At 61.0% G+C, this 922,746-nt stretch carries 778 protein-coding genes, 16 tRNA genes, 7 rRNA genes, 15 pseudogenes and 1 riboswitch (2 of these 817 running past the window's edge); of the genes and pseudogenes, 410 read left to right on the forward strand and 406 right to left on the reverse strand.

The annotated features are described in order from the left end of the window. The 13 genes from PverR02_RS00545 to PverR02_RS00605 all read right to left on the reverse strand — a co-directional run. Positions 1–409, reverse strand: the 5' portion of a protein-coding gene (locus PverR02_RS00545; RefSeq protein WP_017849047.1) for a TerC family protein. It extends 359 nt beyond the left edge of the window; the window shows 409 of its 768 coding nt (coding positions 1–409); it begins with the start codon at positions 407–409; its stop codon lies beyond the left edge, outside the window. 64 nt (positions 410–473) lie between these two features. After that, entirely contained in the window at positions 474–1,781 is a 1,308-nt protein-coding gene (locus PverR02_RS00550) for a CitMHS family transporter (RefSeq protein ID WP_017849048.1), read from the reverse strand. Between the two features lie 311 nt (positions 1,782–2,092). Further along, positions 2,093–4,054 carry a DUF7844 domain-containing protein gene (locus tag PverR02_RS00555; RefSeq protein ID WP_079442567.1) on the reverse strand — a complete coding sequence of 654 codons (1,962 nt, stop codon included), beginning with the start codon at positions 4,052–4,054 and terminating at the stop codon, positions 2,093–2,095. Next, positions 4,051–4,371, reverse strand: a complete 321-nt coding sequence (locus PverR02_RS00560) for a DUF2388 domain-containing protein (RefSeq protein ID WP_017849050.1) — start codon at positions 4,369–4,371, stop codon at positions 4,051–4,053. The genes PverR02_RS00555 and PverR02_RS00560 overlap by 4 nt, the downstream gene beginning before the upstream one ends. Before the next feature lie 26 nt (positions 4,372–4,397). Beyond that, positions 4,398–4,706, reverse strand: coding sequence for a DUF2388 domain-containing protein (locus PverR02_RS00565; protein ID WP_046381522.1), 309 nt, complete (start codon positions 4,704–4,706; stop codon positions 4,398–4,400). Between the two features lie 106 nt (positions 4,707–4,812). Next, on the reverse strand, positions 4,813–5,133 hold the full coding sequence (locus PverR02_RS00570) for a DUF2388 domain-containing protein (RefSeq protein ID WP_017849052.1): 321 nt from the start codon (positions 5,131–5,133) through the stop codon (positions 4,813–4,815). Between the two features lie 159 nt (positions 5,134–5,292). Continuing rightward, positions 5,293–5,475: a DUF1127 domain-containing protein gene (locus tag PverR02_RS00575; protein ID WP_017849053.1), complete on the reverse strand. Its 183-nt coding sequence runs from the start codon at positions 5,473–5,475 to the stop codon at positions 5,293–5,295. 264 nt (positions 5,476–5,739) lie between these two features. After that, a complete protein-coding gene (locus tag PverR02_RS00580; RefSeq protein ID WP_017849054.1) occupies positions 5,740–5,955 on the reverse strand; it encodes a DUF1127 domain-containing protein in 216 nt (71 codons plus the stop codon). Between the two features lie 316 nt (positions 5,956–6,271). Further along, positions 6,272–7,765 (reverse strand): acetyl-CoA hydrolase/transferase family protein, encoded by a 1,494-nt coding sequence (locus PverR02_RS00585; RefSeq protein WP_017849055.1) that lies wholly within the window; start codon positions 7,763–7,765, stop codon positions 6,272–6,274. A gap of 179 nt (positions 7,766–7,944) precedes the next feature. Then, a complete protein-coding gene (locus PverR02_RS00590; RefSeq protein WP_017849056.1) occupies positions 7,945–9,381 on the reverse strand; it encodes an NAD(P)(+) transhydrogenase (Re/Si-specific) subunit beta in 1,437 nt (478 codons plus the stop codon). After that, complete coding sequence (locus PverR02_RS00595) at positions 9,381–9,701, reverse strand: NAD(P) transhydrogenase subunit alpha (RefSeq protein WP_003187417.1); 321 nt, start codon at positions 9,699–9,701, stop codon at positions 9,381–9,383. The genes PverR02_RS00590 and PverR02_RS00595 overlap by 1 nt, the downstream gene beginning before the upstream one ends. 15 nt (positions 9,702–9,716) lie before the next feature. Next, positions 9,717–10,838 (reverse strand): Re/Si-specific NAD(P)(+) transhydrogenase subunit alpha, encoded by a 1,122-nt coding sequence (locus tag PverR02_RS00600; protein ID WP_046381520.1) that lies wholly within the window; start codon positions 10,836–10,838, stop codon positions 9,717–9,719. 452 nt (positions 10,839–11,290) lie between these two features. Next, entirely contained in the window at positions 11,291–12,190 is a 900-nt protein-coding gene (locus PverR02_RS00605; RefSeq protein WP_017849058.1) for a LysR family transcriptional regulator, read from the reverse strand. A gap of 156 nt (positions 12,191–12,346) precedes the next feature. On the opposite strand from PverR02_RS00605, the gene PverR02_RS00610 reads away from it, so the two are divergent. The 9 genes from PverR02_RS00610 (at position 12,347) to PverR02_RS00655 (ending at position 23,062) form a co-directional block, all read left to right on the forward strand. Then, entirely contained in the window at positions 12,347–13,528 is a 1,182-nt protein-coding gene (locus tag PverR02_RS00610; protein ID WP_017849059.1) for an acyl-CoA dehydrogenase, read from the forward strand. Between the two features lie 13 nt (positions 13,529–13,541). After that, positions 13,542–14,762: a CaiB/BaiF CoA transferase family protein gene (locus tag PverR02_RS00615; protein WP_017849060.1), complete on the forward strand. Its 1,221-nt coding sequence runs from the start codon at positions 13,542–13,544 to the stop codon at positions 14,760–14,762. Between the two features lie 639 nt (positions 14,763–15,401). After that, a 16S ribosomal RNA gene (locus PverR02_RS00625) occupies positions 15,402–16,938 on the forward strand. Between the two features lie 82 nt (positions 16,939–17,020). Next, a tRNA-Ile gene (locus PverR02_RS00630) sits at positions 17,021–17,097 on the forward strand. 27 nt (positions 17,098–17,124) lie between these two features. Continuing rightward, positions 17,125–17,200: transfer RNA gene (locus PverR02_RS00635), tRNA-Ala, on the forward strand. Positions 17,201–17,447: 247 nt separating this feature from the next. After that, positions 17,448–20,338 (forward strand): 23S ribosomal RNA (locus PverR02_RS00640). 156 nt (positions 20,339–20,494) lie between these two features. Continuing rightward, positions 20,495–20,610: ribosomal RNA gene (rrf, locus tag PverR02_RS00645) — 5S ribosomal RNA — on the forward strand. 109 nt (positions 20,611–20,719) lie between these two features. Beyond that, positions 20,720–20,835, forward strand: a 5S ribosomal RNA gene (gene rrf, locus PverR02_RS00650). The 16S, 23S and 5S rRNA genes sit together here with 2 tRNA genes alongside, the layout of an rRNA operon. 346 nt (positions 20,836–21,181) lie before the next feature. Next, positions 21,182–23,062: a methyl-accepting chemotaxis protein gene (locus PverR02_RS00655; protein ID WP_079442568.1), complete on the forward strand. Its 1,881-nt coding sequence runs from the start codon at positions 21,182–21,184 to the stop codon at positions 23,060–23,062. 39 nt (positions 23,063–23,101) lie between these two features. Here the strand turns inward: PverR02_RS00655 and PverR02_RS00660 are convergent, their stop codons facing one another. The 5 genes from PverR02_RS00660 to PverR02_RS00680 form a co-directional block, all read right to left on the reverse strand. Next, positions 23,102–23,560 (reverse strand): SRPBCC family protein, encoded by a 459-nt coding sequence (locus PverR02_RS00660; RefSeq protein WP_079442569.1) that lies wholly within the window; start codon positions 23,558–23,560, stop codon positions 23,102–23,104. A gap of 19 nt (positions 23,561–23,579) precedes the next feature. Further along, positions 23,580–26,948, reverse strand: a complete 3,369-nt coding sequence (locus PverR02_RS00665; protein ID WP_079442570.1) for an amino acid adenylation domain-containing protein — start codon at positions 26,946–26,948, stop codon at positions 23,580–23,582. Beyond that, on the reverse strand, positions 26,945–27,892 hold the full coding sequence (locus tag PverR02_RS00670) for a diiron oxygenase (protein WP_079442571.1): 948 nt from the start codon (positions 27,890–27,892) through the stop codon (positions 26,945–26,947). The genes PverR02_RS00665 and PverR02_RS00670 overlap by 4 nt, the downstream gene beginning before the upstream one ends. Further along, the gene (locus tag PverR02_RS00675) at positions 27,889–28,647 is read right to left on the reverse strand and encodes a DUF3050 domain-containing protein (RefSeq protein ID WP_079442572.1); all 759 of its coding nucleotides are present in this window, start codon (positions 28,645–28,647) and stop codon (positions 27,889–27,891) included. The genes PverR02_RS00670 and PverR02_RS00675 overlap by 4 nt, the downstream gene beginning before the upstream one ends. Before the next feature lie 379 nt (positions 28,648–29,026). Beyond that, complete coding sequence (locus tag PverR02_RS00680; protein WP_079442573.1) at positions 29,027–29,725, reverse strand: GntR family transcriptional regulator; 699 nt, start codon at positions 29,723–29,725, stop codon at positions 29,027–29,029. A gap of 332 nt (positions 29,726–30,057) precedes the next feature. Between PverR02_RS00680 and PverR02_RS00685 the strand changes: the two genes are divergently transcribed. The 8 genes from PverR02_RS00685 to PverR02_RS00720 all read left to right on the forward strand — a co-directional run bounded on the left by PverR02_RS00685 (position 30,058) and on the right by PverR02_RS00720 (position 38,905). Next, positions 30,058–30,951: a TauD/TfdA dioxygenase family protein gene (locus PverR02_RS00685; protein ID WP_079442574.1), complete on the forward strand. Its 894-nt coding sequence runs from the start codon at positions 30,058–30,060 to the stop codon at positions 30,949–30,951. 14 nt (positions 30,952–30,965) lie between these two features. Beyond that, on the forward strand, positions 30,966–31,991 hold the full coding sequence (locus PverR02_RS00690; protein WP_079442575.1) for an ABC transporter substrate-binding protein: 1,026 nt from the start codon (positions 30,966–30,968) through the stop codon (positions 31,989–31,991). A 1-nt stretch (position 31,992) separates the two neighbouring features. Then, positions 31,993–32,844: an ABC transporter ATP-binding protein gene (locus PverR02_RS00695; protein ID WP_079442576.1), complete on the forward strand. Its 852-nt coding sequence runs from the start codon at positions 31,993–31,995 to the stop codon at positions 32,842–32,844. Positions 32,845–32,856: 12 nt separating this feature from the next. After that, a complete protein-coding gene (locus PverR02_RS00700; protein WP_046483738.1) occupies positions 32,857–33,705 on the forward strand; it encodes an ABC transporter permease in 849 nt (282 codons plus the stop codon). A 72-nt stretch (positions 33,706–33,777) separates the two neighbouring features. After that, positions 33,778–34,734 carry a LysR family transcriptional regulator gene (locus PverR02_RS00705; RefSeq protein ID WP_046385129.1) on the forward strand — a complete coding sequence of 319 codons (957 nt, stop codon included), beginning with the start codon at positions 33,778–33,780 and terminating at the stop codon, positions 34,732–34,734. A 107-nt stretch (positions 34,735–34,841) separates the two neighbouring features. Next, positions 34,842–36,377 (forward strand): MFS transporter, encoded by a 1,536-nt coding sequence (locus PverR02_RS00710; RefSeq protein ID WP_079442577.1) that lies wholly within the window; start codon positions 34,842–34,844, stop codon positions 36,375–36,377. Between the two features lie 27 nt (positions 36,378–36,404). After that, the gene (locus PverR02_RS00715; protein WP_046385127.1) at positions 36,405–37,463 is read left to right on the forward strand and encodes an HlyD family secretion protein; all 1,059 of its coding nucleotides are present in this window, start codon (positions 36,405–36,407) and stop codon (positions 37,461–37,463) included. After that, entirely contained in the window at positions 37,460–38,905 is a 1,446-nt protein-coding gene (locus PverR02_RS00720) for an efflux transporter outer membrane subunit (protein WP_079442578.1), read from the forward strand. The genes PverR02_RS00715 and PverR02_RS00720 overlap by 4 nt, the downstream gene beginning before the upstream one ends. Positions 38,906–39,031: 126 nt before the next feature. Here PverR02_RS00720 and PverR02_RS00725 read toward each other — a convergent pair whose 3' ends face one another. Together PverR02_RS00725 and PverR02_RS00730 are read right to left on the reverse strand one after the other, a co-directional pair. Beyond that, entirely contained in the window at positions 39,032–39,736 is a 705-nt protein-coding gene (locus tag PverR02_RS00725; RefSeq protein ID WP_079442579.1) for a DUF3142 domain-containing protein, read from the reverse strand. Further along, on the reverse strand, positions 39,733–41,901 hold the full coding sequence (locus PverR02_RS00730) for an outer membrane assembly lipoprotein YfiO (protein ID WP_079442580.1): 2,169 nt from the start codon (positions 41,899–41,901) through the stop codon (positions 39,733–39,735). Before PverR02_RS00730 ends, PverR02_RS00725 begins: the two co-directional genes overlap by 4 nt. 219 nt (positions 41,902–42,120) lie before the next feature. On the opposite strand from PverR02_RS00730, the gene PverR02_RS00735 reads away from it, so the two are divergent. Genes PverR02_RS00735 through PverR02_RS00750 form a run of 4 tightly spaced genes read left to right on the forward strand, consistent with a single transcriptional unit; the run spans position 42,121 to position 46,780 of the window. After that, entirely contained in the window at positions 42,121–42,837 is a 717-nt protein-coding gene (locus tag PverR02_RS00735; RefSeq protein WP_231590069.1) for an efflux RND transporter periplasmic adaptor subunit, read from the forward strand. After that, positions 42,834–44,153 carry an efflux RND transporter periplasmic adaptor subunit gene (locus PverR02_RS00740; RefSeq protein WP_079442581.1) on the forward strand — a complete coding sequence of 440 codons (1,320 nt, stop codon included), beginning with the start codon at positions 42,834–42,836 and terminating at the stop codon, positions 44,151–44,153. The genes PverR02_RS00735 and PverR02_RS00740 overlap by 4 nt, the downstream gene beginning before the upstream one ends. Continuing rightward, positions 44,153–46,249 carry a biotin/lipoyl-binding protein gene (locus PverR02_RS00745; protein ID WP_079442582.1) on the forward strand — a complete coding sequence of 699 codons (2,097 nt, stop codon included), beginning with the start codon at positions 44,153–44,155 and terminating at the stop codon, positions 46,247–46,249. Before PverR02_RS00740 ends, PverR02_RS00745 begins: the two co-directional genes overlap by 1 nt. A 15-nt stretch (positions 46,250–46,264) precedes the next feature. After that, entirely contained in the window at positions 46,265–46,780 is a 516-nt protein-coding gene (locus PverR02_RS00750; RefSeq protein ID WP_046385120.1) for a GNAT family N-acetyltransferase, read from the forward strand. Here PverR02_RS00750 and PverR02_RS00755 read toward each other — a convergent pair. Together PverR02_RS00755 and PverR02_RS00760 are read right to left on the reverse strand one after the other, a co-directional pair. Next, the gene (locus tag PverR02_RS00755; RefSeq protein WP_046385119.1) at positions 46,756–47,064 is read right to left on the reverse strand and encodes a hypothetical protein; all 309 of its coding nucleotides are present in this window, start codon (positions 47,062–47,064) and stop codon (positions 46,756–46,758) included. The genes PverR02_RS00750 and PverR02_RS00755 overlap by 25 nt on opposite strands. Before the next feature lie 55 nt (positions 47,065–47,119). After that, positions 47,120–47,707, reverse strand: coding sequence for a phage tail protein (locus PverR02_RS00760; protein WP_079442583.1), 588 nt, complete (start codon positions 47,705–47,707; stop codon positions 47,120–47,122). Between the two features lie 202 nt (positions 47,708–47,909). On the opposite strand from PverR02_RS00760, the gene PverR02_RS00765 reads away from it, so the two are divergent. The 26 genes from PverR02_RS00765 to PverR02_RS00880 all read left to right on the forward strand — a co-directional run bounded on the left by PverR02_RS00765 (position 47,910) and on the right by PverR02_RS00880 (position 88,175). Beyond that, positions 47,910–49,523 carry a glycosyltransferase family 39 protein gene (locus PverR02_RS00765; protein ID WP_079442584.1) on the forward strand — a complete coding sequence of 538 codons (1,614 nt, stop codon included), beginning with the start codon at positions 47,910–47,912 and terminating at the stop codon, positions 49,521–49,523. A gap of 118 nt (positions 49,524–49,641) precedes the next feature. After that, positions 49,642–50,475, forward strand: coding sequence for a sulfotransferase family protein (locus tag PverR02_RS00770; RefSeq protein ID WP_017845533.1), 834 nt, complete (start codon positions 49,642–49,644; stop codon positions 50,473–50,475). A 51-nt stretch (positions 50,476–50,526) separates the two neighbouring features. Beyond that, the gene (locus PverR02_RS00775; RefSeq protein WP_227778757.1) at positions 50,527–57,501 is read left to right on the forward strand and encodes an Ig-like domain-containing protein; all 6,975 of its coding nucleotides are present in this window, start codon (positions 50,527–50,529) and stop codon (positions 57,499–57,501) included. 40 nt (positions 57,502–57,541) lie between these two features. Beyond that, the gene (locus PverR02_RS00780; RefSeq protein ID WP_079442586.1) at positions 57,542–59,056 is read left to right on the forward strand and encodes a TolC family protein; all 1,515 of its coding nucleotides are present in this window, start codon (positions 57,542–57,544) and stop codon (positions 59,054–59,056) included. Further along, positions 59,040–59,627 carry an adenylyl-sulfate kinase gene (cysC, locus tag PverR02_RS00785; protein ID WP_046483759.1) on the forward strand — a complete coding sequence of 196 codons (588 nt, stop codon included), beginning with the start codon at positions 59,040–59,042 and terminating at the stop codon, positions 59,625–59,627. The genes PverR02_RS00780 and cysC overlap by 17 nt, the downstream gene beginning before the upstream one ends. 65 nt (positions 59,628–59,692) lie before the next feature. Further along, positions 59,693–59,929 (forward strand): DUF2789 domain-containing protein, encoded by a 237-nt coding sequence (locus tag PverR02_RS00790; protein ID WP_079442587.1) that lies wholly within the window; start codon positions 59,693–59,695, stop codon positions 59,927–59,929. Positions 59,930–60,175: 246 nt separating this feature from the next. Next, a complete protein-coding gene (locus PverR02_RS31535) occupies positions 60,176–60,376 on the forward strand; it encodes a hypothetical protein (protein ID WP_152031976.1) in 201 nt (66 codons plus the stop codon). Continuing rightward, positions 60,373–60,789: a hypothetical protein gene (locus PverR02_RS00795; protein ID WP_079442588.1), complete on the forward strand. Its 417-nt coding sequence runs from the start codon at positions 60,373–60,375 to the stop codon at positions 60,787–60,789. Before PverR02_RS31535 ends, PverR02_RS00795 begins: the two co-directional genes overlap by 4 nt. An 849-nt stretch (positions 60,790–61,638) precedes the next feature. Beyond that, a complete protein-coding gene (locus PverR02_RS00800; protein ID WP_017845527.1) occupies positions 61,639–62,070 on the forward strand; it encodes a MarR family winged helix-turn-helix transcriptional regulator in 432 nt (143 codons plus the stop codon). After that, positions 62,067–64,145, forward strand: a complete 2,079-nt coding sequence (locus PverR02_RS00805; RefSeq protein WP_046385112.1) for an FUSC family protein — start codon at positions 62,067–62,069, stop codon at positions 64,143–64,145. The genes PverR02_RS00800 and PverR02_RS00805 overlap by 4 nt, the downstream gene beginning before the upstream one ends. Continuing rightward, on the forward strand, positions 64,142–64,351 hold the full coding sequence (locus tag PverR02_RS00810) for a DUF1656 domain-containing protein (RefSeq protein ID WP_046385111.1): 210 nt from the start codon (positions 64,142–64,144) through the stop codon (positions 64,349–64,351). The genes PverR02_RS00805 and PverR02_RS00810 overlap by 4 nt, the downstream gene beginning before the upstream one ends. Further along, complete coding sequence (locus PverR02_RS00815) at positions 64,348–65,238, forward strand: efflux RND transporter periplasmic adaptor subunit (RefSeq protein WP_017845524.1); 891 nt, start codon at positions 64,348–64,350, stop codon at positions 65,236–65,238. The genes PverR02_RS00810 and PverR02_RS00815 overlap by 4 nt, the downstream gene beginning before the upstream one ends. After that, positions 65,235–66,677 (forward strand): efflux transporter outer membrane subunit, encoded by a 1,443-nt coding sequence (locus PverR02_RS00820; RefSeq protein WP_046385110.1) that lies wholly within the window; start codon positions 65,235–65,237, stop codon positions 66,675–66,677. Before PverR02_RS00815 ends, PverR02_RS00820 begins: the two co-directional genes overlap by 4 nt. Positions 66,678–66,773: 96 nt before the next feature. Next, on the forward strand, positions 66,774–67,406 hold the full coding sequence (locus PverR02_RS00825; protein WP_026139839.1) for a hypothetical protein: 633 nt from the start codon (positions 66,774–66,776) through the stop codon (positions 67,404–67,406). Between the two features lie 149 nt (positions 67,407–67,555). Continuing rightward, positions 67,556–69,052: a YdgA family protein gene (locus PverR02_RS00830; protein WP_079442589.1), complete on the forward strand. Its 1,497-nt coding sequence runs from the start codon at positions 67,556–67,558 to the stop codon at positions 69,050–69,052. A 301-nt stretch (positions 69,053–69,353) separates the two neighbouring features. Further along, positions 69,354–71,834: a poly-beta-1,6 N-acetyl-D-glucosamine export porin PgaA gene (pgaA, locus tag PverR02_RS00840; RefSeq protein WP_057006045.1), complete on the forward strand. Its 2,481-nt coding sequence runs from the start codon at positions 69,354–69,356 to the stop codon at positions 71,832–71,834. Between the two features lie 12 nt (positions 71,835–71,846). Further along, positions 71,847–73,844, forward strand: a complete 1,998-nt coding sequence (gene pgaB, locus PverR02_RS00845; protein ID WP_046385107.1) for a poly-beta-1,6-N-acetyl-D-glucosamine N-deacetylase PgaB — start codon at positions 71,847–71,849, stop codon at positions 73,842–73,844. Positions 73,845–73,846: 2 nt separating this feature from the next. Beyond that, on the forward strand, positions 73,847–75,193 hold the full coding sequence (gene pgaC, locus PverR02_RS00850; RefSeq protein ID WP_046385106.1) for a poly-beta-1,6-N-acetyl-D-glucosamine synthase: 1,347 nt from the start codon (positions 73,847–73,849) through the stop codon (positions 75,191–75,193). Next, positions 75,190–75,672 carry a poly-beta-1,6-N-acetyl-D-glucosamine biosynthesis protein PgaD gene (pgaD, locus tag PverR02_RS00855; RefSeq protein WP_046385105.1) on the forward strand — a complete coding sequence of 161 codons (483 nt, stop codon included), beginning with the start codon at positions 75,190–75,192 and terminating at the stop codon, positions 75,670–75,672. The genes pgaC and pgaD overlap by 4 nt, the downstream gene beginning before the upstream one ends. 432 nt (positions 75,673–76,104) lie before the next feature. Further along, entirely contained in the window at positions 76,105–77,826 is a 1,722-nt protein-coding gene (locus PverR02_RS00860; RefSeq protein ID WP_079442591.1) for a ShlB/FhaC/HecB family hemolysin secretion/activation protein, read from the forward strand. Positions 77,827–77,857: 31 nt separating this feature from the next. Continuing rightward, the gene (locus PverR02_RS00865) at positions 77,858–85,714 is read left to right on the forward strand and encodes a two-partner secretion domain-containing protein (RefSeq protein ID WP_227778759.1); all 7,857 of its coding nucleotides are present in this window, start codon (positions 77,858–77,860) and stop codon (positions 85,712–85,714) included. Then, positions 85,711–86,034 (forward strand): hypothetical protein, encoded by a 324-nt coding sequence (locus PverR02_RS00870; RefSeq protein WP_079442592.1) that lies wholly within the window; start codon positions 85,711–85,713, stop codon positions 86,032–86,034. Before PverR02_RS00865 ends, PverR02_RS00870 begins: the two co-directional genes overlap by 4 nt. A 39-nt stretch (positions 86,035–86,073) precedes the next feature. After that, positions 86,074–86,406, forward strand: coding sequence for a hypothetical protein (locus tag PverR02_RS31540; protein ID WP_057006048.1), 333 nt, complete (start codon positions 86,074–86,076; stop codon positions 86,404–86,406). Next, positions 86,403–86,777 carry a hypothetical protein gene (locus PverR02_RS31545; protein WP_057006049.1) on the forward strand — a complete coding sequence of 125 codons (375 nt, stop codon included), beginning with the start codon at positions 86,403–86,405 and terminating at the stop codon, positions 86,775–86,777. Before PverR02_RS31540 ends, PverR02_RS31545 begins: the two co-directional genes overlap by 4 nt. A 499-nt stretch (positions 86,778–87,276) precedes the next feature. Beyond that, the gene (locus PverR02_RS31550; protein WP_126585959.1) at positions 87,277–87,510 is read left to right on the forward strand and encodes a hypothetical protein; all 234 of its coding nucleotides are present in this window, start codon (positions 87,277–87,279) and stop codon (positions 87,508–87,510) included. Continuing rightward, entirely contained in the window at positions 87,510–88,175 is a 666-nt protein-coding gene (locus PverR02_RS00880; protein WP_079442594.1) for a hypothetical protein, read from the forward strand. The genes PverR02_RS31550 and PverR02_RS00880 overlap by 1 nt, the downstream gene beginning before the upstream one ends. Positions 88,176–88,321: 146 nt before the next feature. Here the strand turns inward: PverR02_RS00880 and PverR02_RS00885 are convergent, their stop codons facing one another. Continuing rightward, complete coding sequence (locus PverR02_RS00885; protein ID WP_057006050.1) at positions 88,322–88,576, reverse strand: hypothetical protein; 255 nt, start codon at positions 88,574–88,576, stop codon at positions 88,322–88,324. Between the two features lie 237 nt (positions 88,577–88,813). On the opposite strand from PverR02_RS00885, the gene PverR02_RS00890 reads away from it, so the two are divergent. Both PverR02_RS00890 and PverR02_RS00895 read left to right on the forward strand, forming a co-directional pair. Continuing rightward, positions 88,814–90,085, forward strand: a complete 1,272-nt coding sequence (locus PverR02_RS00890; RefSeq protein WP_079442595.1) for a DUF637 domain-containing protein — start codon at positions 88,814–88,816, stop codon at positions 90,083–90,085. A gap of 29 nt (positions 90,086–90,114) precedes the next feature. After that, complete coding sequence (locus PverR02_RS00895) at positions 90,115–90,561, forward strand: pentapeptide repeat-containing protein (RefSeq protein ID WP_227778761.1); 447 nt, start codon at positions 90,115–90,117, stop codon at positions 90,559–90,561. A gap of 513 nt (positions 90,562–91,074) precedes the next feature. On the opposite strand, the gene PverR02_RS00905 is transcribed toward PverR02_RS00895, so the two are convergent. After that, on the reverse strand, positions 91,075–91,332 hold the full coding sequence (locus PverR02_RS00905; RefSeq protein ID WP_046488837.1) for a hypothetical protein: 258 nt from the start codon (positions 91,330–91,332) through the stop codon (positions 91,075–91,077). Between the two features lie 508 nt (positions 91,333–91,840). Between PverR02_RS00905 and PverR02_RS00910 the strand changes: the two genes are divergently transcribed. Continuing rightward, positions 91,841–92,233 (forward strand): DUF2846 domain-containing protein, encoded by a 393-nt coding sequence (locus PverR02_RS00910; protein ID WP_174630493.1) that lies wholly within the window; start codon positions 91,841–91,843, stop codon positions 92,231–92,233. Between the two features lie 223 nt (positions 92,234–92,456). Next, on the forward strand, positions 92,457–93,077 hold the full coding sequence (locus PverR02_RS00915; protein WP_046488829.1) for a hypothetical protein: 621 nt from the start codon (positions 92,457–92,459) through the stop codon (positions 93,075–93,077). Positions 93,078–93,167: 90 nt separating this feature from the next. Here PverR02_RS00915 and PverR02_RS00920 read toward each other — a convergent pair whose 3' ends face one another. Both PverR02_RS00920 and PverR02_RS00925 read right to left on the reverse strand, forming a co-directional pair. Beyond that, on the reverse strand, positions 93,168–93,755 hold the full coding sequence (locus PverR02_RS00920) for a hypothetical protein (RefSeq protein WP_079442599.1): 588 nt from the start codon (positions 93,753–93,755) through the stop codon (positions 93,168–93,170). Between the two features lie 16 nt (positions 93,756–93,771). Further along, the gene (locus PverR02_RS00925) at positions 93,772–94,383 is read right to left on the reverse strand and encodes a hypothetical protein (RefSeq protein WP_079442600.1); all 612 of its coding nucleotides are present in this window, start codon (positions 94,381–94,383) and stop codon (positions 93,772–93,774) included. A gap of 328 nt (positions 94,384–94,711) precedes the next feature. Between PverR02_RS00925 and PverR02_RS00930 the strand changes: the two genes are divergently transcribed. From PverR02_RS00930 to PverR02_RS00940, 3 genes are read left to right on the forward strand one after another with little or no spacing between them, the layout of a single operon-like run. Beyond that, complete coding sequence (locus tag PverR02_RS00930) at positions 94,712–95,392, forward strand: CsgG/HfaB family protein (RefSeq protein WP_017848624.1); 681 nt, start codon at positions 94,712–94,714, stop codon at positions 95,390–95,392. A gap of 29 nt (positions 95,393–95,421) precedes the next feature. After that, positions 95,422–95,784 (forward strand): DUF4810 domain-containing protein, encoded by a 363-nt coding sequence (locus tag PverR02_RS00935; RefSeq protein WP_017848623.1) that lies wholly within the window; start codon positions 95,422–95,424, stop codon positions 95,782–95,784. Next, positions 95,781–96,434, forward strand: coding sequence for a DUF799 domain-containing protein (locus PverR02_RS00940; protein WP_079442601.1), 654 nt, complete (start codon positions 95,781–95,783; stop codon positions 96,432–96,434). Before PverR02_RS00935 ends, PverR02_RS00940 begins: the two co-directional genes overlap by 4 nt. Before the next feature lie 200 nt (positions 96,435–96,634). Here PverR02_RS00940 and PverR02_RS00945 read toward each other — a convergent pair whose 3' ends face one another. Further along, on the reverse strand, positions 96,635–97,813 hold the full coding sequence (locus PverR02_RS00945) for an integrase core domain-containing protein (RefSeq protein WP_372340312.1): 1,179 nt from the start codon (positions 97,811–97,813) through the stop codon (positions 96,635–96,637). 741 nt (positions 97,814–98,554) lie between these two features. Here PverR02_RS00945 and PverR02_RS00950 point away from each other — a divergent pair. From PverR02_RS00950 to PverR02_RS00965, 4 genes are all read left to right on the forward strand, one after another. Continuing rightward, positions 98,555–100,177, forward strand: coding sequence for a vWA domain-containing protein (locus tag PverR02_RS00950; protein ID WP_079442603.1), 1,623 nt, complete (start codon positions 98,555–98,557; stop codon positions 100,175–100,177). Positions 100,178–100,215: 38 nt separating this feature from the next. Continuing rightward, a complete protein-coding gene (locus tag PverR02_RS00955) occupies positions 100,216–100,788 on the forward strand; it encodes an RNA polymerase sigma factor (protein WP_017848620.1) in 573 nt (190 codons plus the stop codon). After that, positions 100,785–101,372: a protein kinase family protein gene (locus PverR02_RS00960; protein WP_057006118.1), complete on the forward strand. Its 588-nt coding sequence runs from the start codon at positions 100,785–100,787 to the stop codon at positions 101,370–101,372. Before PverR02_RS00955 ends, PverR02_RS00960 begins: the two co-directional genes overlap by 4 nt. Positions 101,373–101,789: 417 nt before the next feature. After that, a complete protein-coding gene (locus PverR02_RS00965; RefSeq protein ID WP_227778873.1) occupies positions 101,790–102,854 on the forward strand; it encodes a 2,3-butanediol dehydrogenase in 1,065 nt (354 codons plus the stop codon). A gap of 276 nt (positions 102,855–103,130) precedes the next feature. Here PverR02_RS00965 and PverR02_RS00970 read toward each other — a convergent pair whose 3' ends face one another. Next, positions 103,131–104,750 carry a methyl-accepting chemotaxis protein gene (locus tag PverR02_RS00970; RefSeq protein ID WP_079442605.1) on the reverse strand — a complete coding sequence of 540 codons (1,620 nt, stop codon included), beginning with the start codon at positions 104,748–104,750 and terminating at the stop codon, positions 103,131–103,133. Between the two features lie 177 nt (positions 104,751–104,927). Beyond that, positions 104,928–105,110 (reverse strand): annotated as a pseudogene (locus tag PverR02_RS32165) (transposase domain-containing protein); the annotation flags it as partial. A 328-nt stretch (positions 105,111–105,438) separates the two neighbouring features. On the opposite strand from PverR02_RS32165, the gene PverR02_RS32170 reads away from it, so the two are divergent. Beyond that, on the forward strand, positions 105,439–105,762 hold the full coding sequence (locus PverR02_RS32170) for a hypothetical protein (protein ID WP_157717969.1): 324 nt from the start codon (positions 105,439–105,441) through the stop codon (positions 105,760–105,762). Between the two features lie 946 nt (positions 105,763–106,708). On the opposite strand, the gene PverR02_RS00980 is transcribed toward PverR02_RS32170, so the two are convergent. Further along, a protein-coding gene (locus tag PverR02_RS00980; RefSeq protein ID WP_227778763.1) for an IS3 family transposase occupies positions 106,709–107,928 on the reverse strand; the annotation gives its coding sequence in 2 pieces (ribosomal slippage) (positions 106,709–107,583 and positions 107,583–107,928; 1,221 coding nt in all). Between the two features lie 1,151 nt (positions 107,929–109,079). Here PverR02_RS00980 and PverR02_RS31555 point away from each other — a divergent pair. From PverR02_RS31555 to PverR02_RS00995, 5 genes are read left to right on the forward strand one after another with little or no spacing between them, the layout of a single operon-like run. Further along, positions 109,080–109,451 carry a hypothetical protein gene (locus PverR02_RS31555; protein ID WP_152031977.1) on the forward strand — a complete coding sequence of 124 codons (372 nt, stop codon included), beginning with the start codon at positions 109,080–109,082 and terminating at the stop codon, positions 109,449–109,451. Beyond that, positions 109,444–110,124: a dTMP kinase gene (locus tag PverR02_RS00985; RefSeq protein ID WP_079442606.1), complete on the forward strand. Its 681-nt coding sequence runs from the start codon at positions 109,444–109,446 to the stop codon at positions 110,122–110,124. Before PverR02_RS31555 ends, PverR02_RS00985 begins: the two co-directional genes overlap by 8 nt. Continuing rightward, positions 110,121–110,996, forward strand: a complete 876-nt coding sequence (locus PverR02_RS00990; RefSeq protein ID WP_152031978.1) for a radical SAM protein — start codon at positions 110,121–110,123, stop codon at positions 110,994–110,996. Before PverR02_RS00985 ends, PverR02_RS00990 begins: the two co-directional genes overlap by 4 nt. Beyond that, a complete protein-coding gene (locus PverR02_RS31560) occupies positions 110,993–111,316 on the forward strand; it encodes a hypothetical protein (protein WP_152031979.1) in 324 nt (107 codons plus the stop codon). Before PverR02_RS00990 ends, PverR02_RS31560 begins: the two co-directional genes overlap by 4 nt. A gap of 44 nt (positions 111,317–111,360) precedes the next feature. After that, on the forward strand, positions 111,361–113,274 hold the full coding sequence (locus PverR02_RS00995) for a caspase family protein (protein ID WP_161493710.1): 1,914 nt from the start codon (positions 111,361–111,363) through the stop codon (positions 113,272–113,274). Positions 113,275–113,520: 246 nt separating this feature from the next. On the opposite strand, the gene PverR02_RS01000 is transcribed toward PverR02_RS00995, so the two are convergent. From PverR02_RS01000 to PverR02_RS01040, 9 genes are all read right to left on the reverse strand, one after another. Next, positions 113,521–114,378, reverse strand: coding sequence for a hypothetical protein (locus PverR02_RS01000; protein WP_079442609.1), 858 nt, complete (start codon positions 114,376–114,378; stop codon positions 113,521–113,523). An 89-nt stretch (positions 114,379–114,467) separates the two neighbouring features. Next, positions 114,468–117,356, reverse strand: a complete 2,889-nt coding sequence (locus tag PverR02_RS01005; protein ID WP_079442610.1) for a DUF927 domain-containing protein — start codon at positions 117,354–117,356, stop codon at positions 114,468–114,470. Then, the gene (locus PverR02_RS01010; RefSeq protein WP_048363502.1) at positions 117,353–117,625 is read right to left on the reverse strand and encodes a DUF3077 domain-containing protein; all 273 of its coding nucleotides are present in this window, start codon (positions 117,623–117,625) and stop codon (positions 117,353–117,355) included. Before PverR02_RS01010 ends, PverR02_RS01005 begins: the two co-directional genes overlap by 4 nt. Further along, on the reverse strand, positions 117,622–117,906 hold the full coding sequence (locus tag PverR02_RS01015) for a hypothetical protein (protein WP_017846196.1): 285 nt from the start codon (positions 117,904–117,906) through the stop codon (positions 117,622–117,624). Before PverR02_RS01015 ends, PverR02_RS01010 begins: the two co-directional genes overlap by 4 nt. A 530-nt stretch (positions 117,907–118,436) precedes the next feature. Then, positions 118,437–118,742, reverse strand: coding sequence for a hypothetical protein (locus PverR02_RS01020; RefSeq protein WP_079442611.1), 306 nt, complete (start codon positions 118,740–118,742; stop codon positions 118,437–118,439). After that, complete coding sequence (locus tag PverR02_RS01025; RefSeq protein ID WP_079442612.1) at positions 118,739–119,059, reverse strand: helix-turn-helix transcriptional regulator; 321 nt, start codon at positions 119,057–119,059, stop codon at positions 118,739–118,741. Before PverR02_RS01025 ends, PverR02_RS01020 begins: the two co-directional genes overlap by 4 nt. 101 nt (positions 119,060–119,160) lie before the next feature. Further along, positions 119,161–120,000, reverse strand: a complete 840-nt coding sequence (locus PverR02_RS32425) for a hypothetical protein (RefSeq protein WP_227778765.1) — start codon at positions 119,998–120,000, stop codon at positions 119,161–119,163. A 282-nt stretch (positions 120,001–120,282) separates the two neighbouring features. Further along, positions 120,283–121,518, reverse strand: a complete 1,236-nt coding sequence (locus PverR02_RS01035) for a tyrosine-type recombinase/integrase (RefSeq protein WP_079442613.1) — start codon at positions 121,516–121,518, stop codon at positions 120,283–120,285. Between the two features lie 167 nt (positions 121,519–121,685). Then, positions 121,686–121,762: transfer RNA gene (locus PverR02_RS01040), tRNA-Arg, on the reverse strand. 370 nt (positions 121,763–122,132) lie between these two features. Here PverR02_RS01040 and gabD point away from each other — a divergent pair. The 3 genes from gabD (at position 122,133) to PverR02_RS01055 (ending at position 126,382) form a co-directional block, all read left to right on the forward strand. Beyond that, complete coding sequence (gene gabD / locus PverR02_RS01045) at positions 122,133–123,575, forward strand: NADP-dependent succinate-semialdehyde dehydrogenase (RefSeq protein ID WP_046385078.1); 1,443 nt, start codon at positions 122,133–122,135, stop codon at positions 123,573–123,575. A gap of 181 nt (positions 123,576–123,756) precedes the next feature. After that, positions 123,757–125,034 carry a 4-aminobutyrate--2-oxoglutarate transaminase gene (gene gabT / locus PverR02_RS01050; protein WP_017848615.1) on the forward strand — a complete coding sequence of 426 codons (1,278 nt, stop codon included), beginning with the start codon at positions 123,757–123,759 and terminating at the stop codon, positions 125,032–125,034. Between the two features lie 139 nt (positions 125,035–125,173). Continuing rightward, complete coding sequence (locus PverR02_RS01055; protein WP_046385077.1) at positions 125,174–126,382, forward strand: HDOD domain-containing protein; 1,209 nt, start codon at positions 125,174–125,176, stop codon at positions 126,380–126,382. 64 nt (positions 126,383–126,446) lie between these two features. Here PverR02_RS01055 and PverR02_RS01060 read toward each other — a convergent pair whose 3' ends face one another. Further along, positions 126,447–127,448 (reverse strand): sensor domain-containing diguanylate cyclase, encoded by a 1,002-nt coding sequence (locus tag PverR02_RS01060; protein ID WP_079442614.1) that lies wholly within the window; start codon positions 127,446–127,448, stop codon positions 126,447–126,449. A gap of 201 nt (positions 127,449–127,649) precedes the next feature. Further along, a complete protein-coding gene (gene desA / locus PverR02_RS01065) occupies positions 127,650–128,834 on the reverse strand; it encodes a delta-9 fatty acid desaturase DesA (RefSeq protein ID WP_046385075.1) in 1,185 nt (394 codons plus the stop codon). A 166-nt stretch (positions 128,835–129,000) separates the two neighbouring features. Here desA and dibA point away from each other — a divergent pair, with 166 nt between their 5' ends. From dibA to PverR02_RS01095, 6 genes are all read left to right on the forward strand, one after another. Then, positions 129,001–130,914, forward strand: a complete 1,914-nt coding sequence (dibA, locus tag PverR02_RS01070) for a phosphodiesterase DibA (protein WP_079442615.1) — start codon at positions 129,001–129,003, stop codon at positions 130,912–130,914. A 239-nt stretch (positions 130,915–131,153) separates the two neighbouring features. Next, positions 131,154–131,336: a sulfur starvation response protein OscA gene (gene oscA, locus PverR02_RS01075; RefSeq protein ID WP_010565387.1), complete on the forward strand. Its 183-nt coding sequence runs from the start codon at positions 131,154–131,156 to the stop codon at positions 131,334–131,336. Positions 131,337–131,513: 177 nt separating this feature from the next. Further along, positions 131,514–132,524, forward strand: a complete 1,011-nt coding sequence (locus tag PverR02_RS01080; protein ID WP_017848610.1) for a sulfate ABC transporter substrate-binding protein — start codon at positions 131,514–131,516, stop codon at positions 132,522–132,524. A gap of 168 nt (positions 132,525–132,692) precedes the next feature. Beyond that, a complete protein-coding gene (gene cysT, locus PverR02_RS01085) occupies positions 132,693–133,511 on the forward strand; it encodes a sulfate ABC transporter permease subunit CysT (RefSeq protein WP_017848609.1) in 819 nt (272 codons plus the stop codon). A 13-nt stretch (positions 133,512–133,524) separates the two neighbouring features. After that, positions 133,525–134,397 carry a sulfate ABC transporter permease subunit CysW gene (cysW, locus tag PverR02_RS01090; RefSeq protein ID WP_017848608.1) on the forward strand — a complete coding sequence of 291 codons (873 nt, stop codon included), beginning with the start codon at positions 133,525–133,527 and terminating at the stop codon, positions 134,395–134,397. Positions 134,398–134,400: 3 nt separating this feature from the next. Continuing rightward, the gene (locus PverR02_RS01095) at positions 134,401–135,381 is read left to right on the forward strand and encodes a sulfate/molybdate ABC transporter ATP-binding protein (protein WP_017848607.1); all 981 of its coding nucleotides are present in this window, start codon (positions 134,401–134,403) and stop codon (positions 135,379–135,381) included. Positions 135,382–135,490: 109 nt separating this feature from the next. Here the strand turns inward: PverR02_RS01095 and PverR02_RS01100 are convergent, their stop codons facing one another. Then, a complete protein-coding gene (locus PverR02_RS01100) occupies positions 135,491–136,018 on the reverse strand; it encodes an Mpo1 family 2-hydroxy fatty acid dioxygenase (RefSeq protein ID WP_017848606.1) in 528 nt (175 codons plus the stop codon). 83 nt (positions 136,019–136,101) lie between these two features. Here PverR02_RS01100 and PverR02_RS01105 point away from each other — a divergent pair, with 83 nt between their 5' ends. The 9 genes from PverR02_RS01105 to PverR02_RS01145 all read left to right on the forward strand — a co-directional run bounded on the left by PverR02_RS01105 (position 136,102) and on the right by PverR02_RS01145 (position 146,983). After that, positions 136,102–136,788 (forward strand): Crp/Fnr family transcriptional regulator, encoded by a 687-nt coding sequence (locus PverR02_RS01105; RefSeq protein WP_017848605.1) that lies wholly within the window; start codon positions 136,102–136,104, stop codon positions 136,786–136,788. Between the two features lie 38 nt (positions 136,789–136,826). Beyond that, positions 136,827–137,192 (forward strand): response regulator, encoded by a 366-nt coding sequence (locus tag PverR02_RS01110; protein ID WP_046385071.1) that lies wholly within the window; start codon positions 136,827–136,829, stop codon positions 137,190–137,192. Positions 137,193–137,421: 229 nt separating this feature from the next. Continuing rightward, positions 137,422–138,003, forward strand: coding sequence for an alpha/beta hydrolase (locus PverR02_RS01115; RefSeq protein WP_017848603.1), 582 nt, complete (start codon positions 137,422–137,424; stop codon positions 138,001–138,003). Between the two features lie 49 nt (positions 138,004–138,052). Then, positions 138,053–138,973, forward strand: coding sequence for a sigma 54-interacting transcriptional regulator (locus PverR02_RS01120; RefSeq protein WP_079442616.1), 921 nt, complete (start codon positions 138,053–138,055; stop codon positions 138,971–138,973). Positions 138,974–139,104: 131 nt separating this feature from the next. Further along, a complete protein-coding gene (locus PverR02_RS01125) occupies positions 139,105–139,887 on the forward strand; it encodes a MetQ/NlpA family ABC transporter substrate-binding protein (RefSeq protein WP_046385069.1) in 783 nt (260 codons plus the stop codon). A 193-nt stretch (positions 139,888–140,080) separates the two neighbouring features. Beyond that, a complete protein-coding gene (locus tag PverR02_RS01130) occupies positions 140,081–141,259 on the forward strand; it encodes an integrase core domain-containing protein (RefSeq protein ID WP_407691832.1) in 1,179 nt (392 codons plus the stop codon). A 491-nt stretch (positions 141,260–141,750) separates the two neighbouring features. Then, positions 141,751–142,854 (forward strand): efflux RND transporter periplasmic adaptor subunit, encoded by a 1,104-nt coding sequence (locus tag PverR02_RS01135; RefSeq protein WP_079442618.1) that lies wholly within the window; start codon positions 141,751–141,753, stop codon positions 142,852–142,854. Beyond that, positions 142,851–143,921 carry an efflux RND transporter periplasmic adaptor subunit gene (locus tag PverR02_RS01140; protein ID WP_079442619.1) on the forward strand — a complete coding sequence of 357 codons (1,071 nt, stop codon included), beginning with the start codon at positions 142,851–142,853 and terminating at the stop codon, positions 143,919–143,921. Before PverR02_RS01135 ends, PverR02_RS01140 begins: the two co-directional genes overlap by 4 nt. Beyond that, positions 143,918–146,983, forward strand: coding sequence for an efflux RND transporter permease subunit (locus PverR02_RS01145; protein WP_079442620.1), 3,066 nt, complete (start codon positions 143,918–143,920; stop codon positions 146,981–146,983). The genes PverR02_RS01140 and PverR02_RS01145 overlap by 4 nt, the downstream gene beginning before the upstream one ends. Before the next feature lie 118 nt (positions 146,984–147,101). Here the strand turns inward: PverR02_RS01145 and PverR02_RS01150 are convergent, their stop codons facing one another. From PverR02_RS01150 to PverR02_RS01215, 13 genes are all read right to left on the reverse strand, one after another. Next, positions 147,102–147,728: a class I SAM-dependent methyltransferase gene (locus PverR02_RS01150; protein ID WP_046385066.1), complete on the reverse strand. Its 627-nt coding sequence runs from the start codon at positions 147,726–147,728 to the stop codon at positions 147,102–147,104. Positions 147,729–148,231: 503 nt separating this feature from the next. Continuing rightward, positions 148,232–148,429 (reverse strand): hypothetical protein, encoded by a 198-nt coding sequence (locus PverR02_RS01160; RefSeq protein WP_152031980.1) that lies wholly within the window; start codon positions 148,427–148,429, stop codon positions 148,232–148,234. 99 nt (positions 148,430–148,528) lie between these two features. Then, positions 148,529–149,173 carry a methionine ABC transporter permease gene (locus PverR02_RS01165; RefSeq protein ID WP_010214125.1) on the reverse strand — a complete coding sequence of 215 codons (645 nt, stop codon included), beginning with the start codon at positions 149,171–149,173 and terminating at the stop codon, positions 148,529–148,531. Further along, positions 149,163–150,278, reverse strand: a complete 1,116-nt coding sequence (locus tag PverR02_RS01170; RefSeq protein ID WP_079442622.1) for a methionine ABC transporter ATP-binding protein — start codon at positions 150,276–150,278, stop codon at positions 149,163–149,165. Before PverR02_RS01170 ends, PverR02_RS01165 begins: the two co-directional genes overlap by 11 nt. A gap of 2 nt (positions 150,279–150,280) precedes the next feature. Beyond that, positions 150,281–151,090, reverse strand: coding sequence for a MetQ/NlpA family ABC transporter substrate-binding protein (locus PverR02_RS01175; protein WP_079442623.1), 810 nt, complete (start codon positions 151,088–151,090; stop codon positions 150,281–150,283). Positions 151,091–151,200: 110 nt separating this feature from the next. Next, a complete protein-coding gene (locus PverR02_RS01180) occupies positions 151,201–152,562 on the reverse strand; it encodes an LLM class flavin-dependent oxidoreductase (protein WP_079442624.1) in 1,362 nt (453 codons plus the stop codon). Continuing rightward, a complete protein-coding gene (locus PverR02_RS01185) occupies positions 152,563–153,756 on the reverse strand; it encodes an SfnB family sulfur acquisition oxidoreductase (protein WP_017848592.1) in 1,194 nt (397 codons plus the stop codon). It lies immediately after the preceding gene. 41 nt (positions 153,757–153,797) lie between these two features. Continuing rightward, the gene (locus tag PverR02_RS01190) at positions 153,798–155,039 is read right to left on the reverse strand and encodes an SfnB family sulfur acquisition oxidoreductase (protein WP_079442625.1); all 1,242 of its coding nucleotides are present in this window, start codon (positions 155,037–155,039) and stop codon (positions 153,798–153,800) included. Between the two features lie 198 nt (positions 155,040–155,237). After that, positions 155,238–156,002, reverse strand: coding sequence for a hypothetical protein (locus tag PverR02_RS01195; protein WP_079442626.1), 765 nt, complete (start codon positions 156,000–156,002; stop codon positions 155,238–155,240). Positions 156,003–156,308: 306 nt separating this feature from the next. Further along, complete coding sequence (tcyN, locus tag PverR02_RS01200) at positions 156,309–157,055, reverse strand: L-cystine ABC transporter ATP-binding protein TcyN (protein ID WP_046385059.1); 747 nt, start codon at positions 157,053–157,055, stop codon at positions 156,309–156,311. Between the two features lie 3 nt (positions 157,056–157,058). Beyond that, on the reverse strand, positions 157,059–157,724 hold the full coding sequence (gene tcyL, locus PverR02_RS01205) for a cystine ABC transporter permease (RefSeq protein ID WP_017848588.1): 666 nt from the start codon (positions 157,722–157,724) through the stop codon (positions 157,059–157,061). Next, positions 157,724–158,518 (reverse strand): cystine ABC transporter substrate-binding protein, encoded by a 795-nt coding sequence (gene tcyJ, locus PverR02_RS01210; protein WP_017848587.1) that lies wholly within the window; start codon positions 158,516–158,518, stop codon positions 157,724–157,726. The genes tcyL and tcyJ overlap by 1 nt, the downstream gene beginning before the upstream one ends. A gap of 280 nt (positions 158,519–158,798) precedes the next feature. Continuing rightward, positions 158,799–159,794 carry a D-cysteine desulfhydrase gene (locus PverR02_RS01215; protein ID WP_046385058.1) on the reverse strand — a complete coding sequence of 332 codons (996 nt, stop codon included), beginning with the start codon at positions 159,792–159,794 and terminating at the stop codon, positions 158,799–158,801. 166 nt (positions 159,795–159,960) lie between these two features. Here PverR02_RS01215 and epsC point away from each other — a divergent pair, with 166 nt between their 5' ends. From epsC to mgrA, 4 genes are all read left to right on the forward strand, one after another. After that, complete coding sequence (gene epsC / locus PverR02_RS01220; protein ID WP_079442627.1) at positions 159,961–160,887, forward strand: serine O-acetyltransferase EpsC; 927 nt, start codon at positions 159,961–159,963, stop codon at positions 160,885–160,887. Positions 160,888–161,951: 1,064 nt separating this feature from the next. Beyond that, positions 161,952–163,913 carry a choline transporter BetT gene (gene betT / locus PverR02_RS01225; protein WP_017848584.1) on the forward strand — a complete coding sequence of 654 codons (1,962 nt, stop codon included), beginning with the start codon at positions 161,952–161,954 and terminating at the stop codon, positions 163,911–163,913. A gap of 212 nt (positions 163,914–164,125) precedes the next feature. Further along, positions 164,126–165,454, forward strand: a complete 1,329-nt coding sequence (locus tag PverR02_RS01230; protein ID WP_079442628.1) for an OprD family outer membrane porin — start codon at positions 164,126–164,128, stop codon at positions 165,452–165,454. 108 nt (positions 165,455–165,562) lie between these two features. Next, entirely contained in the window at positions 165,563–166,600 is a 1,038-nt protein-coding gene (mgrA, locus tag PverR02_RS01235; RefSeq protein ID WP_046385055.1) for an L-glyceraldehyde 3-phosphate reductase, read from the forward strand. Positions 166,601–166,733: 133 nt separating this feature from the next. Here the strand turns inward: mgrA and tauD are convergent, their stop codons facing one another. From tauD to PverR02_RS01270, 7 genes are all read right to left on the reverse strand, one after another. Continuing rightward, complete coding sequence (gene tauD, locus PverR02_RS01240) at positions 166,734–167,570, reverse strand: taurine dioxygenase (protein WP_079442629.1); 837 nt, start codon at positions 167,568–167,570, stop codon at positions 166,734–166,736. Positions 167,571–167,584: 14 nt separating this feature from the next. Then, a complete protein-coding gene (gene tauC, locus PverR02_RS01245) occupies positions 167,585–168,421 on the reverse strand; it encodes a taurine ABC transporter permease TauC (protein WP_079442630.1) in 837 nt (278 codons plus the stop codon). Next, entirely contained in the window at positions 168,418–169,197 is a 780-nt protein-coding gene (gene tauB / locus PverR02_RS01250) for a taurine ABC transporter ATP-binding subunit (RefSeq protein WP_017848579.1), read from the reverse strand. Before tauB ends, tauC begins: the two co-directional genes overlap by 4 nt. A gap of 16 nt (positions 169,198–169,213) precedes the next feature. Further along, a complete protein-coding gene (gene tauA / locus PverR02_RS01255) occupies positions 169,214–170,191 on the reverse strand; it encodes a taurine ABC transporter substrate-binding protein (protein WP_079442631.1) in 978 nt (325 codons plus the stop codon). Between the two features lie 262 nt (positions 170,192–170,453). After that, positions 170,454–172,037, reverse strand: a complete 1,584-nt coding sequence (gshA, locus tag PverR02_RS01260; RefSeq protein WP_079442632.1) for a glutamate--cysteine ligase — start codon at positions 172,035–172,037, stop codon at positions 170,454–170,456. A gap of 214 nt (positions 172,038–172,251) precedes the next feature. Continuing rightward, positions 172,252–172,635 (reverse strand): PaaI family thioesterase, encoded by a 384-nt coding sequence (locus tag PverR02_RS01265; protein WP_017848576.1) that lies wholly within the window; start codon positions 172,633–172,635, stop codon positions 172,252–172,254. Beyond that, entirely contained in the window at positions 172,635–174,959 is a 2,325-nt protein-coding gene (locus PverR02_RS01270; protein ID WP_046385051.1) for a Tex family protein, read from the reverse strand. The genes PverR02_RS01265 and PverR02_RS01270 overlap by 1 nt, the downstream gene beginning before the upstream one ends. 357 nt (positions 174,960–175,316) lie before the next feature. Here PverR02_RS01270 and ompR point away from each other — a divergent pair, with 357 nt between their 5' ends. Together ompR and PverR02_RS01280 are read left to right on the forward strand one after the other, a co-directional pair. Beyond that, positions 175,317–176,057, forward strand: coding sequence for an osmolarity response regulator transcription factor OmpR (ompR, locus tag PverR02_RS01275; RefSeq protein ID WP_003213175.1), 741 nt, complete (start codon positions 175,317–175,319; stop codon positions 176,055–176,057). 117 nt (positions 176,058–176,174) lie between these two features. Next, positions 176,175–177,488 carry an ATP-binding protein gene (locus tag PverR02_RS01280; RefSeq protein ID WP_017848574.1) on the forward strand — a complete coding sequence of 438 codons (1,314 nt, stop codon included), beginning with the start codon at positions 176,175–176,177 and terminating at the stop codon, positions 177,486–177,488. Between the two features lie 97 nt (positions 177,489–177,585). Here PverR02_RS01280 and rimK read toward each other — a convergent pair whose 3' ends face one another. The 3 genes from rimK to rimA are packed head-to-tail and all read right to left on the reverse strand — an operon-like array spanning position 177,586 to position 179,763. After that, complete coding sequence (rimK, locus tag PverR02_RS01285; protein WP_003213178.1) at positions 177,586–178,491, reverse strand: 30S ribosomal protein S6--L-glutamate ligase; 906 nt, start codon at positions 178,489–178,491, stop codon at positions 177,586–177,588. Further along, positions 178,488–178,970 (reverse strand): retropepsin-like aspartic endopeptidase RimB, encoded by a 483-nt coding sequence (rimB, locus tag PverR02_RS01290; protein ID WP_026140222.1) that lies wholly within the window; start codon positions 178,968–178,970, stop codon positions 178,488–178,490. The genes rimK and rimB overlap by 4 nt, the downstream gene beginning before the upstream one ends. A gap of 13 nt (positions 178,971–178,983) precedes the next feature. Continuing rightward, on the reverse strand, positions 178,984–179,763 hold the full coding sequence (gene rimA / locus PverR02_RS01295; RefSeq protein ID WP_017848572.1) for a S6 modification regulatory phosphodiesterase RimA: 780 nt from the start codon (positions 179,761–179,763) through the stop codon (positions 178,984–178,986). A gap of 116 nt (positions 179,764–179,879) precedes the next feature. Here rimA and PverR02_RS01300 point away from each other — a divergent pair, with 116 nt between their 5' ends. Beyond that, positions 179,880–180,287 (forward strand): RNA-binding S4 domain-containing protein, encoded by a 408-nt coding sequence (locus PverR02_RS01300; protein WP_017848571.1) that lies wholly within the window; start codon positions 179,880–179,882, stop codon positions 180,285–180,287. Between the two features lie 45 nt (positions 180,288–180,332). On the opposite strand, the gene PverR02_RS01305 is transcribed toward PverR02_RS01300, so the two are convergent. Further along, positions 180,333–181,136, reverse strand: a complete 804-nt coding sequence (locus PverR02_RS01305) for a phosphatase PAP2 family protein (protein ID WP_079442633.1) — start codon at positions 181,134–181,136, stop codon at positions 180,333–180,335. Between the two features lie 126 nt (positions 181,137–181,262). Here PverR02_RS01305 and hslO point away from each other — a divergent pair, with 126 nt between their 5' ends. Both hslO and PverR02_RS01315 read left to right on the forward strand, forming a co-directional pair. Next, positions 181,263–182,165 carry an Hsp33 family molecular chaperone HslO gene (gene hslO, locus PverR02_RS01310; protein ID WP_017848569.1) on the forward strand — a complete coding sequence of 301 codons (903 nt, stop codon included), beginning with the start codon at positions 181,263–181,265 and terminating at the stop codon, positions 182,163–182,165. Between the two features lie 179 nt (positions 182,166–182,344). Further along, the gene (locus PverR02_RS01315) at positions 182,345–183,886 is read left to right on the forward strand and encodes a phosphoenolpyruvate carboxykinase (RefSeq protein WP_017848568.1); all 1,542 of its coding nucleotides are present in this window, start codon (positions 182,345–182,347) and stop codon (positions 183,884–183,886) included. 86 nt (positions 183,887–183,972) lie between these two features. Here the strand turns inward: PverR02_RS01315 and PverR02_RS01320 are convergent, their stop codons facing one another. The 4 genes and pseudogenes from PverR02_RS01320 to PverR02_RS01335 form a co-directional block, all read right to left on the reverse strand. Then, entirely contained in the window at positions 183,973–184,329 is a 357-nt protein-coding gene (locus PverR02_RS01320; protein ID WP_017848567.1) for a DUF1493 family protein, read from the reverse strand. A gap of 269 nt (positions 184,330–184,598) precedes the next feature. Next, positions 184,599–185,234, reverse strand: a complete 636-nt coding sequence (locus PverR02_RS01325; protein WP_079442634.1) for a DUF1493 family protein — start codon at positions 185,232–185,234, stop codon at positions 184,599–184,601. Positions 185,235–185,239: 5 nt separating this feature from the next. Continuing rightward, the gene (locus tag PverR02_RS01330; protein ID WP_079442635.1) at positions 185,240–185,722 is read right to left on the reverse strand and encodes a hypothetical protein; all 483 of its coding nucleotides are present in this window, start codon (positions 185,720–185,722) and stop codon (positions 185,240–185,242) included. Between the two features lie 365 nt (positions 185,723–186,087). After that, positions 186,088–186,246: pseudogene (locus PverR02_RS01335) on the reverse strand (Fic family protein); the annotation flags it as partial. A 160-nt stretch (positions 186,247–186,406) separates the two neighbouring features. On the opposite strand from PverR02_RS01335, the gene PverR02_RS01340 reads away from it, so the two are divergent. The 3 genes from PverR02_RS01340 to PverR02_RS01350 all read left to right on the forward strand — a co-directional run bounded on the left by PverR02_RS01340 (position 186,407) and on the right by PverR02_RS01350 (position 190,261). Then, the gene (locus PverR02_RS01340; protein ID WP_017848566.1) at positions 186,407–187,582 is read left to right on the forward strand and encodes a tetratricopeptide repeat protein; all 1,176 of its coding nucleotides are present in this window, start codon (positions 186,407–186,409) and stop codon (positions 187,580–187,582) included. Between the two features lie 286 nt (positions 187,583–187,868). Further along, the gene (locus tag PverR02_RS01345; RefSeq protein WP_079442636.1) at positions 187,869–189,806 is read left to right on the forward strand and encodes a RecQ family ATP-dependent DNA helicase; all 1,938 of its coding nucleotides are present in this window, start codon (positions 187,869–187,871) and stop codon (positions 189,804–189,806) included. A 23-nt stretch (positions 189,807–189,829) separates the two neighbouring features. Then, positions 189,830–190,261, forward strand: coding sequence for an acyl-CoA thioesterase (locus tag PverR02_RS01350; RefSeq protein ID WP_046385048.1), 432 nt, complete (start codon positions 189,830–189,832; stop codon positions 190,259–190,261). Between the two features lie 118 nt (positions 190,262–190,379). Here the strand turns inward: PverR02_RS01350 and PverR02_RS01355 are convergent, their stop codons facing one another. The 4 genes from PverR02_RS01355 to PverR02_RS01370 form a co-directional block, all read right to left on the reverse strand. Continuing rightward, complete coding sequence (locus PverR02_RS01355) at positions 190,380–190,856, reverse strand: glycine zipper domain-containing protein (protein ID WP_017848563.1); 477 nt, start codon at positions 190,854–190,856, stop codon at positions 190,380–190,382. A gap of 199 nt (positions 190,857–191,055) precedes the next feature. Continuing rightward, on the reverse strand, positions 191,056–193,404 hold the full coding sequence (locus tag PverR02_RS01360; RefSeq protein WP_079442637.1) for an FdhF/YdeP family oxidoreductase: 2,349 nt from the start codon (positions 193,402–193,404) through the stop codon (positions 191,056–191,058). Next, entirely contained in the window at positions 193,401–194,240 is an 840-nt protein-coding gene (fdhD, locus tag PverR02_RS01365; protein ID WP_046385046.1) for a formate dehydrogenase accessory sulfurtransferase FdhD, read from the reverse strand. Before fdhD ends, PverR02_RS01360 begins: the two co-directional genes overlap by 4 nt. 97 nt (positions 194,241–194,337) lie before the next feature. Further along, on the reverse strand, positions 194,338–195,225 hold the full coding sequence (locus PverR02_RS01370; protein ID WP_017848560.1) for a LysR family transcriptional regulator: 888 nt from the start codon (positions 195,223–195,225) through the stop codon (positions 194,338–194,340). Positions 195,226–195,356: 131 nt separating this feature from the next. Here PverR02_RS01370 and lysM point away from each other — a divergent pair, with 131 nt between their 5' ends. Next, complete coding sequence (gene lysM / locus PverR02_RS01375; protein WP_046385045.1) at positions 195,357–195,800, forward strand: peptidoglycan-binding protein LysM; 444 nt, start codon at positions 195,357–195,359, stop codon at positions 195,798–195,800. A gap of 42 nt (positions 195,801–195,842) precedes the next feature. Here lysM and yrfG read toward each other — a convergent pair whose 3' ends face one another. After that, a complete protein-coding gene (gene yrfG, locus PverR02_RS01380) occupies positions 195,843–196,505 on the reverse strand; it encodes a GMP/IMP nucleotidase (RefSeq protein WP_017848558.1) in 663 nt (220 codons plus the stop codon). An 87-nt stretch (positions 196,506–196,592) separates the two neighbouring features. Here yrfG and nudE point away from each other — a divergent pair, with 87 nt between their 5' ends. Then, positions 196,593–197,159 carry an ADP compounds hydrolase NudE gene (nudE, locus tag PverR02_RS01385; protein ID WP_017848557.1) on the forward strand — a complete coding sequence of 189 codons (567 nt, stop codon included), beginning with the start codon at positions 196,593–196,595 and terminating at the stop codon, positions 197,157–197,159. Next, on the forward strand, positions 197,156–197,992 hold the full coding sequence (cysQ, locus tag PverR02_RS01390) for a 3'(2'),5'-bisphosphate nucleotidase CysQ (protein ID WP_017848556.1): 837 nt from the start codon (positions 197,156–197,158) through the stop codon (positions 197,990–197,992). The genes nudE and cysQ overlap by 4 nt, the downstream gene beginning before the upstream one ends. A 60-nt stretch (positions 197,993–198,052) precedes the next feature. Here cysQ and PverR02_RS01395 read toward each other — a convergent pair whose 3' ends face one another. Genes PverR02_RS01395 through rfbB form a run of 7 tightly spaced genes read right to left on the reverse strand, consistent with a single transcriptional unit; the run spans position 198,053 to position 205,124 of the window. After that, positions 198,053–198,508 carry a thioesterase domain-containing protein gene (locus tag PverR02_RS01395; protein ID WP_079442638.1) on the reverse strand — a complete coding sequence of 152 codons (456 nt, stop codon included), beginning with the start codon at positions 198,506–198,508 and terminating at the stop codon, positions 198,053–198,055. A gap of 26 nt (positions 198,509–198,534) precedes the next feature. Continuing rightward, positions 198,535–199,920 (reverse strand): sigma-54-dependent transcriptional regulator, encoded by a 1,386-nt coding sequence (locus tag PverR02_RS01400; RefSeq protein ID WP_046385041.1) that lies wholly within the window; start codon positions 199,918–199,920, stop codon positions 198,535–198,537. Beyond that, positions 199,917–201,725: a sensor histidine kinase gene (locus PverR02_RS01405; RefSeq protein ID WP_046385040.1), complete on the reverse strand. Its 1,809-nt coding sequence runs from the start codon at positions 201,723–201,725 to the stop codon at positions 199,917–199,919. Before PverR02_RS01405 ends, PverR02_RS01400 begins: the two co-directional genes overlap by 4 nt. Before the next feature lie 36 nt (positions 201,726–201,761). Further along, the gene (rfbD, locus tag PverR02_RS01410) at positions 201,762–202,631 is read right to left on the reverse strand and encodes a dTDP-4-dehydrorhamnose reductase (RefSeq protein WP_079442639.1); all 870 of its coding nucleotides are present in this window, start codon (positions 202,629–202,631) and stop codon (positions 201,762–201,764) included. Continuing rightward, entirely contained in the window at positions 202,628–203,173 is a 546-nt protein-coding gene (gene rfbC, locus PverR02_RS01415) for a dTDP-4-dehydrorhamnose 3,5-epimerase (RefSeq protein ID WP_046385038.1), read from the reverse strand. The genes rfbD and rfbC overlap by 4 nt, the downstream gene beginning before the upstream one ends. Next, positions 203,170–204,045 carry a glucose-1-phosphate thymidylyltransferase RfbA gene (rfbA, locus tag PverR02_RS01420; protein WP_046488739.1) on the reverse strand — a complete coding sequence of 292 codons (876 nt, stop codon included), beginning with the start codon at positions 204,043–204,045 and terminating at the stop codon, positions 203,170–203,172. Before rfbA ends, rfbC begins: the two co-directional genes overlap by 4 nt. After that, entirely contained in the window at positions 204,042–205,124 is a 1,083-nt protein-coding gene (rfbB, locus tag PverR02_RS01425) for a dTDP-glucose 4,6-dehydratase (protein WP_046385036.1), read from the reverse strand. The genes rfbA and rfbB overlap by 4 nt, the downstream gene beginning before the upstream one ends. 152 nt (positions 205,125–205,276) lie before the next feature. On the opposite strand from rfbB, the gene PverR02_RS01430 reads away from it, so the two are divergent. The 4 genes from PverR02_RS01430 to PverR02_RS01445 all read left to right on the forward strand — a co-directional run bounded on the left by PverR02_RS01430 (position 205,277) and on the right by PverR02_RS01445 (position 211,737). Continuing rightward, positions 205,277–208,186, forward strand: coding sequence for an aminotransferase (locus PverR02_RS01430; protein ID WP_079442640.1), 2,910 nt, complete (start codon positions 205,277–205,279; stop codon positions 208,184–208,186). Between the two features lie 120 nt (positions 208,187–208,306). Then, a complete protein-coding gene (gene aguA / locus PverR02_RS01435; RefSeq protein WP_079442641.1) occupies positions 208,307–209,413 on the forward strand; it encodes an agmatine deiminase in 1,107 nt (368 codons plus the stop codon). Between the two features lie 234 nt (positions 209,414–209,647). Beyond that, complete coding sequence (locus tag PverR02_RS01440; protein ID WP_017848546.1) at positions 209,648–209,863, forward strand: hypothetical protein; 216 nt, start codon at positions 209,648–209,650, stop codon at positions 209,861–209,863. Between the two features lie 587 nt (positions 209,864–210,450). Beyond that, a complete protein-coding gene (locus PverR02_RS01445; RefSeq protein WP_079442642.1) occupies positions 210,451–211,737 on the forward strand; it encodes an OprD family porin in 1,287 nt (428 codons plus the stop codon). Positions 211,738–211,810: 73 nt separating this feature from the next. Here PverR02_RS01445 and PverR02_RS01450 read toward each other — a convergent pair whose 3' ends face one another. The 8 genes from PverR02_RS01450 to PverR02_RS01485 all read right to left on the reverse strand — a co-directional run bounded on the left by PverR02_RS01450 (position 211,811) and on the right by PverR02_RS01485 (position 221,693). Continuing rightward, positions 211,811–213,940 carry a M48 family metallopeptidase gene (locus PverR02_RS01450; protein WP_079442643.1) on the reverse strand — a complete coding sequence of 710 codons (2,130 nt, stop codon included), beginning with the start codon at positions 213,938–213,940 and terminating at the stop codon, positions 211,811–211,813. Positions 213,941–214,076: 136 nt separating this feature from the next. Further along, the gene (locus PverR02_RS01455) at positions 214,077–215,654 is read right to left on the reverse strand and encodes a M48 family metallopeptidase (RefSeq protein WP_026140221.1); all 1,578 of its coding nucleotides are present in this window, start codon (positions 215,652–215,654) and stop codon (positions 214,077–214,079) included. A 13-nt stretch (positions 215,655–215,667) separates the two neighbouring features. After that, positions 215,668–216,033 carry a hypothetical protein gene (locus PverR02_RS01460; RefSeq protein ID WP_017848541.1) on the reverse strand — a complete coding sequence of 122 codons (366 nt, stop codon included), beginning with the start codon at positions 216,031–216,033 and terminating at the stop codon, positions 215,668–215,670. 37 nt (positions 216,034–216,070) lie between these two features. Next, positions 216,071–217,414 (reverse strand): CHASE2 domain-containing protein, encoded by a 1,344-nt coding sequence (locus PverR02_RS01465; RefSeq protein ID WP_079442644.1) that lies wholly within the window; start codon positions 217,412–217,414, stop codon positions 216,071–216,073. 339 nt (positions 217,415–217,753) lie between these two features. Next, entirely contained in the window at positions 217,754–218,752 is a 999-nt protein-coding gene (locus tag PverR02_RS01470) for an NADP-dependent oxidoreductase (protein ID WP_079442645.1), read from the reverse strand. A gap of 68 nt (positions 218,753–218,820) precedes the next feature. Further along, positions 218,821–219,690: an alpha/beta fold hydrolase gene (locus PverR02_RS01475; RefSeq protein WP_079442646.1), complete on the reverse strand. Its 870-nt coding sequence runs from the start codon at positions 219,688–219,690 to the stop codon at positions 218,821–218,823. A gap of 47 nt (positions 219,691–219,737) precedes the next feature. Continuing rightward, a complete protein-coding gene (locus PverR02_RS01480) occupies positions 219,738–220,526 on the reverse strand; it encodes an SDR family NAD(P)-dependent oxidoreductase (protein WP_079442647.1) in 789 nt (262 codons plus the stop codon). A gap of 66 nt (positions 220,527–220,592) precedes the next feature. Further along, on the reverse strand, positions 220,593–221,693 hold the full coding sequence (locus PverR02_RS01485) for an alkene reductase (RefSeq protein WP_079442648.1): 1,101 nt from the start codon (positions 221,691–221,693) through the stop codon (positions 220,593–220,595). 146 nt (positions 221,694–221,839) lie between these two features. On the opposite strand from PverR02_RS01485, the gene PverR02_RS01490 reads away from it, so the two are divergent. From PverR02_RS01490 to PverR02_RS01505, 4 genes are all read left to right on the forward strand, one after another. Further along, entirely contained in the window at positions 221,840–222,409 is a 570-nt protein-coding gene (locus PverR02_RS01490) for a TetR/AcrR family transcriptional regulator (protein ID WP_079442649.1), read from the forward strand. Positions 222,410–223,377: 968 nt separating this feature from the next. Next, entirely contained in the window at positions 223,378–223,704 is a 327-nt protein-coding gene (locus PverR02_RS01495; protein WP_079442650.1) for a helix-turn-helix transcriptional regulator, read from the forward strand. Continuing rightward, a complete protein-coding gene (locus PverR02_RS01500) occupies positions 223,661–224,647 on the forward strand; it encodes a reverse transcriptase family protein (protein ID WP_161493711.1) in 987 nt (328 codons plus the stop codon). The genes PverR02_RS01495 and PverR02_RS01500 overlap by 44 nt, the downstream gene beginning before the upstream one ends. 190 nt (positions 224,648–224,837) lie before the next feature. Next, positions 224,838–225,584, forward strand: coding sequence for a hypothetical protein (locus PverR02_RS01505; protein WP_152031981.1), 747 nt, complete (start codon positions 224,838–224,840; stop codon positions 225,582–225,584). Positions 225,585–225,715: 131 nt separating this feature from the next. On the opposite strand, the gene PverR02_RS01510 is transcribed toward PverR02_RS01505, so the two are convergent. The 7 genes from PverR02_RS01510 to PverR02_RS01545 all read right to left on the reverse strand — a co-directional run bounded on the left by PverR02_RS01510 (position 225,716) and on the right by PverR02_RS01545 (position 234,507). Beyond that, a complete protein-coding gene (locus PverR02_RS01510) occupies positions 225,716–225,991 on the reverse strand; it encodes a hypothetical protein (protein ID WP_079442653.1) in 276 nt (91 codons plus the stop codon). Beyond that, positions 225,988–226,968, reverse strand: coding sequence for an integrase domain-containing protein (locus PverR02_RS01515; RefSeq protein ID WP_079442654.1), 981 nt, complete (start codon positions 226,966–226,968; stop codon positions 225,988–225,990). Before PverR02_RS01515 ends, PverR02_RS01510 begins: the two co-directional genes overlap by 4 nt. A 931-nt stretch (positions 226,969–227,899) precedes the next feature. Beyond that, positions 227,900–229,219: a tyrosine-type recombinase/integrase gene (locus tag PverR02_RS01525; RefSeq protein WP_049243851.1), complete on the reverse strand. Its 1,320-nt coding sequence runs from the start codon at positions 229,217–229,219 to the stop codon at positions 227,900–227,902. Between the two features lie 163 nt (positions 229,220–229,382). Beyond that, a tRNA-Thr gene (locus PverR02_RS01530) sits at positions 229,383–229,458 on the reverse strand. Between the two features lie 130 nt (positions 229,459–229,588). Beyond that, positions 229,589–230,965, reverse strand: a complete 1,377-nt coding sequence (locus PverR02_RS01535) for an HlyD family type I secretion periplasmic adaptor subunit (protein WP_046385021.1) — start codon at positions 230,963–230,965, stop codon at positions 229,589–229,591. Next, positions 230,955–233,108 (reverse strand): type I secretion system permease/ATPase, encoded by a 2,154-nt coding sequence (locus PverR02_RS01540; RefSeq protein WP_046385020.1) that lies wholly within the window; start codon positions 233,106–233,108, stop codon positions 230,955–230,957. Before PverR02_RS01540 ends, PverR02_RS01535 begins: the two co-directional genes overlap by 11 nt. Before the next feature lie 46 nt (positions 233,109–233,154). Beyond that, positions 233,155–234,507, reverse strand: a complete 1,353-nt coding sequence (locus tag PverR02_RS01545; protein WP_046385019.1) for a TolC family outer membrane protein — start codon at positions 234,505–234,507, stop codon at positions 233,155–233,157. Positions 234,508–234,854: 347 nt separating this feature from the next. On the opposite strand from PverR02_RS01545, the gene PverR02_RS32175 reads away from it, so the two are divergent. Continuing rightward, positions 234,855–252,902, forward strand: coding sequence for a tandem-95 repeat protein (locus PverR02_RS32175; protein ID WP_161493712.1), 18,048 nt, complete (start codon positions 234,855–234,857; stop codon positions 252,900–252,902). A 123-nt stretch (positions 252,903–253,025) separates the two neighbouring features. Continuing rightward, complete coding sequence (locus PverR02_RS01650) at positions 253,026–253,364, forward strand: hypothetical protein (protein ID WP_017849960.1); 339 nt, start codon at positions 253,026–253,028, stop codon at positions 253,362–253,364. A gap of 44 nt (positions 253,365–253,408) precedes the next feature. On the opposite strand, the gene lapD is transcribed toward PverR02_RS01650, so the two are convergent. After that, a complete protein-coding gene (lapD, locus tag PverR02_RS01655) occupies positions 253,409–255,367 on the reverse strand; it encodes a cyclic di-GMP receptor LapD (RefSeq protein ID WP_046385016.1) in 1,959 nt (652 codons plus the stop codon). An 11-nt stretch (positions 255,368–255,378) separates the two neighbouring features. Further along, a complete protein-coding gene (gene lapG, locus PverR02_RS01660; RefSeq protein WP_017849958.1) occupies positions 255,379–256,095 on the reverse strand; it encodes a cysteine protease LapG in 717 nt (238 codons plus the stop codon). A gap of 265 nt (positions 256,096–256,360) precedes the next feature. On the opposite strand from lapG, the gene bcsQ reads away from it, so the two are divergent. Next, positions 256,361–257,320: a cellulose biosynthesis protein BcsQ gene (gene bcsQ / locus PverR02_RS01665; protein ID WP_079442655.1), complete on the forward strand. Its 960-nt coding sequence runs from the start codon at positions 256,361–256,363 to the stop codon at positions 257,318–257,320. A 241-nt stretch (positions 257,321–257,561) separates the two neighbouring features. Here the strand turns inward: bcsQ and PverR02_RS01670 are convergent, their stop codons facing one another. The 5 genes from PverR02_RS01670 to PverR02_RS01690 form a co-directional block, all read right to left on the reverse strand. Further along, on the reverse strand, positions 257,562–258,749 hold the full coding sequence (locus PverR02_RS01670; RefSeq protein ID WP_057003603.1) for a methyltransferase: 1,188 nt from the start codon (positions 258,747–258,749) through the stop codon (positions 257,562–257,564). Further along, the gene (locus PverR02_RS01675) at positions 258,730–259,419 is read right to left on the reverse strand and encodes an ABC transporter permease (RefSeq protein ID WP_046385364.1); all 690 of its coding nucleotides are present in this window, start codon (positions 259,417–259,419) and stop codon (positions 258,730–258,732) included. Before PverR02_RS01675 ends, PverR02_RS01670 begins: the two co-directional genes overlap by 20 nt. Positions 259,420–259,457: 38 nt before the next feature. After that, the gene (locus PverR02_RS01680; protein ID WP_079442656.1) at positions 259,458–260,153 is read right to left on the reverse strand and encodes an ABC transporter permease; all 696 of its coding nucleotides are present in this window, start codon (positions 260,151–260,153) and stop codon (positions 259,458–259,460) included. A 74-nt stretch (positions 260,154–260,227) separates the two neighbouring features. Next, entirely contained in the window at positions 260,228–260,980 is a 753-nt protein-coding gene (locus PverR02_RS01685; protein WP_017849952.1) for an ABC transporter substrate-binding protein, read from the reverse strand. A gap of 13 nt (positions 260,981–260,993) precedes the next feature. Further along, on the reverse strand, positions 260,994–261,767 hold the full coding sequence (locus PverR02_RS01690; protein ID WP_017849951.1) for an ABC transporter ATP-binding protein: 774 nt from the start codon (positions 261,765–261,767) through the stop codon (positions 260,994–260,996). 555 nt (positions 261,768–262,322) lie between these two features. Here PverR02_RS01690 and gabP point away from each other — a divergent pair. Next, a complete protein-coding gene (gene gabP / locus PverR02_RS01695) occupies positions 262,323–263,714 on the forward strand; it encodes a GABA permease (RefSeq protein WP_017849950.1) in 1,392 nt (463 codons plus the stop codon). 140 nt (positions 263,715–263,854) lie between these two features. Here the strand turns inward: gabP and PverR02_RS01700 are convergent, their stop codons facing one another. Together PverR02_RS01700 and PverR02_RS01705 are read right to left on the reverse strand one after the other, a co-directional pair. Then, positions 263,855–264,268 carry a hypothetical protein gene (locus PverR02_RS01700; RefSeq protein WP_046385011.1) on the reverse strand — a complete coding sequence of 138 codons (414 nt, stop codon included), beginning with the start codon at positions 264,266–264,268 and terminating at the stop codon, positions 263,855–263,857. Positions 264,269–264,337: 69 nt separating this feature from the next. Continuing rightward, complete coding sequence (locus tag PverR02_RS01705; protein ID WP_079442657.1) at positions 264,338–265,285, reverse strand: alpha/beta hydrolase family protein; 948 nt, start codon at positions 265,283–265,285, stop codon at positions 264,338–264,340. 213 nt (positions 265,286–265,498) lie between these two features. Here PverR02_RS01705 and relB point away from each other — a divergent pair, with 213 nt between their 5' ends. The 4 genes from relB (at position 265,499) to PverR02_RS01725 (ending at position 268,690) form a co-directional block, all read left to right on the forward strand. Next, positions 265,499–265,690, forward strand: a complete 192-nt coding sequence (relB, locus tag PverR02_RS01710) for a type II toxin-antitoxin system RelB family antitoxin (protein WP_079444974.1) — start codon at positions 265,499–265,501, stop codon at positions 265,688–265,690. Then, positions 265,677–265,988, forward strand: a complete 312-nt coding sequence (locus PverR02_RS01715; RefSeq protein ID WP_032805156.1) for a type II toxin-antitoxin system RelE/ParE family toxin — start codon at positions 265,677–265,679, stop codon at positions 265,986–265,988. The genes relB and PverR02_RS01715 overlap by 14 nt, the downstream gene beginning before the upstream one ends. Positions 265,989–266,029: 41 nt before the next feature. Beyond that, on the forward strand, positions 266,030–267,004 hold the full coding sequence (locus PverR02_RS01720; protein WP_079442658.1) for an arsenic resistance protein: 975 nt from the start codon (positions 266,030–266,032) through the stop codon (positions 267,002–267,004). A gap of 78 nt (positions 267,005–267,082) precedes the next feature. Beyond that, on the forward strand, positions 267,083–268,690 hold the full coding sequence (locus PverR02_RS01725) for an ArnT family glycosyltransferase (RefSeq protein WP_017849945.1): 1,608 nt from the start codon (positions 267,083–267,085) through the stop codon (positions 268,688–268,690). A gap of 143 nt (positions 268,691–268,833) precedes the next feature. On the opposite strand, the gene PverR02_RS01730 is transcribed toward PverR02_RS01725, so the two are convergent. From PverR02_RS01730 to PverR02_RS01745, 4 genes are all read right to left on the reverse strand, one after another. Further along, positions 268,834–268,909 (reverse strand) — tRNA-Phe (locus PverR02_RS01730). A gap of 103 nt (positions 268,910–269,012) precedes the next feature. Continuing rightward, the gene (locus PverR02_RS01735; RefSeq protein ID WP_017849944.1) at positions 269,013–269,285 is read right to left on the reverse strand and encodes an oxidative damage protection protein; all 273 of its coding nucleotides are present in this window, start codon (positions 269,283–269,285) and stop codon (positions 269,013–269,015) included. Next, on the reverse strand, positions 269,282–270,349 hold the full coding sequence (gene mutY, locus PverR02_RS01740) for an A/G-specific adenine glycosylase (protein ID WP_079442659.1): 1,068 nt from the start codon (positions 270,347–270,349) through the stop codon (positions 269,282–269,284). Before mutY ends, PverR02_RS01735 begins: the two co-directional genes overlap by 4 nt. Then, positions 270,346–272,565, reverse strand: a complete 2,220-nt coding sequence (locus PverR02_RS01745) for an AsmA family protein (protein ID WP_079442660.1) — start codon at positions 272,563–272,565, stop codon at positions 270,346–270,348. The genes mutY and PverR02_RS01745 overlap by 4 nt, the downstream gene beginning before the upstream one ends. A gap of 323 nt (positions 272,566–272,888) precedes the next feature. Here PverR02_RS01745 and PverR02_RS01750 point away from each other — a divergent pair, with 323 nt between their 5' ends. The 7 genes from PverR02_RS01750 (at position 272,889) to PverR02_RS01780 (ending at position 278,588) form a co-directional block, all read left to right on the forward strand. After that, complete coding sequence (locus tag PverR02_RS01750) at positions 272,889–274,550, forward strand: OFA family MFS transporter (RefSeq protein ID WP_046490889.1); 1,662 nt, start codon at positions 272,889–272,891, stop codon at positions 274,548–274,550. Positions 274,551–274,719: 169 nt separating this feature from the next. After that, entirely contained in the window at positions 274,720–275,313 is a 594-nt protein-coding gene (hisB, locus tag PverR02_RS01755; RefSeq protein ID WP_017849940.1) for an imidazoleglycerol-phosphate dehydratase HisB, read from the forward strand. Beyond that, positions 275,313–275,951, forward strand: a complete 639-nt coding sequence (gene hisH, locus PverR02_RS01760; RefSeq protein ID WP_017849939.1) for an imidazole glycerol phosphate synthase subunit HisH — start codon at positions 275,313–275,315, stop codon at positions 275,949–275,951. Before hisB ends, hisH begins: the two co-directional genes overlap by 1 nt. Further along, positions 275,952–276,209, forward strand: a complete 258-nt coding sequence (locus tag PverR02_RS01765; protein WP_017849938.1) for a DUF2164 domain-containing protein — start codon at positions 275,952–275,954, stop codon at positions 276,207–276,209. A 39-nt stretch (positions 276,210–276,248) separates the two neighbouring features. Further along, on the forward strand, positions 276,249–276,986 hold the full coding sequence (hisA, locus tag PverR02_RS01770; protein WP_017849937.1) for a 1-(5-phosphoribosyl)-5-[(5-phosphoribosylamino)methylideneamino]imidazole-4-carboxamide isomerase: 738 nt from the start codon (positions 276,249–276,251) through the stop codon (positions 276,984–276,986). A gap of 9 nt (positions 276,987–276,995) precedes the next feature. Beyond that, positions 276,996–277,766, forward strand: a complete 771-nt coding sequence (gene hisF, locus PverR02_RS01775) for an imidazole glycerol phosphate synthase subunit HisF (RefSeq protein ID WP_010563131.1) — start codon at positions 276,996–276,998, stop codon at positions 277,764–277,766. Positions 277,767–277,832: 66 nt separating this feature from the next. After that, positions 277,833–278,588: a substrate-binding periplasmic protein gene (locus PverR02_RS01780; RefSeq protein ID WP_046385004.1), complete on the forward strand. Its 756-nt coding sequence runs from the start codon at positions 277,833–277,835 to the stop codon at positions 278,586–278,588. Here PverR02_RS01780 and PverR02_RS01785 read toward each other — a convergent pair. From PverR02_RS01785 to gpmI, 4 genes are all read right to left on the reverse strand, one after another. Then, positions 278,579–279,358: a divergent polysaccharide deacetylase family protein gene (locus PverR02_RS01785; RefSeq protein ID WP_017849935.1), complete on the reverse strand. Its 780-nt coding sequence runs from the start codon at positions 279,356–279,358 to the stop codon at positions 278,579–278,581. The two genes, PverR02_RS01780 and PverR02_RS01785, sit on opposite strands and share 10 nt — an antisense overlap. A gap of 1 nt (position 279,359) precedes the next feature. Further along, complete coding sequence (locus PverR02_RS01790; RefSeq protein ID WP_046385002.1) at positions 279,360–280,676, reverse strand: S41 family peptidase; 1,317 nt, start codon at positions 280,674–280,676, stop codon at positions 279,360–279,362. Between the two features lie 30 nt (positions 280,677–280,706). After that, on the reverse strand, positions 280,707–282,002 hold the full coding sequence (locus PverR02_RS01795; RefSeq protein ID WP_046385001.1) for a murein hydrolase activator EnvC family protein: 1,296 nt from the start codon (positions 282,000–282,002) through the stop codon (positions 280,707–280,709). 246 nt (positions 282,003–282,248) lie between these two features. Then, positions 282,249–283,775: a 2,3-bisphosphoglycerate-independent phosphoglycerate mutase gene (gpmI, locus tag PverR02_RS01800; protein ID WP_079442661.1), complete on the reverse strand. Its 1,527-nt coding sequence runs from the start codon at positions 283,773–283,775 to the stop codon at positions 282,249–282,251. 151 nt (positions 283,776–283,926) lie between these two features. Here gpmI and PverR02_RS01805 point away from each other — a divergent pair, with 151 nt between their 5' ends. Genes PverR02_RS01805 through secB form a run of 3 tightly spaced genes read left to right on the forward strand, consistent with a single transcriptional unit; the run spans position 283,927 to position 285,117 of the window. After that, positions 283,927–284,340 (forward strand): rhodanese-like domain-containing protein, encoded by a 414-nt coding sequence (locus PverR02_RS01805; protein ID WP_017849931.1) that lies wholly within the window; start codon positions 283,927–283,929, stop codon positions 284,338–284,340. Between the two features lies 1 nt (position 284,341). Further along, the gene (gene grxC / locus PverR02_RS01810; protein WP_046384999.1) at positions 284,342–284,596 is read left to right on the forward strand and encodes a glutaredoxin 3; all 255 of its coding nucleotides are present in this window, start codon (positions 284,342–284,344) and stop codon (positions 284,594–284,596) included. 41 nt (positions 284,597–284,637) lie between these two features. Further along, a complete protein-coding gene (secB, locus tag PverR02_RS01815) occupies positions 284,638–285,117 on the forward strand; it encodes a protein-export chaperone SecB (protein ID WP_017849929.1) in 480 nt (159 codons plus the stop codon). Positions 285,118–285,236: 119 nt separating this feature from the next. Here the strand turns inward: secB and PverR02_RS01820 are convergent, their stop codons facing one another. Continuing rightward, a complete protein-coding gene (locus PverR02_RS01820) occupies positions 285,237–285,692 on the reverse strand; it encodes a tRNA (cytidine(34)-2'-O)-methyltransferase (protein WP_017849928.1) in 456 nt (151 codons plus the stop codon). Here PverR02_RS01820 and PverR02_RS01825 point away from each other — a divergent pair. Further along, positions 285,691–286,131 carry a hypothetical protein gene (locus PverR02_RS01825; protein ID WP_079442662.1) on the forward strand — a complete coding sequence of 147 codons (441 nt, stop codon included), beginning with the start codon at positions 285,691–285,693 and terminating at the stop codon, positions 286,129–286,131. The two genes, PverR02_RS01820 and PverR02_RS01825, sit on opposite strands and share 2 nt — an antisense overlap. Before the next feature lie 531 nt (positions 286,132–286,662). Here the strand turns inward: PverR02_RS01825 and ntrC are convergent. The 4 genes from ntrC to glnA all read right to left on the reverse strand — a co-directional run bounded on the left by ntrC (position 286,663) and on the right by glnA (position 291,581). Continuing rightward, the gene (gene ntrC, locus PverR02_RS01835; RefSeq protein WP_017849926.1) at positions 286,663–288,099 is read right to left on the reverse strand and encodes a nitrogen regulation protein NR(I); all 1,437 of its coding nucleotides are present in this window, start codon (positions 288,097–288,099) and stop codon (positions 286,663–286,665) included. After that, positions 288,096–289,181 carry a nitrogen regulation protein NR(II) gene (gene glnL / locus PverR02_RS01840; protein WP_017849925.1) on the reverse strand — a complete coding sequence of 362 codons (1,086 nt, stop codon included), beginning with the start codon at positions 289,179–289,181 and terminating at the stop codon, positions 288,096–288,098. Before glnL ends, ntrC begins: the two co-directional genes overlap by 4 nt. A gap of 311 nt (positions 289,182–289,492) precedes the next feature. Further along, a complete protein-coding gene (locus tag PverR02_RS01845; protein WP_079442663.1) occupies positions 289,493–290,029 on the reverse strand; it encodes a chorismate mutase in 537 nt (178 codons plus the stop codon). 145 nt (positions 290,030–290,174) lie between these two features. Next, positions 290,175–291,581, reverse strand: coding sequence for a glutamate--ammonia ligase (gene glnA, locus PverR02_RS01850; RefSeq protein ID WP_017849923.1), 1,407 nt, complete (start codon positions 291,579–291,581; stop codon positions 290,175–290,177). Between the two features lie 334 nt (positions 291,582–291,915). On the opposite strand from glnA, the gene thiI reads away from it, so the two are divergent. Continuing rightward, positions 291,916–293,370, forward strand: a complete 1,455-nt coding sequence (thiI, locus tag PverR02_RS01860; protein WP_046384997.1) for a tRNA uracil 4-sulfurtransferase ThiI — start codon at positions 291,916–291,918, stop codon at positions 293,368–293,370. 139 nt (positions 293,371–293,509) lie between these two features. Beyond that, positions 293,510–295,330, forward strand: coding sequence for a translational GTPase TypA (typA, locus tag PverR02_RS01865; RefSeq protein WP_017849921.1), 1,821 nt, complete (start codon positions 293,510–293,512; stop codon positions 295,328–295,330). A 195-nt stretch (positions 295,331–295,525) separates the two neighbouring features. Here typA and PverR02_RS01870 read toward each other — a convergent pair whose 3' ends face one another. Continuing rightward, positions 295,526–295,960 (reverse strand): YkgJ family cysteine cluster protein, encoded by a 435-nt coding sequence (locus PverR02_RS01870; RefSeq protein ID WP_017849920.1) that lies wholly within the window; start codon positions 295,958–295,960, stop codon positions 295,526–295,528. 236 nt (positions 295,961–296,196) lie between these two features. Between PverR02_RS01870 and PverR02_RS01875 the strand changes: the two genes are divergently transcribed. From PverR02_RS01875 to PverR02_RS01900, 6 genes are all read left to right on the forward strand, one after another. Next, the gene (locus tag PverR02_RS01875; protein WP_079442664.1) at positions 296,197–298,647 is read left to right on the forward strand and encodes a glycogen/starch/alpha-glucan phosphorylase; all 2,451 of its coding nucleotides are present in this window, start codon (positions 296,197–296,199) and stop codon (positions 298,645–298,647) included. Between the two features lie 158 nt (positions 298,648–298,805). Next, positions 298,806–302,345, forward strand: a complete 3,540-nt coding sequence (locus tag PverR02_RS01880) for a DUF2339 domain-containing protein (protein ID WP_079442665.1) — start codon at positions 298,806–298,808, stop codon at positions 302,343–302,345. Next, positions 302,345–303,697: a DUF3999 domain-containing protein gene (locus PverR02_RS01885; RefSeq protein ID WP_079444975.1), complete on the forward strand. Its 1,353-nt coding sequence runs from the start codon at positions 302,345–302,347 to the stop codon at positions 303,695–303,697. Before PverR02_RS01880 ends, PverR02_RS01885 begins: the two co-directional genes overlap by 1 nt. Before the next feature lie 110 nt (positions 303,698–303,807). Then, positions 303,808–304,818 carry a class 1 fructose-bisphosphatase gene (locus tag PverR02_RS01890; protein WP_079442666.1) on the forward strand — a complete coding sequence of 337 codons (1,011 nt, stop codon included), beginning with the start codon at positions 303,808–303,810 and terminating at the stop codon, positions 304,816–304,818. A gap of 185 nt (positions 304,819–305,003) precedes the next feature. Continuing rightward, a complete protein-coding gene (locus PverR02_RS01895; RefSeq protein ID WP_017849914.1) occupies positions 305,004–305,258 on the forward strand; it encodes a hypothetical protein in 255 nt (84 codons plus the stop codon). Between the two features lie 30 nt (positions 305,259–305,288). Beyond that, positions 305,289–305,858 (forward strand): lipocalin family protein, encoded by a 570-nt coding sequence (locus PverR02_RS01900; protein ID WP_017849913.1) that lies wholly within the window; start codon positions 305,289–305,291, stop codon positions 305,856–305,858. A gap of 84 nt (positions 305,859–305,942) precedes the next feature. On the opposite strand, the gene PverR02_RS01905 is transcribed toward PverR02_RS01900, so the two are convergent. Beyond that, on the reverse strand, positions 305,943–307,307 hold the full coding sequence (locus PverR02_RS01905) for a formimidoylglutamate deiminase (protein ID WP_017849912.1): 1,365 nt from the start codon (positions 307,305–307,307) through the stop codon (positions 305,943–305,945). 78 nt (positions 307,308–307,385) lie between these two features. Between PverR02_RS01905 and hutC the strand changes: the two genes are divergently transcribed. The 13 genes from hutC to PverR02_RS01970 all read left to right on the forward strand — a co-directional run bounded on the left by hutC (position 307,386) and on the right by PverR02_RS01970 (position 321,996). Next, positions 307,386–308,165, forward strand: a complete 780-nt coding sequence (gene hutC / locus PverR02_RS01910) for a histidine utilization repressor (protein WP_169850562.1) — start codon at positions 307,386–307,388, stop codon at positions 308,163–308,165. Then, on the forward strand, positions 308,162–308,722 hold the full coding sequence (locus PverR02_RS01915) for a HutD/Ves family protein (protein WP_079442667.1): 561 nt from the start codon (positions 308,162–308,164) through the stop codon (positions 308,720–308,722). Before hutC ends, PverR02_RS01915 begins: the two co-directional genes overlap by 4 nt. 407 nt (positions 308,723–309,129) lie before the next feature. Then, positions 309,130–310,815: a urocanate hydratase gene (hutU, locus tag PverR02_RS01920; protein ID WP_057003614.1), complete on the forward strand. Its 1,686-nt coding sequence runs from the start codon at positions 309,130–309,132 to the stop codon at positions 310,813–310,815. Positions 310,816–310,964: 149 nt separating this feature from the next. Further along, positions 310,965–312,437: a purine-cytosine permease family protein gene (locus PverR02_RS01925; RefSeq protein ID WP_079442668.1), complete on the forward strand. Its 1,473-nt coding sequence runs from the start codon at positions 310,965–310,967 to the stop codon at positions 312,435–312,437. 68 nt (positions 312,438–312,505) lie between these two features. Continuing rightward, positions 312,506–313,471, forward strand: a complete 966-nt coding sequence (locus PverR02_RS01930; protein ID WP_079442669.1) for an ABC transporter substrate-binding protein — start codon at positions 312,506–312,508, stop codon at positions 313,469–313,471. Positions 313,472–313,542: 71 nt separating this feature from the next. Next, on the forward strand, positions 313,543–314,394 hold the full coding sequence (locus PverR02_RS01935) for an ABC transporter permease (protein WP_046384990.1): 852 nt from the start codon (positions 313,543–313,545) through the stop codon (positions 314,392–314,394). Beyond that, positions 314,391–315,215, forward strand: coding sequence for a quaternary amine ABC transporter ATP-binding protein (locus PverR02_RS01940; protein ID WP_079442670.1), 825 nt, complete (start codon positions 314,391–314,393; stop codon positions 315,213–315,215). Before PverR02_RS01935 ends, PverR02_RS01940 begins: the two co-directional genes overlap by 4 nt. A gap of 136 nt (positions 315,216–315,351) precedes the next feature. Then, the gene (locus PverR02_RS01945; protein ID WP_079444976.1) at positions 315,352–316,875 is read left to right on the forward strand and encodes an HAL/PAL/TAL family ammonia-lyase; all 1,524 of its coding nucleotides are present in this window, start codon (positions 315,352–315,354) and stop codon (positions 316,873–316,875) included. Between the two features lie 19 nt (positions 316,876–316,894). Continuing rightward, positions 316,895–318,433, forward strand: a complete 1,539-nt coding sequence (hutH, locus tag PverR02_RS01950; protein WP_017849903.1) for a histidine ammonia-lyase — start codon at positions 316,895–316,897, stop codon at positions 318,431–318,433. Positions 318,434–318,577: 144 nt separating this feature from the next. Further along, positions 318,578–319,783 carry an imidazolonepropionase gene (hutI, locus tag PverR02_RS01955; RefSeq protein ID WP_079442671.1) on the forward strand — a complete coding sequence of 402 codons (1,206 nt, stop codon included), beginning with the start codon at positions 318,578–318,580 and terminating at the stop codon, positions 319,781–319,783. An 11-nt stretch (positions 319,784–319,794) separates the two neighbouring features. Beyond that, the gene (gene hutG, locus PverR02_RS01960) at positions 319,795–320,595 is read left to right on the forward strand and encodes an N-formylglutamate deformylase (RefSeq protein WP_079442672.1); all 801 of its coding nucleotides are present in this window, start codon (positions 319,795–319,797) and stop codon (positions 320,593–320,595) included. A gap of 187 nt (positions 320,596–320,782) precedes the next feature. Beyond that, positions 320,783–321,622 (forward strand): RNase A-like domain-containing protein, encoded by an 840-nt coding sequence (locus PverR02_RS01965; RefSeq protein ID WP_057003619.1) that lies wholly within the window; start codon positions 320,783–320,785, stop codon positions 321,620–321,622. A 35-nt stretch (positions 321,623–321,657) separates the two neighbouring features. Next, positions 321,658–321,996 carry a hypothetical protein gene (locus PverR02_RS01970; protein ID WP_132849964.1) on the forward strand — a complete coding sequence of 113 codons (339 nt, stop codon included), beginning with the start codon at positions 321,658–321,660 and terminating at the stop codon, positions 321,994–321,996. A gap of 141 nt (positions 321,997–322,137) precedes the next feature. Here the strand turns inward: PverR02_RS01970 and PverR02_RS31660 are convergent, their stop codons facing one another. The 5 genes and pseudogenes from PverR02_RS31660 to PverR02_RS01990 form a co-directional block, all read right to left on the reverse strand. Then, a complete protein-coding gene (locus tag PverR02_RS31660; RefSeq protein ID WP_132849963.1) occupies positions 322,138–322,329 on the reverse strand; it encodes a hypothetical protein in 192 nt (63 codons plus the stop codon). Then, on the reverse strand, positions 322,319–322,738 hold the full coding sequence (locus tag PverR02_RS01975) for a hypothetical protein (RefSeq protein ID WP_079442673.1): 420 nt from the start codon (positions 322,736–322,738) through the stop codon (positions 322,319–322,321). The genes PverR02_RS31660 and PverR02_RS01975 overlap by 11 nt, the downstream gene beginning before the upstream one ends. Before the next feature lie 385 nt (positions 322,739–323,123). Next, positions 323,124–323,290 (reverse strand): annotated as a pseudogene (locus PverR02_RS32970) (RHS repeat-associated core domain-containing protein); the annotation flags it as partial. Then, the gene (locus PverR02_RS01985; protein ID WP_227778768.1) at positions 323,289–323,696 is read right to left on the reverse strand and encodes a hypothetical protein; all 408 of its coding nucleotides are present in this window, start codon (positions 323,694–323,696) and stop codon (positions 323,289–323,291) included. The gene PverR02_RS01985 and the pseudogene PverR02_RS32970, both read right to left, overlap by 2 nt. Further along, a pseudogene (locus PverR02_RS01990) lies at positions 323,680–328,017 on the reverse strand (RHS repeat-associated core domain-containing protein). The gene PverR02_RS01985 and the pseudogene PverR02_RS01990 overlap by 17 nt, the downstream one beginning before the upstream one ends. Positions 328,018–328,113: 96 nt before the next feature. Between PverR02_RS01990 and PverR02_RS02000 the strand changes: the two are divergent. From PverR02_RS02000 to PverR02_RS02040, 9 genes and pseudogenes are all read left to right on the forward strand, one after another. Beyond that, positions 328,114–328,302: a hypothetical protein gene (locus PverR02_RS02000; RefSeq protein ID WP_152031982.1), complete on the forward strand. Its 189-nt coding sequence runs from the start codon at positions 328,114–328,116 to the stop codon at positions 328,300–328,302. 103 nt (positions 328,303–328,405) lie between these two features. After that, positions 328,406–329,377 (forward strand): prolyl aminopeptidase, encoded by a 972-nt coding sequence (pip, locus tag PverR02_RS02005; RefSeq protein ID WP_046384986.1) that lies wholly within the window; start codon positions 328,406–328,408, stop codon positions 329,375–329,377. Further along, positions 329,374–329,811, forward strand: a complete 438-nt coding sequence (dtd, locus tag PverR02_RS02010) for a D-aminoacyl-tRNA deacylase (protein ID WP_017849898.1) — start codon at positions 329,374–329,376, stop codon at positions 329,809–329,811. The genes pip and dtd overlap by 4 nt, the downstream gene beginning before the upstream one ends. A gap of 323 nt (positions 329,812–330,134) precedes the next feature. Further along, positions 330,135–331,814, forward strand: a complete 1,680-nt coding sequence (locus tag PverR02_RS02015; protein WP_186352002.1) for a glucan biosynthesis protein G — start codon at positions 330,135–330,137, stop codon at positions 331,812–331,814. Continuing rightward, positions 331,807–334,415 (forward strand): annotated as a pseudogene (gene mdoH, locus PverR02_RS02020) (glucans biosynthesis glucosyltransferase MdoH). Before PverR02_RS02015 ends, mdoH begins: the two are co-directional and overlap by 8 nt. Positions 334,416–334,565: 150 nt before the next feature. Then, complete coding sequence (locus PverR02_RS02025) at positions 334,566–335,366, forward strand: transporter substrate-binding domain-containing protein (protein WP_046384983.1); 801 nt, start codon at positions 334,566–334,568, stop codon at positions 335,364–335,366. A gap of 220 nt (positions 335,367–335,586) precedes the next feature. Further along, entirely contained in the window at positions 335,587–336,384 is a 798-nt protein-coding gene (locus PverR02_RS02030; protein WP_046384982.1) for a transporter substrate-binding domain-containing protein, read from the forward strand. Positions 336,385–336,592: 208 nt separating this feature from the next. Further along, positions 336,593–337,552: an amino acid ABC transporter permease gene (locus tag PverR02_RS02035; protein ID WP_017849893.1), complete on the forward strand. Its 960-nt coding sequence runs from the start codon at positions 336,593–336,595 to the stop codon at positions 337,550–337,552. Next, entirely contained in the window at positions 337,545–338,279 is a 735-nt protein-coding gene (locus tag PverR02_RS02040) for an amino acid ABC transporter ATP-binding protein (RefSeq protein WP_017849892.1), read from the forward strand. Before PverR02_RS02035 ends, PverR02_RS02040 begins: the two co-directional genes overlap by 8 nt. Positions 338,280–338,282: 3 nt before the next feature. On the opposite strand, the gene PverR02_RS02045 is transcribed toward PverR02_RS02040, so the two are convergent. From PverR02_RS02045 to ubiE, 12 genes and pseudogenes are all read right to left on the reverse strand, one after another. Next, positions 338,283–340,190, reverse strand: a complete 1,908-nt coding sequence (locus tag PverR02_RS02045; RefSeq protein WP_079442677.1) for a methyl-accepting chemotaxis protein — start codon at positions 340,188–340,190, stop codon at positions 338,283–338,285. 142 nt (positions 340,191–340,332) lie between these two features. Beyond that, the gene (locus PverR02_RS32975) at positions 340,333–341,205 is read right to left on the reverse strand and encodes a methyl-accepting chemotaxis protein (protein WP_371928175.1); all 873 of its coding nucleotides are present in this window, start codon (positions 341,203–341,205) and stop codon (positions 340,333–340,335) included. Further along, a pseudogene (locus PverR02_RS32980) lies at positions 341,191–342,249 on the reverse strand (methyl-accepting chemotaxis protein); the annotation flags it as partial. The gene PverR02_RS32975 and the pseudogene PverR02_RS32980, both read right to left, overlap by 15 nt. A gap of 80 nt (positions 342,250–342,329) precedes the next feature. Continuing rightward, entirely contained in the window at positions 342,330–343,037 is a 708-nt protein-coding gene (locus PverR02_RS02055) for a 16S rRNA (uracil(1498)-N(3))-methyltransferase (protein ID WP_046490843.1), read from the reverse strand. Beyond that, positions 343,034–343,828, reverse strand: a complete 795-nt coding sequence (tatC, locus tag PverR02_RS02060) for a twin-arginine translocase subunit TatC (protein ID WP_017849888.1) — start codon at positions 343,826–343,828, stop codon at positions 343,034–343,036. The genes PverR02_RS02055 and tatC overlap by 4 nt, the downstream gene beginning before the upstream one ends. Beyond that, positions 343,825–344,235, reverse strand: a complete 411-nt coding sequence (gene tatB / locus PverR02_RS02065) for a Sec-independent protein translocase protein TatB (RefSeq protein ID WP_017849887.1) — start codon at positions 344,233–344,235, stop codon at positions 343,825–343,827. Before tatB ends, tatC begins: the two co-directional genes overlap by 4 nt. Positions 344,236–344,245: 10 nt before the next feature. After that, positions 344,246–344,524, reverse strand: coding sequence for a twin-arginine translocase TatA/TatE family subunit (locus tag PverR02_RS02070; protein WP_017849886.1), 279 nt, complete (start codon positions 344,522–344,524; stop codon positions 344,246–344,248). A gap of 25 nt (positions 344,525–344,549) precedes the next feature. Further along, the gene (locus PverR02_RS02075) at positions 344,550–344,882 is read right to left on the reverse strand and encodes a phosphoribosyl-ATP diphosphatase (protein ID WP_017849885.1); all 333 of its coding nucleotides are present in this window, start codon (positions 344,880–344,882) and stop codon (positions 344,550–344,552) included. Positions 344,883–344,884: 2 nt separating this feature from the next. Beyond that, on the reverse strand, positions 344,885–345,277 hold the full coding sequence (hisI, locus tag PverR02_RS02080) for a phosphoribosyl-AMP cyclohydrolase (RefSeq protein WP_017849884.1): 393 nt from the start codon (positions 345,275–345,277) through the stop codon (positions 344,885–344,887). 41 nt (positions 345,278–345,318) lie between these two features. Further along, the gene (ubiB, locus tag PverR02_RS02085; protein ID WP_017849883.1) at positions 345,319–346,923 is read right to left on the reverse strand and encodes a ubiquinone biosynthesis regulatory protein kinase UbiB; all 1,605 of its coding nucleotides are present in this window, start codon (positions 346,921–346,923) and stop codon (positions 345,319–345,321) included. Further along, positions 346,920–347,543, reverse strand: coding sequence for a ubiquinone biosynthesis accessory factor UbiJ (locus PverR02_RS02090; RefSeq protein ID WP_017849882.1), 624 nt, complete (start codon positions 347,541–347,543; stop codon positions 346,920–346,922). Before PverR02_RS02090 ends, ubiB begins: the two co-directional genes overlap by 4 nt. After that, positions 347,543–348,313: a bifunctional demethylmenaquinone methyltransferase/2-methoxy-6-polyprenyl-1,4-benzoquinol methylase UbiE gene (gene ubiE / locus PverR02_RS02095; protein WP_017849881.1), complete on the reverse strand. Its 771-nt coding sequence runs from the start codon at positions 348,311–348,313 to the stop codon at positions 347,543–347,545. The genes PverR02_RS02090 and ubiE overlap by 1 nt, the downstream gene beginning before the upstream one ends. Positions 348,314–348,457: 144 nt before the next feature. Here ubiE and PverR02_RS02100 point away from each other — a divergent pair, with 144 nt between their 5' ends. From PverR02_RS02100 to PverR02_RS02110, 3 genes are all read left to right on the forward strand, one after another. Further along, entirely contained in the window at positions 348,458–348,733 is a 276-nt protein-coding gene (locus PverR02_RS02100; RefSeq protein ID WP_017849879.1) for a polyhydroxyalkanoic acid system family protein, read from the forward strand. 104 nt (positions 348,734–348,837) lie between these two features. After that, entirely contained in the window at positions 348,838–349,260 is a 423-nt protein-coding gene (locus tag PverR02_RS02105; protein ID WP_046384976.1) for a phasin family protein, read from the forward strand. A 12-nt stretch (positions 349,261–349,272) separates the two neighbouring features. Beyond that, positions 349,273–350,142: a phasin family protein gene (locus PverR02_RS02110; protein WP_079442679.1), complete on the forward strand. Its 870-nt coding sequence runs from the start codon at positions 349,273–349,275 to the stop codon at positions 350,140–350,142. A 113-nt stretch (positions 350,143–350,255) separates the two neighbouring features. Here the strand turns inward: PverR02_RS02110 and PverR02_RS02115 are convergent, their stop codons facing one another. From PverR02_RS02115 to PverR02_RS02165, 10 genes are all read right to left on the reverse strand, one after another. After that, the gene (locus tag PverR02_RS02115) at positions 350,256–350,876 is read right to left on the reverse strand and encodes a TetR/AcrR family transcriptional regulator (protein WP_017849876.1); all 621 of its coding nucleotides are present in this window, start codon (positions 350,874–350,876) and stop codon (positions 350,256–350,258) included. A 28-nt stretch (positions 350,877–350,904) separates the two neighbouring features. Beyond that, positions 350,905–352,587 carry a class II poly(R)-hydroxyalkanoic acid synthase gene (gene phaC / locus PverR02_RS02120; RefSeq protein ID WP_079442680.1) on the reverse strand — a complete coding sequence of 561 codons (1,683 nt, stop codon included), beginning with the start codon at positions 352,585–352,587 and terminating at the stop codon, positions 350,905–350,907. Between the two features lie 88 nt (positions 352,588–352,675). After that, positions 352,676–353,521 carry a poly(3-hydroxyalkanoate) depolymerase gene (gene phaZ, locus PverR02_RS02125; protein WP_017849874.1) on the reverse strand — a complete coding sequence of 282 codons (846 nt, stop codon included), beginning with the start codon at positions 353,519–353,521 and terminating at the stop codon, positions 352,676–352,678. Between the two features lie 163 nt (positions 353,522–353,684). Continuing rightward, positions 353,685–355,364, reverse strand: a complete 1,680-nt coding sequence (gene phaC / locus PverR02_RS02130; RefSeq protein WP_017849873.1) for a class II poly(R)-hydroxyalkanoic acid synthase — start codon at positions 355,362–355,364, stop codon at positions 353,685–353,687. A gap of 249 nt (positions 355,365–355,613) precedes the next feature. Beyond that, on the reverse strand, positions 355,614–355,991 hold the full coding sequence (locus tag PverR02_RS02135; protein WP_017849872.1) for a gamma-butyrobetaine hydroxylase-like domain-containing protein: 378 nt from the start codon (positions 355,989–355,991) through the stop codon (positions 355,614–355,616). A 147-nt stretch (positions 355,992–356,138) separates the two neighbouring features. Next, entirely contained in the window at positions 356,139–357,476 is a 1,338-nt protein-coding gene (hslU, locus tag PverR02_RS02140) for an ATP-dependent protease ATPase subunit HslU (RefSeq protein WP_046384972.1), read from the reverse strand. Between the two features lie 38 nt (positions 357,477–357,514). Further along, a complete protein-coding gene (gene hslV / locus PverR02_RS02145) occupies positions 357,515–358,045 on the reverse strand; it encodes an ATP-dependent protease subunit HslV (protein ID WP_010563201.1) in 531 nt (176 codons plus the stop codon). A gap of 272 nt (positions 358,046–358,317) precedes the next feature. Beyond that, positions 358,318–359,019, reverse strand: a complete 702-nt coding sequence (locus PverR02_RS02150) for an SPOR domain-containing protein (protein ID WP_017849870.1) — start codon at positions 359,017–359,019, stop codon at positions 358,318–358,320. A 1-nt stretch (position 359,020) separates the two neighbouring features. Beyond that, positions 359,021–360,757, reverse strand: coding sequence for an arginine--tRNA ligase (gene argS / locus PverR02_RS02155; protein WP_057003632.1), 1,737 nt, complete (start codon positions 360,755–360,757; stop codon positions 359,021–359,023). 231 nt (positions 360,758–360,988) lie between these two features. Further along, a complete protein-coding gene (locus PverR02_RS02165; RefSeq protein WP_017849867.1) occupies positions 360,989–363,208 on the reverse strand; it encodes a primosomal protein N' in 2,220 nt (739 codons plus the stop codon). 225 nt (positions 363,209–363,433) lie between these two features. Between PverR02_RS02165 and rpmE the strand changes: the two genes are divergently transcribed. From rpmE to PverR02_RS02175, 3 genes and pseudogenes are all read left to right on the forward strand, one after another. Next, positions 363,434–363,664, forward strand: coding sequence for a 50S ribosomal protein L31 (gene rpmE / locus PverR02_RS02170; protein WP_017849866.1), 231 nt, complete (start codon positions 363,434–363,436; stop codon positions 363,662–363,664). A 14-nt stretch (positions 363,665–363,678) separates the two neighbouring features. After that, positions 363,679–363,762: pseudogene (locus PverR02_RS32435) on the forward strand (thermonuclease family protein); the annotation flags it as partial. Positions 363,763–364,017: 255 nt separating this feature from the next. Next, positions 364,018–365,286: a malic enzyme-like NAD(P)-binding protein gene (locus tag PverR02_RS02175; protein ID WP_017849864.1), complete on the forward strand. Its 1,269-nt coding sequence runs from the start codon at positions 364,018–364,020 to the stop codon at positions 365,284–365,286. Between the two features lie 199 nt (positions 365,287–365,485). Here PverR02_RS02175 and PverR02_RS02180 read toward each other — a convergent pair whose 3' ends face one another. Continuing rightward, the gene (locus PverR02_RS02180; protein WP_372812430.1) at positions 365,486–367,948 is read right to left on the reverse strand and encodes a penicillin-binding protein 1A; all 2,463 of its coding nucleotides are present in this window, start codon (positions 367,946–367,948) and stop codon (positions 365,486–365,488) included. Between the two features lie 220 nt (positions 367,949–368,168). Here PverR02_RS02180 and pilM point away from each other — a divergent pair, with 220 nt between their 5' ends. The 11 genes and pseudogenes from pilM (at position 368,169) to PverR02_RS02240 (ending at position 383,328) form a co-directional block, all read left to right on the forward strand. After that, entirely contained in the window at positions 368,169–368,822 is a 654-nt protein-coding gene (gene pilM / locus PverR02_RS02185; RefSeq protein WP_079444979.1) for a type IV pilus biogenesis protein PilM, read from the forward strand. After that, positions 368,819–369,373: a PilN domain-containing protein gene (locus tag PverR02_RS02190; protein ID WP_079442682.1), complete on the forward strand. Its 555-nt coding sequence runs from the start codon at positions 368,819–368,821 to the stop codon at positions 369,371–369,373. The genes pilM and PverR02_RS02190 overlap by 4 nt, the downstream gene beginning before the upstream one ends. Next, complete coding sequence (locus PverR02_RS02195) at positions 369,370–370,341, forward strand: pilus assembly protein PilP (protein ID WP_079442683.1); 972 nt, start codon at positions 369,370–369,372, stop codon at positions 370,339–370,341. The genes PverR02_RS02190 and PverR02_RS02195 overlap by 4 nt, the downstream gene beginning before the upstream one ends. Positions 370,342–370,482: 141 nt before the next feature. Then, positions 370,483–371,736, forward strand: a pseudogene (locus PverR02_RS02200) (type IV pilus secretin PilQ); the annotation flags it as partial. Positions 371,737–371,740: 4 nt separating this feature from the next. Further along, a complete protein-coding gene (gene aroK / locus PverR02_RS02205) occupies positions 371,741–372,259 on the forward strand; it encodes a shikimate kinase AroK (protein ID WP_026140392.1) in 519 nt (172 codons plus the stop codon). Positions 372,260–372,384: 125 nt separating this feature from the next. Next, positions 372,385–373,485, forward strand: a complete 1,101-nt coding sequence (gene aroB, locus PverR02_RS02210; RefSeq protein ID WP_017849857.1) for a 3-dehydroquinate synthase — start codon at positions 372,385–372,387, stop codon at positions 373,483–373,485. 10 nt (positions 373,486–373,495) lie between these two features. Then, positions 373,496–375,064, forward strand: coding sequence for an SPOR domain-containing protein (locus PverR02_RS02215; RefSeq protein WP_057003635.1), 1,569 nt, complete (start codon positions 373,496–373,498; stop codon positions 375,062–375,064). 351 nt (positions 375,065–375,415) lie between these two features. Beyond that, positions 375,416–379,861, forward strand: coding sequence for a glutamate synthase large subunit (gene gltB / locus PverR02_RS02225; protein WP_046384965.1), 4,446 nt, complete (start codon positions 375,416–375,418; stop codon positions 379,859–379,861). 32 nt (positions 379,862–379,893) lie between these two features. Continuing rightward, positions 379,894–381,312 carry an FAD-dependent oxidoreductase gene (locus tag PverR02_RS02230; protein ID WP_079442685.1) on the forward strand — a complete coding sequence of 473 codons (1,419 nt, stop codon included), beginning with the start codon at positions 379,894–379,896 and terminating at the stop codon, positions 381,310–381,312. 241 nt (positions 381,313–381,553) lie between these two features. Continuing rightward, positions 381,554–382,621 carry a uroporphyrinogen decarboxylase gene (hemE, locus tag PverR02_RS02235; protein ID WP_017849853.1) on the forward strand — a complete coding sequence of 356 codons (1,068 nt, stop codon included), beginning with the start codon at positions 381,554–381,556 and terminating at the stop codon, positions 382,619–382,621. A gap of 197 nt (positions 382,622–382,818) precedes the next feature. After that, entirely contained in the window at positions 382,819–383,328 is a 510-nt protein-coding gene (locus PverR02_RS02240) for a cytochrome b/b6 domain-containing protein (protein WP_017849852.1), read from the forward strand. A gap of 11 nt (positions 383,329–383,339) precedes the next feature. On the opposite strand, the gene PverR02_RS02245 is transcribed toward PverR02_RS02240, so the two are convergent. Beyond that, positions 383,340–384,608 (reverse strand): MFS transporter, encoded by a 1,269-nt coding sequence (locus tag PverR02_RS02245; RefSeq protein WP_079442686.1) that lies wholly within the window; start codon positions 384,606–384,608, stop codon positions 383,340–383,342. 124 nt (positions 384,609–384,732) lie between these two features. Between PverR02_RS02245 and PverR02_RS02250 the strand changes: the two genes are divergently transcribed. Continuing rightward, entirely contained in the window at positions 384,733–385,698 is a 966-nt protein-coding gene (locus tag PverR02_RS02250; protein WP_079442687.1) for a LysR family transcriptional regulator, read from the forward strand. Between the two features lie 56 nt (positions 385,699–385,754). Here PverR02_RS02250 and PverR02_RS02255 read toward each other — a convergent pair whose 3' ends face one another. Genes PverR02_RS02255 through PverR02_RS02350 form a run of 20 tightly spaced genes read right to left on the reverse strand, consistent with a single transcriptional unit; the run spans position 385,755 to position 403,055 of the window. Continuing rightward, positions 385,755–386,150: a hypothetical protein gene (locus PverR02_RS02255; protein WP_017849849.1), complete on the reverse strand. Its 396-nt coding sequence runs from the start codon at positions 386,148–386,150 to the stop codon at positions 385,755–385,757. Positions 386,151–386,177: 27 nt separating this feature from the next. After that, positions 386,178–387,404 carry a beta-ketoacyl-ACP synthase gene (locus tag PverR02_RS02260; protein ID WP_046384962.1) on the reverse strand — a complete coding sequence of 409 codons (1,227 nt, stop codon included), beginning with the start codon at positions 387,402–387,404 and terminating at the stop codon, positions 386,178–386,180. Further along, a complete protein-coding gene (gene fabG / locus PverR02_RS02265) occupies positions 387,404–388,132 on the reverse strand; it encodes a 3-oxoacyl-ACP reductase FabG (protein WP_057003639.1) in 729 nt (242 codons plus the stop codon). The genes PverR02_RS02260 and fabG overlap by 1 nt, the downstream gene beginning before the upstream one ends. Beyond that, on the reverse strand, positions 388,129–388,590 hold the full coding sequence (locus tag PverR02_RS02270; protein ID WP_017849846.1) for an ApeP family dehydratase: 462 nt from the start codon (positions 388,588–388,590) through the stop codon (positions 388,129–388,131). The genes fabG and PverR02_RS02270 overlap by 4 nt, the downstream gene beginning before the upstream one ends. After that, positions 388,587–389,753 carry a beta-ketoacyl-[acyl-carrier-protein] synthase family protein gene (locus PverR02_RS02275; protein ID WP_079442688.1) on the reverse strand — a complete coding sequence of 389 codons (1,167 nt, stop codon included), beginning with the start codon at positions 389,751–389,753 and terminating at the stop codon, positions 388,587–388,589. Before PverR02_RS02275 ends, PverR02_RS02270 begins: the two co-directional genes overlap by 4 nt. Then, on the reverse strand, positions 389,750–390,232 hold the full coding sequence (locus PverR02_RS02280) for a hypothetical protein (protein WP_079442689.1): 483 nt from the start codon (positions 390,230–390,232) through the stop codon (positions 389,750–389,752). The genes PverR02_RS02275 and PverR02_RS02280 overlap by 4 nt, the downstream gene beginning before the upstream one ends. Next, entirely contained in the window at positions 390,229–390,963 is a 735-nt protein-coding gene (locus PverR02_RS02285) for a class I SAM-dependent methyltransferase (protein ID WP_017849843.1), read from the reverse strand. The genes PverR02_RS02280 and PverR02_RS02285 overlap by 4 nt, the downstream gene beginning before the upstream one ends. Beyond that, a complete protein-coding gene (locus PverR02_RS02290) occupies positions 390,960–392,207 on the reverse strand; it encodes an NAD(P)/FAD-dependent oxidoreductase (protein WP_026140390.1) in 1,248 nt (415 codons plus the stop codon). Before PverR02_RS02290 ends, PverR02_RS02285 begins: the two co-directional genes overlap by 4 nt. Before the next feature lie 33 nt (positions 392,208–392,240). Then, positions 392,241–394,571 carry an MMPL family transporter gene (locus PverR02_RS02295; protein ID WP_079442690.1) on the reverse strand — a complete coding sequence of 777 codons (2,331 nt, stop codon included), beginning with the start codon at positions 394,569–394,571 and terminating at the stop codon, positions 392,241–392,243. Next, positions 394,543–395,229, reverse strand: a complete 687-nt coding sequence (locus PverR02_RS02300; RefSeq protein ID WP_079442691.1) for an outer membrane lipoprotein carrier protein LolA — start codon at positions 395,227–395,229, stop codon at positions 394,543–394,545. The genes PverR02_RS02295 and PverR02_RS02300 overlap by 29 nt, the downstream gene beginning before the upstream one ends. Beyond that, positions 395,223–395,651 carry an acyl-CoA thioesterase gene (locus PverR02_RS02305; protein ID WP_079442692.1) on the reverse strand — a complete coding sequence of 143 codons (429 nt, stop codon included), beginning with the start codon at positions 395,649–395,651 and terminating at the stop codon, positions 395,223–395,225. The genes PverR02_RS02300 and PverR02_RS02305 overlap by 7 nt, the downstream gene beginning before the upstream one ends. Continuing rightward, entirely contained in the window at positions 395,644–397,185 is a 1,542-nt protein-coding gene (locus PverR02_RS02310; RefSeq protein WP_079442693.1) for an HAL/PAL/TAL family ammonia-lyase, read from the reverse strand. Before PverR02_RS02310 ends, PverR02_RS02305 begins: the two co-directional genes overlap by 8 nt. Then, positions 397,169–398,104, reverse strand: a complete 936-nt coding sequence (locus tag PverR02_RS02315; RefSeq protein ID WP_079442694.1) for an LpxL/LpxP family acyltransferase — start codon at positions 398,102–398,104, stop codon at positions 397,169–397,171. The genes PverR02_RS02310 and PverR02_RS02315 overlap by 17 nt, the downstream gene beginning before the upstream one ends. Further along, positions 398,101–398,835, reverse strand: a complete 735-nt coding sequence (locus tag PverR02_RS02320) for a glycosyltransferase family 2 protein (RefSeq protein WP_079442695.1) — start codon at positions 398,833–398,835, stop codon at positions 398,101–398,103. The genes PverR02_RS02315 and PverR02_RS02320 overlap by 4 nt, the downstream gene beginning before the upstream one ends. Continuing rightward, positions 398,828–400,498: an acyl-CoA synthetase family protein gene (locus PverR02_RS02325; protein WP_079442696.1), complete on the reverse strand. Its 1,671-nt coding sequence runs from the start codon at positions 400,496–400,498 to the stop codon at positions 398,828–398,830. The genes PverR02_RS02320 and PverR02_RS02325 overlap by 8 nt, the downstream gene beginning before the upstream one ends. Beyond that, positions 400,495–401,040: a COG4648 family protein gene (locus PverR02_RS02330; RefSeq protein WP_017849834.1), complete on the reverse strand. Its 546-nt coding sequence runs from the start codon at positions 401,038–401,040 to the stop codon at positions 400,495–400,497. Before PverR02_RS02330 ends, PverR02_RS02325 begins: the two co-directional genes overlap by 4 nt. Then, entirely contained in the window at positions 401,037–401,291 is a 255-nt protein-coding gene (locus PverR02_RS02335; protein ID WP_017849833.1) for an acyl carrier protein, read from the reverse strand. The genes PverR02_RS02330 and PverR02_RS02335 overlap by 4 nt, the downstream gene beginning before the upstream one ends. Before the next feature lie 9 nt (positions 401,292–401,300). Next, positions 401,301–401,570, reverse strand: coding sequence for a phosphopantetheine-binding protein (locus tag PverR02_RS02340; protein ID WP_046384951.1), 270 nt, complete (start codon positions 401,568–401,570; stop codon positions 401,301–401,303). Then, complete coding sequence (locus tag PverR02_RS02345) at positions 401,548–402,360, reverse strand: lysophospholipid acyltransferase family protein (protein ID WP_017849831.1); 813 nt, start codon at positions 402,358–402,360, stop codon at positions 401,548–401,550. The genes PverR02_RS02340 and PverR02_RS02345 overlap by 23 nt, the downstream gene beginning before the upstream one ends. After that, on the reverse strand, positions 402,336–403,055 hold the full coding sequence (locus PverR02_RS02350; protein ID WP_046384950.1) for a beta-ketoacyl synthase chain length factor: 720 nt from the start codon (positions 403,053–403,055) through the stop codon (positions 402,336–402,338). Before PverR02_RS02350 ends, PverR02_RS02345 begins: the two co-directional genes overlap by 25 nt. A 337-nt stretch (positions 403,056–403,392) precedes the next feature. On the opposite strand from PverR02_RS02350, the gene PverR02_RS02355 reads away from it, so the two are divergent. Then, complete coding sequence (locus PverR02_RS02355; RefSeq protein ID WP_017849829.1) at positions 403,393–404,163, forward strand: ParA family protein; 771 nt, start codon at positions 403,393–403,395, stop codon at positions 404,161–404,163. A gap of 41 nt (positions 404,164–404,204) precedes the next feature. Here PverR02_RS02355 and trxC read toward each other — a convergent pair whose 3' ends face one another. After that, complete coding sequence (gene trxC / locus PverR02_RS02360) at positions 404,205–404,639, reverse strand: thioredoxin TrxC (protein ID WP_017849828.1); 435 nt, start codon at positions 404,637–404,639, stop codon at positions 404,205–404,207. A 238-nt stretch (positions 404,640–404,877) separates the two neighbouring features. Here trxC and PverR02_RS02365 point away from each other — a divergent pair, with 238 nt between their 5' ends. Both PverR02_RS02365 and PverR02_RS02370 read left to right on the forward strand, forming a co-directional pair. Next, positions 404,878–405,174, forward strand: a complete 297-nt coding sequence (locus PverR02_RS02365) for a type II toxin-antitoxin system HigB family toxin (RefSeq protein WP_017849827.1) — start codon at positions 404,878–404,880, stop codon at positions 405,172–405,174. Then, complete coding sequence (locus PverR02_RS02370; RefSeq protein ID WP_079442697.1) at positions 405,171–405,572, forward strand: helix-turn-helix domain-containing protein; 402 nt, start codon at positions 405,171–405,173, stop codon at positions 405,570–405,572. Before PverR02_RS02365 ends, PverR02_RS02370 begins: the two co-directional genes overlap by 4 nt. 6 nt (positions 405,573–405,578) lie before the next feature. On the opposite strand, the gene selO is transcribed toward PverR02_RS02370, so the two are convergent. The 5 genes and pseudogenes from selO to PverR02_RS32990 form a co-directional block, all read right to left on the reverse strand. After that, complete coding sequence (gene selO / locus PverR02_RS02375) at positions 405,579–407,042, reverse strand: protein adenylyltransferase SelO (protein WP_057003646.1); 1,464 nt, start codon at positions 407,040–407,042, stop codon at positions 405,579–405,581. Positions 407,043–407,090: 48 nt separating this feature from the next. Then, positions 407,091–410,474, reverse strand: a complete 3,384-nt coding sequence (mscK, locus tag PverR02_RS02380) for a mechanosensitive channel MscK (RefSeq protein WP_046384947.1) — start codon at positions 410,472–410,474, stop codon at positions 407,091–407,093. Between the two features lie 49 nt (positions 410,475–410,523). Continuing rightward, on the reverse strand, positions 410,524–412,266 hold the full coding sequence (locus PverR02_RS02385) for a potassium/proton antiporter (RefSeq protein ID WP_046384946.1): 1,743 nt from the start codon (positions 412,264–412,266) through the stop codon (positions 410,524–410,526). 231 nt (positions 412,267–412,497) lie between these two features. Continuing rightward, on the reverse strand, positions 412,498–413,370 hold the full coding sequence (locus tag PverR02_RS32985) for a methyl-accepting chemotaxis protein (protein ID WP_371928164.1): 873 nt from the start codon (positions 413,368–413,370) through the stop codon (positions 412,498–412,500). Positions 413,371–413,400: 30 nt separating this feature from the next. Further along, a pseudogene (locus tag PverR02_RS32990) lies at positions 413,401–414,153 on the reverse strand (MCP four helix bundle domain-containing protein); the annotation flags it as partial. 246 nt (positions 414,154–414,399) lie between these two features. Here PverR02_RS32990 and PverR02_RS02395 point away from each other — a divergent pair. Beyond that, on the forward strand, positions 414,400–414,630 hold the full coding sequence (locus PverR02_RS02395; RefSeq protein ID WP_017849821.1) for a hypothetical protein: 231 nt from the start codon (positions 414,400–414,402) through the stop codon (positions 414,628–414,630). After that, positions 414,627–414,920 (forward strand): cell division protein ZapA, encoded by a 294-nt coding sequence (locus tag PverR02_RS02400; RefSeq protein ID WP_017849820.1) that lies wholly within the window; start codon positions 414,627–414,629, stop codon positions 414,918–414,920. Before PverR02_RS02395 ends, PverR02_RS02400 begins: the two co-directional genes overlap by 4 nt. On the opposite strand, the gene PverR02_RS02405 is transcribed toward PverR02_RS02400, so the two are convergent. Beyond that, complete coding sequence (locus PverR02_RS02405) at positions 414,917–416,719, reverse strand: acyl-CoA dehydrogenase (protein ID WP_079442699.1); 1,803 nt, start codon at positions 416,717–416,719, stop codon at positions 414,917–414,919. The genes PverR02_RS02400 and PverR02_RS02405 overlap by 4 nt on opposite strands. Positions 416,720–416,962: 243 nt before the next feature. Then, positions 416,963–420,916 (reverse strand): trifunctional transcriptional regulator/proline dehydrogenase/L-glutamate gamma-semialdehyde dehydrogenase, encoded by a 3,954-nt coding sequence (gene putA, locus PverR02_RS02410; RefSeq protein WP_017849817.1) that lies wholly within the window; start codon positions 420,914–420,916, stop codon positions 416,963–416,965. A gap of 81 nt (positions 420,917–420,997) precedes the next feature. Here putA and PverR02_RS31670 point away from each other — a divergent pair, with 81 nt between their 5' ends. Continuing rightward, positions 420,998–421,255 (forward strand): hypothetical protein, encoded by a 258-nt coding sequence (locus PverR02_RS31670; RefSeq protein ID WP_152031983.1) that lies wholly within the window; start codon positions 420,998–421,000, stop codon positions 421,253–421,255. A gap of 123 nt (positions 421,256–421,378) precedes the next feature. Continuing rightward, the gene (putP, locus tag PverR02_RS02415) at positions 421,379–422,863 is read left to right on the forward strand and encodes a sodium/proline symporter PutP (RefSeq protein ID WP_046384943.1); all 1,485 of its coding nucleotides are present in this window, start codon (positions 421,379–421,381) and stop codon (positions 422,861–422,863) included. An 81-nt stretch (positions 422,864–422,944) separates the two neighbouring features. Here putP and PverR02_RS02420 read toward each other — a convergent pair whose 3' ends face one another. Continuing rightward, complete coding sequence (locus PverR02_RS02420; RefSeq protein ID WP_079442700.1) at positions 422,945–423,310, reverse strand: hypothetical protein; 366 nt, start codon at positions 423,308–423,310, stop codon at positions 422,945–422,947. 229 nt (positions 423,311–423,539) lie between these two features. Further along, positions 423,540–424,817 carry an O-acetylhomoserine aminocarboxypropyltransferase/cysteine synthase family protein gene (locus PverR02_RS02425; RefSeq protein ID WP_017849813.1) on the reverse strand — a complete coding sequence of 426 codons (1,278 nt, stop codon included), beginning with the start codon at positions 424,815–424,817 and terminating at the stop codon, positions 423,540–423,542. Between the two features lie 251 nt (positions 424,818–425,068). On the opposite strand from PverR02_RS02425, the gene PverR02_RS02430 reads away from it, so the two are divergent. Next, positions 425,069–425,905 carry a 23S rRNA (adenine(2030)-N(6))-methyltransferase RlmJ gene (locus PverR02_RS02430; protein WP_017849812.1) on the forward strand — a complete coding sequence of 279 codons (837 nt, stop codon included), beginning with the start codon at positions 425,069–425,071 and terminating at the stop codon, positions 425,903–425,905. 129 nt (positions 425,906–426,034) lie between these two features. Here PverR02_RS02430 and msrA read toward each other — a convergent pair whose 3' ends face one another. The 4 genes from msrA to aceE all read right to left on the reverse strand — a co-directional run bounded on the left by msrA (position 426,035) and on the right by aceE (position 434,051). Next, a complete protein-coding gene (msrA, locus tag PverR02_RS02435; RefSeq protein WP_017849811.1) occupies positions 426,035–426,682 on the reverse strand; it encodes a peptide-methionine (S)-S-oxide reductase MsrA in 648 nt (215 codons plus the stop codon). A 73-nt stretch (positions 426,683–426,755) separates the two neighbouring features. After that, entirely contained in the window at positions 426,756–429,449 is a 2,694-nt protein-coding gene (locus PverR02_RS02440) for a putative bifunctional diguanylate cyclase/phosphodiesterase (protein ID WP_079442701.1), read from the reverse strand. A 304-nt stretch (positions 429,450–429,753) separates the two neighbouring features. Next, the gene (gene aceF / locus PverR02_RS02445) at positions 429,754–431,394 is read right to left on the reverse strand and encodes a dihydrolipoyllysine-residue acetyltransferase (RefSeq protein WP_079442702.1); all 1,641 of its coding nucleotides are present in this window, start codon (positions 431,392–431,394) and stop codon (positions 429,754–429,756) included. Between the two features lie 11 nt (positions 431,395–431,405). Continuing rightward, entirely contained in the window at positions 431,406–434,051 is a 2,646-nt protein-coding gene (gene aceE, locus PverR02_RS02450) for a pyruvate dehydrogenase (acetyl-transferring), homodimeric type (RefSeq protein ID WP_046384939.1), read from the reverse strand. 383 nt (positions 434,052–434,434) lie between these two features. Between aceE and glnE the strand changes: the two genes are divergently transcribed. The 15 genes from glnE to PverR02_RS02525 all read left to right on the forward strand — a co-directional run bounded on the left by glnE (position 434,435) and on the right by PverR02_RS02525 (position 452,255). Then, positions 434,435–437,374: a bifunctional [glutamate--ammonia ligase]-adenylyl-L-tyrosine phosphorylase/[glutamate--ammonia-ligase] adenylyltransferase gene (gene glnE / locus PverR02_RS02455; RefSeq protein WP_079442703.1), complete on the forward strand. Its 2,940-nt coding sequence runs from the start codon at positions 434,435–434,437 to the stop codon at positions 437,372–437,374. Positions 437,375–437,578: 204 nt separating this feature from the next. Continuing rightward, positions 437,579–438,613, forward strand: coding sequence for a lipopolysaccharide heptosyltransferase II (waaF, locus tag PverR02_RS02460; protein ID WP_017849806.1), 1,035 nt, complete (start codon positions 437,579–437,581; stop codon positions 438,611–438,613). Position 438,614: 1 nt separating this feature from the next. Continuing rightward, a complete protein-coding gene (gene waaC / locus PverR02_RS02465) occupies positions 438,615–439,676 on the forward strand; it encodes a lipopolysaccharide heptosyltransferase I (protein ID WP_046384936.1) in 1,062 nt (353 codons plus the stop codon). After that, the gene (locus tag PverR02_RS02470) at positions 439,676–440,800 is read left to right on the forward strand and encodes a glycosyltransferase family 4 protein (protein ID WP_079442704.1); all 1,125 of its coding nucleotides are present in this window, start codon (positions 439,676–439,678) and stop codon (positions 440,798–440,800) included. Before waaC ends, PverR02_RS02470 begins: the two co-directional genes overlap by 1 nt. Then, a complete protein-coding gene (gene rfaP / locus PverR02_RS02475) occupies positions 440,797–441,603 on the forward strand; it encodes a lipopolysaccharide core heptose(I) kinase RfaP (RefSeq protein ID WP_046384934.1) in 807 nt (268 codons plus the stop codon). Before PverR02_RS02470 ends, rfaP begins: the two co-directional genes overlap by 4 nt. Continuing rightward, a complete protein-coding gene (locus tag PverR02_RS02480; RefSeq protein WP_017849802.1) occupies positions 441,603–442,337 on the forward strand; it encodes a lipopolysaccharide kinase InaA family protein in 735 nt (244 codons plus the stop codon). The genes rfaP and PverR02_RS02480 overlap by 1 nt, the downstream gene beginning before the upstream one ends. After that, positions 442,334–443,086 (forward strand): lipopolysaccharide kinase InaA family protein, encoded by a 753-nt coding sequence (locus PverR02_RS02485; protein ID WP_046384932.1) that lies wholly within the window; start codon positions 442,334–442,336, stop codon positions 443,084–443,086. Before PverR02_RS02480 ends, PverR02_RS02485 begins: the two co-directional genes overlap by 4 nt. Then, entirely contained in the window at positions 443,086–444,537 is a 1,452-nt protein-coding gene (locus tag PverR02_RS02490) for a lipopolysaccharide kinase InaA family protein (protein WP_079442705.1), read from the forward strand. The genes PverR02_RS02485 and PverR02_RS02490 overlap by 1 nt, the downstream gene beginning before the upstream one ends. A 400-nt stretch (positions 444,538–444,937) precedes the next feature. Further along, the gene (locus PverR02_RS02495; protein WP_079442706.1) at positions 444,938–445,246 is read left to right on the forward strand and encodes a hypothetical protein; all 309 of its coding nucleotides are present in this window, start codon (positions 444,938–444,940) and stop codon (positions 445,244–445,246) included. Positions 445,247–445,587: 341 nt separating this feature from the next. Then, positions 445,588–445,941, forward strand: coding sequence for a YceK/YidQ family lipoprotein (locus tag PverR02_RS02500; RefSeq protein ID WP_079442707.1), 354 nt, complete (start codon positions 445,588–445,590; stop codon positions 445,939–445,941). 142 nt (positions 445,942–446,083) lie between these two features. Then, positions 446,084–447,841 (forward strand): carbamoyltransferase family protein, encoded by a 1,758-nt coding sequence (locus PverR02_RS02505; protein ID WP_017849797.1) that lies wholly within the window; start codon positions 446,084–446,086, stop codon positions 447,839–447,841. After that, complete coding sequence (locus PverR02_RS02510; RefSeq protein ID WP_079442708.1) at positions 447,842–448,738, forward strand: antimicrobial resistance protein Mig-14; 897 nt, start codon at positions 447,842–447,844, stop codon at positions 448,736–448,738. Continuing rightward, positions 448,735–450,141, forward strand: coding sequence for a PIG-L deacetylase family protein (locus PverR02_RS02515; protein WP_079442709.1), 1,407 nt, complete (start codon positions 448,735–448,737; stop codon positions 450,139–450,141). Before PverR02_RS02510 ends, PverR02_RS02515 begins: the two co-directional genes overlap by 4 nt. Before the next feature lie 87 nt (positions 450,142–450,228). Beyond that, on the forward strand, positions 450,229–451,377 hold the full coding sequence (locus PverR02_RS02520) for a glycosyltransferase family 4 protein (protein ID WP_079442710.1): 1,149 nt from the start codon (positions 450,229–450,231) through the stop codon (positions 451,375–451,377). Next, positions 451,374–452,255 (forward strand): glycosyltransferase, encoded by an 882-nt coding sequence (locus tag PverR02_RS02525; protein ID WP_079442711.1) that lies wholly within the window; start codon positions 451,374–451,376, stop codon positions 452,253–452,255. The genes PverR02_RS02520 and PverR02_RS02525 overlap by 4 nt, the downstream gene beginning before the upstream one ends. Before the next feature lie 54 nt (positions 452,256–452,309). Here the strand turns inward: PverR02_RS02525 and PverR02_RS02530 are convergent, their stop codons facing one another. Then, complete coding sequence (locus tag PverR02_RS02530; RefSeq protein WP_079442712.1) at positions 452,310–454,172, reverse strand: bifunctional O-antigen ligase/aminoglycoside phosphotransferase family protein; 1,863 nt, start codon at positions 454,170–454,172, stop codon at positions 452,310–452,312. A 159-nt stretch (positions 454,173–454,331) separates the two neighbouring features. Between PverR02_RS02530 and msbA the strand changes: the two genes are divergently transcribed. Next, on the forward strand, positions 454,332–456,137 hold the full coding sequence (msbA, locus tag PverR02_RS02535) for a lipid A export permease/ATP-binding protein MsbA (protein WP_046384924.1): 1,806 nt from the start codon (positions 454,332–454,334) through the stop codon (positions 456,135–456,137). A gap of 127 nt (positions 456,138–456,264) precedes the next feature. Continuing rightward, positions 456,265–457,689 carry a bifunctional D-glycero-beta-D-manno-heptose-7-phosphate kinase/D-glycero-beta-D-manno-heptose 1-phosphate adenylyltransferase HldE gene (gene hldE / locus PverR02_RS02540; protein WP_026140386.1) on the forward strand — a complete coding sequence of 475 codons (1,425 nt, stop codon included), beginning with the start codon at positions 456,265–456,267 and terminating at the stop codon, positions 457,687–457,689. Between the two features lie 33 nt (positions 457,690–457,722). On the opposite strand, the gene PverR02_RS02545 is transcribed toward hldE, so the two are convergent. The 4 genes from PverR02_RS02545 to PverR02_RS02560 all read right to left on the reverse strand — a co-directional run bounded on the left by PverR02_RS02545 (position 457,723) and on the right by PverR02_RS02560 (position 461,135). Then, the gene (locus PverR02_RS02545) at positions 457,723–458,688 is read right to left on the reverse strand and encodes a hypothetical protein (RefSeq protein WP_046384923.1); all 966 of its coding nucleotides are present in this window, start codon (positions 458,686–458,688) and stop codon (positions 457,723–457,725) included. Positions 458,689–458,728: 40 nt separating this feature from the next. Continuing rightward, positions 458,729–459,541: an aldo/keto reductase gene (locus PverR02_RS02550; protein ID WP_017849788.1), complete on the reverse strand. Its 813-nt coding sequence runs from the start codon at positions 459,539–459,541 to the stop codon at positions 458,729–458,731. Further along, positions 459,538–460,713 carry an NAD(P)/FAD-dependent oxidoreductase gene (locus PverR02_RS02555; protein ID WP_079442713.1) on the reverse strand — a complete coding sequence of 392 codons (1,176 nt, stop codon included), beginning with the start codon at positions 460,711–460,713 and terminating at the stop codon, positions 459,538–459,540. Before PverR02_RS02555 ends, PverR02_RS02550 begins: the two co-directional genes overlap by 4 nt. Positions 460,714–460,799: 86 nt before the next feature. Beyond that, entirely contained in the window at positions 460,800–461,135 is a 336-nt protein-coding gene (locus PverR02_RS02560; RefSeq protein ID WP_026140385.1) for a DMT family transporter, read from the reverse strand. 103 nt (positions 461,136–461,238) lie between these two features. On the opposite strand from PverR02_RS02560, the gene PverR02_RS02565 reads away from it, so the two are divergent. Next, a complete protein-coding gene (locus PverR02_RS02565) occupies positions 461,239–462,129 on the forward strand; it encodes a LysR family transcriptional regulator (RefSeq protein ID WP_017849785.1) in 891 nt (296 codons plus the stop codon). 23 nt (positions 462,130–462,152) lie between these two features. After that, entirely contained in the window at positions 462,153–463,430 is a 1,278-nt protein-coding gene (gene waaA / locus PverR02_RS02570; protein ID WP_079442714.1) for a lipid IV(A) 3-deoxy-D-manno-octulosonic acid transferase, read from the forward strand. Between the two features lie 90 nt (positions 463,431–463,520). Here the strand turns inward: waaA and PverR02_RS02575 are convergent, their stop codons facing one another. Further along, positions 463,521–464,960: a TolC family outer membrane protein gene (locus PverR02_RS02575; protein WP_046384920.1), complete on the reverse strand. Its 1,440-nt coding sequence runs from the start codon at positions 464,958–464,960 to the stop codon at positions 463,521–463,523. A 195-nt stretch (positions 464,961–465,155) separates the two neighbouring features. After that, a riboswitch (TPP riboswitch) is annotated at positions 465,156–465,261 on the forward strand. Positions 465,262–465,409: 148 nt separating this feature from the next. Here PverR02_RS02575 and thiC point away from each other — a divergent pair. Then, on the forward strand, positions 465,410–467,299 hold the full coding sequence (gene thiC / locus PverR02_RS02580; protein WP_046384919.1) for a phosphomethylpyrimidine synthase ThiC: 1,890 nt from the start codon (positions 465,410–465,412) through the stop codon (positions 467,297–467,299). Positions 467,300–467,443: 144 nt separating this feature from the next. Then, entirely contained in the window at positions 467,444–468,733 is a 1,290-nt protein-coding gene (gene cytX, locus PverR02_RS02585; RefSeq protein WP_079442715.1) for a putative hydroxymethylpyrimidine transporter CytX, read from the forward strand. Here the strand turns inward: cytX and PverR02_RS02590 are convergent. Beyond that, positions 468,702–469,448 carry an RsiV family protein gene (locus PverR02_RS02590; protein WP_017849780.1) on the reverse strand — a complete coding sequence of 249 codons (747 nt, stop codon included), beginning with the start codon at positions 469,446–469,448 and terminating at the stop codon, positions 468,702–468,704. The genes cytX and PverR02_RS02590 overlap by 32 nt on opposite strands. A 192-nt stretch (positions 469,449–469,640) precedes the next feature. On the opposite strand from PverR02_RS02590, the gene PverR02_RS02595 reads away from it, so the two are divergent. The 8 genes from PverR02_RS02595 (at position 469,641) to PverR02_RS02630 (ending at position 478,478) form a co-directional block, all read left to right on the forward strand. Next, positions 469,641–470,258, forward strand: coding sequence for an NUDIX domain-containing protein (locus PverR02_RS02595; protein WP_017849779.1), 618 nt, complete (start codon positions 469,641–469,643; stop codon positions 470,256–470,258). Further along, entirely contained in the window at positions 470,249–470,698 is a 450-nt protein-coding gene (locus PverR02_RS02600; RefSeq protein WP_003209507.1) for a DUF1249 domain-containing protein, read from the forward strand. Before PverR02_RS02595 ends, PverR02_RS02600 begins: the two co-directional genes overlap by 10 nt. 98 nt (positions 470,699–470,796) lie before the next feature. Beyond that, the gene (gene cpdA, locus PverR02_RS02605; RefSeq protein WP_046490734.1) at positions 470,797–471,612 is read left to right on the forward strand and encodes a 3',5'-cyclic-AMP phosphodiesterase; all 816 of its coding nucleotides are present in this window, start codon (positions 470,797–470,799) and stop codon (positions 471,610–471,612) included. Between the two features lie 81 nt (positions 471,613–471,693). Next, positions 471,694–472,302, forward strand: a complete 609-nt coding sequence (locus PverR02_RS02610; RefSeq protein ID WP_017849777.1) for a YqiA/YcfP family alpha/beta fold hydrolase — start codon at positions 471,694–471,696, stop codon at positions 472,300–472,302. Between the two features lie 54 nt (positions 472,303–472,356). Further along, positions 472,357–474,261 carry a DNA topoisomerase IV subunit B gene (gene parE, locus PverR02_RS02615; RefSeq protein WP_046384916.1) on the forward strand — a complete coding sequence of 635 codons (1,905 nt, stop codon included), beginning with the start codon at positions 472,357–472,359 and terminating at the stop codon, positions 474,259–474,261. After that, positions 474,261–475,256, forward strand: a complete 996-nt coding sequence (locus PverR02_RS02620) for an esterase-like activity of phytase family protein (protein ID WP_079442716.1) — start codon at positions 474,261–474,263, stop codon at positions 475,254–475,256. Before parE ends, PverR02_RS02620 begins: the two co-directional genes overlap by 1 nt. Before the next feature lie 73 nt (positions 475,257–475,329). Next, positions 475,330–477,594: a DNA topoisomerase IV subunit A gene (gene parC / locus PverR02_RS02625; protein WP_017849774.1), complete on the forward strand. Its 2,265-nt coding sequence runs from the start codon at positions 475,330–475,332 to the stop codon at positions 477,592–477,594. Between the two features lie 173 nt (positions 477,595–477,767). Next, positions 477,768–478,478 (forward strand): PqiC family protein, encoded by a 711-nt coding sequence (locus tag PverR02_RS02630; protein WP_079442717.1) that lies wholly within the window; start codon positions 477,768–477,770, stop codon positions 478,476–478,478. A 181-nt stretch (positions 478,479–478,659) separates the two neighbouring features. On the opposite strand, the gene PverR02_RS02635 is transcribed toward PverR02_RS02630, so the two are convergent. After that, positions 478,660–480,189: an AhpA/YtjB family protein gene (locus tag PverR02_RS02635; RefSeq protein WP_079442718.1), complete on the reverse strand. Its 1,530-nt coding sequence runs from the start codon at positions 480,187–480,189 to the stop codon at positions 478,660–478,662. A 134-nt stretch (positions 480,190–480,323) separates the two neighbouring features. Here PverR02_RS02635 and serB point away from each other — a divergent pair, with 134 nt between their 5' ends. Beyond that, positions 480,324–481,538: a phosphoserine phosphatase SerB gene (gene serB, locus PverR02_RS02640; protein WP_017849771.1), complete on the forward strand. Its 1,215-nt coding sequence runs from the start codon at positions 480,324–480,326 to the stop codon at positions 481,536–481,538. A 131-nt stretch (positions 481,539–481,669) separates the two neighbouring features. On the opposite strand, the gene asd is transcribed toward serB, so the two are convergent. Genes asd through PverR02_RS02655 form a run of 3 tightly spaced genes read right to left on the reverse strand, consistent with a single transcriptional unit; the run spans position 481,670 to position 484,955 of the window. Then, on the reverse strand, positions 481,670–482,530 hold the full coding sequence (gene asd, locus PverR02_RS02645; RefSeq protein WP_017849770.1) for an archaetidylserine decarboxylase: 861 nt from the start codon (positions 482,528–482,530) through the stop codon (positions 481,670–481,672). 16 nt (positions 482,531–482,546) lie between these two features. Further along, entirely contained in the window at positions 482,547–483,362 is an 816-nt protein-coding gene (gene rhdA / locus PverR02_RS02650) for a thiosulfate sulfurtransferase (protein ID WP_017849769.1), read from the reverse strand. Between the two features lie 57 nt (positions 483,363–483,419). Then, positions 483,420–484,955, reverse strand: coding sequence for an HDOD domain-containing protein (locus PverR02_RS02655; RefSeq protein WP_046384912.1), 1,536 nt, complete (start codon positions 484,953–484,955; stop codon positions 483,420–483,422). 166 nt (positions 484,956–485,121) lie between these two features. Here PverR02_RS02655 and motA point away from each other — a divergent pair, with 166 nt between their 5' ends. Next, complete coding sequence (motA, locus tag PverR02_RS02660) at positions 485,122–485,973, forward strand: flagellar motor stator protein MotA (protein ID WP_017849767.1); 852 nt, start codon at positions 485,122–485,124, stop codon at positions 485,971–485,973. Positions 485,974–485,976: 3 nt separating this feature from the next. Further along, positions 485,977–486,987, forward strand: coding sequence for a flagellar motor protein MotB (motB, locus tag PverR02_RS02665; protein WP_046384910.1), 1,011 nt, complete (start codon positions 485,977–485,979; stop codon positions 486,985–486,987). Between the two features lie 49 nt (positions 486,988–487,036). Here the strand turns inward: motB and rsgA are convergent, their stop codons facing one another. Beyond that, positions 487,037–488,068 (reverse strand): small ribosomal subunit biogenesis GTPase RsgA, encoded by a 1,032-nt coding sequence (gene rsgA / locus PverR02_RS02670; protein WP_017849765.1) that lies wholly within the window; start codon positions 488,066–488,068, stop codon positions 487,037–487,039. Positions 488,069–488,176: 108 nt separating this feature from the next. Between rsgA and orn the strand changes: the two genes are divergently transcribed. Beyond that, positions 488,177–488,719, forward strand: a complete 543-nt coding sequence (orn, locus tag PverR02_RS02675; RefSeq protein WP_017849764.1) for an oligoribonuclease — start codon at positions 488,177–488,179, stop codon at positions 488,717–488,719. Positions 488,720–488,808: 89 nt separating this feature from the next. Then, positions 488,809–489,426 carry a trimeric intracellular cation channel family protein gene (locus tag PverR02_RS02680; protein ID WP_169850564.1) on the forward strand — a complete coding sequence of 206 codons (618 nt, stop codon included), beginning with the start codon at positions 488,809–488,811 and terminating at the stop codon, positions 489,424–489,426. Here the strand turns inward: PverR02_RS02680 and queG are convergent. Beyond that, on the reverse strand, positions 489,420–490,487 hold the full coding sequence (gene queG, locus PverR02_RS02685; protein ID WP_079442719.1) for a tRNA epoxyqueuosine(34) reductase QueG: 1,068 nt from the start codon (positions 490,485–490,487) through the stop codon (positions 489,420–489,422). The two genes, PverR02_RS02680 and queG, sit on opposite strands and share 7 nt — an antisense overlap. Before the next feature lie 63 nt (positions 490,488–490,550). Here queG and PverR02_RS02690 point away from each other — a divergent pair, with 63 nt between their 5' ends. The 12 genes from PverR02_RS02690 to PverR02_RS02745 all read left to right on the forward strand — a co-directional run bounded on the left by PverR02_RS02690 (position 490,551) and on the right by PverR02_RS02745 (position 504,883). Further along, the gene (locus PverR02_RS02690; protein ID WP_079442720.1) at positions 490,551–491,411 is read left to right on the forward strand and encodes an NAD(P)H-hydrate dehydratase; all 861 of its coding nucleotides are present in this window, start codon (positions 490,551–490,553) and stop codon (positions 491,409–491,411) included. After that, on the forward strand, positions 491,399–491,869 hold the full coding sequence (gene tsaE / locus PverR02_RS02695; RefSeq protein ID WP_046490714.1) for a tRNA (adenosine(37)-N6)-threonylcarbamoyltransferase complex ATPase subunit type 1 TsaE: 471 nt from the start codon (positions 491,399–491,401) through the stop codon (positions 491,867–491,869). The genes PverR02_RS02690 and tsaE overlap by 13 nt, the downstream gene beginning before the upstream one ends. A gap of 15 nt (positions 491,870–491,884) precedes the next feature. Then, the gene (locus tag PverR02_RS02700; protein ID WP_046384906.1) at positions 491,885–493,306 is read left to right on the forward strand and encodes an N-acetylmuramoyl-L-alanine amidase; all 1,422 of its coding nucleotides are present in this window, start codon (positions 491,885–491,887) and stop codon (positions 493,304–493,306) included. Further along, positions 493,306–495,219, forward strand: coding sequence for a DNA mismatch repair endonuclease MutL (gene mutL / locus PverR02_RS02705; protein WP_017849758.1), 1,914 nt, complete (start codon positions 493,306–493,308; stop codon positions 495,217–495,219). The genes PverR02_RS02700 and mutL overlap by 1 nt, the downstream gene beginning before the upstream one ends. After that, positions 495,219–496,190, forward strand: coding sequence for a tRNA (adenosine(37)-N6)-dimethylallyltransferase MiaA (gene miaA, locus PverR02_RS02710; RefSeq protein WP_017849757.1), 972 nt, complete (start codon positions 495,219–495,221; stop codon positions 496,188–496,190). The genes mutL and miaA overlap by 1 nt, the downstream gene beginning before the upstream one ends. 94 nt (positions 496,191–496,284) lie before the next feature. Then, positions 496,285–496,545, forward strand: coding sequence for an RNA chaperone Hfq (gene hfq, locus PverR02_RS02715; RefSeq protein ID WP_017849756.1), 261 nt, complete (start codon positions 496,285–496,287; stop codon positions 496,543–496,545). A 12-nt stretch (positions 496,546–496,557) separates the two neighbouring features. Continuing rightward, on the forward strand, positions 496,558–497,859 hold the full coding sequence (hflX, locus tag PverR02_RS02720; RefSeq protein WP_046384903.1) for a ribosome rescue GTPase HflX: 1,302 nt from the start codon (positions 496,558–496,560) through the stop codon (positions 497,857–497,859). A 96-nt stretch (positions 497,860–497,955) separates the two neighbouring features. Next, positions 497,956–499,131, forward strand: coding sequence for an FtsH protease activity modulator HflK (gene hflK / locus PverR02_RS02725; RefSeq protein WP_017849754.1), 1,176 nt, complete (start codon positions 497,956–497,958; stop codon positions 499,129–499,131). After that, a complete protein-coding gene (gene hflC, locus PverR02_RS02730; RefSeq protein WP_046384902.1) occupies positions 499,131–499,997 on the forward strand; it encodes a protease modulator HflC in 867 nt (288 codons plus the stop codon). The genes hflK and hflC overlap by 1 nt, the downstream gene beginning before the upstream one ends. A 280-nt stretch (positions 499,998–500,277) precedes the next feature. Further along, positions 500,278–501,465 (forward strand): ATP phosphoribosyltransferase regulatory subunit, encoded by a 1,188-nt coding sequence (locus PverR02_RS02735; RefSeq protein ID WP_017849752.1) that lies wholly within the window; start codon positions 500,278–500,280, stop codon positions 501,463–501,465. A 54-nt stretch (positions 501,466–501,519) separates the two neighbouring features. Then, a complete protein-coding gene (locus PverR02_RS02740) occupies positions 501,520–502,809 on the forward strand; it encodes an adenylosuccinate synthase (RefSeq protein WP_017849751.1) in 1,290 nt (429 codons plus the stop codon). Positions 502,810–502,948: 139 nt separating this feature from the next. Next, complete coding sequence (locus PverR02_RS02745) at positions 502,949–504,883, forward strand: methyl-accepting chemotaxis protein (protein ID WP_026140382.1); 1,935 nt, start codon at positions 502,949–502,951, stop codon at positions 504,881–504,883. Between the two features lie 108 nt (positions 504,884–504,991). Here PverR02_RS02745 and PverR02_RS02750 read toward each other — a convergent pair whose 3' ends face one another. The 4 genes from PverR02_RS02750 to PverR02_RS02765 form a co-directional block, all read right to left on the reverse strand. Further along, positions 504,992–506,557: an ABC transporter permease gene (locus tag PverR02_RS02750; protein ID WP_079442721.1), complete on the reverse strand. Its 1,566-nt coding sequence runs from the start codon at positions 506,555–506,557 to the stop codon at positions 504,992–504,994. After that, positions 506,557–507,582, reverse strand: a complete 1,026-nt coding sequence (locus tag PverR02_RS02755) for an extracellular solute-binding protein (protein WP_079442722.1) — start codon at positions 507,580–507,582, stop codon at positions 506,557–506,559. Before PverR02_RS02755 ends, PverR02_RS02750 begins: the two co-directional genes overlap by 1 nt. Positions 507,583–507,726: 144 nt before the next feature. Then, positions 507,727–507,813: transfer RNA gene (locus PverR02_RS02760), tRNA-Leu, on the reverse strand. 176 nt (positions 507,814–507,989) lie between these two features. Beyond that, positions 507,990–508,076, reverse strand: a tRNA-Leu gene (locus PverR02_RS02765). Between the two features lie 224 nt (positions 508,077–508,300). On the opposite strand from PverR02_RS02765, the gene rnr reads away from it, so the two are divergent. The 10 genes from rnr (at position 508,301) to PverR02_RS02815 (ending at position 519,516) form a co-directional block, all read left to right on the forward strand. Further along, a complete protein-coding gene (gene rnr, locus PverR02_RS02770; RefSeq protein ID WP_079442723.1) occupies positions 508,301–510,937 on the forward strand; it encodes a ribonuclease R in 2,637 nt (878 codons plus the stop codon). Further along, positions 510,934–511,689 carry a 23S rRNA (guanosine(2251)-2'-O)-methyltransferase RlmB gene (gene rlmB, locus PverR02_RS02775; protein WP_046384896.1) on the forward strand — a complete coding sequence of 252 codons (756 nt, stop codon included), beginning with the start codon at positions 510,934–510,936 and terminating at the stop codon, positions 511,687–511,689. The genes rnr and rlmB overlap by 4 nt, the downstream gene beginning before the upstream one ends. 248 nt (positions 511,690–511,937) lie before the next feature. Beyond that, positions 511,938–512,360, forward strand: coding sequence for a 30S ribosomal protein S6 (rpsF, locus tag PverR02_RS02780; protein ID WP_003217491.1), 423 nt, complete (start codon positions 511,938–511,940; stop codon positions 512,358–512,360). 28 nt (positions 512,361–512,388) lie between these two features. Continuing rightward, on the forward strand, positions 512,389–512,619 hold the full coding sequence (gene rpsR, locus PverR02_RS02785) for a 30S ribosomal protein S18 (protein ID WP_002551829.1): 231 nt from the start codon (positions 512,389–512,391) through the stop codon (positions 512,617–512,619). Positions 512,620–512,655: 36 nt separating this feature from the next. After that, positions 512,656–513,549 (forward strand): YybS family protein, encoded by an 894-nt coding sequence (locus PverR02_RS02790; protein ID WP_026140381.1) that lies wholly within the window; start codon positions 512,656–512,658, stop codon positions 513,547–513,549. A gap of 18 nt (positions 513,550–513,567) precedes the next feature. Further along, complete coding sequence (gene rplI / locus PverR02_RS02795; RefSeq protein WP_010563337.1) at positions 513,568–514,014, forward strand: 50S ribosomal protein L9; 447 nt, start codon at positions 513,568–513,570, stop codon at positions 514,012–514,014. Between the two features lie 111 nt (positions 514,015–514,125). Beyond that, positions 514,126–515,523 carry a replicative DNA helicase gene (gene dnaB / locus PverR02_RS02800; RefSeq protein WP_017849744.1) on the forward strand — a complete coding sequence of 466 codons (1,398 nt, stop codon included), beginning with the start codon at positions 514,126–514,128 and terminating at the stop codon, positions 515,521–515,523. 96 nt (positions 515,524–515,619) lie between these two features. Continuing rightward, positions 515,620–517,923, forward strand: coding sequence for a YgiQ family radical SAM protein (locus PverR02_RS02805; protein WP_026140380.1), 2,304 nt, complete (start codon positions 515,620–515,622; stop codon positions 517,921–517,923). Positions 517,924–518,149: 226 nt separating this feature from the next. After that, complete coding sequence (locus PverR02_RS02810) at positions 518,150–519,076, forward strand: hypothetical protein (RefSeq protein WP_046384895.1); 927 nt, start codon at positions 518,150–518,152, stop codon at positions 519,074–519,076. Further along, the gene (locus PverR02_RS02815; RefSeq protein WP_079442724.1) at positions 519,076–519,516 is read left to right on the forward strand and encodes a hypothetical protein; all 441 of its coding nucleotides are present in this window, start codon (positions 519,076–519,078) and stop codon (positions 519,514–519,516) included. Before PverR02_RS02810 ends, PverR02_RS02815 begins: the two co-directional genes overlap by 1 nt. A 15-nt stretch (positions 519,517–519,531) precedes the next feature. On the opposite strand, the gene PverR02_RS02820 is transcribed toward PverR02_RS02815, so the two are convergent. Beyond that, complete coding sequence (locus PverR02_RS02820; RefSeq protein ID WP_046384893.1) at positions 519,532–520,020, reverse strand: Hcp family type VI secretion system effector; 489 nt, start codon at positions 520,018–520,020, stop codon at positions 519,532–519,534. Positions 520,021–520,207: 187 nt separating this feature from the next. On the opposite strand from PverR02_RS02820, the gene PverR02_RS02825 reads away from it, so the two are divergent. The 6 genes from PverR02_RS02825 (at position 520,208) to PverR02_RS02850 (ending at position 529,199) form a co-directional block, all read left to right on the forward strand. After that, positions 520,208–521,122, forward strand: coding sequence for an NAD synthetase (locus PverR02_RS02825; RefSeq protein ID WP_079442725.1), 915 nt, complete (start codon positions 520,208–520,210; stop codon positions 521,120–521,122). Then, positions 521,119–521,577: a hypothetical protein gene (locus PverR02_RS02830; RefSeq protein ID WP_079442726.1), complete on the forward strand. Its 459-nt coding sequence runs from the start codon at positions 521,119–521,121 to the stop codon at positions 521,575–521,577. Before PverR02_RS02825 ends, PverR02_RS02830 begins: the two co-directional genes overlap by 4 nt. A 99-nt stretch (positions 521,578–521,676) precedes the next feature. Continuing rightward, positions 521,677–522,171 carry a hypothetical protein gene (locus tag PverR02_RS02835; protein WP_079442727.1) on the forward strand — a complete coding sequence of 165 codons (495 nt, stop codon included), beginning with the start codon at positions 521,677–521,679 and terminating at the stop codon, positions 522,169–522,171. A gap of 199 nt (positions 522,172–522,370) precedes the next feature. Next, positions 522,371–525,661 (forward strand): transglutaminase family protein, encoded by a 3,291-nt coding sequence (locus tag PverR02_RS02840; RefSeq protein ID WP_079442728.1) that lies wholly within the window; start codon positions 522,371–522,373, stop codon positions 525,659–525,661. A gap of 161 nt (positions 525,662–525,822) precedes the next feature. Further along, positions 525,823–528,309 carry a circularly permuted type 2 ATP-grasp protein gene (locus tag PverR02_RS02845; protein ID WP_046384889.1) on the forward strand — a complete coding sequence of 829 codons (2,487 nt, stop codon included), beginning with the start codon at positions 525,823–525,825 and terminating at the stop codon, positions 528,307–528,309. Next, positions 528,309–529,199, forward strand: coding sequence for a transglutaminase family protein (locus PverR02_RS02850; protein ID WP_046384888.1), 891 nt, complete (start codon positions 528,309–528,311; stop codon positions 529,197–529,199). The genes PverR02_RS02845 and PverR02_RS02850 overlap by 1 nt, the downstream gene beginning before the upstream one ends. A 102-nt stretch (positions 529,200–529,301) precedes the next feature. On the opposite strand, the gene PverR02_RS02855 is transcribed toward PverR02_RS02850, so the two are convergent. Next, positions 529,302–529,484 carry a hypothetical protein gene (locus PverR02_RS02855; protein WP_017849733.1) on the reverse strand — a complete coding sequence of 61 codons (183 nt, stop codon included), beginning with the start codon at positions 529,482–529,484 and terminating at the stop codon, positions 529,302–529,304. 333 nt (positions 529,485–529,817) lie between these two features. Here PverR02_RS02855 and azu point away from each other — a divergent pair, with 333 nt between their 5' ends. After that, on the forward strand, positions 529,818–530,264 hold the full coding sequence (gene azu / locus PverR02_RS02860; RefSeq protein WP_046384887.1) for an azurin: 447 nt from the start codon (positions 529,818–529,820) through the stop codon (positions 530,262–530,264). 136 nt (positions 530,265–530,400) lie between these two features. Here azu and nadE read toward each other — a convergent pair whose 3' ends face one another. The 3 genes from nadE to PverR02_RS02875 all read right to left on the reverse strand — a co-directional run bounded on the left by nadE (position 530,401) and on the right by PverR02_RS02875 (position 533,559). Continuing rightward, the gene (gene nadE, locus PverR02_RS02865; protein ID WP_057003682.1) at positions 530,401–531,228 is read right to left on the reverse strand and encodes an ammonia-dependent NAD(+) synthetase; all 828 of its coding nucleotides are present in this window, start codon (positions 531,226–531,228) and stop codon (positions 530,401–530,403) included. 3 nt (positions 531,229–531,231) lie between these two features. Beyond that, the gene (gene pncB / locus PverR02_RS02870) at positions 531,232–532,446 is read right to left on the reverse strand and encodes a nicotinate phosphoribosyltransferase (RefSeq protein ID WP_017849730.1); all 1,215 of its coding nucleotides are present in this window, start codon (positions 532,444–532,446) and stop codon (positions 531,232–531,234) included. Positions 532,447–532,668: 222 nt separating this feature from the next. Further along, positions 532,669–533,559, reverse strand: coding sequence for a LysR family transcriptional regulator (locus tag PverR02_RS02875; RefSeq protein WP_057003683.1), 891 nt, complete (start codon positions 533,557–533,559; stop codon positions 532,669–532,671). A 153-nt stretch (positions 533,560–533,712) separates the two neighbouring features. On the opposite strand from PverR02_RS02875, the gene amaB reads away from it, so the two are divergent. From amaB to PverR02_RS02920, 8 genes are all read left to right on the forward strand, one after another. Further along, a complete protein-coding gene (gene amaB, locus PverR02_RS02880; protein WP_079442729.1) occupies positions 533,713–535,203 on the forward strand; it encodes an L-piperidine-6-carboxylate dehydrogenase in 1,491 nt (496 codons plus the stop codon). A gap of 172 nt (positions 535,204–535,375) precedes the next feature. Next, positions 535,376–536,659 (forward strand): L-pipecolate oxidase, encoded by a 1,284-nt coding sequence (gene amaA, locus PverR02_RS02885; protein ID WP_046384886.1) that lies wholly within the window; start codon positions 535,376–535,378, stop codon positions 536,657–536,659. 386 nt (positions 536,660–537,045) lie between these two features. Then, complete coding sequence (locus tag PverR02_RS02890; protein ID WP_017849726.1) at positions 537,046–538,182, forward strand: branched-chain amino acid ABC transporter substrate-binding protein; 1,137 nt, start codon at positions 537,046–537,048, stop codon at positions 538,180–538,182. Between the two features lie 201 nt (positions 538,183–538,383). Then, a complete protein-coding gene (locus tag PverR02_RS02895; protein ID WP_012721939.1) occupies positions 538,384–539,298 on the forward strand; it encodes an ABC transporter permease subunit in 915 nt (304 codons plus the stop codon). Between the two features lie 2 nt (positions 539,299–539,300). Then, a complete protein-coding gene (gene livM / locus PverR02_RS02900; RefSeq protein ID WP_017849725.1) occupies positions 539,301–540,578 on the forward strand; it encodes a high-affinity branched-chain amino acid ABC transporter permease LivM in 1,278 nt (425 codons plus the stop codon). Continuing rightward, positions 540,575–541,450 (forward strand): ABC transporter ATP-binding protein, encoded by an 876-nt coding sequence (locus PverR02_RS02905; protein WP_057003687.1) that lies wholly within the window; start codon positions 540,575–540,577, stop codon positions 541,448–541,450. Before livM ends, PverR02_RS02905 begins: the two co-directional genes overlap by 4 nt. Then, complete coding sequence (locus PverR02_RS02910) at positions 541,447–542,163, forward strand: ABC transporter ATP-binding protein (RefSeq protein WP_017849723.1); 717 nt, start codon at positions 541,447–541,449, stop codon at positions 542,161–542,163. Before PverR02_RS02905 ends, PverR02_RS02910 begins: the two co-directional genes overlap by 4 nt. A gap of 786 nt (positions 542,164–542,949) precedes the next feature. Further along, positions 542,950–543,714, forward strand: a complete 765-nt coding sequence (locus tag PverR02_RS02920; protein ID WP_017849722.1) for an SDR family oxidoreductase — start codon at positions 542,950–542,952, stop codon at positions 543,712–543,714. 125 nt (positions 543,715–543,839) lie between these two features. Here PverR02_RS02920 and PverR02_RS02925 read toward each other — a convergent pair whose 3' ends face one another. The 5 genes from PverR02_RS02925 to ureE all read right to left on the reverse strand — a co-directional run bounded on the left by PverR02_RS02925 (position 543,840) and on the right by ureE (position 547,548). After that, positions 543,840–544,961: an AGE family epimerase/isomerase gene (locus PverR02_RS02925; protein WP_026140378.1), complete on the reverse strand. Its 1,122-nt coding sequence runs from the start codon at positions 544,959–544,961 to the stop codon at positions 543,840–543,842. A gap of 196 nt (positions 544,962–545,157) precedes the next feature. Continuing rightward, positions 545,158–545,730 (reverse strand): HupE/UreJ family protein, encoded by a 573-nt coding sequence (locus tag PverR02_RS02930; protein ID WP_079442730.1) that lies wholly within the window; start codon positions 545,728–545,730, stop codon positions 545,158–545,160. A 22-nt stretch (positions 545,731–545,752) separates the two neighbouring features. Then, on the reverse strand, positions 545,753–546,367 hold the full coding sequence (gene ureG / locus PverR02_RS02935; protein ID WP_017849719.1) for an urease accessory protein UreG: 615 nt from the start codon (positions 546,365–546,367) through the stop codon (positions 545,753–545,755). A 9-nt stretch (positions 546,368–546,376) separates the two neighbouring features. After that, positions 546,377–547,051 (reverse strand): urease accessory protein UreF, encoded by a 675-nt coding sequence (locus PverR02_RS02940; RefSeq protein WP_079442731.1) that lies wholly within the window; start codon positions 547,049–547,051, stop codon positions 546,377–546,379. Continuing rightward, positions 547,048–547,548 carry an urease accessory protein UreE gene (gene ureE / locus PverR02_RS02945; RefSeq protein WP_046384879.1) on the reverse strand — a complete coding sequence of 167 codons (501 nt, stop codon included), beginning with the start codon at positions 547,546–547,548 and terminating at the stop codon, positions 547,048–547,050. Before ureE ends, PverR02_RS02940 begins: the two co-directional genes overlap by 4 nt. A gap of 338 nt (positions 547,549–547,886) precedes the next feature. Here ureE and PverR02_RS02950 point away from each other — a divergent pair, with 338 nt between their 5' ends. Beyond that, positions 547,887–548,393 (forward strand): C40 family peptidase, encoded by a 507-nt coding sequence (locus PverR02_RS02950; protein ID WP_026140377.1) that lies wholly within the window; start codon positions 547,887–547,889, stop codon positions 548,391–548,393. A gap of 4 nt (positions 548,394–548,397) precedes the next feature. Here the strand turns inward: PverR02_RS02950 and PverR02_RS02955 are convergent, their stop codons facing one another. Then, positions 548,398–549,030 (reverse strand): TetR family transcriptional regulator, encoded by a 633-nt coding sequence (locus tag PverR02_RS02955; protein ID WP_046384878.1) that lies wholly within the window; start codon positions 549,028–549,030, stop codon positions 548,398–548,400. A gap of 160 nt (positions 549,031–549,190) precedes the next feature. Beyond that, a complete protein-coding gene (locus tag PverR02_RS02960; RefSeq protein ID WP_079442732.1) occupies positions 549,191–549,562 on the reverse strand; it encodes a hypothetical protein in 372 nt (123 codons plus the stop codon). 358 nt (positions 549,563–549,920) lie between these two features. Here PverR02_RS02960 and PverR02_RS02965 point away from each other — a divergent pair, with 358 nt between their 5' ends. Continuing rightward, positions 549,921–551,990 (forward strand): AsmA family protein, encoded by a 2,070-nt coding sequence (locus PverR02_RS02965; protein ID WP_079442733.1) that lies wholly within the window; start codon positions 549,921–549,923, stop codon positions 551,988–551,990. Between the two features lie 292 nt (positions 551,991–552,282). Next, complete coding sequence (locus PverR02_RS02970; protein ID WP_079442734.1) at positions 552,283–552,639, forward strand: hypothetical protein; 357 nt, start codon at positions 552,283–552,285, stop codon at positions 552,637–552,639. Between the two features lie 100 nt (positions 552,640–552,739). Here PverR02_RS02970 and PverR02_RS02975 read toward each other — a convergent pair whose 3' ends face one another. From PverR02_RS02975 to PverR02_RS02985, 3 genes are all read right to left on the reverse strand, one after another. Next, complete coding sequence (locus PverR02_RS02975; RefSeq protein WP_046487345.1) at positions 552,740–553,228, reverse strand: GNAT family N-acetyltransferase; 489 nt, start codon at positions 553,226–553,228, stop codon at positions 552,740–552,742. Next, positions 553,219–553,512, reverse strand: coding sequence for a type II toxin-antitoxin system TacA family antitoxin (locus PverR02_RS02980; RefSeq protein ID WP_046487348.1), 294 nt, complete (start codon positions 553,510–553,512; stop codon positions 553,219–553,221). Before PverR02_RS02980 ends, PverR02_RS02975 begins: the two co-directional genes overlap by 10 nt. 425 nt (positions 553,513–553,937) lie before the next feature. Further along, positions 553,938–554,468: a ferritin-like domain-containing protein gene (locus tag PverR02_RS02985; RefSeq protein ID WP_046384874.1), complete on the reverse strand. Its 531-nt coding sequence runs from the start codon at positions 554,466–554,468 to the stop codon at positions 553,938–553,940. Positions 554,469–554,644: 176 nt separating this feature from the next. On the opposite strand from PverR02_RS02985, the gene PverR02_RS02990 reads away from it, so the two are divergent. Beyond that, positions 554,645–555,535 (forward strand): esterase/lipase family protein, encoded by an 891-nt coding sequence (locus PverR02_RS02990; RefSeq protein WP_057006069.1) that lies wholly within the window; start codon positions 554,645–554,647, stop codon positions 555,533–555,535. A 49-nt stretch (positions 555,536–555,584) separates the two neighbouring features. On the opposite strand, the gene PverR02_RS02995 is transcribed toward PverR02_RS02990, so the two are convergent. Next, positions 555,585–556,763, reverse strand: coding sequence for an integrase core domain-containing protein (locus PverR02_RS02995; RefSeq protein ID WP_372340312.1), 1,179 nt, complete (start codon positions 556,761–556,763; stop codon positions 555,585–555,587). A 168-nt stretch (positions 556,764–556,931) separates the two neighbouring features. Next, positions 556,932–557,819, reverse strand: coding sequence for a DMT family transporter (locus PverR02_RS03000; protein WP_057006068.1), 888 nt, complete (start codon positions 557,817–557,819; stop codon positions 556,932–556,934). A gap of 144 nt (positions 557,820–557,963) precedes the next feature. On the opposite strand from PverR02_RS03000, the gene PverR02_RS03005 reads away from it, so the two are divergent. Both PverR02_RS03005 and PverR02_RS03010 read left to right on the forward strand, forming a co-directional pair. Next, entirely contained in the window at positions 557,964–558,263 is a 300-nt protein-coding gene (locus tag PverR02_RS03005) for a PsiF family protein (protein ID WP_017849707.1), read from the forward strand. Positions 558,264–558,436: 173 nt separating this feature from the next. Next, on the forward strand, positions 558,437–559,450 hold the full coding sequence (locus PverR02_RS03010; protein WP_046384871.1) for an AI-2E family transporter: 1,014 nt from the start codon (positions 558,437–558,439) through the stop codon (positions 559,448–559,450). A 140-nt stretch (positions 559,451–559,590) separates the two neighbouring features. On the opposite strand, the gene PverR02_RS03015 is transcribed toward PverR02_RS03010, so the two are convergent. Beyond that, positions 559,591–560,859 carry an Hsp70 family protein gene (locus tag PverR02_RS03015; RefSeq protein WP_017849705.1) on the reverse strand — a complete coding sequence of 423 codons (1,269 nt, stop codon included), beginning with the start codon at positions 560,857–560,859 and terminating at the stop codon, positions 559,591–559,593. 288 nt (positions 560,860–561,147) lie between these two features. Here PverR02_RS03015 and PverR02_RS03020 point away from each other — a divergent pair, with 288 nt between their 5' ends. Beyond that, complete coding sequence (locus PverR02_RS03020) at positions 561,148–562,092, forward strand: DnaJ C-terminal domain-containing protein (protein WP_079442736.1); 945 nt, start codon at positions 561,148–561,150, stop codon at positions 562,090–562,092. A gap of 154 nt (positions 562,093–562,246) precedes the next feature. Here the strand turns inward: PverR02_RS03020 and ureC are convergent, their stop codons facing one another. From ureC to urtA, 12 genes and pseudogenes are all read right to left on the reverse strand, one after another. Continuing rightward, positions 562,247–563,947, reverse strand: coding sequence for an urease subunit alpha (ureC, locus tag PverR02_RS03025; protein WP_079442737.1), 1,701 nt, complete (start codon positions 563,945–563,947; stop codon positions 562,247–562,249). Between the two features lie 113 nt (positions 563,948–564,060). Beyond that, positions 564,061–564,366: an urease subunit beta gene (locus PverR02_RS03030; RefSeq protein ID WP_017849702.1), complete on the reverse strand. Its 306-nt coding sequence runs from the start codon at positions 564,364–564,366 to the stop codon at positions 564,061–564,063. Then, positions 564,363–564,896, reverse strand: coding sequence for a GNAT family N-acetyltransferase (locus PverR02_RS03035; RefSeq protein ID WP_017849701.1), 534 nt, complete (start codon positions 564,894–564,896; stop codon positions 564,363–564,365). The genes PverR02_RS03030 and PverR02_RS03035 overlap by 4 nt, the downstream gene beginning before the upstream one ends. Positions 564,897–564,901: 5 nt before the next feature. Next, positions 564,902–565,414 carry a GNAT family N-acetyltransferase gene (locus PverR02_RS03040; protein ID WP_079442738.1) on the reverse strand — a complete coding sequence of 171 codons (513 nt, stop codon included), beginning with the start codon at positions 565,412–565,414 and terminating at the stop codon, positions 564,902–564,904. 9 nt (positions 565,415–565,423) lie between these two features. Beyond that, entirely contained in the window at positions 565,424–565,726 is a 303-nt protein-coding gene (locus tag PverR02_RS03045) for an urease subunit gamma (protein WP_010213535.1), read from the reverse strand. A gap of 147 nt (positions 565,727–565,873) precedes the next feature. Then, a complete protein-coding gene (locus tag PverR02_RS03050) occupies positions 565,874–566,713 on the reverse strand; it encodes an urease accessory protein UreD (RefSeq protein WP_079442740.1) in 840 nt (279 codons plus the stop codon). A gap of 30 nt (positions 566,714–566,743) precedes the next feature. Beyond that, the gene (urtE, locus tag PverR02_RS03055; RefSeq protein ID WP_046485661.1) at positions 566,744–567,442 is read right to left on the reverse strand and encodes an urea ABC transporter ATP-binding subunit UrtE; all 699 of its coding nucleotides are present in this window, start codon (positions 567,440–567,442) and stop codon (positions 566,744–566,746) included. 22 nt (positions 567,443–567,464) lie between these two features. Then, a pseudogene (locus PverR02_RS32440) lies at positions 567,465–567,551 on the reverse strand (outer membrane lipoprotein carrier protein LolA); the annotation flags it as partial. Positions 567,552–567,575: 24 nt separating this feature from the next. Beyond that, a complete protein-coding gene (gene urtD, locus PverR02_RS03060) occupies positions 567,576–568,424 on the reverse strand; it encodes an urea ABC transporter ATP-binding protein UrtD (RefSeq protein ID WP_046485662.1) in 849 nt (282 codons plus the stop codon). Next, positions 568,421–569,500, reverse strand: coding sequence for an urea ABC transporter permease subunit UrtC (gene urtC, locus PverR02_RS03065; protein ID WP_017849696.1), 1,080 nt, complete (start codon positions 569,498–569,500; stop codon positions 568,421–568,423). Before urtC ends, urtD begins: the two co-directional genes overlap by 4 nt. After that, positions 569,500–571,002, reverse strand: a complete 1,503-nt coding sequence (gene urtB / locus PverR02_RS03070) for an urea ABC transporter permease subunit UrtB (protein ID WP_079442741.1) — start codon at positions 571,000–571,002, stop codon at positions 569,500–569,502. The genes urtC and urtB overlap by 1 nt, the downstream gene beginning before the upstream one ends. 142 nt (positions 571,003–571,144) lie before the next feature. Then, on the reverse strand, positions 571,145–572,410 hold the full coding sequence (gene urtA / locus PverR02_RS03075) for an urea ABC transporter substrate-binding protein (protein WP_017849694.1): 1,266 nt from the start codon (positions 572,408–572,410) through the stop codon (positions 571,145–571,147). Between the two features lie 476 nt (positions 572,411–572,886). On the opposite strand from urtA, the gene PverR02_RS03080 reads away from it, so the two are divergent. Next, positions 572,887–577,494 (forward strand): DUF4329 domain-containing protein, encoded by a 4,608-nt coding sequence (locus PverR02_RS03080; protein WP_079442742.1) that lies wholly within the window; start codon positions 572,887–572,889, stop codon positions 577,492–577,494. Positions 577,495–577,569: 75 nt separating this feature from the next. Here PverR02_RS03080 and PverR02_RS03085 read toward each other — a convergent pair whose 3' ends face one another. From PverR02_RS03085 to cbiE, 9 genes are all read right to left on the reverse strand, one after another. Further along, positions 577,570–578,940 carry a PepSY-associated TM helix domain-containing protein gene (locus tag PverR02_RS03085; RefSeq protein ID WP_046384863.1) on the reverse strand — a complete coding sequence of 457 codons (1,371 nt, stop codon included), beginning with the start codon at positions 578,938–578,940 and terminating at the stop codon, positions 577,570–577,572. A gap of 116 nt (positions 578,941–579,056) precedes the next feature. Then, on the reverse strand, positions 579,057–581,132 hold the full coding sequence (locus tag PverR02_RS03090) for a TonB-dependent copper receptor (protein WP_026140374.1): 2,076 nt from the start codon (positions 581,130–581,132) through the stop codon (positions 579,057–579,059). A gap of 93 nt (positions 581,133–581,225) precedes the next feature. Continuing rightward, the gene (locus PverR02_RS03095; RefSeq protein WP_079442743.1) at positions 581,226–581,651 is read right to left on the reverse strand and encodes a DUF2946 domain-containing protein; all 426 of its coding nucleotides are present in this window, start codon (positions 581,649–581,651) and stop codon (positions 581,226–581,228) included. 11 nt (positions 581,652–581,662) lie between these two features. Beyond that, positions 581,663–582,145, reverse strand: a complete 483-nt coding sequence (locus PverR02_RS03100; RefSeq protein WP_046384861.1) for a copper chaperone PCu(A)C — start codon at positions 582,143–582,145, stop codon at positions 581,663–581,665. 47 nt (positions 582,146–582,192) lie between these two features. Further along, positions 582,193–582,588 (reverse strand): DUF2946 domain-containing protein, encoded by a 396-nt coding sequence (locus tag PverR02_RS03105; RefSeq protein ID WP_046485671.1) that lies wholly within the window; start codon positions 582,586–582,588, stop codon positions 582,193–582,195. 96 nt (positions 582,589–582,684) lie between these two features. Then, positions 582,685–582,975 carry an addiction module antidote protein gene (locus PverR02_RS03110; RefSeq protein WP_046485673.1) on the reverse strand — a complete coding sequence of 97 codons (291 nt, stop codon included), beginning with the start codon at positions 582,973–582,975 and terminating at the stop codon, positions 582,685–582,687. Between the two features lie 3 nt (positions 582,976–582,978). Then, positions 582,979–583,281, reverse strand: a complete 303-nt coding sequence (locus tag PverR02_RS03115) for a type II toxin-antitoxin system RelE/ParE family toxin (protein ID WP_079442744.1) — start codon at positions 583,279–583,281, stop codon at positions 582,979–582,981. A 356-nt stretch (positions 583,282–583,637) separates the two neighbouring features. Continuing rightward, a complete protein-coding gene (locus PverR02_RS03120) occupies positions 583,638–584,357 on the reverse strand; it encodes a cobalt-precorrin-6A reductase (RefSeq protein ID WP_079442745.1) in 720 nt (239 codons plus the stop codon). Continuing rightward, positions 584,354–585,559: a precorrin-6y C5,15-methyltransferase (decarboxylating) subunit CbiE gene (gene cbiE / locus PverR02_RS03125; RefSeq protein ID WP_079442746.1), complete on the reverse strand. Its 1,206-nt coding sequence runs from the start codon at positions 585,557–585,559 to the stop codon at positions 584,354–584,356. Before cbiE ends, PverR02_RS03120 begins: the two co-directional genes overlap by 4 nt. 38 nt (positions 585,560–585,597) lie before the next feature. Between cbiE and cobG the strand changes: the two genes are divergently transcribed. From cobG to PverR02_RS03150, 5 genes are all read left to right on the forward strand, one after another. Continuing rightward, positions 585,598–586,950, forward strand: a complete 1,353-nt coding sequence (gene cobG, locus PverR02_RS03130) for a precorrin-3B synthase (RefSeq protein ID WP_079442747.1) — start codon at positions 585,598–585,600, stop codon at positions 586,948–586,950. After that, positions 586,943–587,569 carry a precorrin-8X methylmutase gene (locus tag PverR02_RS03135; RefSeq protein WP_046384855.1) on the forward strand — a complete coding sequence of 209 codons (627 nt, stop codon included), beginning with the start codon at positions 586,943–586,945 and terminating at the stop codon, positions 587,567–587,569. Before cobG ends, PverR02_RS03135 begins: the two co-directional genes overlap by 8 nt. Beyond that, on the forward strand, positions 587,569–588,300 hold the full coding sequence (locus PverR02_RS03140; RefSeq protein WP_017849677.1) for a precorrin-2 C(20)-methyltransferase: 732 nt from the start codon (positions 587,569–587,571) through the stop codon (positions 588,298–588,300). Before PverR02_RS03135 ends, PverR02_RS03140 begins: the two co-directional genes overlap by 1 nt. Next, on the forward strand, positions 588,300–589,937 hold the full coding sequence (gene cobJ / locus PverR02_RS03145) for a precorrin-3B C(17)-methyltransferase (RefSeq protein WP_079442748.1): 1,638 nt from the start codon (positions 588,300–588,302) through the stop codon (positions 589,935–589,937). Before PverR02_RS03140 ends, cobJ begins: the two co-directional genes overlap by 1 nt. A 237-nt stretch (positions 589,938–590,174) precedes the next feature. Then, on the forward strand, positions 590,175–590,954 hold the full coding sequence (locus PverR02_RS03150; protein WP_046384853.1) for a ubiquitin family protein: 780 nt from the start codon (positions 590,175–590,177) through the stop codon (positions 590,952–590,954). Here PverR02_RS03150 and PverR02_RS03155 read toward each other — a convergent pair. From PverR02_RS03155 to purD, 3 genes are all read right to left on the reverse strand, one after another. Then, positions 590,951–591,547 (reverse strand): MarC family protein, encoded by a 597-nt coding sequence (locus PverR02_RS03155; RefSeq protein ID WP_017849674.1) that lies wholly within the window; start codon positions 591,545–591,547, stop codon positions 590,951–590,953. The genes PverR02_RS03150 and PverR02_RS03155 overlap by 4 nt on opposite strands. 1,587 nt (positions 591,548–593,134) lie before the next feature. Continuing rightward, positions 593,135–595,906 carry a hybrid sensor histidine kinase/response regulator gene (locus PverR02_RS03160; RefSeq protein WP_017849673.1) on the reverse strand — a complete coding sequence of 924 codons (2,772 nt, stop codon included), beginning with the start codon at positions 595,904–595,906 and terminating at the stop codon, positions 593,135–593,137. A 101-nt stretch (positions 595,907–596,007) separates the two neighbouring features. After that, positions 596,008–597,300 (reverse strand): phosphoribosylamine--glycine ligase, encoded by a 1,293-nt coding sequence (purD, locus tag PverR02_RS03165; RefSeq protein ID WP_017849672.1) that lies wholly within the window; start codon positions 597,298–597,300, stop codon positions 596,008–596,010. Between the two features lie 21 nt (positions 597,301–597,321). Between purD and PverR02_RS32445 the strand changes: the two are divergent. Beyond that, a pseudogene (locus PverR02_RS32445) lies at positions 597,322–597,435 on the forward strand (outer membrane lipoprotein carrier protein LolA); the annotation flags it as partial. A gap of 15 nt (positions 597,436–597,450) precedes the next feature. On the opposite strand, the gene purH reads toward PverR02_RS32445, so the two are convergent. The 10 genes from purH to PverR02_RS03215 form a co-directional block, all read right to left on the reverse strand. Further along, on the reverse strand, positions 597,451–599,058 hold the full coding sequence (gene purH / locus PverR02_RS03170) for a bifunctional phosphoribosylaminoimidazolecarboxamide formyltransferase/IMP cyclohydrolase (RefSeq protein ID WP_046384852.1): 1,608 nt from the start codon (positions 599,056–599,058) through the stop codon (positions 597,451–597,453). An 81-nt stretch (positions 599,059–599,139) separates the two neighbouring features. Further along, positions 599,140–599,460, reverse strand: a complete 321-nt coding sequence (fis, locus tag PverR02_RS03175; RefSeq protein WP_002555375.1) for a DNA-binding transcriptional regulator Fis — start codon at positions 599,458–599,460, stop codon at positions 599,140–599,142. Then, on the reverse strand, positions 599,457–600,470 hold the full coding sequence (gene dusB / locus PverR02_RS03180; RefSeq protein WP_017849670.1) for a tRNA dihydrouridine synthase DusB: 1,014 nt from the start codon (positions 600,468–600,470) through the stop codon (positions 599,457–599,459). The genes fis and dusB overlap by 4 nt, the downstream gene beginning before the upstream one ends. Positions 600,471–600,655: 185 nt before the next feature. Then, on the reverse strand, positions 600,656–601,900 hold the full coding sequence (locus PverR02_RS03185; protein WP_046384851.1) for a DUF3426 domain-containing protein: 1,245 nt from the start codon (positions 601,898–601,900) through the stop codon (positions 600,656–600,658). Between the two features lie 30 nt (positions 601,901–601,930). Beyond that, a complete protein-coding gene (prmA, locus tag PverR02_RS03190) occupies positions 601,931–602,809 on the reverse strand; it encodes a 50S ribosomal protein L11 methyltransferase (RefSeq protein ID WP_079442749.1) in 879 nt (292 codons plus the stop codon). Between the two features lie 277 nt (positions 602,810–603,086). Then, positions 603,087–604,448 carry an acetyl-CoA carboxylase biotin carboxylase subunit gene (gene accC / locus PverR02_RS03195; RefSeq protein WP_017849667.1) on the reverse strand — a complete coding sequence of 454 codons (1,362 nt, stop codon included), beginning with the start codon at positions 604,446–604,448 and terminating at the stop codon, positions 603,087–603,089. 17 nt (positions 604,449–604,465) lie between these two features. After that, entirely contained in the window at positions 604,466–604,924 is a 459-nt protein-coding gene (accB, locus tag PverR02_RS03200; protein WP_017849666.1) for an acetyl-CoA carboxylase biotin carboxyl carrier protein, read from the reverse strand. A 24-nt stretch (positions 604,925–604,948) separates the two neighbouring features. Further along, complete coding sequence (gene aroQ, locus PverR02_RS03205) at positions 604,949–605,404, reverse strand: type II 3-dehydroquinate dehydratase (protein ID WP_017849665.1); 456 nt, start codon at positions 605,402–605,404, stop codon at positions 604,949–604,951. A gap of 296 nt (positions 605,405–605,700) precedes the next feature. Further along, positions 605,701–607,662, reverse strand: a complete 1,962-nt coding sequence (locus tag PverR02_RS03210; protein ID WP_046384849.1) for a methyl-accepting chemotaxis protein — start codon at positions 607,660–607,662, stop codon at positions 605,701–605,703. A gap of 53 nt (positions 607,663–607,715) precedes the next feature. Beyond that, positions 607,716–609,386, reverse strand: coding sequence for a response regulator (locus tag PverR02_RS03215; RefSeq protein ID WP_057005975.1), 1,671 nt, complete (start codon positions 609,384–609,386; stop codon positions 607,716–607,718). A 402-nt stretch (positions 609,387–609,788) separates the two neighbouring features. Here PverR02_RS03215 and PverR02_RS03220 point away from each other — a divergent pair, with 402 nt between their 5' ends. From PverR02_RS03220 to speA, 4 genes are all read left to right on the forward strand, one after another. After that, entirely contained in the window at positions 609,789–610,766 is a 978-nt protein-coding gene (locus PverR02_RS03220) for a DUF2333 family protein (RefSeq protein WP_371928174.1), read from the forward strand. 2 nt (positions 610,767–610,768) lie between these two features. After that, complete coding sequence (locus PverR02_RS03225) at positions 610,769–611,305, forward strand: NUDIX hydrolase (protein ID WP_079442750.1); 537 nt, start codon at positions 610,769–610,771, stop codon at positions 611,303–611,305. Positions 611,306–611,627: 322 nt separating this feature from the next. After that, positions 611,628–611,999: a translation initiation factor Sui1 gene (locus PverR02_RS03235; protein WP_017849660.1), complete on the forward strand. Its 372-nt coding sequence runs from the start codon at positions 611,628–611,630 to the stop codon at positions 611,997–611,999. A gap of 144 nt (positions 612,000–612,143) precedes the next feature. Beyond that, the gene (speA, locus tag PverR02_RS03240; protein ID WP_057005974.1) at positions 612,144–614,057 is read left to right on the forward strand and encodes an arginine decarboxylase; all 1,914 of its coding nucleotides are present in this window, start codon (positions 612,144–612,146) and stop codon (positions 614,055–614,057) included. Between the two features lie 158 nt (positions 614,058–614,215). Here speA and PverR02_RS03245 read toward each other — a convergent pair whose 3' ends face one another. Further along, positions 614,216–615,553 carry an MATE family efflux transporter gene (locus PverR02_RS03245; RefSeq protein ID WP_046485721.1) on the reverse strand — a complete coding sequence of 446 codons (1,338 nt, stop codon included), beginning with the start codon at positions 615,551–615,553 and terminating at the stop codon, positions 614,216–614,218. A gap of 451 nt (positions 615,554–616,004) precedes the next feature. Between PverR02_RS03245 and PverR02_RS03250 the strand changes: the two are divergent. Then, a pseudogene (locus PverR02_RS03250) lies at positions 616,005–620,906 on the forward strand (alpha-2-macroglobulin family protein). 194 nt (positions 620,907–621,100) lie between these two features. Here PverR02_RS03250 and PverR02_RS03255 read toward each other — a convergent pair. Further along, a complete protein-coding gene (locus PverR02_RS03255; protein WP_017849656.1) occupies positions 621,101–621,394 on the reverse strand; it encodes a hypothetical protein in 294 nt (97 codons plus the stop codon). A gap of 90 nt (positions 621,395–621,484) precedes the next feature. Between PverR02_RS03255 and pbpC the strand changes: the two genes are divergently transcribed. From pbpC to PverR02_RS03280, 5 genes are all read left to right on the forward strand, one after another. Continuing rightward, on the forward strand, positions 621,485–623,815 hold the full coding sequence (pbpC, locus tag PverR02_RS03260; protein WP_079442753.1) for a peptidoglycan glycosyltransferase PbpC: 2,331 nt from the start codon (positions 621,485–621,487) through the stop codon (positions 623,813–623,815). Between the two features lie 157 nt (positions 623,816–623,972). Continuing rightward, the gene (locus tag PverR02_RS03265) at positions 623,973–624,281 is read left to right on the forward strand and encodes a MazG-like family protein (RefSeq protein WP_017849654.1); all 309 of its coding nucleotides are present in this window, start codon (positions 623,973–623,975) and stop codon (positions 624,279–624,281) included. Then, complete coding sequence (locus tag PverR02_RS03270; RefSeq protein WP_017849653.1) at positions 624,274–625,023, forward strand: methyltransferase; 750 nt, start codon at positions 624,274–624,276, stop codon at positions 625,021–625,023. The genes PverR02_RS03265 and PverR02_RS03270 overlap by 8 nt, the downstream gene beginning before the upstream one ends. 24 nt (positions 625,024–625,047) lie before the next feature. Further along, positions 625,048–625,650, forward strand: coding sequence for a DUF4136 domain-containing protein (locus PverR02_RS03275; protein WP_017849652.1), 603 nt, complete (start codon positions 625,048–625,050; stop codon positions 625,648–625,650). A 45-nt stretch (positions 625,651–625,695) separates the two neighbouring features. Continuing rightward, on the forward strand, positions 625,696–626,253 hold the full coding sequence (locus PverR02_RS03280; protein ID WP_046485731.1) for a DUF4136 domain-containing protein: 558 nt from the start codon (positions 625,696–625,698) through the stop codon (positions 626,251–626,253). Positions 626,254–626,288: 35 nt separating this feature from the next. Here PverR02_RS03280 and PverR02_RS03285 read toward each other — a convergent pair whose 3' ends face one another. Further along, positions 626,289–627,137, reverse strand: coding sequence for a MaoC family dehydratase (locus PverR02_RS03285; protein ID WP_079442754.1), 849 nt, complete (start codon positions 627,135–627,137; stop codon positions 626,289–626,291). 2 nt (positions 627,138–627,139) lie between these two features. Continuing rightward, positions 627,140–628,492, reverse strand: a complete 1,353-nt coding sequence (locus PverR02_RS03290; protein ID WP_017849649.1) for a 3-oxoacyl-ACP reductase — start codon at positions 628,490–628,492, stop codon at positions 627,140–627,142. Between the two features lie 114 nt (positions 628,493–628,606). Here PverR02_RS03290 and PverR02_RS03295 point away from each other — a divergent pair, with 114 nt between their 5' ends. Both PverR02_RS03295 and PverR02_RS03300 read left to right on the forward strand, forming a co-directional pair. Beyond that, a complete protein-coding gene (locus PverR02_RS03295; protein WP_017849648.1) occupies positions 628,607–629,884 on the forward strand; it encodes an acetyl-CoA C-acetyltransferase in 1,278 nt (425 codons plus the stop codon). A gap of 135 nt (positions 629,885–630,019) precedes the next feature. Continuing rightward, positions 630,020–630,919, forward strand: coding sequence for a PA4780 family RIO1-like protein kinase (locus PverR02_RS03300; RefSeq protein WP_017849647.1), 900 nt, complete (start codon positions 630,020–630,022; stop codon positions 630,917–630,919). A 340-nt stretch (positions 630,920–631,259) separates the two neighbouring features. Here the strand turns inward: PverR02_RS03300 and cueR are convergent, their stop codons facing one another. The 3 genes from cueR to PverR02_RS03315 all read right to left on the reverse strand — a co-directional run bounded on the left by cueR (position 631,260) and on the right by PverR02_RS03315 (position 634,312). Beyond that, a complete protein-coding gene (gene cueR / locus PverR02_RS03305) occupies positions 631,260–631,661 on the reverse strand; it encodes a Cu(I)-responsive transcriptional regulator (protein ID WP_026140370.1) in 402 nt (133 codons plus the stop codon). 2 nt (positions 631,662–631,663) lie between these two features. Continuing rightward, positions 631,664–633,865, reverse strand: a complete 2,202-nt coding sequence (locus PverR02_RS03310) for a heavy metal translocating P-type ATPase (protein WP_079442755.1) — start codon at positions 633,863–633,865, stop codon at positions 631,664–631,666. Between the two features lie 66 nt (positions 633,866–633,931). Next, complete coding sequence (locus PverR02_RS03315; RefSeq protein ID WP_046384837.1) at positions 633,932–634,312, reverse strand: hypothetical protein; 381 nt, start codon at positions 634,310–634,312, stop codon at positions 633,932–633,934. Positions 634,313–634,459: 147 nt separating this feature from the next. On the opposite strand from PverR02_RS03315, the gene PverR02_RS03320 reads away from it, so the two are divergent. Then, positions 634,460–634,651 carry a heavy-metal-associated domain-containing protein gene (locus PverR02_RS03320; RefSeq protein ID WP_017849643.1) on the forward strand — a complete coding sequence of 64 codons (192 nt, stop codon included), beginning with the start codon at positions 634,460–634,462 and terminating at the stop codon, positions 634,649–634,651. Positions 634,652–634,734: 83 nt separating this feature from the next. After that, positions 634,735–635,928 carry a multidrug effflux MFS transporter gene (locus PverR02_RS03325; RefSeq protein WP_046384836.1) on the forward strand — a complete coding sequence of 398 codons (1,194 nt, stop codon included), beginning with the start codon at positions 634,735–634,737 and terminating at the stop codon, positions 635,926–635,928. 6 nt (positions 635,929–635,934) lie between these two features. Here PverR02_RS03325 and PverR02_RS03330 read toward each other — a convergent pair whose 3' ends face one another. From PverR02_RS03330 to PverR02_RS03340, 3 genes are all read right to left on the reverse strand, one after another. Beyond that, the gene (locus tag PverR02_RS03330) at positions 635,935–636,120 is read right to left on the reverse strand and encodes a hypothetical protein (protein WP_017849641.1); all 186 of its coding nucleotides are present in this window, start codon (positions 636,118–636,120) and stop codon (positions 635,935–635,937) included. A 145-nt stretch (positions 636,121–636,265) separates the two neighbouring features. Beyond that, the gene (locus PverR02_RS03335; RefSeq protein ID WP_017849640.1) at positions 636,266–637,279 is read right to left on the reverse strand and encodes a zinc-binding alcohol dehydrogenase family protein; all 1,014 of its coding nucleotides are present in this window, start codon (positions 637,277–637,279) and stop codon (positions 636,266–636,268) included. A 140-nt stretch (positions 637,280–637,419) separates the two neighbouring features. Continuing rightward, entirely contained in the window at positions 637,420–637,713 is a 294-nt protein-coding gene (locus PverR02_RS03340; RefSeq protein WP_017849638.1) for a putative quinol monooxygenase, read from the reverse strand. Between the two features lie 117 nt (positions 637,714–637,830). Between PverR02_RS03340 and PverR02_RS03345 the strand changes: the two genes are divergently transcribed. The 3 genes from PverR02_RS03345 to PverR02_RS03355 all read left to right on the forward strand — a co-directional run bounded on the left by PverR02_RS03345 (position 637,831) and on the right by PverR02_RS03355 (position 641,066). Beyond that, positions 637,831–638,757: a LysR family transcriptional regulator gene (locus tag PverR02_RS03345; protein ID WP_079442756.1), complete on the forward strand. Its 927-nt coding sequence runs from the start codon at positions 637,831–637,833 to the stop codon at positions 638,755–638,757. Between the two features lie 137 nt (positions 638,758–638,894). After that, positions 638,895–639,590: an ArsR/SmtB family transcription factor gene (locus tag PverR02_RS03350; RefSeq protein WP_046384834.1), complete on the forward strand. Its 696-nt coding sequence runs from the start codon at positions 638,895–638,897 to the stop codon at positions 639,588–639,590. A 105-nt stretch (positions 639,591–639,695) separates the two neighbouring features. Further along, on the forward strand, positions 639,696–641,066 hold the full coding sequence (locus tag PverR02_RS03355; protein ID WP_046485746.1) for an MFS transporter: 1,371 nt from the start codon (positions 639,696–639,698) through the stop codon (positions 641,064–641,066). Between the two features lie 64 nt (positions 641,067–641,130). Here PverR02_RS03355 and PverR02_RS03360 read toward each other — a convergent pair whose 3' ends face one another. Continuing rightward, the gene (locus PverR02_RS03360; RefSeq protein ID WP_017849634.1) at positions 641,131–642,084 is read right to left on the reverse strand and encodes an adenosine deaminase; all 954 of its coding nucleotides are present in this window, start codon (positions 642,082–642,084) and stop codon (positions 641,131–641,133) included. A gap of 192 nt (positions 642,085–642,276) precedes the next feature. Here PverR02_RS03360 and PverR02_RS03365 point away from each other — a divergent pair, with 192 nt between their 5' ends. After that, on the forward strand, positions 642,277–643,365 hold the full coding sequence (locus PverR02_RS03365; protein ID WP_046384832.1) for a calcium:proton antiporter: 1,089 nt from the start codon (positions 642,277–642,279) through the stop codon (positions 643,363–643,365). Between the two features lie 89 nt (positions 643,366–643,454). Here PverR02_RS03365 and PverR02_RS03370 read toward each other — a convergent pair whose 3' ends face one another. The 6 genes from PverR02_RS03370 to PverR02_RS03395 all read right to left on the reverse strand — a co-directional run bounded on the left by PverR02_RS03370 (position 643,455) and on the right by PverR02_RS03395 (position 649,470). Further along, positions 643,455–644,813: an 8-oxoguanine deaminase gene (locus tag PverR02_RS03370; RefSeq protein ID WP_079442757.1), complete on the reverse strand. Its 1,359-nt coding sequence runs from the start codon at positions 644,811–644,813 to the stop codon at positions 643,455–643,457. A 172-nt stretch (positions 644,814–644,985) separates the two neighbouring features. Continuing rightward, positions 644,986–645,672 carry an SDR family oxidoreductase gene (locus PverR02_RS03375; RefSeq protein ID WP_079442758.1) on the reverse strand — a complete coding sequence of 229 codons (687 nt, stop codon included), beginning with the start codon at positions 645,670–645,672 and terminating at the stop codon, positions 644,986–644,988. A 56-nt stretch (positions 645,673–645,728) separates the two neighbouring features. Continuing rightward, positions 645,729–646,310 carry an IMPACT family protein gene (locus PverR02_RS03380; protein ID WP_017849630.1) on the reverse strand — a complete coding sequence of 194 codons (582 nt, stop codon included), beginning with the start codon at positions 646,308–646,310 and terminating at the stop codon, positions 645,729–645,731. 12 nt (positions 646,311–646,322) lie between these two features. Continuing rightward, positions 646,323–646,982, reverse strand: coding sequence for a TetR/AcrR family transcriptional regulator (locus PverR02_RS03385; protein WP_017849629.1), 660 nt, complete (start codon positions 646,980–646,982; stop codon positions 646,323–646,325). An 87-nt stretch (positions 646,983–647,069) separates the two neighbouring features. Beyond that, the gene (locus PverR02_RS03390) at positions 647,070–648,461 is read right to left on the reverse strand and encodes a uracil-xanthine permease family protein (protein WP_046384831.1); all 1,392 of its coding nucleotides are present in this window, start codon (positions 648,459–648,461) and stop codon (positions 647,070–647,072) included. A gap of 88 nt (positions 648,462–648,549) precedes the next feature. Then, positions 648,550–649,470 (reverse strand): LysR family transcriptional regulator, encoded by a 921-nt coding sequence (locus PverR02_RS03395; protein WP_017849627.1) that lies wholly within the window; start codon positions 649,468–649,470, stop codon positions 648,550–648,552. Positions 649,471–649,595: 125 nt separating this feature from the next. Here PverR02_RS03395 and PverR02_RS03400 point away from each other — a divergent pair, with 125 nt between their 5' ends. The 10 genes from PverR02_RS03400 (at position 649,596) to PverR02_RS03450 (ending at position 662,044) form a co-directional block, all read left to right on the forward strand. Then, positions 649,596–650,945, forward strand: a complete 1,350-nt coding sequence (locus PverR02_RS03400; protein ID WP_017849626.1) for an aspartate aminotransferase family protein — start codon at positions 649,596–649,598, stop codon at positions 650,943–650,945. Positions 650,946–650,984: 39 nt separating this feature from the next. Beyond that, a complete protein-coding gene (locus PverR02_RS03405) occupies positions 650,985–652,478 on the forward strand; it encodes a CoA-acylating methylmalonate-semialdehyde dehydrogenase (protein ID WP_017849625.1) in 1,494 nt (497 codons plus the stop codon). A 623-nt stretch (positions 652,479–653,101) separates the two neighbouring features. Then, positions 653,102–654,638 (forward strand): 16S ribosomal RNA (locus tag PverR02_RS03415). 82 nt (positions 654,639–654,720) lie between these two features. After that, positions 654,721–654,797 (forward strand) — tRNA-Ile (locus tag PverR02_RS03420). A 27-nt stretch (positions 654,798–654,824) separates the two neighbouring features. Beyond that, positions 654,825–654,900: transfer RNA gene (locus tag PverR02_RS03425), tRNA-Ala, on the forward strand. A 247-nt stretch (positions 654,901–655,147) separates the two neighbouring features. Then, positions 655,148–658,038 (forward strand): 23S ribosomal RNA (locus tag PverR02_RS03430). A 156-nt stretch (positions 658,039–658,194) separates the two neighbouring features. Further along, positions 658,195–658,310 (forward strand): 5S ribosomal RNA (gene rrf / locus PverR02_RS03435). Between the two features lie 168 nt (positions 658,311–658,478). After that, complete coding sequence (locus PverR02_RS03440; protein WP_079442759.1) at positions 658,479–659,138, forward strand: paraquat-inducible protein A; 660 nt, start codon at positions 658,479–658,481, stop codon at positions 659,136–659,138. Beyond that, positions 659,125–659,748, forward strand: a complete 624-nt coding sequence (locus PverR02_RS03445) for a paraquat-inducible protein A (RefSeq protein WP_046384829.1) — start codon at positions 659,125–659,127, stop codon at positions 659,746–659,748. Before PverR02_RS03440 ends, PverR02_RS03445 begins: the two co-directional genes overlap by 14 nt. Beyond that, positions 659,741–662,044 (forward strand): PqiB family protein, encoded by a 2,304-nt coding sequence (locus PverR02_RS03450; RefSeq protein WP_046384828.1) that lies wholly within the window; start codon positions 659,741–659,743, stop codon positions 662,042–662,044. Before PverR02_RS03445 ends, PverR02_RS03450 begins: the two co-directional genes overlap by 8 nt. A 186-nt stretch (positions 662,045–662,230) precedes the next feature. Here the strand turns inward: PverR02_RS03450 and mksF are convergent, their stop codons facing one another. The 3 genes from mksF to mksB are packed head-to-tail and all read right to left on the reverse strand — an operon-like array spanning position 662,231 to position 667,042. Then, positions 662,231–665,071: an Mks condensin complex protein MksF gene (gene mksF / locus PverR02_RS03455; RefSeq protein WP_079442760.1), complete on the reverse strand. Its 2,841-nt coding sequence runs from the start codon at positions 665,069–665,071 to the stop codon at positions 662,231–662,233. Continuing rightward, a complete protein-coding gene (gene mksE, locus PverR02_RS03460) occupies positions 665,068–665,775 on the reverse strand; it encodes an Mks condensin complex protein MksE (protein WP_046384827.1) in 708 nt (235 codons plus the stop codon). Before mksE ends, mksF begins: the two co-directional genes overlap by 4 nt. Next, a complete protein-coding gene (mksB, locus tag PverR02_RS03465; RefSeq protein WP_017844511.1) occupies positions 665,765–667,042 on the reverse strand; it encodes an Mks condensin complex protein MksB in 1,278 nt (425 codons plus the stop codon). The genes mksE and mksB overlap by 11 nt, the downstream gene beginning before the upstream one ends. A gap of 187 nt (positions 667,043–667,229) precedes the next feature. Between mksB and PverR02_RS03470 the strand changes: the two genes are divergently transcribed. Beyond that, the gene (locus tag PverR02_RS03470) at positions 667,230–667,973 is read left to right on the forward strand and encodes a hypothetical protein (protein ID WP_017844510.1); all 744 of its coding nucleotides are present in this window, start codon (positions 667,230–667,232) and stop codon (positions 667,971–667,973) included. Continuing rightward, positions 667,966–668,418 carry a ribosomal protein S18-alanine N-acetyltransferase gene (gene rimI / locus PverR02_RS03475; protein ID WP_079442761.1) on the forward strand — a complete coding sequence of 151 codons (453 nt, stop codon included), beginning with the start codon at positions 667,966–667,968 and terminating at the stop codon, positions 668,416–668,418. Before PverR02_RS03470 ends, rimI begins: the two co-directional genes overlap by 8 nt. A gap of 53 nt (positions 668,419–668,471) precedes the next feature. Here rimI and PverR02_RS03480 read toward each other — a convergent pair whose 3' ends face one another. Then, entirely contained in the window at positions 668,472–668,846 is a 375-nt protein-coding gene (locus PverR02_RS03480; protein ID WP_046384824.1) for a hypothetical protein, read from the reverse strand. 151 nt (positions 668,847–668,997) lie between these two features. On the opposite strand from PverR02_RS03480, the gene can reads away from it, so the two are divergent. After that, complete coding sequence (gene can, locus PverR02_RS03485; protein WP_017844507.1) at positions 668,998–669,642, forward strand: carbonate dehydratase; 645 nt, start codon at positions 668,998–669,000, stop codon at positions 669,640–669,642. Here can and PverR02_RS03490 read toward each other — a convergent pair. The 4 genes from PverR02_RS03490 to PverR02_RS03505 form a co-directional block, all read right to left on the reverse strand. Next, positions 669,639–670,163 carry an SET domain-containing protein gene (locus PverR02_RS03490; protein WP_079442763.1) on the reverse strand — a complete coding sequence of 175 codons (525 nt, stop codon included), beginning with the start codon at positions 670,161–670,163 and terminating at the stop codon, positions 669,639–669,641. The two genes, can and PverR02_RS03490, sit on opposite strands and share 4 nt — an antisense overlap. A 147-nt stretch (positions 670,164–670,310) precedes the next feature. Beyond that, a complete protein-coding gene (locus PverR02_RS03495; protein ID WP_057005635.1) occupies positions 670,311–671,480 on the reverse strand; it encodes a hypothetical protein in 1,170 nt (389 codons plus the stop codon). 122 nt (positions 671,481–671,602) lie between these two features. Further along, entirely contained in the window at positions 671,603–673,303 is a 1,701-nt protein-coding gene (gene acpA, locus PverR02_RS03500) for an acid phosphatase (protein WP_017844504.1), read from the reverse strand. A 141-nt stretch (positions 673,304–673,444) separates the two neighbouring features. After that, a complete protein-coding gene (locus PverR02_RS03505; protein WP_017844502.1) occupies positions 673,445–674,863 on the reverse strand; it encodes a short-chain fatty acid transporter in 1,419 nt (472 codons plus the stop codon). 185 nt (positions 674,864–675,048) lie between these two features. Here PverR02_RS03505 and PverR02_RS03510 point away from each other — a divergent pair, with 185 nt between their 5' ends. From PverR02_RS03510 to PverR02_RS03530, 5 genes are all read left to right on the forward strand, one after another. Continuing rightward, entirely contained in the window at positions 675,049–676,338 is a 1,290-nt protein-coding gene (locus PverR02_RS03510) for an MFS transporter (protein ID WP_079442765.1), read from the forward strand. 74 nt (positions 676,339–676,412) lie between these two features. Continuing rightward, positions 676,413–677,318 carry a cation diffusion facilitator family transporter gene (locus PverR02_RS03515; RefSeq protein ID WP_079442766.1) on the forward strand — a complete coding sequence of 302 codons (906 nt, stop codon included), beginning with the start codon at positions 676,413–676,415 and terminating at the stop codon, positions 677,316–677,318. Between the two features lie 109 nt (positions 677,319–677,427). After that, a complete protein-coding gene (locus PverR02_RS03520) occupies positions 677,428–678,651 on the forward strand; it encodes a TolC family protein (RefSeq protein ID WP_079442767.1) in 1,224 nt (407 codons plus the stop codon). An 18-nt stretch (positions 678,652–678,669) separates the two neighbouring features. Continuing rightward, positions 678,670–679,776: an efflux RND transporter periplasmic adaptor subunit gene (locus tag PverR02_RS03525; RefSeq protein WP_057005637.1), complete on the forward strand. Its 1,107-nt coding sequence runs from the start codon at positions 678,670–678,672 to the stop codon at positions 679,774–679,776. 18 nt (positions 679,777–679,794) lie between these two features. Further along, positions 679,795–682,941: a CusA/CzcA family heavy metal efflux RND transporter gene (locus tag PverR02_RS03530; RefSeq protein ID WP_079442768.1), complete on the forward strand. Its 3,147-nt coding sequence runs from the start codon at positions 679,795–679,797 to the stop codon at positions 682,939–682,941. On the opposite strand, the gene PverR02_RS03535 is transcribed toward PverR02_RS03530, so the two are convergent. From PverR02_RS03535 to PverR02_RS03545, 3 genes are all read right to left on the reverse strand, one after another. Then, complete coding sequence (locus PverR02_RS03535; protein ID WP_079442769.1) at positions 682,865–684,301, reverse strand: heavy metal sensor histidine kinase; 1,437 nt, start codon at positions 684,299–684,301, stop codon at positions 682,865–682,867. The genes PverR02_RS03530 and PverR02_RS03535 overlap by 77 nt on opposite strands. Further along, positions 684,298–684,972: a heavy metal response regulator transcription factor gene (locus PverR02_RS03540; RefSeq protein ID WP_046384814.1), complete on the reverse strand. Its 675-nt coding sequence runs from the start codon at positions 684,970–684,972 to the stop codon at positions 684,298–684,300. The genes PverR02_RS03535 and PverR02_RS03540 overlap by 4 nt, the downstream gene beginning before the upstream one ends. A gap of 343 nt (positions 684,973–685,315) precedes the next feature. Next, positions 685,316–686,635: an OprD family porin gene (locus tag PverR02_RS03545; RefSeq protein WP_079444980.1), complete on the reverse strand. Its 1,320-nt coding sequence runs from the start codon at positions 686,633–686,635 to the stop codon at positions 685,316–685,318. Positions 686,636–686,860: 225 nt separating this feature from the next. On the opposite strand from PverR02_RS03545, the gene PverR02_RS03550 reads away from it, so the two are divergent. The 3 genes and pseudogenes from PverR02_RS03550 to PverR02_RS03560 all read left to right on the forward strand — a co-directional run bounded on the left by PverR02_RS03550 (position 686,861) and on the right by PverR02_RS03560 (position 688,147). After that, positions 686,861–687,193 carry a DUF2790 domain-containing protein gene (locus PverR02_RS03550; RefSeq protein ID WP_046384813.1) on the forward strand — a complete coding sequence of 111 codons (333 nt, stop codon included), beginning with the start codon at positions 686,861–686,863 and terminating at the stop codon, positions 687,191–687,193. 156 nt (positions 687,194–687,349) lie between these two features. Beyond that, positions 687,350–687,499 (forward strand): annotated as a pseudogene (locus tag PverR02_RS31695) (chemotaxis protein); the annotation flags it as partial. Positions 687,500–687,559: 60 nt separating this feature from the next. Then, positions 687,560–688,147 (forward strand): flavin reductase family protein, encoded by a 588-nt coding sequence (locus PverR02_RS03560; protein WP_046384811.1) that lies wholly within the window; start codon positions 687,560–687,562, stop codon positions 688,145–688,147. 6 nt (positions 688,148–688,153) lie between these two features. Here PverR02_RS03560 and PverR02_RS03565 read toward each other — a convergent pair whose 3' ends face one another. Further along, entirely contained in the window at positions 688,154–688,963 is an 810-nt protein-coding gene (locus PverR02_RS03565) for an AraC family transcriptional regulator (protein WP_017844488.1), read from the reverse strand. Positions 688,964–689,103: 140 nt separating this feature from the next. Between PverR02_RS03565 and PverR02_RS03570 the strand changes: the two genes are divergently transcribed. Together PverR02_RS03570 and ddlA are read left to right on the forward strand one after the other, a co-directional pair. Continuing rightward, positions 689,104–689,742 carry a LysE family transporter gene (locus tag PverR02_RS03570; protein WP_079442770.1) on the forward strand — a complete coding sequence of 213 codons (639 nt, stop codon included), beginning with the start codon at positions 689,104–689,106 and terminating at the stop codon, positions 689,740–689,742. Between the two features lie 44 nt (positions 689,743–689,786). Continuing rightward, the gene (ddlA, locus tag PverR02_RS03575) at positions 689,787–690,881 is read left to right on the forward strand and encodes a D-alanine--D-alanine ligase (protein WP_017844486.1); all 1,095 of its coding nucleotides are present in this window, start codon (positions 689,787–689,789) and stop codon (positions 690,879–690,881) included. A gap of 27 nt (positions 690,882–690,908) precedes the next feature. Here ddlA and PverR02_RS03580 read toward each other — a convergent pair whose 3' ends face one another. The 9 genes from PverR02_RS03580 to ssuD all read right to left on the reverse strand — a co-directional run bounded on the left by PverR02_RS03580 (position 690,909) and on the right by ssuD (position 701,854). Next, the gene (locus PverR02_RS03580) at positions 690,909–691,223 is read right to left on the reverse strand and encodes a helix-turn-helix domain-containing protein (protein ID WP_046384808.1); all 315 of its coding nucleotides are present in this window, start codon (positions 691,221–691,223) and stop codon (positions 690,909–690,911) included. An 896-nt stretch (positions 691,224–692,119) separates the two neighbouring features. Then, complete coding sequence (gene pgeF, locus PverR02_RS03595; RefSeq protein WP_079442771.1) at positions 692,120–692,842, reverse strand: peptidoglycan editing factor PgeF; 723 nt, start codon at positions 692,840–692,842, stop codon at positions 692,120–692,122. Positions 692,843–692,867: 25 nt separating this feature from the next. Further along, entirely contained in the window at positions 692,868–694,697 is a 1,830-nt protein-coding gene (ggt, locus tag PverR02_RS03600) for a gamma-glutamyltransferase (protein ID WP_079442772.1), read from the reverse strand. A 35-nt stretch (positions 694,698–694,732) separates the two neighbouring features. After that, entirely contained in the window at positions 694,733–695,512 is a 780-nt protein-coding gene (locus PverR02_RS03605) for a PhzF family phenazine biosynthesis protein (protein WP_017844482.1), read from the reverse strand. A gap of 193 nt (positions 695,513–695,705) precedes the next feature. Next, positions 695,706–696,956, reverse strand: a complete 1,251-nt coding sequence (locus PverR02_RS03610) for an acyl-CoA dehydrogenase family protein (RefSeq protein WP_046384805.1) — start codon at positions 696,954–696,956, stop codon at positions 695,706–695,708. A 31-nt stretch (positions 696,957–696,987) separates the two neighbouring features. After that, complete coding sequence (locus PverR02_RS03615; RefSeq protein WP_079442773.1) at positions 696,988–698,415, reverse strand: LLM class flavin-dependent oxidoreductase; 1,428 nt, start codon at positions 698,413–698,415, stop codon at positions 696,988–696,990. Positions 698,416–698,615: 200 nt separating this feature from the next. Then, positions 698,616–699,788, reverse strand: coding sequence for an acyl-CoA dehydrogenase family protein (locus PverR02_RS03620; RefSeq protein WP_079442774.1), 1,173 nt, complete (start codon positions 699,786–699,788; stop codon positions 698,616–698,618). A gap of 78 nt (positions 699,789–699,866) precedes the next feature. Continuing rightward, positions 699,867–700,712 (reverse strand): amidohydrolase family protein, encoded by an 846-nt coding sequence (locus PverR02_RS03625; RefSeq protein ID WP_079442775.1) that lies wholly within the window; start codon positions 700,710–700,712, stop codon positions 699,867–699,869. Next, the gene (gene ssuD / locus PverR02_RS03630; protein WP_079442776.1) at positions 700,709–701,854 is read right to left on the reverse strand and encodes an FMNH2-dependent alkanesulfonate monooxygenase; all 1,146 of its coding nucleotides are present in this window, start codon (positions 701,852–701,854) and stop codon (positions 700,709–700,711) included. The genes PverR02_RS03625 and ssuD overlap by 4 nt, the downstream gene beginning before the upstream one ends. A 434-nt stretch (positions 701,855–702,288) precedes the next feature. Between ssuD and PverR02_RS03635 the strand changes: the two genes are divergently transcribed. The 6 genes from PverR02_RS03635 to PverR02_RS03660 all read left to right on the forward strand — a co-directional run bounded on the left by PverR02_RS03635 (position 702,289) and on the right by PverR02_RS03660 (position 709,246). Further along, positions 702,289–703,380, forward strand: a complete 1,092-nt coding sequence (locus PverR02_RS03635; RefSeq protein WP_079442777.1) for an AMP-binding protein — start codon at positions 702,289–702,291, stop codon at positions 703,378–703,380. Positions 703,381–703,388: 8 nt separating this feature from the next. After that, a complete protein-coding gene (locus PverR02_RS03640) occupies positions 703,389–704,189 on the forward strand; it encodes an ABC transporter ATP-binding protein (protein WP_079442778.1) in 801 nt (266 codons plus the stop codon). Between the two features lie 2 nt (positions 704,190–704,191). Beyond that, positions 704,192–705,073 carry a branched-chain amino acid ABC transporter permease gene (locus PverR02_RS03645; RefSeq protein ID WP_079442779.1) on the forward strand — a complete coding sequence of 294 codons (882 nt, stop codon included), beginning with the start codon at positions 704,192–704,194 and terminating at the stop codon, positions 705,071–705,073. Between the two features lie 22 nt (positions 705,074–705,095). Then, the gene (locus tag PverR02_RS03650) at positions 705,096–706,163 is read left to right on the forward strand and encodes a branched-chain amino acid ABC transporter permease (RefSeq protein WP_079442780.1); all 1,068 of its coding nucleotides are present in this window, start codon (positions 705,096–705,098) and stop codon (positions 706,161–706,163) included. A gap of 48 nt (positions 706,164–706,211) precedes the next feature. Next, positions 706,212–707,543: an ABC transporter substrate-binding protein gene (locus tag PverR02_RS03655; protein ID WP_079442781.1), complete on the forward strand. Its 1,332-nt coding sequence runs from the start codon at positions 706,212–706,214 to the stop codon at positions 707,541–707,543. 350 nt (positions 707,544–707,893) lie between these two features. Then, positions 707,894–709,246, forward strand: coding sequence for an OprD family porin (locus PverR02_RS03660; RefSeq protein ID WP_079442782.1), 1,353 nt, complete (start codon positions 707,894–707,896; stop codon positions 709,244–709,246). A 104-nt stretch (positions 709,247–709,350) separates the two neighbouring features. Here PverR02_RS03660 and PverR02_RS32995 read toward each other — a convergent pair whose 3' ends face one another. From PverR02_RS32995 to PverR02_RS03675, 4 genes and pseudogenes are all read right to left on the reverse strand, one after another. Beyond that, positions 709,351–710,145: a methyl-accepting chemotaxis protein gene (locus tag PverR02_RS32995; protein ID WP_372812168.1), complete on the reverse strand. Its 795-nt coding sequence runs from the start codon at positions 710,143–710,145 to the stop codon at positions 709,351–709,353. 63 nt (positions 710,146–710,208) lie between these two features. After that, positions 710,209–711,225 (reverse strand): annotated as a pseudogene (locus PverR02_RS33000) (HAMP domain-containing protein); the annotation flags it as partial. A gap of 229 nt (positions 711,226–711,454) precedes the next feature. After that, on the reverse strand, positions 711,455–712,609 hold the full coding sequence (locus PverR02_RS03670) for a Fic family protein (protein WP_079442784.1): 1,155 nt from the start codon (positions 712,607–712,609) through the stop codon (positions 711,455–711,457). Positions 712,610–712,915: 306 nt separating this feature from the next. Beyond that, on the reverse strand, positions 712,916–713,434 hold the full coding sequence (locus PverR02_RS03675; RefSeq protein WP_017844477.1) for a carboxymuconolactone decarboxylase family protein: 519 nt from the start codon (positions 713,432–713,434) through the stop codon (positions 712,916–712,918). Between the two features lie 129 nt (positions 713,435–713,563). On the opposite strand from PverR02_RS03675, the gene PverR02_RS03680 reads away from it, so the two are divergent. Then, a complete protein-coding gene (locus PverR02_RS03680; protein ID WP_079442785.1) occupies positions 713,564–714,388 on the forward strand; it encodes an AraC family transcriptional regulator in 825 nt (274 codons plus the stop codon). A 64-nt stretch (positions 714,389–714,452) separates the two neighbouring features. Here the strand turns inward: PverR02_RS03680 and PverR02_RS03685 are convergent, their stop codons facing one another. Beyond that, positions 714,453–715,331: a LysR family transcriptional regulator gene (locus tag PverR02_RS03685; RefSeq protein WP_079442786.1), complete on the reverse strand. Its 879-nt coding sequence runs from the start codon at positions 715,329–715,331 to the stop codon at positions 714,453–714,455. A 109-nt stretch (positions 715,332–715,440) separates the two neighbouring features. Between PverR02_RS03685 and PverR02_RS03690 the strand changes: the two genes are divergently transcribed. Further along, the gene (locus PverR02_RS03690; protein WP_079442787.1) at positions 715,441–716,442 is read left to right on the forward strand and encodes a zinc-dependent alcohol dehydrogenase family protein; all 1,002 of its coding nucleotides are present in this window, start codon (positions 715,441–715,443) and stop codon (positions 716,440–716,442) included. Positions 716,443–716,873: 431 nt separating this feature from the next. Continuing rightward, positions 716,874–717,815: a DHH family phosphoesterase gene (locus tag PverR02_RS03700; protein ID WP_046384788.1), complete on the forward strand. Its 942-nt coding sequence runs from the start codon at positions 716,874–716,876 to the stop codon at positions 717,813–717,815. A 150-nt stretch (positions 717,816–717,965) separates the two neighbouring features. Here PverR02_RS03700 and PverR02_RS03705 read toward each other — a convergent pair whose 3' ends face one another. From PverR02_RS03705 to PverR02_RS03730, 6 genes are all read right to left on the reverse strand, one after another. Further along, complete coding sequence (locus tag PverR02_RS03705) at positions 717,966–718,454, reverse strand: hypothetical protein (protein WP_017844471.1); 489 nt, start codon at positions 718,452–718,454, stop codon at positions 717,966–717,968. A 15-nt stretch (positions 718,455–718,469) separates the two neighbouring features. Further along, positions 718,470–718,886 (reverse strand): hypothetical protein, encoded by a 417-nt coding sequence (locus tag PverR02_RS03710; protein WP_017844470.1) that lies wholly within the window; start codon positions 718,884–718,886, stop codon positions 718,470–718,472. Positions 718,887–719,425: 539 nt separating this feature from the next. Then, positions 719,426–719,812, reverse strand: coding sequence for a hypothetical protein (locus PverR02_RS03715; protein WP_079442789.1), 387 nt, complete (start codon positions 719,810–719,812; stop codon positions 719,426–719,428). Between the two features lie 253 nt (positions 719,813–720,065). Then, positions 720,066–722,489: a TonB-dependent siderophore receptor gene (locus tag PverR02_RS03720; RefSeq protein ID WP_079442790.1), complete on the reverse strand. Its 2,424-nt coding sequence runs from the start codon at positions 722,487–722,489 to the stop codon at positions 720,066–720,068. A gap of 98 nt (positions 722,490–722,587) precedes the next feature. Continuing rightward, complete coding sequence (locus PverR02_RS03725) at positions 722,588–723,550, reverse strand: FecR domain-containing protein (protein WP_079442791.1); 963 nt, start codon at positions 723,548–723,550, stop codon at positions 722,588–722,590. Next, positions 723,547–724,053: a sigma-70 family RNA polymerase sigma factor gene (locus PverR02_RS03730; protein WP_010170977.1), complete on the reverse strand. Its 507-nt coding sequence runs from the start codon at positions 724,051–724,053 to the stop codon at positions 723,547–723,549. The genes PverR02_RS03725 and PverR02_RS03730 overlap by 4 nt, the downstream gene beginning before the upstream one ends. Before the next feature lie 361 nt (positions 724,054–724,414). Between PverR02_RS03730 and PverR02_RS03735 the strand changes: the two genes are divergently transcribed. Beyond that, entirely contained in the window at positions 724,415–725,629 is a 1,215-nt protein-coding gene (locus PverR02_RS03735) for an aldose 1-epimerase family protein (RefSeq protein ID WP_079442792.1), read from the forward strand. A 9-nt stretch (positions 725,630–725,638) separates the two neighbouring features. Here the strand turns inward: PverR02_RS03735 and PverR02_RS33220 are convergent. Then, a pseudogene (locus PverR02_RS33220) lies at positions 725,639–725,757 on the reverse strand (magnesium chelatase subunit ChlI family protein); the annotation flags it as partial. A 122-nt stretch (positions 725,758–725,879) separates the two neighbouring features. Here PverR02_RS33220 and PverR02_RS03745 point away from each other — a divergent pair. Continuing rightward, on the forward strand, positions 725,880–726,293 hold the full coding sequence (locus PverR02_RS03745) for a hypothetical protein (protein ID WP_079442793.1): 414 nt from the start codon (positions 725,880–725,882) through the stop codon (positions 726,291–726,293). A 153-nt stretch (positions 726,294–726,446) separates the two neighbouring features. Here the strand turns inward: PverR02_RS03745 and PverR02_RS03750 are convergent, their stop codons facing one another. Further along, positions 726,447–727,346, reverse strand: a complete 900-nt coding sequence (locus tag PverR02_RS03750; protein ID WP_079442794.1) for a LysR family transcriptional regulator — start codon at positions 727,344–727,346, stop codon at positions 726,447–726,449. Positions 727,347–727,438: 92 nt separating this feature from the next. Here PverR02_RS03750 and PverR02_RS03755 point away from each other — a divergent pair, with 92 nt between their 5' ends. After that, positions 727,439–728,449, forward strand: a complete 1,011-nt coding sequence (locus tag PverR02_RS03755) for an aldo/keto reductase (RefSeq protein WP_079442795.1) — start codon at positions 727,439–727,441, stop codon at positions 728,447–728,449. A gap of 161 nt (positions 728,450–728,610) precedes the next feature. On the opposite strand, the gene PverR02_RS03760 is transcribed toward PverR02_RS03755, so the two are convergent. Both PverR02_RS03760 and PverR02_RS03765 read right to left on the reverse strand, forming a co-directional pair. After that, entirely contained in the window at positions 728,611–729,078 is a 468-nt protein-coding gene (locus PverR02_RS03760; RefSeq protein ID WP_079442796.1) for a DUF1203 domain-containing protein, read from the reverse strand. A gap of 218 nt (positions 729,079–729,296) precedes the next feature. Further along, a complete protein-coding gene (locus PverR02_RS03765) occupies positions 729,297–729,926 on the reverse strand; it encodes a LysE family translocator (protein ID WP_079442797.1) in 630 nt (209 codons plus the stop codon). Positions 729,927–730,137: 211 nt separating this feature from the next. On the opposite strand from PverR02_RS03765, the gene PverR02_RS03770 reads away from it, so the two are divergent. Then, positions 730,138–730,656, forward strand: a complete 519-nt coding sequence (locus PverR02_RS03770; protein ID WP_079442798.1) for a hypothetical protein — start codon at positions 730,138–730,140, stop codon at positions 730,654–730,656. Between the two features lie 169 nt (positions 730,657–730,825). Here the strand turns inward: PverR02_RS03770 and PverR02_RS03775 are convergent, their stop codons facing one another. After that, positions 730,826–731,299, reverse strand: coding sequence for a hypothetical protein (locus PverR02_RS03775; protein WP_227778773.1), 474 nt, complete (start codon positions 731,297–731,299; stop codon positions 730,826–730,828). A gap of 553 nt (positions 731,300–731,852) precedes the next feature. On the opposite strand from PverR02_RS03775, the gene sseB reads away from it, so the two are divergent. From sseB to PverR02_RS03790, 3 genes are all read left to right on the forward strand, one after another. Beyond that, complete coding sequence (gene sseB / locus PverR02_RS03780; protein ID WP_079442799.1) at positions 731,853–732,653, forward strand: enhanced serine sensitivity protein SseB; 801 nt, start codon at positions 731,853–731,855, stop codon at positions 732,651–732,653. Further along, complete coding sequence (locus PverR02_RS03785) at positions 732,650–733,258, forward strand: hypothetical protein (RefSeq protein WP_079442800.1); 609 nt, start codon at positions 732,650–732,652, stop codon at positions 733,256–733,258. Before sseB ends, PverR02_RS03785 begins: the two co-directional genes overlap by 4 nt. Positions 733,259–733,322: 64 nt before the next feature. Then, entirely contained in the window at positions 733,323–733,622 is a 300-nt protein-coding gene (locus PverR02_RS03790) for a hypothetical protein (protein WP_079442801.1), read from the forward strand. 449 nt (positions 733,623–734,071) lie between these two features. Here PverR02_RS03790 and PverR02_RS03795 read toward each other — a convergent pair whose 3' ends face one another. From PverR02_RS03795 to PverR02_RS31700, 7 genes are all read right to left on the reverse strand, one after another. Next, positions 734,072–734,362 carry a hypothetical protein gene (locus tag PverR02_RS03795; protein WP_079442802.1) on the reverse strand — a complete coding sequence of 97 codons (291 nt, stop codon included), beginning with the start codon at positions 734,360–734,362 and terminating at the stop codon, positions 734,072–734,074. Continuing rightward, a complete protein-coding gene (locus PverR02_RS03800; protein WP_079442803.1) occupies positions 734,343–736,367 on the reverse strand; it encodes a phosphotransferase in 2,025 nt (674 codons plus the stop codon). The genes PverR02_RS03795 and PverR02_RS03800 overlap by 20 nt, the downstream gene beginning before the upstream one ends. A 963-nt stretch (positions 736,368–737,330) precedes the next feature. Continuing rightward, complete coding sequence (locus PverR02_RS03805; protein WP_068932762.1) at positions 737,331–737,552, reverse strand: hypothetical protein; 222 nt, start codon at positions 737,550–737,552, stop codon at positions 737,331–737,333. Between the two features lie 1,597 nt (positions 737,553–739,149). After that, positions 739,150–739,434 (reverse strand): hypothetical protein, encoded by a 285-nt coding sequence (locus PverR02_RS03810; RefSeq protein WP_079442804.1) that lies wholly within the window; start codon positions 739,432–739,434, stop codon positions 739,150–739,152. A 137-nt stretch (positions 739,435–739,571) separates the two neighbouring features. Next, positions 739,572–740,261 carry a hypothetical protein gene (locus PverR02_RS03815; protein ID WP_079442805.1) on the reverse strand — a complete coding sequence of 230 codons (690 nt, stop codon included), beginning with the start codon at positions 740,259–740,261 and terminating at the stop codon, positions 739,572–739,574. A gap of 56 nt (positions 740,262–740,317) precedes the next feature. Then, positions 740,318–741,301 (reverse strand): hypothetical protein, encoded by a 984-nt coding sequence (locus PverR02_RS03820; RefSeq protein ID WP_079442806.1) that lies wholly within the window; start codon positions 741,299–741,301, stop codon positions 740,318–740,320. 238 nt (positions 741,302–741,539) lie between these two features. Beyond that, positions 741,540–742,901: a hypothetical protein gene (locus tag PverR02_RS31700; RefSeq protein ID WP_152031984.1), complete on the reverse strand. Its 1,362-nt coding sequence runs from the start codon at positions 742,899–742,901 to the stop codon at positions 741,540–741,542. Positions 742,902–743,135: 234 nt separating this feature from the next. Between PverR02_RS31700 and PverR02_RS31705 the strand changes: the two genes are divergently transcribed. Together PverR02_RS31705 and PverR02_RS03825 are read left to right on the forward strand one after the other, a co-directional pair. Continuing rightward, positions 743,136–744,470, forward strand: a complete 1,335-nt coding sequence (locus tag PverR02_RS31705; protein ID WP_152031985.1) for a phosphoribosyltransferase-like protein — start codon at positions 743,136–743,138, stop codon at positions 744,468–744,470. Positions 744,471–744,701: 231 nt separating this feature from the next. Further along, positions 744,702–745,835: a reverse transcriptase family protein gene (locus PverR02_RS03825; protein WP_161493714.1), complete on the forward strand. Its 1,134-nt coding sequence runs from the start codon at positions 744,702–744,704 to the stop codon at positions 745,833–745,835. Positions 745,836–745,873: 38 nt separating this feature from the next. On the opposite strand, the gene PverR02_RS03830 is transcribed toward PverR02_RS03825, so the two are convergent. From PverR02_RS03830 to PverR02_RS03875, 10 genes are all read right to left on the reverse strand, one after another. Next, the gene (locus PverR02_RS03830; RefSeq protein WP_079442808.1) at positions 745,874–746,731 is read right to left on the reverse strand and encodes a hypothetical protein; all 858 of its coding nucleotides are present in this window, start codon (positions 746,729–746,731) and stop codon (positions 745,874–745,876) included. Between the two features lie 90 nt (positions 746,732–746,821). Then, entirely contained in the window at positions 746,822–749,710 is a 2,889-nt protein-coding gene (locus tag PverR02_RS03835) for a DUF927 domain-containing protein (protein WP_079442809.1), read from the reverse strand. Further along, the gene (locus tag PverR02_RS03840) at positions 749,707–749,979 is read right to left on the reverse strand and encodes a DUF3077 domain-containing protein (protein ID WP_048363502.1); all 273 of its coding nucleotides are present in this window, start codon (positions 749,977–749,979) and stop codon (positions 749,707–749,709) included. Before PverR02_RS03840 ends, PverR02_RS03835 begins: the two co-directional genes overlap by 4 nt. After that, the gene (locus PverR02_RS03845; RefSeq protein ID WP_079442810.1) at positions 749,976–750,260 is read right to left on the reverse strand and encodes a hypothetical protein; all 285 of its coding nucleotides are present in this window, start codon (positions 750,258–750,260) and stop codon (positions 749,976–749,978) included. The genes PverR02_RS03840 and PverR02_RS03845 overlap by 4 nt, the downstream gene beginning before the upstream one ends. 530 nt (positions 750,261–750,790) lie before the next feature. Then, positions 750,791–751,096 carry a hypothetical protein gene (locus tag PverR02_RS03850; protein ID WP_079442811.1) on the reverse strand — a complete coding sequence of 102 codons (306 nt, stop codon included), beginning with the start codon at positions 751,094–751,096 and terminating at the stop codon, positions 750,791–750,793. Further along, complete coding sequence (locus PverR02_RS03855; protein ID WP_079442812.1) at positions 751,093–751,374, reverse strand: helix-turn-helix transcriptional regulator; 282 nt, start codon at positions 751,372–751,374, stop codon at positions 751,093–751,095. The genes PverR02_RS03850 and PverR02_RS03855 overlap by 4 nt, the downstream gene beginning before the upstream one ends. Before the next feature lie 100 nt (positions 751,375–751,474). Beyond that, a complete protein-coding gene (locus PverR02_RS32450) occupies positions 751,475–752,332 on the reverse strand; it encodes a hypothetical protein (RefSeq protein ID WP_227778775.1) in 858 nt (285 codons plus the stop codon). A 282-nt stretch (positions 752,333–752,614) separates the two neighbouring features. Next, positions 752,615–753,856 carry a tyrosine-type recombinase/integrase gene (locus tag PverR02_RS03865; RefSeq protein WP_079442813.1) on the reverse strand — a complete coding sequence of 414 codons (1,242 nt, stop codon included), beginning with the start codon at positions 753,854–753,856 and terminating at the stop codon, positions 752,615–752,617. Positions 753,857–754,022: 166 nt separating this feature from the next. Beyond that, positions 754,023–754,099 (reverse strand) — tRNA-Met (locus PverR02_RS03870). Positions 754,100–754,271: 172 nt separating this feature from the next. Continuing rightward, a complete protein-coding gene (locus tag PverR02_RS03875; protein WP_079442814.1) occupies positions 754,272–754,511 on the reverse strand; it encodes a hypothetical protein in 240 nt (79 codons plus the stop codon). Between the two features lie 410 nt (positions 754,512–754,921). Here PverR02_RS03875 and PverR02_RS03880 point away from each other — a divergent pair, with 410 nt between their 5' ends. Next, positions 754,922–756,118 (forward strand): MFS transporter, encoded by a 1,197-nt coding sequence (locus PverR02_RS03880; RefSeq protein WP_046384781.1) that lies wholly within the window; start codon positions 754,922–754,924, stop codon positions 756,116–756,118. A 50-nt stretch (positions 756,119–756,168) separates the two neighbouring features. Here PverR02_RS03880 and PverR02_RS03885 read toward each other — a convergent pair whose 3' ends face one another. Together PverR02_RS03885 and PverR02_RS32455 are read right to left on the reverse strand one after the other, a co-directional pair. After that, complete coding sequence (locus tag PverR02_RS03885; protein ID WP_026139726.1) at positions 756,169–756,720, reverse strand: RNA polymerase sigma factor; 552 nt, start codon at positions 756,718–756,720, stop codon at positions 756,169–756,171. Then, positions 756,696–757,205 carry a hypothetical protein gene (locus PverR02_RS32455; RefSeq protein WP_227778920.1) on the reverse strand — a complete coding sequence of 170 codons (510 nt, stop codon included), beginning with the start codon at positions 757,203–757,205 and terminating at the stop codon, positions 756,696–756,698. The genes PverR02_RS03885 and PverR02_RS32455 overlap by 25 nt, the downstream gene beginning before the upstream one ends. Between PverR02_RS32455 and PverR02_RS03890 the strand changes: the two genes are divergently transcribed. From PverR02_RS03890 to sctU, 11 genes are read left to right on the forward strand one after another with little or no spacing between them, the layout of a single operon-like run. Then, positions 757,179–758,042 carry a TyeA family type III secretion system gatekeeper subunit gene (locus PverR02_RS03890; RefSeq protein ID WP_231589991.1) on the forward strand — a complete coding sequence of 288 codons (864 nt, stop codon included), beginning with the start codon at positions 757,179–757,181 and terminating at the stop codon, positions 758,040–758,042. The genes PverR02_RS32455 and PverR02_RS03890 overlap by 27 nt on opposite strands. Continuing rightward, positions 758,039–760,132, forward strand: a complete 2,094-nt coding sequence (gene sctV / locus PverR02_RS03895) for a type III secretion system export apparatus subunit SctV (RefSeq protein ID WP_017844429.1) — start codon at positions 758,039–758,041, stop codon at positions 760,130–760,132. The genes PverR02_RS03890 and sctV overlap by 4 nt, the downstream gene beginning before the upstream one ends. Before the next feature lie 37 nt (positions 760,133–760,169). Continuing rightward, the gene (locus PverR02_RS03900; protein WP_046384779.1) at positions 760,170–761,072 is read left to right on the forward strand and encodes an FHA domain-containing protein; all 903 of its coding nucleotides are present in this window, start codon (positions 760,170–760,172) and stop codon (positions 761,070–761,072) included. Then, positions 761,069–762,427 carry a FliI/YscN family ATPase gene (locus tag PverR02_RS03905; protein ID WP_046384778.1) on the forward strand — a complete coding sequence of 453 codons (1,359 nt, stop codon included), beginning with the start codon at positions 761,069–761,071 and terminating at the stop codon, positions 762,425–762,427. Before PverR02_RS03900 ends, PverR02_RS03905 begins: the two co-directional genes overlap by 4 nt. Beyond that, entirely contained in the window at positions 762,414–762,842 is a 429-nt protein-coding gene (gene sctO / locus PverR02_RS03910) for a type III secretion system stalk subunit SctO (protein WP_079442815.1), read from the forward strand. Before PverR02_RS03905 ends, sctO begins: the two co-directional genes overlap by 14 nt. Continuing rightward, complete coding sequence (locus tag PverR02_RS03915) at positions 762,839–763,294, forward strand: type III secretion system HrpP C-terminal domain-containing protein (RefSeq protein WP_017844425.1); 456 nt, start codon at positions 762,839–762,841, stop codon at positions 763,292–763,294. Before sctO ends, PverR02_RS03915 begins: the two co-directional genes overlap by 4 nt. Continuing rightward, entirely contained in the window at positions 763,291–764,304 is a 1,014-nt protein-coding gene (locus tag PverR02_RS03920) for a FliM/FliN family flagellar motor switch protein (RefSeq protein WP_057005747.1), read from the forward strand. Before PverR02_RS03915 ends, PverR02_RS03920 begins: the two co-directional genes overlap by 4 nt. Then, on the forward strand, positions 764,301–764,954 hold the full coding sequence (gene sctR / locus PverR02_RS03925; RefSeq protein WP_046384774.1) for a type III secretion system export apparatus subunit SctR: 654 nt from the start codon (positions 764,301–764,303) through the stop codon (positions 764,952–764,954). Before PverR02_RS03920 ends, sctR begins: the two co-directional genes overlap by 4 nt. Before the next feature lie 7 nt (positions 764,955–764,961). Further along, positions 764,962–765,225, forward strand: a complete 264-nt coding sequence (gene sctS, locus PverR02_RS03930) for a type III secretion system export apparatus subunit SctS (RefSeq protein WP_017844422.1) — start codon at positions 764,962–764,964, stop codon at positions 765,223–765,225. Positions 765,226–765,234: 9 nt separating this feature from the next. Next, a complete protein-coding gene (gene sctT, locus PverR02_RS03935) occupies positions 765,235–766,023 on the forward strand; it encodes a type III secretion system export apparatus subunit SctT (protein WP_017844421.1) in 789 nt (262 codons plus the stop codon). Further along, the gene (gene sctU / locus PverR02_RS03940) at positions 766,020–767,117 is read left to right on the forward strand and encodes a type III secretion system export apparatus subunit SctU (RefSeq protein WP_079442816.1); all 1,098 of its coding nucleotides are present in this window, start codon (positions 766,020–766,022) and stop codon (positions 767,115–767,117) included. Before sctT ends, sctU begins: the two co-directional genes overlap by 4 nt. On the opposite strand, the gene PverR02_RS03945 is transcribed toward sctU, so the two are convergent. The 19 genes from PverR02_RS03945 to PverR02_RS04035 form a co-directional block, all read right to left on the reverse strand. Further along, positions 767,118–767,489, reverse strand: coding sequence for a transcriptional regulator (locus tag PverR02_RS03945; protein ID WP_079442817.1), 372 nt, complete (start codon positions 767,487–767,489; stop codon positions 767,118–767,120). Continuing rightward, complete coding sequence (gene hrpT, locus PverR02_RS03950; RefSeq protein ID WP_017844418.1) at positions 767,486–767,689, reverse strand: HrpT family type III secretion system protein; 204 nt, start codon at positions 767,687–767,689, stop codon at positions 767,486–767,488. The genes PverR02_RS03945 and hrpT overlap by 4 nt, the downstream gene beginning before the upstream one ends. After that, entirely contained in the window at positions 767,686–769,827 is a 2,142-nt protein-coding gene (gene sctC, locus PverR02_RS03955; RefSeq protein ID WP_079442818.1) for a type III secretion system outer membrane ring subunit SctC, read from the reverse strand. The genes hrpT and sctC overlap by 4 nt, the downstream gene beginning before the upstream one ends. A gap of 14 nt (positions 769,828–769,841) precedes the next feature. Next, positions 769,842–770,234: a hypothetical protein gene (locus PverR02_RS03960; RefSeq protein WP_046384772.1), complete on the reverse strand. Its 393-nt coding sequence runs from the start codon at positions 770,232–770,234 to the stop codon at positions 769,842–769,844. A gap of 1 nt (position 770,235) precedes the next feature. After that, positions 770,236–770,454: a hypothetical protein gene (locus tag PverR02_RS03965; protein ID WP_026139725.1), complete on the reverse strand. Its 219-nt coding sequence runs from the start codon at positions 770,452–770,454 to the stop codon at positions 770,236–770,238. 86 nt (positions 770,455–770,540) lie between these two features. Beyond that, entirely contained in the window at positions 770,541–771,137 is a 597-nt protein-coding gene (gene sctL, locus PverR02_RS03970; RefSeq protein WP_017844414.1) for a type III secretion system stator protein SctL, read from the reverse strand. A gap of 2 nt (positions 771,138–771,139) precedes the next feature. After that, complete coding sequence (locus PverR02_RS03975) at positions 771,140–771,697, reverse strand: hypothetical protein (protein WP_046488039.1); 558 nt, start codon at positions 771,695–771,697, stop codon at positions 771,140–771,142. Then, the gene (gene sctJ / locus PverR02_RS03980; RefSeq protein WP_046384769.1) at positions 771,690–772,496 is read right to left on the reverse strand and encodes a type III secretion system inner membrane ring lipoprotein SctJ; all 807 of its coding nucleotides are present in this window, start codon (positions 772,494–772,496) and stop codon (positions 771,690–771,692) included. The genes PverR02_RS03975 and sctJ overlap by 8 nt, the downstream gene beginning before the upstream one ends. 6 nt (positions 772,497–772,502) lie before the next feature. After that, entirely contained in the window at positions 772,503–772,865 is a 363-nt protein-coding gene (locus PverR02_RS32460) for a hypothetical protein (RefSeq protein ID WP_226926248.1), read from the reverse strand. Between the two features lie 111 nt (positions 772,866–772,976). Next, positions 772,977–773,183 carry a hypothetical protein gene (locus PverR02_RS03990; protein WP_046384768.1) on the reverse strand — a complete coding sequence of 69 codons (207 nt, stop codon included), beginning with the start codon at positions 773,181–773,183 and terminating at the stop codon, positions 772,977–772,979. 180 nt (positions 773,184–773,363) lie between these two features. After that, a complete protein-coding gene (locus tag PverR02_RS03995; protein WP_017844409.1) occupies positions 773,364–774,290 on the reverse strand; it encodes a sigma 54-interacting transcriptional regulator in 927 nt (308 codons plus the stop codon). 378 nt (positions 774,291–774,668) lie between these two features. Beyond that, on the reverse strand, positions 774,669–775,769 hold the full coding sequence (gene ychF, locus PverR02_RS04000; protein ID WP_046384760.1) for a redox-regulated ATPase YchF: 1,101 nt from the start codon (positions 775,767–775,769) through the stop codon (positions 774,669–774,671). A 22-nt stretch (positions 775,770–775,791) separates the two neighbouring features. Next, positions 775,792–776,376, reverse strand: coding sequence for an aminoacyl-tRNA hydrolase (gene pth / locus PverR02_RS04005; protein WP_017844407.1), 585 nt, complete (start codon positions 776,374–776,376; stop codon positions 775,792–775,794). 166 nt (positions 776,377–776,542) lie between these two features. Further along, positions 776,543–777,142, reverse strand: a complete 600-nt coding sequence (locus PverR02_RS04010) for a 50S ribosomal protein L25/general stress protein Ctc (protein WP_017844406.1) — start codon at positions 777,140–777,142, stop codon at positions 776,543–776,545. A gap of 138 nt (positions 777,143–777,280) precedes the next feature. Then, positions 777,281–778,222 carry a ribose-phosphate pyrophosphokinase gene (locus tag PverR02_RS04015; RefSeq protein WP_017844405.1) on the reverse strand — a complete coding sequence of 314 codons (942 nt, stop codon included), beginning with the start codon at positions 778,220–778,222 and terminating at the stop codon, positions 777,281–777,283. 46 nt (positions 778,223–778,268) lie between these two features. Continuing rightward, positions 778,269–778,343, reverse strand: a tRNA-Gln gene (locus PverR02_RS04020). Positions 778,344–778,380: 37 nt separating this feature from the next. After that, the gene (gene ispE, locus PverR02_RS04025) at positions 778,381–779,184 is read right to left on the reverse strand and encodes a 4-(cytidine 5'-diphospho)-2-C-methyl-D-erythritol kinase (protein ID WP_186354582.1); all 804 of its coding nucleotides are present in this window, start codon (positions 779,182–779,184) and stop codon (positions 778,381–778,383) included. A 49-nt stretch (positions 779,185–779,233) separates the two neighbouring features. After that, a complete protein-coding gene (lolB, locus tag PverR02_RS04030) occupies positions 779,234–779,851 on the reverse strand; it encodes a lipoprotein insertase outer membrane protein LolB (RefSeq protein WP_046488043.1) in 618 nt (205 codons plus the stop codon). 4 nt (positions 779,852–779,855) lie between these two features. Continuing rightward, positions 779,856–781,580, reverse strand: a complete 1,725-nt coding sequence (locus PverR02_RS04035; protein ID WP_079442819.1) for a tetratricopeptide repeat protein — start codon at positions 781,578–781,580, stop codon at positions 779,856–779,858. A 182-nt stretch (positions 781,581–781,762) separates the two neighbouring features. Here PverR02_RS04035 and hemA point away from each other — a divergent pair, with 182 nt between their 5' ends. The 6 genes from hemA to PverR02_RS04065 all read left to right on the forward strand — a co-directional run bounded on the left by hemA (position 781,763) and on the right by PverR02_RS04065 (position 787,130). Further along, a complete protein-coding gene (hemA, locus tag PverR02_RS04040) occupies positions 781,763–783,049 on the forward strand; it encodes a glutamyl-tRNA reductase (protein WP_017844401.1) in 1,287 nt (428 codons plus the stop codon). Then, positions 783,049–784,131, forward strand: a complete 1,083-nt coding sequence (gene prfA, locus PverR02_RS04045) for a peptide chain release factor 1 (protein ID WP_017844400.1) — start codon at positions 783,049–783,051, stop codon at positions 784,129–784,131. The genes hemA and prfA overlap by 1 nt, the downstream gene beginning before the upstream one ends. Continuing rightward, a complete protein-coding gene (gene prmC, locus PverR02_RS04050) occupies positions 784,132–784,962 on the forward strand; it encodes a peptide chain release factor N(5)-glutamine methyltransferase (RefSeq protein WP_017844399.1) in 831 nt (276 codons plus the stop codon). Further along, on the forward strand, positions 784,956–785,711 hold the full coding sequence (locus tag PverR02_RS04055) for a molybdopterin-synthase adenylyltransferase MoeB (protein WP_079442820.1): 756 nt from the start codon (positions 784,956–784,958) through the stop codon (positions 785,709–785,711). The genes prmC and PverR02_RS04055 overlap by 7 nt, the downstream gene beginning before the upstream one ends. Continuing rightward, entirely contained in the window at positions 785,704–786,498 is a 795-nt protein-coding gene (gene murI, locus PverR02_RS04060) for a glutamate racemase (RefSeq protein WP_046384756.1), read from the forward strand. Before PverR02_RS04055 ends, murI begins: the two co-directional genes overlap by 8 nt. A gap of 113 nt (positions 786,499–786,611) precedes the next feature. Continuing rightward, on the forward strand, positions 786,612–787,130 hold the full coding sequence (locus tag PverR02_RS04065) for an acyloxyacyl hydrolase (protein WP_046384755.1): 519 nt from the start codon (positions 786,612–786,614) through the stop codon (positions 787,128–787,130). A gap of 624 nt (positions 787,131–787,754) precedes the next feature. On the opposite strand, the gene PverR02_RS04070 is transcribed toward PverR02_RS04065, so the two are convergent. The 11 genes from PverR02_RS04070 to PverR02_RS04120 all read right to left on the reverse strand — a co-directional run bounded on the left by PverR02_RS04070 (position 787,755) and on the right by PverR02_RS04120 (position 797,305). Beyond that, the gene (locus PverR02_RS04070; protein ID WP_026139835.1) at positions 787,755–788,060 is read right to left on the reverse strand and encodes a YkgJ family cysteine cluster protein; all 306 of its coding nucleotides are present in this window, start codon (positions 788,058–788,060) and stop codon (positions 787,755–787,757) included. A gap of 75 nt (positions 788,061–788,135) precedes the next feature. Then, positions 788,136–789,407: an SAM-dependent methyltransferase gene (locus tag PverR02_RS04075; RefSeq protein WP_079442821.1), complete on the reverse strand. Its 1,272-nt coding sequence runs from the start codon at positions 789,405–789,407 to the stop codon at positions 788,136–788,138. Further along, positions 789,394–790,203 (reverse strand): DUF1365 domain-containing protein, encoded by an 810-nt coding sequence (locus PverR02_RS04080; RefSeq protein ID WP_079442822.1) that lies wholly within the window; start codon positions 790,201–790,203, stop codon positions 789,394–789,396. Before PverR02_RS04080 ends, PverR02_RS04075 begins: the two co-directional genes overlap by 14 nt. Beyond that, the gene (locus PverR02_RS04085; RefSeq protein ID WP_079442823.1) at positions 790,200–791,447 is read right to left on the reverse strand and encodes an NAD(P)/FAD-dependent oxidoreductase; all 1,248 of its coding nucleotides are present in this window, start codon (positions 791,445–791,447) and stop codon (positions 790,200–790,202) included. Before PverR02_RS04085 ends, PverR02_RS04080 begins: the two co-directional genes overlap by 4 nt. Then, positions 791,444–792,226: an SDR family NAD(P)-dependent oxidoreductase gene (locus PverR02_RS04090; RefSeq protein WP_046384752.1), complete on the reverse strand. Its 783-nt coding sequence runs from the start codon at positions 792,224–792,226 to the stop codon at positions 791,444–791,446. Before PverR02_RS04090 ends, PverR02_RS04085 begins: the two co-directional genes overlap by 4 nt. Continuing rightward, positions 792,223–792,645 (reverse strand): nuclear transport factor 2 family protein, encoded by a 423-nt coding sequence (locus PverR02_RS04095; RefSeq protein ID WP_017845508.1) that lies wholly within the window; start codon positions 792,643–792,645, stop codon positions 792,223–792,225. Before PverR02_RS04095 ends, PverR02_RS04090 begins: the two co-directional genes overlap by 4 nt. Further along, positions 792,638–794,083, reverse strand: coding sequence for a deoxyribodipyrimidine photo-lyase (phrB, locus tag PverR02_RS04100; protein ID WP_079442824.1), 1,446 nt, complete (start codon positions 794,081–794,083; stop codon positions 792,638–792,640). Before phrB ends, PverR02_RS04095 begins: the two co-directional genes overlap by 8 nt. Then, positions 794,084–795,013: a MerR family transcriptional regulator gene (locus PverR02_RS04105; protein ID WP_079444984.1), complete on the reverse strand. Its 930-nt coding sequence runs from the start codon at positions 795,011–795,013 to the stop codon at positions 794,084–794,086. A gap of 15 nt (positions 795,014–795,028) precedes the next feature. Next, the gene (locus PverR02_RS04110; RefSeq protein WP_079442825.1) at positions 795,029–795,994 is read right to left on the reverse strand and encodes a YbgA family protein; all 966 of its coding nucleotides are present in this window, start codon (positions 795,992–795,994) and stop codon (positions 795,029–795,031) included. 112 nt (positions 795,995–796,106) lie between these two features. Beyond that, positions 796,107–796,322: a TIGR02450 family Trp-rich protein gene (locus tag PverR02_RS04115; RefSeq protein WP_017845504.1), complete on the reverse strand. Its 216-nt coding sequence runs from the start codon at positions 796,320–796,322 to the stop codon at positions 796,107–796,109. Next, a complete protein-coding gene (locus PverR02_RS04120; protein WP_057005761.1) occupies positions 796,322–797,305 on the reverse strand; it encodes an NAD(P)/FAD-dependent oxidoreductase in 984 nt (327 codons plus the stop codon). Before PverR02_RS04120 ends, PverR02_RS04115 begins: the two co-directional genes overlap by 1 nt. 211 nt (positions 797,306–797,516) lie before the next feature. Here PverR02_RS04120 and PverR02_RS04125 point away from each other — a divergent pair, with 211 nt between their 5' ends. After that, the gene (locus PverR02_RS04125; protein WP_046384748.1) at positions 797,517–798,416 is read left to right on the forward strand and encodes a TIGR01777 family oxidoreductase; all 900 of its coding nucleotides are present in this window, start codon (positions 797,517–797,519) and stop codon (positions 798,414–798,416) included. Positions 798,417–798,430: 14 nt separating this feature from the next. Further along, complete coding sequence (gene hemH / locus PverR02_RS04130; RefSeq protein ID WP_079442826.1) at positions 798,431–799,456, forward strand: ferrochelatase; 1,026 nt, start codon at positions 798,431–798,433, stop codon at positions 799,454–799,456. Positions 799,457–799,558: 102 nt separating this feature from the next. Here hemH and PverR02_RS04135 read toward each other — a convergent pair whose 3' ends face one another. Further along, entirely contained in the window at positions 799,559–801,655 is a 2,097-nt protein-coding gene (locus PverR02_RS04135) for a TonB-dependent siderophore receptor (protein WP_079442827.1), read from the reverse strand. Between the two features lie 114 nt (positions 801,656–801,769). Next, complete coding sequence (gene algW, locus PverR02_RS04140) at positions 801,770–802,924, reverse strand: Do family serine endopeptidase AlgW (RefSeq protein WP_017845499.1); 1,155 nt, start codon at positions 802,922–802,924, stop codon at positions 801,770–801,772. 102 nt (positions 802,925–803,026) lie between these two features. On the opposite strand from algW, the gene PverR02_RS04145 reads away from it, so the two are divergent. From PverR02_RS04145 to cysN, 3 genes are all read left to right on the forward strand, one after another. Then, on the forward strand, positions 803,027–803,785 hold the full coding sequence (locus PverR02_RS04145; RefSeq protein WP_017845498.1) for a Nif3-like dinuclear metal center hexameric protein: 759 nt from the start codon (positions 803,027–803,029) through the stop codon (positions 803,783–803,785). A gap of 180 nt (positions 803,786–803,965) precedes the next feature. Beyond that, entirely contained in the window at positions 803,966–804,883 is a 918-nt protein-coding gene (cysD, locus tag PverR02_RS04150) for a sulfate adenylyltransferase subunit CysD (protein ID WP_010565604.1), read from the forward strand. Between the two features lie 9 nt (positions 804,884–804,892). Further along, on the forward strand, positions 804,893–806,791 hold the full coding sequence (cysN, locus tag PverR02_RS04155; RefSeq protein WP_046488067.1) for a sulfate adenylyltransferase subunit CysN: 1,899 nt from the start codon (positions 804,893–804,895) through the stop codon (positions 806,789–806,791). An 84-nt stretch (positions 806,792–806,875) separates the two neighbouring features. On the opposite strand, the gene PverR02_RS04160 is transcribed toward cysN, so the two are convergent. From PverR02_RS04160 to PverR02_RS04175, 4 genes are all read right to left on the reverse strand, one after another. Next, positions 806,876–807,718, reverse strand: coding sequence for a hypothetical protein (locus PverR02_RS04160; protein WP_079442828.1), 843 nt, complete (start codon positions 807,716–807,718; stop codon positions 806,876–806,878). Positions 807,719–808,061: 343 nt separating this feature from the next. Next, positions 808,062–808,961, reverse strand: a complete 900-nt coding sequence (locus PverR02_RS04165) for an acyltransferase (RefSeq protein ID WP_046384745.1) — start codon at positions 808,959–808,961, stop codon at positions 808,062–808,064. After that, positions 808,962–811,061, reverse strand: a complete 2,100-nt coding sequence (gene pta / locus PverR02_RS04170) for a phosphate acetyltransferase (protein ID WP_046384744.1) — start codon at positions 811,059–811,061, stop codon at positions 808,962–808,964. It lies immediately after the preceding gene. Positions 811,062–811,140: 79 nt separating this feature from the next. Next, the gene (locus tag PverR02_RS04175; RefSeq protein WP_046384743.1) at positions 811,141–811,431 is read right to left on the reverse strand and encodes a DUF3565 domain-containing protein; all 291 of its coding nucleotides are present in this window, start codon (positions 811,429–811,431) and stop codon (positions 811,141–811,143) included. Here PverR02_RS04175 and PverR02_RS04180 point away from each other — a divergent pair. Beyond that, positions 811,430–811,915 (forward strand): FKBP-type peptidyl-prolyl cis-trans isomerase, encoded by a 486-nt coding sequence (locus PverR02_RS04180; protein ID WP_079442830.1) that lies wholly within the window; start codon positions 811,430–811,432, stop codon positions 811,913–811,915. The genes PverR02_RS04175 and PverR02_RS04180 overlap by 2 nt on opposite strands. Positions 811,916–812,079: 164 nt before the next feature. Here the strand turns inward: PverR02_RS04180 and rpsT are convergent, their stop codons facing one another. Continuing rightward, complete coding sequence (gene rpsT / locus PverR02_RS04185) at positions 812,080–812,358, reverse strand: 30S ribosomal protein S20 (protein ID WP_003215870.1); 279 nt, start codon at positions 812,356–812,358, stop codon at positions 812,080–812,082. A 253-nt stretch (positions 812,359–812,611) separates the two neighbouring features. Between rpsT and murJ the strand changes: the two genes are divergently transcribed. From murJ to ispH, 6 genes are all read left to right on the forward strand, one after another. Next, the gene (gene murJ / locus PverR02_RS04195; protein WP_057005756.1) at positions 812,612–814,150 is read left to right on the forward strand and encodes a murein biosynthesis integral membrane protein MurJ; all 1,539 of its coding nucleotides are present in this window, start codon (positions 812,612–812,614) and stop codon (positions 814,148–814,150) included. A 120-nt stretch (positions 814,151–814,270) separates the two neighbouring features. Next, entirely contained in the window at positions 814,271–815,209 is a 939-nt protein-coding gene (ribF, locus tag PverR02_RS04200; RefSeq protein ID WP_017845491.1) for a bifunctional riboflavin kinase/FAD synthetase, read from the forward strand. Positions 815,210–815,223: 14 nt separating this feature from the next. Continuing rightward, positions 815,224–818,055, forward strand: coding sequence for an isoleucine--tRNA ligase (gene ileS / locus PverR02_RS04205; RefSeq protein ID WP_017845490.1), 2,832 nt, complete (start codon positions 815,224–815,226; stop codon positions 818,053–818,055). Next, positions 818,048–818,557 carry a signal peptidase II gene (gene lspA, locus PverR02_RS04210; protein WP_017845489.1) on the forward strand — a complete coding sequence of 170 codons (510 nt, stop codon included), beginning with the start codon at positions 818,048–818,050 and terminating at the stop codon, positions 818,555–818,557. Before ileS ends, lspA begins: the two co-directional genes overlap by 8 nt. 7 nt (positions 818,558–818,564) lie before the next feature. After that, positions 818,565–819,002, forward strand: a complete 438-nt coding sequence (gene fkpB, locus PverR02_RS04215; RefSeq protein ID WP_169850802.1) for an FKBP-type peptidyl-prolyl cis-trans isomerase — start codon at positions 818,565–818,567, stop codon at positions 819,000–819,002. A gap of 137 nt (positions 819,003–819,139) precedes the next feature. Beyond that, positions 819,140–820,087, forward strand: a complete 948-nt coding sequence (gene ispH / locus PverR02_RS04220; protein WP_017845487.1) for a 4-hydroxy-3-methylbut-2-enyl diphosphate reductase — start codon at positions 819,140–819,142, stop codon at positions 820,085–820,087. On the opposite strand, the gene PverR02_RS04225 is transcribed toward ispH, so the two are convergent. After that, positions 820,041–820,622, reverse strand: coding sequence for a GspH/FimT family pseudopilin (locus PverR02_RS04225; protein WP_079442831.1), 582 nt, complete (start codon positions 820,620–820,622; stop codon positions 820,041–820,043). The two genes, ispH and PverR02_RS04225, sit on opposite strands and share 47 nt — an antisense overlap. 204 nt (positions 820,623–820,826) lie before the next feature. Between PverR02_RS04225 and pilV the strand changes: the two genes are divergently transcribed. From pilV to thiO, 5 genes are all read left to right on the forward strand, one after another. Next, on the forward strand, positions 820,827–821,312 hold the full coding sequence (gene pilV / locus PverR02_RS04230) for a type IV pilus modification protein PilV (protein WP_032804232.1): 486 nt from the start codon (positions 820,827–820,829) through the stop codon (positions 821,310–821,312). Continuing rightward, a complete protein-coding gene (locus tag PverR02_RS04235; protein WP_079442832.1) occupies positions 821,309–822,016 on the forward strand; it encodes a PilW family protein in 708 nt (235 codons plus the stop codon). Before pilV ends, PverR02_RS04235 begins: the two co-directional genes overlap by 4 nt. 46 nt (positions 822,017–822,062) lie before the next feature. Beyond that, entirely contained in the window at positions 822,063–822,554 is a 492-nt protein-coding gene (locus PverR02_RS04240; RefSeq protein WP_233098929.1) for a pilus assembly PilX family protein, read from the forward strand. A gap of 11 nt (positions 822,555–822,565) precedes the next feature. Beyond that, positions 822,566–822,967 (forward strand): type IV pilin protein, encoded by a 402-nt coding sequence (locus tag PverR02_RS04245; protein WP_017845482.1) that lies wholly within the window; start codon positions 822,566–822,568, stop codon positions 822,965–822,967. A 62-nt stretch (positions 822,968–823,029) separates the two neighbouring features. Further along, a complete protein-coding gene (gene thiO, locus PverR02_RS04250; protein WP_079442833.1) occupies positions 823,030–824,139 on the forward strand; it encodes a glycine oxidase ThiO in 1,110 nt (369 codons plus the stop codon). Here thiO and PverR02_RS04255 read toward each other — a convergent pair. Next, a complete protein-coding gene (locus PverR02_RS04255; protein ID WP_026139830.1) occupies positions 824,126–824,359 on the reverse strand; it encodes a PP0621 family protein in 234 nt (77 codons plus the stop codon). The genes thiO and PverR02_RS04255 overlap by 14 nt on opposite strands. Positions 824,360–824,484: 125 nt before the next feature. Beyond that, entirely contained in the window at positions 824,485–825,510 is a 1,026-nt protein-coding gene (locus PverR02_RS04260) for an outer membrane protein assembly factor BamD (protein ID WP_017845480.1), read from the reverse strand. Between the two features lie 149 nt (positions 825,511–825,659). On the opposite strand from PverR02_RS04260, the gene rluD reads away from it, so the two are divergent. The 7 genes from rluD (at position 825,660) to PverR02_RS04295 (ending at position 830,759) form a co-directional block, all read left to right on the forward strand. Further along, complete coding sequence (gene rluD / locus PverR02_RS04265; RefSeq protein WP_017845479.1) at positions 825,660–826,622, forward strand: 23S rRNA pseudouridine(1911/1915/1917) synthase RluD; 963 nt, start codon at positions 825,660–825,662, stop codon at positions 826,620–826,622. Next, the gene (gene pgeF, locus PverR02_RS04270) at positions 826,619–827,344 is read left to right on the forward strand and encodes a peptidoglycan editing factor PgeF (RefSeq protein ID WP_079442834.1); all 726 of its coding nucleotides are present in this window, start codon (positions 826,619–826,621) and stop codon (positions 827,342–827,344) included. Before rluD ends, pgeF (PverR02_RS04270) begins: the two co-directional genes overlap by 4 nt. 131 nt (positions 827,345–827,475) lie before the next feature. Continuing rightward, entirely contained in the window at positions 827,476–830,040 is a 2,565-nt protein-coding gene (gene clpB, locus PverR02_RS04275) for an ATP-dependent chaperone ClpB (RefSeq protein ID WP_017845477.1), read from the forward strand. A gap of 304 nt (positions 830,041–830,344) precedes the next feature. After that, a tRNA-Asn gene (locus tag PverR02_RS04280) sits at positions 830,345–830,420 on the forward strand. A gap of 10 nt (positions 830,421–830,430) precedes the next feature. Continuing rightward, positions 830,431–830,507 (forward strand) — tRNA-Pro (locus PverR02_RS04285). Positions 830,508–830,512: 5 nt separating this feature from the next. After that, a tRNA-Lys gene (locus PverR02_RS04290) sits at positions 830,513–830,588 on the forward strand. 94 nt (positions 830,589–830,682) lie between these two features. Beyond that, positions 830,683–830,759 (forward strand) — tRNA-Pro (locus PverR02_RS04295). A 115-nt stretch (positions 830,760–830,874) separates the two neighbouring features. On the opposite strand, the gene PverR02_RS04300 is transcribed toward PverR02_RS04295, so the two are convergent. From PverR02_RS04300 to PverR02_RS04315, 4 genes are all read right to left on the reverse strand, one after another. Then, on the reverse strand, positions 830,875–832,173 hold the full coding sequence (locus PverR02_RS04300; protein WP_017845476.1) for an NAD(P)/FAD-dependent oxidoreductase: 1,299 nt from the start codon (positions 832,171–832,173) through the stop codon (positions 830,875–830,877). A gap of 60 nt (positions 832,174–832,233) precedes the next feature. Beyond that, positions 832,234–832,407 (reverse strand): DUF3094 family protein, encoded by a 174-nt coding sequence (locus PverR02_RS04305; protein ID WP_016976295.1) that lies wholly within the window; start codon positions 832,405–832,407, stop codon positions 832,234–832,236. Positions 832,408–832,497: 90 nt separating this feature from the next. Next, positions 832,498–833,127 carry a DUF1780 domain-containing protein gene (locus PverR02_RS04310; RefSeq protein WP_017845475.1) on the reverse strand — a complete coding sequence of 210 codons (630 nt, stop codon included), beginning with the start codon at positions 833,125–833,127 and terminating at the stop codon, positions 832,498–832,500. A gap of 164 nt (positions 833,128–833,291) precedes the next feature. Continuing rightward, positions 833,292–834,194 (reverse strand): GntR family transcriptional regulator, encoded by a 903-nt coding sequence (locus tag PverR02_RS04315; protein WP_079442835.1) that lies wholly within the window; start codon positions 834,192–834,194, stop codon positions 833,292–833,294. A 167-nt stretch (positions 834,195–834,361) separates the two neighbouring features. On the opposite strand from PverR02_RS04315, the gene PverR02_RS04320 reads away from it, so the two are divergent. The 4 genes from PverR02_RS04320 (at position 834,362) to PverR02_RS04335 (ending at position 836,728) form a co-directional block, all read left to right on the forward strand. Then, entirely contained in the window at positions 834,362–835,111 is a 750-nt protein-coding gene (locus PverR02_RS04320) for a hydroxypyruvate isomerase family protein (RefSeq protein ID WP_079442836.1), read from the forward strand. A gap of 171 nt (positions 835,112–835,282) precedes the next feature. Next, a complete protein-coding gene (locus PverR02_RS04325) occupies positions 835,283–835,750 on the forward strand; it encodes a hypothetical protein (RefSeq protein ID WP_057005137.1) in 468 nt (155 codons plus the stop codon). Then, complete coding sequence (locus PverR02_RS04330; protein WP_046384732.1) at positions 835,747–836,436, forward strand: energy-coupling factor ABC transporter permease; 690 nt, start codon at positions 835,747–835,749, stop codon at positions 836,434–836,436. The genes PverR02_RS04325 and PverR02_RS04330 overlap by 4 nt, the downstream gene beginning before the upstream one ends. Before the next feature lie 76 nt (positions 836,437–836,512). Beyond that, the gene (locus tag PverR02_RS04335) at positions 836,513–836,728 is read left to right on the forward strand and encodes a hypothetical protein (protein WP_003171680.1); all 216 of its coding nucleotides are present in this window, start codon (positions 836,513–836,515) and stop codon (positions 836,726–836,728) included. Here PverR02_RS04335 and yacG read toward each other — a convergent pair. The 4 genes from yacG to PverR02_RS04355 are packed head-to-tail and all read right to left on the reverse strand — an operon-like array spanning position 836,725 to position 839,613. Next, entirely contained in the window at positions 836,725–836,925 is a 201-nt protein-coding gene (gene yacG / locus PverR02_RS04340; RefSeq protein ID WP_017845472.1) for a DNA gyrase inhibitor YacG, read from the reverse strand. The genes PverR02_RS04335 and yacG overlap by 4 nt on opposite strands. Further along, positions 836,922–837,545 (reverse strand): dephospho-CoA kinase, encoded by a 624-nt coding sequence (gene coaE / locus PverR02_RS04345; protein ID WP_079442837.1) that lies wholly within the window; start codon positions 837,543–837,545, stop codon positions 836,922–836,924. Before coaE ends, yacG begins: the two co-directional genes overlap by 4 nt. After that, on the reverse strand, positions 837,542–838,408 hold the full coding sequence (locus PverR02_RS04350) for a prepilin peptidase (RefSeq protein WP_079442838.1): 867 nt from the start codon (positions 838,406–838,408) through the stop codon (positions 837,542–837,544). The genes coaE and PverR02_RS04350 overlap by 4 nt, the downstream gene beginning before the upstream one ends. Beyond that, positions 838,405–839,613 (reverse strand): type II secretion system F family protein, encoded by a 1,209-nt coding sequence (locus PverR02_RS04355; RefSeq protein ID WP_079442839.1) that lies wholly within the window; start codon positions 839,611–839,613, stop codon positions 838,405–838,407. The genes PverR02_RS04350 and PverR02_RS04355 overlap by 4 nt, the downstream gene beginning before the upstream one ends. 201 nt (positions 839,614–839,814) lie before the next feature. Here PverR02_RS04355 and PverR02_RS04360 point away from each other — a divergent pair, with 201 nt between their 5' ends. The 4 genes from PverR02_RS04360 (at position 839,815) to PverR02_RS04375 (ending at position 842,227) form a co-directional block, all read left to right on the forward strand. Beyond that, on the forward strand, positions 839,815–840,228 hold the full coding sequence (locus tag PverR02_RS04360; RefSeq protein ID WP_079442840.1) for a pilin: 414 nt from the start codon (positions 839,815–839,817) through the stop codon (positions 840,226–840,228). 35 nt (positions 840,229–840,263) lie between these two features. Beyond that, positions 840,264–841,673 carry an O-antigen ligase family protein gene (locus tag PverR02_RS04365; protein ID WP_079442841.1) on the forward strand — a complete coding sequence of 470 codons (1,410 nt, stop codon included), beginning with the start codon at positions 840,264–840,266 and terminating at the stop codon, positions 841,671–841,673. Between the two features lie 39 nt (positions 841,674–841,712). Beyond that, a tRNA-Thr gene (locus PverR02_RS04370) sits at positions 841,713–841,788 on the forward strand. Positions 841,789–841,921: 133 nt separating this feature from the next. Further along, the gene (locus PverR02_RS04375; RefSeq protein ID WP_017845466.1) at positions 841,922–842,227 is read left to right on the forward strand and encodes a DUF6388 family protein; all 306 of its coding nucleotides are present in this window, start codon (positions 841,922–841,924) and stop codon (positions 842,225–842,227) included. 43 nt (positions 842,228–842,270) lie between these two features. Here PverR02_RS04375 and nadC read toward each other — a convergent pair whose 3' ends face one another. Continuing rightward, positions 842,271–843,119 carry a carboxylating nicotinate-nucleotide diphosphorylase gene (gene nadC, locus PverR02_RS04380; protein ID WP_046384727.1) on the reverse strand — a complete coding sequence of 283 codons (849 nt, stop codon included), beginning with the start codon at positions 843,117–843,119 and terminating at the stop codon, positions 842,271–842,273. Between the two features lie 242 nt (positions 843,120–843,361). On the opposite strand from nadC, the gene PverR02_RS04385 reads away from it, so the two are divergent. The 5 genes from PverR02_RS04385 (at position 843,362) to PverR02_RS04405 (ending at position 849,719) form a co-directional block, all read left to right on the forward strand. After that, on the forward strand, positions 843,362–845,512 hold the full coding sequence (locus PverR02_RS04385) for a DUF1631 domain-containing protein (protein WP_079442842.1): 2,151 nt from the start codon (positions 843,362–843,364) through the stop codon (positions 845,510–845,512). Between the two features lie 61 nt (positions 845,513–845,573). Continuing rightward, positions 845,574–846,137 (forward strand): 1,6-anhydro-N-acetylmuramyl-L-alanine amidase AmpD, encoded by a 564-nt coding sequence (gene ampD / locus PverR02_RS04390; protein WP_017845463.1) that lies wholly within the window; start codon positions 845,574–845,576, stop codon positions 846,135–846,137. Next, a complete protein-coding gene (gene ampE / locus PverR02_RS04395; RefSeq protein ID WP_079442843.1) occupies positions 846,134–846,970 on the forward strand; it encodes a regulatory signaling modulator protein AmpE in 837 nt (278 codons plus the stop codon). Before ampD ends, ampE begins: the two co-directional genes overlap by 4 nt. A 163-nt stretch (positions 846,971–847,133) precedes the next feature. Continuing rightward, the gene (locus tag PverR02_RS33225; RefSeq protein ID WP_079442844.1) at positions 847,134–849,164 is read left to right on the forward strand and encodes a methyl-accepting chemotaxis protein; all 2,031 of its coding nucleotides are present in this window, start codon (positions 847,134–847,136) and stop codon (positions 849,162–849,164) included. A gap of 126 nt (positions 849,165–849,290) precedes the next feature. Continuing rightward, the gene (locus tag PverR02_RS04405; RefSeq protein WP_017845460.1) at positions 849,291–849,719 is read left to right on the forward strand and encodes a hypothetical protein; all 429 of its coding nucleotides are present in this window, start codon (positions 849,291–849,293) and stop codon (positions 849,717–849,719) included. On the opposite strand, the gene PverR02_RS04410 is transcribed toward PverR02_RS04405, so the two are convergent. Together PverR02_RS04410 and cra are read right to left on the reverse strand one after the other, a co-directional pair. Next, complete coding sequence (locus PverR02_RS04410) at positions 849,666–850,442, reverse strand: TatD family hydrolase (RefSeq protein ID WP_057005144.1); 777 nt, start codon at positions 850,440–850,442, stop codon at positions 849,666–849,668. The two genes, PverR02_RS04405 and PverR02_RS04410, sit on opposite strands and share 54 nt — an antisense overlap. A 2-nt stretch (positions 850,443–850,444) precedes the next feature. Continuing rightward, a complete protein-coding gene (gene cra / locus PverR02_RS04415; RefSeq protein ID WP_017845458.1) occupies positions 850,445–851,440 on the reverse strand; it encodes a catabolite repressor/activator in 996 nt (331 codons plus the stop codon). A gap of 295 nt (positions 851,441–851,735) precedes the next feature. Between cra and ptsP the strand changes: the two genes are divergently transcribed. From ptsP to PverR02_RS04435, 4 genes are all read left to right on the forward strand, one after another. Further along, complete coding sequence (gene ptsP, locus PverR02_RS04420; RefSeq protein ID WP_017845457.1) at positions 851,736–854,594, forward strand: phosphoenolpyruvate--protein phosphotransferase; 2,859 nt, start codon at positions 851,736–851,738, stop codon at positions 854,592–854,594. Continuing rightward, positions 854,595–855,536 (forward strand): 1-phosphofructokinase, encoded by a 942-nt coding sequence (gene pfkB, locus PverR02_RS04425; RefSeq protein WP_046488116.1) that lies wholly within the window; start codon positions 854,595–854,597, stop codon positions 855,534–855,536. It begins immediately after the preceding gene. An 11-nt stretch (positions 855,537–855,547) separates the two neighbouring features. Further along, positions 855,548–857,266: a PTS fructose-like transporter subunit IIB gene (locus PverR02_RS04430; protein ID WP_017845455.1), complete on the forward strand. Its 1,719-nt coding sequence runs from the start codon at positions 855,548–855,550 to the stop codon at positions 857,264–857,266. A 191-nt stretch (positions 857,267–857,457) separates the two neighbouring features. Beyond that, the gene (locus PverR02_RS04435; RefSeq protein ID WP_046384719.1) at positions 857,458–858,999 is read left to right on the forward strand and encodes an alkaline phosphatase D family protein; all 1,542 of its coding nucleotides are present in this window, start codon (positions 857,458–857,460) and stop codon (positions 858,997–858,999) included. A gap of 178 nt (positions 859,000–859,177) precedes the next feature. Here the strand turns inward: PverR02_RS04435 and PverR02_RS04440 are convergent, their stop codons facing one another. Together PverR02_RS04440 and PverR02_RS04445 are read right to left on the reverse strand one after the other, a co-directional pair. Continuing rightward, on the reverse strand, positions 859,178–861,703 hold the full coding sequence (locus PverR02_RS04440) for a PepSY domain-containing protein (protein ID WP_046384718.1): 2,526 nt from the start codon (positions 861,701–861,703) through the stop codon (positions 859,178–859,180). Between the two features lie 134 nt (positions 861,704–861,837). Beyond that, entirely contained in the window at positions 861,838–864,123 is a 2,286-nt protein-coding gene (locus tag PverR02_RS04445) for a TonB-dependent receptor (RefSeq protein WP_017845452.1), read from the reverse strand. Between the two features lie 204 nt (positions 864,124–864,327). Between PverR02_RS04445 and PverR02_RS04450 the strand changes: the two genes are divergently transcribed. After that, positions 864,328–865,008 carry a Fe2+-dependent dioxygenase gene (locus PverR02_RS04450; RefSeq protein WP_017845451.1) on the forward strand — a complete coding sequence of 227 codons (681 nt, stop codon included), beginning with the start codon at positions 864,328–864,330 and terminating at the stop codon, positions 865,006–865,008. Between the two features lie 2 nt (positions 865,009–865,010). Next, positions 865,011–865,760: a tetratricopeptide repeat protein gene (locus PverR02_RS04455; RefSeq protein WP_057005150.1), complete on the forward strand. Its 750-nt coding sequence runs from the start codon at positions 865,011–865,013 to the stop codon at positions 865,758–865,760. 49 nt (positions 865,761–865,809) lie between these two features. Here the strand turns inward: PverR02_RS04455 and PverR02_RS04460 are convergent, their stop codons facing one another. From PverR02_RS04460 to PverR02_RS04480, 5 genes are all read right to left on the reverse strand, one after another. Further along, positions 865,810–866,973, reverse strand: a complete 1,164-nt coding sequence (locus PverR02_RS04460; protein ID WP_017845449.1) for a type III PLP-dependent enzyme — start codon at positions 866,971–866,973, stop codon at positions 865,810–865,812. A gap of 474 nt (positions 866,974–867,447) precedes the next feature. Further along, positions 867,448–868,605, reverse strand: coding sequence for an osmoprotectant ABC transporter ATP-binding protein OsmV (locus PverR02_RS04465; protein WP_017845448.1), 1,158 nt, complete (start codon positions 868,603–868,605; stop codon positions 867,448–867,450). After that, positions 868,602–869,255, reverse strand: a complete 654-nt coding sequence (locus PverR02_RS04470; protein WP_017845447.1) for an ABC transporter permease — start codon at positions 869,253–869,255, stop codon at positions 868,602–868,604. The genes PverR02_RS04465 and PverR02_RS04470 overlap by 4 nt, the downstream gene beginning before the upstream one ends. A gap of 11 nt (positions 869,256–869,266) precedes the next feature. Further along, positions 869,267–870,160 (reverse strand): glycine betaine ABC transporter substrate-binding protein, encoded by an 894-nt coding sequence (locus PverR02_RS04475; RefSeq protein WP_079442845.1) that lies wholly within the window; start codon positions 870,158–870,160, stop codon positions 869,267–869,269. A gap of 20 nt (positions 870,161–870,180) precedes the next feature. Next, positions 870,181–870,897 carry an ABC transporter permease gene (locus PverR02_RS04480; protein ID WP_046384714.1) on the reverse strand — a complete coding sequence of 239 codons (717 nt, stop codon included), beginning with the start codon at positions 870,895–870,897 and terminating at the stop codon, positions 870,181–870,183. Positions 870,898–871,228: 331 nt separating this feature from the next. Between PverR02_RS04480 and PverR02_RS04485 the strand changes: the two genes are divergently transcribed. The 5 genes from PverR02_RS04485 (at position 871,229) to PverR02_RS04505 (ending at position 876,382) form a co-directional block, all read left to right on the forward strand. Next, positions 871,229–872,812, forward strand: a complete 1,584-nt coding sequence (locus PverR02_RS04485; RefSeq protein ID WP_017845444.1) for a peptide chain release factor 3 — start codon at positions 871,229–871,231, stop codon at positions 872,810–872,812. 257 nt (positions 872,813–873,069) lie between these two features. Beyond that, the gene (locus tag PverR02_RS04490; RefSeq protein ID WP_079442846.1) at positions 873,070–873,327 is read left to right on the forward strand and encodes a hypothetical protein; all 258 of its coding nucleotides are present in this window, start codon (positions 873,070–873,072) and stop codon (positions 873,325–873,327) included. A gap of 483 nt (positions 873,328–873,810) precedes the next feature. Beyond that, complete coding sequence (locus PverR02_RS04495; RefSeq protein WP_227778782.1) at positions 873,811–874,812, forward strand: ABC transporter ATP-binding protein; 1,002 nt, start codon at positions 873,811–873,813, stop codon at positions 874,810–874,812. Continuing rightward, positions 874,809–875,600: an ABC transporter permease gene (locus PverR02_RS04500; RefSeq protein ID WP_079442848.1), complete on the forward strand. Its 792-nt coding sequence runs from the start codon at positions 874,809–874,811 to the stop codon at positions 875,598–875,600. The genes PverR02_RS04495 and PverR02_RS04500 overlap by 4 nt, the downstream gene beginning before the upstream one ends. Then, positions 875,600–876,382, forward strand: coding sequence for an ABC transporter permease (locus PverR02_RS04505; protein ID WP_079442849.1), 783 nt, complete (start codon positions 875,600–875,602; stop codon positions 876,380–876,382). Before PverR02_RS04500 ends, PverR02_RS04505 begins: the two co-directional genes overlap by 1 nt. 28 nt (positions 876,383–876,410) lie before the next feature. Here the strand turns inward: PverR02_RS04505 and PverR02_RS04510 are convergent, their stop codons facing one another. The 12 genes from PverR02_RS04510 to PverR02_RS04565 form a co-directional block, all read right to left on the reverse strand. After that, positions 876,411–877,616 (reverse strand): ISL3 family transposase, encoded by a 1,206-nt coding sequence (locus tag PverR02_RS04510; RefSeq protein WP_079442850.1) that lies wholly within the window; start codon positions 877,614–877,616, stop codon positions 876,411–876,413. A 194-nt stretch (positions 877,617–877,810) separates the two neighbouring features. Beyond that, positions 877,811–878,782, reverse strand: a complete 972-nt coding sequence (locus PverR02_RS04515) for a peptide ABC transporter ATP-binding protein (protein WP_017845442.1) — start codon at positions 878,780–878,782, stop codon at positions 877,811–877,813. Next, on the reverse strand, positions 878,782–879,750 hold the full coding sequence (locus PverR02_RS04520) for an ABC transporter ATP-binding protein (RefSeq protein ID WP_046488134.1): 969 nt from the start codon (positions 879,748–879,750) through the stop codon (positions 878,782–878,784). The genes PverR02_RS04515 and PverR02_RS04520 overlap by 1 nt, the downstream gene beginning before the upstream one ends. A gap of 10 nt (positions 879,751–879,760) precedes the next feature. Beyond that, positions 879,761–880,672, reverse strand: a complete 912-nt coding sequence (locus PverR02_RS04525; RefSeq protein ID WP_026139829.1) for an ABC transporter permease subunit — start codon at positions 880,670–880,672, stop codon at positions 879,761–879,763. Between the two features lie 10 nt (positions 880,673–880,682). Continuing rightward, positions 880,683–881,693, reverse strand: coding sequence for an ABC transporter permease subunit (locus PverR02_RS04530; RefSeq protein WP_046384710.1), 1,011 nt, complete (start codon positions 881,691–881,693; stop codon positions 880,683–880,685). A gap of 76 nt (positions 881,694–881,769) precedes the next feature. After that, entirely contained in the window at positions 881,770–883,368 is a 1,599-nt protein-coding gene (locus PverR02_RS04535; RefSeq protein ID WP_079442851.1) for an ABC transporter substrate-binding protein, read from the reverse strand. Between the two features lie 80 nt (positions 883,369–883,448). Beyond that, positions 883,449–884,843, reverse strand: coding sequence for an OprD family outer membrane porin (locus PverR02_RS04540; protein WP_079442852.1), 1,395 nt, complete (start codon positions 884,841–884,843; stop codon positions 883,449–883,451). Positions 884,844–885,012: 169 nt separating this feature from the next. Continuing rightward, positions 885,013–886,557: an ABC transporter substrate-binding protein gene (locus PverR02_RS04545; protein ID WP_371928142.1), complete on the reverse strand. Its 1,545-nt coding sequence runs from the start codon at positions 886,555–886,557 to the stop codon at positions 885,013–885,015. A gap of 363 nt (positions 886,558–886,920) precedes the next feature. Beyond that, positions 886,921–888,549: an ABC transporter substrate-binding protein gene (locus PverR02_RS04550; RefSeq protein WP_026139828.1), complete on the reverse strand. Its 1,629-nt coding sequence runs from the start codon at positions 888,547–888,549 to the stop codon at positions 886,921–886,923. Between the two features lie 258 nt (positions 888,550–888,807). Beyond that, entirely contained in the window at positions 888,808–890,409 is a 1,602-nt protein-coding gene (locus PverR02_RS04555; RefSeq protein ID WP_079442853.1) for an ABC transporter substrate-binding protein, read from the reverse strand. A gap of 92 nt (positions 890,410–890,501) precedes the next feature. Beyond that, on the reverse strand, positions 890,502–893,273 hold the full coding sequence (locus PverR02_RS04560; RefSeq protein ID WP_227778784.1) for a hypothetical protein: 2,772 nt from the start codon (positions 893,271–893,273) through the stop codon (positions 890,502–890,504). Positions 893,274–893,666: 393 nt separating this feature from the next. Continuing rightward, positions 893,667–894,377, reverse strand: a complete 711-nt coding sequence (locus PverR02_RS04565; protein WP_079442854.1) for an SIMPL domain-containing protein — start codon at positions 894,375–894,377, stop codon at positions 893,667–893,669. 204 nt (positions 894,378–894,581) lie between these two features. Here PverR02_RS04565 and PverR02_RS04570 point away from each other — a divergent pair, with 204 nt between their 5' ends. The 3 genes from PverR02_RS04570 (at position 894,582) to PverR02_RS04580 (ending at position 898,222) form a co-directional block, all read left to right on the forward strand. After that, positions 894,582–895,844 (forward strand): ATP-binding protein, encoded by a 1,263-nt coding sequence (locus PverR02_RS04570; RefSeq protein ID WP_017845431.1) that lies wholly within the window; start codon positions 894,582–894,584, stop codon positions 895,842–895,844. Then, the gene (locus tag PverR02_RS04575) at positions 895,837–896,397 is read left to right on the forward strand and encodes a response regulator transcription factor (protein WP_004372278.1); all 561 of its coding nucleotides are present in this window, start codon (positions 895,837–895,839) and stop codon (positions 896,395–896,397) included. Before PverR02_RS04570 ends, PverR02_RS04575 begins: the two co-directional genes overlap by 8 nt. A 100-nt stretch (positions 896,398–896,497) precedes the next feature. After that, positions 896,498–898,222 carry an ABC transporter ATP-binding protein/permease gene (locus PverR02_RS04580; RefSeq protein ID WP_079442855.1) on the forward strand — a complete coding sequence of 575 codons (1,725 nt, stop codon included), beginning with the start codon at positions 896,498–896,500 and terminating at the stop codon, positions 898,220–898,222. A gap of 198 nt (positions 898,223–898,420) precedes the next feature. Here PverR02_RS04580 and PverR02_RS04585 read toward each other — a convergent pair whose 3' ends face one another. Beyond that, on the reverse strand, positions 898,421–898,858 hold the full coding sequence (locus PverR02_RS04585; protein ID WP_003171734.1) for a YhcB family protein: 438 nt from the start codon (positions 898,856–898,858) through the stop codon (positions 898,421–898,423). 147 nt (positions 898,859–899,005) lie between these two features. Here PverR02_RS04585 and PverR02_RS04590 point away from each other — a divergent pair, with 147 nt between their 5' ends. The 3 genes from PverR02_RS04590 to zapE all read left to right on the forward strand — a co-directional run bounded on the left by PverR02_RS04590 (position 899,006) and on the right by zapE (position 902,192). After that, positions 899,006–899,635 carry an alpha/beta hydrolase gene (locus PverR02_RS04590; protein ID WP_026139827.1) on the forward strand — a complete coding sequence of 210 codons (630 nt, stop codon included), beginning with the start codon at positions 899,006–899,008 and terminating at the stop codon, positions 899,633–899,635. Between the two features lie 24 nt (positions 899,636–899,659). Beyond that, positions 899,660–901,018 carry a tryptophan--tRNA ligase gene (locus PverR02_RS04595; RefSeq protein ID WP_079442856.1) on the forward strand — a complete coding sequence of 453 codons (1,359 nt, stop codon included), beginning with the start codon at positions 899,660–899,662 and terminating at the stop codon, positions 901,016–901,018. A 79-nt stretch (positions 901,019–901,097) separates the two neighbouring features. After that, positions 901,098–902,192, forward strand: a complete 1,095-nt coding sequence (zapE, locus tag PverR02_RS04600; RefSeq protein ID WP_046384701.1) for a cell division protein ZapE — start codon at positions 901,098–901,100, stop codon at positions 902,190–902,192. Positions 902,193–902,321: 129 nt separating this feature from the next. On the opposite strand, the gene PverR02_RS04605 is transcribed toward zapE, so the two are convergent. Beyond that, on the reverse strand, positions 902,322–903,242 hold the full coding sequence (locus PverR02_RS04605; protein ID WP_169850558.1) for a GlxA family transcriptional regulator: 921 nt from the start codon (positions 903,240–903,242) through the stop codon (positions 902,322–902,324). Between the two features lie 220 nt (positions 903,243–903,462). Here PverR02_RS04605 and PverR02_RS04610 point away from each other — a divergent pair, with 220 nt between their 5' ends. Further along, positions 903,463–904,599, forward strand: a complete 1,137-nt coding sequence (locus PverR02_RS04610; RefSeq protein WP_079442857.1) for an acyl-CoA dehydrogenase family protein — start codon at positions 903,463–903,465, stop codon at positions 904,597–904,599. A 114-nt stretch (positions 904,600–904,713) separates the two neighbouring features. Here PverR02_RS04610 and PverR02_RS04615 read toward each other — a convergent pair whose 3' ends face one another. Next, positions 904,714–905,754 carry an NADP(H)-dependent aldo-keto reductase gene (locus PverR02_RS04615; protein WP_079442858.1) on the reverse strand — a complete coding sequence of 347 codons (1,041 nt, stop codon included), beginning with the start codon at positions 905,752–905,754 and terminating at the stop codon, positions 904,714–904,716. Between the two features lie 248 nt (positions 905,755–906,002). Here PverR02_RS04615 and rplM point away from each other — a divergent pair, with 248 nt between their 5' ends. From rplM to PverR02_RS04655, 8 genes are all read left to right on the forward strand, one after another. Then, positions 906,003–906,431, forward strand: coding sequence for a 50S ribosomal protein L13 (rplM, locus tag PverR02_RS04620; protein ID WP_010568039.1), 429 nt, complete (start codon positions 906,003–906,005; stop codon positions 906,429–906,431). A 14-nt stretch (positions 906,432–906,445) separates the two neighbouring features. After that, on the forward strand, positions 906,446–906,838 hold the full coding sequence (gene rpsI / locus PverR02_RS04625) for a 30S ribosomal protein S9 (protein ID WP_003171743.1): 393 nt from the start codon (positions 906,446–906,448) through the stop codon (positions 906,836–906,838). A gap of 266 nt (positions 906,839–907,104) precedes the next feature. Next, on the forward strand, positions 907,105–907,698 hold the full coding sequence (gene petA / locus PverR02_RS04630; RefSeq protein WP_026139825.1) for a ubiquinol-cytochrome c reductase iron-sulfur subunit: 594 nt from the start codon (positions 907,105–907,107) through the stop codon (positions 907,696–907,698). Beyond that, complete coding sequence (locus tag PverR02_RS04635; protein WP_017845421.1) at positions 907,698–908,909, forward strand: cytochrome b; 1,212 nt, start codon at positions 907,698–907,700, stop codon at positions 908,907–908,909. Before petA ends, PverR02_RS04635 begins: the two co-directional genes overlap by 1 nt. Continuing rightward, positions 908,909–909,688 (forward strand): cytochrome c1, encoded by a 780-nt coding sequence (locus PverR02_RS04640; RefSeq protein WP_046384697.1) that lies wholly within the window; start codon positions 908,909–908,911, stop codon positions 909,686–909,688. The genes PverR02_RS04635 and PverR02_RS04640 overlap by 1 nt, the downstream gene beginning before the upstream one ends. A gap of 146 nt (positions 909,689–909,834) precedes the next feature. Then, complete coding sequence (locus PverR02_RS04645; RefSeq protein WP_010568030.1) at positions 909,835–910,452, forward strand: glutathione S-transferase N-terminal domain-containing protein; 618 nt, start codon at positions 909,835–909,837, stop codon at positions 910,450–910,452. A gap of 17 nt (positions 910,453–910,469) precedes the next feature. Next, a complete protein-coding gene (locus tag PverR02_RS04650) occupies positions 910,470–910,889 on the forward strand; it encodes a ClpXP protease specificity-enhancing factor (RefSeq protein ID WP_017845419.1) in 420 nt (139 codons plus the stop codon). 158 nt (positions 910,890–911,047) lie between these two features. Continuing rightward, positions 911,048–911,797: a FadR/GntR family transcriptional regulator gene (locus PverR02_RS04655; RefSeq protein WP_017845418.1), complete on the forward strand. Its 750-nt coding sequence runs from the start codon at positions 911,048–911,050 to the stop codon at positions 911,795–911,797. Here PverR02_RS04655 and PverR02_RS04660 read toward each other — a convergent pair. From PverR02_RS04660 to PverR02_RS04670, 3 genes are all read right to left on the reverse strand, one after another. Beyond that, positions 911,794–911,988 (reverse strand): hypothetical protein, encoded by a 195-nt coding sequence (locus PverR02_RS04660; protein WP_227778786.1) that lies wholly within the window; start codon positions 911,986–911,988, stop codon positions 911,794–911,796. The two genes, PverR02_RS04655 and PverR02_RS04660, sit on opposite strands and share 4 nt — an antisense overlap. Before the next feature lie 139 nt (positions 911,989–912,127). Continuing rightward, positions 912,128–912,490, reverse strand: coding sequence for a hypothetical protein (locus PverR02_RS04665; protein ID WP_079442860.1), 363 nt, complete (start codon positions 912,488–912,490; stop codon positions 912,128–912,130). Positions 912,491–912,604: 114 nt separating this feature from the next. Next, the gene (locus tag PverR02_RS04670) at positions 912,605–913,759 is read right to left on the reverse strand and encodes a hypothetical protein (protein WP_046484712.1); all 1,155 of its coding nucleotides are present in this window, start codon (positions 913,757–913,759) and stop codon (positions 912,605–912,607) included. A gap of 223 nt (positions 913,760–913,982) precedes the next feature. Between PverR02_RS04670 and kdgD the strand changes: the two genes are divergently transcribed. The 5 genes from kdgD (at position 913,983) to PverR02_RS04695 (ending at position 920,642) form a co-directional block, all read left to right on the forward strand. Then, on the forward strand, positions 913,983–914,894 hold the full coding sequence (kdgD, locus tag PverR02_RS04675) for a 5-dehydro-4-deoxyglucarate dehydratase (RefSeq protein ID WP_017845414.1): 912 nt from the start codon (positions 913,983–913,985) through the stop codon (positions 914,892–914,894). Between the two features lie 54 nt (positions 914,895–914,948). Beyond that, a complete protein-coding gene (locus tag PverR02_RS04680; protein WP_079442861.1) occupies positions 914,949–916,394 on the forward strand; it encodes an aldehyde dehydrogenase family protein in 1,446 nt (481 codons plus the stop codon). Between the two features lie 169 nt (positions 916,395–916,563). Beyond that, entirely contained in the window at positions 916,564–917,934 is a 1,371-nt protein-coding gene (locus PverR02_RS04685; protein ID WP_079442862.1) for an MFS transporter, read from the forward strand. Positions 917,935–917,946: 12 nt separating this feature from the next. Beyond that, the gene (gene garD, locus PverR02_RS04690; protein ID WP_046384692.1) at positions 917,947–919,500 is read left to right on the forward strand and encodes a galactarate dehydratase; all 1,554 of its coding nucleotides are present in this window, start codon (positions 917,947–917,949) and stop codon (positions 919,498–919,500) included. Between the two features lie 200 nt (positions 919,501–919,700). After that, positions 919,701–920,642, forward strand: a complete 942-nt coding sequence (locus tag PverR02_RS04695) for an AEC family transporter (protein WP_079442863.1) — start codon at positions 919,701–919,703, stop codon at positions 920,640–920,642. Between the two features lie 27 nt (positions 920,643–920,669). Here the strand turns inward: PverR02_RS04695 and PverR02_RS04700 are convergent, their stop codons facing one another. The 4 genes from PverR02_RS04700 to gatB form a co-directional block, all read right to left on the reverse strand. Beyond that, the gene (locus PverR02_RS04700) at positions 920,670–921,053 is read right to left on the reverse strand and encodes a carboxymuconolactone decarboxylase family protein (protein WP_017845409.1); all 384 of its coding nucleotides are present in this window, start codon (positions 921,051–921,053) and stop codon (positions 920,670–920,672) included. After that, on the reverse strand, positions 921,050–922,096 hold the full coding sequence (locus PverR02_RS04705) for a calcium/sodium antiporter (RefSeq protein WP_079442864.1): 1,047 nt from the start codon (positions 922,094–922,096) through the stop codon (positions 921,050–921,052). Before PverR02_RS04705 ends, PverR02_RS04700 begins: the two co-directional genes overlap by 4 nt. 58 nt (positions 922,097–922,154) lie before the next feature. After that, positions 922,155–922,526, reverse strand: a complete 372-nt coding sequence (locus PverR02_RS04710) for a septal ring lytic transglycosylase RlpA family protein (RefSeq protein ID WP_046384689.1) — start codon at positions 922,524–922,526, stop codon at positions 922,155–922,157. A 157-nt stretch (positions 922,527–922,683) separates the two neighbouring features. Next, positions 922,684–922,746, reverse strand: the 3' end of a protein-coding gene (gene gatB / locus PverR02_RS04715; RefSeq protein WP_017845406.1) for an Asp-tRNA(Asn)/Glu-tRNA(Gln) amidotransferase subunit GatB. The gene runs 1,383 nt beyond the window's last position; 63 of the gene's 1,446 nt are visible here — the last part of the coding sequence; the start codon falls outside the window, past its right edge; its stop codon occupies positions 922,684–922,686.

Below are 922,746 nucleotides of genomic sequence, written 5' to 3' on the forward strand. Positions count from 1 at the left end.
CGATGATCGCGATCTGGATGATGGTGTAGATGAACTTGCCACCGGCGCCTTTGGGCTCTTCGTGGGTTTCGTCTTCACCTTCCAGGGCGTGGTACATCTCCTGGGAGCTTTTCCACAGCAGGAACAAACCACCGAAGAACAGGATCAGGTCGCGCCCGGAAATGCCCTGGCCGAAGACCACGAACAGGTCGTCGGTCAGGCGCATGACCCAAGTGATGGACAGCAGCAACAGGATTCGCGTGACCATGGCCAGGGCCAGGCCGAAGATCCGGGTACGCGCCTGCATATGCTTGGGCATGCGGCTGACCAGGATCGAAATCATGATGATGTTATCGATGCCCAGGACGATCTCGAGGGCCGTCAGGGTGAAGAAGGCAATCCAGATTTCCGGATTGGTCAGCCATTCCATGTGTATTCCTTTAAGCGAGTGTTAAACCGCGCCAGCTGCAGCGCCGCGCGGTGAGTCGGTACGATTATAGAGTGCTGAACAGCGGAAAAATCCCCATCAGCAACGCCGCGAACATTATGCACAGGCAAACCAGCACTGCCCACTTCAGGGTGAAGCGCTGGTGATCGCCGAATTCGATACCGGCCAGGGCCACTAGCAGGTAAGTCGATGGCACCAACGGGCTGAGCAAGTGTACGGGTTGGCCGACGATGGAGGCGCGGGCCATTTCTACGGCGGTGATGCCATAGTGACTGGCGGCTTCGGCCAGCACCGGCAGTACGCCATAGTAGAACGCATCGTTGGACATGAAGAAGGTGAACGGCATGCTCACCAGTGCGGTGATCACCGCCAGGTAAGGGCCCAGGGCTTCTGGAATGACCGCCAGCAGGCTCTTGGACATGGCGTCGACCATGCCGGTGCCCGACAGGATGCCGGTGAAAATCCCTGCAGCGAAGATCAACCCCACCACGGCCAGCACGCTGCCGGCATGGGCGGCGACGCGGTCTTTCTGCTGTTGCAGGCACGGGTAGTTGACGATCATCGCGATACTGAACGCCACCATGAACAGCACCGGCAGTGGCAACAGGCCGGCGATCAACGTACACATCAGCGCCAGGGTCAGCACGCCGTTGAACCAGATCAGCTTCGGACGGCGGGCATCCGGGTATTGCGACACGCTGATTTCGCTGTGGTCGATCTCGTCACCCTGCAGGTGCAGTTCACCCAGGCGCGCACGTTCGCGCTTGCCGTACATGTAAGCGATCACCAGGATCGCGACCACGCCGGCGGCCATGGCCGGGATCATCGGGACGAAGATGTCTGACGGGTCCACATGCAGCGCACTCGCGGCGCGAGCGGTCGGGCCGCCCCAGGGCGTCATGTTCATCACGCCACCGGCGAGGATGATCAGGCCGGCCATGATCCGCGGGCTCATGCCGATGCGCTGGTACAGCGGCAGCATCGCGGCCACGCAGATCATGTAGGTGGTGGCGCCGTCACCGTCGAGGGACACCACCAAGGCCAGCACGGCGGTGCCGACCGAGACTTTCAGCGGGTCGCCCTTGACCATCTTGAGGATCTTGCGCACGGCCGGGTCGAACAGGCCGGAGTCGATCATCAGGGCAAAGTAGAGGATGGCGAACATCAGCATCACGCCGGTCGGCGCGAGCTTGGTAATGCCTTCGAGCATCATCGGGCCGATCTTCGGCGCGAAACCGCCGAACAGCGCGAACAGAATCGGCACGATGATCAGGGCGATCAGCGCGGACAGGCGCTTGGTCATGATCAGGAACATGAACGTGATGACCATGGCAAAGCCAAGGAAAGTCAGCATAGGAATACTCCAGGCGTAGCGCGGCTAAGGAATGGCGAACCGGGTGGGGTCAGCGCAGAACGAGAGGCACGAGGCTTACGGGTGGAGTGGGGGCGAACAGGCGGGAGCGAGCGGACATCGGGAATCACCATTGTTGTTGTTAACAGCCGGTCTGTTGCCGGCAGTGGGGGCGATCCTAGACGCGTAAGCTTTCAGCCAGCTTTCGTTGATCAAACAGGTGAGGTGGAAATGACACACGGTCTCCAGGCCTGCGCAGATCAACATGTGGGAGGGGGCTTGCTCCCACATTCAGTTGGTGTATGCGCAAATTTTCAGGGCAATTCGAGGCCGCCCGCTGCTTTGTGCAGTTTGCGCAGATGTTCGCCAACCTGCTTGAGGTTGGCTTCGCACGCGGCAATCTCGGCGGCGCGGGACGGGTCCAGCAGCGCCCTCACCTCTTTATCCAGTTCGCCGGTCAGGGATTGCAGCTGTTTCTGGCGCTCGGCACTTTCCGATTCCAGCCGCTTGGACTCCGAAGGTTGCGGCAAGCCGTAGCCACCGCTGCCCAGCAGTTCTGCCGGGCGGCTGAGGAAGCCGCTGTTGGCGAGAATCTGCTGCAGCGTGGCGTTGGCTTTCTCCATGCCGCCATTTTTCAGCTCGCGGGCGCCGAGGTAGCGTTGTTTGACTTCGTCCTGGGCCAGCATCAATTGCTTGCGAAAGCTTGCCTGTTCCAGCAGCAGTAATGCGGCGCTGGTGCGCAGGTCGGCCTGCTCGAACCAGTGGCGGCGCTCTTGCGCGCTCAGGGACAGCCAGTCTTCGACCTGGGTCTGCTGGATCGGCAGGCGCTTGCGCAGCACGTCGAACATCGCTTGGTAGCGCTCGCGGAACGAGTCGAAGTGATAGCCCAGGCGCAGCGCCTCGCGCTTGTCGTTCAACACGCTGGTATCGGCCAGGCCGCGCGCCTGCAGGACCTCCAGCAGCCCGTTGGGCGTGATGTTGTCCAGACCGGTCAGTTTCGGGTTGGCGCTGCCGCTGCGTAACAGTTTCAGGCCTTCGACCGCGCAGTTGTTGGACAGGAAGAAGTAGTTGCCGTCGTAGCTCCAGTGCATTTCGGCCGCGTGTTCGACGGTGTCCTCGATCTCCCGGCGCGTCAGCTTCAGCGGCACCGAGGCGAGGCCGCGCAATTCGGTCTTGGTGTACTCGTCGATGACCTGGGCCAGCGGCAACACGAACAGCCGTGACGGGTACTTGCCCACCAGGCCATCCCAGCTCGACAGTTGTACGTCACCGACAAAGGCGCGGTAGGACAACACCAGATGCTGGTCCAGATCCAGCCGACAGTCCGGGCCGCGAGGGCGCCCCGGCGCGCAGATCACCAGGCGCAACATGCTGTGGCCCCAACGACTGACCAGGTTCTGGTTGGCTTCGGCGAGCAGGTAATCGATTTCGTAGACCCGTTCCGGGTCGACATGGCCCAGGGGCGTCTTGGCGAAATCGTTGCCGGCGTTGAGGAAGGCGTAGGTCTTGGCGCAGGTGTCTTGCGCGGGCGGCGCCCAGCCAAAGTGTTTCTTGTAATAGCGGAACAGCGCGGGGCGGCGGCAGGCGTAGCTCGGGTCGAGGAGGAAATATTCCATGTTGACCGCGACGAACTCCAGCGGGCTGCTGGTTTCGTAGAGGTCCGGGCTGCGCGCGACCTGGCGGTTGTGCTGCTCGCGCTCACCGCGGCGGCCGACGTATTGCGGCCAGCCGGCGAGGTCGAGCAGGCGCGGGTCGTCGCTGAGGGTGAAGCGGCGGTCGTTCTGGCCACGGCATTGATCGGGCAGGCCGACCAGGCCGGTGATGCTGTTCTGGCGGCTGCAGCGTCGGATCAGCGCGCGCTCGTCGCTGGGCCACAGGCGCGCACGGTCGTAGATGTGGGTCAGTTCATGCAGCACGGTGGCGAGCATTTCCCGGCGCACGGTGCCGTGGGGGCGGTTGGTCTTGCGGGTGGCGGCGCTGCCGTCGGTCAGGCTGGCGAGCAGGTTGCGGTTGAGGTCCAGCTCGGACACCAGGGAGGCCTGGCCGTAGGCGTTGGCGGGCATCTTGTCGGTCCAGCCGACATCGATGCGCCGGTCCAACTGTTCGATGAAGCGCGGCGGCAGTGAGCGCAGCGCTTCATCGAGCAACGCCTGGCTGGCCTGCTGTTCGGCTGGGCTCAAACCTTCGGTAATGAGCCGCAGTTGCAGGCTGGCCTGGGCTGCGCCGGCACACAACAGCACAGCCCCGGCCAGGAGCCAGGCGATGAGACGCCTCACAGCGCGAGAATGGCTTCGGCGAGGGTCTGGTCGCTGGCATCACGGGCTTCCGGCACGCGGGTGCGCAGGGTGTCGAAGGCGGCTTCGAGTTGTGCGCCACGGATCTCGCCGTTGCTGGCGACGAAGCTGGCGGCGTCATCGTGGGCTTCGCGCACGATTTTGGAGTCGCGGATGGAGGTGGTGGTGTCCGAGGTGAAATCAATGGTGCGCGCGGAGGCGCGGACGATGATGTTACTGGTGGCCTTCAAGGTCTGCGCGTGGGCGACATCGGTCAACAACAGCAGGCCGAGAGCGGCGGCGATCAGCGGGCTACGCATGGAATGACTCCGAAATACAAAGATGATTATTGGACGAGAATTGCTTGCGCCAGTTCAAGGTCGCTGGCGTTAAGTTTTGGTTGGCTGCGGCGCAGACGATCCAGCGCTGATTCCAGCCGAGCCCCCCGCCATCGGCCGTCAGTGGCAATGAATGCGGCAGCGTCATCCTGGGCGGCCAGCACCCACTTTCGGTCAAACGGCGCGGAGGTCACTTTGCTGGTGGCATAAGCGCTCACCACAGTGCTCTGGGTGGACAGATCAAAGGCCGAAGCCAATGGCGACCAGCCGGCAGCAAACATCACGGGAACCAGCACTAGGCGGTATGAAAAAGCCATGGGACTCGACAACTGAAAGCGAGCGCCAAGGCTAGCGCAATGCCCGGGCGAGAGCCAGCGTCGAGGCATCCGGGAGCGGCTGGCGCTCCCTTGTTCCGACGGGTTTTCAGATGGCCAGAATGGCCTGGGCCAGTTGTGCGTCTGTCGCAGCGCTCAGTTGTGGCGCTTGCTGGCGGATCTGTGCCAGGGCGCTTTCCAGTTTGACCCCACGAATGGCGCCTTGGCTGGCGACGAAGCTGGCGGCGTCGTCACGGGCGGCGCGCACGACCTTGTTGTCACGCAGGGAGGAGGTGGCATCGGAACTGGCATCGGAGGTGGCTTTCAATGCGCCGACGATCGAGTCGGTCGTCACGATGAGGCTGGACGCATGGGCGTTGGCGGCGAGGGCCAACAGGGCGGCGGCACTCAGCAGGCGAAGACGGGACATGGGGTTACTCCTGTAGATGAACAAATAAGGTCACGCGCAGCGGCCACTGTGAAACGGATGTGGATGCCATTGAGCATCAGACGCCCGTTCTACACGGTTCGCCACGTGGTGACCGGATATTAAGCCGCGGCCTGTCCATTCGAAAAGCGCCTTGACTGTCTAGTCACGCCAGAACGGCTTGGACAGCTCGACCTGGCGCTCACCGGGGCTGATACCCGCGTCGGACAGCTCTCGCGGGTCGAGCTGGGCCAGTTGGTGTCGTTCTCGGGCCTGTTGCCGCCACCTGGCGAGCGTGGCGACGGTGCGGCGTAACAACGTGGTGCGCGGGGTTGGTGGGTGCATGGGGAGCGCCTTACAGGGTCTTTTTTTGGAAGACCATGTTGAGCGGATCGTTTCGACCGATACAGATACACCGGCACTCAATTGTACTGCTTAATTGTTATAATAATTGAACTGTACTGGTTGATTTGCAAGCGATCTGTTCGGGGCCGAAAACACCCGGGCCCAGACACAACAAAGCCCGCCTCCGGTGACCCGGGGCGGGCTTTGCTTAACGAATCAGGTTGCTGGCTGTGGACCCGGTGGGTCAGGGCCAGCGGGCGCTCATTAGCGCCAGAACGGCTTGCTCAGCTCTTCGTAGCGTTGTGCTTCGCTGATACCGGCGTCAGCCAGCAGACGCGAATCCAGACGAGCCAGTTGATGGCGGCTGGAGATGCGGCGCTGCCACAGCATCAGGTTGGCGATAACGCGCAGAGGCAGGGAAGCCTGGGTGCTTACAGCTTTTTCTTCAAAGAACAGATCGGAACTGAGTGTACGTTCCATGATGACATCCTTCCGCTTGTGGCGGGATTAGGTAGTGGTTTAACTGATGCCAATGATCCTCCTCCCGCGCAAGACTCTCTAGATACAGTTCACCTGTATTGTGAGGGGCCAGTTAACTGTTTATAGCGGCTGTACTGTACGGAAATGGGGCAACTGTACCTGTCTGCACTGAAACAGTGCAAAAATGACATTTTAGAAGAAGGGTGTGGGATATTTCGGTAGGAAAAGACCGGTACAGCAGTACAGTTTTTTACAGAAAGGAGGGTGGTGCAACCGAGCTGATGAAACTGTGTGCATCAGCTCGGTTGTGTATCGATCAATCCTTGAGCATGTGCCCGGTTTCTTCCAGGTTAATGTGCCAGCTCAGGGCTTCGCGCAGGACGTGAGGGGTGTGGCCACCAATCGCGCAAGCGGCGTTGAAGTATTTGTTCAACGCATCGCGATAGTCCGGATGCACGCAGTTGTCGATGATCACCCGTGCGCGCTCCCGTGGCGCCAGGCCACGCAAGTCGGCGAGGCCCACTTCGGTCACCAGGATGTCGACGTCGTGCTCGGTGTGGTCGACGTGGCTGACCATCGGCACCACGCTGGAAATCGCCCCGGCCTTGGCAATCGACTTGGTCACGAAGATTGCCAGGTGCGCGTTACGCGCGAAGTCGCCCGAGCCGCCGATCCCGTTCATCATCCGCGTCCCGCACACGTGCGTGGAGTTGACGTTGCCGTAGATGTCGAACTCCAGCGCGGTGTTGATCGCGATGATGCCCAGGCGACGAACCACTTCAGGGTGGTTGGAAATTTCTTGCGGGCGCAGCACCAGTTTGTCCTTGTAGTGCTCCAGGTTGCCGAACACGTTGCTGTTGCGCCGCTCCGACAAGGTGATCGAACTGCCGGAGGCGAAGCTCAGCTTGCCGGCGTCAATCAGGTCGAACGTCGAGTCCTGCAGCACTTCCGAATACATGGTCAGGTCTTCGAACGGCGAATCGATCAAGCCACACATCACGGCGTTGGCGATGTTGCCGATCCCGGCCTGCAGCGGGCCGAGCTTGTTGGTCATGCGGCCGGCGTCCACTTCCTGCTTGAGGAAGTTGATCAGGTGGCTGGCGATGCCTTGGGTGTCGGCGTCCGGCGGCGTCACTGTGGAAGGCGAGTCAGCCTTGTTGGTGATCACGATGGCGACGATTTTCTCCGGCGGAATCGGGATCGCGGTGCTGCCAATGCGGTCGTCGACTTTTACCAGCGGGATCGGCGTGCGCGTTGGCCGATAGGTCGGGATGTAGATGTCGTGCAGGCCTTCCAGGTTCGGGTTGTGCGCCATGTTGATCTCGACGATCACTTGCTTGGCGAAAATCGCGAAACTGGCCGAGTTGCCCACGGAAGTGGTCGGCACGATATGGCCTTGTTCGGTGATCGCAACGGCTTCGATCACGGCAATGTCAGGCAGCTTGAGCTGGTTGTTGCGCAGTTGCTCGACGGTTTCCGACAAATGCTGGTCGATGAACATCACCTCGCCGGCATTGATCGCCTTGCGCAGGGTGCTGTCGACCTGGAACGGCATGCGTCGCGACAGTACGCCGGCTTCGGTCAGTTGTTTGTCGAGATCGTTGCCCAGGCTGGCGCCGGTCATCAGGGTGATTTTCAGCGGCGACGTCTTGGCACGTTCGGCCAGAGCTTGAGGGACGGCTTTGGCTTCACCCGCACGGGTAAAGCCGCTCATCCCGACGGTCATGCCGTCCTCGATCAGTGCGGCGGCATCAGCCGCGCTCATGACCTTGTTCAACAGCGAAGGCAAGCGGATACGATCACGGTACATGGATTGTTATCTCGAGATACGGAGGCAAGGTGCGCAGTTTAGTGATTTCAAAAGTTTTCGGCCCGCTACCATGGTCGAATGCCGGGCAGCGATTTAGGGCCTTTGGTCGGTTTTCATGCTGCAATAAAAAACCCTAGCCTACTGCAGGCCAGGGTTTCGGGTATTGCGCTGGCGCAGTGTTACTCGACAGCCTTGACCATGTCTTCGATAACCTTCTTGGCGTCGCCGAAGACCATCATGGTTTTGTCCAGGTAGAACAGCTCGTTGTCCAGGCCGGCATAGCCGCTGGCCATCGAGCGCTTGTTGACGATGATGGTCTTGGCCTTGAACGCTTCGAGGATCGGCATGCCGGCAATCGGCGAGTTCGGATCGTTCTTGGCGGCCGGGTTGACCACGTCGTTCGCGCCGAGCACCAGTACTACGTCAGCCTGGCCGAATTCGGAGTTGATGTCTTCCATCTCGAACACCTGGTCGTAAGGCACTTCGGCCTCGGCCAGCAATACGTTCATGTGTCCGGGCATGCGGCCGGCCACCGGGTGGATCGCGTACTTCACGGTCACGCCACGGTGGGTCAGCTTCTCGGTCAGTTCCTTCAGCGCATGCTGTGCCCGTGCCACTGCCAGGCCATAGCCCGGCACGATGATCACGGTATCGGCGTTGGTCAGCAGGAACGTGGCGTCGTCGGCCGAACCGGACTTCACCGGGCGCGCTTCTTTCGAGCCGGCCGCCGCACCGGCATCCGGCGCATTGCCGAAACCGCCGAGCAGCACGTTGAAGAAGGAGCGGTTCATCGCCTTGCACATGATGTAGGACAAGATCGCACCGCTGGAGCCCACCAGCGAGCCGGCGATGATCAGCATCGAGTTGTTCAGCGAGAAGCCGATCCCTGCCGCAGCCCAGCCGGAGTAGCTGTTGAGCATCGACACCACTACCGGCATGTCGGCGCCGCCGATCGGGATGATGATCAGCACGCCCAGCACGAACGCCAGGGCCAGCATCAGCGCGAAGGCAGAGAGGTTGCCGGTGAACATGAAGGTCAGGCCGAGCCCCAATGTAGTCAGGCCGAGCACCAGGTTCAGTTTGTGCTGGCCGCCGAACTGTACCGGTGCGCCTTGGAACAGGCGGAACTTGTACTTGCCCGAGAGCTTGCCGAAGGCGATCACCGAACCGGAGAAGGTGATGGCGCCGATGGCGGCACCGAGGAACAGTTCCAGGCGGTTACCGGCCGGGATCGCATCGCCCAGGTGTTTGACGATGCCCAGGGATTGCGGTTCGACCACGGCGGCAATGGCGATAAATACCGCGGCCAGGCCGATCATGCTGTGCATGAAGGCGACCAGTTCCGGCATCTTGGTCATTTCCACGCGCTTGGCCATGATCGAGCCGGCGGTGCCGCCGATCAGCAGGCCCACGATCACGTAGCCGATGCCGGCAGTGGCAAGCTCAGCGCCCAGCTTATAGATGAGGCCCACGGTGGTGAGCACCGCCAGCGCCATGCCGAGCATGCCGAACAGGTTGCCGCGCCGCGAAGTGGTCGGATGCGACAGGCCTTTGAGGGCCTGGATGAAACAGATCGACGCGATCAGATAGAGCGTCGTGACAAGATTCATGCTCATTACTTCGGCGCCTCTTCTTTTACTTTCGGGGCTTTCTTCTTGAACATCTCAAGCATCCTGCGAGTCACCAGGAAGCCGCCGAACACGTTGACGGCCGCCAGGGCCACGGCCAGGGTGCCCATGGTCTTGCCCAGCGGAGTCACGGTCAGCGCAGCGGCCAGCATGGCGCCGACGATCACGATCGCCGAGATTGCGTTGGTCACCGCCATCAACGGCGTGTGCAGTGCGGGGGTAACGTTCCAGACCACGTGGTAACCGACATAAATCGCCAGCACGAAGATGATCAGGTTGTAGATACCGGGGGAGATAAGCTCTTCCATCGTCTGAATCCCTGCTTAGGCGTTTTTGCGGATGACTTGGCCGTCGCGGCACATCAGGCACGCGGCGACGATGTCGTCTTCGAGGTTGATTTCAAACTGCCCTTCCTTGTTGAAGACCAGCTTCAGGAAGTCCAGCAGGTTGCGCGCATACAGGGCCGATGCGTCGGCGGCGACGGCACCCGCCAGGTTGGTCGGACCGCAAATGATCACGCCGTTTTCCACCACCACCTGGTCGGCGACGGTCAGCGGGCAGTTGCCGCCCTGGGCTGCGGCAAGGTCGATCACCACTGAGCCCGGCTTCATCTGGGCAACCGTGTCGGCGCTGAGCAGGGTCGGAGCCTTGCGGCCCGGGATCAGGGCGGTGGTGATGACGATGTCGGCCTGCTTGGCGCGTTCGTGGACCGCCAGGGCCTGGCGTTGCATCCAGCTGGTCGGCATCGGGCGTGCGTAACCGCCGACGCCGACGGCGCATTCACGCTCTTCGTCGGTCTCATAAGGCACGTCGACGAACTTGGCGCCGAGGGATTCGATCTGCTCTTTCACGGCCGGGCGCACGTCAGACGCTTCGATCACTGCACCCAGGCGTTTCGCCGTGGCGATGGCCTGCAGCCCCGCGACGCCAGCGCCGAGGATCAACACGCGTGCGGCTTTTACCGTACCGGCGGCAGTCATCAGCATCGGCATGAAGCGTGGGTAATGATGGGCGGCGAGCAACACGGCCTTGTAACCGGCGATGTTGGCCTGGGACGACAGCACGTCCAGGCTCTGGGCCCGCGAAGTCCGCGGCGCGGCTTCGAGCGCGAAGGCCGTGATGCCCTGCTCGGCCAGCTTGGCGATGGTTTCATTGCTGAACGGATTGAGCATGCCCACCAGCACGGTGCCGCTTTTGATCAGCGTCAGTTCGCTGTCGCTGGGGGCAACCACTTTGAGGATCAGCTCCGCGCCAAATGCATCGCTGGCGCTGCCAATGGTTGCACCTGCCGTTTCATAGGCACTGTCGACGATGCTGGCTTTAATGCCCGCCCCGCTTTGTACAGTGACCTTATGGCCCTGGCCGATCAGCTTCTTGATGGTTTCCGGGGTGGCAGCCACCCGCGTTTCACCGGTCTGGGTTTCGAGAGGAACACCAATGTGCACGTGAAATCTCCTGCATGATCTTTTTGCTTTTGATCTTATTGTAAAAAGGCCAGCGCACCGTGAGTGGCGCATCTGGGGCGGCCGATCAGCACGATCCCGCTGAAATGACAGCGGGGCGCGGCATTTTGCAGGCGAACTTTACGGCCTTCAAGGGATTATGACGGGTGACGAAAAATTAACTACAAGTCACCCTGTGACTGATTGTCGCAATGCCTTGAGATAACTTATTTAAATACAAGTGGTTAAAGGTGTATTTCGGTTTTTTGGTAGTTTCGCCCTCGCCGTTGTGAATAGTCGGGCATTAGCCGGTAATAGTCGCTACAAGCCATGAGAATCATGGCTTTTAGCCTCATTTTCGCCGAACAGGTACAGTTTGCTGGAATGCGACATTTATATATATCTGTAGGATTCTATTTTAGCTGACTACATAGTCAACAAATGCCGCTCCGTCCTTAGATTACTGGGCTATAGCGCTGGGACTGGTCGATCAGCCAGTCCCTGAAGGCGTGCAGGGAGGCCGATTCGACTTTCCTGTCAGGAATCATCAAGTAATACGCCTTCGAACTGCTCAGTGCTTCAGGGCTCGCGATCACCAGTTGGTGCTCGTCCAGTTCGCGCTGGATGAGGAACGGTGGAATCAGCGCAATGCCCATGTCATGCATGGCCGCCTGGGACAACATCGAGAATAGCTCGTAGCGGGGGCCTGTCATGTCGCGAGGTATGTTCAGTTGTTGCGCGTTGAACCACTGGCGCCAGGCATAGGGCCGCGTGGTCTGCTGCAGCAGCGGCAGTTCTGCGATTTCCTGGGGGCTGAAGTGTGTGCGGCTGCCGAGTAAGCGCGGGCTGCACACCGGGACCGGGTTCTCTCCCATCAGCCGGTGGGATTCGGTACCGGACCAGTCGGCATCACCGAAATAGATCGCGGCGTCGAATTCGGTGTCGGCAAACAGGAAGGGGCGCGTGCGGTTGGTGAGGTTGACCGTGACTTCCGGGTGCTGGCGCTGAAAGTCCTTGAGACGAGGGATCAGCCATTGGGTGCCAAAGGTCGGCACCACCGCCAGCTCGATGACGTTCGCGCCCTGCTGTCCCATGACGGACAAGGTGTCGCGCTCCACCGCGTCCAATTGCGTGGCGACACGACGGCTATACGACAGGCCCGCTTCTGTCAGCTTGACCCCACGCCGCGAGCGTCGAAACAGTTCGACACTCAAAAACTCCTCGAGGCTGGCGATCTGTCGGCAAATGGCGCCCTGAGTGATGGAAAGCTCCTGCGCCGCCTTGGTAAAGCTCTCGTGGCGGGCTGCAGCTTCAAAGCTGACAAGGGCGGTGGTGCTGGGGATTTTTCTGCGCATGTACCTTGTTCTCACTTATAAGACGCGTTTGCGCCCTTCTCGGCCGTTACGGAGTGAGAAATTAGCACAAGCCTATGCAAAAACCTCGTTTGCCCTCTGCGCTTGCCGAGCCTAGTCTGCATCCACGACTTCTGATTTCTTTGCGAGGACTTATTCATGGCTGGCAAGGCAAGCTTCAACTGGATCGATCCACTGCTGCTGGATCAACAGCTCACCGAAGAAGAGCGCATGGTGCGCGACAGTGCTGAGCAATTCGCCCAGGACAAGTTGGCGCCAAGGGTGCTCGAAGCCTTCCGCCATGAAAAGACCGACCCTGCGATCTTCCGTGAGATGGGCGAAACCGGCCTGTTGGGCGCGATGATTCCCGAGCAGTACGGCGGCAGTGGCCTGAATTACGTCAGCTACGGGTTGATTGCGCGTGAGGTCGAGCGAGTCGACTCCGGCTATCGCTCGATGATGAGTGTGCAGTCGTCACTGGTCATGGTGCCGATCAATGAGTTCGGCACCGAAGCGCAAAAACAGAAATACCTGCCGAAACTGGCGTCGGGTGAATGGATCGGTTGCTTCGGTCTGACTGAGCCTAACCACGGTTCCGACCCGGGCGCGATGATTACCCGGGCACGCAAGGTGGATGGCGGCTACAGCCTGACCGGCGCCAAGATGTGGATCACCAACAGCCCGATCGCCGATGTGTTCGTGGTGTGGGCCAAGGACGATGCCGGCGATATCCGCGGTTTTGTCCTGGAGAAAGGCTGGAAAGGTCTGAGCGCTCCGGCGATTCACGGCAAGGTCGGCCTGCGGGCTTCGATTACCGGCGAGATCGTCATGGACAACGTGTTTGTGCCCGACGAGAACATCTTCCCGGATGTGCGTGGCTTGAAAGGCCCCTTCACCTGCCTTAACTCCGCTCGTTACGGGATCTCCTGGGGCGCGCTGGGTGCTGCCGAGTTCTGCTGGCATACCGCTCGCCAATACACCCTTGATCGGCATCAGTTCGGTCGGCCATTGGCGGCGACCCAGCTTATCCAGAAGAAGCTCGCGGACATGCAGACCGAGATCACTCTGGCCTTGCAAGGCTGCCTGCGCCTGGGACGGATGAAGGATGAAGGCACTGCGGCGGTGGAAATTACTTCGATCATGAAGCGCAATTCCTGCGGCAAGTCGCTGGATATCGCACGCATGGCGCGGGATATGTTGGGCGGCAACGGTATCTCCGACGAGTTCGGGGTGGCGCGTCACCTGGTCAACCTGGAGGTGGTGAACACCTATGAAGGTACCCACGATGTACACGCCTTGATTCTGGGGCGCGCGCAAACCGGTCTTCAGGCGTTCTATTAATAGGAGCACGGGCATGGGCGCGCTTTCGCATCTGCGGGTACTGGATTTGTCGCGAGTACTGGCGGGCCCTTGGGCCGGGCAGATCCTCGCGGACCTTGGGGCCGAAGTGATCAAGGTCGAGCGGCCGGGCAATGGTGACGACACGCGTGCCTGGGGGCCTCCCTTCCTCAAGGACGCGTATGGCGAGAACACCAGTGAAGCGGCGTATTACTTGTCGGCCAACCGCAACAAAGAGTCGGTGACCATCGACTTCACGCAGCCGGAGGGGCAGAAGCTGGTGCGTGACCTGGCGGCCAAGTCCGACATCCTGATCGAGAACTTCAAGGTGGGCGGCCTGGCGGCGTATGGGTTGGACTATGCCTCGCTGAAGGAGGTCAACCCGGCGTTGATCTATTGCTCGATCACGGGGTTTGGCCAGACGGGGCCTTATGCGGCGCGTGCGGGCTACGACTTCATGATCCAGGGGTTGGGCGGACTCATGAGCCTGACGGGGCGGCCGGAGGGTGATGAGGGGGCGGGCCCGGTGAAAGTGGGGGTGGCGTTGACTGACATCCTTACGGGGCTCTATTCGGCGGTGGCGATCCTGGCGGCGCTGGCTCATCGCGAGCGTGACGGCGGCGGGCAACATATTGATATGGCGCTGCTGGACGTGCAGGTGGCTTGTCTGGCCAACCAGGCGATGAACTACCTGACGACAGGCGTGCCGCCAAAGCGCTTGGGCAATGCACATCCGAATATCGTGCCTTATCAGGATTTTCCCACGGCCGATGGCGACTTCATCCTGACGGTGGGGAATGACGGGCAGTTCCGTAAGTTTGCGCAGGTGGCAGGTCAGCCGCAGTGGGCGGATGATCCGCGTTTCGCGACCAACAAGGTGCGGGTGGCCAATCGCGCGGAACTGATTCCCTTGATTCGCCAGGCGACGGTGTTCAAGACGACGGCTGAATGGGTGTCGCAACTGGAGCGAGTCGGCGTGCCGTGCGGGCCGATCAATGATCTGGCGCAGGTATTCGCGGATGCCCAGGTCAAGGCGCGCGGGCTGGCGATTGAGTTGCCTCATGCACTGGCGGGGATGGTGCCTCAGGTTGCCAGTCCTATACGGTTATCCAAGACCCCTGTGGAATACCGCAGCGCGCCTCCTTTATTGGGTGAGCATACGGTCAGGGTGTTGCAGGAAGTGCTGGGGTTGATGCCGGCGAATGTGGCTGCTTTAAAAGAAGCTGGGGTTATCTGAGTCATCTCTTCTATATAGAGCGTCATTAAGGGCTCTATATAGAAGAAAGTTGGTTTTTTTTTAGCCAATCCTAACTATTGGATAGATAAGCGAAATTAAAGGTTGACGGCAAATCCTGGACGTCTATAATTCGCCCCACTTCCGGCGCAGTCGAAACTGAAAACTCCTTGTTAAACAAAGAGTTACGCAAGATTCGACAGCGACCTGCTTCAGTTCATCGAAGCCTGGAAGGAGTTGGTAGGACAGGGTTGTTTGGCTCTATTAACGTTTCGATCTTCTCGGTCGAAAGCGGAGAAAAAGAGGTGTTGACAGCAGCGTGTAACGCTGTAGAATTCGCCTCCCGCTAACGAGAGATCGGAAGCGCAAGTGGTTGAAGTTACAAAGGAAACTTTGAAAACTTCTTAAAATAATCACTTGACAGCAAATGAGGCTGCTGTAGAATGCGCGCCTCGGTTGAGACGAAAGATCTTAACCAACCGCTCTTTAACAACTGAATCAAGCAATTCGTGTGGGTGCTTGTGGAGTCAGACTGATAGTCAACAAGATTATCAGCATCACAAGTTACTCCGCGAGAAATCAAAGATGTAACCAACGATTGCTGAGCCAAGTTTAGGGTTTCTTAAAAACCCAAAGATGTTTGAACTGAAGAGTTTGATCATGGCTCAGATTGAACGCTGGCGGCAGGCCTAACACATGCAAGTCGAGCGGTAGAGAGAAGCTTGCTTCTCTTGAGAGCGGCGGACGGGTGAGTAATGCCTAGGAATCTGCCTGGTAGTGGGGGATAACGTTCGGAAACGGACGCTAATACCGCATACGTCCTACGGGAGAAAGCAGGGGACCTTCGGGCCTTGCGCTATCAGATGAGCCTAGGTCGGATTAGCTAGTTGGTGAGGTAATGGCTCACCAAGGCGACGATCCGTAACTGGTCTGAGAGGATGATCAGTCACACTGGAACTGAGACACGGTCCAGACTCCTACGGGAGGCAGCAGTGGGGAATATTGGACAATGGGCGAAAGCCTGATCCAGCCATGCCGCGTGTGTGAAGAAGGTCTTCGGATTGTAAAGCACTTTAAGTTGGGAGGAAGGGCAGTTACCTAATACGTGATTGTTTTGACGTTACCGACAGAATAAGCACCGGCTAACTCTGTGCCAGCAGCCGCGGTAATACAGAGGGTGCAAGCGTTAATCGGAATTACTGGGCGTAAAGCGCGCGTAGGTGGTTAGTTAAGTTGGATGTGAAATCCCCGGGCTCAACCTGGGAACTGCATTCAAAACTGACTGACTAGAGTATGGTAGAGGGTGGTGGAATTTCCTGTGTAGCGGTGAAATGCGTAGATATAGGAAGGAACACCAGTGGCGAAGGCGACCACCTGGACTGATACTGACACTGAGGTGCGAAAGCGTGGGGAGCAAACAGGATTAGATACCCTGGTAGTCCACGCCGTAAACGATGTCAACTAGCCGTTGGGAGCCTTGAGCTCTTAGTGGCGCAGCTAACGCATTAAGTTGACCGCCTGGGGAGTACGGCCGCAAGGTTAAAACTCAAATGAATTGACGGGGGCCCGCACAAGCGGTGGAGCATGTGGTTTAATTCGAAGCAACGCGAAGAACCTTACCAGGCCTTGACATCCAATGAACTTTCTAGAGATAGATTGGTGCCTTCGGGAACATTGAGACAGGTGCTGCATGGCTGTCGTCAGCTCGTGTCGTGAGATGTTGGGTTAAGTCCCGTAACGAGCGCAACCCTTGTCCTTAGTTACCAGCACGTTATGGTGGGCACTCTAAGGAGACTGCCGGTGACAAACCGGAGGAAGGTGGGGATGACGTCAAGTCATCATGGCCCTTACGGCCTGGGCTACACACGTGCTACAATGGTCGGTACAGAGGGTTGCCAAGCCGCGAGGTGGAGCTAATCCCAGAAAACCGATCGTAGTCCGGATCGCAGTCTGCAACTCGACTGCGTGAAGTCGGAATCGCTAGTAATCGCGAATCAGAATGTCGCGGTGAATACGTTCCCGGGCCTTGTACACACCGCCCGTCACACCATGGGAGTGGGTTGCACCAGAAGTAGCTAGTCTAACCTTCGGGGGGACGGTTACCACGGTGTGATTCATGACTGGGGTGAAGTCGTAACAAGGTAGCCGTAGGGGAACCTGCGGCTGGATCACCTCCTTAATCGACGACATCAGCTGCTCCATAAGTTCCCACACGAATTGCTTGATTCATTGAAGAAGACGATAAGAAGCAGCCCGAAATTGGGTCTGTAGCTCAGTTGGTTAGAGCGCACCCCTGATAAGGGTGAGGTCGGCAGTTCGAATCTGCCCAGACCCACCAATTTTGTGTGGGAACCTGTAGAAATACGGGGCCATAGCTCAGCTGGGAGAGCGCCTGCCTTGCACGCAGGAGGTCAACGGTTCGATCCCGTTTGGCTCCACCACTACTGCTTCTAGAAGTTGAAAGCTTAGAAATGAGCATTCCATCGTGATGATGGTGAATGTTGATTTCTAGTCTTTGATTAGATCGTTCTTTAAAAATTTGGGTATGTGATAGAAAGATAGACTGAACGTTACTTTCACTGGTAACGGATCAGGCTAAGGTAAAATTTGTGAGTTCTCTTAATTGAGAAATTCGAATTTTCGGCGAATGTCGTCTTCACAGTATAACCAGATTGCTTGGGGTTATATGGTCAAGTGAAGAAGCGCATACGGTGGATGCCTTGGCAGTCAGAGGCGATGAAAGACGTGGTAGCCTGCGAAAAGCTTCGGGGAGTCGGCAAACAGACTTTGATCCGGAGATGTCTGAATGGGGGAACCCAGCCATCATAAGATGGTTACCTTACACTGAATACATAGGTGTAAGGGGCGAACCAGGGGAACTGAAACATCTAAGTACCCTGAGGAAAAGAAATCAACCGAGATTCCCTTAGTAGTGGCGAGCGAACGGGGACTAGCCCTTAAGTGGCTTTGAGATTAGCGGAACGCTCTGGAAAGTGCGGCCATAGTGGGTGATAGCCCTGTACGCGAAAATCTCTTAGTCATGAAATCGAGTAGGACGGAGCACGAGAAACTTTGTCTGAATATGGGGGGACCATCCTCCAAGGCTAAATACTACTGACTGACCGATAGTGAACTAGTACCGTGAGGGAAAGGCGAAAAGAACCCCGGAGAGGGGAGTGAAATAGATCCTGAAACCGTATGCGTACAAGCAGTGGGAGCCTACTTGTTAGGTGACTGCGTACCTTTTGTATAATGGGTCAGCGACTTATTTTCAGTGGCGAGCTTAACCGAATAGGGGAGGCGTAGCGAAAGCGAGTCTTAATAGGGCGTCTAGTCGCTGGGAATAGACCCGAAACCGGGCGATCTATCCATGGGCAGGTTGAAGGTTGGGTAACACTAACTGGAGGACCGAACCGACTACCGTTGAAAAGTTAGCGGATGACCTGTGGATCGGAGTGAAAGGCTAATCAAGCTCGGAGATAGCTGGTTCTCCTCGAAAGCTATTTAGGTAGCGCCTCATGTATCACTGTAGGGGGTAGAGCACTGTTTCGGCTAGGGGGTCATCCCGACTTACCAAACCGATGCAAACTCCGAATACCTACAAGTGCCGAGCATGGGAGACACACGGCGGGTGCTAACGTCCGTCGTGAAAAGGGAAACAACCCAGACCGTCAGCTAAGGTCCCAAAGTTATGGTTAAGTGGGAAACGATGTGGGAAGGCTTAGACAGCTAGGAGGTTGGCTTAGAAGCAGCCACCCTTTAAAGAAAGCGTAATAGCTCACTAGTCGAGTCGGCCTGCGCGGAAGATGTAACGGGGCTCAAACCATACACCGAAGCTACGGGTATCACGTAAGTGATGCGGTAGAGGAGCGTTCTGTAAGCCTGTGAAGGTGAGTTGAGAAGCTTGCTGGAGGTATCAGAAGTGCGAATGCTGACATGAGTAACGATAATGGGTGTGAAAAACACCCACGCCGAAAGACCAAGGTTTCCTGCGCAACGTTAATCGACGCAGGGTTAGTCGGTCCCTAAGGCGAGGCTGAAAAGCGTAGTCGATGGAAAACAGGTTAATATTCCTGTACTTCTGGTTATTGCGATGGAGGGACGGAGAAGGCTAGGCCAGCTTGGCGTTGGTTGTCCAAGTTTAAGGTGGTAGGCTGGAATCTTAGGTAAATCCGGGATTCTAAGGCCGAGAGCTGATGACGAGTTATCTTTTAGATGACGAAGTGGTTGATGCCATGCTTCCAAGAAAAGCTTCTAAGCTTCAGGTAACCAGGAACCGTACCCCAAACCGACACAGGTGGTTGGGTAGAGAATACCAAGGCGCTTGAGAGAACTCGGGTGAAGGAACTAGGCAAAATGGCACCGTAACTTCGGGAGAAGGTGCGCCGGTGAGGGTGAAGGACTTGCTCCGTAAGCTCATGCCGGTCGAAGATACCAGGCCGCTGCGACTGTTTATTAAAAACACAGCACTCTGCAAACACGAAAGTGGACGTATAGGGTGTGACGCCTGCCCGGTGCCGGAAGGTTAATTGATGGGGTTAGCTAACGCGAAGCTCTTGATCGAAGCCCCGGTAAACGGCGGCCGTAACTATAACGGTCCTAAGGTAGCGAAATTCCTTGTCGGGTAAGTTCCGACCTGCACGAATGGCGTAACGATGGCGGCGCTGTCTCCACCCGAGACTCAGTGAAATTGAAATCGCTGTGAAGATGCAGTGTATCCGCGGCTAGACGGAAAGACCCCGTGAACCTTTACTATAGCTTTGCACTGGACTTTGAATTTGCTTGTGTAGGATAGGTGGGAGGCTTTGAAGCGTGGACGCCAGTTCGCGTGGAGCCAACCTTGAAATACCACCCTGGCAACTTTGAGGTTCTAACTCAGGTCCGTTATCCGGATCGAGGACAGTGTATGGTGGGTAGTTTGACTGGGGCGGTCTCCTCCTAAAGAGTAACGGAGGAGTACGAAGGTGCGCTCAGACCGGTCGGAAATCGGTCGTAGAGTATAAAGGCAAAAGCGCGCTTGACTGCGAGACAGACACGTCGAGCAGGTACGAAAGTAGGTCTTAGTGATCCGGTGGTTCTGTATGGAAGGGCCATCGCTCAACGGATAAAAGGTACTCCGGGGATAACAGGCTGATACCGCCCAAGAGTTCATATCGACGGCGGTGTTTGGCACCTCGATGTCGGCTCATCACATCCTGGGGCTGAAGCCGGTCCCAAGGGTATGGCTGTTCGCCATTTAAAGTGGTACGCGAGCTGGGTTTAGAACGTCGTGAGACAGTTCGGTCCCTATCTGCCGTGGACGTTTGAGATTTGAGAGGGGCTGCTCCTAGTACGAGAGGACCGGAGTGGACGAACCTCTGGTGTTCCGGTTGTCACGCCAGTGGCATTGCCGGGTAGCTATGTTCGGAATAGATAACCGCTGAAAGCATCTAAGCGGGAAACTAGCCTCAAGATGAGATCTCACTGGGACCTTGAGTCCCCTGAAGGGCCGTCGAAGACTACGACGTTGATAGGTTGGGTGTGTAAGCGCTGTGAGGCGTTGAGCTAACCAATACTAATTGCCCGTGAGGCTTGACCATATAACACCCAAGCAATTTGCGAACTCGAAAGAGACCAGATTGCGGTGTGTGAAGACGAAACGAACCGAAAGTTCGACTCTTACAAAACACCGAAAACTATCGCATACCCAATTTGCTGAAGCGAGGCCAACAGGCCACGACTCAGTACCCGAATTTCTTGACGACCATAGAGCATTGGAACCACCTGATCCCATCCCGAACTCAGCAGTGAAACGATGCATCGCCGATGGTAGTGTGGGGTTTCCCCATGTGAGAGTAGGTCATCGTCAAGATTAAATTCCAGAACCCCTGTTTGCTTACGCAGACAGGGGTTTTGTTTTAGTAGAAGTCCACGAATTTCACTGGACCGTTGCCAAGGCAACGGTCTGGTACACAGAATTTCTTGACGACCATAGAGCATTGGAACCACCTGATCCCATCCCGAACTCAGCAGTGAAACGATGCATCGCCGATGGTAGTGTGGGGTTTCCCCATGTGAGAGTAGGTCATCGTCAAGATTAAATTCCGAAACCCCTGTCTGCTTGTGCAGACAGGGGTTTTGTCGTTTAAGAGGTCTGCTTCGGTCGCATATCTGCTCAGCTGACTCCCTGCATCTGATCGATGCTCATCCGTCCTCGAAAACTGCAAGACTTTGCAGTTTCGAACGCCTTGTTTGTACCGCCGGTCTGTTTCCCACTCAAAAAGAGGATCTTTCTGACAAATCCTTAAGATTCCACTTCATTTGGCCGAAAGCCTGACGAGCCATGCGTGCACCGATTTGGAGCAGATCAAGCGTCTGCCCAGGCGTTACATGGAATGTTCCACCCGGCACGCTCCCCCCCTTTGGCAAAAGAAGTCGATGAAATGAATCTAAAGTTCAGTCATAAAATTCTGTTGGCCGCGTCAGGCGTCGTGGTCTTGGCCTTCGCGTTATTCACGTTGTACAACGATTACTTACAGCGCAGCACCATCAAACAGAACCTGGAGTCGTCCATCCAGCAATCCGGAGAACTCACCGCCAGCAGTGTGCAGAACTGGCTCAGTGGCCGTGTGCTGATACTCGAAAACCTGGCACAAAACATGGCTCACCAGGGCAGTGCTGCAGATCTTCCAGGCTTGGTTGATCAGCCCGCACTCACCTCGAACTTCCAGTTCACTTACGTCGGCCAAACCAACGGCGTGTTCACCCAACGCCCCGACGCAAAAATGCCCGATGGCTATGACCCGCGCCAGCGTCCTTGGTACAAGCAAGCCGTGGCGGCTGACAAACCCATGCTGACCCCGCCTTACATGGCAGCCGTGGGTGGGCAGATCGTGACCATCGCCATGCCGGTGAAAAAGAACGGCGAGTTGCTGGGCGTGGTCGGTGGTGACCTGAGCCTGCAAACGCTGGTGAAGATCATCAACTCGGTAGACTTCGGCGGCATCGGCCATGCGTTCCTGGTCAGCGGCGACGGTCAGGTCATCGTCAGCCCCGATCAGGGCCAGGTGATGAAGAACCTCAAGGACATCTACCCAGGCACCAGCGTCCGCATCGAGAAGCTTAACCAGGATGTTGTCCTCAACGGTCAGGATCGCATTCTGTCCTTCACCCCTATCGCCGGCTTGCCAGGTGCGGACTGGTACATCGGCTTGTCGATTGATAAAGACAAAGCTTACGCACCCCTGGGTAAATTCCGCACCTCCGCGCTGATTGCCATGCTGATTGCCGTGGTGGCGATTGCGGTGCTCTTGAGCTTGCTGATCCAAGTACTGCTGCGGCCGCTGACCACCATGGGCGTTGCCATGCAGGACATCGCCCAGGGTGAGGGTGACCTGACCCGCCGCCTGGACGTGACCAGCAAAGATGAGTTTGGCGAGGTGGGCAGTGCCTTCAACCAGTTCGTCGAGCGTATCCACGCCTCGATTTCCGAGGTGTCCTCGGCAACACGCCAGGTGCATGACTTGTCCCAGCGCGTAATGGCGTCGTCCAACGCTTCGATCGTCGGTTCTGACGAGCAGAGCGCGCGCACCAACAGCGTAGCGGCGGCAATCAACGAACTGGGCGCCGCTACCCAGGAAATCGCGCGTAACGCCGCTGACGCTTCCCAGCACGCCAGTGGTGCCAGCGAGCAGGCTGACGATGGGCGCAAAGTGGTGGAGAAAACCATCCTGGCGATGTCGGAACTGTCGCAAAAGATCAGCCTGTCCTGCACCCAGATCGAAACCTTGAACGCCAGCACCGATAACATCGGCCACATTCTCGATGTGATCAAAGGCATCTCCCAGCAGACCAACCTGCTCGCGCTCAACGCCGCGATCGAGGCCGCCCGTGCCGGGGAAGCGGGTCGCGGGTTTGCCGTGGTCGCCGATGAAGTGCGCAACCTGGCTCACCGTACCCAGGAGTCGGCGGAGGAAATCCACAAAATGATTACTTCGCTGCAAGTGGGTTCGCGTGAAGCGGTGACCACCATGAACGCGAGCCAGACCTCCAGCGAAGAGAGCGTCGAAGTCGCCAACCAGGCCGGTGAGCGCCTGATCAGCGTGACGCAGCGGATTGTTGAAATCGACGGCATGAACCAGTCGGTCGCCGCTGCCACCGAGGAGCAGACCGCGGTGGTGGAAACCCTCAATGTCGACATCAACCAGATCAACCTGCTGAACCAGCAAGGCGTGGCTAACCTCAATGAAACATTGAAGGACTGTGATGCGTTGTCTCAACAGGCCAGCCGCTTGAAACAACTGGTCGACAGTTTCAAGATCTGACCTCAACGGCATAGGAGCGAGGCCTCTCGCTCCTACTGTTTAGCCGAGCATTTGTCGGACATTTTCCAGGGCGCCGTCGGCGAAGTTCTGCATAAAGTGTTCGAACCCTTCCTGCGCGGTGTCGACCGGTTCGCCGATGAGCGTCCAGGTCGCTCTGGAGCATCCGCAGCCAAGTGGCTCCACACGCATTGCCGCCCACAAGCGGGCCACGCCCAAGGTGTTGTAGACCGTGGTCCAGGTCATGAACATGGCCTCTTCGTCACGGCTGTTGAGCTGCTCCACCGCACAATGGCCATCGTGGAAATACTTCGTGCGCAAAGCGCCTACGCCGGTGCCGGTCATTTCGATGTGCGACAAGGCGGGAATGAACGCATCAAAGCCTGCAAAGTCCCCCACCAAGCCCCACAGCCTGGCGGCCTCGCAGGTGACTACGACAGAGGCCACCACTGGTGTGCCCCGGGGGTTGCGGATCAATGTATCGGGTTGCAACGGTTTCATGAGGTTGTCCTGAGGCGGTTCAGAGAAAGCCGATGGCCTTGAGGTAGTCGCAGCCTTTGCCTAACAGCGCGGGGCTTTTCTCGGGGTACGGCTTACCCATTTCTTCCACGCCCCGGCGTGCGTTGTCGTGACGGATCATCGACGTATCGCCGATGTCTTCACCCAACCCGTCCAGGTAAAAACCCAGCACGCCAAACAGCGCATTTTCGCGGCCCACCGTTCGCAGTTGCCGTTGCCACTGCGCGATACTGACCCGCTCGAATGTGTAGCCGGCGTCGCGGAATGCATCGAGGTACTGCTCCCAGCTCAGGGGTTGTGGGTTATGCAGGTTGTACACGCTGCGCCCGGTTGCGAAACGAGCGCAGTGGAACGCGATGAAGCGTGCAAAAAAGTCCACCGGCATCAGGTCGAAGTTTGCCGCTAAGCGCGGAACCAGGCCCAACTGCAGCGAGCCCTTGAGCATCAGCATCAGGCGATTTTTCTGTGGTTGGCAAACACCGCTTTGGCTGTTGAAACTGATATTGCCCGGACGATAGATATTCACCCAGGCACCTTGCTCCAGCGCGCGCGCCGATAGCCGCTCGGCCACCCATTTGGACAGGTTGTAACCATTCTTGATGTAGATCGGCGGTGTCGCCGCAGCAGGCGACTCGAGGACCTGTCCCGCGGCGTCGATGGCGCTGCATGCCGAGAGTGTCGAGATGAAGTTGAAGACCTTTTTGCTGTGGGTTTCACACAGGCGCACGCATTCCAGTACCGGGTCGACGTTGTCTTTCACCAGCGACGCGTAGTCCATCACATGGTTGACCCGCGCCGCGTTATGCACCAGCACGCCAAAGTCCCTGGCGAGGCGCTCGTACACCTCGGCGGCCAGGCCCAGGCCAGGCTGGCTGACATCGGCGGCGTACACCTGCACCCGGCTCAGGTCCAGATGTTCCAGGCGGTACTCCTGCAACGCCTGGGTGAACCGTACCGTTGCCAGCTGGTTCGGCAGTTCCCGCACCAGGCATGCCACTTCGGTCGCACCGCCGGCCAGCAAGGCTTCGACAATGTGGACCCCGATAAAACTGTTGGCCCCCGTCACGATCACTTTGCGACGATCACCGGCGCGGTCCTCGGGCAGCACCTCAAAAGCCGGTTCCCGCTGTGCGTCTTGAACCGCCTGGCCGACGGGTGCGGCAGCGCGCGGGCCGTCCTCCAGCAGCGCCGCGAGCGTGCGAATGGTCGGCATTTCAAAAAAGCTGTTCAGGGGCAGGCTGCGACCAAATTGTTCGCGAACCCGCAGCAGCAGGCTCGACAGCAAAATGGAGTGGCCGCCGACGTTAAAGAAGCTGTCATCGATGGACAGCGTGCCCGTGGGAAGCTGCAACAACTCGTGCCACAGCCCCAACAGCTCAACCTGCAGCGGCGTTTGCGCGACCTTTGCGGTGTGATTCGAAGGGCGCTGCACCGGCAGTTGCAACAAGGCCTGGCGATCGACTTTACCGTTGCTCGCGTAAGGCAGGCCGGCGAGTTCGATCCACCGCTCGGGTTGCATGTAATCAGGCAGCCACTGCCGTGCATGCTGCTTGAGGTCGTCCATCGTGGCACCCGGTTCCGGCTGGGCGACCACACCGCGAATCCTGTGATCACCGTCGATCACCACCGCCACCTGGCGGAACAGGCGGCTGGCACGCAGGCACTGTTCGATCTCCTGGGGTTCGACTCGAAACCCCCGAATCTTCACCTGCTCGTCCCGACGCCCGCCCAGCTCGATGCCGTCGCCGGTCCACTTTGCGTAATCACCGCTGCGGTAGGCGCACACGGGTTGTCCTCCCGGCAGTACCAGTTCGACAAAAGGGTCGTCGTGCAGTTGTGTTGCGTTCAAGTACCCCAGGCTCACGCCCGGCCCGACGATGTACAGCTCGCCCATCACCTGTTCGTCCACCGGCTGTAAATGCTCATCGAGTATCAGCACCTGGCTGTTGGCGATGGGACGGCCAGCGTTGCGATTGCTGTCCCCGGGCCGCAACGTGCGATGGGTGACCAGCACCGTGGCTTCGGTGGGGCCATAGAGGTTGTGCAACTGGCATTGGCCGGCCAGTCGTTCGATCACATAGGGTTCACAGGCATCGCCGCCGGTCAGCAGGTGCGTCAGGCCCAGCGGTTGGTCCAGCGGCAGGATGCTCAGCAGCGCCGGCGGCAGGAAGGCATGGGTGATCTGCTGCTGGCGGATCAGTTCTACCAACTGCTGCGGGTCGCGTCGTTGCGCCTCGCTTGGAACAATCAACTCGGCGCCGGCAATCAGGCTGGGGAAGATATCCATCAGCGAGGCGTCGAAGCTCAACGAAGCGAACTGCAGTACCCGACTCTGTTCGTCCAGCCCCATGCAACCGCCGAACCAGGCGGTGAAATGGGCCAGGTTGCTCTGGCTCAGCAACACGCCTTTGGGGCGACCGGTGGTACCCGAGGTGAAGAGCACCATGCACGGTGCATCCGGGGAGGGGCGATGCTGCAGCAACGGTGACGTGTCGTGCTGATCGAGGGCACTGACATCCAATGAAACGAAGTACTCGCGCAGTGGGTGGCCGCCATCATCCAGCAACAGCCTGGCTCCCGCGCTGTCCAGCATGGCCTGTTGGCGTTGCGCCGGATGATCCGGTGCCAGCGGCAGGTAAACCGCGCCACAGCCCAGCACCGCAAGAATGCTGGCATACAACGCCGTTGTTTTTTCCAGGCACACCCCGACCACCGGTGGTACCTCGAGGCCTTCCAGCAGTGGGCCGAGGCGTTGCTGGATCGCCCGTGCTTGAGCGTGCAATTGTCGGTAGGTCAGCACACGGCCGGCAATGTTCAGCGCCGGTCGTGCGGCGAAGGTGAGCAGGCTGGCCTGCAGTCGTTCGATCATCGGCACCTGCGCTGCCTGCAGCAATTGCACATCGGCGGTGTGATTGAACCGATGCACGAACGCCAGTGCCTCCAGCTTTTGCAAGCTGTGTTCGGGCCAGGCATTGGTGCCGGCCGCGGCGGGGCAATACTCCGGGTCGCGGGCGAAGCCGCTGACCAGCACGGCGACCCATTCCACCAGCGCGCTTGTCGCTTGCAGGCGCAGTCGCTGGCCATTGCCGCTGGGCGCTTCGGCAAGGTCCAGCACGGCCAGCAAGCGTTGGCCGGCGGCATAAGCGCGTAACTGCAGCCGCGGCAACCCATGCTCCGTCAGCGGGCCGACGCCCAGGCGCAGGCTGATGCGTGGAGCGGCGGCCAGGTGCGCGGGCAGTGACTCGCTACCGTCCTCGATCACCAGGTCGGCAACGTCATGCCCCGACAGATGACCATACTGTTCCAGCTCCACCCTCACCGCATCCAGGGCACGGCTGATACCCAACCATCCAATTGTCAGGCGCCTCATGCCGCTCTCCCGGCCACCGGCAGATAGTCGGCCAATGCCAGGGCCACGCTCGGTGTCTGCAGCAAACCGCTGTGTTGCAGAAAGCCCATGATGTTACCGATCAGCGGGTGGTGGCGGGTGATGGGGAACTCCAGTGCCGCCATGTCGGCCCGCAGCGCATGGCGAACGTCAGCGCTGACGTCCAACTGATCGATCAGCTGCAGGTCGAAGGATTTTTGCAGCTCGTTGGTCAGGTAATGCGCCAGAAAGATGGGCAAGACCGGCGCAATGCTGTCGCGGTCAGCCGGGCTTGCCGCCTGCCAATAGAGGCGCACCAGGCGTGTCCAGAACTGCCCATGGCGCCCTTCGTCGAACAGGTGATCGGCCATCAAGCCACGGATGGAGGCCTTGACGCTGTCATCCCTGGAAAACGCCGCCACGTCATGGGTCACGGTGTTTTCGGCAATGGCCACGGCAATCAATTCCACCGCATCGCGCAGGTGCGCCGGGGCTTGCGCCTGCGCCGCCGGCAGGGCGCGGCTCAGCTCGATCTGCCCGGGCAGATCCAGCGGTGATATACCGGTCATCTTCACGGTCTGTTGCAGGAAGTCCAGCGCGACCAGGGCGTGATAGTCCTCGTCCACCACGACGGTCATCGCGTCGTAGCGACACACAAGGGGGAAGGGCAGGGCGAAACGGTTCTTGGCGATGTTGCGCGCGGTCTTGTCGACGATCTCGGTTTCGAAAATCACCACGTCATTGATGAATTTGTAGAAGCTTTGCAACAGCACGAAGTCGCGCCACTGCGGGCAATGTTCAAGAAAGGTCGCGCTGAGCGCCAGGGGCTGGCGGCACAGCGGGTAGATCAGTTTGTCGTCGTTTTCCAGCAGGCGGCGAGGGCGTGTGCGGATGGTGGCGCGGCGTTCCCAGTCTTCGGCGATGGAGCGGTAGGCGCTGATGTTCATGGGCGCACCTGTTGCAGCAAGGTGTGTACGTCGTCCCAGAGCTTGATGCGGTTTTCCACGGCGTTGACCGCGGTTTCAGCCGCCTGTTGCTGGTGCTCGGGTGCGTTGTCGGTAAGGCCCTGGAGCATCCTCTGCGCCCCTGGCTCATGGTCTTGGGTGTCCAGTTCGATGTGGCGGTTGAGGTACTCGCCCAAGGTTGGCGCCTGGCTTCTGATGATCTCACTGCCCTGCAACAGCCGTTCGAACATGCTCGGGATAATGCTTTCGCGGCCGTGCAGGAAGGCGGCGGCCACACAATGGGTGGGCGCATTCAACGCGATGTGCAACGTGCTGGCGACGAAGCGGGCCACGCCGGGCAGCACATCGACCTGGCCCAGGGCGGCATTGGCTTCGACGCCCCGACGTTGCAGCGTGATGAACGTATCGATGGCGTGGGTACTGGCGCCCACTTCGAGCATGGCTTCGCGGTACAGCTCGAAGTGGCTGCAATGACCGCGCCGGGGGTGTTCGTCCGACTCCTCGCCCAGCACGATTTCGTTGATCAGGCGGGCGGCTTGCGGGTCGGTCGGCGGGAGCCAGGGTAATTGCGTACAGGTCAGGTCCCGTTGCAGGCGTTTGGTGAGGCTCATGAAGTCCCAAACGGCAAATACATGGTTTTCCATAAAGATTTGTAACTTGCCAAGTGAAGTTATTTCTTCAAATAACGGATGGCTGCATAACTGCAGTTTTTTTTGTTTAAGTAAACCTTGATACATAGTTGATGCCTATAAGTTGTTGCGACTGCTCTGAAAACAGTGCTGGGCTTTTGCAGCCCAAAAGCGGACAGATAACGTTTAGCCAAGCGGCGCGCGCAGCGCTGCCCAAACAAGGGTTCGTGCAGGCTGTTGAGGTGCTTGGTTTATTGAAGAAAGATAATAAGCCGATTAAACGTTTGGGCGAGCTTATAAATGTATTAGATGTTTTTTCGAAAAGATTCCGGTTGTGGGTAAGTTATATTATTAAACGTGGGAAGTTTCTCGAGCATTAGCAGGCATTACGCAGTCGAATAGTTTTAACCGGGGCGTCTTGATGCGGGTTCTGCCAACAGCGAAGGCCGCCCCGCAATGCTTGATCGGTGAAGCAGGCTGGGAAAGTTCAGTTGCCGGTCGCCTCAAGGCCCCTGAGGTAAGTGCTGATGACCTCCATGCCTCGCATCAAGTGATTGCGCAACGTCAGGATACTTTCGTCGACCTTCTTCTGCGCCACCAGGCTCAGCAGTTCGCGGTGATCTTCCTGGGACGTCTCGCCGAGCCCCATCGCCTCAAGGTTGAAACGCAGGAAGCGCTCCTCTTCATTCAAACCGTGTTCGACCAACGTGAGTAGCCGCCGGTTGGGGGCCTTGCCATACAGCGCCATGTGGAACAGGCGGTTGAGCCGGCCGATCTCGGTATAGTCTTTCTCTTGTTCCAGCGCCGTGATGAAGGCATCGGCCTGGGCAATGTCGTCTGCGCTGAGCAACGGAATCGACAAGCGCAGCGCTTCGGACTCCAGCAGCATGCGCAGGGCGTAGGTCTCGGCCGAATTGTCTTCGATCAGCGGTGCAACCACCGCCCCCTTGTGCGTCACGACGTGCAGCAACGACTGGGCTTCCAGCTGCCGAAGGGCTTCACGCACGGGCATGCGACTGACGCCGAACAGGCTGGCCAGCTCCTGCTGGCGCATGGCGGTACCACAAGGCAATCGGCCATCGAGGATGGCGTTGCGCAAGGTTTCTTCGATTACGGAACGAGCAAGATGGGCGGGAATAGGCCCGCTGACCTTGATACTGCTCAAAGGGCTCGGCTTTTGCGTCACGGCTACGCTAGCCTCCTCATAGAATGGCAATGGCTTATTGGATCCAATGCACACTAGAGATTGCCTACAGGCTTGTCAAACGAGCAAGGTTTTCGGCTTGTAAGCGGCTAAACACGCCACTCTGGGTGCCCACATCGAGCTTTTGCGCTGTCTTACACGGAGGTGTCGGATTGCCCTGCATTGAACACTTCACCGCCATCGTTTGTTCCATTCCCGCCGCCCAACGCAGGGTTTCGTCGGTGCATTCCTGTCTATGCATATTCTCTAACGGTATTTAAAATACAGTTCTTATATCTATAAAGTCACTCTCCTGTCCGATCGGGAGTGAATTCATGTCAGCCACCTCTACTGTTCCAGCAGCGATCCCTAACGCCCAAACCTTCGAGATTCGTCCACTCCCCGGCAGCGTGGGGGCCGAGATCATCGGCCTGGATTTGTCCCGCCCGGTCAATGACGAGGATTTCGCCCGCATTCACCGCGCGCACCTGGATCACCATGTGGTGGTCTTTCGCGACCAGCGCATCACCCCCGACCAGCAGATCGCCTTCAGTCGCCGCTTTGGCGTGCTGCAGATCCATGTGCTCAAGCAGTTCCTGCTGGCCAACCACCCGGAAATCCTGATCGTCTCCAACATCATCGAAAACGGCCAAGCCATCGGCCTGGGCGATGCGGGCAAGTTCTGGCATTCGGACCTTTCCTATAAAGAACTGCCCAGCCTGGGCTCGATGCTGCATGCCCGGGAACTGCCAGCCGAAGGCGGCGACACCTTGTTTGCCGACATGCACAAGGCCTGGGACCACTTGCCCGAGCACCTGCGCAACGCTGTACACGGCCGCAGCGCTGCGCATTCCTACACCGCGCGTTACAGCGAAACCAAATTCGAAGGCAACTGGCGCCCGACACTGAGCCCCGAGCAGCTCGCCCAGGTCGCCGAAGTGGTCCACCCGATTGTGCGTACCCATCCGGAAACCGGCCGCAAGGCGCTGTTCGTCAGTGAAGGCTTCACCACCCGCATCGTCGGCCTGCCGGAGGACGAAAGCCGCGACCTGCTGGCCCAGCTCTACGCCCACAGCGTGCTGCCGGACAATATCTACCGCCACCACTGGCAGCCCCACGACTTGGTGTTCTGGGACAACCGCTCGCTGATCCACCTGGCTACCGGTTGCCCGAGCCATCTGCGCCGCAAGTTGTACCGCACCACCATCCAGGGCGACGCGCCTTTCTGATTCGGAGCATGACCATGTCCAGAAACATTCCATTTGCGCGGCTGGCCGCCACGTTCGGCCTGGGTATCAGCCTGCTGGCCGGCAGCCTCGTCGCCCCGGCGGTGGCGCAGGCTGAAGGTGAGATTCGCATCGCCGAGCAGTTCGGCATCGTCTACCTGTTGCTCAACGTGGTGCGCGACCAGCACCTCATCGAAAAATACGGTAAGCAGGAAGGCCTCGATATCCAGGTCGACTGGACCCAACTCTCCGGCGGCGCGGCCGTGAATGATGCGTTGCTCTCCGGTTCCATCGACATTGCCGGTGCCGGCGTCGGGCCGCTGCTGACCATCTGGGACCGTACCCGCGGCAAGCAGAACGTCAAGGCCGTCGCCTCCCTCGGTAACTTTCCCTACTACTTGGTGAGCAACAATCCCAAGGTCAAGACCATCGCCGATTTCACCGATAACGACCGCATCGCGGTACCGGCGGTGGGTGTGTCGGTGCAGTCGCGCTTCCTGCAATACGCAGCTGCCAAGCAGTGGGGCGACAAGCAATTCAATCGCCTCGATCAGTACACCGTCGCCGTCCCGCACCCCGACGCCACGGCGGCGCTGATCGCCGGCGGTACCGAGCTGACTGGGCACTTTTCCAACCCGCCGTTCCAGGACCAGGCCCTGGCGAACCCCAATGTGCATGTGGTGCTCAACACTTATGACCTGCTGGGCCCGAACTCGCCGACGGTGTTGTTCGCCACTGAAAAATTCCGTAACGACAACCCGAAAACCTACAAGGCATTCGTCGATGCGCTGACCGAAGCCGCGCAGTTCGCCCAGCACGACAAAGGCGCCGCCGCCGACACTTACATCCGCGTGACCAAGGCCAAGATCGACCGTGCCGAGCTGCTGAAAATCATCGACAACCCGCAATTCGAGTTCAGTGTCACGCCGAAAAACACTTACCCGCTGGCGGAGTTTCTCTACCGCGTCGGCGCAATCAAGAACAAGCCGGAATCGTGGAAGGACTACTTCTTCCAGGACGCCAAGCCCCTGCAAGGAAGCTGAGATGAACGCGCCCCTGCAAGGCCACACGGCCAGCAACCTGCCCACCGCCACTGCGCTGCTGGCGGTGGATAACGTCAGCCTCGAATACCGCACCCCCGAGCGCGTGGTGCGGGCCACGCACCAAGTCAGTTTCGACATCGACCCGGCCGACCGCTACGTGTTGCTCGGCCCGTCGGGTTGCGGCAAATCCACCTTGCTCAAGTCCATCGCCGGGTTTATCCAGCCTTGCGAAGGGGAGATCCGCCTGCTGGGGCAGAAGGTCGAACAGCCCGGTCCAGACCGCATCGTGGTGTTCCAGGAGTTCGACCAGTTGCCGCCGTGGAAAACCGTCAAACAAAACGTCATGTTCCCGCTGCTGGCGTCGAACACCCTCAAGCGGCGGGACGCCGAAGAACGCGCGCTGCACTACCTCGACAAAGTCGGCCTCGGCGCCTTTGCCGACGCCTATCCGCACACCCTCTCCGGCGGCATGAAAGCCCGCGTGGCCATCGCCCGCGCCCTGGCGATGCAGCCGAAAATCCTGTTGATGGATGAACCCTTCGCCGCCCTCGATGCGCTGACCCGCCGCAAGATGCAGGAAGAGTTGCTGCGGCTCTGGGAAGAGGTGCGTTTCACCTTGCTGTTCGTCACCCACTCCATCGAAGAGGCGCTGGTGGTGGGCAATCGCATCCTGTTGCTGTCGCCCCATCCCGGGCGCGTGCGCGCGGAAATCCACAGCCATCAATACGATCTGCACAGCCTTGGCGGTGCGCAATTCCAGGCCTCGGCGCGAAGGATTCATCGCCTGCTGTTCGATGAAGCGCCCGAAGCCGAACGTGAGTTGGGCTTCGCCGATATCCGCATCGCTTACTGAAGGGCCCCTCCCATGCGCCAGGAATATGAAGTCACCCTCGAACCGCTGCTCAGCGTCCCCGTGGAGCGCGAGCTGCCCCTGCGCCAACGCGTGTGGCAACAAGGCTGGTTGCGCAAAGGGTTGATCCTGATCGTGCTCGCGATCCTCTGGGAAGCGGTTGCGCGCTACCAGAACAATGACCTATTGCTGCCGAGTTTCTTGCAGACGTTTCACGCGCTCTACGACGGGCTTCTGAGTGGCGAGTTGCTGAGCAAAGTCAGCCTCTCGCTGGTGGTGCTGATCAAGGGTTACCTGATCGGCATTGTGCTGGCATTTGCCCTGACCACACTGGCGGTCTCGACCCAACTGGGCCGCGACCTGCTCAGCACCCTGACCTCGATGTTCAACCCGCTGCCGGCGATTGCGCTGTTGCCGCTGGCGCTCTTGTGGTTTGGCCTGGGCCAGAACAGCCTGATTTTCGTGCTGGTGCATTCGGTGTTGTGGGCGTTGGCGCTCAACACCTATTCGGGGTTTCTCGGCGTGTCCGAAACCCTGCGCATGGCCGGTCGCAACTACGGGTTGAAGGGCATGCGCTTCGTGCTGTTCATCCTGATCCCGGCGGCACTGCCGTCGATCCTCGCCGGCCTGAAAATCGGCTGGGCATTCGCCTGGCGCACGCTGATTGCCGCCGAGCTGGTGTTCGGCGCCACCAGCGGTAAAGGTGGCTTGGGCTGGTACATCTTCCAGAACCGCAATGAGCTGTACACCGATAAGGTTTTTGCCGGGCTGGCGGTGGTGATCCTGATCGGCTTGCTGGTGGAGAACCTGGTGTTCGACACGTTCGAGCGGCTCACCGTGAAGCGTTGGGGCATGCAGCGTTGATGCTGTAGCCCCACGCGACATCCCTGTTACGATTGCGCCCAGTTCACTCCCTATCGATCACGAGTGCTTGGCATGCAACTACCGGACATGAACCTGCTGGTCGCTCTCGACGCATTGCTCGACGAGGGCAGCGTGGTCGGTGCTGCGCGGCGGATGAACCTCAGCCCGGCGGCGATGAGCCGCACCCTCACGCGTATTCGCGAGGCGGTGGGTGACCCGATCCTGGTACGCGCCGGGCGTGGCCTGGTGCCGACGCCCAAGGCGCTGGCGTTGCAGGGCCAGGTGCGCAGCGTAGTGGAACAGGCGGCGCTGCTGTTCCGTTCGGCGGATCAGGTCGACCTGAGCACCCTGCGCCGGCGCTTCAGCGTGCGGGCCAACGACTTTTTCATCGGTGTGTATGGCGGTCGTCTGTTCGACACCCTGGAGCGTTCGGCACCGTTATGCGAGCTGTGCTTCGTGCCCGAAGGCGATACCGACGACGAAGCGCTGCGCGAAGGGCGCCTGGACTTGCGGGTGAGCAATACCCTGCCCGCCAGTCCCGAAGTCAAGGTGCAGAACCTGTTCTCCACCACCTTCGTCGGGCTCGCGCGGGAAGATCATCCCTTGTTCGATGAGGAGATCACCGCCGCACGGTTCGCCAGCTATTCCCACATCAGCATCTCGCGACGCGGCATCGCCCGCGGGCCGATCGACACTGCGCTCAATGCCCTGGGCCTGGAGCGCCACGTGGCAATGATCGCCCCGGGTTTTCACGGCGCGATGTTCATGTTGCCCGACTCCGACCTGTTGCTGCCGGTGCCCAAGGAAGCGCTCTACAGCGTCAATCGCTTGAAGTTGCCGTTGCGTGTGTTCCCGTTGCCGATTTCCCTGCCGACCCTGGTCCTGGCCCAATTCTGGCACCCGCGTTTCGACAAGGACCCGGCCCACAAATGGCTGCGCGAAACCCTGCGCGAGAGTTGCCACGCCACCTGGTTGGAAGCCCAGCCTGCCCAGGCTTTAAGCATGCACGATCAAGGGTGGAAGGGGTGAGCCCAGGATTGCGTTCGGCGCACTTATAACCTTCCGATAAGTAACTTTTTGTCATGAATGTGCCCGATTAAACTGCTCGGGTATTTCTCATCCCGAGTTACCTGTTCATGACGTCCCTCGCTGCCCCGGCCCCCCTGGCCGCGGCCAAACCCACTGCCCCGAGCCCGCCCGTGTTCGGCCCGCGTATCATCGTTGGCCTGGTCGGCGTTTTGCTCGCGGTGTTGGTGTCCGGTCTCAACGAAATGGTCACCAAGGTCGCCCTCGCCGATATCCGTGGCGCGCTGTACATCGGTTTTGACGAAGGCACCTGGCTGGTCGCGGCCTACACGGCCACTTCCGTAGCGGCCATGGCGTTTGCGCCCTGGTGTTCGGTGACGTTTTCTCTGCGCCGTTTCACCCTGTGCGCCATCGGCCTGTTCACCGTGCTCGGCATCCTGTGTCCGTTTGCGCCGAACTACGAAAGCCTGCTGCTGTTGCGCACTGTGCAAGGCCTGGCGGGCGGCGCGCTGCCGCCGATGCTGATGACCGTGGCGCTGCGTTTTCTGCCGGCCAACGTCAAACTGTATGGCCTGGCCGGCTACGCGCTCACGGCCACCTTCGGGCCGAGTCTGGGTACGCCGCTGGCGGCGTTGTGGACCGAATACGTCGGCTGGCAATGGGCGTTCTGGCAGATCGTCGGGCCGTGCCTGCTGGCAATGGCCGCCGTGGCTTACGGCCTGCCACAAGACCCGCTGCGGCTGGAGCGCTTCAAGCAGTTCAACTGGCGCGGCCTGCTGCTGGGTTTTCCGGCGATCTGCATGCTGGTGATCGGCCTGTTGCAGGGCAACCGCCTGGACTGGTTCGAGTCGGGCCTGATCACCGGCCTGCTGGGCGGCGGCGCATTGTTGCTGGTGCTGTTCATGTTCAATGAATGGTCGCACCCGATGCCGTTTTTCAATTTGCAGATGCTTGGCCTGCGTAACTTAGCGTTTGCCCTGATCGTGCTCGCGGGGGTGTTGATAGTGCTGACCTCAGTGATCATCATCCCGTCGAGTTTCCTTGCCCAGGTTCAGGGTTACCGGCCGCTGCAAACCGCGCCGCTGATGTTGCTGATGGCGCTGCCGCAATTGATCGCGCTGCCGCTGGTGGCGGCGATGTGCAACCTGCGTTGGGTCGATTGCCGTTGGGTGCTGGGGATCGGGCTGGGCCTGTTGGCGCTGTCTTGCATCGGCAGTGTGCACCTGACGTCGGCGTGGGTGCGCGACGACTTCTATGGCCTGTATCTGCTGCAAATCTTCGGCCAACCCATGGCCGTGTTGCCGCTGCTGATGCTCTCCACGGGCAGCATCCAACCGGCGGACGGGCCGTTCGCTTCGGCCTGGTTCAACACCGTCAAGGGGCTGGCCGCCGTGATCGCCACCGCCGTTCTCGATGTGCTGACCACCCGGCGCCTGCATTTCCACTCGACTGTGCTGGTCGACCGCCTGGGCAACTCGCCACTGGCCGACAGCGACGCGCCGGGCCTGGCCCAGCGCCTGCACGCGCAGGCCGTGGTGCTCACTTCCTCGGATCTCTATTACGTCATGGCGGTTGTCGCGGCGACGTTGATCCTGCTGATTTTCTGGATGCCCACGCGGATTTTTCCGCCCCGCGCGCCGACTTGATTGCTCACCGAGCCCTAAGGACTTTCCATGAAACGCAAAGACAAAATGGCTGTCTCCGCCATCGCTGTGTTCGCCGTCGGCGTGCTGCTGTACCAGGCTGTGCCGGGTCTGCTGGGCAGCCAGCGCCAGACCACCAATGACGCCTTCGTCGCCGCCGACTTCACCCTGGTCGCACCCCGTGTGGCCGGGTTTATCAAGGAGGTGTTGGTGGAAGACAACCAGCGCGTCAAGGCCGGCCAGTTGTTGGCGCTGATCGACGACCGCGATTTTCGCGCCGCCGCCCAGGCTGCCGATGCGGATATGTTGGTGGCCCAGGCTCAACTGAAAAACGCCACCGCCACCCTTGAGCGCCAAAGCTCGGTGATCACCCAGGCCCAGGCCACGGTGGCGGCAGAGCGCGCCGAAGTCGCCTTCGCCGAACACGAACTGAACCGCTACAACCACCTCGCCGGTGTCGGTGCGGGCACTGTGCAGAACGCCCAGCAAGCCAGGACGCGCATCGACCAGGCCACCGCGCGCCTGACCAATGCCACGGCGGTGCTGGCGGCCGAGCGCAAGCAGGTGGAGATCCTCAGCGCCTTGCGCGACGCCGCCGCCGGTGGACTCAAACGCGCCCAGGCCGCTCTGGAAATGGCCAGCTATCAGTTGTCCTATACGCGCATCGTCGCGCCGCTGGATGGCATGGTCGGCGAACGCGCGGTACGGGTCGGCGCCTACGTCACGCCGGGCAGCAAAATCCTCGCGGTGGTGCCGTTGGCCGAGGCATACGTGGTCGCTAACTTCCAGGAAACCCAGCTTCTCCATATGCATGCCGGCCAGGCCGTGCAGGTGCGCGTCGACAGCCTCGACGGCGAGTTGCTCGACGGTCACCTTGAAAGCCTGGCACCCGCGACCGGGGTGACGTTCTCCGCGGTCAAACCGGACAATGCCACCGGCAACTTCACCAAGGTGGTGCAGCGCATTCCGGTGAAGATCGTCCTCGAACCCCACCAAGCGCTGACCGAACGCCTGCGCGTCGGCATGTCGGTGGAAGCCAGCGTCGACACCCGGTCCGTCGCGCAACAGCGTGAGGTGGCCCAGCAATGAGACAGGTCGCCTGGCTTACCTTGAGCCTCATCAGCCTGACCGCCTGCAGCGTCGGCCCGGATTTTCAGCGGCCACAAGGCCCGCCCATGGCGCAATGGGCCGAACCCCAGGGCCGTCAGGCGGCCAGTCGCGCGGTCAGCGATGCGCTGCAAGAGCGCTGGTGGGATGTGTTCCACGACGAGCAACTGTCGGCCCTCACCCGTCGCGCCCTCACCGATAACCTGGACCTGAAACTGGCCAGCAGTCGCCTGCAACAAAGCCGCGCCATGCGCCAGGTGATCACCGCCGAACGTTACCCCAATGTCGATGCCACGGGTGGCTCTCAACGCAAACGCAACAGCGGCAAAGGCTTGAGCGACCCTTCCGGCGAAAATGGCCGCTCGGCGTTCAGCCAATGGGACATGGGCTTCTCCGCCTCCTGGGAACTGGACTTCTGGGGCCGCGTCAAGCGCGAAACCGAGGCCGCCGACGCCACCCTGCACGTCGCCGAAAACGACCGCCGCGCCGTGTTGCTGTCGGTGCTGGCCGAGACCGCCCAGGACTACATCCAACTGCGCGGCGTGCAGAACACCCGCGCCGTCACCGAACAAAACCTTGCCGTCGCCCGCCGCAGCCTCTCACTGTCGCAACTTCGCCTGGCTGACGGTGTAGCGACGGACCTGGACGTGGCTGAAGCCGCCGCCCAGGTTGCGGCCATCGAAGCGCGCCTGCCGGATTTGCAGCAACGCCAGGACCAGTTGATCAACGCTCTCAGCCTGCTGATGGGCGAACCGCCGCAAGCCCTGCATGCACAACTGTCCAGGGACGCGGCCGTGCCGCAGACCCCGCGTCAGGTTGCCATCGGCCTGCCTTCGCAACTCGCCGAACGCCGCCCCGATATCCGCCAGGCCGAAGCGCGCCTGCACGCCGCCACCGCGAGCATCGGCGTGGCCCGGGGCGACTTCTACCCGCGCATCACCCTGTCCGGCAGTCTCGGCTCCCAGGCCATGCAACTGTCGGACTTCGGCTCCTGGGGCTCCCGCGCATTTGCCTTCGGCCCGCAATTCAGCCTGCCGCTGTTCAACGGCGGGCGCTTGCAAGGCATGTTGAACCTGCGCGAAGCCCAGCAGCAGGAAGCCGCGCTGGCCTACCAACACACCGTGCTGCGTGCCTGGCATGAAATCGACGATCAACTGACCCGCTACAACACCAGCCAACTGCGCCGCGACAGCCTCGCCGAAGCGGTGCGCCAGAACCAGATCGCCCTGTCCACCGCGCAACACCAGTATGTCGAAGGCGTGGTGGATTTCGTCAACGTACTCACCGTGCAAAGCGCGCTGCTGACCACGCAAGAGCAGTGGGTGGAAAGCTCTACCGGCGTGTCGTTGGCGATGGTGGGGTTGTATAAAGCGCTGGGCGGCGGCTGGGAGTCGGTCTACCCGTTGACGGACGTTCGACGCTGAAATGGGAAAATCTTCTCGTCATTTCCTGCGAGGCGAAGATTTAGAAAGGGGTCGAGGTTAGCCCGGGCCTCCGTTGGAGCAAAGACGCATGGCTTCTTGCATATTTTAATTGGGCGTCAGGATTGATCAGGGGTTGCGCAAAAACACCACATACCCGCGAAACCACTCACTCCCCTTCAAATACCCCGGCGCCGTCCATTCCCCGCCCTGGATCAAGCCGATCTTGAACGGCAGCCCCAGCCGATTCATCCGTGGCAGATACGCGGCGTAATCCGGGATGCTCTGGCGCCCCTGATACGTCTGCACCACCACCTCATCCACCACGCCGTTGAGCCGGGCGATGGCGGTTGAGTCGGCGTTGCTGCTCCAGTCCATCAGGCCGGTGATGCTCAGGCGCAGGTCGGCGGGCAGGCGCTGGCGCAGGTCGCGCAGGAAGTCGGCGTATTCGTGCAGGTACTGGGTGCGGGCGTCGAAGTCGATCTGGATGCCGATCACCGGGTTGCCGGCGTCGCGCCAGCGTTGTACCTGGCCGAGCAGTTGGGTGTAGACGCGGTCCGGCCAGCGCAGGGTGTGGGCGCGGTAGACCAGCCAGATGTCGCCCTGGGTGATGCGCGGCACGCTTATGCCCTGGGCGATCAATTGCACGCCGCGTTGGGGGGCGCGGCGGGTGGCGTTGATCTGGCCCTGGAGGATGTACAGGGTGTTTGCCTGCTTGAGCACTGGCTGCGGCGTGACCCCGCTCCACAGCCAGAAGGCGTCATAGTCGCGGGCGTCGACCGCGCCGAAAGCCGGGCTTGCCAGCAACAGCAAGCCGAGCCACAGCGGTTTCACCAGTAGTACTGCAGGGATTTGCCCCACTGCGTGTCGGCAAAGCCCGTCTTGAGTTGACGGAACCAGGCCTTGCGCACGGCCGGTGCGACGTCTTCGCCGCCGCAGCTGTTGTAGCCGGCGGGCGCGTAGCAGTTGATGGCGCGGAACAGCGCGTAGGCCTTGTCGGTTTTCGGCGCCTTGGGGTTGCCGATCACCTGTTGGTAGCCGTCGAGCCGCGAGAAGGTGTCACCCTTGAAGTCCGATGGCGTACTGCCCAGGCTGCCGGCGGCGCGTGCCTGTTCAAGGGGCATGCCGTCGAGGTTGTTGCGCAGGATGAACTCGCCGAAGCAGTTCAGGCCTTGTGGGTTTTTCGCGTCGTTCTGCAAGGTCGCGGCGGTTTGCGCAATGCTCGGGCAGACGTAGCCGGATTCAGCTTTTTCGCCGTTCCACTGGAACAGTTTCAACGTCTGGCTGGCGCTGTAGACATAACCCAGGCTGGTGCCCAGCTTGTCGTCCGGGACCGACGCCGGCAGTTGCTTGAGGTCGTCGTCGAAGGTGGCGAACTGGCCGCGCAGCAGGTCTTTATAGAGCAGCACGAATTGGGCGGTCTGGCGCTCCAGCGGGTCATGGGCCTGGGCGATCTGTTGGCGCAGCAAGTCCGGCCCGGCGATGTGGCGCAGCAGGATGTAGCGCACCTGTTTGGCGCTGATCGGCGAATCGGCGGCGAACACCTTGGCCAACTGGCCGCTGCGTTCGTAATTCATCGCCAGTGCCAGCTCCAACTGGTCGCGTTGCAGCGGTTGCTTGGCCAGCGGCAGCAGTTGCAGCCACAGGGTTTCGGCGGCTTTCCAGTCTTGCTTGGCTTCCAGGGCCAGGCCGCGCAGGGTCTGTTGGCTGAAGGCGAAGTAATCCGGGTTCGACGGCACGTCCTGGGGCAGGTGTTTCAGCGCGTTGTCGGGTTGATGCTCGACGTACAGGGCATACGCCGCTTGCAGGTAGTCGAACAGCGCCGGCGTGTCGGCAAACACGGCTTTTTGCTGATCGAGATCGGCGCGGCTGAGGGCCGGCGGCGTGTGAGCGCGCATCCGCATCAGGTCGCTGACGAGCAGGATCATCGGGTTCTGGACTGCCTTGCCGTTAACCATCAACAGCTTGACGTCGGCTTCGGCCACCAGCTCATCCACGGACACATTGCGCTGGGCGTCGGTGGCCTGGGTCAGTTGCCAGGCATAGGCCTCGGCGAGCTTGGCTTGATCGTCCGCCAACCAATACACCCGGCGCAGCAGGCCACGGGCGGAGGCGACGTAATCACCCTGTGGATAAGTCTTCAGGTAACCGAGGAAGCCTTCTTCGGCGTCGCTCAGGGCGGACTTATCCACATGCTCGAGTTGCGGCATGCCGTATTCGTCGAAGGCGTCGGCCTGCGCCTGGTTCAGTGACGTCCGCGCGGTCATGTACAGCGCGGTTTCCTTCAGCCAAGGCACATTGCTGGTGCTGGCGCCGGCGAAACCGCGCTCGGCGTCACTGAAACGGCCGCTATAGAAGTCGGCGGCGGCCTGCAGATAAGTGCGAAACAATTGGCCTTCGCTGGATTGGATCTGCTGTGCATCCAGCACTTGGCCTTCCCAAGAACAGGCCGTGAGCAATTGCAAACGCGCCTTCACCAGTAGCTCGCGTTCGGCTGCCGGCATGTCGGCCTTGAGCACCTGGCGGATAAACGCGGTGGCGCTGTCATCGTCGTTGCTGCGGCAGCGGCTGCCTTCGCCATTCAGGAAGTCAGCCCCCGCCGATTTGTATTCGTCGCGCTTGATGCCCAAAGGCTGGAGCAGGGTGTCGAGTTCGGCGCTGGGCGAGGTGTGCGATGTGTTATCCGCTTCGGCCGGCGCGGCGGCGATCGGCACCAGGCGGTACACCGGGAACGGCACCGGACCGAAGCCTTGGGACAGGTCGTCCTCGCTCAAGGCGTTCGGTGCCAGGGGCGCGGCTTTTTTGTCGGCCAGTAACAGGCGCAGGTTGGTTCGGCTGTCATTGCCGGGGCTCAGGAACGGCAGGTTGTTGCAGGTGTCCAGGCTGTCCCGCGAGACCCTCCAGTCGGGGTAGCACGAGTCGTCGGAGCTGGCGAGTGCCGGCAGGGAGAGACCGGCGAGCAGGGCCAGTGCCAGGGGTGACAGAAAACCGATGTGCATGACGTGTCCTTGATCCTGAGTCCTTGGAGGTCGGCAATCATAACGTGATCCGGCGAAGGCTTCGGCAAAGGCCTACAAAAAATGCTGATTTGTCTGACTGGGGGTAGTGGCAATTTAACTCCGCTGCCCTAGACTGCGCACATCGTCAGGGAGGTCGAATGTATGAAGCAGTTATGTAGATCGGTACTGGGATTTTCCTGCTTGGTGAGCCTGGCGCCGATGGTCATGGCGGACGATCCGCTGTTGGACCACGCGCCCGCAGCGGCCGTCAGCGCCGACAGCGAAGCCCGTGGTGTATTGCGCGCCCGTGACCAGGCGATGCTTGCCAGTGAATTGTCGGGGCGGATTGTCGAACTGCCGTTCAGCGAGGGCGAGTCGTTCAAGAAAGGCGACACCCTGGCGCGTTTCGATTGCTCGGCCTACCAGGCCCAGCTCAATGCCGCCTCGGCCGCCAGCCGTGGCGCCGGCGAAGAACTGGCCCACAACAAACAACTGGCGGCGCTGAATTCGGTCGGCCGGTTCGAAGTGGCCCGCGCCGAGGCCAAACTCACCGAAACCCAGGCCCAGTCCCAGGTCTATCAGGTGCAGGTCAAGCGCTGCAGCGTGCTGGCGCCGTATGACGGCCAGGTGGTGCAGCGCAAAGTCCAACGTTATGAAAGCGTCTCGGCCGGCGCGCCGCTGCTGGAAATCGTCGACAACCGCAGCCTGGAGATCCACCTGCTGGTGCCGTCGCGCTGGATGGGCAAACTCAAGCCCGGGCAGACGTTCAGCTTCACCCCCGACGAAACCGGCCAGGCATTCAACGCCACCGTCAAACGCCTTGGCGCGCGCATCGACGAAGGCAGCCAGACCCTGTTGCTGGTCGCGACCTTGCCCAATGCCAGTGGGTTGATGGCCGGCATGAGCGGCACCGCGCACTTTGCACAACTGCAATGAACGCACCGATGACGGGCAATGCCGAGCGGGTATTCGCGCAGTTTCTCGAGTTGGAACGCCAGACCCGCGCCGCCCAGAGCACTGAGCAATTGGCCTACAGCCTGGTCAACGATGGGCAACCGCTGTTCGGCTATCGCCATGCGGCGCTGTTGATCGCCGGCAAGGTGCGGGCGGTGACGGCGGTGAGCAGCGTCGACCCGAACGCGCCGTTCGTGGCCTTCGTCGAGCAGGCCGTGGCCCAATTGCACAAACACGGGCTGGGCCAGACCGCCCGGGAAGTGCCGGCCGCGCAATTGAGCGCGCAACTGCAGGCCGACTGGCAGAGCCTGTCCGCCGGCCATGTGTTCTGGCTGCCCTTGATCGACCCGCAAGGCTGCGTGTTCGGCGGTGTGTGGCTGGCGCGGGATACGCCCTGGAACCCGGCCGAGCAAGTGCTGCTGGCGCAGTTGGGCGACACCTACAGCCACGCTTGGCGTGCGCTGCAACCGCGCCAGCCGTGGCGCCTGCGCCTGACCCGCAAACGCCAGGTGCTGGTGGTCGTCGCGTTGCTGCTGATGCTGCTGATTCCGGTGCGCCAATCGGTACTGGCGCCCGCCGAAGTGGTGCCGTTGGCCGGCCAGGTGGTAGCGGCGCCGCTGGACGGGGTGATCGCCGAGTTCCTGGTCAAGCCCAACCAGACGGTGAAAACCGGTGACCTGCTGCTGCGCTTCGAAAGCACCACCCTCACGGCCCAGGCCGATGTGGCCGCGCGTGCCCTGGGCGTGGCCGAAGCGGAGCTCAAGGCCAATTCCCAGCGCGCCTTTGCCGATGCCGAATCGAGTTCGCGTATCGACCTGCTGGCGGCCCGGGTCGAGCAAAAACGCGCCGAGCGCGACTATGCCCGCGAACTGCTCAAGCGCAGCGAAGTACGCGCCGAGCGTGACGGTATCGCGGTGTTTGCCGACGCCGAACGCTGGACCGGCAAACCGGTACAGACCGGCGAGCGTCTGCTGCAGATTGCCGACCCCGGCCAGGCAGAGTTGCGCATCGAACTGGCGGTGGGCGATGCCATCGCATTGGCGCCCGACGCCCAGGTTGCGCTGTTCCTCGACAGCGACCCGTTGCAGCGCCACCTCGCCACCTTGCAACGCGCCGCCTACGAGGCGCAGCCCACGCCCGGCGCGCAACTCGCCTATCGCCTCGATGCGCGCTTCGATGAGGCACCGCCACGCATCGGCCTGCGCGGCACGGCGAAGCTCTTCGGTGAGCGCGCGCCCCTGGCCCTGTACCTGTTGCGTCGGCCATTGGCCGGCTTGCGCCAGAGCGTTGGCCTCTGATGAACCTGCCCCCACTGCGCGAAGACCTGCAACTGTCCAGCGCCGGCGCGGCCCTGGACGGCTCGCCGCGCTGGACCCTGGCCGACCCGGTGCGCGGGCGTTACTTCAAGCTCGGCGCCACCGCCATTCGGCTGCTGCGCCACTGGTCCCTGGGCGACCCGCAACACGTCCTGCAAGCCGCCAACCGTGAGCCGGGCCTGCCCCTGGGCGCCAGCGAAGTGGATGAGCTGCTGAGTTTCCTGCGCGCCCATGACCTGATCGCCGCGCTGGACCCGCAGCAACGTGCCAGTTACGCCTACAAGGCCGCCGCCCGTAAGCAAAGCCTGTGGCAAATCCTGCTGCACCAATATTTGTTCTTCCGCATCCCGCTGTGGCGCCCGGACGCGTTCCTCAACCGCGCCTGGCCGTGGCTGGCGCGCTTCGGGCCGGGGCTGTTGCGCTACGGTTTGCCGCTGACCCTGGGCCTGGGTGTGTTTCTGGTGGCGCGGGACTGGCAGCGCTTTCTGGCGACGTTCCCGCACCTGTTCAGCCTCGGCGGTGCCCTGGCGTTTGGCGTGGCGCTGTTCTTCGCCAAGCTGTGCCATGAGTTCGGCCATGCCTTCATGGCCAAGCGCGCCGGGTGTCGCGTGCAAAGCATGGGCGTGGCGTTCATGGTGTTGCTGCCGATGTTCTACACCGATGTGAGTGACGCCTGGCGGGTCAATGATCGGCGCGCGCGATTGCTGATCGGCGCCGGTGGGGTGATGGCCGAGTTGTTGCTGGCCTGCGTGGCCTTGCTGGCCTGGTCGCTGCTGCCGGACGGCGCGGCGCGCACGGCGGCGTTCATGCTGGCCAGTGCGACGTGGCTGACCACCCTGGCGATCAACCTCAACCCGTTCATGCGCTTCGATGGTTATTTTTTGATCAGCGACCTGTGGGGCGTCGACAACCTGCAAGGTCGCGCCTTCGCCCTTTGCCGCTGGCGCCTGCGCGAGTGGTTGTTCGGCTATGGCGAACCGGCGCCGGAACCCTGGGCGCCGAACATGCAACGGCGCCTGCTGTGGTGGGGTTACCTGGCCTGGTTGTGGCGGGCGGCGCTGTTCCTGGGGATCGCCCTGGCGGTGTATCACCTGTTCTTCAAGCTGCTGGGGATCTTCCTGATGCTGGTGGAACTGGTGTGGTTCATCGGCCTGCCGATCTTCAAGGAGTGGCGCGAATGGTGGAGTCGCCGCAGCCAGGCCCATGCGCCGCGGGTGCTGCTCAGCGGCCTGGGCCTGCTGTTGTTCGTGCTGGCGCTGGTGGTGCCGTGGCGCAGTGCCGTGGAGTTGCCGAGCATGCTCGAGGCCGGGCGCGCCAGTGCCTTGCACGCGCCGGTGGCGGCGCGGGTGAAACAGTTGCGGGTGGTGGATGGGCAAGTTGTGACCCAGGGCCAGGTGCTGATCGAATTGGAATCGCCGGATTTGGATGCGCGGCAAAGCATCGTGCGCCGCGAAGTGGAGATCCTGCAGTTGCAGATGCGTCGCCAGGCCGGACGCAGTGAAACCGCGGCCGACGCCGGGATCAACGATCAGCGCCTGTCCCAGGCCCTGGCCGAATACCGCGGGCTTGCCGCCCAGCGCGAACGCCTGCTGTTGCGTGCGCCCCATGCCGGCACCGTGCGCGACGTGCTGCCGCAATTGAGTGTGGGCCGCTGGCTGTCGCCTAAAGACGCGCTGGCGCGAGTGGTCGAGGAGGGCGCGCGCCTGCGCGGGTATCTGGCGGAAGCCGAGCTGTGGCGGGTGACGCCGGGGGCGAGCGGGCGGTTTATCGCCGATGACCCGATGCGCGCCGCCATCCCGGTGGTGCTGACCGATATCGATGCCAACGGCGTGGCCTATCTGGACCAGGAAGCCCTGACCTCCGACCACCACGGGCCGATTGCCGTGCGCCGCGACGAAAACCAGCGCCCGGCGCCGGTGCAGGCGCAGTACGGCGTGCGGTTGCGCAGTGCGCAAGCGATCGCCACCCCCCATCAACCGCTGCGCGGCGTGGTGGTGTTGCAAGGGCGCAGCGAGTCGGTGCTGGGCGTGGCCTGGCGTCGAGCGGCGGCCTTGGGCGTGCGGGAAAGCGGATTCTGACAGGAGTGCAAAGGCATGTTGAACAAGGATGGCGCTTTGGCGCAGGGCCTGGTGGTGCGCCCGTCACGGCCCACCGACGGGCCATTTCTGCAAAGCCTCTACCGCTCGGCGCGTGCCGATTTGCAGTGGATCGACGGTGAGCAGGGGCTGGTCGAGGCGGTGATCGCGCAACAGTTTCAAGTGCAGGAAAACGGCATGGGCGAGCATTTTCCCGGGGCCTTGCATTATGTGATCGAAAAACTCGACACGCCCATTGGCGCCCTGAGTGCCGATTTCGGCCCGAATGAAATCCGTGTGCTGTACCTGGCGTTTATCCCCGCTGCCCGAGGCCAGGGTTTTGGCCGCGCGGTACTGCACGGCGTGCAACGGGCCGCGCAGCAGGTGTGTTGCCCGGTGGCCACGGTGGTGTGGGCGAGCAACCCCCATGCGCGCCAGCATTACCTGGCGCTGGGGTTTCGGTTGGAGGAAGAGACGCCCGCCGCGCAGCGGCTGGTGTGGTACCCGTCTCAGTTGAACACGATGCAGAAATAACCGCGGGCGTTGTCGCGGCCCATGGCGGGTTCGCGGGACACAAACACCTGCTCCAGGCAGGTCTGCGCCAGCGGCAAACGGCAGAGGCCGTCGACGAAATCCGTCGGCTCCAGGCTGTCGAGCAACACGCTGAAGGCCGTGCGCGGGCTGCCCGGCACGCTGGCTTTGGGCGCATCAGTCACCTGTTGGATCTGGATCGGCAGCGCCGACCCATCCGGCAGGTACAACACACTCGTGCGCGCAAGCAGAGGGCGAAAGTGCTCGGGGGTGACCAGGTTCAACATACATCGGCTCCGTGTCAGAGAGGCCGAGGCCCAAGTGCCCCGGCCCGGGTGCGGGTCAGTCGCGTGACGGGAAGACCCCGTTCAGGGCAATGCTGAAGTTGATCACCAGGAACGGGTTCATCGTGTCCATGGGCAACCCTTGGCCGGCCAAGGCCAGCGTGCCGGTCAAGCTCGTGCTGACGCCTTTGAGCGGTACCGGGCTGGCGCCCTGCTGGTCGGAAAAGATCGAGGCACTGCCCGGCCCGCCGCCGGAGGCGCCGATAAACGCATTGGCGGCGGTCGGCGCTGTAAGCGGGTTGCTGGCGGTGGCGGCCAGTTGCACCGCCGCGCTGACTGCCAGCGCCGCCGTGCTATGGGTGTGCGTGGGTAGGTTGGCCTGGGTGGCCATCACACTTTCGACGCCGTCGACGTCGCCGATCAACCGCTGCGACAGGCCCGGGCCATTGCCTTGGCCGATGGGCAGGCGACCTTGCAGGTCAGGCAGCTTGAAGGTTTGCGTGCCGTCCCCGCCATATGTCGTGCCGATCAGCGCGTACAGCGCCTGGTATTGGCTGATGGGCAGGAGCTGGCCGGCGCAGAAGGCCCAGTTTCTTGGGGCGAAATTAAAGGCGAAAGGTTGGATGGTGCCGATGAATACTTCCATGAATCGTTCATCCTTGTGTGAGCTGTTCAAGGGGATATAAAGCCAGTCGATCTGGCTTCATCGCAGAGCGTAGACGCAGGTTTTGAGCGCTGCCTGCCGGTTGCGAAACAACGAGCGAATCCGGGGCTTTTGTCCTAGAGTGGCGCTTGTTTGCGCATGCGCAGGTTTGGCCCTGAAAATGGGCAGTGGCGGGGGAGTCGGGGTGCGACGGTCTGTGGTAGAGCAAGACGACAACGTTGGGGTGATTTCTGCTGTCAATCGCCTCGCAAAGGCCCGTGAAGGTGGCGATTGGTTGCGCCAGTTATGGTGGGTGCCGATTCTGGCGCTGGCGCTGGCCGTGCGTTTTTATGGCCTGACGGCCGCGGCGATCTGGGGCGACGAAGGCTCGAGCCTGCTGCTCAGCCAATATGCGGCGACCGACCTGTGGTTTCACGCCGCCCACGATGTGCATCCGCCGTTGTATTTCTTCTTGCTGCGCGGCTGGATCGAGCTGTTCGGCGACGGCATCTGGTCGATTCGCAGCATGAGTGCGATTCCCGGTGTGGTCGTGGTGGGCCTGGGCATCTGCCTTGCGCGGCAGTTGTCCACCCTTCGTGCCGCCGTGCTGGCGGGTGTGCTGCTGGCGCTGTTTCCCAGCGCGGTGCGCTACAGCCAGGAAGTGCGTATGTACTCGCTGCTCGGCGTGTGGCTGCTGGGTGCGACGCTGGCGTTGGTGTATTGGGTGCGCCACCCCGAGCGCACGCGCTACCTGCTGGGGTACGGGCTGCTGATGGCCGCCGGTTTCTATACCCATTACTTCACCGCGTTGTGTGTGTTGGTGCATTGGGCCTGGCTGGGCCTGTTGAGTGCGTCCCAGCCCCCCGGTCGGCGCTTGATCACGCGTCCGGCCTGGTGGGTGGCCAACGTCGCGATCGTGCTGGTGTACCTGCCTTGGCTGCCGAACCTGGTGGGCCTGGTGCAGCATGTCGAACAGCTCAAGGTCGGCGGCGACATCGGCTGGGAAGAGCCGATCAACCTGTTCTCCGTGCCGTCGATGATCTGGCAGTTCATGTTGCAGGACGAAGGTCTTGGCTTATCGCCTGTGCTGTTCTGGTCATTCCCGCTGCTGCTGGTGGCCGTGGTCGGCGTCTGCGCCTGGCGCGATCAGACGCGCTACCGGTCGGCCGGTCTGTTGGCGCTGTTTTTCTTGCTGCCGTTGCTGCTGGTGTACGGGGTGTCGTTTATCTCGTCGGTGTTTATCGAGCGTTACCTCACCGTCTATGCCCTGGCTTTGCCGATCATCCTGGCGCTGGCCATCGACCGCCTGCCCGGACGTCTTTCATGGCTGGGCGCGGCATTGTTCGTGCTGTGCGTCGGTGTGGAACTGCTGGGGGTGAAGAACAATGCCACCGTGGATGTGGATGATCAGTTCAACGTGCCGGTGGAGTTCGTCAATCGCAACTATCAGGAAGGTGACCGCATCGTCCTCAGCGACATGCTGTGGTACCTCAGCTACGTGTATTACGACCGGACCGACGCCCAATTGCAGCTTTACACCCCGCCCAAACCGGATGGCACGCCGACGCGGCCGAACTCCTATGGTTTTGGCACGCTGGTGGATCAGGACGGCGGGCGTATCTACCTCGACCGTTTGTCGGCATTACCGGCCGATACCCAGCGTGTCTGGCTGATCAGCAGCAACGAAGCACCGGACGATTTTGCGCCGCTACCGGACGGATGGCGTGAAAAAATGCAGCAGGACGGGGGCGGTGCCAGGGCGCGATTATTCGTGCTATGCCTCGGCCCAGAGCCTTCGCAGCCAGAGGCCTGCCGCTAATATCCATTTGGAATGAAAGGAATATCAAAACAGTGGCATTTGACCACTAGTGAACTTTGTAATCATCAGTTACGATTCGTATACAAATGGATTTTTGTCCTACAAAAGTGGTGAAGGGATGCAGTATCACTTTATCTCCGGTTTGCCCCGCTCCGGTTCGACGCTGCTGTCTGCGATCCTCTTGCAGAACCCGCGCTTCCACGCTGGCATGAGCAGCCCCGTGGGCACTCTGTTCAACGGCGTGCTGGGGCAATGCAGTGCTGGCAGCGAGTTCGGCTCGGTCATCGATGCCAATACCCGGCGCCGCTTGCTGCGCGGGTTGTTCGATGCCTATTACGCCGACCGCGCCCCTGTGCCGGTGGTGTTCGACACCAATCGCCAATGGTGCGCCCGCATGCCGGCGCTGCACGACCTGTTCCCCCAGGCCAAGGTGATCGCCTGCGTGCGTAACGTGGCGTGGATCATGGACAGCCTCGAGCGTGTGTACCGCGCCAACCCCTTCGAAAACACCAAGCTGTTCAACGACGACGTCGAGCGCAACACCGTCTACAGCCGTGTCGAAACCCTTGGCCAGCGCAATCGCCTGGTGGGGTACGCCTGGTCGGCGCTCAAAGAGGCGTACTACGGTGAACACGCCGACTCGATGCTGGTGGTCGACTACGACTTGCTCTCCCAGGCCCCCGAGCGGGTCATGCGGCTGGTCTACGAATTTATCGGCGAGCCCTGGTTCGAGCACGATTTCGAGCACCTGAGCTACGACGCGCCGGACTTCGACGACGCCCTCGGTGTGAGCGGTTTGCATCGGGTCAAACCGAAGGTGGAACTGCAGCCCCGGCGGACCATCCTGCCGCCCGATCTCTTCGAGCAGTTCGCGCATATGTCTTTTTGGCGTGATGGCACTTCCAGCGCCGCCAATGTGATCCGTACCAAAGCCGATGCCGCGATCAGTTGATTGCGGTTTTTTTCATTGCGGGAATCAGCATTCGACCGACGGGTGAGCAGCATGTGGTGGAACAACCTTAAGGCACGGCCAGCAACAACCAATGCCAGCACCCTGGCGACGCCGATGATTATGTCCCTGGAACCGCGCATGCTGTTCGACGGCGCAGTGGCCGCCACCGTGGCCGATGCGGCCCAGGCCGACAGCCACGCCACCGCAGATGCTGCGGCCAAGGCGCCGACGACCACCGAACACGCCGCCACCGGTAGCGAAAGCCACGCGCAGTCCGACGCGCCCGCCACCCCCGCACCGGTTGCCGTGCCGGGGCAGAGCGTGGTGTTTGTCGATGCCCGCGTGAAGGATTCCGCCGAGCTGCTCAACGGCGTTGCCCCCGGCACCCAAGTGGTGCAACTGGATGCGAGCAAGGACGGCCTGCAGCAGATCGCCGATTACCTGGGCAGCCATCAGGGCGTCAGCTCGGTGCAGATCATCGCCCACGGCAATGCCGGTGATCTGTGGCTGGGCAGTACCTATTTGTCCGCCGACAACGTCGCGGCCCGCAGCGAAGTGCTGGCGCAGATCGGCCAGGACATGAACGTGGGCGGCGATATCCTGATCTACGCCTGCAACACCGCCGCCAGCGACAAGGGCATCAACTTTGTCGACTCGCTGGCGCAACTGACCGGGCGCGATGTTGCCGCGTCCACCAACCGCACCGGCCTGGGCGGCGACTGGACCCTGGAAGTCGCCACCGGCTCCATCGAAAGTCATACGGCGTTGTCGTACCAGGCGATGTCGGCATACCAATACGGCCTGGCAAACATCACGGTGACCAGCGCCGCAGACAGCGGTGCCGGCACACTGCGCCAGGCCCTGACCGATGTGGGTGTCGGCGAGACCGTCACCTTCAGCACCCCGGGCATGACGGTCAATCTGGACACGCAGTTGGTCATCGCTAAAAACCTGACCATCGATGGCGACCTGAACAATGATGGTGTTGCCGATGTGACCATCAGCGGGCAGTACAAGACCCAGGTGCTCAAGGTTAACAGCGGTGTCACCGCGACCCTGGACGGCCTGGTCATTACCAAGGGCTTGGCGGCTGGCGACGGCAGTAATGGCGGTAGCGGTATTAGCGCGGCCAATTTGCTCGGGGCGGGGGTCAGTAACTTCGGTAACCTGACCCTCAATAACGTCAGCGTGACAGAGAACGCAGCCTCGGGTGGCGGTGGTGGCGGTGGCGTGGTCAATGGCAATTTCGGCGGTGCCGGCGGCGGCGGCGGCGCGGTGGGCGGAGGCAACGGCGGGCGTGGTGGCAGTACCGGCAACGGGAGCGGTGTCTACGCCGGAACTGCGGGCACCCCCAACCAGGGTGGGAGGGGTGGGGGCTACAGCACCATGGGCGGCAACGGCGGCTCGAGCAGCGGTGGTGCCGGCTCGACTGGCATCTACGGTTATACCAACGGTTCCGCTGGCGGCACAGCGACCTCTGGCGGCTTGTCGATCGGCGGCGGTGGGGGTGGTTCCGGTTGGAACGGTGCCGGTGGCAAGGGCGGCGGAGCGGCTGGCGGTATCTACAACGCCAGCGGCGCCACCCTGACCATCGTCGGCACCAGCTCGATTACCGGTAACATCGGTGCCGGCGGCGGCGGCGGTGGTGGTTCGGCGGCCGGCAGCGGCACTACTCTGAATGGCGGTGACGGTGGCCTGGGTGTCGGTGCCATCTGGAACAAAGGCACGGTATTGATCACGGCGGCCAACTTCGCGGCGCTGGGCGGTTCGGCCAACACCGGTGCCAGTGGTAACGGAGGCTTGGCCACCAACGCCTCGGCGGGCAGCAAACCCACAGCAGTCAACGGTCTGTTCAACGATATCGGCGGAACGGCGAACACCGCTTACAATCCGGCCCCGGTCGCGACCATCGTGGTCAGCAACACCGCGCAGCACATCGGCAGCACCTCGCAGGTGACCATTACCTTCAACCAGGCCGTGACCGGCTTTACCAGCGCCGATCTGACGATCAGCAACGGTACCCTGGGCACCCTGACTACCAGCGACAACATCACCTACACCGCGACCTTTACGCCGAGCGCGAGCGTGACCAGCGCCACCAACCAGATTGTCCTCGACAATACCGGCGTCACCGCCACGTCGACGGGGACACCAGGGACCGGCACCACCTCGTCCAACAGCTTCAGCATCGATACCGTGCGCCCAACCGCGACCGTTACGGTCGTTGCGCCGACGTTGAGCACCACGGTCAACTCGACGGTGAACATTACCTTCAGCGAAGCGGTGAGCGGTTTCAGCCTTACTGACATGTCGGCGTCCAACGGCACCCTGAGCAACCTGACCACCAGTGACAATATCCACTGGACCGCGACCCTGACACCGAGCGCCAGCAACAGCAGCAGCGGCAATGTCGTTACCCTGGACAACACCCTCTATACCGATACCGCGACCAACGCCGGTACCGGCACGACCACGTCCAACACCTATGCGATCGACACGGTGCTGCCGACCTCGACCATTGTGGTGTCCGATACCGCACTGAGTATCAGCGGTAACACGTCCCTGGTGACCATCACCTTCAGCGAGGCGGTCACCGGGCTCACCGTCGGCGCCTTCACGGTCGCCGACGGCATCCTGAGCAACTTGGGCAGCAACGACGGTGGTCTCACGTGGACCGCAACCCTGACTGCGACCCCTGGGGCCTCCCATACCGGGAATGTCATCACCCTGAACAACACCGCGGTCAGTGATGGCGCGGGCAACGCCGGCAGTGGCACCACCAATTCCAACACCTATGCGGTCGACACCGCGCGGCCGAACGCGACTGTCGTGTTCGCCAACACCAACCTGGGCATCGGCCAGACCTCGCTGGTGACCATCACCTTCAGCGAAGCCGTGACCGGGTTCACCAACGCCGACCTGATAGTGTCCAATGGCACCCTGAGCGCGGTCAGCAGCAACGACGGTGGTACCACCTGGACCGCCACCTTTACCCCGACGGCGAGTATCGTCAGCGCGAGCAACCACATCACCCTGGACAACACCGGGGTCCAGGACGTGGCGGGCAACGCCGGCAGCGGCACTACCACGTCGAACAACGTGGCCATCGACGGCGTGCGTCCGACCGCGACCCTGGTGGTTGCGAGCAACTCCCTGGGCATTGGCCAGACCTCGCTGGTGACCATTACCTTCTCGGAAGCCGTGGTCGGTTTCTCCAATGTCGACCTGACGGTGTCCAATGGCACCCTGAGTGCGGTGAGCAGCAACGACGGTGGCATCACCTGGACCGCGACCTTCACGCCGAGTGCAAACCTCACCGACACCACCAACGTCATCACCCTGGACAACACCGCCTACAGCGACACCAGCGGCAACACCGGCACCGGCACCACCGACTCCAACAACTACGTCATCGACACCGTGCGCCCCACCGCGACCATCGTGGTCGCCGACCCGGCGCTGACCGCTGGCGAAACGTCGCTGGTGACGATCACCTTCAGCGAAGCCGTGACTGGCTTCACCCTCGCCGACCTGACGGCAAGCCACGGCAGCCTGAGCAGCCTGAGCAGCGCCGACGGCGGCATCACCTGGACCGCGACCTTCACCCCAGGGACGAACACCAACAGCGCGAGCAACGTGATCGCCCTGGCCAACACCGGCATCGCCGACCTGTCCGGCAACGCAGGCGCGGGCACCACCAACTCGGCGAATTACACCGTCGATACGGTGTTGCCTTCGGCGACCATCGTGGTGGCCAACCCGACGCTGAAAATCGGTGACTCCTCCCAAGTGATGATTACGTTCAACGAGGCCGTGACCGGTTTCAGCAATGCCGACCTGACGATCACCAATGGCACCTTGAGCGCGGTCAGCAGCAGCGACGGCGGCATTACCTGGGGCGCGACGTTCACCCCGAGCAGCGCGATCAGCGACGCCACCAACCAGATCACCCTGGACAACAGCGGTGTCCAGGCGGCGGTGTCGGGTAATGTCGGCGTCGGTACCAGCAATTCCAATAACTACGCCATCGACACCCAACGTCCGACCGCGACGGTGGTGGTGAACAACGACCACCTGGGGATCGGCGGCTCGTCGCTGGTGACCATCACTTTCAGCGAAGCAGTGACCGGGTTCAGCCTGGCCGATCTGACCACCGACAATGGCACCCTGAGCAGCCTGAGCACCAGCGACAACATCACCTATACCGCGACGTTGACGCCTGTGGCAGGCGTCACCCAGAACAACAATCACATTGTCCTGGATAACACCGGTGTGACCGATGGCGTCGGTAACGTCGGGTCTGGCACCACGTCGTCCAACGCCTATATGATCGACAGCCAGCGGCCAACGGCGACCATCGTGATGGCCGACCCTGTGTTGAGTGCCGGCGAAACTTCCTTGGTCACGGTCACGTTCTCGGAAGCCGTCAGCGGTTTTGACAACAGCGACCTGAACGCACCCAACGGCACCCTCTCGACAGTCAGCAGCGCGGATGGCGGCGTCACCTGGACGGCGACTTTCACACCGACCGGCAACGTCCGCGACACCACCAACCTGATCAGCCTGAACAACGCCGGCTACACCGACCTGGCCGGCAACGCCGGCAGCGGTGTCACCAACTCGGGTAACTTCACCATCGACACGGTGCAGCCGAGCGCAACTATCGTCGTCGCCGACAATGCCCTGAACATCGGCGACACCTCGCTGGTCACCATTACCTTCTCCGAAGCGGTCAGCGGTTTTACCAACGCCGACCTGACGATCGCCAACGGCACGTTGACCTCCGTCAGCAGCAACGACGGCGGCGTGACCTGGACGGCGACTTTCACGCCGAGCAGCGCGATCAGCGACACCAGCAACGTGATCACCCTGGACAACAGCGGTGTGCAAAACGGCTCCGGCAACAGCGGCAGCGGCACCACCGATTCGAACAACTACGCCGTCGACACCGTGCGCCCAACGGCCACCATCGTGGTCGCGAACCCGGCCCTCGGCGTGGGTGACAGCTCACTGGTAGTGATCACCTTCTCGGAGGCGGTAACCGGGCTCAGCAACGCCGATCTGACGGTCAACAACGGCACCTTGAGCACCGTGAGCAGCGCGGACGGCGGCGTGACCTGGACCGCGACGTTCACCCCGACGTCCGGCATCACCGACACCAGCAACGTGATCACCCTGGACAACACCGGCATCGCCGACCTGGCGGGCAACAGCGACAGCGGCACCACCGACTCGAACAACTACACCATCGACAGCCAGCGGCCAACGGCGACCATCGTGATGGCCGACCCTGTGTTGAGTGCCGGCGAAACCTCCTTGGTCACGGTCACGTTCTCGGAAGCCGTCAGCGGTTTTGACAACAGCGACCTGAACGTCGCCCATGGCACCCTGAGCGCGGTCAGCAGCAGCGACGGCGGCATCACCTGGACGGCTCTCTTCACACCGGCGGCGGGTATCCGCGCCGCCAGCAACGTGATCACCCTGGCCAATACCGGCATTGCCGACCTGGCCGGCAACGCCGGTACGGGAACGACCGACTCGGCCAACTACAGCATCGACACCGTGCTGCCGACGGCGACCATCGTAGTCGGCGACACCGCCCTCAAGGCCGGCGAGACCGCCCCGGTGACCATCACCTTCTCCGAGGCTGTCAGCGGTTTCACCCTGGCCGACCTGAGCGTGGCCAACGGCGTGCTGAGCAACCTGGCCTCCAGCGACGGCGGCGTGACCTGGACCGCGACCCTGACGCCGACGGCCGATGTCACCGACACCAGCAACCTGATCAGCCTGGACAACAGCGGCGTACAGACCGCCGCCGGCAACGCGGGCAGCGGCAGCACCGATTCGAACAACTATGCGATCGACACCCAGCGCCCGACCGCGACCATTTCGGTGGCCAACGGCAACCTGGGCATCGGCCAGACCACCACCGTCACCATCGGCTTCAGCGAGGCCGTCAGCGGTTTCGATCTGTCTGACCTGAGCGTGGCCAACGGCGTGCTGTCCAACCTGGCCAGCAACGATGGCGGCAAAACCTGGACCGCCACCCTGACCCCGACGGCGGCGATTACCGATGCGACCAACGTGATCGTGCTGGACGCCGGCCAGGTCAACGATGCTGCCGGTAACGCCGGCAGCGGCATTGCGATTTCGAACAATTTTGTGATCGATGGCGAACGCCCGACGGCGACTATCACCATTGCCAACCCGAATCTGACCGTCGGCCAGACCACCACCGTCACGTTTACCTTCAGTGAAAAAGTCAGCGGCTTCGCGCTGGATGACCTCAGCGTGGCCAACGGCACCTTGTCCAACCTGGCCAGCAACGACGGCGGCAAAACCTGGACCGCGACCCTCACACCGACGGCCAACCTCAACGACCCGAGCAACTTCATCACCCTCGACACCGGCCTGGTGAATGACATGACGGGCAACGCTGGCAGCGGTTATGCCAACTCCAACAACTACGCGATCAACACCATTGCCCTGACCGGCGACCCGCTGTTCCGCGTCACCGAGCCGGCACCGCCACCCGGCGCGCCGGATGTGCCGCTGCAACCGATCGTGTTTGGCCGGCCCGTGGGCGACCTGGGTTCACCCATTGGCTTCCCGGCGTTGTTTGAACAGCGCGAGATGGGCGCGGGCTTGCCGCCTATCGGTAACATCTTCATTCGCAACGGTGCCTTGGCGCCCAGCTTCATTGCCCAGGTGTTCAACAGCAACAGCGGCGCGAACGGCGGCGCGCAGGGCTTCCTCGGTTTTGGCGGCGGCGATGGCGGGGTGTTTGGTTCAAGCACCTTGTCGGGGTTGTTCAATCGTGAGAGTGGCGGCGGGGACAGTGGCCTCAAGGCGTTCGACGGCCGAGCGATCCAGGGCGGCGGTGACGCGGCCCAAGGCCTGCGGGGCGTGTTCGGCGCCCCGACCCTGGGCCAGCAATTGCAGCAGATCAAAGACGTGGAACAGCGTCAGGTGATTGACCTGGCGAAGGCATTGCAACAGGTCGGCATCAGCGAAATGCAGGCCTGACACACTTAAATCAAGGCGCAGTAACAGGGGCAGTCCAAGGATGAATACAGTTCATAAGTTGTTCGGCGCCAGCGTGCTGGCGCTGGCGATCGGCGGTTGTGCGGTCACCAGCGAGCCGATTGAGCGCAGTGTCAGCGAGCAGCGAGCCCGCAGCGACCTGCACGGTATGTACACGGATCAGGAGCCATTGAACGGCCCGTTGACACTGCACCAGGCCATGGCCCGGGCGGTTAAATACAACCTCGAAGGGCGCTTGAAGATCATGGAGGAGGCGCTGGCCAAGCGCCAACTCGACCTCGCCAGTTTCGACATGCTGCCGCGCATGGCGTTGTCCGCCGGTTACGCCGGGCGCAACAACACCAACGCCTCCAGCAGCCAGAGTGTTCTCACCGGCACCCAGTCCCTGGAACCGTCGACATCCCAGGACCGCGACCGTCGCGTGGCCGACCTGACCATGGTGTGGAACGTCCTCGACTTTGGCGTCAGCTACATCAGTGCCAAACAGCAAGGCGACCAACGCCTGATCGTCCAGGAGCGGCGCCGCAAGGTGATCAACACCATCGTCCAGGACGTGCGCTCGGCCTATTGGCGGGCGGTCGCGGCCGAACGCCTGCTGACCCAGATCGACAGCCTGATGGCGCGGGTCGACCAGGCCCAGAGCAACAGCCAAAGCATGAGCGAGCAGCGTATCGGCGACCCGATCCAGGCCCTGGGCTACCAGCGCTCGCTGATCGAAGCCACGCGCCAATTGCAGGAACAGCGCCGCGCGCTCTCCCTGGCCAAGACTGAACTGTCGACCCTGATCAACCTGCCCATGGGCACCGACCTCAAGCTGGCCACGCCGGACGACTATGCCGTGCCGCAGCTCAAGGTCAACTTCGCCAGCCTGGAACAGGAAGCCCTGGCCAACCGCCCTGAACTGCGCGAGCAGGACTACCAGACCCGCATCAGCGCCGCCGAAACCCGCAAGGCCATGCTGCGCCTGCTGCCGGGCCTGGAATTCTCGGCCGGTGGGCATTACGACAGCAACTCGTTCCTGGTGGACAACCGCTGGGCCGACTACGGCGCCAAGGTCACCTGGAACCTGTTCAACGTGCTCTCCGCCCCGGCGGCCATCGACGTCGCCAAGGCCGGCGAAGAAGTCGCCACCGCACGGCGCCAGGCCATGTCCATCGCGGTGCTGGCGCAACTCTACGTCGCCAACGCGAACTTCCAGGACGCCGTGCGCCAGTTCAAGACCAACGAACAGCTGGCCGACATCGACGGGCAGATCCTCACCCAACTGCGCAACCGTCACCAAGCCGCAGGCCTGGGCGAACTGGACCTGATCCAGGGCGAACTCAATACCCTGCAAGCCGACCTGCGCCGCGACCTGGCCTACGCCGACCTGCGCAACGCCTACGGCCAGATCTTCGCCAGCGCCGGGCTCGACCCGTTGCCGGAGCAGGTCGATTCCGACCGCGTGCAGTCCATCGCCACCGCGCTGGCCGGCCGCGAATCGGCGTGGGCCGCCGGCAACATCGCCGCCCCGGTGCCCCGTGCCGCCGTCAAGTAACCTGGTGGCACCGACCGCGAGCATCACGCGTGCCCAGCGTGAGGCTCGCAACGGTCATCGCGGCGTGGCGATCCTGCTGACCGGCCTGCCGGCGTCGGGTAAATCGACCCTGGCCCAAGGGCTGCAGGCGGCGTTGTTCGAACAAGGCCGACACAGCATCGTGCTCGACGGCGATGCCTTGCGCGGCGGCTTGAACAAAGACCTGGGGTTTGCCGACGGCGATCGCCTGGAAAACATCCGCCGCGCCGCCGAACTGGCGGCGTTGCTGGTGGACAACGGGCAAATCGTGATCCTGGCGCTGATCGCGCCGTTGGTCGAATTACGCGCGGTACTCGCCGAACGCCTGGGCGCGGACTATCGGGAAGTGTGGTGCAACGCCGCACTGGACATCTGCGAACGCCGCGACCCCAAAGGCCACTACGCCCGCGCCCGACGCGGCGAACTGCCGGGGTTCACCGGCATCGGCTCACCCTACGAACCGCCGCCGCAAGCCGCCCTGGTCCTGGAGACCGGCCAGCTATCCGTGCAGCAATGCGTCGCACAACTGCAGGTATGGTTGCAAACCCTGTAGCGCAAGCTCGCGCCTGCCGTGGGTGAGGGCTAGACTCGGATAAACCCATCTATCCGGAGCTCATCATGCAATCGCCTGAACACAGCTTGCCCTCCCTGTTCAAACAACTCGGCCTGGCCGACGACCCCGTCGGCATCGAGCAGTTCGTCACCGCGCACTCACCGCTCAAGGCGGACCTGGAACTGGCCGATGCGTTTTTCTGGACGGATAGCCAGAAAGCGTTTTTGCGTGAGGAAATTCTGGAGGATGCGGATTGGGCTGAAGTGGTGGATGAGTTGAACCTGATGTTGCGGCGTAATTGAGAGGTGTAAAAAAATCTTTGATGAAATGCCGTAATGTAAAAAAAATTAGTGTGCGGTAAAAAACTGGGCTGTAAGCGGCCCAGTTAATTTTTTCTGGAAAGCTTCGCACCATGGCAATCGACCTGCGCGCTGGGGCGGGTGATACACGAGGTTGGGAAATTTCCTATCGACTAAAAGGAAGTGGATGATGGTGGGCAGAGTGAGGAACCCTTATCAACGGGGCTGACTCCTTCTTCTGAACACAACATGAAACGACTGATCCCCCGCACTGAAATTGAACAATATGACCTCACAAAAATCGAGAGTCCCTATTTTGCCGACAGCAAAGTAAGGGAGTTTTTCCGTGCGCCTTATGCGTTGCAGGGACTGAGTGAACTTCTTGGTGAATGCAATATTTCCCCTGTTTGTTGTTCTGGGGAAAAAAGATCAAAGGACGCAGGAAAATGACGCGCAAGCATGTTTTTTGGTTTTGGGGAGCCATGGATGCCCTTTATCTGATTCGCCATGCAGTGGCCAGCGTAATACAGGCAAGGATTCCTTATTTAAGTGATCTTGAAAGTGCTTTATGGGTGCTGCGTGATCATAGCGTTGTGCAGTTATTCATGTTCGGCTTTGCCATGCTGCTGCAAGTTTCCATTGTGATCTCGTGCTTGCTGTTCTTTCTTGGACGTGAACAGGTGAGGTGGATTACTTACCTTCAAACACCCTTGCGATTGGCTTTTATTGTGCCTTCTGTTTCGCTGTTGCTAGTGGGTGCTCAGCTTGTTCCTAACTACAACGTGGTGTTAATGGCTGCGTTAGTTGTTGTATCCGAGGCAGTGAAAGTCTGGAGCGTCTGGCGGTGGAGCAAAAGGTGCTGATATTTTCCGGCAGAGCCACTTAGGAGACTGAGCGGTCAATAAGCCGGTTGCACAGCAATCCTGAAGCCGACATCGATCCAAATGTGGGAGGGGGCAAGCCCCCTCCCACATGGGTCATGCGACGTTGCGGCTATCGCTGAAAATCCAACCCTCACGCTGAAACCCGCTTTACTTACCCACGCGCCGCCCGAATGGCAGGCCGCACAGCAATCCTGAAGCCGACACCGATCCAAATGTGGGAGGGGGCTTGCCCCCGATAGCGGCAGATCAGTCAATCGTGTATTGCCTTCACTCCGCTATCGGGGGCAAGCCCCCTCCCACATGGGTCATGCGGCGTTGCGGCTATCGCTGAAAATCCAACCCTCACGCTGAAACCCGCTTTACTTACCCACGCGCCGCCCGAATGGCAGGCCGCACAGCAATCCTGAAGCCGACACCGATCCAAATGTGGGAGGGGGCGTTGTGGCTATCGTTGAAGATCCAACCCTCACACTGAAAGTCGCTTTACTTACCCACGCCACGCCTGAATGGCAGGCCGCACAGCAATCCTGAAGCCGACACCGATCCAAATGTGGGAGGGGGCTTGCCCCCGATAGCGGCAGATCAGTCAACCGTGTATTGCCTTCACTCCGCTATCGGGGGCAAGCCCCCTCCCACATGGGTCATGTGGCGTTGTGGCTATCGTTGAAGATCCAACCCTCACACTGACAGCCGCTTTACTTACCCACGCCACGCATCCGCTAAATTTGTTTCAAAACTTGACGCATCTAGCGCCATCCACCATATTGATAGTTAGCAAACTAACTGTATGCGAACGATCCAGTGCCCAAGACCCTCGAACAACTCCAGATGAACCTCAGCAGCAGCATGGTGGTGGGCGCCCGTAATTGGCGCAAAATCTGCCAGAACACGCTGGTGAGCTACGGTATTTCCGAAGCCTGCGCCGTGCCGTTGCTGATGATCGGCCGCCTGGGCGACGGGGTGCATCAAGTCAAAGTGGCCCAGGCTTCGGGGATGGAAAGCCCGTCGCTGGTGCGCCTGCTCGACCAACTGTGCAGCGGCGGCTATGTGTGCCGCAGCGAAGACACCCACGACCGCCGCGCCAAGGCCTTGAGCCTCACCGCGCGGGGCCGTGAGCTGGTACAGGCGGTGGAGGCGCAACTGGTGCGCCTGCGCCGCGACGTGCTGGCCGATATTGCGCCTGCGGACATGGAGGTTGCGCTGCGCGTGTTGCGCGCCTTTGAAGTCGCGCATCAATACCCAGTGGTTGCAGCATCTTGAGAGGATTTTTTACCGGCATGCCGCCGGCCAGGGACTGGTTCTACGGGGTACGCACGTTCGCGGCGTCGATGATCGCGTTGTACATCGCCATGCTCATGCAAATGCCGCGTCCGTACTGGGCGATGGCCACGGTGTACATCGTCTCCAGCCCGTTTGTCGGGCCGACCAGTTCCAAGGCGCTGTACCGTGCGATCGGCACCTTCATGGGCGCCGCGGCGGCGGTGGTGTTCGTGCCGATGTTTGTGCAATCGCCCTACCTGCTGGTGGTGGTGATTGCATTGTGGACGGGCACCCTGCTGTTTCTCTCCATGCACCTGCGCACCGCGAACAACTACGCCTTGATGCTGGCCGGCTACACCTTGCCGCTGATCGCCTTGCCGGTGGTGGATAACCCGCTGACGGTGTGGGACGTGGCTGAAGCGCGCACCGAGGAAATCTTTCTTGGCATCGCGGTGGCGGCGGTGGTCGGCGCAATGTTCTGGCCGCGGCGCCTGATGCCGGTGTTCGATGGCTCGGTGGCCAAGTGGTTCAGCGACGCCCAGGTCTACAGCCAGCGCTTTATGAGCCGCAACGTGGCGCGCGACGAAGTCAGCGCCTTGCGCGGCGGTATGGTCGCCACCTTCAACACGTTGGAATTGATGATCGGCCAGTTGCCCCACGAAGGCGCCCGGCCGCAGACGGTGCGCAACACCAAGGAACTGCGCGGGCGGATGATCCACCTGCTGCCGGTGGTGGATGCGCTCGACGATGCGCTATACGCCATCGAACACCGTGCGCCGGAGTTTCTCGAAACGCTCGCGCCGCTGTTGGAGGCCACGGATCAGTGGCTGCAAAGCACCACCGAGTCGGCCCCGTTGGAGCGCTGGCGCACCCTGCGTGACCAACTCGACGCGCTGCAACCGGCAGGCGAAGCGCTGGACGACCGCCACACGCTGCTGTTCTCCAACGCGCTGTATCGCCTGGGTGAGTGGATCGACCTGTGGCAAGACTGCCGCAGCCTGCAGGCCGCGATCCAATGCGAGAGCCAGGACACCTGGCGCGCCGTTTACCGCCACTGGCGCCTGGGCCGCCTGACGCCTTTTCTCGACCGTGGCCTGATGTTCTACTCGGCGTTTTCCACCGTCACTGCGATCATCGTCGCCTCGGTGCTGTGGATTCTGCTGGGCTGGACTGACGGCGGCAGCGCCGTGATCCTGGCAGCCGTCGCCTGCAGCTTCTTTGCGTCGATGGACGACCCGGCGCCGCAGATCTATCGGTTCTTTTTCTGGACCGCCATGTCGGTGCTGTTCGCCAGCCTGTATCTGTTCCTGGTGCTGCCCAACCTGCACGATTTCCCCATGCTGGTGCTGGCGTTCGCGGTGCCGTTTATCTGCATCGGCACACTCACGGTCCAACCGCGTTTCTACCTGGGCATGCTGCTGACGTTGGTGAACACCTCGTCGTTCATCAGCATCCAGGGCGCCTATGACGCCGACTTCCTCAACTTCGCCAACGTCAACCTGGCCGGGCCCGTGGGCCTGCTGTTTGCCTTTGTGTGGACGCTGATCGCGCGGCCCTTCGGTGCCGAGTTGGCCGCCAAGCGCCTGACCCGGTTCACCTGGCACGACATCGTCGGCCTGACCGAACCGGCGAACCTGGCCGAACAACGGTACCTGGCCGCGCAAATGCTCGACCGCTTGATGCAGCACCTGCCGCGCCTGGCCATCATCGGCCATGACACCGGCGTCGCCCTGCGCGATTTGCGCGTGGCGCTGAACCTGCTCGACCTGCTGGCCTACTCGCCACGGATCTACGGCGTACCGCGGGTGTTGCTCGGCCAAGTGGTGGAAGGCGTCGGCGCTTACTACAAGGCCTGCCTCAAGGCGGGCCGACGCTTGCCTTCGCCCAGCGGCCTGCTGATGACCCTCGACCGCACGCGCCGCGCCCTCAACGGCCAAGGCCTGCAAGACGAAGACGACACCCGCCTGCATCTGTTGCATGCCCTGGCGGGTCTGCGCCTGGCGCTGTTGCCCGGCGTGGAATTGATTGGCGGCACCGAGACCGAGGCGCCGCTGCCTGATGGAGCGCCTTTATGATCGGTGATCTGGATATCAGCGGGGTGTTCCTGCCCACGCTGCTGGTGCTGATGGGCATTGCTTACGTGTTGTTTCTGCTGGTGCACGGGTTGTTGACCCGTCTGCACTTTTATCGCCTGGTCTGGCACCGGGCATTGTTCAACGTGGGGCTCTACGCGCTGTTGCTGGGCGCGGTGGACTCACTCAGTCGATACCTGATGACATGAAAAAACCTTTTTTGACCATCGGCCGTGTCGTCCTGACGTTGTTGATCGTGAGCTTCGCGGTCGTCGTCGTATGGCGCATGGTCATGTACTACATGTTTGCGCCCTGGACCCGTGACGGCCACATCCGTGCCGATATCGTGCAGATCGCCCCGGACGTGTCCGGGCTGATCCAGCGCGTCGACGTGCGCGACAACCAACTGGTGAGCAAAGGCCAGGTGCTGTTCGCCGTCGACCAGGACCGCTTCAAGCTGGCCCTGCGCCAGGCCCAGGCCGCCGTGGCCGACCGCCAGGAAACCCTGGCCCAGGCCCAGCGCGAGTACAAGCGTAACCGTGGCCTGGGCAACCTGGTGCCGAGCGAGCAACTGGAAGAAAGCCAGTCCCGCGTCGCCCGTGCCCAGTCGGCCCTGGCCGAAGCGCAAGTGACGGTGGACTCGGCGCAACTCAACCTCGACCGTTCGGTGATCCGCAGCCCGGTGGACGGCTACGTCAACGACCGTGCGCCGCGCACGCAGGAGTTCGTCACCGCCGGGCGCCCGGTGCTGTCGGTGGTGGACAGCAACTCCTTTCATATCGACGGCTACTTCGAAGAGACCAAGCTCGACGGCATCCACGTCGGCATGGGCGTCGATATCCGTGTGATTGGCGACGGCGCCCGCCTGCACGGCCATGTGCAGAGCATCGTCGCCGGTATCGAGGACCGTGACCGCAGCAGCGGCGCCAACCTGCTGCCCAACGTCAACCCGGCGTTCAGTTGGGTGCGCCTGGCCCAGCGGATTCCGGTGCGTATCGCGTTTGACGAGGTGCCGGCGGACTTTCGCATGATCGCCGGGCGCACCGCGACGGTGTCGATCATCGGCGACAAGCCCAAGGACGGAGCCCAGCCATGAAGCAGATTTTGGCAACCGCGGCGCTGGGTGTGCTGTTGTCAGCCTGCCAGGTGGTCGGCCCGGATTATCGACTGCCGGACAAGGCCGCCATGAACCGTGGCGACCTGCAAGGGCAACTGGCGGGCGAGGGCGCCAACGTGGTCTCGGCGCCGGTGCCGGCGGACTGGTGGAAGCTGTACAACGACCCGCGCCTGGATGAACTGGTGCGCCAGGCCATGGCTTCCAACACCGACCTGCGCGTCGCCGCCGCCAACTTGCAGCGGGCGCGCTATCAGGTGCAGGAGGCTGAATCCGTCGGCGGCTGGAGCGCCGGCGCCAAGGCCGAAGCCCAGCGCCTGCAAGAGTCCGGCGAAGCGTTTTTACTCTCGGAAAAAGTCCCGGTGGGCAACATCGGCAGCGTGGGGATCACCACCTCGTATCAATTCGATCTGTTCGGCACCTTGCAGCGCGGCATCGAAAGCGCCCAGGCCAGCGCCGACGCAACCCAGGCCGCGGCCGATATTGCGCGGATCACCCTGGTCGCCGATGTGGTGCGTTCGTACACGCAAGTCTGCGCGGCCAACGAAGAGCTGGCGATCGCCAACGAATCCCTCGACCTGCAAGCCCAGAGCACGACGTTGACCCAGCGCCTGCGCGACGCCGGGCGCGGCGATGAAACCCAGGTCACCCGCTCGCAGACGCAGTACAAATCCTTGCGCGCCGACATGCCGCGCTACGAAGCTGCGCGCCAGGCCGGGCTGTTCCGCCTGTCGATGCTGCTGGCCAAGCCAGTGGCGCAACTGCCGGCGGGCACCGGTACGTGCGCCGAACTCCCGCACATCGCCCAACTGCTGCCGGTGGGCGATGGCGCGACGCTGCTCAAGCGTCGCCCCGATGTGCGCCAGGCGGAACGCCAACTGGCCGCGGCCACTGCGCGCATCGGCGTGGCCACGGGCGCGCTGTACCCGGACATCAGCATCGGCGCCTCGGTCAGCACGGTCGGGTTGCTCGAAAATCTCGGCACGCCGGCCACCAACCGCTGGGGCTTTGGCCCGATGATCAGTTGGACCGTGCCGACCAACGGCGCCCGCGCGCGCATCCACGAAGCCGAAGCGGCGACCCAGGGCGCCCTCGCGCACTTCGACGGGGTGGTGCTCAACGCCATCCGCGAAACCCAGACCGGCCTGGCGCAGTACACCGCGCAGTTACAGCGCCGCGATGCCCTGGCCGAAGCCGACGCATCGGCCAAGGAAGCCGCAGACCAGACCCACCGCTTCTTCCAGGCCGGCCGCGCATCGTTCCTCGCCGACCTGCAAGCCACGCGCACCTACACCGATGTGCGCGCGCAACTGGCGGCGGCCAACACCCAGGTTGCGATGAGCCAGATCGATCTGTTCCTGGCCCTGGGCGGCGGCTGGGAAAGCGGACGAACGCAAGCCTCACAGCCCGGCAAACCCTGAGCAGCTAGCTATGCTTTGACAAGCGGGCCGCCATGCTTTTTGACCGGCAGAGGGCCTGCCTGACACAGCTCGCGTTTGCTCATGGGGATTCCAATAATGAAAAACCCTTATGCTCCCGCTTTCTGGTGCGTGTGCTTCGCACTGGTGTTGTTATCGGCGGCCTACTTCTACGGCGTCATGCTCGCTCACCGAATCGACACGGCCATGGTGTTTCTCGACAGCGCCTGCCTGGTGATCGGCACCTTGTCCATCGGCGTCGTCGCCTGGGCGTCCTATCAAAACCAAAAGGTGAAGAAAAAACTCCTCGAACAAGGCAAGACCCGCGTCGCGATCTGGGACACCAAGGTCGCCCTGCGGCGGGTCGAAACCGTGTTCGACCGCTATTTCTGGGGCAGCTATTGGCAGCCCGGGCGCACCTTCCAGGAAGTCATGGGCGACCTGACCGGCACGCCCCTGGAAAAAAGCCTCGAGACCCTGAAAAAACAATGCGTGCTGCTGGATCGGCAGGTCGCCGACGGTAGGCATTGGCTGAATAATGCGCGGGAATTGTCCGATGTGGCCACGCAGATGGCCCGCGAACGCTACCAACTGGACTTCTGCGACCCCAAGGTCGATACCCCCGGTAATGCCGTGATACACCGTGAATTCGAGGTGTTGGTGTACACCTGGACCGCCCGGTTGAAGAGTTTCGACCACCAGTTGGACGAGATCGAAACGGAATATTCCTGAACTTGCGTGGAACTGATCCCTCTGAAAGTCTGGGCCGTTCGCGGCCGCCAGTGCTAATCTTCCCCCCGTTTTTCGGCGGGCTTGAGCCAACCTCACTCGAGGTTCAAGGAAGACAGCCCACTTCTCACAGGATTTGATCAGGTCACCTCATGAATAAGCCAGCAGTCGTTCTTTTGGGTTTTGTTGTCGCCGTTGGCGTCGTCAGTGCAGGCGGCGCCTGGTACACCGGTAAGCAACTGGAACCGGTGCTGCAAACCGCGATCCAGAACGCCAACAAGGAACTGAAGACCTCCATGGCCGGCGTCGACGGCACGATGGCCCTTGAGCTGGTGTCCCTGGAGCGTGGCGTGTTCAGCAGCACCGCCCATTACCGCCTGAAAGCACAAGGTGCGGTCTTCGGCGAAGACAACCCGAACCCTGAATTGCTGTTCGTCGACCATATCGAACACGGCCCGCTGCCGTTGTCGCGCCTGGTCACGCTGAAATGGCTGCCGGTCATGGCCACCAGTCACTATGAGTTGGAAAAGAACGCCACCACCGAGAAGTGGTTTGCCGCCGCCAAAGACGTGTCGCCGCTCAAGGGCGTGGCCAACATCGGCTACAGCCTCTCGGTCAACGGCAACGTCGAATTGCTGCCCCTGGCGTTCAAGGACGACAAGTCGTCGGTGAGCTTCTCCGGTGCCAACCTGAACTTCGACAGCAGCGCCGAAGGCAAGAAGGTCAAGGCCGACGGTTACATGAACAGCCTCAAGGTCGCCGTCGTCGACGCCAATGGCTCGCCGTTCGAAGCCGAACTGGCCGGGCTGACAGTGGCCAGCAACCTGGAAAAATCCACGTTCGGTTTCTACACCGGGCAGAACACCGTGGAACTGACCGACACCAAGCTCACCATGGGCCCGCAGAAGGCCGTGCTGACCCTCAAGGGCTTCGAGCAGAAAGACACCAGCGACACCAAGGACAACAACCTGGCCGGGCGCGTCGATTACAAGATCGACGAGATCGGTTACCAGGGCAAACCCGTGGGTTCGGCCGCCATGGCCCTGAGCATGAAGAACGTCGACGTGCCGTCGATGCTGGTGCTGACCAAGCTCTATCAGGACAAGATGGCACCCGTGCAGGCCGCCGCTGCCGCCGGTGAACCGGTACCCGAGCTGCAACTGAGCGACGCCGAGCAGGCCCTGGCCGATACCAACGTCAACCAACTGCTGGCCGCCAAGCCGCAAGTGGCGGTGGAAAACCTGTCGCTGAAAACCACCCGTGGCGAAAGCAAATTCAGCCTGGTCGTGGACCTGGCCAAGCCAAGCAGCATGGAACTGCCACCGCTGGAGCTGGGCAAGCAGATCATCGCATTGCTCGATGCCAACCTGAGCCTGTCCAAGCCGATGATCGCCGACGTTGCCGCCCTGCAAGCGCAGCTCGGTGGTGTGACCGACCCTGAAGCCATCGAGCAGCAATCCCAGATGGCCAGCGAGATGATCAGCGGCATGGCCGTCGGTACGCAACTGGCGACCCTGGTCGGCAGCGACGTGGTGTCCAAGCTGCACTACGCCAACAACGAAGTGACGTTCAACGGCCAGAAGATGACGGTTGAGCAGTTCCTCTCCTTCGTCATGTCCAAAGTCGGTGCGATGGGCGGCGCGCAGTAAAAAATTCTGCAGCGGTCAGAAATAAAAAAAGCGGGGGCGGGTTTGCGGGTGAAACGGGTCAAATAGTCGCCATGGCGATTGGCTGAAGCCCCGTTATCTTCGGTAAGTCCGTCGCCACATTGATTTTTTTCAGGATGTCGGGCAATTCTGAACAATTGTTCTGAATTGGACTTTTTCCTATTTTCTTGAGGGATAGTTCCCACAGGAAAGCTAGGCCGGGTCCCGAGACGCCGGCACCCTGCAGCAAATTGCTCAGGACCACCTATCGTTACAGCTTTCCGTGTGTAAGGAAGCTCGCGATATGTTGCCAAACCCTCCACTCAGTGCATCAGGCCGGTTGCGACTGCTCATCGGGGTCGCCTTGTGCAGTCAGTTGCTGATGCCCACCTTCGCCGTGGCCGACCCGGCCTATGACGCCCTGATCATTCAGGCGCGCAACGGCAACTTCACCCCCGCGCTGACCCAACTGCGCCAGTTGCCTGCCGAACGGCAGACAGCGGGCCAGGTCAGCGACCATCTGGTGATCGCCGGGTGGGCCGGCCAGGACGCCGAAGTGCTGAAGGTGTACGAGGCCCAGGGCCAGAATCGCAACCTCACGCCCCAGGCGCTCGCCACGGTGGCGCGCACCTATCGCAACCAACAGCAGTGGGCCAAGGCCGAGGCGGTGTATCGCCAGGCGTTGCTGCGTGAACCGAACAATACCGACCTGCAACTCGGCCTGGCGTTGACCCAGGCCGACGGCGGCCAAGCCAGCGAGGCCGTGCAGCGCACCCGCGCAATGGTCGCGGCCAAGCCCGACGACCCCAACCGGCGCATGGCCCTGGGCTACGCGCTGACCCGCGCCGGCTTGAATTACGACGCCCTGTTCGAGTTCGACCAAGCGTTTATCCGCGCCGGCGACAAGCCTGAAGTCGCCCGTGAATACATCGTCGCCCTGCAAAAGGCCCGCCTGCCGGAGCCGGCCTTGCGTCTGGCGACCCAGCGCCCGGGCCTGCTCGACCCCGTCACCCAGCGCCGCCTCGAAGGCGACCTGGCCGCCGAGCGGGTACGCATGGCCGAGTTCGCCACGCGCACCGAGAAAGAACGCTACGTGATCGCCGACCGCGCCCTGCAGGACTACGACAAATTGCTCACCCGCTGGACCCCCGATGCCAGCGCCCATGACGACGTGGTGCGCTGGCGCATCGACCGCCTGGGCGCACTCAAGGCCCGGGCGCGCACCGCCGAGGTGATTCGCGAGTACGAAACCCTCACGGCCGAAGGCGTGCAATTGCCGACCTACGCAGTGCGCTGGGTGGCGGCGTCCTACCTTGACCAGCGCCAGCCGGAAAAGGCCGAGCCGCTGTATCGCCAGGCACTGAGCGCCACCGACGCCGAGCCCGATGACCGGGTCGAAGACAGCACGGCCTTGTTCTATGCCCTGCAGGAAAGCGACAAAGGTGTCGAAGCCCGCAAGGTTGCCACTACCCTCGCCGACAACCAGAAACCGCGGGTCGAACTCAAAGGCCTGCCCATCGGCAACCCCAACGATGCATGGATGGATGCCCAGCAACTGTCGGCGCAGTCCGGCGTGTACGGGGGCGATCTGCCGGGCAGCGAAGCCGGCCTGGAAGCCCTGGTGGCACGGGCTCCGGGCAACGTCGGCCTGCGCCTGGCCCAGGCGGACATGTACCGCGCCCGCGACCTGCCACGGCGCGCCGAAGCGACCCTCAAGGAAACCGAAGCCCAGGTACCGCGCGACATCAGCCTGGAAGTGTCCCAGGCCTACACCGCCATGGATCTGCAGGAGTGGCGCCAACTCGACGTGCTCGCCGATGACGTCATCGCCCGCAACCCCGACAGCCGCCAGGTGCAGCGTCTCCAGCGCCTGCGCAACGTCCACGACATGGCCGAAGTGCGCGTCGAGGCCTACACCGGCAAAAGCTATGGCGGCGGTAATAACGGTGACGTGGGCGCGGTCACCGGCAGCCGTGACTGGGGCATTGAAAGCGTGATCTACACGCCGCCCATCGATGAAGACTGGCGCCTGTTCGCCGGCGCCGGCTACGCCACCGCCGACTTTTCCGAAGGCACCGGCCAGCACCGTTGGCAGCGCGTGGGCGTGGAGCGGCGGACCCGCGACATGACCCTGGAAGCCGAGGTGTCCAACCACTCCTACGGCTTTGGCTCCAAACAAGGCGCGCGCGTGTCGATCGCCCGCGACATCAACGATAACTGGCAATACGGCGGCAGCCTCGATTACCTCTCGGCCACCACACCGTTGCGTGCGCTGAATGCCGACATCACGGCCAACGGCGGCAGCGGCTTCATCCGCTGGCGCGCCAATGAAAGCCGTGAGTGGAAGCTGTCCCTCAGCCCGTCCCACTTCAGCGACGGCAACGACCGCATCGAAACCTTGCTCACTGGCCGCGAGGGCATCTACAGCTCGCCGGGCGTGCAAGTGGACCTGGGCCTGGAAGTCAGCGCCAGCCACAACAGCAAGGCCGACACGGTGTACTTCAACCCGAAGTCGGACTTCAGCGTGTTGCCCACCGTCACCGTCAACCATGTGCTCTATCACCGCTACGAGACCCAGTGGAGTCAGCAGTTCCAAGTCGGAGCGGGTACGTATAGCCAGAGGGATTATTCCACCGGCGGTGTCGGCTTGATCGGTTACGGCCAACGCTTTCGCTGGAACGACGTTCTCGAAGCCGGCGCCAACCTGAGCCTGATCAGTCGACCCTATGACGGTGATCGCGAACGCGATCTGCGCCTGCTCGTCGACCTCACTTACCGTTTCTAGAAGAGCCTGACCATGACTGTCCTCAGCCGTTGCTTGCTGGTCCTGGGTGTATTGCTGGCCAGTGCCTGTGCCCAGCAGCCCGCCCCTTTCACTCCACCCGCCGAGCGGCCGACCCCGGCCAACGAAGTGCCGTGGCCGAAAAACCATTTCCTGGGCATTGCCTATCACGACGTCGAGGATCGCGACCCCGACCAGGCGGTGGTGGCGGTGCGTACCGAACGTTTGATCGAGCAGTTGGCCTGGCTGCGGGAGAACGGTTACCAGGCGGTCAGTGTCGACCAGATCCTCGCGGCCCGCCGTGGCGGTCCAGCGCTGCCGCCGAAAGCCGTGATGCTCAGCTTCGATGATGGCTATTCGAGCTTCTATACCCGCGTGATGCCGATACTGCGGGCCTATCACTGGCCGGCCCTGCTCGCGCCGGTTGGCACCTGGATCGACACGCCGATGAACCAACCGGTGGACTTCGCCGGCTCACCGCGCCCGCGGGGTGAGTTCCTGACCTGGGCGCAGATCCGCGAAGTGTCCCGCTCGGGTCTGGTGGAAATCGCTGCACACACCGATGCCAGTCACAAAGGGATATTGGCCAACCCCCAGGGCAACCTGGAGCCGGCGGCGACCTCCCTGCGCTTCGATCCGGCCACCGGCCGCTATGAAACCCAGGCGCAGTTCGAGGCGCGGATGCGCGCGGATGTCGTGGCGATCTCCAACAAGATCCGCAGCGTCACCGGCAAGGCACCGCGGGTGTGGGTATGGCCCTACGGCGCAGCCAAGGGCACCTCGCTGGCGATCGTCGGCGAGCAGGGCTATGAGATGGCCCTGACCCTGGAAGACGGCCTCGACAGCTCGTCCAACCTGATGAACAGCCCGCGCTTCCTGGTGGCGTCCGACCCGGACGGCGAACATTTCGCCAACAGCATCGTCGCGGTGCAAACCCAGGCACCGCTGCGGGTGCTGCATGTGGACCTGGACAACGTCTACGACCCGGACCCGGCCCAACAAGCGCGCAACCTCGACCAACTGGTGCAGCGCGTGGTGGACATGGGCGCGGGCACCGTGTTCCTGCAAGCCTTCGCCGACCCCAAGGGTGATGGCCTGGTGCATCAACTGTACTTCCCCAACCGCCACTTGCCGGTGCGTGCCGACCTGTTCAACCGTGTCGCCTGGCAGTTGCACACCCGTGCCCATGCCAGCGTGTATGCCTGGATGCCGGTGCTCAGTTTCGCCCTCGACCCCAAGCTGCCGCGCGTGACCCGCTGGGACCCGGAGACCGGCAAGGTCGGCCTCGACCCGGATCAATACCAGCGCCTGTCGCCGTTCGACCCGCAGGTGCGCAAGATCATTGGCGAGATCTATGAGGACCTGGCCCGCAACAATGCCATCGACGGCGTGCTGTACCACGACGATGCGCTGCTGTCCGACTTCGAAGACGCCAGCCCCGCCGCGCTCAAGGTCTATGCCGCCAACGGCCTGCCCGCCAGCATCGCGGCCCTGCGCGCCGACCCGGCGGTGATGCAGCGTTGGACGCGCTTCAAGAGTCGTTACCTGATCGACTTCACCCAGGAGCTGACCGCCAAGGTCCGCGCCATCGGTGGTCCGCAGGTGCAGACCGCACGCAATATCTTCGCCGAGCCGATGCTCAACCCGCAGAGCGAAGCGTGGTTCGCGCAGAACCTCGACGACTTCCTCCAGACCTATGACTGGACCGCGCCGATGGCCATGCCGCTGATGGAAGGCGAGACGCTCAAGAATTCCAATGCCTGGCTGGAAAAACTGGTCGCCACGGTCAAGGCGCGCCCCGGCGCACTGGAACGCACCGTATTCGAACTGCAAGCCAAAGACTGGCGCACCAAGGCCGCGCCGGACCTGAACGGTGCGCAATTGGCCGAATGGATGGGCGTGCTCAAACGCCAGGGGGTCACGAGTTTTGGCTACTACCCGGACAACTTCCTGGAAAATTCCCCGGACTTGAAAACCGTGCGTCCGGCCCTTTCCAACCAATGGAACCCTTGACCATGTTCGATAGAATCCTGGCTTTATTCGTACTGGCGTTGGTATTGGGCGTGCCCCTGGGCTTGATCTTCCTGATCACCGGGCAATTCCTGATGGACTTCGTGTTCTTCTACCCGCTGTTCATGTCGGCGCTGTGGATCGCCGGCGGCCTGTACTTCTGGCTGCACTGGGAGCGCCACTGGCCATGGGAAGAAGACACGCCGGCGCCGACCCTGGCCGGCAACCCGCTGATCTCGATCATCATCCCTTGCTACAACGAAGGCGATAACGCCGCCGAGACCATTCATGCGGCGCTGGGCCAGGTGTACCCGAACATTGAAGTGATCGCCGTCAACGATGGCTCCAAGGACAACACGGCAGCGGTGCTCGATGCCTTGGCCTTGGAGCATCCGCGCCTGCGGGTGCTGCACCTGGCGCAGAACCAGGGCAAGGCCGTGGCCTTGCGCATGGGCGCCGTGGCGGCGCGCAGCGAGTACCTGGTGTGCATCGACGGCGATGCGCTGCTCGACAAAAACGCGGCGGCCTACTTGGTGGCGCCGATGCTCGACAACCCGCGCCTGGGCGCCGTGACCGGCAACCCACGCATCCGCACGCGCTCGACCTTGATCGGCCGCGTGCAGGTCGGCGAGTTCTCCTCAATCATCGGCTTGATCAAGCGCACCCAGCGCGTGTTCGGGCGGATCTTCACGGTCTCCGGTGTGGTGGTGGCGTTCCGTAAAAAGGCGCTCGACCGCGTCGACTACTGGAGCACCGACATGATCACCGAAGACATCGATATCAGTTGGAAGCTGCAACTCGATCACTGGAGCATCTTCTACGAGCCGCGCGGCCTGTGCTGGATTCTCATGCCCGAAACCGTCGGCGGCCTGTGGAAACAGCGCCTGCGCTGGGCTCAGGGTGGCGCCGAAGTGCTGTTCAAGAACATCCGTGGCATCTGGCAATGGCGGCATCGTTACCTGTGGCCGCTGCTGTTCGAATACTGCCTGTCCACCGGCTGGGCCTTCACCTTCCTGTTGTCGGTGATCTTCTGGGCCGTGGGTAAGTTCATCGTGCTGCCCCCGGCGATCGCGGTGGACTCCCTGGTGCCTCCGGCCTTTACCGGGCTGGTGCTGGCGATGGTGTGCCTGGTGCAGTTTGCCGTGAGCATCCTGATCGACCGGCGCTACGAAAAAGACCTGTGGAAAACCCTGTTCTGGACCGTGTGGTACCCGATGGTGTTCTGGCTGGTCAGCTTGTTCACCACATTGGTCAGTTTTCCCAAGGTGTTGTTCAAGCAGCATCAGAAGCGTGCGCGCTGGGTCAGCCCGGATCGCGGTATCAAACCTGTCAATAAGGACGCGAGATCATGAAACTGGTGAGAACTCGTCAAAACCCGGTGATGTGGGTTATCGATGTGGTGTTGACCCTGCTGGCCTGGGCCGGGCTGATTTGGTTGTTGGTGCGCGGCATTACGTCGATGCTGGACAGCCATGGTGGCCCGCGCCTGGAAGCGCCGATTTTCGCGGCGCTCAACACCCTGCAGATCTACCTGTGGATCGCCCTGTTCAACGCTGTGATCCTGATCAGTTGGGCGCGTTACCAGCAACGCAAGGGACGCAAGTTCGCCCAGCGCCGCGCCGAGGCCAATGCGCTCAGTGATAAGAACCTCAGTGAGAGCTTCAAGCTGGACGAGGGGGCCCTGGAGCAACTGCGCAGGCCGGGTGTGCTGGTCATCCACAACGACGAGCACGGCGGCGTCGAGGACGTGAAGTCGCATGTCTCCCGCGACGTGGAACGCCCGCCGCTGACCCTGGTGCCCGGCCAGGAAAAAGGCAAGGACATCGGCTGAAGGCCAGACCACGCCGCTCTTTGTGGTCGCTGTGGAGCCCCGGCGAGGCTCTACAGCGCCTCCAGCGGTTCTGCAGCATCAGGTTTGCCGCTCGTCGCCAATCGGTTTGCCCTGCAATCTCGATAAATGAGCCCTGGTTCACAAAACTCCTGCGAACTTTTCCGTCTTTCCCGGTACTAACCTAACTCGGCAATAACTTGATGGCCAAGTAGTGGCAATTAATAAGTTATTCGCTGAATCAACATCAAAATAGTTGCCGTTTGTCGGAATAATACTTCCGGTGAGCGCTTGCTTATCTGTTTTGATTATTTTTATGGTTATAAATCAGTGTGTTGCAGAACTATCTAGAACTTTCGTGCAACTAATCCAGTCCCTTGGGTCAGCCGAAGTTCGATGTTAGTTTGCCGCGCCTTGATTTTCGACGGATCGAACATGTCTTTGTTATTGCCACGGACTCGGTATCTTCTGTGTACTTTGCTGCTCGCCTGGTTAAGCCTGAACAGCGCCACGGCCGCCCCCACGCCGGGCGATCAGGACCTGATCCGCGACCGCCAGAACCGCCTGCTCGACGAGCAGCGCCGGCGCCTCGACGAGCTCAAGGACCTGCCCGGCAAAGAAGCCAAGCCCCAGGCCCCGGCCACGCCCGCCGACAGCCGTTGCTTCCCGATCCGGGACATCACGCTCAAAGGCGCCGACAGCCTGCCCGCCACCGACCGCGAGCGCCTGCTCAAACCCTATGTCGGCCAGTGCCTGGGCGTGTCGCAGCTCAATGAACTGCTCAAGGTCATCACCGATTACTACATCGACAAAGGCCGGGTCACCAGCCGCGCCTACTTGCCGCAACAAGACCTTTCCAGCGGCCACCTCCAGGTGCTGGTGGTTGAAGGCAAACTCGAAGGACTCAAAGGCGCCCAAGGCAGCAGCGTGACCGATCGCGAGCTGGCCATGGCCTTTCCCGGCAAGGTCGGCGAGGCGCTCAACCTGCGCGAAGTCGAGCAACTGGTGGACCAGCTCAACCGCCTGCCCTCCAAGCAGGCGCAAATGGAACTGACCCCCGGCACCCAGGTAGGCGGCAGTGACGTCGTGGTCAAGAACACCCCGCAAAAGCCCTGGCGCGCCAGCCTGTCGCGCAACAACGACGGGCAGAAAAGCACCGGCGAACAGCAATGGGGCGCCGGCCTGGAGTGGGACAGCCCGCTCGGCCTGGCCGACCAACTGGTGCTGCGTGGCGGCCACGATGCTGTCAGCGACCACCAGAAAACCTCGAAAAACAGCATGCTCTACTACAACGTGCCGTGGGGCTGGTGGAACTTCAGTTACACCTACAACGAGAGCGACTACCGCACCTTTGGCGTGACCAACGACTACAAATTCAAGCAGAACGGCGACAACCAGAATCACCAGTTGCGCGCCGAGCGGGTGGTCCATCGTGACGATGTGAGCAAGACATCGCTGAACGTCGGCGTGGCGCACCTGCGCACCAACAACTACATCCTCGATACCCGTACCGCCTCGAGCAGCAACCGCCTCAGCGAATTGCAACTGGGCATCAACCACGGGCGCCGGATCGGCAGCGGGTTCGTCAACGTTGACCTGGGCATGCAGAACGGCATCGGCTTGCTTGATGCCCAGGCCCAGGACGAGCGTGATGACGCTGGCAATCGGCAGCCCAACGCGCGCTATCGCAAATACACCGCCACCGTCAGCTACCTGCAGCCGTTCACGCTGTGGGGCGAGTCGTTCAGTTTTTCCAGCCTGGCCACCGGCCAACGCAGTGAAGACATCCTGTTCAGTCCACAGCGCATCAGCCTCGGCGGCTCAGCCTCGGTGCGCGGCTTCAAGGACCAGCAACTGAGCGGCGACAGCGGCGGCTACTGGCGCAACGACGTGCGCTGGGCGCGCCCGGTGACGCTCGATTGGCTGCGCCCGGCCTTTGCCGAATACGGCGCCAGCGTCGGCTACGACCAAGGTGTGATCAGCCACGGTCGCTACAACGACGACGTACACGGTCGGGTCTCGAGCAACTCCCTGGAGCTGTTCGCCCGGGGCAAACATGTCAGCACCAGTGTGACGTTTGCCCATTCTTTGGAACGCCCGGCAGTGATGAGCGAGCGCGAAGCGCCGATCTACTTCCGCATGGATTTCTTCCTGTAATTCAACGCCCCGTTACATCGAGAATTTGAAAATGGATGTTCGCCAATTTGCCTTCCTGGCCCGCCAACCTTCTGCCGCCCTGAAGCCGCGCGACGCGTTCTTCGGCCTGCCCAAGCGCGGGCTGGCATTGATCCTCGCCAACGCGCTGTTCTGGCAGCCGCTGCTGGCCCAGGCCGAGGGCATCGTGGTCAGCGGGCCCGGCACCACCGTCGGCGCCGCGGGCAATGGCGTGCCGGTGGTGAACATCGCCACACCGAACGGCAGTGGCCTGTCGCACAACCAGTTCAAGGACTACAACGTCGGCCCCAACGGCGTGATCCTCAACAACGCCAGCGGCGCGGTGACCAACACCCAGCTGGGCGGCTACATCGTCGGCAACCCCAACCTCAAGGGCGGCGCGGCCAGCGTCATCCTCAACGAAGTCAACGGCGGCAACCCCAGCCAGTTGCGCGGCTACACCGAAGTAGCGGGGCAGTCGGCCAAGGTCATCGTCGCCAACCCCTACGGCATCAGTTGCAACGGCTGCGGCTTCATCAACACCCCCAACGCCACCCTGACCACCGGCAAACCCGTCATCGATCCGACCGGACAACTGAAAAGCTACCAGGTCGACGGCGGCGCGGTGACCATCGACGGTCAGGGCCTGAACGCGAGCAACGTCGACCGCTTCGAAATCATCACCCGCTCGGCCAAGATCAACGCGCAGATCAACGCGCGCCAACTCACCGTGATTGCCGGTCGCAATGACGTGGATGCACAAACGTTGAACGCCACCGCACGCGCCGATGACGGCAGTGCCAAGCCTGAGCTGGCAATCGACTCCAGCGCCTTGGGCGGCATGTACGCCGGCGCGATCAAACTGGTCGGCACCGAAGCCGGCGTGGGTGTGAAGCTCGACGGTACGTTGGCGGCGAGTGGTGGGGATATTCAGCTTGATGCCAATGGCCATTTGAGCATGGCGCAGGCAGCGGCCACCGGTAACGTCAAGGTTACGGCGCAGAACGTCGACCTCACCGACAAGGTCTACGCCGCCGGCAACGTGCAAGTGACCAGCGCCCAGGCGTTGGTCAACCAGAAGAGTGTGGCCGCCGGCCAACGCATCGACATCAATGCGGCCACGGTCAACAATCCCGGCATCATCGAAGCCGGCGTCGCCGCCGACAACACCCGCAATACCACCGGCGACCTGGTGATTAACGCGCAAACCGTCACCACCACCGGCAACCTTCTGGCCAGCCGCAACCTGGCGATTACCGCCGCGCAGGCGTTGACCAACCAGGGTGCGATCATCCAGGCCAAAACCGTCGACGTCAGCAGCGCCAAATTGACCAACCAGGGCGCTACGGCACGCCTGTTTGGCGAACAAAGCCTGGCGCTCAACTCGCCGGCCATCGTCAACCTCGGCGGCCTGATTCGTTTTGGTGACGGCCAGGCCGCAAGTCTCAACAGCGCCTCGCTGGATAACCGCCAGGGCCGCATCGAAATGGCCGGCGGCAGCTTGGTGCTCACCAGTGCCGACCTCAACAACAACGGCGGACAAATCATCGCCAACAATCTGACCGTGAATGCGGGCAGCCTCAACAACCAGAACGGCGTAGTGGTCGCCGGCGCCACCACCGTGAACGCCACTGACCTGGATAACAGCCTCAAGGGCCTGATCCAGGCCGACGCCGGCGCGCTCACCCTCAACGTCACCAATGCCTTCAACAACAGCCAGGGGTTTGCCCAGGCCAGCACGGATCTGAACCTCAACGCCGGCAGCCTCAGCAGTAACGCCAATGGCGTGCTGAGCGCCGACACCGGCAAGCTTACCCTCGTGACTGCGCAACAGCTCAATAACGCACAGGGCCGTTTGCAGGCAGGCAAGGGCGATATTGAACTGCATGCCGCGAGCCTGGATAACCAGAGCGGCGTGATCGTCGGCAAGCAACTGTTGCTCGCCGCCGGTGACATCGACAACCGCGCCGGCACCGTGCTGGGCAACGCCGTCGATGTGACCGCCGGGACCCTCAACAACAGCAGTAAAGGCTCGTTGATCAGCGATGCCGGTGACGTGACGCTCAACATCAGCGACCTGCTGACCAACACCGGTGGCGCGATTGACGCTGGCGAACGCAGCGTGCTGGTCAAACAGCTCACCACCCTCAACAACAGCGGCGGCCTGCTGCGTGGCAAGCGCCTGGACATCACCGCGCAGCATCTGAACAACGATAACGGCCAACTGCTGGCCGGCAACCTCGGCCTGAACTACAGCGGCCAAGAGCTGAGCAACCGCAAAGGCCTGATCCTCAGCGGCGGCGCCCTCACCGAATTGACCACCGGCAGCCTGGACAACCAGGGCGGCACCGTGCAGGGCGATACCCTGACCGTCACCGCCGACTCGGTCGACAACGGCAGCGACGGCCTGATGGCGAGCCTGATCGGCAATCTGCAACTGACCGTTGAAGCCTTGGCCAACCGCGGCGGCAAGCTGTTCGGCAAAGAGCAGGTGACCATCAGCGGCGCCACCCTCGACAACAGTGCGGGCGGCCAGCTCAGCGGCAATCAGCTCAACCTCACGTCACGCGACACCCTGACCAACCGGGGCGGCCTGATTGAGGCCAACCAGGGCCTGACCGTCGGTGGCGGCAACCTCGACAACAGCGCGGGTGGTCAACTGCGCGCCTTGAAAGGGATCACCAGCAGCATCAACGTCAGCGGCGCAGTCAATAACCAGAATGGCATTCTGGAGTTTGGCAGCCAGGGCTTCAGCCTCGACGCCGCCAGCCTGAACAACCAGTCCGGCCAATTGCAGCACGCCGGCAGCGGCCTGATGCGCGTCCACACCGCCAGCCTCACCGGCAGCCAGGGCAACATCAACGGCATGGGCACAGCCGACTGGGCATTCGGCAAGGTCGATGGTCTGGGCCGTGTGCAACTCAACGAAGTCATCACCTATAAAAGCAGCCAGGCGCTGGCGCTGAAAGCCGGTGACCGCATGGCCAGCGGCAAGGGCCTGGTCATCGACGTGGCCAGCCTGGATAACGGCGGCGAACTGCTGAGCGACGGTGACCTGAGCATCACCGCCGGCGACATGACCAACAGCGGCCGCGTATCGGCCCTGCAAACGCTCACCGTTACAGCCAATAACCTGAGCCAGAACGGCGGCCGTCTGGCCGGCACCGACACCCGTCTGAGCCTGACCGGCACCCTCGACAGCCTTGGTTTCCTCACCGCACGTCAGCAACTGGATATCGCGGCGGCGCAGATCAATAACCGTGGCACCTTGGGCGCCCAGGGCGCGGTGAACCTGACCGCCGTGAATGGCATCACCAACGCTGCCGATTCGCTGTTGTTCAGCGGCGGCGATATGACCTTGCGCAGCAATGGTTTCAGCAACCTCTATGGCGATGTCTACAGCAAAGGCAACTTGAGCTTCGCCGCACAGGATGGCGGGCGTGCCGTGCTGTTCAGCAACCGCTCCGGCACCGTGGAAAGCGAAGGCTCGATCGGTATCAATGCAGGCTTTATCGAAAACGCCAAAGATGCGTTCGAACTCGGGCAGACGCTTACCACAGGCAGCTTGAGTTGGATCTGTGGCCAGCACTGCGGCGAGAAAGACAACTGGGAAAAAGGCCTGATCACCATCTACGAGACGTACCTTGAGGCGGCGACCAAAGATTCGGTGGCGGCGCGCCTGGTGGCTGGCAAAAACATGCTGCTGCAAGGCGACAATGTGCAGAACCGCTACAGCCTGATGGCTGCCAATGGCGACCTAAGTATCACCGCCGGTGACCTGCTCAACCAGGGCGCCGCCACGCGCACAGGGCAGCGCAAGATTGTTGTTAGCACGCCAGGTCGCATTTCCGACGATTTGTTTGAAAGCATGCAATATGTCGATGTTCCCGCTTTCAATGCGGCCACGGCGGCTGGGCATTTCGATAAGGCGCGCTTCGAAGAGCTGAAAAACCGCTCACCCAATAGCTTTCCTTTCGCCTACATAAGCGACGTCACCACCTGGACCCCCAACGCCGGCCATGAGTACGACGCCACGCTTCAGGCCGGTGGTACGGTCGACCTTTCCAAAGTCACCCGAAAAACGCAAAACGGCACGCTGCACGAAAACACCCTGGCGCAACTGACCGGCACCCTCGGCGATGACCAGACCGGTGTCCCGGTCGGTGGCATCAACATCAACCTGAGCCAACACGCCAACAACCCCGGCGCCCAGGCGCCTGGCAGCGTACTGCCGGTGGTTACCCCTGCAGCGGGTGGCGGTTTCGTACCCGTTGACTACACCGGCGTGGCCTTCGCCCCGGTCGACCCCACCACCGCGCCCAACTTCCAGTTGCCCAAGGGCGAGTACGGCCTGTTCGTCAAAAACGCCGACCCCACCAGCCACTATCTGATCGAAACCAACCCGGAATTTGCCAGCCTCACCGGCTTCTTCAGCTCCGACTACATGCTCGGCAAACTCGGCTTCACCAGCGACAACGCCTGGCGCCGCCTCGGTGATGGCCAATACGAAAGCCGCCTGATCCGCGACGCGGTGCTCGCGCAAACCGGCCAACGCTTCCTCGCCGGCGGCCTGACCAGCGACGCCGACCAGTTCCGCTACCTGATGGACAACGCCCTGGCCAGCAAGGACGCCCTGCGCCTGAGCCTCGGCGTGTCCCTCACCGGCCAGCAAGTCGGCGCCCTGACCCACGACATCGTGTGGATGGAAAACCGCGTCATCGACGGCCAGACCGTCCTCGTGCCGGTGCTCTACCTGGCCCAGGCCGACTCGCGCAACGTACGCGGCAACAGCCTGATCCAGGGCCGCGACCTCAACCTGTTCACTGGCGGCGACCTGATCAACGTCGGCACCCTGCGCGCCAGCAACAACCTCTCCGCCGCCGCCGGCGGCAGTCTCTACAACGGCGGCCTGATCGAAGCGGGCAACAACCTGACCTTGCTGGCCCAGGACAGCATTCGCAACGCCATGGCCGGTGAAATTCGCGGCAAGCAAGTGAGCATGGCGGCGGTCAGAGGCGACATCACCAACGACAACACCGCCATCCAGGTGCGTGACGGCGCGGGCATGCGCACCCTCACTGACAATGGCACCAGCCTCATCGTCGCCCGCGAAAACCTGGCCATGAACGCCGGGCGCGACCTCATCACCCGAGGCGCCCTGGCAGGTGGCACCGACGTCACCTTAACCGCCGGCCGCGACATCAGCATCCTGCCCGTCAGCGACACCAGCGTGAAACACGCCTTCAGCGACGGCGGGCAAAAATCCAGCATCACCACCGACGTCAAAAACCTCGCCGCCAGCGTCACGGCGGGCGGCAACCTCAACATGAAAGCGGGGCAGGACGTCAACATCATCGGCAGTAATGCCACCGCCGGCAAAGACTTCAACATCGACGCCGGGCGTGACTTCAACGTGGCGTCGGTCAGCGATGTGCACAACGTCGAAGGCAAGGAGAAGCACGGCAAGAAGCGCATCAAAACCTCGGATGACCAGACCACCCAAGTGGCGAGCGTGCTGACGGCGGGCGGGGATTTTGTCAGCCAGGCGGGGCGTGACACCACGATCGTGGCGAGCAAGATCAGCGCGGGGAATGAGGCTTATCTGTATAGCGGGGATAAGCTGAACCTGCTGGCGGCGCAGAACAGCGCGCATACCTTGTATGACATGAAGGAGAAGGGTGGCTGGGGCGCGAAGAAGACCAAGCGGGATGAAGTCACCCGCGTCACGAATGTGGGGACTGAGATCAAGACCGGTGGTGATCTGTCGCTAGTTAGCGGCGGTGATCAGTTGTATCAGCGGGCCAAGCTCAACAGTGGCAAGGACCTGGCGATCACCAGTGGCGGCGTGGTGACGTTCGAGGCGGTCAAGGATCTGCACCAGGAGAGCCACGAGAAGAGCAAAAGTGACTTGGCGTGGACCAGCGCCAAGGGCAAGGGGAATACCGACGAAACGCTGCGCCAGAGTGAGTTGATGGCGCAGGGGGAGATGGCGATCAAGGCCGTCAACGGGCTGAAGATTGATATCAAACAGATCGATCAGAATACGGTTAGCCAGACGATTGATGTGATGGTCAAAGCGGATCCGCAGTTGGCTTGGTTGAAAGAAGCCGAGAAGCGTGGGGATGTGGATTGGCGGCAGGTGCAGGAACTGCATGATTCGTTCAAGTACAGCCATTCCAGCTTAGGCCAAGGAGCCATGCTGGCGATCATCATTGTCGTGACAGTTTTAACCGCTGGAGCCGCAAGCGGTGCGGTGGGCGCTGCAGCGGGTGCTAGTGCTGGGTCTGGTACGGCAATGGCTGCAGCAGGCAGTTCTGCAATGGTTTCGGCCGGTACGGCTGTAGGGACCGCGGCAGCTGGTTGGGGCAACGTCATGGCGACTGCTGCGTTAACTTCAGTTGCCAGTGGGAGCACCGTCAGCTTTATCAATAACGGCGGGAATATCGGTGCGACTTTTCAAGACATTACGTCAAGCAAAGCCCTGAAGGGGTACGCGACTGGGGCACTAGCGGCAGGTTTTACCGCTGGAGTGCTTGATCCGGCGTTCGGTGTAACGGGCGACAACGTCAATCACATTACAAAGGGGTTTGACCTCAGTTCCGCCTCTGACATTGGTAAGTTTGCCGCCTATTCGGGAGCACAAGGCGTTGCCCAAGCAAGTTTAAGCACTGCTATTCAAGGAGGTAGTTTTGGAGACAATCTCGGCAGTTCCCTGCGCTCGCAGTTGCAGAGCACGTTGCAAGCGGTCGCCTTTAACGCCGTAGGTGATTACTCGAAAGGCCAAAAATGGTCCGACTCGGGGCCTCAAAAAATCGCTCTGCACGCTCTGGTCGGTGGGCTGTTAAGTGAGGCTGGCGGAGGTAGTTTCGCTACGGGCGCTCTCGCTGCGGGAGCTAACGAAGCATTGGTAACCGCTCTAGCGAAAGTGGTAAATGGCGATCCAGCACTGTTGTTAGCTGCTTCGCAATTGGTCGGAATCGCAGCTGCTGGTGCAACTGACGGTGACGTGCAGAAAGGAGCTGAAATTGCGAAGAATGCCACCGCATATAACTATCTGAATCATCATGAAGTGGATGATTTGGTTAAGGATTTGAAAGGGTGCCGTGGGGCAGCCAGCCCGTCATCCTGCCGTAGCGATGTGGCTGCTAAGTACGCAGGAATCAGTGATAAAAAAACTGGTATTACACTGCTGAAGTGTGATGATCCTACAAGTTGTAATGCACAGCGTCTGGACGTGGAGGGGGGCAATGCGGCGCTGGATAAATATGACCAGAACGGCGGGCTAAACAAAGCAGAACAGTCTATCGTTCGTGGTTTCCAGGATAAAAACCAGGACGATACGCGTCTCGCCGTCCAGCAGACCATGAAGGGTGATCATGCCGAAATGGTTGGCATGATGTTTGGTGGCGGGGTGGGAGGCGCGACTAAGACTGCTGGGCGAATTGTTGAAGGCGCAGAGTTAGGGGTTGCAAAAGGGGTTGTAATCCCAAAAGGTTTTTCAAGTGCAGATGATTTCGTTCGCTTTGGCACAAATACGCGAGATGGTTTGGCACGTGCTGGCTATGAAAATGTAGAGCCAATTCTTCAAGGAAGTGCCGTAACAGGTAAAAGTTTTAAAACTGGGGAGGCATTTGACGTTGGCAGGGTGAGTGACTTCGATGTTGCGCTGGCAAGTCCAGAACTTTTGCAACGCGCTCAATCCTTAGGAATAGGTTTGAGGAGTGGCGGAACTCGTACGGGGCCGTTGAGTGCAAGAGACTTGCAAGCCCTTGGCCTGAAAGATTTTTCGAGTAAGATGAGCGCCCAAGCAGGACGCGAAGTTAATTTTATGATCTATGACTCTGCGGCAACAGCCGCAAGTCGTGCTCCGAGTGCGGTGTTACCGAAATGACTATTGTGTATGATCTCTATGGTGCGGAAAAATCATGTCTTCTGTCGGCGAGAAGTGATGTGGAAAGAGCGCTGGGAGAGATTTTTGAGGAAAGGGATAGCTCTTATCAAGGTGGTATTTACTATATGTGGGGTAGGAGTGATTCAGAGAATTTTGTTTTAAAATTGAATATTGATCCTTTGGACGGCGATCCAGTAGAGCAGAACTACGCTAGCTATAAAATCTTGCTCTATGTAAACGCTACAAATCGTTCAGCTGATATAGAAAAAGTGATTAGCCAAGGTGGTGGCTTTAAGTTGCTGAGGCATGAGGTTTTTTAAAGAACACCAAGGCTAGTCGGTGCAAAAGCGACTGTAAATGTGAGGTCGGCTAGTTTTGCTGATGAAGAAAAGCTGATTGGTCACTTTGAAAAACACGGTGCTGAATTTGGGGCAAAGTCGTCTACCGAATATTTGCAGGTGGGCAAGGACATTATGCAAGGCGGGGATAAGGTTCAGTATCTGTACAAGGGCGAAATGCGAACTGGCTACGTGCAGTTCATGGGTAATTCGTCCCGTGGAGATGCGAAGTATGGATTTGTAGGAACTAATTCTGATGGTGCCATCACTACAATCCATGTGGAAAGTGGTAAGAGTTTTTGGAAGATGTTGAATGGTGATCCTAAAGATAAAATTATAAGGCCTGTACCATGATTTATTCAGTGCTTGTTGATGGCGTCAATTCTGAAATAGAAGAGGAAGTCTCGATTGTTGTATGTGGTCAGCGGCTTACCTGCTTTGCAAGCTATCTTCCCTATCAGCTTGAGATAGGGCGAGTGTATCGGGCAGAGTTGTTGCCCATGGTTTTTGGTGAGTATATTGTTCAAGAGATTTCTCATGTCACACCCTCAGTCCTTAGAGAAGGTCCAGGCTATTCATACAGAATTATCGGCGAGTTGAGGGATGGCTGCTTGTGCTGTAGTGGGTTGACCTTCTGTGATGAGATTTTTCTGGCGGATTTTGGTTTCCTTGAGGGGAAGCTGATTTCATGGCGGGTCGATAGGTTAGACATTTCGTTTGTCTGAGTTTCCTTTGGTGCAAAAGAAACCGCAGCAATATCTAGTGAAGCAGCAAGTGTTAACGCTCAAGCTGCTTTGAGGGCAAAGCTTTCAGGCTTGCAGAAAGCACAGGAGAACGCGGCTGTTACGAAAACACTTCCTGATGGACGAATTCGGTATTACACACAGGAAGTCCCTGCTCGAACTGAAGGTGTTACTCGTGGCGCTTCGTTTGCCACGGAGAGGGGAAATAGGGGTCAGACCACGTTTTGCATTTATGGAGTTTTTGTGACTATTGTTCAGTCCTTTAAAAAGAGAGTTCTCCGAGGAGTGGTATGTCGTCCGAAGGCTGTTTTTTCTTAGTCTTATAATGGTGGTCTGACCCCTATTTCTCCAAGGAGACTTTGCTAAACCATTCGTTAAGTTCGAAGCGGGTACAACAGGGGCATTTTCTGATGTTCTATCGCAGCGTAAAGCAGTCCCGGCAATTAGATTTGACAATCCCAATCCGAACGGCAACAATTTTGTGAAGTTTGACGGTATAGAGGATATTAACGGTATCACCTTGATTGATCGAAAAACGGCGCTAACTACATTTGATAAACAGATACAGAGCGTTCAGCGAGTATCGGCAGCGCTAAAGCAGAATCCGGGAGTTAAGGCGGTTTTTGAATTTCCCAATCAAAAAGCAGCTGATAGGGCAACAGATATCCTTGTTGAGCAAAATATCAGAAATATTTCTGTAAGGGTGGCACCTTAATGACTAAATATAAGCTTGAATTTCGACATAGACCTAATTTTTCAGAGTCTATCGAAGATAGGCATAATAATTTTTTGAGAGCTGTAAGCGATTTGGGCGTTCCATGGGGTTTGAGCGATTCCCTTAAAGTTCCCCCTATTGGAAGCGAGTTGGTGACCTCGGCGTCATTAGATAAGCTACTTCCAGTCGGCGTTAAAGGTCGTATTTCATACGCCCTGCGAGATCAGAAGTATCTGGAAGATGATGCGCAGTTTGATGATACTCTATTTATTGAATTTACAGCTTCAAAAGTCGACTATTCAGATTTGTTGAAAGTTGTTTTTCCTAGATATATTAAGGCTTTTGGTTCCTATCGCTCGGCTTTGCATGATTGGAGTGTTACGAGAAGCGATTGGCCTTTAGTGGTAGAAGCTTGTGAAGCTACAAAGAAAGACGTCAATGGTAGGGATGGTGTTTTTCGTATAAATGCAGCGAATTATTTCGATAAGGAATTGTGTTTTCGTGCTTTTGGAAAGGGACCTCGTGAACTTGTTGATTTAATATGTGATTATGTAGAAGAAGTGCGTGAGTTTGAAGATGGAGTTTTGATTGTGATTAGTTATAATCCGCTATCTGCCGACGAGCTCCTCAGTGCGGGTGATCGACTAAAAAGCTTGGTGATTTGATTGTTTTTTTGGTCAAGATGGTCGGTGTAGGGCTGTTTTGACTGGGCCTGGTAGAGTTGTTGGGAAGATTCTGCTTTTATGGTTATTTAATAAAATGGTTTTATATATCGGCCGGGCAGTTATGGTTTAACTGCCCGGATTCTGCTTTAGATCTTCGAGTTTGATTTCCGTCCAATAACATCCAGCAGATCGCACCCATCCCGCAGCGGTATAGCCAGCAGCAGCGCAAAATCATGCAACACAACCGCATCACTGCTGATCTTTTCCCGAAATGCCAGATTCTCCAAAAACTGAGTCACCGCACGAATACGATACGCGGCAGCCTCATGGAGGACATCGAGGGGCGCTTGCGTGTCGATCACCAACGCGGGAATGGTTGAGTCGTGGCCTGTTAATGGCATGGGAAATAGGGGAAATAGGGGTCAGACCACGTTTTGCATTTATGGAGTTTTTGTAACTATTGTTCAGTCCTTTAAAAAGAGAGTTATCCGAGGAGTGGTATGTCGTCCGAAGGCTGTTTTTTCTTAGTCTTATAATGGTGGTCTGACCCCTATTTCTCTAATTGGTTCGCTAGTGCCGACAAAGCAGGTGCAAGTACTAGCACCGTCCAAGGTGTTAACCCGAGTGCGGGCTCAACCTTGGCGGTTACTAACTCCTCCAAAGATATTTTCACCTGGACGTCAGCGGGTGATATCGCCCTGCGCACTGGAGGTCGGGCGGTAATCTCTAGCGGGATTTCTACGGCCATCCAGGGCGGAAGTTTCGGCGACAATTTCAATGCTGCCTTGCTGGGAGAGGCTGGCAACGTTGCGATGGCTACCGGTTTTAATTGGGTGGGTGACTACGTCACCTTCCCGAATGGAAGTCCTCAAAAGATCATTGCTCATGCATTGATGGGCGGATTGCTGGCGGAAGCGACCGGCAGTGATTTCAAAACCGGGGCTGCGGCGGCTGGGTTGAATGAAGCGCTCATCAATCAATTAACTTGGGCCGCCCAAGGCAATAAAGACATCACTTTGATGCTTTCACAACTGACTGGGTTGTTAGCAGCGGCGGCGGTTGATGGTGATTTAGAGAAAGGCTCTCAGATTGCTCAGAAGGCGACGACGTTTAACTACCTTTACCACAAAGAAGTCGAGGAGATGCTTCGGGAGGTTGACAGCAAAAGTACGGAACAAGAGAAAAGGGCGGTTAGGGAGCGGTATGCGGCCCTTGATCAGCAGAGAAATGACGAATTGGATGCGCTCTGCGCGCGCGATCCGCAACGCTGCAGGGGTATTGCTATCTCGTTGGCGAACGATGATCAGAAACTCGTCGATCTGGTAGGTAAGCTTAGGTCCCATGGGCAGGGTGGTGCTGCTTCTGCTGTAGGTTTTGTGATAGGGAGCAACCTAGACGCTTCCAGCAAAATTGCTGCAGATATCAGCTCTGCTGGCGGTGGGGTGTTGGTTAAGCTCGGGGCGGAGGCTATCAAGGCTGGAGTTGGAGTAACATTACCCTCGCGCTCTGGAGCAGGGAAAGGGAAGGGTAGTCAGGGTGAAGCTGCGGGTCCTGATGTACCGCAGGGTGCAAAAGCGACAGTTCAGGGACCTTTGGTTTCTAAAGGGTCCGATGTAACGCCAGAGATCATTCAAAAAGCATTACAAGGTGATCCTGCTATTAGCGGTCAAAATTTTGTTTCATTACCTGCGGTTCAGAGATACGTTGATCGTCTTCTTAAGGGTGATGTCGCTCCTCCAATTAAAATGGATGGAAATATAATTGTTGATGGGAATCATCGTTATATCGCTGCGAAAATATTAGGGCGAAGTCCAGAGGTGGCTCCAGGAACATTGTCACCGAGCAAAGCTGGACAAACCAAACCTGTATCAGATGTAAAAATTGATCCGGTAGATTGGGGGAATAGATGATAACTATTTACTTTGAGACAGGTGAGACTATGGACTTGCCTTTGGATAGTCTAGCTAATTCTATATTTAGTGGGTTGGAGCTTCATCGTGCAATTTTTGATAATTTTGATGTTTCTGGAGCAAATTTTACAAATTCGAATTTGAGAAATGCATCTTTTAATCACTCTATATTGAATGGGGCGGTAATGCATGGTGCCGCTCTTATGAATGCGACACTGGTTGGCGTACAGATGAAACGGGCGGATCTTTCAAGTGTTATAGCAGTTGGGGCTGACTTTACCGAGGCCGATCTTTCATCGTCTGGTCTGAAAAATGCGGATGTTTTTGGCGCTAGTTTCGTAAGAGCTAATTTATGCGATGTTAATTTTGACGTTAAAAGAATAGAAAACGCTTCTTTTTCTGGTGCTATATATAATGAAGGGACAGTTTGGCCTGAAGGTTTTGATCCTATAATGTTTGGTGCGACCAAAATTTAATTTTAGTCTCTCTATTCGGAGCAAAAGGGACAGGTGCCGCTGGAAGTGATGTTGAAAAGGTTGTAACAGTCAGCAAAAGCCGCTTTCCTGAGTCAGCACAACACATCGAAGACGCTATTGAAGCGGGTAAGCCTGAGACCCTGATCATAGATCGCGCGAATACGGCATCAAATAGGCGTGAATCTTTGCGCGGTATTGAAACCAAACCAGGTCTTGATCGTGATGAGTACCCACCTGCAATGTTCCAAGAAGGTGGTCAAGGGGCCTCTGGGGAAATAGGGGTCAGACCACGTTTTGCATTTATGGAGTTTTTGTGACTATTGTTCAGTCCTTTAAAAAGAGAGTTATCCGAGGAGTGGTATGTCGTCCGAAGGCTGTTTTTTCTTAGTCTTATAATGGTGGTCTGACCCCTATTTCTCACCCCTATTTCTCCTTCCTATTTCTCTTTAATGGTGGGGCCTAGAGTTGATTATCTGCACAAACCGGGGCGGCACCAAGGCCGCCCGATTTTATTCAGGTTGGATCGGCATTGAGCCTGCGGCTGATCACATCCAACAAATCACACCCATCGCGCAGCGGAATCGCCAGTAGATGGGCAAAGTCTTGCAGCACCACGGCATCGCTGCTGAGCTGTTCGCGAAAGGCTAGGTTTTCCAGCAGTTGGGTGACGGCTTGGATGCGGTGCACGGCGGCGTCGTGGAGGACGTCGAGGGGGGCTTGGGTGTCGATGAGCAGTGCGGGGACGGTGCAGTCGTGGCCGGTCAGGGGCATGTAACGGTTCATAATTGGCACTCTGTTAAGTGGTTGAGGCCACCACTCAATCGTCGCCAAACGAATGGGTGGCAGCTGTACGCAGGTTGGCGAACCGGCAACAGAGTAAACCGGCAGACCCGGGGGTCTCCCGCGCACAGCCGCCATAAAAGGTACGACTTTGCGGGTGCAAAAACACCTGCATGAAAGCGGATTGCTTTTGCACTCTGTTGTCAGGTCGCCAAACCTGATCGCCATTTGGGCGACGGCCGGACTATAAGCCCCTCACCCAAAACCGCGCAAGGCATCAGAGTGATGGCACAATGCCTTATGCAATGCCATCCGCTGCCGACATACTGGTGATGCCCAGACGCATCAACAATCTGAACCGGCCTTCGCCGGCGTTTTCGAATCCGCCCCACCGCTACCCACAAGGAAGAAATACATGATCAAGTTGTTCTGCAAAGGCGCTGTCGTTGTGTCCCTGGCCACGCTGTTTGGCTGTTCTTCGACCCCGTCGGTGGAGAAGATGCAGGCTGACGTGGCGAGCTATTCGCTGCCCAAGGCTGCCGTGGCCGATAAAGGCCTGGTGTATGTCGTGCGCCCTAGCAACGTCGGGATGCTGGTACGGTTCAACGTGTTCCTGGATGACAAGGAAGCCGACTCGGAGATGGGTTACAACCGCGGTAACCAGTACATCTATTTTTTCGTGACGCCGGGCAAGCACATGATCAGCTCCAAGGCTGAAAACTGGGCGGACATGCCAATCAACGTCAAGGCCGGTGAGGTGGTTTACCTCAAGCAGGAAGTCGAAATGGGCTTTGCCGTGGCGCGCAACAGCCTCAAAGTGCTGAGCGATCTGGAAGGCCGTTATCTGGTCAAGGATGCGTCCTTGGGCACCGTGGCAAAAGAAAGCAAGTAAGTTAAAAGCGCTTAAGGCGGCCGAGCTCCGAGCTCCGAGCCCGGCCGTTGTCGCTGTTCATCCGCCCTGCACACTTAGCTTGATAAGGGGCTGACACGCGACTCTTCAACCCTCGTTGACTGACACGCGACATAAGTCGGAGTGGCACCGTATGGACGCAAATCCCCCGCTAAACGCCCGACCCTTCCGGCCCGCAATTGTTTAGACCCAAGGAAGCTCTTCAATGAAAATGCATCGTTTGTTTATCTCGCTCACTGCTCTGGCGACCTGCACCAGCAGCTTCGCCGCGGCGCCTGCCCTGCAAAGTTTTCTCGCCTGCGACCAGAACTCCCTGGCGGTGGTAAGCCAGCCGGGGCTCAAGGAACGTGTCGCCCATAAGGTGGAGAACGGCAAGATCACGCTCAGCGGCGGCACAAAATCCGATATGGGCCAGCGCTGGATGTTCGACACGCCACTGACGCTTGACGGTATGACCTTGACCGGCTTTTTCGCCGAAGACCAGGACCTGATGGGCTCGCGGATCATCAACTGGGGTTTCTACACCGAGCAGGCGCCCGACGCGCTTTACGCACAGCTGAGTAAAGTTCCGGGTACGGAGTTGGAGAAAGCCAACGGTATCTACGCTCGTGCGCAGATCTGGTCGCATAAGCAATCAGCCTGGGTGCCGGAGGGTGGCGATGACAATGCAGGCAAGCTGGTCACCGATACGGCCGAACGCATCTTGATGGTCGAGCCCGCCCCCAGTGACCTGGCCAAGACCAGCAATGGCATGATCACCTGCTCGGTTCAGGGCGCGGTGAGCGCCGCGATGCTCAAGATCACTCGACCTGACCTGATCAAGTGAGCTGAGGCAGGCAACGATACCGCGGGCATGCTCAATGCCTGCGGTGTTCTCTGGTTTTTCGCGAGCAAGCTCGCTCTTACAGGGGCGGGGTTACAGCAACTTGCGCTGCACCGCCTCATCCAGCGTGCTGCGCGTCAACGCCTCCACCACTTCCCGCGTGTCCGCCTGGAACGGGATGCCCACGATCAGCACCAGGTGCATCCAGGTGCGTACCGACTCACTCTTTTTGACGCGCCCGAGTTCTTTGCCGTCTTTGTCCTTGAACACGGTTTCCAGGGTGAAGGTGTTCTTCGCCGTGGACGGGATGATGAAGAACGTCACGCCAGTGATGATCGCCGAGGCCATGTTGAACTGTTCGTTGTTGTACAGGGTGGCGTCGGCGTAGATGTCCGAGTCGACCTTGTCGGTGCTCACCCGCGAGAAGCGGTTGGACTGGCGAAACGAATCCGCCACGGCCTTTTCCCACAACGCCGCCGGAGCGCCGGCTGCAGTGTTGCCCGGGCCACTGTTGACCTGGCGGAGCGCGGTGGTACGCACGAACGCCGTGGGTTTTTGCGCCGGTGCGTTGGCGGTCGGCGGCCAGGTTTGCACGGGCGGCAGTTCGTGTTGCGAGTAAGACACGCAACCTGTCAGCAAGATGGCCGCGAGGACCAGGCTGTGTTTGATCAATCCTTTCATGTGTCGCTCCTTGAAATTACGGTTTGGCCAGCTTCGCGGTAGCGGTGTCGAGCAGTTGCGCGACCAGTTCGTTCAGTTGCTTGGCGCCCATGGTTGGGGCCCAGTATTCGCGACCGTAGAGGCCGACGTTGCGCTCGAACTTGACCTCGTGTTTGGCGCTCGCCAGTTCCTTGCCATCGCGATCGACGATCACCAGGTCGCCGGCCACGTCAAAGGTGTCGACGTAGATCGGGCCGTTGACCCAGATCCAGACCGTCAGCGTCAGCAAGGCGCCGGGGACATAGCCTGGGTGTATGCCACGGTGGCCCTTGAGGGAGGTCATGTTGAACTTGAGCAACACGTCCTGCTCACCCAGGCGCACGGGGTATTCGGTGACCTGCTTGAAGTAGCCCGCAGTACTCACGTACTGATTGAGCTGGGCGGTCAGCGAGCGGCTGATCGCGGTCTTGTTGGCGTCGTTGATGTCGGCGGCGCTCACCGTCACATCGGCGATTTGTGCGCTGCGCGGGCTGGCGATGGCGGCGGGGTGGAGCGGGGCGCCAATGGGGCCGGTGACGGTGTAGGACACACAACCGGTCATCGACAGAGCGGCGATCAGGGTCGCTGCCCGGAAGAGGGTTTTCAACACACAATTTCCCTATTAATGAATGAGCCAGGCCAGTGTCTCGACCGATAGCCCAAAAACTTGAGGAATGTGCGTCATCGCACGCCCTCCGACGAAACACCTTGAGAACCCCTCTCAACCCCGTAAAATGCTGCAGCCGTTGCGACCCGACATGTTCAGGGATGAAGTCAGTTACGCGCGAGTTCTTGCCTTTGCGCAGGCCAGCCTGCCTCCCTCCCTGAAACTGCCGCCCTTGGCCCGACGCCTTCGACCTCGAAGGGGTGGGTATCGCCTCGTGCCCGGTTTCTCGCTACACCGAACGCTGCTGATTTCCTCACTTTAGGAGCAACATGTGAAAACACTGTCCCAAATCCTGCTGTCCGGCGTTGCCGTCGCAGCGCTGCTGACCGTGGCCGGTTGCGCCACGGAGAGCAACCGCGCGATGCCGGTGGAACAAGTCGCCAGCGCCCACGTCGCCTATTCCGGCGTGCGCGTGCCGATTGCCGTGGGCAAGTTCGATAACCGCTCCAGCTACATGCGTGGCATCTTCTCCGACGGCGTCGACCGTCTCGGCGGCCAGGCCAAGACCATCCTGATCACCCACCTGCAGCAGACCAACCGCTTCAGCGTGCTGGACCGCGACAACATGGGCGAAATTTCCCAGGAAGCCGCGATCAAAGGCACCGTGCAGAAGCTCAAAGGCGCTGATTACGTGGTGACCGGCGATGTGACCGAGTTCGGCCGCAAAGAAACCGGCGACCGCCAGTTGTTCGGCATCCTCGGCCGTGGCAAGACGCAAGTGGCCTACGCCAAAGTCGCGTTGAATATCGTCAACATCAGCACTTCCGAAGTGGTGTATTCCACCCAGGGTGCCGGTGAGTACGCGCTGTCCAACCGTGAAGTGATCGGCTTCGGCGGCACCGCCAGCTACGACTCCACCCTCAATGGCAAGGTGCTCGACCTGGCCATGCGTGAAGCGATCAACCGCCTGGTCGACGGCATCAACGCCGGCGCCTGGAACCCGCGCAACTGATTGGCAACCCCTCAAGGAGTAGTACACGGATGAGCAAGGCAGTGAAGTTGGCGCTGATGCTGACAGCAATCGCGACGGTCGCCGGGTGCCAGACGGCGCCTCAACCCCTGTATCAATGGGAAAGCTACCAGCCGCAGGTTTACGAGTACTTCAAGGGCGAGCCCAAGGAAGCGCAGGTCGAGGCCCTGGAGCGCGATCTGCAGAAGATCAACGCCAGTGGCCGCAAAGCACCGCCGGGTTACCACGCCCACCTGGGCATGCTGTACCTGAGCATGGGCAAGGATGACCAGATGGTGCAGGAGTTCCGCACCGAGAAGGCGCTGTTCCCCGAATCCGCTGCGTACATGGACTTTCTGCTGAAAAACGCCAAGACTGGAGTCGCCACCAAATGAGCCTATTGAAACTCACCGGCGCCTTGCTGGCCCTGGCCTTGCTCGGCGGTTGCGCGGCACCGAAAACGATTGATTACACGGCATACAAACAGGCGCGGCCGAAGTCGATCCTGGTGCTGCCGCCGATCAATGAATCGCCGGAAGTGCAGGCGTCCTACAGCATGGTTTCGCAGGTGACCTACCCGCTGGCCGAAGCCGGCTACTACGTGTTGCCGATTGCCCTGGTGGACGAAACCTTCCGCCAGAACGGCCTGACCACCGCCAACGATATCCAGGGCGTGCCGCCGGCCAAGCTGCATGACATCTTCGGTGCGGATGCAGCGCTGTACATCACCGTCAGCGAGTACGGCACCCAGTACATGCTGATCTCCAGCAACACCGCGGTGACCGCCTCGGCCAAACTGGTGGACCTGCGCACCGGCACCACCCTGTGGACCGGCTCGGCGCGTGCGTCCAGTGAGGAAGGCAACAATAACAACGGCGGCGGCCTGGTGGGCATGTTGATCACAGCGGCGGTCAAGCAGGTGATCAACAGCTCCACCGACGCAGCGCATCCGATCGCGGGCATCACCAGTGCGCGCCTGCTCTCGGCAGGGCAGCGCACCGGGCTGCTGTACGGTCCGCGCAACCCGAAATACGGTACGGACTGATCTCAGCGAAGGTCAAAGGTGGGAGGTGTTATCTAAACCAGGATTCAGGCGGGGCAGCGCGCCGGGCTGAGTTAACCGTCTCGATTCTGGCACCACCGAAGATCAAAGGTGGGAGGGAGCTTGCTCCCGATGGCGGTGGGTCAGTCACCCGATGCAGTGGCTGACAGTTGGCAATCGGGGTGTACAGACGGAGACATCCTTTACAAACGAGACCGGGGACATCCTTTACGTTTCTGGGTGCTGGACAGCCGGCTTGCACCGCTGTCTAGCCTACCCAGTGGATAGTTACATAGGTACATGTCCCACACGTTGTCGTCCACTTCTCGCAGTCCAACGGACTCTCCTACCAGTGACTCACTCAAAAAGATCATCCTGCCCCTCCACTTCATTGATCCGTCTGTTCTGACTTTGCGTACCTCCATATCCGCTCCATATTCGGCAGGAGGTACCCAGCCTGTATAGATCCTTGGCGATTTATCGTACAGATCGTTCGGCACTTTCATACCCAACGCCTCGTGCGGCCGATCATGATTGAATTCCTGTCGAAATCGTTCAAACGCCAACTGCTGCTGGACCATATTGGCTTCTGGCGTCTTCAGTAACGCGGCCTTGAGTGAGCGATGCATACGCTCATGCCGCCCGTTCTGATCGGGTCGCCCCGGCTGAATACGCTCTGGGTAGATACCCAGTCGTATCCACCATACGGCCAGACTCGAGAGCCTGTTGAGGCCGGTTGAAGCGAAGGGTGAACCGTTGTCAGTCCTGATGACGTCAGGCAGACCATACTCGCGAAAAGCCCAGTCAAAACCCTCGCGGGCCCCAGCCACACTGGGCTGAGCACGACACAACAATATGAATCTGCTGGCCTGATCCGTGAGTGTCAGCGGGTAACAGCGTCGGCCATCCGTCATTAAAAAGTCACCTTTGAAGTCAGCGGCCCACGTTTGATTGGGGAGGTCTGCCGGGCGAAGTTTGACGGGGCCGGTAGGCGGACGATTGCGCTTGCGCCGCTCTTGGACCAGTCCCGCTCGTTTGAGCCATTCCCCCGCCGTGCTGGGTGCCGGCCAATGACATTCCGGATAGCGATTGGAAAGGACCTTGACCAGCTTTTTGGGGCCCCAGTCATGGTGTTGATGCTTGAGCTCAATTAGAGCAGCAATATGTGCATCGCACGTTTGAAAAGGGCTTGAGAGTGGACGGCGTGAAGCCTCCTTGAGTCCGTCCAAGCCCGCAGTGGCGTACCGTTGCAGCCACTTGTCCAAGGTCGGTCGACTAATGCCGTAGCTCAATGCCAGTTGACGTTTTGAATAGGCGCCGGACAGCCAGTCGCCTATCAATCTGACTTTTTGGTCCATAGGGGACTCTCGATTCCATGACATGGCCAGTTACCTCCTGGCCATGATTAATACATGTAAACGATGTCTCCGGTTTCAAACGTAAAGGATGTCTCCGGTCTGTACCGGGGCAAGCCCCCTCCCACACTGATCGAGGTGTTATCTAAACCAGGATTCAGGCGGGGCAGCGCGCCGGACTGAGTTAACCGTCTCGATTCTGGCACCACCGAAGATCAAAGGTGGGAGGGAGCTTGCTCCCGATGGCGGTGGGTCAGTCGCCCGATGCAGTGGCTGACAGTTGGCAATCGGGGGCAAGCCCCCTCCCACACTGATTGAGGTGTTATCTACACCAGGATTCAGGCGGGGCAGCGCGCCGGACTGAGTTAACCGTCTCGATTCTGGCACCACCGAAGGTCAAAGGTGGGAGGGAGCTTGCTCCCGATGGCGGTGGGTCAGTCGCCCGATGCAGTGGCTGACGCTTGGTCATCGGGGGCAAGCCCCCTCCCACACTGATTGAGGTGTTATCTAAACCAGGATTCAGGCGGGGCAGCGCGCCGGGCTGAGTTAACAGTCTCGATTCTGGCACCACCAAAGATCAAATGTGGGAGGGAGCTTGCTCCCGATGGCGGTGGGTCAGTCACCCGATGCAGCGGCTGACAGTTGGCAATCGGGGGCAAGCCCCCTCCCACACTGTCCGAGGCGATATCTAATCCAGGGTTTAACCCGAACACCCCGCACCTTGCGTCTGACCTTGTGAACGGATCATTCATTCACGAGGTTCAGTCCATGTCCCATCCTCTGCTTTTCCTGCGTCCTGCTGCCCAGGGCTTTGCGGTTACTTTGCTGGTGGCGCTGGCCGGTTGTGGGCTGTCTTCGTCCCCTGATTTAGCCAAACCGACTGAGCCCGTCGCCGAGCTGCACAGCGCGCCGGTCCAGGGCGCGTTGGTCAAGCGCCAGGCGATGCCTGCACCGATGCGGATGCAGGAGTCGGCAACCCTGGATTACCAAAGCGAACCCCGCGAGCAGTACGCCAACCTGCCGGACAACCCGGTGCATCGGGTCGCCGAAACGCCGGTCTCGACCTTCAGCATCGACGTCGACACCGGCAGCTACGCCAACGTGAGACGTTTCCTCAACCAAGGCCGTCTACCGCCCGAGGGTGCTGTGCGACTGGAGGAAATGCTCAACTACTTCCCCTATCACTACGCCTTGCCCACCGACGGTTCGCCGTTTGGCGTGACCACCGAACTGGCGGCCACCCCGTGGAACCCGCGCACCCAACTGCTGCGCATCGGCATCAAGGCCTCCGACCGCGCCGTAGCGCAGCTGGCGCCGGCCAACCTGGTGTTTCTGGTCGATGTGTCCGGCTCCATGGACCGCCGCGAAGGCTTGCCGCTGGTGAAAAGCACCCTGAAATTGCTGGTGGATCAATTGCGCGAGCAGGACCGCGTGTCGCTGGTGGTCTACGCCGGCGAGTCGCGCGTGGTGCTCCCTCCGACCTCCGGGCGCGACAAAGTGAAGCTGCGCAACGCCATCGACCAACTCAGCGCGGGCGGCGCCACCGCCGGTGCTTCAGGCATCGAACTGGCCTACCAGATGGCCCGCGAAGGCTTTATCGAGCAGGGCATCAACCGCATCCTGCTGGCCACCGATGGCGACTTCAATGTCGGCGTCAGCGATTTCGACAGCCTCAAGCAAATGGCCGCGGAACAACGCAAAAGCGGTGTGTCGCTGACCACCCTCGGCTTCGGTGTGGATAACTACAACGAACACCTGATGGAGCAGCTGGCCGACGCGGGCGACGGCAACTACGCCTACATCGACACCCTGCGCGAAGCGCGCAAGGTGTTGGTGGACCAACTCAGCTCGACCCTGGCGGTGGTGGCGCGGGATGTGAAGGTGCAGGTGGAATTCAACCCGGCCCAGGTCAGCGAATACCGCTTGCTGGGTTATGAAAACCGCGCGTTGAAGCGTGAGGACTTCAACAACGACAAGGTCGACGCGGGAGAGATCGGCGCCGGGCACACGCTGACCGCGCTGTACGAAATTGTACCGAAGGGCCAGCAGGGCTGGCTGGAGCCGCTGCGCTATGCCGCCGCGCCTGTGGTATCGGGCGCTTCCGATGAGTTGGCCATGTTGCGCGTGCGCTACAAGCCCGCGGCCGGTGGCGCGAGCCGCTTGATCGAGCGGCCGGTGAGTAACGCCTCGGCCAAGGCCAGCGACGACCTGCGCTTCTGCGCCGCCGTGGCCGCCTTCGCCCAGCAACTCAAGGGCGATGGCCGCTACACTGGCAGCATGAGTTTGCAGGACACCGCCGCACTCGCCCGCTCTGCCCGGGGCGATGACCCGTTCGGCTTGCGCAATGAATTCGTGCAACTGGTGGAAGTGGCGCAAAGCCTCAAACCTTGATCGTGAACACAACGACCAGAAAGGAGTTCGCCACCGACATGCCCGCTCCAGATGATTCACCCAGCGACGAATCGCTGCTGGCCCGCTACCGAAGCGGTGACGGCGCCGCGTTCGAAGCCTTATACGCGCGGCACCGCCAAGGTCTCTACCGCTTCCTGGTGTCCCTGAGCAACAAGGCCGAACTGGCCGAGGAAATTTATCAGGAGACCTGGCTCAGCCTGATCCGCAGCGCCACCCAGCCACAAGGCCGGGCGAGTTTTCGTACCTGGCTGTTCCAGATCGCCCGCAACCGCCTGATCGACTATTGGCGCAAGCACGGCATCCACAACCCGTTGCACGACAGTTACGATGAACAACTGCACGCCCAGCCCGACACCAGCGCCGGCCCCGAGCAGCATCTGAGCCTGAGCCGCGACCAGGCGCGTCTCGACGCCGCGTTGCAAGACTTGCCCGAAGACCAGCGCGAAGTCTTCCTGCTGCGCCTGCATGGCGACCTCGACGTGCCGCAGATCGCCGCCCTCACCGGCGCCCCGCTGGAAACCGTGAAAAGCCGCCTGCGTTACGCCCAGCAGAAACTGCGCCGCCTGCTGGCCGAGGAGATACCCGCATGACCGACTCCCGATACACCCCCGACCCCGACGACCTGCTCATCCAGCACGTGCGTCAACACAGCCGCGGCGAGCCACCGGCGTCCCTCGACGCCTTCATCCTCGCCACCGCCCGCCGCGAAACCCCAGCGCCGCAACCCAGCCGCTGGCAACGCTGGCTGCACGCCTGCCAACGCCCACGCTGGCAGATGGCATTCGCCACCGTCGCAGGGTTAGCGCTGATGATCGGCGTGGTCATGCGCTCGCCCGTGCCTCAACCCGACATCTCCCCGGCGACGTTCTCCGCGCCCCACCCAGAAAGCGCCCGCCCGGCCCCCGCGCCGATGGCCCGGATGGCCGTCGCGCCCAGAGCCGAAAGCGCGCCGGTCCAAGCCGAAATTGCCGGTGCGTTGTCGGATCAATCGCCGGCCAGGCTCAGCAAGCGCGCACCGGTTGCACTGCCTTCATTGGAAGAGGGCTTGCAGGAAATCGTCAACCTGCGGGCGGCCGGGGACAGCCAAGCGGCGGATGAGAAGCTGCTAGCGTTGCACGCGCGCTTTCCCCAGGAGGACTTGCCGGCGCGCCTGGAGGTGTTGCGCAAGCGCTGAACGCGGGGCGGGCGGTGAGACGCAACGTCTCGCCGTCTCATCGCCACCAGGTGTGGTCTGACATGGCGCGTCTCATTCGAGCGCGATCGCGGCCGCCCCTGGGGTTCCAGCGGACCGCTCTAAGCAAGGCCTGTTCAGGTGCTTTTGCGGATCTGGCACCGGCCTTGCTCTGGCTCTGGTAACCAGCCCGACTGGTGACCCAATAATAAAAACAGGTGCCCGATGTCCTGCCCAACTCCCTTTCCCGGTTCTGCCCGTGGCGGCGTCATGAGTCGCATGCCGCAACAGCTCAATCGACTGGTTCTGGACCTTGTGCTACCGCGCTGACGCCCCTCCTGGCGGACTCTTGCGGGGCGCCAGGGCCAATCGTTCCAAGGAGATTTCGCTATGACCCTTTCGATCAATCCGCAACGCAGCATGCGCGCCGCTGTCTGGCACGGCCGTCACGATATCCGCGTCGAAGACGTCCCGCTGCCCATTTCGCCGCCGGCCGGTTGGGTGCAGATCCGCGTGCAGTGGTGCGGAATCTGCGGGTCCGACTTGCATGAGTACGTGGCCGGGCCGGTGTTCATACCGGTCGACGCCCCGCACCCGCTGACCGGGATAAAGGGGCAGTGCATCCTCGGGCATGAGTTTTGTGGCGAGATCGTCGAACTCGGCGCCGGCGTGCAGGGCTTCAGCGTCGGCGAGCCGGTGGCGGCCGATGCGTGCCAGCATTGCGGCACGTGCTACTACTGCACCCACGGGATGTACAACATCTGCGAGAACCTGGCCTTCACCGGGCTGATGAACAATGGTGCCTTCGCCGAACTGGTCAACGTGCCCGCCAACCTGCTGTACAAATTGCCGGCGAATTTTCCCGCTGAAGCCGGGGCACTGATCGAGCCGCTGGCGGTGGGCATGCACGCAGTGAAAAAAGCCGGAAGCCTGCTCGGGCAAAACGTAGTGGTGGTCGGTGCCGGCACCATCGGCCTGTGTACCATCATGTGCGCCAAGGCGGCCGGTGCGGCGCAGGTGATCGCGCTGGAAATGTCCGGCGCCCGCAAGACCAAGGCCCGGGAAGTGGGCGCGACCCATGTGCTCGATCCCAATGAGTGCGACGCCCTGGCCGAAGTCCGCCGCCTCACGGGCGGGCTCGGTGCGGATGTCAGTTTCGAATGCATCGGTAACAAACACACGGCCAAACTCGCAATCGACCTGGTCCGCAAGGCCGGCAAGTGCGTCCTGGTGGGGATCTTCGAGGAGCCCAGCGAGTTCAACTTTTTCGAATTGGTGGCGACGGAAAAACAGGTAATGGGCGCGCTGGCCTATAACGGCGAGTTCGCTGACGTGATCGCGTTTATCGCCGATGGACGGCTGGACATTACGCCGCTGGTGACGGGGCGTATCCAGTTGGAACAGATCGTGGGGCAGGGCTTTGAGGAGTTGGTCAAGAATAAGGAGCACAACGTGAAAATCATTGTGTCGCCTGCTCGGGTCTGAAGCGGGCGATGAGCAGTGCGTCACCCTTGCCACTTCGTTGTGAGTGGCAAGGGTGGCGTGCGGCTGATGGAATCTATCGACGGCCTCTCATGCCGTATTGCCGGAATTTGCCGACGAGTAGCGAGTCGCCACCGATCACCCGTCCGGCCTGGGCTTGTGGGTAAGCGCTGCATCAGCACATCTGCCAGACAGGCGTGCCGACATCAGCACGCGTTTGGTCAAGTCATCTATCGAGGCGTGATATGCCCCAAGCATGAATTTCGCTCGGCGCCTTTTTCACACCGCGAATCGGTTAACCAACTGATTCAGGTTGACCGCCAGTTTTGACATCTCACCGCTTGCACTGACCGTCTGGCTGGCACCCGCAGCACTCTGAGTTGCCAGCTCGCGAATACTGACCAGATTACGATCAACCTCACGCGCAACATGCGACTGCTCTTCAGACGCCGTGGCGATCATGAGGTTACGCTCATTAATCTGAACAATGGCGGTGGCTATTTGATCCAGCGAGGTACTGGCCTCTTGGGCGACACCAAGTGATTCGGTCGCTAGGTCTCTGCTCGTATTCATCGCCTTCACGGCGAGATCAGAATCGTTCTGGATGGCAGCGATCATCTGCTCGATTTCTTGTGTCGACACCTGAGTGCGATGGGCCAACGCCCTTACTTCGTCAGCAACTACCGCAAACCCACGGCCTTGCTCGCCTGCGCGTGCTGCCTCGATAGCCGCGTTCAAAGCCAGCAGGTTGGTTTGTTCTGCAATGGCCCGAATCACCTCGACAACTTTAGTGATGCTCTGGGCACGATCTGACAACCCCTGAATCTGTTCACTCGTGTTCTCAACGTTCCCGTTCAGCTTTTGAATGGACTTCAATGTCTGAGCCACTCGCTCCAAACCTATTTCGGTATAGCCCTGGGTACGCTTTGACTCTTCGGAAGCCGACTCCGCGTTACGAGCGACCTCATCAACAGCTGCGCTCATTTCTGTGACCGCTGTGGCAGCCTGATTGACCTCGTCATTTTGGGCGACAAGACTCCGACTCGACTCCTCAGTGACCGCTGTCATCTCTTCTGACGCAGAGGCCAGTTGGGTGGACGAATCGGATATCTGCATAATTGTAGTTCGCAGGTTTGTCTGCATCTGCGCGAGGGCTTTCAACAGTCGTCCAGCTTCATCAGTCCCGCTGACCAATACCTCTTTGGAGAGGTCGCTGGCCGCGATACGCTCCGCGACAGACAGGGCATCTTTAATCGGAGAGGTAATACTTTTCGTCAACAGCAATGCCAAACCAACTGTCAGGACGACAACGGCAGCAATAAGGCCGACAACCAACCACAACCCATTGTTATAAAGATCGGTTGCGTTTTGCCCAGCCTGCGCCGCGCCGTCGTTGTTAAAGTTGGTCAAGTCTTTGATCTGCATTTCCATCGTGTTCGTCAGAGGGCGGATGCCGGTCCTCACCAGGTTGACCGCAGCCGCTACGTCACCCTGCCTCATCAACGGTTCAAGACTATCCATTAGTTTGGAGTAGGCATCGGCGCTGTTTTTTACCGGTGTATAAAACGAACGCTCCTTATCACTCGCTATCAGAGGCTCATAATTCGCCACCGCATCGTTGAACGCCTTACGGTAGCTGGCGAAGCTATCAATCGTTTTTTGTATCGACTGAGGGTCAGCAAGGCCACGCTGTGTTTCGAGCCTCAAGCGAAGGGCTGTACTGTTCATCAGCCCCGTTTGTCGGATGCTAGCCATCCAATTGAGTTCGACGTCTTTTTCGGAGTCCCTCAGCTTGCCCATTTGCACGACTGCGAATGCGCCGAGCACAAAAACCAACGCAATAATCAACGCGAAAAACAGGGCAGCGCGTGGCGCTACGTTGAGATTTCTAAGGTGCATACAAGATTCCTGTTTTCCAACGGTTGTTGATATGTTCAACAGGATATCGACTCAAAGCCGGAAACTTTAAGGATGTCGTCGAAAGGCGATGTGGTTGGCGAACGCCTGGCCGGTGTAGCTTGCCTTGCTTCAATCTGCGGCGGAGCCAGCTCCCGAAGCCGTCATGCACAAGGACTTTCATGCGAGTTGCGCGGTAACCGAATGGGCATTACAGGTTGCGTAACGGTAACCCGTTATGCGGCAACAACCCGGCGATCTTACTGGCGCGCTGGTTAGTACATCCTTGAGATAACCAGATGGATCATGCCCATTGAGCTTAGTCGGCTGGATCAGGCTCGTCAGCGCAGCTGCGCGTTGGCTGCCGAGACCCAGCCAAGACCGTGAAGTAGAGGCCGTTCCCGTCTTGCTCGCGATAGGTAGCGTGGTCAGGTTCCAGGCCGGCGAGCGTGGTGTTTGCTAAGGGGCGGCTTTCTGTATGCCTCCAGTTATAGGAGTCTCAAGGCATGCATTGTGGGAAGTTATCGGGTTGGAGAGAGATGGATTGCCAGAAATAAGAAAGCCCGCACGGGGTGGGCTTCTTGGGGTGTTTCGTAGACTGTCTGAGACAGCGCCCGGCGTCGTTTGAACTGGGCTATGAAGCCCCAGTATTTACTGGGGCTAGCAGACAGGTTTTCGGTTAGGCATACATGTGGGCATACACGGCCAGCTCGCCTGGCCCATTAATGCCCTATGCAATGCTGCCATCTATTTTGGGTTACTAGCTGGTGTGACACTGGTTGGAACAGTAGTAGCAGCCGTTAATCCTGCTATCCGACCATTTTTGTTTAGCTGCGGCTACGGCTCCATGACAAGTGGGATAGGTGCCAACTTCGACCTGGTTTTCAAGGGAAGGCATGAACCGGCATCCGTTGGTCGCATCATGGACTTCATGATCACCATTCGCCTGGGCGTTCTTGTTGATGATAAATCTTGGCATTGGCTGTCTCCTTGGCTGCGTCATTTTTATTTTTAACCGACCAACAGCGGTACAGCGCTCACCTGGTCATGAGGGCCAGTTTGGAACGGTAGTATGAGAGCACCTACACAGCCCCCTCTAAAACCGGTGTAACGCGTGTTACTCGTGTAACGCCTATCGCCAAACGCCCGTTTTCATTGGCTTTTAGGGCCGTTACACAGTTTAGAGGTCTAGCGTACATCCGATGTAACGCTGCCCCTGCGTGTAACGCAGAAAGTCAGCGCACGTCTGCTGTGGGGCAAGCGTTCTGCACCTGGCGGCTTGGAGAGTAGCTGGGGAATTGGGAAATGCCATTAAGGCGCACCCTCTATTCAACCCACGGTCTCGCAGTCGTTACAGGGTGGCATGCAGCTATTCGAATTTTCGGCGACGGAAGCTAGCCCTGGTGCCAAAAACTGGCGGGGCCCCTGGGAGTATTAAGGTGGTACGGGGCATGAAACCCGCGGGATCGTGGTAGCGGCAACCACACCAGCTTACTGAAATTTCAATGTTGAAATTGAAAGGATCTTGAAGAAAAAAGGGCATCGTTACCGTATTGGTAATGGTGCTCGCAGATGGCTGAAAGGGTAGGGCATATGCACAGGTGAACAGCAGTTCACCAGGTTCACCTGTTCACTAAGCTGGGTGCCCTTCCGCTAACACGATCCGGCGGGTTCTATGCCCCGTGTCTTTTCGAAATGCCCAGGGGCCCTAGCGAAATTAATATGTACTGGTGCAAAGCAGTTAATAATCTCACTTAGATTGGTACTCTTACGCTGAAACGATCATGCAGATTTCCAATCCCGTATTGAGTCTCGACGACCAAAAGGGCGCCTTTGATTTTGAAGTAGAACGCCACGACCAATGTCGCTGAAGGATGAGCCACTTGCGGGGCGAAGGGGGGGCTAAACAATAGGTGTTACAGGTTGGACTTGCCCCTATCAAACCGGACACCAACTCCCTGTTAAATTGATGCTGCTGCCAAGCGCCTAAACTCTCTTGGTGACCGATATTTCAGCGCGCTGTGCGGATGCTGCTCGTTGTAATGCTCGAAGGCAATCGTCAGATTGCGCAGCGCCGTTTCTCGATCCGGTTTGGGCATATGCGCAACGTAATCACGCTTGATCGTCTTCACGAAGCTCTCTGCCATACCGTTGCTCTGGGGGCTTCGCACCGGTGTAGTTACCGGCTGTAAGCCGATCTGGCGAGCAAACAGACGCGTCTGCTCGGCGATATAAGCCGAGCCGTTATCGCTCAGCCACTGCACCGGCGTGCTTGGCAGTTGATCGCCAAAACGCTTCTCCACGCTTTCCAACATCAAGTCTCGGATGTCATCACCGCTGTAGCCTGTTGGGCTGGCGACCCAGCCGATGGCTTCTCGGTCACAGCAGTCCAGAGCAAAAGTTACACTCAACTTCGCACCATCGTCACAGCGGAACTCGAAGCCGTCCGAGCACCAACGAGTGTCGCTGGTTTGAACGGCGATGCGGCCTTCATGCCGGCGTTGCACGCCAGGTTGCTTGATGCGTCGTTCCAGCAACAGATTGTGGTCGCGCATGACGCGATAGACCCGCTTTACGTTGATCGGTGGCCGCGACCGGGTTTCACGTTCGCGGCGTAACAAGCCCCAAACGCGGCGGTAGCCATAGCTTGGTAGCTCGCTGACTTGCTGCTTGATCTCAGCGACCAATTCCGTATCGTTCACGAGCCGACGTCGCCGTACTTTGGGCGATACCGATTGCTTGATTCGAACCGTTAGTTGCGAGCGCGACACACCGAGACATTTGCTGACCAGTTTCACTGGTCGTCCCCCGGCAACAAGGGTGAGTGCGCAATCCATTTTCGCGACCGGGCAATCTCCACGGCCTCTTTTAGGACTTCGGCTTCCATCGTCTTCTTGCCCAGCATCCGCTGCAATTCGCGGATCTGCTTGAGCGCATCGGTCAGTTCCGACGCCGGTACAACGGCTTCGCCAGCACTGACCGCCGACAGACTTCCGTCCTGGTACAGCTTGCGCCACAGGAACAGCTGATTGGCGTTGATGCCGTTGCGTCGGGCCACCACGGACACGCTTTGTCCCGGCTCAAGACTCTCGCGAACCATGGCCAGCTTCTGGTCGGTGCTCCAGCGGCGTCGGCGTTCCTGGCCGAGCAGCTCACCACCCTTATCGTTGCTGTTAGTCATAAACATACCCGTTTGCCTATCCCTTATCGTAAGGGGGAAACGGTGTCCTGTCTTTCATGGGGCTCGTTCACAGGTGTTATTTTTCTATCTAGTTGATTTATAAGTTTTTTACCATTGCGCCTGGCTGGGTCACAACGAAGATGTAGTGGTACAAGCAATACCAGTGTTACATCTTGCAGCGGCGTTTTGAATGCGCTCCCTCCATTTATTGACGCGAGTTTGAGTAGGGGGGCCTTGTCCAGCGGAAGTAGCCATCACGTCATTCGCTGCTACAGGTTTGGAGGATGGGGGCTTCCGTTGCAGCCTATTATGAACCTCAACCCACTCCCCCGATTACAGACGAAGTCGGGGGCTATATCTGCCCGGCTCGTGGTCCTGTTGTGGTGCGAGGGCGGATCGCTAGGGCCTTGATCGCCGCTGAAAAGCTGGCCATCAGCTAGCCCGGGGTGACAGTGGTATTGCTGGTCCTCGAATTGTGTAAAACCGGCACCCACACCGTATGAGGTGCAGCAAGATTTCTTGCTAAGCATGAACGCCTCACGGGGCCCTGTGTCTTCGTTCAATCAGTTCTTTGAATATCTAAAGCCTCGTTGAGCTGCCCTAGCGGGCTTTACGGCCCGACGCGAGCTATTGTGACCTGGTTCGCGTCACGGCGGTCGGCCGGTTCGCTGAACGAGTGGGTATCAGTGCGTTGAGTGAAAGCAGTGACTGGCGAAAGCTTCGGTGCCAATCGCAGCGTCCCACTAAGACTGCTTCGTCGTCCATCCACCTCCCGCAGTGCTTACGAACTTAACCAGACCAGCCGTTTGCATCTGCTCTGCCCTGCTTTTTTCTTGGCTTTCATCGGCAGGAGACAATCATAAGCACGTATGAGCGAAGTGCTGAAAGCTCGCCTACTTTTGAGGGACGGCGATTCCATGCGTAGGTATCAGCTTTACGCAGAATCCCGTCCCCTAACGCGTAGTATCAAAGATCGTGAATGTGACAGATTATGAGAATAGGCTAAAGAAGTCGATAAAGCGGTGGAACACAACCTTTCAGACCTCTAAACTGAATGGCTTAAGCTGATTGACGGGCAGCGATATGGTGTGTTTGCCGCCTGTGAATCTGCCACAAATTTGTAAGAAGGCAGCCTAAAAGAGGTTCTGTACATGAATTTAGCACCCGACTCCTCTCCTAGCCTCAGTAAAAAACTATTGGCCCATTGGGCTCAACTCGGGGGGGAGCACGTTAGCGACAGTCAACTGTTGACGTTGACCTATTCTGAAGGCCAGTTGCTGCTAGATTGGTATAATTCGGCTTTAAGTAAGAACGGATTTCAGCTTGCTACAAAGCCGCCGCCAAAGTTAACCCAACTCGCAGCATGGAGTGTATATGGCTCCGCAGAATTGGACACAGCCTCTCCAGCGGCACGTGCGCTTGAATTTAAACGCACGGCTCTAGATTTTTCTGTTGAGCCTTCAATACTTGTATCACTTATCTCCACCGCCTATCGACTGGAGGCAGAGAATAGAAATGGCTAAGCCGAATATAATCGCATTTGAAGGTATTGACGGAAGCGGTAAAGAAACGCAATGCAAGCTCTTAGCCGATTATTTAAGAGCAAGTGGGAAGATCGTTTGGGTAGCTGATTACCCTCGATACGAAATGTTTTTTGGTCGAGAAATCGGGCTGTTGCTCTCAGGTCAAGAGCGAGGACGCTCTGCTAGTACTTTGGATCCTAAGTCAATGGCTCTTTGGTATGCACTTGATCGGCGCAGTGATTATGATCGAAATAGTGAGCAGTGGCTGGCTTCTGACTATGTTTTACTAAATCGCTCCACCCTTTCGAGCATGGTCTACCAATCTCTACGTTCTGTTGATCCGGATTGTATGCTGGAATGGGTAGAGCAACTTGAGTTTGAGGAGCTAGGTATTCCTCGGCCAGATCTATTTCTTATTTTTAATGTGTCTCCAAAGTCTTCAGCTTCGAATATGCAAAAAAAAGGAGCGCGTGGATATACTGATAGCGAACTTGATGTGTATGAGGGTGATCAAGATCTTCAAGTTGGTTCTTGGAAGTTATACAATCATTTGTGTGAGACTCGAGCGGATACAGAACGAGTAAGCTGTGAAGATCTCAGTGGGAAATTGATTGAAAAAACGACTATACTTGGCTCTGTTTGTGAGATATTGGTGAAGAGATCATTACTTTGATTTATGACCCGGTACAAAATGTTTTTTTTTCTAGTGGGGCAAACTCTGTCTTGCCTCAAGTTATGTGGCATATTACTGATATTTGTCCGCTCAATTGCCCTTACTGCTTCTCTCCAAAGACTGAAAAAACCATCCCGACTGAGATGGTCGACCGTGTCTTAAGTATATTTACCCAATTGGGTGTTCAGAAAATCGATATAGGAGGTGGAGAACCATTAGTTTATCCCCAGCTGCGTAGTCTCATCGAGAAAATTCATGAGAGTGGGATCTTCTGTACTCTTACAACCAGCGGCGTCGGTCGAAAGGAAAATATCGAGGCTCTACCTCATTTTGTCTCATTGGGCCTTACTAGGCTAATTCTAAGCATAGACGCATATGGGGATGCTCATGATCGTCTGAGGGGAAATGTCAATGCTTGGAAAAGCGTCAATGAAATACTTGGTCGGGTTGATGAATCCACCCGGTCAAAGAGATTGCGCATTAATACAGTGGTTACTTCTTCCGTTGAATTTGACTCTACATTTGATAAGTTGCTCAAGTGGGTTGATAAGTCGGGGGTGAAGGAATGGTGTTTAATTCAACCTCATCCAGCTAATCAGAAAGATACCTTTGAAAGTTATAGCGTAGGCGAGTTTGAGTTTGAGGAAGTAGTGCGGCGGGCGCGTAATCTTTTGGTGTCTGATGTGAAAATCATTGAGCGTCGGACGAACCTTTATAGTAATTATTGGGTTCTGCACCCTTCAGGGATTTTACAGAAGCACACTACAGGTGCGATTGATGGTGTTGGCATCGACTTGACAATCGAGAATGCTGAATTAATTGAATCTATAATAAGGTTGAACGGCACAAAGGTGCCAATGGGGGAAAAATGAAAATTATTGTCAGTTCCGATTTTGTTACTCCGGCAAGTAGTGAGCTGCTCGCTGAGATTTCTGCAAATATTTTGCAGAAAGGATGGGGGACGGTAGAAGTTGAATCTGAGAGTGTCGAAAATACTAAGGGGGATTTAGTATCTACTATATTAATTACTATAGGTTTTAATGTTCTCTCAAATGGAGTTTACGATCTAATAAAGTTACTTGTTAATGAGGCAAGGCAGTCTGCAAACGCTCGTGGTGAAGAGTTTCCTAAAATTGCGTTAGAGGATAAAGATGGGCCAAAGCACGAAGAGTCAGACCAAGAAAAAGAATAATTAATTGACGTCAAACGTGTCCGCTGTTCAGCAAGGAGCACTTAGTGAGTTTTCCTAAAAGGATCATTTACCTCGGATTTGGCGTGTCAGGTTATAGAACGAGGAAAAAATTAAAAGGACCTATTCACGACCCTTTTTTGGTATATCGTGCGTTTCGTCTTGCGGCCGCTTCGACTTTTCTTGAAGAGCGTAGTGTCGTGGTGCTTGATCCGACTGGTGCGCAGTTTATCGCGACAGTGGAGTCAGCAATGGAAGCTTGTGTAAAAGATGATTTGCTAGTTTTATATTTCAGCGGACACGCCGATACGGGTATGGGAAGCCTCGAGTTGATTTTAATGGATGATCCTGCGCTTCAGGGGCGCTGCTCCATCGACCGTTTGCTCGACACCCATCGGATGGCTAAGCGGCCCAAAATGTTATTGCTTCTTGATTGCTGCCGTTCCGCACTTGCAGCTGAGTCCATATTCATAAAAACATCTTCGAAATGGCCTAGCAATGTGGAACTTTTGGCGCCTACGTCAGCTTTTGAGCTTGCAGCGGATGAAGATAATGGTAGTCCATTTGCTCTTGCACTAAGTCAAGCGCTTGGAACTATTGTTAACCAAAACAAGTCGGTGACAATGAATGGATTAGTGCGAAGTGTGGAGCTTCTTACTACCGCTACCACAACGTTGCACCATCTTCGTGTGGATGGAGCGTTAGATTTAAGTATCGCACATGCTCAAATTCAGTCTGTTGAATTTAAGCTCCTAGTTGAATCAACATATTTTCGAATAACTACATCGCGGCAGTCAGAACGCGAGACGCTATGGTTCTCGCTAGGCGATGAGCCAGAAAAGCTTACTTTACAAATTTTTAACCTTCTTAATAGCAACAGATACTTCGAGCCAAGCTGGCTTGTGCGTCGTGCAATGGCTAGTGCCCTGGGCGGAGTAAAATACTTAAAGACCGATGCGCGACTAGTGGCGGAAAAACTACTGGGCTCATCTCGGTGGATGGATGTTGCTATCGGTCTAAATGCTGCAAAGCGAATCTTTGAGAAATCTATCGTTGTGGAATACTGTTTGCGGATAATGCAATCACAGATGCCCATGGACGTTAAGTGGCTTGCTGTTTTATATTTAAATGATGTGGATCCCGGTCATCCAATTAGCTGGGATATGGCTGTAATGGGAGGTTTTGTCCGTACTGGATGGGGGCTTCATGAAGTAACAAAAGAATTGAGTTTAGATGCGTTGAAAGATTTTTCAATGCGGTCTGGATTGCTTGAAGGAAGCGAGTCCGAGTCGAGTCGATATCTACGGGTTATGACTGATCTAAATGTTGAGTTAGAAGAAAATGCCTTTTTTGATGTCTTGAAGATGTATAGCGGCGAAAAAAAGTTAGCATTATTGAAAGCCGCATGGGCTTTTTATTCTTGCAATCATCGCGGGATGAATAGCACATCTGGGGCCCGCAAGTGGTTACGCTCGAAGCTATATGGATCTTGGCGTCGAGCGATTAATGTAGATTTTGCAAGTGACATATTGGCGAGTCTGAATGCAGCTAATAGATATGAGTTTTTGAGGGCGATACCGAGGTTAGTGCCAAGCGTTCCACATAGAATGGCTGTATTCGAGGGAGGAACTCCTGATCAAGCCGATTTAGAGTGTTTATCGTGGGGGGCTCTTGATCCTCATCCTTGGGTGCGTCGAGCTTATTTAGAATACCTATGCCGTCATGATTTCGATGAGTTGCATAAGAGGGTAGCTGACTTGGATTGGCGAGTCATACTAGAGGTGGATAGTGATTTGTATCCAGGTCAAATTGATCTTTTTTTTCAGGTTGCGGCCACATTGCGGTACGAGCCGGAAAGTAGTTTTGCACTAAAAACATTGAAAGAATATATTAATAAGTTATCCGCTGATGAGAAAAAATGCTTGGGCATGGCATTAAAAAATGAGGGAATTTTTTTGTAGCTTTTTATTTTTAAGATGGCTGATGCTGATCAGTTATTAGTTTGGTAAGCAAAAGCAGTCGTTTTTTTTGAGCGGGGCGTCCAAATTGGCGTTTGTTTTTAACCGTTGCTTTGCGTTGTGCCGTTCACCTGCTCAGGTTGATTTTAGTCTACTTTCTTATCAGAACACTTTTATTGATCCGGGAATGGGTAATATCTCGGGATATTAGTGAGAGTAAGCAGCCCGCGAGTGAGGGCTGCTTTAGGGTCAAGCGGCGAGTAGTTGTTCCAAGGATAGGTCGCGAGCCAGCGCTGCCAAATCGGAGCGTTCAAGTCTCGAATGGAAGGGGCCGAAGCGAGGCACCTCAAGTCCAGACAAGGCATCGCCCATTCCGCCCTTTAGGTAGCTGACGGCAAGTATCCGAGAGCCTACAGCGAGCAATTGCTCTGTCGCAGCGTTCCATTCCTCGTTCAAGGCAAACCCGACCGCGTTCAATACCGCGGTCTTGGCTTCATCTGCACGTTGGCGTGCATTTGTGATTTGAGCCTCAAGAGTATCAAGCTCGACTTGCAGAGCACCGAGGATGAGGTCTTGCCTTCTGACCTGCTCGTCCGTTGTTGCCAGTTGCTTAGCGGCCTTTTGCATTTCGCCGCTTGCTGATTTTTCCCCTTCGGCATCGCCGCTTGCGAGGCATTTGGCGTAGGACGTTGCAGCATCGCGCTCGGCTTGTTGCGCCTTTTCCAAGGCTTGATCGGCTTCTGATTGAATTGTCTGATACCGCTCGTTCAGGTGCGATTTTTTCCGTTCCAGTGCTTCGACCTCAGCGGTTGCATCGGTCATCGCTTGAATAGCGTCAGCTTTGACCTGACCAATTTTTTCCAGCCTCTCCAGGTGTTGAAGCTTGCTATCAATTGATGCCAGCTCACGGGGAATCAGATCTATGCGGGCTTCGACGCTTGATAATTTTTCCATAGCCTCGCGGCTTTTAGGGCTTCCAATTACGTTGCCATTCGCACTGAATCCGCTGGGTGCATTGCGCCATTCGGCCTCTAGTTGTGGCAGGCTTTCTTCCAATGTTTCCAGTTCTTGAATTAATGCGGCTTGTTGCTGTTTTAGCTGGTTCATGTTGCGTTCCTAAAGGCGAAAGATTGATTGGTTTTTTTCGTTGGCGGGCCAGGCCAAGGTGAGCCTGCACTCCTCATGGTGCAGCCCTGTTAGGCCGCCTTGGCACCGTGATCACCTTGTTCTGGCACTGCGACAACCACATAGCAGCGCTGCAAGCCCAGTCCGGGTAGTCGCACTGCGGTTGAGGCTTTGCCGTCCTTTCCAGGCTCTAGAACACCCCTTCGCAAAAGCTCTTTGTTGACCGCACTGAGGTTCATGCCTCGGAAGATCTCGGAACGCCATGCTTCCGGCAGCACGTAGTAGGTGTTGGTGGTGTGAAGGGCGTCGCCCATGCCGTGTTCCATCGTCTTGCGAAAGCCCAACCGATCAATCGTACGTGGGCCGTGCTCATCGATCTTGGCGGCGGCAGATTCCCAGCGGGTGAAGCGGCTTTCACCAAAGCGCTCGATGACCTGTCTCAGCCGCGCCAAAATCGCATCGCCCTCGAAATTACCGGCGCCGCCACGTTCGGCCAGCCACGCATGCAGACATACTCGTGCGGCGGTTGTGGCCGTGCCATCCGGCCAGCCGGTGACGCCGAAGGCGGTGGCCAACTCTCCGGCCGCTGCTGCTAGGCCAAAGCGAAGGGCTGCGCGTTGCGCCTGACCACTGGCCGACGCGGGCAGGTTTTGGGTGATGAACTGCTCCACCGTGTGGCGAACGATCACCGACCACCTGACCATTTCTCCAGGCGCACACAGCGCGTGGAGGAAGGCGGTGAGGGGTGTGCCGTAGTATTTGGCGACACGGGCCTTGAGCGCATCAGAGAGGGCGGCAGCATCCTCAAAACCATTCAGCGCATCGAACATGCCGAGGCCCTTGCTAGCATCCGCTGGCACCGCAAGCATGCGAACCTCCATGCCCGCTTTCAGCTCCTTATTGGCGTCTGCCATGTGCTGTGCCAACGTCTTCTCGCCCGTCGAGAGAAACAGCAAGCGCCACTCCTGCACCTGTCGGCCTGCTTGTCCTCGATCATTCGCCCGAGCCTTACCGGTGCCGTTGCCGAGCATGTACACCGTCTCGCCAATAATGCGTGGATCGCACATGCCGATTTCATCCAGGACCAGTAGGCCGTCTGAGTGTGCGGCGGCGATGGACTCCAACGCGTTGTCTGTCGAGCGCCACGAACGCACTAGGCGCGGCCCGCCATAAACCGAGGCGGCGACTTGTAGGTGAGTGGTCTTGCCACCGGAGCTGTCGCCATACAGGTGGAAACCGCCTGACTCATGCCCCAGCAGGTTTAGCAAAGGCCCTGCAAAGGCCACAGAGACGACAAACGCCAAGCGGTGATTACCGACACACAAAGCGCCGATTTGCTGCTGCCATTGCTCCAGAGAACCCGCCTCGCTGATCGGTGGCAACTGGGCACCGGCTTCGTAAAAATGCAGATGTTCGGCATGTGAACCGATTTGCTGTTCGGGCAAAAGGAAGGCGTTGTCGTGCCAGCCCAAGCGCGTCACCAAGCGTGCGCGCTGGGCGCTGTCGAAGCCGCCGAGATAGCTTTGTAGGTCGTTGCGGGCATTGCGTCCTGATCGGCTTCCGGCAAGGCGCAGCCCCATGTCTACCAGTGGGCCGAGTACATCCTTGCCGAAGTCGCCGGTCATGGTCCTGGCTGGAATGTTCCAGCGTTTTTTGGCGCCGTCTGGGTCGTCGAATTCGACCAACAAGCCCCAGTTGTGGCCCTTGTCGTCGCGAGTGCGAGCGATGATTTCGAGAGGCGAACACACGGGACGCGCCTCGCCATCATCACCGGAATAAAACACCCCTTCAGACGTTAGGCGAAAGCCGCTCGGCAACAGGTCATTTTTCGATTTTGCAGGGCGTTTAGCGGGCGCCTTGGCCTTCTGTTCTTGAGGTTCAGTTGGCTCAGCGGCACTGGCGAAAAACTCACCGCTGCGCACCAGCCCGGCGATGTGGACGGCGGTCCAGCCTTTGGCTAACGCATCCGCTGCATCGTCGCCGTCTGCCCATTTTCCACCCTTGATGAGCGTCGGCTTTCCGCCTTTGTTGCTGGGCTTGAGCTTGAACATGTCGAGCGAGATTCGTTGTACTGAGGCGGCGCCCAGCTCAATCAGCTTGAGCTCAATGGCGTCCATGCACGTCTTGCCGCTGTCGTCGTTATCCGGCCACAGCACCACAGCGCGCCCTTTGAGTGGTTCTAGGTCGGCCTTGTGCCAAGAGTTGGAGCCGTTCGGCCAGCAGGTGGCGACGTAGTCGGGCATCAGTTCAGCTGCGGCATCAGCAGCTTTCTCGCCTTCACACAGCACCACAGGCGCATCGGCCCGCTGTGCCAGCTCATCCAGGCGCAGCAGCGGCCGAGGCTCCAGCAATCCTTGCCAGCGCCATTGCGTGGTTTGCCCGTCGGAGCGCTTGCACCAGGTCAGCGGTGCAAAGACCTTCCTCGGTTTGCCGTCTTCATCTGGGCCCAGGTCGAAGCGATACAGCGCCATGACTGGCTGGCCCTGAGCATCGCGATAGATCCACACCTTGGACGGGGCGCCGTGTTGCCGATGTTTAGCCGGGCACTTGTTCATGGCCTCGGCCGGGATCGGCTGAATCGCGACCCACTCTGGCACTGCGCTTTTCGTCGGTGCGATTTTGGCGGTTGCAGATCCTGCGGAAACGCTGAGCAGATCCGCCAGCTTTTTGCAGGCATAGACGTCCGTGCCGCCGTCGATGTAGCGCACCAGGTCAATCAGATCGCCGCCCTTATCGCCAGTGGCAAAATCCGCCCAGGTGCCTTTGCTCAAATTGACCTTGAGTGAGCCTGCGCGCTTGTCGGTACGCGTCGGGTTTGGTGCGGTGTATTCCTTTCCACCGTCGACGCATTTGCCGTTCGGCAACCAGTGAGTAAGGACGCGGTCGATATTCTTCAATGCGGCGCTTTTTACGTCGGCAAAGCTCGGACGCTTTGAAGTGTTGCCGGTGCGCTGAGTCATGGTGTGGTCCTCGACTCAAGCAGCGCTTCGTTCACGTCGTCGATCAGCGCCTTGGCCATCTCGCCGAGGTAGAACGCAGGCCAGCTAAAACGCTCCCCCGCATCGCTGATGGCGGCATCGAGGATCAGTTGATTGGCGTGGTGCAGAATCTGGGAGACGGCTTCAAGTGCGTCCTCCAGCGGGATACCGGCATTTACCCGAAACAGGTTTTGGCCGTTACCGTTGGCAGGGGAAAACTCGGAGCGTCCACGCGTGCTGGAGTGGGTCACAGCGCACCGCCTTTCTGGCCCATCGGCACAGAAGAGGCATCACCGTACATGGTGAGTGTTTTGATCAAGCCCAAGGTGCCGCGCACGTCCCAAATAACAGACGACAGCACGCGGTTGGACAGCAGGGGTTTATCGCCGTCTAAGTGATCTTCCAACAGCATGAGAACTGAATCGGCACGGTCGAGCGCACAGGTGATGGCGTCGATAGGCAGACCGGCTTCGGCGTCTTGGCTGACGCAGAGCAGATCCTCGGGTAGTGCAAAGCCTGGGAGCATGCTCATTGGGCACCCCCTGCGGCTTCCAGGGCACGAGCCTTGGACATATGGGCGTTGTATCGGGAGAGACGTGTAGCGAGGCTGGAGTTGGCGTGTAAAGCGGCGAGAGCCATAGCTCGATGAGCGGCGGCGCGAATTTTGGACGGATTGGTGGCGTGCATTGGGCGAAACTCCTTTGTCTGGGGAGCTGCCACGGTTCGCCGTCAAACGAATTAGGGTGGCAGCTGTACGCAGGTTGACGGACCGGGGACAAAGGAACCCGGCATACCCGAAGGTATCCCGCGCACAGCCGCCATAAACAGGATGTGCAGGCACAAAAAAAGCGCCTGCAATCGTGATGGGGGCGCCTGTGCGCCAATGTCTGAACGGGCCGTCAAACCCGGTCGCTGATTTTGCAGCGACGAGCAGAGAGTAACGTCCGGTTTTTGAAAGTGCAACCTTGCGGATCACTTGCGGATTTTTTTGATGCGACATAAATTGATCAGGCATGTAGATTTACCTCAACGCCTCCGGTTGCCGCCGGGGGCGTTTTCATTTCAGGCATGGACTTCCCAGCTCAGGGAAACAAAGGGTAAGAAGTCGCTATCTAGGCAGGCGCGTGCATCCTCATAGGCATCGATTTGTTGGCCTTCGTCGACGATGATTGCTCGCGGGGCTTGGCAGGGAACTGATAGGGCGCACCAGGTGCCATCTGCCCATCGCATTACCATCACGTCCCGGTTAAGACGTTTTTGCTCTGTGCGGTGGCGCTCAAAACGCTGCATACCTTGTGATGAGAAACCGACTTTTCTGAGTACAGAAAACGGCTGCAAGATGGCCCTGTTTACGACACGACTTTTCATGCTGCCGCCCGGTCGCGTGCTTCTATACGGCTTTTAACCCAGCTCTGAACTTCGGAAAGGACCCAGGCAACCGGCGCGCCGCGCGCGGTGCTGTTGCTCAATTTGACCGGCTGGGGGAAACCACTATCGGGGCACTGCATAAGCTTGTAGATCGTCGAGCGCTTGAATCCTGTAACGATCTCAAGACGCGGCATTCTGATGAGGGTGGTAGCGGGGTCAAATGGAGCGGCTAAGCCTGGTAAGGCGCTGGTGGAGTCGAAGGGGCTGGCAAAATTTGGGAAGATTGGGGCAGGCGGGTGGGCGATGTTCTTTGTCATTGGAATTGCTCTCGATTGGTTTGGACTGACGAGAGCAATGGTCTAGAGATGGGACGTCGGTGAGCAGTTAACTTCCAATTGAAGTTCGATTGAAATTTTAGCTACAACACCAAATTGCGTTTGAGGATGGCCTCAACGCTTTTGCGAGATAGGGCTTTTTCGGTCTCAAGCGCAAGCCACTTAGGCCGTTGTTTTGGAGGTTTGGCGACCTCTCGCTGTAGCCAAGCATGCACCTTCGTTGCGACGTTACGTTTGGACATCCCGGCTGTGCGGTAGTGACGACCCTGTTCAACTATCGCGGCGTCTCGCGCGCTCATCTCCTCTTTACGGTCCATCCCGCTGATGATGCCGCCTTTTTTGCGGATGGCATTCTTAATCGCCCGGTCGGTGATGGGTCTTAGTTCATCGTCGGCAAGGCAGGCTAGGGATGTGATCGGTCCCAGATAGAAGGCGTAATCATCAAGTGTCTGAATGCGCTCATCCGGATCGACTTGCATCTCTACGAGCTCGCAGTAGAGGTCCCAAGGCAAGTCCGCAGGAGGTTCTGTGACATGAGGCCAAGCCTCTTGATCGGCTATCTGCATCCAGTTGGCTAACGTTTCCAGCGCTTTTACCGCACAAGCCATGATATAGGCCGAATGAGCGTCGCGCTCTGACGCCGAGTGGCAATTGCTGTACATACGGACCCAATGCGCGAGGCGTACCTCGGTATCGGTGGAGGCATATTGAAAAATCGTCTCCTCATGGATCGTCGTCTGAATGCACATGCGGGCGAGATCTTTGTTGATATCGTCACCATGAATGCGCAGACAGCATTGGTCTATCAAGCGGCAGGCGTCATCGACTTGCTCACGGCAGAGGTCATAGAGCGGTTGCGCTGAGATATAACTGAACAGGCCTCGGCTTAACGCCAAATGCAAGATGGGGTGGTGATCAGTCATCGCGAAATGTCATCTGTACCGTGTAACGGAGAGTCCCACGCCCTGGATTCAAAGCGGGTAACCAGCGAAAGCCGCTTTGTAGGCATAGATGCAGAACGCTTGCCCTCAGCAGTCGTGCGCTGGCTTTGGCGTTACACACATGGGCAGCGTTACATCGGATGTACGCTGAGCTGCTGAACTGTGTAACGCACCTGAAAGCCAATGAAACCGGGCGTTTGGCGATGGGTGTTACACGAGTAACACCCGTTACACCGGTTTTAGAGGGGGGGTGGGTATGTGCTCTCATACTGCCTTTCCAAATTGCCCCTGCACGACATTTCCACTCACTAGGGCATCAAGGTGATCGGCGTACCACTGCATCATTACTCTGCGCTGAGGCAGGTACACCGCTTTGTTATAGACCCCGGCAATCCCCTCCTTTGCATGAGAGAGCTGGGCCTCAATGTGATTCTCATCGAAACCCTGCTCATTGAGTATGGTGCTCGCGATGTGACGAAAGCCGTGGCCTGTTTGCCGACCGGCATATCCCAGTCTGCGGAGCGCCATTAGAAAGACGGTGTTGCTACGGGGGATTGTCCTGTCTTTCCTGCCTGGAAATAGGAGAGGGTACGCACCTGTCAGTGTTCGTAACTCTGTGAGCGCTTCGATTGCCTGTCGAGAGAGAGGCACGACATGTTCGCGACGACGTTTCATTCGCTCGGCTGGGATCGTCCATAGCTTTTTGGAGAGGTCGATTTCTGACCAGCGCGCTTCTCGGATCTCGCTCGGGCGCGATGCTAATAAGGAAAGCAAGCGAAGCCCTATACGAACGTCCTTTGCGTGAGGGTAGGAATTGATTGCTCGAAGTAGCGCAGGCAGTTCTTCAATCGACACATGTGCATAGTTTTCAGCGCTGCGTGATTGCAGGAATTTGCTGAGACCTTCAAGGGGGTTGTGGACCGCTCGTCCTGTTACGCGGGCCAGGTCATAGATCTCTTTGCAAAATGCACGAACTCGGCCCATTTGTTCAATGATCCCCTTCTGCTCCATGCCGCGTAGAAACTCCATCCATTCTAGGGGCAATATTTCTGTGTACATGCGTTTGCCGAAGACGGGGAACACGTGAAGCTCGAGTGCGCCAAGTACTCGTCGAGACGTACCAGATTCCCAGCTTGTGCGTCTGGCCTCAAACCACTCGCGGCCTAGCGCTTCAAAGGTGTTGTTGGCAGCAACCTGGTCTGCAACCTTGCGAGCTTGCTTGCTCACCAATGGATTTTTGCCGGTCGATGCGTCTTCCCGCAGTTGAGCTGCTTTCTGTCTCGCCAAAGAGCCACTGATTTCCGGGTAGCCGCCGAGCCCCAGCCAAGACCATTTCCCGTCTGGCTTTTTGTAGCGCAGCTCCCACGATTTTTGACCGTTAGGTTTCACCCGGAAGTACAGGCCATTCCCGTCCTGCTCCCGATATGTAGCGTGCTCAGGCTCCAGGCCTGCAAGCGTGGTGTCTGCTAAGGGGCGGCGTTTGATTTCAGAGCGCTTCACTTCCTGTATGCCTCCAGTTATAGGAATCTCAAAGCATACACGTGGGCATACACGGCGGGAAGTTATAGGGGTGGACAGGGATGGATAGCCAGAAACAAGAAAGCCCGCACGGGGCGGGCTTCTTGGAGTTTTTCGTAGACTGTCTGAGACAGCCCGAGACTGCTATATGGTGCACCCGGCGGGATTCGAACCCACGACCCCTGCCTTCGGAGGGCAGTACTCTATCCAGCTGAGCTACGGATGCTTGTGCGGGCGCCATCATACCCATGTCGACCTTGGGCGTCCATGCTGGTTTTTGGCCGCTGGCGGGTGGGAATTGTCTGTGTTGGGGCCTTGCGTCGGGCGCTGTGGCTCGGTGGTGGGGTGCGGGGCTTGAGGTCGTTGATCTGATAAATCCGGCAAATAAGCGGTTTTCGTTCTTTTTTTCGAACATCCTATTGCCCTGTACCCCCTTTGATCCTAGGATTCGTTTGAGATTTCAAACGCTCTGTCTCCCGTGCGCTCTCCACTTGCTTGCACGCAGGGGCTGATTTCCCTGACGGCAGCCCCCAAAGGCGCCTTTCAACAACTCTAATTCGCTCCGCGCGCGCGCGGTGCTGTTAAGGAAAGCCGACATGCAGCTTAAAGATGCCCAGTTGTTCCGCCAGCAAGCCTTTATCGATGGGGCTTGGGTCGATGCGGACAACGGTCAGACCATCAAGGTCAACAACCCCGCCACGGGCGAGATTCTCGGCACCGTGCCGAAGATGGGCGCCGCTGAAACCCGCCGCGCCATCGAAGCGGCGGACAAAGCGCTGCCGGCCTGGCGTGCGCTGACCGCCAAGGAGCGCGCCAACAAGCTGCGCCGCTGGTTCGAGCTGATCATCGAGAACCAGGAAGACCTGGCGCGCCTGATGACCCTGGAACAGGGCAAGCCGCTGGCCGAAGCCAAGGGCGAAATTGTCTACGCCGCCTCCTTTATCGAGTGGTTCGCCGAAGAAGCCAAGCGCATCTACGGTGATGTGATTCCCGGCCACCAGCCGGACAAGCGTCTGATCGTGATCAAGCAACCGATCGGCGTGACCGCTGCGATCACGCCGTGGAACTTCCCCGCCGCGATGATCACGCGTAAAGCCGGCCCGGCCCTGGCCGCCGGTTGCACCATGGTGCTCAAGCCTGCCTCGCAAACGCCGTTCTCGGCGTTCGCCCTGGCTGAACTGGCGCAGCGTGCCGGCATTCCGAAAGGCGTGTTCAGCGTGGTCTCCGGCAGCGCCGGCGATATCGGCAGCGAGCTGACCAGCAACCCGATCGTGCGTAAATTGTCCTTCACCGGCTCGACCGAAATCGGTCGCCAGTTGATGGCCGAATGCGCCAAGGACATCAAGAAAGTGTCCCTGGAGCTGGGCGGCAACGCGCCGTTCATCGTGTTTGACGACGCTGACCTGGATAAGGCCGTCGAAGGCGCGATCATCTCCAAGTACCGCAACAACGGCCAGACCTGCGTCTGCGCCAACCGTCTGTACGTTCAAGACGCGGTGTACGACGCGTTCGCGGAAAAACTCAAAGTGGCGGTGGCCAAGCTCAAGATCGGCAACGGTCTGGAAGACGGCACCACCACCGGCCCGCTGATCGACGGCAAAGCCGTGGCCAAGGTCCAGGAACACATTGCGGACGCGCTGGCCAAAGGCGCCACGCTGCTGGCGGGCGGCAAGGTCATGGAGGGTAACTTCTTCGAGCCGACCATCCTGACCAACGTGCCGAAAAATGCCGCTGTGGCGAAGGAAGAAACCTTCGGCCCACTGGCGCCGCTGTTCCGTTTCAAGGACGAAGCCGAAGTGATCGCGATGTCCAACGACACCGAGTTCGGCCTCGCGTCCTACTTCTATGCGCGTGACCTGAGCCGTGTGTTCCGTGTGGCCGAAGCCCTGGAATACGGCATGGTCGGCGTCAACACCGGGTTGATCTCCAACGAAGTGGCGCCGTTCGGCGGTATCAAGGCTTCGGGCCTGGGCCGTGAAGGTTCCAAGTACGGGATCGAGGATTACCTGGAAATCAAATACCTCTGCCTGGGCATCTAAGCCCGGCAAGGCATTGCTGCAAACGCAAAGGGCACGAGAGCGCTGACCCTTTGCGTGTTTTACACCGTTATTCGTAGTGGCCGGGAACGCTGTGTCAGTCGATCATCGCATGCTGCCGTAGTTGCCCCCCGCCACGTATTCCTTGAACAACGCCACCCGATGAGTGGCGAATGAGGACTTTATGAGCAAGACCAACGCTTCCCTGATGAAACGCCGCGAAGCCGCTGTACCACGCGGTGTTGGCCAGATTCACCCGATCTTCGCCGAGTCCGCGAAGAACGCCACCGTGACCGACGTTGAAGGTCGCGAGTTCATCGACTTCGCCGGCGGTATCGCCGTGCTGAACACCGGCCACGTACACCCGAAAATCATCGCGGCCGTGACCGAGCAACTGAACAAGCTGACCCACACCTGCTTCCAGGTACTGGCCTACGAGCCTTACGTGGAACTGTGCGAAAAAATAAACGCCAAGGTCCCAGGTGATTTCGCCAAGAAAACCCTGCTGGTCACCACCGGTTCCGAAGCGGTTGAGAACGCCGTGAAAATCGCCCGCGCTGCCACTGGCCGTGCCGGCATCATCGCGTTCACCGGCGCGTACCACGGTCGCACCATGATGACCCTGGGCCTCACCGGTAAAGTCGTGCCTTACTCGGCCGGCATGGGCCTGATGCCAGGCGGCATCTTCCGCGCGCTGTACCCGAACGAACTGCATGGCGTGAGCGTCGACGACTCCATTGCCAGCATCGAACGCATCTTCAAGAACGATGCCGAGCCGCGTGATATTGCTGCCATCATCATCGAGCCGGTGCAGGGCGAAGGCGGTTTCTACGTCGCGCCTAAACCTTTCATGAAGCGCCTGCGCGAACTGTGCGACAAGCACGGCATCCTGCTGATCGCCGACGAAGTGCAAACCGGTGCCGGCCGTACCGGTACGTTCTTCGCCATGGAACAGATGGGCGTGACTGCCGACCTGACCACCTTCGCCAAATCCATCGCCGGCGGTTTCCCGTTGGCCGGTGTGTGCGGCAAGGCCGAATACATGGACGCCATCGCGCCAGGCGGCCTCGGCGGCACCTACGCCGGTAGCCCGATCGCTTGCGCCGCGGCCCTGGCCGTGCTGGAAGTGTTCGAAGAAGAGCACCTGCTGGATCGCTGCAAAGCCGTCGGCGAGCGTCTGGTCTCCGGCCTCAAGGCCATCCAGGCCAAGTACCCGGTGATCGGCGATGTGCGTGCCCTGGGCGCGATGATCGCGATCGAGCTGTTCGAAGGTGGCGACACCCACAAGCCAAACGCTGCTGCCGTTGCCGCCGTAGTGGCCAAGGCGCGTGAGAAAGGCTTGATCCTGCTGTCCTGCGGCCCTTACGGCAACGTGTTGCGCATCCTGGTGCCGCTGACCGCGCCGGACGAGCAACTGGACAAAGGCTTGGCAATCATCGAAGAGTGCTTCTCCGAGCTGTAAGCCCGGGCTGAACCGATCGATAGAAAAAACCCGCTTCGGCGGGTTTTTTTTTACCTGATGCAGCACATTCAGTGGTTGTTCATTGTACGTAGGCCGCCGCATTGTCTAAGGTGCAGGCATTGCAGATGGAGCGTGCAGGATGAGTGCTGTGGATTTACCCGCTGTACCCCGGGTGTTGATTGCTGAGGCAGACCCTTGGTCGCGGGACCTGCTCAAGCAGGTGTTGTTGAATGTGCGTTGCGACGCACGGCTGGATATGTGTGGCGATGGCCGGCAAGCGGCTACGCTGCTGCGCGACAAAGCCTACGACCTGATCGTGGCGGATTGGGAACTGCCGGGCATCGATGGCCTGAGCCTGTTGCGCAATGTGCGTCAGCAGCGTCGCTCGCCCGCGTTGCCGTTCATCCTCTTGAGCAGTCGCAATGACAGCGCCAGCGTGCGTGAGGCCTTGCCCTTGGCGCCCACGGCGTATCTGACCAAGCCGCTGAACATGGACGGCCTGACCCAGCGCCTGCAAGACCTGCTGCTCAACGAAGGCGAAAGCGTGTACTGCGAAGTGCCGCGACTGGCGCCGGGCATGACCTTGCCGGTGTTCCTCGAGCGCCGCCGCGACGCCTGCGATGGCGCGCCGCTGTGGGTCGATGTGAAGGCCGCCGTGCAAGACAGCCTCGGGCCGGAGGGCCTGGATCTCAAGTGCCTGGAAGACCGCGTGTGTATGGACCCGCAGATCACCGCCGTGCTGATCGCCGCCGCCAACAGCGCCGGCCATCACGGCACGCCGGTGCAGACCCTGTCGGCGGCGTTGCACAAGCTGCAGGCCGGGCAAAGCATGAACCTGATACTCGGCCTGGCGCTCAAGCACAACGTGGTATTGGGTGATCCGGGCCTGGTGGCGTATGCCGAGCGTCACTGGCAGTTGTCCCAGGACACCGCCGACTACGCCCGCCGTCTGGCGCGCATGCTGGAGCTGGACCACGAGCGCTGCTACAGCGCGGGCATCCTGCATCGGCTCGGCGACCTGGCGTTGTTGCGCTGCCTGGAAGACTGGCGCCAGGGTGGCGGGGCGCTGGATGACGAAGCGATTGGCGAGTCGCTGCACGCCTTGGGTGCCGCCTACGGTTCGGCGTTGCGCACGCGTTGGCGCTTGCCGCTGGAACTGCGCCAGTTGATCGCGGCGATCTACTCCCTGGAAGGCGGGGTGTATTCGCGGGAGGCGCTGGTGATGAACCTGGCGGCGCAGATGGCGCGGTTGACCGAGCATGAAGGGCTGGAAGCGCTGGCCAGGAGCAAGACCGCGCGCTTGCTGAAAATGGGGCTGTCGGAGCTGATGAGGTTGCGCAAGGCCTAAAGGGCTATGAAGTTCAGATGTGGGAGGGGCAGGTTCCCTCCCACATTTGCTCTGTGTTGATCCTCTAACCAGCAACCACGCGGTTTTTGCCCAGGCGCTTGGCCTCGTACATGGCGCCATCCGCGCGGGCGAACAGGTTGTTCAGGGTCGAGTCTTGCTCGTTGAGGCTGGCCAGGCCCTGGCTGACCGTCACGGTGAACGCGTGGCCTTCATAGCTGAAGCTCAACGCCTGGATTTCCTTGCCAAGCCGCTCAGCGACCTGCAGCGCCATCTCCGGCGCGCAACCGGGCAACACGGCGGCGAACTCTTCGCCGCCAATGCGCCCGAACAGGTCGCCACGGCGCAGTACGCCACGACCGCTCTCGGCAATGCGCCGCAACACCTGATCGCCCTCCAAGTGGCCGTAGGTGTCGTTGACGTCCTTGAAGTCATCGATGTCCAGCAGCAGGAATGCCAGCGGCGCAGCCTGGGCGCGGGCGCTGTCGAAGGCCTGGTTGGCGCATTCGAAAAAGTGCCGGCGGTTGCTGCTCTGGGTCAGCACGTCGGTGGTGGCCAGGCGGTGCAGCTCCAGCTCCAACTGTTTCTTGTCGGTGATGTCCTCGGCCATGCCGACCACGATCAACGGTTCGCCCGGTTCGGCCTGCTGGTTGATGTAGCACTTGTCGCTGAGCCAGCGAATCTGCCCGCCGGCCGTGATGATGCGGTACTCGCGGTCTTCCACGGCGCCTTGTTCGAGTACGCGGGCCAGGCTGTGTTCGGCGTAGTCGAGGTCTTCGGGGTGAATGCTGTTGCGCCATTCCCGGTGGTCGGCCAGCAGCATGCTGGCGGAACGGCCAAACACCCGCTCATACGCCGGGCTCACATACAGCACGCGTCGCGACGCCCAGTCGATGGCCCATAGCACCGCATTCACGCTGACCAGCAGGGAACTGAGTAATTGCTCACGCTCACTCAGCCGCTCGACCTCGCCCTGGGCGTGCATCAACGCCAGCAAGGTTGCTGCGGCTGCGGGGCGTGGGGGTTCAGCGGTGGGGGGATCGGGCAGGTGCGTTTTTTCTTGGACCATCGGCACAACTCTCTCTGGGCGCGCCGCAGGGTTCAGCAGCGGTCACAACAAGGGGCCACCATGATGGCGAAGTGTTGTTTGAGAGGGGCGAATTGCGTCTAAGTTCCGTCATTGGGGGCGATTGTGACGGATTTATGGGTGTCTGGAGAATGGCGTCAAAAAAGCGATCAAAGGGGAAGGCAAGCCTTCCCCTCCGCGTGTTCACACCGTTGCAGGGCGCAACGAGTAGGTCTTCAATTGGTGGGCAAAATCGCGCAGGGACTGGATGCCGCTGGCCTCGGCCTCATGCACCCATTCCTTGATCGCGGCCAGCATATCGTGGCCGTTGGAGCTGGTCTTGAGCCAGATCTGCTGCAGGGCCAGACGCTTTTCGTAGATCACTTTCAGGGCCTGGCTGTGTTCCAGCATGCTCTGGATACGCAGGTGGTGGCGGTCATCCAGCAGGCTGGTTTCCCGCGACAGCAGGCGCTTGGCACGGTGGAACTGGTGGCGCACCGAGTGATCGACCTTCTCCAGTTCCTGCTTGACCAGCGGGCCGATCACCAGCTTGCGGTACTGGGCCATGATCTGGAAACGGTTGTTGAGGATCGCCATGGCGGTGTCCATGTCCAGGTGGCCCTTGCCTTCGACACGGTGGGCGATCGGCGCGACGCGCTGCACCTTGGCCAGGCGCAGCAAGCTGAACAGCTTGATCCACGCCCAGCCGAGGTCGAACTCCCATTTCTTCACCGACAGTTTGGCGGAGTTGGGGTAGGTGTGGTGGTTGTTGTGCAGCTCTTCGCCGCCCACGATGATGCCCCACGGCACCAGGTTGGTCGCCGCGTCCCGGCATTCGAAGTTGCGATAGCCCACGGCGTGGCCGAGGCCGTTGATCACACCGGCGGCCCAGAATGGAATCCACATCATCTGGATCGCCCAGATGGTGATGCCGATGGTGCCGAACAGCAGAAGGTCGATCACACCCATGATTGCCACACCCAAGAGCGGGTAGGGCGTGTAGAGTTTGCGTTCGATCCAGTCGTCCGGGCAGTTCTTGCCGTAGATGCGCAGGGTCTCGGGGTTTTCCGCTTCGGCGCGATAGAGCTCGGCACCTTTGCGTAATACGGTAGACAGGCCTTTAATGACGGGACTGTGCGGGTCGTCGACGGTTTCGCATTTGGCGTGATGCTTACGGTGGATGGCGGTCCACTCGCGGGTGTTCTGCGCCGTGGTCAGCCACAGCCAGAAGCGGAAGAAGTGTTTCAGGCCGGCATTGAGCTCCAGGGAGCGATGGGCTGAATAGCGGTGCAGATAGACGGTGACCCCAATAATGGTCACGTGGGTCATCAACAGGGTGACTGCCACCAGTTGCCAGGCTGACAGGTCAAGAAAACCGTTGTACCACATAGGCTGTATGGCCCTCAGATAAAGAAAAAAACAGCTCACGCATTATCACTAAGCTCACAGAGAAAACCAGCCGACCTTTCAGATAGGAGTGACGGGATGTTTCTTATTCTATAATCCGTAACCTTTGTAGGGCGAATCTAGCTTTTTAGTAAGGATTACTGGCCATATGTTGTTCTCATACCGAGGTGCCCGGCGCGCGGGGTTGGTATATCTGCTGGTTTCGCTGCTGTGGGTTGTGCTTACTCACCGGGTATTGATCAAGTTCCTCGATGACCCGGTTGAGTTAGATCAGTGGCTGCAGCTGCGCGGCTATGTGTGGGTGGCCCTCAGCGCCCTGGTGATTTACCTGATTTGCGCGCGCTTTGCGCGCGTCAACGAATTGCAGCAACCGCTCAAAGAGAGTCGTGAGCGCCTGCGCCAGGCCGCTGCCGTGTTCGATTGCACCCGTGAAGGGGTGCTGGTCACCGATGCCAAGGGGCAGATCGTCCATGTGAACCGGGCCTTTATGGCGATCACCGGCTATCGGCGCGAAGATGTCATGGGTGAGCAACCCAGCTTGTTCAAGTCAGGCCGCCATTCGTCGAGTTTTTACCAGCAGATGTTCCTGGCCCTGGAACAAACCGGCGAGTGGAGCGGGGAAATCTGGAACCGGCGCAAAAGCGGCGAGATTTATCCACAGTGGCAAACCATCCGGGTGATTCACGACGACCTCGGCCATGTCAGCCATTACGTCGCGGTGTTTTCCGATATCAGCGCCATCAAGGATTCCGAGCACGAACTGGCGCACCTCGCGCACCACGACCCGCTGACCGACCTGCCCAACCGCCTGCTGTTCACCGACCGCGCCGAGCAGGCCCTGGCTTCGGCGCAAGTGCATAAACGCGGCTGTGCGTTGCTGCTGCTCGACCTGGACCACTTCAAGATCATCAACGACAGCCTGGGCCATAACGTCGGCGACCAGTTGCTCAAATTGGTCGGTGAACGCCTGAGAAGCCAGTTCGGCACCGGCGTGACGCTGGCGCGGCTGGGCGGGGACGAATTCGCGGTGTTGGCGGAAAACTGTCCACAGGTGGTGCAGGCCGCCGCGCTCGCGCAACGCATGCTCGATGCGATGAAACTCCCGTTCAATTTCGACGGCCACCAATTGTTTATCAGTGCGAGCGTTGGCATCAGCCTGTTTCCCAGCGACGCGCTGAGTGCCCAGCAGTTGTTGCGTAACGCCGATTCCGCGTTGTTCAAGGCCAAGAGCGTCGGCCGTGAAGGCTACGCGTTGTACACCGAAGAGTTGACTGCCCACGCGCAGAACCGCGTGGAAATTGCCGGCGAACTGCGCCGCGCCCTCGACCAGCAGGAGCTGCGTGTCTACTACCAGCCGGTTCACGACCTGCACACCAGCCGCCTGATCGGCGTCGAAGCCCTGGTGCGCTGGCAACACCCGGAGCGGGGCCTGGTGCCGCCGGTCGAGTTCATCCCCATCGCCGAACGCACCGGGTTGATTGCCGATATCGACGCCTGGGTCATGCACGAGGCTTGCGCCCAGATGTGCCAGTGGCTGGAGGACGGCGCGCCGTTGAGGTTTATCGCGATCAACGTGTCCAGTCGCTTGTTTGCGCGACGCGAGTTGTATGAGCAAGTCGCCAAGGTGCTGCACGACACTGGCCTGGACCCGGCTTACCTGGAGCTGGAAGTCACCGAAAGCGCGGTGATGGAAGACCCCGAAGTGGCCCTGGAACAACTGCACCGCCTGCGCGAGCTGGGCCTGCGCCTGGCCATTGACGACTTTGGCACCGGCTATTCGTCGCTGCTGCGTCTCAAGCGCCTGCCGGTGCAGAAGCTCAAGATCGACCAGGGCTTTGTCGCCGGGGTGCCGTGGGATGAAGACGACGCCGCCATCGTGCGCGTGGTGATCGCCCTGGCGAAAAGCATGGGCATGCAGGTACACGCCGAAGGGATCGAACAGGTGGAACAGGCGCGGTTCCTGCTGGAGCAAAACTGCGACATGGGCCAGGGCTATTGGTTTGGCCGCCCGATGCCGGCGTGTGAAATCGACTGGGACCGGGCACCCGCCATCCAGAGTTGAAATGCAGTCAACTGTGGGAGGGAGCAGGCCCCCTCCCACAATTGGATATTCGCCAGGCTCGTTTTTGGCACTTGGCCACAAAACGCCGTCGTAACCCCACGTCCGGCCAGAAAATTCTTTCTGGTTATATAAACATTCTTAAATAGTATTTTTAAGAATATCCGCGCTTATCTACTATCGCCCTCACGCCGCAAGCAGTGCCGCCACTGCGCGGCACTTTTCATTTCAGGAGCGAGACCATGAGCGCATCTCTACGTAGCGTCGACGGCCAGGACGAAGCAGCCATTTTGCGTGAGATCCAGAGCGCGTTGCGCGATCTGCGCTTTGGCGCGGTGGAAATCACTGTACACAACGCTCAAGTGGTACAGATCGAACGCAAAGAAAAATTCCGCCTGCAGAACCCGGGTAACAAACCGGCCTGAGCAAGAGCGGCGATAGACCCATCACTATAAAAAATGCCCCTGTAGGCGCGAGCTTGCTCGCGAAAAGCTTGAAGGCAACGCGTTGCACCTGATGTGCAGCGTTATCGTTGACGTTTTTCGCGAGCCAGCTCGCTCCTACAGTCGTCAGCCAACACCCCGGAATTTCAGGAGCTTTCTATGTCGTCGATTCGCCGTTACGCCCTGGCTGCCTTGGCCAGCGCCGTGTTTGCCGGGTCTGCCGTTGCCAAGGACTACGAGTTGCTCAACGTCTCGTATGACCCGACCCGTGAGCTGTACCAGGACTACAACGCTGAGTTCACCAGCTACTGGAAACAGTCCCACCCTGGCGACAGCGTCAAGATCCAGCAATCCCACGGCGGCTCGGGCAAACAGGGCCGTGCGGTGATCGACGGCCTGCGTGCCGACGTCGTGACCCTGGCCCTGGCCGGTGATATCGACGAAATCGCCAAGTTGGGCAAGACCCTGCCGGAAAACTGGCAGACCCGCCTGCCGGATGCGAGCACCCCGTACACCTCGACCATCGTGTTCCTGGTGCGCAAGGGCAACCCCAAAGGCATCAAGGACTGGGGCGACCTGATCAAGAAAGACGTGGCGGTCATCACCCCGAACCCGAAAACCTCCGGCGGTGCGCGCTGGAACTTCCTCGCCGCCTGGGCCTATGGCCTGAAAGCCGGTGGCAGCGAAGCCAAGGCGCAGGAATACGTCAAAGAGCTGTTCAAGCACGTACCGGTCCTCGACACCGGGGCGCGCGGTTCGACCATCACCTTCGTCAACAACGGTCAGGGTGACGTGTTGCTGGCCTGGGAAAACGAGGCGTTCCTGGCATTGAAAGAAAACGGCGGCGCCGACAAGTTCGACATCGTCGTACCGTCCCTGTCGATCCTCGCCGAGCCGCCTGTGGCCGTGGTCGACAAGAACGCCGAGAAAAAGGGCAACACCGAGATCGCTACCGAGTACCTCAAGCACCTGTACAGCCCGGCTGGTCAGGAGATTGCGGCGAAGAACTTCTACCGCCCACGCGATGAGAAAATCGCCGCCAAATACGCCCAGCAGTTCCCGAAGCTGGATTTGGTGACTATCGACAAAGACTTCGGCGGCTGGAAAACTGCGCAGCCGAAATTCTTTAACGACGGTGGCGTGTTCGACCAGATCTACTCGGCGCAATAAAAACACCGCCCTCTGTAGGAGCGAGCTTGCTCGCGAAGAAGGTCCAGGCACCGCGTGCACCCAGAATGTGCGCGTTATCGTTGACGTTTTTCGCGGGTAAGCCCGCTCCTACAGAGCACGCATTCACCTGCGGGTTTTGTGTGTCAGACCTGCTAACCAAGGACTTTTATGTCGCGTCGTATTTCCCCCGTCATACCCGGCTTCGGGCTGACGCTGGGCTACACCGTGGTGTACCTCAGCCTGATCGTACTCATCCCCCTCGCGGCGATGTTTGTACACGCCGCTCAACTTACCTGGGATCAGTTCTGGAACATCATCACCGCACCGCGTGTGCTGGCGGCATTGAAGTTGAGCTTCAGCACCGCGCTGTACGCCGCGCTGATCAATGGCCTGATCGGCACGCTGCTGGCCTGGGTGCTGGTGCGCTACACCTTCCCCGGGCGCAAGATCATCGATGCGATGATCGACCTGCCGTTCGCCCTGCCCACGGCCGTCGCCGGTATCGCGCTGACCGCGCTGTACACCCCGACCGGCCTGGTCGGCCAGTTCGCCGCCGACCTGGGCTTCAAGATCGCCTACAGCCCCTTGGGCATCACCCTGGCGCTGACCTTCGTCACGTTGCCGTTCGTGGTCCGCACGGTGCAGCCGGTCCTCGCCGATATCCCCCGGGAAATCGAAGAAGCCGCCGCCTGCCTGGGCGCCAAGCCGTTGCAGGTGTTCCGCTACATCCTCGTGCCCGCGTTGCTGCCTGCCTGGCTGACCGGCTTCGCCCTGGCGTTTGCCCGTGGCGTCGGTGAGTACGGTTCGGTGATCTTCATCGCCGGCAACATGCCGATGAAGACCGAGATCCTGCCGCTGCTGATCATGGTCAAGCTCGACCAGTACGACTACCACGGCGCCACCTCCATCGGTGTGCTGATGCTGGTGGTTTCCTTCGTGTTGCTGCTGCTGATCAACTTGCTGCAGCGGCGCATCGAACACCCATAAGGAGGCGCGGAACATGTCCCAATCGTCTATCTCCGCCGCGTCCTCGGCCAACGCTGCCCGGCGTGGCAGTGCGTTGTCGCGGCGCATCCTGATCAGCCTGGGCTGGCTGGTGTTCTTCCTGTTCCTGGTGCTGCCGCTGTTTATCGTGGTGTCCCAGGGCTTGAAGAATGGCCTCGGCGCGTTCTTCACCGCGATCCTCGAGCCCGATGCGCTGTCGGCGCTCAAGCTCACGGTGGTCGCCGTGCTGATCTCGGTGCCGCTCAACGTGGTGTTCGGCGTCAGCGCCGCATGGTGCGTGAGCAAGTACTCGTTCCGTGGCAAGAGCATCCTGGTGACGCTGATCGACCTGCCGTTCTCGGTGTCGCCGGTGATCGCGGGCCTGGTCTATGTGCTGATGTTCGGCGCCCAGGGCTTCTTTGGGCCGTGGCTGCAGGCGCATGACATCCAGATCGTGTTCGCCTTGCCGGGCATCGTGCTGGCGACCATCTTCGTCACCGTGCCGTTCGTGGCCCGGGAGCTGATCCCGCTGATGCAGGAACAAGGCACCCAGGAAGAAGAAGCCGCGCGGCTGCTTGGCGCCAATGGCTGGCAGATGTTCTGGCATGTCACCGTGCCGAATATCAAATGGGGCCTGATCTACGGCGTGGTGCTGTGTACCGCGCGGGCGATGGGTGAGTTCGGCGCGGTGTCGGTGGTGTCCGGCCACATTCGCGGCGTGACCAACACGTTGCCGCTGCACGTCGAGATTCTCTACAACGAATACAACCACGTCGCCGCGTTTGCGGTGGCGAGTCTGTTGCTGATCCTGGCGCTCTTCATCCTGCTGCTCAAGCAGTGGAGCGAGAACCGTATCAACCGCCTGCGCGCAGCTGCGGCTGAGGAATAATCCATGTCCATCGAAGTCCGTAATGTCAGCAAGAACTTCAACGCCTTCAAGGCCCTGAACAGCATCAACCTGGACATCCAGAGTGGCGAGCTGGTGGCGTTGCTGGGGCCCTCCGGCTGCGGCAAGACCACCTTGCTGCGCATCATCGCCGGTCTCGAAACCCCGGATACCGGCAGCATCGTGTTCCACGGTGAAGACGTCTCCGGCCACGACGTGCGTGATCGCAACGTCGGGTTTGTGTTCCAGCACTACGCGCTGTTCCGCCACATGACCGTGTTCGATAACGTCGCCTTCGGCTTGCGCATGAAGCCGAAGAACCAGCGCCCGAACGAAAGCCAGATCGCGGTCAAAGTCCACGAATTGTTGAACATGGTGCAACTGGACTGGCTGTCCGACCGCTACCCGGAACAACTCTCCGGTGGCCAACGTCAGCGCATCGCCCTGGCCCGCGCCCTGGCGGTGGAGCCCAAAGTGCTGCTGCTCGACGAACCCTTCGGCGCCCTCGACGCCAAGGTGCGCAAAGAGCTGCGCCGCTGGCTGGCGCGCTTGCACGAAGACATCAACCTGACCTCGGTGTTCGTGACCCACGACCAGGAAGAGGCGATGGAAGTCGCCGACCGTATCGTGGTGATGAACAAGGGCGTGATCGAGCAGATCGGCTCACCGGGCGACGTCTACGAGAACCCGGCCAGCGATTTCGTCTACCACTTCCTCGGCGACTCCAACCGCCTGCACCTGGGGGGCGACCAACACGTGCTGTTCCGCCCCCACGAAGTGTCGCTGTCGCGCCATGAACTGGAAGACCACCATGCCGCCGAAGTGCGCGATATCCGGCCGCTGGGGGCGACCACGCGGGTGACCTTGAAAGTCGAAGGCCAGAGCGAACTGATCGAAGCCGAAGTGGTGAAAGACCACGACAGCCTGATCGGCCTGGCGCGGGGCGAGACCTTGTTCTTCAAACCCAAGGTCTGGCAAAAAGCCTAAGTACACTACAACACCCAATGTGGGAGGGGGCTTGCCCCCGATAGCGGTGTATCAGTCAATATCTTCAGTGACTGACCCACTGCAATCGGGGGCAAGCCCCCTCCCACATTCAGACCTCTCTCGGCTTTAGATCGCGGCGAGCGACTGGCCCGGAGCGGCGTTCAATCTGCTCTTTGAGCTCATGCCGCAACCCCAGCAAAAACGCCAACTCCGCCACCACAAACAACGGCCCGACGATCAGCCCCGACACATCATCCACAAACGCCGGCTTCTTGCCTTCGTAGTAATGCCCGACAAACTGAATCACCCAACCCACCACGAACATACCGATACCGCCGCTGAGCCAGACCGGCGTGCTTTGCGCCGCCAGTACATGCCCGGCCCACACCGACAAGCCCATCAGCACGCTCATCAGCACGCCCAGCGCGAGTTCCAGGCGCAGGTAGAACCACGCCGCAAGCAGCGCAACGATCAGCGCCGGCGACAGCCAGAGCCCTGCCAGCGGCCACTCCGGGCGTGAAAGCAACGCGGCGACGGCGACCACGATCAGCGGGATGCCGATAAAGTGGCTGGCGATATTGCGCGGGTCGCGGTGGTAGGCGGCGTATTGACTGAGGTGGTCGACGAGGCTTTTCATTGTTATTCCTCCTGTAGGATGTTTGATCATGCCCTGTCAGCCTTCGCCTAACTGTCAGCTGGGCGACAATCTTCGGAGTTCTCATGAACGCAGAGCAATGGCGACCCCGGCTGGCTGCCGGGCACTGGTTCAGCCACTTGCCCGGCGCTTTTCAGCATAGTCTGCTGGCCCACGCGCGGCTGCGGCTGCTGACGGCGGGGCAATACCTGTTCAAGCGCGGTGACCCGCCCTGCGGCTTGTATGCGGTGCTCGACGGCAGTTTGCGGATCAGCGCGGTGAACGAGCAGGGCAAGGAAGCGCTGCTCAGCCTGGTGGAGTCGCCCTACTGGTTCGGTGAAATCTGCCTGTTCGATGGCCTGCCGCGCACCCACGACGCCTGTGCGGTTGGGCCGTGCAGGCTGTTGCAGGTGCCCCAGCAGGCATTGCTCGACATTCTCGATGAAACCCCGCAGTACTGGCGCGACTTGGCCTTGTTGATGAGCCAAAAGTTGCGCCTGAGTTTCATCGGCCTCGAACAGCTCAGCCTGATGCCCGCCTCGGTGCGGCTGGCCCATCGTTTGTTGATGATCATTGAAGGGTATGGCGACATCGAGCCCTCAAAACGCCGGCTGCAGTTACCCCAGGAAGACCTGGCGGCGATGTTGAGCCTGTCGCGCCAGACCACCAACGCCTTGCTCAAGGACCTGCAAGCCCAGGGCATCGTGCGCCTGGGCTATGGCGAGATCGAAATCCTCGATGCACAGCGCCTGCGTGAGGCGGCGCACACCTGAGGGTGTTAGCCTGCAGGTCTGATCAATCGAGGTGTGTTATGCGCGTGCTGTTAGTGGAACATGAATCCGAAGAAGCACAGCGGATGGCCCAGGGTTTGAACGAGGCCGGTTATTCCGTGGAAGTTGCGGCCAACGGCATGGCCGCCCAACGGCTTGTCGAGGGCAACGAGTACGACCTGGTGATTCTGGACGTGATGCTGCCGGGGCTGAATGCCTGGACACTGCAGCAGGCGATTCGGCACAAGGGCGAGACGCCGGTGTTGTTTCTGACCAGCCCGGGTGGGATCGAAGACCGTCTGCGCGACTTGGAATTGCATGAGGATGATTATTTACTCAAGCCGTTTGAAGACAAGGCGCTGGTCATGCGCGTGAAAAAACTACTGCGTCGCGATCGCGGGCGCTGATAGATGTGTGGCCTGGGCTCTCGCGATCGCGGGCAAGCCCGGCTGTTAAATGTGGGAGGGCGCTTGCCCCCGATGACGGTGGATCAATTGATGAATGCGCTAGCTGATACACCGCCCCTCCCATAGTTTGATTTTTTAGTTATTAATAAATAGCTTCTTATTCCTTAACGAATATAAACCCCGTCCCTATACTGTCCAGCAACGTTAAACGCTGCAGGAGGGCACACCCATGCACAGCGAATCGATTCGTTACCTGATCGTGCCGGGCTGGCAAGGATCGCCAGAAGATCATTGGCAAACGCATTGGCAGAACAGCCTGCCCAACAGCGCCCGGGTGGAGCAGGCCGATTGGCTGACGCCGCGTCGCGAAGACTGGGTGGCCGCGCTGGCCGAGGCGATCGCCGCCGACAGCACGCCAGTGATTCTGATCGCCCATAGCCTGGGCTGCATCACCGTGGCCCACTGGGCTGCCACTGCCCCGCTGCAGTTTTTGCGGCAGGTGCGCGGGGCGTTGCTGGTGGCGCCGGCGGATGTCGAACGCCCGGCCTGTGCCCCCGCGCTGCGTAACTTCGCGCCGATTCCACGCGACCTGCTGCCGTTTCCCAGCCAGGTGGTCAGCTCCGACAACGACAGTGCCGTCAGCGCCCCCAGGGCCATGGAGCTGGCGCGCGACTGGGGCGCTGAAGCCGGCATTTTGTCCGGCGCGGGGCATATCAATGTGAAGTCCGGCCACCAGCGCTGGGAGCAGGGTTTCGCGTATCTCTATCGCCTGCAAAGCCGCCTGGAGCATCACGCCCGGCGCACGGCCTGAACCTTTTTCAACGCCCCGTCCCTGAGCGGATTGGGGGCGGGAGCCTGCCATGAGTCTGCATGAAACCTTCGGTCAGCCGCTGCTGACCTTCCCCGACGCCGAAAAAAGCCCGCTGAGCATCCGCGCCAAGGCACTGGTGTTCGTCGACCCGCGTTCGCGGCAACTGCGCGAAGCGCTGGAACACCTCGCGCCCCGCGCCTTGCCGGTGTTGATCCGTGGCGAGACCGGCAGCGGCAAAGAGTTGCTGGCGCGGCATATCCATCGGGGCAGCGACCGCGCCGGGCTGTTTGTCTCGGTCAATTGCGGCGCGATCAGCCCGACCTATGCCGATGCCGAGCTGTTCGGCTACGCGGCCGGCGCCCACAGTGGCGCGGCGAGCAGCCGGGCCGGCTGGTTCGGCTCGGCCAACGGCGGCACCTTGTACCTGGATGAGATCGGCGACTTGCCGTTGCCGATCCAGGTCAAATTGCTCGCCGCCCTGGAAAACCACGAGGTCACCCGCGTCGGCGCGCATCAACCAAGCCCGGTGGACGTGCGCCTGGTGGCGGCGACCAGCATCGACCTGGCCCAGGCCGTGGCCGCAGGCAAGTTCAATGAGCGCCTGTTCCATTACCTCAGCGAAGGCCAACTGGACCTGCCGGCCTTGCGCGAGCGGGTCGGCGACATCCTGTCCCTGGCCGAATACTTCCTCGGCATCTACAGCCAGCGCCTGGACCTGCCGGTGCCGCTGATCAGCGACGCGGCCCAGCGCGTGCTGGAACACCACAGCTGGCCGGGCAATACCCGCGAGCTGGAGAACGTCATCCACTTTGCCTTGCTGGTCAGCAGCGGCGACGAAATCTTGCCGGAGCATTTGAACCTGCCCACCGCCGGTTCACCGCTGGAGCAGGTGCAGCGGATATTCGAAAGCGCCAGTGCGGCCGAGCGGGAAACCTTGCGCAAATTCCTACATGAACAAAATGGAATATAAACCTGAATAAAAGGTATTGTTCGGGAATAAAAAATCTAGGTATTGTCACTCTCACGCCGCGATAGCACTTCGCTGGCACTCCACCCCAATACGGTCGTCAGAGACGCCCCGGAATGTCGATAAGGACACTCATGAAAAAGGTTCTGTTGTTTACCGCACTGGCGGCTGCCCTGACTGCGGGCTTCGCCCAGGCCAACGAAAAACTGATAGTGGCCGCTACCCCGATCCCGCACGCCGAGATCCTCGAGCTGGTCAAGCCGACCCTCGCCAAAGAAGGCGTGGATCTGGAAATCAAAGTCTTCACCGACTACGTACAGCCCAACGTGCAGGTGGCCGAGAAGCGTCTGGACGCCAACTACTTCCAGACCCTGCCGTACCTGGAAAACTTCAACAAAGGTAAAGGCACCAACCTGGTCACCGTAGTGGGCGTACACGTTGAACCCTTCGGCGGTTACTCGAAGAAAATCAAAAACATCTCTGAGCTCAAAGATGGCGCCACCGTGGCCATTCCGAACGAAGGCTCCAACAGCGGCCGTGCCCTGTTGCTGCTGCAGAAGGCCGGTGTGATCACCCTGAAAGACCCGACCAATGCGCTGGCGACGCCAAAAGACATTGCCAGCAACCCGAAAAACCTGAAGTTCAAAGAGCTGGAATCAGCCCTGCTGCCACGCGTGCTGGACCAGGTTGACCTGGACCTGATCAACACCAACTACGCCCTGGAAGCCGGCCTCAACCCGGCCAGGGACGCGTTGATCATCGAAGACGCCAAATCGCCGTATGTGAACTTCCTGGTGGCGCGCCCGGACAACAAGGACAGCGCTGCTATCCAGAAACTGGCCAAGGCCCTGACCAGCCCGGAAGTCAAAGCGTTCATCGAGAAGAAGTACAACGGCGCAGTCGTGCCGGCGTTCTGATCGAGCGGTAAAACCTTTCAAGGTTTAAACGCCGACGGCTTGCACAGCGTCGGCGTTTTTTTATGGGTGGAATTTGGAATGCGCTCAAAATTGTGGGAGGGGGCTTGCCCCGGTACAGACCGGAGACATCCTTTACGTTTGAAACCGGAGACATCGTTTACATGTATTAATCATGGCCAGGAGGTAACTGGCCATGTCATGGAATCGAGAGTCCCCTATGGACCAAAAAGTCAGATTGATAGGCGACTGGCTGTCCGGCGCCTATTCAAAACGTCAACTGGCATTGAGCTACGGCATTAGTCGACCGACCTTGGACAAGTGGTTGCAACGGTACGCCACTGCGGGCTTGGACGGACTCAAGGAGGCTTCACGCCGTCCACTCTCAAGCCCTTTTCAAACGTGCGATGCACATATTGCTGCTCTAATTGAGCTCAAGCATCAACACCATGACTGGGGCCCCAAAAAGCTGGTCAAGGTCCTTTCCAATCGCTATCCGGAATGTCATTGGCCGGCACCCAGCACGGCGGGGGAATGGCTCAAACGAGCGGGACTGGTCCAAGAGCGGCGCAAGCGCAATCGTCCGCCTACCGGCCCCGTCAAACTTCGCCCGGCAGACCTCCCCAATCAAACGTGGGCCGCTGACTTCAAAGGCGACTTTTTAATGGCGGATGGCCGACGCTGTTACCCGCTGACACTCACGGATCAGGCCAGCAGATTCATATTGTTGTGTCGTGCTCAGCCCAGTGTGGCCGGGGCCCGCGAGGGTTTTGACTGGGCTTTTCGCGAGTATGGTCTGCCTGACGTCATCAGGACTGACAACGGTTCACCCTTCGCTTCAACCGGTCTCAACAGGCTCTCGAGTCTGGCCGTATGGTGGATACGACTGGGTATCTACCCAGGGCGTATTCAGCCGGGGCGACCCGATCAGAACGGGCGGCATGAGCGTATGCATCGCTCACTCAAGGCCGCGTTACTGAAGACGCCAGAAGCCAATATGGTCCAGCAGCAGTTGGCGTTTGAACGATTTCGACAGGAATTCAATCATGATCGGCCGCACGAGGCGTTGGGTATGAAAGTGCCGAACGATCTGTACGATAAATCGCCAAGGATCTATACAGGCTGGGTACCTCCTGCCGAATATGGAGCGGATATGGAGGTACGCAAAGTCAGAACAGACGGATCAATGAAGTGGAGGGGCAGGATGATCTTTTTGAGTGAGTCACTGGTAGGAGAGTCCGTTGGACTGCGAGAAGTGGACGACAACGTGTGGGACATGTACCTATGTAACTATCCACTGGGTAGGCTAGACAGCGGTGCAAGCCGGCTGTCCAGCACCCAGAAACGTAAAGGATGTCCCCGGTCTCGTTTGTAAAGGATGTCTCCGTCTGTACACCCCGATAGCAGTGGTTCAGTCAATGCATCGGTGACTGTCATACCGCTATCGGGGGCAAGCCCCCTCCCACATTTGATTTTTATCTCACCGTGGATTTTCAGCGTTTCACCGCACTCGGGCGTTGATCGCCCTGCGCAATGCCACCAACCATTTCACCAGCTCCTGCGGATCAATCGGTTTCGCTTCGTTCATTGTTCATTCCCTCGAATCACAGACCCCACAACCATAGCCGTCACTCGCCAACCCCGCGAATCTGGCAGCTATCGTGTTGGGCGATATCAATGTGATATTTCGGTATCAAAAATCGACGGTTTATGCCAATAAAGGCCGGGCTACCCGGCGTCTTGAGCGTGGGCATTCGTTTGGCTTCGGAACCATTGGCGTTGGGCGCCATCCATGCACATGGAACCCTGCTAAAAGGTCGTAGTCGCCTACACTCCGGCAAGTTGGCATCACGTAAAGGAGCCTGCATGGGCGGTCACCCTTCGACAGTTATTTTCGCACTTGGCCTGTTGGCGCTGCTGAGCGGCTGCGGCCAGGAAAAAGCCGAGCCCAAGCAGCATGCGCGGGTGTTCGTGCAGACCGTGCAGCCGACTGACTACGCAGTGGCCGTCACGCTGACCGGCGATATCCGGGCGCGGGTGCAAACCGATCTGTCCTTTCGCGTGGGGGGCAAGATCATTCAGCGCATGGTCGATGTGGGCGACCATGTCAGCGCCAAGCAAGTGCTGGCCAAGCTCGACCCCAAGGACTTGCAGAGCAGTGTCGACTCCGCCCAGGCCCAGGTCGTGGCCGAGCAGGCGCGGGTCAAGCAGACCTCCGCCGCGTTCGTGCGCCAGGAAAAACTCCTGCCCAAGGGCTACACCAGCCGCAGCGAATACGACACTGCCCAGGCCGCGTTGCGCAGCAGCCAAAGCGCCCTGGCCGCCGCCCAGGCGCAACTGGCCAATGCCCGCGAGCAACTGGGCTACACCGCGCTGTTCGCCGAGGCCCCCGGGGTGATTACTGCGCGCCAGGCTGAAGTGGGCCAGGTGGTGCAGGCCACCGTGCCGATCTTCAGCCTGGCCCGCGAGGGCGAGCGCGACGCGGTATTCGACGTGTACGAGTCGTTGCTGGTGGAACCGCCGGCCGATGCGCCGATCACGGTGAGCCTGTTGGATAACCCCAGTATCAAGGTCCAGGGCCACGTCCGCGAAGTTACCCCGGCCGTCGCTGCCAATACCGGCACGGTGCAAGTCAAAATCGCTCTGGAGGCCCTGCCCGCGGGCATGCATCTGGGCTCGGTGGTCAGCGCTACCGCCAACGGCCCGGCCAAGCCCAGCATCGAGCTGCCATGGTCGGCGCTGACCAAAGACCTCAGCGACCCCGCCGTGTGGCTGGTGGATGGCGACGGCCTGGCGCAACTGCGCAAGGTCAGTGTGGCGCGTTACCTCACCGGCAAGGTGATCATCAGTGACGGTCTGCAGGGCGGTGAAAAAGTCGTGGTGGCCGGCGGGCAATTGCTGCACCCCGGCATGCGCGTCGAAATCGCCCAGCCGCCCGACTCGGCCCAGGCCCAAGGAGTGCAACCATGATGCGCCTGACCGGCCTGCTCGCGGCCAGCCTGTTGCTGCTGGCCTGCTCCAAGAACGACCCGCCACCCGAGCCCGTGCGCCCGGTGTTGTCCATGGAAGTGAAAGCCGAAGACCAGGAAACCCTCGGCCGTTTCGCCGGCACCATCCAGGCGCGCTACGAAAGCAACCTGGGATTCCGCGTGCCCGGGCGCATCGCCCACCGCACCGTGGATGTCGGCGCCGAGGTGGAGAAGGGCGCGGTACTCGCCGTACTCGACCCCACCGACCAGCAAAACCAACTGCGCGCGGTCCAAGGCGACCTCGCCCGCGTGCAGGCGCAGTTCATCAACGCCCAGGCCAGCGCCCGTCGCCAGCAGGCGTTGTTCAACCGTGGCGTCGGCGCCCAGGCCCAGTTGGACGCAGCCCAGACCGGCCTGAAAACCACCCAGGCCAGCCTCGACCAGGCGCAGGCCTCGGTCAACCAGGCCAAGGACCAGCTCAACTACGCCCGATTGCGTACCGACCATGGCGGCATCGTTACCGCCTGGAACGCCGAGGCCGGCCAGGTGGTCAGCGCGGGCCAGCAAGTGGTGACCCTGGCGCGCCCGGACATCAAGGAGGCGGTGATCGACCTGCCCGCCGGCCTCGCCGAGCGTCTGCCGCCTGATGTGGTGTTCCTCGTCGCCGGGCAACTCGACCCCAGCGTGAACACCACCGCCACCGTGCGCGAAATCGAGCCCCAGGCCCAGAGCGCCACGCGCACCCGTCGCGCGCGCCTGACCCTGGCCGACACGCCGGCGGCCTTTCTGCTGGGTACGGCGATCAGCGTGACCTTGAGCTCGGCCATCCCACCGCGCATCGAACTGCCGTTGAGCGCCTTGCAGCAAATCGACGGCAAAACGCGGATCTGGCTGCTGGACACCCAAAGCCGGACCGTGCAGCCGCGTGAAGTCACGGTGCTCAGTCGTGACGCCGACAGCGTTTTGCTCAACGGCGGGGTCAAGCCCGGTGAGCGCATCATCGTCGCCGGTGTGAACAGCCTGCAACCGGGGCAAACAGTCAAGATCGACGAGGACAGCCCGCGATGAAAGGGAGTTTCAACTTATCCGAATGGGCCCTCAAGCATCAGTCCTTCGTCTGGTACCTGATGTTCGTCGCGCTGCTGATGGGCGTGTTTTCCTACGAGAACCTGGGCCGCGAGGAAGACCCTTCGTTCACCATCAAAACCATGGTGATCCAGACCCGCTGGCCGGGCGCGACCCAGGAAGAAACGCTCAAACAGGTGACCGACCGCATCGAGAAAAAACTCGAAGAACTCGACGCCCTCGACTACGTGAACAGCTACACCCGGCCCGGTGAGTCCACGGTGTTCGTGTACCTCAAGGACACCACCAGCGCCAAGGCGATCCCCGAGATCTGGTACCAGGTGCGCAAGAAGATCGACGATATTCGCGGCAGCTTCCCCCAGGGCTTGCAGGGGCCGTCGTTCAACGATGAGTTCGGTGACGTGTTCGGCTCGGTGTACGCCTTTACCAGCGACGGCCTGTCGATGCGCCAGCTGCGCGACTACGTGGAGCAGGCGCGCGCCGAGATCCGTGCGGTGCCGGGCCTGGGCAAGGTCGAGCTGATCGGCCAGCAGGACGAAGTGATTTACCTGAATTTCTCCACGCGCAAACTCGCGGCCCTGGGGATCGACCAACGCCAGGTGGTGCAGAGCCTGCAGGCGCAGAACGCAGTGACCCCGGCCGGGGTGATCGAAGCCGGGCCGGAGCGCATTTCCGTGCGGACGTCCGGGCAGTTCGCCTCGGAAAAAGACCTGGCCAACGTCAACCTGCGTCTCAACGACCGCTTCTATCGCCTGGCGGACGTCGCCGACATCAGCCGTGGCTACGTTGACCCGGCGACGCCAATGTTCCGTTTCAACGGCAAGCCGGCGATCGGTTTGGCGATCGCGATGCAGAAGGGCGGCAATATCCAGTCGTTCGGCGAGGCCCTGCACACGCGCATGGACGAACTGACCGCCGACCTGCCGGTGGGGGTCGGCGTCTACAAGGTCTCCGATCAGGCGGAAGTGGTGCAAGAGGCCGTCGGCGGCTTCACCAGCGCGCTGTTCGAAGCGGTGATCATCGTGCTGGTGGTGAGCTTTATCAGCCTCGGCCTGCGTGCCGGGCTGGTGGTGGCGTGCTCGATCCCGCTGGTGCTGGCGCTGGTGTTCGTGTTCATGGAATACAGCGGCATCACCATGCAGCGCGTGTCCCTGGGAGCGCTGATCATCGCGCTCGGTTTGCTGGTGGACGACGCGATGATCACCGTGGAGATGATGATCACGCGCCTGGAAAAAGGCGAAACCAAGGCGCAGGCGGCGACCTACGCCTACACCTCCACCGCGTTCCCGATGCTCACCGGCACCCTGGTGACCGTGGCCGGGTTTGTGCCGATCGGCCTCAACGCCAGTTCGGCGGGCGAGTACACCTTCACCCTGTTCGCGGTGATTGCCGTGGCGATGTTGGTGTCGTGGGTGGTGGCGGTGCTGTTTGCGCCGGTGATCGGCGTGCATATCCTCAGCGCCAACGTGAAACCCCACAGTGCCGAACCGGGGCGCATCGGCCGCGCTTTCAATGGCGGCATGCTGTGGGCCATGCGCAACCGCTGGTGGGCCATCGGCATCACCGTGGCGCTGTTCGCGGCGTCGGTGTTTTCCATGCAGTTTGTGCAGAACCAGTTCTTCCCGTCGTCGGACCGTCCGGAGATCCTCGTCGACCTCAACCTGCCGCAAAACGCCTCGATCAACGAAACCCGCAAAGCCGTCGACCGCCTCGAAGCGATCATCAAGGACGACCCGGATATCGAGCGCTGGAGCACTTACATCGGCCAGGGCGCGATCCGTTTCTACCTGCCCCTCGACCAACAACTGGAAAACCCTTACTACGCGCAGTTGGTGATCGTCAGCAAGGGCCTGAAGGCGCGCGGCGAGTTGATCGCGCGCCTGCAAAAACGCCTGCGTGAGGATTTCGTCGGCGTCGGCAGCTTTGTGCAGCCGCTGGAGATGGGCCCGCCGGTGGGGCGGCCGATCCAGTACCGCGTCTCCGGCAAAGACACTGACCAGGTGCGCAAGCACGCCATCGAACTGGCGACCTTGCTGGACAAGAACCGCCACCTGGGTGAGATCATTTACGACTGGAACGAACCGGGCAAAGTCCTGCGCATCGAGATTGCCCAGGACAAGGCGCGGCAGTTGGGCTTGTCTTCCGAAGACGTGGCGCAGTTGATGAACAGCGTGGTCAGTGGCGTGTCGGTGACTCAGGTGCATGACGATATCTACCTGATCGACGTGGTCGGCCGCGCCGAAGATGCCGAGCGCGGCACGCCGGAAACCTTGCAGAACCTGCAGATCGTCACGCCCAACGGCGTCTCGATTCCGCTGCTGGCTTTCGCCACTGTGCGTTATGAGCTGGAGCAACCGCTGGTGTGGCGCCGCGACCGCAAGCCGACCATCACCCTCAAGGTGGCGGTGCGCGACGCGATGCAGCCGACCGATCTGGTCAAGCAGCTCAAGCCCGAGATCGATGCGTTCAACGCCGGCCTGCCGGTGGGCTACAAGGTCGCCACCGGCGGCACCGTGGAAGAAAGCGGCAAGGCCCAGGGCCCGATTGCCAGCGTGGTGCCGTTGATGCTGTTTTTGATGGCGACCTTCCTGATGATCCAGCTGCACAGCGTGCAGAAGATGTTCCTGGTGGCCAGCGTCGCGCCGCTGGGGTTGATCGGCGTGGTGCTGGCGCTGGTCCCCACCGGCACGCCCATGGGCTTCGTGGCGATCCTTGGCATTCTGGCGCTGATCGGCATCATCATCCGCAACTCGGTGATCCTGGTGACGCAAATCGAGGAATATGAACTGGCCGGCTACACGCCGTGGGATGCGGTGGTGCAAGCCACCGAACACCGGCGCCGGCCGATCCTGCTGACGGCGGCTGCGGCGAGCCTGGGCATGATCCCGATTGCGCGGGAAGTGTTCTGGGGGCCGATGGCCTACGCGATGATCGGCGGGATCATCATTGCCACGCTGCTGACGCTGTTGTTCCTGCCGGCGCTGTATGTGGCCTGGTACAAGATTCGCGAGCCGAAGCCGGAACATCAGGAAGAACGCGGTTAAAAAGGTGGGAGGGGGCTTGCTCCCGATAGCGGTACTTCAGTTGGCGCAACTTTGACTGACCCAGCGCTATCGGGAGCAAGCCCCCTCCCACATTTGGAATGTATTGTCAGGCGGTTATTCAGGTTTTGCGCCAGACGCTGGCCAACCAGGGCTGCTGCTCGCGGGGTAGTCCGGCTGGGCGATAGTAGTGCTCCAGTTCCACAAAACCGGCGGCGGTCAGCAACGATTGCCACGCTTCCAAGTCGTGATAAGACCCATATCGCGGCCCATTCCAGCCTTCGCGGTTGTCACCGCGTGGATTGGAACTGAACAACACCCCGCCCGGTTTCAGCGCGCCATGCAGCTGCTTGAGCACACGCGGCAGTTCCTGCTTGGGAATGTGAAACAGCACCGCATTGGCAAAGATCCCGTCGAAGCGTGCGTTGGGTAGGTCCAGCTTCAGGAAGTCCTGCTGCAGCACCTCGCAGCCGCTGTCTTCGCGCGCCATCTGCGCAAAGCGCTCGGAGCCGTCGAGGCCCACGGCGATGTGGCCCATGCGCGTAAAGGTCTGCAAATCCCGCCCCGGCCCGCAGCCGAAGTCCAGCACGGTAAACGGCGCCGCGCCCTGGATATGCCGCAGCAGCGCGTCGATGTTCTGGCTCACATCGTGATCGCGGGTGCCTTCACGGAAGTCCTCGGCCACGCTGTTGTAGTGGTCGAGGGTAGTGGCGGTGATCTGGTTGAGGTCGTCGGGGGCGAGTTTCATGGGGAGGCGCTTTGGAGGTGAAGTGCTGACTATATCCCATGTCCAGTTGACTGCCCCCTGAGACGGCTCTTCATTTGATGACTGCGCTTGAATTAATCAGTGAAATTTACGGAGTAGTACGACTCATTGGATAGGATTTGTAGACTCCGTAAAGAGGTCATCAAGATGTAACTGTATTTGGGTTGGGGGATGTTGTTAACGGTAGTTGTTGAATTTTGCCGGTGAAGCGGAGTTGCCGCTGCATCGCCAAGCGTGACGGCGGCCAGCGCCAACACCAGCGTCGCGCACCTGGCGCAGGTGGTTATAGTAGACATGGTATTCGCTCCTTGATTCGTCGCAAACGGTGTCGAGCCGATTAAACCTGCATAACCCCCCTCCAACAACTGTCAACCTTGACAGGTCCAAACGAGTGCTCAGCGCGTGTTCAGCCCCCGCGCTTTGTGAATTAATCACAGTGATGAGTAAGGGGGGGGAGTCCACTCACACTACATGTCAGTCAGTGTCTATTTGTATTGGAGCTTCTGTGTAAACACATTATTACCCCAGTTAAAGATCGCTCCTTTGTTGAACGTGAAGGAGTTGTTAACGGTAGTTGTTGAATATTGCCCGTGAAGCGGAATTGCCGCTGCATCGCCAAGCGTGACGGCGGCCAGTGCTAACACCAGCGTGGCGCACCTGGCGCAGGTGGTTATAGTGGACATGGCATTCGCTCCCTGATCCGTCGCAGACAGTGTCGAGCCAATTAAACCCGCGAAAACCCCCTCCAACAACTGTCAACCTTGACAGGTACAAACGAGTGCTCAGCGCTTGTTCAGCCCCCGCGCCAAGCGGTCTCCGCCCAGCTGAATCACCGCCACCAGCAGCACCAGCAGCACAATCACCGTGAGCATGATCTGCGTATCAAAGCGCTGATAACCATAGCGGTAGGCAATATCCCCCAACCCACCTGCACCAATCGCCCCAGCCATGGCCGACGAGTTGATCATGGTCACCAGGGTGATGGTGAACCCGCCGACGATCCCCGGTAGCGCTTCGGGCAACAGTACGTGCCAGATGATGTGCCAGCGCCGGCAGCCCATGGCTTGTGCGGCTTCGATCAAGCCGTGGTCGACTTCGCGCAGGCTCACTTCGGCGATGCGCGCAAAGAACGGCGTCGCGGCGATGGTCAGCGGCACTACCGCCGCCCACACGCCGTAGGTGGTGCCGACGATCAGCCGGGTGAACGGGATCAGCGCCACCATCAGGATCAGAAACGGAATCGAGCGGAACAGATTGACGAACGCCCCCAGCACCCGGTTCAGCGCCGGAGCCTGGTAGATGCCGCCCTTGTCGCTGGTGACCAGGAACACCGCCAGCGGAATCCCCACCAGCAACGCGATCAGCGACGACACGCCGACCATCAACAGCGTGTCGATGGCGCCCTGCACTAAACGATCAAACCACATAACCCAACACCTCCACCTGTTGTGCCCAATGCCCGGCGCGGCTGCGCAGTGTGTCGGGGTCATGGGGCGAGCCATTCACCGCCAGCAGCAATTGCCCCAGGGCATGCCCCTGAATCCGTTCCACGCCGCCTTGCAGCAAGCGCACGCGCCCGCCGAGGGCGCCGAACAGCGCGGCCAGGTCGGGTTCATCGGTGGCGCTGCCGCTGAACTGCAAGCGCAGTACCAGCGCGGCGTCAGCCGAGGCCGGCGTGGGTTGCAGGCGGCTTTGCAGTTCTTCCGCCAGGCCGTGTTGCAGCGGCGCCAGCAGGGTTCGGCTGACCTCATGCTGCGGGTTGCCAAACACTTCCCACACCGGGCCTTGCTCGACGATGCGCCCGTGTTCGAGCACCACCACGCGGTCGCAGATCTCGCGAATCACCGCCATCTCATGGGTGATCAACACGATGGTCAGGCCCAGCCGTTGGTTGATCTCGCGCAGCAGGCCGAGGATCGATTGGGTGGTCTCCGGGTCGAGGGCCGAGGTGGCCTCGTCGCACAGCAGAATCTCTGGGTCGTGGACCAGCGAACGGGCGATGCCCACGCGCTGTTTCTGCCCGCCGGAGAGTTGCGCCGGGTAGGCCTTGTGCTTGTCCTTCAGGCTCACCAGCTCCAGCAGTTCACGCACCTTCTGCTCGCGCTGCAACTTGGGGACGCCGGCGACTTTGAGCGGCAACTCGACGTTCTGCCACACGGTCTTGGCCGACATCAGGTTGAAGTGCTGGAAGATCATGCCGATGCGCCGCCGCAGCGCCACCAGGCGGTCTTCGTCGAACGCGCCGATGTCGACCTGATCGATCAGCACGCGCCCGCTGCTGGGTTGTTCCAGGCGGTTGATGGTGCGGATCAGCGACGACTTGCCGGCGCCGCTGCGGCCAATGATGCCGAACACTTCGCCGCGCTGGATGGCCAGGTCGATGCCTTGCAGCGCGTGTACCGTGCCGTCGTAGGTCTTGCCCAGGTTGATAAAACGCACATGGGCGCGGTTGAGGTGCGGATGCAGTTCAGTCTGCTCGGCGTTCCTGGGTGGTGTGCCCAGGTCGCGCAGTTGGATGTTGGCGGCCGTCATGTTCAACCTTCCCAGCCGACTTGGTAGAGCTTGCCGAGGGATTTATCCAGGGCGGCGCGCACCACCGGCGAGTGCTGGTAGAGGTCGACGAACTTGATCACCCGCGGGTCGGTTTTGGCTTTCGGCTGGATCACGAACTGGATCACGTATTCCGGGTGGTCGAGGCCGTCGAACAGCAGCGCCGACTCGGCATCGAAGGTCTTGGACAGGCGGATATACGCCGGATAACCCTGCACCAGATCCGCATCGTCATAGGCGCGCACCAACTGCACGGCCTCGACTTGCAGGATCTTGAGCTGCTTCGGGTTGGCGATGATGTCTTCTTCGGTGGCCTTGTAACCCACGCCCGGCTTGAGCGTGATCAGCCCCGCCTTGGCCAGCAGTTGCAGGCCGCGCCCGCTGTTGATCGGGTCGTTGGCAATCGCCACGCTGGCGCCTTGGGGCAGGTCGTTGAAGCTTTTGTATTTTTTCGAATACAGCCCGACGTTGTTGATGATGCCCGGCGCATACGGCACCAGATCAAACCCGGCGGCGGCCTTGGCGTTTTCCAGGAAGGGGATGTGCTGGAAGTAGTTCACGTCGATATCGCCGGCGGCCAGGCTGACGTTGGGCGCGATCCAGTCGGTGAACTCCACCAGCTCGACGTTCAAGCCTTGCTTGCCGGCCTCGGCCACGGCGGCTTCCAGGGGAATTGCGAAGGCCGCGGTGGTGCCGACTTTCAGCGGCGCGTCGGCGGCGAACAGCGTCGAACTGAACAACCCGAAGGCCAGGGCCAGGGCTTTGACTGGGTGGGACAACAGGGTCTTTTTCATAGGTAGTTTCCAATGTGTAGGAGCGAGCTTGCTCGCGAAAAACTTGAGGGCGCTGCGGGGTATCAGAGGCCCCGCGTTATCGTTGACGATCTTCGCGAGCGAGCTCGCTCCTACAGGGGGCCGTGGCGGTAGGTGGAGCCGGTGTGTTGTTCGGGTAAGCGGGCGCCGCCGTGGAAGACTTTTTCCCGCAGCGTTCCGCTCTCGTAAGCGGTCTTGTACGACCCGCGCCGCTGCAACTCCGGCACCACCAGGTCGATGAAGTCCACATAGCTTTCCGGGGTGACGATGCGCGTGAGGTTGAAGCCATCCAGCCCGGTTTCAGCGACCCAGGATTCCAGCTCGTCCGCCACTTGCTCGGGCGAACCGACCACGGTGATGTAGCGCCCGCCGAGGGCGTGCTGCTCGAGCAATTTGCGGCGGGTCCAATCGTTGTTCTGCAGGTGCTGGGTGGCGGACTGGATCGCGTTGCTCTTCACGTACTGGATCGGTTCGTCGAGGGCGTACTGGGAAAAATCGATCGCCGTGGACGCCGAGAAATGCGCCACGCCGGCTTCCGCGCTGGCATAGCTCAGGTACTCGGCATGCTTGGCCCAGGCCAGCGCCTCGGTGGCGCCGACGATCACGTTGAGGCCCATGAACACCTTGATGTCGTGCGGGTTGCGCCCGGCCGCCACGGCGCTGGCGCGCACCTTGTCCACCTGGAGCCGGGTGCTGGCCTTGTCCCGCCCGCTGATGAACACGCACTCGGCATGCCGCCCGGCGAACACCAGGCCACGCGCCGAAGTGCCAGCCTGGAACAGCAGCGGTGTGCGTTGCGGCGACGGTTCGCACAGGTGATAACCCTCCACCTGGTAGAACTCACCGTGGTGCTCGACTTTGTGCACCTTGCCCGGCTGCGCATACACCCGCGCCTGCGGATCGTTGAGCACGGCGTCGTCTTCCCAGCTGCCTTCCCAGAGTTTGTAGAGCACCTGCAGATACTCATCGGCCTGGTCGTAGCGTCGGTCATGTTCGACCTGTTCGGTCAGGCCCATGGCCTTGGCGGCGCTGTCGAGGTAGCCGGTGACGATGTTCCAGCCGACCCGACCACGGCTCAGGTGGTCGAGCGTGGACATGCGCCGGGCGAACAGATACGGCGGCTCGTAGGTCAGGTTGGCGGTCAGGCCGAAACCGAGGTGTTGGGTCACGGCGGCCATGGCCGAGAGCAGCAGCAACGGGTCGTTGACCGGCAGTTGGATCGACTCTTTGAGCGGCACGTCGATGGCGTCCTGGTACACGTCGTAGACGCCGACGATATCGGCAATGAACAACCCGTCGAACAGCCCGCGCTCCAGGGTTCGCGCCAGGTCGGTCCAATACTCGAGGGTTTTGTACTGGGTGGACGTGTCCCGCGGGTGCGTCCACAAGCCGTGATTGATATGCCCGATGCAGTTCATGTTGAAGGCATTGAGCAGGATTTTTTTCTTCGCCATTCAGATGGTCCCCCGCAGTGGCGGTTTTTCATCGTTGAGGTAGTAATTACCCACGGCGTGGTACTTCCAGCGCACCGGGTCGTGCAGGGTATGCACGCGGGCGTTGCGCCAGTGGCGATCGAGGCCGTGCTCGGCCAGGGTCGCCTGGCTGCCGGCCAGTTCGAACAGGGTGCTGCCGGCCGCCAGGGAAATTTCGGTGCTCAGGGCGCGTGCTTCGGCGACCGCGATCGAGGCGGCGGCCACGGTCTCGGCGTGGCTGTCGGCCTGGGCGCGGTCGAGAAACTCGCCTGCGCGCTCCAGCAAGGCTTCGGCGGCGTGCAGGCGAATGCTCAAGTGGCCGAAGCTCTTCAGCGTCAGCGGGTCTTCGCTGGCCTTGTCGCTGCCGGAGTCGATCCACGGGCGGGTCTTGGTGCGTACAAAGTGCAGCGCGTCCTCGAAGGCGGCGCGGGCGATGCCGGTGTCGATGGCGGCGTGGAGGATCTGCGCCAGCGGGCCGACGGTGGTCGGGCGTTCGAAGGCGCTCTGGAACGGGAGCACGTCGTGCGCTGCGACCCGCACGTTGTCGAACACCACCGAACCGCTGCCGGTGGTGCGCTGGCCGAAGCCGCTCCAGTCGTCGATCACCGTCAGGCCCGCGCTGTCGCGGGGCACGAAGGCCAGGTGCTGGATGCCGTTCTCGTCCACCACGGAGGTCGGGATGCGTTGCGCGTAGATCGCGCCGGTGGCGTAGAACTTGCGGCCATTGATCCGAAAACCGTCGCCGTCGCGGGTGAGGCGGGTCACGCGGTCGTGGGCGGTCTTGGTGCCCAGTTCCGCCAGGGCGTTGCCGAAGCGCTGGCCGGCCAGCACCTCGGCGTACAGGCGTTGTTGCTGCGCGGGGCTGCCGTTCACGCGCAGCACTTCGAGGGCGTAGAAATGGTTTTGCGGGATCTGGCCCAGCGAGGCGTCGGCCTGGGCGATCAGCGCGATGACCTTGGCCAGGGTGACGTTGGACACGCCAGCGCCGCCGTAGGCTTTCGGCACGCTGATGCCCCACAGGCCGGAGCGCGAAAATACGTCCAGTTCGGGCAGCGGCAGGCGGCGCTCGCGGTCGCGCTGGGCGCTGTCGCGGCGCAGGTCTTCAGCCAGGTCGCTGGCGATAATCAGGGCTTGTTCGTCGCTGGTGATGAGCGCGACGTGGGTAGATAAAGTCATCGGTGTTCTCCAGAAGCGCGTGGAAAAAGTGTTCTGGGCGGTTAGATCCAGGAGTGACGAGCCGGCAATGTGCCGTTCAGGCGATAAGCGCCCACCGCGTGATACTTCCAGCGCACCGGGTCGTGCAGGGTGTGGACCCGGGCATTGCGCCAGTGGCGGTCGAGGTTGAATTCGGCGAGGGTGGCGCGGCTGCCGGCCAGTTCGAAGAGTTTTTCGCTGGCCAGCAGCGACACTTCGGTGGTCAACACCTTGGCCTCGGCCACGGCAATCGAGGCGCGTGCGGCGGACTGCGCGGTGATCGGCGCGGCGCTGACCTGGTCCAGCACCTGGCCGGCCTTGCGCAGGAGGGCTTCGGCGGCGTGCAGTTCGATCTTCAATTTGCCGATGTCGGCGATCACATACAGGTCATCGCTGGCGCGTTCGACCTTGGCGTCGATCCACGGGCGTGAGCGCTCGCGGACGAACGCAATGGTGTCATCCAGCGCGCCACGGGCAATGCCGGCATCGATGGCTGCCTGGATCAATTGCGAGACCGCGCCCTGGATATTCGGGCGTTGGCCGAGACGCCAGTTTTCGACCACCAGCTCTGCGTCCACCGGCACCCGGTCGAGCAGCACGGTGCCGCTGGCGGTGGTGCGTTGGCCGAAGCCGGACCAGTCGTCGACGATGCGCAGCCCTTGCGTGCCACGGCGCACAAACGCCATGACCTGCTTGCCGTCGTCGTTCAGCGCCTTCACCGCGACCCAATGGGCGAACAGGGCGCCGGTGGAGTAGAACTTCTGGCCGCTGATCACGTAACCGTCGCCTTCGGCGCTGATCCGCGCCTTGAGCTCCAGGGTGTTTTTTGTGCCGCGCTCCGGGCCGCCGTTACCGATGCGCCAGCCGTCGAGCACGCTCTGGAACAGCTGTTTTTTCTGGCGCTCGGTGGCCGCGCCCTGCAGCAGGTGCAGGATGCCGAAATGGTTCTGCGGGATCTGCCCGAGGGCCGGGTCGGCCGCGCTGATGATCGCGAAGACTTCGGCCAGGGTGGTGAACGACACCTGCGGGCCGCCGTACTCGCGGGGAATGGAAATACTGCCCAGACCACTGCGGGTGAATTGCTCGATCTGCGCCCAGGGCAGCTTGCGCTGCTGGTCGCGCTTGGCGGCCTGTACGCGCGCGGCCTGGGCCAACTCATGGGCCGCGCTCAGCGCTTGGGCATCGTTGCGCAGCACAACGGCCGGCAACAGCAGGGGGGCGACGTCCAGATCACTCTGGGGGGGTGTTAGAGCCAAGTTAGACATCAGCGCCGCTCCTTGGCTGCACGTAATGCCCTGGCGTTCTGCACCGGGGTAATTCTGACCATACCGACCTCGCATTCAATGAAATGGAAACAAAACAATCAGGAATGTCCGGTGGTCCGGTTTATATACCCTAAACGTGTTAAATATTTAAATAAACTAACTTTTAGGAATATGCATAGAAGGGCCGTTACCCACGCTTCAGGGGCGACGCGGTTGATAGATCTGCGCGGCGCTGGAAGGGCGCTTCGGTGTCGCCGGCACATAGGCGGCGATGCGCAGTGTGCGGGCCGGCGCCCAGCGTGAGTTATTGCCCACCCGATCGAGAATGCAGTACGTGACGTCCAGCCGGCTGTCGTCGCCGGCTTCGATGATGATCGCCGACGGCACCCACACCTGCACCGCGATGCCGACGGCTCGGGCCTGGATTTTCGGCAGGTCCAGGCGCGCATCGCCCCAGCGCAGGGTGATGGCGTCGCCGCGGGTCATGTTCAGGTAGGGTTCGATGGTCAGCGGAATACCGCGCCGCACCTGGCTGCTGTTGACGCCGTAGCGACGAATCATGTCGGGCAGGCCCACAGGGGCGAGGTTCTGGTTTTCGTCGCTGTACAGCGCGCTCGGTTGGCCGCCCGGGTAGTTGGTCTTGACCTGCACCGTGGTCACCGCTGAGCGTGCGGGGCCGTGGCCGATCTGCATGACCTGGTAGTGAACCCGTGCATGGCCGTCCTGCACAAAGCTTTCCGGCACCCGCAGTTGGGTGGCGGTGCCGACCTTGCACGCGGTGACACGCCGCGAGTCGGCAAAGCAGTTGTTCCAGAACAGCTCGATCAGGTCACCCTCATCCATGCCGGGGTAGGGCGCGATGTCGACGTGCAGCTGTGTGGCGGCCAGGGCGTTGATGCCGTTGCCAAGTGCCTGGGGCAGGGTCGGGGCAGTGAGCAGGGCCGGGGTTGCGGTGCGCGTCATAGTAATCTCCTTGATGCAGCCAGCAGCAATCGTTCCGGACCCTTGGCGCGGGAACGCGACGGGGGCCGAAAGGAACGATTCAGTGAAAAGCCGGGATAGGATCCAATCCTCTGGGCGCTAGATAAGAGCGTTGGCCGGAGGGCGTCAATGGCGGCAAAAGGCTAAACGGCGGGTTTGGGAAGATTCAGAACGGTCTGACTGGGCGCGGGAATTTCGGAGGTGGCGCAGGGGCTGTTTTACCCAGGCAGGCCGGGCGTGTGCGGGAGCGGGCTCCCCCACACGCGTTGTGCTGCCGGTGGGCGCGCGTCAATGCGCGAGAAACTTGCTCAGGAACTGTTTCGTGCGTTCTTCCCTAGGGTTGGCGAACAACGCCTTGGCCTCGCCTTGCTCCACGATCACCCCTTTGTCGAAGAAGATCACCCGGTTGGCGACATCCCGGGCAAAGCTCATTTCGTGGGTGACGATCACCATGGTGCGGTTTTCTTCGGCCAGGCTGCGAATGGTCGCCAGCACTTCGCCCACCAGTTCCGGGTCGAGGGCCGAGGTGGGTTCGTCGAACAGGATCACCTCCGGCTCCATGGCCAACGCCCGGGCAATCGCCACGCGCTGTTGCTGGCCGCCGGAGAGGCGCCGGGGGTAGGCGTCTTCCTTGCCGGCCAGGCCGACCCGCGCCAACAGCGTGCGGCCCAGGGCGGTCGCGGCCTCGCGGGGCATCTTCTTGACCACGGTCGGGCCTTCGATGACGTTTTCCAGCGCGGTGCGGTGCGGGAACAGGTTGAAGTTCTGGAACACAAAACCTACGTGCTGGCGCAGGCGCCGCACCAGGCCCTGTTGCTGGTTGAGCGGCTTGCTGCTGTCGATCTCGATGTCACCGACCTTGATGCGACCGCTGGTGGGGGTTTCGAGGAAGTTCAGGCAGCGCAGGAAAGTGGTCTTGCCGGAGCCGCTGGGGCCGATGATGGCGACGACTTCGCCTTCCTTGACCTCCAGGTCGATGCCGTTGAGCACCACCTGGCCGTTGAATTGTTTGGTCAGTTTTTCAACCACGATCATGCTTCAAGACTCCAGGTCATGCCGGTTGACCCGGTCTTCCAGACGATTTTGAAAATGCGCCAGGATGCTTGCCAGGACCCAGTAGATCAGGGCGGCGGACAGATACATGGTGAAGATTTCGAAGGTGCGCGCCGACACCAGTTGCGCCTGGCGGAACAGCTCGGGCACCTGGATGGTGGCCGCCAGCGCGGTGTCCTTGACCAGCGAAATAAAGCTGTTGCCCAGCGGCGGCAACGCGGTACGCATCGCTTGCGGCAGGATGGCCCGGCGCAGGGTCTGCGCGCGGGTCATGCCGATACTGGCCGCGGCTTCCCACTGGCCGCGCTCGATGGACGCGATGGCGGCACGCAGGATTTCACAGGCGTAGGCGGCCATGTTCAGCGAGAAGCCGATCATGGCGGCCGGGATCGGGTCCAGCTCGATGCCCACTTGCGGCAAGCCGTAGTAGATCAGGAACAGTTGCACCAGCAGGGGCGTGCCGCGAAAGAACGACACGTAGACGCGAGCAACCCCGCGCAGCAGCATGAAGCGCGACAGGCGCATCAAGGCCAGGCCGAAGCCCAGCAGCAAGCCGAAAAACATCCCGCCGAGGCTGAGGATTACCGTGAAATACGCGCCCTTGAGCAGAAAGGGCGCGGAGTCCAGCGCGAGTTGGAAACCTGCTTCCATTATTGAGTGACGTCAGCGTTGAAGTACTTCTCGGACAGCTTCTTCAAGGTGCCGTCGGCGCGCAGTTTGTCGAGCGCCTTGTTCACGGCCTCGAGCAATTCCGGCTCGCCTTTGCGCAGGGCAATACCGGCTTCCTGGCGGGAGAAGGCGTCGCCGGCGGCGGCAGTGTCCTTGGCTTTCTTGGCGTATTCGAGTGCGGCGAGGCGGTCGATCAGAATCGCGTCGATGCGGCCGATGCGCAGGTCCTGGAACTTGGTAGGGTCATCGTTGTAGGTCTTGATGATGGCTTTGGGCTGATTGTCCTTGAGCCATTGTTCGTAGTTGGTGCCCAGGCCCACGCCGACTTTCTTGCCGGCCAGGTCGTCGGCGGTCTTGATGGTGTCGACGTTTTTGGCCAGGGTCAGGGCCTGGATGCCGGAGACGGTATAAGGCTTGGAGAAGTCGTACTTCTTCTTGCGCTCTTCGGAGATGGTCACTTGGTTGACGACCGCATCCAGGCGCTTGGATTCCAGGGCGGCGAGGATGCCGTCCCATGGCGTGGCCTGCAGTTTGACCTTGACGCCCAGCTCCTTGGCCAGCGCCTCCGACAGCTCGACCTCGAAACCGCTGAGCTTGCCGCTTTCGTCGACAAAGCTGAACGGTGGGTAAGTGCCTTCGAGACCGATCTTGATCTCACCGGCTTTCTTGATGTTGCCCAACTGTTCGCCGGCCACGGCCTGGCCCAACCAACCAGCGCCGAGGGCCAGGCCCAGTGTGCCGACCAGCAATGTGCGACGGAATACAGAAATAGTCATGAAGAGCCCCTGTGTTGTTATGTTGAGCGAAGCAGGTGACGCGGTAGACGTATCCTGCCTTAAAGCGCGTAGCGCGTCTTCGCCTACGGCGCGATGATAAAGCCGGTTTTTAAGACTTGAAAATAATATAAATCTAAATTGATATTCTATTTTTGAACATGCACTCAATCCAATTGTGGGAGGGGGCTTGCCCCCGATAGGGCCGTGTCAGCTTATGCATGTATCACTGACCCACCGCTATCGGGGGCAAGCCCCCTCCCACATGTTGATCCCTGTTTATTCAGTTAAATACGGCGTTGTAAGCAAACAACGCCGGCGCCCCACCGGTATGCAGGAAAATGATCGGGCCATCCTCAAAGCGCTGACGCCCGATACCGTCCAGCAAGCCGGCCATGGCCTTGCCAGTGTAGACCGGGTCCAGCAGCAAGCCTTCCTGGCTCGCCAATAGCTTGACCGCTGAAAGGGTGCCGGCGTTCGGTTCACCATAACGCGGGCCGAAGTATTCGTCCCACAGGATCACCTTGAAGGCCTCGGGGATGTCCACACCGAGCAACGCGGCGGTGCGTTCGGCCAGACCCTGCACTTTCGGGCGTTGGGCTTCGTCGGTGCGCGACACGGTAACGCCGACGACCGGCAAGTTCGGCAGCACTTCGCTCAACGCCAGGGCCAGGCCGCTGTGGGTGCCCGCACTGCCCGAGGCCAAGACCACGGCGGCGAATTCCAGACCGCTGTCTTCGATCTGCGCGGCCAGTTCCAGCCCGGCCCGCACATACCCCAGGGCGCCGAGCGCATTGGAGCCGCCGATGGGCACCAGGTACGGCTTCTTGCCGTTGCTGCGCAGGCGATCGGCGAGGGCGTTGAGCTGGTCGTCGGCGTTGTCGAGGTTCTCTACCAACTCGACCTTGGCGTCGAACAGGTCCAGCAGCAGACGGTTGCCGTTGCCGAGGTAGTTGGGGTCTTCGGTGCCGGTGGGATTTTCCAGCAGAGCGACGCAGCCCAAGCCCAGCTTGGCGGCCAGCGCGGCGGTCTGGCGCACGTGGTTGGACTGGATGGCCCCGGCGGTCACCAGGGTATCGGCACCCTGGGCGATGGCATCGGCCGCCAGGTATTCGAGTTTGCGCAGCTTGTTGCCACCCATGGCCAGCGGTGTGGTGTCGTCGCGCTTGACGTAGATGTCCCTGCCCAGCCAGGTCGACAGCCGCTCGAGTTTTTCCAGGGCAGTGGCGCCGCCCAGCAGTTCCAGGCGGTTAAAACGGTCGAGCTGTTGTTTGATCATGGCTACGCACGGTTGCTAAGTGATGGGGCGACTATAGGCAGGCACTTTTCATCGGGCAACCGCCAATCGTTTATGCTTGATGGTTCTTAGCATTGCACCATTGGTTCTTAAGAGCAGCCGGGGTGCCTATCGTAAAGTGATGGCCATTTTGTCAGGAGTGAATACCGTGAGTGAGCGTTCCAGTCATTGGCAATTACCCACCATTGTCAGCCAACTGCGCAGCGCGCGGGACCAGTGGCGAGCGCGCAATGGCCGCATGAGTGGCGAGCACGGCGGTCGCGAGCTGCCTTCGCGCGAGGCCGTGGCGCAGATCCTCGAAGCGCTGTGCGGCGCGCTGTTTCCGATGCGCCTGGGGCCGGTGGACCTGCGTGAGGAAAGTGAAGATTTCTACGTCGGCCACACCCTCGACGTCGCCTTGAATGCCTTGCTCGGCCAAGCGCGCCTGGAACTGCGCTACGCCGCGCGCCAGAGCGGCCAGGATGACAGTGATGTCGACGCCCGCGCCATACGCCTGATCCAGGATTTCGCCCTGGCCTTGCCGTCCCTGCGCAGCCTGTTGGACACCGATGTGCTGGCCGCCTACCACGGCGACCCGGCTGCGCGCAGTGTGGATGAAGTGCTGCTGTGCTATCCGGGGATACTGGCGGTGATTCACCATCGCCTGGCCCATCATCTGTACCGCGCCGGCCTGCCGTTGTTGGCGCGCATCAGCGCGGAGATCGCCCACTCGGCCACCGGCATCGACATACACCCCGGCGCGCAGATCGGCCCGAGTTTCTTTATCGACCACGGCACGGGTGTGGTGATTGGCGAAACCGCGATCATCGGCGAGCGCGTGCGTATCTACCAGGCGGTGACGTTGGGCGCCAAGCGCTTCCCGGCGGATGAGGACGGGCAGTTGCAGAAAGGCCATCCACGCCATCCGATCGTCGAGGACGACGTGGTGATCTATGCCGGGGCGACGATCCTCGGGCGGATCACCATCGGCAAGGGCTCGACCATTGGCGGCAACGTGTGGCTGACCCGCAGCGTACCGGTGGGGGCGAACATCACGCAGGCAAATCTGCAGCATGACGACGGCACCCAAAAGTAGCGCACGCCCTTAAACATCACACACAAACCTGTGGGAGGGAGCTTGCTCCCGATTGCGGTGGGCCGCTCAATGCATGTGCTGGCTGACCCACCGCAATCGGGGGCAAGCCCCCTCCCACAGGGTGACTGCGTTTCAAATGTGAGCGGTGTTTGAGTCGGCAACCGCTGGATGATTTGCCTCGTTCAATCACCTACCCCTCAGCCTTGCGGCCTATCGATCACACAAAACCCTGTGGGAGGGAGCTTGCTCCCGATAGCGGTGGGCCGCTCAATGCATGTGCTGGCTGACCCACCGCAATCGGGGGCAAGCCCCCTCCCACAGGGTGACTGCGTTTCAAATGTGAGCGGTGTTTGAGTCGGCAGCCGCTGGATGATTTGCCTCGTTCAATCACCTACCCCTCAGCCTTGCGGCCTATCGATCACACAAAACCCTGTGGGAGGGAGCTTGCTCCCGATAGCGGTGGGCCGCTCAATGCATGTGCTGGCTGACCCACCGTAATCGGGGGCAAGCCCCCTCCCACAGGGTGACTGTATTTCAAATGTGAGCGGTATTTCAGTCGGCAACCGCTGGATGATTTGCCTCGTTCAATCACCTACCCCTCAGCCTTGCGGCTCATCCATGTTCAATTTATCAGCATGACGACGGCACCCAAAAGATCACACAAAACCCTGTGGGAGGGAGCTTGCTCCCGATAGCGGTGGGCCGCTCAATGCCTGTGCTGGCTGACCCACCGCAATCGGGGGCAAGCCCCCTCCCACAGGGTGACTGTATTTCAAATGTGAGGGGTATTTCAGTCGGCAACCGCTGAACGATTTGCCTCGCCCAGGCGTCATACCAGTCCTTGAGCTAGTGTAGGAATCACCTACCACTCAGCCCTGCGATTAGTCCAAAACCGCCTATCCATGTTTAACTTGAACGTTCGTTCAAGTTAAATCGGTGGTTCGCTGCCCGCTCACAACAGGAGGCTTACCTTTGCTGAGTCCGTTATTCACAGCCACATCTCACACCTCAGGGGTGCATCGTTCATGAGTGCATCGACCACCCCACCCAGCGGTCTGGTGCGTATGAATGCGCCCGTGTTCTATTTCGCCGCAAGCTTCATCCTGCTGTTTGGCATCACCGTCATCGCCATCCCGCAACAGGCCGGTGCCTGGTTGCTGGCGGCGCAAAACTGGGCGGCCAATACGGTCGGCTGGTACTACATGCTCGCGATGACTCTGTATCTGGTCTTCGTGGTGGTCACCGCGCTATCGGGCTACGGCAAGATAAAACTCGGTGCCGACCACGACGAGCCCGAGTTCAGTTACCTGTCCTGGGCCGGCATGCTGTTCGCCGCAGGGATCAGCATCACGCTGTTTTTCTTTTGCGTCTCCGAGCCGCTGACGCACCTGGTGCAACCGCCCCAGGGCGCGGCGATGAACGCCGATGCCGCGCGCCAGGCCATGCAGATCCTGTTTCTGCACTGGGGCCTGCATGGCTGGGGCGTGTTCGCCTTTGTCGGCATGGCCCTCGCGTACTTCGCCTACCGGCATAACCTGCCGCTGGCGTTGCGTTCGGCGCTGTACCCGCTGATCGGCAAGCGCATCAACGGCCCGATCGGCTACGCGGTGGACGGCTTCGGCATCATCGCCACGGTGTTCGGCCTCGGTGCCGACATGGGCTTCGGTGTGCTGCACCTCAACGCCGGGTTGGATTACCTGTTTGGCATTGCCCACACCCAGTGGATCCAGGTCGGCCTGATCACCCTGATGATGGGGGCGGCGATCCTGGTGGCGGTGGCTGGCGTGGACAAGGGCGTGCGCGTGATGTCCGACATCAACATGCTGCTGGCCTGTGCGCTGCTGCTGTTCGTGTTGTTCGCCGGGCCCACCCAGCACTTGCTCAACACCCTGATCCAGAACATCGGCGACTACCTCGGCGCACTGCCGACCAAGAGTTTCGACGTCTACGCCTACGACAAGCCGAGCGACTGGCTGGGTGGCTGGACCGTGTTCTACTGGGCCTGGTGGATTGCCTGGTCGCCGTTCGTGGGCCTGTTTATCGCGCGTATTTCCCGTGGCCGCACCATCCGCGAATTCGTGTTTGGCGTGCTGCTGATCCCGCTGGGTTTCACCCTGGCGTGGATGTCGATCTTCGGCAACAGCGCCATCGACCAGGTGCTCAATCACGGGATGACGGCGCTCGGCCAGTCGGCCATCGATGACCCGTCGATGAGCCTCTACCTGCTGCTGGAAACCTACCCGTGGAGCAAGACGGTGATCGCGGTCACGGTGTTTATCAGCTTCGTGTTCTTCGTCACCTCCGCCGACTCCGGCACCGTGGTGCTGTCCACGCTGTCATCCAAAGGCGGCAACGCCGATGAAGATGGGCCGAAGTGGCTGCGGGTGTTCTGGGGCGCGATGACCGCGCTGGTGACCAGTGCCTTGCTGTTTGCCGGCAGTATCGATTCGCTGAAATCGGCGGTAGTGCTGACCTCGTTGCCGTTCTCGTTGATCCTGCTGCTGATGATGTGGGGGCTGCACAAAGCCTTCTACCTCGAATCGCAGAAGCAGATCGCCCAACTGCATTCGTTGGCCCCGGTGTCCGCGGCACGCAAGGGCCGTGGCGGCTGGCGCCAGCGTTTGAGCCAGGCGGTGCATTTCCCGTCGCGCGACGAGGTGTACCGCTTCCTTGAGTCGACGGTACGCCCGGCGATCGAAGAAGTGACCGCCGTGTTCGTCGAGAAGGGCCTGAATGTGGTCACCCAGCCTGACCCGTCCAACGACAGCGTCAGCCTGGAAATCGGCCATGGTGAAGAGCACCCGTTCGTTTATCAGGTACAAATGCGCGGGTACTTCACACCGTCGTTTGCCCGTGGCGGCATGGGTTCCAAGGAGCTCAACAACCGTCGCTACTACCGGGCCGAAGTCCACTTGAGCGAGGGCAGCCAGGACTACGATCTGGTGGGCTATACCAAGGAGCAGGTCATCAACGATATTCTCGACCAGTACGAGCGCCACCTGCAGTTCCTGCACTTGGTGCGTTGATGTGCCAGGCCCTGCTCCCGCGTGGGCAGGGCGCGCTTTACCCCCACGCAAGGCCTCTATTACGGGGCTTTCTTAAACTTAATTTCATGTGCCCCCGCCGCATTTTGACGCGCAACTGTCATCTAGCCACTGCGTAATTGTGTGAAGCGTTTGACGCTTTCATTTCAGAACAGTGACGGAGACCGGTAACAATGAAGACGTTATTAAGCCCCATGGTCGGTGTCGCCATGGCGAGCTTTATGTTGTCCGCCCATGCCGATTTTATCGATGACAGCCACGCCGATGTGACCCTGCTCAACCGCTATCTCAACCAGCAGGGGCGTGACGTGGTCGGCAGCAACGCCAAGGCCCACAGCGTTCGCGATTGGGGCCAGGGTTTCGAGTTCAACTTCAAGTCCGGCTACACCGAAGGCCCCGTGGGTTTCGGCCTCGACTTGCAGGCGTTCTACGGTTTGAAACTGGACTCCGGCGGCGACCTCAATGACAAGAATCACCAGGGCCGCTACCCCGGCAGCATGTTCCCGCTGGACGACGGTAAATCCGCTGACCAGTTCGGGGTGCTGAGCCCGACGTTCAAAATGCGCTTCGCCAAGGATGAACTGCGGGTCGGTACGCTGTATGGCAACAACCCGGTGCTGGCCAACACCGACGGCCGCCTGTACCAGCAGACCAACACCGGTGTGCAACTGGTCTCCAAGGACCTCAGCGACTTCACCTTCACCGGTGGCGATATCTTCAAGACCAAGATCCGCAATGAAACCGGCGACCAAGGCATGATCACCGCGGGCGGCACCAAGGAAAGCGACCGCTTCCTCTTCGGCGGTGCCGACTACACCGGCTTGCCGGGCACCACCGTCAGCCTGTGGTATTCCAACCTTGAGGATTACTACCAACAGTTCTTCCTCGGTGCCAAGCGCCATGACGCGTTGTCGGTCGGTGCGATCGACACCGATGTGCGTATGTTCCGCAGCCTGGGGGTGGGCGGTAACGCCGATGGCGACAAGGATTATGCCGCGGCGGGGGTCTATGGCGATGGCGTGAACAAGGGCCGCATCAACCAGTCCACCGTCAGCCTGTTGGAGAGCTACAGCCTGGAAGGTCATACCGTCGGCCTCGGCATCCAGAAAAACAGCGGCAGCAGCGACTTCCCCTACCTGGATTCCGGCCTTAACAGCGGCGACAGCCACCAGGGCCCCGGCTCGGGTGCCGACACCCCGGCGCTGACCAACATGCAGTTGAACAAATTCCAGCACGCCGGCGAACGCACCTGGCTGGCGCAATACAAATATGACTTCGGCAAACTGGGCCTCAACGGCCTGACGTTCTCCGCCGCCTATGCCCACGGCGATGACATCCGCACCGCACAGGGCACTACCAGCGAATGGGAACGCAACGTTGCCGTGGCCTACCAAGTGCCGACCGGCACCCTCAAGGGCCTGGGCGTGACCTGGAAAAACGCCCACGCCAGCCCGGACATTACCGGTGCCACCGTGCAGGATGAAAACCGCTTTTATGTCAGCTATGTCGTTCCACTTTGGTAGGAGTTTGCTGTAAAACGGAAAGGCAACGTTAAGCGATTCAGCTGCTTAAAAGGCCTGGGAATAGGCTTATTCCCAGGCCTTATTTGCCCCCGTCCAAGAGAGGATTCGATGACTTATATCGCTGCCGAAAACCGCTACGAATCTATTCCGTATCGCCGCGTCGGCCGCAGTGGCTTGGTGCTGCCGGCACTGTCCCTGGGGCTGTGGCACAACTTTGGCGACAGCACCCCGATCGACACCCAGCGCGCCCTGCTGCGCACCGCGTTCGACCTGGGGATCAACCACTTCGACCTGGCCAACAACTACGGCCCGCCCTATGGCAGCGCCGAGATCAACTTCGGGCGTTTGCTGCGCGAAGACTTCAAGCATTACCGCGACGAATTGATCATCTCCAGCAAGGCCGGTTGGGACATGTGGCCCGGCCCTTATGGCCAGGGCGGCGGTTCGCGCAAATACGTCCTGGCGAGCCTGGACCAGAGCCTGCAGCGCCTGGGCGTCGACTATGTGGATATTTTCTACTCGCACCGCTTCGACGCCGACACCCCCCTGGAAGAAACCGCCAGCGCCCTCGCCACCGCTGTGCAGCAAGGCAAGGCGTTGTACATCGGTATTTCTTCCTACTCCGGGGTGAAAACCCGCGAAATCGCCGCCTTGCTCAACGAGTGGAAAGTCCCGCTGCTGATCCATCAGCCGGCCTACAACCTGCTCAACCGCTGGGTGGAAAAAGACCTGCTCGACACCACCGAAGCCCTCGGCGCCGGGGTGATCGCGTTCACGCCGTTGGCCCAGGGGCTGCTGACCGACAAGTACCTCAATGGCGTGCCGGCCGATGCACGGGTCAATCGCCCCGGTGGCGGTTCGTTGCAGGCCAAGCACTTGTCCGAAGCCAACCTCGCTCACGTGCGCGCGCTGAATGAAATCGCCAAGCGCCGTGGCCAAAGCCTGGCCCAACTGGCCCTGGCCTGGACCCTGCGTGACCCACGGGTAACCAGTGCGCTGATCGGCGCGAGCCGGCCGGAGCAGATCATTGAAAACGTCGGGGCGCTGAAGAACTTGAGCTTTACCGCCGAAGAACTGGCGGAGATCGATCGGTTTGCGCTGGAAGGCGGGATCAACCTGTGGGAAAAGCCATCGACGGCTGAATAATCCGGTCAATGTGGGAGGGGGCTTGCCCCCGATGGCGGTGGGTCAGTCAGTACATGCATTGACTGATACAGCGCCATCGGGGGCAAGCCCCCTCCCACATTTTGTCTTCAGTGTGGCGACTGTCGTGTTCGGCTCAGAACGGCACATCGCCAAGAATCGTCGCCCGGTGCATCACCCGCCGCTGTGGCCGGTAGTCGTCCACCGCGTAATGCTGGGTGACGCGGTTATCCCAGAAGGCCACGTCATTCTCCTGCCAGCGCCAGCGAATCGTGAACTCCGGGCGTGTCGCGTGGGCGAACAGCAGCTTCAAGATCGCCTCGCTTTCCGCCGCTTCCAGCTCGTTGATTCTGGTGGTGAAGCCCTCGCTGACAAACAGCGACTTGCGCCCACTCACCGGGTGGGTGCGTACCACCGGGTGCGACAGCGGCGGGTTCTTCTTGCGGGTTTCTTCCCAGCGCGCCAGGTCTTCGGCAGTGTTGCCAAAGCGCTCCAGCGGGAAGGACTTGGTGAAATCGTGCGTGGCGGTGAGCCCGTCGAGCAGCCTCTTCAGCGGCTCGGATAGGGCCGCATACGCAGCAATCCCGCTGGCCCACAGCGTGTCGCCGCCAAACGCCGGCAGTTGCTTGGCACTCAGCACCGCGCCGAGGGCCGGGGTGGGCAGGAAGGTCACGTCGGTGTGCCAGACGGCGTTGTCGCGCACGTCGGTGACGGCGGTGTCGAGGATCAGCACTTCAGGCTGTTCCGGCACGTTGGGGTAGATCGGATGAATGTGCAGATCGCCGAAGTTCGCCGCGAAGCGTGCTTGTTGCTGCGGGGTGAGCGGCTGGTCGCGGAAAAACACCACCGAATGAGTGAGCAACGCCTGTTCGATGGCGTCGCGCTGTTCGGGGCTCAGCGGTTGAGTGATATCGACGCCACTGATCTGCGCGCCGAGGGCGGTGCTTAATGGGGTAACGGTCAGGCTGCTCATTGGGTTCTCATCACTCAGTGTGCCTGGCCATGCCACGGCACCCATTTACGCTGCAGGGCCCGCAGGCCCATTTCCATGGCGAAGGCGATCAGTGCGATCACCAGAATCCCCAGCACCACGACATCGGTGACCAGGAACTGCGCCGCTGACTGCACCATGAAGCCCAGGCCGCTGGTGGCGGCGATCAGCTCGGCGGCGACCAAGGTCGACCAGCCAACTCCCAGCCCGATACGCACGCCGGTGAGGATGTCGGGCAGCGCGCTCGGCAGGATCACATGGCGAATCAGCTGGGCGCGCGTGGCCCCCAGCGACTGCGCGGCACGCAGCTTGGCCGGGTCGACGGTACGCACGCCGGTCGCGGTCGCGATGGCAATCGGGGCAAAGATCGCCAGGTAGATCAGCAGCACTTTGGACAGCTCGCCGATGCCGCACCAGATCACGATCAGCGGCAGGTAGGCCAGGGGTGGAATCGGCCGGTAGAACTCGATCAACGGGTCGAGAATACCCCGCGCGATACGGTTCGAGCCGATGGCAATCCCCACCGGGACCGCGGTCAGCACCGCAAAGCCCAGGCCCAGGCCGATGCGTTCGAGGCTCGCGCCGAGGTGCTGCCACAAGGTGGAATCCATGTAGCCCGTGGTCGCCAGCAACCAGCCTTTTTGCAGCACGGCGGACGGTGGCGGCAGGAACAATGGTTCGATCAGGCCGCTGGCGGTCACCGCCCACCAGATCACCAGCAAGGCAACCAGCGTCAACAGGCTGATCCAACGCGTACTCAGGCTGCGCCGCAGCGGGATAACGGTGCGCGCCGCCGGCTTGGCGACCGTGGCGGGAAGTTCGTAGCTGCTCATGCGGACACCTGCCGTTGGGAGAACACTTTGCCCAGCACGTGTTCGCGGGTTTCGATAAAGCGCGGGTCGGATTTGATCGCTCGCGCCGACTCGCCGGCCGCATAACGTTGACCGAAATCCAGGTGCAGGCGCTCGACGATCTGACCGGGGTTGGGCGCCAGCAGGATCAGATCGGTGGCAAGGAACACCGCTTCTTCGATGTCATGGGTAATCAGGAATACCGGCTTGGCCGTGCGCCGCCAGACTTGCAGCAGCAGCTCCTGCATCTGTTCGCGGGTGAATGCATCGAGGGCGCCGAAGGGTTCGTCCATCAGCAGTACACGCGGGTCCGCCGCCAGGGCGCGGGCCAGGCCGACGCGTTGCTTCTGGCCGCCGGACAGTTGCCAGATGCGCCGGCTGTCGAAACCGGCCAGGTCCACCAGCGCGAGCATTTCCCGGGCGCGCACTTCGCGTTGCGCTTTGCTCACGCCGGCCAGCTCCAGGCCGAAGCCGACATTGGCCAGCACGTCCTGCCAGGGCAGCAGGGCATCGTCCTGGAACACCACGCCGCGTTCGGCGCTCGGGCCTTTGACTGGCACGCCATCGAGGCTGATGCGCCCGGCAGAGGGCTCGACAAAACCGGCAATCAGGTTCAACAGCGAAGTCTTGCCACTGCCGGACGGGCCGAGGGCCACCAGCAATTGCCGGGGCCCAAGTTCGAGTGAAATATCAGACAGTACCGGTTCTGTGGCGCCTGGGTACCGTGCGCTGATGCGCTCCAGTTGTAGCAAGGCCATCGCGATGAACTCCTGATCAGTGGGTGATGAACTTGGCGCTGATGTAAGGGGCGTAATCCGGCAGCACCGCCTCGACCTTGCCTTGTTCCTTGAGGAATGCGGCGGTGTCGGTCACCGCCTTGATGGTCGGCGCGCCCAGCAGGGTCACCTGCTCAGCGGCCAGCGGGTAGACGTTGCCTTGCAGCAGCGCGGGGATGTCGCTGGCCTTGGCCCCGGAGAGTTTCACCAGCTTGTCGACGTTGCTTTTGTCGGCGAGCCAGGCTTGTGGGTCTTTGCGGTACGCGGCGTAGGCATCCAGGGTGACTTTGGCGAAAGCGCTGACGATTTCCGGATGCTTCTCGGCGAAGTCCTTACGCACGATCCACGCGTCGAAGGTCGGCGCGCCGAACGTGGCCAGCTCGCCGGAAGTGATCAGCACCTTGCCGTTTTCCTTGGCCACGCCCAGGGCCGGGTCCCATACGTAGGTGGCGTCGATATCGCCGCGCTTCCAGGCGGCGATGATGGCCGGCGGCGCGAGGTTGAGGATGGTCACTTTCGCCGGGTCGATGTTCCAGTGCTTCAGCGCGGCCAGCAGGCTGTAGTGGCCGGTGGATACGAAGGGCACGGCGACTTTTTTACCGATCAGGTCCTGCGGGCCATTGATCCCCGAACCGTTGCGCGCCACCAGGGCTTCGGCACCGCCGATCTGGGTGGCGACGAGGAAGGTCTGCACCGGCACTTTACGGGTGATGGCGGCGGTCAGCGGGCTGGAACCGAGGTAGCCGATCTGCACATCGCCGGACGCGATGGCGGCGATGATGTCGGAACCGTTGTCGAATTTGCGCCAGTCGATCTTGGCGTTCGTGGCTTTTTCATACGCGCCGTCGGCCTGGGCGACTTTCGCCGGGTCCACGGTGGTCTGGTAGGCGATGGTCACATCCGCCGCCTGGGCGAACAGGCTGGCACCGGCCAGGGACAATGCCGCCAAGAGGCGGAGAGGGGAATGCAGTTTCAAGGGGAAGCTCCTCAATCAGGCGGCCGAGTGTCGGCGTGTGAGGAGACTAAATGATCTAAGAATACGAAAATAAATAACTTTTTCGAATTAGCTTATGAGGAGAAGGGTGGGCGGGATTCTTCATCCCAGTGAGGGCAAATGTGGGAGGGAGCTTGCTCCCGATAGCGGTGGGTCAGTCACTGATCAGTTAACTGAGGACCGCCATCGGGGGCAAGCCCCCTCCCACATGAAGCTCATTTCCCTGGGGGAACGAGTTCGGTTTTTAGTTGCTGATGGCCAGGATGCTAGCCTGGTACGAGCCGACGAACACATCGAAATCGCCCACTTCGTTCTGCTCCAGCTCCACCTGTTGCGCCAGCGACTTGCGTGCCAGTTCTTCAAAGTGCGCCTGCTCTTCGGCGGGCAACGGTTCGCTGCGGAAATACTCGGCATGCACCTCGCTCTGGTGCAGGGAGAACTGGGCGAAACTTTCCTTGCGCTCGGCCATCGCGGCCAACACCTGGGCCGATGGCGTCAGGGACGGGTCGTTGACCTTGGCCAACTGGGCGTCCAGTGCCTGGCGGTGTTCCTCGATGCCGTGGCTCTGATCGAGCAGGGCCGCCAGCGGCGCGATCTGCTCCAGCAGCTCGGTGGCCCATTCCTTCATGTCCACCGCCTGGCCCTTGCGCTGCAGTTGCAGGCCCGGACGCCGGCCTTCCTTGACCACGCTGAGGAAGTTCGAGGTGGCGTTGCCGCACTCGTTGTCGGCGAACAGCGGGCTGTCGTTCATCGCGCAATACAGCAGGAACGCATCGAGGAAGCGCGACTCTTGTAGGTCGATGCCCATCGGCAGGAACGGGTTGATGTCCAGGCAGCGCACTTCGATGTACTGGATGCCACGGGCCATCAGCGCCTGGATCGGCCGCTCGCCGGTGTAGGTCACGCGCTTGGGGCGGATGTTGGAGTAGTACTCGTTTTCGATCTGCAGGATGTTGGTGTTGAGCTGCACCCACTCTCCATCCTTGTGGGTGCCGACTTCGACATAAGGCGCGTAGGGCGTTGCCACCGCTTCGCGCAGGCTGTCGGTGTAGCTGGCCAAATCGTTGTAGCACGGCGTCAGGCCGGCCTGGGCGTTGCTCTGGTAACCCAGGTCGCTCATGCGCAGGCTGGTGGCATACGGCAGGTACAAGGTGTCGGCATCCAGCACGTCCAACTGGTGCGAACGGCCGCGCAGGAAGCCTGCGTCCAGCGCCGGCGAGGCACCGAACAGGTACATCAGCAGCCAGCTGTTGCGGCGGAAGTTACGGATCAGGGCGATATAGGCGTCGGACTGATAGTCGCGGTCGGTGCCGACGAAGCCTTCGCTTTCCTTGAGCAGCGGCCACAATTTTTCCGGCAGGGAAAAGTTGTAGTGGATGCCGGCAATGCACTGCATGGTCTTGCCGTAACGCAGGGCCAGGCCCTTGCGATACACGTATTTGAGCTGTCCGATATTGGAGGTGCCGTAGTAGGCAATCGGAATGTCTTCCTCGGCCGGCAACGGGCACGGCATCGAGGGGCTCCACAGGTATTCGCTGCCGAGCTTGCTGTAGGCAAAGCGATGGATCTTGTCCAGGCTGCTCAGGGTATCGGCCGGGTTGGGCAGGGCTGGGGTGATGAACTCCAGCAACGATTCCGAGTAGTCGGTGGTGATCTGTTCGTGGGTCAGCGCGGCGCCCAGGGCTTCGGGATGCGGCGTCTGCGCCAGGCGACCTTCATGGGTGACACGCAGGCATTCGCGCTCGATGCCGTGCAAGCAATGCTCCAGCAGGGAGAGGTGTTCGCGCTTGCCGAGCAGGGCCAGGCGGCGGTTGAGAAGTTCGCTCAAGTTGGATTCCTTCACGCGTCAGTCGCCCCAATATGGGGGTGGGCAGGACGGTCTACAAGGGTGAAGTTAAAACTGGCGTGATCGCCTGGTTTTGAGTCGATTTGACCCGCTTTGAAAAAGCCTACATCACTCCATGAGTTGGGCTGTAGCGCAGCAAGAAAATTCCGACGCTGTTATCGCAGCGCCGAAATTAACTCAAATCGAGGGCGGGGAGCTATAGGACAGCGAAGGTGCCCTGCGCTTTTGCGACAAGTCTTTCACCTTGGTACACGTCGGCTTCGACCACCAACGTGCGCCGCCCGGGGTGAATCACCCGCGCGGTACACAGCACCTCGCCGTTTTCCACCGCGCGGATGTAGTTGATTTTGCATTCGATGGTCGCGCTCTGCTGGTCGAACCCGTGGGCGCTGGAACAGGCCAGCCCCATGGTGATGTCGACCAGGCTGAAAATCGCCCCGCCATGCAGCTTGCCTGCGCGGTTACGCAGTTGCGGCTCCAGGCTCAGGGCCACCTCGGCAACGCCCTGCTCCAGGCGTTGCAGGCGGCAGCCGATCAGTTCGCTGAACGCGCTTTGGGTCAAGCCGGCCGGAATCTCCATCAGCGTTTCTTCAACTGTTTGGCGTTGGCGAACAGCGAGGCCATGGCGTTGTTGCTCGGCGCTGCGGTCGCGGTTTCCTTGCGTGGCGCGTTGTTTTGCGACTGGCGCGGCGCCGAGCCTGGGCGGGCGCCACGGGCACCGTCGATTTTCTCGCCGGGGGTGTCGCTCATACGCATCGACAGGCCGACGCGCTTGCGCGGGATGTCGACTTCCATGACCTTGACCTTGACCACGTCACCGGCCTTCACCGCTTCGCGCGGGTCTTTGATGAACTTCTCCGAAAGCGCGGAGATATGCACCAAACCGTCCTGATGCACGCCGATGTCCACAAAGGCGCCGAAGTTGGTCACGTTGGTCACCACGCCTTCGAGGATCATGCCCAGTTGCAGGTCCTTGAGGTCTTCGACGCCGTCCTGGAACTCGGCGGTCTTGAACTCGGGACGCGGGTCGCGCCCGGGTTTTTCCAGCTCTTGCAGGATGTCGGTGATGGTCGGCACGCCGAAGGTCTCGTCGGTGTACTTCTTCGGGTCCAGGCGCTTGAGGAACGCAGCGTCGCCGATCAGCGAGCGGATGTCGCGGTCGGTCTCGGCGGCGATGCGTTGCACCAGCGGGTAGGCTTCCGGGTGGACCGCCGAGGCGTCCAGCGGGTTGTCGCCGTTCATCACACGCAGGAAGCCGGCGGCCTGTTCGAAGGTTTTTTCACCCAGGCGTGCGACTTTTTTCAGCGCGGCGCGGGTCTTGAACGCACCGTTTTCGTCGCGGTGGGTCACGATGTTCTGCGCCAGGGTCGCGTTGAGGCCGGAGATCCGCGCCAGCAGCGCGACGGAGGCGGTGTTCACGTCCACGCCCACGGCGTTCACGCAGTCTTCCACCACCGCATCCAGGCCGCGTGCCAGTTTCAGCTGCGACACATCGTGCTGGTATTGGCCGACGCCGATGGATTTCGGGTCGATTTTCACCAGTTCGGCCAGCGGGTCTTGCAGGCGACGGGCGATGGACACCGCGCCACGGATCGACACGTCGAGGTCCGGGAATTCCTTGGAAGCCAGTTCCGACGCCGAGTACACCGAAGCGCCCGCCTCGGAGACCATGACCTTGGTCATCTTCATGGCCGGGTATTTTTTGATCAGTTCGGCGGCCAGTTTGTCGGTTTCACGGCTGGCGGTGCCGTTGCCGATGGCGATCAGGTCCACCGCGTGCTTGGCGCACAGGGCGGCGAGGATCGCGAGGGTCTGGTCCCACTTGTTGTGGGGCACGTGCGGATACACGGTGGCGTGGTCCAGCAGCTTGCCGGTCGAGTCGACCACGGCGACCTTGCAGCCGGTGCGCAGGCCCGGGTCGAGGCCCAGGGTGGCACGCGGGCCGGCCGGTGCGGCCAGCAGCAGGTCGTGCAGGTTGTGGGCGAAGACGTTGATTGCTTCGGTTTCGGCGCCGTCGCGCAACTCGCCGAGCAGGTCGGTTTCCAGGTGGGTGTAGAGCTTGACCTTCCAGGTCCAGCGCACGACTTCACCGAGCCACTTGTCCGCAGGACGGTTCTGATTCTGGATGCCGAATTGTTGACCGATCATGCCTTCGCACGGGTGCATGGTGCCCGGCAGTTCGTCGCCGACTTTCAGCGCGGAGCTGAGAATACCTTCGTTGCGGCCGCGGAAAATCGCCAGGGCGCGGTGGGACGGCATGCTCTTGAGCGGTTCGTCGTGTTCGAAGTAGTCGCGGAACTTGGCGCCTTCTTCCTCTTTGCCGGCGATCACGCGGGCGCTGAGGATGGCTTCCTGCTTCAGGTAGGTGCGCAGCTTTTCCAGCAGGCTGGCGTCTTCGGCGAAGCGTTCCATCAGGATGTATTTGGCGCCTTCGAGGGCGGCCTTGACGTCGGCGACGCCTTTTTCAGCGTTGATGAAGCGCGCGGCTTCGGTATCCGGGTTCAGCGATGGGTCGTTGAACAGGCCGTCGGCCAGGTCGCCGAGGCCGGCTTCCAGGGCGATCTGGCCCTTGGTGCGGCGCTTCTGTTTGTACGGCAGGTAGAGGTCTTCGAGACGGGTCTTGGTATCGGCGAGTTTGATGTCGCGTTCCAATTGTGGGGTCAGCTTGCCCTGTTCCGCGATGCTGGCGAGGATGCTGATGCGCCGTTCGTCGAGTTCTCGCAGGTAGCGCAGGCGCTCTTCCAGGTGCCGCAGTTGAATGTCGTCGAGGCTGCCGGTCACTTCTTTTCGGTAACGGGCGATGAAGGGCACCGTGGAGCCCTCATCCAGTAGAGCGACGGCCGCTTCGACCTGTTGGGGGCGTACGCCGAGTTCCTCGGCGATGCGGCTGTTGATGCTGTCCATAAAACCACCTGAAATTCTTAAAAGCAGCTCGCAAGCCCGGAAAACAAGGCCCGACGAGGCTGGTTGAGCGGCCCGACTGGCGCCGCTGCCTGGGTCAAGAGGCTGCCTATTGACCCTCGAAATCGTAAAAAACACGACAAGCGGGTGAAAAAAAGCCCGGCAGTAAACGGTAACGATCTGACGTTGCCCTGCACGAAGGCGCCGCATTATAACCAGCGTTCTGTCCTTGGGGGGGACTGCGCCGCAGGTTGTAGGGCGTGGGTTCGCTGGCAGTAGAGGAAAAATCTGCTAACAATGCACACGGTGCGTATAACGGCAGCTAGGCCATAATGCGCGCCGAGATAAGAGGAGCATCCAATGAGCAGCACTGCACAAACTGCTGAAGGCGAAAAAATTCTCATCGTTGATGACGATCCGGGGCTGAGCAGCCTGCTGGAGCGTTTTTTCAACTCCAAGGGTTATCGTGCCCGCGCGGTGCCGAACACCGAGCAGATGGACCGCCTGTTGGGGCGGGAAGTGTTCAACCTGGTCGTGCTCGACCTGATGCTACCCGGCGAAGACGGCCTCACCGCCTGCAAACGCCTGCGCGGCGCGAACAACCAGATTCCGATCATCATGCTCACCGCCAAGGGCGATGAGCTGAGCCGCATCAAGGGCCTCGAACTGGGCGCTGATGATTACCTGGCCAAGCCGTTCAACCCGGACGAGCTGATGGCGCGGGTCAAGGCCGTATTGCGTCGCCAGGCGGCGCCGGTGCCGGGCGCACCGGGCAGTGAAGACGAAAGCGTCACCTTCGGCGATTACGAACTGTCATTGGCCACCCGTGAGCTCAAGCGTGGCGATGAAGTCCACATGCTCACCACCGGCGAGTTCGCCGTGCTCAAGGCGCTGGTGATGAACGCGCGCCAGCCGCTGACCCGCGACAAACTGATGAACCTGGCCCGTGGTCGGGAATGGGACGCTCTGGAGCGCTCCATCGACGTGCAGATTTCCCGTCTGCGCCGAATGATCGAGCCGGACCCGTCCAAGCCGCGTTATATCCAGACGGTGTGGGGCGTGGGGTATGTGTTTGTGCCGGATGGCACTGCAACCAAGTGACCGATGATTTGCAGGGGCGGGCATCCTGGCGTTTGGCTCCATGAGGGGCGACGGGATGTCCGGCGTCTGCAATTCTGCGAGCGCCGCTCGTTCCTGCAAGGTGTCTAGCTGTCTCCTATGAAAACCCCGCTGTGGTTCCCGCAAAGTTTCTTCTCCCGCACCCTTTGGCTGGTGCTCATCGTCGTTCTGTTTTCCAAGGCACTCACGCTGGTTTATCTGTTGATGAACGAAGACGTGCTGGTGGATCGACAATACAGCCACGGTGTCGCCCTGACCTTGCGCGCCTATTGGGCGGCCGACCCCGAGAACCGCGAGAAAATCGCCAAGGCGGCGACACTGGTGCGCGTGGCGGGTGCAGGTGTGCCGGAAGGCGAGCAGCATTGGCCCTACAGTGAGATTTACCAGCGCCAGATGCAGGCGGAACTGGGCGACGACACCGAAGTTCGGCTGCGTATGCATGTGTCACCCGCGCTGTGGGTGCGCGCGCCGAGCCTGGGGGAAGATTGGCTGAAGGTGCCGCTGTATCCGCACCCTTTGCGAGGGCAGAAGATCTGGAATGTACTGGGCTGGTTCCTGGCTATCGGCTTGCTTTCGACGGCGTCCGCGTGGATTTTCGTGCGCCAGCTCAATCAACCGCTTAAACGCCTGGTGTTCGCCGCCCGCCAGCTGGGACAGGGGCGCAGTGTGCGCCTGCCGGTCAGCGACACGCCCAGCGAGATGACCGAGGTCTACAGCGCGTTCAACCAGATGGCCGAGGACGTCGAACAGGCCGGGCGCGAGCGCGAGCTGATGCTTGCGGGCGTGTCCCATGACTTGCGCACGCCATTGACGCGTTTGCGGCTGTCCCTGGAGCTGATGGGCAACCATACCGATCTCACGGACGACATGGTGCGTGATATCGAGGACATGGACGCGATTCTCGACCAGTTCCTGGCCTTTATCCGCGATGGTCGCGACGAGGTGGTGGAAGTCGTCGACCTGACGGACCTGGTGCGCGAGGTGGTAGCGCCCTACAACCAGAATGGCGAGCAGGTGCGGATGCGCCTGGAGCCGATCCAGCCGTTTGCGTTGCGTCGGGTCTCGATGAAGCGCCTGCTGAACAACCTGATCGGCAACGCCTTGCACCACGCCGGTTCGGATGTGGAAGTGGCGGCGTATGTTTCCGGTGACAGTGCTGCGCCCTATGTGGTGCTGAGCGTGATGGATCGCGGGGCCGGTATCGACCCGGCCGAGCTGGAAGGCATCTTCAACCCCTTCACCCGTGGCGACCGTGCTCGGGGTGGCAAGGGCACCGGTTTGGGGCTGGCGATTGTGCGGCGGATTGCCTCGATGCATGGCGGCAATGTTGAGCTGCGCAACCGCGAGGGCGGTGGGCTGGAAGCGCGGGTGCGCTTGCCGTTGGGTTTGATGTTGCCCCGAGACGCGGTGTAGCTGCAGCGGCAAGCTGCACGTTTAGAGCTGCAAGAGAAAAGCAAACGGCTTCTGCCCGTCTCTTGCAGCCTGAAGCTTCAAGCTGAAGACTGCTCCTCTAGCCCTTGCCCTTGGTCCGGGTCATGTTCGGCCCGCCACTCTTTTCCAGATGTTGAATGATGATCCCCGCCACATCCTTGCCGGTGGTGGTCTCGATGCCTTCCAGGCCAGGTGATGAATTGACTTCCATCACCAGCGGGCCATGGTTGGAACGCAGGATGTCCACACCCGCCACGCTCAACCCCATGACCTTGGCCGCCCGTAGCGCGGTCATGCGCTCTTCGGGGGTGATCTTGATCAGGCTGGCGCTGCCGCCACGGTGCAGGTTGGAGCGGAATTCCCCGGGCTTGGCCTGGCGTTTCATCGCGGCAATCACCTTGTCGCCGACCACGAAGCAGCGGATATCCGCACCGCCGGCTTCCTTGATGTATTCCTGCACCATGATGTTCTGCTTGAGGCCCATGAATGCCTCGATCACCGACTCCGCCGCCGTGGCGGTTTCGCACAGCACCACGCCGATGCCCTGGGTGCCTTCCAGCACCTTGATCACCAGCGGCGCGCCGTTGACCATTTCGATCAGGTCGGGAATGTCGTCGGGGGAGTGGGCAAAGCCGGTGACCGGCAGGCCGATACCCCGGCGCGACAGCAATTGCAGCGAGCGCAGCTTGTCCCGCGAGCGCGCGATCGCGACGGATTCATTCAGCGGGGAGACGCCCATCATTTCAAACTGGCGCAACACCGCGCAGCCATAAAAGGTCACCGAGGCGCCGATACGCGGGATCACCGCATCAAAGCCTTCCAGTGGTTTGCCGCGGTAATGGATCTGCGGCTTATGGCTGGCAATGTTCATATAGGCACGCAACGTGTCGATCACCACCATTTCGTGGCCACGTTCGGTGCCGGCCTCGACCAGGCGGCGGGTGGAATACAGACGCGGGTTTCGCGACAGCACAGCAATCTTCATGCAGCACCTGGGGCAGAAATAGTGGAGACCGGGAACACCGGCTTGTCTTGAACGTACTTGACGCCGGGATTGACCACCAACTGGCCGTCAATCAGCGCCTTGGAACCGAGGAGCAGGCGGTAGCGCATGGCCTTGCGGCAGGCGAGGGTGAATTCCACCCGCCATACCCGGTCGCCCAGCGCCAGGGTGGTGCTGATCACATAGCGCACCTGCGCATGACCATTGGAGCTCTTGATGGTTTTCATCGCCACCAGCGGCGCTTCGCAGCGGCGGTGACGCAACTGCACAACGCTGCCCAGGTGTGCGGTAAAGCGCACCCATTTCTCACCGTCGCGCTCAAAGGGTTCGATATCGGTGGCGTGCAGGCTCGAAGTGCTGGCACCGGTGTCGATCTTCGCGCGCAGGCCTGCCACTCCCAAGTCGGGAAGTGCCACCCACTCACGCAGACCGACAACGGTCAAATGGTCAAATGTCTTCAATATGGGTAACCGGTCAATTCGCCCAGGCTTGAGGGGAAACCTCGGCCAGCGCGTTGAATGCGGGCTTGGCGAACCAGTAGCCCTGCATCAGAAATATTCCACAGTCGGACAGGAAGTCGCGCTCACCGGCACTTTCAATGCCTTCAGCGATGACAGTAACGCCCAACTGCTCACAGATTGTGACAATCCCCTGGACGATGACCTGGCGGACACGATCCTGGTCGACATCGCGAATCAGCGCCATGTCGAGTTTGATCAAGTCAGGTTGGAAATCGGCCAGCAGGTTCAGCCCTGAATAGCCCGCGCCGAAATCGTCGATGGCAGTTTTGAAGCCGAATTCGCGGTATTCACGCAGAATATTCGTCAAATGGCGATGGTTATCTATGTGTTCGCTTTCCAGCGTCTCGAAAATCAGCTGGTCAAGCGGAAAATTGTGCGTGCGGGCGGCCTCCAGGGTGCTGCGAATGCACAGCTCGGGTCGATACACCGCGTTGGGCATGAAATTGATGGAAAGACAGGTTTGCATCCCCAGGGCCGCGGCGCCGGCGATTGCCTGGGTACGGCAACGCTGGTCGAAACGGTAGCGGTTGCTATCGTTGACCTGGGCCAGCACCGACAACGCCCCTTCGCCCTGTGAACCCCGCACCAAGGCTTCGTGGGCAAAAACCGAATGGTCGCGAAGGTCTACGATCGGTTGGTAGGCGAATGCAAAATCAAAACCCAAGGGCTCGCTTTGCTGGCAGCCCACGCAATGCTGGTTGGGCGAGGTGAGTGAAGTCGGGAAGTCGGTCACAGGGTATCCTCGCGAAAACAGGGGGCTACCTGGCGTATCTTAGGTGAGCCTTGGGGTTTATGCGTCGAAGGGTTTCAACAGTAAAGTTGCGACATTTTTCAGAACGAGGAATTCAAGTGGCTCAGAAGCAGGCAGAGGAAGAAAAAATCCGTTTGGACAAGTGGCTGTGGGCGGCGCGTTTCTATAAGACCCGTGCCTTGGCCAAGGCCGCTATCGAGAGTGGCAAGGTGCATCATCGCGGCGAACGCTGCAAGCCGGGCAAAGAGCCGCGCGTGGGTGATGAGTTGCAGATTCGCATAGGGTTTGACGAAAAAACTGTCGTGGTCCAGGCGCTTTCCAGCGTGCGCCGTGGCGCGCCCGAAGCGCAGGCGCTGTATGCCGAGACCGAAGCCAGCGTCGCCAAGCGCGAAAACGCAGCGGCGATGCGTAAGGCCGGCGCCACAGGCATGACCACCGATGGCAAGCCGAGCAAGAAGCAGCGCCGCGACCTGTTCAAGTTTCGCGGCAGCGGTAATGACGATTGACCGCGCACATCGTCAGCGCAAAGCAGATCGATAGATGTGGGAGCGTCAGCAGGATGCGCGCATGACGCTCAATCGCCCGATCACCGGCAGCTTGGCGAGTAACCCGAACACCGGCGCGGTCAGCCGTAGCAACACCTGCGACACCTTTGCCGCAAACGGTGTGTAATAGCCCCATCCCAATGCCAGCAGTGCCAGCAACACTCCGCCGATATAATCGTCCTGCGCCCAATGTGCGCCCGCCACCAGCCGCGGCATCATGAACAACAACGCCAGGCTCCAGATCACCAACACCTGGCCCCGCCGCTGGGCGAATACCGTCATGAACATTCCCCAGATCAGCAGCACCGAAGCATGATCCCCAGGGAAACTCTGGCTCGAACGGTCTTTCAACTCCCAGGTTTTCTCCAGCCCCGGGAAATAGTCGCTCATCTGAATCGCGCCGCTGAGCACCATCGAAGGGCTGCTGTGTTGCCAACCCATCTGCGCCGCGAGTTTGGAAAACAGCATGCGGATAAACAGCAACAGCAGCAGAATCCCGAAGAAGCCAAGAAACGCCTGGCGCACCTGCGCCGCCTTGAACACCCAATCGCCGCGAATCAACAGCGTCAGCAGAATCACGCCGACCACCGCATCAAACGGCCGCAGGCTGGCCGCGGCCCACACATGCAGCCAGGTCGGATTGCTCGCCAGGGGGGCATTGAACAGGTGAAACAGCCACTCGTCGAAAAAACCGCATAGCATCTGGCCTGCGGGCCACAGCCAAAAACACAGCAGCCCGAATGCGAGTAGATTGCAAAAAGCCCATCGCCGGAGGTTCCACTTGGCTTGGAACAAACCCGGATTGTTCATAAACTGTCCCTCTTTGCTCTATATAAGCTCTCTGTTTTCCGGAGAAGGTCGCACTAAAATGGTGCGAAAGCGTTCAATCTTATAAATATTGTAATAATTTTGTCATCAATTCAGATACCCAGACCTATGACTGATTTACCGGATACCGACTTCACCCAACGCTTTATCTTCGACGAGAACGACGCCCGCGGCGAACTGGTCTCGTTGGAGCGCAGCTATGCCGAAGTCCTCGCCAAGCACCCCTATCCGGAGCCGGTCGCGCAACTGCTCGGTGAATTGATGGCGGCGGCGGCGCTGTTGGTCGGCACCATGAAATTCGACGGGTTGCTGATCCTGCAGGCGCGGTCCGAAGGTCCGGTCCCGTTGCTGATGATCGAGTGCTCCAGCGAGCGTGAGATCCGTGGCCTGGCCCGGTATGAGGCTGACCTGATCGCCCCGGACGCGACCCTGGCCGACCTGATGCCCAACGGCGTGCTGGCGCTCACCGTCGACCCGACCGACGGCCAGCGTTACCAGGGCATCGTCGACCTCGACGGCGAAAACCTGTCGGACTGCTTCACCAACTATTTCGTTATGTCCCAGCAGATCGGCACGCGCTTCTGGCTCAACGCCGACGGCAAGCGCGCCCGTGGCCTGTTGCTGCAACAGCTGCCCGCCGACCGCATCAAGGACGACGACGAACGCGCCGAAAGCTGGCGCAACCTCACCGCCCTGGCTGGCACCCTGACCGCCGAAGAATTGCTGGCCCTGGACAACGAAACCATCCTGCATCGCCTGTACCACGAAGAGACTGTGCGCCTGTTCGACGCGCAGGGTTTGCGCTTCCATTGCAGTTGCTCTCGCGAGCGTTCGGCGAACGCGCTGGTCAGTCTCGGCCTGGAAGATGCGCAAAATCTGGTGGTGGAACATGGTGGTCAGATCGAAATCGACTGCCAGTTCTGCAACCAGCGCTACCTGTTCGACGCCGCCGATATCGCCCAATTGTTCGCCGGCGCCGGTATCGGTACCCCCTCCGATACCCGCCACTAAAACGTTTAAGCACAGGTAAATCACCTGACAAATGCCGGATTAGCGCTGTTCTGACGGGAGGGCCCTACTTTTTTTGGGCTTTTCTGGCATAATCCGGCCCACTTTTTTCGCGGTAGTAGTGCGCAACTTTCTACTACAAAACGTTTGGAGCACTCGGCCACAGGCCGACGGGGAACCTCATGACGCAAGCCAATAACGCCGTATACACCGATCTGAGTGTTGACGATCTGGTCAAAGAAGCCCTGCAGCGCGGTGAAGGCGTGCTTGCCGATACTGGCGCACTGGTCGTAGAAACCGGTCACCGTACCGGCCGTTCGCCAGTCGACCGTTTCATCGTTGAAGAGCCTTCGACCCAGGACGCCATTGCCTGGGGCCCGATCAACCGCAAGTTCCCGGCCGACAAGTTCGATGCCCTGTGGGCTCGCGTCGAGGCGTTCAACAACGCGCAAGAACATTTTGTTTCCCACGTGCATGTAGGGGCCTCCGAAGACCACTACCTGGCCGTGAAGATGACCACCCAGACTGCCTGGCATAACCTGTTCGGTCGTTGCCTGTTCATCAACCCGGCCCAGTACAACCCGGCCGGCCGTGACGAGTGGCAAGTGCTCAACGTGGCCAACTTCGAGTGCGTGCCTGAGCGTGACGGCACCAACTCCGACGGTTGCGTGATTCTCAACTTCGCCCAGAAAAAAGTGCTGATCGCCGGCATGCTTTACGCTGGTGAAATGAAGAAAGCCATGTTCTCGGTGCAGAACTTCCTGCTACCGGCCGCCGACGTACTGCCGATGCACTGCGCCGCCAACATTGGCGAAGCAGGCGACGTGACCCTGTTCTTCGGCCTGTCCGGCACCGGCAAGACCACCCTGTCCGCCGACGAAAGCCGTTACCTGATCGGTGACGACGAACACGGCTGGGGCAAGGGCGTGGTGTTCAACATCGAAGGCGGTTGCTATGCCAAGTGCATCGACCTGTCGGAGAAGAACGAGCCGGTTATCTGGAAAGCCATCAAGCACGGCGCGGTGCTGGAAAACGTCGTCATCGACGAGGCCAAGCATGCTGACTACAGCGATGTCAGCCTGACCCAGAACAGCCGTGCCGCCTACCCGCTCGAGCACGTGGCCAAGCGTTCCGAGAAGAACCTCGGCGGCGAGCCAAATGCTGTGATCTTCCTGACCTGCGACCTGACCGGCGTACTGCCGCCTGTGTCGATCCTCAGCGAAGAACAAGCGGCCTACCACTTCCTGTCCGGCTACACCGCACTGGTGGGCTCGACTGAAATGGGTTCGGGCAGCGGCATCAAGTCGACTTTCTCGACTTGCTTCGGTGCGCCATTCTTCCCACGCCCGGCCGGTGAATACGCCGAGCTGCTGATCAAGCGCATCCGCGGCTTCGGCTCCAAGGTCTACCTGGTCAACACCGGCTGGACCGGCGGCGGCTACGGCGTCGGCCAACGCTTCAACATCCCGACCACCCGCGGCGTGATCGCAGCGATCCAGAGCGGCGCATTGATCGGCGTTGAAACGCAACACCTCGACACCATCAACCTGGACGTGCCATTGGCTGTACCGGGCGTTGAGACCGGCCTGTTGAACCCACGTAACACCTGGGCTGACAAGGCTGCCTACGACGAAGCGGCGAAGGCGCTGGCGGGTCTGTTCATCGAGAACTTCAAGAAGTTTGACGTGAGCGATGCGATCAAGGCAGCGGGTCCGAAGTTGTAAGATTCGGTCGTTGTGAAAAAGCCGCCCCTTGTGGGCGGCTTTTTTGTGCGCGAACGGTCAGTTGGCGCCTGCCGCTGTTTTGCCGGTTAGCTCAAGTTTTCCAGCGTCTGCGTGTCCCAGCTATGGGTTTTGATCGCCAGGTAAAGCATGCCGATGGTCAGCGGCACCTTTTCGCCACGCCCCTTGGCCCGCCGCTTGAGGAACACATCAAACACCGGTGGGTTGAAGTAACGATAAGTGTCGTAGTCGCCCAGATCGAGGGCGAATTCCTGCTCCAGTGCTTCCATGAGTTGCTTGGCTTCACTGCCGTCGCAGCCCAGGTCGAAGTTGAGTGAGGTCTGCAGGCGAATGGTCTTGTGTTTGGGCAGGCCGATTTCTTCGTGCAGCAGCTGCAGGAGTTGCTGCATGACCGGGTCTTCGGGGAAGTTGGGGGCGAGGTTCATGGTGGGAGCACGCAGGAGTGGGTGAGGGGGACGGTCGCGTTTGAGGCGAAATTTGTTTCGGGTGATGAAGAGTGCCAAGCCTATCAAGAATAGAAAAACAGGCAGGAAGGGCATTCTAAGGATTACTGCTACGTAGGGTAGTAGGAAGGTGAAAATCAGGCCGGTTGCGAGAAATGTGATTGCCAAGCGCTTTCTGAGCGTGCAGTCGGTTATTTGGTAGTGCAGCACAAGGTAGAACCCGAGGAAACACATTAATTGCAGGTAGAAATTCATCGTTTCTGAGGTCCCGTCGCTTCGAGTGTTCGGGTATCCCAGCGTTTGGCTTTGACGGCTTGATAGAGCATGTGGATGGTTAGCGGGATCTTTCCCTCGCAGCCTCTTTCCACGAGTCGTAAGCACGCATCAAAACCTCGGTGCTTGAAGTAGCGGTTGTTTTTATAGTCGCCGAGGTTTATGCCGAAATATTGTTTCAGCGCTGCCATCAGTTGTTTTGCCTCGACGCCGTTACAGCCGAGATCATGGTTGATTGAGGTATTGATGGTTATGATTTGGTGTTTGGGCAGACCTACATCTTCATGAATTAGCTGCAGAAGATGGAGCATGACAGGATCGTCAGGAAAACCGGGGGCCAGGTTCAACGTTGGGGCGACGAGTAGCGGGTGAGTTGACCTGATTCGACTGTAACGGTCGCGGTCCAAGAACAATCCTGAGCCTATTAGGATAGCGCCTATCGGGATGCTGGGAAGTTGGATTTCAGTTATCCAGTAAGGGAGCCATATTGAACAGATCAGCCCCGCAGCCAGTAGGGACAGGCCTGCGTATTTCCTGAGGTTATGGGATCTGATTTTTTTGACAAGGACAATGTCCAAAACGATAAAAACGATCCATTGAAGATATTCAATCATTGGGCTTAACCGCCTAGGAACGGGACGACAATGGCAGACATGGAGCGTTGAGGGCCTATCCCGCCTTCGACCTGGGCTTCAATTCCAATGACCATGTCGCCAGCGTGGTAGCTACGGATGATGCTTTTGATGATTAAGCCCACCGTGGTGCCAACGACGCGTGCTACAGGTTTTGAAAGCGGGTGAATGGGCGCACCGAAGGCCCCTGCCAATAATAAGGCGACGATGGTCCCGCGTTCGTTAAGCAGATCGGCTTGTTGCCGGGTCAGCGGCTTGGAAATCGCGACAGTCATCTTGCAGGGCAAATCACGAGCAAACATCTTTTCATAAAGATCCACCAGTCGATAGCGCACCTCGTTTGCTGAAGCACCGGCTTCTAACAAGCAAAGGTTTGCCAGAGCATGCTTGTGAGTGGGGAGAACGGTAAGGCGAATGACCGTGAAGGTGACGCCGTAGTGGCCGATGTGTTGAGTCCTTTCGATGTCCATGGATTTTTGCCGAGGCAGTTGAGAGATCAATAGTTTCGGCCATGCGAAGGGGGGTTATGTAGAGGATTGGGCGGGTGTTTTAAGCAGTTTGGGAAGGGGACTACGCAGTAATAGATAGTTTCTTACGGAGGATTCCCGCATTTTCAATTTCACCGAGATTTGCAGGGCAAAGCCAATCAATTGTGGGAGTCGGGCTTACCCGCGATGGCGGTGGGTCAGGTATAGAAATATAGCCTGAAGTTTCGCCGTCGCAGGCAGGCCCACTCCCACAGTTTTAGCTGTGTGGCTGGCTTGGTTGTGTTTGCTTAATAGCTGGTTTAGCCGTTCGTGGTTCGATCAGGCACTAACAGGCCTACTGATACACCCTGGATGATTTTCGCCGCTTCCGGCGGGATGCGTTCCGGGGTGCAGAACAGTGTGCTGCCTTTCTGGATGTTGACGCTGCGCAACTCGCCAGCCCAGTCGTAGATGTCATCGAACAGCGTGCGGTGGATGTGTTGCAGGCGGTCGAGGTCGTAGGGCGGTTACGCAGGACGCCGCTACCGGGGTAGCAAGGCTTGATTGTAGCGAAATAAAATCACCTCACATTTTGTATAAAAAGTCCGCAAGGGCTCTAAATTCAGCGTATGTTTCACCGCAAAATCTTGTAGGACGATCCCGTCCACTACTTAAAGGGAGTTAAGCATGGGTTTGCTTCGTGTCGCTTCGGCGATGTCATTGTGTGCAGTGGCTTTTTCGATCCAGGCCGAGCAGTTGCCGATCGAGGTGCTCAGTGCGGTGGTCAAGGACCAGAAAATCGCCGACGCCGAAGTCCTGCTGCAACGTAACGGCGCACAGAACGTAGTGGGCCGCACCAACGCCCAGGGCCAGGTGACCCTCACCAGCGAAGCGGCCGATGATGCCAGCAACCTGTTGATCATCAAGAAGCCCGGCTATTCCAACCTGGTAGTGAAGTGCCCCTGTGCCGGCATGACCTACGCCATCAGCCCGGTGATGGAAAACCTCGACGGCCTGCGTGTGGTGCTGACCTGGGGCAAGACCCCGCGCGACCTCGACTCGCATATGATTTTCCCCGGCAATAACATCTTCTTCCGTAACAAAAAGGGCACCGACGCTGAGTTGGATGTGGACGACACCGACAGCTATGGCCCGGAAACCATTACCCTGCAGAAGAAGCACTACGGCGAAAGCTACGTGTATGCCGTGCATGACTACTCCAACAGTGGTTATCCAAACTCGAACGAGTTGTCCAACAGTGAGGCCAAGGTGTTTGTGTACATGGGGCAATCCCTGGTACGCACCTACTACGTGCCGCAGAACCGCGCTGGCAACCTGTGGACCGTGTTCCGCATGACCGGTAGTGGCGACTTCCAGGACATCAACACGTTCACCGGTGTGAGAGTCGGTGCCGAAGACGTACTCAATGAGGTCAAGCCGCTGCTGGACGACAGCGTGGCCGTCACCGCAGTGGCTGTCAGCTCGTCGGTACAAGCGGATGCGAAGAAGCTGAACCTGAAGGGCGAAGCAGCCTACCAGGCAGGTAACCTGGACCAGGCCATCGACCTGTTCCGTCAGGCCATCGACCTGGACAATAGCTTCGGCAAAGCCTACGGCAACCTGGGCCTGGCGTATCAGAAGGCCGGCAACACCGCCGAGTCGATCTGGGCCAACCGCAAGGCCATCGCCCTGGCGAACGGTGCCACTGCCGCGACCGTGCGTGCCGGCGCCTACTACAATATTGCGCGGATCTACGAAGCGGCGGGGCAGTTCGCGGATGCGTTGCGTCACTACCAGTTGGCCAAGGAACAGAAGGCCAATCCGGTGTATGACACGGCGATCGAGCGTGTGCAGAACCGCTGATTTAGCTGTAGGGCCGTTCTAAGGTGTGGGAAGGGGGTTGCTCCCGATGGCGGTAATTCAGTCGGTTAATTTCTGACTGATACACCGCCATCGGGAGCAATCCCCTTCCCACATTTGGTTTGTGATGTTCCTACTTACACAGTCGAACTTGTCACATTTGGCCCAAGGCCATTGCCCCAGCCTGTGTATCATCCTGTCTCTTTTTTCCTTGCGACCTATCTCGATTCGCTGAGCGTCCCAGGCTATGTTTTTGAGCCACCTTCAGCGGTCAATGGAGTGACAGCTTATGCACGACACCCTCCAGCAGGTCTTTGGTTATCCACAATTTCGTTTGGGCCAGGAAGCCGCGGTCAGCGCCGTGCTGGCCGGTCGCTCGGCGGCAGCGATTTTTCCGACCGGGTCGGGCAAGTCCCTGTGTTACCAGCTGTCGGCGGTGTTGCTACCGCACCTGACGCTGGTGGTGTCGCCGTTGCTGGCGCTGATGCAGGACCAGTTGGGTTTCCTGCAACGCCATGGCATCTCGGCCGGCAGTATCGATTCGGCGCAAAGCCGCGATGAGGCCAATGAGGTGATGGCGCGCGCGCGCTCGGGCGAGTTGAAAATCCTGATGATTTCCGTGGAGCGCTTGAAGAACGAGCGCTTTCGCAACTTCCTGCAGAGCGTGCCCATTTCATTGCTGGTGGTGGATGAGGCGCACTGTATTTCCGAATGGGGCCACAACTTCCGTCCGGATTATTTGAAGCTGCCGGACTACCAGCGTCAGTTCAATATCCCACAAGCGCTGCTGCTGACGGCTACAGCGACGCCCAAGGTGATTGCCGACATGCAGGCCAAGTTCGCCATTGCACCTGACGACGTGATCACCACGGGCTTCTACCGGCCGAACCTCAACCTGTTGGTAGAACCGGTGAGCGGCGCGGACAAGCGTCGTCGGCTGGTCCAATGGATGAACGAGCGGCCCGGCCAGCCGAGCATCGTCTACGTTACCTTGCAGAAAACCGCCGAGCAGATCGCCGAGCACCTGAATCGCCATGGCATCCAGGCCGAGGCGTATCACGCCGGCTTGCCCCACGACAAACGCGAGGGCATCCAGCAGCGTTTCATGGGTGGGCGCTCCAATTGCATCGTCGCCACCATCGCGTTTGGCATGGGCATCGACAAGAGCGATATCCGCAACGTGGTGCATTTCGACCTGCCCAAATCCATCGAAAACTACAGCCAGGAAATCGGCCGCGCCGGGCGTGACGGGCAACCCTCGGATTGCCTGGTGCTCGCCAACCGAGACAGCCTCAATGTGCTGGAAAACTTCGTGTACGGCGACACGCCCGAGCAGGAGGGCATTCGCCGTGTGCTGGACGAGTTGCAGGCCGCGCGAGGGGACGGGCAGTGGGAGTTTCTGCTGCGCTCGCTGTCGGACCACAGCAACATCCGCGAGCTGCCCCTCAAGACGCTGCTGGTGCAGTTGGAACTCAAAGGCGTGATTGCGCCGCGCTACGCGTTTTACGCCGAATACCGGTTCAAGTACCTGATCGAGCCCGACGCCTTGTTGGCGCGGTTTTCCGGGGAGCGGCAGGCGTTTGTCGCAGCGATCGTCCAGGTGTGCAAGCGGGCCAAGACCTGGGCGACGGTGGATTTCGACACGCTTTATCAACAGCACCAGGCCGAGCGCAATCGCGTGGTGAAAGCGCTGGATTACTTCCAGGAGCAGGGCCTGATCGAGCTGGAAAGCAAGCAGATGACGGAGGTCTACAGCCTGCTGAATACCGATTTCGATCCGCAGGTGTTGAGCGCCGAGTTATACACAGGCTTCAAGCAACACGAGGTCACGGAAGTGGCGCGGATTCACGCCATGCTCGACCTGTTCGCCACCGAACACTGCCTGGGCCAGCGCCTGGCCCGCTATTTCGGTGATGAACATGCACCGCAGCGCTGCGGGCATTGTTCGGTGTGCCACGGCCATGTCGCGCATTTGCCGGCGCCGCCGAGCCTGGCGCCGCTTGTGGATAAAAACTTCATGGGGCTGTGCGGTGATTTTATCCACAGGCATCATGAGTACTGCGGCCAACTGCCCGGCGCCGAACGGCTGACGCGGTTCCTGGGCGGTATCAGCGTGCCGCTGTTCACCAAGTTGAAGGCACGCGGCATCCCTGGTTTTGCTGCGCTGGAGGACTACCCCTACGCCGAGGTACGCGAGTGGGCCGAAACCCATTTGAATAACCTGTAAACCCACTTTGACGAGACGCGCCGATGCCTGACTCCATGCCCCAACGCGCCGATTACCGGCACTTCCAGCCGATCATTACGCGCTGGCACGACAATGATGTGTATGGCCATGTGAACAACGTGACCTACTACAGCTTCTTCGACACCGCGGTGAATACTTACCTGATCGAACACGGTGGCTTGGATATTCATGACGGCGAGGTGGTGGGGTTTGTGGTGAGTTCGGCGTGTGATTACTTTGCTTCCGTCGCCTTTCCCGAACGCATCGAAATAGGCCTGCGGGTCGGCAAGTTGGGCAACAGCTCGGTGCAGTATGAGTTGGCGGTGTTCAAGGCAGGCGAGGAGGACGCCTGTGCGGCAGGGCGCTTCGTGCATGTGTTCGTGGATCGGGGGACGAACCAGCCGGTGACGATTCCGGAGCGGTTGCGCGAGGCGTTGCAGCGCTTGCTGGCCTGACTGTGGGAGGGGGCTTGCCCCCGATAGCGGTGTATCAGCCAGCACATGGGTGACTGAAACTCGGCTATCGGGAGCAAGCTCCCTCCCACAGTGTTTCTTCAGTGTTCTTTAGATCTGATCAATCACGGTAGTGATGCTTGTTCTTGCGATGGCCATAGGCATGGCCACGGCCAGGGTGACCATCCCGGTAGTAGCGACGGTCGTCACGGCCACGGTAACGACGGTCGTCGTCATCGCTCTTGTTGCCCATGTAGTTGCCCAGCGCGCCGCCCGCGCCGCCGCCAGCGGCTGCGCCGATCAGGCTGCCGGTGGTGCCGCCCATGCTGCGGCCTACCACGTTGCCGCCCGCTGCGCCCAGGGCGCCGCCAATGGCTGCTTCGCCGCGGCTGCGCTTGTCAGCGCCGACCGCACTGCCGCCCGCGCCGCCCAGGGCTGCACCGATGGCTGAACCGGTATTACCGCCGACCTGCTGGCCGACAACCGAACCGAGTACCCCGCCCAATGCGCCGCCTACACCGGCTTCGGTGGTGCCACCGGCCATGGCTGCGCCACTGACCAGGCCAAGGGACAACAAGAGAATCGAGGAGAACTTCATAGAGAGACCTCAAGAGGATGACGGCGCGATCCTGAGGCTGTGTCGACATTGTGACAATAGAAATCCGACCAGTAACACGACTTGTACACAATTCTCTAACTTACTGTTTTAGCTAGGGAACTTAAGTGATTTCGGCGGGTCTTTAGTTACTTCGGAACGGCCGCTTTTATGCAAAAGCGGCCTTTTTTGTGCCCGGGATTTACGCCGAGCGCGCCATGATCAGGCCATTGTCGCTCGCCGCTTCCAGGCGGATCGCCACAAATTTCGACGTCGGCGTATGGCTGCCATCCCCGGTGCTTTCCAAGGGCACCAGCGGGTTCACTTCCGGGTAGTAAGCCGCTGCCTGCCCCGCCGGAATATCGAACGCGAGCAAGGTGAAGCCTTTTACGCGGCGCTCACGGCCGTCTTCCCATAGCGACACGATGTCGGCCTTTTGCCCCGGCTTGAAGCCCAGGCGGATGATGTCGGCTTCGTTGACGAACAACACGTCGCGTTGACCTTTGACCCCGCGATAGCGGTCGTCCAGGCCATAAATGGTGGTGTTGTACTGATCGTGGGAGCGCATCGACTGCATGATCAGGTCCGGCACGTGCCCGGTGGCGTGGGTGCGTTCGTGGATCAGGTCCTTGGGCAGGACGTTCGGGCGGAAGTTGGCGCGGCCCGAAGGCGTGTTCCAGCGACGTGCCCCGGCGGCGTTGCCCAGGTAGAAACCGCCCGGGTTTTTGATCCGCTCGTTGAAGTCCTTGAAGCCTGGGATGGTGTCGGCGATCAGCTCGCGAATACGTCCGTAGTCGGCCACCAGCCAGTTCCAGTCCACCGGTTGGCTGCCCAGGGTGGCGGCGGCGATGCCGGCGAGAATGGCCGGCTCGGATTTCATCAGGCTCGACAGCGGTTGCAGCTGGCCGTTGGAGCCGTGGACCATGCTGAACGAGTCTTCCACCGTCACCGCCTGCGGGCCTTCGGCCTGGATGTCGATGTCGGTGCGGCCCAGGCACGGCAGGATCAGCGCGTCTTTGCCGTGCATCAGGTGGCTGCGGTTGAGCTTGGTGCTGATCTGCACGGTCAGGTCGCAATTGCGCAGGGCTTCGAAGGTGCGCGGGCTGTCCGGGGTGGCTTGGGCGAAGTTGCCGCCCAGGCCGATAAATACTTTGGCGCGGCCTTCCAGCATGGCGTGGATCGCCTCGACCACGTTGTGCCCGTTGGTGCGCGGCACCTGGAACTGGAAGCGCCGCTCCAGGGCGTCGAGGAACGCCACCGGCGGCCGTTCGTTGATGCCCATGGTGCGGTCGCCCTGCACGTTACTGTGGCCGCGCACCGGGCACAGGCCGGCGCCCGGGCGGCCGATATTGCCGCGCAGCAGCATCAGGTTGGCGATTTCCTGGATGGTCGGCACCGAGTGACGATGCTGGGTGATGCCCATCGCCCAACACATGATCACGTTCTTGCCTTTGGCGTACATGCGCGCCGCTTGCTCGATTTCCACCAGGGGCAGGCCGGACTGCGCGACGATTTCTTCCCAGGAGGTGTCATCGATCTGGCCGAGGTAATCGAGCACGTGGGTGGTGTGTTCGTTGAGGAAGTCGTGGTCGAACACCGCTGCCTTGCCTTCGGCCTGGGCCTGGCGCTCCCACAACAGCAGGAACTTGGCCATGCCGCGCAGGATGGCCATGTCGCCCCCCAGCGCTGGGCGGAAGTATGCGGTGTTGGTCGGCTTGTCGCCGTTGGTGAGCATTTCCAGCGGGTGTTGCGGGTGCTGGAAGCGTTCCAGGCCGCGCTCTTTCAGCGGGTTGATGCACACCACCTGAGCGCCGCGTTTCACCGCTTCGCGCAGCGGTTCGAGCATGCGCGGGTGGTTGGTGCCGGGGTTCTGGCCCCAGACGAAAATCGCGTCGGCGTGTTCGAAGTCGTCAAAGGTCACGGTGCCTTTGCCGACGCCGACACTTTGCGCCAGGGCCACGCCACTGGCTTCGTGGCACATGTTCGAGCAATCCGGGAAGTTGTTGGTGCCGTAGGCGCGCACGAACAACTGGTACAGGTACGCCGCTTCGTTGCTGGCGCGGCCCGAGGTGTAGAACTCGGCCATGTCCGGGCTCGGCAGGGCGTTGAGGTGCTGGCCGATCAGCTCGAACGCCGCCTCCCAACTGATGGGCTGGTAACGGTCGGTCTGTGCGTCGTAGCGCATCGGCTCGGTCAGGCGGCCCTGGTATTCCAGCCAATAGTCGCTTTGCTCCAGCAACGCGGTGATGCTGTGCTTGGCGAAGAACGCGGCATCGACGCGGCGTTTGGTGGCTTCCCAGTTGACTGCCTTGGCACCGTTTTCGCAGAACTTGACCATGCCGCTTTCCGGCGAGTCGCCCCAGGCGCAGCCCGGGCAGTCGAAGCCGCCGTTCTGGTTGGTCTTGAGCATCATGCGCAGGTTTTTCAGCGCGTTGTCGCTGGTCAGCCATGCCTGCGCCACGCTGATCAGCGCGCCCCAGCCGCCCGCCGCACCCTTGTAAGGCTTGTAGCGCGGGGTTGGGGTTTGGTCGGCTTGGTGGTGATTGCTCATGGCTGTTTCTCCATCGCAGGGCTGTAGACCCGCGGCGCACTTTTCTGCGGCAGGTGGATGAGATTGAGGTTGTGCCGGCGTGCCCATTGCAGGGCCAGGCCGGTGGGCGACGACAGGCTGACCAGGGTCTGGATGCCCGCGCGCAGGACTTTCTGGATCAACTCAAGGCTGCAACGGCTGGTGACAATGGCCAGGCCGCCTTCGCTTGGAATCCGTTGGCGGATCAGCGCGCCGATCAATTTATCGAGGGCGTTGTGTCGGCCGATGTCTTCGCGGCCCAGCAGCAGTTCGCCCTGGTTGTTCATGAACACCGCCGCATGCACCGCGCCGCTGTGCTGGCCCAGAGGCTGGAACGCGCTGATGCGCTGGCGCAGGCCGTCGAGCCACTCGGCCGGCGGCAGGGGCGCGCCGGGCAGTACCTCAAGGTCCGGCAGGGCGTGTTCCAGCGCTTCCACGCCGCACAACCCGCAACCGCTGGTACCGGCCAGTTGGCGGCGCTGCTGCTTGAGGTTCCAGAACGCGCGGCTGGAAATCTGCACCTGAGCGTACTGGGCAGAGCCCGTGCCGCTGAGTTTCAGGTCATAAATGTCGCTAACGTCGGCGATAATGCCGCTGCCGATACTGAAGCCTACAATGAAGTCTTCCAGGTCCGTCGGCGTCACCAGCATCACGGCCTGGCTGATGTCGTTATAGGCAATCGCCAACGCCACTTCTTCCGCCAACGCGGTGCTGGCGACTTCCGTGTGTTCGAGCGTGCAAAACTGGTAGCTCTGGCTGGCGGCGGGCGCGGGCGTTTGAACAGCGGGCGCCGCGCAGACTGGGCGCTTGGCGTTCATGAGGCAGTACCGACGGCGGATGGGTCAGTGTTTAGACTAGGCGCGACAAAGCGTCGCGTCTAATTGCCAGTACTGATCTACCGATAGATGACGTCGATCAAGACTCGGTTTGCGATTTCTGAAACAGCGCGAAACACGCTTCCGCCAACGCAGAGCGCGGGGCGCTGCGGCGCATGATCAGCCCCAGGCGCGCCAGGGTGTGGGCGTCTTCGATCGGTTGCAGGCGCAGATGCTCGGTCAGCGCGTCCAGGCCGCCGTCCAAGGGCATCACCGCACAGCACAGCCCGCCGTGGACCGCTTGTAACAACTGATGGACCGCGTCGGTCTGCAACAACGGTTGCGGGTGCAGGCCCCGGCTATGGAAGTTGTGATCGATGGACTGCCGGAAGTGCATGCCGCTGGTGAGCATGCCCAGCGGCAGTTCGATCAGGGCTTCCCAGCTCAGGGGCTTTTCGCCGAAGCTGAAATAGCGTTGGTCGTACAGCAGGCCCATGCGGGTTTCGCCGAGGGCCAGGGAGTCGAAGCGCTCGTTGTCCAGGCGGTCGAGGTAGGACACGCCGAGGTCCAGGCGATTGCTCGCCAATTGTTCGAGGATCTGTTCAGAGCTGAGGGCCGACAGCTCAAAGCGCAGGCTTGGGTGTTCTGTGTGCAGTTGTTGCATCAGCGCCAACGGATCGAAACTCGACAGCGGCACCACGCCCAGGCGCAACGTCCCCACCAGGTTGCCGCGACAGGCTGCGGCTTCGGCCAGCAGGCCGTCATACGCCGCCAGCACCGTGCGCGCCCAGGCCAGCACGCGCTCACCCGGGGCGGTGAAGCCTTCGAAGCGCTGGCCACGGTTGACCAGTGGCAGATCGAGTTCTTCTTCGAGGCTGCGCAGGCGCATCGACAGGGTCGGCTGGGTGATATGGCAACGCGCGGCCGCCTGGCCGAAGTGGCGCGTCTCGTCGAGGGCGATGAGGAATTTCAGTTGCTTGATGTCCATCTTCGCTCCAGGGCTTATTCCAATGGCGGGGGGATTCTAGCGTGTTTGGGTCTTTAGGCGGCTGGGAACCCAGATCTGTTGGGCTGGTCTAGTCTTTGGCATCTGGAACTCAAACCCAAGGAGAGAGCAGCATGAGTATTTTTAGCTTTGTTAAGGAAGCCGGCGAAAAGTTGATCGACCTGTTGACGCCGGGTAATGCGAACGCCAGCGAGCAGTTGAAAGAGCATGTGGCCAAGGTCGGTCTGGGTAATCCGAACGTACAGACCACGGTTGACGGCGACAAGGTGACCGTGACCGGCGAAGTTGCCAGCCAGGAAGAGAAAGAGAAGATCCTGCTGGCGCTGGGCAATATTGCCGGGGTCGCGAGTGTGGATGACCAGATCAAGGTCACCGACCCCGCACCGATTGTGGCGGCGCGTTTTGTCGTGGTGAAGAAGGGCGACACCCTCAGCGCGATTTCCCTGGCGGTGTATGGCAACGCCAATCTGTACAACAAGATCTTTGAGGCCAACAAGCCGATGCTGTCGCATCCGGACAAGATCTACCCGGGGCAGACGCTGCGCATTCCCGAGTAGTCCACGCGGTAAACCCATGTGGGGGCTTGCTCCCACATGGGTTCAGAGTCCGACAATGAGATCCCGGTAGTCCTCGACTGCCGCAAATTCCCCGGTGTCCTTTGGCCCTTTTTTGCTGTCCGGCTCTTTCACCGCCAGCAAATGCCCCACGCCGAAGTCCCTGGCGCTGCGCAGGATCGGCAAGGTGTCGTCGATAAACAGGCTGCGCGCCGGGTCGAAGTCGATATCGGCCTGCAGGGCGTCCCAGAACTGTGGGTTTTCCTTGGCGAAACCGTAGTCGTGGGAACTGATCATCCGCTCGAAATACGGCGCCAGCTCGATGCGTTCCATCTTCAATGACAGTGAATCACGGTGCGCGTTGGTGATCAGGATCACGCGCTTGCCGGCCTGTCGGATCGCCGCCAGAAACGTATCGGCATCCGCACGCAGGGCGATCAGGTGGGCGGTTTCCTGCTTGAGTTCGCGCACCGGGATTTTCAGCTCGGCACTCCAGAAATCCAGGCAATACCATTGCAACTGGCCGGCGTTACGCTCGAACAGAGGCTGCAACTCCATCTCGGCCATGGCACGGCTCACCCCGTGCAACTCAGCGTAGCGTTGGGGCAGGTGTTCCATCCAGAAGTGGTTGTCGTAATGCAGGTCGAGCAGGGTGCCGTCCATGTCCAGCAGGACGGTGTCGATGGCGTGCCAGGGCAAAGAGGGCATGGGGCGTTCTCACGTAAGTAAAGATATCCGACACAGACAATCGGAAAAGCCACGGTATAGTAACCCGATCACCCCAAGGAGCCGCTTATGCGCCAGAAACCCACCGTCCTCTCCCGCGAAATAGTCGCCAGTAGCCGTTTGTTCCGCGTGGAAGCAGTGCAATTGCGCTTTTCCAACGGCGTAGAACGGACCTACGAGCGCCTGGTGGGGCGCGGTGCCGGCTACGGCGCGGTGATGATCGTGGCGATGATCGACGCCGAGCATGCGTTGCTGGTGGAGGAATACTGCGGCGGGACCGACGAATACGAGCTTTCGCTGCCCAAGGGTTTGATCGAGCCGGGCGAGGATGTGCTGGCGGCGGCGGACCGTGAACTCAAGGAAGAAGCCGGCTATGGCGCACGCCAGTTGGAGCACCTCACCGAGCTTTCGCTGTCGCCTGGCTACATGAGCCAGAAAATCCAGGTGGTACTGGCCACCGATCTGTATGAAGAACGCCTGGAAGGCGATGAACCCGAGCCGATGCGTGTAGACCGGGTCAACCTGCGCGAGCTGGCGCAACTGGCGCAAAACGAGCAGTTCAGCGAAGGCCGTGCCCTGGCCGCGCTGTACCTGGTACGAGACCTGTTGACCCAGCGTGGAGTGTTCAGCGCATGAGCGAATTGTTTCTAGGCCACCCATTCATTGCCCCGGTGATCGAGCTGGCGCGCCAGGCCGGTGAAGTCATCATGCCGTTCTGGCGCGCCAATGTGGCCGTGACGTCCAAGTCCGATAATTCACCCGTGACGGCGGCCGACCTTGCCGCTCATCATCTGATTCTCGCCGGCCTTACCGCGCTGGACCCGAGCATCCCGGTGCTTTCTGAAGAAGACGCCGATATCGACCAGAGCGTGCGTGCCGGCTGGCAGCGCTGGTGGTTGGTGGACCCGTTGGATGGCACCAAGGAATTCATTTCCGGCAGCGATGAGTTCACTGTCAACATCGCGTTGATCGAACAGGGCCGCGTGGTGTTTGGCGTGGTGTCGATGCCCACCAGCGGCCGTTGCTACTTTGGCGGCGCGGGCCTGGGGGCGTGGCGCTCCGATGTGAACGAAGCGCCCAGGCCGATCCAGGTGCGCCTGGCCCCGGCCGCCGGCGAGGCGTTTACCGTGGTTGCCAGCCGCCGACACAGCAGCCCTGAGCAGGAGCGTTTGCTCCAGGGCTTGAGCGAAGGCTTGGGTGAGTTGAAGCTGGCGAATATCGGCAGCTCGTTGAAGTTTTGCCTGTTGGCCGAAGGCAGTGCCGATTGCTACCCGCGCCTGGCGCCGACCTCCCAGTGGGATACCGCCGCAGCCCAGGGCGTGCTCGAAGGTGCGGGCGGCGAAGTGCTGGAGTTGAGCGGCGAGCCGTTCAGCTATCCGGCGCGGGAATCGTTGCTGAACCCGTTCTTCCTGGCGCTGCCGGCCAAAGCCGCGTGGCGCGAACGCCTGCTCACCCTGGCCCGCGCTTAAGGCCTCAGCAGATCAAAATGTAGGGGGGGCTTGCTCCCACTTTGTTTTGTGGCGCGGCGGCTAGCGGTGCAGGACGTACTGGCCGCTGAAAACCACCGCCCGCTCGTCACTGCCGTCATTCACAATCCACGTTTCCAGGGTCAACCGTGCGCGGCCATGGCGCTTGTACGTCGCCACAAAGCGCTTCCACACGTTCTCCTCCGGCGCCTGGCAGATCACGGTCGCGTCTCGTGTGACCGGCAGCGGGTAACTGATCTGCCCTTCCTGGATCACGATATGCCCGTCTTCAATGCCTTCTTCACGCAACTGCAAGTGCAGCCAACCCCAACCCGCCAAGACCGCGCCGCAATACAGGCTGCCGCCGAACATGGTGCTCTTGTGGTTGATATTGGCTTGCAGGGGCAAGTGCAATTGCAATTGGCCGTGTTGCCAGTCGAGCACCTTGAGGCCCATTTCCCGGGTGAGGGGGATGTCGTGGTGGAGGATAGATTCCAGGTAACGGCTGTCGCGGCTCATGGCGGCCTCTTGGCGGATAGGGTGGGTCATTCGTCGTCGCTGCTGTGGCTGGCGCTGTCGGCAAAGTTGAGGCCGTGCTTGCGCAGTTTGTCATGCAGGGTCTTGCGCGGTACGCCGAGGGCTTCGGCGAGGCTGCGCAGGGAACTGTGGGGGCGGCTCAGTTCGGCGGCGATCAGGCTTTTTTCGAACTGTTCGACTTGTTCGCTCAGGCCGCCGGGGGTGGAGGTCAGCAGGCCGGCGGAGAGATTGTCCGGGGTGTTGTCCAGCGCCAACTCCAGGCCCAGGGCGAAGCGCTCGGCGGCGTTCTGCAATTCCCGCACATTGCCCGGCCAACTGTGGCGCAGCAGCAGTGCGCGCTGGCCCGGCTGCAATTCGTGCAGCGGCAGGCCATGGCGGCTGCTGGCTTCGTCGGCAAAGTGCTGGAACAGCATCAGCGCATCTTCACCGCGCTCACGCAGCGGCGGAATGCGCAACGGTGCGACGTTGAGGCGGTAATACAAGTCGGCGCGGAAGCGGCCCTGGTCGGCGGACTGGCGCAGGTCTTCCTTGGTGGCGGCGATGATGCGGATATCCAGCGGGATCAGTTGATTGCCGCCCAGGCGCTCGACCACGCGCTCCTGCAGCAGGCGCAGCAGCTTGACCTGCACATCCAGGCTCATGCTTTCGATTTCGTCGAGGAACAATGTGCCGCCGTTGGCGAATTCGAATTTGCCGATGCGGCGTTTTTGCGCGCCGGTAAAGGCGCCTGGCTCGTGGCCGAACAGCTCGCTTTCGACCACCGACTCGGCGAGCGCGCCGGCGTTGATCGCCACGAAAGGCCCGCTGCGCCGGCTCGACAAGTCGTGCAGTGCGCGGGCGACCACCTCTTTGCCGGCGCCGGTTTCGCCGAGGATCAGTACATCGGCCTTGGTTGCCGCCAGCGCGCCGATCTGCTCGCGCAGGCGCAGCATTTGCGGGGAATGCCCGACCAGGCGCGTGCTCAATTGCTGGCGATCGCTGAGGGCCAGGCGCAGGCTGCGGTTATCCAGCACCAGCCGGCGCAGGGCCAGGGCGCGGCGCACGCTGTCGAGCAGGGCGTCGCTGGCGAACGGCTTTTCGAGGAAGTCATACGCACCGGCACGCATGGCCTGCACCGCCAGCGGTACATCGCCGTGGCCGGTGATCAGCAGCACCGGCAGCTCCGGGTCCTGGCCGTGCAGCTCGGCCAGCAACTCCAGGCCGTCCATTCCAGGCATGCGGATATCGCTGACCACCACGCCCGGCCAATCCCGCGACAGCTGCGCGGTGAGGCCGGTGGCTTCGCCCAGGGGCAGGACTTTCAGCCCGGCCAGGTCCAGGGTCTGGCACAGGGCCTGACGCAAGTGTGGATCGTCGTCGATCAACACCACCTGAATCTGGTTATCGATACTCATACACTGCGGTCCTCGGACGGTTGCAGACTGACGCCCGGCGAGCCGGCACGCAATTTCAAGGTTAACAGCGCGCCGCCTTGCTTGTGGTTGGCAAACAGCAGTTCGCCACCAAAGGCACGCATCAAGGTGTCACAGATCGCCAGGCCCAGCCCGAGGCCCTGGGTGCGGGTCTTGGTGGTATAGAACGGCTCGCTGGCGCGTCCCAGGGCTTCCATGCAAAACCCCGGGCCGTTGTCGCGAATGTACAGGTTGACGCCCTGCTCGGTGGTTTCGGCACTCAGCCAGAGTTTGCGCGGCGGGCCTTTTTCGGTGAGGGCGTCGAGGGCATTGGCCAGCAGGTTGCCCAGCACTTGGCGTAGGCGGGTTTCACCGGCCTCGACCCACAAGGTCGCCTCGGGCAAATCGCGGATCAGCTCGACTTCCATCGCGCGCCGCCGCTTGGCCAGCAACGCCAGCGCGTCGTCCAGCGCCGGTTGCAGGGCGACGCTTTCCGGCGCATGCCGATCGCGGCGGGCGAACGCGCGCAAGTGGGCGATGATCGAGGCCATGCGCCCGGTCAGCTCGCTGATCAGTTTGAGATTGCCGCGCGCGTCGTCGGTTCGCTCGTGGTCGAGCAGGATTTCGGCGTTTTCCGCGTAGCTGCGAATCGCCGCCAGGGGTTGATTGAGCTCGTGGCTGATGCTCGCCGACATGGTGCCCAGCGCCGACAGTTTGCCCGCCTGCACCAGGTCGTCCTGGGCGCGCACCAGTTCCTGCTGCGCATGTTCGCGCTCCAGCACTTCCTGTTTCAGGCGCCGGTTGAGCCCTTCCAGGTCGCTGGTACGCTCGGCCACGCGCATTTCCAGTTCGCGTCGGGCCTTGGCTTCGAAGGCGATGCGGTCCAGGTAGTGTCGACGGCGCTGCATCATCAGGCCCAGCAGCAACATCAGCACCAACAGCGTGGCGCCGCCCACCGCGACCACGGTGCGTACCGGGCGGTTGATCAACGATTGTGGCGCGAGGATCTCCACGTTCCAGCCGGTTTCGGCGATGGCCGTGGATTGGCGCAGCCAGGCCGTCGGGCTCAAGGCCAGCGGTTGCGGATCGCGGGTCGGGTAGGGCTGGATCGCGATGATCGCCTGGCGCTCTTCGTCCGTCAGTGGCCGGGTGGCGCGGAACCGCCATTGCGGGCGCGAGGTCAGGATCACGACGCCGTTGTGGTCGGTGACCAGCAGTTGCTCGGGGGTGTTGCCCCACAGGCTTTCGGTGTGGTCCAGGTCGACCTTGACCACCAGCACACCGATGACTTTCTCGCCATCGCGCACCGCGGCGGCGAAGAAGTAGCCGCGTTTGGCCGAGGTAGTGCCCAAGCCGAAGAACCGGCCCAGGCGCCCGGCCATGGCTTCGCTGAAATACGGGCGGAACGAGAAATTGCGCCCGACGAAGCTGTCTTGCTTGTCCCAGTTGGACGCAGCGAGGGTCTTGCCGGTGGTGTCCATCAGGTACATCACTTCGACCCCGGCCTGGGCGGCGACGTCCTTGAGCAACAGGTTGGCGTTGGCCAGGTTGGTACTGACCTGCGGTGCCGCCAGCGCGGTGCGCAGGGCTGGCAAGTCGCCGAGGATCTGCGGCAGCACTTCATAGCGGTGTAGGGTGCCCAGCAGGTTGGCGACGTACAGGTCGAGGGTCTGGCGGTTCTGCCCGGCCAGTTCGCTGCGGTAGTAGCGCTCGGCCAGGTGCTCCAGCGGCCACAGCAGCGGCGCCAGGCACAGCGCCAACAGGGCGAGGCTGCGCCAGCGGGGTCTTCGCGGGAGGGGTGGGGTCATGGGAGTCATGCGCCTGAGGGTACAGGCGCATTATGCCTAGTGCTGCTGTGCAAGACACTCGCGCAATGCGTCTTGCCACAGCGGCTGGCTGACCTGCCACTGCTGTTGCAGGCGGCTGCAATCGAGGCGCGAGTTCAGTGGGCGCCTGGCCGGCGTCGGGTAGGCGCTGGACGGGATCGCTTCCAGGTCGGCGCAGGGTTTGCCTGTGGCGCGCAGGTGCTCGCCAATCGCCTGGGCGAAGCCGAACCACGACGTTTCGCCTTGGGCGGTCAGGTGATAGATACCCCAGTCGCCCGCTTGCCCGGCCTGCCAGCGCTCGATCAACGCACGGGTGCTGTTGGCGATAGTGCCGGCCCAGGTCGGCGCGCCGATCTGGTCGGCGACGATCCGCATCTGCGGTTTTTCTTGCAGCAGACGCTGCATGGTCAACAGGAAGTTCTTGCCGTGAAGGGAGTAGACCCAACTGGTGCGCAGGATCAGGTATTCGCCCCCGACTGCCACGATCGCCTGCTCACCGGCGAGCTTGCTCTGGCCGTAGACGCCCAGCGGGTTGGGTGTGTCGGCTTCGGTGTAGGGCGCAGGTTTACTGCCGTCGAACACGTAGTCGGTGGAGTAATGGATCAGCGGCACGCCCAAGGCCTTGGCTTCCTCGGCGAGAACGCCGGGCGCGGTGGCGTTGATCGCGAAGGCCGCGTCCGGCTCGCTTTCGGCCTGATCGACCGCGGTGTGGGCCGCGGCGTTGATGATCAGGTCGGGGCGATGGGCGCGCACTTGCTGGCGGATCTGGTCGACGTGAGCCAGGTCCAGTCTGTCGCGGCCCAGCACGATGAGTTCGCCCAGGCCCAGGAGCCGTTGTTGCAGCTCTTGGGAGAGTTGGCCGTGTTGGCCGGTGATCAGGATCTTCATGGGAACAGGTCGGCTTCCATCAGCAGTTTGCCGGCCTGGTCCTTGGAGGACAGTTGCGGCGGTTCGGTCAGTTCCCAGTCGATGGCCAGCGTAGGGTCATTCCAGAGGATGCTACGCTCGGCGCTCGGTTGGTAGTAATCGGTGGTCTTGTAGAGGAATTCTGCGTAGTCGCTCAACACCACGAAACCATGGGCGAAGCCTTCCGGCACCCACAGTTGGCGGTTGTTCTGTGCCGACAGGCGCACGCCGACCCATTGACCGAAGTTCGGCGAGCTGCGACGAATGTCGACGGCTACGTCGAGTACTTCGCCGGCAATGACACGCACCAGTTTGCCCTGGGTATGTTCAAGCTGATAGTGCAGACCCCGCAGCACGCCTTTTTGCGAGCGTGAGTGGTTGTCCTGCACGAAGTCGCGCTGCAGCCCGGTGGCCGCTTCAAAGGCACGGGCATTGAAGCTTTCGTAGAAAAAACCGCGCTCATCACCAAACACTTTCGGTTCGAGGATCAGTACGCCGGGCAGTGAGGTTTGCACTACATTCACGGGTGTTCTCCGGCCAGCGAGTACAGGTATTGGCCATAACCGGTCTTGCCGAAGTACTTGGCGCGTTCCAGCAGATGGTCACGATCGATCCAGCCATTTTCGTAGGCGATTTCTTCGAGGCAGGCGACTTTCAGCCCTTGGCGGTGCTCGATGGTCTGCACATAGGTCGAGGCTTCGAGCAGGCTGTCGTGGGTGCCGGTGTCGAGCCAGGCAAAGCCACGTCCAAAACGCTCCACATGCAAGTCGCCGCGCTTGAGGTAAGCGTTGTTCACGTCGGTGATCTCCAGTTCGCCACGGGGCGAGGGCTTGACCGCCTTGGCGATCTTGATCACGTCGTTATCGTAGAAATACAGGCCGGTGACGGCATAGGGCGACTTGGGCTTGGCTGGTTTTTCTTCGATGGACAGGGCGCGGCCTTCCTTGTCGAAGTCGATCACCCCAAAACGCTCCGGGTCCTTGACCCAGTAGCCGAATACTGTCGCCCCGGACGGGCGTTCGGCCGCGGTGCGCAGTTGATCACCGAAGTGTTGGCCATGGAAAATATTGTCGCCCAGGATCAGGCACACCGGATCGTCGCCGATGAATGCTTCGCCAATGATGAAGGCTTGAGCCAAACCGTCCGGCGACGGCTGCTCTGCATAGCTGAAACGCACGCCGAACTGGCTGCCATCTCCCAGCAGATTGCGGTATTGCGGCAAGTCCACCGGCGTGGAGATCACCAGGATGTCCTTGATTCCCGCGAGCATCAGCACCGAGATCGGGTAGTAGATCATCGGCTTGTCATACACCGGCAACAGTTGCTTGGACACGCCCAGGGTGATGGGGTGCAAACGGGTGCCGGAGCCGCCGGCCAATACGATTCCCTTTGTCATGCAATCAGATCCTTCATGTCGGTATTGCCCAATCGTTCGCCCTGATAACTGCCGTCCTGGACCCTGCGGCACCATTCCAGGTTATCGAGGTACCACTGCACGGTTTTGCGCAGCCCGGTTTCAAAGGTTTCTTGCGGGACCCAGCCCAACTCGCGTTCGATCTTGCTGGCATCGATGGCGTAGCGCTGGTCGTGGCCGGGGCGGTCCTTGACGAAGGTGATCAGGTCGGCAAAATGCGCGACACCGGCCGGGTGTTGCGGTGCCAGCTCTTCCAGCAGGGCGCAGATGCTGCGTACCACGTCGATATTCTTCTGCTCGTTGTGGCCGCCGATGTTGTAGGTCTCGCCGACCACGCCTTCGGTCACCACCTTGAGCAACGCACGGGCGTGGTCTTCGACGAACAGCCAGTCGCGGACCTGCAAGCCGTCGCCATAGACTGGCAACGGCTTGCCAGCGAGGGCGTTGAGGATCACCAGGGGGATCAGCTTCTCGGGGAAATGAAACGGCCCGTAGTTGTTCGAGCAGTTGGTCAGCAATACCGGCAGGCCATACGTGCGCTGCCAGGCGCGAACCAGGTGGTCGGACGCGGCCTTGCTGGCCGAGTAGGGCGAGCTGGGTGCGTAGGGCGTGGTTTCAGTGAACAGATCGTCTACGCCGTGCAGGTCGCCGTACACCTCGTCGGTGGAGATGTGGTGGAAGCGGAACGCGCTCCTGGCCGGCTCTGCGAGCGTTTGCCAATACGCGCGGGCGGCTTCCAGCAGGCTGTAGGTGCCGACAATGTTGGTCTGGATAAAATCCGACGGGCCGTCGATGGAACGGTCGACATGAGACTCGGCCGCCAGGTGCATGATCGCCTGGGGCTCGAAGCGCGCGAGCACGGCGCTGACGGTGGCCTGGTCGACGATATCGGCCTGGACGAACTCATAGCGGCTGTTGGACGCGATGCTGGTCAGCGACTCCAGGTTGCCGGCGTAGGTCAGTTTGTCCAGGTTGAGCACTTCGTGCTCGGTGTGTTGAATCAGGTGGCGGATCAGGGCAGAGCCAATGAAACCGGCACCACCGGTGATAAGAATACGCATGTCGGGGGGCCTTTTCCTTAGACGGACATTTAGCGAATGGAGCATAGCTTGAGTTGTGACGCGGATCTGTGCAAGCGCGGCACGTTGGGGGGTTGCTTAACCCCCATCAACAATGGCGATATAGGCGCCTGATAAAAACAGAGGTCCTCATCATGTTGCTTGCCACGTTGATCCATCGTACCAGCCTGCCTTGCCCGCAAGTGGGGTCCGATCAGGCTGCACACTTGCTTGAGCGGCATTATGGCCTTGGCGGCACATTGCAATCACTTGGCAGCCAACAAGACCTCAACTACAGCATCGACACCAACCATGGCCGCTTTGTTCTGAAAATCTGCCTGGGCGACTACGCCGCCGTCGAATTGCACGCCCAGCATGCCGCGCTCCACGCCTTGCAGACGCAGGACGGGTTGCGCGTCCCCCGAGTCATCAAGGCCCTGACCGGTGAGGACCTGCTGACTGTGACCGTCGACGGGCAAACCCTGCACCTGCGGCTGTTGGATTACATCGACGGCCAGCCCTTGACCCACCTGCCTCACGTGGGCCGCGAGGTCATCGCAGGCTTCGGTGACTTGTGCGGGCGGATGGGCCAGGCGCTGGCCGATTTTGCGCATCCGGGCCTGGAGCGGACCCTGCAATGGGACCCGCGCCACGCGCAGGAACTGATCAGCCACCTGCTGGCGACCCTGCCAGACCTGCCCCACCGCGCGGCATTGGAGCAAGTCGCCGAGCAGGTCGGCGAGCGCATTCGGCCCCTGGCGGATCACTTGCCGTGGCAAGCGGTACACATGGACATTACCGATGACAATGTGGTCTGGCAGCGCGATGCCCTGCGTCATTGGCAGATCCAGGGGGTGATCGATTTCGGCGATCTGGTGCACACCTGGCGCATCGCCGACCTGTCGGTGACCTGCGCTGCCTTGCTGCACCATGCTCAGGGCGATCCCTTTGCCATCTTGCCGGCAATCCAGGCCTGTCACGCCGTTACGCCGTTACAGCGCGAAGAACTGCAGGCGCTATGGCCGCTGATCGTCGCCCGTGCGGCGGTGCTGGTGCTCAGCAGCGAACAGCAGCAACGCCTGGACCCCGATAACGACTACCTGTTGAAAAACGCCGAGCATGAGTGGGAAATTTTCCAGGTTGCAACGTCGGTGCCGTTTGAACTGATGGAGGCGGCGATCCTGCTCTGTGTCGGGCAGACGCTGCCACCGATCGCCAGCGAGGGGTTCGCGCCGCTCTTGCCGGGGCTGGTGGGACGCGAGTTCGCGCTGATCGACCTGGGAGTGCTCAGCCCACACTTCGAAGCGGGTAATTGGGAACAGCCGGGGATTGACCGGCGCTTACTGGACGAGGCTGCGGCGGTTCACGGGTTGGCCGCCAGTCGCTACGGCCAATACCGTTTGTCGCGCACCTGCCCGGACAGCGCCACGGAACCGCAGACGTTCCCGCTGCATGTCGAGTTGCACCTGCCCCACGGTACAGCGGTGGAGGCGCCCTTCGCTGGGGTGCTGCGTGTCGGTGCCGATGGCTTGCTGTGCGTGCAGGATGGTCCGTTGAGCCTGCGCTTGTGGGGCGTAAGCACCTCATTGAGCGCGGGAGCGGCGGTGGTGGAAGGGCAAATACTGGGCGAGGTCCATGCCCCCCTGACCGTGCAATGGTGCCGCGCCGACGTTGAGCCACCGCTGTTCTGCACGCCGAGCCGGGCGTCGGCGTGGCAAGCGCTATGCCCGTCACCCTCGGTGCTGCTGGGGCTGGCCTGCGATGCCGAACCCGAGCTCGACCCCCAAGCCCTGCTGGCGCGACGCGATGCCAGCTTCGCGCGCTCGCAGAAGCACTATTACGTCGATCCGCCGCGCATCGAACGAGGCTGGCGCAACCATCTGATCGACATGCAGGGCCGTTCCTATCTGGACATGCTCAACAACGTCGCCGTGCTCGGCCATGGTCACCCCCGCATGGCAGCGGTGGCGGCGCGGCAGTGGTCGCTGCTCAACACCAACTCGCGCTTTCACTATGCGGCGATTGCCGAATTCTCCGAGCGCTTGCTGGCGCTGGCGCCGGACGGCATGGACCGGGTCTTCCTGGTCAATAGCGGCACCGAGGCCAATGACCTGGCCATCCGCCTGGCCTGGGCCTACAGCGGCGGGCGCGACATGCTCAGTGTGCTGGAGGCCTACCACGGTTGGTCGGTGGCGGCGGATGCAGTGTCCACGTCGATTGCCGACAACCCCAAGGCCCTGAGCAGTCGTCCGGACTGGGTTCACCCGGTGACCGCGCCCAATACCTATCGCGGCGAGTTCCGCGGGCAGGACAGCGCGCCGGATTACGTGCGAAGTGTGGAACATAACCTGGCGAAAATCGCCGCGAGCCAGCGCCAACTGGCCGGCTTCATCTGTGAGCCGGTGTATGGCAATGCAGGGGGCATCTCCCTGCCGCCGGGCTATTTGCAGCAGGTGTATGCGTTGGTGCGCGCCCAAGGTGGCGTGTGCATCGCCGATGAGGTTCAGGTGGGTTATGGCCGCATGGGGCATTTCTTCTGGGGCTTTGAAGAGCAGGGCGTGGTGCCCGATATCATTACCATGGCCAAGGGCATGGGCAACGGTCAGCCGTTGGGGGCGGTGATCACCCGTCGCGAGATTGCCGAGGCGCTGGAGGCCGAGGGGTATTTCTTCTCGTCATCGGGGGGCAGCCCGGTCAGTTGCCGGATCGGTATGGCGGTGCTGGATGTGATGGAGGAAGAAAAGCTCTGGGAAAACGCCCAAGTGGTCGGCGCGCATTTCAAGGCGCGGCTGGAAGCCCTGATCGACCGTCACCCGTTGGTCGGCGCGGTTCATGGTTCCGGCTTCTATCTGGGCCTGGAGCTGGTGCGCGACCGGCATACCCTGGAACCCGCCACCGAAGAGACCACACTGCTGTGCGACCGCTTGCGTGAGCTGGGGATTTTCATGCAGCCGACCGGTGATTACCTGAACATTCTCAAGATCAAGCCGCCGATGGTCACCTCCAGACGCAGTGTGGATTTCTTTGTCGACATGCTGTCGAAGGTGCTGGACGAACAGTTGTAAATAATCGATTGTTATCGGTTAAATGCTGTCATATTTATCGGCTATATTGTTTTGATGCTTTTAAGGCCGATTTTTATCGGTTATAAAGTCGGCCTTCACCCTTTCGGAGCCCTGATCGCCATGACCACCCTGCACAGCACACCTCGCGCCGATGGCTTTCATATGCCTGCCGAATGGGCGCCACAGACCCAGGCCTGGATGATCTGGCCCGAGCGCCCGGACAACTGGCGCCTGGGTGGCAAGCCGGCGCAGGCCGCGCACGTGGCGGTGGCCAAGGCTATCGCGCGTTTCGAGCCGGTCACCGTGGCGGTTTCCGCCGGCCAGTACGAAAACGCCCGTGCCCGCCTCGACGTGCCCAATATCCGCGTGGTGGAAATGTCCAGCGACGACGCCTGGGTGCGCGACACCGGCCCGACTTTCGTGATCGACAACCGTGGTGAAGTGCGCGGCGTGAACTGGGATTTCAACGCCTGGGGCGGTTTTGACGGCGGCCTGTATGCGCCGTGGAACCGTGACGCGCAGGTTGGCGGCAAGATCCTCGAGATCGAGCGTGCGCCGCGCTACCGCACCGAAGGGTTTGTGCTGGAAGGCGGCTCGATTCATGTCGACGGCGAAGGCACCCTGATCACCACCGAAGAATGCCTGCTCAACCGCAATCGCAACCCGCATCTCGACCGTGCAGCCATCGAGGCGGTGCTGAGCGCCAACCTGGCTGTGGATAAGATCATCTGGTTGCCAGACGGCCTGTTCAACGACGAAACCGACGGCCATGTGGATAACTTCTGCTGCTATGTACGCCCGGGCGAAGTGCTGCTGGCCTGGACCGACGACCCGCAAGACCCGAACTACTCACGCTGCCATGCCGCCATGGACGTGCTGCAAAGCAGCACCGATGCCCGGGGCCGCTCGTTCACAGTGCATAAAATGCCGATTCCGGGGCCGCTTTATGCCACCGAAGCAGAGTGCGCGGGTGTGGACCCGGTGGACGGCAGCCAGGAGCGCAACCCTTCCGTGCGTCTGGCCGGTTCCTACGTCAACTTCCTGATCGTCAACGGCGGCATCATCGCGCCGAGCTTCGACGACCCGCTGGACAACCAGGCCCGCGAAATCCTGCAGAACCTGTTCCCGCAGCACGAAGTAGTGATGGTGCCGGGCCGCGAACTGTTACTGGGTGGGGGCAATATCCATTGCCTGACCCAACAACAGCCTGCCCCGCAGAAAAACTGAGTGCGGTTGTAACAACGTCGGAGCGACGACCGGGCGCCACTCGGTTCTAGCGTTCACAGCAAGCCCGCGGCCCCGTAAGGCCGTGGGCTTTTTTGTGTCCAGCTGCCTATAAATACTGCACATTGGCATAGCTCTTGTATTGGTATTGTCACAGTGGCCCACGGTGATGACTGCGCAGTTCTGTCATAAACCTTGAGTAAGTTAGCGGCTCACGCAGTAGGAGAGAGCGCTGAAATGAATGTCGATATCAACTTGATGCACACGCGCACGTTCCACCCCGTGCGAGTCAACAGTGACGAAATCCATGCGCTGGCGCTCTGGTTGAAGGCACATGGCTCACGGCAGGTCAGGCAGCCGCCCGATTTATTCAGTGTGATGAGTGAGCGCTACCCGGCAGGCTTGTTCAGCGACGAAGAAATGCACGCATTGTGCGAATTGATGAATAACTGAGAACTCGCCGATCAACCATCGGCGAGGGAGCATGTTCGCCATTGCGGTGTGCCCTTCACTGAATAAGTGATTGAGCTATACCTGTCGCGAGCAGGCTCTCATTTAAAGTCGGTTCAGTCTTAGAAACGGCAGGTTCCCCTCACCATGATGTGACGACAGATCTTCGGGCTGAATCTGCGTCACATGGTTCGCTTAAGCGCATAAGACCTTACTTGAGAATAATGACAATTATTTGCATTTGTGCGCGTGCCTGTTCCCACGCGTTCGACTTATAAAATATGTTAGTGGGTCCGTATTTTTTCTGTATGGATAAGATTTCCAGGTGATGGCCGAAGCGCTGTAGGCCGTGGCTTAGAATTTTTTTGCCTAAATACAGACGATTCGCGAAATTGACACATAGTTCAACGCGAGACTAGCATTGCGTCCAACGCCTGTGGCTAACAGCCATGACTCAACCAATAAGAAAAGGCCTGCGGCAGTTCAGTCGTCCGCGGGCTTTGTTTTTTTCGGAAAAAGTCGACACCAAAACAGCAATATGGAGCCTGGTGTCATAGCGCGTACTCAACCAGTAATAAGGAATATAAGAAATGTTGAAACAACGGATGAGTCTGATCGCTCTGGGGATTTTGAGCGCATCGACAGCCATGGCAAACGACCAGGAGCAATCCAAGGGTTTCGTTGAAGACAGCCACCTGAACATCGCCGCACGTAACGCTTACATCAGCCGTGACTACAAGAATGGCAAGCAAGACAAAGCCGAATGGGGCCAAGGCTTCATCGGTAAGTTCGAGTCCGGTTTCACCCAAGGCACCGTCGGTGTGGGTGTGGACGTGATTGGCCAGTACGCCATTCGCCTGGACGGCGGTAAAGGCCGCAGCGGCGCGGGCGGTATCGACTTCTTCAAGCAAGGCGACAGCGGCTCTGCCGCCAACGACCTGGCCAAAGGCGGCGCGGCGGTGAAGTTCCGCCTGTCCAACACTGTGCTCAAGTACGGCGACCAGTTCCCGAACGTGCCCGTGCTGGCTTACGACAACTCTCGTCTGTTGTCGGAAACCTACACCGGTACCTCGATCGTTTCCAAAGAGATCGAAGGTCTGCAACTGGACGCGGGTCACTTCACCAAGGAAGCGCGTAAGAGCGCTGAAGGTACCGACAGCGGCCGTCTGAAAAGCATCGATTACATCGGTGGTAGCTACAAATTCACTGAAAGCCTGTCGGCAGCGCTGTACGCCTCCGACATGCAGGACGTGCTGAAGAAGCAATACGTCAACGTCAACTACGTACTAGCCCTGCCGGAAAAGCAGTCGCTGACGTTTGACTTCAACGGCTACAAGACCAAGCTGGATCGCAGCTTCGCCCTGGAAAACCAAGGTGATGCAGACGCGCGCGACAACAAAATCTGGAGCCTGGGCGCCACGTGGGCAGTTGGTCCGCACAGCTTCACCGTCGCTCACCAGCGCAGCACCGGCGACACCGGCTACCTGTACGGCGGCTACCGCAACGATGGCGGCATCGGCGACGGCGGCAACACCATCCTGCTGGCCAACTCCTACTGGTCCGACTTCAACGGCAAGGACGAGCGTTCGTGGCAAGCGGCCTACGGCATCGACTTCGCTACCTTCGGCATGCCTGGCCTGACCTACAACGTGGCCTACGTGCGCGGTACCAATATCGACGACGGCAGCGGTCGTGGCGATGGCACCGAGCGTGAAATCTGGAACCAGTTCAAGTACGTCGTTCAGAGCGGCCCGGTCAAAGACCTGAGCCTGCGTGCTCGTGCCTCGTGGTTGCGCGTTTCCAACAACGCCAGCAACTACAACGTAGGCGGTAACGAATTCCGCCTGTTCGCCGACTACCCGATCAACGTTTTCTAATTGATCCGGCGTCGCGCCTGATTGCAGGCGATAAAAAACCCCGACTGGTTCGGGGTTTTTTTATGTCGCGGGTTCAGTCCTGCCGGTTTTGCAGAATCTTGCGGGCGAGGGATGCGTTGACGTAGTCGGTCATCAGCGTCAGGCCTTCATAGGGTTCGATCTTCTTGTTGTCGATGCACAGCTGCGCCATCTGCAACAGCACCTGACGTTTCTTGCGGTTGACCCGCGCACCGGGTACGCCGAATGCGGTTTTGCGCAGTTCGGGCAACGGCGCCTCGGGCGTCAGTTCGACGGTCACCCAGATGCCTTGGATAAACTGCAGCGTGACAGTGGCGATGTGTTCGATGGGCAGCGGTTGCGCCAGATTGGCGAACACGAAATGTTCCGGCGTCAGGCGCAACGCGGTCTGCGGCGCGCGTTTGAACCGGCGGATGCCCAGCCACAGAAATATCAGCGCAATGCTGGCAATCCCCGCCCCGGCACCCACGGCGGACAGCGCCGTGCCTTTCAAGCGCTCCGGGGCAAGCCAGGGCTCGCTCATCATCGCCAGCCCTAGCAACATAAACGGCAGCGCCAACACCGCCATTAACACGGCACGTCGGCGACCGCCTTCGTGCAGGGCATGTTCGCCTTGCGCCGAGGCGGCCAGGGTTTCCAGCAGATGAGTGTGAGCTGTTTGTTCGCAGGCCGCTGCGGCGATCAGGTCGTGGGACAGTTGCTCACGCAGCGGGTGCGCCGCGCTGAAAAGGGCATCGATTTTCCGGCTCGCAGCCTCTGCGTCCACGCCACGGGTGGCGCTGTGCATGGCGTCGGCCCAGGGCACACGCAATGCGTGCAGGCGCTCGCCGTTGGAGGGGTGGGAATCGGTCGGGTGGGGTTGATGCGTTTCCAGCGCTTCGTCGGGTGCCTGCAATTCTTGGCCTTGCAACGCGGCGAGGGCGGCGTTCAGCACATCGCCCTCAACGGGGGTGTCGCAATGGGCCAGTAGCACGTTTTCCACAGGCGTCTGCAACACCGATATGCGCAACAGCGCCGAGGCTACTGCCGCATTGCCTGCCAAGCGGCCACCGGCGGCGTCGGCCAGCAACTCGCGCTCACGGCTCCAGCGGTTCACCGCATGATCGAAGCGCTGCATGAAAAACACCCCGAACAGGAACGACGGGCGCATCAACCAACCCTGGATCAGATCGCTGTTCATCATGGTCTGCGCCAGCGTCTCCAGGCTGCGGCTGACGCCATCGTAGATCGGCACAAAGCGCAGGCTGTACTCGGTGTCTTCGCCGACAAAATGCGCCAGCTCATGGCCGATCACGGCGTCGACTTCCTCGCGGCTCAGCAACCCGAGGTACAGCAGCGGCACATGCAGGGTGCGCCCGTGCAGCGGCGTTTCAGCGGGCCGCACCGTGGCGGGGCTGGAGGTCACGTAAAAGCCCAGGGCGAGGCTGACCACAATATGATCCGGCGGCAACGCGCCCAATCTGTCGGCCAACTCGCGCACCTGGCGCCATAACCCGGGCGCCTGTTCAGCCGTCACCACCCGGCCGAACATCTCGAGCGGCGTGGGCTCGAACATCACCAGCATGTGCCGCAGTTGTTTGAGCAGCAGCCAGATCGAATACAGGCAGATTACCGCGATTACCCCCAGCCACCCCATCAGCTTGACTTCGCCCCGGCCCAACCGGCCGATATGCCACAGCGCCAGGCCCTCATAACTCAGCACCAAGGCGAGCGTCGCCGCCATCGCCACCACCTGGCTTACCAGCACGTAGGGCAACAACCGGCTGCCCAGGGAAAATACCTGCAGCAACTGTTCTCGCGACTGCTGCGCGCGCCGCCCTGCCCATTGCGTACCGGCCAGCGCGGCCACGCCGATCAGCGCGGCGAGTAGTCCGAGCCCCATCACCCAGGGTGCCAGCGTGCGCAAGACGCGATTGAGTTGGCGCGCGGTGGGCAGCTCGGCCTCGATTCGCGCCAGTCGGGAGAGAAACTGCTCCGGGCTGAGGGCGTCACTGCCCACCGTAATGGGCACCGTCGGATTTTCTTCCACCCACCTCTTCAGCACGGGCTTCATCACGTTGACATAGGCTTGGGCTTGGTCGGGAACCTGTGCGCCCTCGGTGGCGCGCTGCAATTGCCATGTTCCAACGCCGGCCAGCAGCAGGGGAAAAATGATCAGCAGGAAAATCAGTTTTATGGCGTTCATGGGAGTCCGTTCGCAACGCAGAAAGCGAACGTTTATACCGAAGAACAGGTGGGGTGGGCGAGAGGAGCGGTCTTCCCGGGCGTTAGGAAAAAGCGCCGCGGGAAGGAGGAGGGCTCTGTAGGCTAAATCGTCAGCCTCAGGCTTTGGCTGGCGCCAGTTTCTTGCAGTTTGCCTTGCGGGTCGGGTATTGCTCGCACTTGCGCAGCACGGTTTGCACCTGCTGCGCGTTCTGCAGTTGCTGGTTGGCCAGCAACTTCTCGGTGATGAACAGTTCTTCCGAGCCCAGGTTGCGTTCGGCCTTGTCGATCATCGCCAGTGCTGATTGCCCGTCGCCGCGCTTGAGGTGGTAGCTGATCATCAGGTCATAGGTCGACGGGCCGGCCAGGCTCCAGTCCTTGATGGCCTGCAACTCTTTCAAGGCTTCGCCGCTGTTGCCCTGGGCCAGGCGCACGGTATACGCCGTGCGCCGGATGCTTGGCTGGTCCTTGACCGGCGAGGCCAGGGCTTTGCGGATAAACCCGTCGGCCGCAGGCAGCTTGTTTTTCTCCAGGGCGTCGTTGGCGAAGTAGGCGTCCTTGTAGCCCTGCATGGCCTTGGCCACTTGTGGCGTACTTTTGATCTTCGCCCAGCTCTCGGGGTTGATGCGCGCGCGGCGCTCCTGGCGGTACTCGCGCTGCAGGTACTGACGCAACTCGGTGTCGCGATCCATCGCCGACATGTGGGAGCGATTGAAATACTGGGTGGTCGCGGAAATGCTGGTGGTCAGCCCATCTTTGACCAGCACGTCCAGCTCCTGAGTGAAGCGGTTGAGATTGAACTGCTGCAGCGAATCCTGCATGGCGTTCTTGCGCGCGGTCAGGAAGCCGCTGAGCAACGGTTTCTGTTTGCCCTGGAAGTCGTTGAGGCGCTCCAGGCTATGGGTGGCGGCACGGGGCGCGTAACCGGCGCGGATCATCAAGTCGGTGCCGAGCAGGTCGGCCTGGTCTTCCTGGGTGCGGCCCCACGCGGTGCTCCACACATGGTCGGAAAACGTGTTGGCCAACGTGGTGTAGAGCACGGTGTTGCCGATGGTTTTCTGGGTGCCGGCGGGGTCTTTGCTGAACAGCTTCATCGTGCCGGAACTGCGGTCCACGCCGGTATCGGCGGCCATGGTGGCCAAGGCCACGGTGGAGGCCACTGTGGTGAACATCTCTTTCTGCTGCTGGAAGGCCGCCATGCGGTCATGGTGATGCAGCAGAACGTGGCTCATTTCGTGGCCGAGCATTGCAGCGATTTCATCTTCGCTGCCGACGTTGTCCAGCATGCCCAGCGGCACGAACACATTGCCGTAAGGGTCCGCCGAGGGCCCGAAGCTGTAGCTGTCGGTGATTTTCACCTGCAAGGCCGGCAACTCCCCCGGCCAACCTTTGGACAGGCGCGTGACAATCCCCTGCAGATACACCTGCAGCATCGGGATATCCACCAGGTTCTGCTGGCGTGCTTCGGCCGCCGGTACGGCGCGCCCGTCATAGCTCAAGCGCTGCTGGCTCTGGCGTTGCGGGTCGAGCTTGTAGTACTGGCGCACGTCGGTGTTATCCACGTAGTGGCCCTGGACCCTGGATTGGGTCGACGGACCCACCAGGTTCAGGAACGCCTGGTCGGCGCCCTTCAATGTCGCGCAACCACTGAGTACCGTGCTGGCCAGTAAGCTGGCTGCCAATAGAGATCCCTTCACCGCACCGCTCCTTTTATTGATTGCAGCCCGCACCAAAACCGATGGTGGAGTTGTTGCGGCTGTCTTTGGTCTGGCTCTTGGTCAGGCCCTGGCAGGGTAGGTCGACCACATTGAGTGGCGGTTCGATGCGCAGGTCCATGGTGTCCAGCCAGACCTTCTGACCCGCCAGCTCAACCTGCACCAGATCCAGCGCCTTGTTGTACTGCAACACGGGGACGGGTTGGGTCGGCGCGTCTTTTTTCGGCAGCTCGCGCTGTTGTTTACCCTGCTCATCCAGCACCGCCACCGGGTCGGCCAGAAACGCCTTGATGCTGTGGGTTTCCGCCCAGGCACCCTGGGTGAAGAGTGCAACGAGCACGACGATCAGACTTCTGTTCATCCTTGGATTCCTTGAGTCAAATGACAAAGCGACGCGCTCAACGATCGCGATCGAAGAAGGCTTCGATACGTTCGCTGAACAGCACCAACGACAGCAAAACAATGCCCAACACGTTCACCGGCGTGATGTGGCTGACGCTCAGCAGCACACTCACCGAGACGAGCACCGACATCACCAGCAGCCATGACGGGCACGGCGAAGAAAAAAACCAGATTTCCTGGCGCCGCCACCGGCTCCAGGTGCGCTGACCCGCCAGCCGCCGCGCGTGCAGCGCCTTGAGCACGGCTATCAACGCCAGCAGGCCCAGTTCGAGCAGGTCCAGCCAATTAAAGGGCAGGCCAGGGAAGTTGGCAGGCTCATGGTCATAGTCCATGCCCGCATTGATCAGGTTGTCGAGGGCCATGGCATGCAGATAAACGCCAGGTAGCTGGCCGTGTACCGGCGACTCCACCAGATCACCCGTCGAAGTGATATTGGCCCCGACCAGGACCAGACGGTCGCGCAGCAACTCGGCGACCAGGGCTTGGTCGTCCGGGTCGCTGACTTCCAGGTCGCTCGCCGCCAACGTCAGCGTATAAGGGCAGCGTGCCTGCTCCGAGTCATCGAGTTTCCAGAACACCGCCTGGAGCAACTGCGCCAGGCCATCCAGCAAAAAATGCCGCGCCGGTGCGCAGTGGCGCACGTCGGCGATCCGCGCCTGCTCCGGTGCCAGCTTCAGCCCCCATTGCACCGCGATCGGTTGCCCGCGTGCGGCGGTTTGGGCGTCCACCGGCGGCGACGGGCAGGCCTGTGTCCCACAGAATGCGCGGTACAGCGCCAGGGCCGGTGTTTCCATCAGGCCTATGGGCGTATTCACCGCCAGCGGGTACTTGTCATCGACTCCATCCCATGCCACCAGGCCCGGGCGGCTGACCTCGACAAACGGTGCCAGCGTATTGGCCTGGCCTGCCTCACCCCGCTCCACCCCGGTATTGGCCAGCCACAACGGAATGCCCTGGCGTTGATAGCGCTCGAACACATTCGCCAATAACTGACTGCCCCGTGCCGGGTCGCCGAAAGAGTGGTCATGGCTGTAGAGCAAGTCGACAAACACCGCCTTGGGTTTGAACGCCAGCAAGCGCTTGAACAACTTGCTCTGCTCGCCATAGGGCATCGGCCAGGAGGTGGCGTTGCGCATCAGGTACGCGTCATCGATCAACACCACCGCCACCCGCTGCTGCCCTTCATGGGCGTAGTGGCTGGCGAACATCCGGTTGAGCCACTGCGCCGACGCCTTGTCGCTGGAACTGGCCAGGCCGAAAGGATCGAGGATCGCCAGCAGCACGATGAGGGCCGCCAGCCAATAGCGGCGGTATTTGAACAGCGGGGGGGTCGACAACATCCATGTCTCGATAAAAGGCAGCAGCAAGACAGGGTTTTTAACGTGGTGGAGAGGGGGTGTCAATTGGAAAGGTGGCGAAGTGCCATATCCTGTGTGTGAATTGCCGGCGCAACCTGAAACATCGTGAGCAGGCACAAACAAAAAGGCTCATCTTTCGGCGACCCTTTCCCGTTACTGCTCAAGCATCAAGCTACGCCAAATGATTATCGGCGCTTCCACAGGTGCAACTTGCGGTTGCAACGGCGCCTGTGTGGGCGGTGGCGGTTCCTCTGGTTCAGGCGCTGGGGGCTGGTACTTGGCGGCGTGCACGTTATCGACTGACATATTGTTGGAGTGCGCTTATTGGAGAGTGATGATGACTTTGCCTTTTGATCTGCCCTGCTCGACGTAGCGCAACGCTTCTGCCGTCGATTCAAAAGGGAAGGAACGATCAATGACCGGTTTGATAACGCCAGCTTCGATAAGCGAGCTGATTTTTTGCAGTTGTGCGCCGCTGGCCCGCATAAACAGAAATGCATAGTTCACCCCGTGCTTGCGGGCTTTTCTACGAATACCGCTGCTCAGCAGGCGCATGACTTGTCGCAGCATCCAGGACAAGCCTTGCGCTTGGGCAAAGGCTGCCGTCGGTGGCCCGGAGAGGGAAATGAGCTGTCCGCCGGGCTTGAGAACCTCGACCGATTTCATCAGCACATCCTTGCCCTGGCTGTTCAATACCACGTCGAAATCGTGTAATTCGCTCGCAAAGTCGTGCTTCTTGTAGTCGATGACCACATCCGCCCCGAGCGCCTTCACCCATTCGACATTCGCCGTGCTGGTGGTGGTTGCAACGAAAGCGCCGAGGTGTTTGGCGAGCTGGATGGCAAACGTGCCGACACCGCCGGAGCCGGCATGAATCAACACCTTCTGGCCTTTTTTCAGCTGGGCGGTCTCAACCAGCGCCTGCCAGGCCGTCAAGGCGGCCAAGGGGACGGACGCCGCTTCGGCCATGTCCAGGTTCGAGGGTTTCAGCGCGAGCGCGTTTTCGTTCACGGCGATCAGTTCGGCAAACGTGCCAATGCGATCCTCGGGAGGGCGTGCATAGACTTCGTCTCCCGGATTGAACCGCGTCACCGCCGAGCCTGTGCGAACGACCACCCCCGCCAGGTCGTTGCCCAAGACCAATGGAAATGTATAAGGCAGGATCAGTTTGAATTCGCCGGTTCTGATCTTCGAGTCCAACGGGTTCACGCTCGTTGCGTGCACCTGGATCAGAACGTCATGCACACCGACCGCAGGGTCGGGCACTTCGCCAAGCAGTCCGTTCTGCTTGCCGTAGCGGTCGATAAAAAATGCCTTCATGTTGCAACGCTCTTGTCGGTGGAATGAAAACGGGGCGCGGCCCCGGCAACGTTGATGCGATGAGACGTTCAGGCGTCGAGGAACGCCAAGGCCTTGCTCACGAAATCGCCAGGGTGCTGGAAAATGCTGCCATGCCCGGCGTCCGGGTAAATGACCAGTTGCGCGTCAGGGATTCGCTTTGCCAGCTCAAGCGAGTTGACCGTGGGCACCATGATGTCGTTGTCGCCGTTGGCGATCAGCGTTGGCATCTGCAAGCGCCCGAGGTCTTGCGGCGCCTGCTTGCCCCACGCAGTAATGGCTCTTAATTGCCGAAAAAACGCACGGGGTGTCGGGCCTTTGTCCCGGTCTTGCTGGCGCTCTTTCAGCCGTTGCAAATACTCGGACGCGCCGCGTTGTCCGTTGGCCGTGCCGGTAAAGAATAGGTAGAACTTGGGATCGCGTAGCGTCAGCAGCCCCTTGAGCATCAACGGCCAGGTCACCGAGCCGACGTTGTCGATGCCTGTGCCGCCGGCCGGTCCGGTTCCGGTGAGGATCAGCCGGCGCACGCGTTCGGGGGCTTTCAGGGCGATGTCTTGAGCGACGAAGCCGCCGAGTGAAAAGCCGAGCAGGTCCACCTTGTCCAAACCCAACGCACGGATAAAACCGATACCATCGTCAGCCATTTCACCGACGGTCAACGGCGCGACGCCACCCGAGCCACCGATACCACGGTAATCGGTGGTGATGACACGCCGGTTTTTCGCCAGACCGTCAATGATCCTGGGGTCAAAGTTATCCAGCACTGCCCCCCAATGGTTGAACATGACCAGCGGGACCTGCGTTCTGGGGCCCAGATCGCGGTAGGCAAAAGGTATCCCGCCCACCAGAACCGACTGGTTCGCCGCGTGGATAAATGACGACGGTGAACCGGGATGATTGCTGCTAGCCAAAAGAGTCATGTTTATTCCGTGCGATTGCGGAGCGAGGCCGACCTGCTCGACAGGGTTCAGACTTCAGTCAAATAACGCGGCGCCACGACGGACTGTCTGATCTGCGACAAAAGACCCTGACGTGCGGTTTGCAGGGCATCCCAGCGCTCGCCTTCTTGCAGCGGCGGAATGGTCACCGGTTCGCGGCGATCGAAGCCGACCAGTGCGGCATCGACCAGGTCAGCCACTTCCATGACTTCGCTCAAGGTGTTGATGTCGATACCGGCGCGATCCCAGATCTCCGTGCGGGTGGCCGCAGGCAATACGGCCTGCACATAAACACCCTGAGGCGAAAGCTCCAGGCTCAGGCCTTGGGAAAGGAACAGCACAAACGCCTTGGTCGCCCCGTAGACCGACATACCAAACTCAGGCGCCAGGCCCACCACCGAACCGATGTTGATGATCGAGCCTGCACCGGCTTTGGCCAGGCGTGGCGCGATGGCGCTGGCGAGTCGCACCAGCGCAGTGGTGTTGAGGGCCACCAGCTGCGCCACGCTGTCGGTGCTTTGCTCGATGAAGCTGCCGGACTGCGCGGCACCGGCATTGTTGACGAGGATGCCGATGCGAGCGTCATCCCGCAGGCGCGCTTCGACGGTGTGCAGGTCGCCGAGTTGAGTCAGGTCGGCCGCAAGCACTTCAACGGCGACGTTGTGTTCGCCACGCAACTTTGCGGCGAGTGTTTCCAGGCGCGCGTGGTCGCGGGCAACCAACACCAGATCATGCCCGCGTTGGGCAAAACGCTCGGCGTAAACCGCGCCGATGCCAGTGGAAGCGCCAGTGATGAGAACGGTAGGGTAAGTTGTCATGATGTCAGCTCTTTATCGGGAACATGGATTGATGCACGAATAAAACCGGGCTCGATCAGCCAGTGCTCAGTTCGCGCGGGTGCTGGATTCGGCAAGCGTTGGGTAGTCGATGTATCCCGCCGCGCCGCCGCCGTAGAGCGTGGAGGGGTCGAAGGCGGACAGCGGCGCAGCGGTCTTGAGCCGCTCCACCAGATCGGGGTTGGCGATAAAAGGGCGGCCAAAGGCGATCAGGTCGGCCCTGTCATGCGCAAGGCGTGCGGTGGCCAGGTCCAGGTCATAGCCGTTGTTGGCGATGTAAGTGTTCTTGAAGCGCTGGCGCAAAGCGTCGAAATCAAAGGGCACCACGTCGCGTGGCCCACCGGTTGCGCCTTCGACGACGTGCAGATAAACGATGTCCAGGGCATTGAGTTGATCGACGATGTAATCGAACTGAGCCTGCGGATCAGTGCTCGATACACCGTTGGCCGGCGAGACCGGCGAAAGGCGAATACCGGTGCGATCAGCACCAATCTCGGCGGCTACCGCGGCCGTCACTTCCAGCAGCAGGCGCGCACGGTTTGCGATCGAGCCGCCGTAGGCATCGGTGCGCAGGTTGGCGCCGTCCTTGATGAACTGATCCAGCAAATAGCCGTTTGCACCGTGGATTTCCACACCGTCGAAGCCTGCCGCAATGGCGTTTGCCGCCGCTTGGCGGAAATCGTTGACGATGCCTGGGAGCTCGTCAATTTCCAACGCGCGCGGCTCGGAAACGTCCTCGAAGCGATTGTTGACGAACACCTTGGTCGCAGCACGCAGCGCGGAAGGGCCTACCGGCGCCGCGCCGTGCGGTTGCAGATCCACGTGGGAAACACGGCCCACATGCCACAGCTGCAGGAAAATCTTCCCGCCCTTGGCGTGTACGGCATCGGTCACCTTGCGCCATCCCTCTATCTGAGCCGCTGTGTAAATACCTGGCGTGTCCTGATAGCCCTGCCCCTGCTGGGAGATCTGCGAGGCTTCGGAAATCAGCAAACCCGCACTGGCCCGCTGGCTGTAATAGGCCGCAGCAAATTCACTCGGTACAAAACCCTTTCCGGCGCGATTGCGCGTCAGTGGCGCGAGAACCACGCGGTTCGACAGCGTCAGAGCTCCCAGTGTGTAGGGGGTAAACAGGTTTGAGTCGCTCATGGGTGTGTGTTCCGTGCCCGTTGGTAAATGGTCATCTCGCTTGCGATTAGGATGATGATCGAAATCTAAACTGTCAACGGTTTTGATTATGGTCGACATCTATGTATCATCAGCCGATGAATTTCAGCGGTAGAGAGGTATCGAACATGCGAGTGTCCAAGGCTCAGGCCCAGGCAAATCGGGAGCACATCGTCGAAACGGCGTCAGTCGTGTTTCGCGAGCGCGGCTTTGACGGAGTCGGCGTGGCCGACCTGATGGCCGCCGCCGGTTTCACCCATGGCGGTTTCTACAAACATTTCGCTTCAAAGGCCGACCTGATGGCCGAAGCCTCGGCCAACAGCCTTGCGCACTCACTGGCCAACGCCGAAGCATTGAGCGTGAAGGACTTCATCGATCTGTACGTCTCCAGGGACCATCGCGACAGACGCGCCACGGGTTGCACCATGGCAGCGCTGTGCGGTGACGCAGCGCGTCAATCGGGCGACTTGAAATCGGCATTCGCTGAAGGCATCGAGCACATGCTGCAAACGCTCGGCGAAAAATACCCGACCGGCCCGGATGCGGCGCCGGGTGAGGCAAGGCAGAAAATGATCGACCTGCTGGCACGCGCGGTCGGTGCGATCACGCTATCGCGCGCCTGCCCTGACGACTCGGCGCTGGCGGATGAGATTTTGGCGGTGTGTCATGGGCAGATGATCGAGTCGTTGTCGGATTAGTTGGGGGGGTGATGGTTGTGGGGGGCGGGGGAGGAGCATGATTTTTCTGTGTTGGGGGGCAGGACTTGTTCGCTCACTACTCTCCCCTCAGTAAACGCCCGTTCACCGCTGAAACAACAAAGCCCTCGCATTTCTGCGGGGGCTTTGTTTTGTATGGTGGCACCAGGAATCGAAAAATATCATAACTATATGATTTTTATGTATTTTAACTGTCGTAGATTACTATCATATCTCTAAAACTATCCTTTTTCCCTCTTCCGAGCCATCTAGATGCAAGAAGAGTTGAGCTGAGACACGATTGTTCTGAAGGCATGGCAGCCTTTCGACCCCTTCATTAACCTGTGAGGGGAGACCTGCTTCTATTCCACTATATTCTCGCAGTCCCCAGCAGCATCTGGGTTGTGTCTGGCGCTGGGCGTGACAGTGCCACGCGTTTTCGCTGTGAGCGAAAATATTTTTGACTAGCCCATTATGTTCTGCCAAGATGATTTTGCGGTCGATGATTTCTCGATTGTTTGTAGGTGCTAAGGCACTGTGGGGGTTGATTTTGAACCTCTAAATTTTGGGCCGGGCGTGTGCGGTCGCTACCGTGCGCGTATGTGGTGCGGTCTTGTAGGCTTCGTCGAGACGTCGAAGCCTGGTGATTTCAGCGAGGGGGAAAAATACAGTTCAAACATCGGTCATTTGGCTTGTAAAGGTTGCATCGAGAGGTCGGTTCCACATGTTGTGGGCTGGCGCAAACCCTTACAGGAGCATTCAATATGCAACCACGTGACGAGAAAGCCGAAGAACTGTACCTGGTGAAACGGAAGAGAAAGCAGCGTTTGAGATTGTTCAAAACTTGCTTTGGTGTGATTAAGATTCTCGTGCCGCTACTGTCGATGATTGACAGGAATTGGACGAAGATCATCGCATTCTTCCATGAGTAGCCTACCCCGCTGGTGTCACACTCATCAAAGGTGTGCAAAATGTTAGGTAAAGCACTTAAGCTGATTCGTTCTTACTACGACTTATCTCAAACAGAGTTGTGCTCTCGGTTGGGAGTATCAAACTCTCACTTGTCCGAGATCGAGTCTGGAAAGAAGCAGCCATCTATTGAACTGCTCAAAAAATATAGCGACTACTTCGATATACCGCTATCTTCAATATTGTTTTTTTCTGAGAATATCGATTCTCCTCGAGCTACTGATAATCTGCGTTTCGGCTTGGCGAAAACTATTATTTCGTTACTTGAATGGAATGAAGATCGAAATGCAGCTAAAGAAAAGTACAAGGAAAAAACGAAAGCCCGATAATGAACTTCCAATTCATCAGTGTGGCTTATATAAAGTAGGCTCGCCGAGGCGGCTGGCTGAATTGCTAAAGATTAGTGAAATCGAGCTTAAAAAGTTCCTTGAGTCACAAAATAACTATAAAATATTCACCAAGGTTTTGGCTCCGAATCCATTTACTGGAAAGTTTCGAAAAAAACGGGCCGTTCAAGAGCCTAAGTATCGACTTCGGAAATTACACGAGAGGATATTGTGTATGCTTCGTCGTGTCCAATATCCTGACTACGTTCAAGGCGGAGTAAAGCACCGTTCGTACCAAACGAACGCAGCTATTCATCTTGGAGCTCGACAAACAGCGACATTTGATCTGAAAGATTTTTATGGGTCTACCCGCTACTGCCTTGTACACGACTTCTTTCTTGATGTTATGTGCTGCCCAACTGATATTGCAGGCAGACTTGTCTCGCTGACAACTTGGAACGGCGTAATGCCAACCGGAAGTCCACTCAGTCCTCTTCTTTCATTTTGGGCAGCTAAAGGCCTGTTTGATAAATGTGAGGAGCTGGCGGTAAAGTATGGATTGAATTTTACCTGTTATATTGATGATCTAACTTTTTCAGGGGATCAGATTTCTGGAGGTTTTCAGGCCGAGCTAAAAATTCTCGCCAGTCGCTTTGGCTATGAAATAGCAAAAGAGAAAACCAAGATTTTTCGCTTTGGAGTGCCAGCCCATATCACCGGTGTTATTTCACATAAAGCTACGCTTTCTGTTCCACATTCGAGATTGAAAGGTGTCCGCAAAATTCAAGATGCTATTGATGGGAGAGGGGCTGCGTATGGTTTTACTGCAGTGCAACTCAAGCAGAAGTTGGCAGGAGCAATTAGTGAGGCAGCTTCAATTGATGCAGTGAAATATGAAAAGTGGGCATTTTATAGTCGTAAAGATATTGAGGGTGATCTTGTTTAGCAACTGATCGAAGCGAGTAACTCGCCTAAGGCAAGTGCTCAGGATTTTGCGTTAAGCCGCGCTGGCTTTAGAAGATGCCATGGAGCGAGAAAGTCAGTATGTATGGCGTACAGTCGGAAGGGATTGTTACTGCAGCCGTCCCTTGTCAATCATGCTATAAATAAAATATGTCGAAGTGGCTATGCTAATTATGGAATACATGTTTGTTGCGGTTTTATCTTTGTTAGCGACCTGTGTGGGTATATTTTTTAGAACGCTTTATAAGGAGAAGGCTAAAAACAGAGCGCTGATCGAAGATGCTGGGCGTATCGAGGCAGAAAAACAGAAAGTGATACATGAATATACCTTAGAGACAGAGAGAGTTAAGCAAGCTCACGCTAAAGAAATAGAAGGTCTTAAGCAACAGAGTACTGAAAAGCTTGATAAGCAAAAAAGAGATCATGAAATTGATATGCAGAAGCGGAAGTATAAGTATGAAAGCAAAAGTCGCGAATATCACAGGTTTATGGATGAAATTGATGCGTTCCGAGGGCTTAATATTGAAGTTATTGAGAAAGAACTATCACCAATGATCTGCGCATGCTTCGCAAATGACTTAGGTGTTTCGAGTCAATTGTTTGTAGATGCTAATAATAAAGCTACGAGTATCATCGGTTCTATCAGGGTCCAGGAAACTAAGCTTTTTGCTCAGGTTAATGGTGTGAAATTAAATGCAAGTCAGGAGATTCTTGACTTGTTGGATGAGCTTCGAGCAAACATAAGTCAGTCAAAGTGGTACCTTGAAAAAGTAGTTGGGTATGTTTTTAGTGAAGAATTTAGGCGTACTAAGCTAATTCCTGATGAGGTTAGTAATTATTCTCTCGGGCTTAATGAGCGTACAGTGGAGTTGAATAAAAAGCTTCTTGCAGCACTCAAGGCAGACCTTGATACCCTGTAAGCAGTGCGAGCTGGAGGAGTGTCGATATACCCCAAAAAATTTAGTGATCTTGGCTTGTAGCTTAGAGTGGAGAACAAATACCTCTTTAGGTGCGATAGTCATAGTAGTGACTGTACCGTAGCTGGGATTAGCTAGAGGTTGAATTTCCATGATTTTTCCAAGCGCTGAGCGATCAGGTGGACAGTCAGAAAATAGTAATATCGGGTCGCCTTGCTGCGACGATTCAGACGATGTTCGAGGAACCAGGTCACATGCTTCTTCTGCCAAGCCCACGGTGTATCTCGTTGCCAGCGTTTTGCAATTTCCACTTGGATGATTTTTGCTTGGCGCAAATGTCGCTTCTGGGATGCATGCGAACCCTTCAGCATCCCAGACATGAATAGTTCTATATCGAATGGCTTGCTCATGTCCGTCCTCCAATGTAGGCCGCGACCACGTCGATCCGAGCATGCCCCAGCTCATAGCTGATCTGCCTTCGGGCCTCACGATCAAGGTTCCTATCTATCTGGCAACACTGGCCGCCGTTGATGGGTGCGTGGTGTTGAGTAATTTGCTCATAGCGCTCACACGCGTACGCCGCTCGTAGCTCATGAAAGCCTTTGAGCTTGTGTGCATGCAGCACGTCTCGCGCTGGACGGATGATTTCCTGCAGAACATTCCGATAGCTTTCGTCTGGCGCAATCAGGTTGCGGCTACTCGCAGGCGACACCTGCCGTGCAAACCCAAGTGCGTTTTGAACATGGTGGTCCACCGCAATCCATCGTGGCGCTGAGGCGCCAGCTCGGCCGCCTTTGGTGCCATCCTGGATGTTGATCCTGCCTAGGTCGTGAGCCTCACGGCTCAGCCGTGGCAAGTCGGCTAGGATGGCCTCACGTAAGCGCATTCCGGTGGCTTGCGCCAACAGGACGATCGCGGCGGCCCGTCTCTGGTCACGACTGCAAAGCGCGTCGACGATCTGCTTAACCTGTTCGCGGTCCTGGCCCTGCGGAACCGAGTGACGAACCCCGGTGCGCTGCATACCCAGCGCCTTGCGCGGACTTGGCAATTTCACGTACTGATCACCGCGAAGCGCCGCCATGGTCCTGTTAACGCTGGATAGCCGGTTTTGTGCGGTGCTGACGGCGAGGTCGCCGCGCCTAACCACGTCGCGCAGATACGCCGCATAGTCCGCCAATACCTTCCGATCAATGTGCCGTGCATCATTGATACCGGGTCCCTGCTCGGAGCGGCACCACTTCACAAATGCCAACCATCGATCACTGTGCGCCTTGACCGTGCCGTAGTGGCCACCGCCGAACATGTCTTTCAACGCGTGAGGTCCTGCGTAACTCAATTGCCTGCCGTAGCCGAAATTGCGGCCGTCGCGCCTACCCACCAGTGCCATGTCGGTCACCTCTTCTGATGTTCTCCGATCCCAGCCCCACGTCATCCCGCCAAGAATGCTGAGTGTTATCAGGGATCAAGGCCCCTGCGACCTGTGGGGAATGTCCACTACGCGGGACTGGCGGCTCCTTACGTCCGGGAGCAAGGGCATCTCATGATCTAGCCTCCTGAGCACCGTTACCGGTGGGCGGGTGGAGGCTGCATTGGCTGACGAGACCAGTGCCGCGAGATCCTGAGCCATGTGCAAGCAGCACTGCGATGACCGGGGCATGCCTGACTGTCAGTCAGGTGCAGTCCATTCCCTGGTCTGCGGCACCATCATCTACAGCGCTGTTGCTGGTGACATCGGCGTTTGTCACGCCGATTGTCACGAGGGGGAATGCCGCAAAGCCTTGTACGATCAGGGCTGCAGCAGTGGTAGAAGTGCCCGTCTCTTTCCAGGAGAAAGAGACGGGCACAGGTTGGCGCAGTATTCGGCCAAGCGGATAGGTTGCTGCAGGGCAGCGAGGTACGGTGTATCTGGCGCACGAGCGCCATATGTGTAAGAGCATCCATCACATGGGTAGTGACCGTACGAGCTGCCGGATGCGAATCGTACTTGGGCTGAACCACCGCGGGGGGCGGCGTGACCTTTAAGGCTCGGGTCACCTGGGGTGCTGTCATCGACAGCGCTTGCGACTCCTGGTCTACGCCTGTGGACAATATTCGTCAAGCATCGCGATATCAGAGATTTAGCTCCTGTGGATAAAACTATCCCCCGGTGGACATCAGTGGTTTTCCACAGACGTACGCTGTGCCAGCGGCTTTTTTCTTAGGTATGGTCCTTTCAAACGGGGCGGCTTTGCAGCCCCGTTTGAAAGGACCCGCGCGGAGGAGCTTCATGCGGTGCTGTGGGTAACTTCACAGCGAGTTTGAGGTGGTGGTGCGGCGGGTTACTCGGTCCTCTTGGCACTGCGAAGGCGCGTGACGTTCTCGCCCGTCTGCTTGGCAAACTCATGCGGCGTCACATGGTCCTCGCGGTTCGCCTCCAGAAACCGGCTCCACCAGGTCATGATCATCCGGCGCTCTTCGAGGAACTCGGCCTTGTGGGTATAAGCGGCGCGCACGTTGTTGCGTTCCTTGTGGCTCATCTGCCGTTCGATAGCCGTCTCCGACCATAGGCCAGACTCGACCAGCGCACTGCACGCCATGGCGCGGAACCCGTGGCCGCAGATATCCACCTTGGTGTCGTAGCCCATCGTCCTGAGCGCGGCGTTCACCGTGTTCTCGGACATCGGCTTCCACGGTTTGGCATCCCCCGCGAACACCAGCTCGAACTTGCCGGTGATCGCGTGGATCTGCTCAAGCAAGGCCACTGCCTGCGGCGATAAGGGTACAACGTGGATGTCCCCGGCCATCTTCGTACCCCTTGTGGAAAAGGGCACTCCGTCCAGCGCCGGGCGGGTGTCGGGGATCTCCCAGATTCCGCGCTTAAGGTCGAACTCGTTCCAACGGGCGAAGCGCAGTTCACTGGAGCGCACAAATACATGCAACGACAGCATCACCGTGAGGCGCGTGAGCGGGCGACCTCTGTAATCCTCAATGCAGGCCAGTAGCTCTGGCAGCCGCGATAAGGGTAGTGCGGGTCTGTGAGTTACCCGTGGTGTCTTGATCGAGCCATCGAGGTCGTGAGCTGGGTTCGCGGTGATCAGCCGCAGCCGTTTGGCTTCACGCATGATGCTTTGCAGGTAGTTCTTGATCCTGAGCGCCACGTCGATGGTGCCGCGCTTCGTCACGGCTTCCAGTGGCTGCATGAGGTCGTGGGTGTCCAACTCAACGATTGCTCTGGCGCCGATCAAAGGGAATACGTGAGTTTTCAATCGGCTGAGCACTGTCTTGGCGTGGCCGGGTGCCCACTTCGGCACCATGCTCGCATGCCAGTCGAGCGCAACGCTTTCAAAGGTGCGGCCGTTGATCACGGCCTGGGTCTTGGTTTGTTGCTTGTACTGGATGGGATCTATGCCGTTGGCGAGCTGCTGCTTGATCTCGAAGCGCTTGCGGCGTGCGTCGCCAAGCCCGACCACCGGATAGCTGCCGAGGGCGGTCAGGCCTTCGCGGCCATCGGGTTTCACGTACCTGAGCCGCCAGCCTTTGCGGCCGTTGGGTTGCACAAGCAGGTAAAGACCATCGCCGTCGAATAGCTTGTACTCGCGCTCTCTGGGCTTTGCCGTGCGACAGGCGGTGTCTGTAAGCGGGGCAGTGGTGCGGGCCATAAGGGTAGTCTCCGATATCGAAACGGACCTCTATCCTTAAAACTACCCTTATTAGCGCTGGCTACCCTCGGAATCCGACGGAACGCCAAAACGAAAAAACCCGCCAGAAGGCGGGTTTTTTGGGGGTTCCAGAGATTTTGAAAGCCTTCTATGGAACCTTGAATGGTGCCGGCACCAGGAGTCGAACCCGGGACCTACTGATTACAAGTCAGTTGCTCTACCAACTGAGCTATACCGGCGTGTTAGGGCGACGATTATAGCGATTGAAAAAGTTCTGTAAACCCCTGAAATCTGACTATTTTTGCGAAAACCCAAGTTTTCGCCCTTCGCCCTGCATTTACCTGCTTCTCCCGCAGCAAAATGCCCCGATCAGCGCTCGTGCATGGCCTCTGCACGGGATTTGATGATTGGCTTGAGCAGGTAGCTCAAGATGCTCTTCTTGCCGGTGATGATGTCCACAGAGGCCACCATTCCGGGGATGATCAACAGGGGTTTGTCGTCGGTGCCGAGGTGGCTGCGGTCGGTGCGCAGTTTGATGACGTAGAAGGTGTTCTTCTTCTCTTCATCCATCACGGTGTCGGCGCCGATCTGTTCGAGTTTGCCTTTGAGGCCGCCGTAGATGGTGTAGTCGTAGGCGGTGAATTTGATCATTGCTTCCTGGCCGGGGTGGAGGAAGGCGATGTCTTGCGGGCGGATCTTGGCTTCTACCAGCAAGGTGTCGTCCAGCGGTACGACTTCGGCGATATCGCTGCCGGGCTGGATCACGCCGCCCACGGTGTTGACCAGCATTTGCTTGACGATACCGCGCACGGGGGAGGTGACCATGGTGCGGCTGACGCGGTCTTCCAGGCCTTTGGAGGTGGCTTGGGCCTTGCTCAGGTTGGTGCGCGCTTCGTTCAGTTGAGCCAGGGCTTCGCTGCGGAATTTGCCGCGGGTCTCGTCGATTTTGCGTTGCACTTCGTTGATGGCGGCCTGGGCGCGGGGGATGGCCAGGGTGGTGCCATCGAGCATGCCGCGGGTTTCCACTTCGGAGCGTTTGAGGCGCAGCACTTCTACCGGCGAGACCGCGCCCTGTTGGACCAGCGGTTCGGACATGCCGATCTCCTGGCGCAGCAGGTTCAGGCTGTTGCGGTATTGGTCCTGCTTGGAGGCGAATTCACGCAGTTCCTGCTGGCGTTGCAGCAGTTGTTGTTGCAGCCCGCCGATTTCGTCCGACAGTTGCTGGCGTCGGCTCAGGTACAGCGACTCTTCGTTCGAAGCCTGGTTGGGCACGGCTTTGCGCGCGTCTTCGGTAATGTTCAGCGGGCGATTTTCGACTTCGGCGCTGAGGCGCTCCACGCGCAGTTCCATGGCCACGCGGTCGGCTTCGGTTTCGCCGACGTTGGAGGCAAAGCGTGTGTCGTCCAGGCGTACCAGCGGCGCGCCGGCGTCGACGATTTGGCCTTCATGCACGTAGATCTGGGCGACGATGCCGCCTTCCAGGTTCTGGATTTTCTGGATGCGTGAGGAGGGGATCGCCTTGCCTTCGCCTTTGGTCACTTCATCGATGATCGCAAAGTGCGCCCACAGTATCAGGAACACGAAGAAGCCGATCACGCCCCAAATGGTCAGGCGCACGATGCGCGGGGCGTCGTCGACCAGGGCTTTTTCGACTTCGGGCAAGGGCTGGTCTTCGAGCGAGTCGGTGCCTCTGAAATAGCCGAAGATGACGTCTTTCAAACGGCGTGGGCCGGATTTAAGCAACACTGATCTGCCCCTTTTTCAGCGCTTCCATGACGGCCGCTTTTGGACCGTCCGCGAGTATCTGGCCACGGTCGATCACCAGCAGGCGGTCCACCAGGCTCAACAGCGAGGCGCGGTGGGTGACCAGAATCACCGTCTTGTTTTCGATCACTGACTGCAAGCGCTGTTTCAGGCGCTCTTCGCCGGTGTTGTCCATGGCGCTGGTCGGTTCGTCCAGCAGCAGGATCGGTGGGTTCAATAGCAATGCACGGGCGAGGGCGACGTTTTGTCGCTGGCCGCCGGAGAGGTTTTGCCCGCGTTCGCCCACTTGCAGTTCGTAACCTTGCGGATGCAGCCTGGCAAATTCATGCACGCCGGCCAGTTCTGCGGCTTGCAGCACCATTTCGTCGTCCACGTAGCGTGCGCCCGAGACGAGGTTGTCGCGCAAGGTGCCGGCCAGCAGTTGAATGTCCTGGGCCACGTAGCCGATGTTGTGGCGCAATTCGCTGACATCGATCTGGCGAATGTCCACGCCATCGACCAGCAACGAGCCCGAATCCGGCTGGTAAAGACCGACCAGCAGTTTGGCCAGCGAGCTTTTGCCCGAGCCGCTGCGCCCGATGATGCCGATCTTCTCGCCCGCCCGCACGTTCAGGTTGATGCCGCGCAGCGCCAGGTTTTGTTGGTTCGGGTAGGTGAAGTCGACTTCGCGGAACGTCATCGCGCCTTGCAGCGCCTTGCGGCTGAGCGGGCGTTCGTCGTAGTTGCGTTCTTGCGGCAACTCCATCATCTGGTCGACCGAGACCATCGTCACCTTGGCTTGCTGGTAGCGCGTCAGCAGCCCCGACAGTTGCGCCAACGGGCCCAGTGCGCGGCCGCTGAGCATGTAGCAGGCAACGAGGCCGCCCATGCTGAGGGCGCCATCAATGATCTGGTACACACCGAAAATGATCATCGCCACGCCGGCCACTTGCTGGATCAGCAAGGTGATGTTCATGGCCAGGCCGGACAACACCTTGACCCGCAGTTCCAGGCGGCTGAGGGTGCCAATGGTCTGTTCCCATTGATACTGGCGCTCGCTTTCTGCGTTATTGACCTTGACCGCATCGAGCCCGGCGAGGGTTTCGATCAGGCTCGACTGACGCTCGGCGCCCAGGGCCATGGTGCGCTCCAGTGTCGCAGTCAGCGGTTTCTGGAGCATGTGGCCGATACCCAGGGCCAGCGGGAAGGCGATGATCGGAATCCACACCAGGTGGCCGCCGAGCATGGCGATCACCACCAGGATGATCAGGGTGAAGGGCAGGTCGATCAGGCTCGCGAGGGTCAGCGAGGTGAGGAAGTCGCGCATCCCCTGGAATTCATGGATGTTCTGCGCAAAGCTGCCGACCCGCGCCGGGCGCACTTTCATGGCCATGCCCACGATGCGCTCGAACAGCGTCGCGGAGATGATCAGGTCGGTTTTTTTGCCCGCCAGGTCCAGGCATAAACTGCGCAGGCTCTTGAGCAGCAGATCGAACAGGTACGCGCCGCAGATACCGATGGCCAGCATCCACAAGGTGGCGGTGGCCTGGTTGGGGACCACGCGGTCGTACACGTTCATCACAAACAGTGGTGCGGCCAGGGCGATCAGGTTGATCACCAGGCTCGCGGCGATTGCGTCGGCGTAGAGCCAGCGCGAGCGCTTGAGGGTGTCTCGAAACCACGAGCGTGCGCGCGGGATCAGCGTGCCGCTGGTGATGTCAAATTTATGCTGCGGTTGGGCGAAAAATACCCGACCGCTGTAATCCTGACTCAAGGTTTCACGGCTGACCTGTACTTCGCCGCCGTCGCTTTCGCTGAGCAGCAGTCGCGCCGTGTCGCCTTCCCAGCCCAACAGCACCGCGCTGCGCCCTTCCTTGAGCAGCAGCATGGCGGGCAGTGCGATGGATGGAATCTGTTCCAGCTTGCGCTGCAGCAACCGCCCCTGCAAACCCGCCCGAGCGGCTGCACGCGGCAGCAGCTCGGCGCTCAGACGCTGGGCCGCGAGTGGCAGCCCAGTGGTCAGCATTGCGCGGCTGGCGGGTTTGTAATGCAGTGAGCAGAGTGTCAACAACCCGTCCAGCAAGGGGTCGTCATGCTGACTGCGCGGGTCATGGTTGAGTTGCGCCACACCTATTTCAGAATCCAAGCTGACTCTCTCTTACTGCAGTTGAGTGGTCCAACGCCGTCAAGAATCAGTTCATCCCTGGCAGGTTTACCGACGGTTTAATATCGTTCTGCACAACCGATGCCATCGGCGCTACCACGCCCTGACTTCTCAGCAGTTGGCCCATGTCGGCCTTGATTCGATACTGCGTATAGATCTGCAGGTTTTTGATCTGCGCCAGACGCTGCTGAGCGGTGAACAGTTCATTCTCGCTGTCGAGCAAGTCGAGCAGTGTACGCTCACCGAGGCTGAACTGCTGTTGATACGAGGTACGTACTCGCGTGCTGCGGTCCACGTATTCCTGCGCGATCGGCACCTGCTGGGTGGCGTTGTTGTAGGCGTTCCACGCCAGGCCCAGCTCTTCGTTCAGCTGACGCAGGGCGTTGTTGCGGATGTCCAGTGCCTGGGAGGCCTGGGAAGCCTTGGACTGCAGGTTGGCCTTGTCGGTGCCGCCGTTGAACAGGTTGAACTGCATGTTCAGCATGGCGGAATAGCTGTTGTCATGGCCTGGGTCGCCGGCGATGTTGTCGTTGGCCGAACGTTGCAGCACCGCATCGAAGCGCGGGTAGAAGGTCGACTTGGCGGATTCGTACTGCTTTTCAGCGGCGGTGATATCCGATTCGGCAGAGCGCAATACCGGGCTGTCGGCAATCATCTGGCGGCGTGCGTCATCCAGGCTGGCTGGCAGCAAGGTCACGATGCCCGCTGGCTTTTCCAGTTGGTCAGGCTCTTGGCCGACAACGCTCATGTAGTTGGTATTGGCGTCAGCCAGGTTGGTCTGTTCGGTGATCAGGTTGTTTCGAGCCTGAGCCAGACGGGCTTCGGCCTGGTCCATGTCCGCCATTCTTCCGACGCCACGGCTGGTGCGCAATTTGATCTGGTCAAAAATGCGTTCGTGGCTTTTCAGGTTCTCTTCTGCCAGTTGCACCATCTCGCGACGGGTCAAGACATCCAGATAAACCTGGGCGACCGTCAGGGCGGTGCGCTCGGTCGTGTTGAGCAGCGCATAACCGCGGGAATTGGCGGTGGCTTGTTGGCGACCTACTTCATTTTGGGTGCCAAAACCCTGGAACAGGTTTTGCTGCAGACGAATGGTCGATTCGCCGCGGTTCATGGTTTTCCAATCGTGGCTGTTGCTGGCCGCGCGGGTGGTGGTGTTGTCCGAGCTTTCACGGCCATAACCGCCCAGCAAGTCGACTTTAGGCAAGTAGCCGCCTTTGGCTGCGTCGACTTGGTAGTCAGCAGCAATGCGCGCATTGACACCCGCTTGGATCTCCGGATGGACTTCCACCGCTTTCTGCATCGCCTCTGTCAGGGTTTGAGCCTGTACGAAACTGGCGGCTAGAGCAAAAGGCAAAGCTTTGAATAAGTGCAAACGCATTGTGATTCTTCCCTGGGGATTGGTTGCCTGGAAAACCGCAACAAACTTGAAATAGTGCATTGGATTGGCAACCGAAATCACTGCTTGTCATGAGTGCTGGACGGTGCAAACAGAAAGTCGCGATGCCGTGTAAATATCAATGTGACATTACCGGGCGGATTGTTTAGGATGGCGCCAAATAGGTCAATACCTTGACGGAAAAGTAATTCGTCGAGCAAAACACCAAAATATTGACGCCAAATTTTTTACATGGGTTTAACGTACTCCAGCTATTGAATCGGCACTAGAGAGAAAGGCCGGTCTCCATGATGGATGCCCCCTGAACGGTAATACACGGAGAGTCTTTTATGAGCAGCGTTGCGGTCGTCAAAAGCATTGTCGGTCAAGTGTTTGCGGTATCCCCGGAAGGGATTCGTCGCCTGCTGGTAGAAGGGGATCGTTTGTTTGCAGGGGAGCAGGTGGAAACCGGTCCTGCCGGCTCCGTGTCGCTGGAGCTTGCCGATGGCCGCACCCTTGACCTGGGGCGCGACACGCAATGGAGCGCGAACACGCCTGACTCAGTGACCGACCTGAGTGCCGCCACTGCCCAGGAAGCACCCTCCGTTGCCGAACTGCAGCAAGCCATCGCTGCCGGTGCCGACCCGACCCAAGACCTTGAAGCCACTGCTGCCGGCCCGACTGCCGCTGGCGCGGACGGCGCCGTGGGCGGCGGCCACAGCTTTGTCGTGCTGGAGGCCACCGCAGGCACGGTTGACCCTACTATCGGTTATCCGACGAACGGCTTGAATGCCGCCGATGCCGCGACCGGCCTGTTCACTGCCGCTGCCGATAACAGCCTCGATCCGCGCAGCGTCACCATCACCTTGACCGCCACGCCGAGCATCACCGAAGCCGGCGGCGTCGTGGTTTACACCGTGTTTGTCACCCAGGCGCCGACCAGTGACCTGACCGTCACCTTGTCCAACGGCTTGTCTGTCGTGGTCCTCGCCGGCCAGACCGCGGGCGCGCTGAACGTCACGTTCGCGGGCAATGACACGCCTTACCTGGATGCCTCGTCGATCTCCGCCACCATCACCGGCACATCCGGCGGCGGCAACCTGATCATCACCACCGACCCGGCGCCGGCGGTTACGCAGATCAATGACACCATCGACACCACCACCGTCACGCTGAGCGCGAACGCGTCGGTCGATGAGGGCGGCAAGATCGTCTATACCGCGACCGTGAACAACGCCGCGCAGACCGACGTCACCATCACGCTGTCCAACAACACCACCATCACCATCGAAGCCGGTAAAACCACGGGCACCGTCAGCGTCGATACGCCGGCAAACCTGGCCGACGGCAAAGACCTGACCGTCAGCGCCACCATCACCGGTGCAAGCGGCGGTAACTACGAAAACCTGGCGATCAACCCAGAAGCCGCCACTACCACCGTGATCGCTGTCGACAACCCGAGCGTGCTGGTCGCAGACACCAACACGGTTGCCGAGGAGCAGGTCGCCACTGGCAACGTGCTGAGCAATGACAGCGACATCGACAACGTGCTGACCGTCGCGACGTTCACCGTTGGCGGCACCACGTATAACGCAGGCCAAACCGCCATTGTCGAAGGTGTCGGTACCGTCACCATCGGTGCGGATGGTGCGTATGCGTTTACCCCGGTCAAGGATTACAACGGTGAAGTGCCGCAAATCGGCTACACCACCAATACCGGTTCGAGCAGCACGCTGGACGTGACGGTGACGCCGGTTAACGACGCGCCGGTGGCAGTGGTGGTTGCAGCGAACGGAGCTGAAGATCCGGCCCAGGGCATTGCGGTCAAACTGAGTGCGACCGATGGGGATGGTTTGGCGAACGTGAAATCGTTCACTGTCGGCACGCCAACCAATGGCACGTTCTACACCGACGCGGCCATGACCAAACCGGTGACCGGCTCGATCGACGCGGTCAACGGCGAAGCGACGATTTACTTCAAGCCGAACGAAAACTTCAACGGCACCGCGAATTTCACCTATACCGCAACCGACAGCGGCAACGCGGATGGCAGCAACCCGCTGACCTCTGCTCCGGCTAACGGCACTGTCACTGTGACGGCGGTCAACGATGCACCGGAAGCGATCGCGACCACTGCAACCGGGACTGAAGATCCAAGCGTAGGCATTGCGGTCAAGCTGAGCGCGACCGATGTGGATGGCCTGGCGAACGTGAAATCGTTCACCGTCGGCGAGTCGGCCAACGGCACGTTCTACACCGACGCTGCCATGACCAAGCCGGTGACTGGCGCGATTGACGCGGTCAATGGCGAAGCCACCGTGTACTTCAAGCCGAACGAAAACTTCAACGGCACGGCGAACTTCACCTATACCGCGACCGACAGTGGCAACGCGGATGGCAGCAACCCGCTGACCTCTGCGCCGGCTAACGGCACTGTCACTGTGACGGCGGTCAACGACGCGCCTGAGGCTGTGGCGACCACTGCGACGGGCTCTGAAGATTCGGCCCAGGGTATTGAAGTCAAGCTTTCGGCCACCGACGTAGACGGCGTGGACAACGTGAAATCGTTCACTGTCGGCACGCCAACCAATGGCACGTTCTACACCGATGCCGCCATGACCAAACCGGTGACTGGCTCGATCGACGCGGTCAACGGCGAAGCGACTGTTTACTTCAAGCCAAACGAAAACTTCAACGGCACCGCGAATTTCACTTATACCGCGACCGACAGCGGCAACGCTGATGGCAGCAATCCGCTGACCTCGACTCCAGCCAACGGCACCATCACTGTCACTGCGGTGAACGACGCGCCGGTGGCTGTGGCGACCACTGCGACCGGTTCTGAAGATCCGGCCCAGGGCATCGAAGTCAAGCTTTCGGCCACTGATATCGATGGCGTGGAGAACGTGAAATCGTTCACCGTCGGCACGCCTACCAACGGCACGTTCTATACCGACGCTGCCATGACCAAGCCGGTAACCGGCTCGATCGACGCGGTCAACGGCGAAGCCACGGTTTACTTCAAACCGAACGAAAACTTCAACGGCACGGCGAACTTCACCTATACCGCGACCGACAGTGGCAACGCTGACGGCAGCAACCCGCTGACTTCTACTCCGGCCAACGGCACTATCACCGTGACGGCGGTCAACGATGCGCCAGAAGCTGTCGCCACTACCGCGACCGGTTCTGAAGATCCGGCCCAGGGCATCGAAGTCAAGCTTTCGGCCACTGATATCGATGGCGTGGAGAACGTGAAATCGTTCACCGTCGGCACGCCAACCAATGGCACGTTCTACACCGATGCGGCCATGACCAAGCCGGTAACCGGCTCGATCGACGCGGTCAACGGCGAAGCCACGGTTTACTTCAAACCGAACGAAAACTTCAACGGCACCGCGAATTTCACCTACACCGCGACCGACAGCGGCAATGCTGATGGCACCAACCCGCTGACGTCTACTCCGGCCAACGGCACCATCACCGTGACTGCGGTCAACGATGCGCCGGTCGCCGCACCGACCACCGCAACGGGTTCCGAAGATCCGGTTCAAGGCATCGAAGTCAAACTGAGCGCGACCGACGTAGATGGCGTGACAGACGTGAAATCGTTCACCGTCGGCACGCCAACCAATGGCACGTTCTACACCGACGCCGCCATGACCAAACCGGTGACCGGCGCTATTGATGCGGTCAATGGCGAAGCCACCGTTTACTTCAAACCAAACGAAAACTTCAACGGCACGGCGAACTTCACCTACACCGCGACCGACGGCGGTATCGCTGACGGCGGCAGCCCGCTGACCTCTGCGCCTGCCAACGGCACTATCACCGTGACCCCGGTCAACGATGCACCAGTGGCTGCGGCCACTACCGCAACGGGTGCTGAAGATCCAAGCGTAGGTATCGCGGTCAAACTGAGCGCGACCGACGTAGACGGCGTGGCAGACGTGAAATCCTTCACCGTCGGCACGCCAACCAACGGCACGTTCTACACCGACGCCGCCATGACCAAGCCAGTGACTGGCTCGATTGATGCCGTCAACGGCGAAGCGACCGTTTACTTCAAACCAAACGCGAACTTCAACGGCACCGCGAACTTCACTTACACCGCCACCGACGGCGGTATTGCCGACGGCGGCAGTCCGCTGACCTCAGCGCCTGCCAACGGCACCATCACCGTGACTCCGGTCAACGATGCGCCGGTCGCCGCGCCGACCACCGCAACGGGTTCCGAAGATCCGGTTCAAGGCATCGAAGTCAAGCTGAGCGCCACTGACGTAGACGGCGTGACAGACGTGAAATCCTTCACCGTCGGCACGCCAACCAACGGCACCTTCTACACCGACGCGGCCATGACCAAGCCAGTAACTGGCTCGATCGACGCCGTCAACGGCGAAGCCACCGTTTACTTCAAGCCGAACGCGAACTTCAACGGCACCGCGAACTTCACCTACACCGCCACCGATGGCGGTATCGCTGACGGCGGCAGCCCGCTGACCTCGGCGCCTGCCAACGGCACTATCACCGTGACTCCGGTCAACGATGCACCGGTCGCCGAACCGACCACAGCAACGGGTTCCGAAGATCCGGTTCAAGGCATCGAAGTCAAACTGAGCGCGACCGACGTAGACGGCGTGGCAGACGTGAAATCCTTCACCGTCGGCACGCCAACCAATGGCACGTTCTACACCGACGCGGCCATGACCAAGCCGGTAACCGGCTCGATCGACGCCGTCAACGGTGAAGCCACCGTTTACTTCAAGCCAAACGAAAACTTCAACGGCACCGCCAACTTCACTTACACCGCCACCGACGGCGGCATTGCTGGCGGCGGCAGCCCGCTGACCTCGGCTCCAGCCAACGGCACCATCACCGTGACTGCGGTGAACGACGCTCCGGTACTGGGCAACGCCTCGACCAACGCGTTCGGCGACACCTATATTGAAGGCAAGCCTGGCGGCTACGTGGCGGCGAACCTGACCGTCAGCGACGTCGACAACAACACCCTGCAAAGCGCCAAAGTCACACTCGTCAACCACCTGGCAGACGATGTACTGATCGCAGATGTCAGCAACACCAAAATTGCAGTCAGCTACGACAAGGCCACGGGCATCTTGACCTTGTCCGGTGAGGCCACCACGGCTGAGTACCAGGAAGTCCTGCGTTCGGTACACTTCGCCAGCGAAAGCGAGAACCCGGACCCGGCCAATCGCACCCTGACCATCACCGTCAACGACGGCCAGCTGGATTCGGCGCCTGTCACCTCCGTGGTGTACGTGGTTCCGGTGAACGATCCGCCTGAGGTCAAGTTCGACAGCACCACATTCACTGAGCAAAAAGACGCAGTCGCGCTGGTCGAAAACCTGACCATCAAAGACGTCGACAACACCACCTTCAGCAAAGTCGTGGTCACCGTCGACCACCTGGCTGCAGGTGATTTGCTCAGCAATACCGATGTGCTCAAGGCCCTGGCCGTTGCCGGGATCACCATCACCCAGAGCGGCAGCGCCGCCGACGGGAAAATCGTCTACACCCTCACCAGCGACTCGAAGGCCGGCAGCAGCGCCGCCGACTTCGTCAAACTGGTTGAAGCCATCACCTTCCAGAGCCCGGGCAATAACCCTGTCGGTACCGATCGTACCGTCACCATCGATGTGACTGACAACGGTGGCGGCAACCTGGATCGCGAACCGCCGGAAACCGGCAGCGCCACCGGCAAGGTCACTATCGACCTGTTCAACGACGCCCCGACTGCATCGGCCGACAACACCACCGCCGATGAAGACCATACCGCCAAGATCGTGCTGGACGGCAAGGATGTGGACGGTACCGTCTCCAGCTTTGTCATCACCACCTTGCCGGAAAACGGCAAGCTGTACAGCGATGCCACGCTGCAAACCGAACTCAAAGTCGGCGACTCGGTGCCAGCGGGTGCCGACGGCAAGGCCGCGGTTTACTTCGCCCCGACCGGCGACTGGAGCGGCAAAACCGAGGTGACGTTCACTGCGGTCGACAACGGAGGTAAATCGAGCGCCGTAACGACGGCCGACATCACGATCGCGCCGGTTACCGACACTCCGCACCTGGGTCTGCTCGGCGGCGGCCCTGTGACCTCGATCAACTTCGACAGCGCCAACCTCAATGGTTCGTGGGGCATCGTCGGGGTAAATGACGCCAACAACGCGCCTGTCAGTGGCACCCCGAGCACTCCGTGGCTCACGGGGAATGCCGGCGGCCAAGTCGAAATCGGCCAAAGCAGCAACTACGGCGTAGAGACCCCAGGCAACAGCCAGGTCATCGAGCTTGAGAAAAACGCCGGCGACGACTCCAGCCTGTACACCATCATCAAGGCAGAGGCCGGCACGGCGTACACCATCTCGGTCGACTACTCGCCGCGTGCGGGCGCCGAGAACAATTCGGTGATCGACGTATTCTGGGGCGGCGTCAAAGTCGGCACCCTGGATACCACCACCGTCGGCATGAAGACTTACACCTTCGTCGTGCCGGTCACCGCTGACGGCGATGCCAAACTCGAGTTCAAAGCCCCGGCCGGGGATGCAAACAACTCGTTGGGCGGCGTGCTGGACAACATCAACGTCACCCAGGTGCTGAACACCGGCCTGGAAGACCATGCGATCAAGCTGTCGACCATCGACGCATACGCCACCGACAAGGATGGCTCCGAGACGCTCAAGCTGGAAGTCGGTGGCATACCGCTCAACGCGACCATCTCCGATGGCACGCCGGGCCACACCTTCACCGCGACGGCTGGCAATCAAAGCGTCGACATCAGCAACTGGAACAAGGCCACCCTGGTCTTCACCCCGGCGGAAAACGCCAACGGCCTGGTGAACCTCACCGTCACCGCCACCGCGCAGGACGGCACGGCTGATCCGAAGTCCGAGTCGATCACCCTGCCGATCAACGTGATTGCCGTTAACGATGCACCAGAAGCTATCGCGACCACCGCGACCGGTTCCGAAGATCCGGTTCAAGGTATCGAAGTCAAGCTTTCGGCTACTGATATCGATGGCGTGGAGAACGTGAAATCGTTCGCGGTTGGCACGTCGACCAGCGGTACGTTCTATACCGATGCGGCGATGACCAAACCGGTGACTGGCTCGATCGACGCCATCAACGGCGAAGCCACGGTTTACTTCAAGCCAAATGCGAACTTCAACGGCACGGCGAACTTCACCTACACGGCCACCGACAGTGGCAATGCTGACGGCAGCAACCCGCTGACCTCGGCGCCTGCCAATGGCACCATCACTGTGACTGCGGTGAACGATGCGCCGGTTGCCGCACCGACCACTGCAACGGGTTCTGAAGATCCGGTTCAAGGTATCGAAGTTAAGCTGAGCGCCACTGACGTAGACGGCGTGGCGGACGTGAAATCGTTCACCGTCGGCACGCCTACCAACGGCACGTTCTACACCGATGCGGCGATGACCAAACCGGTGACCGGCTCGATTGACGCAGTCAACGGCGAAGCGACCGTTTACTTCAAGCCGAACGCGAACTTCAACGGCACCGCGAACTTCACCTACACCGCCACCGACGGTGGTATCGCTGACGGCGGCAGCCCGCTGACCTCTGCGCCTGCCAACGGCACCATCACCGTGACCCCGGTCAACGACGCGCCTGTGGCTGTGACCACTACCGCGACCGGTGCTGAAGATCCAAGCGTAGGTATCGCGGTCAAACTGTCCGCCACCGACGTAGACGGCGTGGCAGACGTGAAGTCCTTCACCGTCGGCACGCCTACCAACGGTACGTTCTACACCGACGCGGCGATGACCAAACCGGTGACCGGCTCGATTGATGCCGTCAACGGCGAAGCCACCGTTTACTTCAAACCAAACGCGAACTTCAACGGCACCGCGAACTTCACCTACACCGCTACCGACGGCGGTATCGCTGACGGCGGCAGCCCGCTGACCTCAGCGCCTGCCAACGGCACTATCACCGTGACTCCGGTCAACGATGCGCCGGTCGCCGCACCGACCACCGCAACGGGTTCCGAAGATCCGGTTCAAGGCATCGAAGTCAAACTGAGCGCCACTGACGTAGACGGCGTGGCAGACGTGAAATCCTTCACCGTCGGCACCCCAACCAACGGCACCTTCTACACCGATGCCGCCATGACCAAACCGGTGACTGGCTCGATTGACGCAGTCAACGGCGAAGCGACCGTTTACTTCAAACCGAACGCGAACTTCAACGGCACCGCGAACTTCACTTACACCGCTACCGACGGCGGTATTGCTGACGGCGGCAGCCCGCTGACCTCAGCGCCGGCCAATGGCACCATCACCGTGACTGCGGTGAACGACGCGCCGGTTGCCGCACCGACCACCGCAACGGGTTCCGAAGATCCGGTCCAGGGTATCGAAGTTAAGCTTTCGGCCACTGACGTAGACGGCGTGGCGGACGTGAAATCGTTCACCGTCGGCACGCCTACCAATGGCACGTTCTACACCGATGCGGCCATGACCAAGCCGGTGACTGGCTCGATCGACGCAGTCAACGGCGAAGCGACCGTTTACTTCAAACCAAACGCGAACTTCAACGGCACCGCGAACTTCACCTACACCGCTACCGACGGCGGCATTGCTGACGGCGGCAGCCCGCTGACCTCTGCGCCTGCCAACGGCACCATCACGGTGACCCCGGTCAACGATGCGCCTGTGGCTGTGACCACTACCGCGACCGGTGCTGAAGATCCAAGCGTAGGTATCGCGGTCAAACTGAGCGCGACCGACGTAGACGGCGTGGCGGACGTGAAATCGTTCACCGTCGGCACGCCAACCAACGGCACGTTCTACACCGATGCGGCGATGACCAAGCCAGTGACTGGCTCGATTGACGCGGTCAACGGCGAAGCGACTGTTTACTTCAAGCCGAACGCGAACTTCAACGGCACCGCGAACTTCACTTACACCGCGACCGACGGCGGTATCGCTGACGGCGGCAGCCCGCTGACCTCGACTCCAGCCAACGGCACCATCACCGTGACTCCGGTCAACGACGCGCCTGTGGCTGTGACCACTACCGCAACGGGTGCTGAAGACCCAGGCGTAGGTATCGCGGTCAAGCTGAGCGCCACCGACGTGGACGGCGTGGCGGACGTGAAATCCTTCACCGTCGGCACCCCAACCAACGGCACCTTCTACACCGATGCCGCCATGACCAAGCCAGTAACTGGCTCGATCGACGCGGTCAACGGCGAAGCGACCGTTTACTTCAAGCCAAACGCGAACTTCAACGGCACCGCCAACTTCACTTACACCGCGACCGACGGTGGTATTGCCGACGGCGGCAGCCCGCTGACTTCGGCTCCAGCCAACGGCACCATCACCGTGACTCCGGTCAACGATGCGCCTGTGGCTGTGACCACTACCGCAACGGGTGCTGAAGATCCAAGCGTAGGTATCGCGGTCAAGCTGTCCGCCACCGACGTGGATGGCGTGGCAGACGTGAAATCCTTCACCGTCGGCACACCAACCAACGGCACGTTCTACACCGATGCGGCCATGACCAAGCCAGTGACCGGCGCTATTGATGCGGTCAACGGCGAAGCCACCGTTTACTTCAAACCAAACGCGAACTTCAACGGCACCGCGAACTTCACTTACACCGCCACCGACGGCGGTATTGCCGACGGCGGCAGTCCGCTGACCTCAGCGCCTGCCAACGGCACCATCACCGTAACTCCGGTCAACGACGCGCCTGTGGCTGTGACCACTACCGCGACCGGTGCTGAAGATCCAAGCGTAGGTATCGCGGTCAAGCTGAGCGCCACCGACGTAGACGGCGTGACAGACGTGAAATCCTTCACCGTCGGTACGCCAACCAACGGCACCTTCTACACCGACGCGGCCATGACCAAGCCGGTAACCGGCTCGATTGACGCAGTCAACGGCGAAGCCACCGTTTACTTCAAGCCAAACGCGAACTTCAACGGCACCGCGAACTTCACCTACACCGCCACCGACGGTGGTATTGCTGACGGCGGCAGCCCGCTGACCTCAGCTCCGGCCAACGGCACCATCACTGTGACCCCGGTCAACGACGCGCCTGTGGCTGTGACCACTACCGCAACCGGTGCTGAAGACCCAAGCGTAGGTATCGCGGTCAAACTGAGCGCGACCGACGTGGATGGCGTGGCAGACGTGAAATCCTTCACCGTCGGCACGCCAACCAACGGCACCTTCTACACCGACGCCGCCATGACCAAGCCGGTAACCGGCTCGATCGACGCGGTCAACGGCGAAGCCACCGTTTACTTCAAGCCAAACGAAAACTTCAACGGCACCGCGAACTTCACCTACACCGCGACCGACGGCGGTATCGCTGACGGCGGCAGCCCGCTGACCTCGGCTCCAGCCAACGGCACCATCACCGTGACTCCGGTCAACGACGCGCCAGTGGCTGTGACCACTACCGCAACGGGTGCTGAAGATCCAAGCGTAGGTATCGCGGTCAAGCTGTCCGCCACCGACGTGGATGGCGTGGCAGACGTGAAATCCTTCACCGTCAGCACCCCAACCAACGGCACGTTCTACACCGACGCGGCGATGACCAAACCGGTAACCGGCTCGATCGACGCCGTCAACGGCGAAGCCACCGTGTACTTCAAGCCAAACGAAAACTTCAACGGCACGGCGAACTTCACCTACACCGCCACCGACGGCGGTATCGCTGACGGCGGCAGCCCGCTGACCTCTGCTCCGGCTAACGGCACCATCACCGTAACTCCGGTCAACGACGCGCCAGTGGCTGTGACCACTACCGCAACCGGTGCTGAAGACCCAAGCGTAGGTATCGCGGTCAAACTGAGCGCGACCGACGTAGACGGTGTGGCAGACGTGAAATCCTTCACCGTCGGCACGCCAACCAATGGCACGTTCTACACTGACGCCGCCATGACCAAACCGGTGACCGGCTCGATTGATGCCGTCAACGGCGAAGCCACCGTTTACTTCAAGCCAAACGCGAACTTCAACGGCACCGCGAACTTCACCTACACCGCTACCGACGGCGGTATCGCTGACGGCGGCAGCCCGCTGACCTCAGCGCCTGCTAACGGCACTATCACCGTGACCCCGGTCAACGACGCGCCTGTGGCTGTGACCACTACCGCAACGGGTGCTGAAGATCCAAGCGTAGGTATCGCGGTCAAGCTGTCCGCTACCGACGTGGATGGCGTGGCAGACGTGAAATCCTTCACCGTCGGCACGCCAACCAACGGCACGTTCTACACCGATGCGGCGATGACCAAGCCAGTGACCGGCGCTATTGATGCGGTCAACGGCGAAGCGACCGTTTACTTCAAACCAAACGCGAACTTCAACGGCACGGCGAACTTCACTTACACCGCTACCGACGGCGGTATTGCTGACGGCGGCAGCCCGCTGACCTCGGCTCCAGCCAACGGCACCATCACCGTGACTGCGGTGAACGATGCGCCGGTCGCAGCACCGACCACCGCAACGGGTTCCGAAGATCCGGCCCAGGGCATCGAAGTTAAGCTTTCGGCCACTGACGTAGACGGCGTGGCAGACGTGAAATCCTTCACCGTCGGCACGCCAACCAACGGCACCTTCTACACCGACGCCGCCATGACCAAGCCGGTGACCGGCTCGATTGATGCGGTCAACGGCGAAGCCACCGTTTACTTCAAGCCAAACGAAAACTTCAACGGCACCGCCAACTTCACCTACACCGCTACCGACGGCGGTATCGCTGACGGCGGCAGCCCGCTGACCTCAGCGCCTGCTAACGGCACCATCACCGTAACTCCGGTCAACGACGCGCCTGTGGCTGTGACCACTACCGCGACGGGTGCTGAAGATCCAAGCGTAGGTATCGCGGTCAAGCTGTCCGCCACCGACGTAGACGGCGTGGCAGACGTGAAGTCCTTCACCGTCGGCACCCCAACTAACGGCACCTTCTACACCGACGCCGCCATGACCAAACCGGTGACCGGCTCGATTGATGCCGTCAACGGCGAAGCGACCGTTTACTTCAAGCCAAACGAAAACTTCAACGGCACCGCGAACTTCACCTACACCGCCACCGACGGCGGTATCGCTGACGGCGGCAGCCCGCTGACCTCAGCGCCTGCCAACGGCACCATCACTGTGACTCCGGTCAACGATGCGCCAGTGGCTGTGACCACTACCGCAACCGGTGCTGAAGACCCAAGCGTAGGGATCGCGGTCAAGCTGTCCGCCACCGACGTAGACGGCGTGGCAGACGTGAAGTCCTTCACCGTCGGCACCCCAACCAACGGCACGTTCTACACCGATGCGGCCATGACCAAGCCGGTGACTGGCTCGATCGACGCGGTCAACGGCGAAGCCACCGTTTACTTCAAACCAAACGCGAACTTCAACGGCACGGCGAACTTCACTTACACCGCTACCGACGGCGGTATTGCTGACGGCGGCAGCCCGCTGACCTCAGCTCCGGCTAACGGCACCATCACCATAACTCCGGTCAACGACGCGCCAGTGGCTGTGACCACTACCGCGACCGGTGCTGAAGATCCAAGCGTAGGTATCGCGGTCAAGCTGTCCGCCACCGACGTAGACGGCGTGGCAGACGTGAAGTCCTTCACCGTCGGCACCCCAACCAATGGCACCTTCTACACCGACGCGGCGATGACCAAACCGGTGACCGGCTCGATTGATGCCGTCAACGGCGAAGCGACCGTTTACTTCAAGCCAAACGAAAACTTCAACGGCACGGCGAACTTCACCTACACCGCCACCGACGGCGGTATCGCTGACGGCGGCAGCCCGCTGACCTCTGCTCCGGCTAACGGCACCATCACCGTAACTCCGGTCAACGACGCGCCAGTGGCTGTGACCACTACCGCAACGGGTGCTGAAGATCCAAGCGTAGGTATCGCGGTCAAGCTGTCCGCCACCGACGTGGATGGCGTGGCAGACGTGAAATCCTTCACCGTCAGCACCCCAACCAACGGCACGTTCTACACCGACGCGGCGATGACCAAACCGGTAACCGGCTCGATCGACGCCGTCAACGGCGAAGCCACCGTGTACTTCAAGCCAAACGAAAACTTCAACGGCACGGCGAACTTCACCTACACCGCCACCGACGGCGGTATCGCTGACGGCGGCAGCCCGCTGACCTCAGCGCCTGCCAACGGCACCATCACCGTAACTCCGGTCAACGACGCGCCGACTGCGAGCAATGGCTATGTAGAAAGCAACGAAGACACCCCGGTCGAGCTGAAATGGTCGACGTTCGGGGTCAACGATGTGGATTCCACGGACCTGAAAGTCGTCTTCACCAGCCTGCCCAACGGTGCCATCGAGTACAAAGTCGACGGTGTCTGGGTCAAGCTCAGCGCGGCTGATCTGAAAACCGATACGTCGCCGGGCAAGGCCTTCAGCCAGGCCGACTTCGACAATCACAATGTGCGTTACAGCCCAGCGGCCAACGAGTCGGGCGATAACAGCTTCGGCAACGCCGGCGTCGGTAACAAGCAGGGTGATTACACCGAGCTGAAGTTCCAGGCGACCGACGGCCAGCTCAACAGCGATACGAAAACCATCACCGTGGATATCCACCCAGTGACGGACGTTCCTGTCGTGACCGTCGGCGCATTCGGTGACGTGCCAACCGGCTTGACCATTCAAACCTGGACCGGCGGCAACCTGCCGGGTGCATTGGGTACGAACGGCAATGGGGTTGTTCAGTCCAGCGATTTGATCCGGGTCATCAACGCCCAAACGCCTGACAGCGCAGCCTCCACGGGTGTGACCGCCAACGTGAGCAACGCTAATGTGGTGGAACTCACCGCGACCAAAGTCTCCGGCCTGATTTACCTGGAAGCCGGCAAGAGCTACAGCTTCACCGGCAGCGCCGATGACAGCCTGGCGGTTACCGTCGGCGGCAAGTTGGTGTCGACCGAGACCTGGAGCCAGGGCACCGGGATCAACGCAACCCCCTTTACGCCGACAGAGTCGGGTTATTACACCCTCGACATCTATCACTACAACCAGGCCGGCCCGGGCAACTACGACGTCAATGTCTCGATCAACAACGGCCCGTCGATGGCGTTGGGCAGCAGCGGCGTGCAGACCTATACCAGCCTGGAAGCGTTGAAAGCCGCCGGGGCGGTGTTTGACGATGCTCATGTGGTCAACGGAGAAGGTTATTACACCGGCTACGTTTATAACCACGGCCTGGAAGACACTGCGATCAAGATCAGCCCGATCACGACCACGTTTGTCGACAATGACCAGTCGGAATCGCACAAGGTAGAAATCAGCGGCCTGCCTGAAGGCGCTGTCATCACCGACGGCGCCACGGGCCATAGCTATACCTCGACGGGTGCGACCACCCAGTACGATGTCAGCAATTGGAACCTGGCTACCCTGACCGTCACTCCGGCCAAGGATGCGACTGCCAATTTCGATCTGACTGTGACGGCAACGGCCAAAGAGTTGAGCACGCAGGTTGAAGAAGTCACGACTGGCAAGGTGAGCGTGGTGATCACTGCGGTCAACGACGCGCCGGTGGCTGTGGCCACCACTGCGACGGGTGCTGAAGACCCAAGCGTAGGTATCGCGGTCAAACTGAGCGCGACCGACGTAGACGGCCTGGCGAACGTGAAATCGTTCACCGTCGGCACGGCGACCAACGGCACCTTCTACACCGACGCGGCCATGACCAAACCTGTGACCGGCGCGATTACCGCGGTCAACGGCGAAGCCACCGTGTACTTCAAGCCGAACGCGAACTTCAACGGCACGGCGAACTTCACCTACACCGCGACCGACGGCGGCAACGCTGACGGCAGCAATGTACTGACCTCGCCAGCAGCCAACGGCAGCATCACCGTGACTCCGGTCAACGATGCGCCGGTTGCAGCGGCAACCACCGCGACCGGTGCTGAAGACCCAAGCGTAGGCATCGCGGTCAAGCTGAGCGCGACCGACGTCGATGGCCTGACCAACGTCAAGTCGTTCACCGTCGGCACGCCAACCAATGGCACGTTCTATACCGACGCGGCGATGACCAAAGCGGTGACCGGCGCCATTAACGCTGTCAACGGCGAAGCCACCGTGTACTTCAAGCCGAACGCGAACTTCAACGGCACGGCGAACTTCACCTACACCGCCACCGACAGCGGCAACGCTGACGGCAGCAACGTACTGACCTCGCCAGCAGCCAACGGCACCATCACCGTGACTCCGGTCAACGATGCGCCAGTGGCTGCGGCAACCACCGCGACCGGTGCTGAAGACCCAAGCGTAGGTATCGCGGTCAAGCTGAGCGCGACCGACGTAGACGGCCTGGCGAACGTGAAATCGTTCACCGTCGGCACGCCAACCAATGGCACCTTCTACACCGACGCAGCAATGACCAAACCAGTGACCGGCGCGATTACTGCGGTCAACGGCGAAGCCACGGTTTACTTCAAACCGAACGCGAACTTCAACGGCACGGCGAACTTCACCTACACCGCCACCGACAGCGGCAACGCTAACGGCAGCAACGTACTGACCTCGCCAGCAGCCAACGGCACCATCACCGTGACCCCGGTCAACGATGCGCCAGTGGCTGCGGCAACCACCGCGACCGGTGCTGAAGACCCAAGCGTAGGTATCGCGGTCAAGCTGAGCGCGACCGACGTCGATGGCCTGACCAACGTCAAGTCGTTCACCGTCGGCACGCCAACCAATGGCACCTTTTACACCGACGCGGCGATGACCAAAGCGGTGACCGGCGCGATTACCGCGGTCAACGGCGAAGCCACCGTGTACTTCAAGCCGAACACGAACTTCAACGGCACGGCGAACTTCACCTACACCGCGACCGACGGCGGCAACGCTGACGGCAGCAATATACTGACCTCGCCAGCAGCCAACGGCAGCATCACCGTGACTCCGGTCAACGATGCGCCAGTGGCTGCGGCAACCACCGCGACCGGTGCTGAAGATCCAAGCGTAGGCATCGCGGTCAAGCTGAGCGCGACCGACGTAGACGGCCTGGCGAACGTGAAATCGTTCAGCGTCGGCACGCCAACCAATGGCACCTTCTACACCGACGCAGCAATGACCAAACCAGTGACCGGCGCGATTACTGCGGTCAACGGCGAAGCCACGGTTTACTTCAAACCGAACGCGAACTTCAACGGCACGGCGAACTTCACCTACACCGCCACCGACAGCGGCAACGCTAACGGCAGCAATCCGCTGACCTCGGCCCCGGCCAACGGCACTATCACCGTGACCTCGGTCAACGACGCACCGACCCTGGACCTGAGCACCACAGACGGTTCCGTCCTCACCAGCTACAGCACGGCCTACTCCGAGCGCAGTACGGGTGGGATAGCGATCACCGGCAACGTAGCCATCGGTGACGTCGACAGCAGCCAGATGCAAAGCGCGACCATCACCTTGAAAAACGCCAGCGCGGGCGACCAGCTCAGCTCGAGCCTGGTGACCGTGGGCGGTACTTACAACGGCGTCACCCTGACCAGCGTCGGCACCGACGTCAGTGGCAAAATCGTCCTGACCCTGTCGGGCGCGGCTGACACGGCCACCTACAAGTCGTTGCTCGAGTCGTTCCAGTACTCCAGCACCAGCAAGTATCCGACCACGGGTGATCGCACCGTCGAGATCTCGGTGAAGGACAACGCCGGCGCTGACAGCCTGAGTTCGTCGGTGGCCACCAGCACCATTACCGTTACGCCACAGACTTATGTGGTGACGGAAGGCGGCGGCGCCGCCGATGTCGTCGACCTGAGCAGTACCTCGGCCAACAACATGGTGGTCGGTGACAAAGGCGGTATCGTCAATGCGGGCAGCAACTACAACATTGCCTTCATCGTCGATACCTCGGGCAGTATCGGCAGCAGTGCGATGAAGTCGATCAAGGCGCAGCTTGCGAGCGTGTTCGATACCTTGATCAGCAATGCCGGTAAAAGCGACTCGGGTGTTGTGAAGGTACTGCTGGTCGACTTCGATACGCGGGTTGAAGCGCAGGTCTCGGTCAACCTCGCCGACAAGGACGCCGCTAAAGCGGCCTTGCAGGCTGTGTTGACTCAGATGACGTCAAAATCGAGCGACATGACCAACTATCAGGATGCGTTCAACGCCGCCACCAACTGGTTCAAAGGCGACGAAGCCACGAGCAATGTGGGTGCAAAAAACCTGACGTACTTCATTACCGACGGTGAGCCGAACATGTACACCGCCATTCAGGGTAACCCTCTCCTGGGCTCGACCAGTTGGTTCGGCTCGAATGTTTACTTTGATAGCATCGTCAATAGCGGCAATTACGTCTTGGGTCAGACCAACTCGGTCACAACGACAATCAACGGCAGGACGCAGGTGATTGTCGATGGCGACGGCAAGGTCTATTCCTACGATGGTTGGGGTAATAAAAACCTCGAAGGCACCGTGGTGGCCAACAGCAGCGGCGGCTTTGACGTGGCGTCGGTCTACAACGATTCCAGCAACGCCATGAGCAACGCCAAGTCGGCCTACTCCGATCTGGTCAACGCGGTTCCAGGCAAGGTTGTCGTCGAGGCCATCGGTCTGGGCTCGAACATTGATACCGCTGTGCTCAAGCAGTTTGATACCGATCATAACGTCTCCACGATCGACACCGCGAAGCTGGCGGATGCCATCACCGGCCACGCGGCCGATACCGGCGCCGACACCCTCACCGGTGGTTCGGGCAACGACATTCTGTTCGGCGACCTGATCAGCTACAACAACCTTGAAGGCAGTGCTGCACTCAAGGCGTTTGCGGCCGACAAACTGGCCACGACCGTCGATCACATCGATGACCGTACCTTGCACCAGTTCATCACCGAACACGTCGCTGACGTGGGTGCATTGGCCAGCGCGTCGAACATCTACGGCACCAACGACGGCGCTGACAAGCTGATCGGCAACGCCGGCGACGACATTCTGTTCGGCCAAGGCGGTAACGACGTGCTCAACGGCGGGGCGGGTAACGACATCCTGGTGGGCGGCAAGGGCAATGACACCCTCACCGGCGGCGCGGGGGCGGATACCTTCGTGTGGCTCAAAGGGGATACCAACACCGGGACTGGCGTCGATACCATCACCGACTTCAAGCACAGCGAAGGCGATAAGTTGGACCTGTCCGATTTGCTGCAAGGCAGTAACGACACCAACCTGACCAACTACCTGAAGTTGAGCACCGACTCGGCGGGCAACTCGACGCTGAGTGTCAGCAGCAGCGGTTCGTTCACGGCGCAGGGTGGCGGTACGGCCGATGTTACGATCAAGGTCGATGGCGCCAGCTGGGGCAGTGGCAGTGCCGCGATCAACAGCCTGATCGCCGGTGGTGATCTGACCGTCAAGCATCACGACTGATCACCCTGGAGCGCCAATCTTTCGGGATTGGCGCTCCGTGGGCACCAGCTTCGGGAAAATGTGTGTAATCTCTGTAGGAGCCAGGTGCGGCGCCTGCAGGGATTTTTTATTGGGAGAACGCTGATGTTCTACGTGCAACGCGATCAATACAACGCTTTGGTTCGCGTCGAGGCGCAGGCCTTCGCCGAATCCACCGGGACTCTACCGGCGGATCATCAGGACATTCAGGCGTGGTTTGCCACGGATGTGATCGACAACAGCCTCAAGCAGCTCCAACAGAGCGACTCCGAGATGATTCGGGTGCTCGATGACTTGATCCAGGTGCTGACCGCCAAGGGCGTGATCCGCATCACTGACCTGCCGCCCGCCGCGCAGGTCAAGGTGATGGAGCGTACCCAGGCACGGACGGCGCTGGGCGGTTTGAGTGAGCTGATCAATGACGATGAAAGCGGTTTGATCTGAGGCGCACGCACCTCTTTCACAGCATGAGCGTCAAGCCGGCCTGATTACTCGGCGCTCCACGTCCACGGCGCGGGTTCACCGACCAGTTGGCCTTGCACCCCTTCGATGCCCATCTCGCGAATCACGCGCAACTCACCTTCGGTTTCCACGCGTTCTGCAATCAACGGCAAATCGATGCTGTGGGCGGCACGCTGGATCGCCTCGATAAAAAAGCGCTTGTGGCTTTCCTGATCAATGGTCCGGATGTAGCTGCCGTCGATTTTGAGGTACGCCAGGCCCAGGTTCGCGAGGTTGCCGATCATGCTGAAACGCCCGCCGAAACGTTGCAGGCCGAGGCTGTATCCGAGGCTGCGCAGGCGCCGGGTGAGACGCTCCAGCTGGGCTTGCTCGGGCACTTGCTCTTCGCCGATCTCCAGCGTCAGGCGCGTACCGAGTGTCGGGTGTTGCGCCAATCGCTCGAACATCCGCTCCAGGGCTTGTGGGTCATTCAAGGTCGCCGCCGAGAGGTTCAACGCCACCGATTGGTTGTGCTGTGCCAGGTGTTTGATCACCAGGTCGAGCATCAGTTGGTCAAGGCGTGCGGTCCAGCCGAAGCGCTCCAGCCAGGGCAGGAAGTGCCCCGCCGCAATGGTCTGGTCCTGGTTGTCGAGCAGGCGCGACAGTACCTTGTAGTGCAGCACCTGACGGGTATCGCTGCTACTGACCACCGGCTGGAAAAACAAGCGGAAGCGCCCCTGATTCAGGGCCTCGTCGAGCAGGGTGTGCCAGCTATGCGGATCGTCGCTGACGGTGTCCCGGGTCTGGCGCTCCAGGCATACCCAGGTTTGGCCGCTACTGGCTTCAGCCTGGGCCAGGGCCTGATCGGCCAGCTTCAACAGGTCGGCCGAGGCATCGCCGGGGTTGTAGGGCGCGAGGCCGATGTAGGCCACGCTCTGCATGTCTGTGGCGCCCGTTTCGTACAGGCTCTGCAGGGTGGTTTCCAGCGCCTGGGCCAATTGCACCGCTTCGTGACGCACCAGGCCTGGGGCAAGCACCGCGAACTCGCCGCCGCGGCTGCGGGTGATCAGGTTGTGGGTTTCCGGGTACTTGGCGCAGGTCCGCACCAGTTGCTGGCTGACGGCTTGCAGCAGTTGGTCGGTGCGTTGCCCGCCCAGGCGCTGGTTGAGACCGGCGAGGTCATTGACCCGCAAGATCAGCAGGTAGCCTGAACTGGCTTCTTCCAGGTTGCTGACCCGCGAGTTGAGCTGCATCTCGAAATAGCGCCGGTTGGCCAGCCCGGTCAGGCTGTCCTGGTAGGACTCCACGCGCAGCTTCTCGCTGCGCTCGGTCTGTTCATTGAACAACGCCTTGAGCTTCTCGACCATCTGGTTCATGGCCTGCACCACGCGTCGCAGTTCGGGGGTGCGGGGCAGGTCGGGCAAACTGATGAATTCGCGCCGCGCGATGGCGTGGGACTGTTCGACCATATAGTCCAGCGGCTTCAACTGACGGCGCAGCAACAGCGCGCCGAGCACCGCACTCGCGGCGCCGCAGAGCAGCAACCAGCCCAGGCTGCCCAACGCGCTCTGCCACAGTTTGGCCAGGGCGAACATCGGGTGGCTGATCACCTCGACCCGTGCCGCCTGCTGCCAGCCTCGGCTGACGATGGCATCGCCGCCGGCCGGCGCGAGGCCGATCATTTTCACGAACCAGGCCGGCACGCCGCTGGCATCAGGCTCGGCGGCACGCTCCACCAGCACCTGGTTATTGCTCAGGTCCACCACGCGGATGCTCGCGTAGTAGCCACTGTCAAAAATCGAACTGACCATCAGCTCGGTCATCGCCGGGTCATCGATGTTCGGCGTCAGCGACAGCGCCAGTGCGGTGGCCGCATCCTGGGCGTGGGAACGCAACTGGTTGACGTACTGCGCACGCGAGCTTTCCAGGCTGACGATGAAGCTACCGCTGAAGGCAACCACTAGAAACACACAGATAGCGATCAGCAATTGTTTGAACAGTGACATCGTAGCTCCTGTTAATTATCCGAACTGGCCGGAAACCCTTCGGCGGTCATTTTTTTCAAGACATCCTGCCAGCGTGACAGGCGCTTGCTATCACCGACTTTTTTGTTGCCCGCCGCGCCGGTCAGCCACAACCCTTCGCCGTTGAAAGCATAGACGGGCAGCAGGTCCGGACGTTGGCTGGCCGGCAGAATGGGGTCCATCAGGCTGTCCAGTACCAACGGCATGGCTTCCGGGCTTGCATAGTAGGTCAGTACCATATGCGCGCGATTCTGGCGCAAGGCCTTGACGTAGGTTATGCGCAGCTTCTCGGCCGGGACGCCCAAGTGACGCAGGCTGAAGTATTTGGCGATGGCATAGTCTTCACAATCACCGGCACCTTTCCACAGGGATTGAATGGGCGTCGCCCAATAATCGATCTCGTGCCACAGGTCGATATCTTCTTCGTAGTGCAACTGGCGGTTAAAGAACAAGTTGACCACGTTGAGTTGTTCGGTTTCGCTGACCTGCTTTTGCGCCGTGAGCAGGTGTTGCCAGGCATCGATACGCTGGCGCCCGGCGCCCAGGGGCCCGTACAGCGCTTCGGCGCGGCGGCTGATCTGGCTGAAATCCCAATCGGCGAGCAGATTGCCCAGCAGGCCGCCACCCAGCAACAGCGTGATGGCCAGACCGTACAGGAACCGAGGGAAGTTAAAGCGTATCGCCACTGCGAATACCCGAGCTTGCAGCATTGAAGGTGCGGCAATGGTGCGGTGATACCGGGTAAAAAACAATGGCACGATGAAATCACTTTGTAGCAATTTATCCTGAATAAGTGCCGGTAAATTGGCTATTTTCCGCTCGTCTGAAAGGGTGGCGGCAATTCCATCAAAATAATGACACCTCATAACGCCTGTCACAGAATGTCGCAACCAAAGCGCCGACAAAAAGACTTGCGGTCAGCCTTATCTTGCCGACCTTTCACGTCTTTAATGGCACTGTGAAGGAGTTATGGCCATGAGCCGTACCGATGATCTGTTTGCCCCGTCCGGCAAGAGCCTGACCCGGGAGCCCAAGGCACGGAACGCTCGGCTGCACTTTTTCGGCACCCTTCCATTCGATGATGGCACCCGCGCTAACCAGAAAGACGGCTCGCGCTTTTGCGCCAATGCGCCAGCGGCCTATGAACAACCTCATCATTATGACTTGAGCACACCGCGCCCAACCGTGGTGGCGCTGGTCTCGGTCAACGGCGGCGTCGGCCGCAGCACCCTGGCCACGGCGTTGAGCAGCGGCTTGCAGCGCTTGGGGGAGTCGGTGGTGGCGCTGGATCTGGACCCTCAAAACGCATTGCGCCAGCATTTCGGCGTGGCCCCGGAGCTCCTGGGCGTCGGCCGCGCCAGCCTGCTCAATACGCGCTGGGAGACGCTCCTGCAAACAGGGTTTGCCGGCTGCCGCGTGATCCCCTTCGGGCACACCGATATCAAGCAGAAGGACAACCTGCAACGTTGGCTCACGCGTGAACCGGAGTGGTTGGCGCAGCACCTGTCGACCCTGGGGTTGAGCGAGCGCCCGATCATGCTCATCGACACCCCCGCCGGTAATAACGTCTATCTGCATCAAGCGTTGAGCGTGGCCGATAGCGTATTGGTCGTCGTCCAGCCGAATGCCGCATGCCTCGGCACGCTTGACCAGTTGGACGCGGTGCTGGCGCCTTATCTTGAGCGTGAACGCCCGCCACATTGCCACTATGTGATCAATCAACTGGAAGAAAACTCGGCGTTCAGCCGGGACATGGTCAATGCCTTCAAACTGCGCTTGGGCGATAATCCGTTGGACGTGGTGCATCGCGATCCATCGATCAGCGAAGCCCTGGCCTTTGCCACGGACCCGCTGGATAACTTGGCGGCGAGCGCCGCCTGCGACGATCTCAAGAGGCTGTGCCGGTTGTTGATCGCACGGAAAAAAGCCCGCTAAATCACGCTTTATGCGCTGAACGCGAAATGCTTATGCACAATCGGCAGGTCGCCGATGGCGTCGAATGGGGTTTGGGCGGAACCATTCTCAACACGGCGCAACCGCCTGTTTTGCGTGCGTTTTATTCGTTGCGCAAAAAATGATCAGTATGGCATTTGGCCTGTAGCGCAGATGGCTACAACTTCTGTAAGGATTTCATCAACAGAGTTATCCACAGGGCGCGCGTAGGAAAAAATGCGCTTTAATCGCGCTCAGCCAGCACCATAAGGTTGCGTGGGGTCAGGGTGGTTTCGCAGAAGCTGCCTACCGCCACGGTGTAGCCCTGTTCCCGCAGAAACAGAGCCCGATCCAGTACCAGCCACAGCTCCAGCGGGCGGCGGAACAACCCTCGCAGCAGTTCCAGGTTTCTGACCTCGGCCAAGCGCCGCCAGCCGTGTGCCTCCAGCGCTGTCCAATCCTGCTCGCCTGTGGATAAACCTTTGAGGCCGGCCAACTCGCGGCAATAGTCGGCGAAGGGTTTATCCAGCCAACTGGCGGGCAGGGACGGCGTGGGCAGGTACGTGTCGCAATGGCGCAATTGGCGCTGCAAGTGATCGAAACCCAGGCGCCTGGCCATGGACGTATCCCGTTGCCGGCGCACCCGCTTGCCGGCGGTGACGGTTTCACTGAGGGGCAGCCCCAGGTCATCCACCGATAAGCGCAACGCCGAAGCGCGGCCGACGCTCGACAGTGGCTGATAGCGATCGGTGCGGATGCGGTTGTAGCAGCAGGGTGCCAGCGCCAGTTGCTTGCAGCCGGCAGTGCTGGCCAGTTGCAGCAGACGCACGTGCAGGTCGCCGCAGGCGTGCAGGGCGACGGGTGTGTGTTCGGCGCTGACCGTCACGTCGGCCAGTACGTCTTGCAGGTGATGGGTGACGGGCAGTTGGTGGTGGTCGCTCAAGGCCTGCCCGGCGGCGATCAGGGCCGGATCGTATTCCAGGCAGGTCAGTTGCTGCCCGCTGTGCAGCAGGCGGCGGCCGAGGTGGCCTTTGCCGGCGCACCAGTCCAGCCAGTGCCGCGGTGGTTGCGCGAACCCCAGGGCGGCGCCGAAGGCTTCGATCTGTTGCCACTTGCGGCCAGGCACATCGACGTTCAGGCGCTGGCGGGCGGGTGCCAGGGGCTGCGTCGGTAACTTATCCACAGCACTGAGGCGCAGCGCCTGCGCGGCCAGCTGTGGAAAAGGCGCCGGGGCGGGCAGCTCATGGGGCCGGTTGTGGCTGCTTTCCGCGTCGGCCAGCGAGCGCCGGCGCAGCCACTGGGCGAGCGCGGGATGTTGGGATTCCCAGGGTAACTGGCGATGCGTGAAGGGCCGTGGTCGCCACAGCCCTTGGTGTTCGCTGAGGAACGCATCCAGCGCCTGGAAGTGCGCTTCAACGTCCCTGGCAAGCATCGACTCGCAGCCAGCGTTCCAGCAGTTTGAAACCGCGCACCAGCACATAGGCCATCAGCAGGTAGAACAGGCCGGCGGCGAAGAAGATCTCCACTGGCAGGTACGTGCGCGCAATGATGGTGCGCGCCATGCCAGTCAGTTCGAGCAGCGTCACGGTGCTGGCCAGGGCGCTGGCCTTGAGCATCAGGATCACTTCGTTGCTGTACGCCGGCAGGCCGATGCGCGAGGCGCGCGGCAGGATGATATAGAACAGCGTCTTCGGCTTGGACATGCCCAGGGCCCGCGCCGCTTCGATTTCACCCGGCGGGATGGCCTGGATCGCACCGCGCAGGATTTCGGCGATATAGGCGGCGGTGTGCAGGGTCATGGTGGCGGTGGCGCACCAGAACGGATCGCGCAGGTACGGCCACATGAAGCTGTTACGCACCGCGTCGAACTGCGCCAGGCCGTAGTAGACCAGGAACAGTTGCACCAGCAACGGCGTGCCGCGAAAGAAGAAAATGTAGCAATAGGGCAGGGTCCGCACGTACCAGCGGCGCGAAGAGCGGGCGATGCCCAGCGGGATCGCCAGCAGCAGGCCGGCAATCACCGCAATGGCCACCAGCTCGAGGGTGAGGGTCGCGCCCTGGGCCAGTTTGGGCAGCCACTTGATGATCACGGCCCAGTTCAGGCCCAGGTCGAAATGGGACAGCCAGCTGTAGTCGCCGTTCATTGGGTGCTCCTTGCAAAGCCGCGACTGGCGCGTTTTTCCAGGAAGTGCATGCCAGTCATGGCCAGCACGGTGAGGCCCAGGTACATGAACGCCGCCACCATGAAGAAGGTGAACGGCTGCTTGGTCACGGTCACGCCGATCTGCGCATGGCGCATGATTTCTTCGAGGCCGATCACCGATACCAGCGCGGTGTCTTTCATCAGGATCATGAACAGGTTGCCCAGGCCCGGCAGGGCGATGCGCCACATCTGCGGCATGATCAAGCGGGTGAAGATGCGAAACTTCGACAGGCCCAATGCCACACCGGCTTCACGGTGGCCCTTGGGAATGGCGAGGATCGCGCCACGGAACACTTCCGTGGCGTAGGCGCCAAAGCACAGGCCCAGGGCGATGACCCCGGCGGCGAAGGCGCTGAGGGAAAGGTCGGGGTTACCGAAAAACTCCCCGAGGGCACGCATCAGGTTGACCGTGCCGAAATAAATCAGCAACACCCACAACAGTTCGGGAATACCGCGAACGAGGGTCGAGTAAGCCCCGCCCAGCCACTGCAGCGGCTTGTATGGGGACGTCTTGGCCAAAGCGCCGGCCAGGCCGAGTACCAGCCCCAGGCACAGGGCCGTGAGCGCCAGCTTGACGGTCATCAGCGCGCCGGTGGCGAGCGCCGGGCCGAATCCGTAGAGATCGAAATTCATGGTGTTTTCATATCGCGGCAGGCAAAGCTGAAAGCCGACGCGCCCCTGGGAGCGCGTCGGGCATACCGTTCAGATCATTCGATGCTGAAAGGGAAGTACTTGTCGTTGATCTTCTTGTAGGTGCCGTCGGCCTTGATCTCTGCCAGGGCTTTGTTCAGGCGTTCGCGCAGCGGGTCGCCTTTGCGCACGGCGATACCGATCTTGTCGCTCTCGACCACCGGGTCGCCCTTGAATTCATAGGCGGAACCGTCTTTGCTCTTGAGCCATTCGTACTGCACGTACTTGTCGGCAAGGATGCCGTCCAGGCGGCCGGACGTCAGGTCGAGGTAGGCGTTTTCCTGGGTGTCGTAGAGCTTGCTGGTGGTGTCTGGCAGCTTGTCTTCCAGGTAGGTGCCGGCCAACGTCGCGCGTTGTGCGCCGATGATCTTGCCTTTCAGGTAGGCCGCGTCGGTCTTGAAGTCTGCCGTGGCTTTAGGTGCGATGAACTGCAGCTTGTTGGAGTAGTACGGGTCGGTGAAGTCGACGGCCTGCTTGCGTTCGTCGGTGATCGACAGCGAGGACACCAGGAAGTCGAATTTCTTCGCGTTCAGCGCCGGGATGATGCCGTCCCAGTCCGATACATACACTTCGCACTTCTCGACTTTCATCTTGGCGCACAGGGCGTCGCCGATGTCTTTGTCGAAGCCGACGACGTTGCCGCTGGCATCTTTATTGTTGAACGGCGGGTAGGCCGCTTCGATCCCCATTTTCAGGGTTTCTGCCATGGCCGAGGCGCTGAACGCCATCGAAACGGCCGCGGCCAGAAGGAATTTTTTATAGTTCTGCATGCATGTTGCTCCGTTAGCGGTTGCTGGACATGAATTGTTTGCAGCGCGCCGAAAGCGGGTTTTCAAACACCTGCTGTGGCGATCCTTGCTCTTCGACCAGGCCTTGGTGCAAGAACACCACTTCACTGGACACCTGGCGGGCGAAGCCCATTTCATGGGTGACCAGCAGCATGGTGCGGCCTTCTTCGGCCAGCGCGCGGATCACATTAAGTACTTCCTGGACCATTTCCGGGTCAAGGGCCGAGGTGGGTTCGTCGAACAGGATGACTTTCGGCTGCATCGCCAGGGTACGCGCGATGGCCGCCCGCTGCTGCTGGCCGCCGGACAATTGCGCGGGGTAGGCGTGGCGCTTGTCGCCGATGCCGACCTTGGCCAGCAGGGCTTCGGCCACTTCGATGGCTTCGGCCTTGCTCTGGCCGAGCACGCGGCGTGGGGCCTCGATGATGTTGTCGAGGATGCTCATGTGCGGCCACAGGTTAAAGTTTTGAAACACAAACCCGATTTCGCTGCGCAGGCGGTTGATCTGCTTGCCGTCGGCGGCTATCAGCTCGCCGTTCTTCGCGGCCTTGAGCTTGAGCTCTTCGCCAGCCACCAGGATCTGGCCCTGGTGCGGGTTTTCCAGCAGGTTGATGCAGCGCAGGAATGTGGACTTGCCGGAACCGGAGGAACCCAGGATCGAGATCACATCGCCGTCGCGAGCGGTCAGCGAGATACCTTTGAGTACCTCCAGCTCACCATAGCGTTTATGCAAGTTGCGGATTTCAAGCGCGGGCGCGGCCAGAGCCATGTGCGGTCCTCATTGTGTTCGTTGCGTTCCTGCTGTTGGGTCGCCTTCCTGGCGAGGCGCCAACCTAGCATAGCGTCCGGATGGCAGCCAACAGCGCGGCGGATGCTTAACAGGTGGTCTGCGGCAAGGTGTCGCATCGGCACAGCGGCGTGTCGCGCCATCAACAACCGAACAGCCGTTTGAACCTGGAAAACCCGCAGGCTTCGCGTGAAAAAGGGCGCGATGGTGCCAGCTTTGGGCGGGTGTTGGAAGGGTTAACCGGGCAAACGGTGACCATCGGCCCTTTTATGGGGCGTCACGTACTTTTTGTGTGTATTTGTGGTGCGCGCGTTCGGGTAAAAGTGAGTCGCTCGGTAACGCTGTAGCGGAATGCCAGCATTCTCAATGACTTGCGAGGGCTGCTGGATCGTCCTACAGCCCGCGTCAATCGGGGTTTTGTAACATTTTGGCGCAAATATTGCGTAAAAAATAAAGAACGCCCTGTTTGTTTCTTTTCACGTAAAAGGCACGCGCCGGGCGGACCGTTTTCGCAATTCCTCGTTTAAAGGTGTGTCAATGAGTAGTACGCATAGCTCCAATGACCTCGAACAGGGGCTCAAACCGCGTCACGTCACCATGTTGTCGATTGCCGGCGTCATCGGTGCCGGTTTGTTTGTCGGCTCCGGCCACGCGATCGCCGCCGCCGGCCCTGCGGTACTGCTGGCGTATGCCGCCGCCGGTGCGCTGGTGGTCTTGGTGATGCGGATGTTGGCCGAAATGGCCGTGGCGTCGCCGGACACCGGTTCGTTCTCGACCTACGCCGATCGGGCGATCGGTCACTGGGCCGGTTTCACCATCGGCTGGCTGTACTGGTGGTTCTGGGTGCTGGTGATTCCATTGGAAGCCAACGCCGCCGCGACCATCCTCCATGCCTGGTTCCCCGGCGTGGCCATCTGGGCGTTTACCCTGATCATCACCTTGCTGCTGACGGCGACCAATCTGTTCAGCGTGAAACACTACGGTGAGTTCGAGTTCTGGTTCGCGCTGATCAAAGTCGTCGCGATCGTGGGCTTTGTGATCCTCGGCCTGCTGGCGATCTTCGGCTTCCTGCCGACCAGCCAGGTCAGCGGTGTCTCGCACCTGTTCGACACCCAGGGCTTCATGCCGAACGGCATGGGCGCTGTGCTGGCGGCCATCCTGACCACCATGTTCTCGTTCATGGGCACCGAGATTGTCACCATCGCGGCCGCCGAGTCGAAGGACCCGGGCCAGCAGATCACCAAGGCCACCAACTCGGTGATCTGGCGGATTGGTTTGTTCTACCTGCTGTCGATCTTCATCGTGGTGTCCCTGGTGCCTTGGAACGATCCGACCCTGGCTGCCGTAGGTTCCTACCAGACAGTGCTGGAAAGCATGGGCATCCCGAATGCCAAGCTGATCGTTGACCTGGTGGTCTTGGTTGCCGTGACCAGCTGCCTCAACTCGGCGCTGTACACCGCCTCGCGCATGCTGTTTTCCCTGGGCCGTCGTGGTGATGCACCCGCCGTGTCCAAGCGCACCAACAAAAGCGGCACGCCTTACTGGGCGGTGATGCTGTCCACCGGCGCAGCGTTCCTGGCGGTCTTCGCCAACTACGTGGCACCGGCGGCGGTGTTCGAATTCCTGCTGGCCAGTTCCGGCGCCATTGCGTTGCTGGTGTACCTGGTGATTGCGGTGTCGCAACTGCGCATGCGTCAGAAGCGTACTGCGGCGGGCGAGACGCTCGCGTTCAAAATGTGGTTGTTCCCAGGCCTGACCTACGCGGTGATGGTGTTCATCGTCGGTACGCTGGGGATCATGCTGTTCCAGGAAGCCCATCGGGTCGAGATCATCGCGACCGGGGTCTTGAGCTTGCTGGTGGTGGCGGCGGGGCTGCTCGTTTCGAGCCGTCGCAAGGCCCAGAGCGTAGGCGCTGCAGTACTGAATTGATGTGATGGAGTGCGGTGCTTGATTGCGCCGCAGTTCAAATGTGGGAGGGGGCTTGCCCCCGATAGCGGTGTATCAGTCAATTAGATGTCGACTGGCACACCGCTATCGGGGGCAAGCCCCCTCCCACATTGCGTTTTGCGTCAGTCTTGGGAAATCACCAGCGCCTGGGATGCGGCGACGTAATCCGCCTGGAACTGCGGCGACTCGACCCACGCCAGGGCTGCCGCTTCATCCTCGGTGTCGGTAGCCCACTGCCGATATTCGATCAGTGCCGCCAGGATAAAGTCGGTGGCCTCTTCTTCGCCTTCCTGCTCCAGCACCAATGCCAACAGCGGGTGCGCCAGGAATGCCGCGCACAGCGCTTGCTGGCTGATTTCGCCGGCAGTACGCATTTCGACAAACAATTCAGTCAAATCCACCGACTCAAGATCGATGCGGCTGTCATCGCCGGCAAATGCATCCGGCTTGCTCGCGACGGCGCGTTGGGTACGGTTTTGCTTGGCCTTGGCCTTTGCCCGGTGGGCACGTTTTTGCTGCTTGTTCGGCGAGGCCATGGGCTCACGTCCTTGGTTCAGGATCTGGGTGGGTATTGAAGCGCAGGTTGAGGGAAATCCCAAGGGGTTCTAGACGCGCGCCGTCATGCGACGGCCCGGTGTGCCGGGCGTTAGCGCGCCGTGCTTCAGCCATGCCAGCGCAATCGGCCACAGCCGATCCTCATACTCGCTGCGAAAGAACGCGAAATGTCCGACCTGTGTTTCTCCGATATCGTCAGGGGCGATGCGCAGGTGAGTGCGTTCGCTGCTGGCGAAGTAGCTCAGCAAGCGCTCGATGGCCGGCACGGTGCCGAAGGGATCGTCGGTGATGCTGATCGCCAGCACCTGCGCCGTTACCCGGGCAAACGGCAGTTCACCCAAGGCGCGCCCGCTGGGCCGTGTTTCATAGCTCGGCGTCGGCGTGCTCCAGTCCCGTACCACGCCGGCCGGCGTATCCTCCAGCCAGCCCAGGCGCTTGCCCGGGAAGTAGCCGAACAGCGCCGTCACCAGTGGCATCACCACATGCCACTTGCCAACCATGCGCCAGCGCCCGCTCGCTGCGTAATCGCGCCAGTAGGCGAATTGCGCGCCCACCGTCACCAGGCGCCGGATCACTGCGCCGGACGCCCCCAGCCCCGCTGCGCAGCCGCCGAAGCTGTGACCGACCACGTCGATCGGCTGCCCCGGGAACTCGCGCTGCGCCCGCTGCAATATCGCCTCGAAATCCAGGCGGCCCCAATCCGACCATGAGGCCTTGAAGCCTCGCAGCGAGCCACGGCGGGACTCGCCGATGCCGCGATAGTCGTAGGTGATGACATCGAAGCCGTTGGCGAACAGGTAGTCGGCGAAGCGTGAATAGTGGCGACAGCGCACGGAGGTGGCGGCGTTGATGATGACGACCGGGCGTGTAGGGTCGCTTCGGATATGGCGCCAGGTGAAGCCGCCAAGCGGGTAGCCGTCTGCGGCGGGTGCTCTGAAGGAAGTGTTTTGGCTGGGTTGAGTTGCAGGCGTTGGCGAAGAGGCATCATTCAAGTTCATCGTTTTGGGCCTGTGCCGATTTTTTATTTTTGGTAACGGTTGGCCAGTTTGCCAGCACTTGTACTTCGTTCCGCTGACTCACTAATCTCTGGCGCTCACAACGCCTACAACGCCCGCGCACAGTGGCTTGTTCCGAAAAAACCACACATCTGAGAGAAACGACAGCCAACCATGGACAGATTAGACTGGCAGGCATCCATTACGGAGGTCTCTATGAGCATTCCACGTACTCCCATCGTTTCGGAGTTTGAAACAGAAGAGCAAGCTGCCAGCTACGACCGTTGGTTTCGTGCCAAGGTGCAGGCTTCAATTGACGATCCTCGTCCTAGTATTCCGCACGATCAGGCGATGGCTGAAGTCGAGAAGGTGCTGGAAGAGAGGCGCAAGGCTCGTGCTTCTCGTTAAATGGCGACCTGAGGCTATTGTCGCCCTGATCGAGATCATTGATTACATCGAGCAGTACAACCCGGTTGCCGCCGTCTCGCTGCACCAAACTATTGTGGTTGCCGCCGAGGGGTTGTCCCTGATGCCATACGGATTCAAGCACGGTCGCTTGTCTGGTACTCGGGAAATGGTTGTTCATCCAAACTACCTGGTGGTCTATCGGGTGACGGAGCACGTTGAGATAGTGATGGTGTTACACACTCGCCAGGAATATCCCAGGGATGTGATCGGGCCACACCACTCGACCTCACGCCAGTAGATGCTTAGGCTTGCGCCTTTGCAATCAGCGAGAGCGTCCTGATGACCCGCGACACCCTCGAACACCACCAGATTCCCCTCTACTTCGCCACCGTCCTCCTGGCCGCCGCTTTCGGTCTGCTCGCGCCGTCATTGGCGCATGGCCTCGGCGTGCTGGTCACGCCGGCCATCGCGGTGCTGATGTATGCGATGTTCCTGCAAATCCCGTTTCTGCAACTGCGCCAAGGCGTGGGCAACCAGCGGTTCCTGGCGGCGTTGCTGCTGGCCAATTTCGTTCTCGTGCCCGTGCTGGTGTGGCTACTGACGCGTGGCCTGGTGGAGCGCCCGGCGTTGCTGGTGGGGGCGTTGCTGGTATTGCTGACGCCGTGTATCGACTACGTGGTGGTGTTTACCCACATCGGCAAGGGCGATTCGCGCTTGATGCTGGCCGCGACGCCGCTGCTGCTGTTGTTGCAGTTGGTGTTGTTGCCGGTGTACCTGGGGTTGATGTTGGGCGCGCAGTCCGCGGTGGTGGTGGAGGTGCGGCCGTTTGTCGAGGCGTTCCTGTTATTGATCGTGGTGCCGATGGTGCTGGCGGTGATCACCACCTCGCTGGCGCGGCGTTCCTCGGTCGTCAACGCCTGGAACGATGCCTGGGCCTGGTTGCCGGTGCCGGCGATGGCCGCGGTGCTGTTTGTGGTGATCGGTTCGCAAATCACCGCGGTGGTGCGCGATATCAGCCTGCTGCTGCCGGTGATTCCGGTCTACGTTGGCTTTGTGCTGTTGGCGCCATTGATGGGGATGTTCGCCGCGCGCCTGTTCGCGCTGCCGGCGGTGACGGCGCGCGCGGTGACGTTCAGCGCGGCGACGCGTAACTCGCTGGTGGTGTTGCCCCTCGCGCTGGCGTTGCCCGAAGGCGTGCGCGGGTTGGCGGCGACGGCGGTGATCCTGCAAACCCTGGTCGAGTTGATTGGCGAGCTGATCTACGTTCGCCTGATCCCGACGCTGGTGTGGCGCGCAGATCGGCCGGGCACATGAATGTTCAGGGTTGTTCAGGCGCTATTTGGGATGTGTTGGGCACCATAAGCCGCCGCTCACTACCTGGCAGGACAACCGATGGATCAGCGCAACTCTTTTCGCCTGGAGTCTCTGGGCATTTTTCTGATTGCTTTGTTGTTATTTACGTTGGGGATCTGGGACCAGCAGCCTCAGGGGTTTGACGGGCGCTGGGCGTTGTTCATGCAGGAAATGTTTCGCCATGGGGCGAGTCTTTTTCCCACTACCTACGGCCAGCCCTACGCGGATTATCCCGGTACGGCGACGTTCTTCAGTTTTGTATTCGCCCGGCTGTTCGGTGCGCCCAACCACCTGGCGAATGTCCTGCCCACCGCGCTGGCCTCTGCCGGAGTGGTGGCGCTGATCTATCGCTTGCTGGCGCCTTCCAGTCGCGCCTGGGCGCTGTTGACGGTGCTGCTGACCTTGCTCACCACCCAGTTGCTCGAAAAGTCGCGCTCGGTGTGCCTGGATCAGATGGTGGCGCTGTTGTGCGTAGGCAGCTTCTACCTGCTGCACAGTGGCGAACGCCTTGGCTCGCGGCTGCGGCAGTTGGCGGTGTTCCCGCTGTTTATCCTGGGCTTTGCGATTCGCGGGCCGTTGGGCTTGATCGAAGTCTGTGGGGTGGCCTGCGTGTATTGGGCGTTGGGTCGTCCGGGGGAGCGGGTCAGGCAAGTGCTGATCCACGGCGTTATCGGGTTGCTGCTGCTGGCGTGTTGCTGGTGGCTGCTGATGCAGTTGGCGCGGATCAGTGGGGGCCAGGCCTTTGCCGATGAAGTGTTCAAGATGCAGGTCGGCGGGCGCCTCGATGAAATCGGCGAGCCGTTCTATTTCTACTTCCAGCTGAGTCTGTACCGTTACTTCCCGGTGGTCCCCATGGCGTTGGCGAGCATGGTTGCGCTGCGTCATCGCTGGCCGGAACGCTGGGGCAATGACGACGTGCAACTGGTCGTGCGGCTCGGCGCCTGCGGCTTGATGATTCTGCTCGGGCTGTCGGTGCCGCACTTCAAGCGCGCTTATTACATCCTGCCCATGGTGCCGATGTTTGCCGCTGTCGCCGCCTATGGGCTGCTCCACGCACAGAACTGGTTCGTCGGGGTGCGTCGCTGTTACACATGGCTCGTCGCGGCGCTGCCGGCGTTGTGCGTGGTTGTAGTCTTCGTGTGTCGACATGGGTGGCAGAAGCACGGTTACTGGCCGGACGTTTCGTTGCCGTTGCTGATCGGCGTGCTGGTGATCCTGCAGGGGGCGGTATTGATCGCCTGGCGTCGCGCCGGGCGTTTGGTGTGGCTCAGCGCGATCGCACTGGCGGCGCAGTGGTTGTTGCTGGTGACCGTGGTAGAGCCGGCCAAGGACCTGCAGTTCGACACCCGGCAATTTGTCAGTCAGGTGGAAGCGCTTCGCGCACAAGAGCCTGGACCGTTGGTGTTTGTCGGCCTTGCGCGGGACACTTGGGCCGTGCGCTACATGATGAACCTGGATCACGACGAGCAACCGCTGTTCATCGGGCGTAACCAGCTCGATCAGTTGGACTCGCTGCCACGGCCGTCCTGGGTGATCGTGGCGCGCAAGGAAACCGAGCAGTTGAAGGGCACACCGGTGGAACACCTGGCGCCGATGTTCAATGGGCGACTGAACGACAATCCGTTGTTGGTGTTCTTGCTCAAGTAGGCGGCGCGAGGCGGGTATTGCGTACTGGGGTGACGGTGAGCCACCCCGGTTCGGGATGGGTAAATCGAAGGCAACAAAAAACCCGCACTAGGCGGGGTTTTTGGGTGTTTCAGATGATCGTTGCACCACCTGAAACTTAATAGTGGTGCCCAGAGACGGAATCGAACCGCCGACACGGGGATTTTCAATCCCCTGCTCTACCGACTGAGCTATCTGGGCAACGGGGCGCATTAAACGGGTTTTTCAGGGGGTCGTCAAGCAAGTTTTCAAAAAATATTTAATTATTACCGTCGCTTACGTGCCGACCCCGGTTTTTGATCAATTATTGAGCAGGCGGCACGTAGCCTTCGGCCTTGGCGTAATCCTCGCCGGAAAAGAACTTGTCCATCTCGCCTTGCAGGTATTTGCGGTCTTCGGCGTTCATCATGTTCAGGCGTTTTTCGTTGATCAGCAGGGTCTGGTGTTTCTGCCAGTCGGCCCAGGCCTTGGCGGAGACGTGATCGAAAATGTCCTGGCCCTTGGCACCCGGGAACGGGGCGCGCTCCAGGGCGGGCAGTTCTTCGTGGTACTTGCGGCAGATGATGGTGCGGGTCATGACGAAACTCCTGCGTTCAATGCGTCGGCCGCGCGCTTCAGCAGTTTTTTCACCGGGGCGGCAAGGCCCAGGCGCGGCGGGGTGGCGAGGTTATACCAGAGCCAGTCGGCCTCGGCCACGTGATGGGCGGATTCCTCGACCTGGACCAGCCAGGGTTCGATGGCCAGCTGGAAGTGGCTGAAGGTGTGGATCAGCCCCGGCAGTTCCTGTTGTTTGCCCAGCTCCAGCGCGTGCTGGTGGGCGAGGTGTTCGAGGTCTTGCAGGTCGTCCAGCTCCGGCAGGCTCCACAAACCGCCCCACAGGCCCGTGGACGGGCGACGGTAAAGCAGGATCGCGCCGTCGCCATTGGCCAGCATGGGCATCAGCGTGCGCTTCTGGGGGATGCTCTTGCGCGGCTTGGGGATCGGGTAGCGCGTCTCCAGGCCGAGCATGTGGGCTTCGCAGCCTTTTTCCAGCGGGCATAACAGGCAACTGGGCTTGCTGCGGGTACACAGGGTGGCGCCCATGTCCATCATCGCCTGGGTGTAGGCGTTGACGCGATCATGGGGCGTGAAGCGCTCTGCGGTGGCCCAGAGCTGTTTGGCCACTTTGGGTTCGCCGGGGTAGCCCTCCTGCGCGGTAAAGCGTGCCAGCACGCGTTTGACGTTGCCATCGAGGATCGGCGCGCGCAGGCCCATGCTCAGGCTGGCGATCGCGCCGGCGGTGGACAGGCCGATGCCGGGCAGTTCGGTGAGCTTTTCCACGTCGCGGGGGAACTCGCCGCCGTACTCGGCCACGACAATCTTCGCGGTCTTCTGCAGGTTGCGCGCCCGGGTGTAATAGCCGAGGCCGGTCCACAGGTGCAGCACCTCGTCTTCCGGCGCGGCGGCCAGGGCTTCGACCGTTGGCAGGGAGGCCATGAAACGGTCGAAGTAATTGAGCACGGTGCTGACCTGGGTCTGTTGCAGCATGATCTCCGAAACCCACACCCGGTAGGGCGTGATGCCCTGTTGCCAGGGCAGGTCATGGCGACCGTGGCGGTCGTACCAGTTCAGTACCGCCTCGGAAAACTGCTCGTTTCTCATCGTTTGAACAGGCCTTTCAACGCGTCTTTCAACTGCGGGTTAACTTTGTCGAGCTTCTCTTCCAGCTTCTCGTTGAGGCGGTTGCCAGCGGCCTTGATGGCGACCTGGCCGAGGCCGTCCTTGTCCAGGCGACACGCCTTGGCGCCCAGCTCCAGTGGGCCACGGCAGCGCAGCGGCACTTCGATGCCCTGGAAGTTGGCGCCTACCTCGCAGGCGGGGTCCGGCACTTCGCGTTGATCGCCCTCGACGATGATGCCGACGCGATAATCCATGCCCAGCACGCGCAGGTCGATGTCGCCGTTGCCGTTGACCGTAAGGCCGGGGATACGCACCTTCAGGTCGGGGTTGTTGGCCACGCCGTTGCGCAACGTCAGGTTGCCCCTGAGCTCCTGGAACGGGGTGTCCTTGGCCCGTGGCTCGCTGCTCAAGGTCTTGCGGTTGAGCAGGGCGATGCCGGTACACAGTTGCTGTTCAAGGTTGGCGTTGAGCAGCACGCCGTTGTTGATCACGAAGCTGGCGTTGCCGTTGAGGCTGTCTATCAGTGCCTTTTGGCTGTTGCCGCGGCCGCTGAGGTTGCTGTCGAGGGTGATCTGGCCCTTGACCGGCGGCGTCTGCCCCTGGGCTTGCAGGATGCGCTCGACCGGCACTTGCTTGATCTGGCTTTGCAGGGCCAGCACTGGAATGTCCTGGCGCACATCGAGGCTGCCATTGGCCTGGAAGCTGCCGTTGTAGAGGCCGCCGCTCAGGCTGTCGAGCTTGAGCTGGCCGTCGAGGCCGCTGGCCTTGAGCATGGCGTTCTGGATCGGCAGCTTACTCAGGGTCAGTTGGCCGAAGGCCAGGTCGGCCTCCACGTCCAGCGTGCGCAGGCGGGTCAGCGGCAGCAGCTTGTCGGTGCTCCAGGCGCCTTTGGTCGGGGCGTCCGGCAGCGGTGTGGTGCCACCGGCGGCCATGGCGCCGGCTTCGCTGTTCTGCACTTCGGCCTGGCGTGCGGCGGTTGCCCCCTTGGCGGATTCGGACTTGGCCGGCAGGTAATTGTCGGCGTTGAAGGTGTCGCCCTTGAGTTGCACGCGCAGCGATTGCTTGGCGAAATCGTCTACGGCAACGCGGCCGGTGAAGGTGCTGCCGTCGAGTTTCAGGTTGAGGTCTTCCAGGGCCAGGCGGGTCGGCGTGCCTTGGAGGCGGCTGACCAGCTCGACTTTGCTCAGGCTGCCCTCGGCCATCGGTGGCAGCGGGTTGCCGACGCTGTCGAGGAACTTGGCCAGGTCGAACTGGGCGATCGACAGGGCGCCGCTGAGCTGCGGGGTCTTGTCCAGGTCGTTGACCTTCAGTTCGCCGAGGGCGCGCAACTGGTTGGCCGAGAGTTTCAGGTTGGTCCACTCGGCAATGTTGGCCGCCAGGTCCACCAGCAGTTGGCCCTGGGTGGAGAAGGTCACGGTTTTGCCTTGCAGCGGTTCGCCGGTGGCTTCGCCGCTGAACCGCATGTCTTCGAACTGATAACGCTTGAGCGCCCGCTGAATGCGCAGGTTGCCGTTGAGTTCGGTCTTGACGCGCATGACCGGCTGGTTGCTGCCGAGGAACGCGGTGAGCTTCAGCGGAATGCTCGCCCCTTCGTGGATGGCACCCGCACTCAGCTGGATGCTCTCGGCGCTGAACTGCTTGCCGGTCTGTTCATCGTTGTATTCGATGCGGGCGTTGTTGATGGTCAGGCTGTCGATGTCCAGGCGGATGGGCTGCGGCGGTTTTTCTGCCTTCACCTCGGTCACTGGTGCCGTCGCTTGCACGGGGGTTGGCATAGCGGTGGGCGCCTCGGGGGCGTTCTTGCCGATGTCTTCCCAGTTGCCGTGGCCTTGCTTGTCGCGGTTGAGGCGCAGGTTCAGGCCTTCGACGCGCACATCGCTCATCTGCACTTCGCGGCGCAGCAGCGGCAACACGCGTACCGACAGGCCGAGCATCTGCAGATCGGCGAACGGCTGGGTCGGGTTGGTCAGGGTCGCGACGCTGGCTTCGTGCAGTTCCAGGCCCAGCCAGGGGAACAGGCTCCAGCCGATGTCGCCATTGAGCGTCAGCTCGATGTGGGCCTTGTCGCGGGCAATCTGGCGAATCTCGTCTTTGTAGTCGTTGGGATCGAAGAGATGGGTCAGGGCAAAGCCGAGAGCCACAATGATCAGCAACAGCCCGAGAAGTACCAGACCCAGGATTTTGCCGAACGCTTTCATGGGCGAGTCCTTGTATGTCGATTTCAAAATTTAGCCGCAGAGTATAGCGCCCGATGGCCTGCGTCAGTTCACGGATCGTTACATTGTATCTAGCGCAGGGGGCGGTATTTTGGCGTCAAAAAACACAAAAAATCCGCGAAAGGTAGTGGCATTTTGGTTTTTCTGTCATCCACTGATGCTAATCTCTGCGCGTTCGTCCGCCTTCTGCGACGTAACGTCGCGCTTTAAATGGAGCTTTATTCAACAAAACGGTCACGCCCTGCGTGCAAGGCCGAAGGAGAGAGCGCCTGACGAACACATACTAATAACTGGGGGAAACACTAATGAGCACTAGCACTGCGGCGGGTATTGCTGCCGCGCAGCCTGCGTTCCTGTCCAAGGAGCGCATCATCGCCAAGCCCGGGTTCAACCGCTGGCTGGTTCCACCGGCCGCTCTGGCCATCCACCTGTGTATCGGCATGGCCTACGGCTTCTCGGTGTTCTGGTTGCCGCTGTCCAAGGCGCTGGGGATCAGCGCGCCGGTGGCCTGTGCGCCGGATATGAGCTTTATCGCTCAGGTTTTTTCGTCTCAGTGCGACTGGCCGATCTCCATGCTGGGCTGGATCTACACCCTGTTCTTCATCTTCCTGGGCTGCTCGGCGGCGATCTGGGGCGGCTGGCTGGAACATGCCGGGCCACGCAAGGCGGGCGTCGTCTCGGCGCTGTGCTGGTGTGGCGGCCTGCTGATTTCGGCGCTGGGGATTTATACCCACCAGATCTGGCTGATGTGGATCGGCTCCGGGGTCATTGGCGGTATCGGCCTGGGCCTGGGTTATATCTCGCCCGTGTCGACCCTGATCAAGTGGTTCCCGGACAAGCGCGGCATGGCCACCGGCATGGCGATCATGGGCTTCGGCGGCGGCGCGATGGTGGGGGCTCCCCTGGCGGCAGCGCTGATGGGGCACTTCGCTTCGCCGACCAGCGTCGGCGTGTGGCAGAGCTTTCTGGTGATGGCGGCGATTTACTTCGTGTTCATGATCGGTGGCGCGCTGTCCTACCGCGTTCCGCCGACCGGCTGGAAGCCTGAGGGCTGGACCGCGCCGGTGAAAAAAGCCAGCAATGCGATGATCACCCATCGTCACGTTCACGTGAACGTCGCCTGGAAAACCCCGCAATTCCGTCTGGTCTGGCTGGTGCTGTGCCTGAACGTATCGGCCGGTATCGGCATCCTCGGCATGGCTTCGCCGCTGCTGCAGGAAGTGTTCGGCGGCAAATTGCTGGGTGTGGATGTGCCGTTCGGCCAACTGAATGCCGGGCAACTGGCCTCGATCGCGGCGATCGCGGCGGGCTTTACCGGGCTGTTGAGCCTGTTCAACATTGGTGGCCGGTTCTTCTGGGCGTCGTTCTCCGACTACCTGGGCCGTAAAAACACCTACTTCGTGTTCTTCGCCCTGGGCTTTGCCCTGTATGCGCTGATCCCGAACCTCGGGCACCTGGGCAACGTGGCGCTGTTCGTGGCGGCGTTCTGCATCATCCTGTCGATGTACGGCGGCGGTTTTGCGACGGTTCCGGCTTACCTGGCCGACCTGTTCGGCACCCAGATGGTCGGCGCGATCCATGGCCGCCTGCTGACCGCCTGGGCTGCGGCGGGCGTGCTGGGCCCGGTGTTGGTGAACTACCTGCGTGAATATCAGTTGAGCATCGGCGTCGAACGCGCCGCCGCCTACGACATCACCTTGTACATCCTCGCCGGCCTGCTGGTGCTGGGTTTCATCTGCAACCTGCTGGTGCGCCCGGTGGCCGACAAGTACTTCATGAGCGACGCCGAACTGGCCGCCGAACAGGCGCTGGGCCATGACAAGGGTGCCGATTCGAGCACCGTGCTGGAGTGGAAAGCCTCCGCCGGCAGCAAGCCGCTGGCTGTCGCGGCCTGGTTGGTGGTGGGTATTCCGTTGGCGTGGGGTGTGTGGGTGACCCTGCAAAAGACGGCGGTACTGTTCCACTAAGTTGACTGCAGGCGGGCGCACCATCCTGGAGCGCCCGCTTGTATGCACATGTCTAGCGTCGACCTTCCTCGCTTCAACTCGTCAGTCTTATCCCCTTCGATGTTTCTGTTTAGCGCCCGCGCCCCTATAATGGCTGCCTTTTTCGCCCAATGATTTTGCGGAGCTGGTGATGGCCGAACGTAAGGCGTCCGTCGAGCGCGACACTCTGGAAACCCAGATCAAAGCCTCGATCAACCTGGATGGCACCGGAAAGGCCCGATTTGATATCGGTGTACCTTTTCTTGAGCACATGCTGGACCAGATCGCCCGTCATGGGCTGATCGACCTGGATATCGTCAGCAAGGGCGATCTGCATATCGACGACCACCACACGGTGGAGGATGTCGGTATCACCCTCGGCCAGGCTTTCGCCAAGGCCATCGGCGACAAAAAAGGCATCCGTCGCTACGGCCACGCCTATGTCCCGCTGGATGAGGCGCTGTCGCGTGTGGTCATCGACTTCTCCGGCCGCCCCGGCCTGCAGATGCACGTGCCCTACACCCGCGCCACCGTGGGCGGCTTCGACGTCGACCTGTTCCAGGAATTCTTCCAGGGTTTCGTCAACCACGCCCTCGTCAGCCTGCACATCGACAACCTGCGCGGCACCAACACCCACCACCAGATCGAAACCGTGTTCAAGGCCTTCGGTCGCGCGCTGCGCATGGCGGTGGAGCTGGATGAGCGCATGGCCGGGCAAATGCCATCGACCAAGGGCGTCCTGTAATGCAGACGGTCGCGGTTATCGATTACGGCATGGGCAACCTGCACTCGGTGGCCAAGGCCCTCGAGCACGTAGGGGCCGGCAAGGTGCTGATCACCAGCGATGCCACGGTGATTCGCGAGGCTGACCGCGTGGTGTTCCCAGGCGTTGGCGCGATTCGCGATTGCATGGCCGAAATCCGTCGCCTGGGCTTTGACAGCCTGGTGCGCGAGGTCAGTCAGGACCGGCCGTTCCTCGGCATTTGCGTGGGCATGCAAGCCTTGCTCGAGCGCAGTGAAGAGAACGACGGCGTCGACTGCATCGGCCTGTTTCCAGGCGAAGTGAAGTTCTTCGGCAAGGACCTGCATGAAGACGGCGAGCACCTGAAAGTCCCGCACATGGGCTGGAACGAAGTGCGGCGCACCGTGGATCACCCGCTGTGGCATGAGATCCCGGACATGGCGCGCTTTTACTTCGTCCACAGCTACTACATCGCCGCCGGTAACCCGCGCCAGGTGGTGGGTGGCGGGCACTACGGCGTCGACTTCGCCGCTGCGCTGGCCGAAGGTTCGCGTTTTGCGGTGCAGTTCCACCCGGAGAAGAGCCATACCCATGGCCTGCAATTGCTGCAGAACTTCGCTGCGTGGGACGGTCGCTGGTAGATGGCCAAGAAACCGAAGCTGCCGATCCTGAACCTCACGCCCGAACAGGAACGTGAGGCTACCAACAAGATCAAGCGCTTCATGGAGGACCGTTTCGAGCTCAAGCTGGGCTCGTTCGAGGTTGCCGAGATCCTTGAGTTGTTCACCATTGAAGTTGCGCCGCACTATTACAACAGGGCGATTTTCGATACGCAGACGCTCCTTAGGGAACGGTTCGAAAGCATCGAAAGCGACCTGTGGTCGCTTGAGAAACCCTGATTTCCCAAGCATTGCTGAATATCGAATAAGGTTTGCCAGATGCTGATTATCCCCGCTATCGATCTCAAGGACGGCGCTTGCGTGCGTCTGCGCCAGGGCCGCATGGAAGATTCCACGGTGTTTTCCGACGACCCGGTGAGCATGGCTGCCAAATGGGTGGACGGTGGTTGCCGTCGCCTGCATCTGGTGGACCTGAACGGCGCCTTCGAAGGCCAGCCGGTCAATGGCGAAGTGGTGACTGCGATCGCTAAGCGCTACCCGAACCTGCCGATCCAGATCGGCGGCGGTATCCGCTCCCTGGAAACCATCGAACACTACGTCAAGGCCGGCGTAAGCTACGTGATCATCGGCACCAAGGCCGTGAAAGACCCGGCCTTCGTCGCCGAAGCCTGCCGCGCGTTCCCGGGCAAGGTGATCGTCGGCCTGGACGCCAAGGACGGTTTCGTCGCCACCGACGGCTGGGCGGAAATCAGCACGGTGCAGGTGATCGACCTGGCCAAGCAGTTCGAAGCCGACGGCGTGTCCGCCATCGTTTACACCGACATCGCCAAAGACGGCATGATGCAGGGCTGCAATGTACCGTTCACCGCTGCGCTGGCGGCGGCGACCAGGATCCCGGTGATCGCGTCCGGTGGCATCCACAACCTGGGTGACATCAAGTCGCTGCTGGATGCCCGGGCCCCTGGAATCATCGGCGCGATCACCGGCCGCGCAATCTACGAAGGCACCCTGGACGTCGCCGAAGCCCAGGCTTACTGCGATGCCTACAACGGCTGAGGACTGACCATGGCGCTGGCCAAACGCATCATCCCTTGCCTGGACGTCGACAACGGTCGCGTGGTCAAGGGCGTCAAGTTCGAGAACATCCGTGACGCCGGCGACCCGGTGGAAATCGCCCGTCGCTACGATGAGCAAGGTGCCGACGAGATTACCTTTCTCGACATCACCGCCAGCGTCGACGGCCGCGACACCACGCTGCATACCGTCGAGCGCATGGCCAGCCAGGTGTTCATCCCGCTGACCGTGGGCGGTGGCGTTCGCACCGTGCAAGACATCCGCAACCTGCTCAATGCCGGCGCGGACAAGGTCTCGATCAACACCGCCGCAGTGTTCAACCCGGAGTTCGTCGGCGAAGCCGCACAGCACTTCGGCTCGCAGTGCATCGTGGTCGCCATCGACGCCAAGAAAGTCTCCGGCCCCGGCGAACCGCCGCGCTGGGAGATTTTCACCCACGGCGGGCGCAAGCCGACCGGCCTGGACGCGGTGGAGTGGGCGATGAAGATGGAAGGCCTGGGCGCCGGTGAAATCCTGCTGACCAGCATGGACCAGGATGGCATGAAAAACGGCTTCGACCTCGGCGTGACCCGTGCCATCAGCGATGCGCTGGGCATTCCGGTGATCGCGTCCGGCGGCGTCGGCAACCTGCAGCACCTGGCCGACGGCGTGATCGAAGGCCACGCCAGCGCCGTGCTGGCGGCGAGTATTTTCCACTTCGGCGAATACACCGTCCCCGAGGCCAAGGCGTACATGGCCGCGCGCGGTATCGTGGTGCGCTAAACGCTGCTGGACACCATGGCAAGTGCGCGGCACTCTCTGCGCTTGCCATGGATTCCGGTAACTTTCATGCTCAAAGACCTGTTGCTCGCGCTCGCCAGTACCTCCGTGCTCATGATCGGAGTGGCCCAAGCCGAAGAATCGTCTGACGCCTCCCTGGTGTTGCTGACGGAAAACTTCCCGCCCTACAACATGGCGAAAAACGGCAAGAACTTCGCCAAGGACGAGAATGTCGAAGGCATCGCCGTGGACATCATGCGCGAAACCTTCAAGCGTGCTGGCATTTCCTACAGCCTCACTCTGCGTTTTCCTTGGGAGCGGATCTACAAACTCGCCCTGGAAAACCCCGGCTACGGCGTGTTCGTGATGGCCCGCCTGCCGGAGCGCGAAGCGCTGTTCAAATGGGTCGGCCCTATCGGCCCGGATGACTGGGTGATGCTGGCCAAGGCCGACAGCAAAATCCAGCTCGACGAGCTGGCGCAGGCGCGGCGCTACAAGATTGGCGCGTACAAGGGCGACGCGATTGCCGAGACCCTGGAGAAGCAGGGCCTCAAGCCAGTGCTGGTGCTGCGTGACCAGGACAACGCGCAAAAGCTGCTGGATGACCAGATCGACCTGTGGGCCACCGGCGACCCGGCCGGCCGCTACCTGGCGCGCCAGGTCGGTGTGACCGGGCTCAAGACCATCCTTCGCTTCAACAGTGCCCAGTTGTACCTGGCGCTGAACAAGGACGTGCCGGACGAAACGGTGGCCAAGCTGCAGGCAGCGTTGGATCAGTTGCGCGAGGAAGGCCTGCTCGACCAGATGATGGCGCGCTATTTGTAGCGATAGGTGCCGTTCTTGCCGTGCCCTGCCATCGCCTGATTGCTGCGCACGCTGATCATCAGTTTGATATCAATCCAGTCCACGCCCTGGGCCTTGAGCTTGGGCAGCTCGCGTTCGAGCACCGCCAGGGTTTGTGGATACGGATGGCCGATCATCACCGCTGAGCCCTGTTTATGGGCCAGTTTGATGGCGCTCTGCAATTGCGTGGTGATCGCGGCTTCGGTGCGTTCGTCGTCGAGGAACACATCCCGCGAGACGCTGGCCAGGCCGATCTTCTGCGCTTCGGCGGCGCCGACGGTCTGCGCGCTGGTGCGGCTGTCGACAAAGAACTTGTGGCGCCGTTGCAACTCGCCCATCAGCCAGGCCATGGCTTCGGGCTGGGCAGTCATGCGGCTGCCCATGTGGTTGTTGATGCCGGCGGTGTAGGGCACGGCCTTGAACGCAGCGTCCAGGCGCTTGCCGAGCTCTTCGATAGGCAACTCGGGGTGCCAGGCGAACGGGCCGGTGGCCGGGTCCATGGGCATGTGCAGGATCACGATCTTGCCGGCCTTGTGCGCTTCGCGGGCGAATTCGGCGGCGTGGGGCGTGTCGGGCATGATCGCCGTGGTCACCGGGCCGGGCAGGGCCAGCACACGGCGATCCCGGGGCAGGTTTTGCCCCAGGTCGTCGATGATCAGGGTCAGGTAGGCTTTGTGCGGTTCGCTGGCCGGGGTCGCGTGGGCGACCCCGGCCAGGCTGCACAGTGCAGCGATGATCAGGGCAACGCGCATATCAACGGCTGCGCGTGATGCTCAAGCCCTTGAGCAGGCTCAACGCCTGGGCCAGTTGGTAGTCATCGTCCTGCGGCATCGGCTTGGCCTTGGCACTGCTGCCGGTCGGCTGGTCGGCGCCGCCGTTGCCATTGCCGAGGTGGCCTTGCAGGTCGGCTTCCTTGTAGTACTCGCTGTCGACCTCGTTGGTGATCTTGGCCTTGCGCACTTCGATGTCCGGCACGATGCCCTGGGCCTGGATCGAGCGGCCGTTCGGCGTGTAGTACAGCGCGGTGGTGATTTTCAGGGCGCGCTCGTTGTTCAGCGGCAACACGGTTTGCACCGAGCCTTTGCCGAAACTGGTGGTGCCCATCAGCACACCGCGCTTCTGGTCTTGCAGGGCGCCGGCGACGATCTCCGAGGCCGAGGCGCTGCCGCCGTTGATCAGCACGGCCAGCGGCACGTTTTCGCTGAGGTCGTTGCCGGTGGCCGAGAAGCGCAGTTCGGAGTTGGCGATACGGCCCTTGGTGTAGACGATCAGGCCTTTGGTGATGAAGTGGTCGACCACTTCCACCGCCGACTGCAGCACGCCACCGGGGTTGTTGCGCAGGTCGAGCACGATGCCGTTGAGCTTCTTGCCGTTGTCTTTGCGCAGCTTGGCCAGGGCCTTGGCCACTTCGTCGCCGGTCTTGACCTGGAACTGGGTGATGCGGATGTAGCCGTAGCCCGACTCCAGCAACTGGCTCTTCACGCTCTTGACCGTGATGGTCGCGCGGGCCAGGGTTACGTCGAACGGCGCACCGCCGTCGCGCACCAGGGTCAGGGTGATTTTCTGGCCGATCTTGCCGCGCATCTTGTCGACGGCTTCGGTCATGGTCTGGCCACGGGTCGGCTGGCCGTTGATCTTGACGATCAGGTCACCGGCCTGGATGCCGGCCTTGGACGCCGGGGTGTCGTCGATCGGCGAGACCACTTTGATCTGGCCGTCTTCGGCGCCGACTTCAATGCCCAGGCCACCGAACTCACCGCTGGTGCTTTCCTGCAGCTCGGCGAAATCTTCCGGGCCGAGGTAGGCGGAGTGCGGGTCGAGGTTGCTGAGCATGCCCTTGATGGCATTTTCCAGCAGGGTCTTGTCGTCCACGGGTTCGACATAGGCTGCCTTGATCCGGTCCATGACCTCGGCAAAGGTGCGCAACTCGTCTAGCGGCAACGGCGCCTTGGTGGTCGCGGCCATGCCGGCGGGTGCAGCCGGTGCGGCCTGGTCGGCGAAAGCCAGAGGCGCGCCGATCACCAGGGCGATCGTCAGGGCCAGCGAAGTGAGGCGGGACAAATGCAGCATGTCGAACGAACTCCTAATGTAGATGCGACCCTATCCTTGGGTGCGGCACCATTGTGCAGGATCGCTCGGGCGGCCCTGCTGACGAATAGCGAAGTACAGCGCCGGGGTGTCCTGGCCGCCACTGTTACCGACAGTGGAGATGGATTCCCCGGCTTTTACCACATCACCTGCCGACTTGAGTAAAGTCTGATTGTGGCCATAAAGACTCAAATAGCCATTACCGTGGTCGAGAATCACCAATAAACCGGCGCCCCGCAGCCAATCGGCAAACACCACGCGACCGCCGTGGACGGCGTGGACCTGGCTGCCGGCGGCCGCGCTGATCATCACCCCATCCCACTTGGCGCGGGTGTCATCGCCGCGGGTTTCCCCAAAGCGTGCCAGCAGTCGACCATCAACCGGCCACGGAAGTTTGCCGCGCGCGGAAGCAAAAGGCCCGCCGAAGGATTCGCCCGCGCTGGAAACCAGCGGCCCGGGCGCTGCGTGCGCCGGTTTGCGCGGTGCCGGGGCGTCGCTCGTGGCTGCCAGTTCGGCCTCACGCTGGCGCTTTTTTTCCGCTTCCTGCTGGGCGATCAGCGCTTTCTGTCGCGCTTCTTCGGCCTCGCGTGCCTGGCGAGCCAGGGTTTCTTCGATGGTTTTCAACACTTTGCCGAGGTCGGCCTGGTCCTGCTCGCGGGCTTGTAGCTTGGCGTCGCGGGCCTTTACGTCGTCATTGAGCTTGGCCAGGGCCAACTGGCGTTCCTTGCGCACCTTGTCGAGCTGGTCGCGCTGGCTGTCGAGGCTGCTTTTCTGGTCGAGCAGTTGCGATTGCTGGTCGGCGATTTCCTGTTCGACGTTGGCCAGTTGGCGCAGGGTCTCGTTGAAGCCCTTCAATTGGGCAAGGCGTGCCTTGCTCAGGTAATCGTAGTAGGTCAGGGTGCGCGCGAATTTTTCCGGGTTCTGCTGGTTGAGCAGCAGCTTGAGGTACTCCTGGCGGCCACTCTGGTAGGCGGCGCGGGCCTGGATCGCGATCAGGCGTTGCTGTTCAACGCGGGCGCTCTGGAGTTTTTTTTTCTCAGCGTCGAGTCGCTCCAGTTCCGACTCGCTCTTCTTTAATTCTTTTTGTAGCTCCTGGACCTGCTTCTCCAGCTTGCCCATCTCGGTTTCCGTGCCGCGCAGGTCTTTCTGCACCCCGGATTTCTCTTCCTGGAGCTTGCCGAGCAGTTTTTTCAGCTCGGTGATGTCCTGACGCGTAGCGTCCAACTGTTGTTGGGTTTGCGCGCGCTCATCGGCAAATGCCGGTTGGAGCAGGCAGACGAGAGCGAGGGTAATCAAGGCGCGAAGCATAGAGGCGGGCGACACCAGGGAAAGGGACGGCCTAGTATGCCCGGCAAGCGCTGCAAAAAAAACGCCCAATTCGGGCTTCTGGGCAAGATAGGTGCCGAGCGGCAGTGGTATGGCGAAAAGACACCTACCCAACACAGAGAGCCTAGTGTGAGAGGGGGCTTGCCCCCGATTGCGGTGTGTCAGCTGAATAGGTGTTGGCTGACCCACTGCTATCGGGGGCAAGCCCCCTCCCACATGTGGTTTAGATCAGACCAGAATCGAGGTGCCGGTCATCTCTTTGGGCTTCTCCAACCCCATCAACATCAGCATGGTCGGCGCCACATCGGCCAGCACGCCGCCTTTGCGCACTTTCAGGTCGCGCTTGCCGACGTAGATGAACGGCACCGGCTCGGTGGTGTGGGCGGTGTGGGCTTGCCCGGTGGACTCGTCGGACATTTGCTCGCAGTTGCCATGGTCGGCGGTGATCAGCGCTTCGCCGCCGACTTTTTCCAGGGCGTCGACGATGCGGCCCACGCACAGGTCCAGGCATTCCACAGCCTTGATCGCGGCGGCCAGGTTGCCGCTGTGGCCGACCATGTCGCCGTTGGCGTAGTTGACCACGATCACGTCATAGCGCTGGTTATCGATGGCGTCGACGATCTTGTCGGTGACTTGCGGCGCGCTCATTTCCGGTTGCAGGTCGTAGGTCGCGACTTTCGGCGACGGGATCAGGATGCGCTCTTCGCCCGGAAACGGTTCTTCGCGGCCGCCGGAGAAGAAGAAGGTCACGTGGGCGTACTTCTCGGTTTCGGCGATGCGCAGTTGGGTCTTGCCGTTTTTCGCCAGGTAGTCGCCCAGCACGTTTTCCAGGCTGCCGGGAGCAAAAGCCGACGGGGCCGGGATGTTGGCGGCGTATTGGGTGAGCATCACGAACTCGATTTTCGGCTGGCGCGCGCGTTCGAAGTCCTTGAAACCCGGGTCGACGAACACATGGCTCAGCTCGCGGGCACGGTCGGCGCGGAAGTTCATGAACACCACGGCGTCGCCGTCTTCCACTTTCACCGGCTCGCCGATGGTGGTGGCCTTGACGAACTCATCGCTCTCGCCACGCGCGTAGGCGGCTTCCAGGCCTTCCTGGGCGGTGGCGGCGTTGAATTCGGCCTGGCCGTCGACGATCAGGTTGTAGGCCTGGGACACGCGGTCCCAGCGGTTGTCGCGGTCCATCGCGAAATAGCGACCGACCAGGCTGGCGATGCGGCCCTTGCCGAGGGCGGCGAAGGTGGCGTCCAGCAGTTCGATCGACGATTGCGCGCTTTTCGGCGGCGTGTCGCGGCCGTCGAGGAAGGCGTGCAGGTAGATCTTGTCGGCGCCGCGCTTGAAGGCCAGTTCGGCCATGGCCACGAGGTGGTCCTGGTGGCTGTGTACGCCGCCGTCGGACAGCAGTCCCATGAAATGCACGGCCTTGCCGGCGGCGACGGCTTTATCGACGGCCGCGCAGATGGTCGGGTTCTCGAAGAACTCGCCGTCGCGGATCGCTTTGGTCACGCGGGTGAAGTCCTGATAGACCACTCGTCCGGCGCCGAGGTTCATGTGGCCGACTTCCGAGTTGCCCATTTGGCCGTCCGGCAGGCCCACATCCATGCCCGAACCGGAGATCAGCCCGTTGGGCAAAGTGGCGGTCAGGCGGTCCAGCACCGGCTTGTTGGCCGAGTACACGGCGTTGTCGTGGTGGCTTTCACTGTGTCCGAAGCCATCGAGAATTATCAGGACCAAAGGTTTAGGCGTCGTAGTCATAGATCCTCTCGCGGCGGTAATTGATGAAGGGGATTGAAAAGGGAGTGGCAGTTTAAAGCGAAGTTCCGACCACGTCACCGCTTTACGGGGGTTGGCCCCCCCTGACGGCTGTGTATACTTACCGCCATTTTAACGCCCTGGAACCTCCTTGATGGTTGATCACCTGATTGCATTTGCCACTGCCCACTACCTGCTCGCGGGTGCCTTCGTCATCCTGCTGGCGCTGCTGATCGCTCATGAAATGAGCCGCGGTGGCCGCAGCCTGAGCACGTCGGAGCTGACCGCGCTGGTCAACAAGGATGAGGCCGTTGTCGTGGATATCCGTCCGGCCAAGGATTTTGCCGCCGGTCATATCGTTGGCGCCCTGAACATTCCCCAGGACAAGCTGATCGCGCGCCTGGCCGAGCTGGAAAAGCACAAGGCCAAGACCATTATCCTGGTCGACGCCCAAGGCCAGCATTCCGGCACCCATGCCCGCGAAATGCTCAAGACCGGCTTTACCGCCGCCAAACTGTCTGGTGGTATCAGCAGCTGGCGCGCCGACAACCTGCCGCTGGTGAAGTGATATGAGCCAGGTTGTCGTGTATTCCAGCGATTGGTGCCCTTACTGCATGCGGGCCAAGGCCTTGCTGGAGAAGAAGGGGGTTGCCTTCGAAGAGATCAAGGTCGATGGCAAACCCCAGGTGCGCGCCGAAATGGCCCAGAAGGCGGGACGCACGTCCGTGCCGCAGATCTGGATCGGCGCCAAGCACGTCGGTGGATGCGATGACCTGTTTGCCCTTGAGCGCGCCGGCAAGCTGGACGCGCTGCTTCACGTCTGACTCCTAAACCCTAAAAGACCCAAGATCAAGAAGGATCTGCGATGACTGACCAACAGAACACCGAAGCAGCAGAAGCCCAAGGCCCACAGTTTTCGCTGCAGCGCATCTATGTGCGTGACCTGTCGTTCGAAGCGCCGAAAAGCCCGGCCATCTTCCGTCAGGAGTGGACCCCAAGCGTCGGGCTGGACCTGAACACCCGTCAAAAAGCCCTGGAAGGCGACTTCCACGAAGTCGTGCTGACCCTCTCGGTCACCGTCAAGAACGGCGAAGAAGTGGCCTTCATCGCTGAAGTGCAACAGGCCGGTATCTTCCTGATCCAGGGCCTGGACGAAGCGTCCATGAGCCACACCCTGGGCGCGTTCTGCCCGAACATCCTGTTCCCGTATGCCCGCGAGACCCTGGACAGCCTGGTCACCCGTGGCTCGTTCCCGGCGCTGATGCTGGCTCCGGTGAACTTCGATGCCCTGTACGCGCAAGAGCTGCAGCGCATGCAACAGGAAGGTTCGTCGACGGTTCAATAAGTCGATGCGCTAAAAAATGTGGGAGGGGGCTTGCCCCCGATTGCGGTGTGTCAGCTGAATAGGTGTTGGCTGACCCACTGCTATCGGGGGCAAGCCCCCTCCCACATTTGTTATGTGTGTTACTTGAAGCCGAGTTGGCGCCAGCCTTCGTAGACGGCGACGGCGACGGTGTTCGATAAGTTCAGGCTGCGGCAACCTTCGCGCATCGGCAAACGCAGGCGATGGCCGTCGGGCAGGGCGTCGAGCACCTCGGCGGGCAGGCCACGGCTTTCCGGGCCGAACAGGAAGGCGTCGCCGTCGGCGAAGCTGGCGTCATGGAACGGCCGCGAGCCCTTGGTGGTGAACGCGAACAGCCGAGGGTGGCCGAGGCTTTCCAGGCAGCTGGCGAGGTCGGCGTGGCGTTGCAGGGTGGCATACTCGTGGTAGTCCAGCCCGGCGCGGCGCAGGCGCTTGTCGTCCATGTCGAAGCCCAGCGGCTCGATCAAATGCAGGTGGCAGCCACTGTTGGCGCACAGCCTGATAACGTTGCCGGTATTCGGCGGAATTTCTGGTTGAAAAAGGATGACGTGAAACATGCACGGCTCCGAAGGCAAAGATGCGCTGCATTCTACCCTCGAAGAAGACCCCAGGCCGAAGCTATTGCCAAGGGTTTTGGGCTCTTTGGCGATTGTCGGCCTGATGGTAGGCCTGATGATCGGGCGCCTGACCGCCCCGGACCCGGTCGAATTGCTGCAGGTGACGCCGGCGGCCAACGGTGTGGTGGTGTGGTTCAACAGCGAACCCAAGCTGCATGGCGAGCATATCGACGGCACCGTGGCGCTGTTGTTCGACGCGCAGGGCAAGGCCGCCAGCGGGCAGCTCAAGGTCAATGACAAGGATGTGAACTGGCGCGTGCGCAAGACCGATGGCGGCCTGTTGCTCAACCTGGTGGCGGCGCGGCCGTTGCGTGGGGAATGGTCGGGAGAGGAAGCTGAAGGCCGCTGGCGGCTGGAGATCCATCTCCAAGAGCAATAAAAGAGGGAGTTCCCGGCCTGCCTGTACCAGGGCTCCCAAAACGGGATGAAGCCATCCGGCTTCGTGTTAAAGAGGGAATCCCCGGCCTGCCTGTACCGAGGTTCCCGAAAGCGGTGTGGAGCGCGACGCGGTTCGCATCAAGCACCCCGGGTGTAAAGAGGGGATTCTCGGCCTGCCTGTACCAAGGTCCCCGAAACTGGGTTGTATCAGGGTTATTGCAGGGCGCGTGCCACACTGGCCAAGTTGCTCGAAAAAAACGCTCCAGACAGCGAAAAGCCCCGGAATACGGGGCTTTGGCGTTTTTGGTTGTCTGATTTCAGGCGGCGGTGCGAAGGTTTGAGGTGTTGGCGCCGTGCCCGATGCCGGTTCATGGTGCATTGAAGCGGTGCATGGTCGCCAAACCTTGCGCAGATCCAAATGTGGGAGGGGGCTTGCCCCCGATTGCGGTGGATCAGTCATGTAGATGCCGACTGACATGCCGCTATCGGGGGCAAGCCCCCTCCCACATTGGATCTTCAGTGGGGCTGAAATTCAGCCCTCGTCACCGTCGTCATCATCCGCGCCATCGACCTTCATCCCCAGTTCCTTGATCTTGCGCGTCAGGGTATTGCGGCCCCAACCCAGCAGCACGGCGGCATCGCGACGGCGGCCGGCGGTGTGCTTGAGGGCGGTTTCGATCATGATCCGTTCGAAGGCCGGTACGGCGCTGTCCAGCAGGTTCGACTGGCCGCGTGCCAGGGCCTGGTCGGCCCATTGGCGCAGCGCCTGTTCCCAGTTGGTCACGGGGGCCGAATCCTGCGGCAGGCTGAGCAGCTCCGGCGGCAGGTCGCTGATATGCACTTCGCGCCCGGACGCCATGACCGTGATCCAGCGGCAGGTGTTCTCCAGCTGGCGCACGTTGCCGGGCCACGGCAGGTTCTTCAGGTATTCCTCGGTCTCGCTTTTCAGCAGCTTCGGCTCGACGGCCAGCTCCTGGGCGGCGCGGCTGAGGAAGTGGCGCGCGAGGGTCGGGATGTCTTCGCGACGGTCCGACATGCGCGGGATGTGGATGCGGATCACGTTGAGGCGGTGGAACAAGTCCTCACGGAACTTGCCCGCATGCACCAGGGTTTCCAGGTTCTGGTGAGTCGCGGCGATGATACGCACGTCAACCTTGACCGGCGTATGCCCGCCCACACGGTAGAACTCGCCGTCCGCCAGCACGCGCAGCAAGCGGGTCTGGGTATCGGCCGGCATGTCGCCGATTTCATCGAGGAACAGCGTGCCGCCGTCCGCCTGTTCAAACCGCCCGCGCCGCAGGTTGGCCGCGCCGGTGAAGGCGCCTTTCTCGTGGCCGAACAGCTCGGACTCCATCAAGTCCTTCGGAATCGCCGCCATGTTCAGCGCGATGAACGGCGACGCCGCCCGCGGGCTGTGGCGGTGCAGGGCGTGGGCCACCAGTTCTTTACCGGTGCCCGACTCGCCGTTGATCAGCACGGTGATGTTGGAGTGGCTCAAGCGCCCGATGGCGCGAAACACTTCCTGCATCGCCGGCGCTTCACCGATGATTTCCGGGGTGCGGGTCAGGGCGGGCGGGGCTTCCTGGTTCTGCTGTTCCTGGGCGTGCTGGTTGGCGCGCTTGACCAGCGCCACCGCTTCGTCCACGTCGAACGGCTTGGGCAGGTACTCAAAGGCGCCGCCCTGGTAGGACGCGACAGCGCTGTCCAGGTCCGAGTGCGCGGTCATGATGATCACCGGCAGGCGCGGGTGCTGCTCGCGAATCCGCGCCAACAGGTCCAGGCCGCTGGCACCGGGCATGCGGATGTCGGAGATGATCACGTCGGGCTGCTGGCGCGCCAGGCGGCTCATCACCCCATCAGCGCTGTCGAAGCTCTGGGTGGTCATGCCTTCCTGTTGCAGGGCTTTCTCGAGGACCCAGCGGATAGAACGGTCGTCATCGACGATCCAGACAGTTTCACTACGGCTCATGTCGATGGGGCTCCTTGTTCCAGAGGCAGAAAGATCGAGAACGTGGTGTGGCCAGGATGGCTCTCACATTCGATCAGACCCTGGTGCTGGCTGATGATGTTCTGGGTAATGGCCAGGCCCAGCCCGGTACCGTCCGGGCGGCCGCTGACCATGGGGAAGAAAATGGTTTCCTGCAGTTCTGCTGGAATGCCCGGGCCGTTGTCGGTGATTTCGACTTTGGTCACCAGACGATGGCGCACGTGGCCGATGGTGAACTGGCGCAAGGCGCGGGTGCGCAGGCTGATGCGGCCCAGGCGCAGCTCGTTCTGGCTGCTGATGGCCTGCATGGCGTTGCGCACGATGTTGAGCACCGCCTGGATCATCTGCTCGCGGTCGATCAACACGTCGGGAATGCTCGGGTCATAGTCGCGCACCAAGGTAATGCAGCCTTGGCTTTCGGCCTCGACCAACTGGCAGACACGCTCCAGCACCTCATGCACGTTGGTCATCGCCAGCGACGGCAGCTTGTTGGAGCCGAGCATGCGGTCCACCAGATTACGCAGGCGGTCGGCCTCTTCGATGATGACGTTGGTGTAGTCCTTGAGGTGCTCGTCCGGCAGCTCACGAGCCAGCAACTGCGCCGCGCCGCGAATCCCGCCCAACGGGTTCTTGATCTCGTGGGCCAGGCCGCGCACCAGCATCTTGCTGGTTTCCTGCTTGGACAACTGCGCTTCTTCCTTGGTGATGCGCAGCAGGCGGTCACGCGGGTGGACTTCGAGCAGCAGCAGGGTGCTGCCGTTGCTCAGGATCGGGGTCACGGCGTAGTCGACGGTCAGGGTCTGGCCGGTCAGGGCGGTGAGCATCGCTTCGCGCTTGGTGAACGGATGTGCCTGCTCCACTGCCTGGCGCAACGAGCTCAAGGCTTCGGCCGACTCGGTGAACAACTCGCTGATGAACTGCCCATGGCTGCGCTGCCCGCTGATGGCCAGGAGCATCTCCGCCGCCGGGTTCATGTACTCAAGGCGCAGGTCGTCATTGAGCAGGATGGTCGCGGTGGTCAGGTTGTCGAGTAACAAACGGTGCAGTGCATCGCTGATGGTCATCAGGACCTCTTTTGGAGCAAGGCGCGGGCTTGAGGCACACGCTGATACAAGGAAAATGCAAAAACCAAACCAAGGCTCCGAAAAGAAGCGTTTAAGCCCTGAAATAAGGGTTTAAGGCTCGAAACTGTGGCGTTCTGCCAGCTTCATCGGGAAGTTTCGAACCAAAATGGGCTGGGTCGGTGGGAAGGGTGCAGGCTGTCGCACCAATATAGTGCGATTATGTGACGATTGTTCAGGAAGCGCGAATTCACACAAATCAAATGTGGGAGGGGGATTGCCTCCTCCCGCATTTTTGGATCGGGTTTACCGTTTTAGTTTTTGTAGATACACAGCTCGGCGGTCGCGCGGATCATCGCCAACTGCTGCATCGGCTCATTGAGCGGCTCATGCACGGCTTCGGCCAGCCATTGCGGGCACTGTGGGTCGGTGCGCTGCGGGCTGAAGTCGGCCAATTGCTGCAGCAGGCGTTTTTGCAGTTGGTCCAGTTGCGGGCGGATCTGCTTGACCAGGTCCGGGCGCGGATCGTCGGGGGCCTTGCCCTGGAACTGCCAGTCGGAAAGATGGGCGTACTGCACCAGTTTGTTCGCTTCGATCTGTGCCGAGAAGAACTGCCCGGCGGCGACAGGGTCCAGCTTGTAGCTCGGGGCCTGGGCGACGACGCTGGCGATCACCTCTTGCTCGCGCTTCTTGTCTTCTACGGGCTTGTGGCTGTCCCACTTGCTCAGGGCGACCTGGTCGGCGATCGCCAGGCGCTCGGCGATGCTGTTGAGTAAAGGTTCGAGGCTGGGCGGCGCAGCGCTCGCACTGACACTGACGAATAACAGAGCGAACACAAGTCGACGGTTCAATGCTGATCTCCTTGTGGGAGGGGGCAAGCTCCCTCCCACCTTTTTGATTGGGTTTGCAGGTGCGGAGCTGTGTAATCCCCGGGCAAAAAAAGACCTCCCGAAGGAGGTCTTTTTCGATCACGCCACGTTAAGCGACGCTACCGGATCAGCAGCTGTAGTACAGCTCGTATTCCAGTGGGTGTACGAAGGTGCGGACTTTGATTTCTTCTTCGCTTTTCAGCTCGATGTAGGCATCGATGAAGTCGTCGCTGAATACGCCGCCTTTGGTCAGGAACGCACGGCCCTTGTCCAGCTCTTCCAGGGCTTCTTTCAAGCTGCCGCACACTTGTGGGATCTCTTTGGCCTCTTCAGGCGGCAGGTCGTACAAGTTTTTGTCGGCGGCGTCGCCTGGGTGGATCTTGTTCTGGATGCCGTCCAGGCCAGCCATCAGCAGTGCAGCGAAGCCCAGGTACGGGTTGGCTGCCGGGTCCGGGAAGCGGGCTTCGATACGGCGAGCGCGCGGGCTGGACACGTAAGGAATACGGATCGATGCGGAGCGGTTACGAGCCGAGTAGGCCAGCATTACCGGTGCTTCGAAACCTGGGACCAGACGCTTGTAGGAGTTGGTCGACGGGTTGGTGAAGCCGTTCAGGGCCTTACCGTGCTTGATGATACCGCCGATGAAGTACAGGGCGGTGTCGGACAGGCCGGCATAACCTTCGCCAGCGAAGGTGTTCTTGCCATCTTTAGCGATGGACAGGTGAACGTGCATACCCGAACCGTTATCGCCGTACAGAGGCTTAGGCATGAAGGTTGCGGTACGGCCGTAGGCATCAGCCACGTTGTGTACGCAGTACTTCAGGGTCTGGACTTCGTCAGCCTTGGCAACCAGGGTGTTGAACTTCACACCGATTTCGTTCTGGCCGGCAGTCGCCACTTCGTGGTGGTGTACTTCGATGACCAGGCCCATTTCTTCCATGGCGTTGCACATGGAGGTACGGATTTCGTGGTCGTGGTCGAATGGCGGAACTGGGAAGTAGCCACCTTTGATACCTGGACGGTGGCCTTTGTTGCCGCCTTCTACGTCCTGGTCGGACATCCACGAACCTTGTTCGGAGAAAATCTTGAACATGGAGCCGGAGATGTCGGACTTGAACTTGACCGAATCAAAGATGAAGAATTCTGGCTCTGGGCCTACGAATACGGTGTCGCCGATACCGGTCGACTTCAGGTATTCCTCGGCACGCTTGGCGATCGCACGTGGGTCGCGGTCGTAGCCTTGCATGGTCGAAGGCTCGATCACGTCGCAGACGATGATCAGGGTTGGGTCTTCGGTGAACGGGTCCAGCACGGCGGTGCTGTCGTCCGGCATCAGGATCATGTCGGAAGCTTCGATGCCTTTCCAACCGGCAATGGAGGAACCGTCGAACATTTTGCCTTCTTCGAAGAACGCGTCATCCAGCGCGTCGCGAGCCGGCATGGTCACGTGGTGCTGAGTGCCTTTTGTGTCCGTGAAGCGCAGATCAATCCACTTAACGTCATGATCTTTGATGAGTTGAACCGACTTCGACATGGTGTCCTCCGGGGTGGCTTCGGGCTGGGTAGTGGAGTTAGCCCTTAGAATGTGGGTGATGCCGGCGCGGATAGTCCGCCATGGCAACCTGCCTCACAAGAGAGCAAATTGCATGCCAGTGCGCCAACATGGCCTTTTTGCGTCAAAATGGCCCCTATAACAGTGCAAACCGCCGAAATGGAATAAATAACGCACTGCAATGTGGCGCTCATTTGCATAAATGACCTGTTTTGGTGCGTTGCGCCGTTGATGCATATTAACTGGTTAAACCTTGAGCGATTTCCGCTATAATCCGCGCCCCCCTTTTTCGGCAGGCCCTGTGCGCGCTGTTTCCATGAAATTAATCGTTAAAGTCTTCCCCGAGATCACCATCAAAAGCCGACCGGTACGGATGCGTTTCATCCGTCAGTTGGCCAAGAACATCCGTGCCGTGCTCCGCGATCTGGACCCGGCTGTGGTGGTGAACGGTGTGTGGGACAATCTCGAGCTGGAAACCCGTGTCACCGACGCCAAGGCCTTGAAGGATATGACCGAGCGCCTGAGCTGCATGCCGGGCATCGCGCATTTCCTGCAGGTCGACGAGTACCCGCTGGGCGACTTCGACGACATCACCGAAAAGTGCAAACAGCACTTTGGCAGCGAGCTTGAAGGCAAGATTTTTTCGGTGCGCTGCAAGCGTGCCGGCAAGCACCCGTTCAGCTCCATGGATGTGGAAAAATACGTCGGCAGCAAGCTGCGTCGCGAGTGCGGCGCAGCCGGAATTTCCCTCAAGGCGCCGCAAATTGAAGTGCGGATGGAAATTCGCGACCAACGGTTGTTTGTGATCCACAGCCAGCACAATAGCATTGGTGGCTACCCGCTCGGCGCCCTGGAACAGACCCTGGTCTTGATGTCCGGCGGTTTCGATTCCACGGTGGCGGCCTACCAGATCATGCGCCGCGGCCTGATGAGCCACTTCTGCTTCTTCAACCTGGGCGGGCGTGCCCACGAATTGGGCGTGATGGAAGTCGCGCACTATATCTGGAAGAAGTACGGCAGCTCCCAGCGCGTGCTGTTTGTCAGCGTGCCGTTCGAGGAAGTACTGGGCGAAATTCTCGGCAAAGTCGATAACAGTCATATGGGCGTAGTATTGAAGCGTATGATGTTGCGCGCAGCGTCCCGAATTGCCGATCAACTGCAGATCGACGCGCTGGTGACCGGCGAAGCGATTTCCCAGGTATCCAGCCAGACGCTGCCGAACCTGTCGCTCATCGATTGCGTGACCGAGAAGCTGGTGCTGCGCCCGCTGATCGCCAGCCATAAGCAGGACATCATCGACCTGGCAGAACAGATCGGCACCGCCGACTTTGCCAAGCACATGCCTGAATATTGCGGGGTCATTTCGGTGAACCCCAAGACCCACGCCAAGCGCAACCGCGTGGAGTATGAAGAACAACAGTTTGATATGGCGGTTCTGGAGCGTGCGCTCGAGAACGCCAAACTGGTCCCGATCGATCGTGTCATCGACGAGTTGGGCCAGGATGTGCAGATCGAAGAAGTCAGCGAAGCCCTGGCCGGTCAGATCATCATCGACATCCGTCACCCGGATGCCGCTGAAGACGAGCCGCTGGAAATCGCTGGCATCGACGTACAAACGCTGCCGTTCTATGCATTGAACGCGCGTTTCAAGGAACTGGATAACAGCCGTCAGTACCTGCTGTATTGCGACAAAGGCGTGATGAGTCGCCTGCATGCCCACCATTTGCTCAGTGAGGGGCATGCCAATGTGCGCGTTTATCGACCGAGCTAAGAGCCCGGGGCTGTTTGCCTGTGGCCTGCGTCACCGGCCCCCCGACTCTGCCGTCAAGCTGTAACGGCAAGGCCTGACTCTACTGTTAATCGCTGCCACGACCTGTCAGCACACCGAATCCTCTGATCGAGATACACAAGTGATCGAAAATCTACGTAACATCGCCATCATTGCTCACGTTGACCATGGTAAAACCACCCTGGTAGACAAACTCTTGCGTCAATCCGGCACCCTGGAGCGCAACGAGCTCAACGACGAGCGCGTGATGGACTCCAACGACCAGGAAAAAGAGCGCGGTATTACCATCCTGGCTAAAAACACCGCTATCAACTGGAACGGCTACCACATCAACATCGTGGATACCCCGGGCCACGCCGACTTCGGCGGCGAAGTAGAACGCGTAATGTCGATGGTCGACTCCGTTCTGCTGCTGGTTGACGCTCAAGACGGCCCTATGCCGCAAACCCGTTTCGTGACCAAGAAGGCGTTCGAAGCCGGCCTGCGTCCGATCGTGTGCATCAACAAGGTTGACCGTCCAGGCGCGCGTCCGGATTGGGTTCTGGACCAGATCTTCGATCTGTTCGACAACCTGGGTGCTACCGAAGAACAACTGGACTTCCAGGTTATCTACGCTTCGGCCCTGAACGGTATCGCCGGTCTGGATCACACCGCCATGGCGGAAGACATGACCCCGCTGTACCAGGCCATCGTTGACCACGTTCCACCACCGAAGGTTGACCGTGACGGTCCGTTCCAGATGCAAATCTCGGCACTGGACTACAACAGCTTCCTGGGTGTTATCGGCGTTGGCCGTATCGCTCGTGGTAGCGTCAAGCCGAACACTCCGGTTGTCGCTATCGGCGCCGACGGCAAGAAGCGCAACGGTCGTATCCTGAAACTGATGGGTCACCACGGCCTGCACCGCATCGACGTTGAAGAAGCGTTCGCCGGCGACATCGTGTGCGTCAGCGGTATGGACTCGCTGTTCATCTCCGACACCCTGTGCCAGCCGGACACTGTCGAGGCGATGAAGCCTCTGACCGTCGACGAGCCAACCGTTTCCATGACCTTCCAGGTAAACGACTCGCCTTTCTGCGGTAAAGAAGGCAAGTTCGTGACCTCCCGTAACATCAAGGAACGTCTGGACAAAGAACTGCTCTACAACGTGGCACTGCGCGTTGAAGAAGGCGACTCGGCTGACAAGTTCAAGGTTTCCGGCCGTGGTGAGCTGCACCTCTCGGTACTGATCGAAACCATGCGTCGCGAAGGCTTCGAAATGGGCGTAGGTCGTCCTGAAGTGATCATCCGTACTGTTGACGGCGTGAAGCAGGAACCGTTCGAAAACGTCACCATCGACACCCCTGAAGAATCCCAGGGCAAGGTCATGGAAGAGATGGGCCTGCGTAAGGGCGACCTGACCAACATGGTGCCGGATGGCAAAGGCCGTGTGCGTCTGGAATACAACATCCCTGCGCGTGGTCTGATCGGTTTCCGTAACCAGTTCCTGACCCTGACCAACGGTGCTGGCATCCTGACCTCGATCTTCGATCGCTACGACACCATGAAGTCCGGCGACATGTCCGGCCGTCAGAACGGTGTTCTGGTTTCGGTTGAAACCGGCAAGGCGCTGACCTACTCCCTGGAAACCCTCCAGGCGCGTGGCAAGCTGTTCGTTGAACACGGTCAAGAGATCTACAACGGTCAGATCGTTGGTCTGAACAGCCGTGACAACGACATGGGCGTCAACCCAACCAAAGGCAAGAAGCTCGACAACATGCGTGCTTCGGGTAAAGACGAAACCATCGCTCTGGTTCCACCTGTTCGCTTCACCCTGGAACAGGCCCTGGAATTCATCCAGGACGACGAGCTGTGCGAAGTCACGCCTAAGTCGATCCGCCTGCGTAAGAAGATCCTGGACGAAGGCGAGCGTACCCGCGCTGCCAAGAAAGCCAAGAACTGAGTTAACTCAGGCTGAATGAAAAACGCCCCCGGTCGAAAGGCCGGGGGCGTTTTTTTATGTCTGCAGGTTTTGTGCTGAATGTGCCGACCCTATCGGGGGCAAGCCCCCTCCCACATTTTGAAGGCGTTCACAAATCAAAACTGTGGGAGGGGGCTTGCCCCCGATAGGGCCCTTGAGAGCCCTGCAAAACATGGATCAGAACTTATCGAGCGTCTTGAAATTGGTCTCGCGCACCACTTCCTTGGGCTTGTACGCGCAATACCCCGGCCGCGGGCCGATTTTCGGGTGGTTGCGGCAGGTATCCGGGCGCTTGTCATAAATAGTGCAGAAGCGCGTCTTACGATCCAGGTACAGGCAGTCGTTGTTGCTCATGCGCTGCAGGGTGAAGATCTCGGATTTGCTGTTGTAGCGCTCGACGATGCCTTCCTTCTGCAAACGCTTGGCGATGTTCTTCGGCGGGTCGCCGCGCTCGAATTCATCGACGATGCCAATGCGGATCAAGTCTTTGATCTTCACTTCGACCGGCAGCGTGCAGCAGCTGGACACGCAGCCTCCGCACATGTGGGCGGAATATTTCTGCCAGGTCTCGAGACGGTCGAGTTCCGCGGCGGCGATCAGTTGAGGCTTCATCAGGGTTCCAAGGTGGGGCGGTATCCGGGCGCGCGATCATACCGGGATTGATGGTTTTTTGAACAATATTTTCGGGTTTTCAGCTCGAAGGCGGCTCGAACAGTGATCGGGCACGACCCCTGCATTAAATTCATGCAAAGGTGAATGAGTTAAAAAACTGCCGAACCAGCGCGTCGACCGCCGGTCTGACCGACTAGGCTCTAGCAACTCCTTCAATCTCGCCCGAGGTCACACCGATGTCTCAGGAACCGCTTGCACGAGAAGCAGAGGTAGCCGCATTTCGCGATGCTGTCTTGACCAAACTCACCTACGCGGTGGGCAAAGACCCGGATCACGCCTTCGACCATGACTGGTTCGAAGCCATTGCCCTGGCCGCCCGCGACCAGATGGTCGATCACTGGATGAACCATACGCGGCAAATCTACCGCAAAGGCCAGAAGCGGGTGTATTACCTCTCGCTGGAATTCCTCATCGGCCGCCTGCTCTTCGACAGCCTGAGCAACCTCGGCCTGCTGGAGATCGCTCGCGAAGCGCTCACCGAGTTGGGTGTCGACCTGGAACGCATCCGCCTGCTGGAGCCCGATGCAGCGCTCGGCAACGGCGGTCTGGGACGCCTGGCAGCGTGCTTTATGGAAAGCATGTCGACCCTGGGTATTGCCGGCCATGGTTATGGCATCCGCTATGAGCACGGGCTGTTCCGCCAGGCGATTGTCGATGGCTGGCAGCAGGAACAGACCGAGCGCTGGCTGGATTTCGGCAACCCGTGGGAGTTCGAACGGGCTGAAGTGATCTACTCGATCGGCTTCGGCGGCAGCGTCGAAACCCTCGCCGATGCCGGCGGCAAGCTGATTCAGGTGTGGTCGCCCAGCGAAACCGTGCGGGCCGTGGCCTACGACACTCCGGTGGTCGGCTGGCGCGGCGCCAGCGTCAACACCCTGCGGCTGTGGCGTGCGCGCGCCGTGGAAGACCTGCACCTGGAGCGCTTCAACGCCGGCGACCATTTGGGCGCCGTCGCCGAAGTGGCCCGCGCCGAAAGCATCTCCCGAGTGCTTTACCCGGCCGACAGCACCGAAGCGGGGCAGGAACTGCGCCTGCGCCAGGAATACTTCTTCGTCTCGGCCTCGCTGCAAGACCTGCTGCGCCGCCACAAGAACATGCACGGCTCGGTGCTGAGCCTGGGCGAACATGCCGCCATTCAGCTCAACGACACGCACCCGTCCATCGCGGTCGCCGAGTTGATGCGGCAACTGGTGGACCTGCACGATATTCCCTGGGAAGCGGCGTGGGACGTCACCGTCGAAACCCTGTCGTACACCAACCACACACTGCTGCCCGAAGCCCTGGAAACCTGGCCGGTCGGCCTGATGGAGCGCATGCTGCCCCGGCACATGCAGATCATCTACCTGATCAACGCGCAGCACATCGACTCGCTGCGCGCCAAGGGCATCCACGATTTCGACGTGCTGCGCGCCGTGTCGCTGATCGAAGAAGACAACGGCCGCCGCGTGCGGATGGGCAACCTGGCGTTCCTCGGCTCCCATAGCGTCAACGGCGTATCCGGCCTGCACACCCAACTGATGCGCAGCACGGTGTTCTCCGAACTGCACAAGCTGTACCCGGAGCGCATCAACAACAAAACCAACGGCATCACCTTCCGCCGCTGGCTGTACCAGGCCAACCCCCAACTCACCGGCATGCTCGTCGACGCGCTGGGTGCGGACATCCTCGACAAGCCCGAACAGCGCCTGATCGAACTCGAACCGTTCGCCGAGAAGCAGGCCTTCCGCAAGGCCTTCGCCGAACAACGCCTGCACAGCAAGCGCGCGCTGGCCGAGATCATCCATGAGCGTCTGGGTATTGCGGTCAACCCGGCGGCGATGTTCGACGTGCAGGTCAAGCGCATCCACGAGTACAAGCGCCAGTTACTCAACCTGCTGCACACCGTGGCGCTGTACCAGGCGATCCGTGCCGAGCCCGAGACCGACTGGGTGCCGCGAGTGAAGATCTTCGCCGGCAAGGCGGCGGCGAGCTATCACCAGGCCAAGCTGATCATCAAGCTGACCAACGACATCGCCCGCACCGTCAACAACGACCCCACCGTGCGCGGCTTGCTCAAGGTGGTGTTCCTGCCCAACTACAACGTCAGCCTGGCGGAAAGCATCATCCCGGCGGCGGACTTGTCGGAGCAGATTTCCACCGCCGGCTTTGAAGCATCGGGCACCAGCAACATGAAGTTCGGCCTTAACGGCGCGCTGTCCATCGGCACCATGGACGGCGCCAACGTCGAGATGCACGAGCGCGTGGGCGGCGAGCACATGTTTATCTTCGGCCTCAGCGCCCAGCAGGTGGAGGCCCGTAAGCACGCCGGTGAATTCCACGCCGGGCCGGACATCGCCGCGTCCCATCGTTTGAGCGATGTGTTGCAAGCGATTCGCGGCGGGGTGTTCTCGCCGGACGATCCGGGCCGTTATGTGGGCTTGATCGATGGGCTGATCGAGTACGACCGCTTCCTGGTGTGTGCCGACTTCGATGCCTACTGGGAGGCGCAGACCCGGGTCGACGCGCATTGGCATGATTCCAAGGAATGGTGGCGTTCGGCGGTGCTCAATACCGCGCGGATGGGCTGGTTCTCTTCGGACCGGACGATCCGCGAATACGCCACCGAGATCTGGAAAGCGCTCGACTAAACACCCCAAAACCAAAATGTGGGAGGGGGCTTGCCCCCGATAGCGGACTGTCAGTTTGCAGATATGTCGACTGGCACACCGCTATCGGGGGCAAGCCCCCTCCCACATTGGTCTCGCGTCGATATACTAGGTCCCGGTTTGCTTAGGGAATATCGACCATGCAATGGATTTTCATGCTGATTGGGCTGGCGCTCGGCTGGACGCTCGATGAGTCGTTCGGCGACGCGGGCATCGGCGCGCTGCTGGGGTTGGGCATTGGCCAGGCGATTCGCCTGTCGATGCTGGCTTCGCGCACGGATGAACAAGGCCGTCAGTTGGAGACCGCGCAGAAAGCGCTCACCGCGCTGGAACAACGCCTGGCGCAAATGGAAAAGCCTGCACCCGAACCTGCGCCGCTGGCGCACAGTGTGGTGGTCGAATCCCCCGTCGCCGAATCCGCCCCGCCGGCCAAGGCCCCCGAGCTTATCTGGGAATTGCCCGCCGAACTGGCGCCGACCCCCGTCACCATTGCCGCCGAACCAAGCCAGGCGTTACCGGCGGATGTGTGGACGCCTGCCGAGAAACCGCCTGCACCTGAACCGGTTATCCCCCGAGGCCCCAACCTGATCGAACGCGCCATCCGCGGCGCGCGCAATTGGCTGTTCGGCGGCAATACCGTGTTGCGCGTCGGCGTGGTGCTGCTGTTCCTCGGCCTGGCCTTTTTGCTGCGTTATGCCACCGAAGGCATGGTGGTGCCGATCGAACTGCGTTATGCCGGGGTTGCCGCCGCCGCCTTGGGCCTGCTGGGCCTGGGCTGGTGGTTGCGGCTGCGCAACAGCAATTACGGCTTGATGCTGCAAGGCACCGGGATTGCGGTGCTGTACCTGACGGTGTTTGCCGCAATGCGCCTGCACCCGTTGATCGACCCGGGCGCGGCGCTGGGCCTGCTGGTGGCGGTCACGCTGTTTTCGGCGATTCTGGCGATCACCCAGGATGCGTTGGGCCTGGCCTGCGCAGCGGCGCTGGGCGGTTTTGCCGCGCCGATCCTGACTTCCACCGGCGCCGGCAGCCATGTGGCGCTGTTCAGCTACTTCGCCCTGCTCAATGCCGGCATCCTCGCCATCGCCTGGTTCAAGGCCTGGCGCCTGCTCAACCTGATCGGCTTTGTCGGCACCTTCGGCATCGGCTTCGCCTGGGGCCTGCGTTCGTATGCGCCGCAGTTGCTATGGAGCACCGAGCCGTTCCTGATCGTGTTTTTCCTGATGTACCTGGCCATCGGCCTGCTGTTCACCCGGCGCAAATTGCTGGAGATGAACGACGCGCCCGAGGACGACAGCCGGGGCGCGCTGCTGCGCTGGTCGGCGGCCAAGGGCGATTATGTCGACGGCAGCCTGCTGTTCGGTCCACCGCTGGTGGGCTTTGGCTTGCAGTTCGCACTGGTCCAACACCTGGAGTTTGCCGCTGCGTTCAGCGCCCTGGGCCTGGGCATCATCTACATGGGCCTGGCCCGACTGCTCAGTGGCGGGCGTGCCTTGTTGCTGGCGGAAACCTGTCTGGCCCTGGGCGTGATCTTCGCCAGCCTGGCGATTCCCCTGGGCTTCGACGCGCGCTGGACCGCAGCGGCCTGGGCGGTGGAAGGCGCCGGGATTTTCTGGCTCGGCCTGCGCCAGCAACGGCCGTTGGCGCGGGTGTTCGGCCTGTTGTTGCAACTGGGCTCGGCGCTGGCCTTCCTCAGTGAACTGCGCGTCGGCGCACACACAATGCTGGACGGTGCGCCATTGGGCGCGCTGTTGCTGGGCACCGCGTTGTTGTTCAGCTTCGCGCAGTTGCGCAACGCCTCCACCGAACAGGCGGCGGCTTGGGAGCGCAAGGGCTTGCCGGTGTTGGCCAGCCTCGGGCTGACCTTCGTGTACCTGCTCGCACCGCTGCTGTTGCTGACCCAGGGCACCGCCATCAGTTGGGCGCTCGCCGGCCTGGCGACGCTGTATGTGGGCCTGCGCATCGGTTCACGGACCTTCCTGTTCACCGCGTTCGCCGTGCAACTGCTGGGTGGCGCGTTGTTCCTGTTGCGCCTGCAAGGCGGTGATGGCGCGGCGGTATTCAGCGCGGGTTGGGGCGGTTTGCTGACGGCCTCGCTGATCGGGCTGGCGTTGATCGGCGGCATGCTGCTGGCGGCCCGTGACGACATGGTGCGCAGCGACGCGCGCCTGTTGCGCGGGTTGTCGGTGGTGCTGCTGGCCGGCCTGGTGTTGATCAACCTGGCCGTGCTGTTTGTGCTGCCTTGGGAAAGCGCCAGCGGGGTGTGGGCGGCGAGCGGTCTGCTGATCATCTGGTTGAGCCTGTACCTGCAACAGCGCGTCAGTTTTGTGTTCGGTTTGCTGCTGCAACTGATCGGCGGCGCGTCGTTCCTGCTGGCGGTGCCGGAACTGCTCGGGCCGTTGACCAATGAAGGTTTGCGTCCGTTGGCGCACAGCGGCTTCTGGACGCCGATGGTGTTGGGCCTGGCCGCTCTGGTCGGCGCCTGGCGCTTGCAGCGCGAACCTCATGCGCCGGTGTTTGCCGTGCTGAAACTGCAACGCCTGTCCGACCTGTTGCTGGTATGGGGCGCGGCCTGGTGGGCGCTGGCGCTGATCGGCGAAGTGCTGCGGTTTATCCCGCAGGCGTTGCAGGGCGCGTTCCTGCTGGGTATCGCCGCGGCGAGCGTGGCGCTCTGGACGTTGCTCGCGGCGCGCCTGCGCTGGGCCTCGCTGGCGATGCTCTGCACCTTGCTGATGCCGGCGGCGGCAGCGGTGTTGCTGGTGTCTGCCCATAGCTACTATCACCCGGCGGCGCAGTTCGGCTGGCTGGCCTGGCTGGCGGTGTTCGCGGTGCATTTCATCTCATTGCGGCGCTTGGCGGCGGTGGCTCCGGCCAAAGTACTGAGCGTTGCCCATGTGTTGGGTTGCTGGATGTTGATCGGCGTCCTGGCGCTGGAGCTGCGCTACGGCCTGTTGTTGCTGTCGAGCGAATACAACGCCTGGCGCTGGCTGGGCTGGGCGATCCTGCCGAGCCTCTACCTGGTGCTGGCGGCTGCGCCGCGCAGTTGGCCATGGCCGGTGTCGGCCTATGGCAAGGAGTACCGCGTGCTGGCGGCGCTGCCGTTGGCGGTGCTGATGCTCGGCTGGTTCTGGCTGGCCAATACGTTCAGTGACGGTACGGCCAAGCCGTTGCCCTATGTGCCGCTGATCAACCCGCTGGACCTGGGCCTGCTGTTTGCCCTGCTTGGCGTGTATCTGTGGTCGCGCAGTGTGGCGCCGCAGCGCGGGCCGCGTGCCGAACGGATCGCCCAAGGGGTGGCGGGGGCTTCGCTGTTTGCGTTCTTCACGGCGCTGGTGATGCGTACCGCCCACCATTGGGGCGGCGTGCCGTTTCACCTGGACGCGTTGCTGGAGTCGATGCTGGTGCAAGCTGGTTTGTCGATCGTCTGGACCCTGATTGCCCTCGGCCTGATGATCGGCGGTCACCTGCGCCATCGTCGCGAAGTTTGGCTGATCGGCGCGGCGTTGATTGCCGTGGTGGTGGCCAAGTTGTTTTTTGTCGAGCTGAGCAACCGTGGCGGCCTGGCGCGGATCGTGTCGTTCATTGGCGTGGGCGGGTTGTTGCTGGTGGTGGGTTACTTCGCACCGCTGCCGCCCAAGCGCGCCGAACCTGTGTTGGAAACTGAAGGAGCATCCTCTTGATCGGTAAGTTGAGCGTGGCGGTAGTGGGCGTGTGTGCGACATTGTCGGTATGGGCCCAGGAAACGCCCGCCGACTTCTCCGCCCAGGTGCCGCTGAGTATCAGCGGCAACGGCCCGTGGTATCGCCTCGAATTGCCGCTGGCCGTGCAACTGAGCGCGCGCCAGGCCGACCTCAGCGATCTGCGCGTATTCAATGCCGCCGGTGAGCCCCAGGCCTACGCGCTGTCGCGCCAATCCGCGCAACACACCGAGAACCGTAACGTTGCCGATGTGAAGTGGTTCCCGCTGTACGCCGCCGACACCCGCGAAACCTTGCCGGCGGTGGTGATGAAGTCCAGCGCCGAAGGCACCTTGCTGGAGGTGCGCCCCTCCACGGCAACCACGACCGGCCAGCAGGTGCTGCGCGGCTGGGTGCTCGACGCCAGTGCGATCAAGGCGCCGTTGCAGCAACTGAGCCTCGACTGGAGCCACGAGCAAGAAGGCTTCCAGCGATTCAGCATCGAAGCCAGCGATGACTTGCAGCACTGGACGCCCTGGGGCGACGGGCAAGTGGCGCGCTTGTCGTTTGCCGACGAGCGCGTCGAGCAGCACGACGTCAACCTGCCGGGGCAAACGGCGCGTTACCTGCGCCTGTTGTGGCAGGGCCAGGCGGCGCCGCTGTTGACCTCGGCCAAATTGGTCAGCGCCACCCGCAGCAGCCTGCCGACGCCATGGGTGTGGTCGCAGCCGCTCTCCGGCACGCGGCTGCGGGCGGGGGAATACACCTGGCAGTTGCCGGCGGGGCTGAACGTCGAGCGCTTGCGCGTGGAATTGACACAACCCAATACGCTGGCGCCCGTGACCTTGTCGGGGCGACGCGACAGCAAGCAAGCCTGGCAGCCGTTGAGCAATGGTTTGCTGTACCGCCTGACCCAGAACGGCCAGGACGTGGTGCAGGATCAATTGCAGTTGCCGGGCCAGGCGGTCGCCGAACTCAAGTTGCAGGTGGATGAGCGCGGCGGCGGCCTGGGCACCGCCGCGCCGACCCTGCGGGTTGCCGTGCGCGCCACTCAGTTGGTGTTCCTGGCGCGGGGCGAGCCGCCGTTCACCCTGGCGCTGGGGAATGCCTCGGCCAAGGCGGCGAACCTGCCGCTGTCGACCCTGATCCCCGACTACAGCGCCGAGCGCCTCAACACCTTGGGGCAGGCCACGGTGGCGGGGGACGTCAGGGTCACGTCGCCAGCGCTCGTGGCCGCTGTCGACACCGAACCGAACTGGAAAAAACTCGGACTCTGGGCCGTATTGCTGCTCGGTGTGGCGGCGCTGGGGGCCATGGCTTACAGTTTGCTGCGCAAGCCTGCAGCAGCACGTTAAATAACGTCCATGAACTCTATTGGGTTTAAATCCTCTGATAGGAGGAAATACGCCCCGACTCGCGTTAAACTGCGCGGGTTTTTAGCCCCCCCCATACATCGGAGCCTTCCATGTCCCGCGTTACCCTGAGTCGCTATTTGATCGAGCAGACCCGCAGTAACAACACGCCTGCCGATCTGCGCTTCCTTATCGAAGTGGTGGCGCGTGCTTGCAAGGAAATCAGCCACGCCGTGTCCAAAGGCGCGCTGGGTGGCGTCCTCGGCAGCATGGGCACTGAAAACGTCCAAGGCGAAGTGCAGAAGAAACTCGACGTGATCTCCAACGAGATCCTGCTCGAAGCCAACGAATGGGGCGGTCACCTGGCCGGCATGGCGTCCGAAGAAATGGACAATGCCTACCAGATCCCGGGCAAATACCCGAAAGGCGCCTACCTGCTGGTGTTCGACCCACTGGACGGCTCGTCCAACATCGACATCAACGCCCCGGTCGGCACCATCTTCTCGGTGCTGCGTTGCCCGAACGAACACCTGAGCCAGAACGAAGCCCTGAACGAAAAGGCCTTCCTGCAGCCGGGCACCCAGCAGGTTGCCGCCGGTTATGCGATCTACGGCCCGCAGACCATGCTGGTGCTGACCTTGGGCGACGGCGTCAAAGGCTTCACCCTGGACCGCGAAATGGGCAGCTTCGTGCTGACCCACGAAGACATCTCGATTCCTGCTTCTACCCAGGAATTTGCGATCAACATGTCCAACCAGCGCCACTGGGAAGAACCGGTCAAGCGCTACGTCAACGAGTTGATGGAAGGCGAAGAAGGCCCGTTGAAGAAAAACTTCAACATGCGCTGGGTCGCGGCGATGGTGGCTGACGTACACCGTATCCTGACCCGTGGTGGCGTGTTCATGTACCCGCGTGACAGCCGCGAGCCGTCCAAGCCGGGCAAGCTGCGCCTGATGTACGAAGCCAACCCGATGTCGTTCCTGGTTGAACAGGCGGGCGGTGTGTCCACCGACGGCCACCAGCGCATCCTCGACATCCAGCCCGAAGGCCTGCACCAGCGCGTGGCGGTGTTCCTGGGTTCGAAGGAAGAAGTCGAGCGCGTGACCGGCTATCACAAGAAGTAAGTGCGGCGAGGGAGCAAGCTCCCTCGGCACGTTCAAGACGTGAAGTCTTGAACGATGAGAAGCCCCGAAACGTTTCAGCGTTTTCGGGGCTTTTTTGTTTTCGTTTGTCGGGAACCAGACACCTGTTTTCCCTTCTAAGCTTCTGGCAGACCCCCAACCTGCCTCGTCCCTCCAGGAGTTATTCCATGTCGTTACGCCGTCTCGCTTTGCTGGCCTTTTGCGTGCTGTTGGCCGCTTGCAGCAAGGTCAATCAGGAAAATTACGCGAAGCTGTCGGCTGGCATGGCCAAGGCCGAAGTGGAGTCGTTGCTCGGTAAGCCGACCGATTGTTCCGGCGCGCTGGGTATGTCCAGCTGCACCTGGGGCGATAAAAACAGCTTTATCAGCGTTCAATATGCCGGTGACAAAGTTCTGATGTTTTCCGGGCAAGGCCTGAAGTAAACCGGGGCGAAAGCCTGCGGGAGAAGAAGAATGATGCGTTTTGTTGTGTTCCTTTGCGCCAGCCTGTTTTTGGCGGGCTGCGCCAGCCATTCTGGCGATGATCTGCAACCCAAGACCGCGGGTAACGTCAACCTCAAGCGTTACCAGGGCACCTGGTACGAATTGGCGCGATTGCCGATGTACTTCCAGCGCAACTGCGCGCAGTCCGAGGCCCGCTACACCTTGTTGCCGGATGGCGATATGTCGGTGTTCAACCGCTGTCTGACCAGCGACTGGAAGTGGGAAGAAGCCAAGGGCACCGCTACGCCGCAAGTGCCGGGCAAGACCGACAAGCTCAGGGTGGAATTCAATAACTGGTTTACCGCGCTGTTGCCGGGCGTCGCCAAGGGCGACTACTGGGTGTTGTATGTCAGCGATGATTACAAGACTGCCCTCGTCGGCAGCCCGAGCCGGCGCTATATGTGGATCTTGTCACGCACGCCGACGGTCAGCGCCGACACCCGCGAAGACCTGCTGAGCAGGGCACGGCAGCAGGGCTATGACACCACGCGTTTGATCTGGCGCACGTCGGACAAGCAGATGGCGAAGACCTCGCAGTAACTCTGGATCAGCACAAATCCAATTGTGGGAGGGGGCAAGTCGAATCGTCGCACCGCCCCTCCCACATTTGTTATGGGTTGCCTGTTAACCGAGTAACTCTCTCAAAACCTGGGTAAACGCCCGGCTGCTCTCTTCTTCAGCGGCATGCCGCCCGTCGCGCACCACCCACTTGCCGTTGACCAGCACATCGCGCACCTGGCGATCGCCACCGGCGAACAGCCAGCGATTGAGAATCCCGTCTTCGGTCGCCGTCGCCAGGTACGGATCGTTTCCGTCCAGCACCAGCCAATCGGCGCGCTTGCCCACTTCCAGCCGCCCGATCGGTTGCCCCAGCGCCTGGGCGCCGCCGTCCAGTGCGGCATCGAACAGCGTGCGGCCGACCATCGGTTGGTCGTGGCGATACAGGCGATTGCGCCGCTGATCGCGCAGGCGTTGGCCGTATTCCAGCCAGCGCAGTTCTTCCACCACGCTCAGCGACACATGGCTGTCGGAACCAATACCCAGGCGCCCGCCTTGAGCGAGGAAATCCACTGCCGGAAAAATCCCGTCGCCCAGGTTGGCTTCGGTGGTCAGGCACAAACCGGCAATCGCGCGGCTGTTGGCCATGCGCGTCACTTCCTCGGGGTCGGCATGGGTGGCGTGTACCAGGCACCAGCGCTCATCGACGTCGACGTTGTCATACAGCCATTGCAGCGGGCGTTTGCCGCTCCAGGCCAGGCAGTCGTCGACTTCTTTCTGTTGCTCGGCGATGTGGATATGCACCGGGCAGGCCTTGTCGCTGGCAGCCAGCACGTCTGTGATCTGTTGCGGCGTGACGGCGCGCAGGGAGTGAAAGCACAAGCCCAGTTGCTGCGCCGGCTGTGCGGCGAGGATCGGTTTCAGGCGCGCCTGCAGCTCCAGATAATGTTCGCCGCTGTTGATAAACCGCCGCTGGCCTTCATTGGGTGCCTGGCCGCCAAACCCGGAGTGGCTGTAGAGCACCGGCAGCAATGTCAGGCCAATCCCGCTGCTGGCGGCCGCCTGGCTGATCTGCCGCGACAGTTCCGCGCGGTCGGCATATGGCTGGCCGCTGACGTCGTGGTGGACGTAATGAAATTCCGCGACCGAGGTGTAACCGGCCTTGAGCATCTCGATATACAACTGGCGCGCGATGATCTGCAGTTGCTCCGGATTGATCTTGCCGACCATGCGGTACATCAGCTCGCGCCAGGTCCAGAAGCTGTCGTTCGGGTTGCCGGCCACTTCGGCCAGGCCCGCCATGGCGCGCTGGAATGCATGGGAGTGCAGGTTCGGCATGCCCGCCAATACCGGGCCTCTGAGCCGTTCGGCGCCGTCTGCGCTGGCATTGGCCGCGACGTGAGTCAGCAGGCCATCAACGCCGACTTCAAGGCGTACATCGTTGGCCCATCCATCAGGCAGCAGTGCGCGTTCGGCAAAGAAAACGGACATGTTCAGGGCACCCCGGTCGTGTGTTTATTTGTATATACATATACAGACGTTTGCCTGCTCGGTAAACTCCGGCAATCTATGCATCTTTTTCCCCTGCAAGGATTCCCCGTGCCGACTCCGCCCGCCAAGTCTTCACTGGCTGCCCACCTGGACGAAAGTCCGGCGCCCTTGTATGCCCGCGTCAAACAAATGATCAGCCAGCAGATCCTCAGCGGCAACTGGCCGCCCCATTACCGCGTGCCGTCGGAGAGTGAACTGGTCAGCCAGCTGGGTTTCAGCCGCATGACCATCAACCGCGCCCTGCGTGAACTCACCGCCGAAGGGCTGCTGGTACGCATGCAAGGCGTCGGCACGTTCGTCGCCGAGCCCAAGAGCCAGTCGGCGCTGTTTGAAGTGCATAACATTGCCGATGAGATCGCCGCCCGCGGCCATCGGCATACCTGCCAGGTCATCACCCTGGGCGAAGAGGCGGCCGGTTCCGAGCGCGCCGTCGCCCTGGAAATGCGTGAAGGCGGACGGGTATTCCACTCGCTGATCGTTCACTTTGAAAACGATATTCCAGTGCAAATCGAAGACCGCTTCGTCAACGCCCTGGTCGCGCCGGAATACCTGCAGCAGGATTTCACCCAGCAAACCCCCTACGCCTATTTGAACCAGGTCGCACCGTTGACCGAGGGCGAGCATGTGGTCGAAGCGATCCTTGCCGATGCCGCCGAGTGCAAGTTGCTGCAGATCGAACCGAGCGAGCCGTGCCTGTTGATTCGTCGACGCACCTGGTCCGGTCGCCAGCCGGTGACCGCCGCGCGCTTGATCCACCCCGGTTCCCGTCACAGCCTGGAAGGACGCTTCAGTAAATGAGTGCAGTGACCGTCTGGCGCGCCGCCAATTACGTGCGTATGCCGTGGAAAAACGGCGGCGGCAGCACCGAAGAAATCAGCCGCGATGGCGGCCATGGCCTGGAGGGCTTTGGCTGGCGCCTGTCGATTGCCGATATCGGCGAGTCGGGCGGGTTTTCCTCCTTCGCCGGCTATCAACGCGTGATCACGGTGATCAACGGTGCGGGCATGATCCTGACCGTGGACGGCGAGGAGCAGCGGGGGTTGTTGCCGCTGCAAGCGTTCGCGTTCAAGGGCGACAGCCAGGTGTCGTGTCGCCTGATCAGTGGGCCGATCCGCGATTTCAACCTGATCTATTCACCCCAGCGTTACCATGCGCGGTTGCAGTGGGTCGATGGGGGGCAGCGCTTTTTCAGCACCGCGCAGACGGTGCTGGTGTTCAGCGTGGCCGATGAGGTGAAGGTGCTCGACCAGGTGTTGGGTCATCATGATTGCCTGCAGGTGGACGCTAATACCGGCTTGCTGGATATCTCGGTCACGGGCCGCTGCTGCATCATCGAACTGACCGCACGCGGTTAAAAAATGTGGGAGGGGGCTTGCCCCCGATGGCGGTGGACCAGTCAACTTATCTGTAGCTGACCCACTGCAATCGGGGGCAAGCCCCCTCCCACATTTGTTTCCCCACTGTTCTTGCGATCTGTTTCCAGCCTTCCGCACCACTTTGTTACCGAACGCCCCAGCGTGGCGCAATACCACCCTGACGTGGCAAACCGGCCTCGCTGTAAAACCGCCCCCCGAGAAATTTCATCACGCCTCGAAGCCTTAATTTCCAAGGCTCGCGCACGGCTGTGCAAACAATCGCGCCTGCACTCCAGGAAAGTTGGCCGTTCGATTGCATATGCTTGTATGTACAAGTAAAGGTGTGTGCGTAAGAGTCGACTTCGCACGCATCCAGTTCGCGCATCGATCGCTGAGGAGTTCTGGTTGTGACCGATTTTTCTAACGCTAAGCCTACAAAATACCGAGACGTCGAAATCCGCGCCGCGCGCGGTAACACGCTCACCGCCAAAAGCTGGCTGACCGAAGCGCCGCTGCGCATGCTGATGAACAACCTTGACCCGCAAGTGGCCGAAAACCCGAAAGAGCTGGTGGTGTACGGCGGCATCGGCCGTGCGGCGCGTAACTGGGAGTGCTACGACCAGATTGTCGAGAGCCTCACCAACCTGAACGATGACGAAACCCTGCTGGTGCAGTCGGGCAAACCGGTCGGTGTGTTCAAGACCCACCGCAATGCCCCGCGTGTGCTGATCGCCAACTCCAACCTGGTGCCGCACTGGGCCAGCTGGGAACACTTCAACGAACTGGATGCCAAGGGCCTGGCCATGTACGGCCAGATGACCGCCGGCAGCTGGATCTACATCGGCAGCCAAGGCATCGTCCAGGGCACCTACGAAACCTTCGTCGAGGCCGGTCGCCAGCATTACGACAGCAACCTCAAAGGCCGTTGGGTACTGACCGCCGGCCTCGGCGGCATGGGCGGCGCGCAGCCGCTGGCCGCGACCCTGGCCGGCGCATGCTCGCTGAACATTGAATGCCAGCAGGTCAGCATCGATTTCCGCCTGAACAGCCGTTATGTCGACGAACAGGCCAGCGACCTCGACGACGCCCTGGCGCGCATCGCCAAGTACACCCAGGAAGGCAAAGCGATCTCCATCGCCCTGCTGGGCAACGCCGCCGAAATCCTGCCGGAACTGGTCAAGCGCGGCGTGCGCCCGGACATGGTCACCGACCAGACCAGCGCCCACGACCCTCTCAACGGCTACCTGCCGGCCGGCTGGACCTGGGACGAATACCGCGCCCGCGCCAAGACCGAACCGGCGGCCGTGATCAAGGCCGCCAAGCAGTCGATGGCCGTTCACGTCAAAGCGATGTTGGACTTTCAGAAACAAGGCATCCCGACCTTCGACTACGGCAACAACATCCGTCAGATGGCGCAAGAAGAGGGCGTGGAAAACGCGTTCGACTTCCCAGGCTTCGTACCGGCCTACATCCGCCCGCTGTTCTGCCGTGGCATCGGCCCGTTCCGCTGGGCCGCGCTGTCGGGCGACCCGCAAGACATCTACAAGACCGACGCTAAAGTCAAAGAGCTGATCCCCGACGACGCGCACCTGCACAACTGGCTGGACATGGCCCGCGAACGCATCAGCTTCCAGGGCCTGCCGGCGCGTATCTGCTGGGTCGGCCTGGGCCAACGCGCCAAGCTGGGCCTGGCGTTCAACGAAATGGTGCGCAGCGGTGAGCTGTCCGCGCCGGTGGTGATCGGCCGAGACCACCTCGACTCCGGCTCGGTGGCCAGCCCCAACCGCGAAACCGAATCCATGCAGGACGGCTCCGACGCCGTGTCCGACTGGCCGCTGCTCAACGCCTTGCTCAACACCGCCAGCGGCGCGACCTGGGTCTCGCTGCACCACGGCGGCGGTGTGGGCATGGGCTTCTCGCAGCACTCGGGGATGGTGATCGTCTGCGACGGCACCGACGAAGCGGCCGAGCGGATTGCCCGCGTGCTGCACAACGACCCGGCCACCGGGGTGATGCGTCATGCCGATGCGGGTTACCAGATCGCGATCGATTGCGCCAAGGAACAGGGCTTGAACCTGCCGATGATCAAGTAACGACTGGCTCGGTTTCTGTGGGAGCTGGCCTGCCTGCGATTGCATCACCGCGGTCTACCCGAAAGACCGCGTCGCCCGCATCGCAGGCAAGCCAGCTCCCACAGAAGAGCAACCAGTACCCAAAACAATCCATCAGAGGTTGAACACACATGGCTGCAAATGACGCGCGTGCAAGCACCACCCCGTTGATCGAAAGGCGTTCGATCGACTACATCCCGGAAGCGGAAAGACACGGACGTCTGTTTAGCCAGTTCACCCTATGGATGGGCGCCAACCTGCAAATCACTGCGATCGTCACCGGGGCCCTGGCCGTGGTGCTGGGCGGTGATGTGTTCTGGTCGTTGATCGGCCTGTTGATCGGCCAACTGCTCGGCGGCAGCGTCATGGCGTTGCACGCGGCGCAAGGGCCCAAGCTTGGGCTGCCGCAGATGATCTCCAGCCGGGTGCAGTTCGGGGTTTATGGCGCGGCCATCCCGATCGTGCTGGTGTGTTTGATGTACCTGGGTTTCACCGCCACCGGCACCGTGCTTTCCGGTCAGGCGCTGGGCCAGTTGTTCGGCGTCAGCGACAGCGTCGGTATCCTTGTCTTTGCCAGTGTCATCGTGCTGGTCACGGTGCTCGGCTACCGCGTGATCCACTTCATCGGCCGGGTCGCCAGCGTCATTGGTGTGATTGCCTTTGTCTACCTGTTCAGCCGTCTGATGAGCCAGGCCGACATTGGCGCGCTGCTGCAAATCCGTCACTTCAGTTGGAGCAGCTTCCTGCTCGCGGTGTCGCTCGCAGCCTCCTGGCAAATCGCCTTCGGCCCTTACGTAGCGGACTATTCGCGCTACCTGCCGAGCCAGACGTCCTCGCTGAAAACCTTCCTGGCCGCCGGCGCGGGGTCGGTGATCGGCGCACAGGTGGCGATGGCCCTCGGTGTGTTTGCCGCCGCTCTGTCCAACGGGCAATTCGCCGGTCATGAAGTGGCCTACATCGTCGGTTTGGGCGGTACGGGGGCCACCGCCGCGCTGCTGTATTTCAGCATCGCGTTCGGCAAGGTCACCATCTCCACGCTGAACTCCTACGGCAGCTTCATGTGCATTGCCACCATCATCAGCGGCTTCCGGGGGCGCCTGCAGGTCACGCGCTTGCAGCGTCTGGTTTTTGTGCTGGCCATCGTCGGTACGGCGACTCTGATCGCGTTGCTCGGCCAGCACTCGTTCCTCGGTGCGTTCAAGTCTTTCATCCTGTTCCTGCTGGCGTTCTTTACGCCCTGGAGCGCGATCAACCTGGTGGACTACTACTGCATCACCCGCGAGCGTTATGACGTGACGGCGCTGGCCGATCCGGACGGGCGCTATGGGCGTTGGAACCTGCTCGGTATCAGCGTCTATGTGTTCGGTGTGCTGGTGCAATTGCCGTTCATCTCCACCAAGTTCTACACCGGTCCGCTGGTGGCCGCCCTGGGTGATGTGGATATTTCCTGGATCATCGGTCTGATAATTCCCGCAGCTCTGTATTACGTGTGTGCGAAAAAATGGCACAGCGCCGTGCCCGATCAACTGATTCTGCCGGTCGAGCAGGACAGCGTTGTACCTGCCCCAGCCAGCGGCGCCAGTCGCTCTGCGGCGCGGGCCTGATTGGACGTGGACCGGGCAGGATGCCTCTTGACTGCCGTAAGCCAACTCATGATTAGGAGCGTCACACAATGAAATCGAACAAGACCCTGCTGACCACATTGCTGTCCATGGGCTTGCTGGCAAGCGCCGGTGCCCAGGCGGCCGGTTGGTGCGAGTCCGGTAAGCCGGTGAAATTCGCCGGCCTGAACTGGGAAAGCGGCATGTTGCTCACTGACATCCTGCAAACCGTTATGGAAAAGGGCTACGACTGCAAGACCGACAGCCTGCCGGGTAATTCGATCACCATGGAAAACGCCCTGAGCAGCAATGACATTCAAGTGTTTGCCGAAGAGTGGGTCGGCCGCAGCGAGGTGTGGAACAAGGCCGAGAAGGCCGGCAAGGTCGTCGGTGTCGGCGCGCCGATTGTCGGTGCGATCGAAGGCTGGTATGTGCCGCGTTACGTGATCGAAGGCGATGCCAAGCGCAAGCTGGAAGCCAAGGCGCCGGGCCTGAAAAACATCGCCGACCTGGCCAAGTACGCTGCGGTGTTCAAGGACCAGGAAGAGCCGTCCAAAGGCCGCTTCTATAATTGCCCGGCCGGCTGGACCTGCGAGCTGGACAACAGCGCGATGCTCAAGAGCTACGGCCTGGAGAGCAGCTACACCAACTTCCGTCCTGGCACCGGCCCGGCGCTGGATGCGGCGGTGCTGTCGAGCTACAAGCGCGGCGAGCCGATCCTGTTCTACTACTGGTCGCCAACGCCGCTGATGGGCCAGGTCGACCTGGTCAAGCTGGAAGAAAAAACCGGCGTGGATAAGAGCGTGAGCATCAAGGTCGGCCTGTCCAAGACCTTCCACGAACAGGCACCGGAACTGGTGGCCGTGCTGGAAAAGGTCAACCTGCCCATCGACCTGCTGAACCAGAACCTGGGGCGCATGGCCAAGGAGCGAATCGAATCGCCGAAACTGGCGAAACTATTCCTCAAGGAACACCCTGAAATCTGGCACGCCTGGGTGAGCGAAGACGCCGCCAAGAAAATCGACGCGGCCTTGTAGGTCATGCGCGCCCGACTACCCTGAGGGGCAGCCGGGCGCCTGGCCACAACCCACTGGATCGAGAGCACGCTATGTTTCCTGAGAGTTTTACGTTTTCCATCGCCGACTGGGTCAACGGTTGGGTGGATTCGCTGGTGACCAACTACGGCGATGTGTTCCGGCACATCTCCGACACCCTGCTATGGGCCATCGTCAACCTCGAGGGCCTGCTGCGCGCCGCGCCCTGGTGGCTGATGCTGGCCATCGTCGGCGCCGTGGCCTGGCACGCCACGCGCAAGGTGGTGACCACCGCGGTGATCGTCGGCCTGTTGTTCCTGGTGGGTGCGGTCGGCCTGTGGGACAAACTGATGCAGACCCTGGCCCTGATGCTGGTCGCTACGCTGATCTCGGTGCTGATCGGCATTCCGCTGGGCATCCTGTCGGCGCGCAGCAATCGCCTGCGTTCGGTGTTGATGCCGCTGCTCGACATCATGCAAACCATGCCCAGCTTCGTGTACCTGATCCCGGTGCTGATGCTGTTCGGCCTGGGCAAGGTGCCGGCGATTTTCGCCACGGTGATCTACGCCGCGCCGCCGCTGATCCGCCTGACCGACCTGGGGATTCGCCAGGTCGACGGCGAAGTCATGGAAGCCATCAACGCCTTCGGCGCCAATCGCTGGCAACAGCTGTTCGGCGTGCAACTGCCGCTGGCGCTGCCGAGCATCATGGCCGGCATCAACCAGACCACCATGATGGCGTTGTCGATGGTGGTGATCGCCTCGATGATCGGCGCCCGCGGCCTGGGCGAAGATGTCCTTGTCGGCATCCAGACCCTCAACGTCGGCCGCGGCCTTGAAGCCGGGCTGGCCATCGTGATTCTCGCCGTGGTCATCGACCGCATCACCCAGGCCTATGGTCGTCCACGGCATGAGGCGAGCAAATGACTACTGTCAGCAAAATCGAAGTGAAAAACGTCTTCAAGATCTTCGGCAACCGCGCCAAGGACGCGCTGGCGCTGATCGGCCAGGGCAAGACCAAGGATCAGGTGCTGGCCGAGACCGGGTGCGTGGTCGGCGTCAACGACCTGTCCCTGAGCGTCGGCACCGGCGAGATCTTTGTGATCATGGGCCTGTCGGGCTCGGGGAAATCGACCCTGGTGCGCCACTTCAATCGCCTGATCGACCCCACCAGCGGCGCGATCCTGGTGGACGGCGAAGACATCCTGCAACTGGACATGCAAGCCCTGCGCGAATTCCGTCGACACAAGATCAGCATGGTGTTCCAGAGCTTCGGCCTGCTGCCCCACAAGAACGTGCTCGACAACGTCGCCTACGGCCTGAAAGTGCGCGGCGAAACCAAGCAGGTCTGCACCGAACGCGCGCTGCACTGGATCGAAACCGTGGGCCTCAAAGGTTACGAAAACAAATACCCGCACCAGCTCTCCGGCGGCATGCGCCAACGGGTCGGCCTGGCCCGCGCCCTCGCGGCGGACACCGACATCATCCTGATGGACGAAGCCTTCAGCGCCCTCGACCCGCTGATCCGCGCCGAGATGCAGGACCAGTTGCTCGAACTGCAAAAGACCCTGCACAAGACCATCGTGTTCATCACTCACGACCTCGACGAGGCGGTGCGTATCGGCAACCGCATTGCGATCCTCAAGGACGGCAAGCTGATCCAGGTCGGCACGCCGCGGGAGATTTTGCATTCGCCGGCGGATGAGTATGTGGATCGGTTCGTTCAGCGGCGGGCGGCGGTGGTTTGATCCGGATTATGTGGGAAGGCTGCTGGCCTCATCGGGAGCAAGCTCCCTCCCACAGGGGGATGCATTCCAAAGGTGGGAGGGGGCTTGCTCCCGATAGGGCCAGTAACGCTGCACAAGAACTCAAGAAGGTATGAAGATGTCCCAGGCAGCAAAAATCATCATCGCCGACACCCCCCTGCGCTGGCAGGACGTGGTCGCCGTGGCCCGCTTCGGTGCGGTGCTCGAACTCTCGGGCCAGGCCTGGGCGCGCATCGACAATGCCCAGGCCATCGTGCAGCGCATCGTCGCCAGCGGTGAGCGCGCCTACGGCGTGAACACCGGCCTGGGCGCGTTGTGCAATGTGCCGCTGGAGGGCGCGCAACTGAGCCAACTGTCGCGCAACACGCTGTTGAGCCACGCCTGTGGCGTCGGCCCGGTGCTCAGCGACGAACAGACCCGCGCGATCATCTGCGCGGCGATCATCAACTACAGCCACGGCAAATCCGGCCTGCATCCGCAGGTGGTGCATGCGCTGCTGGCGCTGCTCAACCACGGCATCACGCCGCAGGTGCCGTCCCAGGGGTCGGTGGGTTACCTGACCCATATGGCCCATGTCGGCGTGGCGTTGCTGGGGATTGGCGAGGTGAGCTACCGCGGCCGGATCGTCCCGGCGCAACAGGCCTTGAGCGCAGAAGGCTTGCAGCCGGTGGTGCTCGGCGCCAAGGACGGCCTGTGCCTGGTCAACGGCACGCCGTGCATGACCGGCCTGAGCTGCCTGGCCCTGGCCGACGCCCATCAACTGTTGCAATGGGCCGACGTGATCGGCGCCATGAGTTTCGAGGCCCAGCGCGGCCAGATCGATGCCTTCGACGCCGAAATCATCGCCCTCAAACCGCACCCCGGCATGCAGCAGGTCGGTATCAACCTGCGTGCGTTGCTCGACGGCAGTGAAGTGATCGCCAGCAGCCAGGGCATCCGCACCCAGGACGCGCTGAGCATCCGCTCGATCCCGCAGATCCACGGCGCGGCGCGCGACCAGGTGGAACACGCGACCCGCCAGATCGAGACCGAACTCAACAGCGCCACCGACAACCCGCTGCTGCTCGGCACGCCACACAGCTATCGCGTGGTGTCCCAGGCCAACCCGCACGGGCAGTCCGTGGCGCTGGCCGCTGATATGCTGGCGATTGCCATGGCCGAGATCGGCTCGGTCGCCGAACGTCGTCTGGACCGCCTGATCAACCCCCACGTCAGCGGCTTGCCGGCGTTTTTGGTGAGCGACCCGGGGGTCAACTCCGGGATGATGATCGTGCAGTACGTCGCCGCTTCCCTGTGCGCGCAGAACCGTCAGTTGGCGCAGCCGGCGGTACTCGACAATTTCGTCACCTCGGGCCTGCAGGAAGATCACCTGAGCATGGGCACCAACGCCGCGCTCAAGCTGCACCAACTGTTGGCCAACGTTACCCAGATCCTCGCCATCGAGTACCTGCTGGCGGCCCAGGCCTTCGAGTTTCTCAAGGACCAGCGTTTCGGCGCGGGCACCGACCGCGCCTGGCGCTTGTTGCGTGAACAGGTCGCGCCTTACGCGCAAGACCGCTGGCTGGCGCCAGACATCGCGACCGCTGCCGCGTTGCTCAAGCACAGCGCTTTGCTGCAGCAGACTTTTCCCGAATTGCACTGAACAATAATTTCCAAGGAGCATGAATGTGACTGCGCTAACTCTGATTCCGGGCCAACTGAGCCTTGCCCAACTGCGGGCCATCTACCAGCAGCCGGTAACGATCAATCTGGATGACAGCGCCACTGCGCAGATCGACGCCAGTGTGGCCTGCGTGGAGCAGATTCTCGCCGAGAACCGCACCGCCTACGGTATCAACACCGGTTTCGGCCTGCTGGCCTCGACCCGCATCGCCAGCGAAGACCTGGAAAACCTCCAGCGTTCCCTGGTGCTGTCCCACGCCGCAGGCGTCGGTGAGCCGATCAGCGATGCGCTGGTGCGGCTGGTCATGGTGCTCAAGGTCAACAGCCTGAGCCGTGGGTTTTCCGGGATTCGCCGCCAGGTGATCGACGCGCTGATCGCGCTGATCAACGCCGAGGTGTACCCGCACATCCCGCTCAAAGGCTCGGTCGGTGCCTCCGGTGACTTGGCGCCCTTGGCCCATATGTCCCTGGTGCTGCTCGGCGAGGGCAAGGCGCGCTACCAAGGCGAATGGCTGGAGGCGACTGCTGCGCTGAAAATCGCCGGTCTCACCCCGCTGACCCTGGCCGCCAAGGAAGGCCTGGCGCTGCTCAACGGTACCCAGGTGTCCACGGCGTATGCGTTGCGGGGCTTGTTCGAGGGCGAGGATCTGTTCGCCGGTGCCCTCGCGTGCGGCAGCCTCACTGTGGAAGCGGTGCTGGGTTCGCGCTCGCCGTTCGATGCGCGCATTCACGCCGCGCGCGGCCAGCGTGGGCAGATCGATTCGGCGGCGGCTTACCGCGACCTGCTGGGCGAAAGCAGCCAGGTGTCGCAGTCGCACCAGAACTGCGACAAGGTGCAAGACCCTTATTCCCTGCGCTGCCAGCCACAAGTCATGGGCGCCTGCCTGACCCAGTTCCGCCAGGCCGCCGAGGTGCTGGTGATCGAGGCCAACGCGGTGTCGGATAACCCGCTGGTATTCGCCGCCGAAGGCGACGTGATCTCCGGCGGCAACTTCCACGCCGAACCGGTGGCCATGGCCGCCGACAACATGGCGCTGGCCATCGCTGAAATCGGCTCGCTGAGCGAGCGGCGTATTTCGTTGATGATGGACAAGCACATGTCGCAACTGCCGCCGTTCCTGGTGGGCAATGGCGGGGTGAACTCCGGTTTCATGATCGCCCAGGTGACCGCTGCGGCACTCGCCAGCGAAAACAAGGCACTCGCCCATCCCCACAGCGTCGACAGCCTGCCGACCTCGGCCAACCAGGAAGACCATGTGTCGATGGCTCCGGCTGCGGGCAAGCGCTTGTGGGAAATGGCTGAAAACGTTCGCGGCATCCTGGCCGTGGAATGGCTGGCGGCGTGCCAGGGCCTGGACCTGCGCGAAGGCCTGAAGACCTCGCCGAAGCTGGAAAAAGCGCGCGCTACCCTGCGCGGCAAAGTGGCGTTCTACGACAAAGACCGCTTCTTCGCCCCGGACATCATCGCCGCCACTGAACTGCTCGCCAGCCGCTGCCTGAATGAACTGGTGCCGGCCAAGTTGCTGCCGAGCCTTTGAAAAAACCCCCGCCCCTGTAGGAGCGAGCTTGCTCGCGAAGAACCCCCAGGCGCCGCGAGCTATCAGGTAGCACGCGTTATCGTTGAGGTTTTTCGCGAGCAAGCTCGCTCCTACAGGCAACAGCGACCACCTTGGGAGGCATTGATGAAAGTCCTTTGGCAACACTGCCACATCGCAACCATGGCTCAGGGCAATTACTCGATCATCGAGGATGCCGCCCTGGTCACTGTCGGTTCGCTGATCGAGTGGATCGGCCCGCGCAGCGAAATGCCGGCTGCGGATTACACCCAGGTGCATGACCTGCACGGCGCGTGGGTCACCCCCGGGCTGATCGACTGTCACACCCACACGGTGTTCGGCGGTAACCGCAGTGGTGAATTCGAGCAACGCCTTCAAGGCGTCAGCTACGCCGACATCGCCGCCCAGGGCGGCGGTATTGCCAGCACCGTGCGCGCCACCCGCGCCGCCAGCGAGGATGAACTGTTCGAAAGCGCCCACAAGCGCCTGCGCAGTTTGCTGCGCGACGGCGTGACCACGGTGGAGATCAAATCCGGCTACGGCCTCGATCTGGCCAACGAGCGCAAGTTGCTGCGGGTGATTCGGCGCCTCGGCGACGCGCTGCCGGTCAGCGTGCGCGCCACCTGCCTGGCCGCCCATGCGTTGCCGCCGGAGTACAAGGACCGCGCCGACGCCTACATCGATCACATCTGCAGCGAAATGCTCCCGGCCCTGGCCGCGGAAGGGCTGGTGGACGCGGTGGATGCGTTTTGCGAATACCTGGCGTTCTCGCCAGCGCAGGTGGAGCGTGTGTTCAAGGTCGCGCGGCAACTTGGCCTGCCGGTGAAGCTGCACGCCGAGCAACTGTCGTCGCTGCACGGTTCCAGCCTGGCCGCGCGTTACCAGGCGCTGTCGGCGGATCACCTGGAGTTCATGACCGAAGACGACGCTATCGCCATGGCCGCTGCCGGCACCGTCGCGGTGCTGCTGCCGGGCGCGTTCTACTTCCTGCGCGAAACTCAACTGCCGCCGATGGAGGCCCTGCGCAAGCACGGGGTGAAGATCGCCATCGCCAGCGACCTCAACCCCGGTACTTCACCGGCCTTGTCGGTGCGCCTGATGCTGAACATGGCCTGCACCCTGTTTCGCATGACCCCGGAAGAGGCCCTGGCCGGCGCCACCCAACATGCCGCCACTGCGCTGGGCATGGGCGATACCCATGGCTCGCTGGAAGTGGGCAAGGTCGCCGACTTTGTCGCCTGGCAGATCGATCGTCCCGCCGACCTGGCCTACTGGCTGGGCGGCGAGCTTGAAAAACGCGTCGTGCGCCACGGCGTCGATGTCACTGTTTAAGGAGTCGCACTGTGGATAACGTTCTGAACTTCAAACAAGGCCGCGTGCCGCTGCTGATCAGCATGCCCCACGCCGGCCTGCGCCTGACGCCTGCCGTGCAGGCCGGGCTGATCCCCGAGGCGCAAAGCCTGCCGGACACCGATTGGCATATCCCCACGCTGTATGACTTTGCCGAAGAACTCGGCGCCAGCACCCTGGCGGCGGAGTACTCGCGGTTTGTCATCGACCTGAACCGGCCCTCCGACGACACGCCGCTGTACGCCGGCGCCACCACCGGTTTGTACCCGTCGATCCTGTTCGAGGGTGTGCCATTGTTCCGCGAAGGCCTGGCGCCATCCAGGGAAGAGCGCGCCACCTACCTCGAGCAGATCTGGATGCCGTATCACCGCACCCTGCAAGACGAACTGGCGCGGCTCAAGGCCGAATTCGGCTACGCACTGTTGTTCGACGCACATTCGATCCGCTCGGTGATCCCGCACCTGTTCGACGGCAAACTGCCGGACTTCAACCTCGGCACCTTCAACAACGCCGCCTGCGACCCTGGGCTGGCCAGCCAACTGGAAGCCATCTGCGCCGCGCATCCGCAGTACACCCATGTGCTCAACGGACGCTTCAAGGGCGGGCATATCACCCGGCATTACGGCAACCCGGCGCAGAACATTCATGCCGTGCAGTTGGAGTTGTGCCAGAGCACGTATATGGAAGAGTTCGAGCCGTTCCGTTATCGCGCGGATCTGGCGGGGCCGACGCGGGGGGTGTTGAAGCAGTTGTTGGACGGTTTTCTGGGGTGGGGGCAGAAGCGTTACTGCTGAAGTAGGTGGTCTATAGACGTATCGTAGGAACCAGGTGGTGCAATGGTTGCGGTCTCTCCTGGATAAAATGTAGGCGGTTTGCTACTGCCTACGTAGTCCGCGTCTTTATTAATAACGCGAGCGCTAAGGCATTAAAGCCTCTTGCTAATCTGCGTCCCCGCATCGTTGATAGCAAGGTAGGACTTAGGTGTCTCAAGAAGGAGAGTTTAGTGTTGTCATAAGCCAAGTGCAGATGGCAGCAATTTTGGAGCGTGAATCTTTGAGTGCCACTGAAATTGCGACTAATCGTATATTTGGAGGTTTGCGTATTGTTGGTGGGATTATCGAGTTGGGAGGAGCTGGCGTGCTCTGTGCAATACCCGAACCTACGATGATCACTAAGGTGGGATGTGCTGCCATGGGCATTCACGCTGCCGACCAATTGGCAGCGGGCAGCGCCCAATTGCTAACAGGCCTTACCGTTGACTCTTATGCCTATAAATCTGGTCAGGCAATGGCAAACGGCTTAGGCGCGTCTGCGCAAGTGGGGCAGGGGATGGGATTGGCTATGGAGTTCGCCGTTCCGCTCTCCGTTGCTAATCTCTACAACGCTTTCAGAGTTTCCTCCATCCGAGCAGGGCGGATGACACTGAACGTCAGTGAGCGACCGTTGCATGCACCTAAGAGTCTCGGGGGCGGACATGCCTATAGCGTTCATGTCGACAAGCCACTTGAGTTTTTGCAAAAGAGGGCGCTGAAAATGCCTGGGGCCGAGAGCATTTCCACGTTCGGTAATGCTGAGAAGGCAGAATGGGCTGTCAGTCAGGTATTGCAAAGGAACAAACTCAAAGTAATCTTCATGTCGAAAGTTAAGATGCGCTCAAGTGTATACACCCTTGAGGCGGATCTTGGTCAAATCGTGGGTTGGGGCATTCGCCCACGATCGCCTGCAACCGTCATTGAGATGACTAAAGTGCGAGTGGTCATAAAATATGCAGAATTCAACAATATGCCCATGTATATTTTGACGGCGTTCCCAATCCTTTGAGGCAGTCAATGGCTTACGGGTATCTAGAAAGCTTCATGTATGGTGAAGTGGCAGATGGCGTAGGCGCATGGCTCGTCGACGCCGAGTCAAACGTCGCGCCTACGGCGCTTTCGGATATTGTGAAGGGGTATGTTGATAGCCGATCACGCTTCGCATCTTTTATGCTCAAAAGAGATATTGGACGCTACCTGAAAGCAAACCTCACCGCTACGGGCCTGAAAAACGCCGCTCCGTTTGACTATGAGCTTTGCTTTTCCGAGCAGTATTTTGGCTGTAGTAATCAACAGTTCTTGCAGCAGGTCTCTCAGTTACTTGATGTAAATCTCAAGCGTACTAAGTGGCGAAACGTAAAACGTTTTTTGAAATGGCGCTGAGATGCCATGTTGATGATCTTGCTGCTTCTACGGTCAGACTTCGTCCGCTGCGAGAAGATGGGTTGTTGGAGCCTTCAGGGTCAGCCCCCTATCAACACGACCGGTGGCGTCGTAGTGAGGAGTTGGCGGTGTGGGTCTGGATCAGGTTGCGAGTTCGTCGTAGTGATGGTTTAGGTTGCCAGCGGCGCTTTGTTCGGTGAGCAGTTGGCCCAGTGGGTCGTAGACGTATTCGGTGCGGTCGTCATCGGTCATTTCTGAGTGAATTGTAGGACTGATCCCAAAGGCCGGTTGAGCCCCGGCCAGCGCGAGGGCGACCACGATTCTAAAAGTCATAAACCCAAAGCTCACTAAATACAAAGTCGAGATCAAAATGATCGGTCAACGAATCGAAGTCATCGTATTCCTCCGGCAGCGAGAGGCCTATGCCGTTGACTTGGTCAATTTGTACGAAACCCGCCCACGCCACTTGCTCTTTGGAGAGCCTTAGGACATCGGCTACAGTCATTCCCGGCCATAGCATATTTTCATAATTACCCCTGAAAGCAGTATTGCAAGAGATAGCAGAAATGACGCCATCGACGCCGTGATACGCCGTAATAAACCCGTTGTCGATGGTGAATGAATCGGGGCTGTTATGGGTTTTGTACTTATCTGACAGACGTGCTTGTACTTGTGTAATGCTTTCTCCAATGGCTATTCCGCCGATCGAAACTTTTGGCACTATTACGTTAGTCAAATTCATAACTATCTCTATTTCGGAGCATTCACTAATGCCCCGTCTACAAAAACTGGACTATCGACAATTTTTTCGTACTTTACAAAATCTGTTGGAACTACGCGTCCTTGGACTTCCCCATTCCGGTAGACTTTCCAGTAGCTGGGTTGGTGGACGCCTCCGCCCGGATGGTAGTCCAGGACATCCTTGTTTCCGGGTTTTGTCGTCCTAGTAACTTGGGTGTGCTGAGTCTTGTTGGTGTTCAAATTTGTGATGCTTTTGGTATAGCCTTTTTTCAATAACGACGCTTCAACTTGCTGTGTAGTGGTCACTGAGGCGTTTTGCCGGAAAGCTTGCTCGTCCATTTTTTAGAAATGTTTCTCCCTCTATTAAAGGCTTTAATGCAAGTTGGCCCGAGGGGGGCTACCCATTCGATTGGATTTTTGCATAGGCATAGAGGTTAATCCCCCCCATCAACCCAATCGGATCCGGCGTCGTAAACCGCCCCACATCCGGGTCATAAAACCTGAACGTATTGAAGTGCAACCCCGTCTCCCGATCCAGATACTGCCCCAGTCTAGACTTGTTTTTCTGTGTACATGTAAAATACATCTTCCGAGCAGTAGAATACTTTTCTCTTTTGATGTGCTTGGATTGGAGAAATTAATAACTCCCTCAATTCATCTGAATCTATGGCCTCAAAAATAAAATTCAACAAGTCGTCCTTTTTTGCTTTATACAACCTTCCTTTGAAGATTGTTTTTTTTCCTTTGCGTGCGGTTAAATTATGTGCCACGTAGTAGCAGTCCGAATTTAAATATGACTTCATATCTGCAAGCGAGTCGAAAATTTTTACCATATCCCCGTACAGTATCGGCTTTTGCATCATTGAGTAGATATCTTCCCTACTTTCGGTTGGGCCCAATTCCGACTTTATAAGTTTTTCAAAGCGATAGCTGTTTTTCATTTTAGTTTGGGATGTCATAAAAAATATGACCATCCCCTCCATTTTTATACCACTTGATGTGAGGTGTATCCCCGAAGCCGCCCTCTGGAGCCATATGCTGCTCGTAACCTTTTGGGTATTTTGCTACACCGTCGGCGCGGGCGCTTTGGGTATGAGCCTTGTAACGGTTCATATTGCCTTGCGATTCTTTCAAGAAAAATTTTGCATCTGAGCTTGATTTCACCTTAACTTGAAATTTCCCCCCATTTGCCATAGCCATCTTGCTATCTGCAACCGCTTGCTTCCACTCTTTTGAACCTTTAGTTAGTGCGTGCATCTGCGATGCTTTTTGATTCAGTTTTCCCTTGTAGGTACTGCACGCCAATCCTTTGGGATCGACCCACCCGAAAGGGTTCGGAGCATATTGATATAGATTCAATCCGCCCGCTAACCCGATCGGGTCAGGCGTGGTGAATCGTCCGATATCCGGATCATAAAACCTGAACGTGTTGTAGTGCAGCCCCGTCTCCCGATCCAGATACTGCCCCTGAAACCGCAGGTTCTGCTCTTCAATGTAGTAAGGCTCACGCACCTCTTCTGCCGTGTTCCCCCACACCCGATAAGTCGCCCGCCACACCGTTTCCCCATCAGCTTCCGTCAGTTGCTCCGGCAACCCATTCAAGTCGTTGTGGTAATAGCGCACGCTCTGGTGTTCGCCCACGCCATCAATCCGGGCCAGCGGCGTGTAGCCATCGTCCTCATAGAGATACAGGCTGGTTTGACTATGCCGATGCTCCTGCAGCAGGCGCAGGCCATCCCAGGTGAAGCGGGTTTCTCCCAGCGCATAACCCCGGCTGTCGTGTTCGGTTTTAGTGATGCGTCGACCGAGCGGGTCGTAGGTCATGTTCACAACCGTTTCTCGCTCGCCTTTTTGGCTGCGCACTTGGATCAAGCGGTGTTCAGCATCGTAGGCAAAGCGCTGTACGCCGCGTTTGGCGCTGCGCTTTTCGATCATTCGGCCGAAGCCGTCGTAGCGGTAACGCTTGTCCTGGTAGGTCAGCAGTTTGTTATGCACCACCAGCCCGGCGCCGGGTTGCGGGCCGTCGAGCAGGTTGGCGGCGGCGTCGTAGGCGAAGGTTTCGCGCTGACCTTGAGTGTTGTCCTGGGTAGCGATAATCCGGCCGGTGGCGTCGTAGTGCAGCAGTTCGAGGTGTTCGTCTTCCCGGCGGCTGATCAGGTTGTTGGCGGGGTCGTACTCGAAGTGCTTTTGCGCGGCCGCCGGCATCAACGAGGGCTGGCTGGCGTGGCGGCGCTGGCGGGCGCGCAGGCGACCGCTGCGGTCGTATTCGCTGCGGGTGGTGATCTGGCCTTGGGTGCGCAGCACTTCGCGGTGCAGGCGGTCGCGTTCGAAGTCGCTGATGACCTGGCCGTCGAGGTTGAGCTGGTGCAGGTGGCCGCTGCCGTAGTACAGGCGATTGAGCCAGCGGCCGTCGGGCAGTTGCGTTTGGATCAGGTTGCCGAGTTCGTCGTAGTGGTGGTGCAGAGTGCCCGCTGAACTCTGTTCGGCAAGCAACTGGCCAAGGGCGTCGTAAGCGAAACAAAGTGCCTGGGTATTGCCCTGCAAGTCGGTGAAGGTGACCGCTGTTAGCTGGTCTACCGCGTCGTAGCTGTAGTGGGTGCGGCCATCGTCGGTGGTCTTGGCAATCAACCGGCCAACCGCATCGCGCTCCAGCCGATGAATGATGGGGGCCGGTGGATCCCCGGGAACTATCGCCAAGCCATTGCCATAGGGCGCCGCAGCGGCGGTCACTGCCGTGATGTTATCCAGCCGGTCGTAGTCGTAGCGCTTGGCGCTGCCGTCAAGATCTTGTTGCTCGGTCAACCGATCCCCGGCATCCCAGGCAAACCGATAACGTTCGCCGTTCTCGTTGGTCAGCGCTTGCAGTCGCCCGTAGCTGTCATAGCCCAGTTGCACCTGTCGTCCATGGGCGTCGGTGCGCTGGCGTACCTGGCCGCGACGGTTGTGCTGGTAGAGCGTGGTGTGCCCGGCGGGATCGGTATAGCCCACCAACTGACCGCTGGCATCGCGCTGATATTGCTCGGTGCGCCCGTCCGGCAGTTGGCTGTTGAGTAAACGCCCGTTGGCGTCATAGCTGAATTGAGTGCGTTCGCCGAGGGCGTCGGTGATGACGTGCAAATAGCCGCGCTCGTCGTAGCGAAAGCGCGTGGGGTAGCCTGAGCAATCGACATGCTCGACCAGTTGCCCGAACGGGTTCCAGCGCAGCTTTTTACTTTTGCCGGTGGCGTCGATGATTTCCACTGCTTGGCCGAAGCGGTCGTATCGATAGCGCGTTGTCTGACCAAGTGGATCGATTTCGCTGACGCAGTTGCCGCGCGGGTCGTACCGGTATTGCCAGGCCTGTCCGGCGGCATCGGTTTCCACCAACGGCAGCGACCAATGCTCCAGCCACACGGTGGATTCGATCCGCCCCAACGGATCTTGCGTCTCGCACAGGTTGCCGGACTCGTCGTAACCGAACTTCCACTGACCGCCCTGAGGATCGGTGGCACCGAGCAACTGGCGCTCGTCATTCCATTCGAATTGCCAGGTTTGGCCGAGGTTGTCGGTGTATTCGGTGATCTGGTACTGCGGATTCCATTGGCGGGTGCTGACCCGTTGCAAGCCATCGGTAATCCGCGTGATCCCAGCTTGTAGGTCATAGTCGAACTGGTAGTCGTCGCCCTCGTCGGTCCAGTGTCGGACTACGCGCCATTCGTAGTCGTCCACACAGGCCCATTGGTAATAGCAACGCAGCCCGGTAGGTCGTTGGTGCTCGACCATGCGCTGGCCGCTGTCGTAGGCAAAGCGGCGCTGTAGATGCCCGGCAGTATCGCGAACTTCGGCCAGGTCGCCATGAGCGTCATAGGCATAGCTGACTAGGGTTTCGCGGCTGTGGTCGGCGAACAGCCGTTCAATCTGCTCGAGCCGGCCGAGTTTGTAGCCGAGTTCGATTCGCACATCATTGAGGGAATCGCGTAACCGGCTCAGCCGACCTTGGGCGTCATAGTCGAGGAGGATGCGGTTGTCGTTGCGGTCCCCTAATTGGCTCAAGCGCAGGTGCGACGGGTTGCCGGGCGTTGGTTCGAACAGCCGATAGAGCCCGTCGACGCTTTCAATCAGCAACTGCCCGTCGGCATGGCGCCGCACGCTCAGGCCTTCGCCCGCGCTGAACACCGCGCCGCCCAAGGGGATCACGCCCATGTCGATCTGCCGGGCCTGCTCGTCGGTGTAGACCAGGCGCTCGCCGCCCTCAGGAAGCCCACCCATCTCGACGAAGACTTCGTAGATCACACTCCAACCGGCGCCGAACAGGCCATCGCGGCGTTCATCCCGGCTGCTGTAGTAGCGCTGCCACTCGATAGGCAACAGGCCTGGCAGGGCGAAGTCCAAGTCGTCTTCACCGTCGAGAACTTTCGCGCCCGTGGCGCTGTGTACCGGGTTGGGCGAACCCACGACCGCCGAGGTGATGGCATTGCTCACCTGACTGCTGCCCCACGACACCAGCCCGCCCACGACCATGCACGGCAACGTGCTGAAGAACTTCGCGCCACCGCCGCGCAACGTCAGCAGCGCCGTCACCGCCAGCCCGACACCGGGCGTCTTGCCGCTGCGAATCTCGCGAACCACCACGGGCGCTCCGCCGATGATCACATTCGGCGAAATCTGTACCGTCCCAACCTTGGCCTCGCAGGTGCTCCGATCACCACTGCGCACGGCGGGCTGGCCGTTGATAAATACGCGACTGGAACCCTCGGCCATGTATTGCTCTGGCATCGGCGCGTGTTTATGGCAGTCGACTTTATCGCCAGGACAAGGCGCAGCGCCCGCCACCGGAGAGGCCACCGTTGGGCGCCATAGCTGAGAGAAAAACCCTTCAGCGATATCCAGATAAGAAGGCTCACCACCTGGCGCTGCGATCACATCCGAGATTTTGCCAGCCGCCCGCGCAGCGGGTTTACCGTTGATGAATACGTTGGGCGAACCGCTGCTGATGAAGGCGTCGATGACGGGAGGAAACAGGGCATTGGCGAAATACTCACATAATCGTCAGAGGCCTTTATCCGCGCCGGTTTTGCTCATGCCGACGCCGACCACCGCACCCACCACGGCGCCGAGTACCACGCAGCCGAGACCGCCAGTCGCCACGGTTACACCCGTCGCCGCAACCACCGCCGCTGTCGCCAATGCGGTCACGGCCACATTGGCGGCAATCTCCAGGACTCCGCCTAACACGTCGGCCAGCATGGAGCTGTGCAGAAGCGCATCGCCCTCGCGGGCAGCCCAAGGCGTGTCAGTCATGCGCAACGATCCGTGTCCGAAAGGACCGGGATCAAATCACGCGGTGGTTGCCTTGCTCAGGTGAGACTTTCCGATGCGCTCGTAGGAATGCTCTTGGTGTTAATTGGCCAAACGCGCCACTTGTATGCCGAACACTTGCAAGCGGCGGGCGTGAACGCGTTGCTGTACTGCGGCCAAGGCCTGGCTCACGTCTGTTTGTGGGCGCAGAGCGAGGTGGAGGAGGGCGACCGGCTCTACAACGGCCTATTGGCTTACCTGGGTCGCGAACTGCTGACACAGGTCTAAGTGCTCAAGGACATGCTCATTGCACAATTCGGGTTTATAGTGCCAGACGGCAAAATAAAAGACGTCCCCCCAGGGATGAACCCGACCCCCTACGGAGCGCGCAATGCAGACTTGGTACCCGCAGATCAAACCCTACGCCCGGCACGATCTGGCCGTCGATGACACCCACACCCTGTATGTCGATGAAAGTGGCTCCCCCGAAGGCTTGCCCGTCGTATTCATCCATGGTGGCCCTGGTTCCGGTTGCGACGCCAACAGCCGCTGCTATTTCGATCCGAACCTGTACCACATCGTCACCTTTGACCAGCGGGGCTGCGGGCGTTCCTCTCCCCGCGCCAGCCTGGAAAACAACACCACCTGGGACCTGGTCGCCGACCTCGAGCGCATTCGCGAGCACCTGGGCATCGACAAATGGGTGTTGTTCGGCGGCTCCTGGGGTTCGACTCTGGCGCTGGCCTACGCGCAAACCCATCCCGAGCGCGTGCATGGCCTGATCGTGCGTGGGATTTTCCTGGCCCGGCCCCAGGACATCCACTGGTTTTACCAGGAAGGCGCCAGCCGCCTGTTCCCGGATTACTGGCAGGATTACCTCGCACCGATCCCCCAGGACGAGCGCCACGACCTGCTCACCGCATACCACAAGCGCCTGACCGGCAACGACCAGATTGCCCAGATGCACGCCGCCAAGGCCTGGTCCACCTGGGAAGGGCGCATGTTGGGCCTGTGCCCGAACCCGCAGTTGATCGAGCGTTTCGCCGAGCCCCAGCGCGCGCTGTCGATTGCCCGCATCGAGTGCCACTACTTCACCAATAATTCCTTCCTGGAACCCGACCAACTGATTCGCGACATGCACAAGATCGCCCATCTGCCTGGCGTAATCATCCACGGCCGCTACGATATGATCTGTCCGCTGGATAACGCTTGGGAGCTGCATCAGGCCTGGCCGAACAGTGAACTGCAGGTGATCCGCGAGGCGGGCCATGCGGCGTCCGAGCCGGGCATCACCGATGCCTTGGTGCGCGCGACCGGCGAGATGGCGCGTCGTCTGCTGGACTTGCCGCCTGAAGAAGCATGAAGGGCCTGTTGCAACGGGTGCGCGGCGCCCGGGTCGAGGTCGCGGGCGAAATCGTGGGGGCGGTCGACCAGGGTTTGCTGGTGCTGGTGGCCGTCGAACCGGGGGATACTGTCGAGAGCGCCGACAAACTGCTGCACAAACTGCTTAACTATCGGGTGTTCAGCGACGACGATGGCAAGATGAACTTGTCGCTCAAGGATATCGACGGCGGTTTGCTGCTGGTGTCGCAGTTCACCCTGGCGGCGGATACCAAAAGTGGGCTGCGGCCAAGTTTCTCTACCGCCGCGCCGCCGGCCCTGGGGGCGGCACTTTTTGCGCACTTGCTGTTACAAGCGCAACAATTGCATGGCAAGGTGGCGTCAGGGCGTTTTGGTGCGGATATGCAGGTTCATTTGGTCAATGATGGCCCTGTGACCTTCCTCTTACAGACATGAATGTATTAAAAACGACGTTAATGCCTAAAAACGCAGGGTTTCGCTACAAATACTTCGTTGTCCCTGATGCGTTGTCTCGCGGGCTACTAGATAATCGCGCGCTACGGGGATCAGCGTTGATTGGTCCATTTTTGACTTAGGTAGAGACTTGTCCGACAGCCTCAGGGGAATCATTTTGCCTCAGGGGAGTCGGAACAATGCTCGCCAACCTGGCATATAGATAGCTGGCCGTTGGTTTTTTGATCTGTTTTCGGCGAGGGTTGCTCGTGATTGTTAGTCCCTGTAATGCACCAAAATTGTCTGCCAAACGGTTACGAAACGCACTGGTGACGGGCTCCGCCCTGTTTTGCCTGTTCGGCGCGGGTCAACTGTGGGCATTCAGTCTGGATGATGTGTCGGCCAAGGCAAAAGAGCTGGCCGGGCAGAAATACGAAGCTCCGCGCAGCAATCTGCCGAACGAATTCCGCGAAATGAAGTTCGCTGACTACCAGAAGATTCGTTTCCGCAACGAAAAAGCCGAGTGGGCCGATCAGAACACCCCGTTCAAGCTGTCCTTCTATCACCAGGGTATGCATTTCGATACACCGGTGAAGATCAACGAAGTCACCGCCGACAGCGTCCAGGAAATCAAATACGACCCGACGCGCTTCGATTTCGGCGACGTCAAATTTGATCCCAAGGCCACTGAGCAGCTGGGTTATGCCGGTTTCCGCGTGCTGTTCCCGATCAACAAGGGCGACAAGCAAGACGAAATCCTGACCATGCTCGGCGCCAGCTATTTCCGCGTCGTGGGCAAGGACCAAGTGTATGGCCTGTCCGCCCGTGGCATGGCGATCGATACCGCGCTGCCGTCCGGCGAAGAATTCCCGCGTTTCACCGAGTTCTGGATCGAGCGTCCGAAGCCGGGTGACAAGCATCTGGTGATCTTCGCCCTGCTCGATTCGCCGCGCGCCACCGGCGCCTATCGCCTGATCCTGCGCCCTGGCACCGACACCGTGGTCGACGTCAAGTCCCAGATGTTCCTGCGCGACAAGGTCAGCAAGCTGGGCGTTGCCCCGTTGACCTCGATGTTCCTGTTCGGCGCGAACCAGCCGTCCAAGGTCCTCAACTACCGTCGCGAGCTGCATGATTCCAGCGGCCTGTCGATCCATGCCGGCAATGGCGAGTGGATCTGGCGCCCGCTGAACAACCCTAAACACTTGTCGGTCAGCAACTTCACCGTGGAAAACCCACGTGGTTTCGGCCTGCTGCAACGCGGTCGCAACTTCAGCCACTACGAAGACCTGGACGACAACTACGACAAGCGCCCAAGCGCCTGGATCGAGCCTGAAGGCGACTGGGGCAAGGGTTCCGTCGACCTGGTAGAGATCCCGACCGCCGACGAAACCAACGACAACATCGTTGCCTTCTGGAGCCCGGAAAAACTGCCGGAAGTCGGCCAGCCGCTGGATGTTGCCTACCGCCTGCACTGGACCCTGGACGACGCCGCGTTCCATTCGCCGGACAGCGCCTGGGTCAAGCAGACCCTGCGTTCCACCGGCGACGTGAAGCAGTCCAACCTGATCCGTCAGCCGGATGGCAGCGTCGCGTACCTGGTGGACTTCGAAGGCCCGGCCCTGAAGAAACTGCTGCCGGACGCCCCGGTGCGCAGCCAGGTGAGCGTGGGTGACAACGCCGAGCTGGTGGAAAACAGCGTGCGTTACAACGAGCACACTAAGGGCTGGCGCCTGACCCTGCGCATGAAGATCAAGGACCCAAGCAAGCCGACCGAAATGCGTGCGGCCCTGGTCCAGGACATCGTGCAGCCTGAGCCCGAGAAGGTCTCGACCCAAGTGCTCAAGGCTGACAAGGTTTTGGCCAAGCAGCACGAGAAACAAGCCAAGAAAGACGCCAAAGACAAGGAAGCCAAGCAGCCAGAAGCTGCCCCAGCCACACCGGAGCCGATCAAGACCGAGCAAGTCCTGACCGAAACCTGGAGCTATCAGTTGCCTGCCGATGAGTAATTCTCAAGTCCAGCCAGAGACTCTGTCCGAGTACCTGGCGCATCTGCCGATGACCGCAGAGCAGCGCGCCGAACTGGCGGGCTGCACATCCTTCAGCGAACTGCACGAACGTTTGTCGTCCAAGGCGTTCGATGCGCCGGTCGACGCCGCCCAGGCGTCGGTTGGCCGCCGGTTGACCCTCAGCACGGCCGAAGAGCTGGAGGACGCCGAAATGCTGGCGCTCGACGCCAGCGGCCGGGTGTGCCTCAAGGCGACGCCGCCGATTCGTCGGACCAAGGTGGTACCGGAGCCGTGGCGCACCAATATCCTGGTGCGCGGCTGGCGCCGGCTGACCGGCCGGACCAACCCGCCGAAGCCGCCGAAAGACGAGCGCGTGCTGCCGGCGGCGCGCTGGCGCACGGTTGGTTCGATCCGTCGCTACATCCTGCTGGTGTTGATGCTCGGCCAGACCATCGTGGCCGGCTGGTACATGAAAGGCATCATGCCGTACCAGGGCTGGTCGCTGGTCGACTTCGACGAGATCCGCAACCAGACCTTGCTGCAGACCGCGACCCAAGTGCTGCCATACGCCCTGCAAACCAGCATCCTGATCATGTTCGGGATCTTGTTCTGCTGGGTGTCGGCCGGTTTCTGGACCGCGTTGATGGGCTTCCTCGAGCTGCTGACCGGCCACGACAAGTACCGGATCTCCGGTAAAAGTGCCGGCCACGAGCCGATTCCGAAGAATGCGCGCACCGCGCTGGTGATGCCGATCTGCAACGAAGACGTGCCCCGCGTATTCGCTGGCCTGCGCGCGACGTTCGAGTCGGTCGCGGCGACCGGTGACCTGGACCGCTTCGACTTCTTCGTGCTCAGCGACAGTAACGACGCCGACATCTGCATCGCCGAACAGCAAGCCTGGCTCGACGTGTGCCGCGAAGCCGGTGGCTTCGGCAAGATCTTCTATCGCCGACGTCGCCGTCGCGTCAAACGCAAGAGCGGCAACCTCGACGACTTCTGCCGGCGCTGGGGCGGTGACTACAAGTACATGGTCGTTCTCGACGCCGACAGCGTGATGAGCGGCGAATGCCTGACCAGCCTGGTGCGCCTGATGGAAGCCACGCCGGATGCCGGGATTATCCAGACCGCGCCACGGGCGTCGGGCATGGACACCCTGTATGCGCGCATGCAGCAGTTCGCCACCCGCGTGTACGGCCCGCTGTTCACCGCCGGCCTGCACTTCTGGCAGCTGGGTGAATCCCACTATTGGGGTCACAACGCAATCATCCGCATGAAGCCGTTTATCGAGCACTGCGCCCTCGCGCCGTTGCCGGGTAAAGGCGCGTTCGCCGGTGCGATCCTCTCCCACGACTTCGTCGAAGCCGCGCTGATGCGCCGTGCCGGCTGGGGCGTGTGGATTGCCTACGACCTGCCGGGCAGCTACGAAGAACTGCCGCCGAACCTGCTGGACGAACTCAAGCGCGACCGTCGCTGGTGCCACGGCAACCTGATGAACTTCCGCCTGTTCCTGGTCAAGGGCATGCACCCGGTTCACCGTGCGGTGTTCCTTACCGGTGTGATGTCCTACCTGTCGGCCCCGTTGTGGTTTTTCTTCCTGGTGCTGTCGACGGCGTTGCTGGCGGTGAACACCTTGATGGAGCCGCAGTACTTCATGGCGCCGCGCCAGTTGTACCCGCTGTGGCCGCAATGGCATCCGGACAAGGCGGTGGCGCTGTTCTCCACCACCGTCGTGCTGCTGTTCCTGCCGAAGTTGCTGAGCGTCATCCTGATCTGGGCCAAGGGCGCGAAAGAGTTCGGTGGCAAGTTCAAGGTGACAATGTCGATGCTGCTGGAGATGCTGTTCTCCATGCTGCTGGCGCCGGTGCGGATGATCTTCCACACCCGCTTCGTCCTCGCCGCGTTCCTCGGCTGGGCCGCGACCTGGAATTCGCCGCAGCGTGACGACGACTCCACCCCCTGGGGTGAAGCGGTCAAGCGCCACGGTCCGCAAACCTTGCTCGGCTTCCTCTGGGCGCTGCTGGTGGTGTGGTTGAACCCGAGCTTCCTGTGGTGGCTGGTCCCGATCGTCGGTTCGTTGATGCTGTCGATCCCGGTGTCGGTGATTTCCAGCCGGGTCAAGCTGGGCCTCAAGTCCCGTGACGAGAGCCTGTTCCTGATTCCTGAGGAATACAATCCGCCGCAGGCGCTGCTGTCGACCGAGAAGTACACCCACGAAAACCGCTGGCACGCCCTCAATGACGGGTTCGTGCGTTCGGTGGTCGACCCGCAGCAGAACGCCCTGGCCTGCGCCCTGGCGACCTCGCGTCACCGTGAGGCGGAGCCGATCGAGTACCTGCGTGGCGAGCGCGTGCGCTATGCGTTGAAAGTCGGCCCGGCCGGCCTCAACAACGCCGAACGCCTGGCCCTGCTCAGTGACCCGGTGGCCCTGGCCCGCCTGCACGAGCAGGTCTGGAGCGAAGGGCATGCCGAGTGGCTGGGCGCCTGGCGTCAGTCCTTCAAGTCCGACCCGCACGCGCCATTGCTGCCGTTGCAACCGTTGTCGTCCCAGGCTCAACCGGCCTGATTCAGACGCCCCCGAGGGTTCTCCTCGGGGGCGCTTGAAGCGCTGGTCCTACAGCGTTTCCCGTCTCTTCCTTTGTGCTCTAACTCCTTGTTATTTCGAAACAAAAGTCCCTGGTTCAAGGCGTATTGCCGTGCCTGTGTCTGAGTTAGCATCGCCCCCCGAAATTTGACTCGAGCACAGGGGGATTCATGATCAAAAGGTATTGTTCGGCATTGCTGATGGGCGCTGTCGCATTGATTCACGGTGCTCTGGTGCAGGCCGGCGCGCTGGACGACGCCGTTCGGCGTGGCGTGCTGAAAGTCGGCACCACGCCCACTTACGTGCCGTTTGAGATGACCGATAAACAGGGGCGTATCGTCGGTTTTGAAGTCGACTTGCTGCACGCGATGAGCCGCGCCCTGGGGGTCGAGCTTGAGCTGGTGGCGGTGCCGTACACCGAGTTGCTGTCGGGGCTGATGGCAAGGAAATTCGATCTGATCGGCAGCGGCATGACCGTCACGCAGGAGCGCAACCTCAAGCTGAATTTCAGCGACTCGTTTATCGTGGTCGGCCAAACGGTGTTGCTGCATCCGCGCCTGGCCGGCAAGGTCGCCAGCATTGAAGACCTGGACGAGGCCGGCTACCGCATCGCCACCACCGAAGGCACTACCGCGCAGGCGGCGGCGCAGCGGTTTCTGGGGGCGGCTCGGCTCAGCAGTTTCGCCACGCCGGAGGAAGGGGTGCGCCAGGTGGTGAGCGGGGTGGCCGATGCGTTTATTCATGATGCGCCTTACAACCTGATCGCTATGACCCGGCCGGAAAACCAGGCATTGCTGGCGCTGGAGCAACCCTTCACCTACGAGCCCCTGGCGTTCGGCCTGAAAAAAGGCGATTACGACAGCCTGAACTGGATCAACCATTTCCTCAACCAAGTGGCCCAGGACGGCACCTACGATCGGCTGTACGACAAGTGGTTCAAGGACACCGACTGGATGGCCGAGGTCGACTGAAAGTCATACCTACTTACACATCAATCAATTGCCCTCGCCCGACAATGAAGTGTCTACGTCTGCGCTTTGCCGCAGTGCTGTAGGGCTATTCCGACATACCTCGACAACTATTACCGGTGAAACCTTTGTACCGGGCAGCGAGTGGGTTAGGATCGCACCCCGAAATGGTGCAGCCCTTTTTGCGCGCCGACTTCATAAGAATCGTTCAGGGGACTTGATGATGAAAAAGTATCTTTCGATGCTGCTGCTCGGCGTCACCGCGCTGGTCGCGGCCAATGTGGCTCAGGCCGGGGCCATCGATGATGCGGTCAAGCGCGGCACGCTGAAAGTCGGCATGGACCCGACCTACATGCCATTCGAAATGACCGACAAGCGTGGTGAAATCATCGGCTTCGAAGTCGACATCCTCAAGGCCATGGCCAAGTCCATGGGCGTCAAGCTGGAGCTGGTGTCCACCGGCTACGACGGCATCATCCCGGCCTTCCTCACCGGCAAGTTCGACATGATCGGCAGCGGCATGACCCTGACCCAGGAACGCAACCTGCGCCTGAACTTCAGCGAACCGTTCATCGTGGTTGGCCAGACCCTGCTGATCCGCAAGGACCTGGAAGGCACCATCAAGTCCTACAAAGACCTGAACGACGAGAAATACCGCCTGACCTCCAAGCTCGGCACCACCGGCGAGATGGTCGCCAAGAAGCTGATCTCCAAGGCCAAGTACCACGGCTACGACAACGAACAGGAAGGCGTGCTGGACGTGGTCAACGGCAAGGCCGATGCCTTTGTGTATGACGCGCCGTACAACGTCGTCGCCGAGAAGAAAGTCGGTAATGGCAAGCTGGTGTTCCTCGAAGAACCCTTCACCTTTGAACCGCTGGCCTTCGGTCTGAAGAAAGGCGATTACGACAGCATCAACTTCATCAACAACTTCCTGCACCAGATCAAGAACGACGGCACCTACGATCGCATCCATGACAAGTGGTTCAAGAGCTCCGAGTGGCTCAAGGACATGGAATAACGCCGGCTCCTATGGCTCCTGCTTTCTGTAGGAGCGAGCTTGCTCGCGAAGGCCGTCAACGATAACGCTGGCTTGCTGAATAAACGCGGTGTCTTTGAGTTTTTCGCGAGCAAGCTCGCTCCTACAAAATGCCTTGACTGAATGGCATTAGGGCAAGCCCGCCCGCCACAAAGGTGGGGGCTTACCCGACCCTTTTGGATGTTGAGTAATGAAACAGAAAAAAGCCCAATGGCCCTGGCACCTGCTGACTGTGGTCGTGCTCGTCGGCCTGGCGGGCGCCTTGTACTACGCCACGTCGCTGATGTCCTACGAATGGCGCTGGAACCGCGTACCGCAATATTTCGCCTATCAGGCCGAAACATCGCAGCGCGCGGCGGATATCTCCACCGTTGTCGAGCTGGTGCGCAAAGGCGATGTGGCCGAAGTCACCCTGCGCAACGACGCGGGCACGGAGCAAAAGCTCAGCGTGGCCGACAACAGCCTGAAAGTGGCGCGCGGCGATGACGTGGCGGAAGGCGATGTAGTGGGCGTGACCCGGCAGTGGGCGCTGGGCCCGTTGATGTGGGGCTTGTGGACCACCTTGTGGCTGTCCTTCGTGTCCGGCGTGCTGGGTTTGGCGATTGGCCTGGCGACGGGCCTGTGCCGGCTGTCCAGCAACCCGACCTTGCGCGATCTGTCGACGATCTACGTCGAACTGGTGCGCGGCACGCCGCTGTTGGTGCAGATCTTCATCTTCTATTTCTTTATCGGCACGGTGCTCAACCTGTCCCGGGAGTTTGCCGGGATCGCCGCGCTGTCGCTGTTCACCGGGGCCTATGTGGCAGAAATCGTCCGCGCTGGTGTGCAGTCGATCACCCGTGGCCAGAACGAAGCCGCGCGCTCGTTGGGCTTGAGTGCCAGCCAGTCGATGCGCCATGTGGTGCTGCCGCAGGCGTTCAAGCGCGTGCTGCCGCCCCTGGCCGGGCAATTTATCAGCCTGGTGAAAGACACTTCGCTGGTGTCGGTGATCGCGATCACCGAGTTGCTCAAGAGCGGCCGCGAAGTCATCACCACTTCGTTTTCGCCGTTTGAAATCCTGTTCTGCGTGGCAGGCCTGTACCTGTTGATCAACCTGCCGCTGTCGAAAATGGCCAGCCGGCTTGAGCGGAGGCTCGCGCAAAGTGATTGAAGTCCGCGATCTGGTAAAAGTCTTCGACACCCGTGGCCATGTGGTGCGCGCGGTGGACCACGTCACCACCCAGGTCGCCAAGGGCGAAGTGCTGGTGGTGATCGGCCCGTCCGGCTCCGGCAAGTCGACCTTCCTGCGCTGCCTCAACGGCCTGGAAGAGTTCGATTCGGGGTCGGTGAGCATCGACGGCCTGCAACTGGCCGATCCGAAAACCGACGTGAACGCCTACCGCCGCGAAGTCGGCATGGTGTTCCAGCACTTCAACCTGTTCCCCCACATGACCGTGCTGGAGAACCTGTGCCTGGCGCAGAAAGTCGTGCGCAAGCGCGGCAAAAAAGAGCGTGAAGCCAAGGCCCTGGCGTTGCTGGAAAAGGTCGGCATCGCGCAAAAGGCCAACGAGTTTCCCTCGCGTCTGTCCGGCGGCCAGCAGCAGCGGGTGGCGATAGCCCGCGCGCTGGCGATGGAGCCCAAGGTGATGCTATTCGACGAGCCCACCTCGGCCCTCGACCCGGAAATGGTCGGCGAAGTGCTCGACGTCATGAAAACCCTGGCCCTGGAAGGCATGACCATGGTCTGCGTCACCCACGAAATGGGCTTCGCCCGTGAAGTGGCGGACCGGGTGTTGTTCTTCGATCACGGCAAGCTGCTCGAAGACGCGTCCCCGGCCGAGTTCTTCGATGCGCCGAAAGACCCGCGAGCCCAGGCCTTCCTGCGCCAGGTGCTGTGAGCCTCAGAGCCTGAACTTGCCGACCAGTGTCTGCAAATCCAGGCTCAACTGGCTTAACTGAGCGCTCGCCGCCGCCGTTTCTTCACTGGCCGCGGCGGTTTGCTCGGACACATCGCGCACCTTCAACACACTGCGATTGATCTCCTCGGCCACCGCGCTTTGTTCCTCGGCGGCGGCGGCAATCTGCGGGTTCATTTCCTGGATGACCGACACCGTGCGCGCAATGGCCGCCAGGGCGTCGCCGGCGTCGCGGGTCAGGCTGACGCTGTTGTCCGTCAGGCTGCGACTGCTGTCCATGATGTCCGCCACCTGCTGGGTGCCGGTATGCAGACGCAAGATCAGTCCTTCAATTTCCTCGGCCGATTCCTGCGTGCGCAGGGCCAGGCTGCGCACTTCATCGGCGACCACCGCGAAACCTTCCCCGGCACTGCCCGCGCGCGCCGCTTCGATGGCGGCGTTCAAGGCGAGCAGGTTGGTCTGCTGGGAGACTGACTTGATCACGTCGAGCACGCTGCCGATCTGTTGGCTCTCCTGCTGCAACGCCAGCATCGCCCGGCTGGACAGGGCCATTTCACTGGCCAGGTGGCCGATCTGCTCCACCGCCTGCGCAACCACTTTGTCGCCGAGGTGGGTCTGTTGGTCGGCTTCGCTCGCCGCGATCGACGCTTGCTCGGCATGCCGGGCGACCTCCTGGGCGGTGGCGAGCATTTCATTCATGGCCGTGGCCACCTGGTCGGTTTCGTCCTTTTGGTTGTTGACCCCGGCGCGGGTTTGCTCGGTGACGGTGGATAGCTGCATAGCCGCGCTGGCGATTTGCCGGGCGCTGTCGCCGATGCCGCTGATCAGGCCACGCAGGTTGCGGATCATCTGCGCCATGCTCTGCTGCAACTGGCCCAGTTCATCGCGGCGCTCCACGGCGGGGTTTTCGCTTAAGTCGCCCGCGGCAATGCGGTTGGCGACGGCCAAGGCCTCGCGCAACGGCACGGCGATTTGCCGGGCGATCCACCAGGCCGCCAAGGCCCCCAGCAGCAGGGCGGCAAGGGTGACGCTGATCAGCAGGGTTCGGGTGTGCTGCGCTTCCCGGTCGCGTTTGAACGCCTGGCCCTGGCTGACCAGATCGCTTTGCGCCAGCAACTGATTGAGTTGTTGTTCAAAGCGGTTTTGTACAGTCTCGGTGTCGAGTTGTGCCTGCTTGAGCGTGGTCAGCAGCGCACGGTATTGCGCGAGGTCGGTTTTGAGCAGGGTGGCGTCCACGGGCAGGCTGGTGACGGCGACTTGAGCGACGTCCAGGGCGTCGAGGGCCTTGCCCACCGCTTCGGCATAGGCCTGCAACGACTCGGCGGCCCAGGCGGGGCTGCGCGCGCGATCTTCGGCCTGTTCCATGGCCTGGCGCAGATCTTCGATGGCGTCGAGCGCCTGCTGGTCTTGCTGGTCAGGCAGTTCGCTGGCCAGTTGCGCGAGGGTGTCGCTGGCTTGCAGGGCGGCTTTTTGCAGCGGCGGCCGGGCGTTTTCCCGCTGTTCGATCAACGGCGGCAACTCCACCAGCACCGCTTTGAAGGCGGCCACCAGGCGTTCGGCTTCCTCGAGACGCTGCAGGTCGGTCGGGTCTTTCATGTGTTTTGACAGGTAGTCGAGGTGCTGGTCGATTTTTTCGATCTGCCGCGTCATTTTGCCCAGGCTGGCCGTGTCGGTGAGCGTTCGGTACACGATGCGGTTGGCGCGCATGGCCTCCGCGTCGGCGGCCAGTTGGCCCAGCACCGTCAGGTTGCTGGAGCGGAACAGTGCGGCATTCAAGGCCTGCCAGCCTGTCATGGCGATGATGAAACTGAGGACCAGCACCTGGCCAAAACCCAGGGCGAGTTTGAGTCGGACGCTGGCGTTGACCAGCAAGCGGGTCAGCCGAGGAAACATGATGAACCTCCAAATCTGAAAAAGCGCTGCGCAACAAGGCAAACGCTAAAACGATTTGGGGTGAGGGCGGGCTGATAAGCGTGTAGGAAATTTCACAAGATGCTGAAGTGCGGCGACCCGGATGGGTCGCCGCCCAGCCCGGTCAGATGCGGAAACGTCCGACCAGGGTTTGCAGGTAGATGCCCAGGCGCGCCAGTTCGGCGCTGGAGGCGGCGGTCTCTTCACTGGCCGAGGACGTCTGTTCCGACACATCGCGCACGTTCAGCACGCTGCGGTTGATCTCTTCGGCCACGGCGCTTTGTTGCTCGGCGGCGGTGGCGATCTGCGAGTTCATCGCCTGGATCGTCGATACGGTACGGGTGATGTTCGCCAGGGCGCTGCCGGCGCGGCGCGTCAATTCGACGCTGCTGTCGGTCAGCCCACGGCTGTTGTCCATGATGGTCGCCACTTGCTGGGTGCCCGTTTGCAGGCCGACGATCAGCTCTTCGATCTCTTCCGTGGATTTTTGCGTGCGCTGGGCCAGGCTGCGCACTTCATCGGCCACCACCGCGAAGCCGCGCCCGGCTTCACCGGCACGCGCTGCTTCAATCGCGGCGTTCAGCGCCAGCAGGTTGGTTTGTTGGGCCACCGACTTGATCACGTCGAGCACGCTGCCGATCTTGTCGCTTTCGCGCTTGAGATGGCCCATGGCCTCGGTGGAGTTGCCGACTTCGGTGGCCAGGCGTTCGATCTGGGCGATGGCTTCACCGACCACCTTGTCGCCTTCGCGGGCCTGCTGGTCCGCTGCAACTGCGGCTTCGGACGCTTCCTCGGCGTTGCGCGCAACTTCCTGCACGGTCGCGGCCATTTCATTCATGGCCGTGGCGACTTGGTCGGTCTCGATTTTCTGATTGTTGACCCCGGCGCTGGTCTGCTCGGTGACCGACGACAATTGCTCGGCGGCGCTGGCGATCTGGGTGACGCCGTCGCTGATGCCGCCGATCAATTCGCGCAGGCCTACGGTCATGCTTTGCATGGCCCGTTGCAGTTGGCCCAGTTCGTCCTGGCGCGTGGACGTCAGGTCGTGGCTCAGGTCGCCGGAGGCAACGCGCTCGGCCACCTTGAGGGTCTGATTCAGCGGGATGACGATCTGACGGGTGATCGCCCAGGCGGCCACCAGGCCAAAGATCAATGCCAGCACGGTGGCCAGCAGGAGCAGGTACTTGGCCTGGGCGGCATCGGTGTCGCGCACAGCGGTCTGGGAAATCGTCAGTTTATCGCTGCGGTTCAGCAGGACATCGCCTTGCGCGCTCATGGTTTTGAGTGCGACGGCGGTGGCCACCTGGGAATCGCGGAACTGGCTGACGGCGGCGCGATAGGCTTGCAGCGAGACACTGGCCTGCTGCAGGTTGGCCTGGTATTGCTCCTGCAATGAGCCTTGCAGTTCAGTGATCTTCTTCAGCGCGTTGTCGATGGCGTCGAGCGCGGGTTGCTCAGCCTCGACCTTGCCGCTGTAGGTGTAACCGCGGACCTGGAAGCGCGCTTGCTGGATCAGCTTGCTCAGGTCGACCACGCTATTGAACTGGGTGACGCTGTCGCTTTGCAGCAGGGACTTCTCGACTTCAGTCACCTTGAGCACCGCATTGTCGGCGGTATTGCCCAGCTTGCTGCGCGCATCCTCACGGTTGGCCCCGGCTTGCGCCATATCGCTGAATGCGCGTTTGTATTGGTCCACGGCGGCCAATTGTTCATCGATCAGGGCGATGTCGGCGGGTTGTTCGATCAGCGTGCGGGCGGTCTTCATGCCGCTGTCCAGGCGGTTCAGCAGCTCGCTGACGGCCGCCGTGCCTTGTTCGCCACGGCGCATTTCATAGTCCAGGCGGGCGATACGCAGGTCTTTGGTCAAGACATTGAGGCTGGAGATATACCCCAGTTTGTCGCCGCGGCTGGCCACATCGCCCAGGCCGGTCCAGCCGGTGAAGGTGATCAACAAGGTGAGGAGCAACACCAGGCCAAAGCCTACGCCCAGTTTGTGGTTGACGCTGACATTCCCCAGCTTTTCGGCTAACCAACGATGCATGCTGCGAACTCCCGTGGAACAAGGCTTGGACTTATTCGAAGGTTATCGGCAGCGCAGCAGGAATCTGTAGGGATGGGTGGCTAGAACAGTCGGGCGAGCAGGGCGGTGACGGCGGTTTCCACGCGCAGGATGCGCGCACCCAGTTGCACCGGTTGCAAGCCGGCCTTGCTCAGCAGGTCGACCTCGTAGGGTATCCAGCCGCCTTCCGGGCCGATGGCCAGGGTTACCGGCTCGTCCAGACCGCGCGGGCACGGCGGGTAATCGCCGGGATGGCCGATCAGGCCGAGGGTGCCTGCGGTCATGGCGGGCAGGCGGTCTTCGACGAAGGGCTTGAAGCGTTTTTCGATGACGATTTCCGGTAGCACTGTGTCGCGCGCCTGTTCCAGGCCGAGGATCAATTGCTCGCGAATCGCCTCGGGCTCTAGGAAGGGGGTTTGCCAGAAGCTCTTTTCCACGCGGTAGCTGTTGACCAGCACCACCTTCGGCACGCCCATGGCGGCGACGGTCTGCAGCACCCGGCGCAGCATTTTCGGGCGTGGCAGGGCCAGCAGCAGGGTCAGCGGCAGTTTGGCCGGCGGCGGCAGGTCGAAGGCCACTTGCAGCTCGGCTTCGTGGGCTTCCAGGCGCAGCACTTGGGCATTGCCCATCAGCCCGCCGATACGCCCGACCCGCAGGTTGTCGCCCGCCGTCGCGCGGTGGACGTCCTGCATATGCACCAGGCGCCGGTCACGCAGGACCACCCGGTCGGCCGCGATAAAGTCGGCCTCTTCAAGCAGCAACAGGTTCACGGCTGGGTCGCTGGCGGCTGGTCGTTGTCGTCGGCGGCTTGGTCGTCGGGGTGTTCGCCACGCTTGGTGATCAGGCTGCTGAACAGGATGCCGATCTCGAACAGCATCCACATCGGCACGGCCAGCAGGGTCTGGGAGAAGATGTCCGGCGGGGTCAGGATCATGCCGACCACGAAGCAGCCGATGACCACGTAGGGACGGATCTTCTTCAGGTACTGCACGTTGACCACGCCGATCCACACCAGCAACACCACGGCCACCGGAATTTCGAAGGCCACGCCGAAGGCGAAGAACAGCGTCATCACGAAGTCGAGGTAGCTGGTGATGTCGGTCATCATCTCCACGCCGGCCGGGGTGGCGGCGGCGAAGAACTTGAAGATCAGCGGGAACACCAGGAAGTAAGCGAACGCCATGCCGGTGTAGAACAGCAGGATGCTCGACACCAGCAACGGCACCGCGATGCGCTTCTCATGCTTGTACAGGCCGGGGGCGATGAAGCCCCAGATCTGGTGCAGGATCACCGGGATCGCCAGGAACAGCGAGACCATCATCGTCAGCTTCAACGGCGTCAGGAACGGCGACGACACGTCGGTGGCGATCATCGTCGCGCCGGCCGGCAGGTAATGGCGCAGTGGCGTGGAGACGAAGGTGTAGATCTGCTGGGTAAAGGCGAACAGCCCGGCAAAGATCACGAAGATCGCCGCCACGCAACGCAGCAGGCGGGTACGCAGCTCGGTGAGGTGCGAGACCAGTGGCATGTGCTGGTCGTTTTCCGGTTTATCAGCGCTCATGGGGCTCGCGGCGGCAATGTAGGGTCATGGGGAGCGGGCGGCGCGGTTGGCGTCGGCGCTGGCTCGGTTGGAGCGGTCGGGGTAGCGGGCGCTGCTTCAACAACGGGCGTGGGCGCAATGCTGTGTTCGGCCACCGGTGTCACCGGCTTTGCCTGCTCCTGCACCGGCGTCAGAATATTGCGCGCCTCCTGCTCCAACGACAGGATGTGTTCGTTGTGCAGTTGGCGGCGGATTTCGTCGGCGCCGATTTCCCGTTCAACTTCCTGTTTGATGGCGTTGAAACTGCGTTTCAGACGCCCGATCCACAAGCCGGCCGTGCGCGCGGCACCGGGCAGGCGTTCCGGCCCGAGTACCAGCAAGGCCACGAGGCCGACGAGCAGCAGTTCAGAGAAGCTGATACCAAACATTAGTCAGTGCTCACGAGTCTTTGCGGATCGGCTCTTCGACTTTTTCAGCCTGCACGTCGAAGGTGCGACGCTCGGTGATCGGCTGGGTCGCCTGCGGGTGGACCGGTTGGGCCGGCGGCACCGGGTTGGCGGCGGGTTCGGCGGGTTTTTCGTCGTCGTTCATGGCCTTGCGAAAGCCCTTGATCGACTCGCCCACGTCGGTGCCGAGGTTTTTCAGTTTCTTGGTGCCAAATACCAGAACGACCACCACCAAGATGACGATCCAATGTTTCCAGTCAAAAATGCCCATGCTGCAATTCCTCTGTAAAAGTTATTCAGGCGGACGGGCGCGAGGCCTTTTCGGCATGCCCGGACAAGCCGAAGCGACGGTCCAGTTCATCCAGCACGGCCTGCGGATGCTGCCCCAGTTGGGCGAGCATGACCAGGCTGTGGAACCATAGGTCGGCGGTTTCGTAGATCACATCGCTGCAGTCGCCGCTGATCTCGGCATCCTTGGCGGCGATGATGGTCTCGACGGATTCTTCGCCGAGTTTTTCCAGGATCTTGTTCAGGCCCTTGTGGTACAGGCTGGCGACGTAGGAGCTTTCGGCATCCGCGCCTTTGCGCTCTTCCAGCACCTGGGCCACACGGTTCAGGGTATCGCTCATATTCAGTGTCCTGCCGAGTAAATGGCGTGCGGGTCTTTGAGTACCGGCTCCACAACCTTCCACTCGCCGTTCTCGAACACGCGATAGAAGCAGCTGTGGCGGCCGGTGTGGCAGGCGATGCCGCCGATCTGCTCGACCTTGAGGATCACCACGTCGGCGTCGCAGTCCAGGCGTATCTCGTGCAGGGTTTGCACGTGCCCGGACTCTTCGCCCTTGCGCCACAGTTTGCCACGCGAACGTGACCAGTAAATGGCGCGCTGCTCAGCGGCGGTGAGGCTCAGGGCCTCGCGGTTCATCCAGGCCATCATCAGCACGCGCCCGGTCTTGTAGTCCTGGGCAATGGCCGGCACCAGGCCGTCACTGTCCCACTTGATCTCATCCAGCCAGTCTTTCATCTTCGGCTCCGGCAATTTGCGACAGTGTATAACCGGATTGGCTACCGACGCACGATCAGATAAACACCCACGGCGACCATGATGCCGGCCGGCCAGTGGCCCAGTTGATTCAGCGGCCCGCCGATGGCCAGCATCACCCCGCCGACCAGATGCGCGGCGCCCAGCAGGCGCAGGAACCAGTCGTCCTTGCGCGTGTGCCACGGCGGCGTCGGGTCTTTGGCGTGGGGCTGGGACATGCGTTCCAGCAGGTCGCGGGTCATGTTGGCCAGGTGCGGCAGTTGCTCCACCTGGCTCTGCAGGTTGCCCAGCAGGGTTTTCGGGCTGACCCGCTCGCGCATCCAGCGTTCGAGGAACGGCTGGGCGGTGTTCCACAGGTCGAGGTCGGGGTACAGCTGGCGGCCCAGGCCTTCAATGTTCAGCAGGGTTTTCTGCAGCAGCACCAACTGCGGCTGCACTTCCATATTGAAGCGCCGCGCGGTCTGGAACAGGCGCATCAGCACCTGGCCGAAGGAAATGTCTTTCAGCGGCTTTTCGAAGATCGGCTCGCACACGGTGCGGATCGCCGCTTCGAATTCGTTGAGCTTGGTTTCCGCCGGCACCCAACCCGAATCGATGTGCAACTGCGCCACGCGGCGGTAATCGCGCTTGAAGAAGGCGAACAGGTTGCGCGCCAGGTAGTCCTGGTCTTCCGGGGTCAGGCTGCCGACGATGCCGCAGTCGATCGCAATGTACTGCGGGCTCCACGGGTTGAGGGTGCTGACGAAGATATTGCCGGGGTGCATGTCGGCGTGGAAGAAACTGTCGCGGAACACCTGGGTGAAGAAGATCTCCACGCCGCGCTCGGCGAGCATCTTCATGTTGGTGCGCTGGTCGGCCAGGGTCGCGAGGTCGGTGACCTGCACGCCGTAGATGCGCTCCATCACCAACACTTTAGGGCGGCACCAGTCCCAGTACACTTGCGGCACATATAGCAGCGGTGAGCCTTCAAAGTTGCGCTTGAGCTGGCTGGCGTTGGCCGCTTCGCGCAGCAGGTCGAGTTCGTCGTAGATGGTTTTTTCGTAGTCGGCGACCACGTCCACCGGGTGCAACAGGCGCGCGTCGGCGGAGAAGCGTTCGGCGGCGCGGGCGAGAATGAACAGCCACGCCAGGTCTTGGCCGATGATCGGCTTGAGGCCCGGGCGAATCACCTTCACCACCACTTCTTCGCCGGTCTTGAGCTGCGCCGCATGCACTTGCGCCACCGAGGCCGAGGCCAGGGGCTCGACGTCGAAACGGCTGAACACGTCGCTGATCTTCCGGCCCAACTGCTCTTCGATCAGCTTCATCGACTGCTGCGAATCGAACGGCGGCACGCGGTCTTGCAGCAGCATCAGTTCGTCGGCGATGTCTTCGGGCAGCAGGTCGCGACGGGTCGAGAGGATCTGCCCGAACTTGATAAAGATCGGCCCCAGATCCTGCAAGGCCAGGCGCAGGCGCGCGCCACGGCTCAGGTCCAGCGGCTTGCGCGGGAACCAGCGCCACGGCAGCACATAGCGCACGGCAAGCAGGAACCACGGCAACGGCAGGGCGAACAGCAGGTCATCGAGGCGGTAGCGGATTACGACGCGCTGGATACGGAACAAACGGCGGACGGCGAGCAGCTTCATGCGTTATCGCTTGGATCAAGGGAACGGCTCAGGCGCTCGAAGCGGGCCTCAAGGCGTTCCAGGTCGATTTTGGCCTTGTCGAGTTCACGAAAGCGCGCTTGCGCTTCCCGTTGTCCGACCAGGGTGCGCGATTCTTCGCTCAGGTATTCGGCGAGGTTCTGGTTGAGGCTGGCGAACCCCTGCTGGTACCAGCGCGTGCGACTGCGCAGGTGGCCGCTGATCAACTGGGTGGGCACGGGGCCGATCCAGCGCGACAGTTCGTATTCCCAGTCCAGTTCCAGGTCCTGCAGCACGGCGGCCAGGTCCATCAGCACCGCGCTGTCGCCTTCCAGCGCCACTTCGGGGCCGTGGAGGATGGCGGTCTTGTTGCGGCTCAGCGCCAGGTGCAACAGGCTCGAGGCCGGCGCACGCAGGGTGCAGTCGGCCTCGGCGGCCCAATGGGTCGCGAGCAACAGGCCTTCGTCGCTGGGCAGGATAAACAGCTGCAAGGCGGGGCTCGTGCAATCGACGGCGATGATCTTGCCGTTCAAGTGCGCCAGCCGCGCCAGGGCGGTGCTGTCCAGGCGCAGCACGCGGTTGACGCCGTGTTCGACGCTGGCGAGCAGGCCTTGGAACAGCATCAGGGCTTGATGCCGCGGTGCAGGGCGACGATGCCCGAGGTCATGTTGTGGTAGGTCACGCGGTCGAAACCGGCGTCCACCATCATCGACTTCAGGGTTTCCTGGTCGGGGTGCATGCGGATCGATTCGGCCAGGTAGCGATAGCTCTCGGCGTCGTTGGTGATCAGCTTGCCCATCAACGGCATGAAGGCGAACGAGTAGGTGTCGTAGACCTTGGACATCAATGCGTTGGTCGGCTTGGAGAACTCCAGCACCAACAGCCGGCCACCGGGCTTGAGCACGCGCAGCATCGAGCGGATCGCGTCTTCCTTGTGGGTCACGTTGCGCAGGCCGAAGGCGATGGTCACGCAGTCGAAATGGTTGTCGGGGAACGGCAGCTTCTCCGCATCGGCCTGGACGAATTCGATATTGCCGGCCACGCCTTTGTCGAGCAGGCGATCGCGGCCGACCTTGAGCATCGAGCCGTTGATATCCGCCAGCACCACCTGGCCGGTCGGGCCGACCAGCTTGGAGAACTTGGCCGCCAAGTCGCCCGTGCCGCCGGCGATGTCCAGCACGCGGTTGCCGGTACGCACGCCCGACAGTTCGATGGTGAAGCGCTTCCACAGGCGGTGCATGCCGCCGGACAGCACGTCGTTCATCAGGTCGTACTTGGCCGCAACGGAGTGGAACACTTCAGCGACTTTCTGCGCTTTCTGGCTTTCCGGGACGTTCTTGAAGCCGAAGTGAGTGGTGGGTTCGGCATCGCTGCCTTTGCGCTGATCAGTCATATCGCTGTCACCAAAAGAGAATGCGGGACATGATAATCCCCAAGGCCTGCTTTGTCTTGGCAAGGCTGAAGGTAAGATAGGTGCTCACCGAGACCTTTTGCCGCATGGCAGGTGTTCAAGTCGTTATAAAGAGGAGTCGTTGCAATGGCCCGTATCACTGTTGAACGTGCACACACCCTGGGTAAAGAAGGCGCACGGGCGAAGGCCGAGAAGCTGGCACAGAAACTCCAGGATCAATATGGCCTGGAGCCTTCGTGGTCTGGCGATACGTTGAACCTCAAGCGTTCGGGGGTTAAAGGCACGGTGCAGGTCGCCGCTGATCTGTTGCGTATCGATGTGGAACTGGGCCTGCTGATGTCGGCCATGAGTGGCACCATCAAGACTGAAATCGAGAAAGCCCTGGATAAAGCCTTGGCCTGATCCGACTGTTGTTAGGGTGCCGATTCTAATTTTTCTGCCTACTTTGTGCCCAAGCCCTCAACTTCTGCGGGCCGTTCCTCCACCCTTTTTGCGTGAGGTGCACCATGGCCAAAGTTACCCTGAAGAAAAAAATCGACGCCCCGAGCCACGCCCTGGACGAGGTTAAAACCTATGCCCGCAAGATCTGGCTGGCAGGCCTGGGTGCCTATGCCAGGGTCGGAAACGAGGGCGGCGCGTACTTCAAAGAGCTGGTAAAGACTGGGCAACATGTTGAAAGTAAAGGTAAAAAAGTTGCCGTTGAACAACTTGATGCTGCCAACAGTCAGATTGACCAAGTAAAGAGTAATCTCTCCAGCGTCAAAGGCCGGGTTGAAGTTCAACTGGATAAAGTTGAAAAAGCTTTTGACACTCGTGTTGCAAGTGCCTTGAATCGAATCGGCATTGCGTCTAAACATGACGTGGAGACACTCTCTGCTAAGCTCGAAGAGCTGACGGCATTGCTCGAACGTGTCGCGCGTAAACACTAAGGAGACATCGGGATGGCTGTTAAAAAGACTACTCAGAAAGAAGGCAGCTCGTGGGTCGGGAAAGTTGAAGAATATTCCCGCAAGATCTGGCTGGCTGGTTTAGGCGTTTACTCGAAGATCGACAGTGACGGCAGCAAACTCTTCGAGACGTTGGTTAAAGACGGCGAGAAGGCCGAGAAGTTGACCAAAAGCACCGTGGGTAAAAAAGTCGATGCGGCCAAGGCCAGCGCCGGTTCCGCCAAGTCGAGCATTTCCGAGACTTGGAACAAGTTGGAAGAAACTTTCGACAAGCGCCTTAACAGTGCGATTTCGCGACTGGGCGTACCCAGCCGTGCTGAAGTGAAAGCACTGCACAGCAAGGTCGAGACCCTGACCAAGCAAATCGAAAAACTCACCGGTGCCAAAGTCACCCCGGTGAAGGCTGCTGCGTCCAAGCCTGCCGCTAAAACCGCTGCCGCCAAACCGGCTGCGAAAACGACCGCCAAGCCACTGGTCAAAGCCGCCGCCAAGCCGGCTGCCAAACCTGCGGCCAAAGCGCCAGCCAAAGCCGTGGCTAAACCTGCGGCCAAGCCAGCGGCGAAAGTTGCAGCGGCCAAACCTGCGGCCAAGCCAGCCGCTAAACCAGTGGCCGCTAAAGCCGCTGCCAAGCCTGCTGCCAAACCCGCCGCTAAAGCGGTCGCCGCCAAACCTGCAGCGGCCAAACCTGCCGCCGCGAAGAAGCCGGTAGCCGCGAAAAAGCCCGCAGCAGCGAAGCCGGCCGTGGCCGCCAAGCCTGCGCCTGCGGCACTCGCCGCTTCCAGCGCCAACTCGGCAGCCGCGCCGACCGCTGCGCCTGCACCGACTGCCGCATCGGTAACCCCGACGCCATCCAGTCAGTCCTGATCTTTTCGGGGCACCTGAAAAAGCGCCCGGCCTGTGAAGGTCGGGCGTTTTTATGATCGGTCAGTCCATTCGATTGCCGCACGGTTCTCGCGCAGTGCCTGTAAGGCACACGTTTAACCCGGATCGTCCATATAGCGCAGCGCCAGGCGCTCCGTGGTTTCCCGCGCCGCTGGCAACAGGTGCGGCGCGACGAGCATCATGATCTGGTAGACCACCACCTGCACCTCGCCTTCACGGTCGAGAATGCGTTGGTAGTCCAGGGAAAACAGCAGGGTCATGGTGATCTGCTCCACCAATTGGCCCAGCGCCTGGGTGCTGCTGACCAACTGCCCCGCCGCCTGCAGCCGTGCGAGTAATGACGCCAGGGTGCGCTTGAGCGCCGTGAGCAGGTGGCGAATGCCCCTTGCCAGTTTCGGCAGGCGCCCCGCCAGGTTCGACAGGTCCTGGAACAGGAACCGGTAATGGGCCATGCGCTCGACGATCAGGTGCAGGAACAGCCAGTAATCCTGGGCCTCCAGTTGCGCGCCCGGCGGTGGGTCGAGCAGGGGCGCCAGCTCACTCTGGAAACGCTCGAACAGCCCGAGCACCAGCGGTTCCTTGCCATGGAAGTGGTAGTAGAGATTGCCGGGGCTGATCCCCATTTCATTGGCCACCTCCATGGTCGACACGTTCGGTTCGCCCTTGTGGTTGAACAACAGCAGGGCACATTCAAGGATACGGTCGCGGGTTTTCATCCGGTCTTCTTAAATAGGATCGTTGAGCTCAGCGGACCCGCACGTATGTGCCTGGCGCTGCTTCCATCGGTGGGTAATTCTGGTTGCCCAGGGCGGTGAGGGTTTCGCGTTGTACGCCCGAGCGCGCTTGAATCCACGCCAGCCACTCGGGCCACCAGCTGCCTTCGACGTGGCTGGCGTCGTAGTACCAGGCGCGTGGGTCGCTGCTCAGCTTGAGGTTCTCGACGTAGTTGGCCTTGGGGTTGCCCGGCGGGTTGAGGATGCTCTGGATATGCCCGCTGTTGGACAGCACGAAGCGCCGCTCGCCGCCCAGCAACTGCGTGGAGCGGTACACCGCGTCCCATGGCGTGATGTGGTCGTTGATCCCGGCCACGCTGAAGCTGTCCACCGTGACCTTCTGCAAGTCGATGGGCGTGCCGCACACTTCCAGGCCACCGGGACGGCTCAGCGGGTTGTGTTTGAAGAAGTCCAGCAGGTCGCCATGCAGGGCGGCGGGCAGGCGCGTGTTGTCGTTGTTCCAGTACAGGATGTCGAAGGCCGGCGGTTCCTTGCCCAGCAGGTAGTTGTTGATCCAGTAGTTCCAGATCAGGTCGTTGGGGCGCATCCAGGCAAATACCTTGGCCATGTCGCGACCGTCCAGCACGCCTTGCTGGTAGGAGCGGCGCTTGGCGGCTTCCAGGGTTTGCTCGTCGGCGAACAGGGTGGCGGGGCTGTCGATCTGGCTGTCGAGCAGGCTCACCAGATAGCTGGCGCTGGCGACGCGGCGCAACTGGCGCTTGGCTTGCAGGTGGCCTTGCAGCGCGGCGATGGTCAGGCCGCCGGCGCAGGCGCCCATCAGGTTGACCTCGCGGGCGCCGGTGATTGCGCGGCAGACGTTGAGTGCTTCCTCCAGCGCGGCCACGTAGGTGGACAGGCCCCATTCGCGGTGGCGCACATCCGGGTTGCGCCAGCTGACGATGAAGGTCTGCAGGCTGTTTTTCAGGGCGTACTGCACGAAGCTGTTGGCCGGGCTCAGGTCGAAGATGTAGTACTTGTTGATTTGCGGCGGCACGATCAACAGGGGCTTGGCGTACTGCTTTTCGCTCATGGGCTTGTACTGGATCAGCTCCAGCAGCTCATTGCGAAACACCACCGAGCCTGGCGTGGTGGCGACGGTCTTGCCCACTTCAAAGGCGTGCTTGCTGACCTGGCGCGGCAGGCCGTTGTTGTGCAGCATGTCTTCGAACAGGTTGCTCACGCCGCGCACCACGCTGTTACCGCCGGAGTTGAGCAGTTCCTTGATGGCCAGCGGGTTGAGCAAGGTGTTGGAGGGCGATACCGCATCGTTGATCAGGGTGAACGCGAAGTGCGCGCGGGCGCGGTCATCGGCGCTCAGGGTGCTGTCATCGATCCAGCTGCGGGTTTGCTTCTGCCAGCTCAGGTACGCCTGCAGGCTGCGCCGGTACAGCGGGTTGAGGGCCCAGGTCGGGTCGATGAAGCGGCTGTCGTGGGGGTTGGGTTCATGCACGGTTTCGCCCAGCAGCACGCGCCCCAGTTGACCGCCCAGGGCCAGGGCATGACGAGCGGTATGCACCGGGTTGCGCAAGCCGTGGGCGGCGACGCTGCGCAGGGTCGACAGCAAGTCCCGGCCGCGCAGGCCGGTGATCGCATTTTGCGCATTGATGAACGCGGCAGGGGTGGGCGCCGGGTTCGTCACGGGTCGTTCTCGCATGAGCCAACACTCCTTCGTCAAGTCATCAACAGGCACGCCAATTCAGAACCATAGTCGGTTCTCGGCAAGTTGCGCGGCGGTGTGGTCCTTACACCGCCGGACGGGGATGAATCACCGCCCGCAGGCGCTCCTCCTCGAGAAATTTCATGATGATCGGCGCCACGGCTTCGGCGCGAGTGATCAGGAACAGGTGGCCATCATCGATGATGTGCAGCTGTGCGTTGGGAATGCGCCAGGCGAGCATCCGCATGTTGATCAGCGGGATCAGCGGGTCGTCGTCCCCGGCCAGCACCAGGGTCGGCTGACGGATCTTGTGCAGCCAGTGGATGCTGGTCCAGCCCAGCCCGGCGAACAGTTGCCAGTAGTAACCCAGCTTGCCGGCCGAGCGCACTTTGCTCGCGTGTTCGGCGGCCAGGTTCGAATCGCGGCGGAACGAACCGCCATAAATCATCGGTGCAATACGCACCACGTGAGACGGCTGGATATAGCGCCGCGGGCTCGCCATCAGCCACAGCACTTTCGGCTTGCCCGGCACCATCACCGCACCGGCGGCGGTCGCGGCGAGAATCAGCTTCTTGCAGCGCTCCGGGTAGTCGTAGGCAAACTGCTGCGCCAACGCGCCGCCCCAGGACACGCCCACCGCATTCACCTGGCCGTAGTCCAGGTAATCGAGCATACGCGCGGTGAGCTTGGCCAGGCCGGGAAAGCGATACGGCCGCTTGGGTGTCGACGAGCCGCCCACGCCCGGCACATCGAAGGCGATCACTTCCAGGTCCGGGTCCAGGGCCTGGACGAACGGAAACACCAGCTCGAGGTTGGCGCCGATGCCGTTGAAGATCAGCAGTGGCGTCAAGTGCGACTTGCCCGGGCGTACCGCCGTGCGGATGGTCTGGCCATCCAGGTCGATGGTGCGGAAGATGAACGGTTGCGGCATGCTCAAGCCCTGTGAAGTATTGCAGTCCGAGTGAGGTCAGTGTGGGAGGGGGCTTGCTCCCGATGACGTTCGGTCAGTCAATGGATCTGGTGACTGATACACCGCTATCGGGAGCAAGCTCCCTCCCACATTTGATCTCATTTCAATCCCAAAAAAGTGTGCTCTAGCGTTCATGCACATAGGTACCCGGTGCCGCTTCGGCTGCGGCGTAGGTTTTATTGCCTAATGTCGTCGGTGCCTTCTTCAACTTGCCCGCCCGCTCCGCCTGCCACGCCTGCCAATGCAACCACCACGAGTCGGTGTGCTTGGTCGCATTTTCCTGCCATTCCAGCGGCTTGCCCGCCAGGCCGTCGCTGGTCTGGTAGCGCGCCTTGGGGTTGCCCGGCGGGTTGAGGATGCTCTGGATATGCCCGCTGCTCGACAGCACAAACTCCACCTTGCCGCCAAACAGCTGCGCCGACTTGTAGCAGGACTGCCACGGCGTGATGTGGTCGTTGGTGCCGGCCAATGAGTAGATATCGGCCGTGACCTGCTTGAGGTCGATCGGCGTGCCGCACACTTCCAGGGCATTGGCGCGCACCAGTGGGTTGTTCTTGAACAGTTCGATCAGGTCGCCGTGGAATGCCGCCGGCAAGCGCGTGGTGTCGTTGTTCCAGAACAGGATGTCGAACACCGGCGGCTCGTTGCCCAGCAGGTAGTTGTTGACCCAGTAGTTCCAGATCAGGTCGTTGGGGCGCATCCAGGCAAACACCTTGGCCATGTCGCGGCCTTCCAGCACGCCGGCCTGGTAGGAGTGGCGCTTGGCCGCTTCCAGCGTCTGCTCGTCGACGAACAGCGCCACCTGGGTGTCCAGGGTGGTGTCCAGCACGCTCACCAGCAGGGTCAGGGCGTTGACCTTCTTCTCCCCCAGCGCCGCGTAGTGGCCGAGCAGGGCGGTGCAGGTGATGCCGCCGGAGCAGGCGCCGAGCATGTTGATGTCTTGGCTGCCGGTAATCGCGGTGACCACATCGACCGCTTCCTTGAGCGCCTCGATATAGGTCGACAGGCCCCACTCGCGCTGGGCCTTGGTCGGGTTGCGCCAACTGACGATAAACGTCTGCTGGCCGTTGCGCAGGCAGAAGCGCGCCAGGCTCTTATCCGGGCTCAGGTCGAAGACATAGAATTTGTTGATCTGCGGTGGCACCACCAGCAGCGGGCGTTCGTGGACCTGTTCGGTGATCGGCTTGTACTGGATCAGCTCCAGCACGTCATTGCGAAACACCACCGAACCTTCGCTGGTACCCAGGGACTTGCCGACCTCAAACGCGCCCATGTTGACCTGGCTCGGCATGCCGCCGTTGTGAACCATGTCCTTGGCCAGGTGGGACAGGCCGTCGAGCAGGCTTTTGCCGCCGGTTTCAAAGAAGCGCTTGACCGCCGCCGGGTTGGCCGCCGTGTTGGAGGGGGCCATGGCTTCGGTCATCAGGTTGATCACGAAGTGACCGCGGCTGATGTCCTGTTCCGACAGGTTGCTGTCACCGATCCAGTCGTGCAGTTCCTTGCGCCACGCCAGGTAGGTTTGCAGGTAACGCTTGTAGAGTGGGTTCTGGCTCCAGGCCGGGTCGTGAAAGCGACGGTCATCGCTTTCGGGCACCAGCGCGGATTTGCCGAACATCACATTTTTCAATTCGACGCCAAAGTGGGCAACATGCTTGACGCTGTGCAACGGTTGTCTGATGGCTTGGCTCAGCACCATCTTCGCTGAGGCCAATAAGTCCTTTTTACGTAACGCGATGATCGGGTTCAGCCCCAAGGTGTTTTCCGAGGCCTGGCGTTTCAAGTCATCGTTATTCTTGTTACTCATCTACGACGCTCCATTGTCCGAAAGACGAGTACCGGGTACCGCTGCGCACCACGTTTCGATACACAACACAAGCCAGGTACTGCGACTCGGGTGACCGTTGATACCGCATCGTCAAATGCAGGGAACTTGCCAGTTCCATTGGTTACCCGAGTTTAATTTTTTTCGCAAGCGGGCCAATCGTTGGCCACAGGAGTGGGCATTCAAGCAGATGGAATTAGAAAATGCCCTCTAAAGCGCAAGAAGCCTGGGCTAGAGCATCAGCCGCACGACTGACTGATCCGGGTCGCGGGTTTTTCCGGCCGCTTTGAGTTCGGCGAGGTAATCGGTCCACAGCGCATCCTGACGCACGGCCAATTGGTAGAGGTAGTCCCAGGTGAACAATCCGCTGTCGTGTCCGTCGTCGAAGATCAATTTCAGTGCGTACTGACCGGCCGGTTCGATCTTGTTCAAGCGCACGTTGAGCTTGCCGAATTGCAGGATGGGTTTGCCGTGGCCCTGGACTTCGGCGGAAGGCGAATGTACCCGTAGGAATTCGGCGGGCAACTGGTAGGCCTCGTCGGGCCCGTAGGTGAGGCCGAGGGTGTTGGAGGTTTTGTGCAGGTTTACAGCAGTAGGAAATTTCGACATTGATGAGATCCTGAATAAACCGGCTTCAAAATGTGGGAGGGGGCTTGCCCCCGATGGCGGTCGGTCAGACAGATGTATGCTGACTGACACACCGCTATCGGGGGCAAGCCCCCTCTCACATTGAAGCAAAGCAGTGCTGTGTGAGGCTTACAGGATATAGCGAGACAGATCTTCGTTCTGCGCCAATTCGCCCAAGTGGCTGTTGACGTAGGCGGCGTCGATCTGGATCGCTTCGCCATTCTGCGCACCGGCCAGGTCGCCGGCGCTGAACGACACTTCCTCGAGCAGGCGCTCCAGCAAGGTGTGCAGGCGACGGGCGCCGATGTTCTCGGTCTTCTCGTTGACCTGCCAGGCGATTTCCGCCAGGCGCTTGATGCCGTCCGGCAGGAACTCGATGGCGAGGCCTTCGGTTTTCAGCAGCTCGCGGTATTGCTCGGTGAGCGAGGCATGCGGCTCGCTGAGGATGCGTTCGAAGTCGCCCGGGGTCAGCGCCTTGAGCTCCACGCGAATCGGCAGGCGGCCTTGCAGCTCCGGCACCAGGTCGCTTGGCTTGCTCAGGTGGAACGCACCGGAGGCGATAAACAGGATGTGGTCGGTCTTGACCATGCCCAGCTTGGTGTTGACGGTGCAGCCTTCGATCAGCGGCAGCAGGTCGCGCTGTACGCCCTCGCGGGACACGTCGACGCCACCGGAGTTACCGCGCTTGGCCACCTTGTCGATCTCATCGATAAACACGATGCCATGCTGCTCGACCGCTTCCAGGGCCTTGGCCTTGAGTTCTTCCTCGTTCACCAGGCGCCCGGCTTCTTCGTCGCGCACCAGTTTCAGCGCTTCCTTGACCTTGAGCTTGCGGCTTTTCTTCTTGCCCTTGCCCATGTTGGCGAAGAGGTTCTGCAGCTGGCTGGTCATTTCTTCCATGCCGGGCGGCGCGGAGATGTCGACGCCGGACATTTCGGCGACTTCGATCTCGATTTCCTTGTCGTCCAGCTGGCCTTCACGCAGGCGCTTGCGGAACAGCTGGCGGGTGTTGGAGTCCGAGGCTGGCGCGGCGTCTTCGTTGAACCCCATGCGCGCCGGTGGCAGCAGGGCGTCGAGGATACGTTCTTCGGCAGCGTCTTCGGCGCGGTGGCTGACCTTGGTCATTTCCTGTTCGCGCAGCAGCTTCAAGGCAGCGTCGGCCAGGTCGCGAATGATCGACTCGACGTCGCGGCCCACGTAGCCGACTTCGGTGAACTTGGTCGCTTCGACCTTGATGAACGGGGCATTGGCCAACTTGGCCAGGCGCCGGGCGATTTCGGTTTTACCGACGCCGGTCGGGCCGATCATCAGGATGTTCTTGGGCGTTACTTCAACGCGCAGTTCTTCCGGCAGTTGCATCCGGCGCCAGCGGTTACGCAGCGCGATGGCAACGGCGCGCTTGGCATCGTCCTGGCCGATGATATGGCGATTGAGTTCATGGACGATTTCGCGGGGAGTCATGGACATAATGTTTGGCGGTCCTCAAGCGGGAATAAGCCTACGGCTTACTCGGCGAGGTCCTGCTCCTCAATGGTGAAGTTGTGGTTGGTGAACACGCAGATATCGCCAGCGATACCCAGGGCGGTTTCGACGATTTCGCGGGCCGACAGGTCGGTTTTCTTCAACAGTGCGCTGGCTGCCGCTTGGGCATAGCCACCGCCGGAGCCCATGGCGATCAGGCCGTGTTCAGGCTCAACCACATCGCCGTTACCGGTGATGATCAGCGACGCGTCTTTGTTGGCAACGGCCAGCATGGCTTCGAGGCGGCTGAGGGAGCGGTCGGTACGCCATTCTTTGGCGAGTTCGACGGCGGCGCGAACCAGGTGGCCCTGGTGTTTTTCCAGCTGGCCTTCGAAACGTTCGAACAGGGTGAAGGCGTCTGCGGTGGCGCCGGCAAAGCCTGCGAGCACCTGGCCGTGGTACAGGCGACGCACTTTCTTCGCGTTGCCTTTCATCACGGTATTGCCAAGGGAAACCTGGCCGTCGCCGCCCATGACGACTTTGCCGTGGCGACGTACTGAAACGATGGTGGTCAAGGGGAGAGTCTCCACGCAGCGGGGCGAAAATGCCCTGGTGGGAACTGATATGGGGGTAGCGGGGATGATTTCAACCTTGGGAGGTTGGTACGGACGAATGGTGTCTATTGGTCTGACACCCTCTCGAGAACCGCCAAAAACCAATGTGGGAGGGGGCTTGCCCCCGATCGCGGTGTATCAGTCGCCGAAAATATTGACTGATCTACCGCTATCGGGGGCAAGTCGAATCGTCGCACCGCCCCTCCCACATTTTGATTGGTGTTGGCTGTAGGTCAGCGGCTCTGGCGCTGTTGTAACAACAGGTTGCTAAAGCCCGCGCCGGCCAATTGTTTCTGTGCCACGGTCAATTGTTCACGGTTGCTGAACGGGCCCACCAACACGCGATACCACGTTGCCTCTTTCACCGTGCCGGACTCCACCGTGACCGCCTGGCCCAGCAGGATGATCTGTGCACGCACGCGATCGGCGTCCGCCTGTTTCGGGAACGAGCCCGCCTGCAGGAAGAACTTGGTCACCGGCGCGGCCTTGGTGGTCGCAACCGGCGGCGGTGGCGGCGGGGTGATCCCGGCCAGCGCGGCCTGGGCCCGTGCCGTGTCGATTTTGGCCGCTTCCGCCGGGGTGACCGGCGTGGTCGGTACTTGCGGCGTCGGCAGGGTTTTCTCCGGCACGGCGTCGGGCGGCACGATCACTTCCGATTCCGGCAGCAGGGTGTAGAAGTCGTACTTGGGCTTCACCGGCGCGGTCGGGCTTGGCGCGGTCTTGTTGGCCTCGGCCATTTTCGTGGCTTTTTGCTGCTCCTGTTTGACCCGTTTGACGTCATCGCCCTGGCCGGGGTCCAGCTTCATCAGGAATACGATAAACGCGCCGACCGTGAGGCCGATGGCCATCCACAACCAGCCCGGAATGGGCTTCTTCGCCGGTGCCTGGTAGCGGCTGGCGCCGCGCTTGGGTGCAGGTTTTTTCTTGGCAGCCAACTTACATACGCTCCAGAGTTTCCAGGCCCAACAGTTCCAGGCCTTGCTTGAGGGTCCGTCCAGCCAGTGCGGCGAGGCGCAGGCGACTCTGCTTGTGGGCTTCGTCGTCGGCGGTGAGGATCGGGCAGTTCTCGTAGAAGCTGGAGAACAGCCCGGCGACTTCGTACAGGTAGGTGCAGAGGATGTGCGGCGTGCCTTTCTCGCCGACGCTGTTCAGCACTTCGCCGAATTGCGCCAGCTTGGCGCCCAGTTCCTGTTCCTGGGGCGCTTGCAATACGATCTGCCCTTGCACTTCGCTGAAGTCCTTGCCCAGCTTGCGGAACACCCCGGCCACGCGGGTGTAGGCGTACAGCAGGTACGGCGCGGTGTTGCCTTCGAAGTTAAGCATCAGCTCGAAGTTGAAGCTGTAGTCGCTGGTGCGGTGCTTGGACAGGTCGGCGTATTTCACCGCGCCAATGCCCACCACGCGGGCAATGTTGCGCAGGTCGGCGTCCGCCAGCTCCGGGTTCTTTTCCTTCACCAGGTTGTAGGCACGTTCCTGGGCTTCGTTCAGCAGGTCGATCAGTTTTACGGTGCCGCCGTCGCGGGTCTTGAACGGGCGGCCGTCGGCGCCGTTCATGGTGCCGAAGCCCATGTGTTCCATGTGCATCGGGTGCGTGACGAAACCGGCGCGGCGCGCCACTTCGAACACCTGCTGGAAGTGCAGGGCCTGGCGCTGGTCGACGAAATACAACGCGCGATCCGCCTTGAGCACGCCGCTGCGGTAGCGCACGGCGGCCAGGTCGGTGGTGGCGTAGAGGTAGCCGCCATCGGCCTTGACGATGATCACCGGCAGCGGCTCGCCCTCGGCGGTCTTGAATTCTTCGAGGAACACGCACTGCGCGCCGTTGCTTTCTACCAGCAGGCCTTTGGCCTTGAGGTCGTTGACCACGTTGATCAGGTCGTCGTTGTAGGCGCTTTCGCCCATGACGTCGGCCATGGTCAACTTGACGTTGAGCAGTTCGTAGATGTGCTGGCAGTGGGCCAGCGAGATATCGCGGAAACGCGACCACAGCTCCAGGCATTCCGTGTCGCCGGCTTGCAGCTTGACCACCAGGCCACGGGCGCGGTCGGCGAACGCTTCGGATTCGTCGAAACGCTTCTTCGCGGCGCGGTAGAAGTTTTCCAGGTCCGACAGCTCGTTGCTGGTGATCGGGTTTTCCTGCAGGTAGGCCATCAGCATGCCGAACTGAGTGCCCCAGTCACCGACGTGGTTCTGACGGATCACGGTGTCGCCGAGAAACTCCAGCACCCGCGCCACGCCGTCGCCGATGATGGTCGAGCGCAGGTGGCCGACGTGCATCTCTTTGGCCAGGTTGGGCGCCGACAGGTCGATGGCCACGCGCTCGGCAGGGCCGGCCTTGCGCACGCCGATTTTGGCATCGGCCAGCGCCGCGTCCAGGCGCGAAGCCAGGGCCTCGGTGTTCTGGAAGACATTGATAAAGCCCGGGCCGGCGATTTCGGCCTTGCTCACCTGCGGGTCGGCCGGCAGCGCGGCGATGATTTTCTCCGCCAGGTCGCGCGGCTTCATGCCGGCCGGCTTGGCCAGCATCATCGCGATGTTGCTGGCGAAGTCACCGTGGGTCTTGTCGCGGGTGTTTTCCACCTGGATCGCCGGCGTCAGGCCTTCAGGCAACACACCTTCGTTGACGAGTTGGGTGAGGGCTTGTTGGATCAGCTGGCGAATGGTGTCTTTCATGGTGTTCTCTTTCGACCGCAAGCGGTGGCGCGCGATGCGCAGGTGGAAAAACTGGGCATTATCCGTGGCGAGGGCGGGCTTGCCAACCGTTCCAGACCTGCGGGGCTTTTTAAGGGCATCCTGCCCACTTGTAGGAGCGAGCTTGCTCGCGAAAATCGTCAACGATAACGCGGATATTCGGGTTTACGCGGCGCTCTCGGGGTTTTCGCGAGCAAGCTCGCTCCTACAGGGCTAGTACAAATCGACCGGGTCCACATCCAACGACCATCGCACCTGGCGACCGCTGGGCATTTGCTCCAGCGCAAGTAACCAGCTACTTAACAGCCGATGCAGCGGTGCGCGGGACGTTGCCTGCAAGAGTAGCTGAGCGCGGTAGCGTCCGGCGCGGCGTTCCATGGGCGCGGGCACCGGGCCGAGCAATTCGATGCCGCTCAGGCCCAACTCGCCGAGCAGGCGCTCGGCGGCGCTGCAGGCTTCATCGAGAAAACCTTCCGCCTGCCCCGGCTTGTGCGCCTCGGCGCGCAGCAGCGCGAGGTGGGCAAAAGGCGGCAGGCCGGCGGCGCGGCGTTCGCTCAAGGCCTGCTCGGCAAACGCGAAATAACCTTGTTCGGTCAGTTGGATCAGCAGCGGATGGTCGGCCAGGTGGGTCTGGATGATCACCTTGCCCGGCTCCTCGGCGCGCCCGGCACGGCCGGCGACCTGCACGATCAACTGCGCCATGCGTTCGCTGGCGCGGAAGTCGCCGGAGAACAAGCCGCCGTCGGCATCCAGGATCGACACCAGGGTCACCCGTGGGAAGTGATGCCCCTTGGCCAGCATCTGCGTGCCTACCAGGATGCACGGCTGGCCCTTCTGGATGGTGGCGAACAGCTGGTTCATCGCGTCCTTGCGCGAGGTGCTGTCGCGATCGACCCGCAGTACCGGGTAGTCCGGGAACAGAATGCCCAGGCGTTCTTCGGCGCGTTCGGTGCCCGCGCCGACCGGTCGCAGGTCGACTTTGCCGCATTGCGGGCAATGGCGCGGTACTCGTTCCACATGGCCGCAGTGATGGCAGCGCAACTCGCCATGGCGCTGGTGTACGGTCATGCGCGCATCGCAGCGTTCGCATTCGGACATCCAGCCGCAGTCATGGCACAGCAAGGTCGGCGCGAAGCCGCGACGGTTGAGAAACACCAGGACTTGCTGGCCGGCGGCGAGGGTCTGGCCGATGGCTTGTTGCATCGGCCCGGAAATACCGCTGTCCAATGGCCGGCTTTTTACATCCAGGCGTAGGAAGCGCGGTTGCTTGGCGCCGCCTGCGCGCTCATTCAGGCGCAGCAGGCCATAGCGGCCGGTGTAGGCGTTATGCAGGCTTTCCAGGGACGGCGTGGCCGAACCCAGCACGATCGGAATGTCTTCCTGACGCGCCCGCACCAGGGCCAGGTCGCGGGCGTGGTAGCGCAGACCTTCCTGCTGTTTGTACGAACCGTCGTGTTCTTCGTCGATGATGATCAGCCCGGGGTTTTTCATCGGGGTGAACAGCGCCGAGCGGGTGCCGATAATAATGTCGGCCTCGCCGTCCCGCGCCGCCAGCCACGACTCCAGGCGCTCACGGTCGTTGACCGCCGAATGCACCAGGGCGATGCGTGCGTTGAAACGCTGCTCGAAACGCGCCAGGGTCTGCGGGCCGAGGTTGATCTCGGGGATGAGTACCAGCGCCTGTTTGCCCGCTTGCAGGGTTTCGCGGATCAACTGCAGATAGACTTCGGTCTTGCCGCTGCCGGTCACGCCGGCCAGCAGGAACGCGTGAAAGCAGTCAAAACCTGCGCGAATGGCTTCATAGGCCGCACGTTGCTCGGGGTTCAGCGGCAATTCCGGTTGGGCCAGCCAGTGTTCATGGCGCGGGTCCGGCGCGTGCTTGCGGATCTCGACCTGCACCAGGCCTTTGGCGAGCAGCAGGTCGAGGCTGTCTTTGCTCAGCATCAGCTTGCTCAAGAGCTGGTGGGCCACGCCATGGGGATGCTGCGCCAGTGTCGCCAGGGCGTCACGCTGACGCGGGGCGCGGGCGATGCGCGGGTCGTCGAGGCGCGCGCCGGGCACCGTCGACCAGAAGCGTTCCTGGCGCGCTTCGGCCAGCTCGCCCTGGCGCAGCAGCACCGGCAGCGCCCAGCTCAAGGTGTCGCCCAGGCTGTGCTGGTAATACTGGGCGGTCCACAGGCACAGCTTGAACAACGCCGGCGGCAGCGGCGGCGTGGTGTCGAGGATGGCCACGGCCGGCTTGAGCTTTTCCGCCGGCACTTCACTGTGATCGGCTACCTCCACCAGGATGCCGATCATTTCCCTGCGCCCGAACGGCACCCGCACCCGCATGCCTGGCTGCAACTGCGCCCGCAGCACGCCGGCCGGGGCCCGGTAGTCGAACAGGCGGCGCAGGGGCGAGGGCAGGGCTAGGCGCAAAATGGCGTCGGGCACGCAGGGGTTCTCTATAAAGGAGGGTGATGACGAAGGGCGGGAGCCTAGCAGACGAGGGATGCGTTGGGTATGCCGCGGTTTTCGGATGAAAGGGGCTTTGGTGTGCTGAATCGATGCAGAGCGGCGCTTGCGCGTTTAAAAAGGTCTGGTAGAATCCGCGGCCTAATTACGTGCGGTATTCGACAATGGTGTCGAGTGGCGGCACGCTAGCCTGAGGAAGTCACCATGAAAGCCGGTATCCATCCAGCGTACGAAACCATCGAAGTCACCTGCAGCTGCGGCAACAAGTTCGAAACCCGTTCGAACCTGTGCAAGCCACTGGGCACTGACGTATGCAACGAGTGCCACCCGTTCTACACCGGTAAGCAGAAAACTCTGGACACTGGCGGCCGTGTACAGCGCTTCGCAGATCGCTTTGGTGCTTTCGGCAAGAAGCCTGCTACTCCAGCAGAGTAAGGCTCAAAGGCCCTATGGGCTTTTGCCAGCTGTTGAAAAAGGCGTCCCTTGCGGGCGCCTTTTTTGTGCCCGCGATTTGGCTGGCGGCAGCCCAGGCCCGCCTCGGTCATCAGGCTTTGCTCGGCTAAGCAGGCACTCCAGCGCGATTGCGGTGGTTGAAATCGACACTCGAGGAAAAATTGTAGACATTTTTCAAGTCGATTGTGAACAGTTGAGCCCTTGTGTCCCGTGGCTCTTGGCCGAAAGTCGTAGTGTACGGCGCTTGACACCGGTGACTGCCCAGTCTTGTAGGGGCTTTACGACACGAGTATCCTCGGCGGTCCGTCGACCAACAGTAAAAGCGGAATGCCGATATGTCTGATTTGAAAACTGCCGCTCTCGAATATCATGCCCTTCCTCGTCCAGGAAAGCTGAGTGTAGAGCTCACCAAAGCCACTGCCACCGCTCGCGACCTGTCGCTGGCCTACAGCCCTGGCGTTGCCGAGCCCGTCCGTGAAATCGCCCGTGACCCTGAGTTGGCGTACAAATACACCGGCAAAGGCAACCTGGTTGCAGTGATTTCCGATGGCACCGCGATTCTTGGCCTGGGTAACCTCGGCCCATTGGCTTCCAAGCCAGTCATGGAAGGTAAAGGCGTGCTGTTCAAGCGCTTTGCCGGCATCGATGTGTTCGACATCGAAGTCGATTCCGAGAGCCCGCAGGCTTTCATCGACACCGTCAAGCGCATTTCCATCACCTTCGGTGGCATCAACCTGGAAGACATCAAGGCACCTGAGTGCTTCGAGATCGAAAAGGCTCTGATCGAACAGTGCGACATTCCGGTATTCCACGATGACCAGCACGGCACCGCGATCGTTACCGCGGCCGGCATGATCAACGCCCTGGAAATCGCTGGCAAAACCCTGGCTGACGCCAAGATCGTCTGCCTGGGCGCTGGCGCTGCGGCCATCTCGTGCATGAAGCTGATCGTCAGCATGGGCGCCAAGCTGGAAAACATCTACATGGTCGACAGCAAGGGCGTGATCCAGTCCGAGCGTACCGACCTGAACCAGTACAAGGCGATGTTTGCGCATCCGTCCTCCAAGCGCACCCTGGCTGAGGCCCTCGACGGTGCCGACGTATTCGTCGGCCTGTCCGGTCCGAACCTGCTGAGCGCTGAAGGCCTGAAGGCCATGGCAGCCAACCCGATCGTGTTCGCCTGCTCCAACCCGGACCCAGAAATCGCGCCGGAACTGGCACACGCCACCCGCGACGACGTGATCATGGCGACCGGCCGTTCGGACTACCCGAACCAGGTCAACAACGTGCTGGGCTTCCCGTTCATCTTCCGCGGTGCCCTGGACGTTCGCGCCAAGCGCATCAACGAAGAAATGAAAGTGGCGGCCGCCAACGCCCTGCGTGAACTGGCCAAGCTGCCGGTGCCTCAGGACGTGTGCGATGCCTACGGTGGCGCCAAGCTGGAATTCGGTCGTGAGTACATCATTCCGAAACCAATGGACAAGCGCCTGATCACCGTGATCTCCGACGCCGTGGCCAAAGCTGCGATCGAGACCGGTGTGGCCACCCTGCCGTATCCGAAAAACTACCCGCTGCAAAGCGTGGATGATGTGTTCAACGGCTAAGCCGTTGTAGCGCACCAACAAAAAGCCCCGGCTCTTGCGAGTCGGGGCTTTTTGCTGTCTGGCTATAAACCCAAGGCCTGCGCAGAACCAAATGTGGGAGGGGGCTTGCCCCCGATGGCGGACTGTCAGTCAATGAACCTGGTGACTGACACACCGCCATCGGGAGCAAGCTCCCTCCCACAGGGTTGACCGCATGGGCTTAGAACAGATCGATCGGTGCCGCCTCATCCGCCGGCAGCGGGCTGCCCGGCGCCACGCCATTGCCCAGCTCGTTGATCGACGGCGGCGTGTCCTCGCTCTTGAACAGCTCGAAGTACGCATTCGGCGTGCTCGGCGATGCTGCGCGGCCACTGACCGGGTCGATCCGCAGGCTGAGGATGCCTTCCGGTTCCGGCTGGGTATGCAGCGGCTTGTCCTTCAAGGCGGCGCCCATGTAGCTCATCCAGATCGGCAGCGCGACGGTACCGCCGAACTCGCGGCGGCCGAGGCTTTCCGGCTGGTCGTAGCCGGTCCATACGGTGGTCACGTAGTCGGCGTTGTAGCCGGAGAACCAGGCGTCCTTGGATTCGTTGGTGGTACCGGTCTTGCCCGCGATGTCCGCGCGGCCCAGGGCCAGTGCACGGCGGCCGGTGCCTTTCTTGATCACGTCTTCCAGGATGCTGTTGAGGATGTAGGTGGTGCGGCCATCCACCACGCGTTCGGCCACTGCCGGCGCCTGCGGTTCAGGCGCGGTGCTCGGGTTCGCCGCCGGCGTGACGCCTGGGGTCGGCTCGATGGTGATACCGCCGTTGCTCGGTGCGGCCAGCCCATCGCTGGCGGCCACGCCATTGACCACATCACCCGGCACCCGTGGCGGGTTGGCGGTGAACAGGGTGTCGCCATTGCGGCTTTCGATCTTGTCGATCAGGTACGGCGTGATCTTGTAGCCGCCGTTGGCAAACGTGCTCCAGCCGGTGGCGATTTCCATCGGCGTGAGGGTCGCCGTCCCCAGGGCCAGGGACAGGTTCGGCGGCAGGTCCGCCTTGTTGAAACCAAAGCGGGTGATGTAGTCGATGGTCTTGCCCACGCCCATCGCCTGCAGCAAGCGGATCGACACCAGGTTACGCGACTTGTACAGCGCCTCGCGGATGCGGATCGGGCCGAGGAAGGTGTTGGTGTCGTTCTTCGGACGCCAGACCTTGTCCAGGTACTCGTCGACAAACACGATCGGTGCATCGTTGACCAGGCTGGCGGCGGTGTAGCCGTTGTCCAGGGCGGCACTGTAGACGAACGGCTTGAAGCTCGAACCCGGCTGGCGCTTGGCCTGGGTGGCACGGTTGTAGTTGCTCTGCTCGAACGCGAAACCGCCGACCAGGGCACGGATCGCGCCGTTCTGCGGGTCGAGGGAGACCAGGGCGCCTTGGGCGACCGGCACCTGGCTGAATTTCAGGCTGTCGTCCTTCTGGCGTTGCACGCGGATCAAATCACCCACCTGCGCCACGTCCGACGGCTGCTTGGGCATCGGCCCCATGCTGTTGGTGTTCAGGAATGGGCGCGCCCATTTCATGCTGTCCCACGCCACATGCGCTTCGCCGGTGCGGGTCAGTACCTGCACGCCGTCCTTCTTCACCTGGGTGACGATGGCCGGTTCCAGGCCGCTGATCGTGCGCTGTTTGCCGAGTTCGGTGGTCCAGGCGCTCAGGGTCTTGCCCGGCAGGCGCGATTCGGGGCCGCGGTAGCCATGGCGCTGGTCGTAGGTGATCAGGCCTTCATGCACCGCGTTGTTGGCGATTTCCTGCAAGTCGCTCGGAACGGTCGTGGTCACACGGAAGCCTTCGGTGTAGGCCTCGCTGCCATAACGGCCGACCATCTCGGCCCGTGCCATCTCCGCGATATAAGGGGCGTTCACTTCCGGGGTCGGTACGTGGTAACTGGCGTTCAGCGGCTCGGCCACCGCGCTTTCATAGGCGCTCTGGCTGATTTTGCCCAGCTTGTACATGCGCCCCAGAATCCAGTCGCGCCGCTCTTTGCTGCGTGCCGGGTTGGCCAGCGGGTTGAAGCGCGAGGGTGCCTTGGGCAGGCCGGCAATCATGGCCATCTGCGCCAGGCTGGCGTCGCGAATCGACTTGCCGTAGTAGACCTGGGACGCGGCTTCGATGCCGTAGGCGCGGTTGCCCAGGTAGATTTTATTGACGTACAGCTCAAGGATCTCGTCCTTGGTCAACTGCCGCTCGATCTGCAGTGCCAGCAGGATCTCGGTGGCTTTGCGTGAAAAGCTGCGTTCGCTGGTGAGGAAGAAGTTCTTCGCCACCTGCATGGTGATCGTGCTGCCGCCGGATTGAATGTGTCCGCTTTTTACCAATTGCGTGGCGGCCCGCACCAGGCTGCTGGGGTCGACGCCGTAGTGGTTGGCGAAATTATCGTCCTCGGCCGACAGCAGGGCGTTGATGAAATTGGGTGGAATATCCGCGAAACGAATCGGGGTACGGCGCATTTCGCCGAACTCCGCGATCAGTTTTTCATCGCTGCTGTAGACCCGCAAAGGAATCTGCAACTGGATGCTTCTCAGGGCCTCTACGGAGGGCAATCCCGGACTAAGGTAGAGGTAGGCGCCGCTGAGGACGAGCAGCAGCCCGCAAACGATGGCGACAATGGAGTACCCGAAAAACTTCAGCAGACGAATCAAGGCTTTTGGATTTCCAGAGAAAAGAATGGGTTAGGCGCCGGGGCATGCATGGCAAACGATGAATCGACCCTGGCTGCAGATAAAAAGCGGGAAAAAACGCTGGGCATTAAAGCATTTTCGGCTTGGGGCGTCATTCGCGCCTCGCAAACAAGGCGACCGAATGCACGCTGCCACGCGCCAATCAGGCGGTATGACAGGGAAAGTTTTAGGGAGTTTTATGGAAAAGGGATTTTTCAGGCGAAAAGTCGATACCGTCCTGGGTGTCGACATCCAGGACACCGGCATCCGGTTGATCGAACTCGGCCACTCGCCCACCGGCTACAACGTGCAAAGCTACGCCACACAGGCGCTACCGCCCCAGGCGGTAGTCGACAGCAGCGTGCTCGACCTCGACGGCGTGGGGCAGACGTTGTCCCAGGCATTGGCCCGCTCGCGCACCTCGGCCCGCCAAGCGGCCGTGGCCGTGGCGGGAGCTTCGGTGATTACCCGGGTGATCGAGTTAGAGGCGGGGCTCAGTGAGGAAGAAATGACCTGGATGATCCAGATGGAGGCCGACCAGTACATCCCTTATCCGCTGGATGAGATGGCCCTGGATTTCCAGGTTCGCGGGCCGTCGGCCCAGAACCTGGCGCGGGTTGATGTATTGCTCGCGGCGTGCCATAAGGCCCAGGTAGAGGCTCGGGTCGCGGTTTTGACCCTGGCTGGGCTGGTGCCGAAGGTGGTGGATGTGGAAGCATTTGCATTCGCACGCGCTTGCAGTCAGGATTTCGCCAGCTTCACGCCGGGCCATCGAGTCGATGGCGCACAATGGGCCGCGGATGCCCGCGGGATGGGAATTGCTTGCGGGTTGGCCCTGAGGAGTTTCGCTTGAAGACACTAATCAACCTTTTGCCCTGGCGCCAGGCGCTGGCGGAACGGCGGCGCAAATTCTTTCTGGGGTTGCTGCTGGCGTTTGCCTGCGTGGCGTTCGCAACCGTCTGGTTGGCCGATCAGGTGATCGACCGGGCGATCGATCGACAAGTGACGCGCAATAGTCATCTGGACAAGGACGCTGCCGTCCTCGACTCGCGCATCAAGACCATCGATGACCTGCAGGAACAAAGCCAGCAATTGGCGGAGCGCATGAAGGTCGTGCAGGACTTGAACGAAGCCCGCTCGGCCGGTGCCCAGCTCTTGGATCAGTTGGCCCGCGCGATGCCAGACGGCGTGCATTTGCACGAGGTCGTGGCGAAGGGCGATACGGTCAGCATCCGTGGCAGCGCCGATTCCAGCCAGGACATCGCCCAACTGATGCGCCGCCTGCAAGCCTCCGAAGGCGCCCATGCCACTCGGCTGCAACATGTGCGGATGGAAGATGGCCAGGGCGGCAACGAATTTCAATTGATGGTGCGCCAGGGAGAGTCCGCCGAGGCTCAACCGTGAGCCTGCCCAGGCTCGACTTTTCCGCTCTCACCCACAACGCTGCGAAATGGCCCTTGCCCGCCAAGGTCGTGCTCGGCTGCGCGCTCGCCGGTCTGGTGCTGTGGGTGGGCGATGGGACGTACCTGAGCCCCTCGCGGCAACGGTTGCAGGCGGTCGAGGCGCAGGGCGTCGTCTTGCAGCGACAGGTGGCCCAGAAGGCTGGCCTTGCCGCCAGCCTGGAGGCGCGCAGCCAGCAGCTTCAGGCGATGCAGGCGCGTTTTGCCGGGCTGATGCAGCAGTTGCCCGGTGCATCCGAGGTGCCCGCATTGCTCGAAGATATCGCTCGCCTGGGGGCGGCCAATGGGGTGCTCGTCGACGCTATCGTGGTGTTGGATGAACAGCCCCGGCCACTCTATATCGAGCAGCCGTTACGCCTGGACGTCACCGGGGCTTATCACGACCTGGCGATGTTTGTGAGCGCTTTGGGCGGCTTACCGCGCATCGTCACGGTGCATGATGTGGCGCTTCGGGCTGATGCGGCCGGGTTGCGCCTGGAGTTGGTGGCCAAGACCTATCGCAATCCGTCGTCGGGCGGTCAGTCGACCCCGGCCGTCGAGCCGGGGCCGCGCTTTGTCTATGACGCGCTGGCCTTGCGTGATCCGTTCCAGCCGCGCGCCTTGCAGGTCGGTCACGTACCCGGCCGGCCCGCGCTCGCACCGGACCTCGGGCGTGCCCGCGGTGCCCTGGAAGGTATCGCCGTCGACCAGTTCGAAATGGTCGGCACGCTGTCCCGAGGCGCGCAGACCTTCGCTCTGCTGCGTGCCGCTGCCAGCGTCCACAGGCTGGCGGTCGGCGATTACCTGGGGCCGGACCACGGTCGGGTCACGGCTATTGATGAGGGCCATGTGGAATTGCTCGAATTGTTTCCCGATGAACAGGGCGCGTGGCTGGAACGCCCGCGAACCCTCGTGCTGAACGTCAACTCATAACGGAATCAAACAATGAAAAGGACTTTCTCGTCCTTCGGTGTGGCGCTATGGATAGCGTTCACGGCACCGATGGCTGCTGCTGTGCCCAATCGTGTGGATCTGATCCAGCTGCCGCCTCCCGGCGGTGCGGCATCAGGTACCTATACCGGCGACAAGCTGAACCTCAACTTCCAGAACATCGAGCTGCGCGCCGTGTTGCAGCAGATTGCCGATGTGGCGGGCCTGAATCTGGTCGCCAGCGACGATGTGCAAGGTTCGATCACCCTGCGGCTCAAGGACGTGCCTTGGGACCAGGCGCTGGACCTGGTGTTGCAAAGCAAGGGGCTGGACCAGCGGATAAAGGCCGGGGTGCTGTTGGTGGCGCCCGCCGACGAGTTGGCCGCGCGCGAGCTGCTGACGCTGGAGTCGCGCAAGCAGATGGCTGAACTGGCGCCATTGCGGCGCGAACTGTTGCAGGTCAATTACGCCAAGGCTGCGGACCTGGCCAAGTTGTTCCAATCGGTGACCGGCCTGGAAGGCGCCACCGACGAACGCGGCTCGGTGGCGGTGGATGACCGCACCAACAACATCATCGCCTACCAGACCGGCGAACGCCTGGAAGAGCTGCGACGCATCGTGGCGCAGCTGGATATTCCGGTGCGCCAGGTGATGATCGAGGCGCGGATTGTCGAGGCCAATGTCGACTACGACAAAAGCCTGGGCGTGCGCTGGGGAGGGCGGATCAATCGCGGCAACTGGGGCGCTGGCGGTGTCGAGAAACCTCCGGAGCCAGGCACCGAGCCTGTGGAAAACCCGTCCGGCTCGCCCTTTGTCGACTTGGGGGCGCTCACTAACACCTCCGGGCTGGGGATCGCGTTTATTACCGACAACCTGCTGCTGGACCTGGAACTGACCGCGATGGAAAAAACCGGCAACGGCGAGATTGTCTCGCAGCCCAAGGTGGTCACGTCCGACAAGGAGACCGCGCGCATCCTCAAGGGCACCGAGATTCCCTACCAGGAGTCCAGCTCCAGCGGCGCCACCTCGGTGTCGTTCAAGGAGGCTTCGCTGTCCCTGGAAGTCACCCCGCAAATCACCCCCGACGACCGCGTGATCATGGAGGTCAAAGTCACCAAGGATGAGCCGGATTACCTGAACAAGCTCAACGACGTACCGCCGATCAAGAAAAACGAGGTCAACGCCAAGGTGCTGGTCAGGGACGGCGAGACCATCGTCATCGGCGGAGTTTTCTCCAATACCCAAAGCAAAGTGCTAGATAAAGTGCCATTTTTGGGCGATGTGCCGTATCTTGGCCGCCTTTTCCGGCGCGATGTGCTGGCAGAAAAAAAATCCGAGCTGCTGGTATTCCTGACTCCGCGTATTATGAATAACCAGGCGATTGCTGTGAGTCGTTGATTCTGTGCGAAATTTGATTCTTGTAGGACCGATGGGGGCTGGAAAAAGCACCATCGGCCGTTTGCTGGCCAAAGAGCTGCGCCTGCCATTCAAAGACTCCGATAAGGAAATTGAAGTGCGCTCGGGTGCCAATATCCCGTGGATCTTCGATAAGGAAGGCGAACTGGGCTTTCGTGACCGTGAGCAGGCGATGATTGCCGAGCTGTGCGCTTGCGATGGCGTGGTCCTGGCGACCGGCGGCGGTGCTGTGATGCGCGAGGAGAACCGCCGGGCATTGCATGCCGGTGGTCGGGTGGTCTATCTGCATGCGTCGGTCGAGCAGCAGGTGGGGCGCACCGCGCGTGATCGCAATCGCCCACTGCTGCGCACCGCCGACCCGGCGAAGACCCTGCGGGATCTGCTGGCGCTGCGCGATCCGCTGTATCGGGAAATCGCCGATCTGGTGGTGGAAACCGATGAGCGGCCACCTCGGATGGTGGTGCTCGACATTCTCGAGCGCCTGCAACGGCTGCCACCCCGTTAAAGCCAGGCCCGAAATGCGCTATTCTCGGCGGCGCGTCATCACCCTGCGGGGTGTGGCGTAGAGCCATCAGGCGACGTCGGATCACGACGTTGCCGGTCGTTAATACATCTTCAACGCGGGGACACATGCAGACACTTAAGGTCGATCTAGGCGAGCGCAGCTACCCGATCCATATTGGCGAAGGTCTGCTCGACCAGCCCGAGTTGCTCGCACCGCATATTGCCGGGCGGCAAGTGGCGATCATCTCCAACGAAACGGTCGCGCCGCTGTATCTTGAGCGTCTGAGCCGCAGCCTGGCGGCGTACTCGGTGATCTCCGTGGTGCTGCCCGACGGCGAAGCCCACAAGAACTGGGAAACCCTGCAACTGATCTTCGATGGCCTGCTGACCGCACGCCATGACCGGCGCACCACCGTGGTCGCCCTCGGTGGCGGCGTGATTGGTGACATGGCCGGTTTTGCGGCCGCCTGTTACCAGCGCGGCGTGGATTTCATCCAGGTGCCGACCACCTTGCTGTCCCAGGTCGATTCGTCGGTGGGCGGCAAGACCGGCATCAACCATCCGCTGGGCAAAAACATGGTGGGCGCGTTCTACCAGCCCCAGGCTGTGCTGATCGACACCGCGACCCTCAACACCTTGCCCCCGCGCGAGCTGTCGGCGGGCCTGGCGGAAGTCATCAAGTACGGGCTGATCTGCGACGAGCCGTTCCTGACCTGGCTGGAAGAACATGTCGACGCCCTGCGCGCGCTGGACCAGGTGGCGCTGACCGAAGCGATCTCCCGTTCCTGTGCGGCCAAGGCGCTGGTGGTGAATGCCGACGAACGGGAGTCCGGTGTACGGGCCACCTTGAACCTGGGCCACACCTTCGGCCATGCGATCGAAACGCACATGGGCTATGGTGTGTGGTTGCATGGGGAAGCCGTAGCGGCTGGCACAGTGATGGCATTGGAGATGTCGCAACGCCTGGGCTGGATCAGCGCCCAGGAGCGGGATCGGGGCATCCGCCTGTTCCAGCGCGCCGGGTTGCCGGTGATCCCGCCCGAGGAAATGAGCGAGGCGGATTTCCTCGAACATATGGCGATAGACAAGAAAGTGATCGACGGTCGACTGCGACTGGTGCTGCTGCGCCGCATGGGCGAAGCGGTGGTGACCGACGATTATCCGAAAGAGATTCTACAGGCCACGCTGGGAGCGGATTACCGCGCCCTGGCCCAGCTTAAAGGTTAATAAGAGCCCGATGACTAGTTTGCATGCCGACGAGGCGTTCCTCGGCCATTACCAGTTAAGCCACGACCCCTTCGCTCCACGGGTGCCTGGTTTCAAATTCTTCCCTGCGCAGCGCAAGCCGGTGCTCGGGCAGTTGCATCACCTGGCGCGTTACAGCCAGTTGTTGCTGGTCGTCACCGGCCCACTGGGCAGCGGCAAGACCTTGCTGCGCCAGGCGCTGGTCGCCAGCACCAACAAGCAATCGGTGCAAAGCGTAGTGGTGTCGGCGCGTGGCGCCGGCGATGCGGCGGGCGTGCTGCGTCAGGTGGCCCAGGCCCTGGACGTTGCCAGCGCCGAGCCGAATGCGATTCTCAAGCAAGTGGTGCAACTGGGCCTGACCGGCCAGGAAGTCTACCTGCTGGTGGACGACGCCGAGCAGCTTGACGAGTCGGCCCTCGAAGCGCTGCTGGCGCTGGCGGCGGGTACGCCGGAAGGCCGTCCGCATGTGTTCCTGTTCGGTGAGTCGTCCCTGATCGCCGCTCTGGAGCAGATCAGCGGCGAGCAGGAGCTGTTCCACGTCATCGAATTGCAGCCGTATGAAGAGGAAGAAACCCGCGAATATCTGGCACAACGCCTCGAAGGCGCCGGGCAGGGCATCGAACTTTTCTCCGCTCAGCAGATCTCTGATATTCACGAAAGCTCCGACGGCTGGCCTGGCACCATCAACCAGGTTGCCCGCGATGCGATGATTGAAGCCATGATTGCCAGCCGCTCTGCGGTCAAGCGTCCAAAGATGGGGTTCACTATGCCTAAAAAGCACGTATTGGCTATTTCCGCCGTTGTCGTGGTCGCTGTCGCCGCCGCCTGGTTGATCCCAGGTCGCAGCAAGGCACCGACGCCTGCCGGCGCGCCAACCGAACAGGCGCAGTTACCACTGGGTAAACCCACGCCGAATGTCGAGTTCGCCAACTCCGGCCAACCGACCAACCTGCCGATGGTCGGCCAGCCCGTCATGCGCGGCCCGCTCGCCGAAGCGGCCGGCGGTATCTCCGAAGGCGACGACGGCGTGCCAGTGGAAGGCTCCAGCAGCACACCGCCGACCGTGACCACCACCGCGCCGCCAGTGGGCGTGCCTGCCGGTCAACCGGCGGCAAAACCAACGCCTGTGCCTGTACCTGCGCCTACGGTCGCGACCGCCAAACCGGCGCCCGTCGCCAAGCCGGTCGCGCCAGCGCCTGTCGCCAAGCCAGCTCCGGCCCCGGCCGCCAAACCGGCGGAAAAACCGGTGACTGTCGCCAAGGCCGGCGCCACCGGCAGCAGCTGGTACACCAGCCAGCCCAGCGGTAACTTCGTGGTGCAGATCCTCGGCACCAGCTCCGAAGCCAATGCTCAAGCCTTCGTCAAAGAGCAGGGCGGCGAGTACCGTTATTTCAAGAAGGTGCTCAACGGCAAGCCGCTTTACGTGATCACTTACGGCAGCTTCTCCAGCCGTGCCGCCGCCGATACCGCTATCAAAGCCTTGCCAGCGAAGGTTCAGGCTGGTAAACCTTGGCCTCGCACTGTTGCCAGCGTTCAACAAGAACTGGCAGCAACTCGCTGAAGATTCGGCGGCCTTACCCAGGCCGCCCTCCCGGCACCTCAAAAAAAACCGCAAGTGCGTGCAGCCCTCAAGGCCGCGCGCATTGTGGTGTCTGCGTCACAGTGGCTTTTGAGTCGTAGCGGTCAAAATTAAAAAAGTTTTGACTAGCACAGCATATCGCTTTAAACCTTTCATAAATGCGACATAGATTTGCGACATCTCGTCGCTAAATTTGTGAGCGTCTGTGTCGGTGTGTACAATGACCTCCCTTTTGCCCCTGCAAAGCCGGCGAACGTTCGGCGTGGAAGGTAACTGGTTGAATTGAAAAGAAATTTGCCTCGATATAAGAGGCAGCCTGGTGAGAAAGTGTCTATGAAAGCAGGTCTGTACCAACCCGATGAATTCAAGGATAACTGCGGTTTCGGCCTGATTGCCCATATGCAGGGCGAGCCCAGTCATACCCTTTTGCAAACGGCCATCGAGGCCCTGACCTGCATGACCCACCGCGGTGGGATCAACGCCGACGGCAAGACCGGTGACGGTTGTGGCTTGCTCATTCAAAAGCCCGACCTGTTCCTGCGCGCCATCGCCAAACAGCATTTCGCGGTCGAGCTGCCCAAGCAGTACGCCGTGGGCATGGTGTTTTTCAACCAGGACCCGGTCAAAGCCGAAGCCGCTCGCGAGAACATGAACCGCGAAATCCTCGCGGCCGGCCTGCAACTTGTCGGCTGGCGCAAAGTGCCGATCGACACCAGTGTGCTCGGCCGCCTGGCCCTGGAGCGCCTGCCGCAGATCGAACAAGTGTTCATCGCGGGCGACGGCCTGAGCGACCAGGACATGGCGATCAAGCTGTTCACCTCGCGTCGTCGCTCGTCCGTGTCGAATGCCGCCGACACCGACCACTACATCTGCAGCTTTTCGCACAAGACCATCATTTATAAAGGCCTGATGATGCCGGCGGACTTGACCGCCTTCTATCCGGACCTGAGCGATGAGCGCCTGCAAACCGCGATCTGCGTGTTCCACCAGCGCTTCTCCACCAACACCCTGCCGAAATGGCCGCTGGCCCAGCCATTCCGCTTCCTCGCCCACAACGGCGAGATCAACACCATCACCGGCAACCGCAACTGGGCCGTGGCCCGTCGCACCAAGTTCGCCAACGATTTGATGGACCTGGAAGAGCTCGGCCCGCTGGTCAACCGCGTCGGCTCCGACTCCTCCAGCATGGACAACATGCTCGAACTGATGGTCACCGGCGGCATCGACCTGTTCCGTGGCGTGCGGATGATCATTCCGCCTGCGTGGCAGAACGTCGAGACCATGGACCCCGATCTGCGGGCGTTCTATGAGTACAACTCGATGCACATGGAACCGTGGGACGGCCCGGCCGGCGTGGTCATGACCGACGGCCGCTACGCGGTGTGCCTGCTCGACCGTAACGGTCTGCGCCCGGCGCGTTGGGTGACCACCACCAACGGTTTCATCACCCTCGCGTCGGAAATCGGCGTGTGGAACTACCAGCCGGAAGATGTGATCGCCAAAGGCCGCGTCGGCCCTGGCCAGATCCTCGCCGTGGACACCGAAACCGGGCAGATCCTCGACACCGATGCGATCGACAACCGCTTGAAGTCCCGTCACCCGTACAAGCAATGGCTGCGCAAGAATGCCCTGCGCATCCAGGCGACCATGGAAGACAACGACCACGGTTCGGCGTTCTACGACATCGACCAGCTCAAGCAGTACATGAAGATGTACCAGGTCACGTTCGAAGAGCGCGACCAGGTGCTGCGTCCGCTCGGCGAGCAAGGCTACGAGGCGGTCGGCTCGATGGGCGACGACACGCCGATGGCCGTGCTGTCCCAGCGCGTTCGCACGCCATACGACTATTTCCGCCAGCAGTTCGCCCAGGTGACCAACCCACCGATCGACCCGCTGCGTGAAGCCATCGTGATGTCCCTGGAAGTGTGTCTCGGCGCCGAGCGCAACATCTTCCAGGAATCGCCTGAGCACGCCTCCCGCGTGATCCTCAGCTCGCCGGTCATTTCCCCGGCCAAGTGGCGTTCGCTGATGACCCTGGAGCGTCCGGGCTTCGACCGCCAGATCATCGACCTGAACTACGACGAGAGCCTCGGCCTTGAAGCCGCGGTGCGCAATGTCGCGGACCAGGCCGAAGAAGCCGTGCGCGCCGGGCGTACCCAGATCGTGCTGACCGACCGTCACATCGCACCGGGCAAGCTGCCGATCCACGCCTCCCTGGCCACCGGCGCGGTCCATCACCGCCTGACCGAAAAAGGCCTGCGCTGCGACTCCAACATCCTCGTGGAAACCGCCACCGCCCGCGACCCGCATCACTTCGCGGTGCTGATCGGTTTCGGCGCCTCGGCGGTGTACCCGTTCCTCGCCTACGAAGTGCTCGGTGACCTGATCCGTACCGGTGAAGTGCTGGGCGACCTCTACGAGGTGTTCAAGAACTACCGCAAAGGCATCACCAAGGGCCTGCTGAAGATCCTGTCGAAGATGGGCATCTCCACCGTCACTTCCTACCGTGGCGCGCAGTTGTTCGAGGCCATTGGCCTGTCGGAAGAAGTCTGCGAGCTGAGCTTCCGTGGCGTACCGAGCCGCATCAAGGGTGCGCGTTTCGTCGACATCGAAGCCGAGCAGAAAGCCCTGGCGGCCGAAGCCTGGAGTGCGCGCAAGCCGATCCAGCAAGGCGGCCTGCTCAAGTTCGTACACGGTGGCGAGTATCACGCCTACAACCCGGACGTGGTCAGCACCCTGCAAGCCGCCGTGCAGCAGGGCGACTACGCCAAGTTCAAGGAATACACCGCGCTGGTGGATAACCGCCCGGTGTCGATGATCCGCGACCTGTTCAAGGTGAAAACCCTGGATACGCCGCTGGCCCTCAGCGAAATCGAACCGCTCGAATCGGTCCTCAAGCGCTTCGACTCCGCCGGTATTTCCCTGGGTGCCTTGTCGCCCGAGGCGCACGAAGCCCTGGCCGAAGCCATGAACCGCCTGGGTGCGCGTTCCAACTCCGGCGAAGGCGGCGAAGACCCGGCGCGCTATGGCACCATCAAGAGCTCGAAAATCAAGCAAGTGGCGACTGGCCGTTTCGGTGTAACCCCGGAATACCTGGTCAACGCCGAAGTGCTGCAGATCAAAGTCGCCCAGGGCGCCAAGCCCGGTGAAGGCGGCCAGCTGCCAGGCGGCAAGGTCAACGGTCTGATCGCCAAGCTGCGTTATGCGGTGCCGGGCGTGACCCTGATCTCGCCACCGCCGCACCACGACATCTACTCGATCGAAGACTTGTCGCAGCTGATTTTCGACCTCAAACAAGTCAACCCGCAGGCCCTGGTCTCGGTGAAACTGGTGGCGGAAGCCGGCGTGGGCACGATCGCCGCCGGTGTGGCCAAGGCCTATGCCGACCTGATCACCATCTCCGGCTACGACGGCGGCACCGGCGCTTCGCCGCTGACCTCGATCAAGTACGCCGGCGCTCCGTGGGAGCTGGGCCTGGCCGAGACGCACCAGACCCTGCGCGGCAACGACCTGCGCGGCAAAGTCCGGGTGCAAACCGACGGCGGCCTGAAAACCGGCCTCGACGTGATCAAGGCCGCGATCCTCGGCGCCGAAAGCTTCGGCTTCGGCACCGCGCCGATGATCGCCCTGGGCTGCAAATACCTGCGCATCTGCCACCTGAACAACTGCGCCACCGGCGTCGCCACTCAGAACGAGAAGCTGCGCAAGGATCACTACATCGGCACCGTCGACATGGTGGTGAATTTCTTCACCTACGTCGCCGAAGAAACCCGTGAGTGGCTGGCCAAGCTGGGCGTGCGCTCCCTCGAAGAGCTGATCGGCCGCACCGATCTGCTGGACATCCTCGAAGGCCAGACCGCCAAGCAACAACACTTGGACCTGACGCCGCTGTTGGGCAGCGATCACATCCCGGCCGACAAGCCGCAATTCTGCCAGGTGGACCGCAACCCACCGTTCGACAAGGGCCTGCTGGCCGAGAAGATGGTCGAGATGGCCGCTTCGTCGATCAACGACGCCAGCGGCGGCGAATTCAGCCTGGACATTTGCAACTGCGACCGTTCCATCGGCGCACGCATCTCCGGCGAAATCGCGCGCAAGCACGGCAACCAGGGCATGGCCAAGGCGCCGATCACCTTCCGCTTCACGGGCACCGCGGGCCAGAGCTTCGGCGTGTGGAACGCTGGCGGCCTGCACATGTACCTGGAAGGTGACGCCAACGACTACGTGGGCAAGGGCATGACCGGTGGCAAGCTGGTGATCGTTCCGCCTAAAGGCAGCGTCTACAAGACCCAGGACAGTGCCATCATCGGCAACACCTGCTTGTACGGCGCCACCGGCGGCAAGCTGTTCGCCGCGGGTACCGCCGGTGAGCGTTTCGCCGTGCGTAACTCCGGTGCCCACACCGTGGTGGAAGGCACTGGCGATCACTGCTGCGAGTACATGACCGGGGGCTTTGTCGCGGTACTGGGCAAGACCGGTTACAACTTCGGTTCGGGCATGACCGGCGGTTTCGCCTACGTGCTCGACCAGGACAACACCTTCGTCGACCGGGTCAACCACGAGTTGGTCGAGATCCAGCGGATCAGCGGCGAAGCGATGGAATCCCACCGTAACCACTTGCAGCACGTGCTGGACGAGTACGTCGAGGAAACCGGCAGCGAATGGGGTCGTAACCTCGCCGAGAACCTTGATGATTTCCTGCGTCGTTTCTGGCTGGTCAAGCCCAAGGCTGCCAACCTGAAATCGTTGCTTTCCAGCATCCGTGCCAACCCGCAGTGATATGCGCCTGAAGAGTTTGATGAGGTTTTAACATGGCTGAACGTCTGAATAACGACTTCCAGTTCATCGATGTCGGGCGCAAAGATCCGAAGAAGAAACTGTTGCGTCAACGCAAGAAAGAGTTCGTGGAAATCTACGAACCCTTCAAACCCCAGCAGTCGGCCGACCAGGCCCACCGCTGCCTGGGGTGCGGTAACCCGTATTGCGAATGGAAGTGTCCGGTACACAACTTCATTCCCAACTGGCTGAAACTGGTGGCCGAGGGCAACATCCTCGCCGCCGCCGAGCTGTCGCACCAGACCAACACCCTGCCGGAAGTCTGCGGCCGGGTGTGCCCGCAGGACCGTCTGTGCGAGGGTGCCTGCACCCTCAACGACGGTTTTGGCGCGGTGACCATCGGTTCGGTGGAGAAGTACATCACCGACACCGCCTTCGCCATGGGCTGGCGCCCGGACATGTCCAAGGTCAAGCCGAACGGCAAGCGCGTCGCGATCATCGGCGCGGGCCCGGCGGGCCTGGGCTGTGCCGACGTGCTGGTGCGTGGCGGCGTGACCCCGGTGGTGTTCGACAAGAACCCGGAAATCGGCGGCCTGCTGACCTTCGGCATCCCCGAGTTCAAGCTGGAAAAAACCGTGCTGAGCAATCGTCGTGAAGTGTTCTCTGGCATGGGCATCGAGTTCCGCCTGAACACCGAAGTCGGCAAAGACGTGACCATGGAACAACTGCTCGCCGAATACGATGCGGTGTTCATGGGCATGGGCACCTACACCTACATGAAGGGCGGCTTTGCCGGCGAGGACCTGCCAGGCGTGTACGACGCGCTCGACTTCCTGATCGCCAACGTCAACCGCAACCTGGGCTTTGAAAAGTCGCCGGAAGACTTCATCGACATGAAAGGCAAGAAGGTCGTGGTGCTGGGCGGTGGCGACACCGCGATGGACTGCAACCGTACCTCGATCCGCCAGGGCGCCAAGTCGGTGACCTGTGCGTATCGTCGTGACGAAGCGAACATGCCGGGCTCGCGCAAAGAGGTGAAGAACGCCAAGGAAGAAGGCGTGAAATTCCTCTACAACCGCCAGCCGATCGCGATTGTCGGTGAAGACCGCGTCGAAGGCGTGAAGGTGGTCGAGACCCGTCTCGGCGAACCGGACGCCCGTGGCCGTCGCAGCCCCGAGCCGATCCCGGGTTCCGAAGAGATCATCCCGGCCGACGCCGTGGTCATCGCCTTCGGCTTCCGCCCAAGCCCGGCTCCGTGGTTCGAGCAGTTCCAGATCCAGACCGACAGCCAGGGCCGCGTCGTCGCCCCGGAACAAGGCCAGTACAAGCACCAGACCAGCAACCCGAAGATCTTCGCCGGTGGCGACATGGTGCGCGGCTCTGACCTGGTAGTGACGGCGATCTTCGAAGGCCGCAACGCCGCCGAAGGTATCCTGGACTACCTGCAGGTCTGACCCATTTCATCTTTGAAATGTGGCCAAAATGTGGGAGGGGGCTTGCCCCCGATAGCGGTAGTCCAGTTAAAGATACTGAGACTGACACACTGCAATCGGGGGCAAGCCCCCTCCCACATTTGGTTTTGATGTGCCCAAGAGATTGTCGTAAATCAACCCGATAGATAAAAGGCACGGCTCATCCCGTGCCTTTTGCGTCGCGCTCTGAGAAAATGCCCGTACTTTTTTTGCGGATGCCGACATGACTGCCCTCAAGAACGACCGTTTCCTTCGTGCCCTGCTCAAGCAGCCCGTAGACGTCACCCCTGTGTGGATGATGCGTCAAGCCGGTCGCTACCTGCCGGAATACCGCGCCAGCCGCGCCCAGGCCGGCGACTTCATGAGCCTGTGCATGAACCCGGAGTTCGCCTGCGAAGTCACCCTGCAGCCGTTGGACCGCTACCCGGAGCTGGATGCGGCCATCCTCTTCTCCGATATCCTCACCATTCCTGATGCCATGGGCCAAGGCCTGTACTTCGAGACCGGCGAAGGCCCGCGTTTCAAGAAAGTCATCAGCACCCTGGCCGACATCGAAGCGCTGCCGATCCCGGACCCGCACAAAGACCTCGGTTACGTGATGGACGCCGTCAGCACCATCCGCCGCGAGCTCAATGGCCGCGTGCCGCTGATCGGCTTCTCCGGCAGCCCCTGGACCCTGGCCACCTACATGGTCGAAGGCGGCTCGTCGAAAGACTTCCGCAAGACCAAGGCCATGCTCTACGACAACCCGCAGGCCATGCACCTGCTGCTGGACAAGCTGGCGCAGTCGGTCACCTCGTACCTCAACGGCCAGATCATGGCCGGCGCGCAAGCGGTGCAGATCTTCGACACCTGGGGCGGCAACCTGTCGGCGGCGGCGTACCAGGAGTTCTCCCTGGCCTACATGCGCAAGATCGTCAGCGGCCTGATCCGCGAACACGAAGGCCGTAAAGTGCCGGTGATCCTGTTCACCAAGGGCGGCGGCCTGTGGCTGGAAAGCATCGCCGATGCCGGCGCGGATGCCCTGGGCCTGGACTGGACCTGCGACATCGGCGACGCCCGCCGTCGCGTCGGCAACCAGGTTGCGCTGCAAGGCAACATGGACCCGACCGTGCTGTACGCCAAGCCAGAAGCCATCTGCACCGAAGTCGGGCGCATCCTGGCCAGCTACGGCAAGGGCAGCGGGCATGTGTTCAACCTGGGTCACGGCATTACGCCGGAAGTGAACCCGGAACATGCCGGCGCGTTCTTGCGCGCGGTGCATGAGTTGTCGGCGCAGTATCACGAGTAACAGCGTCCCCGCCTGAATCGAGCCCCCGTCTGCCCGGCAGGCGGGGGCTCGTTGCGCTTCAGCTCTTGTTAAGTCCTGCCTTGGTAGTCTGTGGTCTTTAGGACTTCTCCTACGGCTGCCGTTGTCCGCCCAAGAAAAAATCCTGCCCAACTTTTCCACTCGCCAGTGATTGGCGTCCGTTGTCAGGTGATCGCTGGATGAATACCGCTGACTATTCAACGTGCCAGAAACTGCTGCATTGGGTTTCGGCCGTCATCATCGTGTGGGCGCTATTGTCAGGTTCTGTCGTGGCGATATTCGCCGTGCCGGCCTCGGTCAAAGCGTGGGTGTTTTTTTTCAATGTGTCATTGACCACCCTGTACATCCCGGTGTTTGTCGTGCGGGTTTATTGCTCCTTTACCCACGGCCTGGATTTTTCCGTCAGGCGTTCACCACGGGAATACCTGGCGCTATGGGTGCATAAGGCCATGTATGTGGTGTTGGCAATGGTGCTGGCAACAGGGGTACTGATGATGGATCGCCCGATCAACCTCTTTAACCTGGTCTCCTTCGCACCGTTTCACAGTGACCCGGCCAGCATCGTCTGGTACTCCCGCGTGCATGTGCTGTCCTGCGTGGCCTTGTTGCTGATGCTGGTGATGCACATCGGCGCCGTGGTTATGCACGAGCGCCGGGGCAAGCGGGTGATGGTGCGGATGTCGTTCTAGGGCGCTGCGCCTCAAGCGGAGGCCAGCGGCGGCAACTTCGCCAACTTCAACGCCACCAGCAACGCGCCGAGCAACAGCGCGACGATAAACCCGCCAATCCCGTTCCACCCGGCCAAATGCCAGAAGAACCCCCCCGTGGTGCCGGCGACGCTTGACCCCGCGTAGTAGCAGAACAGGTACAGCGACGACGCTTGCCCCTTGGCTTTCACCGCGCGACGGCCGATCCAGCTGCTGGCCACCGAGTGCGCGCCGAAGAAGCCGAAGGTGAACACCAGCATGCCGGGTATCACCAGCCACAGCGGAGTGAACAGGGTCAGGCCGATGCCGCCAAGCATCGACACGATGGTGGCCCACAGCACACGGCGGCGGCCGAGGCGGTCGGCCAGCGCGCCGATTTTCGCCGAGCTGTAGATGCCCGAGAGGTACACCAGCGACAGCAGGCCGACCACGGCCTGGCTCAGGTCATACGGGGCGGCCAGCAGGCGATAGCCGATGTAGTTGAACATCGTCACAAACGCGCCCATCAGCAGGAAGGCTTCGAGGAACAACCACGGCAGGCCCGCGTCCTTGAAGTGCATGACGAAGCCGTCCACCAGGCTGCGCGGCTTGAGGCTGCTGGCGCGGAAGTTGCGCGATTCGGGGAGGATTTTCCAGAACACCGTCGCGGCGATCAGGGCCAGGGCGCCGATGATCAGCACGGCGGTGTGCCAGCTGACGAAGTCGATCAATACGCCGATGATCAGGCGCCCGCTCATGCCGCCGATGGCGTTACCGCCGATGTACAGGCCCATGGCCAGGCCAATGTGCTGCGGGTGGATCTCTTCGCTCAGGTAGGTCATCGCCACGGCGGCCAGGCCACTCAGGGACAGCCCCAGCAGCGCGCGCATCAGCAGAATCCCTTCCCAGCTCGGCATCAGGCCGCTGGCGATGGTGGACAGGGCGGCACAGAACAACGCGGCGACCATCACCGGCTTGCGCCCCAGGGTGTCGGAAATCGGCCCGGTGATCAGCAGGCCCAGGGCGAGCATCGCCGTGGACACCGACAGCACCAGGCTGCTTTGCGCCGCGTTGATGGAAAATTCGTGGGACAACGCCGGCATCATCGGCTGCACGCAATACAGCAGGGCAAACGTCGCGAAGCCGCCGCAGAACAGCGCCAGCACGGTCCGCATGAACATCGGTGTGCCTTTTTCGATGTACGTGTCAGTGAGCTGCTCCACCCTCTTATCCAGGGCGGTCGGCGGGACTTCTTGAGCGAATGGAGCGACAGCAGATTTCACGGGGACCTCGGGGAGGAAAAGCCTGCCAGGACCGGCAATGCAAAAAAGAATATAGCTGCCTAATGATTCTTTCCAATATATTGTTCGACCTGTTTGATAGCTTTAACGACCTAATGAGGCTGCTATGGAATTACGTCACCTGCGGTACTTCATCGCCGTCGCCGAAGAGCTGCATTTTGGCCGGGCCGCGCAGGTGCTGGGCATCTCGCAACCGCCTCTGAGCCAGCAGATCCAGGCGCTGGAGCACGAGGTGGGGGCGCGTTTGTTCGAGCGGACCAACCGTCGGGTCGAACTGAGCGAAGCCGGGCGCTTGTTCCTGCACGAGGCGCGACTGGTGCTGGCGCAAGTCGATAAGGCCGCGGATGTGGCACGCCGGGCGCAGTTGGGTGAGCTGGGCGAACTGAAGATCGGCTTCACGTCGTCGGCGCCGTTCAATTCGAGCATCCCCCAGGCGATCTTTGCGTTTCGCCAGGCGTTCCCGGCGGTCCACCTGAGTTTGCAGGAAATGAGCAGCACCGAGGTGGCCGAGTCGCTGGTGGATGAGTCGATCCAGGTCGGCTTGATGCGGCCGCTGCCGTTGCCAGACTCGCTGAGTGTGGTGGAGTTGATGCGCGAACCTCTGGTGGCGGTGCTCAACGCCGATCATCCCTTGGTGCAAGGCAGCGAGCGGGGCTTGCACCTGGCGCAGTTGGCCGAGGAGCCGTTCGTGTTTTTCCCGCGCAGCTACGGCAGCGGTCTCTACGCGCAACTGCTCAACCTGGCCCGCGACGCCGGCTTCAGCCCGCGCTTTGCCCAGGAAGCCGGGGAGGCGATGACGATCATCGGGTTGGTCGCGGCGGGGTTGGGCGTGTCGGTGCTGCCGGCGTCCTACCAGCGCATCCGCATCGATGGCGTGGTCTATCGCACCTTGCTTGACCAGGAGGCGGTGACGGCGGTGTGGCTGGTGCAGCGCAAGGGCGCGCAAACGCCGATGGCGCAGGCGTTCGTGGAGTTGTTGACGCGTAAGGCGGCGGTTCGCAGCGCGCTTGGGGGCGGTGAGTTCAGCTGTGTTTTGCCAGCGCTTGCAGAGCCAGGCAGGACGCGGCGATGACAAGCCCACCGGTTTGTGAAGAGGGCGCCGAACGGCGCCCTTTGTCGTTTCCGGGGTTACTGCATCCCCGCCGAACGCAACCCCGCCATGATGTCCCGATCCAGCATGCTCACCCAACGGTTGTAGTTGCGATGGATCTTGCCGTCCTTGTAGCCCAGGTCGCGGCTGTCGCGGTAAGTGATGGCGTAGCTGTTGCGGGTGTAGCGGATGTCGATGGCGGCGTAGAACTGATTGCGCACGGTGATCTCAGCCTGCACCAGTTGCGGGCTCAGGCGTTGCACGGTCCATTCGCGTTTTTGCAGGGCGGTGACGATCACCTGTTTGACTTGTTCTTCGCTGACCTGGGCACCCGCTGGCAAGTCGTGCTGGGTGTTGAGCACCGGTTTGCTGGTGCAACCGGCGCCGGTCAGCAGGGCCAGGGTGATCAGGGTGGCGCGTAGCAAGGAAGACATTCCGTTTTCTCCAGTCGATGTAAAAAGTCAGGACCAGCGGCGGAAGATCAACGAGGTGTTGACGCCGCCGAAGGCAAAATTGTTGTTCATCACGTAGTCGTGGTGCATCTCGCGAAACTCACCTTGCAGGTAATCCAGCTCGCCGCACTGCGGGTCGACGGAATCCAGGTTGAAGGTGTGTACGTACTGGTCGCGGTTCATCATCTCGATGCTGAACCACGACTCCAGCGCCCCGCACGCGCCCAGGGTGTGGCCGAGGAAGCTCTTCTGCGAGCTGATGGGCATGCGGCTGCCGAACAGGCTGTTGGTGGCCAGGGTTTCGGCGATGTCGCCCTGGTCGGTGGCGGTGCCATGGCCGTTCACGTAGCCGATGACCGAGGGCTCGAGCCCGGCGTCTTCCAGGGCCAGCTCCATGGCGCGGCGCATGGTTTTCTGTTCCGGGCGCGTGGTGTGCTGGCCGTCGGCGTTGCTGCCGAAACCGACAATTTCGGCGTGGATATGCGCGCCACGGGCCAGGGCGTGTTCCAGTTCTTCGAGCACCAGCATGCCGCCGCCTTCGCCGATCACCAGGCCGTCGCGGCCGCTGTCGTAGGGGCGCGGGCTGGTCTGTGGCGCATCGTTCTTCAGGCTGGTGGCGTAGAGCGCGTCAAACACCATGGCTTCGGTGGGGCACAGCTCTTCGGCGCCGCCGGCGAGCATCAGCGGCAGGCGTCCGAACTTGATCGCCTCATAGGCGTAGCCGATGCCCTGGCTGCCGCTGGTGCAAGCGCTGGACGTGGGAATCAAGCGCCCGGTGAGGCCAAAGAAGATGCTGATATTCGCCGCCGTGGTGTGGGGCATCATGCGGACATAGGAGTTGGCGTTCAGCCCCTCGGCCACCGAGTTGAGCAGCATGTTGCCGAACGCCTTGATCTCGTCGGTGCTGCCGGTGGACGAGCCGCAGGCCACGCCCATGCGCCCGTCCTTGATCGACTCGTCACCGAGCAAGCCGGCGTCTTTCAGCGCCTGCTCCGCCGCCCACACCGCCAGGCGCGATACGCGGCCCATGCTGCGCAGTTGCTTGCGGGTCCAGTGCGCGGGCACGACGAAGTCGTCGATCGGCCCGGCCAGGCGCGTGTTCAACTCGCTGAAACGGTCCCACTCGTCCATGCGCCGGATGCCGCTGCGGTTGGCGCGAAAGTTGGCGGCGATGGTGTTCCAGTCGCTGCCCAGGGAGGTGATGCCGGCCATGCCGGTTACGACCACGCGCTTCATCAACACAGACCTCCGTTCACGGCCAAGACCTGGCGGGTGATATAGCCGGCTTCGGCCGACATCAGGAAATTCACCGCGCCGGCCACTTCTTCCGGCGTGCCCATGCGCTGCGCCGGGATCATTTTCATCAGCTCTTCGACCGGCACGTTTTCATCGAGCATCGCAGTGTCGATCAGGCCCGGTGCGACGCAGTTGACGGTGATCTTGCGCTTGCCCAGCTCGATAGCCAGGGCCTTGGCCGCGCCGATCAGGCCGGCCTTGGAGGCGCTGTAGTTGACCTGGCCGCGATTGCCGATCAGCCCGGACACCGAGGTGATGCACACGATACGCCCGGCCGCGCGACGACGGATCATCGGCATCATCACCGGGTGCAGCACGTTGTAGAAACCGTCGAGGTTGGTACGCATCACCACGTCCCAGTCGTCTTCCGACAAGGCCGGGAACGCGCCGTCGCGGGTCAGGCCGGCGTTGAGCACCACGCCGTAATACGCGCCGTGTTGTTCCACGTCGGCTTCGAGGATTGCCTTGCACTCGGCCCGCTCGGAAACGTCGAATTGCAGCACCCGCGCCTTGCGGCCCAGGGCTTCGATCTCGACCTGCACCGCGTCGGCTTCTGCTCGACCGCTGCGGCAATGCAACACGATGTCGTGCCCGGCCTGCGCCAGGCGCAGGGCAATGGCGCGGCCGATGCCACGGCTGGAGCCGGTGACCAGTACGGATTCAGTCATGGCGTTTCGTCCTTCGATTCATCTAAATAGGTGGCCGCCTGGGGCGGTCGAAATACGTTCAAGCGGGCACTGGCATGGATACCGTCGCCGGTCAGGTGGCATTCGAACACACCCATGCCGTTGTCGTCTTCCAGGGAGCGCAGGCCGTGGATGGTCAACTCGGCACCGGCCGGGAAGTGCTCCACGTTGCACTCGAACTTACGCGTGCCCAACAGGAAGCCCAGCTCCACCGCCTGGCCGTTCTGGCGCGCGCGGCAACCGGCATAGGCGGCGACGCTTTGCGCCATCAGCTCGATGCCGACCCAGGCCGGCAGGCTGCCGTCGGGGCGGTTGAACAAGCCACCGGGCTTGACGGTGAGGCGAGTGTGAATCTGCTCTTCGTCGAACGACAGCACCTGGTCGATCAGGATCATGTCGCCCGCGTGGGGCAGCAGTGCGGCGAGTGGCCAATCGATCATGGGGCCTCTGCGATAATCAGGCTGACATTATTGCCGCCGAAGGCAAACGAGTTGCTCATCAGGCAGCGTTTTTTCAAGGTGTCACCTCGGCGTGCCCACTGCAAGGCAGGCAGCGCCGGGTCGGCCTGGCCGTCCCATACGTGGGGCGGCAGCCGGCCGTGGGCCAGGCTCAGCCAGCAGAACGCTGCTTCCAGTGCGCCGGCTGCGCCCAGGGTGTGGCCGCTCATCGGTTTGGTCGATGAACAGGCCACGCCGTCGGGGAACAGGTTGGCGACGGCCAGGCTTTCCATGGCGTCGTTGTGTTGGGTGGCGGTGCCGTGCAGGTTCAGGTAGCCGATCTGCTCCGGCTTCAAGCGCGCGCTGGCCAGGGCCTTGCGCATCGCCAGCAACGCGCCTTTGCCAGTGGGCTCCGGCGCGGAAATATGGTGTGCATCGCAACTCGCGCCGCTGCCCAGCAGCGCGATGGGGGCGGGCTCGCGAGTCATCAAAAACAACACCGCCGCTTCGCCGATGTTGATGCCGTTGCGGTTCACCGAAAACGGGTTGCAACGCTCGCTCGAGACCGCCTCCAGCGCGGTAAAGCCGTTAAGCGTCAGCTTGCACAGGCTGTCGACGCCGCCGCAGATCACTGCATCGCACAGGCCCAGCTCCAGCAGGCGCCGGGCACTCATCAAGGCGCGGGCGCTGGAGGTGCAGGCGGTGGAAATCACATAGGCCGGGCCGCTCAGTTGCAGCCAGTCGGCGAGGAAGTTCGCCGGGGCGCTGAGTTCCTGTTGCTGGTAGTCGTAGTCGTCGGGGAACCGGTGATCGCTCAGGTAACGGGCAATGCCGCGACTGGCTTCGTCGATGCCCGAGGTGCTGGTGCCGAGCACAATGCCGACCCGCGCCGCGCCGTAGCGTTGGATCGCCTGGCGGATCTCGCCGTCGATCTGCAACGCGGCTTCGAGCAGCAACTGGTTATTGCGGCTGCTTTGCTGGCCCAGCTCGGGCGGGATGGTCGCCAGTGCGCCCGATACGCCGGCAACCGGCAACACGCGCTCCGGCACCCAGTCGCTTTCGGCGCGCATGCCGGAGCAGTCGCCGGCAAACAGGCTGCGGCTGACGTCGGCCTGGCCGCGCCCGAGAGCGCAGATCACGCCGAGGGCATTCAGATACGCGGTCATCGCGCCATTCCCAGCGGAGTGATGCGATAGCTCAGCGGTTGCCCGCGCATGTTCACGCTGAACACCTCGGATGACTGATAGACGATTTGCCAATGGCCCGGCAGGGTGCGTGTCAGGTCCATCGCTTGGGCGTTCGGGTACAGCGCGCGGAGGTCATCCGCCGAAGTCAGTGCAAACAGCAACGCGGCGAACAGCTCGCGCGCCTGGGGATTGGGCGGCAGCAACCCGTCGGCCTGCCACTGGCCGTCGATCAGCTTCTGCCGGGCCTGGGGGATGCCCAGCGGGTCCATCATCGACCAGCGGATCGCGCTGCCTTCGCGCTGGATCACCAGCAACCAGTCCTGGCTCTGGCCGTCCGCCAGGCGCTGCACGTGCAGTTGCATCGGCAAGGCCAGGGCCGGGTTTTTTGCCGGCAAGGGCGGTTGGCTGGCGCAGGCGCTCAGCAGCAACAGGCAGCCGATCAGCAGCGCACGGATCATGGTGCCGCGCTCGCCAGCGGTTTGCGCGCCACGCAGTTGACCAGGGTTTCTTCGCGCTGGCCCACCGGCGGAGCCTTGCGCAGGCCCCAGCGTTCCAGCAGGCCGAAATCGCTGGCCCGGCTCCACCACAGGTATGGGTAGGAGACGTTCTGCGCGCCGAATTCAAAGCCCTGCTCGTGCAGCATCTGCAGGTACTCTTCGGCGCTTTTCTGCACCTGCATGGGGTGGCGGAACAGCCAGCGAATCACCCAGGTGTCGATATAGGCTTCGGTGGACTCGGCAAACAGCAGATAGCCGCCGGGCTTGAGTACCCGGTAGAACTCTTTCAACGCACGATGCTGCTCAACCAGATGATGGAAGGTCTGGTGGCAGAACAGGATATCGACGCTGGCGTCGGCGACGTCGAGGGTGGCGCAGTCGCTGCCGATCAGCTCGACGTCCAGCCCTTGGTGCGCGGCTTCCGCCTTGCTCAGCTCAAGGCTGTGCGGGTCGGCGTCCAGCCCGATCAGGCGGGACGGCGCAAACACTTGCTGCAACAGCTTGAAGGATTTGCCCTGGCCGCAGCCGGCGTCCAGCAGTACCGGCGCCACCGGCAACGGTTCGCTGAACAGGCTGCGCAGGTCGTTGATCGCCACGCGCAACACATGGTGCTGCCAGGTGTGGCTGCGCAGGAACCAGAAGCCGAACTTGGTTTCTTCGACGTAGTTCTTACTCAAGTACTGACTGCTCACACGGCATCCCCTGCACAAATTTCCGACAACATCCGCAACCGCCGCTTGGGCTCGCTGACAAACGGGTTGCGCTCGTCCCAGGCGTAGCCGGCGAGGATCGAACTGATCATCCGGCGAATCTCCGGCGAGCTGCCGGCGTGAAAAATAACATCCTGGAACGTCCCGGCGTACCAGCCTTCGACGTAGCAGCGGAAGGTGTCGACGCCGCGCTTCAACGGCTCGGCAAACTCGCGCTGCCAGTCCACGGTTTCGCCGTTGAGCTGACGATGCAGCACGCCCGCGGCCATGCTCGCCGAACGCATGGCGATGGTCACGCCGGAGGAGAACACCGGGTCGAGGAATTCTGCGGCATTGCCCAGCAGCGCGAAGCCCGGGCCGTGCAAGGTTTTGACGTTGGCCGAGTAGCCGCCGATGGTACGCGCGGGGGTGTCCCATACGGCGTTCTGCAGCACGCTGCTGAGGCTTGGGGTTTCGTCGATGAACCCGCGCAGGCACGCGTCCAGGTCGTTGTCGCGGCCGGCAAAATGTTCCTTGGCCGCCACTACGCCCACGGAGCAACGGCCGTTGCTGAACGGGATGGTCCAGAACCAGATGTCGCGCTGGGTCGGGTGGGTCGTCACAAGGATCTTGGTGCGGTCGAAGCCTGGGTGTTCGATGCGGTCCTCGACATGGCTGAACACCGCCTGGCGCAACGGGAAATCCGACGGCGCTTCCAGGTCCAGCAGGCGCGGCAGGACGCGGCCGTAGCCGCTGGCGTCGAGCACGAACTTGGCTTTGATGTGGTACTCGCTGCCGTTCTCCCGGCGCACATGCAGGTAGTGGGTTTCACCGCTGAAATCCACGCCGACGATGGTTTCGCCGTAACGGATGTCGACGCCTTGCAGCGCCGCCTGATCGGCCAGCAACTTGTCGAACTCGCCGCGCTGCACCTGGAAGGTGGTCGGCTTGCCGTGGCTGAACGTATCGCCGAAATCAAACGCACTGTAGCGCTCGCCCCAGGCGAATGCAGCACCGGTTTTCACCTGGAAACCCGCCGCCTGCACGGCGTCGAGCATGCCGGCCTCTTCGATAAAGTCGATGCAGTGCGACAGCAGGCTTTCACCGATCGAAAAGCGTGGGAAATGCTGGCGCTCGATAATCAATACATCATGCCCTTTACGCTTTAACAGCGCTGCAGCGATGGCACCGGACGGGCCGGCACCGATCACCACCACCTGGCGACGTTCCATTTCAACTATGGGCACGAGGGCTCCTTGCCGCTTTGGCGATAATCACATTCATGAGGCGTGCTTCTGTCGGCCGGCCCAGGGCGCCAGCATAAAGCTGAAGGCCAGGCCCAGGCTGACCGACAGGCCGAAATTACTCACCGCGGGTGTACTCGACAGCGCCAGCAGGCCGAACGACAACCAGGTCGTCAGTGCCGCCAGCAGTGTTCCTAATAGGCTGACCGCAGGCCCGCCGATCTGTTCACGCATCAGGATCGCGTAGTCGACGCTGATGGCGGTGACCAGCAGCAGGCCGAACAGGCTGAACAGCGTCAGCGGCTGGCCCAGCCAACCGAGGCTGGCCAGGCTGCACAGCGCGGCCAGCAACGGCAGGGCGACGATGCGCAGCGCGCCGCCAAAGCCGAAGGGCACGATCAGCAACAGCACGATCAGCCCGCACGACATCAACTTCAATTCAGCCGCGCTGATCTGTGTGGCGGCGAACACCCGGTTCAACTCCCCCAGGCGATCCACCAGTTGCACCCCCGGCAAATCCGCGGCCTGCACCTGCAGCAGCGCCGGGTCGCTCAAGCCTTGCAGGCTGATCATGGCTGCCACACCGCCGTCGACCGGGCCCAGCCACAGCGTGCGCCAGGGTTCGGCCAGCGGCCCGAGCAGTGCAGCGTCGATGTCTTGGGTGGGCAGCGCTTGCAGTTGAGCGACTTCGGCTTGCAGCGCGCCGACGGGCACGCCGAGGTCGAGCAGCGGTTGCCAGTGCGCGGGAAGTGCATTCAGCGCCTCGCGCAGCTGTTGTTGCTCGGCGGGCAGGTTGACCAGCTGGTTCAGCGCCAGATAACCCTGGAGTTTGTCCATATTCACCAGCTGTTCCAGGCGCTGGCCCAGGGCGGCCTGGCGTTCCAGCAACTGCTGCTGATTGTCGGCGCGCACCAGGAAGAACTGGCTGGTGGGTTGGAACCCGGTGATCCGCGCCACGGCCTGGGCTTCCTGCAGCAATTGCGGCGGGGCGCCGATCCACTGGCGCAGATCGTTTTTACTGTTCAACTGCCACAAGCCGCCGGCGCAAAACAGCAGCACCCACACCAGCAGCACGGCGCTCGGCACGCGCTTGATCAACCCGGAACGCATCAGCCACAGGCGCTCGGCGATGTGCAACGGCCATTGCGCCGGGCGCAGGTCGACACCCTTGAGCAGCGCCGGCAACAGGCACACGGCCGACAGGTACGCACCGACCAGGCCGGCAGCGGAGAATACGGCGATCTGGGTCAGCGCCGGGAACGGCGTCCAGGCCAGCGCCAGGTAACCGATGCAACTGGTCGCCAGGCTCAGGCTCAGGCCCGGCAGGGTCAGGCGCAACGCCGGCCAACTGCGCCACGGCTGCAGGCTCCAGCTTTTCGACAAATAGTGCAGCGGGTAGTCCACTGCCACGCCGATCAGGCTGGAGCCGAGCACCAGTGTCATCACATGCATATGCCCGAACAGCGCCACACAGGCCACTGCGCCGAACAGCATGCCCACCAGCACCGGCACGAAGGCCAGCAGCACGCGCCAGCGGCGGAACGCCAGGAGCAACAGCAGCAGAATGCCGAGGGTGGCGCCGCCGCCGACCCAGGTGATTTCGCGGCTGGCTTGCTGTTGCCCGCTGGCAGCGTAGAGCAAACCGCTGGCCGCGAGCAGTTGCGCGCCGTGCTCGGTGGCTTGGGCGCGACTGGCCTGGAGCAGGTCCGCGACCTGCAGCGGCAGTTTCATATCGAAGGCATTGCCGGTGGTGCGCGCACGCAGCAGCACCCAACTCTTGCCGTCGGCATCGGCAATCAATGCGCCGCTGCCGATATCCAATTGCACCGCGCCGCTCTGCGGCTGGCTGTTCTGAATGCGTCCGGTCAGGCCCAGCCAGTCGTCCTGGCTCGGCACCAGGCTGAACCCGGTGAACGGGTCGAACAGCGCTTGCACACGCTGCTGGATGAAGGCGTCGGGGTGGTCGATCAGTTGCTCGCGGTCCTTGGCCGCGAGCATCGACAAACGCCCGCGCAACAATTGCGCGCGCAGTGCCGGCAGGTCGGCTTGCAGGTTCCATTGAACCTTTTCAAACAGGCCGCTGGCTTGCCAGCGCGCGCCCAGTTGCTCGGCCACGTTGACCGCTTGCTGGCGGTCGGCGTGCCCCACGAGGACCAGGATTTCGCGGTTCAACGGTTCCTGCATGCGCTGTTCGGCTTGCAGTTCGAGGGCGTCCGGCGTGTTGCCCGGCACCAGTTCCATCAGGTTGGCCGACAACGGCGCGCCATGGCGCCATTGCCAGCCGGCCAGGGCCAGCACGGCCACCAGCAGGATCAGGAACAGGCGCGGCAATAAACGCTCACTGGGCAAAGTCGTGTTGCTCCGCATCGCTCAGAGGAAGGTCGGCGCTGCTGTCCTGCATGCGCAGCACGGTGCTGTCGCCCTGGGTTTCCAGCAGTTCGATGCTGTGGACCAGCGTGCCGCCGTCGATATTGATCTGCTTGAACACTTGCTTGAGCAGCAGCGAGCGCGGGGTCAGTGTCAGTTTCCACTGTTCGGCTTCACCCTGCAGTTGCAGGTCGAAGTCACGCTGCAAGCCGCTGCTGTCGCCCTGCAGCACGGCGAGGAACAGGCGGTTCTGCTCGGCCCCGGCGCTCTTGTTCGGCAGCGTCTGCCAGCCATTGGCGTCACGCCGCGCAATGCCTTGGGTACTGATGCGGTAATCCTGTTGCAGCGGGGTTTTGAGCAGCCACAGCAGGCCGTGGTCTTTGGCCAGGACGAAGGTGCCTTTGCTGACCAAGGGCTGCGGCAGGGCGCGCAGGTGTTTTTCCTGGATGAAGCTGCCGTGGATCACGCTGGGTTTGGCCAACTGATCGCTCAGTTGCTGTAAGTCGAACCCATGGGCCGCCGCCGAAAAACCAAACAACGCGAACACTGTAGGAGCGAGCTTGCTCGCGAAAAACCTGAGGGCACCGCGGGGTGTCAGGTGGCCAGCGTTATCGTTGACGATCTTCGCGAGCAAGCTCGCTCCTACAGGGGTCAGCATTTCAGGGCCCTTTCGATCGCGTCGATGAAGACGGTAGGGGACGCCAGTTGCATCTCGCGGCTGGCGATTTGTACCGCTACTTGTACCGTGCTGGCACGGGTCAGGCGTTCGCCGCTGGTACGGTCGGTGATCAGGTAGTTGACCTTCAAACGGTTCTCCCACTCCACCAGGCTGGCGCGCACGTTGAGCGTCTGGCCGAAGGTGGCGCCGCGCACATAGCGCAGTTGCATGTCGATCACCGGCCAGGCGTAGCCCGACTCGAGCATCGCTGCGTAGTTATGGCCGATCTTGTCGAGCAGGGCGCAGCGGGCGATTTCCAGGTACTTCACGTAGTGCCCGTGCCAGACCACGTTCATGGTGTCGATGTCGAAAAACGGCACGAGGATTTCCGTGTCGCAATGCAGTACGCCCGGGCTACGCATGCAGCCTCCAGTGTTGCTCGGCGATGCGTTGCAGGCACAGGCGCAGCTCGCCTTCGAGGGCGCGGTCTTCGATCACCGGCGGGAAGTCCTTGGCCAGTTCGCTGTGCATCGCTGCCAACGCCGGCGGCAACGGGCGCGCCTCGGCGGCCTGGGCGCGCAGCCACACGCCCTGGTTGGCGGCGAGCAGGGTGGCGGCGGCGACCTGTTCGGTCAGCTCCAGCACACGGATCGCATCGCGGGCGGCGATGGTGCCCATGCTCACTTTGTCCTGGTTGTGGCACTCGGTGGAGCGTGAAAACACGCTGGCCGGCATGGTGTTCTTCAGCGCTTCGGCGGTCCAGGCGCTGGTGCCGATCTGCACTGCCTTGAAGCCGTGGTTGATCATCGCGCGGTCGGCCGGGGCGCCGGACAGGTTGCTCGGCAGGCCGTGGTTGTAACGCACGTCCACCAGCAGGGCGAGCTGGCGGTCGAGCAGGTCGGCGACGTTGGCCACCAGGGTCTTGAGGCTGTCCATGGCGAAGGCGATGTGCCCGCCGTAGAAGTGCCCGCCGTGCAGCACGCGCTCTGCTTCGGCGTCGATGATCGGGTTGTCGTTGGCGCTGTTGAGTTCGATCTCGATGAACGAGCGCAGCCAGTTCAGGCTGTCGGCCAGCACGCCGAGAACATGGGGCGCGCAACGCAGCGAGTAGCGGTCCTGCAAACGGTGCAGCGGCGCAGTCGGCGCATCGATGGCCAGGTCCTGGCGCAACCACGCGGCGACTTGCATCTGCCCAGGGTGCGGCTTGGCGGCGAACAGGCGCTCGTCGAAGTGTTCCGGGTTGCCTTGCAGTGCCACCACGTTCAGCGCGGTGATGCGCGTGGCCAATTGCAGCAGGTAATCGGCGCGGGCGAAGGCCAGGCAGGCGAGGCCGGTCATCACGGCGGTGCCGTTCATCAGTGCGAGGGCTTCCTTGGGCCGCAGGACCAGCGGCTCCCAGCCCAGTTCGCGGTGGACGTCGATGGCCTGGCGGCGTTCGCCACGGAACAGCACGTCGCGTTCGCCGGAGAGCGTCGCGGCCACGTAGGACAGCGGCGTCAGGTCGCCGCTGGCGCCCACCGAGCCTTCTTCCGGGATCAGCGGCAGCACGTCGTGTTCGAGGAACGCGTGCAGGCGTTCGAGCAGTTCCACGCGCACCCCGGACACGCCGTGGCACAGCGACTGCAAACGCGCCGCGAGCACGGCGCGGGTGGCTTGCGCGTCGAGCAACTTGCCCAGGCCGCAACCGTGGAAGGTGTACAGGTGCCGCGGCAGGGCTTCGACGTGCTGCAACGGCACCGCCACCACGCACGAGTCGCCATAGCCGGTGGTCACGCCGTAGATCACGCCTTCCTTGTCCAGCAGCGAGTCGAGGAACTGCGCGCCCTTGGCGATGCGCTGGCGATACGCGGCATCATCCTGCAAGTGCGTGGGCGCCTGACGATTGGCCAGGGCCAATACGTCTTCAATGCGCAAAGCGCGTTCGCCAAACGTTACCGGCTCAAGATGCGTCGTCATCGGTCCTCCAGAAAGGGTAAAAGTTGAACCATTGTTGGGGCGCTTCCAGGCAGAACTGGCCCAGGCGTGCGGCGTAGCGCGCGGTCCACAGGGCGATGACCTGCTCGCGGGTGCTGCGTTTCCATTCGATCAGTTGGGCAAACGGTTCGATGCTCAGGCGATAGCGGCCCTGGTGCTTGAGGCACATCAGCAGGTTGACCGGGCATTTCAGCAGGCCGGCCAGCAGCCACGGGCCCTGGGGGAAGGCGGCGTCATGGCCGAGGAAGTCCACGCGCACCGTGCGCCCGCCGTGCAGTGGCACGCGGTCGCCGGCAATCGCCAGCCATTCGCCGTCGTCCAGGCGCTGGCTGAGCAGCAGCATGGTCGCCGGGTCCAGCTCGCTGACTTGGATCAGGCGCAAATGGGTCGCGCCGGCTTCGCCCAGCAGGCGGTTGAAGCGTTCGGCGTGCTTGGTGTGGACCAGCACATTCATGGTGACTTTTTCGCCGATCTCCGCGAGCGCGCGGCACACTTCGAGGTTGCCCAGGTGCGCGCCCACCAGCATCTGCCCGCGTTCGCCGCGCAGTTGCCCACGCAATTGCGCCGGGTCGTGGATTTCGATCTGCTCGATGCGCAGCTTGCCGTTCCACACGTCGAGCTTGTCCAGCAGCGCATCGGCAAATGCCATGAACTGGCCGAAGACTTTGCGCCGGGTCGGGCGCAGCTCATCGCGGCCGCTCCATTGCGCCAGACGCTGCTGGTATTGCCAGGTGCTCTGGCGCGCGGTACGGCCGAACAGGAAGAAGTACAGCACGATGCCGTACAGCAGCGGGCTCAACAGCCGGCGCCCGAGCAGCCTGGCGGCGACTGCGGTGAGTTTCATCAACCAGAAACTGCCACGCTCTTCGCGGTCGGCCCAGTGTTTGCTGCTGTCGCTCATGCCTGCCACCGTCGCCACAGAATCATCGGTGCGCGCACCAACATGCCGAAGAACAGCCGAGTGTGCATGGCCGAGATACGCACGTTGTCGCGGAACAGGCGGAAGTGCGACAGGCCGTCGGCGGGGTAATGCACCTTTGTCGGCAGCCAGCGCATCGGCTGGTTGCGCCAGGCCAGGCGCACCAGGATGTCCGAGTCGAAATCCATGTGGGTGCCGATGTAGGCCGAGTCCATCAGCGCCAGGGTCGGCCCCAGCGGGTACACGCGAAAGCCGCACATCGAATCGCGAATCTGCAGCGACAGGGTGTTGATCCACACCCACACGTGGGTCAGGTAGCGTGCGTACAGGCGGCCCTTGGGCACGCTGTCGTCGTATTCGGGGTAGCCGCAGATCACCGCCGTGGGGTGTCGGCGCGAGGTGTCGATGAAGCTCTCGACTTCGCGCAGGTCATGTTGGCCGTCGGCGTCCACTTGCAGGGCATGGGTGAAGCCCAGGCGCGCCGCTTCGCGAAAGCCGGCCATCACCGCGCTGCCCTTGCCTTGGTTGTTCGGCAGGGTGAGCAGGCTGACGTTGTCGAGGGTCGCCAATTGCGCCAGCACCGCCGCGCACGCCGGGCTGCTGCCATCGTCCACCAACAGGCATGGCAGGCCGCTGTCGAGCAGGCTGTGGACCACGGCCGGCACGGCGGTTTCATGGTTGTAGACCGGGATCAGGGCGCAGGGGTTATGCATGCGCAGGCTCCAGTTGAATCCGGCCACTGGAGCAGGCTGCGACGCCGTTGCGGTAGGCGAAATACAGCTTGCTGCGTTGCGCGTCGAAGCGCAGGTGCAGTTCGACGTGGTCGCCGGGGCGCACCAGTTGCTGGAACTTGAGCACTTCCATGCCGGCAAAGGTCGCCGGCAGGTCGAGCAGTTGCTGGCCGAGATTGAACGCCCACTCGACCTGCACCACGCCCGGCAGCACCGGCGTCACCGGGAAGTGGCCGCTGAAGTAGGCCAGGTCCGGCGGGATGCTCAGTTGCAAGGTCCATTCGCCATCGGCTTCGACTTGCTCCAGCACCTCCGGGGCTTTCGGCCGGGGCGCCAGCAGCAGCGCTTCGATCTCGGCCTGGGGCAGCTTGCCTTGGCTGTTCAGCGGCAACTGTCGCAGTAAACGCCAGCGACGCGGCAAGGCCAGGGCTTCGCAGTGCTGGCTCAAGTGTTGGCGCAGGGTTTGCGTGACGGTACGCCGGCCCTGGTTGCGCAGGGCATGCAGGCCGTCGGCGCTCAGCACCACGAGGGCGCCGAGGCTGGCGCGGTTTTCCTGGACCACGCCCAGGCGCGTTTCGGCGACCCAGGGGTGCGCCATCAGGGCCTGTTCGAGCATGGGCAGGGAGATACGTTTTTCTTCCAGTTTGACGATGCGATCCAGGCGCCCGAGCAGCTCGAAGCGGCCGTCGGCATGCAGGCGGGCGGCGTCGGCGGTCTGTTCGATATGCCCGGCGGGCAGGTACGGCGAGGCAATGCGCAGGGCACCGTCGGCGTCCTGGCTCAGTTCTACCCCGGCGAACGGCTGCCACGGCTGCGCGCCTTGGCGCCAGGCAATGCCGCCGGTTTCCGAGCTGCCGAGGATTTCCGTCGGCCATTGCTGCAAGCGTTCGTACAGGCTGGCGGCCGCGTCGATGGGCAGGGCGCCGCCGGAGGAGAACACCCGGGACACTCGGCTCAGGGCCGGCCAGTCGAGGTTGTCGCCCATCCGCTTGAGCAGCGCCGGGCTGGCGACCCAGGCGAACCGTGGGTGCTCGCGGCTGGCGCGCTGCAAATCCTCCGGGAAGGCCAGCTGGCGGCGCACGAAGCTGCGGCCGGCGCACAACGGCCACAGCACGCGGAACAACAAGCCGTAGATGTGTTGGGTGGCGACGCTGCCGATGATGCAGGCGTCGTTGAGGTCCGCGCCCCACAGCGTTTCCAGGGCCTGCACCTCGTTGGCCAGCTGGCGCAGGGTCTTGTCGATGCGCTTGGGTTCGCCGCTGGAGCCGGAGGTACACAGGCTCAATTGGCACGCATCCAGGTCGAGGGCGGCCGGGCTCAACGGCGCCTGATACAACGCGTCCAGGTCCGCGGCGTCGGTCAGCCAGGTGTCGACGGCGTCGGCCCAGCGTTGGCGAGTCTGCGGTTGCAGGTCGGCGGGCAGCAACACGCCGACCCCGGCGCGCCAGGCCCCCAGCAGGGCGATCGCCAGCAGGCCGGCGTCTTCCAGATGCACCGCCACGCGCTGGATACCGCGCGCGTGCAGGCCTGCCGCCAGGCGCAGGGATTGCTCCCACAGCTGGGCGTGATTCATCGCAGGCTCGGTGGTGACCAAGCGCTGTTCCAACGGCTCAAGCAGCAGGTGCTCAAGTTTCAACCCATTCATACGCGGCCTCGAACCCTTTGTCGTACCAGCCATTCCACGGCAAACAACAGCCCCATCAGCCCGTAGGCGATCAGGCCGTTGTACAACGTCCACCAGCTCAGCGGCGCCCACAGGGTGAGGGCGGCGGCCAGCAGGCCATTACACAGAAAAAACACGCTCCACACCACGGTGACCTGGCGCGTATACACAATGGCTTTCGGCGGCAGTTGCGGGTCGGTCATGCGTGCCAGACGCTCGACCATCGGCGGGCCGTATTTCAGGCTCAGGCCGAACAGCGCCAACATGAACGCGCTGACCAGGCTCGGGTACCAGCGCAGCAGGTGCGGGTTGTCGAACCAGGCCAGGGCCAAGCAGAACAGGATGATCGCCACCGCCATCCAGCGGCTGCCGGGGCGCCGCGCACCCGTGAGCGCACGCAGCAACCACAGGCTGCCGAGCAGCAGGCCGAATTGCCACGGTGCAAAGTGCTCGGTGCCGTAATACACCGCGAAAGGGTACAGCAACCCCGCCAGCAACAGGCCAAGGCCGATCAGCCGGCTCATGCGGCCGGTTGGACCAGACGGTACACCGCCTCAACCACGTCGTTCACGGTACGCACAGCCTTGAACTCTTCGGCGGCGATTTTTTTGCCGGTCTGGCGTTTGATGTGGTCGATCAGGTCCACGGCGTCGATGCTGTCGATTTCCAGGTCCTGGTACAGGTTGGCTTCGAGGGTGATGCGTTCAGGTTCCAGTTCAAACAGTTCCACCAAGGCAGCGCGCAGGGTGTTGAAAATATCGTCACGAGTTTGCATGGTACGGTCTCAAGCTGCCTGTTTGGCCGTGACGAACGCCGCAAGGCTGGCCACGTTGGTGAAGTGATTGCGGGTGTCCTTGGCGTCGGCATCGATCTTGAAGCCGTACTTTTTCTGGATCGCCAGGCCCAGTTCCAGGGCGTCGACTGAGTCCAGGCCGAGGCCTTCGCCGAACAGGGTTTGGTCGCTGTTGATGTCGTCGACGCTGATGTCTTCCAGGCCCAGGGCCTCGATGATCAGCGTCTTTATGTCGTGCTCAAGGCTGTTTGAGTTGCTCATCTTCGGCGAGCTCCTTAATAAAATAGTGATGCAGGTAATCGTTGAGCTTGCGTGAGGCCTGGGGCGCGGGGCCGAGTGCGGCGAACGCTTGTGGTTCTATATCGGCACCCACCCGTAAACTGAAGTGAAAGCGGCGTTTGGGAATGCGATACCAGGGTTCGGCCTTGGTCAGGGTGGTCGGGCTGACCTTGATTACCACGGGGGTGATGATTGTCGCACCACGCAACGCAATCGCGGCGCCGCCGCGATGAAAGGCAGGCGCCGCGCCGGGTGTGGTGCGGGTGCCTTCTGGAAATATGATCAGGGTCTGACCTTCGCGCAGCGCATCGGCGGCGGCGTCGAGCATGTCCGCGCTGCCGTCATTGCTGATGTAGCCGGCATCGCGCACCGGCCCACGGGTGAACGGGTTTTGAAACAGGCTCTGCTTGACCACGCAGTTGGTCTGGCGCATCAGGCCGATCAGGAACACCACGTCGATCAGTGACGGGTGGTTGGCGACGATCATCTGGCCGGGGCGTCCGAGTTTGTCGGCGCCGTCGACGCTGAACGTGAGAATGCCCAGGCGCTGCATCCACCGAATGAACAACCAGAACAGGCGACTGATGGTATGCCGCGCGCGCCGTTGGTGCTGCTTGGCAGTCCCCGGCAGGCAATTGAGCAACGGAAACACCAGTAAGCGCAGGCACAGCCCGCCGACGCCAAACAGCGCGAAGCTGGCGGCGGTGGCGAACAGGCGCCAGTAGTAGGCGTCCCGTGGCTTGTCGTTCAGGGCTTGCGTTGCCAGTTCCATACGCGGTTCTTCCAGGCGTGTTGGCAGGCGCCCTGTTCGGTCAACAGGGTGCGTAGCAGGTTCAGGGCATGAGGCCACTGGGTGTGAGTGTGTTGGACAGTGCCGGTGCGCAGTTCCAGTTGCCACTCGTCGCCCGGCGTCAGTAACAGGCCGAGGGCGTAGGGGAAGGGCACGTCGTGGATCCAGTTGGCGTAGGCCTCGGGTGGCTGTTCCTCGCTGATCACCAGCAATACCGCCGGGGCGCCTTCGTTGAGCAGGGCCGCTGCTTCGAGCATGCCGTGTTCCAGGCCATCGCCGGCGGCGGCGAGGGCGGTCATTTCGCTGGTTTCATTGCGCAGGATCGACCACAGACCAATCACCGCGTTATGCACCGACAGGCTGAACTGAGTCGGCGACAACGGCTGGTCGTTGGCCAGGTCGCTGAGGATGTCGAGGGTGCGCGGGGTTTCGCCGTGGCGGGAAACGAACACCAGCGGCAGGTCTTGCAGGCCCTCGGCCAGCGGCCAGCCCACGCTGAAAGCCATGCGCGCCAGACGGCTCAGGCGGCGGCGCTGCATGGCCGGTAAAAACGAGACGTCGGGGGAGGCTTCGCTGGCGGGTAGCAACACTGGCGCCTGGCACCAGGCGCGCCAGTCGTCCGCACTTTCGAGGCCCGGAGCCCAGGCGCGCCATTGGCTGATATTGAAATTGATCACTGAGAAGGTATCCCGCCCCTGCGGGCTTCCATGCGCGGCCACTGGCCCCGAATACCGGGACAGGGAGCAGCAGCCGAATGGCGCGCATTATCCCGGTGCTGTGGGGTTCTAGCAAACTTTGGTAAATATTTGTTCACGGCCGATTACAATTTGCTGGGGAAGATTTACAGATTGTCCTTCACTGAGAACCGAGCTGGATTGTCGGACTGTTCCTTTTCATTTGTACGTTAGATGCTAGCCCGGACCATTAATGCAGCAGTGCATGGATGAACGAGGTAGCTAACCGGCGCTTTTGCCCTCTACACTCGGGCATTCATTGGTACACGGAGGTTTTTCCATGCGGCGCGTGGTGTTCAATCAAAAAGGCGGGGTTGGCAAGTCCAGCATCGCCTGCAACCTGGCGGCGGTCAGCGCCAGTGAAGGTTACCGAACCCTGTTGGTGGACCTCGATGCACAAGCCAACTCTACTCAGTACCTCACCGGGCTGACCGGCGACGATATACCGATGGGTATTGCCGAGTTTTTCAAGCAAACCCTGTCTTCCGGGCCGTTCGCCAAGAAAAACCGGGTGGATATCTACGAAACGCCCTTCGACAACCTGCACGTGATCACCGCCACCGCTGAGCTGGCGGACTTGCAGCCCAAGCTCGAAGCCAAGCACAAGATCAACAAGCTGCGAAAGCTGCTGGATGAGCTGAGCGAAGACTACGACCGGATTTACCTGGATACCCCGCCAGCGTTGAATTTTTATGCGGTTTCGGCGCTGATTGCTGCTGATCGTGTGTTGATCCCCTTCGATTGCGACAGTTTCTCGCGCCAGGCGCTGTATGGCCTGCTGGCGGAAATCGAAGAATTGAAGGAAGACCACAACGAAGGCCTGGAAGTCGAAGGCATCGTGGTCAACCAGTTCCAGGCGCGGGCGAGCTTACCGCAGCAGATGCTCGATGAGTTGATTGCCGAAGGCTTGCCGGTGCTGCCGGTGTACCTGGCGAGTTCGGTACGCATGCGTGAGTCGCACCAGCAGAACAAACCGCTGATCCACCTGGACCCACGGCACAAGCTGACGCAGCAGTTTGTGGAGTTGCATAACCTGCTGGAAAACGCCTGACCTAAAGCACCACACTGGCCTGCGTTGTGCTCAAGGTCGAGTTACACCCCTTGGCTACGCAACCAGCTCATCAACTGCGGCAACGGAAACGCCCCACTCTGGCGCGCCACTTCACGGCCGTTCTTGAACAGAATCAAGCTGGGAATCGAGCGAATCCCCAACTGCGCCGACAACTGCTGATTGGCCTCGCTGTCCAGCTTGGCCAACCGGCACTTGCCTTCCAACTGCGCAGCGGCCTGCTCGAAGATGGGCGCGAACGACTTGCACGGCCCGCACCAATCGGCCCACACATCCACCAGCAACGGCAGGTCGCCCTTGATCTGGCTGGCGTAGTCGCCCTGTTTCAGTTCAAAAGGTTTGTTCAGCAGCACCGGCTGCTTGCAGCGCCCGCACTTCGGCGCATCGCCCAGGCGTTCGCCGGGGATGCGATTGAGGCCGTTACAGTGCGGGCAGGGAATGACGAGAGGGTTGGACATGGTGGCGCTCCTTTGAGACTGGCCAATAGATCCTATTTGGAGTCAGGTCTGGGGTTTATCAAGGCGTGGGAGCGGTGACTCATCCGTTCACAGTTTCTGCCATGTCGATGTGAAGCCGCTTATCTAGGCTGTTGGAGCGCGTTCTGTTTCCCGCCATCTGTCTGTTTGCGGTTATAGCAAATTGCGATAGTTTGAGTTCGGGTTTAACCTTCATAGCAAGATGCGATAAGGATGTTGCATGCGAGTGATTAGTGAGAAAAGGATCTGGGAAGCAAAGGAAAAGTGGCCGCGCTCAGCGAGTGCTTTGGATGAGTGGTACCGACGGATAAAGCGCAATAGCCCAGGAGATTTCGCGTCAATGAAAGGCATTTTTCCTGCGACGGATAAAGTCGGGCAGTTCCATGTGTTCGACATCGGTGGCAATAAACTGAGGTTAATTGCTTTCGTGCGGTACCCAGCACAACGAATTTACATCAAGCATCTGCTCGATCACCGCGAATACGAACAAGACAAGTGGAAGGAGACAATCAGATGAGCGCACTCATTCAGCTCGCCGCTGAACATTGGCAATTTGTTTCACCATTACTGCGCAAGCCAAAAAACGAGGCGGATTACGATGCACTGGTTGCTGCCCTCGACGAGTTGCTGGATTTGGTCGGGGAGGACGAATCAAATCCGCTTATGAGTTTGGTGGATATTCTCAGTGACTGGATCGAAGCCTACGATCACGAGCATCGTCCGATGCCCGTCGTCAGTGGTGTTGACGTGTTGCGCGCGATGATGCGCGAACACGGCTTGAATCAAAGTGATCTGCCAGGCTTAGGCACACAGTCAGTCGTTTCCGAGATTCTGAGCGGTAAGCGTAAGCTCAATCTGCGACAGATTAAATGGTTGGCCGAACGCTTTGGGGTTTCCGTGGAGACGTTCATCTAGCCGACTCTACGAAGAACAACTGATCTCCAAATGCTTGCCCCAATCCGGCGGCCGCTGCGCGTACTGCTCCATCCCGGCCTGCTCCTCGAACGGTTTGCGCAACACCTCGTGCAGCCGCCGCACTTCGCTGTAATCCCCCGACTCGGCGGCGGTGATGGCGTTCTGTGCGAGGTAGTTGCGCAGGATGTACAGCGGGTTGACCGCATGCATCCGTGCTCGGCGCTGTTCTTCGCTGTACTCGCCATCGCGCGCCACGCGGGCCTTGTACGCGTCTGCCCAGGCATCGAAGCCGTTCCTGTCGACAAACTCGTCGCGCAACCGCGCCACTGCGAGCGCCGCCGGTTCATCGCCCAGGCGGCGGAAGAACAGCGTGTAGTCCACGCCGCTGTTCTGCATCAATTGCAGCAGGCGCTCCAGCAGTTTCTGGTCATCGTCTTCGGCGCTGGTCAGCCCCAGGCGGCGGCGCATCAGGTCCAGGTAGTGCGCCTGGTACAGCGGCAGGTACAGGCCGAGCGTTTCCTTCAAGGCGTCGACGCTGATAAACGGTGTGAGCGCCTGCGCCAGCGCGCTGAGGTTCCACTGCCCGATCGGCACCTGATTGCTGAAGGAGTAGCGCCCTTCATGATCGGAATGGTTGCAGACGAAGTGCGCGTCAAAATCGTCAAGAAACGCAAACGGCCCGAAATCGAAGGTGATGCCGAGTATCGACATGTTGTCGGTGTTCATCACCCCATGGCAGAAGCCATAGGCCTGCCATTTGGCGATCAGTGCGGCGTTGCGTTCGACGACTTCGCGGAACATCGCCAGGTACGGTTCGGGCTGTTCCCGGCACTCGGGGAAGTGCAGCTTCAACACGTGCTCGGCCAGTGCCGCCTGCTGCTCGGTCTTCTGGGTGTAGTAGAAGTATTCGAAATGACCGAAGCGCACATGGCTACGGGCCAGGCGCAACACCATCGCCCCGCGTTCCTGCTTCTCGCGCCAAACCGGCGTGCTCGAGCCGATCACACACAGCGCCCGGCTGCTAGGGATGTTCAATGCATGCAGGGCTTCTGACGCCAGAAACTCCCGAATCGAAGAGCGCAGCACGGCGCGGCCATCGCCCATCCGCGAGTACGGCGTCTGCCCGGCGCCCTTGAGGTGCAAGTCCCAGTGTTCGCCGGCGCGGTTATACACCTCGCCGAGCAGCAAGCCACGGCCGTCGCCCAACTGCGGGTTGTAGGAGCCGAACTGATGCCCGGAATACACCATCGCCCGCGGTTCGGCTTCGGCCCACAGCTTGTGGCCGCCGAACAGTTCGGCGAACACCGGCGTTTCGGCCACGGCCGGGTCGAGGTCGAGCAGGGCCATGGCGGCGTCGCTCGCCACGACCAGGCGCGGTTCGTCGAGGGGCTCGGGCAGGACGTGGGTTGAGAACGCGTCGCCCAGGCGTGCGAAGCGATTGTCGAAGGTCAGTTCGTCGAGGGCTTTCACCGGCCATCTCCAGCAGAATGTCCGAGCATTCTGCTGGGGATAGGCGTTTTAGTCGAGCTTGGAGGGTGGCGGCTCGGGGGCGTCCACCACTTTGCCCGGCGGCGGTTCCGGTGCGTCGTGCGTCTCTGCCGGGTTGGCGATGGTGCGTTTTTCGTCTTCTACCGGCACCAGCTTGTACTCCTGGCCGTGCAGGTTCTTCAGGTAAACCTCCATCTGCCGGAACGAGATGTTGATGTGGTTGTTCTTGAACTCGCGGTTGATAAAACGGTTCACCTCGTCGATCACCGGGTTGCGGTCACCGAGGTCGCGCACGTGCATGCGCAGTTCGTGGTCGAGGGTGCTTTCGCCGAAGTTGAGGAAGTACACGTGGGGTTCGGGTTCTTTCAGCACCCGCGGGTTTTCGCGCGCGGCCTGGAGCAACAGGGCTTTCACCAGGTCGAGGTCGGAGCCGTAGTCCACGCCGAGCTTGAGGGTGACCCGGGTGATGGTGTCGGTCAGCGACCAGTTGATCAGTTGCCCGGTGATGAACGTCTTGTTCGGGACAATGATGTCCTTGCGGTCGAAGTCGGTGATGGTGGTGGCGCGGATGCGGATCTTGCTCACCGTGCCCGACAGGTTGCCGATGGTGATGGTGTCGCCGATCCGCACCGGGCGCTCGAACAGGATCATGATGCCGGAGATAAAGTTGGCGAAGATCTCCTGCATACCGAAGCCCAGGCCCACCGACAGCGCCGCCACCAGCCATTGCAACTTGTCCCAGCTCACGCCGAGGGTCGATAGGGTCGCCACAAACCCCACGCCGGCAATCACGTAGGACAGCAACGTGGTGGTGGCGTAGGCGCTGCCCTGGGCCAGGTCCAGCTTGGACAGCACCAGCACTTCCAGCAAGCCGGGCAGGTTGCGCGCCAGGGCGAAGGTGATGCCGATGATGATCAGCGCGCCGAGCATGTCGCCGATGCTGATCGGCACCATGCTGATATTGGCCCCGGTGCCGCTGGTGTATTCGTAGAGGGTGACGTTGTCGAGGTAGGAGAACACCGAGATCAGGTCCGACCACACCCAGTACAGCGCCGCGATGAAGCCGCCGAGCAGGGCCAGGCGGATCAGGCGCATGGATTGTTCGTTGACCTGTTCGATGTCCAGGGTCGGCTCTTCGATCACCGCTTCGCCTTCGCCGGCTTCCTTGGCGGCCTGGCGTTTTGCCAATGCCCGCGAATAGGCCAGGCGCCGGGCGGCGACGCCCAGGCCGCGGGCGAATGTGGCTTCGATCACCAGCCAGAACATCAACAGGTACAGGGTGTTGATCAACCGGTCGCTGAGCTTCAGCGCGGTGTAGTAATAGCCGAAGCACACGGCGATAAACAGTGCGATGGGCAGCGCGGTAAACAACAGGCCCGCGGTTTTGCGGAACAGTGAGGCTTTCTCGTGGGTCGTGCTGTGCAACAGCAGGCGACCCAGCAGCCAGGCCATCAGCGCATAGCAGGTCAGCACCACGCCGATGCCCAGCACGTCGTCGGCCAGGGCTGCCGGCTGGTGCTCGGCAATGGCCACCACGGCCACCAGCGCCAGCACCACCAGCCCGAGCTTGCGTACCCAACCTTGCAGGAATGCGACCTGCGGTCGTTCCCAGCGGAAGTGCAATTCGGCGACGCCGCCTGGCGCGAGGATTCGGTAGGCGGTGTAGAACACCAACCACGCCTGAGCGATCTGCAACAGCGCGGCACCCAGGTTGGCGTTTTGCCCGCGGGCGTCGATCTGCAACGCATAACCGCATAACGCCAGGCCCAAGGCCACGGGCATGGCCAGCAGGATATTCACCAGGATCGCCTGGGGCGTGTGCCATTGGCTGTCACGCTTGAAGTGGCCGATGTCCATGTGAACCTTTTTCAGCCGCGCGTACAAGGCATTGCGCCGCCACAACAGTGCGCCGATCAACAGCAGCAACGGCAGGAACAGCAGCGGGCGCTGGGTCAGGCCGTCGTACAGTTCGCTGACGCTGGAGGCCCAGGGCAGGGAGGTGACTTGCTTGCTCAGGTGATCCGGGACGGTTTCCAGCCACTCGGTGTCCAGCGGCTTGTTGCTGGGAATCCAGAACATCTGCTCATCGAGGGTCGCACGCAGGGTGGTGGCGGTGCTCAGCAGTTGTTTCTGGTTCAGTTGCAGGGTGATCGATTCATTGAGCAGCGCGCTCAGCTCGCGGCTCAGGCGCTCGAGCAGGTCGCTGCGGGTGATCGCCAGTTCCAGCAGAGTGCGCCGCAATTGCGGGGTGACCTCATCCGGCGGCTGGTTGGCCAGCAGGTTATCCACATAGGTGCTGGGCGAGCTGATCAGTTCGCGCTGCTGGTTGACCTCGAACTGGTACAGGCGAATGTTGGCGATGTCGTCGGCGAGGTTGCGGTCGACCGTGAGGCGCGGCAAGGCCTGTTTCTGTTTGTACAGAATCTTCGACAGCAGCAGGCTGCCCTTGAGCACGTTGATCTGTTCGTCCAGCGCCGAGTCGCTCTGGGTCACGGTGTCCAGTTGCTGCTTGGTCTGCAGGTTCTTCTGGGTCAGGTCGTTGAGGCGGTCGGTGCTTTTGAGCAGGTAGTCGGACAGCTTCAGGTTGGCCGCGCTTTCCGTGGCCAACAGGCTGCTGCTGCCGGCTTTCTGCGCTTCGATGGACTGTTGGGTCACCGTCTGTTGGGACTGGGCCAGGCGTTTCTGGTTGATCAGGGTTTGCAGGTCCTGGATCTCTTGTTCCAGGCGCGCGGTTTTTTCCACCACCAGGTCATGCTGGCTGTTGCCCAGGTCTTGCAGTTGGCTGTTGCCGGCCAGTTCCTGGCGGCGCAGTGGGATCAGGGCATTCAGCGACGCCAGTTCGGCGTTCAACTGGTTGCGCTGGTCGGCGCTGAGGGTTTTGCCATTGTCCTTGCCGGCCTTGAGGGTCGCGTTGATCTGCTGGATGCGCGTCTGGCTGCTGCTGATTTCGGTCTGGGCGCGCTCGGGGCGGGTCTGGGCGGCGATGGTCAGGCTGTTGGCGTCGGCCAGGTCTTTTTGCAGGTCGCCTTGCTGGGTGGTGCGCTGCACCAGCAGTTGTTCCAGTTGCGGCACCGGCAAGGTGGCGTAGCGCTGGGCCACCGGGACGACTTTGGTGGCCTTGAGCCGGGTCAGTTCGCGCTGGTTTTCGCTGGTCTGGCGCGGGGCGTCTTGCAACTGGCGCTTGAGATCGACCAGGCGCTGCTCGTAATCCTGCTTGTTGCCCAGGTGGGTCAGCGTCTGCTGCAGGATCGCCTGCAGCGCCTTCATGTCGGCGTCGGGCAGCTTGCGGTCGGGCAGCTTGTCCAGGGTTTGCTGGATAGCGTCGGCGCTGGGCGGGTCGGCGGCGTATACGCTGCCGACACAAAGGGTCAGGCCCAGCAGGGCAGTGGCGAGAAAAGTGCGCAGGGTTGGCATAGAGACCGGTCGAGCAAGGTGAAGAATCGGGGCAGTATTGCCCCGCAGTTTAGAGGAAGAGTCCGGGGCCCGGGCGACTTCCTTCGGGGAATCTGACGCCGACTTTGCCAATCTTGTTCCCGTCCATGACTGCGACGGTCCAGATCGTGTTGTTCCACTCCACCTGGTCGCCGACCACCGGCGCGCCGCCGACTTTCTGGGTGATGAAGTGGCTCAGTGGCATGTCCGGGTCGATGCCTTCGAGCTGCAGGCCGTACAGCGCCGAGACTGCGCCCAGTTGGGCGTCGCCTTCGAGGATGAAGTCGCCGAAGAAGCGCAAATCCAAGCCGCGTTGCGGCGCCTGGCTGAACAGTTTGCCCAGGGCCGGCAGGTTGTGTTCGTGACCGATCACGCAGAGCAGATCGTCGGCTTCCAGCACCGTACTACCCGACGGATGGAGCAGTTGCTGGCCACGGAACAGCGCCGCGATACGCGTGCCTTCGGGCATTTTCAGCTCGCGCAGGGCTGCGCCGATGCACCATTTTTCCGCGCCCAGGCGGTAGACGAACAGCTCCCACTCACTGGTGACGTGAACTTCCAGGGCGGCGCGGGAAATCGGCGCCGGCTCCGGTGGCACGGTCACTTTCAGCAGCTTGGCGACCCACGGCAGGCTGGTGCCTTGCACCAGCAGCGAGACCAGCACGATAAAGAACGCCAGGTTGAAGTACAGCTGTGCATGGGGCAGGCCGGCCATCAGCGGGAACACCGCAAGAATGATCGGCACCGCGCCGCGCAGGCCGACCCAGGCGATAAAGGCTTTTTCGCGGCCGTGGAACGCCTTGAACGGCAGCAGGCCGACCATCACCGACAGCGGCCGCGCAAACAGGATCATCCACAGCGCCAGGCCCAGGGCGGGCAGCGCAATCGGCAGCAGGTCGTGGGGCGTGACCAGCAGGCCCAGCACCAGGAACATGCCGATCTGGGCGAGCCAGGCCATGCCGTCGAGCATATGCAAAATGCCATGACGGCTGCGCACCGGGCGGTTGCCGATCACCAGGCCGCACAGGTACACGGCGAGGAAGCCGCTGCCGTGCAGGGCGTTGGTCAGGGCGAAGACGAACAGGCCGCCGGCGATCACCAGGATCGGGTACAGGCCGTTGGCCAGGTTGATGCGGTTGACCATCTGCAGCATCAGCCAGCCGCCGCCCAGGCCGATGAGGCCCCCGATGCCGAACTCGCGCACCAGGTGCAACAGCAGGTTCCAGTGCAGGCCGGTCTGGCCGCTGGCGAGCATGTCGATCAGGGTGACGGTGAGGAACACCGCCATCGGGTCGTTGCTGCCGGATTCGATTTCCAGGCTGGCGGAGACCCGTTCGTTGAGCCCTTTGCCGCCGAGCAGCGAGAACACCGCGGCGGCGTCGGTGGAGCCGACAATCGCGCCGATCAGCAAGCCTTGAATGATGTTGAGGTCAAACAGCCAGGCCGCGGCCATGCCGGTGAGACCGGTGGTAATCAACACCCCCACCGTGGCCAGCGACAACGCCGGCCAGAGTGCCACGCGAAAACTCGCCACCCGGGTGCGCAAGCCGCCGTCGAGCAGGATCACGGCCAGGGCGAGGTTGCCCACCAGGTAGGCGGTCGGGTAGTTATCGAAGATGATGCCGCCGCCGTCGACGCCGGCGACCATGCCCACGGCCAGGATGATCACCAGGATCGGAATGCCCAGGCGGGACGAAAGAGAGCTCACCAGAATGCTCGCACTCACCAGCAACGCGCCGATCAAGAACAGGCTGTTGATGGTGGTCGCATTCAAAGGCAGTACTCCATGGGCAAAATAAGACGGACGCATTCTGACCATGCAGTCTGCGTGCCAGCGATTCTAACCTGTTGAATTGCCGCGCTGTCAAAAAGGTTTTAGCGACGGGCGCCGATCTAAATGTGGGAGGGGGCTTGCCCCCGATTGCGATTTGTCAGCTAGCTTATCTACAGCTGACCCACCGCTATCGGGGGCAAGTCGAATCGTCGCACCGCCCCTCCCACATCTTTAGAGGCGAAACCGCCCAACCATCCCGTTCAAGTCCACCGCCAGGCGCGACAACTCGCTGCTCGCGGCACTGGTCTGGCCGGCGCCGGTTGCCGATTGCACCGACAGATCACGAATGTTCACCAGGTTGCGGTCCACTTCCCGTGCCACCTGCGCCTGTTCCTCCGCCGCGCTGGCGATCACCAGGTTGCGTTCATTGATCTCGACAATCGCCGTGTTGATCGTATCCAGCGACATCCCCGCGCCTTTGGCGATGTTCAGCGTCGATTCCGCGCGCTCGGTGCTGTTGCGCATCGAATCCACGGCATGCTCGGTGCCGGCCTGGATACTGCCGATCATCCGTTCGATCTCGCTGGTCGACTGCTGGGTGCGATGGGCCAGCGCACGCACTTCGTCGGCCACTACGGCAAAGCCACGGCCGGCTTCCCCGGCACGCGCCGCTTCAATCGCCGCGTTCAGGGCCAGCAGGTTGGTCTGGTCGGCGAGACCGCGAATCACGTCGAGCACCTTGCCGATGTCGCGCGACTCATTGGCCAGGTCGCCGATCAGCGTCGCGGTGGCTTGCACGTCGCCGCTCATGCGCTCAATGGCGCTGACGGTTTCCTGCACCAGGTCGCGGCCGTCACCGGCGGAGGTGGTGGCGTTGCGCGAGGCCTCGGAGGTGCTCACCGCGTTGCGCGCGACTTCCTCGACGGCGCTGGTCATCTCGTTGACCGCGGTGGCGGCCTGTTCGATTTCGTTGTTTTGTTGGGTCAGGCCACGGGCGCTTTCGTCGGTCACGGCGTTAAGCTCTTCGGCGGCAGAAGCCAACTGAGTGGCCGAGCCGGCGATGCGTTGCAGGGTGTCGCGCAGTTTGTCCTGCATCTTGGCCATGGCAGCCAGCAGGCGGCCGGCTTCGTCGTGGCCATCGACCTTGATCGGGCGTGTCAGGTTGCCTTCGGCGATTTCTTCAGCCGCGTCCAGGGCCTGGGCGATCGGCAGGGTGATACTGCGGGTCAGCAGCCAGGCGAACAACAGGGTCAGCGTCGTGGCGATGACCAGCAGCCCAACCACCAGGTCGAAGGCCAGGTTGTATTGGTCTTTGGCCTGCTGATTGGTGGTCAGGGCCATCTTGTTGTTGATGTCCGCCAGGCGCGCCAGCACGGCGTTGGTCTGCTCGGCGTTGCTCAGCAACTCGCTGTTGAGCAACTCGCGCAGCTCGTCGACCTGATTGGCCCGCGACATGCTCTTCATGCGCTCTTCGATCTGATGGTACTGGGCTAGCAGGCGCACGTATTCGTCGTAGGCCGCGCGTTCTTCGCTGCTGTCGATGAGTTTTTCGTAGATGCCCTGGGCGGTCCGAATCTGCTGGTTGCGCTGTTCGATGGTTTCCAGGGTTTTTTGCTGCACGTCTGGCCCGCGGTTGGTCAGCAATCGGTATGACAGCACCCGCAGGCGCAATGTCAGCTGGGTGAACTCATCGAGGGCGCGAATACTCGGGACGCTGGACAGCGTGATGTCTTCTGCCGCCGCGCGGATTTTGCTCATTTGGTTCAGGGCGAACACACCGAGAAACAACATGAGTGCACCAATCAACGCGAAGCCTAGGAACGCACGCGGCGCGATATTCATATTACGAAGAGACATGCGGGAGTCCTGGGAAGAAGCGCGATCCATGCGGCTATGAGACAGGGTGAGTATTACCTATCGGCAGTACGACTAAAGTCTAAAGTGGCGTGTGTTTTTATCGCATCTGACGAGGGGCCGGGTCGATTCAGGAACCAGATGGGGGAAATGCAGTCACTAAGGCTCGAAAGTGCGGCCCGGCCCTTAACAATCGGGCTGCGCGCCGGGGATAACCCTGGCATCCGAGGTGAATTTTCTTTATCGTCACCGCCCTTTTAAAAAGCCCAGGAAATCAAAATGTTAGAAGCATCCCTCAGCCAGCTGGAACAACTGGTCAGCGACCTGGTACAGCAGAATCAAGACCTGTTGGGCACCAATGAATCCCTCAAGGCGCAATTGGCCCGCGCCAAGGATGAGAACGACAGCCTGCAATTGAACCTGATGGAACAGGAAGAAAAGAACGGCGCCACCGCTGCGCGTATCCAGGCGTTGGTTGAGCGTGTGAGCGCAGGGCCTGTCAGCGCATGAACGAAGGGATAAAGGTCGTTTCGATTCTCGGAGAGGATTACTCGATCAAGGCTCCGGCCGGGGAAGATCAAACCCTGATGCACGCCGTGACCCTGCTCAAGGCCTCCCTGGCCACCACCAAGAAAAAGTACCCGACCCTGATCGGTGACAAGCTATTGGTACTGGCCGCGCTGAACCTGTGCGCCGAGCAGATCGAAATGCAACAGCGTCACCAGCAGGAACTCGACCGTTACCAAGAGCAAGTCAGCGCCACGGTCGAGGTGATTTCCAAGGCTATCGGACAGCCTTAGAACCACTCATCCTGCATGCCGAGGCACGTATCGTCGCGGGCCTCCAGTATTGCCAGTTCATGATGGCAGCCCGGTACTTCCCAGGTCAGGAAGTAGCGGGCCGCCTGGAGCTTGCCTTTATAGAACGCGGTGTCCGCCGCATTGCCCTTGGCCAGGCCTTCTTCGGCGCGAATCGCCTGCTCCAGCCAGCGCCAGCCAATCACTGTGTGCCCGAACACCTTCAGGTACAGCGCCGAATTCGCCAGGCTGCTGTTGACCTTGCCTTGGGCGAGATCCGTCAGCAGGCCGATCGTCACGCTTTGCAGGCGCGCCACCAACTGTTCCAGCGGTTCTCTCATGGCCTTCAGCGATGGATATTGCTGCGCCCGTGCGCCTGTTTCGGCGATCAACCGAATCAGTTGCTTCAGGCCCGCGCCGCCGTTCTGCGCGAGCTTGCGCCCCAGCAGGTCGAGGGACTGGATACCGTGGGTACCTTCATGGATCGGGTTGAGGCGGTTGTCGCGGTAATACTGTTCCACCGGGTATTCGCGGGTGTAGCCGTGGCCGCCGAGGATCTGGATCGCCAGCTCGTTGGCCTTGAGGCAGAACTCCGAGGGCCAGGATTTGACGATCGGCGTCAGCAGGTCGAGCAGTTCGTGAGCGCGCTTGCGTTCGACGTCGGTTGCCAGGGTGGTGGTGTCGTCGAACAGGCGCGCGGCAAACAGGCCGAGGTCGAAGGCGCCTTCGACGTAGGCTTTCTGGGTCAGCAACATGCGTTTGATATCGGCGTGCTGGATGATCGACACCGGCGCGGTACTCGGGTCTTTGCTGTCCGGCAGGCGGCCTTGCGGGCGTTCGCGGGCGTATTCCAGGGAATACAGGTAGCCGGCGTAACCGAGCATCACCGCGCCCATGCCGACGCCGATGCGCGCTTCGTTCATCATCTGGAACATGCAGCTCAGGCCCTGGTGCGGTTTGCCCACCAGATAGCCGACACAGTGCCCGTTATCGCCGAAATTCAGCGCCGTGGACGTGGTGCCACGCCAACCCATCTTGTGAAACAGCCCGGCCAGCAACACATCGTTGCGCGCACCCAGGCTGCCATCGTCGTTGACCAGGAATTTGGGCACGATAAACAGCGAAATGCCCTTCACCCCGGCCGGCGCGTCCGGCAGTTTGGCCAGCACCATATGCACGATGTTTTCCGACAGCGGGTGGTCGCCGCCGGAGATAAAGATCTTGTTGCCCTTGAGCCGATAGCTGCCGTCCGCCGCAGGCTCTGCGCGGGTACGAATGTCCGACAGCGACGAGCCGGCATGCGGCTCGGTCAGGGCCATGGTGCCGAAGAAGCGCCCCTCGATCATCGGCTGCAGGAAGCGTTGCTTCTGCTCCTCGGTGCCGAAACTTTCGATCAGGTTGGCGGCGCCCATGGTCAGGAACGGGTAGGACGTTGACGCCGCGTTGGCCGCCTGGAAGTGCGCGAAGCAGGCCTGGGACAGCAGTGTCGGCAACTGCATGCCGCCGGCTTCGAAACTGCGCGCAGCATTGAGGAAGCCGGCTTCCAGGAAGGCGTCCACGGCCGGTTTGACTTCCGGGATCAGGATGGCCTTGCCGTCCTCGTAGCGCGGTTCGTTTTCGTCGTTTTTGCGGTTATGCGGTGCGAAGTACTTTTCGGCGATGGTGCGGGCGGTACTGATGGCCGCGTCGAAGGTTTCGCGATTATGTTCGGCAAACCGCTCGCGCTGGGTCAGGCCCTCGGCATCGAGGACTTCGTACAGCTCGAAAGCCAGATTGCGGGAACTGAGGAGCGTCTCGGACATGGCGGCTTACCTGTGTGGGAAGGAGCCTGAGTCTAAGTGCGCGAATAAAGGCTGGATAGCAAGATTGATCTGGGTGATGGAGGGGCAGAACGCGGACGAGGAATTGAAATACAGTCAAATGTGGGAGGGGGCTTGCCCCCGATGGCGGTGGATCAGTAACAGCTGAACTGACTGACACACTGCAATCGGGGGCAAGTCGAATCGTCGCACCGCCCCTCCCACATGTTTACCGCGTTTCGGCAGTTAGCCGATGGTCATCAGGCTGGCGTTACCGCCCGCCGCTGCGGTGTTGACGCTCAGCGCACGCTCGATCACCAGACGCTCCAGGGCAATTGCTGTCTCGCCTTGGGACAAGCCATGTACCCCGACAATCGCCCCGCCACGCTGGGCCACTTGCTGGCAAACCGCGCGCAGTTGATCGGAATCGCCGTGGTGCAGGACTGCGTCGAACAGCACATCGTCCTTGGTCCAGTCGGCCACGCGCTTGATCTTCGCCTGAATCTCTTTCGGCAGGCGTGGGAACAAAGCTTTGGTCAGCTCGGTTTCCGGCCATACCGCCGAACCACCGACGGCCAATACCGCCGCCAGTTGGGTCAGCAGGTCACCTTCTACTTCTGCCAGGCACAGTACGTGCTCACGGGGCAGGATGGCGTAGCTGTTGCGCTCGCCGGTCGGGCCGGCCAACAGGCGGGTGATACCGCTTTGCGATTGCGTGGCGAACCGGCTGCACAGGGCGCTCAGGTCGCTGAGCGTGTGGCTGTCGGCCCAGGCTTTCAAAGCGGTCAGCGGTTGGCTCATGGCGTCGCGCAAGCGCACATCCGGTGCGGACAATGCATCGCCGCGAACGAAGGACTGCTCGATCGCATCGGTAGGACGCGTCGACAGCAGGCGGTACAGGTACAGCGGACCACCGGCTTTCGGGCCGGTGCCCGACAAACCTTCGCCGCCAAACGGCTGCACGCCGACCACCGCCCCGACAATGTTGCGGTTGACGTAGACGTTGCCGGCATGAACGTTGTCGATCACCTTGGCGATGGTCTCGTCGATGCGCGTGTGTACGCCCAGGGTCAGGCCGTAGCCGGAAGCGTTGATCTGGCCGATCAACTGGTCGATCTCCTTGCGCTTGTAGCGCACCACGTGCAGCACCGGGCCGAAGATCTCCCGTTGCAGCTCGTCGAAGCTTTCCAGCTCGATCAGGGTGGGCATCACGAAGGTGCCGCGCTTGATCTCTTCGCCGTCGGCGATCGCCACTTGGTACACCGCGCGGCCTTTGTCGCGCATGGCCTGGATGTGTTTCTCGATGCCGGCCTTGGCTTCGGCGTCGATCACCGGGCCGATATCCACCGACAGGCGCTCCGGGTTGCCCAAACGGCATTCAGCCATGGCGCCCTTGAGCATTTCGATGACGCGGTCTGCAGAATCTTCCTGCAGGCACAGTACACGCAGGGCCGAGCAACGCTGGCCGGCGCTGTCGAAGGCCGACGACACCACGTCGATGACCACTTGTTCGGTCAGGGCCGAGGAGTCGACGATCATCGCGTTCTGGCCACCGGTTTCGGCGATCAGCGGGATCGGTCGGCCCTGGGCATCCAGGCGCCCGGCGACATTGCGTTGCAGCAGGCGCGCGACTTCGGTGGAACCGGTGAACATCACGCCTTTGACGCGATCATCGCCGACCAGGCGCGCACCAACGGTTTCGCCCTGGCCCGGCAGCAGTTGCAGCACGCCTTCCGGAATACCGGCTTCGAGCAGGATACGTACCGCTTGTGCGGCCACCAGCGGGGTTTGCTCGGCAGGCTTGGCCAATACCGGGTTGCCGGCGGCCAGTGCGGCGGCGACTTGCCCACTGAAAATCGCCAGCGGGAAGTTCCACGGGCTGATGCAGACCACCGGGCCCAATGGGCGGTGGGCGTCGTTGGTGAAATCGTGACGCGCCTGCACCGCGTAGTAACGCAGGAAATCCACGGCTTCGCGCACTTCGGCGATGGCGTTGGCGAAGGTCTTGCCGGCTTCGCGGGCCAGCAGGCCCATCAGCGGCTGGATCTCGCCTTCCATCAGGTCGGCGGCGCGTTCAAGGATCGCGGCGCGCTCGGCGGGCGGGGTCGCCTGCCAGATCGGGCCGGCGTTGATGGCGCACTGGATCGCGTTGTCGACGTCATCGACGGTCGCTTCCTGTACGTGGCCGACCACATCACGCAGGTCGGACGGGTTCAGCACCGGCGTCGCAGCTTCATTACTGGCGGCGCAACCCAACATCGGCGCGGCTTTCCAGTGGTTGTGCGCGGTGGCCAGCAGGGCGCAGGACAGCGACGCCAAACGGTGTTCGTTGGCCAGGTCGATACCGGCCGAGTTGGCGCGGTCGCTGCCGTACAGATCGCGTGGCAAGGGAATACGCGGGTGCGGCAGGCCGAAGCCGCCTTCCAGCGTCGCCATTTGCTCGATGCTGGCCACTGGATCGGCCACCAGCTCCTGGATCGAGATGGACTGGTCGGCGATACGGTTGACGAACGAGGTGTTGGCGCCGTTTTCCAACAGGCGACGTACCAGGTAGGCCAACAGGGTTTCGTGGGTGCCGACCGGGGCGTACACGCGGCACGGACGGTTCAGCTTGCCCTCGGCCACTTTGCCGACGACCTGTTCGTACAGCGGTTCGCCCATGCCGTGCAGGCACTGGAACTCGTACTGGCCGGGGTAATAGTTCTGACCGGCGATATGGTAGATAGCCGACAGGGTGTGGGCGTTATGCGTGGCGAACTGCGGGTAGATGACTTCCGGCACCGACAGCAGTTTGCGTGCGCAGGCGATGTAGGACACGTCGGTGTACACCTTGCGGGTATAGACCGGGTAGCCTTCCAGGCCTTCGACCTGGGCGCGCTTGATTTCGCTGTCCCAGTACGCGCCTTTTACCAGGCGGATCATCAGGCGGTGGCGGCTGCGGCGCGCCAGGTCGATGACGTAGTCGATCACATACGGGCAGCGCTTCTGGTAGGCCTGGATCACGAAACCGATGCCGTTCCAGCCGCTCAGTTGCGGCTCGAAGCACAGGCGTTCGAGCAGGTCCAGGGACAGTTCCAGGCGGTCGGCTTCTTCGGCATCGATGTTCAGACCGATGTCGTATTGCTTGGCCAGCAGGGTCAGGGACAGCAAGCGCGGGTACAGCTCGTCCATCACCCGTTCGTACTGGGCACGGCTGTAACGTGGGTGCAGGGCCGACAGCTTGATGGAAATGCCCGGGCCTTCATAAATCCCACGGCCGTTCGAGGCTTTGCCGATGGAATGAATGGCTTGTTCGTAAGAGGCGAGGTACTTCTGTGCATCGTGTTCGGTGAGTGCGGCTTCACCAAGCATGTCGTAGGAATAGCGGAAACCCTTGGCTTCGAACTTGCTCGCATTGGCCAGGGCTTCGGCGATGGTTTCGCCGGTGACGAACTGCTCGCCCATCAGGCGCATGGCCATGTCGACGCCCTTGCGGATCATCGGCTCGCCGCTCTTGCCGATGATGCGGCTCAGGGATGAGGTCAGGCCTGCTTCGTTGTGGGTGGCGACCAGTTTTCCGGTCAGCAGCAGGCCCCAGGTGGCCGCGTTGACGAACAGCGACGGGCTGTTGCCCAGGTGCGGTTGCCAGTTACCGGTGCTGATCTTGTCGCGGATCAGTGCGTCGCGGGTGCCTTTGTCGGGGATGCGCAGCAGCGCTTCGGCCAGGCACATCAGTGCCACGCCTTCCTGGGACGACAGGGAGAATTCCTGCAGCAAACCCTGGACGATGCCGGCACGGCCGCCGGCGCTCTTCTGATTGCGCAGTTTTTCTGCAATCGACGCGGCCAGCTTATTCGTGGCTTCGGCCATCTGGGCCGGCAGGCGAGCCTGTTCGATCAGCATCGGCACCACTTCCGGCTCCGGGCGGCGGTAAGCGGCGGTGATCGAGGCGCGCAGTACGGATTGCGGCAGGATGCTCTCGGCGAACTCGAGGAAGCACTGATGGGCGTGGTCGGCCTGGACCTCGCCGGCGTCGTCGGCCTCCTTGCTGCTCAAGCCATTGAGCTCGGTCAGGGTTGCACCACCCTCGAGTTTCTCCAGGTAATTGAAAATCGCCTGCTTGATCAGCCAGTGCGGCGTGCGATCAATGGAGGTCGCGGCCGCCTTCAGGCGCTCGCGGGTCGGGTCGTCGAGTTTGACCCCAAGGGTGGTTGTAGCCATTTTCTTATCCTCATGGGTGCCACTACCGAGTGGCATCAGCTGGCGGCAAGATTAGCTTCGGTCTGGAAGAGGTGCAACCGGGTGCAACCCTTTTTATGCATGAATTTTTCGCCGCTCCATCGGGAAAAAATCGGCACTCGACCGAATCCGCTGCACTTTGGTGCATTTGCTTCTGAGATCGGCTGTTCTTGCTCCGAAAAGGAGCAAAAACGCGGTGTTTTCTGTAAAACACATCAAGGTGCAACTTATTCGCGAGAAACTGGTTGCACCTTATTTGCTTTGTTGAATAGCATTCGCGGCCAAGGTGCAACCACCCGTATGGTGTGGTTCATCGGCTGACGGCTTTCCTGGGGAAACGTCAGTCATAAATGCGCGCGATGCAGCTACGTTTACTCACTGGATCAGTGGGTGGCCGTCTGACAGACCGCCGCTACATAAAAACAAAGCCAGGGCGTCACTTCTATGAGCGTTAGTAATCCAACCCTGATCACGTTCGTGATCTACATCGCAGCAATGGTGCTGATCGGCTTCATGGCCTATCGCTCCACCAACAACCTTTCCGATTACATCCTGGGCGGTCGCAGCCTCGGTAGCGTGGTGACTGCCTTGTCAGCCGGTGCTTCCGACATGAGCGGCTGGTTGTTGATGGGCCTGCCGGGCGCGATCTACATGTCCGGCCTGTCGGAAAGCTGGATCGCCATCGGCCTGATCGTCGGTGCGTACCTCAACTGGCTGTTCGTGGCCGGTCGCCTGCGCGTGCAGACCGAGCACAACGGCGACGCCCTGACGCTGCCGGATTACTTTTCCAGCCGTTTCGAAGATAAAAGCGGCCTGCTGCGGATCATCTCCGCAGTAGTGATCCTGGTGTTCTTCACCATCTATTGCGCTTCCGGCATCGTGGCCGGTGCCCGCCTGTTCGAAAGCACCTTCGGCATGTCCTACGAGACTGCGCTGTGGGCCGGCGCGGCGGCGACGATTGCCTACACCTTCGTCGGTGGTTTCCTGGCCGTGAGCTGGACCGACACCGTACAAGCCACCCTGATGATCTTCGCGCTGATCCTGACGCCGATCATCGTGCTGCTGGCCACCGGCGGTATCGATACCACGTTCCTGGCGATCGAAGCGAAGAACCCCGACAACTTCAACATGCTGAAAAACACCAGCTTCATCGGCATCATCTCGCTGATGGGCTGGGGCCTGGGTTACTTCGGCCAGCCGCACATCCTCGCGCGCTTCATGGCGGCGGATTCGGTGAAGTCGATCGCCAAGGCGCGTCGCATCTCCATGACCTGGATGATCCTGTGCCTGGGCGGCACCGTGGCCGTGGGTTTCTTCGGCATCGCCTACTTCTCGGCGCACCCGGAAGTGGCCGGCCCCGTGACCGAGAACCACGAGCGCGTGTTTATCGAACTGGCCAAGCTGCTGTTCAACCCTTGGATTGCTGGCGTTCTGCTGTCGGCGATTCTGGCGGCGGTCATGAGCACCTTGAGCTGCCAATTGCTGGTGTGCTCCAGCGCCCTGACCGAGGACTTCTACAAGACCTTCCTGCGCAAGAACGCTTCCCAGGTTGAGCTGGTGTGGGTCGGCCGCGCCATGGTGCTGCTGGTGGCCGTGATCGCCATCGGCCTGGCCGCCAACCCGAATAACCGCGTATTGGGCCTGGTGAGCTACGCCTGGGCCGGCTTCGGCGCCGCGTTCGGCCCTGTGGTGCTGATCTCGGTGATCTGGAAGCAGATGACCCGTAACGGCGCACTGGCTGGCATTCTGGTCGGCGCGATCACCGTGATCGTGTGGAAGCATTTCGAATTGCTGGGCCTGTACGAAATCATCCCAGGCTTCATCTTCGCCAGCCTGGCGATCTACATCGTCAGCAAGCTGGGCGCGCCGACTGCGGGTATGGTTGAGCGCTTTGATGCTGCGGAGAAAGACTACAACCTCAACAAATAAAGCCTCGGGCGTTATGCGCCTGATGTGTTGAAGAAAACGGCTCGCTATCTTTTGGATAGCGGGCCGTTTTTTCTCAACTGGTCAGTCAAAGTAAATGACGATCAGGCCTATCAATCCGGCTGCGCCAATAAGCGCCGTGCCATGAAGCATGAGCTTTGTGCTGCGCGGAAAGGCTTGTACCTGCGGGAGGTCAATGACTCCCCGTCTTGCATTTAGCCTGGGTAGTGCGACGGCCACATACACTGCGCAAAGCCTCATCATCCTTTCGCGCGGTGAGTTTCCCCAGTAGCTGCTGTGGAAGGCGACCAGGCGGCACTTGTTCAAGAGCGCTTCCATGGGTTCAAGTTTTCGGTAACACAAGAAGAGCCCGATGATGATGACTGCGGATGCAGAGCTGATGGCAATCAAGGAAGTAGCAGGGAGGTTCAAGAAGTCATCAATACTCATACAAAAGCTCTCCTACCTTCTCGCCGCCTTCCCCACCTAGTGTCGTGGTTTTGGCGGGGGATTTTTCGGTGGTTTTTTGCTTTTGGGAAAAGGGCTACTGAGTTGCGCCAGGTTTCCGACAGAGGCGTGAATTTTCACTGCCTTTGCGCCGACGACCTTGCGGCACAAGGTCGCCTGCTTCACGCGCCATGCAGATGTTAGCCATGGCGCGCGGGTCGCTTATCTGGCCTCAGGCGTGTGTTGCAGCCAGCGCCTGTTGCAGATCCTCGATCAAGTCTTCAATCGCCTCGATCCCCACCGACAGGCGAATCATCTCCGGCTTCACGCCGGCCTTGGCCTGTTCCTGCTCGTTCATCTGGCGATGGGTGGTGGACGCCGGGTGGCAGGCCAGGGATTTGGCGTCGCCGATGTTCACCAGGCGTTTGAAGATTTGCAGGGCGTCGTAGAAGCGTACACCGGCTTCGTAACCGCCCTTCAGACCAAACGACAGGATCGCCGACGGTTTGCCCTGCATGTATTTCTGCGCCAGCGCGTGGTGCGGATGATCGGGCAGCCCGGCGTAGCTGACCCATTCGACTTCGGCGTGATCTTGCAGGAACTGCGCGACCTTCAAGGCATTCTCGGTGTGGCGTTCCATGCGCAGGGCCAGGGTTTCCAGGCCTTGCAGCAGCAGGAAGGCGTTCATCGGCGCCAGCGCTGCGCCGGTGTTGCGCAGCGGTACGGTGCGGGCGCGGGCGATGAAGGCGGCGGGGCCGAATTTTTCGGTGTAGACCACGCCGTGGTAAGCCGGTTCGGGCTGGTTGAGGCCGGGGAATTTTTCGGCGTATTTCGCCCACGGGAACGTGCCGCTGTCGACAATCACGCCGCCCAGGGAGTTGCCATGGCCGCCGACGTATTTGGTCACCGAATGCACCACGATATCGGCACCGAACTGGATCGGTTTGCACAGGATCGGCGTGGCCACGGTGTTGTCCACCATCAGCGGTACGCCACGGGCGTGGGCCACGTCGGCGAGGGCTTGCAGGTCGATGATGTTGCCCGCCGGGTTGCCGATGCTCTCGCAGTAGACCAGTTTGGTGTTGTCGTCGATCAGTTCGGCGATGGCGGCGGCGGAATCGTCGCGGGCGAAGCGCACATCGACGCCAAAGCTCGGCAGCAGGTGGGCGAACAGGGTGTAGGTGCCGCCATAGAGCTGCGGCGTGGTGACGATGTTGTCACCGGCGCGGGTCAGGGTCTGGATCGCATAGTGGATCGCTGCGCTGCCGGCGGACACGGCCAGCGCGGCGATACCGCCTTCGAGCGCGGCCATGCGTTGCTCCAGCACATCGTTGGTCGGGTTCATGATCCGCGTGTAGATATTGCCGGGTACGTCCAGGTTGAACAGGTCGGCGCCGTGCTGGGCGTTATCGAATTCGAAGGCGACGTTCTGGTAGATCGGCACCGCGACGGCCTTGGTGGTCGGGTCGGACTTGAAGCCGTGGTGCAGGGCGATGGTGGCGTCTTTCATGGTTATTGTTGACCTCCTTGGTTTTTAAGGGCGCCCCCGGGCAGGGTGGGAGCTGGCTTGGCTGCGATGGCATCATCGCGGAGTGCAGGTAATACCGCGTCGCTTGTGTCGCGGGCAAGCCCGCACATGCTGTAAGGATTAGATTGTTTTCACAAGGACGCCTGTCTTTGCGGCATAAGCACCGCCCGGCATGCGGCCCTGCACCTTTGCCCGTGTAGCAGGTAAACTTCGCCCCCTGCGCAGGAGCAACCATGAATTATCGTCACGCCTTTCACGCCGGCAACCACGCCGATGTCTTCAAACACCTGACCTTGACCCGCCTCATCGCCTTGATGTCGCGCAAGGAGCAGCCGTTCGCCTACCTCGATACCCATGCCGGGATCGGTCTGTACGACCTGCAGGGCGATCAGGCCAACCGTACCGGTGAATACCTGGAAGGCATCGCCCGTCTGTGGGGCAAGAGCGATCTGCCGCCATTGACCGCCGACTACATGCGCGTGCTGCACGAGATGAACCCGGATGGCCAGTTGCGCTACTACCCCGGTTCGCCGGAACTGGCACGCCGCCTGACCCGCCCCCAGGACCGCGTGCTGCTCAATGAAAAGCACCCGGAAGACGGCGTGCTGCTCAAGGACAACATGAAGGGCGATCGTCGCGTCAAGGTTCACCTGGGCGAAGGCTGGCATGTGCCACGCGCGTTGCTGCCGGTGCCGGAAAAGCGTGCGCTGATGCTGATTGACCCGCCGTTTGAACAGCTCGACGAAATGCAGCGCTGCGCGGCGTCGCTCAAAGAGGCGGTCGGCCGCATGCGCCAGACGGTCGCGGCGATCTGGTACCCGGTGAAGGACCAGCGCATGTTGCGCCGTTTCTACCAGGACCTGGCCGGCACCGGTGCGCCGAAGCTGCTGCGCGTCGAATTGCTGGTGCATCCGTTGGACACGCCCAACACCCTGACCGGCTCGGGCCTGGCGATTGCCAACCCGCCGTGGGGCTTGGAGGAGGAGTTGCGTGAGCTGCTGCCGTGGCTGTCCAAGCAACTGGGCCAGACCCAGGGCGGGTGGCAGATGGATTGGCTGATTGCTGAGTAACCGAGTCTGGCGCAAGCCCATGTGGGAGGGGGCTTGCCCCCGATAACGGTGTATCAGTCCATACATCTGTACCTGATACATTGCTATCGGGGGCAAGTCGAACCGTCGCACCGCCCCTCCCACATTTTTTTAGATCGGGCAGGTCACGCCTGTACCGCCAATCCCGCAATAGCCCTGCGGATTCTTCGCCAGGTACTGTTGGTGATACGCCTCGGCGAAGTACACCGTCGGGGCCTCGTCGATTTCCGTGGTGATGGGCCCCAGGCCAGCCTTGGTCAGCTCTTGCTGATACGCCTGCGCACTGGCCTGCGCCGCCGCCAATTGCTCCGGCGTGGTGGCATAGATCACTGAACGGTACTGGCTGCCGATGTCGTTGCCCTGGCGCATGCCCTGGGTCGGGTTGTGCAGTTCCCAGAACATCTTCAGCAAGTCTTCGTATTTCACCTTGGCCTGGTCATACACCACCAGCACCACTTCGCTATGGCCGGTCAGGCCCGAGCAGACTTCTTCGTAGGTCGGGTTCGGCGTGTAGCCGCCGGCATAACCGACCACGGTGCTGACCACGCCATCGCGCTGCCAGAATTTGCGTTCTGCGCCCCAGAAGCAGCCCAGGCCGAAGATCGCGAAGCCGACGTCGTCGAGGAACGGGCCGAGCAGCGGGTTGCCGTTGACGAAGTGCGTCTCCGGCAGCGTCATCGGGGTTTCGCGGCCAGGCAAAGCTTGTTCTGCAGTAGGAAGCACGTTTTTGTTCACCAGAATTTCCGAGCGCAAGACCATGAGCAGTCCTCTCGTCAGGTTGAGTTAACAGTAAAGAATCAGACAGCCAGTGTGCCCGAGTGTTACAGCGCTGTCAGGCGATTGGCCCGCGAGGGTAGCGTTTAAGCTTCTCGAGCAGCTCTGAACCGGGGATGGGCCGGTCGAACAGATAGCCCTGGCCGACGTCGCAACGGTGCCGACGCAGGAACGCCAACTGCTCGGCGGTCTCGATGCCTTCGGCCACGACCTTGAGCTTGAGGTTGTGGGCCATGGCGATCACGGCTGAGGTGATTTCCATGTCGTCCTGGTTGTCCGGGATTTCGTGGATAAAGCTGCGATCGATCTTGATGATGTCGATCGGGAATTTTTTCAAGTAGCTCAGCGACGAGTAACCGGTGCCGAAGTCGTCCATGGCCAGGGTCAGGCCCAGGCTTTTCAACTGGTCCAGTTGCAGACGGGTGTCCTCGGTGGCCTCCAGCAGCAGGCCTTCGGTCAACTCAAGTTCGAGCAGGTTGGCCGGCAGTTCTTCTTCCTTGAGGATCGAGGCAATCGAGGCCACCAGGTCCGGGTCGGAGAACTGTTTGGGCGACAGGTTGATCGCCACCTGCAGGTTGCCCAGGCCGGCGGCGCTCAGTTGCTTGCTCATGCGGCAGGCCTGGCGGGCGATCCATTTGCCGATGGGGATGATCAGGCCGGTTTCTTCGGCCACGCTGATGAACTGGTCGGGGCGGATCATGCCCTTTTCCGGGTGGTTCCAACGCAGCAGCGCCTCCATGCCCAACAAGCGGCCACTGCGCAGGCACAGCTTGGGCTGGTAGAACACGTCCAGCTCGTTCTGGGTCAGGGCGCGGCGCAGGTTGTTTTCCACGAACAGTTTGTAGCTGGCCTCGGCGTTCAGCGCTTCGGTAAACACTTGTACCTGGTGTTTGCCGTTGGCTTTGGCCTTGTGCAGGGCCAAGCCGGCGTTGCGCATCAGGGTTTGCGGGTCGCGGCCATGCAGCGGCGCGCAGGCCAGGCCCACGGAGCCGGTGACGCTGATCAATTGGTTGTCGACGAACATCGGCTTGTCGAGGGTCGCCAACAGTTGGCTGGCAACGAGCTGGCCGCTCTCCAGGTCGGTGTCGTCGAGCAATACCGCAAATTCGTTACTGGCAAAGCGCGCCAGGCTGCCACCGGCGCTGAGGCTGTTGCGCAGGCGCCGGGCCAGGCTGATCAGCAGCTTGTCGCCGGTCTGGTGGCCGAGGCTGTCGTTGATCCGCTTGAAGTTGTCGATGTCCACCAGCAACAGACAGATCGGGCTGTCGCTGTCGCGGGCAAAGCGTTCGTCGAGGTTGCGGATAAACGCCGGACGGTTGCCCAGGTTGGTCAGGTTGTCGGTATAGGCCAGGCGCTCGATGCGCTGCTGGGCCAGCTTGGTCTGGGTGATGTCTTCGTAGATGCCGATATAGTGGGTCAGCTCGCGATTGTCGCCATAGACCTTGGAGATCGACAGCTGGCCCCAATAGGGTTCGAGGTTCTTGCGTCGGCTCTTGAACTCGCCCTGCCAGCTGTTGCTCTTGGCCAGGCTCGACGGCGCGTCGAACAGCAATTCGCTGAGGTTTTCCAGCGCGGGCAATTGCGCCAGGCGATGGCCGTGGACCTCTTCGGTACTGTACTGGGTGATCGCGGTAAAACTGGGGTTGACGTACTCCACCACGCCATCGCAATTGACCAGCAGGAAGGCGTTGGCGCTTTGTTCCACCGCGCGCTGAAACAGGTGCAGGGCGCTGGTGGCGGTACGACGGTTGTGATTGTTGATCACTTGCGCGAACTGATCCGCCAGCTCGCCGGCAAAGGCGATCTCGTCGGACTGCCAGACGCGTGTGCAGCCGCTTTGTTCCAGGCACAGCACACCCACGACCTGGCCATCGACACGGATGCTCGCGTCGAGCATTGCATGCACGTCGTTGGCCTGCAGCGATTCGGCCATTTCGCGGGTGCGTGGGTCGCGCATGACATTGGTAGCATCGATCGCCCGGCTGGTTTGCAGGGCTTCGAGATAGTCCGGAAAGCCACTGGCATCAATCGGCTCGGGCAAGTGGTGGCGCTGATCGGCGCGCTGGTACGCCGAGATCGGTACCAGGCGCTGGCCTTCGAGGTTCCAGATGCTGGCGCAATCGATCTGGTAGATATCGCAGGCGCTGCGGGTAATCAGCTCGGCGGCTTCCTGCAGCGAATTATTCGTGGTGTAGCGCTGGCGTGCGAGCAGCAGGATCAGCTCTTGCTGGGCGCGTACCCGTTCCAGGTGCAGCAACTGTTCCTGTTGCGCGCGCTGGTTGAGTTCCAGGGCGATCTGCAGGCGGCTGTTCTGGCTTTCCAGGTCGGCTGTCGGCGCTGTCGACGGGATCTCGCTGAACAGGCCGTCGACCACCATCAGGTAGCCCCGCAGCAGGTGGCGATTGTGTTGTTTGTAGGCTTCGCCCAGTTCCAGCAGGCTTAGAGGGCCGTCGTTGGTGTGCAGGGTGTAGCGCACCAGGTAATGAGGGCTCTCGGCCAGTTGCTGCTGGATGGCATCGTGCAGTTGATAGCGCGCCTGTGGCTCCATCAGGCTGGCGTAGGGCGAGCCGATCAGCGCGCACAGTTCAACCGCCGGCAGGCCGAATTGGCGCTCGCAATTGGGGTCTAGGTAGAGCAGGGCCCAGCTTGCCTCATTCAGCCGCTCGAAACGCAGCATACCGAGGCGCGAAGGCACCGGTAATTGCGTCACTACCTCGGCCGCCGTCCGGGCGACATCGGGTTGGCTTTTCATGGGGAAGCTCACTTGAAAAAACGCACTCGGCGCCGGGCTCACGCCCTCTTTACTGTTGCCTGCAGCAAGGTTGCATCATGCAGCCCAGGCTGACAAGAGAGGATGAAGGCTAAGTGCTATAAGGGTTATATCGGCTACGCGGTCGATTTCTGCAATCGGGGTGATAGGTGGTGTACAACCCTGTTTTTACTGTCCAAGAAACGCGCAAAAAAAGCCCCGCCAAGTGGCGGGGTTGAGGTACGAGCGTGGCGCTCGGAAATCGATGCAATCGGGCCTCCCTCGTGCAAGGGAGGCCCGTCGCGGCTTACAGCAAGATGGTGCGGATGTCGTTCAGCAGTTGGCTCAGGCGCTGGGTGAAGCGTGCCGCTGCGGCGCCGTTGATCACGCGGTGATCGTAGGACAGCGACAGTGGCAGCATCAGCTTCGGCTGGAAGGCTTTACCGTCCCATACCGGCTGGATGGTCGCCTTGGAAACGCCCAGGATCGCCACTTCCGGCGCATTGACGATTGGCGTGAAGCCAGTGCCGCCAATGTGACCGAGGCTGGAGATGGTGAAGCATGCGCCCTGCATGTCGTCCGCGGTGAGCTTCTTGTCGCGGGCCTTGGCAGCCAGCGCAGCGGCTTCGGCAGCCAGTTGCAGCAGGCTCTTCTGGTCGACGTTCTTGATGACCGGTACCAGCAGGCCATCCGGGGTGTCGACGGCAAAGCCGATGTGAACGTACTTCTTGCGAATGATCGCCTTGCCGCTTGGCGCCAGCGAACTGTTGAAGTCCGGCAGCTCCTTGAGCAGGTGCGCGCAGGCCTTGAGCAACAGTGGCAGCACGGTCAGTTTCACGCCGGCCTTCTCGGCCACGGCTTTCTGCGCAACGCGGAAAGCTTCCAGGTCGGTGATGTCGGCCTGGTCGAACTGGGTCACGTGCGGGATGTTCAGCCAGCTGCGGTGCAGGCTCGACGCGCCGATTTGCATCAGGCGGGTCATCTGCACTTCTTCGGTTTCGCCGAAGCGGCTGAAGTCCACGACCGGGATCGGCGGAATGCCAGCACCACCGGTAGCATTGCCGGCAGCCGGGGCTTCCTTGGCTTTCTGCATCATGGATTTGACGTAAACCTGCACGTCTTCCTTGAGCACGCGACCGTGCGGGCCGGTGGCCGTGACGGCGTTCAGCTCGACGCCGAACTCGCGGGCCAGTTGGCGCACGGCAGGGCCGGCGTGAACCTTGGCACCGCTTCGTGCCGGTGCCGCCGCCGGGGCCGGTGCGGCCTCGGCGTTTGCGGCAGGCGCTGGAGCCGCGGCGACCGGTGCGGCTTCAGCCTTGGCAGCCGGCGCAGCGGCCGGTGCCGGGGCAGCAGCCGACGCAGCGCCTTGGACTTTCAGCTTGAGGATGAAGTCGCCAGTGCCGACTTCGTCTTCCAGCTTGACCGCGATGCTTTCCACCACGCCGGCAGCCGGCGAAGGGATTTCCATGGAGGCCTTGTCGGACTCCAGGGTGATCAGCGACTGGTCGGCTTCGACGGTGTCGCCGACCTTGACCAGCAGTTCGATGATCTTGGCCTTGCCCGACGAGCCGATGTCCGGGACATGAATGTCCTGGATGGTGGCTGCGGCCGGTGCGGCAGCCGGGGCCGCAGGGGCCTCGGCAGCAGCAGGTTTTTCAGCCGGCGCTGGCGCCGGTGCAGCTGCGGCAGCTGGAGCAGGGGCCGCAGCGGCGGCGCCCTCGATTTCCAGCTCCAGCAGTTCGTCGCCTTCTTTCAGGCGATCGCCCAGCTTCACTTTCAGGCTCTTGACCACGCCGGCCTTGGGAGCAGGGATTTCCATGCTCGCCTTGTCCGATTCCAGGGTCAGGATGCTCTGGTCGGCTTCGACGGTGTCGCCGACCTTCACAAACAGCTCGATTACTTCACCTTCACCGCTGCCGATGTCAGGTACGCGAATGAGTTCGCTCACAAAAAGTCTCCTCAGCAGTCCAGTGGGTTGCGTTTTTCCGGGTTGATCCCGAACTTGACGATGGCGTCAGCCACCACCTTGGGTTCGATCTCACCGCGGTCAGCCAAGGCTTCCAGGGCTGCCAACACCACGAAGTGACGGTCGACTTCGAAGAAGTGACGCAGCTTCTTGCGGCTGTCACTGCGGCCGAAACCGTCGGTGCCCAGGACTTTGAATTCCTTGGACGGGACCCACTGGCGAATTTGTTCAGCAAACAGTTTCATGTAGTCGGTGGATGCGATCACCGGACCTTTACGGCCAGTCAGGCATTCTTCGACGTAGCTCAGCTCAGGCTTCTGACCTGGGTGCAGGCGGTTGTTGCGTTCTACGGCCAGGCCGTCGCGACGCAGTTCGTTGAAGCTGGTCACGCTCCACACGTCGGCGCCGACGTTGAATTCGTCACGCAGGATCTTCGCCGCTTCACGCACTTCGCGCAGGATGGTGCCGGAGCCCATCAGTTGCACGTGATGCGCTGCTTCCTTGGTGTCTTCTTCGAGCAGGTACATGCCCTTGATGATGCCTTCCTCGACACCGGCCGGCATGGCAGGTTGCTGGTAGGACTCGTTCATCACGGTGATGTAGTAGAAAACGTCCTGCTGCTCCTGGGTCATCTTCTTCATGCCGTCCTGGATGATCACCGCCAGCTCATAGCCGTAGGTTGGATCAAAGGTGCGGCAGTTCGGAATGGTGGCCGCCAGGATGTGGCTGTGACCGTCTTCGTGTTGCAGGCCTTCGCCGTTCAGCGTGGTGCGGCCGGCGGTGCCGCCGATCAGGAAACCACGGGTACGGCTGTCGCCTGCTGCCCAGGCCAGGTCGCCGATACGCTGGAAGCCGAACATCGAGTAGAAGATGTAGAACGGCAGCATCGGCTGGTTGTGGCAGGAGTACGACGTACCGGCCGCGATGAAGGAGCTCATGGCGCCCGCTTCGTTGATGCCTTCTTCGAGGATCTGGCCCTTCTTGTCTTCCTTGTAGAACATCACCTGGTCTTTATCGACTGGCTCGTAGAGCTGGCCGACGGAGGAGTAGATGCCCAACTGACGGAACATGCCTTCCATACCGAAGGTACGGGCTTCGTCCGGGATGATCGGCACGATGCGCGAACCGACTTCCTTGTCCTTGACCAACTGCGCGAGGATTCGCACGAAGGCCATGGTGGTGGAGATTTCACGGTCGCCCGAGCCGTCGAGGATGGCCTTGAGGGTATCCAGCGCCGGTGTTGGGATGTTGACGCTCTTGGCACGGCGCTGTGGCACGAAACCGCCCAGCGCGGCACGACGCTCGCTCAGGTAGCGGGCTTCGGCGCTGTTCGGCTCTGGCTTGAAGAACGGCAGGTTTTCCAGCTCTTCGTCCTTGACCGGGATGTCGAAGCGGTCGCGGAACAGCTTCAGGCTGCCGACGTCGACTTTCTTGGTGTTGTGCGCAGTGTTCTTCGCTTCGCCGGCACCGGTGCCATAACCCTTGATGGTCTTGGCCAGGATGACGGTCGGTTGTTCTTTGTGGTTGACCGCTTCGTGGTACGCCGCGTAGACCTTGTACGGGTCGTGGCCGCCACGGTTGAGTTTCCAGATCTCGTCGTCGGACAGGTCGGCAACCATCGCCTTGAGTTCAGGCGTGTTGAAGAAGTGTTCACGCACGAACGCGCCGTCTTTGGCCTTGTAGTTCTGGTACTCGCCGTCGATGACTTCGTCCATGCGACGTTGCAGGATACCGTCGACGTCCTTGGCCAGCAGTGGGTCCCAGAAACGGCCCCAGATGACTTTGGTCACGTTCCACTGAGCACCGCGGAACACGCCTTCGAGTTCCTGGATGATCTTGCCGTTGCCGCGAACCGGGCCGTCGAGGCGCTGCAGGTTGCAGTTGATGACGAAGATCAGGTTGTCCAGCTTCTCGCGGCCGGCCAGGGAGATGGCACCCAGGGATTCCGGCTCGTCGCACTCGCCGTCGCCCAGGAAGCACCAGACTTTCTGCTTGCCTTCGGGGATGAAACCACGGGCTTCCATGTACTTCATGAAGCGCGCCTGGTAGATCGCCTGGATCGGGCCCAGACCCATGGAAACGGTCGGGAACTGCCAGAAATCAGGCATCAGCCAAGGGTGCGGGTAGGACGACAGGCCCTGGCCGTCGACTTCCTGGCGGAAGTTGTTCATCTGTTCTTCGCTGATGCGACCTTCCATGAACGCACGGGCGTAGACGCCTGGCGAGGTGTGGCCCTGGAAGTAGATCAGGTCGCCGCCGTGTTCGTCGGTCGGGGCCTGGAAGAAGTAGTTGAAGCCGATGTCATAGAGCGTTGCGCTGGAAGCGAAGCTGGAGATGTGACCGCCCAGGTCAGAATCTTTCAAGTTCGTACGCATTACCATCGCCATGGCGTTCCAACGTACCAGCGAGCGAATGCGGCGTTCCATGAACAGGTCGCCAGGCATGCGTGCTTCGTGGGTAACAGGGATGGTATTGCGATATGGCGTGGTGATGGCGTAGGGCAGTTGCGAGCCGCTGCGGGTCGCGAGTTCGCCCATACGGGTCATCAGATAGTGAGCACGGTCTTCGCCTTCTTTGTCGAGAACCGATTCCAGGGCGTCCAGCCATTCCTGGGTTTCGACGGGATCGAGGTCTTGCATGGCTTGCTCCAGGGCGGAAAGGCTACCAGAATCGGTTGCCTGAAGTTTGCGACTGGCCTTGTGGGCAGACGACATAAATTCTTGGATGGCCGGAGGTTGCTCCGGCGTCCTGTAGTTTTACTACAAATCGTCGGCCATTTCAGCCTTTCGAATGTATATACGAGTAGTAAAACTACACAAGACTGAGCGGATTGCTCGGTCCGTTAGGTGAGCATAATCGTTATTGTTGATCTTTTGCGAAGAAGAAAAGGTAGAAATTTAATGTTACCTGCCAAAATTTATGAATTTTCAGCTATTTCTAACTTTTGTTCGACAGTCATTCATCGCGCCTGCCTCCTGCGTTCACCGCAACAAGCCCTTTACGCGCCGTTCAAGGATAGACCATGAGCCTTCCAATGCTGGCCGAGCTGCCGGCCGTTCTCTTGCCGTTCGCCATTCGGGCCGAACAGTCATTCCGTGACGCAGTGGCCGCGCTGGACGACGATCATGGCCTTTCTGAATGGACGCCGCAACGCTGGGCCGATTTCGCGCGGGTGTGCGCGGCCAGTGATTTCGTGATTGAACAGAGTGTTCGTGACCCGTTGATGTTGCTCGAACTGGTCGCCTGGGGCGAGTTGGACCGTGGCTTTGCGCCGGGCGAGCTGTGCGGGCAGATTGCCGGTGCCGTGCAACAGGCTGAAACAGAAGATGAGTTGGGCCGCGTGCTGCGCCGCCAGCGTACCCGCCAGCAAGTCCGCATCATCTGGCGCGACCTGACCCGCCAGGCGGATCTGGTGCAAACCTGTCGCGACCTCTCCGACATGGCCGACGCCAGCATCGACCAGGCCTACCAGTGGCTGTACCAGCGCCATTGCGCGCAGTTCGGCACGCCGACCGGGCGCCGCAGCGGTGAGCCGCAGCAGATGGTGATCCTCGGCATGGGCAAGCTCGGCGCGGTGGAGCTGAACCTGTCATCCGACATCGACTTGATCTTCGCCTACCCCGAAGGCGGCGAGACGGTGGGGGTGAAGCGCGCCCTGGATAACCAGGAGTTCTTCATTCGCCTGGGGCAAAAACTGATCAAGGCCCTCGACCCGATGACCGTCGACGGTTTTGTCTTCCGTGTCGACATGCGCCTGCGGCCTTACGGTTCGGCGGGCGCGCTGGTGCTCAGCTTCAATGCGTTGGAACAGTATTACCAGGACCAGGGCCGCGACTGGGAGCGCTACGCCATGATCAAGGCGCGCGTGGTGGCCGGCGATCAGGTGGCCGGTGCGCAACTGCTCGACATGCTGCGACCGTTCGTCTACCGCCGCTATTTGGACTTCTCCGCCATCGAAGCGCTGCGCACCATGAAGCAGTTGATCCAGCAGGAAGTGCGGCGCAAGGGCATGGCCGACAACATCAAGCTCGGTTCGGGCGGCATCCGCGAAGTGGAATTTATCGCCCAGGCGTTCCAGCTGATCCATGGCGGGCGCGACCTCAGCCTGCAGCAACGGCCGTTGCTCAAGGTGCTGGGCACCCTGGAAGGCCAGGGCTACCTGCCGCCGGCGGTGATCGCCGAGTTGCGCGATGGCTACGAATTCCTGCGTTACACCGAGCATGCGATCCAGGCGATTGCCGACCGCCAGACCCAGATGCTGCCGGACAGCCCCGAAGACCAGGCGCGCATTGCCTTTATGCTCGGCTTCGCCGATTGGGCCGCGTTCCATGAGCGCCTGATGTACTGGCGTGGGCGGGTGGACTGGCACTTCCGCCAGGTGATCGCCGATCCGGATGAAGAAGACGGCGAAGAAAGCGAATTGGTCGTCGGTGGGGAATGGTTGCCACTGTGGGAAGAGTCCCAGGACGAAGACGCGGCCTGCCGCCAACTGGCCGAAGGTGGCTTCACTGACGCGCCCAAAGCGCTCAAAGCCTTGGCCGGCCTGCGCGGCAGTCCGCAATTGCGCGCCATGCAGCGCCTCGGTCGCGAGCGCCTGGATGCGTTTATCCCGCGTCTGCTGGCGCAGGCCGTCGAGCACGCCAACCCGGACCTGGTGCTGGAGCGCGTCTTGCCGCTGGTGGAAGCCGTCGCCCGCCGGTCCGCCTACCTGGTGTTGCTCACGGAAAACCCCGACGCCCTGCGGCGCCTGTTGACCTTGTGCGCCGCCAGCCCGTGGATCGCCGAACAGATCACCCGCTTCCCGCTGCTGCTCGACGAATTGCTCAACGAAGGCCGCTTGTTCAAGCCGCCGTTGGCGCCGGAACTCGCCGCCGAACTGCGCGAACGCCTTACGCGTATCCCCGAAGACGACCTTGAGCAGCAGATGGAAGCGCTGCGGCACTTCAAGCTGGCTCACCGCTTGCGCGTGGCCGCCTCGGAAATCGCCGGCAGCCTGCCGCTGATGAAAGTCAGCGATTACCTGACCTGGCTCGCCGAAGCCATCCTCGAACAAGTGCTGGCCCTGGCCTGGCGCCAGACCGTCGCCCGCCACGGCGCGCCGCAGCGGTTGGATGGTAGCGTGTGCGATCCCGGATTCATCATTGTCGGTTATGGGAAAGTCGGCGGCATCGAATTGGGGCATGGTTCGGACCTGGACCTGGTGTTTATCCATGACGGCGACCCGCAGGCCGAAACCGATGGCGCCAAGCCGATCGACGGCGCGCAGTTCTTCACGCGCCTGGGCCAGCGGATCATCCACTTGCTGACCACCCAGACCAACTCGGGGCAATTGTATGAAGTGGACATGCGCCTGCGGCCGTCGGGCGCATCCGGTTTGCTGGTGAGTTCCCTCGGCGCCTTCGCGCGCTATCAGGAAAACGAAGCCTGGACCTGGGAACATCAGGCGCTGATCCGCGCGCGGGTGTTGGTGGGCAGCCAGGACGTGGGCCGCGCCTTCGAGCAGGTGCGGGCCAAGGTGTTGGGCCGTGAACGCGACCTGACGAAGCTGCGCCAGGAGGTCAGCGAGATGCGCGCCAAGATGCGCGACAACCTCGGGACCCGGGCCACGGCGGCCGGTACCGGCGCGAATGCCTTCGAACCGACGGTGGTGTTCGACCTCAAGCAGGACGCCGGAGGTATCGTCGATATTGAATTTATGGTGCAATACGCCGCTTTGGCATGGTCTGCGCAACATCCGTCGTTGCTGCGCTACACCGACAATATCCGCATTCTGGAGGGCCTGGAGCAGGTCGGGCTGATGCCCGCCGCCGATGCCCATTTACTGCGCGAGGTATATAAGGCCTACCGTTCCGCGGCGCACCGCCAGGCTTTGCAGAACGAAGCCGGTACGGTGGCCGGGGATCAGTTCGCCGACGAACGGCGCCAGGTGATGCGAATCTGGCAGGCGCTGGGGTTAAGCTGACACTCGATTAAATGAGCGACGCCAATCTAATGTGGAAACCGGCTTCATGTGGGAGCAGGCTTGCTCGTGATGCAGGCGCTGCGGTCTGTCTAGCGGACCGCGGTGATGCTATCGCGAGCGAGCCCGCTGCCACACAAAGTGCGATCTACAGTAATCATCGAGGCGGGGAGGCGTAAGCCTCCCCGCATCGTTTGTGGAAACTACATGAATATTCTGATCGTTGGGCCCAGCTGGGTCGGTGACATGGTGATGGCGCAGACACTGTTCCAGTGCCTCAAACAACGTCATCCCGACTGCCAAATCGACGTGCTCGCCCCTGAGTGGAGCCGGCCGATCCTTGAGCGCATGCCGCAAGTGCGCCAGGCCTTGAGCTTCCCGCTCGGCCATGGCGCCCTCGAACTGGCGACCCGCCGTCGCATCGGCAAATCCCTGGCCGGGCAGTACGACCAGGCGATCTTGCTGCCCAACTCGATGAAATCGGCGCTGGTGCCGTTTTTCGCCGGCATTCCCAAGCGCACCGGTTGGCGCGGCGAGTTTCGCTACGGTCTGCTCAACGACGTGCGCAAGCTCGACAAGGCGCGCTACCCGCTGATGATCGAACGCTTCATGGCCCTGGCCTACGCGCCGGGTGCCGAGTTGCCGACGCCGTATCCGCGCCCGAGCCTGCAGATCGACCCGATCACCCGCGACGCGGCCCTGGCCAAGTTCAGCCTGGCCCTCGACCGTCCGGTGCTCGCGCTGTGCCCCGGTGCCGAGTTTGGCGAGTCCAAGCGCTGGCCGTCGGAGCATTACGCCAAAGTCGCGGAGACGAAGATCCGCGAAGGCTGGCAGGTGTGGCTGTTCGGCTCGAAGAACGATCATGCGGTGGGTGAAGACATCCGCCAGCGCCTGATCCCCGGCCTGCGCGAAGAAGCGGTGAACCTCAGTGGCGACACCTCGCTGGCCGAGGCCATCGACTTGCTGTCCTGCGCGGATGCGGTGGTGTCCAACGACTCCGGGCTGATGCACGTCGCGGCGGCGCTGAACCGCCCGCTGGTCGCGGTGTACGGCTCGACCTCCCCAGGGTTTACCCCGCCGTTGGCCGACAAGGTCGAAGTGGTGCGCCTGGGCCTGGAATGCAGCCCGTGTTTTGACCGCACCTGCCGTTTCGGCCACTACAACTGCCTGCGCCAGTTATTGCCGCAACCGGTCAACGAAGCCTTGCAGCGGTTGCAGGGCACTGTGGTCGAGGTTCACTGAGTTGCGGGTACTGGTAATCAAGACCTCATCCCTGGGCGACGTGATCCATGCGTTGCCGGCACTGACCGATGCGGCGCGGGCGATCCCGGGCATTCGATTCGACTGGGTGGTGGAAGAAGGCTTTGCCGAGATCCCCACCTGGCACCCGGCGGTGGACAAGGTGATCCCGGTGGCGATTCGCCGCTGGCGCAAGAACCTCTGGCAAACCTTCAAAAGTGGCGAATGGCGGCGCTTCAAGCAGCGTATCCAGTCAACCAAATACGACCTGGTGATCGACGCCCAGGGCCTGCTCAAAAGCGCCTGGCTGACCCGCTACGTGCGCGCCCCGGTGGCCGGGTTTGACAAAAACTCGGCGCGTGAACCGATCGCGGCGCGCTTTTATTCGCGGCGCCTGGCCGTGGCCCGCGGGCAGCACGCGGTGGAGCGCCTGCGCCAGCTGTTCGCCGTGGCCCTCGGCTATGACTTGCCCAAGGCCCTGGGCGACTACGGCCTGAGCGTCGACAAGCTGCTCGGCCTGCCGCCGAAAAAGCCGTTTGTGTTGTTGCTGCACGGCACCACCTGGGACACCAAGCACTGGCCCGAAGCCTACTGGCGCGAGCTGGCCGAGCGCATGGGCCGCCTGGGCGTGGACGTGAAGTTGCCATGGGGCAATGCCGCCGAAAAGGCCCGCGCCGAACGCCTGGCACAGGGCCTGGACAACGCCGAGGTGCTGCCCAAACTGAACCTGGCCGGCGTCGCCCGCGTGCTCGCCGGCGCCCGCGCCTGCGTTGCGGTGGACACCGGCCTCGGGCACCTGGCCGCAGCCCTGGACGTGCCGACCATTTCGCTGTTCGGCCCCACCAACCCCGGCCTGACCGGCGCCTACGGCAAGAGCCAGATTCACCTGGCCAGCGACTTCCCGTGTGCGCCCTGCCTGCTGAAACAGTGTACCTATCAACCCACGGCCGACGATCTGCGTCGGTTCGACATCAAGCGCGAATCGCCCCTGTGCTTCACGCGGCTGAACCCCGAGCGTGTGGCGAGCCGGCTGAGCACGTTGTTACTGGCCGAGGAGATGCACTGATGCAACTGGCGTTTGTTCTGTACAAGTATTTTCCGTTCGGTGGCTTGCAGCGCGACTTCATGCGTATCGCCCTGGAGTGCCAGCAGCGCGGTCATCGGATCCGTGTCTACACCCTGATCTGGGAAGGCGATGTGCCGCCCGGTTTCGAAGTGCTGGTGGCGCCGGTCAAGGCGCTGTTCAACCATCGCCGCAACGAAAAACTCTACGCCTGGATTCAGGCCGACCTGGCCAAGCGCCCGGTGGACCGCGTGGTCGGGTTCAATAAAATGCCCGGGCTGGACCTGTACTTCGCCGCCGATGGCGTGTTTGAAGACAAGGCACAAACCCTGCGCAACCCGATGTACCGCTGGTTCGGCCGCTACAAACACTTTGCCGAGTACGAGCGCGCCGTCTTCGAACAGAGCGCCAAGACCCAGATCATGGTGCTCTCGGCCCATCAGCAGGAATTGTTCACGCGTTACTACGGCACCCAGGCGCAGCGCTTTCATTTGCTGCCGCCGGGCATCGCCCGTGACCGGCGCGCGCCGCCGAATGCCGCGCAGATCCGCGCACAGTTTCGCGATGAGTTCGGCCTGGCCGAGGACGATTTGCTGTTGGTGCAGATCGGTTCCGGCTTCAAGACCAAGGGCGTCGACCGCAGCCTCAAGGCCGTGGCCGCATTGCCGTCGGCGCTGAAGAAACGTACCCGGCTGTTTGTAATCGGCCAGGACGACCCCAAAGTATTCCAATTACAGAGCGCCGCACTGGGCCTGGGCGAGCAAGTGCATTTCTTCAAGGGGCGCAGCGATATTCCGCGCTTTCTGCTGGGGGCCGACCTGTTGATCCACCCGGCCTACAACGAAGCGGCCGGCATGGTGCTGATCGAGGCGGTTGTCGCCGGCCTGCCGGTGCTGGTGAGCAAGGTCTGCGGTTATGCCTTCTATATCGACAAGGCCGGCAATGGCCGGGTGTTGGACGAGCCGTTCGAACAGGCTCAACTCAATCAATACCTGGTCGATATGCTCGACGATCCACAAGCGCGCGCGACCATGAGTCGCAATGGTCTGGCCTTCGCCGAGACGGCCGACCTCTATAGCATGCCGCAGTACGCTGCGGACCTGATCCTGGCGGAGCCGAACCGATGAAGTTGATGCTTGCCGAACCGTTCAAGACCCTTTGGGCCGGACGCGATGCGTTCGCCGAAGTCGAGAAGCTGGACGGCCTGGTGTACCGCGAACTCGATGCCCGTCGTACCTTGCGTACAGAGGTCGAGGGCCGCGGTTATTTCGTGAAGATTCACCGTGGTATCGGCTGGGCCGAAATCCTCAAGAACCTGATCACCGCGAAGTTGCCGGTATTGGGCGCCGGCCAGGAATGGCGGGCGATCCAGCGCTTGCAGCAAGTCGGCGTGCCGACCATGACCGCCGTGGCTTATGGCGAAAAGGGCAGCAACCCGGCCGACCAGCATTCGTTTATCGTCACCGAAGAGCTGGCGCCCACCGTCAGCCTCGAAGACCTGAGCATGGACTGGCTCAAGCAACCGCCATCGCCAGTCATCAAGCATGCGCTGATCGCCGAAGTGGCGCGCATGACCGGCATGATGCACCGTGCCGGGGTCAACCATCGCGACTGCTATATCTGCCATTTCCTGCTGCACACGGACAAGCCGCTGGTGGCCGACGATTTCAAGTTGTCGGTGATCGATCTGCACCGTGCGCAGGTGCGCTCGAAGATCCCGCTGCGCTGGCGCAACAAGGACCTGGCGGCGCTGTATTTTTCGGCGCTGGATATCGGCCTGACCCAGCGTGACAAGCTGCGTTTTCTCAAGGGCTACTTCCAACAGCCGTTGCGCCAGATTCTCGCCGAAGAGGCCGCACTGCTGCAGTGGCTGGAGCACAAGGCGGCCAAGCTCTACGCGCGCAAACAACGTTACGGGGATGCGCTCTGATGGCGGGTTGGAACCTGGAACCCGCATACGCCGGCCTCGCGGATGATTTTGGAAGCCTTGAAGCGGTGTTCGCCCTGCAAGGCGAGCGGCTGACCCGCGACCCGCTGTCGGAAGTGATCCGGGTGGCGCGCGGCGGGGTCAATTACTACGTCAAGCGCTACGTCGGTGCCGGCAAGGGCCTGCGCCGCTACCTGGGCAAGCCGCGGGTGAAGTCCGAGTGGCAGAACCTCAAGCGTTTCGCCAAGTGGGGCATTCCCACCGCCGACGTGGTCGCCTGGGGCCTGGAGCGCAATGGCCTGGCCTACGCCCGCGGCGCGCTGATCACCCGTGAGTTGCCCAAGACCGAAGACTTGTCGGTGCTGGCCGAGCGCAACGACGTGCGCCTCAAAGACCCCAAATGGGTCGATGCGGTCAGCCGCCAGCTCGCCGAATACACGCGTACCATGCACGATCATCACTTCACCCATAACGACTTGAAGTGGCGCAACCTGCTGATCGACGACCAGCACACCCTGTACCTGATCGATTGCCCCAACGGCGATTTCTGGCGCGGGTTCTGGCTCAAATACCGCATCACCAAAGACCTGGCCTGCCTGGACAAGGTGGCCAAGTATCACCTGTCGGCCACCCAGCGCCTGCGCTTCTACCTGCAATACCGCCAGCGCGCGCACCTGAGTGCGTCGGACAAACAGCGAATTCGCCATGTGGTGAAGTTTTTCGAGGGACGCGAATGAGTGATTTCCTGGCGGCCGAAGACCGCGCTCTGCTGGAGCGCAACGGTCTGGCCAGTTTCGATGCCCTGTGGGCCAAGCAACTGGACGCGGTGGACGAGCCGAACACCAGCCGTGGCGGCTGGAGCAGCGTGTTCCGCCTGGAGCTCGACGGCCACGGTTACTACCTCAAGCGCCAGAGCAACTACCTCACGCGCAGCTTGCACCGACCGTTTGGCGAACCGAGTTTTTCCCGCGAGTTTCGTAACATCAGCCGTTATCGCGCGTTGGGTATCCCGGCCTTGCAGGCGGCGTTCTACGGTGAGCGCAAAGTCGCTGGCGAGCACCGCGCGATGCTGTTGACCCGTGCCCTGGACGGCTGGAATGACCTGGATTCGTTGCTCGAACAGTGGCCGCAACTGAGCGACCCCCAGCACCGTGCGATCCTGTTGGCCTGCGGCCAATTGGCGCGCCGTCTGCACGGCGTGGGACAGGTCCACGGGTGTTTTTACCCCAAGCATATTTTCCTGCAGGCCACCGGCGACGGTTATGCCGCGCAGTTGATCGACCTGGAGAAAACCCGCCCGTTGCTGTTTGGCTGGCGTGACCGGGTCAAGGACCTGGAGCCGCTGTTGCGCCGTGCGCCGCAGTGGTCGGATGCGCAAACGCGTCACCTGCTGGCGGCGTATCTGGAACAACCTGAAGACAGCCCGCTGGTCGCCACCTGGCAGCAGCGCCTGACCGCTCGCCGCAGCCACAAGGAGCACCGTTGATGCGTTTATCCGCGCTGAAGCAGGCCGGGCGCAGCCCAAGCCTGCCGCTGACCATCGAACTGGCGGACGCCGCAGGCCCTGGTCAATTGCAATTGCTCAGCCTGTTGCGCGTGTTGCCGGGCCAGCGCTATGTGGGCGCCGGTGTCTGGCGCGGTCGCGCGGTGTTGGCCAAGTTGTTGGTGGGCAGCAAGGCGGCGCGGCATTTTCAGCGTGAGCTCAACGGCGTGCGCCTGCTGGCCGAGCAAGGCCTGACCACGCCGCTGCTGCTGGCCGACGGTTTGCAGGAAGGCGAGGGCGGTTGGCTGCTGTTTGAGTTTATCGACGGCGCCGAAAGCCTGGCCGATGCCTGGCAAGCGGTCGAAGGCCTGCCGCCGTTGGCCGATGAGCAGACCGCTGTGCTCGCCGAAGCGCTGGACGCGATCGCCCGCATGCATGCCAAGGGCCTGTGGCAGGAAGACCTGCACCTGGATAACCTGCTGCGCCAGGGCGGCAAGCTGTACCTGATCGATGGTGCCGGGATCTGCGTGGAACAGGCGGGCCAGCCGCTGTCACGCAACCGGGTGCTGGAAAACCTCGGGGTGTTTTTCGCCCAGTTGCCGAAAAACCTCGCGCCGTTTACCGAAGAGTTGCTGGTGTATTACCTGCTGAGCAACGGCGAGCATGCGTTACCGCTCGAAGCCCTGGAGAAGCAGGTGCGCAAGGTCAGCGCCTGGCGCCTGAAGGACTTCCTCGACAAGGTCGGCCGCGAATGCACGCTGTTCAGCGTGGTGCGCGGCGCGTTTGGCTTGCGGGCGATCCGTCGCGAGGAGGAGCGCGCGATGCTGCCGGTGCTGGAGCAGGCCGATGCCTTGCTCGACCAGGGGCATTTGTACAAGACCGGCGGTGCGGCCAGCGTGGCCAAGGTCGAAGTGGCCGGCCGGCCGCTGGTGATCAAACGCTACAACATCAAGGGCTTCGCCCATTGGCTCAAGCGTTTCTGGCGCCCGAGCCGCGCCTGGCATTCCTGGCGCGAAGGCAATCGCCTGGCGTTCCTCGGCATTGCCACACCCAAGCCGCTGGCCGTGCTGGAAAAGCGCTTTTTCTGGCTGCGCAGCCGCGCTTACCTGGTCACTGAATACCTGCCGGGGCCGGACATCATCGAGCGCTTCGCACCGTATGTGGAGCAGGGCGACGCGCCTGAAAACGAACTACTGGCGCTGGACCACCTGTTCGCCGAGCTGATACGCGAGCGCATCAGCCATGGCGATTTCAAGGGCCATAACCTGTTCTGGCACGAAGGCCGCTGGGCCTTGATCGACCTGGATGCGATGCGCCAGCACCGCTCCGACGCCAGCTTCGCCACGGCGTTTGCCAAGGACCGCGCACGCTTCATGCGTAATTGGCCGCAAGGCAGTGCGCTGTATCAGGTCATCGATCAGCGTTTGCCGAAGGAAGTCGGCGGCGCCGGCTGACGGTCGAGCGGGGTTTTCAGGTAGGACGCGGTCAAGTGCGGGGGGCGGGCTTGCAGGGGCCTGTCCCCCAGCAGCCAGTTGGTCTGCACGAACCACTCGAATCTGGCAATTATGTATCATTTTATACAATGCCCGGTTGCGAGGCAGTCTTGATACGGGTTGTGGGCTTTAAGTAAGTTAGAAGTTGAAACGGATTCGGCGGATAGCGCGAAGTGTGCTGGTTTATATCAGACTTGTCCTAGAGCAATTTATTGGGGCAAGGTATTTGTTTGGTTGTATTGTACTTCTTGTTTTAAACGGATACATGTGTGGCGCATGTTGCGGGTTGAGCATTCTTTTATCGTTCTATAAATTTGTTCTACAGCCGATGAGGTTGTTCAATTATTTATAGGAGGTTTTTATGTCGTCTATCAATGCTAACTCAAACGTGGCTGCTGATTATCAGAGGTACGAAAATAATAACTTTAATGAGAAGGGGCAAAACAATCCGCTGGATCAGGTGGCCGGGGAAGATGCTGAGTATTTGGGTGCGCAAAATCAGCCGATTGATCATGAGATTCAATCCGACGGTAACGGTGGTTTCTATCAGCCAGGTACGGGCAGGGGGCAGCCGGGTAATGGTGAACCGGGGTTAGGAAGCATCAACGTTGGAGCGGGGCATCAAATTGACTTTGATGGTGCGGAGCCTCCGCGGTCGCTGCACTATTAAGGCGCCCGTGGGCATGTAAGGTCGAAAAGAATGCTGCTGCATGGGTATGCGCAGCATTCATGTCGTCTCGTTGTTATTGCGGTTTTTGGGTGATGGATTTTATGCCGTTCATCATGTTGATAGTTGCAGGTTTTGTTTAAAGGAGGGGGTGGTTTGAACGTTAATCAAACGTATTGATTTGCCCGTCAGTGCTCTTTGCCCTAGTGTGTTCGCCGCGCGAAGCAACTAATCCTGTATTGTCTTATCGGAGCTTTCTCACATGACGTATCGGTGTGTCGGTGTAGGCTATCTTCGCTGGCGATGTTAGTGTGGTCGACCCTCTATGCTGAACGGTGTCGTTCATGATCCGTATGTACTCTGTGTTGCTTGCTGCTCTCCTGGCAATCTCCGGTTGCGGGACCATCAACACCGTCTTTCGCCCGGACGCTGTCGCCAGCCAGAACCTCAAGGAGTCGCGCAGCTACTGCGAAAACATCCCGCGCATCTACAGTGGGGTGATCTACGGGTTTTGTACGCTCAATGCTGAGCCCTCCCCAGAAAAAAGCCTGAATGACCGAGCCCTGTCGGACCACGAGAACAATGCTTTCCCGATCATCGCCATCGAGTTCATCGGCTCTGGCGTGCTGGACACCCTGGTCCTGCCCTACACGATCTACCGTCAGAACAAGGACGGCAGCATCGAGATCTTCCGCTGAACCTCCTCGACGCTCGCCGCTAACAGCTTCCTCCTGCTTTTGAGCTATAATCCCGCCCTTTAGCTGTTTCTCGCCCAGGCGAGAGGCACACTTTTTTCAGGCGTAACGCGCCTGCATGCAGACTAAAAGAGGCTAGACCCCTGTGGCATTGACGATTCTTGGCCTGTCCGGCGCCCTTAGCCATGATCCTTCCGCAGCCCTGTATATCGACGGCAAGCTGATCGCGGCCGCCGAAGAAGAACGCTTCGTGCGCGACAAGCATGCAAAGCACCGCATGCCCTACGAATCGGCGAAATTCTGCCTGGAACAGGCCGGCATCAAGCCTTCCGACGTTGATGTGGTCGCGATCCCGTTCGCCCCGATCAGCCTGTTCGGCGAAGCGCGCTGGCACTATGCCAAGCGTTACTGGTACGCCCCGGACCGCGCTCTCGATGCGATCCTGATGGGCAACCGGCGCTACAAGCGCTACCGCAACAAGATCGTCTGGTGCCTGGAACAGCTGGGCTTCGATCCGAAGAAAATCAAGATCGAGCCGGTTGAACACCACTTGGCCCACGCCTCCAGTGCCTACCACTGCTCCGGCTTCAAGGAGAAAACCGCGATCCTGGGGATCGACGGCAAGGGTGAGTACGCCACCACGTTCTTCGGCTACGGCGAAAACGGCAAGATCCACAAGATCAAGGAATTCTACGATCCGGACTCCCTCGGCGGCCTGTACGGCGCGGTCACCGAGTTCCTCGGTTTCGAGATGCTCGACGGCGAGTTCAAGGTCATGGGCATGGCGCCTTATGGCGATGCCAGCAAGTACGATTTCTCGCGCCTGGCCTCCTTTGAAAACGGCGAGTTGGTGATCAACACCGACTACGCCAACGTCATCGGCCTGCGTCGTTATAAAGAGAAGGGCAAGGGTTTCTACTTCTCGCCCAAACTGATCGAGTGGCTGGGGCCCAAGCGCGAAGGCGACATCGCCGACGAGCCGTACATCCACTACGCGGCCAGCATGCAGGCGCTGTTCGAGAAGCTGTCCCTGCAGATGATCGACTACTACCTGGGCGACATCCTCAAGGAAACCGGCAAGCTGGCCTTCGCTGGCGGCTGTGCGCTGAACGTCAAGCTGAACCAGAAGATCATTGCCCGTGACGACGTGAAAGAGCTGTTCGTGCAACCGGCGTCCGGTGATGCCGGCACCGCCGTGGGCGCCGCCGCTTACGTGTCCAACGCCCGTGGTGTGCCGGTGGAGAAGATGGAACACGTCTACCTCGGCCCGTCCTACAGCAACGAAGACGTGATCGCCGCTTGCGCCAAGCACCCGAGCAAGCCGGACTGGCGCAAGATCGACAGCATGCCTAAGCGCATTGCCAAGATCATGGTCGACGGCAACCCGGTGGCCTGGTTCCAGGGGCGCATGGAGTTTGGCCCGCGTGCCTTGGGCGGTCGTTCGATCATTGGTTGCCCGAGCGCTACCGGCGTGGCGGACCGCATCAACCATCAGATCAAGTTCCGCGAGCGCTGGAGGCCTTTCTGCCCGTCGATGCTCGACACCGTGGCCCCGCTGATGATCAAGGTCGATCACCCGGCGCCGTTCATGACCTTCACCTTTGAAGTGTCGGAAGAGTGGAAAACCCGCGTGCCGGAAGTGGTCCATGAGGACGGCACGTCCCGCGCCCAGGTGCTCAAGCGCGAATACAACCCGCGCTACTACGACATGATGAAAGAACTCGAAGTGCTGACCGGCAACGGCGTGTCCCTGAACACTTCGCTCAACCGTCGTGGCGAAGCGATGATCTGCTCGCCGACCGATGCGCTGAACATGTTCTTCGGTTCCGACCTGCAGTACCTGATCATGGAAGACATCCTGGTGGTCAAGGACGGCGTGGACCCTTATGACGCTGTGGTTTAAATGCTGAATCGCTTCCAGGGTTGGCGTGAACGCGGCTGGGTACCTGTCGAGGCCGAGGTCTATGCCCAGGCCTGGCAGCGGTTTGGCGGCAGCGTGGCGACGCATCCGCTGATCGTCGAACGGTTGGCGGACCTGGCGCAGATTCCGGTGCGCTACCTGGGCTGGGAGCAGGACGGCGAACTCAAGGGCGCGATTGCCACCTGGGGGCGCGACCTAGCCCTGTCCAAGGACGTGCTCAAGCGGCGCGGCAAGAAAGGCGTGTTCGATCTGGGCAATGCCGAAATCATCCTGCCGATCGCCGCCGACGCGCAGTTGCCGGTACGCCACCATGGGCGCTACCTGTCGGCGTTGAACGAGGGGCGCGTCAGCACCCTCAAGCCCCAGGCCGAGCAGTTGGCCATGGCGCGCACCCCGGAAGACCTGTCGAAGAAGTTTCGCTACAACCAGCGCCGCGAATTGCGGTTGCTCGAAGAAGCCGGCGGCGTGGTGCGGGCGGTGAGTGAGTTTTCCAGCAGCGAGCTGGCGGCGATCTACTGCGACCTGTTCCAGCGCCGCTGGGGCTTCCCGGCCACCGGCGCCGAGCATCTGGCGCAGGTGCTGGGCTTGCTCAAGGAGTTCCTGGTGGGCTCGGTACTGTTTCTCAACGATGCGCCGATTGCCGTGCAACTGGTGTATCGCGTCGAGGCGCCCGAGTGGGTCAGCATCGAATACGTCAACGGCGGTGTCGACCCTCAGACCCGTGAGTTCAGCCCCGGCAGCGTGTTGAGTTTCCTCAATACGCAAAGCGCCTGGGAACAGGCGCGGGCCGTGGATAAACCGCTGCGCTTTTCCTTTGGGCGCGCCGACCGTGAATACAAGGAGCGCTGGTGCAACCCGGTGCCGGTGTTCAGCCTATGAGCCGCAAGCAGCAACTGCTCAAGCGTCATCGCCGCACCAAGCGCATCGCGCTGCTGATTGGCTTGCTGGTGCTGATCGCGGCCGGTGTGCTCGTGGCCTGGTGGCTGCCGTTGATTCTGGCGGTGGTGCTGTGGGCGGCCCATGAAGCCTGGTTTGCCGATCATCTGTTCTATTCGCCCAACGAGGATTATGCCTACGCGTTCCCTCACGGCAGTGAAGTGCCAGGCCTGCGCCTGGACGCGGGGCGGCTGTTGCTGGACGCGCCGCTGGCGGCGGACGACACCCTGATCGTCGGTATCGAGCTGCGCAGCTCGTGGCTCGGGCGTTTCATCGACCCGGCGGTGGAACTGCTGGGCCTGCAAACGCCGGACCGGCAAGTGTTCGAGCGTGGCGTCGGCGGGCGCCGTTACCTCAACCTGACCGGCGCCGCCGACGCATTGGCCGCCGGCAAACTGCGGGTGCGCGGGCGTTTTTGCCGGATCAACGGCCAGCCGACGCTGTGGCGTTTCCGTCAGCCGGATTATCGCCAGCAACGTGTGATGGTGATTGCGCCCCATGCCGACGACGCCGAACTGGCGGCCTTCAGCCTGTACAGCCAGGCGGCCGAAAGTTGGATCGTCACGTTGACCGCCGGTGAAATCGAAGCCGAGCATTATCAACAGATGGGCCTGCCCAAGGCGCAAGCGGCGCAACTCAAAGGGCGCCTGCGGGCCTGGGACAGCATTGCCGTGCCGCGCTGGGCCGGCGTTCCCGAAGCACAGTGCGTGCAATTGGGCTACTTCTGCATGCAGTTGGCGGCCATGCAGGCCGCGCCGGACCAGGCTCAAGCCTCCCGCGAGGCGCAATTGAGCGATACGCGGCTGTTTCGTCAGTTCAATGCCTTTGCGCTGCCCGGCGACGTGGACGGCGCGCCGACCTGGCACAACCTGATCGCCGACCTGCGCGCGCTGCTGCTCAAGGCGCGACCGCAGGTGATCGTGCTGCCGACGCCGTTGCTCGATCCGCACGCCGACCATATCTGCGCTCACGCGGCGATACTGGAAGCCCTGGAGGGCCTGGCGTGGCAGCCCGACACATTGCTCGGTTACGCCAATCACTTGCATGATAACGACCGCTGGCCCATGGGCGACTCGGGCGCCGGCGTGGCCCTGCCGCCGCGTTTCGACACCGCGGACGAACTGGTCCCCTGCAGTTTCACGCTCGCCTTGAGTCAGCAGCAGGACAAGGCCATGGCCCTGGGCATGATGCACGACCTGCAACCGCGCGCGCCGTTCAAGCGCCGTGTGCGTCGCTGGTTGCAACAGGTGCTGGCCGGGCGTAGCCCATCGCCATACGGAGAGAACGAATTCTTCCGCAAGGCTGTGCGTCGGCATGAATTGCTGTGGGTCCTGAAACAGGACTGAGACCTTATTTACGGCAGACCGCATCCGTTTGCCGCACCATTTTTTGCCGGGCTGCGCGCCCGCAGCCAGATCGCTGCATGGAGAGTTATGAAGCCTCGTTTCAAGGTTTTGCAGTTACAGCCGGACTACAACGTCAAGACCAATGACTTCGCCGACCTGGGTGAGCAGATCGTCAAATCGTTGCCGGTTGAACGCTTCGAGGTGACATCGGGGTATCTCAGTGGCCGCCCGTTACCGGGCCAGCCGCTGAGCGTGGCCGAGCACTCCCACTATTTCGAACTGCCGGAGAAGTCCCTCAAGGGCATCCGCTTTGGCGCCATGTGGCAGATCTACAAGTATTGCCGCGAGCAGAAGTTCGATGTGGTCATCTGCAACCGCTTCAAGTCGGTGAACATGATGCTGTCCCTCAACCGCTGGTTGAAGATCCCGCTGTGCATCGGCATCTCCCATGGTTTCGGCGAGTACGCCCGTGGCTACCGCCGGCGTCAGACCCAGCGCTGGGTGAGCCCGGCGTGGCGCTTCGTCGGCGTGTCGGAGGCGGTGCAGGAGTACCTGGTGGCGCTCAATTGCGGGTTCACCCGTGAAAACACCACCTATGTCACCAACGCCATCGACATCCCGCAGGCAGAAGCCTTGCAGTTGCCACGCGATGAAGCGCGCAAGGCCCTGGGCCTGCCGCTGGACGCGCGGATGATCGGCGCCCTGGGCCGCCTGGTGCCGATCAAGGGCCACACGCATCTGCTGCAGGCGTTTGCCACGCTCAAGGACAAATACCCGCAGGCACAGGTGGGAATCATCGGTTCCGGCCGCGCCGAAGCCGACCTGCGTGCCGACATCGAGCGCCTCGGCCTGACCGGTCGCGCGCACCTGTTGGGGTTCCGTGAAGACGGCATGAAGTACGTGCGCGGTTTCGATATCTGGACCATGCCGTCGCTGTTCGAAGGCCTGGGCCTGGCGCTGCTGGAAGGCATGAGCGGGCATTTGCCGGTGATCGCCTCCAACGGCCCGGCGATGCTGCCGCTGGTGCAGGGCGCGGGCGGGCTGTCTCACGATCCGGGCAACGTCGAGCAACTGGCTGCGGCGCTGGATACTTACCTGGCACTGAGCGATGAGCAATTGCGTGCCAAGGGCGAGGAGGTGTTCCGTTACCTGGTAGCCAACCACACCCTGGACGAGTTCAAGCACAAGTACCTGACCCTGATTGAAACCGGTTTGCGTGAAGTAGGTAGAGTATGAATCAGCCACAACCCCTGGTCTCGGTGATCATCGCGTCCTACAACCATGGCCCGTACATCGAGCAGAGCATCCTCAGCGTGCTGGGGCAGACCTACGCGAACATCGAACTGTTGGTGGTCGACGATGGCTCCAAGGACGACAGCGTCGAGCGCATCCGGCGCTTGCAGGCCGAGCACGGCTTTGATTTCCAGGTCCAGCAGAACCAGGGGCTGACCAATACGCTCAACGGCGCGATCGCCCGGGCCAAAGGCACGCTGATCGCGCCGTTCGGTTCCGACGACATCATGTTGCCCGAGCGCATTGCGGCCCAGGTCGCCTATATGGAAGGCAAGCCCAAGGTCGGCATCTGCGCGGGCAACATCGAGTTGATCGATGGCGATGGCCAGCCCTATCCCGACAAGAAGCAGCACCGGGACCTGCCGTTTCGCAGCCTGGACTTCGATGACCTGTTCCTGGACCGCAAGCCGTTCCCGCCAGCACCGACCCTGTTGATCCGCCGCGAAGCGCTGGAGCAGGTGGGCGGCTTCGATCCGCTGATTCCGCTGGAAGACTTGCTGATCGAATTGAAGATCACCCACGCCGGCTACACCATCGACGTGTTGAACATGGTCATGGCGCGCTATCGCCAGCACGCCACCAACACGTACAAGAACCATCGCTACATGATTCAGAACATCCTCAAGACTTATGGATTGTTCAGCGAACACCCGTCGTATGACGCGGTGCGCTACAACTTCCTCAACTCGATGTTCCTCAAGACCGCCGACCGTGACCGGCCGCTGGCGCGGGAGATCCTCAAGCAGATCCCGTTGAGGTTCTGGGGGCGCAAGACCCTGCGCGGGCTGGTGCGGTTGTATCTGGCGCCCCTCAGAAGCTGAGGCGGCGGTGGCAGTGAAAAAGGCGACTATCAGCAGTGATAGTCGCCTTTTTTATCAGGCGGCCGGGCTAGCCAGGCCCTGGACCTGCTCGCGGATTTTTGCCGTGGCTTTTGGGCTGGCGATGCTGGCGTAACCCTTGGCCAGTTGCTCGAAGTGCGCTTCGAACAGCCAGTTGCGGTCCTGCGGATAACGTTGCATATGGCGCAGGTTGCGTTGGCGCAAGGCGTTACGCAGGGCCGACGGGAAGATGCGCAGGTCGGCGATATCGATCAGCGCGAACTCGCCGTCATCCATCAGCAGCACGTTGCCCAGGTGCAGCGAGCGGAAGTACACACCACGCTCATGCAATTGGGCCATGAATCGACCGAAGCGCTCGATCAGCGATTCGCGCAGGCTACTGTCCAGGCTTTGCAGGGCCTGGCGCAGGGTCAGGCCGGGCAGTGGCGAGTAGGTGACGGCACTGCTGGCGTCGCGCAGGCTGTACACGCCGAGGATCTGCGGGGTGGGAATGCCCAGGCTGCGTAATTGTTCGGCGTTGCTGGCAAACCGTTCCGAGTAAGGGTTGAAGCTGCCCGAGGTGTACCAGCGGCGCGCGCGGAAAACCTTGAGGAAACTGCCGTCTTCCAGGCGCAGGACTTTCGGGCCCAGGCCGTCGGCTTCAATCACATGGGCGTCGTGGCACAGTTGATCGAAGGCCTCGGCCTTGAGGGTTTGCACCGGCATGCGCAGCAGGCTGTGGCGGCGCTGGGCGATGCTCAGGCCGGCGATGATCGCCAAAGGAATCCACAGCAGGAACCAGTGTTCCTTGGGCCGCGACAGGATGCCGCCGCCCTCGGTCAGGCCGGCGCCGATGCCGTAGGCCAGCAGGGAGGACGCAAGGATGAACAGCGGTTGCGCCCGTTCTTTGAGGCTTTTGTACAGGCCCCAGCCGAGCATGAAGATCCACGGGATAAAGCCGATGATGCCGACGTAATACAGCACGCCCAGGGCAAAGCTATGGGGTTCGCGCAGTTCCAAGCCGTCGGCCAGGGTCAGGTACAGCTCGGAGTCGTAGCTGTGGCCGATCCACGGGTGTTCGGCGATGCGCTGCAGCGACATGCTCCACAATTCGAGGCGGAACGAGCTACCGCGGTTGGTGATCAGTTCAGGGTAGAACAGCAAGAGCGCCGCGGCGCTCAGGACCAAGCCCGCAATCATCAAGACCGAGCGGCGGTTGCGGCTGACAAAACTCATCCACAGGATGGCCAGGGTCAGTGCCACCAGCGGCGTGCGGGAACCGGTGGCCAGCACCGCGAGGGTCATGATTGCCAGGGCCGGTACGCTGAACCACAGCACCTGAAAGCGCTGGCTGGTCATGCAGACATACAACCAGTAGACGCTGAAAAAACCGAACACGTGGGAGCTGAGCAGCGGGTTGTCGAGGGCGCCGCGGCCGCCGATCATGCGTATTTCAAGGCCCGGCTCAAACCCCTTGGCGAAGGCCACCAGGTCACACAAGGTCGCCACCAACGCGATCACTGCCGCACTGAAGAACACGGGCTTGAACAGGTCGTTGCGGTAATGCAGCAACAGCCCGCAGCCGGCAAACAACATGAACGTGTGCAGCGGTCGCTTGAACAGGTCGGTGTCGGGATGAAACTCCGGGCTCCAGAACAGGCTGGTCAGGGCCCAGGCGGAGAAGACCAGGAATGCGATGGCCAGCGGCTCACGCAGCAATTCCATGAATTCCCTGGGGCGCAGGCACAACAGCAACAAGGTCGGCGCGCTGAACAGGACGTAGTAGAACCTGTGCAGCACGTTGCGATTGGTGACGAAGAACAGCGAACTCAGCAGAAGCAACAAGCCAATGGGCAAAATCCATAGGACCAGGAAGTCGAAGACGCGATTTGAGCCATAGGTAAGACGCTTGCACTGCATACGGTAAAAGCCATTTCAGAAATAGAAAGCCGACCATCTTAGAGTAGTGGCTATATAATGTCGCCGGTTGGATTTCGCCGGCCCGCGGGTCATGTGGGGTGCAAGTACAACAGAGAAGCTGTGCTAAAGTCAGCCTCCTTTTTTAAAACGCCGCGTGATATGACCGACTCCAGTCCGAGCGCAAGCCCTTCGAGCTTGAAAATATACTTCCGCCTGCTCAGTTACGTCAGGCCCTATGCGGGTTTGTTCGCGCTGAGTATTGTCGGATTTCTGATTTTCGCGTCGACCCAGCCGATGCTGGGGTACATCCTCAAGTACTTTGTCGACGGCCTTTCGAACCCGCAAGCCGTGTTGTTCCCCAGCGTGCCGTTCCTGCGCGACCTGCAATTGCTGCAGGCCGTGCCGCTGCTGATCATCCTGATCGCCGCCTGGCAGGGCCTGGGTTCGTTCCTCGGTAACTACCTGCTGGCTAAGGTTTCCCTGGGCCTGGTCCACGACCTGCGGGTGCAACTGTTCAACAATCTGCTGACACTGCCCAACCGCTACTTCGACAATCACAACTCCGGGCACCTGATTTCCCGCATCACCTTCAACGTGACCATGGTCACGGGGGCGGCGACCGATGCGATCAAGGTGGTGATTCGCGAAGGCATGACCGTGATCTTCCTGTTCGCTTCGCTGCTGTTCATGAACTGGCGCCTGACGCTGGTGATGATCGCCATCCTGCCGTTGATTGCGGTGATGGTCAGCACGGCCAGCAAGAAATTCCGCAAACAGAGCAAGAAGATCCAGGTGGCCATGGGCGACGTGACCCATGTGGCGTCTGAAACCATCCAGGGTTACCGCGTCGTGCGCAGCTTCGGCGGCGAGATCTACGAGGAAAAACGCTTCCTCAAGGCCAGCCAGAGCAACACCAACAAGCAACTGCGCATGACCCGCACCGGGGCGATCTACACCCCGGCGCTGCAACTGGTGATCTACACCGCCATGGCCGTGCTGATGTTCCTGGTGCTTTACCTGCGCGGCGACGCATCGGCCGGCGACATGGTGGCCTACATCACTTTGGCCGGTCTGCTGCCTAAGCCGATCCGCCAGTTGTCGGAAGTCAGCTCGACCATCCAGAAGGGTGTGGCGGGCGCCGAAAGTATTTTCGAACAGCTGGACGAAGAGGCTGAAGTCGACAACGGCACGATTGAGCGCGACAAGGTCAGCGGCCATCTGGAAGTGCGTCACCTCAACTTCACCTATCCCGGCACCGAACGTCCTGTACTCAAGGACATCAGCTTTACCGCCGAGCCTGGGCAGATGATCGCCCTGGTGGGGCGCTCGGGCAGCGGCAAGTCGACCCTGGCCAGCCTGATCCCGCGTTTCTACCACCATGCAAGCGGTGAAATCCTGCTCGATGGCGTCGAGATCGAAGACTACAAACTGCTCAACCTGCGCAAGCACATCGCCCAGGTGACCCAGCACGTGACCCTGTTCAGCGACACGGTGACCAACAACATCGCCTACGGCGACCTGGCCGGCGCACCACGGGCCGACGTCGAAGCCGCCGCGATGGATGCCAACGCCAAGGACTTCATCGACCAGTTGCCTAAAGGCTTCGACACCCAGGTTGGCGAAAACGGCGTGCTGCTGTCCGGCGGCCAACGCCAGCGCCTGGCAATTGCCCGCGCCCTGCTCAAGAATGCGCCGCTGCTGATTCTCGACGAGGCCACCTCGGCCCTCGACACTGAGTCCGAGCGCCACATTCAGGCGGCGCTGGACAAGGTCATGCAAGGCCGCACGACCCTGGTGATCGCGCACCGCCTGTCCACCATCGAGAAGGCCGACCTGATCCTGGTGATGGACGACGGGCGTATTGTCGAGCGCGGCACCCACGGTCAATTGCTTGCACAGAACGGCTACTACGCCCGCCTGCATGCCATGGGCCTGGATGCCCCGGTGTCGGCGGATATCACCTGATACCCTTGGTGGGGCGGGCAATCCGCCTCACCAACGTTCCTGCAACATCTTCTGTCACACCCCCACAAGCCTTCTGTAACCCTGTGCTAATATCGCGCCCCTGTTCATTTTGTATGTGGGTTGCTCCATGAAGTTGTCCATGCCGCGATTCGATCAAGCCCCTGTCTTGGTGGTCGGCGATGTCATGCTCGACCGTTACTGGCATGGCGGAACCTCACGGATTTCCCCTGAGGCGCCGGTACCGGTAGTCAAGGTCGAGCAAATCGAAGACCGTCCAGGCGGCGCTGCCAACGTTGCCCTCAATATTGCCGCCCTCGGCGCCCCTGCCTCCCTGGTGGGCGTGACCGGCGACGACGAAGCCGCCGACAGCCTGGCCAACAGCCTGCGCGGTGCCGGCGTGCGCGCGCTGTTCCAGCGCATCGCCCATCAGCCGACCATCGTCAAGCTGCGGGTCATGAGCCGTCACCAGCAATTGCTGCGCATCGATTTCGAAGAGCCCTTCGCCACCGACGCCCTGGCCCTCAGCGCGCAGGTCGATGAGTTGCTCGAAGGCATCAAGGTGCTGGTGTTGTCCGACTACGGCAAAGGCGCGCTGAAGAACCACCAGATGCTGATCCAGGCCGCCAAGGCCCGCAATATTCCGGTGCTGGCCGATCCCAAGGGCAAGGACTTCTCGATTTATCGCGGCGCCAGCCTGATCACGCCGAACCTCAGCGAGTTCGAAGCCATCGTCGGCGGTTGCGCCGATGAGCACGAACTGGTGAGCAAGGGCGCGACGCTGATGGCCGAACTGGACCTGGGCGCCTTGCTGGTGACCCGTGGCGAGCACGGCATGACCTTGCTGCGCCCGGGCTATGCGGCGATGCACCTGCCAGCGCGTGCGCGTGAAGTGTTCGACGTCACCGGCGCCGGCGACACCGTGATTTCCACCCTGGCCGCCTCCATCGCGGCCGGCGAGGAATTGCCCCACGCCGTGGCCCTGGCCAACCTGGCGGCGGGCATCGTGGTCGGCAAGCTCGGCACCGCCGCGATCAGCGCGCCCGAACTGCGCCGTGCGATCCAGCGTTCCGAAGGCTCCGAGCGTGGGGTGTTGAGTCTCGAGCAATTGCTGCTGGCGATTGACGACGCGCGCGCCCACAACGAAAGCATTGTGTTCACCAATGGCTGTTTCGACATCCTGCATGCCGGTCATGTGACCTACCTGGAACAGGCGCGCGCCCAAGGCGATCGCCTGATCGTCGCGGTCAATGACGATGCGTCGGTCAGCCGCCTGAAAGGTCCGGGCCGGCCGATCAACAGTGTCGACCGACGCATGGCGGTCCTGGCCGGCCTGGGTGCGGTGGACTGGGTGATCAGCTTCCCCGAAGCCACCCCGGAAAACCTGCTGGCCCAGGTCAAGCCCGATGTGCTGGTCAAGGGCGGCGACTATTCCGTCGACCAGGTGGTCGGCGCCGACATCGTCAGCGCCTACGGCGGCAAGGTCAAAGTGCTGGGGTTGGTTGAGAACAGCTCGACAACCGCGATCGTGGAAAAAATCCGCAATCACGAATAAGGCTTGCGGCCGTAGGCGCGGGCCTGCTCGCTCCTACGATCTGGCCTTCTTTGGCACGATCTTGCGCAACATCTGCCGGGCCTTGCCGGTCAGGCGCTTGAGCTTCGACTCTTTCTCCGGGACGGCCAGGCCTTGCTGCCTGAGCCAATCCTTCCAACGAATCCGCTCGTCGCGCACCACCCAGCCGTCCTGCTGGGCGAAGCTCTCCGCCAGGTACAAACCCCGCGTGCTCGCCGGGTACAGCTGATCTTTCTTGACCGTATACAGTTCGGCGAGCGGTTGCCCGTCCTTCAAGGGCATCAGGTACAGGTCCGGGCGCTGGCGGTCCAGGCGCGCGACCAGTTGATCGCCTTCGAGTCGCTCATCCACATGGAACAGGCTCAAGGATTTGGCTTCCTTGGGCACCTCCAGGCGCAAGTCATAAATCAATTGCAGCGAGGCCGTAGGCAAGTGGACGTAGGCCCGTGGGCGCTCGATCAGTTGCGTGGTCGCGCAGCGCACCGGGCGGGCCGCGCCGGACAAGGGGCTCAAGCGAAACGGCAAGGCTTCGCGGTAGTGCAGCGCGGCGGAGTAGGGCGCCGGCAGCCAGGTGTCGTTGAAGCGCCCGCTGAGCCAGCCTTCGGGCGTCTCCAGCAGGCACTCTTCGGCGATTTCCTGGATGGCGGTGTGCAGCGGCAGGTTCAGCTCATGGGCGGGGACGTAGCCGGAAATCAGCTTGAGCACTACGTCGCCACGGTCCTGGCGGCGTTGGCGCACCAGCACCCAGTAATCCTTGTTTTGCCAATGCAGGGTCAAACGCACCGACACGCCGAGGTTGGCCAGCTCGAGGGCGAAACGCTCCGGGTCTGTCACTTCTACCGGCTTGCGCCGTTGCAGGGTCTGGGCAAAGTTGAGCGGCATACCGACGCTCTGGTAGCTCAGGCCTTCGGGGGTGGCTTCGACATGCAGTGGCAGAGTCTTGAAGTTGCTGGGGTTTTTTCTTATGAGCGTTCGCGACATGTCGGCTCCTTCTTACGTCGGGGCGGCCGCGTCGGCGGCATCAGAGTTGACGAATGACCTGGGCAGCGGTCGCCACGTTGTGAGCCAGGTGCAGCGGATTAATGGTCCCGACAATAGCACTGGCGACACCCGTTTGCGCAAACAACAACATGAAACTGGCACGTATGGGGTCCATTCCCGGTTCCAGGCAGACGTGGCCGCTGGCGAGGGCTTTTTTCACCAGGATGCCTTTGCCATGGGCGGCCGCATAATCAATGACGGCTTTCTCGGCCTGTTCGTTCAGATTGTAGGTGACCATTGCGCAATCGCCCTGTTCCAGAGCCTTCACGCCGCCTTCGACGGTTTTGCCGGAGAAGCCGAAACCGCGGATTTTGCCTTCTCGTTTCAAGTCTGCGAGGGTCTGGTACACCTCGCAGTCGTTGAGAATGTGCAGGTCGTTGCCGTCGGAATGCACCAGCACCAGGTCGATAAAGTCGGTTTCCAGTCGTTTCAGGCTGCGTTCGATCGACATCCGGGTATGGGCCGCGCTGAAGTCGTGACGGGACACGCCATTGTCGAATTCTTCGCCGACCTTGCTGACAATCACCCACTCGTTGCGCTGGCCCCGCAACAGCGGCCCCAGGCGTTCTTCGCTGCGGCCATAGGCCGGCGCGGTATCGATCAGGTTGATGCCCAACTGACGGGCCTGGCGCAGCAGCAGGCGCGCTTCGTCGTCATCGGGAATCTGGAAGCCGCTGGGGTATTTCACCCCTTGGTCGCGACCGAGCTTGACGGTGCCCAGGCCCAGCGGCGACACCAGCAGGCCGGTACTGCCCAGCGGGCGGTGCAGGTCGTGCAGGGTGGGCAGGCTCATGGCAACAGTTTCTCCCAGGCCGGTTGGCCGATGGCGGGTTTGGGCAGCTCGGGCAGCGGGGTGGCGGGGCCGGGTTGGATGCCATCGCGTTCGAGGGCGTGGAGCACCCGGTCGGCGAAGTCCGGTGCCAGGGCCAGCTTGGTCGGCCAGCCCACGAGCAGGCGGCCCTGTTCGGCGAGGAAGGCGTTGTCGGGGCGAGTCAGGCCCGATTGCAGCGGCTCGGCACGTTCGACGCGCAGGGTGGCCCATTCGGTGTGGCTCATGTCGATCCACGGCAGCAGAAGCGCCAACTCGTGCTGCGCGGTGGCGATCTGTTCCTGTGGCGTGCGTGCTACGCCGTCGGCCTCGGCGATGTCGCCGCCCATGTACCACACCCAGTTGCCATCGGCGGCCGGGTGCGTGGTCACGGTGAGGCGCGGTTTGGTGCCGCCGCCCAGGCAGTGGGCGTACAGCGGTTTCAGGCCTGGGCCTTTGGCGATGATCATGTGCAGCGCACGCTTTTGCATGGCCGGCTCGCTCAGGCCCAGAGCGGCGAGCAGATCGGCAGTGCCGCCGCCGGCGCTCAAGACGATGCGCTGGGCGCGGATCTCGCGGCCGTCGACTTTCAGACCGACCAGTGCGTCGTTTTCCCGCAGCGGTTCGATGTGTTGTCCGGCGAGCAAACCATCGCCGGCCAACTGCGCCAGGCGTCCGATCAGGCTCGGCACGTCGACCACCAATTCCGACAGGCGATAGACCTTGCCCTTGAAGCGGCGGTCTTGCAGGGCTGGCGGCAGGGCGTCGCCCTTGACCTGATCGACACGGCCGCGCACGGCCTTGCTGGCGAAGAAGCTGGTGAGGTTGCCGGCGAGCGTGCCAGGGGACCACAGGTAATGGGCTTCGGAGAGTAAGCGCACGCCGGTCAGGTCCAGTTCGCCGTGACCGGCCAGGGCCTCACGCCAGCGCCGCGGCATATCGGCAATCGCTTCGGAGGCGCCGGTGAGTGCACCGTGCAGCGCGTATTTCGCACCGCCATGAATGATGCCTTGGGACTTCACGCTTTGCCCGCCTCCCAGGGTGGCGTTTTCCACCACCACCGTGGAAAACCCCTGGCGGCGCAGGCGCGCATTCAGCCAGAGGCCGGCAACTCCGGCGCCGACAATCAGAACGTCGGTGGAAATAACGGATGGCATGGGCAACCTCAGTGTTCAAATCAAGGTGCCAAGTATACAGACTCAACGAATGGATCTTTGCGCGGGATCAATATTGACGCGTGAGGTCAGTGCCCCGCCGTTTTCGAGAACAGTTGAATCACCACCACGCCCAACACAATCAAGCCCATCCCCAGCATTGCCGGCAGATCGAGCTTCTGCCCATAGATGAACAGCGCCGCGACGCTGACCATCACGATGCCCATCCCAGCCCACACGGCATACGCCACGCCGACCGGCACTGTACGCACCACCAGGGTCAGCATCCAGAACGCCACGCCGTAGCCGACGATCACCAGCAGCAGTGGGATCGGCGTGCTCCAGCCCTTGATGGCTTTCATGGAAACGGTGGCGATGACTTCCGAGCAGATGGCGATGGCCAGGTAGTAGTAGGCAGGGGTCATGGTGCGGTCCTCGGTGTGTAGCGCGCTGGATAAGGTCGGCATTCTAGAGGCTCGTCAGATGGGGTAAAGTCATTACCTATCCGAATTGAAGATGGGTTGTGCCATGAATGTGCAGTGGAACCTGGAACAGATGCGCCTGTTCGTCAGTGTCGCCGAGCAGCGTTCTTTTTCGGCGGTGGCGCGTCAGCAGCGCAAGGCTCAGTCGGCGGTCAGCAACGGGATCGCCTTGCTGGAAGCGGACCTGGGCGTCAGCCTGTTTGAACGAAGCAGCGGCCGCCAGCCGCGCTTGACCGAAGCCGGCACGGTGCTGCTCGAAGAGGCTCGGGAAGTGCTGCGCCAGTGCGAACGCCTCAATGGCCGCGCATTGTCGTTGGTGCGCGGCGAAGAAGCCTGCCTGCGCCTGGCCCAGGATGAAGCGATGCTGTACCAGCCGGTCCTCGACAGTCTCGACGCCTTGGCCGGCCAATTTCCCAACCTCGAGGTGCAGCTTTCCAGCGCTGCCCAGGGCGATGTCGCACGCAAACTGGTGGAGCGCAGGGCCGACCTGGGCATGTTGTTCTATCACGATCAAATCCCCGAAGCGTTGGAGCGGCGGGTCGTCGGCAGTGTGGAAATGGTCACGGTGTGCGGGCGCCGCCATCCGCTGGCGGCGCAGCAAACCGTGGACTGCCAGGGGTTGGCGCAGTATCGCCAGTTGCTGATGTCGACCCAGACCAGCGTCTACCCCGGCAGCGAGGCCGCCAGCCCGCAGGTGTGGCGCGCCGACAGCTTCTACGTGCTGGCCGAATGGCTTATCCGTGGCCTGGGTTGGGCCTGGTTGCCCCGGCATGTGGTGCAATACCCCGCGTACCAGAACCAAATGGTCGAACTCGACAGCGAATGGACCCCGCCGGCCCTTGTGGTCGAGCTGGTGTGGCGCCGCGATGAACCCCTGGGCCCTGCCGCGCGCTTTCTCGCCGAACGTTTTGCCGAGTGCTTGCAGGCGATCGATTGAAAAAGCCGATAAACTCCGCCGCCATGAATAGAACTCTCTACAGCTGTCTGTTTTACCTGGCGCTGCCGTTGGTGGCTTTACGTCTATGGCTGCGTGCGCGCAAGGCGCCGGCCTACGCCAAGCGCGTGGGCGAGCGCTTTTCCTACGGCTTGCCGCGGATGCAACCGGGCGGGATCTGGGTGCATGCGGTGTCGGTGGGCGAAAGCATCGCCGCCGCGCCGATGATCCGTGGCCTGCTGGCGCGTTACCCGCAGTTGCCGATGACGGTCACCTGCATGACGCCCACCGGCTCCGAGCGTATCCAGGCATTGTTCGCCGATGAACCGCGCGTCCAGCATTGCTACTTGCCCTATGACTTGCCCTGCGCGGCCAAGCGTTTTCTCGACCGTGTCCAGCCCAAACTGGCCGTGATCATGGAGACCGAGCTGTGGCCCAACCACATCCACGCCTGCGCCCAGCGCGGGATTCCGGTGGCGCTGGCCAATGCACGCTTGTCGGCGCGTTCGGCCAAGGGCTACGCACGTTTTGCCAAACTGACGGCACCGATGCTGGCAGAAATGAGTCTGATCGCCGTGCAGACCGAGACTGAGGCCGAGCGTTTCCGCAGCCTGGGTGCGCGTGCGGACACGGTGCAAGTGACCGGCTCGATCAAGTTCGACCTGACCATCGACCCGCAACTGCTGGCGCGCGCGGCCGCGTTGCGCGAACAGTGGGGCGCCGGCGAGCGCCCGGTGTGGATCGCCGCCAGTACCCACGAAGGCGAAGATGAGGTGGTGCTGGCGGCCCATCGCCAACTGCTCGCCAGCTATCCCAATGCGCTGCTGATTCTGGTGCCGCGCCATCAGGAACGCTTCGGCCCGATGTTTGAGCTGTGCGAGCGACAAGGGTTCGCCACGGTGCGTCGTTCCAGCGGCGAGCCGGTCACCGCGCACACCGCCGTGTTGCTCGGCGACACCATGGGCGAGTTGCTGTTTTTGTATGCCTTGGCCGACAGCGCGTTGGTGGGTGGCAGCCTGGTCGCGACCGGCGGGCACAACCCGCTGGAACCGGCGGCGTTGGGCAAGCCAGTGATCATGGGGCCACACCGGTTCAACTTCCTCGAAATCAGCGCAATGCTGCGCGACGCCGGGGCGTTGCGTGAGGTGGATGACGCCGAAGGTTTGGCCGAGGCCGTGCGGCAGTTGTTCGAGCTACCGCAGGATGCCCAGCGGATGGCGCAGGCGGGGCTTAAGGTGATGCAGGCCAACCAGGGCGCGCTAACCCGTTTACTGGATGGCCTGGATAGGCTGATAACGCACTAAATGTGGGAGGGGGCTTGCCCCCGATAGCGGTGTGCCAGTTGAAGTCATGTTGACTGACTCGCCGTCATCGGGGGCAAGCCCCCTCTCACATTAGTAGCCAGGGCGGGCCTTGAGCTGCTCGGCGGCGGCCTTGGCCAGGTCCGGCGGCAGGAAGTCGCGGTCCGGGTTGTAGTCGGCCTTGAGATAGCGCGTCAGGTCTTGCAGGTCCCCAGGGTTCAACGTGCCGGCTGCCTGCTTCAAGCGCAGGTTGTCGAGGATGTAGTCGTAGCGGCTGTTGTTGTAGTTGCGCACCGACGCATAGAGCTGGCGCTGGGCGTCGAGCACGTCGACGATATTGCGCGTACCCACCTGATAACCGATTTCCGTGGCTTCCACCGCGCTCTGGTTGGAGATGATCGACTGGCGGCGTGCCTGCACCTGCTCCACGTCGGTGTTGACCGCGCGGTGCAGGTTGCGCGTGTTTTCCACCACCTGGCGGCGCAGGCCTTCGCGTTGCTGCTCGGTCTGGCCCAGGCGCGAGTACGATTCGCGCACTTGCGAGCTGGTCAGGCCACCGCTGTACAGCGGGATATTCAGGCGCAGGCCAATGGTGCGTTGCGAGACATCGCCGCCATAAGGCGTGCCGAAGGCATTCGGGTTGCTGAAGCCGAGCGCGTCGTTATCGCCCTTTTCATACTGCGCCACGGCGTCCAGGGTCGGCGCATGCCCGGCCTTGCGCTGCTTGAGGGTTTCCTCGGCGGCGGTGACGGCGTAGTTGCTGGCGAGCAGGTTCAGGTTCTGGCGGCCGGCGGTTTCGACCCAGGCCTTGGCGTCGTTCGGCAGCGGCGGCAGCACCGGCAGTGTATGCACAATGCCCTGGATCGAATTGTATTGACGGTTGGTCAGCGCGATCAGTGCTTCGAAAGCGTCGTCCACCTGGCGTTGCGCGACGATCCGGTTGGCCCGCGCGGTGTCGTAGCTGGCCTGGGATTGCAGCACGTCGGTCTTGTCCGACAGGCCCACGTCGAAGCGCTCGTTGGACTGGTCCAGTTGGCGCTTGAAGGCGCTTTCTTCGGCCTTGGTGGAGGCCAGGTTGTCCTGGGCGCGCAGCACGGCGAAGTAGTTCTCGGCGCTTTGCAGGATCAGGTTCTGTTCGGTGGCTGAAAGTTGCAGCGCAGCCTGTTCGTTGACGGCTTCGGCGGCTTGCAGCTGGAACCAGCGGTCGGCGCGGAACAGCGGCTGGCTCAAGGTCGCACGCCAGGAATGCGCGTCGCGGTTGGCGGTGGCGGCCGGGGTGTCGATCTGGGTGCGCGAATTGTTGATATCGGCACCGGCCGACAGGTTGGGCAGCAAACCGGCGCGGGCCTGGGGCACCACTTCTTTCTGCGCACCATACTGGGCGCGGGCGGCGGCCAGGTCGGCGTTGTTGTCCACCGCTTCCTGGTAGACGCTGACCAGGTCGGTTCGGGCGGACAAGGGCGCTTCAGCTGCCCAGACCATTCCGTTGGTCGCACAAGACACGGCGAGAGCCAGTGAGAGTTTGCGCAGCATGAATTGATCCCTAGTTTTAATATTATGATGATAATTTAACGCCCAAGGCTACGGTTGGCCATTCCTGGCGTCAAGCGTCGGGGCAGTCACCGAGTGTAGTGGTGGTTACACGGCGCAACAATCCTGCAATTGCGCCATTCATCACGCTGAATGCTCCGTTATTGGCAATTTGCCCTCACCCTGTCTAGACTGGCCGGGTTCTTGTCGGGGTGCCTTGTTGGAAGGCTGAGATCGGTAAATACCGGATCCCGTTGAACCTGATCAGGTTAACGCCTGCGTAGGGAACAAGATTTCTCGTCACCCGGCGAGTCCTCTTGTGCTTTGTCCGGGATGTTGTTCGACCTTCGAACAACCCTCGAGTACCCAGCACAGCACTGCTTCCAGTGCGTCCATCCGCCACAGGTTCGCTCCGACAAAAATCCACCGCCTGGATAGTTGGAGAGCCCGTGATGAGTACAAAACCAAAAAATACCGTGCATTTGAGTGAATCGGCCAAGGTCGACTCCGGCTCCGTGCAACCGTTTACCCGCTCGCAGAAAATCTACGTGCAAGGCACCCGTCCGGACATCCGCGTGCCGATGCGTGAAATCAGCCTCGACGTCACCCCCACCGATTTCGGCGGTGAGATCAACGCCCCCGTGGTGGTCTACGACACCTCCGGCCCCTACACCGACCCCAACGTCATCATCGATGTGCGCAAGGGCCTGGGCGATGTGCGCTCGCCGTGGATCGAGTCGCGTGGCGACACCGAACGCCTGTCGGGCCTGAGCTCGCACTTCGGCCAGCAACGCCTGACCGATGCCGAACTGACCGCGCTGCGCTTCGCCCATGTGAAGAACCCGCGCCGCGCCAAGGCCGGTGCCAACGTCACGCAGATGCACTATGCGCGCAAAGGCATCATCACCGCCGAGATGGAATACGTCGCCATCCGCGAAAACATGAAGCTCGAAGAAGCCCGCGCCAGCGGCCTGCTCGACCAGCAACACGCCGGCTACAGCTTCGGCGCCAGCGTGCCGAAGATCATCACCCCGGAATTCGTGCGCGAAGAAATCGCCCGCGGCCGCGCGATCATCCCGGCCAACATCAACCACACCGAACTGGAACCGATGATCATCGGCCGTAACTTCCTGGTGAAGATCAACGGCAACATCGGCAACAGCGCCCTGGGCTCGTCCATCGAAGAAGAAGTGGCGAAACTGACCTGGGGCATTCGCTGGGGCTCGGACACGGTGATGGACCTGTCCACCGGCAAACACATCCACGAAACCCGCGAGTGGATCATCCGCAACTCGCCGGTGCCGATCGGCACAGTGCCGATCTACCAGGCCCTGGAAAAAGTCGGCGGCGCCGCCGAAGACCTGACCTGGGAGCTGTTCCGCGACACCCTGATCGAACAGGCCGAGCAGGGCGTCGACTACTTCACCATCCACGCTGGCGTGCTGCTGCGCTACGTTCCGCTGACCGCCAAGCGCGTTACCGGCATCGTCTCCCGCGGCGGCTCGATCATGGCCAAGTGGTGCCTGGCGCACCACAAAGAGAACTTCACCTACACGCATTTCGACGAAATCTGCGAAATCATGAAGGCCTATGACGTCAGCTTCTCCTTAGGCGACGGTCTGCGCCCGGGTTCGATCGCCGACGCCAACGATGCCGCGCAATTCGGCGAGCTGGAAACCCTCGGCGAGCTGACCAAGATCGCCTGGAAGCACGACGTGCAAACCATGATCGAAGGCCCCGGCCACGTGCCGATGCAACTGATCAAGGAGAACATGGACAAGCAGCTCGAATGCTGCGACGAGGCGCCGTTCTACACCCTCGGCCCGCTGACCACTGACATCGCGCCGGGCTACGACCACATCACCTCCGGCATCGGTGCGGCGATGATCGGTTGGTTCGGTTGCGCCATGCTCTGCTACGTCACACCCAAGGAACACCTGGGCCTGCCGAACAAGGATGACGTGAAGACCGGGATCATCACTTACAAGATCGCCGCCCATGCAGCCGATCTCGCGAAAGGTCATCCGGGCGCGCAGATCCGCGATAACGCACTGAGCAAGGCACGCTTCGAGTTCCGTTGGGAAGACCAGTTCAACCTCGGCCTCGACCCGGACACCGCGCGTTCGTATCACGACGAAACCCTGCCGAAGGACTCGGCCAAGGTCGCGCATTTCTGCTCGATGTGCGGGCCGAAGTTCTGCTCGATGAAAATCACCCAGGAAGTGCGTGAGTACGCGGCCAACCAGCGCATCGATGCGGTGGATGTGGAGGTGGCCAAGGGCTTGGCCGAGCAGGCGGAGCGGTTCAAGCAGGAAGGCAGCCAGCTCTACAAGAAGGTCTGATCCGAGGTTGTAGGCGCTTTCAAGGGCCTTATCGGGGGCAAGCCCCCTCCCACATTTTGAATTGTGAACACATTCAAGTGTGGGAGGGGGCTTGCCCCCGATAACAATCTTTCAAACAACAAATGCCCCTCAGAGATTCCATCCTTGAGCATTCAACCCAGCACCTATTCCCCCGACATCGCAGTACCGACCGGCAAACGCGTTTTCGGCGCCCGCGATCTGTTTTCCCTGTGGTTCTCCCTCGGCATCGGCCTGATGGTCCTGCAAACCGGCGCGCTGCTCGCGCCCGGCCTGGGCCTGGCCGGTGGGTTGCTGGCGATTTTCCTCGGCACCCTGGTCGGCGTGCTGCTGCTCGCCGCTGTCGGCGTGATCGGCAGCGACACCGGGCTGTCCGCCATGGCCGCGCTCAAGCTCAGCCTCGGCGCCAAAGGCGCGAGCCTGCCGGCATTGTTGAACCTGCTGCAACTGATCGGTTGGGGCGCGTTTGAAATCATCGTCATGCGCGATGCCGCCAGCCTGTTGGGCGCGCGGGCCTTCAGCGACGCCAGCCTGTTGGCCAGCCCGATGCTGTGGACCCTGTTTTTCGGTGGCCTGGCGACCTTGCTGGCGGTCAGTGGCCCGCTGACGTTCGTGCGCCAGATCCTGCGTAAATGGGGCATCTGGCTGCTGCTCGCGGCCTGCCTGTGGTTGACCTGGAACCTGTTCGCCAAAGCCGATCTCGCCACGCTATGGGCCCAGGCCGGTGACGGTTCGATGCCCTTCGCGGTGGGGTTTGACATCGCCATCGCCATGCCGCTGTCGTGGCTGCCGCTGATCGCCGATTATTCGCGCTTCGGCAAACGCGCGAAAAGCGTGTTCGGCGGCACGGCGCTGGGCTTTTTTATCGGCAATTTCTGGCTGATGAGCCTGGGCGTGGCCTACACCCTGGCGTTTGCGCCGAGCGGTGAAGTCAACGCGCTGTTGCTGGCGCTGGCCGGCGCGGGGCTGGGGATTCCGTTGTTGCTGATCCTGTTGGATGAGTCGGAAAACGCCTTTGCCGATATTCACTCGGCGGCCGTCTCCAGCGGGATTCTGTTGCGCCTGAAGGTCGAGCACCTGGCCTTGGCCATCGGTGTGCTCTGCACGTTGATCGCCTGCTTTGCTCCGTTGGCGCAGTACCAGAACTTTCTGCTGTTGATCGGTTCGGTATTCGCGCCGCTGTTTGGCGTGGTGCTGGTCGATCATTTCATCCTGCGCCGCCGCGGCCAGGGCGCGCTTGCCACGCTACGCTGGACGGCGCTGCTGGCCTGGCTGGGCGGCATCGGCACCTACCACTTGCTGGCCAACCTGTATCCGGATATCGGCGCGACCCTGCCGGCACTGGCGCTGGCAGGGCTGTTGCAGTTCATCCTCGGGCGCGCCTTCAGCGGCGCGCGGGCACCAGCTCAGGCTTGATGATGCCTTCCAGGCGCGAGTAAGGAATCTGCAGCTCGATGTGGCCCAGGGCATACGGCGCGATCGTGGTGGTGGGGTACTTGAGGGTCACGCTGCCGGAGGTCAGCGCCACGTTCGGGGTTTTCTGGAACGGGTAGCGCTTGACGAACTCCGGCTCCAGGCTCAGGCGGGTGCTGATCAGCCAGCTGTTGTGCGCCACCTGGGCGGCCTTCCAGAATGCTTCTTCCTTGCCGGGCAGCAACATGTCGCTCAGCGACAGGGCTTTTTGCTGCGGGCGCGAATAGTTGATGAAGGCGCGGCCCGGTTCGCCGTGGGTGGCGCCCTGGTCCAGGTAGCTGGACAGTTCGATGATCACCAAGCCGTCATGCTGCTCGCGTACCTTGGCCTGCAAGTACATGCTGTTGCGTGGCGCGGCGGTGCTCAGGAACTGCTCGCGGTACGTCGCCAGGCTCGACGGCAACGGGTCGCTCGACCGGGTGCGGGTCATTTCCAGCAGACGTTGTTCGATCAGTGCGTCGAGCTTGGGCTCCTTGGCAAAATGCACGGTGTCGATGTTCACCAGCGGGCAATCGGCGTTGGCGCAGTCCGGCTTGCTTTGCTCGCTGGCGTCGCGGGTGGCTTCCAGCGGGGTGCTGTAGTTCGGTTGGAACAGGCTCTGGCAGGCGCCGAGCGTCAAGGCGATACACGCCACGGAGGCGATTTTTAAAAGTGACATGTAGGGTCTTCGTCCGTCGATAAGAGCGAAATTCGTGGAGCTTCGACTACCGGCATGGCAGTCAGTTCGCCACTAAGCTCATTAGAGTGAGTTTGACGCCCGCCGTCTATCCCGGCAACCGTAAAGGGGCTGCGCCAACGGGCAGGAGCGCGTTAGGATGGCGCCAATTGCACGGGCATAACGAGGAAGGATATGACGGACATCGCGAAATCGACGCCGAGCACGATCGAGATTGTTCAGCGCGACAATGCCTATCAGGGTTTCTACAAGCTCGATCGCGTGCAACTGCGCCACGAAAAATTCGACGGCGGCATGAGCCGGGTGATCAACCGCGAGGTCTTCGTGCGGCATGACGCCGTGTGCGTGCTGCCCTACGACCCGCAGCGCGATGAAGTGGTGCTGATCGAGCAGTTTCGCGTCGGCGCCATGGGCCGCGCCGCCAACCCGTGGCTGGTGGAAATGGTCGCCGGCCTGATCGACAAGGACGAACAACCGGAGGAGGTTGCACACCGCGAAGCCGAGGAGGAAGCTGGACTGACATTCTCCGCACTGTGGCCGATCACCCAATATTTCCCTTCGCCCGGCGGCAGTACCGAATTCGTCCACTTGTACCTGGGCCGTTGCGACAGCTCGGGCGCCGGTGGCGTTCATGGACTGGAAGAAGAGGCAGAAGATATCCGCGTCAGCACCTGGGCTTTCGAAGATGCCTTGCAAGCGGTGCGTGATGGTCGGATATCCAATGCGCCCAGCATTATTGCCTTGCAATGGCTAGCGCTCAATCGCGCGGAAGTGAGGGGGTTATGGCAGTAAAGGCACGGGAACGATACCGGGTTGACCTGATCGGGCTGCAAGCCGCCTGCGAGGCCAACTATGCGCGGCTGATGCGCCTGCTGCCGGACATGCGCCACACGCCCGAGGCACGGCGCATCGCCGTGACCCATGGCGACCAGATGCTCGGCGTGCTGACCCTGGAAGTCATCGTCAATTGCCCATACACCACCACCCTGCGCGTGCGCCAGGAGCACAGCCTGCCATGGCTGCCGGTGCCGCAACTGGAAGTGCAGGTGTACCACGATGCGCGAATGGCCGAAGTCATCAGCGCCGAACATGCGCGACGCTTTCGCAGCATCTATCCTTACCCCAATGTGTTCATGCACCAGCCCGATGAGAAAGCACAGCTCAATGTGTTCCTCGGTGAATGGTTGAGTCACTGTCTGGCCCTGGGCCACGAGTTCGAAGTCGTGCGGTAGATGTGAACTGCATCTGCTTCCCTGGGTTTCCTCTTTGTGTCCTGCCCCAGCATAATCGCGCCATACGTCCATTCCTGTGATTGCCTTGGGAGAGCACCTTGCCCCGCGTACCCACCGTGACCCCCGATGCACCGGCAGTGCTGGTGCAACTGTCCGACAGCCATCTGTTTGCCGAGGCCGACGCCACGCTGGTGGGCATGAACACCCGTGAGAGCTTGCAACGGGTGATCGGCCTGGTGCGCGAGCAGCAGCCCCGGATCGACTTGCTGCTGGCCACGGGGGACTTGTCCCAGGACGGTACGCTGGCGTCCTATCAGCACTTCCGGGAGATGACCGCGCCCTTTGGCGTGCCGGCGCGCTGGATTCCCGGCAACCACGATGAGCCGCAGATCATGGCCCACGCCGCCCTGCACAGCGACCTGCTGGAACCGGTGGTCGACGTCGGCAATTGGCGCATTACCCTGCTCGACTCCGCCGTACCCGGTTCGGTGCCGGGTTATCTGCAGGACAGCCAGCTGCAACTGCTGGCCCAAGCCTTGAGCGAAGCGCCGCACCGCCATCATCTGGTGTGTTTCCACCATCATCCGGTGCCCATCGGCTGTGCGTGGATGGAACCCATCGGCCTGCGCAACCCCGAGGCACTGTTTGCCGTGCTGGACCGTTTCCCTCAGGTCCGGGCCTTGCTCTGGGGGCATGTACACCAGGAGATCGACCGCGAGCGCAACGGCGTGCGTCTGCTGGCGTCGCCGTCCACCTGCATCCAGTTCACGCCGGGCAGCGAGGACTTCAACGTCAGCACCGAGGCGCCGGGCTATCGCTGGCTGCGTCTGCATGCCGACGGGCGGTTGGAGACCGGGGTGGAACGGGTCAAAGGCTTTGCCTTTACCGTGGATTACGCCAGCAACGGCTACTGAAGGTGGGAGGGGAAGACAGGGGACTCACCACTCCGATCCCTGTAAACTGCGCCTTTTTGGCGCAAGCACGGAGAGCCCGGCATGTCCGCTTCGATCCTGTATATCCACGGTTTCAACAGCGCGCCTGCGTCGAACAAGGCCAGCCAGTTGATCCGCGTGATGGACACCCTCGGCCTGGCCGACCAACTGCGCGTGCCGGCCCTGCATCACCACCCTCGCCAGGCGATTCCTCAATTGGAGGCGGCCATCGCAGAACTGGGGCGGCCGCTGCTGGTCGGCAGCTCGCTCGGCGGCTACTATGCAACCTGTCTTGCCGAGCGCCATGGCCTCAAGGCGCTGCTGGTCAACCCGGCGGTCAGCCCCCATCGGATGTTCGACGGTTACCTGGGCACCCAGAAGAACCTCTATACCGATGAAACCTGGGAACTGACCCACGATCACGTCACGGCGCTGGCCGAGCTGGAAGTCCCGGCGCCCCAGGATGCCGCGCGTTATCAGGTGTGGTTGCAGACCGGGGACGAAACCCTGGATTATCGCCTCGCCCAGCAGTATTACCGGGCCTGTGCCTTGCGCATCCAGGCCGGTGGCGACCACGGTTACCAGGGGTTTGCCCGGCAGTTGCCGGCGTTGTTGAGCTTTGCCGGCATTGGCGCGGATCAGTATCAATCCTTCGATTTCTCGGCACTGTAATTGCCTTGGAAACCGCAGGTCACTTTTTAATCGAACGACTCACGACGAGACCCCATGGCCACTCCCAGCGCTAGCTCTTATAACGCCGACGCCATCGAAGTCCTCTCGGGCCTCGACCCGGTGCGCAAACGCCCCGGCATGTACACCGACACCAGTCGGCCGAACCACCTTGCCCAGGAAGTCATCGACAACAGCGTCGACGAAGCCTTGGCCGGGCACGCCAAGTCGGTGCATGTCATTCTCCACGCTGACCACTCCCTGGAAGTGTCCGACGACGGTCGCGGCATGCCGGTGGACATTCACCCGGAAGAGGGGGTGTCGGGCGTCGAGTTGATCCTCACCAAGCTGCACGCCGGCGGCAAGTTCTCCAACAAGAACTACCAGTTCTCCGGTGGCTTGCACGGTGTCGGTATTTCCGTGGTCAACGCCCTGTCGACGTTGGTGCGGGTGCGGGTCAAGCGCGACGGCAACGAATACGAGATGACCTTCGCCGATGGCTACAAAGCCACCGACCTGCAGGTGATCGGCACCGTTGGCAAGCGCAACACCGGCACCAGCGTGTACTTCGCCCCGGACCCGAAATACTTCGATTCGCCGAAATTCTCCGTCAGCCGCCTCAAGCATGTGCTCAAGGCCAAGGCCGTGTTGTGCCCGGGCCTGCTGGTCACCTTTGAAGACAAAGGCAGCGGCGAAAAGGTCGAGTGGCACTACGAAGACGGCCTGCGCTCCTACCTGGAAGACGCCGTCAGCGATTTCGAACGCCTGCCCAACGAGCCGTTCTGCGGCAGCCTGGCCGGGAACAAAGAAGCCGTCGACTGGGCGCTGCTGTGGTTGCCTGAAGGCGGCGACAGCGTGCAGGAAAGCTACGTCAACCTGATCCCCACCGCCCAGGGCGGCACCCACGTCAACGGCTTGCGCCAGGGCCTGCTCGACGCCATGCGCGAGTTCTGCGAATACCGCAGCCTGCTGCCGCGCGGCGTGAAGCTGGCGCCGGAAGACGTGTGGGAGCGCATCGCGTTCGTGCTGTCGATGAAAATGCAGGAGCCGCAATTCTCCGGCCAGACCAAAGAGCGTTTGTCATCCCGCGAGGCGGCGGCGTTTGTCTCCGGTGTGGTCAAGGATGCGTTCAGCCTGTGGCTCAACGAGCACCCGGAATTGGGCCTGGCCCTGGCGGAGCTGGCGATCAACAACGCCGGCCGTCGCCTCAAGGCCAGCAAGAAGGTCGAGCGCAAACGCATCACGGCGGGCCCGGCACTGCCGGGCAAGCTGGCCGATTGCGCCGGGCAGGACCCGATGCGCTCCGAGCTGTTCCTGGTGGAAGGTGACTCCGCCGGCGGTTCCGCCAAGCAAGCGCGGGACAAGGAATTCCAGGCGATCCTGCCGTTGCGCGGCAAGATCCTCAACACCTGGGAAGTCGACGGCAGCGAAGTCCTGGCCAGCCAGGAAGTGCACAACATCGCCGTGGCCATCGGCGTCGACCCCGGCGCGGCGGACATGAGCCAGTTGCGCTACGGCAAGATCTGCATCCTCGCCGACGCCGACTCCGACGGTCTGCACATCGCCACCTTGCTGTGCGCGCTGTTCGTGCAGCACTTCCGCCCGTTGGTGGACGCCGGTCACGTCTACGTCGCGATGCCGCCGCTGTACCGTATCGACCTGGGCAAGGAGATTTTCTACGCCCTCGACGAAGGCGAGCGCGATGGCATCCTCGACCGCCTGATCGCCGAGAAGAAACGCGGCAAGCCGCAGGTCACGCGATTCAAAGGCCTGGGTGAGATGAACCCGCCGCAATTGCGCGAAACCACCATGGACCCGAACACGCGGCGCCTGGTGCAGTTGACCCTGGACGACTTCGCTGCCACTTCGGAAATGATGGACATGCTGCTGGCGAAGAAACGCGCGCCGGATCGCAAGTCCTGGCTGGAGTCCAAGGGCAACCTCGCCGAGGTCCTGGGCTGATGCGTACAGGTTTCGCCCTGGCGATCCTGATGTTGAGCGGGTTGGCGGCCACCCAGGCGGTCGCCGCGCCCGTGGCTGAGCTCAAGCTGGTGTCCGAACATCCGGTGGACGGCATGCGCGGCGGTAACCTGTCGGGCCTGGCTTTGTGTGGCAACGCGTTGTGGACGGTTTCCGACCGCGACGACGACCAGATCTACCGCCTGGATATCAGCGCGCCGACCTGGCAGGCCGAAACGGTGAAGCTCGACGTGCCGCCCGTGCCTGACTCCGGCCTGCCCTGGGGGCTGCGTTCGCGCACCAAGGCGGCGTCGCTGATTCGCGGCGGCGACCTGGATTTTGAAGGCATCGGCTGCGATGCCGCGGGTAACCGCTACGTGGTCAGCGAAGCCCATGCGGCGGTGCTGAAAGTGCCGGCGAGCGGTGCGCCCGAGTGGTTGAAGATCGCCCCCGGCATGGTGCGTGAGGCCCGCGCCAGCGGCATGTTGCTGCATTTCAATGCGTTGTTCGAAGGCCTCGCGGTGAACCCCGAGGGCAATCAGATCTGGCTGGCGGCGGAGCGTGAACGGCGCGGGCTGATTTCCATCAAGCGCCAGCAAAGCGTGTGGGATTGCGCGGGCGCGTGCGTGCTGTTGAGCGAGGCCGGCCAGGAAGTGCAGCCGGCACAGTTTCCCAGTGCCAAGGCGGTGTCCAAGGACTTTTCCGACCTGGCGCTGTTCAACGGTAAGTTGTTTACCCTGGAGCGCAATGCGTTCCAGATTTGTCGGCGCGATGCGCTCACGGCCAAGGTCGAGCTGTGCTGGTCGTTCGCCGACGAGACCCTGACGCCCGAACGGCGCTACGCCCAGCCTTATGGCCTGGCCGAAGCCCTGGTGCTGGATGCAGACGGTGCCTGGTTGGGCATCGACAATAATTTCGGCGCCCGCGCCGATGGCGAAAAACGCCCGGTGGTCTATCGTTTCGCCGCCCCCGCCGGTGGCTGGAGCGCCCAGCCATGAGCCACCCCTGTTTTGAATTGACCCGGCGCCGCGGCATTTCCGCTGCGCCTTACCAAACAATGATGAGGCCCGCATGAGTGACATCCTCGCAGACAGCTTAGACGGCGTAGAACGCCGGTCGCTGGCTGACTTCACCGAAAATGCCTACCTCAACTACTCCATGTACGTGATCATGGACCGTGCCTTGCCGCATATCGGCGACGGCCTGAAGCCCGTACAACGGCGCATCATCTACGCCATGAGTGAGTTGGGCCTGGACGCAGATTCCAAGCACAAGAAGTCGGCGCGTACCGTCGGTGACGTGCTCGGTAAGTTCCACCCCCACGGCGACTCGGCCTGCTATGAAGCCATGGTGCTGATGGCCCAGCCGTTCAGCTACCGCTACACGCTGGTAGATGGCCAGGGGAACTGGGGTGCGCCGGATGATCCCAAGTCTTTCGCGGCCATGCGTTACACCGAGGCGCGCCTGTCGCGTTATTCGGAAGTGCTGCTCAGCGAACTGGGCCAGGGCACCGCGAACTGGGGCCCGAACTTCGACGGCACCCTCGACGAGCCCCTGGTGCTGCCGGCACGTTTGCCGAACATCCTGCTCAATGGCACCACCGGCATTGCCGTCGGCATGGCCACCGACGTACCGCCGCACAACCTGCGGGAAGTCGCCACGGCCTGCGTGCGCTTGCTCGATGAACCCAAAGCCACGGTCGAGCAGCTCTGCGAGCACATCCAGGGCCCGGATTACCCGACCGAAGCGGAAATCATCACGCCGCGTGCCGACCTGCTGAAAATGTACGAAACCGGCAAGGGCTCGGTGCGTATGCGCGCCGTGTACCACGTCGAAGACGGCGACATCATCGTCACCGCGTTGCCGCATCAGGTGTCCGGCGCCAAGGTGCTGGAACAGATCGCCGCGCTGATGCAGGCCAAACCGTCGAAATTGCCGCAGGTCGCTGACCTGCGCGACGAGTCCGACCACGAAAACCCGTGCCGCATCGTGATTATTCCGACCAACAGCCGGGTCGACCATGAAGTGCTGATGCAGCATCTGTTCGCCAGCACGGACTTGGAGTCCAGCTACCGGGTCAACATCAACATCATCGGCCTGGACGGCAAGCCGCAGCTGAAGAACCTGCGCAATCTGCTGGTGGAGTGGCTGGAGTTCCGCGTCCAGACCGTGCGTCGTCGCCTGCAGTTCCGCCTGGACAAGGTCGAGCGCCGCCTGCACCTGTTGGACGGCTTGCTGATTGCCTACCTCAACCTGGATGAAGTGATCCACATCATCCGTACCGCCGAGCACCCGAAAGCCGAGCTGATCGCGCGTTTCGAGCTGAGCGAGATCCAGGCCGACTACATCCTCGACACCCGCTTGCGTCAGTTGGCGCGATTGGAAGAAATGAAGCTGCGCGACGAACAGGACGCGTTGCTCAAGGAGCAAGCCAAGCTGCAAGCCCTGCTGGGCAGCGAAACCAAGCTCAAGAAGCTGGTGCGCAGCGAGCTGATCAAAGACGCCGAGACCTATGGCGACGACCGCCGTTCGCCGATCGTTGAGCGCGCCGAAGCGAAAGCGCTGACAGAAACCGAGCTGCTGCCAAACGAGAAAATTACTGTCGTTCTGTCGGAAAAGGGTTGGGTCCGTTCCGCCAAGGGGCATGATATCGATGCGACCGGCTTGTCGTACAAGGCTGGCGATGGCTTCAAAACCGCCGCCGCCGGGCGGTCCAACCAGTTTGCGGTGTTTATCGACTCCACCGGGCGCAGTTACTCGGTGCCGGCCCACACCTTGCCGTCTGCGCGCGGGCAGGGCGAGCCGTTGACCGGGCGCCTGACGCCGCCACCGGGGGCGAGTTTCGAATGCGTGCTGCTGCCGGACGACGACTCGCTGTATGTGATCGCCTCCGACGCGGGTTACGGCTTTGTGGTCAAGGGTGAAGACCTGCAGGCCAAGAACAAAGCCGGTAAAGCACTGTTGAGCCTGCCGAATAACGCCAAGGTGATCCTGCCGCGGCCGGTGGACGATCGCGAGGGTAATTGGCTGGCGTCGGTGACCACGGAAGGGCGTTTGCTGGTGTTCAAGATCAGCGACTTGCCGCAGTTGGGCAAAGGCAAAGGCAACAAGATCATTGGTATTCCCGGCGAGCGGGTGGCCAGTCGCGAAGAGTACGTGACAGACATCGCAGTGATCCCGGAAGGTTCTACCCTGGTGCTCCAGGCCGGCAAGCGCACGTTGTCGCTGCGCCCTGACGACCTTGAGCACTACAAGGGCGAGCGTGGCCGACGCGGTAATAAACTGCCTCGTGGCTTCCAGCGCGTGGATGCTTTACTGGTGGAAACGCCGGTTTAGCGCGGATTAGAGCTCTTGATCTACGATTTAACGCGTAGATCGACGCTTTCGCGCTGGAGTCATGGCGCATATTCACGGATGATATGGCCTTTCCAGCGCCGGCGTGGCCGAGCGTGTTTAGGTTATTTTTAGTATTACATTGTGGTTTGCCTTGTGGCAGCCGCCTGGATGGGATGATGACTGCTCCACGCCTTCCTTTTATTTTTATGCTCGCTGGCCTTCTGGGGTTGGCGGGTTGCAGCACGCACCAGCCGGTGTCGCTGTACCAGCTGGACAGCGGAAGTCCCGCTCAGCCAGCTCAATCCGCCGGCATGGCCGTCTTGCTCGGCCCGGTCGTCGTCGCTGACTACCTGCAACGCGAAACATTGCTGCAACGTCAGAACGACGGCAGCCTGCAAGGTTCCACCGATGGTCGTTGGGCGGGCAGTTTGTCGTCCGACATCAATCAGCTGATGTTGCGCCAGGTGGCGGGTCAGTTGGACAGTCAGCGTGTGGTCCTGGCGCCTGCGCCCGCCGGTTTTTCCCCGGATGTGCAGGTGTTGCTGACCATTACCCGACTCGACTCCGGCACCTCGCAACCGGCGATCCTCGATGCGCAATGGCGCTTGATTGACCGCCGCGGCCAGGTGCGTGATAGCCGCATCGTGCATCTGCAGGAAGAGCATGCCGGCACCACGGCGTCGCAGGTCCAGGCCCAGGGCGTGCTGTTGCAGCATCTGGCGCAGCAGTTGTCGGTGGCCCTCAAGCCATTGGCCAACCAGCCACCAGTTGCCGAGGCGCCGCGCAAGCAAGCGCCGGTACAGGCCAAACCGACGGCTCCGGGGAAACCGAAAATGCCGATGGCTACGCCGATCCGCACGGATATGGAAGTGTTCAGATTCTGATCTGAATGGCTCCAACCCAAAAGGCCCGCTTATTCAGCGGGCCTTTTTGTTTGTGCGCGATTTACTTGAGGTTTGTGGCGTCCAAATGTGGGAGGGGGCTTGCCCCCGATAGCGATGTGTCAGTTGCCGCCGTTTTGACTGACGCGCCGTCATCGGGGGCAAGCCCCCTCTCACATGTCAGTCAGGGCTTGGCACGGGACTCGTGCATCCGCGCCAATTGCCGCTCCAGCATCGACGGATACGGCTCCATCAAGCGCTCTACGCAACTGGCGCCCTCGGGGCTGGCAATCGGACGGATGCGCGCGCGTTGGCGGATCAGCGTGTCTTCGCTGATCTTGCGCTCCACCAGCAGCAGGTTGCGGCTGTGTTGGGACAGGGCCAAGGCGTCCTGGGCGATTTCGGTCAGCAGCAGGTCGATCTGGCTCATGCCGAACAGGTCGTCGCCAACGGTCAGGCCCAGTTGCAGTTGCAGCGTGATGCCGCTGTCGGCCACTTCGATCTGCAACTCATGGCCCAGGGCGCGCAGCAGTTCGCCGCAGCAGATGGCGTTGGTCAGGTAGTCTTCGCCGCTGTCTTCGCTGTGGAACAGCATCAGTGTGCTGCCATCGTTCAGGGTGTGCAGCTCGCTCTGGTAGAGCGAGGCGGCCTGGTCGAGGCAGTCGCGGTAGCGTTCCAGCAATTCCGTCAGGCGGGCGCGGGGCAGGCGGCGCAGTTGGTCCTGGGCACCCAGTTGCACGGCCAGGACCGCACTGTGTTGGGGTTCGGCGTTCTTTGCGGGCACGGGCTTCGGCGCGATGGCCGGGCTGCTGGCCGAGGTGTCGCGCAGGTCGGCGAACGGGTCTTCGTCGTCCAGCTCGTCTTCTTCGGCCTTGATTACATGGCGTGGCGCAGGCTTCAGGCCCGCGACCGGCGCGCTTTCGTCAAAACCCGGGTCGCGCAGGTTGCGCACTTCAAAGGCAGGTTCGTCGTAATCGCTGTCGTCGAACTCGGGCTCGGGTTCAACCTCGTGTACCACCGGTTCCGGGGCGAAGCTGGCGTGAAGCTGGCGCGCAAGGTCGCCGATCTCGTCCTGACGATCGGTGGCCGGGGTGTGCTCGTCGATATCCCGCAGCCAGATGCGCAGTTGCATCAACGGCGTGGAGATATGCCGCCCCAGGCGCAGGCTCAAGGCCAGAGCCAGCGCCAGCAGGATCGCGCTGAGGATGCCCATGCTTTGCAGGCTGATGGTCATCGGCTGCTGGAATTGCTGCATGTCCAGGCTGATGCGCAATTGGCCGGCTTTCACATCCTGAAACGTGATATTGCTCTGGTACAGGCCTTCGGCCTCACCCAGCAGGCCGTTTTTCGGGCGTTGCCCGGCTTCGGCCATGATCCGGTTGTCCACGCTGTAGATGGCGGCGTGGGCCACCAGCGGGTTCTTGGTCAGGTTGTTGAGCAGCACGTTGAGGCTGAGGATGTCGTTGGACACCAGCAGCTCGGTCGCCGAGGTGGCGGTCTGGGTGGTCAAGCTCTCGCCCAGGGCATCGGCTTGTTCGTGCATGGCCTGTTTGAACTGCAAACCCATCACGCAGGCGTAGATCACCAGGGCCAGGGCGACCAGGATCACGTTATGGCTGGCGATGCGTAATGCGATCGGTACACGGCGGTGGCGCAGTGCCCGGAAGATCAGCAGGAAGAAGTTGTCGGTTTTTACTGGCGTGGGCCGGTTCACTTGAGCTCGGCTCTTTAGTCCGTGAAGTTGACGCGCAGTATAGCGACAGGCCCAAGACCGGCAAAGCGCTGGCTGTGCCCGATGGTCACTGAAAGTGGGTAGAATGCGGTTTTTTTCCAGCCTGGGGGTGCGCTTTGCGCGAAATTGTCCTGATTAACATCACGGGGGAAGACCGGCCAGGTCTGACCGCCGCCATTACCGGGGTTCTGGCCCAGGGTGGTGTGAACATTCTCGACATCGGCCAGGCGGTGATCCACGACACCCTGTCCTTCGGGATTCTGGTGGAAATCCCCAGCACCGAGCAGGCGTCGTCTGTCCTCAAGGACATCCTGTTTACCGCGTACAAGCTGGATCAGCAGGTGCGTTTCACCCCGGTGTCCGAAGAGGATTACCGGCATTGGGTGTCCGGCCAGGGCAAAAAACGCCATATCGTGACCTTGCTGACCCGCAAGGTGACGGCCGAGCAGTTGCAGCGCGTCAGCTCGATCACCGCGCAATATGGCTTGAATATCGACCATATCGACCGTCTGTCGGGCCGCATGCCATTGGACACGCCAGATGACCAGGGCAAGGGCTGCATCGAGTTTTCCGTGCGCGGCGAACCGGCCGATCCCCAAGCCTTGCGTGCCGACTTCCTGAGCGTGGCCCAAGAGCTGAATGTCGATATCGCCTTCCAGGAAGATTCGCTGTTCCGCCGCAACCGCCGCCTGGCGGTGTTCGACATGGACTCCACGCTGATCGAAGCCGAAGTCATCGACGAACTGGCCAAGGCTGCCGGTGTGGGTGAGCAAGTCTCTGCGATCACCGAGCGCGCCATGGCCGGCGAGCTGGATTTTCGCGCCAGCTTCAAGGAGCGCCTGGCGTTGCTCAAGGGCCTGGATGTCAGCGTGCTGGATTCGATCGGCGCCTCCCTGCGCCTGACCGAAGGCGCCGAAACCCTGTTCGCCGAACTCAAGCGCCTGGGCTACAAGACTGCGATCCTGTCCGGCGGCTTCAGCTACTTCGCCAAGCAATTGCAGGCCAAGCTGGGCATCGACTATGTGTTCGCCAATGAGCTGGAAGTGGTGGATGGCAAGGTGACCGGCGTGGCCGTGGAGCCGATCGTCGACGCGCAGCGCAAGGCCGACTTGCTGCGGGAATTGGCTCACAAGGAAGGTTTGCGTCTGGAGCAGACCATTGCGGTCGGCGACGGTGCGAATGACTTGCCGATGCTGGCGATTGCCGGGTTGGGCGTGGCGTTCCGCGCCAAGCCGCTGGTCAAACAATCGGCCAAGCAGGCGATTTCGACCCTTGGGTTGGACGGTGTGTTGTATTTGCTGGGCTTTCGCGACCGCGACGGGCAGCTCTAACTGAAACAATGCGCTTAAAAATGTGGGAGGGGGCTTGCCCCCGATGGCAGTGGCTCAGCTACAAATAAGTGACTGAGCCACCGCTATCGGGGGCAAGCCCCCTCCCACATTGGATTTTTGCAGGTTTCGGATCAGGCTTTCGGTAACGCGATGCCCTGGCCCATCTGCACCGGCGAACCCGCCACCAGTGTTTCTGCCCACTGCACCTGATCCGGCCCGAACAGCACGATCGCGGTCGAACCCAGCTTGAAGCGACCCAGCTCTGCGCCTTTCTCCAGGTGAATCGGCGCACGCGCGGCTTCGTCGTAGCGGAAGGTTTTCAGCTCGCGCTTGGGCGGCGTGACCAGGCCGGCCCACACGGTTTCGATCGACGCCACAATCATCGCGCCCACCAACACCACGGCCATCGGGCCGCGTTCGGTGTCGAACAGGCAGACAACCCGCTCGTTACGCGCAAACAGCTCCGGCACGTTTTCGGCGGTGGTCTGGTTGACCGAGAAAATCCGCCCTGGCACGTAGACCATCTCGCGCAAGGTGCCCGCCAGTGGCATATGCACCCGGTGGTAGTCTTTCGGCGACAGGTAAATGGTGGCGAAATCGCCGCCCATGAACGGCGCAGCCATGGCCGCATCGCCGCCCAGCAATTCCAGCACGCTGAAACTGTGGCCCTTGGCCTGGAACACGCGACCATGCTCGATCGGGCCGAGCTGGCTGACTGCGCCATCGGCTGGGCTCAGCACGGCGCCCGGGGTTTGATCGAGTGGGCGCGCGCCGTCTTTCAGGGCGCGGGTGAAGAACGCGTTGAAGTGTTCGTAGGCGCTCAGGTCTTCAACCAGGGCCTGGGACATGTCCACTTGATAGCGCTTGGCGAACCAGGCGGTGAAGGCGTTCTTGAACCAGCGCACGCGGCACTCGGCAATGCAGCCGGCCAGGCGCGACAGCAAGTGGTGCGGCAGCAAGTACTGGCTGAGGATGAACAACTGCTTTTTCATTAACTGTCCTTAAACCTTAAATCTCGACGGGGGTGTCGGGGTGGTTGCCCCATTCGCCCCAGGAACCGGCATAACCTTTGACTCGCGGATAACCGAGCGCCTTGGCCACCAGGTAGGTGAAGCCAGAGCGGTGATGAGTCTGGCAGTGGGTGATGATTTCTTTGTCGCGGGTCAGCCCGAGGTTTTCGAGGATCTGCGGCATGTCGCGGCGGATGCGCAGGTTGCGCGCCTTGTCCATGCCGGCAGTCCACTCGAAGTTCACGGCGCCGGGGATGTGACCGCCCTTGGCTGCCAGGACCTTTTCGCCGGAATATTCCAGCGGGCCGCGTGCGTCCCAGATGCCCAGGTCGGCGGCGCCGAGACGGCTTTGCAGGTATTCGCGGGTCGCGGTGGGGCCGTCATGCAGGGTGAGGCTGACAGGCCCGCCAGCCGGGGCCGGCACCTCGGTGGACAGCGGGAGCGGGTCTGCCAGCCACGCCAGCAGGCCGCCGTCGAGGTAGTGGTATTTCGTGTGGCCGATCACGTCGAGCAGCCAGATGAAACGTCCGGCCCAGCCACCGCCTTCGTCGTCGTAGACCACGTAGGTCGCGTCCGGGGTGTGGCCCAGCTCGCCGAACAGTTTTTCCAGGTCTGCCTTGTTCGGCAACAGGCCGGGGGCTGGCGGCTGGCCCAGTTGGGTGCGCTTGGGGTCAACGAAATGCGCGCCGGGGATATGCCCTTCGGCGTAGCGGGCGGCGCTGGTGAGGTCCACCAGAATCAGTTGGTCGGCATCAAGGCGGCCAAGCAGGTCGCTGGGTTCGATCACCAGCGGCAAGCCAGAGAAGTCAGGCATGTGAGGTCTCCTGGGCACAAATGTTGGCGATAAAAGAGGGCGATTGTAGCGCAAGCATCAGCCGGTGCGGTTGGTAAAGCTGTGCAGGGCTTTCTCGATGCATTGAGCGGTTTTGCCGAAGGCCTGCACGGTGGTTTCCGAGAACGGCCCGCCGCCCTGGTCGGCGATCATCAGCATGACCACCCGGCCGTTGCAGCTCAGTGAGCGCAACAGCAGGTGTTCACCGTTGAACAGGCGACGCAGGATCGGCGGCAACAGGGCGGCAAATTGCGCGTGATTGTCGGGCGTGAGGCGCACCTGGGCGGATTTTTCCAGCATGCGTTGCAGCAGCGTGCTGTTGACCACGTCCAGGCTCAAGTTGGCGGCGTCCTTCGGCAGGCCGGCGGCCTGGTGGACGCGCAGGGTGCTCAGGGCGCGATCGGCCATGAACAGCAAGACGCGCTGCATGCCGCTGGCCTCCAGGGCTTCCTTGGCGCAGGTGGTCAGGTGCATGGCGTTGGCGAAGCGGCTTGGCTCCACCAGCAGTTCGGTGCAACGGCTGCGCCAGACGGCCAGGGCCTCGGCGGTCGGCGGCGGTGCGGGCAGCAGGCCACGATGGATTTTCTGTACATTCCACGGCCAGATCAGCGACAGCGCCGGGTGCCAGAGGTCGGGCATCAGGGTTGCGCGAGCGCTGATCACCGCTTGCTGGTGAACCTGTTGCTGCACCTCGCTCAACGGCTGTTGCAGGTACAGCGCGGTGAGGTATTGCCAGCGCTCGGTATGCGGGCAGGTCCAGGATTCCTGGGCCGACATCGCCAGGCCGTTGGCCAGCAACACCGTATTGGCCGGCTGGTTCAGCCAGCGCCGCAAACTGGGTTCGGCATCCAGCAGTTGTTGCTGGCGCAGTGGGTCGTCTTCCCGGGCGATGCGCAATGCCTTGACCAGCAAGCGTTGCTCGGTCAGCAGCAGGTGATAGCCCTGGGATACCCAGATCGGCAGGTGCCAGGTTTCGGTCAGGCCAAGGCACAGGTCGAGCAGGCGCACGCCGAACAATTCCTGTTCGACCTGACGCGCCGATTGGCCTTTGTGGATCACCCGCAGTTCCCATTCTTCCAGGAGCTTGGGGTAGGCCACCGCCATCGGCCACAACGGCGCCAGGAACAGCAGGCTGCCCCAATGAATGTCTTGCCACAACCGCGCCAGGCGGCTGGCGAACAAGCCGCTGGCTTGCTGCGACGCGTGGCGGCTGACCAGCACCAGTTGGCGAAAGGCGACGGGGATTTCATTCATCGGCACCGACGGCAGCCGTTCCAGCAGGTCCTCGGCGCGTTTGAGGCCGAGACGGTTAAGCGCCACCTCAAGGTTTTCTGCCGGTTCCGCCATGCTGCCATGGGTGTGGCTGTTGGCCTCGCGCATTACGCTGAGTACCAGCGACGGGCTGTTCTGCATCAGCTCGGCAATATCTCGCAAAGAACTGCGGCTATCGCGGATGGCTTTGCACACGCGCTCGTGGCTGGCCTGGGGGACGGGCAACCGGACTTCGTCCAGGCACTTGATCCAAGCGGCGAGAGAGATGGGTCTTACAGATGGGGCTGTCTTTTCATTGGCCATGATTGGGGCGCGATCATCACTTACTTCAACACGCCCTGAACGGGCCGAACTGGCTTTTCGCCTTGACGGCCTATAGTCTGGCGCAGTTTTGCCGATAAGTAGAACAAGAGTTTTTCAGTTACCCCAAATATGTCCATGAACCCGACGGCGCAAGTACAAAACCCCTATGGCTAAAATAATCGGCATCATCGTCGTCTTTGCAAGTGTGCTCGGTGGCTATGTCCTGTCTCACGGCAAGATTGCAGCGTTGATCCAGCCCTTCGAAGTGATGATTATTGGCGGCGCGGCATTCGGCGCATTCTTGCAGGCCAACCCCGGCTACATGACCATGCACGTGATCAAGAAGTCGCTGGGCATGTTCAGCTCGCGCTTCTCCCACACCTTCTACATGGAAGTGCTGGGCCTGGTTTATGAGATCCTCAACAAGAGTCGCCGTGAAGGCATGATGGCCATCGAAGCGGACATCGAAGACGCTGCAGCGAGCCCGATTTTCGCCAAGTACCCGGCAGTGCTCAAAGACGAGCGCATGACCGCCTACATCTGCGATTACCTGCGCATCATGTCCTCCGGCAACATGGCCCCCCACGAGCTGGAAGGCCTGTTCGACATGGAACTGTTCAGCCTCAAGGAAGAGCTGGAGCACCCGTCCCACGCCGTCACCGGTATTGCCGACGGCATGCCCGGCTTCGGTATCGTTGCGGCGGTACTCGGTATCGTGGTGACCATGGCCTCCCTCGGCGAGGGCGACCAGGCGGCCATCGGCATGCACGTAGGTGCGGCGCTGGTGGGTACGTTCTTCGGTATTCTCGCGGCCTACGGTTTCTTCGGTCCGCTCGCCACCTCCCTGGCCCACGATGCCAAGGAAGAAGTCAATCTGTATGAAGCGATCAAGGCCAGCCTGGTGGCTTCGGCCTCCGGCATGCCGCCTTCGCTGGCGGTGGAATTCGGTCGCAAGGTGCTGTACCCGAAACATCGCCCGAGCTTTGCCGAGTTGGAACAAGCGGTTCGCGGTCGCTAAGCCATGGAAAACAACCAGCCGATAATCATCAAGCGCGTCAAGCGCTTCGCTGCGGGGCACCATGGTGGCGCCTGGAAAATCGCCTTCGCCGACTTTGCAACGGCGATGATGGCGTTCTTCCTGGTGCTGTGGCTGATGTCCACCGCGACCCCCGAACAGAAGATCGCCATCGCCGGTTACTTCAAAGACCCGATCGGCTTCTCGGAAAGCGGCACACCCTTCGTGATCGACCTGGGCGGTTCGCCGCAGTTGGCGCCGGAGCGCACCATCAACCCTGAGGTCAAGACCGAGGCGCCGCAGGAAAAAATTCCGATCGAGCGCGACACCGTCGAGAGCCTGGCCGAACAGGTCGAGCAGGAACGCCTCGAATTGTTGCTGAAGGAATTGCAGACCAAGGTCGAAGAAAACCCGCAGTTGCTGAAATTCAAGGATCAGATTTCCTTCGAGATCACGCCGGATGGCTTGCGCATCCAGATCACCGACGCCGCCAACCGGCCGATGTTCGACTCTGGCAGTGCGCGGTTGAAGCCGTACTTTGAAGACATCCTGCTGGCCATGGCCGACACCATCAAGGCGGTGCCGAACAAGATCAGCATCAGCGGCCACACCGATGCCAAGCCGTATTCGGGGCAGGGCGACTTCGGCAACTGGGAGCTTTCGGCCAACCGCGCCAACGCCGCCCGACGTGCGCTGGTGGCCGGCAGCTATCCGGACTCGCAGGTGGCGCGGGTGGTGGGTTTCGCCTCGTCGCAGCTGTTTGATCCGAAGGACCCGTTCAACCCGATCAACCGTCGGATCGATATCGTCGTGCTGACCAAAAAGGCCCAGCGCGCGATTGAAGGTGATCAGCCGCCACCGCCCCCAGATACGGGCACGCAGGGCGGTGCACCGGCCGACCCGAACGCGATCCCGCCGGGGCAGGAGCCGTTGCCGGCGCATGAGCTGCGGCAGAAGCTGAACCTGTTCGAAGGTGGCGGGATGAAAGACCCTACGGTGCCGGGTACGGGATCGTAAGCTGTATACGACAAGGCCGCGATAAACGCGGCCTTGTCGTATGTGCTGTTTAGTAACTGCTCTCGGGCAAACTCGCAATAATCGACCGATAGCTGTTCATCCGTTGCTGCTGCACGCGGCCATCTTCCAACGCCTTGAGCAGGGCACAACCGGGTTCGCGGTCGTGTTTGCAGTCGCGGAAGCGGCAGGTGCCGATCAGGTCGTTGAACTCGATGAAGCCGGCTTCCACGTCGCTGCGGCTGACATGGCCGAGGCCGAATTCACGAATGCCCGGGGAGTCGATCAGCTCACCGCCGCCAGGGAAGTGGAACAACCGCGCGGTGGTGGTGGTGTGGGTGCCCTGGCCGGACAGCTCCGACAGCGGGCCGACACGGGTGTCGACTTCCGGCAGCAGGCTGTTGACCAGCGAGGACTTGCCCACGCCAGACTGGCCGACGAACACGCTGATGCGCCCGTCCAACTGGTGTTGCAGCTGTTCCATGCCATTGCCGTGATGGGCCGACACTTCCAGCACCGGGTAACCCAGGGTGCGGTAGACCGCCAGCAACGCGTTGAGCGCCGGGGCGTTCTGTTCGTCGATCAGGTCGAACTTGTTCAGCAGCAACAGCGGGCGAATGCCGGCATGCTCGGCGGCGACCAGGTAACGGTCGATCAGGTTGGCATGAGGCTCGGGCAGCGGTGCGAAGACGATGACGATCATGTCGACGTTGGCCGCCACCGGCTTCAACTGGCCGCGGCTGTCGGGACGGCGCAGTTCAGTGGTGCGGGGCAGTTGCGCGACGATCACGCCGATGCCTTGGTTGCCGGCACGCCACACCACTCGGTCGCCGGTCACCAGCGCCGGCAGATTGGCGCGCAGGTGGCAGCGGAAGACCTGGCCGGCGAGTTCGCCTTCGAGCGCCTCGACCTCGACCTGCACACCAAAGTGCGCGATCACCAGGCCCGTTTGTTCGGGGCCCAGGTCGCCGCCCTCGAGCGCTTCCACGGCGGAGGATTCACGTTTGGCGGCGCGTGCGGCGCGTTCGCCCTGAATCTTTTCGATGCGCCAGTTTTGGCGACGGTTGAGCTGGCGTTTGGCCATTGGTGTTCCGTGTCGATAATGCAAAGGTTGGGTGAAACGGTCGCGAGTCTAGCACGGCCCCGCCTGCTAAACTGCGCAGCTACGCCAAGGTGCCAAGAGAATCAAGCCATGCAAAACCCACAGAATCTGATTTGGATCGATCTGGAAATGACCGGTCTGAACCCCGACACCGACGTCATCATCGAGATGGCGACCATTGTCACCGACAGCAACCTCAACACCTTGGCCGAAGGTCCGGTGATCGCCATCCACCACAGCGACGCCGTCCTCGCCACCATGGACGAGTGGAACACCCGCACCCACGGCAACTCCGGCCTGACCCAGCGCGTGCGCGACAGCCGTGTCAGCATGGCCGAAGCCGAAGCCGAAACCATCGCCTTCCTGGAAAAGTGGGTGCCCAAGGGCAAGTCGCCGATCTGCGGTAACAGCATCTGCCAGGACCGCCGCTTTCTTTATAACCACATGAAGGCACTGGAAAGCTACTTCCACTACCGCAACCTGGATGTGTCCACGCTCAAGGAGCTGGCCGCGCGCTGGGCGCCGGAAGTCAAAGACAGCTTCCATAAAGGCAGCACTCATTTGGCGCTGGATGACATTCGTGAGTCGATCGCCGAGTTGCAGCACTACCGCAAGCACTTCATCAAGGCTTGATGCTGGGGGCGCCTCGGTCTTTCGCCAAGCGCCCTCTTTTGGTGCCGTCAGCAAATGATTAGACTGCGCGCCTCTTTGTAAGGATCGCCATCATGCTGCTGATGCTCTACCTTGTCGCCATCACCGCCGAAGCTATGACTGGCGCCTTGTCTGCCGGTCGGCGCGGCATGGATTGGTTTGGCGTGGTGCTGATCGCCTGCGTGACGGCGTTGGGTGGCGGTTCGGTGCGCGATGTGCTGCTCGGGCATTACCCGCTGACCTGGGTCAAACACCCGGAATACCTGGTGCTGACCTCCGTCGCCGCGCTGGTGACGATCTTTATTGCGCCGCTGATGCGCCGCCTGCGCTCGCTGTTTCTGGCGCTGGATGCCGTGGGGTTGGTCGCCTTTACCCTGATCGGCTGCATGACCGCCCTGGAAATGGGTCACGGTATGTTGGTGGCGTCGGTCAGCGGCGTGATCACCGGGGTGTTCGGCGGCATCCTGCGGGATATTTTCTGCAACGACATCCCGCTGATCTTTCGCCGTGAGCTGTACGCCAGCGTGTCATTCCTCGCCGCTTGGTTCTACTTGCTGTGCCTTTACCTGCAATTGCCGGGCGAGCAGGCGATTATGCTCACCCTGTTCAGCGGCTTTCTCCTGCGCCTGCTGGCGATCCGTTTTCACTGGGAAATGCCCAAGTTCATCTACAACGACGACGTTCACTGACGCTCGGCGTGCTGCTTCAGCGCCCACTCCACATGTTCGCGCACCAGCTCCGACGGATAGTCCCGGCGCGCCTTCAAGGCTTCCAGCACCGGAATGCTCGATGGCGCATTGCCCAGGCCTACCGCCAGGTTGCGCAGCCAGCGCTCGTAACCTGCGCGGCGTAGGGGCGAGCCTTCGGTGCTGCTGAGGAATTTTTCCTCGTCCCACATGAACAGTTCGGCCAGTTGTGCGTTATCCAGGTTGTGCCGTGGCTTGAAATCGCTTTCGGCGGTGGTGCGGGCGAAACGATTCCATGGGCAAACGATCTGACAGTCATCGCAACCGAAAACCCGGTTGCCGATCAGCGGGCGCAAGTCTTCGGGGATCGCGCTCTTGAGTTCGATGGTCAGATAGGAAATACAGCGCCGTGCGTCCAGCACGTAGGGCCCGACGAACGCGTTGGTCGGGCAGATATCCAGACAGGCGGTACAGCGGCCGCAGTGCTCGGTGGCGTGGGGCGGATCGACCGGCAGCGGCACGTCGACAAACAGCTCGCTGAGGAAGAAGTAGCTGCCGGCCTTGCGATTGAGGACCAGGGTGTTTTTGCCGATCCAGCCCAGCCCGGCTTTCTCGGCGATGGCTTTCTCCAGCACCGGCGCGCTGTCGACAAAGGCGCGAAAGCCGAAGGGGCCGATTTGTGCCTGGATGCGTTCGGCCAGTTGCTGCACGCGCTTGCGGATCAGTTTGTGGTAGTCGCGGCCCAGGGCATAACGGGAGATGTAGGCTTTTTCCGGTTGGGCCAGCTGTTGCGCCATGTGCGTGTCGCCGGGCAGGTAATCCATGCGCAGTGAGACTACGCGCAAGGTGCCCGGCACCAATTCATCGGGGTGCGAGCGTTTGCTGCCGTGGGCGCCCATGTATTCCATCTCGCCGTGGTAGCCCGCGTCGAGCCAGCGTTGCAGGTGCTGTTCATGCTCGGCCAGGTCCAGGCCGCTGATGCCGACTTGTTGGAAGCCCAGCTCGCGGCCCCAGTCTTTGATCGATTGGGCGAGCGCGGGCAGATCGGAAGTAATAGCAGGCATGAGACACGGGAAACCACAGGTTAGATGAGTATAATTCTGCCAGACATCGGAGCTTGAAGACGCATGCTGCAGACAAAACACGCAATAACCGACGTTCAGCCCCTGTTGCCCGGCAATTTGCCGCAACTGGCTGCGCGTTCCCCGGACGCCCATAAAGGCCGTTTCGGTCATCTGCTGGTCATCGGCGGCGACCGAGGCTTTGGCGGCGCTGCGTTGCTCAGTGCCGAAAGTGCGCTGCGCAGCGGGGCGGGCATGGTGTCCCTGGCGACTCGCCTTGAACATGTGCCCGCCGCGCTGGCGCGCCTGCCGGAAGTCATGAGCGTCGGCGTGAGTTCGGCCAACCAATTGATGGGTTTGCTCGAAAAGATCTCGGTTATCGTCATTGGCCCGGGCCTGGGCCATGCCGCCTGGGGCAAGAGCCTGCTGTCCGTCGCCGCCAACGCCAAGCAGCCGCAAGTCTGGGACGCGGATGCCTTGAACCAGTTGGCGACCGGCAGCGTCAGCCTTCCCGCCAACTGCGTGATCACCCCGCATCCGGGCGAAGCGGCGCGCTTGATGGGTATTTCGACAGCTGAGGTTCAGGCGGATCGTCTTAAGGTGGCGCGCGCGTTGAGCCAGAAATTCAAGGCAGTGGCTATTCTCAAGGGGGCGGGCAGTCTGATCGCCTGCCCGGACGGTCGCGTCGCGCGATGTGACCAAGGCCATCCGGCCATGGCGACCGCAGGGCTCGGCGACGTATTGGCCGGCCTGGTGGGCGCGTTACTGGCACAGGGCATGCCCGCTTATGAAGCCGGCTGCCTGGCCGTGTGGCTGCACGCCACGGCGGGAGCCCGGCAGGGCACCTTTGGCCGCGGCCTGGCGGCCAGTGACCTGATACCTGCCATCCGTCAATTGCTCGAGGAACAGTCGCCGTGTCTGAAGTAAACCTTTTCCTGGCGGATGAAGCGGCAATGGTCGCCTTCGGTCACCGGATTGCCCAGGTGACAGGCGGCGCGGGGCTGATCTTTCTCGAGGGCGACCTGGGGGCGGGCAAGACCACGCTGTCGCGGGGCATCATTCGCGGGTTGGGCCATGCTGGGGCGGTGAAAAGTCCGACCTTTACGCTGGTCGAGCCTTATGAGATCGGGGCGACAAGGGCCTTCCACTTTGATCTCTATCGTCTGGTGGACCCCGAAGAGCTGGAGTACATGGGGATTCGGGATTATTTCGAGGATGACGCGCTGTGCCTGATCGAGTGGCCAGATAAAGGCACAGGCTTTTTGCCAAAGCCGGACCTGACCATTACCATTACGCCGCATGAGCACGGACGTCGGCTGAAGTTGTTGCCCCAGGGTGCGCGCGGTGAGTCGTGGTGCGCTGCTCTGGCATTGGAATTCAAATAATTGGTGGGGTTAGGTATGCGCTTTCGCGCGTTGGTTGCTGTCGTAGGGGTGTTGCTTGCGGCAATGACTGTCAATGCTCTGGCTGCTTCACAGGTGAAGAGTGTTCGCCTGTGGCGAGCGCCGGATAACACGCGACTGGTGTTCGACCTGTCTGGCCCGGTCCAGCACAGCGTCTTTACCCTGACGGCGCCTGATCGCCTGGTGATCGACATCAACGGTGCGACCCTGGCCGCGCCGCTGAAAATCTCCACTGCCAACACGCCGATTACCAGCATGCGTTCGGCCCAGCGCACGCCGAGCGACCTGCGCGTGGTCATCGACCTGAAAAAGGCCGTGACCCCGAAAAGTTTCTCCCTGGCGCCCAACGCCCAATACGGCAACCGCCTGGTGGTCGACCTGTTCGACAACGCCGCCGATGCCGCACCGCCGCCCGCGCCGACGCCGAGCGTGGCGACCGTACCGGCCGTGCCGGTCAACCCGTCGCAACCGCAGGTCAAGTTGCCACCGCCGCCGCCGGCGCCAGCGGGTAAACGCGACATCATCGTGGTGATCGACGCCGGTCACGGCGGTGAAGACCCGGGGGCTTCCGGTTCGCGTGGCCAGCATGAAAAAGACGTGGTGTTGGCCATCGCCCGTGAACTGCAGCGCCAGGTCAGCGGTATGAAAGGCTATCGCGCCGAGCTGACCCGTACCGGCGACTACTTCATCCCGTTGCGTGGCCGCACCGAAATCGCGCGCAAGAAGGGCGCCGACCTGTTCGTCTCGATCCACGCCGACGCCGCGCCGTCGGCCGCCGCCTTCGGCGCCTCGGTGTTTGCCCTGTCGGATCGCGGCGCCACGTCCGAGACGGCCCGCTGGCTGGCCGACAGTGAAAACCGTTCCGACTTGATCGGCGGGGCCGGCAACGTGTCCCTCGACGACAAAGACAAGATGCTCGCCGGTGTACTGCTCGACTTGTCGATGACCGCCTCGCTGACCTCCAGCTTGAACGTCGGGCAGAAAGTCCTGAGCAACATCGGCCGTGTGACATCGCTGCATAAACAACGCGTGGAGCAGGCCGGGTTCATGGTATTGAAGTCGCCGGACATCCCGTCGATCCTGGTGGAAACCGGGTTTATCTCCAACTCCAACGAAGCCTCGAAACTGGCCAGCGCCAGCCACCAGCAGGCATTGGCGCGTTCCATCAGCGCCGGCGTGCGCCAGTTCTTCCAGCAGAACCCGCCGCCGGGCACGTATATCGCCTGGCTGCGCGACTCCGGGAAAATTGCCCAGGGCCCGCGTGACCATCGCGTCCAGCCGGGCGACACCCTGGCGATGCTGGCGGTGCGTTTCCAGGTGTCGCCTGCGACGTTGCGCAGCGCCAACAACCTGAAAACCGATGAGCTGAAAGTCGGCCAGGTGTTGACCATCCCCGGCACTGAATTGGCGGCACAGTAATGAGCGAATCGATCCTCAACAGCGGCTCGCGCATCGAACTGCTCAGCCCGCGCCTTGCCAACCAGATTGCGGCGGGCGAGGTGGTCGAGCGGCCGGCGTCGGTGATCAAGGAGTTGCTGGAAAACAGCATCGACTCCGGCGCCAAGCGTATCGATGTCGATGTGGAGCAAGGTGGCGTCAAGCTGCTGCGGGTGCGTGACGACGGCAGCGGCATCTCCTCCGATGACCTGCCGCTGGCCCTGGCGCGGCACGCCACCAGCAAGATTCGCGACCTGGAAGACCTTGAGCGGGTGATGAGCCTGGGCTTTCGCGGTGAGGCCCTGGCCTCGATCAGTTCCGTGGCGCGCCTGACGCTGACCTCCCGCACGCGCAGCGCCGACCAGGCCTGGCAAGTGGAAACCGAAGGCCGCGACATGGCGCCTCGGGTCCAGCCGGCTGCGCATCCGGTGGGCACTTCGGTGGAGGTGCGCGACCTGTTCTTCAACACCCCGGCGCGGCGCAAATTCCTCAAGGCCGAGAAAACCGAATTCGATCACCTGCAGGAAGTCATCAAGCGCCTGGCCCTGGCGCGCTTCGACGTGGCATTCCACCTGCGCCACAACGGCAAGACCATCCTCAGCCTGCACGAAGCCAACGACGACGCCGCGCGCGCTCGGCGGGTGGCGGCGGTCTGCGGCGCGGGGTTCCTGGAGCAGGCGCTGCCGATTGAAATCGAACGCAATGGCCTGCGCCTATGGGGTTGGGTGGGGCTGCCGACGTTCTCCCGCAGCCAGGCGGACTTGCAGTATTTCTTTGTGAACGGCCGGGCGGTGCGCGACAAGCTGGTGGCCCACGCGGTGCGCCAGGCGTATCGCGACGTGCTGTTCAATGGGCGGCATCCGACGTTTGTGCTGTTTTTCGAGGTCGACCCATCGGTGGTCGACGTCAACGTACACCCGACCAAGCATGAAGTGCGCTTCCGTGACGGGCGCATGGTGCATGACTTCCTCTACGGCACCTTGCACCGCGCGCTGGGCGATGTGCGCCCGGATGACCAGCTGTCCGCGCCGATCGTGACGGCGGTGGTTCGTCCGAGCGGCCCGCAAGCCGGCGAGTTCGGCCCGCAGGGCGAAATGAGCCTGGCGGGCAACCTGCTGCAGTCGCCGCAACCCCAGCCGAGCTACACGGCGCCGGGCTCGGGTTCGGGGGCGGGCTATCAGTATCAATACACCCCGCGCCCGCAATCGGCGGTGCCGGCGGCCGAGGCCCAGGCGGCCTATCGTGAATTCTTTGCGCCGCTGCCGGGCGCCGAGCCGAGCGCGGTCGCGTTGCCCGAAGGTGGCGGGGATATTCCGCCGCTGGGTTATGCATTGGCGCAGCTCAAGGGCATCTACATCCTTGCGGAAAACGCCCACGGCCTGGTGCTGGTGGACATGCACGCGGCCCACGAACGGATCATGTACGAGCGTCTGAAAATCGCCATGGCCAGCGAAGGCCTGAGCGGCCAGCCGCTGTTGGTGCCGGAATCCCTGGCGGTCAGCCAGCGCGAAGCCGATTGTGCCGAAGAGCACGCCAGCGTGTTCCAGAAACTCGGTTTTGAACTGCAACGCCTGGGCCCGGAAACGCTGGCGATCCGCCAGATTCCCGCGTTGCTCAAGCAAGCCGAGGCCAACCGGTTGGTGGCCGACGTCTTGGCGGACCTGATGGAATACGGCACCAGTGACCGTATCCAGGCGCACATCAACGAGCTGCTCGGCACCATGGCCTGCCACGGCGCGATCCGCGCCAATCGCCGCCTGGCCTTGCCGGAAATGAACGGCCTGCTGCGCGACATGGAAAACACCGAGCGCAGCGGACAATGCAACCATGGCCGACCGACCTGGACCCAAATGGGCCTGGACGATCTGGACAAACTGTTCTTGCGCGGCCGCTGATGAGTGCCTTGCCCCCCGCGATCTTCCTGATGGGCCCCACGGCCGCCGGCAAGACCGACCTGGCTATCGAGCTGAGCAAAGTGCTGCCCTGCGAGCTGATCAGCGTCGACTCGGCCCTGGTTTATCGCGGTATGGACATCGGCACGGCCAAGCCTTCGAAGGAGTTGCTGGCGCAGTATCCGCACCGCTTGATCGACATCATCGACCCTGCGATGAGCTATTCGGCGGCGGATTTCCGCAGCGATGCCCTGGCGGCCATGGCCGATATCACCGCGCGCGGCAACATCCCGCTGCTGGTGGGCGGCACGATGCTCTACTACAAGGCTTTGCAGGAAGGCCTGGCGGATATGCCGCCGGCCGACGCCCAGGTGCGCGCCGAGCTTGAAGAAGAAGCGGCGCGCCTTGGCTGGCAAGCCCTGCACGAGCAACTGGCGGCGGTCGATCCGGTGTCCGCCGCGCGCATCCACCCCAACGATCCGCAGCGCCTCAGTCGAGCTCTGGAAGTCTGGCGGGTAAGTGGTCAGACCATGACCGAGCATCGGCAGCGACAATCTGCGCAAAGTGCTGACGCAGGCGCATCGGGGCGGTCACAATTGCCCTATACTGTGGCGAATCTGGCGATTGCTCCGGCAAATCGCCAGGTGCTGCATGAACGAATTGCACAAAGATTCACAATTATGTTGGAACAGGGGTTCGTGGAGGAGGTCGTAGCACTGCGTTCAAGAGGTGACCTGCATCCGGGGTTGCCTTCGATACGTGCTGTAGGCTATCGCCAAGTCTGGGATCATCTGGATGGCAAGCTGACGTCAGCCGAAATGCAGGAGCGCGGCATCATTGCCACGCGCCAATTGGCGAAGCGCCAGTTCACCTGGCTGCGCAGCTGGAGCGATTTGCACTGGCTGGACAGCCTGGACAGCGACAATCTGTCACGCGCCTTGAAATACTTGGGAACGGTCTCCATATTGAGCTGAGTCCTTGCAATTGCCGTCTATCCTTGGGGGTGTGACGGCCATAAGCTATTTATTTTCCGATTTTTTATTATTGATCCTTAAAGGAGTGCGGCACATGTCAAAAGGGCATTCGCTACAAGACCCTTACTTGAATACTTTACGTAAAGAGAAAGTGGGGGTTTCCATCTACCTGGTCAACGGTATCAAGCTGCAAGGTACGATCGAATCGTTCGACCAGTTCGTTATCCTGCTGAAAAACACCGTCAGCCAAATGGTTTACAAGCACGCTATCTCGACAGTCGTTCCCGTCCGTCCAATCCGTCTGCCTAGCGCGACTGATGGCGAACAGGGTGACGCTGAGCCAGGTAACGCCTGATAGGAGTCTCCTTTGTTCTTTGAGCGCCACGGTGGTGGTGAGCGAGTGATCCTCGTTCACTTGGATGGACAGGACCCTGAGGCGCGCGAAGATCCGCAGGAGTTTCAGGAGTTGGCTAATTCGGCCGGCGCCGAGACCGTTGCGTTTTTTAACGTGCCGCGTCATCGGCCAACCGCCAAATACCTGATTGGCAGCGGCAAGGTCGAGGAACTGCGCGACCTGGTCCATGCCGAACAGGCCGATCTGGTGATCTTCAATCACATCCTCACGCCCAGTCAGGAGCGTAACCTCGAACGTGTTTTCGAGTGTCGCGTGATCGACCGTACCGGCCTGATTCTCGATATTTTCGCCCAACGCGCGCGTACCCATGAGGGCAAGCTCCAGGTTGAACTGGCCCAGCTTGACCACATGAGCACCCGGCTGGTGCGCGGCTGGACTCACCTTGAGCGTCAGGGTGGCGGTATCGGCATGCGTGGCCCGGGCGAGACCCAGCTGGAAACCGACCGGCGACTGTTGCGGGTTCGCCTGCGTCAGATCAAGGGCCGGCTGGAAAAAGTCCGCAGCCAGCGCGAACAATCGCGACGTGGCCGCAGCCGTGCGGATATCCCGACCGTTTCCCTGGTGGGTTACACCAACGCCGGCAAGTCCACGCTGTTCAACAACTTGACCAAGTCGGACGTGTACGCGGCCGACCAACTGTTCGCGACCCTCGACCCGACCCTGCGCCGCCTGGAACTGGCCGACCTGGGGCCGATCGTGCTGGCCGACACCGTGGGCTTCATTCGGCACTTGCCGCACAAGCTGGTCGAGGCGTTTCGGTCTACGCTCGAAGAGTCGAGCAACTCCGACTTGCTGTTGCACGTGATCGATGCGGCTGAGCCGGATCGCATGTTGCAGATTGAACAGGTGATGGTGGTGCTGGGCGAGATTGGTGCCCAGGACTTGCCCATCCTCGAGGTCTATAACAAACTCGATTTGCTTGAAGGCGTTGAGCCACAAATTCAGCGCGACGAGGACGGCAAGCCCCAGCGGGTCTGGCTGTCGGCGCGTGATGGCCGGGGCCTGGACTTGCTCGAGCAAGCGATTGCCGAGTTGCTCGGCAACGATTTGTTCGTCGGCACCTTGCGCTTGCCTCAGCGTTTTGCTCGACTGCGTGCACAGTTTTTCGAGCTGGGCGCGGTACAGAAAGAAGAACACGATGAAGATGGCGTCAGCTTGCTGGCCGTTCGATTGCCGCGCTCGGAGCTGAATCGGCTGGTCAGTCGCGAAGGCGTTGTACCGACAGAGTTCATCGAGCAACACACTTTGCAATAAAAGCCTGAGAAAGCGGTTGTGCCGCAGTAGCAGGCATTCTGTAGCATTGGTCGGCGCGCCGTGGGTGCGTCTTTGCTTTATCAGATGGAGAGCGCTATGGCTTGGAATGAGCCGGGTGGCAACTCGAATAATCAGGATCCTTGGGGTGGTAAGCGCCGCAATAATGGCGACCGCAAGGGGCCGCCGGATCTCGACGAGGCCTTCCGAAAGCTGCAGGAAAGCCTGAATGGGTTGTTCGGTGGTGGAAAAAAACGCGGTGGTGACGATGGCGGTCGCACAAGCAAGGGCGGCGGCTATGGCCTGCTGGGTCTTGGGCTTGTCGTGCTCGCGGCCGTGTGGCTGTACAGCGCGGTCTACGTGGTGGACGAGCAGGAGCAAGCCGTGGTGCTGCGCTTCGGCAAATACTACGAGACTGTCGGCCCGGGCCTGAACATCTACTTCCCGCCGATCGACAAGAAGTACATGGAGAACGTCACGCGTGAGCGTGCCTACACCAAGCAGGGCCAGATGCTGACCGAAGACGAGAACATCGTCGAAGTGCCGCTGACCGTGCAGTACAAGATCAGCAACCTGCAGGACTTCGTGCTGAACGTCGATCAACCTGAGATCAGTCTGCAACAGGCGACTGAGAGCGCCCTGCGCCACGTGGTGGGTTCCACCGCGATGGATCAGGTGCTCACCGAGGGTCGTGAATTGATGGCCAGCGAGATCAAGGAGCGCCTGCAACGGTTCCTCGACACCTATCGCACCGGTATCACCGTCACCCAGGTCAACATACAGAGCGCAGCGGCACCGCGTGAAGTGCAGGAAGCCTTCGATGACGTGATCCGCGCCCGTGAAGACGAGCAGCGTTCGCGCAACCAGGCTGAAACCTACGCCAACGGCGTCGTGCCGGAAGCCCGTGGTCAGGCCCAGCGCATCCTTGAAGATGCCAACGGTTACCGCGATGAAGTGGTCTCCCGCGCCAAGGGTGAGGCGGATCGCTTTACCAAGCTGGTCGCCGAGTACCGCAAGGCACCGGAAGTCACGCGTGAGCGTCTGTACCTGGACACCATGCAGGAAGTCTTCAGCAATACCAGCAAGGTTCTCGTGACCGGCGGCAAGGGTGGGCAGAACAACCTGCTGTACCTGCCGTTGGACAAGATGATCGAAGGTGGACGTAGTGGCGCCAGCGCACCGGCCACCGGTTCGAATGCCGCTGCCAACGAAGCGAGCGCCCGTGCGGCTGCTGACTTGCTGCAACAGCAAACACGTACCAGGGAGAGTCGTTGATGAACAATAAATCGCTGACCGCCCTGATTGTGGGCGTCGTCGTGGTCATCGCTGCCTGGAACTGCTTCTACATCGTCGCTCAGACCGAGCGTGCGGTGCTGCTGCAATTCGGTCGCGTGGTCCAGGCAGACGTCCAGCCGGGCCTGCATGTGAAAGTCCCCTACGTCAACCAGGTGCGCAAGTTCGACGCGCGCCTGATGACCCTGGATGCACCGACACAGCGTTTCCTGACCCTGGAAAAGAAAGCCGTGATGGTTGACGCCTACGCCAAGTGGCGCGTCAAGGATGCCGAGCGCTTCTACACCGCGACCTCCGGCCTCAAGCAGATTGCCGACGAGCGTTTGTCGCGTCGTCTGGAATCGGGCCTGCGTGACCAGTTCGGTAAACGCACCCTGCACGAGGTGGTGTCCGGTGAACGTGATGCGCTGATGGCGGATATCACCCGTTCGCTGAATACGATGGCGGAAAAAGAGCTGGGGATCGAAGTTGTCGATGTCCGGGTCAAGGCCATCGATCTGCCGAAGGAAGTGAACCGCAGCGTGTTCGAGCGCATGAGCACCGAGCGTGAGCGTGAAGCGCGTGAGCACCGCGCCAAAGGTAACGAACTGGCCGAGGGTATCCGTGCGGATGCCGACCGTCAGCGTCGCGTACTGCTGGCCGAGGCCTATCGCGAGTCTGAAGAGGCGCGTGGTGACGGTGATGCGCAAGCCGCGTCGATCTACGCCAAAGCCTACGGCCAGGATCAGGAGTTCTACGCGTTCTACCGTAGCCTGCGTGCCTACCGTGAAAGCTTTGCGAACAAAACCGACGTCATGGTGCTGGACCCGAGCAGCGACTTCTTCCGCTACCTGGAAAAGTCCAAGTAACTCATTGTTCACTCCCGTCGGGCGGCTAAAACGCCTGGCGGGGTGATCCTTTGAGAAAACGGGTGTATGATGCGGCAGCCGGGAAATTCCCGGCTTTTTTGCGTCTGCATGTTTGATTCGGCAGGCGCGACAGGTTTTTCGAGGAAAGTGCCCGACGAGGCCGTTTGCAGGCCGTTCGTCACGTCGCTCTTGCGCGTGGTTTATGCCGGGGGCGGGCATTTTCTGCTTCACTCAAGGCTCGGCCGAGGGCTGGCCGCCCGGATCATAGGGGAATGGCGTAATGGCAACGGTAGACCGCTGGCTGCTGCCAGATGGCATCGAAGAAGTACTGCCACCAGAAGCTGCGCGCATTGAAGTAGCGCGTCGCCAGGTGTTGGATCTGTTCCAGAGCTGGGGTTACGAGTTTGTCGTGACCCCGCATATCGAGTACCTGGAATCCCTGCTGACCGGCGCGGGCCAGGACCTCGATCTGCGCACGTTCAAGGTCATTGACCCGCAATCGGGCCGGCAAATGGGGTTCCGTGCCGACATCACGCCGCAAGTGGCGCGCATTGATGCACACACCCTGCGTCGCGAAGGCCCGAGCCGCCTGTGCTATGCCGGCAGCGTGCTGCATGCAAAGCCGCGGGCGTTGTCGTCGTCGCGCAGCCCGATCCAGTTGGGCGCCGAGTTGTATGGCGATGCCAGCCCGAGCAGCGACGTGGAAGTCATCAGCCTGATGCTGGCCATGCTGCAACTGGCTGACGTGCCGGATGTCCACATGGACCTGGGCCACGTCGGTATCTACCGTGGCCTGGCGCGTGCGGCCGGTTTGTCGGGTGAAGTGGAGCAACAGTTGTTCGATGCCCTGCAGCGCAAGGCAATCGATGAAGTCGTCGCCCTGACCGAAGGCGTGCCGGCCGAACTGGCTGACATGCTGCGTGCGCTGGTGAACCTGTGCGGCGGCCGCGAAGTCCTGGACGCTGCCCGTGAGCGCCTGGCCAATGCGCCGGCGCCAGTATTGGCGGCACTGGATGACGTGCTGGCGATTGCCGCGCAGTTGTCGGCGCGGTTCCCGCAACTGCCGCTGTATTTCGACCTGGGCGAGTTGCGCGGTTACCACTACCACACCGGTGTGGTGTTCGCTGTGTTTGTGCCGGGTGTTGGCCAGGCCATCGCCCAGGGCGGTCGTTATGACGATATCGGCGCCGACTTCGGTCGTGCGCGTCCGGCCACCGGTTTTTCCACCGATTTGAAAACCCTGGTGACCCTGGGGCGTGCTGAGGTCGAGCTGCCGTCTGGTGGCATCTGGATGCCCGACAGTACGGACGCAGCACTCTGGCAGCAGGTTTGTCAGTTGCGCGGTGAGGGTCAGCGTGTCGTCCAGGCGTTGCCTGGGCAGCCATTGGCCGCCGCCCGTGAAGCGGACTGCGACCGGCAATTGATTCTGCAGAACGGGCTTTGGCAAGTATCGCCACTGGCTTCTTGAGTTTTCCTGCCGGCCATCGCCGGCACCAAGTTTGCGCGAATGAGGACAAGTGTTATGGGTAAGAATGTCGTAGTCCTGGGCACCCAATGGGGTGATGAGGGCAAAGGCAAGATCGTTGATCTGCTGACCGAACATGCTGCCGCCGTAGTGCGCTACCAAGGTGGCCACAACGCTGGCCACACCCTGGTCATCGATGGCGAAAAAACCGTCTTGCACCTGATCCCGTCGGGCGTCCTGCGCGAAGGCGTGCAGTGCCTGATCGGCAACGGCGTGGTGGTTGCACCCGACGCCCTGATGCGGGAAATCACCAAGCTGGAAGAGAAAGGCGTACCGGTGCGCGAGCGCCTGCGTATCAGCCCGGCCTGCCCGCTGATCCTGTCCTTCCACGTCGCGCTGGACCAGGCCCGTGAAAAGGCCCGTGGCGAGCTGAAGATCGGTACTACCGGTCGCGGTATCGGCCCAGCCTACGAAGACAAGGTTGCGCGTCGTGGCCTGCGTGTTGGCGACCTGCTCAACATGCCGCGCTTTGAAGACAAACTGCGTGAACTGGTGGATTACCACAACTTCATGCTGGTGGGTTACTACAAAGAGCCAGCCATCGAATTCGACAAGACCCTGGCCGAATGCAAGGAATACGCTGAGCTGCTCAAGCCGCTGATGCTGGACGTGACGGCCGAGCTGCACGACCTGCGTCGCGCTGGCAAAGACATCATGTTCGAGGGCGCCCAAGGTTCGTTGCTGGACATCGACCACGGTACCTACCCCTACGTGACCAGCTCTAACACCACCGCTGGCGGCGTCGCTACCGGTTCGGGTGTTGGCCCGATGTTCCTGGACTACATCCTGGGCATCACCAAGGCTTACACCACGCGGGTCGGTTCGGGTCCATTCCCGACTGAACTGTTCGACGAAGTGGGCGCGCACCTGGCTAAACAAGGTCACGAGTTTGGCGCGACTACTGGCCGTGCTCGTCGTTGTGGCTGGTTCGATGCCGTTATCCTGCGTCGCGCTATCGATGTGAACAGCATCTCGGGTATCTGCCTGACCAAGCTGGACGTACTCGACGGTCTGGAAACCATCAACATCTGTGTCGGCTACAAAGATGCAGAAGGTAAGGTCGTTGCCCCGACTGACGCTGACAGCTACGTAGGTCTGCAGCCGGTGTACGAAGAAGTACCGGGCTGGGTCGAATCGACCGTGGGTGCCAAGACCCTGGAAGAGCTGCCCGCCAACGCTCGTGCGTACATCAAGCGCGTTGAAGAGCTGATCGGCGCACCGATCGACATTATTTCGACGGGCCCGGACCGCAACGAGACCATCGTTCTGCGTCACCCGTTCGCTTAATAAGCTGTTGATGTAAAACGCAAAGGGCTCCTCAGGGAGCCCTTTGTCGTTTAAGTTCGCCAAGCGGCACGACCCTTGCTGTATTTCCTTCTTTCGCGGTGCTATCAAATTAATGGCACCCGTGGTGGAGGGATTCCCGATGTCTGCCGTTCTCTCATTGTTACAAAGTCGTCTGTTGCGGCCGGTGTTCGTTACCCTAGGTATCGCTCTTTTGGTGCAAGTGCTGGTGGCGGTCGCTCTTACTCGGAGCACAGTCACGGCGCTGGAAGCTGATTTGGGCAATCGCCTGGGGGTCGACAGTCAGAAACTGTCCGGCGAATTGGCCCAGGCCGGCAAGGAAGTCACATCCAGCCTGGACAGCTTGTCCAGCAGTACCCGTCAGCGTCTGACCGCTGGGCTTTCCGCGCGCCTGCAGGAAGAGCAGAAGCAACTGCGTGCGACCCTGGAAAAAGACTTGCAAGACTCCGCTAACGACATGGCGCAACTGCTGGCCTCCGTGGCGCCTCGCGCCATGTGGGACAACGATGTGCCGACGCTGTCGGAGTTCGCCCGACGGGCCCAGCGCAATCCCAACGTGTTGTTCGTGGTCTACGACGACGCCGCCGGTGAGCATCTGACCCGCTATCTGAACCGGGAAAACCCGATCAACCAGGCGCTGCTGGAAAAGGGCAAGGGCGACCGCGCCCTGGATAAAGTGCTGGACGCCGCCAAGGCGGACTCTTCCGTGTACTACGTCGAAGCGTCCATCAGCCCCAACGGTGTCGAGATCGGCAAGGTTCGCATGGGGGTCTCGACCGCGTCGGTGGAAGCCAACCTGCAGGCGCTGGATAAGCGCTTTGCGACACTGATCGCCAGCGGCGATCAGTTGGTGGGCGATAGCCTCAAAGGTGCGGCGGCCGATAGCGCGGCCGCCATGGGCGCAAGACTGCAGTCGGCGCAGGCGACCGCCACCCAGATGACGGCCAACACCACCAATGCCGTGCAGGACGCGGCGGGCACCTTGCGCTGGCGCATCGGTATGGGGCTCGCGGCGGTCGGCTTCGGTGTGCTGCTGTTGATCGCGGTGGTGCTCGGGCGGCGGGTGGTCAATCGCCTGAAACTGTTGATCGCGGCCATGGATGATCTGGCGGCGGGCGAGGGCGACCTGACCAAGCGTGTGCAGATCAACAGCAAAGATGAGATCGGCGACATGGCGTCGGCGGTCAATCGCTTTGTGGATAAGTTGCAGCCCATCGTGCGCGAGGCCGGCGATGTGGCGCAGCGTACCGGTGTGGAAATCGGCGCGATGACCTTGCGCAATGCCGGCGCCGATGCGGCTGCCGGTTTGCAGCGCGACGAAGTGGCCGAGAGCCTGCGCGCGTTGTCGCAGATGGCGGATGAGGCGCAGGCCGAAAGCCATGCGATGCAGGCCGCGCTGCAACAGGTGGTGGATATTCGCCAGGCCACGGATGAAAACTCACGCACTTCGGCTGAAGTCGGCAGCTTGATCGAAGCGCTGGCGGGCCAGGTGCAGGCCGGTTCCAAGGTCATCGAGCGCCTCGCCGCGCAAAGCGAGCAGATCGAAGTGGTATTGACGGTGATCCATGGCATCGCCGAGCAGACCAACCTGCTGGCGCTCAACGCGGCCATCGAAGCGGCGCGTGCCGGTGAGACCGGGCGTGGCTTTGCGGTGGTGGCGGACGAGGTGCGTGCGCTGGCGAGTAAAACCCAAAGCTCCACCGGCGATATCCAGGCACATATCGTGGCGTTGCAGCAGGGCGCGCGCGAGGCGGTCGAAACCATCGGCAAGGCCGGGCGCCAGGCCAACGAAGGCTTGCTGGTGCTGCGCGACAGTGTGCGCTTGCAGCAGACGGTGCAGGCCTCGGTGGAGCAGGTGCATGCGGCGATTGGCCTGGCCACTCGTGCGGCCGAGCATCAGGCCCAGGGCGCGCATGCGGTGCGTGGGCGGGTCGAGGTGATCCATGCCCAGGCCGAGCGTGCCGCACAGGCTGTGGTGGAAACCACGGCCAGCGGCAAGGTGCTGGATGGCTTGGCGGCGCAGTTGAAGGCGAGCCTGGGGCAGTTCCGGGCTTAGTGTGGTCTGTGTCGCCCCCATCGGGAGCAAGCTCCCTCCCACATTCGACTGCATTCCAACGCTGGAACCCGGTCAACTGTGGGAGTGGGCTTGCCCCCGATAGCGGTTTCAGCGACTCAGATACATCCGCGTCGTGAGCAAATAAACCGGCAACCCCGACACCAGAATCAACAACGCCGCATACGGCGCCGCCGCCGCGAATTCGATATTCGAGGTGTGCGCCCACACCGCCGTCGCCAGGGTATTCAGCCCGGTCGGGCTGAGCAGTAATGTCGCGGTCAATTCCTTCATCGCATCGAGAAACACCAGCGCGAATGCCGCCCCCAAAGCCGGGAAAATAATCGGCAGGGTCACTCGGCAAAAGGCACTGAACGACGACGCACCCAGCGTGCGTGCCGCCTCTTCCAACTGCGGTGCCGCCTTGTTCAAGGCTGTCCGGATCGGCGCCTGGGCCAGCGGCAGAAACAGCAGCGCATAGGCAATCAGCAGCAGTGCCGACGTCTGGTACAGCGCCGGCACGTAGTGCAAGTCGAAGTACACCAGCGTCAGCGCAATCACCAGGCCGGGCAGGGCGTGCAGCAAGTACGGCAGGCGCTCGGCCCAGAGCGCCAGCGGGCCTTTGTAGCGCACCACCAGCAACCCCACCGGCACCGCGAGTGCCAGGCACAGCGCCGCGCCGCCCAGCGACAGCGCCAGGGAGGACAGCAGCGCCTCACCAATCTCGGCCACCGGGAACGCGGCCGACGAGCCCACCGCCAGCCAATAGCCGAGCATCCCCAGCGGAATGCCGCTGCCGATGATCGCCAGCGCCAGGCAATACAGCTGCCCCAATGGCGCCCACTTGCCCAGTCGGATCTGTTCCGCATGCCGCGCCGCACCCTGGCCGATCCGCACATGTCGGCCCTTGCCGCGCGCGCGCAGTTCCAGCCACAGCAGCGTAAGGCACATTGCCAGCAACACCGCCGACAGCATCGCTGCATTGGCGTTGCTGAATTCCAGTTCGAATTGCTGATAGATCGCTGTAGTAAAGGTCTGCAGGCCGATGATCGACAGCGCGCCGAATTCCACCAGCATATGCAGCGCGATCAACAATGCCCCGGCCAACAGCGACGGCCACAGCAAGGGCAGGGTGACGCGCCTGAACACGCCCCAGCGATTCAGCCCCAGGGTGCGCGCGGACTCTTCGAGGGAGGGGTCGAGATTGCGCAGGGTCGCCGCCACCGGCAGAAACACCAGCGGGTATTTCGACAGGGTCATCACCAGGATCGCCCCGCCGAGCCCTTCGAAGTTGGCGCTCAGCGACACCCAGGTGAAGCTGCTGACAAACGCCGGCACCGCAAACGGCAGGCACAGGATCACGCCCCAGAGGCGGCGCCCCGGCAGGTTGCTGCGCTCCAGCAGCCAGGCGAGGGATAGGCCGATCACGCCGCACGCCAGTGTGACCCCGACCATCAGCGCCAGGGTGTTGCGCAGCAGCCCGAACACATACGGGCGCCACAGCAGATGCACGGCCTCCGCCCAGCCCGCTTGCCAGGCCTTGAGCCCGACATACGCCAGCGGCAGCAGGCTCAAGCCCACCAGGAGCAGCACAGGTAGTAACAGCCAGATCGACGGGCGCTTGCGTCGCGGGCTGTAACCCCCGCGCAGGGCGGCAGCGCGGAGCGATGGGTTCATCAGTTCAGGCCAACGTCACGTTCCAGGTCCAGGGCTTCTTGCGCGTTGCCCAGGTCGGCGGGGGTGACTTTCGGCGGTTGCAGTTCGCTGAACGGCTTCAGGCCGCGACTGGACTCCATGCCCTTGCGCAGCGGGTATTCGGCCGAGGTGTTGGTGATCACGCGCTGGCCTTCTTCGCTGACCATGAACGCCAGCAGTTGCTGGGCTTCTTGCGGGTGCTTGCTGGATTTCAGTGCGGCAGCGGAAGACACGGTGATCAGGCCGCCGGCATCGCCGTTGGTGAAGTAGTGCAGTTGCGAGTCCAGGTTGGTTTTTTCCTTCTTCAGGGCAAACCAGTAGTAGTTGTTCACCAGCACGCTGGCGACTTCGCCGTTTTCCACGGCTTTGAGGGCGACCATATTGTTGCTGTACACCTTGCCGAAGGCGCGCAGGCCGGTCAGCCATTCTTCGGCGGCTTCGCGACCGTGCAGCTTGATGATCGCCACGGCTTGCTCCTGGAACGCGCCGCTGGTGGGCACGAAGCCGACCTTGCCTTGCCATTCGGGGCGGGCGAAATCCAGTACCGACTTGGGCAGGTCTTTCTCGGCGATCAGTTTCGGGTTGAAGGCCACGACGCGGGTGCGTGCGGTCACGCCCATCCAGTCACCCTGGCTGCCGATGTAATCCTTGGGCAATACCTCGAGGGTGCCGGCGTCGATTTTCGCCAGCAGGCCTTGCTCGCCGAGTTTGTTCAACGGCGGCGATTCTTCGGTGTAGATCACATCGGCCGGGGAGCGCGCGCCTTCTTCGACGACCTGGCTGGCCAGCTGGTTGCTGCTGCCTTTGCGCACGTTGACGTGAATGCCGGTCTTGGCTTCGAAGGCTTTGGCGAGTTCATCGCCGACTTCTTTGTGTTGGCCGTTGTACAGGGTCAGGGCAACCTTGTCGGCGCAATAGGCTGTGGGCGAGAGCAGGGTCAGGCTGAGCAGAGTGAGGCTAAGGCCACGCAGAAGGGATGTTTTGAGATGGGTGCCACGGATCATCATCCGGAAGTTTCCTCGCTTGAGTGCAACAAATCGTTGCAAGGATAAACGATAAAGCTTCTCAAGTGCGGATGAAGGAGAAATCCATGGGGCGGTTTTCACACCCCAGAAACGAAAAAACCCGCTTTCGCGGGTTTGATCTGAATTTGGTGCCCAGGAGAAGACTCGAACTTCCACGACCTTGCGATCACCAGCACCTGAAGCTGGCGTGTCTACCAATTTCACCACCTGGGCATTATCAAGCAACGTTGCCGCTGTTGATGGAGCGAACTATACGGAGCGCTTTTTGATCTGTAAACCCCTGATTCGAAAATATAAATCAGTTTTTCGTTAAGAATCAAAGGACTGTAACGCAAAAACCCGCTTTCGCGGGTTTCTGGATAACTCAAGGCTGACCTCGAGTTTTGAATTGGTGCCCAGAAGAAGACTCGAACTTCCACGACCTTGCGGTCACCAGCACCTGAAGCTGGCGTGTCTACCAATTTCACCATCTGGGCAATATCTTCAACGTTGCCGTCGTCGATGGCGCGCACTATACGGAGTGGCTTTTGAACTGTAAACCCCTGCCATGAAAAAAGCCTGGAAAATTTCGCCAATGGTCGTACAAGGTGCGTGTTGGGGGTCACAAAGTGCTTTAAAACGCTTGTTGACGCCTGAAATTTCCCGTTTCAATACGCGTATGCCAAACTAACCCGCATATAGACAAGGTGAAAACTCTCTAATGGCCGATTGGCAGTCCCTCGATCCCGAGGCCGCTCGTGAAGCGGAAAAATATGAAAACCCTATTCCTAGCCGCGAACTGATCCTGGCGCATCTCGCCGATCGTGGTTCGCCTGCTAGCCGCGAGCAGCTGGTTGAAGAATTCGGTCTGACCACCGAAGACCAGCTCGAAGCCCTGCGCCGCCGTCTGCGTGCCATGGAGCGCGATGCTCAGTTGATCTACACCCGCCGTGGCACCTATGCGCCCGTGGACAAGCTCGACCTGATCCTGGGTCGCATTGCCGGCCACCGTGATGGCTTCGGCTTCCTGATCCCGGATGACGGCAGCGACGACCTGTTCATGAGCCCGGCGCAAATGCGCCTGGTGTTCGATGGCGACCGTGCGCTGGCGCGTGTGTCGGGCCTGGACCGTCGCGGCCGCCGTGAAGGCGTGATCGTCGAAGTGGTGTCCCGTGCCCATGAGTCCATCGTCGGGCGTTACTTCGAAGAAGGCGGCATCGGCTTCGTCATTCCGGACAACCCGAAGGTCCAGCAGGAAGTGCTGGTGACCCCGGGCCGCAATGGCGCGGCCAAGGTCGGTCAGTTCGTGGAGGTGAAAATCACCCACTGGCCGACCCCGCGCTTCCAGCCTCAGGGCGATATCATCGAAGTGGTCGGCAACTACATGGCGCCGGGCATGGAAATCGACGTCGCGCTGCGCACCTACGATATTCCTCACGTCTGGCCCGAAGCCGTGCTCAAGGAAGCCGCCAAGCTCAAGCCGGAAGTCGAAGAGAAGGACAAGGAAAAGCGCATCGACCTGCGCCATCTGCCGTTCGTCACCATCGACGGCGAAGACGCCCGCGACTTCGACGATGCGGTGTATTGCGAAGCCAAGCCTGGCAAATTGCGCCTGTTCTCCGGCGGCTGGAAGTTGTACGTGGCGATTGCCGACGTCTCCAGCTACGTGAAGATCGGTTCGGCGCTGGATAACGAAGCCCAGGTGCGCGGCAACTCCGTGTATTTCCCAGAGCGCGTGATCCCGATGCTGCCTGAGCAGCTGTCCAACGGCCTGTGCTCGCTGAACCCGAAAGTCGACCGTTTGGCCATGGTGTGCGAGATGACCCTCTCGAAAACCGGCGAAATGACCGACTACCAGTTCTACGAAGCGGTGATCCACTCCCAGGCGCGCCTGACCTACAACAAGGTCAGCACCATCCTGGAAGCGCCGAAGACCAGCGAAGCCAAGGCCCTGCGTACCGAATACGCCGGTGTGGTGCCGCATCTCAAGCAGCTGTATGCGCTGTACAAGGTGCTGCTGGGCGCACGTCATGTGCGTGGCGCGATCGATTTTGAAACCCAGGAAACCCGGATCATCTTCGGTTCCGAGCGCAAGATCGCCGAGATCACCCCGACCACCCGCAACGACGCGCACAAGCTGATCGAGGAATGCATGCTGGCGGCCAACGTGGCCACCGCTGAATTCCTGAAGAAGCACGAAATTCCTGCGCTGTACCGGGTACACGACGGCCCGCCGCCGGAGCGTCTGGAAAAACTGCGCGCCTTCCTCGGCGAGCTCGGCCTGTCCCTGCATAAAGGCAAGGACGGCCCGTCGCCGAAGGATTACCAGGCACTGCTGGCCAGCATCAAGGACCGTCCGGATTTCCACCTGATCCAGACCGTGATGCTGCGTTCGCTGAGCCAGGCGGTGTACAGCGCCGACAATCAGGGCCACTTCGGCCTGAATTACGAGGCGTACACCCACTTCACCTCACCGATCCGTCGTTACCCGGACTTGCTCACGCACCGTGCGATCCGCAGCGTGATCCACTCCAAGCAGGACACCCCGCACGTCAAGCGCGCCGGTGCCATGACCATTCCGAAGGCGCGGATCTATCCTTACGACGAAGCGGCCCTGGAACAGCTCGGCGAGCAGTGCTCCATGAGCGAGCGCCGTGCCGACGAAGCCACCCGCGACGTCGTGAACTGGCTCAAGTGCGAGTTCATGAAGGACCGCGTGGGCGAGTCGTTCCCTGGCGTGATCACGGCTGTGACCGGCTTTGGTCTGTTTGTCGAGCTGACCGATATCTACGTCGAGGGCCTGGTGCATGTCACCGCCTTGCCGGGTGACTACTACCACTTCGATCCTGTGCATCACCGCCTGGCGGGCGAGCGTACCGGTCGCAGTTTCCGCCTGGGCGACACGGTCGAAGTGCGCGTCATGCGCGTCGACCTGGACGAACGCAAGATCGACTTCGAGATGGCCGAAAAAACCATCGCCGCGCCGATCGGCCGTAAAAAACGTGGCAGCGAAACCGCCGCGCCGGCCACCCAAGGCAAGGGCGCTCCTGCGAAAGCCGCGGTTGCCGAGCCTGCGCCGGCCAAGGCCAGTCGTCGTCCGGCGGCCAAGGACAAGGTTCCCGAGGCCTACCGCCCAAGCGACGCAGCGGCGAAAAACGCCGAACTGCGCAGAAGCCGTGAGTTGAAGCAGCAGTTGCTCAACGAAGCCAAAAGCGGTGGTAAAGCGGCGTCTGGGGGAAAGCCCCACACGGCGGAAAAGCCGTCGAGCAAGCCCAGTAAACACCGTAAAGGCCCGCCAAAAGCGGGTTCGGCCCCCGCGAAAAGCGGCGGGTCGCGTAAACCTAAGGCCAAGTCATGAGTCTGGAAAAAATCTACGGCGTCCACGCCGTAGAAGCACTGCTGCGTCATCACCCTAAACGCGTCAAACAGGTTTGGCTGGCCGAAGGTCGCAGCGAGCCGCGTGTGCAGGCGCTGGTCGAGCTGGCCAACGAAAACCGCGTGGCGATCGGCCAGGCCGAGCGTCGCGAAATGGACGTGTGGGTTGAAGGCGTCCACCAAGGCGTCGTCGCGGATGTCAGCCCGAGCCAGGTATGGGGCGAGGCGATGCTCGACGAGCTGCTCGACCGCACCGAAGGCGCACCGCTGTTGCTGGTGCTGGACGGCGTGACCGACCCGCACAACCTCGGCGCCTGCCTGCGTTCTGCGGATGCTGCCGGTGCGCTGGCGGTGATCGTGCCCAAGGACAAGTCGGCCACGTTGACGCCAGTTGTGCGTAAAGTCGCATGCGGCGCGGCGGAAGTGATTCCGTTGGTGGCCGTGACCAACCTCGCGCGCACCCTGGAGAAACTCCAGCAGCGCGGCCTGTGGGTCGTGGGCACGGCGGGGGAGGCCGAGGTCAGCATTTATGACCAGGACCTCACTGGCCCGACCATCCTGATCATGGGCGCCGAAGGCAAAGGCATGCGTCGCCTGACCCGCGAGCATTGCGATTATCTGGTTCATCTGCCGATGGCTGGCAGCGTCAGCAGTCTCAACGTGTCGGTCGCTACCGGCGTGTGCCTGTTCGAAGCCCAGCGCCAGCGCGGTGCGAAGGCCAAGACCAAGAAGTAATGTCGGGCCTGGCATAGATGCAAAATGTGGGAGGGAGCAAGCCCTCTCCCACTTTTGTTTTGTGGTGCCTGGAAGATTGTTCAAATAATCACCAATCACCTTGCGCCCTTCCTCCCCCTTCTCTACAATTGCGCCCCTTGCCTTCCTGGCAGGCACCGATGTGCCTCCCTGCGGCAAGATCCATAAGTGTCATTCACTCCTTGTCTGACCGTTTTTGAGCGGCAGGCTACAACCCGTAAGGAGCATTCATGCGTCATTACGAAATCATCTTTTTGGTCCACCCGGATCAAAGCGAGCAAGTCGGCGGCATGGTAGAGCGTTACACCAAGCTGATCGAAGAAGACGGCGGCAAAATCCACCGTCTGGAAGATTGGGGCCGTCGTCAACTGGCCTACGCAATCAACAATGTTCACAAGGCTCACTACGTGATGCTGAACGTTGAATGCACTGGCAAGGCCCTGGCCGAGCTGGAAGACAACTTCCGCTACAACGATGCTGTGATCCGTAACCTGGTCATCCGTCGCGAAGAAGCCGTTACCGGCCAATCCGAGATGCTCAAGGCTGAAGAAAACCGCAGTGAGCGCCGTGAGCGTCGCGACCGTCCTGAGCACGAAGGCGCTGAAAGCGCTGATAGTGATGACAGCGACAACAGCGATAACGCTGACGAGTAATCCACGGACCTTTTAAGGAGCCTATCAAATGGCACGTTTCTTCCGTCGTCGTAAATTCTGCCGCTTCACCGCTGAAGACGTGAAAGAGATCGATTACAAAGATCTCAACACTCTGAAAGCCTACGTATCCGAGACCGGCAAAATCGTTCCAAGCCGTATCACCGGTACCAAAGCACGTTATCAGCGTCAGCTGGCCACCGCTATCAAGCGCGCCCGCTTCCTGGCCCTGCTGGCCTACACCGACAGCCACGGCCGCTGAGACCGGGCAGTCGACAAGTAGTAAGGGATTGAATGCATGCGCGCCTTAGCTGAGTTCATCATGCGCGGTCGCGTGCAGGCCACTTTGGTAGTGGCTGGATGTGCAGCATTGCCGTTGTTGTATTGGTTGGGTGCTGCCGCGGGATGCCTTGTGCTTCTGCGGCGCGGTTTGCAGGATGCCGTTGGCGTCCTGGCCCTGGGGTTGCTGGCCGCCTTGATCTGGTGGCTGCAATTGGGCGAACCCAAAGTGCTTATGGTGCTGCTGGGGTCGTCGAGCCTTGCGTTGGTTTTACGCGCAAGTGAGTCCTGGGTCCGCACGCTGCTGGTCAGCGTGGCATTGGGGTTGGTGTTTTCAGTGTTGCTCGGCGCGGCTTTCCACCCGCAAATCGAGGCGCTGGCGCAAGAGATCGTCAAGGTCCTGCCGCTGGCTCTCGGGGAGCTCTACCAGCAATTGTCGGTAGACGAGCGAGCGCGCCTTGCGGCGCTGATAGCACCGGCCCTGATCGGCCTGATGGCGGTGGTGTTGCAGATTGTCAGTGTGCTGAGCCTGATGCTTGGGCGTTACTGGCAGGCGTTGTTGTACAACCCGGGTGGTTTTGGTCGCGAGTTTCGCCGTATCAGAATCCCCGCGGGCCCGGCGATGTTGCTGCTGGCATGCATGGTGGTCGGACCGAACTTCGGTCCAGAGGCGGCCTTGTTATTGCTGTTTTGCAGCGTACCGCTGGTGTTCTCCGGGCTGGCCCTGATTCACGGGCTGGTGGCGCAGAAGCGCCTGGCCAGGTTCTGGCTGGTGGGGTTGTACGTCACGCTGATGCTGTTCATGCAGCTGATCTATCCGTTACTCGTGGTTTTGGCCATTGTCGACGGCCTGATTGATTTTCGCGGTCGTCTGGCGCCGAAAGACGCCGATAACGCGAACGGTGAAGGTTAAAAGTTAGAGGATTTTCACATGCAACTGATCCTTCTGGAAAAAGTCGCCAACCTGGGCAACCTGGGCGACAAAGTGAACGTTAAGGCCGGCTACGGTCGTAACTACCTGCTGCCATACGGCAAAGCCACCGCTGCAACCGCTGCCAACCTGGCTGCGTTTGAAGAGCGTCGTGCTGAGCTGGAAAAAGCAGCAGCAGACAAAAAAGCTTCGGCCGAAACTCGCGCTGCCCAACTGGCTGAGCTGGAAGTGACTATCACTGCCACCGCCGGTGACGAAGGCAAGCTGTTCGGTTCGATCGGCACCCACGACATCGCTGACGCACTGACCGCCTCTGGCGTTGAAGTTGCGAAAAGCGAAGTTCGTCTGCCGAACGGCACCATCCGCAACGTAGGTGAATTCGACGTAGCCGTGCACCTGCACGCTGAAGTTGAAGCCACTGTACGCGTTGTCGTGGTAGCAGCTTAAGTCGCACCTAACTGACTGGCACCTCGCGTGCCAGGCGGTTAACATCGGGCACGATCCTGTTTACAGGTCGTGCCTTTTGTTTTTTACACACCCCCCTAATTCCAAGTGGCCATGAACGATATTTCAGCTCCTGAGCAATACGATCTGCAAACCGCTGCCCTGAAGGTGCCGCCGCATTCCATCGAGGCCGAACAGGCCGTGCTCGGTGGTTTGATGCTGGACAACAACGCCTGGGAACGCGTGCTGGATCAAGTCTCGGACGGTGATTTCTATCGTCATGACCACCGCCTGATCTTCCGTGCCATCGCCAAGCTGGCCGACCAGAACTCACCGATCGACGTGGTGACCCTGGCCGAGCAGCTGGACAAGGAAGGCCAGACCTCCCAGGTCGGCGGCCTGGGCTACCTCGGTGAGTTGGCCAAAAACACGCCGTCCGTCGCCAACATCAAGGCATATGCCCAGATCGTTCGCGAGCGCGCTACCTTGCGCCAGTTGATCGGCATCAGCACCGAAATCGCCGACAGCGCCTTCAACCCCGAAGGTCGCAGCGCCGCCGAGATCCTTGACGAGGCCGAGCGCCAGATCTTCCAGATCGCCGAAGCCCGGCCGAAAACCGGCGGCCCGGTCAGCGTCAACGACCTGCTGACCAAGGCCATCGACCGCATCGATACGCTGTTCAACACCGACAACGCCATCACCGGCATCTCCACCGGCTACACCGACCTCGACGAGAAGACCAGCGGCCTGCAGCCGTCCGACCTGATCATCGTCGCCGGCCGTCCATCCATGGGTAAAACCACCTTTGCGATGAACCTGGTGGAAAACGCCGTGTTGCGCAGTGACAAGACCGTGCTGGTGTACTCCCTGGAGATGCCAGGCGAATCGCTGATCATGCGGATGCTCTCGTCCCTGGGCCGTATCGACCAGACCAAAGTGCGCGCCGGTCGCCTGGAAGACGACGATTGGCCGCGCCTGACCTCGGCGGTCAACCTGCTCAACGACCGCAAGCTGTTCATCGATGACACCGCGGGCATCAGCCCGTCGGAGATGCGCGCGCGTACCCGCCGCCTGGTGCGTGAACACGGCGATATCGCCCTGATCATGATCGACTACCTGCAACTGATGCAGATCCCGGGTTCCAGCGGCGACAACCGGACCAACGAGATTTCCGAGATCTCCCGGTCCTTGAAAGCCCTGGCCAAGGAATTCAACTGCCCGGTGGTGGCGCTGTCGCAGCTCAACCGTTCCCTGGAACAACGCCCCAACAAGCGCCCGGTGAACTCCGACTTGCGTGAATCCGGAGCGATCGAGCAGGATGCCGACGTGATCATGTTCGTCTACCGCGACGAGGTGTATCACCCGGAGACCGAGCACAAAGGCATTGCCGAAATCATCATCGGCAAGCAGCGGAACGGCCCGATCGGCTTTATCCGCCTGGCGTTCATCGGCAAATACACGCGTTTCGAGAACCTTGCGCCGGGCAGTTACAACTTCGACGACGACGAATAATCCTTCTGTTCAATTCCTACTGTTATCGTCGGAATTGGTCAAAATTTGTGCTATATTCCGCGCCCGCGATTTTTCATCTCAACACCGGTCACCGTCATGCAAACAGCCAAGCCGTTATTTGACTATCCCAAGTACTGGGCCGAATGTTTCGGTCCTGCGCCATTCCTGCCGATGAGCAGGGAGGAGATGGATCAGCTTGGCTGGGATTCCTGCGACATCATCATCGTCACCGGTGATGCCTACGTTGACCATCCGTCGTTCGGCATGGCGATCATCGGCCGGCTGCTGGAGTCCCAGGGCTTCCGCGTCGGGATCATTGCCCAGCCGAACTGGCAGTCCAAAGACGACTTCATGAAGCTCGGCGAGCCGAACCTGTTCTTCGGCGTCGCGGCCGGCAACATGGACTCGATGATCAACCGCTACACCGCCGACAAGAAAATCCGCTCCGACGACGCCTACACCCCTGGCGGCATGGCCGGCAAACGCCCGGACCGCGCGAGCCTGGTGTACAGCCAGCGGTGCAAGGAAGCCTACAAGAATGTGCCGATCGTGCTCGGTGGCATCGAAGCGTCCCTGCGCCGCATCGCCCACTACGACTACTGGCAGGACCGGGTGCGCAATTCGATCCTGATCGACGCCACCGCCGACATCCTGCTGTACGGCAACGCCGAGCGGGCCATCGTCGAAGTGGCCCAGCGCCTGTCGTGGGGCCACAAGATCGAAGACATCACCGATGTGCGCGGCACCGCGTTCATTCGCCGTGATACGCCCGAAGGCTGGTATGAGGTGGACTCCACCCGTATCGACCGTCCGGGCAAGGTCGACAAGATCATCAACCCATACGTGAATACCCAGGACACCCAGGCCTGCGCCATCGAGCAGGAAAAGGGGCCGGTTGAAGATCCGCAGGAAGCCAAGGTCGTGCAGATCCTGGCCAGCCCGCGCATGACCCGTGAGAAGACCGTGATCCGCCTGCCATCGGTGGAAAAAGTCCGTGGTGATGCGGTGCTTTATGCCCACGCCAACCGCGTGTTGCACCTGGAAACCAACCCAGGCAACGCCCGGGCCCTGGTGCAGAAACACGGCGAAGTGGACGTGTGGTTCAACCCGCCGCCCATTCCGATGACCACCGAAGAAATGGACTACGTGTTTGGCATGCCTTACGCACGTGTCCCGCACCCGGCGTATGGCAAGGAAAAAATCCCGGCCTACGACATGATCCGTTTCTCGGTGAACATCATGCGTGGCTGTTTCGGCGGCTGTACGTTCTGCTCGATCACCGAGCACGAAGGCCGCATCATCCAGAACCGTTCCGAAGAGTCGATCATTCGCGAGATCGAAGAAATCCGCGACAAGGTTCCGGGTTTCACCGGCGTGATTTCCGACCTCGGCGGCCCGACCGCGAACATGTACCGCATCGCCTGCAAGAGCCCGGAAATCGAATCCGCGTGCCGCAAGCCGTCGTGCGTGTTCCCTGGCATCTGCCCGAACCTGAACACCGACCACTCGTCGCTGATCCAGTTGTATCGCAGCGCCCGTGCGTTGCCGGGTGTGAAGAAGATCCTGATCGCCTCCGGCCTGCGCTACGACCTGGCCGTTGAGTCGCCGGAGTATGTGAAGGAACTGGTCACCCACCACGTCGGTGGTTACCTGAAGATCGCCCCGGAACACACCGAGGAAGGTCCGCTCAACCAGATGATGAAACCGGGCATCGGCAGCTATGACAAGTTCAAGCGCATGTTCGAGAAGTACACCAAGGAAGCGGGCAAGGAGCAGTACCTGATCCCGTACTTCATCGCCGCCCACCCTGGCACCACCGATGAAGACATGATGAACCTGGCCCTGTGGCTCAAGGGCAACGGTTTCCGCGCCGACCAGGTGCAGGCGTTCTACCCGTCGCCGATGGCCACCGCCACCGCGATGTACCACTCGGGCAAGAACCCGCTGCGCAAGGTCACCTACAAGAGCGACGCGGTGACCATCGTCAAGAGCGAAGAACAGCGCCGTCTGCACAAGGCGTTCCTGCGCTACCACGACCCGAAAGGCTGGCCGATGCTGCGCGAAGCACTGACCCGCATGGGCCGCGCCGACCTGATCGGGCCGGGCAAGGATCAACTGATCCCGTTGCACCAACCGGCCACCGACAGCTACCAGAGCGCGCGTCGCAAAAACTCGACGCCGGCCGGCAGCCACAAGGTCGCCAAGGAAACCACCACCAGGATCCTCACCCAGCACACCGGCCTGCCGCCCCGTGGCAGCGACGGCAGCAACCCGTGGGACAAGCGCGAGCAAGCCAAGGCCGCGGCCATGGCGCGCAACAAGCAGGCCGCCAAGGAACGCGCTGATGCGGCCAAGGGCAAGGGCGGCAAGCCAGCCCGCAAGCCGGTGGTACCGCGTTGATCGTTGCCTGAATATGCCAAACGCCAGCCTCGTGCTGGCGTTTTGCTTTCTAGCCGGTGGGGAGTCTGTTTGTTAAGGTGGCGGCCATTAAATCGCTATCGGGAGCAAGCCGAATCGTCGCATCGGCCCTCCCACATTTTGAATGTATTCACACTTCAAATGTGGGAGGGGGCTTGCCCCCGATGGCGTCAGTCCAGTCCCCAACTTTTCAAGGAAGAACACCCCCATGAGCAACCCCCTGCTCAACATCGGCATGGACTCCAATCGCTCGCAGTTCATGGCGCGCCAGCGCATCGAGAGTGAAGTCGACCTGCCTCGGCTGTTTGCCATCATCGACGCCGACCCCGGCATCGTCGGCGCGGGCGTGGTGTATATCGATGCTGACTTCAACGTCGTGACCCTGCGCGAGTTCAAGCCGATCTGCAGCATTCGACCCAAGCGCATCATTGTGCGCGAGGCGCAGAAATACATCGCCCCGGCGCAGTTCGCCGACCAAGTGCTGAACAACCCGCGCGAGTCGCGACTGGTGAGTGAAGCCTTCAACACCACGTTGTCCTGCGGCGGCGCGGTCATTGGCTGGCTGGTGGTGTTGAGCGGCACCATCGCTATCCCGTTCACCGCTGGCGCCAGCACGGTCGTGACGGCCATCGGCTATACCGCCGCCTCGGCGAGCACCGTGTCGTGCCTGGTCGGTGGGTTCCGCACGCGCAACGAAATCGTCAACCCGTCGATGAATGATTACCTGGATAACGAAGAGTGGTACCAGACGGCGACCAAAGTCCTCGACGGTGCCGCCTTGGTCGGCGTGGGCGCCTCGGCGCTGACGACAGTCAAGCTGGTCAACGTCACTCGTGCGGCCACGGGCAAAAGCCTGCGTCAGGTGCTCAAAGGCCTGAACGGGCAGGAGCGGGAGAAACTCACCAAAGAGCTGCTGAAAGTGGCCGACCCGCAAATGTCGAACAAGATGCGCAAGCTGCTGCAACTGAGCGGCGAGTTGCCCAAACGCTTTACGCCGACCCAGCTCAAGCACGCCACCTATGTCCAATTGGGCGATGCCTTCAGTGCGGGGCTGAGCGTCTGGGGCTTGAAGCGTTCGGATAACTACAAACAGGCCAAGACCTTCGCGATTGGCTTGTACGAAGAGGCCGAGTGATGGGTGGTGTTCCTTCGCTTAAACCGTTTTTGCTGGAGCATTTTCCCGCATTCATCGGCGTGATTCTCGCTGGTTGCCTCGGCGGTTCGGCGGCGATTTCCCTGGCGGCCAGCACCTATTTTTCCGACGTGCCCATGGCAACCAATGCCACTGTGTCCTGGCTCGTGGTGATAGCCGCCGCACTGTTCGTGGCCAACAGCAACTTCCTGGTGGTGCGCGGCCGAGCCTGGGCCGTGTGGGCGATGGTGGCGTTTTTTACGGTGTGCCTGTTGGTCGTGCTGCCGACAATGCTCTACCGGCCGCACTGGTTTATCTACAGTGAAAGCCTGTTCTGGCCATTGCTGGGGTTGTTGCTGATCAACAGCAAGGGCTATCGGTCGATGGTCAATAAGTTGGTTGAAGTGCGGCGGTTGCGGGAGGCGGCCAAGGCGGGGCTGTAGCCTCGGCACGTGGTTTCAGATTTTGACGTTCTGGCGAATGTTCCAGCCGTATTTGACGGCGCCGCCGTCCTTGCCGCCGTCGGATTTCTGCGGCTGGTAGCTGACTTCGACCGTGGCGAAGTTCAGGGCTATCACCTCAGTCAGCACATCGCTGCTGGTCACCGCGTCGGTTTGGTAGGACGTGACCATCACTTCCTTCAGCGTGATCACCAGATACTCCACGGCATTGCTGCCACCGGCCTTGCGCACCACCAACCGTGCCTCCGGGTAATGCTTGCCGGTGGAGCAGGCCATCATCAGGTTGGGTGAAGACTTGTCCATGACCTTGGAGACAGACAGGTTTTCAATATTGACCTTGCCGGCACCGCCGCCGCTGCCGGTATGCATCGAACCGGTCTGGGACATGCCCCAGCCCCATCGGCTGATCTCGATTTCGTCGCGATGGGCCTGGTCTTTGGACTCGCCCTTGATGTCCCCCAGCTTCAAAAACATATCAGTTGCCATTGTCACTCCCTGTTTTGGTGTGCGCCGGTAGTGGCGCGGGGCGTACTTTTTCTTATTCGGGATATGGCTTACAAGGGGCGGCATCACGATCAGGAAGTGCCTGTCCGGATAAAGCGAAGCTTCTGACATTTTTCGGGGATAGGCAGTCTTTACCCTCTGCGCTCTTGTGAACCTCAGGAGTAAAGGGATGACTTCCAGCGTATTCAGAGACAGTTTCCTCAGTCCCAATTACATGACGCGGCAGCGGCTGGAAAGCAGTATTGATCTGCGCAAGTTATTTGCGGCGATTGATGCTGATCCGGCCATCGTCGGTGCCGGCGTGGTGTACATCGACGCGCAGCTACGGATGGTTGTACTGCGTGAATTTCAGCCGATTTGCAGTATCGCGCCGAAGAATGTGATTTTGCGCGAGGCGCCCAGCTATGTCGGGCGGGTGGAGTTCGCTCGGCAACTGGCGAATGAACCGCGAGACTCGCAGGTGGCGTTTGAGGCGGTGAATACAGCTTTGGCGTGTACTTCTGCGGTAATCAGTTGGATCGTGGTACTGAGTGGATCGGCGCTCAGTCCGTTCAGCTTTGGGGTTACTGGGGTGGTAGCTGCGATAAGCTTTACATCAGCAACAGCCAGTTCAATTCAGTGCTTAGTTGGCGGCCAGAGGACTCGCAACGAAATTATTGACCCGGCTCTTAACGATGCTCTGGATCGCGAGCCATGGTATCAGGCTGTGACGATTGGTTTGGACGCTGTTTCGCTACTGGGCGCTAGTGTCTCGGCACTGGCAACTATACGACTGGTTAATGCGACAAGAAAATCTACCGGAAAAACTTTGCCGCAGGTGTTGAAAGGACTGAGTCGTCAAGAGCGAGCAAAGTTGACCCAGGAGTTGTTGAGTATTCGGCACCCGGAAATGACCCGGAAAATGATCAGGTTGAAGCAACTCGCTGGAAAAATGCCAAAGCGTTTTACGCCCGCAGAAGTAAAACAGGGCACTGTTTTGCAGATTCAAGACGCTCTAGGTGCTGCCTTAGGGGTTGCTAGCAGTTCGATATCTGGGAATATTCGCACTGTCGCGGTCGGAATTTATGAGGAGATGACCGAGTGATATTGCTGCTGCCCCTTCGCCCTTTTCTCAAGCGTTATTTACCCGTGTTTCTCGGGGGGATTTTTTCAAGCATTTTTGCTGGATCTTCCGTAGTGGTGGTAGTGCAAAATTACTATCTCAAAGCCATTTCTTTAGCTATTTCGGCACAAGTAGCGTGGTGGGCATGTGTCGTTCTGGCATGCGCCTTGAGTCTTAGCAACATTATGATTGTCCGTGGGCGACGAGACTGGGTGTGGGTCATGGTTGTCTATTTTGGAGCCTGCCTGGTTACCGCTCTTCCGGCCATTCGTTATTCCCCTCATCTGTTCATCTATGCCGAAAGTTTGTTTTGGCCATTGCTTGGTCTGCTGATTCTCAACAGCAAGCGTCATCGTGAGATGCGTGGGAAGCTTGTTGAACTTCGTTTTAGGCGAAAACGGATACAGAAAATTGCTGACAGGCTACAAAAAAGGTGATTTTGCTTTGATTAATTGGGAGCGTTGCCTCATTCCCGACAACTTACTGTTCGGGAACATCCGGATCGTCGCGGTTGGGCTGTATGAGGATATATCAGAGTGAGACTTCTCGGACGGAAACCTCTCATACCGGTGCGCCCTTTTCTTTTGCGCTACTTTCCCGTGTTTATCGGCGTAATTTTAGCGGGCATCTTCGGCAGTTCTTCTGTTGTTGTGCTGGTGGAAAACTATTATTTACCATCGTTATCGAACGCTGCTGCTGAAAGTGCATGCGTGCTCTTGGCCTGGTTTATCACCCACTGCAATTTCATGATTGCCTACGGGCGACCTAAGTGGGTCTGGGGCATGTATGGCCTTTTCATCGCCTGCCTGTTGGTCGCTGTGCCAGGTTTTCATTTTTCACCGAACCCATTCATTTACGCGGAATGCTTCTTTTGGCCGGTACTCGGCCTGCTGCTGCTTCGCAGCAAACGCCACCGGGAACTGCGTGCCAAATGCGTAGAACTTCGCCATATGCGCGGGAAGGTAAGGGTGGCCATTGAAAAGCGGCGCAAACACGAGCGCGCAATAATCAGAATAAAGAAATCGAGGTAATTCCCCACCCCGCCCCCAAAACCGATACCGCCCCACCCACTCCCCGCCACATATATGTGCAGCTCTTGCACCATTGCACCAACGTTGGCGCCGTTTTGGTGCTGTACTGCACCGGGTCTTACGATAAAGCGCAATGACTGCCGCTCTGGCATAAGTCTTGCGCGCGTTGTGTCCATGCCCTGGCTTGCAGGAGGCCGCCGTGTCGATTCATGTCGCGTTGCACCACGTTACGCATTACCGCTACGACCGCGCTGTCGAACTCGGCCCACAGATCGTGCGTTTGCGCCCGGCGGCCCATAGCCGCACGCGGATTTTGTCCTACGCACTGAAAGTGCTGCCCGAGCAGCATTTCATCAATTGGCAGCAGGACCCTCAGGGTAATTACCTGGCGCGCCTGGTGTTCCCGGAAAAGACTGACGAACTGCGTATCGAAGTCGACTTGGTCGCCGAGATGGCGGTGTTCAACCCGTTCGATTTTTTCCTTGAACCCTACGCGGAAAAAATCCCGTTTCGCTACGCCGCCGACGAGCAGCGCGAGCTGGCGCCGTACCTGGAAACCTTGCCGCTGACGCCGAGGTTCGCCGCTTACCTGGCGGCTATCGACCGCACGCCGCTGCCGGCCGTGGATTTCCTGGTGGGCCTCAACCAACGCCTGGCCGCCGATATCGGTTACCTGATCCGCATGGAACCCGGCGTGCAGACCCCGGAGTTCACTCTGGAAAATGCCTCCGGCTCGTGCCGCGATTCGGCTTGGCTGCTGGTGCAATTGCTGCGCAACCTGGGGCTGGCGGCGCGGTTTGTGTCCGGCTATCTGATCCAGCTCACCGCCGACGTCAAAGCCCTCGATGGCCCGTCCGGTACCGAGGTGGACTTCACCGACCTGCACGCCTGGTGCGAAGTGTATTTGCCCGGCGCCGGCTGGATCGGCCTGGATGCCACCTCCGGGTTGTTCGCCGGTGAAGGCCATATTCCGTTGGCCTGTAGTCCCGATCCATCGTCTGCCGCGCCGATCAGTGGCCTGGTGGAGCCGTGCGAGTGCGAATTCACCCACGAGATGTCGGTAGAGCGCATCTGGGAAGCGCCACGGGTAACCAAGCCCTACACCGAAGAACAGTGGCTGGCGATCCAGGCCCTGGGGCGGCAGATCGATGGCGACCTGCTGGCGGACGACGTGCGCCTGACCATGGGCGGCGAACCGACCTTCGTCTCCATCGACGACCCCGACGGCGCCGAGTGGAACACCGCTGCCCTGGGGCCGGACAAGCGTCGCCTGTCCGCCGAACTGTTCCAGCGCATGCGCAAGCACTACGCGCCCAAGGGCCTGGTGCATTTCGGCCAGGGCAAGTGGTACCCCGGCGAGCAACTGCCGCGCTGGTCGCTCAACTGTTACTGGCGCCGCGATGGCGAGCCGATTTGGCACAACAGCGCGCTGATCGCCGATGAGCAACAGGACTACGGCGCCGACGGCGTGCTGGCCGGGCGTTTCCTGGGCAGTGTTGCCGAGCGCCTGAAGTTGCCGGCGCGCTTTGTGTTTCCGGCCTTTGAAGACAACTTCTATTACCTGTGGCGCGAAGGCGCGCTGCCGCAAAACGTCACCGCCCTTGACCCGCGCCTGAGCGATGAGCTGGAACGCGAGCGTCTGCGCAAAGTGTTCAGCCAGGGCCTGGACAAGGTCATCGGCCAAGTGCTGCCGCTGGCGCGCACCGCTGCCAATGACCGCTGGCAGAGTGGGCGCTGGTACCTGCGCGACAATCACTGCCGACTGGTGCCGGGGGATTCGCCGCTGGGTTATCGCCTGCCGCTGGCCTCGCAGCCCTGGGTGACGGCGGCAGAGTACCCGTTTGTCCACCCGACCGACCCCAACCAGGACTTGCCCGAGCTGCCGAGCACGGCGCAATTGCAACGCCATGGCGAAGCGGCGCCGAGCGTTGAGCGCCTGCCGAAGATCGACGAGTCCGCCGACTGGCTGACCCGCACCGCACTGTGCGCCGAAGCGCGCGAAGGCCGCCTGTATCTGTTCATGCCGCCGCTGGAGCGCGTCGAGGACTACCTGGAGCTGGTGGCCGCCATCGAAGCCACCGCCGAAGAACTGCACTGCCCGGTGCTGCTGGAGGGCTACGAGCCGCCGGCGGATTACCGTCTGAGCAACTTCCGGGTCACGCCCGACCCGGGTGTGATCGAGGTCAACGTGCAGCCGTCCGCCACCTGGGACGAGTTGGTGGAACGCACCGAATTCCTCTACGAAGAGGCGCGGCAAACCCGCCTGACCACCGAAAAGTTCATGATCGACGGGCGCCACACCGGTACCGGTGGCGGTAACCACTTCGTGCTGGGCGGCGCGACACCCAAGGACTCACCGTTCCTGCGGCGTCCCGATCTGCTGCGCAGTTTGATCAGCTACTGGCACAACCATCCGTCGTTGTCCTACCTGTTTTCCGGCTTGTTCATCGGCCCGACGTCCCAGGCGCCCCGGGTCGATGAAGCGCGTAACGATGCGCTGTATGAGCTGGAAATCGCCTTCGCGCAAATGCCCGCGCCAGGCGAAGAGTGCCCGCCGTGGTTGGTCGACCGCCTGTTGCGCAATCTGCTGATCGACGTGACGGGCAACACCCACCGCGCCGAATTCTGTATCGATAAGCTCTACTCGCCCGATGGCGCCACCGGGCGCCTGGGCCTGCTGGAGTTGCGCGCCTTTGAAATGCCGCCCCATGCGCGCATGAGCCTGACCCAGCAACTGCTGCTGCGCGCGCTGGTAGCGCGCTTCTGGCGCGAACCCTATGCGCCACCAAAGCTGGCGCGCTGGGGCACTGAGCTGCATGACCGTTTCCTGTTGCCGCACTTCATCGAGCAGGATTTTGCCGACGTGATCGTCGAACTCAACGCCGCCGGCTACCCGTTGCGCGCCGAATGGTTTGCCGCGCACCTGGAATTCCGCTTTCCCAAAGTCGGCGACTACGCCGTCAGCGGTATCGAGCTGGAACTGCGCCAGGCCCTGGAACCCTGGCATGTGCTGGGCGAGGAGGGCGCGGTGGGCGGCACGGTGCGTTATGTGGATTCGTCCCTGGAGCGCCTGCAGGTGAAATTGAGCGGGCTGCCACCGCAACGCTATTTGCTCACCTGCAACGGCATCCCGGTGCCGCTGCAAGCGACCGGGCGCATCGGCGAGTTCGTCGCCGGCGTGCGGTATCGCGCCTGGCAACCGGCCAACTGCCTGCAGCCGACCATCGCGGTCCACGCGCCGTTGGTGTTCGACCTGCTGGACACCTGGATGCAGCGCTCCCTGGGCGGTTGCCAGTATCATGTAGCGCATCCGGGCGGGCGTAACTACGACAGCCTGCCGGTGAATGCCAATGAAGCCGAGAGCCGGCGCATGGCGCGGTTCTTCCGCCTGGGTCATACCCCGGGCAAGCAGCCGGTTCCGACCGTAGTGGTGAACGATGAATTACCGATGACCCTGGATCTGCGACGTTTCCCCAATAAAAATGACTGAATGCAAGCCAAAATGTGGGAGGGAGCTTGCTCCCGATTACGGTAAATCAGCCGATACATGAGTTGACTGACCCACCGCAATCGGGAGCAAGCCCCCTCCCACAAAGGATTTGCAGTGTTTGTTAGGTTAATCTGAGCCCCCTTGCCCCTGCCGAGCGTTCCATGTCCGACTTGCTCGACCGTTACCCGCTGACCGCGGGCACTTATCACGAACTGCTGGACGACAGTGGCGCGGTGCGTGCCCATTGGCGGCGCCTGCTCGACCATCTGCAACGCAGCACCCCCGCGCAACTGGCCCAGCGCCAGGCGTTGCTGACCCGGCAGATCCAGGAAAACGGCGTGACCTACAACGTCTACGCCGACCCCAAGGGCGCTGATCGCCCGTGGGAACTGGACCTGCTGCCCCATGTGCTGGCGGCCGATGAATGGCAGCACCTGTCGGCCGGCATCGCCCAGCGTGCGCGGCTGCTCAACGCGGTACTGGCGGACCTCTACGGCCCGCAACGCTTGATCAAGGAAGGCCTGCTGCCGGCCGAACTGGTGTTTGGGCATAACAATTTTCTGTGGCCGTGCCAGGGCATCCAGCCGCCCGACGGTACGTTCCTGCACCTGTACGCCGTCGATCTGGCGCGCACCCCGGATGGCCGCTGGTGGGTCACTGCCGACCGCACCCAGGCCCCTTCAGGCGCCGGTTATGCGCTGGAAAACCGCACCATCGTGTCCCGCGCCTTTCCGGATCTGTACCGCGACCTGCAGGTGCAGCACCTCACCGGTTTCTTCCGCACCCTGCAGGAAACCCTGGCGCGCCAGGCGCCCAGCGATAGTCAGCCGCCGTTGATCGTGCTGCTCACGCCTGGGCGTTTCAACGAAAGCTATTTCGAACACCTGTACCTCGCCCGTCAGCTCGGCTACCCGCTGGTGGAAGGCGGCGACCTCACGGTGCGCGACAGCACGGTGTTCCTGAAAACCCTCAGTGGCCTGCGTCGGGTACACGCGATCATGCGCCGCCTCGACGACGACTTCTGCGACCCCCTCGAACTGCGCACCGACTCGGCCCTCGGCGTGCCCGGCCTGCTCGACGCCGCGCGCCAAGGCAACGTGCTGGTGGCCAATGCTCTGGGCAGCGGTGTACTGGAATCCCCCGGCCTGCTGGGCTTTCTGCCGAAGATCAACGAATTTTTGTTTGGCGAAGAACTGCTCCTGCCGTCCATTGCGACGTGGTGGTGCGGCGAAGCGCCGGTGCTTGCCGAAGCCCTGGAGAAACTGCCCGAGCTGCTGATCAAGCCGGCATTTCCGTCACAGAGCTTCAACCCGGTCTTCGGCCGTGACTTGAACGACGCACAACGCGAGGCCCTGGCCGAGCGCATGCGCGCGCGGCCTTACGCGTATGTCGCCCAGGAGCTGGCGCAGCTGTCCCAGGCGCCGGTGTGGCACACCGTCGAAGACCACCTGCAACACCGCGCCATCGGCATGCGCGTCTACGCCGTGGCCAGCGCCGACGGTTACCGGGTATTGCCCGGCGGCCTGACCCGCGTGGCTGCCGAGGCCGATGCCGAGGTGGTGTCGATGCAACGCGGCGGCGCGAGCAAGGACACCTGGGTGCTCGGCGAACGCGCCGCCGGCGGCGAGCAGTGGCGCGCGCAGCGGCCGATCGGCGCCCATGACCTGGTGCGCCGCGACCCTTATCTGCCGTCGCGGGTGGTGGAAAACCTGTTTTGGTTTGGCCGTTATTGTGAACGCTGCGATAACAGCGCGCGCTGGCTGCGCATCGTGTTGGCGCGCTATGTCGACGGCGACGATCCGCTGGCGTTGCAAGCGGCGGTCGAACTGGGCGAAAACCTGCGCCTGTTGCCGGAGGAGGGCGAGTTGCCCGAACGCCTGCTCGCCGCCTTGCTTGGCGACGACTGGCCGTCGAGCCTGCGCGCCAACCTGCAGCGCTTGCAGTGGGCGGCGTCCCAGGTGCGCGGCAAGTTGTCCCGAGAGAACTGGCAGGCCCTGGTGGAGCTGCAACGCGAAGCGCTGGAACTGGAGAGCGAAAGCCCCGACTTTGGCGAGTTGCTGGACTTCCTCAACCGCCTGGTGATGTCCCTGGCGGCGCTGTCCGGGTTTGCCCTGGACGACATGACCCGCGACGAAGGCTGGCGCTTTCTGATGATGGGCCGGCGCATCGAGCGCCTGCAGTTTCTCAGCAGTAGCCTCGCGGCGTTCCTGCGTGGCGTGGCGGTGTTCGATCAGGCCGGGCTGGAATGGTTGCTGGAACTGGGCAACAGCAGCATCACCTACCGCTCGCGCTACCTGGCGGTGCCGCAACTGATTCCGGTGCTCGACCTGTTGCTGCTGGATGAGCAGAACCCCCACGCCGTGTTGTTCCAGTTGAAGCTGGTGAGCCGCACCTTGCGTCGTCTCAACGATGATTTCGCGGTGCCCCGGGAAACCGGCCTGGCGCCGTTGGTCGAGCGCCTCGCGCGGTTCGACCTGGGTTGCCTGGAGAACCCGCTGTTTGGCGAGGCCAGCGTGCGTGCCGCGCTGGACGGCCTGGCCGACCTGCTGCAAGCGGTCGCCGATGAGAGTGGGCAAGTGTCGGATCGCCTGGCCTTGCGCCATTTTGCCCATGTGGATGATGTCAGCCAACAAACGGTGTCGGTGTGATGAGTGCGCGCTATCAGATTTTTCACGATACCCATTACCACTACGACAGCCCGGTATCCCTGGCCCAGCAGTTGGCGCATCTGTGGCCACGGCCATGTGCCTGGCAGCGCTGCACCTCGCAGCAACTGGATATCAGCCCGTTGCCGTCCTCGCGCCGCGATGAGCTGGACGTGTTCGGCAACCCGATCACCCGCCTGGCGTTCGAGCGGCCCCATGATGAATTGTTGGTGAATGCCGGGCTGACCGTGGAAGTGCTGGCGCGGCCGCTGCTGGATTTCCAACAGTCGCCGGCCTGGGACCAGACTCGCGACAGCCTGACCTACAGCAGCCAGCCGCTGTCACCGGCGTTGATCGAAGCCTGTCGCTTTCGCTTCGAATCGCCCTACGTGCATCTGAAGAAAACCTTCGTCGAGTTCTCCGAAAGCTGTTTCCCGCCCGGGCGTCCGCTGTTGCTGGGCGCTCAGGCCCTGATGGAAAAAATCTTCGGCGAATTCACCTTCGATGCCGAAGCCACCCAGGTCGCTACGCCGCTGGTGGAGGTGCTGGAGCGCCGTCGCGGGGTGTGCCAGGACTTCGCTCACCTGATGCTCGCCTGCCTGCGCTCACGGGGCCTGGCGGCGCGCTATATCAGCGGCTACCTGCTGACCCAGCCGCCGCCCGGCCAGCCACGGCTGATCGGCGCCGATGCGTCCCATGCGTGGATTTCGGTGTACTGCCCGATGTCGGGCTGGGTGGATTTTGATCCGACCAACAATGTGCAGCCGGCACTGGAACACATCACCCTGGCCTGGGGCCGGGATTTCTCCGATGTTTCGCCGTTGCGTGGGGTGATTCTGGGGGGAGGCAGCCATGACCCGGAAGTGCGGGTGACGGTGATGCCGCTCTTGTAGGAGCGAGCTTGCTCGCGAAAAAACCGAGAGCGCCGCGTTGAACCAGGCACCCCGCGTTATCGTTAACGCACTTCGCGAGCACGCTCGCTCCTACAGTGATGCTTACTCGGCCGGGTCTTTCGGTGTCTCGGTGTCGTCGGTTGCCACTTCGCCTTCCGCATCCGGGTTCAGTGCGCCGGTCTCTTCGTCTGCAGCGGCTTTCTTGCGTTGCAGCTTTTCCTCTTTCTTCTGTTCCTTGGCCAAGTCTCTTTGACGTTTGGCGAAGGAGTAATTAGGTTTGGCCATGGGCGATCCTCTAGGGTCGAAGGTGAGGGTGGGCGGCGCGCAGCTGCCTTGGGTCGCTATGGTAGCAGCTTAGCGGCGCGCTTGGCCTTCACTTACCGCAGGCGTATGCGGCCAACAGACCGCTGAACAGATGATTGAGGTGCATGGTCCGGACTCCAGTGGGTGATGGACCGATCATAGGCGGGGCGTGGCACTTTGGCTGGTTGATTGTATCGATAAGTCTGATAGCCTAAAGTTGTATACAATTTGTTGATTCAGGTCATAAGACTTTCTGCCCGCCTCGGGCACCCTTGTCGCACTATGCGTTGTTTAAACCCTGCCTTGGAGAATCACATGTTTGCCAAACTCGTTGCTGTTTCCCTGCTGACTCTGGCAAGTGGCCAGTTGCTTGCTGCAGAGTGCAAGGTCACCGTCGACTCTACCGACCAGATGTCCTACAACACCAAGGAAATCGTGATCGACAAGAGCTGCAAGACGTTCACCGTCGAGTTGACTCACTCCGGCAGCTTGCCGAAAAACGTCATGGGCCATAACTGGGTGCTGACCAGCGCAGCCGACATGCAACCGGTCGCGACCGATGGCATGGCTGCCGGCCTCGACAAGAACTACCTGAAAGACGGCGACGAGCGCATCATCGCCCACACCAAAGTCATTGGCGCTGGCGAGAAAGACGCGGTGACCTTTGATGTGTCCAAGCTGAAAGCGGGCACTGACTATGCGTTCTTCTGCTCGTTCCCAGGCCACATCTCGATGATGAAAGGTACTGTGGTCGTCAAGTAAGACCGCATTATCGTTCATCGGGGGCAAGCCCCCTCCCACATTCGACCGCATTCTCATATGGGAACTCGGTCAACTGTGGGAGGGGGCTTGCCCCCGATGGCTACCTCACAATCAACACAACACTATCTGGTTCACCTCACGGCGCAAACGGCATGACCCGCTTGTGCTCGGTCTTGCGATACGTCTCGCAAATGATCCTGAACGCTTCTTCCCGCACCGGCTCGCCGTGCAGGAACGCATCGATCTCGGCATAGGTCACGCCATGTGACGCCTCGTCCGGCTTGCCCGGCGAGAGGTCTTCCAGGTCGGCGGTCGGGATTTTCTCCACCAGCGACTCCGGCGCACCGAAGTGCCGCGCAATCGATCGCACCTGGTTCTTCACCAGCCCGCTCAACGGTGCCAGATCGCAGGCGCCATCACCGAACTTGGTGAAAAAGCCCATCACCGCTTCCGCCGCATGGTCGGTGCCGATCACCAGGCCGCTGGCCGCGCCGGCGATGGTGTACTGCGCGACCATCCGCATGCGCGCCTTGGTGTTGCCCAGCACGAAATCGCGGGACACCGCCGCCTTGCCTTCAAATGCCGCCACTTCATTGGCCAGGGATTTCACCGCTGGGCCGATGTTTACGGTGTGGCGCTCATCCGGCTCGATAAAGTCCACCGCGGCCTGGGCGTCGATTTCATCGAACTGGGTTTCGTAGGGCAGGCGCACCGCGATAAAACGATAGGCCTCGTCGCCGGTGCTGGAGCGCAGCTCCTGCGTGGCGCGTTGGGCGAGCAGGCCTGCGGTCAGGGAGTCGACGCCACCGCTGATGCCCAACACCAATGTCTTGAGCCCTGAATTGCGCAGGCAGTCCTGGATAAAGGTCACGCGCCGGGCGATTTCGGCCTCAAGGGCGGCCTGGTCTTTGAACGGCGCTTGAACCTTGAGCTGCTGCGCAATCTCACGCTGTACGGCTTGCATGATTCACTCCTTGCTGGAAAGGGCAGGTACTTTGAAAACGTGTCGCAAATAGGCGACGAAATTCGGGTCCGTGCAGTGGGTCTTGCCCGCTTCATCGGAGATCTTCGCGACGGGCTGGCCATTGCAGGCCGTCATTTTAAGCACAATGCTCATCGGTTCCACACCTGGAATATCGCAGGTCAGGTTGGTGCCGATGCCAAAGCTCACATTGATCCGACCACGCAGCGCCCGGAATATCTCCAGGGCCTTGGGCAGCGACAGGCTGTCGGAGAACACCAGGGTCTTGCTCATCGGCTCGATGCCCAGCTTGTGATAGTGGGCGATGGCTTTTTCCGCCCACAGCACCGGGTCACCGGAATCGTGGCGCAGACCGTCGAACAGCTTGGCGAAGTACAAGTCGAAGTCGCTGAGGAAGGCGTCGGTGGTGATGCAATCGGTCAGGGCAATACCCAGCAGGCCGCGGTATTCGCGGACCCAGCAGTCGAGGGCGGCGATCTGGCTGTCGATCAGGCGCGGGCCGAGTTGCTGGTGGGCCATGATCCATTCATGGGCCATGGTGCCCAGCGGTTTCATATCGAACTCGCGAGCCAGGTGGACGTTGCTGGTGCCGACAAACCGGCCGGGGAAGTCGTGCTTGAGCACGCTCACCACTTCTTCCTGCACGCGGTAGGAGAAGCGTCGGCGAGTGCCGAAGTCCGCCACCTGCAGCTCGGCGAGCTCGTCGCTGCTGGCGTTTGCGATCAGCCAGTCGAACTTGCGGTACAACTGCTCGCGGGCCTGTTCGAGGACCACGGTCTGGTAGCGATAGCGGTTGCGCACTTCGCTGATGATGGCGAGCATCGGCACTTCAAACAGGATCACATGCAGCCACGGCCCGCGCAGGCGGATAAACAGCTCGCCGTTTTCGATGCCGGTGTGGACATAGCGCAGGTTGAAGCGGAACAAGCCGAGAAAGCGCAAAAAATCCGGCTTCATGAAGCTGATGCGCTCCAGGAAACTCAGTTGGTCCGCGCTCAGGCTCAACTCGGCGAGGCGCTCGAACTGGTAACGGATCTCCGCCAGGTATGGGCGCAGGTCTTCACTGTTGCGGCAACGAAACTCCCATTCAACTTCCACATTGGGGTAGTTGTGCAGCACCGCCTGCATCATGGTCAGCTTGTAGAAGTCGGTGTCGAGCAGGTTCTGCACGATGCGATCGGCAAACACACTCTCGCTCATAACGGGAATCTCCAGACAGGACGGCGATGGGCGCCGGCCTTTACGCACAAGAAAGGAAGGGGGCTAGTGGCGCATAGACCTGTGGGGTTTTGCCAGTGATTTTTTCAGTGAGGCCACTGGCCCTATCGGGGGCAAGTCGAATCGTCGCACCGCCCCTCCCACAGGTTGGAATGCATTTCAAATGTGGGAGGGGGCTTGCCCCCGATAGCGGTATTCCAGGCACTAAATAACCTGCTCCATCATCCACTTCACAAACTCCCGCACCTTGGGCACCTCCGCCGAATGTTCGGGGTACGCCAGGTAATACGCATCCTGGCTCGGCATTGCATGCTGCCAAGGGATCACCAGCTTGCCATCGGCCAGTTCCTCCTCCACCAGAAAGCGCGGTAGCAACGCCACGCCACAGCCCACCTGCGCCGCCCGAATGCACATATAGAACGTGTCGAAACGCGGCCCGTGATAGCTGTGCTCGGTGTGAAACCCCTGGTCGGCGAACCAGTCATGCCAGCCCTGGGGGCGCGAGGCGTTTTGCAGCAGGACCAGGTTGCTCAGTTGCGTGGGGTCGGTGAACGGCTGCGCGGGCAGGCTTTCCGGGGCGCACACCGGGATCAGTTCTTCACTGAACAGTTTCAGGCTCTCGGTGCCGGGGCGTGAGCCTTGGCCGAAGTAGAACGCCATGTCGGCCTTGCCTTGCAGCAACTCGTCCGGTTCCTGTTCGTTGCACAGGTCCAGGTGGATTTGCGGATGACGCAAGCGCCAGCCCTTGAGGCGCGGCACCAGCCAGCGCGCGCCGAAGGTGTAGGGCGTAGACACGCGTAATACTTCGGTCTCGCCACCGTAGGAGCGCAGGTAATGGGTGGACATCTCCACCTGGGTGAGGATTTTGCGCACTTCCACCAAATACAAATCGCCCGCCGGGGTCATCTGCAAGCGTCGGCGTACCCGGCGGAACAGCAGGTGCTGCAGCAGTTCTTCCAGTTGCGCGACCTGTTTGCTCACCGCGCTTTGCGTGAGGTTCAGCTCCTCGGCTGCGCGGGTGAAGCTCAGGTGGCGGGTGGCGGCTTCGAAACACTGCAGGGCAGTGATCGAGGGCAAATGTCTTTTGTTCAGCACGGCATGCCTCTTTTTATGCTTTGCATGAATAAACGGAATGATATCTCGCCTAATCGTCGTTTGTTGGCAAGTCTTGGGCCAGCTACAAATAAGCCCTGGATCGCCGTGTGGGCCGCGGCGCAATTTTTTCTGTATAGATTGAAGGAGTGACCCATGGTTGCTGCATTGCTTGATCGTCTCGGGGTAAACCCGGCGCTGTACCAAGCGGGGAAACAACCCGTGCATTCGCCGATCGATGGCAGCCGTATCGGCAGTGTGAACTGGGAAGGCGCCGCCGAGGTGGAGCAACAGGTCAGTCGCGCCGAGCATGCATTCGAGGCCTGGCGCAAGGTGCCGGCACCGCGTCGCGGCGAGTTGGTGCGCCAGTTCGGCGACGTGTTGCGCGAATACAAGGCCGACCTGGGCGAGTTGGTCTCCTGGGAAGCCGGCAAGATCACTCAGGAAGGCCTGGGCGAAGTGCAGGAAATGATCGACATCTGCGACTTCGCCGTCGGCCTGTCGCGCCAACTGTATGGCTTGACCATCGCCTCCGAGCGCCCGGGCCACCACATGCGTGAAACCTGGCACCCGCTGGGCGTGGTCGGTGTGATCAGCGCGTTCAACTTCCCGGTGGCCGTGTGGGCGTGGAACACCACCCTGGCCCTGGTGTGCGGCAATGCCGTGATCTGGAAGCCGTCGGAAAAGACCCCGCTCACCGCCCTGGCCTGCCAGGCGCTGTTCGAGCGCGTGCTGAAAAAATTCAACGATGCGCCGCAATACCTGAGCCAGGTGATCATCGGTGGCCGCGATGCCGGTGCCGCGTTGGTGGATGACCCGCGTGTCGCACTGATCAGCGCCACCGGCAGTACGCGCATGGGCCGTGAAGTGGCGCCGAAAGTCGCCGCGCGCTTTGCCCGCAGCATCCTCGAGCTGGGCGGCAACAACGCGATGATCCTCGGCCCAAGCGCCGACCTGGACATGGCGGTGCGCGCCATCCTGTTCAGCGCCGTCGGCACCGCCGGGCAGCGTTGCACCACGCTGCGCCGGCTGATCGCCCATGAGTCGGTCAAGGAAGAAATCGTCACGCGCCTCAAGGCCGCCTATTCCAAGGTACGCATCGGCCACCCGCTGGAAGGCAACCTGATCGGCCCGCTGATCGACAAGCACGGCTTCGACGCGATGCAGGATGCGCTGGAGCAGGCCCTGAGCGAAGGCGGCAAGGTGTTCGGTGGCAAGCGCCAACTGGAAGATAAATTCCCGAATGCCTACTACGTGTCGCCGGCGATTGTGGAAATGCCGGAGCAAAGCGACGTGGTCTGCACTGAGACCTTCGCGCCGATCCTGTACGTGGTCGGCTACAGCGACTTCGCCGAAGCCCTGCGCCTGAACAACGCCGTGCCGCAAGGCCTGTCGTCATGCGTCTTCACCACCGATGTGCGCGAAGCCGAGCAGTTCATGTCGGCGGTCGGCAGCGACTGCGGCATTGCCAACGTCAACATCGGCCCGAGCGGCGCGGAAATCGGCGGCGCGTTTGGCGGTGAGAAAGAGACGGGCGGCGGGCGTGAGTCGGGCTCGGATGCGTGGCGCGGGTACATGCGTCGCCAGACCAATACCGTGAACTACTCGCTGGAACTGCCGCTGGCCCAGGGCATTACCTTCGACTGATTACCTTAAGTCGAAGTGCAGTCAAAATGTGGGAGGGGGCTTGCCCCCGATGGCGGTGTGTCAGTCAACAGATGTCCAGCTGATCCACTGCCATCGGGAGCAAGCCCCCTCCCACAGTTGAGCTATATGCAGTTCGGAATAGATGTTTGTTAGGTCTCATCGGAGTCTGGCAATGGCACTACGCGAAACATGTTTGTGGGAACAACTCACCCCTGGCCGGCCGGATCGCGCTGCGCTCAAGGGCGAAGTGAAGGTGGATGTGTGCGTGATCGGCGCCGGGATTACCGGTTTGTCGGCGGCCATTCACTTGCTGGAACAAGGCAAGACTGTCGCCGTGCTGGAAGCCCATCGCACCGGCCATGGCGGCTCGGGACGCAATGTCGGGCTGGTCAACGCCGGCTTGTGGATTCCGCCGGACGAGATCGAAGCCGGTTTCGGCGAGGCGGTGGGCAGCCAGCTCAACCGCATGCTGGGCGCGGCGCCGTCGCTGGTGTTCAGCCTGGTCGACAAATACAACATCGATTGCCAATTGCGCCGCGAGGGCACTTTGCACATGGCGCACAACGCCCGGGGCGAGGCGGATTTGCGCAGTCGTGAAGAACAATGGAAGCGCCGCGGCGCGCCGGTCGAACTGCTCACCGGTTCAGCCTGCGAGCAAGCCACCGGCACTCAAAAGATCTCCGCTGCACTGCTGGATAGACGTGCCGGCACCTTGAACCCGATGGCCTACACCAGCGGCCTGGCCAATGCGGCCGTGGGGTTGGGCGGGCAGCTTTTCGACCATTCCCCGGTTGCACGCCTGGAACGCCAAGGTGCGGAGTGGTCGGTGCAGACCGCGAACGGTGCGGTGCAGGCTGCACAAGTGGTGATCGCCTCGAATGCCTACACCGAAGGCGAATGGACCGAACTGCGGCGCAATTTCTTCCCAGGCTATTACTACCAGGTCGCCTCCGCGCCGCTGACCGACGACGCGGCCCAGCGAATCCTTCCCGGTGGCCAGGGTTCGTGGGACACGCGCCAGGTGCTCAGCAGCATCCGCCGCGACGCCGATGGCCGCCTGTTGCTCGGCAGCCTGGGCAACGGCAACCAGAAACCGACGTGGTTTCTCAAGGCGTGGGCCGATCGGGTGCAGCAGCACTACTTCCCGTACCTCAAATCGGTGCAGTGGGAATGCACCTGGACCGGCTGCATCGCGTTCACCCCGGACCACTTGATGCGCTTGTTCGAACCCGCGCCCGGCCTGGTGGCCGTGACCGGCTACAACGGCCGCGGCGTGACCACCGGCAGCGTGGTCGGCAAGGCCTTTGCCGACTACTTGTGTCACCAGAATCCCCAGGCCCTGCCGATTCCGTTCGCGCCGATGCAACCGCTGGCCGGGGTGGGCCTGCGCAGTTGCCTGTATGAAGCCGGATTCTCGCTGTATCACGCCGGCCAATGCTTGCGGATCGTGATCTGATCAGCGAAATAGCCTTCAGAAGCCGGCACGTTCTTCGCCGACGACTAATCTGTATTGGTGCAAGTTGTAGCAATCACGCACTGTAAATGTGCAGTTCCGTTACGTGCATTGTTACAGCTGTAGGAAGTGTCGTTTGACGGTCTGGTTGCAGGTGCGACCCATGAAGGTTGTACTTTTTTGATCCATGGGTTGCACCTATTGACGTTAGAGGGTTGCACGTCCCGACGAACGGAGCCGAAACACCTGCAATAACAATGACACCGTGTCTTTTTGAAGAATAAAAACGTAATGGCACGCGGCTTGCTCTGGGCTTTCAGTGAAAGTTTTGGTTGAAGGTTTGCAGTGAATACTTAGTGCCAATAAACAAAAACCTCGGAGCACCACTCATGTCCCAGACGTTTTACAAGAAAGGTTTTCTGGCCCTCGCCGTTGCAGCGGCGCTGGGTGTTTCTACGTTTGTTCAAGCTGATGTGAAGATTGGCGTAGCGGGGCCGATGACGGGCGCCAACGCCGCTTTCGGTGAGCAGTACATGAAGGGCGCCCAGGCGGCAGCCGATGTCATCAACAAGGCTGGCGGCATCAACGGTGAGCAGATCAAGCTGGTCGCCGGTGACGATGCCTGTGAACCCAAGCAGGCCGTGGCCGTGGCCAACCGCCTGGCCGACCAGGACAAAGTGATCGGCGTGGTCGGGCACTTCTGCTCGTCCAACACCATCCCGGCGTCCGAGGTCTACGACGAAGCCGGCATCATCGCCATCACCCCAGGCTCGACCAACCCGCAGGTCACCGAACGCGGCCTGGGCGCCATGTTCCGTATGTGCGGGCGTGACGACCAGCAAGGCATCGTGGCCGGCGACTACATCGTCGACGTGCTCAAGGGCAAGAAAGTCGCGGTCATCAACGACAAGGACACCTACGGCAAGGGCCTGGCCGACGCCACCGCTGCCCAGTTGACCAAGCGCGGCGTGAAACCGGTGCTGGAAGAAGGCCTGACCCGGGGCGAGAAAGATTTCAGCGCCCTGGTCACCAAAATCCGCTCCCTGGGCGCCGACGTCGTGTACTTCGGCGGCCTGCACCCGGAAGCCGGTCCGCTGGTTCGCCAGATTCGTGAAGCAGGCCTCAAGGACGTGAAATTCATGTCCGACGACGGCATCGTGACCGACGAACTGGTGGCGACCGCCGGTGGCAAGCAATATGTGGATGGCGTGTACATGACCTTCGGCGCCGACCCGCGTCTGCTGCCGGACAGCAAGACGGTGGTTGAAGAGTTCCGTAAAAACGGCACCGAGCCAGAAGGCTACACCCTGTATGCCTACGCGTCGGTCCAGGCCCTGGCTGCCGGCTTCAACGGTGCCAAGTCCAACAAGGGTGAAGACGCCGCCAAGTGGCTCAAGGCTCACCCGGTAAAAACCGTGATGGGTGAAAAAGCCTGGGATGCCAAGGGCGACCTGAAAGTCTCCGACTACGTGGTTTACCAGTGGGACAAAGACGGCAAATACCACCAGTTGGAAAAGCAGAAGTAAGGCTGAGTACCACAGACCTAATGTGGGAGGGGGCTTGCCCCCGATGACGGTGTATCAGCCACCCGATGTATAGCTGACCCTCCGCAATCGGGGCCAAGCCCCCTCCCACAGGGGGACTGGGTTGTGATTGAGATCTGTCTTTTCCTCCAGAAGCGCCGCACACCTACCGGTGTGCAGGTGCTCACCGCGTGAGATTGCGTTATGGATGGTATTTTCCTGCAGCAACTGGTCAATGGCCTGACCCTCGGGTCGGTCTATGGCCTGATCGCCATCGGCTACACAATGGTCTATGGCATCATTGGCATGATCAACTTCGCCCACGGCGAGGTTTATATGATTTCCGCTTACCTCGCGGCGATCAGTCTGGCACTGCTGGCTTATTTCGGCATCGAATCCTTCCCGCTGCTCATTCTCGGCACCCTGGTCTTCACCGTGGTGGTCACCGGCGTTTACGGTTGGGTCATCGAACGGGTCGCCTACAAACCGCTGCGCAACTCCACCCGACTGGCACCGCTGATCAGCGCCATCGGTATCTCCCTGATCCTGCAGAACTACGCACAGATCGCCCAGGGCGCCAAGCAACAAGGCATTCCGACCCTGCTGGCCGGCGCCTGGCGCGTCGATATCGGCAGCGGTTTCGTCCAGTTGACGTACACCAAGGTCTTCATCCTGGTCGCTGCCTTCGCCGGCATGGCCTTGCTGACCTACATCATCAAGTACACCAAGCTCGGCCGCATGTGCCGCGCTACCCAGCAAGACCGCAAGATGGCCTCGATCCTCGGCATCAACACCGACCGCGTGATTTCCTACGTGTTTGTCATCGGTGCCGCCATGGCGGCCCTGGCCGGCGTGTTGATCACCCTCAACTACGGCACGTTCGACTTCTACGCCGGCTTCATCATCGGCATCAAGGCCTTCACCGCGGCGGTACTCGGCGGCATCGGTTCCCTGCCTGGGGCGATGCTGGGCGGGATCATCCTCGGTATTTCGGAGTCGCTGTTCTCGGGGTTGATCAACTCTGACTACAAAGACGTATTCAGTTTCTCCCTGTTGGTGGTGATTCTGATTTTCCGTCCCCAGGGCCTGCTTGGTCGCCCACTCGTGGCTAAGGTATAAACATGTCTGCTGCCAAATCGATTGATATCAAAAAAAGTGTGGTCGATACGATCCTCGCCGGGCTGATTGCGTTGATCGTGTTCGGTCCGATCGTCGGCGTGGTGCTCGACGGCTACAGCTTCAACCTGCAACCTGCGCGCGTGGCGATCCTGGTCGCCATCGTGATGGCCGGCCGCTTTGCCCTCAGCCTGTTCCTGCAAACGCCCAAGGGCGTGAAGATTCTGCAGGGCTTCGAGAGCAGCGGTTCGGGCGTCCATGTGCTGGCGCCGGACTACAAGTCGCGGCTGCGCTGGATCATCCCGGCGCTGATCGTGATCGCCATCGTGTTCCCGATCTTCGCCAACAAGTACCTGCTCACCGTGGTGATCCTCGGGCTGATCTACGTACTGCTCGGCCTGGGCCTGAACATCGTGGTCGGCCTGGCCGGCTTGCTCGACCTGGGTTACGTGGCGTTCTACGCCATCGGTGCCTACGGCCTCGCGCTGGGGTATCAATACCTCGGCCTGGGTTTCTGGACGGTGCTGCCGCTGGCGGCCATCGCGGCGGCGCTGGCGGGGTGCATACTCGGCTTCCCGGTGTTGCGCATGCACGGCGACTACCTGGCGATCGTGACCCTGGGGTTTGGTGAAATCATCCGCCTGGTGCTGAACAACTGGCTGTCGTTCACCGGCGGGCCAAACGGCATGCCGGTGCCTTCGCCGACCTTCCTCGGCCTGGAATTCGGGCGCAAAGCGAAGGACGGCGGGATTCCGTTCCATGAGTTCTTCGGCCTCGATTACAACCCCAACATCAAGTTCATGTTCATCTACATCGTGCTGTTCCTGGTGGTGCTGGCCGTGCTGTACATCAAGCATCGCCTGACCCGCATGCCGGTCGGCCGCGCCTGGGAAGCCTTGCGCGAAGATGAAATCGCCTGTCGCTCCATGGGCCTGAACCACGTGCTGGTCAAGCTCTCGGCGTTCACCATCGGCGCCTCCACGGCCGGTCTGGCCGGGGTGTTCTTCGCCAGTTACCAAGGCTTCGTCAACCCGTCGTCGTTCACCTTCTTCGAGTCGGCGCTGATCCTGGCCATCGTGGTGTTGGGCGGCATGGGCTCGACGGTGGGCGTGGTGATCGCGGCGTTCGTGTTGACCGTCGCGCCGGAACTGCTGCGCAGCTTCTCTGAGTACCGCGTGCTGCTGTTTGGCGTGTTGATGGTGGTGATGATGATCTGGCGGCCACGCGGCCTGATCCGGATCAGCCGTACCGGTGTGACCCCACGTAAAGGAGTGGCGCCATGAGCAAGGAAGTCGTCCTGTCCGTGGAACATCTGATGATGCACTTCGGTGGCATCAAGGCCTTGAGCGACGTGAGCCTCAAGGTCGAACGCAACTCGATCTTCGCCCTGATCGGCCCCAACGGCGCCGGCAAGACCACGGTGTTCAACTGCCTTACCGGCTTCTACAAAGCCAGTGGCGGCAAGATCGAACTCAACGTGCGCGGCAAGCAGACCAACGTGATCCAACTGCTCGGCGAGCGCTTCGAGGCCATCGACTTCGTGTCGCCGAAAAGCTTCTTCAGCCGCGTGTACTACAAGATGTTCGGCGGCACCCACCTGGTGAACCGCGCCGGCCTGGCGCGGACCTTCCAGAACATTCGCCTGTTCAAGGAAATGTCGGTGCTGGAAAACCTGCTGGTCGCCCAGCACATGTGGGTCAACCGCAACATGCTCGCGGGCATCCTCAACACCAAGGGCTACCGCAAGGCTGAAAGCGACGCCCTCGACCACGCCTTCTACTGGCTGGAAGTGGTCGACCTGGTGGACTGCGCCAACCGCCTGGCCGGCGAGCTTTCCTACGGCCAGCAGCGCCGCCTGGAAATCGCCCGCGCCATGTGTACCCGGCCGCAGATCATCTGTCTCGACGAACCGGCTGCGGGCCTCAACCCCCAGGAAACCGAAGCCCTCAGCGCGATGATTCGCCTGCTGCGCGACGAACACGACCTCACAGTGGTGCTGATCGAACACGACATGGGCATGGTGATGAGTATTTCCGACCACATCGTGGTGCTCGACCACGGCAACGTGATTGCCGAGGGCGGGCCGGATGCGATCCGCAACGACCCGAAAGTGATCGCGGCCTACCTGGGCGCGGATGAAGAGGAGCTTGTATGAACGGGCCTATCCTCGAAATGAAGGACCTGGACGTGTTCTACGGCCCGATCCAGGCGCTGAAGAAAGTCTCGCTGCACATCAACGAAGGCGAAACGGTCAGCCTGATCGGCTCCAACGGCGCGGGGAAATCCACGCTGCTGATGTCGATCTTCGGCCAGCCACGGGCGGAGTCGGGGCAGATCCTCTACAACGGCGTCGACATCACCCACAAGTCGTCCCACTACATCGCGTCCAACGGCATTGCGCAGTCGCCGGAAGGGCGGCGGGTGTTCCCCGACATGACCGTCGAGGAAAACCTGCTGATGGGCACCATCCCCATCGGTGACAAGTTCGCCCAGGAAGATATGCAGCGCATGTTCGAGCTGTTCCCACGGCTCAAAGAGCGGCGTAACCAACGGGCGATGACCATGTCCGGTGGCGAGCAGCAAATGCTCGCCATCGCTCGCGCATTGATGAGCCGGCCCAAGTTGTTGCTGCTCGACGAACCGAGCCTGGGCCTGGCGCCGATTGTGGTGAAGCAGATCTTTTCCACCCTGCGCGAACTGGCGGCCACCGGGATGACCATCTTCCTGGTGGAGCAGAACGCCAACCATGCGCTGCGTCTGTCAGACCGGGCGTATGTGATGGTCAACGGCGAGATTCGCCTGACAGGCACCGGCAAGGAACTGCTGGTGAACGAGGAAGTGCGCAACGCCTACCTCGGTGGCCACTGACCTGGACAACGACGCATAAACCTTGTGGGAGGGGGCTTGCCCCCGATGGCGGTGTATCAGTCAGAACACCTGATACTGACCCACCGCCATCGGGGGCAAGCCCCCTCCCACATTTGTTTTTGTGGTGTTCACAAGTGCGATCCCAAATTGTGGAAAACAAATCCGGCCACCTTCCAAAGCGCGACAGATAGCCGCCGCAAATCGCTGTTTTGTCACAGTTTTGACTTGTCCCCATCCGCTGTGGAACCGGCTGTGGGTAACGTGGGAGTAGCTGGCTGAAAGCCTTTGATTACGTGGCCTGCAGCGTGATGGTTGTTTTTTGATCAGTGGCTTTTTGGCGACCTGCCGAGGGGTTTGTCAACCTGTTTAAAGACACAGGTATATGACCGGATTATGTCTGTCCAACCTGTGGATAAGTCTGTGGTTAAACTCTGGAAAGACGCCCGCAGAGGCCGGAATGACTGGCCTGGAGCCATCGTTCGGTTTTTCCTCTCGTGCATGGGCCTACATACCGCCTCGTCCAGGTCAAGCAAAAAACTTTGCAAAACCGCCTGAAAGCCTTGTACACAGCGGCTCTGGGCTTTTTGCACTTGCCCCCAAAGACTGTGGGCGCAATTGTGGATAACCTGCGCGCATATGGCTGCAGGCCACGGTGTGTAAGGCTTTGCGTGGTTTGGTTAAAAACTGATCAGGCGTGCATGGCGTGATGTGCATAGCGGTTGCCGCGACGACGGTGTAAGGGCATTCTGCTGGCTTATTTTTTCCGATGCCCGCAAGGAGAACACCATGTCCAACACGCTGTTTATTACTGGCGCAACTTCAGGTTTCGGCGAAGCCTGCGCCCGTCGGTTTGCCGAAGCTGGCTGGAAACTGGTGCTCACCGGTCGTCGTGCCGAGCGTCTGAACGCGCTGGTCGAAGAGCTTTCCAAGCAGACCGAAGTACACGGCCTGGTGGTGGACGTGCGTGACCGCCAAGGCATGGAAGCGGCGATTGCCGGCCTGCCGCCCGCGTTCGCCAAGCTGCGCGGGCTGATCAACAACGCCGGCCTGGCCGTGGGCACCGATCCCGCGCCCAAGTGCAACCTCGACGACTGGGAAACCATGGTCGACACCAACATCAAGGGCCTGCTGACCACCACCCACCTGCTGTTGCCGCGCCTGATCGCCTATGGCCGCGGTGCCGGGATCATCAACCTGGGCTCCATCGCCGGCAGCTACCCGTACCCGGGCAGCCACGTGTATGGCGGCTCCAAAGCGTTCGTGAAGCAATTCTCGCTGAACCTGCGCTGCGACCTGCAAGGCACCGGCGTGCGTGTGACCAACATCGAGCCAGGGCTGTGTGAAAGCGAGTTCTCTCTGGTGCGCTTCGGCGGCGACCAGGCGCGCTACGACGCCACCTACGCCGGCGCCGAGCCGATCCAGCCGCAGGACATCGCCGACACCATCTTCTGGGTGCTGAACACCCCGGCGCACGTCAACATCAACCGTCTTGAGCTGATGCCGGTGAGCCAGAGCTGGGCCGGGTTTGCGATTGAGCGTGGGGCCAAGTAAGGCGTTAGACCGAGTCGCCTGCATCGGGGGCAAGCCCCCTCCCACATTTGAATGGGTTCACACATCAAAATCTGTGAACCCAATTCAGTGTGGGAGGGGGCTTGCCCCCGATGAGTCCCTGAAGGTCAGCCGAGAACCTTGACCAACCCCTGATAACAGGTCGCCAGATGATACGGCGTGGTCGACGGCATATCCCGTCGGCTCACGCTGCCCTGGGCATCCAGGCATTCATTCCAGCCCTTGGCATGCAGGAAGTGCTGCTGCAACGCGAGCAACTGGCGCTGCAGCACGGCTTCGCTGCCCGGCCGCAAGGTCAGTGCGCGCAGGTATTCCGCCTGGGCCCAGATGCGTTGGGTGCCGTCGCGCACGCTGCCGTCCAGGGCGAGCATGCCGCTGACCGCGCCGGTCCGGTTATCCACACCCGTTTGCTCGGCATAGGCAAAGGCCCGCGTCAGCGAAGCATGCAGCGGCGTGCCGCGCAGCACGTCGGAAGACTCAAGCAAGAAGAACCACTCGAACTGGTGCCCCGGCTCAAACCAGTTATCCACAGCGCCCAGCGGTTTTTCCATCATCACGCCGTGCTGGCGCTCGATGAAACGCTGCTGCATGGCCGTCGCCAAGGCCAGCAATGCGGTTTGCACCGCGGCGTCTTCACGCACCGCCAGGGTGGCGAGGAAGCCTTCCGCCAGGTGCATCAGCGGGTTTTGCAATGGGCCGGACTTGAGGGACGACCAATTACGCTCCAGCACCGCCTCGTACAGGCCATCGCCGCTGGCGAAACGTTGGGCGACCACTTCCAGCGCCGCATTCAACACCGACTCCACCAGCGGTTCGCGCACCTTGGCCCAGTAATGGGCGCAGGCGAAGATGATGAACGCGTGAGTGTACAGATCCTTGCGCTTGTCCAGCGGCTGGCCGGCGGGGTCGATGCTGTAGAACCAGCCGCCGTGCTCGGCATCGTGGAAATGCCGTTGCAGCGAGCGGAACAACACGGCGGCGCGTTCTTCGGCAAAGGCTGCGCCGGGTTCGCCGATCAGGCTGGCGAACAGGTACAACTGCCGGGCACAGGCCATGGCGCGGTAGCGTTGCGGCGGCAGCGGCCGGTGGTCGGCGTCCAGCGCCTCGTAGGGCAGCGCCAGCTCGGCGTTCCAGCCCGGGCCCTGCCAGAGCGGCACGATCAGGTCATGGAAGTGCGTGAGCACGGCATTCAAGGAAGGCTGAAGGGCGGAGCTTGGAGCGATGGGCATCGGCTGGCGTCGTCACGGCAGGGGTGTAGGCGCGCATGGTAGCAGGCTTGGGAACGGTGGTGTCTGCGCCACCGCTATCGGGGGCAAGCCCCTTCCCACATTCGACCGAGTTCCAACTTTGGAATGCAAGCGAATGTGGGAGGGGCGGTGCGACGATTCGACTTGCCCCCGATGAGGCGCTTAATCGCGCCGCAAATCAGCCAGCCAGCAACCAAACCCCAGTCGCCGCCGAAGCCGCCCCGGCAACCCGCACCAACGGCGCCGCCGCAGTCGGCAGCCAGCGCACCACGGCATAACCGGCAGCGTGCAATACAGCGGTGGCGCCGACAAATCCGGCGGCATACGCCCAAGGGCTGGACATGTCCGGCAGCTCCAAGCCATGGGCCACGCCGTGGAACAGCGCGAACAAGGCCGTCGCCCCCAGCGCCATGAACAACGGCGGGCGCACCGCCAGCGCCACCGCCAGGCCCAGGGCCAGCACCGACGCGGCAATCCCGCTTTCCAGCGCCGGCAACGCCAGGCCTTCAAAGCCCAACAGGCCGCCGAGCAACAGGGTGGCCACGAAGGTGCAGGGCAGCGCCCAACGCGCCGCGCCTTTTTGCTGGGCGGCCCACAAGCCGACCGCCAGCATGGCCAGCAAATGGTCGAGACCGCCCAATGGATGGCTGATACCCGCCACCAGGCCGTTGTCGCCGTGACCCGGGTGGGCGAAGGCCAAGGCGGGTGCGAGCAGCAGGGCGGCGGCAGCGAAGAGTTTTTTCAGGCGCATGGACAGGTTCCTTATGGGTTGATCAGGCTGCAGTCAGCAGGCCCTGGCGTTCGATGAAGGCGACGATCTCATCCAGGCCGACGCCGGTTTTCTGGTTGCTGAACACAAAGGGTTTACCGTTGCGCATGCGTTGGGTGTCGCTGTTCATCAGTTCCAGCGAGGCACCGACCAAGGGCGCCAGGTCGATCTTGTTGATCACCAGCAGGTCGGATTTGCAGATGCCGGGGCCGCCCTTGCGCGGCAGTTTATCGCCGGCGGACACATCGATCACATAGATGGTCAGGTCCGACAGTTCCGGGCTGAACGTCGCCGACAGGTTATCGCCGCCCGACTCCACCAGGATCAGGTCCAGGCCGGGAAAGCGCCGGTTGAGTTGGTCCACCGCTTCCAGGTTGATCGAGGCGTCTTCACGGATCGCCGTGTGCGGGCAGCCGCCGGTTTCCACACCGATGATGCGCTCGGGCGCCAGGGCCTGGTTGCGCACCAGGAAGTCGGCATCTTCGCGGGTATAGATGTCGTTGGTGACCACCGCCAGGTTGTAGCGATCACGCAAGGCCAGGCACAGGGCCAGGGTCAGGGCGGTCTTGCCGGAGCCCACCGGGCCGCCGATGCCGACACGCAGAGGTTGTGTGTTCATGTGCTTCTCCTAGGAACGGAACAGGCGGCTGTACTGGCGCTCGTGGGCCATGCACGCCAGGGACAGGCCGAACGCGGCGCTGCCGAAATGGTTGGGGTCGATGTGGCTGGCGTCCTGCTGGGCGTGTTGCAGCAGGGGCAGCAGTTCACTGGTCAGGCGTTGGGCGGCCTGCTGGCCGAGCGGCAGGGTTTTCATCAGCACGGCCAGTTGGTTTTCCAGCCAGCTCCACAGCCAGGCGGCGAGGGCGTCGTCGGGGCTGATGCGCCAGGCGCGTGCGGCCAGGGCCCAGCCCAGCGCCAGATGCGGCTCGGCGTGTTGTGCGAGAAAATCACGGGCCGCGTCGTCCAGTTCCGGCAGGCCGTTGAGCAGTTGCTGCAGGGAGTACCCCATCTGCCGGCTCTCCTGATACAGCTCGCGGGTCTCGCGACTGGCGCGGTGTTCCTCGCACAGTTGCGTCAGCTGCGACCAATCGCCGGCCACGGCGGCGCGGCAATGCGCGAGCAACAGCGGCGCTTCGAAGCGGGCGAGGTTGAGCAGCAACTGGTCGCTGATCCAGCGGCGGGCGCCGGCCGCGTCTTTGACGCGGCCATTCTCCACGGCCATTTCCAGGCCCTGGGAATAGCTGTAGCCGCCAATCGGCAATTGCGGACTGGCCAGACGCAGCAGCGCCCAGGCTGGGTTCATAAACGCACGCCGAACTGATGCAGCTTCGGCGGGTAGTTGAAATCTTCATCGCCATGGCGTGAATGGTGGTGGCCGCCGCCGTAGGCCCCGTGTTCCGGCTGGAATGGCGCTTCGAGGGTTTCGGTCCGCGCGCCCAGCTGTTCAAGCATGGCCTTGAGCACGTAATCATCCAGCAGGCGCAGCCAGCCGTCGCCTACTTGCAAGGCCACGTGGCGATTGCCCAGGTGATACGCGGCGCGGGTCAGTTCAAATGCATTGCGACAGGTGACGTGCAGCAGTTGTTCAGGGCGCGCGCAGACGCGTACTACACGTCCGTCTTCAGCCTGTAGGAACTCGCCATCGTGCAGCGGCGGCTGGCCACGCTCCAGGAACAGGCCGACGTCTTCGCCGTCGGCACTGAAACAGCGCAGGCGGCTTTTGCTGCGTGCTTCGAAGTTCAGCAGCAACTCGGCGACCCAGAGGGCTTGCGGGGCGATTCGGCGGTGGATCACCAGCATCAGAAGGCTTCCAGCTATGAGCGATAAGAGAGCTAGAGCAAGGGGCTTGCCAATCCCGCGCAGGAGTAGGAATTCCCTGAAGGCGAGCGCAGCGATGCCACCGAATAGGGCGTCAGTCAGCGCCTTTATGCCTCAATTTGGTGCGAGTCTGGAGGTGTAGCACTGGATGGGGGCGTTGTATGTGGATGTGGTGTGCGGTTTTGCATGAAATTTCTCTCATCTAATTCGCACTGGTGTTTTTTCAGATTTCTCCTACGCGGTATCCGGATTCCGCGTTCAAAAAGTTACGCGCTGTTTCTTTAGGATTTGCGCCGTCTTAACACCACGGCGATTCATCAATGTTCAAGTCACTTTTCTTTTTAATCCTTTTCAGTCTTTCCTGTGTCATCTCATCGGCCTCGGCCAACCTGAAACCCCAATCGACATTCGGCTCTTCGCTGCCTGGTGTCCCAACGTCTTCGGTGGCGAATGTGGTCGACCGCGCCCATGCCCTGCTGGGCACCCCGTACAAATGGGGGGGCACCTCGGCCGAGCAAGGGTTTGATTGCAGTAGTTTCCTGGTCTACCTGTTCAAGACCGAAGCCAACATTCACATCCCGCGCACGACGGCGGCGATGCACCGTTCAACGGCTGCGACCGTCAAGCGCAACGAGCTCAAGCCGGGGGACGCGGTGTTTTTCAAAGGCAACGGGCGCGGTCAGGTCAGCCATGTGGGGCTGTATATCGGCGAAGGGAAATTCATTCATTCGCCGCGGGCCGGCAAGAATGTGCGGATCGATTCGTTGAGCAACAACTACTGGAACAAGAACTACACCGGCGCCAAGCGTTTCCACACGGCGGGTTGACGGCTTACTCGGTGCTGCCGAGGCCCTGCCAGTGCTTGAGGCCAATGAAGATGAAGCGCAACTGCTGGGTGATTTTCGCCTGGGGCGTGAGGTGGGCGGGCAGCGCGTGGGCGGGCGGGTCGATGATGTCGGGCAGGGTGGCGAACACACTTTTGACGATCAGGTCGGCCATCACGTGCAGGCCGTCGGCGTCCAGGTGCTGGAGCTTGGGCATCAGGGTCAGGTCGGCGGCCAGGTCACTGGTGATGTCTTCGCGCAGCGCGCCGATGGCTTGGCGCACAGCCAGACAGCCACCGTACTGTTCGCGGGCCAGGAACAGGAATTGCGAGCGATTGGCCGCGACCACATCGAGGAAGATCCGCACGGACGCATCGATAATGCCGCCCATCATGAATTCGTTGTGGCGCACCAGGCGGATCGTGGCACGGAAGGTCTGGCCGACTTCGCTGACCAGCACCAGGCCCAGTTGGTCCATGTCGGCAAAGTGACGATAGAACCCGGTGGGCACGATCCCGGCTGTCTTGGCCACTTCCCGCAGGCTCAGGCTGCCGAACCCGCGGCCACACTCCATCAGATGGCGGGCAGCGTCCATCAGAGCGAGGCGGGTCTGTTGCTTCTGTTCGGCACGGGGCAGCATGGCGGGCGGGCTTTGTCGGCAAGTACAGCGACGCACTCTAGCAAAACCGCTTCATAGACGTCGAACTTGGCAGGGCATTGCGGCGTGGATACGTGACACGTTGTGCAGAAAGTCAAAAGCCCGATCCAGGGATCGGGCTTTTTTCCGGGCCACCACAGGCTTAGCTCTGAGCTTGATGCAGATCTTGCAGACGGTCGGCACCGCCTTCAGCAACACCTTCTGTATAGGCACGTTTGTTGGCGAGTTCAGCACCACCTTCAACCAGGCCTTTTTCTTCCAGGCGGTTGTGGCCGTTTTCGGTCACGCCTTCGGTGTAAGCGCGTTTGTTGGCTTGTTCCGAACCATTTTCAGCAACGGCGCCTTTGGCGTAGTCACGGTTCTCTTGTTCTTGCGACCCGCTACGGGCGAGGGTTTGGCTGAATTGAACGGCATCGGCTTTGGCTTGTGGGATCGCTTGTTCAGCGGCCGGCAGGGCAAAGGCACTGGATGCCAGGACGGACAGCAGCACGGTAGCGAGTACTTGGCGTTTCATGATCGGTTGCTCCTTGGGAGGGCGATTAAGTGGGTACGGGGCTAATGCTACTCTCGATAAGTCGATATAAAAGTTCATAAACCCAATGGTAATAATCAACGGAATTGATTGTTCCCATGGGAGGCTCTAAGTCGAGCCTCTCAAGCCCGCGGTTTTGCACCGTGCTGGGTATTTTCGACACGCGCTTGGGTAACAATGGTGCGCTGGCGTGGGATAAATCTGTCGAAGTGGTCAGAAAAATGGGTTTTTTCCGGCAAAACGTTGATTGGGTTAAACCCCGGGAGGGTTTGCCAGTCCTAGCTGTATAAGCTGTCTCAAGGGCTGTGACTCAGCCAGTCGTATTCAGGAGCTCTGTGCAATGACGCGCACTCGTAAAATCGTCGCTTGGTGCTGCGCCAGCATCGTTCTATCAATCGCCGTGGTGGTGTTGTTTTTGCTGTTCTTCGACTGGAACCGCATCAAACCGCCGCTCAATGCCAAGGTTTCCGAAGAACTGCATCGGCCGTTCGCCATCAATGGCAACCTGGCGGTGGTGTGGCGCCGTGAACTGGACGAGGGCGGCTGGCGCGCCTGGGTGCCCTGGCCCCATGTCATTGCCGAAGACCTGAGCCTGGGCAACCCCGACTGGTCGAAAACCCCGCAGATGGTCACGCTCAAGCGTGTGGAGCTGCGTATCTCGCCATTGGCCTTGCTGGTGCAACGCGTGGTGATCCCGCGTATCGACCTCGTCGAACCGAGCGCCGAGTTGCAGCGCCTGGCCGATGGGCGCGCCAACTGGGTGTTCACATTCGATCCCAAGGACCCTAACGCCGAACCCTCCGCCTGGGTGGTGGACATCGGTGCCATCGGCTTCGACAAGGGCCACGTGACCCTCGACGACCAGACCCTCAAAACCCAACTGGACGTGATCATCGACCCGCTGGGCAAACCCATCCCGTTTGGCGAAATCGTCGGCGATGCGGATGCCAAAAAGGTCTTGGAAAAAGGCGCGGCCCCCCAGGACTATGCGTTCGGCCTCAAGGTCAAAGGCCGTTACCACGGGCAGACACTCGACGGCAGCGGCAAGATCGGCGGCCTGCTCGCCTTGCAGGACGCGGCCAAGCCGTTTCCGCTGCAAGCCCAGGTGAACGTCGCCGACACCCGCATCGCCGTGGCCGGCACCCTGACCGACCCGCTCAACCTCGGTGCCCTGGACCTGCGCCTGAAACTCGCCGGCGCCAGCCTGGGCAACCTGTACCCGCTGACCGGCGTCACGCTGCCGGACTCGCCGGCCTATTCCACCGATGGGCGCCTGATCGCGCAACTGCATCAAGCCAGCGGCGCGACGTTCCGCTACGACAACTTCAACGGCAAGATCGGCGACAGCGACATCCACGGCAACCTGGCCTACGTCGCCAGCCAGCCGCGGCCCAAACTCAGCGGCACGCTGGTGTCCAACCAACTGCTGATGGCTGACCTTGCGCCCTTGATCGGTGCCGACTCCAACGCCAAGCAAAAAGCCCGTGGCGGGATGAGCAAGCAACCGGCGACCAAAGTGCTGCCGGTGGAAGCGTTCCGCACCGAGCGCTGGCGTGACATGGATGCCGACGTGGAATTCACCGGCAAACGCATCGTCCACAGCACCGACTTGCCCTTCACAGATCTCTATACGCACTTGGTGCTGACGGATGGCGAACTGAGCCTGCAACCCCTGCGGTTCGGCGTGGCCGGCGGCAAGCTCGATGCACAGATCCGCCTGAACGGGCGCATCACGCCGATGGAAGGCCGCGCCAAATTGACCGCGCGCAACTTCAAACTCAAACAGTTGTTCCCGACCTTCGAGCCGATGAAAACCAGCTTTGGCGAACTCAACGGCGATGCCGATATTGCCGGGCGTGGTAACTCGGTGGCGGCGTTGCTGGGCTCGGCCAACGGTGACCTGAAGATGCTGATCAACGACGGCGCCATCAGCCGGGGCCTGATGGAAATCGTCGGGCTCAACGTAGGCAACTACGTCGTCGGGCGCCTGTTTGGCGACAAGGAAGTGAAGATCAACTGCGCGGCGGCCGACTTCGGCATCAAGACCGGGCTCGCGACCACGCGCTTGTTTGTGTTCGATACCGAGAACGCCATCGTCTATATCGATGGCACGGCGAACATGGCCTCGGAGCAGCTCGACCTGACCATCACCCCGGAGTCGAAAGGCTTCCGCCTGTTCTCGCTGCGCTCACCGCTGTATGTGAACGGTCCGTTCATCAAACCGAATGCCGGCGTGAAAGCCATCCCCCTGGCACTGCGTGGCGCCGGCATGGTCGCGCTGGGCGTGATCGCCGGCCCGGCTGCCGGGTTGCTGGCACTGGTCGCGCCGAGCGGCGACGTGCCCAATCAGTGCGCGCCGTTGTTGCAGCAGATGAAGGAAGGCAAGGCGCCGAAGACCGTGAAAGGTTGATTCGGCGCAGTCGTAAGAAAGGGCGCCCCTAGGGGCGCCTTTTTGATGGCGGTGCTGTAAGTGTGCTCCTGGTCTTGCGTAGTTCATTTCTGAAACAGTAAATCCGCCCCTGATTCCCCTTATACCTCCTGCGGCGCCTTCTTATAGTCGGCGGTCATAGTCACTTGGAGGTGGACGCGATGCAGGAGCCTTATGTGTTTATCGCCATAAAGGGCGTAGCGGTGGGCACTTTAGGTAGCCACACCGGTGAGCAAATAAGCTCCCTCCTTTACAAAGTTTCAGGGAGTGGGCAATGACGCTTGAGTCCATGGGGATAGTCTCGGGGGTTATTATGATGCTGAGTTTCCCTATATCTTTTTATGCTATGTATACAAAGCTGGAAGAGGCCGAGAGTTATTTGCGGTTCAGCACATTTATAGTGATGTTCAAGCACATGTTCAAAGCCGGATTGTTTGAGGGGAAGATGAAGAGACTCTTCGCTGTCGCCCTTGTTATTCTTATGCCCGCGGCTTTTCAATGGAGACGTTTAGTACTCGTTGACGATGTGAAAGCTATTCCCATAAGACTCAAACTCTGGATGGTCATGCCCTTCCTGCTCACACTGTTTTCCATCACTGGAATGGTCCTGTCATGGCTACTGACTACCTGACGGTCATATCAGGAAAAAAAGAGGAAGTTGGCTAACCTGCCCCCCACAATAACCCGCTATCGCGAGAGCTATAGCGGGTTTGGCGTTACGTCGGACGGGGCTACCGAAGCGGCAACATCAACGTAATCGGCGAAAGTCCCGGACACGGTATAAATCCTGCGTACTTGGTATAGAAACTCGACAGGCGTTCGTTCAGCGGGTGAACAATCATTGCGCTCGACCCAATCGTATTGGAGGCGCTGATTGCCCGTTCAACTGCATCCTGCAGCAGGTCGATGGCATAACCCTGGCCTTGAGCTTCTTGAGTAATCCCCATGCGCCCCAGCAGTGTCACTGGATGCACGCTAGGTGAGTTGCGTTGATGGCTTTTCGGAACGACGCTCTCGCGTGCGATGGAACCGCTCGACAGGGTGTAGTAACCCATGACGATAGCGGTGTCCTTGCGACAGACGACGTAAACAACGGCCTGTTTGGCCGCTTGAGCCTTACGCGCCTGCCTGTGCAGGTAATCGTTGATCGACTGTTCACCCGAATCGAACTGATCCAGGGAGTGTTCATCGTTCAGCCTTTCTGGGGCTTTTAGCTCCACCGTTTGGGTCTTTCTAGAAGTTGTTGTAGGCACTTGTTACCTCGGATCGGGTTGGCGTCCATGGCCTGTTCAAATGCGTCAAATGCAACGTCGTCGAGAAGGAACAGGCGCTTTTCCAGGATGACCTCTTCTGCTTTTTGACAAGCAGCCTCCAAGATAAAGCTGGTTCGATCGCGACCGGACATTGCCGCTGCCAAATCGATCAGGTTCCGTTTTTTTTCGTCCGCTCTCATGTTGATTGGAACGGGCTTGGATTTTTCAATGCTTTCAATGATTGCAGTCATGTTTCTGTCCCACCTTGGAATGGTTACGTTTTTGCGTGGAGGCCTCCTTATCGCGTTAGTGCGTCAAACTTCTGCTTAGTGTTTTGCATGGGGGGATACCTTTGAGATGTCTCAGTGATTCGCTTAATGTGATCTGTCGTTTGGGAGATCTAACGTTTGATAGTTGAGGCCATGATGGTGGCCTCAGGGAGCATGCTATCGCGCCGTGTAGCTAATGTCTACACGCGTGTATCTTATAGCTATACGTGTGTCAGTCCCATCACTCCCGCTCAGGAATACGCGACGATGTTGCTGAAGGAGGGACGCTGATGTCAGGAATAGTCGTTCCCTACCTGCTCGCGGGGATGGCCCTGTCATGGTTTCTGACGAACTGACGATCAAAAGGGGAAGCTGGCTAACCCGCTTCCCCTTTTCGGCGCAGTCATTTACAGACTTTCGAGAATATCCGCCATGTCATCCGCATGCTCTTCTTCCTGAGCCAGGATTTCTTCGAACAGGCGGCGGGTGGTCGGGTCTTTGTCACCGATGTACTGGATGATTCCACGGTAGCTGTCGACCGCAATCCGCTCGGCGACGAGGTCTTCGTAGACCATTTCCTTCAAATTGTTGCCGGCCACGTATTGCGCATGGGCGTTCTTCGACAGCAGGTCCGGGTTGAATTCCGGCTCGCCGCCCAACTGCACGATACGTTCGGCGAGTTTGTCGGCGTGTTCGGCTTCCTGGGTCGCATGTTCGAGGAATTCTGCAGCGGCGATCTGCGCCTTCACGCCGCTGGCCATGAAGTAGTGACGCTTGTAGCGCAGCACGCAGACCAGTTCGGTGGCCAGCGAGGCATTGAGCAGGCGAATGATCTCTTCGCGGTCGGCGTCGTAGCCTTCGGTCACGGCGCCGTTTTCGACGTTCTGGCGGGCGCGTTGGCGCAGGGTCGCAACGTCAGTCAGGTTTGCTGCAGTCATCTCAACCTCCTGGGGCTAATCCGGTTTTACGCCACGCTCTGTCGGCGTGATCGCTCCAAGTTGTGAGTCGTGGGCGGGGCAAAAAGTTTTATTGGATTTGCCGGCAGATGTCATCAGCCCGTCGCCGGATTGGGTTAGCCTGCGCTCATCCTTTCTTGATCAAGGACGTTCGCTTCATGTCGCAGTCGTTAGCCACGCGTTACCCCTTGGTGCTGGTGCCGGGCATGCTGGGGTTTGTGCGCCTGGGATTGTTTCCTTACTGGTACGGCATCGTCCCGGCGTTGCGGGCCGGCGGGGCGCAGGTGTTTGCGGTGCAGGTGGCGCCGCTCGATTCCAGCGAGGTGCGTGGCGAGCAGTTGCTCGCGCAGGTCGAGCGGATTCGCCGCGAAACCGGTGCCGACAAGGTCAACCTGATCGGCCACAGCCAGGGTTCGCTCACTGCGCGCTATGCCGCGGCCAAATGTCCGCAGTGGATCGCCTCGGTGACGTCGGTGGCCGGCCCCAACCACGGTTCGGAGCTGGCGGATTATTTCCACACCCATTACCCCCGGGGCAGCGTCAAAGGCCGGATGGTCAGCGCGCTGTTTCATCTGGTCGCCGCCGTCATGAGCCTGCTGGAGACCGGCTACCGAGGCCCGCGCTTCAAGGCCGACCTGCACGCCTCGCACCAGTCGCTGACCAGCGCCGGCGTGGCGGTGTTCAATCGTGAGTATCCCCAGGGATTGCCGCCGACATGGGGCGGGCAGGGCGCCGCAGAGGTCAATGGTGTGCGCTATTACTCGTGGTCCGGCACCTTGCAGCCGGGTAAGACCGATCGCGGGCGCAACCTGCTCGATGGCACGAATCGCAGTTGCCGCTTGTTCGCCCGCAGCTTCGTGCGCGAGAAAGGCCAGTGCGATGGCATGGTCGGGCGCTACAGCTCACACCTGGGGACGGTGATCGGCGATGACTACGCCCTCGACCATTTCGATATCGTCAACCAGTCGCTGGGGCTGGTGGGCAAAGGCGCGGAGCCGATCCGCTTGTTCGTCGAACATGCGCAGAGGCTCAAGGCGGCTGGGGTGTAGGAGATGCACCGCGTTATCGTTCATCGGGGTGTACAGACGGAGACATCCTTTACAAACGAGACCGGGGACATCCTTTACGTTTCTGGGTGCTGGACAGCCGGCTTGCACCGCTGTCTAGCCTACCCAGTGGATAGTTACATAGGTACATGTCCCACACGTTGTCGTCCACTTCTCGCAGTCCAACGGACTCTCCTACCAGTGACTCACTCAAAAAGATCATCCTGCCCCTCCACTTCATTGATCCGTCTGTTCTGACTTTGCGTACCTCCATATCCGCTCCATATTCGGCAGGAGGTACCCAGCCTGTATAGATCCTTGGCGATTTATCGTACAGATCGTTCGGCACTTTCATACCCAACGCCTCGTGCGGCCGATCATGATTGAATTCCTGTCGAAATCGTTCAAACGCCAACTGCTGCTGGACCATATTGGCTTCTGGCGTCTTCAGTAACGCGGCCTTGAGTGAGCGATGCATACGCTCATGCCGCCCGTTCTGATCGGGTCGCCCCGGCTGAATACGCTCTGGGTAGATACCCAGTCGTATCCACCATACGGCCAGACTCGAGAGCCTGTTGAGGCCGGTTGAAGCGAAGGGTGAACCGTTGTCAGTCCTGATGACGTCAGGCAGACCATACTCGCGAAAAGCCCAGTCAAAACCCTCGCGGGCCCCAGCCACACTGGGCTGAGCACGACACAACAATATGAATCTGCTGGCCTGATCCGTGAGTGTCAGCGGGTAACAGCGTCGGCCATCCGTCATTAAAAAGTCACCTTTGAAGTCAGCGGCCCACGTTTGATTGGGGAGGTCTGCCGGGCGAAGTTTGACGGGGCCGGTAGGCGGACGATTGCGCTTGCGCCGCTCTTGGACCAGTCCCGCTCGTTTGAGCCATTCCCCCGCCGTGCTGGGTGCCGGCCAATGACATTCCGGATAGCGATTGGAAAGGACCTTGACCAGCTTTTTGGGGCCCCAGTCATGGTGTTGATGCTTGAGCTCAATTAGAGCAGCAATATGTGCATCGCACGTTTGAAAAGGGCTTGAGAGTGGACGGCGTGAAGCCTCCTTGAGTCCGTCCAAGCCCGCAGTGGCGTACCGTTGCAGCCACTTGTCCAAGGTCGGTCGACTAATGCCGTAGCTCAATGCCAGTTGACGTTTTGAATAGGCGCCGGACAGCCAGTCGCCTATCAATCTGACTTTTTGGTCCATAGGGGACTCTCGATTCCATGACATGGCCAGTTACCTCCTGGCCATGATTAATACATGTAAACGATGTCTCCGGTTTCAAACGTAAAGGATGTCTCCGGTCTGTACCGGGGCAAGCCCCCTCCCACATTGGACCGCGTTCGCCCTGGCGCCTCGGTCAACTGTGGGAGGGGGCTTGCCCCCGATAGCGATAGCTCAGGCAACGCCCAGCTTACGCCCGACCGGCGTAGTCCAGCGCTCCGACAAAATCACCCCGCCCAACGTCAGCAGCCCGCCCACCAGGTGATACAGCGCCAACGCTTCCTTCAACACCAGCGCCGCGATCAGCGCGGTAATCAGCGGCAGCAGGTTGAAAAACAACGTGGTGCGGCTCGGCCCCAGGGTTTTCACCGAGTGCATCCAGGCCAATGGTGCGAGCATCGAGGCCAACAGGCAGGCGTACAGCACTAACGGAATATTTGCCCAGCCCAGCCCGGCTTTTGCCGAGTACAGAAACAGCGGAAACAGCACCACCACGGCCACCAGCACCTGCAGATACAGCAACACCAACGGCGGCAGGCGCAGCTGCCATTTTTTCAGCAAGGTGCTGTAGACCGCGTAGGCCAGGGTGGCGACCAGCATCATCGCGTCGCCCAGGTTGACCCCGTGTTGCAGCAGCGTGCCCAGGCTACCGGACGACACCACCACCGCCACGCCAGCGAACGACAGCACCGCGCCGCTCAGCGCGCCGAAGGTCAGGCGTTGGCCGAGGCTGATGATCGCCGCCGTCAACGCCATCAATGGCATCAGCGATAGGATGATGCCCATGTTGGTGGCGCTGGTCAGCGACGCGGCGTAATAGGCCAGGCTTTGATACACCGCCATGCCCAGCACGCCGAGGATAAAAATCTTGCCCAGGTTCGGGCGGATGATCGGCCACTGGGCAATCACCGGCTTGAGCATGAACGGGGTAAACAGCAGCGCCGCGAGCAACCAGCGGTAGAAGCCGATTTCAGCGGGGAAGATCGAACCCACGGCCAGTTTGTTGACCACGGTGTTGCCGGCCCAGATGAAAATGGCCAGCAGGGGATACGCGTATTGCATTGAAAACAACCCAAGGTGTTGGTGAGACGGGAGTATGGCGCAGTACCGACGGGCGAACATCCGTAGTCGGTGAAGATGTTACAAGGTTTGGCTACACTCCTCGGTAGGCCGCGCCCTCCGGCGCGGTAACAGGGAGAAAACTCCATGAAGATGCTGCGAATTCCGTTGTTGATGATGGGCCTGCTGCTGTGTTCCCAAGGCTTTGCCGCTACCGCCCAGCAAAATAAAATGACCACCTGCAATGCCGAGGCCACCACCAAGACGCTCAAAGGCGACGAGCGCAAAGCGTTCATGAAAACCTGCCTGTCGGCGCCCGCCGCCAATGATGCGAAGACGCTGACCCCGCAGCAGCAGAAGATGAAAGATTGCAATGCGTCGGCGAAAACCAAGGCGCTGACCGGCGATGCGCGCAAGACGTTCATGAGCACCTGTCTCAAAGGCTGATCGCGCGTTCGCGCTCGCTGAAGATCAAATGTGGGCGGCTGGCTGGGCCCCCCGGTCTACCTGAAGGGCCAGCCCGCTCCCACGCTTGATCGCATTGACTACCGATCCACTCGCTTGATTGCCTCAAGGCTGGCAGACTGCCCATCCTTTAACGCCGTTCGTTTTGAGGCTGTATGCCAACGTTTTCTCAGCGTCACGTGTTATTGCTGGCCAGTTACATCATCATTTTCGGCGGATTACTGCTGGTTCTGCCGCTGAAGTTGCTGCCCAGCCTGCTGGCCGGGCTGTTGGTATTTGAACTGGTCAACATGCTTACCCCTCAACTGCAACGGCTGATCGAAGGTCGGCGTGCGCGCTGGCTGGCCGTGGCCTTGCTCGGCACCCTGATCGTCAGCGTGTTGACCCTGATCTTTGCCGGCGCGATCAGCTTCCTGCTCCACGAAGCGGAAAACCCCGGGGCCTCCCTCGACAAATTCATGGGCGTGGTCGACCGCGCGCGCGGCCAGCTGCCGCCGTTCCTCGACGCTTACCTGCCCGCCAGCGCCGCCGAATTCCGGGTGGCCATCGGCGACTGGATCAGCAAACACCTCAGCGATCTGCAATTGGTGGGCAAAGATGCCGCCCACATGTTCGTCACCCTGCTGATCGGCATGGTGCTCGGCGCGATCATGGCGCTGCAGCGCATCCCCGACCTGACCAAGCGCAAACCCCTGGCTGCCGCGCTGTTCGATCGTCTGCACCTGTTGGTCCAGGCGTTTCGCAACATCGTCTTCGCACAAATCAAGATCGCTGCCCTCAACACCGTGTTTACCGCCGTGTTCCTCGCCGTGGTGCTGCCGCTGTGCGGGATTCACCTGCCGCTGACCAAGACCCTGATCGTGCTGACCTTCCTGCTCGGCCTGCTGCCGGTGATCGGCAACCTGATGTCCAACACCCTGATCACCATCGTCGCGCTGTCGCTGTCGATCTGGGTCGCGGTGGCGGCGCTGGGGTATTTGATCGTGATCCACAAGGTCGAGTACTTCCTCAATGCGCGCATCGTCGGCGGGCAGATCAGTGCCAAGTCGTGGGAATTGTTGTTGGCGATGCTGGTATTCGAAGCCGCGTTCGGCCTGCCGGGGGTGGTGGCGGGGCCGATTTACTATGCGTACCTGAAGAGTGAGCTGAAGCTCGGCGGGATGGTCTGAGGAGGGAGCACACTGCTCTGCTGTAGGAGCGAGCTTGCTCGCGAAAAACCCAAGAGCACCGCGCGCCGTCAGACAACCCGCGTTATCGTTGGCGTCCTTCGCGAGCGAGCTCGCTCCTACAGGGGGGCAGTGCGACGGTATCAGCTGCCGTAGCGCTTGCTGGCCTCGATCGCCAACCCGCTGCCGATACTGCCGAAGATATTCCCTTCCACATGCCGCGCATTCGGCAGCATCGCCGAGATGCTGTGGCGCAGCGCCGGAATGCCGCTGGAACCGCCGGTAAAGAACACCGTGTCCACCTGCGCCACATCCACCGACGCGTCGCTGAGCAATTGGGTGACGCTGTTGCGCACGCGCTCCAGCAGCCCGTCGATGGCCGATTCGAACAACGTGCGGCTCAGGTCTACGCTCAAGCCCGGCTCAACCCGGTCGAGCAGCACATGGCGGCTGTCTTCGTGGGTCAGCTGGATCTTGGTTTCTTCGACTTCCATCGCCAACCAGTGCCCGGCCCGCTGTTCGATCAGCTTGAACAGGCGGTCGATGCCGCCGGTGTCTTCGATGTCGTAGCGCATGCTGCCCAGGGCCAACTGGGATTTTTGCGAGTACACCGAGTTGATGGTGTGCCAGGTGGCCAGGTTCATGTGATGGCTGGTGGGCATGTACGCGCCGCTTTTCATGCGGCTGCCGTAGCCGAACAGCGGCATCATGCCGGCCAGCGAGAGTTGTTTGTCGAAGTCGGTACCGCCGATGTGTACGCCGCCGGTGGCGAGGATGTCGTCGTGGCGGTTGTCGTTGTGGCGACGGTCCGGCGACAGGCGCACCAGCGAGAAGTCCGAGGTACCGCCGCCGATGTCGACAATCAGCACCAGCTCTTCTTTTTCGATGGTGGACTCGTAGTCGAAGGCCGCGGCGATCGGTTCGTACTGGAACGAGATGTCCTTGAAGCCGATCTTGCGCGCCACGTCGACCAAGGTGTTCTCGGCTTCCTGGTCGGCCATCGGGTCGTCATCGACGAAAAACACCGGGCGACCCAGCACCACTTCTTCGAACTCGCGGCCGGCGGTGGCTTCGGCGCGGCTCTTGAGTTGGCCGATAAACAGCGCGAGCAAGTCGGTGAACGGCATCGCAGTGCCCAGCACGCTGGTGTCGTGCTTGATCAGCTTGGAACCCAGCAGGCTCTTGAGCGAGCGCATCAGCCGGCCTTCGTAGTTTTCCAGGTATTCGTGCAGCGCCAGGCGACCGTAGACCGGGCGGCGCTCCTCGAAGTTGAAGAACACCACCGACGGCAAGGTGATTTTGTCGTCCTCCAGCGCGATAAGCGTTTCCATGCCGGGGCGAATCCAGCCGACGGTGGAGTTGGACGTGCCGAAGTCGATGCCGCAGGCACGGGCTGGGGATGGGTTTTTCATGTCTATCGGGTTCCGGTTGAAAAACGGCCGCGCAGTGTATGCCACCCGCGTGCAGATGCGTAGGCCGACGATCTGTTAAATAGCCGGCGGCGCGCCTTGAAAGAGCGGGGTTTGCCCCCAACTTGTCCAGCATACGGTCGGCGGCTGCAAGGTTATTCGTGCGGTGCCGATAAACTACTTAGACGCATCCATCGGCTTGGGATTGAGTTCAGTCAATCCAAACGCTGCAAACCGGCGCATGCTGTGCCCTTGGCTGTGCGATATCGATGACGGAGGGTGACCCCCCAGATGGACTTTAAAGACTATTACAAGATCCTTGGCGTGGAGCCGACAGCGGACGACAAGGCAATCAAGGCCGCCTATCGCAAGCTGGCGCGCAAATATCACCCGGACGTGAGCAAGGAAAAAGACGCCGAAGCCAAGTTCAAGGACGCGTCCGAAGCCTATGAAGCGCTGAAAAGTGCCGACAAGCGTGCCGAGTATGACGAGCTGCGCAAATACGGCCAGCACGGCCAGCCGTTCCAGGGCCCACCGGGCTGGCAGAGCCGTGGCGGCTATGGCGGCGGCCAGGACACGGGCGACTTCTCGGACTTCTTCAGTTCGATCTTCGGCGGGCGCGGCGATGCGTTCGGTGGCGGTCAGCGCCGCAGTACCGGACGCAAGGGCCAGGACGTGGAGATGCAACTGTCGGTGTTTCTTGAGGAGACGCTGTCGACCGAGTCCAAGCAGATCAGCTTCCAGGTGCCGCAATACGACGCCTCGGGCCGGCATGTCAGCAACACCGCCAAGAGCCTGAACGTGAAGATCCCTGCCGGGGTGACCGACGGCGAGCGCATCCGCCTCAAGGGCCAGGGCGCGCCGGGCGTTGGCGGCGGGGCCAATGGTGATCTGTACCTGATCGTCAAGTTTGCGCCGCACCCCAAGTTCGAGGTCGAAGGCGAAAACCTGGTGATCACCGTACCGGTGGCACCGTGGGAGCTGGCGTTGGGCACCGAAGTCGCGGTGCCGACCCTGACCGGCAAGATCAACCTCAAGGTCCCGGCCGGCAGCCAGAACGGCCAGCGCATGCGCGCCAAGGGCCATGGCCTGCTGAACAAGAGTGGCCAGCGCGGTTACCTGTTCATCCAGCTCAAAGTGGTGATGCCCAAAGAAGCCAGCGAGGAGGTGCTCGGGTTGTGGAAGGCGCTGGCCGACAGCGCCGCCTTCGATCCGCGCAAAGGCTGGAACGCCTGACCCGCCAGGGCGGCGGTCTTGCAGAGTTAGGCCCAGGCCCGTGGGGGCCATGAATAAGCTGCTCATTTTCACAATGAGGCGCTATTCATGGCCCACGTTCAAGCCCCGCTCCCTCCGGGCGATGGGGCGTCGCGCCAGCGTGGCGTAGGGCGCTTCAGAACAGAAAGTAGCGCTGCGCCATCGGCAGCACATCCGCCGGCTCACACCACAGCAACACGCCGTCGGCCTTGACCTGATACGTCTGCGGGTCCACCTCGATGTGCGGCAGGTAGTCGTTGTGGATCAGGTCGGTTTTCTGCACGTCGCGGCAGCCCTTGACCACTGCGATCTGCTTCTTCAGGCCCAAGGCTTGCGGCAAGCCGGCGTCCGCGGCGGCCTGGCTGATAAAGGTCAGGCTGGTGGCGTGCAGGGCGCTGCCGAAGCTGGCGAACATCGGCCGGTAGTGGACCGGCTGCGGCGTGGGAATCGAGGCGTTGGCATCACCCATCAGGCTTGAGGCAATCGCGCCGCCCTTGAGGATCAGCGTCGGCTTGATGCCGAAGAACGCCGGCCGCCACAGCACCAGATCAGCCCATTTGCCGACTTCGATGGAGCCGACGATATGGCTGATGCCGTGGGTGATCGCCGGGTTGATGGTGTACTTGGCGATGTAGCGCTTGGCCCGGAAGTTGTCGTTGCCGGGGCCGTCGCCGGGCAGGGCGCCGCGCTGTTTTTTCATCTTGTCGGCGGTTTGCCAGGTGCGCGTGATCACTTCGCCGACGCGGCCCATGGCCTGGCTGTCGGAGCTGATCATCGAGAACGCGCCGAGGTCGTGCAGGATGTCTTCGGCGGCGATGGTCTCGCGGCGGATGCGGCTTTCGGCGAAGGCCACGTCTTCGGCGATGCTCGGGTCGAGGTGATGGCAGACCATCAACATGTCCAGGTGCTCGTCGATGGTGTTGCGCGTGAACGGCCGCGTCGGGTTGGTCGAGCTGGGCAGCACGTTGGGGAAGCCGCAGGCCTTGATGATGTCCGGTGCGTGGCCGCCGCCGGCGCCTTCGGTGTGGTAGGTGTGGATGGTGCGGCCCTTGAGCGCGGCCAGCGTGGTTTCGACGAAGCCGGACTCGTTGAGGGTGTCGCTGTGAATCGCCACCTGCACATCGTACTGGTCGGCGACGCTCAGGCAGTTGTCGATGCTCGCGGGCGTGGTGCCCCAGTCTTCATGCAGCTTCAAACCGATGGCGCCGGCCTTGACCTGTTCGATCAACGGCTCCGGCAGGCTGGCGTTGCCCTTGCCGGTGAAACCGATGTTCATCGGGAACGAGTCGCTGGCCTGCAGCATGCGCGCCAGGTGCCACGGGCCGGAGGTGCAGGTGGTCGCGTTAGTGCCGGTGGCCGGGCCGGTGCCGCCGCCGATCAGGGTGGTGACGCCGCTGGTCAGCGCTTCTTCGATCTGCTGCGGGCAGATGAAATGCACGTGGCTGTCGATGCCGCCGGCGGTGAGGATCATGCCTTCACCGGCGATCACTTCGGTGCTGGCGCCGATGGCCATGGTCACGCCGGGCTGGATATCCGGGTTGCCGGCCTTGCCGATGGCGTGGATGCGGCCGTTCTTGAGGCCGACGTCGGCCTTGACGATGCCCCAGTGGTCGATGATCAGCGCGTTGGTGATCAACGTGTCGACCACTTCATGGGCGAGCAATTGGCTCTGGCCCTGGCCATCGCGGATGACCTTGCCGCCGCCGAATTTGACCTCTTCGCCATAGACGGTGAAGTCCTGCTCCACTTCGACGAACAACTCGGTGTCGGCCAGGCGGACCTTGTCGCCGACGGTGGGGCCGTACATGTCGGCGTAGGCTTGGCGGCTGATTTTCATGTGTGGTTGCCCTGAAAAATTTATGTTGAATGTGAGTCAGCTATCGGGGGCAAGCCCCCTCCCACATGGGAATGCGTTCCAACTGTGGGAGGGGGCTTGCCCCCGATGAGGCCCTAAAGGTCGCCCATGATCCGCCCGGCAAACCCGAACACCCGCCGCCCACCGCCGAAGTCGACCAACTCGACCTCACGGCTCTGCCCCGGCTCGAAGCGCACCGCGGTGCCCGCCGGGATATTCAGGCGCATGCCGCGGCTCAATGCGCGGTCGAAGGTCAGCGCGTCATTGGTCTCGAAAAAGTGATAGTGCGAGCCCACCTGGATCGGCCGGTCGCCGCTGTTGGCCACGCTCAGGCTGACGGTGCGGCGGCCGACGTTGAGTTCGATGTCGCCAGGCTGGATCTGAAATTCACCAGGAATCATGCAGGTTGCCCCAGGGTCTTGTAGTAGATGGCGGTCGGGCTGTAGCGCCCGTCCGGGCTTTGGCAGTAATCGGGCAGTTCACCGACCTTGGTGTAGCGCAGCGCCTGGTAGAAGGCTTCGGCCTCGGAGCCGGCTTCGGTGTCCAGGTACAGCAGGCCGCGCTTGTGTTGGCGCGCGGCGAGTTCCAGGGCGTGCATCAACTGGTGGCCCAGGCCGTGGCGGCGGGCGCTGCTGTGGACCAGCAGTTTTTGCACTTCGGCGCGGTTCAGACCGTTGGCTTTCTGGCACAGCGCCAGTTGCACGCTGGCGATCACCCGCTCGTCGCGCACCACCACCCACAGCAACAGGCTGGCGTCTTCGATGCTCGCTTGCACGCCGTGCAAATACGCGCGGGCCTGGGCCTCATCGAAGTCGGCCATGAAGCCGATCGACGCGCCGTGCCTGACCGCATCCAGCAACAGCTCGATCAAGCCCTGGCGATAGTGGGCAAAACTTTCAGCATTGACTCGACGCAGTTGCGCGGCGTTCATCGATCTCACTCCTGGGGCGGTTCGGCGCCCGGATTCAAGGTCAGTTGCATAAAGGTCAGGTCGAGCCAGCGGCCGAATTTGATGCCCACTTGCGGCATCTGCCCGGTGGTGCTGAAACCCAGGCGCTCATGCAGGCGGAGCGAGGCCTGGTTGCCGCTTTCAATGGCGGCGACCATCACATGTTTGCCGCCGGTGCGCGCGCGTTCGATCAGGGCTTGCATCAGGCGCGGGCCGAGGCCTTTGCCGCGCTGGTCGTTACGCACGTAGACCGAGTGCTCGACGCTGTAGCGATAGCCTTCGAAGGGGCGCCAGTCGCCGAACGAGGCGTAGCCCGTCACTTCGTCGTTGTCGACGGCGACCAGAATCGGGTAGCGCTGCGCCTGGCGCGCAGTGAACCAGGCCTGGCGGTTCGCCAGGTCCACCAGTTGCTCGTTCCAGATCGCCGTGGTGTTCAGCACCGCGTCGTTGTAGATGTCGCGGATCGCTGGCAGGTCTTGCTCGGTTGCATCACGAATCATGGCTGGGCCTCACGCGATGGGTTGGTGGACGGTCACCAGTTTGGTGCCATCGGGGAAGGTGGCTTCCACCTGGATATCCGGGATCATCTCCGGGATGCCTTCCATCACCTGCTCGCGGCTGAGCAGGGTGGTGCCAAAGTGCATCAGGTCGGCCACGGTACGGCCGTCGCGGGCGCCTTCCATCAGCGCGGCGGAGATGTAGGCGATGGTTTCCGGGTAGTTGAGCTTCACACCGCGCGCCAGGCGCCGTTCGGCAACTAAGCCTGCGGTGAAGATCAGCAGTTTGTCTTTTTCCCGTGGGGTCAGGTCCATGGTTCAAGGTCCTTCATAAAATGCATTCTTAAATACAATGGAGATCAAGTGTGGGAGGGGGCTTGCCCCCGATAGCAGAGTGTCAGGCAATGCATCTGTAACTGACCCACCGCCATCGGGGGCAAGCCCCCTCCCACATGTTGATCTTCATGTGCTCCAGATTCGGGGTGCCACGGCCTCTCGGCCAAGTACTGCCGGGCGTAACAATTTCCATAAATCAATCAACCAGCCCCGCGCCAGCAGCGCCTCGCTGGCCAGGCAGCGGGCGACCAGCAAGCCGGGCAGTTGGGTCAGGTCGCCGCGCACCGCATGGGGCAGCGAGCGGCAGTGTTCGAGTAATTCAGGCTCGATATCACCGGTCAGCAACAGGGTGGCGAATACCGGTTGTCCGTCCAGGCCGATCGGTGAGTCGAGCAAGCCATCGTCGCCCACAATGCGCTGGCGTTCGTGCCAGAGCAACTGGCCGTCGCGGCGGATATCCAGGTGCGATTGAAAGTGCCCGAGGTCGAAGCGCTCGCCGCTGGCCGGGCGGCCGAGGGCGACCACGTCCCAGTACAACAGCCGCGCATCGCCGTGCAGCGCGATGCGTGTGCTGAGTTCGGCCTGGGCGGCGCTGAACACGATGGTTTCCTGAGGCAGCCATTCCAGGGTGGCGCCGGCCTCGACGCTCAGCTCCAGTTGCTGAAACGCCGGGCCGCTGGCGCGGTACCACTTGGCCGCGCCAGGGCTGGTCAATTGCGCCCAGGCGCCCGCGGCGACGTGGGCGCGGATGTCCAGGCGGTCGCCGCCGGCAATGCCACCGGGCGGATGCACGATGATGTGCTGGCACACCTCGGGGCCTTCGGCGTACAGGTGTTTCTGCACGCGCAGCGGGCCGAGGTGGCGGCGCATCACCGGGCGCGTGGTGGCGCCGAAACGCGCGTAGCCGAGCTCCAGCTCGGCGTGCCAGCTGGGGGTGAACAGGGCAGTGGAAACGGGCAGGTTCATGGCGTGTGCTTATCGTTAGGACGCTACAGATTAGATGGTTACGAGACCGCGCACACCGTCGCGTTCCATATTTTCGCCGCGGCCTTGCTGGACGATTTCCCCGCGTGACATCACCAGGTATTGGTCGGCCAGTTCGGCGGCAAAGTCGTAGAACTGCTCCACCAACAGGATCGCCATGTCGCCACGGGCCGCAAGCTTTTTGATCACCGCCGCGATCTCCTTGATCACCGACGGCTGGATACCTTCGGTCGGCTCATCGAGAATCAACAGGCGCGGCCGGCTGGCCAGGGCGCGGCCGATCGCCAGTTGCTGTTGCTGGCCGCCGGACAAATCGCCCCCGCGGCGGTGCTTCATTTGCAGCAGCACCGGGAACAGTTCGTAGATAAACCCCGGTACTTCCCTGGCCTCGGCGCCGGGAAAGCGCGACAGGCCCATCAGTAGGTTTTCTTCCACGGTCAGCCGCCCGAAAATCTCGCGGCCCTGGGGCACGTAGGCGATCCCGGCGTGAACGCGCTGGTGCGGCTTGAAACCGGTGATGGCCTTGCCTTCCCAGTTCACCGCGCCCTCTTTGGCGGGCAGCAGGCCCATCAGGCACTTGAGCAGGGTGGTCTTGCCCACGCCGTTACGGCCGAGCAGGCAGGTGACTTCGCCGATCTGCACCTCGAATGAAAGCCCGCGCAGGATGTGGCTACCGCCATAGTATTGGTGCAACTTGTCGACTTGCAGCATTCTCAAAACCTCCTCAATTCCCTGTAGGAGCGAGCTTGCTCGCGAAAAACCTGAGGGCGCCGCGTGCATTCAGGCTGCCCGCGTTATCGTTAACGATTTTCGCGAGCAAGCTCGCTCCTACAAAAAAGCGAACTCAGCGCCCGAGGTATACCTCGATCACGCGCTCGTTTTCCTGCACCTGTTCCAGCGACCCTTCAGCCAGCACGCTGCCCTGGTGCAACACGGTCACATGGTCGGCAATCGAACCGACAAACCCCATGTCGTGCTCCACCACCATCAGCGAGTGCTTGCCCGCCAGGCGCTTGAACAGTTCGGCGGTGAATTCGGTTTCGGCGTCGGTCATGCCCGCCACCGGTTCGTCGAGCAGCAACAGTTGCGGGTCTTGCATCAGCAGCATGCCGATTTCCAGGAACTGTTTCTGGCCGTGGGACAGCAGGCCGGCCGGGCGATGCACCGAGGCGGTGAGGCGGATGGTGTCGAGCACTTCATCGATGCGGTCCTTCTGTTCCCCGCTCAGGCGTGCGCGCAGGCTGGCCCACACCGACTTGTCGGTCTTCTGCGCCAGCTCCAGGTTTTCGAACACGCTCAAGGCTTCGAACACCGTGGGTTTCTGGAACTTGCGGCCAATGCCGGCCTGGGCGATCTGCACTTCGCTCATCGCAGTCAGGTCGAGGGTTTCGCCGAACCAGGCGTTGCCGTGGCTGGGCCGGGTCTTGCCGGTGATCACGTCCATCAGCGTGGTTTTGCCGGCGCCGTTGGGGCCGATGATGCAGCGCAGTTCGCCGACGCCGATGTAGAGGTTCAAGGCGTTGAGTGCCTTGAAACCGTCGAAGCTGACGCTGATGTCTTCCAGGGTCAGGATCGTGCCGTGGCGCGTATCGAGGCCCGTGCCGGCGGCCTGGCCGATGCCGATCGCATCGCGGCCGTTGCCGGTGTCGAGAATAGGTTCGAGCATAAATTCCGCCGTCGCAGTCACTCTCATTGTTCACCCCGTTTCTTCAACAGGCCGATCACACCCTTGGGCAAATACAGGGTGACGATGATGAACAACGCCCCCAGGAAGAACAGCCAGTACTCCGGGAACGCCACGGTGAACCAGCTCTTCATGCCGTTGACCACCCCGGCGCCGAGCAGCGGCCCGATCAAGGTGCCGCGCCCACCCAGGGCCACCCACACGGCGGCTTCGATGGAATTGGTTGGCGACATTTCGCTGGGGTTGATGATGCCCACCTGCGGCACGTACAACGCCCCCGCCAGGCCGCACAGCACCGCGCTCAATACCCACACGAACAGCTTGAAACCACGCGGGTCGTAGCCGCAGAACATCAGGCGGTTCTCGGCATCGCGCAAGGCGGTCAACACCCGGCCGAACTTGCTGCGGGCCAGGCGCCAGCCGATGTACAGGCTGCTCACCAGTAACAGCACGGTGGCGGCAAACAACACCGCGCGCGTGCCCGGTTCGGTGATGCCGAAGCCGAGGATGCTGCGGAAGTTGGTGAAGCCGTTATTGCCGCCGAAGCCGGTCTCGTTGCGAAAGAACAACAGCATCCCGGCGAAGGTCAGCGCCTGGGTCATGATCGAGAAATACACGCCCTTGATCCGCGAGCGGAAGGCGAAGAAGCCGAACACCAGCGCCAGCAACCCCGGCGCCAGCACCACCAGGCACAGTGCCCAGAGGAAGTGCTCGGTGCCGACCCAGTACCAGGGCAATTCGGTCCACGACAAAAAGGTCATGAACGCCGGCAACTCGTCGCCGGAGGCCTGGCGCATCAGGTACATGCCCATGGCATAACCGCCGAGGGCGAAGAACAGGCCGTGGCCGAGGGACAGCATCCCGGCGTAACCCCACACCAGGTCGAGCGCGAGGGCGACGATGGCGTAGCAGAGGATCTTGCCCACCAGCGTCAGGGTGTAGGCCGAGACATGCAGCGCGTTGTCCGCTGGCAGCAGCGACAGCAACGGCAGCGCCAGCAGCACGCCGAGGATCAGCGCGCCGACGGCAATCGTCAGCTTGGGGCCGGCCTTTTGCGTGGCCGTGAGCATCAATGGCTGGTTCATCAGTCGATCACCCGTCCTTTCAGTGCGAAGAGGCCTTGCGGGCGTTTCTGGATAAACAGAATGATCAGCGCAAGGATCAGGATCTTGCCGAGCACGGCGCCGATCTGTGGTTCGAGGATCTTGTTGGCGATCCCCAGGCCGAACGCGGCCATCACGCTACCGGCCAATTGGCCGACACCGCCGAGCACGACGACCAGGAAGGAATCGATGATGTAGCTCTGGCCCAGGTCCGGGCCGACGTTGCCGATCTGGCTCAGCGCCACACCGCCCAGCCCGGCGATGCCGGAGCCCAGGCCAAAGGCGAGCATGTCCACGCGCCCGGTGGGCACGCCGCAGCAGGCGGCCATGTTGCGGTTCTGGGTGACGGCGCGCACGTTGAGGCCCAGGCGCGTCTTGTTGAGCAGCAGCCACGTCAGCACCACCACGCACAGGGCGAAGGCGATGATCACGATGCGGTTGTACGGCAACACCAGGTTGGGCAGCACTTGAATGCCGCCGGACAGCCAGGCGGGGTTGGCCACTTCGACGTTCTGCGCGCCGAACACCAGGCGCACCAGTTGGATCAGCATCAGGCTGATGCCCCAGGTGGCGAGCAGGGTTTCCAGGGGGCGGCCGTACAGGTGACGAATCACCGTGCGCTCCAGGGCCATGCCGATGGCGGCGGTGACGAAAAACGCCACCGGCAGTGCGATCAGCGGGTAGAACTCGATGGCGTGCGGCACGTAGCGCTGCATCAGCAACTGCACCACATAGGTGGAATAAGCGCCGAGCATCAGCATCTCGCCGTGGGCCATGTTGATCACGCCCAGCAGGCCGAACGTGATCGCCAGGCCCAGGGCCGCGAGCAGCAGGATCGAGCCCAGGGACATGCCGCTGAAGGCCTGGCCGAGCAGCTCGCCCAGCATCAGTTTGCGCTTGACCTGGGCCAGGCTGGTCTCGGCGGCGGTATGCACGGCGGCGTCGGTTTCCACGCCGGGGGCGAGCAAGGTTTCCAGGCGTGTGCGCGCCAGCGGGTCGCCGGTGCTGCCGAGCAAGCGCACGGCGGCGAGGCGCACCACCGGGTCGGCGTCTACCAATTGCAGGTTGGCCAGGGCCAGGCTGAGGGCGCTGTGTACCTCCTCGACGGTTTCGGCGGCGACACGCTGGTCGAGGAATTTGAGCTGCGCCGGTTGTGCGGTTTTTTGCAGGGTCTGCGCGGCGGCCAGGCGTACCTTGGGGTCGGCGGCGAGCAGTTGCAGGCTGGCCTGTACGTTGTCGATCAGACCGCGCAGGCGGTTGTTCAGGCGCACGGTCTTGGTTTCACCGTTGACCGTCAGTTGGCCTTGTTGCAGCGCGTCCACCAGCTCGATGCGCGCCGGGTCGGGCTGGGCGGCCCAGTCCTGCAGCAGTTTGGCTTGTTGCGTCGGGTTGGCGGCGAGGAAGTCTTCGGCGTCGCCGGCGTGTGCGGCAACAGGCAGCAACAGTAGGGCCGTGAGGATCAAGCGGTAGAGGGCAGTGGGCATAACAAAATGTCCTGAGCATGCACGGGTCGGCTTTATGTGGGAGGGAGCTTGCTCCCGATAGCGCTGGGTCAGGCAATGCATGTACTGACTGATCCACCGCTATCGGGGGCAAGCCCCCTCCCACATGGGTCCGTGGCGGGGCTTAGTTACTTTTCACGGCGTAATCAGGTTTTTTGTCATTGCCAGGAATGTACGGGCTCCATGGCTGGGCGCGGATCGGTTCCTGGGTCTGCCACACCACCGAGAACTGCCCGTCGGCCTGGATCTCACCGATCATCACCGGCTTGTGCAGGTGGTGGTTGGTCTTGTCCATGGTCAGGGTGAAACCCGACGGCGCGGCGAAGGTCTGGCCGGCGAGGGCTTCACGCACTTTGTCGACGTCGGTGGACTTGGCCTTCTCCGCCGCCTGCGCCCACATATGAATGCCCACGTAGGTGGCTTCCATCGGGTCGTTGGTCACGGCTTTGTCCGCGCCCGGCAGGTTGTGTTTCTTGGCGTAGGCTTTCCAGTCGGCGACGAATTTGGTGTTCACCGGGTTCTCTACCGACTGGAAGTAGTTCCAGGCGGCGAGGTTGCCCACCAGCGGCTTGGTGTCGATGCCGCGCAGTTCTTCTTCGCCTACCGAGAACGCCACCACCGGCACGTCGGTGGCTTTGAGGCCCTGGTTGGCCAGCTCTTTGTAGAACGGCACGTTGGAGTCGCCGTTCACGGTGGAGATCACCGCGGTCTTGCCGCCCGCCGAGAATTTCTTGATGTTGGCGACGATGGTCTGGTAATCGGCGTGGCCGAACGGGGTGTAGACCTCTTCGATGTCTTTATCCGCGACGCCTTTGGAATGCAGGAACGAACGCAGGATCTTGTTGGTGGTGCGCGGGTACACGTAGTCGGTGCCCAGCAGGAAGAAGCGCTTGGCGCTGCCGCCTTCTTCGCTCATCAGGTATTCCACCGCCGGGATCGCCTGCTGGTTCGGCGCTGCACCGGTATAGAACACGTTCGGCGACATCTCTTCGCCTTCGTATTGCACTGGGTAGAACAGCAGGCCGTTGAGTTCTTCGAACACCGGCAATACCGATTTGCGCGACACCGAGGTCCAGCAGCCGAATACCACGGCGACCTTGTCCTGGGTCAGCAACTGCCGGCTTTTTTCCGCGAACAGCGGCCAGTTCGACGCCGGGTCTACCACCACTGGTTCCAGCATCTTGCCGTTCACACCGCCCTTGGCGTTGATCTCGTCGATGGTCATCAGCGCCATGTCTTTGAGCGAGGTTTCGGAGATGGCCATGGTGCCGGACAACGAATGCAGGATGCCGACCTTGATGGTCTCGGCGGCCTGCACAGTCCAGGTCATGCCCATGGCGACAATCGATGCCGATAGGGTGAAAGCCTTGAGCAAACTACGACGCTTCATGGTGCGATCTCCGGGGATTTGATTTTTTTAGTGGCAGAGTTGGAAGCTGAAGAGTGCATAGCAAGGCCTGTGCCTAAGGCCCGAAACCTCCACTTAAATCGTCACGCTGGGTGTCGCGGGCAAGCCTGGTGCACCGCTTTGGCTCGCGGTCGCAGGGTCGTGCAGGCGTGAGCCCCGAAAGAGGGCATGGAGATGCGGTGCCACGCTGCTGTCCGGGTCTTCCGGGATTCGCGCTTTGCATTCAATACACGGGAGAGCCACTGCATCGATGCGCGCTTTGACATGCTCGCGAAACGCGATGCAGTAATGGCCTCACTGGCGTGTGCGATTGGGTGTTTGTGACAGTACTTTTCGTACAGGGCCTAAATAAGTCATACCTATCTACCGTCTCTGAACGAGCGGTGTACTCCATCTTTGAAGGGGTGCGTCACGGCGATTATTTGCCAGGACGCACGCTTTCTTCGATGAGGTGAAACATGAATGACTTTACGGAACTGCCGCAACAAACCCCTGGACATATACCGGTCCTTCCGGCGCTCAGCCCGTTGTTTATGTCGGCCGACGATGCCGCCCGTTGGGCTTATGAGCGGATCGACTACTCGGTGGCCGACAAGGAATACGGGGGTGCCATTCTTAAACAAGGCAACCGCTACTTCGCCACGACGCCAATCGCTGACCAGCAGTTGACCTTCGATCATCGGATCTTGCTGGCCACGGATGCCGACGACAACTTCATCGCGCCCAACGGCTACAGTTGCGAGGCGCTTTACCATTCTCACCCGCCGAACCTGGAGCAGGTGAAAGCGAGAAACCCCGGGATTAGCGATGATCATGCTTCGATGATGATCAGTTTTTTTTCGCCTGCGGACCTGAGTTTTATCATTGAGCACCGCAGCTCGGTGCGCGCTCATTATTTGTGCGGCCCCGAGGGCTCGCTGCTTAAGTACACAACCTCGGGTTCGGCGGCGGAGGTCCTGCTGAGAAAGCGCCTTCTCGGCGAGGAGCCGTTCCCGGCTTCTGCGGATCGGGAGTCATTGATCTGGATGACCGCCGATGCCGGCGACCTGCGGGTAGTGGTGCCCAACCGCCAATGGGGAGGCGTGCGTGGGCAGATGAAGCGGGGTTGGAGAGTCAATGCCGCCGTGACGCAAGTGACCCAGGAGCAGCCATTTTTCACCCAGGTATTCGCACAGCCTGAATTGGCCGTGATGGCGGCCCTAGCCCTGTCGGCGTCGGCGGCTGGCGAGTATGCCTTCGGGTTTGTACTGAAACACACCCAAAGCGAAAGTTACATCGCGACCTACCCCGAGCTCGCGCCCAGGGCATTGTTCTCTGCCGCCGGGCTCTTCCCCGAGCAAGCCTCCGGCAAACTGAAGCTGCCCTCCAACTTTCGGCTCGAAGCCTTCTACTACCGCTCTAAAGCCGCGCCAACGGACATCCCCGAAAACGAGTCCTGGTTGTATGCCACATTCCCGACCCCTGCGGAGCTGGTGGCGGCCATCGTGCAGTCAGAAGCGACCCGGGACATACAGAACAAAAGCCGAGGTTTGCGCCTTTACATCGAAACCTCGGATGACGCACTGCTTGAGTTCAAGGTGCCAGCGCCCAGTGATGCCGGCGCGCTGGTCAACACCGGCGACGATGGCGTGCTCGGTGACAATGGCGCCCAGGCCGCGCTGAAGGCCGGCAGCCTCAGCCCGCGTGACTATGTGCGCCGGGTGATTGCCGCGACGTCGGTGTCAGTGGTCGAGGCCGGCTTGCTCTGGCGTGTCGTCGGCCCGCTGGACAACCGTTCGGCGGTGTTGAACGGTTTCTATCCGGCGGTATTGAGCCCGCCCTTTATTTCTGCCTACGACGCAGCGGTGTATGCCCACGAGCAGATCGGCCCAAGGCGCGAGCGAACCTACGGCGGCTATGTACTCAAGGACAAAGAAGGCCGCTTCTTTATCACCCAGCCCCTGGCCAGCGACGCCAACCCGTTTGCCCTCAGGCTGTTTTTTCCGACGGAGCTACCCGGCCCGTTGATCCCACCCGAGGCTTACGCGATTCACGGCCGCTACGGCTCCCACCCGGCGCTGTCGATGGTCGACCCCGGCTGGGTCAATCAGCGCAACTGGACGCGCGAAGACGCCCTCATCAACCTGCAGATTTTTGGCACCGCCCAAATCTACGATGTGATCCAGTCGGGGCGCCCGGCATACATGTCGGCCGCCGAGGACTGCCTGCTGGCGTACACCCCGAGCGGCTCCACGCATGAGGCATTGGTGTCTGCCGGCGCTGCGCCGCAACCGGCCGGCAGCGTGCTGCAAAAACGTTTGGACAGCGGTCTGTTCAAACCCGCGCTGTGGGTCACCCGGTTGGCTGAGGCGGGTGACTTGCGGGTGATCCAAGGCAATGTGTTATGGGGCCCGCGTTCGCCGATCTACAAAGACTGGACGCCCTCTTTCGAGTACGCGCCCAGAACCGGCGCTCCCGACTATGTGACCTATGGCGCGCTGTTCGGCACGGCAGACGAAGCCGCCCGCGATCTGCATGCGCGGGTCCATGGGCGCAACCTGCCGGAGCAGGCGTACTTTGCGTTTATCCTCAAGCACCGGGACAAGGCGTTGTACCTGGCCACCGAGGTGGTGGGCGTCAATGAACGGGTCAAGCTGTTCAATCTCAACAGCGTGTTTGCACCGACAGAAGACAATGACTATCGGTTTCCCGCTGGGTTTTCGCTCTGCGGGCTATTTCGTTCGCAGCAATGGCAACCGACCGGGCTGTCGCCATCCAGTGCCTGGCTGACCCGCTATTTTGTGATGCCGATGGTGTTGTACGAGGCGCTGTACGAGAGCCAGCGCAGAGGGGTGAAGTACAACGGCGGTAGAAACCTGCCGGTGTACTTTTCAACGCAGGAGGGAGCCCTGTTGAGATTCGTCGCGCTGCCATTTCGCGTGGGCGGCGGCGGGCCGGTGGAAAGTGCCTTTGAACAGGCCGCCAGCGCATTGGCCTCCGGTGAAAAGACGACGCAGACCTTTGTCAGGGAGTGGGCCAACAGCGGCGAGCTCTACGTGGTGCGTACCAGCCAATGCTGGGACCAGCAAGGGCGGGTGTCGCGCACCTGGACGGGTTACGAACACCTGACCCGCCGTCGCGTGGGGCCCGCGTTTGCCAACCCGGACGATGCGGCACGGTATGCCGCGGGCATTGTCGGTGAGGGCCGGCGCCGCACCTATGGCGGCGTCCTGCTCAGGCTGCCCGATGGTGTGTTCGTCGCGACTGATCCGCTGGTGGTGCCGCCCCAGGGCTTTGCGCTGAACTGGATTTATCCCGACCCGGCGATCGCGCAAGGGCTGTACCCGCCGGGAAGTATCATCGTCGCGCGTTACCGCTCGGTGCTCAAGCAAGAGACACAGATACTGTTTTCGGCCACGCAAAAGGCGGTCTACCAGAGCATGTTGCCCACGAGCGTGCTGTCGAACCTGCTGTTCCGTGAAGTCCACATCAAGCGCGAATATGTGTTTGGCCCCGAGGGGGGCATCCTGCGTTATCAACTGACGGGGTCGGCGGAGGAGGAGGCGCTCAAGCTGACGTTGGCGCCGTTGAACCTGGTCAGGGGGGATGTGGCCGACAATGAAGTCGAACGGCAACTGCGCAGCGGAACGCTGCTCCCGGTCGACTTCGTCACGCAGGTGGCGAAGGCCGGCGATCTGCGGGTGGTCAACGGCAACCGCCTGTGGGGCCACCCGCGACGGTTGAGCGGGCCGTTCGTGCCGGACTTGGCCGAGGTCGCGGCGCTGGCGATCAAGCAGGTGTTTGCCGATGCGCCGTGCGGTCCGCTCTTTACCCAGGCTTACGACGCGGTGCGTCATGTGCAGCGAGTGTCGTCGCCCCAGGCACAGGTGCAGTTCGGTTATGTACTCAAGGATGCGCGGAAAAACCTGTACATGACGACCTTGCCGCTGGTGCGCGCCGATTACACGCGTTTCGAACAGGTCTTCGTCGATGGCCTGTTGCCCCAGGGGTATACGCTGGATGGCTTGTATCTGTGCGCCTCCACGGTGGCGATTGCGCCGGCGAGCGATGACATGGCGCTGAGTTTTTTCTCGCCCCAGGTACTGGCCGGCGCGGTCAATTTTCTCAGCAACCTGGCCGGCAACGGTGCCCTGCCGCTCTACCTGCTGTGCGCCGACGGCGCGCTGCTGAGGTATTCCTTGCGAAAGCACGAGGGGCAAGCGCTGAGCAGCGAGGCCCGAACGCTCGGACCGCAGTTGCTCGAAGGCGCCTCCAGCGTCGCCGACTACGTGCGCGGGCTCGCGACCAAGGGCGACTTGTATGTGCGTGTCAGGAGCACGGTGTGGGGCAAGGAACAAAGCGTCACCGCGCAGTGGCAACCCAAGGCCGCGCCCTGGCCCGCCCAGGACAACCCACACTTCCTGTCCTTTTGCGGGCCGCTGTTCGGTCATGCCGACGACGCCGCGCGCTGGGCCGAAAAACAACTGGGCGGTTTCAAGGGCCGCGAATACCTCGGCGCCGTGCTGGCGCCGCCAAAGGCGCGGGGGCTCGTGGCGCTTGAGCCGGTGGAGGATCACCGTGCGTGGTTGGTGGACACGATTTCACAGCTGTTCTGGTTCGGTCATCTCGGCTTTGATATCACCCCCGATCATCCGCTGTTCTTCTACACCATCAAAGCGCTCCAGGCGTTTTACAAAGTCATCCCTTTGGGCCTGAATCTATCGGCGCTGGATCAGCGGTTGGTGGACAATTTTGCCGACAAAAATGATCTGCGCCTGTACCTGGACATCATCCGCAGTAACCGTCCGGTCGCCGAGAGTGTTTACCTGGCGTGTCGCGGCGGTGCGCTCCTGAAGTATGTGCCGGGTTTCACGGCGGACGAGACGCGACTGCTGAGTGTCGACTCGTCGCCTTCGCCCAGCGTGCTGGTCAGCGGCTTGCGCGCGGCCGGCACGTTGAGTGTGTTGGAAACCGATACCTTCTGGACGCGACCGGGGGCGCTGGGGGCGGAATGGCAGGTCAAGGACGTACTCGCCGAGCCGGACCCGCAAGCCGTGCTGTACGGCCGGGACAAAGACGAACTCTGACAACGGCGCGGCGCTGACCAAGCCGGCCGCCGTGGATCGCCCGGTCCCCGGCGGCACTTGACCGGCACCCGGGCGTCAAACCCGCGAAGGCTGCGCAAACAGCCGCGACAGCAGCAGGCGATCGAGCGCCCACACGACGATCAGCGACGCGCCCACCAACGGGAAGGCGATCGCCAGCCCGAGCATGATCACCATCGCGGTTTTCCACTTCGGCAGGTCATGACGCAACGGCGGCACTCCGAGGCCGCCCACCGGCCGCCGTTTCCACCAGATCACCACGCCGCTGACGGCACTGAGCAGGATCATCAGGCAGATCAGCAGCACGATCAGTTGATTCACCCAGCCGAACATCTTGCCCTCGTGCAACATCACGCCGGTCTCGGTCGCCCGCGCCACGCCGTTGTAGTGTTCCCAGCGCACATCGGCGAGGACCTTGCCGGTGTACTGGTCCACATGCAGGGTGGCGTCATTGCGCGGGTCGTTGGCGAACACCGAGACAGTGAATACGCCCTCGGCGGTGGTGGGCGGGGTGATGCTGTAGCCGGGCTCGACCTTGCGCGAGGTGGCCAGGTCGACCACCTGTTGCAGGCTGATGGTGGGCGCGGCGGGGGCGGCATGCATCGCGCCGTGGTTCATGTGTTCGGCATGGTCGCCGGACACCGGCATCGGTGTGTTTTCCATGGCCCAGGGCACGGTCTGTTGCGTCGCGGTGTTGAGCACGCGCGCCTGTTGATCGGAGGTCGGCACGTTGTTCCACATCGCCGCCGGGAAGCGGTTCCACAGGTCGGCGTATTGCTTGCCCCAGAAGCCGGTCCAGGCCATGCCGCTGAGCAGCATCACCAGCAACAACGCCGCGCCCCAGAAACCGGTGACGACATGCAAGTCGCGCCAGAACACACGGCCACGGGTGTTGAAGCGCGGCCACAGCACCCCGGACGATGACTTGCCGCGTGGCCACCACAAGTACATGCCTGAGATCACCAGCATCACGCCCCAACCGGCAGCGAGCTCGACCAGGCGGTCACCCACGGTGCCTATCATCAACTCGCCGTGCAGGGCGCGGGCGATGGCTTGCAGGTTGTTTTTCGCGTCCTGCGTGCCGAGCACGGTGCCGCGATACGGGTCGACGAACACCGTCATTTCGCGGCCGCCGTCGTGCATGACGAACTGTGCGCTGCTGGTGGCGTCGGCCGGTGGCAAGTATTTGCTGAGCCGGCCCTGGGGGTAGGCGGCCTTGGCGCGTTGCAGTTGCTCGTCGGCGCTCAGTGCGCGTTCGGCGGCGGGGACGGTGAGCAGGTGGCCGTACATCAGCGGGTCGAGCTGGGGCTTGAACAGGTAGATGATGCCGGTCAGGGCCAGCAGCACCATGAAGGGGGCGACAAACAGCCCGGCGTAGAAATGCCAACGCCAGGCCAGGTTGTAGAAGGAGATTTTTTGTGTGCTCATCAGGGGGGCTCCGCAAGGTTTTGTTTTTTTGGGGTCAGTTACACCGCCATCGGGGGCAAGCCCCCTCCCACATTTGAAGTGCATTTCAAGTGTGGGAGGGGGCTGATCCCGATGCTTTAGAAGCTCATGTCGACCTTGGTCCAGAGCGTGCGCCCCGGCTCCTTGATGGCCTGCGGATCGTTGGCCGGGTAGCCGAACCCGGCGTTGCCGGCCAGGTTCAAATGCTCGGCGTAGGCTTTGCCGAACAGGTTGTCGACGCCGGTACTGACCTTGAAGTTTTTATTGATGCGGTACGCCGCGTTCAGCGAGAACACGCCAAAGCCGCCGCTCTTGTCGTAGTCCTTGCCGACCACGTTGCCTTTGTTCTGGTCGATGCGGTTTTGCGCGGCGACCACTCGCCACAGGGCGCCGGCGCTCCAGTCGTCCTCGCTGTAGGTCAGGCCCAGGCGCGCATCCAGCGGCGGCATTTGCGGCAGGGGCTTGCCGTCGCTGCTGTTCTTGCCCCAGGCGTAGGCGAGGGTGGCGTCGGCCTTCCAGTTTTGGGTCAGCTTGTACGCCGCGCCCAGTTCGCCGCCCATGATCCGTGCGTCGACGTTGCGCGCCTGGGACGTGGTGCCCATCATTCCGGTCCGGTAGTCGAACAGGATGAAGTCGCGCACCTGCCCGACGTAACCCGAGGCCCAGGCTTCGAGGTCGGCGGTCTTGTATTGCGCGCCGAAGTCGAGTTGGGTGGTTTTTTCCGGTTTCACGCCATCGAACGCGTTGACCGAACCGGCCGCGCCGGTGTTGGGGGAAAACAGTTCCCAGTAGTCCGGGAAGCGTTCGGCGTGGCCCAGCCCGGCGTAGAGCGTGGTCGGGGTGTCTGCCAGGTCGTGCTCGTAGCGCATGAAGCCCGAGGGCAGGGTGTCGGCGCGGGTGTCATCGGCGGTCGGGTTGGCGCGTGCCGACATGCCTGAGCCGATGGTCTGGCGGAAGTCCCGGGCCGAGGCGCGGTCCAGGCGCGCGCCGGTGATCAGGCGGTCGCGGTCGGCGGCGTACCAGGTCAGTTCGCCGAATACGCCGTAGTTATGGAAGTTGGCGTCTTTGTTGCGCGGCAAATCCTTGTAGGTGTCGACGCCCATGCTGCTGCGCTGGCGGTGTTCGTTGGTCTGCGCATCCAGACCGCCGATCAGTTGCAGGTCGGCCCAGCGCCAGGTCGCCTTGATCCGCGCGCCGAGGGTGCGGCGGTCGACGTTGGAGGCCATGGGGCCTGCCATCATCCCGGTGCCCGACGGGACGCGCAGGCTGTAGTTGTCCATGACGTGGTCGGCGTAGTTGTAGTAGACCTGGGCCTCGACCTTGTCCAGCACCTCGCCGATATTGGATTTTTCGAAGCGCAGCCCCAGGCTTTCGCGCAGGAACTGCGAGCCGTCCATGCCGCGCCCGGCGTAGCGCGCCTCGCCATCGCCGCGGCCGGCGGTGAGTTCGAGCAGGGTGTCGGCGTCGGGGGTGAAACCGACCGCGACGTCACCGTTCCACTTGTCGTAGCGCGAGGCGACAGTGTCGTTGTTGCCGTCCTTGTAGTCGTCGGCGTGTGCCTGGTTGCCGATCACCCGCACGTAACCCAGGGGCCCGCCGGCAGCGGCGTCGATGACTTTGTCGAAGCGCCCGTTGGAGCCGGCCAGCACGCTGGCGTTGAGCCGCGTGCCCAGTTCGCCGAAATGCTCGGGCTCGCGCTCGAACAGGATGGTGCCGGCCGACGCGCCCGGGCCCCAGAGCACGGTTTGCGGGCCTTTGATCACGGTGAGTGTGTCGTAGGTTTCCGGGGAAATGTACGAAGTGGGCGCGTCCATCCGGCCCGGGCAGGCGCCGAGCATCATGCTGCCGTTGGTGAGGATGTTCAGGCGCGAGCCGAACATGCCGCGCAGCACCGGGTCGCCGTTGGTGCCGCCGTTGCGCACCAGGGCGAAGCCGGGGATGGTCTTGAGATAGTCGCCGCCGTCGCTGGCGGGCACTGGCTGGCGCGGGTCTTTCGGGTTGGTGACCACGGTCAGCGGCGAGCTGGGGGCGATCGCGGTGATCACGGTGGGGCTCAGTTCGTGCTCGGCGTGCTCATCGGTATCGGCATGGGCCTGTGGCATCAAGAGCGCGCCGCACAGAACGGCGAACACGGGAGTGCTTCCCAAACGGGTGTCAGCAGAAAACCTGGACATGAAAAATTCCATCTATCAATCGTAAACAACACGGCCAGCAGCCTGTGGCTGTCTGTCTAACGTCGGCCGGGGTGAAGTAACGGTGTCAAGTGCTTACGCGGCGATGGGTGGGGCACGGCTGCGCGCGCCGGGGAAAATGCTCTGCCGGGCATGGCCCAGGCGCGGTGAGGGGGTGAGGGCGTTGGCCGGCGATGGGGCGCCGAGGGTGAGGTAGGACACGCTGCCGGGCAGTGCCGGGCAACTGAAGAGCAGGCTGCAATAGCCGCACTTTTCCCAGAGGACGTGGTGTTCGTCGGGGGCTTGTTTTTGAGGCGGACGGTGTTGCGGTTCGCCGTGGCACTCGGGCATGTCCATGGACATGCTCATGGACATACCGGCGTGCTGATTCATCGGCATCGCTTGGGAAATCAGCGGACCGATAAAGATCATCAGCATGGCGAACAGGCTGATCCAACTGCCGCGCTTAAGGCTCACGGGCCTGCGGCGCGGCGCGGACAACCTGGCGCGAGGGGCGCCCATCGAGTGTTGGCCTACTCGCCGTGTTTATGCTCGTGGGGTGCCATCGGCGGGACTTTCTGCACGGACACTTGCACCTCGACGTCCCCGGCTTTTTCGAAGGTCAGGGTCAGTGGGAAGTGCTTGCCGTCGGCCAGTACGCTGCGGTCTTTGAGGCCCAGCAACATCACGTGATAGGCCATGGGCGCGAAGGTCAAGTCACCCTTGGCCGGCACGGCAACGCTGGGCACTTGTTGCATCTTCATCAATGCGCCTTGCATCACATGCTCATGCAGTTCGGCCTTGTCCGCCACCGGCGTCTTGGCGCTGAGCAGGCGGTCCGGGGTTTCGCCGGTATTGTGAACCACAAAGTAGGCCGCGACGGTCGGCGCGTTGGGGGGCAATTCCTGGGACCAGGGATCGCTGACCAGCAGGTCGCCGGCCTTGAAGTCGTCGGCATTGGCAGCACTGAACACCGGCAGCAGCAATGCGGCCAGAAGCAGGGAAGATTTGAGCATGGCAGTTCTCCAGAACGGTTCTAAACGCAGTTCACTTGCGAAGACCATCAGACCGTTGGAGAGGCGCGCGGGTTAAGGCTCGGCCATTGCTGGCGCGGCGTCGGGGACTGCAATGACGGCGGCGGCAGGCTCTGCGCCGCCTCGAACCGCGTGACATACAACTGCGGCACATGCCCCGGCAACGCCACCAACGGCGCCGAGCCCGAGCAACACCAGCAATGCTGCATGGCGGAATGATCGTCCTGCGCCGGTGCCGGAATGTCCAACTTGCCCAGGGCAACGGTTTTCAGGCTGGCGCCATTGGACGAACAGAAACTGCCCCACAACAGTTGCTGCGCGGGGTCCTTGGACTGCTGCATCGCCCCGGCCAGCGGCATGGCAAAGGCGTTGAACAGCACTGCAAAGCAGGCGATCCAGACGATTGCAAAGCGTTGACGGGCCATGGCGGACAATCCGTAGGGTTAAACGATCAGGCGGGTATTTAGCCTGATCGGGGGGGATAAGTAAAAAGTGGCGGTGTGGTTTGGTGTCGCAGTGTGTCAGAGCGCGGTGGCGTGAAGCTTGAGGCCCAGCGCTTTCATGACTTTCATGATAGTCGCGAACTCGGGATTGCCAGTGCTGGAGAGGGCTTTGTACAAACTTTCTCGTCCTAGGCCGGCGTCGCGAGCGACTTGGGTCATGCCTTGGGCGCGAGCGATATCGTTCAACGCTGTGCGAATCAACAGACCGTCGCCAGCATCTTCTTCAAAGCAAGCATCCAGATAGGCGGCCATCTCAAAAGGAGTCTTGAGATATTTTGCGGCATCGAAACGGGTAAAGGATTCGCTCATAAGTCACTCCTTGCGGCCAAGATTTTTTGCCATGTGTATTGCACGCTGGATGTCTCTGCTTTGTGTTGATTTGTCGCCGCCCATCAGCAGCAGATAAACCACCTTGTCTCGGCGAGTGAAGTAAACCCGATACCCGGGGCCTTGGTGGATTCGCATTTCGCAAACGCCCTCTCCTACAGCCTCACAGTCGCCGAAGTTTCCTGCTTGCGCCATGCGCAGCCTTGTCACAATGCGTACTTTTGCGAGCGGATCGCGCATTGCTTCGAGCCATTTGACAAACTCAATGGATTCTTCGAACTCAATCATCGCAAATCGTATTCCTTGGGATACAGGATGGCAAGTTGCGACGCGCTGCAACTGCAGTGCATCCCCATCGCGGAAGCGGGTGCAAAACCGCGAGAGGGGAGGTTAGGGCGGGAGCTTTTGGCTGAACTAGCCGGCTGGTTCGGAGTTGGTCGTAAGGTGAATCGTCTTTCTGCTGGGTAAACCAAACAGTGGGTGTTTTGGCTAGGTCTTCGTACAAACAGAAACGTGCGACACCTTGTTTGAGGTTGCTGGTCGCAAACGTGATCTCTAGTCTGCGGACATCGATGCAAACTCAGCGATCATGCGACTGCTACGCCGTTGAACGGGAGCAAGTTCCCACATTGGCGAGGTGTCGTTTAGCGAGACGATATTGCCTGTAGCACCGCAGCCACGGCTGTAAATTCTCGATCCGCCGTAGCCAACACCGGCCGCCTCAACACCAACACCGGCACCCCTCGCTCGCGCGCCACTTCCAGCTTCGGTTCGGTGGCGGTGCTGCCACTGTTCTTGCTGATCAGCACATCGATCTTTTGTCGTTCGAACAACGCACGCTCGTTTTCGATCAGAAACGGCCCACGCGCGCCAATGACTTCGCAGCGTTCATTGCCTGGATATACCTCCAGCGCGCGCAGTGTCCAGAACTGCTCCTGCGGGATCTCATCAAGATGCTGCAACGGCTCGCGGCCCAAGGTGAACAGCGGGCGCTTGAAGGGTTTCAGGGCCTCGATCAGCTCGGCCCAGTCAGCGACTTCGCGCCAGTCATCCCCCGCTTGCGGTCGCCATGCCGGGCGGCGCAGGGCCCAACACGGCACACCGCACAACCGTGCTGCCTGGGCGGCGTTTTGGCTGATCTGTGCCGCATACGGGTGGGTGGCGTCGAGGATCAGGCCGATGTGTTTGTCGCGCACGAACTGCGCCAACCCTTCAACCCCGCCGTAGCCACCGACACGCACCTGGCAGGTGAGGTCGGTCGGCACGCGGCCCACACCGGCCAGACTGTAGATATGTTCGGGGCCGAGGGTGCGGGCGATGGCGAGGGCTTCGGTGACGCCGCCCAGTAGCAGGATCGGTTTCATAGGGGCTTGATCACGTCCAGCAGGGTGATCGGCAGCGCCTGGCGCCAGGTGTCGAATTCACCGAGCGGCTGGGCCTGGGCCACGTGGAGGCGGGTCAGTTCGCCGCCGTGTCGGGCGCGCCAGGCCATCAGGGTCATTTCGCTTTGCAGGGTCACGGCGTTGGCGACCAGGCGGCCACCGGGGCGCAGGTGCTGCCAGCAGGTCTCGAGCACGCCGTCGCGGGTGACGCCGCCGCCGATGAAGATCGCGTCGGGCGTTTCCAGGCCGCCGAGGGCCGCGGGTGCGGTGCCGCGCACCAGTTGCAGGCCGGGCACGCCGAGGGCGTCGCGGTTGTGTTCGATCAGGCCTTGGCGGCCGGCATCGGCTTCAATCGCCAAGGCGCGGCAGCTCGGGTGGGCGCGCATCCACTCGATGCCGATGGAGCCGCTGCCCGCGCCCACGTCCCAGAGCAATTCGCCGGGCAGTGGCGCCAGGCGGGCCAGGGTCATGGCGCGCACGTCGCGCTTGGTCAGTTGGCCGTCGTGTTTGAATGCCACATCCGGCAGGCCGGCGAGGCGCGACAGGCGTGGGGCATCGGCGTCGGCCTGGCAGTCGATGGCGACCAGGTTCAGATCGGCGACCGCGGCGTGCGGCCAAGCGTGGGCCACGCCATCGACACGCTGCTCAGCCGCGCCGCCCAGGTGTTCAAAGACGCTGAGGCGGCTCGGCCCAAAGCCGGATTCAGCCAACAGCGCGGCAATCGCGGCAGGGCTCTGCCCATCGTTGCTCAACACCAGCAAGCGCACGCCGCTGGCCAGATGTGCATTCAACGCCGTCAAGGGCCGGGCCACCACCGATAACGTCATCACGTCCTGCAACGCCCAGCCCAGGCGCGCCGCCGCCAGCGACACAGAGGAGGGCGCCGGCAAAATCAGCATCTCTTCAGCCGGCACCTGCCGCGCCAGGCTGGCGCCGACGCCGTAGAACATCGGGTCGCCGCTGGCCAGCACGCACACCGGTTCACCGCGTCGCGCCAATAGCGGCGCCAGGGAAAACGGGCTCGGCCACAACTGGCGTTCGCCGCGCACGCACACCGGCAACAGGTCCAATTGGCGCTGGCCACCGATGATCCGCGCGGCACGCAACACGGCGTGCCGGGCGTTTCTGCCGAGCCCTTTGAAGCCGTCTTCACCGATGCCTATTACCGTCAGCCAGGGCGACATATGAATTCCTTGAACGACATCCGACGGGCAGGCTTTTCATGCCGTCGGACAAAGCAGGCATAATACCGCGCCTTGACCCGCGAACCGGTAGCCCCGTGAACCCAATCCCTGCTCTGAACACCTTGCGCCCCTCGGCTTGCCCGGGGTTGCTGCGTATCGTCCAGGCGTTGGACGGCGGCATCTGCCGGATCAAACTGGCCGGCGGCGCGATCAGCGCCGCACAAGCCCATGCCGTGGCGGACGCGGCCCAGGCCTATGCGGGCGGGGTGATCGAGGCGACCAACCGCGCCAACCTGCAGATCCGCGGGATCGGCGCCGAGCAGCAGGCCTTGATCGCGATGCTCCTTGCCGCAGGCCTCGGCCCCAGCACCGCCGCCGGTGACGACGTGCGCAACCTGATGCTCAGCCCCAGCGCCGGTATCGACCCGCAGATGCTGTTCGATACGCGCCCGCTGGCCGACCAGATCCTCGCCACCCTGCAAAACCACACGCGCTTCCACGAGCTGTCGGCCAAGTTCGCGGTGCAACTGGATGGCGGTGAAACCCTGGCGATGCTCGAACATCACCATGACCTGTGGCTGTCGGCCTTTGAGCAGGGCGGCGAAACACTGCTCGCGTTCGGCCTGGCCGGCTGCCCGGGGTTGGATGCGCCGTTGGCGGCCGTGCGCTTGGAGCAGGGGCATGCCTTGGTGGTGGCGGTGTTGGAACGGTTTCTGGACCTGGCCACGCCGGCGCAAACACGCATGCGTCATCTGCCTGTGGATAACTTCCTGGTCGGGCTGGACCTGCCGTTATTGCCGGTCGATGGCTTCAAGCGCCCGGCCAGCGGGGCGTGGCTGCACCTGGGAAGTTATCCACAGCGTCAGCACGGTCGGGTCTACGTGACCGCCGTGACGCCGCTGGGTCGACTCGACGCCTCCATGCTCAAGGGCGCAGCGCAACTCGCCGATGAGTATGGCGACGGCACGCTGCGCTTTACCCCCTGGCAAGGCCTGCTGCTGCCCAACGCCAAATGCCAGGATGCCGCCGCGATCACCGCGCGCCTGGAACGGCTGGGCTTCCTCTGCTCGGCCGACCAGCCGCTGGCGCAGCTGATCGCCTGCACCGGCTCCAGCGGCTGCGGCAAAGGCCTGGCCGATACCAAGGCCGACGCGATGCAACTGGCCGCGCTGCGCCCCGGCCACGCGGTACATCTGTCTGGCTGCGCGCGTTCCTGCGCCGCCGCGCACATCGCGCCGGTGACCTTGCTGGCGGTCAGCCCCGGCCATTACGACGTCTATTTTCGCGAAGCAGCCCAGCCCGGTTTCGGCCGGCTGCACGCGCGCACTCTTTCTATTGAAGCGGCGGGCGCCCTGCTGCGCGCTCACCCACGGAGCAACACCGATGATTGATTACATCCGCGACGGTCAGGAGATCTATCGCAACTCCTTCGCCATTATTCGCGCGGAAGCCAGGTTGGAGCGCATCCCGGCCGACCTGGAAAAACTCGCGGTGCGCGTGATTCATGCCTGCGGCATGGTCGAGGCGATCGACGGCCTGCAGTTCTCCGCAGGCGCAGGCAAGGCCGGGCGCGAGGCGCTGGCCGCCGGTGCGCCGATTCTGTGCGATGCGCGGATGGTGTCCGAAGGCGTGACCCGTGCGCGGCTGCCGGCCAACAACGAAGTGATCTGTACCCTGCGCGACGAACGCGTGCCGGCGTTGGCGCAGAAGCTGGGCAACACCCGCTCCGCCGCCGCCCTGGAACTGTGGCGCCCGCACCTGGCCGGCAGTGTGGTGGTGATCGGCAATGCGCCGACCGCCTTGTTCTACCTGCTGGAAATGCTCGACGCCGGCGCGCCGAAACCGGCGTTGATCCTTGGCTTCCCGGTGGGCTTCGTCGGCGCCGCCGAATCCAAGGCGATGCTGGCCGCCGACAGCCGTGGCGTGCCGTTCGTGATCATGCAGGGCCGCCTGGGCGGCAGTGCGATGGCGGCCGCGGCGGTCAATGCCCTGGCCACGGAGGTCGAATAATGCCGGCACGCGGACGTTTGATCGGCCTGGGCGTCGGCCCCGGCGACCCGGAACTGATCACCCTCAAGGCCCTGCGCCTGCTGCGCGAATCGCCGGTGGTGGCGTACTTCGTGGCCAAGGGCAAAAAGGGCAACGCCTTCGGCATCATCGAAGACCACCTGGTGGCGCAGCAAACCCTGATGCCGCTGGTGTACCCGGTGACCACCGAAGCGTTGCCGGCGCCGCTGTCCTATGAACAGGTGATCAGCGATTTCTACGACAGCGCCAGCCAGGACGTCGCCGCGCACCTGGACGCCGGCCGCGATGTGGCGGTGATCTGTGAAGGCGACCCGTTCTTCTACGGCTCCTACATGTACCTGCATGACCGCCTGGCCGAGCGCTACGAAGCGCAGGTCATCCCCGGCGTGTGTTCGATGCTCGGTGGCGCCTCGGTGCTCGGCGCGCCGCTGGTGTATCGCAACCAGAGCCTGTCGGTGCTGTCGGGGGTGCTGCCCCATGAAGACCTCAAGCGTCGCCTGGCGGATGCCGATGCGGCGGTGATCATGAAGCTGGGGCGCAACTTCCCCAAGGTGCGCCAGGTGCTCGAAGAACTCGGCCTGGCCGAGCGTGCGCTGTATGTGGAGCGCGCGACCATGGCCAACCAGAAAATCGTCCCGCTGGATCAAGTCGAGCCGATGTCCTCGCCGTATTTCTCGCTGATCATCGTGCCCGGTGAACGGTGGCAAGGTTGATGCGCCCGGCGATCGTCATCCTCGGGCAGGGCAGCCTGGCCACGGCGCGCAGGATTGCGCAGGTGTATCCGGGCGCGGTGATCCACGGCCTGCTGGGCCGGGTCGACGGCGCGGACCAGAGCTACCGCGAATTCGGCGCGACCCTGCGCCAGCTCTATCAGCAAGGCACGCCGCTGATCGCGCTGTGCGCCGCCGGTATCGTGATCCGCACCCTGGCGCCGCTGCTGCTGGAAAAAGGTGAAGAACCCGCCGTACTGGCCGTGGCCGAAGACGGCAGCGCGGTGGTGCCGTTGCTCGGTGGCCTGGGCGGGGTGAATGACATGGCGCGGGAGATTGCCGCGGCGTTGGGCGTGGCCGCCGCGATCACCACCAGTGGCGAGCTGCGTTTCGGCACGTGCCTGCTCAACCCTCCGGCCGGTTATCAACTGGCGGACCTGGAGCTGGGCAAGCGCTTCGTCAGCGACCTGCTTGCCGGCGAAAGCGTGCGTATCGAAGGCGCGGCGCCGTGGCTTGACCAGGCCAACCTGGCGCAGGACCGACAGGCGCGCCTGGCGATCCACGTAGGCAGCGCCGAGCGCGTGCCGGCGGCCAACGAGTTGCTGATTTATCCACAGAGCGTGTGCGTCACCTGCAAGCCCAGCGCGCAATTGGCGCAGCGTGTGCGTGGCGCGTTGCATGCCTCGGGGATTGCCCTGCAGTCACTGGCCTGCCTGTTGGCCAGCGATACCCAGATGGCCGAACCGTCGTTGCACGAAGCGGCGTTGGAGTTAGGCGTGCCGCTGCGTTTCGCCGAGGTGGAGCAAGCGGCGGACATCGTTGTTTCGGTCGCCGAACAGCCCTTGGACGTGTCCCAGGTCGGTCGCCCGCGTGGCCGTCTTGCGGTGATCGGCCTCGGCCCTGGCGCCGCCGACCTGATGGTGCCGGCGGTGAAGGCCGAACTGGCGCGCTGTACCGATGTGCTGGGGTACGAAACCTACGTCCGCATGGCCGGGCCGTTCCGCGACGATCAGGTGCAGCACTGCACCGACAACCGTGAAGAAATGCAGCGCGCCCGCCACGCTTTCGCGCTGGCCGCCCAAGGCCGTTCGGTGGTGGTGGTGTCGTCCGGCGACCCTGGTGTGTTCGCTATGGCGGCGGCGGTGATCGAGGCGCTGCACGAGTCCGACGACCCGGCCTGGCACCAAGTCGAGCTGGAAATCCTGCCGGGCGTTTCCGCGTCCCTGGCCACCGCGGCCCAGGCCGGCGCGCCGTTGGGGCACGACTTCTGCGTGATGTCGCTGTCGGACAACCTCAAGCCCTGGTCGATCATCGAGCAGCGCCTGGACCTCGCGTCCCAGGCCGACCTGGCCCTGGCGTTCTACAACCCGATCTCGCGTGCGCGGCCGTGGCAACTGGGGCGTGCCCTGGAGATTGTCGCGCAACACCGCAACGCCGCAACGCCGGTGGTGCTGGGCCGCGATATCGGGCGGCCGGGCCAGACCCTGCGCGTGACCACGCTGGGGCAACTGACCCCGGAACAGGTGGACATGCGGACCATGGTGCTGATCGGCTCGTCCACCACCTGCGCGTTCCCGCGCGCCGGCGGCGGTGAGTGGGTGTACACGCCGCGCTGGTATGGCGAAAAACCGGCCTCCTGAAAAGCGCCGCGCGAGCGCCGGAAAGCTCCGAATGACGCTGGGTGAACACCTGCCGTGATTCGGGGCTTTTTCTTTTTTTATCGATGAAATCCGGAACTGCCCGTGGGGCGCCCAACGAATGCTGGGCTGCGCTTTGCGAGCGCTGCCGGCAAGGGATGTTTGTCGTGTGGAAAGCCCGTCGGCGCCTGGACTAGTGTGGACACACGCCCCATGTGGGGTGCTTGTGGAGAACTGAAAATGGAGCGACATCACAGAAGGATCAACAGCACCAAGCGGCGCAAATTGATTGCCGCCTATAAGCTGCCCGGCGCGCCGGGGACGCACGCGGCTTTACCGCTGGATACCGAGGACGGCTGCAACGCGGCGGTGGTCAACAATGGCGTGATCTCGTTCGCCGACGGCCTGAGCGGCCTGAACCGCGAATACATCCGCAAAAGCTATCTGTTGGCCAGCAGCTACGTCAGCGATGTCTTGAAGATCAGTCGCGGCACGGAGGGCTGGTACGACGAATTTATCAAGGTGATGATCAGCCTGGGCTGGCTGCCGGTGCGCAGCCGGTTCGAGCGGGTCTCAAGCGCCGGCAAGGGGCTGACGGTGCAACTGGCGGCGCTGAATATCATCGCCACCCTGCTGGCCTCGACCTCACTGGCCGGGCCTCTGCTGACGGCGCTGCCGAAACTGGCCGCCGATGCGCTGGAAACATTGAAACAGATGCCGGCGTCATTCGAGCTGTTCAAGCGCAATAGCAGCGTGCATCAGGGCGGCGATTTTGGCTTGGCGTCCTGCGCCGAAACCGACGGCGAAGTCATGATGGTGCTGGTGACCTACAGCTCCCATGGCGTCAGCAAGCACGTGGGGCTGCCTTTTCTTGAGTGGGACAGTTCCTCGTTCGAGGCCTTCAGCGGGCAAACCTGCCTGGTGCTGAATACCTCGGTGGTCAACGAAAAAACCATCCAGTTGATGCGTGAGAGTGCGGGCGACAAGGTGCAACTGGCGATCGCCAAATACCGGATCTAAGGCACCAGGTAGCCGCGCACCCCGGTAAAGATGATTTGTGCGGCCAAGGCGCACACGAACAAGCCCATCAAGCGACTGACAATCTGCAAGCCCTGGTCACCGAGAATCCGTTCGATACGGTTGGACAAATACAGCACCACGCCCACCGTGAAGCTGGCCAGGGCGATGCTGAGGATGGCGGCGATTTTGTCGTCCCAATGGGGCTGGCTGACGCCCATCACCAGCAGCGCCCCGATGGTGCCGGGGCCGACGGTGAGCGGAATGGTCAGCGGCACGATGGTCACGTCCTGCTGCACGTTATCGGTCTGCACCGCCGACTTGCCCTGCGCCATGCCCAGGGCCGAGATGAACAGCACACTGCCGGCGCCGATGCGGAAAGCGTCCACGGTGATGCCGAACACGCTGAAAATCACCCGGCCGAACAGGTAGAGCAAGACGCTCGACACCAGCGTCGCCAACGCCACTTTCCAGGCCAGGCGTCGCCGTTCCTTGCTCGAATAGCCGCGGGTCAGGCTGATAAAACAGGACAACACGAAGAACGGGCTGTAGAGCACCAGCATCTTCAGGTAAACGCTGAATAACACGTGGAGCATGGGGGTGGCTCGCGACAGAAGGAGATTGGCGGAGTCTATCAGGCGACAGAGATCAAATGTGGGAGGGAGCTTGCTCCCGATAGCGGTGTGACAGTCAGCTTATTTGTAACTGTTCCAGCGCTATCGGGAGCGAGCTTGCCATCGCTGTCTTTCAGTCGATGCATCGGTGACTGATCCGCCGCTATCGGGGCAAGCCCCCTCCCACATAGGATCTGTGGTGTTCATCCATTGTGTGGCAGACGCAGGCTCAGTGTGGGAGGGGGCTTGCCCCCGATGGCGGTGTGACCGTCAGCTTATTTGTAACTGTTCCAGCGCTATCGGGAGCAAGCTTGCCATCGCTGTCTTTCAGTCGATGCATCGGTGACTGATCCGCCGCCATCGGGGGCAAGCCCCCTCCCACATAGGATCTGTGGTGTTCATCCATTGTGTGGCAGACGCAGGCTCAGTGTGGGAGGGGGCTTGCCCCCGATAGCGGTGTGGCAGTCAGCTTATTTATAACTGCTCCAGCGCTATCGGGAGCAAGCTTGCCATCGCCGGCTTTCAGTCGATGCATAGGTGACTGGTCCACCGCCATCGGGGGCAAGCCCCTCCCACATAGGATCTGTGGTGTTCATCCATTGTGTGGCAGACGCAGGCTCAGTGTGGGAGGGGGCTTGCTCCCGATAGCGGTGTGGCAGTCAGCTTATTTGTAACTGTTCCAGCGCTATCGGGAGCAAGCTTGCCATCGCTGTCTTTCAGTCGATGCATCGGTGACTGATCCACCGCCATCGGGGGCAAGCCCCCTCCCACATAGGATCTGTGGTGTTCATCCATTGTGTGGCAGACGCAGGCTCAGTGTGGGAGGGGGCTTGCCCCCGATAGCGGTGTGACCGTCAGCTTATTTGTAACTGTTCCAGCGCTATCGGGAGCAAGCTTGCCATCGCCGGCTTTCAGTCGATGCATAGGTGACTGGTCCACCGCCATCGGGGGCAAGCCCCCTCCCACATAGGATCTGTGGTGTTCATCCATTGTGTGGCAGACGCAGGCTCAGTGTGGGAGGGGGCTTGCCCCCGATGGCGGTGTGACAGTCAGCTTATTTGTAACTGTTCCAGCGCTATCGGGAGCGAGCTTGTCATCGTCGGCTTTCAGTCGATGCATAGGTGACTGGTCCGCCGCCATCGGGGGCAAGCCCCTCCCACATAGGATCTGTGGTGTTCATCCATTGTGTGGCAGACGCAGGCTCAGTGTGGGAGGGGGCTTGCTCCCGATAGCGGTGTGGCAGTCAGCTTATTTGTAACTGTTCCAGCGCTATCGGGAGCGAGCTTGCCGTCGCTGTCTTTCAGTCGATGCATAGGTGACTGGTCCGCCGCCATCGGGGGCAAGCCCCCTCCCACATAGGAATCTGTGGTGTTCATCCATTGTGTGGCAGACGCAGGCTCAGTGTGGGAGGGGGCTTGCCCCCGATAGCGGTGTGGCAGTCAGCTTATTTGTAACTGTTCCAGCGCTATCGAGAGCAAGCTTGCCATCGCCGGCTTTCAGCCGATGCATAGGTGACTGGTCCACCGCCATCGGGGGCAAGCCCCCTCCCACATTCGATCGCATTTGACGTTAAGAGGGCGCATGCTCCGGCCGTGGCTGACGCTGCGCCACCCAGTACTCCACCAGCTCGCGCAATTGTGACAATTCCACCGGCTTGGCCATGTGCCCGTCCATCCCGGCCTGGCGTGCGCGCTCTTTGTGTTCCGAGAGGATGTGTGCGGTGAGCGCCACCACCGGCGTGCGAATGCGCTGGTGGCTGACTTCCCAGGCCCGCAACTGTTGGGTCGCGGAGAAGCCATCGAGGATCGGCATTTCACAGTCCATCAACACCAGATCATAGCGCTGGGCCTTCATCGCCTGCAGGGCTTCTTCGCCGTTGCTCGCGGTGTCCGGGTTGAGGTTGAGCTTGCCGAGCATGCCGCGGATGACTTTGGTGGAGATGCTGTTGTCTTCGGCCACCAGGATGCGGAAGTCGCTGGGCACGATGATGGCCGCCGGCGCGTTGAGGGGCGCGCGTGGCTGCCCGCCGCCTTTGCTGCGCTGGGTCAGTTCGTCGGCCAGGGTGGTCTTGAGGGTGTAGCCGGCCACCGGCTTGGCGAGGATGCGCTTGATCCCGCAATTGCGCGCGATGATCTTGCTCGGCGCGTTACTGATGCCGGTGAGCATGATCAGCAGGATGTCGTGGTTGAGGCTCGGGTCTTCCTTGATCTTGGCTGCCAGTTGCATGCCGGTCATGCCGGGCATGTTCTGGTCCAGCAGCACCACGTCGAAGTAATCACGCAGGTGCGCCTTGGTGCGCAACAACGCCAGGGCTTCCTTGCCCGACGGCACGGCGCTGACATTCAGGCCCCAGGCGGTGCATTGCTGCACCAGCACTTTGCGGCAGGTGTCGTTGTCGTCCACCACCAATACCCGCGCACCCTTGAGCGGGCCGTCGAGGTCGGAGGTCGGGTGTTCCAGGCGTTCCGGGTCCAGCGGCAGGGTCAGCCACAGGGTGCTGCCTTGTTGTGCGCCGCTCTTGATGCCGAATTCGCCGTTCATCAACAGGATCAACTGGCGCGCGATGACCAGGCCCAGGTGGCCGCTCAAACGGGTGGCCGAGAGGAAGTTCTTGCTGTGCAGTTCGCTGTGCAGCAACGCATCGCGTTCGGCGGCTTCCATTGGCAGGCCGCTGTCCTGCACGGCAATGCGCAGGCGCGGCTTGGGGCTGCGCTCGTCGAGGGCGACGACGATCAACACTTCGCCTTCATCGGTTTTCTGCAGGGCGTTTTCCAGCAGGCTCAACATCGCCTGGCGCAGGCGCGTCGGGTCGCCGCTGATCACCCGCGGCACCTGGGGCTGGATAAAGCTGATCAGCTCGACGTTCTGCTGCTCGGCCTTGGCGCGGAAGATGCTCAGGCAGTCGTCGATCAGCGCATTGAGGTCGAACTGCACGTCGTCCAATTCGATCTGCCCGGATTCCAGCTTGGAGATATCGAGGATTTCGTTGATCAGTGTGAGCAGTTCGTTACCGGCGCTGTGGATCGTCTGCACATAGTCGCGCTGTTTGACCGACAACGGCGTGCCCAGCAGCAGCTCGGTCATGCCCAGCACGCCGTTCATGGGGGTACGGATTTCGTGGCTGATCTTCGCCAGGAACTCGGCCTTGGCGGCGATTTCGGCGTTGCTGGCCGCCAGCTCGCGGCTGAGGCTGAAGCGTGCTTCGACGATGGCGCGCTGGCGTTCGCCGAGGGCCAGGCTCATCAGCAGGCCACTGAGGCAGATAAAGCTGAGCAGGGTAATGATCAAGCCTTGCGGCGCCAGCAGCGTGAGGCCAAGCAAGGCAGGCAGGATGATCAGTGTGCCGATGTTGAACACCACCATCCCCGCCACGAACAACCGCGCCGGCCGGTAGCCTTTTTGCCAGTGATAGGCCGAGACAAACAACATGCTCAGGCCGGCCAGGGCCACCAGGACGTAAGTGATGATGTTCAGCGGCAACGTGTTGACGAACAACAGCAGCAGGCCGCACAGCACGATCAACAGAATGTCGGCCATCAACAGTTTGTTCAGCGGGTGCGGGCCCAGCGGCATGAAGAAGCGATAGGCAAACATCAGCCCGCACGGTGCGGTCAGCAGCAGGGCGAGGTAGGCGCCCGGCGTCTGGATCGCGTGCCAGTTCTGCAGCCATGGCCCCAGCAGGTTGAGCAGCAACGCCAGGCTGAGCAGCAGCAGCACTTCGCAGGCCGCCAGCCACAGGCTGCTGCGTGAGCGGTGGTAGGCGAAGCGGGAGAGGTTGTGCAGGATCAGCATCAGCAGACAGCCGAACAGCAGGCCGTAGATCAGCGTCTGGCTTTGGTCGGCGGCGGCGAGTACGGCCGGCTCCAGGGTGATATAGGGGCGCAGTTCGTGTTCCGAGACCAGGCGCAGGTACACCTCAAGGGGCTTCGGGCTCTGGGGCATCGGCAGCATGAAGTCGCTGCTGGGCAGCGGGCGCTCGGCCTGGGGCTGGCGCGTGCCGGTGGTTTGCTGTTCCACCAGGGTGTCGCCATCCAGCACATACAGACTCAGGAGGGAAACGTCCGGGGCAAACACCCGCAGCACTTGCTCGTGCTGGCCGGGTTGCAGCTTGAAGCGTACCCACAACGCACCGTCCGGCTCGGCGGCAGTGATCCGGTCCAGTTCGATGGGGCTGAATTGATTGGTGTAGCGGGGCGAACGGATATCGCTCAGTTGCAGGTCGGCCTGTTCATCAAGCAATACTGCCCAGCCACTGCCTTGCGCAGCGGCCTGGGCCGGGAGCAAACAGAGCAGTGTCAGCAGACTGACAGTGAAACCTATGGCGATCCTGAGCCAGCGCACGGCGAAATCCCTTCGTAGGTTGAAGCACGGGTTAACTATGCGCGGGGTCATACGAGTACGGCAAGGGCCAGAGGCCCTTACCTAACCGAACGGATAGCGACTTAATGAGTCTCGCCACGTTCACGGGCAATCGCGCGATAGCCGATATCTTTACGGTAGAAGCAGCCGTTCCAGCTGATTTTCGCCGCCAGTTTGTAAGCCTGTTGCTGTGCAGCGTCGACACTGGCGCCCATCGCGGTGGCACATAGCACACGGCCACCTGCGGTCACCACCTTGCCGTCCTGCAGCGCAGTGCCCGCATGGAACACTTTGCCTTCCAGCGTCGCCGCCGCGTCCAGGCCTTCAATCACATCGCCCTTGGCGTAGTCGGCCGGGTAACCGCCGGCTGCCAGCACAATGCCGACGCTCGGGCGTGGGTCCCACTGGGCTTCAACCTTGTCCAGGGCCTGGGCCAGCGCGGCTTCCACCAGCAGCACCAGGCTCGATTGCAGGCGCAGCATCACCGGTTGGGTTTCCGGGTCGCCGAAGCGGCAGTTGAACTCGATGACCTTCGGGTTACCGGCCTTGTCGATCATCAGACCGGCGTAGAGGAAACCGGTGTAGACGTTGCCTTCATCGGCCATGCCGCGCACGGTCGGCCAGATCACCAGGTCCATCACACGCTGATGCACTTCGCTGGTCACGACCGGGGCCGGGGAGTAAGCCCCCATGCCGCCGGTGTTCGGGCCGCTGTCGCCGTCGCCGACGCGCTTGTGGTCCTGGCTGGTGGCCATCGGCAGGACGTTCTTGCCGTCGACCATCACGATGAAGCTGGCTTCTTCGCCGTCGAGGAATTCTTCGATGACCACGCGCGAACCGGCTTCACCGAAGGCGTTGCCGGCGAGCATGTCGCGCACGGCGTCTTCGGCTTCCTGCAGGGTCATGGCGACGATCACGCCTTTGCCCGCGGCCAGACCGTCGGCCTTGATCACGATCGGCGCGCCTTTTTCACGCAGGTAAGCCAGGGCTGGCTCGATCTCGGTGAAGTTCTGGTAGTCGGCGGTCGGGATCTTGTGGCGCGCCAGGAAATCCTTGGTGAATGCCTTGGATCCTTCCAGCTGGGCCGCGCCGGCGGTCGGGCCGAAGCAGTCCAGGCCGCGGCTGCGGAACAGGTCGACGACACCGGCAACCAGCGGCACTTCCGGACCGACGATGGTCAGGGAAACGTTTTTCTCGGCGAAATCCGCCAGTTGTTCCAGGGCCAGCACGTCGATGGCGACGTTTTCGCACTTGGCTTCAATGGCGGTGCCGGCGTTGCCGGGGGCTACGAATACTTTCTGGACGCGTGGGTCCTGGGCAACTTTCCAGGCCAGGGCGTGTTCACGGCCACCGCTGCCAATAATCAAAACATTCATTTCAAAAACCTCTGAGAAACGCTGTGCTTCCCTGTAGGAGCGAGCTTGCTCGCGAAGGTCGTCAACGATAACGAGGGAAACCTGACACCTCGTGGCGTTTTTGAGTTTTTCGCGAGCAAGCTCGCTCCTACAGTCGGGAAGCGGTGCTGTTTAGTGACGGAAGTGGCGCATGCCGGTGAAGACCATGGCGATGCCGGCTTCGTCAGCCGCAGCAATCACTTCGGCATCACGCATCGAGCCGCCTGGCTGGATCACTGCGGTGACGCCGGCCTTGGCCGCGTTGTCCAGGCCGTCGCGGAACGGGAAGAACGCGTCGGACGCCATCACCGAGCCCGCAACCTGCAAACCGGCGTGTTCAGCCTTGATCGCGGCGATGCGCGCCGAGTTCACACGGCTCATCTGGCCGGCGCCGACACCGATGGTCTGGCGGTTCTTGGCGTAGACGATGGCGTTGGACTTGACGTACTTGGCCACTTTCCAGGCGAAGATCAGGTCGTTGATTTCCTGCTCGGTCGGTGCGCGCTTGGTCACCACTTTCAGGTCGGCGCTGCTGATCATGCCGATGTCGCGGCTTTGCACCAGCAGGCCGCCGTTGACGCGCTTGTAGTCCCAGGCAGGGGCACGTTCGGCCGACCATTCGCCGCAGGCCAGCAGGCGCACGTTGGCTTTGGCGGCCACGATGGCGCGGGCTTCCTCGCTGACGGACGGGGCGATGATCACTTCGACGAACTGACGCTCGACGATGGCCTTGGCGGTCGCGGCGTCGAGTTCGCGGTTGAAGGCGATGATGCCGCCGAAGGCCGATTCGGTGTCGGTGGCGTAGGCCAGTTCGTAGGCCTGGCGGATGCCGCCTTCAGCGTCCGGGCTCACGGCCACGCCGCACGGGTTGGCGTGCTTGACGATCACGCAGGCCGGCTTGACGAAGCTCTTCACGCATTCCAGCGCGGCGTCGGTGTCGGCCACGTTGTTGTAGGACAGTTCTTTGCCTTGCAGCTGGGTCGCGGTGGCGATGCCCACTTCGGCCGGCTTGGCTTCCACGTAGAACGCCGCGCTCTGGTGCGGGTTCTCGCCGTAGCGCATTTCCTGGGCCTTGATGAACTGGCTGTTGAAGGTCCGCGGGAACTGGCTGCGACCTTCTGTGCTGAGGGTCTCGGCGGCCTGGTTCACGGTGCCCATGTAGTTGGCGATCATGCCGTCGTAGGCGGCGGTGTGTTCGAACGCCTTGAGCATCAGGTCGAAACGCTGGGCGTAGGTCAGGCCACCGGCTTTGAGGTTTTCAAGCACCTGGGCGTAGTCGCTGGCGTTGACCACGATGGCCACGTCTTTGTGGTTCTTGGCGGCCGAGCGAACCATGGTCGGGCCGCCGATATCGATGTTTTCGATGGCGGTCGGCAGGTCGCAGCCCGGCTTGTTGATGGTGGCTTCGAACGGGTAGAGGTTGACGGCCACCAGATCGATCGGCTTGATGCCGTGCTCGTTCATGATGGCATCGTCGATACCGCGACGGCCGAGGATGCCACCATGGATTTTCGGGTGCAGGGTCTTGACCCGACCGTCCATCATCTCTGCGAAACCGGTGTAGTCCGCGACTTCTACTGCGGCCACGCCGTTGTCTCGCAGCAGTTTGAAGGTCCCGCCCGTGGAGAGGATTTCCACGCCCAGGGCTTCCAGCCCCCGGGCAAATTCGAGAACCCCGGTCTTGTCGGAGACACTGATCAAGGCGCGGCGGATCGGCAGGCGGGTAGTCTGGTCGGTCATTTCAATTTCCATCAAAAGCAAAGGAGTCAGCAAAAAAGGCGACCGGTTTTACGCGGGCGCCTTTCTGGTCGGATTGAATGCTTACAGCAAATCGTATTGTTTGAGCTTTTTGCGCAAGGTGCCACGGTTGAGGCCCAGCAGCTCACTGGCTTTGGTCTGGTTGCCCTTGACGTAGTTCATCACGCTTTCGAGCAAGGGCGCTTCGACTTCGGAGAGCACGAGGTTGTACACGTCCGTGACGGAAGCGCCCTCAAGGTGGGCGAAATAATTGTGCAGCGCCTTCTCGACACTCCCGCGAAGGGTCTGGCCTTCTTCGCTCGGCGTGTTGAGGTGCTGTTTCAAATTGACGTTGTCGCTCACGGGTGTTGTTCCACTCACTAAAGTCTCGGTCATCATCGTCATGCGGCCACCCCCTCTCCGTCCCCTGTCACCAGGCTCTTGTCACGTTCGCTGAAGAACTCACGAACGTTGGCGCACTGTGCTTCCGTATCATCCAAACGATTGAAGTGGGCGCGAAACTCCCTGGCGCCCGGCAGGGTTGCGAGATACCAGCCGACATGCTTGCGAGCAATGCGTACTCCCATCACGTCTCCGTAGAAGGCGTGCAGGGCGGCCAGATGCTCTAGCAGAATACGTTCCACCTCGATCAACCCCGGTGCCGGCAACAGCTCGCCGGTACGCAGAAAGTGTTCGACTTCACGAAAAATCCATGGCCGCCCCTGGGCGGCCCGGCCAATCAACAGGCCATCGGCACCGGTCGCATGCAGCACGCGCCGGGCTTTCTCGGCTGAGTCGATATCGCCATTGGCAAATACCGGCATCGACACGGCCTGCTTGATCGCGGCAATGGTGTCGTACTCGGCTTCGCCGGTGTAAAGATCGGCGCGGGTGCGGCCATGCACCGCCAGCGCTGAAATACCCGCCTGTTCGGCGATCTTCGCCACCGTCAGGCCATTCTTGTTGTCCCGGTCCCAGCCGGTACGAATCTTCAGGGTGACCGGAACATCCACTGCGGCGACAACGGCCTGCAGGATCTCGGCGACCAACTGCTCATCCTTCAACAGCGCGGAACCGGCGGCCTTGTTGCAGACCTTCTTGGCCGGACAGCCCATGTTGATGTCAATGATCTGCGCGCCCAGCTCCACGTTGGCCCGGGCCGCCTCCGCCAGCATCTGTGCGTCGCCACCGGCGATCTGTACCGAGCGGGGCTCGGGATCACCTTCGTGGATCATGCGCAGCCGCGATTTGCGGGTGTTCCACAAGCTCATGTCGCTGGTGACCATTTCCGAGACTACTAGACCCGCGCCCAAACGCTTGCACAGCTGACGAAAGGGCTGGTCGGTGACTCCCGCCATTGGCGCGAGAATCAAACCATTGTGCAATGTGTATGGGCCGATGCGTACCGCCGACATAGGACTTCCCTGTTGTGGGGCCGGATCATTAGAGTTCGAAAAAGGGTTGGCATGATACCCGCTCTCGATGACTGGATAAAGGCTGAATTGGATAAAATCTGAACAGTTATTTCTTTATCGCCACCGGTTTGGTTGCCGGCGGTCCAGTCAATAATCCGTCGTCAAACCTCGATGACCGCGCCGATTCACTCGGGCGAATGAAAGCTCAGGCTGTAATTCACCGCTTTGTTGCCGGGGTCGAGGATGTCCAGGGAGATATGGATCGGCGTCTGCGACGGCATTTCACTGACCCCAGCCAGCTCACCGCTCAGGTATTCGGCGGGCTTGAAGCGCCGACTGGCGATCAGGTTGCCGTTCAGGTCGGCAAAGCGCAGTTCCAGCAACGGAAACGGCTGGGAGAACGTCGCGCGGTTATAGATGATTGCATCCACCACCAGCGCGCCGGCGAATTCAGGATGGCTGCGCACCACCAGGTTGCTGCTCTTGATGTGCGCGATATCGACCCGTGATGGCACCGTGCAGCCCAATGTCGGGCACAGTTGCTGGAACCACGGGCGATAGGCGTCCTGGCGCGCCAGGTCGTCGAACTGGTAGGCAATGTACTGGCCGGCGAGGCCGGCGGCGGCGATCAGCACCAGCAACAGCCAGAGCAGGCGACGGCCCCAGCTTGACGGGCGTTTGCCGGCGTACAAGTGCAGCGGGTCATCTTCGAGGTCCTGCAGCAGTTCGTCGTGGGCGCTGGCGGCGCTGCGCGAGCGCTTGCGGCCTTGGGGGCGCTCGTCGGGTTCCGGCGCGTCCACGTCGTCGCTGACCGCGCTCACGGGTGGGTCGAGTTCGTCGTCTTCATCGGCAGGTGTGGAACGCAGCGGCGGTTCATCGTCGATGTCGTCGGTGGCGAGGGACATCGACGGTTCGGTGCGCTGTTTAGTCGCAGGGGCATTTGCCGGTTCAGGTTCGTCTTCGGGCGCTTTGGCGCGTTCTTCAGGCGGTTCGCTGAACAGGCTGGCGGCCCATTTTTCTTCCTCGGCCTTGATCGTGTCGCGGCTGGCGCTGAGGGCATCTTCCTTTTTGCGTCGGTCGGCGCTGCCTTGTCGGCGTTCCGCGCCCAGCGGCTGGGTGTGTTGAATCTCGCGGCGTTCCAGCTTGGCCAGTTCTTTGTCCAGGTCCAGGTTGTCCAGGTCCAGCTCTTGCGCCGTCCACTGTTTCTGGCTGATCGCCCGCGGCGCCTCGGCGGCGTGCTCCGCTGCGGCCGGCTGTTCAGGCTTCGGCGCTTGCGCGTGGGCGCGCTGCTCCAGTAACTGGCGCGCGGCGTTGAACACTTGCAGGCACGAGCCGCAGCGCACCACGCCGCGCGCCACGTTCAACTGAGCGTGGCTGACGCGAAAGCGCGTTTGGCAATGGGGACACTGGGTGACGAAACTGTCGGTCATGCGGCCATCCGATTCAGGCAAGCGCTCATTCTAGCGCCGACGCCCGCTGATGCGTACCCAGCCATCACGATTGGCGATCGGGTCGAGCTCGAAATCCTGGGCGTAGGCCGCAGCCACGTCTTCACCCTGTTCGGCGAGGATGCCCGACAGCGCCAGGCGGCCACTCGGCTTGACCAGGCTCGACAGCTGCGGCGCCAGGGCCACCAGCGGGCCGGCGAGGATATTGGCGACCAGCACATCGGCCTGCACCTGGGGCAATTGCTCCGGCAGGTACAGTGGGAATTTGCCTTCAGCAATGTGGTTGCGCCCGGCGTTATCGCGGGAGGCTTCCAGGGCCTGTACGTCGATATCGGTGCCGACGGCTTCCTTGGCGCCCAACAACAGGGCGGCAATCGCCAGAATCCCCGAGCCGCAGCCGAAGTCCAGCACGTGGCAATCGTTCAGGTCCTGGCCGTCCAGCCATTCCAGGCACAGCGCGGTGGTCGGGTGCGTGCCGGTGCCGAACGCCAGGCCCGGGTCCAGCAGCAGGTTCACCGCGTCAGGCTCGGGGGCGGCGTGCCAGCTCGGCACGATCCACAGGCGCTGGCCGAAACGCATCGGCTGGAAGTTGTCCATCCAGCTGCGTTCCCAGTCCTGGTCTTCGATGATTTCGCTGTGGTGCTCGGGCAGCGGGCCGCCGGTGAGCAGTTCCATATGGGCCAGGACGCTGGCGGCATCGGTGCCGTCTTCGAACAGGGCCAGCAAGTGGGTGTGGGACCACAGCGGGGTGGTGTTGAGTTCCGGCTCGAAGATCGGCTGGTCTTCGGCGTCCATGAAGGTCACCGAGACGGCGCCCACTTCAAGGAAGGCGTCTTCGTAGGTTTCGGCTTGTTCTGGGCTGATGGCGAGACGGACTTGCAGCCAAGGCATGGCGGGCACCTTTGAAAAAATGAGTGTGCAGCGGGGAGGGCTGCGAAAGCGCGCAAGTTTACGCGAGCGTGGAGAAGAAGACGACTGTACTGACAGTACGCCGACCAAATGTGGGAGGGGGCTTGCCCCCGATGGCGGCAGCTCAGTCATAGATTAGGTGACAGACCCACCGCTATCGGGGGCAAGCCCCCTCCCACATTTGGACTGTGTACATCTTCAAAATGGAGGGGCCACAAACAACAAAGCCGCCCGAAGGCGGCTTTGTTGGGTGGAGCACTTACTGGTTGGCCAGTTTGTGTTCCAGGTAGTGAATGTTCACACCACCTTCGCAGAAGCCTTCATCGCGGACCAGATCCCGATGCAGCGGGATGTTGGTCTTGATGCCGTCGACCACGATTTCGTCCAGGGCGTTACGCATGCGGGCCATGGCCTCGTCGCGGGTGGCGCCCCAGGTGATCAGCTTGCCGATCAACGAGTCGTAGTTGGACGGAACCTTGTAGCCGCTGTACAGGTGCGAATCGACGCGAACGCCGTTGCCGCCCGGTGCATGGAAATGCTTGACCAGGCCTGGACTCGGGATAAAGGTTTTCGGGTCTTCGGCGTTGATCCGGCACTCCAGGGAGTGGCCGTGGATCTTCACGTCGTCCTGGGTGAAGGACAGCTCGTTACCGGCGGCGATGCTCAGCATCTCCTTGACGATATCGATACCGGTGACCATCTCCGAAACCGGGTGTTCTACCTGTACGCGAGTGTTCATCTCGATGAAGTAGAAACGGCCGTTCTCGTAGAGGAACTCGAAGGTGCCGGCGCCACGGTAGTTGATGTCGATGCACGCCTTGACGCAACGCGCCAGGACTTCCGCACGGGCTTTCTCGTCGAGGCCCGGTGCCGGTGCTTCTTCCAATACCTTCTGGTGACGACGTTGCAGCGAGCAATCGCGGTCGCCCAAGTGGATGGCGTGGCCCTGGCCGTCGGACAGCACCTGCACTTCCACGTGACGTGGGTTGGTCAGGTACTTCTCCAGGTAGACCATCGGGTTGCCGAACCAGGCAGCCGCTTCGGAGCGCGTCTGCTTGGCCGCTTCGATCAGGTCTTCTTCCTTGTGTACCACGCGCATGCCGCGACCACCGCCGCCGCCTGCGGCCTTGATGATCACCGGGTAACCGACTTCGCGACCGATGCGCAGCGCAGTGGTCTCGTCCTCGGGCAGCGGGCCGTCGGAGCCTGGAACGGTCGGCACGCCGGCCGCGATCATGGCGTCCTTGGCCGAAACCTTGTCACCCATCAGGCGAATGGTCTCGGCTTTCGGGCCGATGAAGGCAAACCCGGATTTTTCCACCTGTTCGGCGAAATCGGCGTTTTCCGCGAGGAAGCCGTAGCCCGGGTGGATGCCATCAGCGCCGGTCACTTCCGCAGCGGCGATGATGTTCGAGACTTTCAGGTACGAGTTCGCAGCCAGTGGCGGGCCGATGCAGATGCTTTCGTCCGCCAGTTTCACGTGCATCAGTTCGGTATCGGCCGTCGAGTAAACAGCGACGGTCTTGATGCCCTCTTCCTTACAGGCGCGCAGGATACGCAGCGCGATCTCGCCGCGGTTGGCGATCAGGACTTTTTGCAGTTTCTTCGCAGGTTTCAACATCGAAGGCGCTCCGCGGTTCAAACGATGGTGAACAGCGGCTGGTCGTACTCAACCGGCTGACCGTTTTCTACCAGAATGGATTCGATGACACCGGCTTTTTCGGCCGTGATGTGGTTCATCATTTTCATCGCTTCCACGATGCAGATGGTGTCGCCTTCTTTCACGGTTTTGCCGACTTCAACGAAGGCTGGCGAACCCGGTGCCGGGGTGCGGTAGAACGTACCGACCATTGGCGACTTGGCCACGAAGCCGTTCAGCTTGGGCGCAGCAGGCTCGGCGGCGGCGACAGGCGCAGCGGCGACCGGAGCGGCAGCGGCAGGTGCCGGTGCTTGCATCTGCGGCGCGTAGAATTGCTGGGCCGGGGTCTTGCTGTGACGGCTGATGCGTACAGACTCTTCGCCTTCCTTGATTTCCAGCTCGTCGATGCCGGATTCTTCCAGCAGTTCGATCAGTTTCTTAACTTTACGGATATCCATGAATCGTCAACTCCCAAGGGTCGGTCAGGGGCGCTTGGCCGGTTGTTCAAGTTGTTCCAGGGCGGCCTCCAGGGCCAGTCGATAACCGCTGGCGCCAAGGCCGCAGATCACACCTACCGCTACGTCGGAGAAGTAGGAGTGATGGCGGAAAGGTTCGCGTTTGTACACGTTCGACAAATGCACTTCGATGAATGGGATGCTCACCGCCAGCAGCGCGTCACGTAATGCAACACTTGTGTGCGTAAAAGCGGCGGGATTGATCAGAATAAAGTCCACGCCTTCGCCGCGCGCGGCATGGATGCGATCAATCAATTCGTACTCGGCATTGCTTTGCAGGTACAGCAAATGGTGGCCGGCTTCACGGGCCCGTCGCTCCAGATCGAGGTTGATCTGTTCCAGGGTCACTGCCCCGTAGACGCCCGGTTCGCGGGTGCCGAGCAGGTTCAGGTTGGGTCCGTGAAGAACCAGTAAGGTCGCCATCGGCTGTTCCTTGTTATTGATGTGGGTACGGCAGAACCCGGCGACTATGCCGCAAAGCGTTTATGACTGTCCAGTTCTATGCAGTAGGCAGCACGATTAGCGAGGATTGCGCGAAATTTGTGACTGCGGCCCAGGATCCGGTCATTGGTAATACCGTCTTGAAACCTGTGGCGATCAAATGTGGGAGGGGGCTTGCCCCCGATAGCGGTGTGCCAGTCTCAATATCTGCAACTGATCCACCGCTATCGGGGGCAAGCCCCCTCCCACATTGGTTCTTCGCATGGCGCTAGATCGGGTCAGACGCGGAAGGCTTGGACGGCGGTGTTGAGTTGGCCGCCCAGCACCAACAGGTGTTCACCCTGGCTGCGGCCCTGGCCGATGCGCAGCAGGTTGTCCTCACCCAACTGATGAATCCGTTCGCTGTTATCGCGAATCTCACTCACCGCACCGCTCTGCTGCGCGGTCACATCGGCGATACGCACGGAGGTGTCGGAAATGGTCTGGATCGCCCCGACGATTTCATCCAGCGCGCCGTCGGCCGCTTGTGCTTGCTGGGCGGTGGCTTCGGCGTGTTCGACCTGCGCGCGCATGCCTTCCACCGACTGGCGGGCGGCGGTTTGCAGGCCGGCGATGAGGCCCTGGATTTCGGCGGTGGCGCCAGCGGTGCGCTGGGCCAGGGAGCGCACTTCGTCGGCGACCACGGCAAAGCCCCGCCCGGCGTCTCCGGCGCGGGCGGCTTCAATGGCGGCATTGAGCGCCAGCAGGTTGGTCTGGTCGGCGATCGAGCGAATCACCGTCAACACGCCGCCGATGGTCGCGGACTCTTCGGCGAGTTTCTCGATCATCTGCGCGTTTTGCTGCACTTCGCCCACCAGCGCATGCAGCCCGGTCAGGCTCAGGCCGATCACCCGCTGGCCGTGCTTCACCGCCTGGCCCGCGCTGCGGCTGGCGCCGGCGGCCTGGCTGGCGTCCCCGGCGACTTGTTGAATGGTCGCTTCCAATTCGCCCAACGAATCGCGGATCTGCGCGGTGTCCCCGGCCTGCCGTTCGGCGCCATCATGCAGGCCGCTGCTCAGCTCGGCCAGGGCGCGGCTGCTGCCGGCGACTTCCTCGGCATTGCCGCGAATGGTGCCCACCAGGTCCACCAGGTAGGCGCGCAAGCGGTTGAGGGAGGCTTCGATGTCGCGCAGTTCGCGGTTTGTCTTGCCCAAGGCAATCGGTTGGCTGAAGTCGCCTTCGGCCCAGGTCGACAGGGCCGGTGCCAGGTTGGTCAGCACCCGTGCCAGGCGCCGTTGCAGGGTATCGATCAGCAGGGCGATCAGCAGGATCAGGCCGATCATCACCCCTTGCATCAGGCGCACTTCGCCCTGGATCTTTGCGTGTTGCGCCCGCACGACGGGCTCCAGGCCGGCGATGGCCTGTTGCACACCGGCGATTTTCAGGTGGGTGCCGGCGGCGAGGTCGGCGCGCCGCTGGATCTGCTCGCGGGTACGCTTGAGTTCGGCCGGGTAGCGGGTCAGCAGGCTGTTGAGTTCGCGCTTGAGGTCGACGCCGGTGTCTTGTGTTTCGGTTTTTTCGCTGTTTTCCAGGCCCATCAGCGCCGAAAAGTCATCGGTGTTCGAACCGGCGTTGGCCTTGACCCCAAGTAAGGGCAGTTGCTCCAGCAGGTCGGCCTGGCCGCGGATATTGCTGACTTCGCGCTCCACATCGTCCGCCAGTTCGGCGCGCCCGCTGCTCACCAACTTGTCGCGGGCCAGGGATAGCTTGCCCAGGTGTTGGGACGCCGCCAGCAGCGGCGGCAGGTAGCGCGCTGCGGCGGGCGAATCGACGCCGATGGCGTACTGGCTCAGTTGCTCGAGGTTCGCGCCCAGTTCGCGCTCGGCCTGCAACAGCAGCGCTTGCGGGTCGCCGGCCAGTTTGCCGGCGGCGAGCAGGTCGGTTTTGCTGAAGGTGTCCAGCTCCTTCAGGCTGGGGCGCAGGCTTTGTGCGAGGTCGGCGGGCAATTCGTCCAGGTGCTGCAGCAGGCTTTCCAGGCTCTGGCTGGCGCTGCTCAAGCGCAGGGCGTCGCCGCTGGCGAGGTAGTCGTCGATGTTGCGTGCGGCCTGGTTCTGGAAGGTCTGCGACAACCCCAGGTAGCGTTCCATCAGCAAATAAGGCCGTTCCAGCGCGCGTTGCGACCACCAGAGCGTCGCCCCGAGTGCCAGGCACACGGCCACCAGAAGGAGGGTATTGAGATTGGTCAGCAGCTTCAGGCGCATGCGTGGTTTCAACCGACAGCAAAAGTTAAGTGCCTGAAGTTATTGCGTTTCTATTACAAAGTTATGACGGAATCGCTGGATTCTGGTGAAAAGATGGCACTTTGACTTGATGTGTGCGCGGCTTGAACCCGATTGCGTCCGGCATCCTTGGCGCGGTACAGCGCCTCGTCGGCTTGGGCGGCCATCATCAGGCTGTCGGAATCGTCGCACAGCTCCACCAGCCCGGCGCTGAAGGTACACCACAAGTCATGCGGCTGGGCCGGGTAGTGAATTTCGGCAAAGCGCCCACGGATTTCATCCAGCACCTTGCAGGCCGATTCCAAGTCGGTATCGGGCATCACAATCGCAAACTCTTCACCGCCGTAGCGGCCGATGTAGTCGGTCTTGCGCAAGCGCTGTTTGAGGAACAGCGCCAGGCTCTTGATCACGCGGTCGCCCATGGGGTGGCCGTGGCTGTCATTGACGCGCTTGAAGTGGTCGATGTCGAGCATGGCAAAGCTCAACGGCTTATTCTCGCGACGAGCGCGGAAGGTGCAGTCTTCGAGCAATTGCAGGATATGGGTGTGGTTGTACAGGCCGGTCAGGCTGTCGCGCACCATCCGCGCCTTGAGGTTGCGCGCACGGGCCGCGCGGTTGCGCACGGTGGTGATCAGGTGGCGCGGCTTGATCGGCTTAGTGAGGAAGTCGTCGCCGCCTTCGCTCATGGCGTCCAGCTGTTTATCCAGGTCGTCTTCGGCCGACAGGTAGATGATCGGCACGCTGACGTACCGGTCGTTATGACGAATCACCTTGGCCAGTTCGGTGCCGGTGCAGGCGGGCATGTACATGTCGAGGATGATCAGGTCGGGCTGGAAATCCGCCAGCTCGGCCATGGCCTGGATCGGCTCGATCAGCGTGCGGGTGATGATGCCGGCGCTGTTGAGCAGGCGCTCGGTGTGCAGCGCCTGGGCCCGTGAGTCGTCGATGATCAGCACTTTATAGGGGTCGTATTGGGCGACGCAGGTCAGCACTTCGATCTTTTCCAGCAGGCTCGAGGCTTCCAGCGTGCCGGTCAGGAACTCCTCGCCGCCGGCGCGCACGGCGGCGAGGCGGGTCGGGGTGTCGGTTTCATGCAGGCTGAAAAACAGCAACGGCAGCTTTTGCTCCAGGCCTTGCTGGGCCTCGGCGGCCAACTGGAGGCCGAGGCCCGGGCCGCAGAAATCCACGTCCATCACAATCGCCGACGGCAGGCGCTCGGCCATCGCCACGCGATACGCCGCCACGTTGTCCAGGGACTGGGCGCTCAGGCCAAAGAATTCCAGCTGCTTGGCCAGACGCTCGGCGCGATCATGATCGGCCAGCATCACGTAGATCGGCTTGCGCATCGGCGGCAGGAAGGTTTGCTCAAGCTGATCGCCCTGGCGCAGGCCGGTGCGGGACAGGCGTTGCATCAAGCGGTTGATTTCGGTGATCAGTTGACTGCTCAGGCGGCCGCGATTGGCGTCCACCGCTTTGAGCGACTCGCCGATGTGCTGCGCCAGTTGGCCGTGTTCGGGCTGTTCGAAGCGTTCGGCGAAGCGCAGCAGGCGCAGGTTGGCTTCGCTGAGTTCGGAGAAGTCGGCGTCGGACCATTCGCTGCGTTGCAGGCGCTGCCAGATCTCAAGAATTTGACGTGCCTGATGAATTACCCGCTGGGCAAAGTGCTGCTTGAGACGCTCACGGCTGGGGTCTTCTGGCTCGGTCATATCCTGACTACTAGTGAAGGTGCGTGCTGAGGTCGACTGGTGGCTCTATGCTAGCACCTCTTTTCGGTTACATGAGTGTCATACGTCAATTAACTGCGAGTCCCTGGCATTCATTTAGTGACTAATTGGTCGTGCAGCGGAAAAGGCGCGCATCCTTTATAGTCGAATGCCCCCTGGGCGTCCGTTGGATCATAGTTGTAGGGCGAAAAGCCCCGCATTGACGGGCACGATGGGGTAGGGTTGCTGTCGGAGTGTTTGAACGCACGCCGTCGATTGAAGTGCATGAACTCAAGTGATTGAAAGGATATCGCCATGCTGGACTGGAAAAACCGTGCAGGCAGTGCCAAAGGCCCCGCCCCTGAACCCAAGTCGGCCAACCGCAGCTATTTGCGTAGCGTGCTGATGAGCCGAGCGGTGCTCAGCGTACTCGGCTTGTATCTGTTGGTCACCGGTGCTTTGGGTTGGTACTGGAGCGAAGAGCCGGCGCTGTTCCCGGTCCAGCAGAACGCCCAGCTTGCCGCTGAAAAGGAAGGCAAGCAGATGGTGTTGGGTTACACCACCGTGGAAACCCTCAAGACCGTGGCCGGCACCTTGCTCAACAAGCCCGGGGGCTATATTTCCAACGACCGTTTCCCGCCGGGCCTGTGGATGGACAACATGCCGAGCTGGGAATACGGCGTACTGGTGCAGGTGCGCGACCTGACCCGCGCCTTGCGTAAGGATTTCGCCCGTTCCCAGTCGCAGTCGGCGGAAGACGCCGACCTGGCGAAGGCTGAGCCGCGTTTCAACTTCGACAACAAGAGCTGGGTGCTGCCTTCCAGCGAGTCGGAGTACCAGGAAGGCATCAACTCCCTGAATCGCTATGAAGTGCGCCTGTCCGACCCGAACCAGCGCGGCGCCCTGTTCTACGCGCGCGCCGACAACCTCAACAACTGGCTGGGCGATGTCGCCACGCGCCTGGGTTCGTTGTCGCAACGTCTGTCGGCCAGTGTCGGCCGGGTCAAGCTGAACACCTCACTGAAAACCGAAGCGCTGGCGCCGGGTGAAGTGCCGCAGCTCGATGAAGAAGTGGTGGAAACCCCATGGATGCAGATCGACAACGTGTTCTACGAAGCCCGCGGCCAGGCCTGGGCCTTGTCCCATCTGTTGCGCGCCATCGAAGTCGACTTTGCCGACGTGCTGGCCAAGAAGAATGCGACGGTCAGCGTGCGCCAGATCATTCGTGAACTGGAGGCTTCGCAAGAGCCGGTCTGGAGCCCGATGATCCTCAACGGCAGCGGCTTTGGCATATTGGCCAACCACTCGCTGGTGATGGCCAACTACATTTCCCGGGCCAACGCGGCGGTGATCGACTTGCGTCAGTTGCTTAACCAAGGGTGATGATGGACGTGACTCAAAAGGAGGCCGCGCACCGCGCAGCCTCCGATGCGGAACTGATCTGCTGGGTCGACGAGCACGACAACCCGCTCGGCGCCCTGGTGCGCTCCGACCTGCGCCAGCGCGGCCTGATCGGCCGTTGCACCTTTATCTTCCTGTTCAACTCGGCAGGTGAACTGTGCGTACACCGACGCACCCTGAGCAAAGCCCTGTACCCCGGTTTCTGGGACACGGCGGCAGGCGGGATGGTGGCGGACGGCGAGAGTTATGCCGAGTCGGCCGCCCGCGAGCTTGCAGAAGAGCTCGGCGTGGGCGGGGTGGAGTTGGTCGAGCATGACCATTTCTACTTCGAGGACGGCGACAGCCGACTTTGGTGCAGATCCTACTCCGCCGTGTGGGACGGTGCGCTGTGCCTGCAGCCTGAAGAAGTCATGGAAGCGCGCTTTTTACCCCTTGAAATTGTCCTGCAGGAAGCGCAACAAAAGCCCTACTGCCCTGACGCGCAAGAGGGCTTGCGGCGCTATCTGGCCTCACGTCGCTAAAGTTGTATAAATTGGCGCGATTTGGCTCTTAGCAAGTGAGCTTTTTGTGGTTACACTGCGCGACTTTTCACCCGAACCACCCTTGTTCCACCCCCTGATTCCTGTAGGAGCGAGCTCGCTCGCGAAAACCTCAAGCGCGCTGTGGGCATCCTGAATGTCCGCGTCATCGTTGGCGATCTTCGCGAGCGAGCTCGCTCCTACAGGAATCGGGGGCAATGACATGGGGGGGTCGGTAGCGCTGCCCCTGCCTGAGTGGGGCTTCGCGGTCGGCAACCGCCTGAGCGTTTGCCGATCAGTCTTTGTCCTCACAAGAGGATTGCCGGTGGCCAAAAAAGCCGCATCCTTCGCCGCCCTCGGTGGCCTGGTATTTTCCACCGACGCAGGTCGACACTGCCCGGACTGTCGTCAGCCCGTGGACGCCTGTACCTGCAAACAAACCCTGATCCCCGAAGGCGACGGCATTGCCCGCGTGCGACGCGAGAGCAAAGGCCGTGGCGGCAAGACGGTGACCACCATCACCGGCGTACCGCTGGCCGAAGATGCGCTGAAGGAACTCGCCACCACGCTGAAAAAGCGCTGTGGCACCGGTGGCGCGTTGAAAGACGGGGTCATCGAGATCCAGGGCGATCACGTCGAGTTGCTGTTGGCCGAGCTGATCAAGCTCGGGTACAAGGCCAAGAAGTCCGGCGGCTGACAGCCTCTTTCCAACCAGTGTCTAAACTCTGTCCTGCGAGTGGGGTCTGACCTTACTCACAGGCAAATCGTCATTTTCATTCTTTAGACTGCGCCAGCCTCCAACGAGGGGCGGCGCCTTCGACTTCATTTATAGGGGACTTCAATGTCCGTACGACGCACACGCAAAGACGATGGCAGCCAATGGACAGTTGCGGACAGCCGCAGTGTTTACGGGATTCGTCATTGGGGGGCCGGGTATTTCGCGATCAATGATGCCGGTCGCGTTGAAGTCCGTCCGAACGGCCCGAAAAGCACGCCTGTCGACCTGTACGAGCAAGTCGACGAGCTGCGCAAAAGCGGCTTGTCCTTGCCGCTGTTGGTGCGTTTTCCCGACATCCTGCAAGACCGCGTGCGCCAGTTGACCGGTGCGTTCGATTCGAACATCGAGCGTCTGGAATACCAGAGCAAATACACCGCGCTGTACCCGATCAAGGTGAACCAGCAGGAGGCGGTGATCGAAAACATCATCGCCACCCAGGACGTGTCCATCGGCCTGGAAGCCGGCTCCAAGCCGGAACTGCTGGCCGTGCTGGCCCTGGCGCCGAAAGGCGGGACCATCGTCTGCAACGGTTACAAGGACCGCGAATTCATCCGCCTGGCGCTGATGGGCCAGAAGCTGGGTCACAACGTGTTCATCGTGATCGAGAAAGAGTCCGAAGTTGAGCTGGTGATCGAAGAAGCCGCCAACCTCAAGGTCAAGCCACAGGTCGGCCTGCGCGTGCGTCTGTCGTCCCTGGCGTCGAGCAAGTGGGCCGACACTGGCGGTGAGAAATCCAAGTTCGGGTTGTCGGCGGCGCAACTGCTGTCGGTCGTCGAGCGCTTCCGCGCCGCCAGCCTGGACCAGGGCATCCGCCTGCTGCACTTCCACATGGGCTCGCAGATCGCCAACCTGGCCGACTACCAGCACGGGTTCAAGGAAGCCATTCGTTACTACGGCGAACTGCGCAACCTCGGCCTGCCGGTGGACCACATCGACGTCGGCGGCGGCCTGGGCGTGGACTACGACGGTACTCACTCGCGCAACGCCAGCTCGATCAACTACGACATGGACGACTACGCCGGTGTCGTCGTGGGCATGCTCAAGGAGTTCTGCGACGCGCAGAGCCTGCCGCACCCGAACATCTTCTCCGAGAGCGGCCGTTCCCTGACCGCCCACCACGCCATGCTGGTGGTGCAAGTCACCGACGTCGAGAAACACAACGACGAAATGCCGCAGATCGAGAACAAGGAAAACCTGCCGGAAACCGTGCAATGGTTGGTGGACCTGCTCGGCCCGACCGACATCGAGATGGTCACCGAAACCTACTGGCGCGCCACTCACTACATGAGCGACGTGGCCACCCAGTACGCCGACGGCAAACTGACCCTGGCGGAAAAAGCCCTGGCTGAACAGTGCTACTTCGCCGTGTGCCGCCGCCTGCATAACTCGCTGAAAGCGCGCCAGCGTTCGCACCGCCAGGTGCTCGACGAACTCAACGACAAGCTGGCGGATAAATACATCTGCAACTTCTCGGTGTTCCAGAGCCTGCCGGACACCTGGGCCATCGGCCAGGTATTGCCGATCCTGCCGCTGCACCGCCTCGACGAAGAACCGATGCGCCGCGCGGTATTGCAGGACTTGACCTGCGACTCCGACGGCAAGATCAAGCAATACGTCGACGAGCAGAGCATCGAGACCAGCCTGCCGGTACACGCGCTGAAAGAGGGCGAAGACTACCTGCTGGGTATCTTCCTGGTCGGCGCCTACCAGGAAATCCTCGGTGACATGCACAACCTGTTCGGTGACACCGACTCGGTGAACATCTATCAGCGTGAAGACGGTTCGGTGTACAGCGCCGGGATCGAGACCCACGACACCATTGAAGACATGCTGCGTTATGTGCACTTGTCGCCGGAGGAGTTGATGACGCATTACCGTGACAAGTGCGCGAGCGCGAAGATCAGTGCCAGCGAGCGCACGCAGTTTCTGGATGCGTTGCGCTTGGGCCTGACGCGTTCGTCTTACCTGTCCTCCTAAGCACCCATCCTTGTAGGAGCGAGCTTGCTCGCGAAAAACGTTCAGGCAACACGGGCATCCAGACAGCCCATGTCATCGTTGACGATCTTCGCGAGCAAGCTCGCTCCTACAGTGACAGTGACAGTGACGGTGACGGTGACGGTGACAGTGAGGGGCGCTTATGCCAGCCACTGATTCTGTCGGTTCAAACGCCAGGCAATCGTCCAAAGCGTAAGACTGCGCAAGGCCATGAACAGCAGGAAGCTGATCCACAGGCCGTGGTTGCCGTAGCCCTGCAACAGCCAGGCGAATGGCAGCAGGATCAGCACCGTCAGCAGCATGCCGTTACGCATTTCCCGCGCACGCGTGGCGCCGATGAACAGCCCGTCCAGCAGATAACTCCACACCGCAATCAATGGCAGCACCGCCAGGTACGGCAGGTAGATGTCGGCGGTTTCGCGCACGCTGGGAATGTCGGTCTGCATGGCGATGAACAGGTGGCCGGCGAAGGTGAAGAGCAGGGCGAAACCGACGCTGGCGATCAGCGACCAACCGCAGGCGACCACTAATGAGCGGCGCAACGCCTGACGGTCGTGCGCGCCAATGGCATGGCCGCACAGGGCTTCGACCGCATGGGCCAGGCCGTCCAGGGCGTGGGCGGTCAGCAGCAGGCCGTTGAGCAACAGCGCGTTGGCGGCCACGGTGGCGTCGCCCAGGCGTGCGCCTTGCACCGTGATCATGAAAAACACCGACTGCAACGCCAGGCTGCGGATAAAAATATCGCGGTTCACCGCCAGCAGCGGGCGCCAGCTGTGCCAGCGTTGCAAGGCGGCCCAGGCGATATGCCCGGGGTAGGCGCGCAGGGCTTTTTGCGTGAGGGCCAGGCCGAGCAGGGCACCGGTCCATTCGGCGATCACCGAGGCGCGTGCGGAGCCGACGACGCCCCAGTCCAGGCCGAGGACGAACCACAGGTTGAGGGCGATGTTGACCAGGTTGGTGGTCAGCAGGATCGCCAGCGGTGCGCGGGCGTTTTGCGTGCCGAGGAACCAGCCGACCAAGGCATAGCTGGCCAACGCGGCGGGCAGGCCGAACAGGCGGGTGTGGAAGAACTCGCGGGTCAGTTGATTGAGTTCGGCGGAGGGCTGCATCCATTCCAGGGCCAGGTGGCTCAGCGGGATGCCCACTGTACCGAGTAACATCGCTAGGCCCAGCGCCAGCAACAGACCTTGCAGCAGGATTTGCCGCAGCGCCGCGCCATCGTTGCGCCCGGCGGCCTGGGCGGCGAACCCGGTGGAGCCCATGCGCAGAAAACCCATGGCCCAGGCCAGGAAGGTATACAGGCTGGCCCCGACCGCCACGGCGCCCAGTTGGTGGGCGTGGGGCAGGTGGCCGATGACCATGCTGTCGACCAGGGCCACCAGCGGTACCGAGATGTTCGACAGGATCATCGGCGCGGCCAGGGCCCAGACGCGGCGGTGGGTGGGGCGGTGGCGCCAGTCGGTCAGTAAGGTGGACATGCAGGCTCCTTGGGGGAGCGGCATTGTAACTGTCCCCCCAGCACGCCGCAGAACCAATGTGGAATGGGGGGTTAAATGTGGGAGGGGGGCAAATGTGAGGAGGGCCAAATATGAGGAGGGCCAAATGTGGGAGGGCCAAATATGAGGAGGACCAAATGTGGGAGGGGGCTTGCCCCCGATTGCAGTGGATCAGCTACAAATAAGCTGACTGACTCACCGCCATCGGGGGCAAGCCCCCTCCCACATTTGGCCTCATTCCACATTTGGCTCTCATTCCACATTTAGTCCCCCATTCCACATTTTGATCTTTTGTGTTTGTGGGATTTGGCTTGGATCGCGTGACGCGAAGAACCAAACTGCCCTCCGTCGGTCAATGTGACCAGCGCCACATCGGCTTGGCTGGCGCTGATATATAGTTCATCCCTCGGTTCCCTCTGACGACGAGTGCCCCATGCTTAACAAAGGACTGTTCCTGGCTTGCGCGCTGGCCCTGCTGAGCGCCTGCGATTCTTCCGATAAACCGACTGCGCCGAGCGCGCCGGCAGCCGCGAGCAGTGTGGCGCCGAAGCCGGCCTAGGCGGCGGTGGATGTGGCGGCGCTGAAGCAGCGCTACGCCGGGCGTGAGTTGAGTGTGGTGGACGTGTCCGAGGTGCAGTTGGACGGCGCCAGCACCTTGTCGGTGAGTTTTTCCGTGCCGTTGGACCCGGAGCAGAAGTTCGCCGACAAGCTGCATCTGGTGGACAGCAAGTCGGGCAAGGTCGACGGCGCCTGGGAGCTGTCGGATAACCTGATGGAGTTGCGCCTGCGCCACCTGGAGCCGCAGCGCAAGTTGGTGCTGACGGTCGACCCCGGCGTGCGTGCGGTGAATGACAACCTGTTGCCCGCCGAGTACGTCGCCCGTCTGGAAACCCGTGACCTGCAAGCCACCGTCGGTTTCGCCAGCCGTGGCACGCTGTTGCCCACGCGGCTGGCCGAGGGGTTGCCGGTGATTGCGCTGAATGTCGACAAGATCGATGTCGAATTCTTCCGGATCAAGCCCGAATCCCTGCCATCGTTCCTCGCCCAGTGGGGGCGCAATACCAGCCTGCAAAGCTATGAATCCCGCGAGCTACTGCCGCTGGCCGATCTGGTCTACGGCGGCCGCTTCGACCTGAACCCGGCGCGCAATACCCGCGAAACCCTGTTGCTGCCGATCGCCGGCCTCAAGCAATTGCAGCAGCCGGGCGTATACCTGGCGGTGATGCGGGCATCGGGCACCTACAACTATTCGCAACCGGCCACGCTGTTCACCTTGAGCGATATCGGCCTGTCGGTTCACCGCTACGCCAATCGCCTGGATGTGTTTACCCAGGCGCTGGACGGTGGCAAGGCGCTGGATGGCGTCGACCTCGAAGTGCTCGATGCCGAGGGCCGGGTGGTGGGGCAGGGCAAGACCGAGCAGGGCGGTCACGCCGAATTGCCGTTGCCGAAAAAGGCCCAGGTGCTGCTGGCCAAGCAGGGCGAACAAACCAGCCTGTTGCGCCTGGACAGCGCCGCGCTCGATCTGGCGGAGTTCGATATCGGCGGCCAACCGTCGCACCCGCTGCAGTTCTTTGTGTTCGGCCCACGCAATCTGTATCGCCCTGGCGAAACCGTGCTGCTTAACGCCTTGCTGCGCGACAAGGACGGCAACGCGGTCAAGCCGCAGCCGGTGAGTGTTGAAGTGCGCCGCCCGGATGAGCAGGTCAGCCGCAAATTTGTCTGGGACGCCGACGCCTCCGGCCTCTATCAATATCAACTGCAATTGGCCGGCGAAGCGCCGACCGGGCGTTGGCAGCTGGTGTTCGACCTGGGCGACGGCAAGCCGCAGTTGTACGAGTTCCTCGTCGAAGATTTCCTGCCCGAGCGCCTGGCGCTCGAACTCAAGGGCAGCGACACGGCATTGAGCCCGGCGGATAACCCGGTCATTCAGGTCAACGGCCGCTACCTGTATGGCGCGCCGGCGTCGGGCAACCGGGTCAGCGGGCAGGTGTATGTGCGTCCGCTGCGCGAGGCGGTGAAATCGCTGCCGGGTTACCAGTTCGGCTCCGTCACCGAAGAAGAGCTGAGCCAGGATTTCGAACTGGATGAAAGCGTGCTCGACGCCAAGGGCCAGGAAGCCCTGACCCTGGAAAGCAAATGGGCCGACGCCAAGTCGCCGCTGCAACTGATCGTGCAAGCCAGCCTGCATGAGTCGGGCGGGCGGCCGATCACCCGGCGCCTGGTGCAGCCGATCTGGCCGGCCGAGCAGTTACCGGGCCTGCGCGGGCTGTTTGACGGCAAGGAAACCAACGGCGACGGCCCGGCGGAATTCGAAGTGCTGCTGGCCAACCAGGACGGGCAGAAACTCGCCGCGAAAAACCTCAAGGTCCGCCTGGTGCGCGAGCGCCGTGACTACTACTGGAATTACTCGGACAGCGACGGCTGGAGCTACCACTACAACGAGAAATTCCTCAACCTCGACGAACAGAGCCTGGACATCAAGGCCGGCGACACCGCCAAAGTCAGCTTCCAGGTGGAGTGGGGCCCGTACCGCGTCGAGGTCGAAGACCCGCAGACCGGGCTGGTCAGCAGCCTGCGCTTCTGGGCCGGCTACCAGGCCCAGGACAACACCGAAGGCGGCGCCGTGCGCCCCGATCAGGTCAAGCTGGCGCTGGACAAACCCGCCTATGGCGACGGCGATACCGCCAACGTCACGGTGACGCCGCCGGCGGCCGGTAAAGGCTACCTGCTGGTCGAGTCCGCCGAGGGGCCGCTGTGGTGGCAGGCAATCGATGTGCCGGCCGAGGGCAAAAGCTTCGCCGTGAAACTCGACCCGAAATGGGCGCGCCATGACCTCTACGTCAGCGCCCTGGTGATCCGCCCCGGCGAGCGCAAAGCCAACATCACCCCCAAACGGGCGGTGGGCCTGCTGCACCTGCCGCTGGATCGCACCCAGCGCAAACTGGGGCTGACCCTCACCGCGCCGGAAAAAATGCGCCCCAAACAAGCGCTGACGGTGAAAGTTACCGCGAAAAATGCCGACGGCAGCGTGCCCAAGCAGGTGCATGTGCTGGTGGCGGCGGTGGACGTGGGCATCCTCAATATCACCGAATACCCGACACCCGATCCGTACTCCAGCCTGTTCGGCCGCAAGTCGTATGGCGTGGACCAGTTCGACATCTATGGTCAACTGATCGAAGCCGGCCAGGGCCGCCTGGCGAGCCTGGCCTTCGGCGGTGACGCCGCATTGGCCAAGGGCGGCAAACGCCCGGACACCAGCGTGACCATCGTCGCCCTGCAAAGCGCACCGGTGACGTTGAACGCGCAGGGCGAGGGTGAAGTCAGCGTCAATATCCCCGATTTCAACGGCGAATTGCGCCTGATGGCCCAGGCCTGGAGCGATGACCGCTACGGCATGGCTGAAGCCAAAACCGTGATCGCCGCACCGCTGATTGCCGAACTGTCGGCGCCGCGCTTCCTCGCGGGCGGCGACCAGACCAGCTTGGCGCTGGACCTGTCCAACCTGTCGGGCAAGGCGCAAAAGCTCGACGTGCAACTGAGCGCCGAAGGGCAACTGGAACTGGTCGACGGCGCCGCGCAATCGCTTGAACTGAAACAGGGCCAGCGCACCACGCTGCGCGTCCCGGTGAAAGCCTGGGGCGGTCTGGGGCAGGGCAAGCTCAAGGTCACGGTGAATGGCCTGGACCTGCCCGGTGAAAACCTGCCGCCGTTCAGCCGCGAATGGACCTTGGGCGTGCGCCCGGCCTATCCGGCCTTGCTCAAGCACTATCGTGCGGTGCTCAAGGAGCAGCCGTGGAGCTTGCCGGCGGGGGCGCTCGATCAATTCGACAGCGCGGGGCGCGAGGCGTTGTTGAGCCTGTCGAGCCGGCCGCCGTTGAACCTCGGCGCGCAAATCAGTGCGCTCAAGGCGTACCCCTACGGTTGCCTGGAGCAGACCGCCAGCGGCCTGTACCCGTCGCTGTATGCCGACGATGCCTTGCTCAAGCGCCTGGGCATCAAGGGCGAGCCGGACGCCGAGCGCAAACGCAAGATCGAGCTGGGCATTGAACGCCTGCTGGGCATGCAGCGCTACAACGGCAGCTTTGGCTTGTGGGGCGCCGATGGCGAAGAGGAATACTGGCTGACCGCCTATGTCACCGACTTCCTGCTGCGCGCCCGCGACCAGGGCTTCGCCGTGCCGCCGCTAGCCTTGAAGAAAGCCAGTGAGCGTCTGCTGCGGTATGTGCAGGAGCGCAACCTGATCGAAGTCGATTACAGCGATAACGCCGAGCACACCCGCTTCGCTGTGCAGGCCTACGCCGGCCTGGTACTGGCGCGCAGTCAGCAGGCGCCTTTGGGCGCGTTGCGCAGTCTGTTCGAGCGGCGCAGCGATGCGCGCTCCGGGTTGCCGCTGGTGCAACTGGCCATCGCCTTGCAGAAGATGGGCGACCAGCCGCGTGCCGATCAAGCCTTGCTCGCAGGGCTGGCGGCGCAGCGCAATGCCAAGGAATGGCTGGCCGACTACGGCAGCCCGCTGCGCGACCAGGCGATGATCCTGGCGTTGCTCGAAGAAAACGACCTGGCCAAGGGCAAGCGTGAAGAGCGCTTGTTCACCTTGTCGGATCAATTGGCGGCCAGCCCGTACCTGTCGACCCAGGAACGCAACTCGCTGTTCCTGGCCGGGCGCCTCGGGTTCGCCGAGCCCGAGTCGAATTGGCAGGTGTCGCTCACCGGCAGCGGCGGCGTGCGCGAATTGAATAATCAACAGTCGACACTGGCGTTGACGGGCGCGCTGCTGTCCAGCGACTTGAGCCTGCGCAATCAGGGCGAGACGCCGGTGTACCAGCAGTTGACGATCTCGGGTTATCCACAAGTGCCACCGGCCGCTGGCGGCGACAACCTGAGCATCCGCCGCGAATACCTGGGCATGAACGGCCAGCCGCTGAACCTGCGTAGCCTCAACAGCGGCGACCTGGTGCTGGTGCATCTGGCGGTCAGCGCCAAGCAGCGTGTACCGGATGCCCTGGTGGTGGACCTGCTGCCGGCAGGCCTGGAGCTGGAAAACCAGAACCTCGCGCAAAGCGCCGCAAGCCTGGAAAACGCCAGCAGCCAGGTGAAGGAATGGCGCGAGTCGATGCAGAACGCCTCGCTCAAGCATCAGGAGTTTCGTGATGACCGCTACGTGGCGGCGATGAACCTGGATGGCTATGGCACCACGCACCTGTTGTATCTGGCGCGGGCGGTGACGCCGGGGACGTATCGGGTGCCGCCGCCGCAGGTGGAGTCGATGTATCGGCCGAACTGGCAGGCGGTGGGTGAGACACCGGTGGATCTGGTGATCAAGGGGCGTTGAAAGCTCGATGTGGAATGGGGGCTAAATGTGCAGTGGAGGCTAAATCTGGGAATGGGGCTAAATGTGGAATGAGGGCTAAATGTGGGAGGGGGCTTGCCCCCGATGGCGGTGGGTCAGTCACCTGATGCATTGACTGAAATACAGCTATCGGGGGCAAGCCCCCTCCTACAGGGATTGGTGGGGTTTTTTTGGGGTTAGTGGACTACCCAGCTGAGTAGCCACAGGCCGAGCATCAGCCAGATGATGCCCATGATGATCGATGCGCGCATGAAGGCGCGTACCGCCGAGTACAGCAGCATCAGGCCGAGGATCAGGGTAATGATGCTGATGATGGAAGTGTCCATGCCCAAGGTACGCGACAGGCCATCGATAAAGTTGCCACCGGCGTGGGTCAAGGCACCGAAGATGCCGCTGAGGCCGTCGACGATAAAACGGATGACGGAACCGAGCGCCTGGCCCAACCATTCGAAGAAGCTTTCTACCTGCATGTGTGTGTCCTGATGAGAAGGTGGGCGTGTCTGTGCCTTTGGTTGTTATTGCGACAGGCTAGTTCCCTACAAGCATAGAGGTTTGCCCGTTTGAGTTTGCGTTTAGTTGCTCGCTGGACCCTCGCGAGCCTGCTCCTGATGATTGCCCTGCTGTGGTTGGCCGACCGCATCTGGCCCCTGCCGCTGCCCAGGGACGACCTGGCGCGGGTGGTGCTGGCCGAGGATGGCACGCCGTTGTGGCGGTTTGCCGATGCCAATGGCGTGTGGCGTTACCCGGTGCAAACCGCTGAGGTGTCGCCGTATTACCTCGATGCGTTGCTCACCTACGAGGACCGTTGGTTCTACCAGCACCCCGGCGTAAACCCGTTGGCGCTGGCGCGGGCGACGTGGCAGAACCTGACCGGTGCGCGGGTGGTGTCGGGCGGCAGCACCTTGTCGATGCAGGTCGCCCGTTTGCTCGATCCCCATTCGCGCACGTTCCACGGCAAGCTGCGCCAGCTGTGGCGCACTGCGCAGTTGGAATGGCATTTGTCCAAGGCCGAGATTCTCAACCTGTACCTGAACCGCGCGCCGTTTGGCGGCACCTTGCAAGGCGTGGCGGCGGCCAGTTGGGCGTATCTGGGCAAGTCGCCGGCGCAACTGACCCACGCCGAAGCCGCCTTGCTCGCGGTGTTGCCCCAGGCGCCGAGTCGCCTGCGCCCCGACCGCCACCCCCAGCGCGCCCAGGAAGCGCGGGACAAGGTGCTGCGCCGCCTCGGCGAGTTCCAGGTATGGCCGTCATCGACAGTGGCCGAAGCGCTGGAAGAACCGTTGCTGCTCGCGCCGCGCCTGGAGCCCAGCCTGGCGCCCTTGCTCGCCCGTCGCCTGAACCGCCCCGACAGCCCGCCGCTGATCCGCACCACCCTGGATGCCACCCTGCAACGCCGTCTCGAAGACCTGCTGCTGGGCTGGCGCGCGCGTTTGCCGGAATACACCTCGGCGGCGATCCTGGTGGTGGAGGAAGACAGCATGGCCGTGCGCGCCTACCTCGGCTCGGTGGACATCAATGATGCCAAGCGCTTCGGCCATGTGGACATGATCAGCGCCCTGCGTTCGCCGGGCTCGACCCTCAAGCCCTTCCTGTATGGCATGGCCCTGGACGACGGGCTGATTCACTCCGAATCGCTGTTGCAGGATGTGCCCAGGCGCTATGGCGATTACCGGCCGGGCAACTTCTCCATGGGCTTTACCGGCGCGGTGCCGGCGAGCACGGCGTTGTCCAGTTCGCTCAACCTGCCGGCGGTGCAGTTGCTGGAAGCCTACGGGCCGAAGCGCTTCGCCGCGCAGATGCGTATCGGCGGGGTGCCGCTGGCGCTGCCGGCGTTGGCCGAGCCGAACCTGGCGCTGATCCTGGGCGGCGCGGGCAGTCGCCTGGAAGATCTGGTGAGCGGCTACAGCGCTTTCGCCCGCGACGGCAGGAGCGCCACGATTCGATTACAGCCGGACGATACGCTTAAAGAAAGGCCTTTACTGTCGCCAGGGTCCGCCTGGATTGTACGGCGTATCCTCAGCGGCCAGGCGCGGCCCGACCGCGACCCGCGTGCTGAACTGGTGCAGCGCCCGGTGCTGGCCTGGAAAACCGGCACCAGCTACGGGTTCCGCGATGCTTGGGCGATCGGCGTGGGGCCGCGCTATTTGATCGGCGTGTGGATCGGCCGCCCCGACGGCACGCCAGTGCCGGGGCAGTTCGGCTTGGCCTCGGCCGCGCCCTTGATGTTGCAGGTACACGATGTGTTGACCAACCGCGACAGCCAGCGTGGCATCAGCGCGCCGGTCAAACCGGTGCCGGCAAACGTCGGCGTGGCGGCGATCTGCTGGCCGCTGGGCCAGCCCATGAGCCGCAGCGATCCGAATTGCCGGCGCCAGCGCTTCGCCTGGACGCTGGACAACACCACGCCACCGACCTTGCTGGCACTGGATCAACCGCTGGGTGTGGGCTTGATGGAAAGCGTCTGGGTCAACCCCAAGGGTTTGAGGGTGGACGCCCATTGCCCGGGCGCGCAGTTGAAGAACATTGCCCTGTGGCCCGCGCCGTTGGAACCCTGGCTACCGCGGGCCGAACGCCGCGACGCACGCTTGCCGGCCGCGGACCCCGATTGTCCGCCGCCGGCCCTGGCGGCGTCCTCGCCCTTGTCGATCGTCGGCGTGCGCGAAGGCGATCAACTGCGCCTGCCCGCCGCCAGCCAACAGGCGCTGCGCCTGAAGATCTCGGCGCTGGGCGGCAGCGGCCGGCGCTGGTGGTTCCTCAACGGTGCGCCGTTGGGCGACAGCGCCAACCAAGACAGCATCAACGCCAGTTTCGAGCAATTGGGCCGCTACCAGCTCAGCGTTCTCGACGAGGCCGGCCAAACCGCCCGAATCGAATTCAGCGTCGTCGACTAGACCCCATCGCCGCCAAACCAGCCCCCACATTCTGATTTGCGAATCCATTCAAATGTGGGAGCAGGCTTGCCTGCGATAGCGCCCTAAAGTCCATCCCCCGGATTCACTTGCCTTCATCCCTGATCCCCCCGAAGCTATACCCCTTCAGGAGCCCCTCATGAACCTCGAACACCTCACCGAACGCCTGCATCGCATCCGCGATACCAACGATTGGAAACAATTCCACAGCCCGAAAAACCTGGCCATGGCCGCCAGCGTGGAAATGGCCGAGTTGGTGGAAATCTTCCAGTGGCTCACCGAAGACCAGTCGCGCCAGTTGCCCGCCGACACACTCGCCCATGCCGGCCAGGAAGTCGGCGATATCGTGCTGTACCTGCTGTTGCTGTGCAGCGAGTTGGGCCTGGACATGAACGAGGTGGTGCGCGCCAAGCTGGCCGACAGCGAACGGCGGTTTATCCATGAGTGATCGTCACTTCGACCAACTGGCCACGCGTTTTGCCGAGAAGATCTACGGCGGCGCCAAGGGCGCGATTCGCCTGGCGGTGTTGCAGGCCGACCTCACCGAAGCCCTGCCGCAACGGCCGTTGCGTGTGCTGGATATCGGCGCGGGCCTGGGGCACATGTCGCTGTGGCTGGCCGAGCGCGGGCATCAGGTGACCCTGGCCGAACCCGCCGAGCCGATGCTGAGCGGTGCGCGCCAACGCTTCGCCGAGGCGGGGCAGAGCGCGACCTTCATCCATGCGCCCTGGCAAGACCTGCTCGGCCAACTCACCGAACCCTACGATGTGGTGCTGTGCCACGCGGTCCTCGAATGGCTGGCCGAACCCCACGCGATCCTGCCCGTGCTGCACCAGTTGACGGTGCCTGGCGGCTGGCTGTCCCTGGCGTTCTACAATCGCGATGCGCTGATTTACCGCAACCTGCTCAAAGGCCACTTCCGCAAAATGCGCAAGAACGACATGGCCGGCGAAAAACAGAGCCTGACCCCGCAGCAGCCGCTCGACCCGCGAGAGCTGGCGGCGCAACTCGAGGGGCTTTGGCAGGTCGAAAGCCAGAGCGGCGTGCGGGTGTTCCACGATTATATGCCGGTGGAATTCCAGGCCCGCGTGGCGTTGCAGGATGTGCTGGAGATGGAGCTCGCCCATCGTCGTCACCCAAGCTTTGCCGGACTTGGGCGTTATTTGCACTGGATCTGCCGTCCGGTTTAAGCGGCCCAGTCAGTGGAGGTCGAAATGCGTCGTTTCGGGTTAATCCTGTTGTCCCTTGGGCTGGGCGCCTGCTCCAGCCCCAATCCCTACGTGGCCACCTCGGCGCCGATGCCGCCGGCTCCGGCCCAGGCGGCCAGGACCTTTGATGCCAGCGCCTACCCCGCGCCAGTGCGTGACTACGGCGCCTACCGCATTTGGGCCTGGCGCAACGGCCAGTTGCCAGCGGGCACGGCCTGGGCGGACTCGGCGCAGATTGCCGAAGCGGTCAGCGGCGCCCTCGACCAGCGAGGCTTGCGCCCCCTGCACGACAACCGCGCGCCCGACCTGCTGGTGAGCGCCGACGTGCATCTGGAGAAGCGCCTCAAGCAGGTCCAGGATGACTACGGCTATGGGTACGGTGGCTACAATCGTTATGGCAATGGCTACGGCATGTACAACGCGGCGCCGATCGTGCGTACCTATGAAGTTCAGGTCGTGGTGGTGCGGGTCAATCTGTTCGATGCACGCAGCGGTCAGCCGGTGTGGAGCGCCAGCGCCGAAACCGGCAGCCAGGGCAGCCTCAGTGAGCGAGCGGATGCGTTGCGCAAGGCTGTGCAAAAGGCAATGACGGCGTATCCTCCCAGTTAACAGCTATTCTCATTTAATGCCCGGGTCGCTCGTTGGAGAACCATCATGTTTGGACGTATCGCAACGCTCGCTTTGGTCGTGCTGCTGGGCGGTTGCCAGACCAGCCAGGTCAACCACGATTTTGATGCCAGCCGGGACTTCGGCGCCTACCGCAGCTGGGCCTGGAAAGACCCGGCGCTGCAATACCGTCCCGATGATCCGCGGATCAAGAGCGACCTCACCGAACAACGTATCCGCCAGGCCGTCGGTGAACAACTCGACCAACGCGGCCTGCGCCCTGCGGCGGCGGGCACCCGGGCGGACCTGAATGCGCAGGCCTACCTGATCGTCGAAGACCGCCAGCAACAAGTCAGCACCAACTACGGCGGCGCCTGGGGCGGGCCGTGGAATGGCTACTGGGGCGCGCCGATGTACAACGAAACGCGCAACATCACCTACAAGGTGGCGACTATCCAGATCGACCTGCTCGACGGCAAGGACGGCAAACTCGTCTGGCGCGGCAGCGACGAGCAGATCATGGCCAGCTCGCCCGAGCCGCAGGATCGCAGCAACGCCATCCGCAAGACGATCGCGCGAATCCTTTCCAGCTACCCGCCGCGCTGACACGCTGTTGCCCCGAGAGAGATGAGCGGCCGGTTTCAGCCAATCGGCTGCCACCGGCCGACCATGTGCTCAATCTCCCCCGCGCCTTTCAACCACAACTGACCACTGGAACCGGCGACGCTGGCGTGCAGAGTGACCTCGCTGGGCAGGCGCACCGGTTTCTTGAATTCGACCTCTATTTCGATATTCGCCGCGGGCAGGTGCTCGCCGAGGGCGGCGAGGGTGCGCGCCTTGTTCCACAGGCCGTGGGCGATGGCTTGGGGGAAACCGAATAGTCTGGCGGTCAGGGCGCTCAAGTGGATCGGGTTGTAGTCGCCGGACACCCGGGCGTAACGACGGCCGATATCGGCCGGGGCTTTCCAGCGGGTCAGTTCGCTGACCTGGGTGGGCGTGGGCAAGGCGTCGTCCGCCGCTGCGCCGTCGAGCTTCACGCCACGGCAGAGCATGCGGCTCTGCGCTTCCCACAGCAGGCCGAGGGCATCTTCGGCGGTGGTCACCAGCTCAAACGTCGCGCCCTTGGCGTGGGGTTTGAGATGGTGTGCGTGGACGGCGATGGTCAGCTCACTCACCGCCCCCAAGGGCCGATACACACGGATGCGATTGCGCAGGTGGACCAGCCCCAACAACGGGAACGGAAACGATGGCGCCGTCAGCAGTTTTAACTGCAGGCCGAACGCCAGCACCTGCGGATACGTCGCCGGCAGCATCGGGCTGTCGGCAAAGCCACACACGTGGCGATACGCTGCCACCTGCTCGGGGTTGACGCTCACGCGGCAGCGAAACCCGTGCTCGGGCAAATGGCTGCCGGTGATCCTGCGCTTGAGCGCCGCGCGCCAGTACAACGGCATAAGCTGCGGCGGGTGGTCCAGGGTGGTCCAGTCCATGCTTACGCTCCCAGTACACTTTGCCCACACACACGCAGTGCCTGGCCGCTGACCGCGCCGGAACCCGGCTGACCGAGCCAGGCGACCGCTTCGGCGACGTCCTGCGGCAAGCCGCCCTGGCCCAGGGAGCTCATGCGGCGCCCGGCCTCACGCAGGGCGAAGGGGATATGCGCGGTCATCTGGGTTTCGATAAAACCGGGAGCCACGGCGTTGATGCTGATCCCCCGCGCTTTCAACAGCGGCGCCCAGGCCTGGGCCAAACCGATCAACCCGGCCTTGCTCGCGGCATAGTTGGTTTGCCCGCGGTTGCCGGCAATCCCGCTGATGGAGGCCAGCAGCACCACGCGTGCGTTGTCGTGCAGGGTGCCGCTGTCGAGCAGGGCCTTGGTCAGCACTTGCGGCGCATTGAGGTTGACCGCCAGCACGGCGTCCCAGTATTCCGGGGTCATGTTGGCGAGGGTTTTGTCGCGGGTGATGCCGGCGTTATGGACGAGGATGTCGAGGCCGTCCGGCAGTTGTTCGATCAACTGGCGGGCGGCGTCTTCGGCACAGATGTCCAGCACGATGCTGCGCCCTCCCAGGCGCGCCGCCAGGGCTTCGAGGTCAGCCTTGGCCTGGGGCACGTCCAGCAGAATTACCTCGGCGCCGTCGCGGGCGAGGGTTTCGGCGATGGCGGCGCCAATGCCGCGCGCCGCGCCGGTGACCAGCGCCTTGCGCGCGGCAAGCGGGCGGGTCCAGTCTTCGACGGGGGTGGCGCAGGCTTCCAGGCGAATCACCTGGCCCGAGATGTAGGCACTTTTGGGCGACAGGAAAAACCGCAACGCCCCTTCCAACTGGTCCTCGGCACCTTGGCCGACCGACAGCAATTGCAATACGCCGCCGTTGCGCAGTTCTTTGGCCAGGGAGCGGCTGAACCCTTCGAGGGCGCGCTGGGCGCTGGCGGCGAACGGGTCGCTGAGACTTTCCGGCGCGCGGCCGAGGATCACCAGGTGCGCGCTGTGATCGAGGTTTTTCAGCAGGGGCTGAAAGAACTCGCGCAATTGCTTGAGCTGGTCGGTGTGTTGCAAGTCGCTGGCGTCGAACACCAGCGCCTTGAGCTTGGGGCCATGCCCGGGAATCCAGGCCGGGGCTTCCAGCGGCCCGGCGCCGTAGCTATAAATGGCCTCGGTGAGTTTGTGCGCAAACGCCAGCACCTTGGCCGCCAGCGCCCCGCCGCCGAGCAGCAGCGCGCCGTCGACCGGGCGCAGACGCCCGGCTTGCCAGCGCTCCAGGCGTACCGGTGACGGCAGGCCAATGGCGGCGACCAGGCGATGGCCGAGGCTTGAGTTGGCGAAGTCGATATAACGGTCAGACATGGAACGCTCTCCAAAGGCTGGGGTTCAAAGGGTTGACCACCTCGCGGCGGCAGTCGTTCGATTGAGCCTAGGCTAGTCTGAACGACTTACCCCACAACCGACAGGGAGCTTTCCATGACTCAATTGCGCCGTGTAGCGATCATTGGCGGTAATCGCATTCCTTTCGCCCGCTCCAATGGCCCGTATGCCACGGCGAGCAACCAGGCGATGCTGACGGCGACCCTCGAAGGCCTGATCGAGCGCTACAACCTGCACGGCCTGCGCCTGGGCGAGGTGGTCGCCGGCGCGGTGCTCAAGCATTCGCGCGACTTCAACCTGACCCGCGAATGCGTGCTGGGTTCGCGCCTGTCGCCGCAAACCCCGGCCTATGACATTCAGCAGGCCTGCGGCACCGGGCTGGAGGCGGCGTTGCTGGTGGCCAACAAGATTGCCCTGGGCCAGATCGAATGCGGGATTGCCGGTGGGGTGGACACCACGTCCGACGCACCGATCGGGGTGAACGAAGGGCTGCGCAAGATTCTGCTGCAGGCCAACCGCAGCCAATCCTTGGCGGACAAACTAAAACTTTTGTTACAACTCCGTCCCCATCACCTCAAACCCGAGCTGCCGCGCAATGGCGAACCCCGCACCGGTTTATCCATGGGCCAGCACTGTGAGCTGATGGCGCAGACCTGGCAGATTCCGCGCGCCGAGCAAGACCAGCTCGCCCTGGAGAGCCACCAGAAAATGGCCGCGGCCTACGCCGAAGGCTGGCACAACGATTTGCTCACCCCGTTTCTGGGCCTGACCCGCGACCACAACCTGCGCCCCGACCTGACCCTGGAAAAACTCGCCGGCCTCAAGCCCGCCTTCGAGCGCAGCGCCAAAGGCACGCTCACCGCTGGCAACTCCACGCCGCTGACGGACGGCGCCTCCCTGGTGTTGCTCGGCAGCGAAGCCTGGGCCAGGGAGCGCGGCTTGCCGATCCTGGCTTACCTGCGCGACGGCGAAGCGGCGGCGGTGGATTTCGTCAACGGCGCCGAAGGCCTGTTGATGGCGCCGGTGTACGCCGTGCCGCGTTTGCTGGCGAGGAATGGCCTGACACTGCAGGACTTCGATTACTACGAGATCCACGAAGCATTCGCTGCCCAAGTGTTGTGCACGCTCAAGGCCTGGGAAGATGCGGACTACTGCAAGACGCACCTGGGGCTGGACGCGCCGCTGGGTTCGATCGACCGCAGCCGCCTCAACGTCAAGGGCAGTTCCCTGGCCGCCGGCCATCCGTTTGCCGCGACGGGCGGGCGTATCGTCGCCAACCTGGCCAAGCTGTTGGACGTCGCGGGCAAGGGGCGCGGGCTGATTTCAATCTGTGCCGCCGGAGGGCAGGGCGTGACAGCGATCATTGAACGCTGAATTGCGTGGAAAACTGGCATATTGGATGCATTCTTCGGTGGTCAAAGCTCGGTAGCCCCTCCCCGAGGCGAGCCGATTGCCGTATAACGAGTGCCATACGCGTGTTTGGTAATAAAGGACCCACAATAAAAGCTGATGAAGACTCCTAAACGCATTGAACCCCTGATCGAAGACGGTCTGGTCGACGAAGTGCTGCGCCCACTCATGAGTGGTAAAGAAGCAGCTGTTTATGTGGTGCGCTGCGGCAACGAATTGCGTTGCGCCAAGGTTTACAAGGAGGCGAACAAACGAAGTTTTCGTCAAGCGTCCGAATACCAGGAAGGCCGAAAGGTCCGTAACAGCCGGCAGGCCCGGGCCATGGCTAAGGGTTCCAAATTCGGTAAGAAAGAAACCGAAGATGCTTGGCAGAACGCCGAAGTCGCGGCGTTGTTCCGCCTGGCCGGCGCGGGCGTTCGCGTGCCCAAACCGTATGACTTCCTTGAAGGCGTGCTGTTGATGGAGCTGGTGGCCGACGAGTACGGCGATGCGGCGCCGCGCCTGAACGACGTGGTGCTGGAGCCGGACCAGGCGCGCGAGTACCACGCGTTCCTGATCTCCCAGATCGTGCTGATGCTGTGTACCGGCCTGGTGCATGGTGACCTGTCGGAGTTCAACGTACTGCTCACGCCGACCGGCCCGGTGATCATCGACCTGCCCCAGGCGGTGGATGCGGCGGGCAACAACCACGCGTTCAACATGCTGGAGCGGGATGTGGGCAACATGGCTTCCTACTTCGGGCGCTTTGCCCCAGAGCTGAAGAAGACCAAGTACGCCAAGGAAATGTGGGCGCTGTACGAAGCCGGCACCTTGCACCCGGCCAGCATCTTGACCGGCGAGTTCGACGAACCGGAAGAACTGGCCGACGTGGGCGGCGTGATCCGCGAGATCGAAGCGGCGCGACTGGACGAAGAGCGGCGCCAGGCGGCTCGCGCGGCGGATGATGCGCCACCGAGCAAAACGCCTGACGAACCGCCGCCACCGCCTTGGATGCAGTGACCCCCAAGCTGTTGTCGATTTAAACAGTGTGGAAGTGATCTTCAAACAATTGGAGATCTAAAAAGTGTAGAAGTGATCTTCAGGCAATTGAAGATCTAAAAATGTGGGAGGGGGCTTGCCCCCGATAGCGCCATGTCAGTCGATACGTATATTGACTGGTCCACCGCTATCGGGGGCAAGCCCCCTCCCACATTGGTTTTGTGTACACCCCTTACCCCCTTCAGGCGCAGCAACCTCCCGGCGTGCGGAAGTGATCTTCATTCAGGCAATTGAAGATCTAAAAATGTGGGAGGGGGCTTGCCCCCTCCCACATTGGTTTTGTGTACACCTCTTACCTCTTTCAGGCGCAGCAACCACCCGACGCCAATTCCTTGAGAATCGGACAGTCCGGCCGATGATCGCCGTGGCAGTGTTCCACCAGGTCCTGCAACGTATCGCGCAACTGCCCCAGCTCCAGAATCTTTTGGTTCAGCTCCTCGATATGCTGGCGCGCCAAGGCCTTCACATCGGCGCTGGCCCGTTGCCGGTCCTGCCACAACGTCAGCAGCTTGCCGACTTCTTCCAATGAAAACCCCAGGTCCCGCGAGCGCTTGATGAACGCCAGGGTGTGCAAGTCGTCGGCACCGTACACGCGATAGCCGCTCTCGGTGCGATGGGCGGCTTTGAGCAGGCCGATGGATTCGTAGTAGCGAATCATCTTGGCGCTCAAACCGCTTGAACGCGCCGCCTGGCCGATGTTCATGCTCATGGATGTGGGTCCTCCAGATCCTTGGGTTTCCAGGTTTTCAACAACAGCGCATTGCTCACCACGCTGACGCTGGACAAGGCCATCGCCGCGCCGGCCAACACCGGGTTGAGCAGGCCGAACGCCGCCAGGGGAATACCGATCAAGTTATACACAAAGGCCCAGAACAGGTTCTGGCGGATCTTTGCGTAGGTCTTGCGGCTGATCTCCAGCGCGGCCGGCACCAGGCGTGGATCGCCGCGCATCAGGGTGATGCCGGCAGCGTGCATGGCCACGTCGGTGCCGCCGCCCATGGCGATACCGATGTCGGCGGCGGCCAGGGCCGGGGCGTCGTTGATGCCGTCGCCGACCATCGCCACCACGCCGGTTTTTTTCAGTTCGGCGACGGTGGCGGCTTTGTCGGCCGGGAGCACTTCGGCGTGGACATCGTCGATGCCCAGCGCCTGGGCGACTACCCGCGCACTGCCGCGATTATCACCGGTGAGCAAATGGCTGCTGATGTGCCGCGCCTTGAGTTGGGCCACGGCTTCCAGCGCGCCGGGCTTGAGAGTGTCGCCGAAAGCGAACAGCCCGAGTACCCGCGGTTGCGCGCCTTGCTCGATCAGCCAGGACAAGGTGCGGCCCTCGGCTTCCCAGGCCTTGGCCGAAGCGTTCAGTGCGCCCGCGTCCAGCCCGTTGTCTTCCAGCAGACGGCGGTTGCCCAGGGCCAGCGGCCGACCGTCGAGGGTGCCGGCAATACCGCGCCCGGTCAGGGACTGGCTGGCGCTCACATCGGCCACGTTCAGCCCCTGTTCGCGGCAGGCATCCAGCACCGCCTTGGCCAGCGGGTGTTCGCTGCCGCGTTGCAAGGCGCCGGCCTGTTGCAGCAGCAGCGGTTCGTTGCCGTCGACTGCCGCCAAGTGGGCGATCTTCGGCGTGCCGGAAGTGAGCGTGCCGGTTTTGTCGAATACCACCGCGCTGACGGCGTGGGCGCGCTCCAGCGCTTCGGCATCCTTGATCAGGATGCCGTGACGCGCTGCCACGCCGGTGCCGGCCATGATCGCAGTCGGTGTGGCCAGGCCCAGGGCGCACGGGCAGGCGATCACCAGCACGGCGACCGCATTGATGATCGCAGTCTCCAGCGAAGCGCCATACAGCCACCAGCCGAGCAGCGTGAGCAAGGCCAGCACCAGCACCGTCGGCACGAACACCTGGCTGACTTTATCCACCAGTTTCTGGATCGGTGCCTTGGCCGCCTGGGCGTCTTCCACCAGGCGGATGATGCGCGCCAGCACGCTTTCCGCGCCGAGGGCCACGGTGCGGACCAGCAAGCGCCCTTCGCCGTTGATCGCGCCACCGGTGACCTTGTCGCCCGGTTGTTTCGGCACTGGCAGGCTTTCGCCGCTGATCAGCGCTTCGTCGGCATGGCTTTGGCCGTCCACCACTTCCCCGTCCACCGGGAAGCGCTCGCCGGGTTTGACCAGCACGTGGTCGCCGAGCTTGAGCGCGTTGATCGCGACGTCTTCTTCGCGGCCGTCAACCACCCGAATCGCGCGCTCCGGGCGCAAGGCTTCCAGGGCCCGGATGGCGCTGGCGGTCTGGCGTTTGGCGCGGCTTTCCAGGTATTTGCCGAGCAGCACCAGGGCGATCACCACCGCCGAGGCTTCGAAATACAGGTGCGGCATGCTGCCGACGGGCGCGGTGAGCCATTCATACAGGCTCAGACCGTAACCGGCGCTGGTGCCGATCGCGACCAGCAAGTCCATATTGCCAGCGCCGGCGCGCACGGCTTTCCACGCGGCGATGTAAAAGCGCGCACCGAAGATGAACTGCACCGGTGTGGCCAGTACGAACTGTACCCAGGCCGGCAGCATCCAGTGCAGGCCGAAGGGCTGTGCCAGCATCGGCAGCACCAGCGGCAACGCGAGCACAATCGCCAGCAACAGCGCCCAACGCTCGTGGTGCAGGCGCTGGGCTTGATCGGCATCGGTCTTGGTTTCGCTTTGGGGCAGCGACGCGCTGTAGCCGGCCTTGTCGACGGCGGCGATCAGCACGGCGGGGTCCATCTGGCCGAGCACCTCGATATGGGCGCGCTCGTTGGCCAGGTTCACGCTGACACGTTGCACCCCCGGCACCTTGCCCAGCGCGCGCTCGACACGCCCGGCGCAGCTGGCGCAGGTCATGCCGCCGATGGGCAGGTCAAACGTGGTGGTTCCATTCATGGGGCAGTCCTCCTGAAGAAGTTGCCCCTAGGATCAACCTTGACCTGTGGGGAAGGTCAAGCGTCTTTAGTATTCCAATGCCGCAGGTTTGAGGTACATGCCTTCCGGGCCTTGGGCGATGCGCAACTTGCGCACGTCACCGGCCTTCAGCGTGATGTTCTGCGCGGGTGGCGCCAACAGGCCCGGCAGGCAACCCGACGATTGGCCCGGTAGCAGCTTCAGGCGCAGCGACACATTGCCGGCCGGCAGGTTGAACGAGGTGGACTGTTCCTGGAACAGGCGCCCGGCCAACTGGTCCTGGATGTACAGGCCGATCTCGCAGTTGGTCGGTACTTCCAGGCGTTCGCGGGAAATGATCAACACCGCGTAGTCTTCGGCGGCGCTGGCCATGGGCGCAGCGGCAGACAAACTCATCAGGCCGACAAGGCCAAAAAACGACCAGCGCATGGCGAATGCTCCGTGGTTCACATCAAAGATGGGTGAAGCTTGGCCGACTGCGTCACCGAATACCAGCCCGGCGGCTATTTTTGCCGCTTGACCTTGCCATCGTGGCAAGGTCGACACTGCGTCCACCCTCATTAAAGGAGTCATGTCATGCAAGTATTCAACGTTGAAGGAATGACCTGCGGCCATTGCGTCCGGGCAGTGACCCAGGCGGTGCAGAATCAGGACCCGGCAGCCGAAGTGAAAGTCGACCTGGCGGCCAAGCAAGTCAGCGTGCAAAGCCAGTTGAGCCGCGACGTGATCGCCGGCTTGATCCGTGAAGAAGGCTACAGCGTCGCCTGATTTAATAGTTAGCGAGCTATCGTAATGTTCAACGCACCCAAGCGCGGCTAGACTGTCGGGCTGCCGACATACTTGGGTGCCTGATGAACCTGCGCATACTCCTGATTTTGGGCGCCTTGAGCGCCTTCGCGCCGCTGGCGATCGACTTTTACCTGCCGGGTTTCCCGGCGATGGCGACGGCGTTCGCCACCGATGAAAAACATATCCAGCTGACCTTGGCGGTGTATTTCGGCGGCCTGGCCATCGGCCAATTGATCTACGGTCCGCTGGCGGACCGCTTTGGTCGTCGTGTGCCGCTGCTCAGCGGGGTCACGTTGTTTACGCTGGCCTCCTTTGCCTGCGCCTACGCGCCGTCTTTGGAATGGCTGATCGGCGCACGCTTCGTGCAGGCCCTCGGCGGTTGCGCGGGCATGGTGATTTCCCGCGCGGTGGTCAGCGACAAGTGTGATGTGGTGACTTCGGCCAAGGTGTATTCGCAACTGATGCTGGTGACCGGCCTGGCGCCGATCCTTGCGCCATTGGCGGGCGGGCTGATGGTCGGGGTGTGGGGCTGGCAGTCGATCTTCCTGGCCCTGACGGTGTTCAGCGTGATGGCCGCGATTGCGGTGGCGGTCGGTTTGCCGGAAACCTTTCCGGCCCATCAGCCTCGGCAACCGTTGTCCGGGTCGCTGCGCCGCTATATCGACCTGTTGTCGGACCGGGTCTACCTCGGTTACGCCCTGACCGGGGGCATTTCGATTGCCGGGATGTTTGCCTACATTGCCGGTTCACCGTTCGTATTCATCAAACTCTATGGCGTGCCCGCCGAGCATTTCGGCTGGGTATTCGGCTCCAACGCCGCCGGCTTTATTCTGATGGCCCAAGTCAATGCGCGCTTGCTCGCCAAGCGCGGGCCGGCGTTCTTGCTGTCGCGCACGGTGTGGCTCTACATGCTGGCGGCGTTGGCGCTGCTCGGCGTCGCGGCCTTGCGCACCGAAGCGTTGTGGCCGTTGCTGCTGCCGCTGTTTATCTGCATCGCCAGCCTGGGCTGCATTTTGCCCAACACCTCGGCCTGCGCCATGAGCGGGCAGGGCGCGCGAGCCGGTAGCGCCTCGGCAATGCTCGGTTGCATTCAGTTCGGCGTGGCAGCGGGGGCGGCTTCGTTGGTGGGCGTGTTGCACGACGGCACGGCGATGCCGATGGCGATGGTCATCAGCTTGTGCGGGGTCTTGGCGGTGACGATTGCACTGTCGACCCAGCGCCTGCAACGGGCACGTGCCCTACAGGCGCAGGTCTGAAAGACGTCAGCCAGCGGCAGCGGAGCGTTGCTGGTCGAGTGGGAAACGGTGGGGCGCCTGGATGCGCGCTTGCAGGGTCTCGGCGAAGGCGCGGGCTTCGGCCTCACTGCGGAAGGTGATGGCTTCGCCGTCGAGACGGACCTGCCATTTATTGCCCGGGGATTTTGCTAACGCTTTTATCAGGATCTTCATTGCTGACTTCCTCACGTAAAAGAATCGTGGCAAAGGCCGCCAATATAAACCCGAATACGTTCACAATGATGACAAAGGTCAATTCCCTGACTAGTGGTGTCGTCCATCACTTACACGAATGACGGACGACACTGACAGACCTCTTTCAGAACCCTTCCAGCACGATCTTACCCTTGGCCTTGCCGCTCTCGAGCAGCGCGTGGGCGCGGCGTAGGTTCTCGGCGTTGATCACGCCGAAGTGCTCGCCCACGGTAGTTTTCAGAGTGCCGGCATCGATCAGCTCGGCGACGCGATTGAGCAGGTTGTGTTGCTCGATCATGTCCGGCGTCTCGAACATCGAGCGGGTGTACATGAACTCCCAATGCAGCGACAGGCTCTTGCGCTTGAGTTTGCTCACGTCCAGGGCCTTCGGATCGTCGATCAGCGCCAGCTTGCCTTGGGGCTGCAGGGCTTCGACCAGTTGATCCAAATGGTGGTCGGTCTGGGTCAGGCTGGCGACGTGGGTCACCTGGGCCACACCCGCGTGTTTCAGGGCGTCGCTCAGCGGCTGGCTATGGTCGATCACCAGGTCGGCGCCAAGGGCCTTGGCCCAGGCCTGGGTTTCCGGGCGCGACGCGGTGCCGATGACCTTCAGTGCGGTGAGCTGGCTGGCCAGTTGGGTCAGGATCGACCCCACGCCGCCGGCAGCGCCAACGATCAGCAGGCTCTGGCCTTCGTCCTTTTTACCCTCGCGCACTTGCAGGCGTTCGAACAACAGTTCCCAGGCGGTGATGGCGGTCAGCGGCAAGGCGGCTGCGTCGGCAAAACCCAGGCTCTTGGGCATATGGCCGACGATGCGCTCGTCTACGGTGTGCAGTTCGCTGTTGCCGCCCGGGCGTACCAGGGAGCCGGCGTAGAACACGTTGTCACCGGCCTTGAACAGCGTCACTTCACTGCCGACGGCCTTGACCACACCGGCCACGTCCCAGCCGAGCACCTTGGCGGCGCCGTTTTCCGGGGCGACGTTCTGGCGGACCTTGGTGTCCACCGGGTTGACCGAGATGGCTTTGACTTCCACCAGCAGGTCGCGGGGGCCGGCGACCGGTTCCGGCAGCTCGATGTCTTGCAGGGATTTCGGATCGTTGATCGGCAGTGAGGCGTAGTAGGCAATGGCTTTCATGGGGGCTCCAGAAGTAGGGAGTTGACTGTAGGAGCGAGCTTGCTCGCGAAAAACTCACAGGGGCCGCGCTGAATCAAAAGCGCGGCGTCATCGTTTACGATTTTCGCGAGCAAGCTCGCTCCTACAAAAAAACGCGGTGATTAGGCAAGAAATTTCAGGCGCTTGAGTTCGAAGTGCGCGAGTACGTCGGCGGCCTTGGCGCGGAAACTCTGGATGTGTGCGCTCTGGTCGTGGTCGGCCAGGGCCGCGTCGTCGCGCCAGCGTTCGAGCATGTAGAACGTCTCGGGATGTTGCAGGTCCTGGTGCAGGTCGTACTGTTCGCAACCGGCTTCCTGGCGGGTCGGTTCCAGCAGGCCGCGCAGCAGCGACTCGAGGGTGTGTTGTTGGCCAGGTTTGGCGATCAGCGTGGCGATGACGTTAAAGGCAGCGGACATATTCGACTCCTGACACGGGCTGTATGGGATGGCAGATGATTGGCTATTTCCGATGCAGATAAAAGCGGCTAAAACAGCAGTCTGTTTCAACAATATTTTGATAATGGGTGGAATTGGATGCTGCGCTTTGATGATTTGCAGTTGTTCGTGCGCGCAGCGGACCTGGGCAGTCTGTCGGCCGCGGCGCGGGTCATGGACCTGTCGCCGGCGGTGGCCAGCGCGGCGTTGAAGCGTATCGAACAGCAACTGGGCACGCGCTTGCTGGCGCGCTCCACTCGCAGCCTGCGCCTCACCGCTGAAGGGGACGGTTTTCTCGGATATGCGCGTGCCGCACTGAGCTCGCTGGACGAAGGGCGGCGGTTATTGGCCAGTGGCCAGGACCATGTCAGCGGTGTGCTGCAACTGTCGGCACCCTCGGATTTTGGTCGCAACCAGCTGTTGCCCTGGCTCGACGAGTTCCAGCGTGACTATCCGCAACTGACGGTGCGCCTGTTGCTGGGCGACCGCATTGCCGACCTGTTCCGCCAGCCGGTGGATATCGCCCTGCGCTATGGCGAACCGGAGGATTCCAGCCTGGTCGCGCTGCCCGTCGCGCCGGATAACGTGCGCGTGCTGTGCGCGGCCCCCAGTTATCTCGAGTGCCACGGCGAACCGCGGCATCTGGAGCAACTGGCCCAGCACAATTGCCTGCTGTATATGCTCGGCACTCGCGTGCATGACCACTGGACGTTTCATGACGGCAAACGCGAAGTCAGCCTGACTGTCAGCGGCGACCGCTTCAGTGACGATGCTGACGTGGTACGGCGATGGGCTGTCGCCGGGGTGGGCATCGCCTACAAGTCCTGGTTGGATGTGAGCAGCGACGTCCGCGCCGGACGCTTGCGCGTGATTCTGCCTGAGCTGCGCGGCGAGCGGACGCCGCTCAACCTGTTATGCGCGCATCGCGCGCAGTTGAGTAAGCCCATCAACCTGCTGCGGGAAATGCTCGTGTCCCGTTGTGCGACATTGACCGCGCAGTGGTCGGAACAATTCACCAGTGCGTAATAGCCTCCACTAAAGCCGGAAATTTCACTCAGATCCCGTCCCTATCCGCGCTGTCAGACGCCGGGGAACTGGCTGCTTGCGCACCTATACTTTGGCGCCAACCACAGCAGAGAAATGATTTAACAAGGAGTGAACACATGGAACAGGCACCTTGCATCAGTCAGATTGCCAGCTTGCTCGCCGAGCCAAAACGCACCGCCATGCTCTGGGCCTTGATGGACGGCTCGGCCAAGTCTTCCCAGGAACTGGCGACGCTCACGGGGTTGTCGCCGGCCTCGGCGAACGCCCATCTGGCGCGGCTTACCGGCGGCGGTTTGCTGCGTGTCGAAGCGCGTCGCGGCAAGCGGTTGTTTCGTGTGGCGGCGGCGGATGTCAGCACCGCCATCGATGCCTTGGCCAGCACCACCATGGCCAGTGCGGCGCGCAGCGCACCGCAGGCTTCACCGCTGACCCTGGCGGCGCCGGCCCCGCTGCGCCATGCGCGGTTATGCCATGGGCACCTCGGCGGCGAGCTGGCGGCGCAACTGTATCAGCGGATGATCGCGGCCGGCTGGATCGAGCGCCACGAGCTCCGCACCCAAGTCACGGTCAAAGGCGCGCAGCACCTGGCCGGCCTGGGCATTTTCACCCAGGCGCTGGCCTTGCCGCTGGTGTGCGACTGTTTCGATTGGAGCCAGCAGCAACCGCACCTGGGCGGCGCGCTGGGAGCCGGGCTATTGCAACTGTTTTTGCAGTCGAACTGGATCCGTGCGGTCAACGAGTCCCGCGCCTTGCTCGTCAGCGACACCGGGTTGGCGGAAATCACCCGGTTGGCCGTGCCCGACGCGCTCTGACCCGGATGACGTCGTTCAGAGTTGCGATCAGGTCGCACCCAGCAATAACCCGGAAAAACCATGGCCCACACTCCCAGAGGGGATTATTCACACAGGGGATGGGGCATGGGTACGCACGGCTATAGCGCGGCAGAACGGCTGGAACGGTTGCCCATCAGCGGTTACCACCGAGTCATTTTTATCATCATCGCCCTGGCGTTTTTCTTCGACTCCATGGATCTGGCGATGATGACTTTCCTGCTCGGCTCGATCAAAGCCGAGTTCGGCCTGAGCACGGCCCAGGCTGGCTTGCTGGCCAGTTCGAGTTTTTTCGGCATGGTGGTGGGCGCGTCGTTGTCCGGGATGCTCGCCGATCGCTTCGGACGCAAGCCGGTGTTCCAGTGGAGCATCGTGTTGTGGGGGATCGCCAGCTACTTATGTTCCACGGCGCAGACGGTGGAGACGCTGACGCTGTTTCGCATCCTGCTCGGCATTGGCATGGGCATGGAGTTTCCGATCGCGCAGTCGATGCTCTCGGAGCTGATTCCGGCCAAGGGGCGCGGGCGCTATATCGCGTTGATGGATGGCTTCTGGCCGTTGGGTTTTGTGGCGGCGGGGGTGCTGTCGTACTTTTTGCTGCCGCTGATCGGCTGGCGCGACATCTTCCTGGTGCTGGCGGTGCCGGCGGTGTTTGTGTTGGCGATCCGGTTTTTTATCCCGGAGTCGCCGCGCTGGCTGGAGCAGGCCGGGCGGCATGCGGCGGCGGATAAGGTGTTGCTGGGGATCGAGGCGAAAGTGCGCGACTCCCTGGGCCGCGCCGAGTTGCCGCAGCCGATTCGCCTGCCGCGGGTGGAGAGTGTGCCGGGCAACTTCTTCTCGGCGTTCCAGCAATTATGGTCGGCGCAGTATCGCCAGCGCACGATGATGATCTGGAGTGTGTGGTTCTTCGCCTTGCTCGGCTTTTATGGGCTCACTTCCTGGTTGAGTGCCTTGCTGCAGCAGTCGGGGTTTGCGGTGACCCAGTCGGTGTATTACACGGTGATCATTTCCCTGGGCGGGATTCCCGGCTTCCTGATGGCGGCCTGGCTGGTGGAGCGTTGGGGGCGCAAGCCGGTATGCGTCGTGACCTTGCTCGGCGGCGGGGTGATGGCGTTTCTGTATGGGCAAAGCGCGGTGTTCGGCGGCAATGTCGGCCTGCTGATCGCCTCGGGGTTGTTGATGCAGTTCTTTCTGTTTGGCATGTGGGCGGTGCTGTACACCTACACGCCGGAGTTGTATCCCACTTCGGCGCGGGCGACAGGGGCCGGGTTCGCTTCGGCGATCGGGCGGGTCGGGTCGTTGCTCGGGCCGTTGGTGACCGGATTGGTGTTCCCGATTACCGGGCAGGGCGGGGTGTTTGCCCTGGGCGCATTGTGCTTTGCGGTGGCGGCGCTGGTGGTGTGGGTGTTTGGGATGGAGACGAAGGGCAAGACCCTGGAAGAGTTGAGCGAGATTTAACCGGCAATCCACAACGAATGTGGGAGCGCGCTGGCTCCCACATTGTCAGTCGCGGTTTACGCCGTCAGGGCTTCACCAGCCGCGCATCCAGGCTGTTTTGCGCCAGGCGTTTGGCCTGGTCCTGGGTCATGCCCAGGGCGGTGTACAGCGCATGGAAGTTCTCGGTGACGTAACCGCCGAAGTACGCCGGGTCGTCCGAGTTCACCGTCACCTTCACCCCACGCTCGAGCATGTCGAGGATGTTGTGCTGGGCCATGTCGTCGAACACGCGCAGCTTGGTGTTGGACAGCGGGCACACGGTCAGCGGGATCTGTTCGTCGATGATCCGTTGCATCAGGCGCTCGTCTTCGATGGCGCGCACGCCATGGTCGATACGCTGGACTTTCAGCAGGTCGAGGGCTTCCCAGATGTACTCGGGCGGGCCTTCTTCGCCGGCGTGGGCCACGGTGAAGAAGCCTTCGTTGCGGGCACGGTCGAACACGCGCTGGAACTTGCTCGGCGGGTGGCCCATTTCCGAACTGTCCAGGCCCACGGCCACGAACGCATCGCGAAACGGCAGCGCCTGGTCGAGGGTTTTCTCGGCTTCGGCTTCGCTCAAGTGGCGCAGGAAGCTGAGGATCAAGCCGCTGGTGATGCCCAGTTGCTGCTCGCCATCTTTGAGCGCGGCGGCGATGCCGTTGAGCACCACTTCGAACGGCACGCCACGGTCGGTGTGGGTTTGCGGGTCGAAGAAGGGTTCGGTGTGGATCACGTTCTGCGCTTTGCAGCGCAGCAGGTAGGCCCAGGTCAGGTCGTAGAAATCCTGGGAGGTGCGCAATACATCGGCGCCCTGGTAATACAGGTCGAGAAACTCTTGCAGGTTGTTGAAGGCGTAGGCCTTGCGCAGGGTGTCGACGTCGTTCCATGGCAGCGCAATCTTGTTGCGCTCGGCCAGGGCGAACAGCAGCTCAGGCTCCAGCGAGCCTTCCAGGTGCAGGTGCAGTTCAGCCTTGGGCAGGGCGTTGAGCCAATCGTACATGTCTAAAATCTCATCGGGTGCAATGGCGGCATTCTACAGGCCATGACTGAAATAATCGGCAAAACCTGACCAAGAGGAGAGTATTGGATCTATTCGCGCAGGGGCGCTGCGAACTAAGATGTAACGAAACGTTAGTGATGTACTGCAGTCTGTACCCCGTCAATGACTGATTTGCCGCACAAAAGGCCCGCAATGCTCACCTCTCTCAAGCAAGAAAAATTCATGCTGCTGGCGCTGATCGCCGCCGTCGCCGCGTACCCGCTGGAGCACTGGATGCTCCATAACGGGCAAATGGTCGCGCTGCTGGCCGGCCTGGCGCTGATCGGCTTTATCGTGGTGGCGTCGATGCGCGTCGCTCACCATGCCGAGCAGTTGGCGGAAAAGGTCGGCGACCCCTACGGCACCATGATCCTGACCCTGGCCGCCGTGCTGGTGGAAGTGGTGATCCTGGCGATCATGATGAGCAACGAACCGTCGCCGACCCTGGTGCGCGACACCATCTACTCGGCGGTGATGCTCGATATCAACGGCATCCTCGGCCTGGCCGCGCTGATGGGGGGCATCAAGCACGGCGAACAGTCCTACAATGACGATTCGGCGCGCACCTACAGCGTGATGATCCTCACCGCCATGGGCGTGTCGATGGTGGTGCCGGAATTCATCCCCGAAGCGGACTGGAAAATTTACTCGGCCTTCACCATTGGCGCGATGGTGGTGCTCTACACCCTGTTCCTGCGCATGCAGGTGGGCCCGCACAGTTATTTCTTCAGCTACAGCTACCCGGAAAAACGCCGCAAGACGTTGCCGGAAGAACAGGCGCCGCCGGTGAACCTGGCATTTTCCATCGGTACGCTGGTGTTCGGGGTGATTGTGATTGGCGCGCTGGCCGAGGTGATGTCCAAGACCCTCGACCTGGGCCTGGAAGGCACGGGCGCGCCGCCGGTGGTGACGGCGATTGTGGTCGCGGCCATCTCGGCGGCACCGGAGATTCTGACCGCCTTGCGCGCCGCCCTGGCCAACCGCATGCAGTCGGTGGTGAACATTGCACTGGGCGCATCGTTGTCGACGGTGATCCTGACGGTGCCGGTGATGGAAGCGATGGCGCTCTACACCGGCCAGCCGTTCCAGATGGCGATGACGCCGGTGCAAAGCGTGATGGTGTTGATCACGCTGATCGTCAGTGCGATCAACCTCAACGATGGCGAAACCAACGCCATCGAAGGGATGACCCACTTTGTGTTGTTTGCGACCTTTATCATGTTGTCGCTGTTAGGGGTGTAGGCGTGAGCTTGCTCGCGAATAATCTGAGAGCGCCGTGTGAATCAGAACACCTGCGTTAGCGTTGACGTTTTTCGCGAGCGAGCTCGCTCCTACAAGGGATTGATCAGGTTACGGGCGGCCTGGCTGTGATCGGCAATCAAGCCTTTGAGGTCGAGGCCCTCGACCTGGCCGTCGATCACCCGCCATTGCCCGCCGATCATCACCCGGTCGGCCCGGTCGGCGCCGCACAACAGCAACGCCGAAATCGGATCGTGACTGCCGGAGAAGCGCAGTTCGTCCAGCTTGAACAGCGCCAGATCGGCCTGCTTTCCTACGGCTAACTCACCGATATCCGAACGACCGAGCAACTGCGCCGAGCCTTTGGTCGCCCAGCCCAGCACGCCTTGCGGGGTGATTTTTTCCGCGCCATAACGCAGGCGCTGGATGTACAGCGCCTGGCGGGCTTCGAGGATCATGTTCGACGCATCGTTGGAGGCCGAACCGTCCACGCCCAGGCCGATCGGGGCACCGGCGGCGAGCAGGTCCAGGGTCGGGCAGATGCCGGAGGCCAGGCGCATGTTCGAGCTTGGGCAATGGCAGATCCCGGTGCCGGCGGCGCCCAGGCGGGCGATTTCATCCGGGTTGAAGTGAATGCCGTGGGCCAGCCAGGTGCGCGGGCCGAGCCAGCCGACGCTGTCGAGGTAGTCCACGGTGCGCAGGCCGAAGCGTTGCAGGCAGAAGTCTTCCTCGTCGAGGGTTTCCGCCAGGTGCGTGTGCAGGCGCACGTCGAGGCTCGCGGCCAGTTCGGCGCTGGCTTGCATGATTTGCGGGGTGACGGAAAACGGCGAGCAGGGCGCCAGGGCGATCTGGATCTGCGCGCCGTCGCCGCGTTCGTGGTACTGGCGGATCAGGCGCTGGCTATCGTCCAGAATCACCGCGCCCTGTTGCACGGTTTGCTGCGGCGGCAAGCCACCGTCGGCTTCGCCCAGGCTCATGGAGCCGCGAGTGAGCATGGCGCGCATGCCCAGTTCGCGCACCACGTCGACTTGCACGTCGATGGCATGTTCCAGGCCGTCCGGGAACAGGTAGTGGTGGTCTGCCGCCGTGGTGCAGCCTGAGAGCAGCAATTCCGCCAGCGCGACTTTACTGGCCAGGGCGAGTTTTTCCGGAGTCAGCCGCGCCCACACCGGGTACAGGGTCTTCAGCCACGGGAACAACGGCTGATTGACCACCGGCGCCCAGGCGCGAGTCAGGGTCTGGTAGAAGTGATGATGGGTATTGATCAGCCCCGGCAGCACCACATGTTCGCGGGCGTCGAACACCTGTGTACAGGGCTGTGCAGGCGCTTGCCCGATGCTCAGTAGTTCGCTGATCACACCGTCTTGCAGCACCAGGCCGCCACGGGCATCGAGGCCATTGGCAGTGAAAATCGCGAGGGGGTTTTTTAACCAGATACGGGTCGCAGGCATGGGCCGGCTCCTCTGAATGATGGGTTCAGGTTTGCCAGCTCAGTGTTGCCCTGTCTGCTGATCCAGGGTCGCCGGTGAGGGCGAGGTGGCTAGATTACGTGTAGTTCTAGATCCGGTCTACCGGTAGGAACGCGCTGCTCTCGAGAAGCGTGTTCCCACCTTTGATGGCGGCTTACCAGGGAATGGTATGGCCCCGGTAGTCCACGAAGTGGTGGCCGCCTTTGCCGGTGTAGGCATTCACCTGATCGAGCAGGCCGCGCACGCTGGTCTCGACGTCGATGAGTGCGTTTTCGCCGCCCATGTCGGTCTTCACCCAACCCGGGTGCAGGGAAAGCACGGTCATTTTTTGCTCGCCGAGTTGGGTGATGAAGCTGTTGGTCATCGAGTTGAGGGCGGCCTTGCTCGCCTTGTAGAGCGCCAGCTCGGAACCGTCAGGGATGGTCACGCTGCCCAGGACTGAACTCATGAACGCCAGCACGCCGGAATCTTTGCGGATCTGCCCGACAAAGCGCTGGGCCAGGTTGATCGGCGCCACGGCGTTGGTGAAGAACAACTGGCCGACTTCCGCCAGGGTGGCGTGGCCAGGTTCCTGGTTCGCCGGGCCCTTGACGCCGGCGTTGACGAACAGCAGGTCGAATGTGCGTTCCTTGAGGCGCTGGCTCAGGGCGATCACGGCTTGCTGATCGTCCATGTCGAGTTTCTCGATCTGTACCGGGCCCACCGCTTTCAGGGCGTCGGCCTTGTTCGGGTCACGCACGGTGGCGGTCACGTCCCAGCCATCCTTGAGCAATTGCTTGACCAGGCCAAGGCCCAGCCCGCGTGAGGCGCCGATGATCAGTGCGGTTTTTGGCGTAGACATGCAGAGCTTCCTTTGACGTCGCGGTTCAGGGCGTTCAGCGAACAACATTAGCAGTTTCAACGTTGCAGCAGGATACGCCCCCGGCTCAGGTCGGCAAGCTGGTTTTGCAGGGTGTCGATGTGTGCTTCGCCCAGGGCCAGTTGCAGCTCCACGCCGTTGGCGGTGAAGTGTTCCTCCAGTACCAGCCCGCCGAGTTCGGCGACCCGCAACTTGACCAGGTTCAGTTCGGAAAACCCGCAGTCGCAGCTCAACGGCACGCGGCTGATCAGCTCGATGCGCTCGGCGGTTTGCAGGCATTTGTTCGCGCCGCCGCCATACGCCCGCGCCAGCCCGCCGGTGCCCAGTTGGATGCCGCCGTACCAGCGAATCACCAGCACCACCACCTGATCGAAGCCCTGGGCCTCGATGGCGGCGAGGATCGGTCGCCCGGCGGTGCCGCCAGGTTCTCCGTCGTCGTTGCTGCGGTACTGGTCGGCGAGTTTCCAGGCCCAGCAATTGTGCGTGGCGTTCAGGTCGCTGTGCTGCTCGATGAACGCTTGGGCTTCTTGCGCGCTGGTGATCGGTGCGGCCAGGGTGATGAAGCGGCTTTTGCGAATTTCTTCGCGGAATTCGCAAAGGCCGGTGAGGGTGAAAGGCATAGGCGGTGTCGTCTAGAGGGCGGGCTTGATGCCACAGCCTTTGAGAATGATGTGGATCAGGTTGGTGCCGGCGTCTTCCATATCTTGTTTGGTCAACTTGGTGCGCCCGGTGACGCGGCAGATCTGGCTGGCGAAGTCGGCATAGTGCTGGGTGCTGCCCCACAGCAGGAAGATCAGGTGGACGGGGTCGATGGGGTCCATCTTGCCAGCATCGATCCAGGCCTGGAACACGGCCGCCCGGCCACTGAACCAGGCGCGGTAGTCCTGGCCGAAGTATTCGGTAAGGCATTCGCCGCCGCTGATGATCTCCATGGCGAAGATCCGCGAGGCCTGGGGCTGTCGTCGGGAAAACTCCATCTTGGTGCGGATGTAACGGGTGAGGGCCACGGCCGGGTCGTCCTCGGCGGTCAGCGCGTTGAAGGTGCTGTCCCACAGTTCGAGGATATTGCTGAGCACCGCGACGTACAGGCCCATCTTGTTGGTGAAGTAGTAGTGCAAGTTGGCCTTCGGCAACCCGGCGCTGGCAGCGATGGTGTTCATGCTGGTGCCCTTGTAGCCGTGACGCGCGAACTCGTCTTCGGCCGCTTGAAGAATCGCTTGCTCGTTCTTTTGCCGAATGCGGCTGGCGGGCTTCCCGGCGTGGGTGCTGTGGGCAGGAACTTCGAGGCTCATGGAGGTTTCCGTGCTGATCGATAGAGACGATGTATGCACAGATAACCCACCCTCAAGCCTCAGACAAGTCCTGATGCAATAAAACCCTCAAAGCGGTTCCAGCGTATCGCCATGTGGCGCGCCGTTTGCTGCGGGGCTCGCTTTGGCTTCCGGCAGTAACAGGCACAATGCGATGGCGGTCAGCCCGCCGCTGGTGATGGCCGAGTCGAACAGGTTTTGCACCAGCGTCGGCATCAAGTGCAGCAGGTTCGGTTGGGCGGCAATGCCCAGGCCGACGCCGAACGAGGTGGCGATGATCAGCATGCTGCGTCGGTCCAGCGGCGCCTGGGCGAGAATACGCACGCCGGCCGCCGCCACGCTGCCGAACATCACCAGGGTCGCGCCGCCCAATACCGGTTTGGGGATTTGCTGCAGCACCGCGCCGATCGATGGAAACAAGCCGAGGCAAAACAGCACCACGCCGATGTACAGGCCGACATAGCGGCTGGCCACGCCGGTGAGTTGGATCACGCCATTGTTCTGGGCGAACGTGGTGTTGGGGAACGCGCTGAAGGTGGCGGCGATCATGCAGCTCACCCCGTCGCCGAGTACGCCGCCCTTGAGCCGGTTTATATAAGACGGGCCGCTGATGGGCTGGCGGGCGATCATGCAGTTGGCGGTGAGGTCACCCACGGTTTCGATGCTGCTGATCAGATAAATCAGCGCGATGGGTAGGAAGGCGCTCCAGTCGAAGTTGAAACCATAACGAAACGGCATCGGCAGGCTGATCAACGGCAGGTCGGGCAGGGCCTGGGGCACCAGTTTGCCGCTGAACCAGGCCGCGAGGCTGCCGAGGGCCAGGCCGATGATGATCGCCGAGAGGCGTACCCAGGGTGTGTTCGAGCGGTTGAGCAGGATGATCGTCAACACCACGAACAGGCCCAGTGCCAGGTTGATGGGCGCGCCGAAATCGGCGGCATTGAACCCGCCGCCGAGGTCGGTGATACCCACTTTGATCAGGCTGATGCCGATCAGAGTAATCACGATCCCGGTGACCAGCGGCGTGATCACCCGGCGCAGTTGCCCGATAAAACGGCTCAGCACGATTTGTACGGCGGCGCCGAAAAAGCACACGCCGAAGATCATCGCCAGGATGTCTTCCGGGCTGCCGCCGCGTTGCTTGACCAGGAAGCCCGCCGACAGCACGGCGCCGAGAAACGCAAAGCTGGTGCCCTGCAGGCAGATCATGCCGGCGCCGATGCCAAACGGCCTACGCGCCTGGATGAAGGTGCCGACACCGGACACCATCAGCGCCATGCTGATCAGGTACGGCAGGTGAGCCGCCAGGCCCAGGGTCGAGCCGATGATCAGCGGCGGCGTGATGATGCCGACGAAGGCGGCCAATACATGTTGCAGGGCGGCCAGTAGGGCGGGCAGGGGTTTTGGGCGGTCGTTGAGGCCGTAGATCAGGTCGCTGGGGCTGGACGTTTCTGGTGGCATGGCGGGCAAACTCGAGTCGGACGGTTCTAGGTCCTTGTGCTCTTGCAAAAAGCTGTCCACTTGCTCAGCTTTTTGTGCGAGGCCCGAATTAGCGGGTTGCCGCCAGGCTGTCGAGGAAACTTTCCAGCACCAAATGAGGGCGCCGCCCCTTGCGCGTGACCGATGCCAGGCTTAAATCGTAAAAACGTGTAGCCGGTTTCAGCGCGCGTAGTCGGCCTTGTTGCACCCACAGGCTGGCGTAGTGATCGGGCAGGTAGCCGATGTAGCGGCCGGTGAGGATCAGGAACGCCATGCCTTCGCGGTCCGAAGCGCTGGCGGTGCAGTTGAGGGCCTGGTAGTGGGCCTGGATCTCGGCGGGCAGGCGGAAGGTGGGGGCGATCGCATCCTGGTCGTCGATGCGTCCATCCTCCAACTGCTTGTCGTCGGCATAGAACAGCGGGTGGCCGACGGCGCAGTAGAGCAGCGAGCGTTCGCTGTACAGCGCCTGGTATTCCAGGCCGGACAGCGCGCTGGCCTGGGGCACCACGCCGACATGCAGGCGGCCGTCGAGCACGCCTTGTTCCACTTCATTGGGGGCAATCATGCGGATCTGGATCTGCACGTCCGGGCCGCGTTCCTTCAATTGCGCCAGGGCATGGGTGATACGCATGTGGGGCAGGGTGACGAGGTTGTCGGTGAGGCCGATGATCAGTTCGCCGCGCAAATGCTGGTGCAGGCCGTTGACCTCGGTGCGAAAGCTTTCCAGGGCGCTCAAGAGTTGCAGTGCCGATTGATAGACCTCGCGGCCTTCCTCGGTCAGCGAGAATCCGGCACGCCCGCGCTGGCACAGGCGCAATCCCAGGCGTTGCTCCAGATCGCTCATTTGCTGGCTGATGGCCGAGCGGCCGATGCCGAGCACGGTCTCCGCCGCCGAGAAGCCGCCACACTCCACCACACTGCGAAAGATGCGCAGCAGGCGAATATCGAAGTCGCTGACTTGGGCCAGGGGGTCGGGTCGACGGATGCTCATAGTTTAGTCGGGGCCTGACTGAAGGTTAGAAGAGTTGGATTTCACAGACTTTATCCCCGTGGCAATTTAGCTGCAAGAACGCTTTTCAATCCCGGCGCTGCTTTTTGCCTTGCGAGGTTTTGCTGATGAACATGTCCGAAAACGCCCCTTCGTCCCTGGCCAGCCAACTGAAGTTGGACGCTCACTGGATGCCTTACACCGCCAACCGTAACTTCCAGCGTGACCCGCGCCTGATCGTGGCCGCCGAAGGCAGTTGGTTGACCGATGACAAGGGCCGCAAGGTCTACGATTCGTTGTCGGGGCTGTGGACCTGCGGCGCCGGGCACACCCGCAAGGAAATCCAGGAAGCGGTCGCCAAGCAACTGGGTACGCTGGACTACTCGCCGGGCTTCCAATACGGTCATCCGCTGTCGTTTCAACTGGCGGAAAAAATCACCGACCTGACCCCGGGCAACCTCAACCATGTGTTCTTCACCGATTCCGGTTCCGAGTGCGCCGATACGGCGGTGAAGATGGTACGTGCGTACTGGCGCCTAAAAGGCCAGTCTACCAAGACCAAGATGATCGGCCGCGCCCGTGGCTATCACGGGGTGAACATCGCCGGCACCAGCCTGGGCGGCGTCAACGGCAACCGTAAGATGTTTGGTCAGGCGATGATGGATGTTGACCATCTGCCTCACACCTTGCTGGCGAGCAATGCGTTCTCGCGCGGCATGCCGGAGCAGGGCGGTATTGCCCTGGCCGATGAACTGCTCAAGTTGATCGAGTTGCACGACGCGTCGAACATCGCTGCCGTTTTTGTCGAGCCGATGGCCGGCTCCGCTGGCGTGCTGGTGCCGCCACAGGGTTACCTCAAGCGTCTGCGTGAAATCTGCGACCAGCACAACATCCTGTTGGTGTTCGACGAAGTGATCACCGGTTTCGGCCGTACCGGCTCGATGTTCGGCGCCGACAGCTTCGGCGTGACCCCGGACCTGATGTGCATCGCCAAGCAAGTCACCAACGGTGCGATCCCGATGGGCGCGGTGATTGCCAGCAGCGAGATCTATCAGACCTTCATGAACCAGGCGACGCCGGAATACGCGGTGGAATTTCCCCACGGCTACACCTACTCGGCACACCCGGTGGCCTGCGCGGCTGGCCTGGCGGCATTGGACCTGCTGCAGAAGGAAAACCTGGTGCAGAGCGTAGCCGAAGTCGCTCCGCACTTTGAGAATGCGCTGCATGGTTTGAAGGGCAGCAAGAACGTGATCGACATCCGCAACTACGGTCTGGCCGGCGCGATCCAGATTGCCCCGCGTGACGGTGATGCCATCGTGCGTCCGTTCGAGGCTGGCATGGCCTTGTGGAAAGCCGGTTTTTACGTGCGTTTTGGCGGCGACACCCTGCAGTTCGGGCCAACCTTCAACAGCAAGCCGCAGGACCTGGATCGCCTGTTCGATGCCGTCGGCGAAGTGCTGAACAAGATCGACTGATTTCTCCTTCTATATAGAACAACTTTTCAGGAGCCCTGCATGAGCCTTATCCAGCATTTGATCGACGGCCAATTGGTCAGCGAATCCGGTCGCACTGCCGATGTGTACAACCCGTCCACCGGCCAGGTGATTCACCAGGTGCCGCTGGCCAGTCGCGAAACCATCCAGCGCGCGATCGACTCGGCCAAGGCGGCATTCCCGGCCTGGCGTAATACGCCGGCGGCCAGGCGTGCCCAGGTGATGTACCGTTTCAAGCAGTTGCTGGAGCAGAACGAAGCGCGCATCTCGCAGTTGATCAGCGAGGAGCACGGCAAGACCCTGGAAGACGCGGCGGGGGAATTGAAGCGTGGCATCGAGAACGTGGAGTATGCGTGCTCGGCGCCGGAAATTCTCAAGGGCGAGTACAGCCGCAATGTGGGGCCGAACATCGATGCCTGGTCGGATTTCCAGCCGTTGGGCGTAGTGGCCGGGATTACCCCGTTCAACTTCCCGGCGATGGTGCCGTTGTGGATGTACCCGCTGGCGATCGTCTGCGGCAACTGCTTTATCCTCAAACCGTCGGAGCGTGATCCGAGTTCGACGCTGCTGATCGCGCAATTGCTGCAGGAGGCCGGCCTGCCTAAGGGCGTGCTGAGCGTGGTGCATGGCGACAAGGGCGCGGTGGATGCGCTGATCGAAGCGCCGGAGGTCAAGGCCTTGAGCTTTGTGGGTTCGACGCCGATTGCCGAGTACATCTACGCCGAAGCGACCAAGCGCGGCAAACGCGTGCAAGCGCTGGGCGGCGCGAAGAACCATGCGGTGCTGATGCCGGATGCCGATCTGGATAATGCGGTCAGTGCCTTGATGGGCGCGGCCTACGGTTCCTGCGGCGAGCGTTGCATGGCGATCTCGGTGGCGGTGTGTGTGGGTGATCAGGTGGCGGATGCATTGATCGCCAAGTTGGTGCCGCAGGTCAAGGCGCTGAAGATTGGCGCGGGCACCTCGTGCGGCCTGGATATGGGGCCGCTGGTCACCGGCCAGGCGCGGGATAAGGTCAGCGGCTATATAGAAGACGGTGTGGCCGCGGGCGCTGAGCTGGTGGTCGATGGTCGTGGCTTGAGCGTTGCCGGGCATGAGCAGGGGTTCTTCCTCGGCGGCAGTTTGTTTGACCGCGTGACGCCGCAGATGCGTATCTATAAAGAAGAGATCTTCGGGCCGGTGTTGTGCGTGGTGCGGGTCAATAGCCTGGAAGCGGCGATGCAACTGATCAACGATCACGAGTATGGCAACGGCACATGCATCTTCACCCGTGACGGTGAAGCGGCGCGTCTGTTCTGTGACGAGATTGAAGTGGGCATGGTCGGCGTGAACGTTCCACTGCCGGTGCCGGTGGCCTACCACAGCTTTGGCGGCTGGAAGCGCTCGCTGTTTGGCGACTTGCATGCTTACGGGCCGGATGGGGTGCGTTTCTATACCCGGCGCAAGGCTATTACCCAGCGCTGGCCGCAACGGGCCAGTCATGAAGCGTCACAGTTTGCCTTCCCTAGCTTGTAAGACGCGTTGAAAGCCGGCCCCTTGGGGCCGGCTTTCGCGTTTTTGCGGCCTTTTTGACCGATATGACAGAATTGTGAAGAAAGGTGTTGACGGCAAATCCTGGACGTCTATAATTCGCCCCACTTCCGGCGCAGTCGAAACGGAAAACTCCTTGGTAAACAAAGAGTTACGCAAGATTCGACAGCGACCTGCTTCAGTTCATCGAAGCCTGGAAGGAGTTGGTAGGGCAGTGTTGTTTGGCTCTATTGACGTTTCGATCTTCTCGGTCGAAAGCGGAGAAAAAGAGGTGTTGACAGCAGCGTGTAACGCTGTAGAATTCGCCTCCCGCTAACGAGAGATCGGAAGCGCAAGTGGTTGAAGTTACAAAGGAAACTTTGAAAACTTCTGAAAATAATCACTTGACAGCAAATGAGGCTGCTGTAGAATGCGCGCCTCGGTTGAGACGAAAGATCTTAACCAACCGCTCTTTAACAACTGAATCAAGCAATTCGTGTGGGTGCTTGTGGAGTCAGACTGATAGTCAACAAGATTATCAGCATCACAAGTTACTCCGCGAGAAATCAAAGATGTAACCAACGATTGCTGAGCCAAGTTTAGGGTTTCTTAAAAACCCAAAGATGTTTGAACTGAAGAGTTTGATCATGGCTCAGATTGAACGCTGGCGGCAGGCCTAACACATGCAAGTCGAGCGGTAGAGAGAAGCTTGCTTCTCTTGAGAGCGGCGGACGGGTGAGTAATGCCTAGGAATCTGCCTGGTAGTGGGGGATAACGTTCGGAAACGGACGCTAATACCGCATACGTCCTACGGGAGAAAGCAGGGGACCTTCGGGCCTTGCGCTATCAGATGAGCCTAGGTCGGATTAGCTAGTTGGTGAGGTAATGGCTCACCAAGGCGACGATCCGTAACTGGTCTGAGAGGATGATCAGTCACACTGGAACTGAGACACGGTCCAGACTCCTACGGGAGGCAGCAGTGGGGAATATTGGACAATGGGCGAAAGCCTGATCCAGCCATGCCGCGTGTGTGAAGAAGGTCTTCGGATTGTAAAGCACTTTAAGTTGGGAGGAAGAGCAGTTACCTAATACGTGATTGTTTTGACGTTACCGACAGAATAAGCACCGGCTAACTCTGTGCCAGCAGCCGCGGTAATACAGAGGGTGCAAGCGTTAATCGGAATTACTGGGCGTAAAGCGCGCGTAGGTGGTTAGTTAAGTTGGATGTGAAATCCCCGGGCTCAACCTGGGAACTGCATTCAAAACTGACTGACTAGAGTATGGTAGAGGGTGGTGGAATTTCCTGTGTAGCGGTGAAATGCGTAGATATAGGAAGGAACACCAGTGGCGAAGGCGACCACCTGGACTGATACTGACACTGAGGTGCGAAAGCGTGGGGAGCAAACAGGATTAGATACCCTGGTAGTCCACGCCGTAAACGATGTCAACTAGCCGTTGGGAGCCTTGAGCTCTTAGTGGCGCAGCTAACGCATTAAGTTGACCGCCTGGGGAGTACGGCCGCAAGGTTAAAACTCAAATGAATTGACGGGGGCCCGCACAAGCGGTGGAGCATGTGGTTTAATTCGAAGCAACGCGAAGAACCTTACCAGGCCTTGACATCCAATGAACTTTCCAGAGATGGATTGGTGCCTTCGGGAACATTGAGACAGGTGCTGCATGGCTGTCGTCAGCTCGTGTCGTGAGATGTTGGGTTAAGTCCCGTAACGAGCGCAACCCTTGTCCTTAGTTACCAGCACGTAATGGTGGGCACTCTAAGGAGACTGCCGGTGACAAACCGGAGGAAGGTGGGGATGACGTCAAGTCATCATGGCCCTTACGGCCTGGGCTACACACGTGCTACAATGGTCGGTACAGAGGGTTGCCAAGCCGCGAGGTGGAGCTAATCCCAGAAAACCGATCGTAGTCCGGATCGCAGTCTGCAACTCGACTGCGTGAAGTCGGAATCGCTAGTAATCGCGAATCAGAATGTCGCGGTGAATACGTTCCCGGGCCTTGTACACACCGCCCGTCACACCATGGGAGTGGGTTGCACCAGAAGTAGCTAGTCTAACCTTCGGGGGGACGGTTACCACGGTGTGATTCATGACTGGGGTGAAGTCGTAACAAGGTAGCCGTAGGGGAACCTGCGGCTGGATCACCTCCTTAATCGACGACATCAGCTGCTCCATAAGTTCCCACACGAATTGCTTGATTCATTGAAGAAGACGATAAGAAGCAGCCCGAAATTGGGTCTGTAGCTCAGTTGGTTAGAGCGCACCCCTGATAAGGGTGAGGTCGGCAGTTCGAATCTGCCCAGACCCACCAATTTTGTGTGGGAACCTGTAGAAATACGGGGCCATAGCTCAGCTGGGAGAGCGCCTGCCTTGCACGCAGGAGGTCAACGGTTCGATCCCGTTTGGCTCCACCACTACTGCTTCTGAAGTTTGAAAGCTTAGAAATGAGCATTCCATCGTGATGATGGTGAATGTTGATTTCTAGTCTTTGATTAGATCGTTCTTTAAAAATTTGGGTATGTGATAGAAAGATAGACTGAACGTTACTTTCACTGGTAACGGATCAGGCTAAGGTAAAATTTGTGAGTTCTCTTAATTGAGAAATTCGAATTTTCGGCGAATGTCGTCTTCACAGTATAACCAGATTGCTTGGGGTTATATGGTCAAGTGAAGAAGCGCATACGGTGGATGCCTTGGCAGTCAGAGGCGATGAAAGACGTGGTAGCCTGCGAAAAGCTTCGGGGAGTCGGCAAACAGACTTTGATCCGGAGATGTCTGAATGGGGGAACCCAGCCATCATAAGATGGTTACCTTACACTGAATACATAGGTGTAAGGGGCGAACCAGGGGAACTGAAACATCTAAGTACCCTGAGGAAAAGAAATCAACCGAGATTCCCTTAGTAGTGGCGAGCGAACGGGGACTAGCCCTTAAGTGGCTTTGAGATTAGCGGAACGCTCTGGAAAGTGCGGCCATAGTGGGTGATAGCCCTGTACGCGAAAATCTCTTAGTCATGAAATCGAGTAGGACGGAGCACGAGAAACTTTGTCTGAATATGGGGGGACCATCCTCCAAGGCTAAATACTACTGACTGACCGATAGTGAACTAGTACCGTGAGGGAAAGGCGAAAAGAACCCCGGAGAGGGGAGTGAAATAGATCCTGAAACCGTATGCGTACAAGCAGTGGGAGCCTACTTGTTAGGTGACTGCGTACCTTTTGTATAATGGGTCAGCGACTTATTTTCAGTGGCGAGCTTAACCGAATAGGGGAGGCGTAGCGAAAGCGAGTCTTAATAGGGCGTCTAGTCGCTGGGAATAGACCCGAAACCGGGCGATCTATCCATGGGCAGGTTGAAGGTTGGGTAACACTAACTGGAGGACCGAACCGACTACCGTTGAAAAGTTAGCGGATGACCTGTGGATCGGAGTGAAAGGCTAATCAAGCTCGGAGATAGCTGGTTCTCCTCGAAAGCTATTTAGGTAGCGCCTCATGTATCACTGTAGGGGGTAGAGCACTGTTTCGGCTAGGGGGTCATCCCGACTTACCAAACCGATGCAAACTCCGAATACCTACAAGTGCCGAGCATGGGAGACACACGGCGGGTGCTAACGTCCGTCGTGAAAAGGGAAACAACCCAGACCGTCAGCTAAGGTCCCAAAGTTATGGTTAAGTGGGAAACGATGTGGGAAGGCTTAGACAGCTAGGAGGTTGGCTTAGAAGCAGCCACCCTTTAAAGAAAGCGTAATAGCTCACTAGTCGAGTCGGCCTGCGCGGAAGATGTAACGGGGCTCAAACCATACACCGAAGCTACGGGTATCACGTAAGTGATGCGGTAGAGGAGCGTTCTGTAAGCCTGTGAAGGTGAGTTGAGAAGCTTGCTGGAGGTATCAGAAGTGCGAATGCTGACATGAGTAACGATAATGGGTGTGAAAAACACCCACGCCGAAAGACCAAGGTTTCCTGCGCAACGTTAATCGACGCAGGGTTAGTCGGTCCCTAAGGCGAGGCTGAAAAGCGTAGTCGATGGAAAACAGGTTAATATTCCTGTACTTCTGGTTATTGCGATGGAGGGACGGAGAAGGCTAGGCCAGCTTGGCGTTGGTTGTCCAAGTTTAAGGTGGTAGGCTGGAATCTTAGGTAAATCCGGGATTCTAAGGCCGAGAGCTGATGACGAGTCATCTTTTAGATGACGAAGTGGTTGATGCCATGCTTCCAAGAAAAGCTTCTAAGCTTCAGGTAACCAGGAACCGTACCCCAAACCGACACAGGTGGTTGGGTAGAGAATACCAAGGCGCTTGAGAGAACTCGGGTGAAGGAACTAGGCAAAATGGCACCGTAACTTCGGGAGAAGGTGCGCCGGTGAGGGTGAAGGACTTGCTCCGTAAGCTCATGCCGGTCGAAGATACCAGGCCGCTGCGACTGTTTATTAAAAACACAGCACTCTGCAAACACGAAAGTGGACGTATAGGGTGTGACGCCTGCCCGGTGCCGGAAGGTTAATTGATGGGGTTAGCTAACGCGAAGCTCTTGATCGAAGCCCCGGTAAACGGCGGCCGTAACTATAACGGTCCTAAGGTAGCGAAATTCCTTGTCGGGTAAGTTCCGACCTGCACGAATGGCGTAACGATGGCGGCGCTGTCTCCACCCGAGACTCAGTGAAATTGAAATCGCTGTGAAGATGCAGTGTATCCGCGGCTAGACGGAAAGACCCCGTGAACCTTTACTATAGCTTTGCACTGGACTTTGAATTTGCTTGTGTAGGATAGGTGGGAGGCTTTGAAGCGTGGACGCCAGTTCGCGTGGAGCCAACCTTGAAATACCACCCTGGCAACTTTGAGGTTCTAACTCAGGTCCGTTATCCGGATCGAGGACAGTGTATGGTGGGTAGTTTGACTGGGGCGGTCTCCTCCTAAAGAGTAACGGAGGAGTACGAAGGTGCGCTCAGACCGGTCGGAAATCGGTCGTAGAGTATAAAGGCAAAAGCGCGCTTGACTGCGAGACAGACACGTCGAGCAGGTACGAAAGTAGGTCTTAGTGATCCGGTGGTTCTGTATGGAAGGGCCATCGCTCAACGGATAAAAGGTACTCCGGGGATAACAGGCTGATACCGCCCAAGAGTTCATATCGACGGCGGTGTTTGGCACCTCGATGTCGGCTCATCACATCCTGGGGCTGAAGCCGGTCCCAAGGGTATGGCTGTTCGCCATTTAAAGTGGTACGCGAGCTGGGTTTAGAACGTCGTGAGACAGTTCGGTCCCTATCTGCCGTGGACGTTTGAGATTTGAGAGGGGCTGCTCCTAGTACGAGAGGACCGGAGTGGACGAACCTCTGGTGTTCCGGTTGTCACGCCAGTGGCATTGCCGGGTAGCTATGTTCGGAATAGATAACCGCTGAAAGCATCTAAGCGGGAAACTAGCCTCAAGATGAGATCTCACTGGGACCTTGAGTCCCCTGAAGGGCCGTCGAAGACTACGACGTTGATAGGTTGGGTGTGTAAGCGCTGTGAGGCGTTGAGCTAACCAATACTAATTGCCCGTGAGGCTTGACCATATAACACCCAAGCAATTTGCGAACTCGAAAGAGACCAGATTGCGGTGTGTGAAGACGAAACGAACCGAAAGTTCGACTCTTACAAAACACCGAAAACTATCACATACCCAATTTGCTGAAGCGAGGCCAGCTGGCCACGACTCAGTACCCGAATTTCTTGACGACCATAGAGCATTGGAACCACCTGATCCCATCCCGAACTCAGCAGTGAAACGATGCATCGCCGATGGTAGTGTGGGGTTTCCCCATGTGAGAGTAGGTCATCGTCAAGATTAAATTCCAGAACCCCTGTTTGCTCACGCAAACAGGGGTTTTGTTTTGGGCGGTCGGAAAGGGTCAAGTGGCTCGCCCCCCTCGGTACTCGACAAAATTGCGCAGTTATTTCTGAACCAGACCACTAGAATAGGTACCTAACCTTTTTTAGCGTCCGAGCCCTATCTATGCCCGATCCGGTTGATGCCCCCAAGGTGTCGGATTTACCCCTGGACGACCTGGTGGCATGCCATGAGTGCGATTTATTGATGCGCAAACCTGTGCTCGCCCTCGGCGAAAAAGCCCAGTGCCCGCGCTGCGGTTACGGGCTGTACGCACATCGCCACAACGTCGTCGAACGAAGCCTGGCCTTAGTCTTGGCAGCGCTATTGTTGTACATCCCCGCGAACTTTTTGCCCATCATGCAGCTCAATCTACTCGGGCAGTCCTCGGAGGACACCGTGTGGACCGGCGTCGTCGGCCTGTTCGACACCGGCATGCACGGCGTCGCTGCCGTCGTGTTCCTGTGCAGCATGGGTATTCCCCTGCTCAAGTTGCTCTGCCAATTGGCGGTGTTGCTCAGCATCCGCTGGAACATCGGTCGCAGTTACGGGCTGTTGCTCTACCGCATTTACCATCACCTGAGAGATTGGGGGATGTTGGAGGTGTACCTGATGGGCGTCCTGGTGGCGATCGTAAAGCTCGCCGACATGGCCTCCATCACGATTGGCCTGGGTCTGGTCTGCTTCGTCAGCCTATTAATGGTTCAGGTTCTGCTTGAGGTGGTGATGTCGCCCCACCAGATCTGGCAAGCACTGTCAGGAGAGGATGATCATGCGGGCGATTGATGCAGGCATTCTGATTTGTACCGAATGCCACGAATTGAACAAGCAAGAACCGGACACCGATGAGCAAACCTGCACCCGTTGCGGTGCGCTGGTCCATGCCCGTCGCCCCAACAGCCTGACGCGCACCTGGGCCTTGCTGATCACCGCTGCGATTCTCTATATCCCGGCCAACCTGTTACCGATTATGACCGTCAATTCCCTCGGCCAGGGCGATCCCAGTACCATCATGTCCGGCGTGATCCAACTGGTGCAGCACGGCATGTTCCCCATCGCCGCCGTGGTGTTCATCGCCAGCATCCTGGTGCCGACGTTCAAGCTCGTAGGTATTGGTCTGCTACTGTTCTCGGTGCAGCGTCACCAACCGCTGTCCGCGCAACAACGGATTATCATGTACCGCTTTATCGAATTCATCGGCCGCTGGTCCATGCTGGATATCTTCGTGATCGCCATCCTGGTGGCGGTTGTAAACTTTGGACGGCTTGCCAGTGTCGAGGCCAACCTCGGCGCGGCGGCGTTCGCCAGTGTGGTGATCTTGACGATGCTTGCCGCAGTAACTTTTGATCCCCGACTGATTTGGGATAACACGGAGTCGGACGACGACCATGAGTGATTTGCCTAAAGCTAAAACCCGCCCGGCTTCCAACTGGTCGGCTATTTGGGTACTGCCCCTGATCGCCCTGATCATCGGCGGTTGGTTGGGCTGGCGTGCCTATTCTCAGCAAGGCATCGAGATCCAGGTACGCTTCGAAAGCGGCGAAGGCATCCAGGTCAACAAGACCGAAGTAGTCTACAAAGGCATGCCCGTGGGCAAGGTCAAGACCCTGGCCCTGGACGACGAAGGCAACAATCGCGGGGTGATTGCCACCATCGAGATGAACAAGGACGTCGAGCAATACCTCAAGACCAACACGCGCTTCTGGCTGGTCAAACCCAGCGTCAGCCTCGCCGGCATCACCGGCCTGGAGACCCTTGTGTCGGGGAACTACATTGCCGCCAGCCCCGGCGACGGTGAGCCCACACGCAAATTCAAGGCGCTGTCCGAAGAACCGCCCTTGTCCGACGCCAAGCCAGGCCTGCACCTGACCATCAAGGCCGACCGCCTTGGCTCGCTCAACCGCGGCAGCCCGGTGTTCTACAAGCAGATCCAGGTCGGCCAGGTCAAAAGCTACCTGTTGTCCGAGGACCAGAGCACCGTCGAGATCAAGGTCTACATCGAACCGACCTACGCCAGCCTGGTGCGCAAACACACGCGTTTCTGGAACGCCAGCGGCATCAGCATCGACGCCAACCTCTCCGGCGTGAAGGTGCGCAGCGAATCGCTCTCCAGCATCGTCGCCGGCGGTATCGCCTTCGCCACCCCGGAGAATCGCAAGGACAGCCCACCGACCGACTCGAGCCTGCCCTTCCGCCTGTATGAAGACTTCGACGCCGCCGCCGCCGGTATCAAGGTCAAGGTCAAACTCACCGACTTCGAAGGCCTGCAGGCCGGGCGCACCCCGGTGATGTACAAAGGCATCCAGGTCGGCAGCCTGAAAACCCTGAAGATCGACCCGGACCTGTCCAGCGCCAACGCCGAGCTGACCCTCGACCCATTGGCCGAAGACTACCTGGTACAGGACACCCAGTTCTGGGTGGTCAAGCCGTCGATTTCCCTGGCCGGTATCACTGGGCTCGAGGCGTTGGTCAAAGGTAACTACATCGCGGTTCGTCCCGGTGACAAAGGTTCTCCGCCCCAACGGGAATACGTGGCTCGAGCCAAGGCGCCGCCCTTGGACCTGCGTTCCCCTGGCCTGCACATGGTGCTGTTCACCGACAGCCTCGGCTCCCTGGATGTCGGCAGCCCGATCCTCTACAAGCAGGTCAAGGTCGGCTCGGTGCAGAGCTACCAGTTCTCGCGCAAAAACAAGCAACTGGTGATCGGCGTCCATATCGAGAAGGAGTACGCCAACCTGGTCAATGGTTCGACGCGTTTCTGGAACGCCAGCGGCGTGACCCTGACCGGCGGCCTCACCGGCGGTATCCAGGTGAAAAGCGAATCCCTGGCCAGCCTGATGTCCGGCGGTATCGCCTTTGAAACGCCGGAACCGAACGTGCCGCTGAAAAAACGTATCCCGCGTTTCCGCCTGTTCGCCGATCGTGAAACGGCCAATCAGAGTGGCACCCTGGTGACTATCAAAGTCGACCGCGCCGACGGCCTGCGCCCCGGCACCCCGGTGCGTTTCAAAGGCCTGGACGTCGGTAAGATCGAGAGCGTCGACCTCAGCGCCGATCTGCAATCGGTGCTGCTCGGTGCGCGCATCACCCAGGTGACGGATCGCATCGCACGCGTCGGCAGCCAGTTCTGGGTGGTCAAGCCGGAACTGGGCCTGATGAAAACCTCGAACCTGGAAACCCTGGTCACCGGCCAATACATCGAAGTACTGCCCGCGCTGAAAAACGCCGGGCCGCAGAAGAGCTTCGTCGCGTTGGACCAGCCGCCCGAAGCCGTTCATCAGGAGGCTGGCCTGAGCCTGGTACTGAGTGCCGCACGCCGTGGTTCGCTCAAAGAAGGCGTGCCCGTCACTTACCGCGAAGTCACTGTGGGCAAAGTCACCGGCTACGAATTGGGCCAGACCGCCGACCGCGTGCTGATCCACATCCTGATCGAGCCCAAGTACGCGGCGTTGGTGCGCAGCGGCAGCCGCTTCTGGAACAGCAGCGGTTTTGGTCTCGACTTCGGCCTGTTCAAAGGCGCGACGGTACGCACCGAGTCCCTGGAAACCCTGGTTGCCGGCGGCATCGCCTTCGCCACGCCCGATGGCGAACGCATGGGCAGCGCCGCGCGGCCGCAGCAAACCTTCCCGCTGTTCGACAAGTTTGAGGATGAGTGGCTGACCTGGGCGCCTAAGATTCCGCTGGGCAAGTAGGCCGAGGCGCGGCTATCGCGGGCAAGCCCCCTCCCACAGATGAGCGCATTCCTACAGGATAAACGCGGTCACTTGTGGGAGGGGGCTTGCCCGCGATGAGGCCCTCAAAAACACCACCAAACCCCAGCCCACAAAAAAGGCCGCGATCCATAAGATCGCGGCCTTTTGGCATTTCACCGCCGAACGTCAGACCTCATCCAACTCCGGCTCATCCGCCTGCACAGTCACCGTTGCCTTCACCGCATCATGGCGCCGGATGTACTTCCAGTCCGCCTCATCGATGTAGATCCCGTTCGGCCCGCTGCCGCCTTCCAGGTCGATCGCCACCTGGGCCGATACCTGCGGCTTCACGCTCGCCAGGATCGGCACGAAGCCCAATTGCAGGCTGGTCTCCAGCAGCGCCGCCTGGTTCTTCTCATCGATGTCGGCCGCTTCGTCGAGGTAGTACGGCAAGCGCACGCGCCCGGCCTGGTCGCGGTCCATCAAGTGCAGCAACAAATACATGTTGGTTAGCGCCTTGATGGTCATGGTGGTGCCGTTGGACGCCGCGCCATCGATGTCGGTGTGAATCACCGGCTGGCCATGCACCTTGGTGATCTCGAACGCCAGTTCGAACAAGTCCTTGAGGCCCAACTGGTTGTGGTTGGCCGCCACCAGGCGCGCCAGGTATTCCTTGGCCTCTTCGTTCTTGTTGTCCTGCTCGGCGCTCTGGCTCAAGTCGAACACCGACAGGGTTTCGCCTTCTTCGTACTGACCGGCGCTGTGGATGATCTGGTCGATATGCTTGAGCGCTTCCTTGTTCGGTGCCAGCACGATGCGGAAACTCTGCAGGTTCGACACCTGGCGCTTGTTGATCTCGCGGTTGAACAAGGCCAGTTGGTGTTCCAGGCTGTCGTAGTCGCTGCGGATATTGCGCAAGGTCCGTGCGATATCGGTGACCGCCGCGCGCCGTGCCTTGCCCAGGGTCAGGGCTTCGTCGGTACGGTGAGCATAGGCGTTGATCAGCAGTTGCAGGCGCCGCTCCACGTCATCCTCGCTGTCGAACTTGGCCACGCCCTTGAGGCGAACCTGGGCGTACAGCGCTTCGATCTGGCCATCAGCGCGCAGCAAGCCTTGCCAACTGTCCTGATAGTCATTGAGCAGCGGCAGCAGGTTGTCCATGGAATCGTCGACCGGGTCCATGAACGACGTGCCGAACGGTAAGTCCGCCGGCAGCAACTGGCGACGGCGCAAAGCGTCATCCAGGGTGCGTTGCTTGGCTTCCATATCGCCGATCTGGCGACCGACCAGTTGCAGCTTGGCCGACAGTTGCTGGACACGTTCGGTGAACGCATCGCTGGAGCGTTTCAATTCATCCTGGGCGGCTTCCATCTGCGCCAGCTGTTCCAGCTTCTCGCCTTCTTCGGCGCTCAGGGTTTGCGCACGGCGGAAATCCTCCAGGGCCTTTTGCGCGTCCAGCACTTGCTGGTACAGCGCTTCGGTCTGGGTTTTGCTCGCGGCGCGGTCAGAGGCCACCGCCTGCTGCGTCTTGAGCTGCTTGAGTTCTTTTTCCAGGCGCTCTTTCTGGTCGCGCAACGCCGCACGATCCGCCAGGGCCTGCAAGGCGGGCGGCTCGATGTGGGAGATGTCGATCGACAGCCCCGGCACTTCAAAGCGCTCGCCCTTGAAACCATCGAGGATCAGCTCCAGGGATTTGACCCACTGGCCGTCCTCATCCAGCGTGATGCCATGTTCACCCAGCGGCAGGCTGAACAGCGAACTGTTGAACAGACGCATCAGGCGTTCGACATCCTGCTGTGAGAATTCTTCGCGCAGCTTGGCGTAACTGTTGTTGTCTGCGTGATCGAGCTGTTGCTTGACCGACTTCAGGCGTTTTTCCAGCTCGCGCAGGCGCTCGTCCAAGTCCTCGGCGCTGAACTGCCGCGACTGCGCCAGGGCGCCGGCGAGTTCATCGTGGGCATCCTTGGCCGCCAGCAGTTGCTGTTCCAGCACCCTGACATCATCGACCAGCGCAAAGCGATGCTTGAGCACCGACAGCTCGCCCAGCCAACGCTGGATACCGCTGATTTCGCGCTCCAGGCGCATCAGCTCCTGGGTGCCGCCACGTTGGTCGTGCTGCAGCGCGTCCTGCTCGTTGCGGTAGTGCTCGGCCTGGATGGTCAGCTCTTCCTTGCGCGCACTGGCGTAGTCCGACCAGGTGCCCAGCAGCGAGTCCAACAGCGGCGACAGGCGATGCAATTTACCGCGCAGGATGTCGCGTTGTTTCACGCCATTGGCCAGGGCCTCGACCAGCGGGCCGGCGGCGACCAGGGAGTTGTAGTCCTGCTCCATGCGTCGCACGTCGCGGAAGGCTTCTTCACACGCGGCGATGTAATCGACACTGCCGGAGCGCAGGCTGTGCTCAAACGCATCGAGGAACAATTGCTTGAGCTTGGCTGCGGTGATTTCGCGCATGTGCAGCAGGTTGATAAACAGCGCGCGGAAGGTCTTCAGGCTCTGTTCGCTGGTGGAACGCAGCGGGATCAGCGTCAGGTCCAGCGGGATCGACGTGTGGCCGCCGACCAGCAAACGACGTAGTTCATCGGGCTTGAGTTCGTAGGCTTTCAGGCCCTCGCGCTCCAGGTTGGTGAACAGCTCTTTCTGGCGCAGGCAGGTGTCGTTTTTCTGGTAGTGGGCCAGGTCGAGCTTACCGGCGTAGGCAAAGAACTGGTGACCGAAACCACCGCCCGGGCCGCGCCCGACCACGCCGATCACATGCGGGCCGTGGGGCAGGGAGACTTCCACGAGGATGTAGCTGGTGTCGGTGGCGAAGTAGAAGCGCCGCGATTGTTCCAGGGTGTACTTGCCGAAACTCATGTCCGACATGCGCGCCAGGATCGGGAACTGCAAGGCGTTGATCGATGCGGATTTACCCAGGTTGTTCGCGCCGTACACCGACAGCGGCTCTTCGAGCGGGAACAAACCGAGGCTGTAGCCGGCGGTATTCAATAAGGCGAAGCGGCGGATGCCGTAGCGTTCCTTGCTCATGCGTCGGTCTCCTGTTCTTCGGCAATGGCGCGGGCCAGGGCGTCTTCTTCGCTTTCGTCGGCAAAGTCGCTCAAGTCCAGCGGGTCATCGGTCTTCAGCAGTTTTTCATCGCTGTCTTCGTCGATGAGCACCGGCGTCGGCAATGGCAGCACGCTGTGGATGCTGGCCGCGAGGTCGCGGTCCTGTTGCACCGACAGGCACACATCGAGGAAGCGATGCATCGGCGGCAGGAAGCGATAGATGCCGTTTTCTTCGCTGGCAAAACCCAGTTGGGTCATGCGGCGCATGATTTTCTCTTCGAGCTCTTCCTGGGTTTGCACTTCGGCCTGGATAAACAGGTCGCGGTATTTTTCCAGCAGCGACGGCAGTTCATCGCGGCCGAGGCTACCGCCGTCGAGCACGGCAATCGGGTCGCGGCCTTGGTCGGCCAGGTGCTCGACGATGATGAAGGTGAACAGCGCCAGGCGCTGCGCGGTCTTGTTCACCTGCGCGCTGGCGATGGCCGAATCCGGCACGAAGTAATAGAAACCACGGGTATCGCACACCAGTTCAAAGCCCAGGGCCTTGAACAGCGTGCGGTACTGGTCCTGGAAATTCGACAGTTGCGCGTACAGCTCCGGGTCGCGGCGGCTGACGTGGTAACCCTTGAACAGCTCGCGAAAGATCGGCGCCAGCTGGGACAGTTCGGATAGATCAAGATGCATAAGGGGTGCTCGCAGAATTCTCGGCGGCGTCGGGCGTGGCCGGGAGCAGGGCGAATGAGCGCAGGCTGACCTGATGCTCGTGTGTGTGGTAATCGCGGCGTTCCAGGCGCTCGCGCTTGAAGCGTTTTTCGCGGGACAGGCGCGAGAACCAGTAGAGCAATTCGTCGGTGGCGCCGTCCGGTTCCTGTTCCAGCAGCCAGGTCATCAGGTCCGGCATCGGCAGCGCGTCTTCGCAGCGTTCGAGCATTTCCTTGACCGTGCGCGGTGCGCGCTGGGCTTCGCCTTTATGGGACTTGTGCGCCTTGGGGAAGCGCGCCGGTTTCGGCTCGAAGTTCGCCAGGGCGTACACGTAGGCCTCGACCTGACTCGCACTGCCGAGGAAGGTGCTTTGCGGCCGGGTGAACATCGGCATCGCGGCCTGCGGCACCGCGTCCAGGCCTTTACGGCGAATGGCCGACAGCGCCAGCGCGGCGCCACGGGTCACGGCGTTGTGCCGACGCGCTTCTTCACGCAGCGGCAGCAGCAGCTCGCGGGCGTGACGCAGGGTCAACTGGGCGCTGGTCTGCATTTCGAGGATGCGCGCGTGGGTGCGCAACAGCATGTCGTCGTCGACCAGATGGCCGAGGCGCTGCTGCTCGGTGAGCAGGCGCAGCAGCACGTTTTCGACCTTGCGCACGCCTTGTTCGAAGGCGCCGTCGGCGTTCACCAGTTGGATCATCGGTTCGACGTATTCGTCCCAGGTCGCCAGCACTTCGGCGTAGCGCTGACGCAACGGGATCTGCCGGTCGCTGGTCTTGGCGCGGTCGGCCACGGCGGCGAGGGCTTGTTCGTCGTTGGCGAGTTTTTTCAGCACGTCGCGCACGCGCATGTCGAGCAGGCGCAGTTGCCGGGCCAGGTCGTGGCCGTCACGGATGTCGAAGGCGTCCTGGATATACCCGGCCAGGCGCTCGAGGTGGCGCAGGTAGGCTTCGATTTCCAGGCACAGGCCAAGCCGGTGCTCCTTGCGAAGATAGGCGAGGAAGTCGTGGATCTGCGCATTGAGCTCGAAACGGTTCGGGCTCTTGGCGACAGGCACCAGGATATCCAGGCGAATCCACACGTCCAGCAGGCTGGTGATGTCCTGGGGCGTGCTGTCCAGTTGTTGGGCGGCCAGTTGTGCGCGCAGCTCGCCGAGGCTCAGGGTGCCTTGGTCGAAGTGTTCGCACAGTGGCTCAAGTAAGGCCCAGTGTTCGGCGAGGGCGCGCAGGACGCGCTTGGGTTCGATCATGGGAATGGCCGGCTGGTTGGCGATTAAAAGTCGCGATTGTACTGCATCAGGCGCGGGATTTATCCACAGCCGGTCAGTGCGCAGTGGGCGATTGTTACCGAACAGCGGTAGAATCCCCGCTCTTTACTTATCCACAAGTGGCCGAGCTGTGCTTATCGAGTCCCGACGTCGCGCTTACTTGACTGCCATGCAGGTGGTCAACTGGCTGCCCCGCACCGAACTGCCGTTTGCCGCCCCGTCGCGGCCCGAGCTGCTGCAGGCGCTCGAGCCCGATGACGGATTGGAAACGTCGGGCGAGGAGGCGGCTGCGCCCGTGGCGGTGGTCAAGCCTGAGCCGCCGACGCGGCCGGTGGTCGAACGCGCCAAGGTCGAGGTGCCACGCCCGTCGCCGATGGCCAAGCCGGCGGTGGCTGAAGAGGCGGCCCCGGTGGTCAAGGCGCCTGTCGTCCCACCGCCGCGGTTTGCCCTGCAATTGCTGCGGGCCGGGCGTTGCCTGTTGCTGGTCGAGCTGCCTACCGGCGAGCGCTTCCAGACCCGCGATCCGGCCTACATGCTGCTCAAGGACATGCTGCGCGCTGCCGGCCTGCCCGACAGCCCGCAAATCGTCGGCGACCCGGTGCGCTGGCCGTTGCTGGTGCGCGGCACCATGGACCAGGGCCCGGACGCCGCGCGGGATTTTGTGCAAGGTTTTGTGTCGGCACGCCTGGAAGACGAACCCTGCGTGTGCCTGTGGCTGATCGGCCTGCCCGCCGTGCGGTTTGCAGGCGAAGCCGATGCCGAAGTCTGGTACCGCGAGCTGCAGGTCGAAGGCCTGGGCTCGGTATGGGCCCTGCCGGGCCTGGAATTATTAATGGAAGAGCCACAGCGTAAGGCTGATGTCTGGCAAGCCATGCGCCGGCTGATGGCGCGCTGGAAAACAATCGATGAGTGAGGCTTTATCCTTCCGCCCGATGACCGAGGCCGACCTCGACGCCGTGCTGAAAATCGAATACGCGGCATACAGCCACCCCTGGACCCGCGGGATCTTTCTCGACGGGCTGGGCAAGTACCAGATCTGGCTGATGTTCGAAGGTGAGCAGCAAGTGGGCCACGGGGTGGTGCAGATCATCATCGATGAAGCGCATTTGCTGAACATCACCGTCAAACCGGAAAACCAGGGCCGCGGTCTCGGCCTGGCGCTGCTCGAGCACCTGATGTCCCGCGCCTATGCCGCCAGCGCACGGGAATGTTTCCTCGAAGTGCGTGACAGCAATGCCGGCGCGTTCCGGCTGTATGAACGCTATGGCTTCAATGAAATCGGCCGTCGGCGCGATTACTACCCAGCCGTCGGCGGTCGCGAAGATGCGGTCGTGATGGCCTGCACCCTCGTCGACTGAACACGCAACCCATGTGGGAGCCAGCTCCCTCCCACATTTGGAACTACAGGGTGTCAGCGGTTGCCGTCGACAGGATCTCGCTCGGCCAATTCGGCCTCATCCAACCCGTTGCCGCCGCCGATGTCATCTTCATTCACGATGCTCAGGTCCCAATCGGCCTGTTCGCCTTCGCCTTCTTCCTGTGCATCCCGTGCGCCGTCCTCGCGGATCAGGTTCTCCGGGCTCATCTCGTCATCGGTCGTCTCGGCCTCGCCCACCCGTTTATCGCGCATCCGGTGTTTGCGCTCGACAAGCGGCAGTTCATCGCCGATTTGCGCCGTCGGCTCTTGATCGTCAAAGTCCAGCTCGCGCACCGAGCCCATGCGATCCTCATTGTCATCAATCGGTTCCGGCTGTGTAGCGCCGTATGGACGTCGTGATTCAGTCATGGCCAATCCTCATACTGTGGGGCTTATAGTGTGTGGACAGGCCTGGCGCACCAAGATTCAAGTCATCGCCTGCCGTCTATCTTTATTCCGGGCGTGACCCGGACGGGCGGTCGTCTGTCAAAGCTGCGCATCATTCCTGAGGCTTTCCCTGATGAACGAACTACAAGAGCTGCTTGATAACAACGAACGCTGGGCGGATGCGATCAAACAGGAAGATCCCGAATTCTTCGCCAAACTGGCCCGCCAGCAAGCACCGGAATACCTGTGGATCGGCTGTTCCGACGCCCGCGTACCGGCCAACGAAATCGTCGGCATGCTGCCGGGTGATCTGTTCGTACACCGTAATGTGGCCAACGTGGTGCTGCACACCGACCTTAACTGCCTGTCGGTGATTCAGTACGCCGTCGATGTGCTCAAGGTCAAACATATCCTGGTCACCGGCCACTATGGCTGCGGCGGCGTGCGGGCGTCGATGCAGGACCGTCAGTTCGGCCTGATCGACGGCTGGCTGCGCACCATTCGCGACCTCTACTACGAAAACCGCGATCTGCTGGCCAAGTTGCCGACTGAGGAAGAGCGCGTCGACCGCCTTTGCGAATTGAACGTGGTTCAGCAGGTGGCCAACGTCGGTCATACCAGCATTGTGCAAAACGCCTGGCACCGGGGGCAGAGCCTGTCGATCCACGGTTGCATCTACGGCATCAAGGATGGCCGCTGGAAGAGCTTGAACACCACCATCACTGGTTTTGAGCAGTTGCCGCCGCAGTATCGCTTGCGCCCGCTGGGTGAAGCCTAAGGGCGCTTGCGCTCGCGCCACAGGGTCATGAACGTCTGCCCTTCGGCGTTCAGCGGCTCCTGGCTGCCGGTGATCCAGCCCCGGCAGTTCAGCTCGCCGCATTGGCACGCGAACTGCCGGAACAGCGCGTCCTCGGTGCAGGCGTAATCCAGGGTCAACAGGGCGCCGGCCGCAATGGGCTGCACGGTCCAGAGTTCCAGGTAGGTGGTGTCCAAAAATACATTCGGGTTGCAGGAGTGGCGCAGCAGGCCGCAGAACCAACAGTCGTACAAGTGGATGCGCGGCGACAGTTGCAAGGTGTGCGGGCGTCGCTCGTTCACCGCGTAGCCGGAGACCTTGGCAATGCGTATGCGACTCTCAAAGGCGATGCGCGCCTTGACCCTGGCCCCGGCGCCGTCCCTGGCGTGGTTGACCTGGAAGTGTTTGGACGAAGGGTAGCCCTGCCCGACGAACAGTGTCTTGAACGGGTAAAGGCAGTCATTCACAGGGTTTACAGCCTTATCCATGGCGCGAGTTTTCATAACTCTCCTGGGTTGGGCTGCATCGACCTGCGGGTGGTGTCTGACTGCCAGTCTTGCAGCGGATGGGCCCGGATCAAGACTCGCTGAACATAACGCCGATTTCTACTGTCAACTTTGACAGTAGAAATCGGTTTTTTTTTCGCGTTTTTACAGCGCCGGGGCGCTGATTGTCGGGGTGGGCGCGGCGTCTTTCAGTTGTTTGAGCTGGGCTTTGATCGCGGACGTGGCGCATTTGGCGTTGGCCTGTTCCGGGGTCAGGTTGCGCACCGAGGTGTAGAACAATTCGCAGGTCTGTTCTTTACGCGTGACCTGCCAGGTGTTCATGCACGCCTTGAGCAGCACATTCGCATCGCTCGCCGGTTTCTGGCCCATTCCGGCTTGCCAGCAGGCGGCGCTCAAATCCTGGCCCATCACTTTCAAACCGGCCTCGTCGGCCTTCTGCTCGTTACCGTCATACGTGTCGGGGCTTGCCGCGTACCAGATGTAACTGGGGTGGTTGGCGCCCAGGACCGAGACGGTTTTGCCGGGGATCGGGCTGATCTGCGCCAGGCCCAGCACACCCACGGTTTGCCCGTATTGTTGCTTGATCCAACTGCGCACCGGTGCGCCGAACGCGACCATCGGCAACGCACCTTTGGGCGGCAGGCTCAGTTCCTTGACCATGCGTGTCTGGTAGTCGGTGAAGTAGCTGTAGACGTTTTCCAGGTCTTTCCCGGCGTTGGACGGCGCGGCGATCGGGGCGATGTCGATGATGGTCTGGTAGGCCGGGGTTTCGGTGGCCGGAATGCCATTGTCGACGAGCAGGGCGGCCCAGCGGTCGGTGGTGGCCGATTCCAGGTAATCCTGGGCCTGGGTCAGTGAGTAATCTGGCGGAAAGTGCAGCAGTTCGATGCTTTTGCGGTTTTCCAGGGCCATGCCCAGCGGCAGGAACAAGTACCAGTTGTAAGCCCACTTGCCGTCGCTGTTAAGCCGGCTCGCGCCCTGGTAGGCCAGGTCGGCGGTAGCGAGCAAGCTCGTCAGCGGCTGGCCATAGTTGTCGGGCACGCCGCTGAAGGTCGCCGCGACCTGGCCGTCATGCTTTCTGACGCTGACCTTGGCGCGGCTGTAACCGTCGCGCTGCAGGCTCTGGTTGAGGTAGTGCTCGACGGTCTGCTCCAGCGTCCACGGCCGGAAGCAGATCACGTTGCAGTTATTGGGGTAAGCGAACAACTGGGTAACCCGTTGCGTGCTGCCCAGCGGTACGTCGATGTCGGCCTGTACGACCGCACTCGCGATCAGTGCGGCCAAGGTGAAGGACAACCTGGTCGGTTTAAACATAGATGATTCCTTGTCAGCGAGAGCCCGTCTGCGCGGGGTGAAAGCCCACCTCCACACAGTAGCGGCTGACCAGGAAAACCGCGTGCAAAATCGCCGGGCGTGTCGCTATTGGATAAGCCGTCCTACACCTCGAACTGCAACGCATTGCTCAAGTCGCCCATCGGTTTCTGGCCGCGGGCGATCATGGCGTCGTCGCGCCGCTTGAGCCCGTCCAGTGTCTCCAACTGGAAGACGCGGGTGATCAGGCGCAGGATCGACGCGGTGTCGTACACCGTATGGTCCACCGTGCCTTTGCGCGCGAACGGCGACACCACCAGCGTCGGAACCCGCGTGCCAGGGCCCCAGCGGTCGCCCTTGGGCGGTGCCACGTGGTCCCACCAGCCGCCGTTTTCATCGACGGTCACCACCACCACCATGTTTTTCCACTGCGGGCTTTCCTGCAGCACCTTCAGGGCGCGGGTGATATGGCGGTCGCCCGAGGCTACGTCGGCATAACCGGCGTGCATGTTGAGGTTGCCCTGGGGTTTGTAGAAGGTCACGGCGGGCAGCTTGCCCGCCTGCGCGTCGGCAAAGAACTTGTTGGTGCTCGACTCATCGCCCAGGCCCGCGTCGCGCAGGCGCTTGTCACGCTCCGCGCGGTTTTCCGGGCCCTGTTGCTTGAAGTAGTTGAACGGCTGGTGGTGGTACTGGAAGTTGGGGATCTTCGGAATGCCGCCCGAGTCCTTGAACTGTTCCAGCGTCGCTTGCCAGGCCCCGGCGTACCAGGCCCAGTCGATGTTCTTTTTCGACAGCTTGTCACCGATGTGTTCGTGGGTCTGCGGCACCAGCACGTTGGGCAGGTCGGGCTTGGCGTAGTCCGGGTTTTGCGGGTCGCGAATCCAGGTCGGCCAGTAGGGCGGGGCCAGGGTGTTCACGGCGTAACCGTCCGGGGTCAGCGCGCTCGGGCCGAACTGCGGCGGGCCGCTCATGGCGCTGGCCGGGGATTTGTCCAGGGGCTTGAGGCGTGGGTCGGTGGGATCGTCGCTTTGCAGCGTGGCGATCTGCGCCTTGGCCACCGACTGCGCGGCGTTCGGATAAACCGGCGCGGTCGCGCTGATCAGGTATTGGTGGTTGAGGAACGAGCCGCCAAATGCGCCCTGGAAGAAGTTATCGCAGAGCACAAACTCCTTGGCCACGTCCCACAGGCGCAGGGAATAACGGCTCTGGGCGTAATGCCCCATCACCAGGCCGCCGGAATCGGCCCAGGCGACGAAATTGTCGTTCTTGCCGCCGTTGATCTGCATCTGGTTCTGGTAGAACACGTGCCACAAATCCCGGGTGACCAGGCTCAAGGGCAGGTCTTCGGCGTTCGGGCCCTTGAGGGCGAACGGGGCGTTGGGCAGGTTTTCCTGGAATTGCACTTCGCTGGGGTAGGTCACCCCGTCGACGCTTTGCGAGCCGACTTGCAACACACCACCCCACACCGGGGGCAGGGTGGTCAATACGCTGGCGTCGCGGTCGCGCTGCTGATAGTCGGCGGGAGACAACGCCGACAGCGGTTTCTCCAGACCGGGGAAATCGGCAAACAGGTTGTTGAAGCTGCGGTTTTCGGCGTAGATCACCACGACGGTTTTCACTTGGTCGTGTAATGCCTTATCCAACTCCTGCGGCGTGAGCGGCCGAGGCAGCGGTTTGCCCGGCGCGTCGCCGGGATTGCCGCAGGCACTCAAGGTCGCGCCCACCCCCAGCACCGCTGCGCCGCCGAGGAAGCGCCGCCGGCTGGTGTCTACCGGCGGTTGATCGATGGAATCGGGGGCCGGGCGGTCTTCGTGCTCGTCACTCATTGCGGGAGTCCTTGCTGGCGGTTTGTTGCAAGATATTTCGCCAGGACGGTAGCAGTGGAATGTGACGCAGGGAAGACAGCTTGAAGTTACACGCTTTAAGCGGAAAGCCTGGAGCTACAAACCTCAAGCTTGCCGCTGCGTTTAAGGCATCACCGGCGGCAAATACTTCAACGTCGTCCCCAACGCCCACAACAGAAACAACACCAACGGCGCGTGTACCAGCAACTGCACGAACGAAAACCCGATCAGATCCCGCGCCTTCAGCCCCAACACGCCTAGCAGCGGCAGCATATAAAACGGGTTGATCAAATTCGGCAGCGCCTCGGCCGCGTTGTAGATCTGCACGGCCCAGCCCAGGTGGTATTGCAGGTCAGTGGCCACTTGCATCACGTAGGGCGCTTCGATGATCCACTTGCCGCCGCCCGACGGGATGAAGAAACCCAGCACCGCCGAGTACACGCCCATCAACAGGGCATAGGTGTCGTGGGAGGCGATGGAGGTGAAGAAGGTCGAGATATGGTGAGCCAGGGTCTGGCCGTCGCCGCCCTTGACCACCGTCATCAGCGCGGCAATCGAGCCGTACAGCGGGAACTGGATCAGCACGCCGGTGGTGGTCGGCACCGCGCGGGCGACCGCGTCCAGAAAGCTGCGCGGGCGCCAGTGCAGCAACGCACCGACCATGATGAACAGGAAGTTATAGGTGTTCAGCCCGGAAATCGCGCTGATCGCCGGTTTGGTCGAGAACTCGTGGAACAACCAACCTGCCGCCAGCACCGCCAGCAGGATCGTCAGCACCGGGCTGTGTTCCAGCCATTCGCCCGGGCGTGTCGGGGCCTGCGGCGTGGGCAGGTTGAAGGCCGGGTCGACCCCGCAGGCCTTGGCGTCACGGGCGCTGTTCGGGCCGGGCGCGGTGGCGTAGGCGATGATCAGCGAGACCACGATCAGCGCCAGCAGCAGTACGCCGGATTGCCACAGGAAGATGGTGTCGGTGAACGGGATCACCCCGGTGATCGACAGGATCGACGGCGGCAGACTGGCCGGGTTGGCCTGCAACTGCGCGGCCGACGACGACAGCCCCAGCGCCCATACCGCGCCGAGCCCCAGGTAGGCCGCGGCACCGGCAGCGCGGTAGTCCATGCGCAAGTCCGTGCGCCGCGCCAATGCGCGCACCAGCAAACCGCCGAACACCAGGGACAGCCCCCAGTTGAGCAACGAGGCAACCATGGAAATCAACGCCACCCAAGCCACGGCCGAGCGGCCGTTCTTCGGGATGCGCGCCAGGCGGTCGATCAGTTTCACCGCCGGTGGCGAACTGGCGACCACATAACCGCCGATCACCACGAAGGCCATCTGCATGGTGAACGGGATCAGGCTCCAGAACCCATCGCCAAACGCCTTGGCGGCTTCGGTCGGCGCGGCGCCCATGCCCAGGGTCGCCACGGCGACAATGATCACGGCGAGGGCGGCAAACACCCAGGAGTCGGGAAACCAGCGTTCGGCGAAATTGGAGCAGCGCAGGGCAAATCGGGCATAGCGGCTTTCTTCGATAGCATCGGCCACGAGTCATTCCTCTTGTAATTGTTATGGTTTTGGCAGTTTTACGGCATGTTCCGCTACGGCCATTGATATGGGAATGCAGTTATCTTCATCGATCATTGAGGAAAACAAATATATCCGCCGCGATTGCCATCATCCGGCGCAGCTCATAACCTGCACGCCATTTTGTTTGTCTGCCGAGCCTCAACATGACTGCCACCTCGCTTGCCCAGGCGCAGCGTTTTTCCCGCTCCGACTACAAAACCCTGGGCCTGGCCGCCCTCGGCGGCGCCCTGGAAATCTACGACTTCATCATTTTCGTGTTTTTCGCGCTGACCCTCAGCCAACTGTTCTTCCCGCCGGAAATGCCCGAGTGGCTGCGCCTGCTGCAAAGTTTCGGGATCTTCGTCACCGGCTACCTCGCCCGCCCGCTGGGCGGCATCCTGATGGCGCACTTCGCCGATCACCTGGGGCGCAAGCGCGTGTTCAGCCTGAGCATCCTGATGATGGCCTTGCCCTGCCTGCTGATCGGGATCATGCCGACCTACGCGCAAATCGGCTATTTCGCACCGCTGATCCTGCTGGCGCTGCGCGTGCTGCAAGGTGCGGCGGTGGGCGGTGAAGTGCCCAGCGCCTGGACCTTTGTCGCTGAGCACGCGCCGCCCCATCACCGCGGTTACGCCTTGGGCTTTTTGCAGGCCGGCCTGACCTTCGGCTACCTGCTCGGCGCACTGACCGCCACGCTGCTGGCGCAAATCTTCACCCCGGCGGAGATCCTCGACTACGCCTGGCGCTTCCCCTTCCTGCTCGGCGGCGTCTTTGGCGTGATCGGCGTGTGGCTGCGCCGCTGGCTCAACGAAACCCCGGTATTCCTCGACATGCAGGCGCGCCGCCAAGCCGCCGCTGAACTGCCGCTGCGCACCGTATTGCGCGACCATCGCCGCGTGTTGCTGCCGGCGATGATCCTCACCTGCGTGCTCACCTCCGCCGTGGTGGTGCTGGTGGTCATCACCCCGACCATGATGCAGAAAACCTTCGGCATGACGCCCAGCCACACCTTCGCCCTGAGTGCGCTGGGCATTGTGTTCCTGAACATCGGTTGCGTACTCGCCGGCCTGCTGGTGGACCGCATCGGCGCCTGGCGCGCGGTGCTGGTCTACAGCCTGTTGCTGCCACTGGGGATCGCGGTGTTATACGCCAGCCTGATCGCCGGTGGTGTCTGGCTCGGCGCGGCATATGCCGTGGCAGGCTTGAGCTGCGGCGTGGTCGGCGCAGTGCCGTCGGTGATGGTCGGACTGTTCCCGGCGCCGGTGCGGGTGTCAGGCATTTCCTTCACCTACAACATTGCCTACGCGCTGTGGGCGAGCACCACGCCCTTGATGCTGATCGCACTGATGCCGACCAGCCCGTGGATTTGCGTGGGTTATTGCGTGGTGATGGGCGCGGTGGGGGTGGTGAGTGTGGTGCTGTTCAGCAAGCGCCATACGTTGGCGGCCTGAGGAAGTGCCGACCCCATCCGAATCTTCTGCTAGGGCGCTATGATTCATCCAACCACACCCCACGAGGATGTTTCATGAGCGCAGGACACAACCACGCCCAGGTACGCGCCGGCCACGAACGGCAGTTGTGGATGGCCCTCGGGCTGACCAGCAGTTTCATGATTGCCGAGGTGATCGGTGCCTTTATCACCGGCAGCCTGGCGCTGTTGTCCGACGCCGCGCACATGATGACCGACGCCCTGGCCATGGCGATTTCCCTGGTGGCGATCCAGATCGCCAAGCGTCCCGCCGACCGCAAGCGCACGTTCGGCTATGCCCGCTTTGAAATCCTGGCGGCGGCGTTCAATGCCTTGCTGCTGTTTGCGGTGGCGTTCTACATCCTTTATGAGGCCTATCAACGCCTGCAGGCACCCGCCGAAATCCAGTCGACCGGCATGCTGGTGATCGCCGTGCTGGGGCTGCTCGTCAACCTGATCTCCATGCGCCTGCTCAGCGCCGGCAGCGGCGAAAGCCTGAATGTCAAAGGCGCGTACCTGGAGGTCTGGAGCGACATGCTCGGCTCTATCGGCGTGATCATCGCGGCCGTCGTGATCATGTTGACCGGCTGGGCTTGGGTCGACTCCGTGGTGGCGGCGGCGATTGGTTTCTGGGTGTTGCCGCGCACCTGGGTGCTGCTCAAGGACAGCATGAATGTGCTGCTGCAAGGCGTGCCCGACGGCGTCGATATCGACAGCGTGGAGCAGGCCATGCGTGGCGTGCCCGGCGTGAAGGACGTACACGACCTGCATATCTGGGCGCTCACCAGTGGCAAGAACGTGCTGAGCAGCCATCTGGTGGCGGATGCGATGCCGGGCACCGAACAGCAGGTCCTCGCTCAAGTGACGCAATTGCTGCATGAGCAATTCGATATTTCCCACGTCACGCTGCAGGTCGAGGGCGAGGGTTTTCATCGTGACGGGCCCGAAGACTCCCATGCTTGAGCCTTGCTAACGGATTTGTAATGTTCGCCCCACCGCCCTGATAAGTACCGAAAGTTACAGTGCTCCGGCTTGGATTTATCCGCCATTTCATGGGCCTGGAACTCTCGTTATGCCAACTCGTGCAAGAACTCTACTGTGCTCGATCATCGTGTTGCTGGCGACGGCGCAAGGGGTCGGCGCCCAAACCCTGACCCTCGACGCCGCCCTGCAAACCGCCTTCGCCAACAACCCCGACCTGGCCGCCGCGCAATGGGAGATCGACATCGCCAGCGGTGGCCGCCAGCAGGCGGGGCTGATCCCCAACCCGGTGGCCTCGTGGGATGCCGAAGACACCCGCCGCGACACCCGCACCACCACGCTCAAGTTAAGCCAGACCCTGGAACTGGGCGGCAAGCGCGGCGCGCGCATCGAGCTGGCCACGCGTGGCCAGGACGTCGCGGCGCTGACCCTCGAACAGCGCCGCAACGGCTTGCGCGCCGAGGTGATCGACAGTTATTACGGCGCCCTTCGCGCCCAGGAGCGCCTCGACCTGGCGCAACGCTCCCTGGCGTTGGCCGAGCGCGGCCTGGTGATCGCCAACGGCCGCGTCAACGCCGGTAAATCGTCGCCAGTGGAAGCCACCCGCGCCCAGGTGCAGTTGTCGGAAATCCGCCTGGAACTCAACCGCGCCCAGATGGGTGTCAGCGATGCCTATCGCCGCCTGGCTGCCAGCACCGGCAGCGCCGCGCCCGACTTCGCCGCCGTCGCCACGTCAAGCAGCGTCCCGGCGACGTTGCCGCCCGCCGCGCAACTGCTGGCGCGTCTTGAGCAGACCGCCGAGCTGCGCCTGGCCGAACTGCAAATCCTGCAGAACGAAGCCAGCGTGGGCCTGGAAAAAGCCCAGCGCATCCCCGACCTCGATGTGTCGATTGGTAGCCAGTACGACGCCAGCGTGCGCGAGCGCGTGAATCTGGTGGGCGTGTCGATGCCGATCCCGCTGTTCAACCGCAACCAGGGCAACGTGCTCGCGGCCACCCGCCGCGCCGACCAGGCCCGTGACCTGCGCAACGCCGCCGAACTGCGCCTGCGCACCGAAACCCGCCAGGCCCTGGACCTGTGGCAAACCGCGAACACCGAAGTGCGCGCGTTCAACCAGCAGATCCTGCCCGCCGCCCAGAGCGCGGTGGACAGCGCCACCCGTGGCTTCGAAATGGGCAAGTTCAACTTCCTCGACGTCCTCGACGCCCAGCGCACCTTGATCGCGGCCCGCACCCAATACCTCACGGCGACCGCCCAGGCCACCGACGCCTGGGTACGCATCGAACGGATCTACGGCGACCTCGCCCGTTTCTGATTTTTTTTGGAGTCCTCTATGCAGACTAAACATGGCGTGGCGCTAGCCCTTGTCCTGGGCCTGATGCTGTCCGGCCTGGCAAACGCCGAGGAAGAAGAAGGCACACTCGAACTCACCGAGCAGCAGATCGAGGCCGCCGGTATTCAACTGGCCCAGGCCCAGCCGCGGCCGATCAGCACGGTGCTGTCGTTGCCGGGTGAAGTGCGCTTCGATGAAGACCGCACGTCGCACATCGTGCCGCGTGCGGCGGGGGTGGTGGAGGCAGTGAAGGTCAACCTCGGCCAGACGGTCAAGCAAGGCGAGCTGCTGGCGGTGATCGCCAGCCAGCAGATTTCCGATCAGCGCAGCGAGCTGGCCGCCAGCCAGCGTCGCCTCGAACTGGCGCGCACCACCTTCCAGCGCGAGCGCCAACTGTGGCAGGACAAGATCTCCGCCGAGCAGGATTACCTGCTGGCGCGCCAGGCCTTGCAGGAAGCCGAAATCGCCCTGAACAACGCCCGCCAGAAGATGACCGCCCTCAGCGGCAGCGCCGTGCCGGCCGGCGGCAATCGCTATGAATTGCGCGCACCGTTCGCCGGCGTGGTGGTGGAGAAACACCTGGGCGTCGGCGAGGTGGTCAGCGAGACCAGCAACGCCTTCACCTTGTCGGACCTGTCGCAGGTGTGGGTCACGTTCGGCGTCTTTCCCAAGGACTTGAACAAGGTCCGCGTCGGCAAGCCGGTGAAAGTCAGCTCCACCGAAATGGGCACCGAAGTACTCGGTACCGTGGCCTATGTGGGCAACTTGCTGGGCGAGCAGACGCGCACCGCCACCGTGCGCGTGACCGTGCCCAACCCCGATGACGCCTGGCGCCCGGGGTTGTTCGTCGCCGTACAGATCGCCACCGACACCTACCAGGCCAAGGTCACCGTGCCCGAGGCCGCGATCCAGACCGTCGAGGACAAGCCCTCGGTGTTCGTTCGCACGGCGGACGGGTTCGTCACCCGCCATCTGGAACTGGGCGTCAGCGAAAACGGCTACGTCGAAGTGCGCCGGGGCCTCGACGCCGGGGCACAGGTGGCCACGGTTGGCAGCTTCATCCTCAAGTCCGAACTGGGCAAAGGCTCGGCCGAACACGCCCATTGATCCTGCGAGTGATTTCCCATGTTTGAGCGCCTTATCCAATTCGCCATCGAGCAGCGCATCATCGTGCTGTTGGCGGTGCTGTTGATGGCCGGTGTCGGCGTCGCCAGCTATCAGAAACTGCCCATCGACGCGGTGCCCGACATCACCAATGTGCAGGTGCAGATCAACTCGGCGGCGCCCGGTTTTTCGCCGCTGGAAACCGAACAGCGCATCACCTTTCCCATTGAAACCGCGATGGCTGGGTTGCCGGGGTTGCAGCAGACCCGTTCGCTGTCGCGCTCCGGTTTGTCCCAGGTCACGGTGATCTTCAAGGACGGCACCGACCTGTTCTTTGCCCGCCAATTGGTCAATGAACGCCTGCAAGTCGCCCGTGAACAACTGCCCGTCGGCATCGAAACGGCGATGGGGCCGATTTCCACCGGTCTTGGGGAAATTTTCCTATGGACCGTGGAAGCCGAAGAGGGCGCGCGCAAGGACGACGGCACGCCCTACACGCCGACCGACCTGCGCGTGATCCAGGACTGGATCATCAAGCCGCAACTGCGCAACGTGCCCGGCGTGGCCGAGATCAACACCATCGGTGGTTATGCCAAGGAATACCAGATCGCCCCCGACCCCAAGCGCCTGGCGGCCTACAACCTGACCTTGAGCGATCTGGTCACCGCCCTGGAACGCAACAACGCCAACGTCGGTGCCGGCTACATCGAGCGCAGCGGCGAGCAGTTGCTGATCCGCGCACCGGGGCAAGTGGCGTCGATCGACGATATCGCCAACATCGTCATTACCACCTCGGACGGCACGCCGATCCGCGTGCGCAATGTGGCCCAGGTCGAGATCGGCCGTGAGCTGCGTACCGGCGCCGCCACCGAAAACGGCCGTGAAGTGGTGCTGGGCACGGTGTTCATGTTGATCGGCGAAAACAGCCGCACCGTGTCCCAGGCCGTGGCTGCGCGACTCGAACTGATCAACCGCTCGCTGCCCGAGGGCGTGGTCGCCGTGACCGTCTACGACCGCACCAACCTTGTCGAAAAAGCCATCGCCACCGTGAAGAAAAACCTCTTCGAAGGCGCGTTGCTGGTGGTCGCGGTGTTGTTCCTGTTCCTCGGCAACATCCGCGCGGCGCTGATCACCGCGATGGTGATCCCGCTGGCGATGCTGTTCACCTTTACCGGCATGTTCACCAACAAAGTCAGCGCCAACCTGATGAGCCTCGGCGCGCTGGACTTCGGCATCATCGTCGACGGCGCGGTAGTGATCGTCGAGAACGCGATCCGTCGCCTGGCCCATGCGCAACAGCGACACGGCCGCCTGTTGACCCGCAGCGAGCGCCTGCACGAAGTGTTCGCGGCGGCCAAGGAGGCGCGGCGCGCGCTGATCTTCGGGCAACTGATCATCATGGTGGTGTACCTGCCGATCTTCGCCCTCACCGGCGTGGCCGGGAAAATGTTCCACCCCATGGCCTTCACCGTGGTGATCGCCCTGTTCGGCGCGATGATCCTCTCGGTGACCTTTGTGCCGGCGGCGATTGCGCTGTTTGTCACCGGCAAGGTCAAGGAAGAAGAAAACCTGGTGATGCGCAGTGCGCGCCGGGTCTATGCGCCGGTGCTCGATGGGGTGATGGCGCGGCGCCCGCTGGTGTTCGGTTTGGCGCTGTTGACCATCGTCGCCTCGGGGCTGGTGGCCAGCCGCATGGGCAGCGAATTCATCCCCAGCCTCAGCGAAGGCGACTTCGCCCAGCAAGCCCTGCGCGTGCCCGGCACCAGCCTGACGCAGTCGGTGCAGATGCAACAGCAGTTGGAAAAAACCTTGATGGCCCAGGTGCCGGAAATCGAACGGGTCTTCGCCCGCACCGGCACCGCGGAGATTGCCTCCGATCCGATGCCACCGAACATTTCCGACAGCTACGTGATGCTCAAGCCCAAGGATCAGTGGCCTGATCCGCAGAAGTCCCGCGAAACGCTGATCGCCGATATCCAGCGCGCCAGTGCGATTGTGCCGGGCAGTGCGTATGAACTGTCGCAACCGATCCAACTGCGCTTCAACGAGCTGATTTCCGGGGTGCGCAGCGATGTGGCGGTGAAGGTATTCGGCGACGACATGGCGGTGCTCAACGCCACCGCCGGGGAAATCGCCGAGACCTTGCAAGGCCTGAACGGCGCCTCGGAAGTGAAGGTCGAACAGACCTCCGGCCTGCCGGTACTGACCATCAATATCGACCGCGACAAGGCCGCGCGGTTTGGCCTGAACGTCGGCGATGTGCAGGACACGATTGCCGTCGCAGTCGGTGGGCGCCAGGCCGGAACGTTGTACGAAGGTGACCGACGTTTCGACATGGTCGTGCGTTTGTCCGACGCATTGCGCACCGATATCGATGGCTTGTCGCGGCTGCTGATCCCGGTGCCGGCGCTGGCCGGTAACGCCTCCGGGCAACTGGGCTTTATCGCCTTGTCCCAGGTCGCCAGCCTCGACCTGGTGCTGGGCCCGAACCAGATCAGCCGCGAGAACGGCAAGCGCCTGGTGATTGTCAGCGCCAACGTGCGGGGGCGCGATATCGGCTCGTTTGTCCAAGAGGCCGAAGCCGCCATCGGCGCCCAGGTCAAAGTGCCGGTTGGCTACTGGACCACCTGGGGCGGGCAGTTCGAACAGTTGAAGGAGGCCTCCGACCGCCTGCGCATCGTGGTGCCGGTGGCGCTGCTGCTGGTGTTCGGGCTGTTGTTCATGATGTTCAACAACCTCAAGGACGGGCTGTTGGTGTTCACCGGGATTCCGTTCGCCTTGACCGGTGGGATCATGGCGCTGTGGCTGCGCGATATTCCGCTGTCGATCTCGGCCGGGGTGGGCTTTATCGCCTTGTCCGGCGTGGCGGTGCTCAACGGCCTGGTGATGATCGCGTTTATCCGCAACCTGCGCGAGGAAGGGCGCTCGCTGTCGATGGCCATCAACGAAGGCGCGCTGACCCGGCTGCGCCCGGTGTTGATGACGGCGCTGGTGGCCTCCCTCGGGTTTATCCCCATGGCCCTGGCCACCGGCACCGGCGCCGAGGTGCAGCGGCCGCTGGCGACGGTGGTGATCGGCGGGATCATTTCCTCTACGTTGCTGACCTTGCTGGTGCTGCCGGCGTTGTATCACTGGGCGCATCGCAAGGACGAGGAAACACCAGGCTGAAGCGCGTAAAACGCCCCGGCTGGCTGCTGACATCGGCGTGACCCTGATGCAGGTGCATGATCGACTGCACGATGGCCAGCCCCAGGCCGGTGCCGCCCTCGGCGCGGGTACGGCTGCTGTCGGCGCGGTAGAAGCGTTCGAACAAGTGCGGCAGGTGGTGCGCTTCGATGCCGCGCCCGGGGTTGCCGACCGACAGCGATACACGCTGGCCGTAGGTTTCCACCAGTAACAACACGGTAGACGCGGTTGGCGTGTGGCGGATGGCATTGGACAGCAAGTTGGAGATGGCCCGCTGGATCATCAGGCGATCGCCCATCACCCAGGCGTCGCCGCGCAGGTTCAGGGTCACCTGCTTGTCCTCGGCGCTCAAGGCAAACAGCTCCATCACCCGCTGCGCTTCGTCACCCAACGACACCTGGGCAAACCCGGCCCGCGCCGCCGGATGGCTGACCTGGGCCAGAAACAGCATGTCGGAGACGATGCGCGACAGACGTTCCATTTCCTCGACGCAGGATTCCAGGCCCGCTTGGTATTCCTGCGAAGGCCGCTCGCGGGACAACGTCACCTGCGCCTTGCCCATCAGGTTGGTCAACGGCGCGCGCAGTTCGTGGGCCAGGTCATCGGAGAACTGCGACAGTTGCCGCACACCGTCGTCCAGGCGGTGCAGCATGAAGTTGATGCCCTGGGCCAACTCGCCCAGCTCCTTGGGCAGGTTGTCCAGCGCCAGGCGATGGGTCAGGTCCTGGGTGCTGACCTGCGCCGCCACACGGCTGAACTGCTGCAACGGCGCCAGCCCGCGCTGCACCAGCCACCAGGCGCCCATGCCGATCAGGATCAGCAGCAGCGGCAGGGCGATCACCGTGGAGCGCAGGTAGGCACTGAGCAACGCTTCATCGTCGGAGCGGTCCAGTGAGAGCAGCACGCGCACGTTCTCGCCATTGCGCAGCGCCACCATGCGCGAGGCGCTGAGGATGCGGTTGCCATGCCCGTCCACCCAGTTCAGGTAGGCCAGGGTCTTGCCGGCCGGTACGTCGAGCAACAACGGCTGCTGGGGTTTTGCGCCCACGCTGAGGAGCACCGGCGCATCGGCCTGGGTGCTCATGATGGTCAGGTAGATATTGTCGTGGCCCATCACCAGGTCCAGCAGCGAGTGGGGGCGGCTGCTGATGTCGCGGGGGGCGAGGCTCTGGCTCAGGCTGTGTTCCAACTGATCCAGCTTGTTTTCCAGGCCCTTGCGCGCGAGTTTGTCCAGCTCGTGGGTCAAGGCCAGGTAAGCCAGGGTCGCCAGCAGCACGACCAGTCCGGCGCCCATCAGGCTGACCGTCAGGCCCAGGCGCATCGACAGGCTGCTGGTCCTCATTGACGCGCCTCCAGCACGTAACCGACGCCGCGAATGGTGTGGATCAGCTTGACCTCGCTCTGGTCGTCGACCTTGCCGCGCAGGCGGCTGATGGAGACTTCGACGACGTTGGTGTCGCAGTCGAAGTTCATGTCCCACACCAGCGAGATGATTTGCGTGCGGGTCATCACCTCGCCGGCCTGGCGCATCAATACGTGCAGCAGGGCGAACTCCTTGGTGGTCAGGTCGATGCGTCGTGTGCCGCGGTAGGCGCGGTGGCGGCGCGGGTCCAGCTCCAGGTCGGCGACGCGCAACACGTCCGGCAACGGAATGTGCTCGCTGCGCCGCAACAGCGTGCGGACGCGGGCCAGCAGTTCGGGGAATTCGAAGGGTTTGACCAGGTAATCATCGGCGCCCATGTCCAGGCCCTTGATCTTGTCGGCCAGCCGGCCGCGGGCGGTCAGCATCATCACCCGCTGGTTGCCGTCGCGGCGCAGGTGTTCCAGCACTTCCCAACCGTCGGTGTTGGGCAGGTTCACGTCGAGGATCACCAGTTCATAGGTGTGTTGCCGGGCCAGGTGCAGGCCGTCGACGCCACTGGCGGCGCAATCGACGACATAGCCGCTTTCGGTCAGGCCCTGCTGCAAGTAATCGGCGGTTTTCTGCTCGTCCTCAACCACAAGGATACGCATGGGGATTTACCTTCAAAGGAAACGGAGAGGGGGCATGGCCTCATAGAGGCGCTGAATTTGGCTGTAGGAAAACTCTGAGCCGTGAAGTCGCTATAGGGTCAAGCCACGTCAGGTAGCTGCGACGATTCGCCGCTGTGCGAGTGAACAAAAAAACGCCCCAAGCGGGGCGTAAAAAGTTCATCTCCGTTCCAAAGGAGCTACACAAAAGCCGCAGAGATGAATAGTGCTCGATGCGCAGTATAAAAACTGCAACTTAACGCGAAGGTGAGGCCGATATTACAGTTCTGACAGATTTGAACCTGTGAAGAGATGTACTTCATCGGCAAGTAAATGTAAGCGTTGCTTAGAGCACCGCCAGTGGATATTCGATAATGACCCTTACTTCTTCCAGGTCCGACTCAAATGCACTTGAGCGCACGCTCGCCTGGCGCAGGCGCAGGGATAAGTCCTTCAGCGTGCCGGCCTGCACCACGTACTTGGCTTCGATATTGCGTTCCCAGCGGCGCTGATCGGTGAGCGGATTACCGGCGGCATCGCGGCGCATATACACCGCGTTGGCGTTGCTGTAGTCGGCACCGCTGCCTTTGGCGTAGCGGGTCATGAACGTCAGGCCGGGAATGCCGAAGGCCTGCATGTCCAGGTCGTAGCGCACCATCCATGAGCGTTCCTTGGGCGAGTTGAAGTCGCTGTACTGGATCGAGTTGTTGAGGAAGATCGAGTCCGACTGGCGCAGGTAATCGAAGTCGTCGTCACCATTGTTGCGCTGGTGCGACACGGCAACGCTGTGGGCGCCGACTTTCACCCCGAGCCGGGCGCTCCAGATGTTGTTGTCGAATGTTCCCAGGCGCTTTTTGCCCTCGTCCACGGCCTTGTAGTAATTGACGTCGCCGAACAGCGAAACGTCTTCGGTGAGCGGGTAACTGGCGGTGCTGCCGACGTAGTATTGGTCCCAGGCGTCTTTCAGGCGGCTGCTGTACAGGCTGAAACCGAGGTGCTTGTTGAGTTGATAGTCACCGCCGAAATAGCCGATCCAGGGCGAGTCGACCGGGCCCGCATAAAACGTCGCGAAGCCTTTGTTCATGCCGCTTTCATTGGGCTGGCTCATGCCGCTCAAGCGTCCGCCCTGCAGGCTCAGGCCGGCGAGGCTGGTGTTTTGCACGGTGACGCCACGGAAACTTTCCGGCAATACACGGGAGTCGCCGTAGGCCACCACCGGCGTCAGCGGGAACACGTCGCCGGCCTTGATCACTGTGTCCAGCACGCGCAATTTCGCGGCGCCGCCGACCTTGCTGTAGCTGTCTTCGGGGCGGTTGTCGCGGTCCGCCGGCAACATGCCGAACGAGCCCTTGCCGCCGCTGCGGCCGGTGCCCGAATCGAGTTTCACGCCGATCATGGCAAACGCATCCAGGCCAAAACCCACGGTGCCCTGGGTGAAGCCGGATTCGAACTTGCCGATCAGCCCCTGCGCCCAGGCTTCTGAATAGCCGTTGCCGGTCGGGCTGGATTGGCCTTTGCGATCATCGCGGTTGAAGTAAAAATTACGTGCCAGCACGTTCAGGCGGCTGCCTTCGATAAAACCGTCGGGCTGGTCTTCCACGGCCAGCGCTGTCAGGGGCAAGGCGGCGACGAGTGAGAGGGGAAGGGTGTAATAACGGATATGCATGTTTCGCTCCTCGGTATTGGCAGTGATCAGCTTCTTATGGAGGCGGGCGTTCTTATTGATTTGGCCCGGGCTGATAGTTGCAAACCGTGGATAACGGCTGTGTTGCGTGAACATTACAATTCTGGAACCTTAGTGCCACCTAACAAATACGTAATCTTCTGGTGAACATCGCGTCAGGGTTGTTTGGTTAGTCTCGACACTGAACTTTCAGTCGAGGAATGAACAATGAACTTTTATAAAACCAGCCTGGGTATATTGACGGCCATCCTGTCCTTCGGCGCATTGGCCGAAGGCGGCGGCGATCGCACGTTTGCGCTGATGATGGAGCGCAATGAACAAGCCATGACCGAATACGCGGCCAGAGAGGGCAAAGCGGCCCCGGTGGTGCAGACCTATCGCTATGGCATGACCCTGGACATCGCCAAGGTGGTCAACGTGACACCACCGATCCGCTCTTGCAGCCCCGTGCCCTCGCGCATGACCTACGAAGACACCAGCGGCAAGCTCAATACCCTGGAATATCAAGTGATGGGGATCTGCCGGAACAATGGCAGCTGACCGCTGCAAAAAGAGTGACGCCGGGCATTGAAGCGCTCTTCAGAAAACGCCGGCCACACCGATGAAGGCCGGGTGGAATGGGCGAATGCCAACTTCCTGCAGGAACTGGCTTACTCGATGGCGCAACTGCAGGCGCGCGGCGAACACGTTGCCGGTGCGGTGCGCCTGATGAGCGACGGCCGCTAGCAAGCCGAGCAGGGCCTGGCCCTGGCCGCCGAAGCCGGCACGGTGATCGTGGACATCCAGGACGGCGCACAAAAGGTCGTCAGCGCAGTCGGACAGTTCGCCAACCAGCTCTCGAACTGACCCGTAGGGCTTGTGCTTGAGGTATCGTAGGTTTTTTCACGATTGAAGAGCCGATCCTCCATGAGCCCCGACCACTGCCGCCCCGTTCCGCTGTCCAAGGCCTACCGCTTGCTCAACCACGGCCCGACCGTGCTGGTCAGCGCCGCGCATGACGGTCAGCGCAATATCATGGCTGCCGCCTGGGCCATGCCGTTGGATTTCGAACCGCCGAAAGTCGCGGTCGTGCTGGACAAGGCCACCTGGACCCGGCAACTGCTGGAGCGCGCCGGCACCTTCGTGCTGCAGGTGCCCTGCGCGGCCCAGGCCGATCTCGTACAGACGGTGGGCACTACCAGCGGCGCGGAACTCGACAAATTCGCCGCCTATGGCCTGCGCACCTTCAACGGTGAACACACTGAGGCGCCTTTGCTCGAAGGCTGCGTCGCCTGGTTGGAATGCCGCCTGTTGCCCGAACCGCACACCCAGCAGACCTACGACCTGTTCCTCGGCGAAGTGGTCGCGGCGTATGCCGACGAGCGCGTGTTCAGCGAAGGGCACTGGCACTTCGAAGGCTTTGATCAACTGCGCACCTTGCACCATGTGGCGGGCGGGCATTTCCTCACGATCGGCCAGCCGATTGACGGGCAGCAGCTGACGCCCGCCGGTTGAGCGCGTTCAGCGCCCGAGCATCTTCACCCAGCGCGCCGGCGGCATGCCGTAGGTGCTGTGAAATTGCCGGGTCATGTGGCTCTGGTCGGTGAAGCCGGCGATCATCGCTGCGTCCACCAGCGTTTTGCCCTGGGCCAGCAGGCTGCGTACCAGATCCAGCCGGCGCATGGTCAGGTAGCGGTAAGGGCTGGTGCCGAACAACAAACGAAAATCCCGCGACAAGGCCCAGCGGTCGCGGCCGGCGTGTTCGGCCATTTCATCCAGGGTGATGCTGCGGCCCAGGGCGCTGTGGATAAATTCCCGGGCGCGTTCGGCGGCGACGTAATCGAAGGTCTTGCGGGTGGTGATCGCTCCCGAGGCGTTGTTCAAGGCTTGGGCCAGGTCGAACAGGGCGTCCTGCTCCTGCAGCCGGTCGATCGGGCAGTCCAGGCTTTGCAGCAACACTTCGCTGGCGCGAAACAGCCATGGGTCGGTGGACACCCCGCCGGGGATAAACGGCAACGGCTTGCCGCCGAGGATCTGTTGGACCAGCGCCGGCTCCACATAGATCATGCGGTACTTGAAGCCTTCCTCGCTGCCGGCGCGGCCGTCATGGGTCTCGTCGGGATGAATCACCATGGTGGTGCCGGGCAGGCCATGGGTCATGCCGCCGCGATAATGAAAACTCTGCACGCCGAACAAGGTGCGACCGATGGCATAGGTGTCATGGCGATGCAGGTCGAACGCGATGCCGGCAAAGTACGCCTCGATACGGTCCAGGCCACTGGCATGCGGCGCGCGGTGGACCCAGTCGAGGGTGGGGGTGGGTTTACCCATGGTGACTTGTCACAAGAAGAGGTGGAAACACGTTAACCGAGTCTGAGGCCCTTGTCTGCCGGGGTCTTGTACGATTGTGCAGGGGGGCAGGCGAGGCCTATGATCGCTGTTCGTGCCCTATGCTGATGGAGTTGCCCGCCATGGATTTGCTCAACCCCGCCTACGTGACGCCCCTGATCTCGCTGGCCCTGCTGTGGACGGTGGCGGTGGTCACGCCCGGGCCCAATTTCTTCAACACCGCGCAACTGGCCGCCAGCTGTTCGCGCCGCCATGGCGTGGTGGCCTCGGCGGGTGTCGCGACTGGGACGATCCTGTGGGGGCTGGCCGGTGGGCTGGGCATAAAGTCGCTGTTTACCGCCGCCCCCATGCTGTACCTGGCGTTCAAGATCATCGGTGGCTGCTACCTGATCTACCTGGGGTTGAAGCTGTTCAAACGCTCGGCGCCGGCGATGGGGCAGAGCCGCTTGCCGGACGGGGCTCGGCGCTCGTTGTTTTCCGCCTGGCGCCTGGGGTTGCTGGGCAATCTGTCCAATCCCAAGGCCGCGCTGTTCGTCGCCACCATCTTCGCGTCCACCATGCCGCCGTCGCCATCGCCGATGCTGTTGACCCTGGCGGTGATCATCATGGCCACCTTGTCGTTCAGTTGGTATTCCAGCGTGGCCCTGGTGTTTTCCAGTGCGCGCATGGCCGACCTCTACAGCCGCTCGCGTAAATGGCTCGACCGTTTTGCCGGGAGTTGCTACATGCTGTTCGGTGCACATCTGGTAGCGAATCGCTGACCGCTTATGGTAAGAAGCCTTACTTTCAACAGTGAGGTTGGGTCATGAGCAAGGTGCGCGTAGGGATTATTTTTGGTGGCCGTTCGGCCGAGCACGAAGTCTCGCTGCAATCGGCGCGCAATATTGTCGATGCCCTCGACCGCTCGCGCTTTGAGCCGGTGCTGATCGGCATCGACAAGGCCGGTCACTGGCACCTTAACGACACCTCGAACTTCCTGATCAACCAGGAAAACCCGGCGCTGATCGCCCTCAACCAGTCCAACCGCGAACTGGCGGTGGTGCCGGGCAAGGCCAGCCAGCAAGTGGTGGAAACCGCCGGCAGCGGCCTGCTCGCGCATATCGATGTGATCTTCCCCATCGTCCACGGCACCCTCGGCGAGGACGGTTGCCTGCAAGGCCTGCTGCGCATGGCCGACCTGCCTTTCGTCGGCTCCGACGTGCTCGGCTCGGCGGTGTGCATGGACAAGGACATCAGCAAACGCTTGCTGCGCGACGCCGGCATTGCCGTCACGCCGTTTATCACCCTCAACCGCAACAACGCGGCGCGCACGTCGTTCGACATGGCGGTGGGCAAGCTCGGCCTGCCGATGTTCGTCAAACCCGCCAACCAAGGCTCTTCGGTTGGCGTGAGCAAAGTGAACGACGAGGCCGAATACCACGCCGCCGTCGAACTGGCCCTGGGCTTTGACGAGAAAGTGCTGGTGGAGTCCGCCGTCCACGGCCGCGAAATCGAATGCGCCGTGCTGGGCAACGAACATCCCATCGCCAGCGGTTGCGGCGAGATCGTGGTGAGCAGCGGCTTCTATTCCTACGACAGCAAGTACATCGACGACCAGGCGGCCCAAGTGGTAGTGCCGGCCGATATCAGCGTGCAAGCCAGCGAGCGGATTCGACGCCTGGCCGTCGAAGCGTTCGAGGTGTTGGGGTGCGCAGGGCTGGCGCGGGTCGATGTGTTCCTCACCGAGGACGGCGAAGTGCTGATCAACGAAATCAACTCGTTGCCGGGTTTTACCCGGATCAGCATGTACCCCAAGCTGTGGCAGGCGGCGGGGATGAGCTACAGCGAGTTGGTCAGCCGCTTGATTGAACTGGCGTTGGAGCGGCATGCGGGGCGCAAGGGGTTGAAGATCAGCCGATAGTCATCGCCCGGCGCGTCAGTAACGCCATCAGGCGTTACTGAGGACTTCCCGGAAAACGTCCGGTCTTATAGCCGCAATATGCAGCAGCGAACGTGCTGCGCCGGAGGGGGAACGACGCCCTTGTTCCCACTCTTGAAGGGTTCTTATCGACACCCCCAGCAGCTCGGCAAATTTGGCTTGCGACAACCCAGTCTTACTTCTTGCGTCCGCGGCTTGAGTGATTTCAACCTGGTGGACTGCGCCGTAAAGCCCCGCTTTGACATCCTGAATGGCTGCCAGTAATTCTTCGCCGATAGCGCGCTTGGCGTCACGTTCCTTCAGCTGTTTCTCAGTGAGTGGCATGGTTCATGTCCTTCGCGATTTTGTACAGGATATGCGCTGGAATAGGCTCGGTAGCGCCCTTGCCGTAAATCAGCAGGGCTACTACTGCTCCACACGACAATTGTGTGGTGTAGATGATCCGCACTGATCCACTTTTACCTCGGCCTTCCAGGCTCCAGCGTACTTTGCGGCAGCCACCCGAGCCGGGAATTACGGTTCCGGCGTCTGACGTAGCTTCTGGCAAGAAAGGGCGGGCCAGAAAATCGCAGTAGTGGAGCCGCTGTTCAAGGGCGTTTTTATCGCAAAAAATGACATGGCACTTTGCGTTTTGTCTCAGGGAGCATAGGTATCCACACAACTTTGGCGTGGTCCTGAACCTGTGGCGAGGGAGCTTGCTCCCGTGACGGCTCGGGAGCCGACGACTATCTAACTGATGCCCCGCGACCTAAATGTGGGAGGGGTGGTGCGACGATTCGACTTGCCCCCGATGGCGGCCTGACAGCCGACCAAGATGTTGGATCAGACTGAGTACATATCCGTTGCTGCGGTAACGGCGGCTATTGGTTCCGCTCTTACAGCGGCTCACTTTTGGAAAGGCCCAAAAGTAAGCAAAAGGCCTTCGCCCCACCACTCGGCACCTCGCCTAGGCTCGGTGTGCCCGTAATCCGACATTGATTTGGGGGGCCGCCGCCACGCGCCATCCATGGCGCGGGGCGGCTAAACCGGCATCCCTGCCGGTTTACCCCCCAAATCAATATCGAATTCCGGCCAGCGTGGTTTAACGGGGCGCCTGAGATCAAAAGCAAAATCAAGAGCGGCTCGCTTCGCATCGTGGTTACCGTTGGCTGCTACAAAGTTGTGTAGATACCTATGCTCAGGGAGGGGACATTCAAAAGAGGGCTGTAGGCCTTTGTTAATCAGCTTGTACGAGCAATCCACGAATACAACAACGTCTTCGCCTCTTGCGGTTGATGCGTGCGTCGGCGGTAGCTGGCAAACGTCGGTGATGTGCAGTAGGTACACACCTCACTCACTTCAATCTGCTCGCGCCGAATGCCCGCCGCTTGCAGCAGCATCAGCCCATACCCGCTCAAGTCAAACCATGCGCTGCCCGCTTGTCTCGCCTGGGGCGGTGCAATTTTCGGCGTCAGCAGCGGTGCCGGTTGCTCAGCGCTCCATGGCGCCTGGCGGTGTGGCCACAGGTGCCCTTGGTCCGACTGGAACTCGGCAATAAACGCCGCGCTCACCTCATAACAACAGGGCTTGATCGACGGCCCGATTGCCACCTGCAATTGATCGACAGCCACTCCTTCAGCGGCAAAGCGCTGCACGGCGCTGGCGATGATCCCGCGTTGCAGGCCCTTCCAGCCACCATGCACAGCGGCCACCCAGTCACCGTTGTTCGAGGCGAACAGAATGGGCAGGCAGTCGGCGGTGATCACCGCGATCGGGTGGTGATGGCGCGTCAACACGCCATCGGCCTCGACCGTATTGGCCACCCGATCTGCCTGCCATTCCATCACCGACGCACTGTGTATCTGCTTGCAGATGAATACCTCTTCCGGCCGCTGCGGGTCATTGATCGAACAAAAACCGTGGTCGACACCAGGAACGGAACCGAGATTGTTTGCCTTGCGCACTGTGCTGTTCTCCGTGCATTAACGATCAATCGCCCAACGCCTCCCCCTCCCGCCGAGGGTCGGCACCGCCGCTCAGCAGCACCTTGCCCTGCGCATCCGGCGTGCGAACGATGGCCTGGATGCCACTGGTCATCTCGATCTCGCTCAGCGCATGGCCCTTGTCCCTGAGCGCCTGTTTCAACGCCGGGCTGAACAGGCCTGTTTCCAGTTCGGTAGCGCCATTGCGGCTGCCGAAGTTGGGCAGGCTGATCGCGGCTTGCGGGTCGAGTTGCCAGTCGAGCATCGCCACCAGGGATTTGCTCACGTATTCGATGATCTGCGAGCCGCCCGGCGAACCCAGGGTGGCCAGCAACTCACCGCTGTGGCGGTCGAACACCAGGGTCGGCGCCATGGCCGAGCGCGGGCGTTTGCCGGGTTGCACGCGGTTGGCCACCGGCTGGCCGTTTTCTTCGGGAATGAACGAGAAGTCGGTCATCTGGTTGTTGAGCACAAAGCCCTGGACCATCAGGTGCGAGCCAAATGCGGACTCCACCGTGGTGGTCATCGACACGGCGCCACCCTGGTCATCCACCGCCACCACTTGTGAGGTGGAGATGCGCAGCGGCGAGCGGTCCGGGGCATACGCCACTTGAATGCCCGCCGGTTGGCCCGGCTGCGCGATGCCCAGGCTGCGCTCGCCGATCAAGGCGGCGCGCTGGGCCAGGTAGTCGGGGGCGACCAGGCCGGCGACCGGCACCGGCACAAAGTCGGCATCGGCCACATACAGGGCGCGGTCGGCAAAGGCCAGGCGCCCGGCTTCGGCGATCAGGTGAACCGCCTCGGGCGTGGGCTCAAGGCCGGCGGGGGAGGCGCTCTTGAGCGGCGTCATGGGCGCGATGGCCAGGCGTGGGTCGCGGGCTTGCAGGGCCTGCAACGTGCCGAGGATCTGCGCGATGGCAATCCCGCCCGACGACGGCGGCGGCATGCCACAGATTTTCCAGCGCTTGTAATCGGTACACAGCGGCGCACGCTCCTTGGCCGCGTAGTCTGCAAGGTCGGCCTCGGACAGGCTGCCCGCGTTGCGGTGGCCCTGCACCTTGCGCGCAATCTCGTCGGCGATCGGGCCGTGGTACAGCGCGTCCGGGCCTTCCTCGGCGATGCGCTTGAACACGGCGGCCAGCGCCGGGTTTTTCAATAGGGTGCCGGTGGCTTTGGGCGTGCCATCGGCGTTCAGAAAGTAGGCCGCCATCTCCGGCGACTGTGGGATAAAACGGTCAGCGGCTATCAGGCTGTGCAAGCGCGGCGAGATGGCGAAGCCGTGTTCCGACAGCCGGATCGCCGGCTCGAACAACCGGGCCCAGGGCAGATGCCCGGTCTTTTTGTGCGCCAACTCCAGCGCTCGCAATACCCCCGGCGTGCCCACCGAACGCCCGCCGATCTGCGCTGCGGTGAACGCCATCGGCTGCCCGTCGGGCTTGAGGAACAAGCGCTCGGTCGCCCCGGCCGGTGCGGTTTCCCGGCCGTCATACGCCTGCACGCGGTTCCCGTCCCACAGCATGATGAACGCGCCGCCGCCAATCCCCGACGACTGCGGCTCCACCAGCGTCAACACCGCCTGCATGGCAATCGCCGCGTCGATTGCCGAACCGCCCTGGCGCAACATCTCGCGCCCGGCTTCGGCCGCCAGCGGGTTGGCCGCTGCCGCCATATGCTGCGCGGCATGGCGCGGGCTGAGGTCGGTGCGATAGCCCGAGCCCAACTCCGGCGCTGCTGGCGGTTCGTTGACCGGGGAGTGGCAGGCCACCAGGGCCAGGGCTGCGGCAATGACCGTCAGGTGACGGCGGGCAATCGAAAACACGCGTTGAACTCCGTTCATTTTGCGAATGATCTGTCGTTCTTGGGGCGTGCGTTTTACAGGTAGATCGAGCCCTGCATATACAGCACAGCCTTGCCGGAAATAATCACCCGGTCGCCCTTGAGGGCACAGCGCAACTGGCCCTTGCGCGTGCCGCCCTGTTCGGCGCTCAGGCTTGTCTTGCCCAGGCGCTCGGCCCAGAACGGCGCCAACGAGGTATGCGCCGAACCGGTGACCGGGTCTTCATTGACCCCCACATTCGGGCCGAACCAACGGGAAATGAAATCGAACCGCGCACTCTTGGCCGTCACCGCAATCCCGCGTTTGGGCAGGCCCTTGAGCCGGGCGAAATCCGGGGTGAGCGCGGCGACCTGGGCTTCGTCGTCGAGCAACACGATGTAGTCATCGGTGCCGAACACCTCGGCGCGTTCAATCCCCAGCGCGCTCAACATTCCGGCAGGCGGCTCGCACGCTTGTGGCGCTTTCGCCGGGAAATCCATCGCCAGTTCATCGCCCTCGCGGGTTACCCGGAGCTCGCCGCTGCGCGTTGCAAACCGCAGCACGTCAGGCGCATCCGCCAACGCATTGATCAACACCCACGCCGCTGCAAGCGTGGCATGGCCGCACAGGTCGACTTCGACGGTCGGGGTGAACCAGCGCAACTCATAAAAATCGTCACGCGGTACGAAGTAGGCGGTTTCGGACAGGTTGTTTTCGGCGGCGATATTTTGCAGTTGCGCGTCGCTCAGCCACTCGGTCAGCGGGCACACCGCAGCGGGGTTGCCGCCGAAAGGGTGTTGGCTGAAGGCGTCGACTTGGTAGATGTCCAGTTTCACCGTGGTGTACTCCATGTGCGAGGGGGAGGCTGGACACTAACAGCGGGCTGCGGGGAGCGTCAAAATACAGATGGGCTGTTTTTTTGCGCGCATGCACGAGGCCGCGAGGGACGCGGCGCAGCTTTTTCGGCGGCTCGGAAAAAAATGCCCCGACGGGCCGGGGCATTTCAGGTCGCGGTTTTACGTGCTGGCGCTATTTCGCCGCTTGGTTTTGCGGGCCGCCACTGCCGATCTGCCACACGTAGGGCGGTTCGGTGCCGTTGATTTCCCAATCACCGATGATCCGCTCTTTATAGATCAATGGATTATGCGAGGCCGCGGTGCGCGCATTGCGCCAGTGGCGGTCGAGTTGCAGGCTCGTGCGTGCGGCGGAAGCGCCCAGGGCGTTGAACAGGTCGCTGGTGGCGCGAAGCACCAGCTCGGCAATCACCACTTGCGCTTGGGCCGACTCCAGCTCCGCAGCGATGTTGGCCTCGCGTTCGACCTGCGCATCCTTGGCGAAGTGCGCCACGTAGGCGCGTTGCGACGCCGCGGCGGCGCGCAGGGCGGCCGCTTCGGCGGTGTAGACCTGCGCCGAGGCCTTGCCGACCACCTGCTGCACCTGGGCATCGTCACGCACCGCTGCCGCATTGCCATGGCTGAACACCCGGGCGCGAACACGTACCTGTTGGGCCACCTCTCGCACGGCCGCCTGCCCCGACCCGACCAGGACAGCCAGCAGGGTCAGTTGGTAAAACGCCGTCTGGTATTTAAAGCGCGTCGAGAAGTCGATCAGGTGGTCGTCTTCGACCACTGCGTTTTCAAACACTGACGTGCCGCTGCCGGTGGTGCGCTGCCCAAAGCCATCCCAATCGTCGCTTTGCCGCACACCCGGTTGCTGCACGCGGACCGCCGCGATCACGTCGGCACCGGTGTCGTCCCGTTGGGCGTACAGGTCGATCCAGTCGGCGAACAGGCTACCGGTGCTGTAGAACTTGGTGCCGTTGGCGACCCATTGCTCGCCCTGGCGGCTGATGCGGGTAATCACCTGGCCGATCTTCACGTCGCCGACTTCGGTCCAGGCATTGCCGACCAGTTCCCCGGCCACAAACCGCTCGAACCAGGCGTTCTGGGCGCTGAATGCCTGAGCGTTGAGGCGGTCTTCGACAAACGCAAAATGCCCGCGCAGGGCTTGTGTCACGTTGGAGTCGGCGGCCGCCAGTTCAATCAACAGTTGGAACAGTTGCGGCAGCGAGGCGCCGGCCCCGCCGAATTCGACCGGGACGCGCACGGCGCCGAACCCGGCGTGCTTGAGCCATTGGATCGGTTCGAACGGCAGCGTGCGGCTGCGTTCGCGCTCGACCGCCCCTTCGGCAATCCGCGCAAAGATCGGCCGAAAACGCGCGGCGAGCGCTTCGTAATCGGTGCCGACAGACAATGTGTTCAGCGTGGTGAAACTGGACATAGGATGAATTCCTCTTCAGCGCAGTCAAGCGTCAAGTCAGGTCGGAGAATCTGGACGGTTTGGTGTGATCGGTGGCGTTGGCGCCGGTTTTGAACGCTCCGCGATAACGCGCCGCCGGATGGTCATCGGCGGCATACGGCGAAGTGCCGTCGAGGAGGTTTTCGCGCAGGGTGTCGCCCTCATAGGCGGTGCGGACACGGCCCCGGCGTTGCAGCTCCGGAACGATGAACTCGACGAGGTCTTCGAAGGTGCCCGGGGTGATCGCATAGGCCAGGTTGAACCCGTCGATACCGCCGACGTCCACCCAGCGCTCCATCTCGTCGGCCACCGTTTTCGGGCCGCCCACCAGCACCGGGCCCAAGCCGCCGATGCTGCGGTGTTTGATGATGTCGCGCGGCGTCCACTTGCGGTCGGGGTCGGCGGTGGCGAGCAGTTCCAGCACCGAGCGAATGCTGTCGTTGTCGATCGCTTCCAGGGGTTGGTCCGGGTCGTATTCGGAGAAATCGATGCCGGTCCAGCCGCCGTAAAACGACAACATGCCTTCGCCGTTGGCATAGCTCAGGTAGTCGCGGTATTTGGCTTGCGCGGCTTCATCGCTTTCAGCGGTGATCACCGTCAGCAGCGTGAACACCTTGACCGAGTCACGGCTGCGGCCGGCCGCCACGGCGCGGTTGCGGATGTCATCGGAGACCTCGCGCGCCTGTTCGGCGGTGGCCGGGCTGATGAACACCCCTTCGGCGTGCTTGGCGGCAAAGGCGCGGCCACGGCTGGAAGCGCCGGCCTGGAAAATCACCGGGGTGCGCTGTGGCGACGGCTCGGACAGATGGATGCCCGGCACATCGTAGTATTTGCCCTTGTGGCCGATCGGATGGACTTTGCTCGGGTCGGTAAAAACCCCGCGCTCGCGGTCACGCAGCACCGCGTCTTCATCCCAGGAGCCTTCCCACAGCTTGTAGGTCACGTCCAGAAACTCATCGGCGATGTCATAGCGTTCGTCGTGGGAAATCTGTTGCTTGAGGCCCAGGTTGACCGCTGCGCTGTTGAGGTACGAGGTCACCACGTTCCACGCCACGCGGCCTTTGGTCAGGTGGTCGAGGGTCGAGAACTTTCGCGCCAGGGCGTAAGGCTGTTCGTAGGTCAGCGCCGAGGTCACGCCAAAGCCCAAGTGTTTGGTGACGGTGGCCATGGCCGGCACTTGAAAGAACGGATCGTTGACCGGCACCTGGTCGGCGTCGAGCAGGGAGGTTTCCACCGAGCCGCGATAGATGTCATAGACGCCGACGACGTCGGCGATAAACACCGAGTCGAAATAGCCGCGCTCAAGCAGCTTGGCCAACTCGACCCAGTAATCGAGATCCTTGTATTTCCATGCCTGGCTGTCCGGGTGACGCCAGGTGCCCGCGGCCTGATGACTCACGCAGGTCATTTCAAACGCATTGAGGATAATGCGGGAAGCCATAGTCGATTAACTCCAGTTGTCTTGATTCATGGGGCACGCAGGGCCGTTCACTCGTGGTTTGAGGGGGTGATTGCATGGTTCATGCCGAGTGCCAAAGGCCCGTAATGCCTGGGTTTTGTCGGTTCCTGGGGCTGGCGGCCTATCACTGGAGCAACACTTTGTTGTTCTGGTGAACGGTGGCGAACACCCGGCGCGTGTGGTCAGGAATAGAAACTCGGTGTCGGCGGTTTTTGCTTCAACGCCCATTCGCCGAGTTCGCGGATGCGGTAGTCCACCGGGTCGTGCAGGGTCTGGGTCCGCAGGTTGCGCCAGTAGCGGTCGAAGCGCCGCGAGGCGTGGGTGGCGCGGGCGCCTGTCACCTCAAACAGCCTCGAACTGAGGTCCAGGCCCACTCGTGTGGCGTGGACCTTGGCGCTGCCGATGGCCAGGGCCAGGTTCGCCCGTTCCTCGGCGCGCAGTTGTTCGCCGCGGTTCCAGGCCTTGTCGAACAACGCATTGGCCCGTTCGGCCAGGGCGCGGACTGCCTCCAGGCCGGCCCAGAACTCGCCGTAGTGGGCCAGCACATAAGGGTCGTCGACCGCCCGCTCGACCTCGGACTTGAACCAGGCGCGTGCTTCGTGGGTGGTGTAGTGCTGCGCCTGCTCGAAGGCGCCTTCGGCAATGCCGAGGAACAGGTTGACGAAGGTCAGTTGCGCCAACAGCGGTCGCAGCCCGGAAAACACCGTGCTCAGCGGGCCCGGGTCCAGCAGCAGTTCATCTGCGGCGACCCGCACGCGTTCGAAACGGGCGCTGCCGCTGTCGGTCTGGCGTTGGCCCATGTTGTTCCAGTCGTTGAGCAGGGTAATGCCGGCGCGGTCGGTGGGGATCGCGGCGATCAGCAGTTTGCCTGTGCCACTGTCCTCCAGCGCCGAGGCGATCAGGCGGTCGGAGTCGCTGGCCCCGGAACAGAAGCTTTTCATCCCGGTGAACTCGCGCCCGCCGTCCACGCGCGTGGCCACGGTGCGGGTGTCCAGCGGGTTGAGCGCGTTGCCCCAGAACCAACGCTGGCGGACGGTCTGTTCCAGCCAGGGCTGCCACTGATCGGGCCGCGAGAACAGGCGCACGGTGGCGAGCATCAAGTGTTGGAAACCGAACACGTGGGCCATCGAACTGTCGATCTTGGCGAACTCGCGCACGATGTTCAGGGTGTCGCTCCAGCTGGCGCCGAGGCCGCCGAATTCACGGGGAATACTCAGGGTCAGCAGGCCGCTGTCGCGCAGGGCATCACGCTCGCGCTTGGGTGTGCCGCCGCGTTCGTCGCGCTCGACAGCCGTACTCGCCCAGTCGGCCGCCAGACGGCGGGCGACCTGCACAGGATCGTTGGGGGTGGTCACAGGGGAACTCCTTGCAATGGAAAACAACGCCGGGCCGGCCTGGGTGGCGGTTGGTCCCGGCGTGTGGCGCGACGTGTTCTACAACCCGAACAGGCGGGCGGCGTTGCCATAGAGGACGTTGTCGAGCACCTCGGGTCGCAAACCCAGGCGCAGGACATCCTCGATGGATTGGCGAATCGGGCGGAACGGATAGGACGAGCCGAACAACAGCTGCTCTGCCAGAAAGCTGTTGGCCGCTTGCACGTAGGCTTCGCTGCCGGGCTGGAACAGGTACATGTCCGGCACCAGGTAGATGTTCGGGTAGCGAAAGGCCACGCCGAGCGCTTGCTGCACGTTGGGCCAGTAGCCGTGGTAGCAGACGATCGCCAACTGCGGGAATGCCCGGGCGACCTTGGCCAGGCGTTCGGGGTTGTTGAAGGCGGGGTCCGGGGTGGTTGGCCCGCTCATCAGAAACAGCGGAATACCGCGTGCCTGCAAATGCTCGTAGATCGGCCAGTACAACGGGTCATCCGCCTGCCTGGCCGGTTCGCCAAACCCCGGCTCCAGGTCGATGCCGGCCAGGCCCAGCCCGGAGATGGCGCGCTCGATTTCGCCCAGTGCGCCGTCGATACCCTGCAGCGCCGGGTCGATGCTGGCGATGCCGAGCAACTCAGCGTGGTCGCGCACGATGCTGTGAATCAGGTCGTTGGGCAGATGCTGGCCGGGCGTGTGCCGACCGACCACCACCGCCCGGCTCAACCCGGCGTCGCGCACTTCATCGAGAAACCCCTGGGGTGTGCGCGAACGGGCGAAGTGCTCGTCGTCGCCACGCGTGCCCACCCGCCGGTTCAGCCAGCGGGCGGTGGCGGTCTCGGCGCTGCCTGGGGTGGCGCCGAAAAAATCGTGCAGGTACGCCGGGCGGCAGCGCATATCAATCACGTTCATGCCGTGGCCTCTTCCTTGGCCGAGGTGTGGCCGGCGCGCACATCGAACGCGCCGCCGGTGAGTATTTGGTCGCGGACCGTGACAGGCTGTTTGCCCAACAGTGGGAACACCAGTTCGGCAAAGCGGAAAGCCTCTTCCAGGTGCGGGTAGCCGGACAGTACAAAGCGGTCTACGCCGAGGTCGGCATATTCCTGCAGACGCTTGGCCACGGTCTCGGGGTCGCCCACCAGCGCCGTGCCGGCGCCGCCGCGCACCAGGCCGACACCGGCCCACAGGTTGGGCGAGACCTCGAGTTTGTCGCGCTGTCCGCCATGCAAGGCGGCCATGCGGCGCTGACCTTCGGAGTCCATCTTGGCGTAGTTCTCTTGGGCGTCGGCGATCACATCGTCGTCGAGGTGGCTGATCAGCTCTTCGGCCGCCGCCCAGGCCTGCTCGTTGGTTTCACGCACGATCACATGCAGGCGCACGCCGAAATGCAGGGTGCGGCCATATTTTTTCGCGCGCTCGCGCACATCGGCGATCTTCGCGGCCACGGCCGCCGGCGGTTCGCCCCAAGTCAGGTAGGCGTCAACCTGTTGCGCCGCCAGCTCATGGGCGGCCGGGGACGACCCGCCAAAATACAGGGGCGGGTGCGGTTGCTGCACGGGTTTGAAGAAGTTCTGCGCGCCTTCGACGCGCACATGCTTACCGGTGAAATCCACCACCTCGCCACTGAGCAAGCGACGCCAAACGCTCAGGAATTCGCCGGCGGCTTCGTAGCGTTGGTCGTGGTCGAGGAAAATACCGTCGGCGGCCAACTCGGTGGCATCACCACCGGGCACCACGTTGAGTAACAGGCGGCCGTTGCTGGCCTGGTCCAGTGTGGCCGCTTGACGGGCCGACGCCGTGGGGTTGCCCAGCGAGGTGCGCAGCGCCACCAGCAACTTCAGGCGATGGGTGACCGGTACCAGGCTGGCGGCGGTAATCCATGGGTCCAGGCAACTGCTGCCGGTGGGAATCAACACCCCGTCATAGCCCAGGCTCTCGGCGGCGACCGCGATTTGCTGCATGTACTGATTGGTGGCCGGGCGGCCGCTGTCGGATCGGCCCAGGTAACGGGTGTCGCCGGAGGTGGGCAGAAACCAAAAAATATCAAGACTCATCAACATGCTCCTCGCTGCAAAAATAAGAAGCCCGCTGCCTTGGGTAAGGGAAGACGGCAGCAGGTTGTGCAACGCAGGGCCGGCACGGCTCTAGGGAGGCGCTTGTTGGAACAAGTCTGTGGCTGTGGCCGATGGTTCTGAAGGAGCAAGCATCGTACCAATCCATCAACTTATTGATTTGTAAGGTTATTGTTGTTTTTTTTGCGAGGTGCTGAGTGTCGCTGGAGGAGAGGAAGTGTTGAACCGCTGTTGCCTGGCAGACAGTTGTGCGCAAAGCGGGAAGTGTTCGCAGGGCAACAGGTGTTAAGCAGGCTGTGCCGAATCAATACATGATTGTTTACGCAGACTGCATATAACTTGTTGATAAATAACGATTTAAATCTTGGCATGGAGACTGCAAAAGTGGCTGTATAGCACTCTGAAGGATAGTCCCCATGGCCCAGACACTGCCGCTGGCGTTGTTACAGCAAGCCCAAACCCGAGGTTCGGCGATAGCTCTGCGCTACAAACGCCTGGGCATTTGGCACGCCCGCAGTTGGAGCGAGTTGGCGCAGGAGGTCAGCCGCCTGGCGGCAGCCCTGCATCAGCGCGGGTTCAGTCGCCACGACGATTTAGTGATCATCAGCCAGGCCCGTTCCGAAGCCTTGTTACTGGCCCTGGCCGCGCAGTGGCTGGGCGGCAGCGTCACCCTGCTGGACCCCGAACGCGACAACCGCGCATTGCTGGCCCGGCTGCGCCCGAGCTTCGTGCTGGCCGAAACCCTGGAGGCGGTGCAACAGGTCGGTCATGCCGATCGTGCGCCTCCGGTATTGCTGTTTCTCGACGGGCGCGGTCTGAATGCCGGTGACGGGAAGGGGTTGAGCGCTTACGCCGATTTGTCCGCTGGCGTGGCGGCGGAACCGCCGGCCTGCGCCACTGATTCCGCAGCCGTCGCCTTCGTGTTCCATGCCGATACGCACGGGCCTTCCCTGCGGTTGAGCCATGCGCAATTGCTGGGGGGCGCACGCAAGCTGGTGGCGCGCGAGCAACTGAGCGGCGCTGAAGAAGCCTTGGCCGCCCGCGTGTTCGCCGCCAGCGGTCAGGCGCGTTACCTGCTGGCGCCCTGGCTCAGCGCCGGGTTCTGCCTGAATTTCCCGGAGGCCATGGCCACGCGCGATACCGATCGCCGTGAATTGGGGCCAACCCTGGTGCTGGGCACGCGTGAGTCCTATGCCCGTCTGGAGCTGTGGGCCCGAGAGCGCCTGCCGTTGCCCGGCACGCTCGCGCATCGGGTGTACCGCTGGGCAATGACGCCGGATGCCCAGGGTTTGCGCCGCTGGCTCGGCTACTGGCTGGTCCGCAGACCCTTGCTCGATGTGTTGGGCATGAGCCGCCTGCGCGTGCCGTTGCTGGTCGGGCCCGCGCTGAGCCAAGAGAGCGCCGCTTTCTTTGGTGCTTTGGGCATCCATCCGGGCGCCTGGCAGGAACCTTCCGCCCGGCCGGAACGTGCCGAGGCCCACACCCACCTGATTTCTCACTCCGTCTGACGAGCCCCATGAGCGCAACCACTGAATCCGAATTACTGCGGCTCGATGACATCTCCCTGTCGTTCAAGGGCGTCAAGGCCATCACCTCCATCAGCTTTGCCGTGAAGGCCGGGGAAATCTGTGCATTGATCGGCCCCAACGGCGCGGGCAAAAGTTCGCTGCTCAATGTGATCAATGGTGTCTACCAGGCCCAGAGCGGCAGCATCACCTATGCCGGACAGGCCCGGCGGCGCATGCGCCCGCACCAGGCCGCCGAGCGCGGTATTGCGCGGACCTTTCAAAACATCGCGCTGTTCAAGGGCATGAGCGTGCTCGACAACGTGCTGACCGGCCGCAACCTCAAGCGTCGCAGCAGTTGGGTCGAGCAGATGCTGCGCCTGGGCCGTGCGCCTCGCGAGGACGACGAGCAGCGCCTTCACGCCGAACACATCATCGAGTTTCTGCGCATCCACCCCTGGCGCCATGTGCTGGTGGGCACGCTGCCTTACGGTTTGCAGAAACGCGTCGAGCTGGCCCGCGCCCTGGCTGCGCAGCCGCGGTTGCTGCTGCTGGATGAACCCATGGCCGGCATGAACGCTGAAGAGAAGGGCCAGATGAGCCAATTCATCCGCGACATCAACCGCGAGTTCGGCACCACCGTGGTGTTGATCGAGCACGACATCGGGGTGGTCATGGGCTTGTGCGACCACGTGGTGGTGCTCGATTACGGCCGCAAAATCGGCGATGGCACGCCCGAGCAAGTGCGCGCCAACCCCGATGTGATCGCCGCTTACCTGGGCACGCGGCGTCCCCGCGCGGAGAGCCACTGAACATGCAATTTTTCTTCGAAGTGCTGATTGGCGGGCTGCTGGCGGGCGTCATGTACTCCCTGGTGGCGATTGGTTTTGTCCTGATCTACAAGGCCTCCGGGGTGTTCAATTTCGCCCAGGGGGCGATGGTGCTGTTCGCCGCGCTGACCTTTGTCAGCCTGCTCGAACGCGGCTTCCCGTTCGTGTGGGCCTTTGTCATCACCCTGGCGAGCATGGTGGTCCTGGCGCTGCTGATCGAAAAAATGGTGCTGCGGCCGCTGGTCAATCGCGCACCGATCATCCTGTTCATGGCCACGCTCGGGCTGTCCTACCTGATCGAAGGGTTTGCGCAGTTCCTGTGGGGCGCTCAGGTCCACGGCCTGGAGTTGGGAATCGCCGATGAACCGTTGGAAATCCGCGGCATGCTGCTTTCGCAGTTCGACCTGTTCGCCGCCGGAACGGCCGCCACACTGGTGATCGCCCTGTCGCTGCTGTTCAACCGGACCCGCGTCGGTCTGTCGCTGCGCGCGGTTGCCGACGATCCGTTGGCGTCCCTGGCGATTGGCATCCGCCTGCCACGCATCTGGGCGCTGGTCTGGGCGGTGGCGGGTTTTGTCGGGCTGGTGGCCGGGTTGCTCTGGGGCGCTCGCCTCGGGGTGCAGTTCTCCTTGTCATTGGTGGTGCTCAAGGCCTTGCCGGTGTTGATCATCGGCGGTTTTTCCTCCATCGGCGGGGCGATTGTCGGCGGGCTGATCATCGGCGCGGCAGAAAAAGTCGCGGAGATTTACCTCGGCCCGATCATCGGCAGCGGCATCGAAAACTGGGTGCCTTACGTCCTCGCCTTGCTGTTTCTGTTGGTGCGGCCTGCCGGGTTGTTCGGCGAGCGGGCGATCGAACGGGTCTGATTTTCTTTCAAGGAATGCCTCCATGCTTTATCGAGAAGCCGGTCAACTGAGCACCTCTTATGCGATGGAACGGCGCACGTTCCGCTTGCGCCAGGACCGCGTGGGCTTGTGGCTGCTGTTGGGGTTTGCCTTCATTGCGGTGCCCTGGCTGGGCAATGACTATTGGTTCAGCGCGATTCTGCTGCCGCTGCTGGTGCTGTCCCTGGCGGGGCTGGGGCTGAACCTGTTGACCGGTTATGCCGGGCAGTTGTCCCTCGGGTCGGCGGCGTTCATGGCGGTGGGTGCGTTCGCGGCCTACAACCTGCAATTGCGCGTGCCGGGTTTGCCGTTGCTGGTGAGTTTCGCGCTGGGCGGGGTGATCGCTGCGCTGGTGGCCGTGGCCTTCGGGTTGCCGAGCCTACGGATCAAGGGTTTTTACCTGCTGGTGGCGACCCTGGCCGCGCAGTTCGTGGTGGAGTGGGTGCTGACCCGGTTCAGTTGGTTCACCAACGACAACGCTTCCGGGGTCATCACCTCGCCACCGCTGCTGATCGCGGGGCTGGATTTCAGTTCGCCCCGTGGGCGTTATCTGTTGACCCTCACGGTGGTCGTGGTGCTGTTCTGGCTGGGCAAAAACCTGGTGCGCAGCGAGTTGGGCCGCAACTGGATGGCCGTGCGCGACATGGACACCGCAGCCTCTGTGATCGGCATCCGCCTGTTCAAGGCCAAGCTGCTGGCGTTTGCCATCAGTGGCTTCTACCTGGGGGTTGCCGGTTCGCTGTGGGCGTTTGCCTACCTGGGCACGGTGGAGCCCCACGGCTTCGATCTCAGCCGCTCGTTTCAAGTGCTCTTCATCATCATTATCGGCGGCCTGGGCAGTGTGCTCGGCAATGTCCTGGGCGCCGCTTTCATCGTGCTGTTCCCGATTCTGCTGGCCAACCTCTTCGGGCTGTTGCCCGGTGGGCTGATCGATTCCGGCCAGTTGGAAAACCTGCAGAAAATGCTCTTTGGCGCGTTGATCATCGCTTTTCTGATCAAGGAAGCCGAGGGCCTGGCCCGACTGTGGCAACGCTTTCGCCAACGGGCGAGGATCTGGCCGCTGCGTTACTGATTGTTCTCATCCCTGACCCCCATCCTTCGTTCACGAGGAACTGCCTTCATGACTCACCGCACACCGCTGCGCCGCCTGCTATTGGGCCTGGCCTTGATCACCGCAGGGCTCAGTGCCGGCGCTCACGCCGACAACGAACAGTACTTCCCCTTGCAGAGCTATCGGGTCGGCCCCTACGCCGCCGGTGGCACCGGCTTCTTCGGCGGGTTTATCGACTACCTGCAATACATCAACGCAAAGGGTGGGGTGAACGGCGTCAAGCTGACCTGGAGCGAGTGCGAAACCGAGTATGTGGTGGAGAAGGGCGTCGAATGCTACGAGCGCCTCAAAGGCGGCCTCAACGGCGCGCCAGCCGCCGCGACCAACCCGCTGTCGGTGGGCATCGCCTACGCGACGCTGGACCGTTCGACGGCCGACAAATTGCCGCTGATCACCATCAACCACGGCCGCACCGATTCCACCGACGGTAGCGTGTTCCCTTACGTGTTCCCGCTGCAGCTCAACCCGTATTCGGAAGTCTCGGCAATCATCAACTACATCGGCACGCGCGAAGGTGGGGCGGACAAACTCAAAGGCAAGAAAATCGCCGTGCTGTACCACGGCTCGCCGTATGGCAAGGAAACCAATGGTGTCCTGGAAACCCTGGCGAAAAACGCCGGTTTCGAACTGACCCTGCTGGAAGTGCCGCACCCCGGCAACGAGCAGCAATCGCAGTGGCTCAATATCCGTCGCCTCAAGCCGGACTGGGTGATCCTGCGCGGTTGGGGGGTGATGAATCCGGTGGCGCTGAAGTCGGCGCAAAAGGTCGGTTACCCGGTGGATCACATCATCGGCAACATCTGGAGCAACTCGGAAGAGGACGTGGTGCCGGCAGGCGCGGCCGCCAAGGGCTTCATTTCCATCACCACGCACCCTTCCGGGACGGATTTCCCGGTGCTGCAGGGCATCAAGCAAAGCGTGGTGGACGCCGGCAAGGGCAACCTGGCCGATCCGAAGCGTTTCGGTACGGTGTACTACAACCTCGGTGTGGTGAACGGCATTCTCAACGTCGAAGCCGTGCGCCTTGCGCAGGCCAAATACGGCGCCAAACCGTTGACCGGCGAGCAGGTGCGTTGGGGCTTCGAACACCTGAACCTCGACGATGCGCGGTTGCAGGCGTTGGGCGCCAAGGGCCTGGTGCAACCGTTGAAGTTGTCGTGCGCCGATCATGAAGGCGGCGGCGCGGTGCGCTTTCAGCAATGGGACGGCCAGCGCTGGAACCTGATCAGCGACTGGGTCCAGGCCGACCGTGCGTTGCTGCGGCCGATCATCGAGGCTTCCGCGGCCCAGTACGCCAAGGAAAAAGGCATCAGCCCGCGCAATTGCAGCCAGGAGCAATAAGGTCCGTTAAGCCAGAGTCTGCAAGCCAACCCTCCCTTGTCGAGGGGGCGAGCGCGTCGTTGTTTTCTACGAACAGTCGATCCCCGCCTTGCGCGGCGTAACCCAAAGGAAAGGCCACAAGCCTTTCCTTTTTTTTGTATAGACGACAGCACAAGTTTAACTTGTGCCAAGTGTTTGCAGTGCAACAGCGGGCGCGCAAAGTGCGGATTAATACATGCGATAAATAGTGGATAACTTTATTTAACTAATTGAAATATAAGTATTTATTGTATTGGCATGATTTTCGGAATGTTAAGGCAGGATCAGCATTTTTTGCCGCCCTCCCTCCTTAACAGCTTGAAGAGAACAACATGCGTAAAGTAGCTGCTTTGTCTGCGTTTTTTGCCGTTACCGCGCCCGGTTATTCATGGGCCGCCAGTGATAAAAATGAAAATGGATTTATTGAAGATAGCCATTTGAACATTCTCAACCGGGACTTCTATTTCAGTCAGGACTTCCGTAATGGCAGCAGTGCAACCAACCCTCACACGGGGGCGCGCCAGAGCCGCCGGGCGGAATGGGCCCATTCGGTCATCGGGCGCTTCGAATCCGGCTTTACCCAGGGCCCCGTGGGGTTCGGGGTCGATGTTTACGGGCAGTTCGGGGTCAAGCTCGACGGCGGTGATGGCGTGGTGGGCAACGGTGTCGGCGGGCCGGGGTTGATTCCGCGCAAAGGCGATAACAACGGCGAGCCCAAGGATGAGTGGGGCAAGGCCGGTGGCGCGGTCAAGGTGCGGGCGTTCGATACGGTGGTCAAATACGGCGATGTGTCCCCGACCAGCCCGGTACTCCATGCCGGTGATATCCGCCTGTTGCCGCAAACCCTGACCGGTCTGATCTTCGACAACACCTCCATCGCCGGCTTGAAGATCGAGGGCGGCAAATTGACGGCGTCCAGCGATCGCAGCGGCGTCAACCACAGCGGTGACTTGGGCACGGTCTACGGTGGTCGCTTGACCGGGGCGGATAATGTGCAGTACATCGGTGCGGATTATCGCTTCAACGACAACTGGAGTTTCAAACTGCACACCAGCCGCCTGGATAACGTCTGGAACCAGTCCTTCGCCCGGGTCGACTTCAAGCAACGGCTGACCCCCACCATCACTTGGGATACGGGGCTCAATTACTATCGCACCCGCGACAGTGGCGACGCCCTGCTGGGTAAGATCGATAACGACAGCTGGAGCACGCACCTGGGGCTGAATGTCGGATTCAACCGTTTTCTGCTGGCATACGAGCAAGTGCGCGGTGACTCGCCGTTCGACTATGTGTGGAACACCTACGACCTGGAACTCGACAACGCTTCCCAATGGTCAGACTTCAACAACCCCAACGAACGCTCTTGGCAGGCCAGTTATACCTATGACTTCGCCGGGTTAGGGCTGCCGGGGCTGAGCCTCACGGGCCGTTACCTGCGCGGTGACAACATTGATGGCACGCGAGCAACGGGCGGCTACACGGCGTTCAACAGCGTCAGTGACGGCAAGCACTGGGAGCGTGATTTCTGGGCGAGCTACATCGTTCAGAGCGGCCCGGCAAAGGACCTGAAGCTCCAAGTACTGCAAGCGACGCACCGGGTGGGAGGCGATTTCGGTAACTACGACGCCAACGTTGACGAGCTGCGGGTCATCGTCGAATACCCGCTGGATTTGCGCATGCTGTAACCGCGCCATCGGTGGCATGGCAGCAACAAAAAGCCCGCGCGAGGCGGGCTTCTTGGGGATTCATAGGCGGCCGTGGACGTCTATGGATCGGTGCCTGGAACCGGTCAGATACGGAAACTGCCCACCAGATGCTTCAAGCGTGCCGCCTGCTGTTCCAGGTCGGCGCAGGCGCGCAGGGTCGACTGCAGGTTTTCCACGCCTTCCTGATTGAGCGTGTTGATTTCGGTGATGTCCATATTGATCGACTCCACCACCGAGGTCTGCTCCTCGGTGGCGGTGGCGACCGACTGGTTCATCCCATCGATCTCGCCGATGCGCTGGGTCACGCTGCTCAAGCGTTCGCCGACCTGGTTGGCGATCTCTACGCTGTCGAGGCTGTGGCGCTGGCTTTCGCCCATGGTGCTGACCGAATCCCGGGCGCCGACTTGCAGCTCCTCGATCATCGTTTGCACCTGTTGCGCCGACTCCTGGGTGCGGTGCGCCAGGTTGCGCACTTCATCGGCCACCACGGCAAACCCACGCCCGGCATCACCCGCCCGGGCGGCTTCGATGGCCGCGTTGAGCGCCAGCAGGTTGGTTTGCTGGGAGATGCTGGTGATCACTTCGAGGATCTGCCCGATATTCACCGTTTTGCTGTTCAGCAACTCGATATTCGTACTCGATGCGCTGAGCATTTCCGACAGCTGATTCATTGCACCGATGTTGCGCTCCACCACTTGCTGACCCTGCTCGGCCATCCCGCGCGCGTCGCTGGCCTGGTGCGAGGCCTCAGCCGCATTCCGGGCTATTTCCTGAGCCGCGGCCCCCAGTTCGTTGATGGCGGCGGCCACACTGTTGGTTCGGCTAGCCTGTTCGTCGGAGTTGAGCATGGATGAGTTGGAGGCGCTGACCACGCGCATTGCCACTTCGTTGACGTGCTCGGTCGCCGACGAGACCTCTCGGATCGAGGTGTGAATACGTTCGACAAAACGGTTGAACGCATTGCCCAGCATGCCGAACTCGTCATGCGTGTGGATGACCAGGCGTTTGGTGAGGTCACCTTCGCCTTGGGCAATGTCCTCCATTGCGCGGGTCATCGCGTGCAGCGGTTGGAGCAATACGCGGATCAGCAGACTCAGCAGGACGATGATGATGACCACCGCAACGATGGTGGCAATCACCGCCGAATAGCGGAACTTGCTCAGCGTTGCGTAAGCCTTGTCTTTATCAATAGACAGGCCGATGTACCAGTTGGCCGAAGGGAGACCTTTGATCGGTGCGAAGGTCAGCAAGCGGGCTTGCCCGTTGACCTGGACCTCGGTCAGCTCGCCGGAAAGTTTCGGGGTGTGTGTAGGGTACAAATCCGAAAGCGACTTCATGACCAGCGCTTTGTCCGGATGGACCAGGATCTTGCCCTGATCGTTGACCAGGAAGGCATACCCCATGCCGCCAAAGTTCAACGAGTTGATGATTTCCACCAGGCCATCCAACGCCAGATCGCCGCCGACCACGCCGATGTTGCTGGAAACCTTGCTGATGACACCAATGACCATCTTGTTGGTGGCCATATCGATATAAGGCTCAGTCAGCATGGCGCCGCTGGCGTTCATACCGTCCTTGTACCAAGCCCGGGAGCGCGGGTCATAGCCATCGGGCATCTTGGTGTCCGGACGAATACTGAAGCTGCCGTCGACCTTGCCTAGGTAGTCGGTAAGAAAACTTGAGGTCAGGACGCTTTCATCCATCAGCGTCTCGGCATTGGCAGGCTCCCTGGCAATGTTCTGCGCCAGGTTCGTCACCAGATTGATCCGCCCCTCCAGCAGGTTGCGAATATTGGTGGAGGTCGACTCACCCATTTCAGCCAAATAGTTTTCCAGGCTGGTGCGGGTGGCATTGCGCTGTAGATAGTCGTTGTACAGCGTGAACAGGGTGAAGGCGAGCATCACTATCAGCGACACGGCCAAAAGAATTTTATGACTGAAACGAAGGCTTTTATTCATGGCGTATTGAGTTCGCTAGGTCTTTTGCAGGGACTGTGGAAGCGTATCGGCTGGAGCCTGGTAAACCTTGAGATGCGAAGAGTCTGTTTACTGCGACGGAGGAAGGTAAAGGGGGCAAGGAGCGACCGCCAGAAACAACAAAGCCCGCAGGAGGCGGGCTTCTTGAGGGGCGTCATAGACTGCTGCACAGCGGCGGGGGATTTCCGCTCATTCGGTCTTTAATCGATGCTCAGGGTCTTTCCAGCGGCTCAGGTATGAAGCCTTGCTCCCTGAGGGACTTGATTACACCTCGAATGAGATAGTTGTTGGAAAAACCGATCGTGTACTGCCTCGCGCCTGCGTTCAGCGGTAGAAGCATCCCTTGGTCCACCAGCTTTTTGATCAGGTAAGTCCGTTGATTGCTCGACTGCTGTGGGAGTACGGATGCTACATCTGCCGATTTTACGACCTTCAGTTTTATTGCGGCCAACAGCACTGCTTCCTCTGTCTCCGTGATCCATTTGCGTTCGCGTGCGAAGGCCACGGCAGGCACGAGTATGCATTTGGTCAGGTATGCGTAGTCTGTGAGGCGATCGACTTTCTCCAGCTCCTCACGAACCCCTTCCAGCACGTAGGTACACCACGCCTCCAGTCCGTCCTTTGTTCCTTTGTCGGCGGTGGCAAGCATTGCGTAATAGCGCTCACGATCGTTGCAGAATACCGCCGTAGGATTCAGGACACGGCCACCGGCGTTGACGTTGAAACCATACTTGATCAGGAGTGCGTAGGTTAGCAGCCTGACCACGCGGCCATTGCCATTGCCGAATGGATGTATCCATCCAAATCTATGGTGAGCGAGCGCAACCTTCATGAGGTCGTATTTCGGGGGGGCTTCGTGATTCACGAATGCGACAAGTTCCTGCATATACGCTTGAACGTGGATGAAGTCAGGAGGCTGGTGATCAGACTGAGATATTCTGACCTCTCCACTGCGATAGGCTCCGGGCGTTTTGTCGCCCTCACGCACCAGATCGTCGACGGTCATCGCGTGCAGCTCTCGAATCATCTGCTCGGTCAGCGCTGCGCCGGGCGCCATGATCCGCTCAATGTAGTCCATCGCCTTTTCAATATTGGCCACCTCGCGCAACGGGTCCGTGTCCTGGGCCTTACCTTCGACCTTGCTGTCTATATAGTCCGCCAACGTCGTGTGGTTGCCTTCTATGCGGGCAGAACCGAGGCTTTCCAGTGCATGGAAAAGCGATTTGAGTTGGTAGAACACCTGCGGCGGCGTATCACCTTCAAGCCTTAGGCGACGCAGATGCTCCAGTTCGCTCAGTACATCGACAAGGTCCGAGTCAAAGGATGGATTGAGAAGCTCAAGGTCGTGATGGATAAATGTAGGCATATGGAAAGATATCTCAAGCCGGCCGAAAGCTTATCTTGAAAAAAATCGGGGAAGCTACCGTAATTAAGGGTGTTTGCTTAGAGTGCGTTAAACATTATCTTGAATTCAGGCTTAAGCTAACTCAAAAATGAGCAATGATTAAGTGAGAAATCTCGATGGTTAGCGGAGGGCATGGCGAGGATGTGCTTTCGGCAGGTCTGAATGATGGGGCCTTTGAGCGTCATGAATCGCCGCCAGGCCTTCAAGGTCAGCAGCAAGGGCTGACCTTGGTATTGCAGGTGCTGGAAACTGCTACGGAAATAGCCGTTAGTTTGACGATGGCGGGAAGTCGATATCGGTAGCGGCGATGTTGTTCAAATAGTTGGTCAGGGTTAACAGCGTGATCTGTGCCACCACCTCCACGATCTTGCTATCGGTAAGACCGGCGTTGTGCGCTGCGGTGATCTGGGCATCACTCAATTGTCCGCGGCTTTCGGTGATTTGATGCGCCAGAGCCGCGACCGCGCTGAGTGTGCCCATGCGTGCTTTGCCAACGGCCTCCTCGCTCAAGCCAGCCTTGGCACCAAAGAATGCATGTGCGGCCACGCAGTAGTCGCAACCGTTGACCTCTGACGCAGCGAGGGCAACGACCTCACGCTCAACGGCACTCAGTGAGGTTTTACCCAAGGCCTGAGCGAGGCTCTGGTAACCACTCAATGCGGCCGGGGAGTGAGCCAGGGTTTTAAATACGTTGGGAATAAACCCAAGACCTTTTTGGATACCTTCAAGAGCAGCGCGCGAGCCAGCAGGGGCTTGGTCCAGCGAGAGAGCAGCGATACGAGTCATGGTAATTCTCCAGTAGATTGATTAGCCGGCTTGTCGATCAAGCCTGGTGTCAATATTAGAGAGGCAGACTTTCCTTTCGGATTCAGATCGTCGAACTTATGCAACAGATCGTCTAAATTTGAGCGAGCTATGGACCGATTATCGACACTGCTTAAACACTTCAATCTGCACGCGTCCACGTTTCACCAGGGTGGTTTTTGCGGAACAACCAACCTCTATGGGCAGGGCAGTTTCGGGCATGCACATTTACTGCGTTCGGGACGCCTGGCCCTAAGGGACAAGCGCGGCCAGCTCATTGAGTTGACGGAGCCCAGCCTGATTCTGGCGGTGCGCCCGCAGGAGCATCAGTTGCTGGCGATCGAAGCAGATGAAGCGGAGTTGGTCTGTGCAACCTTGCAATTTGATGGCGGGGCGAATAATCCCCTGACTCTGGCTTTACCGGACTTCATCATCAAGCCACTTCGTGAATTGCAGGGGCTGAGTGGCACCCTCGACTGGCTATTTGAAGAAGCCTTCGGCGACGAGTGTGGCCGTGATGTCATCCTCAACCGTCTGTTCGAGCTGATGGTGATTCAGCTGCTTCGCCACCTCATCGCCAGTCGTAGCATTGCGTCAGGGATGATGGCCGGATTGGCTAATGCTCAGCTGTCCCGCGCGCTTGTAGGCATCCACAACGAACCACAGCGCAATTGGTCCGTGGCGCAATTGGCGGATCGCTCAGGTATGTCCCGCGCCAGCTTTGCTGCGCACTTTCGCGAGACGGTGGGTAGTACCCCGGCAGATTATCTGGCGAACTGGCGAATCAGCTTGACGCAGAAACGCCTGCGTGAAGGGCGCCCCATCGCGTTGATTGCCGATGAGGTTGGCTATGAAAGTCCGTCTGCGTTAGCCCGTACTTTTCGGCGCAAAGTTGGTGCAAGCCCGAAGGAATGGCTCCAGCACACTAGGGGATGACGTCTAACCGATTGGTGGAGCAATCGCAGGAATGATCATGGTCCTGGGCTCAGTGTGGAGACCCTCACAGGTGTGCCCGGAGAAAATCGATGAACGCCATCGTCCGCGCTGAATGTCGCCGCTCACGACTGAACACGGCGCTTACAGGCAGCGCGGTGTTCTGATAATCGTTGAGCACGCTACGAACGTTGCCTTGTTCGACGTCAGCTGCGAACAGCCATTCTGGAGAAAGAGAAATGCCCAGGCCGCAGAGGACCATTTCACGGATGGCATCGCTGCTGTTGCTGGTGACGTTGCCTTTGATAGCCACATCGAACTCTCCTGCACCGTGCTTGAAGTGCCAGGTGTCATAGTGCTCCAGCAACGTGAAACCGATGCAGTTGTGGCTTGTCAGGTCATCGGGCTCGCGTGGCAGACCGTGTAGGTCCAGATAGGCGGGCGCGGCATAGACCCGCCGCGTGCTGGTACCCAGAGACATTGCCACCAATCCCTCGCTCTTGACCGTCCCGATCCGGATCGCAAGGTCGATGTTTTCCTTGAGCAGGTCTTCATTGTAATCGCTCAGCCGCAGGTCAATCCGGACATCGGGATAGCGCTGCAGAAAAGTCCCTACCAGCGGCGCTATGCACAACCTCCCGTAACTGACCGGTGCCGTTACTCTCAGGGGACCTGCGATCTGCTCCTGGCCGCAGGCAAAGCTAAGCGTGGCGGTTTCGAGGTGGCCGAGAATTTCTTGGCAGTGGCTGTAGAAGCGTTGGCCCTGGTCGGTCAGGGCCAGGTGCCGGGTGCTGCGGGCGAACAATGGCCCGCCCAGATACTGTTCCAGTGCGCGGACTTGCTTGCTCACTGCCGGCTGCCCCATGTTCAGCTCTCGAGCTACCGCAGAAAACGACCCGCGCTCCACGACGCGTACAAAGATGTGCATGTTGTCGAACAGGTCCATCGGCAATTAGGCCTCTTTGTGGAATAAGTCATATGCAAATTCAGTTTCTTATCGGAACAATGAAAGCGCGGCAACCTGTAAGCGTCCATTCAATCATAGGGTTTGCGTCATGAATCACACCATGCTTGCCGCTATCGCCGAATCTGCCCAGGTCCCTCTGACCGTCCGCCACATCGCTCGCCCTGTTCCAGGTAAAGGGCAGGTCCTGATCAGGGTTCACGCCGCGGGGGTCAATCCTCTCGATACCAAGATCGCGATCGGCGCAGGCGCCCACGCCCGTCAGGCGCTGCCGGCAGTACTCGGCCTGGACCTCGCCGGAACGGTCATCGGACTGGGCGAGGCGGTTGAAGGCTTCACCCCTGGCCAGGAAGTCTTCGGTATGGCCGGCGGGATCGGCGGCGCCCAGGGCACTATGGCCGAGTACATTGCTGTGGATGCACGTCTGATCGCGTTAAAGCCGCACAGACTCGACATGCGTGAGGCGGCCGCATTGCCTTTGGTATTCATCACTGCATGGGAAGGGTTGGTGGATCGCGCCAATGTCCGTGCAGGTCAACGTGTGCTGATTCATGGCGGCGCAGGCGGGGTCGGCCAAGTGGCTGTGCAACTGGCAAAGGCTCGCGGTGCCGAAGTCTATGCCACCGGTTCGGCGGCGAGTCTCGACTTCATTCGCTCACTGGGTGCAACGGCTATTGACTACCGTGCGCAGCGCGTAGATGACTATGTCGAGCAGCATACGGCGGGGGAAGGTTTCGACATCGTCTACGACACGGTGGGAGGCAGCACCCTGGATGCGGCGTTCAAGGCAGTGAAGCCTTATACCGGGCACGTACTGAGCTGCCTGGGTTGGGGGCAGCACAGCCTCGCGCCGCTGTCGTTTAAAAGCGCAACCTACTCGGGCGTATTTACTCTGACGCCGTTGCTCACAGGCAAGGGGCGCGAAAACCACGGGGCTATCCTGCGCGAGGCCGCCGCGCTGGCAAATGCCAGGCAACTGACGATCCGGATAGATCAGCAGCCATTTGGACTGAATGAAGTCAACGAAGCGTTTCGCCAGGTCGCGGAAGGTCGCGGCAAGGGCAAGACGGTAATCCATTTGGTGAGCGAATAGTCCCCAACGACTTCAACGGTGTGCAGCCCTCCGTGAATGGTTCATACCGCATTACGCACTCACATTCGCCGGTCTTCAAAATGCCTTTATTTTGTCATGTTCCTGCAATGAACCCATGCGAGTTTGGTCGCCGGAAAATAGGACGCAACCGAGTGTTTCAGTGCGCTAATACACTGTTTTAAATATGGAAAATTGATTTTAATGTCGATGTTTTGTCAGCGCATGGATAAGTCTGAGAGTGGTGGGGGTGGGTGCAAAATCCCATCCAGTGTATTGACGAAGATTCTGTCGCAAACAGCCGCGGCCACGCTGCGCATTTCCATCGACGAAGAACCGTGTCAATTGGCGTATGAGCGGTTTCTGGAGGGGATCGCCCAAGCGCTGAAGCGGCCTTCGACTGTCTCGACAACTCACGCTGTGGCCCACGTGTCATGAAGGTGGTGACCTCAGGCTCGGCCTACCTGGACATCGACGCGTATGCCTGTTGCATTGCGTACGCCGAGCTGTTGAATCTCCAGGGCGTTGATGCTCGGGCCGTCAGTAGCGCCCCGCTCAATGCCAGCATCTCCAAGACCGTGCTCGGATGGCAATCCTCTCTGGACGATTATCTGCCGAGGGCGGGTGATGAGTTCGTGTTGGTGGATGTCTCCGACTACCAACATTTCGACCCGGCGGTGGTGCTTGAACAGGTGGTGGAGGTCATTGACCATCACCCAGGCTTTGAAAACTATTGGGCGCAGAAGCTCGGATCTGCGGCGGACATCCTGCCGATCGGCGCAGCGGCGACTCTGATTTTTCAGCGTTGGGAGTCGGCAGAGCTGTTGCCGCTGATCAGCAAAAAAAGTGCGGTGTTGCTGGCCACGGCGATTCTGGACAACACCCTGAATTTCACCGGGCAGTTGACCACCCAATCGGATATTCGGGCTTATGAAGTCCTCGCACAGCGGGCGAAACTGGAAGCGGACTGGCCCGAGCGGTATTTCGCCGAGTGCCAAGCCACTATCGAGTCGGACCTGATTGGCGCATTGGCGGTGGATATGAAGCGGCTGAAAGCCGATAGCAACCTGCCGCAGGTTTTTGCGCAGATGGCGGTGTGGGATGCCAGTGCGCTGATCCGAACGCATCGTTCAACGATCGGTCACTGGTTGGCGGCGCAGGGGGGCGACTGGCTGTTGAACGTCATCAGCATCCGCGAGTGCAGAAGCTACTTTCTGGCTGAGCCCTTGGTTAGTCAACAAAAGTTGAGCCAATTGCTGTCGATCGAATGGCATGCCGGAATGGCTGTGCTTGAGCGCGCGCTGCTACGTAAGGAACTGTTGAAGTTGGGGTTGGAGCGCATCTCGGTTATGAGTAAACCCCCTCTGGTTTTGTAGCCACGTCGAAGGGTTGTTTCTGGCTGTTTTCTACCTGCCGTAACTGCTTGAATCCACCGCCAAAAGACGTCATTCAAAGGTGTCTGGGAACTAGGCGCTATTAGAGGAGGGGGACGGAAGGAGCCACGCTCCTTCCGCGGGTTCAGCTAATCAGTTCGTACCAATGTAGGGGTCCCATTGGATGAAACGTGTCGATGGCCGAAGCCCTCCAGAGGTCACCTTGACCTGGATCTGGTAGGTGGTCTGAGACGATGCGTTGCGAGCCAGGCCCACCCAATAGTTACCCGCGGCACCGACTTGCATCGGGTAGCCATCGCTGCCGAACACACTGCCCTGGGAAATTTGGAAGCCGGTGATGGACACCGTGTCGCCAGCGTTCGGATCGATCGGAACCACCTCGAAGCCGAGGTAGTCCCCGATGTTGCAGTGGGTGCGCAGTTCCAGCGTTCCTTCGCCGCTGCTGTCATTGCTCAGACGATTGTCGAACATGTACACACCGGTGGAAATGTTCCCGCCACCAGTGCCGAGTACATATGCGGTATCGATGGCAATGGTGATTGCGGTTTGCGGATTGGCGATGCCGGCTAGCACCTGCGAATCAGCCGTCCACACTTGGGCAGTACTTTTTTGGCCACTCATTGTCGTGCTCCTTCCTTAGGCAGAGACAGTCACGCTGGGGTTGAGCTTCACGGTGATACCGGAGCCGCCCGCCACCTGTACGTTGAGGGATACCGGGTAGGACGCAGTACCTGCGTTCTGCACGGTGCCGGTGTACGCGCTCGCGTTATCCGAAGCGGTTTGCGGCTGGCCACTGAAGCCCCAGGCGCTCGAGTTACCGAAGGCGGCAATGGAGACCTGCGAGGTCGACTTGGGATTGATCAGGAACACTTGCCAGCAGACATTGCTGCCTTTGGACGCAGCAGTATTCAGGTTGGCGGTGCCTTCGTGGGTGGTGCCAGCAGAGATACGGTTATCGACCAGATAGACCCCAGCGGTGGAGCCATTGGTCACTGCATTGTCGTCGACCCAGATTTGCACCTGGACGTCACAACTGGTGGTAGGAATTGCCATGAGAGAACTCCTTGTAAGGTTTCGACGCAAGCGTCGGGCGTGCCCTATGTCGACCCCACACGCTTACCTGCAGGCGTGGTGCCGAACCACCTTGAGCCTTGTGGTCGCGAGGACCTTGGCAAAGCATCTCGGTCAGGCGAGTGGGAGGATAGACAAAGCAGATAAAGGCAACTTGCCATTACGCTATTGGCAGTAGAGCCATTCGAAATAACTGCCGCGACAGCAGCCTCAAATCGCCTTGGCGAAACCACGGAGTAAAAGGTTCTCGAGATTGCAGGCATGGCAACCTCAATGCCGAAACGGCTGGCGATGACCTTGCACCCGCTCCTCGGCGGGTCAGCGCATGGCTGTCGAGGTTCTGGGTTAGTCACTGGGGATTGATGGCTAACTTCTGTCGGTCGCGACAGGTAGAAATCGGCCAATTGCTGCCCGTCACTAGCGGCAGAAATCGGCCAAAAGCAGCTCCTCAATTCAGGGGCGTTTTCGTCCGAAAAAACACCATTCGGAAATGTCTGAAAGAGGACGCGCAGGCACCTACCTCAAGGACGATGCAGCCCTGTCGCATCCCGCCAGTACAAGGTTTGTTCGAACTGAAAGCTAATAAGAAAGAAAGCCGAACACGACTGAGATATGGACTGAGCGATTTTATCCAGATCTTCCATAGCCGACTCCCCCTCTGGTTCGGGCCCTTTAATTCTGATGGTGCAACGCACAGCGACAGGGAAGTCGATACCCATTGTATTCTCAGCATAAATCGTAGGGTCATCGAGTACGTCATTGGTACTCAATTTAAGTCCCGAGGTAAATTCAGCGTATAGCCCATTTCCTGCGACCTCTATTTCCCAAGCACCGGCATTCGCAACTGCCTTGCTCAGCGTCGAAATTGTGAGCGTACTATCAGCTTCCAAGCACAGATCAAGACTCATGAATCCTCCCTTTTCCTTGGCTGCACACTTGCACCAAAATTTTTGAGTGCGATCTTCGCGACAGTGTATTTGGCTAGGGGTTTGAATGTCTGCTTTTGGCCGATAGCAGTCAGTTGTCCACACCCTCTATCAGCCGACGTTGTTGAAATATCGAGTACGAAAGCGGTTTTGTCTGGCAATTGCGCTTACTTGCCGATCCGGGCGCCAAGATGGCGCTTGCCAATCGATAATTTTCGCAAGCAAGCACAGCGCCTTACCAGTTGTAACTCACCGATCCGGTCACATTTCGGCGATACCCGTATTTGCAGCTGTCGCCCGTGTAACCGCACTGAGAGACATAGGTTTCGTCGGTCAGGTTGGACGCATTGAGCGACAGTTTCGCCCCGGCATAGGCTGAAGACAGCTTGCCAAGGTCGTAACTCAGGCTGGCGTCAAACAGCATGTAGTGGGGGATGCCTTCGCTATTTTGCGAGTCGATATAGCTCGGGCCGACGTAGCGTACCCCTCCTCCTATCGCCAAGCCCGATAGCGCACCGCTCTGAACGGTGTATTGCGACCACAGCGAGGCCAGTTGTTCAGGGGTATTGCCAGGTTGATTGCCTTTTTCACCGGCCGTATTGCTGCGGGTAATTTCAAGGTGTGAATAGCTGTAGTTGGCCATCAACTCCAGAGCATCGGACAGTTGCGCCTTGCTTTCCAGTTCGATACCGCGCGACTGGATCTCTCCGGTCGCCACCGAGAAACGATTGTTGCCGGGATCTGCCGTCAGTACGTTTTGCCGCGTCAGGTCGAACAGCGAGACAGTCACGTAGCTGTCACTCCCCTTGGGCTGGAATTTGATCCCGACTTCGTACTGGCGGCCAGTTTCGGGTTCGAAGGCACTGCCGTCACGCGCCACCGCCGTGATGTTAGGAAAAAACGACTCGGAATAGCTCGCGTAGGGTGCCACGCCGTTGTCTGCCAGGTACATCACACCGGTCCGCCACGTGAAGGCGTGATCGCGTTGCTTGAGGTCCGCCGCCGTATCGGTGGCGTAATGGATCGTTTTCGAACGTGCCCAGTCTTGACGACCACCCAGGTTGAACACCCAGTGCTCGTCAAATTTGAGCTGTTCCGAGAGATACACACCCGCCTGGTCAAGCTGACGACGCTGGTTGATGTCGTAAAAGGCGTCCAGGTCGCTGTAATCCTGGTGGTAGACCGGCGCATAGATATCCAGCGGATCAACCACGTTGCCACCCCCCAACTGATTGGTGCTGGCGTGTTGCAAATCGATACCGACCAACGTTGTGTGTTCGAAACGGCCGGCGTTCCACTGGGCTTGGAAATGGTTGTCGAGCAGCGCGTTCTTCACCTTTTCGTGGCCCAGATAACCGAAGCGGCCCACGGTGCGCTGGTCGTCATCCAGGCCGTATTGGTAAATCGTGCGTTGCTCCTGATAGGAGCGGCTGTAACGGGCGTTTTGGCGGAATGTCCAGATATCGTTGAGGTGATGCTCAAACTGATAACCCAGCGACCACTGTTCTACATCGTACTTGTCGAAGTCGGGGTCGCCGACAAAGCGATCCGTGGCAATCCGTCCGTAACGCGAGCTGTCGAGGGTGCCCACCCGTGGCAAGGCGTAGTAGCCCAGCACATTGCGGTCTTTTTGAAATGACGTCAGCACCGTCAGCGAGGTGTCTTCCGAGGGGCGCCAACTGATCGCCGGGGCGATGAATTGACGGTCATCACGGGCGTAGTCGATTTGCGTGCCACTCTCTCGCCACAGCCCGGTGAGGCGATAAGTCAGGACGCCATCGTCGGTAAGCGGGCCGCCGAAGTCCGCAGCTAATTGCTTGCGATCAAAACTGCCGGCCTGCATCACCAGTTCATGAAGCGGCTCATCGGTGGGGCGCTTGCTGATCACGTTGACCATGCCGCCCGGTGAGGTTTGACCATAGAGCACGGATGATGGCCCGCGCAGTACTTCCACGCGCTCCAGTCCATAGACTTCACCCACGGCACGGCTCTGGTTGGCAAAGCTGTACTGGCGCAGGCCATCACGGTAGATACCCCCGCCAGTCGTCGCGTCAAAGCCACGGATGCTGATCGTGTCGCGCCGGGTATCGACGCCATTGGCTTCACCATTGACCCCCGCCGTGTAGCGCAGCACCTGCCCGATGCTTTGTGGCTGCTGGGCGTCGATCTGCTTACGGGTGACCACACTGATCGATTGAGGCGTTTCCATGATCGACGTATCGGTCTTGTTGGCACTCATGGTTCGGCTGGCGACCAGGCCGTCGTTGTTGCCCAACGAGGTGTCGTACGCGGTGCCACTGATTGCGGTCGGTGCCAACTCCAGCACGTCGCTGTTGCCCGGTACCAGCAGCAGGCTACCGTCGTCCTGGCGCTCATAAGTCAGCCCCGAGCCGAGCAAGAGCTGCGCCAGGCCGGCCTCAGTACTGAAATCGCCTTGCAGCCCCCGGGTATTCTTGCCGGCCGTGAGCGTCGAGCTGCCCGCCATGGTAATCCCCGCCTGTGCGCCAAAACGCGACAGCGCAGCATCCAGGGGGCCTGCGTCGATGCTGTAATGCTGTGAACTGCCAGCGGCGAAAACCGGCAGGCTGCAAAGCGGTTGCACGCTGAGCAACAACAGCCCAAGCGTACGGGCACGCAGGGCGCGGGAAGGTGAAGTCATACGGGGCTCCTAAGGGGTGACGACCCACCTCTGGCGGGTGGGTGATCCCTATAGGCCAAGCGAGTTTGAAAAAACTATCGCGCAGCGAAAAAAATAATTCAGGCCGGTACGATCGAGACCCAATACCGAGTCATGCGCTCGATACGCACCGGCAGCGTGCGAGCTATCAGCGTCAGTGCCGCATCGGTGTCATCCAGCGAAAAACTGCCTGTGAGGCGTAACCCTGACACCTGCTCATGACTCCGCAAAATACCGGGACGGTAACGCGAGAGCTCGGCCACCAGCGTATCCAGGCGCAGGCGATTCGCTGGCAAAATTCCGCGCAGCCAAGCCTGGGTGACCAGCAGGTCGGCGCGGTTTGGCACGCCGATCCCGAAGCGGTCCACGCGTGCCTGCCATCCTGCCTCAAGCGAGGATGGCGCTTGTTGGCCCCGTGAGTGCACCTGCACCTGGCCTTCCAGCACGGTTACCTGCGTGCCTTGCCGATCATGGCGCACCTGCAAATGCGCTTCGCTACTCTGCAGGATCGCGTCCGGTGTGATTAGTTGCAGCGAGCGCGACTCTGCCCGCACGCGCAAGGCCAACTCACCCTCGATCATTTGGATGCGCCGCACCTGATCAGTGAAATCCAGGTTCACGGCACTGGCCGTGTTCAGCCACAGCGAGCTGCCATCAACCAGCGTCCACTGGTGACGCTCGCCCGTACCTGTACGGTGGTTCGCCAGTGCGGCGCGCACCGGCGTGGAACCCGCGCCTTGCCAGGCAACCCCGCCAACCGCACCAAGGACCAGCAGGCGCTTGAGTACCTGCCGACGTTTCTGCATGTCCGGTCCGGCCGACTCCAGTGCCCTACGCGCGGTGGCATCGCGCAAAAGATTCGCTCCAGGCTGTTGCAACAGCAGCAAGCTGGCGACACGTTGCCAAGCCTGTTCATGCTCATTGCTCGCCTCGCGCCAACGCTGCAATGCGTCCAGATCAGGCGCACTCATAAGCCCGGACTGCATCCTGACAAGCCAATCAATGGCGATATCGCGCACCTGCGGACTAATCTCGGCCCTCATTCGAAACGGCTCGCATAGCAAACACTGAATGCCTTGCCCATGGCTCGTTGCACTTGAGCCACGGTCAGCCCCAACTGCGCAGCGATCTGCGGATACGTGAGGCCGTCGAGCTGAGACATGAAGAAAATCTGCCGTATGCGCTCGGAGAGGCCAATCAGCAGCGAGTCAAGTTGCAACAAGGTTTCGATCACCAGATACCGGTCCTCGGGTGACGATTCCACCCCCTCGGGCCGAGCAGCCAACGCTGCAAGATAAGCCCGCTCAATCTCCTGACGGCGCCAGCGATTGACCAGCAGTCCATTGGCAATCGCCGCTAGAAACGCCATGGGCTGACGCAACTCGCGCACCTGCTGAGGGGCGCGCAGCACGCGGATGAACGTGTCGTGGGCCAAATCCTCGGCGTCGGCACTGTGCCCCAACCGCCGGTTCAGCCAGCCCCGTAGCCAGCCGTGATGATTCTCGTACAACTGTTCGACGGACGATGTTGGGCTGGCATCCTGCATGTAAGGCTCGCACTGCGCGAATGATAATACTTCTCATCCTATTGATCGAGCGGGTGGTTGTACAGTGTTTATCATGTTTGATGTGGTGGAATTCTCCGCCAATATTCCTGAATGCCTTTGAATTACCCTGACCGGGTTTATTCGAACGCGAGAATGTTATCCCTCCAACTCTATCGGTCGCTGCAAAATGTCCGCTCCTGGCCGATCGCTGCCTTTCGCGAAGAGCAACTTAGGGTCGATTTTAGCCGGTCACAGAAGGCAGAAATGGGCTATCAGCGACATTACCGTGTTGATCTTTTAGCTTGCTGAAACGTTTCATCGCGTTTATAAAAATGGCACAACTCCAAGAAAGGCTGCCGCCATGACCCCGCTCAAACTTTTTGTTGCCATCAGCGCACTGTCCGCTGCCTCCCACGCCATGGCCTGGGATTACGTTCTGCTCGACACTGACAAAGCCGCCCAGAGCTGGCAGATCACCAGTCAGCAACTCGGAATAAAAACCGACAAAGCCTTCAGCGTTACCTTGCGCACCTTGCACGGCGGTCGGCAGGAGGGCGTCAGCATCGTCGACATCGATAACGGCACGATGAAACTCTCGGTAGTGCCGACTCGCGGAATGAACGTCTTGCAGGCCTCGGTTGGCAATGTACGCATGGGCTGGGATTCGCCGGTCAAGGAAGTGGTCAATCCGTCTTTCATCGAACTCAATGGCCGCGGTGGTCTGGGCTGGTTGGAAGGTTTCAATGAGCTGGTCACCCGCTGCGGATACGAATGGGTCGGTCACCCCGGCGTCGACAACGGCGAACTGCTGACCCTGCACGGTCGGGCCGCCAACATTCCTGCGAATAAAGTCACGCTGCATATCGATGAAAAACCACCGTACGCCATCACCCTGCGCGGTGAGCTGAAAGAGCAGGCGTTCAAGAAGGTCGACTTCTCGGTCGCGACCGAACTGGTCACCGAACCCGGCAGCGTCGTGTTCGCCCTCAACGACACCCTGACCAACAACGGCGACTATCCGAAGGAATACCAGGCGCTGTATCACAGCAACTTCAGCACCCCGTTCCTGGAGCAGGGCGCTCGTTTCGCCGCGCCGGTGAAACAGGTGTCGCCGTTCAACGACAAGGCCAAGGACGATCTCCCCGACTGGCAAACCTACCGCGCACCGACCAGAGACTACGACGAAACGGTGTACAACGTGGTGCCGTATGCCGATGCCAAGGGCGATACGTTGACCGTGTTGCACAACAAGGCCGGCAGCCTGGGCGTTTCGGTCGGCTTCAATACTCAGACACTGCCCGTGTTTTCCCTGTGGAAAAACACCGACACCCAAGGCCAGGGCTATGTCACGGGGCTGGAGCCGGGGACAAGTTTTTCCTACAACCGCCGTTATCAGCGGCCACTGAATCTGGTACCGACAATTGGGCCCAAGGAACACAAGCAGTTCCGCATCAGCTATAGCTTGTTGGCGGATAAGGCGGCGGTGGATAGAGCCTTGAAGCAAGTTAGCGAGATTCAGGATGGGCGGGAGACTGAGGTGCGGCAGACGCCGTTGGTTGATCTTACCAAGGGGTGACACGGGCTGGAGCATTGTCGGCCGATATTGCAGCCCCTCGGCCATATGTTCGCGTCTGAGCCCGTCGGCTTGTTCAAGGTCCACCAGCAAGCGCGCGACCTTGAGCGGCGATGGGCTGCTCGCAACGATTCGGTCACTGTCTGCGGTTGGCCGATTTCTGCCCGTCACGAACGGCAGAAGTCGGCTAGAAGCGGTCATCGCGACGATGCAGTACGATGCATGCCTACCGGTAGATCATTAGGACTAACCCATGCAATTCCATGGTTTCGTGTTCGGGCATATCGAGGTTGAGATTCACAGCCGTGCCTACGATCTGCATAACTTCTACCAAGCCAGCGCCATCAGTTACGACATCTTGGATCGGTCGGTTGTAGTTAGCTTTACTCGACGGAGTGACTCTTGGGTGCCGACTGAAGAAGCACGCAAGATTACTATCAGCTTCCATGAGGTTGACTACTTTTCAGCGAGTGGGCGGGATGAAAACTCGGCTGACAGTGACGGTAATGTTCTTCATTCGATTGGAGCGGTGGAGTCCAGTGCTGAGACACAAACCTTCTACCTCACAGATAATATCCAACCAAATCATCACCTTGTCATGCGCTTCGAGTCTGGTCTGACATTACGAGTACAGGCCGTTGAAGCACGGTGCGAAATCGTTTTCTGACCGGCGCATAACTAGGGCCCTCAACGACCCATAACTGCCGCTGGCGACAGATAGAAATCGGCCAGAAGCTGCCTCTCTATAACAAATGATCAGAACACCCTGTTCACAACCCCATGCTTCCAGACGGCGCCCACATGAACTGCCTTCGGTTTTTCATGGGTGCTGCGTTTCACGCACAAATTCGATCAGCGCCTGTAGCGCTGGCGGTACGTGACGCCGGCTGGAGTAATAGATAAAAAACCTGCTTGGCAGGGCTTTCCAGTCTTCAAGAATTTCCTCCAGTTGCCCCTGAGCCATGTAGTCCCTGGCCATCTCCTCATACACGTACGCGATCCCGGCACCGTCCTTCGCGGCTTGGATCATCAAGGTGTCATCTTCCAGTATCAACGGTCCTGCCACGGCCAGGCGCATGGGCTGGCCCTCGGCACGATATTCCCACTTGTACAGTTTGCCGCTTGGGAAGCGTCTGCCAATGCAGGCGTGTTCAAGCAGCCTTTGTGGCGTGTCCGGTGTCCCGTGCCTCCTGAGGTAACCGGGGGCAGCAACGGTGACAAATCCCTGCGGTGAGCCCACCGGGACGGCGATCATGTCACCGGCAAGGCTTTCGCCGAAGCGCACGCCTGCATCGAAGCCTTTGTCGATGATGTCGCTCAATCCATCGTCAGCCACCAGCTCCACGTTGACACGTGGGTAGGCGGCAGTGAATGGCGCCAGCAGTGGCGCAATGACGAGGTGGGCTGCGGGTCGCGATACGTTCAATCGCAGCGTACCGGTGGGAACTTCTTGTTTGAAGGTCAGTTCATGCAGCCCTTTGGCGATCTCCGCCAACGCTGGAACCAGCGTAGCGAGCAGTTGATTGCCTGCTTCAGTGGGCGTCACGCTGCGAGTGGTACGGTTGAGCAGCCTGACCCCCAGCCTGCCTTCCAAGGCACGCATGGCGTGGCTCAGGGCCGATGCAGACACCCCTCGCTCGTCGGCCGCTTTGCGAAAGCTGTGATGGCGAGCCACTGCGGCGAAGGCGTCGAGTTCGGAAAGATCGCATGGGGTTTTCATGAATAGGGTTCAGTAGTTCAAACACGATTGGCTATCTTATCGTCGGTAACCTCCCCATGGATACTTTGCGCATCAATCGATGTGAGGTGTTTATGCAAAAGAATCGACTGGGTACGTCCGAGTTGTTGATTTCGCCAATTGGCATGGGCACTTGGGCCATTGCGGGGCAAGGGTGGGAGTTCAGCTGGGGGGCACAAGATGACCGAGATAGCCTGGCGGCGTTGGAGTACGCGGTCGAGCGCGGCGTCAACTGGATCGACACAGCGGGGGTCTATGGACTCGGCCATGCCGAACGGTTGACGGGGCAATTGCTGCGTCAGGTGCCGGCTTCGCGTCGTCCATTGGTATTCACCAAAGGCAGTCTGGTGTGGGATCCCGAGACCCGTGAGATTTCTCATTCGCTCGCCCCCCAGTCACTGATGAAAGAGATCGAGGACAGCCTGCGTCGCTTGCAGGTCGATGTCATCGACCTCTATCAGATTCACTGGCCAGCGTTCCCGGCAGATGGGACCAGCGAAGGCATCGAGGAGGCTTTGGCGACTCTGGCCCAAGCCAAGGCGCAGGGCAAGATAAGGGCAATTGGCGTGTCAAACTTCGATGTTCCCCAGCTTGAGCGAGCCCGCTCGGTCACCGATATCGCCTCCCTTCAACCGCCGTATTCAGCTTTGATGCGTGATATCGAGGACCATATTCTGCCTTATTGCGCAACGGCGCAGGTCGGCGTGATTGCCTACTCGACTTTACAATCTGGCCTACTGACGGGAAGCATGACCCGCGAGCGGATTGCACAGCTGCCCGACGACGACTGGCGAAAATCGCGCAGCGCCGACTTCCAGGAACCTCGCCTCAGCAGGAATCTCGCTTTGGTAGAAGTGATGGCAAACATTGGTGCCAGGCATGGGGTCAGTGCGGCGGCCATCGCTATCGCTTGGGTGCTGCGTGATTCGGCAGTCTCCGGCGCGATAGTAGGCGCACGCCGGCCTGAACAGGTGAATGGATTGATCGATGCCATCAGCGTTCGTCTTGGCCAGGCTGAAATAGAAGAAATAAGCCACTATTTACCTGAAGGTATGGGTACGAACGTACCCAGCAGTGTGGCTTGAGCAAGCTGATGTCTGCCGGTTGATGCTCAGTGGCGTGTGATCTCTGGAGTCAGCGAGTGACTCCTGGAGATCATTCGGGTGATAGCCCGCTATCGGCCAAGACCGGCCAGTCGGTTACCGGCAGAGTCGACAGAAGGACGAGCCACCAAGACCTGTGTTGACTACGCCCGATCTATTCGCCCGGAGTAGCAACCCTGCTTGGCATTGTGAACGTGAATGTAACTAACCTCTGGATTGGCAAACATCCGGGTGACTACAGGTTCTATTGCTATTCCATCCGCTACGTCGGCGTCGAGCATCATCCCATCATCAGTGAAAGCGCGAAGTGATAGCAGGCGGATTCGCATAGACTCAGGTACTTGATCGACTGCGTCATAAGCTTGCGTGACCCATTCCCGTATGAAGATCGCGTGTGAGGCGCGGTATGGCGTTTTGGCTGGCTGACAGACATGGTTGAGTAAAAGCACGCTCTGACCTAGCTCCGCATCTTTCATTTCGATACGGTCAGGAAACCCTGGGTTGCTGTCGACGATATAACGCTTCATCCCAAGAGATGCCAGCTCTTGGTCGGGCAATCCAAACAGTGACTGGAATGGCTCGGGGGAAAGGCCAGTTATACGGAACGCCATGGTCGAACTCCTATTGGTTTGGAGTCCTATCAGACTGGAAGTCGTACAGTACTTACTATCCGATTCTTGCTGCTTTATTCAAGCTGCCGCGACCGGCTGCTTCGGGCCGATTTCTGCTTTTTGGCAGCGCTAGCGACCGGTCAAAACCTGCCATCTGATCGATGTGCGCGGGCCTGGCGCGATGTTGAAACATGTGACGTCGGACGGACTTGGGGTCTTTAAACCGGTCGGTTTAGAAAGACCAAGCGTGCTGCCAGAGCAGCCATTACCGCAGCGAAGCCATAAGCGCCTAGGCGTTTGGAGACCAAGCCTTTGCGCAGGCGCGCATGAAGCCGTCCGGCGCAAAATCCGAGCAGGGAATGAAACACCAAGGCGATCAGCGCAAGCAGCACACCCAAGAACATCAATTGCAACGTGACGCTGCTGCTGCCTACGGTGACGAATTGCGGTAGGAATACCATGAAGAACAACAGCGCTTTTGGGTTTAACAGGCTATTGAGCGTGGCTCGGGTAAAGATTTTCCGCAATGAAGCCTGCGTAGGTTGAGTGTCAGTATCCGAAGGGGGAGCCTTCAATGCTTGCCAAGCCAGCCACATCAGATAGCAAGCACCTGCCCACCGCAGCAAGTCGAACGCCGGTGCCCAACTCATCACCAGCGCCCCTAGACCCGCGCTAACCAGGACGGTCATCAGCAAATCGGCCAGGGTTATTCCGAGTGCTGCCGCGAGGCCAGCTCGCCAGCCGTGGGCAACTGCGTGGCTGGTGACGATTGCCATGTTAGGGCCCGGCACAATAAGCAGCAGCAAGGCGGCAACAATGAACAGGTAGAGATTCGTAGCGTCTGGCATCGCGCAATACCTCCTTGGATGAGGAGCCATGCTAACCGGCAATGTTCAGGTAGAAGCAGATACAGCGGGGGGGTATTTGGGCGCTACAGTCTGGTGCACTACGCCCTGAATACTGATTGATACATCACCGAATACATTATCATCAGCCCCCCGTTTGGCAGCCCCAAGCCTCGGAATGGTCAGGGCACCTAATGAAATCAGGGAGAGATGGATGTACCTCAATCAAAAGTCCAGTCGCTGTATCTTGCTGGCGGGCGCGTTGGTAATTAGCGGTTGCACTTCGTTTTTGCAGGGCAAGCAGTATGTCGTTCCCGGCCCCGATGAGCCCTCCGCAACGGTTCGCCTCAAGGCTGGAAATGGTGCGAGACTGGATGCCATGACGTTCAGCGACAATGGATGCTATGCGGGTTACACCATCTTGCCCTCTAACGGCGGCTACATCGAATCTCGGGTCGCCGTGAATAAGGAGCTGATCCTGACCTATGCGCAGGTCGCAGGAAGCAGCGTTTGTCAGATACCGTTCTCCTTCACGCCACAGAACGGCGCCAGCTATACCTTAATCCAAGGCTCCTGGAGTAAGCCCAAGTCAGGCATTCTTCCGATCTTCAACCACGACGAACATTTCTGCGGCGTAGGCGTCATCAAGAAAGTCGGCGACCAGGAGAGCATCGAACCCATTCAACAGCTGAAAATCAAGACTGGGTTCGCATGCCTGAAGTTCGTTAAGTAGAGATACCGCACGGCATCCGCTGCGAGTTGGTTGAACCATTTCGAGCGGATACCGCCCTTCCCGGACAACGATACCGATGACCGACTACTGTGCTGAAAGGTCAGCTTTCGGCCAAAAGCTGCCCGTGATGATCGGTAGCTTTCTACGAAAAAGGTCCGATCGAATCAAATCACTTTTTAACCGCTGCATCCCAGCATTCGGGATTAAGCGAGCATACGTTGTATTGCCGATCCATCAACGCCATGCGGTTGAGATGGGCATCAGTGGCGGCGTTCAGTGATTGCTCACTGGTGACCATGTAGCGCGCGGCTCTATCGCTCATGCGTGCACTCCATTGGCGCCGAATCTTTTCATCCAAGGCTTTTGGTGACGTGGCCATGGCTTGAAGTGTACCGTCGTCTACTCGGCTCAACTCGTCGCGGTAGGTTTCGATGTACTGGGTTCGTGCAGCGTCGTGCTGGTGATTTAGGTCGTACTGGAGCGCTTCCAAGTTTTGCTTGTAGAGGGTCCAGTAACCGTCAGGTAGCACGCCACCGTCTTTCTTTCGTAGCGCGGCAATACGCCCATCGTTGTCGTTATTGGCTCTGAGTACCGGCTTGAGCGACGAAATGATAACGGGGTCATTGCTGATAATTTGGTTCATCAACACAGTGCGTAAACTAGTCTGAGGCAGACTCTGGCCCAGGGGCTCCACGTGGATCGGCTCCGCAGGTTTCAGGGGAACAGGTTGGCTCACGCAACCTGTAACCAACAAGGCCAAAAAGAGGATCGACGAGAGAGGATGACGTAAAAACATAAGCTACCCATGAGCATGGCTGGTTAGAAAATCGAGCATAACACCCGCCAACCGATAGTGTCATTTTGACATCCCTTGAGCCCTGTCAACACTTCCTGTTACCGGAGTGCGAGCCCGACTCCACTTATACTGCCTGCCGCCGCAAAGTCAGGATGTCAGCTCGGGTCGGCTTCTGCCCGTCATGATAGACGTCTGTCGGCCAGAAGCTGCCCTTGGAGGCGAACTGCATTTGGCTCTTCATCCACCACTGATATGGAGGAACTATCCTTGGAAAACCGTTCAGGGTGACTCTCCGTATGCTCCAGATTTATTAGCCTGCTGTTCTTCCTGTTTTCACCGTCGCGTGAAAAACTGCGCGCTCTTTGCCGCTCACTTTTTGTCTGTTTTGATGGAACTGCCGATGGACATCATGGATACCAAGCAAGAAAACACCCTTGAAAAATCACTCAGGCTGGCAGCGGATGAACCGGCCCATCGACCTGACTTTTTCAAGACGCTGTTGAATTCCACTATCTACGTCCTTGGCACTGCCGGCACTGGCGAAGGGCAAGTCAACCTCGATGCTGGTAGCAACATCAGCATCGCGCATTGGCAAAAGCCTGACGGCTCCGCTGTCATCCCGTTTTTTTCTTCGTTGCAAACACTACAAATTTCCATAGATAGCGAAGAGTCCTACGTAGAGATCCCGGCCAGATCGCTGTTTGAAATCACACTGGGTACCCCTCTTTTCCTCAATCCAAAGTCTCCTTACGGGAAAGAGTTTTTCCCGGAGGAAGTGCGCCATCTGCTCTCCGACGAGATCGGCCAAAAGCCGATGCAGCGCACGGTCGAAAAAGACACCAAAGTGCTGCTCGGACAGCCGTCGCAATATCCGTCGAAGATGGTCAACTCGCTCACACAATTACTCGCCAAACATCGCAACGTAAAACGTGCATTTCTGGCGTTGATGCATGACGCATCGTCTGATCAAAAGCCTCATCTGATCATTGGTATCGAAGCGGACGGAGATATTGAACTGGTCATGCGCGAAGCCGGTAACGTTGCCGGGGATACAGCTCCGGATGGCGACCCCGTTGACCTCTATCGCGTTCACGAAGGGGAATCAGGCCTTAACGATTACTTCCTCAAACAAACCACACCCTTCTATGAACGAAAGTCGGCAGGCTGGCTGCGTTCATTGTTCGGCTTGGGCAAAGCGTGACAGAGATCAACGCCGTGCTAACCGCCGAGCAGGCCTGCGAAATCGTGCTTGGCCTGTTTGACGGCGTCATGAGAGATGGCAAACCTGAGCGTTTTGTCATTCAGTCATGTGAGCTTTCCGCCAACGGTGATTACTGGGTTATTCGCAGCAACAGTGAGGATTACGTCGTCCACGGAATGACGGAGTTCTGCTACGTCGGTGTTAACGCGCACTTGATCAACGTCATGACGGGCGAGCGTGAGACAGTCGTCAGTTGCATGAGTGTCGATGAGTATCTGCAAGACAAATACGATCTGGAGGCAGTGTCGGGCAACCAGTATGTACTGACCCCGGCAATTGACCGAGGCGACAAACCGGCGCTGGTCAATTTGCGTCGAAAACTGCAGTGCACCTATCCGCAAACCCTTGCGTTGCTGACGGGCAAACAACGACTTTGGCTCACAGGTAAACGCAGGCTTCTTGAAGACGCGCAGCGACTGCTTCTCGAACAAGGCATAACCACCCAAATCGAGTTAGTGCTTGATGCCGGCGAAGCAGTCGCCATCGGCGTCGAAACCTGGCACATCGAAGCGGTGTTGAGGGCTGTGCGCGAGAGGTTGTGCTGAGCCGACGCCAAGGAGCAGTCATATAAAATGCAGTAACCCACCATCAATAGATACGGCCGACGCCATGCCCCAGCACACAAATCACCTATTTGCTTATGTAAGGAAAATCAGCAATTTCCGACCTGACGTTACCGCTATCGTGCTTTTCGGCCTGAAGGCCGAAGACGATGACCTGGTGTATCTGGAGATACGCTTTAAGGACTACGGAGAACTCCAAATTGAAGGCGACCACTTGATGCTTGGATTGGATGAGGCACTGGAAAGCGCCGAGTTCGAGTACGGTATTTTGCCAAATGATTGGCGAGTAATGAGCGAGGCGGAAACTCAGCGAATCCCATTCTTTGTCGGTGGAACATGCGTTTAGTGAGTTGACTGCTTTGGGTCGATGTCGGTCAATCATAACCGGCACAAATCGGCCAGAAGCGGACGACAACCTCATAAATAAACAAGGTAATCCCCCGGCTAGGCCGGTGCACTTCTTGAGATTTGATCGTGTGATGCTGTCATCGGGAACCTTCTGTCTCTACTAAGAGATAGGGTAAACCCAATCGAGCCTTGCTCACACGAAGTGGGACAATAAGTGTCACGTCGTCTTCATTCCGAAGAGGCGCAATAAGGCGAGTTGGCGAGGCAACGGGAATGGTCAAGATATAGGCGGAGAACTGAAATAAGTCCTAAATATGGAGCTTGTTTTTATAGCCAGAAGATACAAATCTTTAATTTTTACTTCAATGCCTCTGTTGGAATGGCGGCGCATCGCGCCGCGCTTTGTAACAAACCAGCTAACTTTGCAACAAGACAAATGTAGTGCCGTCAAGCCTTGTATTTTTCGTACTCTTCTAGATATAGCCGATCGGACTCATCGCGAAATTGATTTCGCCTCCGATGCAAATCCATTAACTTGCTGCTAATGCTTCTGTAAATTATCTGGTGAGCTTGGTTTTTTAGATATTCTTCATTGTACTCATCAATTTCAAAATCGTCGGTAAGAGCTAGGTTGACGAGTGCTAATAAGACAGCTTTATCAATTTTATCAATGGTTTCGTAATTTCCTTCGATGTCTCGATAGTATCCTTGGCTTTTTTCAATTTTTAATATTTTCATATCCTGTCTTCCTTTCCATGTAGGCGGATTCGCCTGCTTCCAGAGAGTCCATGGTGACTTTAAAATTATTAATTTTTTTACCGTCGGTTGAGATTAATTCTCTGCTTGAAGGATGTCCAGAATATCTTCTGTATGTTATCTTTTCTTCTTCAAGTTCTTTGGCAGTATAAATTATGTAGTCGGCTTTGATGGACGCGCCTACGACGCTATTGTGCGTTACAATAACTACTGGCATGCTTTTGGATATTTCTTTGAGCATTTGATTGACTTCACTCTTTAGGAAGAGATTGTCAAATGAAGACTCTGGCTCGTCTATAAGCAGATAGTCAAAGTTTTGAGCATCCTTGATTTCTTGCAATAGTCTAAATTCAGAACGCTCTCCGCCAGAAACCTTGAAGCCATCCTTGTTCAAAATTTCATACTCAATGCATGCAAAGTATTTATAAAATTCTGAAGGAGTGAATGCTTCGTTTGCTTTCAGGCTGGAAAGGTATTTGGCCGGATGTGCGTAATCTCTGAATGCATCACTAAAAGCAACCTTTTGGCCGCTAACATTTTTGATTTCACCTGCACCTTGAAACGCACGTTGTTTACAGACGATCTTAAACCCTTGAAAGCTTTCTTGGTATATTGTTTTCTCTTCCTGAAGCAGCTTGGTGATTTCGTTAAACTTCAGAAGTTTCTTGTGCTCGAACATGACTCGATAAAGGTCAACATCTTTGATCTGAGTTGCTGAGGTCTTTAGTTGGAGCTTGCTTTTAACCTCGCGAACAATGTCATTTACCAAGCTTTTCTTTTTTCTCTCGTAGGCTTTGGACCACAAGATGACTATTAATTCGCAGGCGAGTGCCTTTAGGGCGCTTGTATCGATATACTTGTCTATGACGTCTCTAAATTCAATATTTTCTATCAGCTGCCTTACTGAGCCGACAAGTTCGGTGAGCGATGCGTGCTCACCTAAGTCGAATAAGGTTTCATTGAATAATGAAGCCCTGGAAAATGAATCAAATTTCTGTGCCTCTTCAGCCGACTTCATTAGAGTATCTAAGTAATCTGCGACTCGTCGTTTGTTGGCTTCAGTGTCGATACTCAATACATCGTCTAATACGGTTTTGAAGGGAGCTAGGTGCTTGTCTGAAAAAATACTTTTCTTGCGCGTTACATCTGCATTGAATTCTTTTTCGTAGTTGGCATCGTCTCTTTGTACAAGAGAGAATTGAGGGATGTATTTTACATTTTCGCAGCTATTGTTTATCTGGGTTAAGGTTTCGGTTTTTCCCGAAGATCTAGCGCCAAGAATTACATTTAGGCCAGTTGAGAGGCATTGCCCATCATCAAATACTTGGAAAATTGAATTTCCATCAAGCTCGGAAAGAGACACTTTGTTCCTGTCGCGCAAGGCAAACTTCAACGACTTTAATGATATATCTCCGCAATCTATGTAAGTCTGCCTTGTTGGAAATTTAGTCATCCCCACGTAAAATCGCATGTCGCTGAAGATTACTGGTGTAAGTTCGGTCTCATCTTTTGACATGCGAACAAATTTTTTAGGACTGTCGACCTCACCTGCAGAAATAACATCCTTAAGTCTTTTAATAGTTTCTGCGTGAAGGCTTGGCTTCTTTTCGTAATGGGGGATTAGCAAATAATTGTTAAGATCACCAAAAATTCGCATCAAATCATCGACATTGATTGAGTCGCCGATTGCTACCACTTTCTTAGCTACTTCATTCGCCTTAAGTTGAAAGCCTTCAAGGTCATGGTTTTCTGAAATTAGAAGGAGGTGCCCGGCGTCTAAGTTTATCTCAATGCCGGGAAAGACAACGCAGTTTAGTGCCTCACAAATTTCATTAAACTGAGCAAGATCAAAAATGTCATGATTCGTTATGGCGATAGCATCTAACTCTGCTAGCTCAACATATTCTTTAAGTTTCTCTAGTGAGAATTCGAAGTGTGAGTCGCTGATTGTGGAGATGGTATGCATATGGAGGTCAATTTTCTTCAATCTTCGCTCCTTAAATACAAAAAAATAAGCCAGCTTGGTTGAAATGCCTCAATCATCTAAAATTGAGGCACTTAATTCGATTGATTAAATAGCCTTGCAGCAAGTGTTTTTTTGGCAAAAAGCCACTACCTAGAAGCTAGGTGGGTGAATGCTGGCTGTCTAGTAAAATTTTGAAAAAACGAATAATGCGTGAAGGGCGCGAATTCACTTTTGCCATGGATAAGGTGATTGGATGAAGCCAGATCTAAGTGACAGGCCTTCGAGAGTTCATTGCAAGGCTAGGAATATCGTTACCTGGGGAGGGGCGATGCTCGTCGGGGCAGGAATAACCGTCGGTGGCTACATCACGTAGCTGAGCAGATGGAGTCAAATCAACGCGTCGATGCCCAGACGGCTAAGCTCGATACCGAGGCGCTGCGTAAACACGACGAGCAGGTGCGACTAGGCAGTTTGCTAACCGTTCGAGCGTCGATGTCGAAACAGCGATAAGGGCACAGATTTATTTAATGTGTTCGCAAAGTCCGCTTATGGCCGATTTCTGCCGGTCATGCCCACGAATCGTGCTGGTCAAATCCGATGCAAATAACTGGTCCGCTCGAACGCAAACGGATGGGGAAGTCCGTGCACTAACCCCGCTCAGCAATGATCGCCGTTATTTTTGCAGCATGGCCGGATAGGCGTAGACAGAGGTGAACAGCCAGAAACAAGAAAGCCCGCACGAGGCGGGCTTCTTGAGGTGATTCATAGACTGCTGTAGACGTCTATGGATCGGTACTTGGTGGTACACAGTCATTTGAACTGGTCTTGTAATGCGCTGTATTTAAAGGGTTTTGTATGGTGTGTTTCAGTTAGGCATACATATAGGCATACACGCTGCTTGCTTCTGCCTATGGATGTAGTCGTATTCCCGCTAGGTAAAGCACCACCAGGTGGTAGGTGATGTGTAGCCATTCGGCCGGGTATTCACTTCTTTGTCCGACCTTCTGCCGACAGTGAGGCGAGGGCAAGGGTGATGAATCCTGCATTTCCATCCAGGGTATCCAGTGCCCCTCGAATGTTCTGTGCCACTTCTGTAGATCCTCTTTGCTCAACCCAGTTTGACAGCTCCTCGATAGCTGCCCCCAGGGCCAGTTGGTTTTCATTCATGCGCTTGAGTAATGAAGCAAGCAAAGGGGTGTCCTCCATGATGTTCTCCCGCCGTGTTGTGAGGTAGTCAATCTACCTCGAGCCAGTGGCACTGCATATCAGATGTCCTCACCACCTGGTGATCGGAAATCACGCTGGTCATCTTGATTCACGAGAGGGCAACAATGTGGTGTAGGGCCAATTTGGAAAGGCAGCATGAGAGCACATATCCAGCCCCCTCCAAAACTGGTGTAACCGGTGTTACGGGTGTAACGCCCTTCACCAAACGCCCGGTTTCATTGGCTTTCACGGCTGTTACACAGCAGCGCTGCATCGCGTACATCGGATGTAACGCTGCCCATGCGTGTAACGCTAAAGTCAGCATCCTGGGTTGTGGGCAGGCGCTTGGCGCTCCGGTCTGCCAAGCGAATTTCGCCGGCTCCGCCTTTCGAGGAGAGGAAATCACGCTGGGGACCCTGAGAGGTTTCGCTTCACACGGGGCATGAAACCCGCGGGATCGAGTTAGTGGGAAGCGTGGGAAGTTACTGAAATTTCAATCGTTGAAATTGAAAGGATTTTGAAGAAAAGAGGGCATCGTTACCGTACTGGTAACGATGCCCTCAGATCGCTCAAACGGTAGGGCAAATGCACAGGTGAACTGGAGTTCACCAGGTTCACCTGTTCACTAAGCTGGGAGGCTTCCCGCTAACAAGATTCCGCGGGTTCTATGCCCCGTGTGTATCTGAAATGCTCAGGGGCCCCTGTGACTTTCCGGCTTATAGGGCAAATGCACAGGCGAACCGGTGCTCACCTTTTCATTAAGCTGTTCGGCTTTCCGCTAACACAGGCCCAAGGGTTTCAGATCCCGTGCCATTCAAAATCTCTGACGGCCACTTGGGAAATTCGCACTATACGCAAAACTATATACCCCTAAAAATTAAAGCTGCTGTTTTATCGCTGTAGGCATTGATGCTCATGGGGCAGGGGGATAGGTTCAAGCACATGTAGCATCTGTGAGAGGTGTACTTTCTGAGTATAAGTCATTGAATTTAAATTATGATTTATAGTCGAGCGAAATATATCCGTGGCTAGCCAGTCTGTGTTACAGATATAATTCGTGTAATGCGAAAGCCGCTCAAAGGTTTGGAGTCGAAACCGTATGGGTAGGCCTCTTATGATTTACGCTGTAATAACTTACAGAGTGGACCCCGAAACCGTCCTATCACGAATTTGAGAAACCTTTGGGCGATGAATTTCCCACACGGGACTGATACTGTTAATCCATGCTAAACAAAGCGTTCAAGTTGAGTATATATGCCTAAGCGTCTGGGTTTACCACTGTCAAGCCGTTAACGACCTCTCAAGCGATCATCACGGCCAAAGAGCGGACTTTGCCAAGTTCTGCATGGCACTGAGATCGGGAGCAGCTCACTTGCTAGTTGAAGTGTTTAGGTAACTTCAGTTTCTGGTTTAGGTTCAAGATTTCCGATGATCGCCATACCGTTCCTCAAGTAAAAATCAAATTTTAAGGTGCATAGGGACTTCTAACGGCACCAGGTTATGAACGGCCATCAAATTTTCCCATTGTGTCTGCGACTGTCGGAAGCCGACTCATTGAATCGGCTCTCAACAGACCCGCTAGGCGGGCCTGCGACAATTACTCTTTGATCAACGCACCGTGATTGATATCCACCTCTTCTACTACGATGTTGATGCTGCAGTAGATCTCCTCGCCTGAGCGCAGGTAGCTAAAAAGACGGGACTTAACTACGCCGTATACACCACAACGGCCTCCCATTTCAGGAACACTTACCACATCCCCTACGTTAGGAATGAGGGCAAACCCCGATTCGCTATCGAAGGTGACGCCAACGATATCCCCATCATCCGATGGACGTTTCTGACCCTTGTGCAGTTGCTGATAGTCAATGCTGTATTTCACATGTCATTCCTTGAACTGAGGCAGACGGAATTGCTTGCCTCTAGGTCCTTAGCCCCGCTTTTCAGGCCAGGGCTTGAGGGTGCATCTAAGCGTTTTCCGTTAACTGGTTGGGTCGATCGAATGGCATTCAGCAAACTTCAACTAGCCGACGCTCCCTCATTCGCAAGCAGGGCGTGTATGTGGGCGAGGTTGATCGCCCGACAGAGATCAACAGCACGGCCTTCTACACTAGTCACATCACCTGCTCGCACGCCCGGAAGCTTTTCACCATCGATCCACTCCTCCTCGTCAACAATCGTCGTGTAGCGTGCCATGTAGCCCGCAATATCGCTGACGTCCACCTGGTGAGCCCCCGCATGGGCCAGCGCATCGGCGTAGTGAATGAGGTTCCAGCCAAACCGTTCTTCAAAGCCGGCCACGCGCACGGCTAATGGGTCAGCAATGGTCAACTGCGGGGCGTGATCGAGGATGAGCTTGCGCATCCACTCGGCAGTTTTCATCCCTGCATTGATGGCGGCAAACTGAATACGCTGGGTTTCAAGTGCATTGAAACGTAGTGTCGGCTTGTACTCTGTTGACATGTTCCCGTACCTCAGAAGGGGTGCCGGCAAATGCCGGCATTGAATGCGCAAACGATGCCGGCATTTGCCGGCATTGTCAACCTGCCTTCGAATGCCAAGCTTCGGCTTTGCGTAGCCCGACTTACGAGGTTCGGCCATCACGTCGGTATCTGCCATCGGCGTCTTGCCCTTTGGGGCTGAGTCAGCAACGACCTTGACGTGCTTGAAACCGGTGAAGAAAGCTTTGACTTTTAGATTCGTCAGCACATAAAAATACGGAATTTAATTAATAAACCGATCAAATAATAAAATTATTTTTCGACTTATATGTGAACCTTATTTTTTTGACAGTAGAATCCTGATCGCTCACCAAGAGCACTTTCCGACAAGTAGAAAGTATAAGCCTTTAAAGATGCAGTATCTGTTGTATTAAGAACCTGCTGAAGCTTATGTATACCCCAGCCCTTTCCGAAGTAGTAGAGTGGCTGACACGGACCAACATGCGTATATGTTTTATTCAGAAGCACCTGAGATTTTAACACCCCATAGCCCCACAAAGATTGAATTTTAATTTCGCATTCCAAATGTTTTTCGGAAGAAAAAAGCGGAGATAGGATCTCAATGGCTTTCATGCTTAGCCACAGATACTCTTTTTGCCCTGTATGACAGAATCGACAGGACCAGTTATAAATCTGCAGTAGGTCTTCGAAATCACATGGGAGGTCCAAGCACCCCAGCTTCTTAAGCTCCAGAATCAATGACGTCACTGGAAACTCTTGCGTATCTAATCTTGACGCGCGACCAGGTCTGGCGACATCAGACTTAACAAATCCAATTATTTTCTTAAGCTTGTTCTCTATCGACAGCCTAATCAGAAATGGAACTGAGAAATAGTCAAAAGCTGATGCATGATTAGCGAGCTCAATGGACTTGTATGTAACAGGCAACAGTCTCGACCTGGCAATATTAAATGCCGCCTTATCAGGGATAAGAGTTTGGGCATGTACCAATGATATTTCAGGAATAAATATATTTTCCGCGGCTAAAAATTGCTGCAAATCATTTGCAAACAAGCGCTTTAGGCCTTTTTCATCCCCATCCCAGAACTGCAACCCGCAGAGCCTTTCGTTAGTACGTCCGTCAATTAGCTTGCGGGCCTGCTCAATAATAATATTGAAATGTTCTTCCGGCCCACTCCTAAGCTTCCTATCAAGAGGAAATCGGACTTCCTTCTCGCGCCTATTTTTTCTGAGCTTAGTTAAATGACTAACTACAATTCCGAGCACTTCATCGTCCGAGAGGAACATATCCATTTTCCTTGTCAAAAGCCCACATACATCTCGACCTATCGAAGAGCTTTTAATAATATTTTAGACCATGCTGGGGACATTCCAGATAGGCGCCCGTATATTATGCAATGTAGCAAAAAATCGCAATCCATGTCTTGCGTGATACAGGGATTTCTTTGATCGTAATTTGTTTACCCATAAGCAGATTTGAAAATTACTCTGTAATAGAGCGTTTCTTCTATGTGTAATTCTAATATCACAGATATATTCGTTGTTTGTCCCAGTTGGATGTTTCTTCTTCGCTAAATGCCCACGTCCAAGGCGCCTTGAATAACTCTCCACTTCGCGCACGTTCTATCCAGTCAAAACAGTTTTCTAGTTCGTAGTGTGCTAATAGTATTTCAGCAGTTTCAGTTTGTCCCAAAAAGAATAGGCTCTTTATTATTTGTTCAGGTGCGCGAATCAAACCTAATAGTCTGTAGGCGATGCTTCCTTCTTCTATGTCGTCAACTACTGAGTGTGATTCATAGATTTCATATAGGTTAGGATAACGCTCAGGATAGTGAGAGTCCTGTGTTAATCTGTAAAGAGTTTCGATGTCTATAAGCTGGTTTGTATTAATGCTTTTCTTGATTTTTGTCAAGGCGGCCAGTTCGTTTTCATTATCTTCAAATAAATTTTCTAGCACGTTTTTGTATGAAGTAAGTGATTCATCTATATCAACGTTGTCGTCAAGAAAAGCATTTCGGTATTTTTCGATGTCATTTGCTATGTCCCAGGCGTCAAAAAAAAGTACAAGACATTCCTTTGTTGCAAATCTTAAAGGCAGAGGCGCGCCAATAATAGACGCCATTAGATAATTCTCTCGGATGCAAACTAAAGCTCTACTGAAGTCATTCGAGCTAAGATTGAATGTTTGGCGAATTTTTTCTTTTGTTACGATAAATTCCTTTGATCCCCACTCTGTTTTTTTTGGAAGTGTTTTAGATATTAAAAATAAATCGTGTCTTGATAGTTTCGAGGTTCGGTCTCCGTACCTAAATTCTTCCTCGAGTTGTTCATTTAAACGATTTAGATCTGTAAGGTGCTTTTCTAGAGTGGAAAATTTATTGTGGAGTATCTGTACGTTTATTAGAGATACGTCGGTTAGGTGTTTCTTGTTTTCTTTGTTAATGGCATATCTAAATGTTTGGCCGGTTGGATCAATGCTTGCAATATCTGAAATCGTGGCGTCTAGTTTATTTGTTATTATTGAGTATCGCGGGTCTATTCTTACGGAGTTCTCTTTTATGAACTCCCATATGATTCCAATGTCATGAGAACTAGATAGGTTGAATTCTAGTTTTGGGGGGAAGGTTAGGGAGAACTTTAAAAGGTAGTTGGCAGTTCCTTTGAGATGCAGTTCAACTGAATGTCGCATGTTAAAACAGATAGGATATATAAGGTGGTCGGGAGAGAATTTCAGCCCCCGTGTGGATAAAACGCTAAGAATAAGAGTGTTGGCTGCTGTGGAAAAGCCTTTAGCATAATCGATGTAGTCTGGTTGACCATTGTCCCCTACACAGGCATTTGCCCATGTAGGGTTACCTCTTCTAAAAGTAGAATTCTGCTCGCTCAAAGAAATTACCCCTGTTGAGTGGTCGCAATCTTACAAGACTTTATGATTGAACACTGTGATTGACAAGAATTATTCTTCGGTATGTTTAAATCAGTTCGTCAGGTCTTGATGCCAAGTGAATGAGCTACCGCGCCGGTCTAGCGACGATCACCGTTACTGGTCGATTGTCTTGACGCTGTGGCGTAGGTCTTATCTAGCAGCGGTTTGGCTAGGCTATGCTAAGACCGTGTCTGCTTGAACGTAGAAATTGGTTTACTGCGTTTGAAAAGGAGTTTAACTTCAATCTCAAGCACTATAGGTAGCGCACGAGATATGAAAAACCTTAAAGCATCAGATATTTCCGCAAAGCTAGCTCTAACTGAGCAAGGTCAACAGTGGCTTGCTCAATTTGAAGAAGCTGATCGGCGCATAGCACGTGATTTTTTGTCGCTGCTTACACTCGTATCTCACAGCGAATTTGAATCAAGTATCCAAGGCCAAGTCTTCGAAAAATCAAAAACAATTGAAGGGCCTATTGCTTTATTTGCTGTTCGGGAGGTCGTGGGGTATCCCGAGGTTGATTATTTCATTGCTAATCATAATGAAAATAATCCTGAGACTTTAAATGCTTTAGCGCATGGGTCGGATATAGGTAGTGAAGGGAGAATGGTTTCTACAATAAGAAATATTTCTAAGTCGGAACCTGGAAAGTTTTTGAATCATCCATCTATTATCGCTATGCGTAGCAATAAGTGTCGGAATGTTTTTCTAGTTGATGATTTGATAGGTAGTGGTAATCAGTCTCTTCAGTTCCTAGATTGGATTTGCCGGAACGCAACAATAAGGTCTTGGGTTTCTCTTAGGTATATTAAATTTTGGTTTGTGACTTATGCAGCAAGTGAGCTTGGGTTGCACAGGATTAGTAAGCATCGGTTTTCTCCTGTAGTTATTCACAAGATTTTTTGTCCTACTATAAAAAATGTCCAGCCAAAAAAAATCCAAAAAAATCTTACAGAGTTAATCAAGAAATACTCGCGGCGTACATCTAAAGCATATATGGCATATGGTTATAGATCATCCATGGCAATTTTGGTTTTTGAACATGGTTGTCCTAATAATACACCGCCGATTTTGTGGGCGCCGAGGACAAAAAAATTCTCCGAATGGTTTCCTCTCTTTCCAAACAGAACTGTTATTGGAGGCGTCCATTCTGCATTCCCTCCAGAGATGCGCTCTAAGGACGCTGTAAGTTTGTTGATAGAGTTAGGCTATAGGAAGCTCGCTGCGGCACCGGCGCATCTATTTCGGCATCCGTTACCACATAAAGTGTTGACTATGCTAGCTCTCCTCTCAAAAGGTGCCAATAGCCCGTCCAGCCTTTGCTACTCGCTTTCTATGACCATTGCTGAGTGCAACACATTACTTGAAGCATGTATAAATGCTGGGTATGTCACTCCAGGCTATCGATTGACAACGTCTGGTCTTAGGGAGCTAAAAGGGGCTGTAAAAAGTCGACAGTATTTCCGTGAAGCTCTTCCCTCCCGAGGCAGTGATATGTACTATCCTAAGTCGTTGAGAGGTCATATTTAGGTTAGTGTTCACCGAGGCAGAAAAAGGCTCAAGCAAACTTGGGTACTGCTTTTTAGGGGCGCGGAGTTCCGCAACCCTTCGGAAATGCTTTCGCATGGCGGATGTTGAGCACGCCTCAACGGAAACCTGCGAAAGCCTAGGGCTGAGGCGTACTCAGCTTCCACTTTTGTGTCGAAGTAGCTAAAAATGTGGTCCTCTCAACAATTTCGTAAGCTAGCTCAAGAACAAGGAATGGACGAGCCGACCATACGGGCTGTGATCGCTCAGGTTAAAGCTACGGTTGCGCCTCCGTTGCGATTGCCCGCAATTCTCACATTAGGGCACTTAGCGCAAAGGTCTGGTGTTTCATATGATGCGCTCAGGCGGCTTGTGGCTGGCACACAGCATCATTCGTATCGACAATTTAAAATTCGTAAAAAGTCAGAGCAGGCACGCAAGCGCCGTTCTTTTCGCATAATTCATATACCTTGCCCCCCTCTGTTTGAAGTGCAACGTTGGATTTCTACATATGTGTTGCGGGAGCTTCCCGTTCACCCGAGCAGTCATGCTTTCAGCCCGGGTAGTAGCATTGTTAAATGCGCTGAAATTCACTGTAAAGCCAGGTGGTTGGTTAAGTTGGATGTACATGATTTTTTTAGTAGTGTTTCAGAGATTCAAGTTTATAGAGTGTTTAGGTCGCTGAACTATGGTGCGTTGATCTCTTTTGAGATGGCTCGTTTATGTACGTATCGTCCTAACCGCGAAACATTCAAATTAGCCTTGCCAGGCCGCTTCAGAGTTCCATCCGGCATCGTTAGACATCCGGGGCGTGGAATTAAAAGTTATAGTCATAAATATGTAGGATATTTGCCTCAGGGTGCACCTACTAGCCCCATGCTCGCGAATTTAGCGATGAAAGACATAGACGTGGCGATTTCTAAGATAGCCTCGGATCATGGTTTGCGATATACAAGATATAGCGATGATTTGACTTTTTCTACTGAGGGAGACTTTTCTCGTGGTAAAGCGCTGAATGTTATTCAGGAAGTTGCAAAGAAGTTGATCGTACATGGCCTGATGCTCAATAATCCCAAGACAACGGTTGCACCACCTTCGGCACGAAAAATTGTACTCGGATTGCTTGTAGATGGCGCGGATCCCAGGTTAATGAAAAGCTTTAAAGATAAAGTTCGGCAACATCTTTATTTTTGCGGTAAATATGGTGTTGAAGAGCATGCGGCGCGCCGTAAGTTTGACAGTGTTGGCGGTTTTGTTCGGCACTTGAGAGGCTTGATTGATTTTGGAAATATGGTAGAACCTTGCTGGGCAGCCGATATGTATGATCAGATGTCTAAAGTGTTAGGCTCTAACAAGTTTGATTTATAGATAGAGTAAGTAGCCCGCGCTTGCGGGCTGTTTCGGGTTTATGCTGAGAGTAGATCCGCTAGTGTTATGTTGCGGGCTGCAGCCGCTAGGTCAGGGTGATTAAGTTTTGATAGGAAGGGGCCGAAGCGAGGCACTTCAAGTCGGGACAGTGCCTCTCCCATTCCCCCCTTTTGGTAGCTGACAGCGAGTAACTGCGCTCCTACAGCCTCTAACTGCTTCGTAGTTGCATTCCACTCTTCATCTAGTGCAATCCCTATCGCGTTTAACGCCGTTTTTTTGGCCTCATCCTCACGTTTTTGAGCGTTTGAGATTTTAGTTTCGATTGTGTCGAGTTCTGCCTGCAGAGCGGTTAGGATTAGTTCTTGCCTTCTAACTTGCTCGTCCGTTGTTGCCAGGTGCTTAGCGGCCTTTTGCATTTCGCCGCTTGCCGTTTTTTCCCCCTCCGTATCACCGCTTGCCAGGCTTTTGGCGTAGGACGTTGCAGCATCGCGCTCGGCTTGTTGCGCCTTTTCCAGTGCTTGATCGGCTTCTGATTGAATTGTCTGAAACCGCTCGGTCAGGTGCGATTTTTTCCGTTCCAGCGCTTCGACTTCAGCGGTTGCATCGGCCATTGCTTGAATCGCGTCAGCTTTGATCTGGTCAATTTTTTCCAGCCGCTCCAGATGCTGAATTTTCCGATCAATTGACGCAAGTTCGCCTGGAATTGCTCGTATACGGGCTTCGACGCTTGATGCTTTCTCCATAGCCTCGCGCCTTTCAGGGCTCCCAATTGCGTTGCCATTTGCATTGTATTCGCTGGGTGCATTACGCCATTCGGCTTCCAGTTGTGGCAGGCTTTCTTCCAGTGTTTCCAGTTCTTGCATCAAGGCGGATTTTTGCTGTTTTAGCTGGTTCATGTTGCGTTCCTAAAGGCGAAAGGTTGATTGGTTTTTTCCGTTGGCGGGCCAGGCCAAGGTGAGCCTGCATTCCTCATGGTGCGGCCGTTATTACGCCGCCTGGGCGTCGTGATCACCTTGTTCTGGCACTGCGACAACCACATAGCAGCGCTGCAAGCCCAGTCCGGGTAGCCGCACTGCGGTCGAGGCTTTGCCATCCTTTCCAGGCTCTAAAACGCCTCTTCGCAGGAGCTCTTTATTAACCGCACTCAGGTTCATGCCTCGGAAGATTTCGGAGCGCCACGCTTCAGGCAACACGTAGTAGGTGTTGGTGGTGTGCAGGGCGTCGCCCATGCCGTGTTCCATCGTCTTGCGAAAGCCCAACCGATCAATTGTGCGTGGGCCGTGCTCATCGATCTTGGCGGCGGCAGATTCCCAGCGGGTAAAGCGGCTTTCGCCAAAGCGTTCTATGACCTGTCTCAGCCGCGCCAAAATCGCATCGCCCTCGAAATTTCCGGCTCCGCCACGCTCGGCCAGCCACGCATGCAGACACACCCGTGCTGCGGTTGTGGCTGTGCCATCGGGCCAGCCGGTGACGCCGAAAGCGGTGGCCAACTCTCCGGCCGCTGCTGCGAGACCAAAGCGAAGGGCGGCACGTTGGGCTTGCCCACTGGCCGATGCGGGTAGGTTTTGGTTGATGAACTGCTCCACCGTGCGGCGAATGATCACCGTCCATCTGAGCATTTCTCCTGGCGCGCACAGTGCGTGCAGGAAGGCGGTGAGGGGTGTGCCGTAGTATTTGGCGACACGCGCCTTGAGCGCATCGGAGAGGGCGGCTGCGTCTTCAAAACCGTTCAGCGCATCGAACATGCCGAGGCCTTTACTGGCATCCGCAGGCACGGCGAGCATGCGTACCTCCATACCCGCTTTCAGCTCCTTGTTGGCATCCGCCATGTGCTGCGCCAACGTCTTCTCTCCCGTAGAGAGAAACAGCAAGCGCCACTCCTGCACCTGTCGGCCCGCTTGTCCTCGATCATTCGCACGGGCCTTACCGGTGCCATTGCCCAGCATGTAAACCGTTTCGCCAATGATGCGCGGGTCACACATACCGATTTCATCCAGCACCAAGAGGCCGTCTGAGTGTGCGGCAGCGATGGACTCCAGAGCGTTATCTGTTGAGCGCCATGAGCGCACCAGGCGCGGCCCGCCATAGACCGAGGCCGCGACCTGCAAGTGGGTGGTCTTGCCGCCGGAGCTGTCGCCGTAGAGATGGAATCCGCCTGACTCATGCCCGAGCAGGTTCAGCAGAGGCCCTGCAAAGGCCACAGAGACGACAAACGCCAAGCGGTGATTACCAACGCACAGTGCGCCGATTTGCTGCTGCCATTGCTCCAGAGAGCCCGCCTCGCTGATCGGTGGTAGCTGGGCACCGGCTTCATAAAAATGCAGGTGCTCGGCGTGCGAACCGATCTGTAGTTCGGGCAATAGAAACGCATTGTCGTGCCAGCCCAGGCGCGTCACCAAACGTGCGCGCTGGGCGCTATCGAAGCCGCCGAGATAACTCTGCAGGTCGTTGCGGGCATTGCGTCCTGATCGGCTTCCGGCAAGGCGCAGCCCCATGTCTACCAGTGGGCCGAGTACATCCTTGCCGAAGTCGCCGGTCATGGTTCGGGCCGGAATGTTCCAGCGCTTTTTGGCGCCGTCCGGGTCGTCGAACTCGACCAACAAACCCCAGTTGTGACCCTTGTCGTCGCGAGTGCGGGCGATGATTTCGAGAGGCGAGCACACGGGGCGCGGCTCGCCATCATCGCCAGAGTAAAACACCCCTTCAGGCGTCAGCCGGAAGCCGCCCGGCAACAGATCATTTTTCGATTTCGCAGGGCGTTTGGCGTGCGTCTTTGCCTTCGGTTGTTGAGACTCAGTGGGCTCAGCAACATTGCCGAAAAACTCGCCGTTGCGCACTAGCTCGGCGACGTGCCCAGCGGTCCAACCTTTGGCTAACGCATCCGCTGCATCGTCGCCGTCTGCCCATTTTCCGCCTTTGACGAGTGTCGGCTTTCCGCCTTTGTTGCTGGGCTTGAGCTTGAACACGTCCAGCGAGATTCGCGGCACTGAAGCAACGCCCAGCTCAATCAGCTTGAGCTCAATGGCGTCCATACAGGCCTTGCCGCTGGCATCGTTATCCGGCCATAGCACCACCGCGCGTCCTTTGAGTGGCGTCAGGTCGGCCTTGTGCCAAGAGTTGGAGCCGTTCGGCCAGCAGGTGGCCACGTGGTTGGGCATCAGTTCAGCGGCAGCGTCAGCGGCCTTTTCACCCTCACACAACACCACAGGCGCATCGGCGCGCTGTGCCAGTTCATCCAGGCGCAGCAGAGGCCGAGGCTCCGCCAATCCTTGCCAGCGCCATTGAGTAGTTTGTTCATCGGAACGCTTGCACCAGGTCAACGGCGCAAAGACCTTTCGCGGTTTGCCGTCTTCATCCGGGCCCAGGTCAAAGCGATACAGCGCCATGACCGGCTGGCCCTGAGCGTCGCGGTAGATCCACACCTTGGACGGGACGCCGTGTTGTCTATGTTTGGTAGGGCACTTGTTCATGGCCTCGGCCGGGATCGGCTGGATCGCGATCCACTCCGGCGCTGCGGGCTTGGTCGGTGCGCTTTTGGTGGTTGCAGATCCTGCGGAAACGCTGAGCAGATCCGCCAGCTTTTTGCAGGCCTCAACGTCCGTGCCGCCGTCGATGTAGCGCACTAGGTCGATCAGGTCGCCGCCCTTATCGCCGGTGGCAAAATCCGCCCAGGTGCCTTTGCTCAAATTGACCTTGAGTGAGCCTGCGCGTTTGTCCGTGCGCGTCGGGTTTGGTGCAGTGTATTCCTTGCCACCGTCGACACGTTTGCCGTTTGGCAGCCAGCGAGCAAGTACACGGTCGATGTTCTTCAGAGTGGCACTTTTTACGTCGGCAAAGCTGGGACGTTTTGAAGTGTTGCCGGTGCGCTGAGTCATGGTGTGGTCCTCGACTCAAGCAACGCCTCGTTCACGTCGTCGATCAGCGCTTTGGCCATCTCTCCGAGGTAGAACGCAGGCCAACTAAAACGCTCGCCCGCATCGCTGATGGCGGCATCGAGGATCAGTTGATTGGCGTGGTGCAGAATCTGGGAGACGGCTTCAAGTGCGTCCTCCAGCGGGATACCGGCATTCACCCGAAACAGGTTTTGGCCGTTACCGTTGGCAGGGGAAAACTCGGAGCGTCCACGCGTGCTGGAGTGGGTCACAGCGCACCGCCTTTCTGGCCCATCGGCACAGAGGAGGCATCACCGTACATGGTGAGTGTTTTGATCAAACCCAAGGTGCCGCGCACGTCCCAAATAACGGACGACAGCACGCGGTTGGAGAGCAGGGGTTTATCCCCGTCTAAGTGGTCTTCCAGCAGCATGAGAACGGAGTCGGCACGGTCGAGCGCACAGGTGATGGCGTCGATAGGCAGGCCGGCTTCGGCGTCTTTGCTGACGCAGAGTAGATCTTCGGGTAGTGCAAAGCCTGGGAGCATGCTCATTTGGCACCTCCTGCGGCTTCCAGGGCTCTCGCCTTGGACATATGGACGTTGTAACGGGAAAGGCGTGTAGCGAGGCTGGAGTTGGTGTGTAAAGCGGCGAGAGCCATAGCTCGATGAGCTGCGGCGCGAATTTTGAACGGATTGAGGGCGTGCATTTGGTGAAGCTCCTGTATGTGAGGAGCTGCCACTGATCGTCGCCAAACGAATTAGGGTGGCAGCTGTGCGCGGGTTGGCGAACCGGGCATACAGGACCCCGGCAGACCCGAAGGTCTCCCACGCACAGCCGCCATAAAGCAGGAATGCGGGCACAAAAAAAGCGCCTGCAATCGGTATGGGGGCGCCTGTGCGCCTGTATGTACTCGGGTCGCCAAACCCGTTCGCTGAATTTGCAGCGACAGCCAGAGAGTAACGCCCGTTTTTTGAAAGTGCAACTGTGCAGATCTCTTGCGGATTTTTTCGATGCGGCATAAATTGATCAGGCATGTAGATTTACCTCAACGCCTCCGGTTGCCGCCGGGGGCGTTTTCGTTTCAGGCATGGATATCCCAGCGCAGGGAGACAAAGGGCAAGAAGTCGCCTTCGAGGCAGGCGCGCGCGTCCTCGTAGGCGTCGATTTGTTGGCCTTCGTCGACGATGATTGCTTGAGGGGCTTGGCAGGGAACTGACAATGTGCACCAGATGCCATCTCTCCATCGCATCACCATCACGTCCCGGTTCAGGCGTTTTTGCTCTGTGCGGTAACGTTCAAAACGCTGCATACCGCGTGATGAGAATCCGACTGTTCTGAGTACAGAAAAGGGCTGCAAGATGGCCCTGTTGGCAACACGATTTCTCATGCTGCCACCCTGTCGCGTGCTTCTATGCGGCTTCGTGCCCATGTTTGGATTTCAGATAAAACCCAAGCTACGGGCGCACCGCGAGCGTTGCTGTTGCTCAATTTGACGGGCAGGGGAAAGCCGCTATCTGTGCGATGCATGAGTTTGTAGATGGTGGAGCGCTTCATGCCCACGATCCGCTCGACCTCGGGCATACGGATCAATGTCGACGTTGCGTCAAAGATGGGGTTTGGAGTGGTTGGGTTAAGGCGGGGAATTTCGGTGATAGAGGCTTTCATAGGTCTTGCTCTCGACTGGTTAAGACTGAGAGCAATGATCTAGGTGCAGGTCGGTGGTGAGCAGTTCACTTCCAATTGAAATCTGATTGAAATTTCTGGCTTACAGCACGAAATAGCGTTTGAGAATGGCCTCAACTCTTTTGCGAGTGAGGGCTTTTTCGGTCTCAAGCGTAATCCACTCAGGCCGCTGTTTTGGAGGTTTTGCTACCTCACCTTGTAGCCAGGCATGCACCTTCGTTGCAACGTAGCGTTTGGACATCCCTGCTGCGCGGTAGTGACGACCCTGTTTAACTATTGCGATGTCTCGAACGCTAATCTCCTCCTTACGATCCATTCCGCTGATGAGGCCGCCTTTTTTGCGGATGGCATTTTTGATTACTCGTTCGGCGATGGGTCTTAGTTCATCGTCGGCCAGGCAGGGCAGGGACGTGATCGGTTTAAGATAGAGGGCGTAATCATCAAGTGTTTGAATCCGCTCATCCGGATCGACCTGCATCTCTACGAATTGGCAATACAGATCCCTAGGCCAGTCTGTAGGAGGTTCAGGCACATGCGACCAAGCGTTTTGATCGGCTGTTTGCATCCAGTTGACTAATGTCTCCAGCGCTTTTACGGCACAAGCCATGATGTAGCCCGCATGAGCATCACGCTCCGACACCGAGTAGTAACCGCTGTACATTCGTACCCAATGCGCCAGGCGTGCCCTGGTGTCGGTGGAGGCATATTGAAAAATGCTCTCTTCATGAATCATCGTCTGAATGCACATGCTGCCGAGGTCTTTCATGTCGGTGAGATCTTTATTGATGTCTTCGCGATGAATGCGCAGCCAGCACTGGTCGATCAGGTGGCAGGTATCAGCGACCTGTTCACGGCAGAGGTCATAGAGAGGTTGCGCTGAGAGAGATTTGAGCAGGCCGCTGCTCAACGCCGAATGCAATATGGTTTGGCGATCAGTCATTGCCAAGTGTCTCAGGCTCCGTGTAACCGAGAGTCCCACGCCCTGCACTAGAAAGGCGGAGCCAGCGAAGGTTGCTTGGTAGGCTCGGGTGGAAAGCGTCTGCCCGCAGCGGCTGAGGGCTGACTTTTGCGTTACACGCCTGAGCAGCGTTACATCGGATGTACGCTATGTCTCTCAACTGTGTAACAGGCGTGAAAGCCAATGAAACCGGGCCTTTGGTGATGGGCGTTACACGAGTAACACCCGTTACACCGATTTTGGAGGGGGGGTGGGTATGTGCTCTCATACAGCCTTTCCAAATTGGCCCTGCACCACATTGCTAGCCTCTAATGAGTCAAGGTGATCGGCGTACCACTGCATCATCTGTGTGCGTTGCTCAAGGTACTGAGCTTTGTTGTAAATCCCTCGAACACCTTGTGGCTTGTGGCTGAGTTGGGCCTCGATGTGGTCAGCAGGATAGCCGTGCTCGTTGAGGATGGTGCTAGCGATGTGGCGGAAGCCATGGCCGGTTTGGCGCCCTTCGTAACCAAGGCGTCTGAGCGCCATTAGGAATACGGTATCGCTGCGGGGTTTGGTGCGGTCGCTTCTACCGGGAAATAAGAGTGGGTAAGCGCCGGTGAGTTGCCGAAGCTCTAATAGCGCGTCGATTGCTTGAGTGCATAGTGGCACCAGGTGCTCACGACCTTTCTTACGACCCTTGCGCTCGACTGGAACGGTCCAGAGCTTCTTGTCGAAATCGAACTCTACCCATTGTGCCTCTCGGAGTTCGCTGGGGCGTACAGCCATCAGGGTCAAAAGCCTCAGGCCGAGCTGAACATCTTTGGCGTGGGGGTAGGAGCGTATCGCTCGAAGTAACCCCGGAAGCTCATCGGGGGAAACGTGGGCGTAGTTCTCTGCCTTTCCCGAGGACAGAAATTTATGCACACCCTCCAACGGGTTGTTAACGGCTCTGCCTGTTACGCGAGCCAGGTCATAGATATCTTTGCAGTAGGCCCTTACACGGCTCATCTGTTCCAGAATCCCCTGACGCTCAAGTCCTCTCAATAGCTCCATCCACTCCATGGACATGATAGAGGTGTAGGGACGTTTGCCGAGCGAAGGGAATACATGGCGTTCGAGTGCACCGAGTATTCTTTTAGCCGTACCAGCATCCCAGCCGCTCAGGCGAGACGTGTGCCACTCCCTTGCCAATGCTTCAAAGGTGTCGTTGGCCGCGTCGATCTCGGCAGCTTGGCGAGCTTTCTTGGAGGTGATCGGATTCTTTCCTTCCGATGCGTCTGCGCGTAGATCAGATGCTTTCTGACGAGCGAAAGCGCCGCCCACTTCCGGGTAGCCGCCAAGACCAAGCCATGACCATTTGCCGTCCGGCTTCTTGTAGCGTAATTCCCAAGACTTTTGGCCGTTTGGCTTGACCCTGAAATACAGCCCTGGGCTGTCTAGTTCGCGGTATGCCCCGGCCTCAGGCTCCAGGCTGGAAAGAGTCGTGTCAGCGAGAGGGCGTCGCTTGATATCGGTGCGTTTCATCCTTGTATGCCTTCAGTTCAATTATTTCTGAAGCATACACGTGGGCATACACGGTGGGGAAGGATAGGGGTAGATAGAGGTGGACAGCCAGAAACAAGAAAGCCCGCACTAGGCGGGCTTCTTGAGGTGATTCATAGACTGCTGTAGACATCTATGGATCGGTACTTGGTGGCTACACAGGGACTTGAACCCCGGACCCCAGCATTATGAATGCTATGCTCTAACCAACTGAGCTATGTAGCCAAGTGGCGCGCATTATTCGCGGAGAACGACAAAGCGTCAAGCGTTTTTATTGAATTTTTATCTACGCTTTCAATTGTTTAACGAAAAGCCCTGGCTGGGCCGACGGGTGGCAGGGGGATTTGCAGGTCTTTTTGGCACGCCCCGGTCTCCCACATTTGATCGGCGTTGGCTGTCAGGACGTGCGGGGCATGCAGTCGATGGAGCGGTCGATCACGGTCTTGGCCATTTCCAGCAGGTGCCACACGGCGTGGATCTTGGCGCGGTCGTGGGGGGGCAGGTGGTCGCCGCAGTCCAGCACGGTGGCCGAGGCGCTGTGGATCAGGTGGGCGATGTAGAGCTGGGCGTCTTCGAAGCTGAGGTGTTCGTTGACGGCGAGGCAGTCGACCGGGGGATCGGGGAGTGCTTTGGTCATGGTGTAGCTCCTATTGAACGAGAGAGCGACCCCCCACGCTGCTAAACGAGGGGTGGTAGCTGTACGCGGGTTAGCAGACCGGTCAATAGGAAAACCAGCGCACCCGAAGGCGCCCCACGCACAGCCACCATAAGCGGTGACATGAACCATGCGTCTATTGAAACGGGCTGCTAAACCCGATCACTGATTCCAGTGACGGATCGAAGACTAGCCAGCGGTTTCCACAGGCACAAGGCGCCGGGGATTGTCTAGGAAACATCCTTCAAATTAAAGCGATCCACCCTGCTGGCCTTTTACAAAGCGTGACCGCTACAGTCGTTAGCTCCCTAACGGGATAGCCTTGCCATGGGCAAAAGTGGCACATTGTCGCACCTGCACCTGTGCATTCCCCCGCTGTACGGAACCCTCTTATGGCTCTTAGCAATTCCCCCGCCGCCGGGCAGACCAGCCCGCTGGTCATGCGGATCATCGGCGCGGTGGCGCTGGCGCATTTGATCAATGACTTGATCCAGTCGGTGCTGCCCTCGATCTACCCGATGCTCAAGGCCAGCTATGGCCTGACGTTCACCCAGGTCGGGCTGATTACCCTGACGTTCCAGCTCACCGCGTCGCTGTTGCAGCCGTGGGTGGGTTATTACACCGATCGGCATCCCCAGCCGTTTCTGTTGCCGTGCGGGATGGTCTGCACCCTGGTGGGGATTGTGATGATGTCCCAGGTCGGCAGCTTCCCGCTGATTTTGCTGGCGGCGGCGTTGATCGGGATCGGTTCGTCGACCTTTCACCCCGAGGCGTCCCGCGTGGCGCGGCTGGCGTCGGGCGGGCGCTATGGCCTGGCGCAGTCGACGTTCCAGGTCGGCGGCAACGCGGGCTCGGCGTTCGGCCCGTTGCTGGCGGCGGCGATCATCATTCCGTTCGGCCAGGGCAATGTGGCCTGGTTCGGCCTGTTCGCGGTTTTTGCGTTGGTGCTGCTGTATGCGATCAGCCGCTGGTATCGCACGCACTTGAACCTGTTCAAGCTCAAGGCCGGTCAGGCGGCGACGCATGGCTTGTCGAAACGGCGCGTGATGGCGGCGCTGGTGGTGCTCGGGCTGCTGGTGTTTTCCAAGTATTTCTACATGGCGAGCATCACCAGTTACTTCACGTTTTACCTGATCGAGAAGTTCGACCTGTCGGTGGCCAGCTCGCAGTTGCACCTGTTTCTGTTCCTCGGCGCGGTGGCGGCGGGCACGTTCTTTGGCGGGCCGATTGGCGACCGCATCGGGCGCAAGGCGGTGATCTGGTTTTCGATCCTCGGCGCGGCGCCGTTCACGTTGTTGATGCCCCATGTGGACCTGTTCTGGACCAGCGTGCTCAGCGTGATCATCGGCTTTGTACTGGCCTCGGCGTTCTCGGCGATTGTGGTGTACGCGCAGGAGTTGGTGCCGGGCAATGTGGGGATGATCGCCGGGGTGTTCTTCGGGCTGATGTTCGGGTTTGGCGGGATCGGGGCGGCGCTGCTGGGGCACCTGGCGGACAGTCACGGCATCGAGTACGTGTACCGCTTATGCGCGTTCTTGCCGTTGTTCGGGCTGCTGGCGATCTTGCTGCCGCGCACGAAAAAGGTCTGATACGGTTGGGCAGATATCCCTCTCGCCCAACGGTTGCCAGCTAGGCTGGACTACGGTTGCAACGGGTTGCGGGTGGCGCGCTTGAGGTGTTCGCGGGCCCGGGACAGGCGTGAACGCACGGTGCCGATCGGGATGTCCAGGGCGTCGGCGGTGTCCTGATAGCTGCCGTCGGTTTCCAGCGAGGCGTACAGGGTTTTGCGCATCTCGGTGGGCAGGTCCTTGATGGCGACCAGGGTTTTTTCCAGGCGGCGGTTGACCTCGAACTCCCAATCCAGGTTCTGGCTGTCTTCCTGGCCGTGCCACAGCGCTTCATCGAATTCGCAATGCACCGGTTTGGCGTACATGCGCCGGAAGTGGTTGCGGATCAGGTTCTGCGCAATGCCGCACATCCAGGTGCTAAGGGTTGCCTGGCCGCTGAAACGCTCCCTGCTGCGCCAGGCCTCCAGGTACGTCAACTGCAGAATATCGTCCGCATCTTCCGGGTTGAGTACGCGCTTGTGGATGAAGCGCCGGAGTTTTTTTTGCTGGTCGTCCGTCAGGTGGAGCATGAATTGAGGCGAGTCGCCAACAAAGTGAGCTAAAGCACCAATAGGGATATCCATGATTTTTTCCTCAGGGTGGGCGCGATCGAAATGGTTTCGATGGGAACCCCTTTAGCACCGGCTGTGCCAAACAGAAAAAAATCGCAACTGGTTGATTTATATAAATAAATATTTTTTGTTCGGAAGGTTTTGTGCGGTTTCTTGCAAAAGCCCAGGCGGGTTTGTGCCGGTAATTTCAAAACACTGCAGAGGGGAAATTTGTTGGAACCGTAAAGCCAGCGTTTGCCACATAGGGACACAATCTCTTTGTCCTGGCCTGCCCCATGAAAGTCGAATCGATCAACGATGTGCAACCGCTCCAACGCGTGGACCCACCCCGCGTCAGCCCTGAAAAAACAGCGGCCGTGGCGACGGGTTTCGATGAGGTTGCGCAGGTTTTCAATCAGGAAGTCGCGCTCAATAATCAAGCGTTGAACCGGCGCTCGATGGGCCTGGCGGTGCCTGCCGTCGAGCAGCTCGTGCGGCTCTATGATCAGCTTGGCCATCCGGCCCAGGAGACCATCGCGTCCATGGCGCGCCGGGTGCGTTCGCAACTGGCGCACAACGTCAGCGCGGACAAGTGGCTGGCGCTGACCGGCGGCGACCCGGCGCGGGCGTTCGTGGTGCTCAAGTATGTGGCCGCGCAAGCCGAAGCCCGCGCCGCCGACGTGGCCTTGGCGCAAGAGGCGATCGATCGGTTGCAGGTGCGCTACAGGGGCGAGATCCAGGCCGGCCTGAACATTGCCGCCGTGCTGGAGCAGGCCGCCGGCGACCCGCAAGAGCGTCAGGCCGTGCGTGGGCTGTATTACGCCAGTGTGGTCACGCGCCAATCCCTGACTTCGATGATGCAATCGTTGTTGGGGCTGTTCGGCGGGGACCGCTTCGCAGACGGCCTCAACGTGATGCGCCGGGCCCTGGCCGATGACATCGCCGCCCACTCGCCTTCGGTGCCCACGGCGCAGTTGCGCACGCTGCTGTTGGGGTTGCAAAGCTGCGCTCAGTTGGGCGGGGCGTTAGCCAATTGCCAGGCATTGCTGCAGCGCCTGAGCACCGATCAGGACTCGGTGAGTCTGTTGCAGCGCCTGTTGGGGTATACCGCCACGGGTGTCGATTCGGGCGAGGTATTGCGCCTGGCCGAAGACCTCGGTGGCGAGTTGGCGAGCGGCCAACTGGTGTCCCTCAACGCCCTGTACCCGGTGATCCAGCGCCTGCCGCAGACCTTGTGGCGTGACAACCGGGGGCGCCAGGAGGCGCTGCACAAATTCTTGTTGGTGATGGACGAGTTCGCGCGCGTGGAGCGGGGCAGCCCCCGCATTGCCGGCGAGTCGAGGGGGAACGCATGACGGTGCTGGCGACCATCAACGCTGCGCTGCTCAAGGTGGCGCGGCGTGCCGAAGTCTTGGGCGCGGTGGTGGTCATGGCCATTGTGTTCATCTTCATCGTGCCGTTGCCGACCTGGCTGGTGGATATTCTGATCGCGCTGAATATCTGTATTTCCTGCCTGTTGATCGTACTGGCGCTGTACCTGCCCGGGCCGTTGGCGTTCTCTTCCTTTCCCTCGATTTTGCTGCTGACCACCATGTTTCGCCTGGCGCTGTCGATTGCCACCACGCGCTTGATCCTGTTGGAGCAGGACGCGGGCGATATCGTGGAAGCGTTCGGCAACTTCGTGGTGGGCGGCAACCTGGCGGTGGGGCTGGTGATTTTCATGATCCTCACGCTCGTCAACTTCCTGGTGATTACCAAGGGCTCGGAGCGGGTGGCCGAAGTGGCGGCGCGCTTCAGCCTCGACGCGATGCCGGGCAAGCAGATGTCCATCGACAGCGATCTGCGCGCCGGCTTGATCGACGGCGGCCAGGCCCGCGACAAGCGTGAACAACTGGGTCGCGAGAGCCAGTTGTTCGGCGCAATGGACGGCGCCATGAAGTTCGTCAAGGGCGATGCGATTGCCGGGCTGGTCATCGTGGTGATCAACCTGTTGGGCGGGTTTTCCACCGGCATGTTCCAGCACGGCATGAGCGCCGGCGATTCGATGGCGCTGTATTCGGTGCTGACCATCGGTGACGGCCTGATTGCGCAGATCCCTGCGCTGCTGATCTCCCTGACCGCCGGCATGATCATCACCCGTGCGGCGCCGGATGGGCGCAAGGGTGCCAATAACATGGGCGCGGAAATTGCCCGGCAGATGACCAGCGAGCCCAAGAGCTGGATGATCGCGTCGGTGGGCATGCTGGCTTTCGCCGCCTTGCCCGGCATGCCGACCGTGGTGTTCATCCTCATTTCGCTGATGACCGGCGCCCTCGGTTACTACCTGATGCGCCAACGCCAACGCGAGGAACAGCCCGAAGCCGAAGCCACCGAGGCGGTGCGCCCCGAGGACAACGGCGACGAGGATTTGCGTGGGTTCGACCCGTCGCGGCCCTACCTGTTGCAGTTCTCCCCGGTTCTGCAAGGCTCGCCAGAGGTCACGGAACTGATCCACGGGATCCGCCAGGCGCGTAACGCGATGGTGGCCCATATCGGTCTGACGCTGCCGCCGTTCGAGGTCGAACTCGATGCCTCGCTGGCCGACGATGAGATGCGTTTTTGCGTTCACGAAGTGCCGATGATCAAGGCGTCGGTGGTCACGCTCGTCGCGGTGGAGCGCAAGGCGCTGGCGTCCGAGCCGGCCCACGCGGTGCCGGGGTTGCCCGAGCGCGACGAGCAGGACTGGCTCTGGCTGCCGCCCGACGATCCGCTGCTGGATGACCCGCAGTTGGAACGCTTCAGCGCCACCAGCCTGATCATCGACCGCATGAAGCAGGCCATGATGCTCAGCGGCCCTCAGTTTCTCGGGATTCAGGAGAGCAAGGCGATCCTCGGCTGGCTTGAGCACAACCAGCCGGAGCTGGTGCAGGAGCTGCAACGGATCATGCCGCTGTCGCGCTTCTCGGCGGTGCTGCAGCGCCTCGCGGGCGAAGGCGTGCCGTTGCGTGCCGTGCGCCTGATCGTCGAGTCGCTGATCGAGTACGGCCAGCATGAACGTGAGCCGGACGCCTTGGCGGACTATGCGCGCATCGCCCTTAAATCGCAGATTTTCCACCAGTACAGCGAGGCGGACGGCCTGCATGCCTGGCTGTTGTCGCCGCAGACCGAAAACGTGCTGCGCGAGGCACTGCGCCAGACCCAGACCGGGGTGTTCTTCGCCCTCGATAACGACAGCAGCGCTTCGCTGATCAACCTGCTTAACCAAGCGTTTGCCGTGCGGCCCAAAAGCAAGCGCGTGATGTTGGTCGCCCAGGATCTGCGCAGCCCCTTGCGGACCTTGCTGCTGGAAGAGTTCAGCCATGTGCCGGTGCTGTCGTTTGCTGAGCTGGGAAGTGCATCGAAGGTCAAGGTGCTGGGGCGCTTTGACCTGGGCCAGGACGAACTGATGCGAGGAGCGGCAGCATGAGTGCAACGTACATACCCACGCCAGGGAGGGCTTGCTGATGTTTGAACTGCGCGTGTTGGAGGGGTTGAATCAGGGCGCTGCGTTGCCGTTGTTTGGCGAGCAGTGGAGCCTGGGTTGTCACACGGACGCCGACCTGCTGCTGACCGACGCCGGGGTGGTCGAGCATCATGCGCGGCTGCGGTTGATCGACGGGTTCTGGTCGGTGCAGGCGGAAGCCGGGCTGTTGCAAAGCAGCACCGGGCAGGCGCTGGCACAGATCGCCGACCTGGCGCTCAATACGCCTTTTTCGCTGGGCAGCATTCGCCTGTGCGTCGCCTTGGCCGACCAGCCTTGGCCCCGGGCGGCGGTCGCGCAGGTCACGCCAGCCGCCGAGCCGCGCCAGGAGGCGCCGCCCGCGCTGGTGCTGTCGTCCATCCCGCCGTTTCAGCAGAAGCGCCTGATCAGCCTGGTGCTGGTGTGTGCGGTCATCATTGTGGCGGTCGGCATGGCGTCCACCGGCGAGCATGAGGCCCAGGCGTCGTTGATGCCCGTCGAGCCGCAAAAGCCCAACCTCGGTTCGCCGCTCGAGGTGCGTCAGCAGTTGCTCAAGATGCTCGGCGAGCGCGAGCTGGACCATCGCGTCGGCTTGCAGGTGATCAATGGGCAGATCGCCCTCAATGGCGATGTGTCCCAGGAAGAGGTCGAACTCGTGGCGCGCATGCTCAGCCGCTTTGCTGAACAGTTCGATACCGCCGTGCCGGTGATCAGTCGTGTACGGGTACGTGACAGCATCCTGCCGTTCAAGATCTTGCAGATCGTCGGCGGGCCGAGCGGTCATGTGGTGTTGGAACACGGCGACCGTTTGTTCGTCGGCGATGAGGTGGATGGCCTGCGGCTGGTGCTGATCGACAACAGCAAGGTGGTGTTCGACGGCGCGCAACGCTATGAGGTGCGCTGGTGAGCGGCACGGTGCAGGAGCGTCTCGACGCGTGGCAATTGATTCAGTCCCAGGGCCTGGCCCGTTTCGCGCCGGTGTCGATGCGCGGGCGTATCCAGCGTGTCAACGGCATGCTGTTGCAGTGCCGGCTGCCCCAGGCGCGTATCGGTGATCTGTGCCAGGTCGAAAAAAAGCCTGGCGATTACATGCTGGCCGAAATCATCGGGTTCGATCAGCAGGATGCGGTGCTCAGTGCCCTGGGCAATCTGGAGGGGGTGCGCGTCGGCGCCGCGGTGGAGCGCCTGGGGGTGCCGCACCGGGTGCGGGTCAGCGACGAGCTGTTGGGCCAGGTGCTGGATGGTTTTGGTCGGCCGATTGCCGGCGAGGGCCCCAGTGCGTTCGTCGAGGCGGATACGCCCGACGCGACCACGGTGTTGTGCGAGGCGCCATTGCCCACGGAGCGCCCGCGCATCAGTCGCGCGTTGGCCACTGGCGTGCGCTCGATCGATGGCTTGCTGACGTTGGGCGAGGGCCAGCGTGTCGGGCTGTTCGCCGGCGCCGGTTGTGGCAAAACCACGTTGTTGGCCGAGATCGCCCGTAATGTGGAATGCGATGTGATTGTGTTCGGCCTGATCGGTGAACGGGGCCGCGAATTGCGCGAGTTCCTCGATCACGAACTGGATGACCAGTTGCGTGCCAAGGCCGTGCTGGTGTGTGCCACGTCCGACCGCTCCAGCATGGAGCGCGCGCGTGCCGCGTTCACGGCGACGGCGCTGGCCGAAGGTTTCCGGCGCAAGGGCAAGCGGGTGTTGTTGCTGATCGACTCGTTGACGCGTTTCGCCAGGGCCCAGCGTGAAATCGGCCTGGCCGCCGGCGAACCGTTGGGCCGCGGTGGTTTGCCGCCGTCGGTGTACAGCTTGTTGCCGCGCTTGGTGGAGCGCGCCGGGTTGACGCGCGAAGGCGTGATCACCGCGATCTACACCGTGCTGATCGAGCAGGACTCGATGAGCGATCCGGTGGCCGATGAAGTTCGCTCGCTGCTCGACGGCCATATCGTGCTGTCTCGCAAGCTGGCCGAGCGGGGCCACTACCCGGCAGTGGATGTGCTGGCCAGCCTTTCGCGAATTTTGAGCAACGTTGCCGAGCCTGGGCACATCCAGTCCGGCACGGCGTTGCGCCGCCTGTTGTCGGCTTACCAGCAGATCGAGTTGATGCTCAAGTTGGGCGAGTACCAGCCCGGCAACGATGCGCTGACCGATCTGGCCGTGGACAGCCGCCAGGCGGTGGATGACTTCCTGCGCCAGGACCTGCGTGAACCCTCGCCCATCGCCTCGACCCTGGATCACCTGATGGAGCTGACTGCCTATGTCCCTTTCTGACGTATTGCCGAGTGACATCGACACCTTGCGGCGCTTGCGTCGATACCGCGCAGACCGCGCCGAGCGGGCGCTGCGCGAGGCCAAGCGGGCGCATCAAACGCTGGTCGCGCATATCCAGCAGGCCCAGGAGACGCTGGAGCAAACGCGCCAGGAAGAGGCCCGGCAATGCGCGCAACTGTTGAATGAACACCAGGGCCAGGTGGTGACCTTCAAGGCGCTGAAAACCTGGAGCGCCAAGGAGCAGCACTTGTCGGCCGGCACCCGCCGCGAAGAAAGCCAGTTGAAGACCCTGCAAGGGCAACGCGAAGAGCAGGCGGTGCAGGTCGGCAGTGCGCAAAAGCACGTGACCTTGTGTCTGCGTCAGGTGGAAAAAATCCAAGAACTCTCCCATTTACTCGCGCAGGAACCGCTATGAACCACGTTTCAGTCAACCCGTCTGAGCGCCAGTACCCGCTTGAGTTCTGGGGCGACCGTGTGCCGGCAATCGACGCGCTGGCGCCTTGGGAGCCACGACTGTTTGCCCAGTTGTTGAATGATGACAGCGACGACGCGAGCCAATGGCAGTTCCTGGCCGGAATCAAGGCTTCGGGGGAAACCGCCAGGGTCGATGCGTTGAGCGAGCAATTGGTTTCGCGGATGGACGGCGTGTCGCAGTGGCCGCTGACGGCGGTCTTGTATTTGCCGCACCTGGGGCGGATCGACAGCAGCATCGGCCGAGAGCAGGGCGCCTGGAGGGTTGAGTTGCGCGCCGAGCGAGAGGGCACGACGCGCTGGCTCAGCGGGGTACGGCAACAGTTCGAGCAAAGGCTCGCTGCGAGCCTGGCACGGCCGGTCAGCGTGCATTTGGCACATACGGCGCTGGCATGATGATGCCCTCCCTGGCGTTACCCACGGTCAAGGGCGATGTGGTGGCGGCCCGGCAACGGTTGGGGCGCGGATTGCGCATGTCGTACCAGGTTGGCGAGCTGCGCGGAGAGTTGCGGCTGGAGCCCGGGGCGGCCCCCATGGGCGTCCAGCCGCTCTGTTTCGAAACAGCCTGCGGCGTATTGGGGTTCAGTGAGCCGGGGCCGCAATTCAGCTTGCTGGGCGAATGCCCGGTGACGTTGGCGCAGGCGGGCAACGATCCGGACTCCTGGTTCTGGGCCCTGTTTCAACATCATTTGAGTGCCCAGGTGCGGGCGCTGTTGGGGCATCTGCGGCTATTGCCCTCTGCCCGGCCGTTGAACTTCGGTTGCCGGTTGTGCGTGACGCTCGGCGCTTCCCACGTGGTGGGCTATCTGTGGCTGTCGACCGAGAGCTTTCTGGCGTTGTGCGAGGCCGGGCCGTGGCGCCGCATGGCCAGCCCGATGCCGACGCGTTTTCAGTTGGCGCTGCCCGTGACGATCGGGCGCCTGCGCGTGCCCCTCAGCCAATTGCGCGGCCTGCGCGCCGGCGATGTGCTGATGTTCGAGCAGGTGTATTTCCAAGCCCATGGCAACGGCCATGTGCAGGTCGGCAGGCAGCGCCTGTGCGTGTTTATTGATGATGAATCCGGGCCTGTCTGCCTGACCCTTACTTCGATCGAGGAAGCGCCTTTGGAAGAGGATTTCGCAACACCGCCCTATGCAGGGCATGAAGACGACACGCCGGTGGTGGATGTCTTCGGGCATGAACCGTTCGACGAACTGAGCATGGCGCTCAATGTGCGATGCGGCACGCTCAACCTGACCCTCGGCGAGCTGCGCAACCTGGCGCCCGGCGCGGTGCTGGGCATTTCCGGGTATGCGCCGGGCATGGCCGGGTTGTATTACGGCGACCGCCCGCTGGGCGTGGGGCAATTGGTGGAGGTGGACGGTCGCCTGGGGTTGCAGATGTCTCGTGTGATTTTTTCCCGATGAGTTTTCAAGGCGTAGACCCGATTGTCCTGGCCGTGTTCGTGGGTGCCTTGTCGTTGATGCCCATGCTGTTGATCGTCTGCACCGCGTTCTTGAAGATCGTGATTGTGCTGATGATTACCCGCAACGCGATCGGTGTGCAGCAGGTGCCGCCCAGCATGGCCATCAACGGCATCGCATTGGCGGCGACGCTGTTCATCATGGCGCCGGTGGGCTATGAGATCGCGGAGGTCGTCAAGGTATCGCCCCTGGACTTGAGCAACGTGAGCACGCTGCAACAAACCGGGCTTGAGGCGGTGCAGCCGTTGCGGACGTTCATGGTGCGTAACAGTGACCCGGACATCCTCACCCACCTGCTGGAAAACACCGCGCGCATGTGGCCGCCGGCCATGGCGCAGGAGGTCCAGCGCGAAGATCTGATCCTGTTGATCCCGGCGTATGTGTTGTCGCAGTTGCAGGCGGGGTTCGAGATCGGCTTCTTGATCTACATCCCCTTTATCGTGATCGACCTGATTGTCTCCAACCTGCTGCTGGCGCTGGGGATGCAAATGGTTTCGCCCATGACCATTTCCCTGCCGCTCAAATTACTGCTGTTTGTGATGGTGTCCGGCTGGTCGCGGCTGCTGGACAGCCTGTTCCTTTCCTATCTCTGAGCTGCCTATGGAACCGATCGTACTGTTCAAACAGGGCATGCTGCTGGTGGTGGTGCTGACGGCGCCGCCGCTGATTGTCGCGGTGATCGTGGGCGTCCTGACGTCACTGATCCAGGCGCTGATGCAGATACAAGACCAGACGCTGCCTTTCGGCGTCAAGCTGGTCGCCGTTGGCGTCACGTTGGTGGTGACCGGGCGTTGGATTGGCCTGGAGTTGGTCCAGTTGATCAACCTGACGTTCGACATGATCGCCCGTTCGGCCTTGAATTGAGGCGTGCCCATGCTGCTCTATCTTGATTTACTGCCAAGCCTGCTGATTGGCATGGCACGCATCTACCCCTGCGCTTTTCTGGTCGCGGCGTTCTGTTTCCAGCACATTCGCGGCATGCCCAGGCACGCCGTGGTGATGGTCATGGCGTTGATGCCCGCGCCGGGTATTCATGCGGCGCTGATGGGGCAGGAACTCTCCGCGATGATGTTGGGCGCACTGGTGCTCAAAGAGGCGATCCTGGGCGTTTTGCTGGGGGTGTTGCTGTCGATGCCGTTCTGGATGTTCGAGTCGGTCGGGGCGCTGTTGGACAACCAGCGCGGGGCTTTGGCCGGCGGTCAGCTCAACCCGTCGCTGGGCCCCGACGCCACGCCGATCGGGCATTTGTTCAAGCAACTGGCGATTTTTTTATTGATGGCCAGCCTGGGTCTTGGCGCGCTGACCCAGGTGATCTGGGACAGCTACCTGATCTGGCCGCCGACCGTGTGGTTTCCGTTGCCGGCGGCCAATGGCCTCAGTGTGTTTGTCGAGTTGGTCGGCGACACCTTCACTCACATGATGCTGTACGCCGCGCCCTTTATCGCCGTACTGCTGTTGCTCGAGTTCGGCGTGGCACTGTTGGGGATCTACAGCCCGCAACTGCAGGTGAGTACGCTGGCCCCGCCGATCAAATGCCTGGCCGGCATCGGTATTCTGCTGCTGTATTTCGCCCTGCTGCAGGACTTGATCGTCGGGCGCATGGCGCTGCTGAGTGACCTCAAGCATTCCCTGGGCCTGCTGTTCAAGGGGCCTTTTACATGAGTGACTCAGGGGAAAAGAAACACCCCGCCAGTGCCAAGAAACTGCGTGACCAGCGCAAGAAAGGCCAAGTCGCGCAGAGCCAGGACGTGGGTAAGTTGCTGGTACTGACGGCCTTGAGCGAGATCGCCTTGTTCACGGCCGACACCAGCATGCAGCGCTTCCAGCAGATGATCGCACTGCCGCTGGCGCGCATAGGGCAACCCTTTGCGCGCGCCCTGGAAGAAGTGCTGACGGAGGCGCTGGTGTTGTTTTTCTCCTTCGGCCTGCTGATGGTCGGGGTCGCGATCGGGGTGAAACTGATTAGCAGCTGGATGCAGTTCGGCTTGCTGTTCGCCCCCGAATCCCTGAAGTTGGACTTCAACCGGCTGAACCCGCTCACCCAGCTCAAGCAGATGTTCTCCGCCCAATCCCTCATGAACTTGTTGATGGGCATCGGCAAGTCATTGCTCCTGGGCTTGATACTGTACGTGGTGATTGGCCCGTCGCTGGGGGCCCTGATCAACCTTGCCAACAGCGATCTGCAAACCTACATCCTCGCGCTGATCACACTCTTTCGGTACTTGTTGCATGCGTGTCTGGGGGTGCTGCTGGTGCTGGCGCTTATCGACCTGACGTTGCAGAAGTACTTTTTTGCCAAGCGCATGCGTATGACTCAGGTCGAGGTGGTCAAAGAGTACAAAGACATGGAGGGCGATCCCCACGTCAAGGGCCAGCGGCGCTCGTTGGCTTATCAGTTGGCCCAGGAAGAACCCAAGGTCAAGCTGCCCAAGCTGGAGGAGTCGGACATGCTGGTGGTCAACCCGACGCACTTTGCCGTCGCGTTGTATTACCGCCCCGGCCAAACGCCGCTGCCGAAACTGGTGGCCAAGGGCACGGACGCGAATGCGCGTAAGCTGATTGATCGAGCCAAGGCGGCGGATGTCCCGGTGATTCAATGCGTATGGTTGGCCCGCACGCTGTACGAGGCAAAACTGGGGGCGGGCATTCCGCGCGAGACCTTGCACGCGGTGGCGTTGATCTACCGTACCTTGCGCGACCTCGACGATGAGGCCAAGCGTGAAACCCTCGAGTTGCCGGAGCTGGAGCAGCGCTGATCAGCGGTTGGCGAAACCATCCAAGGCGTCGAGGTCGGCCAGCGACAGCATTCGGCTGAGGACTTGATCCACGGCCTGAAGCTCGGTGGGCAGGGCGTGCCAGATCACCAGTGCGCCCTGGGCATCGAGGTAGATATAGCAGCCATCAAATACCACTGCCTGATCGAAGCGGCGTTCCAGCACGCGTTGCAGTTGCCCGGCTTGCAAGGCCGCCTGGCTGATGTGCAATGCCAACCCCGGGCGGGCGTTGGCGTGCCGTGTGTGCAGGGCGATGCCCAGGCACAACGGCAGGTGAGCGGCATCGCCGCTCACCAGGCTATCGAAGAATGCCTGCCGATGCCGCTCATCGTCCGGCACCCTCCCGGCGTTCATCGTTCCAGCGACACCGTTTGATAGTCCGAACGCTCCCCGGCCGGGCCGGGTTCGACGCGCATGTGCGGCGGCCACCAGATCACCAATTTATTGCTGGTCGATTGTGGGCGTGAGCAGGAGTCCCCTTTGCAGGTCGGGGTGCAACCGCTGATGAACAACGCGGTAATCATCAGGGTGGCGCACAACAGTCTTGGCTTCATGGCGTGGTCTTCCGGGTTGGCGTGAGCAGGGACGGGCGCGGCACACTCAGGTGTTCATCCTTCACCACCGGGCGCATGGCGATGAACACTTCGGCTTCTTCGCCCGGCTTGAGCCAGGCGCGTGGCCAGACTGTGACCGCCAGGGTCTCGGAGTTGCTGCATTCTTTTTCATCGATGCGGACATTGCGCTTGTACTGATTGCGCAGCACCACCACTGCCACGTTGAACTGCGGGCCGGCATACCACTGGCTGCGCTCGGTATTGAGCGCCAATAGCTCGCGAGGGGTACACAACGTGTTCAACGCCAGCGGCATCGGTGCGGCCTTGAAGGCTTTGGGCACTTGCCCGCTGACCAGATGCGCCAGGATGCTGGTGATGTCGCTGCGGTTGATCACCGGCTGATGTGGGGCCAAGCGCCGTGCCAGGGGTTTGAGTGCGGCCTGCAACTCGCTCTGGTCGGCCTGCGGCAAGTAACGCGATGGGTCGGACTGATCGCCGATCACGCGCGGGGTGAGAATGAACAAACGTTCGCGCCGGTTGTTCTGGCGTTCCGTCGAAGAGAACAGCGCTTTGCCCAGCAACGGAATGTCCCCCAGCAAGGGGATCTTGTTTTGCTTGTCCGCGCTGTTCGTTACATGGAAACCGCCCACCACCAGGGAGCGTTTTTCCGCCATGACGGCCTGGGTGCTGACCTTGCCTCGACGCACATCGGGGCCGATGCGTTCGGGGTTGGACTCGTCGAAGTTACCGTCTTCGATGTCCACCGCCAGGTGGATCTGATGGCCACCGCGGCTGGTGATGACGCGAGGCACGACCTGGAAACTGGTGCCGACGGTGATCGGCAGGATGGTCGCGTTCTCGTTGCCGGCCGTCAGGTACTGGGTGCGGTTGAAGTCGATCACCGCCGGTTGGTTTTCCAGGGTGAGCACCGATGGGTTGGAGACCATGGTTGCCAGCCCGCGCGCTTCCAGGGCGCGCACGTCGGCGTAAAAGCGGTCGCGGTTTTCGATCGACAATTGTGATGAGGTGCCGGGCGCCATGTTGACCCCGCCGCGGAAGCGACTGTTTTGAAAGCCCCAGTTGACGCCGAACTCACGTAATTGGGTGCGTTCGATGTCGAGGATGATGGCGTCGATTTCCACCAGTTTACGCGCCACGTCGAGCTGACTGATCAGCTCGCGGTACATCCCCTGACGCTCCGGCAGGTCATAGATCAGAATTGCGTTGTTGCGCACATCAGCCTCGACGCGGATTCGGCTGGGGTTGACCGGTGCCCGCGACGTCAGCGCTATGCCGGCGTCCACCGGCCCGGTTGGCGCGGGTGTGCCGAGCATCTGCCCCAGCAGCGGGTTGCTCAGGCGCGGGAACGCTGGCGTCAGGGGCGCGGGCTGGGACTGCGCGGGGGAGCGCTGAGTCATGCCGGCGAGCATCGCGGGATTGCGTGGGTCGAGCAGCCCGCGCAGCATGGTGGCCACGCCGGGGATGGTGATTCTTTCGTTGCGGTATTCCATTTGGCGGTCCGCGGCGTTGGCGAACTTGAGCGGATAGCTCAACACGCTCTGCTTTTCGTCCGGTGAACGGCGCTGGCTGCTGAACTGCTTGATCTGTTCGATATAGCGCCGAGGGCCAGAGACCAGAACGACACCGTCCTCCGGCAATTCGCCCCAGCCGAAACGACTGTCGAGCAGGCCGATATCGGTCAGTGCCTGCTTGAGGTCGGCAATGGTTTCGGATGACACCTCCAGGCGTGCGGACTCTTGCTGATCGAGGGTGCTGATGTGCAGGGTGTTGTTGTAGAGATACCACTGGAAGCGGTGTTCAACGCCCAGCCTGTCGAGCAGCGACTGCGGGGTATTGGCGCGTATCTTGCCGTTGACGTTGCCCTCCAGCAGGCCCTCGATCTGGAGTTGGGTACCGAAGGTCTGGGCAAAATCTTCCAGGACTTCACGTAACGGCTTGTGCTGGGCTTCATAGGCGTATGCCGTGTTTTTCCATTCGGCGGGGATGGCGGCGAGGGCGCCTGGCGCCGGGGCCAGCAAGCAGGTCAGGGCGATCAGGCACCGCCAATCGGCGCGTCTGGATGAAGTTTCGGGCGGGTCAATGCGCAAGCTGTCGCGCTTGTGGATCTTGTTATGCATAGAAGCTTCTCTGATTAGTACAGCAACGAACGTAGGGAGGTGGGGTTGCGTCGAGGCGCCGATCTGTGGAGGCGCGCGACGGTGGCGCGCCAGGTATCGCGTTGGTTGAGCAGGGACTCGAGGCAGAGCTGCAGCTGCTGTTCGTCGTGCTTGTCATGCAGGCAATGCATCAGCCAGAGCGCGCCACTGGCCGGCGCCTGGGCGAGAGCGCCTGGAAAGTGTTCCAGGCTGACCTCGCCCAGTCGCAGCCAGCTCAGCAGCAATGATTTGTCCGGGCGAAGTGGCGTCAACTGGACACTGAGCAACAGGCTGTTCGAACAATGACGCAGGATAATTTCGTCATTGTTTTCGAATAACCTCAATTCTCCGGAGCCGCGTTTCAAACACTCGGCCAGCAGCGCGTTCAAGTTACTGACCGCTATCCAGGCCTGACTTCAGGAGCATATGTTTGACGCGGGCATGCTCATTGAAGACGTATTCGGAAGTTCGATGCTTGGCGACAAGATCGAAAAAAAAGGCAAGGTCTTCTTCAGACCCGGAATTGGTTTCTGCGGCGAGGTTGAGGTCACGTTTAACCTCCCTTGCGTCGTTTAAAAGCCGATTGCTGTAACCGTCGTAATAGTTCATGGATTCACTCCGTTGGGATGTTCTCCTTTTTGGTTTGTATTTCGAATTGGTTCCATGTGCGGCAATTTTTATTTCATGAAGTGTGTTTAAAACCCATTGTCTGAAGGGCTGTCATCGGGCTTCATGAAAATATTGATCAAGGACGTCCAGTCAATCCGGAAGTCCCCTTCTTCGGTGGTCAATATGAGCGATTGCAGTTTGATCGTATCGTCGGCGCGCAGTGTCCAGTGCGTGCTGCCGCGGTTGGTCAGGCATGCCCGCACCGCCTCCAATTCGAGCGGGTGGCAAACCAGTGTTGCCTTCACCGCTGGCACATGGCTCGCCAGTAATTGCTTGATCAGGGCGGCCATGCGTTGGGGCGCGGGGGTGTCTTCAAGCAGCAGGTGAATCGCCTGGTTGGCGATCGAGGTGGCGTATTGTTCAAGGCTGTCGCACAGGGCCTGACGCTCGATTTCCCAGCGTTTGAGTTGTGCATTGGCACGTTGCCATACTTCAACGCTGACTTTTTCCAGCAGCGCTTCACGTTGGGCGTGTGCCGTCTTCAGCAACTGCCTGGCCTCGGCTTTTGCCTGGTCCACCACATTGCTGGCCTGGGTATAGCTCGCCAGTGTTTCGCAAGAGATCAGGCTCCCCGGCAAGGGCGGCGCGCCCCCGGGCGAGCTGATTTTATATCGGCATAACATCGTTAATCTCCGTGCCCCTCTGAGGCGGCAGCGCTACTGTTCCTGTTCATCGCGCCAATGCGCCACGCCACCGCATGCCAAAGGGTATCGAGGCGGCTATGGGAGTCGCCGAGCGACAGGGCTTTTTCGTCCAGATCCAAAATGCGCCGGCGCGCAAAACGCAACCGGATGCGCTGCCAGGTGGCCGGCGTGACCCAGGCGCGGAGCAATTGCAGCGGGTCATTATCGGGTTGCACCATATCCAGGGGCAGGGCCTTGGCCAGCCTGTTGCACCACTGTCGATGGTTGTCATCGAGTGCGGTGGCATAGGCGGGACGGCAGATGCCGTCAATCAGGGCGAGCCCCAGGTCGAGTTGATCCGTGGGGGCGAGTGCCAGTTGCAGGAGTGCGGGGTCGGGCATTGGCGGCAGGCAAGGGGCAACGCCATAAGGCGTGCCCGTGACGACCTGCCGGCTGCGGTGCAGCTCATTCAGCGCGGCGTGTTGAACGGGGGCTTTCCAGTCTTCGTGGGCACACAACCAGGGCGCGGACCACCATTGGGCCCATGAGAGATTACTCATTGCGGGCCTGGACAGGCGCATCCGGGGATGGGCCGTCTGACAGCGCGTCTGCGGCTCTTTGTGTGCGTTTATGCCAGAACATGCCCGCCGCGATCATCAGCGCCAGGGCGATCAGCCCGAATGTCACACTGGCCCGCCAAAAACCGATGTCATCTCCCGGAACCAGGAACGGCCCGAAGTAAGCCAACCGTTGCTGCTCTAAGTAAGCGGTTGCCGGCACGAAGACGACCGTCAGTTTTTGCGGGTTTTCCACCGCGGCGGTCATCCCCGGAATACTGCTTGCAACCATCCTGCGCACCCGGGCCCTGATATTGTCGGGGTCGAGTCGCGGGTCATGCTTGATGAACACCGAGGCGGAGGCGGGTTGTACCGGTTCCCCCGGAGCGACGCGCTCGGGCAGCACCACGTGTACGCGAGCCACGATGACGCCATCAATGTTCGACAGCGTGGTCTCCAGCTCCTGGGACAGGGCATAGATGTAGCGTGCTCGTTCTTCAAGCGGCGTGGAAATAACCCCCTCTTTGCGAAAGGTGTCGCCCAGCGTCGCGCGCGCGACCCGCGGGAGGCCGGCGGCCTCCAGCGTTCGCACAGCGCGGCCGATATCGGTTGAGTTGACCACCACCACAACGCCATCTTTCGCGGGAACCTTGGTGGCGCGGATATGTTTGTCCGCCAGTTCCGCAACGACCTCATTGGCCTCTTGTTCGGTTAACTGACGATGAAGTTCGACACGGTCACTGCAGGCATTGAGCAAGAATGAGAGCGACAGGATTACTAGGATAAGCCACGGGCGAGTCATGTTGGCCTACTGGAGGTTGCTGATTTTATCGATGCACTGCGCGGTTTTACCGACGCTCTTCGACAACATATGCGTCAGCAGGAGTGCGTCGGAAAGTTGCCCCGGATATTTTCGCGCCTCTTCCAGTTTGTTCTTGCTGCTTAATGCCCGCAGGCTTTTGGTCATACGCTCAGTCATGGAATTGAGCTTGCCTGCGGCTTCGGAAAGCACATTCGGTGGCAGCGCATGATCGACCGCGGTATTCGCAATTGGGGAAGGCATGAGCGTTGAGTTGAAAAAGCTGACATCGGTGGCCGAGTGGGAGGCCTCCTGTATGCCCGAGGTGCCAGGGAGTTGATTGATTTCAGTCGTGCGGATGCTGCCTATCATCATGTTGCCCTGTCAGATAAGGGTTAGAAGATGAGCGTGTATATGACAACGCTCGTGGCGGTATGGCCTTCCCGGCATCGACTGTCGAGAAGGCCAGCAAGCGTTCAGCTATTACAGGCGGAGCATGTCAGCGGCTGCTTTAATACCGTTGGTATTAGCGTTCTCTGCTGCTTTATATGCGTTTTTTACGCCATCTTTGCGCTTCTTTGATTCTACAGCCTCCATCCCAGCATCTGCCTCATCAGCAGACATATTGTTGGCGTCACCGCCACCACCATAGGAGGCGCCAGAATACGAGCCAATCGAACCGATAGTCATGTTGTTTTCTCCGTGCTTGACGTTAGTTTCACTGGAGTCAGCGATACATCAAAAGACGCTGTTGCACACCTGTATCGCTGTTCCATGACTTATGTGGCTAAACGGATTCATGCGTTCCATATGTTGCGGGAAGGTATGTTTCAAAAGATGTTATTGCGTTAACAGGGGCGGCACCCTGTTTCAGTTAAGTGATATTCCCAAATGCTTTATTCGGTGGTACAGCGTTCGCTTGGCGACGCCTAAAGCGATTGCCACACTGTCCACACAGTGGTCGTGTTGACGAAGCGATTCTTCAATCAGCGATTTCTCCATCTGTTGCAATCGTGTCTTCAGGTTCAATTCAAGTTCATGTCGGTTGATCACCGCGGTGGATAACGGCGGCAGGCCCAACACGAAGCGCTTGGCCGTCGAGCGCAGTTCGCGCACATTGCCCTTCCACGGGTGGCACAGCAGTTGTTGCAATAACTGCTTGCTGGGGGGCGACGGCGCGGCGAGCCGGAAGTGATCGGCCTCTTGCTCAATCATGTCCAGGAACAAGGGAATGATCCGCTCTCGCCGATCCCGTAAGGCTGGAAGGTGGATATTGACCACATTCAGACGGAAGTAGAGGTCGCGTCGGAAAGTGCCTTGCTCGACCATTTCGTGCAAGGCGTGCTGGGCCGAGGCGATCACACGCATGTCTACCGGGATAAATCGTGTAGACCCCAGGCGTTCGACCCCGCGCGATTCCAGTACACGTAACAGCTTGGCTTGCAGCGACAGCGGCATGCTGTCGATTTCGTCGAGGTATAGGGTGCCCAGATGGGCGGCTTCGACAAACCCCGCGCGCGATTGCATGGCGCCCGTGTAGGCGCCGCTGTTGACACCGAACAGTTGGCTTTCGGCCAGGGTTTCCGGGATGGCGGCACAGTTAACTGCAACGAAGTTTCCTTTGCGACGAGACAGCTGATGGATGCGTTGCGCCAACGTATCTTTACCTGTGCCGGTTTCTCCCAAGAGGAGAATATCGATATCGAGAACGGCCGTATTGTTCACGGTCGTTTCGATGGCCGGGCAATCGCTAAAGGTCATGTCCGTTATAAGAACGTTTTCGCAGAGCGTCGACATCGTGTTGTGCTCCGATACTGTTGCCACTTCAGGGAGGGCAATTAACCTATGGGTCGGCACGCAGTTAAACAGGAAAGCTTAGTGTTGTCATGATGCGCAGCCGGCGTTAAGAGTGGCACCGGGTATAGGGAGGGCAAGTGCTCTGAAGTTGCAAGCGCTAGTTGAGATGGTTATCCGTGGTCGGCGTAAGATTATTCTTAGAGTGGTGAAGAATAGTTGGGAAGTTTTAATGCTTTGCAGATATGTTGCGGTGTGTGTTCTAAAGTCCTCTTATTTATAATGTATGGCAATGTTTCGCTCTCATGAGTCTTTCACCCACAAAAAAGCCGATGCAGGGCATCGGCTTCTTTATATCGCGACGTCTGCCGCGATCAATGTTTACACGTTGAAACGGAAGTGCATCACATCGCCGTCCTTGACGATATATTCCTTACCTTCCAGGCGCCATTTACCGGCTTCCTTGGCACCGGCTTCACCCTTGTACTGGATGAAGTCGTTGTAGGCGATCACTTCGGCGCGGATAAAGCCTTTTTCGAAGTCGGTGTGGATCACGCCGGCGGCCTGTGGCGCGGTGGCGCCGACCTTGACGGTCCAGGCGCGGACTTCTTCGACACCGGCGGTGAAGTAGGTTTGCAGGTTGAGCATTTCGTAACCGGCGCGGATCACGCGATTCAGGCCAGGCTCTTCCAGGCCCAGGGCCTCGAGGAACATGTCTTTTTCTTCGCCGTCATCGAGCTCGGCGATTTCCGCTTCGATCTTGTTGCACACCGGAACCACGATCGCGCCTTCTTCGTCGGCGATGGCCTTGACCACGTCGAGCAGCGGGTTGTTCTCGAAGCCGTCTTCGGCGACGTTGGCGATGTACATCACCGGCTTGGTGGTCAGCAGGTGGAAGCCCTTGACCGCGGCCTTCTCGTCAGCACCCATGGTCTTCATCAGGCTGCGTGCCGGCTTGCCCAGGGTGAAGTGGGCGATCAGCTGCTCCAGCAGGCCTTTCTGGACCACGGCGTCCTTGTCGCCACCCTTGGCGTTACGCGCGACTTTCTGCAGTTGCTTCTCGCAGCTGTCGAGGTCGGCGAAGATCAGTTCCAGGTCGATGATCTCGATGTCGCGTTTCGGGTCGACGCTGTTGGAGACGTGAATCACGTTCTCGTCTTCAAAGCAGCGGACCACGTGGGCGATGGCATCGGTTTCGCGGATGTTGGCCAGGAACTTGTTGCCCAGGCCTTCACCTTTCGACGCACCGGCCACCAGGCCGGCGATGTCGACGAATTCCATGGTGGTCGGCAGGATGCGCTTGGGGTTGACGATCACGGCCAGGGCGTCCAGGCGTGGGTCCGGCATCGGCACGATACCGCTGTTGGGTTCGATGGTGCAGAAGGGGAAGTTCTCCGCTGCAATACCGGACTTGGTCAGCGCGTTGAACAGGGTGGATTTGCCGACGTTGGGCAGGCCGACGATGCCGCAATTGAATCCCATGGTGTTTCCCCTCGGAAAAGAGTCAGGCCTTCTGGCTGTGCAGGTTTTTCATCGCGCGGTTCCATTCCCCGGCGAGGATATCCGGCAGCACGCCGAGGGCAAAGTCGATGCAGGCATCGAGTTTTTCCTGTTCGGCGCGTGGCGCACGACCCAGGACGAAATTTGAAACCATACTGGCAACGCCTGGGTGGCCAATGCCGAGCCGCAGACGGTAAAAGGTATTCTGATTGCCCAGCTGCGCGATGATGTCGCGCAGGCCATTGTGCCCGCCATGCCCGCCGCCTTGCTTGAGCTTGGCAACGCCGGGAGGCAGGTCCAGTTCGTCATGGGCCACCAGGATTTCTTCGGGTTTGATCCGGAAGAACCCCGCAAGCGCCGCGACAGCCTGGCCGCTGCGGTTCATGTAGGTGGTGGGAATCAACAGACGAACATCCTGACCCTGATGCGAAAAGCGTCCGGTCAGGCCGAAATACTTGCGATCGGCCACCAGGTTTACACCTTGGGCGTGGGCGATGCGCTCAACAAAAAGGGCCCCCGCGTTATGCCGGGTCTGTTCGTATTCTGCGCCTGGATTTCCCAGGCCAACGATCAGTTTAATGGCAGTCACGACAGGGGCCCTTCCTTTGGAGTTGTGGATAACAATGCCGACCTGAGTGCGGCGAAAGTGGACGACAAGGGATCATTTACTCAAGAGTAAACGTCGCGTTATCGCCCGCTTTCTCGCTACGTTTCGGTCCGCGATGTTTCCTCAAGCTCCGGCAATACAGAGTGAATTACTCTGCAGCGCCTTCTTCAGCTTCTGGAGCAACGCGTGGAGCGTGAACGTTGGCAACCGCTTTGTCATCACCGTGAACCAGTGCGACAAACTCAACGCCTTTAGGGGCTTTGAGGTCGGACAGGTGCAGGATTTCGCCGATTTCCAGAGCCGACAGGTCGACTTCGATGAACTCAGGCAGGTCTTTCGGCAGGCAGGTCACTTCGATCTCGGCAACAACGTGCGAAACTTCGCCGCCTTTTTTGATCGGAGCTTCTTCACCAACAAAGTGCACAGGCACGACGGCGGTCAGTTTCTGGCCGGCAACGACGCGAACGAAGTCAGCGTGCAGCACGTGGCCTTTAGCTGGGTGACGTTGCAGGGCCTTGATGATGACGTTCTGCTTGGTGCCGCCGACGTTCAGCGAAATGATGTGGCTGTAGGCCGCATCGTTTTCCAGCAGTTTGGCAACTTCTTTGGCCAGCATGCTGATGGATTCAGGGGCTTTGTCGCCACCGTAAACTACAGCTGGAACCAGGCTTGCGAGACGACGCAGGCGGCGGCTCGCACCTTTCCCCAGGTCGGAACGCACTTCAGCATTCAGAATAAATTCGTTCATGTTGTATCTCCAAAATAACCACATTCGCCCCAGCGTTTGCGACCAGCGCTAAAGGCGATATGGGCAAAAAAGCCCCGCCCCGACAATATGCCGGGGCGGGGCGCTTTTCGTCAGTGAGGTGATCCGAAGGTTTGACCCTTAACGGAACATCGCGCTGATCGATTCTTCGTTGCTGATGCGGCGAACCGCTTCGGCAACTACCGGTGCGATATCCAGTTGGCGGATACGCGGACAGGCTTGAGCTGCAGCGGACAACGGGATGGTGTTGGTCACCACCAGTTCGTCCAGCATTGAGTTCTCGATGTTCTCGATCGCTCGGCCCGACAGCACAGGGTGTGTGCAGTAGGCGAAGACTTTTGCCGCACCGTGCTCTTTCAAGGCTTTCGCCGCGTGGCACAGGGTGCCGGCGGTGTCGACCATGTCATCAACCAGAATACAGGTACGCCCTTCGACATCACCGATGATATGCATCACTTCAGAGTGATTGGCTTTCTCGCGGCGTTTGTCGATGATCCCGAGATCAACGCCCAGGGATTTGGCGACAGCCCGTGCACGCACGACGCCACCAATGTCCGGGGACACGATCATCAGGTTTTCAAAGCGCTGGTCTTCGATGTCATCCACCAATACGGGGGAGCCGTAGATGTTATCTACCGGAATATCGAAGAACCCCTGGATTTGGTCAGCGTGCAGGTCAACCGTGAGAACACGGTCGATGCCTACCACGGTGAGCATGTCAGCCACGACTTTCGCGCTGATAGCTACACGTGCGGAACGCGGACGGCGATCCTGACGGGCATAACCAAAGTAAGGGATTACAGCTGTGATTCGAGTCGCTGAGGAGCGGCGGAAGGCATCAGCCATCACGACGAGTTCCATCAGGTTATCGTTGGTCGGAGCGCAGGTCGGCTGGATAATGAAGACGTCTTTACCGCGGACGTTTTCATTGATCTCGGCGGTAATTTCGCCGTCGGAGAATTTACCGACAGAGATGTCACCGAGAGGGATATGCAGCTGACGAACAACACGTCGAGCCAGATCGGGGTTGGCGTTCCCCGTAAAGACCATCATCTTGGACACGCGCAGTACCTAGAGGCTGAGGGTAACCTGGATGAGTAAAGGAAAATGGCAGGGGCGGCTGGATTCGAACCAACGCATGGCAGGATCAAAACCTGCTGCCTTACCGCTTGGCGACGCCCCTGTATCTGTTGCAACGAGTACCCAGTACTCGGTTCCTTTTAGAGCAGACTTTGCAGCTTGCGATGCAACATCGAAACGTTGCTTCCTTTCGCTACAAACCCTGTAAGGGTCTCTGTAAGAAGGGCCGAGACTTTATCAGCTTCAGCTTTGTTTGGGAAGCCCCCAAACACACAACTTCCAGTGCCGGTTAATTTTGCTTCGGTAAATTTACCTAACAAATTCAAAGCGTTACGTACTTCTGGATAACGCCTTGCTACAACCGGTAAGCAGTCATTTCGACTGTTTCCCTTGGGAACGGGGCGCACTTTAATGGGAGGAGAGTTACGTGTCAACAGTGGATCTGAAAAAATTTCTGCTGTACTTACAGATACTTGCGGGACAAGCACGACATACCAAGGCTCTTCGGGGTTTTCCGGGGTGAGTTTTTCTCCCACGCCCTCGGCAAAAGCCGCGTGCCCACGCACGAAAACCGGGACGTCGGCGCCCAGTGTCAGGCCCAGTGCGGCCAAGCGATCGAGGTCCCAGCCGAGCTTCCACAAGTGGTTAAGGCCCAGCAGTGTGGTCGCGGCATTCGAGCTGCCGCCACCGATGCCGCCGCCCATGGGCAGGATTTTATCGATCCAGATGTCGATGCCCAGGGCGCAACCGGATTGTGCCTGAAGTTTTTTCGCGGCCTTCACGATCAGGTTGCTGTCGTGGGGCACCCCTTCGAATTCGGTGTGCAGTCGGATCACGCCATCGTCGCGCACGGCGAATGTCAGTTCATCGCCGTAGTCGAGAAATTGAAACAGCGTCTGCAACTCGTGGTAGCCGTCTTCGCGGCGTCCCAGGATGTGCAGCATCAGATTGAGTTTGGCCGGGGAGGGCAGGGTCAGTTTCTCTACGGTCACGTTATTGCCCCAGCTTGCGTGGTTGCCAGTCCTTGATCACCAGCGTGATATCAAGGTCGGTGCCGTGCAGTTTGATCCGCTCGGGCAGCCAATAACCGCTCTGTTGCACGTAGCTCAGGTATTCGACCTGCCAGCCGTCCTGCTCCAGGGAGGCCAGGCGGCTGTCGCCATTGAGGCTCAGGCGGCTTTTGCTGTCGGGGGCGGGCAAGCCGCGTACCCACCAGACCAGGTGCGACACCGGCAGTTTCCAGCCGATCTGCTCTTCCAGCAGCGCCTCCGGGGAGACGGCTTCGTAGCGACCCTGGTTGGCCACTTCGAGGCTGACTTGCCCCGGTCGGCCGGTCAGGCGGGCGGCGCCGCGCCCCAATGGGCCGGACAGGCGGATATCGTAGTAGTCCTGGCGTTGCAGCCAGAACAAGGTGCCGCTGCCGGAATCTTTCGGCGCGCGTACCCCGACTTTTCCTTCGATCTGCCAGCCATCGATGCTGCTGAGCTGGGCCTTGTGCTGTTTCCATTGCGCCGGGTTGCCCTGGCCCTCAACGGACTCGCGGGCACCGAAGCCCGCGCAACCGGCGAGCAAGGCGATGAAGCTGAAAACGATAAAGTGGCGCAAGAACATAAACTTAAAGGGTCTCGGAACCGGTCAGGCGCTTGATGGTGCCGCGCAGGATGGGGCTTTCGGGTTGTTCCTTGAGGAACTTCTCCCAGATTTGTCGGGCTTCGCGCTGTTTGCCATTGGCCCAGAGCACTTCGCCCAGGTGGGCGGCGACTTCTTGGTCGGGGAAGCGCTCCAGCGCCTGGCGCAGCAGGCGCTCAGCCTCGTCCAGGTTGCCCAGGCGGTAGTTCACCCAGCCCAGGCTGTCGAGTACGGCCGGGTCTTCCGGGTTGAGCTTGTGGGCCTGTTCGATCAGCACCTTGGCTTCGGCGTAACGCGTGGTGCGGTCGGACAGGGTGTAGCCCAGGGCATTGAGCGCCATGGCGTTGTCCGGGTCGCGCTTGATGATCAGGCGCAGGTCTTTTTCCATCTGCGCCAGGTCATTGCGTTTTTCCGCCTGCATCGCACGGGTGTAGAGCAGGTTCAGGTCGTCGGGGTATTGCAGCAAGGCTTGTTGCAAGACTTTCCAGGCGCGCTCGGCCTGATTGTTGGCCGACAAGGTTTCGGCCTGGATCAGGTACAGCTGGATCGCGTAGTCCGGTTCCGCCTCGCGCGCCGCGACCAAGCGTTTTTCCGCCTCGTCGGTGCGACCGTTGCTCATCAGAATGTCGGCCTGGCGCAACTGGGCGGGCAGGTAGTCGTTGCCGGGGCCGACCTTGGCGTATTCGAGCAGGGCGGCCTGGGGGTCGTTGTTTTCTTCGGCGATGCGGCCGAGGTTCAGGTGCGCCGAGTCCACATGGCTTTCGCGCTCGATCAACTCTTCCAGATAGCCCTTGGCCTCGTCCCAGGCCTTGGCTTCCAGGCACACCAGCGCCAGGGAGTAGCGTAATTCGTCATCGTCCGGGTATTGCTGGACCAGGTTGGCGAACTGCACTTTGGCGTCCTCCATGCGGTCCTGCTCCACCAGCGTGCGCGCGTAAGTCAGGCGCAGGCGCTTGTCTTCCGGGTACTTCTTGATGCTTTTTTCCAGCAGCGGAATCGCTTCCTTGCCGCGATTGAGGTTCTGCAACAGGCGTGCGCGCAGCAGGATCGGCGCGATCTCGCCTTCTTCCGGCGGGTTCTGTTCCAGCAGCTTCAGCGCGGCTTCGGCTTCGTCGTCCTGTTGCAGCAGCAAGGCCTTGCCGAACACGAGCTGGCTGTTCTTCGGGTGTTTTTGCAGCAGGCGGTCGAAACTCTTCATCAGCCCGTTGCGCGTGTCCTGGTCGGTATCGGCCGCCGACAGCGCAAGAAAGTCGAAATGCGTGTCGCCCTTGCCCTGCAGGACTTTCTCCATATAGGTCATGGAGTCGTCGTAGCGCCCCGAGCGCGCCAATTGAATGGCTGCCGCCCGTTGTGCTTCCAGGTCGTGCGGCGCGTTTTTCGCCCAGATCAGCGAGGTGTCCAGCGCAGCCTGGTCGGCCCCCAGGTACTCGGCGATGCGAAACGCCCGCTCCGAGATGCCCGGATCTTGCGTATTGATGGCCTGGGTCACGTAATTATCCAGCGCAATATCGAAACGATTGCGCTGGCCGGCCAGTTCTGCGGTCAGCAGGCTGTACACCGTATCTTCAGTGAACGAGGAGTAAACCTTGGGCTTTTCAGGGGCTGGGGTGCTCTCTTCCACCGGCGGTGTACCGTCGGTCGACACGGGGGCCATGGCCTGGCAGCCGTTGAGGAAGACAAAAGCGAGGAGCAACGCGGAGGATCTATTCATATAGGAAGAGGACGACTAACCTGCGGTCGGATCATCATGACACAAGCCTTCGGCCAAACATAACCGAGTCTCAGTGGATGCCTTTATAGGCACAACGTATAGGGACAATAGACGACGGTGGTTGTTCTGAATCTATCGAAGTAGGACAATTGTCGGCTTCCCGACATCATCAGCGATATTGAATGGCCTTCCTCGCACTCGGTATTAACCACAAGACTGCCTCCGTAGACGTGCGCGAGCGCGTGGCGTTTACGCCTGAGCAGTTGGTTGAGGCCTTGCAGCAGCTCTGCCGACTCACCGACAGCCGCGAAGCTGCGATCCTTTCCACCTGCAATCGCAGCGAGCTTTATATAGAGCAGGAGCATCTTTCAGCGGATGTCGTGCTGCGCTGGCTGGCCGATTACCACCATTTGGACTTCAATGACCTGCGCGCGAGCGCTTATGTGCATGAGGACGATGCGGCAGTTCGTCACATGATGCGTGTGGCGTCCGGTCTCGATTCGCTGGTCCTGGGCGAGCCGCAGATCCTCGGCCAGATGAAATCCGCCTACGCCGTGGCGCGTGAGGCTGGCACCGTGGGGCCGCTGCTGGGGCGCCTGTTCCAGGCCACGTTCAATTCCGCCAAGCAGGTACGCACCGACACCGCCATCGGGGAGAACCCGGTGTCCGTGGCGTTTGCCGCCGTCAGCCTGGCCAAACAGATTTTCAGCGACTTGCAGCGCAGCCAGGCCTTGCTGATCGGTGCCGGCGAGACCATCACCCTGGTCGCCCGTCACCTGCACGACCTCGGCGTGAAGCGTATCGTGGTGGCCAACCGCACCCTGGAGCGTGCCAGCATCCTCGCCGAACAGTTCGGCGCCCACGCCGTGCTGCTGGCCGATATCCCGGCCGAGCTGGTGCGCAGCGACATCGTCATCAGTTCCACCGCCAGCCAGTTGCCGATCCTGGGTAAAGGCGCGGTAGAAAGCGCGCTGAAGCTGCGCAAGCACAAGCCGATCTTCATGGTGGATATTGCCGTTCCCCGGGATATCGAGCCTGAAGTCGGCGAGTTGGACGACGTTTACCTGTATAGCGTCGACGATCTGCACGAAGTGGTCGCCGAAAACCTCAAGAGCCGTCAGGGCGCAGCCCAGGCCGCCGAGGAAATGGTCAGCGTCGGCGCCGAAGACTTCATGGTGCGCCTGCGCGAACTGGCGGCGGTGGACGTGCTCAAGGCGTATCGTCAGCAGGGCGAACGCCTGCGCGACGAGGAGTTGAGCAAGGCCCAGCGCTTATTGGCCAATGGCGGCAACGCCGAAGACGTGCTGATGCAACTGGCCCGCGGCTTGACCAACAAGTTGCTGCACGCTCCCAGCGTACAACTGAAAAAACTCACTGCCGAAGGCCGCCTCGATGCGCTGGCCATGGCGCAGGAACTCTTTGCCCTCGGTGAGGGCGCGTCAGATAGCTCTTCGGATAAAAAACCGTAATGAAAGCGTCACTGCTCAACAAACTGGACGTGCTCCAGGACCGTTTCGAAGAACTGACTGCGTTGCTCGGCGACGGCGAGGTCATCTCCGATCAGGCCAAGTTCCGCGCTTATTCCAAGGAATACGCCGAAGTTGAGCCTATTGTGCTCACCTATCAGAACCTGTTGAAAGTACAGGCCGACCTGGAGGGCGCCCAGGCCCTGCTCAAGGACAGCGACCCGGACATGCGTGAAATGGCCGTGGAAGAAGTCCGTGAAGCCAAAGACAAACTGGCCGAGCTCGAAGGCGACCTGCAACGCATGCTACTGCCCAAGGACCCCAACGACGGGCGCAACGTGTTCCTCGAAATCCGCGCCGGCACCGGCGGCGACGAGGCGGCGATTTTCTCCGGCGACCTGTTCCGCATGTACTCGCGTTATGCCGAGCGGCGTGGCTGGCGCGTCGAGATCCTGTCCGAGAACGAAGGCGAACACGGCGGCTATAAAGAAGTCATCGCCCGCGTCGAAGGCGACAACGTGTACGGCAAGCTGAAATTCGAGTCCGGCGCGCACCGCGTGCAACGGGTGCCGGCCACCGAATCCCAAGGCCGTATCCATACCTCGGCGTGTACCGTGGCGGTGTTGCCCGAGCCGGACGAGCAGGAAGCCATCGAGATCAACCCGGCGGACCTGCGCGTCGACACCTACCGTTCATCCGGTGCCGGTGGTCAGCACATCAACAAGACCGACTCGGCGATCCGCATCACGCACTTGCCGTCGGGCATCGTGGTTGAATGCCAGGAAGAGCGTTCGCAGCACAAGAACCGGGCGCGGGCCATGTCCTGGCTGTCGGCCAAATTGAATGACCAGCAGACCAGCGCCGCCGCCAACGCGATTGCCAGCGAGCGCAAACTGCTGGTGGGCTCGGGCGACCGTTCCGAGCGCATCCGCACCTACAACTTTGCCCAGGGCCGGGTCACCGACCACCGGGTCAACCTCACGCTCTACTCCCTGGACGAGATTCTCGCCGGTGGCATCGACGCGGTGATCGAGCCGTTGCTCGTCGAATACCAGGCCGACCAATTGGCGGCGATAGGTGAATAAATGACCATCATCGCCAGCCTGCTCCGCGCCGCCGACCTGCCCGACTCGCCCACCGCACGCCTGGACGTGGAGCTGTTGCTCGCGGCTGCCCTGGGCAAGTCCCGCAGCTACCTGCACACCTGGCCGGAAAAAATCGTCAGCAGCGAAGCCGCGCTGACCTTCGCCGATTACCTGCAACGCCGCCGCGCCGGTGAGCCGGTGGCCTACATCCTCGGCCAGCAAGGTTTCTGGAAGCTGGACCTGGAAGTCGCGCCCCACACGCTGATCCCGCGCCCGGACACCGAACTGCTGGTCGAGGCGGCCCTGGAATTGTTGCCCGCCACGCCGGCCAAGGTGCTCGACCTCGGCACCGGCAGCGGCGCCATCGCCCTGGCCCTGGCCAGCGAGCGCCCGGCCTGGCACGTCACCGCCGTCGACCGCGTACTCGAAGCCGTGGCCCTGGCCGAACGCAATCGCCAGCGCCTGAACCTGCACAATGCCACTGTGCTCAACAGTCATTGGTTCAGCGCGTTGCAAGGCCACACCTACGACCTGATCATCAGCAACCCGCCCTACATCGCCGCCAACGATCCGCACCTGGCGGCTGGCGACGTGCGTTTTGAGCCGGCCAGCGCGCTGGTGGCGGGCCATGATGGGTTGGACGACCTGCGGCTGATCATCGCCGAGGCGCCGGCCCACCTCAACGCGGGCGGTTGGTTGTTGCTGGAACACGGTTACGACCAGGCCGCGGCGGTGCGTGACCTGCTGCTGAGTCAGGGCTTTGAAGGCGTCCACAGCCGCATCGACCTCGGCGGCCACGAACGCATCAGCCTGGGGCGCCGGCCATGCTGAGCGACCAGGAGCTGTTGCGCTATAGCCGACAGATTCTGTTGAAACAGGTCGACATCGACGGCCAATTGCGCCTGAAAAACGGTCGCGCCTTGATCGTCGGCCTCGGCGGCCTGGGCGCGCCCGTGGCGCTGTACCTGGCGGCCGCCGGGGTCGGCGAGTTGCATCTGGCGGATTTCGACACCGTCGACCTGACCAACCTGCAACGCCAGATCATCCATGACACGGACAGTGTCGGCCTGAGCAAGGTCGATTCGGCCATCCGCCGTCTGACCGCGCTCAACCCCGAGGTCAAACTGCTCACCCATCGCACTGCGCTGGATGCCGACTCCCTGGCCGCGGCAGTGGCGGCGGTGGATGTGGTGCTCGACTGCTGCGACAATTTTTCCACCCGCGAAGCGGTCAACGCCGCCTGCGTGGCCGCCGGCAAGCCGTTGGTCAGCGGCGCGGCGATCCGCCTGGATGGGCAATTGTCGGTGTTTGACCCGCGGCGCGCCGACAGCCCGTGCTACCACTGTTTATACGGGCACGGCAGCGACACCGAACTGACCTGCAGCGAAGCCGGCGTGGTTGGCCCGCTGGTCGGTCTGGTCGGCAGCCTGCAGGCCCTGGAAGCATTGAAGTTGCTCGCCGGTTTCGGTGAGCCTCTGGTCGGACGCTTGTTGCTGATCGATGCCCTGACCACGCGTTTCCGTGAGTTGCGCGTCAAGCGCGATCCCGGTTGCAGTGTGTGTGGGACGCAGCATGGTTAAGGATGCACCGATCGGTGTGTTCGACTCCGGTATCGGCGGGTTGACGGTGCTCGAGGAAATCCAGCAACTGTTGCCCCATGAGTCGCTGCTGTACGTCGCCGATTGCGGGTACATCCCCTACGGCGAGAAAACGCCGGCCTTTATTTGTGAGCGTTTACACCGGGTTGCGGCGTTTTTCCGCGAGCGCGGCGCCAAAGCCTTGGTGATTGCCTGCAACACAGCGACCGTTGCTGCCGTGGCCGACTTGCGCAAGAGCTACCCCGACTGGCCGCTGGTGGGGATGGAACCCGCCGTCAAACCCGCTACCGCTGCGACCCGCAGTGGCGTGGTCGGCGTACTCGCCACCACCGGCACCCTGCAAAGCGCCAAGTTCGCCGCGTTGCTCGACCGTTTCGCCACCGATGTGCGGGTGATCACCCGGCCGTGCCCAGGCCTGGTGGAACTGATTGAAACCGGCGACCTGGGCAGCCCGGCCCTGCGCCAGTTGTTGCAAAGCTATGTCGAACCGTTGCTCAGCGCCGGCTGCGACACCATCATCCTCGGTTGCACCCACTACCCCTTCCTCAAGCCGCTCCTGGCGCAGATGCTGCCCCCCGGCATCAGCCTGATCGACACCGGCGCCGCCGTGGCCCGCCAACTCAAGCGCCTGCTCGGCGAACGCGATCTGCTGGCCGCCGGCACTCCGGGCCCTGCCCAGTTCTGGACCAGCGGCGATGTGTGTCATCTAAGAAATATCCTACCGACACTATGGAAACATCCCGGAGTTGTGAGAAGCTTCGGCTCGTGAAAATTTCGTCAAAATTCGCCGTTAGACGCTGAATTTCTGGCAGTAAGTCGGCTTCTATAAGCGAGATTTCCCTGTGTAAAAACCTATAACTTCGTTCGGAAAGGATGTTTCTTATGAAGCGCTTGTTCTGTTTGGCCGCGATTGCGGCCGTTGTGGTGGGACACTCTTTTTCGGCGCAGGCCGCCGGCCTTGAGTTTGGCCTGGGGGCCACCGGTGATTCGACGCTCACCTATCGATTGGGGCTGACGTCGGATTGGGATAAGAGCTGGATGCAGAGCGACGTCGGTCGCCTGACCGGCTATTGGAGTGGTGCATACACCTATTGGGAAGGTGATCACCGTGCAGGCGCGAGCAGCCTGTCGTTCTCCCCGGTATTTGTGTATGAGTTCGCCGGGGAATCGGTAAAGCCTTACATCGAGGCCGGGATCGGGGTGGCGGCATTCTCCCGCACGCGGTTGGAAGACAACAACCTCGGCCAGGCCTTCCAGTTCGAAGACCGGCTGGGCTTCGGTTTGCGCTTTAACGGCGGGCATGAAGTGGGCATTCGTGCCATGCACTACTCCAACGCCGGGCTCAGCGACCATAACGACGGCATCGAAAACTACTCGTTGCACTACACGATGCCGCTGTAACTTCAGAACCCTGCAAAACCCTGTGGGAGGGGGCTTGCCCCCGATAGCGCAGTGTCAGTCGCAGAATTTGCCAACTGACCCACTGCTATCGGGGGCAAGCCCCCTCCCACATTGAGATATTCGTCGGCCTGAGATCAGCGGTAAGCGGTCGCGAATCCGTTCGCGTTCGGTGGCATCAAAAACTACTCGTTACCCTGCAAAACCCTGTGGGAGGGGGCAAGCCCCCTCCCACATTGTGATATTCGTCGGCCTGAGATCAGCGGTAAGCGGTCGCGAATCCGTTCGCGTTCGGTGGCATCGAAAACTACTCGTTGCCCTGCAAAACCCTGTGGGAGGGGGCTTGCCCCCGATAGCGGAGTGTCAGTCGCAGAATTTGCCAACTGACCCACTGCTATCGGGGGCAAGCCCCCTCCCACATTGAGATATTTGTCGGCTTGAGATCAGCGGTAAGCGGTCGCGAATCCCTTCGCGTTCGGTGGCATCGAAAACTACTCGTTGCCCTGCAAAACCCTGTGGGAGGGGGCTTGCCCTCGATAGCGGAGTGTCAGTCGCAGAATTTGCCAACTGACCCACTGCTATCGGAGGCAAGCCCCCTCCCACATTGAGATATTCGTCGGCCTGAGATCAGCGGTAAGCGGTCGCAATCCCTTCGCGTTCGGTCAGGCATTCCGGCGCGCCCATCTCGAATTCCCGGCAGATCAGCGGCCGACGCGTATAAATCGTACACATCATCGTGTCCCGGTCCAGCGCCGCGCACCAGCCGTCGTCCAGGCGCAGCATGACTTCGCCGCCCCAATCGTCGGTGTCGATATAGCGCTCGGGCACGCCCGTGTCGGTGATCAGCATGACTTCCAGCTGGCAGCAGCAGGCCGCGCACGTCGAGCAGGTGACGGCGGGGGTGGTGATTTGGGTGTGGGGGATGTTGGTCATAGGCACGCAGTGTAAGGCAAGCGGGTGACACAGGTGTGAAAGGGCTGACAGACGTTAGCGTACCCGGCGCATTGGTTAAGCACTGAAACGCCCAAGCAACGGCGGGTTGATGGCTGCCGGCTTGGCCAGCAGCAACTGCGCGGTGCCGATGGTGCGCTCCATAAAGCCGCCTTCGCAGTAGCACAGGTAAAACTCCCACAACCGCAGGAAGTATTCGTCGTAGCCCAATTCCATGAGGCGGCCGTGAGCGCGGCGAAAGTTCTCATGCCACAAGCGCAGGGTTCGCGCGTAATGCAGGCCGAAATCTTCCATGTGCAGCAGGTTCATGTCGGTGTCGCGGCTGAGGATCTGCAGCATGTTCTGCACACAGGGCAGGGCGCCGCCGGGGAAGATATAGCGCTGGATGAAGTCGACGCTGTTCTTGGCCTGTTCAAAGCGTTGCTCACGGATGGTGATGGCTTGCAGCAGCATCAGCCCATCGCTCTTGAGCAGGCGCGCGCACTGTTTGAAGTAGGTCGGCAGGAAGCGATGGCCCACCGCTTCGATCATTTCGATGGACACCAGCTTGTCGTATTGGCCGCTCAGGTCGCGGTAGTCCTGCAACAGCAGCGTCACCTGGTCTTGCAGCCCCATGGCGGCGATGCGTTGCTGGGTGTAGACAAACTGTTCCCTGGACAAGGTCGTGGTGGTGACTTTGCAGCCATAGTGCCGCGCCGCGTACAACGCCATGCTGCCCCAACCGGTGCCGATCTCCAGCAGATGGTCGGTAGGTTTAAGCGCGAGTTTCTGGCAGATGCGTTCCAGCTTGTTCAGTTGCGCCTGTTCCAGGGTGTCTTCGGCGCTCAGGAACTGCGCCGCCGAATACATCATGGTCGGGTCGAGGAATTCTTCGAACAGGTCGTTGCCCAGGTCATAGTGGGCGGCGATGTTCTTCTGCGAACCCTTGCGCGTATTGCGGTTGAGCCAATGCAAGCCTTGGGTGAACGGCCGCGCCAGCTTGGCCAGGCCGCCCTCCAGCGCGTCGAGCACCTCCAGGTTGCTGACCATCACACGCACCACGGCGGTCAGGTCCGGGCTGCTCCAATAACCGTGGATAAACGCTTCGCCCGCACCGATCGAGCCGTTGGCCGCCACCAAGCCCCACACCGCCGAATCGAGGATCTGGATCTCGCCCAGCAGATGCGCTTCGCGGGCGCCGAACACTTGGCGTTCGCCGTCCTCGATCAGCACCAGTTGGCCGTGGCGCAATTGACTGAGTTGCCGCAGCACGGCTTTGCGCAGCAGTGCGGTGGTCACGCCGTTGACGTTCAGGCGGTTGGCCTTGACCGATAAGCTAGGGGATTTCATGGCGGCGATCCTTGGTGTACCCGACGGCGGTGCGAGAGGCGCCATCGGCGGCCTGATGGGGAAAAATCGGTGTGCGTTTGAGCAACAGGCGCAGGGCTTGCCAATAAATCGCCAGGCAGGTCTTGGCGGTCATCCACGGAAAGCGCCACAGATAGCGGTGCAGGCTGGCGCGGCTGAGGGCTTCGCGCTGCAGGCTCAAGGTGGCGTCGAAGACTTTCCGATCGCCCTGCCAGTCGGCCATGTGGACCCCAAGCCTGGCGGCGGGCGGGCTGAAGCTCATGCGGTATTCCAGGTCGGGCGGCAGGAACGGCGATACATGAAACGCCTTGGCCACGGCGAAGTGCTGATGCTCTGCGGCGCCCAGCGCCAGGGCCGGCAGCACGTAGTGATAGCGCTCGCGCCATGGGGTGTTGGTCACTTCACACAGGATCGCGGCCAATTGTCCGTCGGCCTCAAAGCAGTAGAAGAAACTCACCGGGTTAAACGCCAGGCCCCAACTGCGGGCCTGAGTCAGTAGGCAGATAGCGCCCTGGGGTGTACGCCCCAGCGCCTTGCCGACTTGCTGGCGCACGGCATCGCTCAGGCTCATGCCGTGACGGGTGAATTCACGCAGGTAGTCCTGCTGGCGAAAGCCGAAGGCGGCCAAGCGACCTGCGCCGGCCAGGGGCGACAGCCCGAGCACTGCGTCCTGTTCGCTCAAGTCCAGGTACAGCAAGCCGATGCGGTAGCGAAAGGCGTGGGCCTTGGGCGCAAACCGGCGATGGGCGATCCAGCCGCTGTACAAGGCGCTGTTCACAGGGCTTCTCCAAACGCCTGGGCCACGCGCAAGGCGCTGATCACGCCGTCTTCGTGGAAGCCGTTGGCCCAATAGGCGCCGCAATAATAGGTATGCTGCGCACCGTTCAACTCTTCCCAACGCGCTTGTGCGGCCACGGCCGCCAGGCTGTATTGCGGGTGGGCATAGGTGTAGCGGGCGAGGATCTTCAGCGGGTTGATCATCGATGTCTGGTTGAGGCTGACGCAAAAGGTCGTGGCGCTGTCGATGCCTTGCAGGATGTTCATGTCATAGGTCACCGCCGCCTGGCTCTGCGCATTGCCGCTGAGCCGGTAGTTCCAGCTGGCCCAGGCCAGTTTGCGGTCTGGCAGCAGGCGCGTGTCGGTGTGCAGCACCACGTCATTGTCGGCGTAGGGCAGGGCGCCGAGGATCTGCTGCTCGGCACTGCTCGGCTCGCCCAGTAGGCCCAGCGCCTGGTCGCTGTGGCAGGCGAACACCACTTTGTCGAAGGTTTCGGTGCCCGCGGCGCTGTGGATCGTCACGCCCTGTGCATCGCGCTCGACCCGATGCACGGGGCAATCGAGGCGAATCCGTTCACGAAAGCCGCGGGTCAGCGGTTCGATGTAGCGGCTTGAGCCGCCCTCGATCACGCACCATTGCGGGCGGTTGCTCACCGACAGCAAGCCGTGGTTCTTGAAGAAGCGCACAAAGAACTGCAAGGGGAAACCGAGCATGTCCGCCAGGGACATCGACCAGATCGCAGCGCCCATCGGCACGATGTAATGCCGGATGAATCGCGGGCCGTAGCCGCCGGCGTCGAGGTAGTCACCCAGGGTCATGTCGGCACTGATGCGTTGCGCTTGCAGGTCCGCCGGCGCCTCGCGGTTGAAGCGCAGAATATCGCGCAACATGCCCCAGAACCCCGGCGACAACAGATTGCGCCGCTGCGCAAACAGGCTGTTGAGGTTATTGCCGTTGTACTCGAACCCGCTGCGGCGGTCGCACACCGAAAAGCTCATCTCGGTGGGTTTGAACTTCACGCCGACCTGACCCAGCAGGCGGATGAAGTTGGGGTAGGTCCAGTCGTTGAATACGATAAAACCGGTGTCCACCGCATAGCTTTTACCCTCGACGGTGACGTTGACCGTGTGGGTATGCCCGCCGATGCGATCGCCCGCTTCGAACAGGGTGATGTCGTGGCGACGGCTGAGCAGGTAGGCGCTGGTCAGCCCGGCAATGCCGCTGCCGATAATCGCGATCTTCACAGGTCGTCCTTTTTTGGCGGCGGGCTGCGCAGCATGCGTTTGCCGATGATCAGTTGCGCGCGATTCGGCAGTTTCGACAACGGCCACAGGGTGGCGATGAACATCGCCGGGAAGGCGATTTCCAGTGGGCGTTTGTCCAGCTTGGCGAAGATATGCCGGGCCGCCTTGTCGGCAGACCAGGCCAGGGGCATCGGGAAGTCATTGCGCTCGGTCAGCGGGGTGTCGACAAAGCCCGGGCTGATCACGGTGACGTCAATGTTTTCCGGCGACAGGCTGATGCGCAGGGATTCGAACAGGTAGCGCAAACCGGCCTTGGACGCGCCATAGGCTTCGGCGCGCGGCATCGGCAGGTAGGTCACGGCGCTGGCCACGCCCACCAGATGCGGTGCGCGCCCGGCGCGCAACAGTGGCAGTGCGGCTTCGATGCAATAACTGCTGGCGAGCAGGTTGGTGCGTACCACGTGTTCGACGATCGACGCGTCGAATTGCTTGGCATCGACATATTCACAGGTGCCGGCATTGAGGATCACGGTGTCCAGCGACCCCCAGACCTGGGCGATGTGTTCGCCGATTTCGCGCACGGTCTGGCTGTTGGTCAAGTCGCCCGCCACGACCAGCACTTGGCCGGGAAAGCGTTGGGCGAGCGCTTGCAGCGGGCCTTTGGAGCGCGAGCTGAGGGCCACGTGGGCGCCGCTGTTGAGCAGCTCCACGGCGAGGGAGGCGCCGATGCCACTGCTGGCGCCGGTCAGCCAATAACGACGGGGCGGTGTGAGGTTCATCCGACTCTCCTTTTCAGCCAACTGATCACACGGCCGAACACCGGCAAGTGTTCGTAAAGCATTGCGCCGGCATCGAAATAATCCCGATGGCGGTACACCTTGTCGCGCCACATCAGGTGCGAGCAACCTTCCACTCGGATCACCTTGCCCTTGGCCAGGCGCGGGTGGCAAAAGCTCATTTTCCAGCGCAGGTAACCTTCGCCTTCGGCCACCTGGTCGAAGCCGTGGAAGTCGAAGCGCAACTGGCTGACATTACCGTACAACTGCGCGAAATAGTGGTGCAGCGGCGTGAGCCCGTGGACCTCGTGCAGCGGGTCGGTGAAGACGATGTCCTTGCTGTACAGGCTGTCGAGCAGGTGCAGGTTGTGCTTGTCCAGAGTGGCGAAGGCCTGGGCGAAGCGGCGCAGGAAGTCACTCATGTTCGGCTCCGACGGCCTGGCGCGACGGCAGGCTGCGGAATGCCGCCAATGCACGTTCGCGGGAGTGTTTCAGGTCGACGATCGAGCGCGGGTAGTCGGCCACGCCGAACAGGCCGCCAGCGGCCTGCGGGTCGTGTACGTCGTTTTTATTCAGCGTCGCCAGTTGCGGCAGCCAGTGCTTGATGAACACGCCGTCGCGGTCGAATTTCTGCGACTGGCTCAACGGGCTGAAAATCCGGAAATACGGCGCCGAATCAGTGCCGGTGGAGGCGCTCCACTGCCAGCCGCCATTGTTGGCTGCCAGGTCGCCGTCGATCAGGTGGCGCATGAAAAAGCGCTCGCCTTCGCGCCAGTCGATCAGCAGGTTCTTGGTCAGGAACATCGCCACCACCATGCGCAGGCGGTTGTGCATCCAGCCGGTTTCCAGCAGTTGGCGCATGGCCGCGTCGATGATCGGCAAACCGGTGCGCGCCTGCTGCCAGGCGGCGAGGTCGTTGGGCGCGTCGCGCCAGGCCACCGCCTCGGTTTCGGGGCGGAAGGCGCGGTGGCGGGACACCCGCGGGTAGCCCACCAGGATGTGCTTGTAGAACTCACGCCAGAGCAGTTCGTTGACCCAGGTGATCGTGCCGATATCGCCGCTTTCGAACTCGCCCTGGTTGCGCTGCAGCGCGGCATGCAGGCACTGGCGCGGCGAAACCACGCCCGCCGCGAGGTACGCCGACAGCTGGCTGGTGCCGGGCTTGGCCGGGAAGTCGCGCTCATCCTTGTAGTAGCTGATCTGCCGCGCGGCGAACGCGTCGAGGCGGCGGCGCGCTTCGTCTTCACCGGCGGGCCAGAGGGCGCGCAGCGTTTCGCTCGGCGTTTCGAAACCGTCGACCTGTTGCGGTACCGGGTCGCTGGTCAGCGCGAGGGCCGCTTGAGCCTTGGGCGTGGCCACCCGGCGCGGCAGGGCGCTGTGCAGGCGGGCGTAGCACACCTTGCGGAACTGGCTGAACACCTGGAAGTAGGTGCCGGTCTTGGTCAGTACGCTGCCGGGCTGGAAAAACAATTGGTCGAGGTAACGGTGGAAGCTCACGCCGTCGGCTTCCAAAGCCTTGGCCACCGCCGCATCGCGACGGCTTTCGTGGATGCCGTATTCCTCGTTGACGTGGACCGACTCGACCGATAGCTCACGGCACAGCTGGCCGAGTACGGCGGGCGCCTGGTCCCAGGTCGCGGCGCGGCGGATCAGCAAGGGAATATTCAGCGCGCCGAGGGCCTGGCTCAAGTGCTGCAGGTTGCGCAGCCAGAAGTCGACTTTGCACGGCGCATCATCGTGGGCCAGCCATTGCTGCGGGGTGATCAGGTACACGGCCGCCACCGGGCCGCGCTGGCTCGCGGCGGTCAGGGCGGTGTTGTCATGCAGGCGCAGGTCGGTGCGCAGCCAGATCAAGTGCATTTAAACAAGTCCCTGCTGGATCAGTATCTGGTGAGCCGACAACGGGTTTTCGGCGACGAACAATTCAGGGGTGTCGCCGGCTAATGCCGTCAGCTCGGCCTGGTGGATGCATACCGTTGGCCCGACGATCAACTTTGGGCAAGCGATGCCGCCCAGAAGTTTTGCGAGTGCCGACAAATGGAGCGCCTGGCTTGAATACAGCAGCACCGCGCGCGGTTGCAGGTGTTCCACGGCCAGCGCCAGTTCACCGGTCGGCAGCGGCCAGTCGAAGACTTCCACCGGGCAGTCGGCGCTGCTGGCCAGCCAGGCGCTGAGCCACAGGTGCGGTGCCAGGGGCAGGTCGGAATGATTCACCAGCAGCAGCGGTGCGCCGTGCAACTGGCGATTGTTGTGATAGATCCGCGCGCCGAACTTGCTGCGCAACCAGGACAGGAAGAACACTCGTTCCATCTGCGCGCCGAATTGGCCCTGCCAGCGTTGCTCCAGTTCGCGGAGCAGCGGCAGCAGCAGTTGTTCGCACAGGGTGCGCGGCGGGTAGAGCGCCATGGCCTGGTTGAAGGCATCGTCGACCCGGCGTTCGGCCAGCTCGCTGATGGCCTGCACCAGGGTCTGGCGCAGGGTGTGCCATTCGTTTTCGACGGCGTCGGGAGCGACGTGCGCGGAGTCGATCAGGTTTTTCACCTGGCTGACCGGCACGCCGCGATTGAGCCAGGTGAGGATGGTGTGGATGCGCTGCACATGGTCGCGGCTGAACAGCCGGTGGCCCTTGGGCGTGCGCTGCGGCACGATCAGGCCATAGCGGCGTTCCCAGGCGCGCAGGGTCACGGCGTTGACGCCGGTCTGGCGCGCCACTTCACGGATCGGCAGCCAGCCGTCTTCGAGGGCTTGGGCGATGTCTTCGCCGGGTTCGTCTTGCAAGGCTGCGGTCATGAGGTTTTTCATGGTTCAGATCGCATTGCGCAGGCTGAGATTTTCCGGGTGCGGCTGCAAGTAAGCCTGCTGCGCGATGTAGCGGTCCGGGTGGAGGCGAAAGTGGTGCTTGAGCAAGGTCAGCGGCACCACCAGCGGCACGATGCCTTGGTGGTATTGGCCGATCACGGTTTGCATTTCCTGTTTGTCGTCGGCGCTGATGGCCTGCTTGAGGTAACCGCTGATGTGTTGCAGCACATTGGTGTGCGTGCCGCGGGTGGCGCACTTTTTCAGGCCGCTCATCAGCGCGCTGAAATAGCAGCTGCCCAATGCGTCGAGGTCCTCGCCCTTGGCCATGCCGCCGAGCAGGTTGCCGAGGCTTTTGTAATGCGCCGGGCTGTGGGCCATCAGCAGGTATTTGTAGCGCGCGTGAAAGGCCAGCAGGCGATGGCGGCTCAGGCCTTCGCCGAGCAATTGTTGCCAGCTGGCGTAGACGAAGACGCGGGTCAGGAAGTTTTCCCGCAGCACCGGGTCATTCAGGCGGCCGTCTTCTTCCGCAGGCAGGTTGGGGTGGCGCGCGCAAAAGGCCTGGGCATAGATGCCACGCCCGCCGCCGTCCACCGGTGCGCCGTTTTCACGGTAGACCTTGACCCGTTCCAGGCCGCAGGACGGCGATTTCTGCATGAAGATATAGCCGCACAGGTCGCTGTGCTCGGCGGCCATTTTTTCGCCGTATTCACCCAGCGGCGCGGTGACGTTCAGCTCGCGATGCACGCTGCCGACGGCTTGAGGGGAGGCGGCATCGCCCACCAGGCGAATGGTCTCCCGGGGAATGCCCAGGCCGATCGCCACTTCCGGGCACAACGGCACAAAGTCGAAGTACGCAGCGAGCACCTCGCTGCAGAGTTGCGATTGCTTGTGGCCACCGTTGAAACGGACGTTCTCGCCCAGCAGGCAGGCGCTGATGCCAATCTTCGGCTTGAAGGACGGGGTGCTGGACATGGGCAAACCTCTGCAAGATTCCTGTACAAGCGTAAAAGTATGTACAGCTAAATCTCATCATAGGTTTGATGCTGTACAAGTCAAATGCTTTGTACAAGTATTTGTGCGAGGGCTATTTCCAGCCGATTCGCCAGTCCTCGGCGCTTTGCAGGGTTTGCCAGGGCAGGCGTTCTCCGCGCCGGGTCATGACGGCTTGCAGCTCGATGTCGAGCACGTTGCCTTCTTCATCACAAAACAGTTCGGTGACCAGGAAGTGTTTTTCCTTGTTGCGCGGGTGTGCTGCTGTCCACTTCGACAGCAGCAATTTAGCGGGGTTTATGCGGTTCATTACAGGTGCTCGATCAAGCGTCGCGCGGCTTCCTGGCCACTGAGCCAGGCGCCTTCCACGCGGCCCGACAGGCACCAGTCGCCACAGACGTACAAGCCCAGGTCGGCGTCGGCCAGCACGCCGAATTCATGGGCGCTGGACGGTCGTGCGTAGAGCCAGCGGTGCGCCAGGCTGAACGAAGGCGCGGGCATGGCGCTGTGCAGCAGTTCGGCGAAGGCGCCGTGCAGGTGTTCGATCACTGCTTCTTTGGGCAGGTCCAGATGTTCTTTGCTCCAGGCGCTGGTGGCGTGCAGCACCCAGGTGTCGAGGACGGTGTCGCGCCCCGGTTTGCTGCGGTTGCGGGCGAGCCAGTCGAGGGCGCTGTCTTGCACGAAGCAGCCTTCCATCGGGGTTTCCAGCGGCTTGTCGAAGGCCAGCGCGATGGCCCAGGTCGGGTCCATCTTCACGCCGGCGGCGGCACTTGCCAGCTTCGGTGCGGCGGCCAGCAGGGCGGTCGCTTGCGGGGCGGGCGTGGCGATGATGACGTGGCTGAACGGACCATGGTTGCCGCCGTCGGCGTCCAGCAGGTTCCAGTGCCGTTTGCCTTGGAACACTTCGGTGATACGGCAACTGAACTGCACCGGCAGGTCGTCGAGCAGGGCGCGGGTGATGGCGCTCATGCGCGGCGTGCCGACCCAGCGGATCTGTTCATCGGGGGAGGGCGTGAGTTCGCCGGACTTGAAGTTATACAGCTGCGGCTTCCATTGCTCGGCCCAGCCATTGCTTTGCCAGCGCTGCACTTCGTTGACGAAGCGGCGGTCGCGGGCGGTGAAGTACTGCGCGCCCATGTCCAGTGCGCCGGCGTCGCTGCGCTTGCTGGACATGCGGCCACCACTGCCGCGGCTTTTATCGAAGAGTTGTACAACATGCCCGGCGTCTCGTAACGCTCGGGCGGCGGAGAGACCGGCGATGCCGGTGCCGATGATCGCGATGGGGACAGTCATGGGAGGCCTCGTTTTACCGTTGGGTACAGACTACGCCGACACCAATAGCTGTACAATATTGTTTTTTGGTATAAGTTTTGGCGTACCTGATCGTTTGGCGTGACCTATGGTTAAAGCTGAGGCTTAAATCAATGTCACGCCCGATTGCAAATGATCCCTGCTTATAAAATAGACCAGTGATCGGTGGCGAACGTTACATGAGGAAGATCCCATGCATATTTTGCTGACCGGCGGTACCGGCCTGATCGGCCGTCAACTCTGCCAACATTGGCTGGCGCAAGGGCATCGCCTGACGGTGTGGAGCCGTCGCCCTGAACAGGTCGCCCGGTTATGTGGCGATGCGGTGCGCGGTGTCGCCAGCCTGCAAGAGGTTATCGGCCCGGTGGACGCGGTCATTAATCTGGCCGGCGCGCCGATCGCCGATCGCCCCTGGACGCATAAACGCAAGGCGCTGCTGTGGAGCAGCCGCATCAGTCTGACCGAAACCCTGCTGGTGTGGCTGGAAGGCCTGGCGGAGAAACCGGCGGTGTTGATTTCCGGTTCTGCCGTGGGCTGGTACGGCGACGGCGGCGAGCGCGAACTGACCGAAGCCAGCGGCCCGGTGCAGGACGATTTCCCCAGCCAGTTGTGCGTCGCCTGGGAAGAAACCGCCCAGCGCGCCGAAGCCCTGGGTATTCGCGTGGTGCTGGTGCGTACCGGGCTGGTGCTGGCGGCCGAGGGCGGCTTTTTGTCGCGGCTGTTGCTGCCGTTCAAGCTGGCACTGGGCGGGCCGATTGGGAATGGTCGGCAGTGGATGCCGTGGGTGCATATCCACGATCAAATCGCGCTGATAGATTTTCTTCTGCACCAGCACGACGCCCGCGGTCCCTATAATGCCTGCGCGCCGCACCCGGTGCGTAACCGCGAGTTTGCCAAGACGTTGGGCCAGGTGCTGCACCGCCCGGCGTTCATGCCCATGCCGGCCTTCGTGTTGAAGGTGGGGTTGGGCGAGTTGTCCGGTTTGTTGCTGGGCGGCCAGAAAGCTTTGCCCGAACGCCTGTTGGCGGCCGGTTTCACTTTCCAGTTCACTGAGTTGAAGGCGGCCTTGGACGACTTGTCCAGCCGCCTCTAGAGATAGGATGTTGCATGACGGATCACGCGTTGTTACTGGTCAACCTGGGGTCACCGGCGTCTACTTCGGTGGCCGATGTGCGCAGCTACCTCAATCAGTTCCTGATGGACCCTTACGTGATCGACCTGCCGTGGCCGGTGCGGCGCTTGCTGGTGTCGCTGATCCTGATCAAGCGTCCCGAACAGTCGGCCCATGCCTATGCCTCGATCTGGTGGGAGGAAGGCTCGCCGCTGGTGGTGCTCAGCCAGCGCCTGCAGCAGAAAATGATTGCGCAGTGGACCCAGGGTCCGGTGGAGCTGGCGATGCGTTATGGCGAGCCGTCCCTTGAAACGACCCTGACGCGCCTGGCCGCCCAGGGCGTTCAGAAAATCACCCTGGCGCCGTTGTACCCGCAGTTCGCCGACAGCACCGTGACCACGGTGATTGAAGAAGCTCAGCGGGTGGTGCGCGACAAGAAGCTCAAGGTGCAGTTCTCGATCCTGCAACCGTTCTATGATCAGCCGGAGTACCTCGATGCGCTGGCGGCGAGCGTGCGGCCTTACGTGGCGCAGGAGTACGACCACCTGCTCCTGAGTTTCCACGGCCTGCCCGAGCGCCATCTGACCAAGCTCGACCCTACCGGCGCGCATTGCTTCAAGGATGCCGATTGCTGCCGCAACGCTTCGCCGCAGGTGCTTGCCACGTGTTACCGCGCACAGTGCTTCAGCGTCGCCCGCAATTTTGCCGAACGCATGGGGCTGCCGGACGGCAAATGGTCGGTGGCATTCCAGTCGCGCCTGGGCCGGGCGAAGTGGATCGAACCCTACACCGAGGCACGCCTGGAAGCGTTGGCCCAGCAAGGCGTGAAAAAGCTGCTGGTGATGTGCCCGGCGTTCGTGGCCGACTGCATCGAGACGCTGGAAGAGATCGGCGACCGTGGCCGGGAGCAATTCCGCGCAGCGGGCGGCGAGGAGTTGGTGCTGGTGCCGTGCTTGAATGACAGCGAGCAGTGGGCGGTGGCGCTTAACACCCTGTGCGAGCGGGCCCCCGTGGCACTGTAATGTGGGAAGGGGCTTGCTCCCGATAGCGGTTTGCCAGTCACTGGGTGAGGTGACTGTTGTAGCGCTATCGGGGGCAAGCCCCCTCCCACAGGTTTGACCGTGTTACAGGTTGAGGGTCAGGCTGACCGTGAAGTTGCGCGGTTCACCGGGGCTGACCCAGTAGTTGCTGTAGGAGCGTTCGTAGTACTTTTCATCAAACAGGTTGTTAAGGTTCAGGCCCACGGTGACGTTGTCGGTGGCTTTGTAATGCGCCAGCAGGTCCACGGTGTGATAAGCGGGCAGTTCGAAACTGCCGCCGGCTTCACCGGAGCGATCACCGACATAGGTGAACGCCGCGCCCACGTCTGAACCGCGCAACGTGCCGTCCTGGAATTCATACACGCCCAACAGGCTGCCGCTGCGCTTGGCCACGCCGAGAATGCGGCTGCCGGTGGGGATGGCTTTATCGCCCTTGGTCACTTCGGCATCGATGTAGGCGAACGCGCCGATCACGCGCACCGCCTCGCTCAGTTGCCCGCTCAGTTGCAGGTCAAACCCTTGGCTGCGTGCCTTGCCCATGGCGCGTTGGGTGTCGGTGGCCGGGTCCACGGCCAGCACGTTTTCCTTCTCGATGTGGAACGCGGCGAGGGTGGCGCTGAGGCGCTCGTCGAACAGCTCGCTCTTGATCCCCACTTCATACCCCACGCCCTCTTCAGGCTTGAAGGATTGGCCGCCAGCGTCCAGGCCGTTGTTCGGCTTGAATGAGGTCGAGGCGTTGGCGAACACCCCGACTTCAGGTGTGAGCTGGTAGAGCAGGCCGGCGCGCTGGGTCAGGGCGTCGTGGGTCTGGCGGCTCTTGGCGTGATGACGGGTGAAGTCGTCGGTGTGTTGCTCGAAGTGCTCGAAGCGCGCGCCGAGCATGCCGCGCAGGCGTTCGGTGAAGACGATCTGGTCTTGCAGGTTCAGTGCCTGGCTTTTTACCTGTTCGGAGAAGTCAGTGCCGGAGCGCTCGCCATCGGGTTTGGGCTGGCCGTAGACCGGGTTGTAGATGTCGATCGCGTAGGGGCTGCCGGCGATGGCGGTCACGCGTTCCTTCTTGCGGTAGTCCTCGTACTCGGTGCCGATCAGCAACTCATGTTGCCAACGACCGATGTCGAACAGACCGCGCAGTTCCAGTTGGGTGATGCTGTCGTGCCAACCCATGGAGCGTTCGCGGTAGCGGCGGTTGACGGTGTGGCCGTCGCTGTTCAGCGCGCGGTTTTCCGAAGCGTCGCCCCCCAGGCTGCCTTGTTTGTAATGGCTGGCCAGGCGCAGGGCCCACGTGTCGTTGAGGTGATGTTCGAGGGTGGCCTGGAGGCGGTTGTTGTGGTTGTTGATGTCGCCGTCGTTGGGCTCGCCGAGGAAGGTGGAGCGCGACATGCCGCGCGGCGCGACGATGCCGCGGTCGAAGGTGGAGCGGTGGCGCACGAATTCGCTTTCCACCAGCAGGTGCGTGTCGGGGGCCAGTTGCCAACTGAAGGACGGCGCGACGAACACCCGCTTGGCGTCTACGTGATCGCGGAAACTATGGTTGTCTTCCACCGCCAGGTTGACCCGTGTCAGCAGTTGCCCTTCGCTGTCGAGCGGGGTGTTCACGTCCAGCGCGGTGCGATAGCGGTCCCAACTGCCGGCGCTGGTTTGCAGGGTGGTGAACGCGTCGGGCTGGGGTTTCTTGGTGACGATATTCACCGTGCCGCCGGGATCGCCGCGCCCGTACAGGCTGGCGGCGGGGCCTTTGAGCACTTCGATGCGTTCGAGATTGGCGGCGTCCGGCGTGCTCGGGTAACCGCGGTTGGCGCTGAAGCCGTCCTGGTAGAACTCCGACGTGGTGAAGCCGCGCACGCTGTATTCGTAGAGGGTGAGGCCGCCGAAGTTGTTCTGCTTGGAGACGCCGCCGGCAAATTCCAGGGCGCGTTCCACGTCGGTGCTGCCCAGGTCGTTGAGCACATTGGCGGGAATCACGCTGATGGATTGCGGGATGTCACGCAGCGCGGTGTCGGTCTTGGTTGCGCTGGCGGAGCGGGTGGCGCGATAGCCGTTGACCGGGCCGGTGGCGGATTCGTAGGCGTCGGTGGTGACGCTGATGGCGTCCAGTTCAATGCGGGTGTCTTCGGCGCAGGCGGGGTCCAGCAGCAAACCCAAGGCCAGGCCGGCCAAGGGGGGAAACGTGCGAGGCGACATGATAGAGCGTTCCAATGGCGATATTGAAACAATATAACATGTCATTATGTAAGCGGTTCGGTTCTGAAATATGTGCTTACAGGTGCTCGCGAACGGGCACCTGGAGGGCGCGGGTTATTCCTCTTCCGTCACCGGCGCGGGCGGTGGGCGCAGGCCGATTTCCGCCGTCAGGTTGAGCTCTTTACCGTTGCGCATCACCTGGATCGTGACCTTGTCGGTCGGTTTGATCCGCGCCACTTGGTTCATCGACTTGCGGCCATCACCGGCCGGTTCGCCGTCGATGCTGAGGATCACATCGCCCAGTTGCAGGCCGGCCTTTTGCGCCGGGCCGTCGCGGAAGATCCCGGCGACCACGATGCCCGGGCGCCCGGTCAGGCCAAACGACTCGGCCAGTTCCTTGCTCAGCGGCTGCACTTCGATCCCCAGCCAGCCACGGATCACCTGGCCGTGCTCGATGATCGACTTCATCACTTCCATCGCCAGCTTGACCGGGATCGCGAAACCGATGCCCTGGGAGCCGCCGGACTTGGAGAAAATCGCCGTGTTGATGCCGGTCAGGTTGCCGTTGGCATCCACCAGCGCGCCGCCGGAGTTGCCCGGGTTGATCGCGGCGTCGGTCTGGATGAAGTCTTCGTAGCTGTTGAGGCCCAACTGGTTACGCCCGGTGGCGCTGATGATGCCCATGGTGACCGTCTGGCCGACGCCGAACGGGTTGCCGATGGCCAGCGCGACATCGCCGACCCGCAACCCTTCGGAGCGGCCGATGGTGATCGCGGGCAGGTTTTTCAGGTCGATCTTCAATACCGCGAGGTCGGTTTCCGGGTCGCTGCCGACCACGCGGGCCAGGGTTTCGCGGCCGTCGCGCAGGGCTACCACAATCTGGTCGGCGCCGGTGGTCACGTGGTTGTTGGTGAGGATGTAGCCTTCCGGGCTCATGATCACCCCGGACCCCAGGCTGGATTCCATGCGTCGCTGCTTGGGGCTGTTGTCGCCGAAATAGCGGCGGAACTGCGGGTCTTCGAACAGCGGGTGCGCCGGCTTGTTGACGACCTTGGTGGTGTACAGGTTGACCACCGCAGGGGCGGCGATGACCACGGCGTCGGCGTAGGTCACCGGGCCTTGCACCATCGTATTGGTTTGCGGGGCCTGTTGCAGGTTCACATCAAGGCTCGGTAAGCCCACCCACTGGGGGTAACGCTGAATAATCATCATCGCGATCAGCACGCCAGCCAGCAATGGCCATCCAAAAAAACGCAGTGCCTTGAGCATCAAGTAAGTCCTGACAGGTTGCAGGGGGCGGGGGAGCGCCCATAATGTCGCGCATTATACGAGGCTGCGAGCGCCTCGGAACGGGATATTTAGGAGTCTTTTATGGCCGTTGCTTTGAGCACCCTCGTCGAGGAAGCGGACCGCTACCTTGGCAGCGCAAAAATTGCCGATTACTGCCCCAACGGCCTGCAGGTCGAGGGGCGCCCGCAGGTGATGCGTATCGTCAGCGGCGTCACCGCCAGCCAGGCATTGCTGGACGCCGCCGTCGAAGCCCAGGCCGACCTGGTGCTGGTCCACCACGGTTATTTCTGGAAGGGCGAGAACCCGTGCATCACCGGCATGAAGCAGCGCCGCCTGAAGACCCTGCTCAAGCACGACATCAGCCTGCTGGCCTACCACCTGCCGCTGGACCTGCACGCCGAGGTCGGCAACAACGTACAGCTTGCTCGGCAGTTGGACATCACCGTCGAAGGCCCGCTGGACCCGGCCGACCTCAAGATCGTCGGGCTGGTCGGCTCCCTCGCCGAGCCGCTGTCGCCGCGTGACTTCGCCCACCGCGTGCAGAGCGTGTTGGGGCGCGAGCCGCTGCTGATCGAAGGCAGCGAGATGATCCGCCGCGTCGGCTGGTGTACCGGCGGTGGCCAGGGTTACATCGACCAGGCGATTGCGGCCGGCGTCGACCTGTACCTGAGCGGCGAAGCCTCCGAACAGACCTTCCACAGCGCGCGCGAAAACGACATCAGCTTTATCGCCGCCGGCCATCACGCCACCGAGCGTTACGGTGTGCAGGCGTTGGGCGATTACCTGGCGCGGCGTTTCGCCCTGGAGCATTTGTTCATCGATTGTCCCAACCCGATCTAACGCACACCACCCTCCCACATTTGGGAGGGTTCGGCCGGCCATCACCGCCAAACCTCGGGGCATATCCATATACCGTTTCGATCTAGTCGGCGCCCTGAATAGAAGCAGGTGCTGTGCTAGCATGCCTCGCTCGAACACGGCCCGCTGGCCGTCCATAAGATCGTTTTTCCGTGAGTAGCCATGGTCGACAAACTGACGCATCTGAAACAGCTGGAGGCGGAAAGCATCCACATCATCCGCGAGGTCGCCGCCGAGTTCGACAACCCGGTGATGCTCTACTCGATCGGTAAAGACTCCGCCGTGATGCTGCACCTGGCACGCAAGGCGTTCTTCCCGGGCAAGCTGCCGTTCCCGGTGATGCACGTCGACACCCAGTGGAAATTCCAGGAGATGTACACGTTCCGCGACCGCATGGTTGAAGAACTGGGCCTGGACCTGATCACCCACGTCAACCCGGACGGTGTGGCGCAGGGCATCAACCCGTTCACCCACGGCAGCGCCAAGCACACCGACATCATGAAGACCGAAGGCCTCAAGCAGGCCCTGGACAAGTATGGTTTCGACGCAGCCTTCGGCGGTGCCCGTCGCGATGAAGAGAAATCCCGTGCCAAAGAGCGCGTGTACTCGTTCCGCGACAGCAAGCACCGCTGGGACCCGAAAAACCAGCGCCCGGAGCTGTGGAACGTCTACAACGGCAACGTCAACAAGGGCGAGTCGATCCGTGTGTTCCCGCTGTCCAACTGGACCGAACTGGACATCTGGCAGTACATCTACCTGGAAGGCATCCCGATCGTGCCGCTGTACTTCGCCGCCGAGCGCGATGTGATCGAGAAGAACGGCACGTTGATCATGATCGACGACGACCGCATCCTCGAGCACTTGTCCGACGAAGACAAAGCCCGCATCGTCAAAAAGAAAGTCCGTTTCCGTACCCTTGGCTGCTACCCGTTGACGGGCGCGGTGGAGTCCGAAGCGGAGACGCTGACGGACATCATTCAGGAAATGCTCCTGACGCGAACTTCCGAGCGCCAGGGCCGGGTCATCGACCACGATGGTGCCGGCTCGATGGAAGATAAAAAACGTCAAGGCTATTTCTAAGGGGTTGTCATGTCGCATCAATCTGATTTGATCAGCGAGGACATCCTCGCCTACCTGGGCCAGCACGAGCGCAAGGAAATGTTGCGCTTCCTGACCTGCGGCAACGTCGACGACGGCAAGAGCACCCTGATCGGGCGCCTGCTGCACGACTCCAAGATGATCTACGAAGATCACCTGGAAGCCATCACCCGCGATTCGAAGAAGGTCGGCACCACCGGTGACGACATCGACCTGGCTCTGCTGGTCGACGGCCTGCAGGCCGAGCGCGAGCAAGGCATCACCATCGATGTCGCCTACCGCTACTTCTCCACCGCCAAGCGTAAATTCATCATTGCCGACACCCCCGGCCATGAGCAGTACACCCGCAACATGGCCACCGGTGCGTCCACCTGTGACCTGGCGATCATCCTGGTCGACGCGCGCTACGGCGTGCAGACCCAGACCCGTCGCCACAGCTTCATTGCCTCGTTGCTGGGCATCAAGCACATCGTGGTCGCCATCAACAAGATGGACCTCAACGGTTTCGACGAAGGCGTATTCGAGCAGATCAAGGCCGACTACCTGAAGTTCGCCGACGGTATCGCCTTCAAGCCGAGCACCATGGCGTTCGTGCCGATGTCGGCGCTCAAGGGCGACAACGTGGTGAACAAGAGCGAGCGTTCGCCGTGGTACACCGGCCAGTCGCTGATGGAGATCCTCGAGACCGTCGAGATCGCCAACGACCGCAACTACACCGACCTGCGTTTCCCGGTGCAGTACGTCAACCGTCCGAACCTGAACTTCCGCGGTTTCGCCGGCACCCTGGCCAGCGGCATCGTCCACAAGGGCGACGAAGTCGTGGTGCTGCCGTCGGGCAAGAGCAGCCGCGTCAAATCCATCGTCACCTTCGACGGTGAACTGGAACACGCCGGTCCCGGCCAGGCCGTGACCCTGACCATGGAAGACGAGATCGACATCTCCCGTGGCGACCTGCTGGTGCATGCCGACAACGTGCCGCAAGTGACCGACGCCTTCGACGCCATGCTGGTGTGGATGGCCGAAGAGCCGATGCTGCCGGGCAAGAAATACGACATCAAGCGCGCCACCAGCTACGTGCCGGGTTCCATCACCAGCATCGTGCATCGCGTGGACGTGAACACCCTGGCCGAAGGCCCGGCGAGTTCGCTGCAGTTGAACGAAATCGGCCGGGTCAAGGTCAGCCTCGACGCCGCCATCGCCCTGGACGGTTACGCGAGCAACCGCACCACCGGCGCGTTCATCGTCATCGACCGCTTGACCAATGGCACCGTGGCCGCGGGCATGATCATCGCGCCGCCGGTCAGCCACGGCAGCGCCGCGCAGCACGGCAAGTTGGCCCATGTGGCCACCGAAGAGCGCGCCCAGCGCTTCGGCCAGCAGCCGGCCACCGTGTTGTTCAGCGGCTTGTCGGGCGCCGGCAAAAGCACCCTGGCCTATGCGGTTGAACGCAAGTTGTTCGACATGGGCCGCGCGGTGTTTGTACTGGATGGCCAGAACCTGCGCCACGACCTGAACAAAGGCTTGCCGCAGGATCGCGTCGGGCGTACCGAGAACTGGCGTCGTGCGGCTCACGTCGCACGCCAGTTCAACGAAGCCGGCCTGCTGACCCTGGCCGCGTTCGTTGCGCCGGATGCCGAAGGGCGTGAACAGGCCAAGGCACTGATCGGTGCCGACCGCTTGCTGACGGTCTACGTGCAGGCTTCGCCGCTGGTGTGTGCCGAGCGCGATCCACAAGGCTTGTACGCGGCCGGTGGGGATAACATCCCTGGCGAGTCCTTCCCCTACGACGTGCCGTTGAATGCCGATCTGGTGATCGACACCCAGGCCCTGTCGCTGGAAGACAGCGTCAAGCAAGTGCTGGAGCTGTTGCGTCAGCGCGGCGCGATATAGGCGCGCTGATAAGCGTTAAGCGTCAAGCTGCAAAAAAGCCCGTCAGCGTGTGAATCGCGACGGGCTTTTTAGTGTGTCTGAGGGTTAAATTTCTTCGCGAGCAGGGACATCAGTTTGGGTGATTACGTCACTGTCTCTTTTTTCTGAGAGGGTTGCTTCCGAGGTGGTATTGATGGTGTTTTTGCCTCCGCCTATACGAATGTCGCCCTTGCCTTCGGTGGTGATGAAGGAGGCTCCGCCACTACTGGTGATAGAGAACCTTCCGGAAAGTGAGGTCATTGTGTCGCGGTCCCCGCGGCCAGCGATATGAGTCGCCTGATCGGGGCCACCACCTGTTCCGCTCCTCATGATGTTGTTGCCGGCACCGCCGTCAAGTGAGTTATACCGACTTAGTCCCCCGGTCAGAAAGTCGTTGCCGCCTTGTCCTTCAAGCATGCCCCCGCCACTCCCCAAGGACGCTTCATCATCACCGTTACCCAAGTATGCGAATGTTAGGCCGCCTCCGCTCTTGACGTGATCGTCACCGTCTCCGGTGTAGATCGCAACGGTGTTTTTTACGTCTTCATCTACAGTGACCCGGTCGTTGCCGCCGTTGGTTTTGATAAGGAGTGTTTTTAAGGCCTTTTCGTTCTCCAGATTTAACGGGTAACTTTCCCCGTTGATATCTGCCGTAACCTTATTGTCACTGCCCAGGCGAATGTGAATGCGGTCGTTTTCGTTACCCGTATTAATGGTGACGCGTTTAGGTATGCCTGGAGTATTGGCTTCCTGGAGATCGTAATCTGCGCTGATCGTTAGATTGCCGTCTTCGTATGTCTTGCTGTAGACATCCGGTGTCGACTGGTCACGTCCTGGGTGAAGTCGACTAACTAGAAGTGAGGGCAGCGAATATGGAACATAGGGTGCGGATGTCGGCGAGATGTTCATGAAGTTGGTTCCGTAAGTTTTCTGATGGTATTGCATTCTGCGTAGACACTTGATTCATGCGTCTGGCGCCCACCTGAGGGCGCATTGCCTGAGTGGTGTTTAATGGATAGCGGTTTCTGTTGAACTTGTTTCTGCGAGTAACAAGTCGGCCGGTGTTTGGTGCGATATAAACCTTGCCACCACAAAAAGCCCGCCACCGATCACTCGGTGGCGGGCTTTTTACATGCTCAAGAACGTCTCGGTTGAATGTGGGAGGGGGCTTGCTCCCGATAGCGATGCTTCAGTCCGCAGATGCAGTGACTGAACCACCGCTATCGGGGGCAAGCCCCCTCCCACCTTTTGATCAGTGGCGGCCTGGGTAGTCGGTGTGCAACTGTTTCAGCAGCGCGTCCTTGTCTTCCCACAACCGGTTGATCCAGGCCTGGAACGCCAGCCGATACTCACTATCCTGCTCATAATTCTTGCCAATGAACTCGGCCGGAATCTGCACTTCTTCGAACTGCACCACCACGTCCTGCACATTCCCACACAACAAGTCCCAGTAGCCTGGGCGCCCGGCGGGGTAGTGGATGGTCACATTGACCAATGACTTGAGCTGCTCACCCATGGCATCCAGCACAAACGCGATACCGCCAGCCTTGGGCTTGAGCAGGTAGCGAAACGGCGACTTCTGCTGCGCATGCTTGCCGACGGTAAACCGCGTGCCTTCAGCAAAGTTGAAAATGCCCACAGGGTTGGCGCGAAACTTCGCGCAGGTCTTGCGGGTGGTTTCCAGGTCCTTGCCTTTCTTCTCCGGGTGTTTTTCCAGGTAGGCCTTGGAGTAGCGCTTCATGAACGGAAAGCCCAACGCCCACCAGGCCAGGCCAATCACCGGCACCCAGATCAGTTCCTGCTTGAGAAAGAACTTCAGCGGGCGAATCCGGCGATTGAGCACGTATTGCAGGACCATGATGTCGACCCAGCTCTGGTGGTTGCTGGTCACCAGATAAGAGTGCTGGTAGTCCAGCCCTTCCAGGCCTTTGAGGTGCCAGCGGGTGCGCCGCACCAGGTTCATCCACGCCTTGTTGTTGCTGATCCAGGCTTCATGGGTGTGGTTCATCAGCCATTCGCTGAAACGTTTGGCGAACGGCAGGGCCTTGAACAGTGCGACGATGAACAGGAACGAACACAGCAGGATCGTGTTCAGCGCCAGCAGTAACGACGCGATTACCCCGCGCACGGCGGCAGGTAGAAAATCCAGCATTTAGATATCCATAGGTCGGTTGGCGGCTTGAATCGCGGTCAGGGCGATGGTGTACACAATGTCGTCGACCTGGGCGCCGCGCGGCAGGTCGTTCACCGGTTTGCGCAGGCCCTGGAGCATCGGCCCGAGGCTGACGCAATCGGCGCTGCGTTGTACCGCCTTGTGGGTGGTGTTGCCGGTGTTCAGGTCGGGGAACACGAAGACCGTGGCCTTGCCCGCCACCAGGCTGTTGGGCGCCAGTTGCCGGGCGACGGTTTCGTTGGCGGCGGCATCGTATTGCAATGGGCCGTCGATCAGCAGCGAACTTTGCTGTTCATGGGCGAGCAGGGTGGCTTCGCGGACCTTTTCCACCTCTTCGCCGCTGGCCGACTCACCGCTGGAATAGCTGATCATCGCCACCCGCGGGGTGATACCGAACGCGGCCGCCGAATCGGCGCTCTGCAGGGCGATTTCCGCCAGTTCGGCGGCGCTCGGGTGCGGGTTCATCACGCAGTCGCCGTACACCAGCACCTGTTCGGGGAACAGCATGAAGAACACCGACGACACCAGGGTGCAGCCCGGCGCGGTCTTGATCAGTTGCAGGGCCGGGCGGATGGTGTTCGCGGTGGAGTGGATAACGCCGGAGACCAGGCCGTCGACTTCATCCAGGGCGAGCATCATGGTCGCGATCACCACGGTGTCTTCGAGCTGCTGTTCGGCCATCGGCGCGTTGAGGCTCTTGCTTTTGCGCAACGCGACCATCGGTTCGACATAACGCTCGCGGATCAGGTCCGGGTCGAGAATCTCCAGGCCTTCGGGCAATTCGATGCCCTGGGCGCGGGCGACCGCTTCGACGTCCGCCGGCTTGGCCAGCAACACGCAGCGGGCAATGCCGCGGGCCTGGCAGATCGCGGCGGCTTGCACGGTCAACGGCTCGCTGCCTTCGGGCAGGACGATGCGCTTGTTGGCGGCCTGGGCGCGTTGGATCAACTGGTAGCGGAACACTGCCGGCGACAGGCGCATCTCCCGTGGCGTGCCGCAGCGTTGGTGCAGCCAGCGCGCATCGAGGTGGCTGGCGACGAAATCGGTGATGATCTCGGCCCGCTCACGGTCATCGATGGGGATTTCCTTGTTCAGGTTGTTGAGCAGGTTCGCGGTCTCGTAGGAACCGGTACTCACCGACAGCACCGGCAACCCGGCCTGGAACGCGCCTCGGCAGAGGTCCATGATGCGCGGGTCGGGCAGGGTGTCGCTGGTCAGCAGCAGGCCGGCCAGGGGCACGCCGTTGATCGCCGCCAGGCTGACGGCGAGGATGATGTCGTCGCGGTCACCCGGTGTCACCACCAGCACGCCCGGCTTGAGCAGTTCCACGGTGTTGCGCATGGTGCGGGCGCAGATGATGATCTTGGTCATGCGCCGGGTTTCGTAATCCCCGGCGTTGAGGATCTGCGCGCTCATCAGGTCGGCGACGTCACGGGTGCGCGGCGCGTTGAGTTCGGGCTGGAAAGGAATGCAGCCGAGCAGGCGGAAATCCCCGCTGCGCAGCAACGGCGAATGCTCCTTGAGGCGCGCCGAGAAGGCCTCCATGCTTTCATCGGTGCGTACCTTGTTGAGGATCACGCCGAGCACTTTCGGGTCCTTCGGGCCGCCGAACAGTTGGGCCTGCAGCTCCACGCGGCCGGAGAGTTCGGTGAGCACTTCGTTTTCCGGCGCCGAGACCAGGATCACTTCCGCGTCCAGGCTCTTGGCCAGGTGCAGGTTGACCCGCGCCGCATAGCTGGCGCTGCGGGTCGGCACCATGCCTTCGACGATCAGCACGTCCTTGCCCACGGCGGCCTGCTGATACAGGGTGATGATTTCTTCGAGCAACTCGTCGAGCTGGCCGTCGCCGAGCATCCGCTCGACATGGGCCAGGCCCAGGGGCTGCGGCGGTTTGAGGCCGTGGGTGCGCGCCACCAGCTCGGTGGAGCGTTCGGGGCCGGTGTCGCCGGGGTGCGGCTGGGCAATCGGTTTGAAGAAGCCGACTTTCAACCCGGCACGTTCAAGGGTGCGGACCAGCCCAAGGCTGATAGAGGTCAGACCCACACCAAAATCGGTGGGCGCGATAAAAAAAGTCTGCATGCGAATTCTCTGGAGGTGCATGGCTTCGGTGGCGCTCTATGGTTGAGTGCCTACCGGGAATCAGGCGCCAAGGTTATCGTTATTCGCGCTCCTGCGCACACCAGCCGCAGGCAAAGGGCTGGCCTATTTTTTCCAGGCGGCGTGCGGGGTCGAGCACCCAGGCGCGCGATTGCCAGGGCGGCTGGTGGCGCAGGTGCTGGGTGTGGCCGCAGGACAGCTCGGCAACCCAGTGCCGGTCGTCGTCCTGGTGGAATCCGATGATGACGACGGCCGTTGATTGGTCCCGTCCGTCCGGGTTCTGTTCGCTTTCGGGCAAATCCTTGTTTAGACTTGTCCGTTCTTCATTCTTATGCAAAAGGTCTCGCCCCATGACGATCGCCGCTAACAAGGCTGTCTCCATCGACTATACCCTGACCAACGACGCTGGTGAGGTCATCGACAGCTCAGCCGGCGGCGCGCCGCTGGTCTACCTGCAAGGCGCAGGCAACATTATCCCGGGCCTGGAAAAAGCCCTGGAAGGCAAGCAAGTTGGTGATGAACTGAAGGTTGCCATAGAACCTGAGGAAGCTTACGGCGAATACTCCGCCGAATTGGTCAGCACCCTGAGCCGCAGCATGTTCGAAGGTGTCGACGAGCTGGAAGTGGGCATGCAGTTCCACGCTTCCGCGCCGGACGGCCAAATGCAGATCGTCACCATCCGTGATCTGGACGGCGACGACGTCACTGTCGACGGTAACCACCCTCTGGCAGGCCAGCGCCTGAACTTCCAAGTGACGATCGTTGCCATCCGCGACGCTTCCCAGGAAGAAGTCGCTCACGGCCACGTCCACGGTGAAGGCGGTCATCACCATTGATCGATGTTTTGATCAGGTGGTAGCAAAAACGCCCCGACTGGTTCGGGGCGTTTTTTTGTGCGTGCAATAAAGATGTATGGCGCCCAAACAAAAATGCCCCGGACCTTTCGGTACGGGGCATTTCTTAACTGTTACGCAGGTAAACCTGCGTGGCAGTTTATCGCTTAGGCTGCAGCAGCAAGGTTCAGAGCCTTGATGTGGCCGTTCAGGCGACCTTTATGGCGAGCAGCTTTGTTCTTGTGGATGATGCCTTTATCGGCCATACGGTCGATAACTGGCACAGCCAGAACGTAAGCAGCTTGAGCTTTTTCAGCGTCTTTTGCGTCAATGGCCTTAACTACATTCTTGATGTAGGTACGAACCATGGAACGCAGGCTGGCGTTGTGGCTGCGACGCTTCTCAGCCTGTTTTGCACGTTTTTTGGCGGAAGGTGTGTTGGCCACCGTCGAGCTCCTCGAAAGACTTTTTAGGAAATAGCAAACAAAATAGGCCGCGAATCATGCCGATGAGTTGATGGGTTGTCAAGGGCGGTTGATGCGAACTGCTGAGTGGTCGATCTGAAGAGGCGGGTGATTTATTTCCGGCGCTTGACCTGTAAACTCGCGAGCTTTGGCGCTGTGCTGTTGCAGGCGCGCAGTATCGCATAAGTAGGCGCGTAGTTCGCCTGCTCTTTATCTATAGGCGCAAACTCTTTCAATGAATCTGCTCAAATCGTTGGCTGCCGTCAGCTCAATCACGATGATTTCCCGGGTATTGGGGTTTGTGCGTGACACCTTGTTGGCACGCATTTTCGGCGCCAGCATGGCCACGGATGCGTTCTTCATTGCCTTTAAACTGCCCAACCTGTTGCGGCGGATCTTCGCCGAGGGCGCGTTTTCCCAGGCGTTCGTGCCGATTCTGGCGGAATACAAGACGCAGCAGGGCGAGGAGGCGACCCGCACATTCATTGCCTATGTCTCGGGCTTGCTGACCCTGGTGCTGATGCTGGTGACTGTGATCGGCATGCTCGCCGCGCCGTGGGTGATCTGGGCCACGGCGCCCGGTTTTGCCAATACGCCGGAAAAATTCGCGCTGACCACTGATCTGCTGCGGGTGACTTTCCCCTACATATTGCTGATTTCCCTGTCATCCCTGGCTGGCGCCATCCTCAATACCTGGAACCGTTTCTCGGTGCCGGCGTTCGTGCCGACCCTGCTTAACGTCAGCATGATTATTTTCGCGCTGTTCCTCACGCCCTACTTCGATCCGCCGGTCATGGCCCTGGGCTGGGCCGTCCTGGCCGGCGGCCTGGCGCAATTGCTCTACCAACTGCCGCACCTGAAAAAGATCGGCATGCTCGTGTTGCCGCGCCTGAACCTCAAGGACACCGGCGTCTGGCGCGTGATGCGCAATATGCTGCCAGCGATCCTCGGGGTGTCGGTCAGCCAGATTTCGCTGATCATCAACACCGCGTTCGCCTCATTGCTGGTGTCCGGTTCGGTGTCGTGGATGTACTACGCCGATCGCTTGATGGAGCTGCCGTCCGGCGTCCTCGGCGTGGCCCTGGGCACGATTCTGCTGCCGACGCTGGCGCGTACTTACGCGAGCAAGGACCGCCATGAATACTCGCGCATTCTCGATTGGGGCCTGCGCCTGTGCTTCGTGCTGGTGTTGCCGTGCTCGCTGGCCCTGGGAATCCTCGCCGAGCCACTGACGGTGTCGTTGTTCCAGTACGGGCAATTCGGCGCACACGATGCCTTGATGACTCAGCACGCGCTGATCGCTTACTCGGTCGGTCTGCTTGGGATTATCGTGATCAAAGTGCTGGCGCCGGGGTTCTACGCCCAGCAAAACATCCGCACGCCGGTGAAGATCGCGATCTTCACGCTGGTCGTCACGCAACTGCTCAACCTGGTGTTCATCGGTCCGCTGGCGCATGCCGGCCTGGCCCTGGCCATCAGCGCCGGTGCCTGTATCAATGCCGGCCTGCTGTTTTACCAACTGCGCAAACAGCAGATGTTCCAGCCGCAGCCTGGCTGGGGCATGTTTGCCCTCAAGCTGCTGGTGGCGGTGGCGATGATGTCGGCGGTATTGCTGGGCCTGATGCACTTCATGCCGGCCTGGGATCAAGGCCATATGCTCGAGCGTTTCTTGCGCCTGGGCGTGCTGGTGGTGGCGGGCGTGGTGGTGTACTTCGGGATGTTGCTGCTGCAAGGTTTCCGCCTGCGGGATTTCAATCGCAAGGCGCTGGGTTAGCGAGTTTGCCGCGATAAAACCGGTGTTTTATCGATTCCATCCATTTTGCCCTGCGCTGTTGCCTGTGATCCGGGGCCGGGTGTGGTTATAATCGACCACTTTATGAGCAAGAAGCGCGTTATGCAGCTGGTTCGAGGTCTCCACAACCTGCGCCCCCAGCATCGGGGCTGCGTCGCCACTATTGGCAACTTTGACGGTGTACACCGTGGCCACCAGGCTATCCTGGCCCGGCTGCGCGAGCGCGCGGTCGAGTTGGGCGTGCCCAGCTGCGTGGTGATTTTTGAGCCACAGCCGCGGGAATTCTTTACCCCGGAAACGGCGCCAGCGCGCCTGGCCCGCTTGCGCGACAAGCTGCAACTGTTGGCCGAGGAGGGCGTGGACCGTGTGCTGTGCCTGGCCTTCAACCAGCGCTTGCGCAGCCTCAGCGCCGCCGAGTTCGTCGACCGTATCCTGGTGGATGGCTTGGGCGTACAGCACCTGGAGGTCGGCGACGACTTCCGTTTCGGCTGTGATCGGGTCGGCGATTTCGATTTTCTGCAGCACGCCGGCGTAACCCAGGGTTTTACCGTCGAAGCCGCGCAAACCGTCGAACTGGACGGCCTGCGCGTGAGCAGTACCCAGGTGCGTAATGCCCTGGCCGCTGCCGACTTCGCCTTGGCCGAGCGTTTGCTCGGTCGCCCGTTCCGCATTGCCGGGCGGGTATTGCACGGCCAGAAGCTGGCGCGCCAACTGGGCACGCCAACCGCCAACGTGCAGCTCAAGCGCCGTCGTGTGCCGCTGACCGGGGTTTACCTGGTGAGCGTCGACATCGACGGCCAATCGTGGCCGGGAGTCGCCAATATAGGCGTCAGGCCCACGGTTGCAGGTGATGGCAAGGCCCACCTGGAGGTTCACCTTTTGGATTTTGCCGGTGATCTGTATGACCGGCGTTTGACGGTGGTTTTCCACCAAAAGCTGCGTGAAGAGCAGCGTTTCGCCTCCCTCGAGGCGTTGAAAACGGCGATCAATGCGGATGTCGCCGCCGCCCGTGCCCTAGCCGCACCTAGCGCCCATCGCTAACCGAAGAGCCTTAAATGACCGACTATAAAGCCACGCTAAACCTTCCGGACACCGCCTTCCCAATGAAGGCCGGCCTGCCACAGCGCGAACCGCAGATCCTGCAGCGCTGGGACAGTATTGGCCTGTACGGAAAGTTGCGCGAAATTGGCAAGGATCGTCCGAAATTCGTCCTGCACGACGGCCCTCCTTATGCCAACGGCACGATTCACATCGGTCATGCGCTGAACAAGATTCTCAAGGACATGATCGTCCGCTCGAAGACCCTGTCGGGCTTCGACGCGCCGTATGTCCCGGGTTGGGATTGCCACGGCCTGCCGATCGAACACAAAGTCGAAGTGACCCACGGCAAGAACCTGGGCGCCGATAAAACCCGCGAACTGTGCCGTGCCTACGCCACCGAGCAGATCGAAGGGCAGAAGTCCGAGTTCATCCGCCTGGGTGTCCTGGGCGACTGGGCCAACCCGTACAAAACCATGGACTTCAAGAACGAGGCCGGTGAAATCCGCGCCTTGGCCGAAATCGTCAAGGGCGGTTTCGTGTTCAAGGGCCTCAAGCCCGTGAACTGGTGCTTCGATTGCGGTTCGGCCCTGGCTGAAGCGGAAGTCGAGTACGAAGACAAGAAGTCCTCGACCATCGACGTGGCCTTCCCGATCGCCGACGACGCCAAGCTGGCCGCGGCCTTTGGCCTGGCAAGCCTGGCCAAGCCAGCCGCCATCGTGATCTGGACCACCACCCCGTGGACCATCCCCGCCAACCAGGCGCTGAACGTCCACCCGGAATTCACCTACGCCCTGGTGGATGTCGGTGATCGCCTGCTGGTGCTGGCCGAAGAGATGGTCGAAGCCTGCCTGGCGCGTTACGCGCTGGAAGGTTCGGTGATCGCCACCACCACCGGTTCCGCGCTGGAACTGATCAACTTCCGTCACCCGTTCTACGACCGCCTGTCGCCGGTGTACCTGGCTGACTACGTTGAACTGGGCGCCGGCACCGGCATCGTTCACTCCGCGCCTGCTTACGGCGTAGACGACTTCGTGACCTGCAAGGCCTACGGCATGGTCAACGACGACATCTTGAACCCGGTGCAGAGCAACGGTGTTTATGCGCCGTCCCTGGAATTCTTCGGTGGCCAGTTCATCTTCAAGGCCAACCAGCCGATCATCGACAAGCTGTCGGAAGTCGGCGCGCTGCTGCACACCGAGACCATCAAGCACAGCTACATGCACTGCTGGCGCCACAAGACCCCGCTGATCTACCGCGCCACTGCGCAGTGGTTCATCGGCATGGATAAAGAGCCGGCCAGCGGCGACACCTTGCGCAACCGCGCGATCAAAGCCATCGAAGACACCAAGTTCGTCCCGGCCTGGGGCCAGGCGCGCCTGCACTCGATGATCGCCAACCGTCCAGACTGGTGCATCTCCCGCCAGCGCAACTGGGGCGTGCCGATCCCGTTCTTCCTCAACAAGGAAAGCGGCGAGCTGCACCCGCGTACCGTCGAGCTGATGGAAGTCGTGGCCCAGCGCGTTGAGCAGGAAGGCATCGAAGCCTGGTTCAAGCTGGACGCCGCCGAGCTGTTGGGCGACGAAGCGCCGCTGTACGACAAGATCAGCGACACCCTCGACGTGTGGTTCGACTCCGGTACCACCCATTGGCACGTGCTGCGCGGTTCGCACCCGATGGGTCATGCAGCCGGCCCGCGCGCCGACCTGTACCTGGAAGGTTCGGACCAGCACCGTGGCTGGTTCCACTCGTCGCTGCTGACCGGTTGCGCCATCGACGACCACGCACCGTACCGCGAACTGCTGACCCACGGTTTCACCGTCGACGAAAACGGCCGCAAGATGTCCAAGTCCCTGGGCAACGTGATCGCGCCGCAAAAGGTCAACGACACCCTGGGCGCCGATATCATGCGTCTGTGGGTGGCCTCGACCGATTATTCGGGCGAGATGGCCGTGTCGGAGCAGATCCTGCAGCGTAGCGCCGATGCCTACCGCCGTATCCGCAATACCGCACGCTTCATGCTGTCGAACCTGACCGGTTTCAACCCGGCCACCGACATCCTGCCGGCCGAGGACATGCTTGCCCTGGACCGTTGGGCCGTGGACCGTACCCTGTTGCTGCAGCGCGAGTTGCAAGAGCACTACGGCGAATACCGCTTCTGGAACGTCTACTCGAAGATCCACAACTTCTGCGTGCAGGAGCTGGGCGGTTTCTACCTCGACATCATCAAGGATCGCCAGTACACCACCGGCGTCAACAGCAAGGCGCGCCGCTCGGCGCAGACCGCGCTGTACCACATCTCCGAAGCGCTGGTGCGCTGGATCGCACCGATCCTGGCCTTCACCGCCGACGAACTGTGGGAATACCTGCCGGGCGAGCGCAACGAATCGGTGATGCTCAACACTTGGTACGAAGGCCTGACCGAACTGCCGGCCGACTTCGAACTGGGCCGCGAGTACTGGGACGGCGTGATGGCGGTGAAAGTGGCCGTGAACAAGGAGCTGGAAGTGCAGCGCGCGGCCAAGGCCGTCGGTGGCAACCTGCAAGCCGAAGTCACCCTGTTTGCCGAGGAAGGCCTGAGCGCCGACCTGGCCAAGCTGAGCAACGAACTGCGCTTCGTGCTGATCACCTCCACCGCGAGCCTGGCGCCATTCGCCCAGGCCCCGGCGGACGCCGTGGCCACCGAAGTGCCTGGCCTGAAGCTCAAAGTCGTCAAGTCGGCCTTCCCCAAGTGCGCCCGTTGCTGGCACTGCCGTGAAGATGTCGGCGTGAACCCTGAGCATCCGGAAATCTGCGGTCGTTGCGTCGACAACATTAGCGGTGCCGGCGAGGTTCGTCACTATGCCTAATGCCAGTCGTTTCGGACGTCTTGGCTGGCTCGTATTGAGCGTGCTGGTCCTGGTCATCGACCAGGTCAGCAAGGCTCACTTCGAGGGCTCCCTGGAGATGTTCCAGCAGATCGTGGTGATCCCGGATTACTTCAGCTGGACGCTGGCCTATAACACCGGCGCGGCGTTCAGCTTCCTGGCCGATGGCGGCGGCTGGCAGCGCTGGTTGTTCGCCCTGATCGCCGTGGTGGTCAGTGCGGTGCTGGTGGTCTGGCTCAAGCGCCTGGGGCGCGATGACACCTGGCTGGCCATCGCCTTGGCGCTGGTGCTGGGTGGCGCGCTGGGCAACCTGTACGACCGCATCGCCCTGGGCCATGTGATCGACTTCATTCTGGTGCATTGGCAGAACCGCTGGTACTTCCCCGCGTTCAATTTTGCCGACAGCGCCATCACCGTCGGTGCAATCATGCTGGCACTCGATATGTTCAAAAGTAAGAAAACCGGAGAGACCGTTCATGACTGATCAGGTATTGGCTGAACAACGCATCGGCCAGAACACGGAAGTCACCTTGCATTTCGCATTGCGCCTGGAGAATGGCGACACGGTCGACAGCACGTTCGACAAATCCCCGGCGACCTTCAAGGTGGGCGATGGCAACCTGCTGCCGGGTTTTGAAGCGGCCTTGTTCGGCTTCAAGGCCGGCGACAAGCGCACCCTGCAGATCCTGCCGGAAAACGCCTTTGGCCAGCCCAACCCGCAAAACGTACAGATCATTCCGCGTTCGCAGTTCCAGGACATGGAACTGTCGGAAGGCCTGCTGGTGATCTTCAACGATGCGGCGAACACCGAGCTGCCGGGTGTGGTCAAAGCCTTCGATGACGCGCAAGTGACCATCGACTTCAACCATCCGTTGGCCGGTAAAACCTTGACGTTTGACGTAGAAATCTTCGACGTTAAAGCGCTCTAACTGACAGAACCGGCTCCTGCGGGCGCTGGCTTGTGTGGGAGCTGGCTTGCCTGCGATGGCATCACCTCGGTGTACCTGATACACCGAGTCGACCGCATCGCAGGCAAGCCAGCTCCCACAAAGACACGAGGCACAGCATGCAAATCAAACTCGCCAACCCCCGTGGCTTCTGCGCCGGCGTGGACCGCGCGATCGAAATCGTCAACCGTGCCCTGGAAGTCTTCGGACCGCCGATTTATGTGCGCCATGAAGTCGTCCACAACAAATTCGTGGTCGAAGACTTGCGCGCTCGCGGCGCCATCTTTGTCGAAGAGCTCGACCAGGTGCCGGACGACGTTATCGTTATCTTCAGCGCCCACGGCGTATCCCAGGCGGTGCGGACCGAAGCGGCAGGCCGCGGCCTGAAAGTGTTCGATGCCACCTGCCCATTGGTTACCAAGGTGCATATCGAAGTCGCGCGCTACAGCCGCGATGGCCGTGAGTGCATCCTGATCGGCCACGCCGGCCACCCGGAAGTCGAAGGCACCATGGGCCAGTACGATGGCAGCAACGGTGGCGCAATCTACCTGGTGGAAGACGAAAAAGACGTCGCCAACCTGCAGGTACGCAACCCTGAGCGTTTGGCCTTCGTCACCCAGACCACGTTGTCGATGGACGACACCAGCCGAGTGATCGATGCCTTGCGCACACGCTTCCCGGCAATTGGCGGCCCACGCAAGGACGACATCTGCTACGCCACGCAAAACCGCCAGGACGCAGTCAAGCAACTGGCCGATGAATGTGATGTGGTGCTGGTTGTCGGCAGCCCTAACAGCTCCAACTCCAACCGCCTGCGTGAACTGGCTGAACGCATGGCCACGCCGGCGTACCTGATCGACGGCGCCGAGGACATGCAGCGCAGCTGGTTCGACGGCGTCGAGCGCATCGGTATCACTGCGGGCGCCTCGGCACCGGAAGTGCTGGTGCGCGGTGTGATCCAGCAGTTGCAGGCCTGGGGCGCTACCGGTGCCGATGAGTTGGCCGGTCGTGAGGAGAACATCACTTTCTCCATGCCCAAGGAGCTGCGGGTGCGTTCGCTGCTCTGAGTCCCAGGATGTTGAGCGAGCCCCGGCATAATGCCTGCTCGGTTTTATCCCGGCGCAGGCTGATGCGTCCGCTGGGAGCCAGCACCACTTGAAACAGGCTTTGTGCCTGATCCGTGGCGCATACATGCACGGTGCCGGCACGAAAGCCCCCGCCGGCAAAGACCGGCTCGCCCAGCCCGCTGAAGCGTACCTGGCTCCTGACCGGGCCATTGCCCACGATCGGTACGCGCCCATTGTCCTGGTGCTCCAGCAGTACGGGATTATCGTCGTCCAGATGGCCTCGCCCGTTCAGGTCCACGATCACCCGCCAGCCCCTGCTCCAATCGTCGTCCAAGGCATGAATGACTACCGCCCGGTTGCGTGCGATGGCTTCGCTGCGCGCATAGCGCAGGCCGCCAACCAAAGACTGGGCCGCACTGTGTCGCTGCTGGGACTCCAGCAACCCCTTGAAACTGGGGACCGCCAGCTGCGCGAGGATGCCGCTCAGGATCAGCCCGAGCAGTAGTTCGATCAGGGTGAAGCCTCGTTGTGTCATGTGCGGTTCCTCCGTGGACGCGATGAATATTCAGGTGGCATGCCTAGGTATAGCGCTCCGGTCGTGGCGTTGAATGCTGGCCTTTATGTCCAAAGTATTTCCCTTTGTTCCGGGAGCGGCACAGGCCGAAAACCGCCGCTAGTCTTGGGCCGCACAGCAGGTTTTTCCTGCTTTTTCCGGCCTTTGACAGGGATGACGACGGTAATGCTTGCTTGCTCGACTGCTTTGTTTCGACCGGTGACTTCCCGCCACCAAACCGGCATGACCCTGATCGAGGTGGTGGTGGCGGTGCTGATTCTGGTGATCGGCCTGCTGGGCGCTGCGGTGGTCCAGCTCAATGCGCTCAAGTACACCGACAGTACGCGGATGACCAGCCAGGCCAGCTTCATCGCCTACGACATGCTGGACCGCATTCGCGCCAATGCTGGCGCCGACTATTCGTGGGTGCGAACCGAGCGCGCGCCACTGTTCACGTCGACGGGCAGCGTGCGCGACCTCGACCTGCATGATTTCGAGGCCAATATCATCGGTTTCGCCGGCGACAGCGGCAGTGGCTCGGTGCTCGTTCGTGCCGATGAGGTGACCGTGAGCATCAGTTGGGATGATGCCAGGGGGGCAAAAAAAGCCGGGGCGAGGGAAACGCTCACACTCACCAGCCGCATCGCCGATGAATCGCAGGTGTCGCAATGAATCGGCGGATGCGGGGTTTCAGTGTGTTGGAGCTGCTGCTGGCGTTGACGCTCGGGTTGGTGCTGAGCCTTGGGTTCAGCCAAATCGCCATCAGCGCTCGAACCACCGATGCCAGCCAGCAGGCCGCCATGCTGCTGCAGGATGATGCGCGGTTTGCGCTCGGCAAGCTGATTCAGGACATTCGCCTGGCGGGCATGTTCGGTTGCCTGGCTACGGCATCGATCGAAGGTGCGCCGTTGGCTTTCGATCGACCAATCAGCTGGAATGCCACGGGTGACGCAAGGTCGCTGACGCTGGTCAGCGCTGAGGTCGGCGAGGACGGCGGCGCGCCGGATTGGACCGTATTGTCCGACTGCTCCGGCTCTGCCCACGCTTATGCCGGTACGCCACCACCCGCCGTGCCGGGGCAGATACGCTTTGCGATACGCCAGCTCACCTACACCTTCGAGGCTGGCCAGCTGAAAGTCAGTACCCCGTCAGCCCCGGCCAAGGCGGTGCTGGTGGACAACGTGCAGGCGTTCGAGATCAGTTTCGGCGTGGCAGCCAAGCCTGACTCGACGCCGGTGGTGGGTTATGACCCCGGCCCGGCCGACAATTCGCTGATACGCAGTGTACGCATCCGTTTGACGCTGCAAGACCCGGACGGGTTGGTGAAGGCGCAAACCTGGAGCGTGGTTGCAGCGCTGCGCAACCGGCTGGGGTAGGGCGACCATGGCAGGGTTTCGTGTTGTTGAACGACGGCAGGCGGGCATGGTGCTGCTGATCAGCCTGGTGTTCCTGTTGCTGTTATCGCTGATCGCGTTGTCTTCGATGCAGGGTGCGGTGTCCCAGCAGAAGGTCGTTGGCAGTGTCTGGCATCGCAACCAGTCGCTGCAAAGTGCCGAAAGTGGCCTGAGGCTGGGGGAGGCGGCCGTGCGGCGGGCAGGCGCCGCGTGGCCTGTGTGCGCGTCGATCATCACCTGTGCGCCGCCGCGCGAGTCGTCCTCGGTGATAGCTCCCGGAACCGATCCCGTTTCGAGGGTGAACTGGGCCGCCATGGACGGCGGTCTTTACGCGGTTCAAGCGCTCGGGCCTGTCGTGGGGCTGGCTCATTTGCCTGCGCAGATGCCGGCAATGCTCTATCGGGTTACGGCGGTGGGGCTCCGTGGCCAATCGCGCACGGTGCTGGAGGCCATGTATGCGCGGGTGGACGAGGGAGGGCGCTCGCGGTTTCAGCGAGTGATGTGGCGACAACTTTACTGAGGAGCGGCGCAATGGGCATGGATAGCCAGGGTTTTACATTGATTGAGTTACTGACTGCCGTGGCGATCGTCGCGGTGCTGGCCGGTGTCGTTTATCCGGCGTATGTCGGCCATGTGAACAAGGCCTATCGCGCGGAAATTGTCGTGCTGTTGACCGAGCAAGCTCAGTCTCTGGAGCGGTATTACACGAGCAATGGCAGTTTTATTGATGCAAGCGGCGTCAGCGTCGGCAATGATCGCTATAGAATCACGGCTGCGCTGAACCCTCAGGATTTCAGCCTGCTGGCCACACCAGGCGTCGACTCTGTCATGGCAGGCGACGCTTGCGGGGCATTCAGCCTGACCAGTAGCGGTGCGCGGACCAACCCCGGAGCGGCCCCAGGCATGTCACGCAAGACATGCTGGGGGCAGTGATGGGTGTACTCCATGAGTGGGCGCCGAGTGCGCTTTTCCCTTTTTATCGGCTGGATCAAATGATGGCTAAGCAACAGCGAGTGGTGGTGGTCGGTGGCGGAGTAATCGGCTTGTTGACGGCGTTCAACCTGGCGACCCAGGGCCTGGCAGTCGTACTGCTGGAGCGCTCGGGGCTCGGGCAGGAGTCCTCGTGGGCAGGTGGCGGCATTGTCTCGCCACTGTACCCGTGGCGCTACAGCCCGGCAGTCACGGCTTTGGCTCATTGGTCCCAGGACTTTTATCCACAACTGGCCGAGCGCTTGTTTGCCGATACCGGCGTTGATCCGGAGGTCCACACCACCGGGCTCTACTGGCTGGACCTGGAGGATGAAGCCGACGCATTGGCCTGGGCCGCGCGCGAAGGACGGCCATTGAGCAAGGTGGATGTGTCGGTCGCCCATGATGCGGTTCCGGTGCTGGGCGGTGGTTACTCCCAGGCGATCTACATGGCGAATGTGGCGAATGTGCGCAACCCGCGCCTGATCAAATCCCTCAAGGCGGCGCTGCTGGCGCTGCCAGGCGTGACGATTCATGAACAGTGCGAAGTTGACGGGTTTGTGTTGGACGGCGACAACGTCGTCGGCGTGAATACGCCTGCCGGGCCGGTGCTCGGTGATCAGGTCGTGCTTGCGGCGGGGGCCTGGAGTGGGCAGTTGCTGGACAAGCTGGGCCTGTCGCTGCCGGTTGAGCCGGTCAAAGGCCAGATGATTTTGTACAAATGCGCCTCGGACTTTCTGTCGAGCATGGTCCTGGCCAACGGACGTTATGCGATCCCGCGGCGTGACGGGCACATTCTGATTGGCAGTACCCTGGAACATGAAGGGTTCGACAAGACGCCGACCGGATCGGCGCTGGAGAGCCTGAAGGCTTCGGCCGTGGAGTTGATTCCCGCCTTGGCGGATGCCGAGGTGGTTGGCCATTGGGCGGGCCTGCGGCCAGGCTCGCCGGAAGGTATTCCCTACATCGGTCCTGTCCCCGGTTTCAAAGGGCTGTGGCTCAATTGCGGGCATTACCGCAACGGCCTCGTGCTGGCGCCGGCGTCGTGCCAGTTATTCGCCGATTTGTTGCTGGGGCACACGCCGATCATCGACCCGGCACCCTACGCGCCCACAGGTCGGATCAACGTTGGATAGCTTTCGGCCCTTGCTCCAGATGCGCCTGGGTGCAATACCATTCTTGCCGTGAGCTCAGTGCTCGGTCCTGCGGCAGATGCACGCCGCAGTGAGCGCAGCGCACCATTGGCGTTGCGTCGGGTTCGCCGGAACGTTGTTGTTTGACGGCCGGGTTTTTGAATTTGCGCCAGAACCATACCGCGGCAGCAATGACGGCAATCCAGAACAGTAGACGAACCATGATGGGCAGTTTCTCGACAAGGAATGCGCCAGTTTAGCCAAGGACGTGGCAGGCGCACAGCGCAATAACGCTTGCGCATAAAAAAGGGAGCCCCGAGGGCTCCCTTTTTACGTTGCGTCGGATGATCAGTCGAACACACCGAAGGTCATGTAGCTGAACCACGAGCGGTCCTGGTTGTTGCCCAGGGCTTGCGGCGCTTGTTCTTCGATCACATCGCCATTTTCATCATGGGGCTTGAGGTCCGCAGGGATGGCTTCCTTGGCGTCCTGGAACTGTTTCATCACGTCCTGGTTGGCGCGGGTTTCACCCGGCGGCAGCGGTGGACGCGACTCGATCAGACCCAGGGTGTACTTGCTCAGCCACGAACGGTTGTCCGCTTCGGCAACCTGAGGCACGAACTGGCCGTCTTTCAGGCTTGGGTGATCCGGGTAGTTGAGCTTCAGGGTTTCCAGGCTGGTGGCCGCCAGGGCGTCCAGGTGCAGGCGCTGGTAGGCCTCGGTCATCACCGCCAGGCCATCACCCACGGAAGGGGTTTCCTGGAAGTTTTCCACGACATAGCGACCACGGTTGGCGGCTGCCACGTAAGCCTGACGGGTCAGGTAGTAGTGGGCCACGTGGATTTCGTAGGAGGCCAGCAGGTTGCGCAGGTAGATCATGCGCTGCTTGGCGTCCGGCGCGTAGCGGCTGTTGGGATAGCGGCTGGTCAGCTGGGCGAACTCGTTGTAGGAGTCGCGGGCAGCGCCCGGGTCACGCTTGGTCATGTCCAGCGGCAGGAAGCGCGCCAGCAGGCCAACGTCCTGGTCGAACGAGGTCAGGCCCTTGAGGTAGTAGGCATAGTCGACGTTCGGGTGCTGCGGGTGCAGGCGGATAAAACGCTCGGCGGCGGACTTGGCGGCTTCCGGCTCGGCGTTCTTGTAGTTGGCGTAGATCAGCTCGAGCTGGGCCTGGTCGGCGTAGCGCCCGAACGGATAGCGCGACTCCAGGGCCTTCAGCTTGGCTGTGGCACTGGTGTAGCTATTATTGTCCAAGTCTTTTTGAGCTTGTTGATACAGCTCGACTTCGCTCAGGTTTTCGTCGACGACTTCCTTTGTTGACGAGCAAGCAGCAGTCATGGCGAGGATGGCGATCAGCAGCAGGTGTTTCACTTGCATGGCGGCTTGCGTCCCTATGACGGCCGCTGTCTTGGGCGGGGCCGTCCTGTTATGATGAGCGCCCCGTTGAAAGCATCGGGGCAAAAGACGCCGTATTTAACCACAAGCGCGCAGCCGAAACCAAAGGCTGTGCCACGCCTAGTCTGAGCATGTCCGATAAAATTGAACTTCGCGCAGAGGTGCCGTCCGAATTGGGCGGCCAACGCCTCGATCAAGTCGCCGCACAATTATTCGCTGAGCACTCGCGCTCGCGCCTTTCCGCCTGGATCAAAGACGGCCGCCTGACTGTGGATGGAGCGGTTATCCGCCCGCGAGACATAGTCCATGGCGGTGCGATTCTTGAGCTGACTGCCGAGCAGGAAGCCCAGGGAGAATGGATCGCCCAGGACATCGAGCTGGACATCGTCTATGAAGACGACGACATCCTGGTCATCAATAAACCCGCAGGCCTGGTGGTTCACCCGGCGGCCGGGCACGCTGATGGCACCTTGCTCAATGCTCTGTTGCACCATGTGCCGGACATCATCAATGTCCCGCGCTGCGGCATCGTACACCGCCTGGACAAGGACACGACCGGCTTGATGGTGGTGGCCAAGACCATTCAGGCCCAGACGCAGCTGGTTACACAGTTGCAGAGCCGCAGCGTCAGCCGGATCTACGAGTGCATCGTGATCGGCGTCGTGGTGGCGGGTGGCAAGATCAATGCGCCTATCGGTCGTCACGGCCAGCAGCGCCAGCGTATGGCGGTGATGGAAGGCGGCAAGCAGGCCGTCAGCCACTACCGTGTGCTGGAGCGTTTCCGGTCCCACACCCATGTGCGGGTCAAGCTGGAAACCGGCCGTACCCACCAGATTCGCGTACACATGGCGCACATCAACTTCCCGTTGGTCGGAGATCCGGCCTACGGCGGTCGCTTCCGTATTCCGCCGGCGGCCAGTGTCACCATGGTTGAATCGCTGAAGTCCTTCCCGCGTCAGGCGCTGCATGCGCGGTTCCTGGAGCTGGATCATCCGACGAGCGGTAAGCGGATGAGCTGGGAATCGCCTCTGCCGGACGATCTGGTCTGGTTGCTGTCGCTGCTCAGGCAGGATCGCGAGGCATTTATCGGATGAGTGACTGGCTGATTCCTGACTGGCCCGCGCCGGCTCAGGTCAGGGCCTGCGTCACCACCCGTGCGGGCGGCGTCAGCCTGGCGCCGTTCGACAGCCTCAACCTGGGCGATCACGTCGAGGACAGCCCCGAGGCTGTGCTTGAAAATCGCCGTCGCCTCACCGAAGTCTTTCATGTCCGGCCGGCCTGGCTCCGCCAGGTCCACGGCGTGAACGTGGTCGAGGCCGACCCCGAGCGCATTGCCGAAGCCGACGGCAGTTGGACCAGCACGCCGGGCATCGCCTGCACCTCCATGACCGCCGATTGCCTGCCTGCGTTGTTCTGCAACCGCGCCGGCACACGCGTCGCCGCCGCTCACGCGGGTTGGCGTGGCTTGGCCGCGGGCGTGCTGGAGGCCACCGCCGAAAGCCTGCAAGCCGAGCCTGCCGACATATTGGTCTGGCTGGGCCCGGCCATTGGCCCGCAAGCCTTCGAAGTCGGCCCGGAAGTGCGGGAAGCGTTCGTGCAGCAACTGCCGGGCACCGCCCAGGCCTTTGTGCCCAGCCGCAACCCCGGCAAGTTCATGGCCGATATCTACCAGTTGGCCCGTTTGCGCCTGGCTGCCCGCGGTATCACTGCCGTTTACGGTGGCGGGTTCTGCACCGTGAACGATCCGCGCTTCTTTTCTTTCCGCCGCAGTCCACGCACGGGTCGGTTCGCCTCCCTTATTTGGCTGGAGCGCTAGACTCTTCTGATCTACGTCAACTGTCCGACGCTTGAATCTCCCAGAATCGACCACATCTATAGGGCTATCTGGCAGGTTTCTTCATTCAGGATGTGTTTGTAGCTCCGGCCTGCTCAAAAGGAAGGTGACTAATGCGTATTGATCGTTTAACCAGCAAACTGCAATTGGCCTTATCGGACTCCCAATCCCTGGCAGTCGGCCTCGACCACCCGGCCATTGAGCCTGCGCACTTGATGCAGGCGCTCCTGGAACAGCAAGGTGGTTCTATCAAGCCCTTGCTGATGCAGGTGGGCTTCGACGTCAACAGCCTGCGCAAGGAGTTGAGCAAAGAGCTCGACCAACTGCCGAAAATCCAGAATCCTACCGGCGACGTGAATATGTCCCAGGACCTGGCGCGCCTGCTCAATCAAGCGGACCGTCTGGCCCAGCAGAAGGGCGACCAGTTCATCTCCAGCGAGCTGGTGCTGCTCGCCGCCATGGACGAAAACAGCAAGCTCGGCAAATTGTTGCTGGGCCAGGGCGTCAGCAAAAAAGCCCTGGAAAACGCCATCAACAACCTGCGTGGCGGCGAAGCGGTGAACGACCCCAACCACGAGGAGTCGCGCCAGGCCCTGGATAAATACACTGTCGACCTGACCAAGCGCGCCGAAGAAGGCAAGCTTGACCCGGTGATTGGCCGTGACGACGAGATTCGTCGCACCATCCAGGTCCTGCAGCGCCGTACCAAGAACAACCCGGTGCTGATCGGTGAGCCTGGCGTGGGTAAAACCGCGATTGCCGAGGGCCTGGCCCAGCGCATCATCAACGGTGAAGTGCCGGACGGCCTCAAGGGCAAGCGCCTGCTGTCCCTGGACATGGGGTCGCTGATCGCCGGCGCGAAATTCCGCGGCGAGTTCGAAGAGCGTCTCAAATCCCTGCTTAACGAGCTGTCGAAGCAGGAAGGGCAGATCATTCTGTTTATCGACGAGTTGCACACCATGGTCGGCGCCGGTAAAGGCGAAGGCTCGATGGACGCCGGCAACATGCTCAAGCCTGCCTTGGCGCGGGGTGAGTTGCATTGCGTGGGTGCCACCACGCTCAACGAATACCGCCAGTACATCGAGAAGGATGCGGCCCTTGAGCGGCGCTTCCAGAAAGTGCTGGTAGAAGAGCCGAGCGAAGAAGACACCATCGCGATCCTGCGGGGCCTGAAAGAACGCTATGAGGTCCACCACAAGGTAGCGATCACTGACGGCGCGATCATTGCGGCGGCGAAATTGAGCCATCGCTATATCACCGACCGGCAGTTGCCCGACAAGGCCATCGACCTGATCGACGAAGCGGCCAGCCGTATCCGCATGGAGATCGACTCCAAGCCGGAAGTGCTCGACCGTCTGGATCGGCGCCTGATTCAACTGAAAGTCGAATCCCAGGCACTGAAAAAAGAAGAGGACGAAGCGGCGAAAAAACGCCTGGAAAAACTTCAGGAAGAAATCCTCCGTCTGGAGCGCGAGTACTCGGACCTCGAGGAAATCTGGAACGCGGAAAAAGCCGAAGTACAGGGTTCGGCACAGATCCAGCAAAAGATCGAGCAGTCGCGCCAGGAGCTGGAAACCGCACGCCGTAAGGGCGACCTGAACCGCATGGCCGAGTTGCAGTACGGGGTGATCCCGGACCTGGAACGCAGCCTGCAGATGGTCGACCAGCATGGTCACAGCGAGAACCAATTGCTGCGCAGCAAGGTGACCGAGGAAGAAATTGCCGAAGTTGTCTCGAAGTGGACCGGTATCCCCGTGTCGAAAATGCTCGAAGGCGAGCGCGACAAGCTGATGAAGATGGAAAGCCTGTTGCACCAGCGCGTCATCGGCCAGGAAGAGGCGGTGGTGGCGGTGTCCAACGCAGTACGGCGTTCCCGTGCCGGGTTGTCCGACCCGAATCGCCCAAGTGGCTCGTTCATGTTCCTCGGCCCGACCGGTGTGGGTAAGACCGAGTTGTGCAAGGCCTTGGCCGAGTTCCTCTTCGACACCGAAGAAGCCATGGTGCGGATCGATATGTCCGAGTTCATGGAGAAACATTCCGTGGCTCGCCTGATCGGGGCGCCACCGGGCTACGTAGGCTACGAGGAAGGCGGTTACCTGACCGAAGCGGTACGGCGCAAGCCCTACTCGGTGATCCTGCTGGATGAGGTCGAGAAGGCCCACCCGGACGTGTTCAACATCTTGCTGCAGGTGCTGGAAGATGGCCGGCTGACGGACAGCCACGGGCGTACTGTGGATTTCCGCAACACGGTGATCGTGATGACCTCCAACCTGGGGTCGGTGCAGATCCAGGAACTGGTGGGCGATCGTGAAGCCCAGCGCGCAGCGGTGATGGATGCGCTGACCACGCACTTCCGCCCGGAATTCATCAACCGGGTCGATGAAGTGGTGATCTTCGAGCCTTTGGCACGGGATCAGATCGCGGGCATCACCGAGATCCAGTTGGGCCGCCTGCGCAGCCGTCTGGCCGAGCGCGAGCTGGCGCTGGAGCTGAGCCCCGAGGCGTTGGACAAGCTGATCGCGGTCGGTTACGACCCGGTGTATGGCGCACGGCCGTTGAAGCGTGCGATCCAGCGCTGGATCGAAAACCCGCTGGCCCAGTTGATTCTGTCGGGCAGCTTTATGCCGGGCACCAGCGTCAAGGCCACGGTGGAAAACGACGAAATCGTCTTCCACTGAGTTCGGTCGGTCGGGCTATAAAGAGAGGGCCTCGCGTTGCGAGGCCTTTTTTTTCGATAGGGCGTTGAACTGTAAGGCAAAGGCTTGTAAAGTGCGCCCCGCAGCAACGTCAGCCCACGGGTTTCTTCTCCCCAAGAAGAAATCAGAAAGAAGCGCAAATCATTGTCTTAAAAGCAATTTAAAGGGTTGACAGGGGTTTTTAAGATTGTAGAATAGCGCGCCTCAGAGACGCGAACGTAGCGATACGGACGCATCGAAGAGAAGGTTACACCGCAGTAAAAGTTGTACATTTGAAATGTGTAGTTCCGTGATAGCTCAGTCGGTAGAGCAAATGACTGTTAATCATTGGGTCCCAGGTTCGAGTCCTGGTCACGGAGCCAATTTCAAAACCGGGGTATAGCGCAGTCCGGTAGCGCGCCTGCTTTGGGAGCAGGATGTCAGGAGTTCGAATCCCCTTACCCCGACCATTTTTGGGTCGTTAGCTCAGTTGGTAGAGCAGTTGGCTTTTAACCAATTGGTCGTAGGTTCGAATCCCACACGACCCACCATTTTTGAGACCAGTTAGCGCTGGAATCAGATCTTAAGATCAGCGGCCAAAAGCCCTGATCGAAGAAGGCGGCTGAGAGGTCGCCTTTGTTTTACCGGGGTATAGCGCAGTCCGGTAGCGCGCCTGCTTTGGGAGCAGGATGTCAGGAGTTCGAATCCCCTTACCCCGACCATATTAAAAATCCTCGTATCGAAAGATACGGGGATTTTTTTTGCCTGAAATTATCCCAAATCCAACACAACACCAATGTGGGAGGGAGCAAGCCCCCTCCCACATTGACCGCGTGTTTAGTGAAGTTTGAGACGTGGCTCAGTTCCGCGCCCAATCCGGCTGCCCAGCATCAGCATCGCCGTGCGGAAGACGCCATACAGCGCCATCTGGTGCATGCGGTACAGCGACACATAGAACATCCGCGCCAACCAGCCTTCCAGCATCACGCTGCCTGTGAGGTTGCCCATCAGGTTACCCACCGCCGAGAAGCGCGACAGCGAGATCAGCGAGCCGTAGTCGGTGTACTTGTACGATGGCAGGTCCTTGCCTTCGATCCGCAGCTTCAACGATTTGGCCAACAATGAAGCCTGCTGGTGCGCGGCCTGGGCGCGTGGCGGTACGTTGCGGTCGGTGCCGGGTTGCGGGCAGGCGGCGCAGTCACCGAAGGCGAAGATGTTTTCATCGCGGGTGGTTTGCAGTGTCGGCAGCACCTGCAGTTGATTGATGCGGTTGGTTTCCAGGCCGTCGATGTCCTTGAGGAAGGCGGGCGCACGGATGCCGGCGGCCCACACTTTCAGGCTGGCCGGAATCACTTGGCCGCTGCTGGTGATCAGCGCGTCGGCCGTCACTTCGCTGACCGCCGAGTTGGTCAGCACCGTCACGCCGAGCTTCTCCAGGGTTTTATGCACCGGTCCGCCGATCCGCTCCGGCAGGGCAGGCAGGACCCGTGGGCCGGCTTCGATCAGGGTGATGTGCATGTTTTCCGGTTTGATCCGGTCCAGCCCGTAGGCTGCCAGTTCATGGGCGGCGTTATGCAGTTCGGCCGCCAGTTCAACCCCGGTGGCGCCAGCGCCGACGATGGCCACGCTGATCTTTTCCACCACGTCGGTTTGCCCTGCATGGGCGCGCAGGTAGTGGTTGAGCAACTGCTGATGGAAGCGCTCCGCCTGTTTGCGCGTGTCGAGGAACAGGCAGTGTTGCGCCGCGCCTTCGGTGCCGAAGTCGTTGGTGGTACTGCCGACCGCAATCACCAGGCTGTCGTAGCCCAGTACGCGCGCAGGCACCAGTTCGCGGCCTTCTTCGTCGAGGGTCGCGGCCAGTTGGATTTTCTTCTGTTCACGGTCGAGCCCGCTCATGCGCCCCAGCTGGAACTCGAAGTGGTTCCATTTGGCCTGGGCGACATAATTGAGTTCGTCTTCCGAAGAGTTCAGCGAGCCGGCGGCCACTTCGTGCAGCAGCGGTTTCCAGATATGGGTCAGGTTGGTGTCCACCAGCGTGATGCTGGCGGTGCCGCGCTTGCCCAGAGTCTTACCCAGGCGGGTAGCCAACTCCAGGCCGCCGGCGCCGCCGCCGACGATAATAATACGATGGGTCATGGGGATATCTCGCAAGGCTAAAAGAAATCGGAGCGGTTACCCCCGCGAGCGCCAGGCAGCTCATAGCGTCAGGTAACTCAAAAGGCGGCTCAGCAGGCCGAGCCCGATCACCACCACCAGCACCACACCAAGGAGCAGCCACGGCCGGAAAGGCTTGCGCTCGACTCGGTTCTGGGAGAGTTGCAGGTACTCTTCGACATGCTGTTGGTCGTCGGGGTTCAGGCGGCTGGTCATATAAGGCCTCGTCAGGTAGACGTTGCAAAAGGGCGCCACGTTACAGTCAGGGGGTTGGCGGTATCGCCATAAGCGTAGCCTGTGCTCGCGTCACAGGCTGATGCCCACGTCGAACACGATGCTGCGCCCCAGATTGTTGCGCAAGAAATCCGGCGCGTCCGGGTGGGCGAACAGTACCCGGGCAAACGTCGGCCCCACCAGCGACAGCGAGCGCCAGCCCTGGCGCAAGTATTCGGTGGGCGGTGGGAAATGACTGTTGAGGTCCAGCACCTCGCGCTTGAGGCTGGCGAAGGCGACGATATCCAGCTCGCCCAGGTCCATCCCGCGTTCTTTGTAGTTGTGCGCTTTTTTGCGCAGGGTCGGCGCCAGGCGCAGCAGGAATTCATGGGCCGGAATCCGCCGCGGCTTGGCTTCGCGCCTGACCAGTTGGCTGAGGGAAAACGCACTGCGTCGACGCAGCAATTCGTCGCGCCACTCATCGTTCAGACGGCGTCCTTCGTCCAGCACGAAAAACACTTCGAAACTGGCGTCACGAAACAGCACGTCCGGCGGTTCTTGCCCGGCGGCATGAAACTCTTCGGCGCGGTACGGCACGTTCAAGCCTTGCAGCAGGCGCTGGCAGACCCAACGCTCACGCTCCCATTTACGGGCATTGGACAGGAACGCATTGGCTTGTTCGGCTGCCACGGTGAGCAGGCGCAAATAATCTGAGTCATCCATGCGTGCAGCTTAGCGCCCAAATGTGATCTTAAAAACATACGCCGTCGCGAAAAAATAAAGTCTGTCGTTCGCCATTTTGTATTTTGTTATCGTAAGGAACAATCATGCTAAGCTGATGTGCGAATTTCAGAGCGCGCGCGGTTCATCGATGCCAGCGGTGCTCTCTAGATCCCATCATTTTTTGGCAGGATGCCCTGATGAGTTTTGAGCCGGCCCACTTCGTCCAGGTGCCTCCAGAGAAATTGCGCGGCTTCTTCGCGGCGACCGGACTCGATGAGGTTGAGCAAATGGATGTGCTCCTGGCATTGCGTCACAAGGCGACTGCGATCGACGTTCGCTTTGTAGCTCATGAAGCGCCGGAGCTGGTTCTGCTGGCGGAGAGCATCCATGAAAAAGACATTCCCCGAGCACTGCACGATCACTTCGTGGAACTGGGCGCCGATTTGGAACAGTTGGGCGCGGGACAGCGTGTTGATGCCCCCGTCGATCAGGGCCTGTTGTTGCTGCCTGGCTTGGGCAAATGCGGTTTGGTTGACCTGATAGCCGGGTTCGAGCAGGGCCGCCGGCTCGATAGCCATGCGGAAACGGTAGCTCTGGATGTGAGCCGTCGTGCTATGCACGAAGTCTTTGAGCTCCCATCCTTGCCCCGGTTTGCGCTCCACCATGGCTTCGCCAGCCAGTCGGTTCAATACCTTGAGCAATTGCCCTCGAGGCACGTCGTAACGCCGCAACAGTTGGGCTTCGAAAAACTGGGCGGGTATTTCACCAGCCAAAATATCGTCGACTACGCGAAGATAAAAGTCTTCGAAAGGGTCGCTGGCCAGAGGGAATGCGGACTCCTGGATATCCCCAGCGTCTTGCTTCAGAAAGTAGCCGCGATTGGGTTCTTGAGTCGCAAGATCCCACTCGGCAAGCAAGGCAAACACTCGTCGGATAGGCGAGCGCGAAACGCCCAGCGCTTGAGCGAACGTCTGCTCGCGCAATGGCTCGCCGGCCCGCATCGAGCGGGCGCGAACCATGCCGATGACCTTCGGTGCCAGCTGCAAGGCAAGGTCTTTCTTGATCACAGGCTCTCTCTTGAATGGTCGGCGTCAGTCCGTGCCTGTCGGGGCAGGGCCACATCGAACTGGGGTGGGAAAATACCATACCCGGCAGTGCCGAGTATCTGCGCCGAAGACGCAGGAACTTGTGGAACAACTTTTTAAAGCTCCTTTCCAGGACGGATACCTGCCTTATGCTGAAATTCAACGCTCACCTTGGCTTTCAATTCAATGAATTGCCATTCCTGCAACGCATCGAAGCCGCCGCCGCCGCTGGTTTTCGTGCGGTTGAGTTCCCGTCGCCTTATGAGTTCGACGCAAGTCTGCTTGCAGATCATTTGGCTCAACACAACTTGCCGTTGATTCAATTTTCCGCTCCGGCGGGCCTGACCAAAGGCATCGCGGCCGTGCATGGCAAGGAAGGCGATTTTCGCAGTGGCTTGCTCCAGGCCGCCAACTATGCAAAGGCGCTGGGCTGTTCGGACGTCCACATCATGTCGGGCATTACCACTCGGGATGACGCGGCGCTCATCTACGAGAGCAACCTGGAATACACCGTCAAGTATTTTGAAGACCAGGGTTTGCGGCCATTGATCGAAGTCATCTGCGCGCAGGAAATGCCGGGCTATTACATGTCCGACTTCAGCAAGGCGCAGCACGTTCTGGAGACGTTCCCGAGTGTCGGGCTGATTCTTGATCTGTACCACGCTCAGCGCCTGACTGGAGACGCGGCGGATGTCCTGGCGCGGTTTTACGAACGAACCGTGCATGTGCAAATCGCCGACTGTCCGGGGCGTCATCAGCCGGGCACGGGGAGCATGGATTTCTGCGCGCTGTTCACCATATTAGAACAGCGCGGTTATCAGGGATGGATCGGCTGTGAATACCGCCCGACCGGCGTCACGGTTGAAAGCTTGGATTGGATCAAGCCGTTCACTGCTTAGTTGGCGATGCGTCGGAGGCGCAACCAGGGGCGGCGAGAGCATCCTGAGGCTCAGTGTTCTCCTGCTGCCCGCGCTGTGGTTTTTCCGCATTCGTTCAGACTGCAGGAGGTCCCAGGGAGAAAGCCCGGTGTAGACTGTCGACTCGGTTTTTTCCCAAGCATGAGGTGTGCAGTGAAGTTTTTCGCCGTGCTGTTGTTGAGCCTGTTGCCCGTGTGGGCCCAGGCGGTTGAAGTGGGTGAGCGCGTGGCGCCCTGGACGCTGCTGGATCAGTTCGATCAGGCCTACACCCTGGATGACCAGGCACAGGTCCTGTTGGTGGCCCGCAGCATGGATGCCGCCAAGCTGGTGGACGCCGCCCTGCAAGGCCAGCCTAAAGGCTATCTCGAAGCGCGGCATGGGGTGTTTGTCGCGGATATCCAGCGCATGCCTCGGCTGGTCGCCAAGCTGTTCGCGGTGCCGGCCATGCAGTCCTACAACTACCGGGTCATGCTGGACCGGGACGCACGCATCGCTCCGCGTTATCCCGCGCCTGTGGATAAGGTGCTGTGGCTGCAACTGAATAACGGCAAGCTGACAGCGCGCCACGAGTACGGCTCTGCGGCTGAACTGCGCGAGGCTCTGGAGCAGGTGAAACCGTGATCAGTGCCGCGGTGCTGGCGCCGGGAACCCTCGGCATCGGCTGGCTGTTGTACGCGCCGGTGCTGTTGTGGGCGATCATGCGTTCGCCGTGGGTCGAGCTGTTCGCTGACCGGCGGCGCCAGCATTTGCTGTTCGGTACCGTGTTCGCGTTATTCATGTTGTGGTTGGTGAGGCGCGACTTCGATACCGGGGTCTCCTACCACTTTATCGGCATGACGGCCGTGACCCTGCTGCTCGACTGGCCGCTGGCAATCGTCGGCGGTTTCGCCGCGCAGTTGGGCTTGCTGTTGCTGGGTCGCCAGGACCTGGCGGCCGTGGGCCTCAACGGCCTGCTGCTGGTCGTGCTGCCGGTGCTGGTCACTGAAACCTGCGCGGTGCTTGTCGAGCGGGCACAACCGCGCAATCCGTTCGTCTACATCTTCTGTTCCGGCTTTTTTGCCGCCGCTTTGTCGGCGTTGCTCTGCCTGTTGGCCGGGCTGGGGGTGTTGTGGTTCGACGGGCGTTTCGCGATGCCGGAATGGCTGGAGGATTTTGTCGGTTACCTGTGGCTGATCATCTTCCCCGAGGCCTTCATCAACGGCATGGTCATCAGCGCCCTGGTGGTGTTTTGCCCGGAATGGCTGGAGACATTCAACCGCACGCGCTACCTCTCGGCGCCCTGGAAAGACGACAATTCGCAGACTTGACTCAGATCAAATCGCGCCCAGCGTGGCGGGCCCATGCTTTGCGAAACTTTTCCTGAGCAAGATGGGAGCACGGATCATGAGTGTGTATGAATGGGCACGTCAGGAGTTGCGCAGAAGCCAGGACGCGGCACAAGAAATCGGCTTTGATCCAGGCTTGACCTTGCGCGCGATGCTCAGCGCGGTGGTGCAGCAGAGCAAGGGCGTGCGCAGTTTCGAAGACCTGGCCGACGAGTTGCAATACCTGGCAGAGAACCTCGACGACCAGCAGGAATATGCCTTTATGCGGCCTTAATGGCGCGGTGGCAGGTCTTCGGAAAACAGCTCGTCTTCGGCGTCCGGCGCCACGGGGATCTTATGTTCCTCAGCGGCCCAGGCACCCAGGTCGATGAGCTTGCAACGGTCCGAGCAGAACGGCCGGTTGAGGTTGGTCGCTTTCCATTCCACGGGTGCGCCGCAGGTTGGGCATTCGACGGTCAAGGGTTGGCTCATGATCGGCCTCCACGCAAAGTAAGGTAAAAGTGGTGCAGTCGTTCGACCTCGCTGTGCAACCAGGTGAGGTCGCGGTCATTGACCAGCACGTCATCGGCATGGCTCAGGCGGTCTTCGCGGCTGGACTGGGCCTTGAGTATCGCCTGCACCTGTTGTTCGCTGATGCCGTCGCGCTGCAGGGTACGCTGAATCTGCAGGGATTGCGGCACGTCGATCACCAGGATGCGTTGGGTCATGCTGTGCTGGCCGGATTCGATCAGCAGCGGCGACACCAGGATCGCGTAAGGCGAGCGCGCACGCGCCAGGTGGTTGCGAATCTCTTCGCCAATCAACGGGTGCAGCAAGGCTTCCAGCCAGCGGCGTTCTTGCGGCACTTCAAAGATCAACTTGCGCAATGCGGCGCGGTCCAACTGGCCGTCGGGCTGCAGCACGCCGGCACCGAAGTGTTCGACAATGCTGGCGAGCGCCGGCCGGCCGGGTTCGACCACCCAGCGCGCGGCGTGATCGGCGTCTACCAGGTCTACGCCGAGGTCGCTGAAGTGCTGGGCCGCGGCGCTCTTGCCGCTGCCGATGCCGCCCGTAAGGCCAAGAATCCAGGGTGTTGCAACAGGAGTGGTCATTTGAAACCGACAGACTGCAAATAGAAGTCGGTTATTTGACCACCCCAGAGCACGGCAATCCAGCCGGCAATTGCCAGATAGGGACCAAACGGCATCGGCGTGGCCGCCTGGATCTTGCTCCGACGCAGCAGGATCAGCCCGCCGCACACGCCCACCAGCGATGACATCAGCAGCGTCATCGGCAGGATCTGCCAGCCACCCCAGGCGCCGAGCAGCGCCAACAACTTGAAGTCGCCGTAGCCCATGCCGTCCTTGCCGGTGGCCAGCTTGAACAGCCAGAACACCGTCCACAGGCTCATGTAGCCGATCACCGCACCCCACAGTGCATCGGGCAGGGGCACCAGCAGCTCGACGCTGTTAAGCATCAGCCCCAGCCACAACAGCGGCAGGACCAGCACGTCGGGCAGCAGTTGGTGGTCGACGTCGATCAGGCTCATCGCCAACAAGCCCCAGCTCAACAGCATCACTGCGCCCGCTTGCCAGCCAAAGCCGAAATGCCAGGCCACCACGGCCGAGATCAACCCGCACGCCAGTTCGGTCAAGGGATAACGCGTACTGATCGCTTCGCGGCAATGGGCACAGCGGCCCCGGAGCATCAGGAAGCTGAGCAGCGGGATGTTTTCCCACGGCCGAATCGGCTGATTGCAGTGCGGGCAGCAGGAATTGGGCTGCATCAGGTTGTATCTCGGCCCGACGGGGTCGCCGGGCAAACCGAGCACTTCATGGGCCTGTGCGCGCCATTCCCGTTCAAGCATTTTCGGCAGGCGCCACACCAGCACGTTGAGGAAACTGCCCACGATCAAGCCCAGCACCATTGCCATGGCGACAAAGGCCCACGGCTGCTGGCTCAACAGCAGGCTCAAAATGCCGTACCGAGTTGGAAGACCGGCAGGTACAGGGCGATTACCAAAGCGCCGACAATCCCGCCGAGCACCACCATGATCAGCGGTTCCATCAGGCTGGTGAGTTGCTCGACCAGCGTGTCGACGTCCGACTCATAGTGGCTCGCGACTTTTTCCAGCATGTGCTCCAGGGTGCCGGATTCTTCACCAATCGCCGTCATCTGGATCGCCATGCCAGGGAACAGGCCGCTGGCGGCCATGGCCCGATTCAGCGGCATGCCTGTGGATACATCGTGACGCATATGTTCGATAGCCTGTTTGAATAGCTGGTTGCCGGCAGCGGCGGCCACTGAATCCAGGGCCTGCACCAAAGGCACTCCGGCCGCGAACGTAGTTGAAAGCGTGCGCGCGTAGCGGGCGACCGCCGACTTTTTCAGCAGTGTGCCTGCCAGGGGCGCTTTCAACAAACCGGCATCCAGCCAATGACGAAAACCCGGCGATACGCGATAGGCCCGGCGCAACCCCAGACCTCCCGCGCCCAGGCTGAGCGCCAGCATCCACCAGGCTTGTTGCAGGAACTCGGACAAGGCAATCACGTACCGAGTAAAACCGGGCAACTCGCTGTCGACGCTGGTGAACAGGTTCTGGAATTGCGGCACCACATGGATCAGCAAGAGACTGCTGACGAGGCTGGCGACCACGATGACCGCGATGGGGTAGGTCATGGCCTTCTTGATCCGGGCCTTGAGCCGTTCGCTCTTTTCCAGGTGATCCGCCACCCGCTCCAGAAGGGTTTCCAGGGCGCCGGCCTGCTCACCCGCCGCCACCAGGTTGCAGTACAGGTCATCGAAGTAGCGCGGCTGTTTGCGCAGGGCCGACGCCAGGGTATTCCCGGCGCCGATCTCCTGTTTCAGGCCTTTTACCAGCCTGTACATGTGGCGGTTGTCGAAGCCTTCGCTGATCACGTCGAGGGCTTGCAGCAAGGCAATGCCGGCCTTCAGCAGTGTCGCCAGTTGGCGGGTGAACAGGGCAATGTCCGCCGGTTTGATCGGCGCAGCGAGGCTTGGCAGGCCGGCGGATTGTTTGCGCACGCGGCCAGGGCAAATCCCTTGCTGGCGCAGTTGTGCCTTGACCCGCGCGAGGTCGTGGCCGACGGTTTGCCCGGACACCCTGCGTCCCTGGCGGTTGATGCCTTCCCAGGCGTATGTCGTGGCAGCGTTGGTCATGTCTCTGTTCCGCACACAGGTCGTCGAATCTTTATAGCGTAGCCAGGTGACGGATTCGGATTGCTCGGCGTTCAACGATAAAATGTCAGATTGTGCGTCTTGGACGCGATTGGCCGCTCGCGGGTGAGTACACTGGCGCGGCTGCACGATACGGGGCGCAGGACGCGCCTTGTCATGGGTTCTGTTCTGGAGAGGAATGTGATGCGTCAGAAAGGTTTTACTTTGATCGAGTTATTGATCGTCGTGGCAATCATCGGCATTTTGGCCACCATTGGCTTGCCCATGTACACCACGCATCAGGCCAAGGCCAAGTTCACGGCCGGGCTGGCTGAAATCACCGCGTTGAAAGCCGGCTACGAGGATGTATTCAACCAAGGCACAGTGCCAACCGTGGCATTGATCGGTGGCACCAGCCCGACCGCCAATTGCAAGATCGATGTGGCAGGGGATGTCGCCACCGGCGCCGGTTCCATCAGTTGCGAAATACTCGACGCCCCGGCACCGGTACTGGGCAAGACCATTACCCTGACGCGCAGCGCCACCGCCGGCTGGAAATGCGCCACGACGGCAGACGCCAAGTACGCCGCCAAAGGGTGTGGCGCCGACGGGGCATGACTGCCAAACCCTGCGCACGGACGTAAAGGTGGCCGATGTCGTTATCCCCGCAGCAGCGCGACAAGACGTTCCTGGTGATTGCAGCGTGCTTGCTCGCGCTGGGTATCTGCGCACCGTTCAGCGGGCATGACTGGCAACGCGCAATGCAGGTGGCCATGGGCCTGGGCGCGGTGGTGTATGGGTTGACGGTCGTTCCCGTCGAGCGTCTGGTGGACCGGCCGACGGCCCTGGGCCTGGTGCTGATCGTTGGGCTGGGCCTGGTGTCATCGGCACTGGCCCATCAGCCGCTCTGGGCCTTCACCGAGGTCGCGCTGTTCATCAGCTGTGGGGCGATCGCCGTCGCGGTTGCCCTGCTGCGCCGACGCGCGGGTGAGCCGTTGGACCGCGTGCTGATCCTGATGGTGGTGCTGCTGTGCCTGATCAAGTCGATCCAATACCTGTATGCCGGCGCGCTCGCCTTCGCCAGTGGCGCGCGGGTTCTTGATCCGGACGCGTTGCTGTCCGGGTTTTCCAACAAGCGCTTCTACGGTCAATTCCAGACCTTCACCCTGCCATTGCTGGCGCTGCCCTTGCTGATGCCCAAGGTCTCCCGCTCCGTGCGCGGCGCGGTGTTTGCGTTGCTGTGTGTGTGGTGGTTGATCGCGATCAGCGGCGGCACCCGCGGCACCTGGCTCGGCATGGCGGTGGCCGGGGTGGCATTGGCGCTGCTCGGGCCGTGGGGGCGACGCTGGTTGGCCTGGCAATTGGCTGCGGTGTGCGGCGGTTTGTTGCTGTATACGGCGTTGTTCACGCTGTTGACGGGTGCGCTGGGTGTCGAGGTCGGCAGTGGCGTCAGCGATCGCCTCACCACTTCGCTGTCGGGGCGTGGCCCGATCTGGTGGCAGGCCTGGCACATGATCGTCGAGCGTCCGTGGCTGGGGTTCGGGCCGATGCATTTCGCGGATATCGCCAACCCGATCGCCGCGCACCCGCACCAGGCAATCCTGCAATGGGCCAGCGAGTGGGGCGTTCCCTCGGCCTTGTGCGTGGCTGCCTTGGCGTGGCGCGGTGGCTGGGCCACCCTCCGCGTGTTGCGGGCGCGGGCTTGTTCTACAGCGCGCGTGGACTTGCTGCGCGGGTGCCTGTTCGCGGCATTGCTGGGCGCGCTCACGCAAGCGATGGTCGACGGCGTCATCGTGATGCCCAACTCGCAGGTCTGGTTGGCGCTGGTGGTGGGCTGGTTGATGGCGCTGCACGTGTGGCGCGCCGCTCCTGGCGCGTCGCTGCCGTGGGCCTGGGCAGGGTGGCGGGTGGCGGCGGTGCTGTCCGTTGGCCTGCTGGTGTGGGTCGTGATGCGTGATGCCCCGCACATCGAGCAAGCCCAGCAAGACTATCTTGAAGGTGGCAACCAACACCTGCAGCCGCGCTTCTGGGCCCAAGGGGTGATTGCCCTGCGACGTCAGTGAGTTGCCGGACGCCCGATGCGGTGCTAGCTTTAGCCCACCGCCCGTGTAGCTCAGCCGGTAGAGCAGCGCACTCGTAACGCGAAGGTCGCAGGTTCGATTCCTGTCTCGGGCACCAAAGCAACACCGTTTTCAGATGATCCCAGAATGGTTCTGAAGGCCAGGCGAGTCGGCATTCGTGCCCGCTCTTTTGTATCTGCGCAACCTTGATGACCCAGATGCATCCCCATTCCTCGATCTAAGAGAACAACATGACCACGACTGAAATGACCCAGGAAGTTCGGCACCAAGCAGCCCTCGACAAATACCTCGGGGAATCGCCGCAGCTTAAAGAAGAGATCAAGGACCTGAGCGCTGACGATCAGCGCGACCAGATCCAGTGGGCATTCGAGGACGAGGCCGAGAGCCAGGGCCTCCAGCCATGGGAGCTGAGCCTCAAGTACACCTCGTCAGCGGACGAGTTCGAAGCCGCACGGCTGGCCTTGCACCAAGAGGCGGCTGAAGTGCTCGGTGTCGAATGGGAAGAGTATTGCGAGATGAATAACCTGGTGGTCTGAACCGCTGTTGCAGGAGCCGGCAACCCGGCTCCTGCAACGGGCTTCAGATACTGAGGCGCATCGACAGGTCCACCGCTTTCACATCCTTGGTCATCGCGCCGATGGAGATGTAGTCCACCCCGGTTTCAGCGATGGGCAGCAGGGTTTTTTCGTTGATCCCGCCGCTGGCTTCCAGCTTGGCTTTGCCGCCGTTCAGGCGCACGGCTTCACGCATGTCGTCCAGGCTCAGTTCGTCGAGCATGATGATATCGGCGCCCGCCGCCAACGCTTCGCGCAATTCGTCCAGGCTTTCCACTTCGACTTCCACCGGTTTGCCCGGGGCGATCTTGTGCGCGGCCGAAATCGCCTGGGCGATACCGCCACAGGCGGCGATATGGTTTTCCTTGATCAGGAACGCGTCATACAAACCGATGCGATGGTTGTGGCAACCGCCACAGGTCACGGCGTATTTCTGCGCCAGACGCAGGCCCGGCAGCGTCTTGCGCGTGTCGAGCAACTTGACCTGGGTGCTCGCGACGCTATCCGCCAGGTACTGGGCGCGTGTGGCGACGCCGGAGAGCATCTGCAGGAAATTCAGCGCGCTGCGTTCGCCGCTGAGCAGCGAACGTGCCGGGCCTTCGAGGTGGAACAGTGCCTGGTTGGGGCTGACGCGTTCACCGTCGGCCACCAGCCAATGCACCGCGACCCGCGGGTCCAGTTGGCGGAACACCGCGTCCACCCAGGCCGTGCCAGCGATAACGGCCGCATCGCGGGTGATGATCGTGGCCTTGGCCAGCCGTTCGGCCGGGATCAATTGCGCGGTGATGTCGCCGCTGCCGATGTCTTCGCGCAGTGCGCGGCGCACGTTGGCTTCGATTTCGGCGGTGAGGTCGGCAAGACGGAGATTCGGCATAACAGGCTCCACAAACAAAGTGCGCCGATTATAGGGGCTGTGCGCGTTTGAACCCAGTGGCGTGCTCATTTACAGCGCTATGACAGAGTTCGCTGGCGCAACGACCCCCATTTGCAAGATAATCTCGCGCCTTGCAATTGGCGTCATAGCTTTGACGTCCTGGTGGTAACCGGATATTCGCAGTGCCCAACTGGGCCTGCCCCGACTTTGCCCTACCCACACCGCCGTTTCAGGAGGCCTGGATGCACAACGACGGAAAGGTGGTGCCGATCAATAAGGCACAGACCACGCCATCGCCGCTCGCGCGCCTACCGGTGGTGTTGCTGCAGGTTCGCGACAAGGCTGCGCAGCAACTGCAGCAAGGTTTGCAGGAGCTGTTCGATAACGCCGACGACACCCTGTTCGAAATGGCCGACAAGGCCCTTAACAACGTCGACCACCATATTTTCTTTGAAGCCATGCGCGACCTGCGTCTCAAGCGCAAGAATTTCGAGCGCGTGTTCATGGGGCAACTGTTCGAGGCCTTCGCCAACCTGGGCGGGGCAGGGCGCGGTGAACGGCAGTTGGTGCCGGTGGTGTCCTACGACAAGGTGCCCGGCATCCTCAGGGACGACCTGGAAAAAGCCCTGGCGCTGGAGGCAATGCTCGGGCGGGTGCAGCATCGCGACGGCCTCGCCCTGGGGCAACTGACCACTCGCCTGGGCGCCTTGCTCGACAGGTCCATGGATGACTGCGAGAACCCCCTGGGGCCGGCGCTACTGTGCGAGTTTTTCCTGCGCGCGGGGCGCAGCCTGGGCGTGGAAATTCGCGTCAAGCTGGTCATGCTCAAACTCTTTGAAAAGTACGTGCTCAGCGACGCCGACCACCTTTACGGTGAGGCCAATCAGTTGCTGGTCGCCACCGGCGTGCTGCCTGAACTCAAGGCGGTGCCGGCCCGTCGTTCCGGCGGGCGCGTACCGTGCAAGCACACGCGCGAAGCCCGGTTGCCAAGCGCCGACCAGCCAGTCGACGAAAATGGCGAGCACGCCTTTTCTACCTTGCGAGCGCTGCTGGGCGCCGTGCGCGGCAGTGTCGCGCCGACCCTGGAAGCCAGCGCCGAGCCCCAGCCCATTGCCACCCGCGACCTGCTGCGGCTGTTGTCCCATTTGCAGCAATACGTGCCGGAGCCGGATGTCGAGGACGACTTCGACCTGCGCAACCAGTTGAAGCAACTGCTGACCCGAGTCAGCGTCAAGAGCGGCAAATCCCGGGTCGTGGAAGAGGCCGACGAAGACGTGATCAACCTGGTCGCGCTGTTGTTCGAATTCATCCTCAATGACCACGCCGTCCCGGACGCCTTCAAAGCCTTGATCGCCCGGTTGCAGATCCCGATGCTCAAACTGGCGGTGCTGGACAAGAGCCTTTTCAGTCGCGCCGGCCATCCGGCGCGGCGGCTGCTCAACGAAATCGCCGGTGCCGCCATCGGTTGGAGCCCGGCTGAGGGTAACCCGCGTGACAGCCTGTACCTGCGCATCGAGCAGGTGGTGCAGCGGTTGCTGAATGATTTTGCCGAAGACCCGGCGATTTTTTCCGAACTGCTGTCGGAGTTCTGCGCGTTTACCGCTGACGAGCGCCGGCACAGTGCATTGCTCGAACAGCACACCCGCGATACCGAGGAAGCGCGCCTGCGTAACGAGGCGGCCCGACAGCGCGTGGCCGACGTGCTGAACCGGCGTTTGCTGGGCAAGGTCCTGCCGCGCTCGGTGGTGCAGTTTGTGCAACAGGCCTGGAGCCAGGTGCTGTTGCTGGCCAGCCTCAAGCACGGTGAGCAATCGGTGCAGTGGCAGGCGGGGCTGCGCACCCTGGACGAGTTGATCTGGAGCGTTAGCCTGCACGACGACACCGAGGCCGGGCGGCATCTGCTGGAGCAGTTGCCGGCGTTGCTCAAGGCCTTGCGCGACGGGATGAGCGGCGCGGGGTTCGACCCTTTCAGCACCCGTGAGTTCTTTGTTCGGCTGCAGGCCTTGCATGTTCAGGCGTTCGAGGGCGGCGAGAGGTTGATCGAGGTGCAGGAGCCCTTCGTGTTCGACCCTGGCCTGCCCGATGCCGCGCAGGACCTGGCCGCGGATGATCCCGACCTGCTCAAGGTGCGCCAATTGCGCGTCGGCGTTTGGCTGGAGTTCCTGGAACCCGAGGAAACCGCTCTGCGCGGCAAACTGAACGCGATCATGGCACCGGCCGATCGCTATGTTTTCGTCAACCGCGCCGGGCTCAAGGTACTCGAGCGCAGCGCCGGCCAACTGGCCCTGGCGTTCAAGCGTGGTGCGTTGCGTATCCTGGACGAAGCCCTGCTGTTCGAGCGTGCGCTGGCGACGGTGGCGGGTAACTTGCGTCAACTCAATCGCGGCAAGTGATCGCAACCATAGGGCTGAACGCGGCATACTGGTCAGACTTAGTCACGTTCAAGGAACCTGTATGCAGTTGGACCCCGCCAGCGGTTGGTGCCAGGGCGTTCGTCATTGCCCTTCGCCCAACTTCAACGAGCGCCCCGCAGGTGAAGTCTCGCTGTTGGTGGTGCATAACATCAGCCTGCCGCCGGCGCAGTTCGCCACCGGCAAGGTGCAGGAATTTTTCCAGAATCGCTTGGATGTCACGGAACATCCTTACTTTGCAGGGATTGCCGACCTACGCGTGTCAGCGCATTTTCTGATTGAACGCGACGGAGGGGTGACGCAGTTTGTGTCCTGCCTCGACCGCGCCTGGCATGCCGGGGTTTCCAGCTTCGAGGGGCGCGAAACGTGCAATGACTTTTCCCTGGGGATCGAGTTGGAAGGTACGGATGACCTGCCGTTTACCGATGCCCAATATGCGTCACTGATCGACCTGACACGTCAGTTGCTGGCGACTTACCCGGGCATCACCCGTCAGCGCATTTGTGGTCACAGCGATATCGCCCCGGGGCGCAAGACCGATCCCGGGCCCGCTTTTGATTGGATGCGCTTTCGCAGCGCCCTGCAGGATGGAGGACACGCACAATGAGTTTCCTGGTGTTGGTGCTGGCGGTCTGGATCGAGAAATTCTCGGCCTTGCGCCAAAAGTTGCAGCGCGACGGCAGATGGCTGCCCGAATTGGCCAGATTGGAATCGAGCCCGCGCCTGGGCGAACAGCCCTGGTTGATTCTGGCGCTGCTGGTGTTGCTGCCGGTGGCCGTGCTGGCGTTGTTGTTGCTGGTGCTGGAACCGGTGGCCTACGGCCTGTTGGCGCTGCCGGTGCATTTGCTGGTGCTGATCTACAGCCTGGGGCGCGGTGATCTGCTGGCCGGGCTTGGCCCGTTCCGCGATGCCTGGCGGCGCGGCGACCTGCAGGCCGCCGAGCATGTGGCCGAGCGTGACCTGAAGGTCGCTGCCGACAGTGGCGAGCAGTTACTGGAGCGTGTCCAGGGGTATCTCTTGTGGCAGGCCTATCAGAGCTTCTTTGCGGTGATCTTCTGGTATTTCCTGTTGGGCCCGGTCGCAGCCCTGGCCTATCGCCTGCTGGCGCTGGCCAGCGAACACAGTCAGAACCCTCTGGTGGCCGAGCGTGCCGCGCAACTGCGGCATGCCTTTGACTGGTTGCCGGTGCGCTTGCTGGCGGCGAGCTTCGCCTTGGTGGGCAACTTTGTCGCGGTCAGCCGAGTGATGCTCCACGAGCTGTTGAGCTGGGACATCAGTGCCGCGCAACTGGTGGACAAAGTCGGCCTGGTGGCCGCCGAAATCCCGCCGCCGGTGGTGGGGGCCGACGGCATCAACAGCCTGGATCGCCTGTGGGAACTGCTGCTGCGCGCGGCGGTGCTGTGGTATGCCGGTTTCGCCATCTGGACCGTGTTGCCCTAGCGGTCACGCTCAATCCCTGTGGGAGCAAGCCTGCTCCCACAGCGCGTTAACTTTACGTTACAAAACTCCCTTGCGATTTGAGCTATACAAGTAGAGCGCCAAATAGTGGCTATCTGCCGCCGCCCTGCGCCTCAAATAAAAATAATAGGAAGGGAGTTCACCTGTGAAGAGCTTGCTCTATCCCGCCGTCGCGCTGATGAACCGCCTGAGCTTCGGCATGAAGTTCAGTTTGATCAGCGTGTTGTTCCTGTTGCCGATGCTGGCGACCAACTATTTCCTGGTGCGCGATTCCTGGCGTGAATTCCAGGGCACCCGCATCGAACTGCAAAGCCTGGATTTGCTCGGCAGCAGCCTGGCCTTGCGCCGTGACCTGGAAACCCTCAACAACCAGGTGCAGATCAACGCGACCCTCGGCCAATCCGGCAAGGCGGGCGATCTGGAGGGCGCGATCAACACTCAGGAGCAGAGTGTGCTGGCGCGCCTGCAAGGCCTGAGCGCGATGGCCACCGACCCCGAGCAAGTCGCCGTCTTCGACGCCAAGCGCGACGAGCTGGTCGGCGCCTTCAAGGCCCAGCAACAGGAGTCATCGCTACAGAGCAAAAGTGCGCTGATCGGCAAACTGCTGAACAAGGCGCAGATGCTCAGCCAGATCATCGCCAGCCAATCCGGCTTGAGCCGCGACCCCCAGAGTGATCTGCGCCAGCTCAGCGAACTGATCACCGGCGTCACGCCGCAAGTCACCCAGACGTTGGGCGAAGGGCGGGCAATGGGCGCGTACTCCCTCGGCCAGGGTTTTCTCAACTCCTCCTCCAGCACGCGCTTCGACGAGCTGTTGCAGCAGTTGGAAAAACTCCAGGCCGAATACGGCTTGAAGCTGCAGGACGCCCTGGGCTCCAGCAAAGCCGCCCACACAGCGCTCGACAGCCTGGCCAAGGCCAGCAACGCGAGCCTCAAGCAAGGCAGTGAACTGTTTGAAGAGCAGGTGGTGATGGCCGAAACCCTCGACGCACCGTGGCAGGGCTTCTACGACGACGTGAGTCAACTGATGGCCCAGACCTACCAACTCAATGAGGCCACCCTGGGTTTCCTCGGACAGCAGTTGGAGCAACGGCTGACGCAAAACCGCACGCACATGGTCGTACTGGTGTCGGCCCTGGCGGCAGTGTTTTTGCTGATCTTTTATCTGTACGCCGGTTTCTATGCCTCGACGCGCACCACGTTGCGGCGCTTGGGGGCGATGATGGACAAGGTGGCGGCGGGCGATATGACCGTCACGTTTGTCGCCCGCAGCCGCGACGAGTTGGGCGACCTGGGCCAAGTGTTCAATGGCACCGTGGCCAAGATCCACGACCTGATCGAGCGCGTCGGGCACACCGTCAGCCAGGTTGAGTTGCAGGCCGGCCAGGTCGAGGCGGTCTCGGCCCGCAGTAACCAGGCGGTCTCCGGGCAGCGCAGCCAGATCGAACAGGTGGCGACGGCCATGAACCAGATGTCCTCCACCGCCCAGGAAGTGGCACGCAGCGCGGCGGCGGCGGTGAGCAGCGCCCATAGCGTCAACGATGAAACCGTCAGCGGCCGTGGCCTGGTGCAGTCCCAGCAAGGCAGCATTGCGCGGTTGGCATCGGAGATCGATGAGTCGGTACGCGTGATCAATCAACTGGCCACCGACAGCCAATCCATCAGCAGCGTGCTGGAAGTGATCAAGAGCATCGCCGAGCAAACCAACCTGCTGGCGCTCAACGCCGCGATCGAAGCGGCCCGCGCCGGGGAGCAGGGCCGCGGCTTTGCGGTGGTGGCCGATGAAGTGCGGACCCTGGCCCGGCGCACCCAGCACTCCACTGAAGAGATCGAGCAGATGATCAGCCGCTTGCACAGCGGTGTCGGCGCGGCGGTCAAGGCCATGGGCACCAGCCATGCCATGGCTGAAGGCACCGTGGGCCAGTCGGAAAAGGTCCAGCAGGCCCTGGAAAATATTCTCGGCGCCGTCGGCATGATCGTGGATCAGAACCAGCAGATTGCCGCCGCCGTCGAGCAGCAAACCGCGGTCGCCCACGACATTGACCGCAACATCGTCGAAATCAACCGCGCCGGAGAGCATGCGGCCGACGGTGCGTACCAGACCGAAGCGGCCAGCCGGCAGTTGTCGCAGCAGGTGATCGAGCTGAAGCAACTGATCGGCGCATTTCGGGTGTAGGGCCTGTTAGTAGGATTTGTCCTTTGTGGTTGTGGTGTTTGTCTTAATTTTGCGACGTATCTTTTCTGGCGGCGTGAATAGGTGAAAATTTGTTTCACCTGGTCACAGTCCCAAGGAGGCACGGCGATGATCGCTGCATTCGGTATCAGAGGGCGCTGCGCCCGATGCGACATGACGTTTGAACTCAAGCCTTGGCAGTTGAACGCGATTGCCATCGACGAGCCGTTCGAGTGCGTGTATTGCCAGTCGGGCCTGCAGTTGCGGTGTCGCAAACAGCAGCGTCAATTTCGTGCGCTGGACCAGTGGGCGCTGGTTCGCCCGAGCATGATCATCCTGACCTGCGTGACCTTGCTGGTGGCACTGGTGGCGGAGTGGGTGGGGTTGCTCAGTGTGATCGAGCAGCTCAACCTTTCACTGGTGACGGTGCTGATCCACTGCCTGGTGTTGCGTTTTGCCCGCCATCGGCAACGCATGACCCTGGACCTGCAGGCCGTCAGCCCGCTACCAATTGAACAGCTCGCACGCGTTGCGTGTGCTCGCCTGCGCCAGCGATAACGGGCTCAGGCCCATGCGCTCGGCCAACGCGGCGCAGATCTCGGGCAGGTGTTCCGGGCTGTTGCGCTGGCCGGGGTGCATGGCGGGGGCCATGTCCGGTGCATCGGTTTCCAGTACCACGGCTTCCAGGGGCAGTTGCGCGAGTACTTTGTGCATGCGCAGCGCCTGTGGCCAGGTGGCCGCGCCGCCCAGGCCCAGTTTGAACCCCAGCTTGATGTACTCGCGCGCCTCTTCGCGGCTGCCGGCGAAGGCGTGGATGATGCCGCCCCGTGGCAGGCGGATGCGCTTGAGGGTGGCGATCACGGCGGCATGGCTGCGGCGCACATGCAGCAGGGCCGGCAGTTGGAAATCCACGGCCATCTTGAGTTGGGCTTCGAACAGATGTTGCTGGCCTTCACGGTCGAGGTGTTCGAGGAAGTAATCCAGGCCGATCTCGCCCACCGCGCACAATTGCCGATGGCCCCGCAGGCGGGTCAGCCAGTCGCCCAGGGCCGTCAGGTCGGCGGGGCGATGCTCGTCGAGGTACACCGGGTGCAGGCCGAAGGCTGCGAACAAACCTTCATCGTCTTGCACCAGATCCCACAGTCGTTGCCAATTTTGCTGATACACCCCCAACACCACCATGCGCTGTACGCCGAGTTGGCGGCTGTGCGCGAGGACTTGCCGGCGATCGCTGTCGAAGTCCGGGAAGTCCAGGTGGGTGTGGGTGTCGATCAGCTCCACGCTCAAACCTCGTGAATGCGCTGCTTGAAGGTGCGGCCGATGGCGTTTACGCCGGGTTGATACTGTTGTTCTTCAATCGCAGCCAGGGCCAGGCGCAGCGCGGTGTCGGCGATCAGTTGATGTTGCTGGGCCATGGCATTCACCGGCAGCGGCAGGAAATCCAGCAGTTGGGTATCACCGAAGGTGCCCAGGCGCAGCGGCCGCGTCTTGAGCGGGAAGTCATGCAGTGCGTCGAACACGCCTTGCAGCAGCACGTAGGACGTGGTCACCAGCGCGTCAGGCAAATGCCCCAGGCGCTGCAGTAATTGCTCCATCAGTTGCCGGCCGCAGTCGCGGCTGAACGCCTCGCCGTGTTCGACGATCACTTCACCGCCGAATCCCTGCAGCGCTTCACGGAAACCGGCGGCGCGCGCCTGGCTGATACTCAGCTCGGGTCGCGCGCCGATCAGCGCGATCTGCTTGGGCAACGGTTGCAGCAGGCTGCTGGTCAGTTGCTGGCAGGCCTGGCGGTCGTCGCTGACCACCGAGCAGAACTGCGCGGGGTCCATCTCCCGGTCGATGGCGATGACCGGCAAACCCTTGGCTTGCAGCTCGCGATAACTGTCGTCGCTGGCCGGCAAGCAGCTGGCAACGAACAGCGCGTCGCAACGTCGGGCGCGGAACAGTTGCAGCAACTGGCGCTCGCTGTCGGCGTCATCGTCGGAGCTGGCGATCAGCAATTGATAGCCTCGCGCGCGCGCGCCCTGTTCCAACAACTTGGCAATTCGTGCGTAACTGGGGTTTTCCAGGTCTGGCAGGATGAAACCCAAGGTGCGCGTATGCCGGCTGCGCAGTCCCGCAGCCTGGGGGTTGGGCGTGAAACCATGGGCTTGGACCACCGCACGCACGCGCTCGACGGTTGCGCTGCTGATGCGTTGTTGTTCGGCTTTGCCATTGATGACATAGCTGGCGGTGGTCACGGACACACCGGCGAGACGGGCGATATCACTGAGTTTCAAACCGGGATTTCCTTGTTTTCTGGAGCTTGCCCCGACATTTTGTCCAATCGTAACCGATTACTGCAGACGACCAATGTCTCAGCTCAAGTGCCGAGTGGGTCTTCAAGGATGCGCAATTAACGCGTAATCTGCCACGAATTCTAGATTAAACGTTTCAGCAGGCGTATTTTTGCGATGTTCGCTACTGAGTGGCTACTGCCAACCGACTGCTCAGTCAGTTTGTTCATGAACGACTTTAGACTGATTTATTCAAAACAATACCTAGTGCGCCCGACGCACTAACTAGGAGAACGGCATGCTTGAGCTCACCATAGAGCAGATTTCCATGGGCCAGACGGCTGTGGATAAATCTGCTGCCTTGCACCTGCTCGCTGACAAACTGGTGGCCGACGGCCTGGTCGCCGAGGGTTATCTCAGCGGCTTGCAAGCCCGTGAAGCCCAAGGTTCGACCTTTCTCGGTCAAGGCATCGCGATCCCTCACGGCACCCCCGAAACCCGCGATCAGGTATTTTCCACCGGCGTGCGCCTGCTGCAGTTCCCCGAAGGGGTGGACTGGGGCGATGGCCAGATCGTCTACCTGGCCATCGGCATTGCCGCCAAATCCGACGAACACCTGCGCCTGCTGCAACTGCTGACCCGCGCCCTCGGGGAAACCGACCTGGGCCAGGCACTGCGCCGCGCCGCTTCCGCCGAGGCCCTGCTGAAACTGTTGCAGGGCGCGCCGCAGGAACTGGCATTGGACGCGCAAATGATCGGGCTCGGTGTGTCCGCCGATGATTTTGAAGAGCTGGTGTGGCGTGGCGCCCGCCTGCTGCGCCAGGCCGATTGTGTGAGCAATGGCTTTGCCGCCGTGTTGCAGCAGGTCGATGCGCTGCCCCTGGGCGATGGCCTGTGGTGGTTGCACAGCGAGCAGACCGTCAAGCGCCCGGGGCTGGCGTTTGTCACCCCGGACAAACCCATGCGTTACCTCGGCCAGCCCCTCAATGGTCTGTTCTGCCTGGCCAGCCTCGGCGAAGCGCACCAGACCTTGCTCGAACGCCTGTGTGCGCTGTTGATTGAAGGGCGTGGCCAGGAACTGGGCCGAGCCACCAGCAGCCGTGCGGTGCTTGAAGTATTGGGCGGCGAGCTGCCACCCGACTGGCCCAGCGCACGCATCGCCCTGGCCAATGCCCATGGCCTGCACGCGCGGCCGGCGAAGATCCTCGCGCAACTGGCAAAAAGTTTTGACGGCGATATTCGTGTACGCATCGTCGATGGTGCGGTGGGCGCCGTGTCGGTGAAAAGCCTGAGCAAGCTGCTCAGCCTCGGCGCCCGGCGTGGCCAGGTGCTGGAGTTTGTCGCAGAGCCGACGATTGCCGACGATGCGCTGCCTGCCTTGCTGGCCGCGGTACAAGAGGGGCTTGGCGAAGAGGTCGAGCCGCTGCCTGTCGCGAGTGTGCAAGCCGCCGCCGTGGTGCTCGAACCGACGCTCAGCGCGCCCCTGGCCGGCAGCCAGATCCAGGCCATCGCCGCCGCACCGGGCATCGCCATCGGCCCGGCGCATATCCAGGTGCTGCAACCGTTCGACTATCCGCTGCGTGGCGAGTCCTCGGCCATCGAGCGCCAGCGCCTGCACGCCTCACTGGCCGATGTGCGCGGCGATATCCAGGGCCTGATCGAACGCAGCCAAGCCAAGGCGATCCGCGAGATTTTCATCACCCACCAGGAAATGCTCGACGACCCGGAACTGACCGACGACGTCGACACCCGCCTCAAACAGGGTGAAAGCGCCGAAGCCGCCTGGATGAGCGTGATCGAAGCCGCCGCCAAGCAGCAGGAATCGTTGCAGGACGCCTTGCTCGCCGAGCGCGCCGCCGACCTGCGCGACATCGGTCGCCGTGTGCTGGCGCAGTTGTGCGGTGTCGAAACCGTCCAGGAACCGAACGAACCCTACATCCTGGTGATGGACGAAGTCGGCCCGTCGGATGTGGCGCGCCTCGACCCGGCCCGCGTCGCCGGCATTCTCACCGCCCGTGGCGGCGCCACTGCCCACAGCGCCATCGTCGCCCGGGCCCTGGGCATCCCCGCCTTGGTGGGCGCCGGCCCGGCCGTGTTGCTGCTGGCCGCCGGTACGCCGTTGCTGCTCGACGGTCAGCGCGGCCGCCTGCATGTCGACGCCGACGCCGCGACCCTGCAACGCGCCAGCGTCGAACGCGACACCCGTGAACAACGCCTGCAAGCCGCCTCGGCGCAGCGCCATCAGCCGGCCCTGACCCGGGATGGGCACGCCGTGGAAGTGTTCGCCAACATCGGCGAAAGCGCCGGCGTGGCGAGCGCGGTGGAGCAGGGCGCCGAAGGCATTGGCCTGCTGCGCACCGAACTGATTTTCATGGCCCACCCCCAAGCGCCGGACGAAGCCACCCAGGAAGCTGAATACCGCCGCGTGCTCGATGGCCTCGGCGGTCGCCCGTTGGTGGTCCGCACCCTGGATGTGGGCGGCGACAAACCGCTGCCGTATTGGCCGATCGCCGAGGAAGAAAACCCCTTCCTCGGCGTGCGCGGCATTCGCCTTACGCTGCAACGCCCGCAGATCATGGAAGCGCAATTGCGCGCACTGCTGCGCTCGGCGGATAACCGGCCGCTGCGCATCATGTTCCCCATGGTCGGCAGCGTCGATGAGTGGCGTGCTGCGCGGGACATGACCGAGCGCCTGCGCCTGGAAATCCCGGTGGCCGACCTGCAACTGGGGATCATGATCGAAGTGCCGTCCGCCGCGTTGCTCGCGCCGGTGCTGGCCAAGGAAGTCGACTTCTTCAGCGTCGGCACCAACGACCTGACCCAGTACACCCTGGCCATCGACCGTGGCCACCCGACGCTGTCGGCCCAGGCCGATGGCCTGCACCCCGCCGTGTTGCAACTGATCGACATCACCGTGCGCGCCGCCCATGCCCATGGCAAATGGGTCGGTGTGTGCGGTGAACTGGCCGCCGACCCGCTGGCGGTGCCGGTGCTGATCGGCCTCGGCGTGGATGAGTTGAGCGTGTCGGCCCGCAGCATTCCCGAGGTGAAGGCGCGGGTGCGAGAATTCAGTCTGAGCGAGGCCCAGGGCCTGGCGCAACAAGCACTCGCGGTGGGTTCGCCCGCTGAAGTGCGAGCCCTTGTGGAGGCCGTGTAGATGGCAAGGATTTTGACCCTGACGCTGAACCCGGCGTTGGACCTCACGGTACGCCTGGCGCGCCTGGAACCCGGTGAAGTCAATCGCAGCGAGACGATGCTGACCCATGCGGCCGGCAAGGGCGTGAACGTCGCCCAGGTGCTGGCCGACCTCGGTCATCAGGTCACCGTCGGTGGTTTTCTCGGCGCGGACAACCCCCAGGCCTTTGACGCGCTGATCGCGCGCCGTGGGTTTGCCGATGCGTTCATCCGCGTGCCCGGCGAGACCCGCAGCAATATCAAGATCGCCGAACAGGATGGCCGCGTCACCGACATCAATGCGCCGGGGCCGCTGGTCAGCGAGCAGGCGCAGCAGGCGTTGCTCAACCAACTCACGCTGATCGCCCCGGGGCACGATGCGGTGGTGGTCGCCGGCAGCTTGCCGTGCGGTGTCAGCCCGCAGTGGTTCCAGGGCTTATTGGCGCTGCTGAAAGACCTCGGCTTGAAAGTCGCCCTGGACACCAGCGGCGCAGCCCTGCGCGCCGGGTTGCAGGCCGGCCCGTGGTTGATCAAGCCCAATACCGAAGAACTTGCCGAAGCGCTGGACTGCCCGACCGACTCCGTCGACCAACAGGCCCAGGCCGCCGCGCGTTTGCATGCCAGCGGCATCGAGCATGTGGTGATTTCCCACGGTGCCGACGGCGTCAACTGGTTCAGCCCCGGCACGGCGCTGCATGCCACGCCGCCGAAAGTCAGCGTCGCGAGTACGGTCGGCGCGGGCGATTCGCTGCTGGCCGGGATGCTCCACGGTTTGCTCGGTTTCGATCTGCCCGAGACCACCTTGCGCCGCGCCACGGCGATTGCCGCGATGGCCGTCACGCAGATCGGGTTTGGCATCAGCGATGATGCGCAATTGGCGCGTCTCGAAAGCGGCGTCCATGTGCGCCCGCTGACAGAACAATAAGAGGGTTTGTGATGAATTTAGCCATTGTTACCGCCTGCCCGAACGGCATGGTCACCAGTGTGCTGTGCGCCCGTTTGCTCGACGCCGCCGCGCAGCGCCAGGGCTGGAGCACCAGCGTCGAAGTGGTAGACGTGCAGCGCCCGGAACGCCAGTTGTCCCAGGCCACGCTCGATGCTGCCGAGTGGGTGTTGCTGGTCAGCAGCACGCCGCTGGATATGCAGCGGTTTGTCGGCAAGCGCGTGTATCAGAGCACCCCGGCCCAGGCCTTACAGGACGTCGAGGCGGTGTTGCGGCGCGGCGCCGAAGAGGCTCAGGTGTATGTCGCCAGCGAAGCCCCGGTGGCGGCCAAGCAAGCCCCGCGTATTGTCGCGATCACCGCCTGCCCGACCGGCGTGGCCCACACCTTCATGGCCGCCGAAGCATTGCAGCAGACCGCCAAGCGCCTGGGCTATGACTTGCAGGTGGAAACCCAGGGTTCGGTCGGCGCGCGCACGCCGTTGAGTCCGCAAGCGATTGCCGAGGCGGATGTGGTGCTGCTGGCGGCGGATATCGAAGTCGCCACCGAGCGCTTCGCCGGCAAGAAGATCTACCGCTGCGGCACCGGCATCGCCCTCAAGCAAGCCGAAGCGACCCTCAACAAGGCCCTGGCCGAAGGCACCGTGGAAAGCGCGGCGAGCGGGGCGGTGGCCAAGTCGGAAAAAACCGGGGTCTACAAACACCTGCTGACTGGTGTGTCGTTCATGTTGCCGATGGTGGTGGCGGGCGGTCTGTTGATCGCCTTGTCGTTCGTGTTCGGCATCCATGCCTTTGAAGAAAAAGGCACCCTGGCGGCGGCGCTGAAAACCGTCGGCGACCAGGCCTTCATGCTCATGGTGCCGCTGCTCGCGGGCTATATCGCCTATTCGATTGCCGACCGCCCCGGCCTGGCCCCCGGCATGATCGGCGGCTTGCTGGCCGGGACGTTGGGCGCGGGCTTTATCGGCGGGATTATTGCCGGTTTCCTCGCCGGTTACTGCGTCAAGCTGATCACCGGCGCGGTGCGCCTGCCGCAAAGCCTGGAGCCGCTCAAGCCGATCCTGATCATCCCGTTGCTGGCGAGCCTGTTCACAGGCCTGGCGATGATCTATCTGGTAGGCCCGCCGGTGGCGCGGCTGCTCACCGGGCTGACCGACTTCCTCAGCACGATGGGCACCACCAATGCCGTGCTGCTCGGCATCCTGCTCGGCGGCATGATGTGCGTTGACCTGGGCGGGCCGATCAACAAGGCCGCGTATGCGTTCTCTGTCGGCTTGCTGGCGGCGTCCAGCGGTGCGCCGATGGCGGCGACCATGGCGGCCGGCATGGTGCCGCCGATCGGCATGGGCATCGCGACCTTCCTGGCCCGGCGCAAGTTTGCCCAGACCGAACGCGAGGCCGGCAAGGCCGCGATGATTCTGGGCCTGTGCTTTATCTCCGAAGGCGCGATCCCGTTTGCTGCCAAGGACCCGCTGCGGGTGATCCCGGCCAGCATCGCCGGTGGCGCGTTGACCGGCGCGCTGTCGATGTACTTCGGCTGCAAACTGGCCGCACCCCATGGCGGCCTGTTTGTGCTGGTGATCCCGAATGCGATGAACCATGCGCTGCTGTACTTGCTGGCGATTGCCGCCGGTAGCGTGTTGACGGGGTTGGTGTATGCGCTGATCAAACGCCCGGAAGCGGTGGAACTGGCGGTCACACCCGCCCAAGCCTGACGCTGTGGAAAATGTGGGAGGGGGCTTGCCCCCGATGGCGATGTGTCAGTCACCCATGAATGGACTGACCCACCGCCATCGGGGGCAAGCCCCCTCCCACATTAAGATCTGCGAGGCTTTGAAGGCGGTGTCATATCGGCTTCATCCCTGCGTGTTCTAGTTGCCCTTTTGATACTCAAGAGGGCATCTGCATGAGCCATTTCGATCTCGGCCGTCGCCGCGTGATGCAAGCTGTCGGCGCGGGCCTGTTGTTGCCGGGGCTGGCACCGGCGGTGATTGCGTCGGTGAAGGACCGGCCGCAACTCACCGATGGCGTGCAGTCCGGCGACCTGCTCGGCGACCGCGCGATGATCTGGAGCCGCAGCGACCGCCCGGCGCGGATGGTGGTGGAATGGGACACCCGCAGTGTGTTCAGTAACCCACGCCGATTCGTCTCGCCGCTGGCCGACAACCGCAGCGACTTTACCGCCCGCGTCGAACTCACCGGCCTGCCCGCCGACCAGGCGATTTTCTACCGCGTGCATTTCGAAGACGCCCAGACCGGCGTCGCCAGCGAGCCCTGGTTCGGCCACCTGCGCAGCGTGCCGCAACAGCGTCGCGATATTCGTTTTGTGTGGAGCGGCGACACCGTCGGCCAAGGCTTCGGCATCAACCCGGACATCGGCGGCATGCGGATCTACGAAGCCATGCGTCTGCGCCTGCCGGACTTTTTTATCCACAGCGGCGACACCATCTACGCCGACGGCCCGGTGCCGGCGCAACTGACCACCGAAGGCGGGCGCATCTGGCGCAACATCACCACCGAGGCCAAGAGCAAAGTCGCTGAAACCCTCGATGAGTATCGCGGCAATTACCGCTACAACCTGCTGGATGAAAACGTGCGGCGCTTTAACGCCGAAGTGCCGCAGATCTGGCAGTGGGACGACCACGAAGTGGTGAACAACTGGTCGCCGAGCAAGCAGCTCGATGAGCGTTACCAGACCAAGGACATCAACACCCTGGTCGGCCATGCGCGTCAGGCCTGGCTGGAATATTCACCCATGCGTCGGCAAAGCGCCGACGGCGGCGGGCGGATTTATCGCAAGCTCAGTTACGGCCCGCTGCTGGATGTGTTCGTGCTCGACATGCGCAGCTATCGCGGGCCCAACGATGACAACCTGGGCGGCGCCAAACCCTTCCTCGGCCGAGAGCAACTGGACTGGCTCAAGCGCGAACTCAAGGCGTCCCAGGCCCAATGGAAGGTGATCGCCGCCGACATGCCGATCGGCCTCGGCGTGCCCGACGGCGAAGTCAGCCCGGGCGTACCGCGCTGGGAAGCGATCGCCAACAACGACCCCGGCCCGGCGCAAGGGCGCGAGTTGGAAATCGCCGAGCTGCTCGGGTTTCTGCGCGCGCAGCAGGTGCGCAACCATGTGTGGTTGACGGCGGATGTGCATTACTGCGCGGCGCATCACTACCACCCGGATCGGGCGGCGTTCCAGGACTTCGAGCCGTTCTGGGAGTTTGTCGCGGGGCCGTTGAATGCGGGGAGCTTCGGGCCCAATCCGCTGGATAAAACCTTTGGTCCGCAGGTGGTGTTCGAGAAAGCACCGCCGGCGCAGAACACCTCGCCGTTTGCCGGTTTCCAGTTTTTCGGCGAAGTGCAGATCGATGGGCAGACGGCGGAGTTGACGGTGATGCTGCGTGATCTGGATGGGGTTTCAGTGTTCGAGCAAAAGCTGCAACCGGTCTGATTGAGGGTGCAGTCAAAAACTGATTGGAGTGCAGTCAAAAACTGACTTGGAATACAGTCAAAACTGTGGGAGGGGGCTTGCCCCCGATGGCGGTGGATCAGTCAACTCTTGGGTTACTGACACACCGCTATCGGGGGCAAGCCCCCTCCCACATAAGTTCTTCAGTGGTTAGAGGATCTCAGTAGACATCGCGGCGATAGCGGCCCTGTTCGATCAAGCGCTCCACCGCCTCACTCCCCAGCACCTCATGCAGCACCTGATCCACTCCTGCGGCCATCCCCTGCAAACTGCCGCACACGTAAATCGCCGCGCCGTCCGCCAGCCATCGACGCAACACGTCCGCCGATTCGCGCAGGCGGTCCTGCACGTAGATCTTTTCCTCCTGGTCGCGGGAAAACGCCAGGTCCAGCAGCGCCAGGTCACCGCTGGCCAGCCAGCCTTGCAGTTCGTCCTGGCACAGGTAGTCGTGGGCGATAGTGCGTTCGCCGAACAACAGCCAGTTGCGCTGCTGGCCGTCGGCAATGCGTGCCTTGAGCAAGCTGCGCAAACCGGCCAGGCCAGTGCCGTTGCCCAGCAGGATCAACGGCGCAGGCGCGTCCGGCAGGTGGAAAGCGCTGTTGCGGCGCAGGCGCAGGCTGATGCTCGAGCCGAGGGCCGCGTGTTCGGTCAGCCAGCCCGAGCCAAGGCCGAGGGTGCCGTCCGGATGACGTTCCTGGCGCACGATCAACTCCAGCACGCCGTCGCTGGGAATCGAGGCGATGGAGTATTCGCGCATGCCCAGGGGCGCCAGCGCGTTCACCAGCGCCTGGGCATGCAGGCCCACCAGATGGGCGCGGTTGTCCGGCAATTGGCGGGTGGCCAGGGCCTGGTCGAGGGTGTGGGCCAGGCCGTCGATCAGCACGCTCTCGCTGCCGGCCAGGCCCAGGCCCCCGAGGAACTGCGCGATGGCCCGGCTGCCATTGCGCGGCAGGATTTCCACCAGGTCGCCGGCCGTCCAGCGTTGCCCTGACGGCACGCTCAGCTCCAGCAGGTACACAGCCGAACCGACACTGCCAGGGTTGAGCAAGGTGCGTTGGTTCAGGCTGCAGTTTTCATACTGTGCGCTCGGCCACGCCGCTGTCGGTGCGTGCCCGGTGAGTTGCCCCAGCTGTTGTTGCCAGTGCTGCAGGGCATGGGTGTCGCCGCTGTCGACTTCCACGGGGGCGAACAACGGGGTGCCGCCCTGGTTGGTCAGCCAGAAGTGCAGGCGCCGCGCAAAGCCGCAGAAGTGCTGGTACTGGCGATCGCCGAGGGCCAGTACCGAGTAGTTCAAGCCCTTGAGGGACAGGTCCTGCCCGAGCACGCTGCGCTCGAAGCCACGGGCGCTGTCGGGGGCTTCGCCGTCGCCGAAGGTGCTGACCACGAACAGCACATTTTCTGATTGGCGCAGTTGGTCCTGGCTGACGCTGCCCAGCGGCTGCACGTTCACTGGCAAGCCCGCGGCCTGCAGTTGCCCGGCGGTCTGCCAGGCCAGTTGTTCGGCAAAACCGCTCTGGCTGGCGAAGCCGATCAGCCAGGCCGGCGCATGGCTGTGATTGGCGCTGAGGCGCTCGCGGGCATCGCGTACCTGGCGCTTTTTACGGCGACGGTCGAGGTACAGCAGCCAGCCGGTGATGAAGAACAACGGCATGCACAGCGCGCTGATGGTGAGGATGATCCGCCCCACCAGGCCGAAGTAACTGCCGGTGTGCAGCGCGTAGAGGCTGGTCAGCAATTGAGCCTTGAGGCTCTTGCTGGCGTAGCGCTCGTGGGATTTCACCACGCCGGTGGCCGGGTCCAGGTTGATCTGGTTCAGCGCGCGGTCGTGGGGCGAGTTTTTCAGCAGGTAAAACACCGTGGCCGGCTGCCCGGCGACTGCCGGCATGCGGATGTTGTAGGCACTCAAGTCGGGGCCGGCGCTGCTGTAGATGCTGCTCCAGATCGCCGCGTAGTTGGCTTCCGGCGTCGGGCCCGCGGGTGGTGGGCCGCGTTTGCGCATCCGTTCGTTCTGCGGGGCGTCGGACAGCAGCTTGTTCAGGCCCTGGTTGTACCACTCGTAGGACCACGACAGGCCGGTCAGCGCCGCCAACAGATAGAACAACAGGCACCAGGTGCCGAACACCGAGTGCAAGTCCCAATTGAAGCTGCGACCTTTTTTGCGCCAGTCCAGGGTCAGCCACACGCGCCAGTTCGCCACCTGGCGCGGCCAGCGCAGGTACAGGCCGGACAGGCAGAAGAACAGCAGGATCAGCGTGCAGGCCCCGGTGATTTGCCGGCCGGTGTCGCCCATGGCCAGGAAGCGGTGCAGTTGCAAGAGAAACCCGAACACGTCCTGGCCGACGGCGTCGCCCGTGTAGTCGCCGGTGTAGGGGTCGAAGTAACGCATCTGGCCGCGCCGTTCACCCGGCGGCGGGGTGAAGAACACGCGTGCGGCGGTGCCGCTGTCGGTTTCCACCCACAGCATCGACACGCGCTTGCCTTCGCTGGCTTCGAGCTTGCGCACCAGTTCGGCGGGCGGCAGTACCCCGGCGTCGCGTTTTGCCACGCTCAGCACGCTGGGGTTGAGCGCGCGCAGTATTTCATCCTGGAACGACACCGCCGCCCCGGTGATCCCCATCAAGGCCAGCACCAGCCCGGCAGTGATGCCGAAGAACCAGTGCAACTGGAACAGGGTTTTCTTCAACACGTCGGACCGCCTCGCTCATCTGGATATCTGTAGCACGGCGCGCATTATGCCGTGGGTTGTCGAGAAACTTTGTTGTTTAACACGCAAAAGCCCCACGCATCGATGCGTGGGGCTGTTGGCTGCGGGTTGACCGTTTAGAAGTGGAAGCTGGTGGTCAACAGCGCGGTGCGCCCGGCCGCCTGGTTGGCGAAGTGGGTCGAGAAGGCCTTGTCGTAGTAGGTTTTGTCGGTCAGGTTCTGCACGTTCAGTTGCAGATCGACGTTCTTGGTCAGCTTGTAGCTGGCCATGGCGTCGTAGCGCGTGTAGGACGGTACATACACGGTGTTGCCGGCATCGCCGTAGACCTCGTCGACATAGAACGCACCGCCGCCGATGGTCAGCTTCGACGTGATGTCGTAGGTGGTCCACAGGCTGAAGGTGTTCTTCGGCGTATTGGGCATTTGGTTGCCCTCGCTGGAGCCGGCGCTGAGCACCCCGTTGCGTCCGTTGCGTCCGGATTTGACCAGCTCGCTGTCGAGGTAGCTGTAGCCGGCGAACACTTGCCATTGATCCGTGAGTTTGCCGCTGGCCGAGAGTTCGAGGCCATCGACGCGGGATTCACCGGCGTTCTCGTAGGTCAGGGCATCCACCAGAATGCGCGTGTTCTTCTTCTCGGTGCGGAACACGGCAGCCGTCAGCGAAAGGCGGTCGTGGAACAGATCCCACTTGGTGCCCAGCTCGTAGTTGACGGTTTCTTCCGGTTGCAGGTCGCTGGTGGCGGCGCCGGCGGACAGTGGGTTGCCGTCGGAGCCTTCACCGACCAGACCACCGGCCGGCGTGGCCGAGGTGGCGTAGGACGCATAGATGCTGGCGTTCTCCACCGGCTTCCAGACCAGGCCGGCCTGCCAGTTGAAGAACTGGCTGTCGTCTTTGATCTTGGTGCGCCCGGCGGTGGCGTTGGTGTTGGCCTCGGTGTCGAAGGTGTCGTAGCGCAGGCCGACGTTCAGCAGCCATTTCGGGTCCAGTTCGATGGTGTCGAACACGTAGGCGCCGCGGCTGGTGGCTTTGGTGTTGGTGCCGTTGTAGTTGCGCGCGATGCTGCCGGTCCAGGCGTCGTCCGGGTTCGGGTTGCTCAGCGAGGTGCATTGGCCGCCCAGGCTGCCTTTGGCCACGGTGCAGACCGGGTTGGCGTTGGGGCTGATGGTGTAGCTGCTGACACGGGTTTCTTCGCCGGTGAACTCGAGGCCGGTGGAGTAGGTGTGCTTGAAACCCAGCGCGTGGAAGTTGCCGAACAGATCGGTCTGGTTGGTGGTGGTCTCGGTGGTCGACACGCGGCTGTTGGCGCGGCGCCACACAGTACCGAACTTGTTGACGTTGAGTTTGCTGTCGTCCGGTTGCGTGAGGATATAGTCCTGGCCGGTGTTGCCATGGCGCAGGGTGTTTTTCAGCGTCATGTTGTCGTTCAGGTCGTGTTCGACGGAGACCGTGCTGATATCGGCGCGGGTCTTGCGGAAGTCGCGACTCTTCAGGCCGTAGAAGTTATTGCTGTCGCCGCCGTCGTTGGGTTTGTCGTGTACGTGGGCGGTGGCGGTCGCGGAGCCGTAACCGTAGGGGATCCCCGAATCCGGCAGGTCGTCGCTTTCCATGTGGTAGTAGCTGACGTTGACGCGGGTCGGCGTGCCCAGGCCAAAGGTCAGCGACGGCGCCACGCCCCAGCGGTCGTAATTCACCGCGTCGCGGCCGGCGACGTTTTGTTCGTGGCTCATCAGGTTCAGGCGGAACGCGGCGCTGTCGTCGAGGAATTGGCGGTTGACGTCGAGCACGTAGCGGCGGGTCTGGTCGGAGCCGTAGGTGAAGCCGCCGTTGGTGAAGTCGCGCGCCTGGGGTGTCTTGCTCACCAGGTTGAGGCTGCCGCCGGCCGAGCCACGCCCGCCGAACGAAGAGTTCGGGCCTTTGCTGACTTCGATCGATTCGATGTCGAAGATCTCACGGCTCTGGCCGCCGGTATCGCGCACGCCGTCCAGGTAGGTGTCGCCCTGGGCGTCAAAACCGCGGATGAACGGGCGGTCGCCCTGGGGGTTGCCGCCTTCACCGGCGCCGAAGGTAATGCCGGGCACGGTGCGCAAGGCATCCTGCAACGAGGTGGCGGCGGTGTCCTTGAGCACTTGCTGTGGCACCACGGTGACCGAGCGCGGCGTGTCCACCAGCGGCGCGGTGTACTTTTGCGAAGAGGCTTTTTCGACCTGGTAGGAGGTGGCGTCCTGTGCTTCCCCGGTGATGCTGGTGGCGCCCAGGGAGATGCTGTTGCGCTGGCCTTTCTGTTCGGTGTCGTCGGCCGCTTGCGCCAGATGGGCGACAGAGCTGGCGCCGAGTGCAACGCCGATGGCCGAAGCCAGCAGGCGTGGTGAACTGGCAGGTGTTTTTATGCAAGTGCGCGACATGACGTGTCCTTTCCCCAAGGATGTGAGGCCGCGGAATATAGGCTGAACAAGACGTTGTATCAATTGCGACTTATTGCTATTCGTAGCTAATTTACATTCTTTACACTTTTTCCTTACGGTTTTTACGATCTCGTTCGTCTTCGGGTTTTACAGAGAGGATAAGAATCAATACCATTAACGTCTTTCCGCTCTCAGGTAGTGCTCATGTTGCTGCATATTCCCGGCCTGTTCTCTCGTGAGGAAGTGCAGCGCATTCGCCAAGCCCTGGAAACCGCCGACTGGGCCGACGGTAGAATCACCGCCGGGCACCAGTCCGCCAAGGCCAAGCACAACCTGCAATTGCCCGAAGGCCACCCGCTGGCCAAGGAAATCGGTACGGCGATGCTGGAGCGGTTGTGGCAAAACCCGTTGTTTATGTCGGCGGCGTTACCGCACAAAGTCTTCCCGCCGCTGCTCAACTGCTACACGGCCGGGGGCAGTTTCGACTTCCATATCGACAATGCCGTGCGCCAGCCCAAGGGCAGCCAGGAGCGGGTGCGTACCGATCTGTCGTCCACGCTGTTCTTCAGCGACCCGGAGGACTATGACGGCGGCGAACTGGAGATCCAGGACACCTTCGGCGTGCAACGGGTCAAGCTGCCCGCCGGCGATATGGTGCTGTACCCCGGCTCCAGCCTGCATAAAGTCAACGCCGTGACCCGCGGTGCGCGCTACGCCTCGTTTTTCTGGACCCAAAGCCTGGTGCGCGAAGACAGCCAGCGCACCCTGCTGTTCGAGATGGACGGTGCGATCCAGCAACTGACCGCGGCGGTCCCGGACCACCCGGCGTTGATCCAGCTCACTGGCACTTACCACAACCTGTTGCGTCGCTGGGTCGAGGTCTGAGCATGGGCTTTTTATTGCGCCGTGAAGAAGTGCTCAACGTCGAGCAGTTGCAGCGCATGCTCGACGACTCGCCAGTGCGCGCGGCCCAGGCGATCCTGATCGCGGCCAGGGAGGGCGTGGCGGATGCCCAGGCCTTGCTCGGGCAGATCCTGCTGGAAGGGCGCGGCATCGAGCGCGATGAAGCGCTGGCACTGCGCTGGTTCCAGATCGCGGCGCAGGGCGGGCACCTGATGGCGCGCAATATGCTGGGGCGTTGCCGCGAGCATGGCTGGGGCTGCGTCGCCGACGAAGCGGCGGCGGCGCGGGACTATCGGCTGGCGGCCGAAGCCGGGTTGGATTGGGGGCAATACAACTACGCCAACCTGCTGGCCACCGGTCGCGGTGTCGCCGAGGACCAGGCGCACGCGCTGAGGTGTTATCGCCAGGCGGCGGAGCAGGGCCACGCCAAGTCGATGAACCTGTTGGGGCGCTATCTGGAAGAGGGCCGGTTTTGCCCGAGGGATCCGGACGCTGCCGTGGCGTGGTATCGACGCTCAGCCGAAGCCGGGGATTTCCGTGGGCAGTTCAGTTACGCGGCGGTGCTGGCCGACAGCGGCCAGATCGAGGCGGCGCTGGCGTGGTTGCGCAAGGCCTTGGCCGGCGGCAATCTGAAGTTTTTGCGGGTGGCGCACAAGGCGCTGGCGCAGGCGAATGATCCGCGGATTCGGGCGATGGCCGATGCCTATGAGCAACATGCCATGACCTGTTTCTGAGCGATAAAAAAACCCATGACAGGTCATGGGTTTTTTGTTCGCCGCCGTCTTACACGTAATACGACTTCAACGGCGGAAAGCCATTGAACTCAACCGCGCTGTAGCTGGTGGTGTACGCACCGGTCGACAACCAGTACAACCGATCACCGATCGCCAGGTTCAGCGGCAGACCGTACTTGTAGTTTTCGTACATGATGTCGGCGCTGTCGCAGGTAGGACCGGCGATCACCACTTCTTCCATCTCGCCTTTCTTCTCGGTCCAGATCGGGAACTTGATGGCTTCGTCCATGGTTTCGATCAGGCCGGAGAACTTGCCCACGTCCGTGTACACCCAACGCTCGACGGCGGTGCGCGATTTACGTGCCACCAGCACCACTTCGCTGACCAGGATGCCGGCGTTGGCGATCAACGAACGGCCCGGTTCCAGGATGATTTCCGGCAGGTCGTCGCCGAAGTCTTCCTTGAGGAAGCGGATGATTTCTTCGGCATAGGTTTCCAGGCTGTTGGTGCGGGTGATGTAGTTGGCCGGGAAGCCGCCGCCCATGTTGATCAGCTTGAGGTGGATGCCGTCTTCTTCCTTCAGGCGCTCGAAGATCACTTTGACCTTGGCGATCGCCGCGTCCCACACGCTGATGTCGCGCTGTTGCGAGCCGACGTGGAACGAGAGGCCATACGGCACCAGGCCCAGGTCGCGGGCGAGGATCAGCAGGTCCATGGCCATGTCGGTCTGGCAGCCGAATTTGCGCGACAGAGGCCAGTCAGCCGTGGTCGAGCCTTCGGTGAGGATACGCACATAGATTTTCGAGCCCGGCGCGGCCTTGGCGATGTTGCGCAGGTCGGCTTCGGAGTCGGTGGAGAACAGGCGCACGCCCTTCTCGTAGAAGTAGCGGATGTCCTTGGATTTCTTGATGGTGTTGCCGTAGCTGATACGGTCGGGGCTGACGCCGCGGGCCATGACCTTGTCCAGCTCGTAGATCGAGGCGATGTCGAAGCTCGACCCCTTGTCTTTCAACAGGTCGATGATCTCGACGGCCGGGTTGGCCTTGACTGCGTAATAGATTTTGGCGAATTCGAAACCGGCGCGCAGGTCATCGTAGGCCTGGCTGATCATCGCGGTGTCGATCACCACGAACGGGGTTTCTTGCTTGTCGGCGAACGCCTTCATTTTGTCAAAAGTGGCGCGCGCGAAATAATCTTCGACGTTGATCGACATGCTGGGAACTCCTAAGGGCAAACTAAATTGATCAATGGGTGCAAATGAACGTCCTCCGTATCCCCACTTTGGTTCGCCTACTTCCCAAGGCATGTCGCCGAAAGCAAAAAGGCCATGGGATAAGCTTCCCTTGGCCTTGCTGTCTCGTCGTCAGTACTTGAGCCGGATGGATCGTTTCCAGCATGGACGTTCGGCGCGAACTTTAGGGCGTGAGGGGCTTGAGATCAACTAAAAATGTCGCGTTTTTGCACGCGTTCGTCGCGGGACCGGGTGCAGCTACTTATGTAACCGACCGGTGTGACGGATTGATGTTCCCTGCAGGCGGATAATCAGGGGGATTTCCCTGACACACCACGGACCAAATGTGGGAGGGGGCTTGCCCCCGATGGCAGTGTGTCAGTCATGAATATATTGACTGATACACCGCCATCGGGGGCAAGCCCCCTCTCACAGTTTTAAGCGTGTTGTGTCAGATCAGGCCAGGGCGGTCTCGGCGGGCGAAACGATACTGGTCTTGCCCCCGCGCGACTTGCCGGAGCTCAGGTACTCGGCAATCGATTCCTGGGTCACTTCGCCCAAAAACACCCGCTCGGCGTCCATCACCGGCAACCATGAACGGTTGAACTCGTACATGCGCGACAACAGGATGCGCAAGTGCTCGTCATACGCGGCCGTGGCGTTGAATTCGCGCAGGTATTGACCGCAAGTGCCGGTCTGACGGTGCAGGTCGCGACGGCGCACATAGCCTAGCGCCTTGTTGTCGGCGCAGGTGACCACCACATAGCGGCGGTCGAGTTCGTCCATCAGCTCCAGGGCATCGGCCACCGGGGTTTCCGGGCTGACCGACGGGGCGTTGTCTGCCGCGTCTTCGGCTTTTACCAGCAGCAGACGCTTGAGGGTGCTGTCCTGGCCGACGAAGTTGCTGACGAACTCATCCGCCGGGTGCGCCAGCAGGGTGTCCGGGTGGTCGATCTGCAGCAGTTTGCCGGCGCGGAAGATGGCGATCTTGTCACCCAGCTTGATGGCTTCGTCGATGTCGTGGCTGACCATGATCACGGTCTTGTTCAGCGCGCGCTGCATCTCGAAGAACTCGTTCTGGATCATCTCGCGGTTGATCGGGTCGACCGCGCCGAACGGCTCATCCATCAGCAGCAACGGTGCATCCGCGGCCAGCGCCCGGATCACGCCGATGCGCTGTTGCTGGCCACCGGACAGCTCACGCGGGTAGCGGTGCAGGTACTGCTTGGGCTCGAGCTTGATCATGCTCATCAACTCGCGGGCGCGGTCGTGGCATTTCTGCTTGTCCCAGCCCAGCAACTTGGGCACGACCACGATGTTTTCCTCGATGGTCATGTTCGGGAACAGGCCGATCTGCTGGATCACGTAGCCGATGTTGCGACGCAGGGTCACTTCGTCGAGGTCGGTGGTGTCTTCGCCGTTGATCAGGATCTTGCCCGAGGTGGGCTTGATCAGGCGGTTGATCATTTTCAGCGTGGTGCTCTTGCCGCAGCCCGAGGGGCCGAGGAATACGCAAATCTCGCCTTCGTTGACGGTCAGGCTTACGTCGTTCACGGCGGAGACAGTCTTGCCGTTGCTTTGGAAAGTCTTGGTCAGGTGTTGAAGTTCGATCATTTGAGCAGTCCTTTTGGAGTCAGCGAGCGTTGCAGCCATTGCAGAAGCAGGTCGGCGAAGATGGCCAGGAGACTGACCAGCACGGCGCCGACGATCAGCATCGACATGTCGCTGCGGCTGATGGAAGCCAGAATAAGTACACCCAGGCCGCCGGCGCCGATGGTGGCGGCGATGGTCATCACGCCGATGTTCATCACCACGGCAGTGCGTACACCGGCGAGGATCACCGGTACGGCGATGGGCAGTTCGACCATGCGCAGGCGCTGGCCGAAGGTCATGCCGATGCCTTTGGCGGCTTCGCGGATGCCCGGCTCCACGCCGGTCAGGGCCAGGTAGGTGTTACGCATGATCGGCAGCAGGGAGTAGAGGAACACGGCGGTGATCGCCGGCATTGGCCCCAGGCCCTGGCCGAATTTGGAGTAGAACGGCAGCAGCAGGCCAAACAGGGCGATGGACGGCACGGTCAGCAGCACGGTGGCGCTGGCTTGCAGCGGGCCGGCCAGGCTCGGGAAGCGGGTCATCAGCACGCCGAGGGGCACGCCGACGACAATCGCGAGGATCACGGCAATGCCGACCAGGGTGATGTGCTGCCAGGTCAGGTGCAGGACTTGGGCCCAATCAAGATGGGAAAAGGCGTTTAAAAATTCCATGTCTTCTCCTCTTAGTTGAGTGGATGCTGGCGCAGGAAATCGGCGGCAACAGCAGACGGGCTTTCATGGCCGACGTCGACCCGCGCGTTCAGCTGGCGCATGGTTGCGTCGTCGAACAGGGCAGCCAGCGGCTTCAGATCGGCGGCCAGTTCAGGATGGGCGTCGAGATAAACCTGACGCACCACCGGCGCGGCGGTGTAGTCCGGGAAGTAGTGCTTGTCGTCTTCGAGCAGCTTCAATTTGAAGGCATTCAGGCGCCCGTCAGTGGTGTACACCAAGCCGGCAAACACCTGGCCGTTACGCAACGCGGTGTAGACCAGCCCGGCGTCCATCTGCCGGGTGTTTTTGCGGGTCAGGTTCATGCCGTACAGCTTGACCATGCCGCCCATACCGTCGGAACGGTTGGCGAACTCGGTGTCCAGGGCCACCAGGCGCGTGGCCTTGGTTTTTTCCGCGAGGGCTTGGGTCAGATCGCTGATCGTGTTGATCTGCGGGAATTCCTGGGCCACGTTCTCAGGCAATGCCAGCGCGTAGGTGTTGCTGAATTTCGATGGCGACAGCCAGACCAGGCCTTTTTTCGCGTCGAGTTCTTTCACCCGAGCGTAGGACTGTTCGCTGTCGAGCTTCTCGTCCACATGGTTGTAGGCCACCAGCGACACGCCGGTGTATTCCCAGATCAGGTCCAGTTGCCCGCTTTCCTGGGCACTGCGCGCCAGGTTGCTGCCCAGGCCCCCGGTCACGCGGGTGTCGTAACCCTTGGTGCGCAGGTACTGGGAAGTGATTTCGGCGAGCAGGGTCTGTTCAGTGAACACCCGTGCGCCGATGCGGATGACCGGTTTTTCAGCGGCTTGCGCAACCCCTGCAAACAGCAGGACGCAGCTCAATATCAATGTCAGTTTTTTCATGTGAATTCCTTTGCCGAGCCTTAAGACGCACGCACTCCGCGTTCCAGCCAGAGGCGGCTGCCCATGGTCACCAGACCGTCGAGCAGCAGGGCCAACAGCGCGGTACACGCGGCGCCGAGCAGCAATTGCGGCTGATTGTTCAGGGCGATGCCGGGGAAGATCAGGCTGCCCAGGCTGTTGGCGCCGATCAGGAATGCCAGCGGCGCGGTGCCGACGTTGATCGCCAGGGCCACGCGCACGCCGCCGATGATGATCGGCACGGCGTTCGGCAATTCGACGCGAAACAGCACCTGGCGCGGGGTCATGCCGATGCCGGTGGCGGCTTCTTTCAGCGAGCCCTGGACGTTTTTCAGGCCTTCGTAGGTGTTGCGCACGATGGGCAGCAATGAAGCGAGGAACAGCGCGAAGATCGCCGGGCCGCTGCCGATGCCGAGGACGCCGAGGGCGATGGCCAGTACGGCCAGGGGAGGGACGGTGTTGCCGATATTGAAGATCTGCATGAAGCGTTCGGCGCGCCCGACCATGTTCGGGCGGCTGAGCAGGATACCGGCGGGGAGGCCCACAATCAGGGCGGCCAGCATGGAGACTAGGACGAGAATCAGGTGAGCTTGCAGGTAAAACAACAAATCGTCGCGGTACAGTTCGATGGTGTTGATGCCGATCCAGTGGATCAGCAGGGCCAGGAGAGCGACGACAACCGCTCCTCCTATCAGCCCTTTGCCATAGCGAATAGCCACAGGCGGACTCCTTTTTTCTTCTGTCGGCGAACACATTCCTGCGTGGCATGCCATTGCTGGCTGCCGTTGAATGTGGTCGCGAAAAGCAGCTCGCCCATGCCGGCAAAAGCGGCATGAGGTCAAGCCATGAGCGCAGCCTCGTCAGGCTAACTTGCTGATTTTTCAGCCCCTGTTTCGAGTGCGGTTGCAGGGGAGTGGACGTCTCTACCTTTTAAAAGGTTCCATACTTGGCAGTATTTAGCCACCCCCAACCGGGTGAACGGTGGTCCGGCACCCTGGGTTTGCGCTATACTCGCCGCCCTTTTTTGACTCACCTGCCAGGCGATTTCCCATGACCCACCAGGCCGCCGAAGTCGCGAAACGCCGCACTTTCGCCATTATTTCCCACCCCGATGCCGGTAAAACCACCATCACCGAGAAGCTCTTGCTGATGGGCAAGGCGATCGCAGTGGCCGGCACGGTGAAATCCCGCAAATCCGACCGCCATGCCACCTCCGACTGGATGGAAATGGAAAAGCAACGGGGTATTTCCATTACCACGTCGGTCATGCAGTTCCCGTATCGCGATCACATGATCAACCTGCTCGACACCCCGGGCCACGAAGACTTCTCCGAAGACACCTACCGCACCCTGACCGCGGTGGACTCGGCCTTGATGGTCCTCGACGGCGGTAAGGGCGTCGAGCCACGCACGATTGCGTTGATGGACGTCTGCCGCCTGCGCGACACGCCGATCGTCAGCTTTATCAACAAACTCGACCGCGACATCCGCGATCCGATCGAGCTGCTCGACGAAATCGAAGCAGTGCTGAAGATCAAGGCGGCGCCGATTACCTGGCCGATCGGTTGCTACCGCGACTTCAAGGGCGTGTACCACCTGGCCGACGACTACATCATTGTCTACACCGCCGGCCACGGTCACGAACGCACCGATGTGAAAATCATCGAGAAGCTCGACTCCGACGAAGCCCGCGCCCACTTGGGCGATGAGTACGACCGCTTCGTCGACCAGCTGGAACTGGTGCAGGGCGCCTGCCACGAGTTCAACCAGCAGGAATTCCTCGACGGCCAACTGACCCCGGTGTTCTTCGGTACCGCATTAGGCAACTTCGGTGTCGACCACGTGCTCGACGCCGTGGTGGACTGGGCCCCGCGCCCGCTGGCCCGGGTCGCCAACGAGCGCACCGTGGAGCCGGTGGAAGAGAAATTCTCGGGCTTCGTGTTCAAGATCCAGGCGAACATGGACCCCAAACACCGCGACCGTATCGCCTTTATGCGAATCTGCTCCGGCAGGTACGAAAAAGGCATGAAGATGCGCCACGTTCGCACCGGCAAGGACGTGCGAATCGGCGATGCCCTGACGTTCTTCTCCTCCGAGCGTGAACAGCTCGAAGAAGCCTACGCCGGCGACATCATCGGCTTGCACAACCACGGCACCATCCAGATCGGCGACACCTTCACCGAAGGCGAAACGCTGGGCTTCACCGGCATCCCGCACTTCGCCCCGGAACTGTTCCGCCGCGTGCGCCTGCGCGACCCGCTGAAATCCAAGCAACTGCGCCAAGGCTTGCAGCAACTGGCGGAAGAGGGCGCGACCCAGGTGTTCTTCCCCGAGCGCAGCAACGACATCATCCTCGGCGCCGTCGGTGTGCTGCAGTTCGATGTGGTCGCCAGCCGCCTGAAAGAGGAATACAAGGTCGAATGCTCCTACGAGCCGATCACCGTGTACTCCGCGCGTTGGATCGAGTGCAGCGATAAGAAGAAGTTGGAAGAGTTCTCCAACAAAGCCGTGGAAAACCTCGCGGTCGACGGCGGCGGTCACCTGACCTACCTGGCGCCGACCCGGGTCAATTTGGCGCTGATGGAAGAGCGTTGGCCGGATGTGAAATTCCGGGCTACTCGCGAGCACCATTAAGCTCTGAGCGGTTGATGGAAGGGCGAAGCTGTCATGGCTTTGCCCTTTTTTATGTCTGCCGAAAATCCAAAATGTGGGAGCAGGCTTGCCTGCGATGCAGGCACCTCAGTCCATCAGGCACACCCAGTGGATGCCATCGCAGGCAAGCCAGCTCCCACAGTCAGGTTTTCATTAGTCAGGGGAATTGGCGCTAACCCCGCTTCCGGTCTAGCGTTTCGACTACGACACCCACTCACCGACGGAAATAGGAGACAAGGGTGCGTATAACTAAACGTGCCATTCTCCTGGTGCTACTGGTGTCCTTGGGGATCTCAAGCGCCGGGGCACATGGGCTGCAACTGGCCGACGCCGGAACGCCCCAGTGGAAAGACACTGGCCCCGTCACCAAGAAAAAACAGAAGGAGGTCAACTCCGGCGGCTGGCAGCCGCAGTCCCAACCCGCGCCCAAGGAGGATGCGGAAAACCCTTATAATGAAGGCGAAGACAGTGAAACCTACGACGATGGCGACAGCTAGTCGTAAATTCCGGGCAATAGAAAACCCCTTCTTCCCCGGCTGATGCGCAACAAGGGAGAAGGTTTTTTCAACGGATCAAAATCACGCTGTAGGATTTTTCTGTACGATCTTTCCCTGTCATTTGTGGTTCTACTCTTCTTTTGCGTGACCTCGCGTTTTGCTCTCGACGCTGAAGTCACTATCGATTAGTTTCTAATCCATTGGCAAATCTGAAAAAGCAAAGAGCCGCGGGCTAGAGTGTTCCGCGTTACTATCATCGAGTCTGGCTTCATTAATCGATGGGCTTGCGCGAGATGTCAATCAAGCGTCGATAAGTGCAATCATAAATCAGTACTGTGAATTCAGAATTTAAATGTGTAATAACGTTTCTTGATGACGTGGATCGGTGCGTGATATTCAAGTCGGCGTTGAAACGATATGCGCAATGGATAGCTCATTTTCTTCAAGGTCTCGCATGCGATGGATTGTATTAGTGTAAAAAATTTGTCCAAAACCTACCTGATTAAAGAGCGCTCGGAAGGGCCGCTCGGTTGGCTGACAAGTCTGGTATCTCCCAAGAGTTCAGAGAAGACGGCTGTTGACGATATTTCATTTACTGTCAAGCAGGGTGAGGTCGTAGGCTTTCTCGGACCGAATGGCGCAGGTAAAACCACTACATTGAAAATTCTGTCGGGGCTGCTCTATCCGACGGCAGGACAAATATCGGTTCTCGGTTATCAACCACAATTGCGGAGCAAGGAATTTCTCAAGTCCATCTCGCTGATCATGGGGCAACGTCAACAGTTGATCTGGGACTTGCCGGCCATGGAAACTTTCCGGCTGAATCAGAAGATATTCGAAATCTCCGATGAACAGTTCAAGCAGACCTATGGCTATCTGGATGAATTGCTTAAGGTATCGAAGTTGGCCAAGGCGCCGGTGCGAACCCTGTCGCTTGGCGAGAAAATGAAGTGTGAGCTGGTCGCATCGTTACTTCATGACCCCAAGGTTCTTTTTCTCGACGAGCCGACTATCGGACTCGATGTCGGGGTGCAAAAGATAGTTCGTTCATTTATTCGGGACTATGGCCGCGAGCGCAATGTGAGCGTTCTGCTGACGTCGCATTACATGCAGGATATTGAAGCCCTGTGTGAGCGAGTCGTTGTCGTTTCCGATGGCAAGATCTCATTCGATGACACCCTGGAGTCGCTGCGTAAACGCATGTCGGATCACCGCATCATTACGGTGGAATTGTCTGAAAGCGTTATGGCTTCGGCACTTGGCCGGTACGGTCTGGTGCGCTCCGCAGACGGCTTTGTGCATGAGTTGCTGGTGCCGGCTGCGGAGGTGGTGGGTGTCTGTTCGCAGGTTCTGGCCGAGCAGCCGGTCATCGACATTTCCATCGGTGATCCACCGATCGAAGAGGCTCTGCTGAAGCTGTTCATGGCCTCTCAGGCCGACGCCGGGCAAAAGGTCAAGGGTGCGCCCGGGGAGTGTGTCGCGTGAGCCGGTTTGCCATGAAAGTCGCAGGCGTTGCGCGCACAGCCATTCGTCGCAAGGTTGCGCATCGCGCAGAGTTGTTTGTATTGGTACTAGCCTCTTTGGTGCCGTTATTCATGATGGTCATCTGGATGGGCATTGCAAAGGATGCCGCACTGGAAGGTTTTACCCCGGCCAGGTTTGCCGCTTACTTTGCGCTGGTATTTCTGGTTGGCGAAATCGTCTCCAGTACAGCTGCTGAAGAAGTAGAGAGCGACATTCATTCGGGGGATATTGGCAGTTTCCTGTTGAAGCCGTTCAATATTGCCTTCTATTACTTTCTGGGTGAAATGGCTTCGGCGATGGTCAGAGTCATACCGATATTTTTCCTGGTGGCTGGCGTATTCCTATTTTCCGAAGCGGGTAAGTATTTGCACCTGAGCTATCTGATGCCTGCACTGCTCGGAGTCATACTGGGTTTTGCCATCAACTATTTACTTTATTTCATCGGCGGGCTTGCGGCGTTCTGGTCCGATCAGGCAAGTGCCTTTGATCTGGTGTTGACTTACATGCTTACGCTGTTTGGTGGGGTCCTTGCTCCGTTGACGCTTTATCCGGGCTGGATGCAGTCGGTACTTGAGTGGTCACCGTTCCCTTACATTATTAGCTTTCCAATCAGAATCATCATGGGCGAGTTGACAAACGAACAGTTGGTTAATGGATTGCTATTTCAGGTTGTGCTGGTTGCTGCACTTTCGTTGTTGGCTAATTTTATCTGGGCCAAAGGTGTAAAACGTTATTCGGTGTTCGGATAATGAAGACGTTGAGCGCAGTCAAGTCGCTTCTGACAGCAAGGTTGCAGGCCAATATGAAAGACCGCGTGCCGGTCTTTGTCAGCCTGTTGAATACAGCCCTACTGGGATTGTCCGTTTATGTCGTGATTGAGATTTTCTTTGGGAATGTCGAGACAATTGGTGGCTGGAATAAACAGCAGTCGATTGTGTTGTATGGTGCCTTTATCCTTATTCGCTCCTTTGTACAAATGGTGGTATTGCCCAACTGCGAGGCCGCCTCGAAGTTGATCATCAGCAAGTCCATTGATACTTATTTGTCCAAACCGGTTGATGTGCAAACCATTCTGGCCTTTGGGCAGTTGCGCCTCTGGCATATTTTCGGGGTCCTGCTGGGGCTGGGTCTGATGCTGGGTGGCAGTCATGCGCAAGGGCAACTGACATTGCAGACGCTCGGCGCTTTCTTGGTCTTCATGGTCCTCGCGTGTGCGCTGGTTTATTCGGTCTGGTTCAGCATTGCCAGTCTGGCGTTCTGGACCAAGAAAACCGGCAACATTTCCCACCTGTTGTTTATGTTTCTGACCACCGGACGGTTCCCGTCCGGCGCGTATCCGGAGTGGATCCAGGTCGTGATCATGACCGTAGTCCCTGTCTTTTTCATCATGGAAGTGCCCGCGCAATCAGCGATGGGGATGACGACGGGGCGGTCTTTGGCGGGCGCTGTACTGGCGACTCTGGCCTTCTTGCTGTTGTCTCGATTGCTTTGGCATTGGGGGGTCAAGAAATACCTTCGAGAGGGCGCCTGACACTCGCAACACCGAAATTTAGGGTTCTTCACGGATTGCCGGGAAAGACGCTCTTGATCTTCATGAAAAAGAATTCGCTGTCCCGGTAACCGTACGCCATTCGTTTGATGACCTTTATTCGATTGTTTATTCCTTCCAACTGACCGGTGTGCATTGGCCAGCGCACCCGGCTCACGATGCCCCGCCAGTAGCCCTTTAGTCGCTTTGCGAATTGGATCAGTGCGGGTATTTCGCTTTCTTGAGCGTGACGCAGCCACTGCTTCCAGGCTGATCTCCAGTCCCAGGCATCGCTCGGTGCCCAGAGCATTTTGAGCTCGGCCTTCATCAAGTAGACCGTCATTAACGATTGGTTGGCGGCCAGCAGATCCTGCAAATGAACCTGCTGTTCCGGTTTTTTCAGGTTCTCCCGGTTACGCAATAGCAACCATCGCGCTTGCTTTATGACCTTTCGAGCGGGCTTGTCATGGCGCAGTCGGTTCGCCTCGTCAACGCGAACACGATCAATCACTTCTCGGCCATATTTGGCGACCACATGGAAAAGGTCATAAATTACCCGTGCTTTTGGGCAGTGTTGGCGAACTTCCAGGTCATAAGCCGTGTTCATGTCCATCGCTACCGCTTCAATTCGGGCGCACCCCTCTGGCCCCAGTTCTTTGAAAAACGGTCTGACTGCCGCTCGGCTACGGCCTTCGCCGATCCAAAGAACTCGCCGAGTATCAGCGTCCAACACCACGCTGGCGTAGCGATGACCTTTGAATAACGCGAACTCGTCCATTATCAAGCGCAGTGGCTGAGCCTTGGGCAAGGTACTCAACGCCGCTTGCAGAGCGCGCCGCTCCGGCAACCGAACGGTGTCCCAATGCAGCCCGAACATCTGCGCAACATGCAGTGTAGGAAGGCGTTCGCAGGCTCGAATAACGGCCTCTGCCAGCCGGCGCGTCATGCGGGCGTAGCGATCCAGCCAACTGACGACCTCCATGCGCTTGCCACAATCACGGCAACTAACACGCCTGAGCTGAACGTTGAGGCGGACTGTGCGACCGAGAATCGGCAAGTCACGCACGACTCGATCGCAGTACTCATGAGTTGTTGAACAGAGCTTTTGGCAGCCACCACAGGTGGGAAATCGCGTGGCCTGGGGGATCAGATCGATTTGAAGGGCATCGCCGTCAGGTTTGATCGCGACGACAGAAAAGCCCTCCCAAAAAGGAAGGAAAGTATTAATATCGCGCATAAGAACGCCGGTTTTTTAGATGTGTTTGCTCGCACGAACATCATCCATCAAATCGGCGTTCTTGTTTCTGTGTTTCCCGGGATTCCGTGAAGAACCAAAAAAAGCCCCTCCCGCCAGGCTGATGCGCAACCTGACGGGAAGGGCTGTAGAACGCTGTGTCACCGCGCCCCCCACAGGGGAGCGCGACGCTCGTTTCAGGCGACGAACTGCTCCGCATAGTGGCAAGCCACCTGGCGGTTATCCAACGCCCGCAACTGCGGCTCCTCGCTGCTGCACCGCGCCGTCGCATACGGGCAGCGCTTGTGGAAAGCGCAGCCGGACGGCGGGTTCAGCGGGTTGGGCAGCTCGCCGACGATCTTGATCTTCGGCTTGTTCGGGTCCGGGTGGATGGTCGGTGTGGCCGACAGCAGCGCCTGGGTGTACGGGTGCAGGGGGCGCGCGTAGATGTCGCCCTTGGGGCCGACTTCCACCGGGCGCCCGAGGTACATCACCATCACGTCGTCGGCGACGTGTTGCACCACCGCGAGGTTGTGGGAAATGAACACGTAGGCGGTGTTGAATTCCTGCTGCAGGTCCATGAACAGGTTGAGCACCTGGGCCTGGATCGACACGTCCAGTGCCGAGGTCGGCTCATCCGCCACCAGCACTTTGGGTTGCAGCATCATCGCCCGGGCCAGGGCGATCCGTTGGCGCTGGCCGCCGGAGAACATGTGCGGGTAGCGCTGATAGTGCTCAGGGCGCAGGCCCACCTGCTTCATCATCGCCTGGACCTTTTCGCGGCGTTCGGCGGCGGACAGGTGGGTGTTGATCAGCAGCGGTTCAGCCAGTTGGTCGCCGACTTTCTGCCGTGGGTTCAACGAGGCATACGGGCTCTGGAATACCATCTGCACGTCTTTGCGCAATTGCTTGCGCTGCGCCTTGTCGGCGCCAGCGACTTCCTGGCCGGCGATTTTCAACGAGCCCGACGACGGCTCTTCAATCAGCGTCAGCGCACGGGCCAGGGTGGATTTGCCGCAGCCCGACTCGCCCACCACGGCGAGGGTCTTGCCGGCTTCCAGTTCGAAGGACACGCCATTGAGGGCGCGCACGGTGGCGTGGCCCTTGAACAGGCCTCGGGACACTTCGTAGTGACGGGTCAGGTCGCGGGCGGTAAGAACGACGGCCATTACGCCACCTCCTGGTTCAAGGGGTAGAAGCAGCGCGCGAGGCTGTTCGATTTAGGGTCCAGGCCCGGGCGGGTCTGGCGGCAGCTGTCTTGCACGTAGGGGCAACGCGGCGACAGCAGGCAGCCTTGCGGGCGGTCATAACGGCCGGGCACGATGCCGGGCAGCGTGGCCAGGCGCGCGGCACCGAGGCTGTGTTCTGGAATCGCCTTGAGCAGCGCTTCGCTGTAGGGATGCGCCGGAATGTCGAACAGTTGCGGCACCTGGCCGACTTCCACGGCTTGGCCGGCATACATCACACACACGCGCTGGGCGGTTTCCGCGACGACCGCGAGGTCGTGGGTGATCAGCACCAGGCCCATGTTCTGCTCTTTCTGCAGGGCCAGCAGCAGGTCCATGATCTGGGCCTGGATGGTCACGTCCAAGGCGGTGGTCGGTTCGTCGGCGATCAGCAACTTCGGCTCGCCGGCAATCGCCATGGCGATGGCCACGCGTTGGCTCATACCGCCGGACAGTTGGTGCGGGTAGGCATCCATCCGGCTGGCGGCGCCGGGGATCTCGACTTTTTCCAGCAGTTCGATGGCACGCTTGCGCGCTTGCTTGCCGGACATCTTCAGGTGCAGGCGCAGCACTTCTTCGATCTGGAAACCCACGGTGTAGCTGGGGTTCAGCGCGGTCATCGGGTCCTGGAACACCATCGCCAGGTCTTTGCCGACGATCTGCCGACGCTGGCGGTTGCTCAGCTTGAGCATGTCCTTGCCGTCGAAGTTCAGGGCGTCGGCGGTGACGATGCCGGGGTGTTCGATCAGGCCCATCAGCGCCATCATGGTCACGGATTTACCCGAGCCCGACTCGCCCACGATCGCCAGGACTTCGCCTTTGTCGACGCAAATGTCGAGGCCATCGACCACCGGCACGGCGGTCTTGTCGCCGAAGCGCACGTTGAGATTCTTGATTTCTAACAGTGACATGGGAATCTCCTCAGGCGGCGTTCTTGAGTTTCGGGTCCAGCGCGTCGCGCAGGCCGTCGCCCATCAGGTTGATTGCCAGCACGCTGAGCAAAATGGTCAGACCCGGCAGGCTCACGACCCACCAGGCGCGTTCGATGTAGTCACGGGCCGAAGCCAGCATGGTGCCCCACTCCGGCGTTGGCGGTTGCACGCCCAGGCCGAGGAAGCCCAGCGCGGCGGCATCGAGGATCGCCGAAGAGAAACTCAAGGTCGCCTGCACGATCAGCGGCGCCATGCAGTTGGGCAGCACGGTGATGAACATCAGGCGCGGCAGGCCGGCACCGGCGAGGCGGGCGGCGGTCACGTAGTCGCGGTTGAGTTCGCCCATCACCGCGGCGCGGGTCAGACGCACGTAGGACGGCAGCGACACGATGGCGATGGCGATCACCGTGTTGATCAGGCCAGGGCCGAGGATCGCGACAATGGCAACGGCCAGCAGCAGCGATGGCAGGGCCAGCATGATGTCCATCAGGCGCATGATGGTCGGGCCGAGCAGGCGCGGGAAGAACCCGGCGAACAGCCCGAGCAGGATGCCCGGAATCAGCGACATCACCACCGACGACAAACCGATCAGCAGCGACAGGCGCGAGCCCTGGATCAAGCGCGAGAGCAAGTCACGGCCGAGTTCGTCGGTGCCGAGCAGGAACTGGATCTGCCCGCCTTCCAGCCACGACGGCGGGGTCAGCAGGAAGTCGCGATATTGTTCGCTGGGGTTATGCGGCGCCACCCACGGGGCGAACAGCGCGCAGAACACGATCAGCAACATGAACAGCAGGCCGGCAACCGCACCTTTGTTCTTGGAGAAGGCTTGCCAGAATTCTTTGTACGGCGACGGGTACAGCAGGCTCTGATCGACTGCTGACACTGGAGTAGGTGTGGTCATGGTCATGATCTCAGCGCTGGTGACGGATGCGTGGGTTGACGAAGCCGTAGAGGATATCCACCACGAAATTCACCAGGATCACCAGGCAGGCGATCAGCAGGATGCCGTTTTGCACCACCGGGTAGTCCCGCGCGCCAATGGCTTCGATCAGCCATTTGCCGATGCCGGGCCACGAGAAGATGGTTTCGGTCAATACCGCACCGGCCAGCAGGGTGCCGACTTGCAGGCCGACCACGGTGAGCACCGGGATCAGCGCATTCCGCAGGCCATGCACGAACACCACACGCGCCGGCGACAGGCCTTTGGCCTTGGCGGTGCGGATGTAGTCTTCGCGCAACACTTCGAGCATCGACGAACGGGTCATCCGCGCAATCACCGCCAGCGGGATGGTGCCGAGCACGATGGCCGGCAGGATCAGGTGGTGCAGGGCGTCCCAGAACGCATCAGGCTCGTTGGCCAGCAGGGTGTCGATCAGCATGAAGCCGGTGCGCGGCTCGATGTCGTAGAGCAGGTCGATACGCCCGGAAACCGGGGTCCAGCCCAGGCTCACCGAGAAGAACATGATCAGGATCAGGCCCCACCAGAAGATCGGCATCGAATAGCCCGCGAGGGAGATGCCCATCACCCCGTGGTCGAACAGCGATCCTCGCTTCAAGGCCGCGATCACCCCCGCCAACAGGCCCAGGATACCGGCGAACAACAGGGCGGCCATGGACAGCTCCAGGGTCGCCGGGAAGAGTGCGGTGAACTCGGTCCACACGCTGGTGCGCGTGCGCAGGGATTCGCCAAGGTCGCCTTGGGCCAGCTTGCCGATGTAGTCCAGGTACTGCGCATACAACGGCTTGTTAAGGCCAAGGCGTTCCATTGCCTGTGCGTGCATCTCGGGGTCGACCCGGCGTTCGCCCATCATGACTTCTACGGGGTCGCCTGGAATCATGCGGATCAACGCAAACGTCAGCAACGTGATGCCGAAGAAGGTGGGGATCAATAACCCCAATCGGCGGGCAATAAAACTAAACATCTTGTGGTGTACCTCAATCAGCCGGTTAGGCAGGTTCGACACCGTCAACGTCGACGGTGTCGAGCGTTCTTCTTATTTACTTCACCTGGGTGGTGGCGAAGTTATTGGTCGTCAGTGGGCTTTGGGTATAACCCTCGACGTTTTTGCGCATGGCGGTGAACATTTTCGGATAAGCCATGGGGATCCACGGTTGATCCTTGCCAAAGACGTCCAGTGCTTGTTCATAGAGTGCAGCGCGCTGGGTGGGTTCAGCGATGGCGCGCGCCTTGTCGATCAGGTCCTGAAATTCTTTATTACACCAACGGGCGTAGTTTTCGCCGTTCTTGGCCGCATCGCAACTCAGGTTCGGGGTGAGGAAGTTGTCCGGGTCACCGTTATCGCCGGCCCAGCCTGCAGAGACCATGTCGTGCTCGCCCGCTTTGGCGCGTTTGAGCATCTCGCCCCACTCCATCACCTTGATGTTGACCTTCAGGCCGATCTGGGCCAGGTCCGCTTGCATGCGCTGGGCGCCGAGCATCGGGTTGGGGTTGGTCGGGCCGCCGCCGTTACGGGTGAACAGGGTGAACTCGGTGCCCTCCGGCACGCCGGCTTCCTTGAGCAGGGCGCGGGCCTTGTCGAGGTCGCGTGGCGGGTTTTTCAACGTGTTGTTGAAACCCAGCAAAGTCGGCGGATACGGACCGGTGCCGACAACTGCGTTGCCTTTGCCGTACAGGGCCTCAGTGTAGCCGGCCTTGTCGAACGCGATGTTGATCGCGTGACGCACCCGCGCGTCGCTCATGTATTTGTGGGTGGTGTTCAAGGCAGTGTAGCTGGTGGTCATGGCCGCCAGTTCATCGACTTTCAGGTTCGGGTCTTTCTTGATGCTCGGGATGTCGTCGGGCTTCGGATACAGCGCGATCTGGCATTCGTTGGCCTTGAGCTTCTGCAGGCGCACGTTGTTGTCGGTGGTGATCGCCAGGATCAGCGGGTCGGCCGGCGGCTTGCCGCGGAAGTAGTCCGGGTTGGCCTTGAAACGCACCTGGGCGTCCTTGGCGTAGCGGGTGAAGATGAACGGGCCGGTGCCGACCGGCTTGGCGTTGAGGTCATCGGTCTTGCCGGACTTGAGCAACTGGTCGGCGTATTCGGCCGAGTGAATCGACGAAAACGCCATGGCCAGGTCGGCCAGGAACGGTGCTTCCGGACGGGTCAGGGTGAAGACCACGGTGTGATCGTCGGTCTTCTCGACGCTCTTGAGCAGTTCCTTGAAGCCCATGCTTTCGAAGTACGGGTAGCCCACGTTGGACTTGGTGTGCCACGGGTGTTTCGGGTCCAGCTGGCGCTGGAAGCTCCAAAGCACGTCGTCGGCGTTCAGGTTGCGCGTGGGTTTGAAGTAGTCGGTGGTGTGGAACTTGATGTCGTCACGCAGGTGGAAGGTGTAGGTCAGGCCATCGGCGCTGATTTCCGGCAGGGCCTTGGCCAGCGCCGGGATCACTTCGGTGGTGCCGGGCTTGAAGTCCACCAGGCGGTTGAACAGGGTTTCGGCGGCGGCGTCGGCGGTGACGGCCGTGGTGTACAGGACCGGATCGAAACCTTCCGGGCTGGCTTCGGTGCAGACCACCAGCGGTTTGGCCGAAATGCCGACCGCCACGCTCAACAGCGCAGCGGCAATGGCAGCTTGTAACGGGAGCATGTTCATTCGGAGCCCTCTGCAATCGATGGGACCAGACGAGCGTAGAGGGCGGGCTCGTCCTGAGCCCGCCGTCTACCTGGCGCTGATTAAAGGATGTTGAACGGGATGGTGGTGACCAAACGGAACTCTTTGATGCTGCCGTCGGACTGGAACTCACTGCCACGGTGCTCAACGTAGGTCGCACGAATGGCCGTGGCTTTGAGTGGGCCGCTCTGGATTGCGTAAGAGGCGCCTACACCGTATTCCTGGTGTTTTTCGCCGTCTTGGCTCTGGATGCCGTCATAGGCGAACTTGGCCCGACCACCGTTGCCGGTGTAGTGGGTGCCGTCGATGCCCCAGCCGCGCGCCGAGTAAGCGTTGAACTTCAAGCCTGGCACGCCGTATTCGGCCATGTTGATGGCGTAGGCGATCTGGAAGGACTTCTCGTTCGGGCCGTTGAAGTCCGAGGTCAGGGAGTTGGCCAGGTAGATGCCGTTGGTTTCGTGCAGGTAGTCGAAGTACTCGTTACCGTTCACTGCCTGGTACGCGAAGGTCAGACTGTGCGCCTGGTGGGTCAGGCCGAGCGACAGCGAGTAGGTGTCGTTGTCGATTTCGCCCATCAACTTTTTGCCTTCGTCGACGGTCTTGTAGTAGTTCAGGCCGGTCGTCAGGCCCAATACCGAGCTGTCGCCCAGTTCATGGGTCGCGCCGAAGTAGTACTGGTTCCAGAAGTCTTTGACGTTGGCGGCGAAGATGCTGGTTTTCAGGCTTTTCAGCGGCTGGTAGTTCAGGCCCAGGGTCGACACCTTGTCGGTTTCAGCGCCGTTGCCGTATTCACTGCGGAATTTCGACAGGCTCTGTTCGGTACGTGGCGAAACGCGGTCGAACACGCCGCCCTGGAACGACAGGTTGCTGAACTCTTCGCTGTTGAAACTCACCCCTTCGAAGCTCGAAGGCAGCGCACGGTTGCCGATGGTATCGACGATGCCGCTGCTGAAGTTCTGGCGACCGGCGGTCAGGGTGGTGTTGGAGACGCGGAACTGCACGTTGGCCAGGCCCAGTTTGCTCCACTGGTCGACTGCATCGCCGTTGGAGTCGGCCAGGGTACGGTTGGAGCCGCCCTTGATGTCACGCTTGCTGCGGTCCAGGACCAGTGCGTTGTAGACCGCCAATTCGGTCTTGACGCCCACGGTACCCTGGGTGAAACCCGAGCTGGCGTTGAGGATGGTGCCCTGTACCCAGTTGGTACGATTGCGGTCGGTGCGGGTTTCGCCGTGCTTCTTGTACTCGAAGGTGCCCCCACGGTACTTGCTTTCATGGGAGTACCAGTTACGCGTGGTGCCGCCCAGGCTGAAGTCCTCGATAAAACCCTTGGCTTCGCTTTGAGCGCTGGTGCCGGCCAGTGTGGTGGGAACGAAGTCCTGGCTCTGGGTTTCCGCGTAAGCGGTCGCCGTGATGCTGCTGATGGCCAGGGCCAGAAGCGCTGTGCTGCTCAGTTTCATGGGTGAAGCTCCTTTGGTTCTCTTTTTTTATGCCGGTCTTTTAGGTGATCCGGCTATTGGTGTGTAACTCGTTCAAGCATTTGCAAACGTTTGCTGTAGGAAATTTCCCAACAGAAGGCTGCAAGTTTGCCGGAGAGTGTTATCCACTCCCCGCAATCCGGTTATTTTCTTATGGGGTGATACTGACGCCCGAGAACACGTTGCGGCCGAAGGGGCTCACTTGGAAACCTTCGACTTTGGCGCTTAACGGTTGGTTGACCGTCGAGTGGGCGACTGGCGTGATCGGCACCTGCGCTTTGAGCAGTTGCTGTGCCTGTTTGTACAGAACAGTCCGTTGTTCGCGGTCGGTGACGACCTTGGCTTGCTTGATCAGCTTGTCGTATGCCGGGTCGCACCACATGGAGTAGTTGTTCCCGCCGATGGCGTCGCAGCTGTAGAGGGTGCCCAACCAGTTGTCCGGGTCGCCGTTGTCGCCGGTCCAGCCGATCAGGCTGATATCGTGCTCACCGTTCTTGGTGCGCTTGATGTACTCGCCCCACTCGTAGCTGACGATCTTGACCTTGAGGCCGATCTTGGCCCAGTCGTTCTGCAGCATCTCGGCCATCAGCTTGGCGTTGGGGTTGTACGGCCGTTGTACCGGCATCGCCCACAGGGTGATCTCGGTGCCTTCCTTCACGCCGGCGGCCTTGAGCAGTTCCTTGGCTTTTTCCGGGTTGTAGGCGGCGTCTTTGATGCTGTCGTCGTAAGACCACTGCGTCGGTGGCATGGCGTTGACCGCCAGTTGCCCCGCGCCCTGGTACACGGCGTTGAGGATGCTCTGCTTGTTCACCGCCATGTCCAGCGCCTGGCGCACTTCGAGCTGGTCGAACGGTTTGTGGCGCACGTTGTAGGCGATGTAGCCGAGGTTGAAACCTGGCTTGGTCAGCAGTTGCAGCTTGGGGTCGGCCTTGAGAGCGTCGACATCCGCCGGACGCGGATGCAGGGTGATCTGGCATTCGCCGGCCTTGAGCTTTTGCACGCGCACCGACGCGTCGGTGTTGATGGCGAAGATCAACTGGTCGAGCTTGACCCGGCTCGGGTCCCAGTACTGTTTGTTGCCGGCGTAACGGATCTGCGAGTCTTTCTGGTAGCGCTGGAAGACGAACGGGCCAGTGCCGATCGGCTTCTGGTTGATGTCGCTGGGCTTGCCCTGCTTGAGCAACTGCTCGGCGTATTCGGCCGACAGAATGGAGGCAAAGCTCATGGCGATATTTTGCACGAACGCCGCGTCGACCGTGTTCAGTGTCATCACCACGGTGTGCGGGTCGGTTTTCTCGACCTTGGCGATGTTCTTGTTCAGGCTCATCCCGTTGAAGTACGGAAACTCGGTGGGGTAGGCCTTGCGAAACGGATGGTCGGGGTCAAGCATGCGGTTGAAAGTGAACAACACGTCGTCGGCGTTGAAGTCCCGCGTGGGCTTGAACTCTTTATTGCTGTGGAATTTCACCCCTTCGCGCAGGTGGAAGGTGTAGGTCAGGCCATCTGGCGAAATATCCCACTTGGTTGCCAGCCCCGGTACGACGCTGGTCGCGCCCTTTTCAAACTCAACCAGGCGGTTGTACAGCGGCTCGGCCGCATCGTTGTCGGTGGCGGTGGTGTACTGCGCGGTGTCAAAGCCCGCCGGGCTGCCTTCAGAGCAAAACACCAGGCTCTTTTTTTCGGCGGCGTGGCCCATCGTGGCCACAGCCAGCAGGCTGGTGCCAAAAATTGCGGATAGAACGGTGGTATGGCGCATGACGATCCCGATCCTTGTTTGTAGTTGTCATCAGCGAGCAATCCCCCCGGCATACGGCCAGGGGGACATCACTGATTCCACGCACAGCAAGTGCCCATCAGATTGGAGCCTCTGCTGTCCTACGACGTTAGGGGTCGAGGACTTCGCAGTAAATGCGCAAAATCTGACTGACCTTGTAGGCAACGGAGCCGCGAATCGAAGTTCATTGCCGTAGGACGGCAGCGAGCGCGAATGTGGTCTGTTTCCTACTGGCCTGGCGGATGCAATAACGGCGACGTTATGAAACGTCGCCGCGATTGGTCCTTACTTGCCGCTGACGCTCACGCCGTAGAACGAGTTCAGGCCAAACGGGCTGATCTTGAAGTCCTGTACGGTGTTGCGCATGGGTTGATACACCGTCGAGTGCGCGATAGGTGTCATCGGGACTGCATCTTTGAGGATGTGTTGCGCCTGCTTATACAGCTCGGTGCGTTTGGCGACATCCGAGGTGGCCTTGGCTTCTTTCACGATGCCGTCGAATTTCTTGTCGCACCATTTGGAGAAGTTGTTACCGGCCAGCGAGTCGCAGCCGAACAGCACGTTCAGCCAGTTGTCCGGGTCCCCATTGTCGCCGCTCCAGCCAATGATCATGGCCTGGTTCTCGCCGCCTTTGGAACGCTTGATGTACTCGCCCCATTCGTAGCTGACGATGTTGACCTTCAGGCCGATCTGTTTCCAGTCGTTCTGCAGCATCTCGGCCATCAGCTTGGCGTTCGGGTTGTACGGACGCTGGACCGGCATGGCCCACAGGGTGATCTCGGTGCCGTCCTTGATCCCGGCTTCCTTGAGCAGTTCCTTGGCTTTGGCCACGTCGTGCGGGGCATCTTTGATGGTGGTGTCGTAGGACCACTGGGTCGGCGGCATGGCGTTGACCGCCAATTGGCCCGCGCCCTGGTACACCGAGTCGATGATCTGCTGCTTGTTCACCGCCATGTCCAGCGCCTGGCGCACGCGCAGGTCGGACAGCGGGTTAGGCGCGGTCTGGCCCTTGAGCACCGGCATGACGTTGTAGGCGATGTAGCCCAGGTTGAAACCGGCCTGGTGCGGCAGTTTCAAGTCCTTGTCGTCGCCCAGTGCCTTGAGGTCGGCCGGACGGGGGAACAGGGTGATCTGGCATTCGTTTTTCTTGAGCTTCTGGATACGCACCGACGGGTCGGTGGTGATGGCGAAGATCAGGTTGTCGATCTTCACGTCTTCAGGTTTCCAGTAGTCCTTGTTGCCGGTGTAACGAATGTTCGAGTCTTTCTGGTAGCTCTTGAACACGAACGGGCCGGTGCCGACAGGTTTCTGGTTGATGTCCTGCGGCGTGCCGTTTTTCAGCAGTTGCGCGGCGTACTCGGCCGACTGGATCGACGCGAAGCTCATCGCCAGGTTCTGGATGAAGGCGGCGTCCACGGTGCCAAGGGTGAACTTGACGGTGTGGGCATCGACTTTCTCGATGTTCTTGATGTTGGTGTCCATCCCCATGTCCGTGAAGTACGGGAACTCGGTGGGGTAGGCCTTACGGAACGGATCGTCTTTGTTGATCATCCGGTTGAAGGTGAACAGTACGTCGTCGGCCGAGAACTCGCGAGTGGGCTTGAAGTACGGGGTGGTGTGGAACTTGACGCCTTCGCGCAGGTGGAAGGTGTACGTCAGGCCATCCGGGGACACGTCCCAGCTGGTGGCCAGGCCAGGAACGACGGCGGTGCCGCCACGTTCGAACTGGCTCAGACGGTTGAACATGGTTTCGGCCGAAGCATCGAAGTCTGTTCCGGTGGTGTACTGGCCTGGATCAAAACCGGCCGGGCTCCCTTCGGAGCAGAACACCAGGTTAGTCGCCGCTTGGGCGAAAGGCGCTGCGGCCATAAGGCCAGCGCTAACAAGTAACGGAATGACTGCGTGTTTAAGCATGTTGGCCTCATGATTTGTTGTCATTTTTGGTAGTGAGGGCGACCTCGTGAGTCGGCCTGCGGATACTTATGCAGGGGCCATACCCATTGCAAGATGCTGAACGGTTGCAAGGATGAAAGAGTGGTACGAACGTACAAGAATGTCGCAAATATGAAAGTTTCGACATAAATGCGTACATTTGGAGGGCTTTTTCGGTGCCGCATGAGCACCAAAAAGGCCCAATCGAGGCGTGTTATGCACTCGATTGGGGCGTTGCTGTTACTTATCGAGACTCACGCCGTAGAACGGCGTCAGGCCAAAGGGGCTGATTTTGAAGTCCCGCACTTCCTTGCGAAGTGGCTGGAAAACCGTCGAGTTCGCAATAGGCGTTATAGGTACTTGTTCTTTAAGGATTTTTTGTGCCTGCTGATACCACTTGATACGCTGCTCGCGGTCGCTGCTGACCTTGGCCTGTTGCACCAGCTTGTCGTAGGCCGGGTTACACCATTTGGCGTAGTTGCTGCCCTTCACCGCGGCACAGCTGTAGAGCACGCCGAGCCAGTTATCCGGGTCGCCGTTGTCGCCGGTCCAGCCGTAAATCATCGCATCGTGCTCGCCATTCTTGGCGCGCTTGATGTATTCGCCCCACTCATAGCTGACGATGTTGGCCTTGATGCCGATGTTGGCCCAATCCTGTTGGATCATTTGTGCCGACATTCGCGCATTCGGATTGGACGCGCGTTGTACGGTCATCGCCCACAAGTTGATGGTCGTACCGGGTGCAACCCCTGCTTCTTTTAGTAGCGCCCGCGCTTTGGCCGGGTCGAAGGGGGCATCCTTGATCGTCGGGTCATAAGACCACTGCGCCGGAGGCAAGGCGTTCTGCGCCAGTTGCCCGGCGCTCTGGTACACGGCCTTGATGATCGCCGGTTTATCGATGGCCATGTCCAGGGCCTGGCGCACCTTGAGTTGATCCAGCGGCGGATGCGTCACGTTGTAGGCCAGGAAACCCAGGTTGAACCCTGCTTGCTGCAACACGCGCAGGTTAGGGTCTTGTTTCATCACCTCGATGTCGGCAGGGCGCGGGTAACCGCTGACCTGGCATTCGCCGGCCTTGAGTTTCTGCAGGCGCGACGCGGCGTCCGGGGTGATCGCGAACACCAGGTTGTCGAGCTTCACATCCTCGGGTTTCCAATACTGTTTATTGGCGACGTAGCGAATCTGCGAGTCCTTTTGGTAACGCTTGAACACAAAAGGCCCGGTGCCCACCGGTTTTTGGTTGATGTCTGCGGCGTTGCCGGTCTTCAGCAGTTGCGCGGCGTACTCGGCCGATTGCACCGAGGCGAAACTCATTGCCAGGTTCTGTACGAACGAGGCATCGACGTTGTTCAGGCTGAAGCGCACGGTGTGCTCGTCCAGTTTGTCGACGCTTTTGATCGTGGTGTTCAAACCCATGTCGGTGAAATACGGCGACTCGGACGGGTAGGCCTTGCGAAACGGGCTGTCGGCATCCAGCAGGCGGTTGAAGGTGAACAACACGTCATCGGCGTTGAAGTCGCGGGTGGGCGTGAAGAAGTCGGTGGTGTGGAACTTGACGCCATCACGCAGGTGGAAGGTGTACGTCAGGCCGTCGTTGGAGACCTCCCAAAGGGTCGCCAACCCGGGTTCGACCTCGGTGCCGCCGCGCTTGAACTGGGTCAGGCGGTTGAACACGGTTTCGGCGGAGGCATCGAAATCGGTGCCGCTGGTGTACTGGCTGGGGTCGAAGCCGGCGGGGCTGGCTTCGGAGCAGTAGACCAGGGTGCTGGCCGCCTGGGCCATGGGCATAAAGGCCAGCAGGCCGGCGGCGAGGAGCAGCGGTTTGAAGATGGTTCTTTCCATGGAGACCCCTGAAGTGGCGGCGTATGGCTGCCCAAACGAAAACGGCGGTCCCCGAGGTTACCGCCGTTCAGGTTTATCAGGTAGGGGCTCACTTATATATGTGTTGGCGTCGACACTTCAATCAGGGTTGGCGCGGACGGGTCGATGGTGTAAGTGTCACCACTCAGTTCATTACTTTCACGTATCGTGAATGCCCGCGTGCTGGTGATATCCAAGTCTCGATTAGGTACTGTGCCGTCTTCGGTTCTGAGTTTAAGAACCCATTTGGTCGTGGCCTTGACAGTGTGCGTATTCAGTGAAGGATCATACTCTATGATGAAATGTTTTTGACCTGCCGAAACACCGTAGTTGTCTTTAAGTTGCGGTGGCATTAATTCCAGATAGGCTGGATGCGTGGCGCCTTGGTGAGCCACCTCTGAAATACGCGCTCTCAGATCAGCGTCGGGAATAGTCTCTTCAAGTACGGCCAGCCTGCTTTGTATGGTTTCATGTGCTTCGCCTCCCCTGAAATCAAGTTCGGTTCGCACGATATGACCATTCTCTCTTTTTATGATGGAGTAAATTTCTCGGTTCAAGTCAGGCGCAAAACTTTCGGAGTATCCAGTGTCAGGTTTGGCTCTCTCTCCTTCGGTGACGGCGAAATTACCGTCGTCGATTGTCCAGGAAACAGACAGTTTTCTTTTTATGTTTGAGCCTTCTTCGTACACGTCGTCGTAGAATCGGTAGTTTTTGCTTTCGTCCAGGTTCAAGTAGTCGTCAAACTTCTCGGCGCCGAGAATTTTCGAGCCCTTATCATCAACAAAGCGCTCTGAGAACTTGGGGGTGGATGTTGATTCGGTGCTGGGGGTTGGCGAAGGCGAGCGCTGCCATGGCCATTTCACTCCGCCATCGCCACTCGCGGACTTCCACTGCCCAGCACCTGCAGCATGGACCGTCAGCACGGGTTTGCGAGTGCCTGGGTTAATGACTTGAACATAATTGTCGCTGAGTTTGAAATCGCTTCTGATCTCATACACGTTGCTCGAACCTGTGCCGTCGGTATAGCGGATAAACCATTGATCCTCACCGCTGGTTTCATTCTTGACCTGATAAATGCCTTTCGCATTGGGTTGGATATGTTCAATAAGTTGCTCACCGTTCGGCATTGCATGCTCGCTGATATTCTCCGATTCGCTGGGGCGCAACAAGTTGACCTCAGGCTCTAGAGTATGGGAACGCGGAACTTCAGCGTCATTGCTCGATACCTTGGGGGTTCGCACCAAATCAATGTCGTTCGAACGCTCGTTATATTCCCAGCTGTAGCGTTCAACGACCGGGGTCTTGCCTAAACCAGACTCCAGCCCTATTGTCGCAAGTTCGTGTCCCAGTTGCAGAGTTGATATCACCGCTGCGGCAGTGCCGCCAACCCGATCATTGGCGGTCATGCCATAGATCGAGTCATGGGCGCCGAAAAAAATATTGCCTGCGTTGCCGACGACGGGGATATAACCGAAAGTATTACCCCAAAAGTCCTTCGCAGCCTTCCAGCTTTGTTGCGTGGAACCAAACACCTCAGTTTGGTCGGACCATACTGAATTGTTTGTGTTCACCTCTTGGTATTTACCTGCAAGACCCGAATCCAGATTGCCGTATTTCAACCGGTAATCGCCACCTCGCGATTCGGTATAGTTGAATGTCTCTGCCACTGGCACGGCTTTATCGGCGAATATACTGGAATACCCTGGGTAGGTTGCATGAGGGTCGACAATCAAATTGTTGAGTACGTCCCCCGCCTTGGGCCAATGTGCATCTGTGCCGCCTTGCCGGTCGCTGGCGTTGAAACTGCGCTGCACATTTTCCCGGTTGTCTTTTGCCCAGTTGGCAAAATCCGCATCGCCGTGTATTTCACGAACTGCGCCGTTCTTCAAATCAAGCATCAAACCCTTGTTGGGCCGATGCTCATAATTGCCGTCAAAAGGGGTATGAGGAATAAATGCATAGCCTGCCAGTGGATAGCCGTAGATGTTGGGAATAATGACTTGTGCATTATTTTCTAATGTACGCTTTACGGCCGCTTGGCTGGCAGGCGTGAGTTTTTCAAAACTGTCTTTATTATTCGTCAGGCTCTGCAAGGTGCCCCGTACAACATAGGCGTCTGCTTTCCCTGAACGTATCGCCAGTGCTCCCGACTCGTGGCTCATGGGCTTGGCTATTTCATGTGTCCAATGATTTTGAAGATTCTGCCCGTGCAATTCCAAGTCGGCGACCTTGCTGCGGTCTTGTGGCTCGATCTCCATGAACTGGAAGTTGAGCGGGCCTCCTCGCTGCACTTTGTCGTGCGCAAAAGCACCCGCCGCGATTTCCCATGCAAAGTAAGTGCGTTTTTCGGTGTCGGTCAGCACCTCGGGTTTTCCGACCCCTTTGTAGGAGGTGAACGTCACTGTGATTTTTTCATGCGGGTCGTACCCGGCCGCCATTAACCCTCCGCTAAAGTAACCGGCAGGTTCGAGGAACTGGCGGGTCTTCTGAAATTTGATGTTGCGTTCGCCTTCGTTACCACGTTCTATCGTATTTGTCTGTGTGACGACGCGCCCGGCATAGGCATCAATGCGCTGCGTGCGCTCCCGCTGCGTATAGCTCGCCGTTGGTGGAGAAGGGGAGACTGATCCAAAAATGACTTGCTTGGAAAAATCAAATTCGTTTTCAGGCGTAGGACCTTTAATCGGTGTGTCGCCCGCTGAAACGCCAAGCGTTCCCTGAGGCGTATTAGTTTGTGACGAAGTTGAGGTCTCAACTTCTCGTTTTTGACGATTATGTACAGGAGTAGGCGGGATAAACGGAGCGTTGGTAGTGACGGCAAGTGGCGGTAGGGATGACGGACACATATTTATTCTCGGCTGATTTTATTCATGAGTTTCATGAGGTTAATTATCTGGCGCGAAGCAATAGCATTCGATACGCGACACTGCTTTATGGCGCCTTTCAGTGGTTTGGTTTTTCTCTAAGTGCTGTTGAGTTACATGAGTGCTGTAGGGCGGCGGATGAAGTCTTTATAACTGGGTGGCGGCATGGCTACTAAAGGTTCCCATGCCTGCTTTATGCTCCGTGACGTAATGACAGTAGCTTTATGGGGGGCTACAACTTTAGAAAGAAGTCTTATGCCAAGATATGAGCGACCCACTTCTGATTCAAAATGTTTAGATGAGTTGAATGAAACTGCGCGCGAAAAAAAACGGCGCCAGCCTTGTCGGGCCGCGCCGTTTTTTTGTTGATAAGACTTATTGCAAGACTTCGATGACCCCGTCGGCGCTCATGCTCACTTGACTGGTCCCCGCCTCAACTTCCGGCGTCGGCGCCGAATCCATCATGGCGGCTTTCATCATCATCCCGCCGCGTGCGTAAGGTTGTGGATAACCATTGGTGTTGAAGTTCAGGTTGACGATCTTATAACCCTTGCCGCCCAACGCATCGGTGGCCAGTTGGGCGCGAGCCTTGAATGCGCTGACCGCGTCCTTGAGCAGGGCGTCTTCGCTGGACCTGCGCGTGGTGTCAGCGATGGCGAATTCCATGTTTTGCATTTTCAGGGTGTTGAGCAACTCGCCGGTGAGCTTGGACAGCGCCGGGAAGTCTCCGCTCTCCAGGCGCAGTTCGGCGCGTTCACGCCAGCCGGTGATCTTCTGGTTCTTATTGTCGTAGATCGGGTAGCTGTTGCGGCTGCCCTGACGCAGGGTCACGGCCTTGACTTCGCGGGCCTGGCCCAGGGCCTGGTTCATGGTGGTGGTGATGTCGGCGGCGAGCTTGGCGGGGTCGGCGTTCTGGGATTCGGTATAGAGCGTCACGATCATCTTGTCGCGGGCCACTTCCTGGCTGACTTCGGCGCGCAGGGCGATCTGGTTGTAATGCAACTCATCGGCGGCGACGGCCGGGAGGCTGGCCAGGGTGCTGGCGCTGAGGGTGAGAGCGGCTGCGTTGCGAATGAAACGGGACATGGAAGCTCCTTGGAATGTTCGTATCGGTATGACTGTAGACGGTGGTGCCGGGTTCTTCGGGTTTACACATTCACTACAAGTTGTCGCAGTGCCGACGAACGGTCATTCAGCGCGCCTGCGTCAAAGAGCCACACGCGCCGTGTCTGCCGGTCGGCTTCGTTTATACTCCTGCCGATCCGCCTGCAGCGCTCACCGGGAGAGCTCATGCTCGCCGCCGTAAAACTGACTTCCGCCACCCGCCAGAACCTCTGGCGCCTGACGTTCATTCGCACCTTGGTATTGGCCGCGCAGGCCGGTTCCGTCGGGCTTGCCTATTGGTTCGACCTGCTGCCGCTGCCGTGGCTGCAACTGAGCGTGACCCTGGGTTTTTCCACCGTGTTGTGTGCGTTTACCGCCATCCGGTTGCGTACCACCTGGCCGGTGACCGAGCTGGAATACGCCCTGCAGTTGGCCTGCGACCTGTTTATCCACAGTGTGTTGCTGTATTTCTCTGGTGGTTCCACCAATCCGTTCGTTTCGTATTACCTGGTGCCCTTGACCATCGCGGCCGTGACCTTGCCGTGGCGCTACTCGGTGATACTCTCCGGCATTGCCCTGACCCTGTACACCTTGCTGCTGGCGCAGTTCTACCCGTTGCAGACGTTCCCCATCGCCCGGGAAAACCTGCAGATCTACGGGATGTGGCTGAGCTTCGCGCTGTCCGCCGCAGTTATCACCTTTTTTGCCGCGCGCATGGCCGAAGAACTGCGCCGCCAGGAAGAATTGCGCGCCATCCGCCGCGAAGAAGGCCTGCGCGACCAGCAACTGCTGGCCGTCGCGACCCAGGCCGCCGGTGCGGCCCATGAGTTGGGCACGCCCCTGGCGACCATGAGCGTGCTGCTCAACGAAATGACCCAGGACCACCACGATCCGGCGCTGCAAGAAGACCTCGGCGTGCTGCGCGAGCAGGTCAAGCAGTGCAAGCAAACCTTGCAGCAACTGGTGCGCGCCGCCGAAGCCAACCGCCGCCTGGCGGTGGAGATGCAGGACGTGACCCAGTGGCTCGACGAAGCCCTGAACCGCTGGCACCTGATGCGCCCCGAAGCCAGTTACCGTTTCCACCTGCTGGGGCAGGGCAGCGTGCCGCGCATGGCGCCGCCGCCGGACCTGACCCAGGCCCTGCTCAACCTGTTGAACAATGCCGCCGATGCCTGCCCCGAAGGCCTGGAAGTGCAGCTGGACTGGGACACGGAAAACCTCACCATCAGCATTCGTGACCACGGCGCAGGCGTGCCGCTGGCTATTGCCGAGCAGATCGGCAAACCTTTCTTTACCACCAAGGGCAAAGGCTTCGGCCTCGGCCTGTTTTTGAGCAAGGCCAGCGTGACCCGCGCGGGCGGCTCAGTGAAGCTCTATAGTCATGAGGAAGGCGGCACGCTCACCGAGCTGCGCCTGCCCCGTGTCGCACGAGGAGATATCGATGAGTGATGAGATCCAAGTCGAAGGCGAAGAACTGCCGCACCTGTTGCTGGTAGATGATGACGCTACCTTTACCCGCGTCATGGCGCGTGCCATGAGCCGTCGCGGTTTCCGCGTCAGCACCGCGGGCTCCGCGGAAGAGGGCCTGAGCATCGCCCAGGCCGACCTGCCGGACTACGCCGCGCTCGACCTGAAAATGGACGGCGACTCCGGCCTGGTGCTGCTGCCCAAGCTGCTCGAACTCGATCCGGAAATGCGTGTGGTGATCCTCACCGGTTATTCCAGCATTGCCACCGCTGTCGAAGCCATCAAGCGTGGCGCCTGCAACTACCTGTGCAAACCGGCGGACGCCGACGACGTGCTGGCCGCCTTGCTCTCCGAGCATGCCGACCTCGACACCCTGGTGCCGGAAAACCCGATGTCGGTGGACCGCCTGCAGTGGGAACACATCCAGCGCGTGCTGACCGAGCATGAAGGCAATATCTCGGCCACCGCCCGCGCGCTGGGCATGCACCGGCGTACCCTGCAACGCAAGCTGCAGAAGCGCCCGGTACGGCGCTGAACGCCGGCTGAACAATCTACTTCAGGCCGCACGGCGCCTTGAACCGATGCTCTATGATCGGTTCAAACGCCTGCCATCTATTTCCTACCGAGCCTGAACGATGAATCAGAACGCTGAGTATTCCGCGGTCAACGACGCGGTGCGTGGGCACTTTTTTCGCCGAACCTGGGCGATGATCACGCCCTATTGGCGCAGTGAAGAAAAGGGCAAGGCATGGTTGCTGTTGTTGGCGGTGATTGGTTTGTCGCTGTTCAGCGTCGCGATCTCCGTGTGGATCAACCACTGGTACAAGGATTTCTACAACGCCCTGGAACATAAGGACACGGCGGCCTTCTGGCAACTGATCGGCTATTTCGGCGGCATCGCTGCGGTGGCCATCCTCGGTGCGGTTTATCGCTTGTACCTGACCCAGATGCTGACCATCCGCTGGCGGGCCTGGTTGACCGAAAAACACTTCGCACGCTGGCTCAGCGACAAAAACTACTACCAGCTGGAGCAGGGCGGTTATACCGATAACCCGGACCAGCGGATCTCCGAAGACCTCAATAACTTCACCTCCAGCAGCTTGAGCCTCGGCCTGGGTCTGCTGCGCAATGTGGTCAGCCTGGTGTCGTTTTCGATCATCCTGTGGGGTGTGTCGGGCAGCATCGAAGTGTTCGGTATCACCATTCCCGGCTACATGTTCTGGTGTGCATTGCTCTATGCCGCCGTGGGCAGTTGGCTGACGCACCTGATCGGGCGTCGCTTGATCGGGCTGAACAATCAACAACAACGCTTCGAGGCGGATTTGCGCTTCTCGATGGTCCGGGTCCGCGAGAATGCCGAGAGCATTGCCTTGTACAACGGCGAGCCCAACGAAAATCGCCGTTTGAGCCAACGCTTCGGCCGGGTCTGGCATAACTTCTGGGACATCATGAAAGTGTCCAAGCGCCTGACTTTCTTCACCGCCGGCTACAGCCAGATCGCAATCATCTTCCCGTTCATCGTCGCCGCGCCGCGCTACTTCACCGGCAAGATCGAGCTGGGCGAGCTGATGCAAATCAACTCGGCGTTCGGCAACGTCCAGGAGAACTTCAGCTGGTTTATCGGCGCGTACACGGATCTGGCCAGCTGGCGCGCCACCAGTGATCGTCTGCTGAGTTTCCAGCAGGCCATGAGCGATAACGAACAGCGCCCTGCGGCCATCGACGTGCGCCCGGAAGGCGAGCGCCTGGTGGTAGAGAAGCTCGGCATGGACCTGGCCGATGGCCGCCACTTGCTCGCCGGCGCCGACATGGTCGTCGAGCCGGGCCAGCGCCTGATGCTCAGCGGGCGTTCCGGCAGCGGTAAAAGTACGTTGCTGCGTGCCATGGGCCAGCTGTGGCCGGCGGGCCATGGCAGCATCCGCCTGCCGGCGGCGCGTTACCTGTTCCTGCCGCAGAAGCCGTATCTGCCGATCGGCACGTTGAAGGCCGCGCTGAGTTATCCACAGGACGACGGCGTGTACATGGACGAACGTTATGCACAGGTCCTGGAAACCTGCCGCTTGCCGCATCTGGTCGCGCGGCTGGACGAAGCCAACCACTGGCAGCGCATGCTCTCGCCCGGCGAGCAGCAGCGCCTGGCCTTTGCCCGTGCGTTGTTGTTCGCACCGCAGTGGCTGTACATGGACGAAGCGACATCGGCCATGGATGAAGAGGATGAGGCGACGTTGTACCAGGCGTTGATCGATGAGCTGCCGGGGCTGAGCATCGTCAGCGTCGGCCATCGCAGCAGCCTCAAGCGCTTCCATGGGCGGCATGTGCGGATCGAAAGCGGCCACCTGCAAGAACAACCCGTGTCCTGAGGGCCGTCCTCGGTCAGTGTGGGAGGGCGCTTGCTCCCGATAGCAGTGTGTCAGTCAGCCTATATATCAACTGATCCGCCGCTATCGGGAGCAAGCTCCCTCCCACAATGGCATCCCCGCTGGTCTGGAGATTGAGGCCCAACAAAAAGCCCGGCTGATCATCGATCAGCCGGGCTTTTTTACAGCGCCTGAAAAGACTTACTTCTTCAAGCCGTAATGCTCATCCAACATGCCAGGGGCGTTCGGCGTTTTTGGCGCGTAGTCCCGTGGCGGCTCCTGGTTTTCCCGTGGCGGGGTCAGGCGTTCCCGTGGAGTTTGCGGTGCATCGGAATGCAGCGCGGCCAGCAGGCGCTGACGGGTGATGTCGTCGAGCGCCAGGCGGTTGGCGCCGTCGGCGAGGTGATCCTGTACTTCCTGGTAGCTCTGGGTGAGCTTCTTGACCAGGGTCGCGGTGCTGTTGAAGTGGGTAACAACCTCGTTCTGATAACTGTCAAAACGTTCCTGAATGTCATCCAACTGACGCTGCGTGCGGTTAGGCGCGGCATTCGGCAGCAAGCGAGCAACCAGGAATCCAATGGCGACACCGGCAACCAGGGCAAGAGTCGGCAACAACCAAACTAAGAGCGAGTGTTCCACGAGTCCTTCCTCTATAAACGGCTTTGCTTTACGTTAACGGCTCGGACCTGCGCTGTATACCGCGATTAAGCTCGCAATGATGCCATGCACAGACTTTTAGCTAGACGAGTCGACCCTTTGAGAGGTCACGGAGTTCATTCCTTGCTCATGCGTGAAACCCCTGTTTTGATCGATGGCCCGGTAGGCCAATTGGAAGCCCTGTACCTGGATCAGCCCGCGCCACGTGGCCTGGCGCTGATCTGCCACCCTAACCCGGTGCAGGGTGGGACCATGCTCAATAAAGTTGTTTCGACCCTGCAACGCACCGCCCGCGATGCCGGTTTGATCACCTTGCGATTCAATTACCGTGGCGTCGGTGCCAGCGCCGGCACCCATGACATGGCCAGCGGTGAAGTGGACGATGCCGAAGCGGCCGCCACCTGGTTGCGCAAGAAACACCCCGACCTGCCGATCACCTTGCTCGGTTTTTCGTTTGGTGGCTATGTCGCCGCCAGCCTCGGCGGCCGTCTGGAAGCCAAGGGCGAAAAGCTCGCGCACCTGTTCATGGTCGCCGCCGCGGTGATGCGCCTGGGCGATGCCGACCTGCTGCCGCAGAACTGCCCGCTGACCCTGATCCAGCCGGAAACCGACGAAGTGGTCGACCCGCAATGCGTCTACGACTGGTCCGCCGCCCTGAAACGCCCCCATGAGCTGCTGAAAGTGGCAGAATGCGGACACTTTTTTCATGGCAAGCTCACCGATCTCAAGGATCTGGTGCTGCCGCGCCTCTCGAATTGATAGCAGTCTGATAAGCGATTACCCATGACGACTCGTACCCGTATCCTCACCGGCATCACCACCACCGGCACGCCGCACCTGGGCAACTACGCCGGTGCGATCCGCCCGGCGATCCTTGCCAGTCAGGACGCCAATGCCGACTCCTTCTACTTCCTGGCCGACTACCACGCCCTGATCAAATGCGATGACCCGCAGCGCATCCAGCGCTCGCGTATGGAAATCGCCGCGACCTGGCTGGCCGGTGGCCTGGATGTGAACCGGGTGACGTTCTATCGCCAGTCCGACATTCCCGAGATCCCCGAGCTGACCTGGCTGCTGACCTGCGTCGCCGCCAAGGGCCTGCTCAACCGCGCCCATGCCTACAAGGCGTCGGTGGACAAGAACGTGGAAAACGGCGAAGACCCGGATGCGGGCATCACCATGGGCCTGTACAGCTACCCGGTGCTGATGGCGGCGGACATTTTGATGTTCAACGCGCACAAGGTGCCGGTGGGCCGCGACCAGATCCAGCACGTGGAAATGGCCCGCGACATCGGTCAGCGCTTCAACCACCTGTTCGGCAACGGTAAAGAGTTCTTCACCCTGCCCGAGGCGGTGATCGAAGAAAGCGTCGCCACCTTGCCGGGCCTGGACGGTCGCAAGATGTCGAAGAGCTACGACAACACCATCCCGTTGTTCACCAGCGCCAAGGACATGAAAGACGCGATCTCGCGGATCGTCACCGACTCCCGCGCGCCCGGCGAAGCGAAGGACCCGGACAATTCGCACCTGTTCACCCTGTACCAGGCGTTTGCCAGCAAGGCCCAGGAACAGGAATTCCGCGCCGAGTTGCTGCAAGGCCTGGGCTGGGGCGAGGCGAAGAACCGTCTGTTCCAACTGCTGGACGGGCAACTGGGTGAAGCCCGTGAGCGTTACCACCAATTGATGTCGCGCCCGGCGGACATGGAAGACCTGCTGCTGATCGGCGCCCAAAAAGCCCGCGCCGTGGCCGCGCCGTTCCTCGCCGAGCTGCGTGAGGCCGTTGGCCTGCGTTCGTTCGTCAACCAGGCCGCGGCGCCGGTCAGCACCAAGAAAAAGGCCGCGAAAGCCGCGCGCTTCGTGAGTTTCCGCGAAGACGACGGCAGCTTCCGCTTCCGCCTGTTGGCGGCCGATGGCGAGCAACTGCTGCTGTCGCGCAATTTTGCCGATGGTAAAGCAGCTGGTGCGGTGACCAAGAAACTGCAATCGGGTCAAACCCTGGATATTCGCAGCGAAGCGTTTGGCTTCAATGTTTGGCTCGACGGTGAATGTGTGGCCGAAAGTTCGGCGATCTACGCTGGCGCGGCGGAACGAGATGCCGCCATCGAAGCCCTGCGCGTTGCGCTGACCCCCCTCGAGGATTAACCCGACCAAGGGTTGATTGCCATTATCCGGGGCCGTCGTTACAGTGACGGCCCGTTTTTGTTGCCTTGCTAACGAAATTATGACGCCCCTAGAACGATATCAAGCTGATCTGAAACGCCCTGAATTCTTCCATGACGCGGCCCAGGAAACGGCGGTGCGTCATTTGCAGCGTCTGTACGAAGACCTGGTCGCGGCTTCGCAGAGTAAGCCAGGGATGCTCGGCAAGCTGTTTGGCAAGAAAGATCGCACGCCGGTCAAGGGCCTGTACTTCTGGGGCGGCGTGGGTCGCGGCAAGACCTACCTGGTGGACACGTTCTTCGAAGCGCTGCCGTTCAAGGAAAAGGTCCGCACGCACTTCCACCGCTTCATGAAGCGCGTCCATGAAGAGATGAAAACCCTGCCGGGCGAGAAAAACCCGTTGACCATCATCGCCAAGCGGTTCTCCGCAGAGGCGCGGGTGATCTGCTTCGATGAGTTCTTCGTCTCCGACATCACCGACGCCATGATCCTCGGCACCCTGATGGAAGAGCTGTTCAAGAACGGCGTGACCCTGGTCGCCACCTCGAACATCGTGCCCGATGGCCTGTACAAGGACGGCCTGCAACGCGCGCGCTTCCTGCCAGCCATTGCGCTGATCAAGCAGAACACCGAGATCGTCAACGTCGACAGCGGCGTCGATTACCGCCTGCGGCACCTGGAGCAAGCGGAGTTGTTCCACTTCCCGCTCAACGACGCGGCGCAAGATAGCCTGCGCAAAAGCTTCCGCGCCCTCACGCCGGAATGCACCCAGGCGGTGGAAAACGACAAGTTGATCATCGAAAACCGCCAAATCATCGCGCTGCGTACCTGCGATGACGTGGCCTGGTTCGACTTCCGCGAACTGTGCGACGGCCCGCGCAGCCAGAACGACTACATCGAACTGGGCAAGATCTTCCACGCCGTGATCCTCAGTGGCGTGGAGCAGATGAGCGTCAGCACCGACGACATCGCGCGCCGCTTTATCAACATGGTCGACGAGTTCTACGACCGCAACGTCAAGTTGATCATCTCGGCGGAAGTCGAGCTCAAGGACCTCTACACCGGCGGTCGCTTGAACTTCGAATTCCAGCGCACCCTGAGCCGCCTGCTGGAGATGCAATCCCACGAGTTCCTGTCGCGGGCGCACAAACCCTAAGCACGACGCAGTAAAAAGTGTGGGAGGGGGCTTGCCCCCGATAGCGGTGTATCAGTGCCAGATGTACTGACTGATACACCGCTATCGGGAGCAAGCTCCCTCCCACATTTTGTCTCTGTACAGCCCTGATTATGCGGCTTGCTGGAACTGCTGGCGGTACTGGTTCGGTGACAGCTCGGTGTGCTGCCTGAACAGCCGCGCAAAGAAACTCGCATCGTCGTAGCCCACCTCATAACTGATGGTCTTGATGCTCTTGCGGCTGCCCGAGAGCAGCCCTTTCGCCGTCTCGATGCGCAAGCGTTGCAGGTAATGCAGCGGCTTGTCGCCGGTGGCGGTCTGGAAGCGGCGCATGAAGTTGCGGATGCTCATGCCGTGCTCCCGGGCCACGTCCTCGAAGCGGAACTTGTCGGCGAAATGCTCTTCGAGCCAGTGCTGGATCTGCAGGATGATCACATCCTGGTGCAGCTTCTGCCCGCCGAAACCGATCCGTCCCGGCGAATAGTTGCGCTGCACTTCGTAAAGAATATCGCGGGCCACGGCCTGGGCGATGTTGGCGCCGCAGAAGCGTTCGATCAGATAGATGTAGAGGTCGCAGGCCGAGGTGGTGCCGCCGGCGCAGTACAGGTTGTCGGCGTCGGTCAGGTGCTTGTCCTGGTTGAGCTGGACCTTGGGGAAGCGCTCGCTGAAGGCAGTGAAGAAACGCCAGTAGGTGGTCGCCTCCTTGCCATCGAGCAGCCCGGCTTCGGCCAGCCAGAACACCCCGGTCGCTTCGCCGCAGAGCACCGCGCCGCGGGCGTGCTGTTCGCGCAGCCACGGCAGCACTTGCGGGTAGCGCGTACTCAGGGCATCGAAGTCATCCCAGAAGGCCGGCAGCACGATGATGTCGGCGTCTTCCAGGCCGCCGTCCACCGGCATGATCACATCACTGAAGCTGCGCACCGATTGCCCGTCGGGGCTGACCAGGCGCGTTTCGAACGCGGGAGTCAGGCCCAGGCCTTGTTGTTTGCCGTAACGCAGGCTGGCGAGGTGGAAGAAATCCTTGGCTTGCATGAGGGTGGAAGCGAACACCCGATCAATGGCCAAAATGCTGACGCGCCGCAAGGGCGTGGAGATTTGGTTAGACATAATTTCATTTATTCTTATAGGGGAAAGTGGTCACCAGACGGCTGGATCGTCTTATTTTTTGTCGCATGTGTCCAGTGTCCTGTGACGCCTTCGCGGCATAGGCTCTGTGGTTCGTCTTTGTCCGACAATCCACGCAGGTGACCTCATGATCCCCAGAACGTTGTTCAGTCCGGAACACGAACTCTTCCGCCAGAGCGTGCGTACCTTCCTTGAAAAAGACGCTGCGCCGTTCCATGCGCAATGGGAGAAGCAGGGCTATATCGACCGTGCGCTGTGGAACAAGGCCGGCGAGGCGGGGATGTTGTGTTCCCATCTGCCGGAGGAGTACGGCGGCCTGGGCGCGGACTTTCTCTACAGCGCGGTGGTGATCGAAGAGATCAGCCGCCTGGGCCTGACCGGCATCGGTTTCTCCCTGCATTCGGACATTGTCGCGCCGTATATCCTGCATTACGGCAGTGAAGCGCTGAAGCACCAATACCTGCCCCAATTGATCTCCGGCGAGAAGGTCACGGCCATCGCCATGACCGAGCCGGGCGCCGGGTCCGACCTGCAAGGGGTCAAGACCACGGCGGTGCTGGACGGTGATGAGTATGTGATCAACGGCTCCAAGACCTTTATCACCAACGGTTTTCTCGCCGATCTGGTGATCGTGGTCGCCAAGACCGACCCCAAGGCCGGCGCCAAGGGCACCAGCCTGTTCCTGGTGGAGGCCGCTACGCCGGGCTTCGACAAGGGCAAGCGCCTGGAAAAGGTCGGCATGAAGGCTCAGGACACCTCGGAGCTGTTCTTCCAGGATGTCCGTGTGCCCAAGGAAAACCTGCTGGGCCAGGCAGGCATGGGCTTCGCCTACTTGATGCAGGAGCTGCCGCAGGAGCGCTTGACCGTGGCGATTGGCGCGCTGGAGTCAGCCGAAGCGGCGCTGCAATGGACCCTCGACTACACCCGTGAGCGCAAGGCCTTCGGCAAGGCGATTGCCGACTTCCAGAACACCCGCTTCAAACTGGCGGAGATGGCCACCGAGATCCAGATCGGCCGCGTGTTCGTCGATAAATGCCTGGCGTTGCACCTGGAGGGCAAGCTCGACGTGCCCACCGCCGCGATGGCCAAGTACTGGGCCACGGACCTGCAATGCAAGGTGCTCGACGAGTGTGTGCAATTGCACGGCGGCTACGGCTTCATGTGGGAATACCCGATCGCCCGCGCCTGGGCGGATGCGCGGGTGCAGCGGATTTATGCGGGGACCAATGAGATCATGAAGGAGATTATCGCGCGGGCGCTTTGATTTCGATGGTGTGGCTGAGGGCCTCATCGGGGGCAAGCCCCCTCCCACGTTTTACTGGGTTCACACGGCTAAGTGTGGGAGGGGGCTTGCCCCCGATAGCGGTCTAGAGATCAATCAAGGTGCTGGATTAGGATGATCCTTTTGAATCGCCTCAATCCCCTCCAGCACCTCTTTCGACAGTTTCAGGTCAGCGCTGGCAAGGTTGCTGTCCAGTTGCTCCAGGCTCGTCGCACCAATGATGTTGCTGGTCACGAACGGCTGTTGCGTGACGAACGCCAACGCCATCTGCGCCGGGTCCAGGCCGTGTTCGCGGGCCAGGGCCACATAACGGCTGCACGCTGCTTCCGACTGCGGGTTGAAATAGCGGCTGAAGCGGCTGTATTCGGTCAGGCGGGCTTTTGCCGGGCGCGCACCGCCTTCGTATTTGCCGCTGAGCATGCCGAATGCCAGGGGCGAATAAGCCAGCAGACCGCACTGTTCGCGAATGGCGATTTCCGCCAGGCCCACTTCAAAGCTGCGGTTGAGCAGGTTGTAGGGGTTCTGGATCGACACCGCGCGGGTCCAGCCGCGGGCTTCGGCCAGGGCGAGGAACTTCATGGTGCCCCACGGCGTTTCGTTGGACAGACCGATGTGGCGGATCTTGCCGGCCTTCACCTGCGCGTCCAGCGCTTCGAGGGTTTCCTCCAGCGGCGTCAGGTCGTCTTCGTCCTTGTGCTTGTAGCCCAGCTGGCCGAAGAAGTTGGTGCTGCGCTCCGGCCAGTGCAACTGGTAGAGGTCGATCCAGTCGGTCTGCAGGCGCTTGAGGCTGGCATCCAGGGCTTCGACGATGTGCTGGCGGTTGTGGCGCAGGTGGCCGCCGCGGATATAGTCGATGGTGTTGCCGGGGCCGGCGATCTTGCTGGCGAGAATCCAGTCGGCGCGGTCGCCGCGGCTTTTGAAGTAATTCCCGATGTAGCGCTCGGTGGTGGCATAGGTGCCGGCCTTGGGTGGCACCGGGTACATTTCCGCCGTGTCGAGGAAGTTGATCCCCGCGGCCTTGGCCCGTTCGATCTGCGCGAAGGCCTCTGCCTCGCTGTTCTGCTCGCCCCAGGTCATGGTGCCCAAGGCTATCGCGCTTACGTGCAGATCGGTACGGCCCAGCTGTCGATAATCCATCGGGTGCTCCTTCGGGGAAAACAATCATAAAAGCAGGTTGAATTTTTTTTCGCAATCTGCATAATTGCCCACCTCTTTCTGCAGTGGAAGTGATGCGCCGCCTGCCGAAGAATCTTGCCGTTGAACGGACGCGCCGACCCGAGCCCCCGATAGCGTCTGTATCCGGCTGCCTTTGACTTGTCAAAGTACGCACTATTCAGTAAGATCCGCCGTCTAATTTACAGGGCGGCCCCTGAGGCTATTAAAGAATGACAACTTTTACTGCAAAACCGGAAACAGTTCAGCGCGACTGGTTTGTCGTCGACGCCGCTGGTCAGACTCTGGGTCGTCTGGCCACTGAAGTCGCCAGCCGTCTGCGTGGCAAGCACAAGCCTGAATACACCCCTCACGTTGACACCGGTGACTACATCGTGATCATCAACGCTGAGCAGGTACGTGTTACCGGCAACAAAGCGCAAGACAAAATGTACTACCGTCACTCCGGTTTCCCAGGCGGCATCAAGTCTTCCAATTTCGAAGGTCTGATCGCCAAGAAGCCTGAGGCCCCGATTGAAATCGCGGTTAAAGGCATGCTGCCGAAGGGCCCACTGGGTCGCGATATGTTTCGCAAGCTGAAAGTCTATGCGGGCGCTGCTCACCCTCATGCTGCTCAGCAGCCCCAAGAACTGAAGTTTTAACGGAATAGTTCATTATGTCGGCGACTCAAAATTACGGCACTGGCCGTCGCAAAACCGCAACCGCACGCGTTTTCCTGCGTCCGGGCACTGGTAACATCTCGATCAACAACCGCACTCTGGACAACTTCTTCGGCCGCGAAACTGCCCGCATGGTAGTTCGTCAGCCGCTGGAATTGACCGAGACTGTTGAAAAGTTCGACATCTACGTCACCGTTATCGGTGGCGGTGTAAGTGGTCAAGCTGGCGCAATCCGCCACGGTATCACTCGCGCTCTGATGCAGTACGACGAAACCCTGCGTGGCGCTCTGCGCAAAGCTGGCTTCGTGACTCGTGATGCTCGTGAAGTTGAACGTAAGAAAGTCGGTCTGCGTAAAGCGCGTAAGCGTCCGCAGTACTCGAAGCGTTAATTCGCTTTACGTTGCACAAAAACGCCCAGCCTCCTTACGGAGCTGGGCGTTTTTTATTGCCTGCTATTTATGCATAAATTTCGGCGTGACAACTTGCCACAGCCGTAGACCCCCTATACTACAAGGCTTGGAGCTGGAGCTCCGGGTAATTCCCTTGTCAGGGGTGGGGCTTTTCATTACCATTCGGCAAAATTTTTATAAGTTCAGATTTAATACTTAGTAGACGCCTGATTTAACAGGCCAAAAAGCTGATGGGAGAGGACTGAATGAGCAATGACGGCGTGAATGCAGGCCGGCGTCGCTTCTTGGTAGCAGCCACATCCGTGGTGGGTGCTGCAGGAGCGGTGGGGGCTGCGGTCCCGTTCGTGGGGTCATGGTTTCCCAGTGCCAAGGCGAAAGCCGCAGGTGCACCGGTGAAGGTGAATATCAGCAAGATTGAGCCAGGCCAGCAGATGATTGCTGAGTGGCGCGGTCAGCCGGTCTTCATTGTTCGTCGAACGGAGGAAATCCTGGGAAATCTGAAAAAGATCGAAGGCCAGTTGTCTGACCCCAAATCTGAGTTTTCCGACCAACCCGCCTACGCCAAAAACGAAGCACGTTCGATCAAGCCAGAGATTCTGCTGCTGGTCGGGCTGTGTACCCACCTGGGATGCTCACCTACTTTCCGCCCTGAAGTGGCGCCGGTCGACCTGGGCAAAGATTGGGTCGGCGGCTATTTCTGCCCCTGCCACGGTTCGCACTACGACCTGGCCGGACGCGTCTACAAGTCGCAACCTGCTCCACTGAACCTACCCGTGCCTCCGCATAACTACGAATCTAACGACATCATTGTCATTGGCCTCGACAAGGAGAACGCGTGATGAGTAAGTTCATGGATTGGGTGGATGCGCGCTTCCCCGCCACCAAAATGTGGGAAGACCATCTCAGCAAGTATTACGCGCCAAAAAACTTCAACTTCTTCTACTTCTTCGGCTCCCTGGCACTGCTGGTGCTGGTCAACCAGATCGTCACCGGCGTCTGGCTGACCATGAGCTACACCCCTTCGGCGGAGGAGGCATTCGCTTCCGTCGAATACATCATGCGTGACGTCGAGTACGGCTCGATCCTGCGCCTGTTGCACTCCACCGGCGCCTCGGCGTTCTTCATCGTGGTCTACCTGCATATGTTCCGTGGTTTGCTCTACGGTTCGTACCAGAAGCCTCGTGAGCTGGTGTGGGTGTTCGGCATGCTGATCTACCTGGCGCTGATGGCTGAAGCCTTCATGGGCTACCTGCTGCCGTGGGGCCAGATGTCGTACTGGGGCGCCCAGGTGATCATCTCGCTGTTCGGCGCGATCCCGGTGATCGGCAACGACCTGACGCAGTGGATCCGTGGTGACTACCTGATCTCGGGCATCACCCTGAACCGCTTCTTCGCCTTGCACGTAGTGGCCTTGCCGATCGTAATTCTCGGCCTGGTGGTGCTGCACATCCTGGCGCTGCACGAAGTGGGTTCCAACAACCCCGACGGTGTGGACATCAAGAAGCACAAGGACGAGAACGGCATCCCGCTGGATGGCATCCCGTTCCACCCGTACTACACCGTGAAAGACATTGTCGGTGTCGTCGTGTTCCTGTTCGTGTTCTGCTCGATCGTGTTCTTTTTCCCGGAGATGGGTGGTTATTTCCTGGAAAAACCTAACTTCGAACAGGCCAACGCCTTCAAGACACCTGTGCATATTGCCCCGGTCTGGTACTTCACGCCGTTCTACGCGATCTTGCGGGCGATCCCCGACAAGCTCATGGGCGTAATCGCCATGGGTGCGGCCATCGCGGTGCTGTTCGTGCTGCCTTGGCTCGACCGAAGCCCGGTCAAGTCCATGCGCTACAAGGGCTGGCTGAGCAAGATCTGGCTGTGGGTGTTCTGCATTGCGTTCGTGATCCTGGGTGTACTGGGCGTACTGGCGCCAACCCCTGAGCGCACGTTGCTGTCGCAGGTTTGCACCTTCCTGTACTTCGCCTACTTCATTCTGATGCCGTTCTATACCCGGCTAGAGAAGACCAAACCGGTTCCGGAAAGGGTGACTGGCTGATGAAAAAATTATTCGTTGCATTGATGCTTGCGGCGCTGCCGCTACTGTCCTTCGCTTCCGAGCAAGGCCCTGAGTTGGAAAAAGTCGCTATCGACGTGTCTGACAAAGCGGCCATGCAGGACGGCGCACGCACGTTCGCCAACTATTGCATGGGTTGCCACAGCGCCAAGTTCCAGCGTTACGAGCGTGTTGCCGATGACCTGGGCATCCCGCACGAGGTGATGCTCGACAAGCTGGTGTTCACCGGCGCCAAGATTGGCGACCACATGAATATCGGCATGCAGCCAGCGGACGCCAAGAACTGGTTCGGCGCTGCGCCGCCCGACCTGACTTTGGTGGCGCGGGTTCGCGGCACCGATTGGCTCTACGGCTACCTGAAATCCTTCTACGAAGACCCTGCGCGTCCATGGGGCGTGAACAACGTGGTGTTCCCGAACGTCGGTATGCCTAACGTTCTGGTCGGCCTGCAGGGTCGCCAAGTGATAGGATGCAAGCAGGTTCAGGTAGTCGAGGGCGGCAAGAAGCAATTTGACCCGTTGACCGGCACGCCGCTGACACATGAAGCGTGCGATCAACTGACCATCGTGCCCAAGTCCGGCGCGCTGAACGAAGAGCAGTTCGACGAGAAGGTCAAGAATCTCGTGACCTTCCTGGCCTACTCGGCCAACCCGGTCAAACTGCAGCACCAGCGCATTGGTACGTATGTCTTGCTGTACCTGGCTTTCTTCTTCGTATTCGCTTATCTGCTCAAGCGCGAATACTGGAAGGATGTGCATTGATCCAACCGTAAGCAATTGCTGTTAATCTTGCGCGCCCAGCGGCATCTCTAACCCGTAGCGACCTGGTCATCAGGTACTACTGAGATGCTCTCTGGGCGCGCTCGTTTTTGAGCTTTCGATAATTTCAACAAGCGAGGAGGACCGCCATGGGCGTGACCAATCGGTTGGCCTGTTACTCCGACCCCGCCGACCACTATTCCCACCGAGTACGCATCGTGCTCGCAGAGAAGGGTGTCAGCGCCGAGATCATCAGTGTGGAGGTGGGTCGTCACCCGCCGAAGCTGATCGAAGTGAACCCTTACGGCAGCTTGCCCACCCTGGTCGATCGTGACCTGGCGTTGTGGGAGTCAACCGTGGTGATGGAATATCTGGATGAGCGTTACCCGCATCCGCCTTTGCTGCCGGTGTACCCGGTGGCGCGTGCCAACAGCCGCCTGCTGATCCATCGGATTCAGCGCGACTGGTGCGGGCTGGTGGATTTGATTCTGGATTCGCGCAGCAAAGAGGCGGCCCGTGTCGTGGCGCGCAAGGAATTGCGCGAGAGCCTGACGGGCGTTTCGCCATTGTTCGCCGACAAGCCTTTTTTCCTCAGTGAGGAACAAAGCCTGGTGGATTGCTGCCTATTACCCATACTCTGGCGCTTGCCGATTATGGGCATTGAACTGCCGCGGCCGGCCAAGCCGCTGCTTGATTACATGGAGCGCCAGTTTGCGCGTGAGGCTTTCCAGGCGAGTCTGTCTGGTGTCGAACGCGATATGCGCTAAGGCTTAAGGAGCCGTTGATGAACTCCAGTCGACCCTACCTGGTTCGCGCGCTCTATGAGTGGATTGTGGACAACGATTGCACCCCGCACATGCTGGTCAATTCCGAGTTTCCTGCGGTTCAGGTTCCGCAGGGTTTTGCCAGCGACGGGCAGATTGTGCTGAACGTATCGCCCAGCGCAGTGCGCCACCTGCACATGGACAACGAGGCCGTCAGCTTCGAAGGGCGTTTCGGCGGTGTGCCGCATACGCTGTACGTGCCGATTGGTGCCATCCTCGGGATCTACGCCCGGGAAAATGGCCAAGGCATGGTGTTCGATCTGGAGTCGCCTTTCGAGGATGACGAAGCGATCGACGGGGAAGACGGCGATGATGTGCCGCCACCGGATACCGAGCCACCGCGTCCAAGCGGCCGGCCGAGTCTGAAAGTGGTGAAGTAAGCGGCTTTTGCCTTCGGGCGCGGCTGAAAAATGCCTCGGCGGTTGCCGGGGCATTTTTTTGCCTGGCCGTTGTAGATGAAAGTCATGCCTGGAACGGTGATCGTACAACCGCCATGGGCTATGATGCCTGTTCAGTTCACCAAGAAAGATGACCCAACATGGAAAACACCAACACCGCCCCTCGTCTTCCCCGCAAGCGCCGCAGCCTTGCCCAGGAATTGGTCACGGTGTTGTCCGAGCAGATCCGCGACGGCCAACTCAAGCGTGGCGACAAACTGCCTACCGAATCGGCGATCATGGACGCCCATGGCGTCAGCCGCACGGTGGTGCGTGAAGCCATCTCACGCTTGCAGGCGGCGGGGCAAGTGGAAACCCGCCACGGTATCGGCACCTTTGTCTTGGATACGCCAAGCCCCAGCGGTTTCCGCATTGACCCGGCCACCATCGTGACCCTGCGCGATGTGCTGGCGATCCTGGAGCTGCGTATCAGCCTGGAAGTGGAATCCGCGGGCCTGGCCGCGTTGCGCCGCAGCGACGAACAACTGGCCGGCATGCGTGCCGCCCTCGACGCCTTGAATGAAAGCGCCGCCCATGCCGGCGATGCGGTGGCGTCGGACTTCCAGTTCCACCTGCAGATTGCCCTGTCCACCGGCAACCGTTACTTCACCGACATCATGACGCACCTGGGCACCAGCATCATTCCGCGTACCCGCCTGAACTCGGCACGCCTGGCCCAGGATGACCAGCAGCACTACATGAAGCGCTTGAGCCGCGAGCACGAAGAAATCTACGAAGCGATCGCGCGCCAGGATTCGGACGCGGCGCGGGCGGCGATGCGCTTGCATTTGACCAACAGTCGCGAGCGGCTGCGCCATGCTCACGAAGAAGCAGAGGCGCAACGGGGTTAAGGGTAGGTCACGACCTCAAGCGCCACATCAGTGATGGGCTCGTTAAGATCGAACGGGACGGTGAGGAATCGTTTAACTACCTCGTATTGGGTAGCGGCACCTTCAAATTCGAGAATGTCTCCTTTGTAAATCACGCCATCAAAGGTGATCTGCTGTTTTTTGCCGTCCGGCATATTGAGCTCGTATTTCATGGTCTTCACACGCCAGTGTTGGAAGGTGGAGTGTTGCTTTATCTGCATGCGCAAACGGCCGTGAATACCGGTTCAGACACGTCCCCGGGGCAGGTCTGGTGCCTGCGACGAGAGCGATGCGGTGCGGATAAGCGCTGTGTCACTGCGAGACCGTTATCATCAACGGATCAGAATAGAACCTTCCCGATTCGCTGTTTATCGCGTATCGCACCTGCACCGTTTGGTTGACGAATTTCTTCAAGTCATCGGCAGCGATATCGAGCTTGAGATTCGACTCCTTCACGTAATCTTCCTTGTTGGGGTCGTACTGTCCGGCGTTCTTTTCCTGCCCTTCAGCTTCCGGGGACTCGGGGTCCGGTCCTACGATGATAGATACCTGGGCGCTTGCGGAAACCTCATTGGGCTCGGGGATGGAAAACTTTATGCGTGCGCCGCTTGCCAGGCTCACTTGAGCCGGGCAAGAAGCGTCGCCGCCGACAAGGCTCGGGGCTTCAATGGTCATGATTGAGTGCTCCTTTGCACAGAAGCCAGAGAGCCTGGCTCCTATGCGGGGTTATCGCCCTCGTTGAAAATCGGCGTAACTGTTAGAAATCACAGTCACGACAAACGGTACGGCTCAAGCCGGCGTATTGGGTGTGTAGTCCTTCAGCAGCAAGTACGTACTCCACCCCCACCAATCAGCGGTCCAGTGTTTGTCGTTCAGGTCATTCACGTCCTTGCGGCGCAGTACCTTGTCGCCTTCCATCTTGAACAGCGGCGAAAAGTTATTCGCCGGGTTCTGTGCCGCATTCAGGTCCGGCACATACAGCGGCGCCTTGAAGGTGGCCGGGGAGGGCGCGACACCGCTGATAAACGCGTCGAAGACCTCATCGGCCGACGCCTGCACGGCGCGTTTGACCTGTGCCCGGTTGGCCGCGTCGCCGGCGTCGAAATAGCGTTTATCGCCGTAGGCATGCCACTCGTCACCGACTGCATTGCGCACCTTGAGCCCGAACTTGCTGTCTTCATCGTGCATGAAGCGGCTGATCAGCGAGCCCAGCTCCCCAGGCGTCACCACGGCGGCCAGCTGTTTGCGCGGTACGCGCAGGTGGCCGGCGGAAAACAGATCGGTCAAGAAGTGATCGGCAAAACTGTTCATCGCATAGGCCAGCTCCAGCGCCTGGTCGGTGCCGCTTTGATGGGCGATGACGGCTTGTTGCAGCGCCGCCGTATGCCCGGCCAGGTAAGCCGACAACGCCCATTCGCCAAAGTGGTCGGCGTTGTCCGCCGCCAGCTTCAAGTAGCGGCCCAGGGGGAACAGTGCCGAGACCGCGCTGCCACCGCCGGTGATGCGGTTCCACTCTTCAGACAACGTATCTCCGAGCACGGCGTAGGCGTCGTGGGCGGATTTGCCGTCCTTGATCGCCTGGTTGACCGCGTTGATCTCCTTTTGCATCACCGCCAGGATCTTGTGTGCTTCCTCCCGTGACGCCGGCAGTCCTGCCAGTGAGTTGAATGCGGCGTTAAAGCGTTGCACGCGTTCGGCAGGCGAGGCGCCATCACTGATGGGTTGGCCAGGGATGCCATAAAAGTCGCCGCCCAGGGCGATCACTTGCCCGTAAGTCAGCGCCAGGCCGTTGGGCAGGTGCAGCTCGACGAGTCGGGCGGCAATCGCCGGAGCGTCTTTGGCGAAGCGCAACAGTGTGTCGTCGCCGATGGCAGTGTGTTCACCGCCTTCGAAACGCAGGGAAGGTAGGTTTTTTGCGGGTGCTGCGAGTTCAAGACCGGACATGTTAGCTCCTTGCTATGTCGTAGGAATCTTCCTTTATTGCTGTATGTATATACAGCAATTCGAGCATAGAGGAAAAAACTCCTACGTCAATGCGCTCTCTCTCAACAGGCGGTTCGATGAATTGCAGTTGACGAAATATTTTATAGTTGTACGATGACGTATGACATAAGCAAAACCAACAACAACCTTTCGCCAGAAAGTCTTTGCCCAGGGTGTTCGAATAATGAATCCACAAGAACTGAAGTCCATCCTCTCTCACGGTCTGCTGTCTTTTCCCGTGACCGATTTCAACGCCCAGGGTGATTTTCACCAGGCCGGCTATATCAAACGTCTGGAGTGGCTGGCTCCCTACGGCGCCACTGCGCTGTTCGCCGCCGGCGGCACCGGTGAGTTTTTCTCCCTCGCGGCCAGCGAATATTCCCAGGTTGTGAAGACCGCGGTGGATACCTGCGCCACCAGCGTGCCGATCCTCGCCGGTGTCGGCGGTTCGACCCGCCAGGCCATCGAATACGCTCAGGAAGCCGAGCGCCTCGGTGCCAAAGGCTTGCTGCTGCTCCCGCACTATTTGACCGAAGCCAGCCAGGACGGGGTTGCCGCCCACGTGGAAGCGGTGTGCAAGTCGGTCAAGATCGGCGTGGTGGTTTACAACCGCAACGTCTGCCGCCTGACTGCGCCTTTGCTGGAGCGCCTGGCCGAACGTTGCCCGAACCTGATCGGCTACAAGGACGGCCTGGGTGACATTGAATTGATGGTGTCGATCCGCCGTCGTCTGGGCGACCGTTTCAGCTACCTGGGCGGCCTGCCGACTGCAGAGGTTTACGCCGCTGCCTACAAGGCCCTGGGCGTGCCGGTGTATTCCTCGGCGGTGTTCAACTTCATCCCGAAAACTGCGATGGATTTCTATCACGCCATCGCCCGCGACGATCACGCCACCGTCGGCAAGATCATCGATGACTTCTTCCTGCCGTACCTGGACATCCGTAACCGCAAGGCCGGCTACGCGGTGAGCATCGTCAAGGCGGGCGCCAAAATCGTCGGCTATGACGCCGGCCCGGTTCGCACGCCACTGACCGATCTGCTGCCGGAAGAATACGAAGCCCTGGCCGCGCTGATCGACAAGCAAGGCCCGCAATAACTTATCTATAAGGCCGCTGAGCAATCAGCGGCCTTTTGCGTCAGGAGAAGATTCGTGTCCCAAGCCAAACGTTTTGAAAACTACATCAACGGCCAATGGGTGGCTGGCGCTGATTATTGCGTCAACCTCAACCCGTCGGAGTTGTCCGATGTCATTGGCGAATATGCCAAGGCGGATGTCGTCCAGGTCAACGCTGCCATCGATGCCGCCCGCGCTGCATTCCCGGCCTGGTCGACGTCCGGTATCCAGGCTCGCCACGACGCACTCGATAAAGTCGGCAGCGAAATCCTCGCCCGACGCGAAGAGCTCGGCACGCTGCTGGCTCGGGAAGAGGGCAAGACCCTGCCTGAAGCCATTGGCGAAGTGACCCGCGCCGGTAATATCTTCAAGTTCTTCGCCGGCGAGTGCCTGCGCCTGTCCGGCGACTACGTGCCGTCGGTGCGACCGGGCGTCAATGTCGAAGTCACCCGCGAAGCCCTCGGCGTGGTCGGCCTGATCACCCCGTGGAACTTCCCGATTGCCATCCCCGCGTGGAAAATCGCTCCGGCCCTGGCCTACGGCAACTGCGTGGTGATCAAGCCGGCGGAGCTGGTGCCGGGCTGTGCCTGGGCCCTGGCAGAAATCATCTCCCGCGCCGGTTTCCCCGCCGGTGTGTTCAACCTGGTGATGGGCAGCGGGCGGGTAGTGGGCGATGTGTTGGTCAACAGCCCGAAAGTCGACGGCATCAGCTTCACCGGTTCGGTTGGCGTCGGACGTCAGATCGCGGTCAGCTGTGTCTCGCGCCAGGCCAAGGTGCAGTTGGAAATGGGCGGCAAGAACCCGCAGATCATTCTCGATGACGCCGATCTCAAGCAAGCCGTCGAGCTGTCGGTACAGAGCGCGTTCTATTCCACCGGCCAGCGTTGCACCGCCTCCAGCCGCTTGATCGTCACCGCCGGTATTCACGATCAGTTCGTCGCGGCCATGGCCGAGCGCATGAAGTCGATCAAGGTCGGCCACGCGTTGAAAAGCGGCACCGACATCGGCCCGGTCGTCTCCCAGGCCCAGTTGGACCAGGACTTGAAATACATCGACATTGGCCAGAGCGAAGGTGCGCGGCTGGTGAGCGGTGGCGGCCTGGTGACCTGCGACACCGAAGGCTACTACCTGGCGCCGACGCTGTTCGCCGACAGCGAGGCGGCCATGCGGATCAGCCGCGAAGAGATCTTCGGCCCGGTGGCCAACGTGGTGCGCGTGGCGGACTACGAGGCGGCGCTGGCCATGGCCAACGACACCGAGTTCGGTTTGTCGGCGGGCATCGCCACCACCTCGCTGAAATACGCCAACCACTTCAAGCGCCACTCCCAGGCCGGGATGGTGATGGTCAACCTGCCGACTGCCGGCGTGGATTATCACGTTCCGTTCGGTGGCCGTAAAGGTTCATCCTACGGTTCGCGTGAGCAAGGTCGCTATGCGCAAGAGTTCTACACCGTGGTGAAAACCAGCTACATCGGTTCGTAACACTGTAGGAGCGAGCTTGCTCGCGAAAAATTTCAACGAATACGCAGGTATTCAGGGGGGCACGCGGTGCCTTTGAGTTTTTCGCGAGCAAGCTCGCTCCTACAGGGGCGGCGTCCAGCAACACATAAATATCACCCGCAAAAAAAATAATTAGTGGGAGTACTTCTACATGCAAGCGACCAAGCCGACCCATGTCCGCTATTTGATCCTGCTCATGCTGTTTCTGGTGACCACGATCAACTATGCCGACCGGGCCACCATCGCAATTGCGGGTTCCAGCCTGCAAAAAGACCTCGGCATCGACGCGGTCACCCTCGGTTACATCTTCTCTGCATTCGGTTGGGCCTACGTGGCCGGGCAAATCCCCGGCGGCTGGCTGCTCGATCGGTTCGGCTCGAAAAAAGTCTATGCCCTGAGCATCTTCACCTGGTCACTGTTCACCATATTGCAAGGCTATGTCGGTGAGTTCGGTGTCTCCACGGCAGTCGTGGCGCTGTTCATGCTGCGCTTTATGGTGGGCCTGGCCGAAGCGCCATCCTTCCCGGGTAACGCGCGCATCGTGGCCGCCTGGTTCCCCACCGCCGAACGCGGCACGGCCTCGGCGATCTTCAACTCGGCGCAGTACTTCGCCACGGTGCTGTTCGCGCCGCTGATGGGCTGGATCGTCTACAGCTTCGGCTGGCAGCACGTGTTTATCGTGATGGGCGTGATCGGCGTCCTGTTCTCGCTGGTCTGGCTGAAAGTTATCCACAGCCCGCGCCAGCATCCGCTGATCAACGAAGCCGAGTTCAATCACATCGCGGCCAACGGTGCGATGGTCGATATGGACCAGGACAAGGGCAAGGGCAAGGGTAAGAAAACCGACGGTCCGAAGTGGGATTACATCCGCCAGTTGCTGACCAACCGCATGATGCTCGGCGTGTACCTGGGCCAGTACTGCATCAACGGCATCACCTACTTCTTCCTGACCTGGTTCCCGGTGTACCTGGTGCAGGACCGCGGCATGACCATTCTCAAGGCCGGGTTCATTGCCTCATTGCCGGCGATCTGCGGGTTTATCGGCGGTGTGTTGGGCGGGGTGATCTCCGACTACCTGCTGCGCAAAGGTCATTCCCTGACCTTCGCCCGCAAGGCGCCGATCATTGGCGGCCTGCTGATCTCCAGCAGCATCGTGGCCTGCAACTACGTGGATATCGAGTGGATGGTGGTGGGTTTCATGGCTTTGGCCTTCTTCGGCAAAGGCGTTGGCGCACTGGGTTGGGCGGTGGTGTCCGACACCTCGCCGAAACAGATCGCCGGGCTCAGTGGCGGCCTGTTCAACACCTTCGGTAACCTGGCGTCGATCACCACGCCGATTGTCATCGGTTACATCATCAGCACCACCGGTTCGTTCAAATGGGCGCTGGTGTTTGTCGGCGCGAACGCGCTGGTGGCCGTGTTCAGTTACCTGGTGATTGTCGGCCCGATCAAACGCGTGGTACTCAAAGAGCCGCCAAGCCAAGGGCCTGAGTTGACCAACCTTACCCAAGCGCATTCCTGAAGGGGCCGTGTGATGCAGTTGATTGAACATGCTGACTCGCCGCGCTCGATTCGTTTGCACGAGCGCGACAACGTGGTGATCGTGGTCAATGACCAGGGTGTACCGGCCGGGACCGAGTTCCCGGACGGCCTGGTGACCGTGGATTTCATTCCACAAAGCCACAAAGTGACCCTCGAAGATATCCCCGAAGGCGGTCGGATCATTCGCTACGGCCAAACCATCGGTTACGCCCTGGCGCCGATTCCACGCGGCAGTTGGGTGCAGGAAGATCAACTGCGCATGCCCACCGCGCCGCCGCTGGACAGCTTGCCGCTGTCCACCGAGGTGCCAGCGGCCCAGGCGCCGCTGGAAGGCTTTACCTTCGAGGGCTATCGCAATGCCGACGGCACCGTGGGCACGCGCAATATCCTCGGCATCACCACCACCGTGCAGTGCGTCACCGGTGTGCTGGACCATGCGGTCAAGCGCATCAAGGACGAGTTGCTGCCCAAGTACCCGCATGTCGATGACGTGGTGGCGCTGACCCACAGCTACGGCTGCGGGGTGGCGATCACCGCGACGGATGCGTATATCCCGATCCGCACCGTGCGCAACCTGGCGCGCAACCCGAACCTGGGTGGCGAAGCCCTGGTGATCAGCCTGGGCTGCGAGAAATTGCAGGCCGGGCAGGTGATGCACGACAACGACAGCTCCGTCGACCTGAGCGAGCCGTGGCTGTATCGCCTGCAGGATTCCAGCCACGGGTTTAGCGAGATGATCGAGCAGATCATGGCCCTGGCCGAGGTGCGCCTGAAGAAGCTCGACCAGCGCCGCCGGGAAACCGTGCCGGCGTCCGAGCTGATCCTGGGCATGCAGTGCGGCGGCAGTGATGCATTTTCCGGCATCACCGCCAACCCGGCGCTGGGGTTCGCTTCGGACTTGTTGCTGCGAGCGGGGGCGACGGTGATGTTTTCCGAAGTCACGGAGGTGCGTGATGCCATCTACCTGCTGACTTCTCGTGCGCAAACCAAGGAAATCGCCGAGGAACTGGTACGGGAAATGGACTGGTACGACCGTTATCTGGCCAAGGGCGAGGCGGATCGCAGCGCCAATACCACGCCGGGGAACAAGAAGGGCGGGTTGTCGAACATTGTCGAGAAGTCCCTGGGCTCCATCGTCAAGTCCGGCAGCAGCGCGATCAACGGCGTGCTCGGCCCGGGTGAACGCTTCAAGGGCAAAGGCTTGATCTTTTGCGCCACGCCGGCCAGCGACTTCGTGTGTGGCACCTTGCAACTGGCGGCGGGGATGAACCTGCATGTGTTCACCACCGGGCGCGGCACGCCTTACGGACTGGCGATGGCCCCGGTGGTGAAGGTCTCGACACGCACGGAGCTGGCGCAGCGCTGGCCGGACCTGATCGATATCGACGCGGGGCGCATCGCCACCGGGCGTGCGAGCATTGAGGAGTTGGGGTGGGAGTTGTTCCACTTCTACCTGGATGTAGCCAGCGGCAGGAAGCAGACGTGGGCGGAGCAGCACAAGCTGCATAACGACATTACGTTGTTCAACCCGGCGCCGATTACCTGAGACCGAGTCGCCGTTATCGGGGGCAAGCCCCCTCCCACATAGGGTCTGCGGTGTTCATCCGTTGTGTGTCTGACGCAGATTCAGTGTGGGAGGGGCGGTGCGACGACTCGACTTGCCCCCGATAGCGGTCTATCAGGCGCCATTGGGCCGTATGGCTTATCATTAGCCCCCTAACGACGCCCACCAAGGTTCTCCCCGGCATGCTGGCTATCTTCCTCACCACCCTCACCATCACCGCGCCGGTGTTTGCCATGTTGTTCCTCGGTGTGCTGCTCAAGCGCATCAACTGGATCAACGACAGCTTTATCCATACGGCATCGTCCCTGGTGTTCAACGTCACCATGCCGGCGCTGCTGTTTCTCGGCATCCTGCATGCCGACCTGCATTCGGCGCTCAAGCCGGGTTTGCTGATCTACTTCGCCGTCGCCACGCTGTTGAGCTTTGCCCTGGCCTGGGGCTGGGCGATTTTGCGCTGCAAGCGTGAAGACCGGGGCATCTACACCCAGGGCGCGTTTCGCGGCAACAACGGGGTGATCGGCCTGGCGCTGGCGGCCAGTATGTACGGTGATTACGGCATCTCCCTCGGCGCGATTCTCGCGGCGCTGGTGATCCTGTTCTACAACACGCTGTCGACCATTGTGCTGGCGGTGTACAGCCCGGTGATCAAGTCCGACCCGTGGAGCATCTGCAAAAGTGTGCTGGCCAACCCGCTGATCATCAGCGTGATCGTGGCCGCGCCGTTCGCCTATTTCCAGATTGGCTTGCCGGGCTGGCTGGAAAAATCCGCGCAGTACCTGGCCGACATGACGTTGCCGTTGGCGCTGATCTGCATCGGCGGCACCTTGTCGCTGGCGGCGTTGCGCAAGAGCGGCAACATGGCGCTGAGCGCGAGCTTGATGAAGATGGTCTGGCTGCCGGTGGTCGCCACCCTGGGGGCGTGGTTGCTCGGGTTTCGCGGGCCGGAACTGGGGATTCTGTTCCTGTACTTCGGCGCACCGACGGCGGCCGCGAGCTTTGTGATGGCCAGGGCGGCGCAGGGGAATCATGAGCTGGCGGCGGCGATTATCGTGATCACCACCTTGATGGCGGCGGTGACCACGAATATCGGGATTTTTGTGTTGCAGGCGGGCGGGTGGATCTGAGCTGTGCCGGTGATAGCTACCTGACCATCACTGCTTGTCCGCCTGATACGCCTCAATCACTTCCTGCGCCGCGCGAAACGCCTCGATCGCCGCCGGCACACCGGCATACACCGCGCAATGCAGCAGCGCTTCGCGGATTTCTTCGACGGTGCAGCCATTGTTCAGCGCGCCGCGCACATGGCCTTTGAGTTCCTGCGGGCACTTGAGCGCGGTGAGGGCGGCGAGGGTGATCAGGCTGCGCGTCTTCAGCGGCAAGCCTTCGCGGTTCCACACGCTGCCCCAGGCATGTTCGTTGACGAAGTCCTGCAGCGGCTGGGTGAATTCGGTGGCGTTGCCCAGGGCGCGATCGACGAACGCATCGCCCATCACCTGACGACGCATTTCAACTCCGGGCTTTTTCTGATCGGTCATTGCGATTCCCTCTTGTGTTGGCGGCGCCAGGCTCGCAGCGTGCTGAACAACAGGAAAGCCACCAGCACTGGCAGGACGTAATACAGCATCAGTTGTTCAAGTTTGTTGGCCAGGCTCATGCCGGTGGTGAACGCCATCACATGCAGCCCATATGCCAGGTACAAGCCCAGCAGCACCAGGCCTTCGGCACGGGTCACGCGGTAGCCGGTATAAAATACCGGCAGGCACAACACCACCACGCCGAGCATCACCGGCAGGTCGAAATCCAGGGCATTGGGCGACACCGACAGCGGCGAGGGCGCGAGCAGGGCGGTCAGCCCCAGTACGCCCAGCAGGTTGAACAGGTTGCTGCCGATCACGTTACCCACGGCGATATCCCGCTGACCGCGCAGGGCCGCGATCAGCGAGGTGGCCAGGCACGGCAGTGAAGTGCCGACGCCGATCAGCGTCAAGCCGATGATGCGTTCCGACAGGCCCAGGTCGCTTGCCACATCCACCGCCGCACCCAGCAACAAATGCCCGGCCAGCACCAGCACCAGCAAGCCGCCGAACATCAGCAATACGCTGCTCAACCAGGGCGCCTTGGCCACCGTGTCCAGTGTGCGCGGGCGCCGTGAATGGCGGGTCTGGTAGTGCAGCACGCCGAGGTAGGCCAGCAGGGCCGCGAGCAGCAGCGAACCGTCGAGTGGCGTCAGTTCTTCATTGGCCGCCAGGGTAAACACCAGCAGGCCGGCGAGGATCATCACCGGGATATCCAGGCGCACCAGTTGCCGCGAGACCCGCAGCGGAATGATCAGCGCCGACAGGCCCAGGGTGACGAGGATGTTGAAAATGCTGCTGCCGATCACACTGCCCACGGCAATGTCGGTATTGCCGGCGAGGGTGGCTTGCAGGCTGACGGTCATCTGCGGCGCACTGCTGCCGAAGGCGACGATCGTCAGGCCGATGATCAGCGGGCGGACCTTGAGGCTGGCAGCCAGGCGCACCGCGGCGCGCACCAGGATTTCGGCGCCGACGATCAGCAGCAGCAGGCCGCTGATCAATTCGATCAGGCTCCAGGGCGAGAGGGCGGTTAATCCGAAAATGGCCAGGGCTCCGTCGTCAATTGCTCAGGGCTTGCACACGAACCCGTGCGGTGCCGCTGCTCAGCATGCCCAGTTGCGCGGCGGCCTGGCGCGACAGATCGATCAGCCGCCCACGGGTGTGCGGGCCGCGATCATTGATGCGTACCACCACGGATTTGTCGGTATCGAGATTGGTCACCTTGACCTGCGTGCCGAAAGGCAGGCGCCGATGGGCGGCGGTCAGGGCGTTCTGGTTGAAAGGTTCACCGCTGGCGGTTTTTTTGCCATGGTGCTTGGCGCCGTAGTAAGACGCGGTGCCGGTTTCGTCGTAGCCGTTGGGGTCGATGAGGCTGCTGGCGCAACCGGCCAGCAAAGAGAACACGGCTAAAAGGCCAAGTAAGCGCTTCATTCAAGGTATCCCCTTATCAAATGTGGGAGGGGGCTTGCTCCCGATAGTGGAGTGTCAGTCATTGGTGTTTTGACTGAATCACCGCTATCGGGAGCAAGCCCCCTCCCACAGGAGGTCCGAGTCGAGCATGAAATCTCACTCGGCCCTTTCATCGCGATCAGCCTTCGAGCTTGCTTTTCAGCAGTTCGTTCACCTGTTGCGGGTTGGCCTTGCCCTTGGA

Source organism: Pseudomonas veronii (genome assembly GCF_002028325.1).
GTDB lineage: Bacteria > Pseudomonadota > Gammaproteobacteria > Pseudomonadales > Pseudomonadaceae > Aquipseudomonas > Aquipseudomonas veronii.

Bases quoted from the DNA above. Each gene is read 5' to 3' on its own strand.
- PverR02_RS03470 (WP_017844510.1), top strand. From the start codon at position 667,230: ATGCAGGTGGTCAACTGGCTGCCCCGCACCGAACTGCCGTTTGCCGCC.
- dtd (WP_017849898.1), top strand. From the start codon at position 329,374: ATGAAGGGCCTGTTGCAACGGGTGCGCGGCGCCCGGGTCGAGGTCGCG.
- PverR02_RS01125 (WP_046385069.1), top strand. From the start codon at position 139,105: ATGAAAAAGGTTCTGTTGTTTACCGCACTGGCGGCTGCCCTGACTGCG.
- purH (WP_046384852.1), bottom strand. From the start codon at position 599,058: ATGACCGACCAGACTACCCGCCTGCCGATCCGCCGCGCCTTGATCAGT.
- sctV (WP_017844429.1), top strand. From the start codon at position 758,039: ATGACGGTGCTGGCGACCATCAACGCTGCGCTGCTCAAGGTGGCGCGG.
- sctO (WP_079442815.1), top strand. From the start codon at position 762,414: ATGTCCCTTTCTGACGTATTGCCGAGTGACATCGACACCTTGCGGCGC.
- hisF (WP_010563131.1), top strand. From the start codon at position 276,996: ATGGCGCTGGCCAAACGCATCATCCCTTGCCTGGACGTCGACAACGGT.
- PverR02_RS02530 (WP_079442712.1), bottom strand. From the start codon at position 454,172: ATGCAGTGCAAGCGTCTTACCTATGGCTCAAATCGCGTCTTCGACTTC.
- PverR02_RS01020 (WP_079442611.1), bottom strand. From the start codon at position 118,742: ATGAAAAGTCGTGTCGTAAACAGGGCCATCTTGCAGCCGTTTTCTGTA.
- PverR02_RS03820 (WP_079442806.1), bottom strand. From the start codon at position 741,301: ATGTTCCTCTCGGACGATGAAGTGCTCGGAATTGTAGTTAGTCATTTA.
- PverR02_RS01120 (WP_079442616.1), top strand. From the start codon at position 138,053: ATGAGTCTGCATGAAACCTTCGGTCAGCCGCTGCTGACCTTCCCCGAC.
- PverR02_RS03650 (WP_079442780.1), top strand. From the start codon at position 705,096: ATGCTTTATCGAGAAGCCGGTCAACTGAGCACCTCTTATGCGATGGAA.
- PverR02_RS32995 (WP_372812168.1), bottom strand. From the start codon at position 710,145: ATGCGCGTGGTCAGCGCCTCCAACTCATCCATGCTCAACTCCGACGAA.
- lolB (WP_046488043.1), bottom strand. From the start codon at position 779,851: ATGTTCTTGCGCCACTTTATCGTTTTCAGCTTCATCGCCTTGCTCGCC.
- PverR02_RS03140 (WP_017849677.1), top strand. From the start codon at position 587,569: ATGCCGGCACGCGGACGTTTGATCGGCCTGGGCGTCGGCCCCGGCGAC.
- acpA (WP_017844504.1), bottom strand. From the start codon at position 673,303: ATGAGTGACGAGCACGAAGACCGCCCGGCCCCCGATTCCATCGATCAA.
- PverR02_RS00955 (WP_017848620.1), top strand. From the start codon at position 100,216: ATGCCCGCTCCAGATGATTCACCCAGCGACGAATCGCTGCTGGCCCGC.
- tcyL (WP_017848588.1), bottom strand. From the start codon at position 157,724: ATGGAAGCAGGTTTCCAACTCGCGCTGGACTCCGCGCCCTTTCTGCTC.
- miaA (WP_017849757.1), top strand. From the start codon at position 495,219: ATGAGTGCCTTGCCCCCCGCGATCTTCCTGATGGGCCCCACGGCCGCC.
- PverR02_RS02340 (WP_046384951.1), bottom strand. From the start codon at position 401,570: ATGAGCAACTCAAACAGCCTTGAGCACGACATAAAGACGCTGATCATC.
- PverR02_RS02855 (WP_017849733.1), bottom strand. From the start codon at position 529,484: ATGGCCAAACCTAATTACTCCTTCGCCAAACGTCAAAGAGACTTGGCC.
- PverR02_RS04355 (WP_079442839.1), bottom strand. From the start codon at position 839,613: ATGACCAACGCTGCCACGACATACGCCTGGGAAGGCATCAACCGCCAG.
- PverR02_RS03000 (WP_057006068.1), bottom strand. From the start codon at position 557,819: ATGCAATACGCGTATCCCCTGCTGGCCATTTTCATCTGGGCCGGCAAC.
- fabG (WP_057003639.1), bottom strand. From the start codon at position 388,132: ATGACTGAATCCGTACTGGTCACCGGCTCCAGCCGTGGCATCGGCCGC.
- PverR02_RS00985 (WP_079442606.1), top strand. From the start codon at position 109,444: ATGGCTAAGCCGAATATAATCGCATTTGAAGGTATTGACGGAAGCGGT.
- ssuD (WP_079442776.1), bottom strand. From the start codon at position 701,854: ATGAGTCTTGATATTTTTTGGTTTCTGCCCACCTCCGGCGACACCCGT.
- rimK (WP_003213178.1), bottom strand. From the start codon at position 178,491: ATGAAGATTGCTGTGCTGTCGCGAAACCCGCGTCTGTATTCCACCCGC.
- PverR02_RS01360 (WP_079442637.1), bottom strand. From the start codon at position 193,404: ATGAGCAATCACCACCAAGCCGACCAAACCCCAACCCCGCGCTACAAG.
- argS (WP_057003632.1), bottom strand. From the start codon at position 360,757: ATGAAAGACACCATTCGCCAGCTGATCCAACAAGCCCTCACCCAACTC.
- PverR02_RS31560 (WP_152031979.1), top strand. From the start codon at position 110,993: ATGAAAATTATTGTCAGTTCCGATTTTGTTACTCCGGCAAGTAGTGAG.
- phrB (WP_079442824.1), bottom strand. From the start codon at position 794,083: ATGCACTTGATCTGGCTGCGCACCGACCTGCGCCTGCATGACAACACC.
- PverR02_RS03535 (WP_079442769.1), bottom strand. From the start codon at position 684,301: ATGAGGACCAGCAGCCTGTCGATGCGCCTGGGCCTGACGGTCAGCCTG.
- PverR02_RS03350 (WP_046384834.1), top strand. From the start codon at position 638,895: ATGGAACAGGCACCTTGCATCAGTCAGATTGCCAGCTTGCTCGCCGAG.
- PverR02_RS02260 (WP_046384962.1), bottom strand. From the start codon at position 387,404: ATGAAGCGCGTGGTCGTAACCGGCATGGCCGGCATCACCTCCCTGGGC.
- PverR02_RS01795 (WP_046385001.1), bottom strand. From the start codon at position 282,002: ATGCTTCGCGCCTTGATTACCCTCGCTCTCGTCTGCCTGCTCCAACCG.
- PverR02_RS00895 (WP_227778761.1), top strand. From the start codon at position 90,115: ATGGACTTGCCTTTGGATAGTCTAGCTAATTCTATATTTAGTGGGTTG.
- ureG (WP_017849719.1), bottom strand. From the start codon at position 546,367: ATGAACACACAACCTCTGCGTGTCGGCATCGGCGGCCCGGTGGGCTCC.
- PverR02_RS02930 (WP_079442730.1), bottom strand. From the start codon at position 545,730: ATGCGCCTGAAAAAACTCTTCGCTGCCGCCGCCCTGCTGCTCGCACCC.
- PverR02_RS00695 (WP_079442576.1), top strand. From the start codon at position 31,993: ATGAACGCGCCCCTGCAAGGCCACACGGCCAGCAACCTGCCCACCGCC.
- PverR02_RS02330 (WP_017849834.1), bottom strand. From the start codon at position 401,040: ATGAGCCGGCTGATCGGCCTTGGCCTGTTGCTGGCGGGGTTGCTGTAC.
- PverR02_RS04505 (WP_079442849.1), top strand. From the start codon at position 875,600: ATGAAGACGTTGAGCGCAGTCAAGTCGCTTCTGACAGCAAGGTTGCAG.
- pgaD (WP_046385105.1), top strand. From the start codon at position 75,190: ATGAAACTGGTGAGAACTCGTCAAAACCCGGTGATGTGGGTTATCGAT.
- PverR02_RS31660 (WP_132849963.1), bottom strand. From the start codon at position 322,329: ATGACTTTTAGAATCGTGGTCGCCCTCGCGCTGGCCGGGGCTCAACCG.
- hrpT (WP_017844418.1), bottom strand. From the start codon at position 767,689: ATGAAGCCAAGACTGTTGTGCGCCACCCTGATGATTACCGCGTTGTTC.
- PverR02_RS04635 (WP_017845421.1), top strand. From the start codon at position 907,698: ATGAGTAAGTTCATGGATTGGGTGGATGCGCGCTTCCCCGCCACCAAA.
- PverR02_RS01680 (WP_079442656.1), bottom strand. From the start codon at position 260,153: ATGAATTTCGATCTCTACGGATTCGGCCCGGCGCTCGCCACCGGCGCG.
- PverR02_RS03300 (WP_017849647.1), top strand. From the start codon at position 630,020: ATGAAGACTCCTAAACGCATTGAACCCCTGATCGAAGACGGTCTGGTC.
- PverR02_RS01110 (WP_046385071.1), top strand. From the start codon at position 136,827: ATGCGCGTGCTGTTAGTGGAACATGAATCCGAAGAAGCACAGCGGATG.
- PverR02_RS01725 (WP_017849945.1), top strand. From the start codon at position 267,083: ATGGATCAGCGCAACTCTTTTCGCCTGGAGTCTCTGGGCATTTTTCTG.
- PverR02_RS02755 (WP_079442722.1), bottom strand. From the start codon at position 507,582: ATGATGATCCGTGGCACCCATCTCAAAACATCCCTTCTGCGTGGCCTT.
- ggt (WP_079442772.1), bottom strand. From the start codon at position 694,697: ATGAACGGAGTTCAACGCGTGTTTTCGATTGCCCGCCGTCACCTGACG.
- PverR02_RS03580 (WP_046384808.1), bottom strand. From the start codon at position 691,223: ATGCCACTCACTGAGAAACAGCTGAAGGAACGTGACGCCAAGCGCGCT.
- grxC (WP_046384999.1), top strand. From the start codon at position 284,342: ATGAGCCAGGTTGTCGTGTATTCCAGCGATTGGTGCCCTTACTGCATG.
- PverR02_RS03675 (WP_017844477.1), bottom strand. From the start codon at position 713,434: ATGACTCGTATCGCTGCTCTCTCGCTGGACCAAGCCCCTGCTGGCTCG.
- cysD (WP_010565604.1), top strand. From the start codon at position 803,966: ATGGTCGACAAACTGACGCATCTGAAACAGCTGGAGGCGGAAAGCATC.
- PverR02_RS04245 (WP_017845482.1), top strand. From the start codon at position 822,566: ATGGGCATGGATAGCCAGGGTTTTACATTGATTGAGTTACTGACTGCC.
- PverR02_RS03765 (WP_079442797.1), bottom strand. From the start codon at position 729,926: ATGCCAGACGCTACGAATCTCTACCTGTTCATTGTTGCCGCCTTGCTG.
- PverR02_RS04535 (WP_079442851.1), bottom strand. From the start codon at position 883,368: ATGAACATGCTCCCGTTACAAGCTGCCATTGCCGCTGCGCTGTTGAGC.
- PverR02_RS04405 (WP_017845460.1), top strand. From the start codon at position 849,291: ATGATCGCTGCATTCGGTATCAGAGGGCGCTGCGCCCGATGCGACATG.
- PverR02_RS01115 (WP_017848603.1), top strand. From the start codon at position 137,422: ATGCACAGCGAATCGATTCGTTACCTGATCGTGCCGGGCTGGCAAGGA.
- PverR02_RS01970 (WP_132849964.1), top strand. From the start codon at position 321,658: ATGTATGGTGAAGTGGCAGATGGCGTAGGCGCATGGCTCGTCGACGCC.
- PverR02_RS01145 (WP_079442620.1), top strand. From the start codon at position 143,918: ATGAAAGGGAGTTTCAACTTATCCGAATGGGCCCTCAAGCATCAGTCC.
- PverR02_RS04510 (WP_079442850.1), bottom strand. From the start codon at position 877,616: ATGCGCGATATTAATACTTTCCTTCCTTTTTGGGAGGGCTTTTCTGTC.
- PverR02_RS03875 (WP_079442814.1), bottom strand. From the start codon at position 754,511: ATGACCAAAGCACTCCCCGATCCCCCGGTCGACTGCCTCGCCGTCAAC.
- PverR02_RS01460 (WP_017848541.1), bottom strand. From the start codon at position 216,033: ATGAACAGAAGTCTGATCGTCGTGCTCGTTGCACTCTTCACCCAGGGT.
- PverR02_RS03805 (WP_068932762.1), bottom strand. From the start codon at position 737,552: ATGGAGGACACCCCTTTGCTTGCTTCATTACTCAAGCGCATGAATGAA.
- PverR02_RS02790 (WP_026140381.1), top strand. From the start codon at position 512,656: ATGCGCGCCTTAGCTGAGTTCATCATGCGCGGTCGCGTGCAGGCCACT.
- clpB (WP_017845477.1), top strand. From the start codon at position 827,476: ATGCGTATTGATCGTTTAACCAGCAAACTGCAATTGGCCTTATCGGAC.
- PverR02_RS01135 (WP_079442618.1), top strand. From the start codon at position 141,751: ATGGGCGGTCACCCTTCGACAGTTATTTTCGCACTTGGCCTGTTGGCG.
- PverR02_RS02295 (WP_079442690.1), bottom strand. From the start codon at position 394,571: ATGCGGAGCAACACGACTTTGCCCAGTGAGCGTTTATTGCCGCGCCTG.
- PverR02_RS04235 (WP_079442832.1), top strand. From the start codon at position 821,309: ATGAATCGGCGGATGCGGGGTTTCAGTGTGTTGGAGCTGCTGCTGGCG.
- PverR02_RS01705 (WP_079442657.1), bottom strand. From the start codon at position 265,285: ATGAACTTGAATGATGCCTCTTCGCCAACGCCTGCAACTCAACCCAGC.
- cueR (WP_026140370.1), bottom strand. From the start codon at position 631,661: ATGAACATCGGCCAGGCGGCGCGTTCAAGCGGTTTGAGCGCCAAGATG.
- PverR02_RS01080 (WP_017848610.1), top strand. From the start codon at position 131,514: ATGTCGTCGATTCGCCGTTACGCCCTGGCTGCCTTGGCCAGCGCCGTG.
- mksF (WP_079442760.1), bottom strand. From the start codon at position 665,071: ATGAGCAAGGAACGCTACGGCATCCGCCGCTTCGCCTTATTGAATACC.
- PverR02_RS01685 (WP_017849952.1), bottom strand. From the start codon at position 260,980: ATGCAGAACTATAAAAAATTCCTTCTGGCCGCGGCCGTTTCGATGGCG.
- msrA (WP_017849811.1), bottom strand. From the start codon at position 426,682: ATGGTCTTGCGCTCGGAAATTCTGGTGAACAAAAACGTGCTTCCTACT.
- PverR02_RS01495 (WP_079442650.1), top strand. From the start codon at position 223,378: ATGTTAGGTAAAGCACTTAAGCTGATTCGTTCTTACTACGACTTATCT.
- PverR02_RS00580 (WP_017849054.1), bottom strand. From the start codon at position 5,955: ATGGAACGTACACTCAGTTCCGATCTGTTCTTTGAAGAAAAAGCTGTA.
- PverR02_RS03345 (WP_079442756.1), top strand. From the start codon at position 637,831: ATGCTGCGCTTTGATGATTTGCAGTTGTTCGTGCGCGCAGCGGACCTG.
- hemE (WP_017849853.1), top strand. From the start codon at position 381,554: ATGACTGCCCTCAAGAACGACCGTTTCCTTCGTGCCCTGCTCAAGCAG.
- lapD (WP_046385016.1), bottom strand. From the start codon at position 255,367: ATGTCACTGTTCAAACAATTGCTGATCGCTATCTGTGTGTTTCTAGTG.
- PverR02_RS01230 (WP_079442628.1), top strand. From the start codon at position 164,126: ATGGTCGGTGTCGCCATGGCGAGCTTTATGTTGTCCGCCCATGCCGAT.
- mksB (WP_017844511.1), bottom strand. From the start codon at position 667,042: ATGATCGAACCCAAGCGCGTCCTGCGCGCCCTCGCCGAACACTGGGCC.
- PverR02_RS04685 (WP_079442862.1), top strand. From the start codon at position 916,564: ATGCAAGCGACCAAGCCGACCCATGTCCGCTATTTGATCCTGCTCATG.
- PverR02_RS04445 (WP_017845452.1), bottom strand. From the start codon at position 864,123: ATGTCGCGCACTTGCATAAAAACACCTGCCAGTTCACCACGCCTGCTG.
- PverR02_RS01450 (WP_079442643.1), bottom strand. From the start codon at position 213,940: ATGAACGCCATAAAACTGATTTTCCTGCTGATCATTTTTCCCCTGCTG.
- PverR02_RS02400 (WP_017849820.1), top strand. From the start codon at position 414,627: ATGAACGAAGGGATAAAGGTCGTTTCGATTCTCGGAGAGGATTACTCG.
- PverR02_RS03920 (WP_057005747.1), top strand. From the start codon at position 763,291: ATGATGATGCCCTCCCTGGCGTTACCCACGGTCAAGGGCGATGTGGTG.
- PverR02_RS04135 (WP_079442827.1), bottom strand. From the start codon at position 801,655: ATGTCGCCTCGCACGTTTCCCCCCTTGGCCGGCCTGGCCTTGGGTTTG.
- PverR02_RS03995 (WP_017844409.1), bottom strand. From the start codon at position 774,290: ATGTCGACGCTCTGCGAAAACGTTCTTATAACGGACATGACCTTTAGC.
- cysW (WP_017848608.1), top strand. From the start codon at position 133,525: ATGTCCCAATCGTCTATCTCCGCCGCGTCCTCGGCCAACGCTGCCCGG.
- PverR02_RS01765 (WP_017849938.1), top strand. From the start codon at position 275,952: ATGGCCAAGAAACCGAAGCTGCCGATCCTGAACCTCACGCCCGAACAG.
- PverR02_RS02335 (WP_017849833.1), bottom strand. From the start codon at position 401,291: ATGCAAACTCGTGACGATATTTTCAACACCCTGCGCGCTGCCTTGGTG.
- PverR02_RS02355 (WP_017849829.1), top strand. From the start codon at position 403,393: ATGCGGCGCGTGGTGTTCAATCAAAAAGGCGGGGTTGGCAAGTCCAGC.
- PverR02_RS04145 (WP_017845498.1), top strand. From the start codon at position 803,027: ATGGCCGTTGCTTTGAGCACCCTCGTCGAGGAAGCGGACCGCTACCTT.
- cysQ (WP_017848556.1), top strand. From the start codon at position 197,156: ATGAGCGAATTGTTTCTAGGCCACCCATTCATTGCCCCGGTGATCGAG.
- PverR02_RS02925 (WP_026140378.1), bottom strand. From the start codon at position 544,961: ATGCCCATCGCTCCAAGCTCCGCCCTTCAGCCTTCCTTGAATGCCGTG.
- pgaA (WP_057006045.1), top strand. From the start codon at position 69,354: ATGTTGCCAAACCCTCCACTCAGTGCATCAGGCCGGTTGCGACTGCTC.
- PverR02_RS04700 (WP_017845409.1), bottom strand. From the start codon at position 921,053: ATGACCGATCAGAAAAAGCCCGGAGTTGAAATGCGTCGTCAGGTGATG.
- PverR02_RS00800 (WP_017845527.1), top strand. From the start codon at position 61,639: ATGAACCTCAGCAGCAGCATGGTGGTGGGCGCCCGTAATTGGCGCAAA.
- accB (WP_017849666.1), bottom strand. From the start codon at position 604,924: ATGGATATCCGTAAAGTTAAGAAACTGATCGAACTGCTGGAAGAATCC.
- PverR02_RS01930 (WP_079442669.1), top strand. From the start codon at position 312,506: ATGAAATCGAACAAGACCCTGCTGACCACATTGCTGTCCATGGGCTTG.
- hfq (WP_017849756.1), top strand. From the start codon at position 496,285: ATGTCAAAAGGGCATTCGCTACAAGACCCTTACTTGAATACTTTACGT.
- PverR02_RS01000 (WP_079442609.1), bottom strand. From the start codon at position 114,378: ATGAACCAGCTAAAACAGCAACAAGCCGCATTAATTCAAGAACTGGAA.
- PverR02_RS02745 (WP_026140382.1), top strand. From the start codon at position 502,949: ATGTCTGCCGTTCTCTCATTGTTACAAAGTCGTCTGTTGCGGCCGGTG.
- PverR02_RS02825 (WP_079442725.1), top strand. From the start codon at position 520,208: ATGACTTCCAGCGTATTCAGAGACAGTTTCCTCAGTCCCAATTACATG.
- PverR02_RS02035 (WP_017849893.1), top strand. From the start codon at position 336,593: ATGAAACAGAAAAAAGCCCAATGGCCCTGGCACCTGCTGACTGTGGTC.
- hisB (WP_017849940.1), top strand. From the start codon at position 274,720: ATGGCCGAACGTAAGGCGTCCGTCGAGCGCGACACTCTGGAAACCCAG.
- PverR02_RS03335 (WP_017849640.1), bottom strand. From the start codon at position 637,279: ATGAAAGCCATTGCCTACTACGCCTCACTGCCGATCAACGATCCGAAA.
- PverR02_RS03040 (WP_079442738.1), bottom strand. From the start codon at position 565,414: ATGATTCGTGATGCAACCGAGCAAGACCTGCCAGCGATCCGCGACATC.
- PverR02_RS02610 (WP_017849777.1), top strand. From the start codon at position 471,694: ATGTCCGCTTCGATCCTGTATATCCACGGTTTCAACAGCGCGCCTGCG.
- PverR02_RS02590 (WP_017849780.1), bottom strand. From the start codon at position 469,448: ATGTCACTTTTAAAAATCGCCTCCGTGGCGTGTATCGCCTTGACGCTC.
- PverR02_RS02735 (WP_017849752.1), top strand. From the start codon at position 500,278: ATGGCAACGGTAGACCGCTGGCTGCTGCCAGATGGCATCGAAGAAGTA.
- PverR02_RS01465 (WP_079442644.1), bottom strand. From the start codon at position 217,414: ATGTTGTCGACCCCCCCGCTGTTCAAATACCGCCGCTATTGGCTGGCG.
- murI (WP_046384756.1), top strand. From the start codon at position 785,704: ATGGTTAAGGATGCACCGATCGGTGTGTTCGACTCCGGTATCGGCGGG.
- PverR02_RS02135 (WP_017849872.1), bottom strand. From the start codon at position 355,991: ATGTCGAAATTTCCTACTGCTGTAAACCTGCACAAAACCTCCAACACC.
- sctU (WP_079442816.1), top strand. From the start codon at position 766,020: ATGAGTGACTCAGGGGAAAAGAAACACCCCGCCAGTGCCAAGAAACTG.
- PverR02_RS32455 (WP_227778920.1), bottom strand. From the start codon at position 757,205: ATGGCCAAGCTGATCATAGAGCCGCACGAGCTGCTCGACGGCAGGCAC.
- PverR02_RS02305 (WP_079442692.1), bottom strand. From the start codon at position 395,651: ATGCGTAGCCCGGGCGTACTGCATTGCGACACGGAAATCCTCGTGCCG.
- PverR02_RS04125 (WP_046384748.1), top strand. From the start codon at position 797,517: ATGCATATTTTGCTGACCGGCGGTACCGGCCTGATCGGCCGTCAACTC.
- PverR02_RS03750 (WP_079442794.1), bottom strand. From the start codon at position 727,346: ATGAAAACCCCATGCGATCTTTCCGAACTCGACGCCTTCGCCGCAGTG.
- mscK (WP_046384947.1), bottom strand. From the start codon at position 410,474: ATGCCAACCCTGCGCACTTTTCTCGCCACTGCCCTGCTGGGCCTGACC.
- PverR02_RS04035 (WP_079442819.1), bottom strand. From the start codon at position 781,580: ATGAATAGATCCTCCGCGTTGCTCCTCGCTTTTGTCTTCCTCAACGGC.
- PverR02_RS02215 (WP_057003635.1), top strand. From the start codon at position 373,496: ATGACTAGTTTGCATGCCGACGAGGCGTTCCTCGGCCATTACCAGTTA.
- yrfG (WP_017848558.1), bottom strand. From the start codon at position 196,505: ATGCCCTCTTTGCCCTGGCACGCCATCGACACCGTCCTGCTGGACATG.
- PverR02_RS00795 (WP_079442588.1), top strand. From the start codon at position 60,373: ATGACGCGCAAGCATGTTTTTTGGTTTTGGGGAGCCATGGATGCCCTT.
- PverR02_RS00660 (WP_079442569.1), bottom strand. From the start codon at position 23,560: ATGAAACCGTTGCAACCCGATACATTGATCCGCAACCCCCGGGGCACA.
- hutC (WP_169850562.1), top strand. From the start codon at position 307,386: ATGCATCTTTTTCCCCTGCAAGGATTCCCCGTGCCGACTCCGCCCGCC.
- relB (WP_079444974.1), top strand. From the start codon at position 265,499: ATGAGCATTCCACGTACTCCCATCGTTTCGGAGTTTGAAACAGAAGAG.
- PverR02_RS00920 (WP_079442599.1), bottom strand. From the start codon at position 93,755: ATGAAAGGATTGATCAAACACAGCCTGGTCCTCGCGGCCATCTTGCTG.
- gabD (WP_046385078.1), top strand. From the start codon at position 122,133: ATGCAGCTTAAAGATGCCCAGTTGTTCCGCCAGCAAGCCTTTATCGAT.
- ychF (WP_046384760.1), bottom strand. From the start codon at position 775,769: ATGGGATTCAATTGCGGCATCGTCGGCCTGCCCAACGTCGGCAAATCC.
- PverR02_RS00865 (WP_227778759.1), top strand. From the start codon at position 77,858: ATGGATGTTCGCCAATTTGCCTTCCTGGCCCGCCAACCTTCTGCCGCC.
- PverR02_RS02485 (WP_046384932.1), top strand. From the start codon at position 442,334: ATGAGTGATTTCCTGGCGGCCGAAGACCGCGCTCTGCTGGAGCGCAAC.
- PverR02_RS00565 (WP_046381522.1), bottom strand. From the start codon at position 4,706: ATGGCTTTTTCATACCGCCTAGTGCTGGTTCCCGTGATGTTTGCTGCC.
- PverR02_RS03945 (WP_079442817.1), bottom strand. From the start codon at position 767,489: ATGAACGCCGGGAGGGTGCCGGACGATGAGCGGCATCGGCAGGCATTC.
- PverR02_RS01280 (WP_017848574.1), top strand. From the start codon at position 176,175: ATGAAAACCCCGCTGTGGTTCCCGCAAAGTTTCTTCTCCCGCACCCTT.
- pilV (WP_032804232.1), top strand. From the start codon at position 820,827: ATGCTTGCTTGCTCGACTGCTTTGTTTCGACCGGTGACTTCCCGCCAC.
- rpmE (WP_017849866.1), top strand. From the start codon at position 363,434: ATGAAAGCCGGTATCCATCCAGCGTACGAAACCATCGAAGTCACCTGC.
- gltB (WP_046384965.1), top strand. From the start codon at position 375,416: ATGAAAGCAGGTCTGTACCAACCCGATGAATTCAAGGATAACTGCGGT.
- PverR02_RS01825 (WP_079442662.1), top strand. From the start codon at position 285,691: ATGCACGGCTCCGAAGGCAAAGATGCGCTGCATTCTACCCTCGAAGAA.
- amaA (WP_046384886.1), top strand. From the start codon at position 535,376: ATGGCACTACGCGAAACATGTTTGTGGGAACAACTCACCCCTGGCCGG.
- PverR02_RS02025 (WP_046384983.1), top strand. From the start codon at position 334,566: ATGATCAAAAGGTATTGTTCGGCATTGCTGATGGGCGCTGTCGCATTG.
- PverR02_RS01055 (WP_046385077.1), top strand. From the start codon at position 125,174: ATGAGTGCTGTGGATTTACCCGCTGTACCCCGGGTGTTGATTGCTGAG.
- accC (WP_017849667.1), bottom strand. From the start codon at position 604,448: ATGTTGAAACCTGCGAAGAAACTGCAAAAAGTCCTGATCGCCAACCGC.
- PverR02_RS01150 (WP_046385066.1), bottom strand. From the start codon at position 147,728: ATGAAACTCGCCCCCGACGACCTCAACCAGATCACCGCCACTACCCTC.
- PverR02_RS01315 (WP_017848568.1), top strand. From the start codon at position 182,345: ATGACGCAAGCCAATAACGCCGTATACACCGATCTGAGTGTTGACGAT.
- PverR02_RS03080 (WP_079442742.1), top strand. From the start codon at position 572,887: ATGAATGACTTTACGGAACTGCCGCAACAAACCCCTGGACATATACCG.
- PverR02_RS00810 (WP_046385111.1), top strand. From the start codon at position 64,142: ATGATCGGTGATCTGGATATCAGCGGGGTGTTCCTGCCCACGCTGCTG.
- mutL (WP_017849758.1), top strand. From the start codon at position 493,306: ATGAGCGAATCGATCCTCAACAGCGGCTCGCGCATCGAACTGCTCAGC.
- PverR02_RS00780 (WP_079442586.1), top strand. From the start codon at position 57,542: ATGAATACAGTTCATAAGTTGTTCGGCGCCAGCGTGCTGGCGCTGGCG.
- PverR02_RS03680 (WP_079442785.1), top strand. From the start codon at position 713,564: ATGGACCGATTATCGACACTGCTTAAACACTTCAATCTGCACGCGTCC.
- PverR02_RS03990 (WP_046384768.1), bottom strand. From the start codon at position 773,183: ATGACTATCGGTTCGATTGGCTCGTATTCTGGCGCCTCCTATGGTGGT.
- PverR02_RS00735 (WP_231590069.1), top strand. From the start codon at position 42,121: ATGGTCATGGCGGACGATCCGCTGTTGGACCACGCGCCCGCAGCGGCC.
- PverR02_RS02315 (WP_079442694.1), bottom strand. From the start codon at position 398,104: ATGAGCGACAGCAGCAAACACTGGGCCGACCGCGAAGAGCGTGGCAGT.
- cobJ (WP_079442748.1), top strand. From the start codon at position 588,300: ATGCGCCCGGCGATCGTCATCCTCGGGCAGGGCAGCCTGGCCACGGCG.
- PverR02_RS00885 (WP_057006050.1), bottom strand. From the start codon at position 88,576: ATGCCATTAACAGGCCACGACTCAACCATTCCCGCGTTGGTGATCGAC.
- rpsR (WP_002551829.1), top strand. From the start codon at position 512,389: ATGGCACGTTTCTTCCGTCGTCGTAAATTCTGCCGCTTCACCGCTGAA.
- PverR02_RS02805 (WP_026140380.1), top strand. From the start codon at position 515,620: ATGCAAACAGCCAAGCCGTTATTTGACTATCCCAAGTACTGGGCCGAA.
- PverR02_RS01325 (WP_079442634.1), bottom strand. From the start codon at position 185,234: ATGATTGAATATCTTCAATGGATCGTTTTTATCGTTTTGGACATTGTC.
- PverR02_RS04710 (WP_046384689.1), bottom strand. From the start codon at position 922,526: ATGAAGCGCTTACTTGGCCTTTTAGCCGTGTTCTCTTTGCTGGCCGGT.
- ntrC (WP_017849926.1), bottom strand. From the start codon at position 288,099: ATGAGCCGTAGTGAAACTGTCTGGATCGTCGATGACGACCGTTCTATC.
- PverR02_RS02515 (WP_079442709.1), top strand. From the start codon at position 448,735: ATGAGCCGCAAGCAGCAACTGCTCAAGCGTCATCGCCGCACCAAGCGC.
- PverR02_RS03510 (WP_079442765.1), top strand. From the start codon at position 675,049: ATGACTGCCACCTCGCTTGCCCAGGCGCAGCGTTTTTCCCGCTCCGAC.
- PverR02_RS03545 (WP_079444980.1), bottom strand. From the start codon at position 686,635: ATGCATATCCGTTATTACACCCTTCCCCTCTCACTCGTCGCCGCCTTG.
- rnr (WP_079442723.1), top strand. From the start codon at position 508,301: ATGGCCGATTGGCAGTCCCTCGATCCCGAGGCCGCTCGTGAAGCGGAA.
- PverR02_RS00965 (WP_227778873.1), top strand. From the start codon at position 101,790: ATGCGCGCCGCTGTCTGGCACGGCCGTCACGATATCCGCGTCGAAGAC.
- PverR02_RS01925 (WP_079442668.1), top strand. From the start codon at position 310,965: ATGGCTGCAAATGACGCGCGTGCAAGCACCACCCCGTTGATCGAAAGG.
- PverR02_RS03795 (WP_079442802.1), bottom strand. From the start codon at position 734,362: ATGAAAATATTAAAAATTGAAAAAAGCCAAGGATACTATCGAGACATC.
- PverR02_RS02425 (WP_017849813.1), bottom strand. From the start codon at position 424,817: ATGAAAGACGCCACCATCGCCCTGCACCACGGCTTCAAGTCCGACCCG.
- PverR02_RS04240 (WP_233098929.1), top strand. From the start codon at position 822,063: ATGGTGCTGCTGATCAGCCTGGTGTTCCTGTTGCTGTTATCGCTGATC.
- PverR02_RS02815 (WP_079442724.1), top strand. From the start codon at position 519,076: ATGGGTGGTGTTCCTTCGCTTAAACCGTTTTTGCTGGAGCATTTTCCC.
- PverR02_RS03885 (WP_026139726.1), bottom strand. From the start codon at position 756,720: ATGGATATCCCTATTGGTGCTTTAGCTCACTTTGTTGGCGACTCGCCT.
- PverR02_RS01975 (WP_079442673.1), bottom strand. From the start codon at position 322,738: ATGAATTTGACTAACGTAATAGTGCCAAAAGTTTCGATCGGCGGAATA.
- PverR02_RS03495 (WP_057005635.1), bottom strand. From the start codon at position 671,480: ATGTTTAAACCGACCAGGTTGTCCTTCACCTTGGCCGCACTGATCGCG.
- PverR02_RS02560 (WP_026140385.1), bottom strand. From the start codon at position 461,135: ATGACCCCTGCCTACTACTACCTGGCCATCGCCATCTGCTCGGAAGTC.
- PverR02_RS02910 (WP_017849723.1), top strand. From the start codon at position 541,447: ATGAACGGGCCTATCCTCGAAATGAAGGACCTGGACGTGTTCTACGGC.
- PverR02_RS03915 (WP_017844425.1), top strand. From the start codon at position 762,839: ATGAACCACGTTTCAGTCAACCCGTCTGAGCGCCAGTACCCGCTTGAG.
- PverR02_RS04435 (WP_046384719.1), top strand. From the start codon at position 857,458: ATGAGCCATTTCGATCTCGGCCGTCGCCGCGTGATGCAAGCTGTCGGC.
- pip (WP_046384986.1), top strand. From the start codon at position 328,406: ATGCAGACTTGGTACCCGCAGATCAAACCCTACGCCCGGCACGATCTG.
- PverR02_RS02490 (WP_079442705.1), top strand. From the start codon at position 443,086: ATGCGTTTATCCGCGCTGAAGCAGGCCGGGCGCAGCCCAAGCCTGCCG.
- rplM (WP_010568039.1), top strand. From the start codon at position 906,003: ATGACAACTTTTACTGCAAAACCGGAAACAGTTCAGCGCGACTGGTTT.
- PverR02_RS04065 (WP_046384755.1), top strand. From the start codon at position 786,612: ATGAAGCGCTTGTTCTGTTTGGCCGCGATTGCGGCCGTTGTGGTGGGA.
- PverR02_RS00770 (WP_017845533.1), top strand. From the start codon at position 49,642: ATGCAGTATCACTTTATCTCCGGTTTGCCCCGCTCCGGTTCGACGCTG.
- PverR02_RS03210 (WP_046384849.1), bottom strand. From the start codon at position 607,662: ATGCGCCTGAAGCTGCTGACCAATCTCAATACCCTCCTTCTGGTGGCC.
- PverR02_RS02520 (WP_079442710.1), top strand. From the start codon at position 450,229: ATGAAGCCTCGTTTCAAGGTTTTGCAGTTACAGCCGGACTACAACGTC.
- PverR02_RS04115 (WP_017845504.1), bottom strand. From the start codon at position 796,322: ATGAACCGCATAAACCCCGCTAAATTGCTGCTGTCGAAGTGGACAGCA.
- ompR (WP_003213175.1), top strand. From the start codon at position 175,317: ATGAGCAGCACTGCACAAACTGCTGAAGGCGAAAAAATTCTCATCGTT.
- aguA (WP_079442641.1), top strand. From the start codon at position 208,307: ATGACCACCCTGCACAGCACACCTCGCGCCGATGGCTTTCATATGCCT.
- PverR02_RS00715 (WP_046385127.1), top strand. From the start codon at position 36,405: ATGAAACGCAAAGACAAAATGGCTGTCTCCGCCATCGCTGTGTTCGCC.
- PverR02_RS01945 (WP_079444976.1), top strand. From the start codon at position 315,352: ATGTCCCAGGCAGCAAAAATCATCATCGCCGACACCCCCCTGCGCTGG.
- PverR02_RS03095 (WP_079442743.1), bottom strand. From the start codon at position 581,651: ATGGGCGCCCCTCGCGCCAGGTTGTCCGCGCCGCGCCGCAGGCCCGTG.
- PverR02_RS03220 (WP_371928174.1), top strand. From the start codon at position 609,789: ATGAGCCGAGCGGTGCTCAGCGTACTCGGCTTGTATCTGTTGGTCACC.
- PverR02_RS02105 (WP_046384976.1), top strand. From the start codon at position 348,838: ATGGCCAAAGTTACCCTGAAGAAAAAAATCGACGCCCCGAGCCACGCC.
- PverR02_RS02960 (WP_079442732.1), bottom strand. From the start codon at position 549,562: ATGAAACGCCAAGTACTCGCTACCGTGCTGCTGTCCGTCCTGGCATCC.
- PverR02_RS02525 (WP_079442711.1), top strand. From the start codon at position 451,374: ATGAATCAGCCACAACCCCTGGTCTCGGTGATCATCGCGTCCTACAAC.
- PverR02_RS01185 (WP_017848592.1), bottom strand. From the start codon at position 153,756: ATGACTTTATCTACCCACGTCGCGCTCATCACCAGCGACGAACAAGCC.
- PverR02_RS00710 (WP_079442577.1), top strand. From the start codon at position 34,842: ATGACGTCCCTCGCTGCCCCGGCCCCCCTGGCCGCGGCCAAACCCACT.
- PverR02_RS01445 (WP_079442642.1), top strand. From the start codon at position 210,451: ATGTTGAAACAACGGATGAGTCTGATCGCTCTGGGGATTTTGAGCGCA.
- PverR02_RS00945 (WP_372340312.1), bottom strand. From the start codon at position 97,813: ATGTCATGGAATCGAGAGTCCCCTATGGACCAAAAAGTCAGATTGATA.
- PverR02_RS04525 (WP_026139829.1), bottom strand. From the start codon at position 880,672: ATGACCACACCTACTCCAGTGTCAGCAGTCGATCAGAGCCTGCTGTAC.
- PverR02_RS02420 (WP_079442700.1), bottom strand. From the start codon at position 423,310: ATGAGTATTGATGACTTCTTGAACCTCCCTGCTACTTCCTTGATTGCC.
- PverR02_RS04540 (WP_079442852.1), bottom strand. From the start codon at position 884,843: ATGAAACTGAGCAGCACAGCGCTTCTGGCCCTGGCCATCAGCAGCATC.
- PverR02_RS00960 (WP_057006118.1), top strand. From the start codon at position 100,785: ATGACCGACTCCCGATACACCCCCGACCCCGACGACCTGCTCATCCAG.
- PverR02_RS01175 (WP_079442623.1), bottom strand. From the start codon at position 151,090: ATGAAAAAGACCCTGTTGTCCCACCCAGTCAAAGCCCTGGCCCTGGCC.
- PverR02_RS01805 (WP_017849931.1), top strand. From the start codon at position 283,927: ATGGTTGATCACCTGATTGCATTTGCCACTGCCCACTACCTGCTCGCG.
- PverR02_RS03090 (WP_026140374.1), bottom strand. From the start codon at position 581,132: ATGTCCAGGTTTTCTGCTGACACCCGTTTGGGAAGCACTCCCGTGTTC.
- PverR02_RS03370 (WP_079442757.1), bottom strand. From the start codon at position 644,813: ATGCCTGCGACCCGTATCTGGTTAAAAAACCCCCTCGCGATTTTCACT.
- trxC (WP_017849828.1), bottom strand. From the start codon at position 404,639: ATGTCCAACCCTCTCGTCATTCCCTGCCCGCACTGTAACGGCCTCAAT.
- PverR02_RS00595 (WP_003187417.1), bottom strand. From the start codon at position 9,701: ATGGAAGAGCTTATCTCCCCCGGTATCTACAACCTGATCATCTTCGTG.
- PverR02_RS03395 (WP_017849627.1), bottom strand. From the start codon at position 649,470: ATGAGCATCCGTCGACCCGACCCCCTGGCCCAAGTCAGCGACTTCGAT.
- urtA (WP_017849694.1), bottom strand. From the start codon at position 572,410: ATGAAGCGTCGTAGTTTGCTCAAGGCTTTCACCCTATCGGCATCGATT.
- PverR02_RS02405 (WP_079442699.1), bottom strand. From the start codon at position 416,719: ATGTCCGAGACGCTCCTCAGTTCCCGCAATCTGGCTTTCGAGCTGTAC.
- PverR02_RS03150 (WP_046384853.1), top strand. From the start codon at position 590,175: ATGGAGCGACATCACAGAAGGATCAACAGCACCAAGCGGCGCAAATTG.
- mutY (WP_079442659.1), bottom strand. From the start codon at position 270,349: ATGAGAAACGAGCAGTTTTCCGAGGCGGTACTGAACTGGTACGACCGC.
- PverR02_RS04055 (WP_079442820.1), top strand. From the start codon at position 784,956: ATGCTGAGCGACCAGGAGCTGTTGCGCTATAGCCGACAGATTCTGTTG.
- hutH (WP_017849903.1), top strand. From the start codon at position 316,895: ATGAATGTGACTGCGCTAACTCTGATTCCGGGCCAACTGAGCCTTGCC.
- PverR02_RS00690 (WP_079442575.1), top strand. From the start codon at position 30,966: ATGTCCAGAAACATTCCATTTGCGCGGCTGGCCGCCACGTTCGGCCTG.
- hflC (WP_046384902.1), top strand. From the start codon at position 499,131: ATGAACAATAAATCGCTGACCGCCCTGATTGTGGGCGTCGTCGTGGTC.
- PverR02_RS04665 (WP_079442860.1), bottom strand. From the start codon at position 912,490: ATGACCATTGAAGCCCCGAGCCTTGTCGGCGGCGACGCTTCTTGCCCG.
- rpsF (WP_003217491.1), top strand. From the start codon at position 511,938: ATGCGTCATTACGAAATCATCTTTTTGGTCCACCCGGATCAAAGCGAG.
- desA (WP_046385075.1), bottom strand. From the start codon at position 128,834: ATGTGGTACAACGGTTTTCTTGACCTGTCAGCCTGGCAACTGGTGGCA.
- parE (WP_046384916.1), top strand. From the start codon at position 472,357: ATGGCCACTCCCAGCGCTAGCTCTTATAACGCCGACGCCATCGAAGTC.
- PverR02_RS02820 (WP_046384893.1), bottom strand. From the start codon at position 520,020: ATGGCAACTGATATGTTTTTGAAGCTGGGGGACATCAAGGGCGAGTCC.
- PverR02_RS01345 (WP_079442636.1), top strand. From the start codon at position 187,869: ATGCACGACACCCTCCAGCAGGTCTTTGGTTATCCACAATTTCGTTTG.
- PverR02_RS02940 (WP_079442731.1), bottom strand. From the start codon at position 547,051: ATGAACCCAGCCTGGGCGCTGCTGCGTCTGGCCAGTCCGCAATTGCCG.
- PverR02_RS03310 (WP_079442755.1), bottom strand. From the start codon at position 633,865: ATGAATGGAACCACCACGTTTGACCTGCCCATCGGCGGCATGACCTGC.
- PverR02_RS04565 (WP_079442854.1), bottom strand. From the start codon at position 894,377: ATGTCCCGTTTCATTCGCAACGCAGCCGCTCTCACCCTCAGCGCCAGC.
- PverR02_RS03365 (WP_046384832.1), top strand. From the start codon at position 642,277: ATGCTCACCTCTCTCAAGCAAGAAAAATTCATGCTGCTGGCGCTGATC.
- amaB (WP_079442729.1), top strand. From the start codon at position 533,713: ATGGTTGCTGCATTGCTTGATCGTCTCGGGGTAAACCCGGCGCTGTAC.
- PverR02_RS02920 (WP_017849722.1), top strand. From the start codon at position 542,950: ATGTCCAACACGCTGTTTATTACTGGCGCAACTTCAGGTTTCGGCGAA.
- PverR02_RS04545 (WP_371928142.1), bottom strand. From the start codon at position 886,557: ATGGGCCACGCCGCCGAAAAAAAGAGCCTGGTGTTTTGCTCTGAAGGC.
- tatB (WP_017849887.1), bottom strand. From the start codon at position 344,235: ATGTTTGGTATCAGCTTCTCTGAACTGCTGCTCGTCGGCCTCGTGGCC.
- PverR02_RS00745 (WP_079442582.1), top strand. From the start codon at position 44,153: ATGAACCTGCCCCCACTGCGCGAAGACCTGCAACTGTCCAGCGCCGGC.
- PverR02_RS01395 (WP_079442638.1), bottom strand. From the start codon at position 198,508: ATGAGCCGCGACAGCCGTTACCTGGAATCTATCCTCCACCACGACATC.
- PverR02_RS02630 (WP_079442717.1), top strand. From the start codon at position 477,768: ATGATGACTGCTCCACGCCTTCCTTTTATTTTTATGCTCGCTGGCCTT.
- PverR02_RS01100 (WP_017848606.1), bottom strand. From the start codon at position 136,018: ATGAAAAGCCTCGTCGACCACCTCAGTCAATACGCCGCCTACCACCGC.
- waaA (WP_079442714.1), top strand. From the start codon at position 462,153: ATGAATAGAACTCTCTACAGCTGTCTGTTTTACCTGGCGCTGCCGTTG.
- ileS (WP_017845490.1), top strand. From the start codon at position 815,224: ATGACCGACTATAAAGCCACGCTAAACCTTCCGGACACCGCCTTCCCA.
- PverR02_RS04695 (WP_079442863.1), top strand. From the start codon at position 919,701: ATGCTGGCTATCTTCCTCACCACCCTCACCATCACCGCGCCGGTGTTT.
- PverR02_RS01895 (WP_017849914.1), top strand. From the start codon at position 305,004: ATGTCGTTACGCCGTCTCGCTTTGCTGGCCTTTTGCGTGCTGTTGGCC.
- PverR02_RS03020 (WP_079442736.1), top strand. From the start codon at position 561,148: ATGGACTTTAAAGACTATTACAAGATCCTTGGCGTGGAGCCGACAGCG.
- PverR02_RS03825 (WP_161493714.1), top strand. From the start codon at position 744,702: ATGGACGAGCCGACCATACGGGCTGTGATCGCTCAGGTTAAAGCTACG.
- PverR02_RS01870 (WP_017849920.1), bottom strand. From the start codon at position 295,960: ATGAAGCCTCAACTGATCGCCGCCGCGGAACTCGACCGTCTCGAGACC.
- PverR02_RS00665 (WP_079442570.1), bottom strand. From the start codon at position 26,948: ATGAGGCGCCTGACAATTGGATGGTTGGGTATCAGCCGTGCCCTGGAT.
- asd (WP_017849770.1), bottom strand. From the start codon at position 482,530: ATGAAAAAGCAGTTGTTCATCCTCAGCCAGTACTTGCTGCCGCACCAC.
- PverR02_RS32425 (WP_227778765.1), bottom strand. From the start codon at position 120,000: ATGACTGATCACCACCCCATCTTGCATTTGGCGTTAAGCCGAGGCCTG.
- PverR02_RS03185 (WP_046384851.1), bottom strand. From the start codon at position 601,900: ATGACCGACAGTTTCGTCACCCAGTGTCCCCATTGCCAAACGCGCTTT.
- PverR02_RS01470 (WP_079442645.1), bottom strand. From the start codon at position 218,752: ATGAAGGCATTTTTTATCGACCGCTACGGCAAGCAGAACGGACTGCTT.
- PverR02_RS02270 (WP_017849846.1), bottom strand. From the start codon at position 388,590: ATGATCGATTGGCCACTCGCCGCACTGCTGCCCCACGCGGGCGACATG.
- PverR02_RS03215 (WP_057005975.1), bottom strand. From the start codon at position 609,386: ATGACCGAGCCAGAAGACCCCAGCCGTGAGCGTCTCAAGCAGCACTTT.
- PverR02_RS03265 (WP_017849654.1), top strand. From the start codon at position 623,973: ATGAACCTCGAACACCTCACCGAACGCCTGCATCGCATCCGCGATACC.
- motB (WP_046384910.1), top strand. From the start codon at position 485,977: ATGGAAAACAACCAGCCGATAATCATCAAGCGCGTCAAGCGCTTCGCT.
- PverR02_RS04305 (WP_016976295.1), bottom strand. From the start codon at position 832,407: ATGACCAGCCGCCTGAACCCCGACGACCAACAGCATGTCGAAGAGTAC.
- PverR02_RS02965 (WP_079442733.1), top strand. From the start codon at position 549,921: ATGACGCGCACTCGTAAAATCGTCGCTTGGTGCTGCGCCAGCATCGTT.
- nadC (WP_046384727.1), bottom strand. From the start codon at position 843,119: ATGCCGAATCTCCGTCTTGCCGACCTCACCGCCGAAATCGAAGCCAAC.
- fdhD (WP_046385046.1), bottom strand. From the start codon at position 194,240: ATGAACGCCAAGCGCCCAGTCTGCGCGGCGCCCGCTGTTCAAACGCCC.
- pgaC (WP_046385106.1), top strand. From the start codon at position 73,847: ATGTTCGATAGAATCCTGGCTTTATTCGTACTGGCGTTGGTATTGGGC.
- PverR02_RS01940 (WP_079442670.1), top strand. From the start codon at position 314,391: ATGACTACTGTCAGCAAAATCGAAGTGAAAAACGTCTTCAAGATCTTC.
- PverR02_RS02565 (WP_017849785.1), top strand. From the start codon at position 461,239: ATGAATGTGCAGTGGAACCTGGAACAGATGCGCCTGTTCGTCAGTGTC.
- PverR02_RS01525 (WP_049243851.1), bottom strand. From the start codon at position 229,219: ATGGCCCGCACCACTGCCCCGCTTACAGACACCGCCTGTCGCACGGCA.
- PverR02_RS00655 (WP_079442568.1), top strand. From the start codon at position 21,182: ATGAATCTAAAGTTCAGTCATAAAATTCTGTTGGCCGCGTCAGGCGTC.
- PverR02_RS04180 (WP_079442830.1), top strand. From the start codon at position 811,430: ATGACGATCGCCGCTAACAAGGCTGTCTCCATCGACTATACCCTGACC.
- PverR02_RS01320 (WP_017848567.1), bottom strand. From the start codon at position 184,329: ATGAACCTCGCCCCCAACTTCCCCGAAGACCCGGTCATGCAGCAACTC.
- PverR02_RS03515 (WP_079442766.1), top strand. From the start codon at position 676,413: ATGAGCGCAGGACACAACCACGCCCAGGTACGCGCCGGCCACGAACGG.
- sctJ (WP_046384769.1), bottom strand. From the start codon at position 772,496: ATGACTCGCCCGTGGCTTATCCTAGTAATCCTGTCGCTCTCATTCTTG.
- ribF (WP_017845491.1), top strand. From the start codon at position 814,271: ATGCAGCTGGTTCGAGGTCTCCACAACCTGCGCCCCCAGCATCGGGGC.
- PverR02_RS00935 (WP_017848623.1), top strand. From the start codon at position 95,422: ATGAGCAAGGCAGTGAAGTTGGCGCTGATGCTGACAGCAATCGCGACG.
- PverR02_RS01735 (WP_017849944.1), bottom strand. From the start codon at position 269,285: ATGACCCGCACCATCATCTGCCGCAAGTACCACGAAGAACTGCCCGCC.
- PverR02_RS01400 (WP_046385041.1), bottom strand. From the start codon at position 199,920: ATGAGTATCGATAACCAGATTCAGGTGGTGTTGATCGACGACGATCCA.
- gpmI (WP_079442661.1), bottom strand. From the start codon at position 283,775: ATGACTACGACGCCTAAACCTTTGGTCCTGATAATTCTCGATGGCTTC.
- PverR02_RS01160 (WP_152031980.1), bottom strand. From the start codon at position 148,429: ATGTCCACTATAACCACCTGCGCCAGGTGCGCCACGCTGGTGTTAGCA.
- PverR02_RS01130 (WP_407691832.1), top strand. From the start codon at position 140,081: ATGTCATGGAATCGAGAGTCCCCTATGGACCAAAAAGTCAGATTGATA.
- PverR02_RS01430 (WP_079442640.1), top strand. From the start codon at position 205,277: ATGTTGCTTGCCACGTTGATCCATCGTACCAGCCTGCCTTGCCCGCAA.
- speA (WP_057005974.1), top strand. From the start codon at position 612,144: ATGTCCGTACGACGCACACGCAAAGACGATGGCAGCCAATGGACAGTT.
- petA (WP_026139825.1), top strand. From the start codon at position 907,105: ATGAGCAATGACGGCGTGAATGCAGGCCGGCGTCGCTTCTTGGTAGCA.
- PverR02_RS03975 (WP_046488039.1), bottom strand. From the start codon at position 771,697: ATGAGTAATCTCTCATGGGCCCAATGGTGGTCCGCGCCCTGGTTGTGT.
- PverR02_RS02890 (WP_017849726.1), top strand. From the start codon at position 537,046: ATGTCCCAGACGTTTTACAAGAAAGGTTTTCTGGCCCTCGCCGTTGCA.
- PverR02_RS02495 (WP_079442706.1), top strand. From the start codon at position 444,938: ATGTCGTCTATCAATGCTAACTCAAACGTGGCTGCTGATTATCAGAGG.
- PverR02_RS00825 (WP_026139839.1), top strand. From the start codon at position 66,774: ATGAAAAACCCTTATGCTCCCGCTTTCTGGTGCGTGTGCTTCGCACTG.
- can (WP_017844507.1), top strand. From the start codon at position 668,998: ATGAACGAACTACAAGAGCTGCTTGATAACAACGAACGCTGGGCGGAT.
- thiO (WP_079442833.1), top strand. From the start codon at position 823,030: ATGGCTAAGCAACAGCGAGTGGTGGTGGTCGGTGGCGGAGTAATCGGC.
- PverR02_RS04090 (WP_046384752.1), bottom strand. From the start codon at position 792,226: ATGAACCTCACACCGCCCCGTCGTTATTGGCTGACCGGCGCCAGCAGT.
- PverR02_RS00705 (WP_046385129.1), top strand. From the start codon at position 33,778: ATGCAACTACCGGACATGAACCTGCTGGTCGCTCTCGACGCATTGCTC.
- purD (WP_017849672.1), bottom strand. From the start codon at position 597,300: ATGAATGTTTTGATTATTGGCAGCGGTGGCCGTGAACACGCCCTGGCC.
- PverR02_RS03850 (WP_079442811.1), bottom strand. From the start codon at position 751,096: ATGAGAAATCGTGTTGCCAACAGGGCCATCTTGCAGCCCTTTTCTGTA.
- PverR02_RS00670 (WP_079442571.1), bottom strand. From the start codon at position 27,892: ATGAACATCAGCGCCTACCGCTCCATCGCCGAAGACTGGGAACGCCGC.
- PverR02_RS02595 (WP_017849779.1), top strand. From the start codon at position 469,641: ATGACGGACATCGCGAAATCGACGCCGAGCACGATCGAGATTGTTCAG.
- PverR02_RS02850 (WP_046384888.1), top strand. From the start codon at position 528,309: ATGAGTGCGCGCTATCAGATTTTTCACGATACCCATTACCACTACGAC.
- tcyN (WP_046385059.1), bottom strand. From the start codon at position 157,055: ATGATCGTGGTTGAAAAACTGACCAAACAATTCAACGGCCAGGTGGTG.
- PverR02_RS03380 (WP_017849630.1), bottom strand. From the start codon at position 646,310: ATGCCTTTCACCCTCACCGGCCTTTGCGAATTCCGCGAAGAAATTCGC.
- tatC (WP_017849888.1), bottom strand. From the start codon at position 343,828: ATGAGCGCTGATAAACCGGAAAACGACCAGCACATGCCACTGGTCTCG.
- PverR02_RS03625 (WP_079442775.1), bottom strand. From the start codon at position 700,712: ATGAACGTGATTGATATGCGCTGCCGCCCGGCGTACCTGCACGATTTT.
- PverR02_RS04530 (WP_046384710.1), bottom strand. From the start codon at position 881,693: ATGTTTAGTTTTATTGCCCGCCGATTGGGGTTATTGATCCCCACCTTC.
- PverR02_RS03745 (WP_079442793.1), top strand. From the start codon at position 725,880: ATGCAATTCCATGGTTTCGTGTTCGGGCATATCGAGGTTGAGATTCAC.
- sctL (WP_017844414.1), bottom strand. From the start codon at position 771,137: ATGTTATGCCGATATAAAATCAGCTCGCCCGGGGGCGCGCCGCCCTTG.
- PverR02_RS03225 (WP_079442750.1), top strand. From the start codon at position 610,769: ATGGACGTGACTCAAAAGGAGGCCGCGCACCGCGCAGCCTCCGATGCG.
- PverR02_RS03865 (WP_079442813.1), bottom strand. From the start codon at position 753,856: ATGAAACGCACCGATATCAAGCGACGCCCTCTCGCTGACACGACTCTT.
- hflK (WP_017849754.1), top strand. From the start codon at position 497,956: ATGGCTTGGAATGAGCCGGGTGGCAACTCGAATAATCAGGATCCTTGG.
- betT (WP_017848584.1), top strand. From the start codon at position 161,952: ATGAATGCGCCCGTGTTCTATTTCGCCGCAAGCTTCATCCTGCTGTTT.
- PverR02_RS01330 (WP_079442635.1), bottom strand. From the start codon at position 185,722: ATGGACATCGAAAGGACTCAACACATCGGCCACTACGGCGTCACCTTC.
- cysN (WP_046488067.1), top strand. From the start codon at position 804,893: ATGTCGCATCAATCTGATTTGATCAGCGAGGACATCCTCGCCTACCTG.
- PverR02_RS03340 (WP_017849638.1), bottom strand. From the start codon at position 637,713: ATGTCCGCTGCCTTTAACGTCATCGCCACGCTGATCGCCAAACCTGGC.
- PverR02_RS01195 (WP_079442626.1), bottom strand. From the start codon at position 156,002: ATGACGCGCACCGCAACCCCGGCCCTGCTCACTGCCCCGACCCTGCCC.
- PverR02_RS02470 (WP_079442704.1), top strand. From the start codon at position 439,676: ATGCAACTGGCGTTTGTTCTGTACAAGTATTTTCCGTTCGGTGGCTTG.
- PverR02_RS04375 (WP_017845466.1), top strand. From the start codon at position 841,922: ATGACCACGACTGAAATGACCCAGGAAGTTCGGCACCAAGCAGCCCTC.
- PverR02_RS03880 (WP_046384781.1), top strand. From the start codon at position 754,922: ATGGCTCTTAGCAATTCCCCCGCCGCCGGGCAGACCAGCCCGCTGGTC.
- PverR02_RS01500 (WP_161493711.1), top strand. From the start codon at position 223,661: ATGCAGCTAAAGAAAAGTACAAGGAAAAAACGAAAGCCCGATAATGAA.
- livM (WP_017849725.1), top strand. From the start codon at position 539,301: ATGTCTGCTGCCAAATCGATTGATATCAAAAAAAGTGTGGTCGATACG.
- PverR02_RS02620 (WP_079442716.1), top strand. From the start codon at position 474,261: ATGCGTACAGGTTTCGCCCTGGCGATCCTGATGTTGAGCGGGTTGGCG.
- PverR02_RS02070 (WP_017849886.1), bottom strand. From the start codon at position 344,524: ATGGGCATTTTTGACTGGAAACATTGGATCGTCATCTTGGTGGTGGTC.
- PverR02_RS02750 (WP_079442721.1), bottom strand. From the start codon at position 506,557: ATGAACCCATCGCTCCGCGCTGCCGCCCTGCGCGGGGGTTACAGCCCG.
- ispE (WP_186354582.1), bottom strand. From the start codon at position 779,184: ATGCTGCACATCCTGGGACGCCGCGAAGACGGCTACCACGAGTTGCAG.
- PverR02_RS04590 (WP_026139827.1), top strand. From the start codon at position 899,006: ATGCGTGAAACCCCTGTTTTGATCGATGGCCCGGTAGGCCAATTGGAA.
- PverR02_RS31555 (WP_152031977.1), top strand. From the start codon at position 109,080: ATGAATTTAGCACCCGACTCCTCTCCTAGCCTCAGTAAAAAACTATTG.
- PverR02_RS01370 (WP_017848560.1), bottom strand. From the start codon at position 195,225: ATGGACATCAAGCAACTGAAATTCCTCATCGCCCTCGACGAGACGCGC.
- rfbD (WP_079442639.1), bottom strand. From the start codon at position 202,631: ATGAAGATCCTGATCACCGGCCAACACGGCCAACTCTCCCAAGAGCTG.
- PverR02_RS04470 (WP_017845447.1), bottom strand. From the start codon at position 869,255: ATGGAATTTTTAAACGCCTTTTCCCATCTTGATTGGGCCCAAGTCCTG.
- urtD (WP_046485662.1), bottom strand. From the start codon at position 568,424: ATGAGAGTGACTGCGACGGCGGAATTTATGCTCGAACCTATTCTCGAC.
- PverR02_RS00755 (WP_046385119.1), bottom strand. From the start codon at position 47,064: ATGTTGAACCTGGTCACCCCCGAGCACTTTCGCCCTCTGCTTGCGCGC.
- PverR02_RS04160 (WP_079442828.1), bottom strand. From the start codon at position 807,718: ATGAACATCTCGCCGACATCCGCACCCTATGTTCCATATTCGCTGCCC.
- PverR02_RS03770 (WP_079442798.1), top strand. From the start codon at position 730,138: ATGTACCTCAATCAAAAGTCCAGTCGCTGTATCTTGCTGGCGGGCGCG.
- PverR02_RS03005 (WP_017849707.1), top strand. From the start codon at position 557,964: ATGAAGATGCTGCGAATTCCGTTGTTGATGATGGGCCTGCTGCTGTGT.
- glnA (WP_017849923.1), bottom strand. From the start codon at position 291,581: ATGTCGAAGTCGGTTCAACTCATCAAAGATCATGACGTTAAGTGGATT.
- PverR02_RS01350 (WP_046385048.1), top strand. From the start codon at position 189,830: ATGCCTGACTCCATGCCCCAACGCGCCGATTACCGGCACTTCCAGCCG.
- lapG (WP_017849958.1), bottom strand. From the start codon at position 256,095: ATGCTGCAAGCTCGGGTATTCGCAGTGGCGATACGCTTTAACTTCCCT.
- PverR02_RS03245 (WP_046485721.1), bottom strand. From the start codon at position 615,553: ATGTCCACCTTACTGACCGACTGGCGCCACCGCCCCACCCACCGCCGC.
- PverR02_RS02440 (WP_079442701.1), bottom strand. From the start codon at position 429,449: ATGAAAAGCCAACCCGATGTCGCCCGGACGGCGGCCGAGGTAGTGACG.
- PverR02_RS03635 (WP_079442777.1), top strand. From the start codon at position 702,289: ATGGCCCAGACACTGCCGCTGGCGTTGTTACAGCAAGCCCAAACCCGA.
- PverR02_RS03275 (WP_017849652.1), top strand. From the start codon at position 625,048: ATGCGTCGTTTCGGGTTAATCCTGTTGTCCCTTGGGCTGGGCGCCTGC.
- PverR02_RS03660 (WP_079442782.1), top strand. From the start codon at position 707,894: ATGCGTAAAGTAGCTGCTTTGTCTGCGTTTTTTGCCGTTACCGCGCCC.
- PverR02_RS00685 (WP_079442574.1), top strand. From the start codon at position 30,058: ATGTCAGCCACCTCTACTGTTCCAGCAGCGATCCCTAACGCCCAAACC.
- PverR02_RS03105 (WP_046485671.1), bottom strand. From the start codon at position 582,588: ATGGCCCGTCAACGCTTTGCAATCGTCTGGATCGCCTGCTTTGCAGTG.
- gabT (WP_017848615.1), top strand. From the start codon at position 123,757: ATGAGCAAGACCAACGCTTCCCTGATGAAACGCCGCGAAGCCGCTGTA.
- PverR02_RS04010 (WP_017844406.1), bottom strand. From the start codon at position 777,142: ATGAACGAATTTATTCTGAATGCTGAAGTGCGTTCCGACCTGGGGAAA.
- urtC (WP_017849696.1), bottom strand. From the start codon at position 569,500: ATGAACCAGCCATTGATGCTCACGGCCACGCAAAAGGCCGGCCCCAAG.
- queG (WP_079442719.1), bottom strand. From the start codon at position 490,487: ATGCCTGCTATTACTTCCGATCTGCCCGCGCTCGCCCAATCGATCAAA.
- PverR02_RS01700 (WP_046385011.1), bottom strand. From the start codon at position 264,268: ATGGCCTCGCCGAACAAGCAGCAAAAACGTGCCCACCGGGCAAAGGCC.
- PverR02_RS02045 (WP_079442677.1), bottom strand. From the start codon at position 340,190: ATGTTTCCTCGGCTGACCCGCTTGCTGGTCAACGCCAGCGTCCGACTC.
- hisA (WP_017849937.1), top strand. From the start codon at position 276,249: ATGCTGATTATCCCCGCTATCGATCTCAAGGACGGCGCTTGCGTGCGT.
- PverR02_RS03835 (WP_079442809.1), bottom strand. From the start codon at position 749,710: ATGACTCAGCGCACCGGCAACACTTCAAAACGTCCCAGCTTTGCCGAC.
- PverR02_RS00905 (WP_046488837.1), bottom strand. From the start codon at position 91,332: ATGCCCCTGACCGGCCACGACTGCACCGTCCCCGCACTGCTCATCGAC.
- PverR02_RS00815 (WP_017845524.1), top strand. From the start codon at position 64,348: ATGAAAAAACCTTTTTTGACCATCGGCCGTGTCGTCCTGACGTTGTTG.
- PverR02_RS00610 (WP_017849059.1), top strand. From the start codon at position 12,347: ATGGCTGGCAAGGCAAGCTTCAACTGGATCGATCCACTGCTGCTGGAT.
- PverR02_RS02510 (WP_079442708.1), top strand. From the start codon at position 447,842: ATGCTGAATCGCTTCCAGGGTTGGCGTGAACGCGGCTGGGTACCTGTC.
- PverR02_RS02845 (WP_046384889.1), top strand. From the start codon at position 525,823: ATGTCCGACTTGCTCGACCGTTACCCGCTGACCGCGGGCACTTATCAC.
- tauB (WP_017848579.1), bottom strand. From the start codon at position 169,197: ATGGCCTTGCTACAACTGGAGCGCATCAGCGCACGGTACCCAGGCGCC.
- PverR02_RS01480 (WP_079442647.1), bottom strand. From the start codon at position 220,526: ATGACAACTTACCCTACCGTTCTCATCACTGGCGCTTCCACTGGCATC.
- dusB (WP_017849670.1), bottom strand. From the start codon at position 600,470: ATGTCGGCGGTACGCATCGGCCCATACACATTGCACAATGGTTTGATT.
- PverR02_RS32975 (WP_371928175.1), bottom strand. From the start codon at position 341,205: ATGCAAAGCATGACCGTAGGCCTGCGCGAATTGATCGGCGGCATCAGC.
- PverR02_RS03830 (WP_079442808.1), bottom strand. From the start codon at position 746,731: ATGAACCAGCTAAAACAGCAAAAATCCGCCTTGATGCAAGAACTGGAA.
- PverR02_RS01900 (WP_017849913.1), top strand. From the start codon at position 305,289: ATGATGCGTTTTGTTGTGTTCCTTTGCGCCAGCCTGTTTTTGGCGGGC.
- PverR02_RS00560 (WP_017849050.1), bottom strand. From the start codon at position 4,371: ATGCGTAGCCCGCTGATCGCCGCCGCTCTCGGCCTGCTGTTGTTGACC.
- PverR02_RS01820 (WP_017849928.1), bottom strand. From the start codon at position 285,692: ATGTTTCACGTCATCCTTTTTCAACCAGAAATTCCGCCGAATACCGGC.
- PverR02_RS03255 (WP_017849656.1), bottom strand. From the start codon at position 621,394: ATGCAGGTAGAAAGCTTCTTCGAATGGTTGGGCCAGGCGCTCGGTTCC.
- PverR02_RS00870 (WP_079442592.1), top strand. From the start codon at position 85,711: ATGACTATTGTGTATGATCTCTATGGTGCGGAAAAATCATGTCTTCTG.
- rsgA (WP_017849765.1), bottom strand. From the start codon at position 488,068: ATGGCCAAACGCCAGCTCAACCGTCGCCAAAACTGGCGCATCGAAAAG.
- PverR02_RS02275 (WP_079442688.1), bottom strand. From the start codon at position 389,753: ATGACCGCGTATCTGAATGCCCTCGGCGTGATCTGCGCTCTCGGGCGC.
- nadE (WP_057003682.1), bottom strand. From the start codon at position 531,228: ATGCAAGCCGTACAGCGTGAGATTGCGCAGCAGCTCAAGGTTCAAGCG.
- aroB (WP_017849857.1), top strand. From the start codon at position 372,385: ATGCAGACACTTAAGGTCGATCTAGGCGAGCGCAGCTACCCGATCCAT.
- PverR02_RS03280 (WP_046485731.1), top strand. From the start codon at position 625,696: ATGTTTGGACGTATCGCAACGCTCGCTTTGGTCGTGCTGCTGGGCGGT.
- ureE (WP_046384879.1), bottom strand. From the start codon at position 547,548: ATGCTGGTGATCCACCGCCGAATCGCCCCGCAAGCCCTCTGGGTCGCC.
- hisH (WP_017849939.1), top strand. From the start codon at position 275,313: ATGCAGACGGTCGCGGTTATCGATTACGGCATGGGCAACCTGCACTCG.
- PverR02_RS04575 (WP_004372278.1), top strand. From the start codon at position 895,837: ATGAGTGATGAGATCCAAGTCGAAGGCGAAGAACTGCCGCACCTGTTG.
- PverR02_RS01790 (WP_046385002.1), bottom strand. From the start codon at position 280,676: ATGCTGCATTTGTCCCGCCTCACTTCGCTGGCCCTGACGATCGCCCTG.
- tcyJ (WP_017848587.1), bottom strand. From the start codon at position 158,518: ATGACTATTTCTGTATTCCGTCGCACATTGCTGGTCGGCACACTGGGC.
- PverR02_RS03700 (WP_046384788.1), top strand. From the start codon at position 716,874: ATGAAGGTGGTGACCTCAGGCTCGGCCTACCTGGACATCGACGCGTAT.
- ubiE (WP_017849881.1), bottom strand. From the start codon at position 348,313: ATGACTGATCAGCGCAAAGGCAGCGATGCCGAACCCACCACTCACTTC.
- PverR02_RS03115 (WP_079442744.1), bottom strand. From the start codon at position 583,281: ATGATTGAGTTCGAAGAATCCATTGAGTTTGTCAAATGGCTCGAAGCA.
- PverR02_RS02325 (WP_079442696.1), bottom strand. From the start codon at position 400,498: ATGAATGGGTTGAAACTTGAGCACCTGCTGCTTGAGCCGTTGGAACAG.
- PverR02_RS00740 (WP_079442581.1), top strand. From the start codon at position 42,834: ATGAACGCACCGATGACGGGCAATGCCGAGCGGGTATTCGCGCAGTTT.
- PverR02_RS02990 (WP_057006069.1), top strand. From the start codon at position 554,645: ATGTCGCAGTCGTTAGCCACGCGTTACCCCTTGGTGCTGGTGCCGGGC.
- PverR02_RS01270 (WP_046385051.1), bottom strand. From the start codon at position 174,959: ATGGACAGCATCAACAGCCGCATCGCCGAGGAACTCGGCGTACGCCCC.
- PverR02_RS01060 (WP_079442614.1), bottom strand. From the start codon at position 127,448: ATGGTCCAAGAAAAAACGCACCTGCCCGATCCCCCCACCGCTGAACCC.
- PverR02_RS04550 (WP_026139828.1), bottom strand. From the start codon at position 888,549: ATGCTTAAACACGCAGTCATTCCGTTACTTGTTAGCGCTGGCCTTATG.
- PverR02_RS01490 (WP_079442649.1), top strand. From the start codon at position 221,840: ATGCGAGTGTCCAAGGCTCAGGCCCAGGCAAATCGGGAGCACATCGTC.
- PverR02_RS04520 (WP_046488134.1), bottom strand. From the start codon at position 879,750: ATGTCACTGTTAGAAATCAAGAATCTCAACGTGCGCTTCGGCGACAAG.
- PverR02_RS01140 (WP_079442619.1), top strand. From the start codon at position 142,851: ATGATGCGCCTGACCGGCCTGCTCGCGGCCAGCCTGTTGCTGCTGGCC.
- thiI (WP_046384997.1), top strand. From the start codon at position 291,916: ATGAAATTAATCGTTAAAGTCTTCCCCGAGATCACCATCAAAAGCCGA.
- PverR02_RS04175 (WP_046384743.1), bottom strand. From the start codon at position 811,431: ATGGGGCGAGACCTTTTGCATAAGAATGAAGAACGGACAAGTCTAAAC.
- PverR02_RS02100 (WP_017849879.1), top strand. From the start codon at position 348,458: ATGGCCCGTATCACTGTTGAACGTGCACACACCCTGGGTAAAGAAGGC.
- PverR02_RS03705 (WP_017844471.1), bottom strand. From the start codon at position 718,454: ATGAGTGGCCAAAAAAGTACTGCCCAAGTGTGGACGGCTGATTCGCAG.
- PverR02_RS02365 (WP_017849827.1), top strand. From the start codon at position 404,878: ATGCGAGTGATTAGTGAGAAAAGGATCTGGGAAGCAAAGGAAAAGTGG.
- PverR02_RS03135 (WP_046384855.1), top strand. From the start codon at position 586,943: ATGATTGATTACATCCGCGACGGTCAGGAGATCTATCGCAACTCCTTC.
- ispH (WP_017845487.1), top strand. From the start codon at position 819,140: ATGCAAATCAAACTCGCCAACCCCCGTGGCTTCTGCGCCGGCGTGGAC.
- PverR02_RS01095 (WP_017848607.1), top strand. From the start codon at position 134,401: ATGTCCATCGAAGTCCGTAATGTCAGCAAGAACTTCAACGCCTTCAAG.
- PverR02_RS03315 (WP_046384837.1), bottom strand. From the start codon at position 634,312: ATGCGCTGGTCGTTTTTTGGCCTTGTCGGCCTGATGAGTTTGTCTGCC.
- lysM (WP_046385045.1), top strand. From the start codon at position 195,357: ATGAGTATTTTTAGCTTTGTTAAGGAAGCCGGCGAAAAGTTGATCGAC.
- PverR02_RS00860 (WP_079442591.1), top strand. From the start codon at position 76,105: ATGTCTTTGTTATTGCCACGGACTCGGTATCTTCTGTGTACTTTGCTG.
- PverR02_RS04465 (WP_017845448.1), bottom strand. From the start codon at position 868,605: ATGATCGAACTTCAACACCTGACCAAGACTTTCCAAAGCAACGGCAAG.
- PverR02_RS01905 (WP_017849912.1), bottom strand. From the start codon at position 307,307: ATGTCCGTTTTCTTTGCCGAACGCGCACTGCTGCCTGATGGATGGGCC.
- PverR02_RS03030 (WP_017849702.1), bottom strand. From the start codon at position 564,366: ATGATTCCTGGTGAATTTCAGATCCAGCCTGGCGACATCGAACTCAAC.
- PverR02_RS03285 (WP_079442754.1), bottom strand. From the start codon at position 627,137: ATGGACTGGACCACCCTGGACCACCCGCCGCAGCTTATGCCGTTGTAC.
- PverR02_RS02280 (WP_079442689.1), bottom strand. From the start codon at position 390,232: ATGATCCGTGCGCTGCTGATCGGCTGCCTGTTGCTGCTGAGCGCCTGC.
- PverR02_RS04260 (WP_017845480.1), bottom strand. From the start codon at position 825,510: ATGCAAGTGAAACACCTGCTGCTGATCGCCATCCTCGCCATGACTGCT.
- PverR02_RS03355 (WP_046485746.1), top strand. From the start codon at position 639,696: ATGGGTACGCACGGCTATAGCGCGGCAGAACGGCTGGAACGGTTGCCC.
- PverR02_RS03565 (WP_017844488.1), bottom strand. From the start codon at position 688,963: ATGGGTAAACCCACCCCCACCCTCGACTGGGTCCACCGCGCGCCGCAT.
- PverR02_RS03490 (WP_079442763.1), bottom strand. From the start codon at position 670,163: ATGAAAACTCGCGCCATGGATAAGGCTGTAAACCCTGTGAATGACTGC.
- hslO (WP_017848569.1), top strand. From the start codon at position 181,263: ATGACTGATTTACCGGATACCGACTTCACCCAACGCTTTATCTTCGAC.
- sctT (WP_017844421.1), top strand. From the start codon at position 765,235: ATGCTGCTCTATCTTGATTTACTGCCAAGCCTGCTGATTGGCATGGCA.
- PverR02_RS03790 (WP_079442801.1), top strand. From the start codon at position 733,323: ATGCCCCAGCACACAAATCACCTATTTGCTTATGTAAGGAAAATCAGC.
- orn (WP_017849764.1), top strand. From the start codon at position 488,177: ATGCAAAACCCACAGAATCTGATTTGGATCGATCTGGAAATGACCGGT.
- hisI (WP_017849884.1), bottom strand. From the start codon at position 345,277: ATGAAAGACTGGCTGGATGAGATCAAGTGGGACAGTGACGGCCTGGTG.
- PverR02_RS02985 (WP_046384874.1), bottom strand. From the start codon at position 554,468: ATGACTGCAGCAAACCTGACTGACGTTGCGACCCTGCGCCAACGCGCC.
- PverR02_RS03360 (WP_017849634.1), bottom strand. From the start codon at position 642,084: ATGTACGATTGGCTCAACGCCCTGCCCAAGGCTGAACTGCACCTGCAC.
- PverR02_RS03720 (WP_079442790.1), bottom strand. From the start codon at position 722,489: ATGACTTCACCTTCCCGCGCCCTGCGTGCCCGTACGCTTGGGCTGTTG.
- dnaB (WP_017849744.1), top strand. From the start codon at position 514,126: ATGAACGATATTTCAGCTCCTGAGCAATACGATCTGCAAACCGCTGCC.
- PverR02_RS00730 (WP_079442580.1), bottom strand. From the start codon at position 41,901: ATGCACATCGGTTTTCTGTCACCCCTGGCACTGGCCCTGCTCGCCGGT.
- PverR02_RS02545 (WP_046384923.1), bottom strand. From the start codon at position 458,688: ATGTCGCGAACGCTCATAAGAAAAAACCCCAGCAACTTCAAGACTCTG.
- PverR02_RS04165 (WP_046384745.1), bottom strand. From the start codon at position 808,961: ATGCTGGATTTTCTACCTGCCGCCGTGCGCGGGGTAATCGCGTCGTTA.
- PverR02_RS02700 (WP_046384906.1), top strand. From the start codon at position 491,885: ATGCGCTTTCGCGCGTTGGTTGCTGTCGTAGGGGTGTTGCTTGCGGCA.
- PverR02_RS04605 (WP_169850558.1), bottom strand. From the start codon at position 903,242: ATGCAAGCCAAGGATTTCTTCCACCTCGCCAGCCTGCGTTACGGCAAA.
- PverR02_RS02575 (WP_046384920.1), bottom strand. From the start codon at position 464,960: ATGCTGCGCAAACTCTCACTGGCTCTCGCCGTGTCTTGTGCGACCAAC.
- pta (WP_046384744.1), bottom strand. From the start codon at position 811,061: ATGCAGACTTTTTTTATCGCGCCCACCGATTTTGGTGTGGGTCTGACC.
- urtE (WP_046485661.1), bottom strand. From the start codon at position 567,442: ATGCTGCAAGTCGACAAGTTGCACCAATACTATGGCGGTAGCCACATC.
- PverR02_RS01105 (WP_017848605.1), top strand. From the start codon at position 136,102: ATGAACGCAGAGCAATGGCGACCCCGGCTGGCTGCCGGGCACTGGTTC.
- PverR02_RS00585 (WP_017849055.1), bottom strand. From the start codon at position 7,765: ATGTACCGTGATCGTATCCGCTTGCCTTCGCTGTTGAACAAGGTCATG.
- PverR02_RS01025 (WP_079442612.1), bottom strand. From the start codon at position 119,059: ATGACAAAGAACATCGCCCACCCGCCTGCCCCAATCTTCCCAAATTTT.
- PverR02_RS00675 (WP_079442572.1), bottom strand. From the start codon at position 28,647: ATGTATCAAGGTTTACTTAAACAAAAAAAACTGCAGTTATGCAGCCAT.
- PverR02_RS03560 (WP_046384811.1), top strand. From the start codon at position 687,560: ATGAGCCCCGACCACTGCCGCCCCGTTCCGCTGTCCAAGGCCTACCGC.
- PverR02_RS01515 (WP_079442654.1), bottom strand. From the start codon at position 226,968: ATGGCACTGGTGGGTAGGCGCGACGGCCGCAATTTCGGCTACGGCAGG.
- PverR02_RS04365 (WP_079442841.1), top strand. From the start codon at position 840,264: ATGTCGTTATCCCCGCAGCAGCGCGACAAGACGTTCCTGGTGATTGCA.
- PverR02_RS01165 (WP_010214125.1), bottom strand. From the start codon at position 149,173: ATGTGGTTTGATCGTTTAGTGCAGGGCGCCATCGACACGCTGTTGATG.
- PverR02_RS00910 (WP_174630493.1), top strand. From the start codon at position 91,841: ATGCAGGCTGACGTGGCGAGCTATTCGCTGCCCAAGGCTGCCGTGGCC.
- yacG (WP_017845472.1), bottom strand. From the start codon at position 836,925: ATGAGCCAACCCTTGACCGTCGAATGCCCAACCTGCGGCGCACCCGTG.
- prmC (WP_017844399.1), top strand. From the start codon at position 784,132: ATGACCATCATCGCCAGCCTGCTCCGCGCCGCCGACCTGCCCGACTCG.
- PverR02_RS01485 (WP_079442648.1), bottom strand. From the start codon at position 221,693: ATGAGCGACTCAAACCTGTTTACCCCCTACACACTGGGAGCTCTGACG.
- PverR02_RS02995 (WP_372340312.1), bottom strand. From the start codon at position 556,763: ATGTCATGGAATCGAGAGTCCCCTATGGACCAAAAAGTCAGATTGATA.
- hldE (WP_026140386.1), top strand. From the start codon at position 456,265: ATGAAGTTGTCCATGCCGCGATTCGATCAAGCCCCTGTCTTGGTGGTC.
- PverR02_RS03270 (WP_017849653.1), top strand. From the start codon at position 624,274: ATGAGTGATCGTCACTTCGACCAACTGGCCACGCGTTTTGCCGAGAAG.
- PverR02_RS04670 (WP_046484712.1), bottom strand. From the start codon at position 913,759: ATGTCCGGTCTTGAACTCGCAGCACCCGCAAAAAACCTACCTTCCCTG.
- PverR02_RS03050 (WP_079442740.1), bottom strand. From the start codon at position 566,713: ATGAACCTGCCCGTTTCCACTGCCCTGTTCACCCCCAGCTGGCACGCC.
- PverR02_RS01875 (WP_079442664.1), top strand. From the start codon at position 296,197: ATGTCTCAGGAACCGCTTGCACGAGAAGCAGAGGTAGCCGCATTTCGC.
- PverR02_RS02395 (WP_017849821.1), top strand. From the start codon at position 414,400: ATGTTAGAAGCATCCCTCAGCCAGCTGGAACAACTGGTCAGCGACCTG.
- PverR02_RS00615 (WP_017849060.1), top strand. From the start codon at position 13,542: ATGGGCGCGCTTTCGCATCTGCGGGTACTGGATTTGTCGCGAGTACTG.
- PverR02_RS03400 (WP_017849626.1), top strand. From the start codon at position 649,596: ATGAACATGTCCGAAAACGCCCCTTCGTCCCTGGCCAGCCAACTGAAG.
- PverR02_RS02480 (WP_017849802.1), top strand. From the start codon at position 441,603: ATGGCGGGTTGGAACCTGGAACCCGCATACGCCGGCCTCGCGGATGAT.
- PverR02_RS01355 (WP_017848563.1), bottom strand. From the start codon at position 190,856: ATGAAGTTCTCCTCGATTCTCTTGTTGTCCCTTGGCCTGGTCAGTGGC.
- phaC (WP_017849873.1), bottom strand. From the start codon at position 355,364: ATGAGTAACAAGAATAACGATGACTTGAAACGCCAGGCCTCGGAAAAC.
- PverR02_RS03540 (WP_046384814.1), bottom strand. From the start codon at position 684,972: ATGCGTATCCTTGTGGTTGAGGACGAGCAGAAAACCGCCGATTACTTG.
- PverR02_RS04070 (WP_026139835.1), bottom strand. From the start codon at position 788,060: ATGACCAACATCCCCCACACCCAAATCACCACCCCCGCCGTCACCTGC.
- PverR02_RS01505 (WP_152031981.1), top strand. From the start codon at position 224,838: ATGGAATACATGTTTGTTGCGGTTTTATCTTTGTTAGCGACCTGTGTG.
- PverR02_RS00950 (WP_079442603.1), top strand. From the start codon at position 98,555: ATGTCCCATCCTCTGCTTTTCCTGCGTCCTGCTGCCCAGGGCTTTGCG.
- PverR02_RS02555 (WP_079442713.1), bottom strand. From the start codon at position 460,713: ATGCCATCCGTTATTTCCACCGACGTTCTGATTGTCGGCGCCGGAGTT.
- PverR02_RS02255 (WP_017849849.1), bottom strand. From the start codon at position 386,150: ATGTCTTCCTTGCTACGCGCCACCCTGATCACCCTGGCCCTGCTGACC.
- PverR02_RS04580 (WP_079442855.1), top strand. From the start codon at position 896,498: ATGAATCAGAACGCTGAGTATTCCGCGGTCAACGACGCGGTGCGTGGG.
- PverR02_RS02810 (WP_046384895.1), top strand. From the start codon at position 518,150: ATGAGCAACCCCCTGCTCAACATCGGCATGGACTCCAATCGCTCGCAG.
- PverR02_RS04300 (WP_017845476.1), bottom strand. From the start codon at position 832,173: ATGACCCATCGTATTATTATCGTCGGCGGCGGCGCCGGCGGCCTGGAG.
- PverR02_RS04320 (WP_079442836.1), top strand. From the start codon at position 834,362: ATGCTGAAATTCAACGCTCACCTTGGCTTTCAATTCAATGAATTGCCA.
- PverR02_RS02950 (WP_026140377.1), top strand. From the start codon at position 547,887: ATGTTCAAGTCACTTTTCTTTTTAATCCTTTTCAGTCTTTCCTGTGTC.
- putP (WP_046384943.1), top strand. From the start codon at position 421,379: ATGAGCGTTAGTAATCCAACCCTGATCACGTTCGTGATCTACATCGCA.
- hemA (WP_017844401.1), top strand. From the start codon at position 781,763: ATGGCCTTCCTCGCACTCGGTATTAACCACAAGACTGCCTCCGTAGAC.
- PverR02_RS03640 (WP_079442778.1), top strand. From the start codon at position 703,389: ATGAGCGCAACCACTGAATCCGAATTACTGCGGCTCGATGACATCTCC.
- ubiB (WP_017849883.1), bottom strand. From the start codon at position 346,923: ATGAAGCTGCTCGCCGTCCGCCGTTTGTTCCGTATCCAGCGCGTCGTA.
- PverR02_RS04385 (WP_079442842.1), top strand. From the start codon at position 843,362: ATGCACAACGACGGAAAGGTGGTGCCGATCAATAAGGCACAGACCACG.
- hemH (WP_079442826.1), top strand. From the start codon at position 798,431: ATGACGGATCACGCGTTGTTACTGGTCAACCTGGGGTCACCGGCGTCT.
- sctS (WP_017844422.1), top strand. From the start codon at position 764,962: ATGGAACCGATCGTACTGTTCAAACAGGGCATGCTGCTGGTGGTGGTG.
- PverR02_RS01935 (WP_046384990.1), top strand. From the start codon at position 313,543: ATGTTTCCTGAGAGTTTTACGTTTTCCATCGCCGACTGGGTCAACGGT.
- PverR02_RS03570 (WP_079442770.1), top strand. From the start codon at position 689,104: ATGGATTTGCTCAACCCCGCCTACGTGACGCCCCTGATCTCGCTGGCC.
- rplI (WP_010563337.1), top strand. From the start codon at position 513,568: ATGCAACTGATCCTTCTGGAAAAAGTCGCCAACCTGGGCAACCTGGGC.
- PverR02_RS01510 (WP_079442653.1), bottom strand. From the start codon at position 225,991: ATGAGCAAGCCATTCGATATAGAACTATTCATGTCTGGGATGCTGAAG.
- PverR02_RS02345 (WP_017849831.1), bottom strand. From the start codon at position 402,360: ATGGAACTGGCAACGCAAGCCCTGAACGACAAGCCACGGGACGCCTAC.
- PverR02_RS04075 (WP_079442821.1), bottom strand. From the start codon at position 789,407: ATGAAATCCCCTAGCTTATCGGTCAAGGCCAACCGCCTGAACGTCAAC.
- PverR02_RS03670 (WP_079442784.1), bottom strand. From the start codon at position 712,609: ATGCCTACATTTATCCATCACGACCTTGAGCTTCTCAATCCATCCTTT.
- PverR02_RS01005 (WP_079442610.1), bottom strand. From the start codon at position 117,356: ATGACTCAGCGCACCGGCAACACTTCAAAGCGTCCGAGCTTTGCCGAC.
- PverR02_RS04360 (WP_079442840.1), top strand. From the start codon at position 839,815: ATGCGTCAGAAAGGTTTTACTTTGATCGAGTTATTGATCGTCGTGGCA.
- rfbB (WP_046385036.1), bottom strand. From the start codon at position 205,124: ATGCGTATTCTTATCACCGGTGGTGCCGGTTTCATTGGCTCTGCCCTG.
- PverR02_RS03450 (WP_046384828.1), top strand. From the start codon at position 659,741: ATGAGTGATTTGCCTAAAGCTAAAACCCGCCCGGCTTCCAACTGGTCG.
- PverR02_RS04430 (WP_017845455.1), top strand. From the start codon at position 855,548: ATGAATTTAGCCATTGTTACCGCCTGCCCGAACGGCATGGTCACCAGT.
- PverR02_RS04475 (WP_079442845.1), bottom strand. From the start codon at position 870,160: ATGAAAAAACTGACATTGATATTGAGCTGCGTCCTGCTGTTTGCAGGG.
- PverR02_RS04460 (WP_017845449.1), bottom strand. From the start codon at position 866,973: ATGTCGATCAACGTCGAAGATTATTTCGCGCGCGCCACTTTTGACAAA.
- PverR02_RS00880 (WP_079442594.1), top strand. From the start codon at position 87,510: ATGACTAAATATAAGCTTGAATTTCGACATAGACCTAATTTTTCAGAG.
- PverR02_RS01545 (WP_046385019.1), bottom strand. From the start codon at position 234,507: ATGCGTTTGCACTTATTCAAAGCTTTGCCTTTTGCTCTAGCCGCCAGT.
- garD (WP_046384692.1), top strand. From the start codon at position 917,947: ATGCAGTTGATTGAACATGCTGACTCGCCGCGCTCGATTCGTTTGCAC.
- PverR02_RS02955 (WP_046384878.1), bottom strand. From the start codon at position 549,030: ATGCTGCCCCGTGCCGAACAGAAGCAACAGACCCGCCTCGCTCTGATG.
- PverR02_RS02090 (WP_017849882.1), bottom strand. From the start codon at position 347,543: ATGCTGTTCCAAGGCCTGCTCGCCAGCGTCGAACACGGCGTCAACCGC.
- phaZ (WP_017849874.1), bottom strand. From the start codon at position 353,521: ATGCCGCAACCGTTCATCTTCCGCACCATCGACCTGGATGGCCAGACC.
- PverR02_RS03445 (WP_046384829.1), top strand. From the start codon at position 659,125: ATGCGGGCGATTGATGCAGGCATTCTGATTTGTACCGAATGCCACGAA.
- PverR02_RS01745 (WP_079442660.1), bottom strand. From the start codon at position 272,565: ATGAAAGCGTTCGGCAAAATCCTGGGTCTGGTACTTCTCGGGCTGTTG.
- glnE (WP_079442703.1), top strand. From the start codon at position 434,435: ATGAGCCTTCCAATGCTGGCCGAGCTGCCGGCCGTTCTCTTGCCGTTC.
- PverR02_RS03615 (WP_079442773.1), bottom strand. From the start codon at position 698,415: ATGGCTTCCCGCATTATCCTCAATGCGTTTGAAATGACCTGCGTGAGT.
- tauD (WP_079442629.1), bottom strand. From the start codon at position 167,570: ATGAGCAGCCTGACCGTTACCCCATTAAGCACCGCCCTCGGCGCGCAG.
- sctC (WP_079442818.1), bottom strand. From the start codon at position 769,827: ATGCATAACAAGATCCACAAGCGCGACAGCTTGCGCATTGACCCGCCC.
- PverR02_RS04110 (WP_079442825.1), bottom strand. From the start codon at position 795,994: ATGTCCAGCACCCCGTCCTTCAAGCCGAAGATTGGCATCAGCGCCTGC.
- PverR02_RS02370 (WP_079442697.1), top strand. From the start codon at position 405,171: ATGAGCGCACTCATTCAGCTCGCCGCTGAACATTGGCAATTTGTTTCA.
- PverR02_RS03525 (WP_057005637.1), top strand. From the start codon at position 678,670: ATGCAGACTAAACATGGCGTGGCGCTAGCCCTTGTCCTGGGCCTGATG.
- PverR02_RS00820 (WP_046385110.1), top strand. From the start codon at position 65,235: ATGAAGCAGATTTTGGCAACCGCGGCGCTGGGTGTGCTGTTGTCAGCC.
- PverR02_RS03390 (WP_046384831.1), bottom strand. From the start codon at position 648,461: ATGCCACCAGAAACGTCCAGCCCCAGCGACCTGATCTACGGCCTCAAC.
- PverR02_RS01340 (WP_017848566.1), top strand. From the start codon at position 186,407: ATGGGTTTGCTTCGTGTCGCTTCGGCGATGTCATTGTGTGCAGTGGCT.
- PverR02_RS03120 (WP_079442745.1), bottom strand. From the start codon at position 584,357: ATGAAACCGATCCTGCTACTGGGCGGCGTCACCGAAGCCCTCGCCATC.
- cobG (WP_079442747.1), top strand. From the start codon at position 585,598: ATGCCGTCGGACAAAGCAGGCATAATACCGCGCCTTGACCCGCGAACC.
- PverR02_RS01180 (WP_079442624.1), bottom strand. From the start codon at position 152,562: ATGGCGAAGAAAAAAATCCTGCTCAATGCCTTCAACATGAACTGCATC.
- PverR02_RS03735 (WP_079442792.1), top strand. From the start codon at position 724,415: ATGACCCCGCTCAAACTTTTTGTTGCCATCAGCGCACTGTCCGCTGCC.
- PverR02_RS03710 (WP_017844470.1), bottom strand. From the start codon at position 718,886: ATGGCAATTCCTACCACCAGTTGTGACGTCCAGGTGCAAATCTGGGTC.
- PverR02_RS03320 (WP_017849643.1), top strand. From the start codon at position 634,460: ATGCAAGTATTCAACGTTGAAGGAATGACCTGCGGCCATTGCGTCCGG.
- PverR02_RS02655 (WP_046384912.1), bottom strand. From the start codon at position 484,955: ATGGCCAATGAAAAGACAGCCCCATCTGTAAGACCCATCTCTCTCGCC.
- PverR02_RS04560 (WP_227778784.1), bottom strand. From the start codon at position 893,273: ATGTGTCCGTCATCCCTACCGCCACTTGCCGTCACTACCAACGCTCCG.
- nudE (WP_017848557.1), top strand. From the start codon at position 196,593: ATGCGCCAGAAACCCACCGTCCTCTCCCGCGAAATAGTCGCCAGTAGC.
- PverR02_RS04255 (WP_026139830.1), bottom strand. From the start codon at position 824,359: ATGGTTCGTCTACTGTTCTGGATTGCCGTCATTGCTGCCGCGGTATGG.
- PverR02_RS04610 (WP_079442857.1), top strand. From the start codon at position 903,463: ATGATCCCCAGAACGTTGTTCAGTCCGGAACACGAACTCTTCCGCCAG.
- PverR02_RS03655 (WP_079442781.1), top strand. From the start codon at position 706,212: ATGACTCACCGCACACCGCTGCGCCGCCTGCTATTGGGCCTGGCCTTG.
- rhdA (WP_017849769.1), bottom strand. From the start codon at position 483,362: ATGCCTGACTTCTCTGGCTTGCCGCTGGTGATCGAACCCAGCGACCTG.
- PverR02_RS00605 (WP_017849058.1), bottom strand. From the start codon at position 12,190: ATGCGCAGAAAAATCCCCAGCACCACCGCCCTTGTCAGCTTTGAAGCT.
- PverR02_RS04650 (WP_017845419.1), top strand. From the start codon at position 910,470: ATGAACTCCAGTCGACCCTACCTGGTTCGCGCGCTCTATGAGTGGATT.
- PverR02_RS04310 (WP_017845475.1), bottom strand. From the start codon at position 833,127: ATGGATGACTCAGATTATTTGCGCCTGCTCACCGTGGCAGCCGAACAA.
- pilM (WP_079444979.1), top strand. From the start codon at position 368,169: ATGGAAAAGGGATTTTTCAGGCGAAAAGTCGATACCGTCCTGGGTGTC.
- PverR02_RS01405 (WP_046385040.1), bottom strand. From the start codon at position 201,725: ATGACCCCACCCCTCCCGCGAAGACCCCGCTGGCGCAGCCTCGCCCTG.
- rluD (WP_017845479.1), top strand. From the start codon at position 825,660: ATGTCCGATAAAATTGAACTTCGCGCAGAGGTGCCGTCCGAATTGGGC.
- PverR02_RS01215 (WP_046385058.1), bottom strand. From the start codon at position 159,794: ATGATCAAACAACAGCTCGACCGTTTTAACCGCCTGGAACTGCTGGGC.
- PverR02_RS01890 (WP_079442666.1), top strand. From the start codon at position 303,808: ATGTCCCGCGTTACCCTGAGTCGCTATTTGATCGAGCAGACCCGCAGT.
- PverR02_RS04455 (WP_057005150.1), top strand. From the start codon at position 865,011: ATGGGCTTTTTATTGCGCCGTGAAGAAGTGCTCAACGTCGAGCAGTTG.
- PverR02_RS03045 (WP_010213535.1), bottom strand. From the start codon at position 565,726: ATGGACCTGACCCCACGGGAAAAAGACAAACTGCTGATCTTCACCGCA.
- tauC (WP_079442630.1), bottom strand. From the start codon at position 168,421: ATGAGCAGCTACGAACTTCCCGCCACGGTCGCCAAGCCGGCGGCGCGC.
- PverR02_RS01720 (WP_079442658.1), top strand. From the start codon at position 266,030: ATGACCCGCGACACCCTCGAACACCACCAGATTCCCCTCTACTTCGCC.
- PverR02_RS04120 (WP_057005761.1), bottom strand. From the start codon at position 797,305: ATGACTGTCCCCATCGCGATCATCGGCACCGGCATCGCCGGTCTCTCC.
- PverR02_RS02030 (WP_046384982.1), top strand. From the start codon at position 335,587: ATGAAAAAGTATCTTTCGATGCTGCTGCTCGGCGTCACCGCGCTGGTC.
- mgrA (WP_046385055.1), top strand. From the start codon at position 165,563: ATGACTTATATCGCTGCCGAAAACCGCTACGAATCTATTCCGTATCGC.
- PverR02_RS02320 (WP_079442695.1), bottom strand. From the start codon at position 398,835: ATGCATAACCCCTGCGCCCTGATCCCGGTCTACAACCATGAAACCGCC.
- PverR02_RS01785 (WP_017849935.1), bottom strand. From the start codon at position 279,358: ATGCGCGTTGCCCTGATCATCGCTGCACTGTGCAGCCTGGCCGGGGTC.
- lspA (WP_017845489.1), top strand. From the start codon at position 818,048: ATGCCTAATGCCAGTCGTTTCGGACGTCTTGGCTGGCTCGTATTGAGC.
- rfbA (WP_046488739.1), bottom strand. From the start codon at position 204,045: ATGACAAAGGGAATCGTATTGGCCGGCGGCTCCGGCACCCGTTTGCAC.
- PverR02_RS00700 (WP_046483738.1), top strand. From the start codon at position 32,857: ATGCGCCAGGAATATGAAGTCACCCTCGAACCGCTGCTCAGCGTCCCC.
- aceE (WP_046384939.1), bottom strand. From the start codon at position 434,051: ATGCAAGACCTCGATCCCGTCGAAACCCAGGAATGGCTGGACGCCCTG.
- pfkB (WP_046488116.1), top strand. From the start codon at position 854,595: ATGGCAAGGATTTTGACCCTGACGCTGAACCCGGCGTTGGACCTCACG.
- PverR02_RS03645 (WP_079442779.1), top strand. From the start codon at position 704,192: ATGCAATTTTTCTTCGAAGTGCTGATTGGCGGGCTGCTGGCGGGCGTC.
- phaC (WP_079442680.1), bottom strand. From the start codon at position 352,587: ATGCGAGAACGACCCGTGACGAACCCGGCGCCCACCCCTGCCGCGTTC.
- sseB (WP_079442799.1), top strand. From the start codon at position 731,853: ATGGACATCATGGATACCAAGCAAGAAAACACCCTTGAAAAATCACTC.
- PverR02_RS04105 (WP_079444984.1), bottom strand. From the start codon at position 795,013: ATGACCGCAGCCTTGCAAGACGAACCCGGCGAAGACATCGCCCAAGCC.
- PverR02_RS03015 (WP_017849705.1), bottom strand. From the start codon at position 560,859: ATGAAAAACCCATCCCCAGCCCGTGCCTGCGGCATCGACTTCGGCACG.
- rimI (WP_079442761.1), top strand. From the start codon at position 667,966: ATGAGTGAGGCTTTATCCTTCCGCCCGATGACCGAGGCCGACCTCGAC.
- ampE (WP_079442843.1), top strand. From the start codon at position 846,134: ATGAGTTTCCTGGTGTTGGTGCTGGCGGTCTGGATCGAGAAATTCTCG.
- motA (WP_017849767.1), top strand. From the start codon at position 485,122: ATGGCTAAAATAATCGGCATCATCGTCGTCTTTGCAAGTGTGCTCGGT.
- PverR02_RS03855 (WP_079442812.1), bottom strand. From the start codon at position 751,374: ATGAAAGCCTCTATCACCGAAATTCCCCGCCTTAACCCAACCACTCCA.
- aroQ (WP_017849665.1), bottom strand. From the start codon at position 605,404: ATGGCGACCTTACTGGTTCTTCACGGACCCAACCTGAACCTGCTCGGC.
- dibA (WP_079442615.1), top strand. From the start codon at position 129,001: ATGTTGTTCTCATACCGAGGTGCCCGGCGCGCGGGGTTGGTATATCTG.
- PverR02_RS03900 (WP_046384779.1), top strand. From the start codon at position 760,170: ATGTTTGAACTGCGCGTGTTGGAGGGGTTGAATCAGGGCGCTGCGTTG.
- PverR02_RS00720 (WP_079442578.1), top strand. From the start codon at position 37,460: ATGAGACAGGTCGCCTGGCTTACCTTGAGCCTCATCAGCCTGACCGCC.
- PverR02_RS03775 (WP_227778773.1), bottom strand. From the start codon at position 731,299: ATGAACCAAATTATCAGCAATGACCCCGTTATCATTTCGTCGCTCAAG.
- oscA (WP_010565387.1), top strand. From the start codon at position 131,154: ATGAGCGCATCTCTACGTAGCGTCGACGGCCAGGACGAAGCAGCCATT.
- PverR02_RS03760 (WP_079442796.1), bottom strand. From the start codon at position 729,078: ATGGCGTTCCGTATAACTGGCCTTTCCCCCGAGCCATTCCAGTCACTG.
- PverR02_RS04450 (WP_017845451.1), top strand. From the start codon at position 864,328: ATGTTGCTGCATATTCCCGGCCTGTTCTCTCGTGAGGAAGTGCAGCGC.
- PverR02_RS00550 (WP_017849048.1), bottom strand. From the start codon at position 1,781: ATGCTGACTTTCCTTGGCTTTGCCATGGTCATCACGTTCATGTTCCTG.
- PverR02_RS03155 (WP_017849674.1), bottom strand. From the start codon at position 591,547: ATGCTCCACGTGTTATTCAGCGTTTACCTGAAGATGCTGGTGCTCTAC.
- PverR02_RS04595 (WP_079442856.1), top strand. From the start codon at position 899,660: ATGACGACTCGTACCCGTATCCTCACCGGCATCACCACCACCGGCACG.
- PverR02_RS03385 (WP_017849629.1), bottom strand. From the start codon at position 646,982: ATGAGCCTCGAAGTTCCTGCCCACAGCACCCACGCCGGGAAGCCCGCC.
- PverR02_RS04660 (WP_227778786.1), bottom strand. From the start codon at position 911,988: ATGAAATACGAGCTCAATATGCCGGACGGCAAAAAACAGCAGATCACC.
- PverR02_RS04570 (WP_017845431.1), top strand. From the start codon at position 894,582: ATGCTCGCCGCCGTAAAACTGACTTCCGCCACCCGCCAGAACCTCTGG.
- PverR02_RS01985 (WP_227778768.1), bottom strand. From the start codon at position 323,696: ATGACATCCCAAACTAAAATGAAAAACAGCTATCGCTTTGAAAAACTT.
- rfaP (WP_046384934.1), top strand. From the start codon at position 440,797: ATGAAGTTGATGCTTGCCGAACCGTTCAAGACCCTTTGGGCCGGACGC.
- bcsQ (WP_079442655.1), top strand. From the start codon at position 256,361: ATGAGCCGTACCGATGATCTGTTTGCCCCGTCCGGCAAGAGCCTGACC.
- PverR02_RS02300 (WP_079442691.1), bottom strand. From the start codon at position 395,229: ATGCTGACCCCTGTAGGAGCGAGCTTGCTCGCGAAGATCGTCAACGAT.
- sctR (WP_046384774.1), top strand. From the start codon at position 764,301: ATGAGTTTTCAAGGCGTAGACCCGATTGTCCTGGCCGTGTTCGTGGGT.
- PverR02_RS04225 (WP_079442831.1), bottom strand. From the start codon at position 820,622: ATGACACAACGAGGCTTCACCCTGATCGAACTACTGCTCGGGCTGATC.
- PverR02_RS00575 (WP_017849053.1), bottom strand. From the start codon at position 5,475: ATGCACCCACCAACCCCGCGCACCACGTTGTTACGCCGCACCGTCGCC.
- PverR02_RS00570 (WP_017849052.1), bottom strand. From the start codon at position 5,133: ATGTCCCGTCTTCGCCTGCTGAGTGCCGCCGCCCTGTTGGCCCTCGCC.
- cbiE (WP_079442746.1), bottom strand. From the start codon at position 585,559: ATGTCGCCCTGGCTGACGGTAATAGGCATCGGTGAAGACGGCTTCAAA.
- PverR02_RS03085 (WP_046384863.1), bottom strand. From the start codon at position 578,940: ATGAGCACACAAAAAATCTCCTTCTACAACCTGGCCTGGCGTTGGCAT.
- PverR02_RS01265 (WP_017848576.1), bottom strand. From the start codon at position 172,635: ATGGAGATTCCGGCCGGCTTGACCCAAAGCGCGTTCAGCGAACTGATC.
- PverR02_RS02895 (WP_012721939.1), top strand. From the start codon at position 538,384: ATGGATGGTATTTTCCTGCAGCAACTGGTCAATGGCCTGACCCTCGGG.
- PverR02_RS03110 (WP_046485673.1), bottom strand. From the start codon at position 582,975: ATGAGCGAATCCTTTACCCGTTTCGATGCCGCAAAATATCTCAAGACT.
- secB (WP_017849929.1), top strand. From the start codon at position 284,638: ATGACTGACCAACAGAACACCGAAGCAGCAGAAGCCCAAGGCCCACAG.
- PverR02_RS04095 (WP_017845508.1), bottom strand. From the start codon at position 792,645: ATGAGTGACTTCCTGCGCCGCTTCGCCCAGGCCTTCGCCACTCTGGAC.
- hslU (WP_046384972.1), bottom strand. From the start codon at position 357,476: ATGTCCATGACTCCCCGCGAAATCGTCCATGAACTCAATCGCCATATC.
- PverR02_RS04555 (WP_079442853.1), bottom strand. From the start codon at position 890,409: ATGGAAAGAACCATCTTCAAACCGCTGCTCCTCGCCGCCGGCCTGCTG.
- PverR02_RS32460 (WP_226926248.1), bottom strand. From the start codon at position 772,865: ATGATAGGCAGCATCCGCACGACTGAAATCAATCAACTCCCTGGCACC.
- PverR02_RS01190 (WP_079442625.1), bottom strand. From the start codon at position 155,039: ATGTCTAACTTGGCTCTAACACCCCCCCAGAGTGATCTGGACGTCGCC.
- ptsP (WP_017845457.1), top strand. From the start codon at position 851,736: ATGCTTGAGCTCACCATAGAGCAGATTTCCATGGGCCAGACGGCTGTG.
- coaE (WP_079442837.1), bottom strand. From the start codon at position 837,545: ATGACCACTCCTGTTGCAACACCCTGGATTCTTGGCCTTACGGGCGGC.
- pgaB (WP_046385107.1), top strand. From the start codon at position 71,847: ATGACTGTCCTCAGCCGTTGCTTGCTGGTCCTGGGTGTATTGCTGGCC.
- PverR02_RS01440 (WP_017848546.1), top strand. From the start codon at position 209,648: ATGAATGTCGATATCAACTTGATGCACACGCGCACGTTCCACCCCGTG.
- thiC (WP_046384919.1), top strand. From the start codon at position 465,410: ATGAGTACAAAACCAAAAAATACCGTGCATTTGAGTGAATCGGCCAAG.
- PverR02_RS01880 (WP_079442665.1), top strand. From the start codon at position 298,806: ATGCAATGGATTTTCATGCTGATTGGGCTGGCGCTCGGCTGGACGCTC.
- PverR02_RS03550 (WP_046384813.1), top strand. From the start codon at position 686,861: ATGAACTTTTATAAAACCAGCCTGGGTATATTGACGGCCATCCTGTCC.
- PverR02_RS03405 (WP_017849625.1), top strand. From the start codon at position 650,985: ATGAGCCTTATCCAGCATTTGATCGACGGCCAATTGGTCAGCGAATCC.
- PverR02_RS04515 (WP_017845442.1), bottom strand. From the start codon at position 878,782: ATGGCCGTCGTTCTTACCGCCCGCGACCTGACCCGTCACTACGAAGTG.
- PverR02_RS02500 (WP_079442707.1), top strand. From the start codon at position 445,588: ATGATCCGTATGTACTCTGTGTTGCTTGCTGCTCTCCTGGCAATCTCC.
- PverR02_RS02980 (WP_046487348.1), bottom strand. From the start codon at position 553,512: ATGACTGCAATCATTGAAAGCATTGAAAAATCCAAGCCCGTTCCAATC.
- putA (WP_017849817.1), bottom strand. From the start codon at position 420,916: ATGGCTACAACCACCCTTGGGGTCAAACTCGACGACCCGACCCGCGAG.
- PverR02_RS03755 (WP_079442795.1), top strand. From the start codon at position 727,439: ATGCAAAAGAATCGACTGGGTACGTCCGAGTTGTTGATTTCGCCAATT.
- PverR02_RS04335 (WP_003171680.1), top strand. From the start codon at position 836,513: ATGAGTGTGTATGAATGGGCACGTCAGGAGTTGCGCAGAAGCCAGGAC.
- urtB (WP_079442741.1), bottom strand. From the start codon at position 571,002: ATGCCCACTGCCCTCTACCGCTTGATCCTCACGGCCCTACTGTTGCTG.
- msbA (WP_046384924.1), top strand. From the start codon at position 454,332: ATGACCGACTCCAGTCCGAGCGCAAGCCCTTCGAGCTTGAAAATATAC.
- PverR02_RS03330 (WP_017849641.1), bottom strand. From the start codon at position 636,120: ATGAAGATCCTGATAAAAGCGTTAGCAAAATCCCCGGGCAATAAATGG.
- PverR02_RS01650 (WP_017849960.1), top strand. From the start codon at position 253,026: ATGTTCTACGTGCAACGCGATCAATACAACGCTTTGGTTCGCGTCGAG.
- PverR02_RS03730 (WP_010170977.1), bottom strand. From the start codon at position 724,053: ATGCAGGATGCCAGCCCAACATCGTCCGTCGAACAGTTGTACGAGAAT.
- PverR02_RS01750 (WP_046490889.1), top strand. From the start codon at position 272,889: ATGAGCACTAGCACTGCGGCGGGTATTGCTGCCGCGCAGCCTGCGTTC.
- PverR02_RS31535 (WP_152031976.1), top strand. From the start codon at position 60,176: ATGAAACGACTGATCCCCCGCACTGAAATTGAACAATATGACCTCACA.
- PverR02_RS03295 (WP_017849648.1), top strand. From the start codon at position 628,607: ATGACTCAATTGCGCCGTGTAGCGATCATTGGCGGTAATCGCATTCCT.
- PverR02_RS02310 (WP_079442693.1), bottom strand. From the start codon at position 397,185: ATGACGACGCATCTTGAGCCGGTAACGTTTGGCGAACGCGCTTTGCGC.
- PverR02_RS00590 (WP_017849056.1), bottom strand. From the start codon at position 9,381: ATGAGCATGAATCTTGTCACGACGCTCTATCTGATCGCGTCGATCTGT.
- PverR02_RS04645 (WP_010568030.1), top strand. From the start codon at position 909,835: ATGGGCGTGACCAATCGGTTGGCCTGTTACTCCGACCCCGCCGACCAC.
- PverR02_RS03690 (WP_079442787.1), top strand. From the start codon at position 715,441: ATGAATCACACCATGCTTGCCGCTATCGCCGAATCTGCCCAGGTCCCT.
- PverR02_RS01015 (WP_017846196.1), bottom strand. From the start codon at position 117,906: ATGAGCATGCTCCCAGGCTTTGCACTACCCGAGGATCTGCTCTGCGTC.
- cysT (WP_017848609.1), top strand. From the start codon at position 132,693: ATGTCGCGTCGTATTTCCCCCGTCATACCCGGCTTCGGGCTGACGCTG.
- PverR02_RS02550 (WP_017849788.1), bottom strand. From the start codon at position 459,541: ATGAGCCTGCCCACCCTGCACGACCTGCACCGCCCGCTGGGCAGTACC.
- PverR02_RS02970 (WP_079442734.1), top strand. From the start codon at position 552,283: ATGACGCTTGAGTCCATGGGGATAGTCTCGGGGGTTATTATGATGCTG.
- PverR02_RS01475 (WP_079442646.1), bottom strand. From the start codon at position 219,690: ATGACTCTTTTGGCTAGCAGCAATCATCCCGGTTCACCGTCGTCATTT.
- PverR02_RS02600 (WP_003209507.1), top strand. From the start codon at position 470,249: ATGGCAGTAAAGGCACGGGAACGATACCGGGTTGACCTGATCGGGCTG.
- PverR02_RS01780 (WP_046385004.1), top strand. From the start codon at position 277,833: ATGCTCAAAGACCTGTTGCTCGCGCTCGCCAGTACCTCCGTGCTCATG.
- PverR02_RS00775 (WP_227778757.1), top strand. From the start codon at position 50,527: ATGTGGTGGAACAACCTTAAGGCACGGCCAGCAACAACCAATGCCAGC.
- PverR02_RS00750 (WP_046385120.1), top strand. From the start codon at position 46,265: ATGTTGAACAAGGATGGCGCTTTGGCGCAGGGCCTGGTGGTGCGCCCG.
- PverR02_RS03685 (WP_079442786.1), bottom strand. From the start codon at position 715,331: ATGGACCTGTTCGACAACATGCACATCTTTGTACGCGTCGTGGAGCGC.
- PverR02_RS02240 (WP_017849852.1), top strand. From the start codon at position 382,819: ATGAATACCGCTGACTATTCAACGTGCCAGAAACTGCTGCATTGGGTT.
- PverR02_RS04640 (WP_046384697.1), top strand. From the start codon at position 908,909: ATGAAAAAATTATTCGTTGCATTGATGCTTGCGGCGCTGCCGCTACTG.
- PverR02_RS01670 (WP_057003603.1), bottom strand. From the start codon at position 258,749: ATGCTTGCCAGGGACGTTGAAGCGCACTTCCAGGCGCTGGATGCGTTC.
- PverR02_RS03965 (WP_026139725.1), bottom strand. From the start codon at position 770,454: ATGAACTATTACGACGGTTACAGCAATCGGCTTTTAAACGACGCAAGG.
- mksE (WP_046384827.1), bottom strand. From the start codon at position 665,775: ATGCATCTTGATCTATCCGAACTGTCCCAGCTGGCGCCGATCTTTCGC.
- PverR02_RS02430 (WP_017849812.1), top strand. From the start codon at position 425,069: ATGAATTATCGTCACGCCTTTCACGCCGGCAACCACGCCGATGTCTTC.
- PverR02_RS04655 (WP_017845418.1), top strand. From the start codon at position 911,048: ATGGAAAACACCAACACCGCCCCTCGTCTTCCCCGCAAGCGCCGCAGC.
- PverR02_RS02110 (WP_079442679.1), top strand. From the start codon at position 349,273: ATGGCTGTTAAAAAGACTACTCAGAAAGAAGGCAGCTCGTGGGTCGGG.
- prfA (WP_017844400.1), top strand. From the start codon at position 783,049: ATGAAAGCGTCACTGCTCAACAAACTGGACGTGCTCCAGGACCGTTTC.
- azu (WP_046384887.1), top strand. From the start codon at position 529,818: ATGTTTGCCAAACTCGTTGCTGTTTCCCTGCTGACTCTGGCAAGTGGC.
- PverR02_RS01915 (WP_079442667.1), top strand. From the start codon at position 308,162: ATGAGTGCAGTGACCGTCTGGCGCGCCGCCAATTACGTGCGTATGCCG.
- PverR02_RS00760 (WP_079442583.1), bottom strand. From the start codon at position 47,707: ATGGAAGTATTCATCGGCACCATCCAACCTTTCGCCTTTAATTTCGCC.
- PverR02_RS00970 (WP_079442605.1), bottom strand. From the start codon at position 104,750: ATGCACCTTAGAAATCTCAACGTAGCGCCACGCGCTGCCCTGTTTTTC.
- glnL (WP_017849925.1), bottom strand. From the start codon at position 289,181: ATGACCATCAGCGATGCACTGCACCGTTTGTTACTCGACAACCTGACC.
- prmA (WP_079442749.1), bottom strand. From the start codon at position 602,809: ATGCCTTGGCTGCAAGTCCGTCTCGCCATCAGCCCAGAACAAGCCGAA.
- ureC (WP_079442737.1), bottom strand. From the start codon at position 563,947: ATGAAAATCAGCCGCCAAGCCTACGCCGACATGTACGGCCCCACCGTC.
- PverR02_RS03010 (WP_046384871.1), top strand. From the start codon at position 558,437: ATGCCAACGTTTTCTCAGCGTCACGTGTTATTGCTGGCCAGTTACATC.
- PverR02_RS00915 (WP_046488829.1), top strand. From the start codon at position 92,457: ATGAAAATGCATCGTTTGTTTATCTCGCTCACTGCTCTGGCGACCTGC.
- PverR02_RS03290 (WP_017849649.1), bottom strand. From the start codon at position 628,492: ATGTCTGACCGTTATATCGACTTCGCCAACTCAAGCCTCGGCCATCGC.
- rpsI (WP_003171743.1), top strand. From the start codon at position 906,446: ATGTCGGCGACTCAAAATTACGGCACTGGCCGTCGCAAAACCGCAACC.
- PverR02_RS03845 (WP_079442810.1), bottom strand. From the start codon at position 750,260: ATGAGCATGCTCCCAGGCTTTGCACTACCCGAAGATCTACTCTGCGTC.
- ampD (WP_017845463.1), top strand. From the start codon at position 845,574: ATGCAGTTGGACCCCGCCAGCGGTTGGTGCCAGGGCGTTCGTCATTGC.
- PverR02_RS02175 (WP_017849864.1), top strand. From the start codon at position 364,018: ATGTCTGATTTGAAAACTGCCGCTCTCGAATATCATGCCCTTCCTCGT.
- gabP (WP_017849950.1), top strand. From the start codon at position 262,323: ATGAGTAGTACGCATAGCTCCAATGACCTCGAACAGGGGCTCAAACCG.
- PverR02_RS02230 (WP_079442685.1), top strand. From the start codon at position 379,894: ATGGCTGAACGTCTGAATAACGACTTCCAGTTCATCGATGTCGGGCGC.
- PverR02_RS03715 (WP_079442789.1), bottom strand. From the start codon at position 719,812: ATGAGTCTTGATCTGTGCTTGGAAGCTGATAGTACGCTCACAATTTCG.
- PverR02_RS32175 (WP_161493712.1), top strand. From the start codon at position 234,855: ATGAGCAGCGTTGCGGTCGTCAAAAGCATTGTCGGTCAAGTGTTTGCG.
- algW (WP_017845499.1), bottom strand. From the start codon at position 802,924: ATGCTCAAGGCACTGCGTTTTTTTGGATGGCCATTGCTGGCTGGCGTG.
- PverR02_RS03725 (WP_079442791.1), bottom strand. From the start codon at position 723,550: ATGAGGGCCGAGATTAGTCCGCAGGTGCGCGATATCGCCATTGATTGG.
- PverR02_RS03610 (WP_046384805.1), bottom strand. From the start codon at position 696,956: ATGTCCAGTTTCACCACGCTGAACACATTGTCTGTCGGCACCGATTAC.
- pgeF (WP_079442834.1), top strand. From the start codon at position 826,619: ATGAGTGACTGGCTGATTCCTGACTGGCCCGCGCCGGCTCAGGTCAGG.
- PverR02_RS03100 (WP_046384861.1), bottom strand. From the start codon at position 582,145: ATGCTCAAATCTTCCCTGCTTCTGGCCGCATTGCTGCTGCCGGTGTTC.
- PverR02_RS03520 (WP_079442767.1), top strand. From the start codon at position 677,428: ATGCCAACTCGTGCAAGAACTCTACTGTGCTCGATCATCGTGTTGCTG.
- PverR02_RS32985 (WP_371928164.1), bottom strand. From the start codon at position 413,370: ATGGCCAAGATGCAGGACAAACTGCGCGACACCCTGCAACGCATCGCC.
- PverR02_RS02250 (WP_079442687.1), top strand. From the start codon at position 384,733: ATGGAATTACGTCACCTGCGGTACTTCATCGCCGTCGCCGAAGAGCTG.
- PverR02_RS02905 (WP_057003687.1), top strand. From the start codon at position 540,575: ATGAGCAAGGAAGTCGTCCTGTCCGTGGAACATCTGATGATGCACTTC.
- PverR02_RS03530 (WP_079442768.1), top strand. From the start codon at position 679,795: ATGTTTGAGCGCCTTATCCAATTCGCCATCGAGCAGCGCATCATCGTG.
- parC (WP_017849774.1), top strand. From the start codon at position 475,330: ATGAGTGACATCCTCGCAGACAGCTTAGACGGCGTAGAACGCCGGTCG.
- PverR02_RS01170 (WP_079442622.1), bottom strand. From the start codon at position 150,278: ATGACGGCCGCCAACATCCAACTGCGCGACCTGGGCACACCACCCAGG.
- murJ (WP_057005756.1), top strand. From the start codon at position 812,612: ATGAATCTGCTCAAATCGTTGGCTGCCGTCAGCTCAATCACGATGATT.
- PverR02_RS03480 (WP_046384824.1), bottom strand. From the start codon at position 668,846: ATGACTGAATCACGACGTCCATACGGCGCTACACAGCCGGAACCGATT.
- PverR02_RS00830 (WP_079442589.1), top strand. From the start codon at position 67,556: ATGAATAAGCCAGCAGTCGTTCTTTTGGGTTTTGTTGTCGCCGTTGGC.
- rlmB (WP_046384896.1), top strand. From the start codon at position 510,934: ATGAGTCTGGAAAAAATCTACGGCGTCCACGCCGTAGAAGCACTGCTG.
- waaF (WP_017849806.1), top strand. From the start codon at position 437,579: ATGAATATTCTGATCGTTGGGCCCAGCTGGGTCGGTGACATGGTGATG.
- kdgD (WP_017845414.1), top strand. From the start codon at position 913,983: ATGAATCCACAAGAACTGAAGTCCATCCTCTCTCACGGTCTGCTGTCT.
- PverR02_RS02075 (WP_017849885.1), bottom strand. From the start codon at position 344,882: ATGAGCGATACCCTGAACCGTGTGGCCCAGGTGCTGGAAGAGCGCAAA.
- PverR02_RS01690 (WP_017849951.1), bottom strand. From the start codon at position 261,767: ATGGCTCTGGCCGCGCCCGCGCTTGAAATCCGCAACTTGCATAAACGC.
- PverR02_RS02115 (WP_017849876.1), bottom strand. From the start codon at position 350,876: ATGAAAACCCGCGACCGTATCCTTGAATGTGCCCTGCTGTTGTTCAAC.
- PverR02_RS03375 (WP_079442758.1), bottom strand. From the start codon at position 645,672: ATGTCTACGCCAAAAACCGCACTGATCATCGGCGCCTCACGCGGGCTG.
- PverR02_RS00940 (WP_079442601.1), top strand. From the start codon at position 95,781: ATGAGCCTATTGAAACTCACCGGCGCCTTGCTGGCCCTGGCCTTGCTC.
- PverR02_RS32450 (WP_227778775.1), bottom strand. From the start codon at position 752,332: ATGACTGATCGCCAAACCATATTGCATTCGGCGTTGAGCAGCGGCCTG.
- fis (WP_002555375.1), bottom strand. From the start codon at position 599,460: ATGACGATGATGACCGAGACTTTAGTGAGTGGAACAACACCCGTGAGC.
- ddlA (WP_017844486.1), top strand. From the start codon at position 689,787: ATGAGCAAGGTGCGCGTAGGGATTATTTTTGGTGGCCGTTCGGCCGAG.
- PverR02_RS02740 (WP_017849751.1), top strand. From the start codon at position 501,520: ATGGGTAAGAATGTCGTAGTCCTGGGCACCCAATGGGGTGATGAGGGC.
- hutI (WP_079442671.1), top strand. From the start codon at position 318,578: ATGAAAGTCCTTTGGCAACACTGCCACATCGCAACCATGGCTCAGGGC.
- PverR02_RS00790 (WP_079442587.1), top strand. From the start codon at position 59,693: ATGCAATCGCCTGAACACAGCTTGCCCTCCCTGTTCAAACAACTCGGC.
- PverR02_RS03440 (WP_079442759.1), top strand. From the start codon at position 658,479: ATGCCCGATCCGGTTGATGCCCCCAAGGTGTCGGATTTACCCCTGGAC.
- zapE (WP_046384701.1), top strand. From the start codon at position 901,098: ATGACGCCCCTAGAACGATATCAAGCTGATCTGAAACGCCCTGAATTC.
- PverR02_RS02690 (WP_079442720.1), top strand. From the start codon at position 490,551: ATGCTGCAGACAAAACACGCAATAACCGACGTTCAGCCCCTGTTGCCC.
- PverR02_RS03325 (WP_046384836.1), top strand. From the start codon at position 634,735: ATGAACCTGCGCATACTCCTGATTTTGGGCGCCTTGAGCGCCTTCGCG.
- PverR02_RS31545 (WP_057006049.1), top strand. From the start codon at position 86,403: ATGATTTATTCAGTGCTTGTTGATGGCGTCAATTCTGAAATAGAAGAG.
- PverR02_RS04485 (WP_017845444.1), top strand. From the start codon at position 871,229: ATGACCCACCAGGCCGCCGAAGTCGCGAAACGCCGCACTTTCGCCATT.
- PverR02_RS03035 (WP_017849701.1), bottom strand. From the start codon at position 564,896: ATGAACGCCGCGCAACTGCGTCGAGTCAATGCTGAAAGTTTTGCCCAC.
- pncB (WP_017849730.1), bottom strand. From the start codon at position 532,446: ATGAGCGAGAGTGTGTTTGCCGATCGCATCGTGCAGAACCTGCTCGAC.
- PverR02_RS04615 (WP_079442858.1), bottom strand. From the start codon at position 905,754: ATGGATTATCGACAGCTGGGCCGTACCGATCTGCACGTAAGCGCGATA.
- PverR02_RS01305 (WP_079442633.1), bottom strand. From the start codon at position 181,136: ATGAACAATCCGGGTTTGTTCCAAGCCAAGTGGAACCTCCGGCGATGG.